This is a genomic window from Tunturiibacter psychrotolerans (assembly GCF_051013365.1).
In the GTDB taxonomy this organism is placed as follows: Bacteria; Acidobacteriota; Terriglobia; order Terriglobales; family Acidobacteriaceae; genus Edaphobacter; species Edaphobacter psychrotolerans_A.
Genome location: NZ_CP132941.1, coordinates 1,667,642 through 2,590,387, shown reverse-complemented (window position 1 = coordinate 2,590,387; position 922,746 = coordinate 1,667,642). Strand labels below are relative to the sequence as shown.

General features: G+C 57.1%; 802 protein-coding genes, 6 tRNA genes, 1 other RNA gene and 4 pseudogenes (2 of these 813 only partly in view). 445 read left to right on the top strand and 368 right to left on the bottom strand.

The features are described 5' to 3' along the window. Positions 1 to 914, top strand: the 3' portion of a protein-coding gene (xylA, locus tag RBB76_RS10965) for a xylose isomerase (RefSeq protein ID WP_429632413.1). It extends 406 nt beyond the left edge of the window; only the last 914 of its 1,320 coding nucleotides appear in the window; its start codon lies off the left edge, out of view; its stop codon occupies positions 912 to 914. 66 nt (positions 915 to 980) lie between these two features. On the opposite strand, the gene RBB76_RS10960 is transcribed toward xylA, so the two are convergent. The 4 genes from RBB76_RS10960 to RBB76_RS10945 all read right to left on the bottom strand — a co-directional run bounded on the left by RBB76_RS10960 (position 981) and on the right by RBB76_RS10945 (position 8,568). After that, positions 981 to 2,249, bottom strand: coding sequence for a glycosyl hydrolase family 8 (locus tag RBB76_RS10960; RefSeq protein WP_429632411.1), 1,269 nt, complete (start codon positions 2,247 to 2,249; stop codon positions 981 to 983). Between the two features lie 92 nt (positions 2,250 to 2,341). Then, positions 2,342 to 3,301 (bottom strand): ROK family protein, encoded by a 960-nt coding sequence (locus RBB76_RS10955; protein WP_429632409.1) that lies wholly within the window; start codon positions 3,299 to 3,301, stop codon positions 2,342 to 2,344. A gap of 518 nt (positions 3,302 to 3,819) precedes the next feature. Continuing rightward, positions 3,820 to 4,869, bottom strand: a complete 1,050-nt coding sequence (locus RBB76_RS10950) for a tetratricopeptide repeat protein (RefSeq protein ID WP_429632406.1) — start codon at positions 4,867 to 4,869, stop codon at positions 3,820 to 3,822. 231 nt (positions 4,870 to 5,100) lie between these two features. Beyond that, the gene (locus tag RBB76_RS10945; protein WP_429632403.1) at positions 5,101 to 8,568 is read right to left on the bottom strand and encodes a carboxypeptidase regulatory-like domain-containing protein; all 3,468 of its coding nucleotides are present in this window, start codon (positions 8,566 to 8,568) and stop codon (positions 5,101 to 5,103) included. A 499-nt stretch (positions 8,569 to 9,067) separates the two neighbouring features. On the opposite strand from RBB76_RS10945, the gene RBB76_RS10940 reads away from it, so the two are divergent. The 19 genes from RBB76_RS10940 (at position 9,068) to RBB76_RS10850 (ending at position 36,308) form a co-directional block, all read left to right on the top strand. After that, positions 9,068 to 9,730, top strand: a complete 663-nt coding sequence (locus RBB76_RS10940) for an SOS response-associated peptidase (RefSeq protein WP_429632401.1) — start codon at positions 9,068 to 9,070, stop codon at positions 9,728 to 9,730. An 89-nt stretch (positions 9,731 to 9,819) separates the two neighbouring features. Then, the gene (gene xylB, locus RBB76_RS10935) at positions 9,820 to 11,298 is read left to right on the top strand and encodes a xylulokinase (protein ID WP_429632398.1); all 1,479 of its coding nucleotides are present in this window, start codon (positions 9,820 to 9,822) and stop codon (positions 11,296 to 11,298) included. A 144-nt stretch (positions 11,299 to 11,442) separates the two neighbouring features. Then, the gene (locus tag RBB76_RS10930; RefSeq protein ID WP_429632396.1) at positions 11,443 to 13,176 is read left to right on the top strand and encodes a sodium:solute symporter family protein; all 1,734 of its coding nucleotides are present in this window, start codon (positions 11,443 to 11,445) and stop codon (positions 13,174 to 13,176) included. Positions 13,177 to 13,582: 406 nt separating this feature from the next. After that, entirely contained in the window at positions 13,583 to 16,273 is a 2,691-nt protein-coding gene (locus tag RBB76_RS10925; RefSeq protein WP_429632393.1) for a glycoside hydrolase family 3 C-terminal domain-containing protein, read from the top strand. 254 nt (positions 16,274 to 16,527) lie between these two features. Further along, positions 16,528 to 17,466 carry an alpha/beta fold hydrolase gene (locus RBB76_RS10920; protein WP_429632390.1) on the top strand — a complete coding sequence of 313 codons (939 nt, stop codon included), beginning with the start codon at positions 16,528 to 16,530 and terminating at the stop codon, positions 17,464 to 17,466. Positions 17,467 to 17,682: 216 nt separating this feature from the next. Continuing rightward, positions 17,683 to 18,216: a PEP-CTERM sorting domain-containing protein gene (locus tag RBB76_RS10915; protein ID WP_429632387.1), complete on the top strand. Its 534-nt coding sequence runs from the start codon at positions 17,683 to 17,685 to the stop codon at positions 18,214 to 18,216. A 185-nt stretch (positions 18,217 to 18,401) separates the two neighbouring features. Continuing rightward, positions 18,402 to 18,839, top strand: coding sequence for a hypothetical protein (locus tag RBB76_RS10910; protein WP_353063895.1), 438 nt, complete (start codon positions 18,402 to 18,404; stop codon positions 18,837 to 18,839). Between the two features lie 4 nt (positions 18,840 to 18,843). Then, the gene (locus tag RBB76_RS10905) at positions 18,844 to 20,220 is read left to right on the top strand and encodes a Dyp-type peroxidase (protein WP_429632384.1); all 1,377 of its coding nucleotides are present in this window, start codon (positions 18,844 to 18,846) and stop codon (positions 20,218 to 20,220) included. 182 nt (positions 20,221 to 20,402) lie between these two features. Next, positions 20,403 to 21,500: a GntR family transcriptional regulator gene (locus RBB76_RS10900; protein WP_429632381.1), complete on the top strand. Its 1,098-nt coding sequence runs from the start codon at positions 20,403 to 20,405 to the stop codon at positions 21,498 to 21,500. Between the two features lie 381 nt (positions 21,501 to 21,881). After that, positions 21,882 to 25,448, top strand: coding sequence for a TonB-dependent receptor domain-containing protein (locus tag RBB76_RS10895; protein WP_429632377.1), 3,567 nt, complete (start codon positions 21,882 to 21,884; stop codon positions 25,446 to 25,448). Positions 25,449 to 25,535: 87 nt separating this feature from the next. Further along, positions 25,536 to 26,513 (top strand): carbohydrate kinase family protein, encoded by a 978-nt coding sequence (locus RBB76_RS10890; RefSeq protein ID WP_429632374.1) that lies wholly within the window; start codon positions 25,536 to 25,538, stop codon positions 26,511 to 26,513. Positions 26,514 to 26,581: 68 nt separating this feature from the next. Then, complete coding sequence (locus RBB76_RS10885; protein WP_429632371.1) at positions 26,582 to 27,454, top strand: Nif3-like dinuclear metal center hexameric protein; 873 nt, start codon at positions 26,582 to 26,584, stop codon at positions 27,452 to 27,454. Further along, entirely contained in the window at positions 27,451 to 28,335 is an 885-nt protein-coding gene (locus RBB76_RS10880; RefSeq protein ID WP_429632369.1) for a Nif3-like dinuclear metal center hexameric protein, read from the top strand. The genes RBB76_RS10885 and RBB76_RS10880 overlap by 4 nt, the downstream gene beginning before the upstream one ends. 165 nt (positions 28,336 to 28,500) lie before the next feature. Beyond that, the gene (locus RBB76_RS10875) at positions 28,501 to 29,550 is read left to right on the top strand and encodes an alpha/beta hydrolase (RefSeq protein WP_429632367.1); all 1,050 of its coding nucleotides are present in this window, start codon (positions 28,501 to 28,503) and stop codon (positions 29,548 to 29,550) included. A 129-nt stretch (positions 29,551 to 29,679) separates the two neighbouring features. Then, positions 29,680 to 30,999 carry an SGNH/GDSL hydrolase family protein gene (locus tag RBB76_RS10870; RefSeq protein ID WP_429632364.1) on the top strand — a complete coding sequence of 440 codons (1,320 nt, stop codon included), beginning with the start codon at positions 29,680 to 29,682 and terminating at the stop codon, positions 30,997 to 30,999. Between the two features lie 147 nt (positions 31,000 to 31,146). After that, positions 31,147 to 32,409, top strand: coding sequence for an esterase (locus RBB76_RS10865; RefSeq protein WP_429632361.1), 1,263 nt, complete (start codon positions 31,147 to 31,149; stop codon positions 32,407 to 32,409). Positions 32,410 to 32,588: 179 nt separating this feature from the next. Continuing rightward, complete coding sequence (locus RBB76_RS10860) at positions 32,589 to 33,440, top strand: sugar phosphate isomerase/epimerase family protein (protein ID WP_429632359.1); 852 nt, start codon at positions 32,589 to 32,591, stop codon at positions 33,438 to 33,440. Positions 33,441 to 34,069: 629 nt separating this feature from the next. Beyond that, on the top strand, positions 34,070 to 35,848 hold the full coding sequence (locus tag RBB76_RS10855) for a cytochrome-c peroxidase (RefSeq protein ID WP_429632356.1): 1,779 nt from the start codon (positions 34,070 to 34,072) through the stop codon (positions 35,846 to 35,848). A gap of 58 nt (positions 35,849 to 35,906) precedes the next feature. Further along, positions 35,907 to 36,308 (top strand): fibronectin type III domain-containing protein, encoded by a 402-nt coding sequence (locus RBB76_RS10850; RefSeq protein WP_429632354.1) that lies wholly within the window; start codon positions 35,907 to 35,909, stop codon positions 36,306 to 36,308. A gap of 223 nt (positions 36,309 to 36,531) precedes the next feature. On the opposite strand, the gene RBB76_RS10845 is transcribed toward RBB76_RS10850, so the two are convergent. Continuing rightward, positions 36,532 to 37,467, bottom strand: coding sequence for a LysR family transcriptional regulator (locus RBB76_RS10845; protein WP_429632352.1), 936 nt, complete (start codon positions 37,465 to 37,467; stop codon positions 36,532 to 36,534). Between the two features lie 130 nt (positions 37,468 to 37,597). Here RBB76_RS10845 and RBB76_RS10840 point away from each other — a divergent pair, with 130 nt between their 5' ends. Continuing rightward, positions 37,598 to 38,173, top strand: coding sequence for an NADPH-dependent FMN reductase (locus tag RBB76_RS10840; RefSeq protein WP_429632349.1), 576 nt, complete (start codon positions 37,598 to 37,600; stop codon positions 38,171 to 38,173). A gap of 9 nt (positions 38,174 to 38,182) precedes the next feature. Then, positions 38,183 to 39,091 carry a SphA family protein gene (locus RBB76_RS10835; RefSeq protein WP_429632346.1) on the top strand — a complete coding sequence of 303 codons (909 nt, stop codon included), beginning with the start codon at positions 38,183 to 38,185 and terminating at the stop codon, positions 39,089 to 39,091. 599 nt (positions 39,092 to 39,690) lie between these two features. Here the strand turns inward: RBB76_RS10835 and RBB76_RS10830 are convergent. Continuing rightward, on the bottom strand, positions 39,691 to 42,981 hold the full coding sequence (locus tag RBB76_RS10830; protein ID WP_429632343.1) for a carboxypeptidase regulatory-like domain-containing protein: 3,291 nt from the start codon (positions 42,979 to 42,981) through the stop codon (positions 39,691 to 39,693). 15 nt (positions 42,982 to 42,996) lie between these two features. Between RBB76_RS10830 and RBB76_RS10825 the strand changes: the two genes are divergently transcribed. Both RBB76_RS10825 and RBB76_RS10820 read left to right on the top strand, forming a co-directional pair. Next, positions 42,997 to 43,695 carry a response regulator transcription factor gene (locus tag RBB76_RS10825; protein ID WP_429632340.1) on the top strand — a complete coding sequence of 233 codons (699 nt, stop codon included), beginning with the start codon at positions 42,997 to 42,999 and terminating at the stop codon, positions 43,693 to 43,695. Positions 43,696 to 44,637: 942 nt separating this feature from the next. Then, entirely contained in the window at positions 44,638 to 45,573 is a 936-nt protein-coding gene (locus RBB76_RS10820; protein WP_429632338.1) for an aldo/keto reductase, read from the top strand. A gap of 378 nt (positions 45,574 to 45,951) precedes the next feature. Here RBB76_RS10820 and RBB76_RS10815 read toward each other — a convergent pair whose 3' ends face one another. The 5 genes from RBB76_RS10815 to RBB76_RS10795 form a co-directional block, all read right to left on the bottom strand. Continuing rightward, the gene (locus RBB76_RS10815; protein ID WP_429632335.1) at positions 45,952 to 48,666 is read right to left on the bottom strand and encodes an ADOP family duplicated permease; all 2,715 of its coding nucleotides are present in this window, start codon (positions 48,664 to 48,666) and stop codon (positions 45,952 to 45,954) included. Next, positions 48,663 to 49,010 carry a PadR family transcriptional regulator gene (locus tag RBB76_RS10810; protein WP_429632332.1) on the bottom strand — a complete coding sequence of 116 codons (348 nt, stop codon included), beginning with the start codon at positions 49,008 to 49,010 and terminating at the stop codon, positions 48,663 to 48,665. The genes RBB76_RS10815 and RBB76_RS10810 overlap by 4 nt, the downstream gene beginning before the upstream one ends. Positions 49,011 to 49,258: 248 nt before the next feature. Then, positions 49,259 to 51,496 (bottom strand): TolC family protein, encoded by a 2,238-nt coding sequence (locus tag RBB76_RS10805; RefSeq protein WP_429632329.1) that lies wholly within the window; start codon positions 51,494 to 51,496, stop codon positions 49,259 to 49,261. Continuing rightward, a complete protein-coding gene (locus RBB76_RS10800; RefSeq protein ID WP_429632325.1) occupies positions 51,493 to 53,103 on the bottom strand; it encodes an efflux RND transporter periplasmic adaptor subunit in 1,611 nt (536 codons plus the stop codon). Before RBB76_RS10800 ends, RBB76_RS10805 begins: the two co-directional genes overlap by 4 nt. A gap of 71 nt (positions 53,104 to 53,174) precedes the next feature. Then, the gene (locus RBB76_RS10795) at positions 53,175 to 56,384 is read right to left on the bottom strand and encodes an efflux RND transporter permease subunit (protein WP_429632322.1); all 3,210 of its coding nucleotides are present in this window, start codon (positions 56,382 to 56,384) and stop codon (positions 53,175 to 53,177) included. Positions 56,385 to 56,518: 134 nt separating this feature from the next. On the opposite strand from RBB76_RS10795, the gene RBB76_RS10790 reads away from it, so the two are divergent. Beyond that, positions 56,519 to 56,662, top strand: coding sequence for a hypothetical protein (locus RBB76_RS10790; protein ID WP_429632319.1), 144 nt, complete (start codon positions 56,519 to 56,521; stop codon positions 56,660 to 56,662). A gap of 340 nt (positions 56,663 to 57,002) precedes the next feature. Here the strand turns inward: RBB76_RS10790 and RBB76_RS10785 are convergent, their stop codons facing one another. Further along, positions 57,003 to 60,116, bottom strand: coding sequence for a sensor histidine kinase (locus tag RBB76_RS10785; RefSeq protein ID WP_429632316.1), 3,114 nt, complete (start codon positions 60,114 to 60,116; stop codon positions 57,003 to 57,005). Positions 60,117 to 60,638: 522 nt separating this feature from the next. Between RBB76_RS10785 and RBB76_RS10780 the strand changes: the two genes are divergently transcribed. The 4 genes from RBB76_RS10780 (at position 60,639) to RBB76_RS10765 (ending at position 65,336) form a co-directional block, all read left to right on the top strand. Continuing rightward, the gene (locus RBB76_RS10780; protein ID WP_429632314.1) at positions 60,639 to 61,268 is read left to right on the top strand and encodes a siderophore-interacting protein; all 630 of its coding nucleotides are present in this window, start codon (positions 60,639 to 60,641) and stop codon (positions 61,266 to 61,268) included. 233 nt (positions 61,269 to 61,501) lie between these two features. Next, complete coding sequence (locus RBB76_RS10775; protein ID WP_429632311.1) at positions 61,502 to 61,849, top strand: PadR family transcriptional regulator; 348 nt, start codon at positions 61,502 to 61,504, stop codon at positions 61,847 to 61,849. After that, positions 61,846 to 64,566 carry an ADOP family duplicated permease gene (locus RBB76_RS10770; RefSeq protein ID WP_429632308.1) on the top strand — a complete coding sequence of 907 codons (2,721 nt, stop codon included), beginning with the start codon at positions 61,846 to 61,848 and terminating at the stop codon, positions 64,564 to 64,566. The genes RBB76_RS10775 and RBB76_RS10770 overlap by 4 nt, the downstream gene beginning before the upstream one ends. A 332-nt stretch (positions 64,567 to 64,898) precedes the next feature. Beyond that, entirely contained in the window at positions 64,899 to 65,336 is a 438-nt protein-coding gene (locus tag RBB76_RS10765) for a hypothetical protein (protein WP_429632305.1), read from the top strand. A gap of 293 nt (positions 65,337 to 65,629) precedes the next feature. On the opposite strand, the gene RBB76_RS10760 is transcribed toward RBB76_RS10765, so the two are convergent. Both RBB76_RS10760 and RBB76_RS10755 read right to left on the bottom strand, forming a co-directional pair. Continuing rightward, positions 65,630 to 66,037, bottom strand: coding sequence for a hypothetical protein (locus RBB76_RS10760; protein WP_429632302.1), 408 nt, complete (start codon positions 66,035 to 66,037; stop codon positions 65,630 to 65,632). Positions 66,038 to 66,577: 540 nt separating this feature from the next. Next, on the bottom strand, positions 66,578 to 69,412 hold the full coding sequence (locus tag RBB76_RS10755) for an FAD-dependent oxidoreductase (protein WP_429632299.1): 2,835 nt from the start codon (positions 69,410 to 69,412) through the stop codon (positions 66,578 to 66,580). 492 nt (positions 69,413 to 69,904) lie between these two features. On the opposite strand from RBB76_RS10755, the gene RBB76_RS10750 reads away from it, so the two are divergent. Continuing rightward, positions 69,905 to 71,494, top strand: a complete 1,590-nt coding sequence (locus RBB76_RS10750) for a S8 family peptidase (protein ID WP_429632297.1) — start codon at positions 69,905 to 69,907, stop codon at positions 71,492 to 71,494. Positions 71,495 to 71,509: 15 nt separating this feature from the next. Beyond that, a complete protein-coding gene (locus tag RBB76_RS10745; protein WP_429632295.1) occupies positions 71,510 to 72,844 on the top strand; it encodes a hypothetical protein in 1,335 nt (444 codons plus the stop codon). Between the two features lie 1,218 nt (positions 72,845 to 74,062). Here the strand turns inward: RBB76_RS10745 and RBB76_RS10740 are convergent. Continuing rightward, positions 74,063 to 74,335 carry a TniQ family protein gene (locus tag RBB76_RS10740; protein WP_429632292.1) on the bottom strand — a complete coding sequence of 91 codons (273 nt, stop codon included), beginning with the start codon at positions 74,333 to 74,335 and terminating at the stop codon, positions 74,063 to 74,065. A gap of 63 nt (positions 74,336 to 74,398) precedes the next feature. Further along, positions 74,399 to 75,385, bottom strand: coding sequence for a lipoyl synthase (gene lipA / locus RBB76_RS10735; RefSeq protein WP_429632290.1), 987 nt, complete (start codon positions 75,383 to 75,385; stop codon positions 74,399 to 74,401). A gap of 235 nt (positions 75,386 to 75,620) precedes the next feature. Between lipA and RBB76_RS10730 the strand changes: the two genes are divergently transcribed. Next, positions 75,621 to 76,715, top strand: coding sequence for a hypothetical protein (locus RBB76_RS10730; RefSeq protein WP_429632288.1), 1,095 nt, complete (start codon positions 75,621 to 75,623; stop codon positions 76,713 to 76,715). Positions 76,716 to 77,004: 289 nt separating this feature from the next. Here RBB76_RS10730 and RBB76_RS10725 read toward each other — a convergent pair whose 3' ends face one another. Genes RBB76_RS10725 through dacB form a run of 4 tightly spaced genes read right to left on the bottom strand, consistent with a single transcriptional unit; the run spans position 77,005 to position 79,884 of the window. After that, positions 77,005 to 77,481, bottom strand: a complete 477-nt coding sequence (locus tag RBB76_RS10725) for a DUF4442 domain-containing protein (protein WP_429632286.1) — start codon at positions 77,479 to 77,481, stop codon at positions 77,005 to 77,007. Further along, on the bottom strand, positions 77,478 to 77,855 hold the full coding sequence (locus RBB76_RS10720; RefSeq protein WP_429632283.1) for a hypothetical protein: 378 nt from the start codon (positions 77,853 to 77,855) through the stop codon (positions 77,478 to 77,480). Before RBB76_RS10720 ends, RBB76_RS10725 begins: the two co-directional genes overlap by 4 nt. Next, on the bottom strand, positions 77,852 to 78,196 hold the full coding sequence (locus RBB76_RS10715; protein WP_429632280.1) for a c-type cytochrome: 345 nt from the start codon (positions 78,194 to 78,196) through the stop codon (positions 77,852 to 77,854). Before RBB76_RS10715 ends, RBB76_RS10720 begins: the two co-directional genes overlap by 4 nt. Positions 78,197 to 78,225: 29 nt before the next feature. Then, a complete protein-coding gene (gene dacB / locus RBB76_RS10710; protein ID WP_429632278.1) occupies positions 78,226 to 79,884 on the bottom strand; it encodes a D-alanyl-D-alanine carboxypeptidase/D-alanyl-D-alanine endopeptidase in 1,659 nt (552 codons plus the stop codon). A 215-nt stretch (positions 79,885 to 80,099) separates the two neighbouring features. Between dacB and folP the strand changes: the two genes are divergently transcribed. Next, entirely contained in the window at positions 80,100 to 81,020 is a 921-nt protein-coding gene (gene folP / locus RBB76_RS10705) for a dihydropteroate synthase (protein ID WP_429632276.1), read from the top strand. Between the two features lie 155 nt (positions 81,021 to 81,175). Here folP and RBB76_RS10700 read toward each other — a convergent pair whose 3' ends face one another. From RBB76_RS10700 to RBB76_RS10690, 3 genes are read right to left on the bottom strand one after another with little or no spacing between them, the layout of a single operon-like run. Next, positions 81,176 to 81,859 (bottom strand): YukJ family protein, encoded by a 684-nt coding sequence (locus RBB76_RS10700; RefSeq protein ID WP_429632274.1) that lies wholly within the window; start codon positions 81,857 to 81,859, stop codon positions 81,176 to 81,178. Between the two features lie 51 nt (positions 81,860 to 81,910). Beyond that, positions 81,911 to 82,576, bottom strand: coding sequence for a TetR family transcriptional regulator (locus tag RBB76_RS10695; RefSeq protein WP_429632272.1), 666 nt, complete (start codon positions 82,574 to 82,576; stop codon positions 81,911 to 81,913). A 7-nt stretch (positions 82,577 to 82,583) separates the two neighbouring features. Then, positions 82,584 to 82,958 carry a hypothetical protein gene (locus RBB76_RS10690; protein ID WP_429632270.1) on the bottom strand — a complete coding sequence of 125 codons (375 nt, stop codon included), beginning with the start codon at positions 82,956 to 82,958 and terminating at the stop codon, positions 82,584 to 82,586. A gap of 180 nt (positions 82,959 to 83,138) precedes the next feature. Between RBB76_RS10690 and rmuC the strand changes: the two genes are divergently transcribed. The 4 genes from rmuC to RBB76_RS10670 all read left to right on the top strand — a co-directional run bounded on the left by rmuC (position 83,139) and on the right by RBB76_RS10670 (position 88,096). Continuing rightward, positions 83,139 to 84,644, top strand: a complete 1,506-nt coding sequence (gene rmuC / locus RBB76_RS10685; RefSeq protein ID WP_429632268.1) for a DNA recombination protein RmuC — start codon at positions 83,139 to 83,141, stop codon at positions 84,642 to 84,644. A 145-nt stretch (positions 84,645 to 84,789) separates the two neighbouring features. Further along, positions 84,790 to 85,032, top strand: coding sequence for an acyl carrier protein (locus RBB76_RS10680; protein ID WP_179580522.1), 243 nt, complete (start codon positions 84,790 to 84,792; stop codon positions 85,030 to 85,032). A 3-nt stretch (positions 85,033 to 85,035) separates the two neighbouring features. After that, the gene (gene fabF, locus RBB76_RS10675) at positions 85,036 to 86,286 is read left to right on the top strand and encodes a beta-ketoacyl-ACP synthase II (protein WP_429632265.1); all 1,251 of its coding nucleotides are present in this window, start codon (positions 85,036 to 85,038) and stop codon (positions 86,284 to 86,286) included. Positions 86,287 to 86,569: 283 nt separating this feature from the next. Then, a complete protein-coding gene (locus RBB76_RS10670; RefSeq protein WP_429632263.1) occupies positions 86,570 to 88,096 on the top strand; it encodes a sialate O-acetylesterase in 1,527 nt (508 codons plus the stop codon). A gap of 109 nt (positions 88,097 to 88,205) precedes the next feature. On the opposite strand, the gene RBB76_RS10665 is transcribed toward RBB76_RS10670, so the two are convergent. Together RBB76_RS10665 and RBB76_RS10660 are read right to left on the bottom strand one after the other, a co-directional pair. Then, positions 88,206 to 88,958 (bottom strand): Yip1 family protein, encoded by a 753-nt coding sequence (locus tag RBB76_RS10665; protein ID WP_429632261.1) that lies wholly within the window; start codon positions 88,956 to 88,958, stop codon positions 88,206 to 88,208. Then, positions 88,951 to 89,082, bottom strand: coding sequence for a hypothetical protein (locus RBB76_RS10660; protein WP_429632259.1), 132 nt, complete (start codon positions 89,080 to 89,082; stop codon positions 88,951 to 88,953). Before RBB76_RS10660 ends, RBB76_RS10665 begins: the two co-directional genes overlap by 8 nt. 104 nt (positions 89,083 to 89,186) lie before the next feature. Between RBB76_RS10660 and RBB76_RS10655 the strand changes: the two genes are divergently transcribed. Then, the gene (locus RBB76_RS10655; RefSeq protein ID WP_429632257.1) at positions 89,187 to 92,372 is read left to right on the top strand and encodes a beta strand repeat-containing protein; all 3,186 of its coding nucleotides are present in this window, start codon (positions 89,187 to 89,189) and stop codon (positions 92,370 to 92,372) included. Positions 92,373 to 92,442: 70 nt separating this feature from the next. On the opposite strand, the gene RBB76_RS10650 is transcribed toward RBB76_RS10655, so the two are convergent. The 4 genes from RBB76_RS10650 to RBB76_RS10635 all read right to left on the bottom strand — a co-directional run bounded on the left by RBB76_RS10650 (position 92,443) and on the right by RBB76_RS10635 (position 97,219). Then, the gene (locus RBB76_RS10650; RefSeq protein WP_429632255.1) at positions 92,443 to 92,649 is read right to left on the bottom strand and encodes a hypothetical protein; all 207 of its coding nucleotides are present in this window, start codon (positions 92,647 to 92,649) and stop codon (positions 92,443 to 92,445) included. Positions 92,650 to 92,776: 127 nt separating this feature from the next. Then, positions 92,777 to 95,620 carry a choice-of-anchor D domain-containing protein gene (locus RBB76_RS10645; protein WP_429632253.1) on the bottom strand — a complete coding sequence of 948 codons (2,844 nt, stop codon included), beginning with the start codon at positions 95,618 to 95,620 and terminating at the stop codon, positions 92,777 to 92,779. Between the two features lie 234 nt (positions 95,621 to 95,854). Next, positions 95,855 to 96,796, bottom strand: coding sequence for a phthiocerol/phthiodiolone dimycocerosyl transferase family protein (locus tag RBB76_RS10640; protein WP_429632251.1), 942 nt, complete (start codon positions 96,794 to 96,796; stop codon positions 95,855 to 95,857). Positions 96,797 to 96,805: 9 nt separating this feature from the next. Continuing rightward, a complete protein-coding gene (locus tag RBB76_RS10635; RefSeq protein ID WP_429632249.1) occupies positions 96,806 to 97,219 on the bottom strand; it encodes a hypothetical protein in 414 nt (137 codons plus the stop codon). Positions 97,220 to 97,834: 615 nt separating this feature from the next. Here RBB76_RS10635 and RBB76_RS10630 point away from each other — a divergent pair. Next, positions 97,835 to 100,267: an ABC transporter permease gene (locus RBB76_RS10630; protein ID WP_429632247.1), complete on the top strand. Its 2,433-nt coding sequence runs from the start codon at positions 97,835 to 97,837 to the stop codon at positions 100,265 to 100,267. A gap of 70 nt (positions 100,268 to 100,337) precedes the next feature. On the opposite strand, the gene RBB76_RS10625 is transcribed toward RBB76_RS10630, so the two are convergent. Further along, on the bottom strand, positions 100,338 to 101,498 hold the full coding sequence (locus RBB76_RS10625) for an FAD-dependent monooxygenase (protein WP_429632245.1): 1,161 nt from the start codon (positions 101,496 to 101,498) through the stop codon (positions 100,338 to 100,340). Between the two features lie 63 nt (positions 101,499 to 101,561). On the opposite strand from RBB76_RS10625, the gene RBB76_RS10620 reads away from it, so the two are divergent. Continuing rightward, positions 101,562 to 102,218: a TetR/AcrR family transcriptional regulator gene (locus RBB76_RS10620; protein WP_429632243.1), complete on the top strand. Its 657-nt coding sequence runs from the start codon at positions 101,562 to 101,564 to the stop codon at positions 102,216 to 102,218. 399 nt (positions 102,219 to 102,617) lie between these two features. Here the strand turns inward: RBB76_RS10620 and RBB76_RS10615 are convergent, their stop codons facing one another. From RBB76_RS10615 to RBB76_RS10555, 13 genes are all read right to left on the bottom strand, one after another. After that, the gene (locus RBB76_RS10615; RefSeq protein WP_429632241.1) at positions 102,618 to 103,106 is read right to left on the bottom strand and encodes a biotin/lipoyl-containing protein; all 489 of its coding nucleotides are present in this window, start codon (positions 103,104 to 103,106) and stop codon (positions 102,618 to 102,620) included. Continuing rightward, positions 103,103 to 104,608, bottom strand: a complete 1,506-nt coding sequence (gene accC, locus RBB76_RS10610) for an acetyl-CoA carboxylase biotin carboxylase subunit (protein WP_433963547.1) — start codon at positions 104,606 to 104,608, stop codon at positions 103,103 to 103,105. The genes RBB76_RS10615 and accC overlap by 4 nt, the downstream gene beginning before the upstream one ends. A gap of 111 nt (positions 104,609 to 104,719) precedes the next feature. After that, the gene (locus RBB76_RS10605; RefSeq protein WP_429632237.1) at positions 104,720 to 105,541 is read right to left on the bottom strand and encodes a hypothetical protein; all 822 of its coding nucleotides are present in this window, start codon (positions 105,539 to 105,541) and stop codon (positions 104,720 to 104,722) included. A 266-nt stretch (positions 105,542 to 105,807) separates the two neighbouring features. After that, the gene (locus RBB76_RS10600) at positions 105,808 to 106,482 is read right to left on the bottom strand and encodes an ABC transporter ATP-binding protein (RefSeq protein WP_429632235.1); all 675 of its coding nucleotides are present in this window, start codon (positions 106,480 to 106,482) and stop codon (positions 105,808 to 105,810) included. Next, the gene (locus RBB76_RS10595; protein ID WP_429632233.1) at positions 106,475 to 107,569 is read right to left on the bottom strand and encodes an ABC transporter permease; all 1,095 of its coding nucleotides are present in this window, start codon (positions 107,567 to 107,569) and stop codon (positions 106,475 to 106,477) included. Before RBB76_RS10595 ends, RBB76_RS10600 begins: the two co-directional genes overlap by 8 nt. A gap of 187 nt (positions 107,570 to 107,756) precedes the next feature. Further along, positions 107,757 to 108,191, bottom strand: coding sequence for an ExbD/TolR family protein (locus tag RBB76_RS10590; protein ID WP_353064533.1), 435 nt, complete (start codon positions 108,189 to 108,191; stop codon positions 107,757 to 107,759). A 60-nt stretch (positions 108,192 to 108,251) separates the two neighbouring features. After that, the gene (locus tag RBB76_RS10585; protein WP_429632231.1) at positions 108,252 to 108,698 is read right to left on the bottom strand and encodes an ExbD/TolR family protein; all 447 of its coding nucleotides are present in this window, start codon (positions 108,696 to 108,698) and stop codon (positions 108,252 to 108,254) included. Between the two features lie 146 nt (positions 108,699 to 108,844). After that, a complete protein-coding gene (locus RBB76_RS10580; protein WP_353064535.1) occupies positions 108,845 to 109,588 on the bottom strand; it encodes a MotA/TolQ/ExbB proton channel family protein in 744 nt (247 codons plus the stop codon). A gap of 117 nt (positions 109,589 to 109,705) precedes the next feature. Further along, a complete protein-coding gene (locus RBB76_RS10575) occupies positions 109,706 to 110,440 on the bottom strand; it encodes an energy transducer TonB (RefSeq protein ID WP_429632228.1) in 735 nt (244 codons plus the stop codon). Between the two features lie 117 nt (positions 110,441 to 110,557). Then, on the bottom strand, positions 110,558 to 111,520 hold the full coding sequence (gene secF / locus RBB76_RS10570) for a protein translocase subunit SecF (RefSeq protein ID WP_429632226.1): 963 nt from the start codon (positions 111,518 to 111,520) through the stop codon (positions 110,558 to 110,560). A gap of 53 nt (positions 111,521 to 111,573) precedes the next feature. Next, positions 111,574 to 113,181 (bottom strand): protein translocase subunit SecD, encoded by a 1,608-nt coding sequence (gene secD, locus RBB76_RS10565; RefSeq protein WP_429632224.1) that lies wholly within the window; start codon positions 113,179 to 113,181, stop codon positions 111,574 to 111,576. A 138-nt stretch (positions 113,182 to 113,319) separates the two neighbouring features. After that, positions 113,320 to 113,631, bottom strand: a complete 312-nt coding sequence (gene yajC / locus RBB76_RS10560) for a preprotein translocase subunit YajC (protein WP_429632222.1) — start codon at positions 113,629 to 113,631, stop codon at positions 113,320 to 113,322. Positions 113,632 to 113,783: 152 nt separating this feature from the next. Further along, positions 113,784 to 114,119, bottom strand: coding sequence for an MmcQ/YjbR family DNA-binding protein (locus RBB76_RS10555; protein ID WP_429632220.1), 336 nt, complete (start codon positions 114,117 to 114,119; stop codon positions 113,784 to 113,786). A gap of 154 nt (positions 114,120 to 114,273) precedes the next feature. Between RBB76_RS10555 and RBB76_RS10550 the strand changes: the two genes are divergently transcribed. After that, positions 114,274 to 114,774, top strand: coding sequence for a heme-degrading domain-containing protein (locus RBB76_RS10550; protein WP_429632218.1), 501 nt, complete (start codon positions 114,274 to 114,276; stop codon positions 114,772 to 114,774). A gap of 74 nt (positions 114,775 to 114,848) precedes the next feature. Beyond that, a complete protein-coding gene (locus RBB76_RS10545; RefSeq protein WP_429632216.1) occupies positions 114,849 to 116,435 on the top strand; it encodes a hypothetical protein in 1,587 nt (528 codons plus the stop codon). On the opposite strand, the gene tgt is transcribed toward RBB76_RS10545, so the two are convergent. Continuing rightward, positions 116,428 to 117,555, bottom strand: a complete 1,128-nt coding sequence (tgt, locus tag RBB76_RS10540) for a tRNA guanosine(34) transglycosylase Tgt (RefSeq protein ID WP_429632214.1) — start codon at positions 117,553 to 117,555, stop codon at positions 116,428 to 116,430. The genes RBB76_RS10545 and tgt overlap by 8 nt on opposite strands. Positions 117,556 to 117,731: 176 nt before the next feature. Between tgt and RBB76_RS10535 the strand changes: the two genes are divergently transcribed. The 3 genes from RBB76_RS10535 to RBB76_RS10525 all read left to right on the top strand — a co-directional run bounded on the left by RBB76_RS10535 (position 117,732) and on the right by RBB76_RS10525 (position 122,516). Further along, positions 117,732 to 119,477: a phospholipase C gene (locus RBB76_RS10535; protein ID WP_429632212.1), complete on the top strand. Its 1,746-nt coding sequence runs from the start codon at positions 117,732 to 117,734 to the stop codon at positions 119,475 to 119,477. Between the two features lie 118 nt (positions 119,478 to 119,595). Further along, positions 119,596 to 121,254, top strand: coding sequence for a multicopper oxidase family protein (locus tag RBB76_RS10530; RefSeq protein ID WP_429632210.1), 1,659 nt, complete (start codon positions 119,596 to 119,598; stop codon positions 121,252 to 121,254). A 386-nt stretch (positions 121,255 to 121,640) separates the two neighbouring features. After that, entirely contained in the window at positions 121,641 to 122,516 is an 876-nt protein-coding gene (locus RBB76_RS10525; RefSeq protein WP_429632208.1) for an aldo/keto reductase, read from the top strand. A 15-nt stretch (positions 122,517 to 122,531) separates the two neighbouring features. Here the strand turns inward: RBB76_RS10525 and RBB76_RS10520 are convergent, their stop codons facing one another. Beyond that, positions 122,532 to 123,341, bottom strand: a complete 810-nt coding sequence (locus RBB76_RS10520) for a hypothetical protein (protein ID WP_429632206.1) — start codon at positions 123,339 to 123,341, stop codon at positions 122,532 to 122,534. Between the two features lie 204 nt (positions 123,342 to 123,545). Here RBB76_RS10520 and RBB76_RS10515 point away from each other — a divergent pair, with 204 nt between their 5' ends. Then, a complete protein-coding gene (locus RBB76_RS10515) occupies positions 123,546 to 124,883 on the top strand; it encodes a TCR/Tet family MFS transporter (RefSeq protein ID WP_429632204.1) in 1,338 nt (445 codons plus the stop codon). Between the two features lie 175 nt (positions 124,884 to 125,058). Next, entirely contained in the window at positions 125,059 to 126,093 is a 1,035-nt protein-coding gene (locus RBB76_RS10510) for an alcohol dehydrogenase (RefSeq protein WP_429632202.1), read from the top strand. A 15-nt stretch (positions 126,094 to 126,108) separates the two neighbouring features. Here the strand turns inward: RBB76_RS10510 and RBB76_RS10505 are convergent, their stop codons facing one another. Further along, complete coding sequence (locus tag RBB76_RS10505) at positions 126,109 to 127,608, bottom strand: hypothetical protein (protein WP_429632201.1); 1,500 nt, start codon at positions 127,606 to 127,608, stop codon at positions 126,109 to 126,111. Between the two features lie 62 nt (positions 127,609 to 127,670). Further along, positions 127,671 to 129,044, bottom strand: a complete 1,374-nt coding sequence (locus RBB76_RS10500; RefSeq protein WP_429632199.1) for a DUF2252 domain-containing protein — start codon at positions 129,042 to 129,044, stop codon at positions 127,671 to 127,673. Positions 129,045 to 129,179: 135 nt separating this feature from the next. Here RBB76_RS10500 and RBB76_RS10495 point away from each other — a divergent pair, with 135 nt between their 5' ends. Next, entirely contained in the window at positions 129,180 to 131,009 is a 1,830-nt protein-coding gene (locus tag RBB76_RS10495) for an AI-2E family transporter (RefSeq protein WP_429632197.1), read from the top strand. Between the two features lie 94 nt (positions 131,010 to 131,103). Beyond that, positions 131,104 to 132,546 carry a pyridoxal phosphate-dependent decarboxylase family protein gene (locus RBB76_RS10490; protein WP_429632195.1) on the top strand — a complete coding sequence of 481 codons (1,443 nt, stop codon included), beginning with the start codon at positions 131,104 to 131,106 and terminating at the stop codon, positions 132,544 to 132,546. Here RBB76_RS10490 and RBB76_RS10485 read toward each other — a convergent pair. Further along, a complete protein-coding gene (locus RBB76_RS10485; protein ID WP_429632194.1) occupies positions 132,539 to 133,234 on the bottom strand; it encodes a CADD family putative folate metabolism protein in 696 nt (231 codons plus the stop codon). The two genes, RBB76_RS10490 and RBB76_RS10485, sit on opposite strands and share 8 nt — an antisense overlap. 279 nt (positions 133,235 to 133,513) lie before the next feature. Between RBB76_RS10485 and tcmP (RBB76_RS10480) the strand changes: the two genes are divergently transcribed. Continuing rightward, positions 133,514 to 134,650 (top strand): three-Cys-motif partner protein TcmP, encoded by a 1,137-nt coding sequence (gene tcmP, locus RBB76_RS10480; RefSeq protein ID WP_429632192.1) that lies wholly within the window; start codon positions 133,514 to 133,516, stop codon positions 134,648 to 134,650. Beyond that, complete coding sequence (locus RBB76_RS10475; protein ID WP_429632190.1) at positions 134,647 to 135,375, top strand: DUF5131 family protein; 729 nt, start codon at positions 134,647 to 134,649, stop codon at positions 135,373 to 135,375. Before tcmP (RBB76_RS10480) ends, RBB76_RS10475 begins: the two co-directional genes overlap by 4 nt. A 336-nt stretch (positions 135,376 to 135,711) precedes the next feature. On the opposite strand, the gene folK is transcribed toward RBB76_RS10475, so the two are convergent. After that, on the bottom strand, positions 135,712 to 136,203 hold the full coding sequence (folK, locus tag RBB76_RS10470; RefSeq protein ID WP_429632189.1) for a 2-amino-4-hydroxy-6-hydroxymethyldihydropteridine diphosphokinase: 492 nt from the start codon (positions 136,201 to 136,203) through the stop codon (positions 135,712 to 135,714). A gap of 96 nt (positions 136,204 to 136,299) precedes the next feature. Next, positions 136,300 to 137,217 carry a UDP-3-O-acyl-N-acetylglucosamine deacetylase gene (gene lpxC / locus RBB76_RS10465; protein WP_429632187.1) on the bottom strand — a complete coding sequence of 306 codons (918 nt, stop codon included), beginning with the start codon at positions 137,215 to 137,217 and terminating at the stop codon, positions 136,300 to 136,302. A 153-nt stretch (positions 137,218 to 137,370) separates the two neighbouring features. On the opposite strand from lpxC, the gene RBB76_RS10460 reads away from it, so the two are divergent. Next, a complete protein-coding gene (locus tag RBB76_RS10460) occupies positions 137,371 to 138,507 on the top strand; it encodes a M20 family metallopeptidase (RefSeq protein WP_429632185.1) in 1,137 nt (378 codons plus the stop codon). Between the two features lie 9 nt (positions 138,508 to 138,516). On the opposite strand, the gene RBB76_RS10455 is transcribed toward RBB76_RS10460, so the two are convergent. The 4 genes from RBB76_RS10455 to RBB76_RS10440 form a co-directional block, all read right to left on the bottom strand. Continuing rightward, positions 138,517 to 139,140 carry a Maf family protein gene (locus tag RBB76_RS10455; protein WP_429632183.1) on the bottom strand — a complete coding sequence of 208 codons (624 nt, stop codon included), beginning with the start codon at positions 139,138 to 139,140 and terminating at the stop codon, positions 138,517 to 138,519. Between the two features lie 38 nt (positions 139,141 to 139,178). Further along, complete coding sequence (locus RBB76_RS10450) at positions 139,179 to 140,084, bottom strand: D-hexose-6-phosphate mutarotase (protein WP_429632181.1); 906 nt, start codon at positions 140,082 to 140,084, stop codon at positions 139,179 to 139,181. 57 nt (positions 140,085 to 140,141) lie between these two features. Further along, a complete protein-coding gene (locus RBB76_RS10445) occupies positions 140,142 to 140,936 on the bottom strand; it encodes an NIPSNAP family protein (RefSeq protein ID WP_429632179.1) in 795 nt (264 codons plus the stop codon). Between the two features lie 93 nt (positions 140,937 to 141,029). Next, a complete protein-coding gene (locus RBB76_RS10440) occupies positions 141,030 to 142,133 on the bottom strand; it encodes a nucleoside hydrolase (RefSeq protein WP_429632177.1) in 1,104 nt (367 codons plus the stop codon). Between the two features lie 83 nt (positions 142,134 to 142,216). Between RBB76_RS10440 and RBB76_RS10435 the strand changes: the two genes are divergently transcribed. Continuing rightward, positions 142,217 to 142,816 (top strand): hypothetical protein, encoded by a 600-nt coding sequence (locus tag RBB76_RS10435; protein ID WP_429632175.1) that lies wholly within the window; start codon positions 142,217 to 142,219, stop codon positions 142,814 to 142,816. A 12-nt stretch (positions 142,817 to 142,828) separates the two neighbouring features. Here RBB76_RS10435 and RBB76_RS10430 read toward each other — a convergent pair whose 3' ends face one another. The 3 genes from RBB76_RS10430 to RBB76_RS10420 form a co-directional block, all read right to left on the bottom strand. Next, positions 142,829 to 143,860 carry a hypothetical protein gene (locus RBB76_RS10430; protein ID WP_429632172.1) on the bottom strand — a complete coding sequence of 344 codons (1,032 nt, stop codon included), beginning with the start codon at positions 143,858 to 143,860 and terminating at the stop codon, positions 142,829 to 142,831. 157 nt (positions 143,861 to 144,017) lie between these two features. After that, the gene (locus RBB76_RS10425; protein WP_429632170.1) at positions 144,018 to 147,716 is read right to left on the bottom strand and encodes a TonB-dependent receptor domain-containing protein; all 3,699 of its coding nucleotides are present in this window, start codon (positions 147,714 to 147,716) and stop codon (positions 144,018 to 144,020) included. A 291-nt stretch (positions 147,717 to 148,007) separates the two neighbouring features. Beyond that, complete coding sequence (locus RBB76_RS10420; protein WP_429632168.1) at positions 148,008 to 148,928, bottom strand: isoaspartyl peptidase/L-asparaginase; 921 nt, start codon at positions 148,926 to 148,928, stop codon at positions 148,008 to 148,010. 85 nt (positions 148,929 to 149,013) lie between these two features. On the opposite strand from RBB76_RS10420, the gene poxB reads away from it, so the two are divergent. After that, positions 149,014 to 150,747, top strand: coding sequence for a ubiquinone-dependent pyruvate dehydrogenase (gene poxB / locus RBB76_RS10415; RefSeq protein WP_429632166.1), 1,734 nt, complete (start codon positions 149,014 to 149,016; stop codon positions 150,745 to 150,747). Positions 150,748 to 150,862: 115 nt separating this feature from the next. Here poxB and RBB76_RS10410 read toward each other — a convergent pair whose 3' ends face one another. From RBB76_RS10410 to ruvX, 3 genes are all read right to left on the bottom strand, one after another. Beyond that, positions 150,863 to 151,501, bottom strand: a complete 639-nt coding sequence (locus RBB76_RS10410) for a CDP-alcohol phosphatidyltransferase family protein (protein WP_429632164.1) — start codon at positions 151,499 to 151,501, stop codon at positions 150,863 to 150,865. Positions 151,502 to 151,590: 89 nt separating this feature from the next. Beyond that, positions 151,591 to 152,070 (bottom strand): GreA/GreB family elongation factor, encoded by a 480-nt coding sequence (locus RBB76_RS10405; RefSeq protein ID WP_429632162.1) that lies wholly within the window; start codon positions 152,068 to 152,070, stop codon positions 151,591 to 151,593. Positions 152,071 to 152,190: 120 nt separating this feature from the next. Further along, the gene (gene ruvX, locus RBB76_RS10400) at positions 152,191 to 152,712 is read right to left on the bottom strand and encodes a Holliday junction resolvase RuvX (protein ID WP_429632160.1); all 522 of its coding nucleotides are present in this window, start codon (positions 152,710 to 152,712) and stop codon (positions 152,191 to 152,193) included. Between the two features lie 149 nt (positions 152,713 to 152,861). Here ruvX and mltG point away from each other — a divergent pair, with 149 nt between their 5' ends. From mltG to RBB76_RS10385, 3 genes are all read left to right on the top strand, one after another. Beyond that, the gene (gene mltG / locus RBB76_RS10395) at positions 152,862 to 153,839 is read left to right on the top strand and encodes an endolytic transglycosylase MltG (protein WP_429632158.1); all 978 of its coding nucleotides are present in this window, start codon (positions 152,862 to 152,864) and stop codon (positions 153,837 to 153,839) included. 147 nt (positions 153,840 to 153,986) lie between these two features. After that, the gene (locus tag RBB76_RS10390) at positions 153,987 to 154,871 is read left to right on the top strand and encodes a LolA family protein (protein WP_429632156.1); all 885 of its coding nucleotides are present in this window, start codon (positions 153,987 to 153,989) and stop codon (positions 154,869 to 154,871) included. A 251-nt stretch (positions 154,872 to 155,122) separates the two neighbouring features. Further along, positions 155,123 to 156,061: an NADP-dependent oxidoreductase gene (locus RBB76_RS10385; protein WP_429632154.1), complete on the top strand. Its 939-nt coding sequence runs from the start codon at positions 155,123 to 155,125 to the stop codon at positions 156,059 to 156,061. A gap of 164 nt (positions 156,062 to 156,225) precedes the next feature. On the opposite strand, the gene RBB76_RS10380 is transcribed toward RBB76_RS10385, so the two are convergent. The 4 genes from RBB76_RS10380 to RBB76_RS10365 form a co-directional block, all read right to left on the bottom strand. Then, positions 156,226 to 156,711, bottom strand: a complete 486-nt coding sequence (locus RBB76_RS10380) for a hypothetical protein (RefSeq protein ID WP_429632152.1) — start codon at positions 156,709 to 156,711, stop codon at positions 156,226 to 156,228. Positions 156,712 to 156,784: 73 nt separating this feature from the next. Next, the gene (locus tag RBB76_RS10375; protein ID WP_429632150.1) at positions 156,785 to 157,279 is read right to left on the bottom strand and encodes an energy transducer TonB; all 495 of its coding nucleotides are present in this window, start codon (positions 157,277 to 157,279) and stop codon (positions 156,785 to 156,787) included. Positions 157,280 to 157,412: 133 nt separating this feature from the next. Continuing rightward, positions 157,413 to 158,474, bottom strand: a complete 1,062-nt coding sequence (locus RBB76_RS10370) for a Gfo/Idh/MocA family oxidoreductase (protein ID WP_429632148.1) — start codon at positions 158,472 to 158,474, stop codon at positions 157,413 to 157,415. Further along, complete coding sequence (locus tag RBB76_RS10365) at positions 158,474 to 158,683, bottom strand: hypothetical protein (protein ID WP_429632146.1); 210 nt, start codon at positions 158,681 to 158,683, stop codon at positions 158,474 to 158,476. The genes RBB76_RS10370 and RBB76_RS10365 overlap by 1 nt, the downstream gene beginning before the upstream one ends. A gap of 119 nt (positions 158,684 to 158,802) precedes the next feature. Here RBB76_RS10365 and RBB76_RS10360 point away from each other — a divergent pair, with 119 nt between their 5' ends. Then, positions 158,803 to 159,612: an alpha/beta fold hydrolase gene (locus RBB76_RS10360; RefSeq protein WP_429632144.1), complete on the top strand. Its 810-nt coding sequence runs from the start codon at positions 158,803 to 158,805 to the stop codon at positions 159,610 to 159,612. Between the two features lie 71 nt (positions 159,613 to 159,683). Here RBB76_RS10360 and alr read toward each other — a convergent pair whose 3' ends face one another. Beyond that, entirely contained in the window at positions 159,684 to 160,871 is a 1,188-nt protein-coding gene (alr, locus tag RBB76_RS10355; protein WP_429632142.1) for an alanine racemase, read from the bottom strand. Positions 160,872 to 161,038: 167 nt separating this feature from the next. Here alr and RBB76_RS10350 point away from each other — a divergent pair, with 167 nt between their 5' ends. Next, complete coding sequence (locus RBB76_RS10350; RefSeq protein WP_429632140.1) at positions 161,039 to 162,385, top strand: SGNH/GDSL hydrolase family protein; 1,347 nt, start codon at positions 161,039 to 161,041, stop codon at positions 162,383 to 162,385. A 133-nt stretch (positions 162,386 to 162,518) separates the two neighbouring features. Then, the gene (locus tag RBB76_RS10345; protein ID WP_429632138.1) at positions 162,519 to 163,166 is read left to right on the top strand and encodes a dihydrofolate reductase family protein; all 648 of its coding nucleotides are present in this window, start codon (positions 162,519 to 162,521) and stop codon (positions 163,164 to 163,166) included. Between the two features lie 375 nt (positions 163,167 to 163,541). Here RBB76_RS10345 and hpnI read toward each other — a convergent pair whose 3' ends face one another. From hpnI to RBB76_RS10330, 3 genes are all read right to left on the bottom strand, one after another. Continuing rightward, positions 163,542 to 164,723, bottom strand: coding sequence for a bacteriohopanetetrol glucosamine biosynthesis glycosyltransferase HpnI (hpnI, locus tag RBB76_RS10340; protein WP_429632136.1), 1,182 nt, complete (start codon positions 164,721 to 164,723; stop codon positions 163,542 to 163,544). A gap of 205 nt (positions 164,724 to 164,928) precedes the next feature. Further along, positions 164,929 to 166,176 (bottom strand): ABC transporter permease, encoded by a 1,248-nt coding sequence (locus tag RBB76_RS10335; protein WP_429632134.1) that lies wholly within the window; start codon positions 166,174 to 166,176, stop codon positions 164,929 to 164,931. Positions 166,177 to 166,216: 40 nt separating this feature from the next. Continuing rightward, positions 166,217 to 167,440 (bottom strand): ABC transporter permease, encoded by a 1,224-nt coding sequence (locus RBB76_RS10330; protein ID WP_429632132.1) that lies wholly within the window; start codon positions 167,438 to 167,440, stop codon positions 166,217 to 166,219. 119 nt (positions 167,441 to 167,559) lie between these two features. Between RBB76_RS10330 and rnpB the strand changes: the two genes are divergently transcribed. Further along, positions 167,560 to 168,015: RNase P RNA component class A (gene rnpB, locus RBB76_RS10325), an RNA gene on the top strand. 223 nt (positions 168,016 to 168,238) lie between these two features. On the opposite strand, the gene ruvA is transcribed toward rnpB, so the two are convergent. Further along, positions 168,239 to 168,838 (bottom strand): Holliday junction branch migration protein RuvA, encoded by a 600-nt coding sequence (ruvA, locus tag RBB76_RS10320; protein WP_429632130.1) that lies wholly within the window; start codon positions 168,836 to 168,838, stop codon positions 168,239 to 168,241. 66 nt (positions 168,839 to 168,904) lie between these two features. Between ruvA and RBB76_RS10315 the strand changes: the two genes are divergently transcribed. Beyond that, positions 168,905 to 169,543, top strand: coding sequence for a ribonuclease T2 family protein (locus RBB76_RS10315; protein WP_429632128.1), 639 nt, complete (start codon positions 168,905 to 168,907; stop codon positions 169,541 to 169,543). Between the two features lie 9 nt (positions 169,544 to 169,552). Here RBB76_RS10315 and RBB76_RS10310 read toward each other — a convergent pair whose 3' ends face one another. After that, positions 169,553 to 170,488, bottom strand: a complete 936-nt coding sequence (locus RBB76_RS10310; protein ID WP_429632126.1) for a hypothetical protein — start codon at positions 170,486 to 170,488, stop codon at positions 169,553 to 169,555. A 390-nt stretch (positions 170,489 to 170,878) separates the two neighbouring features. Between RBB76_RS10310 and RBB76_RS10305 the strand changes: the two genes are divergently transcribed. Continuing rightward, positions 170,879 to 171,115 carry a hypothetical protein gene (locus RBB76_RS10305; RefSeq protein WP_429632124.1) on the top strand — a complete coding sequence of 79 codons (237 nt, stop codon included), beginning with the start codon at positions 170,879 to 170,881 and terminating at the stop codon, positions 171,113 to 171,115. Here the strand turns inward: RBB76_RS10305 and RBB76_RS10300 are convergent. Beyond that, positions 171,097 to 172,119, bottom strand: a complete 1,023-nt coding sequence (locus tag RBB76_RS10300) for a proline iminopeptidase-family hydrolase (protein ID WP_429632122.1) — start codon at positions 172,117 to 172,119, stop codon at positions 171,097 to 171,099. The genes RBB76_RS10305 and RBB76_RS10300 overlap by 19 nt on opposite strands. Positions 172,120 to 172,277: 158 nt before the next feature. Between RBB76_RS10300 and coaBC the strand changes: the two genes are divergently transcribed. The 6 genes from coaBC to RBB76_RS10270 all read left to right on the top strand — a co-directional run bounded on the left by coaBC (position 172,278) and on the right by RBB76_RS10270 (position 177,658). Beyond that, complete coding sequence (coaBC, locus tag RBB76_RS10295) at positions 172,278 to 173,555, top strand: bifunctional phosphopantothenoylcysteine decarboxylase/phosphopantothenate--cysteine ligase CoaBC (RefSeq protein ID WP_429632120.1); 1,278 nt, start codon at positions 172,278 to 172,280, stop codon at positions 173,553 to 173,555. Between the two features lie 91 nt (positions 173,556 to 173,646). Continuing rightward, entirely contained in the window at positions 173,647 to 174,276 is a 630-nt protein-coding gene (locus RBB76_RS10290) for a hypothetical protein (protein WP_429632118.1), read from the top strand. 12 nt (positions 174,277 to 174,288) lie between these two features. Next, entirely contained in the window at positions 174,289 to 174,888 is a 600-nt protein-coding gene (nadD, locus tag RBB76_RS10285; protein WP_429632116.1) for a nicotinate-nucleotide adenylyltransferase, read from the top strand. A gap of 179 nt (positions 174,889 to 175,067) precedes the next feature. Next, entirely contained in the window at positions 175,068 to 176,456 is a 1,389-nt protein-coding gene (locus tag RBB76_RS10280; protein WP_429632114.1) for a methyltransferase domain-containing protein, read from the top strand. 140 nt (positions 176,457 to 176,596) lie between these two features. Beyond that, positions 176,597 to 177,166 (top strand): ribosome silencing factor, encoded by a 570-nt coding sequence (gene rsfS, locus RBB76_RS10275; protein WP_429632112.1) that lies wholly within the window; start codon positions 176,597 to 176,599, stop codon positions 177,164 to 177,166. A 42-nt stretch (positions 177,167 to 177,208) separates the two neighbouring features. Then, positions 177,209 to 177,658: a 23S rRNA (pseudouridine(1915)-N(3))-methyltransferase RlmH gene (locus RBB76_RS10270; protein ID WP_429632110.1), complete on the top strand. Its 450-nt coding sequence runs from the start codon at positions 177,209 to 177,211 to the stop codon at positions 177,656 to 177,658. A 23-nt stretch (positions 177,659 to 177,681) separates the two neighbouring features. Here RBB76_RS10270 and RBB76_RS10265 read toward each other — a convergent pair whose 3' ends face one another. Continuing rightward, on the bottom strand, positions 177,682 to 177,924 hold the full coding sequence (locus RBB76_RS10265) for a hypothetical protein (protein WP_429632108.1): 243 nt from the start codon (positions 177,922 to 177,924) through the stop codon (positions 177,682 to 177,684). Positions 177,925 to 178,204: 280 nt separating this feature from the next. Between RBB76_RS10265 and RBB76_RS10260 the strand changes: the two genes are divergently transcribed. The 6 genes from RBB76_RS10260 to RBB76_RS10235 all read left to right on the top strand — a co-directional run bounded on the left by RBB76_RS10260 (position 178,205) and on the right by RBB76_RS10235 (position 182,255). Beyond that, positions 178,205 to 178,372 carry a hypothetical protein gene (locus RBB76_RS10260; RefSeq protein ID WP_429632106.1) on the top strand — a complete coding sequence of 56 codons (168 nt, stop codon included), beginning with the start codon at positions 178,205 to 178,207 and terminating at the stop codon, positions 178,370 to 178,372. Between the two features lie 30 nt (positions 178,373 to 178,402). Next, a complete protein-coding gene (locus RBB76_RS10255; RefSeq protein WP_429632104.1) occupies positions 178,403 to 179,179 on the top strand; it encodes a hypothetical protein in 777 nt (258 codons plus the stop codon). A 5-nt stretch (positions 179,180 to 179,184) separates the two neighbouring features. Further along, on the top strand, positions 179,185 to 179,715 hold the full coding sequence (locus tag RBB76_RS10250) for a hypothetical protein (protein WP_429632101.1): 531 nt from the start codon (positions 179,185 to 179,187) through the stop codon (positions 179,713 to 179,715). Positions 179,716 to 179,796: 81 nt separating this feature from the next. Next, positions 179,797 to 180,636 carry an acetyl-CoA carboxylase, carboxyltransferase subunit beta gene (gene accD, locus RBB76_RS10245; protein ID WP_429632099.1) on the top strand — a complete coding sequence of 280 codons (840 nt, stop codon included), beginning with the start codon at positions 179,797 to 179,799 and terminating at the stop codon, positions 180,634 to 180,636. A 78-nt stretch (positions 180,637 to 180,714) separates the two neighbouring features. Then, the gene (locus RBB76_RS10240) at positions 180,715 to 181,581 is read left to right on the top strand and encodes a class I SAM-dependent methyltransferase (protein WP_429632097.1); all 867 of its coding nucleotides are present in this window, start codon (positions 180,715 to 180,717) and stop codon (positions 181,579 to 181,581) included. 107 nt (positions 181,582 to 181,688) lie between these two features. Beyond that, positions 181,689 to 182,255 (top strand): DNA-3-methyladenine glycosylase I, encoded by a 567-nt coding sequence (locus RBB76_RS10235; RefSeq protein WP_429632095.1) that lies wholly within the window; start codon positions 181,689 to 181,691, stop codon positions 182,253 to 182,255. 24 nt (positions 182,256 to 182,279) lie between these two features. Here RBB76_RS10235 and RBB76_RS10230 read toward each other — a convergent pair whose 3' ends face one another. The 4 genes from RBB76_RS10230 to RBB76_RS10215 form a co-directional block, all read right to left on the bottom strand. Beyond that, entirely contained in the window at positions 182,280 to 182,678 is a 399-nt protein-coding gene (locus tag RBB76_RS10230) for a DUF302 domain-containing protein (RefSeq protein ID WP_429632093.1), read from the bottom strand. Positions 182,679 to 182,773: 95 nt separating this feature from the next. Next, positions 182,774 to 184,009, bottom strand: a complete 1,236-nt coding sequence (locus RBB76_RS10225; RefSeq protein WP_429632090.1) for a M20/M25/M40 family metallo-hydrolase — start codon at positions 184,007 to 184,009, stop codon at positions 182,774 to 182,776. A gap of 26 nt (positions 184,010 to 184,035) precedes the next feature. Further along, on the bottom strand, positions 184,036 to 184,560 hold the full coding sequence (locus RBB76_RS10220) for a hypothetical protein (protein ID WP_429632088.1): 525 nt from the start codon (positions 184,558 to 184,560) through the stop codon (positions 184,036 to 184,038). A gap of 81 nt (positions 184,561 to 184,641) precedes the next feature. Further along, positions 184,642 to 184,959 carry a hypothetical protein gene (locus tag RBB76_RS10215; RefSeq protein ID WP_429632086.1) on the bottom strand — a complete coding sequence of 106 codons (318 nt, stop codon included), beginning with the start codon at positions 184,957 to 184,959 and terminating at the stop codon, positions 184,642 to 184,644. A 19-nt stretch (positions 184,960 to 184,978) separates the two neighbouring features. On the opposite strand from RBB76_RS10215, the gene RBB76_RS10210 reads away from it, so the two are divergent. From RBB76_RS10210 to RBB76_RS10195, 4 genes are all read left to right on the top strand, one after another. Next, the gene (locus tag RBB76_RS10210) at positions 184,979 to 185,749 is read left to right on the top strand and encodes a hypothetical protein (RefSeq protein ID WP_429632084.1); all 771 of its coding nucleotides are present in this window, start codon (positions 184,979 to 184,981) and stop codon (positions 185,747 to 185,749) included. A 164-nt stretch (positions 185,750 to 185,913) separates the two neighbouring features. Next, a complete protein-coding gene (locus RBB76_RS10205; RefSeq protein WP_429632083.1) occupies positions 185,914 to 188,046 on the top strand; it encodes a hypothetical protein in 2,133 nt (710 codons plus the stop codon). Between the two features lie 56 nt (positions 188,047 to 188,102). Then, positions 188,103 to 188,549, top strand: coding sequence for a thioredoxin family protein (locus RBB76_RS10200; protein WP_429632081.1), 447 nt, complete (start codon positions 188,103 to 188,105; stop codon positions 188,547 to 188,549). Positions 188,550 to 188,601: 52 nt separating this feature from the next. Further along, positions 188,602 to 189,111: an AAA family ATPase gene (locus RBB76_RS10195; protein WP_429632079.1), complete on the top strand. Its 510-nt coding sequence runs from the start codon at positions 188,602 to 188,604 to the stop codon at positions 189,109 to 189,111. A gap of 79 nt (positions 189,112 to 189,190) precedes the next feature. On the opposite strand, the gene RBB76_RS10190 is transcribed toward RBB76_RS10195, so the two are convergent. From RBB76_RS10190 to glyA, 3 genes are all read right to left on the bottom strand, one after another. Continuing rightward, positions 189,191 to 189,400, bottom strand: coding sequence for a hypothetical protein (locus tag RBB76_RS10190; protein WP_429632077.1), 210 nt, complete (start codon positions 189,398 to 189,400; stop codon positions 189,191 to 189,193). Positions 189,401 to 189,613: 213 nt separating this feature from the next. Then, positions 189,614 to 190,102: a DUF4126 family protein gene (locus RBB76_RS10185; protein ID WP_429632075.1), complete on the bottom strand. Its 489-nt coding sequence runs from the start codon at positions 190,100 to 190,102 to the stop codon at positions 189,614 to 189,616. Positions 190,103 to 190,315: 213 nt separating this feature from the next. Beyond that, positions 190,316 to 191,581, bottom strand: a complete 1,266-nt coding sequence (gene glyA, locus RBB76_RS10180; RefSeq protein ID WP_429632073.1) for a serine hydroxymethyltransferase — start codon at positions 191,579 to 191,581, stop codon at positions 190,316 to 190,318. Positions 191,582 to 191,762: 181 nt separating this feature from the next. Between glyA and RBB76_RS10175 the strand changes: the two genes are divergently transcribed. Then, a complete protein-coding gene (locus RBB76_RS10175) occupies positions 191,763 to 192,098 on the top strand; it encodes a hypothetical protein (protein WP_429632071.1) in 336 nt (111 codons plus the stop codon). Positions 192,099 to 192,350: 252 nt separating this feature from the next. Here RBB76_RS10175 and RBB76_RS10170 read toward each other — a convergent pair whose 3' ends face one another. The 7 genes from RBB76_RS10170 to RBB76_RS10140 all read right to left on the bottom strand — a co-directional run bounded on the left by RBB76_RS10170 (position 192,351) and on the right by RBB76_RS10140 (position 199,085). Next, entirely contained in the window at positions 192,351 to 192,587 is a 237-nt protein-coding gene (locus RBB76_RS10170; protein WP_429632069.1) for a hypothetical protein, read from the bottom strand. A gap of 150 nt (positions 192,588 to 192,737) precedes the next feature. Continuing rightward, positions 192,738 to 193,967, bottom strand: a complete 1,230-nt coding sequence (locus RBB76_RS10165; RefSeq protein ID WP_429632067.1) for a hypothetical protein — start codon at positions 193,965 to 193,967, stop codon at positions 192,738 to 192,740. Beyond that, complete coding sequence (locus tag RBB76_RS10160) at positions 193,942 to 195,357, bottom strand: MBOAT family O-acyltransferase (protein WP_429632066.1); 1,416 nt, start codon at positions 195,355 to 195,357, stop codon at positions 193,942 to 193,944. Before RBB76_RS10160 ends, RBB76_RS10165 begins: the two co-directional genes overlap by 26 nt. 410 nt (positions 195,358 to 195,767) lie before the next feature. Next, a complete protein-coding gene (locus RBB76_RS10155) occupies positions 195,768 to 196,052 on the bottom strand; it encodes a PEP-CTERM sorting domain-containing protein (RefSeq protein WP_429632064.1) in 285 nt (94 codons plus the stop codon). Further along, the gene (locus RBB76_RS10150) at positions 196,031 to 196,510 is read right to left on the bottom strand and encodes a hypothetical protein (protein ID WP_429632062.1); all 480 of its coding nucleotides are present in this window, start codon (positions 196,508 to 196,510) and stop codon (positions 196,031 to 196,033) included. The genes RBB76_RS10155 and RBB76_RS10150 overlap by 22 nt, the downstream gene beginning before the upstream one ends. 195 nt (positions 196,511 to 196,705) lie before the next feature. Then, positions 196,706 to 197,926 carry an alpha/beta hydrolase family protein gene (locus RBB76_RS10145; RefSeq protein ID WP_429632060.1) on the bottom strand — a complete coding sequence of 407 codons (1,221 nt, stop codon included), beginning with the start codon at positions 197,924 to 197,926 and terminating at the stop codon, positions 196,706 to 196,708. Positions 197,927 to 197,930: 4 nt separating this feature from the next. Continuing rightward, on the bottom strand, positions 197,931 to 199,085 hold the full coding sequence (locus RBB76_RS10140) for a two-component system sensor histidine kinase NtrB (protein ID WP_429632058.1): 1,155 nt from the start codon (positions 199,083 to 199,085) through the stop codon (positions 197,931 to 197,933). 743 nt (positions 199,086 to 199,828) lie between these two features. On the opposite strand from RBB76_RS10140, the gene RBB76_RS10135 reads away from it, so the two are divergent. Next, positions 199,829 to 200,104, top strand: a complete 276-nt coding sequence (locus RBB76_RS10135) for a hypothetical protein (protein ID WP_429632056.1) — start codon at positions 199,829 to 199,831, stop codon at positions 200,102 to 200,104. A gap of 105 nt (positions 200,105 to 200,209) precedes the next feature. On the opposite strand, the gene RBB76_RS10130 is transcribed toward RBB76_RS10135, so the two are convergent. Further along, positions 200,210 to 200,779, bottom strand: a complete 570-nt coding sequence (locus RBB76_RS10130) for a methyltransferase family protein (RefSeq protein ID WP_429632054.1) — start codon at positions 200,777 to 200,779, stop codon at positions 200,210 to 200,212. Positions 200,780 to 200,807: 28 nt separating this feature from the next. Then, positions 200,808 to 201,101: a hypothetical protein gene (locus RBB76_RS10125; RefSeq protein WP_429632053.1), complete on the bottom strand. Its 294-nt coding sequence runs from the start codon at positions 201,099 to 201,101 to the stop codon at positions 200,808 to 200,810. Between the two features lie 93 nt (positions 201,102 to 201,194). Here RBB76_RS10125 and RBB76_RS10120 point away from each other — a divergent pair, with 93 nt between their 5' ends. Next, complete coding sequence (locus tag RBB76_RS10120) at positions 201,195 to 201,605, top strand: YidH family protein (RefSeq protein WP_429632051.1); 411 nt, start codon at positions 201,195 to 201,197, stop codon at positions 201,603 to 201,605. A 6-nt stretch (positions 201,606 to 201,611) separates the two neighbouring features. Here the strand turns inward: RBB76_RS10120 and RBB76_RS10115 are convergent, their stop codons facing one another. Next, a complete protein-coding gene (locus RBB76_RS10115) occupies positions 201,612 to 202,328 on the bottom strand; it encodes a hypothetical protein (RefSeq protein ID WP_429632049.1) in 717 nt (238 codons plus the stop codon). Positions 202,329 to 203,023: 695 nt separating this feature from the next. Here RBB76_RS10115 and RBB76_RS10110 point away from each other — a divergent pair. The 4 genes from RBB76_RS10110 (at position 203,024) to purK (ending at position 205,489) form a co-directional block, all read left to right on the top strand. Further along, a complete protein-coding gene (locus RBB76_RS10110; protein WP_429632047.1) occupies positions 203,024 to 203,470 on the top strand; it encodes a hypothetical protein in 447 nt (148 codons plus the stop codon). A 19-nt stretch (positions 203,471 to 203,489) separates the two neighbouring features. Next, the gene (locus RBB76_RS10105; RefSeq protein WP_429632045.1) at positions 203,490 to 203,750 is read left to right on the top strand and encodes a hypothetical protein; all 261 of its coding nucleotides are present in this window, start codon (positions 203,490 to 203,492) and stop codon (positions 203,748 to 203,750) included. Between the two features lie 87 nt (positions 203,751 to 203,837). Beyond that, positions 203,838 to 204,314: a 5-(carboxyamino)imidazole ribonucleotide mutase gene (gene purE, locus RBB76_RS10100; RefSeq protein ID WP_429632043.1), complete on the top strand. Its 477-nt coding sequence runs from the start codon at positions 203,838 to 203,840 to the stop codon at positions 204,312 to 204,314. After that, entirely contained in the window at positions 204,311 to 205,489 is a 1,179-nt protein-coding gene (purK, locus tag RBB76_RS10095) for a 5-(carboxyamino)imidazole ribonucleotide synthase (protein ID WP_429632041.1), read from the top strand. The genes purE and purK overlap by 4 nt, the downstream gene beginning before the upstream one ends. A gap of 73 nt (positions 205,490 to 205,562) precedes the next feature. Here purK and sucB read toward each other — a convergent pair whose 3' ends face one another. The 5 genes from sucB to RBB76_RS10070 form a co-directional block, all read right to left on the bottom strand. Further along, on the bottom strand, positions 205,563 to 207,203 hold the full coding sequence (gene sucB / locus RBB76_RS10090) for a 2-oxoglutarate dehydrogenase, E2 component, dihydrolipoamide succinyltransferase (protein WP_429632039.1): 1,641 nt from the start codon (positions 207,201 to 207,203) through the stop codon (positions 205,563 to 205,565). Positions 207,204 to 207,379: 176 nt separating this feature from the next. After that, a complete protein-coding gene (gene lipB / locus RBB76_RS10085; RefSeq protein WP_429632037.1) occupies positions 207,380 to 208,105 on the bottom strand; it encodes a lipoyl(octanoyl) transferase LipB in 726 nt (241 codons plus the stop codon). Positions 208,106 to 208,184: 79 nt separating this feature from the next. Then, complete coding sequence (gene lpdA / locus RBB76_RS10080; protein WP_429632035.1) at positions 208,185 to 209,603, bottom strand: dihydrolipoyl dehydrogenase; 1,419 nt, start codon at positions 209,601 to 209,603, stop codon at positions 208,185 to 208,187. A gap of 107 nt (positions 209,604 to 209,710) precedes the next feature. Beyond that, on the bottom strand, positions 209,711 to 210,700 hold the full coding sequence (hemB, locus tag RBB76_RS10075) for a porphobilinogen synthase (protein ID WP_429632033.1): 990 nt from the start codon (positions 210,698 to 210,700) through the stop codon (positions 209,711 to 209,713). A 22-nt stretch (positions 210,701 to 210,722) separates the two neighbouring features. Then, on the bottom strand, positions 210,723 to 211,262 hold the full coding sequence (locus RBB76_RS10070) for a zinc ribbon domain-containing protein (RefSeq protein WP_429632031.1): 540 nt from the start codon (positions 211,260 to 211,262) through the stop codon (positions 210,723 to 210,725). A gap of 94 nt (positions 211,263 to 211,356) precedes the next feature. Here RBB76_RS10070 and RBB76_RS10065 point away from each other — a divergent pair, with 94 nt between their 5' ends. Then, positions 211,357 to 213,840: an endonuclease MutS2 gene (locus RBB76_RS10065; RefSeq protein WP_429632029.1), complete on the top strand. Its 2,484-nt coding sequence runs from the start codon at positions 211,357 to 211,359 to the stop codon at positions 213,838 to 213,840. Between the two features lie 67 nt (positions 213,841 to 213,907). Next, positions 213,908 to 214,858, top strand: coding sequence for an L-lactate dehydrogenase (locus RBB76_RS10060; protein ID WP_429632027.1), 951 nt, complete (start codon positions 213,908 to 213,910; stop codon positions 214,856 to 214,858). 33 nt (positions 214,859 to 214,891) lie between these two features. On the opposite strand, the gene RBB76_RS10055 is transcribed toward RBB76_RS10060, so the two are convergent. From RBB76_RS10055 to RBB76_RS10005, 11 genes and pseudogenes are all read right to left on the bottom strand, one after another. Further along, entirely contained in the window at positions 214,892 to 215,896 is a 1,005-nt protein-coding gene (locus RBB76_RS10055) for a tetratricopeptide repeat protein (RefSeq protein ID WP_429632755.1), read from the bottom strand. 275 nt (positions 215,897 to 216,171) lie between these two features. After that, positions 216,172 to 216,648, bottom strand: coding sequence for a UTRA domain-containing protein (locus RBB76_RS10050; RefSeq protein WP_429632753.1), 477 nt, complete (start codon positions 216,646 to 216,648; stop codon positions 216,172 to 216,174). 81 nt (positions 216,649 to 216,729) lie between these two features. Next, positions 216,730 to 217,008, bottom strand: a pseudogene (locus tag RBB76_RS10045) (GntR family transcriptional regulator); the annotation flags it as partial. Positions 217,009 to 217,058: 50 nt separating this feature from the next. Further along, a complete protein-coding gene (locus RBB76_RS10040; RefSeq protein ID WP_429632025.1) occupies positions 217,059 to 220,598 on the bottom strand; it encodes a carboxypeptidase regulatory-like domain-containing protein in 3,540 nt (1,179 codons plus the stop codon). A 459-nt stretch (positions 220,599 to 221,057) separates the two neighbouring features. Continuing rightward, on the bottom strand, positions 221,058 to 222,251 hold the full coding sequence (locus tag RBB76_RS10035) for an ROK family protein (RefSeq protein WP_429632023.1): 1,194 nt from the start codon (positions 222,249 to 222,251) through the stop codon (positions 221,058 to 221,060). 116 nt (positions 222,252 to 222,367) lie between these two features. After that, the gene (locus RBB76_RS10030) at positions 222,368 to 223,318 is read right to left on the bottom strand and encodes an alpha/beta hydrolase (RefSeq protein WP_433963546.1); all 951 of its coding nucleotides are present in this window, start codon (positions 223,316 to 223,318) and stop codon (positions 222,368 to 222,370) included. 14 nt (positions 223,319 to 223,332) lie between these two features. After that, positions 223,333 to 224,265 carry a carbohydrate kinase family protein gene (locus RBB76_RS10025; RefSeq protein ID WP_429632019.1) on the bottom strand — a complete coding sequence of 311 codons (933 nt, stop codon included), beginning with the start codon at positions 224,263 to 224,265 and terminating at the stop codon, positions 223,333 to 223,335. Next, entirely contained in the window at positions 224,262 to 225,548 is a 1,287-nt protein-coding gene (locus RBB76_RS10020; RefSeq protein WP_429632017.1) for an APC family permease, read from the bottom strand. Before RBB76_RS10020 ends, RBB76_RS10025 begins: the two co-directional genes overlap by 4 nt. Positions 225,549 to 225,753: 205 nt before the next feature. Further along, the gene (locus RBB76_RS10015) at positions 225,754 to 227,265 is read right to left on the bottom strand and encodes a DNA-3-methyladenine glycosylase 2 family protein (protein ID WP_429632015.1); all 1,512 of its coding nucleotides are present in this window, start codon (positions 227,263 to 227,265) and stop codon (positions 225,754 to 225,756) included. 295 nt (positions 227,266 to 227,560) lie between these two features. Continuing rightward, positions 227,561 to 229,243: a patatin-like phospholipase family protein gene (locus tag RBB76_RS10010; protein WP_429632013.1), complete on the bottom strand. Its 1,683-nt coding sequence runs from the start codon at positions 229,241 to 229,243 to the stop codon at positions 227,561 to 227,563. 199 nt (positions 229,244 to 229,442) lie between these two features. Next, positions 229,443 to 230,021, bottom strand: a complete 579-nt coding sequence (locus RBB76_RS10005; RefSeq protein ID WP_429632011.1) for a TetR/AcrR family transcriptional regulator — start codon at positions 230,019 to 230,021, stop codon at positions 229,443 to 229,445. Between the two features lie 117 nt (positions 230,022 to 230,138). On the opposite strand from RBB76_RS10005, the gene RBB76_RS10000 reads away from it, so the two are divergent. After that, positions 230,139 to 231,119, top strand: a complete 981-nt coding sequence (locus tag RBB76_RS10000) for an SDR family NAD(P)-dependent oxidoreductase (RefSeq protein ID WP_429632009.1) — start codon at positions 230,139 to 230,141, stop codon at positions 231,117 to 231,119. Between the two features lie 274 nt (positions 231,120 to 231,393). Here the strand turns inward: RBB76_RS10000 and dnaN are convergent, their stop codons facing one another. Continuing rightward, positions 231,394 to 232,575 carry a DNA polymerase III subunit beta gene (gene dnaN / locus RBB76_RS09995; RefSeq protein WP_353067565.1) on the bottom strand — a complete coding sequence of 394 codons (1,182 nt, stop codon included), beginning with the start codon at positions 232,573 to 232,575 and terminating at the stop codon, positions 231,394 to 231,396. Between the two features lie 577 nt (positions 232,576 to 233,152). Between dnaN and RBB76_RS09990 the strand changes: the two genes are divergently transcribed. Next, a complete protein-coding gene (locus tag RBB76_RS09990; RefSeq protein ID WP_429632007.1) occupies positions 233,153 to 233,806 on the top strand; it encodes an NAD(P)-dependent oxidoreductase in 654 nt (217 codons plus the stop codon). A 33-nt stretch (positions 233,807 to 233,839) separates the two neighbouring features. Here the strand turns inward: RBB76_RS09990 and RBB76_RS09985 are convergent, their stop codons facing one another. Further along, complete coding sequence (locus RBB76_RS09985; RefSeq protein ID WP_429632005.1) at positions 233,840 to 234,607, bottom strand: SDR family NAD(P)-dependent oxidoreductase; 768 nt, start codon at positions 234,605 to 234,607, stop codon at positions 233,840 to 233,842. 78 nt (positions 234,608 to 234,685) lie between these two features. Next, positions 234,686 to 235,426, bottom strand: a complete 741-nt coding sequence (locus RBB76_RS09980) for a 3-oxoacyl-ACP reductase family protein (protein ID WP_429632003.1) — start codon at positions 235,424 to 235,426, stop codon at positions 234,686 to 234,688. Positions 235,427 to 235,679: 253 nt separating this feature from the next. On the opposite strand from RBB76_RS09980, the gene RBB76_RS09975 reads away from it, so the two are divergent. Together RBB76_RS09975 and RBB76_RS09970 are read left to right on the top strand one after the other, a co-directional pair. Further along, positions 235,680 to 236,642, top strand: coding sequence for a LysR substrate-binding domain-containing protein (locus RBB76_RS09975; RefSeq protein WP_429632001.1), 963 nt, complete (start codon positions 235,680 to 235,682; stop codon positions 236,640 to 236,642). Positions 236,643 to 236,664: 22 nt separating this feature from the next. Beyond that, positions 236,665 to 237,264: a hypothetical protein gene (locus tag RBB76_RS09970; RefSeq protein WP_429631999.1), complete on the top strand. Its 600-nt coding sequence runs from the start codon at positions 236,665 to 236,667 to the stop codon at positions 237,262 to 237,264. A 216-nt stretch (positions 237,265 to 237,480) separates the two neighbouring features. Here the strand turns inward: RBB76_RS09970 and dnaA are convergent, their stop codons facing one another. After that, positions 237,481 to 238,908: a chromosomal replication initiator protein DnaA gene (dnaA, locus tag RBB76_RS09965; RefSeq protein ID WP_429631997.1), complete on the bottom strand. Its 1,428-nt coding sequence runs from the start codon at positions 238,906 to 238,908 to the stop codon at positions 237,481 to 237,483. Between the two features lie 699 nt (positions 238,909 to 239,607). Between dnaA and rpmH the strand changes: the two genes are divergently transcribed. From rpmH to RBB76_RS09935, 6 genes are all read left to right on the top strand, one after another. After that, the gene (rpmH, locus tag RBB76_RS09960) at positions 239,608 to 239,763 is read left to right on the top strand and encodes a 50S ribosomal protein L34 (RefSeq protein WP_123490004.1); all 156 of its coding nucleotides are present in this window, start codon (positions 239,608 to 239,610) and stop codon (positions 239,761 to 239,763) included. Positions 239,764 to 240,136: 373 nt separating this feature from the next. Beyond that, positions 240,137 to 240,286: a hypothetical protein gene (locus RBB76_RS09955; RefSeq protein WP_429631995.1), complete on the top strand. Its 150-nt coding sequence runs from the start codon at positions 240,137 to 240,139 to the stop codon at positions 240,284 to 240,286. A 139-nt stretch (positions 240,287 to 240,425) separates the two neighbouring features. Continuing rightward, on the top strand, positions 240,426 to 240,821 hold the full coding sequence (gene rnpA, locus RBB76_RS09950; RefSeq protein WP_429631993.1) for a ribonuclease P protein component: 396 nt from the start codon (positions 240,426 to 240,428) through the stop codon (positions 240,819 to 240,821). A gap of 4 nt (positions 240,822 to 240,825) precedes the next feature. After that, positions 240,826 to 241,116, top strand: a complete 291-nt coding sequence (gene yidD / locus RBB76_RS09945; RefSeq protein WP_429631991.1) for a membrane protein insertion efficiency factor YidD — start codon at positions 240,826 to 240,828, stop codon at positions 241,114 to 241,116. Positions 241,117 to 241,179: 63 nt separating this feature from the next. Beyond that, positions 241,180 to 242,988: a membrane protein insertase YidC gene (yidC, locus tag RBB76_RS09940; protein WP_429631989.1), complete on the top strand. Its 1,809-nt coding sequence runs from the start codon at positions 241,180 to 241,182 to the stop codon at positions 242,986 to 242,988. A gap of 109 nt (positions 242,989 to 243,097) precedes the next feature. After that, positions 243,098 to 243,709, top strand: coding sequence for a protein jag (locus RBB76_RS09935; protein ID WP_429631987.1), 612 nt, complete (start codon positions 243,098 to 243,100; stop codon positions 243,707 to 243,709). 48 nt (positions 243,710 to 243,757) lie between these two features. On the opposite strand, the gene RBB76_RS09930 is transcribed toward RBB76_RS09935, so the two are convergent. The 5 genes from RBB76_RS09930 to thrS all read right to left on the bottom strand — a co-directional run bounded on the left by RBB76_RS09930 (position 243,758) and on the right by thrS (position 248,394). After that, positions 243,758 to 244,309 carry an SRPBCC family protein gene (locus tag RBB76_RS09930; protein ID WP_429631985.1) on the bottom strand — a complete coding sequence of 184 codons (552 nt, stop codon included), beginning with the start codon at positions 244,307 to 244,309 and terminating at the stop codon, positions 243,758 to 243,760. A gap of 46 nt (positions 244,310 to 244,355) precedes the next feature. Then, entirely contained in the window at positions 244,356 to 245,264 is a 909-nt protein-coding gene (locus tag RBB76_RS09925) for an NADP-dependent oxidoreductase (protein ID WP_429631983.1), read from the bottom strand. An 82-nt stretch (positions 245,265 to 245,346) separates the two neighbouring features. Beyond that, positions 245,347 to 245,775: a hypothetical protein gene (locus RBB76_RS09920; RefSeq protein ID WP_429631981.1), complete on the bottom strand. Its 429-nt coding sequence runs from the start codon at positions 245,773 to 245,775 to the stop codon at positions 245,347 to 245,349. 213 nt (positions 245,776 to 245,988) lie between these two features. Continuing rightward, on the bottom strand, positions 245,989 to 246,342 hold the full coding sequence (locus tag RBB76_RS09915) for a hypothetical protein (protein ID WP_429631979.1): 354 nt from the start codon (positions 246,340 to 246,342) through the stop codon (positions 245,989 to 245,991). Positions 246,343 to 246,363: 21 nt separating this feature from the next. Further along, positions 246,364 to 248,394: a threonine--tRNA ligase gene (thrS, locus tag RBB76_RS09910; protein WP_429631978.1), complete on the bottom strand. Its 2,031-nt coding sequence runs from the start codon at positions 248,392 to 248,394 to the stop codon at positions 246,364 to 246,366. Between the two features lie 209 nt (positions 248,395 to 248,603). On the opposite strand from thrS, the gene RBB76_RS09905 reads away from it, so the two are divergent. From RBB76_RS09905 to RBB76_RS09865, 9 genes are all read left to right on the top strand, one after another. After that, on the top strand, positions 248,604 to 248,933 hold the full coding sequence (locus RBB76_RS09905; protein ID WP_429631976.1) for a hypothetical protein: 330 nt from the start codon (positions 248,604 to 248,606) through the stop codon (positions 248,931 to 248,933). A gap of 574 nt (positions 248,934 to 249,507) precedes the next feature. Continuing rightward, entirely contained in the window at positions 249,508 to 250,971 is a 1,464-nt protein-coding gene (locus RBB76_RS09900; RefSeq protein ID WP_429631974.1) for a bifunctional folylpolyglutamate synthase/dihydrofolate synthase, read from the top strand. Next, the gene (locus RBB76_RS09895) at positions 250,968 to 251,834 is read left to right on the top strand and encodes a lysophospholipid acyltransferase family protein (RefSeq protein ID WP_429631972.1); all 867 of its coding nucleotides are present in this window, start codon (positions 250,968 to 250,970) and stop codon (positions 251,832 to 251,834) included. The genes RBB76_RS09900 and RBB76_RS09895 overlap by 4 nt, the downstream gene beginning before the upstream one ends. Before the next feature lie 54 nt (positions 251,835 to 251,888). Next, positions 251,889 to 252,668, top strand: coding sequence for a gamma-glutamyl-gamma-aminobutyrate hydrolase family protein (locus RBB76_RS09890; RefSeq protein WP_429631970.1), 780 nt, complete (start codon positions 251,889 to 251,891; stop codon positions 252,666 to 252,668). Positions 252,669 to 252,739: 71 nt separating this feature from the next. Beyond that, positions 252,740 to 253,342 (top strand): 16S rRNA (guanine(527)-N(7))-methyltransferase RsmG, encoded by a 603-nt coding sequence (gene rsmG, locus RBB76_RS09885; protein ID WP_429631968.1) that lies wholly within the window; start codon positions 252,740 to 252,742, stop codon positions 253,340 to 253,342. A gap of 162 nt (positions 253,343 to 253,504) precedes the next feature. After that, on the top strand, positions 253,505 to 254,467 hold the full coding sequence (locus RBB76_RS09880) for a ParA family protein (protein WP_429631966.1): 963 nt from the start codon (positions 253,505 to 253,507) through the stop codon (positions 254,465 to 254,467). An 89-nt stretch (positions 254,468 to 254,556) separates the two neighbouring features. Beyond that, positions 254,557 to 255,468 carry a ParB/RepB/Spo0J family partition protein gene (locus RBB76_RS09875; RefSeq protein WP_429631964.1) on the top strand — a complete coding sequence of 304 codons (912 nt, stop codon included), beginning with the start codon at positions 254,557 to 254,559 and terminating at the stop codon, positions 255,466 to 255,468. A gap of 100 nt (positions 255,469 to 255,568) precedes the next feature. Continuing rightward, positions 255,569 to 256,873, top strand: a complete 1,305-nt coding sequence (locus RBB76_RS09870) for an amidohydrolase family protein (RefSeq protein ID WP_429631962.1) — start codon at positions 255,569 to 255,571, stop codon at positions 256,871 to 256,873. A gap of 21 nt (positions 256,874 to 256,894) precedes the next feature. Beyond that, on the top strand, positions 256,895 to 257,611 hold the full coding sequence (locus RBB76_RS09865; protein ID WP_429631960.1) for a methyltransferase family protein: 717 nt from the start codon (positions 256,895 to 256,897) through the stop codon (positions 257,609 to 257,611). A 235-nt stretch (positions 257,612 to 257,846) separates the two neighbouring features. Here the strand turns inward: RBB76_RS09865 and RBB76_RS09860 are convergent, their stop codons facing one another. Continuing rightward, positions 257,847 to 258,143, bottom strand: a complete 297-nt coding sequence (locus tag RBB76_RS09860) for an HU family DNA-binding protein (protein ID WP_158792936.1) — start codon at positions 258,141 to 258,143, stop codon at positions 257,847 to 257,849. A 577-nt stretch (positions 258,144 to 258,720) separates the two neighbouring features. Between RBB76_RS09860 and RBB76_RS09855 the strand changes: the two genes are divergently transcribed. The 4 genes from RBB76_RS09855 (at position 258,721) to RBB76_RS09840 (ending at position 263,835) form a co-directional block, all read left to right on the top strand. After that, positions 258,721 to 259,773, top strand: coding sequence for an LLM class flavin-dependent oxidoreductase (locus RBB76_RS09855; protein ID WP_429631958.1), 1,053 nt, complete (start codon positions 258,721 to 258,723; stop codon positions 259,771 to 259,773). Between the two features lie 437 nt (positions 259,774 to 260,210). Continuing rightward, complete coding sequence (locus RBB76_RS09850; RefSeq protein WP_429631956.1) at positions 260,211 to 262,502, top strand: patatin-like phospholipase family protein; 2,292 nt, start codon at positions 260,211 to 260,213, stop codon at positions 262,500 to 262,502. A gap of 93 nt (positions 262,503 to 262,595) precedes the next feature. Continuing rightward, positions 262,596 to 263,504 carry a sugar phosphate isomerase/epimerase family protein gene (locus RBB76_RS09845; protein WP_429631954.1) on the top strand — a complete coding sequence of 303 codons (909 nt, stop codon included), beginning with the start codon at positions 262,596 to 262,598 and terminating at the stop codon, positions 263,502 to 263,504. A 139-nt stretch (positions 263,505 to 263,643) separates the two neighbouring features. Then, positions 263,644 to 263,835: a hypothetical protein gene (locus RBB76_RS09840; protein ID WP_429631952.1), complete on the top strand. Its 192-nt coding sequence runs from the start codon at positions 263,644 to 263,646 to the stop codon at positions 263,833 to 263,835. A gap of 6 nt (positions 263,836 to 263,841) precedes the next feature. Here the strand turns inward: RBB76_RS09840 and RBB76_RS09835 are convergent, their stop codons facing one another. From RBB76_RS09835 to RBB76_RS09825, 3 genes are all read right to left on the bottom strand, one after another. Next, on the bottom strand, positions 263,842 to 264,285 hold the full coding sequence (locus tag RBB76_RS09835; protein ID WP_429631951.1) for a rhodanese-like domain-containing protein: 444 nt from the start codon (positions 264,283 to 264,285) through the stop codon (positions 263,842 to 263,844). Between the two features lie 33 nt (positions 264,286 to 264,318). Continuing rightward, complete coding sequence (locus RBB76_RS09830) at positions 264,319 to 265,257, bottom strand: oxidoreductase (protein WP_429631949.1); 939 nt, start codon at positions 265,255 to 265,257, stop codon at positions 264,319 to 264,321. Between the two features lie 189 nt (positions 265,258 to 265,446). Beyond that, positions 265,447 to 266,139 carry a DUF2461 domain-containing protein gene (locus RBB76_RS09825; protein WP_429631947.1) on the bottom strand — a complete coding sequence of 231 codons (693 nt, stop codon included), beginning with the start codon at positions 266,137 to 266,139 and terminating at the stop codon, positions 265,447 to 265,449. A 372-nt stretch (positions 266,140 to 266,511) separates the two neighbouring features. Here RBB76_RS09825 and mnmE point away from each other — a divergent pair, with 372 nt between their 5' ends. The 3 genes from mnmE (at position 266,512) to RBB76_RS09810 (ending at position 270,244) form a co-directional block, all read left to right on the top strand. After that, positions 266,512 to 267,900, top strand: a complete 1,389-nt coding sequence (gene mnmE / locus RBB76_RS09820) for a tRNA uridine-5-carboxymethylaminomethyl(34) synthesis GTPase MnmE (protein WP_429631945.1) — start codon at positions 266,512 to 266,514, stop codon at positions 267,898 to 267,900. Between the two features lie 184 nt (positions 267,901 to 268,084). Next, the gene (locus RBB76_RS09815; protein ID WP_429631944.1) at positions 268,085 to 269,263 is read left to right on the top strand and encodes a tyrosine-type recombinase/integrase; all 1,179 of its coding nucleotides are present in this window, start codon (positions 268,085 to 268,087) and stop codon (positions 269,261 to 269,263) included. A 42-nt stretch (positions 269,264 to 269,305) separates the two neighbouring features. Continuing rightward, positions 269,306 to 270,244: a hypothetical protein gene (locus RBB76_RS09810; RefSeq protein WP_429631942.1), complete on the top strand. Its 939-nt coding sequence runs from the start codon at positions 269,306 to 269,308 to the stop codon at positions 270,242 to 270,244. Between the two features lie 131 nt (positions 270,245 to 270,375). On the opposite strand, the gene RBB76_RS09805 is transcribed toward RBB76_RS09810, so the two are convergent. Continuing rightward, on the bottom strand, positions 270,376 to 271,692 hold the full coding sequence (locus RBB76_RS09805; protein ID WP_429631940.1) for a lactonase family protein: 1,317 nt from the start codon (positions 271,690 to 271,692) through the stop codon (positions 270,376 to 270,378). A gap of 101 nt (positions 271,693 to 271,793) precedes the next feature. Between RBB76_RS09805 and RBB76_RS09800 the strand changes: the two genes are divergently transcribed. Then, positions 271,794 to 273,782, top strand: a complete 1,989-nt coding sequence (locus RBB76_RS09800) for a glycoside hydrolase family 3 protein (protein WP_429631938.1) — start codon at positions 271,794 to 271,796, stop codon at positions 273,780 to 273,782. A gap of 174 nt (positions 273,783 to 273,956) precedes the next feature. On the opposite strand, the gene RBB76_RS09795 is transcribed toward RBB76_RS09800, so the two are convergent. Together RBB76_RS09795 and RBB76_RS09790 are read right to left on the bottom strand one after the other, a co-directional pair. Next, positions 273,957 to 274,877, bottom strand: coding sequence for a haloalkane dehalogenase (locus tag RBB76_RS09795; RefSeq protein WP_429631936.1), 921 nt, complete (start codon positions 274,875 to 274,877; stop codon positions 273,957 to 273,959). Positions 274,878 to 275,013: 136 nt separating this feature from the next. Next, the gene (locus tag RBB76_RS09790; protein ID WP_429631934.1) at positions 275,014 to 275,610 is read right to left on the bottom strand and encodes a TetR family transcriptional regulator C-terminal domain-containing protein; all 597 of its coding nucleotides are present in this window, start codon (positions 275,608 to 275,610) and stop codon (positions 275,014 to 275,016) included. Between the two features lie 123 nt (positions 275,611 to 275,733). Between RBB76_RS09790 and RBB76_RS09785 the strand changes: the two genes are divergently transcribed. The 10 genes and pseudogenes from RBB76_RS09785 (at position 275,734) to RBB76_RS09740 (ending at position 283,741) form a co-directional block, all read left to right on the top strand. Next, positions 275,734 to 276,207, top strand: a complete 474-nt coding sequence (locus tag RBB76_RS09785; protein ID WP_433963490.1) for an IS110 family transposase — start codon at positions 275,734 to 275,736, stop codon at positions 276,205 to 276,207. Then, positions 276,204 to 276,818 (top strand): transposase, encoded by a 615-nt coding sequence (locus RBB76_RS09780; protein ID WP_433963543.1) that lies wholly within the window; start codon positions 276,204 to 276,206, stop codon positions 276,816 to 276,818. Before RBB76_RS09785 ends, RBB76_RS09780 begins: the two co-directional genes overlap by 4 nt. A gap of 405 nt (positions 276,819 to 277,223) precedes the next feature. After that, positions 277,224 to 279,680, top strand: coding sequence for an ABC transporter permease (locus RBB76_RS09775; RefSeq protein WP_429634898.1), 2,457 nt, complete (start codon positions 277,224 to 277,226; stop codon positions 279,678 to 279,680). A gap of 44 nt (positions 279,681 to 279,724) precedes the next feature. Beyond that, on the top strand, positions 279,725 to 280,177 hold the full coding sequence (locus RBB76_RS09770) for a hypothetical protein (RefSeq protein WP_429634897.1): 453 nt from the start codon (positions 279,725 to 279,727) through the stop codon (positions 280,175 to 280,177). 852 nt (positions 280,178 to 281,029) lie between these two features. Continuing rightward, complete coding sequence (locus tag RBB76_RS09765; protein WP_429634896.1) at positions 281,030 to 281,770, top strand: SDR family oxidoreductase; 741 nt, start codon at positions 281,030 to 281,032, stop codon at positions 281,768 to 281,770. Positions 281,771 to 281,852: 82 nt separating this feature from the next. Further along, positions 281,853 to 282,179: a twin-arginine translocation signal domain-containing protein gene (locus RBB76_RS09760; RefSeq protein ID WP_429634895.1), complete on the top strand. Its 327-nt coding sequence runs from the start codon at positions 281,853 to 281,855 to the stop codon at positions 282,177 to 282,179. After that, positions 282,137 to 282,391 (top strand): annotated as a pseudogene (locus RBB76_RS09755) (alcohol dehydrogenase catalytic domain-containing protein); the annotation flags it as partial. The gene RBB76_RS09760 and the pseudogene RBB76_RS09755, both read left to right, overlap by 43 nt. Before the next feature lie 18 nt (positions 282,392 to 282,409). Continuing rightward, positions 282,410 to 282,742 (top strand): zinc-binding dehydrogenase, encoded by a 333-nt coding sequence (locus RBB76_RS09750; RefSeq protein WP_429634899.1) that lies wholly within the window; start codon positions 282,410 to 282,412, stop codon positions 282,740 to 282,742. Next, entirely contained in the window at positions 282,691 to 283,014 is a 324-nt protein-coding gene (locus RBB76_RS09745) for a hypothetical protein (protein ID WP_429634894.1), read from the top strand. The genes RBB76_RS09750 and RBB76_RS09745 overlap by 52 nt, the downstream gene beginning before the upstream one ends. 121 nt (positions 283,015 to 283,135) lie before the next feature. Then, positions 283,136 to 283,741: a TetR/AcrR family transcriptional regulator gene (locus RBB76_RS09740; protein ID WP_429634893.1), complete on the top strand. Its 606-nt coding sequence runs from the start codon at positions 283,136 to 283,138 to the stop codon at positions 283,739 to 283,741. 12 nt (positions 283,742 to 283,753) lie between these two features. On the opposite strand, the gene RBB76_RS09735 is transcribed toward RBB76_RS09740, so the two are convergent. Further along, entirely contained in the window at positions 283,754 to 284,548 is a 795-nt protein-coding gene (locus RBB76_RS09735; protein ID WP_429634892.1) for an alpha/beta fold hydrolase, read from the bottom strand. Positions 284,549 to 284,819: 271 nt separating this feature from the next. Between RBB76_RS09735 and RBB76_RS09730 the strand changes: the two genes are divergently transcribed. Both RBB76_RS09730 and RBB76_RS09725 read left to right on the top strand, forming a co-directional pair. Further along, a complete protein-coding gene (locus RBB76_RS09730) occupies positions 284,820 to 285,728 on the top strand; it encodes a ferritin-like domain-containing protein (RefSeq protein WP_429634891.1) in 909 nt (302 codons plus the stop codon). 221 nt (positions 285,729 to 285,949) lie between these two features. Next, positions 285,950 to 287,254: a glycosyltransferase gene (locus RBB76_RS09725; protein WP_429634890.1), complete on the top strand. Its 1,305-nt coding sequence runs from the start codon at positions 285,950 to 285,952 to the stop codon at positions 287,252 to 287,254. An 839-nt stretch (positions 287,255 to 288,093) separates the two neighbouring features. Here RBB76_RS09725 and RBB76_RS09720 read toward each other — a convergent pair. Further along, the gene (locus RBB76_RS09720; RefSeq protein ID WP_429634889.1) at positions 288,094 to 290,226 is read right to left on the bottom strand and encodes a S9 family peptidase; all 2,133 of its coding nucleotides are present in this window, start codon (positions 290,224 to 290,226) and stop codon (positions 288,094 to 288,096) included. Between the two features lie 1,783 nt (positions 290,227 to 292,009). Here RBB76_RS09720 and RBB76_RS09715 point away from each other — a divergent pair. Next, the gene (locus tag RBB76_RS09715) at positions 292,010 to 293,335 is read left to right on the top strand and encodes an IS110 family transposase (protein ID WP_433963545.1); all 1,326 of its coding nucleotides are present in this window, start codon (positions 292,010 to 292,012) and stop codon (positions 293,333 to 293,335) included. Between the two features lie 250 nt (positions 293,336 to 293,585). Here RBB76_RS09715 and RBB76_RS09710 read toward each other — a convergent pair whose 3' ends face one another. After that, positions 293,586 to 294,221, bottom strand: coding sequence for a hypothetical protein (locus RBB76_RS09710; protein ID WP_429634594.1), 636 nt, complete (start codon positions 294,219 to 294,221; stop codon positions 293,586 to 293,588). A gap of 531 nt (positions 294,222 to 294,752) precedes the next feature. On the opposite strand from RBB76_RS09710, the gene RBB76_RS09705 reads away from it, so the two are divergent. The 3 genes from RBB76_RS09705 (at position 294,753) to RBB76_RS09695 (ending at position 297,878) form a co-directional block, all read left to right on the top strand. Further along, positions 294,753 to 295,535 carry an SDR family NAD(P)-dependent oxidoreductase gene (locus RBB76_RS09705; protein ID WP_429634595.1) on the top strand — a complete coding sequence of 261 codons (783 nt, stop codon included), beginning with the start codon at positions 294,753 to 294,755 and terminating at the stop codon, positions 295,533 to 295,535. 63 nt (positions 295,536 to 295,598) lie between these two features. Continuing rightward, the gene (locus RBB76_RS09700; protein WP_429634596.1) at positions 295,599 to 296,561 is read left to right on the top strand and encodes an alpha/beta hydrolase; all 963 of its coding nucleotides are present in this window, start codon (positions 295,599 to 295,601) and stop codon (positions 296,559 to 296,561) included. A 45-nt stretch (positions 296,562 to 296,606) separates the two neighbouring features. Then, the gene (locus RBB76_RS09695; protein ID WP_429634597.1) at positions 296,607 to 297,878 is read left to right on the top strand and encodes an SRPBCC family protein; all 1,272 of its coding nucleotides are present in this window, start codon (positions 296,607 to 296,609) and stop codon (positions 297,876 to 297,878) included. A gap of 165 nt (positions 297,879 to 298,043) precedes the next feature. Here the strand turns inward: RBB76_RS09695 and RBB76_RS09690 are convergent, their stop codons facing one another. Beyond that, positions 298,044 to 299,231, bottom strand: coding sequence for a DUF711 family protein (locus RBB76_RS09690; protein WP_433963566.1), 1,188 nt, complete (start codon positions 299,229 to 299,231; stop codon positions 298,044 to 298,046). Between the two features lie 119 nt (positions 299,232 to 299,350). Further along, positions 299,351 to 300,235 (bottom strand): CPBP family intramembrane glutamic endopeptidase, encoded by an 885-nt coding sequence (locus tag RBB76_RS09685; protein ID WP_429634599.1) that lies wholly within the window; start codon positions 300,233 to 300,235, stop codon positions 299,351 to 299,353. A 95-nt stretch (positions 300,236 to 300,330) separates the two neighbouring features. Between RBB76_RS09685 and RBB76_RS09680 the strand changes: the two genes are divergently transcribed. Beyond that, entirely contained in the window at positions 300,331 to 300,969 is a 639-nt protein-coding gene (locus tag RBB76_RS09680) for a TetR/AcrR family transcriptional regulator (RefSeq protein ID WP_429634600.1), read from the top strand. A gap of 43 nt (positions 300,970 to 301,012) precedes the next feature. Then, on the top strand, positions 301,013 to 302,071 hold the full coding sequence (locus tag RBB76_RS09675; RefSeq protein ID WP_429634601.1) for a CPBP family intramembrane glutamic endopeptidase: 1,059 nt from the start codon (positions 301,013 to 301,015) through the stop codon (positions 302,069 to 302,071). Between the two features lie 221 nt (positions 302,072 to 302,292). Here the strand turns inward: RBB76_RS09675 and RBB76_RS09670 are convergent, their stop codons facing one another. Beyond that, positions 302,293 to 302,904 (bottom strand): TetR/AcrR family transcriptional regulator, encoded by a 612-nt coding sequence (locus RBB76_RS09670; RefSeq protein WP_429634602.1) that lies wholly within the window; start codon positions 302,902 to 302,904, stop codon positions 302,293 to 302,295. A 141-nt stretch (positions 302,905 to 303,045) separates the two neighbouring features. Between RBB76_RS09670 and RBB76_RS09665 the strand changes: the two genes are divergently transcribed. The 4 genes from RBB76_RS09665 (at position 303,046) to RBB76_RS09650 (ending at position 306,267) form a co-directional block, all read left to right on the top strand. Next, positions 303,046 to 304,005, top strand: coding sequence for an SDR family NAD(P)-dependent oxidoreductase (locus RBB76_RS09665; RefSeq protein WP_429634603.1), 960 nt, complete (start codon positions 303,046 to 303,048; stop codon positions 304,003 to 304,005). Between the two features lie 185 nt (positions 304,006 to 304,190). Continuing rightward, positions 304,191 to 304,940: an SDR family oxidoreductase gene (locus tag RBB76_RS09660; RefSeq protein ID WP_429634604.1), complete on the top strand. Its 750-nt coding sequence runs from the start codon at positions 304,191 to 304,193 to the stop codon at positions 304,938 to 304,940. A gap of 60 nt (positions 304,941 to 305,000) precedes the next feature. Further along, entirely contained in the window at positions 305,001 to 305,792 is a 792-nt protein-coding gene (locus RBB76_RS09655) for an SDR family NAD(P)-dependent oxidoreductase (protein WP_429634605.1), read from the top strand. A gap of 43 nt (positions 305,793 to 305,835) precedes the next feature. Next, the gene (locus RBB76_RS09650) at positions 305,836 to 306,267 is read left to right on the top strand and encodes a VOC family protein (RefSeq protein WP_429634606.1); all 432 of its coding nucleotides are present in this window, start codon (positions 305,836 to 305,838) and stop codon (positions 306,265 to 306,267) included. Here the strand turns inward: RBB76_RS09650 and tcmP (RBB76_RS09645) are convergent. The 4 genes from tcmP (RBB76_RS09645) to RBB76_RS09630 form a co-directional block, all read right to left on the bottom strand. After that, positions 306,163 to 306,570: a three-Cys-motif partner protein TcmP gene (tcmP, locus tag RBB76_RS09645; RefSeq protein ID WP_433963565.1), complete on the bottom strand. Its 408-nt coding sequence runs from the start codon at positions 306,568 to 306,570 to the stop codon at positions 306,163 to 306,165. The two genes, RBB76_RS09650 and tcmP (RBB76_RS09645), sit on opposite strands and share 105 nt — an antisense overlap. A 504-nt stretch (positions 306,571 to 307,074) precedes the next feature. Next, positions 307,075 to 309,327 carry a CocE/NonD family hydrolase gene (locus RBB76_RS09640; protein ID WP_429634608.1) on the bottom strand — a complete coding sequence of 751 codons (2,253 nt, stop codon included), beginning with the start codon at positions 309,325 to 309,327 and terminating at the stop codon, positions 307,075 to 307,077. Further along, a complete protein-coding gene (locus RBB76_RS09635; protein ID WP_429634609.1) occupies positions 309,324 to 310,799 on the bottom strand; it encodes an FAD-binding oxidoreductase in 1,476 nt (491 codons plus the stop codon). The genes RBB76_RS09640 and RBB76_RS09635 overlap by 4 nt, the downstream gene beginning before the upstream one ends. Further along, positions 310,796 to 311,440, bottom strand: coding sequence for a DUF6962 family protein (locus RBB76_RS09630; protein WP_429634610.1), 645 nt, complete (start codon positions 311,438 to 311,440; stop codon positions 310,796 to 310,798). Before RBB76_RS09630 ends, RBB76_RS09635 begins: the two co-directional genes overlap by 4 nt. A 468-nt stretch (positions 311,441 to 311,908) precedes the next feature. On the opposite strand from RBB76_RS09630, the gene RBB76_RS09625 reads away from it, so the two are divergent. Further along, positions 311,909 to 312,574 (top strand): hypothetical protein, encoded by a 666-nt coding sequence (locus RBB76_RS09625; protein WP_433963544.1) that lies wholly within the window; start codon positions 311,909 to 311,911, stop codon positions 312,572 to 312,574. Between the two features lie 420 nt (positions 312,575 to 312,994). On the opposite strand, the gene RBB76_RS09620 is transcribed toward RBB76_RS09625, so the two are convergent. From RBB76_RS09620 to obgE, 7 genes are all read right to left on the bottom strand, one after another. Then, positions 312,995 to 314,299 (bottom strand): diguanylate cyclase, encoded by a 1,305-nt coding sequence (locus RBB76_RS09620; protein WP_429634612.1) that lies wholly within the window; start codon positions 314,297 to 314,299, stop codon positions 312,995 to 312,997. A gap of 214 nt (positions 314,300 to 314,513) precedes the next feature. Beyond that, a complete protein-coding gene (gene panC, locus RBB76_RS09615) occupies positions 314,514 to 315,356 on the bottom strand; it encodes a pantoate--beta-alanine ligase (protein WP_429634613.1) in 843 nt (280 codons plus the stop codon). Positions 315,357 to 315,493: 137 nt separating this feature from the next. Continuing rightward, positions 315,494 to 316,408 carry a 3-methyl-2-oxobutanoate hydroxymethyltransferase gene (gene panB / locus RBB76_RS09610; RefSeq protein WP_429634614.1) on the bottom strand — a complete coding sequence of 305 codons (915 nt, stop codon included), beginning with the start codon at positions 316,406 to 316,408 and terminating at the stop codon, positions 315,494 to 315,496. A gap of 609 nt (positions 316,409 to 317,017) precedes the next feature. Then, positions 317,018 to 317,725 carry a GNAT family N-acetyltransferase gene (locus RBB76_RS09605; protein WP_429634615.1) on the bottom strand — a complete coding sequence of 236 codons (708 nt, stop codon included), beginning with the start codon at positions 317,723 to 317,725 and terminating at the stop codon, positions 317,018 to 317,020. 11 nt (positions 317,726 to 317,736) lie between these two features. After that, positions 317,737 to 318,255 carry a hypothetical protein gene (locus RBB76_RS09600; protein WP_429634616.1) on the bottom strand — a complete coding sequence of 173 codons (519 nt, stop codon included), beginning with the start codon at positions 318,253 to 318,255 and terminating at the stop codon, positions 317,737 to 317,739. An 82-nt stretch (positions 318,256 to 318,337) separates the two neighbouring features. After that, the gene (mgtE, locus tag RBB76_RS09595) at positions 318,338 to 319,648 is read right to left on the bottom strand and encodes a magnesium transporter (protein ID WP_429634617.1); all 1,311 of its coding nucleotides are present in this window, start codon (positions 319,646 to 319,648) and stop codon (positions 318,338 to 318,340) included. 92 nt (positions 319,649 to 319,740) lie between these two features. Next, positions 319,741 to 320,853, bottom strand: a complete 1,113-nt coding sequence (gene obgE, locus RBB76_RS09590) for a GTPase ObgE (RefSeq protein ID WP_429634618.1) — start codon at positions 320,851 to 320,853, stop codon at positions 319,741 to 319,743. A gap of 314 nt (positions 320,854 to 321,167) precedes the next feature. On the opposite strand from obgE, the gene RBB76_RS09585 reads away from it, so the two are divergent. Then, complete coding sequence (locus RBB76_RS09585; RefSeq protein WP_429634619.1) at positions 321,168 to 324,587, top strand: TonB-dependent receptor domain-containing protein; 3,420 nt, start codon at positions 321,168 to 321,170, stop codon at positions 324,585 to 324,587. A gap of 130 nt (positions 324,588 to 324,717) precedes the next feature. Here RBB76_RS09585 and RBB76_RS09580 read toward each other — a convergent pair whose 3' ends face one another. The 3 genes from RBB76_RS09580 to RBB76_RS09570 form a co-directional block, all read right to left on the bottom strand. Beyond that, positions 324,718 to 325,902 (bottom strand): mechanosensitive ion channel family protein, encoded by a 1,185-nt coding sequence (locus RBB76_RS09580; RefSeq protein WP_429634620.1) that lies wholly within the window; start codon positions 325,900 to 325,902, stop codon positions 324,718 to 324,720. An 82-nt stretch (positions 325,903 to 325,984) separates the two neighbouring features. Beyond that, complete coding sequence (locus tag RBB76_RS09575; protein ID WP_429634621.1) at positions 325,985 to 326,896, bottom strand: alpha/beta hydrolase family protein; 912 nt, start codon at positions 326,894 to 326,896, stop codon at positions 325,985 to 325,987. Positions 326,897 to 326,912: 16 nt separating this feature from the next. After that, the gene (locus RBB76_RS09570) at positions 326,913 to 327,446 is read right to left on the bottom strand and encodes a hypothetical protein (RefSeq protein WP_429634622.1); all 534 of its coding nucleotides are present in this window, start codon (positions 327,444 to 327,446) and stop codon (positions 326,913 to 326,915) included. A 44-nt stretch (positions 327,447 to 327,490) separates the two neighbouring features. Between RBB76_RS09570 and mnmG the strand changes: the two genes are divergently transcribed. Both mnmG and msrA read left to right on the top strand, forming a co-directional pair. After that, complete coding sequence (mnmG, locus tag RBB76_RS09565; protein ID WP_429634623.1) at positions 327,491 to 329,584, top strand: tRNA uridine-5-carboxymethylaminomethyl(34) synthesis enzyme MnmG; 2,094 nt, start codon at positions 327,491 to 327,493, stop codon at positions 329,582 to 329,584. 223 nt (positions 329,585 to 329,807) lie between these two features. Continuing rightward, complete coding sequence (gene msrA / locus RBB76_RS09560; RefSeq protein ID WP_429634660.1) at positions 329,808 to 330,449, top strand: peptide-methionine (S)-S-oxide reductase MsrA; 642 nt, start codon at positions 329,808 to 329,810, stop codon at positions 330,447 to 330,449. 274 nt (positions 330,450 to 330,723) lie between these two features. Here the strand turns inward: msrA and RBB76_RS09555 are convergent, their stop codons facing one another. Continuing rightward, on the bottom strand, positions 330,724 to 331,023 hold the full coding sequence (locus tag RBB76_RS09555; protein ID WP_429634624.1) for a DUF5076 domain-containing protein: 300 nt from the start codon (positions 331,021 to 331,023) through the stop codon (positions 330,724 to 330,726). A gap of 240 nt (positions 331,024 to 331,263) precedes the next feature. Between RBB76_RS09555 and dnaB the strand changes: the two genes are divergently transcribed. Both dnaB and RBB76_RS09545 read left to right on the top strand, forming a co-directional pair. After that, positions 331,264 to 332,643 carry a replicative DNA helicase gene (gene dnaB / locus RBB76_RS09550; RefSeq protein ID WP_429634625.1) on the top strand — a complete coding sequence of 460 codons (1,380 nt, stop codon included), beginning with the start codon at positions 331,264 to 331,266 and terminating at the stop codon, positions 332,641 to 332,643. A 102-nt stretch (positions 332,644 to 332,745) separates the two neighbouring features. Further along, the gene (locus tag RBB76_RS09545) at positions 332,746 to 334,386 is read left to right on the top strand and encodes an FAD-dependent oxidoreductase (RefSeq protein ID WP_429634626.1); all 1,641 of its coding nucleotides are present in this window, start codon (positions 332,746 to 332,748) and stop codon (positions 334,384 to 334,386) included. 103 nt (positions 334,387 to 334,489) lie between these two features. On the opposite strand, the gene RBB76_RS09540 is transcribed toward RBB76_RS09545, so the two are convergent. Further along, a complete protein-coding gene (locus RBB76_RS09540) occupies positions 334,490 to 335,605 on the bottom strand; it encodes a ScyD/ScyE family protein (protein ID WP_429634627.1) in 1,116 nt (371 codons plus the stop codon). 66 nt (positions 335,606 to 335,671) lie between these two features. Between RBB76_RS09540 and RBB76_RS09535 the strand changes: the two genes are divergently transcribed. Continuing rightward, positions 335,672 to 337,678 carry a tetratricopeptide repeat protein gene (locus RBB76_RS09535; protein ID WP_429634628.1) on the top strand — a complete coding sequence of 669 codons (2,007 nt, stop codon included), beginning with the start codon at positions 335,672 to 335,674 and terminating at the stop codon, positions 337,676 to 337,678. A 114-nt stretch (positions 337,679 to 337,792) separates the two neighbouring features. On the opposite strand, the gene RBB76_RS09530 is transcribed toward RBB76_RS09535, so the two are convergent. Beyond that, positions 337,793 to 338,695 carry an aldo/keto reductase family oxidoreductase gene (locus tag RBB76_RS09530; protein WP_429634629.1) on the bottom strand — a complete coding sequence of 301 codons (903 nt, stop codon included), beginning with the start codon at positions 338,693 to 338,695 and terminating at the stop codon, positions 337,793 to 337,795. Positions 338,696 to 338,783: 88 nt separating this feature from the next. On the opposite strand from RBB76_RS09530, the gene RBB76_RS09525 reads away from it, so the two are divergent. The 3 genes from RBB76_RS09525 (at position 338,784) to RBB76_RS09515 (ending at position 340,847) form a co-directional block, all read left to right on the top strand. After that, entirely contained in the window at positions 338,784 to 339,449 is a 666-nt protein-coding gene (locus tag RBB76_RS09525) for a TetR/AcrR family transcriptional regulator (RefSeq protein ID WP_429634630.1), read from the top strand. 106 nt (positions 339,450 to 339,555) lie between these two features. Beyond that, positions 339,556 to 339,939: a VOC family protein gene (locus RBB76_RS09520; protein WP_429634631.1), complete on the top strand. Its 384-nt coding sequence runs from the start codon at positions 339,556 to 339,558 to the stop codon at positions 339,937 to 339,939. A 164-nt stretch (positions 339,940 to 340,103) separates the two neighbouring features. Continuing rightward, positions 340,104 to 340,847 (top strand): helix-turn-helix transcriptional regulator, encoded by a 744-nt coding sequence (locus tag RBB76_RS09515; protein ID WP_429634632.1) that lies wholly within the window; start codon positions 340,104 to 340,106, stop codon positions 340,845 to 340,847. Here the strand turns inward: RBB76_RS09515 and RBB76_RS09510 are convergent. Next, complete coding sequence (locus RBB76_RS09510) at positions 340,835 to 341,371, bottom strand: response regulator (protein ID WP_429634633.1); 537 nt, start codon at positions 341,369 to 341,371, stop codon at positions 340,835 to 340,837. The genes RBB76_RS09515 and RBB76_RS09510 overlap by 13 nt on opposite strands. 179 nt (positions 341,372 to 341,550) lie before the next feature. Between RBB76_RS09510 and RBB76_RS09505 the strand changes: the two genes are divergently transcribed. Beyond that, on the top strand, positions 341,551 to 341,838 hold the full coding sequence (locus tag RBB76_RS09505; RefSeq protein ID WP_429634634.1) for a hypothetical protein: 288 nt from the start codon (positions 341,551 to 341,553) through the stop codon (positions 341,836 to 341,838). Positions 341,839 to 341,968: 130 nt separating this feature from the next. Here RBB76_RS09505 and RBB76_RS09500 read toward each other — a convergent pair whose 3' ends face one another. Further along, positions 341,969 to 343,912 carry a phospholipid carrier-dependent glycosyltransferase gene (locus tag RBB76_RS09500; protein ID WP_429634635.1) on the bottom strand — a complete coding sequence of 648 codons (1,944 nt, stop codon included), beginning with the start codon at positions 343,910 to 343,912 and terminating at the stop codon, positions 341,969 to 341,971. A gap of 281 nt (positions 343,913 to 344,193) precedes the next feature. On the opposite strand from RBB76_RS09500, the gene RBB76_RS09495 reads away from it, so the two are divergent. Further along, a complete protein-coding gene (locus RBB76_RS09495) occupies positions 344,194 to 345,291 on the top strand; it encodes a Rieske 2Fe-2S domain-containing protein (protein ID WP_429634636.1) in 1,098 nt (365 codons plus the stop codon). 113 nt (positions 345,292 to 345,404) lie between these two features. Here the strand turns inward: RBB76_RS09495 and RBB76_RS09490 are convergent, their stop codons facing one another. Next, positions 345,405 to 346,100, bottom strand: a complete 696-nt coding sequence (locus RBB76_RS09490; protein WP_429634637.1) for an MBL fold metallo-hydrolase — start codon at positions 346,098 to 346,100, stop codon at positions 345,405 to 345,407. A gap of 204 nt (positions 346,101 to 346,304) precedes the next feature. Between RBB76_RS09490 and RBB76_RS09485 the strand changes: the two genes are divergently transcribed. After that, on the top strand, positions 346,305 to 347,489 hold the full coding sequence (locus tag RBB76_RS09485; RefSeq protein WP_429634638.1) for a M23 family metallopeptidase: 1,185 nt from the start codon (positions 346,305 to 346,307) through the stop codon (positions 347,487 to 347,489). Positions 347,490 to 347,492: 3 nt separating this feature from the next. Here RBB76_RS09485 and RBB76_RS09480 read toward each other — a convergent pair whose 3' ends face one another. The 3 genes from RBB76_RS09480 to RBB76_RS09470 are packed head-to-tail and all read right to left on the bottom strand — an operon-like array spanning position 347,493 to position 352,091. Then, on the bottom strand, positions 347,493 to 350,114 hold the full coding sequence (locus RBB76_RS09480; RefSeq protein WP_429634639.1) for a DUF3536 domain-containing protein: 2,622 nt from the start codon (positions 350,112 to 350,114) through the stop codon (positions 347,493 to 347,495). A gap of 16 nt (positions 350,115 to 350,130) precedes the next feature. Further along, positions 350,131 to 351,321 (bottom strand): hypothetical protein, encoded by a 1,191-nt coding sequence (locus tag RBB76_RS09475; RefSeq protein ID WP_429634661.1) that lies wholly within the window; start codon positions 351,319 to 351,321, stop codon positions 350,131 to 350,133. A gap of 59 nt (positions 351,322 to 351,380) precedes the next feature. Then, positions 351,381 to 352,091: a DNA-3-methyladenine glycosylase family protein gene (locus tag RBB76_RS09470; protein WP_429634640.1), complete on the bottom strand. Its 711-nt coding sequence runs from the start codon at positions 352,089 to 352,091 to the stop codon at positions 351,381 to 351,383. 419 nt (positions 352,092 to 352,510) lie between these two features. On the opposite strand from RBB76_RS09470, the gene RBB76_RS09465 reads away from it, so the two are divergent. From RBB76_RS09465 to RBB76_RS09400, 14 genes are all read left to right on the top strand, one after another. Next, the gene (locus RBB76_RS09465; protein WP_353064752.1) at positions 352,511 to 353,380 is read left to right on the top strand and encodes a cytochrome c3 family protein; all 870 of its coding nucleotides are present in this window, start codon (positions 352,511 to 352,513) and stop codon (positions 353,378 to 353,380) included. Continuing rightward, complete coding sequence (locus RBB76_RS09460; protein WP_429634641.1) at positions 353,377 to 356,574, top strand: TAT-variant-translocated molybdopterin oxidoreductase; 3,198 nt, start codon at positions 353,377 to 353,379, stop codon at positions 356,572 to 356,574. The genes RBB76_RS09465 and RBB76_RS09460 overlap by 4 nt, the downstream gene beginning before the upstream one ends. Next, on the top strand, positions 356,575 to 358,017 hold the full coding sequence (gene nrfD, locus RBB76_RS09455) for an NrfD/PsrC family molybdoenzyme membrane anchor subunit (protein WP_429634642.1): 1,443 nt from the start codon (positions 356,575 to 356,577) through the stop codon (positions 358,015 to 358,017). Beyond that, positions 358,017 to 358,559, top strand: coding sequence for a DUF3341 domain-containing protein (locus RBB76_RS09450; protein WP_429634643.1), 543 nt, complete (start codon positions 358,017 to 358,019; stop codon positions 358,557 to 358,559). Before nrfD ends, RBB76_RS09450 begins: the two co-directional genes overlap by 1 nt. A 7-nt stretch (positions 358,560 to 358,566) precedes the next feature. After that, positions 358,567 to 359,346, top strand: a complete 780-nt coding sequence (locus tag RBB76_RS09445) for a c-type cytochrome (RefSeq protein WP_429634644.1) — start codon at positions 358,567 to 358,569, stop codon at positions 359,344 to 359,346. A gap of 33 nt (positions 359,347 to 359,379) precedes the next feature. After that, positions 359,380 to 360,717: a hypothetical protein gene (locus tag RBB76_RS09440; protein WP_429634645.1), complete on the top strand. Its 1,338-nt coding sequence runs from the start codon at positions 359,380 to 359,382 to the stop codon at positions 360,715 to 360,717. Continuing rightward, complete coding sequence (locus tag RBB76_RS09435; protein ID WP_429634646.1) at positions 360,707 to 361,402, top strand: hypothetical protein; 696 nt, start codon at positions 360,707 to 360,709, stop codon at positions 361,400 to 361,402. Before RBB76_RS09440 ends, RBB76_RS09435 begins: the two co-directional genes overlap by 11 nt. Before the next feature lie 39 nt (positions 361,403 to 361,441). After that, on the top strand, positions 361,442 to 362,341 hold the full coding sequence (locus tag RBB76_RS09430; protein ID WP_429634647.1) for an SCO family protein: 900 nt from the start codon (positions 361,442 to 361,444) through the stop codon (positions 362,339 to 362,341). Between the two features lie 9 nt (positions 362,342 to 362,350). Beyond that, on the top strand, positions 362,351 to 363,394 hold the full coding sequence (coxB, locus tag RBB76_RS09425; RefSeq protein ID WP_429634648.1) for a cytochrome c oxidase subunit II: 1,044 nt from the start codon (positions 362,351 to 362,353) through the stop codon (positions 363,392 to 363,394). After that, a complete protein-coding gene (locus RBB76_RS09420; protein WP_429634649.1) occupies positions 363,391 to 365,064 on the top strand; it encodes a cytochrome c oxidase subunit I in 1,674 nt (557 codons plus the stop codon). Before coxB ends, RBB76_RS09420 begins: the two co-directional genes overlap by 4 nt. After that, positions 365,057 to 365,833: a cytochrome c oxidase subunit 3 gene (locus RBB76_RS09415; protein ID WP_429634650.1), complete on the top strand. Its 777-nt coding sequence runs from the start codon at positions 365,057 to 365,059 to the stop codon at positions 365,831 to 365,833. Before RBB76_RS09420 ends, RBB76_RS09415 begins: the two co-directional genes overlap by 8 nt. Before the next feature lie 39 nt (positions 365,834 to 365,872). Next, entirely contained in the window at positions 365,873 to 366,208 is a 336-nt protein-coding gene (locus tag RBB76_RS09410) for a cytochrome C oxidase subunit IV family protein (protein ID WP_429634651.1), read from the top strand. 172 nt (positions 366,209 to 366,380) lie between these two features. Further along, positions 366,381 to 367,736: a deoxyribodipyrimidine photo-lyase gene (locus RBB76_RS09405; protein ID WP_429634652.1), complete on the top strand. Its 1,356-nt coding sequence runs from the start codon at positions 366,381 to 366,383 to the stop codon at positions 367,734 to 367,736. Positions 367,737 to 368,263: 527 nt separating this feature from the next. Next, positions 368,264 to 372,730: a choice-of-anchor D domain-containing protein gene (locus RBB76_RS09400; protein ID WP_429634653.1), complete on the top strand. Its 4,467-nt coding sequence runs from the start codon at positions 368,264 to 368,266 to the stop codon at positions 372,728 to 372,730. 27 nt (positions 372,731 to 372,757) lie between these two features. Here the strand turns inward: RBB76_RS09400 and RBB76_RS09395 are convergent, their stop codons facing one another. The 4 genes from RBB76_RS09395 to arsM form a co-directional block, all read right to left on the bottom strand. Continuing rightward, positions 372,758 to 373,951, bottom strand: a complete 1,194-nt coding sequence (locus tag RBB76_RS09395; protein WP_429634654.1) for an NAD(P)/FAD-dependent oxidoreductase — start codon at positions 373,949 to 373,951, stop codon at positions 372,758 to 372,760. Between the two features lie 32 nt (positions 373,952 to 373,983). Continuing rightward, the gene (locus RBB76_RS09390) at positions 373,984 to 375,273 is read right to left on the bottom strand and encodes a class I SAM-dependent rRNA methyltransferase (RefSeq protein WP_429634655.1); all 1,290 of its coding nucleotides are present in this window, start codon (positions 375,271 to 375,273) and stop codon (positions 373,984 to 373,986) included. 498 nt (positions 375,274 to 375,771) lie between these two features. Further along, positions 375,772 to 376,176 (bottom strand): arsenate reductase ArsC, encoded by a 405-nt coding sequence (locus RBB76_RS09385; RefSeq protein ID WP_429634656.1) that lies wholly within the window; start codon positions 376,174 to 376,176, stop codon positions 375,772 to 375,774. 14 nt (positions 376,177 to 376,190) lie between these two features. Further along, entirely contained in the window at positions 376,191 to 377,099 is a 909-nt protein-coding gene (gene arsM, locus RBB76_RS09380; RefSeq protein WP_429634657.1) for an arsenite methyltransferase, read from the bottom strand. A gap of 78 nt (positions 377,100 to 377,177) precedes the next feature. On the opposite strand from arsM, the gene RBB76_RS09375 reads away from it, so the two are divergent. The 5 genes from RBB76_RS09375 to RBB76_RS09355 all read left to right on the top strand — a co-directional run bounded on the left by RBB76_RS09375 (position 377,178) and on the right by RBB76_RS09355 (position 381,960). Then, positions 377,178 to 377,588, top strand: coding sequence for an ArsR/SmtB family transcription factor (locus RBB76_RS09375; RefSeq protein ID WP_429634658.1), 411 nt, complete (start codon positions 377,178 to 377,180; stop codon positions 377,586 to 377,588). Beyond that, a complete protein-coding gene (arsB, locus tag RBB76_RS09370; RefSeq protein WP_429634659.1) occupies positions 377,588 to 378,703 on the top strand; it encodes an ACR3 family arsenite efflux transporter in 1,116 nt (371 codons plus the stop codon). Before RBB76_RS09375 ends, arsB begins: the two co-directional genes overlap by 1 nt. Before the next feature lie 33 nt (positions 378,704 to 378,736). Continuing rightward, positions 378,737 to 379,210, top strand: coding sequence for an IS110 family transposase (locus tag RBB76_RS09365; RefSeq protein WP_433963490.1), 474 nt, complete (start codon positions 378,737 to 378,739; stop codon positions 379,208 to 379,210). Then, positions 379,207 to 379,821 (top strand): transposase, encoded by a 615-nt coding sequence (locus RBB76_RS09360; RefSeq protein WP_433963543.1) that lies wholly within the window; start codon positions 379,207 to 379,209, stop codon positions 379,819 to 379,821. Before RBB76_RS09365 ends, RBB76_RS09360 begins: the two co-directional genes overlap by 4 nt. 771 nt (positions 379,822 to 380,592) lie before the next feature. Continuing rightward, entirely contained in the window at positions 380,593 to 381,960 is a 1,368-nt protein-coding gene (locus tag RBB76_RS09355; RefSeq protein WP_429627689.1) for a DNA polymerase domain-containing protein, read from the top strand. 22 nt (positions 381,961 to 381,982) lie between these two features. Here RBB76_RS09355 and RBB76_RS09350 read toward each other — a convergent pair whose 3' ends face one another. The 3 genes from RBB76_RS09350 to RBB76_RS09340 form a co-directional block, all read right to left on the bottom strand. After that, on the bottom strand, positions 381,983 to 383,068 hold the full coding sequence (locus tag RBB76_RS09350; RefSeq protein ID WP_429627690.1) for an ATP-dependent DNA ligase: 1,086 nt from the start codon (positions 383,066 to 383,068) through the stop codon (positions 381,983 to 381,985). A gap of 263 nt (positions 383,069 to 383,331) precedes the next feature. After that, complete coding sequence (locus tag RBB76_RS09345; protein WP_429627691.1) at positions 383,332 to 385,854, bottom strand: ABC transporter permease; 2,523 nt, start codon at positions 385,852 to 385,854, stop codon at positions 383,332 to 383,334. A 207-nt stretch (positions 385,855 to 386,061) separates the two neighbouring features. After that, positions 386,062 to 387,360, bottom strand: a complete 1,299-nt coding sequence (locus RBB76_RS09340) for a winged helix-turn-helix domain-containing protein (protein ID WP_429627692.1) — start codon at positions 387,358 to 387,360, stop codon at positions 386,062 to 386,064. Between the two features lie 65 nt (positions 387,361 to 387,425). On the opposite strand from RBB76_RS09340, the gene RBB76_RS09335 reads away from it, so the two are divergent. Further along, positions 387,426 to 388,598 (top strand): hypothetical protein, encoded by a 1,173-nt coding sequence (locus tag RBB76_RS09335; protein WP_429627693.1) that lies wholly within the window; start codon positions 387,426 to 387,428, stop codon positions 388,596 to 388,598. Between the two features lie 65 nt (positions 388,599 to 388,663). On the opposite strand, the gene RBB76_RS09330 is transcribed toward RBB76_RS09335, so the two are convergent. Together RBB76_RS09330 and RBB76_RS09325 are read right to left on the bottom strand one after the other, a co-directional pair. After that, positions 388,664 to 390,307: a VWA domain-containing protein gene (locus RBB76_RS09330; protein WP_429627694.1), complete on the bottom strand. Its 1,644-nt coding sequence runs from the start codon at positions 390,305 to 390,307 to the stop codon at positions 388,664 to 388,666. Between the two features lie 82 nt (positions 390,308 to 390,389). Continuing rightward, on the bottom strand, positions 390,390 to 391,328 hold the full coding sequence (locus RBB76_RS09325) for a bifunctional helix-turn-helix transcriptional regulator/GNAT family N-acetyltransferase (RefSeq protein ID WP_429627695.1): 939 nt from the start codon (positions 391,326 to 391,328) through the stop codon (positions 390,390 to 390,392). A 126-nt stretch (positions 391,329 to 391,454) separates the two neighbouring features. On the opposite strand from RBB76_RS09325, the gene RBB76_RS09320 reads away from it, so the two are divergent. The 4 genes from RBB76_RS09320 (at position 391,455) to RBB76_RS09305 (ending at position 396,840) form a co-directional block, all read left to right on the top strand. After that, positions 391,455 to 391,985, top strand: a complete 531-nt coding sequence (locus tag RBB76_RS09320) for a cupin domain-containing protein (RefSeq protein ID WP_429627696.1) — start codon at positions 391,455 to 391,457, stop codon at positions 391,983 to 391,985. A 92-nt stretch (positions 391,986 to 392,077) separates the two neighbouring features. Next, positions 392,078 to 392,422, top strand: a complete 345-nt coding sequence (locus RBB76_RS09315; protein ID WP_429627697.1) for a PadR family transcriptional regulator — start codon at positions 392,078 to 392,080, stop codon at positions 392,420 to 392,422. Beyond that, a complete protein-coding gene (locus RBB76_RS09310; RefSeq protein ID WP_429627698.1) occupies positions 392,419 to 395,073 on the top strand; it encodes an ADOP family duplicated permease in 2,655 nt (884 codons plus the stop codon). Before RBB76_RS09315 ends, RBB76_RS09310 begins: the two co-directional genes overlap by 4 nt. 90 nt (positions 395,074 to 395,163) lie before the next feature. Next, positions 395,164 to 396,840 carry a S10 family peptidase gene (locus tag RBB76_RS09305; RefSeq protein WP_429627699.1) on the top strand — a complete coding sequence of 559 codons (1,677 nt, stop codon included), beginning with the start codon at positions 395,164 to 395,166 and terminating at the stop codon, positions 396,838 to 396,840. Between the two features lie 25 nt (positions 396,841 to 396,865). Here RBB76_RS09305 and RBB76_RS09300 read toward each other — a convergent pair whose 3' ends face one another. Next, entirely contained in the window at positions 396,866 to 397,837 is a 972-nt protein-coding gene (locus RBB76_RS09300) for a glycosyltransferase family 2 protein (protein WP_429627700.1), read from the bottom strand. A 262-nt stretch (positions 397,838 to 398,099) separates the two neighbouring features. On the opposite strand from RBB76_RS09300, the gene RBB76_RS09295 reads away from it, so the two are divergent. Further along, the gene (locus tag RBB76_RS09295; protein WP_429627701.1) at positions 398,100 to 398,609 is read left to right on the top strand and encodes an Hsp20/alpha crystallin family protein; all 510 of its coding nucleotides are present in this window, start codon (positions 398,100 to 398,102) and stop codon (positions 398,607 to 398,609) included. A gap of 524 nt (positions 398,610 to 399,133) precedes the next feature. Here RBB76_RS09295 and RBB76_RS09290 read toward each other — a convergent pair. After that, entirely contained in the window at positions 399,134 to 399,862 is a 729-nt protein-coding gene (locus RBB76_RS09290) for a YoaK family protein (protein WP_429627702.1), read from the bottom strand. Between the two features lie 258 nt (positions 399,863 to 400,120). Between RBB76_RS09290 and clpB the strand changes: the two genes are divergently transcribed. Next, positions 400,121 to 402,778: an ATP-dependent chaperone ClpB gene (gene clpB / locus RBB76_RS09285; protein ID WP_429627703.1), complete on the top strand. Its 2,658-nt coding sequence runs from the start codon at positions 400,121 to 400,123 to the stop codon at positions 402,776 to 402,778. A gap of 243 nt (positions 402,779 to 403,021) precedes the next feature. Here clpB and RBB76_RS09280 read toward each other — a convergent pair whose 3' ends face one another. After that, positions 403,022 to 404,602: a glycosyltransferase family 39 protein gene (locus RBB76_RS09280; RefSeq protein WP_429627704.1), complete on the bottom strand. Its 1,581-nt coding sequence runs from the start codon at positions 404,600 to 404,602 to the stop codon at positions 403,022 to 403,024. Then, entirely contained in the window at positions 404,599 to 405,645 is a 1,047-nt protein-coding gene (locus RBB76_RS09275; protein WP_429627705.1) for a UbiA prenyltransferase family protein, read from the bottom strand. Before RBB76_RS09275 ends, RBB76_RS09280 begins: the two co-directional genes overlap by 4 nt. Positions 405,646 to 405,805: 160 nt before the next feature. On the opposite strand from RBB76_RS09275, the gene RBB76_RS09270 reads away from it, so the two are divergent. The 4 genes from RBB76_RS09270 (at position 405,806) to RBB76_RS09255 (ending at position 410,184) form a co-directional block, all read left to right on the top strand. Continuing rightward, a complete protein-coding gene (locus tag RBB76_RS09270; protein ID WP_429627706.1) occupies positions 405,806 to 407,518 on the top strand; it encodes an NAD(P)/FAD-dependent oxidoreductase in 1,713 nt (570 codons plus the stop codon). Between the two features lies 1 nt (position 407,519). Next, the gene (locus RBB76_RS09265; RefSeq protein WP_429627707.1) at positions 407,520 to 407,909 is read left to right on the top strand and encodes a hypothetical protein; all 390 of its coding nucleotides are present in this window, start codon (positions 407,520 to 407,522) and stop codon (positions 407,907 to 407,909) included. 107 nt (positions 407,910 to 408,016) lie between these two features. Further along, on the top strand, positions 408,017 to 408,961 hold the full coding sequence (locus RBB76_RS09260; RefSeq protein ID WP_429627708.1) for a cytochrome b/b6 domain-containing protein: 945 nt from the start codon (positions 408,017 to 408,019) through the stop codon (positions 408,959 to 408,961). Continuing rightward, positions 408,958 to 410,184, top strand: a complete 1,227-nt coding sequence (locus RBB76_RS09255; RefSeq protein WP_429627709.1) for a molybdopterin-dependent oxidoreductase — start codon at positions 408,958 to 408,960, stop codon at positions 410,182 to 410,184. The genes RBB76_RS09260 and RBB76_RS09255 overlap by 4 nt, the downstream gene beginning before the upstream one ends. An 84-nt stretch (positions 410,185 to 410,268) precedes the next feature. Here the strand turns inward: RBB76_RS09255 and RBB76_RS09250 are convergent, their stop codons facing one another. The 5 genes from RBB76_RS09250 to prfA all read right to left on the bottom strand — a co-directional run bounded on the left by RBB76_RS09250 (position 410,269) and on the right by prfA (position 414,435). Continuing rightward, the gene (locus RBB76_RS09250; protein ID WP_183981409.1) at positions 410,269 to 410,619 is read right to left on the bottom strand and encodes a DUF4440 domain-containing protein; all 351 of its coding nucleotides are present in this window, start codon (positions 410,617 to 410,619) and stop codon (positions 410,269 to 410,271) included. 79 nt (positions 410,620 to 410,698) lie between these two features. Continuing rightward, entirely contained in the window at positions 410,699 to 411,553 is an 855-nt protein-coding gene (gene prmC, locus RBB76_RS09245) for a peptide chain release factor N(5)-glutamine methyltransferase (protein WP_429627710.1), read from the bottom strand. A 9-nt stretch (positions 411,554 to 411,562) separates the two neighbouring features. Next, positions 411,563 to 412,369 carry a hypothetical protein gene (locus tag RBB76_RS09240; protein ID WP_429627711.1) on the bottom strand — a complete coding sequence of 269 codons (807 nt, stop codon included), beginning with the start codon at positions 412,367 to 412,369 and terminating at the stop codon, positions 411,563 to 411,565. A gap of 36 nt (positions 412,370 to 412,405) precedes the next feature. Beyond that, positions 412,406 to 413,263 carry a VOC family protein gene (locus RBB76_RS09235; RefSeq protein WP_429627712.1) on the bottom strand — a complete coding sequence of 286 codons (858 nt, stop codon included), beginning with the start codon at positions 413,261 to 413,263 and terminating at the stop codon, positions 412,406 to 412,408. A 95-nt stretch (positions 413,264 to 413,358) separates the two neighbouring features. Continuing rightward, positions 413,359 to 414,435 (bottom strand): peptide chain release factor 1, encoded by a 1,077-nt coding sequence (gene prfA, locus RBB76_RS09230; RefSeq protein ID WP_429627713.1) that lies wholly within the window; start codon positions 414,433 to 414,435, stop codon positions 413,359 to 413,361. A 244-nt stretch (positions 414,436 to 414,679) separates the two neighbouring features. On the opposite strand from prfA, the gene RBB76_RS09225 reads away from it, so the two are divergent. The 6 genes from RBB76_RS09225 (at position 414,680) to RBB76_RS09200 (ending at position 424,365) form a co-directional block, all read left to right on the top strand. Then, positions 414,680 to 415,573 carry an alpha/beta fold hydrolase gene (locus RBB76_RS09225; RefSeq protein WP_429627714.1) on the top strand — a complete coding sequence of 298 codons (894 nt, stop codon included), beginning with the start codon at positions 414,680 to 414,682 and terminating at the stop codon, positions 415,571 to 415,573. Between the two features lie 26 nt (positions 415,574 to 415,599). Beyond that, a complete protein-coding gene (locus tag RBB76_RS09220; protein ID WP_429627715.1) occupies positions 415,600 to 417,669 on the top strand; it encodes an ATP-dependent DNA ligase in 2,070 nt (689 codons plus the stop codon). Positions 417,670 to 417,809: 140 nt separating this feature from the next. After that, positions 417,810 to 419,381 (top strand): hypothetical protein, encoded by a 1,572-nt coding sequence (locus tag RBB76_RS09215; protein ID WP_429627716.1) that lies wholly within the window; start codon positions 417,810 to 417,812, stop codon positions 419,379 to 419,381. Positions 419,382 to 419,446: 65 nt separating this feature from the next. Further along, positions 419,447 to 421,315, top strand: coding sequence for a beta-L-arabinofuranosidase domain-containing protein (locus RBB76_RS09210; RefSeq protein ID WP_429627717.1), 1,869 nt, complete (start codon positions 419,447 to 419,449; stop codon positions 421,313 to 421,315). Between the two features lie 88 nt (positions 421,316 to 421,403). Then, entirely contained in the window at positions 421,404 to 422,438 is a 1,035-nt protein-coding gene (locus RBB76_RS09205; protein WP_429627718.1) for an aldo/keto reductase, read from the top strand. A 76-nt stretch (positions 422,439 to 422,514) separates the two neighbouring features. After that, positions 422,515 to 424,365 carry a glycoside hydrolase family 35 protein gene (locus RBB76_RS09200; protein WP_429627719.1) on the top strand — a complete coding sequence of 617 codons (1,851 nt, stop codon included), beginning with the start codon at positions 422,515 to 422,517 and terminating at the stop codon, positions 424,363 to 424,365. A gap of 72 nt (positions 424,366 to 424,437) precedes the next feature. Here RBB76_RS09200 and RBB76_RS09195 read toward each other — a convergent pair whose 3' ends face one another. Together RBB76_RS09195 and RBB76_RS09190 are read right to left on the bottom strand one after the other, a co-directional pair. Next, a complete protein-coding gene (locus tag RBB76_RS09195) occupies positions 424,438 to 425,955 on the bottom strand; it encodes an outer membrane beta-barrel protein (RefSeq protein WP_429627721.1) in 1,518 nt (505 codons plus the stop codon). A gap of 582 nt (positions 425,956 to 426,537) precedes the next feature. Beyond that, complete coding sequence (locus tag RBB76_RS09190; protein ID WP_429627722.1) at positions 426,538 to 428,208, bottom strand: DHA2 family efflux MFS transporter permease subunit; 1,671 nt, start codon at positions 428,206 to 428,208, stop codon at positions 426,538 to 426,540. Between the two features lie 133 nt (positions 428,209 to 428,341). Between RBB76_RS09190 and RBB76_RS09185 the strand changes: the two genes are divergently transcribed. The 4 genes from RBB76_RS09185 (at position 428,342) to RBB76_RS09170 (ending at position 432,129) form a co-directional block, all read left to right on the top strand. Beyond that, a complete protein-coding gene (locus RBB76_RS09185) occupies positions 428,342 to 428,974 on the top strand; it encodes an FMN-binding negative transcriptional regulator (RefSeq protein WP_429627723.1) in 633 nt (210 codons plus the stop codon). 41 nt (positions 428,975 to 429,015) lie between these two features. Next, positions 429,016 to 430,692, top strand: a complete 1,677-nt coding sequence (locus RBB76_RS09180; protein ID WP_429627724.1) for a M1 family metallopeptidase — start codon at positions 429,016 to 429,018, stop codon at positions 430,690 to 430,692. A 100-nt stretch (positions 430,693 to 430,792) separates the two neighbouring features. Next, positions 430,793 to 431,572, top strand: a complete 780-nt coding sequence (locus RBB76_RS09175) for a zinc ribbon domain-containing protein (RefSeq protein ID WP_429627726.1) — start codon at positions 430,793 to 430,795, stop codon at positions 431,570 to 431,572. A 50-nt stretch (positions 431,573 to 431,622) separates the two neighbouring features. Then, positions 431,623 to 432,129, top strand: coding sequence for a 5' nucleotidase, NT5C type (locus RBB76_RS09170; RefSeq protein WP_429628885.1), 507 nt, complete (start codon positions 431,623 to 431,625; stop codon positions 432,127 to 432,129). A 16-nt stretch (positions 432,130 to 432,145) separates the two neighbouring features. Here the strand turns inward: RBB76_RS09170 and RBB76_RS09165 are convergent, their stop codons facing one another. Continuing rightward, on the bottom strand, positions 432,146 to 432,583 hold the full coding sequence (locus tag RBB76_RS09165; RefSeq protein ID WP_183981394.1) for a DUF2251 domain-containing protein: 438 nt from the start codon (positions 432,581 to 432,583) through the stop codon (positions 432,146 to 432,148). Positions 432,584 to 432,730: 147 nt separating this feature from the next. Between RBB76_RS09165 and RBB76_RS09160 the strand changes: the two genes are divergently transcribed. From RBB76_RS09160 to RBB76_RS09145, 4 genes are all read left to right on the top strand, one after another. Then, positions 432,731 to 433,933 carry a hypothetical protein gene (locus tag RBB76_RS09160; protein WP_429627727.1) on the top strand — a complete coding sequence of 401 codons (1,203 nt, stop codon included), beginning with the start codon at positions 432,731 to 432,733 and terminating at the stop codon, positions 433,931 to 433,933. Positions 433,934 to 434,072: 139 nt separating this feature from the next. Further along, the gene (locus RBB76_RS09155; protein WP_429627728.1) at positions 434,073 to 435,836 is read left to right on the top strand and encodes a L,D-transpeptidase family protein; all 1,764 of its coding nucleotides are present in this window, start codon (positions 434,073 to 434,075) and stop codon (positions 435,834 to 435,836) included. Between the two features lie 41 nt (positions 435,837 to 435,877). After that, a complete protein-coding gene (locus RBB76_RS09150) occupies positions 435,878 to 436,513 on the top strand; it encodes a YdeI/OmpD-associated family protein (protein WP_429627729.1) in 636 nt (211 codons plus the stop codon). Between the two features lie 166 nt (positions 436,514 to 436,679). After that, positions 436,680 to 437,786 carry an A/G-specific adenine glycosylase gene (locus RBB76_RS09145; RefSeq protein WP_429627730.1) on the top strand — a complete coding sequence of 369 codons (1,107 nt, stop codon included), beginning with the start codon at positions 436,680 to 436,682 and terminating at the stop codon, positions 437,784 to 437,786. Positions 437,787 to 437,827: 41 nt separating this feature from the next. Here the strand turns inward: RBB76_RS09145 and RBB76_RS09140 are convergent, their stop codons facing one another. Next, positions 437,828 to 438,658: a helix-turn-helix domain-containing protein gene (locus RBB76_RS09140; protein ID WP_429627731.1), complete on the bottom strand. Its 831-nt coding sequence runs from the start codon at positions 438,656 to 438,658 to the stop codon at positions 437,828 to 437,830. A 165-nt stretch (positions 438,659 to 438,823) separates the two neighbouring features. On the opposite strand from RBB76_RS09140, the gene RBB76_RS09135 reads away from it, so the two are divergent. The 4 genes from RBB76_RS09135 to RBB76_RS09120 all read left to right on the top strand — a co-directional run bounded on the left by RBB76_RS09135 (position 438,824) and on the right by RBB76_RS09120 (position 442,556). Continuing rightward, the gene (locus tag RBB76_RS09135; RefSeq protein ID WP_429627732.1) at positions 438,824 to 440,092 is read left to right on the top strand and encodes a fibronectin type III domain-containing protein; all 1,269 of its coding nucleotides are present in this window, start codon (positions 438,824 to 438,826) and stop codon (positions 440,090 to 440,092) included. Positions 440,093 to 440,100: 8 nt separating this feature from the next. Then, the gene (locus RBB76_RS09130) at positions 440,101 to 440,949 is read left to right on the top strand and encodes a fumarylacetoacetate hydrolase family protein (RefSeq protein WP_429627733.1); all 849 of its coding nucleotides are present in this window, start codon (positions 440,101 to 440,103) and stop codon (positions 440,947 to 440,949) included. A 77-nt stretch (positions 440,950 to 441,026) separates the two neighbouring features. Beyond that, positions 441,027 to 442,025 (top strand): transaldolase, encoded by a 999-nt coding sequence (locus tag RBB76_RS09125; protein WP_429627734.1) that lies wholly within the window; start codon positions 441,027 to 441,029, stop codon positions 442,023 to 442,025. Between the two features lie 129 nt (positions 442,026 to 442,154). Then, on the top strand, positions 442,155 to 442,556 hold the full coding sequence (locus RBB76_RS09120) for a hypothetical protein (RefSeq protein WP_429627735.1): 402 nt from the start codon (positions 442,155 to 442,157) through the stop codon (positions 442,554 to 442,556). Between the two features lie 87 nt (positions 442,557 to 442,643). Here RBB76_RS09120 and RBB76_RS09115 read toward each other — a convergent pair whose 3' ends face one another. From RBB76_RS09115 to hslV, 4 genes are all read right to left on the bottom strand, one after another. Next, positions 442,644 to 443,951: a diguanylate cyclase domain-containing protein gene (locus RBB76_RS09115; protein WP_429627736.1), complete on the bottom strand. Its 1,308-nt coding sequence runs from the start codon at positions 443,949 to 443,951 to the stop codon at positions 442,644 to 442,646. 745 nt (positions 443,952 to 444,696) lie between these two features. Further along, positions 444,697 to 445,701, bottom strand: coding sequence for a FecR domain-containing protein (locus tag RBB76_RS09110; RefSeq protein WP_429627737.1), 1,005 nt, complete (start codon positions 445,699 to 445,701; stop codon positions 444,697 to 444,699). 299 nt (positions 445,702 to 446,000) lie between these two features. Then, positions 446,001 to 447,599, bottom strand: coding sequence for an ATP-dependent protease ATPase subunit HslU (hslU, locus tag RBB76_RS09105; protein ID WP_429627738.1), 1,599 nt, complete (start codon positions 447,597 to 447,599; stop codon positions 446,001 to 446,003). 64 nt (positions 447,600 to 447,663) lie between these two features. Further along, positions 447,664 to 448,320 carry an ATP-dependent protease subunit HslV gene (gene hslV / locus RBB76_RS09100; protein WP_429627739.1) on the bottom strand — a complete coding sequence of 219 codons (657 nt, stop codon included), beginning with the start codon at positions 448,318 to 448,320 and terminating at the stop codon, positions 447,664 to 447,666. Between the two features lie 140 nt (positions 448,321 to 448,460). Between hslV and RBB76_RS09095 the strand changes: the two genes are divergently transcribed. After that, on the top strand, positions 448,461 to 448,985 hold the full coding sequence (locus RBB76_RS09095; RefSeq protein ID WP_429627740.1) for a hypothetical protein: 525 nt from the start codon (positions 448,461 to 448,463) through the stop codon (positions 448,983 to 448,985). A 251-nt stretch (positions 448,986 to 449,236) separates the two neighbouring features. After that, the gene (locus RBB76_RS09090; RefSeq protein WP_429627741.1) at positions 449,237 to 450,163 is read left to right on the top strand and encodes a cation diffusion facilitator family transporter; all 927 of its coding nucleotides are present in this window, start codon (positions 449,237 to 449,239) and stop codon (positions 450,161 to 450,163) included. A gap of 119 nt (positions 450,164 to 450,282) precedes the next feature. On the opposite strand, the gene RBB76_RS09085 is transcribed toward RBB76_RS09090, so the two are convergent. Then, complete coding sequence (locus RBB76_RS09085; protein WP_183790513.1) at positions 450,283 to 450,705, bottom strand: OsmC family protein; 423 nt, start codon at positions 450,703 to 450,705, stop codon at positions 450,283 to 450,285. A 108-nt stretch (positions 450,706 to 450,813) separates the two neighbouring features. On the opposite strand from RBB76_RS09085, the gene RBB76_RS09080 reads away from it, so the two are divergent. Beyond that, positions 450,814 to 450,996 carry a hypothetical protein gene (locus tag RBB76_RS09080; protein ID WP_429627742.1) on the top strand — a complete coding sequence of 61 codons (183 nt, stop codon included), beginning with the start codon at positions 450,814 to 450,816 and terminating at the stop codon, positions 450,994 to 450,996. Between the two features lie 2 nt (positions 450,997 to 450,998). Here RBB76_RS09080 and RBB76_RS09075 read toward each other — a convergent pair whose 3' ends face one another. After that, the gene (locus tag RBB76_RS09075; RefSeq protein WP_429627743.1) at positions 450,999 to 452,684 is read right to left on the bottom strand and encodes a M28 family peptidase; all 1,686 of its coding nucleotides are present in this window, start codon (positions 452,682 to 452,684) and stop codon (positions 450,999 to 451,001) included. A 7-nt stretch (positions 452,685 to 452,691) separates the two neighbouring features. Here RBB76_RS09075 and RBB76_RS09070 point away from each other — a divergent pair, with 7 nt between their 5' ends. From RBB76_RS09070 to ruvB, 3 genes are all read left to right on the top strand, one after another. Continuing rightward, the gene (locus RBB76_RS09070; protein WP_429627744.1) at positions 452,692 to 454,203 is read left to right on the top strand and encodes a glycoside hydrolase family 27 protein; all 1,512 of its coding nucleotides are present in this window, start codon (positions 452,692 to 452,694) and stop codon (positions 454,201 to 454,203) included. A gap of 339 nt (positions 454,204 to 454,542) precedes the next feature. Beyond that, entirely contained in the window at positions 454,543 to 455,340 is a 798-nt protein-coding gene (lepB, locus tag RBB76_RS09065; RefSeq protein WP_429627745.1) for a signal peptidase I, read from the top strand. Positions 455,341 to 455,619: 279 nt separating this feature from the next. After that, positions 455,620 to 456,669: a Holliday junction branch migration DNA helicase RuvB gene (gene ruvB / locus RBB76_RS09060; protein WP_429627746.1), complete on the top strand. Its 1,050-nt coding sequence runs from the start codon at positions 455,620 to 455,622 to the stop codon at positions 456,667 to 456,669. 371 nt (positions 456,670 to 457,040) lie between these two features. Here the strand turns inward: ruvB and RBB76_RS09055 are convergent, their stop codons facing one another. Together RBB76_RS09055 and RBB76_RS09050 are read right to left on the bottom strand one after the other, a co-directional pair. Further along, positions 457,041 to 457,910 carry a glycerophosphodiester phosphodiesterase family protein gene (locus RBB76_RS09055; RefSeq protein ID WP_433963564.1) on the bottom strand — a complete coding sequence of 290 codons (870 nt, stop codon included), beginning with the start codon at positions 457,908 to 457,910 and terminating at the stop codon, positions 457,041 to 457,043. 12 nt (positions 457,911 to 457,922) lie between these two features. After that, positions 457,923 to 458,024, bottom strand: a pseudogene (locus RBB76_RS09050) (glycerophosphodiester phosphodiesterase family protein); the annotation flags it as partial. Between the two features lie 249 nt (positions 458,025 to 458,273). Here RBB76_RS09050 and RBB76_RS09045 point away from each other — a divergent pair. After that, positions 458,274 to 458,405 (top strand): hypothetical protein, encoded by a 132-nt coding sequence (locus tag RBB76_RS09045; RefSeq protein WP_429627748.1) that lies wholly within the window; start codon positions 458,274 to 458,276, stop codon positions 458,403 to 458,405. 587 nt (positions 458,406 to 458,992) lie between these two features. Further along, on the top strand, positions 458,993 to 459,691 hold the full coding sequence (locus RBB76_RS09040) for an alpha/beta hydrolase (protein ID WP_429627749.1): 699 nt from the start codon (positions 458,993 to 458,995) through the stop codon (positions 459,689 to 459,691). A 47-nt stretch (positions 459,692 to 459,738) separates the two neighbouring features. Here RBB76_RS09040 and murQ read toward each other — a convergent pair whose 3' ends face one another. Further along, positions 459,739 to 460,680 carry an N-acetylmuramic acid 6-phosphate etherase gene (gene murQ, locus RBB76_RS09035; RefSeq protein WP_429627750.1) on the bottom strand — a complete coding sequence of 314 codons (942 nt, stop codon included), beginning with the start codon at positions 460,678 to 460,680 and terminating at the stop codon, positions 459,739 to 459,741. Between the two features lie 67 nt (positions 460,681 to 460,747). Next, the gene (locus RBB76_RS09030; RefSeq protein ID WP_429627751.1) at positions 460,748 to 461,740 is read right to left on the bottom strand and encodes a zinc-dependent alcohol dehydrogenase family protein; all 993 of its coding nucleotides are present in this window, start codon (positions 461,738 to 461,740) and stop codon (positions 460,748 to 460,750) included. Positions 461,741 to 461,884: 144 nt separating this feature from the next. Here RBB76_RS09030 and RBB76_RS09025 point away from each other — a divergent pair, with 144 nt between their 5' ends. The 3 genes from RBB76_RS09025 (at position 461,885) to RBB76_RS09015 (ending at position 464,057) form a co-directional block, all read left to right on the top strand. Beyond that, a complete protein-coding gene (locus RBB76_RS09025; protein WP_429627752.1) occupies positions 461,885 to 462,517 on the top strand; it encodes a hypothetical protein in 633 nt (210 codons plus the stop codon). A gap of 160 nt (positions 462,518 to 462,677) precedes the next feature. Further along, positions 462,678 to 463,610, top strand: coding sequence for a hypothetical protein (locus tag RBB76_RS09020; protein WP_429627753.1), 933 nt, complete (start codon positions 462,678 to 462,680; stop codon positions 463,608 to 463,610). 117 nt (positions 463,611 to 463,727) lie between these two features. Continuing rightward, positions 463,728 to 464,057: a hypothetical protein gene (locus tag RBB76_RS09015; protein WP_429627754.1), complete on the top strand. Its 330-nt coding sequence runs from the start codon at positions 463,728 to 463,730 to the stop codon at positions 464,055 to 464,057. A gap of 74 nt (positions 464,058 to 464,131) precedes the next feature. Here the strand turns inward: RBB76_RS09015 and RBB76_RS09010 are convergent, their stop codons facing one another. Further along, entirely contained in the window at positions 464,132 to 464,578 is a 447-nt protein-coding gene (locus RBB76_RS09010) for an NINE protein (protein WP_429627755.1), read from the bottom strand. A gap of 219 nt (positions 464,579 to 464,797) precedes the next feature. On the opposite strand from RBB76_RS09010, the gene RBB76_RS09005 reads away from it, so the two are divergent. Continuing rightward, a complete protein-coding gene (locus RBB76_RS09005; protein WP_429627756.1) occupies positions 464,798 to 465,007 on the top strand; it encodes a hypothetical protein in 210 nt (69 codons plus the stop codon). Between the two features lie 80 nt (positions 465,008 to 465,087). On the opposite strand, the gene RBB76_RS09000 is transcribed toward RBB76_RS09005, so the two are convergent. From RBB76_RS09000 to dnaG, 6 genes are all read right to left on the bottom strand, one after another. After that, a complete protein-coding gene (locus tag RBB76_RS09000) occupies positions 465,088 to 466,239 on the bottom strand; it encodes a glycosyltransferase family 2 protein (RefSeq protein ID WP_429627757.1) in 1,152 nt (383 codons plus the stop codon). A gap of 41 nt (positions 466,240 to 466,280) precedes the next feature. Beyond that, positions 466,281 to 468,104, bottom strand: coding sequence for a hypothetical protein (locus tag RBB76_RS08995; RefSeq protein ID WP_429627758.1), 1,824 nt, complete (start codon positions 468,102 to 468,104; stop codon positions 466,281 to 466,283). 238 nt (positions 468,105 to 468,342) lie between these two features. After that, positions 468,343 to 470,052 carry an RNA polymerase sigma factor RpoD gene (gene rpoD, locus RBB76_RS08990; protein ID WP_429627759.1) on the bottom strand — a complete coding sequence of 570 codons (1,710 nt, stop codon included), beginning with the start codon at positions 470,050 to 470,052 and terminating at the stop codon, positions 468,343 to 468,345. Between the two features lie 208 nt (positions 470,053 to 470,260). Continuing rightward, positions 470,261 to 470,515, bottom strand: a complete 255-nt coding sequence (locus tag RBB76_RS08985; protein ID WP_429627760.1) for a hypothetical protein — start codon at positions 470,513 to 470,515, stop codon at positions 470,261 to 470,263. A 62-nt stretch (positions 470,516 to 470,577) separates the two neighbouring features. Further along, entirely contained in the window at positions 470,578 to 471,978 is a 1,401-nt protein-coding gene (locus tag RBB76_RS08980) for a lipopolysaccharide biosynthesis protein (protein WP_429627761.1), read from the bottom strand. An 89-nt stretch (positions 471,979 to 472,067) separates the two neighbouring features. After that, positions 472,068 to 473,864: a DNA primase gene (dnaG, locus tag RBB76_RS08975; RefSeq protein WP_429628887.1), complete on the bottom strand. Its 1,797-nt coding sequence runs from the start codon at positions 473,862 to 473,864 to the stop codon at positions 472,068 to 472,070. Between the two features lie 62 nt (positions 473,865 to 473,926). Here dnaG and RBB76_RS08970 point away from each other — a divergent pair, with 62 nt between their 5' ends. The 5 genes from RBB76_RS08970 to RBB76_RS08950 all read left to right on the top strand — a co-directional run bounded on the left by RBB76_RS08970 (position 473,927) and on the right by RBB76_RS08950 (position 479,088). Continuing rightward, positions 473,927 to 474,163, top strand: coding sequence for a hypothetical protein (locus RBB76_RS08970; RefSeq protein WP_429627762.1), 237 nt, complete (start codon positions 473,927 to 473,929; stop codon positions 474,161 to 474,163). Positions 474,164 to 474,519: 356 nt separating this feature from the next. Continuing rightward, positions 474,520 to 475,452 carry a YXWGXW repeat-containing protein gene (locus RBB76_RS08965; protein ID WP_429627763.1) on the top strand — a complete coding sequence of 311 codons (933 nt, stop codon included), beginning with the start codon at positions 474,520 to 474,522 and terminating at the stop codon, positions 475,450 to 475,452. Positions 475,453 to 475,530: 78 nt separating this feature from the next. After that, on the top strand, positions 475,531 to 476,307 hold the full coding sequence (locus RBB76_RS08960; protein ID WP_429627764.1) for an RNA methyltransferase: 777 nt from the start codon (positions 475,531 to 475,533) through the stop codon (positions 476,305 to 476,307). A 34-nt stretch (positions 476,308 to 476,341) separates the two neighbouring features. After that, entirely contained in the window at positions 476,342 to 476,548 is a 207-nt protein-coding gene (locus tag RBB76_RS08955) for a hypothetical protein (protein WP_429627765.1), read from the top strand. Positions 476,549 to 476,715: 167 nt separating this feature from the next. Beyond that, complete coding sequence (locus RBB76_RS08950) at positions 476,716 to 479,088, top strand: DPP IV N-terminal domain-containing protein (protein WP_429627766.1); 2,373 nt, start codon at positions 476,716 to 476,718, stop codon at positions 479,086 to 479,088. A gap of 55 nt (positions 479,089 to 479,143) precedes the next feature. Here the strand turns inward: RBB76_RS08950 and RBB76_RS08945 are convergent, their stop codons facing one another. From RBB76_RS08945 to RBB76_RS08925, 5 genes are all read right to left on the bottom strand, one after another. Further along, positions 479,144 to 479,794 carry a hypothetical protein gene (locus tag RBB76_RS08945; RefSeq protein ID WP_429627767.1) on the bottom strand — a complete coding sequence of 217 codons (651 nt, stop codon included), beginning with the start codon at positions 479,792 to 479,794 and terminating at the stop codon, positions 479,144 to 479,146. Between the two features lie 238 nt (positions 479,795 to 480,032). After that, positions 480,033 to 480,647, bottom strand: a complete 615-nt coding sequence (locus tag RBB76_RS08940) for a response regulator transcription factor (RefSeq protein ID WP_429627768.1) — start codon at positions 480,645 to 480,647, stop codon at positions 480,033 to 480,035. After that, positions 480,644 to 481,813: a sensor histidine kinase gene (locus RBB76_RS08935; protein WP_429627769.1), complete on the bottom strand. Its 1,170-nt coding sequence runs from the start codon at positions 481,811 to 481,813 to the stop codon at positions 480,644 to 480,646. Before RBB76_RS08935 ends, RBB76_RS08940 begins: the two co-directional genes overlap by 4 nt. 48 nt (positions 481,814 to 481,861) lie before the next feature. Further along, positions 481,862 to 482,656: an ABC transporter permease gene (locus tag RBB76_RS08930; RefSeq protein WP_429627770.1), complete on the bottom strand. Its 795-nt coding sequence runs from the start codon at positions 482,654 to 482,656 to the stop codon at positions 481,862 to 481,864. Between the two features lie 94 nt (positions 482,657 to 482,750). Then, positions 482,751 to 483,695, bottom strand: coding sequence for an ABC transporter ATP-binding protein (locus RBB76_RS08925; protein WP_429627771.1), 945 nt, complete (start codon positions 483,693 to 483,695; stop codon positions 482,751 to 482,753). 170 nt (positions 483,696 to 483,865) lie between these two features. On the opposite strand from RBB76_RS08925, the gene RBB76_RS08920 reads away from it, so the two are divergent. Further along, positions 483,866 to 484,783 (top strand): EamA family transporter, encoded by a 918-nt coding sequence (locus RBB76_RS08920; protein WP_429627772.1) that lies wholly within the window; start codon positions 483,866 to 483,868, stop codon positions 484,781 to 484,783. Between the two features lie 99 nt (positions 484,784 to 484,882). Here the strand turns inward: RBB76_RS08920 and RBB76_RS08915 are convergent, their stop codons facing one another. Both RBB76_RS08915 and RBB76_RS08910 read right to left on the bottom strand, forming a co-directional pair. Beyond that, positions 484,883 to 486,202 (bottom strand): DNA polymerase thumb domain-containing protein, encoded by a 1,320-nt coding sequence (locus RBB76_RS08915; RefSeq protein WP_429627773.1) that lies wholly within the window; start codon positions 486,200 to 486,202, stop codon positions 484,883 to 484,885. Positions 486,203 to 486,246: 44 nt separating this feature from the next. Continuing rightward, positions 486,247 to 486,561, bottom strand: coding sequence for a VOC family protein (locus tag RBB76_RS08910; RefSeq protein WP_429627774.1), 315 nt, complete (start codon positions 486,559 to 486,561; stop codon positions 486,247 to 486,249). 116 nt (positions 486,562 to 486,677) lie between these two features. On the opposite strand from RBB76_RS08910, the gene RBB76_RS08905 reads away from it, so the two are divergent. Continuing rightward, entirely contained in the window at positions 486,678 to 488,339 is a 1,662-nt protein-coding gene (locus RBB76_RS08905) for an acyl-CoA carboxylase subunit beta (RefSeq protein WP_429627775.1), read from the top strand. 31 nt (positions 488,340 to 488,370) lie between these two features. Here RBB76_RS08905 and RBB76_RS08900 read toward each other — a convergent pair whose 3' ends face one another. Both RBB76_RS08900 and RBB76_RS08895 read right to left on the bottom strand, forming a co-directional pair. Continuing rightward, positions 488,371 to 488,910 (bottom strand): hypothetical protein, encoded by a 540-nt coding sequence (locus RBB76_RS08900; RefSeq protein WP_429627776.1) that lies wholly within the window; start codon positions 488,908 to 488,910, stop codon positions 488,371 to 488,373. Between the two features lie 105 nt (positions 488,911 to 489,015). Beyond that, positions 489,016 to 490,695 carry a hypothetical protein gene (locus RBB76_RS08895; RefSeq protein ID WP_429627777.1) on the bottom strand — a complete coding sequence of 560 codons (1,680 nt, stop codon included), beginning with the start codon at positions 490,693 to 490,695 and terminating at the stop codon, positions 489,016 to 489,018. A gap of 270 nt (positions 490,696 to 490,965) precedes the next feature. Here RBB76_RS08895 and RBB76_RS08890 point away from each other — a divergent pair, with 270 nt between their 5' ends. Further along, positions 490,966 to 491,778: an ATP-binding cassette domain-containing protein gene (locus RBB76_RS08890; protein ID WP_429628888.1), complete on the top strand. Its 813-nt coding sequence runs from the start codon at positions 490,966 to 490,968 to the stop codon at positions 491,776 to 491,778. An 87-nt stretch (positions 491,779 to 491,865) separates the two neighbouring features. Then, the gene (locus tag RBB76_RS08885) at positions 491,866 to 492,618 is read left to right on the top strand and encodes a metallophosphoesterase family protein (RefSeq protein WP_429627778.1); all 753 of its coding nucleotides are present in this window, start codon (positions 491,866 to 491,868) and stop codon (positions 492,616 to 492,618) included. 649 nt (positions 492,619 to 493,267) lie between these two features. Here RBB76_RS08885 and RBB76_RS08880 read toward each other — a convergent pair. Both RBB76_RS08880 and RBB76_RS08875 read right to left on the bottom strand, forming a co-directional pair. After that, a complete protein-coding gene (locus tag RBB76_RS08880; protein ID WP_429627779.1) occupies positions 493,268 to 493,531 on the bottom strand; it encodes a hypothetical protein in 264 nt (87 codons plus the stop codon). Positions 493,532 to 493,583: 52 nt separating this feature from the next. After that, entirely contained in the window at positions 493,584 to 495,560 is a 1,977-nt protein-coding gene (locus RBB76_RS08875; protein ID WP_429627780.1) for an ABC-F family ATP-binding cassette domain-containing protein, read from the bottom strand. A gap of 278 nt (positions 495,561 to 495,838) precedes the next feature. Between RBB76_RS08875 and RBB76_RS08870 the strand changes: the two genes are divergently transcribed. From RBB76_RS08870 to RBB76_RS08820, 11 genes are all read left to right on the top strand, one after another. After that, positions 495,839 to 497,929 carry a thioredoxin domain-containing protein gene (locus RBB76_RS08870; RefSeq protein ID WP_429627781.1) on the top strand — a complete coding sequence of 697 codons (2,091 nt, stop codon included), beginning with the start codon at positions 495,839 to 495,841 and terminating at the stop codon, positions 497,927 to 497,929. Then, entirely contained in the window at positions 497,916 to 498,362 is a 447-nt protein-coding gene (locus tag RBB76_RS08865; RefSeq protein ID WP_429627782.1) for a recombinase family protein, read from the top strand. Before RBB76_RS08870 ends, RBB76_RS08865 begins: the two co-directional genes overlap by 14 nt. Before the next feature lie 134 nt (positions 498,363 to 498,496). Continuing rightward, positions 498,497 to 499,591, top strand: coding sequence for a hypothetical protein (locus RBB76_RS08860; RefSeq protein ID WP_429627783.1), 1,095 nt, complete (start codon positions 498,497 to 498,499; stop codon positions 499,589 to 499,591). A 145-nt stretch (positions 499,592 to 499,736) separates the two neighbouring features. Continuing rightward, a complete protein-coding gene (locus RBB76_RS08855) occupies positions 499,737 to 501,410 on the top strand; it encodes an AsmA-like C-terminal region-containing protein (protein ID WP_429627784.1) in 1,674 nt (557 codons plus the stop codon). Positions 501,411 to 501,542: 132 nt separating this feature from the next. Further along, complete coding sequence (locus RBB76_RS08850; RefSeq protein ID WP_183973518.1) at positions 501,543 to 501,878, top strand: hypothetical protein; 336 nt, start codon at positions 501,543 to 501,545, stop codon at positions 501,876 to 501,878. A gap of 44 nt (positions 501,879 to 501,922) precedes the next feature. After that, positions 501,923 to 502,909 (top strand): TIGR00730 family Rossman fold protein, encoded by a 987-nt coding sequence (locus tag RBB76_RS08845; protein ID WP_429627785.1) that lies wholly within the window; start codon positions 501,923 to 501,925, stop codon positions 502,907 to 502,909. Positions 502,910 to 503,046: 137 nt separating this feature from the next. Next, positions 503,047 to 505,143 (top strand): PP2C family protein-serine/threonine phosphatase, encoded by a 2,097-nt coding sequence (locus RBB76_RS08840; RefSeq protein WP_429627786.1) that lies wholly within the window; start codon positions 503,047 to 503,049, stop codon positions 505,141 to 505,143. A gap of 195 nt (positions 505,144 to 505,338) precedes the next feature. After that, positions 505,339 to 506,832 carry a DUF3300 domain-containing protein gene (locus RBB76_RS08835; protein ID WP_429627787.1) on the top strand — a complete coding sequence of 498 codons (1,494 nt, stop codon included), beginning with the start codon at positions 505,339 to 505,341 and terminating at the stop codon, positions 506,830 to 506,832. A gap of 251 nt (positions 506,833 to 507,083) precedes the next feature. Continuing rightward, positions 507,084 to 508,256, top strand: a complete 1,173-nt coding sequence (locus RBB76_RS08830; RefSeq protein ID WP_429627788.1) for a PHP domain-containing protein — start codon at positions 507,084 to 507,086, stop codon at positions 508,254 to 508,256. Between the two features lie 112 nt (positions 508,257 to 508,368). Then, entirely contained in the window at positions 508,369 to 509,571 is a 1,203-nt protein-coding gene (locus tag RBB76_RS08825) for a glycosyltransferase (protein ID WP_429627789.1), read from the top strand. A gap of 142 nt (positions 509,572 to 509,713) precedes the next feature. Continuing rightward, a complete protein-coding gene (locus RBB76_RS08820) occupies positions 509,714 to 510,610 on the top strand; it encodes a DUF4097 family beta strand repeat-containing protein (protein ID WP_429627790.1) in 897 nt (298 codons plus the stop codon). Here RBB76_RS08820 and RBB76_RS08815 read toward each other — a convergent pair. Further along, a complete protein-coding gene (locus tag RBB76_RS08815) occupies positions 510,607 to 512,061 on the bottom strand; it encodes an alpha-amylase family glycosyl hydrolase (RefSeq protein ID WP_429627791.1) in 1,455 nt (484 codons plus the stop codon). The two genes, RBB76_RS08820 and RBB76_RS08815, sit on opposite strands and share 4 nt — an antisense overlap. Positions 512,062 to 512,221: 160 nt before the next feature. Between RBB76_RS08815 and RBB76_RS08810 the strand changes: the two genes are divergently transcribed. Further along, positions 512,222 to 513,709, top strand: coding sequence for a M20/M25/M40 family metallo-hydrolase (locus RBB76_RS08810; protein ID WP_429627792.1), 1,488 nt, complete (start codon positions 512,222 to 512,224; stop codon positions 513,707 to 513,709). Between the two features lie 53 nt (positions 513,710 to 513,762). Here RBB76_RS08810 and RBB76_RS08805 read toward each other — a convergent pair whose 3' ends face one another. Next, positions 513,763 to 514,713: a VOC family protein gene (locus RBB76_RS08805; RefSeq protein ID WP_429627793.1), complete on the bottom strand. Its 951-nt coding sequence runs from the start codon at positions 514,711 to 514,713 to the stop codon at positions 513,763 to 513,765. 220 nt (positions 514,714 to 514,933) lie between these two features. Between RBB76_RS08805 and RBB76_RS08800 the strand changes: the two genes are divergently transcribed. Beyond that, entirely contained in the window at positions 514,934 to 515,413 is a 480-nt protein-coding gene (locus RBB76_RS08800) for a hypothetical protein (protein ID WP_429627794.1), read from the top strand. 21 nt (positions 515,414 to 515,434) lie between these two features. Here the strand turns inward: RBB76_RS08800 and amaB are convergent, their stop codons facing one another. From amaB to RBB76_RS08780, 4 genes are all read right to left on the bottom strand, one after another. Further along, a complete protein-coding gene (gene amaB / locus RBB76_RS08795) occupies positions 515,435 to 516,937 on the bottom strand; it encodes an L-piperidine-6-carboxylate dehydrogenase (protein ID WP_429627795.1) in 1,503 nt (500 codons plus the stop codon). Between the two features lie 376 nt (positions 516,938 to 517,313). Next, positions 517,314 to 518,186, bottom strand: a complete 873-nt coding sequence (locus tag RBB76_RS08790) for a hypothetical protein (RefSeq protein WP_429627796.1) — start codon at positions 518,184 to 518,186, stop codon at positions 517,314 to 517,316. A gap of 50 nt (positions 518,187 to 518,236) precedes the next feature. Next, positions 518,237 to 519,442 carry a hypothetical protein gene (locus tag RBB76_RS08785; protein WP_429627797.1) on the bottom strand — a complete coding sequence of 402 codons (1,206 nt, stop codon included), beginning with the start codon at positions 519,440 to 519,442 and terminating at the stop codon, positions 518,237 to 518,239. Positions 519,443 to 519,483: 41 nt separating this feature from the next. Continuing rightward, on the bottom strand, positions 519,484 to 520,380 hold the full coding sequence (locus tag RBB76_RS08780; RefSeq protein ID WP_429627798.1) for a carotenoid biosynthesis protein: 897 nt from the start codon (positions 520,378 to 520,380) through the stop codon (positions 519,484 to 519,486). A gap of 155 nt (positions 520,381 to 520,535) precedes the next feature. Here RBB76_RS08780 and RBB76_RS08775 point away from each other — a divergent pair, with 155 nt between their 5' ends. Beyond that, positions 520,536 to 520,976 (top strand): hypothetical protein, encoded by a 441-nt coding sequence (locus tag RBB76_RS08775; RefSeq protein ID WP_429627799.1) that lies wholly within the window; start codon positions 520,536 to 520,538, stop codon positions 520,974 to 520,976. Positions 520,977 to 520,991: 15 nt separating this feature from the next. On the opposite strand, the gene RBB76_RS08770 is transcribed toward RBB76_RS08775, so the two are convergent. The 6 genes from RBB76_RS08770 to RBB76_RS08745 form a co-directional block, all read right to left on the bottom strand. Next, positions 520,992 to 523,937 (bottom strand): FAD-binding and (Fe-S)-binding domain-containing protein, encoded by a 2,946-nt coding sequence (locus tag RBB76_RS08770; protein ID WP_429627800.1) that lies wholly within the window; start codon positions 523,935 to 523,937, stop codon positions 520,992 to 520,994. Between the two features lie 205 nt (positions 523,938 to 524,142). Beyond that, entirely contained in the window at positions 524,143 to 525,174 is a 1,032-nt protein-coding gene (locus RBB76_RS08765) for a DUF1338 domain-containing protein (RefSeq protein WP_429627801.1), read from the bottom strand. A gap of 238 nt (positions 525,175 to 525,412) precedes the next feature. After that, positions 525,413 to 526,723 carry an amidase gene (locus RBB76_RS08760; protein ID WP_429627802.1) on the bottom strand — a complete coding sequence of 437 codons (1,311 nt, stop codon included), beginning with the start codon at positions 526,721 to 526,723 and terminating at the stop codon, positions 525,413 to 525,415. Between the two features lie 28 nt (positions 526,724 to 526,751). After that, positions 526,752 to 527,633, bottom strand: a complete 882-nt coding sequence (locus RBB76_RS08755) for a hypothetical protein (protein ID WP_429627803.1) — start codon at positions 527,631 to 527,633, stop codon at positions 526,752 to 526,754. A gap of 81 nt (positions 527,634 to 527,714) precedes the next feature. After that, on the bottom strand, positions 527,715 to 531,029 hold the full coding sequence (treS, locus tag RBB76_RS08750) for a maltose alpha-D-glucosyltransferase (RefSeq protein ID WP_429627804.1): 3,315 nt from the start codon (positions 531,027 to 531,029) through the stop codon (positions 527,715 to 527,717). A 39-nt stretch (positions 531,030 to 531,068) separates the two neighbouring features. Continuing rightward, entirely contained in the window at positions 531,069 to 533,087 is a 2,019-nt protein-coding gene (locus RBB76_RS08745) for an alpha-1,4-glucan--maltose-1-phosphate maltosyltransferase (RefSeq protein ID WP_429627805.1), read from the bottom strand. Between the two features lie 480 nt (positions 533,088 to 533,567). Here RBB76_RS08745 and RBB76_RS08740 point away from each other — a divergent pair, with 480 nt between their 5' ends. The 4 genes from RBB76_RS08740 (at position 533,568) to RBB76_RS08725 (ending at position 542,785) form a co-directional block, all read left to right on the top strand. After that, positions 533,568 to 535,817 carry a TonB-dependent receptor domain-containing protein gene (locus RBB76_RS08740; RefSeq protein WP_429627806.1) on the top strand — a complete coding sequence of 750 codons (2,250 nt, stop codon included), beginning with the start codon at positions 533,568 to 533,570 and terminating at the stop codon, positions 535,815 to 535,817. A 92-nt stretch (positions 535,818 to 535,909) separates the two neighbouring features. Then, the gene (locus RBB76_RS08735) at positions 535,910 to 536,851 is read left to right on the top strand and encodes a hypothetical protein (RefSeq protein WP_429627807.1); all 942 of its coding nucleotides are present in this window, start codon (positions 535,910 to 535,912) and stop codon (positions 536,849 to 536,851) included. A gap of 128 nt (positions 536,852 to 536,979) precedes the next feature. Continuing rightward, complete coding sequence (locus RBB76_RS08730) at positions 536,980 to 539,445, top strand: beta-L-arabinofuranosidase domain-containing protein (protein WP_429627808.1); 2,466 nt, start codon at positions 536,980 to 536,982, stop codon at positions 539,443 to 539,445. A 106-nt stretch (positions 539,446 to 539,551) separates the two neighbouring features. Then, positions 539,552 to 542,785: a family 78 glycoside hydrolase catalytic domain gene (locus RBB76_RS08725; protein WP_429627809.1), complete on the top strand. Its 3,234-nt coding sequence runs from the start codon at positions 539,552 to 539,554 to the stop codon at positions 542,783 to 542,785. Positions 542,786 to 542,820: 35 nt separating this feature from the next. Here the strand turns inward: RBB76_RS08725 and ggt are convergent, their stop codons facing one another. Beyond that, positions 542,821 to 544,611, bottom strand: a complete 1,791-nt coding sequence (gene ggt, locus RBB76_RS08720; RefSeq protein ID WP_429627810.1) for a gamma-glutamyltransferase — start codon at positions 544,609 to 544,611, stop codon at positions 542,821 to 542,823. A 124-nt stretch (positions 544,612 to 544,735) separates the two neighbouring features. Here ggt and ispE point away from each other — a divergent pair, with 124 nt between their 5' ends. From ispE to rplI, 8 genes are all read left to right on the top strand, one after another. Continuing rightward, positions 544,736 to 545,956, top strand: a complete 1,221-nt coding sequence (gene ispE / locus RBB76_RS08715; RefSeq protein ID WP_429627811.1) for a 4-(cytidine 5'-diphospho)-2-C-methyl-D-erythritol kinase — start codon at positions 544,736 to 544,738, stop codon at positions 545,954 to 545,956. A 42-nt stretch (positions 545,957 to 545,998) separates the two neighbouring features. After that, positions 545,999 to 546,072 (top strand) — tRNA-Gln (locus RBB76_RS08710). 358 nt (positions 546,073 to 546,430) lie between these two features. Then, positions 546,431 to 547,447, top strand: coding sequence for a ribose-phosphate diphosphokinase (locus RBB76_RS08705; protein WP_429628889.1), 1,017 nt, complete (start codon positions 546,431 to 546,433; stop codon positions 547,445 to 547,447). Positions 547,448 to 547,533: 86 nt separating this feature from the next. Next, positions 547,534 to 548,229: a 50S ribosomal protein L25 gene (locus RBB76_RS08700; RefSeq protein ID WP_429627812.1), complete on the top strand. Its 696-nt coding sequence runs from the start codon at positions 547,534 to 547,536 to the stop codon at positions 548,227 to 548,229. Positions 548,230 to 548,297: 68 nt separating this feature from the next. After that, on the top strand, positions 548,298 to 548,927 hold the full coding sequence (gene pth / locus RBB76_RS08695; RefSeq protein ID WP_429627813.1) for an aminoacyl-tRNA hydrolase: 630 nt from the start codon (positions 548,298 to 548,300) through the stop codon (positions 548,925 to 548,927). A gap of 128 nt (positions 548,928 to 549,055) precedes the next feature. Further along, positions 549,056 to 549,544 carry a 30S ribosomal protein S6 gene (gene rpsF / locus RBB76_RS08690; RefSeq protein ID WP_429627814.1) on the top strand — a complete coding sequence of 163 codons (489 nt, stop codon included), beginning with the start codon at positions 549,056 to 549,058 and terminating at the stop codon, positions 549,542 to 549,544. Between the two features lie 167 nt (positions 549,545 to 549,711). Continuing rightward, positions 549,712 to 550,062 (top strand): 30S ribosomal protein S18, encoded by a 351-nt coding sequence (rpsR, locus tag RBB76_RS08685; protein ID WP_429627815.1) that lies wholly within the window; start codon positions 549,712 to 549,714, stop codon positions 550,060 to 550,062. Positions 550,063 to 550,139: 77 nt separating this feature from the next. Further along, entirely contained in the window at positions 550,140 to 550,613 is a 474-nt protein-coding gene (rplI, locus tag RBB76_RS08680) for a 50S ribosomal protein L9 (protein ID WP_429627816.1), read from the top strand. A 104-nt stretch (positions 550,614 to 550,717) separates the two neighbouring features. Here the strand turns inward: rplI and RBB76_RS08675 are convergent, their stop codons facing one another. Further along, on the bottom strand, positions 550,718 to 551,992 hold the full coding sequence (locus RBB76_RS08675) for an ABC transporter permease (protein ID WP_429627817.1): 1,275 nt from the start codon (positions 551,990 to 551,992) through the stop codon (positions 550,718 to 550,720). Between the two features lie 140 nt (positions 551,993 to 552,132). Between RBB76_RS08675 and RBB76_RS08670 the strand changes: the two genes are divergently transcribed. Further along, positions 552,133 to 552,912 carry a DUF72 domain-containing protein gene (locus tag RBB76_RS08670; RefSeq protein WP_429627818.1) on the top strand — a complete coding sequence of 260 codons (780 nt, stop codon included), beginning with the start codon at positions 552,133 to 552,135 and terminating at the stop codon, positions 552,910 to 552,912. Between the two features lie 5 nt (positions 552,913 to 552,917). Here RBB76_RS08670 and RBB76_RS08665 read toward each other — a convergent pair whose 3' ends face one another. Next, positions 552,918 to 553,712, bottom strand: coding sequence for an SGNH/GDSL hydrolase family protein (locus RBB76_RS08665; protein ID WP_429627819.1), 795 nt, complete (start codon positions 553,710 to 553,712; stop codon positions 552,918 to 552,920). 93 nt (positions 553,713 to 553,805) lie between these two features. Here RBB76_RS08665 and RBB76_RS08660 point away from each other — a divergent pair, with 93 nt between their 5' ends. From RBB76_RS08660 to RBB76_RS08630, 7 genes are all read left to right on the top strand, one after another. Continuing rightward, the gene (locus tag RBB76_RS08660) at positions 553,806 to 554,687 is read left to right on the top strand and encodes a sugar phosphate isomerase/epimerase family protein (protein WP_429627820.1); all 882 of its coding nucleotides are present in this window, start codon (positions 553,806 to 553,808) and stop codon (positions 554,685 to 554,687) included. Between the two features lie 89 nt (positions 554,688 to 554,776). Further along, on the top strand, positions 554,777 to 555,787 hold the full coding sequence (locus RBB76_RS08655) for a methyltransferase (RefSeq protein WP_429627821.1): 1,011 nt from the start codon (positions 554,777 to 554,779) through the stop codon (positions 555,785 to 555,787). A gap of 180 nt (positions 555,788 to 555,967) precedes the next feature. Continuing rightward, the gene (asnS, locus tag RBB76_RS08650; RefSeq protein WP_429627822.1) at positions 555,968 to 557,455 is read left to right on the top strand and encodes an asparagine--tRNA ligase; all 1,488 of its coding nucleotides are present in this window, start codon (positions 555,968 to 555,970) and stop codon (positions 557,453 to 557,455) included. 10 nt (positions 557,456 to 557,465) lie between these two features. Beyond that, positions 557,466 to 558,323: a hypothetical protein gene (locus RBB76_RS08645; protein ID WP_429627823.1), complete on the top strand. Its 858-nt coding sequence runs from the start codon at positions 557,466 to 557,468 to the stop codon at positions 558,321 to 558,323. 344 nt (positions 558,324 to 558,667) lie between these two features. Beyond that, a complete protein-coding gene (locus tag RBB76_RS08640) occupies positions 558,668 to 558,988 on the top strand; it encodes a hypothetical protein (RefSeq protein WP_429627824.1) in 321 nt (106 codons plus the stop codon). A 167-nt stretch (positions 558,989 to 559,155) separates the two neighbouring features. Then, positions 559,156 to 559,821, top strand: coding sequence for a Bax inhibitor-1/YccA family protein (locus tag RBB76_RS08635; protein WP_429627825.1), 666 nt, complete (start codon positions 559,156 to 559,158; stop codon positions 559,819 to 559,821). A gap of 60 nt (positions 559,822 to 559,881) precedes the next feature. After that, a complete protein-coding gene (locus tag RBB76_RS08630; protein ID WP_429627826.1) occupies positions 559,882 to 560,961 on the top strand; it encodes a DNA topoisomerase IB in 1,080 nt (359 codons plus the stop codon). 8 nt (positions 560,962 to 560,969) lie between these two features. On the opposite strand, the gene RBB76_RS08625 is transcribed toward RBB76_RS08630, so the two are convergent. The 3 genes from RBB76_RS08625 to RBB76_RS08615 form a co-directional block, all read right to left on the bottom strand. Then, a complete protein-coding gene (locus RBB76_RS08625; RefSeq protein ID WP_429627827.1) occupies positions 560,970 to 561,494 on the bottom strand; it encodes a DUF4136 domain-containing protein in 525 nt (174 codons plus the stop codon). Positions 561,495 to 561,583: 89 nt separating this feature from the next. After that, positions 561,584 to 562,324 carry a hypothetical protein gene (locus RBB76_RS08620; RefSeq protein ID WP_429627828.1) on the bottom strand — a complete coding sequence of 247 codons (741 nt, stop codon included), beginning with the start codon at positions 562,322 to 562,324 and terminating at the stop codon, positions 561,584 to 561,586. A gap of 92 nt (positions 562,325 to 562,416) precedes the next feature. After that, on the bottom strand, positions 562,417 to 562,866 hold the full coding sequence (locus RBB76_RS08615; protein ID WP_429627829.1) for a DUF1810 domain-containing protein: 450 nt from the start codon (positions 562,864 to 562,866) through the stop codon (positions 562,417 to 562,419). Between the two features lie 209 nt (positions 562,867 to 563,075). Between RBB76_RS08615 and RBB76_RS08610 the strand changes: the two genes are divergently transcribed. Further along, on the top strand, positions 563,076 to 564,494 hold the full coding sequence (locus tag RBB76_RS08610; RefSeq protein WP_429627830.1) for a hypothetical protein: 1,419 nt from the start codon (positions 563,076 to 563,078) through the stop codon (positions 564,492 to 564,494). A 37-nt stretch (positions 564,495 to 564,531) separates the two neighbouring features. On the opposite strand, the gene RBB76_RS08605 is transcribed toward RBB76_RS08610, so the two are convergent. Both RBB76_RS08605 and RBB76_RS08600 read right to left on the bottom strand, forming a co-directional pair. Further along, on the bottom strand, positions 564,532 to 565,071 hold the full coding sequence (locus tag RBB76_RS08605) for a DinB family protein (RefSeq protein ID WP_429627831.1): 540 nt from the start codon (positions 565,069 to 565,071) through the stop codon (positions 564,532 to 564,534). A 377-nt stretch (positions 565,072 to 565,448) separates the two neighbouring features. Further along, on the bottom strand, positions 565,449 to 565,991 hold the full coding sequence (locus tag RBB76_RS08600; protein WP_429627832.1) for a DinB family protein: 543 nt from the start codon (positions 565,989 to 565,991) through the stop codon (positions 565,449 to 565,451). A 229-nt stretch (positions 565,992 to 566,220) separates the two neighbouring features. Between RBB76_RS08600 and ychF the strand changes: the two genes are divergently transcribed. The 7 genes from ychF to RBB76_RS08565 all read left to right on the top strand — a co-directional run bounded on the left by ychF (position 566,221) and on the right by RBB76_RS08565 (position 576,826). Beyond that, the gene (gene ychF, locus RBB76_RS08595) at positions 566,221 to 567,318 is read left to right on the top strand and encodes a redox-regulated ATPase YchF (RefSeq protein ID WP_429627833.1); all 1,098 of its coding nucleotides are present in this window, start codon (positions 566,221 to 566,223) and stop codon (positions 567,316 to 567,318) included. 26 nt (positions 567,319 to 567,344) lie between these two features. Beyond that, the gene (tyrS, locus tag RBB76_RS08590; protein ID WP_429627834.1) at positions 567,345 to 568,604 is read left to right on the top strand and encodes a tyrosine--tRNA ligase; all 1,260 of its coding nucleotides are present in this window, start codon (positions 567,345 to 567,347) and stop codon (positions 568,602 to 568,604) included. Positions 568,605 to 568,713: 109 nt separating this feature from the next. Continuing rightward, positions 568,714 to 569,535 (top strand): hypothetical protein, encoded by an 822-nt coding sequence (locus RBB76_RS08585; protein WP_429627835.1) that lies wholly within the window; start codon positions 568,714 to 568,716, stop codon positions 569,533 to 569,535. Between the two features lie 32 nt (positions 569,536 to 569,567). Beyond that, complete coding sequence (locus RBB76_RS08580) at positions 569,568 to 572,267, top strand: ribonuclease R family protein (RefSeq protein WP_429627836.1); 2,700 nt, start codon at positions 569,568 to 569,570, stop codon at positions 572,265 to 572,267. Positions 572,268 to 572,309: 42 nt separating this feature from the next. Next, entirely contained in the window at positions 572,310 to 572,582 is a 273-nt protein-coding gene (locus RBB76_RS08575; RefSeq protein WP_183973425.1) for an oxidative damage protection protein, read from the top strand. A 102-nt stretch (positions 572,583 to 572,684) separates the two neighbouring features. Then, a tRNA-Pro gene (locus RBB76_RS08570) sits at positions 572,685 to 572,761 on the top strand. Between the two features lie 699 nt (positions 572,762 to 573,460). Next, positions 573,461 to 576,826, top strand: a complete 3,366-nt coding sequence (locus RBB76_RS08565; protein WP_429627837.1) for a carboxypeptidase regulatory-like domain-containing protein — start codon at positions 573,461 to 573,463, stop codon at positions 576,824 to 576,826. Between the two features lie 301 nt (positions 576,827 to 577,127). On the opposite strand, the gene RBB76_RS08560 is transcribed toward RBB76_RS08565, so the two are convergent. Next, a complete protein-coding gene (locus RBB76_RS08560; RefSeq protein ID WP_429627838.1) occupies positions 577,128 to 578,087 on the bottom strand; it encodes an oxidoreductase in 960 nt (319 codons plus the stop codon). 153 nt (positions 578,088 to 578,240) lie between these two features. Here RBB76_RS08560 and RBB76_RS08555 point away from each other — a divergent pair, with 153 nt between their 5' ends. From RBB76_RS08555 to RBB76_RS08525, 7 genes are all read left to right on the top strand, one after another. Continuing rightward, entirely contained in the window at positions 578,241 to 579,191 is a 951-nt protein-coding gene (locus RBB76_RS08555) for a catalase family peroxidase (RefSeq protein WP_429627839.1), read from the top strand. Positions 579,192 to 579,285: 94 nt separating this feature from the next. Continuing rightward, positions 579,286 to 579,843, top strand: a complete 558-nt coding sequence (locus RBB76_RS08550) for a YceD family protein (RefSeq protein ID WP_429627840.1) — start codon at positions 579,286 to 579,288, stop codon at positions 579,841 to 579,843. Positions 579,844 to 579,912: 69 nt separating this feature from the next. Beyond that, positions 579,913 to 580,098: a 50S ribosomal protein L32 gene (rpmF, locus tag RBB76_RS08545; protein WP_125485089.1), complete on the top strand. Its 186-nt coding sequence runs from the start codon at positions 579,913 to 579,915 to the stop codon at positions 580,096 to 580,098. 33 nt (positions 580,099 to 580,131) lie between these two features. After that, a complete protein-coding gene (gene plsX / locus RBB76_RS08540; protein WP_429627841.1) occupies positions 580,132 to 581,136 on the top strand; it encodes a phosphate acyltransferase PlsX in 1,005 nt (334 codons plus the stop codon). Positions 581,137 to 581,571: 435 nt separating this feature from the next. Continuing rightward, positions 581,572 to 581,919 (top strand): ArsR/SmtB family transcription factor, encoded by a 348-nt coding sequence (locus tag RBB76_RS08535; RefSeq protein ID WP_429627842.1) that lies wholly within the window; start codon positions 581,572 to 581,574, stop codon positions 581,917 to 581,919. Then, the gene (locus RBB76_RS08530) at positions 581,900 to 582,409 is read left to right on the top strand and encodes an SRPBCC family protein (RefSeq protein WP_429627843.1); all 510 of its coding nucleotides are present in this window, start codon (positions 581,900 to 581,902) and stop codon (positions 582,407 to 582,409) included. Before RBB76_RS08535 ends, RBB76_RS08530 begins: the two co-directional genes overlap by 20 nt. Positions 582,410 to 582,453: 44 nt before the next feature. Continuing rightward, positions 582,454 to 583,011: a DinB family protein gene (locus tag RBB76_RS08525; RefSeq protein ID WP_429627844.1), complete on the top strand. Its 558-nt coding sequence runs from the start codon at positions 582,454 to 582,456 to the stop codon at positions 583,009 to 583,011. Between the two features lie 384 nt (positions 583,012 to 583,395). Here the strand turns inward: RBB76_RS08525 and RBB76_RS08520 are convergent, their stop codons facing one another. From RBB76_RS08520 to RBB76_RS08510, 3 genes are read right to left on the bottom strand one after another with little or no spacing between them, the layout of a single operon-like run. Next, entirely contained in the window at positions 583,396 to 583,806 is a 411-nt protein-coding gene (locus RBB76_RS08520) for a DUF1634 domain-containing protein (protein WP_429627845.1), read from the bottom strand. Then, a complete protein-coding gene (locus RBB76_RS08515) occupies positions 583,803 to 584,645 on the bottom strand; it encodes a sulfite exporter TauE/SafE family protein (RefSeq protein ID WP_429627846.1) in 843 nt (280 codons plus the stop codon). Before RBB76_RS08515 ends, RBB76_RS08520 begins: the two co-directional genes overlap by 4 nt. Before the next feature lie 13 nt (positions 584,646 to 584,658). Next, positions 584,659 to 585,309, bottom strand: coding sequence for a thiamine phosphate synthase (locus RBB76_RS08510; RefSeq protein WP_429627847.1), 651 nt, complete (start codon positions 585,307 to 585,309; stop codon positions 584,659 to 584,661). A 189-nt stretch (positions 585,310 to 585,498) separates the two neighbouring features. On the opposite strand from RBB76_RS08510, the gene sthA reads away from it, so the two are divergent. Together sthA and RBB76_RS08500 are read left to right on the top strand one after the other, a co-directional pair. Next, positions 585,499 to 586,896, top strand: a complete 1,398-nt coding sequence (gene sthA, locus RBB76_RS08505) for a Si-specific NAD(P)(+) transhydrogenase (RefSeq protein ID WP_183973408.1) — start codon at positions 585,499 to 585,501, stop codon at positions 586,894 to 586,896. Positions 586,897 to 586,929: 33 nt separating this feature from the next. Further along, the gene (locus RBB76_RS08500) at positions 586,930 to 587,829 is read left to right on the top strand and encodes an ROK family protein (RefSeq protein ID WP_429627848.1); all 900 of its coding nucleotides are present in this window, start codon (positions 586,930 to 586,932) and stop codon (positions 587,827 to 587,829) included. A 15-nt stretch (positions 587,830 to 587,844) separates the two neighbouring features. Here RBB76_RS08500 and mutM read toward each other — a convergent pair whose 3' ends face one another. Next, on the bottom strand, positions 587,845 to 588,678 hold the full coding sequence (mutM, locus tag RBB76_RS08495) for a bifunctional DNA-formamidopyrimidine glycosylase/DNA-(apurinic or apyrimidinic site) lyase (RefSeq protein ID WP_429627849.1): 834 nt from the start codon (positions 588,676 to 588,678) through the stop codon (positions 587,845 to 587,847). A 40-nt stretch (positions 588,679 to 588,718) separates the two neighbouring features. After that, positions 588,719 to 590,749 carry a spermidine synthase gene (locus RBB76_RS08490; RefSeq protein ID WP_429627850.1) on the bottom strand — a complete coding sequence of 677 codons (2,031 nt, stop codon included), beginning with the start codon at positions 590,747 to 590,749 and terminating at the stop codon, positions 588,719 to 588,721. 315 nt (positions 590,750 to 591,064) lie between these two features. Here RBB76_RS08490 and RBB76_RS08485 point away from each other — a divergent pair, with 315 nt between their 5' ends. The 4 genes from RBB76_RS08485 (at position 591,065) to RBB76_RS08470 (ending at position 594,614) form a co-directional block, all read left to right on the top strand. After that, positions 591,065 to 592,156 (top strand): VWA domain-containing protein, encoded by a 1,092-nt coding sequence (locus tag RBB76_RS08485; RefSeq protein WP_429627851.1) that lies wholly within the window; start codon positions 591,065 to 591,067, stop codon positions 592,154 to 592,156. Positions 592,157 to 592,312: 156 nt separating this feature from the next. Next, positions 592,313 to 593,623 carry an adenylosuccinate synthase gene (locus tag RBB76_RS08480; RefSeq protein WP_429627852.1) on the top strand — a complete coding sequence of 437 codons (1,311 nt, stop codon included), beginning with the start codon at positions 592,313 to 592,315 and terminating at the stop codon, positions 593,621 to 593,623. A 12-nt stretch (positions 593,624 to 593,635) separates the two neighbouring features. After that, positions 593,636 to 593,923 (top strand): putative quinol monooxygenase, encoded by a 288-nt coding sequence (locus RBB76_RS08475; protein ID WP_429627853.1) that lies wholly within the window; start codon positions 593,636 to 593,638, stop codon positions 593,921 to 593,923. A 148-nt stretch (positions 593,924 to 594,071) separates the two neighbouring features. Then, positions 594,072 to 594,614, top strand: coding sequence for a nuclear transport factor 2 family protein (locus tag RBB76_RS08470; RefSeq protein ID WP_429627854.1), 543 nt, complete (start codon positions 594,072 to 594,074; stop codon positions 594,612 to 594,614). A 500-nt stretch (positions 594,615 to 595,114) separates the two neighbouring features. On the opposite strand, the gene RBB76_RS08465 is transcribed toward RBB76_RS08470, so the two are convergent. Beyond that, positions 595,115 to 595,786 (bottom strand): HIT family protein, encoded by a 672-nt coding sequence (locus RBB76_RS08465; RefSeq protein ID WP_429627855.1) that lies wholly within the window; start codon positions 595,784 to 595,786, stop codon positions 595,115 to 595,117. 334 nt (positions 595,787 to 596,120) lie between these two features. Here RBB76_RS08465 and RBB76_RS08460 point away from each other — a divergent pair, with 334 nt between their 5' ends. Next, a complete protein-coding gene (locus RBB76_RS08460; RefSeq protein ID WP_429627856.1) occupies positions 596,121 to 598,130 on the top strand; it encodes a 30S ribosomal protein S1 in 2,010 nt (669 codons plus the stop codon). A gap of 101 nt (positions 598,131 to 598,231) precedes the next feature. Here the strand turns inward: RBB76_RS08460 and RBB76_RS08455 are convergent, their stop codons facing one another. The 5 genes from RBB76_RS08455 to infC all read right to left on the bottom strand — a co-directional run bounded on the left by RBB76_RS08455 (position 598,232) and on the right by infC (position 601,075). Beyond that, positions 598,232 to 599,110, bottom strand: a complete 879-nt coding sequence (locus tag RBB76_RS08455) for a hypothetical protein (RefSeq protein WP_433963542.1) — start codon at positions 599,108 to 599,110, stop codon at positions 598,232 to 598,234. A gap of 129 nt (positions 599,111 to 599,239) precedes the next feature. Beyond that, positions 599,240 to 599,416 carry a hypothetical protein gene (locus RBB76_RS08450; protein WP_429627859.1) on the bottom strand — a complete coding sequence of 59 codons (177 nt, stop codon included), beginning with the start codon at positions 599,414 to 599,416 and terminating at the stop codon, positions 599,240 to 599,242. A gap of 66 nt (positions 599,417 to 599,482) precedes the next feature. Continuing rightward, the gene (locus tag RBB76_RS08445; RefSeq protein WP_429627860.1) at positions 599,483 to 599,659 is read right to left on the bottom strand and encodes a hypothetical protein; all 177 of its coding nucleotides are present in this window, start codon (positions 599,657 to 599,659) and stop codon (positions 599,483 to 599,485) included. Between the two features lie 67 nt (positions 599,660 to 599,726). Next, positions 599,727 to 599,903: a hypothetical protein gene (locus RBB76_RS08440; RefSeq protein WP_429627861.1), complete on the bottom strand. Its 177-nt coding sequence runs from the start codon at positions 599,901 to 599,903 to the stop codon at positions 599,727 to 599,729. Between the two features lie 482 nt (positions 599,904 to 600,385). Further along, positions 600,386 to 601,075, bottom strand: a complete 690-nt coding sequence (gene infC / locus RBB76_RS08435) for a translation initiation factor IF-3 (RefSeq protein ID WP_429627863.1) — start codon at positions 601,073 to 601,075, stop codon at positions 600,386 to 600,388. A 176-nt stretch (positions 601,076 to 601,251) separates the two neighbouring features. Here infC and RBB76_RS08430 point away from each other — a divergent pair, with 176 nt between their 5' ends. After that, the gene (locus RBB76_RS08430; protein WP_429627864.1) at positions 601,252 to 601,869 is read left to right on the top strand and encodes a response regulator; all 618 of its coding nucleotides are present in this window, start codon (positions 601,252 to 601,254) and stop codon (positions 601,867 to 601,869) included. Between the two features lie 29 nt (positions 601,870 to 601,898). On the opposite strand, the gene RBB76_RS08425 is transcribed toward RBB76_RS08430, so the two are convergent. Then, positions 601,899 to 602,156: a hypothetical protein gene (locus RBB76_RS08425; protein ID WP_429627865.1), complete on the bottom strand. Its 258-nt coding sequence runs from the start codon at positions 602,154 to 602,156 to the stop codon at positions 601,899 to 601,901. Positions 602,157 to 602,392: 236 nt separating this feature from the next. On the opposite strand from RBB76_RS08425, the gene RBB76_RS08420 reads away from it, so the two are divergent. The 3 genes from RBB76_RS08420 to RBB76_RS08410 all read left to right on the top strand — a co-directional run bounded on the left by RBB76_RS08420 (position 602,393) and on the right by RBB76_RS08410 (position 604,120). Beyond that, positions 602,393 to 602,479, top strand: a tRNA-Leu gene (locus RBB76_RS08420). Between the two features lie 123 nt (positions 602,480 to 602,602). Next, a complete protein-coding gene (gene trpC, locus RBB76_RS08415) occupies positions 602,603 to 603,406 on the top strand; it encodes an indole-3-glycerol phosphate synthase TrpC (protein WP_429627866.1) in 804 nt (267 codons plus the stop codon). A gap of 30 nt (positions 603,407 to 603,436) precedes the next feature. Then, the gene (locus tag RBB76_RS08410) at positions 603,437 to 604,120 is read left to right on the top strand and encodes a phosphoribosylanthranilate isomerase (RefSeq protein ID WP_429627867.1); all 684 of its coding nucleotides are present in this window, start codon (positions 603,437 to 603,439) and stop codon (positions 604,118 to 604,120) included. A 374-nt stretch (positions 604,121 to 604,494) separates the two neighbouring features. On the opposite strand, the gene RBB76_RS08405 is transcribed toward RBB76_RS08410, so the two are convergent. After that, positions 604,495 to 606,603, bottom strand: a complete 2,109-nt coding sequence (locus RBB76_RS08405) for a prolyl oligopeptidase family serine peptidase (RefSeq protein WP_429627868.1) — start codon at positions 606,601 to 606,603, stop codon at positions 604,495 to 604,497. Between the two features lie 60 nt (positions 606,604 to 606,663). On the opposite strand from RBB76_RS08405, the gene RBB76_RS08400 reads away from it, so the two are divergent. The 3 genes from RBB76_RS08400 (at position 606,664) to RBB76_RS08390 (ending at position 609,962) form a co-directional block, all read left to right on the top strand. Then, complete coding sequence (locus RBB76_RS08400) at positions 606,664 to 606,957, top strand: hypothetical protein (RefSeq protein WP_429627869.1); 294 nt, start codon at positions 606,664 to 606,666, stop codon at positions 606,955 to 606,957. 9 nt (positions 606,958 to 606,966) lie between these two features. Next, positions 606,967 to 607,977, top strand: a complete 1,011-nt coding sequence (locus RBB76_RS08395; protein WP_429627870.1) for a VWA domain-containing protein — start codon at positions 606,967 to 606,969, stop codon at positions 607,975 to 607,977. A 167-nt stretch (positions 607,978 to 608,144) separates the two neighbouring features. Beyond that, complete coding sequence (locus tag RBB76_RS08390) at positions 608,145 to 609,962, top strand: diguanylate cyclase (RefSeq protein WP_429627871.1); 1,818 nt, start codon at positions 608,145 to 608,147, stop codon at positions 609,960 to 609,962. Between the two features lie 482 nt (positions 609,963 to 610,444). Here RBB76_RS08390 and RBB76_RS08385 read toward each other — a convergent pair whose 3' ends face one another. From RBB76_RS08385 to RBB76_RS08370, 4 genes are all read right to left on the bottom strand, one after another. After that, positions 610,445 to 610,837 (bottom strand): LysM peptidoglycan-binding domain-containing protein, encoded by a 393-nt coding sequence (locus RBB76_RS08385; RefSeq protein WP_429627872.1) that lies wholly within the window; start codon positions 610,835 to 610,837, stop codon positions 610,445 to 610,447. 109 nt (positions 610,838 to 610,946) lie between these two features. Next, entirely contained in the window at positions 610,947 to 611,354 is a 408-nt protein-coding gene (locus tag RBB76_RS08380; RefSeq protein ID WP_429627874.1) for a YidB family protein, read from the bottom strand. A 118-nt stretch (positions 611,355 to 611,472) separates the two neighbouring features. After that, the gene (locus tag RBB76_RS08375) at positions 611,473 to 612,540 is read right to left on the bottom strand and encodes a cobalamin-independent methionine synthase II family protein (RefSeq protein ID WP_429627875.1); all 1,068 of its coding nucleotides are present in this window, start codon (positions 612,538 to 612,540) and stop codon (positions 611,473 to 611,475) included. A 64-nt stretch (positions 612,541 to 612,604) separates the two neighbouring features. Next, the gene (locus RBB76_RS08370) at positions 612,605 to 613,087 is read right to left on the bottom strand and encodes a hypothetical protein (protein WP_429627876.1); all 483 of its coding nucleotides are present in this window, start codon (positions 613,085 to 613,087) and stop codon (positions 612,605 to 612,607) included. 68 nt (positions 613,088 to 613,155) lie between these two features. On the opposite strand from RBB76_RS08370, the gene RBB76_RS08365 reads away from it, so the two are divergent. Together RBB76_RS08365 and msrB are read left to right on the top strand one after the other, a co-directional pair. Then, positions 613,156 to 613,560 (top strand): RidA family protein, encoded by a 405-nt coding sequence (locus RBB76_RS08365; RefSeq protein ID WP_429627877.1) that lies wholly within the window; start codon positions 613,156 to 613,158, stop codon positions 613,558 to 613,560. A 53-nt stretch (positions 613,561 to 613,613) separates the two neighbouring features. Further along, complete coding sequence (gene msrB / locus RBB76_RS08360) at positions 613,614 to 614,024, top strand: peptide-methionine (R)-S-oxide reductase MsrB (RefSeq protein WP_429627878.1); 411 nt, start codon at positions 613,614 to 613,616, stop codon at positions 614,022 to 614,024. Between the two features lie 77 nt (positions 614,025 to 614,101). Here the strand turns inward: msrB and rpmB are convergent, their stop codons facing one another. Then, positions 614,102 to 614,290: a 50S ribosomal protein L28 gene (gene rpmB / locus RBB76_RS08355; RefSeq protein ID WP_429627879.1), complete on the bottom strand. Its 189-nt coding sequence runs from the start codon at positions 614,288 to 614,290 to the stop codon at positions 614,102 to 614,104. Positions 614,291 to 614,701: 411 nt separating this feature from the next. Here rpmB and RBB76_RS08350 point away from each other — a divergent pair, with 411 nt between their 5' ends. The 5 genes from RBB76_RS08350 to RBB76_RS08330 all read left to right on the top strand — a co-directional run bounded on the left by RBB76_RS08350 (position 614,702) and on the right by RBB76_RS08330 (position 626,737). After that, positions 614,702 to 615,952, top strand: coding sequence for an efflux RND transporter periplasmic adaptor subunit (locus RBB76_RS08350; RefSeq protein WP_429627880.1), 1,251 nt, complete (start codon positions 614,702 to 614,704; stop codon positions 615,950 to 615,952). After that, entirely contained in the window at positions 615,949 to 619,275 is a 3,327-nt protein-coding gene (locus tag RBB76_RS08345; protein ID WP_429627881.1) for an efflux RND transporter permease subunit, read from the top strand. Before RBB76_RS08350 ends, RBB76_RS08345 begins: the two co-directional genes overlap by 4 nt. Further along, complete coding sequence (locus tag RBB76_RS08340) at positions 619,272 to 622,403, top strand: efflux RND transporter permease subunit (protein ID WP_429627882.1); 3,132 nt, start codon at positions 619,272 to 619,274, stop codon at positions 622,401 to 622,403. Before RBB76_RS08345 ends, RBB76_RS08340 begins: the two co-directional genes overlap by 4 nt. A 17-nt stretch (positions 622,404 to 622,420) precedes the next feature. Beyond that, a complete protein-coding gene (locus RBB76_RS08335) occupies positions 622,421 to 623,935 on the top strand; it encodes an efflux transporter outer membrane subunit (RefSeq protein WP_429627883.1) in 1,515 nt (504 codons plus the stop codon). Positions 623,936 to 624,055: 120 nt separating this feature from the next. Next, positions 624,056 to 626,737: a glycosyl hydrolase 2 galactose-binding domain-containing protein gene (locus RBB76_RS08330; RefSeq protein ID WP_429627884.1), complete on the top strand. Its 2,682-nt coding sequence runs from the start codon at positions 624,056 to 624,058 to the stop codon at positions 626,735 to 626,737. Between the two features lie 16 nt (positions 626,738 to 626,753). Here the strand turns inward: RBB76_RS08330 and RBB76_RS08325 are convergent, their stop codons facing one another. The 4 genes from RBB76_RS08325 to RBB76_RS08310 form a co-directional block, all read right to left on the bottom strand. After that, entirely contained in the window at positions 626,754 to 628,412 is a 1,659-nt protein-coding gene (locus tag RBB76_RS08325) for an MFS transporter (protein WP_429627885.1), read from the bottom strand. 14 nt (positions 628,413 to 628,426) lie between these two features. Next, positions 628,427 to 629,728 carry an HlyD family secretion protein gene (locus RBB76_RS08320; RefSeq protein WP_429627886.1) on the bottom strand — a complete coding sequence of 434 codons (1,302 nt, stop codon included), beginning with the start codon at positions 629,726 to 629,728 and terminating at the stop codon, positions 628,427 to 628,429. Between the two features lie 27 nt (positions 629,729 to 629,755). Continuing rightward, positions 629,756 to 631,117 carry a TolC family protein gene (locus RBB76_RS08315; RefSeq protein WP_429627887.1) on the bottom strand — a complete coding sequence of 454 codons (1,362 nt, stop codon included), beginning with the start codon at positions 631,115 to 631,117 and terminating at the stop codon, positions 629,756 to 629,758. 479 nt (positions 631,118 to 631,596) lie between these two features. After that, positions 631,597 to 631,673, bottom strand: a tRNA-Val gene (locus RBB76_RS08310). Positions 631,674 to 631,753: 80 nt separating this feature from the next. On the opposite strand from RBB76_RS08310, the gene RBB76_RS08305 reads away from it, so the two are divergent. Further along, complete coding sequence (locus tag RBB76_RS08305; protein ID WP_429627888.1) at positions 631,754 to 632,329, top strand: CDP-alcohol phosphatidyltransferase family protein; 576 nt, start codon at positions 631,754 to 631,756, stop codon at positions 632,327 to 632,329. Here RBB76_RS08305 and RBB76_RS08300 read toward each other — a convergent pair. Continuing rightward, complete coding sequence (locus tag RBB76_RS08300) at positions 632,326 to 632,490, bottom strand: hypothetical protein (protein ID WP_429627889.1); 165 nt, start codon at positions 632,488 to 632,490, stop codon at positions 632,326 to 632,328. The two genes, RBB76_RS08305 and RBB76_RS08300, sit on opposite strands and share 4 nt — an antisense overlap. A 212-nt stretch (positions 632,491 to 632,702) precedes the next feature. On the opposite strand from RBB76_RS08300, the gene RBB76_RS08295 reads away from it, so the two are divergent. The 6 genes from RBB76_RS08295 (at position 632,703) to RBB76_RS08270 (ending at position 637,331) form a co-directional block, all read left to right on the top strand. Continuing rightward, complete coding sequence (locus RBB76_RS08295) at positions 632,703 to 633,170, top strand: RrF2 family transcriptional regulator (RefSeq protein WP_429627890.1); 468 nt, start codon at positions 632,703 to 632,705, stop codon at positions 633,168 to 633,170. A gap of 71 nt (positions 633,171 to 633,241) precedes the next feature. Then, positions 633,242 to 634,522: an IscS subfamily cysteine desulfurase gene (locus tag RBB76_RS08290; RefSeq protein WP_429627891.1), complete on the top strand. Its 1,281-nt coding sequence runs from the start codon at positions 633,242 to 633,244 to the stop codon at positions 634,520 to 634,522. A 48-nt stretch (positions 634,523 to 634,570) separates the two neighbouring features. Then, the gene (gene iscU / locus RBB76_RS08285; RefSeq protein WP_183973334.1) at positions 634,571 to 634,987 is read left to right on the top strand and encodes a Fe-S cluster assembly scaffold IscU; all 417 of its coding nucleotides are present in this window, start codon (positions 634,571 to 634,573) and stop codon (positions 634,985 to 634,987) included. Positions 634,988 to 635,093: 106 nt separating this feature from the next. Continuing rightward, entirely contained in the window at positions 635,094 to 635,594 is a 501-nt protein-coding gene (locus RBB76_RS08280; RefSeq protein WP_429627892.1) for a HesB/IscA family protein, read from the top strand. Further along, positions 635,595 to 636,206 (top strand): Fe-S protein assembly co-chaperone HscB, encoded by a 612-nt coding sequence (gene hscB / locus RBB76_RS08275; protein WP_429627893.1) that lies wholly within the window; start codon positions 635,595 to 635,597, stop codon positions 636,204 to 636,206. It abuts the gene before it with no gap. A gap of 153 nt (positions 636,207 to 636,359) precedes the next feature. Next, positions 636,360 to 637,331 carry an IS1595 family transposase gene (locus RBB76_RS08270; protein ID WP_429627894.1) on the top strand — a complete coding sequence of 324 codons (972 nt, stop codon included), beginning with the start codon at positions 636,360 to 636,362 and terminating at the stop codon, positions 637,329 to 637,331. Between the two features lie 218 nt (positions 637,332 to 637,549). Here RBB76_RS08270 and RBB76_RS08265 read toward each other — a convergent pair whose 3' ends face one another. From RBB76_RS08265 to RBB76_RS08255, 3 genes are all read right to left on the bottom strand, one after another. After that, positions 637,550 to 638,203 (bottom strand): hypothetical protein, encoded by a 654-nt coding sequence (locus tag RBB76_RS08265; RefSeq protein WP_429627895.1) that lies wholly within the window; start codon positions 638,201 to 638,203, stop codon positions 637,550 to 637,552. Positions 638,204 to 638,211: 8 nt separating this feature from the next. After that, on the bottom strand, positions 638,212 to 638,601 hold the full coding sequence (locus tag RBB76_RS08260) for a hypothetical protein (protein WP_429627896.1): 390 nt from the start codon (positions 638,599 to 638,601) through the stop codon (positions 638,212 to 638,214). Between the two features lie 415 nt (positions 638,602 to 639,016). Then, complete coding sequence (locus tag RBB76_RS08255) at positions 639,017 to 639,814, bottom strand: AraC family transcriptional regulator (protein WP_429627897.1); 798 nt, start codon at positions 639,812 to 639,814, stop codon at positions 639,017 to 639,019. Positions 639,815 to 639,878: 64 nt separating this feature from the next. On the opposite strand from RBB76_RS08255, the gene RBB76_RS08250 reads away from it, so the two are divergent. After that, entirely contained in the window at positions 639,879 to 640,280 is a 402-nt protein-coding gene (locus RBB76_RS08250; protein WP_429627898.1) for a VOC family protein, read from the top strand. Positions 640,281 to 640,329: 49 nt separating this feature from the next. Here RBB76_RS08250 and RBB76_RS08245 read toward each other — a convergent pair whose 3' ends face one another. The 4 genes from RBB76_RS08245 to RBB76_RS08230 all read right to left on the bottom strand — a co-directional run bounded on the left by RBB76_RS08245 (position 640,330) and on the right by RBB76_RS08230 (position 644,199). After that, the gene (locus RBB76_RS08245; RefSeq protein ID WP_429627899.1) at positions 640,330 to 641,934 is read right to left on the bottom strand and encodes a copper resistance D family protein; all 1,605 of its coding nucleotides are present in this window, start codon (positions 641,932 to 641,934) and stop codon (positions 640,330 to 640,332) included. Positions 641,935 to 641,948: 14 nt separating this feature from the next. Continuing rightward, positions 641,949 to 642,332: a copper resistance CopC family protein gene (locus RBB76_RS08240; protein WP_429627900.1), complete on the bottom strand. Its 384-nt coding sequence runs from the start codon at positions 642,330 to 642,332 to the stop codon at positions 641,949 to 641,951. A 135-nt stretch (positions 642,333 to 642,467) separates the two neighbouring features. Continuing rightward, on the bottom strand, positions 642,468 to 643,403 hold the full coding sequence (locus RBB76_RS08235) for an MBL fold metallo-hydrolase (protein ID WP_429627901.1): 936 nt from the start codon (positions 643,401 to 643,403) through the stop codon (positions 642,468 to 642,470). 130 nt (positions 643,404 to 643,533) lie between these two features. Further along, positions 643,534 to 644,199 carry a TetR/AcrR family transcriptional regulator gene (locus RBB76_RS08230; protein ID WP_429627902.1) on the bottom strand — a complete coding sequence of 222 codons (666 nt, stop codon included), beginning with the start codon at positions 644,197 to 644,199 and terminating at the stop codon, positions 643,534 to 643,536. 44 nt (positions 644,200 to 644,243) lie between these two features. Here RBB76_RS08230 and RBB76_RS08225 point away from each other — a divergent pair, with 44 nt between their 5' ends. Continuing rightward, positions 644,244 to 645,572 carry an FAD-dependent monooxygenase gene (locus RBB76_RS08225; RefSeq protein WP_429627903.1) on the top strand — a complete coding sequence of 443 codons (1,329 nt, stop codon included), beginning with the start codon at positions 644,244 to 644,246 and terminating at the stop codon, positions 645,570 to 645,572. A gap of 144 nt (positions 645,573 to 645,716) precedes the next feature. Next, positions 645,717 to 646,850: a type IV pilus twitching motility protein PilT gene (locus RBB76_RS08220; protein WP_429627904.1), complete on the top strand. Its 1,134-nt coding sequence runs from the start codon at positions 645,717 to 645,719 to the stop codon at positions 646,848 to 646,850. Here the strand turns inward: RBB76_RS08220 and RBB76_RS08215 are convergent. Genes RBB76_RS08215 through RBB76_RS08200 form a run of 4 tightly spaced genes read right to left on the bottom strand, consistent with a single transcriptional unit; the run spans position 646,847 to position 649,258 of the window. After that, a complete protein-coding gene (locus tag RBB76_RS08215; RefSeq protein ID WP_429627905.1) occupies positions 646,847 to 647,344 on the bottom strand; it encodes a DinB family protein in 498 nt (165 codons plus the stop codon). The two genes, RBB76_RS08220 and RBB76_RS08215, sit on opposite strands and share 4 nt — an antisense overlap. A 52-nt stretch (positions 647,345 to 647,396) precedes the next feature. Then, on the bottom strand, positions 647,397 to 647,813 hold the full coding sequence (locus tag RBB76_RS08210; protein WP_429627906.1) for a GNAT family N-acetyltransferase: 417 nt from the start codon (positions 647,811 to 647,813) through the stop codon (positions 647,397 to 647,399). Then, positions 647,810 to 648,406, bottom strand: coding sequence for a VOC family protein (locus tag RBB76_RS08205; protein WP_429627907.1), 597 nt, complete (start codon positions 648,404 to 648,406; stop codon positions 647,810 to 647,812). Before RBB76_RS08205 ends, RBB76_RS08210 begins: the two co-directional genes overlap by 4 nt. 30 nt (positions 648,407 to 648,436) lie before the next feature. Next, positions 648,437 to 649,258 carry a helix-turn-helix domain-containing protein gene (locus RBB76_RS08200; protein ID WP_429627908.1) on the bottom strand — a complete coding sequence of 274 codons (822 nt, stop codon included), beginning with the start codon at positions 649,256 to 649,258 and terminating at the stop codon, positions 648,437 to 648,439. A 107-nt stretch (positions 649,259 to 649,365) separates the two neighbouring features. Here RBB76_RS08200 and hscA point away from each other — a divergent pair, with 107 nt between their 5' ends. Both hscA and RBB76_RS08190 read left to right on the top strand, forming a co-directional pair. Continuing rightward, positions 649,366 to 651,321: a Fe-S protein assembly chaperone HscA gene (gene hscA / locus RBB76_RS08195; RefSeq protein ID WP_429627909.1), complete on the top strand. Its 1,956-nt coding sequence runs from the start codon at positions 649,366 to 649,368 to the stop codon at positions 651,319 to 651,321. A gap of 52 nt (positions 651,322 to 651,373) precedes the next feature. Next, positions 651,374 to 651,808 carry a 2Fe-2S iron-sulfur cluster-binding protein gene (locus RBB76_RS08190; RefSeq protein WP_429628890.1) on the top strand — a complete coding sequence of 145 codons (435 nt, stop codon included), beginning with the start codon at positions 651,374 to 651,376 and terminating at the stop codon, positions 651,806 to 651,808. A 25-nt stretch (positions 651,809 to 651,833) separates the two neighbouring features. Here RBB76_RS08190 and RBB76_RS08185 read toward each other — a convergent pair whose 3' ends face one another. Further along, positions 651,834 to 652,907 (bottom strand): PGN_0703 family putative restriction endonuclease, encoded by a 1,074-nt coding sequence (locus RBB76_RS08185; RefSeq protein WP_429627910.1) that lies wholly within the window; start codon positions 652,905 to 652,907, stop codon positions 651,834 to 651,836. Between the two features lie 77 nt (positions 652,908 to 652,984). Here RBB76_RS08185 and iscX point away from each other — a divergent pair, with 77 nt between their 5' ends. Beyond that, positions 652,985 to 653,200 carry a Fe-S cluster assembly protein IscX gene (gene iscX, locus RBB76_RS08180; protein WP_429627911.1) on the top strand — a complete coding sequence of 72 codons (216 nt, stop codon included), beginning with the start codon at positions 652,985 to 652,987 and terminating at the stop codon, positions 653,198 to 653,200. 28 nt (positions 653,201 to 653,228) lie between these two features. On the opposite strand, the gene RBB76_RS08175 is transcribed toward iscX, so the two are convergent. Further along, positions 653,229 to 653,771 (bottom strand): MOSC domain-containing protein, encoded by a 543-nt coding sequence (locus tag RBB76_RS08175; protein WP_429627912.1) that lies wholly within the window; start codon positions 653,769 to 653,771, stop codon positions 653,229 to 653,231. Between the two features lie 9 nt (positions 653,772 to 653,780). After that, complete coding sequence (murJ, locus tag RBB76_RS08170; protein ID WP_429627913.1) at positions 653,781 to 655,427, bottom strand: murein biosynthesis integral membrane protein MurJ; 1,647 nt, start codon at positions 655,425 to 655,427, stop codon at positions 653,781 to 653,783. 73 nt (positions 655,428 to 655,500) lie between these two features. Between murJ and RBB76_RS08165 the strand changes: the two genes are divergently transcribed. Both RBB76_RS08165 and RBB76_RS08160 read left to right on the top strand, forming a co-directional pair. Next, the gene (locus tag RBB76_RS08165) at positions 655,501 to 656,424 is read left to right on the top strand and encodes a LysR substrate-binding domain-containing protein (protein WP_429627914.1); all 924 of its coding nucleotides are present in this window, start codon (positions 655,501 to 655,503) and stop codon (positions 656,422 to 656,424) included. Positions 656,425 to 656,503: 79 nt separating this feature from the next. Next, on the top strand, positions 656,504 to 657,439 hold the full coding sequence (locus RBB76_RS08160) for a YeiH family protein (RefSeq protein WP_429627915.1): 936 nt from the start codon (positions 656,504 to 656,506) through the stop codon (positions 657,437 to 657,439). Positions 657,440 to 657,505: 66 nt separating this feature from the next. Here RBB76_RS08160 and RBB76_RS08155 read toward each other — a convergent pair whose 3' ends face one another. The 3 genes from RBB76_RS08155 to RBB76_RS08145 all read right to left on the bottom strand — a co-directional run bounded on the left by RBB76_RS08155 (position 657,506) and on the right by RBB76_RS08145 (position 659,654). Then, positions 657,506 to 657,883, bottom strand: a complete 378-nt coding sequence (locus RBB76_RS08155; protein WP_429627916.1) for a hypothetical protein — start codon at positions 657,881 to 657,883, stop codon at positions 657,506 to 657,508. A 2-nt stretch (positions 657,884 to 657,885) separates the two neighbouring features. Further along, positions 657,886 to 658,404, bottom strand: a complete 519-nt coding sequence (locus RBB76_RS08150; protein WP_429627917.1) for a MerR family transcriptional regulator — start codon at positions 658,402 to 658,404, stop codon at positions 657,886 to 657,888. A gap of 119 nt (positions 658,405 to 658,523) precedes the next feature. Continuing rightward, the gene (locus tag RBB76_RS08145) at positions 658,524 to 659,654 is read right to left on the bottom strand and encodes an NADH:flavin oxidoreductase/NADH oxidase (protein WP_429627918.1); all 1,131 of its coding nucleotides are present in this window, start codon (positions 659,652 to 659,654) and stop codon (positions 658,524 to 658,526) included. Between RBB76_RS08145 and RBB76_RS08140 the strand changes: the two genes are divergently transcribed. The 8 genes from RBB76_RS08140 to RBB76_RS08105 all read left to right on the top strand — a co-directional run bounded on the left by RBB76_RS08140 (position 659,642) and on the right by RBB76_RS08105 (position 667,132). Then, positions 659,642 to 659,917 carry a hypothetical protein gene (locus RBB76_RS08140; RefSeq protein WP_429627919.1) on the top strand — a complete coding sequence of 92 codons (276 nt, stop codon included), beginning with the start codon at positions 659,642 to 659,644 and terminating at the stop codon, positions 659,915 to 659,917. The two genes, RBB76_RS08145 and RBB76_RS08140, sit on opposite strands and share 13 nt — an antisense overlap. 45 nt (positions 659,918 to 659,962) lie before the next feature. Continuing rightward, positions 659,963 to 660,589, top strand: coding sequence for a hypothetical protein (locus tag RBB76_RS08135; RefSeq protein ID WP_429627920.1), 627 nt, complete (start codon positions 659,963 to 659,965; stop codon positions 660,587 to 660,589). A gap of 193 nt (positions 660,590 to 660,782) precedes the next feature. After that, positions 660,783 to 661,469: a hypothetical protein gene (locus RBB76_RS08130; protein ID WP_429627921.1), complete on the top strand. Its 687-nt coding sequence runs from the start codon at positions 660,783 to 660,785 to the stop codon at positions 661,467 to 661,469. A 251-nt stretch (positions 661,470 to 661,720) separates the two neighbouring features. Next, positions 661,721 to 663,316: an AsmA-like C-terminal region-containing protein gene (locus RBB76_RS08125; protein WP_429627922.1), complete on the top strand. Its 1,596-nt coding sequence runs from the start codon at positions 661,721 to 661,723 to the stop codon at positions 663,314 to 663,316. A gap of 193 nt (positions 663,317 to 663,509) precedes the next feature. Further along, entirely contained in the window at positions 663,510 to 664,085 is a 576-nt protein-coding gene (pyrR, locus tag RBB76_RS08120; RefSeq protein ID WP_260697966.1) for a bifunctional pyr operon transcriptional regulator/uracil phosphoribosyltransferase PyrR, read from the top strand. Positions 664,086 to 664,118: 33 nt separating this feature from the next. Continuing rightward, entirely contained in the window at positions 664,119 to 665,126 is a 1,008-nt protein-coding gene (locus RBB76_RS08115) for an aspartate carbamoyltransferase catalytic subunit (RefSeq protein ID WP_429627923.1), read from the top strand. Further along, positions 665,123 to 666,427, top strand: coding sequence for a dihydroorotase (locus tag RBB76_RS08110; RefSeq protein WP_429627924.1), 1,305 nt, complete (start codon positions 665,123 to 665,125; stop codon positions 666,425 to 666,427). The genes RBB76_RS08115 and RBB76_RS08110 overlap by 4 nt, the downstream gene beginning before the upstream one ends. Positions 666,428 to 666,628: 201 nt before the next feature. Then, positions 666,629 to 667,132: a hypothetical protein gene (locus RBB76_RS08105; protein WP_429627925.1), complete on the top strand. Its 504-nt coding sequence runs from the start codon at positions 666,629 to 666,631 to the stop codon at positions 667,130 to 667,132. A 61-nt stretch (positions 667,133 to 667,193) separates the two neighbouring features. Here the strand turns inward: RBB76_RS08105 and RBB76_RS08100 are convergent, their stop codons facing one another. After that, on the bottom strand, positions 667,194 to 667,535 hold the full coding sequence (locus RBB76_RS08100; protein ID WP_429627926.1) for a VOC family protein: 342 nt from the start codon (positions 667,533 to 667,535) through the stop codon (positions 667,194 to 667,196). Positions 667,536 to 667,732: 197 nt separating this feature from the next. Between RBB76_RS08100 and RBB76_RS08095 the strand changes: the two genes are divergently transcribed. Further along, positions 667,733 to 668,842 (top strand): alpha/beta hydrolase family protein, encoded by a 1,110-nt coding sequence (locus RBB76_RS08095; protein WP_429627927.1) that lies wholly within the window; start codon positions 667,733 to 667,735, stop codon positions 668,840 to 668,842. A gap of 149 nt (positions 668,843 to 668,991) precedes the next feature. Here RBB76_RS08095 and RBB76_RS08090 read toward each other — a convergent pair whose 3' ends face one another. Together RBB76_RS08090 and RBB76_RS08085 are read right to left on the bottom strand one after the other, a co-directional pair. Continuing rightward, a complete protein-coding gene (locus RBB76_RS08090; protein WP_429627928.1) occupies positions 668,992 to 669,921 on the bottom strand; it encodes a hypothetical protein in 930 nt (309 codons plus the stop codon). 116 nt (positions 669,922 to 670,037) lie between these two features. Continuing rightward, complete coding sequence (locus RBB76_RS08085) at positions 670,038 to 671,252, bottom strand: glycine C-acetyltransferase (RefSeq protein WP_429627929.1); 1,215 nt, start codon at positions 671,250 to 671,252, stop codon at positions 670,038 to 670,040. A 128-nt stretch (positions 671,253 to 671,380) separates the two neighbouring features. Between RBB76_RS08085 and RBB76_RS08080 the strand changes: the two genes are divergently transcribed. Then, a complete protein-coding gene (locus RBB76_RS08080; protein ID WP_429627930.1) occupies positions 671,381 to 672,310 on the top strand; it encodes a hypothetical protein in 930 nt (309 codons plus the stop codon). Positions 672,311 to 672,335: 25 nt separating this feature from the next. Here RBB76_RS08080 and miaA read toward each other — a convergent pair whose 3' ends face one another. Beyond that, complete coding sequence (gene miaA / locus RBB76_RS08075; protein ID WP_429627931.1) at positions 672,336 to 673,319, bottom strand: tRNA (adenosine(37)-N6)-dimethylallyltransferase MiaA; 984 nt, start codon at positions 673,317 to 673,319, stop codon at positions 672,336 to 672,338. Between the two features lie 319 nt (positions 673,320 to 673,638). On the opposite strand from miaA, the gene RBB76_RS08070 reads away from it, so the two are divergent. Next, on the top strand, positions 673,639 to 674,274 hold the full coding sequence (locus tag RBB76_RS08070; RefSeq protein WP_429627932.1) for a hypothetical protein: 636 nt from the start codon (positions 673,639 to 673,641) through the stop codon (positions 674,272 to 674,274). Positions 674,275 to 674,337: 63 nt separating this feature from the next. Here the strand turns inward: RBB76_RS08070 and RBB76_RS08065 are convergent, their stop codons facing one another. Further along, positions 674,338 to 674,715: a DoxX family protein gene (locus RBB76_RS08065; RefSeq protein WP_429627933.1), complete on the bottom strand. Its 378-nt coding sequence runs from the start codon at positions 674,713 to 674,715 to the stop codon at positions 674,338 to 674,340. Between the two features lie 63 nt (positions 674,716 to 674,778). Here RBB76_RS08065 and RBB76_RS08060 point away from each other — a divergent pair, with 63 nt between their 5' ends. The 3 genes from RBB76_RS08060 (at position 674,779) to RBB76_RS08050 (ending at position 677,435) form a co-directional block, all read left to right on the top strand. Beyond that, on the top strand, positions 674,779 to 675,117 hold the full coding sequence (locus RBB76_RS08060) for a DoxX family protein (RefSeq protein ID WP_429627934.1): 339 nt from the start codon (positions 674,779 to 674,781) through the stop codon (positions 675,115 to 675,117). A 182-nt stretch (positions 675,118 to 675,299) separates the two neighbouring features. After that, a complete protein-coding gene (locus RBB76_RS08055) occupies positions 675,300 to 675,680 on the top strand; it encodes a hypothetical protein (RefSeq protein WP_429627935.1) in 381 nt (126 codons plus the stop codon). 153 nt (positions 675,681 to 675,833) lie between these two features. Then, complete coding sequence (locus tag RBB76_RS08050) at positions 675,834 to 677,435, top strand: arylsulfatase (RefSeq protein WP_429627936.1); 1,602 nt, start codon at positions 675,834 to 675,836, stop codon at positions 677,433 to 677,435. 102 nt (positions 677,436 to 677,537) lie between these two features. Here RBB76_RS08050 and RBB76_RS08045 read toward each other — a convergent pair whose 3' ends face one another. Continuing rightward, the gene (locus tag RBB76_RS08045; RefSeq protein ID WP_429627937.1) at positions 677,538 to 678,569 is read right to left on the bottom strand and encodes a TonB C-terminal domain-containing protein; all 1,032 of its coding nucleotides are present in this window, start codon (positions 678,567 to 678,569) and stop codon (positions 677,538 to 677,540) included. 181 nt (positions 678,570 to 678,750) lie between these two features. On the opposite strand from RBB76_RS08045, the gene RBB76_RS08040 reads away from it, so the two are divergent. Beyond that, positions 678,751 to 679,290, top strand: coding sequence for a MogA/MoaB family molybdenum cofactor biosynthesis protein (locus RBB76_RS08040; RefSeq protein ID WP_429627938.1), 540 nt, complete (start codon positions 678,751 to 678,753; stop codon positions 679,288 to 679,290). Positions 679,291 to 679,305: 15 nt separating this feature from the next. Continuing rightward, positions 679,306 to 679,953, top strand: a complete 648-nt coding sequence (locus RBB76_RS08035) for a YqaA family protein (protein ID WP_429627939.1) — start codon at positions 679,306 to 679,308, stop codon at positions 679,951 to 679,953. Between the two features lie 15 nt (positions 679,954 to 679,968). Here RBB76_RS08035 and RBB76_RS08030 read toward each other — a convergent pair whose 3' ends face one another. Beyond that, the gene (locus RBB76_RS08030) at positions 679,969 to 681,042 is read right to left on the bottom strand and encodes a metal-dependent hydrolase (protein ID WP_429627940.1); all 1,074 of its coding nucleotides are present in this window, start codon (positions 681,040 to 681,042) and stop codon (positions 679,969 to 679,971) included. 84 nt (positions 681,043 to 681,126) lie between these two features. Here RBB76_RS08030 and gatB point away from each other — a divergent pair, with 84 nt between their 5' ends. From gatB to RBB76_RS08010, 4 genes are all read left to right on the top strand, one after another. Beyond that, positions 681,127 to 682,629, top strand: a complete 1,503-nt coding sequence (gene gatB / locus RBB76_RS08025; RefSeq protein ID WP_429627941.1) for an Asp-tRNA(Asn)/Glu-tRNA(Gln) amidotransferase subunit GatB — start codon at positions 681,127 to 681,129, stop codon at positions 682,627 to 682,629. A 172-nt stretch (positions 682,630 to 682,801) separates the two neighbouring features. Further along, positions 682,802 to 684,283, top strand: coding sequence for a hypothetical protein (locus RBB76_RS08020; protein ID WP_429627942.1), 1,482 nt, complete (start codon positions 682,802 to 682,804; stop codon positions 684,281 to 684,283). 89 nt (positions 684,284 to 684,372) lie between these two features. Next, positions 684,373 to 684,681 carry a DUF6496 domain-containing protein gene (locus RBB76_RS08015; protein ID WP_429627943.1) on the top strand — a complete coding sequence of 103 codons (309 nt, stop codon included), beginning with the start codon at positions 684,373 to 684,375 and terminating at the stop codon, positions 684,679 to 684,681. A gap of 1 nt (position 684,682) precedes the next feature. After that, on the top strand, positions 684,683 to 685,138 hold the full coding sequence (locus RBB76_RS08010; protein ID WP_429627944.1) for a nucleoside deaminase: 456 nt from the start codon (positions 684,683 to 684,685) through the stop codon (positions 685,136 to 685,138). 9 nt (positions 685,139 to 685,147) lie between these two features. Here RBB76_RS08010 and RBB76_RS08005 read toward each other — a convergent pair whose 3' ends face one another. The 4 genes from RBB76_RS08005 to RBB76_RS07990 all read right to left on the bottom strand — a co-directional run bounded on the left by RBB76_RS08005 (position 685,148) and on the right by RBB76_RS07990 (position 689,941). After that, positions 685,148 to 686,539: an APC family permease gene (locus RBB76_RS08005; RefSeq protein WP_429627945.1), complete on the bottom strand. Its 1,392-nt coding sequence runs from the start codon at positions 686,537 to 686,539 to the stop codon at positions 685,148 to 685,150. 186 nt (positions 686,540 to 686,725) lie between these two features. Continuing rightward, positions 686,726 to 687,115: an FmdB family zinc ribbon protein gene (locus RBB76_RS08000; RefSeq protein ID WP_429627946.1), complete on the bottom strand. Its 390-nt coding sequence runs from the start codon at positions 687,113 to 687,115 to the stop codon at positions 686,726 to 686,728. Between the two features lie 84 nt (positions 687,116 to 687,199). Continuing rightward, positions 687,200 to 688,822 (bottom strand): phosphoglycerate dehydrogenase, encoded by a 1,623-nt coding sequence (gene serA / locus RBB76_RS07995; protein WP_429627947.1) that lies wholly within the window; start codon positions 688,820 to 688,822, stop codon positions 687,200 to 687,202. A gap of 345 nt (positions 688,823 to 689,167) precedes the next feature. Next, positions 689,168 to 689,941, bottom strand: a complete 774-nt coding sequence (locus tag RBB76_RS07990; RefSeq protein WP_429627948.1) for a glutaminyl-peptide cyclotransferase — start codon at positions 689,939 to 689,941, stop codon at positions 689,168 to 689,170. Between the two features lie 298 nt (positions 689,942 to 690,239). Here RBB76_RS07990 and RBB76_RS07985 point away from each other — a divergent pair, with 298 nt between their 5' ends. Beyond that, positions 690,240 to 691,388, top strand: a complete 1,149-nt coding sequence (locus RBB76_RS07985) for a ScyD/ScyE family protein (protein ID WP_429627949.1) — start codon at positions 690,240 to 690,242, stop codon at positions 691,386 to 691,388. A 62-nt stretch (positions 691,389 to 691,450) separates the two neighbouring features. On the opposite strand, the gene RBB76_RS07980 is transcribed toward RBB76_RS07985, so the two are convergent. Continuing rightward, positions 691,451 to 692,650: a pyridoxal-phosphate-dependent aminotransferase family protein gene (locus RBB76_RS07980; protein ID WP_429627950.1), complete on the bottom strand. Its 1,200-nt coding sequence runs from the start codon at positions 692,648 to 692,650 to the stop codon at positions 691,451 to 691,453. A 126-nt stretch (positions 692,651 to 692,776) separates the two neighbouring features. On the opposite strand from RBB76_RS07980, the gene RBB76_RS07975 reads away from it, so the two are divergent. Together RBB76_RS07975 and RBB76_RS07970 are read left to right on the top strand one after the other, a co-directional pair. Further along, positions 692,777 to 693,256, top strand: coding sequence for a GatB/YqeY domain-containing protein (locus RBB76_RS07975; RefSeq protein ID WP_429627951.1), 480 nt, complete (start codon positions 692,777 to 692,779; stop codon positions 693,254 to 693,256). 76 nt (positions 693,257 to 693,332) lie between these two features. Continuing rightward, entirely contained in the window at positions 693,333 to 693,797 is a 465-nt protein-coding gene (locus RBB76_RS07970) for a hypothetical protein (protein ID WP_429627952.1), read from the top strand. A 6-nt stretch (positions 693,798 to 693,803) separates the two neighbouring features. Here the strand turns inward: RBB76_RS07970 and RBB76_RS07965 are convergent, their stop codons facing one another. Then, positions 693,804 to 695,654 carry a TonB-dependent receptor plug domain-containing protein gene (locus RBB76_RS07965; protein WP_429627953.1) on the bottom strand — a complete coding sequence of 617 codons (1,851 nt, stop codon included), beginning with the start codon at positions 695,652 to 695,654 and terminating at the stop codon, positions 693,804 to 693,806. A 239-nt stretch (positions 695,655 to 695,893) separates the two neighbouring features. Between RBB76_RS07965 and RBB76_RS07960 the strand changes: the two genes are divergently transcribed. Continuing rightward, positions 695,894 to 696,352: a MarR family winged helix-turn-helix transcriptional regulator gene (locus tag RBB76_RS07960; protein ID WP_429627954.1), complete on the top strand. Its 459-nt coding sequence runs from the start codon at positions 695,894 to 695,896 to the stop codon at positions 696,350 to 696,352. Between the two features lie 64 nt (positions 696,353 to 696,416). Further along, entirely contained in the window at positions 696,417 to 696,845 is a 429-nt protein-coding gene (locus tag RBB76_RS07955) for an OsmC family protein (RefSeq protein WP_429627955.1), read from the top strand. 3 nt (positions 696,846 to 696,848) lie between these two features. Here RBB76_RS07955 and RBB76_RS07950 read toward each other — a convergent pair whose 3' ends face one another. Next, on the bottom strand, positions 696,849 to 697,541 hold the full coding sequence (locus RBB76_RS07950; protein WP_429627956.1) for a ribonuclease HI family protein: 693 nt from the start codon (positions 697,539 to 697,541) through the stop codon (positions 696,849 to 696,851). Positions 697,542 to 697,654: 113 nt separating this feature from the next. Here RBB76_RS07950 and RBB76_RS07945 point away from each other — a divergent pair, with 113 nt between their 5' ends. From RBB76_RS07945 to RBB76_RS07925, 5 genes are all read left to right on the top strand, one after another. Further along, the gene (locus tag RBB76_RS07945) at positions 697,655 to 698,446 is read left to right on the top strand and encodes an RNA polymerase sigma factor (RefSeq protein ID WP_429627957.1); all 792 of its coding nucleotides are present in this window, start codon (positions 697,655 to 697,657) and stop codon (positions 698,444 to 698,446) included. Between the two features lie 102 nt (positions 698,447 to 698,548). Next, positions 698,549 to 699,505, top strand: coding sequence for a HEAT repeat domain-containing protein (locus tag RBB76_RS07940; RefSeq protein ID WP_429627958.1), 957 nt, complete (start codon positions 698,549 to 698,551; stop codon positions 699,503 to 699,505). A gap of 64 nt (positions 699,506 to 699,569) precedes the next feature. Then, the gene (locus RBB76_RS07935; protein WP_429627959.1) at positions 699,570 to 700,562 is read left to right on the top strand and encodes a PDZ domain-containing protein; all 993 of its coding nucleotides are present in this window, start codon (positions 699,570 to 699,572) and stop codon (positions 700,560 to 700,562) included. A 261-nt stretch (positions 700,563 to 700,823) separates the two neighbouring features. Beyond that, complete coding sequence (locus RBB76_RS07930; protein ID WP_429627960.1) at positions 700,824 to 701,834, top strand: radical SAM protein; 1,011 nt, start codon at positions 700,824 to 700,826, stop codon at positions 701,832 to 701,834. A gap of 71 nt (positions 701,835 to 701,905) precedes the next feature. Next, entirely contained in the window at positions 701,906 to 702,586 is a 681-nt protein-coding gene (locus RBB76_RS07925) for a class I SAM-dependent methyltransferase (protein ID WP_429627961.1), read from the top strand. A 141-nt stretch (positions 702,587 to 702,727) separates the two neighbouring features. Here RBB76_RS07925 and RBB76_RS07920 read toward each other — a convergent pair whose 3' ends face one another. Further along, positions 702,728 to 703,381 carry a DsbA family protein gene (locus tag RBB76_RS07920; RefSeq protein WP_429627962.1) on the bottom strand — a complete coding sequence of 218 codons (654 nt, stop codon included), beginning with the start codon at positions 703,379 to 703,381 and terminating at the stop codon, positions 702,728 to 702,730. Between the two features lie 126 nt (positions 703,382 to 703,507). Here RBB76_RS07920 and RBB76_RS07915 point away from each other — a divergent pair, with 126 nt between their 5' ends. The 4 genes from RBB76_RS07915 to RBB76_RS07900 all read left to right on the top strand — a co-directional run bounded on the left by RBB76_RS07915 (position 703,508) and on the right by RBB76_RS07900 (position 707,694). Further along, complete coding sequence (locus tag RBB76_RS07915) at positions 703,508 to 704,929, top strand: TolC family protein (protein ID WP_429627963.1); 1,422 nt, start codon at positions 703,508 to 703,510, stop codon at positions 704,927 to 704,929. Positions 704,930 to 704,979: 50 nt separating this feature from the next. Then, positions 704,980 to 705,498 (top strand): hypothetical protein, encoded by a 519-nt coding sequence (locus RBB76_RS07910; RefSeq protein ID WP_429627964.1) that lies wholly within the window; start codon positions 704,980 to 704,982, stop codon positions 705,496 to 705,498. A gap of 80 nt (positions 705,499 to 705,578) precedes the next feature. After that, positions 705,579 to 706,919 carry an MFS transporter gene (locus RBB76_RS07905; protein WP_429627965.1) on the top strand — a complete coding sequence of 447 codons (1,341 nt, stop codon included), beginning with the start codon at positions 705,579 to 705,581 and terminating at the stop codon, positions 706,917 to 706,919. 31 nt (positions 706,920 to 706,950) lie between these two features. Continuing rightward, positions 706,951 to 707,694 carry a hypothetical protein gene (locus tag RBB76_RS07900; protein ID WP_429627966.1) on the top strand — a complete coding sequence of 248 codons (744 nt, stop codon included), beginning with the start codon at positions 706,951 to 706,953 and terminating at the stop codon, positions 707,692 to 707,694. Positions 707,695 to 707,718: 24 nt separating this feature from the next. Here the strand turns inward: RBB76_RS07900 and ppc are convergent, their stop codons facing one another. From ppc to RBB76_RS07875, 5 genes are all read right to left on the bottom strand, one after another. After that, entirely contained in the window at positions 707,719 to 710,661 is a 2,943-nt protein-coding gene (gene ppc / locus RBB76_RS07895) for a phosphoenolpyruvate carboxylase (protein ID WP_429627967.1), read from the bottom strand. A 98-nt stretch (positions 710,662 to 710,759) separates the two neighbouring features. Continuing rightward, positions 710,760 to 711,536 carry a hypothetical protein gene (locus RBB76_RS07890; RefSeq protein ID WP_429627968.1) on the bottom strand — a complete coding sequence of 259 codons (777 nt, stop codon included), beginning with the start codon at positions 711,534 to 711,536 and terminating at the stop codon, positions 710,760 to 710,762. A gap of 20 nt (positions 711,537 to 711,556) precedes the next feature. Next, positions 711,557 to 712,225: a hypothetical protein gene (locus tag RBB76_RS07885; protein WP_429627969.1), complete on the bottom strand. Its 669-nt coding sequence runs from the start codon at positions 712,223 to 712,225 to the stop codon at positions 711,557 to 711,559. A gap of 73 nt (positions 712,226 to 712,298) precedes the next feature. Next, on the bottom strand, positions 712,299 to 712,547 hold the full coding sequence (locus tag RBB76_RS07880; protein WP_429627970.1) for a hypothetical protein: 249 nt from the start codon (positions 712,545 to 712,547) through the stop codon (positions 712,299 to 712,301). Positions 712,548 to 712,712: 165 nt separating this feature from the next. Continuing rightward, entirely contained in the window at positions 712,713 to 712,877 is a 165-nt protein-coding gene (locus RBB76_RS07875) for a Trm112 family protein (RefSeq protein ID WP_429627971.1), read from the bottom strand. 52 nt (positions 712,878 to 712,929) lie between these two features. On the opposite strand from RBB76_RS07875, the gene RBB76_RS07870 reads away from it, so the two are divergent. The 5 genes from RBB76_RS07870 (at position 712,930) to RBB76_RS07850 (ending at position 717,754) form a co-directional block, all read left to right on the top strand. Continuing rightward, positions 712,930 to 713,877 (top strand): bifunctional 5,10-methylenetetrahydrofolate dehydrogenase/5,10-methenyltetrahydrofolate cyclohydrolase, encoded by a 948-nt coding sequence (locus tag RBB76_RS07870; RefSeq protein WP_429627972.1) that lies wholly within the window; start codon positions 712,930 to 712,932, stop codon positions 713,875 to 713,877. Positions 713,878 to 713,882: 5 nt separating this feature from the next. After that, positions 713,883 to 714,539 carry a dephospho-CoA kinase gene (gene coaE / locus RBB76_RS07865; protein WP_429627973.1) on the top strand — a complete coding sequence of 219 codons (657 nt, stop codon included), beginning with the start codon at positions 713,883 to 713,885 and terminating at the stop codon, positions 714,537 to 714,539. Between the two features lie 139 nt (positions 714,540 to 714,678). After that, positions 714,679 to 715,218, top strand: a complete 540-nt coding sequence (locus tag RBB76_RS07860; RefSeq protein WP_429627974.1) for a hypothetical protein — start codon at positions 714,679 to 714,681, stop codon at positions 715,216 to 715,218. Positions 715,219 to 715,466: 248 nt separating this feature from the next. Continuing rightward, the gene (locus tag RBB76_RS07855) at positions 715,467 to 716,684 is read left to right on the top strand and encodes a S1C family serine protease (protein ID WP_429627975.1); all 1,218 of its coding nucleotides are present in this window, start codon (positions 715,467 to 715,469) and stop codon (positions 716,682 to 716,684) included. Positions 716,685 to 716,731: 47 nt separating this feature from the next. Then, positions 716,732 to 717,754: a site-2 protease family protein gene (locus RBB76_RS07850; RefSeq protein WP_429627976.1), complete on the top strand. Its 1,023-nt coding sequence runs from the start codon at positions 716,732 to 716,734 to the stop codon at positions 717,752 to 717,754. Positions 717,755 to 717,759: 5 nt separating this feature from the next. On the opposite strand, the gene purN is transcribed toward RBB76_RS07850, so the two are convergent. Then, positions 717,760 to 718,368, bottom strand: a complete 609-nt coding sequence (gene purN, locus RBB76_RS07845; protein WP_429627977.1) for a phosphoribosylglycinamide formyltransferase — start codon at positions 718,366 to 718,368, stop codon at positions 717,760 to 717,762. A 142-nt stretch (positions 718,369 to 718,510) separates the two neighbouring features. Between purN and RBB76_RS07840 the strand changes: the two genes are divergently transcribed. Then, entirely contained in the window at positions 718,511 to 719,170 is a 660-nt protein-coding gene (locus RBB76_RS07840; protein ID WP_429627978.1) for a DUF6629 family protein, read from the top strand. A 93-nt stretch (positions 719,171 to 719,263) separates the two neighbouring features. Here the strand turns inward: RBB76_RS07840 and purM are convergent, their stop codons facing one another. Further along, positions 719,264 to 720,337 (bottom strand): phosphoribosylformylglycinamidine cyclo-ligase, encoded by a 1,074-nt coding sequence (gene purM / locus RBB76_RS07835; protein ID WP_429628891.1) that lies wholly within the window; start codon positions 720,335 to 720,337, stop codon positions 719,264 to 719,266. A gap of 202 nt (positions 720,338 to 720,539) precedes the next feature. Further along, positions 720,540 to 720,989, bottom strand: a complete 450-nt coding sequence (locus RBB76_RS07830; RefSeq protein ID WP_429627979.1) for a thiol-disulfide oxidoreductase DCC family protein — start codon at positions 720,987 to 720,989, stop codon at positions 720,540 to 720,542. A 32-nt stretch (positions 720,990 to 721,021) separates the two neighbouring features. On the opposite strand from RBB76_RS07830, the gene hemL reads away from it, so the two are divergent. From hemL to RBB76_RS07815, 3 genes are all read left to right on the top strand, one after another. After that, the gene (gene hemL / locus RBB76_RS07825) at positions 721,022 to 722,326 is read left to right on the top strand and encodes a glutamate-1-semialdehyde 2,1-aminomutase (protein WP_429627980.1); all 1,305 of its coding nucleotides are present in this window, start codon (positions 721,022 to 721,024) and stop codon (positions 722,324 to 722,326) included. 353 nt (positions 722,327 to 722,679) lie between these two features. After that, positions 722,680 to 724,299 carry an MFS transporter gene (locus tag RBB76_RS07820; protein ID WP_429627981.1) on the top strand — a complete coding sequence of 540 codons (1,620 nt, stop codon included), beginning with the start codon at positions 722,680 to 722,682 and terminating at the stop codon, positions 724,297 to 724,299. Between the two features lie 193 nt (positions 724,300 to 724,492). Continuing rightward, complete coding sequence (locus RBB76_RS07815) at positions 724,493 to 725,173, top strand: PEP-CTERM sorting domain-containing protein (protein WP_429627982.1); 681 nt, start codon at positions 724,493 to 724,495, stop codon at positions 725,171 to 725,173. 103 nt (positions 725,174 to 725,276) lie between these two features. On the opposite strand, the gene RBB76_RS07810 is transcribed toward RBB76_RS07815, so the two are convergent. Together RBB76_RS07810 and RBB76_RS07805 are read right to left on the bottom strand one after the other, a co-directional pair. Continuing rightward, positions 725,277 to 726,581, bottom strand: a complete 1,305-nt coding sequence (locus RBB76_RS07810; protein WP_429627983.1) for an MFS transporter — start codon at positions 726,579 to 726,581, stop codon at positions 725,277 to 725,279. A gap of 71 nt (positions 726,582 to 726,652) precedes the next feature. After that, complete coding sequence (locus tag RBB76_RS07805) at positions 726,653 to 727,384, bottom strand: polysaccharide deacetylase family protein (protein ID WP_429627984.1); 732 nt, start codon at positions 727,382 to 727,384, stop codon at positions 726,653 to 726,655. A 652-nt stretch (positions 727,385 to 728,036) separates the two neighbouring features. Between RBB76_RS07805 and RBB76_RS07800 the strand changes: the two genes are divergently transcribed. After that, positions 728,037 to 728,873 (top strand): hypothetical protein, encoded by an 837-nt coding sequence (locus tag RBB76_RS07800; RefSeq protein WP_429627985.1) that lies wholly within the window; start codon positions 728,037 to 728,039, stop codon positions 728,871 to 728,873. A 176-nt stretch (positions 728,874 to 729,049) separates the two neighbouring features. Here the strand turns inward: RBB76_RS07800 and RBB76_RS07795 are convergent, their stop codons facing one another. From RBB76_RS07795 to RBB76_RS07730, 14 genes are all read right to left on the bottom strand, one after another. Beyond that, positions 729,050 to 732,535 (bottom strand): TonB-dependent receptor domain-containing protein, encoded by a 3,486-nt coding sequence (locus RBB76_RS07795; protein ID WP_429627986.1) that lies wholly within the window; start codon positions 732,533 to 732,535, stop codon positions 729,050 to 729,052. A gap of 157 nt (positions 732,536 to 732,692) precedes the next feature. Next, the gene (locus RBB76_RS07790) at positions 732,693 to 732,977 is read right to left on the bottom strand and encodes a hypothetical protein (protein WP_429627987.1); all 285 of its coding nucleotides are present in this window, start codon (positions 732,975 to 732,977) and stop codon (positions 732,693 to 732,695) included. 58 nt (positions 732,978 to 733,035) lie between these two features. Further along, positions 733,036 to 733,503, bottom strand: coding sequence for a thioredoxin-dependent thiol peroxidase (gene bcp / locus RBB76_RS07785; protein WP_429627988.1), 468 nt, complete (start codon positions 733,501 to 733,503; stop codon positions 733,036 to 733,038). A 129-nt stretch (positions 733,504 to 733,632) separates the two neighbouring features. Then, on the bottom strand, positions 733,633 to 734,196 hold the full coding sequence (locus tag RBB76_RS07780) for a DUF6434 domain-containing protein (protein ID WP_429627989.1): 564 nt from the start codon (positions 734,194 to 734,196) through the stop codon (positions 733,633 to 733,635). Positions 734,197 to 734,332: 136 nt separating this feature from the next. After that, positions 734,333 to 735,907, bottom strand: coding sequence for a tetratricopeptide repeat protein (locus RBB76_RS07775; protein WP_429627990.1), 1,575 nt, complete (start codon positions 735,905 to 735,907; stop codon positions 734,333 to 734,335). A gap of 87 nt (positions 735,908 to 735,994) precedes the next feature. After that, entirely contained in the window at positions 735,995 to 736,930 is a 936-nt protein-coding gene (fabD, locus tag RBB76_RS07770; protein ID WP_429628892.1) for an ACP S-malonyltransferase, read from the bottom strand. A 307-nt stretch (positions 736,931 to 737,237) separates the two neighbouring features. Next, positions 737,238 to 737,528: a hypothetical protein gene (locus tag RBB76_RS07765; RefSeq protein WP_429627991.1), complete on the bottom strand. Its 291-nt coding sequence runs from the start codon at positions 737,526 to 737,528 to the stop codon at positions 737,238 to 737,240. A 143-nt stretch (positions 737,529 to 737,671) separates the two neighbouring features. Continuing rightward, positions 737,672 to 738,331 carry a DUF4230 domain-containing protein gene (locus tag RBB76_RS07760; RefSeq protein WP_429627992.1) on the bottom strand — a complete coding sequence of 220 codons (660 nt, stop codon included), beginning with the start codon at positions 738,329 to 738,331 and terminating at the stop codon, positions 737,672 to 737,674. A 275-nt stretch (positions 738,332 to 738,606) separates the two neighbouring features. Further along, a complete protein-coding gene (locus tag RBB76_RS07755; RefSeq protein WP_429627993.1) occupies positions 738,607 to 740,853 on the bottom strand; it encodes a DPP IV N-terminal domain-containing protein in 2,247 nt (748 codons plus the stop codon). Between the two features lie 82 nt (positions 740,854 to 740,935). After that, complete coding sequence (locus RBB76_RS07750; protein WP_429627994.1) at positions 740,936 to 741,487, bottom strand: chlorite dismutase family protein; 552 nt, start codon at positions 741,485 to 741,487, stop codon at positions 740,936 to 740,938. 51 nt (positions 741,488 to 741,538) lie between these two features. Then, positions 741,539 to 743,182: a CTP synthase gene (locus tag RBB76_RS07745; RefSeq protein WP_429627995.1), complete on the bottom strand. Its 1,644-nt coding sequence runs from the start codon at positions 743,180 to 743,182 to the stop codon at positions 741,539 to 741,541. A 167-nt stretch (positions 743,183 to 743,349) separates the two neighbouring features. Continuing rightward, positions 743,350 to 744,510, bottom strand: a complete 1,161-nt coding sequence (locus RBB76_RS07740; RefSeq protein WP_429627996.1) for a carboxypeptidase-like regulatory domain-containing protein — start codon at positions 744,508 to 744,510, stop codon at positions 743,350 to 743,352. Positions 744,511 to 744,728: 218 nt separating this feature from the next. After that, on the bottom strand, positions 744,729 to 745,406 hold the full coding sequence (locus RBB76_RS07735; RefSeq protein WP_433963541.1) for an NmrA family NAD(P)-binding protein: 678 nt from the start codon (positions 745,404 to 745,406) through the stop codon (positions 744,729 to 744,731). Between the two features lie 113 nt (positions 745,407 to 745,519). Next, positions 745,520 to 747,388, bottom strand: a complete 1,869-nt coding sequence (locus RBB76_RS07730) for an LssY C-terminal domain-containing protein (protein WP_429627998.1) — start codon at positions 747,386 to 747,388, stop codon at positions 745,520 to 745,522. 129 nt (positions 747,389 to 747,517) lie between these two features. Between RBB76_RS07730 and RBB76_RS07725 the strand changes: the two genes are divergently transcribed. From RBB76_RS07725 to RBB76_RS07710, 4 genes are all read left to right on the top strand, one after another. Next, positions 747,518 to 747,979, top strand: a complete 462-nt coding sequence (locus tag RBB76_RS07725; RefSeq protein WP_429627999.1) for a YraN family protein — start codon at positions 747,518 to 747,520, stop codon at positions 747,977 to 747,979. Continuing rightward, complete coding sequence (locus tag RBB76_RS07720) at positions 747,973 to 748,467, top strand: DinB family protein (RefSeq protein WP_429628000.1); 495 nt, start codon at positions 747,973 to 747,975, stop codon at positions 748,465 to 748,467. The genes RBB76_RS07725 and RBB76_RS07720 overlap by 7 nt, the downstream gene beginning before the upstream one ends. Before the next feature lie 100 nt (positions 748,468 to 748,567). Beyond that, entirely contained in the window at positions 748,568 to 749,062 is a 495-nt protein-coding gene (locus RBB76_RS07715; protein ID WP_429628001.1) for a hypothetical protein, read from the top strand. Positions 749,063 to 749,143: 81 nt separating this feature from the next. Further along, the gene (locus RBB76_RS07710; RefSeq protein ID WP_429628002.1) at positions 749,144 to 750,379 is read left to right on the top strand and encodes a GumC family protein; all 1,236 of its coding nucleotides are present in this window, start codon (positions 749,144 to 749,146) and stop codon (positions 750,377 to 750,379) included. A 25-nt stretch (positions 750,380 to 750,404) separates the two neighbouring features. On the opposite strand, the gene RBB76_RS07705 is transcribed toward RBB76_RS07710, so the two are convergent. Both RBB76_RS07705 and RBB76_RS07700 read right to left on the bottom strand, forming a co-directional pair. Further along, positions 750,405 to 751,598: an O-antigen ligase family protein gene (locus RBB76_RS07705; RefSeq protein ID WP_429628003.1), complete on the bottom strand. Its 1,194-nt coding sequence runs from the start codon at positions 751,596 to 751,598 to the stop codon at positions 750,405 to 750,407. Positions 751,599 to 751,661: 63 nt separating this feature from the next. Beyond that, positions 751,662 to 752,678 carry a glycosyltransferase gene (locus RBB76_RS07700; RefSeq protein ID WP_429628004.1) on the bottom strand — a complete coding sequence of 339 codons (1,017 nt, stop codon included), beginning with the start codon at positions 752,676 to 752,678 and terminating at the stop codon, positions 751,662 to 751,664. 194 nt (positions 752,679 to 752,872) lie between these two features. Here RBB76_RS07700 and RBB76_RS07695 point away from each other — a divergent pair, with 194 nt between their 5' ends. From RBB76_RS07695 to RBB76_RS07680, 4 genes are all read left to right on the top strand, one after another. Then, positions 752,873 to 753,736 carry a glycosyltransferase gene (locus tag RBB76_RS07695; RefSeq protein WP_429628005.1) on the top strand — a complete coding sequence of 288 codons (864 nt, stop codon included), beginning with the start codon at positions 752,873 to 752,875 and terminating at the stop codon, positions 753,734 to 753,736. A 347-nt stretch (positions 753,737 to 754,083) separates the two neighbouring features. Continuing rightward, positions 754,084 to 755,400 carry a hypothetical protein gene (locus RBB76_RS07690; RefSeq protein ID WP_429628006.1) on the top strand — a complete coding sequence of 439 codons (1,317 nt, stop codon included), beginning with the start codon at positions 754,084 to 754,086 and terminating at the stop codon, positions 755,398 to 755,400. 15 nt (positions 755,401 to 755,415) lie between these two features. After that, positions 755,416 to 755,616, top strand: a complete 201-nt coding sequence (locus tag RBB76_RS07685) for an NAD-dependent epimerase/dehydratase family protein (RefSeq protein ID WP_433963563.1) — start codon at positions 755,416 to 755,418, stop codon at positions 755,614 to 755,616. Positions 755,617 to 756,013: 397 nt separating this feature from the next. Continuing rightward, positions 756,014 to 756,979 (top strand): glycosyltransferase family 2 protein, encoded by a 966-nt coding sequence (locus RBB76_RS07680; RefSeq protein WP_429628007.1) that lies wholly within the window; start codon positions 756,014 to 756,016, stop codon positions 756,977 to 756,979. Positions 756,980 to 756,987: 8 nt separating this feature from the next. Here the strand turns inward: RBB76_RS07680 and RBB76_RS07675 are convergent, their stop codons facing one another. Next, on the bottom strand, positions 756,988 to 758,292 hold the full coding sequence (locus RBB76_RS07675; protein ID WP_429628008.1) for a lipopolysaccharide biosynthesis protein: 1,305 nt from the start codon (positions 758,290 to 758,292) through the stop codon (positions 756,988 to 756,990). 582 nt (positions 758,293 to 758,874) lie between these two features. On the opposite strand from RBB76_RS07675, the gene RBB76_RS07670 reads away from it, so the two are divergent. Then, positions 758,875 to 760,338 (top strand): hypothetical protein, encoded by a 1,464-nt coding sequence (locus tag RBB76_RS07670; protein WP_433963540.1) that lies wholly within the window; start codon positions 758,875 to 758,877, stop codon positions 760,336 to 760,338. 61 nt (positions 760,339 to 760,399) lie between these two features. Here RBB76_RS07670 and RBB76_RS07665 read toward each other — a convergent pair whose 3' ends face one another. After that, complete coding sequence (locus RBB76_RS07665; RefSeq protein WP_429628010.1) at positions 760,400 to 761,974, bottom strand: sulfatase-like hydrolase/transferase; 1,575 nt, start codon at positions 761,972 to 761,974, stop codon at positions 760,400 to 760,402. Positions 761,975 to 762,835: 861 nt separating this feature from the next. Between RBB76_RS07665 and RBB76_RS07660 the strand changes: the two genes are divergently transcribed. The 5 genes from RBB76_RS07660 (at position 762,836) to RBB76_RS07640 (ending at position 770,391) form a co-directional block, all read left to right on the top strand. Beyond that, the gene (locus tag RBB76_RS07660; RefSeq protein WP_429628011.1) at positions 762,836 to 762,982 is read left to right on the top strand and encodes a DUF2950 family protein; all 147 of its coding nucleotides are present in this window, start codon (positions 762,836 to 762,838) and stop codon (positions 762,980 to 762,982) included. A gap of 394 nt (positions 762,983 to 763,376) precedes the next feature. Next, positions 763,377 to 763,718: a PadR family transcriptional regulator gene (locus RBB76_RS07655; RefSeq protein WP_429628012.1), complete on the top strand. Its 342-nt coding sequence runs from the start codon at positions 763,377 to 763,379 to the stop codon at positions 763,716 to 763,718. Further along, positions 763,718 to 766,402 (top strand): ADOP family duplicated permease, encoded by a 2,685-nt coding sequence (locus RBB76_RS07650; protein ID WP_429628013.1) that lies wholly within the window; start codon positions 763,718 to 763,720, stop codon positions 766,400 to 766,402. Before RBB76_RS07655 ends, RBB76_RS07650 begins: the two co-directional genes overlap by 1 nt. Positions 766,403 to 766,992: 590 nt before the next feature. Beyond that, complete coding sequence (locus RBB76_RS07645) at positions 766,993 to 769,638, top strand: TonB-dependent siderophore receptor (protein ID WP_429628014.1); 2,646 nt, start codon at positions 766,993 to 766,995, stop codon at positions 769,636 to 769,638. 72 nt (positions 769,639 to 769,710) lie between these two features. Further along, complete coding sequence (locus RBB76_RS07640; protein ID WP_429628015.1) at positions 769,711 to 770,391, top strand: Fe2+-dependent dioxygenase; 681 nt, start codon at positions 769,711 to 769,713, stop codon at positions 770,389 to 770,391. A 181-nt stretch (positions 770,392 to 770,572) separates the two neighbouring features. On the opposite strand, the gene RBB76_RS07635 is transcribed toward RBB76_RS07640, so the two are convergent. From RBB76_RS07635 to RBB76_RS07615, 5 genes are all read right to left on the bottom strand, one after another. Then, complete coding sequence (locus tag RBB76_RS07635; protein WP_429628016.1) at positions 770,573 to 772,144, bottom strand: GMC oxidoreductase; 1,572 nt, start codon at positions 772,142 to 772,144, stop codon at positions 770,573 to 770,575. Between the two features lie 22 nt (positions 772,145 to 772,166). After that, positions 772,167 to 772,880, bottom strand: coding sequence for a gluconate 2-dehydrogenase subunit 3 family protein (locus RBB76_RS07630; protein WP_429628017.1), 714 nt, complete (start codon positions 772,878 to 772,880; stop codon positions 772,167 to 772,169). 1,156 nt (positions 772,881 to 774,036) lie between these two features. Further along, complete coding sequence (locus tag RBB76_RS07625; protein WP_429628018.1) at positions 774,037 to 775,068, bottom strand: alcohol dehydrogenase; 1,032 nt, start codon at positions 775,066 to 775,068, stop codon at positions 774,037 to 774,039. A gap of 125 nt (positions 775,069 to 775,193) precedes the next feature. Further along, positions 775,194 to 775,787 carry a TetR/AcrR family transcriptional regulator gene (locus RBB76_RS07620; RefSeq protein WP_429628019.1) on the bottom strand — a complete coding sequence of 198 codons (594 nt, stop codon included), beginning with the start codon at positions 775,785 to 775,787 and terminating at the stop codon, positions 775,194 to 775,196. A 143-nt stretch (positions 775,788 to 775,930) separates the two neighbouring features. Further along, positions 775,931 to 776,158 (bottom strand): hypothetical protein, encoded by a 228-nt coding sequence (locus RBB76_RS07615; RefSeq protein WP_429628020.1) that lies wholly within the window; start codon positions 776,156 to 776,158, stop codon positions 775,931 to 775,933. A 301-nt stretch (positions 776,159 to 776,459) separates the two neighbouring features. On the opposite strand from RBB76_RS07615, the gene RBB76_RS07610 reads away from it, so the two are divergent. From RBB76_RS07610 to RBB76_RS07580, 7 genes are all read left to right on the top strand, one after another. Then, complete coding sequence (locus RBB76_RS07610) at positions 776,460 to 777,938, top strand: TolC family protein (RefSeq protein WP_429628021.1); 1,479 nt, start codon at positions 776,460 to 776,462, stop codon at positions 777,936 to 777,938. Continuing rightward, complete coding sequence (locus tag RBB76_RS07605) at positions 777,935 to 778,237, top strand: YtcA family lipoprotein (protein WP_429628022.1); 303 nt, start codon at positions 777,935 to 777,937, stop codon at positions 778,235 to 778,237. The genes RBB76_RS07610 and RBB76_RS07605 overlap by 4 nt, the downstream gene beginning before the upstream one ends. A gap of 13 nt (positions 778,238 to 778,250) precedes the next feature. Further along, positions 778,251 to 779,477 (top strand): HlyD family efflux transporter periplasmic adaptor subunit, encoded by a 1,227-nt coding sequence (locus RBB76_RS07600; protein WP_429628023.1) that lies wholly within the window; start codon positions 778,251 to 778,253, stop codon positions 779,475 to 779,477. 329 nt (positions 779,478 to 779,806) lie between these two features. Further along, the gene (locus tag RBB76_RS07595) at positions 779,807 to 781,666 is read left to right on the top strand and encodes a hypothetical protein (protein WP_429628024.1); all 1,860 of its coding nucleotides are present in this window, start codon (positions 779,807 to 779,809) and stop codon (positions 781,664 to 781,666) included. 95 nt (positions 781,667 to 781,761) lie between these two features. Further along, positions 781,762 to 782,637: a hypothetical protein gene (locus tag RBB76_RS07590; protein WP_429628025.1), complete on the top strand. Its 876-nt coding sequence runs from the start codon at positions 781,762 to 781,764 to the stop codon at positions 782,635 to 782,637. Positions 782,638 to 783,088: 451 nt separating this feature from the next. After that, positions 783,089 to 783,481: a hypothetical protein gene (locus RBB76_RS07585; RefSeq protein ID WP_429628026.1), complete on the top strand. Its 393-nt coding sequence runs from the start codon at positions 783,089 to 783,091 to the stop codon at positions 783,479 to 783,481. A 9-nt stretch (positions 783,482 to 783,490) separates the two neighbouring features. Further along, a complete protein-coding gene (locus RBB76_RS07580; protein WP_429628027.1) occupies positions 783,491 to 784,276 on the top strand; it encodes a tyrosine-type recombinase/integrase in 786 nt (261 codons plus the stop codon). Between the two features lie 102 nt (positions 784,277 to 784,378). Here the strand turns inward: RBB76_RS07580 and RBB76_RS07575 are convergent, their stop codons facing one another. From RBB76_RS07575 to RBB76_RS07560, 4 genes are all read right to left on the bottom strand, one after another. After that, the gene (locus RBB76_RS07575; protein ID WP_429628028.1) at positions 784,379 to 785,641 is read right to left on the bottom strand and encodes a PP2C family protein-serine/threonine phosphatase; all 1,263 of its coding nucleotides are present in this window, start codon (positions 785,639 to 785,641) and stop codon (positions 784,379 to 784,381) included. After that, positions 785,590 to 786,183 (bottom strand): hypothetical protein, encoded by a 594-nt coding sequence (locus RBB76_RS07570; RefSeq protein WP_429628030.1) that lies wholly within the window; start codon positions 786,181 to 786,183, stop codon positions 785,590 to 785,592. Before RBB76_RS07570 ends, RBB76_RS07575 begins: the two co-directional genes overlap by 52 nt. Beyond that, positions 786,152 to 786,451, bottom strand: coding sequence for a hypothetical protein (locus RBB76_RS07565; protein WP_429628031.1), 300 nt, complete (start codon positions 786,449 to 786,451; stop codon positions 786,152 to 786,154). The genes RBB76_RS07570 and RBB76_RS07565 overlap by 32 nt, the downstream gene beginning before the upstream one ends. Before the next feature lie 338 nt (positions 786,452 to 786,789). Beyond that, a complete protein-coding gene (locus tag RBB76_RS07560) occupies positions 786,790 to 787,434 on the bottom strand; it encodes a hypothetical protein (RefSeq protein ID WP_429628032.1) in 645 nt (214 codons plus the stop codon). A 226-nt stretch (positions 787,435 to 787,660) separates the two neighbouring features. Here RBB76_RS07560 and RBB76_RS07555 point away from each other — a divergent pair, with 226 nt between their 5' ends. Continuing rightward, complete coding sequence (locus RBB76_RS07555) at positions 787,661 to 788,113, top strand: hypothetical protein (RefSeq protein WP_429628033.1); 453 nt, start codon at positions 787,661 to 787,663, stop codon at positions 788,111 to 788,113. Here the strand turns inward: RBB76_RS07555 and RBB76_RS07550 are convergent. Beyond that, positions 788,100 to 788,459 (bottom strand): hypothetical protein, encoded by a 360-nt coding sequence (locus tag RBB76_RS07550; protein WP_429628034.1) that lies wholly within the window; start codon positions 788,457 to 788,459, stop codon positions 788,100 to 788,102. The two genes, RBB76_RS07555 and RBB76_RS07550, sit on opposite strands and share 14 nt — an antisense overlap. 622 nt (positions 788,460 to 789,081) lie before the next feature. Between RBB76_RS07550 and RBB76_RS07545 the strand changes: the two genes are divergently transcribed. Together RBB76_RS07545 and RBB76_RS07540 are read left to right on the top strand one after the other, a co-directional pair. Beyond that, complete coding sequence (locus RBB76_RS07545; RefSeq protein ID WP_429628035.1) at positions 789,082 to 789,684, top strand: hypothetical protein; 603 nt, start codon at positions 789,082 to 789,084, stop codon at positions 789,682 to 789,684. Positions 789,685 to 790,288: 604 nt separating this feature from the next. Then, positions 790,289 to 793,699 carry a carboxypeptidase regulatory-like domain-containing protein gene (locus RBB76_RS07540; RefSeq protein ID WP_429628036.1) on the top strand — a complete coding sequence of 1,137 codons (3,411 nt, stop codon included), beginning with the start codon at positions 790,289 to 790,291 and terminating at the stop codon, positions 793,697 to 793,699. A gap of 672 nt (positions 793,700 to 794,371) precedes the next feature. Here RBB76_RS07540 and RBB76_RS07535 read toward each other — a convergent pair. Both RBB76_RS07535 and RBB76_RS07530 read right to left on the bottom strand, forming a co-directional pair. Beyond that, positions 794,372 to 794,447 (bottom strand) — tRNA-Ile (locus RBB76_RS07535). Positions 794,448 to 794,577: 130 nt separating this feature from the next. After that, positions 794,578 to 794,952 carry a tyrosine-type recombinase/integrase gene (locus RBB76_RS07530; protein WP_429628037.1) on the bottom strand — a complete coding sequence of 125 codons (375 nt, stop codon included), beginning with the start codon at positions 794,950 to 794,952 and terminating at the stop codon, positions 794,578 to 794,580. A gap of 288 nt (positions 794,953 to 795,240) precedes the next feature. Here RBB76_RS07530 and RBB76_RS07525 point away from each other — a divergent pair, with 288 nt between their 5' ends. Both RBB76_RS07525 and RBB76_RS07520 read left to right on the top strand, forming a co-directional pair. Beyond that, entirely contained in the window at positions 795,241 to 795,855 is a 615-nt protein-coding gene (locus RBB76_RS07525; RefSeq protein WP_429628038.1) for a hypothetical protein, read from the top strand. A 540-nt stretch (positions 795,856 to 796,395) separates the two neighbouring features. Further along, a complete protein-coding gene (locus RBB76_RS07520; protein ID WP_429628039.1) occupies positions 796,396 to 798,462 on the top strand; it encodes a SpoIIE family protein phosphatase in 2,067 nt (688 codons plus the stop codon). Positions 798,463 to 798,486: 24 nt separating this feature from the next. Here RBB76_RS07520 and RBB76_RS07515 read toward each other — a convergent pair whose 3' ends face one another. From RBB76_RS07515 to RBB76_RS07500, 4 genes are all read right to left on the bottom strand, one after another. After that, positions 798,487 to 798,852: an STAS domain-containing protein gene (locus tag RBB76_RS07515; protein ID WP_429628040.1), complete on the bottom strand. Its 366-nt coding sequence runs from the start codon at positions 798,850 to 798,852 to the stop codon at positions 798,487 to 798,489. Between the two features lie 10 nt (positions 798,853 to 798,862). Next, on the bottom strand, positions 798,863 to 799,303 hold the full coding sequence (locus RBB76_RS07510) for an ATP-binding protein (protein ID WP_260697957.1): 441 nt from the start codon (positions 799,301 to 799,303) through the stop codon (positions 798,863 to 798,865). Positions 799,304 to 799,311: 8 nt separating this feature from the next. After that, the gene (locus RBB76_RS07505; protein ID WP_429628041.1) at positions 799,312 to 800,460 is read right to left on the bottom strand and encodes a PP2C family protein-serine/threonine phosphatase; all 1,149 of its coding nucleotides are present in this window, start codon (positions 800,458 to 800,460) and stop codon (positions 799,312 to 799,314) included. Positions 800,461 to 800,686: 226 nt separating this feature from the next. Next, positions 800,687 to 800,911: a hypothetical protein gene (locus RBB76_RS07500; protein ID WP_429628042.1), complete on the bottom strand. Its 225-nt coding sequence runs from the start codon at positions 800,909 to 800,911 to the stop codon at positions 800,687 to 800,689. A gap of 208 nt (positions 800,912 to 801,119) precedes the next feature. On the opposite strand from RBB76_RS07500, the gene rfbB reads away from it, so the two are divergent. From rfbB to RBB76_RS07480, 4 genes are read left to right on the top strand one after another with little or no spacing between them, the layout of a single operon-like run. Beyond that, entirely contained in the window at positions 801,120 to 802,256 is a 1,137-nt protein-coding gene (rfbB, locus tag RBB76_RS07495) for a dTDP-glucose 4,6-dehydratase (RefSeq protein WP_429628043.1), read from the top strand. Then, the gene (gene rfbA, locus RBB76_RS07490; protein ID WP_429628044.1) at positions 802,253 to 803,128 is read left to right on the top strand and encodes a glucose-1-phosphate thymidylyltransferase RfbA; all 876 of its coding nucleotides are present in this window, start codon (positions 802,253 to 802,255) and stop codon (positions 803,126 to 803,128) included. The genes rfbB and rfbA overlap by 4 nt, the downstream gene beginning before the upstream one ends. Continuing rightward, on the top strand, positions 803,128 to 804,054 hold the full coding sequence (rfbD, locus tag RBB76_RS07485; RefSeq protein ID WP_429628045.1) for a dTDP-4-dehydrorhamnose reductase: 927 nt from the start codon (positions 803,128 to 803,130) through the stop codon (positions 804,052 to 804,054). The genes rfbA and rfbD overlap by 1 nt, the downstream gene beginning before the upstream one ends. Then, positions 804,051 to 804,599 carry a D-glycero-alpha-D-manno-heptose-1,7-bisphosphate 7-phosphatase gene (locus RBB76_RS07480; protein ID WP_429628046.1) on the top strand — a complete coding sequence of 183 codons (549 nt, stop codon included), beginning with the start codon at positions 804,051 to 804,053 and terminating at the stop codon, positions 804,597 to 804,599. The genes rfbD and RBB76_RS07480 overlap by 4 nt, the downstream gene beginning before the upstream one ends. A gap of 96 nt (positions 804,600 to 804,695) precedes the next feature. Here RBB76_RS07480 and rfbC read toward each other — a convergent pair whose 3' ends face one another. Continuing rightward, on the bottom strand, positions 804,696 to 805,283 hold the full coding sequence (gene rfbC, locus RBB76_RS07475; protein ID WP_429628047.1) for a dTDP-4-dehydrorhamnose 3,5-epimerase: 588 nt from the start codon (positions 805,281 to 805,283) through the stop codon (positions 804,696 to 804,698). Between the two features lie 523 nt (positions 805,284 to 805,806). On the opposite strand from rfbC, the gene RBB76_RS07470 reads away from it, so the two are divergent. From RBB76_RS07470 to RBB76_RS07445, 6 genes are all read left to right on the top strand, one after another. Beyond that, complete coding sequence (locus RBB76_RS07470) at positions 805,807 to 806,409, top strand: sugar transferase (RefSeq protein WP_429628048.1); 603 nt, start codon at positions 805,807 to 805,809, stop codon at positions 806,407 to 806,409. A gap of 272 nt (positions 806,410 to 806,681) precedes the next feature. Further along, on the top strand, positions 806,682 to 806,975 hold the full coding sequence (locus tag RBB76_RS07465) for a DciA family protein (RefSeq protein WP_433963539.1): 294 nt from the start codon (positions 806,682 to 806,684) through the stop codon (positions 806,973 to 806,975). Next, positions 806,975 to 807,301 carry an Asp-tRNA(Asn)/Glu-tRNA(Gln) amidotransferase subunit GatC gene (gene gatC / locus RBB76_RS07460; protein ID WP_429628049.1) on the top strand — a complete coding sequence of 109 codons (327 nt, stop codon included), beginning with the start codon at positions 806,975 to 806,977 and terminating at the stop codon, positions 807,299 to 807,301. Before RBB76_RS07465 ends, gatC begins: the two co-directional genes overlap by 1 nt. An 11-nt stretch (positions 807,302 to 807,312) precedes the next feature. Further along, complete coding sequence (gene gatA / locus RBB76_RS07455) at positions 807,313 to 808,752, top strand: Asp-tRNA(Asn)/Glu-tRNA(Gln) amidotransferase subunit GatA (RefSeq protein ID WP_429628895.1); 1,440 nt, start codon at positions 807,313 to 807,315, stop codon at positions 808,750 to 808,752. A gap of 206 nt (positions 808,753 to 808,958) precedes the next feature. Continuing rightward, the gene (locus RBB76_RS07450; RefSeq protein ID WP_429628050.1) at positions 808,959 to 811,784 is read left to right on the top strand and encodes an SLBB domain-containing protein; all 2,826 of its coding nucleotides are present in this window, start codon (positions 808,959 to 808,961) and stop codon (positions 811,782 to 811,784) included. Between the two features lie 101 nt (positions 811,785 to 811,885). Continuing rightward, positions 811,886 to 812,791, top strand: coding sequence for a glycosyltransferase family 2 protein (locus RBB76_RS07445; RefSeq protein WP_429628051.1), 906 nt, complete (start codon positions 811,886 to 811,888; stop codon positions 812,789 to 812,791). Between the two features lie 24 nt (positions 812,792 to 812,815). On the opposite strand, the gene RBB76_RS07440 is transcribed toward RBB76_RS07445, so the two are convergent. Continuing rightward, on the bottom strand, positions 812,816 to 813,703 hold the full coding sequence (locus tag RBB76_RS07440) for a hypothetical protein (RefSeq protein ID WP_429628052.1): 888 nt from the start codon (positions 813,701 to 813,703) through the stop codon (positions 812,816 to 812,818). A 109-nt stretch (positions 813,704 to 813,812) separates the two neighbouring features. Here RBB76_RS07440 and RBB76_RS07435 point away from each other — a divergent pair, with 109 nt between their 5' ends. Next, a complete protein-coding gene (locus RBB76_RS07435; RefSeq protein ID WP_429628053.1) occupies positions 813,813 to 814,622 on the top strand; it encodes a 2OG-Fe(II) oxygenase in 810 nt (269 codons plus the stop codon). A 123-nt stretch (positions 814,623 to 814,745) separates the two neighbouring features. Here RBB76_RS07435 and RBB76_RS07430 read toward each other — a convergent pair whose 3' ends face one another. The 3 genes from RBB76_RS07430 to RBB76_RS07420 all read right to left on the bottom strand — a co-directional run bounded on the left by RBB76_RS07430 (position 814,746) and on the right by RBB76_RS07420 (position 819,841). Further along, positions 814,746 to 817,139 (bottom strand): capsule assembly Wzi family protein, encoded by a 2,394-nt coding sequence (locus RBB76_RS07430; RefSeq protein ID WP_429628054.1) that lies wholly within the window; start codon positions 817,137 to 817,139, stop codon positions 814,746 to 814,748. Positions 817,140 to 817,537: 398 nt separating this feature from the next. Continuing rightward, the gene (locus RBB76_RS07425) at positions 817,538 to 818,698 is read right to left on the bottom strand and encodes a YeiH family protein (RefSeq protein WP_429628055.1); all 1,161 of its coding nucleotides are present in this window, start codon (positions 818,696 to 818,698) and stop codon (positions 817,538 to 817,540) included. 363 nt (positions 818,699 to 819,061) lie between these two features. Then, positions 819,062 to 819,841 carry a CHAD domain-containing protein gene (locus RBB76_RS07420; protein ID WP_429628056.1) on the bottom strand — a complete coding sequence of 260 codons (780 nt, stop codon included), beginning with the start codon at positions 819,839 to 819,841 and terminating at the stop codon, positions 819,062 to 819,064. 127 nt (positions 819,842 to 819,968) lie between these two features. Between RBB76_RS07420 and RBB76_RS07415 the strand changes: the two genes are divergently transcribed. After that, positions 819,969 to 820,232: a hypothetical protein gene (locus tag RBB76_RS07415; RefSeq protein ID WP_429628057.1), complete on the top strand. Its 264-nt coding sequence runs from the start codon at positions 819,969 to 819,971 to the stop codon at positions 820,230 to 820,232. A gap of 33 nt (positions 820,233 to 820,265) precedes the next feature. On the opposite strand, the gene RBB76_RS07410 is transcribed toward RBB76_RS07415, so the two are convergent. Continuing rightward, entirely contained in the window at positions 820,266 to 820,955 is a 690-nt protein-coding gene (locus tag RBB76_RS07410; RefSeq protein WP_429628058.1) for an FmdE family protein, read from the bottom strand. A 93-nt stretch (positions 820,956 to 821,048) separates the two neighbouring features. Between RBB76_RS07410 and RBB76_RS07405 the strand changes: the two genes are divergently transcribed. Next, a complete protein-coding gene (locus RBB76_RS07405) occupies positions 821,049 to 821,501 on the top strand; it encodes a CBS domain-containing protein (RefSeq protein ID WP_429628059.1) in 453 nt (150 codons plus the stop codon). Here the strand turns inward: RBB76_RS07405 and RBB76_RS07400 are convergent. The 3 genes from RBB76_RS07400 to RBB76_RS07390 form a co-directional block, all read right to left on the bottom strand. Next, positions 821,491 to 823,188 carry a SulP family inorganic anion transporter gene (locus RBB76_RS07400; protein ID WP_429628060.1) on the bottom strand — a complete coding sequence of 566 codons (1,698 nt, stop codon included), beginning with the start codon at positions 823,186 to 823,188 and terminating at the stop codon, positions 821,491 to 821,493. The genes RBB76_RS07405 and RBB76_RS07400 overlap by 11 nt on opposite strands. 195 nt (positions 823,189 to 823,383) lie before the next feature. Beyond that, positions 823,384 to 823,593, bottom strand: a complete 210-nt coding sequence (locus tag RBB76_RS07395) for a hypothetical protein (RefSeq protein WP_429628061.1) — start codon at positions 823,591 to 823,593, stop codon at positions 823,384 to 823,386. A gap of 46 nt (positions 823,594 to 823,639) precedes the next feature. Next, on the bottom strand, positions 823,640 to 824,242 hold the full coding sequence (locus RBB76_RS07390) for a hypothetical protein (protein ID WP_429628062.1): 603 nt from the start codon (positions 824,240 to 824,242) through the stop codon (positions 823,640 to 823,642). Positions 824,243 to 824,699: 457 nt separating this feature from the next. On the opposite strand from RBB76_RS07390, the gene RBB76_RS07385 reads away from it, so the two are divergent. After that, entirely contained in the window at positions 824,700 to 825,230 is a 531-nt protein-coding gene (locus tag RBB76_RS07385) for a bactofilin family protein (RefSeq protein WP_429628063.1), read from the top strand. A 66-nt stretch (positions 825,231 to 825,296) separates the two neighbouring features. Here RBB76_RS07385 and RBB76_RS07380 read toward each other — a convergent pair whose 3' ends face one another. Together RBB76_RS07380 and RBB76_RS07375 are read right to left on the bottom strand one after the other, a co-directional pair. Continuing rightward, positions 825,297 to 825,707: a DUF2752 domain-containing protein gene (locus RBB76_RS07380; protein ID WP_429628064.1), complete on the bottom strand. Its 411-nt coding sequence runs from the start codon at positions 825,705 to 825,707 to the stop codon at positions 825,297 to 825,299. Further along, positions 825,704 to 826,378: a DUF4339 domain-containing protein gene (locus tag RBB76_RS07375; RefSeq protein ID WP_429628065.1), complete on the bottom strand. Its 675-nt coding sequence runs from the start codon at positions 826,376 to 826,378 to the stop codon at positions 825,704 to 825,706. Before RBB76_RS07375 ends, RBB76_RS07380 begins: the two co-directional genes overlap by 4 nt. Positions 826,379 to 826,518: 140 nt before the next feature. On the opposite strand from RBB76_RS07375, the gene RBB76_RS07370 reads away from it, so the two are divergent. Next, positions 826,519 to 827,466: a diacylglycerol/lipid kinase family protein gene (locus tag RBB76_RS07370; RefSeq protein WP_429628066.1), complete on the top strand. Its 948-nt coding sequence runs from the start codon at positions 826,519 to 826,521 to the stop codon at positions 827,464 to 827,466. Between the two features lie 30 nt (positions 827,467 to 827,496). On the opposite strand, the gene RBB76_RS07365 is transcribed toward RBB76_RS07370, so the two are convergent. Both RBB76_RS07365 and RBB76_RS07360 read right to left on the bottom strand, forming a co-directional pair. Further along, positions 827,497 to 828,216 (bottom strand): response regulator transcription factor, encoded by a 720-nt coding sequence (locus RBB76_RS07365; protein ID WP_429628067.1) that lies wholly within the window; start codon positions 828,214 to 828,216, stop codon positions 827,497 to 827,499. Continuing rightward, entirely contained in the window at positions 828,213 to 829,367 is a 1,155-nt protein-coding gene (locus RBB76_RS07360; protein ID WP_429628068.1) for a histidine kinase, read from the bottom strand. The genes RBB76_RS07365 and RBB76_RS07360 overlap by 4 nt, the downstream gene beginning before the upstream one ends. Positions 829,368 to 829,384: 17 nt before the next feature. On the opposite strand from RBB76_RS07360, the gene RBB76_RS07355 reads away from it, so the two are divergent. Then, positions 829,385 to 830,836: a sensor histidine kinase gene (locus tag RBB76_RS07355; protein WP_429628069.1), complete on the top strand. Its 1,452-nt coding sequence runs from the start codon at positions 829,385 to 829,387 to the stop codon at positions 830,834 to 830,836. A gap of 2 nt (positions 830,837 to 830,838) precedes the next feature. Here RBB76_RS07355 and RBB76_RS07350 read toward each other — a convergent pair whose 3' ends face one another. The 3 genes from RBB76_RS07350 to RBB76_RS07340 are packed head-to-tail and all read right to left on the bottom strand — an operon-like array spanning position 830,839 to position 836,767. Further along, positions 830,839 to 832,293 (bottom strand): efflux transporter outer membrane subunit, encoded by a 1,455-nt coding sequence (locus RBB76_RS07350; RefSeq protein WP_429628070.1) that lies wholly within the window; start codon positions 832,291 to 832,293, stop codon positions 830,839 to 830,841. After that, positions 832,290 to 833,555 (bottom strand): efflux RND transporter periplasmic adaptor subunit, encoded by a 1,266-nt coding sequence (locus RBB76_RS07345; protein WP_429628071.1) that lies wholly within the window; start codon positions 833,553 to 833,555, stop codon positions 832,290 to 832,292. The genes RBB76_RS07350 and RBB76_RS07345 overlap by 4 nt, the downstream gene beginning before the upstream one ends. 29 nt (positions 833,556 to 833,584) lie before the next feature. Further along, complete coding sequence (locus RBB76_RS07340; RefSeq protein ID WP_429628072.1) at positions 833,585 to 836,767, bottom strand: efflux RND transporter permease subunit; 3,183 nt, start codon at positions 836,765 to 836,767, stop codon at positions 833,585 to 833,587. A 134-nt stretch (positions 836,768 to 836,901) separates the two neighbouring features. On the opposite strand from RBB76_RS07340, the gene RBB76_RS07335 reads away from it, so the two are divergent. Both RBB76_RS07335 and RBB76_RS07330 read left to right on the top strand, forming a co-directional pair. Further along, positions 836,902 to 837,810: a LysR family transcriptional regulator gene (locus RBB76_RS07335; protein ID WP_429628073.1), complete on the top strand. Its 909-nt coding sequence runs from the start codon at positions 836,902 to 836,904 to the stop codon at positions 837,808 to 837,810. A gap of 45 nt (positions 837,811 to 837,855) precedes the next feature. Further along, positions 837,856 to 838,269 carry a response regulator gene (locus tag RBB76_RS07330; RefSeq protein ID WP_429628074.1) on the top strand — a complete coding sequence of 138 codons (414 nt, stop codon included), beginning with the start codon at positions 837,856 to 837,858 and terminating at the stop codon, positions 838,267 to 838,269. Positions 838,270 to 838,340: 71 nt separating this feature from the next. On the opposite strand, the gene RBB76_RS07325 is transcribed toward RBB76_RS07330, so the two are convergent. From RBB76_RS07325 to RBB76_RS07315, 3 genes are all read right to left on the bottom strand, one after another. Further along, positions 838,341 to 838,925 carry a YceI family protein gene (locus RBB76_RS07325; protein WP_429628075.1) on the bottom strand — a complete coding sequence of 195 codons (585 nt, stop codon included), beginning with the start codon at positions 838,923 to 838,925 and terminating at the stop codon, positions 838,341 to 838,343. 129 nt (positions 838,926 to 839,054) lie between these two features. Further along, entirely contained in the window at positions 839,055 to 839,759 is a 705-nt protein-coding gene (locus tag RBB76_RS07320) for a pirin family protein (RefSeq protein ID WP_429628076.1), read from the bottom strand. Between the two features lie 169 nt (positions 839,760 to 839,928). Further along, positions 839,929 to 840,402, bottom strand: a complete 474-nt coding sequence (locus RBB76_RS07315) for a MarR family winged helix-turn-helix transcriptional regulator (protein ID WP_429628077.1) — start codon at positions 840,400 to 840,402, stop codon at positions 839,929 to 839,931. A 281-nt stretch (positions 840,403 to 840,683) separates the two neighbouring features. On the opposite strand from RBB76_RS07315, the gene RBB76_RS07310 reads away from it, so the two are divergent. After that, a complete protein-coding gene (locus RBB76_RS07310) occupies positions 840,684 to 841,361 on the top strand; it encodes a carboxypeptidase-like regulatory domain-containing protein (RefSeq protein ID WP_429628078.1) in 678 nt (225 codons plus the stop codon). 7 nt (positions 841,362 to 841,368) lie between these two features. Here the strand turns inward: RBB76_RS07310 and RBB76_RS07305 are convergent, their stop codons facing one another. From RBB76_RS07305 to RBB76_RS07295, 3 genes are all read right to left on the bottom strand, one after another. Continuing rightward, positions 841,369 to 841,848 carry a hypothetical protein gene (locus tag RBB76_RS07305; RefSeq protein ID WP_429628079.1) on the bottom strand — a complete coding sequence of 160 codons (480 nt, stop codon included), beginning with the start codon at positions 841,846 to 841,848 and terminating at the stop codon, positions 841,369 to 841,371. Positions 841,849 to 842,148: 300 nt separating this feature from the next. After that, complete coding sequence (locus tag RBB76_RS07300; RefSeq protein WP_429628080.1) at positions 842,149 to 844,515, bottom strand: OPT family oligopeptide transporter; 2,367 nt, start codon at positions 844,513 to 844,515, stop codon at positions 842,149 to 842,151. Positions 844,516 to 844,613: 98 nt separating this feature from the next. After that, positions 844,614 to 845,186 (bottom strand): hypothetical protein, encoded by a 573-nt coding sequence (locus RBB76_RS07295; RefSeq protein ID WP_429628081.1) that lies wholly within the window; start codon positions 845,184 to 845,186, stop codon positions 844,614 to 844,616. Between the two features lie 246 nt (positions 845,187 to 845,432). On the opposite strand from RBB76_RS07295, the gene RBB76_RS07290 reads away from it, so the two are divergent. Next, positions 845,433 to 846,311: a hypothetical protein gene (locus RBB76_RS07290; protein WP_429628082.1), complete on the top strand. Its 879-nt coding sequence runs from the start codon at positions 845,433 to 845,435 to the stop codon at positions 846,309 to 846,311. 67 nt (positions 846,312 to 846,378) lie between these two features. Further along, complete coding sequence (locus RBB76_RS07285) at positions 846,379 to 847,038, top strand: HNH endonuclease (protein WP_429628083.1); 660 nt, start codon at positions 846,379 to 846,381, stop codon at positions 847,036 to 847,038. 335 nt (positions 847,039 to 847,373) lie between these two features. Here RBB76_RS07285 and RBB76_RS07280 read toward each other — a convergent pair whose 3' ends face one another. Further along, complete coding sequence (locus RBB76_RS07280) at positions 847,374 to 847,598, bottom strand: hypothetical protein (RefSeq protein ID WP_429628084.1); 225 nt, start codon at positions 847,596 to 847,598, stop codon at positions 847,374 to 847,376. A gap of 423 nt (positions 847,599 to 848,021) precedes the next feature. On the opposite strand from RBB76_RS07280, the gene RBB76_RS07275 reads away from it, so the two are divergent. Then, on the top strand, positions 848,022 to 848,288 hold the full coding sequence (locus RBB76_RS07275; RefSeq protein ID WP_429628085.1) for a hypothetical protein: 267 nt from the start codon (positions 848,022 to 848,024) through the stop codon (positions 848,286 to 848,288). A 226-nt stretch (positions 848,289 to 848,514) separates the two neighbouring features. Here RBB76_RS07275 and RBB76_RS07270 read toward each other — a convergent pair whose 3' ends face one another. From RBB76_RS07270 to RBB76_RS07245, 6 genes are all read right to left on the bottom strand, one after another. Further along, positions 848,515 to 849,777, bottom strand: coding sequence for an MFS transporter (locus RBB76_RS07270; protein WP_429628086.1), 1,263 nt, complete (start codon positions 849,775 to 849,777; stop codon positions 848,515 to 848,517). 129 nt (positions 849,778 to 849,906) lie between these two features. Then, positions 849,907 to 850,653, bottom strand: a complete 747-nt coding sequence (locus tag RBB76_RS07265; RefSeq protein ID WP_429628087.1) for a hypothetical protein — start codon at positions 850,651 to 850,653, stop codon at positions 849,907 to 849,909. A gap of 101 nt (positions 850,654 to 850,754) precedes the next feature. After that, positions 850,755 to 851,108 carry a YciI family protein gene (locus RBB76_RS07260; protein ID WP_429628088.1) on the bottom strand — a complete coding sequence of 118 codons (354 nt, stop codon included), beginning with the start codon at positions 851,106 to 851,108 and terminating at the stop codon, positions 850,755 to 850,757. Between the two features lie 190 nt (positions 851,109 to 851,298). Next, a complete protein-coding gene (locus RBB76_RS07255) occupies positions 851,299 to 852,030 on the bottom strand; it encodes a hypothetical protein (RefSeq protein ID WP_429628089.1) in 732 nt (243 codons plus the stop codon). 235 nt (positions 852,031 to 852,265) lie between these two features. Then, positions 852,266 to 853,087 (bottom strand): hypothetical protein, encoded by an 822-nt coding sequence (locus RBB76_RS07250; RefSeq protein WP_429628090.1) that lies wholly within the window; start codon positions 853,085 to 853,087, stop codon positions 852,266 to 852,268. Between the two features lie 361 nt (positions 853,088 to 853,448). Beyond that, entirely contained in the window at positions 853,449 to 854,363 is a 915-nt protein-coding gene (locus tag RBB76_RS07245; protein ID WP_429628091.1) for a hypothetical protein, read from the bottom strand. A 105-nt stretch (positions 854,364 to 854,468) separates the two neighbouring features. Here RBB76_RS07245 and RBB76_RS07240 point away from each other — a divergent pair, with 105 nt between their 5' ends. From RBB76_RS07240 to RBB76_RS07225, 4 genes are all read left to right on the top strand, one after another. Beyond that, positions 854,469 to 855,887: a sensor histidine kinase gene (locus RBB76_RS07240; protein ID WP_429628092.1), complete on the top strand. Its 1,419-nt coding sequence runs from the start codon at positions 854,469 to 854,471 to the stop codon at positions 855,885 to 855,887. Between the two features lie 302 nt (positions 855,888 to 856,189). After that, a complete protein-coding gene (locus RBB76_RS07235; protein ID WP_429628093.1) occupies positions 856,190 to 859,096 on the top strand; it encodes a S9 family peptidase in 2,907 nt (968 codons plus the stop codon). A gap of 57 nt (positions 859,097 to 859,153) precedes the next feature. After that, a complete protein-coding gene (locus RBB76_RS07230) occupies positions 859,154 to 859,681 on the top strand; it encodes a GNAT family N-acetyltransferase (RefSeq protein WP_429628094.1) in 528 nt (175 codons plus the stop codon). Between the two features lie 46 nt (positions 859,682 to 859,727). After that, a complete protein-coding gene (locus RBB76_RS07225; protein WP_429628095.1) occupies positions 859,728 to 860,348 on the top strand; it encodes a regulatory protein RecX in 621 nt (206 codons plus the stop codon). 105 nt (positions 860,349 to 860,453) lie between these two features. On the opposite strand, the gene RBB76_RS07220 is transcribed toward RBB76_RS07225, so the two are convergent. Then, positions 860,454 to 860,837: an RNA-binding S4 domain-containing protein gene (locus tag RBB76_RS07220; RefSeq protein ID WP_429628096.1), complete on the bottom strand. Its 384-nt coding sequence runs from the start codon at positions 860,835 to 860,837 to the stop codon at positions 860,454 to 860,456. A gap of 33 nt (positions 860,838 to 860,870) precedes the next feature. Next, positions 860,871 to 861,062, bottom strand: a complete 192-nt coding sequence (locus RBB76_RS07215) for a hypothetical protein (protein WP_429628097.1) — start codon at positions 861,060 to 861,062, stop codon at positions 860,871 to 860,873. A gap of 68 nt (positions 861,063 to 861,130) precedes the next feature. Between RBB76_RS07215 and RBB76_RS07210 the strand changes: the two genes are divergently transcribed. From RBB76_RS07210 to RBB76_RS07195, 4 genes are all read left to right on the top strand, one after another. Beyond that, complete coding sequence (locus RBB76_RS07210) at positions 861,131 to 862,039, top strand: hypothetical protein (protein ID WP_429628098.1); 909 nt, start codon at positions 861,131 to 861,133, stop codon at positions 862,037 to 862,039. 40 nt (positions 862,040 to 862,079) lie between these two features. Then, positions 862,080 to 863,042, top strand: a complete 963-nt coding sequence (locus RBB76_RS07205; protein WP_429628099.1) for an amidohydrolase family protein — start codon at positions 862,080 to 862,082, stop codon at positions 863,040 to 863,042. A gap of 466 nt (positions 863,043 to 863,508) precedes the next feature. Beyond that, positions 863,509 to 866,319 (top strand): alanine--tRNA ligase, encoded by a 2,811-nt coding sequence (alaS, locus tag RBB76_RS07200; RefSeq protein WP_429628100.1) that lies wholly within the window; start codon positions 863,509 to 863,511, stop codon positions 866,317 to 866,319. A 227-nt stretch (positions 866,320 to 866,546) separates the two neighbouring features. Next, positions 866,547 to 867,224, top strand: coding sequence for a hypothetical protein (locus tag RBB76_RS07195; protein WP_429628101.1), 678 nt, complete (start codon positions 866,547 to 866,549; stop codon positions 867,222 to 867,224). 49 nt (positions 867,225 to 867,273) lie between these two features. Here the strand turns inward: RBB76_RS07195 and RBB76_RS07190 are convergent, their stop codons facing one another. Further along, positions 867,274 to 867,441 (bottom strand): hypothetical protein, encoded by a 168-nt coding sequence (locus RBB76_RS07190; RefSeq protein ID WP_183972968.1) that lies wholly within the window; start codon positions 867,439 to 867,441, stop codon positions 867,274 to 867,276. Positions 867,442 to 867,655: 214 nt separating this feature from the next. On the opposite strand from RBB76_RS07190, the gene RBB76_RS07185 reads away from it, so the two are divergent. The 4 genes from RBB76_RS07185 to RBB76_RS07170 all read left to right on the top strand — a co-directional run bounded on the left by RBB76_RS07185 (position 867,656) and on the right by RBB76_RS07170 (position 873,215). Beyond that, positions 867,656 to 869,899 carry an N-acetylmuramoyl-L-alanine amidase gene (locus RBB76_RS07185; RefSeq protein WP_429628102.1) on the top strand — a complete coding sequence of 748 codons (2,244 nt, stop codon included), beginning with the start codon at positions 867,656 to 867,658 and terminating at the stop codon, positions 869,897 to 869,899. A 78-nt stretch (positions 869,900 to 869,977) separates the two neighbouring features. Then, on the top strand, positions 869,978 to 871,363 hold the full coding sequence (gene fliB, locus RBB76_RS07180; protein ID WP_433963538.1) for a flagellin lysine-N-methylase: 1,386 nt from the start codon (positions 869,978 to 869,980) through the stop codon (positions 871,361 to 871,363). A gap of 126 nt (positions 871,364 to 871,489) precedes the next feature. Beyond that, positions 871,490 to 872,608: a DUF6599 family protein gene (locus RBB76_RS07175; RefSeq protein ID WP_429628104.1), complete on the top strand. Its 1,119-nt coding sequence runs from the start codon at positions 871,490 to 871,492 to the stop codon at positions 872,606 to 872,608. Positions 872,609 to 873,080: 472 nt separating this feature from the next. Next, entirely contained in the window at positions 873,081 to 873,215 is a 135-nt protein-coding gene (locus tag RBB76_RS07170; protein WP_429628105.1) for a hypothetical protein, read from the top strand. Between the two features lie 65 nt (positions 873,216 to 873,280). On the opposite strand, the gene RBB76_RS07165 is transcribed toward RBB76_RS07170, so the two are convergent. Then, positions 873,281 to 873,772 carry a GNAT family N-acetyltransferase gene (locus RBB76_RS07165; RefSeq protein ID WP_429628107.1) on the bottom strand — a complete coding sequence of 164 codons (492 nt, stop codon included), beginning with the start codon at positions 873,770 to 873,772 and terminating at the stop codon, positions 873,281 to 873,283. Positions 873,773 to 873,889: 117 nt separating this feature from the next. On the opposite strand from RBB76_RS07165, the gene RBB76_RS07160 reads away from it, so the two are divergent. The 13 genes from RBB76_RS07160 (at position 873,890) to RBB76_RS07100 (ending at position 885,682) form a co-directional block, all read left to right on the top strand. After that, on the top strand, positions 873,890 to 874,783 hold the full coding sequence (locus RBB76_RS07160) for a LysR substrate-binding domain-containing protein (protein WP_429628108.1): 894 nt from the start codon (positions 873,890 to 873,892) through the stop codon (positions 874,781 to 874,783). 104 nt (positions 874,784 to 874,887) lie between these two features. Continuing rightward, positions 874,888 to 874,963 (top strand) — tRNA-Thr (locus RBB76_RS07155). Between the two features lie 162 nt (positions 874,964 to 875,125). Then, positions 875,126 to 876,346 carry an integrase gene (locus tag RBB76_RS07150; protein WP_433963537.1) on the top strand — a complete coding sequence of 407 codons (1,221 nt, stop codon included), beginning with the start codon at positions 875,126 to 875,128 and terminating at the stop codon, positions 876,344 to 876,346. An 856-nt stretch (positions 876,347 to 877,202) separates the two neighbouring features. Continuing rightward, positions 877,203 to 879,506, top strand: a complete 2,304-nt coding sequence (locus RBB76_RS07145) for a PAS domain-containing protein (RefSeq protein WP_429628110.1) — start codon at positions 877,203 to 877,205, stop codon at positions 879,504 to 879,506. Positions 879,507 to 879,656: 150 nt separating this feature from the next. Continuing rightward, positions 879,657 to 880,142: a low affinity iron permease family protein gene (locus RBB76_RS07140; protein WP_429628111.1), complete on the top strand. Its 486-nt coding sequence runs from the start codon at positions 879,657 to 879,659 to the stop codon at positions 880,140 to 880,142. Further along, positions 880,139 to 880,672 (top strand): inorganic diphosphatase, encoded by a 534-nt coding sequence (locus RBB76_RS07135; protein WP_429628112.1) that lies wholly within the window; start codon positions 880,139 to 880,141, stop codon positions 880,670 to 880,672. Before RBB76_RS07140 ends, RBB76_RS07135 begins: the two co-directional genes overlap by 4 nt. A gap of 21 nt (positions 880,673 to 880,693) precedes the next feature. Next, a complete protein-coding gene (locus tag RBB76_RS07130; RefSeq protein WP_429628113.1) occupies positions 880,694 to 881,041 on the top strand; it encodes a DUF3147 family protein in 348 nt (115 codons plus the stop codon). A gap of 174 nt (positions 881,042 to 881,215) precedes the next feature. Beyond that, positions 881,216 to 881,479 carry a hypothetical protein gene (locus RBB76_RS07125; protein WP_429628114.1) on the top strand — a complete coding sequence of 88 codons (264 nt, stop codon included), beginning with the start codon at positions 881,216 to 881,218 and terminating at the stop codon, positions 881,477 to 881,479. Between the two features lie 25 nt (positions 881,480 to 881,504). Beyond that, positions 881,505 to 881,666, top strand: coding sequence for a DUF3309 domain-containing protein (locus RBB76_RS07120; protein ID WP_260740483.1), 162 nt, complete (start codon positions 881,505 to 881,507; stop codon positions 881,664 to 881,666). A gap of 113 nt (positions 881,667 to 881,779) precedes the next feature. Beyond that, complete coding sequence (locus tag RBB76_RS07115) at positions 881,780 to 882,571, top strand: SDR family NAD(P)-dependent oxidoreductase (protein WP_429628115.1); 792 nt, start codon at positions 881,780 to 881,782, stop codon at positions 882,569 to 882,571. A gap of 164 nt (positions 882,572 to 882,735) precedes the next feature. After that, a complete protein-coding gene (locus RBB76_RS07110; RefSeq protein WP_429628116.1) occupies positions 882,736 to 883,374 on the top strand; it encodes an SRPBCC family protein in 639 nt (212 codons plus the stop codon). 48 nt (positions 883,375 to 883,422) lie between these two features. After that, positions 883,423 to 884,613: a zinc-dependent alcohol dehydrogenase gene (locus RBB76_RS07105; RefSeq protein ID WP_429628117.1), complete on the top strand. Its 1,191-nt coding sequence runs from the start codon at positions 883,423 to 883,425 to the stop codon at positions 884,611 to 884,613. 61 nt (positions 884,614 to 884,674) lie between these two features. Beyond that, a complete protein-coding gene (locus tag RBB76_RS07100) occupies positions 884,675 to 885,682 on the top strand; it encodes an SDR family oxidoreductase (protein ID WP_429628118.1) in 1,008 nt (335 codons plus the stop codon). A gap of 44 nt (positions 885,683 to 885,726) precedes the next feature. On the opposite strand, the gene RBB76_RS07095 is transcribed toward RBB76_RS07100, so the two are convergent. From RBB76_RS07095 to RBB76_RS07065, 7 genes are all read right to left on the bottom strand, one after another. Beyond that, the gene (locus RBB76_RS07095; RefSeq protein WP_429628119.1) at positions 885,727 to 886,674 is read right to left on the bottom strand and encodes a hypothetical protein; all 948 of its coding nucleotides are present in this window, start codon (positions 886,672 to 886,674) and stop codon (positions 885,727 to 885,729) included. After that, on the bottom strand, positions 886,671 to 887,384 hold the full coding sequence (locus RBB76_RS07090) for a glycosyltransferase (protein WP_433963536.1): 714 nt from the start codon (positions 887,382 to 887,384) through the stop codon (positions 886,671 to 886,673). The genes RBB76_RS07095 and RBB76_RS07090 overlap by 4 nt, the downstream gene beginning before the upstream one ends. Then, on the bottom strand, positions 887,381 to 887,956 hold the full coding sequence (locus RBB76_RS07085) for an SAM-dependent methyltransferase (RefSeq protein WP_429628121.1): 576 nt from the start codon (positions 887,954 to 887,956) through the stop codon (positions 887,381 to 887,383). The genes RBB76_RS07090 and RBB76_RS07085 overlap by 4 nt, the downstream gene beginning before the upstream one ends. Next, positions 887,953 to 888,606 carry a PIG-L deacetylase family protein gene (locus RBB76_RS07080; RefSeq protein ID WP_433963562.1) on the bottom strand — a complete coding sequence of 218 codons (654 nt, stop codon included), beginning with the start codon at positions 888,604 to 888,606 and terminating at the stop codon, positions 887,953 to 887,955. The genes RBB76_RS07085 and RBB76_RS07080 overlap by 4 nt, the downstream gene beginning before the upstream one ends. Positions 888,607 to 888,920: 314 nt before the next feature. Next, positions 888,921 to 889,505 carry an alpha-ketoglutarate-dependent dioxygenase AlkB gene (locus tag RBB76_RS07075; RefSeq protein WP_429628122.1) on the bottom strand — a complete coding sequence of 195 codons (585 nt, stop codon included), beginning with the start codon at positions 889,503 to 889,505 and terminating at the stop codon, positions 888,921 to 888,923. Continuing rightward, positions 889,505 to 890,770, bottom strand: a complete 1,266-nt coding sequence (locus RBB76_RS07070) for a DUF763 domain-containing protein (protein ID WP_429628123.1) — start codon at positions 890,768 to 890,770, stop codon at positions 889,505 to 889,507. The genes RBB76_RS07075 and RBB76_RS07070 overlap by 1 nt, the downstream gene beginning before the upstream one ends. Positions 890,771 to 891,022: 252 nt before the next feature. Then, a complete protein-coding gene (locus RBB76_RS07065) occupies positions 891,023 to 892,588 on the bottom strand; it encodes an alpha-amylase family glycosyl hydrolase (protein ID WP_429628124.1) in 1,566 nt (521 codons plus the stop codon). 45 nt (positions 892,589 to 892,633) lie between these two features. Here RBB76_RS07065 and RBB76_RS07060 point away from each other — a divergent pair, with 45 nt between their 5' ends. From RBB76_RS07060 to RBB76_RS07015, 10 genes and pseudogenes are all read left to right on the top strand, one after another. Then, positions 892,634 to 893,578 (top strand): alpha-amylase family glycosyl hydrolase, encoded by a 945-nt coding sequence (locus RBB76_RS07060; RefSeq protein ID WP_429628125.1) that lies wholly within the window; start codon positions 892,634 to 892,636, stop codon positions 893,576 to 893,578. Then, positions 893,575 to 894,132 carry a hypothetical protein gene (locus RBB76_RS07055; RefSeq protein ID WP_429628126.1) on the top strand — a complete coding sequence of 186 codons (558 nt, stop codon included), beginning with the start codon at positions 893,575 to 893,577 and terminating at the stop codon, positions 894,130 to 894,132. The genes RBB76_RS07060 and RBB76_RS07055 overlap by 4 nt, the downstream gene beginning before the upstream one ends. A 527-nt stretch (positions 894,133 to 894,659) precedes the next feature. Continuing rightward, positions 894,660 to 894,965, top strand: a complete 306-nt coding sequence (locus RBB76_RS07050) for an ArsR/SmtB family transcription factor (RefSeq protein ID WP_429628127.1) — start codon at positions 894,660 to 894,662, stop codon at positions 894,963 to 894,965. Between the two features lie 4 nt (positions 894,966 to 894,969). Continuing rightward, on the top strand, positions 894,970 to 895,500 hold the full coding sequence (locus tag RBB76_RS07045) for an SRPBCC family protein (protein ID WP_429628128.1): 531 nt from the start codon (positions 894,970 to 894,972) through the stop codon (positions 895,498 to 895,500). Continuing rightward, complete coding sequence (locus RBB76_RS07040; RefSeq protein ID WP_429628129.1) at positions 895,497 to 895,931, top strand: LIC_13387 family protein; 435 nt, start codon at positions 895,497 to 895,499, stop codon at positions 895,929 to 895,931. The genes RBB76_RS07045 and RBB76_RS07040 overlap by 4 nt, the downstream gene beginning before the upstream one ends. A gap of 257 nt (positions 895,932 to 896,188) precedes the next feature. Next, positions 896,189 to 896,587 carry a hypothetical protein gene (locus RBB76_RS07035; protein ID WP_429628918.1) on the top strand — a complete coding sequence of 133 codons (399 nt, stop codon included), beginning with the start codon at positions 896,189 to 896,191 and terminating at the stop codon, positions 896,585 to 896,587. Further along, a complete protein-coding gene (locus RBB76_RS07030; RefSeq protein ID WP_433963535.1) occupies positions 896,529 to 896,759 on the top strand; it encodes a hypothetical protein in 231 nt (76 codons plus the stop codon). Before RBB76_RS07035 ends, RBB76_RS07030 begins: the two co-directional genes overlap by 59 nt. Before the next feature lie 198 nt (positions 896,760 to 896,957). Then, on the top strand, positions 896,958 to 897,485 hold the full coding sequence (locus RBB76_RS07025) for a hypothetical protein (protein WP_429628130.1): 528 nt from the start codon (positions 896,958 to 896,960) through the stop codon (positions 897,483 to 897,485). Positions 897,486 to 897,949: 464 nt separating this feature from the next. Then, positions 897,950 to 898,495, top strand: a pseudogene (locus RBB76_RS07020) (CPBP family intramembrane glutamic endopeptidase); the annotation flags it as partial. Between the two features lie 43 nt (positions 898,496 to 898,538). Further along, positions 898,539 to 898,973, top strand: coding sequence for a hypothetical protein (locus RBB76_RS07015; protein ID WP_429628919.1), 435 nt, complete (start codon positions 898,539 to 898,541; stop codon positions 898,971 to 898,973). 308 nt (positions 898,974 to 899,281) lie between these two features. Here RBB76_RS07015 and RBB76_RS07010 read toward each other — a convergent pair whose 3' ends face one another. The 3 genes from RBB76_RS07010 to RBB76_RS07000 all read right to left on the bottom strand — a co-directional run bounded on the left by RBB76_RS07010 (position 899,282) and on the right by RBB76_RS07000 (position 900,821). Then, positions 899,282 to 899,836 carry a MarR family winged helix-turn-helix transcriptional regulator gene (locus RBB76_RS07010; RefSeq protein WP_429628131.1) on the bottom strand — a complete coding sequence of 185 codons (555 nt, stop codon included), beginning with the start codon at positions 899,834 to 899,836 and terminating at the stop codon, positions 899,282 to 899,284. Positions 899,837 to 899,862: 26 nt separating this feature from the next. Further along, entirely contained in the window at positions 899,863 to 900,447 is a 585-nt protein-coding gene (locus RBB76_RS07005; RefSeq protein ID WP_429628132.1) for a methyltransferase family protein, read from the bottom strand. Between the two features lie 62 nt (positions 900,448 to 900,509). Continuing rightward, positions 900,510 to 900,821: a hypothetical protein gene (locus RBB76_RS07000; RefSeq protein WP_429628133.1), complete on the bottom strand. Its 312-nt coding sequence runs from the start codon at positions 900,819 to 900,821 to the stop codon at positions 900,510 to 900,512. 528 nt (positions 900,822 to 901,349) lie between these two features. Here RBB76_RS07000 and RBB76_RS06995 point away from each other — a divergent pair. After that, the gene (locus RBB76_RS06995; RefSeq protein WP_433963561.1) at positions 901,350 to 901,646 is read left to right on the top strand and encodes a YciI family protein; all 297 of its coding nucleotides are present in this window, start codon (positions 901,350 to 901,352) and stop codon (positions 901,644 to 901,646) included. Between the two features lie 202 nt (positions 901,647 to 901,848). On the opposite strand, the gene RBB76_RS06990 is transcribed toward RBB76_RS06995, so the two are convergent. Together RBB76_RS06990 and RBB76_RS06985 are read right to left on the bottom strand one after the other, a co-directional pair. Beyond that, complete coding sequence (locus RBB76_RS06990; RefSeq protein WP_429628134.1) at positions 901,849 to 902,700, bottom strand: CPBP family intramembrane glutamic endopeptidase; 852 nt, start codon at positions 902,698 to 902,700, stop codon at positions 901,849 to 901,851. Between the two features lie 174 nt (positions 902,701 to 902,874). Beyond that, entirely contained in the window at positions 902,875 to 903,576 is a 702-nt protein-coding gene (locus tag RBB76_RS06985) for an antibiotic biosynthesis monooxygenase family protein (RefSeq protein WP_429628135.1), read from the bottom strand. Positions 903,577 to 903,664: 88 nt separating this feature from the next. Between RBB76_RS06985 and RBB76_RS06980 the strand changes: the two genes are divergently transcribed. Then, the gene (locus RBB76_RS06980) at positions 903,665 to 904,294 is read left to right on the top strand and encodes a TetR/AcrR family transcriptional regulator (RefSeq protein WP_429628136.1); all 630 of its coding nucleotides are present in this window, start codon (positions 903,665 to 903,667) and stop codon (positions 904,292 to 904,294) included. 555 nt (positions 904,295 to 904,849) lie between these two features. On the opposite strand, the gene RBB76_RS06975 is transcribed toward RBB76_RS06980, so the two are convergent. Next, positions 904,850 to 905,050, bottom strand: a complete 201-nt coding sequence (locus RBB76_RS06975) for a hypothetical protein (protein ID WP_429628137.1) — start codon at positions 905,048 to 905,050, stop codon at positions 904,850 to 904,852. 782 nt (positions 905,051 to 905,832) lie between these two features. On the opposite strand from RBB76_RS06975, the gene RBB76_RS06970 reads away from it, so the two are divergent. The 10 genes from RBB76_RS06970 to RBB76_RS06925 all read left to right on the top strand — a co-directional run bounded on the left by RBB76_RS06970 (position 905,833) and on the right by RBB76_RS06925 (position 916,922). After that, the gene (locus RBB76_RS06970) at positions 905,833 to 906,975 is read left to right on the top strand and encodes a cache domain-containing protein (RefSeq protein WP_429628138.1); all 1,143 of its coding nucleotides are present in this window, start codon (positions 905,833 to 905,835) and stop codon (positions 906,973 to 906,975) included. Continuing rightward, positions 906,972 to 908,045: a hypothetical protein gene (locus RBB76_RS06965; RefSeq protein ID WP_433963534.1), complete on the top strand. Its 1,074-nt coding sequence runs from the start codon at positions 906,972 to 906,974 to the stop codon at positions 908,043 to 908,045. Before RBB76_RS06970 ends, RBB76_RS06965 begins: the two co-directional genes overlap by 4 nt. 72 nt (positions 908,046 to 908,117) lie before the next feature. Continuing rightward, entirely contained in the window at positions 908,118 to 909,134 is a 1,017-nt protein-coding gene (locus RBB76_RS06960) for a phosphate/phosphite/phosphonate ABC transporter substrate-binding protein (protein ID WP_429628139.1), read from the top strand. A gap of 66 nt (positions 909,135 to 909,200) precedes the next feature. Continuing rightward, entirely contained in the window at positions 909,201 to 910,871 is a 1,671-nt protein-coding gene (locus RBB76_RS06955; protein WP_429628140.1) for a hypothetical protein, read from the top strand. A 369-nt stretch (positions 910,872 to 911,240) separates the two neighbouring features. Continuing rightward, the gene (locus tag RBB76_RS06950; RefSeq protein WP_429628141.1) at positions 911,241 to 911,585 is read left to right on the top strand and encodes a hypothetical protein; all 345 of its coding nucleotides are present in this window, start codon (positions 911,241 to 911,243) and stop codon (positions 911,583 to 911,585) included. Positions 911,586 to 913,180: 1,595 nt separating this feature from the next. Then, entirely contained in the window at positions 913,181 to 913,978 is a 798-nt protein-coding gene (locus RBB76_RS06945) for an SDR family oxidoreductase (RefSeq protein WP_429628142.1), read from the top strand. Next, on the top strand, positions 913,975 to 914,760 hold the full coding sequence (locus RBB76_RS06940; protein WP_429628143.1) for a hypothetical protein: 786 nt from the start codon (positions 913,975 to 913,977) through the stop codon (positions 914,758 to 914,760). Before RBB76_RS06945 ends, RBB76_RS06940 begins: the two co-directional genes overlap by 4 nt. 9 nt (positions 914,761 to 914,769) lie before the next feature. Next, entirely contained in the window at positions 914,770 to 915,078 is a 309-nt protein-coding gene (locus RBB76_RS06935) for a hypothetical protein (RefSeq protein ID WP_429628144.1), read from the top strand. A gap of 106 nt (positions 915,079 to 915,184) precedes the next feature. Beyond that, entirely contained in the window at positions 915,185 to 915,943 is a 759-nt protein-coding gene (locus tag RBB76_RS06930) for an SDR family oxidoreductase (protein WP_429628145.1), read from the top strand. 49 nt (positions 915,944 to 915,992) lie between these two features. Further along, positions 915,993 to 916,922, top strand: coding sequence for a sigma-70 family RNA polymerase sigma factor (locus tag RBB76_RS06925; RefSeq protein ID WP_429628146.1), 930 nt, complete (start codon positions 915,993 to 915,995; stop codon positions 916,920 to 916,922). 96 nt (positions 916,923 to 917,018) lie between these two features. Here the strand turns inward: RBB76_RS06925 and RBB76_RS06920 are convergent, their stop codons facing one another. After that, positions 917,019 to 918,110 (bottom strand): NAD-dependent epimerase/dehydratase family protein, encoded by a 1,092-nt coding sequence (locus RBB76_RS06920; protein ID WP_429628147.1) that lies wholly within the window; start codon positions 918,108 to 918,110, stop codon positions 917,019 to 917,021. Between the two features lie 47 nt (positions 918,111 to 918,157). Then, complete coding sequence (locus tag RBB76_RS06915) at positions 918,158 to 918,787, bottom strand: GlxA family transcriptional regulator (RefSeq protein WP_429628148.1); 630 nt, start codon at positions 918,785 to 918,787, stop codon at positions 918,158 to 918,160. Positions 918,788 to 920,046: 1,259 nt separating this feature from the next. Here RBB76_RS06915 and RBB76_RS06910 point away from each other — a divergent pair. Further along, on the top strand, positions 920,047 to 921,777 hold the full coding sequence (locus RBB76_RS06910) for an ankyrin repeat domain-containing protein (RefSeq protein ID WP_429628149.1): 1,731 nt from the start codon (positions 920,047 to 920,049) through the stop codon (positions 921,775 to 921,777). Between the two features lie 412 nt (positions 921,778 to 922,189). Then, a protein-coding gene (locus RBB76_RS06905; RefSeq protein ID WP_429628150.1) for a hypothetical protein crosses the window boundary here: on the top strand, positions 922,190 to 922,746 show its 5' portion. 202 nt of this gene lie beyond the right edge of the window; only the first 557 of its 759 coding nucleotides appear in the window; the start codon lies at positions 922,190 to 922,192; its stop codon lies beyond the right edge, outside the window.

The following is a 922,746-nucleotide window of genomic DNA, read 5'->3' as shown; positions in this document are numbered from 1 at the left end:
CAAAGCTGCTGTGGGGTACGGCAAACTTGTTCTCACATCCGCGTTTTATGGCCGGTGCCGCTACGAATCCTGACCCAGAGGTTTTTGCCTGGTCAGCAACTACGGTCAAACATTGCATGGATGTCACGAAAACTCTTGGAGGTGAGAACTATGTACTCTGGGGCGGTCGAGAAGGTTATGAGACGTTATTGAACACAAACATGGGACAGGAGATCGAGCAGCTCGGACGTTTTCTAACTCTGGTTGTGGAATATAAGCACAAGATCGGCTTTGAAGGCCAGATCCTCATTGAGCCGAAGCCAAAGGAACCGACCGCCCATCAATACGATTTCGATGTTGCCACCGTTTATGGTTTGCTCAGAAAATTCGGCTTAGAGAATGAGGTTGCGGTCAACATCGAAGCGAATCACGCACTACTTGCTGGTCATAGCTTTGAACATGAAATTGCGACTGCGGCAACGTTTGGTATCTTGGGCTCTCTGGATATGAATCGCGGCGATCCTTTGTTAGGGTGGGATACTGATCAGTTTCCGAATGATCTCCAAACAACAACCATGGCTATGTATCACGTGATAAAAGCCGGGGGAATCGGAAAGGGTGGATTGAACTTTGATGCAAAGGTCCGGCGACAGAGTTTTGATCCGGAGGACTTGATTCATGCCCACGTCGGAGGTGTGGATCTGTGTGCCCGAGCGTTCTTGTTGGCAGCTCAGATCGTAGAAGACGGACGGTATGACCAAATCCTTAGCGAACGCTACTCTGGTTGGCAGACCCCGCAGGCTCAGTCGATGCTCAGGGGCGAATTGACTCTAGACCAGATTGCTTCAGCCACTGAGGCAGGTGGGGTCAATCCTAAGCCGCGTTCAGGCAAGCAGGAGTTGCTGGAAAACTTTCTTGGGAGAATGACCTGGTGAGTGTTCTGCAAGAGAAACAGACTGACGATTGGCACGCGTTTTTCGGAATCACCTCGCGCACAAATCCTAATGCCCCGGGCGAATGTACTTAGGTCCGTAAACGCGAAAATTTCCGGAGCAATGGAGTAGGCCCATGAGATACAGCAGCCCATCATAATAGCGTTGTTCGCCATAAGGCGTAGCCGAATTCCAGAGGTTTTCGACGAAAGCGTTAGCGTGATTGTTTGTTGCGGCTAGGGATGCAACCGCCATCGTGGCTACCATACCGACTGAGTGTCTTTGGGAGAGAGGCAAACCTGCAAGAGTGTATTGATCGTCAAACTTCGCGAGGTCTTGGGCAAACAGGAACTGTTGAATTCGATTCGAGAGTTCCGATTCCTCCGGACTCTTTGCCCACCATGATGCATCTACACTCCAATTGCTAGCTGTCCTCCACGAGTCGTAGGAGAAATCGGTAGAAAAATGATTAAAGCTGGGTCGTGGAGACCCGTCCCAATTGGCGTAATCCGGTGAGAGGCCTGTCTTTGGATCTGTCGTAAGAAGGAAAAATCGGCGGCTTGTTTCGGCAGCCTGGGCCCAAAATGCTCTATCTTCGGGTGGTCCCCATCTAGCCCATAACTCATAGTAAGCGGGTAAATGATACGAGGGGTCAGTGAAGTCTTCATTGGGACTGTCAGGCACGAACCGTATCATGTGATGCTTCTCATCGACCATGGGACCGATGGTGCGAATTCCTGAATGCGTCGACCCGGTCATAACCGGATGATGACGCATCAAATGAAGTAAACGATCAGCCTGAGCTTTGTAGTTGTATAGCTCTCTTCCCGATCCCCAACGATTTGCTGCGAAGTAAAGACTCATTACGAAGTACTCTTCACCGTCCGGCGCCGGCGTAGACGAATGAGGAGAGCCATCAATATTCATTGACCATTTGTAATAGCCGAATCCAGGATCTTTGCGGTCAGTGATGAGCATGTAAGTGTTGGCCCAGTTCCACAGAGCGTCAAACTCGCGCTTCCGGTCCATTTGAACAGAGATCATCATCCCATAGCTCATGCCCTCTGTTCTCACGTCGTGATTGGCTATATCCGTGATGTAGGCCAGAGCGCCTTGTTTATTGCCTCCAACTTCATAGAAGAGAGTCTGTGTCTGCTGATCACCATGAAAAAGCTGCTGAAAGGCTGCGTTTATTCTTGCGCGGCTTTCGTCTGGCGAGTGACCGATTTCTGCGAACAGATCTCGATATCGCCCAGTGTAAAAGGCTCCCCTTTCGGCATCTTTCTCAGTTGCCGGAAGTAGTGTCTGGCATAGTGCTAGTACGGTAGTGAGCAGCACGCAACGAGTCCGAAACATGAGGTTGTTCTCCGAAGGGCGAAGATCCGGTAGGTGAGCTTAAGCGCGACGCGTTGTGATCTAAACTTCCTGCTTCAGGCTCTGGCGTGCACCGGATGCGTTGATCGGTTATAGCCAGAGTGGCGCTGTAAGACGATCGCTGCGGCGCCTCTCAATCTCGCCAATTCGCCGCCGCTCGCGATCTCTAGCCGAGGCGGAGTACCTGCGAGCATTGTGGCCTGTAGCTCATTTTCCACGATCGGCCCGAAACGATTCCAATAGGTGGTCAACGCTCCCGTGATCAAAATGACCTCAGGGGAAATGGCGGCCGTGATGAGACGGAGGCCCTTGCCCAGGAAGCTGGCTTGCTTCGAAATTGCTTGAATAGCCTGCTTGTCTCCCTCCTCTGTAAGTTGAAGCAAATCATGGATGGTCACCTTCCGCGCATCAGGAGCTAACTCAGCATAAAAGCGCAACGCCGCGTCCGAAGACGCGAAAGTCTCCCAGCATCCATGCAATCCGCACCCACACAATATGCCTGTGGGATCAAGTGGAATGTGACCGAACTCCCCAGCCAGACCGTTTTTTCCTGAGAGCAGTTGCCCATTTGCGAGAATCGCAGTTCCGAGACCCTCTGACAAACTAACGAGCACTGCGTTCCGAATTCCATCCATCCGCCCGAACCAGAGTTCAGAGAGTAGACACGCATTTGCATCGTTGTCCATTTCTACTTGCAGCTTCAGCTTCTGCTGAAGAACTTTTTTGATATCAAACCCCGACCAGCTAAGATTCGGGGCGAGTATCAGTCGCTGCGAGTCAGGGTCGACTCGACCCGGAAGACTGACACCTGCGCCTTCAAAAGTCTTCTCCGGATGTTGATCCATAAGGCTGCGCATCGCAACTCCGAGTTTGGCGACGGACTGTTCTGGATCGGAAGTAATCGGCGTCGCCATCTGCGCGAGGAAGCGACCATTAAAATCAACTACTGCCAGATAAGCCTGGCGGGGCCGCACATCCGCGACGATTGTAACCAGGTTGGAATTCAATGACAGCATCGTCGGGCGCCGCCCACGTGGCCTACGCACTGTCTGCCCTTCAATGATCCACCGCTCGGCTATAAGTTGATCAACAATCGACGAGATAGTGCTTGGTTGGAGGCCAGACAGCCTGGAGAGGTCCGCACGAGCAACCGGTTGCCGAGACCGGACTAGCTCCAGGATGATGTCGCGATTGTGTTCTCTTGCTTTCTCGCTGGAAGAGACTTCCGCGTAGGCCAGATCGATCCGTTTCGATCCACGACTGGTAAGAATCCGTTTCGGGCTTCCGATAGACCTCACTAGCAACCCCTTATGGTTTGAATCCCTGAGCAAGTGCGACAAGTTCTGGAAAGAAGCATATAAGTTGAAAGTACCGTGGAACAAGCATTTGTCAGATGCCACATTAGACGCCAATCGATGAGATGCCGTAAGTTCGATCTCCTCTGAAGAAACCGTAAAGGTGACCAACTGAACATCGACGCCTTTACGACGCCTTCTAAATTGCAGTTTTCCTCGGAAAATCGAAAGTCCGTAAACTATTGCATTTTTGGTGCCATCTGTCTGGCAACCGTGTCTCGATCCTTCTGTTCCAGTTCATTCATTTTGGCGAATTCGGCTTGCGCCTCTTTTCGTTGCCCCATGGAAAGGTAAAGGTGTGCCAACCGCCAATGCGCATCTTTTTGTGCAGGGTCCATTTCAATAGCGCGCAAGAAGTTAGTTTTAGCTTGTTCATTAGCTCCGGCCGCAGCATCGAGGATGCCCATATCGAGATAACTTAGCCGAATCACTTTAGGCTGCAAGAATGCTCGCTGAAGGTAACTTCGAGCAGCGCTGTTGTTATTCTGTTTGATCGCTATGTCGGCTAGATAGGTCAATGCCTGCGCATGATTTGGATCATCTCTGAGTTCAAGCTTAAGCTCTTCCCTTGCCTCGTCGAACTTATGTTCTTTCCAAAGCAAATATCCGAGACCGAAGTGAACGTCAGGTTCATTAGGTGACGCCTTTTCTGCCTCGCGGAACTGTTTGATTGCTTCTTCCGTTTTATTGAGCCCATCGAGAGCCTCGCCTGCCAACATGTCGGCCTGAGCCGACTCGGGCCTTAGTCTCACAATCTCTTGAAACTGATCGAGCGTGCACTGATACTGCTCTGCCCAGAGACAGCTTTGTGCCAGAGTCATTCTCAACTGGAGATTCTCAGGAGAAGAATTGACGGCGGCTGTCAGATAGGGCACGGCCTCCACATACTTCCCCAACCCGTAGTAGCTCATGGCGAGAAGGAGCTTTGGCTTGATTTCATCGGGAGATTCGGCTACAGCAGCCTGCAGAGGTTGAACCGCTTCTTCAAGCTTTTGCTGTTTAAATAGAGCAAGTCCCAGATCGACTTCGAGTCCTGGCAGATGCGAGTGTAGTTGGAGTGCCTCTCGATACGCGATCACGGCTTCCGGATAATTTCCCTCGAGTGCCCTTATCAAACCTAAATGAGCCCAAGCATCCGAATTCCGGGGGTTATCTGTGGCGAGCTCGGACCAGATCTTCTCAGCTGCTGAGAAGTCTCCCTGTTTTTCATACGCAAGAGCTTGTTGCATCTTGGTGGGTGTGGAATGTGTCTGAGCGAAAGCGTGCGAAAAGGTTGCGGCGCATACGACGAAACGAAGCAGGAGCCGAGTTTTGTGGAGTGGACGCATCATGGGAGCCGAAGGAATATATATAAGTATGCTATCGGAACAATTGCAGGTTCGACGGTGAAGCTAAAGAAAAGCAGTGGCTGAGAAAAAGCCACTGCTCGGGGTTATGTCACTTGAAATAGTTTTGATCCATCAGAACAAGAACTTGGCTCCAAACTGAAGAACACGCGGATCGTAGGTCGAGGTGACCCGCCCAAAGTTGCCACTGGTAAAGCCGGTACTGACGTTATTAAATTCAGTGTGGTTGAAGGTGTTATAGGATTCGGCTCGGAACTGGAACCTTGGCCCTTCGTGAGAGGTAAGCCTAAACTCTTTGAAGACGGCAAGATTCCAGTTGAAAAGCCCAGGGCCGACGATCGCATCCTTACCGGCACTCCCGTAGCCTTGATTAGTGCCACCAGCCCAGGGTGCGAGAGGTGCTGCGAAGGCAGCGGTGTTGAACCACGCAAGCTGCTTCTTGGGGTAACCGACGTGGCTAACGAGATTTGGGCGATTGGTGGTACCGCCTCCCAGGCCAAGGGTATCGGTTCCGTAGTTCACATTGATCGGAACGCCACTCTCTGCGACCGTTACTCCGGAGATCTGCCATCCGCCTATCAAATTACGCTCCCAGGCACTGTTCGAATGGAGGAAGAACGGGAGTTCATAGATGTAGTTTGCGTTAAAGATATTGCGGCGATCAAAGAGGCCAGACCCGCGGTCATAGTTCAGATTGAATGGATCTGAGACCTGTCCGCCCGAACCGGACAACGTGGAAGAGGTAAGATCGCCACTTTGGATATCAATCTCGTGCGACCAGGTGTACGCGAGCTGGATGGAAAAGCCGTGTTTGGCTTCCATGCGCAGGGCTGTCTGCAAGGAATGATAGCTGCTGTTGGTGGTGTTCTCGGTTTGGGTGATATTACCCCATCCCGGAAAGGTCCTGAAGAAGTTCGCATTTTCTCCACCTGCAACCGCCTGGCGTTCCGTAAACAAGCCGGTACCAGGGTCGCTAAGAGGCAGAGTATTGATCGCACGTTCGACGTTCTGATGCCAGCCCGTCACGCCAACATACTGTACCGACGCTACAACGGACGGTGCCACTTCGCGTTGGATTCCCAGGCTAAATTGAATCGTTCCGGGATTCGGATAGTTGTACGCCAGATTGGTGAAGTTCGCTGGAGAAGTTGGAGATGAAGCCAGAGCTCCATTCAGGCTGCTTTGATTTGGATTGGAGAAATAAATAGCGTTTACTGAAGGTTGATAGGCGAACGGTGGATTTACGTCAGTCCCATAGATGTCGTTTCCTTGAACGCGTTCGAAGAACATACCAAAGCCCGACCGGATAACGGTTTTTCCGTCACCCGAGAGGTCATAGGCAAAGCCGACGCGAGGCTGAACGGTTCCGTAGGAGTTTTGCACCAACCCCCTCGGAATTCCCTGACCAGCGAGCTCCACGCCATTCAAATAGAACGGCACTGGTGCGCCTGCGGGCTGACTGAATCCAGCTCCGTTGGGATTTAGAGTTCCATCAGCTCGAGGAACTTGCGCGTTGGCAAGACTGAAGGCTGACGGAATGAAATTCGACGTACGGTTGTTTTTTTCATAGACATGTGGCAGAGCATCGTACCGAAGGCCGAGGTTGAGAGTAAGTCTGGGTAGAGCATGCCAATTATCTAAGGCATAAGCCGAATAGGTGTTATTGACCCAGTGAGCAGTCTCCTGAGCCTGAAGCTGGGTATAACCGTTCGCAAATCCGAGCAGGAAGTTTACATAGGAGTCTTTCGCATAGGCTCCGTCATTGAAGGTGTAGTCGCCCTGCGTGTCCGCTTGTTGCTGCTGATTTTTGTCCATTCGCATGTAACCAGCACCGAATTTGAAGGAGTGCTTCCCACGGGTCCAGGACAGGTCATCACGAATTTGGTAGTCGAGAAACGAATTATGCCAAGGCCAGTAGTTGGTCGTGTACGTAGTCCCAGGCCCGACTCCAGAGAAGGCAACAGATGGCAACCGGTTGAGCGCATTGTTACCGGTAAAAATTCCCGTGGCTGTCCACCCCGCGGGTTGTTGGTAGATACCTGCGTTTGTGATATCGATCGTGTTGCCATTAACATTTAGGGCGGTCTCATTCAAGAGAGTTGGAGAGATAACCTGCCCCAGGCTGATGACGGAAGCCCATGATGGATTTGCGAAGACATCTCCTACAGTGGGGTAGCTGTCGCCACTCCACATAACTGGGAAGATGGTTTGCGACATCTGATCGTGAATCCAATGGCCCATGAGGTGCAGTTTGTCGTTGATGTTGTGATCGACTCGAACAACGTCCTCTCGTACATCTGTAGGCTGTTTGGGGGAAGCAATGTACTGATTGCCAGGAGCGTTAGGCATTGGAATTGCCCCGGTTCCCATAAAGAGGACGGCATTGGAGTCAAACAGTTGGTGAGGAATCGTTGAGACACAGGCAGTCGCGCTGGAACATGTGTGCGCAAAGGGCTGCCCGGCCGTCAGCCCTAATGAGCTATATTGCGCCAGTTTGGCCGGGTCCGCGGTCACCGGAACCAGCGGCAGCACGGCAGCATTATTTGCGACGTAGTCTGTATAACTCAGATCCTGTCCCGCAACAGGGAAGTTCGAAGCAGGAATCGTTTGCGCAGCGTTCGGATTGGCGCCCTGAACAAACTTACGCCACTCTTCGCTCCAGAAGAAGAAGGTCTTCTTGCGATCCTTATTGTAGAGGCCGGGAATCCAAACTGGACCTCCAATGTCTCCTCCATAGATATTCAAACGAAGTTCCGGCTTCGGTTGCCCAGCCTGCTTCGAGAAATAGTTGTTCGCGTCGTAGGCATCGTTGCGGTTGAACTCCCACAACCCACCATGGAAATCGTGGGTCCCGGATTTGAGAATCATGGTTACGGTGCCGCCTGACGAAATTCCATAATCAGGACTGTAGTTACTACTCAGTATTTGAAACTCGGCGATCACGTCCGGAGCTGGCATCACATCCAGTTTGCCTCCGCTCCCGCGGTCATAAACTTCGCCACCATCAATGAGCCAATTGTTATGGTCCGGACGCATGCCGTTAAAACTCAGATTGAAACTGCTGCCCTGCGCCGTAACACCATTGAAGGAAGGGTTGGTGGTGGAGACGCCTGTTCCCAGGGTCGTCAGTGAAATTACATTGCGGCCATTCGTCGCCAGTTGCTCGATTTGTTTTCCCGTGATGAGAGAGCTGACCTCATTTGTTTCCGATTGAACCTGAAGAGCATTGGCCTCAATTGTGACCGTTTGCGACTCTGCTCCCACGGAGAACGTAATGTTCGCCCGGAGCGTTTGCGCAACGTTCAGTACAAGCCCCGACGTCGAAAAGGTCTTAAATCCAAGGCACGTAGCTTTCAAATCGTAGATTCCGATTTCTAATCCCGAGAAGTCGTAAAGACCTGATTGACCTGACTGCGTTGTTCGAACGGTTCCTGTCGCCCGCTGCGTTGCGGTTATTGTGGCGTTCGGAACAACGGCTCCAGACGGGTCCGTCACAATGCCGGTGATCTCTTGGGCTCCTGCCAGAAGCGTCGTACAAACGAAAAACATAAAGACCTTCAAAACGCTTGTGAAAAGTTTCATATCTCTCTCTCCTCGTCCCAGCCTCAAAAGTCTTGCTCGGTGTTATTTCGGACAAACAAAAATATTGTGCAGTGCACCTATACGTTGGCTTTCTGATCGAAACTGAATGGGGTTTGGGTTCGTGGCCGAAAACAGATAATCGTGAAAGGTATCCATTCTAAAAAAAGCTTGGAACGCAGCAAAATTTGCCCGTCCATCGGTAATTGTCGGTCGAAAAGCTCAGAGGAATCCCCGATATCTTCGGGATCTGTACCGTCAAATTACAAAAGCTCTTGGCCGTTTTGATAATTATTTCCCTCGCGAAATAAATCGTGCTATAACGTTTTAATGATTGCGCCGCGAATAGTATCGGTCTTCGAGGTTGGCTGTCAAGCGCAAATTGACGGACCCTCGTATTCGATACGTGCACACACTGTATCTTCTGTTGCGGGGACTAGATAGCTCGATTAGTTACTTACACGGTGACGAGCAGACGACGCGTGAAAGGAGACCTTCCGGGATGTGCAGAAGGTACTATCGTTCATTTCATGAATCGGGAATGGAAGCTATGGCCGGTCTCAGTGCGACGGACAACTCGGCGATATTTCCTCAGGAAAGGTGCGATGTTAACCCTGCGACATTTCAGCCTGTCATTTTAGAAATACCGCCCTCACGGAATCGCCAGCTTGTCACAATGCGGTGGGGGATGATTCCTCGTTTCGCCAAGTCTCTGACTCTATTTCGAGGGTCTGCCACGATGAATGCTAAAGCTGAAACGTTATCGATGCGATCAATGTGGCTTGACCCGCTATATAACGGACGGTGCCTCGTACCCGTCTCAGGCTTCTATGAGTGGAAAGACTCTGACCTGGATAGAAAATCCTATGCCGTAGAAATGACAAACCGAAAGCCATTTGCGCTGGCAGCTCTGTGGGACTCGTGGAAGAATCCTCTAAACGATCAAGAGATCCTCAGTTACAGCATCATCACCACGCAATCTAACAATTTATTAGATTGCGTGAGTACGCGGATGCCCGTAATCGTTGAGGCCTGCAACTATGATCGGTGGCTTACGAGAGACGAAAAGAGCAACCCGCCGTACGACCTGCTTCGTCCACTGGCATCAGAAAAGATGACGCTTACTGAGTGTGAGAGCCAACCTCTTGACCATCGGCCCAATTAGGTGTCGTCTGCGAAAAATACTGTAGATTCTATAACTGAAAGCGGTGCGCTACTTTTACGATCGCCGCACTCGCAAATGACAGGATAATCATGTATCTCGGAATTGACTGTGGAACTCAAGGCACAAAGGCTCTTTTGGTCGATGCAAATGGATTTCCATGCGGTCATGGCTATGCACGACATCAGATTATCGAACGTGAATCTGGGGCTCGAGAGCAGAACCCCGAGTGGTGGATTAGCGCGTTACGTGTTGCAGTATCGGAAGCGATTGCTCCCGTGGCAGATCGGGTGATTGCAATCGGAGTTTCAGGGCAACAGCACGGCCTAGTGGTCTTGGACGAGAACCATCAGGTCATTCGACCAGCGAAACTATGGAACGACACTGAAACGTCCGCTCAGAACGAGGAATTGATTCAACAATTTGGCGGGCGTTCGGAGTGGTTTTGCCGCTTTGGCATCGTTCCGCTCACAGGCTACACAGTTTCAAAGCTCCTATGGTTGAAAGAAAAAGAGCCTCATCACTTCACTCGTATACGTCACATCTTGTTACCTCACGAATACCTGAACTTCTGGCTCACTGGTGAGATTTGCGCTGAACCCGGGGATGCTTCCGGAACTGCTTTTTTCAATGTGAACACCCGGACGTGGCAGCGTGAGATCCTGGACTTTATCGACGGTGGCACCGGACAACTCTTCGCCGCTCTACCACGCCTGATCGGCTCCGACGATGTTGTGGGTCGGATACGACCGGAGGTTGCTGCCGAACTAAAATTGCCGTCGACCACCGTTGTCTCCTCTGGAGGAGGTGACAACATGATGGGCGCAATCGGAACTGGAAACGTTCGCGAGGGCAACGTCACGCTAAGCCTTGGAACCTCGTCCACTGTATATTCGTTCAGCGAGAGAGCTCCCAAAGACCCAACCGGCAATGTCGCTCCGTTCTGCTCCTCATCCGGTGGTTGGTTGCCCCTTGTATGCACGATGAATGCTACAAACGTGGTGACTGCGACGGTTGCCCTTATAGGGCAGAGTTTGGCAGACATCGACACTGCTCTTGATTTAACCGAACCGGGGGCAAGTGGTTTGACTTTTCTGCCTTTTCTTAGCGGGGAGCGTACTCCTGATCTGCCCAATGCGCGAGGATCGCTGGTCGGCATCTCTACGACCAATTACACCAAGTCCAATTTTCTTCGCGCTACTGTTGAGGGAGTGACCTTCGGTATCCTAAACGGGTTGGACCTTGTCCTCGCCGGGAAGCGAGCAGAGTCTATCCAGGTCATTGGAGGAGGGGCTCGTTCCTCAGCCTGGAGGCAATTACTCGCTGATGCAACTGGCGCTCAAATCAATACGCCAGCCGAAGAAGAGTCGGGCTGTCTCGGAGCGGCAATTCAGGCGATGGTAGCTTCTAGTCGAATGAATGGGATCGCCCAGACATTTCAGAGCGTAACGGATCGATGTGTCCGTATCGATGGACACTCAACCTCCGAACCGCGAGCGGATTTTCGCGCTCTGTATGATTTATCTCGGCATCGATATAACGAACTACTTCGAGAACTCTACCGACCTTAGATTCGAATCGTTACTACTCGCGAAAGACGAGTGGGAGACTCTCGACGAAGTATGGATTTCGATCGGTACTTTTTATTGACAATAATAGGCACATGCCCATATATTTCGAGGCGCGTAAAAAATCTAAGATAGGCGAGACTTTAAATGCATTTGGCCTCAGCGGCAGTTCTATTCGCCTCTTCGCAACTGACTCATCTTGTGCCGCTCGATGTCCTCATCCTGGTGCTGTACTTTGCTGTTGTTATCTTTATCGGATTTTATGTAAAAGGTTCAACCAATACGAGCGAGGAATTCTTTCTTGCAAACCGTGAAATGAGTGCCTGGATTGCTGGGCTGAGCTTTGTCTCAGCGAATTTAGGATCGCTGGAACTCATGGGATGGGCTGGCTCCGCTTATCAATATGGCATTTTAGCGATGCATTGGTATTGGATCGGAGCTATTCCGGCAATGCTCTTTCTCGGCATTGTGATGATGCCGTTCTATTACATTTCACGAACCCACTCTGTGCCGGGGTATCTCAAGCTGCGATTTGGCGAGGGTGCCCGGGGTCTTTCGGCGGCCTGCTTTGCTTTTATGACGATCCTGATGTCCGGCGTAAATATGTATGCCATGGCCGTAGTAATGCAAACCGTACTTGGCTGGAATATGACGTTTTCGATATGGGTCGGAGCAATTACAGTTGCAATTTATGTAATGCTGGGCGGTCTCCGCTCGGCGATCATTAACGAAGTTTTACAGTTTGTTTTGACCTGGGCTGGTGCAGCACTAATTCCGATCCTTGGCCTTATCGAGGCTGGAGGATGGACGAATCTCAAAGCTCAAATCGCAAGGAACGTAGGATCGAACGATTACACTCATCTTTGGTCTACGTTGGGTAGCTTTAAATCGAATCCGATGGGCATCCACTGGACGGGAATAGTCTTTGGCTTGGGTGGCGTCATTAGTTTTGGTTACTGGACTACCGATTTTCTTGTAGTACAGCGTGTGCTCTCCGCTAATAACTTGCGGTCGGCTAAGTTGGCGCCAGTGATTGGCGCAGCATTCAAGATGGCGGTCCCACTTATCGTCATAGTTCCGGGTTTGCTGGCACTTGCCGTATTAAAAAATGCAGACGGAAGTCTCATGCATTTAGTTCCTGGCGATGTCGCAAAAATTACTGGGCAGCACGCCTACGACGAAGTACTTCCCCTCATGCTGATCCGATATTGCGGACCAGGTCTCTTAGGACTTGGCATCACCGCGTTGGTAGCAGGATTTATGAGCGGCATGGCTGGAAATGTCAGCGCCTTCTCCACCGTGTGGACCTATGATCTCTACGGCGCTTATATAAACAAGAAGGCGAGCGATAAACATTATGTCGCGATGGGCCGATGGTCAACGGTCATAGGTATGTTGATCTCGATCCTGACCGCCTACCTCGTTGCACACGCAACCTCAATTATGGACTATGTGCAAGCGCTCTTTAGCTTCTTCATCGCACCGCTGTTTGGAACGGTTATCATCGGAATGCTTTGGAAACGGGCGACTAAAGAGGGTGGGTTTTGGGGCCTGTTGGCAGGCACAATAGGATCCATCGCAATGTTTATTTACGTGCACGTGGGGGGCAAGCAGGCCCTTTCACGCATTGCCCTTTCGTCTGATGCGCAACCTATGGCCGAGAACATGTACCGCGCTTTATGGAGTTGGATTCTTTGCGTTGTCATCACGATCGGGGTAAGTCTTTTTGCCAAACCAAAATCTGACAGTGAATTGAATGGGCTCGTCTACGGCGCAACAGCTATTCCGGACGATGGGTCAAGCACTCTTCTGCAAAAGCCTATCTTTTGGGCCAGCGTAGTTGCAGTCATTTTCGTCTTTCTCAATCTTATTTTTTTCTAGGCCAAATTCGATATAAGGGGCACCCTCATGGCAGAAGGCACCGGGCGAGGCGATTTACTCTCTATTTGGTTTTTTGTAGGCCTTCTGACTCTTCTTTATGGGATCGTACTTTTCCCCTACGGAGCTTGGGCCTGGGCAACAGGGCGAGAAGCACATACCGTCTTGTTCCAACTTCATCCCACCTTTTGGTGGGGTCTTCTTCTCACCATTTTTGGAGGCTTCTATACAAAAAGGTTTTGGCCGCGGAGTGAAGACCGAACAAAGACGTAAGAGTTGAAATATTTCAGAATTGCTCGCGTCAATTTATTAAGTTTTGAGCATTCGCTTGCCAAGTCACTTTGTCAGAGAGCCTCGATCGAAGTGGGCGCCCAGTTCACAATTCATTGCAAGACTCGGAGTCTTCCTTATGGATAAATTCAGCACGACACTGCTAGCTATTTCGCTTTGTTCCTACGCGTTCAGTCAGACAGCAGATCGCCTCCCCTATCAAGATTCCCATCTTCCTGCCCAGCAACGAGCCGCTGACTTGGTCAGTCGCATGACCCTCGACGAAAAAGCCGCACAACTGGAAGATTGGGCCACCGCGATTCCACGGCTCGGGGTGCCGGACTATCAAACTTGGAGTGAAGCTCTGCATGGAGTCGCAAACTCCGGATTTGCCACGGTCTTTCCACAAGCTATCGGTTTGGCGGCCACCTGGAACCCAGCGCTCGTTCAACAGATTGGCGATGTTATTTCCACGGAAGGACGTGCGAAATTCAACCAGGCGCAGCGAGAGGGCAATCATCGAATCTTCTACGGGCTCACGTTTTGGTCGCCGAACATTAATATCTTTCGCGACCCACGCTGGGGCAGAGGACAGGAAACCTACGGAGAGGACCCATTTCTCACCGGAAAGATGGGCGTAGCTTTCATCACGGGAGTGCAAGGATCTGATCCCGACCACCCTAAAGCGATTGCAACCAGCAAACACTTTGCCGTACACAGTGGTCCAGAGTCCCAGCGCCACGTCTTCGACGCGAAGATCGAGCCGCGGGATCTGGAAGAAACCTACCTGCCTGCGTTTCGTTCCACTGTAGTCGATGGACATGTAAAGTCGGTAATGTGTGCGTACAACGCTGTCGACGGCGTTGCTGCCTGCGCGAACGACATGCTGCTTAAGGAACATCTGCGTGAGGCATGGCATTTCAATGGCTTTGTTGTTTCCGACTGCGCTGCGATTGTGGATGTCACAAACGGACATCACAATGCTCCAGACATCATGCACGCTGCAGCCCTTTCCATCCGGGCGGGCACTGATCTGTCGTGCAGCATCTGGTCGCCGGGCTTCAACACTTTGGCTGCTGCCGTTCGCCAAGGAGTAGTTCCCGAAGATCTGTTGACACGCTCTGCGGAAAGACTCTATACGGCGCGTTTCCAACTTGGAATGTTCGATACTTCGGGCCTCTACGACGCCATTCCGTATTCAGTGAATGCATCAGACGAACATCGTGCGATTGCGCTGAAAGCAGCGGAAGAATCGCTTGTGCTCTTGAAGAACGATGGATTATTGCCGTTGGAGAAAAACCCCAATCAAATCGCCGTGATAGGACCAACCGCCGATCTATTGGTTTCCTTGGAGGGCAACTACAACGGTACAGCGTTGCATCCTGTCTCTCCGCTAGATGGCATAGAACAACAGTTTCCGCATGCGAAGATTCACTACGCACAGGGCGCGTCGCTCGCCGCTGGAGCGGAGGTTCCAGTACCTCGCACTGCTTTTGTCGAAGGTCTGAAGACAGAGTTTTTCGCGACAGCGGACTGGACTGGACGACCTGTGGCTACCCGGACTGATCACGAGATTCAATACAATTGGCGCGACTCGCCACCGACGCCCGAAGTTGCAACCCATGACTACTCTGTTCGTTGGAGCGGGAAAATACAGATGCCTGCATCTGGTAAATACAGATTCACATTGGAAGGTGGCCAAAACTTTCCTTACTCCCCTAAAGAAAGCTACCGGGTAGTCTTTAACGGAAAAGTCCTGCTCGAAGGAAACCTGAACGGAGGAAAGTTGGAGATGGGTGCCTTCTCTGTGCAGTCGGGTGCCTCTCCAACCGCACCTCCGGTGATGTCGGGGTCCAAGCCCGCGAACTTTGAGTTAAATTTGGGCGATACCAGGCCGCATAACATTGAGGTGTTCTATAGCCATTCGGGCGACCGCGCAGGCGGAGGACTAACGCTAAAATGGCAAGCTCCTGTACAGGCACAACTCGACGAAGCCGTAACGGCTGCGAAGCAATCTGATGTCGTGGTTGTCTTCGTGGGCCTCTCTCCGCAGTTAGAAGGAGAAGAGATGCCTATTAAAATTGAGGGTTTTAGCGGAGGAGACCGCACCAACATCGACTTACCTGCGTCGCAGCAGCGCATGCTCGAAGCTGTTGCCGCCACAGGAAAACCAATCGTCATAGTCTCTTTAAGTGGGAGTGCCCTCGCGCTTCGATGGGCCAAGCAACATGCGAACGCGATCCTACAAGCGTGGTACCCGGGTGTTGATGGTGGAACGGCTATTGCACGAACCATTGCCGGCCTAAACAACCCCGCTGGACGGCTTCCGGTGACCTTCTATGCATCAACCGACGATCTCCCCGCATTCACGAACTACTCCTTGAAGAACCGCACCTATCGATACTTCTCTGGGGAACCCCTCTGGGGATTCGGGTTCGGAATGAGCTACACGACGTTCAAGTATGGCCAGATCTCTCTTTCGGAGACATCGCTTGATGCGGGCAATCCGCTTACAGCAACCGTGGCAGTGTCCAACACCGGAAGCCGAGAAGGAGACGAAGTAGTCGAAGCTTACCTGAAGACTCCCCAGGTGAATGGACCTGTGCGGACACTCGTGGGTTTCCAACGAGTGCACCTAAATCCTGGAGAGCATCGCAATGTGTCGCTCGTGCTTGCTCCCCGTTCTCTTTCAAGCGTTGATGATCTCGGGCAGCGATCCATTTTGCCGGGCACCTATCAACTAACCTTGGGTAGCGCCCAACCCGGTCAGAGTTCCCAATCATCAGAAACGACTTTCGTTATCCGGAAGACAATGTCGCTACCGAAGTAGGTTTTTCGAATCTCACATCCAATTATCAGCGGCGTAATACCTCTTCACTGGTATACCGCGCATCTTTGAGAAGCTCCCGTCGTGAGCGCTTCATCAAGGCATGTATTACCTACACAATACGTAGATAGAGTCAATGACCGTTCATTGCATACAGACTTGCTAAGCCTCAAGCGCGATTGTTCTCGGCGAAAGTTTGCTGGCCCCGCATAGCCGTCCACAAGTCTTGTAAGGCCGGACACTATACTCAACATGTCATGCATTCACTCCTTCGCGGTGTTCTCCTTCTCATAACGGCAACATCCTACGCCGAACTTCCGCAGCCCCACACCGGCCTGGTTCATACACCCGATGTAGACCTTGCCACCTTTACTTACGGCAAACCCTCCACTGCCACGCCTATCATCGCGGTCAACGGCGGCCCCGGTCTCTCCCACGTGTACATGATCCAGAATGATGTCTGGACGCGGCGTATCGCGGAGCATAGGCAGGTTATCTTCTACGATCAGCGCGGCACTGGTGCCTCCCAGCACTTGCGCCCAGGTGCCACACAGACGGTGGATGCCCAGGTTAACGACCTCGAAGCCGTCCGCGCCTCGCTGCATGTAGAGAAGGCAGACTTCATTGGCGATTCCTATGGAGGCCTGCTCGCCTCCGCCTACGCGGCCGCGCACCCGGAGCACGTCCACACACTGATCCTGTCGGACTCCGCGGCACCAGGCTTTTCCAGACTCCATCCGCGACTGGAAGAGGTTTTTCCCGACGTCATCGCCAAAACAAAAGAACAGATCGACAAACTACATGGCCAGGCCAACTCCGACGCGGAGGCCGCTGATCTCGATCTCCGGGCCCATTTCCGCATGATCTTCTACTCCCAGGAGCTTTGCGACCGATACCTCGCCAATGCTCCCGACCTCGGCTTTGCCCCGGCCACTGGCGAAGCTGTCTCGAAGGCCTTTGCCAACCTCGACCTTACTCCGCAGATGGCGCACTTCCACTTCCCGACACTTGTGATCCAGGGCCGCTTCGATCTGAACGTGACCCCCGACATCTCCTGGACAGTGGCCCACACCATTCCCGGAGCGCAACTCGTCTGGTTCGAAAAAAGCGGTCACCTGCCCTACTACGAAGAACCCGATAAATACGTCACGATCGTCAATCAATTCCTGCACGACCACGATGCCACTCACGATTAGGCGCATCGCACTCACTAAATCTTGCAGCATCATGAATTTACCGGCTTGAAATAAACATGGGACATCCTTGCCGATTCGTTAGGCAGAGTCCTGCAACATGCTCTGTGGAAAAGGGAAATCAAACCGCGAAAACGGGGCAATTGCACACTTCCACTTCGGTGACTCAACTGCAATAACGCGGGTTGCATCACCCATCCCCGCAGTACCGGAGCCCCAATGAAGCTTGGACGTCTTGCCCGCTTGCTAGCACTTCCTGTCGCCCTCACTCTCACTACTCTCGCTGCCGATGCAGATACCTTCGACTGGAGCCTCACCGGTCCAGCAGCATCGCTCGGTGGCTTCCCCGGAACCGGCAGTGGAACTCTCACAGCAACTCAGTCCGCTGGCGATGAATGGGTGATTAATTCCATCACCGGAACTTTCGACGACAGCGCCATCACCGGCTTGGTTAAGTTCGAGTTCAGCGACAATCTCCTGTTTCCCAACAGCACCTTCCTCGATACCGACGGTCTCGGCTTCGAAACCGCCAATGGCACAGAGGTCAACGTCTGGAGCGCCTACGCACCCGGCTCCACCGATATCACTCCCGGCAACAACTACAGCGAGATCGTCAGCGGCAGCGGCTTCGGCGTAGGTACCTTCTCACTGACTCCCGTAGCTGCCACCCCGGAGCCTTCAACCCTCGTTCTGTTCGGTACGGGTCTGCTGAGTGCAGCAGGCGTCGCACGCCGTCGCTTCCTTCGTTCGTAAAAACGAGAACAACGCATTTTGTCCTGAGCCGTCCTTAGGGACGGCTCTTCTTTTTGCCTGATCGGCCATGGAGCTCCTCTATTTGCAATATGGATCACGATGCGAGTTTGCTGCCGATTCTCTTGCGCCTTTAATCTGCTACACTCTCTCTCCATTAGTCGACGACTAGCAAACAAGGTGCCGATATGAACATCGTTCAAAGTCCGCTCACCCTGATTATGACCATCAAGTCACCTGACGATTTTGCTCAGTTGAGTGGCTTGCTCACCAAGATTCAGAGCGCTCCCCCAGAACAGAATCCAATCTGGGTTGCTCTGACAAAACTGAAGACCGTGCATTTTGCTAGATTCGTCTTTCTCGCGAACAACACCCAGTTAGCGGTCATCACAACGTATGACGGCGACTTCGATAAGTACATCAACGACTTCATCGATACGATCGGAGACGTCTTCAATGCTCTGCTCGCACATATGCAAGGCGCGCCCCCTCTGCCGGTCCAGCAGAATCGGGATGCCTTTCTGGCCTATGTCAAGCAGAATGACCTGCGAGGGCTCGATCCGTTCTACAGCGCGTATCCTCAGGCTTCTGTCGTGACAATCCTCGACGCGCTCAATCAGGGCTGACCTTATGGTGCCGTTGGATGATGTTCAGGGATTAATCCTGCGCAGCTATGGCATGGATTGCGCCGCACTCTTTCTGCTGCGCGTGCAGGATCCGGCTGCTGCACGTCGAACCCTCGGCAGTCTTCCTGTAACCGCGGGTACACTCTGGCAGGAGAAGCCCGCCTTCTGCGTGAACCTCGCCTTCACGATTCAGGGCCTCGCGGCACTGGACGTTTCGCCAGCTTCTCTGAACTCTTTCCCCCAGGACTTCGCAGCGGGCGCCTTCAGCCGTTGTGCCGAGGTCGGTGACATCGGACCCTGCTCTGCTGAAAACTGGGACTACGGACTCGGTCAACCTGGACTGCACGCGATCGTTCTCCTCTTCGCTCAAAGCCCTGACGTCCGTGACGCCCAGACGACCCTGCTTCGACAAACCCTGGTCTCAAGTGGTGCGTGGTCGGAGGTCACGACACTCCCTGGCGATGTCCTCCCAGGTAGTGTTGCCCACTTCGGGTATCGAGACGGCTTTTCCCAGCCGACGGTCGATTGCGGCCTCGAAAATCCATTTCCCGACAAGCAGCCTGTTGCGCCGGCAGGTGAGTTCCTGCTCGGCTACCCCAGCCAGTTCGATCAGTTCAGCTATCCAGTTCCCGTACCGGACGAACTCGGACGCAACGGAAGCTTCATGGTGCTGCGAATATTGGAGCAGGATTGCGCCGCCTTCGACGCACTGCTGAACCAATCGGAGCAGCGCTACGGCATAGAGGGAGAACTTCTGGCGGCAAAGATCATGGGCCGCTGGCGCAACGGAACGCCGCTGAGTATTTCGCCCGGCTCCGATTCGCCGATCCCGCCATTGGCAACTTCGGATTTGAATCAATACGACTACGTCCCGTCAGACGCCATTCTCGATGCCTTCAATGATCGCCGCGGCGTGCGCTGTCCCATCGGCGCTCACATGCGCCGCGCCAATCCGCGGAGCTCAACGATTGCCGGAGATGGCGGTTCACGGCATCGCATCGTACGCCGCGGTATTCCCTACGGCCCGCTTTACGATCCATCGAAGCCGAACGATGGCATCAAGCGCGGTCTTCTCGGCCTCTTTATCGGGGTGAGCATCAAAGACCAGTTTGAGTTCCTCATGTCTGAATGGATGAACGGAAGCACCTTTGCTCCCGGCATCTACGGCACGACTGACCCAATTCTTGGAAACTCTGCCGAAGGAGAAAATACATTCGTCATTCCTCGTGACAACTCCACACCCCTTGTCATCTCGCACTTCCCTCGCCTTGTCACCACTCGAGGCTCCGCCTACACTTTCCTGCCCAGCATCACTGGCCTGCGTTTCATCGCAAATCTTCCACCATCCTTGCCTTCCGATACCCCAAGCTCGACGAGCTAGACGAAAGGTAAATACCTGGATTGCCCCGATCTGGGAGCAGGGATGCCACCGAAGAATCAAACGACCCTTGACAAGGAACCAATACCCTATATCTTGTCTAGGGTAATGTATGGTATTGCTTTGGATCAGTGTAAAAACGTCTGAGAGTATATGGGCTCGAGCAATTTGGGAGATAAGCCAGGATGGCGAATCAAAAATACACAGATATTCTAGAAAAGGTTCAAGAGGATATCCGGTCGGGCCGTTACAGCCCCGGTCAAAGACTGCCTAGCGAGACCGAGCTGGTCAGGCGCTACGGAGCCTCGAGAATGACCGTCTTCAGAGCGATGCATGAGCTACAAACCATGGGGCTCGTCGTGCGCCGTGTCGGCTCGGGGACGTTCGTTGCACAGAGTCCGAAGTCAAAGAGTCATGTCTTTGGATTGCTTATACCGGAACTCGGACAGACGGAGATCTTCGAGTCGATCTGCAAGGGAATGATGGAGTCTCACGAAGCCGTTCGACATTCGCTGCTTTGGGGTAACTCCGCATCCAAAGAAAATGAGAAAGAGGAAGTGGCAGAGCAGCTCTGCCAGCATTACATCTCCCAAAAAGTGTCGGGGGTATTCTTTGCTCCGGTAGAGTTCTCGACTGGACGGTTTAGGGCAAATCACAAAATTGTAGAAGCGCTGGACAACGCTGGGATTCCGGTGGTGCTTCTCGATAGATGTCTTGAGACGTATCCGCGTCGAAGCAGATATGATCTCGTCGGTATAGACAATCGACGAACAGCGTACCAGGCCACGGAACATCTGATCGCTGCTGGTGCAAAGCGTATCGCTTTCATCGCGAGGCCGAATTCCGCACCTACCGTAGATGCCCGTATTGTCGGATTTAGGGAAGCAACTCAGGCTTTTTCACGAACGACGAATCGCGAGGCGGTGAACCTTGGAGACGCGTCGGACCAGACATTCGTCAAAGCAATTTTGAAGAAGGATCGACCCGATGCTTTTCTCTGCGCCAATGACTATACCGCAGGCAAGCTGATGCACACGCTGATGTCGATAGGAGAGCGGATCCCAGAAGACATCAGAATCATGGGGATCGACGATGTGAAGTATGCCAGCCTCCTTCCCGTGCCGCTCACCACACAGCATCAACCCTGCCGAGATATCGGCAGGATCGCTCTAGCGATTATGCTCGATCGAATCGCTAATCCGGATCTCCCCGCAAGGGATGTTTTGCTCGGTTGCCAGCTGGTCGTCCGACAGTCCTGCGGAGCTAAATCCAAGGAGTCGTAAGAAGCGTTGGGTCGCTATCCCGAAAAGAGCCATCGCGCACATGTGCCATCTTCGGTCGCTCCCGAACGAGCTCCTGGAAAATTCAGAGCACTTCGATCAAGCCAACTGAGTCGTTCCTCTCACCACCGGCAGTTACGACCGCTGCAGAGTCTCTGTATTTACGCGGTGTTTTAAGTTGTCTAGGGCACTTTTCTCGAATACCCTGCATAATTTGTTGACAACCCATCCTCAATACGCATAAAAGTTGCTCTCGGGAATTGAAGCGGTTTAACGCCGCACGAATTCAATCGGCTCGCCACTATCTCTGTCGAAATTAGAGAGGTCAAGGCGTGTCGGGGCAATAGAACACAAAGCCACGAGTGAAAGCTTCCAGGAGGGTGTATGAAACACATTGTTTGCTTACCGGAGAGTCAAGAGTCGGTGAGACGAAAGAAATCCGCTTGCGATATGGCCATGTGGGATTTCATTTGGGTTGCACTGCTGGCGATCGCCGGCGCAATGAACCCCAGTTTTGTAAGAGCGCAAACGAGCTACGGTAGCGTGGTTGGAACCGTGACCGATTCTGCGGGCGCATTAGTCGCAGGGACCGAAGTACGTTTGACGAACAAACAAACCAACGCAGAGCAGACGGCGTTGACTAGTTCTGCGGGCACATACACTTTCATCAACTTGAATCCGGGGTCTTATAGCGTGAGCGCGTCGCATGCCGGATTTAAATCCTCAACGACCGACCAGGTGGATGTTCAAATTGGCGGAACAACTCGTGCCGATCTGGCGTTGCAGGTAGGAGAGGTGACCGAGTCTGTTACTGTAACGGGCGCATCAGTCGGTATCCAGGGCGATAACCCATCGTTGGGTGGAGTGATTGAAGGCAGACAGGTGCTGGAGGCGCCTCTAAACGGTCGTAACGTGAATAATCTCCTCGATTTCGTGCCGGGAGTAGTGCCGGGCGGTGGAACCTCGGGCAGCACGGTGGCGAACGGCGGGACCGGGCAGGTCAGCCCAAATACGCAGGCGATCTCATACGGAAACTACCAGATCGGGGGCGCTTTCAGTGGGCAGAGCCTTTTCTTTATCGACGGCGTTGGATCCAATATCTCGGAAAACAATGTCAACACCTTGGTCCCGACTCAAGATGTGGTCCAGGAGTTCCGAGTTTCAACCAATAACGTCAGTGCCGAATTTGGTGGATACGGAGGCGGTGTAGTCGAGATCTCCACGAAGAGCGGCACGAATCAATTTCACGGAACTGCCTACGAATATTTTCGCAATGATGCACTCGATGCAAACGACTGGTTCTCTAACAACTCCGGTTTGGGTAAGGTACCGCTCCATCAAAATCAGTACGGCGCCAACATTGGTGGCCCTGTGCTGAAGAACAAACTCTTCTTCTTCTTTAGCTGGGAGCACGAATCCTTGAGCTCCGCCACCCCGACCGCATACGTGATGCCGACAACAGCCGAACTGGCTGGAGACTTTTCTCAAGATCCGCAGATTATCTATGATCCCACTACCGGACAGCCGTTCCCGCACAATAGCATCGCCGGTCGGATCGATCCCGCAGCTTTGAAGATACTTCAGCTCGAGACGCCGAATGAAGCGATGGTGAAGCAGACGCCTTTCGTCAACAACACGTTTGTCTCGGTAGGCGCGGTCGGGGTACAGACGCAATATAACGCGCGAGTCGACGCCACACTGGGCAAGGACACACTCTTCGCCCGTTACACATATTGGAACCCGCACAATCAATCGGTCGATCCATTCGGCAACAAAACGGGGGCGGGACCTACCGGCAACTTCACCCAGGAAGGAGTGCTCGGAGATAATCACGTATTTTCCGCGAAATCGATCGCCGAAGTGCGCTTCTCCTATCTGGAGAACTATAACTTTCAAGATCCATTGAGCGACGGCTTCGATATGTCGACGATCAACGGCAATTGGGGGGCAATCCCTGGCATCTCGGGAATTAATGTTTACTCTCTTCCTGCAGTTGCAATTCAGGGATACGGCGTAGGACCTAACCTTTCACAACTTCACTGGAACAACAACGTCTGGGCGATCAGCGGCAGCTTCACTAAGATTTTAGGAAAACACAGCATTAAGTCTGGCGGCAATTGGCGGCAAGTTCTCTGGGAAGCATATGCACCTAGCGGCGGAGTTACTGTGACATCGCTCCCTGGCTTCACAGCCAACCCAAACGTCCCTGGGTCTGGCAACGCTCTCGCATCCTTTCTCCTGGGTATTCCTTCACAGACAAGCGTTACGGTCACGACTAACACTTACGCTTTTCTGCACAATTACGGCCTCTTCGTAGAGGACACCTATCAAACGACACCTAAGTTGACAGTTACTGCCGGACTTCGCTGGGAACAACCAGGTGCATTTTCTGAAGAGAACAACATCGATGCAGTGTTTCTTCCCAATGCGCCCCTGACCATCGGCGGCATCAGTGGGTTTACGAATCCGCTTGGCACCTCTGTTCCGCTCAAGGGCTCGGCCGCCTTGGTGGCTTCACCGCTCTATCCTTCTAGAAGAGAAGAGTCCTTGCACTGGAAGACCTTCTCCCCACGTGTAGGATTCGCTTATCGGTTCGACTCCAATAGCGTCATTCGTGCGGGTTATGGCATTTCTTTCTTCCCGGCAGTCCTGGATCAGACCGGACCTCAGTTGAGTTCGCTAACCCGGTCCGCGACGAACAACGTGAACTCAGTTGGCGGACCGATTGGCGCGACAGTAGGCAATCCGTTTCCAACTGGCATCTCACCCGCCCTCGGCCATTCTCAACAAGGCGTGGATAACCTTTTAGGAAGCGGTGTATGGGCGCGAACTCCGGACCAGCCTCTCGGCTATTCGCAACAGTGGAACTTGGCAGTCGAGCGCTCATTCGGAAACAGCACTGTGGCTAGCCTTGCTTATGCTGGATCCAAGGGAACACACCTGATCATTGCGTCACCTTTCACGGGCTCTGGTCTGCAACTTAATCAGATTCCTGACCAGTATTTGTCCTTGGGTAATGATCTGCTGACTCCGGTTCCTAACCCGTTCTACGGGGTCCTGCCAGCGGGGTCCGCGTCCGGCGGTCCGACGATCCTTAAGGGTCGACTTTTAACGCCCTATCCTCAATATCCCCTCGGCGTTCTCCAACAAAGCGCTCGCATCGCCGCTTCCAACTACAACTCACTCCAGGCGTATCTCACCAAGCGCTTCAGCCATGGAGGCATTGTTCAGGCTGCGTACACGTGGGCGAAGTTGCTCAGCGACACCGACAACACGAGCGCCTTCCTCGACGGTCAAGGAGGTACAGGACTCGTTCAGGATCTATATAACCTTAAAGCTGAGAAGTCGGTGAGCCAGCAGGATACCAGGCATAACTTTGTCGTAAATTATGGGCTCGATCTTCCTTTTGGACACGAACAGATGTACCTCTCACACATCAACTCGGTGACGAACGCGATCATCGGGGGTTGGCGTGTGAATGGGATCACAACTCTTCGGACCGGTGTTCCAATCGCTCTTACGGCGAACCCCAATACGCTTGCGCAAGACTTTGGAGGAGGAACTCCGGGCTTCGGCTTGGGTAGTGGCATCATCCGGCCAAATTACACCCCGGGATGTAAGAAGACTGTATCGGGCAACCGCTCGGTTAGAGCGACACAGTGGTTCAACACCAGTTGCTTCACAGAACCTGGCCCTTTCGAGTATGGCAACGAACCCCGAGTTGACTCAGACCTGAGAGCTGCCGGAGTCATTAACTTCGATTTTTCAGCCAACAAATCATTCAACGTGACCGAGAGGGCCAGGTTGAAGTTTAGCGCTGAGATATTCGACCTGTTCAATCACCCACAATTTGCCGAGCCGGGGGTTGGTCTTGGGCCAACTTTCGGAGTCGTCAACCATCAAGCAAGTCTTCCTCGTACAGTTCAACTTGCTTTGCGTTTCACTTACTAAACAGTCCCAGCAACTGTGACGTCGTTGGATACGGCGCACCCTTTGCGGTGCGCCGCTCCACCTCACCATTAGCTAGGCGGCGAGAATATGTCGAGTAGAGAGATTGAAACTCCGAATACGATTCAACCGGCGCTTATGGTCGGCCTGGGTGAGATATTGTGGGATCTCTTGCCTTCCGGTAAGCAGATGGGAGGCGCTCCCGCAAATTTTGCTTACATGGCGAATGTCCTCGGGGATGAAGGAATTGTCGCTAGTCGAACCGGTAACGACGACCTTGGCCGCGAGGTTCGGGAGACGCTGGAGACCCTAGACATCAATCCCACATTTATCCAGGCAGACGACGATCACTCGACAGGCGTGGTAGAAGTCCTGATCGACGGCGCTGGGCAGCCGGAATTCAAGATCGCAGAAGACGTGTCTTGGGACCATCTGGAGTGGACAACTATCTGGGAGCGCTTGGCGGTCCGTGCCGATGCGATCTGTTTTGGAAGCTTGGCTCAACGATCCAAGCCGTCTCGAGCCACGATTCATCGGTTTCTCGAAGCTTCGAAAAAAAGCACACTCAAAATTTATGATGTCAATCTGCGAGAACCGTTTTACAGCAGAGACATTATCGTTGATTCTCTTCGGCTATCTAATATAGCGAAGCTAAACTCTGACGAGCTTGCTAAAGTTTGTTATTTACTCAATATCCCTGGGCAAAGCGAACAGGAAAGGTCGAAACGGCTTTTGATTGAGTTTGACCTTCAATTAGTTTGTATAACGCGCGGCGAGGCCGGTAGCCTCCTGGTTTCAGCTGATCAGGCCGTTGAACACAGTGGCTTCAGGGTAACGGTAGCCGATGCTGTTGGCGCAGGCGACGCCTTCACTGCATGCCTAGCGCACCATTACATTCGCGGCGAGTCTCTTCACAGGATTAGTCAATTAGCGAATGGATTCGCATCATGGGTCGCGACTCAGACTGGTGCCACTCCCGCCGTTCCTCCCGAAGGGTTACAAAGAGCTTTGAACGAAATCATGCAGGGGCAAGCTTCGAGCGTCAAGACTGCGAGCCCTTCGTGCTGACCAATATTTAACCTGCAAGTTCCGTAGTTTTGGCGCAGCGATCAGATGCAGGAGGAGATGACGGAGAGATGACAGTCTTAGATTTGCTCGATCAGATGCAGACGCATCTTGGTGTACCGTGGCAAAGTCAACGTGCCGGAGGCTTCTCAGATGGAGTATTGGCCGGTGATCCGTATGCGCAGGTAACCGGTATCTTGACGTGCTTCACTCCCACAGTCGAGATACTTCGTCACGCAATAAGTTCCGGGCATAATACCGTGATTTGTAGAGAGTCCCCCTTCTATAGCAGAGGAGAAAAACAGCCGGTTGCCTACCGGTCAGGAGCCATGCCAGCCAAAGAACTTTTGGAGAGCGATCCTGTTTATCAGGAGAAATTCGCGCTTATCAACACGAACTCTCTCATCATCGTCCGATTCGTAGATAACTGGGATGCACGCAAGACCGATGGCCAACTCGAGGGACTGGCAAGGGCAATCAAGTGGGACCAGTATCATCTCGCCGTCAAAGGCGACAAACACTTCTATCGGCCAGGAAATAATTTCTTCAGTATTCCGCCTACTCCGCTTGGCGCTTTAGCGAGAGGGATGATGGAGTCGCTCAACGCAAGAACCATCCGAGTAATGGGCGACGAGCACTCCGTCGTGAAGAAAGCGGCCATTCTGCATGGCTTAGTCCTTGTCCCTGATCTTCAGGCTGCCTTTGCGGAGACCGGCGTCGATCTGGTGATCGCGGGCGAACCTGTCGAGTGGGAAGGTGCCGAATATCTTCAAGACATGATCGCAGCCAAGATGGCCAAGGGAGCAATCTTCCTTGGCAGTGAAGTGTCGGAAGAGCCTGGTAGCGGCGAAATGGCCGCTTGGTTGAAGACCTTTGTTCAGTTGCCTGTGCAATGGCTTCCGTCCGGTTCCCCGTTTACCCCTATTTCGCAGGAGACGAAATGAACACGCTAACCAGACGATCCTTCTGCCGAATTGCAGGCGCCGGACTAGGCGCACTATCAACCACTCCCGGACTTTGGGCCGATTCTTCGAAGATTACTGCGCGAGAGATTATGGCAAGAATGTCCAGGAATGTTGGGGTTAAACCGTTTTGGCCTACCGCTGACACCATCAAGATCGGAGATCCCGACGAGACCGTCACGGGAGTTACGACAACATTCATGTCAACACTCGACTTGCTGCAAAGGTCTAAGAAAGTTGGGAACAACTTCGTCATCTCGCATGAGCCTACTTTCTGGAGTTCGAGCGATGTTGTCGCCGATCTTCGAGATGATCCGCTTTACAAATTCAAAGTCGATTTCTGCGAGACCAACCGCATGGTGGTGATGCGGTATCACGACACTTGGCATGCTCGACGACCGGACGGAATCTTTGCGGGATTCAATCGCTGGGCCGGATGGCAGGAATATCTCTACCACGAGCCTGGCATGGAAAGGGGAATTTTCTACAAGCTGCCGCCCACCACTGCTGGGGAAATAGCACGTCATCTGACAGTCAAATTGAATCAGCGGAGCGTGCGCCTGGTTGGAGATCCGCAAACTCCAGTCTCACGGGTGGGATTCGCAGGCCACTACATCTCGGAGTGCATGACGATTGCTCCAAAGGTAGATCTCGTCATCGCAGGAGAATCGCGCGAATGGGAGTGCGCTGAGTATATGAGAGACGCGGTTGCCCTCGGAGAGAAAAAGGCATTCATCCAATTGGCTCACGAGGGTATGGAAGAGGCTGGTATGGACGAGTGTGCGAATTGGCTGCGAGGCTTTGTTCCGGAAGTTCCCGTACAGTTCATAGCCTCCGGCGATCCCTTTTGGATTCCAACATAGATGAATCGCGCTAAATGATTCGACAACGGCTGAGACAAATAGTTACTGGGGACTCTTATGACAATTAGGCAAGGTTGGTTTTCTGGGTTGGCTCAGATTAGGCGCTCCGTAAGTTTAATTTTGTTGTTCTCTAGTTTTTTGATCGTGCTGTCATCGCATGGCAGCTTGGCACAGGAATCCAAAACACCGCAACGCTCCCAACAAAAACCGCCAACCCACTTTCTCGATGTGTCGCCCGATGGCACAGTGGAGGTACCCGCGCAGTCGGTGCCGGTCTCATCGTTCCTCAGCCCGGAAGCAAAATCGTACGTCGCTGCACACCTGAAGGACATGCGCGATCCTAACGCCACCTATACCGAAAAGGGCGTTCCGCGCTTTATGATGCCCTATCTGGAAAGACAAAAAGCTCTCTTTCCTTTGGTAATGGACGACACGAAAATCGCTAGCGTCCACGTCTTTGTCTTCACACCAAAAGACGGCGTCTCACAAAAAAACGCGGACAGGGTGTTGATCGATTTGCATGGAGGAGGCTTCTCCGGATGCTGGCCCGGCTGTGGCCTTCTCGAATCAATGCCGCTCGCTTCACTAGGCAAAATTAAGGTTATCAGCGTTGATTATCGAGAAGGACCGGAGAATGTCTTTCCTGCCGCGAGTGAAGATGTTGCAACCGTCTATGTAGAGCTCTTGAAAAAATACAGACCCGAAAATATTGGCATCTATGGATGCTCTGCCGGTGGAGGGCTTACCACGATGTCGATTGCATGGTTTATCAAACACAATATTCCTCTGCCAGGCGCGATTGGAGTCTTCTGCGCGTCCGCCGGCAACATCGGAGTTGGCGGAGATTCAACCTATTTCGCCTGGCCCTTTGGTGAAGCTCGGCTTGCAGCGCCTCCACCGACGTCGTCTAACCGCCGAACGGGCTATTTCAGCGGCACCGATCCCAAAGATCCCCTCGTAGCGCCGATCAATTCACCTGAGTTGCTCGCGAAGTTCCCACCAACCTTGATAGTCACTGGGACACGTGACTTCGCACTCAGCGGAGCTCTCTACACTCATAGCCAACTCGTGAAGTTGGGGGTTGACGCCCAGCTTCACGTATGGGAAGGTCTTTTCCACGGATTCTTCTACAACCCCGACGTGCCGGAATCGCAAGATGCATATCAAGTTATGGTGAGATTTTTTGACAAGAATCTAGGTAGCCATGCGAAGTGACGCTGAGTAGAAGTGATGAGGTCTTTTCGATCTTGAGAGGCTTCTCCGCTGAACACTTCCAAAGCCGACTCAAGGCTCGCCAAATCCCCGATGAAATCACCATCAATGAAAAAAGGATATCGATTACAAATGCAAAGACAGACGATCCGCAAATGGTCCAATGAGTTTCATTACCAGCAGGCCCTTGTCTGCACTTTGATTTTTCTCGCTTTATGTCCTCAAGTGACCTACGCGCAGGGCCTTCCAGATTCCTCCAATGAAAGCTGGGTCACGACATGGACGGCGGCTCAGCAGTTGCTCGTAGCCCCTTTTCCCGTAGGTGAGAAGGATCGCGAGCGAGCCAAATTGCCCGACACTCTACACGATCAAACCATTCGAATGATCGTGCACACGAGCATCGGTGGAAAAAGTGTGAGGATTCATCTCTCAAATGCGATCGGCGCTCCTCCTGTCACTGTAGGGTCAATACACATCGCAAACCGCGATGGTCAGGGATCGGAGATCGTAGCCAGCAGCGACCACACCGTCACCTTCAGCGGGAAGCGATCCTTTTCAATACAACCCGGAGTTGTCTTGGACAGCGATCCAATTGATCTTGACGTTCGCCCAGAAGCCGACCTTGCAGTGTCGTTATTTCTGCCTCAAGATACAGGCGCCCCGACGAATCATCTCTTAGGCTTTCACACCGCTTTCATATCGAAGGGTGATACGACATCGCAGGCTGTGTTGGCAGAACCGGTTCAGACAACTTCTTCGTATCTGTGGCTTGCTGGTGTCGATGTTTCGACAGCTTATCCGAAATCATTTTCTGTCGTGGCATTAGGAGACTCGATAACCGATGGATACGCTACCACGCTGGATGCAAACCACGCGTGGCCGGCCTTATTGGCTAAGAGGCTCGCTTCGGTTGGGTCGCAGCCCGGCATAGCCGTCGTTAATCAAGGAATCTCAGGAAACCAGGTTTTGAGGGATGGTGCCGGGATTAGCGCTCTAGCTCGATTTGATCGAGACGTGCTGAGTCAAGCCGGAGTGAAGTGGATGATTCTTCTTGAAGGTATTAACGACATCAATTTACATACTCGGATCTCGCCCGAGGTTCCGCTACCCACGAGCGATGATCTGACAAGCGATGACTTGATCGGAGCGTACGTTCAACTCATAGAGCGTGCGCATACTCATGGAATTAAGGTGATTGGCGCAACACTGACTCCCGAAGAAGGCGTTTGGATTGCCTCGAAAAAGGGTGAAGAGATTCGGCAGGCGGTGAACAAGTGGATTCGAACGAGTGGCCGTTTCGACGCGATCGTCGACTTCGACGCAGTCATTCGCGACCCCAATCATCTCACTAAGATGCGCACCGAATTCGATCCTGGAGATCATATTCATCCGAACGATGAGGGAAATCAAGTCATGGCAAATGCGTTCGATTTGTCTGTGTTCCGCAAGTAAAGAGGGATTTGAAAGTGCATTCTGCACGACTCATTCGACGCAGGAGAAGCACTAGGACTTTTCAACTAAAGCTTGTTTTCAAGACTTGCAACTTCATCTTTACTAAGCTCGTTTCTGCATAACACCAAAATGGTGGGGTATTCCTATATGAAAGTTTTTAGTCGGCTTGAGCTCGTGATATTAGGTTCGCTGCTGGGCCATTCTGTCTTTCTTATTCAGACACGAGCACAAGATTCAGATCATTCTGCTTCGCCTAGCAGTACTCAATCGCCCGCCATCAAACAAGGCAGCAAAGTAACTTTGGGACGAGTAATTGCTACCCCGGCGAATGCGCTCATTTCTCCGGAAGTACACGCAGATAAAACGGTAACCCTCCGCTTCCGAGCTCCAGGCGCAACGCAAGTTCAAGTCGTTGGCGAAATTACCCAAGGCAAGGGGCCTGTAGCAATGACGAGGGATGTTGACGGCATATGGACCGTTACTCTTGGCCCACTACCCCCTGAAATTTGGAGTTATAACTTTCAAGTTGAAGGCGTCGACGTCACGGACCCGTCGAATCCAGCAATCAAACCGACACCTCCCGGTCAATCGATGTCAAGTTTTGTTGAGGTGCCAGACGATCACTCCTTGTTCTATGACGCGCGACCTGTCCCGCACGGCCAAGTGAGAATGATCCTCTATGAGTCGAAAGTGATGGGTATCCAACGTTGGCTCTGGGTTTACACGCCGCCAGATTATGACAAGAGTGACAAGACATATCCCGTTCTCTATTTGCTCCACGGCAATGGCGAAGCTCAAAACGGATGGGTGATGAACGGTCGAGCGAACGTAATCTTCGACAATCTTTTGGCCGATCACAAAGCACAGCCAATGATTGTCGTAATGCCTCAGGGACATGCGCTGCAGGCAGCTGGTGTTGCGCCACTCGTAAGGGTAGCCGGCGAGACGGGGATGTATTCGCCGAAGTTTGCCCCAGATTTAATTGAAGACATTATTCCCCTTGTTGAAAAAGAATTTAGAGCAAGCCAAAATCCAAACGATCGCGCAATCGCCGGCTTATCCATGGGAGGTGGTCAAGCACTAGACATCGGCTTGCATCATCCTGAACTCTTTCATTACATACTCGGATTCAGCGCTGCCGTAGGCGAGCCATTCCTCGCTCCTTCGCAGGTTCTCGAGGGTTCTCAAAATTCGACGACTCTAAATAGCGAGATACGTTTACTCTGGTTTTCTTGTGGGCATCAGGACTTTGTTCTTCAGGGCAATCGAGACTTCGCGAAATTACTCGATGACAAGGGAATAACACATACCTATAGGGAGACGGAGGGAGCTCACGTTTGGAGTGTTTGGCGTCACAACTTAAACGACGCTGTGCCTTTGCTATTCACTAAGAAAACCACTACCAATTAACCTTTTTGCGTTCGGCTTCGGAACTACACGCAGATCAAGTATTTGTTTTCCCGAGACCAAAACTGCAGACCGCTAGAGCAGATCTCAGCAAAGTGATACTCAGCTGACTTCAATAATCCTTTCGGCGGTTAAGCTTTGGGTTTATTGAATGATTTAATACCGCAATAGAAGGAGTGGTCATGAAGATCGGTGTTAGCGCATTCGCCTGGACTAAGGATTTCACGTCATCACACCTCGATCTAATACCACAGGCGCGCGCTCATGGATTGGATGGATTTGAGATCCCGATGTTCGATCCAGCGCATTTGCCTGCTCAAGCTATTCGTAAGGCATTCGAAGCCAACGACCTGGAATGTACTGTCTGTGCAATCCTGCCCAAAAACATCAATCCCATCAGTCCTGACGTATCCGTACGAAGGAAGTCGCTGACTCACCTAATTGCTTGCGTTGAAACCGCAAGAGAGTTGGGGGCAAATCTCTTGGGCGGGCCCCTTTTTGCTCCTATCGGCTACTTACCAGGCCACCGTCGAAGTCGAGAGGAGTGGAACTGGGCAGTCGAGTGTTTTCAAGCCCTCGGATCTACTCTCGAAACGCACAACATCAATCTCTCCCTTGAGCCTGTCAATCGGTCCGAAACATTTTTTCTCAATAAGGCTACTGAAGCGCAAGCCCTTTGCAAGGATATTGGGAATCCAAGAGTTGGCGTAACTATTGATACCTTTCACGCCAATATCGAAGAAAAGAGTATTTCGGGAGCCATCGCCTTGCTGGGTACCAGTCTGAAGCATGTGCATTTAAGTGAGAACGATCGAGGGCTTCTCGGCTCCGGGCATATTGATTTTATGGACATTGTTAGGATCTTGCACTTAAACGAGTACGACGGATACCTCATGATCGAGGGTTTCGGCTATTCCGCCGGCTACCCGGGATCCCCGGGGTACCTACTAGCCGACATGGCAGTTTCTCCTGAAGAGATCGCTACCGCAGGAGGTTCTTATGTGAAAAGTTTGTTGAGACATTGTTCGTGCTAAGGATGGCCCGATGGAACATTCGCATGTTCTCTGAGCCGACAACAATTACCTAGCAGATCCCGTGTTTTATCTTCTATCGACGAAACATGTAGCACTTCGCCTTGCGCAAGTAAGGAATGCCTGGCTGCAGCACAAGCGTGATCGTCGTACCATTTAGCGTAGTCCAGTACAAATAACGTTCTATTTGACAGCCGCCGAGCGTTCTATTTGACAGCAGCAGCGGGCCGCCTGTCAGATTAAACGCTGCTTCGTACTGAAGAGCCGATTTTGAGCTGAATTTACAACGATATTAAGTACTGGACTCAAAGCTATTGAATCCCAGATGTAATTCCTCAGCGATACGGGAGACTGGCTTCACGGTAAGCAACTGTACGAGAAGCCGGTTTATCGGCCAAGTGCGGAGACCACCAATCTGCGCTTCCGGATACTGCTAGTCCGGCGTGAGCTACAACAAGGAGAACTGCAGCTGCAAGGATATTCCACCAGGTTCTCCCCGCGAACCTGGAAATCACCCCTCACTGCGGCCATTGCTGAAGCGGTTTTGTAGTTTCCAAAAACTCCGTTTCCCGTTGCACAATGACCCAATACGGAAGGAAACCCTAACAGCTTAAGGGGGCTTCATGAGACGGATGACATTGATAGCACTAGGCGCGGTCTGTGCAGCAGTCGCGGTCGCCATGTCCAACTCCGGCCACATCGTGCGCGGACAAAGCGAAGAAAGTGCAGCCGTGTCGGCAACGGCTTACAATCCGTACCCGCCTGGCATTCTACCGTCCGATTTGAGTTCCGAAATAATTCGGGTTCAACGGGAGGTGGACTTAGTCGAAGGCCGCGCGCTTGCGCGCTGGAAAGGCTTAAGCCATCCGGTTCTAACAGGTCAGCCACCAATCCTTCAGAATACCGGGACGGAAGCAATAGAAACGCTCGGTGAGCTTATGCTTTACGACAGGAATATCTCTCCAGGCAAGAACCAGGCGTGCGCGTCCTGTCACATGCCATATGCTGGTTTCAGCGGACCGATCCCCTCGGTCAACCTGACAATGGTCGCGTTCCCGGGAACGGTTCATTTTCGCGCCGGCAAGCGGACACCGCAACGACACCCGTATTCACCCTTCTTCCCTGTATTCCAATACAACCAGGAACAGGGTCTGTTCTTCGGTGGAAACTTCTGGGATTCGCGTGCAACCGGGTATAAGCTGCGGATTCCCGACGCCGAACAGGCACAGGGGCCTCCGGTCGATACTCAGGAAATGGGTTTCCCCGATACTGCCTGCATCGCATTTCAGCTTTCCCAGGCAGTCTACAGACCTCTCTTTGAAGAAGTTTGGGGTGGAGGTTCATTCGATATCAAGTTCCCACGCGAGACCGAGCGCATCTGCGCTACCCCGGGAGGATCTGCTGTGTTTGGCGGGAACACGACGCCCATACCTCTTAGTGCAAGCGATAGGACCCGCGCAAATATAGTTTATGATCGCTGGGCGCAGTCCATCGACTCATTCGAGCAGTCCGTACAGGTGAGCCCGTTCTCGTCGAAATTCGACGCCTTCCTGGCCGGCAAATACACGCTCACTCGAGACGAAATGGCGGGTTTCAAATTATTCAATGGCAAGGGCAACTGCAATTCATGTCACCTCGACGGACGGGGCACCAGTCTGAAATCAGATCAGGCGGACTCCAGCGCCGTCGCTATGGTGAACCCTCTGTTTACCTGCTTCGGCTCAGCAAATGAGGGCGTGCCGCTGAATCCCGCGAATGCCTTCTACTACCAGACCAAGCCGGATTCCTACGGGTTCATTGGCAATCCTTACGGCTTCGGCTACAGAGATCTGGGACTTGGAAGCTTTCTCAGAAGCGCGTTCGGTAGCGGCCCCAACCCGAACCTGAACTGGAAACAGTACGCGCCCGCTGTCGATGGCCAAATGCAGGTGTCCAGCGTTCGCGACGTGGCCTCGACACCGCCACAATGTCCCACCACTGAAGCTCCCGGCCCCTACTTCCAGAAGGCGTTCTTTCACAATGGCTACTTCAAGAGCCTGAAGCAGGTCGTGCATTTCTACAACACGCGCGACAAGTATGCGTACCCGGTGACCTCGGGACATTGCCCTAAGGGAACAACGGAGAAGGTAGACTGCTGGCCCATGCCAGAGGTGCGGAACAATATTGACATGACTTCCGGTAATCTTGGCCTGACGGATGAGGAAGAGAACCAGATCGTTGCGTTCCTGCAAACATTGTCGGATGGTTTCACGAGGCCTTACCCCAACAGCGATACTTATACGGGTGCTTGCATGAAGGGTGGTTCGGCTGCGACCCAGGGCAATGAGCACTTGATCGCAACTCCGCCTCTACCGCCGTGCGCATCCGCGATCTGCAGCGTTGCGCCCCTCCCCAGCCCGTCTATTCCGTAGCGGATTGCTGAAGGGCCGAAATGCAAAGGGCGAGATCATCTGTGTAGGTGAGGTGAGCATGAGAAGAGCGTTCGCCATATTGGCGATCTCGGTTTTGAGTGGCAGCCTCTGCGCTCAGGTAAGTCCGAACACTCCAGAAGTTCCACAGGTGCGAATCATCGAGGGACCCAAGATCGAGTTGGCCAAAGAGTATCTGACGATTATCAGCTGGACAACGAATAATCCCGGCGGATCCCCGGTGCATTTTGGAGTTGTGCACTATGGCGCCGATCCACATCGCCTGATCGAGATCGCAAAATCTCCGATCCGGGTGAGTCCCGATCATCCATCGACGGTTTTCCGAGTACGTCTTGATAACCTCAAGCCAAAAACGACCTACTACTACTTGGTCGACTCGATGCAGGCCAGCGGCAAGAGCGATGGGGTGAAGAGTTCGGTTAAGCACTTCAATACACCATAAAAACATCCGTAGGACGTCGTCAGAGAGGAAGAGTATTTTGTTGCTGCTCAAGCCCATCCTGGCGGATCCAGATATATCAAGAGGCCGAAGAGGATGGCTCTGTCGACGCTGCCTCAGGCGGAGAATATCGCCTATTTCTATCGTTATACTCGCGTTGCTCCCTTGCCTTTTCCAATTCTCTCTGGTGATCCGTATCGTCCGCTCAATCCAAGTGGGAGCACACCTATGTTTCGCCAGAAAGCTTCGCCGTCCGTGAAAGTCCAGCAAGTGTTTCCAGAAAGAGTTCAACCGTTGTCTTCCCAGGGATGTTCTTCCGCCTCGGCCGTGTCAGAATCGCAATTCGCCATTTAGGAAGCTTCAGAGGCTGACTCAGAATCCGAAGCGTATGGAGGTGGTGAGACGCAGAGGACGAACGAGCCAGCGCGGACGGCACGATTGCGACGCCAAGACCATGAGCGACGAAATAGAGTTGCGTCTCAACATCGCTTACCTGATATACGCTCGATCTGGGTAAATGGTGCTGAGTGAAAACCTGATCAACCAGCTTTCGCAGAGCCCTTTCGGGCGTGAGATCCACGAACATCTCATGGCTGAGCATTTCGAGTCGCACACTACTACTCTTTGCCAACGCATGCTTGCTGGAACAGATCGCAACCAGCGAGTCTTGTGCATAAGGAATAACCTGGACTCCAGGCCATCGTTCTTTGTCTACGATCGCCTGGAAGCTCAGATCGACAGCCCCTGATCGCACCAAGGCAGGAATTGCCCCTGTAGAAAGAGCTCGAACTGCGAATTCGACCTCCGGGTACGACGAGTGAAATCGTTGCAGCAACGCGGCAAGCGGCACGTACGGTGTCAGACTTTGCAGAATGCCGAGATGCAGACGGCCTCTGACGACACCACCCTGAGACCGGACCGCCTGAACACCATCATTCAGCAGAGTGAGACAACCACGCGCGTGTTCAAGAAAAAGTTCTCCAGCCGCTGTCAATGAGACTTTGCGAGTCGTGCGCGTAACCAGTTGGCTTCCGAGTTCCTGTTCGAGCTCCTTGATGGACACCGACAGCCCCGATTGAACGATGTTCATGCGTCGTGCGGCGAGCGTAAACTTGCCTTCTTCCGCCAAAGCAATGAAGTGCTGCAGGTGTCGTATCTCCATATAATTGCCTTCTCTAATTCATCATAATTGGAGATATGTATTATGCGAATCTTTCGTTGGACACATGAAATGGATGAGCCTAGCCTCGTGAATGTGGGCGCTCGATGCGAGCGCAGACGAGGAGAACAATATGGTCCGCACGGGAGAAACAGTTCGAGTAGTTGGCATTTCCGGAAGCCTCCGCAGAGCCTCTTTCAGCACGTCACTGCTGAAGGTATTGGCCGAAAAAGCCGCGCCTGCTATCGACATACAAGTGGTGACTCTGGAAGACATTCCCCTATATAACGAGGATCTTGACCAGAACCCCGAGATTCCCTCGGTTGCCGCGTTTAAGAAGATCATCGCCGAGAGCGACGGCATCCTGATCACAACGCCTGAATATAACCACGGCGTGCCCGGCGTCCTGAAGAATGCACTCGACTGGGCCTCGCGCCCGGTCTTCGGGTCGTGTTTCAAGAACAAGCCTGTTTCGATTATCAGTTCGTCCAAGGCCTTCACCGGCGGCGTCCGCGCTCAGTACCAGCTACGAGAAACGCTGATCTCCATGCACGCGCACCTCGTGATGGGACCAGAGGTCGTCGTCGGTGGCGTTCACGCGAAGCTCGCGGAGCATGTGTATCAGGACGAGAACGGGCTGACTTTTATGCTGCGCTCTCTTGACAGGCTTCGCGAAGAAATTCTGGAACGTCGCCTAGTTTATGCATAGGAAAGGATCATGCTCAAGCGTTTCCAATTCGTCCTTTTCCTGATCCTCATCTCTCCGACCTTGCTCGTCGCGCAGACGCACGTTGCTGAGCCGGCTGTGAACCTGGGTGACACTAGTTTTCTGGACGGAATCGGCGGACCCGGCGGGGTCATTGAAGAGATTGGGGACGGAGCACACGAAGGAACAGTTGTAGACGGCTCCGGAAACACCATTGCAGGAACTGGCGCTGTGAATAGCATCAGCCAACTGACCCACGTCGCCTGGCTAACTCATAAGAGGATTCTCGGTGGTTCGTATGGGACAGAAGTAGTGGCGGCTGTGGCGCACGTCAACGCCGGCAGCACCGGACAATCCGGCGGCTTGGGGGCGTTCACGGTCTCTCCATTCATCCTTCAATGGAGTGAGCAAAAAATCGGCGCCGTCCCTATCGACCAACGAGTCGTCTTCGACTTTGATCTACCCGTAGGCGCTTACACACGATCTTCCGCTGTGAATATCGGCGCGAACGCATTTACTGTTCATCCGTATTACGCGATTACCGCATTCCCAGCCAAACGCATCGAGACCAGTTGGCGCGTTCACTATTTATGGAATTCGACGAACAATAGTCCTCCATACGCGACAGGCGCTCAATCGACACAGGCAGGACAGGCGATACACTTCAACGCCACAACTGCGTACAACTTTGGCAAACACCTTTGGATCGGCCCAAACGCCTACTACCTCCGACAGATCACTGATGGCCGTATTGATAGCGTCTCGCTTCGGAACTCTCCAGAGCAAGTAGCGGCGATTGGTCCGGGCACGGTCTGGAACTCAGGTAAATGGTTCTTCTATGTGAATAGTTATCACGAGCTCGGAGCGAAGAATCGGCCTGAGGGAAACAAGCTCGTACTGAGGGTGGAGAAGGTTTTCTGAAACAAACGTAGTACTTCTAGGAGGAATAGATGAGAATCCTGATCGCTCCTATACACTCATCGCTGATCCAACCTCCGATAGCCACTCGCGGGAGCTGAACATGTGTTTTTCCATTCGCAAGTGCAACGCTAGAAGCTGGGGCGCGTCGACACCTAGACCTCTTTGGCGTGTTTGCTGTTTCCAACGTGCTCATTGTTGAACCCTATTTCGCAAATCTGCGTGCGTCCAGTCGATGACAAAGACGACACCGTCTCTTTGCCTGTAGACGCTTGCTTTTCTGAACGAGAACCATGCTAGAGGCTCTTCTTTTGGTTCAGGCGCGACGACGGTTTCGAAGTTTCCGGTCATCACGACTCTAGGACATTTCACTGCGCTTAGAGAGTCCCCATTATCAACAGACCAGAACTGCTTCACATCGGAACAATCGTTGAAGTAAATTCGGCACATCCCTGTCCAAAGCAAACTCATCACGCACCTCAAAGACGTGGTTCAGTCAGCGGCTACGAGTTTCATTTCTAAACGGCTAGCATTGGCTGGACCGGAACGCATCTTTGATTCCGGCCCAACCATTGCCAATTGGCTTTGCCTCCAACTTGTCCTTAGAACTCGAGTCTTAGAGCTATTTGGCCAGTCCGGTTCCCAGCATTTTCCGCGGTTTGCGCAGCAGTGAGTACACCAAATGAGCTCGGACTGCTTATGTTGGTCACCGGCGGCGCGTAGTTGGTATGGTTTAGCACGTTCGTGAATGTTGACTCGAAGCGCAGCCGGAAACTTTCCCTCACTGCGATGAGCTTCGCCAAGCCTGCACTCACAGCGATTGTGCCGGGCGCTTCGAGAATCCCAACTCCTGCATTACCGATTCGTCCTGCGCCGGCTGGCGTAGATTGAAATGCCCCCAGATTGAAGTAGTTACCCGGCGTACGGTTTGAGGGAATCGGATTACCAATCCGGTCCGGTCGAACAATCGATCCGTCGCCGGCGGGATCCGTGTTGGTCTGGTCGTTGGTGACGCTATCTGTCGGAGTCAGGTATGGCCCTGTTTCAAGCAGTGTAATTGTGTTGATGTTCCAACCACCAAGGACGCCACCCACAACAGGAGAAGAGTTCAACCATTGCCGTCCTTTTCCGAATGGCAGTTCGTAAGTCCCTGTCACCAACACACGCTGACGACGAGTTCCTACAACGTTGCCCCGGTTAGCACTGATGTCGAAACGATTCAGATCAGCAAGTCCATAGCGAGTCTCACCTTGGAACGCCGTAGGAGCATCTCCCTGAGCATCGCTGATGTTGTGAGCCCATGCGTAGTTCGCCTGGTAAGACAGTCCCCTCGCCATTCTGTGTGAAGCTTCCAACTCCAACGCCTGGTAGTTTTGACCACCCAGGTTATTCGTCGAGAAGATAACTCCCCAGTTCTGGAAGGGTGCGTTCGCGAAGTTATAAGGCATCGTGCTTGGCTTCGTTTGATTCAGGTTCTCCGAGACGTTGAGCCGGTAGGAGTTCATTCCGACATAGCTCACCCTCAGCGAGGTATTGGAGGTAAGCTCCCGCTCGACCGTCAAATTCCACTGTGCCGACTGGGCATCGCGATAATGCGGGTCAGTAGCCTGTTCGAGTTCTCCACCGCCGAACTGCAGCCCCGCTCCGGGTGGAGTGACTTGTGGAAACGTAAAGATCGGGGTACCTCCATTATTGTTCTGCCACGTATTAACTGCAGCCTGTGGGTTACTTTCATTGTTGTTCTGAAGCTGCCCCAAAGCGGTCACGGTAAAGATTCCAAACCCGGCCCGTATGACGGTTTTGCTATCGCGGAAGGGACGATAGGCAATGCTGACCCTGGGGTCGAAGTTGCGGAGATAAGTCTGACGAAGCCCAGTCGACAGACCATCCTGGCCATTTGTTACTACCGGGGTACAAGTAGCTGGGTTGTAGTTCGGATTCACACCAGCTAGACCGCAGGCATTGAATGAGGCGAGGAAGTCCGGAGCCGGCTTTAGCCCGTTTAGCAGGATATTGTTGACGATCACCGCACCCTGCCCATTTGCACCCTGCCCGCTGTAGTTTGGATCGAAGTTCGCCTGAATTCCATTCTTGTCGACAAACGGAGGTAACAACTCCCAGCGCAAGCCGAAGTTGAGTGTCAGGCGATCGTTTACCTGCCACTGGTCCTGTCCATAGATACCCGTCTGAGCACCGCCTGCGTCGTCTCTCGGTCCTGTTACTGCAAAGTAGGTGGTATTGGGAGCGCCAAGCAGGAGGTCACCAAACGAGCTTCCGGTAAACGTTCCTTGATTGAAGGTAAACAGACCGTAATCATCAGATGGCGTCTCGATTTCGGGCACGGCGAACCTCACCCAACGAACATCAACGCCGGCACGAATCGTATGTCTGCCCCTGTTGTAGGTGATATTGTCCGCAATCTGCTTGGTTGTCGACTGTGTCGGGCCAACGTGATCCCTGCCGATTGGAGTGAAGTTGGTTCCATCAGAGAAGACAATGCTGGGAAAGCCTTGATCGGTTGGATGGTTGGAAACGTTTACGCCCTGATTTCCACCCACTTGAAGGCCCAGCGATTCAAGGGCAGCAGCACCCTGAATTCCAAAGTTCGGAGACAGGATGGTGTCTGTAAAACCAAAACGAAACTCATTTAGTAGACGACTGCTAATCACGTAGTTGTGAGAGACGAGGAAGCTCCGGTCATGTTCGGTGTCAACGTCATTCGGCAACAGTGGGTTAACAACGTTTACAGTAAGGTTTTTTCGGTTGAAGCGCGCATACACTTGCTGCTTCGACGTAATAACCTGATCGACGCGGGCATCGAAGCCGTCTGTATTCGAGGGAATTGGGACAAGGGTCTGGTAATTAACGCCGCCCGGAAGACTGGCATTTGGCAACGGATAATAAGTGTTTAAGAGTGCCTTAGCGAACGGGCTAATACTCGTTTGCGGAATCGTAGCATTGGCGTAGGGTTGATTGGTAAAGGGGTTTCGCAGCGAACTTGTAAGGTCACTAAGGTTGCCCGTTCTATCGAGCACACTTGGCACCGTATATTGTTCCGCCTGCGAAGTCCGTCTCCTGTTGCCCTCGTAGTCGACGAAAAAGAATGTTTTGTCGTGTCCATCGTAGAGATGTGGAATAGAGAGTGGTCCGCCGAAGCTACCACCAAACGTATTGAAGTGTTTCGGCGCTTTTTGAGTGAAGCCGAACACACGAGCATCGAGTGCGTCGTTTTGGAGGTACTCAAAGAGCGTTCCATGATACTGGTTCGTTCCGCCCCGCGTTGTGAACGTGACATCGCCGACCTGCGAAAACTCAGCGTTGTTATTGAAGGCCGTGACCTTGAGTTCTGCGATCCCTTCAGGGGATGGATAAGGATTTGCTCCAGCAGCGCTATTGAAGATGTTTGTTGTTGAGATACCGTCGACTGAAAAGCCGATCATGTTCGACGTTGCACCACCGATGGCAATGTTTCCCTGGCTGTCTGCCTGTACATTCGGTGAGGTTGTCAAAGCCGCGAGAGGACTGGTAGTCGAAGCACGGAAGTTGAGTGGGAGTTTGCCTATGTCTCCCGTGTCCTTCGAGTCACCGATGACCCCATTTTCCGTATTGATCTGGGCCGCGTCAGAGGTCACCTCCACGGTGCTCGCCTGCGCGGCAATCGTCAACGTGAGGGTATATCGAAGGTCTTGTCTGGCCGCAAGTGTGATGCCGTCGATCACCGTCTCGGCGAATCCGTCGTGCGTCGCTCGGATACTGTACTTGTTGGCAAGAACATTGTCGAAAGCATATGCACCCGCATCGTCGGTTTTAGTCAGACGGTCCGTATTTTCGTCAACACTGTGCAGTGTGACTTGGACATCAGGAACCGCAGCTCCAGATTTTGCCTCTTGCATGGAAGGAAGCCTGACATGGACGAATCACAAGGAAGATTACTAATTGTGGAAGATGACTCGGCGCTTCGCCGCAGTCTACGTACAACTTTGGATGTTCTGGGTTTCGATGTTGGCGAAGCAAGCAATGGAGAGGATGGTCTAGTTCGGCTTCGAATGGTTGATTATGAAGCTGTGCTCCTCGACATCAATATGCCAGGAACTGGCGGAATTGAAACCTGTCGGCGGATCAGGCGAAGTTACACAAGAATGCCGATTCTCATGTTGACCGTCCGCGATAGTGAAGATGACAAGGTTGAGGCGTTGGAGGCAGGTGCGGACGATTATGTGACTAAGCCATTTCAGATCCGCGAGCTAACAGCAAGAATCCGTTCTGCTGTTCGCCGATTCCGTGCGCCCGAGACCCCAGCGCAAATGCCGATCATTAACGGAACTATCGTGCTTGATCCGGTAAGACGGCGTGTCGAACGATCCGGACTAGAGGTACATCTAACACCGCGAGAGTTTGATGCCCTGCAGTTTCTCATGACGCACGCAGGACGCCCGGTCACACATGCCAGGCTAATTGGCGCGCTGCGAGGGTCAGGCTTCGGAAATGAACCCGCATATTCACGTGTGCTTGTGGGTCAACTCCGTAAGAAACTCGAAGACGATGCCGCAGACCCGAAGTACATTTTGACAGACAGTTGCATAGGCTACCGCTTCCGGGACGCATAGGGCTTGGCTGTCTATGTAACCAGGCTATGTTTGGGCAGCCGCGACAGCGTCCGCCCAATCAACCACCGCCGAACGGGCTGGACGCGCAGAGAGGCAGAGCTTGTGGCATCGGCGTGCTGCAGTTCAGGTTTGGGGTCTGAGCAACGGAGGCAAGGCGGAAAAGAGACAAGCGGCAGTACAGAAAAAGACTTCACTACATTCCGATCGAGCAAGTTCGGGTCCTTAGTGGGAGGGGAGTATGCCTCGTCGTTACTATAGCTGACCGTGTAATGTCGCGATCGGTAGATCCGTGACGGCAGCCCTTCAGTAAGCCAAGTGCACGCGAAACAGGACGTTCCTAGCGACGGCTGGTTATTCCCCGAAATCGTTCGCCGCTCACGAGCAGTTTAAGGTTTCGTTGCTGGAGATGAAGGCGGAGGCAAATCGCGGGTCGATACTTCAATAACGCCGGAGCGCCCGGAGAGCATGTCCTCGATACCCGTTGGGGCATGGTCTGCCTTTACGGTATCTTCATCGCCGGGGAGACGCTGAACGATCCTTCGCTGATAGACCTGTCTCTCTAAGGACCTAGCGGTTCCAAGGACAACGTCACAGGTGGATTCATGGATTGTTTCAAGCCGAACTTTCTACATGAAGGCGCTATCTGGGGGCTGGCTCGTCTATCGACGATCAGATGTCTGCCCTCAGTGTAATGACGACCGTTGCCGAGGTGATGTGGCACCGCGGGGTAAATCTGTATGCCTACAAGGACGCGGTCGTGAAGCAAATTTTTGATGCCGCGTTGAAATCAATCTGGCGGTCGGCGAGCACCTGCCGTCGCCGCCTGTGTCAGCGGCAACTGCGAAATAAAGCGAGGGGCGCGGAGGCAGGGACCGCGCCCCTTCGCTCCCTCAGCAGATAGATGGAACCTGGGTGTAAAACAGAACCTGGGTATAAGGAGAGATGATGCAGATCAAGAACAACAGCAGGGCAGTTGCGACGAGCCGACGCGCGGTGCTTAAGGGAGGAGCGTTCGCCGCAGCGACACTCGCCTTCAGCCGTTTGGGGTGGGCATCCCACGATCACCAGCCTTCCATACCGCAGGTGCGTCTCTCCGATCGAGTCATGATGCCCACGCTTGGCTTTGGCACCTATGGACTGAAGGGTGATCTATGCACCGAAAGTGTCGCAGACGCCATCACCGCTGGCTATCGGCTGATCGACACGGCCCACGTATATCAAAATGAAGAGGCGGTAGGTGCAGGGATCAAGAAAAGCGGAATTGATCGCAAGCATCTCTTCGTGACGTCCAAGATTTGGGTCGACGATTCCGGGTACGAACTGGCAAAGAGAGCATTCCAAACGACTCTCGACAAACTTCAGTTGGAGTATCTCGATCTCTATCTAATCCATCGGCCCCGCGGAGATGTGCAAGGGTCATGGCGCGCGATGGAAGAGCTCCATGTCGCCGGAAAAATCCGCGCTATCGGAGTAAGCAATTTCGATAAAGCTCAGTTCGCCAGCCTCATGGCAGGTGCGAGCACAAAGCCTGCCATTAATCAGGTGGAGACACACCCATTCCTCCAGGAAAAGGAACAATTTGAGTGGCTGCGTGCCGATGGCGTACGGATGGAGGCTTGGGCTCCGTTTGCAGAAGGGCGCAGCGGGCTCTTTACGAATCCAGCGTTGGAGGAGATTGCCAAAAAACACAGCAAGACCGTTGCACAAGTTGTTCTGCGCTGGCACCACCAACGGGGAGTCGTCGCAATTCCGCGTTCCTCAAATCCCGAACATCGCCGAGAGAATCTTTGCATCTTCGATTTCTCATTGACCGCGGACGACATGAACAGGATCTCTACCCTCGACGAAAATCGCAGCCAATTTCCCGAGTGGACCTAGCAGGTACCTATGGATCGTCGTTCAGTACGAATTAGCGTTTTATTTGACAAGCGTTTGTCAGATTTATCGCTATTTTGTACTGGAGGGCCGATTTTGAGCTGGATCTTCAGCGATATTCTGTACTGGCGTCAGAGCTATTGGATACCAGCTTGCATTCTTCAGCGATACGGGATACTGGTTTCTCGGAAGAAATTTAGCAACTGGACGAGATGTCCGTTATACGGACATTTGCCAAAAAGCTACATTGACCCAATTACCTCGATGAGTGCATTGGCCTGTTGGCGTCAGTTGAACTGAGTTTCCAAGGCGCCTGACTGCTGTTTCTGTGAGTACCTATGCTTTCACTTCAATCCGAGCCACATCAAGGACTTCGAAAAACTATTCGGATCTCAGTGCGATCATCGGGTCGACACGCATTGCCCGCCGCGCGGGGATATAACAAGCCGCAAGCGCCACACCTGTGAGCACCAGGGTGACGCCAACAAATGTAAGAGGATCTGTGGGCATTACGCCATAGAGCAGCCCTGCCATCAGGTGCGACATGATCACCGATCCCACCAGTCCCAGCCCGGCGCCCGCCATCGCCAGTCCCAGCCCCTGACGCAGAACCATCTGCAGGATCGTCCCCCGTCGCGCTCCCAGCGCCAGGCGAATGCCGATTTCTTGCGTGCGCTCGCTCACGAGATAGGAGATCACTCCATAAATTCCCAGCGCCGCCAGCAGCAGCGCCGTTATCGCGAAGGCCGCCACAATATTCATCGAGAATCGTCTCTGCTCCAGCGACGCCGACACCGCGTCATCGAGCGTCTGCGCACCGTAAACAGGCAACTCCGGGTCCACCGACTGTACCATCGCCCGCACCTCTTCCGGGATCGCGCTCGCATTTAGGTCTCCACGCAGAAAGATGGCCAGCTCCTTGGGCGTCTCCTGGTACAGGCTCAGATAGATCTGCGGAACGCTCGCGTTCGTCAGCGACTCGGTTCGAGCATCCGCGACCACCCCGACGATCGTGATCCAGGTCTTGCTTGCACGCTGGCCGACGCCGGCCCTCCCACGGCCAACCTTCAGCCGCTTGCCAAGCGGATCCTCGTCCGGCCAGTAAGTCTCCGCCATCGCGCGATTAATTACGGCGACCTGCGGTGCCTTCTCGTCGTCGCCGTCGTTGAACAGACGGCCCCGCAGCAGCGGAATCTCCAGCAAATGAAAGTATCCCGGCGTAACCTGCGAACGCTCGATCAAAGGCGGCTGCTTGCTCTTTGTCTCGCGCCCTTCCACGATCAGCGCGCTCGGGTTGCGGTCGTGCCGCAGCGGAATCGAAGGCTCCGATCCAAGAGCCGCCTCCTGCACTCCCGGCAGTAACCGGCTGCGCCGCAGCAATTCGCGCGCAAACACTGCCTCCTGAGCAGCCGTTGCATAAATGTCCGTCTTATCGTCGTTGGGGCTCGGCAGCCACAACTGAACCGACATCACACGCTGCGGATTGAATCCCAGCGGCGCCTTGTACAACTCCCAAAAACTGCGCAGCAGCAGGCCCGCGGCCACCATCAGCACCAGCGACAGAGCAAACTCCGTCACCACCAGCACGCGTCGCGTGCGCGTCTGATGCGTGGAACCCTTCGACCCACGCCCCTCCGCCCTCAGCGTGTTTGCCAGATTCAACCGCCCTGCTTGCCTCGCGGGCGCGAGCCCGAAGATGACCCCAGCGGCGATCGAAGCCGCCAGCGCGAATAACATCACGGTCCAGTTGATCGACAGGTCGTTCAGCCGAGGCATGCTCTCCGGAATCAGCCGCAGCAGGAATCCCTTCATGCAGAACAGAATCACCACCCCTGCCACTCCGCCGAGCAGCGAGAGCAGCAGACCCTCCGTCAGCAATTGCCACACCAGCCGCTTGCGTGCCGCTCCCAGCGCCTGGCGCACCGCCATCTCCCGTGATCGCGCGCTGGCCCGCGCCAGCAGCAGATTCGCTACATTCACGCAGCCGATCAGTAGCACCAGCGCCACTGCGCTCAACAGCAGGATCAGCGACTGCCGAACGTTGCCCACCAGGTTTTCCTTTAGAGGCACCAACCGCACCGTCCACTCGCTGTCGGCCGGATAATCGCCCGGAAATTGCTTCCGCATCGAAGCAACCAACGCGTCCATCTGGCTCTGCGCCGCTTCAACCGTCAGCCCCGGCTTCAGGCGCCCGACCGTTTCCAGGGGCAACCGCAAACTGCGGCTCGGGGGGTGAGCCGGATCCTCCTCAAAACCCAACGCCGCCCACTGTTCCGTATTCCTCTCGCCCACGGTTCGCCCCGGGTCGCGAAAGCCCGGCGGCATCACCCCGATCACCCGATACAAATCGTTGTCCCCTCGCAAATTTTTTCCCACGATGTGCGGGTCGCTCCCGAAAGCCCGCTTCCACAACCCGTCACTGATCACCACATCCTGCGTGAACCCCGGCGTTTGGTCTTGAGGATCGAACGTCTGCCCCAGCTGCGGTTTCACGCCCAGCATCGCAAAATACGCCGGCGACACCCCCTCATACTGCATCCGCGATGGCTGCGATGCCCCCGTCAGGTTCGCCGACCCGAAGATCTGCAGCACAACATACTGAAAAATTCCCGAACGCTGCAGATCCTTAAACTCCGGAATCGAGATGCCAGCATCCGTAGTGCCCGCACCAGGCAGATCGTCTTCGATCCGCACCAGCTCTTCCGGGTGCGGATAGGGCAGAGGATGCAGCAACGTAACGTTGACCAGACTGAAAATCGCCGTCGTCGCTCCGATCCCCAGCGCCATCGTCAGAATCGCAATGGCCGAGAAGCCCGGCGACTTGGCAAACATGCGCAACGCGAAGCGCACATCCTGCAACAGATTTTCAAAAAACGGCAGCCCCCGCTCGGAGTGGTAATCCTCGCGTATCGCCTGCGTCGCGCCAAACTTCAGTACGGCCTGGCGGCGCGCCTCCGCCGGCGCCATCCCCCCACGCAGATTCTCCGCCGTCTGCAGCGCCAGATGCTCCTCCATCTCTTCCCGCAGACGTTTGTCGTCTCGCCGCCCGATGGCAAAGTTCTTGAGCCGCGCCAGAAACCTTCTGAGGAATCTCATGTCAAGTCCTCCGCCTTCACCTTGAAGAATCGCGCAATGATCGCCGCTGTCTGTTCCCAGTCTCGGGTCTCGGACTCCAGCAGCTTATGGCCGGCCCGCGTAAGGCGATAGAAGCGCGCCCGGCGATTGTTCTCCGAAGCCCCCCACTCCGACGCGATCGCGCCTTCCTGCTCCAGCCGAAGCAAAAGGGGATACAGCGTTCCTTGATTTACCGCGAGCAGGTCTCCGCTAATCTGCTCGATGCGCCGTGCGATTCCGTAGCCATGCAGCGGACCGAGGACATCGAGCGTCTTCAATACCATCAGCGCCAGCGTGCCCTGCAGAACATCGGGCTTTTCGCCCATAAAATTTCCTTTGGCTTTCCAACAGGACTATGCCACACTTCCTTTGGGAAAGCAACAGGTAATCATCCGAAAACCCGGAATAGACCGACTTCTTCTGACCCGTGGGACCGTCAATTGTCGCTAACAGTCAGTATGGCGTGACCGGCGCCGATACGCCGACCGTGGGTTAGGCTGTGAGCGTCCATACTGCTGGAAGGAACTGGCAGCAAGACGTGTCCGGCACCCCACGCAAGTCGATCAGCGAAGAACTAGTTCGTGTGCCCATTGATCGCATCATCCAGCGTAATGCGATTTTTCTCCAGCAGATTGCCCAGCGCTCGATCCAGCGCAATCCGCGCCTTCTCCCAGTTGCTCCGAGCCACGATCTCTGTCGACTTCGCCTGCGCTAGGTACGCCTCATTCTGAATCACAAGCAGGTTCGTCGATTGCCCCATCGCCAGCTTATCCCGCTCCGCATCCAGAAGTTGCTGCTGATACCCACGACTCGCCACCGCCGCGTCATACGCCGCCTGTGCCGTCTGCAACGCGATCACCGCGTTCTCCGTCTCCTCGCGCACCTGGTCCTCAAATCGCTCGGCCCGCGCCGCACTCTGCCGCAGCTGAATCGTATCTCTCGCCGCATCGGCCTGCGCAATTCTGTTTCGCAGCGGCAACGTCACCTGCACACCCGCCTGGTAAATCGTCGCCGTCCGCAGCCCGCCCAGCGCTAGGTTCTGCGGTATCGTAATAGCCCCATTCCCCGCCGCCGCTGACGAACCCAACGGTTCATAGTTCTGCTCCGTGCTGCCGCGTGTCTGCACATTGCCATAGACATTCAGCTGCGCCAGAGCATTATTCCGCGACCCCTGTACGCTGATCTCCCCCGTCTTCACCTGCAGATGCGCCTGCGCCAGATCCGGTCGATTCGCCAGCGCCTCCGCCTCCAGTGCTTCAACATTCAACGGCTCCAGCGTCTCCGGAACCGTGATCCGATCAGTTGGAATAATACTCGTGAACGGCGTATGGAACGCAGCCACACCCGGCCGAATCAACTCGTTACGCAAGATCACCTCCTGCTGTCGATACAGTCCCTGCGCCTGCACCAGGTCGAACTCCGAGCTACTCACCAGCGCCTGCGCGCGCGTCAATTCGATCGGCGCCAGCGCGCCAACCTCCACCTGATCCCGATCGTCGTCATACAACTTACGCGCTGCACGCAGGGCCTCCTCCTTCACAGCAACGTTCTCTCCCAGCGACACTAGATCGTAGTAAAGCCGCGACGTCCCATAGATCGTATCGATCAACTGCTGCTCAAACAGCAGGTGCGACACCTTGCGATTCAGATTCGCAATCCGCAGATAACGTAGATTCACACCCCTGCCAAATCCGCGCAGCAGAGGCTGCGTCACCGTCACCGAAGTGGTCGGCGTGCTGAACGGGTTGTACTGCGATGCCGATCCATAGATCACCTGCGAGTCATTATTCACCGTCGCCTCAAGCTGCGTCCCCGTCGAGAACCCCTCCAGATACGCAATGTTCGTACTCACATAGCGCAGCGTTCCCGGTGTCGCCGCGTTCCCACTCGCCGACGATCCCGTGCCCGTCCCAGTGCCCGTATCGCCGCCGATCGTCACAATATCCGATCGCTGCAGGTACCCTGCCTCCCCCACCAGCGAAGGATCGAAGTAAGGAATGTTCGGCCCGGCCGAATAAAGCTGCGTCCCTGTCTCCGAAAGACTGTTCTCGGTCACCGCCGTCGAATTCAACGAAGTCAGATCGTCAATCGTAGGCGTAATCGGATTCGTGCTCGTCTGCGAACTATTCAATAGAGGACTACCCGGTCCACCCACACCCGCAGGCGACTCTGCAATGTTGTAATCCACCCCGCGTGTACTCCCACCGCCCGCAGCGCGCACCACATCCGTCTCGGCCAGCTGCAGGTTATACCGTTCGACTTGCACCTCAAGATTATCTTCAATCACCAACGCGAGCGCATCGTGCAGCGATATATAAAGCTTGCCATCCCGAATCAATCCATTCAGCCGCTCACCGTTGCCGGGAAACAATGGTGGAACATACGCTCGTCGATACGGCCCCAGAAACCCAAGAAAGTTCGGCCGCAGCCCCGTCACCTGATCCCGCGCGGGCTCCGTCTTATCATTCGCCGCACCTTCCAAAGACGCTGAACCCGCGGCCGGCATAGGCACCTGCGCGCCATTGATCGGCGGCGGCACAGGCAGATCCGGCAACGAGCTATCCACCTTCTCCGCAGCCGCTCGCGCCTGCTCCGCCGTCAGCGGCCCCACACTCGGCAATCCCTGCTGTTGCTCAGGCGTGGGCGACTGCAACGACCCCGGCTGTCCCGTTTGTGCGTTCGCCGCCCCCGGTGCCTGCGCCAGCGCACACCCTCCGCTCAGCACCATCGCAAGCGCCCCAACCGCCACGACACGCCGCACCACTCCGTTCTCTTCGCGCCTTCTCACGCCATCATGGATCTCCATCCTCATTGCTTCCCGTCACTCTTCTGGCCGCCGCCCTTCTGCTGCTGTTGCTGCCCGGCCTTGCTGCCCTGCTCCACCTGCTTCTGATCGCCATACTGCCCCGGCCCACCTGGCGTTTGATCTCTCTGCTGCCCCGCATGCGGATTGTCATTTGTCCCTGACGTCTTCGCCAGCCGCGTCTCCACCTGCGCACCCTCCTTCACCTGGTCCGTCACCGTCGTCACAATCACGTCGCCCGGATTCAACCCACGCAGCACCTGCACAGAAGGCCCATAGTCACGCCCAATCTCCACCGGCTGCAGATGAATCACGCCATCTCGCACCAACGCCACCTGCTCCTTATCCCCACGGATCACCACCGCGTCTCCTGGAATCGTTACCCCCGGATCCCCATGAATATCCAGAAAACTCGCCACCACATACATCCCCGAAAACAGCTTCCCGTCGCGGTTATCCACCTGGACCTCCGTCAACAGCGTCCGGCTGTTCAGATCGATCGATCCCGCCGTGCGCGTCACCAAGCCCCCAAAGTTCTGCTTCGGCAATGACTGAACGTACAACGCCGTCTTCTGCCCCACGCGAATCGACGTAGCATAGCTCTCCGGCACGCTCACCAGGATCCGCAGCCTGCTCACATCCACAATGCTGAACAGCGCACCACCCTGCGCTCCACCCGTCGAAGGTGTCGCCGTCGTCACGCCGTTGCCGCTTGTTCCATTCGTATTCGTACTACCGCTCTGCGTCGGGCTCCCTACATTCGTCGGTGACTGCGATGTATCCCCTCCACCCGAACCCGTCGCCGAGATCAACGCACCCACATCCACATTCCTCGCCGTAATCACCCCATCAAACGGCGCCACTACGCGCTCGAATCGCTGCAGCGCAATCAGCCGCCCAAGGTTCGCCTCAAACGATTGCACGTTCCTCTGCGCCGCCGCCACATTCGCCACCTGCGCGTTGTAGTCCGTCTCTCTCTGGTCTCCATCCTGCCGCGAAAACACCCCCTTCGCCACCAGCACCTTCCACCGGTTCCACGTCACCTGCGCCAGCGCCAGCTGCGACTGCTGCTGTGCCAGCTGCGACCTCGCCTGCTGCAACGCCGCCTTTCCCTGGTCCACCTGCTGATCCAGATCCGGCGCATCGATCACCGCCAGCAGCTGACCCTTGCGCACATGATCGCCGATATCGACATACCGCACCTTTAGATATCCATTCGCCCGCCCATAGATATTCGCCTGCGTCAGCGGAGTCGTCGTCCCCGGCACGCTCAGGTTGTCCGCCGCCGGCGCACTCTGTACCTGCATCACCTGCACAACCGGTTTTGCATTGCGCTGCGCATCGGCCTTCTCCTTGGTCTCCTTATCGCGTTTATGCCGCGGCAGGAAGCCCAGCAGAAACACTAGCAGAAACAGCACAATCACACCGACAACCACCCACAGGATGATGCGGTGCATCTTCCGCTTGTGCGCCTCCTCTTCCTCGCGTTTCTCCTCTTCGCTGCGTTCATCACGGTGCAGCGGCAGCTTCGCCGTGCTGTCCTGCGCGTCGCCGTGCCACTGCCCCAGCGTCGCCGGCTCCTGCTCGTTTTTTTGTTCGTGTCTCTCGTCACTCATGGCAGCGGTCACTCATAGCTTTCCAATCCCCTTCGCCTATGCTCAAGGCTCAGCACTCAACACATAGCCCTCTAAGCGCCGCTTCCCGCTTTACCCTCATACTCCATATCAATCTCCTTGTCGTAGTCCACAGGAGCCTTCTTCCGCAGCAGCGAGTACATCACCGGCACTATGAACAGCGTGCCGAACGTCGCCACCAGCAGTCCTCCAATCACGGCACGTCCTAGCGGAGCGTTCTGCTCTCCGCCCTCACCCAGCGCCAGCGCCATCGGCAGCATGCCGATGATCATCGCAAGCGCCGTCATGATCACCGGCCGCAGCCGCGTATACCCCGCGTTCAACGCCGCATCATGTTGATCCTTGCCCTCTCCGCGCTCGTCATTCGCAAACACCACCATCAAGATCGAGTTCGCCGTAGCCACGCCGATCGTCATAATCGTTCCCATCAGCGACGGCACCGAGAAAGTCGTCTGCGTCGCGAACAGCATCCACAAAATCCCGCAGAACGCTCCCGGAATCGCAAACAGGATAATTAGCGGATCCACCCACGACTGAAAGTTCACCGCCATCAGCATGTACACCAGAATCAGCGCAAACGCGATACCTATCCCCAATCGCAGGAACGAGTCCTTCATCGTCTGCACCTCGCCGCGCAGCGTCAGTGTCGTGCCCACCGGAAGGTTCTTCTGGGCACCATCGATGATCTTCTGAATTCCATTCGCCACGCCGCCCAGGTCACGCCTGTCCACATCCGCATACACGTCATACACCGGTTGAATGTTGTAGTGGTCGATGACGATTGGCGTCTCCAGCCGACGAAACGTCGCAAGATTGCTCAGCAGTTGCGACGTATTTCCGCTCGGCGAAGTCACCGGCGTCCCCCCCAGCTCCGGCAGCGTGCTGATCTGGTTGATCGGCGTCTGCACCACCACCTGATAGTTCACGCCGTTCGCGACATTCAACCACTCATTTGGCGCCGTCTGCGCCGTTCCACTCAGCGAGATCAGCATGCTCTGCGCCACATCCTGCTGCGTCAGCCCCACCTGCCGCGCCTTGTTGCGATCCACATTCACCTGCACCGTCGGATAGTTCACCTGCTGGTGAATATGCACATCCACCGCACCCGGAATCGCAGCGATCTTCCTCTCCAGATCCTGCGCAAGGCTGTAGTTTCCCGGCGCTCGGCCCGTCACCTGCAGGTCAATCGGTGCCGGAAGGCCGAAGTCCAGAATCTCATTCGTCATATTCGCCGGCGTAAAGAAAAACGTTCCATCCGGAAACTTCTGCGCTAGGTTAGACCGCAGTGTACGCATATACTCCTGCGTATTCCGTCCGCCCGGCGTCAGTGCAATCAGAATCTCTCCGTCCGTATTCGAGATCGTCGCGTTGTTGCCAAACGCCAGATTGATGCCACCCGCTGGCAGCCCAATGTTGTCGATGATCGTCTGAATCCGCCCCGCCGGAATATCCTTCCGGATCTCCTGCTCCACCGCGGCGAAGTACTGCTCCGAATCCTCTGCACGCAAGCCCACCGGAGGATTCACATGCAACCGCATCTGCCCCGAGTCCACATACGGAAAGAAGTCCTGCCCAATCACCCACAGCAGCGGAAGCGAGCACAGCACAAACACGCCGAAGATCCCCAGAGTAATCGCGCGATGTTGCAGGCACCACTCCAGCACGTGCTTATAGTGTTCGCGCCCCTTCTCAAACTGCCGATCGAACTTCGAGTGAATCCTCCACACCCAGTTACGCCTCTCCTCCGCCTTCGCGTATTCGGGATCCTGATAGAGCTTCAGCTCCGACTCCAGTAGGTAATGCATCATCGTCGGCACCAGCGTCCGCGACAGAAAGTACGACGCCATCATCGCAAATACCACCGCCATCGCCAGCGGTGTAAACAGGTACTTCGCCGCACCCGTCAGCAGCACCACCGGGATAAACACAATGCAGATCGACAACGTCGACACAAACGCCGGAGCCGCCACCTGCTGCGCGCTGTCCAGAATCGAATGCACCAGCGACTTATGGCCGAGCCCCATATTGCGATGTGTATTCTCAATCTCTACCGTCGCATCATCCACCAGAATGCCGACTGCCAGCGCCAGCCCACCTAGCGTCATCACGTTGATCGTCTCGCCCAGCGCCGTCAGTACCACCAGCGAAGTCGCAATCGACAACGGAATCGATGCGCACACAATCAGCGTTGACCGCCAGCTACCCAGAAACAGCAAGATCATCAACCCAGTCAGCGCCGCAGCAATCGCAGCCTCCCGCGTCACCTCGCCAATCGACTCACGCACAAAGATCGACTGATCAAACAGTGGCGTAATCTTCAGCGCGGGCGGCAGCCCCGCCTTCACCTTCGGCAGCGAATCCCGCACCCCCTGCACAATATTCAATGTCGAGGTCTCGCCGTTCTTCAGCACTGCCAGCAGCGCCGACCGCTTCCCATCCTGCCGCACAATATTCGTCTGCACCGCATATCCGTTGCGCACCTGCGCAACGTCCTTCATGAAGACAATGGACCCATTCGCTGCGCGAATCGGCAGATCGTTCAGCGCCGAAACCTCGGTCGGGCTGCTGTTCGTCTTCACCACAAACTCGCGGTCGCCAATCCTCGCCGTGCCCGCGGGCAGAATCAGGTTCTGCTGGTTCAACGCAGTTGAGATATCCGACGCCGACAGGTGCCGCGCGTACATCGCATTCGGATCGGCATCCACCATGATCTGCCGCACCTTGCCCCCATACGGCAGCGGCACCGATGCGCCCCGCACCGTCGCCAGACGAGGCCGTATGAAGCTCAGCCCCAGATCGTACAAGTCCTCCTCGCTCAACCCCTCGCCCGACAACGCCAGCTGCAGAATCGGCACGCTCGAAGCGTCGTACTTCACAATCGCGGGCGGAAACGATCCCGGCGGCAACACCCGCAGCACCGTCTGCACAATCGACGTCACCTGCGAGATCGCCAGCTCCACCTTCACATTCGGCTGAAAGAACACCTTGATCACCGAGACGCCCTGGTACGACTCGGACTCCGTGTGCTCAATATCGTTCACCGTCGTCGTCAGCGCACGCTCGCACACCGTGACGATCCGCCCCTCCATCTCATTCGGCGGCAGCCCTGTGTAGGTCCACACAATCGTGACCACAGGAATGTTGATGTAAGGAAAGATATCCTTCGGCGCTTCAATGGCCGAGCCGATCCCCAGCAGAAAGATGAGCAGCGACAGAACGACGAACGTGTAAGGGCGCCGCAGCGCCAGCTTTACGATCCACATGCAGAGATGTCTCCAGCCTAAAATCAAAGAGGGGCGGCCGGCTGCCTCTTCAAATTCCCTGTTCTACGTCCCTATACAACTTTCCCGTTCAACGCGTTAGACGGTTGGATGCAATAAATCAACGCAAGGCACATTTGAACCCAGCTTCACCTCCGAAGACCTTCCCCCGCCGCTTCCCGCCCACCATCGCCATCACGGAAGACAGCATAAACAACGGAGGCAAAGCAGGATTGCTGGAGTTCAGTAAGCGCGGCAACGTCTTCCCCGCAAGGTTCTGATCCACGGTGCACGAGCTGCCGTGTTGCGGATCAAGCGGCATCGAGCACCGTTTGGAGCCTGGCTGGACGTACGCGACGCCAGAGCGCCCAAAACGCGTCATGATCGCCACGGGCAACAAGCTCGCTCAGATCGCTTGGGCCGTGTTGTCGAGCGGAGAAGTTGCAGACCATTTTTGCGAACGACTCAGCAGCTCGATCTAGCGCTTACACCTAAGCCGAACCACAACCGCGCCCGGGACAATCTCCTGGTGTTCCTTGCCCCGAAGCCTTGCCTCGGTATGCTGAAGAGCCGAGGTGAAATCGCGAAACTAATTGTGGGATTTGGTCGTGAAATGGGGAACTATATATCTGTATGTTTCGAAGAGCCACGGAACCAGGGAAACCATGTCGTCCTGATCTTGTCGCGATATGCAATGGCCGCCGGAATAAGCAAGTCTACTTCGGTGCCGGCGCCCGGCTTACTCCATATATTCAAATGCGCTGCGATTCGTGTGGCACGTTCATGCATTCCGGGAAGACCCCAATGTCCACCTCGGCGCCCATCGACGAGTATTGTCGGATCGATACCCTGACCGTCATCACGAAACCGAACTCTCAATTGAGTTGATTCGTAGGTTATCTCTACCTCGATCTCCGCAGCATTGGCGTGGCGGAAAGCGTTACTTAATGCCTCCTTTCCGATTCTGTATAGCTCGTTTCTAACAAGAGGATTCAGCTCTCTTTGTTCCCCTTTTTCCACGACGCGAAAGTCGGCAGGATGAAACTTTCGAAGCTCTTCTCCTGCGATGGAAAGCGAATTGGAGAGATTTGTCTTATCTGTTGCGCCTGCCCGAAGCCCTAGCACGATCTCACGTCCCTCGCTCAGCACTTGATCAGACTGCACGAGTGCTTCTTCGAGCATCTGACGGGCCGGTTCATCGCTTCGCAGTTGGTCTGCCGCAGTCTGAAAGCGCATGACAAGCGCATAGATGCCTTGCAGGAAAGTGTCGTGGAGATCTCTTGCAATCCGCTCTCTTTCCGTCATCCGCTCCGAGATACGTTCCTGGATGCGAACACTCAATTGGCGGACGCGCAATATGTACAGCAGCCAAAGAGTCAGCAAGGTTCCAATCGCGCATGCTGTTCCAAACCACACTGTTTGGTAGAACGTTGGTGCGATAGAGAAATTGAGGGTGGCTCCTTCTTCGTTCCAGATTCCGTCGTTGTTGCTTGCAAGAACGCGGAAGCGATATTGTCCGGGAGCAAGATCCGTGTAGAAGGCAGCTCTTCTGTCGATTGGCTCTTGCCAGTCTCTGTCGTGTCCTTCCAGCTTGTACTTGAATTGCATCCTCTGAGGCGCTGCTAAGCTCAACGCTGTGTAATCGATCTCCACATCGCGTGTCAGAGGCTTGAGGCGAAGATTGTTGACGGGCACGTACGTCTTTTGATCTGCGACGACTCCTTCAATCAGGACGGGTGGAACGACACTATTTATCCCGATGTGAGCAGGATCGATCATTTGCAGGATTGATTCATTTGCGAACCAAAGACGACCATCTCTGGACATGGAGCTACCCGGACGAAATGACGTCAAGCCTGGAAGCGCTCCATCTGAGATGTCGAAGGTTCGTAGTTTGACTTTGACCTTGGGCTGTTGCCACCACTTCTCCAGCTCTTCGTGCGGGATGGATATAAGGGCACATTTGGCATACAGCCATAGAGCTCCCTGCTTATCTCTTACGAGTGTAGCCAGAGAGTCGCAAGGAAGGCCATTCCGCGAGGTCATTAACTCTACCTTTCCATTTCTCATGCCAAGAAGGCCGTATTTTGTTGCGCCCCACACGGTGCCTTCGGGATCGCTAATAACACTTCGAACTTCTAAATTTTTCACGAAGTCCGGGATGCCAGAAGCTCGTGGGATGATGTCGTCCGCAATACTTATCATCTCCAGATGTCCGTTGCGGTACCTCGACAGCCCACTTGCAAGCGCTAACAAAACTCCGCCACTGGGGTCGGCCAACAGCCCGAAGGCCCTCTGTGAAGGAACGGTCTCGCAAACCTTGAGATCACGGATGTGAATCAGAGGATCGTGCTCTTCCGCAACCTCGACCCACAGGCTTTGATCGCGGTCCTCAGCCATCGCCAAGACCACACCCAACGGATGGCCGTCCCTCTTATTCACCGTCGTGAATCGGCCGCGGTCGTAGACTGCAAGCTTGTCATCGACGCCAACCCAGAGACGGCCCGCATGGTCCTCAAGCAGTGACGTTACATTGTGCCCTGGAAGACCCTCCTTCATTCCGATGGCGCCGAAGCGTCCGTTGCGGAGATAGTTCAGGGCACCTTCATCTCCGATCCATACCGTATTGTCGCGCGAAGCAAGGACAGACTTGACGTGGTCGGCACTCAGACCCTGGTGCACTGAGAAGGTTGTTACCGGCAGCTCGCGAAAGCGGTCGATGCCGCTTGAAGTCGCCACCCAAATATTGTGCTCCCTGTCCTGAAAGAGACTCTCGACGGAGTCGCTCGAAAGGCCATCCGAGGCGCCATAATGGTCAATGCTATCTCCGCAAATATGGTAAATTCCATGGCTGACGGTTCCTACCCAGAGTCCGTTCTTTTGATCGATCAGAAATGTTGTGGGATCTATCGTGGCCCCATCCCGGCCGGGCAGGCTGACCTTCCGCCATTTGCCCTGAAGATACTGCCAAAGACCCTGGCTAGCTCCTGATCGATAGATCGCCGCCCATACTGACCCATCGCGTTCAACTGCGAACGCCCGGCCAAATTCGAAGTCATTCTTCACGGATAAACTGTTCGGGAGGTGTATACAAATACTTCGCGACAATTGGCAAAGCCCACTCGAGGTCCCGAACCAGAGTTGGCCTTGACTAGTGGTGGCCAGCGGCGCGCCGGGAGGAAGAGAAACCATTCCAAGCTCCTTATAACAGCTGACCTGGTTCTCTGTGACGCTGCATAGTGGCCGATCCACAACGCTGACGCGTACTCCCGAGCGAGTGAGCCAGATCTCTCCCGACTGATCCTGAAGGATGGTCTTCACTCTTCCAAGAGGTTCGTTGTAGTTAGTGACGACTCCTCTCTGCATGTGCGCAATGCTGATTCCATTCCCAATCCAGAGAGACCCGTCCTGGGCTCCTAACAGAGAGTAGACGCTGGGACTGTAGAGGGGCGCGCCATCAGGTGCAGTTTGGATGGTGAAGTGCGCTCCATCGAAGCGAATCAATCCTGTGTCGGTTCCAATCCAGAGATATCCGTCGATCGTCTGCGTAATCGCATGTGGAGCCCCACGAAACGATCCATCCTGAATGCGCCAAGCCGTGTGTGCGTATTGAGAGATCTGCTGAATCGGTTCAGCGGCGAGACTAAGAGTGCACCCGACGAAACAAAACCACAGCTTGACTAAGTGCGAAAGGACGACCGATCTCTTCTGGTTCGGCCTTTCGTTGACTCTCATGAGAGTTCCTTGATCGCGGTTATTCAAAGATAGTACAAAGCGAGCGGCTTCCGTCGAGTGAACTCTGCTGACGAGCAACAAGGCGAGGCAATTCAAAGAATTGATACCACAATCGTAGTTTTGCGGCACGCAAATTAAACGAAGACGCCCCGCCGGGATGATACGGAGTGACGGTAAGAGCCACAATGAACCCGATTGGTCCGGCAGCTCCGCGCGCTCTTCCTCGCCACCCATCTCTACTGGCGGCGATCGGTCGTCTTGTCGACGAGTGATAAATCTGCAATCTGCTCATTTAAAAGCAATCAGTATCGACAAGTCGCGCCGCGTGGGTGCGGCACAATATTTTTGATTGTGATCCGTTAACGTACTTAGCGACCCAGTTTGAGGCGCTGAGGAGCTGTTCATGCCCATGTTGTCCAATCTCGTTTCGAGTGCTGTAGAGAAGCTGCTGTTTCATCCGGCTACGGTTACTCGTGTGGAGACTATCGGCGAACGCTTTTGGAGGGAGAGGTCTTCAAGGGGGTGAATTGGGTTCCGGGACAGGCAGTGCAGTTCTATTTGGGCGACCTGAAAAAGCGGGCGTACACGCCGATGGAGATGGATGGCGGGGTAGCTGAGTTTTTATTTTATTTGCACGGTGGAGGACCCGGGTCGACGTGGGCGGCTAGCCTAAAGGCGGGGGATGGCTGCAAGGTGATGCGGCCAAAGAACTCGCTCGACTTTACGAACTTTGAAGGGCGTGCGATCTTCTTTGGAGATGAAACTTCGATAGCGGCAGCGTATGCGCTGCAATCATGCAGGCGGGCGGATACGAGGCACCGGTATGTGTTGGAGGTTACTTCAGTGGATGAGGCGAAGAGTGTTGCGGACAGGGTGGGGCTTGAAGATATGACTCTGTATCCGAGAATAGGGGAGGGGGAGCATCTGGAAGGAGTGGTGAGGAAGCTGGCCCAGAGTGCGGGTGAGGATTTTGAAGGATCTGACGATTCCGACAAGACTAACAAGTCCGGGGCGCGATTTTTGCAGTGGATTTTTACGGGACAGGCACAGTCGATACAGAGAGTACAGAAGGGGCTGAGGAGATTGGGGGTCGAGGTGGGGAGGAGTAAGGTGCGTGCTTATTGGTCTCCAGGGAAGGCCGGGATGGACTGATCACGGTTGTTTGCGGACAGGCCCCCGACGAGCGCATTGGCCTGAAGTCAACAATTGAGGTCGGAACTGTTTGCAGATCTTTCGACACTACGCCGTCTTCAATGAAAGTGTGCCAGCGGCTTCCTGGACAACTACTCTGATTTTTCGTCGAAAAGAAAGTCGAAATCTCCTGTTGCTTTCCAAAAGGAGCTATGTCATTATTGCTCCTGTTGTAAACCTAAAGGTGAATTTCGATGAAGGAAAAGCCGGATGTATTACAGGGTACCCTCACGCTGATGGTGCTCAAGACGCTGGATGTCCTGGGGGCACAACACGGTTGGGGAATCGCTCGGCGCATCGAGCAGATCAGCGAAGACCTTCTGGCTGTCAACCAGGGCACGCTGTATCCCTTGCTGCTCAAACTCGAACATGAAGGCTCAATCGTCTCCGAGTGGGGCGTATCGGAAAACAACCGCCGTGCGCGTTTCTATCGGCTTACCGCGGCAGGCCGGAAGCAACTCCAGGCGGAGGCCCGCGATTGGGAGCAGACTTCGGCCATCATCGCTCGCTTCTTCAACGTCAAGGCGGAGGATCTAACGTGAAATTCCTGCGACGCTTTTTCGTACGCTTATCCAATCTCGCCACAGGACGCGGTACCGACCAACGCCTGCGGGAAGAGATCGCCGAACATCTCGTCTTCCAGACAGAAGAGAACATGCGCGCCGGAATGACGCCTCCCGAGGCGCGGAGGCAAGCCGCACTGAAGTTCGGGCCAGCTCAAGCCATCCGGGAGCGCCACCATGCCGAGCAAAGCATTCCCTTCATCGAGAATCTGCTCTTCGACCTGCGCTATGCACTGCGCATGCTTCTGAGATCTCCTGGATTCTCTTTCATCGCCATCGCCACAATCGCGCTAGGCATTGGAGCCACCACTGCGATCTATAGCGTGATCGACGCCACGCTGCTGCACCCTTTGCCGTACCCAAACCCTGGCGAGCTGGTGCGCGTTGTGGACGACCTTCCCGGCGTAGGCGCGCAGAATGTCGGCATCTCCGTCCCTGAGTGGAGAGACCTCGAGAGTGCCGGGATATTCCAGTCCGTGTCGGTCTCCGGCACCGGCGCAGACGTGAACCTGACCGGCAGTGCACAGCCCGAGCGTCTCAGCTACAAACACGCTACGCCGAATTACTTCACGGTCCTCGGTGTAGACCCGCAGTTGGGTCGTACATTCGATCCGCATGATGCGACTCCCGGCTTCAACCTGGAGGCCGTGATCAGCGACGGGCTCTGGAGGAGGGAGTTCGGAGCCGACCCGCACATCGTCGGCAAAGCGCTGCGCCTGGACAACGACGTTTATCACGTCGTAGGCGTCATGCCGCGCGGTTTTCGCGATCTGGGATCAACCAGCGAGGAGCGGAATACGGAGGTATGGCTGGGAGCCGGCATGGCCGGTCTGCCGTTCCCGACCCCACGGCGCGGTATACGTCTGCAGAGTCGAGCGGTCGCGCGGCTTAAGCCCGGTCTCTCGATTGCGGCCGCGCAGGAGCACCTCGATGCGCTGGTTGAATCGCTGAAAAAGCAATATCCGGAGGAGTATCCGTCACAGGCAGCGTGGACCGTGCGCCTGACTCCGCTGAGCGAAAGCGTTGTCGGCAGCGTTCGACAATCTCTTCTTCTGCTGTTCGGCGCCGTAGGATTGGTCCTCCTGATCAGTTGCGTCAACGTCGCTAATCTCCTGCTCGCCAGGGCCAGTGTGCGAGGCCGCGAGATCGCGGTTCGCCACGCTCTGGGAGCGCAAAGAACGCGGCTCGTCCGTCAGCTTCTGACTGAGAGTCTGCTGCTCTTCCTGCTTGGCGGGATCGCCGGTTGTGCGATTCTCTTCTTTGCGAGGAAGTTCCTGCTGCAGTTGGTTCCGGAGAGCCTTCCGCACATGAGCGACATATCAATCAACTGGGGCGTGCTGGCGTTCGCTCTCGCAGTCTCGGTCGCGGCCGGAACCATCTTCGGGCTTGCTCCCGCCTGGCTTATGAGCGGTGTCGATCTGATCGGTACGCTCAGGCAGGAAGGCCGCGGGTCCGTAGGTTCCCAGGGACGTTCGCGCGCGCGCCAGATTCTGGTCATCAGTGAGTTGGCGCTCTCCCTGGTGCTCATGGTCGCTGCGGGTCTTCTGCTGCGCAGCTTTTGGGACTTGTTCAAGGTGCAGCCGGGTTTCAATCCTGACCGCGTTGTGGCTATTCAAACCTGGCTTCCTGGGCCTAACGATCCCAGTCAGGATATTTACCGAACCGCGACGCAGGAATCGGTCTTGCTGCGCGAGGTTCTTCGCCGCAGCCGAGTCCTGCCAGGCGTAGAAGAAGCGGCCATCGGCGATGTGGACGCTCTTCCCCTGGGCCACAGCAATCCAGGCACGCTGCCATTGATCCGCGAAGGCATCGAGACGATGGACAATCAGGCTCCTGTGATCCATAGTCCGATCGTTTCGCCCGAATACTTCCATCTGCTAGGCATGCCGCTGTTGCGCGGACGCCTTTTCAGCGACCAGGACCTTGAGGACACGCCCCAGGTTGCGGTCGTCAATCAGGCCGCGGCTCGCACCTACTGGCCAAACCAAGACCCGCTTGGCAAACGTGTCCGCTTGCACCTGGATAGCCGCGAGCTGTTGAACTCTGCCGGGCCAGCCTGGACCACGATCGTCGGCGTGATTGCGGATGCCCGCACGGAATCGTTGGCGGACGCGGCAACTCCGCAGATCTACCGCAGCCTATACCAGCACCCCGCCAAAAGCCTGGCCATCTTTCTTCGTGGACAACTCGATCCGAGCACCATCCTCGAACAGGAGCGAAGCCAGGTGCAAGCTGTCGATCCGGAACTTCCGGTCTTCCGTGCGCAGGCGCTGGATACCGTTCTCTCCACCTCGCTTTCCGTTAGGCGATTCTCGATGGAGATGGTTGCGTTTTTTGCAGCGACTGCCTTGCTGTTGGCCGGGCTTGGAATCTACGGGACTATCTCCTATGTTGTGAATGAACAAAGACGTGAGATCGCAGTACGTCTCGCGCTGGGAGCGCAAAGAGGCAATATCCTCAAGATGGTCCTGCGCCGGGGACTCGCTCTAGCTGCTGCTGGCGACGGACTGGGTGTGGCCGGTGCGCTCATCGTCTCTCATCTCATGACTGGACTGCTCTACGGCGTGTCGCCTACCGATCTGCCCACCTTCGCTGGCGTCACCCTTGTCCTTACCACTGTCGCGCTCGCCGCAAGTTATGTCCCGGCACTGCGGGCCATGCGCCTCGATCCAATCACTGCGCTCCACTCCGAATGACTTCGTAACACTGCTCCGGACTTGTCTTCGCAGGTTGGGCCACCCCAATAACCCTTCGGGATGCTGATGAATGCATCCCACTTCGGATTCCAGAGGGTGTGTTCCAAAAAACACCATTCACTCGCACGATTCCGCACGTCATCAATGAGCGCAAATCGCCAATGCACTCATTGAGATCGGATTAGTACCGATATGTCGGCTCGTCGGTAGTAACTGCGAGAGTCGAACGCGTTCTTCTTTGAAGGGGGCGGCAATTGCGCCTGCGAATCGACGCGCCATGGCTGGCGCATAATCACCTTGTGTCTAGTCAAGACATGGCCTAGGTTAGATCCATGACGGCGCAAGCTCATCCGTTCGTTCGTCGCGTCAATTGGCTGCATGTCATAGCGGCGGGCCTGGCGGCAGGCCTCTTCATCAATATTTTTGAATATGTCGCTCACCGTGTGCTGTTCAATAATGCCTGGACTGCGGCATTTCGCGCATTGGGTAAGACTCCCACGGGCTGGGGTGCGTTCATCCCTGCGAACTTCTTCGTGGGGCTACTGATGGTATGGTTTTTCGCGCGACTGCGATTGCATCACGACGAAGGAGTAATAAGTGCCTTGAAGTCGGGATTAGGCATCTGGGCGGTCTTCTGGTTCATTCCTATGATGGCGATGATGCCAATGGATCTTTTTCCCAACTGGTTGCTGGTCTCCGTGTCCGTTTTGGGCTTTGTTGAGGTGAATCTGGCAGCACTGCTTGGCGCGTGGCTTTACAACAGAGCCTAAGCCAGCTGCCTCGCCAGCTCAGTAGGTCCGCATTCGTAGATTGGACTGTAGTTATGGAAGTCGGCCTACGAGAAGTAATAGCCAGATTCCTTGAAAACGGGGTTATGAGAAACTTCGACCTTGAATTTACCGCAAAACCGACTTTGCGGAAACCAGCTACATTGAAAACGGTACTGAGCTTGCTTCACAGCATCCAGCTCGCCTGAAGGTGATTTGTCCGAACTCGGAGATTACGCTCGATAACTCTAAAAAAGAACGCCACTTCGCGATCAAAGCTACAAGCTCCGCGATTGCTACTGCAATTTTGCATATTCAGCTTTGGCTGCTCTGTAGACGGGAATGTCGAGATCTGCGTCTTTCCAGAGGGTAAGGAAGTCCTGGTACGCAGCACGGGCTTTGACGGTGTCGCCCTGCAACGCATAGGCTCGAGCAATTCCGAGATGCGCCAGCACGGCGGTCTCGCACGCTCGTACCAGCCCGCGGTGGTCCAAGATTTTCTGAAATTCAGCGGCGGCGGCGGCACCCTGCTTCAAGGCCAGATAAGCTTCGCCCCGAACATACGGGGGATAAAGACAACCTCTGAAGGAAATATCGGTCAATTCATACGGCGCCGCGGCCTGTAGAAGCTCAACGCTCCGCTGGGGATTGTTTCGGGAGAGTTCGATCTGTGCTTGAACCGTCGGAAGCACGACCGATTGCACCAGGGTGTCCTGCACCCGTAACCCAATCAGTCATCAATGATCAAACTCGGGGCGCATCACTCACTGATCGGTAAGGATTTTAAGGAGTGTCTATAAAATTGCGGCTCTAAAAAAGGTTCTTTGGATCATAGGATGAGCGAGCGCGGTTTCGATTGAGACCTGACACAAAGAGTTTCCGACAGTCCGTGTTTGGATCAGGCCATCACTTCACCCAGAACGTAATCTACTTCGATTTAGTACTCGCTGGAGGGTTAGGCGTGGAAGGAGGCGGCTCACTGGCCGTTGGGCGGGGTCGGGGAGGCAATTGTACCGAATATGTTCCACCAGTGTGGCGGGTCCAACCTTGCGGAGTGATCATCGTTCCCTCATTTTAGTACTAAGAACCGTGTGCCTCTCAATTGAGCGGTACCATTTCTTACTACATTACTGACTACTAGGATACGCAAAAGTTGCGCCACCCGTTCCAGAGAAACTCTAACCCGTTTTGATGTTGAAAACACGTTGATTTTCAAGGCCCCTAACACTCGAGCATTCAACATCTTAAGCACTTCGCAACGCTACGCAAAGCTTGTCGCAGAAATTCTGACAGATCGAGCGAAGTTCCACCAGCTCCGTATCGTTCGAAACCCTGAAGCTCTGCAACCATTTCGGTTCATCGAGAAAACTGATGTCGACCACGCCTATGCACATCCGTCCGTTCTCAACTATTTCCGATGGAGCTGGCCCATACCAATTAGGGTGCACCAGAGGAAATGCAACCATGCCGCGATGCGCGCTTGTTCCAGGAATCTTCAAGTAGTAATCCGTCTTCGGAGTTAGATCGTTCACCTCGTCGGCGAAATAGAGGTAAGGACGGTCACCCCTTTTCAGGCATACACCTGATAATCCAAGACCAAATGGCAACCAGAAGTCGCCAAGTTCTGGTTTTGGCTCTTTCCCATTACAGGTGCCATCAATATATCGAAGTCTACGCTCGGTGTCGTCGTAGGTCATCAACGCAACATCGAACGGCTCCTTGAACGAACCTCGGCCTTGGAGATCAGCGATCTCGCGGTGCAAACGCAGGAAGTGTGCTCGGATCTCCCTTTTCTTGGCAAACGCTGTCCCGAGCCATCTCGACTTACCGTAGTTCAACAGTCTCGAGCGAAGGTCTGCCGCATCCTGGGCTATCTGCTTGGTTTCAGCATCCGCTTTCCATTCAGGCAGTGACCAATCGAGGGAGTAACAAGAGCCCACCGCCGGCCTGTCTACCGTTAACTCCCAAGTTTGGAACGAAGGATTAGTGGGGTGCAAGCCGCCATCTCGCGCTGGAACCTCCTTTTGCCTCTCCCATTCACCGCCGCTGATTTCCCCATGTGAGCCTGCCGGCGGATAGAGTCGCAGAATCGAATCGCGAACGACTTCATTCGGCTCGATTTCTGTTCCTGTCGGCAATGTAAAGACGCTCACTGCGGGCTTGCCTAAGCGCGCATTTGGTAACCGAACCTGCATCTTCAAGGTTTCGACTGGACACCAGACCACCCGGGCAAAATATTCCATCGGGTGTCGTAGGTGCTTCGTGTCAACATGAATACGCTCGCTCTGGTCATAGAGCTGATCGAACTCCCAGTGAGTCAGGGCGTCTCCATTGAGAATGGTGAGCGTAAGCGTAAATGTCATTGGTGGATCGGATGGTTCCAGAGGCTTCTTAAACAGAACCTTGCCCGCGATCTTGCGAACTTTTCTACGTAGTTCGTCCATTGTGCTTGGAATGTTTGTGTTTCTTTGATCCGGCTCCCACGTCAAACCATATCGCTCCTGCTCCGCTGAATCCAGAGCTGGAGTATCGATCTTTCCGGCGACGGATTCGTAGAAAAAATGGACACCCTTAATCGGCTTATCGGTACTTACGAGCCCTTGAACTACGTATGTGACGGTGCTGATTCCGCCCTCCTGAAGCTCCTTGTAGAAAGCGAGATGCGAAACCTTTGCTCCAAAGCGTTTAACCGATTCCTCAAATGCCTGTTCCCTCGCCGCAAGAGGTCCACTAGAGGCCCTTCCCTTAAGTACTGGCATCGGGTCTTCAGGTAAGCCTTCTGCGCCGAAGAATCCCGGAGGCCACAGTTTGATTCTGCTCAGATCAGACTTTGGGGTGATGATTTTCCATGCCGATACAAGATCATCACACGCGTCCTCGGACATAATTTTTTTTGCGAATTTTTTGGTTGCGGCATTAGTTCCGTGGCGCACGATGAAACGATCGAAGACTTTAACAGCTGCAGGGTAGCCCAACCGGACATGGTATTTATCGTCTATTTTTTCTGCAAGACTGCTAGGCCCGGGAAGATAGGCGAAAGCACCCAGCCGGCTAAGGAGAAGCACGATCAGGCGATTGAGGATAGAAGAACCCGGACCGTACACCTCGGAGGTTCTCCCCGTCAGGAATATCTCCGGTCCCCATTCGCGCAACCTGCCTCTCAATTTGTCCTGCAGATCCCCAGTCGAAAGCTGGTGAAACCTACGTGAGATCTCTTCCTCGGACAGGCTTGGATCAGAGTGGAGATCTCGGACGTCATTTTCTAAGCCGGCACGTCCACCATAGGTTTCAAACAGGGAAATGATATCGGCATGGCTGAAGCTGTCGATGCAACTTCTCATGAGGTCCGATAAAGCCCCATCGCCGAATCCAGAAATCAGCCAGCGCTCGGATGCGCTTTCTTCGTGGAAATCATCATCAACTGTGTCTCCGGACCAATAGCTTTCGCTGGAAGCGTTTTTCGGTTCAAGCCCAAAACCTGTGGCAATAATTAGATGATCGATCTCTTTGCTCGCCGGCTCACGAGGATGATCGATCCAAGATAAGGTGTAACCTTGTCCGCTCTCGTTCTTGGAGAGGTCAATGTCTCTGACAGAAAATCTAGTTGTTATATTTTTTGAGTTTTGTAGCCAGATCTTCTCGATCTGTCTCGTTACATCGGCAGCATAGCCCGCCTTCCAGTTGAAGATCGGCAACAGAGATTGGTCGCCTTGGTCTTGCATGTCGGGCCAGTCGTAGATATGGGGGTGAATCCAACGATGATGGCAGTTGTACTGCAGGCGAAGTACGCCCTTGGTTGATTCCAATAGCGTGACCTCACACTTCAGATCTAACTGAGCGAGTGCTGCTGCTGCTGCTAGTCCTGCTGCCCCCGCGCCGATCACTGCGACTTTAGAGCCCGGTTTCAGCGCTTTAGTGCGATATAGGCCGTAGACAAGGTTGAAGGCGCGCACCTGCTGCGAATATAGCGTCACGCATTTCGCGAAACACCCTAGGACGTAGACGCCAGGATAACTTTTGACCTCAGCGTATGTTTTGATTAAATTTTTCCACTGTTGATCCGTGAGTACGGCTGGCATACAAGATCCTCATCTCAATAGCTTGTTTGATCCAGGCCCACTTTCGAACTCATTCCGTTTTCTTACAGATCTATGTGACAGTCAATAGAATTCTCGCATTTGCTCGTGAATTTGAAGACTTGACTTCATGCGGGTTTCACCAAGATTGACTGCACGCGCAAGCGATTGCGTACCGTACCGTCTGGTCCGCCGGGGCCACTCATTACTTGCTCTGAGGCTCACGAACAGTGCGGATTTCCCTTTTCTGTTCGGCAACGCCGATCATAATCCAAAGCTAGAGTTGAAATTCTCCAGTTATTTGGACTATAAACAAAGGCTTCCGCGATCATCGGCCGGTAGTCTTACAACTCGAAGGCAGCTCAATTCCTGGTATATCGGTCAGAAAGACCTGTTGGTTAAGCCCAAATAGGTGGAGGACCCCTGCCACGAAATCGGGCGACGATTTAAACTCGATCATCAACGCACAACTCGCAGCAAAAAGGGAATTAGGCTATGCCAGATGAGCCCCAACCCACGATAAGCCAAAGAGGCGAGATCAAGGAGACGCTGCAGACGCGTCTTATCTCAGAACCGCTCAAGAGCAAGATCGACCAAGATCTCTCCCAACAAGTTGAAGCGGTGCCCTTACCGCCTGCCAACCTTTACGAAGTCATTATTGAAGTCAATTTGAATTATCCCGGAGGTCGTACCAGCGCGCACGATACGATCATGTCGATGCTCAAAGACATTCTGACAGCAGGAGGGACGGGGCAAGAGGCGATTGCGCGCAATCGGCCCGACTCAACCCATCCCTACGTTTTTGCGACCCTCACTGCTGTGCAGATCTTTCAACTGGTCAATCGGGACGGAGATCAGGCGCGATCAAATGCGGAAGCCCGTAACTCGACGACGCAGGGACAACAGCCGCCTACGATCACGCATCCGCCTTCCGTACGGACTTTGCGATCGATATTCCGGATCTGGGAGTCGCAAAAGATTCGGCCGCTCACCATCGAGTCGATCCGCACCGTCAAGGCGAATGCTGCACATAACTCCTTTGGGGCCTTCGGTGACGACGTGGTCTGGGCAGTACTCGATTCAGGAGTCGATGCCACGCATCCGCACTTTAGCCTTCACCATACTCTTGAACTCAACGCGCCCCTCAACGGGCGCTCCTGCTCCTTTACAGCGGCGACATTGCCATGGGACCAGGATGCCTTTGGCCACGGGACGCACGTCGCGGCAATCATCGCAGGGGAATCGAACCCCTCCACAGTTCCGCAGGCTGCCATTCAATCTGCTGCAGACAGCGGAGAAGATTCTTATCACCTCCAACCGGTACCCGGGATCAAAGGCATGGCTCCTCACGCCAAGCTGCTGGTACTGCGTGTTCTCGACGACAACGGCGATGGCGACGAGACCGCCCTCATTCAAGCCATCGAGTATGTGCAGCAGCTCAACGATTTTGGGCGACATATCGTCGTACATGGAATCAACATCTCGGCGGGGTTTCCCGCACATTCGACCTGGTACGCCTGCGGTCAGACGCCGCTTTGTGTAGAAATCAATCGCTTGGTTAAGTCGGGAGTCGCGGTCGTGGTCGCCGCAGGGAACTCCGGGCATATTGTCACGTTTCTCTCGCAAACATCCACGACTGAGGCTGGCCAGATGCTGAGTATCAACGATCCGGGAAATGCCGATCTCGCAATTACGGTAGGATCCACGCACCGAGAGTCTCCCCATATCTTTGGTGTCTCTTACTTCTCCTCCAAAGGGCCCACAAGCGACGGCCGTCGCAAGCCGGAGGTCGTTGCGCCCGGAGAGAAGATCATTTCCGCAGCCAGCGCGCAACGGGCCGCGGTCACACCGCTGCCGGGTCTGAACGGCGCACACTTCGATTACCTGGAAGATACCGGCACGAGCATGGCTGCTCCTCACGTCTCTGGGGTTCTCGCTGCCTTTCTATCTGTCAAACGCGAGTACATCGGGCTGCCGGAGAAGGTTCGCGATCTATTGGTCGAGTCCGCAATTGACCTTGGGCGTGATCCACACTTTCAGGGTGCTGGACTAATTGACCTCATGAAGCTCATCCAGTCAGTCTGAAATGGAGTTTTCTCTATGACAAATTACGGCATTTATCCCGCTTTCGACCTCATGTACGACACCACCGGGAACCTGGTCGACCCCGCTCCTCAAACCGAGCTGACAACCTGGTTGACCTCCCCAGCAGGGAACTCGACCACCGATCTCATATTCATCTCTCACGGCTGGAATAACGACATTAGCGAAGCGCGACAGCTCTATTCTGATTTCTTTGCGGCGGTCGCTTCGGTTCAAAAGAGCCAGAATGTTGCTTCGGATCGTAAGTTTGCAATTGCGGCGATCTTCTGGCCCTCAAAGCGTTTTGCGGACGCCGACCTGATTCCGGGGGGCGCTGCCTCGCTGAGCCCCTCTATTCAGGCACAGCTCAACGCTCAACTCGATCAACTGAAAGTCATCCTTGCCGCGGATCCGGCTGCTGCTGCGAAGATCGAACATGCTCGCGACCAGATCCCGAAGCTTGAGGTCAGCCAAAGTGCACAGGACGATTTTGTCTTCGCCCTCGTAAGCGCACTACCCGCTCCGCGAAACGACATCGATGAGGGCCTGGACGAAGCCATGACGGCACTCAAGAGCGGCACTGTACCCGGCCATACGGTGCTGGGCCGGTTATCGGTACCCGACTTTCCGGCTTTTCCGTTACCGTCCGAATCAGGAGGCCACGCCCTCGGCCTCGGTGGGGTCTTGAGTGGGATAACCTCAGCGGCAAGCCGTCTAGCGAACTATTTCACGTATTACACCATGAAAGATCGTTCGGGCATCGTCGGTCGCACGGGCGTACAACAGACCATAATCGGGGTACAGAGCGTCGCACCGACCCTCCGCATTCATCTGATCGGACATTCCTTTGGTGGACGATTGGTGACAGCTGCCGCCAATGCGCTCGTCAAGCCGCGCAGTATTGCGACGATGCTCTTGCTTGAAGCGGCGTACTCTCACAATGGCCTAGCAAAGAATTGGGACGACCTCGGCAATGACGGCGCCTTCCGTTCGGTTCCTTCGACGCCTAAGATCGAAGGCATTACCCTGATCACCCACAGCGTCCATGACACTGCTGTGGGAATTGCTTATCCGCTTGCCTCACGCATTTTGGGCCAGGTTGCATCTGCCTTGGCCATAGGCGGACCTGAAGACAAGTTTGGAGGCATGGGCCGAAACGGGGCACAGCATACTCCCGAAGCCTTTGATAGTGTTCTGCTCAATGTCGGCTTGGCCTACGATCCTTCGCCGCTTCCGGGCGGAAAGACGATTCGCAATATCAACGGCGACGGGCCTTCACCCAAACCGACGATCTTAAGTCACGGGGATGTAGCCAAACCGGAGATCGCATGGGCTTGGTTATCTAGTCTCTGACCTCCGGCGCAAGTAGGCCTTCCATTCAGTAGACGAACTGCTGCTGGGGCCGCTTGAGGTATGGGATGCAAGCCCTACAAATCTTTCGACCATCTTAACCTGATGATGTAAAAATGCGATTCTACGTCCAGAGCTCCGTGCGTGGGGGATAAGTGCGACGTGTTGACCGTCATTATCAAGATGCCCGCAAAGTATCTCTCCATCACGCCGGATCGCGTAGATAGGACGATCCCAACCTAATTTTTTTCGCTCCTGTCGCGTATCTGGGATTCGATCCATCTCCTCTAGCAGAGCAATCGCGCCGCGACCAATTAGCGGATCTAGGCCCTGGAACGGCTGGGTCTGGTGAAGTCGGATTAGTCGATGCTTGAATTGCTCCATTCGAGGCATCGCCATGGATAGAAGCAAGGGCCATTCAACCAATCCTTGATCACAGTACGCCACCGGGCGTGAGGCTGCGGGGCGGCCGTCGCTTGAACACTCTCACTTAGATCTTGCAAACCTTGGGTCTGGAGCCAGGTAGTGAGCGAGCGATGATTCACTTCATCACGCCAGAGGTGGAGCGAACGCAATACGTCGCTGATACGTGCACCATGAAACAACGTCAGAGCCAACATCGTGTTCGTATGAGGCACACTCTTTCCCTCGTGTTGATACCGCCGTACCGTACGCGAACTCAGAGTGGTTCCTGTCGCCGCTGAAAGAATATCGTTTGAATTTACTAGGGATCTGCCGCTCAGACCGAATCGCAAGCTTTCGGCCTTTAGCAAAGCATCAAATGTCGACTGCTCCCACGGAAGAACAAGTGGTGCCGGTTGGCGTGATCGGGAGACTTCTTGCGAATCATCCAGCTTCGGGGGCAGAACGCTTGCGAATCCGCGCACTCGGCCTACGACGCGCACCTCTTTGGGAAAGAAAAATTCGTGGACGCCCGAGTAACTTCCACTCACTGGAAGAAGGATCAGCTTTCCGTGCGAAACGGTGCAGCTTCCGCAGAGATAGCCGTTTCCGAACTGTAAGCAATGCAATGCCTCAGCACTAGGAGAGCCCTGTTCTTCCGGCGAAATCGGCTCAACGCTGACAACCGCACCTGGAGGGATGCCGGACAGGGAAAGGGTGTCCTCGACTCCAATTTGTACGTAAAACAGTCCATGCGCACCCCAGTCCGGGCCACGAGCTCTCCGAATGGCTATCCCTTTTTGCCAGCCGAGGACAATGTCAGAGACAAACCGGTGTCCTCGACAGTCCATGAAGGCTGGAAGGTAGGCATTCAATTACCTGTTCTTTTTCTACTCCAATCGCATATGCGATGGAGTCCATGAGCGGACTTGTGTGCGCCATCCGATCCAAGGCTGCAACAGGTTGGTCGTTCCCAAGCCACTCACAAAGACTTCTGACGGACACGTTATTACCTGCTGCAATCCTGAGAATCCAGGAAGACAAAATCTCGTCGTTAAGACGGCGTGGGTGCCATGGTAAGAGATTTGACACGTTTGTCACCCCTTATCTGGCTGGCGTACAACGCTATTTCGTACTGGTACGATTTAGCGTTGTTCAGTACGAATTAGCGTTGTATTTGACAGCCAGCCCAGTCGACTCCGCCTGCTCCTGGGCATGGTAGCTGCTCCGCACCAGCGGCCCGCTCTCCACATGCTTGAAGCCCATCCCCACGGCCTCATGCTTCAGAAAAGCAAACTCCTCCGGCGTATAGTACCGAGCCATCGGCAGATGATCTCTTGACGGCCGCAGATACTGCCCGATCGTCAGAATATCCACCTTCCGATCCGCCAGATCGCGAAACACCGCCAGCAGTTCGTGCATCTCCTCGCCCATCCCGACAATGATGCCTGTTTTGGTTACAATCTGATCTCCATCCCGATCCGAAAACATCTCCGCAGCAAGCTCCTTCGCATGCTGCAAAAACCGCAACGACTTCTCATACCTGCCGCCCGACTTCGCCACCCGATACAGCCGAGGCACCGTCTCGATATTGTGATTCAGAATCTCTGGCCGCGCGGCCACTACCAGCCGCAACGCCTCTTCATTACCCTGAAAGTCCGGCGTCAGCACTTCAACCCTGCACCCCGGAGCCTGCATCCGAATCTCTTCAATCACACTCACAAACGCCCGCGCCGCGCCCACATTATCGTCGTCGCGATTTACGCTCGTAATCACCGCATGCGCCAGTCCAAGCTGCGCCACCGCATACGCCACCCGCCGCGGCTCATCGAAATCGATCGGCTCCGGCTTCCCCTTCGGCACCGCGCAAAACCCGCACCGCCGCGTGCAAAGATTCCCCAGCATCATGAACGTCGCCGACTTCTGATTCCAGCACTCCCCGATATTCGGGCACTGCGCGCTCTCGCACACCGTATGCAGGTTCAGCTCCCGCGCCATCTTCTTCAGATTATGAAAGGTCTCCCCCATCGGAGCCTTCGCCTTCAGCCACGCGGGCTTGGCCGCAGGCTTCCGCGGCGCCAGATCGATCTGAACCAGCTCAGAGGTGCTCTGCGCAATCAACTGTTCAACCGGAGGAGTCATCCCTTCCATTGTATCCAACCCCGCAACGAAGCGGATCAGCCCGTCCCACCCCCTCGCATTGCGCACCCTCGCATTTGCACAATAAGGATCGTCCTAGCACCAAAGTTGTAGCGAGTCACCACAGTGGGTGATCGGGCAGTTTCGCATCCACGACTATCCTCCTCAATAGCCGACTCTTGGGATCGATACGCGTCCCAGACCGTTACACATCTGAGAGATACGGAGGAGGAGCTTCATGGTGCGGACCAAGATTGGATCACTTTCTGGAGTGCTTGCGTTCGCGCTGGCATTCTCCTCGGCGGGACGCGCTCTGGCACAGGAACCTCAGCCTGCGCCCTCCTCAAACCCGCAGTCCGCTCAGCCGGCTGCACCAACCGACGCCACCCAGCCCACATCCGATCCCGAAAAAACCATCGCTCCAACAGCAGACGGGAAAGAAACCGCCGCTGCCCCGGCACAACAACCCAAACCCGCCGCCAAGGGTAAGAAAGGGAAGCAGGAGTACACGGGGCCCATGACCCTGGTCGTACTGCCGCCAACCCCGATGCTCGACGAAGAAGGGAATCAGCGCCAGGACCCCGACGGAAAGCTAATGTTCAATCCCCCGGTCAAGCAGCAGCGCGACAAATTCGGCCACCCCCTCTTCGATGAGCACAACAAGCCCGTCATGCAGACCAAAGACAATCTCGGTTACGACGAAAACGGGAAGAAGCTGCACCCCTCAAAAGAGAAGCCCCCAAAACTCGTCTCAGTATCCATAGCTCGCGGAACACTCACCGTCGATGGAATGACAGGCAAGGCAGCACTCAACTACGAGATCAAAGACCTCAAGTACATCTACTTCTACATCCCCGGCATCGGAACCACGGTCGTCTCCAACGCTCCATTCCCCGCCGCAGTCGAACAGAAAAAGGCCTTCGACGACAAGACCCTTACTGTAACCGTGAACGATCACATCGTGCAGCTAACCTCCGACCAGCGCTTGCTCGGTAAGGCGCCGGAGTCCGCTTACGTCCTCGTAGACAAAAACTTCACCGTACCAACCAAGTTCCCCGTGATGGGCTACGGGCCGATCCGCGTAGCTCCCTACGCGTGGCCGGGCTCGAAGCAAAATGAACAGAAGGATTCCGCCGAAGCCCCACCCCTGCCCGCCGATCTGCGCCCCGTGCCACTCCTGCAAGGATGCCCCGCCGGGCAGATGCGCGCTCCAGGTAACCCCGTGCTACCGGGCCAGGTAGCCGCTCCGCATCCCTGCGTTCCCATCGCAACTGTGGTCACAACAACCAGCGCGAATCAACCCGCTCCTTCCAACACCCAGGCAACAAAGTAAGCGACCGCGGAGCCATCTCCGCCTAGCCCGCGATCAAATGCCCCACATCTCAACTTGAGCCGTGGGGCATTCGCGCATGACTCGAGCACTCCCCCGAGGACACAGCTGTTTACCTCCGCTGGCCCAAAATAAATCCAAAAAGTTGGCGTGATTTTCGCAGCTGAAAAACACGCGGCGAAAAACCACACTCACACCATCAATCCACCACAAACTCACCACCAAAACACCACACCCAAAACCTCATCGTCCCCACAACCCCCTCAAAAAACCCGGCAAACCCACCAAAACCTCACCCACCACCACCCCGCATTTTTTTTCTCTCCTCATGCGCAATTTTCGTGGCGCAGTAGACCACTCTCTCCACCTCCGCAACCACCCCACCCTCATCGTCCTTCACCTCCACGACAAACCGCACATCCGTCCTTCCCTCACGATCCACCACCGCCCGAATCTCCCCCAGCCTCTCCGCCGTCAAACGAAACTCCGCCCGAACCCGCCCCAACCCAGGCTTTTTGTACTTTATCGAAGCCGCCTTATCCCAAACCACATACTCCGGTCCCAGATTCGTAGCCAGCATAATCATGTAAAACGGATCGGTCAGCGCAAACAGTGACCCGCCAAACTGCACCCCCACATAGTTGCGATTCCACGGCCGCAGCGGCATCTCCACATCAATCGCACGCAGATCCTTGTCCAGCCGCGTCACCTTGATCCCCGTCCCAAACAACGGCGGCCACCACCCGATATGCCGCAGCCACCAGCTCATCGCAACCGGTCTCTCACTTCCGTCCGCACCAGATAAAGAAAGAACACAAGAGCAAACAATCCCTGCACCAGGTAAGGCCCCGCATGCGTCTTCTCAAACACAAACAGATTCCCCAAACACAACGTTAGACATCCACCCAACACCAGTGCCCATCCCCATCGCCGCAGCCGCAACAAACCAAACACACCCGCCGCCAGCAGCGTACACAGCGCCAACACACCGTACTTCGCGCTCCCCACGCCGAACTTCCCCGTCAACGCGGCAAACGCATTCACCATCGTCAGCACCAGCATAAACAGTGAAATCCCCGCCACACCCGGCAGCATCCCATGCGCTCGTGCTTCAAGTTTTCTAACTTCCTCGTTCTCGCTCATAGAGTGTGCAGATACGCCAGCAGATCATCCAGATCTTGCGGATCCACCGTATTTCCCATCGCCGGCATCAGGTTCCGCCCATGCACAATCGTCGCCGTCACGCGTTCATCGTTCGCCGGCGCACCGCTCGGCAGGTACGGCTTTTTGTAAACTCCAATCAACGCCGGCCCATGCAGCGCAGCATTCTTGCGGTCATAGTGACACTGCGCACAGTGCGCCTGATACACCGCATGCCCATGCATCTGCTGCGCATTCAAATTCGCCAGCGGCGTAGGCGGCGCAACCGACTTACATCCAGCAAGAACCCCCACAAACATCAGCAAAGAAAGAACCCGAATCATGCCCTTATTCTCTCATCCACTCCGCGAAATCAATTCGCCGCTGCAATCGCAGCCACAATCTTGTTTGTCACCTCTCGATCCGCATTTGTCTGCGGCAGATGATTCCCCACCATAATCGAAAAAATCACAGTACGCCCGCTCGCACACTCCACATACCCACTCAGCGCCCGCGCCTCTCCCAGCGTTCCCGTCTTCGCCCACACCTTTCCCTTCAGCGGAGCCTTCATAAACCGCTCTTCCAGCGACCCATCCACCCCGCCCACCGGCAAACTGCTCTTCCAATCCGCAAACCAGCTCTGCCCACTCACATAATGCAACAGCCGCGCAGTCGCCCGCGGCGTGACGAGATCATGCCCACTCAGCCCCGACCCATCGAAGAAGACAAAGTCATCTTTATCAATTCCCGCACTCAACAAAAACTGCCGCACCACCCGCGCGCCCTGCGCAATCGTCCCATCTCTCCCTCGCGCCGCTCCCAGCTGGCGAAGCAACAACTCGGCGTGCAGATTCTGGCTCATCTTGTTCGTCACTACGACATCCTGCAAAAGCTCGACAGACGTATGAGTCGCCAGTGTCTTCTCTTCACCCCTCATTGCAACCTCAAACGCCGCATCATCTGCCGGTTCAATCCTCTGTTGCGGAGACACACCAGTCGCCTCACCAACCGCACCGGCCTCACGGCCAAAGCTCTCCGTATCCAACAACACGCGATGCCGCGCCTTCGCCACTCCACTCACATGAATCCCACGAGCCTCCAGCATTCCCTTCAAAGCCACCGCCGCATACTCGGCCGGGTCCTGGATCGCGACCTCCTCTACATCCGGCTGTCCATGCAAACCAACGGTCCCATAGATCCGCAGCACCTTCGATCCCGGAGCCCGTTCCATCTGCACCGTGCTCCCACTCTTCGCCGCGCCCGTCGTCACTGCAACATCCAGCGTGTAATACGGCACCTCCGGATCGATCGCCACGTTCGCAGGTGCCCCCACAACATCTCCGGGCGTCACCGTCACCTTCATCTGGTTATCATTGATCGACAGCGCCGACACCGGCGCCCCATATCCCCACACAGCATCGTCGATCACCCAGTCCTGCGCATAAGGCTCCCACGGAAACACCGTGTCATCCCCAATCACATCGCCCTCGATACTCTTCAGCCCCGTTGCAGCCACCTGATCCGCCATCTCCTCCAGATACCGCAGAGGTGCCGGCCCAACGTCCTCTACAACAGGCTTCCGCCCCGGCACCGGCGCAACATACGGCAACACTCTTCCAGACAGATTTGCATCGCCGTTTCCAACCAGCACAAGTTGTCCGGTCAACTTGTCACCATCAGCAAAAACACCCCTCGCCAACACCTTCGTCTGATACGTCGCCTTCTCGCCCAGCAAAGCCATCGCTGCAGCTGTCGTAAATAACTTCGCGTTGCTGGCCGGCTGAAACAACTGCCCTTCGTTCAACGAATAAATCGGTGCGCCGTCCATCCCCACGACAGCGATTCCCCAATGATCCCGTGCCACCGCAGGCTCCTCCAGCAACGCGGCAATCGTCTGCGCCAACTCTGTGCAAGCCCCGCTCCGACCATCCTTCAGCGCTACTGCCCCGTCGCATCCAACACCCTGGGTCTGCGCCCAAAGCGGCTGAGCACCCAGCAAACAAACCGCCACCCATCCCAAAGGCCTCATCATCCGCGCAGTCTAGCATCCGCGTGTTCTGCCGGACGGGCCCACTGCGCGTGGGGCGGCCACTTCGTGGCGCGTATACCTTGTCTTGCAGCGGCGGGCGGTACTGACCTCCCGTTGGTCGGAATGAAGATAATCCCGACCAACGGGAGGGCCGCGCGAAGCCCTAAAAAGGCGTGCGAACGCCCGCCCCACGCGCAGTGGAAAGCTAAAATCCAACCATGCCCTTTTCCCCGCGCCGCCATTACGACTGGCAACTCCGCACCCGCACCCTCCCGCTGGGCAAGCGGACCATCCTCATGGGCATCCTCAACGTCACGCCCGACTCCTTCTCCGACGGCGGCTACTTCTACTCCCCCCAGCACGCCCCCGAGCGAGCCCTCACCCAAGCCCTCAAGCTCCTCGAAGAGGGCGCCGACATCCTCGACCTGGGCGGCGAATCCACTCGCCCCAACGCAACTCCCCTCACCCCCGACGAAGAACAATCCCGCATCCTGCCCGTCGTCGAATCCATCCTCAAACAAAAACCCAACACCATCCTCTCGATCGACACCTTCCACGCCACCACCGCTCGCCGCGCCATCGAAGCCGGAGCCGAGATCATCAACGACGTCAGCGGCCACCTCTGGGACCCCGACATGTCGAAAACCTGCGCCCAGTCAGGCTGCGGAGCCATCCTCATGCACTCCCGCGGCCGCCCGCAGGACTGGCCCAACCTCCCAGCACTCGCCCCCGAAACAGTCCTTCCCCTGGTCCTCAAGGAATTAGCCGAGCGCCTCGAAGCTTCCACCACCGCTGGCATCCCCCGCAACAAAATCGTCCTCGACCCTGGCTTCGGCTTCGGCAAACGCCTCGACGAAAACTACCCACTCCTCGCCCACTTCGACCAACTCAAGCAATTCGACATACCGATCCTCGCCGGCGTCTCACGCAAAGGCTTCCTCGCCCACACCCTCTCCCAAATCCCCAGCCTGTCAATCCTCCTCGAAGGCGCAACTCCTTCCATGGACGACCGTCTCCACGCCACCACCGCCGCCAACGTAGCCGCCATCCTCGCCGGAGCCCACATGCTCCGCACCCACGATGTCCGCCCCGCAGTAGAAGCCGCCGCCATCGCCGACCAGATCGTAGCCGCCCTCTAAAAATATTCCGACCAACGGGAGGACCGTGACGTTCCGCAGCTGCAAGACAAGGTACACAAGTCACGAAGTGACCGCCCGAACCGGGGTCCCCGCAAACGGGTCTTCGTTTGCGGGGTGGCCGAGCGCAGTGGGCCCGTCCGGCAGGACATTATCTTCTAAACCGGATTCCCACTAGAATCTGTACTCCAACTCTCAGTCTGAAATGCAATAAACACCGCCGTCCAGGTCCCCTTCGACGGCAAATTGATAAATAGCGCCCCATCCTGCCACACGCCGTTATCCCCACTGAATCCGCCGCCTTGACCACCCACCGGATTCCCCTGATTCATATGAATATCGTGGATCCCATCCACCTTCCCCGAGTCGGCGTACGAGCTGCCGAACGCATAGATCACGCCATCCTTATCTGCAACCGTCATATTCAGTAGCGTCACCACAGCATTCTCAAGCGCCTTCGTACGCGCCCGCTGCACCATCTGCTCCTCCGCACTCCCCTTCGACTTCGTCGTCGCCTGAGGCAACAGAGTCATCTGCTCCTTCGTAATCATCGGCGCGCCGTTCACAGTACTCCGCACGAAGTCCAACGCCAGCCCACCCGGCTCACTCTTCAACGCCGTCATCCCCATCGGCAACGCCGTCAGCGCAGCTAGATCCGGTGGCGTAAAGTCCTCAACGATGTCATACAAAACCTCCGACCCATCCACCGACTGAATATTGACCGCCACTGTAAACGGCCCACCAGGAGCCTGCATCGTGATCTGATAATGCGTGCTCGAGCCAGTTACAACCTTCCCCGCCGTAGGCTTCCCCGCCAGCACACTGTAGTTCGTAATCGGCATATACCCTCCTGCTGGAATCTCTCAATCGTTAAAACAGCACGCATTCAAGATCTAATCTTCTGCGTAAACCACCTCGAGCAGCTCCGCAGCTAAACGATGCAGAGGTTGCAGCAACGGAAGCCCAGCTAGTCTCAGCGTCACCAGAATCATCTTCAAGGTCTTCTGATAAAGCAGCATCGTCCTCTTCTGGCCATCGCTCCGGTCATATACCCAGAATAAGATCAAACCCATCTGGTACATCCAAAGCAAACGCGGTAAATAAGGCTTGATATTTGAGGGCAGCCTGACCTTGGAATCTACAACCGCACTCTCAAAAAAACCGATGTCCTGCTCTCGAATTGCCGCGGTTTCTTTGCTAAATGGCGACAGCGGATGTTCCGGATCAGAATGGGCAGATAGCGCACCTAGCAGCTTCCGGTTTGGTCCAAAGCATTCAAATTTCGTTGAAATAATCGCCTGCAAGCGTTGCTCTAACGTCTTGCTCTCAGCCAGAGAAGCCTCGATCCGAGCTCGCATCTCGCTCTGTGAGCGCTCGTAGAACGCCATGACAATCGCGTCCTTCGACTCGAAGTAGTAATAAGCCGCCCCCACCGCCACCCCAGCCGCTGTGGCAATTTCACGCATCGTGGCACGCTCAAAGCCACGCTCGCGAAACACAACAAGCGCAGCCTCGAGGATTCGTGTTCGCGTCTCTTCGGACTTCTTGATCTTCGTCATTTAGAACTTACGCAACCCGCGGCGGTGGCGCAGAGCCCAAGCCGGCCGACCGGCCCCTCATCTTTGCAAACACGAGAATATTGAAGAAGTGCATCGCTCCAAGGATCAGCAGTACCACTCCTATCTTGACACTCTCCAGTTCGATCACCTGCCGGAAATTCGAAAGTGGATCGGTCGTCTTCAACGCCAGCGCGATATAACCGACGTTGATCAGGTAGAACCCCACCACCAGCAACTGGTTTACGGAATCCGCCAGTGCTTCGTTACCACGAAACGCATCCACCAGAAATACCCGACCATTCCGATGAAGTGTCCGCGCAACCCAAACAGTAAGCGCAATGCTTATAACGAGATAGCTGAAGTAGCAGCTTGCGACGATCATATAGAAATTCTCCTCGACGACAAATTTGAACATGTTCAATTAATTACTTTATACCCCTAACCTTGCCGTGTAAAGATATTTTTGAACGCGTTCATTATTTTCCGGTCACCTCCTAGATTTACCAATAAACCCAGAGCGTTCCACTAAACCTGATGCTATTCTGAGGCGAAGGAAAGTCGAATGTTTACTGCCCTCCTCATCCTCAATTTCATCACTCTCCTCGCCGTCATCCTCCTCCTGCTTCGCAAGAGTCCGGCGGCTCCGCAGGACCCTCGCCTTGCCCAGATTCCCGATCAACTCACCCGCCTCGACGGCAGAAACGAAGCGCTCGACGCCCACCTCCGTAGCGGCCTGGCCGACATACGTCGCGACCTCGCCGACGAAGCCCGACGCACCCGCGAAGCAGCGGCCACCGACTTCACCAGTCTGCGGACCGAAATCACCGCCACCATCGCCGAACTCAGCGGCCTTCTGCAGAACGGCCTCAACGCCTTTCGCAGCGACAATAAGACCTCCGACGAAGTTCTCCGCACCGCCGTGCAGCAAAACCTCGACTCGATTGCGCAGCGCCTCTCCTACTTCATCGCCGAGGTCAACCGAAATCAGACCGAAGCTCGCGAAGCCCTGCATAGCCGCCTCAACGAGCTCTCCGGAGAAGCCAACGACCAGCAGGAAAAGCTCCGCTTCACCGTCGAAGACCGCCTTTCAAAACTTAACGACGCCAATACCGCGAAGCTCGAGGAGATGCGCGTCACCGTGGACGAAAAACTCCACGCCACGCTCCAGACGCGACTCACCGAATCCTTCGGTCAGGTCACCACGCATCTCGGCGAAGTCCAGAAGGGACTCGGAGAGATGAAGGAGCTAGCCACTGGGGTCGGGGACCTCAAGAGAGTTCTCTCCAACGTCAAATCACGCGGCGTTGTCGGCGAATTTCAACTCGGCCAACAGCTCGAGCAAATGTTCTCTCCCGAGCAGTACATCAAGAACGCCCGCATCAAGCCGGGAACACTCGAGTCCGTCGAATACGCCCTCAAGTTCCCCTCCGGCGAAGGTCAGACAGGCCCCGAAAGCTACACGCTCCTCGCCATCGACGCCAAGTTTCCAAAGGAAGACTGGGAGCGCCTCGAACACGCCTACGAAACCGGCACCGTCGACGAGATCGCCGCAGCGGGCCGAGCCTTTGAGCGTGGCATTCGCGCCGAAGGCAAGCGAATCTGCGACAAATATATTGATCCTCCCACCACCATGCCGCACGCCATCATGTTTCTTCCAACGGAGAGCCTCTACGCCGAAGTCGTGCGCCGCCCCGGCCTCCAGTCGGAGATTCAGTCCAGCTGCCGCGTCACCATCGCCGGCCCTTCTACCTTCATGGCCATCCTTACCAGCTTTCAGATGGGCTTCCACACCCTCGCCATTCAGAAAAAAGGCGACGAGGTCTGGCGCGTCCTCTCAAGCGCCAAAAAGGAGTTCGAGACCTACGGCGGCCTCATGCAGAAGGTCGAAGACCAGGTGGGCACTGTCCAGAACACGATTCAAAAGCTAGGCGTCCGCACCCGGGCTATCAACAAAGCCCTCAAAAACGTCTCTTCGATCGACACCGGCGCCCCCATATCCAATCTCATCGGCTTTGACGACATCCCTTCTATCGCCCCGCTGCTCGCCGCCTCGGCCGAGGACGACTGAAAAAGTTCTGCCACCCCCTTCTGCAGCCACAGCCGCTTTGCTTTACACTCACTGAGGCGCTCAGTATGCTTGAGATTGGCCGTGTCGACCTCATATCCGACAAAATATCCAGGCTTCAGATTCCAGACGTAAACAGGAGAACGAAATGGCAGCAGTAGACGAGAAGGTAAAGCAGATTATTGTCGAACAGCTTCAGGTGGATGAAGCGGAAGTCACCCCGGGCGCGAGCTTTCAGGAAGATCTCGGTGCAGACTCTCTCGACGTCGTCGAGCTCGTCATGCAGTTTGAAGAAGCCTTCGACATCCAGATCCCCGACGAAGACGCCGAGAAGATCAAGACCGTCAAAGATGCTGTCGACTACATCGAAAAGAACCAGAAGGCCAAGTAAACAATGGAGCATCGTCGCGTAGTCGTCACCGGCCTCGGCCTGATCTGCGGGGTCGGCAAAACCGCCCCTGAGGTTTGGGAAGGCCTCATGGCCGGTCGCAGCGGTATGGCCGAGATCAAAGCCTTTGATCTGACCGGCCATCCAGTCCGCTTCGCCGCAGAGGTCAAGGACTTCGATCCTCTCCTCTTCGTCGAAAAGAAAGAGTCCCGAAAGATGGGCCGCTTCATCCACTTCGCTCTGGCCGCTGCCGCCGAAGCGATGGCCCACTCCGGTCTCAAGATCACCGAAGAAAACCACGATCAGGTCGGCGTCCACATCGGCTCCGGCATCGGCGGATTCGACGTCATCGAGCGCGAACATTCCAACCTGCTCTCCGGTGGCCCGCGCAAGGTCTCGCCCTTCTTCATCCCCGGCTCCATCATCAACCTCGCCGCCGGCCACGTCTCCATCAAGTACGGCGCACGCGGACCCAACGAAGCCACGGCAACCGCCTGCACCACCTCGGCGCACTCCATCGGCGACGCCTTCCGCATCATTCAGCGCGGCGATGCCGACGCCATGATCGCCGGCGGCACCGAAGCCTCCATCACCCCGCTCGGCGTGGCAGGATTCGCCGCCATGCGCGCTCTCTCCACCCGCAACGACGATCCCGAGCACGCCAGCCGCCCCTTCGACAAGGATCGCGACGGCTTCGTGGTCGGCGAAGGCGCAGGCATCCTCATCCTCGAAGAGCTCGAGGCTGCCAAAGCCCGCGGCGCAAAGATCCTCGCCGAAGTCCTCGGCTACGGCCTCTCTGCAGACGCCTTCCACATGACCGGTATGGCCCCTGAAGGCGAAGGCTGCTACCGCTCCATGCAGCACGCGCTCAAAGTCGCCGGCATCTCGCCCGACCAGATCGACTACGTCAACGCACACGCCACCTCGACTCCCCTCGGCGATGCCCTTGAATCGAAGGCCATCGAGAACGTCTTCGGCGAGCGCGCCATCGGCGGCAAGCTCCTGGTCAGCTCCACCAAATCCATGACCGGCCACCTCCTCGGCGGTGCTGGCGGCCTCGAGGCCGGCATCACCATCCTCGCCATGCAGCACCAGATCGCTCCACCGACGATGAACATCGTCGAGCTCGATCCCCAGTGCCGCCTCAACTACGTCCCCAACAAACCGCTGCCCGCCAAGATCGACTACGCACTCTCGAACTCCTTCGGCTTCGGCGGCACCAACGGCTCCCTCGTCTTCAAACGCTGGATCGAGTAGTCACTCACCAAAATCACCTCTGAGGCCCGACGAGAGTCGGGCCTTTTCCTTTCCTCATCGTTCTATAAACGCTCGTCATCCTGAACGCAGTGAAGGATCCCTGTATTTGCCGCTGTTCGTACTGCCGGTGTTGCGAATGCAAAACATCGCCGCCGAATGCGCCGTGGACAATCCTACATTTGCCTCGACAGCCATTAGCGTCCTGATGACGAACGAAACCTTCCCCGCCCCACCCTCGTCAACACACTCGCCGCCCAGTTATAAAAGTAGTCGGAGACCCTGAATGAAGCTTCGCCTCACCCTCTGCCTCCTCGCCGCCACCCTCACCACCCAAGCCGAAGTCTCCCTCCCCAAAATCTTCTCCAGCCACATGGTCCTCCAGCGCGACATGCCCATCCACATCTGGGGCAGCGCCACACCCGGCGAGTCGATCACCGCCACCTTCCACAACCTCACCAACACTGCCACCACCGACGCCGCTGGCCGCTGGAGCCTCTATCTCCCCCCACAGCCCGCCGGAGGCCCTTACACCCTCACCGTTCACAGCACCAACACCATCACCTACGAGGACATCCTCCTCGGCGATCTCTGGTTTGCCTCCGGCCAATCCAACATGGAGATGCCTCTCTCCGGCTTCGAGCCCGACACCCAGATCGACAACGCCGAAAAAGAAATCGCCGCCGCCAACTACCCCAACATCCGCCTCCTCCGCATCGACAAGGACGCCTCCGACTACCCCCGCGAAGACGTCAAATCCGCCACCGGCTGGTCCCTCTGCACCCCCGACACTGCAAAAGACTTCTCCGCCGTCGCCTACTTCTTCGCGCGCGATCTCCAAAAGGCCCTCGCCGACAAACAGCAGCACATCCCCATCGGCCTCATCGACTCCACCTGGGGAGGCACCCCAGCCGAAGCCTGGACCAGCATGAACGCCCTCGGCGCCAACGCCGCCCTCACGCCCGTCTTCGCCACCCGAGCCGAAAAGATGGACCACGAACCTACAGTGATCCGCTTCGAGGCCCTCGACAAGCAAGCCCATGCCGAAGGCAAGTCCACGCCCGAGCGAGACTGGCACCCCAACCCCGACTCCTGGCGTCCCGCCGCCCTCTACAACGCGATGGTCGCCCCCTTCACCCCTCTGCCGATTAAAGGCGTCATCTGGTATCAGGGCGAAGCCAATTCCGTCCTCAACATGGTCGGTCTCTACGACAAACTCTTCCCGACCCTCATCGAAGACTGGCGCAGCCACTGGGCCCAAGGCAACTTCCCCTTCCTCTACGTCCAGATCTCCGCCTTCGGTAGCACTCCTAAAGAAAACTGGGGAGAACTCCGCGACGCCCAGCGCAAAACCCTCTCCCTGGCCAATACCGGGATGGCCGTCACCATCGACATCGGCAACGAGCACAACGTCCACCCCGCGAACAAGCAAGCCGTAGGCGAGCGCCTCTCCCTCTTGGCCCGCCGCTTCGTCTACAACGAAGACATCACCCCCTCCGGTCCCCTCTTCCGCCTCGCCTACCCTGACAAGGGCGCGATGCACGTCTGGTTCGACAACGCCCAGGGTCTCCACGCCAAACTCGGCGCCCCCGAAGGCTTCGAAGTCGCCGGCGCCGACCGCGTCTTCCTCCGCGCCAACGCCCACATCGAACACACCGCCGACGGCGACACAGTAGTCGTAGCCAGTCCCGCCATTCCCAACCCGCAGTACGTCCGTTACGCCTGGCCCAACTTCCCCCAGGCCAACCTCTACAACGGAGCCAACCTTCCCGCCGCCACCTTCACCTCACTCCAGCCGCCAACCCAGCCCTAGCAGCAAACGGAATCTTCCGCCGACCAACGGGAGGCCCAAGGCGAAGCCGGTATACATGTCACGAAGTGACCGCCGCCCGCGCAGGGCGCACCTAAGGCAACTCAAAAATCTAACCGCTCACCGCCGCCGTAATCACGCTCAACACCAGCACAATCACCCACCACCCGACGACCACAGCCGCAGCCTTCCCCCGGCTCACCTTCGCCACAATCGAAGTCCCAATCACCAGCAGCACCAGATTCCAGATCCCGACCACATCCAGAAAGCCCAGCGCCGTCTTCAGCCACGGCGCTGCATCCGGCATAAAGTAAGCCGGGTTGGTCCCCACCGGATTCTTGATGTTGAAACTCTCCGCACTGCTTCCAAACAGAAGCGTAACCATCGTCAGCAATCCGCTGAGCAGCCTCGGCAGCGACGCATACATCCACACGCAGAACATCTGCCCAAACGTAGTCTTCGCCCCCAGCCCGACATTGAAGCTCGCCCAGTTAATCAGCGCCCCAATCGCCGAAATAATCAAGATAATCACCGGCGTCGCGTACGACACATACCTGTACCCGCCCGTCATGGCGCTCACCCTCGCCGCCCGCTGATCCGGCGGCAGGCTCTGCATCTGGTCCTCCTGCTTCGGGCTGTCCAAAATCACGTTCTCCACCACGCGCCCAAACCCCACTTGCCGATCGATCGTGTACGTCACCCCAATCGACACCACCACCGCCAGCAGAAACGGCAGCCACCAGCTCGTATCCCGCAAGATATCTGTGAACGTCTTCGACGGAGCGACAAACGTATCCACCACCCGCTCCACCTGGCTCAGCCCCGGCTGTCCCGACTGCGCATCCACCGCCACAACGTCACTCATAGACTCCCCCAAACATCGTGATGATCGCAGATCCCTGCGACGACAGCTTGCTGCCAATCTCAGCCACAAACATCTTCGCATCCTGGCCCGGTCGCAAAATGGCAAAAAGAAAGAAAAAGAGCACGATTTTCCTGAAGACTGAATGACGCTTTCTATGTAACAACTTTGTCGACACGTTTCAGACGAACAGTGGTAGAGTTCCGCTGTAATCAGATCGGTCAAAGCGCCATGAATAGCAAGCCTGTGCTCCTCGTCAAGGAACATCCATCGTTTCGCGCTCTCCTTCGCCTTACATTTGTCGTCATCCTTGCATTTCTCTTCGGCGCGATTGCAGGCTGTGGCGGCAATTCCTCAGGCGGCGCACCACCGACAAACGGAACCGCTCCAACAAACCTGGTCTATCCACAAACCAACGTCGCCGCGATCGTCGGTCAGGCCATCACCACCGATTCTCCCAGCGTCACAGGCGCTCCCACCAGCTTCACCGTCAGCCCGGCGCTTCCCGCGGGCATCAGCCTCAGCGCTTCGACAGGAGCAATCTCCGGCACTCCCACCTCCCCCACTGCGCAAGCCGCCTACACCATTACCGCGACAAACTCCTCCGGCAGCACCACCGCCACCATTCAGATCGCCGTGAATCTTGCTCCACCAACAAATCTGGTCTATCCCCAAACCTCCATCTCTGCAATTGTTGGCCAGGCCATCACCACCGATACTCCCAGCGTCACAGGCACTACACTCAGCTTCACCGTCAGCCCTGCACTTCCTGCAGGCATCAGCCTCAACGCGTCGACAGGAGCAATCTCCGGCACTCCCACCACCGCCACCGTTCAAGCTACCTACACCATCACGGCAGCCAACTCCGGCGGCAGCACCACCGCAACCATACAGATCACAGTAACCCTCGCGCCGCCATCCAACCTCATCTATCCGCAAACCACTATCACGACAAATGTCGGTCAAACCATCACCACCGACACTCCCAGCGTCACCGGCACTGTCTCCACCTACTCTGTCAGCCCTGCGCTTCCAGCAGGCATCAGCCTCAACCCGTCGACAGGAGCAATCTCCGGCACTCCCACTTCTGTAACACCACAAGCCACCTACACCATCACGGCAGCCAACTCTGCCGGCACCACCACCGCAACCGTACAGATCACAGTAAGCCTCGCGCCGCCATCCAACCTCGTCTATCCGCAAGCCACTATCACCTCGAATGTCGGTCAGGCCATCACCACCGACACTCCCAGCGTCACCGGCACTGTCTCCACCTACACTGTCAGCCCTGCGCTTCCAGCAGGCATCAGCCTCAACGCGTCGACAGGAGCAGTCTCCGGCACTCCCACCACCGTCACCGCTCAAGCAACCTACACCGTCACCGCAACAAATTCCGCAGGCTCGACCGCCGCTAACCTTACCATCACAGTCAACAGCTTCAGCGTCTTCAGCCTGGTCGATCTCGGCCACGCTAACTCGCTTGCCGTCCTCCGCCTTCAGCCCACCCGCCTCTTCAGTCAGGACACCAGCGGCCATTGGGCGCTCTGGGACTACACCACAACAACCGAGCTCGCCAGTGGCGATCCGCTCGTTCAGAACATTACCACCCCCTATCCAGCCGACATGGCCGGCTCCGTCCTCGCCATCGGCACCGCAAACGCAGTCGAGATCCGCTCCAACGCCGATGGTAGCCTCATCACGACCCTTACCGCGCCCAGCCTCGATCCCGTCCCGGTAGTAAACGCCTGGTGGAAACTCGCGACCGACGGCAGCTACATCGCCTCCGGCTATGCCTCCGGTCTCTCCGTCTGGAGCACCACCGACGGCCATCTTCTCTTCTCCCTCCCCGGCGACTACTCCAGAGCGAGAGCCTTCGCCGCACCGGCACAGATTCAAATTGCGCTCGGGCCCGCCGGCACCAGCGTCATCGAAACCGACTCCGTTCCCTCCGGAGCCTCCTCCATCGGTCCCGCCTTCACCGCGAACTTCAACTCATGGTTCACCGACGGCAGCCACTTCTTCACCAACACCCCCAACCTCAGCCCGCCGCTGAATCCCCCAGTCTATGACGTCTACACCTACTCAGCAGCCACAGTGCAACAGGGCATGCTCTCTCTCGGCAACCTGAGCCTCAACGGCTATGCCAACTGGTTCTGGACCTACCCCGTCAATATCCTCAGCATCTACCCGATCGGCGCCACCACTCCCACGGCCACCTATACCCTGAGTGCCGACACCGCCGTCATTCCGTCAGGTTCTACCCTCGGCCTGCTTCCCTACGGAACAGGATCAGCATCCACTATCGATCTCAGCGGCACAACACCAACCCTCAGCAGCGCCACCACACTTCCTGTCTTCTACGAAACCGCCTTCGCCGCCACCTCGCCCAGTCAGTGGGCCATCGGCAATCAGCACGGAGTTGTCCTCGACGGCCCAGGCGCTGCCACAACGCCACGCTTCTTCGGCTACGGCAACGCCTTCAGTATCGCAGCAGCTCCCGGCAGCGTAGCCATCGCCACTGCCAGCGGCAAAATTCTCGAATACCAAACCTCGTCCCCAACCATCGTTGGCAGCATCAACTTCACCAGCTCAAAGCTCGCCCTCTCCACCGACGGCACCGTCCTCGCCGCCAAAGCCAGCGACATCGACTCGCAGTACTCCGCCGACCGAACCCTCAACATCTACTCGCTCCCCGCAGGCACCATCACCGACACCTTCCCCTACCAGTACAACGACCAACTCCCGGCAACGCCCTTCCTCTTCGACTTCACTCTCTCCAACTCAGGCACCGCGCTCGGCCAATACCTCGGCACCTACAACGGCTTGTACTTCGACTACACCCGCCAGCTCACACCCACCTCTGGCTCCCCCATCCTCTGGTCCGATAACCCACCCTCCGGCGTCTACGACGGCACCACTCCCATCCTGCTCTCACCCGATGGAACCCTCATCGCCGTCTCCACCGGCGACTACTCCTCTTCCTCCACCACCAACATCTACAAAAACGGCGTCCTCGCCGCGACGGTCAATGGCTTCGCCGTCGGCTGGATCGACAACAATCGAGTCCTGGTCAACACCTTTGGCCCGCTCGGGACCCACGTGTACCCTCCCTATCTGGGAGCCGTCATCTACGACGCCACCGGCACCCAACTCACCACCCTCACGGCACTCCCGCAGCTCCCACCCGCAGGCCAGAGCCTGCCCCTGTCCACCACCGGCTTCCTTCCCGTCGACTCCAACTCCATCTACTCCCCCGCCACCTACTCCATCTACTCCCTCACCACCGGCGCCGCAACCTGGACCGAAACCCTCCCGCACGCAGGAACAACCACCGTACCCTACAACGGAGCCTCCGCTGTCTCGGGCAGCTATATCGTCTTCACCTCCGGCTCCCGCATACTCGTCGATCTCCCCTAATCTCTCCTGCATCAAAAACGATGCGCACCTCGCGAAGCACGAGATGCGCATCGTTCCTTACCTCGACAACCTACCGCCGAGCCTTTGCTCCACTCTTCATTACCGAAGAGACAGCACACGCATCCTGAAGCATGGCCAGCGCATCTGTCACCAGCGAACGGAACGGCAGCACCAGCAAGTGCTCCGCAAGATATCCGTGAACGTCTTCGACGAAGCGACAAACGTATCCACCACCCGCTCCACCTGGCTCAATCCCGGCTGTCCCTCCACGCCACAACGTCGCTCATAGGCCCTCCTCAGACAAAGTCTTCCGGCCAACACAGCAAACCACGGCTTTCGAATTTCTTCGCATTCAGCCCACGGTGACGAACCGTCCGTCAGGAACTTTCATCCCAAGCGAACGCTCAATTCGCGGTCCCCATCAATTGAATATTGTCCGGTGAACTCGCAGCATTGCTCATAATCTGCAAAACCGCACTCCGCGCCCCAGAGGCCGTAGGGGCAAAGGAGATCGTCAGTGTGCAGTTCGCACCGGCTGCCAGACTACTTCCACAGGTATTCGCTTCAATCGGAAAGTCGCCGACATTTGCACCGGAAAACGTCTCTCCAGCGATCGTGAGCGTAGCATCGCCCGTGTTGGTCAACGTCACCGTCTGAGGGATCGAGGTCGTGCCAATATCTCGCGCTGCAAACGTAAGCGAAGAACTCGACAGCGAAACCGATGCCACACCTCCCGAACCACTGAGATTGAAATTGGTCGACTCCTCGGTGACAAGATCGGTCACGGTATAGCTTAGTGAATAGAAGTAAGCATTGGGAGGGTTGAAGGAAACGCTGATCTGACATGGGGTCTGGATCGCACATGTTCCGAATGACACAACGAAATTGCTACCGGGGTTTGAAGAAAACGAGACCGGGTCACCGCCAGGTGCAGATATTGTCATAGTCTGGGCCGCACTTTGCACTCCTATCGCCGAAGGGCCAAAGTCGAGAGAGCTGGGCGTAACCGATGGTGCGTCAGGTTCGCCGTACCCGGTGAGCGGAATCGAATTCGAATAACCGGTAGTGGCATCTGTCACCGTAAGCGTCGCCGTGTTGAGACCAAGGTGCGAAGGAGTAAAAGTAACGGTGAATGGGACTGATTGAGTCGGCGCGATTGTCAGGTTTCCACTCGCGGTCATGCTGAACGAACTTGCATCCGGCCCGGTGATCGCTCCGGACGACGTCAGAACGACACTCCCGGTGTTCGTCCATTGAGGGGCCACACCGTTGGCAGGTACAGGAGTGGCAACTCCCAGCATGCCCGCCACCGCCGAAAGCGGAGTGATCGTCAACGATGGCCCATCTGGGATTCCATTTCCGCTTAGTGGGATATTTCCATAATTCGTAACCAACGTCGCCGTCCGTGGACCAACTCCACTAGGTGTGAACGTTACGAAAAGATTGTTTTCTAGGTGAATCTCAATTGGAAATTGCTGTAGCTTTACTGAGAAATCGGATGCATTAGGCCCGACAATCGAGGTGGTAACGGCTGCTGGGACTGGGGAAGAACCGTCGTCTTCTACAAAGATGTCGTTGCGGCTATTGGCTTGACTCGTCACCCCCACTGCCAGGTCCCCAAAATTAATCGGCTGTGGCAAAAAAGACACCTCGTTCGTTAACGGCGCACTCAAAGACACCGTTCCTACCCCAGGACTTCCACTGTCTATCACCGTGAGAGTCCCTGACTGTGGTTTGCCCTGATAAGTAATGTCGGCGACCTCCACCTGTATCGTGCAAATCGATTGCGCCGCGAGGATTGCGCCGCAGTTATTGGTCTCCGATCCGATGGAGCTGACCGTGATAGGGCCGATCGCGATCGGCGTCATTCCATTATTCGTAACCGTTACAGGTTGGGGCGCTCCCGCAAGCGAGAAAGTGAGCGACGCAGGTGAGAGAGTCACGGAACTCCCTGTATGAGCCAGCCCAGCGCCACTTAGAGCAACAGACTGGAGCAGATTTGCCGGGGTACCTTCCACCAGCGCGCTGGCATTGCGAGCTCCGCTGGAGGTAGGAGTAAACCCAATCAGCGCCGTGCACGTCTCTCCCGGGGCTAGAGGAAATACAAGACACTCGGCGTCGGGGTTGGATAAGTTGGTAACTACCGAAAAGTCCGCAGCACCAGCACCAACGATGCTAATTGCAATTGAGGATGGGATCAGGCTGTTGTTCGTGATAGTGAACGACTCCATTGACGAGAAGTTCAGGTACGCAGCAGGAAACACCAGCGCAGAAGTAGAGATAGACAGTCCACCGGTAGGAGAGCCCAACTGCACCGCAAGGCTTGCCGGCGCCGACGTCAGCGTCGGCTGGAAGGGAGACTTCCCTCCCACCAGCCCGAACAAACTCGAAGAGTCCAGCGTCGGATTATTCGCAAGATTCATCCCCGCTCCAATCACATTCACCGGAGCAGCTCCTCCAGGCGGCGTCGCCGCCGCAAACAACATCCCGCACGCAGACCCATCTCCGGCCACGCCCCCATTCGAGTTCGTGCAACTGGCAAGCGCATCCGCCAGCGTGTCGATCTGCTCCACAGGAACGGTACTTCCCGTCGGCACATTTAACCCGGGCACCCTGCCAGTCGTCGTGTCCGCAAAGACCGCGGCCTCCGCAAACGCACTCGTCAGCGCCGACGCATCCGAACTCCCCGATCCAATCGCACTATACGAACTCATAAACGGAGCCAGCGGCCACACCGCCGCCACCGTCGTCAGCTCATTCACATTAATCGTCGTCGTAGATCCCAGACTCCCACAACTCCCCAACGCTGCCATCAACGCAAGCTGCGGATTCGTCATCCCAGTCGGCAACCCGGGATTGCCACCTGTAGCCGTCAAATAAACCAGCGTAGAAGCCGACGGACATTGAAAGTCCCCCGCCAGCGTGAACTCGCCATTCGAATCGCTCGTAACTACCTGCGTCAACAACGGCGTCGAAGCCGAACCATCCCCCGTCGTCCCCACCGCATACAACTGAATCGTCGCCCCGCTTACCGGCTGCTCGCCGCCATACGCCGAGCCGTGCAGATGAAGCGACGCGACAGGCGGTCCGACGCTCTCAACCCCGGACTTCTGCGAACATCCCGCAAGCAACAACGAGAGCATCCCAACTCCCGCGACAGCAATTCTCGCAAAGTCCCGGCCAAATCCGAGCTCCACACTCGCCCGCACACACTTCATCCGTTGTTCTTCCGCCGCCGTTTCGCTCACAATCTCTCCTGGCGCATACTGGCCGCGTCTGAACCGCTCAACGCAAATCCTGGTATGGAACGCTGCCGCATTCTAGCCCGCGACTGAACACCCCTAATTAAAAATTAATCGAACGAAGCCTCTGCAGGACCTACTCTGCCAACAAAACCAAGCCCTCTTGAAACAGTCCCAGGCATTAAAAACAATGCGCACCTCGAGTAGCACGAGATGCGCATCGTTCCTTGCCTCGACAATCTATCGCCTAGCCTTCGCCCCACCCTTCCTCATCGAAGAGACAGCACACGCATCCCGAAGAATGGCCAGCGCATCTTTCACCAGCGAACGGAGCGGCTGCCGGCTCGCGTGAGTGATGTACAGCGTCCCATCGACGGTGACCATCGAGATCGCCTGCGTGTCGCCGAATCCACTCGCCACCGACGGATACAGCGCCCTGAGCGACAGCCCTCCAAAGCTGGTTCTCACCCCCGGATCACCGTAGTTGCTGATCATCAGGTCATGCTTGAAATGCCTCTCCGGGTCGATCGTCGTTACATCATCCGGATCGCCCTCCCGGCCCAACACCTCGCGCACGGCCTTCAACGCCTTCGCCGTAACCTCTTTGGTCTGGGAGGGCAACATGTCTTTCTTCAGCACCCGGGCAAACTCCCAGAACGGAAGATTATCCGACGGCTGCATCACCGAACGATGCGTCCCGATGATCAGACCTGGTATGCCGTAGAGTTCCAACATGGGCCGAAGATCTATCGGCGAACGGCACACCACCGGCGCAGTGCGCCACCGCTCCGCAAGTTGCCTCCCCGCAAGAAGGAACGCCGCCAACAGCGCGCCATGCACAGTTGTACCCTCCTCGTTGGCGGTCGCCAAGACTGCCTTCAAATCGCCCGCTTCGAAATGATGGCGTTCCACCCTCGGCACCGGCAGATCATAACGCACATAGGACGCAGGCGCCTTCGCAGCGGCAGAGACCTCAACATAGGGTCCCGGTTCCCCCAGCCCAAACAACTCGCCCAGCGCCGGAAGCACCGGAAAGCGAGCCCCCAGAGACTCCCCCGAAGCAGCGGCGATCAGGTCTTCCACGATCCGGACATTGGTCTTGCCATCGGTGATCGCATGATGCGCTGAAAACAGAATCGCGCACCGCTCGGCGCTATGGCACAGGATGGCGCGCGCCAGCACACCGTCTCCTTAACCGAACGATGTAACCGTCTCCTCTGCCGCCAGGTAGTCAAGATCCGCTCCTTCCAGCGGGATCACACGCAGCGGAATCTCTACATCCGGCAACGTCTCGAAGTAAGGACGCTTGCCCCGTTCCTTGCGAATACGAACCGAAAGCAGTGGGTATCGCTCGGCCACTTGACCAAGCGCCCTCCGCCAGTCGTCCACCTGGGTCCGGCCTTCCACCTCAGCGACAATCATCGCGGGATGCGGATTCGTGACCTCCGAGAGCCAGAGGAACTCCTCCAAACCTTCGAGCGTCCGCAATCTATATCCTTCAGAAGCTCCCTGATGGTGTGCTGCCTGCTTCGAGCCCGGCTCGAACAAAAGGCCCTCGACGAGTTCCCGATCCGATTGAACTTTGGTCTTCAAATTCGTCTTCATGTTCTCTCCCGCTTTCTAGGTAGATCCCTGAAATATCCTGTTGTGTCCCCTTGTGTCCCTTGGACCAACTTCCCTCCCAGAGTCGTTCCGCCCCTGAGAATGCTCGTCCCCACCGTTCCAACCTGCTGGGCGACACCGCACTCTCTTCCGCTGAAATAAGCAACATTACTAGTTACAAACAGACAAAATGCATTTTTGCCGCAGCTGCTACCTCGTTGTCGTTCCGCTCTGGCATCCGACACTGATTAACAATGCGCAATTCGTTTTCAGTTATCGATCATCGAGCCCTACCAGCCTGAAACAGGCAGCAGAGACTGATGACGAGAAACGCCGGCCGGCGACTCCAACCATTCGCTGCTTACTATCAGCCAAACGGAGTTACTTAGAAAACACGCCGCCCGCGCCAATATTCCCGCAAACTGAAGAGCAAAGCCGACAGGCCAGCTGGATCGCCCGCCAGCCCATATCTGCCGGTACTAAATACGTCGCCGGTGCGGGACAAGGGTCGGAGTTTTTGAAAGCGAGACGGAACCTCCGCATCAATACGCGCGTACAACCGATACCAGTCCCGGTAACCCCAAGGAAAATGCGCGATGATGCGTAACGAGGTGGAGCATGAACGCCGACATACGACTCGCTTTCCGACAGTTGGCAAAAGCGCCTGGATTCGCCCTGACCGCCGTGCTCACACTGGCACTCGCCATTGGCGCCAATGCCATCGTGTTCAGCGTACTCAACGCTTTGATCTTGCGACCGCTCAACGTCCCGCACGCTGAGACGCTGTTCATGCTGGAACGCGCCTACGGGTCAGATTCATCTCCCTCGGAGTCCTATCCGGATTACCGTGACCTGCGTGACAGAAACCGCAGCTTCGAATCCCTGGTGCTATACAACATCATGGGCGGCGTTGGGCTCGATACCGGCCACGGAAATCCCTCCGTAGTCTGGCCCTATACCGTAAGCGGCAATTACTTCGATGCCCTCGGCATTCAACCCTATCTCGGCGGGTTTATCCATGCTTCGGAAGAACACGGGCCAAACAGCGTGCCCGAGATCGTTCTCAGCTATGCGCTCTGGCACAGCAGCTTTAACGCGGATCCTGCCGCAGTGGGCCGCACCGTACAAATCAACAAGCATCCCTTCACCATCATCGGCGTTGCACCGCCGAACTTCCGCGGCACCGAACTCTTCTTCGCGCCCGATCTCTGGGCTCCCATCGTCGATTCCCCCCAACTTACTGATTGGTTTTCACTCGAGGAACGCGGCAACCACAACGCCTGGGCGATAGGACACCTCAAGCCCGGAGTAACGCCAGCCGCAGCTACCGCGGACTTGAACACCATCGCAAATTCGCTCGCGAAGACCTATCCCAAATCTGACGACGGCATCAAATTCTCCTTGTCCCGCCCTGGACTCGCCGGAAACACCCTCGGCCGGCCCACGCGCGCTTTTATGTTCGGACTCATGCTCCTCGCAGGTCTTATCCTGCTTGCCGCATGCGCCAATCTCGGTAGCCTGTTCGCCGCCCGCGCCGCTGATCGCTCCCGCGAAATTGCAGTCCGCATGGCTCTGGGATCGCGCCGCAAGCTCATCTTCCGCCAGCTCATCACCGAAGGCATTTTGGTCTCTCTGGCCGGAGGCATCTGTGGCACGGCGGCAGCCGTAATCATCCTGCGCGCTCTCAGCACCTGGCGCCCGATTCCGAATATCCCGATCAACATCCCCGTAAATCCGGACAGGAACACCTACGCTCTCGCCTTCCTGCTGGCTGTCTTCAGCGGCTTGTTCTTTGGCCTGGTCCCAATCCGACAGATTCTCCGTTCCGATCCCTGGCAGATCATCCGCTCCGGATCGACCAGCCTCGGCGGCCAACGCCGCATGACACTGCGCGACGTCCTACTCGGTTTGCAGATCGCCATCTGCGCTGTCCTGGTCACCGCTTCGCTCGTCGCCGTGCGTGGCCTGGCTCGTTCGCTGCAAAGCAACTACGGTATCCAGCCTAAAAACGTGATGCTGGTAAAGACCGATCTGAAGATGGCTGGATATGATGCCGACAAGCGTGTCCCGATGCAGAAGCGCATGCTCGACGCCGCCGCCGCGATCCCCGGTGTCGATGCTGTCGGATATGCCGATCGCCTTCCGCTCAGCATCGGCGGAGGAGATTCCGACGTATACACCGACGCCACCACCGATTTTCGCCCAACCAACGCTGCAGCCGATGCCCAGAACTTCGGTGTCTCGCCCGACTACTTCCGTGCCGCCGGAACGGCCCTCCTCGTCGGCAGAACCTTTACCATGCACGACGAAGACAAGGCTCCCATCGTGGCCGTCGTAAATCGCGAATTCGCCCGCAAGGTCTTCGGATCCGTCGACAAAGCAGTAGGGAGCCACTTCAAGTTCTGGGGCGGTGACCGGGCCGAAGTAGTAGGCGTGGTCGAAGACGGAAAATATCAAACCTTGACCGAAGATCCCAAGCCGGCCATGTTCTTTTCCTTCCTCCAGCACCCCACCAGCGACACGTGGCTCGTCGTTCGCTCGCAACGCGACCCGCAGGAACTCGCCACCGCATTGCAACACTCGATGCGCAGCCTCGATCCGGCTCTGCCACTTGATATAACGACCTGGCACAGAGAGCTGGACTCCGCACTCTTCGCCTCTCGCGTAGCCACAGTCTCTCTCGGCGCGCTTGGCCTGCTGGGCGCGATGCTTGCCATCACCGGCATCTTCGGCATGGCCGCTTATACCGTCAGCAAACGCCTCCGCGAACTCGGTATCCGCATCGCTCTCGGAGCTGGCCAACACGAACTGCTCGGTGCAGCCCTCGGGCGCACCTTCCGGCTGCTTGCCATCGGATCGATCGCCGGCATGATCCTCGGTCTACTGGCAACCCGTGTCCTATCGTCTATCGTCTATCAGGCCACGCCGAAAGACCCGGTCATTCTCGGCGGTGTCATTCTCACCATGCTTTGCGTAGGTCTCGTTGCCGCCTTGGTTCCCGCCCGCCGCGCCCTCGCCGTCGACCCGATGATCCTGCTGCGCGAAGAATGAGCTGAAGCAAAACAAATCCCATTCGACGAGGTCACAAACGCGTTCTTTGAGGACCAATGAAGCCTCGAAATCAGCCGACGCTGAAGTGTGCGTTTCTTCTCTGAAGAGCGTCTTCTGATCTTGGAACAAACATCTCCAACCCGAAGTTGACAGCCTGCGCCTGAACGTCTTCGACGAAGGGACGCAAGCTGTCGTTGTACGCCCGGAACGCCGCCTCGAAACTTCCAGGATGTTTCTGGAAAGCGTCCGCCAGCGCTGTTGCTCCGACAATCGCCAGCGATCCTCCCATCCCCGCTGCGGGCGAAGCGCAATAACCAGCATCGCCTACTAGAGCCACTCGTCCTTTGGTCCAGGATGGCATCCTTATCTGGCACATCTTGTCGAAGTAGAAATCCCTGTAGCGGCTCAACTCCTCCAACAACTCGCGCGTCCTCCAGCCTTCGCCGCCGAATTGCTGAAGGATGATGCCTCTCTGCTCCTCCTGATCGCGATAACTGTACGGAACTTCCTTTTCAGAGTAGAAGCAGAAAATGATATCCGTCTTGTTGTTGTAGGCATTCAGCATCACAACCTTGCCCGGGACGTTGTACATCTGCGCCGTGTCTTCTTCGATCAGAAGTTTGTCGACGATTGTGATCGAAAAGTAGTTTTGCAGAAAATGAGAGTAGGCGGACTCTTCGCCGAAGCACATCCTTCGAACGCTCGAGTGATTGCCATCACAGCCAAACAAAAGAGAGAAGGACTGTTGTCTTCCACTCTTGAAAGTAACCGCAACCTCATCTGCAGTCTCTTCCAATCGGGCGATACTGTCATCGAACAGGAACTCGACATCACTCTTCACCTCTTCAAACATCATGTGGAGAAGGGCGTCTCTTTCAATTTCATATTCTGGATTCGAGCCCTGCGCGCCGCCGGATTGAGCTGGCGTCCTCGCTATCCTCACGCCTTCGACATCGAGAAAATCTACCGCCTTCGCCTTCAGGCTACTGGCTTGAATTCGCTCCAGCAGACCCATGCGCTTCACGATGTCCACAGTGCCTTCCTTGATGTCGACCGGCGACCCGCCCGTCTTCAAGCCCTTTCCAACCTCGACGACCGTCACTCGGTACCCAAGCCGATTCATCCAAAAGGCCGTGGCAAGCCCAGCAAAACTAGCTCCTGAGACGAGTACATTCAGACGAAGACGTTCAGTTTCCACGGCGATGTCTGCGTGTTGTTTTGTAGAGGTCATAACAGATATCTCCTATTTGTACTGAGTACATTTATATACTATGTACAATAAAGCAGTGGAACAATGTTGACGACGCCCTCAGATCGCCGAACCCGGAAGCGCCTCGCCACGCGGCAGAGAATTTCGGATATCGCCTCACGTCTCTTCGTCGAACGTGGATTCGATCAGGTGACCGTGGACGAGATCGCTGAAGCCGCAGACGTCGCGCGGATGACGGTCTTCAATCACTTCACCCGCAAGGAAGACATGTTCTTCGATCTTGATGAAGAAGCTCGCGAAGACTTGCTGACCGCTCTGCAGAAAAGAGACCCGGGCACCTCTCCCATAGAAGCCCTACGCCTGTTCGCCCATCGGGCCATCGCCGAACAGCTCCCTTACATCCGTTTCTTCGAGGCAGGAAGCGAACGATTCATCGAGACGATTCGAGCCAGCGAAGCGCTCAAGTCTCGCGCCCGCGCTATACGCGACGAACTGACGGATATGCTGACCATCGCGTTGGCGAAAGCTGCAGATCGTGATCAAGCTCGGCGTCAACCCGATCCCCTCGCCAACCTTGCGGCTTCACTGCTGGTCGCGACTTGGGAGGTAGCCTTCCTCGAAGCGCATCGGGTCTTCCACCAGAGCCACAATGTCAAAAAAGCAAATACGGCCTTTCTCGCGATCATCGATCAGGGAACCCGAGGTGTGACATCAGCCGTGGAAGGCTCCTCCTATACATGAGACCGTAATTATCATTAGCTCCGTCGCATCGAACACTGACCACAAACTCCCGGTCTCGATACCCGTCAAACCCTGTCAAGCCCCTTAACAGCGAATCACCCCGTCAATCCAGCGCATTAGCGTGGCGTATCAGTTATGCTCCAACCGATACAATGGAAGTAAGGAAGCAAAAAGGCCCTCGAGAGAATCGGGGGCCTTCACCGTTAACAGCTAACTCCTTTATTTGTAATATTTTGCAAGTAAACCATCTGGAATCAATATTTTGCAGACACTACCCATCTCCAAACTCATGATTCTAAATAATTTACGCGCAAAATACCCCTAAGGGGGGAGGGGGGGTACCAACGAAGGGAAAGGAGGACCGATGCCGACCACGACCGACAAGAAAACCGAGCCTCGTTACTCCACCACGACCAGCACATCCCCAGACCCGACCGCGTCTCCTACCCCAACCGCAATCCTGGCCACCCGTCCCGTCTTCGGCGACTTCAGCTCATTCTGCATCTTCATCGCCTCAATCACGAGAAGCGCCTGGCCCTCCTCGACCTCATCTCCCACCTCAACCAGCACCCGCACCGTCCGGCCCGGCATAGGAGCCTTCACCGGCCGCGGCCCATCTGTACCAGCCCCAGCCCCACGCCTCCCCTGCAACGACCGCGGATCCACCACCTCAAACCCGAACCGCCGCCCACCAATCAACACCCCATCGCCATCCAGAACGCACCGGTACTGCCGCCCCTCAATCAGCAGCGACATCACCCCAGCCTGCAGCACTCTCACATCCGCCGCAACCGGGCGGCCATCAACCGAGCACTCCACCTTGCCGCCAATCTCAGCCGGAAGCTCAACCCTTCGCTTCTCTCCCTCTACCTCAAGCCAAACCGTCACAGACGCAACCCCTCCCGCCGCCCCGCCACAGCCCACCGGCGCTCCTCCGCGACATCAGCCACCGTGGTCTCCCGCCGCGCTGACGCCGCAAACAACGCCGCCGCGAAAGCCACCACGTCCTCAGGGACATCCTCACGCACCGGGGCATCCGGTTCAGCCAGCAGCCTCTCCAGATATCCCGTGTCGATCCGGGCTGCACGAAAATCTTCATCCATCAAAATCCGCCGGAACAGCCCGATATTGGTCTTGATCCCGCCAATCACATACTCCTCGAGTGCCCGCAGCATCCGGTCGATCGCCTGCTCCCGCGTCTCCGCGAACGCCACCAGCTTCGACAGCATCGGGTCGTAGTCGAGCGGCACATTCCACCCCTCATACACCGCACAATCCTCCCGAATCCCCGGCCCGCTCGGCTGAATCAGCCGCGTAATCAATCCCGGCGACGGGAAAAATTGGTTCTCAGGATCCTCCGCATAGATCCTGCACTCAATCGCGTGCCCGCGCAGCCGCACATCCTCCTGCGTCAGCGGCAATCGCTCGCCCATCGCCACGCGAAGCTGCAGATGCACGAGATCCAATCCAGTCACCATCTCGGTCACAGGATGCTCCACCTGCAGCCGCGTATTCATCTCCAGGAAGTAGAAGTTCTCCTTATCATCCACCAGGAACTCGACCGTCCCCGCGTTCACATACCCAGCCGAAAGCGCCAGCCGAACCGCAGCCTCGCCCATCCTCCGCCGCAGGTCTTCGCCGACAACGGCCGAAGGAGCCTCTTCGATCACCTTCTGATGCCGTCGCTGCACCGAGCACTCCCGCTCGCCCAGATACACGCAGCTCCCATGCTCATCCGCCATCAACTGGATCTCGATATGCCGCGGCCGCTCGATCAGCTTCTCCAGGTAAACCTCACCCGACCCAAAGCTCCGCTCTGCCTCACTGCTGGCCGCCGTAAACGCTGCCGCAAGATCCTCCGCCCGCGACACCGCCCGCATTCCCTTGCCACCGCCGCCGGCGGCAGCCTTCAGCATCACTGGATACCCAATCCCGGCAGCCACGCGGACCGCCTCCGCCACATCCGCCAGCCCGGTCACGCTCCCCGGAACACGAGGCATCCCCGCAGCATCCGCCGCCTGCCGCGCCCTCGTCTTCGACCCCAGCACCCGCATAGCGCTCGCCGGAGGCCCAATGAACGTCACTCCCGCCGCCGCACAGGCCTCTGCGAACTCCGCATTCTCCGACAAGAACCCATACCCCGGGTGGATCGCATCGGCCCCCGTCCGCCGCGCCACATCCAGTATCAGGTCCCCACGAAGATAGCTCTCCGCCGCCGGTGCCGGCCCCAGCCGGTACGCCTCATCTGCATGCAACACATGCAGTGCCCCCCGGTCGGCATCCGAGTAGACCGCCACCGTGGTCACACCCACCTCCCGGCACGCACGAATTACCCGCAGCGCAATCTCCCCGCGGTTCGCAATCAACACTTTTTTTATCGAGCGTCGCAAGCGGCAATTCTACCCCAGAGGGATGATGGAATCCGAGACCTCACCGAACCCATCCCACGCAAAAGAGGCCACCCATTCCTGGGAGGCCTCTTTTGCGATGAGCACCAGCGGTTACTGCATCGAAACGCCGCCCTGTGTTGCCTTTTCCTTCTTCAGCTCATTTTCCTTCCGGGCGCCCATAGCCTTCTGGATCCAGGAATCGACCTGCGCCATATCAGCCTTGCGAGCTGCTTCATCCCCGCACTCCAGGTCGGCCTTACGACGATAGGTCAACTGAAGATACTGCATGGCATCGTCATAGGTCGGATTGAGCTCGACAGCCTTGTTTAGATACTGCAACCCCTCGTTTACCAGATCGGTGTTCGCAGCTTGCAGTTTCTGGCACGCGCCCTTGCTCTTCTTCGGATTGCCGTCGCCCTGATCGGTTAGTCCGTCGGCCGCAAGAATCGTGATCGCATTCTTGTATGCCAACGTCCAATCGACGAAGCCCACCGTGTAATATGCTTCCGGATCATTAGGAGCAATCGCGATGACTTTCTTCTCGTACTCCTTCGCTACATCGAACTTCTTGATGTTGCGATTGATCGAGGCGATCTGCTTCAACGCCGTCAGGTCGTTAGGGTGTTTTGCCAGGACTGCGTTGAAACCATCCAGAGCTTTTTGCGCGATAGACAAATTCTCCGGCGTATCCAGATTTGGCACCACCTGATAGGAGTACGCGGTGGCCAGATACAGCTTCGCGTCTTCATAGTCGGGATCGAGCGCGATCGAATTCTGGAAGTGGTTCACAGCCTCTTCGTATCGTGCATTCTTAAATGCCTGCACTCCCTTGGTCAGCTGATCCCGAGCCTTCAGGCGATTACACCCGGTTGCAGTGATAAGCAGCAGCGCCAGCAAAGCGGCCGTAACCGGAATCCGTGCGGTGAATTTCATTGGGCGAATCATCTCCTTCAAAATGGGCGCGAGTTTCTGTTGCAAAGACCAGGGAAACCATCTAACCAATGTTTCGGTGTTCGCTTGATTGTAATGGCATAAGTCCTAACGTGACTAGAGCAGCTTTCTTTCCCTTCCTCAAATACGCGGACAACGTCGGTCTTTTGTACTACAACGATGGAGCTTCTGCATAGTTCGAAGTGCTCTTCGCAATACGATGCATTCCAGCCACCTAGAGACTAGACGGGAACGTAAAGCAAAGTGGCCTAAACTATACGCCCATCCTTCATTTTGACGATCCTGTCCGCATACGAAGCGGCGTCTGCGTCATGAGTAATCATCAAAATCGTCTGTCCCAGACGGCGATTCAGGTCCTTTATCAGCTTCAGAACAGCCGCCGAATTTTCGCTGTCCAGATTGCCCGTAGGCTCGTCAGCCAGCAGAATCGCGGGTGAGTTCACAATTCCTCGTGCAATCGCCACCCTTTGTTGCTGCCCCCCGGAGAGCGCACGAGGTTTGTGCTTCATTCTGTCAGCGATCCCGAGCAGGCCGAGAATCTCTTGAAACCCAGGGTCGAACGCCACATCCCGGCCGCCAATGTACTGAACGATCCGGATATTGTCTTCGGCAGAGAGTGTCGGCAGCAGGTTGTACTTCTGAAAGACAAACCCCACCGTGGTCTTGCGAAGCTCCGTCCGTTCGGCATTCGTCATACCCGCCAAATCGCGGCCATTGAGCTGCACCGTCCCGGATGTCATCGGCGTCAGCCCGCCGAGAATGTGAAATAGCGTCGACTTACCCGAGCCTGAGGCGCCAATAATCGCAACGAATTCGCCCTTCCGTATCTCCAGATCGACGCCTCGCAGCGCATGCACCGCGACCTCGCCCACCTGGTACGTCTTCGTCAAACCTCGAACTTCGATAATCGGCGGCTCACTCATACGACAGAGCCTCCGTTACATCCTGCTTCACCGCTTTGACCCCAGGAACGATCGCACCCAGCAGCGCTCCCACAACCGCAATGCCCGTTGCAATCGGCCACCAGTCATACACCGTCTCCTGCACCAGGCTGGCCGGTACCGCATGTTTCATGAGCCACTGCGTTCCATAGGTCAGGACAATGCCGACTACCGACCCCAGCAGCGCCAGCAATAATGTCTCTCGAAACAAGATATTTAAAATCAGCCCTGAAGACCCGCCCACCGCCTTCAAAATCCCAATCTCCCTCGTTCGCTCCAGCACTGCCGTGTACATCGCCATAAACACCACGATGAAGCCGACGATCACCGCAACTCCAATCACGACCCCGATAAAGCTCTTCAGCATTCCAACATTGCTGATGGAAAGCATCGAAGTGAACTCTTCCATCGTATAAATCTGATACCCGTGATACTTGACCCGCAGCGCATCGACCACCGCCTGAGCATTGCGCGGGTCGTCTACCTTGATAAATATCTGGCTGAGATGGCCCGGATTTCCAGTCAAAGTCTGCAGCATCTGCAGCTTCACGCAGATGCGTGAAAGCTTCCCTGACTCGGTGATTCCGACCAGCTTCCAATCGTGATTGACCAGATTCAGGGTGTCGCCGATATGAAGCTTTTTCTGCTGGGCATAGTACTCATCCACAATCACGTCGTCATCGTTAACCAGCGGACCACCCTTCAGATAGTGAAATCCTCCGTTCAACTTTCGGAAATCGTCAAGGTCGAGCCCAGTCATCGCATCGAACCCGGACAAAGGCTGAACCATCGTTCCCATCGCAAACGTGACGTGAGGCTCCTTCATCAGCAGCGCAGGAATTTTGTCGCTCATCGGAGCCGAGCTCAGCCCAATCGCCGAAGACCCCGGCGGTCGAAACCAAACATCAGCGCCTACCCCACGTGCTCTCTGCGCGGATTGGTCGAGCGTGCCATGGCTGACCCCGACCAACGTCAGGATCATCGTCACCTCGACGGCGATAGCAAGCACGCTCAGCAGCGTTCGGACCGGCCTGTGACCAAGATTGGCGAATATGAGTTTATTAAGCAAGATCAGATTCTAATTGAAATCCAGGAGGGCACAAATAGAGGATAGACAGAGCGTTGAGGATGCCACACCCTAACTCAAAATCTGCATCGGCGAGCGAACACTGGGTCGGATTTATCCCCGGAACCACAAAACTTCAGGCGGCTGGACACGTAGGTCCGCCGCCTGAAGGAGAGCTTTCTTCCGAAATTTACTGTCCCGCTTCGACCCGAGGTGTAATCAGACCGATATTGTCTACTCCAGCCTGGTGACCGAAGTCGATAACCTCAGCAACTTTGCTGAAATCGAGATCTTTATCGCCCTTGACGAACATAACCTTCTCTTGCCGTGTCGCAAAAATCTCGGCAAGCTTGGGTTCGAGGTCAGCCTTGTTGAACGAGTTATCGTTGATCTTATACGCCGGCGCCGCGGCACCGTTCGACAACACCTGCACTACGATCGTCCGGTCATTCTCCGGCTCATCGTGATGCTCCTTGGGCGGTTGAGGAACCAGCGTCTCCAGGCCTCGAGGTGTCACCGGCACGATGACCATGAAAATGATCAGCAGCACCAGAAGAACGTCGATAAGCGGGGTTACGTTGATCTCAGAAACCGCTCCGCCAGTATTTCCACCACCCATTCCCATAGCAATCTCCTCGAGATACTCCTGCCGCTCCAGTAATTGCGAGTCCGGCACCCTGCATGACTACTTCTTCGTTGTTGTCGATCCGGTATCGTCGGTTCTTTCGGTGAGCAGACCAAGCTGGCTCACGCCGGCCGACCGGATTCCATCAACCGCATCCATTACCTTGCCGTAGTTGGCGCGAATGTCAGCGCGCATAAAAACTTCTTTGCTGGTCTTGTTCTCAAGCTTCGCTGCGATCTTAGGGCCAAGATCATCGAGCGTTACCTGGTCGCCGCCAAGAAATGTCCTGCCATCGCGCGTCACAGCGACAACGACAGCATCTTCCTTATTGGCATCTTCCATCACCACCGCGGCGTCAGCCTTCGGCAGGTCCACGTTGACCTTGTTGTTCAGCATGGGGGTGATGACCATGAAGATGATCAACAGCACCAGCATCACGTCCACCATCGGCGTCACGTTGATGTTGGAGTTGACCTTCTTGCCTTCATCCCGCTTATTGATACCCATAACGTATGCTCCGTCCGGTTGCTGTATTTACTCTCCCCGCGTATCTGTCCAGCCTCCGGACGCTGTTCGCTGGCAACGTCCGGAGCTGATCAGTTGTGATTCCCGCAGAGTACTGATGATCGTCTTACGCTTTCAGGACCGAAGCCTTACCGATGGCTCTGCTTGATGAAGTAGTCGACCAGTTCGCTCGAGCTGTTGTCCATCTCGACATCGAACGCCTCAACCTTACCGGTAAAGTAGTTGAACGTCATAACGGCGGGGATGGCGACGAGCAAACCGAAAGCGGTCGTTACGAGAGCTTCCGAGATACCGCCGGCAACTGCGCCGATACCAGAGGTCTTCTGGGTTGCGATCTGTTGGAAGGCGTTCAAAATACCGACGACAGTACCGAACAGTCCGATAAACGGTGCCGTCGAACCGATCGTGGCGAGACCGCCCAGGCCGCGCTTCAGCTTGGCATGAACGATGGCTTCCGAACGCTCGAGCGCACGCTTGGAGCTCTCAACCTGCTCCTCAGTGATCGTGCCGCCCGAACCAAAGCTACGGAACTCCTGCAGGCCAGCCGTAACAACCTCGGCAAGGTGCGACTTCTTGGAGCGGTCTGCAACCTTGATCGCCTCATCCAGACGGCCATCCTTCAACGCGCCTGCAACCTTCGGAGCAAACTCACGGGACTGCTTACGGGCAGCAGAGAAGTAGAGAGCCCGGTCGATGATCACAGCGAGAGACCAGATCGACATGATGAAAAGAAGAATGACGACGCAACGAGCCAGCCAGCCCATGTTGGACCAGAGACCCATAACACTGAAGCTAACCTGCGCCTCTTCAAAGTACAGGGCGAGGGAAGCAGGAACGTGAGCGAAAGTTGTTGCGAGATGAGCGAGAATCACTGGAATATTTCCTCCTGATAGGAACTCTAACTTTCAGAATCTTGACCCGGGAATCCCCCAAAAGTTCGACACCCTTGGAAGACCCGCGAGAGACGTTATTGCGAAATCAGCCCCGGTCTAGCCGCCGCCGAAGTTGAAGTTGACAGTGATCTGGGTATCTACCTCGGTGGGCTCGCCGTTCAGAAAATACGGCTTATACCGCCATCCTTGAACTGCCGAGACCGCCGCAGACCGAAGCATCTCTGGACCGCTGACAACCTCGAGTTTTTCAATGGTGCCCGACTTCGAGATCACCGCATGCAGAACCACAGCACCAGAGACGTGAGCAGCCCTTGCGATCGGCGGATAGACAGGATTCTGTCCCGAAAGCTTGTTACCGGCGACAACGCCGCTCGAGACGCGCTGGGGACCTTTTGGCGGAGCAACTTTGACAACCGGCGTCGGCGCATTGCCGATACCGCCCATCACGCCACCAGGAACTCCGCTTCCGCTACCCATGCCCGCCATACCGGCAACTCCGGCGACCTGCGGCGGAGGTGCAGCATCTTCCTTCAGCATCTTGATGTCTTTAGGAATTTTGGTTGGTGCGTGCAGCCCCTGATCGATCTCCGACACCATCTTGATCGGCTTGACGATCTGCTGCGGCGGCGGAGGGGGTGGAGGGGGAGGTGGTGGAGGCGGCGCTGTTAGCATCGCAGTCATTGCCGTCTTCGGCAAGGCCTCCGGATACAGCAGCGGAATAAGGATCATGGTTGCCAGGATCGCGCCATTGAAGATAAAGGTCCCAATCATCCAGTACTTGGACTTGGTCTTGATCTGGCCACCGGATTCCATCAACGAGGATTCGAACATATGCAGCCTCTTTACTGTGAAGAAGAGCTATTTTTCTTTAGACACCACGTTGTTGCATTTTGTTCCCGGCTACTTCTTTTTGTTCCCGGACTATTACATCGGCAGAAGAACCGATCCCTACACCTTGGCGCGCTTACCCGCAGGTAACGTCACCGATTTGCCCTTGCTCACTCGCCAGTCCTGGTACGCCACCAGCATCGGTGCCGCAACAGCGATCGACGAATAGGTCCCAATCAAAATTCCAACGACGAGCGCGAAGGAAAACCCATGCAGCACTTCGCCGCCAAACAGGTACAACGACAGCACCGTCAGAAACGTCAGTCCCGACGAGATCACAGTTCGACTCAGAGTCTGATTGATACTCCGATTGACGACATCATGCAACGACTCTCTCCGCGACAGCGCCAGATTCTCGCGGATACGATCGAAGACGACGATCGTGTCGTTCATCGAGTAACCAATCAACGTTAGGATGGCAGCGATAACGGTAAGGGTTATCTCCTGGTTCGTCAAACTGAACGCACCCACGGTGATCAGCGTGTCGTGGAACACCGCCACCACCGCCGCCACACCATAGATCAGCTCAAACCGGAACCAGAGATAGATCAGCATTCCAATCAGCGAATACAACGTCGCGAGCCAAGCCTGCTTCTGCAGCTGCTTGCCTGCCGTAGGACCAACGATCTCAACCTGCTCAACGGTAAACTTCGAGTCGTGATAGTTGGCATTCAGCGCATTCTCCACGCTCTGCCGTCCGGCGTCGTGCGACTGATCCGTCGCCGTCGACTCAGGCAACGCGATAATCACCTTGTTCGCCGCGTGTCCGCTGGGGTCGCTCACCCGCTGGATCCGCGCATCATGAACACCGGCACGATCCATCGCCTGGCGAATATGATCCTCATTCGGCGACTGGTCGAACGCCACCCGCACCTGCGTCCCGCCTTTGAAGTCGACGCCCAGCGGAATGTGGTGCCAGAACAGAATGCTCAGCACTCCGAGAACAGAAAAAATCAGGGAAAACCCAAGGAAGTACCACTTCTTCCCGAGCCAATCGATATTCGTTGTACGAAACAGTTCCACGCTCTTAAACCCTCAGCGGCGCCTCCAAAGGCTTCCGCAATCTCTCGAAAAATCTAAATAGACAGAGCCGCGCCGCGTTCCTTCTTCTGAAGAATTGCGTCAAAGATCACGCGCGATACCAGCACTGCAGTGAACAGGTTGGCGAACAGACCAAAGGCCAGCGTTATCGCAAACCCACGCACCGGACCCGAACCAAACAGGAACAGGATCATCGCCGAAACGATCGTCGTCACGTGAGTATCGATGATCGTCACCCACGCATGCGCAAACCCCTGCTGCACCGCCGCGGCAGCCGTCTTGCCAGCCCTCAGCTCTTCGCGGATGCGCTCAAAGATCAGCACATTTGAGTCCACGCCCATACCAATCGTCAGAATCACACCCGCAATTCCAGGCAGCGTCAACGTCGATCCTGTATATCCCATGAACCCAAGCAGAATCACCAGGTTCAGAATCAGCGCCAGATCCGCGTTAATCCCCGCCCCACGGTAGTAAATCAGCATGAAGATCATGACTGCGAGCATGCCGGCAATCGCCGCGACGATACCCTGATGAATCGACGCAGCACCCAGGCTCGGCCCAACCGTACGCGTCTCAAGATAAGAGATCGAAGCCGGCAGCGCGCCCGTGCGCAACATCAGAGAGAGATCGTTCGCCTGCTGCTGCGTAAACGCGCCGGTAATCTCTCCACTGTCGCGGATCGCCGACTGAATCCCTGCCACCTCGCGAACCTTGTTATCCAGCACAATCGCCATCGATCCCGGCGTCGCGCTCGAAGCCGTATGCGCCTGCGTGTAGTTGTAGAAGCGGTTCCCGGCCTCGGTCGTCAGGTTGAAGCGGATATTCGGCCGACCATTCTGGTCCTGCCCCGGCTGCGCATCGCGGAAGTCCGTTCCTTCCACTTCACTCACTCGCTTCAGCAGCCAGATCTGATCCGGCGCCCCAGCAGAACCGGTGCCATGCACCAGCATCGAATCGGGAGGAATCACTCCGTTATTTGCCTGCAACGCAGCCTGATCCGTCTCGTAGGGTCCACCCGTGACAGCGTGGATCGAAAGCTTGGCAGTAGATTGAATAATCTCTTCCACTCGCGCCGGATCATCGACACCCGGCAGCTCCACCAGAATCTGATTCTCGCCCAGCCCGTACTTCTGAATCACCGGTTCACTAACGCCCAGTTTGTCGATGCGCTCGCGGATCGTCTCAATCGACGTATCCAGCGTTCTCGTCTCGAGGTCACGCACCGCGCCCAACTTCATCGTCAGCGTAGAGTTTCCATCGGCCGTAGTCGCAACGTCGTAATTTGCGTAATCACTACCCTGCAGCACGCCACGCGCATCGCTCAGCTTCGCAGCCGGAATCCCCGACACAATAATCGTCTGGGGCCGCGACGGGTCCGTCTTACCCACAGTCGCGCCGGTAACCCCGGCTTTCTGCAGGTCGGCCTCAAGCCGCGCCACATCCCGGTCCGTAGCCGAAGCAATCGCCTCAGCCACATGCACTTCGAGCACAAGGTGTGTTCCGCCCTTGAGGTCAAGTCCCAGGTGAATACGATCTTTGATCGACTGCGTGAGCCCGCCATGTGGAATGCCCACGATGCCGAAACAGAAGATCACCAATACCGCAACGATGAATGCCGATTTCCCGGCCAGATTCTTGCCCATGATCTTTATTGAAGGGTGCAGCCGCAGTCCCTGGCTTTCAGTCCCGCCGCCGCTATCCTTATTTCTTCCTCGTCCGTTGTTAACGGTTCAATCTCAACGTGCCTACAACTAAATATTGGTACTGCCTTTGAAATCTTCTCAGGCAGCCTGTTCGTCCGTCGTCACCGCGGCAATCGCGCTCTTGACGAACTCAAGCTTCACCCCGTCCGGCTGCACCCGCAGGACAACCACATCGTCCTTCACGGACAGCACCGTGCCGCGAATACCGCCATTGGTGGTCACACGGTCGCCAGTCTTCAACTGCCCCAGCATCTCCTGCCACTTTTTCTGCTTCCTCTGGTTCGGCGCGATCATCAAAAAATAAAGCGCCACAAAGAACAGTACCGGCAATGCAAGACTGCCCAGATTACCCAGTCCGCCCGCCGTATGCTGCAACCACATCGCAAACATCAAATAAAACTCCGTTCAACAACTCAATATCTCTGGCCCAGGCAGCAGCCCGACCGCAAACAGGCAGCCCAGCGCGCTCAACTGAACGCAACTTCGCTTACTCTGGAAAAAGAGTGCCTAGCCCCTAAGCATCGCGTAACCAACCCTGACTGTCAAGGCGAGCGCTTCGGCTTTGGCTTCGCCAAACGACGCTTCCACGCCATCTTCAAGGCCCCTTCCAGCACATCCGCGGTCACTGCATCCAGCCGTACACGAGTCGCTCCCCCACGTCCCCAGCCGCCAGGAACCGGCGAGAACACCTCCGACGCATCCTCCACAAGGCCCGCCTGCTCCTCCGGACTCAACATCAGAACGCCAAACCCTTCCTTTTCATAGGCAAGAGTACAAAAGATCTTCCCGCCCACGCGAAAGTCAGGATGCCCATGGTGCGACCCCTCCGAAGCCCCCGGCAGACTCAACGCAACCCGTCGATAATCTTTTGCCGTCACGCTCGACCTCCTCGAAAAACCGCCAACAGCTTACGCTCACGGCCCTAAATAATTCACCACGAGTCACTACTGATCTCACTCTCATAAACTGTCTCTACGCCTGCGTTTCGTAAACCAGGAACCGCGCAGAAGAATCGACAGAAGGAAATGCCGCATGCCTATCCCCGAAGACCTTGCCGCCATCGCTCGCCAGGAAGCAGAACTTCATTTCTCCAGCTTCGACTACGACACCGCCTGGCGTCTCGGCCAAAGCCTCCGCGAACTGGCCACCTCCCGCAACCAATCTCTCGTCATCGATATACGCCGCTTCGGCCAGCCCCACCAGCCGCTCTTCTACACTGCTCTCGCTGGCACGACCCCAGACAATCCCCGCTGGGTGCAGCGAAAATCGAACGTCGTCGCCCGCTTCCATCGCAGCTCCTACGCTATCGGCCTTGCGCTTGAGCAGACTAACCGCACCTTCAGCGAACGCTACAACCTCCCCGACGCCGACTACGCCGCTCACGGGGGCAGCTTTCCCATCCACGTCACCGGCACCGGAATCACCGGCTGCGTCACCGTCTCCGGCCTGCCCCAGCGCGAAGATCACAACCTCGTCATCGAAGCTCTCTGCCTCGAACTGAACCAAGATCACGTCTCCCTGCGCCTCCCCTAACCAATCCCTCACTCGCGCGATGCTCTAATAAAGCTTTGCCCGCAAAGCGTCGGCACGACGGGAGCATCGAAGCAATGTCGGATCGGTCTTACGCACTCACCCGGACACTCGCCTCCGTGTTCCTTATGGGTTGCCTTCTGCTCTTCGTCATCCGCACCTGGCATTGGCCGCTTATGGGCGACGCCGCTCTCATGCACTACATCGTCTTCCTCATGGATCGCGGCATGGCGCCCTACCGCGACATCGTCGACCCCAACATGCCTACTACCCTCCTGATCGAAGGTGCCGTCATGCATCTCTTCGGCGGCGACTCTCTCACCTGGCGACTCTTCGACCTCTTCCTCCTCGCCGTCTCAGCCACGGCCATGTTCGTCATCTGCAAACCTTACAGCCGCTTCGCCGCACTCTTCGCCGCATCCCTCTTCGCGCTCATCCACGGCCGCGACGGCCTCATCGAGCTAGGACAACGCGACCTCACCATGACCGCGTGCCTGCTCATCGCTTACGCCTTCCTCTTCACCGGCCTCAGAGCGCTCCCCACCCAAAAAACAAAGCCCTGGGTGACGGCGTTCTTCGGCATCTTTTGCGGAGTCGCCGCCACCATCAAACCCTCCGTCCTTTTCCTCGCACCAACGGTCCTTGTCTTCTCAGCCATCACACTAAGCCGAAGAAACCGCCCATTCCTCGCACACATGGTCAGTGGCCTTCTCGGAATGCTAATCCCCATCTTCCTGATCGTCGCCTGGCTTCATCACCAACACATCGTCTCCAACTTCCTCCAGACGCTCTCTCAACTCCTCCCTTACTTCCTTCTCCTCGGCGCACGATCCTATCCCCATCTCATCGTCCACAGCATCTCCTCCACCATGCTTCCCGTAGTCCTCCTCTGGCTTCCCATCGCCCTCCTGAAAAAAGACTGGATCACCTGGGAGCGCTCCGCACTTTTAGTCGGAGTCCTCTTCGGACTAGCCTCGTTTTACTTACAGAAAAAAGGCTTCCCCTACCATCGATACCCCTCCGAAGCATTCCTGCTTCTCCTCGCCGGAATCGACTTCACCACCATCCTCCAAATCAATCCAGTTCCCTCGGAACTTCGTCGCCGCGTCAGCAACAGGCTCCTGCCCGGGCTAGCAATGGCAGGCATCGTCGTCGGCGTCGCGTTCATCGGAGGTGGTTCAACCGCCCACGCCCTCTGGCAGGACTGGCACAATCAAGAGTTCGACACCATGCTCCGCGCCGACCTCAATCGCCTCGGCGGCCAGAGCCTCGCAAACCGCGTCCAATGCCTCGATATGGCCGACGGCTGCATCCCCACGCTCTACAACATGCGCCTCGTCCAGGCCACAGGCTACCTCTACGACTGCTACATGCTCTCCGCCCAACCAGGCCCAGAGCGCGACCACGCGCGCGAAGCCTTCTGGCAATCCATCACAAAGAATCCCCCCTCCGTCTTCGTCGTCTCAAGCAACGACTGCGACCCGCCGACCGCACGCCCCGCCTACGAATACAAAAAACTAAGCCGTTGGCCCCAGTTCAACGACTACCTGAACGCCAACTACCACCTCGACGTCGAACGCATCCCCCCACACATGGTCAACTCCGGCAGCAGCCCCTCAAAACCCCTCGGCTACCGAATCTACGTACAAAACGACCTCAAATAGTTACAGTTTCTCCCGCAAGTTCCCCTCTCACCCGTTCCATCGTATCCAGATAAAAAGCAATATTGTGCACGCTATTCAGCACCGCACTCAGCGGCTCGCCCGAAGCAAACAGATGCCGCAGATAAGCCCGCGTATACCGTCGGCACACCATGCACCCGCACGTCGCATCAATCGGCCCCTGATCCTCCGCATACTCCTTCTTCTTAATATTCAGCCTGCCCTCCGACGTAAACAGCAGCCCATGCCGCCCCGCCCGCGTAGGCAGCACGCAGTCCATCATGTCCACGCCCATCCGAGCATACTCTTCTATCTCATCCGGATACCCCACCCCCATCACATACCGCGGCTTATCCTTCGGCAGATGCTCAAGCGTCCGGGCAATCATCTCCCGCGTCACCTCCCTCGGCTCGCCCACGGCCAACCCCCCAATCGCATACCCCGGCAGATCCATCTCCACCAGCCGCTCCGCCGACTCCTTCCTCAAATCCGCATACATCCCACCCTGCACAATCCCAAACAGGCTCTGAGTCTTCCCATCCCTCTCCTCAAACCAGGGCACCAGATGCTTCGTCGCCTCAAAATGATCCTTCGACCGCTGCGCCCAGGCATGCGTCAGACCCATCGACTCCCGCGTCCGCTCCCACGTCGCAGGAGTCTCAACGCACTCATCGAAGACCATCGCAATATCCGCCCCCAACGCAATCTGCACATCCATCGAGTGCTCCGGCGAAAAGAAGTGCTTGCTCCCATCCAGGTGCGACCGAAACTCCACCCCATCCGGCGTGATCTTCCGCAGCTTACTCAAACTAAAAACCTGAAACCCACCCGAATCAGTCAGCATCGGCCGCTCCCAGCTCATAAACCGATGCACCCCACCCATGCGCCGCACCAGCTCATGCCCCGGCCGCAAATACAAATGATAGGTATTGGCCAGAATGATCTGCGCCCCCTTCCCGCCCGCACCAATCTCCTCGAGCAGACTCTGCGGCACAGCCTTCACGCTCGCCGCCGTCCCTACTGGCATAAAAACCGGCGTCTCCACCACCCCATGCGGCAGCCTCAAACGCCCCCTGCGCCCCCCACCCTCAGCAGTTCTATCTATTTCAAATGAAAATCCCATTGCTTCGATTGTATGAGCCTGCCCATCTCACTGTCCTTCGCGCACCTACCCAGCGTCCGCAGTTTGTCACACTCCATTAATTCATCTGCCATTCACTTTTTATTCACAAAGCCAGCTATTCCTACGCCTAACAATAGGGAGCACCGCATCTCTACCACTTTTGAGGCCTTACTAAAATGATTCGGAAACTTCTAGCGCTCTCGTTGACCACGACCCTCATTCTCAGCGGCTGCGGCCAGGGCACGGTCAGCACGCCTGCTGGCAACGGCAACGCCAACACGACCCCGCCGCCCGCCCCCCCCACGCCGACCACGGCTCAGGCAGCCATCAAGCACATCGTCGTCATCTACGGTGAGAACATCTCGTTCGACCACTACTTCGGCACCTATCCCAATGCGGCCAACACCGGCGGAACACCCTTCACAGCAGCAACCGGCACCCCGATTCCGAACAACTACATCTCGAATCCGAACCTGCTCACTGCCAATCCGAACCTCAACGGCGCCAACAACAGCACAGCCACCAGCACAGTGCAGAATTCAGTAGCCGCGAACCCCTTCCGCCTTGGTCCCAACCAGGCCGCCACCAATGACCAGGATCACAACTACAATCCTGAGCAGCTGGCGTTCGATAACGGCAAGATGGACCTGTTCCCATACTCGGTCGGAACCCCGAACAGCCCCACTCTGACCAACCAGACGGCTGCTCCTAGCATCGCCAATACAACTGCGCTCACCATGGGTTACTACGACGGCAACACCGTCACGGCGATGTGGAACTATGCGCAGCACTATGCCTTGAACGACCACTCCTTCGGTTCGACCTTCGGACCCTCCACCCCCGGCGCCATCAACCTCATCTCCGGCCAGACCAACGGCGTCATCAATCAAGTGGGCACCACCGGCGCAGTCATTCCCGACGGCCAGGGCGGCTTTACGGACATCAACGATGCAGACCCAGGCAACGACGTCTGCTCCTCGACGAGCGAGTACTTCAACATGACCGGCAAAAACATCGGCGACCTGTTGAACGCCGCCGGCGTCTCCTGGGGCTGGTTCCAGGGCGGCTTCAATCTCTCTATCACCAACACCAGCGCCAACGGAGTCATCGCCTCCGGTACCGGATGCCTTCCGAACGAAGCAACCGGCAGCCGCGCAACCGGTGCCGTCAACATCCCCGGCAATCCTCTCAAGTCGGACTACATTCCCCACCACCAGCCCTTCCAGTACTACGCCAGCACCGCCAACCCAACTCACATCCGTCCAGCCTCCGTTGCAGCTATCGGAACCGCGGCCGATACCGGTGCTTCCACCGCCAACCACCAGTACGACACCTTGGACTTCAACGCAGCTCTCAAAGCTGGAAACATGCCAGCCGTCAGCTTCCTGAAGGCTCCCGGCTACCAGGACGGTCACGCTGGTTACTCTGATCCTCTCGATGAGCAGACCTTCGTTGTCAACGAGATCAATGCCATCGAGTCTTCGCCCTTCTGGGCCAACACCGCCATCATCATCGCCTATGACGACTCCGACGGTTGGTACGATCACCTCAACGACTTCGTCAACGGCTCCCAGACCAGCTCCGACGCAGCCTTCTGCAACGGCTCTGCTCCAGCCCTTTCCGGTCCTAACTCCAACGGTCAGCCTGTTCAGGGCCGCTGCGGTCATGGTCCCCGTCTCCCCCTCCTCGTCATCTCACCCTGGGTGAAGAAGAACTACGTCGATAACACCCCAACCGATCAGGCCTCCATCACACGCTTTATCGAGGATGTCTTCCTGAGCAGTGCTCGCATCGGTGGCGGATCCTACGACGCTTCCGCCGGAACTCTCATGAACATGTTCAACTTCACGAGCAACGTCGCGCCGAATCCCAACGTCGTTCTCCTCAACCCGACTACCGGTGCCGTCACCTCAGGCAACTAACCCGAGGTTTCACAGTGCGTTCATAAACAAGCCATAAACTCAAAGGACGCACCCTGTATTTCAGGGTGCGTCCTTTTCCATTTCCAGCCTGCATCATTCCACTCATTTGGAGATAAGTTTGTCCCCCACCCGCCGCACCATACTCCAGCAGCTCTCCGCGCTCGGAGCCCTCACCACCCCACCTCTCGCTCTCGCCAGCCGTCTCCTGCAGAATCGCGATTCAGGCATGTCCATGCCCGGCATGGCATCTACCCCGCCATCCGACAAGCCCGCAATCAACGGCTACTCCCTCACTCCCTTCGTCGACGAGCTCCCTCTCTTCGAGCGCGCCAAGCCAGTCTCCTCCCTCCATCCGCACAACTTCCGCATCACCATGCGCGAGATTCACGCTAAGGCCCATCGCGATATTCCCTCTACCCGCATGTGGAGCTACGGAGACACCCCCCTCGCCCCCCTCATCGATGTCCGCGCTCACCAGCCGCTTCAAGTCGAATGGGTCAACCAGCTCCCCACCCAGCACTTCCTTCCCATCGATCACTCTCTTCACGGCTGCGGTCATGACGTCCCCGACGTCCGCACCTGCGTCCATCTCCACGGAGGCCGCACCCCGTCCAAAGACGATGGCTTCCCGGAAGACTGGTTCGTCCCCGGAAAGTCCCACATCGCCACCTATCCCCTCCAACAGGAAGCCACCGCGCTCTGGTATCACGATCACGCCATGGGTCTCAATCGTCTCAACTCCTACGCTGGCCTCTTCGGCGTGGTGCTCCTACGCGACGACGCCGAGGACGCGCTCAACCTTCCCTCCGGCAAATACGAAGTCCCGCTTTTGATCTACGACCGCCAGTTCACCACCGACGGCCAGCTCTACTATCCCGACTCCGGCGACCCCGAACACCCCTGGGTATCCGAGTTCGGCGGAAGCTGCATCCTCCTCAATGGCAAGATGCGCCCCTTCTTCGAAGTCGAGCCTCGCCTCTACCGCTTCCGCCTCCTCAACAGCGCCAACAGCAGCTTCTTCAACCTGACCCTCACCAATCGCCAGCCATTCCATCAAATCGGCAGCGATCAGGGGCTGCTCCCTGCGCCCGTCAAGATGACCAATCTTCTCATCGCCCCAGCCGAACGCGCCGATCTCTTGATCGACTTCTCTCAGGCAGCCGGTCAGAAGATTCACCTCATCAACGGCGCCGTCCAGATCCTGGAATTCCGTGTCGCCGCCAAACCCGGCCAAGCCTCGCAACCCTCCAAAACTTCGCGGCTCGCAAATGGAATCTCTACCTCGGATTCCATCCCCTCCACACTACGCACCGTAGACCGAATCCCCGAATCTGCCGCCACAGTCACACGCACGGTTACCCTCCACGAATACTTCGACAAAATCGGCAACTCCATGCTCATGCTGCTCAACAACAAGCATTGGCACGAGCCCGTCACCGAAACCCCAAAGCTCAACTCCACCGAGATCTGGGAGTTCATCAACCTCACCGAAGACACCCACCCCATGCACCTGCATCTCGTTCGCTTCCAGATTCTCGATCGCCGTGTCTTCGACGTCTTCAAATATCAAAATAATCAGGGAACACGCTATCTCGCGGCGGCTACCCCTCCCGACCTCAATGAACAAGGCTGGAAGGACACCGTCCACTGTCCCCCCGCCACGATCACCCGCATCATCGTCCGCTTCGACGGCTACCCCGGCAAATACCTCTATCACTGCCACATCCTCGAGCACGAAGCCAACGACATGATGCGCCCCTTCGAAGTCATCGCCTGAGAAACGCTGTCAAGCCCCCATTCACACCAAACCCGCTCCAGTCGCGGGAAATCGTGTGGCACATTAGTTTCACCTCGTCCCGTAAAATGAATGAAGAGGAAGCTTGGGACCCGAATACGCTCGGTGCTCCAGCTATCTTGCACATAACAAGTATTTTGCGGACAACTCCTTTTGTTTCAATATTTTGCCGGGCAGGGTGCACTGTAGGTCACTGATAAGAGAGGACTTCCCTGCAAAATACCCTCTCGCGTGGGGGGGGAGGGGTACCGCAGTGAATGTCCTGCCGGACGGGCCCACTACGCGTGGTGCGGCCACTTCGTGGCGGGTATACCTTAACTGCTCCCCAAAGCAATCCAGCGTAGTCTAAAACCCAAGGAGATCGCGCTATGCTAAGGAGAGACTTCCTTCGCCGCTCGACCCGCACCCTGGGAGCCACTCTTCTCGCCCGGTCCGCCATCGCTCGCGCCGCACTTCTCGAACCGGACCCTCTCCCCCAGAAATTTCACGCACAGGACGAGGTGATCCTCGGCAAAACCGGCATCCGCACCACCCGTCTCGCCATGGGAACTGGCACCATCGGCTTCGGCGGCTCCTCCAATCAAACCCGTCTCGGCACCTCTCCACTCACCAGACTCCTCCTCGACGGCTACAACGACAACGGCCTCCGCTTCTTCGACTCCGCCGACTCCTACGGCAGCCATCCCTACGTCGCCGAAGCCCTCAAACATATCCCCCGCGACAAGGTAGTCGTCCTCACTAAAACCGACACTCGCGACGCCGCCGGTGTCCGCGCCGACCTCGACCGCTTCCGCAAAGAGCTGGGCGTCGAATACATCGACATCGTTCTCATCCACTGCGTCACCGAAGGCGACTGGACCACACGCTACCGCGGAGTCATGGACGTCCTCTCCGAAGCCAAGCAAAAAGGAGTCATCCGCGCCCACGGCGTCTCCTGCCACAGCCTTCCAGCCCTCAAAGCCGCAGCAGCCTCCCCGTGGGTCGAAGTCGATCTCGTCCGGCTCAATCCCATCGGCTCCCATATGGACGCAGACCCCGCCACCGTCATCAGCGTGATCAAGCAGATGCGCGCACAAGGGAAGGGAATCATCGGCATGAAGATCCTCGGCCAAGGCGACCTCCGCGACAAACCAGCAGAAGCCATCCGCTACGCCTTGGGCACCGGAGTCCTCGACGCCTTCACCATCGGCGCCGAATCCAAAAGAGAACAGGACAATCTCATCCAACGCGTAGCCGCCGCCTGACACCAGGCAAGCTCACTACCGCTCGAGCATCTCCACGGCCTGCGCCACGCTGATGTCCGGCGCCAGTCGCTGAAACTCGCTGTGGATCATATGCTCGTTCCGGCCAATCTCTTTAAACAACATCGCCTTTCCTTCAATCGCGGTATTCACCGTCGCGTCCTTCCAATCTCCACCTGGTTCCATCTCATGCGTAGTATTGAAACCGCTACCGGCGTGCACCGTCCCGAGCAACCCATACCCCAGACTCACATCCGAAGGAGTCTTTCCTTCAATCCTGTGTAACTGCAACGTCCTCTGATCCACCAGAATCGTTCCCGACATTGCATGCAACACACGCTCCTCCAATGACTGCGTCTTGTACGCAGGATCAGGTCGAAACCCAATCTCCAGGTCGCTCCCATCAACCCGAGGGTCGTTAAACAGGAATGCCTTTCCCAGCAGTGTCAGCATCTGTTCTGCATGGTCTTCGTCGCTTTTCGTCGCCTGCGCCCGCCGCTGAAACTCCTCAGGGTGCAACTCAATCTGCGCCAGCTTTGCTCTCTCTAGCGTCGCGCGATCTGCGCCCAGTGGCTTGCCATCTTCAGCCAGCAACAGCCTCACCTTACCCACCGAGGTCTCCACCACGCGCTCTCGCCACAGATGCCCGCCTGTCCGCTCCGACCGCTCTTCCGAAAGATACATATAGAGATTGCGATGCTGCGCCGGATCACTCTCATGGGTCAGCATCGACTCCACAACCTGTTTCGCCGCATTCGAGCTCTGGGCGCCCAGACTCCCAGCGCCCAGCAGACAGAGCGACACCATCACTCCAGCAACAAAACGCAATAACCTGTCATCCCTTAACCTGTACGACACAAAACTCAATAGGGACACCCCGCATCAGTAAAGCACGCCGACAACACAATTCTGGTCAAGTCAAACAACCTCCATTACAGACGCGATCGCCACTACACAAGACTCACCCACAGCAGATAGCGCCGAAATATCCAATAAATCGCAATAGAACTCACGTAGACTGCCATCAATCGCATGGCTGAGTCGCCTCAAAATCCGCCGCCTCAAAACACAACACCCGATCCTCTGATGACCGAGCCCGAGCTCGTCTCCTCCGACCTCACCGCCAACGCCACTCTCCCACCCGCCCCACCCTCAGGCCGTCGCGCCGCAGCCACGTTCATCTTCTTCACCGTCGCACTCGACATGCTCGCCCTCGGCATGATCGCCCCGGTCCTGCCCCGCCTCATCGAAGGCTTTCTCCACGGCGACACCTCCTCAGCCGCCCGTATGCTCGGCCTCTTCGGCACTGTCTTCGCCGCCATGCAGTTCTTCTTCTCCCCCATCGCCGGCTCTCTCTCCGACCGCTTCGGCCGTCGCCCCGTTGTCCTGCTCTCCAACTTCGGCCTCGGCCTCGACTACGTCCTCATGGCCTGGGCTCCCGCTCTCAACTGGCTCTTCCTCGGCCGCATCATCTCCGGCCTCACCTCCTCCAGCATCCCCACCGCGATGGCTTACATGGCTGACGTCACACCACGCGAGCGCCGCGCCGCAGCCTTCGGCATGTTGAACGCCGCCTTCGGACTTGGCTTCGTTCTCGGTCCCGCCATCGGCGGCCTGCTCGGCAACATCAACCCTCGCCTGCCCTTCTGGGCCGCCGCAGCCCTCTCTCTCATCAACGGTCTCTACGGCCTCTTCGTCCTGCCCGAATCCCTCTCCAAACAAAACCGCAGCCCCTTCTCCTGGGCACGTGCCAACCCTGTCGGCTCGCTCACCCTCCTCCGCCACGGCGGCATGATCGGTATCGCCGCCGTCCTTCTGCTCGGCTACATCGCCCAGCAGGTCCTCATGAACGTCTACGTCATCTACGACGACTATCGCTACCACTGGACCAACCGCACCGTCGGCCTCTCGCTTGCCGTGGTAGGGATCTTCACCGTCATCTACGGCGCATTCCTCATCAAACCCGTCGTAGCCAAATTAGGCGAGCGCGGCGCCATGACCATAGGCCTCATCGGCGGAGCTCTCGGCTACTCCATGATCGGCTCTTCCAAAACCGGCCTCCTCGTATGGATCGCCATCCCCTTCCTTAATCTCATGTCTTTCACCTGGCCCTCCGCTCAAAGTCTTCTCTCCCGCAAAACCAGCCCCTCCGAACAAGGCCAGCTTCAGGGAGCCATCAACGGCCTGCGCGGCATCGCCGGACTTCTCGGCCCCGGCTTCTTCACCTACATCTTCAGCAAATCCATCGGCATCGGCGCCATCGTCCGCACCCCTGGCGCACCTTTCTACGTCGCCGCGTCCATGCTCCTCATCGGCCTCATCCTCACGCAGTACGTCACCCGCATCCCTAAGGCCGTGCTGCAACCCTGATTGCCGGCCGAATCCAAATCTCCACGCATCACTTTCCACAAGCGCCGCATCGAACAGCCGTATTCGTAAGAATTGAGAACCCTCACCGCCTGGGTACGGCGACGCTGGCCTTCCGTCTCCAGTCGAGCCGGTAAGTGCTTTTCAACCACGGCTGCAAGTTCAACCAGGAGGATCTATGGCAACGTCAGTCGCAGTAGGAACCATGAAGGTAGCGCAAATTCCCAAGCCCAAAACTGATTTCGAGATCGTCGAGCGTGAGATCCCGAAACCCGGCGCAGGACACGTCCGCATCAAAGTGCAGGCCTGTGGCGTCTGCCACAGTGACGCCCTCACCGTAGAAGGTTCTTGGCCTGGCATTGAGTATCCCCGCGTTCCAGGACACGAAGTGGCAGGCGTCGTCGATGAACTGGGTGACGGCGTCTCCGCGTGGAAGAAGGGCCAGCGTGTCGGCGTCGGCTGGCACGGCGGTCACGATCATACGTGCTCCGAATGCCGGCGCGGGGATTTTGGCAACTGCAAAAATATGAAGATTCCAGGCATCAGCTATGACGGCGGATACCAGCAGTACATGGTAGCCCCCGAGGAGGCGCTGGTCGCAATACCCGACAGCCTGAGCGACGTTGAAGCAGCGCCCCTCCTTTGCGCCGGAATCACCACCTACAACGCGCTGCGGCATAGCGGTGCTCTCCCCGGCGACCTCGTCGCGGTGCAGGGAATCGGCGGTCTGGGTCACCTCGGAATCCAATTCGCAAACAAGTCTGGCTATAAGGTCGCAGCCATCGGGCGCGGTCCGGAAAACGAGCCGCTTGCAAAGAAGCTTGGCGCAACTTTTTACATCGACAGCAAAGCGACGAAGGCAGCCGGGGAGTTGCAAAAGCTCGGCGGAGCAAAGGTGATTATCGCAACAGCACCAGACTCGAAGTCAATAAGCGAGTTGATCGACGGTCTCGGGCCAAACGGCAAGCTCGTCGTGATCGGTGTGTCATTTGATCCCATTGAGGTCTCGCCAGTACAACTCATCAGCGGTCAGAAATCCATTCAGGGATGGGCCTCAGGAGTTCCGTCCGACTCCGAAGACACCCTGCGCTTCTCCGAACTGACCGGCGTCCGTCCCATGATCGAAACCTATCCATTGGAAAAAGCAGCCGAAGCTTACGCACGAATGATGAGTGGCCATGCACAGTTCCGCGTCGTTCTCACTATGAGTTAACCAACGCAGGAAACATCAGTACAGCTCCGCTCGATCGTCATGTCGCGAAGCCTGGGCGATACCCAGCAACGCCCCACGTCGCCCCGGAGCCCCCGCGAGTGCTGTCTGAAACTCCTTTAACGCAAGCTCGCGTTGTTCCTGCTGCAGAAGCAAATCTCCAAGCTGTTCACGGGCAGGCAGAATCGGTCCCGGAGTCACCGGCTGCTTTTCGACGGCGTCCTCCTGGTCGGCTGCGGCGCGCAGCAACACCAACGCTTGATGCGGATCGCCACCAGCTTGTGCGGACCACGCCATGACTTCGCTCGCCAAAACTCCGGTCTGGGTGGACCAATAGGTATCACCCGAAGCGCGAAGCTGCGCCTCGATCTGCCGCAGTCGATCCACATCCTCGCGTGCGTCCTTCACATGCCCGGTCCGTGCTAGTCCCATTCCCTTAGACCACACCGCGATCGCGACAACCGAAGGCGGTGCGCCTGTTGGGACGCCAGTACTTGCGGCGTCCTTCCATCGGCCTCGCTCAACCGCGTAGCGGATAGGAATAGCAGTAGCAGCATAGGCTATTCCGAACCTACTCATATCCAGATTCGGCATCGCCTTCATGTCCTGAACGAGCTGCCTGACCTCTTTGTCACTTCCCGTCTGCAGATAGGCATAGACCAGATAGTCCATCGCGTGCAGCTCATCCAGCATATCGCCATGCTGGTGCGCGGCCTGCCTTGAGGCCAGATTGGACGCGATGGAGTCGTTCCACAAACCCAGCCTGGTAAAGATGTGCGATGGCATATGCAACGCATGGGGTGCCGACGGAGCAATCTGCGCGTAGGCTCTCGCCGCAGGCAGACCACGCTCTGCAAGCTCCTGACTGTCACAGGCGTGGATAAGATAGTGAGCGATTCCTGGATGGTTTGGGTACTCGCGGTTCAGCGGCTCCAGAAGATCGATTGCCTGCTTTTGCTTGGCGTGCGTTTTATCGGTCGGAGATGCATTGGCCAGAAGAGCCAGCGCATAAAACACCTGTGACTCAACATCCTTGTCATTCTTCCGAGCGACCTCCGTCATCGCCTGTTCGTAGGCAACGGTACGCATGCTCGGGGTGAGACTGTCGGATTCTTGATAGAGCGCGCCAAGCGCATGGATGAACCCCCGCTCCCGGTCAGACTTTGCGCTCAGACGCGTCGCCTCGAGCATCTCCTCTTGTCCCGCAGGAAACACTGAAAGCGGTAGGTTCGGGGACCAAACCTGATGAAAATAGGTCATGGCCACGCCCCAAAGCGCCATGCCACATTGCGGATCTATTCTGGCTATACCGCGAAATGTTTGTTCCGCAGAAGCGTAGGCGAAGGAGTGCAGCAGAGCTACGCCGCGGTTGAACTCTTCCTGCACCGAAGGCGCGCACGAGATCGGAAACGATACCTCTCCCAATCTTTCGGGGATGCCGTGGTCGTGCATCTCCTGCGCCGACGACAGGGATGCGACCAACAAAAGGCTCACCGGCACGAGGCGGAGACGAAGCATACTTACCTCTCACAACGTATCTGAAATGTAGACGAAATTTTCACGTCGGCACCTCACTCGCATCACTTCTTCAACGACTTCACCAGCTGTTTCCAATCCAGCTCAGTCTGGTCTGCATAAGCTTCCGCAAACGCCGCAACTGCTTCATCAAACCGAGGCGACGTCCCCAGATATCCGGCTACCATCGCACTATCTCCCGCCCGAGCATGACCTCGCGCCAGCATCTCGCCGCAAACTCCCGCATACTCCAGCAATCCAGCCGACTTCAAATTCTCCAATTGAATCGAAGCCTTGTGATCGTTCAACTGCCTCACCAGATAATCCCTGCCTTCCATCGTCGTCCATCCCAGAAACGGATCCGACTGCAACTGCATCGCGCGCTCCCCATTCACCACTCTCTGTCCGTGATGCTGCCTTGCTTTCCTCCCCTTCAACTCACCGGCCACGTACGGCGCATACCCCGACGCGACCTCCTCCTTCACCTGCAGAAAAAGAGGATCCTTCCCACCCCTGCCCTCCATATAAATCACGTAATCCCGCAGCCCCACCGACCCCGTCCCCACAACCTTGAAGGCCACATCCATCGGCGTGTACTGCGCCAGAAAGTGTCTTCTCTCCGGCTGCAGGCTATGGGCATACAGCGTCAGCGCATCCACCACCTGCTCTGCCACACCTCCTGTCAACCGCTTCAAGTTCGGCGGAATCGTCCGGAACACTCGCTGCGGCCGCTCCACCGGCTTCGCAACTTTGCTCTTCTTCACGCCCTTCTTCACAACAGACTTTTGCTTCTCCACTTCGGTCAGCGTCAGTAGCGTATGCCTGGGCGTAGCTCGCTCCGCCATCTGCAAAATCCCCGCCACCGGCGACACCTGTCCCAGCCGATGCACCTGGTACCGCGCCACCTCCAGAACCGGCATCTTCGCGAACATATGCATCTTCATCCGATACTGCTCCAGAAACACTCTCGCAGCTTCCCTGCAGTGCAGGCTCTTCGCTCCCGCCCCACGTCCCGCCAGCACCAGACTCGTCGCCATCCGTTTCACGTCCCACTCGAACGGCGCCACAATCGTCTCGTCAAAATCATTAATATCGAAGACCAGCCGTCCATCCGGCGCCGCGAATGCTCCCAGGTTCCTTACATGCGCATCGCCGCAAAGCTGATTGCAGATCCCCGTGTTCGGCACCAGCGACAGGTCGTACGCCATCACCGGCACTGCCCCGCGAAAATATCCAAACGGCGACGCCGCCATCAACTGGTTCTTCAATGCCACCAGCGCAGGAACGCGTCCGCGCGTCGACACCTCCAGCAGCTTCAGCGGACTTTCCTTCCGCTGCTTCGCGGTCCACGTCCGATGATGCATACGCCGCATCTGTTTCCGCCGTTGCTGTCCAAAAACAAAACTCTCCTTCGCACTCACCGTTCGCATACTCTCCATCGTCACTCCTCCACAAAATCTGCAACCAAGAGTCTAGTCCACTCTCATAGCAAATACCGCCAACCGTCAGCACCATGATGTATTCTTGCCCGCATAAGCTCAGGCCATCTGGCAGCTTCGAGGTCCGTCATTCCAATGTCCCGCGTCAGCACCGCCGAAATCTCCCGGACTCAGCCCACGCTTGTGCTCGCAGTCACCGTCCTTATCCTCTACTTCGCACGCGATCTCCTCATTCCTCTCACCTTCGCACTGACCCTGTCATTCCTGTTAGCTCCCGCCGTCAGCCGTCTCGAACGCCGTCGAGTCCCTCGGGTTCTCGCCGTTGCACTGACCTGCATCGTGACTTTCATCGGCATCTTCAGCGTCGGTTATGTTGTCTCCCGCCAGCTTCTCAACGTAGCCAACGACCTTCCCGCCTATCGCCTCAACATCCAGCGCAAGATGGCCACCGTCCACTCTCCCGCCGAACAATCCCTCGAGAAAGCTTTCAACGCAGTCGAGGGCATCAGCGGCGACATCACCACAACCGCACCACCCTCCGGTCTCCAGCAACCCCCCACACAAGTTCAGCCCGTCCGCGTCATCGACCCCGACCGCTCCCAGCTTCAAGCCAACGCCGACCTCCTCATGCGCTTCCTCCGTCCCATCGGAACCGTCGGCGTGGTCATCGTCTTCTCCATCTACCTCCTCATGAAGCGCGAGGAGCTTCGTCACCGCATCCTCCTGCTCGCAGGCATGGGACGCATCAACCTCATGACCCAGGCCCTGCAAGAGGCCGCAACCCGCATCAGCCAATATCTCCTCTTCCAGTTAGCGGTCAACGCAGCCTACGGCATCCTCTTCGGCGGAGGCCTCTATCTCATCGGCGTACCCGACGCCACCCTCTGGGGAGCCCTCGCCGGAATCCTCCGCATCGTCCCCTACGTCGGCACCGCCACCAGCCTCGCCCTTCCCCTCATCGTCTCAGTCGCCATCTCCACCACCTGGTGGCCACCCATCCTCATCCTCTGCCTCTTCCTCGCGCTCGAACTCACCGCCACCAACTTCGTCGAACCCTGGCTCTACAGCACCCGCACCGGCATCTCCTCCCTCGCCCTCCTCGCCATGGCCATCTTCTGGGCGCTCCTCTGGGGATGGCCTGGCCTCATCCTCTCCACCCCACTCACCGTCTGCATCGTCGTTATAGGCCGTCACGTCCCGCAACTATCCTTCCTCCACACCCTGCTCGGCACCGACGCTGAACTCTCCGCCGAAGCCCTCTTCTACGAGCGCCTCCTCGCCATGGACCAGCACGAAGCCCGCGCCGTCGCCAATCGATTCCTCGAAGGCAAGCCCCTCGTCGAGCTATACGACTCCGTCCTCATCCCCGCTCTCGCCCTCGTCGAACAGGATCGCCACCAGGGCAATCTCGACGACAAGCGATCCGACTTCTTCTTCCTCACCATCGGCGAAATCGTCGCCGAACTCACCGACTACCATCAGAAGCAGCCAGCCGACATCTCTCCCGCAGCCCCAAAACGCATCTCACGCCAGATCGAAAACGACTTCGCCGTCGTCTGCATCTCCGTCAGCGATCAGGCCGACGAGCTCACCACCCTCATGCTCGGCCAGCTCATGGAGCGCGCCTCTCACCCCACCCTCCTCCTCTCCGCCGCCTCCGTCGCAGGCGAGATCCTCGACTCCCTCGCCGCCGAGCCCACCACTGTCGTCTTCATCTCGGCCCTCCCTCCCTTCGCCTTCTCCCAGGCCCGCGCCATCTGCCAGCGCGTCCGTTCCCACCTGCCCAACAACCGCATCATCGTCGGCCTCTGGAACTCCCCCAACGATCCCGACCAGACCCCCGAACAACTCATCGAGCGCTTCGGCAGCGGCAAACCCAACACCATCGTGACCTCCCTCGCCCAGGCCCTCCAGCAGGTCACGCACTGGCATCTCCAACAATCCGGTCAGTTCATGCGCTTCTAAACGCCACCCCGCTACCCAAAGAAAGTTCGAAACCAAGCATACTTTTAGGCATGAAAACAGCGCCACCATCCCTTGCCCAGCTAAAATTCTCGCCATGGAAGACAACAGCTCGACCTTTAGTTCTGTCCTGACGCTCGCGTTGGCCCATGCGCTCGATCATCTCTCCTCCGACGACCACCGCCCCGTGAACGCTCCCGCTTCCCTCACCACCCTGCGTCAAAAGCTCGACCTCCCTCTCAACGAAGCCTGCATCGCACCCAAGACAGTCCTCAACGACCTCGTCTCAGGCGTCGAAGGCGGCATCATCGATTCCGCCGGAGGCCGCTTCTACGGCTGGGTCATCGGCGGCTCACTTCCCGCCGCTCTCGCTGCCGACTGGCTCACCTCAGCCTGGGATCAAAACGCCGGCCTCTTCGCCTGCTCCCCCGCAGCAGCCGTCGTCGAAGAAACCGCAGGCCGATGGCTAAAGGAACTCCTTCGTCTCCCCCTCACCGCCAGCTTCGCCTTCGTCACCGGAGCCCAGATGGCACACACCACCTGCCTCGCAGCAGCCCGTCACGCTCTCCTCGCGCGCAACAACTGGGACGTCGAGCAGAACGGCCTCTCCGGCTCTCCCACCATCCGCATCCTCACCAGCACCGAAAAACACGGCACCGTCAACCGCGCCGTTCGCCTCCTCGGCCTCGGCGAAAAAAACATCACCACACTCCCCGCCGACGCCAATGGCCGCCTCTCCGAAGAATCACTCAAGCAAGCCCTCGAAGCCGAACCCACAACTCCCACCATCGTCATCCTTCAAGCCGGCGACCTCAACCTAGGCGCCTTCGACGACTTCTCCACCCTCATCCCGCTCGCGAAAAAACACAACGCCTGGGTTCACGTCGACGGAGCCTTCGGCCTCTGGGCCGCCGCAAGCCCGCGCTTCCGCCATCTCCTCGCGGGCGTCGAAGCCGCCGACTCATGGGTCGTCGACGGTCACAAATGGCTCAACGTCCCCTACGACTCCGGCTACGCCTTCGTGGCCGACCGAGCAGCCCACCGCGCCTCCTTCGCCTACTACGCCACCTATCTAACCCACGACGCCAGCAACGCCCGCGACCAGATGGACTGGAACCCAGAATTTTCTCGCCGCGCCCGAGGCTTCGCAACCTACGCCGCCATAAGGCAACTAGGAATCTCCGGTATAGCTGATCTCATCGACCGAACCTGCGCCCACGCCAACGCAATCGTCACCCGCATCGGCGCTCTCCCCAACGCCGAGATCCTCGGGACGCCTCAAATCAACCAGGGCCTGCTCCGCTTCCACTACCCCAGCGCCGAAGCCACCGAGCAGGATCACGACGCCTTCACCAATCGCGTCATCGCCGAGATCCTCGCCACCGGCGAAGCCTTCTTCACCGGCACCACCTGGCAAGGCCGCCGAGCCATGCGCGTCAGCGTCTGCAACTGGCAGACCTCCTCCACAGATGTGAATCGGGTCTGCCGCTGCGTCTCAAAAGTTCTCGAGAAAGTGTCCGCAAACGAGCGAACTAGTTAACCGAAGTCCGCTGCCGCTCCACGCCATCCAGAGCAACCCAAAGCGCCTTCGCCGCGCGCACACCAGCCGCCAGCACAGCCTCTTCATCTTCAGGCGCACCCGCAAGCTGCTTATCGATCAGTTCTCGCCATACACTCGCATGCGCAACATCGGCGGTCTGGTGCAAAGTAAAGTAACGCGCCGCCGCACCCTCGGTCCCATAGTGCTCCGCCAGCCCTTCAGCCTTGGTCGTCGCAATCGCCGGCACCTTCGACTCATACGCATACAACGCCGCCATCGCAGCCGAAGCCTTCTCCTCCTGCATCAGCTCACGAAACGTCGCCATCAGTGCCGTCATCTCAGGTTGCACCGCACGCCGTTCCACCTCACTGCGCGAAGCACCCATCCCCGCAGCAAAGTCCATCCAAAGATCGCTGTGCGCACGAGCCGTCGCCGCATCCACGCCCTCTTCCTCTGCAAGATTGCGCAAAACCTCACGCCGCATCTCCCCATCCGGCAGCCGCGAGTGCAGCGCGCTCAGATAAGTCGGAAACGCCGACACATGATGCCAGTACTCCGCCGCATACTCCCGCAGATCCTCGCGCGTAAGCTCACCCTTCGACCATGCCTGATAAAACGGGTGCTGCAACAGGTTGAACGGCGCAACGCGCTCCTCGAAACGGCTCCAAAACCCAGCATTGATCGACATAGACTTACTCCACCAGAAGATTTCCCGCGACGCGCAACCCGTTCGCGATGATCTATCGAGTGTACCTCTCTTTCGCGTGAAAGGACGCTCACCGGATCACACACGACTGAAACGCGTCGCCAAGACCGCCCGCCTAAGGTGCAATATTCGCGAAACGAACTGCCGCTCACACATTGCTGCTACGTGCTGACCAGTTCGAGTCGCCTACCATTTTTGTCGTGACGCGCTGTAGCAATCGCACTATCCTTTGTGCAGGCTATTTTCGCCGAGTATTCGCCTATGACAACAAGCGTTGAAGAGTTTTTCGATGAACCCCTCGAACAGTCCCGTGTGAAGGCACGCATCGTTTCCGATTACGTCATAACCTTCACTAGAATTTTAAGCGACTATCAAAGAAGAAGAGGCAAACCTCCTAAGGTGGACTACTTGGATCTATTTAGTGGTCCCGGTTCGTATGGCGATGGCACAGCTTCAACACCGCTGCTAGTTATAAGAGCGGCGATACACGATGCTAAATTGGCCCCCGCACTTCGGACTTATTTCAACGATAGAGATATTGAAAAAGCTGATTGCCTTCGTGAGGAATTTGCTAGGTTGGGAGGACTAGACAAACTATCCCATCGTCCCCTTGTTCTTAACGAAGAAGCTTCCATCGAATTTGTTGAAGGCCTTCATCTCGATCCAGCAACACCTAAGCTGTTCTTCCTCGACCCTTTCGGTTACAAAGCTCTGACGATGCCGCTCTTACGCTCTGTACTAGAGGGGTGGTCCGAGTGCATCTTCTTTTTCAACTATCGACGAGTCATTGCGGCACTCAATAACCCCGCATTTGGATCAAACGTCGAACGACTTTTTGGCTCTAAGACTCTAGCTTCGCTAAAGCTGGAGTTGACTCAGACAACGTCTCCCCTTGATCGTGAATTTCTCGTTCTTAAGCATCTAACTTCTGCTTTAGTCGAGGCCGGAGCTAAACACGTGATGAACTTCTCCTTCAAGGTTGAGGACGGACATAGATCAACGCACCACTTAATCTTTGTAACTCGAAATCGTAAAGGGTTCGAGGCAATGAAAACTATCATGGCGCGGGAAAGTTCGCGGATCACCGAGGACGGACCGAGTATGACGTTTACACAACAACCCGCCGAGCCAACGTTGTTTGATCGCGACCCACACGAAGTCTTAGGTGAAAACCTCATGAAGAGATTCCAATCGCGGACAATCTCTCTCGATAACATTTACGAAGAAATGGGCGCAGAGACGCTATTTACGCAACCCTACTTCAGACGTTCACTACTATTGCTTGAACAAAAACAAGAAATCGAAGTTGATCCACCAGCGACTTCCCGACCTTCACCGAACGGCAGACAGTCAATGAGTGGCAACACTATGATTACGTTTCCGGAAAGGACCACATGAGCCAAACGTCTGCTATCGAATGGACTGACGCTACTTGGAATCCAGTTCGCGGTTGCACAAAAATAAGTCCGGGTTGTAAACACTGCTATGCGGAAACCTTCGCGGAGCGTTTCCGCGGGGTTCGTAACCACCCATACGAGCGCGGCTTTGATCTCCGTACCGTTCCTGATAAGTTGTTTGAGCCGCTGCGTTGGAAGAAATCTCGCAAGATATTCGTGAACTCAATGAGTGATCTCTTCCATCCCGGCGTTCCTGATGAATATATCGTCCAAGTTGCACAGGTAATGATGGATGGTCACTGGCATCAATATCAGGTACTGACCAAGAGGTCGGACCGTCTGCGGACTCTTTTGAACTCGAAACTTCGGTTCGCTACCGAAGCCAGTCATATTTGGTGGGGCGTCAGTGTCGAGAATCAAAAACATGGCGTTCCCCGAATTGCAGATTTGCGGGCCACACCTGCATCCATCAAGTTTCTGTCCGTCGAACCGCTGTTGGAAGACCTGGGTGAGCTTGATCTCGCCGACATTGACTGGCTCATCGCGGGCGGTGAGAGCGGCAGAGGCGCTCGCCCTATGGAAGAAATGTGGGTACAGAAGCTCTTAGCGCAATGCCGTGAGCAGAAGGTGCGTTTCTTTTTCAAACAGTGGGGAGGGGTACAGAAAAAAGCCGCGGGTCGAATGCTCAACAATCGCACCTACGACGAACTGCCGATACTTCAGTAGTTGCGGGCCCATTTTCTTGAGCAGTTGGTGCCACATTCATCGCGCCGCATTTGCTCTCTACCGAAAGGCAGGAGTGAAGGCGAAGCCGCAACGAAGCGATATTGCCGTTGTCCGTTCTCGTAGAACTCTCCGCCGGTCATCTCAAGATATCTACCCGCAAAGCCGCTCCAGCATCTCCTCCACTGTCAGCCCCAGCCGGGTGCCCCATTCATCGCGCCGCACTCGCGCGATGAATGGGCTCCGCTCTGCCGAAGGCAGGAGTGAAGGCGAAGCCGTAACGACAAATATTGCCGTTGTTTGTTCTCCTCAAACCGTCCGCCGGTTATCTCAAGATACCTACCCGCAAAGCCGCTCTAGCAGCTCTCCCACCGTCAGCCCCAGCACCGGATGCACCCACTCCGGCGCGATTTCCTTCAGCGGCTCAAGCACAAAGCGACGCTCCTGCATTGCAGGATGCGGCAACGTCAGCTCCTCTGTCTCCATCACCACATCGCCCCACTCTCGATCGGCATAGAGCAACAGGTCGAGATCGATCACCCGAGGCCCCTTGACCACAGCGCTCGCCCGGTCCCGCCCCATCGCCCTCTCCACCGTAAGTAACTCGCGCAACAAAGCCGCCGGCTCCAAATCGGTCGCAACCAAAATCGCTCCATTCAAAAATTTGGGCTGCTCCAGATACCCCACCGGCTCCGTATCGTAAAACGAAGAGACCGCAGTCACCTCACCAAGCTCCCCAATCAACCGCACGGCCTCTTCCAGATTCGCCTGGCGATCTCCAAAGTCAGAATCGAGATTTGACCCCAACGCAATCGCCGCGACCGCCTTCATCCCCGCACCGCCAGAAGACAGTGCGTAGCAGCCACACAAATCACCACATCGTCACCACAATCCACCATCACCCAACCACGCATTATCACCACAGATTTACGAAACAGTCGCTGGCTGCAACTGCCCCAACATCCCAGCCGGTTCCGCAACTTCATCATACCCATGTGCCAGCTCCCACGCCGACCGGTCACGCATAAGTCTTTGCACAAGAGCAGTATGCATCGCATGTCCCGCCCGCTCGGCCACCACCCGGCCCTGAATCCTGCGCCCCGCCAACGCAAGATCCCCAATCAGATCCAACACCTTATGCCGAACGAACTCATCGTTGAACCTAAGCGGTCCATTTTCAACACCTTGCCGCGAAAGAATAATAGCGCTCTCGTCCGAAACCCCACGAATAAGCCCCATATCCCGCAACATCGCCTCATCTTCTTTGAACCCGAACGTCCGTGCCGGAGCAATTAATTTAACGTAATCCCCGGTCGCCAGATCACCCTTAAACGTCTCATAACCAATGGGTTGCGGAAAATCAATCGTATATTGAATGCGGTACCCGGTCCCCGGATAGACCCCAATAAACTTCGATCCCTCCCGAACCTCAACCTCTTTCAAAATCTTCAGGTACTCCCGCTTTCGCCTCTGCTGCTTAAGCCCCACAGAATGAAAGGCTTGCACATAGGGCAAAGCACTCCCATCGAGAATAGGAACCTCAAGGTTATCCACCTCAACGATCACGTTATCCACGCCAAAGCCGATAAGAGCAGAAAGCAGATGTTCGGTCGTTGAAATCAAAACACTCTGACGCATAAGGCTCGTCGCATAGCTCACCTTAGCGACGTTTCGCCCGATCGCAGCAATCTCAAAGTTGTCTAAGTCTGTGCGACGAAAGACGATACCGGATCCCGCGGGCGCCGGGATCAATCGCATCAGCACAGGCGCCCCGCTATGTAAGCCGACGCCACTGAACTCTATCTCCGAACGGATTGTCTGCTCAAAATGAGCTTCCAAAGCCACGAAACGGCGCCTCCGACAAAACCATCTGTGAGACTACAGTGGAAAACGATTGCGTTGCTGTGGCAAATAAGCCACATAATCCCCTTTGAAATGACTACTTTTTTCCTCAGGAAACCATCAAACTAACGCCTTTCATTGCTATAACATCCGTCCATGGATGCCACCGCGATCCTCAACGCCGCAGACCAGAATAAGGGGTGGCTTCAGGACACCCTCCGAGAACTCGTCCAGCAGGAGTCTCCAAGTGAAGACCGGGAGGCAGTTAACGCAGCCGTCGACTTGGTCGAACTTTGGTCCCGAAACATGGGTGGACGAGCCAGACGCCATAAACAGCGCCAATTCGGCGATGTTTTGGAGCTCCGCTTCGGTCCCCCGCGCTCCCCTCGCAAGCCCGTTGTACTCCTCGGCCATCTCGATACCGTCTGGCCACTAGGAACCCTCAAAACGATGCCTTGGCGTAAAGCTGAGGGACGGCTATGGGGACCCGGCGTCCTGGACATGAAAACCGGCGTAGTAATGGCTCTGACCGCCATCCAAACCCTGCAGCAGCTAAAGTTAGCTCGCCCAGTCATTCTCCTTCTAAATAGCGACGAAGAGGTAGGGAGCACGATTTCACGTCCCATCACAGAGAAACTAGCTCAAGAGTCTTCCGCGGTTCTGGTCCTAGAACCTGCCCAGGGCCTCGCCTACAAGACTTCTCGCAAGGGCGTAGGCCAATACAATGTTCAGGTTACAGGCGTAAGCGCACATAGTGGAGTCGACTTCGAGCGCGGCCATTCAGCGGTGCTCGAACTGGCAAAACTCATCCAAACAATCTCCGGATTCACCAATCTTGAGCGAAAACTGACGGTAAATTGTGGTGTTATCGCTGGTGGAACACGGTCCAATGTGGTCCCTTCGCAAGCCTCGACTGAGGTCGACGTCCGCATCGCCAAAGCCAGCGATGCTGCCTACGTCGACAAATTGTTTCGCAGCCTCAAAGTCTCCGACCCGCACTGCAAACTCACCATCACCGGCGGCATCAACCGCCCCCCCATGGAACGCAAACCCGGCACAGTCGCACTCTTCAAAAAAGCCAGGTCGCTCGCAGCACAACTCGGCTTCGCACTCGAAGAAGCCTCAACCGGCGGTGGCTCCGACGGCAACTTCACCGCCGCCCTCGGAATCCCCACGCTCGACGGCATGGGTGCAGTCGGAGACGGAGCCCATGCCGCTCACGAGTCCGTCGTCATCGAACACCTCGTCCCGCGCACAGCTCTCCTCGCGGCGATGATCGCCAGCATCGAGTGAACAGACCGTCTAAATCTTCTCCACGACAGGCCCACTCTCCGATTCAGCCAGCGCCAGCGCCGCAATCGTGCGAGCGATCGGCAGACCGACCACGTTGAAGTAGCATCCCTCGATCCGTGGAATCCATCGCGCCGCATAGCCCTGGATCGCGTACGCGCCCGCCTTATCAAGCGGCTCGCCACTGGCGATGTACCTCGCGATCTCCACGTCGGTGATCACATTAAACGTCACCTGGGTGATATCGAGATCCCGAACCGTCCTCTTCGCGCTGATCGCTGCAATTCCCGTCAGCACCGCATGAGTGCGCCCACTCAGCATCTCCAGCATGCGACGCGCATCGGCACTATCGACGGGCTTGCCCAGAATGTTGCCTTCGACCACGACGCAGGTATCAGCGCCAAGAACAACCAGCGGGTCATCGGCCGTATCTGAGTCCCGATGAGCGTTCCAGACCGCCTGGGCCTTCTCTTCAGCAAGCCGCTGAACATAAGGGGCGGCAGCTTCATTTGGCAAAAGATCTTCGTTAAGATTTGCGGCCTCAGCAGTAAACCTGAGACCAGCCTGCGTAAGAAGTTCGTGGCGACGTGGCGAAGCGGAAGCAAGGATGAGCATACCTTCTGAGAGTATCGGCACAACGGCCCATCCGCAAAATCTCCAGCCTGAAGCGAGAACTAAATCCCAACCGTCTCCACCGTGACCCGCGCCTGCATCGTGTGCGTCGCGCCCGGAGCAAGCGTGATCGCATCCGTCGCGGCATTGACCGTTTCAATCGCCACAAACTCATGCCACTCCGTAGGATCCATATCAGCCAGCTTCGCCGCTCCCTCTTCCCACGGATTCCACACGACTGTCGTGGTCGAACCGGTCTTTGCAACCGAGATGTGGCGCTTGCCCGCATGATCCTTCAGCACGCAGGTGGCAGTCGTATCCAGATACACGCGATCGGTCGGGCCTGTAACTGTAATGTCGCCGTGCTGCAGCTTCTTGTTGAAATTGTCGACCTTGTCGAGATAGCTCACACCGTCAAGACCGGAGATGGCAATCTCATGAATATCCGTAACCGCATAGTAGGTGTGCAGAGCTTCTTCAAAGACAAGTGGCGCACCACCATCATTGGCCACGGTCAGTTGCATCGTAAGCGTTCGCCCAATCGTGAGCTGATAGGCCAAACGGAACTGATCGAATCCCAGACTGCGGCTGAGCTCGTTAGGCCCCAGCGTAAACGTAAGGTGCAGATCCTCTCCGGCAAGCGCAGCGAAAGCAAGCGTCCAATCCTGAATCCTCGCGAAGCCATGCGACGGACCTGTCTTTCCGTCATGGCGGTTCGCAAACCACGGGAACGCAATCGGCACTCCGCCACGAATTGCCTTCCCCGGTTTCAATTCGGTCTTGCGGCTGGTAAAGATAACGGGCTTGTGTTCCGCAGGCTGCCACGCCGCCACATGGGCGCCCTGCAGATACACGGTCGCGGTGGCGTGTGGCGTTGTGACGTCAGCGCGAATAAGTCCGCTTGCCGTCGCTTGAAACGCAAGAACGCCCGGCAGCCCAAAGTGTTCGTTGAGTTGATTGATATCCATACTTTCCTCTTCATGAAGCTGGGTTCCAGCAACCTTAACAAAATCGCCGATAACAACTTAGATCTGCGAATAAGCCGTTGGGCTCATGACCAGATTCGAAATATTACTCACAATCTCTTCGGAGTTGTAACGCGCCGAACTCCTTAGCTTGATCCATTCAGGATCCGCACGAAACTTATCCCACTTCGCATTGAGGTCAGTCAGATCCGAAAAGCTCAGCATGTACGTAAGATTTGGCATCCGAGGGCCGATCAGTGTATCTCCATAGAAAACCTGAGCGAACCCGGCCCGTTGAAAGATCTCAAACTCGCCGTGATGAAACATCTCAACCTTGCGAACATGGCCCTGGCTGCTGGGGCTCTCGTAAGTGCGCAGCTGAAAGATTCTCTTGCTATGCTCAGCAGTCGCAGTCGGCGGAGTCAGCTTAGGCCATCCTTCAAAGGCAATATGCAGCGAACTATCGATTCGTTGAAACGCGGGGGCGGTCGCCGGTGCATTCCAGAACGGCTCTGCCGCTTTCATGAACTGCTCATCATGAGCAAGCTGTAACTCAGCAGAGACAAGTGTCTCGAGCTTCGAACACGGCAGCAAAAGATACAGTGTCGGCGTGTCAGGTCCTATGTCCAGGCGGAAAGCCCCGATAGGCGCAATCCCCATCCGATTCAGCGCAGGAATCAATGCATCCGATATGTAACTATCAGTGAGCTTAACCTGCGGCCCCGTCTGCAGGTGATATCTGCGAATCTCATAATATTCACGCGGCTTACCAGAGGAGGTCTGAGCCGACGACTGATTCGCAAGCGCGAGAGCAGACGTTGCAAGAGTAGCGGTTAAAAAATCACGTCTTTCCATCAAAGCCTCCCAGTTGACTGAAAATTCCGACACGGAGAATCCTACACAAAAAATACAGGCCGAAATATTAAGCTCCCGCCGAAGCCTGTCTTGCTATCTCTCAGAAGGACTATGCTGAGGCGGGCTCTTCATCAACTCAAGGAAGAGCTTGTTGAATCGCGGTAGATCGAGGTCCGTTTGCACATGGACAAGCTGCAGATCCAGTCGAGGCTTGTCGTCCTCAGTCCATGTGAGTGTGTCTCCATAAAACGGACCGCGGGTCAGGTCCACATCGACATACAGTTTCTCCTCCTTCGTGATAATCCCCGGATCGAGCCACGCAGCAGCCGCAAGCTCATCCCACAAGTAATAGAACTCGCCCGTGTAGTCTGCCAGATACTTCGCAGCAGGATTGGGTGAGCTGGCAATATCCTCAAGCATCGCCTTGGTAAAATCCGTCTTTATCGAGATGTCCACCGTAGTCAGATCGATGCGCGGCCAATGCGCTCGCAGCGTTATATGAGCAGCCTCAGGATCGAACCAGAAGTTGAACTCATGGCGCGGATCGTTGGCGAACTCAGGATCTCTCGTCTGCGGACTCAGACTGCCTCCCATAATCACAATGCCCTGTGTCAGCTCCGCGAAGTGCGGGTCGATCGAAATCGCAAGCGCAATGTTCGTCAGCGGCCCGGCAGCGTAGATCGTGACCTGATGCGGATGCGCGTGCACCTGACGAATAAGAAAGTGCGCCGCATCTTCGGCCAACGGTTTTATCGTGGGCTCACCTTCTTTCAGCTTCGGCAACACATAGGGGTCATGGTATGGTTGGGCGCTCGTCTTCGCTGCCAGATCTCCCCACGCCCCGTACCAGGGCAGGGTACCGTTCAACTGCCGCTGAATCTTCGTCTCCTCTTCCGTCCGTACCAGAGGAAAGATTGCCCCTGGCACTACGGGGACATCTGTGCGATGGATCAGCTCGAGCATGCGCAGCGTGTGCTGCACCTCCTCCGGCTCCCACGCGTTTCCACTCACCATCGTGATGCCCAGCACCTCCGCCTTCGGAGATTGCAGCAGCACCATCATCGCCATCTGATTGGAGCCGCCCGGACCAGATCCGTCCTGATCGATCAAGACCATCCGCCGAGCCTGGGCGCTTCCAAACTGTGAGATCAAGCCGCCAACGAGCACGATGAAAAACAGAGAAAGTTTTCGAGTCATGGTCAGCACAGATTACCAGCCATCAAAGGCTCGACGGCAAAACAGTAGGCTCTCCTCGCATCTGCCATTATCTTTAAAACAACATGCGCCGACCCCAGCTCTACCTGCTGCTTCCCCTGGCTCTTCTGCTCTCTACATCCAGCTCTTCCTCTGCAATCGAGGTCAAAGTCTCCGCGCAAGCATTGGAGCGCACACTCCGTGCCCAGCTCTTCAACGGCCCACAAGGCCGTTACTACATCCGCGGAGACGCCACCTCTCCCTGCTACGTCTACGCCGAGTCGCCCCACGTCACCTTCATCCAGGATCGCATCGTCGTCCACGTTCACGCGAAATCGAAGCTCGGAACCTCCGTCCACGGCACCTGCCTCGGCGTCTCGCTCACCACCGACACCGACGTCTCGCTCATCCCCGAAGCTGAAGAAGAAAGCATCGGATTTCGCGATGCGCGAATCGAACGCCTCAGCGAATCCCGCGAGTTGAACTTCATCCTCGCGCCCTTCCTCAGCCACAAGGTCCCCGCACAGATGAAGGTCAACGCAGCTGTCCTAATGCGTCAGCTTCTCAGTCGCTCGACCGAAACCACTGGCTACGCCCTTTCGCTCGACTCGCTAAAGCTGCACTCCCTCCTCGTCGAAGGAGAATCTCTGGTTATGGACGCCGACGCCAACCTGAAAGTCAACTAGCTTCGATGACGTCTACTGCGGAGTCGCCGAAGCTGGCGTTACTGCTGGCGCAGGCAACGGCCGCCGCACGTCTTCCGCTCCAGCAGCAGATGGAGCGCCAGTCAGCGTCGTCGGCTCTCCCGGTATCAACTCGACAGCAGCATCCTTCGGCGCTTTGAAGCGCCCATCCGTCAGGTAAGCCACCACAAATCCAGCCGCAACCTCGGGATTCAGGATCGCCAACGGCACAACGTACTTCTTCGACTTCACCACCGCCTCCAGCACGCCATCGATGGGGTGACTCCGCTTAATACTTCCCGGAACCTGCGGAATCATGAACGTCGAAAACTTCAGATCAGGATGCTGATCGGCATACTTCGTCAGCGATCGCGCCACTTGTTTCGGCGTGGTAATTCCCAGGTCGGAAAAGAAGTTTCGATGCACGCTGTGCGGATAATAAACATCAAGCAACGTCCGCGAAAAATCGGCGCAGTTGTGAAACAGCAGATTGAAATGTCCAACATTTCGGTTGTCGTTGAACTGATTCATAAACTGCTCATCTTCCTCTGCTGTCGTCTGAATCTGAAAGCCGTAGATCCTGCGGTCGTACGACGCTCCCACAAGCTGCGTCCATTCGCCTCCGGGAGCTTCACCTACCTTCTTGCCCTTTTCTACATCGGGCGCAAGCGCAAGCAGATGGTCTCGCCTGTATTGATCGCGCAAGTTGGCCTCAAGCGCAGCATCCGCCGTCTTCGGCACATCCTCCACCCGCTCCACCGCATACAGATACGGCACCAACGGAATAGCCAGCCAATCATAGCCATCGATCTTGTGATAGCGGCTGATCACCGCACCGGGCTCGCCTGCTCCACAAGGCCGCAGCCTAGTCGGCGACTCCGCGCAAATGTGATTCAGATAAATTGCCGCATGGCCAGTTGGATTGAACGCCCCGAATTCACCGTAGGGCTCTTCCATCAGCAGCGCCGCATCCGCTCGCGCCAAAACTCCGCCCATCGCCAACGCCAAAATAACGAGCGCCGTCACGCAGGCGCGCATCTTTCCCATCCCCAAACCTCTCAGCACCAAACCTCTCTGCCTCAGATGCGATCGACAGACCTCATCGACCCAAACCCCTATTTTCGCAGGAGGTTGTGCCCTTTTCACATAGGCCCACAAAATGGGGATGAGAGGTTGAAAAGGGGTTGCAGAGTTGTAGCGCCAGCTAGAAAGAAACCCTGGCGCCAAACTGAAACTGTCGAGGATCTGATGCAGCAGTCGGCGTACCCGCCGCGGTATAGAGCAGGTTCACATCCAGCGTGTTGTTCTTATTGATCAGGTTGAAGACATCAGCAGTAACTTGGAGCGCGATCTGATGCGGAAACGTGAACGCTTTCGCAATACGCAAATCCGTGAACACGGTATAAGGCTTTACGCCGACATTGCGGCCAAGGTCTCCGGCATAGTAGTTGCTTGTCGGACCGGCATCCCCTGGTGCATCGGCATAGCACGGCAGATTGAAAGCCCCAGTCGGAGAGTACTTCGACAGCACCGGAGCGGTGCCGCAGCTTGTGGTCCCGCTACCGGGGGCGACCGCATTAGGCCGATCCGTGAGCGGATCGAAATCAAAGTTCGTATCCGTTCCGGTCAGAATATTAAACGGCCTTCCCGAAGAGACCTCAAAGATCGGCGCAACGGTGAAATTCGAGAAGACCGTCGGAACAAATCCCGAGCCCCCTAGACGGCCCGAGTTATAAACCCCCGAAAGCACAAAGCGGTGCCGCTGATCGAAAGTGGAGTTGCTTCGCTCCGCATTCGGGTTGAAGTTGCTCTGCGGCGCGTCCGACGTGGACACAACATCGGTCGAGTCGTCGATGGCATGCGACAAAGTGTAGCTGACCAGAAACTCAAAGTTCGTACTGTAGCGCTTCCTCAGGTTCACGCTCAGCGCGTTATAGCTGGACGTCCCGGTCGTAAGATTAGGTGTCATATCGCCGAATGGAACCGGAATACCGACGCCCAGCCCATCCGTCGCTGCTATCTCGCTGGCCAGCGCAACGCATTGACCACCGCCAACATTCGGATTCGCGAGAAAGCTCGCCAGCGACGTATTGAGCCCCGACTTGCGGAAGAAGTTCAGCAGCGCCGGAGTCACGAATGGTCCCGTAGGACCGACGCCGCAAGGATTGACCCCAGCCGCGGTTCCCACCGTCAACGGATTCGACGTTGGGCCTGCAGTCCCCGGAGCCGCGGTCCCCGCCTTCACCGCATTTACCGCATTGCGCCAATTTGCGGTTAGCAACTGCGGATTTACGGGATTTACGTTCACCGGCCGATTCAGGTGCCGTCCGCCCGTCGAATTGAAAGCAACGTTTAGTGACATATCGTGACCAAGATCCGTCTCCACCCCGAAAGAGATCTGCTGCACGTAAGGCGTCACGTAGTGCAGGTCTGCAGGCAGACCAGAGGGAAGAATCGCCAGTGGAAATCCGGCCGCCAGAAAATTCTGATTTGCGAATACAGAATTAGAATTATCAGGATCGAACCGCTGCTGACTCGCAATGTAGTTGACCCCAGCCGCCGCGGCGCCAAGGCAATTCGGATTTCCCAGGGATCCCTGGAACGCATTCGTAGCATTCAAATTAAGTGGACTTGCTGCACCATTCGGACTGGCGATGCTGCACGGAGAGCCGCCGCCAAGAATCACCAGAGGAACCTTCGTCGAGTTAAAAATCATCGACTGCGACTCAAGATTTCCCGGCGCACGATCGTAAAACAGCCCGTAGTTCGCGCGAATTACGGTCTTCGCATCGCCTCGCACGTCGTACGCAATTCCAATACGCGGCGCAAAGTTTGTTGGCGCCAGCCGGATGCCCTCGCGGATCCCATAGAGCCTCTCAGCTTGATTAGTGTTGTCGTTCAGAGCAAGCTGCGTCGGAAACGCCTCAACGTCATACCGAATCCCGAGATTCAACGTCATCCTGCTCGTCGCCCGCCAGCTATCCTGCAGAAACCAGCCAAGCGTCTTCAGGTCGTACTTATAGGTCGTCTGTCCGATGCCCTGCGCGAACGACTGCGGAATCCCCAATCCATACGCCTGAACTGCAGAGAAGCCTGGAAGTCCCTCAAGTAATGGCGAAACATCCGTCGCATTCAAACCCGCAAACGTGTAGTCGCCCCCACCATAGAGCTGCCCCTGCAGCAGATTGATGGGAATATATCGAAGGTCGATACCCATCTTGAGCGTGTGACCGCCGACCGTGTACGTAAAGTTGTCCTGCAGCTGATTTTGATCCTCAATCCGGTCGACAACGGAAAATGGTGTCTTCCCAAAATACGCATAACCTGGAATATTTACCGCTGTGTTGTCGCCGCCCGGCGAATTGGTATTCGCGAATCTCACCGGATGCCGCGCAAACTGGAAGCGCAGGTCATTCACTTTGTTGTTGCCGATGATGATCGTGTACTGACCCGCGATCGCAAAATCGTGCAGACTCTGCGTCGCCGTGCGGGAGAAAGAATTCTCGCCAAGATTCTGGTTCGCCGCACTCTCTTCGATTCCCGTAATGTAGCTCGGGCTCACGCTCGCATGCAGAACAAGCTGCTGATTGCTCGTCAGCTTATGGTCGATCCGCAGCGAATACACCTCGGTCTTTTCCGTGACCGGAAAGTTCCCGATCAGACTGTTGAGCGGCGTAAACGAGGCAGGCGTCGGCTGTCCAGAAGTAACAAAGTTTCTTGGCCCAATCGTCGATTGCAGAAATGCAGGATTCTGCCCCGTCGTCGCCAGCGTCGATCCCGATCCAACCAGCGCAATGTACTGTTGAATCCCTGGCGTATTCGCTGGGACGCCCGCATTCTGCAGAAACGCCTGCTGTTCCGGCGTTCCCTGAATCGTAAGAGCCCCACCCGCAACCCCGTAGAACCGGCTCACATCGATGTTCGTCAAGCCAAAGTTGTTCGATCCGATATCCGAAAAACCCGTCTCCTGCCGCCGCGTAATCTCGGTCGAAAAGAAGTAGAACGTTTTATCAGGAACAATCGCGCCGCCAATCGTAAAACCTGCCTGAACCCGCGTATAAGCCGGCTGGTACACAGTCGAAAAAGGGTTCGTCGCCTGAATATAGCGATTGCGCAGAAACCCGAACGCGCTCCCATGCGTAGTATTTGTGCCTGATTTAGTCACAATATTTACCACGCCGCCCGACGCCCTGCCATACTCCGCCGCAAAGCCGTTCGTGATGATCTGGAACTCCTGCACCGCATCCTGCGACACCGTCGTTCGCGTGCCGCCAGAGATGTAATCGCCCGCATCGGCCCCATCGACGTTGATTGAATTCGAACGCGCCCGAACACCGCCAAAGTTCAGCCCCGAGGTCGGAATCGCCCCGATGGAAGGCGCCGCGTCGCGCGCAATCTGCGAGTTCGTCAGCGTGAAGTTGATGTAGTTACGCCCGTTCGTAGGCAGGTTGTCGATGCGAAGTTCGTCTACCGTAGTGGACTGCGAGCTCCGCTGCGTTTCAATAATGTCGGCGCCCGAGCTCACCGTCACAACCTGCGTCGTCCCTACTGTAAGCGAGAGCGGAAGCTCACCCTGTTCCCCGGTGGTCAAGACCACCTTCTCGCTGACGTACGTGTTAAAGCCCTTTGCTGTCGCCCTAACTGCATAGGTGCCCGGCGGCAGCAGCAGCAGGCGGTAGTTTCCTTGCCCATCGGTAGTCGTCGTGCGGGAAAAGCCCTTCGAGTCATCTGTGATCGTGACCGTCGCGTTCGGAATGACAGCCCCGGTCTGATCGTGAACCGTGCCGTTGAGCTGCGCCGTTGAGATGTTTTGAGCCCATAGACCGGTGGAAAAAGAACTCACCAGAAAAAGAACAGCGGCCAGAGCGGTGAAGACAAAAAGCCGCGAATTGACTTTGAACATGCGTGTTGCTCCCCGTTGTGTCAGCAGGCCCCAACTCATTTGGCAACGGCCCGACTGACAACTTTAACGACGCGATGTTCTACATGAATGACCATTCAGTACGCAAGAGGAAACCGGAGACCCTGCATTTAACTGATCAATCCCCGTTATAGAAAGGTCTCCAACGTCAGCTGTTTTGTGAACTTTGCGCAGCTCTCCCAACTCCTCCCCGCTGCGGCGATCCCCGCCAGTCACCACCGCCACGCGCAGAACGGGAGCCGCATATCACGCATCTGCGCTACCGTAATTGGACTAATTGCGGGTAACACCCAACTGCTTCCCAGCCGATGACTGCAATCCCCAAGCCATACGCGGCGTATTGTGTGCCATCCCGACCCGCCCATCCGGCCCCAACAGAATAATTCCGCCGTGCCCACCCAGACGATTGAACAAATAATCGATCGCCTCATGCGCAGCCTCATCCGGACTCGCCCCAGCCGCAACTCGATCCACGGCCCACTTGCCCAGCACCAGCTTCATAATCGGCTCGCCCCAACCCGTCAGCGACACCGCCGCCGAAAGATTATCCGCATAGCAGCCACATCCGATCAATGAAGAATCCCCGACGCGGCCCGGAGCCTTATTCAGCGTTCCGCCCGTACTGGTCCCCGCAGCAATATTGCCGTGAACATCAAGCGCCACCGCCCCCACCGTATCGTGCGACTCAAGACTCCCCGAAAAAGTCACATCCGGCAGTCCCGCCAACTCATCGGCCTGAGCCTTATATAACCGCTCCCGCTCCCGCGGCACCACCAGCTCCATGTTGTCGCAAAGTGCCATCCCATGCTGTCGCGCAAACCTCTCAGCCCCCACCCCAACAAAATAGACATGCGGCGACTTATCCAGCACCAACCGCGCAGCCCGTATCGGATTCCGCAGCCGCTCCACGCACGCCACGCCACCGGTACGAAGATTCTCGCCATTCATCAGCAGAGCATCCATCTGCACCCGGCCATCCTGCGTCAGAAACGACCCACGCCCCGCGTCAAACGTGTCGTCGTCCTCCATCACCGCAACCGCAGCCTCCACAGCATCCACCGCCGAAGCGCCCCGCTCCAACAACGCATAACCGGCGGCAAGCGCATTCGCGATGCCATCTTCGTGAGCAGCAATGGCATCGTCAGGCATTGCCCACGCACCGCCATGAATTAACAAAACTGGTTGAACACTCATCGCATCTCAAGTCTACGGGATGCACCTCTCCAGTCTTAAAATCAACACCAACTCGTCATAGCATCAAAACTAATCGAGGAATTCAATGGCAAAGACAATCGCTGATCTAATCGTCGAAACCCTGAAGATCGCCGGCGTCAAACGCATCTACGGTCTCCCCGGCGACTCTCTCAACGGATTTACCGACGCCCTTCGCCGAGACGGCACCATGGAATGGATCCACGTGCGCAACGAAGAGGCCGCCGCATTCGCCGCCGGAGCAGACGCTCATCTCACCGGCTCCCTCGCAGTCTGCGCCGCAAGCTGCGGCCCCGGCAACCTTCACCTCATCAATGGCCTCTTCGACTGCCATCGCAACCGCGTGCCTGTCCTCGCCATCGCCGCCCACATCCCCAGCCCCGAGATCGGCACTAACTACTTTCAGGAAACTCATCCCCAGAATCTCTTCAAAGAGTGCAGCGACTACTGCGAGATGGTCGGCATCCCCGAACAGATGCCGCGCGTCCTCAACATCGCCATGCGCACCGCCATCAACCTCTCCGGCGTCTCCGTCATCGTAATCCCCGGAGACGTCGCTCTCCACAGCGCCGCCGAATGCGACCCCGCACCCATCAGGCTCGCCCGTCCCCTCATCCGCCCCAACGACGAAGAGCTTCGCGACGCCGCCGAAATCCTCAACGCAGGAGCCAAAGTCACCATCCTCGGCGGAGCAGGCTGCAAGGACGCACACAAAGAGCTCATCGCCACCGCAGAGGCCTTGAAATCACCGATCGTCCACGCCCTCCGCGGCAAGGAATACATCGAGTACGACAATCCCTTCGACGTCGGGCTCACCGGCCTCATCGGCTTCAGCTCCGGCTACCACGCCATGGAAGACTGTGACGTCCTGCTGATGTTAGGGACTGACTTCCCCTATCCCCAGTTCTTCCCCAAACACGCGAAGGTCATTCAGATCGATCTTCGCGGCAACCAGATCGGCCGTCGCACCAAAGTCGATCTCGGTCTCGTCGGCTCCATCAAAGAGACGCTCTCCGCTCTCCTGCCTCTGCTCACTACAAAGACTGATCGCGCCCATCTCGACGCCAGGACAAAAGACTACAAAAAAGTTCGCGAAGGTCTTACCGAACTGGCTGGCGCAGACAACGACAAGACCCCGATCCATCCGCAATACGTTGCAAAACTCATCGACCAGCTCGCAGCCGACGACGCCATCTTCACCTGCGACGTAGGCACACCAACCGTCTGGTCCGCCCGCTACCTCACCATGAACGGACGCCGTCGCCTCCTCGGCTCCTTCAACCACGGATCAATGGCCTGCGCCGTCCCACAGGCCATCGGAGCGCAATCAGCGTTCCCCAACCGTCAGGTCGTCACGCTCTCCGGCGACGGCGGGCTGGCCATGATGCTGGGCGATCTCCTCACCCTCCGTCAGCAGAAACTGCCCGTCAAAATGGTGGTCTTCAACAACGGTGCTCTCGCCTTCGTCGAACTCGAGATGAAGGCCGGAGGCATCGTCACCTACGCCACGGATCTCGACAACCCAAGCTTTGCCGCTCTCGCCAACTCAATTGGCATTCAAGGCGTTCGCGTTGAAAAACCAAGCGAGCTGGAGTCGGCATTAAAAACCGCCTTCGCAACCCCGGGCCCTGCATTGGTCGAAGTGATGGTGAATCGTCTCGAACTCTCCATGCCGCCGCACATCAGCCTCGAGCAGATGAAAGGCTTCTCTCTCTACATGGCGAAGAGTGTTCTCAGCGGACGCGGCGACGAGATCGTCGACCTGGCAAAGACCAACGTAATTCAGCGAATCCTGTCGTAGTGTGAATCGCCAGGCGCCCCCGAAGGTCGGATGAGATCTTTCAGCCGACCATCGGGAGGCCCGGGCGAAGCCGGTATACAAGTCACGAAGTGACCGCCGCCCGCGCAGGGCGCACTTACTTTGTCTGCGTAATCAGCTTCTTCCGTCGCTCAGTCTCGACATACGTGTAGCGGATGCGATGAATCACCGTCAACGTAGCAAACAGCGCCAGCACCCATAGCGCAGGAGCCATCACGCCCCACCGATTGCACAACGCACCCAGGATCACGCAAACAATCCGCTCCGGCCGCTCCATAAACCCGACCTTGCACGTCCCGATCAACGCCTCAGCCCGAGCCCGCGTATAGCTCACCATCACGCACGCCGTCATGACAAACGCCACCAGCCCCACATAAAACAACCGGTTGCCCCGCGCGTAGTAAATCAGCAGACCAAAGAAAATTGCGACATCCGAGTAGCGATCCATCACCGAATCAAAAAACGCGCCAAACACCGAGACCTGGTTTGTCTTCCGCGCCACTCGTCCATCCACCATATCGAAGACACCGGCTCCGATAATGATCAGCCCTGCATACAGAAACATCCGGTTAGCGTTATAGGGTCGCGCAAACCCAAAGAAACACGCCGCGATGATGTTGATCACCAGTCCAATGAACGTCAGTGCGTTAGGCGAGATGCGGGTCAGCGCAAGGCCGTTCACGATCTTTTGCAGCAGCCAGCCGCTGCCTTTGCCGAATGCGCTTGTCCAGGTCAAAACTAATCCTCAGGGGAGAAAACCCCGCTTTTTACCGCTTTCTTGATACCACATCGCAATGCGTATAGGACACCCGTCGACGCCCTGAGTTACTCTTCGTCGGCGACGTCGTGAATGGTCAACAGCTTCAGGATCTCAAGTTCGCGCTTGCCGTTCGGCGTAATCACCGTCGCGGAATCGCCAACCTGCTTCCCCAGCAACGCCCGTCCGATCGGCGAAGTCGTCGAGATCAGCCCCTTGGACACATCGGACTCTTCGCTCGTAACCAACTGATACTTGATCTCTTCGTCCTTGCTCGAATCGAACACCGTCACGCGAGAGCCAAACCCAACCTTGTCACTAGGAATATTGACAAGGTTCACCATGGCCAGTTCGCCCATCCGCTTCTTCAACTGCCCCAGTCGGGCGTTGACAAAGACCTGGCGCTGTTTGGCCATGTGGTATTCGGCGTTTTCACTCAGGTCGCCCAGTGCGACGGCCTTCTTAATCTCTGCAGGAAGTTCAGTCGTGAGTTCATGCTCCAACAACTTAATCTCTTCTGCAAGCCTCTTCATTACTTGTTCTGGCATGGGGCCTTCCGGTTAAAACTAGGCGAGCGCGCTTGCCTTACCGCGGCAGCGCACTCTGGTCAAAACTCGATTATACGATGGCGCAAGGCCAAAACCCATCCCACTACCCTTTCACGAGTTCTAGGACCGCCCCCGTTCATTCGCCCTCGCCTCAAGAAAAGACTGCAAAATCAATACCGCCGCCACCTGGTCGATGATCCCCTTCCGCCCCATAGCCGCATGTCCGGCATCATCCAGGTGTCGGTGAGCCTGCGTCGTCGTCAGCCGCTCATCCCACAGATGCACCGTCAGCCCAAACTCCGTCCGCAGATCCTCGGCAAACGCCTGCGCCTTCGCCGCCTGCGGGCTCTGATCCCCCGACATGTACAGCGGATTTCCCACCACCGCCTCGGTCACCCCATGCTTGCGTAGCACCCGCGCCACCGACTTCAAATCCGCTCTCCTCCCCGCCCGATGCAGCGTAAACAGAGGCTGCGCCGTATATCCCAGCGGGTCCGAGATCGCCAGTCCAATCCGCCGATCGCCTACGTCGAACGCAAGCACGCGAGCCACCAGCGCACCCGTCGATTCCGAAGACCCGGAAGACACCGAGTCAACACCCTCACCGTCCTCATCACCCCGCGGATTCTCATCGGTAGTCACAAATTTGAGTCTACTTGCTCACGACCTCCCCGGCTCAGCCGTAAAATGAAGCGACGACGCCACCGACCCGAAGCTCAGCAATCCCAACCAAAGCCTGAAGCTAAGTCTTGATCCCCAATCCCTAAGCACCAAAACCCGGAGGCACCCACTTGAAGTTTCTCGGTACCCTTCTGCTGCTTCTGCTCATCGCCGCAGCCGTCGCAGCCGGCGTCATCTATCTCCCCTACGGCCCCACCACCGAGACCTTCGTCGATATCGCCCCCGGCACCAGCACCGAGTCCATCGCCGCCCAGCTCCAGCGCAGCGGCGTCATCCGCAGCCGTTACGGCTTCTATCTCCTCCGCCTCACCAAAGGTGGCCGCCTCCAGGCAGGCGAGTACCGCTTCGACCACAAGCTCCCCATGACCGACGTGTACAACCACATCCTCCACGGCGAAATCTACACCCGAGCCCTCACCATCCCCGAAGGCTTCAACATCTTCGACATTGCCCAGGCCGTCCAGGACGCCGGCTTCGGCTCCCGCGACGCCTTCCTCGCCGCCGAACGCCAGCACACCGAACTCATCGCCGCCTGGACCGACGGCCCAACCCCCGCCTCGCTCGAAGGCTACCTCTTTCCCGACACCTACCAGTTCTCACGCCACGCCACCCCGCTCCAGATCCTCTCCGCCATGGTCCACCGTTTTCATCAGGAGTCCGCACAGCTAGGCCTCACCCACGACATTCCCCAAACCGTCATCATGGCCTCCCTCATCGAAAAAGAGGTCCGTCAGGACGCCGAGCGCCCCCTCGTGGCCGGTGTCTTCGTCAACCGCCTCGCCAAAGGCATCCCCCTCGCCACCGACCCCACCGTCATCTACGCCGCCCTCCTCGACAATCGCTGGCGCGGCACCATCTACGCCTCAGACCTGCAATCGCCATCGCCCTACAACACCTACAAACATGCCGGCCTTCCCCCGGGCCCCATCGCCAATCCCGGCGTTGCCGCCCTCCGCGCAGCCATGCGCCCCGCCCGCACCGACTACCTCTACTTCGTCAGCGACGCCGCCGGCCACACACGTTTCTCGGCCACCCTCCAGGAGCACGCCCAACAGGTCCAGTCCTACCGCCAGGCGCAAAAACACTAGCACGCTGCTAACGTTCAGCCGTTAACTTTGAGAAACACTTCGGAACCCCGAAACATCCAAGCCGTATAGAAATAATCGAGAGCGGACGCATCACGGCCTCCAGCAAGAGGAAACGAGCCGGGAAAGATATACTTGAAGTTTGTGCTCATGAGGATAAGACAAGCGGTGGCGATGGCAATCATTGGGCTGGCTCCGGCGCTCACCGGATGCCTGACCCATACCCGCATCGTCCCCAAGACCCGCCCAGCCGACGTCGTGCTCAACGCTGAGCTCGGTCTGCTCCTCAAGCAGGTCGACCAGCGCTTCGAAGCCGTCCAAACCATGAACGCGGCCATCGAAATCGTCGCCACCACAGGCGGCGGCCGTCAGGGCAAAGAAACCACCTATCCCAGCTTCGGCGGATACATCTTCATCAGAAAGCCACAGGACCTTCGCGTCCTGCTCCGCGTCCCCTTTCTCGGGTCCGTCGCACTCGACATGGTCAGCAACGGCAAAACCTGGAAGCTCTGGGTTCCCAAACGCAACCTCGCCATGACCGGCACCAGCGAAGTCACCAAGCCCTCCACCAACGGCCTCGAAAACCTCCGCCCCGCCGTCTTCTTCGACTCGCTCCTCGTCCATGGTCTCGGTCCCGATCAGGTCGTCTCCCTCACCCAGGACACGCGCGTCGTCACAAACGAAAAAAATAAAAAAGATCTCGTCGAGGAGCAGGACTACGACCTCGAGTTTCTCGCCCAGCCCGAGGGCAAAACCGCCCATGCCGTCCGCGTCATCCACATCGGCCGCAACAACCTTCTGCCTTATCAGCAAGACATCTACGGCCCCGACGGCACCGTCGTCACCCGCGCCTTCTATAGCAACTACCAGAAGTTCGGCGACACTCCCTTCCCCATGAAGATCGAGATCAGCCGCCCGCAGGACCAGTACACCCTCACGATCACCATCACCAAGCTGACCCTCAATCAAAAACTCGAAGACGACCAGTTCGAACTAAGAATCCCCGACAACGTCCCCGTCAAAAACATGGATTAGCTCGTCCGAACCGCCTCCGAGTTACCCCCTGTTCTCCTCCCACTCTCAAATAGAAACGTCGTCATCTCGACCGAAGCGGTTCACGGTCTCACCTTGAATCGCGCAATGGAGAAGCCTGCCCTGGCGAAGCCGAATGGGACCCCGTATTTCGCCGTTGCCTATTCTTCACCTCCGCACGCGAACTCCCGCCACTGGATCAAGAAAACTCCCCTTCGCATCAAAGATTACGGCTCAGGCCTGAAAGGCGACCGATGAAAGCAATGCAGCTCTATCAGTCTTCAGAAGGCGTCTCCCTCCACCTCAGCCGAGTCCCCGAACCAACACCCGGCAAAGGAGAGGTCTTGATCCTGGTCCAAGCCGCCGGCGTCACCCCCACCGAACTCGTCTGGTACCCGACCACCCACACCAAGGACGGAGCCGAACGCAAAAACGCCATCCCCGGCCACGAGTTCTCCGGCGTCATCGTCGCCTTCGGCGAAGACGTCACCGGCTTGACCCTCGGCCAACCCGTCTACGGCATGAACGACTGGTTCGCGGAGGGTGCCACCGCCGAGTTCTGCCTCACCATCCCCGCCAGCATCGCCCCCAAGCCCTCCACCCTCACCCACGCCGAAGCCGCCACCATCCCCATCGGAGCACTCACCGCCTGGCAAGGCCTCTTCACCCACGCCAAGCTCCAACCGAAGGAGCGCGTCCTGGTCCACGGCGCCGCCGGAGCCGTCGGCATCTTCGCTACCCAGCTCGCCCACCGCCACGGAGCCTTCGTCATCGCCACCGCCTCCACCCCAACACTCGATCTCGTCAAACAGCTCGGCGCCGACGAGGTCATCGACTACGAAACGTCGCGCTTTCAAGATCTCGTCCGCGACATCGACGTAGTCTTCGACACCGTAGGTGGCGAGACCCGCGATCTCTCCCTGCCCATCCTCAAACCCGAAGGCCGCCTGATCACCATCGCCGCCGACGCCGAAAGCAGCACCGACCCTCGCGTCAAAGAATCCTTCTTCATCGTCGAACCCAACCAAACCCAACTCATCGAGATCGCAAAACTACTAGACGCCGGATCATTGAAAACATTCGTCAACGCCGCAGTCCCGCTCGACGACGCAGCAGCAGCCTACGCCAAAACCATCCCGCAAAAATTAGGCTACGGCAAAGTAGTCATCACCCTCGACCCTCAATCTGTTTAGGATTTTGGGCTTCTAAAACGTGAATTGAAATCGCTTTGATCCCAACACTCACTCTACTTTTTAAAGCTGTCATCGACCGAGGCGTAGCGAAGTGGAGGAACCTGCTGTTCGATCGCTGATTGAGGGATCTCCGATCCAACGTCTTAAAATCTCATCGATGTCCCCTAGTCCTCCGCCCAACGCGCTCCGGCATCCGCAACAGAATACGAGCCACGCTCCGACCGTCCCTCGCTCTTCGTCACAGAAACCAGCGCCCCTAACAAGAGCGCACCCCCGGCATCCGCAAACACCGAGTAATTCAGCGGGCCTTTAATCCCCCCGCTCCACGTCATTGCCAACGCGAACAACCCAAACAGCACAGCAGACCCATACGCGACATACTCCAGCTTGTACCCAATCAGCAGCCCCACTCCAAACACAGTCTCCAACACTGTCGCAATCCAAGCCAGCGCCGGTATTACCGCCTTCGGCGCAAAGCTGTTCACGACTCCGCAATAAGCCACAAAGTGTGCCCAATCCCCCCACGAAGCACGCGGCGACCCATACGGTCCCCACAGCCCAAACCTATCCGCCACAGCCGAAAGCAGCGTCACCGCCAGCGCAATGCGCCCCACCCACAAAGCAAACGTAACAACACGAGAAGATCTCATAGTCAGACACTCAGACCGCAACTTCAAATAAACCCATAACAGAACTGTCGCTATATTTCGGTGAAAAGGCTAACTAGGGCGTCCTCTTGATGACTGGCCCAGAGCCGCATTCAGGAGGCAAAGGGATGATCTTTCCACCCTTCACGCCACCTTTGCCGTCGGGCATGTAGACCGGGAAGGATTCGCCATCTCCGAGATAGAAGATTGAAACGCTGGTGCGCACGGCAATCGCGTGTCCGTGCTTCTCGTAAGGTTTATATGTCCACTCCTTGATCGCTACCATCGCCGAGTCTTTCAGTTCGTCATACCCACTCACAAACTCCGCGTCACTCACTTTTCCTTTCTCATCGACGGCAACCTTCAGTATCACCATAGCGTTCGAGCACTTTTTTATTGCCCCCTCGGGCAACTTTGGCGCAACAACATGATCCAAACGCTTAGCCATAACTGTTTCGGGAACCTCCACCGCTTTAGCGGAAATTCCGCCATCCTGAGCAAAGCAGGTGGCCAGAGCAGAGACAAACAACACGAGCCGCAACAAAGAGCGGAAGTAGGCATGAACGGTCATTCCAGCCAACTATATCTCCTGTGGGGGTTTCGAAATCAGATCGCAGTTTAAAGAAATCATCGCCGTTCCCGATAGAGGACTGGCGCGCGCGGTCGCCTATCAGCACCGTTTCCAAACAGGGAAACATTCGCAGTTACATAAAGTCCCGAAGCCCTGCCCGCTCCGCATGCACCGCAATCGCCTCGTTGATCTCGAGCGCCAGCGCCAGCGCCGCACGCCCATCTTCACCGGACACCACCGGCCTCGACCGCTCACGCACAGCCTTCAAAAACGCCTCAATCTCCAGTCGCAGAGGCTCCCCCAACTCCACCGCCACCTTCTTCAGCGACAGACCCGCCGAAGGATGTCCTCCCGGAAGCGCCCCCGCCTGTTGCGCTTTCTCCGCCAGAGCAGCAAGCATCGCCGGATCCATTCCAGCAGCCGCCGTAACATCGATCATCAACAGATCCTGCCGCGCAAAATCCAGCGAAAGATACTGGTGTGGCTGAAAGAATCGCAGCTTCCTCACCCGCTCCGTACTCACCCGGCTCGCCGTAAAGTTCGCAATGCAGCCGTTCTCAAACTCCACCCGCACATTCGCGATATCCACCTTGCGCGACAGCACCGGCAGCCCCACGGCCCTCACCTCGCGCACCGGCGAAGCCACCAGGCTCAGCACAATATCCAGATCATGAATCATCAAATCCAGCACCACATCCACATCGAGCGAACGCGGCGTAAATATGCTCAGCCTATGCGCCTCAAAGAACATCGGCTTATGCAGATGCTGCTGCGCCGCAGTCACCGCCGGATTGAACCGCTCCAGATGTCCCACCTGCACCACGCGACCATGCTTCTGAGCCAGCTCAAGAATCAAATCAGCATCCGCAAGACTCGCCGCCAGCGGCTTCTCAATCAACAGATCGACACCAGCAGTCAGCAACGGCGCAGCCGCAGAAGCATGATGTATCGTCGGCACACAAACCGACGCAGCATCCAACCCACCCACCGCAGTCAGGCAAGCCTCAATCGTCTCAAAGCCCGGCACACTAAACTTCTCGGACGCCGCAGCCGCCGCAGCCGAATCGCGATCGACCACGGCCACAAGCTCAACCGCCTGCCCCGCCTGCTGAAGCTCCCGCAGCACCCGCAGATGATTGCGCCCAAAGGCTCCCGCCCCAACCACGGCAACCCGCAGCGCCCGCGTACCCGCCACTACTTTTTGACCGAAGCCTCAACCGCCTCGCGGCAGCGGGCATACAGCTCCAGCAGATGCGTCACCTGATCGTCACTCTTAGGCGAGCTCGGCAGACCAAAACCAGTCGACCCCGAGGATTTGCTTCCAACATTAGCTTGCGATGCGACGAACTTAAGTAAATCAAGCGCGATATCTTCGGTACGACGCGCCGTGCTGATGGATTCCATGAAGTGTTCCCTCTCGTTTCTCTAGCTGATGTTAACGGCCCACATGCCATGCACGCAAATACGTCACTTCACCCAGACGATAGACTTCTCCTGGAACGACAAATCACCAGAGGGTTCGCATGGAATTCTGCGACGACGATCTGACGAACTTCGAAGCCAACGGCGCCACACTTCCCACGGCCCCAGACACCGAGGGTTACGTCGAACACGAGGGAGCCAAAATCTGGTACGCCACCTACGGCTCCGGCTCCCCTGTCATCCTGCTCCACGGAGGCTTCGGACACAGCGGCAACTGGAGCTATCAGCTTCCCGACCTCCTCGCCTCCGGCCACCGCGTCATTCTCATCGATAGCCGTGGCCACGGCCGCAGCACACGCGACGCCCGCCCCTACTCCTACGAACTGATGGCCTCAGACGTCCTCGCCGTCATGAACGCACTTCACCTCGAACGAGCCGCCCTGGTCGGTTGGAGCGATGGCGCCTGCACCGCTCTCATCCTCGCCGATCAAGCTCCCACCCGCGTCGCCGGCGCATTTTTCTTCGGCTGCAACATGGATCCCAGCGGCTTAAAACAAATCAACGAACGCAACCCACTCCTCCACCGCTGCCTGTCACGTCACGCAATGGATTACGCCCAGCTCTCACCCACACCCGACCAGTTCAACGAGTTCGCCCATGCCGTCCGCATCATGATGAGCACGCAACCCAACTACACCGCGCAAGACTTATCCCGAATCAGCGTACCGGTCATCATCGTCCAAGCCGAACACGACGAATTCATCAAGCAACAACACGCCGAGTATCTGGCTAGCACTATCCCCAACGCAAAGCTCGCCATCCTCAAAGACGTAAGCCACTTCGCACCGCTCCAGCGCCCACACCAGTTCAACGCCGCCGTCCTCGCCTTCCTAACCGAACGAGCTCTCTGATCGCGACCAACGGGAGCGCCAACCGAAGGGGTACACAAGTCACGAAGTGACCGCCGCCCGCGCAGGGCGCACTAAACCCCGCACCGATAACCCACCCGCACCCCACAGACAATCTCATACGCAATCGTCCCAGCCAGCCGCGCATGATCCTCCGCCGTCACGCCATCCCCAAGCACCACCACCTCATCCCCCAGCCCCACCCCTTCAATCCCGCTCACATCCACAATCGTCAGATTCATCGACACCCTCCCCACAATCGGCGCCCGCTGCCCCCGCACCATCGCCCACCCACCATCCCGCGCATTCGAAGCCGAAAGCTCCCGCCGCACTCCATCCGCATACCCCACCGGCAGCAGCGCCAGCCGCATCGCCTGCTCCGCCACAAAGATCCCGTTATACCCAACCGTCTCGCCCGCCTCCACCTCACGCAGCCCAATCACCCGCGTCTTCCACGTCATCACCGGCTGCAGCTCTCCCCGCACCTCACTCAAACCCTCACCCTCAATCGGCAGACAGTACCCATAAAGCGCAATCCCCGCCCGCACCATAGGCCACGCACCAACCATCGCCGCAAGCCCGCGCAGCCAAGCGAGGTTCCCCTCATCGCCCTGATTATCGACCGTCGAAGAGTTCCCCGCATGCACCCACACCGGCCAAACCGCCGCATCTCCAAACGCGGAAATCGCCTCCTCGAACAGCTTCCGCTGTCTCACAGTCTGCGCCGACCCCGCCACCTCCGAGGACGCAAAGTGCGTCATCACCCCATCCACACGAATCCCCGCCGCCCCTCGCACCCACGCCACCAAACTATTCAGCTCCGGCCCCGGCTTGACCCCCTGCCGCGCCATCCCCGTATCGATCTCCACATGCACCGCCACCGGCCCCATCCGCACCCGCACCGCCGCCTCCGCCAACCACTCCATCTGCTCCCGCAGCCAAACCACCGGCACCAACCCCAGCCGCACCACTTCCTCCGCATCCTCCCGCAGCAGCCCCGACATCACCAGAATCCCCGGCTGCTGCCTCCGCGCAATCCCAGCAGCCTCCAGCGCCGTCTTTACCGCCGCGCCCTCGGCCACATCCGTCACCCCCAGCCACTGCGCCCCCGCCCGCACCAGCACCGGAGCGCACACCGCCGCCCCGTGCCCATACGCATTGGCCTTCACCACCGCCAGCATCGCCGTGTCCCCAGCCGCCTCCGTCAGCAGCCTATAGTTCTCCGTCAGCCGCCGCTCTGAAACCTCCACCCAGCTCTTCACATCCCTATCCTACCGTCGCCACCCCCTCCCGTAGATACCTCCCCAAATACCTCTTGTTCCCCATTGCACCCCGAGTGTGATACAAAGCCACGTCTACAGAAAGCACACCCGCCGCGAACTCTCCCAGGCTCGCGACGTTTCCAAGGGGTCCGTTCGTCGCCATGAAAATGAATAGCCGTTCAGTCTTGCTACCTTCCAGCCTAGCCGCAGCTCTCCTCCTCTCTGGTTGCAACAGCGACAGCCCCAACGCCGCAACCAAGGCCCAGCAAGCCCTCCAGGCCCAGCAGGCAAAGAACGCCGGCAACTTCTCCAACACCGTCTTCCTCGGCGACTCCCTCACCGCCGGCTTCCAGAGCGGCTCCCTCCTCGACACCACCCAGGTCCACGGCTGGGCCCCCGTCCTCGCCGCCCAGGCCGGATTCAACATCATCCAGCCCCTCATCGCCTACCCCGGTGCGCCCAACGTCCTCCAGCTCGTCTCCCTCGGCCCGCCGCCCGTCATCACAACCGTCCCCGGAACCTCCACCGGCCGCGATAACTTCGCCACCCAGGTCACCGACCTCGCCGTCCCCGGAGCCCTCCTCAACGACGTCATGAACACCGTCCCCGAAGTCAACCCAGCCCCCGGCACCCAGGCTCAGCTCAACCAGCTCGTCCTCGGCTTCCCCGGCCTCGGCTACGGAGTAGCGGACAGCCAGGCCAGCTTCGCCATCAAGGCCCAACCCACCACCATCTTCCTCTGGATCGGCAATAACGATGTCCTCGTCGCCGACGAAACCGGCATGCCCGCCAGCATGACCTCCGTCGCCACCTTCACCAGCCAATACCAGGCCCTCATCACCGAACTCACCACGATGGCTCCCGCCCACCTGGTCATCGCCAACATCCCCGACGTCACCAAAGTCCCCTACCTCACCCCCGCCGCCCTGGTCCTCGGCGAAGTCTCCGCCGAAACCGGCCTTCCCGCCTCCGCACTCAGCCAGATTCTCGGCATCGTCCCCGGCGACCTCGTCAACCCCGCCGGTACCGCCCAGATTCCCCTCATCCTCACCGGCCAGCAACAGGGACCCATCACGGACGCCGGCTTCCTCTCCGCCGCCGAGGTCGTCACCGTACAGTCCCAGGTCACAGCCTTCAATCAGGTCATCGCCGCCCAGGCCAAGACCGCCAACGCCACCCTCGTCGACATCAACGCCCTCTTCAACACAGTCTCCGCCAACGGCCTCACCATCAACGGCTACACCGGCAACTCCAGCTTCCTCGGCGGCTTCTTCGCCCTCGACGGAATCCATCCCACCAACGTCGGCTACGCGGTCATCGCCAACACCTTCATCGACACCATGAACACCGCGATCAGCACCAAGATCCCCGACGTCCCTCTCGGCCCCATCGCCGCAACCGATCCCTTCTGGCCCCCCAACCTCGCAACCCAGGTAGCACCCTCCGCCCGCCCCAGAATCATGCCAGCCAACGCCGGAAAACAGATCTCCGCGATCCTAAGCCCGAAGAACTAGAAGTCTCAGGCCCCAAAATCGTATGCTGGCTTGGCGAGCCGCCGTCGCACCGCACCGCACCGCACCGCAAGATCGACGCACCTGCGACCAGAGGTAGGAACGTGATACACATTCGAGGAGGGAAAAAGCACAGATGTCAAAAATCCGTGTCGCGGGATTTGCCGTTTCGCTCGACGGTTTCAGCGCTGGCGTTGAGCAAAGCCTCAGCGATCCGCTTGGCAAACGTGGACCCGAACTCTTTCAGTGGTTCTTTCATACTCGGACCTTCTGCTCAATGCACGGGCAGGAAAGCGGATCCGTCGGCGACATCGACGATCAATTTGCCCATCGTGCGATGGACAACTTTGGTGCCTTCATCCTCGGCCGGAACATGTTCGGTCCCGTGCGCGGCCCGTGGCTGGACGACTCATGGAAGGGCTGGTGGGGCGACAATCCGCCTTATCATGCGCCAACTTTCGTTCTGACACATCACGAGCGTGAACCTCTGGTCATGGAGGGTGGGACGACTTTTTATTTTGTGACCGGCGGAATCGGCGAAGCCCTCGAGCGAGCGAAGCAAGCTGCAGGCGGTAAAGACGTCAAGATTGGAGGAGGCGTCTCGACGGTGCGGCAGTATCTCAAGGCCGGACTCGTCGACTCCCTGCACCTCGCATCAATACCTGTTTTGCTCGGTCAAGGGGAATCATTGTTTGACGGGCTGGATCTGCGTGCGCTCGGTTTTTCCGTAACCGATCGCCAAGCTTCGGAATATGCGACTCATCTCACCCTGGAAAAGGTCTAGAGAGGCAGTTGCTTTAGTCAAGGTCCAGCAGAGATCCGCCATTTTCCCGGTAAAATCCTTGTCAACCCCTAGTTCTCCCTATCTCATTGACCACCAGACAGTTACACGTGGCGCATGAGTTTGGCCCGATTCGCTATCATTGAAACAGAGAACAAAAAAGAAAACCCCTGGAGACGAAAATCTAGGGGTTTTCCCTTTTACACTCGCTAACCCTCTTAGAAAGAAGAATTTAGCCGTAAACCCTTTGAATGGACGAATTTACAAAAATAAAATCGCGCAAGTAACTCATTCCAAGGAATTTACGCAGAGGTAACCCCCGGGGGGGGTACACCCCAAAAGGATTAGGCCGTGTCCAGTTCCAAGCAAATCAAAACGTCACGAGTTCAAAGGACTGACAGGCCTGATGCGCCCATCCCGCAACGCAAACAGCTCCCCCCGCCAAACCACCGTATCACCGGCAAAACTCCAGACCCAGAAGCCCAACCCAAAAAAGTCACGAAGCGGCAACAACCAAAGGTCACGCAGCACCTGCTCATCGCCCAGCACCCCCACCCCCACCGAAAGCGCCACCGCCACACGCGCCAGCAGCACAACACTCAGCAAAGAAAAACTCCAAAGCGCCAACCCGCTCGCAACACAGGTCATCACCGCCCACGGCACCGCGTACGTAACCCCCAGCCCAAGATACCCCAGCTTCCGCGAGTCCCGAGTCGACCGCGCCCAACGAAGCTGATGGTCCCTGAACCCGCGATAGTGATACTCCGGCACCGTCGTCTCCACCACTTCGTTCGAAAGCTCCACGCGATATCCGGCCCCTGCGATCCGCGCGCCCATCTCATAGTCATCCGCCAGATACTCCGCCAGCGGCTCCAACCCTCCAGCCTTAGCCAGTACCCCCTTGCTGGTAGCAAGCGTCGAGCCCAGACCAAACCGAATCCCGCCCTCGAGCCTCCGCGCCGTAAGCACCCCCGGCAGAAAGTCGGTCGAAATTCCCAAAGCTTCCAGCCGCGACCACACCGTCAGCGCACCACCCGCCTCCGCAGTGCGGCCGATATAGGGAGCCGTCACCATACCAACATTGGCATCCGAAAAACACTGCATCACCCGCGTCAGATACATGGGAGACACGCGAATATCGCTGTCGTTGATCAGCACATGCTCATACTTCGCCTCGCGCAGCATCTGCACCAGGTTGCTCACTTTACCCGACGTACCCAGCCGCTCCCGGCACTCCACCAGACGGATCGCACAGTCAGGAAACTCAGCCTGCAGCCGCTCGATCTCGCCCACCGCGGGATCGTTCAGGCTGCTCACGCCAAAGACAATCTCGAACTTCCCCGCATACTCCTGACGGCAGTGGCTCACCAGCCCCGCATACATGCGCTGATCCACGCCCTTCACCGGCTTCAGAATCGTGACATCAGGCGCAAACCCGGCATCAACGCTCTTTCGTCGCCAGTAATGCACAAAGTTCCGGGTTCCCCACAACGCCAGCAGCAGATAAGCAAGCCCGGCAAGGGTCAGCAGTGTCGTAATCGCCTCAATTGCGTGGGCCATCCAAGTAGTCTACCGAACAGTCGCGCGTTATCTGGCTCGAGTACGCCCTGCGCGGGCCGCGGTCACTTCGTGACATATATACCGGCTTCGCCCCGGGCCTCCCGATGGTCGGCAAAAAATATCTCTCCGCGACCAACGGGAGCGCTAACCGAAGGGGTATACAAGTCACGAAGTGACCGCCCCACGCGCAGTGGGGAGCGGGGCCCTACTCATAGCGCAGCGCTTCGATCGGGTTCAAATTCGCCGCCTTCCACGCCGGATAAATCCCGAAGAGAAGTCCGATCCCACACGAGCAGCAGAACGCCAGGGCAACCCACAGCGCCGACAGCATCGACGGAAAGAAGAGGTGCAGCACCAGAGCGATCGCACTGCCGATGAGCACGCCAATGACGCCGCCAACAGCACAGAGCGTAATCGCCTCCAACGTGAACTGCGCAAGAATGGTCCGCTTACTCGCGCCGATCGCCTTGCGCACCCCGATCTCCCGCGTTCGCTCCGTCACGCTGACCAGCATAATATTCATCACGCCGACCCCTCCCACCAGCAACGCCACACTGGAAAGAGCGAACAGCAGCAAAAACAGGCCACCCGTGATCGTGGTCCATAAACGAGTCAGCGAATCGGTCCCAAAGATCGCGAAGTTGTTAGGCGCCTCGTTCTTCACTTTCCGCCGGCGCCTTAACAGCTCCTCTATCTCATCCTGCACCAGCGTCTTGTTCTTCTGGTCATCAAACTTCAAACTGATCCAGTAATCCAGTACCTCCGGATGGATCTTATGGAACGTAGTCACAGGGAAGAACGCCTTGTTGTCCTCCGGGTTCTTGCCTCCCCCAAACGCCTGTTTCTGTTTCTCCATTACGCCCACGACAGTAAACGTCATACCCGCGATGGTCACATCCTGGCCCACCGGATCGATCGCGCCAAACAGCCCGTCCGCCGTATCGATCCCCAGCACGACAACGTTCGCCGCCCGCTCCACGTCGCTCTCGTTAAAGAAGCGACCATCCTTCAAGTTGAGCTCATACACATCCTTCACGCTCGCCGTGTCACCTTCAAGGGTCGTCCCCTCCATGATCTTGCTGCCGTACTTCACCGCGACCGTGCCCTCCACCCCGGTATTGTCCCGATACTGCAATCCGGGGGTCACCGCCACCACATGCGGCAGATCCTTCATCGCCATCGCGTCTTCATAGGTCAACTGCTTCCGCGTCAGCATCTCTGTCGTAGGCCGCACCCCAATCACCGGAAACCGGAAGACCCAGATCACATTCGTCCCCAGCGACTCCACCAGGCCAGCCACACTCGAGTTCAATCCGTTAATCACCGACGAGATGATAATCACCGTCATCACGCCAATCACAATTCCCAGAATCGTCAGTCCGCTGCGCAGCTTGTTCGCTCGCAGCGTATCCAGAGCCATCGTTACTGTCTCTTTTGTATCCGCAATCTGCATCAACGGCCTCCTCGGCATCTGTTCCCGCCGTGCTCGTGCTTCAATCCGCTCTCAACGCCACAATCGGATCCAGTTGCGCCGCCTTTCGCGCCGGATAGACACCGAAGAAGATTCCCGTACCGGTGGCCATCACCAGCCCGGCAACTACGCTCCACACCGCAATCGTCGAAGGAAATCCTGCCAGAATCGTAATCACCTGCGCCACCAGGATTCCCCCGATCACGCCGAAGACGCCTCCCACCAGCGCCATTGTCCCCGACTCGATCAAAAACTGCATCAGGATGTCCTTTGGACGCGCACCAAGAGCCTTTCGGATGCCGATCTCGCGCGTCCGCTCCGTCACGCTCACCAGCATAATGTTCATAATGACGATGCCGCCGACCACCAGCGAGATCAGCGCCACCGCCCCCGCCACCGCACCAAACGACCGCGTCACGATGCTGAAGAATCCCACAAGCGTATTGTTCGTATCCAGCTCAAACGAGTCCTCGGCTCCCGGAGCGTCATGCCGGCTCGATCGCACCAGAACCCTCACCTCGTCCGCCGCCGTCTCCAGGACCGGTCCGGCCTCACCCGCCTTCACATAAATCGTCAGCGTCTTCGCCGTCCCGTAGCTCTTCTGAAACGCCGTCAGCGGCACGGCGACCCAGTTATCCTGGCTCGCACCAAACGTGCTCCCCTGTTTTTCGCTGACCCCAATCACCGTGTACGGAGTGCCATCCACGCGCAACTCTTGTCCCAGCGGATCCACTCCCGCAAAGAGATGGTCTTCAATATCGGTCCCGATAATCGCAACATGCGAGGCGTGCTCCTGGTCGGCCTCCGTGAAACCTCGCCCCTGCATGATGTTCAGGTTCTGCAGCGAAGGCATCTGCCACGTGTATCCCCGGATGTTGGTATCGGTTGTGGACTCGGTCCCGCGCACGATCTTCCCTGTCACCGCCTGCTGCGCGCCGATCCCGACGCAGTGCCTGCAGTTCGCCGCCACATACTGAAAGTCGGGGTAAAGGATGTTCTTTCGCTTCTGATACCGCTGATAGTCTTCCGGGCTGGTAATGATCTGGGGCATCTTCGAGACGGTGAAGACATCTGCGCCGTAGCTGGCGAACTTCGTAGTGACATAGGTGTTCGCACCGTTGACCAGCGTCACCACCGCGATCACGCTGGCCACGCCGATGACGACGCCGAGCAGCGTCAGCACCGAGCGAAGCTTGTTCGCCCACAGCGACTGCAGCGCGATCTTTACGGCCTCTTTGAATTCCATTGCCTGTCTACCTTGGGTACGCTTGAGACTATCAGCCAGGGGTCTCCAAAGCGAGACTTGCCTTACTGTCTTATACGCAGCGGAACAGGTTTTGTTCGCTGTGGGATACACTTGTAGCTGCAGGCGGCTGGATGATCGCTGCCGCCCGGACCGCAAGGTGTTGGGCGGGGGAGGAAAGTCCGAACTCCGCAGGGCAGTGTGCCGGATAACGTCCGGGACGGAGGTTTCAAGACCTCTGGACGGCAAGTGCAACAGAGAACGAACCGCCTCAGGTTATTGATTTGCCTCGGCAAATCTGCACGTTCTTGAGGTAAGGGTGAAAAGGTGCGGTAAGAGCGCACCGCGCGGCCAGTAATGGACGCGGCAGGGTAAACCCCACACGGAGCAAGACCAAATAGGCAGGGATCTCGCCGCTCCTCTTCAGGCGGCGTGAGCGTATCGGCCCGATGCGCCCAGGCGAAGGGACTCGAAAGAGAGCCGAAACTTGCGGGTAGGTTGCTAAAGCGCCGCAGTAATGCGTCGCGTAGAGGAATGATCGTCTAAAACAGAATTCGGCTTACGGGCCGTCTGCAAACCTATGGCCTCGAAATCGCTCAAACGGTTTCGAGGCCGTCTCGCTTTCCTGCGTATTTTTTTTGGCTGTGGTGGAGGGGTGTTTTTGCTGGGGTTTTCGCGAATTGTGGCTGCGTAACGTGGTGTTTTGGATGGTGAAACGTGGTGACGTTGTGGTGTTTTGCGTGGCTGGAAGTGCACGCTTTCGCCCGACGAAAAATACGCCAACTTTTTGAAGTTTATTTTTTAGCGGATGGCAGCCATGGCGGCGCGGAAGAGGGTCTCGAAGTCGTGGGCGGAGTTGGGGTCCTTAGTGACGGCGGTTTCGATTGCTTTCTGAGCGATGGGGCGGGGGTAGCCTAGGTTGACCAGAGCTGAGAGAGCGTCGTCGCCTGCGGGGCCGTGGTGTGGGCCTCCGGTGGTAGTGGGAATGGCGGTGGCGAGGTCGTCGAGTTTGTCTTTTAGTTCGAGGACTACGCGCTCGGCGGTTTTTTTGCCGATGCCGGGGATGCGGGTGAGGGTGGCGTGATCGCCGGAGCGGATGGCGGTGATAAGGCGACTGGCGTCGATGCCGCTGAGAACCGTGATGGCGAGCTTGGGGCCGATGCCGGAGATGGTGAGGAGCTTTTCGAAGAGGCGCTTCTCCTGGGTTTCGGAGAAGCCGAAGAGGGCGATCTGGTCTTCGCGGACGTGGGTATGGATGTGAAGCGTGGCTTCGGTGCCTTCGTTGGGCAGGGCAGAGAAGGTGGCGACGCTGATGGTGACGTCGTAGCCCACGCCGGCGCACTCGAGGATGGCTTGATTGGGAGACTTTGAGAGGAGGCGTCCGCGAAGGTGGGCGATCATGCTGTTGGTGATTGTAGCGTGTTGGTTTTGGGTTTGTTCGTGGATGCTGCATTAGCATGTTGGCTTATGAAGACTTTCTCTGTGCGGCGTTTTGCGACGGTCTGTCTGCCATTGTTGGTTATGGCGGTTTGTTGTTTACGTAGCGATGCGCAGGAGAAAGGGGAGCCGGGAAAGTTCGGCTTTTACTTGATGAATCTTGCGTGGGGGCCTGAGTTCTGTTCGGTTCCGGGAGCGGGATCGGAGTGTAAAGCGCCACGCGGGTTTGTGTTGCATGGGTTGTGGCCGCAGAACTACAACGGCTCTTATCCAGTGAACTGCGGCGATAGATCGGGACCGGCGCGACCTGAGCTAAATTTGGATATCACTCCTGACCTTCCGCTGCTGGATCATGAGTGGAAGAAGCACGGGACGTGTACGACGATGTCGCCTGAGGATTTCTTCACGCTCGAGCATCAGGCGTTTCATTCGGTGAGGATTCCGGAGAAGCTGCGTAATCTGAAGCATGAGGAGCCGTTGAGGCCGAAAGATGTTCTCCACTTGTTTGCGAAGGCGAACCCTTCGTTTCCGCAGGGGAGTTTTGTTGTGAGCTGCGAGAAGGAGCGGTTGACGGCGGTTGAGGTTTGTCTGGCGAAGGATGGGCTGATGCCGATCTCGTGTCAGGGCCTGCGCGGGTGCGATGCGCAGGCGGTTCAGATCATCCCTTGAGAGGAACTTTTATCGAACCAATGCGCCTGCGGTTTGCAGGTCGTAGTCGCGGTAGTAGGGTGCGCGGAAACGAGTGACATTGGCAGCGCTCTTGCCCGGCGTAGAGAGCGAGGAGGCCAATAGTAACCACTTGTTTCTCGTTCCGTGTCGGACGCGGCTGAGGATGTAGCGATCTATTACGTCTTCGCCAACATTCCACGCCAGCCCGCCGATGGGAGTGATGAAGAAGTCCTGCATTCCGGTTTCGTTGGTGTAGCGGCCGATGTCGGGGCGGTAGTAGGTGTTGATGCCGGTGTTGCCGATGGATGCCTCGCTGAGCGGCCCCACCTTCCACTGAGCACTATAGGCTGCTGAGTAGGCCGTGGCCCGCAGACGCCCCATCCAGTAACGACGGGAGTTCTCGTACATGAGTGCGCGCTGCTTGGGATCGTTCTGCTCGTAGATGCTGTTGGTGACGGCGCCCATCATGGGATGTCCGATGTAGTCCACACCGAAGGGATCGTCGTCCTTCCATCGTGACCAGCGATAGTGTTCGACGCAGTAGGCATAGTCTCCCCAGAATCTTCCGTGGGTCAAGGCATCGCGGGTGTCGCTGTCGAGTGCGATGTTTCCGAGGTGTTGAGCAGAGAGGAAGAAGAAGGATTCGCTTAGAACCCGCCACCAGCTCACACGGCAGGGTTTGCCGCGAAGGACTGCGGTCTCGCATTGGGTGTTGCGCTGGAATTCGCTTTGAAGTTTTGGTTGGGCGGCGCCTATCACAGCCGAAGTGGTTTCGCTGTCGTGTTCCGTCTTCGTTGAGGTCAGGGCTGAGTAAGGATTCGCGAGCGCAGAGGGTGCGTCGATCGTGAGGTACGCACGATCCTCTGTAGATGGAGCAACTGAGGATAACAGAGCTCGCTGGAGACCGTCGTTTGTCAGTTGAGCACGGGATTCGGCAGGGATCAACGGGCAAAGAATGATTGCGGCTCCGCAGAATGCGCGACGCAGCAGAGTTCCGGTATCGATTTGCTGTCGAGGGAGGGGAGGAGAGCCGTTGGGGATAATCTGGTCTTCCTTTTTCGCGTTATTTTGGCTGAGACCTAGCTGAAGACGACACCTTAGACCCGGGCAGCAACCTGTCGCAAGAGTTATCGGGTGGTATGCGCCTAAAGTGGTACGAGCTGAAATTGGAGTGCGAAAATATTTCGCACAGCGAAAAGGTGAGATTTCCGGTTACGAATGAGGGGCAAGTAAAGGCGGCGGTCTTTGAGAAAAACTATCGTTTTGCAAGCCATGGACTGTTGAGCCGACCTGGCATTCCATGACTGCAACTGCAAACGCAGATCCCCTTCGGGGATGACAACAAAGGAACAAACAACAACGAAAAAGCAAACAACTGCAAGTGCAACAGCAACAGCAGATCCCTACGGGATGACAACAAAAGAACAAACAACAACACAAGAACAAGCGACAACGAAAGCAACTGCTTTTGCTACGGCTACCGTTACGGAGAGAAAAACTACAACTGCGATAGAAAAGTCCAGCAACGACTGCGATTACCCTTGCTTTGAGGGCTATAGAGTTTGCAGGTAGCTTAGGAGGTTTTTGAAGTAGAAGGCCTGGTCGTCCCACATGCAGAGGTGGCTGCCGTCGGGGCAGATGAAGGAGGATGCGTTGGGCATGAGGGTGGCCATCTTTGTCATGTCCTTTGGGTCCATCTCGTCGTAGCGTGCGCCGATGGTGAGGGCCTTGGTTTTGATTTCGTGGAGGCGATCCCACCGCTCCCAGTCTTTGAGGTTACCGGTGACGACAAACTCGCTGACGCCCTGCATCTGGATGTAGATCTTTTGATTGGAGTGGCGGAAGGCACGATCGACGGGTTCGGGCCACGGCTTGGTTCGGCAGATCATCTGCGGGTAGAGCTCCGTCATCATGATCTTTTCGTATTCGGGGGAGTCGTACGCGTTCTTTGCTTCGAGCGCTTCCAAGCTTTTGAGAGACGCCGGGGAGAGAAGCTGGTGCTTCAGTCTGGCCGTGCGCTTGAGATAAGACTGCGTGCCTGCAGTCATGTTTGAGATGACGAGTCCCTTGAGGTGCTGCTGGTAGTTGAGGGCGTACTCGATGGCGAGGATGCCGCCCCAGGAGTGGCCGTAGAGGACGAAGTGATCGAGCCCGAGGCCGCGACGCACCTCTTCGACTTCTTCGGTGTAGCGGGCGAGCGTCCAGAGCGAGGGGTCGTCGGGCTGGTCGGAGTTGTTGCAGCCGAGTTGGTCGTAGTAGTAGATCTCGATGCCTGCGTCGGGCAGGAAGGACTCCATCGCTTCGAGATACTCGTGACTGAAGCCGGGACCGCCGTGGAGCAGCAACACCTTGGTGGAACCGCTGCCGAGCCGCTTGGTCCAAACCTTGTACTTGCCTTGCACGACGGGCAACATGCGGATTCCTGCAGTGCGGATACCCTGCGGATTCAGAGTGTCTCTAGGCGGTGCGGTGTAGCGAGACAACTGCGGATTGGAGACAGATGCCAGGGCTTTATTGCCAGTCGCGGTGGCGAGTACCGATGCAGCGGTTGAAGCCAGGAAACTACGACGATTCACGAACGCCCCTTGAGTTGATGTCGCGGATTAGTTGGATGCGATTCAACAGTTCTTGTTGGAGATGATATCGAAGGCGAGGGCGGGTGATGGGGTCTGTTCTCGGAAGTGGCTTCGGTACGATAGAGTTGTGTGCTCGAGATGGTGAGAGAAAAGAAGATATGAAGGCAGAACGTATCAAGGTTACGGTTGGGGTTTGTGGGGGGATTGCGGCTTACAAGTCTGTGGAGCTGGTGCGTCTGCTGCAGGATGCCGGGTATGACCCACATGTGGTGATGACGGCTGCTGCGGAGAAGTTTGTGACGCCGCTGACGTTTGCAGCGATCTCGGGGCATAAGGTGATTACCTCGTTGTGGAGCGAAGAGGCGGGGACGGGTTCGGCGGAGGAAGACCCGGAGGGCGAGCATAGCAGCGTGGAGCATATACAGGCGGCGCAGTCGACGAGGCTACTGGTGGTGGCTCCGGCGACGGCGAATATGCTGGCGAAGTTTGCGCATGGGCTGGCGGATGATTTTCTTTCGACGATGTACCTGGCGACGACGGCTCCGGTGATTGTGGCTCCGGCGATGAATGTGAATATGTGGGAGCATTCGGCGGTGCAGGCGAATGTGGCCACGCTGCGGGCGCGTGGAGTGAAGGTGATTGAGCCGGGGAGCGGGTATCTGGCGTGTGGGATGGTGGGAGGTGGAAGGCTGGCTGAGCCTGCGTCGATTGTGACTGCGGTTGCGGAGATGTTGGCTGAAGGTACAGAAGATGAGGCGTGGCGGCAGGAGCGGCGGGATTTTACCGGCGAGATGGTGCTGGTGACGGCGGGTGGGACGCGGGAGCCGATCGATCCGGTGCGGTTTATCGGGAACCGATCGAGCGGACGGATGGGATATGCGGTCGCGGAGGCGGCGAAGCGGCGGGGGGCGAGGGTGGTGTTGATCAGTGCTCCGACGACGCTGCCTTGTCCGGCGGGTATTGAGGTGGAGCAGGTGGTGAGCGTGGAGGATATGCGGGCGGCTGTAATGGCTCAGCTGAACGAGGCTACCGTGGTGGTGATGGCTGCGGCGGTGAGTGATTATCGGGTGAAGGATGTTGCGGACCGGAAGATGAAGCGCGAGGGGGCGCAGGCCATTTCGCTGGAACTTGCGGGAACGGTAGACATCTTGCGCGAGGTGGTGGGGCGGCGGCGGGATGGAACGCTGGTGGTGGGGTTCGCGGCGGAGACTGAGGATGTTGTGGCGAATGGGCGCGGCAAGCTCGAGCGCAAGGGCGTGGACGCGGTGGTGGTGAATGATGTTTCGAAGGAAGGGATTGGGTTCGATTCGGAGCAGAACGCGGGGAGCTTTTTGACGAAGGATGGGACGGTTGAGTTTCCGGTGATGAGCAAGGTGGAGATGGCGGAACGGATCCTGGACGAGGTGTTGAAGCTGCGGGTTGGGACTGCTCACTGAGGAGATATCTTTGGGTGAGGAGAGGTTGTGTGGGGCACAAATCGTGGCGGGCGGTGCATTCGGGGCGCGCTAACTAGTAAACTAACGGCACATGAGTTTCCGCAAAGCAGTTCTCCTTCTTGCCTCCGTTGCCCTTGTCAGTACCGCCTCCGCTCACGCACAGTTCGGCGTTTATGGCATGTTCACTGTTGACCGGCTGAGCAATATTGCTTCGTCGCCGTTGCCAGCGCCCACGACGGATGATGCTAATGCCCGACTTAACACAGCCGATCCTTTAGGCGGTACAGGCGGTGTCTACTACGACTTCAAGAAGGTTGGGCCGTTCACACTGGGGGCGGACTTGCGTGGCACCATTCTGACGACCAAGCGAGGCGCAAATAACAGTTTCAACGACACTGGAACGCGCATCTACTCCGTGCTCGGTGGGGTTCGTGGTGTGATTCATACTCCGAAAAACTGGCTAAAACCCTATATTCAAGGTTCGGTTGGACTTGGTCGAAGCGACTATGGTCTCTCTAATACCACATCCACCGGCCAGGTGATCCTTTACAACAACTTCGAATATCAGGGATTAGCTGGGTTGGATATCAAGCTGCTGCCCGTCCTTGATTACCGCGTCGCCGAGTTCGGCTATGGCGGTCTTGATCCCTTCGGCACGTATAGCCATAACTATCCGATCAAACAGGTCAGCATGGGCTTTGTGTTCCATCTTCCATTCTAGGAGCGACGGTTCATGCGCGTAGCTCTCTTCGGTGGCAGCTTCGACCCGCCGCATCATGGTCATCTTGCCATCGCTGCGGCGGCGGCGAATGCGCTTCGACTTGATTCTGTTTTGTTCGCTCCTGCAGGTCGCCAACCCCTGAAGCTTGATGGGACGGTCACTTCTTTTGAGGACCGGCTTGCGATGGTAGAGCTTGCGTGCCTTGAGGACTCTCGATTTACGGCATCGGAGATCGATGCGCCCCGGGCCGACGGATTGCCGAATTACACGGTAGATACTTTGAGCGAATTAGAGCGGAGGATGCCGCAGGCTAAGCGCTTCAATCTGGTGGGAGCGGACAGCTTCCTGAGCCTTCCGAAATGGCGCGAGCCCGCACGGCTGCTGGAACTGGCTGAGTGGATTGTGGTGAGCCGGCCGGGGTTCACGATTGGCAGCCTCTCGTTGTTGGGGCTCGATGTGCATCAGCAGAGCCGTGTCCACCTGCTCGACAACGTTCATGAAGATATTGCGGCTACCGGACTTCGGGGCAGGCTGGAGGCGGGCGATCCTTGTGTCGATCTGATTGCGCCGGCCGTTTTGGATTACATACAGAGCCACAACCTTTACCAATAGCGCGAATCCATTCTGGTTTATTGTCTTAGCTACTGGCTAAAGTTCGTTTTTCTCGAAACTTTCCTGAGGCGAAATGTGTCTGTAAAGATATTGCTCCTAACGGACGTCCCTTTTATTTGTTGCATTGGATAAGCTGCTTTGGATTCATTGCGCCTGCAGAAGTAGAGTCGTGATACTTGATGACAGAATTTTTGACACTTCCCACCCTTCCTACGTTTCGCGATCCCGCGGGCAGCGTTGAGGTTCGCCCTGACGGTGCTTACCGGAGCGTTCGCGCTCCTTTCGACACCGAGATTCTCGCCTTTCTGGAGTTGCCGCTCGCGTCCGAACTGGTCGCGCAGGGACGGCTTGTAGCCAGCGAGATAATGTCGGAGCCAGGGGAGATTTTGGTGTTGCGCCATCCGCGCATTTCGTTTCAATCCTACCCCTGGGAGTGGAGTCCGGGGATGTGGCTTGCCGCGGCTGAGCTTACGCTGACTCTGTGCAGCGATCTGGTCAAAGAGGGTTGGCAGCTGAAGGACGCAACACCGCTGAATGTATTGTTCCGAGGCGCACGACCGGTCTTCGTCGATGTGCTTTCGATCGAGCGTGTCGATCCGAATCAACCTATATGGCTCGCGTATGGCCAGTTCGTTCGGACCTTTCTGTTGCCGATGCTGGCTCACTCACGTCTGGGATGGCCGCTGCAACTTTCACTGACGCGCCGCGATGGATATGAACCGGAAGAGGTCTATCCTGCCCTCTCGTTGACTTCGCGATTCACGCGACCTGCGCTGTCCGCAGTCACGCTCCCTTCTCTGTTGGCGAAGAAAAAGAGGGGAAATCCCGGTGCCGTAGCAACGCGGTCGGTAAAAGATCCCGATCTTGCGAAAGAGATTCTGCTCAGGACGTTGGGGACTCTACTGAAGCAGATGCGGAAGGTAACACCGGCTCATCGTTCCTCTACCTGGTCTGATTATGCGGATACCGCGAACCACTACAGCGACGACGATCATGAGGAAAAGCGAAGGTTTGTGAGGGTCGCGCTGGGGAAGGCGCGCCCTTCGAAGACTCTCGACGTGGGTTGCAATACCGGGGTTTACTCAAACCTCGCGGCAGAGGCGGGAGCCGAGGTGGTCTCGATCGACACCGATCTGCAGGCGGTGGATCGTTTATTCGCGGGCCTGAAGGTGAGCGGGAAGAAGATTCTTCCGCTCTGTGTCGATCTTGCCCATCCTACCCCGGCGGCTGGTTGGGAGAATCGCGAGAGCGCATCCTTTCTGGATCGCTGTGCCGGCCAATTCGATACCGTGATGATGCTTGCGGTGTTGCACCATCTGCTGCTTCACAACCAAATACCAATGAAGAGTATCGCCGAACTGTGCAGCAAGCTGACCACGGAACACCTGATCGTGGAGTGGGTGCCACCGACCGATCCGAAGTTTCAGGAGCTTCTGCGCGGCCGCGCAGCACTCTACGAACACATTACCGAGGCATCCTTTCGCGAAGCATTTTATGATGATTTCTCCGTCTCTGATGAGCTGACGCTGGCCAATGGTCGGATTCTCTTTCACCTTCGAAAGAGATAACGCAGGCTTCTGCATTGATTTGAAACCCGCTTGCGGCGGAGCGCGAACTCGCCCGTCTGGGAGAAATGAGGTCGTTATCGTCCGCGTAAAGGCTGGCTTCTGGAGGCGCGACCCGCTACCATGGAAGTCCAAGGAGTCTCATGCCCTCAATTGAAAGTAACCAGCTGCTGCTCGCCGCCGCCGCCGCGTGTGAAGACAAGAAAGCTGAAGATATTCGCATTCTCGCGTTGGATCCGGCCGAGAGCGGCCTGACCGATTACTTCCTGATCTGCAATGGAACCAATGAACGGCAGAACGTTGCCATTACGGATGAGATCGAGCTGCGCCTGAAGCGCGAGTTCGGTGTTTATCCCAACTCTGTCGAGGGGCGCCGCCAGGGTGAGTGGATTTTGATGGACTATGTCGACTTCATCGTTCATGTCTTCTCGGCAGAGAAGCGGGCGTTTTATGGTCTTGAGCGGCTGCGTAAATCCGCGACCACGATCAGCGTGGCCGATCTTGATGCAGAGGTAAGCGCCCGGATCAAGGAAAGTCGCGCCAAGAAGACGACGGTCAAAAAAGCGGCTGTGAAGGTCTCGGCTAAAAAGGCTGCTAAGAAGGCAACTGTGTCCGCCCCTGTAAAGAAAGCAACGGCGAAGAAAACTGCGTCGAAGAAGACGGTGGCCAAAGCTCCGGCGAAAAAGACACCGAAGAAGAGTTCAAAGAAATAATTTCTCGAATCTCGGTCGTTGCGCGGTAGATTCTGACTGAGGATGAAGATAACGCTAGCAGCGGTTCTATCTACGCGTTCGCTCCCCGAGGCCGGGGGGCGGTGGTTTGATGACTATGTCAGCCGCATTGCTCGATACACTCCTTGCGAATCGCAGGCGTTTGAATCGGAGAAGGCGCTGCTTGAGTGGATCGAACGGCAGCAGGGCCGCACCCGTGCTTATGCGATTCTGTTTGACAGTCGTGGTCGCCAGTACAGCTCCGAGGAGTTTGCCGGTCAGGTCGGGCGACTTCGTGATGAGGGGACCCAGAGGGTGGTATTTGCGATCGGTCCGGCGGATGGATGGTCTGCTGCAGCCAAACAGCGTGCCGATCTCCTTCTCTCCCTGGGGCTCATGACTCTGCCCCATCAACTGGCCAGAGTATTCGTGGCAGAGCAGGTCTACCGGGCCTTTACTATCCTGGCAGGCCACCCCTATCATTCAGGCCACTAATCTTCGCTGTCCGTTGTGTATCTCTACTCGTCGATTCGCGCGTCTTTGGCTTTGCGGGGTTTGGAGGTCATCGTCTCCACTACGCATTTCTCGGAGACACGCTGCGGGTTCGCGCATTTGCCGGCGGCAGCGCGCGTGAAGGCACGATAGAGCCGATCCACGTCAACCTGGCCTTTGCGACCCTGCGCCTCAAGGGCGGAGTGCATGGCGGATAGCAGCTCTGACCTTAGTTCATGGAAGACCCTGTCGATATAGATGTACGGCAATTGACCTCCGCGGCTTTGACTCACGATACATTGGCCGGGCACAATGTTGCGCGAGGTATCTGTTGCCTCCGCTTCACTTGGGCCGTAAAACGTCTTCGGGGAGCTGTTTGAAGGAGCCTTCTGCTCTCGCGAGTGATCGTCCTAATCGAGGAAACTCTTAGCGTCCATCCCACAATAGATGACTCTTTTGTGTAGGTTTAGCGCGTGTTTTTGTTTATTCGGGAAGCATCAATAGCCTACGCTGGTGCAAGCGCACATTTGCGCTCTAGGAGCCTTCCCCATGAATAAGTCGATCCGCAATCTCGCGCTCGCCGCCGCTGTCCTCCTCTCCTCCGCTGTTCCTTCTTTCGCGAATATCATGGGCACCAACCCGCACCCCCAGTTAGTGTCCGTTGGTATCTCGCTTGGTGACTACGCGAGTATCGTACTGTCCATCACCGGGCTGTAAGATCGTCTCGGTGAGACTACCGAGGCAGGGATGAATTTATCGGCTCTCGACAACCTATTGTGGGCGGCGGGCTTCCTCGGGCACGTCGCCCTGCTCTTCGTGTTGCTGATGAGGCGTCGCTGGGAGCAGTTTCCTATTCTGACCTGCTTTGCTGCTTACGAAGCGACGGTCACGATCGCGCTCTTTCTTGTGTCGCGATATGGCAGCCAACACGCCTACGCTGTCACCTATTGGATTTTTGGTGGTGGCGACATTTTGTTTCAACTCGGTCTGATCTTCGAGATCTCACGAGTCGTTCTGCGCCCGACAGGAAGTTGGGTACGAGATGCGCGCTCTTCGTTTTTGATCGCGGGAGTGATCGGCACGGCCATCGCTGTCGGGCTTTGCCTGGCGGTGAAGCCGCTAGCTCACTCTACCCTGGGGATTTGGGAGGTTCGCGGAAATCTCTTTACGGCACTTCTGGACTGCGAACTCTTCCTTGCGATGCTTTATGCCGCAAACCGGCTCGGGCTGGAATGGCGGAATCATGTAATGGCACTGGCTCAGGGGGTAACCGCCTGGGCCTTTGGCGCGTTGGTGAGCGATCTGGCGCATATTGTCCTGGGTTGGACGCGTGAATTTCACGTACTGGACTATTCCCTTTCTTTTCTGTATGTTGCGGTTTTGTGTTATTGGATCGTTTCTTTTTGGAGACCGGAAACCGTTCGAGCGCCCTTATCGGAAGAAATGAACGATTATCTGGTTGCTCTTCACAGGAGAGTGCAGTACGATCTTCAGCAGGTCACTCAGACCCGCGATCGCACGTAACCCATATGGCCCCTATAGTCATTACCGCCCTGGTTACTGTCCTGTTAGGTGCTGCGCTCCTGCATTCCTATTTGACTGCAAGACGACTGGCTCGCTGTACGTGGGATGAGTTGGTGGGAAAACTTCATCCGGTTGAGTCGACAGGCGTGATGACAGTGGCATTGAACCATCTTGTGCCACAGAAGGATTCTCTGAATCTGGAGCCCGAGGAGATGTGGAACCTTATGGGCGGCCTGGAGGGGGTTCAGCGTATGCGCGAGAATGGCCGCATATTGATCGCGCTTGCTTCCTATGTGGAACGGTGGAACTTTGACGAAGGCATCATCATTGCCGAACGTATGCGCCGCGATGGATTGCAACTTCGTCGTGCGGTGACACACATCATGCTGGCGACCTTCTTCGGCAGACAAAAGATGCGGGTTCCCTTCTATCTGCACGAGGTGGCTTCTTCGTACTACCTGATGCGGCAGAGGCTGCTGGTTCTGTATGAGACCAATCATGCCGGCCTCTACTCTCGCCTCGCTGAAGCGCTCTAATTCCAACTCAACGACCAAAGCACCGCGCACCCCGTTCAGTCGTTACAATAGGCAGGGCGACGGTCGAAAGGGCATGCAAGGATGAGTTGGTTCAAGCGCGAAGATAACGAGATCGTCAACGACTCGGAGAAGACGGTAAGGACCGAGGGTCTGTGGATTCGTTGCCCCGACTGCGGCAAGATTCTATTCAAAGCCGAGCTCGAATCTAACCAGAAGGTGTGCTGGCATTGCGGTCACCACTTTCGGATCGATGCTCGTACGCGTATCGAAAATCTCCTTGAGCCCGGCTACGAGCTGGTTGACCTGGAACTCCGTTCTACCGATCCGTTGAATTTTACCGACTTGAAGCCCTACAAGCGGCGTCTTGCCGAGGCGCAGAACAAGACGGGCCTGAATGACGCGATCATCAACGCGATTGGGCAGCTTGGGCCACACAACGTCGTGTTGAGTGTGATGGAGTATGGCTTTATCGGCGGAAGCATGGGCGCGGTTGTAGGAGAGACAATTGCCCGTGCGGTGGACCGCTCGCTGGCTACACGCAATCCGTTGATCATTGCTGCGGCGTCGGGGGGCGCTCGAATGATGGAGGGGATCGCTTCGCTGATGCAGCTGGCGAAGATCTCTGCAGGGCTGGCGCGACTGGATGATGCGAAGGTTCCTTACATCTCTGTGATGACCGATCCTACGACGGGAGGCGTTACGGCGAGCTTCGCTATGCTTGGGGATCTGAATATTGCTGAGCCTGGAGCGCTGATCGGTTTCGCGGGGCCCAGAGTCATCGAACAGACGATTCGGCAAAAGTTGCCAGAGGGCTTTCAGCGTTCGGAGTTTTTGCTCGAGCATGGGTTCCTTGATGCGATTGTTTCGCGCAAGGAGATGAAACAGTACCTGTCGCAGACCTTGAGCTGGATGGGTTCTTAGGCGCGACCAGTTCATCTTTGTCTGAATTTTTCTGGTTGGAATGCGGATTCATCGCTGACGCGACATGGCTTGTATGAGATGTCGCTACACTTAAATCGAATGCAGGCCGTCGCTCCATCCCGTACCGCTCTTCGCGTGGCGTTGCGTCGCGCAGCGCATCAACTCTATGATGCGAAGCCCCTCGTCCTCGACGATCCGATCGCTACCGCGATCTTGGGAGAGCGATACGCCGAGGAGCTGCGGCGTACACCGATCCGTCCGGATCGGCCTTTCTCTGTTGCTCTGCGCGCATTTATCGTGGCACGGAGCCGCTATGCAGAAGACATGCTCAATGATGCGGTGGCACAGGGAGTTACTCAGTACGTTCTTCTGGGAGCGGGTCTGGATACGTTTGCACATCGCAACCCGTACTCCAATCTCCGTGTCTTTGAAGTCGACCATCCTGCGACACAGAGTTGGAAGCGAGAGTTATTGGATGAAAGCACACTGCCTTCGCCCAAATATCTTGTGTACGCTCCGGTTGATTTTGAGACACAGGATCTACCCACGCAACTGCGTGCAGCGGGCTTTGATCCTGAGGCTTCCACCTTCTTCGCATGGTTGGGAGTTGTGCCATATCTTACTCACGGCGCTTTTCGGACAACGTTAGATTTCATCGCGTCGCGGCCACGCGGTTCGGGTCTTGTTCTCGACTACGCACAACCTCGATCGGCTCTTCCATTCCGAGAACAGCTGGCTTATGACTCCCTGGCGGCTCGGGTTCAATTGGCGGGGGAGCCCTTCCAGCTATTCTTCACGCCTTCTAAGATTGCGACCGAACTCGATGCTTTTTACAACCTTGATGATCTTGGTTCCCCCGAGATCAACGCGCGCTACTTGGATGGTCGAGCGGATAATTTGCGGGCGCTCGGCAGTGCCGGAAGACTACTGAGCGCCTGGCTCTAAACTTTGACGGGCGGCACAGTTTCGCGCCACATTGATAGAAGTGGCCTGCGTCGGCGATTATGTCTTATGAAGACGACCGACCAGCTGATTCCTTTTTCGAGGATGGCATGACGAAAAAGAACACCGCCATCCATCGCTGCAAGTGGGCTGAGAGCGATCCGTTGATGCAGGCATACCACGATGAAGAGTGGGGCGTGCCGGAGCGCGACAGTCGTGTGCTGTGGGAGGCGCTGATGCTTGACGGATTTCAGGCTGGGCTCTCCTGGATTACTGTCCTGCGAAAGCGCGACGCCTTTCGCAAGGCCTTTTATAACTTCGATCCTAAAAAAGTGGCGCGTATGGGAGAGGCAGACATCGAACGCCTGCTGAAGAATGAGGGCATCATTCGGTCCCGCGCGAAGATTGAAGCGACCATCAACGGAGCAAAGATTTACGTGGCGATGGCTGATGCGGGAGAGGACTTTTCTACCTACATCTGGAAGTTTGCCGGCAACAAGCCGATTCAAAATAGCGGGCCGGTGCCGGCGAAGACTCCGTTGTCTGAGGAGATCTCTGCGGCGTTGAAGAAACGCGGCTTCAAGTTTGTTGGCCCTGTCATCGTGTACGCGTGGATGCAGGCCGTCGGTATCGTCAATGATCACAGCGCAGATTGTTTTCGGCGCAAAGTGCGCTGAGCGGTAGGGACTTCGTGGGTCGGACTATTGCGCGGCTTTGGCTGCGAGCATTCCAGCGGCGGCCAGGTTTGCGGTCAGCTCCTGCGAGAAGCCATGTCGCCGCCGCAGCCATTCCGGATCATTCCAAGAGAGCAGCACTTTGCCATCCGCTCCCTCGGCGACGAGGATCTTCAGAGGTAGATCGAGTGCAGCGCTGGGCGCAGCGAGCATAATGGGAGTTCCGGCCTTCGGGTTTCCAAAGATCAACAGCTTTGTTGGGTGCATCTCGATACCTGCTGCAGCAGCCTCGCCGGAGTGATCCACGATGGTAAAAAGCTTGACGCCCTTTTCCTTGAGGAGAGCTTCTATTCGGGAGACGGTTTCGTCGACTGAGTAACGGCTGGTGCAGGTTTTAATTCCTTCATGGGTCTGCTGGTCGGTCATGAGTCGATCCTCCCTGGTTGTGTCATCGGCGTTAAACCAAGATACCTCCTTGGAAGGAGGTATCTATGGGTTCTCATCGATCGTTGTTTGTGTTTTTACTTCGGTGCGTCTACGGCGGGGACTGCGTTGGGGTAGATGCCGGGAATTGGGGCACTCATCTGCTTTTGCAGTTCGGGATGAGGGAAGGGCTTGCGCGGCATCATGGCTTCGCGTTCGCTGGTGTTGTAGAGGAAGATCGCCTCAACCACTGCTGCCTGCTCAAGGTCGAGAGCGTGCAGGCGGTCGTAGGTGTCCATGTCGGAGTGGTGGGTTCGCGTCTCATAGTCCATGGGATCCTGAATGTACTGGAAGCCGGGTAGGCCAACTGCATCGAAGGACAGGTGATCGGTGCCACCGGTGTTGCGGTAGGAGATGGTGGTTACACCAAGGTCGGCGAGGGGCGCGATCCACTGTTTGAAGATCGGAGCGATTGCCCAGTTCTCCTGCGTGTAGACACCGCGTATCTTGCCGGTTCCGTTGTCGAGGTTGTAGTAGGCATCGAGCGTCTCCCACTCCTTGGTCGTGGACAGTGGACCGCGCTGACGCATGAAGGCAGGCAGGTACGCGGGCTGGGGATCCTTCGGTTCAGCAAAGGTGCCAAAGTGTTGCTTGACGTATCCCAGCGAACCGAAGAGACCTTGCTCTTCGCCGGACCACAAAGCAATGCGGATGGTGCGCTTTGGCTTGATGCCAAGCGATTTCAGAATGCGGACGGCTTCCATCGCTACGATTGAGCCCGCGCCGTTGTCGGTTGCGCCGGTGCCGGAGATCCAGCTGTCCAGGTGGCCGCCGACCATGACGACCTGATCTTTCAACTTTGGATCGGTACCGGGAATTTCAGCTACGGTGTCGAAACCGTGCTCGTGATCGCCAGTGAACTTGGTCTCGATGTTGAGCTCGAGCGTGACCGGGACGTGATTTTCGATCAAGCGTCCGAGGCGGTTATAGTGCTCGATCATCATGACCGCGTTGGGAATGGTGACTGCGTTTTCCTTCTTCTGTGCATCGCGAGCCAGGTTCGCTCCATTGTCGTCGAAGATGATGCCGGTTCCACCGCCGTCGGTGCTATCGCGGCTTGGGGTGATCACGGCTACGGAACCTTCGTCAGCCATCATCTTGAGGGCGGCTTTACGAAGATCGGCCATCTTCAAGCGCTCGGCGACGTACTTTGCAAACTCGGGCGAACCCGGAGTGTAGCGTCCGCCACCCGATTCGTAGGTTTCCATCTCCTTCAGTTCTGCGTCGGTGTAGCGGTGAAAGAGCGGCTCCGTAATGTCTGGGGTGGGGCGCATTGCACCGAGCAGAACGATCTTGCCTTTCAGCGTACCTTATATTTTTCGAGATCGCCCATCTCCTGCACGTTCATGTAGACGACTTCTCCTGTGACCGGCCCGTTGGTCGCCGGGGACCACGGGGCTGCCTGCGCCCAGAGAGGTTCAGGGTCGGGCGAGACCATTCGCACCCAGGTGTTGATCTGCTGCCAGCCCATGCCGAACTCACCCCAGTCTTCCAGGTGTGCGTTTTCGAGGCCAATCTTCGTCAGCGTGTCGCGTGTCCAGGCGTTCGCCTTTGCCATGTTCGGTGAGCCGGTGAGACGCGGCCCGATACCGTCAGCCAATGCTCCACCAAATTCCATGACGTGTGAGTGCTTGAAACCCTCTTCGCGGATGCGGGCATACATCGTCAGATCGATGTTCTCGGTTGCAGGCTGCGGTCCATAGTAGGAAGGCGTTTCAATCGCGGTATCTTTGGTTTTCTTGTCGGCAGCGACTGAGGGGACGGCGAGGCTTGCAATTGCGGCCGTACAACAGCCCCAACGCACAAAAGCACGAACAAATGACATACTTGATGGTCCTCCAGGAAGTGTTTTGAAGAATAGCAGATATCACCAATTGGTCGCGCGGTGAGATTCTTCTGAAGGAGGTTAGCTTTTGCGGAGCTGCCGACGCACCCACAAGGTACCGAGATACAGCAGCGTCACCAACAAAACCAGCGCACCTACGGGAAGTCCGACCCGGGTGTAAGTCAGCGAAAAATCGACCGCGTGGTGCGTTGCCGTGTTGTAAAAGAGGATGCCGACGATCGCGCAGAAGGTTGCCGCGAAGAAAGCTGCAAATCCCAGCGCGAAGCTCATCAAGAGGCTGGTAAACCAGCCGAGGTCTCCCAGGGGAACACCAAATAAGTAGCCCGCGCCAAAGGTTCGGGGCGAGGACGAGCTTCCGTTCTGCGATGCACGCGCCATACCAGTAGAATACTGCTTTATGGCAGAAGGTGTTCAGAGCGAGTTGATTCAGGCGACACAGGTGATCCGCGATGCGGTGGTGCGACAGGCGCCGAACGGCATCCGTTACGCGGCATTCGGCGATAACAATCTGGGTGAGAAGGATCTCGAGCGCATGGTTCAGGCGGTACCAAGCGCTGTCTCCGGTGCGATCACGCGCAAGACTTACTATTTTGTTCCACTAGCTCTAAGTGAGGCCAGGGGGAGTGAATCTACCATGGTTGCGCCTGCCTATACGCCGGAGTTGGGGGACCAGGCGATTTGCCATCGAAACGTAACGCACGATGGCACAGAGGGTGTCTTTATCTCAACCCGCTTGCTGGGAGATCGCTTTGCGCTCGCCTTTGAGTTTTTTATCAACGTCGGTCACGCCTTTGTCGATGCGATCGGTGTTCCCCATGCCTTCGAGCAGCTAGTTTGGGGGCAGGCTCTGGCGGATGTTCGAGGCGAAACCAGTCAGGATGCCTGGGAGAACCGCAGTCAGGCGCTTGGCGGGAAGACGGAACAGACTGAGGTAAAGCCTGTGATCGATGAGAAGGCAAAAACTGCCTTCCTCGAATCTTCGTTCTCGGACGCTATCGCCATTTATCAGCTGTCGCTTTCGGTGGACTTCGACTACTCTGAACTTCGTGAGCGGGAGTATCCGTTGCTCGCACCGCTGGCGCTTGCCGACCGACTTCGTCTAGTGGCTCAACTGTTCCCGCCCAATCCGACTTACGAATTTTCGATTCGATACCGCCGGCGTGCCTGAGTTCCCCGTCAAGGGCGACTTATCTGTGGCCTATCTATAACTGGGGAACGCCGGCTGTATCGCACAGAAGGATGACGGGACGTCCGCCAAGCAACCCGCCGAGATCACAGAAGCGAAGCTTATAATTTTGCCGAACGAAATCGGTAGCTGGATGGAGACGCTTTATGCGTTCGATGCGGATTTCGATTGCGGCGATGGCGTTCTTGGGGGCTGCTGTATGCGCCGCACAGTCGCCGAACGCACAGTTGCCAACTCCCGATTCGCCGTCGCTGGAGAATCGGGAAGTTGCAAATCGACCTGCAGCGGGCTCTTCCTCAAATGCGCCTCTCTATCGTGAGCTGGATTTGCTTCGCCGAGGCGGGTTCTTTGAGGCGCCCGAGGCGCGCGTTTCGCTGAAGATCGTCGGCAAAGATGGTGTTTTACCGAATCATGTCGAAACAGATGAGTACACGCTGATCGTCAACGGTACGTCGCGGATTGGGCGGCTGCAATCTCCAAAAAAATCGACTGACGTGGTTTCGCCGCTGGTATTGCTGATCTTTCCACCGAACCAGCCGGTGGTGCATTCGATCGGAGTGCGTGAAGCGACTAAATACTTTGCGTCGCAACCGACGGAGTTACTGCCGTGGCGAGTTGGAATCTTTGATTCAAACGGAAAGTTGACTCCGTTCACGAATGGGAGATCACAGCTGCTGCTGAATCTGGACTTCGTGAATCATGCGGTCGAACCCTTTCAGTACACCGGGGGTGGGTCGATGCTTGGGGGTCGGCCGTCTGATGGAAGCTGGCTGATGAAGGCTGAGGATGCGATCAGTCTTATGCAGCGGTTCGACGGGGCGAAGGTCGTTCTGGCAATGAATCCTTTGGCGGAGTCGATGTATGGCCTCAACGATCAGATGTTCGCGCATGATGGACCTGAAGCTTTGATCGATGTAGCGAAGCATGTAGGGGCTCATATCTATGTAGCGAATGTGGGCGGGCCGGAGGCGTTCGTGCCGGGTGGGGGCGCCGCGGAAGACCGTCCGGCGCAAGTGAATGTTCCTTCGGCGGGTGGCGGCCCACAACTAGGCACTGCACCTTCTATGCACATGCAATTCGATCCCCGGCTTAGCAACGCCTTGGCCAATTCTGCGGCCCGCACCTCGTTGATGATGCAGACCGCGGAGTCGACGCTGGGCGGTTTTTCCAACTCACTGGACCAGCTTGCTGCGCAGATTCATCGAGACCTGGATGAGACCTACTCGCTTTACTTCGATATGACTCCTGCGGATCGTGACCATGGAGTGCCCTCCGTGGAGGTGAAGTTTGCGGATCACAATCTACGCTCGTCAATTATGGAAGTTTCACCTGTTGGTACGACCTCCGAGGCGAACCGCGAGGCGGTTTCCAAAGTGTTGGTGGACAAGGTCAGAAAGGCGACCTTGAAGCCTGTGAGTTCGGCGGATTTTCGTATTACGCAGCACGTCGATTACTTTCCCTTGCGCTCGGGGCTCGAGCCCTTGCTTCCTATGAGCGCTCTCGTCGAGTGGACCGGAGCTGGGCGGGGTCCAGGGCGGCTTTCTGTGGTCGAATCGGTGGACGACCTTAACCTCTCTACTCCATTGATGGAACGAGCTGTTCAGGTGAAGTGGGATGGTCACCGCGTCAGTTGGGAGAGAGATGGGAGTTTGCATCCTGGTCAATATCTCTGGCGGATTGCGGTCCACGACGGAAATGGAGCGGTGTTTGCATCAGCAGAACGGAAGATCACTGTCAGCTTACCTCGGGAGACTAGTGTTGAGGTGAGCAGCCTGATCGTCGGGAAATCATGTCGTGAACAGGCCGGAGCGGTGGATGGGTTGAGGCGGCGAACGACCGACAATCACGATGACGTTCAGCCGCCATCGCAGATTGACCCGATGCGCGCGGTGGACTGCCGGATCAAGCCTGAGGCTTCGGATAAGTTCGCATCCACGGACCGGCTTCATGCTTTTGTGAGGATTTATCCCTCCGAAAAGATTGATAAACACAAACCCGAGAGCTGGACTGCGAAGTTTACTCTTTGGTCCAAGACGAATGCTGTTGCGACAGAGAAAGAGACTCCTTTCCGAATCGATTCGGGGTCGGGTTATCTCGCCTATGTTGAGATGTCACTGGATACTCCCGGTATGGATTCAGGCCAGTACACGCTGGATGTCGTCACGCGAGGTCCGGGGATCCGCAAAGAGCTGAAAGAGTCCCGCTCAATTTTGATTCAACAGCCTATTTCCAATGACGAGACGGACGCGGCGGGAGATGTTCGTAAAACAACGGACTGACGTCATGAGACCGAATCAGGCGAAACACATCTAATCGGTATTCAGGGGGTAATGAAATGCCTGCAATCCGGACATGTAAACAGTGTGGCCAGAAAAATCGTGTTGCTGCAAATCACCTCACTGACACGGGGCGTTGCGGTGCGTGTAAGACTCCGCTTCCCCCGGTCGATGAACCGCTGCAGGTGGATGGGGCTCTTTTCGACGAAATCGTAAATGCCGCGCGCGTTCCGGTTCTCGTAGACTTTTGGGCGGAGTGGTGTGGGCCGTGTCACGCCGCCGCTCCAGAGGTGGCGCGCACGGCAAAGGACATGGCGGGACAGGCTCTTGTGTTGAAAGTTGATACCGACAAACATCAGCAACTAGCGGCGAGGTTCAACGTGCGCGGTATCCCCAACTTCGCCATCTTCTCTGCCGGAAAACTTGTGAAACAACAGGCCGGCGTGGTGGGGCACGACGTGATGGAGGGATGGCTGCGATCTGCTGCACCCGCTCCGACCACCTGAGCGGCAGGACTCGTATACTTGGCGCTGCGTAATCGCGCAAAGGTACGACTCGATGAAGCTGATCTTTCTATACGGTTTGCCCGCAACGGGAAAGCTGACAGTAGCACGCGAACTGGCCGCGATGACCGGCTACAGACTCTTCCACAACCATCTCACCGTCGATCTGCTTCTGTCGGTCTTCGAGTTCGGCTCACCGGCCTTCGTCGCACTACGAGAAGAGATCTGGCTGTCCGTGTTCGATCAGGCAGCTTCAGGCCAGGTGCCTGGACTCATCTTCACCTTTGCACCTGAACCGACGGTGCAACCCGGCTTCCTAAAAAACGTGGCTGCTACAGTCGAAAAGAGAGGCGGCGAGGTGGATTTTGTTGAACTTGTCTGCCCACGTAGCGAGCTGAGACGACGTCTAGGTAATCCATCACGGGTTGAGCATCGCAAGCTGACTTCGGTTAAGATTTTGATCAAATTTATTCGACTCGAGAGTTTGATGGATATTCGCTGCCGAAGCCCAGGCTCTCGATCGACACCAGTCTTTGTAGTGCCGCACATGCAGCCGCAAAGATAGCCGAGGTCCTCGAACTCGATCTGTCACTGACCTGACTCGTCTGCGCGACAGAAACTGCAGTGAAGTTCAGGTCGCGGGTTTACCAGTCGCGGCTATGATGAGGGATTCGTCCGCAGTCGCCTTCGGTGAGGTAGCAGCGAAGTATCCCAAAAACCACGGTAGCTCCCGCACCGATAATCATGAAGAGAACCCCGGTCGAAATTCTTCCCGTGAAATAAGGAAAGAGGAAGACAACAACTCCCGCGTACATCAGAATCGTCAATAAGATTCGCGTCATGCGCTTCGTCATGTTTTCCACCTCCGGTGCTTGTGTGGCAGCCGAATTCGTCGCTATCCGCTCAATCGAGTATCCAGCCCGAACGCAATTCCGGTCCGGAATATTCCACATCCTACTCCGAGCAGATCAGCTTTTGCCACAAATTTGATATCTGTGGCGGGCGCGACAGGCCCGGAATTAGGTTCATCTAAGGGATATTGCGTTTTCTAACGGTCAAGAAGCGCATCATCCGGTCACAATACCCATTGCCAAGATTGCGCAAAAGACTGCACTCACATCCTCGATAAGCGCCACGGGCCAATCTTTGCCGCCGCGTCGCGTCACAATCTCTCGCCGAATCAGAAAGCTAGCGAAGGTGCCCACAAGGGCGCCCGACACGCACAGAATGACCCCCTCCATTCCAGACCCGTTGAGTCCCGCAGCAACAATCGCGCCTACCAAGCCGGCGAATACCAGCCTGGCAATCAACGGAAACGGGGCTGTCCGATTCGGTGTCTTAGGTAGCTTGTCGCCGATGTATTCGCCGATCGCAAGCAAGGTAAAAATAATTGCTGTTACGAGTTTTCCGCTCCAGGCTGCCCAATTGTCGTCTACCGAAAGATGACCCGCATAGGCGAACCAGCAGAGCACCGCCATCGCGGTCATCGTCCGCATCCCTGTCACGAGGCCCAAGAGGGGGATGGCGAACAGCCAGGTCATCATTTGCATCGCCATGAGGTTCCTCTTTCATTCGAATGCTCGAAAGTTAGTGGAATGGCCAGGATGTTTCAAACACGCTGTCTACTCAACTACTCAGCGTTAGCCTTTCAATCGAAAACTATACTCGCAGATCGGTTTTTGACGATGGCTTATGAATCATTATTTGCAAGGCTGAGATTTGCCCTCCGGATCAGTTGGGTGGGATGAAAATCGTCTGATCTCGAGAAGCTATTTGTCTCGCAGCCAACCGTACAGAGGGAAATTCTTCGCCATTTCCAGCACCTGACCGCGGATTTGTTGAAGCTTCGCGGCGTCGGTCCTATGTTCGAGAGCCTGTGCAATCCAGCCTGCAATGATGCGCATCTCCGGCTCTTTCATGCCTCTGGTGGTCAACGCGGGTGTGCCGATCCTTATGCCGCTGGGCTTCATGGGCGGGTTGGTGTCGTAGGGGATGGCGTTCTTGTTGACCGTGATTCCAGCCTCTCCCAGCGCATGTTCCGCTTCAGAGCCGAGCATTCCCTTTTGGAAGACGTCGATCAGCATGACATGTGTGTCTGTGCCGCCCGAGATGATGCGATATCCTTCTGCGGCGATCGCTTCGGCGAGGACTTTGGCGTTGGTGACGACCTGTGCGGCGTAGGTTGCAAACTCCGGTGCCAGCGCCTCTTTGAAGGCGACGGCTTTTGCGGCGACGATGTGGATGAGGGGGCCTCCCTGTTGGCCTGGAAAGACGCTGCGATCAATGCCTACGGCCAGATCCTGATTGCACAGAATCATTCCGGAGCGCGGTCCGCGCAGGGTTTTGTGCGTGGTGGTGGTGACTACGTGGGCGTGGGGGACGGGGGATGGATGGGCGCCTCCGGCGACTAGGCCGGCGAAGTGGGCCATGTCGACCATCAGGTAGGCTCCTACTTTGTCGGCGATGGCGCGCATGCGGGGGAAGTCGAACTGGCGCGGGTAGGCGCTGCCTCCACCTACGATTACCTTGGGTTTTTCGCGGATCGCGGTGGCTTCTAGTTCGTCGTAGTCAACGGTTTCGGTGTCTTTGCGGACCTGATAGCCGACGATTCTGTAGAGTTTGCCTGAAAAATTGAGTTTGTGGCCGTGGGTGAGGTGGCCTCCGTGGGCCAGATCGAGGCCCAGGATGCAGTCGCCTGGGTTGAGGATGGTCATGTAGGCGGCGGCGTTGGCCTGGGAGCCGGAGTGGGGCTGGACGTTGACGTGATCGGCGTTGAAGAGCTGTTTGGCGCGGTCGCGGGCTATGTTTTCAACTACGTCGGCGTACTCGCAGCCGCCGTAGTAGCGCTTTCCAGGGTATCCCTCTGCGTATTTGTTGGTGAAAACGGTGCCTGCGGCCTCCAAGACCGCGCGGCTTACGAAGTTTTCAGAGGCGATCATTTCGAGGCCTTCGTGCTGGCGCTTTATCTCGTTTTGAATCTGTGCGGCGATCTCGGGGTCGGCGGTGGCCAGCGGGGCATTCAGGTCGATGGGCATGGGGTTATTTTATGTCACTGTTTTTGGATTTTTTTTCTGCGTGGTGCGAGGGGAGTGATCTGGTGATTTCGTGGTGTTTTTGAGGGGTGTTTTGGAAGATGAGGGTGTTTGGGTGTGGTGTTTTGCTGGTGAGAGTGTGGTGGATTGCGTGGCTGAGATGGTGGCGAAACAATGAACTTTTGTGTGGCTAACAATGCGCCACAATTTTGAACTTTATTTTTGGGTGGTTTTGCATCGTTCGTGGTTGGTTGCCCTGGAAAACGCTATATTTTGGGCGGGTTTGGGATTTGATTTCGATTCGCAACAAATAAGGTTTTTGGGTGGGCATCCATTCGTCTGTCGTTGGCGTTCTTACTATCAGCAAGGGTTTAAACAGACAGAATGGGAAAGGATCATTATGCAGACTTTATTTGTCGGAATCGCGTTTTTGACGATGGTGGTTCTTCCGGTTCTTGTCGCCAAGTGGAACGGGACTCGCAACGAAGACCTTCGTGCTTTTGAGCGCAGAGCGGAGTAGCTGGTTTCGTGCAGTGAGAAGTTGACGTTCGGGAAGCCCCGAATGAGAGACGAGGTGGTTCTCTCATTCGGGGCTTTTCTGTGCGTTCGTGACGCGCCGGAACCTAGTTCTATATCGACATGGCGAGGCCCTCGCAGCCGACTGCAGGTCCTTCGACTACGCGTCTCGCGATGAGACTGCGATACGCTCCGCTCAGGATGACAATTTCTATATCGATCCACTACTTAGGACCGGCCTATGGGTCGATATGGCCTAGTTTCGGGTAAGGGTGGCCAGCGCAGTGGAGTGGGCCTGGGCCTTTGCAAATGCTGACTTCATCATCAGTGCCGCTTTGGACGGGAGGCAGTGGCACACGTCGGAATCGGTTGTGGCGATGTGCCGGGCCGGGGTTTGGGCACCGACGGCTACTACGACTAGAAAGACTGCTATGAAGATGGCGAGACGCCGGGTGGCGTGGTCGTCGGACGGACGATACGGAGGCTGTGTCATGGGATGACCCTCTGGAGGGATGATACGGCGGCGGCGGTATAAGAGTTCCAAAATATCAAGAAAAGATTTGGGGCCCGGCGCCCGTCAGTTGTCCGAGGCCCCTTTTCGGACAACTGAGACTGCTTTACTTCCCCGATAAACCGACCTTCGCTACCGATTTTCTATGACTTGCGGCCTATCCAGAGCAGCGGCGGATGGTGGAACGCAGTCAGGGGTCGAGAGAGGTCGCGGCGCTTCGGGTTTGAGGCGCAGCCGAGGCGTCAGTTGAGTCACGCTTCGGATGTAGGCATCGGTGAACACGATTGCGCAGGCGTGCGAAAGATGAGAGCTCTCCGGTAGATAAAGGTTCTGTGCGTTGGAAAGATCGTCAGCGTGAACGCCTTTGGCTTGCGTGTAGGCGAGCAGAGGGTCCCATCCCCTTGCTCTGGGAATGTGGCCGTATTCGACCTCGCGCAGACCTGGCCCTGAAGGCGGGCGAAGGAAGACGACATCGCCGCCACGAGCACGGATTTTATCGACGGCAGTTTTGGTCCGCGCGAGAATCTCCTGGATGCTCTTGTCGTCGATCGGAAAGGGCGGAAAGAGTTCATGCCAGACAGTCCGGGCGTGCTCGTTCAAACGCTTATCGTGGTCGAGTCTTCGCCAAAGCCGGGCATTTCCATCCGGGGCGAGTTCTCCAATCTTCCAGACGCTATCGTAGGGACCTCTTACGCCGGGACGCCAATGCGGATCGAGGTGAGCGACCAGAGTGCTGAGGCCGTAGTCTTCTTCAAGCATGGCGAGAAAGGGCGCGATGACGCGCTGGATCTGGTAGGAAGCGCGCTTGGAAGGCGACTCCTTCTTGCTCAAGTCGATCGCCTCCCTTGTCCGTCCGACGGTGAAGCGGTTGTCGAAGAAGGAGGTTTCGGCCATTCCGACGACGGCGAGGCCCTTGAAGTGAGGGTCGTCCGCGATGTCCTCCAGGACGAGCAGGCCAGTGCCGCCGGGGATGCCCAGTTGAATCGGGCGAATGCCGGTGAGTTGCTGGACGCGATCGAGGTCGGTGTCGTAGAGAATGCGTGAGTCGCCGATGAGCAGAAGCGGCACGTCGCGACGATCAACTTCGCGACGCTGTTCTGCCCAGGTGTCATAGGAGCTGCTCATGTCTCCGGGAACGAGTTCGAGCCGACGCATCTGCCACTCCCAAAGCCCGGAGAGCACGAGCACGAGAATCAACACGACGAGTGAGATCCTGCCCCAGGGCTGATCGGGGATGTCGCGTTCGGGAACTGGCTGCGCCATACCCGGACGGTCGGCTGCGGTGAGGCGCAAGCCCTTGGGCAGGGCCTCGTGGGTGGTTGGCGGGGGCATGGTGCTAGAACTGGAAATAAATGAAGCCATTGCTCTCTCCGTGTTGAATTACAACTGCGAAGGCCATGATGGTCCAGAGCGCGGTTAGAGTTGCAGGGTGCAGCCGGGCGACTGCCATCTCGAGAGTCTTGTTGCGCATGAGGCTGTGTGCGAGGAGCAAGCCACCGATGATGAGCGTCGTCGTGATGAGGTAGATCGCCGCCAGGATGGGTTCCGCATGGTGATTTCTGCCGAACATACCGCTGAGGATCACGATGGCCTGGTGGAATGTTTTGGCGCGGAAAAAGACCCAGGCGATGTTGACGAACAGAAAGGTGAGCAGCCCGAGCGCGGCACCAGCGATGGGCCCAGGGTGATAGCCGCGAAACGGCTTGCGCAGCATACGTTCGACCGAGAGATACAGCCCGTGGAGGCCGCCCCAGACGACGAATGTCCAGCTGGCGCCATGCCAAAGGCCGCCGATCAGCATGGTTGCCATCAGGGAGAAGTAGGTCCGCGCATTGCCGCGCCTGTTTCCGCCCATGGGAATGTAGACATAGTCGCGCAGCCAGGCTGAGAGAGTGATGTGCCACCTGCGCCAGAAGTCGGTGAACCCAATTGCGGCATAGGGAAAGCGAAAGTTATCCGAGAGTGCAAATCCGAGGCAGAGGGCTGCTCCAATCGCGGTGATGGAGTAGCCGGCAAAGTCGCAGAAGATCTGTCCGCTGAAGGCCAGGGTTCCCACCCAGGCATCGATAAAGCCGGCTGCGGATCTGCCGTTGTAGACGAGATCTACGACGGGGCCGAGGAAGCCGTCGGCTAAGACCGACTTCTCAAAGAGCCCCAGCGTCATGAGGGCCAGACCAAAACGCATCTGATTCGCCGTTGCCTGATGGGGAACTTCAAATTGAGGGACGAGCTCGGTGGGCCGCATGATGGGACCGGCGACGAGGTGGGGAAAGAAGGTAACGAAGAGGGCGTAGTCGAGGAAGTTGCGAGCGGGTGCGGAGCGACGCAGGTAGATGTCCAACGTGTAGGACATGGTCGCGAAGGTGTAGAACGAGATACCGATGGGAAGAATGATGCTCGACTTTGGCGGGCTGTATTGGAAGCCCGCCATGGATGCCATGTGGGCGAAGTTATCGAGGAGGAAGTGACCATATTTGAAGTAGCAGAGTAGCCCCAGGCTGACGACGATGGAGACCATCATCCAGGCACGGCGCTTCCAGGGGTTTTCCGCGGCGGCGAGTCCGCGAGCAGCGAACCAGTCGACGACTGTGGAGAGCCAGAGCAAAATAACGAACGGTGGATTCCACGCCGCGTAGAAGATGTAGCTGGCAATCAAGAGATTGATCTTCTTCACTCGCCAGGAGAAAGGCATTGAGTGGAGGATGAGAACAATCGCAAAAAAAACGACAAAGACAAGGGAGTTGAAGATCATCTAGCGCACACTCCTACACACATGACTGATTTGGCCCATGGGTTTACACACGTTTCTTATCCCGGGTGCGGCGAATCATCCAGCAGGAAATAGGTTTGTCTGGTCGAACGGTAAGGTGCTCGTTCTCGGAATCATCAGCTGCGGATTGCGATCTATAGTGCTCAAACCTGATGCGTCATTTCAAAGATGACGGATTTAGTTTTGGCGTCCCGCAAGCGGCTCAGAAGGAACACGACACAGAGACAGACCGGCTGAAGGTGGCTTCACCGGTGAAGAATTCAATCTTTTAGGGCCAGTATGTTCTGGAGTGTACATGACCTTCCAGGGACTGATTGACTTTTTATCGAGCGCGTAATGAAAGGAAGCAGGCACGTCCTGCGCGCCTGCTTCCTTGTGTAAATGCCTTAAGACTATGCTTTGGAATGCGTGAAGCGTGCCTTGCCCTTGCGCGTCAATGCGACGAGCAAACCGGGGAGACCGGTGCCTAGCAGCAACAGCGAACCCGGTTCCGGCACTGGAGAGGTGTTCACCGAAACCGTCAGCGCCTGCCCCTCGTTGTCTGGCTCCAGCTTGGTCGCACCGAGCGAATCGCTGAGCTCGTACTGCAGGCCGACGCCAGGAACTACTCCGTTGCTCCACAGATCGGCCGTGTATCCGCCGGCGATGTTGAACGCTACGCCGTAGATATCCAGCACGCCGCAGAGAAGGGATAGCCCGGAGGGCCACCTGGTGTGTCGGGGGGACAAACAATCGGGGAGTTTCCATCCGCATAGAAGAGGTTGTCATACGAGAATCCGGCCTCGGTGAATGCAGGCGCCGGAAAGGGTGGGGGTCCGGAGGGAGCGACTGTGGGCTGCAGCCCTGTGATCGCACCGGAGAAGTTCGCGCTCGCGTTTGTGTCCGAGAAGAAGCCGCTGATACCGGTGATGACATCGGTGCCGGCAGTCGCTGTGGGCGCAATGGTAAGCGTGCCCGAGGCTGTGATGCCACTTCCGCTGACCGAAAAAGCGTACGAGTCAGCCCGCGCCGTCTGGGTGGCGGCAAGAGTTCCTGCTAAGGCGAGTAGTGCTGGCAGAATAACGTTTGAGCGCGACCGAGTGGGTGCGGTTCCGGGTGCGGACGAAGAGGTTCCTTGGCAGAATGCAGTTTTCATGTTGCCCTCAGAGTTAGAAGTTGCTAGGGGCCCTGTAGTGTGAAGGAGGCCAGACTACCATAGGTCGGCAGGGCTGACGGTTAGGCAATTTTGAAGATCTGCCTATTTTCCCGCGACACGAAAACGTGCGTTTGCCAGACGCACATCGCCGCTTTCCCTGACGTTCACTGGAGGCCGCTCTGGCTGGCAATGGAACTATTGGGCTTTTGCAGTTACGTGTGATTCGAGAGATGGGGCGGTCTTTGTTTGGGCGAGGCGCTTGAAGGATTGGTAGATGAAGGAGCCGAGGTACCAGCCGTCGAGGTATTTGTAAGGGGTTTCGCCGGTGGTGTAGTGGCCGCAGGGGAGGACCTTCGAGACGTAGTCGATCTTTAGGGCGTCGAAGTTGGTGAGGACGTCGAGCGAGTATTTCAGCGGGAAGGTGAGGTCGTAGGTGGCGTGGACGACGAGGACTCGTTTGGGCTTGGCGGCGAAGCGGTCCATGTAGGACATGGGGCTGACGATGGAGAAGATGTCGCGGACCTGGTCCTGCGTGAGGCTGGCCTGCTCGAAGGCGGCGCGGATGTGGCGGGTGCTTTGGCCGGCCCATACGACGTCTCCGAACCAGGTGGAGGCGTGGTTGAAGGCGCAGATTTGGAGGCGCTCGTCGAAGGCGGCGGCGATGAAGGCGTAGCAGCTGCCGAGGCTGGTGCCTAGGACTCCGAACTGTTCGTAGCCCTGGGTTTCGAGCCAGTCGATGCAGCTGCGGATGTCGACGACGGCCTGACGGCAGGCTTCGGTGGTGCGGCCTACGTTGGCGCTGACGGCGTAGTCGGAGCGCTCGAGTTCGGCGGGGCGGCGAACGTCGTGGTAGGGCTTGGAGAGGCGGAGGCAGGAGATGCCGAAGCTGTTGAAGAGAGTGCAGAGGGCGTTGTGGGAGAAGGCGTCGGCGTTCCACTGAGGCATGACGATGATGGCCTGCTTTGGTTTGCCTTTTTGCGTCTCGGGGTGCGCGGGGTACCAGCGGGCGTTGACCTGGTCGTTCTCCGGGTAGCGGGTGCGGATGGGGGAGGTGAAGCGTAGGAAGTCGGCGGCTTCGATCTCGCCGGTTTCGGCCTGGCGGCGGAGCTCGGCGTCCTCCTGGAGGGTTTCGGGGCGGACGTTGGTGGGGTAGAGCTGGGGGTGGCGGCGCTCGAGGCGGAAGTCGGTGGGGGTGTCGTAGCTGTAGAACTCGTCGGCACGGGCTACGATGTCGGCGTTGACGGCAGTCATGCGGTCGTAGTCGCTGAGGTGGGGGTTGGCGGCGAGGGCGAGGGGGCTGAAGTCCTGGAGCCAATCGAAGCCCCACTCGAGGGGGCGGACGATGCGATTTGTGTCGCGGGTGGTGAGGGCTGTCTCCCAGGAGTACATCCACTTTGCGTAAAGCCTTGAGAGCATTTGTCTAGTTTATCAAGGTGTCACCGTCTATCCCATCGATGGGGAGAAAGATTGAAAACACTGTTCCATGGTGCGATCGATCGGTGGAGGTTCGGAAGGAGATGCTTCCGCCTTGTTTCCTGATGATCTGGTGGGTGATCCATAGGGCCAACCCTGTGCGTGTGGCGCCACGGGTAGTAAAGAATGGTTCGAAGAGGCGTTCTCTTAGTTCTCTGCGAATGCCTTCGCCGGTGTCGGCGACGGTGATGCGGACTCCGGGCCGATTCGACGCCGTCCTGCTCCATGAGTCGCGAACTCGGATGATGACTTGCCCTCCGGGCTGGGTCGCGTCGATCGAGTTGCGAATGAGATGAGCAACAGCCTGCGACAGATCGTCTGCGTGGCACAGAAGTCTAAGGTCACTCCGATATTTGCGATCCAATGTAATCTCCGCTGCGCGGAGTCGAGTCATATAGGTCGAAAGTACCTCTTCGACTAAGTTTGCAGGTTGGATCGCAATCGGCGCGGTCGATTGCTTATGAAACCGCAGGGAGTTGGTGGTGATGTGCGTGAGACGCTGCAACTCGGCATCAGCAATGTTCAGATAGTTGCGCGTATCTTCGTCAATGTTGCGATCCTGCAGGGCGAGAAAGAGCGCATTGGTGACAGATTCAAGGGGGTTATTTATTTCATGAGCGATGCTGGAGGCGAGCCTTCTGACGGCCTGTATCTTTCCCTCGATGTCCCGAAGCTGCTCTGCGACTTTCTCTTCGTTGATGTCCTTTGACATGCCTAACCAGCCGTTGATACGTCCGTTCTCGTCGCGCGTGGGCAGGGCTTGAGCTCTGACATATCTGTAGGTGCCATCTCTCCGAAGCAGCCGATACTCCGCGGTGTAGGATTCGCCGGATCGAAGGCTATCCATCCATTTCTTGAAAGTAGGTGCCCTGTCGTCCGGGTGGACGAATCCATTCCACTGCCTGTCCATGGCTTCGAGGTCGCTCACTCCGGTGAAGTCGAAATAGCGATGGCTGCAGAAGGTCTTTTTTCCGTTTTCGTCAGAGGCCCATACGAGTTGTGGAAGATCTTCGGCCAGTTCGCTAAGCCAGTTGCGGTTGTGCTGAAACGACAAGCCGGTTTGGGTTTGGACCGCGATCAGGGTGGAGATGTGGCTAAGCAATATTACGCTCCGACGGTTCGTTCTGGGTCGTCACGTGGTAGTTCTGGGGAGGTGAGACTGAGCGTACTCTCAAATATCTCCGAAAGCTTCCGTTTTAGGTGGCATTCGAAGATAACGTCACGAACTTTCACACTATAAAAAATAGTGCGTGTTCGTTTCACTTGCGAGGTGGGAGCCTTTTGCGCGACCAGTTTGCGCGACCAGTATTGAGAGGTTTTGATTCTCAGGACTTCTTCGTGCGAAGGGTTCCCTGCTGCATCGTCACTCGTCACCCCTGAGAGTCGAGTTCACATGCCGAGACCAATGGTAATTACCTATGAGGTTGTCGTTCAGCCAGACTTCGTGAGGAGCCTCCGGACTTGAGATATTTCTTCCTGTGGGCAGGGGATTTTTACCCTTAAGTTTCCTGTTGCGGGAAATTTTGGCGTTTTGATTGTCGAATTGTCGTGGCCTGCATCTGATAGATGGAAGCTTTTACAGGAATCACGCAATTTTGACTATGGTGCGAAGGTTGTAGTCAGAGCTTTTTTCCACTGGGCTGCCAATTTGGGCAAAAGTGGAAAATGTTTTCCTTTCTCTTGCGGGTTTGCCCTCAGGTCTGGCGCGTTAACGGTCGATAAATTTGGGCCGTTTGTTGAGAATAAAGGCGCTTCACGACTGCTCGAGACTGGCATTGCGCTTGCAAGTATGCAAAACGTAGCACACGGATAGAGAAGATTCATAAAACTGAGAGGAGGCAAAAAATGGCGGCAATCACACTTTATACATGCCTTTGTGGAGTACAGAAGAAGACGAGCAATCACTGGGTGCTGGCGAAGGTCAGCGATAACGGCATTACTTTTATGCCCTGGGATGCTGAACTGGCACGGCGCGGAGATATCGTTGTGTTGTGTGGCGAGGGTTGCGCGGCATCGATGCTGAGCCGTTCGCTGGGCGACTGGAAGAAGCCGGCAGTGGGCGTTACCAGCGTTGGTTCGGTGACCGATATCAGTGCCGAGTATGAGTTGGCGGTAGCTTAGGCTGACTTCCCCGGAGAGCCGAAAGGGGCGCTCTGCGGGGATCTGCGGGTCGGTATGTGTCCCAGTGGGATGGGAGGCGGCTGAACGCGGGGTGGGTTGGTGGGTTTAGAAGATTCCTGGGATGAGGCATTTTGTGGTTTTGCTGTAGTCGTCGTATTCGTGCCCGAAGGCGCGGCGGAGCGCTGACTCTTCTACGCGGATTCGATAGAAGAGAGCAGCGACGGTGGGGATGAGGACCATCGCAAAGCCGAGCCAGTTTCTGGTGTGCAGGGCGATGGCGGCGAAGATGAGGATTAGTCCCGAGTAGGACGGGTGGCGGACGAAGCGGAAGAGCCCTGTTTTGTGGACGGTTTGGGTGGCACGGATGGCGACGTTGGCGCTGAAGGAGCGGCCGAGGGTGACGATGGCTGTCCAACGAATGGCGAGGCCAAGAATCAAGGAGGTGAGCGCGGCGGCTTGAGCCCAAGGGGTGATGGGGTCGATGGTGTGGGGGTGGGTGTCGCCGTAGTAGCTGCCGAGGGAGACGGAGACAACGATGACGAGCCAGAGGATGCGGAGAGAGCCGCGGTCCTGGATGTCGCCACCGCCGCGGCGGGTGCGTGTGATGGCGAGAATGGCGACCTCAGACAAGACCCATGCGAGGTAGAGGATTCGGTACAAAGCCAATACGTTCATGCTGGACCTCGTGGGTTGACCACGGATTTTATGGAAGCAGGGGGGTGATGCTTTCTACGATGACGCCTTCGGTTTCGAAGTGAGTGACTCGGTGGTCGGTGCTGTGGCCCATGTGGATCGCCTTTTTAAGAAGGGTAATGAGAGGGCGGGAGGTCTCGGGGAACCAGCGGTCGGAGGATTGATCCCAGTCGACGGCGAGGTTGTAGGTGGCGTCGCATTTCGGGCAGACGACGGGCGTGTCCAGCCAGCGCTGGAAGGAGCCGGTGGTGAGTTTGCGGACGGGGTCGGTGCCGGAACGGATGGCTGCTATGCGGAGATTCATCGCTGGGAAAAGGGTAGCACCGGGTTGAGGTGTGGATTGGACGTTCGGCGGGTGGTTGAGTAGGCTTCTCGGACGGGGAGAGAGGCGGGGGCGATGGGTGAGGGAGAGAAAGATCCGCGAGTGACGCTTGCGGGAGAACGAACGCAGATGGCGATATTTCGGACCAGCCTGTCGCTGGATAGGACGACGCTGGCTTGGGTTCGAACGACGCTGACGATGACCAGCTTTGGGCTGGGGATGATTGCGTTCTTTCGCACGATACGCATGCAGGCAAATACGCCGGAGAGTGTGCGGCTGCATGAAGCAGCGATTCACTTTGGCGTGGCGCTGGTGGTAATTGGCGTGGTGGCTTCGGGGCTGGTGGCGGTGTCGCACCTTTCTGCGCTAAGGAAGCTGCGAGCGGGAGAGATGCCGATGGCTGCGAGGTGGCCGTTGAGCATTACGCTTGCGCTGCTGCTGGCGTTGCTGGCGCTGTGGGCAATGTGGGTTACGTTTCATGGGTAGAGATCGTTAGAGCTCGGAGAAGATGAGGCAGACGCGGCCTACGATGTAGTCGGCTGGGGTTTCGTGCGAGGCGAGGGGCAGGAGCTGGACGGGGAAGTCGCGGGAGTAGGGACGGAGGATGAGACGGCCTTCGTCGTAGTCTACGAAGCGCAGCAGGAGGGCGGCGCCGCAACGGATGGCATAGAGAGTAGGTTGATGGGCGCGGTAGGGGGCGAGGGAGTTGTAGTGGCGATCGAGGACGGCGATGGCACCGGGCGAGAGGAGAGGATCCATGGCGGCGGATTGCTGGGTGTCGGCGCGGATGGCGAGGAAGCGCTGCCAGTGGGCATGCCTGGTGGAGGGGCGGGCGCGGTTGTCGTGAAGGCGGGAGGCAGAGACCTGAATGGTTTCGATGATGGAGGCGGGTGGGATGCGGGCGTCGTCCATGGCGGCGGAGGGGGAGACGACGGGGACGACTTCGATGGGATCGCTGGTTTCGGGTGGGGTGGGAGTGGAGTTGGCGTTTAGATCGAGAGGGAGGATGTGCTCGATGGAGAGTTTTTGGGAGGCGAGGACGCGGTCGAGACCTTCGAGAGAAAGGGCGCGTTTTTTGTTGAGGAAATTTGAGATATGGGCTTGCTGAAATCCAGCCTGCTGGGCGAGTCGGCTTCCGGTTAGGACGCCCCGATCGATGCGTCGGAGGAGTTCGAGACGAAGGAGCTCGTGGAGATCTTGGAAGTTCATAATGGAGGGTATCCCACGGCGAACCATATCATTGGGCAAGGCGAACATAAAGCGAAATATTCGCTTGACGCAATAAGTTTTCGGTTGAAACTACTGCTAACGAGGGATATACGGAAGTGGAATGCCTGAGGAAAGATTGCGGTTGACAGTAGTTTTGTCAAAAGCTATAACCTTGAGACTTTCCCAATACGGAATCGAAGCGGTAGAGCGACCGGAGACCTCGGAATATGGGGTGCGAGAGCTGGACTGTGTTCGGAGACGGGTGGGCGAGGAACAGGGTGATCGATTTTTCCCAAGGTACGACACTGCACGGAAGCAACGACAGATGAAGGCTGTCGCCTTGACCGACTGAACCAGCAGAGCGAAGCGGCAGGCGAACGGCGTTCCATAGCAACTTAGGCGAGCCCACTCGGCCATTGAAAAAATCGAGGCTCGCCGGGGGAGAAGTACGCTTTGAAAGGGAACGAAGTGAACTACTTGCGCATGGATTTGAAGGTATGTGAAGGGTGCGGGGCGCTTTGGCTCCGTGCGGGCTCTGACGGTGTGTACTGCCGGGGATGCGCTGGGCGACTGGCTGAATTTCCGGCACCGCGAGGCAAGCATGCTGGAGGAAGAAAGCGGCTGCAGGTGCGTAGCGGGAGTTTGCGCAGCGTGGGATGCACGGCGGCGGTTGTTGGAGTTGTCGGAGGTGCACGATGAGTGCAGCTTTGGTGATTCTGCCGGCGGTGTGGGCTACGGCTGCGCCTTCTCGTGGGAAGACGCTGCCAGAGGTGGTGGAACAGAAGAAGACGGCTCCGGAGCTGGCGTTCTACCGGAAGTATACGGAGGGGATGCTGCGACGGTATGTGAGGCTGTCGATGGAGGCGGGAAGAGCGCCGTCGTTGCTGGGTCGCGAGATGTTTCGCGGGAAGGTGACGAGCTACCGAGTGCACAGCTTTGAAGATGTGGTGATAGCGGATTTGAGTGTGCTGAAGAGCCAAATGAAGCAGGTGCTAGGGATTGGGCAGCCGGGGCGATTGACTCAATTGGAGGATCGCGTGGAGCAGCATGAGCGAAGTGTGCAACGAATGAAGGGGCTCCTGGGTGCTGGTGGCGCTGTGTTGGCGGTGTTCCATCTGGCAATTGATTATCTTCGGCGGTAGGTGGGATTAGGGAGAAAGCATGAACTTTTTGAAGCTGTTTTTACGATCGATTGCGTTGCTTCCAGGCGTGATTCAAGGAACGGAGGCTTTGTTTGGAGCGGAGACCGGGGAGCAGAAGAAGAAGGCGGCGGTGGAGATCGTTGGGGCTGCGATCAACATCACCGACGCTGTGACGATGAAGCATATTGCCGACGCGGACAAGTTCACGCAGGGGCTGAGTATGGCGATTGACGGCGTGGTGATGTGCCTGAACGCGAGTCTGTGGGCGAACCGTTCGTAGTGTTGCTGCGGGCGCGGCGTGCATGGGAAACCGTATAATCGGGCCATGGACGCCGAGTCGCAGAGCAGTGTTTTAGTTGGAGTTGTGATGGGAAGCCGCAATGACTATGCGGTGATGCGAGGTGCCGTGGAGGCGCTGAAGGAGTTTGGCATCGCGCATGAGGTACGGGTGGTGTCGGCTCACCGGACGCCTGATCTTCTTTTTGATTACGCAGAGTCTGCGGTTGAACGTGGTCTGCGGGTGATCATTGCAGGAGCCGGGGGTGCGGCGCATCTGCCGGGAATGATCGCAGCGAAGACCGTGGTGCCGGTGCTGGGTGTTCCAATACCGGCGACAGCGTTGCAGGGAATGGATTCGTTGTTGAGCATTGTGCAGATGCCGAAGGGGATTCCTGTAGGAACACTTGCGATTGGGGCTTCTGGCGCTGCGAATGCAGGACTGTTGGCTATCGCGATGTTAGCTACTACGGATGCTGAGTTGCAGAAGAGGTTGATTGCGTGGCGTGCTGCGCGGCGAGACGAAGTTCTCGCGCAGGTGGTTGGGGAAGAAGGAGTGGGCGAGTGAGCTCTGATTCTTCGGGTGCGAAACCGATTCTGCCGGGTGCGACGATCGGGATATTTGGTGGAGGACAGCTGGGCCGGATGACGGCGATGGCGGCACGCGGCATGGGGTACCGGATTCTGGTGCTCGATCCGGATCCGGCTTGCCCGGCTCGGTTCGTGGTCGACGGATGCATCGAGGCTGGGTGGGATGACTCGCGGGAGGCGGCGAATCTTGCTCGTGGTTGTGATGTGGTGACACTGGAGATTGAACAGATTTCGCCTGCGAGCATGGAGGCGGCGGCGAGTTATGCGCCGGTGCGGCCGGGCGGTGCCATGCTGGCGGTGATTCAGGATCGGATTGAACAGAAGGACTGGTTGCGACGAAACGGATTCCCGGTGGGGGAGTATCGCGCCGTGCGATCGCTTGATGAGTTGCGAGATGCCGTGGCTGCGCTTGGCGGCAAGTGTTTCTGTAAGAGCGCAACTGGTGGTTACGATGGGCGCGGTCAGGGGAAGGTGGGTTTCAACGCCAGGGCTACTCTCGAGGATGAAGTCAGGGGGGCGTGGGAGGCACTGGGCGAGCGGGCCGGTGTGGCGGAGAAAGCCATCGATCTGGAGAAGGAGATCTCTGTGTTAGTGGCTCGTGCTCCCAATGGCGAGGTGAAAGTTTATCCGGCAGCGCTGAATCATCATGAAGAGCAGATTCTGGCATGGAGTGTGATTCCGGCTCCCTTGTCTTCGGAGATGGAGGCGCGGGCGCGGGAGATTGCTGAGGCGATTGCTGACACATTTCAGCTGGAGGGTTTGCTGGCGGTAGAGATGTTTTGTACGACCGATGGGAGACTGCTGGTCAATGAGCTCGCTCCACGACCTCACAACAGCTACCATGCGAGCGTGCGGGCCTGCGTGACCGGTCAGTTCGAGCAACTGGTGAGAGCGGTTTGTGATCTTCCGTTAGGAGATGTGGATGTTGTGCAGCCCGCGGCGATTGCAAATCTGCTGGGCGATTTGTGGCTGAAGGATAGGCAGGCTGTCGAGCCCAGGTTTGACGCGGCGCTCGCGGTGCCCGGAGTCAGACTTCACTTGTATGAGAAGCATAAGCCGCGCAAAGGACGGAAGATGGGGCACCTTTCCGCTGTGGGTGCAACGGCGGATGAGGCGGTGCAATTGGTTTTGCGGGCCAAAGCGCTGCTCTAGACAGTGTTGAGAAATAGAAACGCGGCAGACTTGAGGTCAGTCTGCCGCGCTTTTTATTTTAAGGATGACTGAATTACCCGATGTCTTCGGACCAGTTCTCGAGGTAGGCCTTGAAGTCGGACATGAATTTGCCCGCGTCAGCGCCGTCGACGATGCGGTGATCGAAGCCGAGAGTGAAGCGCTGGATGGAACGGATCGCGATGGAGTCGTTACCGTCCTTATCGGTGATGACTTCGGCTTCCTTGTTGAGGCCGCCGATGCCTAGGATCGCGCTCTGTGGCTGATTGATGATGGGGGTTCCGAACTGCTCGCCGAAGATGCCGGAGTTGGTCAGAGTGAAGGTTCCACCGGATATCTCATCGGGTGCTAACTTCTTGTTGCGGGCGCGGTCTGCGACGTCGACGATGCCGCGTGCGATGCCGAGGAAGTTCTTCTCTTCGGTCTGCTTGAGCACAGGAACGATGAGACCCCAGTCGAGCGCCACAGCGATGCCGATGTTGATGTTCTTGTTGTAGCGGATCGCGTCGCCTTCGACTGAGCCGTTGACGACGGGATGCTTGCGCAATGCAACGATAGCAGCGCGCGTGATAAACGGCATGTACGTAAGCTTGACGCCGTTGCGCTGCTCGTACTTCGACTTCTCCTTCTCGCGGAGTTTCACGATGCGCGTCATGTCGACCTTGAAGACAGTGTGGACATGCGGGCTGGTGCGCTTGGACTCGACCATTCGTTGCGCGATGATGGAGCGCATCTTGGTCATCGGAACAAGCTCGCCCGGTTGGGGCTGAGGAGCGGCTGGCTTCGCAGTAGCTGGGGCAGGCGCGGTGGCTGGCGCAGCAACAGATGCAGCGGCGACAGGCTTTGGACCCTGTTCCAGATGACTCACTATGTCGGTCTTGGTGATGCGGCCAGATGCTCCTGTGCCTGGGACTTGGGAGAGATCGACGTTGTTGTCTTTTGCGATCTTGCGGACTAGCGGAGATGAGCGGACGCGTTCGCCAGCCGCAGCTGAGGCGGAGGATACCGCTGCCGCAGGGGCAGCCGCCGTTGCCGTGGGCGAAGGGGTCGATGCAGCTGGAGCGGCTGTCTTTCCGGCTGCGCCGCCGATAACCGCGACGACAGTGTTGATGGTAACGGTGGCCCCTTCTTGAACTTTAATCTCCGAGAGGGTGCCGGCGACTGGGGAGGGGATCTCCGCGTCAACTTTGTCGGTTGAGATTTCGAAGATGGGCTCATCGCGCTGGACGGTGTCGCCAACTTTCTTGAGCCACTTCGTAATCGTGCCTTCGGTGATGGACTCGCCCATTTGGGGCATCAGGACTTCGGTGCCCGGACCTGCTGCGGACGGCGCGGCTACGGACGAATTTCCCTGGGCTGCGGACGGCGCGTCAGCAGCAGCAGGTGTAACCGTGTCAGCTGCAGGAGCTGCGGCGGTCTCAGCTTTTGCGGGTGCAGCGGCAGGGGCAGACGACGAGCCGGCTTCATCGATGCTGCAGACCACTGTGTTGATCTGGACCGTGGTGCCTTCGGAGATTTTGATCTCCTTGAGAGTACCGGCGGCGGGCGAAGGAATCTCCGCATCGACTTTGTCGGTCGAGATCTCGAAGAGAGGCTCATCCCGCTGAATGGCGTCGCCCGGCTTCTTGAGCCATTTCGTGATGGTGCCTTCGGTGATGGATTCGCCCATCTGGGGCATAACTACGTCAGTCGGCATGAATTTCTCTTCTCCCCTGATTTCAGGTGCGGTGTAAAGGTGCGGACGGTTCAAACCGTCTTACTTCGGCCCGGTCCGCGATCGGGCATACGCAAATGGGATTATACGGCGGCTGGATGATAGCTGGCCGCTTGGTGCGGTTAGCGAACAACAGTAACGGCGCCAGGTTTGTCATTTCACACATGCGTGGCGAGCAGCTGGTCAATCGATTCGCACCACAGCATCTGCCGTTCGAAGACCCGGCCGAAGTTACGGGCTGTGGAGTTAAAAGCCGCCTCCATAGTTGGTTCGCGGTCGGATTCGGCCTCCAATTCAAGGCTTGTTACCTGCCGATCGGCGATGCCGCAGGGGATAATCCAGTCGAAGTCTCTTAGGTCTGTGGTGATGTTGAGTGCGAAGCCGTGGGAGGTTACGCCCTGAGAGACGTGGACGCCGATGGCTGCGATTTTTTTCTCGGGGATGCTTCCGCCGGCCATGGTCCAGACACCTGTGAGCTTGGAGATTCGCTGTGTCATTACGCCGAAGTCGCCGCAGGTGCGGATTAAGACCTCTTCGAGCAGACGAACATAATCAACCGGGCCAAGATGGGGACCCTTTTTCCCCGGCAGGTCGCCGCGCAGATCGATGATGGGGTATCCAACCAGTTGGCCTGGGCCGTGATACGTCACATCGCCGCCGCGATTGATCTCGTGAAGTTCGACGCCGCGTTGCGTGAGTTTTTCGTCGCTGGCAAGGACGTTCGAGCGATGAGCGTTGCGGCCAAGCGTCAAAACCGGCGGGTGCTCCAGCATCAGAAGCGTGTCGCCGATCAGATTCTGCTTTCGCGCGGCGATGACCTGCAGTTGGAGGTCGAGAGCCTCGCTGTATGGGACGCGGCCGAGATTGAGGAGATTGATGTGCATGAGCTATTTTTGCGATTTCGCCCGCTTGTAAAAACAGCCGAGCCAGTGGCCCGGCTGTCATTCGGATACTCCCACAGGACTAAACGTTTACCGCCATTCCCTCGACGCTCGAGAAGCCATCAAGCAAGGCTTCAGCGACCGTCGGGTGTGCATGAATGGTGAACATCATCTCTTCGATGGTCGCCTCGAGCTGAATTGCAGTAACGGCTTCGGCGATGATCTCGGTTGCGGTAGTGCCGATGATGTGGACGCCCAGAATCTCGCCATGCTTCGCATCGGAGACGACTTTGACGAAGCCATCGTGCGCATCGAGGATCGTCGCCTTCGAGTTGCCGACGAAGGGGAACTTTCCGATTTTCACCTGGTAACCCTTCTCTTTCGCCTGCGCCTCAGTAAGGCCAACGCTGGCAATTTGAGGCTCGCAATAGGTGCAACCTGGAATGTGCGCACGGTTGACGGGCTTGGCGTATTTGCCTGCAATTCTCGCGGCTACCACAAGACCTGCCATGCTGCCGACGTGCGCTAACTGAGGAAGACCCGCAACGATATCGCCGATCGCGTAGATGCCTGGCTCGGTCGTTTCCATCCATTCGTTGGTGACGATAAAACCTCGATCGGGGGTAATCTTCACCTTGTCGAGACCGACATCATAGGTTCGCGGCGCGCGGCCAACCGCGACCAGCACCTTCTCAGCCTGTTTGGTTTCGCTTGTTCCGTCGGCCTTCGTAAAGTGAACGAGCACGCCGTCCTTATTCTTTTCGAACTTATCCACCTTTGCCGAAAGGTGCACGTCGATCTCGCGTTTCTTGAAAAGGCGCAGTAGCTCCTTGCTAATATCTTCATCCTCCGCGGGCACCATACGTGGCAATGCTTCGAGGATCGTCACTTCTGCTCCGAAGCTTTTGAAGATCGATGCAAACTCGACTCCGACTGCGCCAGATCCCACGACCACGAGTGACTTGGGAGCTTCGTCGATCTTCAGAATCTCGTAGTTCGTCAGAATCGTCGTGTCTGCGGTGTAGCCAGGCAACATACGAGCATCCGAGCCAGTCGCCAAAACAACTTTCTTGGCCTTTATGGTGTTGGTCTTACCGTCGGCTGTCTTGACCTCAATAGTGTGGACGCCGTCTTTCGCGGGGCCGGTCAGGCGACCGTAACCCTTGATGGCGTTGATCTTATTCTTCTTCATCAGGAAGTCGAGTCCCTTGGTATGACGCGTGATCACGTCGTCCTTGCGCGCCAAGACACCCTTCCAGTTCAGCTTCGGAGGCGTGACTTCGATGCCGTAGCGGTCGGCATGCTTCAAGTGATCCCACAGTTCGGCAGAAAACAGCATCGATTTGGTGGGAATGCACCCCCAGAGCAGGCAGGTTCCGCCTAAACGGTCGTTCGCATCGATCAGCGCCGCTTTCAAGCCATATTGTGAGGCGCGGATTGCGCAGGTATATCCGGCGGGTCCGCCGCCAAGCACCACTAAGTCATAAATCGTATCTGCCAAGGGAACACTCCATAGTATGGAACCAACACACACACCATCTTATTCGATTCGCCCGGAGCTTTTTGGATTCCGCATGGCGAGCATCAGGAAACTTGTCAAACGTGCAGCTAACTCAACACCTTCGCTGCTTCCTTCGCGAAGTAAGTCACGATGAAATCTGCTCCCGCTCGGCGGATCGATAAAAGCGATTCCATCATGGTCCGCTCCGGCTCCAGCCATCCACGCTGAAACGCGGCGTGCAGCATCGAATATTCTCCCGATACCTGGTAAGCCCCCATCGGAAGGTCGTATCGCTCGCGCGCCGCCCGAATCACATCAAGATATGGCATCGCGGGCTTCATCAACAACATATCCGCGCCCTCTGCTATGTCCTGATCGATCTCGCGCATTGCCTCACGCAGATTCGCACCGTCCATCTGGTAGCTGCGACGATCCCCGAACTGGGGGGCCGAGTCCGCAGCCTCGCGGAACGGCCCGTAGAATGCCGACGCAAACTTCGACGCGTAGCTCATCACGGGAATCTGTTCATGGCCGCTTGCGTCGAGAGCAGCTCGTATCGCCTGCACGCGTCCATCCATCATGTCTGAAGGCGCCACAATGTCCGCGCCTGCTTGAGCTAACGATGCAGCCGTCTTCGCAATCAGCACGACGCTCGAATCATTCTGAATCTCATAGTGATCGCCATCCCGCGCGACGACGCCGCAGTGTCCGTGCGAGGTGTACTCGCACAAACAAACGTCAGCGATTGCCACCAGGGAATCGAGCGTTTTATTTTGCTTGATTGTTCGTAGCGCCTGCTGCACGATCCCGTCTTCGGCCCACGCGCCGGTCCCCTCTTCGTCCTTTTGCGCTGGCAAGCCAAACAACAGCAACCCTCCCAACCCGAGCGACGCACAGATCTCTGCCTCTTTTATGGCTTCGTCAATCGATAGGTTGAAGACACCGGGCATCGAACCAATCTCTTTGCGTATCCCTTCGCCAGGGCAGATAAACAGCGGGTAGATCAGCGCACCGGGGTGAAGGTGGGTCTCGCGAACAAGAGATCGCACCGCCTCGGTTCGGCGCAGACGGCGCAGACGCGTTGCAGGAAAGTTCATACTTCCAGTTTACGTCCAGCTCTCAGCTTCGGTCTGCGATCGCGTCGTACTCCAGGCCCGAAGCTCCCGGAGCCAGCACCCAGAGCGTGTAAATTCCCAACGCAGTGCCAAAGAACGGCTTCAGCAGACTGAGGATTCCGACTACGATGGCCAGCGTCCGGCCCCATGGTCGACGCGTCAAGAGGCTATAGCCGACGAACAGCGCGAGGCCTGCCATTACCACCGTGTAAACAGCAATGACGGGCAGCAACGAGGCCATCCACGGCTGCCCAAAAACACCGTGGGAGTGGTTGAACGGCCAATCGTAGCCTCCGAATCCACGGCCAGCGAAGGCATGCAGGAAAAACATGCCCATTAGCCCGCTGATAAACCTATACGCACCAAAAGCACACCAAAGCACTCCGAGCGTCTGCAAATGCCGCTGGACCCGCGGTACAAGAACGGGCACCGGCGGCTGCGGATATGCGGCATACGTCGGTTGAGCAGCGAGAACCTGCGCCCCGCACTTCGAACAAAAATAAACGCCATCTACTACTGAAGCTCCACATGCCTGACAGACCATCTGACACCTCCAACATCGCAAGGCGCCGGCCCTGCTCTCTTCTTGCTACGCAGGCGTTCTGCTCCCGGTTCCCCGCAAGGGTACGATAAAAGAAGTGACCTCTGCAGAACTATTACCGACCATCCCCTCCCCGCTTCGCGAAGCGAGTGCAGCAGCACTGGAGTGGCCGCGTCTCCGCGAGTACATCGCAAGCCGCACTTTCTCCGCTCTGGGCCGCGCCTGGATTCTTGCGCTCGAACCCAGCGCCGACCTTGCCTGGATCGACCTGCAACAACAGCGCACGGCCGAGATGCGCTCTATGCTCACCCGTGGCGGCAGTTTCGAGTTCCGTGGACTTTTCGATCCAACGACTTTGCTCGAGAAGGCCCGCATCGAAGGCGCCGGCCTCGAATCGACCGAGATTCGCGACCTTCTCGCGGTCGTGGAACGCGTCGCTGCCTGGCGCAATCTCATCGACCCGCCGCCTAACGGAACGCGATACGAGTGGCCAGGTATCGCGGCACTCTCTGCGCCCTTGCTCGACTACGATCTGGCTCCGCTACTCCGCCTTCTGCGCGGAAAGATCGAGCCCGATGGCAGCCTCAACGACGATGCCTCGCCGGAACTGAACCGCATCCGCCGCGCCATGGAGCGCCAGCATCGAGCCATCGAGGCAAGTCTCCGCCGATCCCTACAAAGCCTCAGCGAAGGTGGTAGCACTCAGGAAGATCTCATCACGATTCGCGGCGACCGTTTCGTCATCCCCGTGAAGTCCGAATTCAAACGCAAAGTTCCCGGCGTCATTCACGGCTCGTCGTCCTCCGGACAGACCGTATTCGTCGAGCCCCTCGAGACCATCGAGCAGAATAATGAACTTGTTCGCCTTCTCGACGAAGAGCAGTCTGAGATACACCGCATTCTTGTCGCTATGACCCACGCGCTCGGCCAAAACTCCATTGCCATCCATCTCGGTGCTTGTATCCTCGCCGAGGTCGAATCCCACAGTGCCCGCGCTCGCTTCGCCGAAACCCTCAACTGCTCCCGCCCAATCTTTTCGCAGGAACTCTCGCTTACGGCCGCTCGCCATCCTCTGCTGGAACTGCGCATGCGCGCGGCTACGCTAGACGATGGGACCGAACCTAGCAGACCAGTCCCTCTCACCATTGTTCTGCCGCCCGAAGCCAAGCAACTCATCATCAGCGGCCCCAATACCGGCGGCAAAACTGTCTCTCTTAAAACATTGGGCTTACTGTCGCTGATGGCTCAGGCTGGCGTCCCTGTCCCTGCCGAAGAGGCGAAGCTCCCACTCTTTCAAAGCATCTACGCCGACATTGGCGACGCCCAATCGATCGAACGCAATCTTTCCAGCTTCTCCGCTCACGTCGTCAATCTCGATCGCATCTCCCGCGAAGCCACATCAAATTCGCTGGTCCTGCTCGACGAGCTAGGTTCAGCCACTGACCCTGAAGAAGGAGCTGCTCTCGCGGTTGCCATCGCAACTCACTTCCTCAAGCTCAATGCCTGGTGTTGCATTACCACTCACCTCACCTCGCTCAAAGTCTATGCCGCCAACCACCCCGGAGTTCTCAACGCAGCCGTAGGTTTTGACCAACAGACCCTCACCCCGACCTACGAATTACGCCTCGGCGTGCCAGGGGCCTCTGCTGGTCTCAACATCGCGGCTCGCCTCGGTCTCAGCGCCGACATCATCGCATCCGCTCGCGCCCAGATGACCACGCAGACCGCAGACATTGGTGCCTTCCTTGACCAACTCCACGACCAGCTGACAGCAGCGGCAGCTGAGCGCGAGACCATGCAGCGGCGTGAACGCGAACTGTCCCGCGAAAAAGCACGCGTTGAAGTCGAAGGCCGCGTCGAGCAGAAGGCTCGCACCAAAGAACTGGAAACCAAACTCAACTCCCTGATCGAAAACTTCGCCTACCAACTCCGCGAGACCGTCAAAGCCATCGATGACAAGGCACTCGCCCAAAAGATCGCACGCGACTCCGATCGGCGCATGGCGACTCTCCGTCGCGAGTTCTCCGAACAGTTCAACTCCACCGTCGTTGCCCACACTACTCGCGCCGATAAAAACGATCCCGCCGCTCAGCCCCACATCCCCAAAGGCATCAAGGTAGGCGATCTCGTAAAGCTAAAGTCGCTGGGCCGCCAGGCAAGAGTTGACCGTGTCATCGACGCGAAAAACTTTGAAGTATCGATGGGGCCTATGAAGATGCGCGCCGCCATAGACGACATCGCGGAGGTCGAGTCCGTTAAGGTAGTCACCCCGCTCGAAGCCGCGCGTAGACGGGGAGGCGTCACTGTGGCCACGGTCAACGACGACACAGACTATATGACGTCCGAGATCAACGTCATCGGCCGTACTGCCGACGAAGCTCAAACAGAAGTTGAACGCTTCATTGACCGCGCCTTTCTAGCCGGCCTGCCCCGAATCCGCATCGTTCATGGCACCGGCATGGGCGTACTCCGCCGAACCCTGCGCGAATACCTCCGCAATCACCCCCATGTCACCACGGTCACTGAGCCACCCCAAAATCAAGGCGGCCAAGGAGCCACAGAGGTCGAACTTCGTCAGTGATCGTCATGCGATAATTCAGCCGAACAATGAGCCGATCGCACACTTCCTCAAACGAAAGGATGCCAACATGCCGTCTCATCGTACCCGCATCACCGTCATTGGTTGTGGTCACGTCGGAACAAGCTGTGCCTATGCCATACTCCAGAATCACCTGGCACGAGAGATTGTCCTCATCGGCGACTCCGAAAACCATGTTCTTGGAGAAGCGCTGGATCTGCAGCAGGCTGTACCGCTTGGCGCGCCTGTAAAGATCTTTGCCGGCACCTACAAGGATGCGGCGACAAGCTCCATCGTCATCATGACTGTCGGCGCGCCGGGCAAATTCAGCGGATCGCGTCTCGACATGTTGGCAGGCAACGCTGTCATCGTCCGCAGTTGCATCGGCAAGCTTATGGCGGAGGGTTTTGATGGCGTACTCCTCATTGCCACCAGCCCCCTGGATGTTCTCACCTACATTGCTCAAACAGAATCGGGACTGCCTGCGAGCCAGATCATTGGCACGGGCACGCTCCTGGATAGCGAACGACTTCGTCACATCCTCGGGGAAAAACTGAATGTCGACGCACGCTCGGTTCACGCTGCCATCATCGGCGAACATGGAGACTCCTCGGTCGCCGTGTGGAGCACGGCTCAGGTCGCAGGCATCCCGCTTGCTCTCTATCCTGGAGCTGAGTCGCTTCCCTCTCAGGAGGAGATCCTAACCAGTGTCCATCGCGCCGGTCCCGACGTTGCCATACTTAAAGGCAACACTTGCTTTGCCGTTGCGGCCTGCGTAACGCGTATCTGCGAAGCAATTCTGCGGGACGAACGTTCTGTTCTCATCGTCTCAACTATGCTGACCGGTCAGTATGGCCTGAGAGATGTATCGCTTAGCACGCCCTGCATCGTGGGGAGCTGCGGTGTCGAAACCGTTCTTGAACTGCGCCTAAACGAAGACGAGCAGAGATCGCTCGAAGCCTCCGCAGCGGTGCTAAAGAATGCCTATGCCCAACTTCAGCAAGGGCAGCCGCTTAAGTGATTCCACAACGGCCGCTTGACGTGTCAGGACCGGCTAGTTGGCAGGCGTCTCCGACAAAGACATTTTATCTTTTTCGCGAGCGCTGGACATCACCGTGATAAGCGCGTCGTGGGTGGTCCTGTTGAGACTCTTCGCTTTGTCGAATTCTATTTTCGCTTCACTAGAATTCCCGGTGGAGCGGTAGAGACGACCAAGCCACATGTGAACGTTCACATCATCAGGAGCGAGCGCGGCGACCGCCTTGAATTCGCGTAACGCCTCCTCTTTGCGATTAGCCTCTGCATAGACAATTCCTAGATCGAGAAGGCCCATGGAGTTCGCGGGTTCCATCGCCACCACCCTTTCCAACAAGGGCCTTGCCTCTTCATTCTTGTTTAATTTGATATCTGAATCAGCGAGGTAGAGCATTGCCTTGGAGTAGTCGGGGGTATTCTCTAACTCGGCTTGAAACTCCTGGGAAGCTTCCTGAAACTGGAGTTGGGTCCATAATAGGTAGCCCAAACCGAAATGCGCGTTCGGCTCCTTTGGATTCGCCTGGACTGCGGCGCGAAATTCCCTCGTTGCTCCGTTGGTATCTTTCATCTCGTCTAATGCTTCGCCGACGAGCATGTCGGCTTCAGCCGACTCGGCGTTTTGCGCGATCATGCGGTGATAGACATCGAGAACACAGGGGTATTGCTTTGACAATAGACAGCTGTGCGCAAGACTCAGCAGCAACGGAAGATTCTGTGCGTCGTGATCCGCCGCCTGCTTCAGGTAGGGGACTGCAGCCGCGTACTCTGCGAGACCGTAATGCGACATCCCGACGAGAACATTCAACCGCTGCTTCTCTGGCGAGGCCGGCGGCTGCGATTTGAGCAAGGGAGTGAAAATCTGAATGGCTTCTTTATATTGCCCATCCTTGAAGAGCGCCAAGCCCAGGTTTAATCGCAGGCCGGGCATGTTGGGCTTCAGCGCCATGGCCTTTCGATAGAAGACAATTGCTTGCTGGAGATGCCCTTGCCGAGCTTCAAGAAGACCCAACCGGGCGAGAGGCATTGGATCTGTCGGGTGAGCTTTGGATAAGGCGATCAAAGAAGCTTCGGACTCGGTTTCATTCTCGTGTTGATCGACTTGCGGTGCAATTGCCGCTTGTGTCGGGACTTCCTGCGAATGCAGAGCGAGGTTCCAGACGTTGGTTGCGAGTGCCAGGCAGATTGCGAATCTGTAGTTCAAGGCACCTCCCTTGACATCATTTTCTACGGCTAAGTCGGGACACGCAACGTTCAGCAGCCAGGGTGTGAATGCGCGCGCTGCCGCTGGGCAAGGCAGGGCTAGCCCTCTCTATAGATCGCCGCGCCCACGCGAATTGCCGTCGCAGGGATGTAAATCTGGGCACGATATCGGTCCGCACGGTATCGGGACACGGTAATCTCTATGGGCACTCGATCTTCTGAAATGGTGTTCCGCGAGATTGACAAGACGCCTGTTTTTGCAGGGATCTTCAGCAGCTTGGATTCTTCGCGCGTCGCCGGCAGGATTTCGATTGTCTCGGCCGCCCAAGCAATGTGCACGCTAAATTGCTCACGAAGTGTTTGATAAAGCGATTGTTCCCCAAAGTTGATCTGTTCGATGCCTGGAAAGTGGCTGAGTGAGATGTAAGTTTTCTCGACTGCCATCGGGACTCCATCAGCCAGGCGGAGGCGGCGAAGGATCATCACTGGTGTTCCGACTTGGACGCCCAGGCTTTCGGCAAGTTCGACCTGCGCATCGATGATTCTCTGCTCTAGCAAGCGCGAAGCTGGAACCATGCCACGTTCCGCGATCTCCTCTGTGAAGCCGCGCAGCTGAGTTAGAGGCTTTTCGGGTTTTGGTTTTGCGACGAAAGTCCCGCGTCCTCTTAGTGAGGAAGCGTAGCCACTCGTTTTGAGTCCATGTAACGCCTCGCGAGCCGTCACTCGACTCACGTGATAGTCGCGCGCCAACTGCCACTCCGAGGTTAAAAGATCTCCTTCCCGTAATTCCCCTGAATGAATTTTTTCGACAAGTGCACATTGAATTTGAAAGTACAGAGGAACGAATCCTTTTCTGTCGAGAGGCCGCTCAGTTGTTGCGATCTGAGACGGCCTTCTCGACACACGCTCACTAGTTTCTGCTCCGGCAAGTGGCATCATCGTTACCCATCAAGATACGGTTTGGTTCCATTGGTTAGACCAAAGCGTCAGAAGTACATCTTTCCGCTGAACTGCATGGTGCGCGGTATATGAGCGCTTAGGGCTTGTCCAAAGGTGCCGCTTCCCAGAGTCGTATCGATTCCTCCGACTGCAGCTCCACCTGGCCCGACGAAGTTGGTGTGATTGAAGAGGTTGAAGGCCTCCGCGCGGAGTTGAAGGTGAGCGCGTTCACTGAACCTGAAGTTCTTCAACAGGCCGAGGTCAATTCTTTCGGTTCCTGGGCTCAGGAAACTTCCTACTGCGCTACTGCCGAAGTGACCCTGAGCATTGGCGAACGAGCTGGTGCTGAACCATTCGGTCCGACTCTTAGTAAGGTGAACGAGAGAGACCTGATCAGGTCTCGGGGTAACATCTGCGTTCGGGCTGACCATCCCAAGACCTCCCGGATAAGTTCCCGCTGCGCATCCATTCGCAGTTGTAGCATCCGCGACACAGCCAAACGGATCGGTAGTCTGAGAAGTGGTCAAAGAAAGCCCGGAATTAAAGGTCGTGATTCCCGAGACCTCCCAACCGCCGAGTACTTGGCCAGTCAGTCCATGCTGCTCGCGGAAGAACGGCGCTTTGTAGACGAAGTTTGCGACGAATATCTGCGGCTCATTCAACGTAGAAGGCCCGTAGTCCAACTTCGGATTATAGGCATAGGTGTTGGCAGTACCACGATCGTTGGCCTGATCTGAGAGGTTCTTCGACCAGGTGTACGCGAGGCCAAGGGTCAGGTCGCGCGTCGTCCGAATATTAAGCGACGCCTGCAGCGCGTTGTAGTTTGACGTGAAGATGGGCAGCCTGGTATGGAAGTCCGAGTAGCCCAAATAGGGACGAATGTTATTAAGAGGGGAGTCAGGATTATCAGCCCTGGTGGAAAGTGTGGGTTGATTTAGATCCAACTCACCCAACAGGTGCCGTGATACCGACCCGACGTAGGCTATTTCAAACATCATCGATGGGGCCAGTTGCTGTTGCACCGAGAGATTGTAAGAGGCGTACGAGGGAACCTTGAAATCAGGGTTGCCGGTTGTGGTCAGCGCATTTGGTCCCAAAGCAGGAGGAGCGGCAGAACCGACGCCTACCGGATTGTCAAACGACGCGTTGGTAATTGTTGTGGTCTGCACCAGCGGCGGATCGCCGAATGCATTCTGCTCCCAGATGCCGTTGAGCGTGCGGTCGAAAAATAGACCGAAGCCGCCGCGCAGTACCGTCTTGCCATCTCCGAAGGGGCTATAGGCGAAACCAACGCGAGGCCCGAAGTTCCAGCTATAGTTGGGATTGACAGTACCGCCGTAAGGAGAGCAGGCAACCTGCGCGGAGATGGCCTGAGCGGCCGTGCAAGCGCTTCCCTTAGGGAAGATCAAACCATTGGCGTAGGTCGCCGGCGTGTAGAGCTGGCCCGGGAGAAAGTTTCCGTCTCCGTCGAGCCCCGGGGCTTGACTCGGTTTGTATAACAGCGGATCGAAGTTGACCAAGGTATCCTTCGCATCGGTAGGCGAAGGGAATCTTGTCCAGCGAAGGCCCAGGTTCAGAGTAAGTCTGTGATTCAGCTTCCAGTCATCCTGAACATACGCTTCCGTGTTCCAAAATCGCAGATCGGGAACGATATCCCGGTTGGCCTGGGAGTACTGGTTGACATTCCCCAACAGGAAATCTCCCCAGGTATTAAAGCTGAAGTTCGGATTGCCTTCGGAGGCATCCTCTGTCTTTAACATCTGCTGCGCAGTAAAACCTGCACGTATGGTGTGGTTGCCCAATGTTACCGAGAAGTTGTCAAAAATATTGCGATCCAGGTTTCGCTCAAAGTATGGAGCGCTGCCCTGTGAAACGCCAGTGACGGATCCATCCAATATGGTCACGCTGGGAATGCGCCCGTAGGGGTCTGGATTTGCAAGATTGTTGGTCAGCGAGGAGAGGACGGAAGGAGAGTTTGCAGGCCCGGAGAGCGTGCCGTTAATGGTTCCCTGCGAGTAGGCAAACTCTACCTCGTTCACCATCTTCGGAGAGATCGTCCAGGTTAGATTAGCGACCACATTTTTTCCGGGCGCGTTGATGCCCACATTCACTACTCCAGGGTAGTTGGCTCCGCCCCAAAGGCCGGTGGGCAGGTTGCTGGGAGCGTCATCCTGCATGCCGCGCGCGAAGAAATGCAGCTTGTCGTTGAAGTAGTGATCCACGCGAACCAAGTCCTGCCGGAAATTGTTCAAAGAGGAGTATGAACTGAACACAGTGCCGTTCGTAAAGCCAGTGGAGGGGTTGACGGCAGTAGCGTTAGCAGAAAACTTACTGAAAATCTGAGATAGGTAAACCTTAGAATTGGAGCTGTAGCAGTTAGGATTGGCAACAGCAACACCTGTGGAAGGATCATAGGAGCTAACGCAACCTGCTCCCACGGCAGCTATGGTGCCTGCATACTGACTAGGAGTTTCGTAGAAAGTTCCTGCCAGCTCTGCCGTAGTAGGCGCCGCCACGTTGTTTGTCATCGGCTCCGTGATCTTGCGCCATTCTTCCGACCAGAAGAAGAAGGTCTTCGTTTTGTTTGTGTTGTAAACGTGTGGGATGAAGATCGGCCCACCCACTGTGAATCCGAAGTTGTTGTAGTGATCCGGGGCACGGGGAGCGCCCACCAAGTTGTTGAAGTAGTTGTTTGCGTTGGTGTTGGCTGTGCGCACGAACTCATAAGCTGAACCATGGAATGCGCTGGTACCAGACCGAGTGGCTACGAGGACCTGGCCGCCCCCACTGCGCCCGAAGCTGGCGTCATAGGAGCTTCTCTCCAGCGTGAACTCCTGGATTGCATCGACACTGGGGATGTTAAGCAGGGTTGAGTTGGAGCCGCTGTCGTTGATGTCGGCACCATCCACAGACCAGTTGTTTGCCGTCGTGCGCGCTCCGTTGACGGACACTGAGGATGTACTGTTGATTCCCCCAAAGCCAGGTTGATCGCCGAGTAGGTTCACCACGCCCGGCTGTAGCGTGACTAACTGTTGAAAGTTGCGGTTGACGAGCTCTAGCTCGCGCAACTGTGTTCCGGAGATGGTCCCAGCCTGGGAACTGCTCTCAGTATCAAGGGCTACCGGATTATCTTCCACGGTCACAGTCTGGCTCTGACCTCCAACCTTCAATTGAGCATTCACCGTGCGCTTTTGTGCAACGTTCAAAACCACATTACGATCGGCGAAATTTTCAAAGCTCGGATCTGAAACCGTAATTGTGTAGGTACCAGCCTCGAGGTTGGTCGCGGTGTAATTACCCGACTCGTTGGTCTGCACGACACGGGAGGCCTTGTTTACTCCGTTGAGCGTGATCGTGATAGTGGCGTGGGGAATTACCGCTCCGCTAGGGTCGGTAACTGTGCCGCTAAAGGTTCCGGCCAGTTCTTGCCCGTGCGCGAGAAAAGGAAGCGTAAACAAAATCAACAGAACAAGAAGAGATGTCTGGCATCTAAGCAAATCCGTCACCTTTTTAGCGACCGGCGGAAGTCCGGATACATCTTTTGAATTTTCTGGGTTTGTTTTGCGATTCAAACTTGTCCCTCTCATTAGCCTCTCCCGTAAGTCTTGCGGATTCGATCTCGTTGCCACCGTTTTTTATAACTAATGCCAGTGCCTACCAAGCTTCAAACTGAGCTGCGATGCGTCCTCGCCTTTTCGTTTGGTGAGGACGTCTCAAGTCATAAGAGAAGTCTCTGCGGATTCAGACCTGCAGCAAGCTCTTGTCAGAAACGCAACTTTGGGTCGTAAAGATACTTAGGAACCTATCGTTAATATCTAATGTCGTCAACAAAATTTTGACTTTCCTTGCTTTAAATCATTTCCCCCTTTGCAAGGGCCGGATTTCCCTGCAAGCCATCTCACTTCAATACCCTGCAAGCCGAAAATCTGGATGAGGAAAAAAGCTCAAACTCGCTATGTACCGTATGTCGGCGGTTGCGCCCGCAACTATTTAGCCCACCAGAAGCGGCTCGATGTTTGTGGGGTATTTTGATTTCTGTGCCGAAGTTAGTTGCCCAGGAGCGTTTGTTCTGAATGCCGCATTGAAACCGCTATGCCACCCCATGCAACTGCTGAATTCCCAAGACTACTTGGAAGCACGCTGGCCACCGCTACTTCGCTTTTTTGCAGCATCTCCACAGTTGGCTGCAACAGGGCCTCATGAGCACCGACATCCCCTCCAACTACGAAAAGGTTTGGATTCAGAATGAGGGAGAGATTGAGGATTACATCCTTGAGCAAGCGAGCGCGTTGCAGAACAATTTTTTGCGCGAGTGGGTCACCTTCGAGCGCGAGGTCAAAGACTTTGCTCGCTTTTCGTAGCTTGGTTTTTTGGCCGGACTTGCTACTGACTGCATTCCAGCTCCTCAGAATACCGGGGCCCCCTAACACCTGCTCAAGCGCCCCAAAATCGTACAGAGACGGCTGCATGCTTGAGACGTTTGGAACTCGAAGATATCCGATCTCTCCAGCTGACCAACTTGCCCCATGCACTATCTGTCCGTTGAGAAATATACCGGCGCCGACACCCGATCCGATCCCGATAAAGACGAAGCTCTCTTCCGCTTGAGCTACACCGCGAAAGTGTTCGCCAAGTGCAGCGAGGTTAGTATCGTTTTCGACAAAGAGGGCGCATGCAAAATGCTCTTTCAGCAGATCCCGGAGCGCAACGTTTCTCCAACTGCTTGAATCGCTGACAGAAACTACGATGCCGTCTTTGGCATTTGTGATGCCGGCCACGCCGACGGTCATCGCAACTAACTTCTTTGACGACAGATTGCGTCTCTGCATCATCGCCTTCAGCGAATTGCGCAGCACCGCGATCACAGCATCGGGGCTACGTGCCTCCTTCGGTAAAACTTCGTTTTGCTCCTCCAGAAGAGTTCCGTTGAGATCGGTAAGCAGGATTCGAAGTGCGTCTGCAGTGACATCAACCCCAGCAAGACAACCATAGTCAGCATTAAAACGTAAGTTTTCAGGCGGACGCCCTCCACCGGACACGCCCTCCCCGATCCATTGAATGAGCCCGAGATCGTCGAGGTCGGATATGACGTTTGCGACCGTAGGAGCGCTCATTCCAGTCTCGCGCACGAGATCTGCACGTGAGCAGGTACCAAGCTTTTTCAAGGACCTTAGAATTGTGCGCGCATTTGTCCGGCGCATCAGCGCTGGACTTCCGATTAATACGCCATTTTTGCTCACGCTGCGCCTCAATGGATTTTATCCAATTCTCATTTTCTGCATTGACTCTTACAGTTAGGCTGGCGCTTTCTCAGAGAAAAACACGTCAAGAGCCATATTACGATTCGTTGGCCGAATTACAAGCCGCTCTCTCGAGCGAATGCGCTTCGCAACACGGCAACTTGCTCGCTCAAAAGACGCTTCGAGATCGCCGCAGCTGGAATACTGGCAAACCCGTGAGGGATAGATGGCACTAAGTGGAGTTCTACAGCCACTCCTGATTCAGTCAGACGATTTGCGTAGGCAAGACCTTCATCTCGCAATGGATCGAGGCCCGCACAGAGAATGTATGACGCTGGGAGGCCGGAGAGATCTTTCGCCCGTGCTGGCGCCGCATAAGGAGAAACATCCTGAGGGCTTTCGCCCAGGTACCAACGCCACATAACCTCAGCCTCAGACCTGGCGAAGCCCGGCGTATCGGTGAATTGAACTGCAGAATCTGTCTCCAGGCGGTCATCTAAGGCCGGTATCAGAAGCAGTTGAAAGCATATGTTCGGTCCGACACGATCGCGTGCAAGAAGAGCGACCGCAGCGGCGAGGTTCGCGCCCGCGCTAGAGCCTCCTACAGCTATAAGATCCCGATCAATCTTTAGCGCCTCGCTATAATCCCAGACAAACTCAAGCGTTCGGTAACAGTCATTGAGGGCGGCCGGGAAGGGGTTTTCGGGAGCGAGTCTGTAGGCAACACATATGACGGTGCACCGCGCATTCAGAGCATATTGGGCACATTGTAGTTGTTCAGAAAAGAGATCTCCGCAAAAGAATCCACCACCATGAAGGTATAGCAATACTGGGGATGAACCCTCCACGTCCCTTCTGCGATAGATTCTCATCGGTATTAGTGTCTTCTCGTCGCCATATGAGGGGATATCACGATCTTCTATCTCAAGGTCAAAATCCGAGAGACATGACGACGCTTCCTGCCGCGCAGCAAAAGTAGCTTCACGCAAGACCTGTACGTCATTAAAGCCTTCTCGTGGCTGTTTGACCAGCGATGCGAATGCGGGGTCCATCCGTAGATTCGACACTTCAGGCTCCGATATCAAACGATAGAGTTTTCTTGCACTACATCCAGAATTTCTTGTCGGGAAGGCAATGCGGTAAGGGCTCCTCGGGCGCGCGTCGAAAGAGAGCCGCAGATACATGCTCTTCGCAACTGTTCTTCGATATCGGCCCCTGATAGCCACGCATCAATAAATCCTGCATCGAACGCATCCCCTGCGCCGGTAGTATCTACCACCTGAACGTCCGGAGGAGTCATTTTGTAAGAGCGATTTTGTCGCCAGGTGACTGCTCCGCGCGGACCCAGTTTGACCACCGTGTGTTCCAATCCCATCGCGGCAAATTCCCGTAACACATCGTCTGGGTCAGTACGGCCCGTAAGAAGCTGTGCTTCGCCTTCGTTTGGGAAGAAGAGGTCGACCATGCGTAATACATCAAGGCTGTCAGGATTCAAGAACCAGTCTTTACGCCAGCCAGGGTCAATGGAAAGAGTGCTACCAGCGGACCTGAGGGAGGGCAGTAACAGTCTTGCAACCTCAAGTTCAAGCGGCATTGCAAAATGAATGTGCCGCGACTTAGACAAAGCCGCAATTGTCTCAGGCAAAGCCACGTACTTTTCGAGAGCCTTATTTGCTCCGGCGTAGCTTAGAAAGCTCCGATCCGATCTCGTGGACATACTAACAGTGAGTGCATTCGGCAACTCGGACGAGTGTGCATCATCGGCATGAACTCCGAAGGAGTTGAGTCTTGATCGAAGCCATGCCTCTTCGTCTCTCCCGAAGACCCCAAAAAGAGACGTGCAGTGGCCGAGGCGCGCCAGGGCGCAAGCGGTGTTGACAGTACCGCCTCCGGCCTCTCGACGATACTGGTCGGCGAAGACCTCTTCCCCCGGCAACGGGACATGATCGAAGTCCGTAAAAATATGGTCTACGTATACTTCCCCAGCGACGGCAATATCCCAACGTTTAGTCATATCGCCTCAAAAGGCCATCGTTGCTCTTGGCGTGACTTATAAAGAAATGCGGCCACGCCTACGAGAGTCGCGGCAAAAGCAAAGAGTATGTTTCGTGCACCGCTGGAGACAAGAATCAGAAGCCATCCCATGAAAGCAACGACCGCCGGTATGGGGAAGAGAGGCATTAGGAATCCGGTATAGTTCTTTTCCGGGTGACGCCTACGCAACAGAATCACGGCAACGCACTGGGCGAGGAACTGGATCATCGTCTGGATCACAATTACCAAACTGATAAGCGTGTCGAGACTAAGCATGCATGCGCAAGCGGAAAGGAAACCAAGGATCACGAGCGAAATGTGGGGAATGCCTTTCGTCGGATGCACGCGTGCAAACACGCTAAAGAACTCGCCCTGGCTTGCGGCAGCGAAGGGAATACGCGAATAGCCAAGCAGAATCGCGAATACGGAAGCGAACGATGCGACCAGAATGAGAAGATCGGCTATTCTTGCACTCTTGATGCTGTAAACCGCTTGCATATAGTCGGCTACGATTGCGGTCGAGTGCATGCTTTGCTGAACCGGCAATACGCCCAAGATGGCAAGGTTCATCGCAATGTAGAGAACGGCGATCAGCAAGATGGAGAGGATAATCGAGTACGGAATCGTTCGTTCGGGACGCTTCAGCTCACCTCCGATGAGGCAGACGTTGTTGTAACCCACATAGTCATAGACAGCTATCAACGTCGCGGCGCCCACACCCTTCCAAAAAGTGGTGTCTGTCAACTGGAAGCCACCGTCGAGCTGAGCCCTTAGAGCGGACGGTATGTGCTCCGCTCCGCCCACGATGATCCACACAATCGTTCCGGCGACAAGTATCCAGAGACCAATGGATATTGCACCGATCGTCGTGATTCTGCGATAGAGCAACACGACGTTAATGAGACAAACCGCCATTGCCAACGCGGTCAGCCCCGCTGCGTTAACGGCTGGCCAAAGATAATGAAGATACTGCGAGAAACCCACTGCGCCTGAGGCGATAAGGAACGGAGCAGTAAGTACTGACGACCAAAGGACAAGAAAGCTTGCGACCTTTCCATACGACTGGGCGCCGAATGCTTCACGCAAATAGAAGTAAGGCCCGCCGGAGTAGGGCATGGCTGAACCCAACTCCGCCCACACAAGCCCATCGCATAGAGAAATCACCGCGCCCAGAAGCCACGCCAGCAAAATATGAGATCCATGCATTGCAATCAGAACTAGAGGGATACTTAGAAAAGGCCCCACACCAATCATGTTGAGCATGTTAGAGGTGCAAGCTCCAACTATACCCATCCGGCGACTCGAGTCTCCCTCTGCACCTGCTAGATTGGCCTGCATGAGAGGCTCCGGATATCCATGACGATGAAGTGAGTATAGGGTGGGTCCCGATTCTTTGTCAATAATCGTTAAGAAGTTTAGTTTGAGTGGCTAAGTATTAGATAGGGACTTTGTTTCGAAGTTTTTGAGACTACGAACGGGCCCTTCCAACGAGGCCAGCATTTGGAGGATCGACCGAGTCGGCAGACCACAGATGCTGCGCCGCATAGGCTCGCCAGGGTCTCCACGTCTCCGCCCGTCGGAGGAGTCTGGCCGGCGTTGCCGGTACACCATCGACCTTTGCGATGCCGCGAAGTAAGCCAACGTCTGAAGTCGGGAAAGCGTCCGTCTCGCGAATCGCACGCAAAGCAATATACTGGGCCGTCCATTCGCCAATGCCGGGAATGTCGCGCAGACGAGCAATCGCTTCTTCGATCGTCCCGAGTGGACTAAAAAGATTGGGGTCGCGCACGGCCGCTTCAGTCATTGCCGTCAACGCTTTTATACGGGCTGCGGGCATTCCAAGTCCGATCGATTCCACCGAGGCGAGACGTTTCGCCGTCGGAAACGTATAGGTTAAGCCGGGGTGATTTTCAAACGATCTTGGCACACGTTTGCCGTGAAAAGCTACCAGTTGTCCCGCGAGATGTTTTGCTGCAGCGACGGTCACCTGTTGCCCAAGAATCGCACGAATTGCTAGTTCAAACCCATCCCATCCTCCAGGCGCTCGCAAGCCCGGCCGCCGTGCAACAAAGGGAGCGAGATGAGAGTCGTTTGAAAGGTGTGCATCAATTGTTTCTATGTCAGCGCCCGTGTCGAACACGCGACGCACTCGCGTCAGAATCGCGGGGAGCGCCTTAACATTTGGGAAATGGATCGTGACACAGAGACTATTCTTCTTTGATAGATGAGAGACACGGACGGTCCCGATCGCGCCCTCTATCTCAACAGTTCTTCGATAGCAGTCGCTCTCTACGACCTCCACGCCGGGGATAGCGCGTGCCCTCAGGAAGCCAAGCATGGACTCCCAATCGTAGGGCGGCCGATATCGTACTGTGAGCGTAATACCCGCTTCAACATCTGGGCGGCTTACGGACGATTTGCGCCGCAGCGCGCTCGGTGGCCGACGGAAGAGTGTGTGAAACACCTCATTGAACCGGCGCAGGCTGCCAAATCCGGCCGCCAGCGCAATTTCAGTCATGGGCATTTGTGTTTCGTGGATGAGGTGTTTCGCAAACAGGACACGTCTGGTCTGGGCCACGGCAATCGGCGAAGCTCCGAGATGTTGTAGGAACAACCTCCGCAGCTGACGTTCTCCAATTCCTAGTCGCGCAGCGAGAGCATCAACGCTCTTGCCCTCACCATCCAGCGCGCCTTCGCTAATCAGCGCGAGAGCACGCGAAACGGTGTTGGAGGTTCCACGCCAGGAGGCGAATTCAGGTGCGGTCTCAGGACGGCAACGCAGACATGGTCGGTAACCCGCTTCCTGCGCAGCGGCAGCGGAGGAATAAAAAGTACAGTTCTCATATTTTGCAGTCCTGGCCGGACAAATAGGACGACAGTAAATGCCCGTCGTCTTCACTCCGACATATATCAAACCGTCGAAGCGAGGGTCACGGCTCTGTAACGCACGATGGCAAGTGGCTTTGTCGGGTAACTCCATAGAAAGAGTTTCCCACTTGATTCAGTCTAAAACTCGCGGTTTTCGGACATGGTCAATATTACGACCGGCAGACGCCCTCACCCAATGAGCTTTATTGACTTCAAAGGCTTGATAAGCCGTAGGGTTGCGACTCGTTGTTGCGAGTCTATCGAACGACCAGAGTAACAGTGGCCGTATGTTGCAAACTTGTGTTGCCGGCGGTGGAGGCGGATGCCGTCACAGTGATCGTGTAAGTGACGAAGATGTCGATCTGGTTGAAAACCTTCGAGGCGTTCGTAACTCAACCCGCGCCACGCTACTCACGAAACAGATGATTCAGAATTGCATTCATCAGCGGTTCGATCACCACCACGTCCGCCGGGTAAGACCAGAACCCAATCAGGTATCGCACCATCTCGCTGACGCGCTTCTTCACACCCTCGCGAAATTCTTTTTGCTCCTCGATCGACAGCTGCGCCAGCTGCAGCCCGTTCAGAGTGCTGTCGATAGGATTCGTATGCATCGGCGTATACCGTATCGGACCCAGCTCTCCCGCTTCACTCATCACAGGATCGGTCAACACCATCCTCGCCACCATCCGTCCCCGGTCATAGTCATGCACGCGATACCGCTCATCGAAGAACCCCAGAAAGCCCGTTAGGTCCGCACCCGCCAGCAGCTCCTCCGACACCGCGATTCCATAGATCCGCATATAGTCGCACTGCCCGAGATTCGCCGCCGTCTCAAACGAAAGCACCGTATCGCGAAACGCATCGGCGGCGTAGCTTCCTGCCCCCAGACTCTCAATCTCCTCTTTGTATTGGTGTTCAATCCGCCGCCTGGCCTCAGCCAAACTCTCTCTTCCGATCTTCGCAACCTGCCTCGTCCCCGTGCGCGTCGGCTGCGAAAACAACACCTTCAGCAAGCTATCCGCGGTACGCTTCAGGCTGCCGCTCTTGATTTCGCCTGAACGCAGCTTGTCTACCAGTTCGCTGGCACGAGCGTCCATTAGAGCAATCTGCTCATTCATCTCCACCGCTGTAATCCAGTCCTGAAACTCCGACTGGCCAAGCAGTACCTTCGCCCACCGTTTCATCATTTGAAAGTAGTCTGCATTCACCTCGCAAAAGCTCGAATCCGCGCTCGAAGTTCTCCCGTGAGGCGACACAAACAAATAGAATCGGCTGTCGTTATACCAATGCTTGTCGATCTCATCGACCAGGTTTTTCGCCATACCCAGCGGCTCGTTCTGCAAGATTCCGCCGTCGGTGTACGTAAACCTCGACGGATTATCCGTCCACGGCTCCAGGCCGTTTTTTGCGTACTCCTCCCGTCGGCGGTCCATCTCCTTTGCGCGAAACGCCAGCGGATATGCCCCGCTTGCCACCGAGGCGTCCGCCAACTCACGCCATACCTCCGGCTTGTCGCTTCCGTCCACACTCACCACTCGTGTCATCTGGTCTTCATGCCGCGTGTAGATAAACTTCCCGCAAGGCTGCATGTCATAGGCGTAGTCCACGCCGTTCAGGTTCGTGAGTGTCATCCCGATAGAGATCGACTGCGCTGCGGCCATGTGCGTTATCGGAGCAGGCCACTCCCCCGTCGCATATCGTCCCAGGAGCGTATCCTTTGCTATCCCCTCCACCACGTTCGACGAAAAGATCGAACGCAGCGGCGGCTCCACCGCACCGGTCGTTTCGTCCACCGTCTTCAACAACCCATGGAGATCGATGCGTTTTACCCACACGTTATAAAGTGGGTTGTCGTACGGGTCGCGGAACTCATTGGCCGAGTACAACATCTTATGCGCCACAATCGCGGCCGTCATCGCACCGGCCGAAGCGCCCGTCATGACATCGATAAGAATCTTCTCGTCATCCGTCACCCCCTCGGCGGAGTTATGCTGATGAATTGCATCCAGCACCTCATACAGAACACCCGCCTCGTAACTTCCCAGCGACACCGCACCCGCAATCGTAATAGCCAGCCGCTTCGGCATATCTCTCCTCGCAGCAGAATTAGAGCACCCTCCCGAACCGGAAACCATATAACTAATTGGGCATAGCCCCTTGAACCGCACAGTTGGTCAATAGTATGGTGCGTCGATTAGGTTGTTGGAGTAGTGATGTAATTGCGGTTGGTCACCAAGCACGGATATATGTAAGGCAGTCGACTCACATAGCAGGAGATGCGGTTCATTAAGGTCGGGAGCCCTGAATGAGAATATCCACGAAACGCCGTGCCTTCTCTGGCCAATCGTCTGCGCTGCCCGCGCTGGAGATCCCGTAGATCGCGCGAAGCATGTCCATCGGATCGACATCTGGCTGAAGATCTCCGCTGGCCACAGCGCGGCGCGCCAACGCATTGGCAGCCTCCTCCATGACGCGGGTGGTCTGCTGATATACCTCCGAGGGACCGCAAGCCATCGCATTCAAAGCCGGGGCAATAATTCTTTTCGCAGAAATGTAGTCGATGAACACCAGCATCCAGGCCCGAAGCGCTTTGATCGGAGGTAACTCGGCAGAGAGTTTTCTCTGTGCCTCAGCCAGCTTTTCGACCTCGCTGATATAGACAGCGGCCAGCAAGTCATCGCGCGAGGGAAAGTGACGGTAGAGCGTGCCCGGACCGATCTTAGCGCGCTTGGCTATCTCATCCATGCTCGCCTCCGCGCCCCGGCGGGTGAAGACTAGCTTGGCAACTTCGAGAATCCGCTCACGGTTGCGCTGCGCGTCGGCTCTGGGCTTGCGGGCGGTCTTGGGTGCTATGGAAGTTTTCATCAAGCTTTTCTGAATCCGGAGTGTCTCTCCGGTAATCTCATTCGTATAACGGAGATTGACTCCGTTTTATTCCAGGCCAAGGCCGGTGTCAAAGATTTTGTGATCGGAGCGTACAGAATGGCAGCAAAATTTGGAGCAAATTCAACGACAGAAGATGTCCTCGAAGGGATCGATCTTGAGGGTAAGCGGATTCTGGTGACGGGGGTATCGGCGGGTCTCGGCGTGGAGACAGCCCGCGCGCTGGTTGCACGTGGTGCAGATGTTGTAGGCGCAGCGCGTGATCTCGAGAAAGCACGGCGAGCAACATCGGAAGTCAGCAGCGCCGCGGCCAAGGCGGGCGCGAGTTTCGAGTTGGTCGACCTCGACCTCGCCAGCCTGAAGAGCGTACGAGCCGCTACCGACAAGCTAGTCGCCGATGGCCGCTTATTCGACGTGGTCATCGCAAACGCTGGTGTCATGGCGACTCCGCTCGGAAAGACAGTAGATGGTTTCGAGACGCAATTCGGGACCAATCACTTGGGCCACTTCGTCTTTGTGAACCGCGTGGCGAAGCTGATCAAGGACGGCGGACGCCTCGTCAACCTCTCTTCCGCAGGGCACCGTTTCAGCAATGTGGATCTGAACGATCCCAACTTTGAAACGACCAAGTACGAACCCTTCGTGGCGTACGGGCGCTCAAAGACCGCCAACATCCTCTTCGCAGTCGAGTTTGACCGCCGTCATGGTGGCCGCGGTGTGCGCGCTACGGCTGTGCATCCTGGCGGCATCATGACCGAGCTTGGCCGCCACATGGATCCTGGCAGCCTCGAACAGATGGTCAAACAGATCAATGAACAGGCCGCTGCAGCTGGCAAAGGACCGTTCGAATTCAAAACAATTCCCCAGGGAGCGGCCACCTCAGTATGGGCAGCTGTCGTTGCTCCCGCCGGAGAGGTAGGAGGGAAGTATTGCGAGAACTGCCACGTGAGTGATGTCGTCGCAGACGACGCACCGCTGGGCATGCTTGACGAAGGAGTGCGCGGCTACGCTCTCGATCCGGAGAACGCAAAGGCTCTTTGGAAGAAGAGCGAAGAGCTGGTTGGCGAAGCCTTCGCGTAAACATCGAGCGAGGCGGCCGACCCTCGATGTATATGGGCCGGCCCTATCTACCTGACCGCCGCGTGGTGGAATTCAGCTACAAATGGAAGGCAATCCGCAACAGGCCTTTCGTTCCTTTCCAAAAAGAGAACTCCACCGACTTCCAGCAAGTGTGGCATCAGCGCCAGTGGAAGTGCTCACTTGTATCTCAAGTCAGCTTACGTAAATAGGGTATAGTTGGGCCGTTTTGGCCGAACTATACCCTATCTGATAAAGCAGCGACCTACCTTTATGTTCAGATCCTCATCGGCATCAGGATGTACCTATACTTCACATCCTCATTCGCATCTTCGGGTCGCATCTGCCCGGCGCTCTGAGCATCCTTAAACTCCAGCCTCACCTCGCCCGTGTTGCCGATCGCCTTCAGAAAATCGATAAGATACTGGCTGTTGAATCCAACAACCAGCGGATCGTAGTTGTAAGGCGTCTCGATCGTATCTTCCGACTCACCCGCATCCGTACTCGAAGACGAAAGCTTCAGTTCATTCTGTTCCAGCCGAATCTTGATAGCGCCGCTCCGCTCGTCGGCAAACTGCGCTACACGCTGAATGGACCCCATCAAATCTTCGCAACGGACAATCACGAATTTGTTGTTATCCCGTGGCAGCACTGCCTCGTAGTTCGGGAACTGCCCCGTCAGCTTGCGGCTCGTCAGCACTCGTCCGCCGACCCTGAAGAACAGCGTCTGTTCATCATCGCCAAACTCGAGTGTCTCGGCCTCGGTCGCGCCCAGCAGCGAAGAAAGCTCACTCAGCGCCTTACGCGGAATCAGCGTCTTCTTCTCCCCCGACACACCCTCCAGCGTCTCTCCAAGCTTTTCAATATGCGCCAGCCGGTGTCCATCGGTTGCAACCATCGCCATGCTCTCTGCCTTCAGTACCAGCAAGGCGCCGTTCAGCGTATAGCGAGACTCCTCATTTGAAATCGCAAAGATCGTCTTCGAGACCATGTTCTTCAACGAAGGCACCGAGATCTTCACCGCGCCACTGGCCGGAAACTCCGGAACCTGCGGAAAGTTCGCCCGCGCCATCCCCACCATCTTCGTGTTCGATCGCCCCGCACGAATCTGCACCCAGTGGTTGTCCATCAGCTTGATCGAGATCTCACCCTCGGGCAGGAGCTTGATGTAGTCATACAACTTGCGTGCCGGAATCGTGCAGGCGCCAGCCTTCTTCACTTTGGCCGCGCAGCTGGTCCGCAGGCTCTGATCAAGGTCGGTCGCAGTAATCGTCAACCGGTCGCCGCCCGCGCCCTGCGTCGCCTCAAACAGGAAGTTCGACAGAATCGGAATCGTCGTCTTCCGTTCGACCACACTTTGGGCAGCAGTCAGCTCGCGCAGCAGCTCAGCGCGGGAGACCGTGATCTCGAGGTTGCCGGTTGGGGCTGGCGTTGCGCTCGTCTCGGTCGGCAAAGTCATCTCGGGCTCCTGGGTCGCACTGGTCACGGTCGGTCTCTCCATCTCGGTAGGTTAGTGCTGGCAAAACTTTACACTGAATCGAACACACGATGCATCTTAGCCTTCACCAGTCTGCTTGATTCTAGGGGCGAACCCGCCCTCAACGCGACAGATTTCTTTGTGGAAACCAGGGTCGTTGTGTGCGATGCCGAAACCGGCTTGAATTCCCCACCGGCGGCGCTACTGCTTCTAAGAAACAAGAGAAAAAGATAAAAATACTAGTAGCAGTAACCGTTCTCGCTTGAAAAGTGGATATCCTTCCCATCGATCTCATAAATAGACACTTAAGCCACGTTCCCGTTTTAGAAAACCGGTCGCGCCAAACCGCACAATCAGGAAGACCGGCCTCAATCATCGTCCCAACCGCCTTCTTATCCCACTTCTTCACAGCACCCCGTTCCGGCTTCTGAGAAGACTCGGCACCAAGCGTGGGAATATTCACCAAATAAAACAAAACGAGGAGGTTATCCCAACCACTTTTTTCACACCTGCGTCTCACAGCAGAGGATAATCAGTCCCGAACCGAAAGGAGCCAGCAATGAAAGTCGCCCTCTTCGGAGCCAGTGGTGCCACAGGAAAACTCCTCACCCAGCGCTGTCTCGCCGCTGGGTTCGATGTCACAGCCCTCCTTCGCGCGCCCGAAACTTTTCCCCACCGCGAACTCATCCACGCTATCCAGGGGAGTGCCTTCGATCCAGCGCCGGTATCCCAAACCATCGAAGGCGCCGACGTGGTTCTCTCCGCCCTCGGTGCAAACTCCCTCAGGAAGGAAGACGTCCTTGAACGCGCCGTCCCGCAGATCATTGCGGCGATGCAACAGACAAGCACCCAACCGAAACCCGTCCGCCGCATCATCGTCCTGGGCTCCGCCGGTGCTCTCCCTACCTCGCTCGATAAACAGCCCGCCTGGCGCCGCTGGATCGTTCAGAACATCGTCTACAACACCTTCCTCAAGTGGCCCGTAGCCTCGCAGATCTCGCAGTGGAATAACCTCTCCCGCAGTGGCCTCGACTGGACCATGGTCATGCCTCCCATGCTCACCAACACGCCCGCTCACGGCCACTACCGCATCGACGGCGACGCCCTCCCGCCCAACGGCAGCCGTATCTCACGCGAGGACGTCGCAGACTTCATGATGCAGCAGATAGAAAGTCCCAAATGGATCCGTAAAGGCGTGTACATCACCTGGTAGCGCAGAAATGCGAAAGTCTATCCTCCAGCCGCGCTAGAGCTTCGAACCGCCGTCAACAGGAATACTGGCTCCCGTGATCCAACGTGCGCCATCGGACGCCAGAAAAGCGACCACGTCGGCAACGTCCTCGGGCTTGCCGAGTCGTTTCAGCGCTTGCATCCCCAGCGCGGCCTCGCGACCAGCCTCTGTCTTCGTAAAATTCGACATATCGGTGTCGATCACGCCCGGTGCCACTGCGTTCACACGGATGCCTCGCGGTCCCAGAATCGCGGCCCAGTTCTTTACCAGAGTCTCGATCGCCCCTTTCGTAGAAGCGTAAGCAAGAATGGAGGGATTATCTACGCTGGGTTTGCCCACAACGGTACGGGCCCCAAGGGAAGAGATCACCGTGATGTTAGAGCCCTCACCAAGCATTGGGAGGAGCTGCTGCACCAAAAAGAACGGGCCCCGAACATTTGTCGCGAAAAGACGGTCAAAATCTTCCAGCGTGTAATCAGCGATACGCGCCGCCTTGCTGACTCCGGCATTCAGCACCGCCACATCCAAACGATCGCCGACGATTGAGCGAACCTGCTCAGCCAGCATTGCAGCCCCCTGCGGTGTTGCCAGATCCGCGGAGAGTGCATCTGCACGTCCACCGTTCGCTCGAATCTCCGCAACGAGTGACTCTGCCTCCTTAGCGGACCGTCCATAGTGGGCCAGGATATGTGCTCCGGCCCTCGCAAGCGCAAAAGCCGTCGCACGACCGATTCCCCTTGATGCGCCCGTGACAAGCGCACTCTTACCTTTCAGTGTTGTCATGATTTCCCCGTCAGTTGTGTTCCCCAAAAAAGATGGAGGGGCGGCGGACCGTACATAGTCGACGCGCCACCCTGCCAATCAGGCGTTTGTACCGCCATCAACGGTCAGATTCGCTCCGGTGATATAAGACGCTTCGGGACTGGCCACGAACGAAACCAGTGCGGCTACCTCGTCCACATGTCCGTAGCGCTTCAGTGCTGTGGCAGCCACCTGTGGCTCCGCCCAATCGCCCGCGGCTGGGTTCAGATCCGTGTCGATCGGGCCCGGCTGAACGTTGTTGACCGTAATACCCCGGCCCCCAACCTCTCTGGATAGCCCCTGCGTGAACATCTTCACAGCTCCCTTTGTCGCCGAGTAAGGAACAAGCCCAGGTGTCATCATGCGCTCTCCCACGCACGAGCCGATCGTAATGATGCGCCCCCCCTCCTTCATGTGCTTCAGCGCCGCCTGCGTCGCGACGAACACTCCGCGAATGTTGATGTCAATAACACGGTCCATCTCTTCGAGGGTCGTTTCCTCGAACGTCTTCGGAATGGCCGTTCCTGCATTGTTCACAAGCACATCAAGTCGGCCGAGCGTTGCGACGGTCTTCTCGACCGCAGCCTTCACGGCGGCGGCATCGGCTGCGTCCGCCTGTATCGCGATCGCCTTTCGACCGGTGCTTTCAATCTCCTTGACGACCGCCTGAGCCGCGTCCGCACCCTTCGTGTACGTGATAGCTACGTTCGCCCCATCGGCCGCCAGACGCTTGGCGATTCCAGCGCCAATACCGCGTGAGCCGCCCGTGACCAGTGCTACCTTGTTGTTTAACTTCGACATGAAATCTCCTTTGTATTTTCTCCAAATCTCCGGTCCGCTGATTCAGCGACCTGCTCTCTATTTTCCAAAGCAGCTATCTGATGTGTGATCGTGGCAAGTCGATGTGACAATTCCGGGAATACGAGCCATTCCACGTAGGAATGAATCGGGCTTGAACGAAAAATTAGTCCTGAGACGGATCATCCGAGAAAAGCCTCATGAATCCTATTCCGGAAAAATACAATCCATTCCATAACGGAATAGGGAGGTTCGTGTGGACAAATTCGACGCAATGCAGGTGTTCGTCCGGGTGATCGAAAAGGGTAGCTTCTCTGCTGTCGCGAAAGAACGTGGCATCGGTCAGCCTGCCGTCAGCAAACAAATCTCCGCCCTCGAAGACGAGCTTGGCAGCGAGCTGATACACCGCACCTCCCGTTCCATCTCGTTGACGGAGGCCGGTCGTGACTTCTTCGAGTCTTCTTTGCGCATTCTCGACGACTTTGAAAGCGCAACCTCACGAATCGGTCGAGGCCAGACCGCGCCGAAGGGTCTTATCCGAATCACCGTTCCCCCCACCTTTGCCCGTCTCCATATGGTGTCGAAACTTCCGGCGTTTTTTGCGGCCTACCCCGACATGGCAGTCGAGATGGCCGCCTCCGAGAGTCCCACAACAATCGTCGAAGACGGATTCGATCTCGCCATCTACTCAGGCGATCTGCCAGACTCTACTCTGGTCGCACGAAGATTCGCTCAGACGATCATCATTCTCGTCGCCACGCCTCAATACCTCACCCGCTTCGGTGCCCCGGAGTCGCCGGAAGATCTCAGCCATCATCGAGGGATCGTCTTCACCGAACGCGGCACGGTGAAGCCTTGGAGCTTCGGCTCCGGACAAGACGCCAAACGTGTTGTCCCCACCGGCGTCTTTCGAACCAGCGATATCGAACAGATGAGAATGGGTGTCCTCGAACATCTGGGCATCGCCCAGGCGCCCGCGTGGCTCTTCGCTGCAGAGCTTAGAGAAGGTACTGTCCTTCGTCTCCTCACACCATTTGAGCGCACGGTCCCCATCCTGGCCGTCAGGCCCGCCAGCCGTCGTATCTCGACCAAAGTCCGCGTCTTCATCGAGCATCTGGAGCAGACGTTCGCTCTCTGTTCCCAGTTCAACCCGCGATCCAGCGAATCCGCGACATCTGCCCCTTCGCCGAGCAGAACCTCTCGGGTCGCAGTAAAGTAGCTCTATCTCTCAAGGAGTCTTTGTGAAGCCAGCGAACCGAATAGCCTCCACCTTCCTGCTCGTCACACTCACGACCCTCGCCGCATCCGCGCAGACCCCAGCCACACCAACCCAGGCTCCTCCTCCTTTGATCGGTTCCATCGCAACGAAAAGCGACTGGCCCCAGGCTAAGCCCGACGACGTCAGCTCCCCCGAGGCAATCCTCAACGCCGTCTACAACGTCATCTCTGGCCCCAAGGAACAGCAGCGAGACTGGGACCGCATGCGCTCCCTCTTTGTTCCCGACGCGCGGCTCATCCCGGTAACGAGTAATCCAACCACCGGCCACGCTGACGTAGTCGTTCTCACCATCGACGGCTATATCGCCCGCAGCCAGGCTCGCATGACCACCAACGGCTTCTTCGAGCGCTCAATCCACAACGAAATCGAGCAGTTCGGTAATATTGTTCAGGTCTGGAGCACCTACGAGTCCCGCCACAGCCCGTCGGATCCCACTCCCTTCGCTCGCGGCATCAACAGCTTCCAGCTTCTCAAGGACGGCGACCGCTACTGGGTCGTCAATATCTTCTGGGATGCCGAAACTCCTACCAATCCCATCCCGGCCAAATATCTTCCGAAATAAATTTCTTCTTGGGGACTGTCCTGCCGGACGGGCTCCCTGCGCGGGAGGCGGTCACTTCGTGACTTGTGATTGCTTCGCTTTGGCTCTCCCGTTGGTCGGAGTGAAGATTGTGCCGACCAACGGGAGGCTTGATGCAGATCGCCCTGCCGAGACAGGTACACACGCCACGAAGTGGCCGCGCTCCGCGCAGGAGGCCCGTCCGGCAGGACATCAGGGTTAGCTAAGCGTCTCCATCAGCTTGTTGATGGTGCGGTTCAGATCCTTGTCGGCCCGGCGCTGCTCATCGATCTTCGCAATCGAATGCATCACGGTTGTGTGATGCTTACCCCCAAACTGCCGCCCAATCTCGGGCAGGGAAGCCTCAGTCAACTGCTTCGCGAGGTACATCGCAATCTGCCGCGGCACCACAATCTGTCGCGAATTATTCTTCTGCTTCAACTCCGCCACACGCATACCAAACTGCTCAGCCACCGTGCGCTGAATCGTCTCGATCGTAATCTTGCGCACCTGCGTATCGATGAACTGCTTCAAGCACTGCTGCGTGACTGCAAGCGTAATCTCGACGCCATGCATGCTGCACCATGCAATCAGCCGCACCAGCGCGCCCTCAAGCTCACGCACGTTCGTCCTCACGTTGGAAGCAATAAACATCGCAACATCCGTGGGCAACTGCGTCTGTTCGCTCTCGGCTTTCTTCTGCAGAATCGCAACTTTGGTCTCAAGATCCGGTGGCTGAATGTCCGCAATCAAACCCCACTCAAAACGCGACCGAAGACGATCCTCAAAGTCGGCAAGCTCTTTCGGCGGACGATCACTCGCGATCACGATCTGCTTCATGCTCTCGTGCAGCGTGTTGAACGTATGGAAGAACTCCTCCTGCGTCCGCTCCTTGCCAGCGAGAAATTGAATGTCGTCGATCAACAACACATCGACGTTGCGGAACTTGTCGCGGAACCCGGTCATCTTGTCGTACCGGACCGAGTTGATCATCTCGTTGGTAAACTTTTCGCCGCTCACGTAGCTGATGGACGCGTGGGGCTGTCGCCGCTTCACGTCATGCCCGATGGCATGCATCAGATGAGTCTTACCCATACCGACGCCGCCATAGAGGAACAGCGGGTTGTAAGCCTTCGAAGGCCGTTCCGCCACGGCCTGCGCCGCCGCAGTAGCGAACTGATTACCACTGCCGATGACGAAGGCGTCGAACTGATAGCGCGGGTTGAGCTGGGACGCTGCACTCCAGTCAAATCGAGCCTGCTCCGGCGTCGGCCCTGAGACGGAGCTCGCCAATCCGCCCAGGCGCTGCTTGGGCGCGTTCTGGCTGTGGCTTGGCACAGGAGCAAAACCGCCGTCTTCGCGAACCTTGGGCGCCCGCGGATCCTGCTCTGGAGTGGTGAAGGCAACCGTTTCGACGTCGAGTCCGAGATTGTCAATGGCTTCCTGGATAAGGTCGGCGTAGCGATCGCCGATGTGCTGAAAGTCCGTGGAGGGAATGCGCACGAAGAGCTTCTTGCCCTCAAGATGTGAAAACCGAGTCGGCTTGAGCCAGGTCTCATAAGACTGGCGGTTGATCTTCTTCTCAAGAGCAGCCAGAATACGAACCCAATAATTCAGTACGGCGGTAGCCGTCGGAACGAATGACATTCTTTAGTTTCCTTGTCTTGTTTCCTGTTCCAAACCAGACGTGGCACTTACATCAGTCGTGCAGCTTGACACGATAAGCAGCAAACAGAAGTCCATTCCTGCCCCGAAGGACAAGTGAAGTCGGCCTAGCGTTGCCAGAATTCTCTCCGCTGAGTCACCCATTGCGACTTGGTTGCGGAGAGGAGTAGTTCAACATGAATCAGAGTGCGGAACGGCTGGGCGTGCAGAAAAACGTCTTGCGAATCGGGTTCGATAGTAGCACGGAAAAGACGCCGTTTTTCGGTGCTTCGAATCAAAAAATAAAGGTTGCACCATAACAGGTGAAGAACTGAGTAGACGAACAAATACCGTGCAACTGGCGGCTGTTTCCTGAGCCAGTGCAGCTTTCTATCATAGAAGAATTGTGGGACCGATGCGCTTGCGCGACCGGGTTCGATGTCACTTTTATCCGGGATGTTTATACGGTTCTGCTGTAAGTCTCATGCAGTTGCAACGCTCCGATAGAACAGTTCACTTGCTTCGAGGTTCCAATCTTATTTCGTCTTCCGTCGTCCTGGTGAGAAATTTAGAGTCTTCAGTGACACAAACGACGCAGCAAGATGGGCTGTGAAAATCGCGTCCAATCGGGTATACTCAGAGATTGTTGCAACAGCCTAAAAGTTTGAGCAGGTGTTCTACCCTGCGCAGGAGTTTTTTGTCATGCCGAAGCGTACTTTTCAACCCAATCGCCGCCATCGCGCCAAGACCCACGGCTTTCTTTCCCGCATGAAGACCAAGGCAGGCGCCGCCGTCCTCAGCCGCCGTCGCGCCAAGGGCCGTCACAAGATCGCCGTCAGCGCAGGTTTCCGCGACTAGTTCTTTCGAATAGGCCGAGTCAGCCGCGAGTTGGCTACCGGTTTCGAAGTTCTTTATCTTCTTCTGCCATCGCACATCGTGGCTTCTTAGAACTCAGCGAGAGAGAAATTCAAAAGATTTCAGTGGTTCAAACGGACCATCGAGGAGAGCCATCGCTCGCCTTCGATGGCCTGTGTCTTTTTGACGACAGGCTTCCGCCGCCATCTCTCACAATCGAGACAGCTTCTATTCGCGCCTCGACCATTGCCAGCTAAACCCATGTCTATCCGCACATAGGTTCTCCTTTTCTAGGCAACCATCCCTTTGCAATAGGCTTCCTATTCATGGTCGGCTGGTTGTGATGCTCGTCGACAGCCGGCAAAGGAGAATCTTTATGGCGCAGAATATGAATCAGCCAAACCAGGGCAATCAGGGAAACAATCCTTCTCAGGGAAGCAACCAGGGCAGCACGACGACGAAGAAGCCCGGACAAGAGACGACTGTGAAGAGTGGAGACACCTCTTCCTCGAGCAACAAGAAGTAATTCAGCGATTTGAACGAACGACGATTCGTCGAGATGATTGCAAAAAGCCCGCCGGGCCAAGGCGGGCTTCTTTGCGTGGCCCGACAGACGAATCGTTTAGCCGGGCCAGCTTGTATCATTAGAAGAGCTCCTCGACCTGATGACCCCAACTGCAAAACCGATCTTTCGCCTGCGCAAACACGCCGACTATCAGCGCGTATATAAGGGCAGTCGCAAACAGTTTGCGAAACAGATGAGCTACTTCTTCACATTACGGCCACTGCTGGGCCCCGACGGAACTCCTTTGCGCGATGCTTCAGGTCCGCGCGTGGGTCTTACGGTAGGGAAGGTGATGGGAAAGGCCGTTGATCGCAACCGCATCAAGCGGCGCATGCGCGAGGCTGTCCGCAAGAATCTTGCGACACTCAGCACACCGGTTGACGTAGTTCTGCACCCACGCCGGAGCGTGATCGATCTCGACTTTGCGATACTCGAGCGCGAGGTAGGAGCCGTCTTTCGCGCCATTCAAAAGGCTAGCAGTAAGTCTGCGAACTAAGCCGATGAACGACCCTCAACCCAGTCTCGCCGTCCGCGTCGTTTACGGCTTCTACAAAGGAATCGTTTCGCCTGTACTGCATGTCTTCAGTCCAAGCCAGTGCCTCTATCTTCCTACCTGTTCTGAATATGCGTATGTCGCGCTGATTCGATTCGGGGTGGTAAAAGGGTCGTGGCTAGCGCTTCGGCGGATCGGCAGATGCCATCCGTTCGCTAAAGGCGGTTTGGATCCGGTCCCCTTGCGAAGCTCGGATCCCGTCGTGGCCGCACCTATTTCCACAGACCATTTATCATGAAAGGTAGCGTCTCCGGAGTGTGCAGAGGCGGCCTCACGTTTAGCTAAGAATAGGAAGTCTCTTTTGGCAGAGTTCAAAAACCCCAATCAACAGGGCGGCGGCGACAATAAATCGCTCCTCGTCATGATGTTCGTCCTCGTTACGGTCTTCTTTGGCCTGCAGTACTTCCGCGCTAAGAACAATCCGCAAACGGTCTCGCCTAATGCTGCCCATAGTGCACCCGTTGCCGGGGCGGCGCAGACTTCGACGCAACCAGCGGCTTCTACTTCCACCGCTGCCGTAGCGACCGGCTCCGCATCCGGGGTCGCGACGGTACATGCGCAGGCTGAAGCGACCACTACGGTCGAGAATGAGCTCTACCGCATCACCTTCACGAATCGCGGTGGTCAGGTCTTGAGTTGGGTTTTGAAGAAATATAAGGACTCGGACGGCAAGCCGCTGAACCTCGTTCACACTGAGGCCGCGCAGAAGTTTGGTTATCCGCTGTCGCTGTATACCTACGATTCGACGCTGACTTCGGCTCTCAGTAGTGCGCTGTATGTGCCGTCGGCCTCGGGGTCGCTTGCTGCCCCTGCAAGCCTCACCTTCAACTACTCTGACGGCGCCACGACGGTTCGCAAGACGTTCTCGTTCGACGAGACCTATGTGGTGCATGCCGACGTTGAGGTCACACGGAACGGCGCGCCGGTCCGCGCGCTGATCAACTGGCCCGGCGGCTTCGGCGATCAAGACAATGCCTCCGCGTATGCAGGGGCGCAGCTGGACATCGCGCGCAACGGCAAGGAGGAGCACCTTGCTCCGAAGAAAGTCTCCGGCGGCGACACGCTCAACGGGCCCTTCGATTGGGCTGGAACCAGCGACACATATTTTGCCGCGATCTTCCTGCCTGACTCGCCCGACACTGCGACTTTGGCGATGCTGCACAACCAGCTCGACGTGGCGAAGACAATTCGGCGCAACGGACTTGGCTCGGGTGCACCGTCTAAGGGCGCCATTGAAGTGCCAATCCTCGGCGCTGCTCTTGGTGACACCAGCGGCCGCACGCAGACTCGCGTCTATGTCGGGCCTAAGGCTGTGGACGTACTACGCGGCATCCACGCCACGGGCAATACGATGTCGCTCGAACCGTTGCTGGACTTCGGCTTCTTCGGCATCATCGGCAAGTATCTCTTCCTCGCGCTTCAGTTCATTCACAACCACCTTGTTGCAAGCTGGCCTGGCTCTTGGGGTTGGGCGATCATCATACTGACGGTTCTCATCAACTGCCTCATCCTTCCATTCCGCATCAAGACGATGCAAAGTGGACTCAAGATGCAGCGCATTCAGCCGCAGATGGACGCAATCAAGGAGCGCTACAAGAAATACAAAGCGACCGACCCGAAACGCAGCGAGATGAATGTCGAAATCATGAAGCTGCAGAAGGATAACGGCGTCAATATGTTTGGCGGCTGTATCCCTACATTGATTACGCTGCCTCTCCTGTTCGCTTTCTACACGATGCTGCGGTCCGTCGTGGAGCTTCGTCAGGCGCATTGGTTCTGGCTGCCCGACCTGGCAGCGGCCGATCCCTACCACATTCTTCCCATCGTCATGGTAATCAGCCAGTTCCTGGTGCAGTTCTACACGCCTTCGCCGGGAGTCGATCCTCAGCAACAGAAGATGATGGCCTTCATGATGCCGGCTGTGACTGGATACATGACCTGGAACTACGCCTCGGGCCTTGCTCTCTACTGGACGATCGGAAATCTCATCAGTATCGCGCAGCAGTCGGTGATGAATCGCACCAGCCTTGGCCGCGAGATGCGCGAGATCGCCGCCAAACGTGCCCGCCGCAAATCAGGGACACCCACTACCATTTCGGGAAAACGGTAAGTCTTCTTCCTTCTGAACGTCGACTTGTCCATAGGAAAGTGTTACTACTTTCAGAGAATCAAATTCGAAACCTTGGAAACTTCATTGCCCCGAAATCGGTCTTAAGAAAATGACGAACCCCCTAAAAGATCAGGGTAGTGCGGTGAAAGAGATTACTGATTTCCTGAAAGTCTTAGAGGACACAGGAAATCTCGATCTCAAGCCCCACATCCTTGCCTGCAACGGCCACGTGCAACCCAACGCTGATGTGCCAATCGGTGAGACTTCCTCTGTCTCTCCCGCTTCAGAACACTCACCTCTAATCTGCGTCGAGTTTACCGGCACAGATACGCCCCTTCTTCTTGCCCGCAACGGCGAACTTCTCCACGCCATCGAGCACATCGCGGCAAAGATCCTTGGACTCGAACCCGAAGAGCACGACCTCATCTTTTTCGATGCTGAAGGCTTCAAAGCTAACCGCGACAAGGAACTCCAACTTGCAGCGCAAACGGCTATCGAACAGGTTCGCGAGACGGGCCGTCCGTATTCCTTCCCGCCTATGACCTCCCGCGAACGCCGGATGATCCACCTCGCCCTGGCGAAGTCCGGTCTGCCGACGGCCTCCTCCGGCGAAGGCCCCAGGCGCTTCGTCGTTCTCTATCCGGAGGGCCCGGCGCCCACGCCACCGCCTGCGACGGAGGATCGTACCCGCGCCATTCGTAATAGCTTCCGTCGTCGTTAGCGAGGCCGTCGTTAGCAAGGAAGGTTCAGTTCTCACGCATCGAGACGCTCAGCTCTGCGAGCTCGGCATCAGACTGCTTGGCTCCCAGCCTTCTTTCGCAGGAGCTAAGGCCACGGTTACAGACTGTCCATCGAGGTAGCGGTGCCAGTCCTCAGACTCGGCCACTTGTTTGATCCCTCTATTCCGCTCCACCAGGAAGGCGGCAACGTGACGCCTCACCAGGACCTTCGTCGCGACCCGGCCCAGCGCCCCCAATGGAGGAATGAATCGAATCTCATCCCGCATGCGAGTGCCGTCATCCATGGCCGCGAAGTGGTGGTCATGCTCGAAGTGCGAGAACACACCAGAAACCATGACATCGCGAAAGTACGAATAGGGTCGCATCACCGTAACGCGGCTCTTGTGCCGCAGCCTCAAGCCGAGATGCCGGCCACAAAAGGTCACCGTTTGGCCTTCGCTGATCAGGCCGGTGGTTACCCCTTCTATTGCTTGCTCTCGAGAAGAACGCGCCGACGCAACATGAAGATCAATGCTCAGGGAAAGCAGGAAGCAGCGTTCTACAGGTGCATCGATCCAGGTCTCTGAACGAATCGTCTCCATGGGTCTTCACCACTTGCTCTACGGTGTTTGGCATTGCAGAAGTAGATTACGCCAGTAACAATATCTTTCCAATCCCGCCTTTGGCCGCCGCAGCCTGAGCCTCTCCTGCATCGGCCAGCGGAACCATCCTGTCGACCGGAATCACAAACCGTCCAGCGGCCTGATCTTCTGCCAGGGTTCGCAACGTCTTAGGATCCGGCACAGCATAAACCTCCTCGATCTTGACGGTCGGATGCATCTTCGCATTTGCAGGCGGTCCCAGTACTGAGGCGAAGACTCCGCCTTGCTTTACCTTGGCCAGCAACATCTCCGCCGTCTTGCCTGCCACTGTGTCGGCTACCGCGTCGATGAACCCGAGCTTCTCCATTGCCGCAGAGTCATCCAGAGCAAGCACCTGGTTTGCTCCCAGAGTCTCAGCCTGTTTTAGTTGCGACTTTCTCACGCCGGCGATCACAATGGCGCCCGCCTTCTTCGCAGTCCACACCGCTGACCGTCCAACGCCACCCAGAGCGCCCGAGACAAGCACCGTCTGACCAGACTGAATCTTCGTGCCACGCGTAATCAGCTGCTCTCCGGTTGCAGTCACAAGAGGCAGCGCCGCCGCATGGATCAGGTCCAGTTTTTCCGGAACCAGTGCCAGATCTGTCGCCTTTGCCGTTACCAGCTCAGCGTAGGCTTTTGACCCGAAGCCCATCACCTTGTCGCCGGCTTTAAAACCGCTGACCTTTTCGCCTACTTCACGCACAATTCCGGAAAAGTCGACCCCGATGATCGCTGGCAGCTCCAGCGGATAATACGACCTTGCCTCTCCGCTGCGCAGCTTGTAGTCGATGGGATTTACACTGCTCGCGGCCACTCTGATCAACACCTCACCCGGGCCGGCCACAGGGTCGGGCACTGATTCATACTTCAAATTCTCCGGCCCACCATACTCATGCAGGACAATAGCTTTCATCGACACATCCCCCAGGCTAGTGAGATGCGCACCCTGTTCTCGTAGTCATCATTAAAAGACGAATTAAAGTCGCGGCGCAGCCCTAATCCACTAGCGTCTCTTCCGGAAGGTATCTTCGCCACTCCTGACTCTCAGCAACCTTTTTCAGCAGCCTCATCCTGCGCCGCAGCACGCGGGAGATGTACGGCACAAGGATCGTGCGGGCAACAATCCTTCCCGCCCAGGAAAGCGGCAGCGTGAACCGAATCTTGTCGTTCAACACCGTACGTCCATCGATATAGAAGAGGTGATGGTCGTGCTGAAATCTCTTGAAGCGTCCGCGTCCCATCGTGTCCTGAAAAAACACAGGCCGTTCATATCGAGTGATGAGACTCTCGTGCATCTGAGGAAAACCAAACTTCCATCCTGCCCAAAGGAGCTTGTCGCCTTCCACAATCGTTCCCTTGGTCTTGCCTTCGATCGGTTTCATCCCCAGCGTCTTTCCCACCAACTCAATGTTGGTCGAAAGCATGAAACATCTCTCGATCGGAGCATTGATATGAACACTATCGCTAATCGTAAACATCGGTCCCCTGTAGATTGTACCGTCGGTCAGCCTGCCGACTCAATCTAAACCTTTGTGAGCCAACAGATGCAGGGTCTCGGCGGCGTATAGCCTCCAGACTTTCGGCACCTGATAGCCAGGTCTACAATTATGGTTTTTCGAGAATCATATCTCTCGACATCACGTGAAGCCGCGTTCCGCTTCGGCCTTCTGATGACAGCTATGACAAACCAACTGGGTATTCCTTGCAGTATACCCTTCGATTGCTCGAAACCGATCAAGCTCCGCGCCACGTTCCGGCAGCGCCGTCTGACACAACGCGCATAGTCCAAACTGACTCTTCCGCTTCGCCTCTTTCAGCTTGCGTCGTTGCGTCGGTGTCCCGCGCTCGTCGAACTCCAGCCGCTTCAGAATGTATCGCCGCAGCTGAAACAGTCGGTCGCGATCCTCGCCGGCGACGGCAGCAATCTTTGCGCGCAGCTGCTCGAGAATTGCAATCGCTGCTGTGCGATCCTCGTCAGAAAGCGAAGCCATCATCAACTCCCCGGCCAAGACTCAGAGTGCAACCGTCTTTGAGGCGACCAGCCCTTTGGCTCTCTCAATAAAGTCTGCAAGCGCAACACTTCCTTCATCGCCCTTGCCGCGAGTCCGCACGCTGACTGCCTCCGCAGCCGCTTCTTTATCGCCCATCACCAGCACAAACGGCACCTTCTGCAGCGTGAACTCGCGGATCTTCGCATTCATCTTTTCATTTCGTTCATCGAGTTCAACACGCAGTCCCGCGGCTTCGAGCTTCGCCTTCACCGCAGAGGCGTACTCGACATGCTTCTCCGAAATCGGTACGATCCCGATCTGCACCGGAGCCAGCCACAGCGGAAACGCGCCGGCGTAGTGCTCAATCAACACGCCGAAGAAACGCTCCACCGAACCGAAGAGCGCACGATGCACCATCACCGGCTGATGCAACTCGCCGTCTTCGCCCTTGTACTCAAGCTCGAAGCGGGCGGGCAGGTTGAAGTCGAACTGTACAGTCGACAGCTGCCATAGCCTTCCCAGCACGTCTACAAGCTTGATATCGATCTTCGGACCGTAGAACGCGCCTTCACCGGGGATGCTCTTGAAGGCCACACCTCGATTTGTCAGCACTCCCTTCAGAGCCGACTCAGCCTTCTCCCAATCGGCTGCATTGCCCACAAACTCGCCTGCTTTTTTCGGATCGCGCAGCGAGAGTTCTACGCGGTACTCTTCGAACCCGAAGGTCTTCAGTACCACCTCGGCGAAATCGAGGCATCCTTCAATCTCGCTGACCACCTGCTCCGGCGTGCAGAAGATGTGCGCATCATCTTGCGTAAAGCCGCGCACCCGCAACAGGCCATGCATGGTTCCGCTGCGCTCGTAGCGATACACATTGCCAAGCTCCGCGTAACGAACCGGCAAGTCGCGATAGCTCCGCGGCGAGTTCTTATAAATCAGGATGTGCCCAGGACAGTTCATCGGCTTCAGCCGATACTCCGCATCGTCAAGCTCCATCGGCGGATACATATTCTGCGAATAGAAGCCTTCATGCCCGGAGATCTTCCAAAGATCCCGCCGCATGATGTGCGGGGTGTAAACCATATCGTAACCGCGACGGATACACTCTTCGCGCATCCAGTCTTCCATCTCTTTGCGAATCAAACCACCTTTCGGATGCCAGAAGATCAGCCCGGAACCCGCGACCTCTTGAATCGAAAAAAGATCGAGCTGCTTGCCCAGCACACGGTGGTCGCGAGCCTTGATCTCCTCCAACCGCTTGAAGTGCGCGTCAAGATCCTTCGCATTAAAGAATGCAGTGCCATAGATGCGTTGCAGCTGCTGGTTCTTCTCATCACCCAGCCAATACGCGCCCGCGACCGAAGTCACCTTGAACGCCTTCACGCGACCCGTCGAAGGAACATGCGGCCCACGGCAGAAGTCCACAAATTTTCCATTGCGGTACAGCGAGATCTCGTCGCCAGGTTTTGTAAACTTCTCGATGAAGTGAACCTTCATGAACTCGCCCTGTTCGGCGTAGTCCTTCAGCCCCATCTCACGTGATTCCTCCTCGCGCATAAACTTCTCATCGCGCCCAACAACTTCCGCCATGCGTGCCTCAATCGCAGCGAGATCCTCATCACTAAACGGCGTCTCGCGGTACACGTCATAGAAGAAGCCCGAATCCGTCGCCGGTCCATGCCCAAGCTTGGTCTCGGGAAAGAGTTCGAGAATCGCCGTCGCCATGACGTGAGCCGCGGAGTGCCGCACCACCTTCAAAGCAGCCTCGTCGCTCTCCTTCAGCAACTCCAGCGCGACATCTTCCATCAGAGGCGTGGCCAGATCCACCAGCCGCTCTCCGCCTTCCGCTCCGCCGTACATTGCGGCTTCCGAGGTCTCTTCAGTCTCGGTCGCCCCCGTTGCCACCGACGTCAGCGGGCGAATCCGCGCCACCACGACTGCTGCAGCCAGCCGCGGCGAAATGCTCGTCGCTACGTCATAGGCTGTCGTACCGCGCGAAACCTCGCGCACTGAACCATCCGGAAGCTGAATCTTGATCGTCTGCTCGCTCACATCTTCAAGAATAGATGGTTGTCATAAATTGCGTCGAGACAGGTCCTCGTAGACCGATGGCGGACAGACCCTCCGCCGGTCATTGACAAGAGAGTTACTACCGAACCATACCGTCGGACAACCGTGCTATAGCCCGTTCCAACGACTCAGGCTACGGTAGTGATGTTTGGTGTCCAGATATACGGGCAATTAGTCCACAGGACGACAACATGCAGGTTTTACTCCGAAGATCCGAATTCCGACAGGACATCCACTGTCCCGTCTGCGGTCAGGGCTTCCGTCTCTACTGGGAGCTAGCTTCTTCCCCCGAACGTGCCACCATGCGCTCCATCGTCCTTGGAGAACTTGGCGACCATCACACCCCTGAGCAAGGCGGCGAAAGAACTGCAGCAGCCCACCCCTTCGATCTCTTCCGCCTGCCCGGCTGGACTGGCTCTCCCAAATTCACCAGGACCGCTATGTTGGCAGGTCCCGCAAAAAGAACTCCCAGCGAGATCTCCAAAGTCGTCATGATCTCCAGGAAGAGGCAAGAGAGATAGCTCTTTAGCCCTCTTGCCGCAACCCAACCCAAGACTGTTTGGCGGGCAGCTATAGCTGTCCGCTTTTTTTTGCCTCTAAATGAAGGCAGTCTCCAAACCATCGAACAAGAAAGCTAATCACGTGAATCAAACCCACCGACCAAAACAGAAGGACCGCACCCCCATGGGCAACGGTCCTGTTTTGTTTATCGGTTGCTGTTGTTGTTTCAGTTAGGCAATTTCTGGAAGGCTCTTCATGGTACGTTCTGCGGGCATATGATTCCTGAGCCAGACATTCGCCCTCCACCGACCAAAAAACGGGGCTACGGCGACCATTGCAAACGCGATACCGAGTGCTACACGCATAACATCTCCTTTTTTCCTCTGGGCCTTTCGTAGCCCTTCGAGGTTTGAACCGGCAGTCTAAAGTGCAAAACATTGCATGTTGCAACTGTTGATACCCCACTATCCGCCCGTCGAACCTCCCTCGATATCCCACCTTGGTGTTATCGGCGGCACGACCGTGTAAGAGCAGTGCCTCCCCGTCTCCACCCGCCAAACTACTCAAATCCAAGCAATCGCCTAAAATAACCCCATGTCTTACGCCGCAGCGGTCGATCACCTCTACGCTCTGGGCCACGAGCTTGCCCCTGCAACGCCCAACACCCCCCGCCGAAAGTTCGATCTCGCCCACATGCGAGTCCTCGCCGGAGCCCTAGGCAACCCGCAAATCACGTTTCCCTCGGTTCTGATCGCCGGAACCAACGGCAAGGGCTCCACAGCCGCCACGCTGAGCAGCATCCTCACCGCGGCCGGCTACCGTACCGGCCTCTACACCTCGCCCCATCTCGTCCGCGTAAACGAGCGCATCCAGATCGACGGACACGAGATCTCCGACGAAGACTTTGCCCGCCTCTACTTCCATGTCGACGAGTCCGCCCGCCTCCTCGTCGATTCCGGCGACCTACCCTACCCGCCCAGCTTCTTCGAGGTCCTCACCGCCGTAGGTTTCCTCTACTTTGCCGGAGAGCGAGCCGCGCAGGCCGAAAAAACCCCGGTAGACATTGCCATCCTCGAGGTAGGCCTCGGGGGGCGTCTGGACGCCACCAACATAGTCGACCCAATCCTCTCCATCCTCACCGACATCGCCCTTGACCACCAGGACTACCTCGGCAACACCATCGCCGAGATCACCCGAGAAAAAGCCGGCATCCTGCGGCCAGGCGGCACCCTCATCACGCTCCCCCAGCATCCCGAGGCCAATCAGGCCATCGGCGAGGCCGCTGCCACCCTCAATCTCCGCGCAATCAACGCTGCCAGCTACATCCCCCGCCAGACTCCAGTCATTCCACGTCACGACCTGGAAGCGCGCAGCTCCGAAACAGCGACACCCCTCCCGGCCAATCATTACGCGGTCACGCTCGACGGAGACAACCTCGAAGTCAACTCGCCGCTCTCCGGCCATCATCAGCAACGCAATATTGCCCTGGCAATCGCGGCAGCCGCCGAGCTACGTAACCTGGACAGTTACAAATTACCCAGAGAAAGCAACCAGTACGGTTACAATATCTCCAAGGCCCACATCGAAGCGGGAATTCGAAACACGCAGTGGCCCGGGCGGCTTGAGCTCCTGGCCTTCCCCAGCGGTCCAAGCCTCCTGCTCGATGTAGCGCACAATCCAGCCGGCGCCTGGACCCTTCGTGCCGCCATCGCCCAGCTTCCCGAAGCCCAGCCTCGTACCCTCCTTTTCAGCTGTCTCCGCGATAAGGATCTCAACGAGATGGCCCAGATCCTCTTTCCTCTCTTCGACCCGTCTTCCGGTGACCCCGAGCGCCGCAAAGACCACATCGTCTTCGCCCCCATCGACAATCCCCGCGCTGCCGCTATCGAGGATCTCCTTGCCGCCGCACATGCCCTCGACATCCCGGCCCACGCCGCCCCTCATCTCGCCGCTGCTCTTGCCCAGGCTCGCGCCGTAACCCCTGCCAATGGCCTCATCATCGCCACTGGCTCCGTCTATTTAGTAGGCGAGATCCGCCGCCTCGCCGGAGAACTATGAACGACTCCTTGGCGGACGGCGCAGCAACAAACAAGAACGACAGCGCTTCACAATCAGCCGAACCGAAGCCGTCGCCTACATTGACTGTCGAGGAGCCCACTGATCCCTATCCCTTCACGTCGAAGCAGCCACCCTTCGTCCTCCGCTGGCTGTCTTACCTCGTTGCCATCCCTCTTATAGCTCTCGCCACTGCAGGTTTTGGCTGCATCTCCCTCCTGGCGGGCCTGTGGGACAAGTCCGGCCGCCAGCAGCACGCCATCGCTCGACAGTGGGCGCGCACGCTGCTCCTCATTAGCCTCTCTCCGGTCAAAATCATAGGTCGTGAAAAACTCCACGAACACGAAACCGCGGTCTACGCCTCGAATCACCTCAGCTACATGGACACCCCGGTCCTTTTTGCCAAACTCCCCTTCCAGTTCCGCATCCTCGCCAAGCAGTCCCTCTGGAAGGTTCCGTTCATCGGCTGGTATCTCAACCGCTCCGGCCAGGTCCCCGTGGATTCCCAAAGCCCTCGGTCCCTGGTCGCCAGCCTGAACCGCGGCGTTGCGACCGTCAAACAAGGCCTCCCGCTTGTCCTCTTTCCTGAAGGTGGCCGCGCAGCCACCGGCCAGCTCCAGACGATGATGTCCGGCTGCGCCTACATGGCCATCAAGGCCCAGGTCCCCCTCGTCCCCCTGACTCTTATCGGAACCTACGAGCTCCTCCCGATCCACGTCTACGCGCTTCACCCACGCCCCATCTTCATCGTGGTAGGCGACCCAATCCCCACCGTGGGCCTAAGTACCCGAGACGCCGATACCCTCACCCAGCGACTCTACGGATCCATTTCAACCACCTACTCCCAGTACTCCCAAAACGGCTAACGCGCCAAGATGTTCCACGTGGAACACGGCAGTAAGTCGTATGATTAATCTGCCATGAAGCCCCGCATCGCCATTCCCGTCCCTACGAGCACTGACCTCACCTACAACCAACGCTCCTGGCCTCAGTACGCCGCAGCCGTAGAGCGAAGCGGCGGCCTTCCAGTCGAAATTCCAATCGACGCCACCCCCACCGCCGTCGCCAATCTCATCAACACCTGCCAGGCCGTCCTCCTCCCAGGAAGCCCCGCCGACGTCAACCCGCAGAAATATGGCCAGGAACCGATTCCGGAGTGCTCTCCCGCCGACGCTGCCCGGGAGAATGTGGACGAACTCCTCATCCAGGATGCCCACAACCTCTATAAACCCATCTTCGCGATCTGCTTCGGTCTCCAGTTCCTCAACGTCTGGCGCGGAGGCACCTTGGTGCAGGATCTCTCGATCCTCCCCGTCAATCACGCCGCCGGCAGAGGCGTAGCGATAGCCCACTCTGCCGCAATTGCCCCCGACTCCCTGCTGGGCTCTCTTCTCGACTCAACCGAAGCGCCCGAACAAGACGACTTTCTTCGCCTCCCCATCAACTCCAGCCACCACCAGGCGATCGGCATCCCCGGAGACGGCTTCCGCGTCGCCGCACGATGCCCACAGGACGGTGTCATCGAAGCGGTAGAGGGTGGCCAGGCCAGCGAAGGAGCCAGGTCGCACTTCGTCCTTGGCGTCCAGTGGCACCCCGAGCGCAGTTACGACATCAGCCAAAGTTCCCGGACCCTCTTCGACCGATTCGTTGCGCAAGCTGCGGCCTGGACCCCACGCCCCATCCACACCTCCGTCGCCTGAGCCTCTAAGCCAAACCTAGCGACGTTCCACGTGGAACATACCCCATTCCTCTCTGAGATACTGATACTCCTATGCCAACGCTCTCAGAGGCCAGAATCGCCACCATCCTGACCCCATTTCTCCAGTCTCCCCCTCCCAATATCCTCCCAAAGCTCTCCGCCTACCTGGAACTTCTCCTCAAGTGGAACGCCCGCACCAACCTGACCGCGATCCGGGATCCCGAAGAGATCATCCGCCGCCACTTCGGAGAAAGCCTCTTCGCAGGCCTCCATCTGGCCTCCGAAGCCGATACATTGCTCGACTTTGGATCCGGAGCCGGTTTCCCTGGCCTCCCCATCGCCATCCTGCGCCCCGAGATCACCGTAACCCTTGCCGAATCCCAAAACAAGAAATCAACCTTCCTTCGAGAGGCAGTCAGAACCCTCGGCCTCAAGGTCGAAATCTGGGCAGCCCGTGTCGAAACGATGCCACAAAGCTTTCATTTTCACACCGTTACCCTTCGTGCCGTAGACAACATGGCTGCCGCCCTGTCCGCTGCCGCGCCCCACGCCAGCAAGGATCTCCTTCTCCTGGCAGGAACCCCACCAAACCCTCCTCCGGGGTTCACCTTTCAAAAACCCCTCCCTATCCCCACCACCCAATCCAGCATTCTCCTCCGCGGGACCCGCGATTAACCGTTCCACGTGGAACAAAGATTTCCACACCGGCCCTCCCGAAACCCCTCAATCTAGGCCCTAAATCCCGTATCCCACAAGTTCTCCACAGCCGCTGCTCGTTCTGCACAGACCACTCCCATTGCCACCTCGGCCTCAGCCCGATACCCTTCAACTACCGCAATGACGACTGAACAACTCACACCCAAGTCTGACGCCGCATCCGGCTCCGCTGACCAGAAATCCCCCCCGAAGGCCTCCAAGGTCATCGCCGTCGTCAATCAAAAGGGCGGGGTCGGCAAGACCACGACCGCAATCAATCTCGCTGCCGCGCTCGCCCTCGAAGGCCTGAATACGCTTCTCATCGACTGCGACCCCCAGGCCAACTCCACCGGTGGCCTCGGCTTCGCGCGGGCAAAGGACGGCGAAGACTCCCGCCTCAGCATCTACGACATTCTGGTCGGCCAAACCACCATCGCCGAAGCTCTCCTCTCCACTGACATCGACTCCCTGAAGCTCATTCCCAGCAGCAAAAACCTCATCGGAGCCACCATCGAGCTCATCGCCCTCGACCGTCGCGAATTCAAGCTCCGCGACGCCATCGAGCCCATCCGCGCCGATTACCCCTTCATCCTCCTCGACTGCCCCCCCGCGCTCGATCTCCTCACCCTGAACTCGCTCGTCGCCGCCGACAGCCTCCTGGTTCCCATGCAAGCCGAGTACTTTGCTCTTGAGGGCATCTCCGAGCTCATGAGCACCCTCGACCGCGTCGGCCAGGCCTTCAATCCGGGCCTCGTTCTCGAGGGCGTTCTCCTCACCATGTACGACGACCGCACCAACCTCTCTCAGCAGGTATCGGAGAATCTTCAAGCCTTCTTCGACGACAAGCTCCTCAAAACGACAATTCCTCGCAATATTCGTCTTGCCGAAGCCCCCAGCCACGGCAAACCCGTTTCACTCTACGATCCCAAGTCACGCGGTTCTGAGGCCTATCGCGAGTTGGCACTCGAGCTACTCTCTCGCAACAACATGGCCAGTCCCGAAGAAAAGCGACGCAAAGCAGCCGCCGCTGCCGCAGCCAGCGCTCTCAAATCATTCAACAAACCAGAAAAGAAGCCTCGCTTCTGGCAATCGAAGCAAAGTTAAAAAGCCACGGAGTGGCCGCCCCCCGCGCAGTGGGCCCGTCCGGCAGGACACACAAGCAGTTCAGATAAATCACTAAGAAAGCCACAACCATGCCAACCGCCACAGCAGATCCCAAACGCCGCGCCCTGGGCAAGGGCCTTGAATCCCTCCTCCCCCAGCGTCCAGCCGCACCACCAACCCCGCCGCCACCAGTAGCCGAGTCAACCGGCAAGCCCCTCGAGATCCCTCTCGACCAGATCGACCGCAACCCCTATCAAACTCGCAGCCAGTTCGACGAGTCCAAGCTATCCGAACTTGCGCAGTCCATCGCCGCGTCAGGCGTAGTGCAACCCATCGTCGTTCGCCCACTTAGCGGAGGTCGATACCAGCTCATCACCGGCGAGCGCCGCTGGCTGGCCAGCAAAAAAGCAAACAAGGCCACTATCCCGGCCATCGTCCGCCAGGTCTCCGACGAGCAGACGCTCGAGATGACCATCGTTGAAAATCTCCAGCGCGCCGACCTCAACCCCATCGAGCAGGCGCGTGCCTATCAACGCCTAAGCAACGACTTCAAGATGACCCAGGAGCAGATGGCTATCCGCACCGGCAAAGAACGTGCCAGTGTAGCTAACTTCCTTCGTTTGTTGCGTTTACCAGATTCCGTCCAACAAAAAGTAGAATCCGGCGACCTCTCTTTCGGTCACGCCCGCACCCTCCTTGCGCTCGATTCACCCGAAGCGATCATATCCGCCGCTCAGAAAGTCATGGCCCTGTCCATGTCCGTCCGTCAAACCGAAACCTATGTTCAAGGTCTCATCAACCCCGAGGCGAAAGAGAAAAAGGAGTCCAAGGCTGACGCCCAACCCGAGGATCCCAACGTGCGCGAGGCCCAGGATCGCCTTCGCCGCACTCTGGGCCTCAAGGTTCGCATCGAGGACAAGAACGGCAAGGGCCGCGTCATTATCGAATACTCCGGCCTCGAAGACTTCGACTCCATCCTCACCGCGCTAGGCGGCAACTAGCCTCCCGAATACGCCGTACGTTACGATCACTCACTCATAAATTTCACGCCGACCATTTCAACACGCCGAGATTCTCGAAGACACGTCCAGGAGACTGCACATGCGTAGCGCGAACCACGTGAAACATTATCTGTTCCTTGTTTTGTTACAAATTGCAGCCTTCTCTGCTGTCGCACAAACAGCCCCCCGCACTCTCCTGCGCACCGGCCATCTGCTCGACGTAAAAACCGGCGCCGAACCCGCAGATCAGACGATCATCGTCACCGGCGACCGCATCACCGCCACCGCGCCCACAGCTTCTACGCCGAAGCAGCCAGGCGACACCGAGATAGACCTCACGCATTACACTGTGATGCCTGGCCTCATCGACGTCCACACCCACCTCACCGGCGCCTCCGCGAACTTCGATCCCTACTTTGAACTCTCGATGACGCCAGCGAAAGAAGCGATCATCGGTGTCGAAAACGCAAAGGTCACGCTCGAAGCAGGATTTACCACCGTCCGCAACGTCGGTGCGAACGACTTCACCGACGTCGCTCTCCGCGACGAGATCAACGCAGGCCACATTCCCGGCCCGCACATGCAGGTCTCCGGTCCCCCACTCGGCATCACCGGCGGACACATGGACGAGAACCTTCTCCCGTACGAATTTCACTACCACGCGGAAGGCGTAGCCGACGGCATCCCTGCCGTTCAGCATCAGGTCCGTGAAAATATCAAGTACGGAGCCGACCTCATCAAGATCGGCGCCACCGGCGGCGTCCTCTCAAAAGGCGACGATCCTCAAGCCTCGCAGTACACCCTCGAAGAGATGCAGCCCATCGTAGCCGACGCGCACCGTCTCGGCCGCAAGGTCGCCGCTCACGCCCACGGCGCACAAGGCATCCTCTTCGCCACCGAAGCCGGCGTCGACTCCATCGAACACGGCAGCTACATCAATGACGAAGACATCGCGCTGATGAAAAAGAAGGGAACCTACCTCGTTCCCACGGCCTATCTCATCGACTGGGCCCGGCAGTATGCCAACCTTCCACCCTTGTACGCGCAAAAGATGAAAGACGTCAGCGTAGTCGAGAAAGCCAACATTCGTCACGCCATCGAATATGGCGTAAAAATCGCACTCGGTACCGATGCCGCCGTTTATCCGCACGGACTCAACGCACATGAGGTGGACGTCTACGTCAATCAGTTTGGTATGTCACCCTTGCAAGGCATCCAAACCGGCACCATCAACGCAGCGGACCTCATGGGATGGACCGACCGCGTCGGCACGCTCGAACCCGGCAAATGGGCCGACATCATCGCCATCGATGGCGATCCGCTCAAAGACGTCAAGATCCTCCAGCACGTCAACTTCGTCATGAAGTCAGGCATCGTCTACAAAGACGAAACTCACAAGCAGTAGGAAAGAAATTCTAGAACCAACATGAAAGCAACAGCGCTGGAGTTCCGTCTCCGCTTCCTTCTGGGCGTCATCATCTACCTGCTAGGCTTCATCGCCCCGTGGAACATCTTCCTGCACCTCGACTCCATTCGCACGTGGCAGTTCCTCGCGGCGTGGCCTGCGCGCAGTGGCTGGCTCGGCTTCAGCGCTGCAACCATCGCGGTCCTCATCCTCGGTATCCTCTTCGCGCTTCTCGGAGCAGTTCTGCGCACCTGGGCCTCAGCCTACCTCGACCCATCCATCGTCAAGGCTGGCACAATGCATGGTGACAACGTGATGGCGGACGGACCATATCGTCATCTCCGCAACCCGCTATACCTCGGCACCTTCTTCCACACCTTCGCGCTCGCGCTCCTGATGCCGCCCAGCGGAGCCATCTTCTGCATTCTCGCCATCGCCTTTATCCAGCTGCGTCTCATCCATGCAGAAGAATCTTTTCTCACCGCAAAACTCGGCGAACCCTACCTCGCCTACTGCGCCAGAGTCCCTCGCGTCTTCCCTTCACTCACTCCGCGTGTCCCCGCATCCGCAACAAAGCCCACCTGGCTCAAAGCCTTCTTCGCCGAGATCTACATGTGGGGTGTAGTCGTGTCCTTCGCGGCGCTAGGCTGGCGCTACAACTCAGTCCTCATCATCAAAGGCGTACTTATCTCACTGGGCATCTCGCTCATCATCCGCGCCTTCCTCCCGAAACGTTAAAAGAAAAGGCGCCGAAGGCGCGTCAGCCTCGATGGCAGATCGCGCCGTGCGCGCAGCACGCAGTTGTCTCTGCTGCTAAATAAAAAACCCGCCACGCCAACGATACAAATCGTGGACACAGCGGGTTGGTCTCGTTACACGCATCAGCAACCAGACTCTGAGGCGCATCAATCGGGGAGGGCCTTTCGCATGCGACAGGTTCGCGCCGATCGGCGCCATCAGCGTCGCAGTCGAACTACTTCTTCACCGGTGCGATCGTGTCCTTTGCAACCTTGGCCACGCGGAACTTCACCACGGTCTTGGCCTTGATCTTGATGGTCTCACCCGTCTGCGGGTTGCGGCCAAGACGCGCCTTACGCTCTGCCTTTACCAGCTTGCCGATACCAGGAATGGTGAACTCGCCATTCTTCTTGGTCTCTTTCACTGCGGTCTCTGCCAGCAGTTCCAGAAAACCAGCGGTCTGCTTGTTGGTGAGTTCGAGCTTTTCCGCCAGGTGGCGAACCAGCGCTGTCTTTGTCATTCCCTTTGCCATGTATTGCTCCTTCTTGCTTTCGAAATAGAATCTCAGGTCTGTTCCCTTGACCGCATAAAAGTTTCGTAATGTGCATCCAGTTTGGCAATGCGAAATCACCAGTGTTCATGCGGGTCCGGAGAACGGTACCGCAATTCACCTTCAGCCTTTCCGCGCACTTTGTCAACTCCATTTCTTTGGTTTCCACAGGTTTTTTCCGGTTTTTCTCGGTTTTGTTCGAAAACAGGTACATTTTTCTCATAAATTCCGTGAAAATTCAGGTTTTAGGCGCAAACATCTCTGCTATCCATCCCCCGCCACAAGGGAACCGAACAGTCAGAAAAAGTGTTTTTCGCTAGCATTCCTCGTAGACGACGCCTTCTTCATCTCAACGAAAAACCTCGTCATCTCGACCAAAGCTGTTTCACAGTTTCATCGTGAACAGCGCAGTGGAGAGACCCCCGCATTTCGTCTTTGCCGTTGTATCTGTGTTTGTCCTCTTGTCGTTTCGTTTTCGTGAAAGATCCGGCCGTCAGAATCAAATCTCCTCTCTTCGCATCAACCTCTAAGAGACAATCAATCAAAGAGGAATAAAAAGATGCAGATCGGCATAGACAGCTTCGCCGCGTTGGTACCAGACCCCATCACCGGCCACATTGTCACCGCGCAGCAGCGCATCGCCCATCTGCTCGAAGAGATCAGACTCGCCGACGAAGTAGGCCTCGATCAGTTCGGCCTCGGCGAACATCACCGCACCGAATATCTCGACTCCGCTCCCGCCGTCATCCTCGCCGCCGCGGCATCGATTACAAAAAAAATCCGCCTCACCAGCGCCGTCACTGTCCTCAGCGCAGCCGACCCCGTCCGCGTCTTCCAGGAGTTCGCAACGCTCGACCTCATCTCCGGCGGCCGCGCCGAAATCGTTGCAGGCCGCGGCTCTTTCATCGAATCCTTCCCTCTCTTCGGCCTTAAACTCGAAGACTACGACGACCTCTTCGCAGAAAAACTCGATCTCCTCCTAACCCTTCGCGAGAAAAACAACGTTCACTGGTCGGGCAAACATCGCGCAGCGCTCACAGGCCAGGGAGTCTTCCCACGCCCGCTGCAAAACCCGCTCCCCGTCTGGCTTGGCGTAGGCGGCACACCGGAGTCCTTCGTCCGCGCCGGAGTCCTCGGACTTCCCCTCATGGTCGCCATCATCGGCGGCGAACCCCATCGCTTCCGTCCCCTCATCGACCTCTATCGCGAAGCAGGCAAGCGCTCCGGCCACTCTCCCGAGACGCTCAAAGTCGGCATCCACGCTCTCGGCTACGTCGCAGACACCGACCAGCAGGCCTCAGACGACTTCTTCCCCGGCTACGCCGAAGCCTTCACGAAAATAGGCAAGGAACGAGGCTGGCCCCCGGTCACTCGCAATCAATTCGAAGCGCTTCGCCGCCCCACCGGCGCGCTCATGGTAAGCGATCCCGAAACCGTAGCATCAAAACTCCTGAAGATGAACGAAGCTCTAGGCGGCATCTCGCGGATCAGCTTCCAGATGAGCGTAGCCGCCCTGAACCACGACAAACTTCTCCACGCCATCGAACTCCTCGGCACAAAGGTAGCCCCGATCATCCGCAACGCTCTCCCAATACCAGTCGCGACAAAATAAATCGAACACACTCGCTTCTGCCCTGACACGAGTCGAATCGTCGTTGCCGTTGCCGTTGCCGTTGCCGTTGCCGTTGCCGTTGCCGTTGCCGTTGCCGTTGCCGTTGTCGTTGTCGTTGCCGTTGTCGTTGCCGTTGCCGTTGCCGCTGTCGTTGCTTGTTCCTTTGTTTGTCATCCCGTAGGGATCTGCTGTTGCCTTTGTTTTAGCTGTTGCCTTTTGTCTCTCTTGTTTGTAATCCCCGCAGGGGATCAGCAGTTACACTTCTCCGCATCCCAAAAAAGCAGACACACACCCCAATCAATGAAAAGATGAGATGCTGATCGCACGCCACAGCGCCTCAAGCCCGCGGCCATCAGCAATAAGATCGTTCAAAGGGCCACTGCAAAACTCTTTCCGTCCGGAACCGCCAGGTGCTGTCGATGTTGGAGGAATTTGGTATGTCGCTGCAGCGAAGAACCAACCACACTCTGCTCCTCTGTCTCGCGTTTCTCATCGCACGCATCGCGCAGAGCCAAACCACGCCGCCCTCCGAACCAACTCCCACCACAGCAGTCCCGGCAAAGGTCCCGCCTGCCCTGCAGAGTCGCGACACCAACACCACCAAACGTCCCCGCATAGCGCTCGTCCTCGAAGGCGGCGGAGCCCTCGGCTTCGCCCACATCGGCGTCATCGACTATCTCGAGCAGCACCACATCCCCATAGACCTCGTTGTCGGCACCAGCATGGGCGGCCTCGTCGGCGGCCTCTACGCCTCAGGCCGCTCCCCCGACGAGATCCGCACCCTGGTCCAGAACATCGACTGGGACGTGGCCATCGGAGGCCGCACCCCATACAGCGATCTCAGCTACCGCCGCAAACAGGACCGTCAGGACTTCCCCAACCGCCTCGACTTCGGCCTAAAGCACGGCCTATCCTTCCCCGAAGGCCTCAACTCCGGACAAGAGGTAGGCCTTATCCTCGACCGCGCCACCCTCCCCGACTACGCCCTCACCAGCTTCAACGACCTCCCCATTCCCTTCCGCTGCGTCGCCACCAACATGAACACCGGCCGCGCCTTCGTCTTCGATCACGGCTCCCTCGGCCAGGCCATGCGCGCCACCATGTCCATCCCCGGCGTCTTCGTCCCCGTCGTCATCGACGGCCAGACTTTCACCGACGGCGGCTCCGTCGACAACCTCCCCGTCGACGTCGCCCGCGCCAACGGCGCCGACATCGTCATCGCCAGCTACCTCGACACCGGCCAGACCACCACCCAGCGCGCCGGCTCCTTTCTCTCCATCACCGGCAACACCATCAGCATCATGATCGCCGCCAACGAACTCCACAGCCTCGAAAACGCCGATGTCCTCATCCGCTCCGACCTCAAGGGTTTCACCAGCTCCATGTTCTCCGACTCCGCCATCATCGCTCCCAAAGGCCTCGAAGGAGCCCGCCAAAAAGCCGCGCTCCTCGAGCGTTTCAGCATCCCCGATGCCGAATGGGCCGACTACATCGAACAACGAAACTCCCGCCGCAAAACCACCGTCCCAAACCCGCAGTTCCTCGCCGTCACCGGAGCCGACCCCAACACCAACGCCGAGATCGAACGTCGCCTCAAACCCCAGGTCGTCGACAAACCCATCGACCCCAAGTTCCTCGACCTTCAGATGACCCGCTTCGTCGGCAACGGCACCCTCAACGCCGCCGGCTACTCCATCGTCCAGCGTGACGGAGTCCCCGGCCTCGCCATCACTGCCTACCCCAAGTCCTACGGCCCACCCTTCCTCGACCTCGGCATCGACATCGACGGCTCCGACACCCGCGACGTCCTCTTCGGCATGGCCGCCCGCGTCACCTTCACCAATCTCGGCGGCTACCGTGCCGAGTGGCGCAACGACGCCTTCTTCGGCTACAGCTACGGTCTCAAAAGCGAGTACTACAAACCCTTCTCCGCGCAGAGCCGATTCTTCTACGCACCCCGCGCCTACGCCACCAGCACCCGCTTCGACTTCTACAACGAGGGCAGCCGCACCTCCCAGTATCAAATCAATCAGCGCGGCTTCGGCTTCGACGGTGGCTACACCTGGCCGCGCGGCGCCGAAGTCCGCCTCGGTCAGGACGAGTACTGGTACTCCGTCGTCAAGCGCATCGACTTCGACAATCTCTCCATCCCTCCGCAGCAGCAAAGCGTCACCTCTCTCCGCTACAACTATCTCGGTGCCGACAACGCCGTCCTTCCCTTCCGCGGCCTCAACACCTCCTTCAGCGTCGAACGCCACGAGCGCTCCAAAGGCAACGACCCCTTCACCCTCGCCCAGGGCTCCGTCGAAGCCTTCTTCCCCATCGGCGTCAAAAACGCCATCTTCATCACCGCCTCCGGTGGAACCAGCTTCGGCGCACCGCCCGAGGTGACCGACCTGCAAGGCTTCCCCCTCGGCGGCCCATTTCATCTCGGCTCTTACGGCAAAAACGAACTCCTCGGCAACCAGTTCTGGCTCTTCCAGGGCGGCTACGAGCGCAGGCTCCTCAAGTTCAACCCACTCATCGGCGAAGGCCTCTACGTCATGGGCTTCATGGAAGGCGGCAAAGTCTACGAGAACCTCAACGCCGCCGACACTCTCCTCTCCGAGGCATGGGATGGCAGCTTTGCCGTTGTCGCCCGCACCGCAATCGGCCCCATCTACATCGGCGGTGCCGCCGGCGACAACGACCATCGCAAATGGTGGTTCGGCCTCGGCCACGTCTTCTAACGCTATGCCCCCGCTATTCCCTTGACACCACTTCGCAGACGCGACGTAGACTGGCTGCAATCTCAATCCGCCACAAACGAGATCAGGAGAACTATGAATTCGTCACGTCGTCTGTTCCTGCAACAGTCCGCCGCCGTTGGCCTCGCCGCCGCATTTCCCTTCCGGTCAGCATTTGCAAAAACCAATCTCCCCATCGGCGTACAGCTCTACACCGTGCAGGACGAACTACGAAAAGACGCCCCCGCGACCCTCGCAGCGCTGGCTAAAATCGGCTACCGCGAGGTCGAATCCTTCCCCATTCAGGAGATCCCACCCGCACAGCTCCGCAAGATGCTCGACGACGCCGGCCTCAAATGCCCCAGCGCCCATCTCTTCTTCGGCCTCGCCGACACCGGTCAGCTCCTCGAACAGGCCAATACCCTCGGCGCCCACTACGCCGTCAGCTCCGTCCTTCTCCACACCACGCTTCCAGGCTTCAACGCCGAAAAGATGCGCGACACCATCAAGGCCTTCACCCTCGACGACTTCAAAAAGGTCGCCGCAAAAGCCAACGAGATCGGCGCGCAAGCGAAAAAGGCCGGTCTCCAATATGCCTATCACAATCACAACTTCGAGTTCCGCGACTACGGCGGCCACACCGGCTACGAGATTCTCCTCAGCGAAACCGATCCCGCACTCGTAAAGTTCGAGCTCGACTGCGGCTGGATGGTCACCTCCGGCCACAATCCCATCGACTACTTCACCAAATATCCCGGCCGCTATCCCCTCATGCATGCGAAGGACTTCCCCGCCGACACTCCAGTCACCACCAACCTCGGCGTCGATCCCAAACATCCGCCCACCGAAGTCGGACGCGGCCACATCGACTTCAAGCCCATCATCGCGGCAGCGGAGAAGTCAGGCCTCCAGCACATCTTCGTCGAGCAGGATCCGCCCATCGCCGGCATGACCTCAATCGAAGCCGTTCGCATCAGCTACCAGACTCTCCGCCCTCTCGTATAACCGACGGCAACGCACAGCAGCAATACACAACCAAGCGGGATCGAAGGAGAAAAAGATCGGCGTCGCTCCCTCATCCCGCAGCCAAACTTTGCATCCTACAACGTAGAAAGCCATACGAAGTCAGCAAAGGGAGAAACACATGGCAACCGAGGAACTGGCAGAAACTCGCGGCGCATCAATGAACAGGTTGGTCTTGTTTGCAACGATCGCCTCCGGAATCATCGCAGCCTATCTCATGTACAAACGTGGCGAATCCATTGGAACCATCGCGAAAAACACAATCACCAACCCCATCGGTTCCTTGGTGACCGAAGTAAAAAACAAAGTGTGAGGCTGTCTAGGTTGCCGTATCCAGATGAAAGGACTCCGTGTATTCCTCTACCGGATATCCCTTCTCTTTCCACGCCGGCAGTCCACCCTTCAGCAGCTTCACACGCGTAAACTGCAACGCCCGCGCCTTCCCCAGCACCATCTCGAACGTCGCATCGTCGCCGCCCGTGCAATAGATCACCGAGTTCTGATCGCGAGAAAAATGAGCCGTCTGATCGGCGATATCCTTCGGCGCGATCCTGATCGCTCCTGGAATGATCTCCGGGTGCGCCAGAAAATCCAGCGGCTGACGAACGTCATAGAGCAGAACCTGTTTCGCCTTCAGCTGCGTATACAGCGCTTCAGGCTCAATCGTCTTCGCCCTCACCTCGCGCTTTGCGAGCAGTCGTCGCACAATCAGCCCCATCACCAAAACCAAAACTACCGTGCCAACAATCACAATCGCGCTCATGGAAATTAGATGTACGCCATCAACAGCCAGTTGTCACGCGGTCACCAGCATGGTGTCTGACAAGCGAACACCAGTTATCTCCTCCGCCGCATCCCACAACCGCCGCGCCGCTTCTCCATCTCGCGCCGGCTTCGGCAACGCAATCAACACCGGATCACCCTTCAGATGAAAGAAGTCCTCCGGCGCATAGTAACTCCCTTGCGCGGCGTTCTTATCCGTAGCCGCCTGCAGCGTAGGCAGCGCTCCATGTGCCGCATCATGCGACATAAACGGTGTCAGAAAACTCTCGACAGCATTCATCTCTCTTCCTGGCCCGCTCGTCTGCAGATTCGTCCGCGCAAACCCGGGATGAGCCGCATTGCTCAATACCCTCTTCCCCGCGGCCTCACTGCGCCGCCCAAGCTCGGTCATCAGCATCAGGTCTGCCAGCTTCGACTGGCAATAAGCCTTCCACGGCTTGTACCCCTGCTTCCACTGCATATCCTCAAACCGAATCCGCTTCAACCCCATATCTGCCGCACCGCTCGACACTGTAGTCACACGCGGAGCATTCGATTTCAGTAACGCCGGCATCAGCAGCAGCGTCAGTGCAAACGGACCCATGAAGTTCGTTCCCATCTGCATCTCGAACCCATCTTCGGTCTCCTGCCGCACTGGAATCCGCATCACACCGGCGTTATTCACCAACAGGTCCAGCTTTCCGCCACCCGCCACTCGCTTCGCAAACTCTCGCACAGACCGCAGACTCGCAAGATCCAACTGTTCGTACCGCACCTTCGCCTGCGGAACCTCACGCCGCACCCGCTCCACCGCCTCCTGTCCCTTCGTCGCGGTACGCGCGGTCATCACAACCTCGCCACCGGCTCGCGCCAACTCCAGCGCCGTATGCCAGCCAATCCCACTGTTCGCGCCCGTAACCACAGCAATGCGACCTTTCTGGGGGGGAATATCCGCTACCGTCCACTTCGCCATGTCATGCCCATCCTTTCAACAATCTCTATCCAGGTCATATGAGTAACTACTCACTCATTTAGATTCACAAAAACGAACTCCTACCCGACCAACGGGAGGACCAAAGCCGATCACCAATCGAGAAAAGGTACACGCGTCACGAAGTGACCGCCCCACGCGCAGTGGGCCCGTCCGGCAGGACAGAGTCTTTCAAAAAAGAGGCTTTCGAGGTTTCGCAATCAAAGGAGTATTCAAAAGCCTGATCAAAGGAGCCGCCACCTTGAACCGCTCCACCACATCCTTCAGCAACCCCGGCGAAGTAGCCCGCTCCACCGGCAAAGTAGCCGACAACCCCCACTGCTTGCCCATAATCAAATCGATCGCCGGATCATCCGCAGCAAACCCCTTAGGCGGCCGAGTCAACGAAAGCGTATCCGTCTCCTGCATCAGCGACCGCAGCTTCTTCCCCGCCATGATCTTGCGAAACTCCAGATGATGATCCACCAGGTATCGCCGAATCGCCAGCAACTGCTCCCTCTCCGGCATATAAACCCCAGCCGCGATCAGCACCTCCGTCGAACTCACCTGCAGATAAAACCCACCCCCCGAGGTCTTCTGCAGCCCGTCCCGCGCCCACCACGCCGAGACATGATGCTTGTAAGGCCGCTTGTCCTTGCTGAATCGTATGTCCCGATAGATCCGCATCAAAATCTTGTTCGCAGGCCGCAGATGTTCCGGCGAAAACTCCGCCATCGCCTCGTTCACCTCACCGATCAGCTTCAGCATCGGCTCCTTCAACTGCTTCTCGTAAACGTCCTTCCGATCTCCAAACCACTCGCGGTCGTTGTTCTTCTTCAACCCCCGCAAAAACTTCAAAGCTTCATTCGAAAACTGCGTCGCCATCCTTCAATCGTACCTGCCAACTCGCACCCGACGTAAAGCACACGCTTCGCTCCCATCTCGAAACGCATTTAGCTTTGTTCCTAAGTAACTGTCATTTTCGACCGAAGCTGCTCACGGTCTCATCGTGAGCAGCGCAGTGGAGAAACCCGCTTCTTTGCCGCCGCAACCTGCACCCGAAAATAAAGTCGAAAAAGCTGGCGTATTTCTAGTGCGCGAAAAAGACGATGTTTAAACACCACGTTTACCACGCAATTCACCACGATCACACCATCAAAACACCACGTTCTGAACACGACTTTTCGCAAAAACCCCCGCAAAACACCACAACCCACCACGCCAATTTTTTTCTCCCGCTAACATGGAAAAATCCAGGTGAGCGACTCCCACTCCAAATCCGACCCCATCTTCGAAGACACCATCGTTGCCATCTCCACGCCCCCCGGCCGCGGCGGAATCGGCATCGTCCGCCTCTCCGGGCCCGCAGCCCGCGCCATCGCCGAACCCCTTCTCAAACTCCGCCATCCCCTCGCCCCATCCCAGGCCCGCTTCGCCGAAATTCTTGATTTGACGAGCGAAAATCCCACCCTGACCCTAGATGAAGCGGTAGTCACCTACTTCCAATCCCCCCACTCCTACACCTCTGAAGACATCGTAGAGATCGCCGCCCACGGCTCCCCCGTCCTCCTCGATCACCTCCTCCGCCAGTGCGTAGCCAGCGGCGCCCGCCTCGCAGAACCCGGCGAATTCACTCAACGCGCCTTCCTCTCCGGCCGCCTCGACCTCACCCAGGCCGAAGCAGTCCGAGACCTCATCGAATCCACCACGCTCCATCAGGCACGCATCGCCGCCCAACAACTCGGAGGCTCTCTCTCCCGCCACATAACCCCAATAAAACAACAACTTATAAGCCTCATCGCAGCGCTCGAAGCCGGTATTGATTTTGCCGAAGACGACATCGATACCCTCCCAAGCTCCGAAATCAGCGCTCAAATCGCAGCGATCCAAGCTCCCCTCATCGCACTCGAGAAGTCCTTTTCCTACGGCCACATCGTCCGCGACGGCTTCACCATGGCCATAGTAGGCCGCCCTAACGTTGGTAAATCCTCTCTTTTCAACCGTCTCATCCAACGCGACCGCGCTATCGTCACTGCGACACCCGGCACAACTCGCGACTTGGTCACCGAACGGCTATCGCTGGAAGGCATCCCCGTTGAACTCATCGACACCGCTGGTCTTCGCGAAGCGACCGACGAAGCCGAATCAATGGGCATCACGAAGACCCGTGAAGCTATGTCAGAAGCCGATGTCGTGCTGCTCGTTTTGGACGCCTCTGCGCCGCACGAAGACGACAATGCCACGATAGCCGCTCTTTCCGGTCGCCCCTTCCTCATTGTTATCAACAAGCAAGATCTCGCGCATCCGGAGTCGCGAGGTCGGGAACAGTCCCTTCAAACTGTCAAAACGTCCGCTCTCACTGGATCGGGCATTCTCGAGTTGCGCCGCGCAATTCTGTCATATATCGCCAAGGAGATTCCAGACATGGAATCCGCAGTTTTGACAAACCAACGGCAACAGCGCTCAGTCTCGGACGCGACAGGAGCCCTCCATCGTGCGTATCAGGCTGCATCCGCGAACATCCCCCACGAAATGATTCTTCTTGATCTCTACGAAGGGCTCCGCGCTCTCGACGCATTCAGCGGCTCCACAACGAGCGATGACATCCTCAACTTAATCTTCGGCGAGTTCTGCATCGGCAAATAACAGCGGATCCTAGCAAAGCTCAGGGACTCCACTCAACTCGAACTATCCCCTTGTCAACAGTACTTTAGTATCCAAGCGCGTCCAGCCAAATACACGCAGAGCCGTTCCTAAAGTTGTCCACGGGAATGTACACTCGCGTCATGAAGTGTGGTTTTTCCAGTTCTGTGGACAATCCGAGGGAGCAATGCCATTAACAGAACTTCAAGTTAAAACGCTGAAGCCGCAGCAAGTTCGTTACGCGGTGAGTGACGGTCGCGGCCTTGCACTTGAGGTGATGCCGACCGGCGGCGCTTCCTGGCGGTACAGATATCAATTCAAAGGAAAGACGGAAAAGGTCTCGCTGGGGAAATATCCCCTCGTGAGTTTGAAGGCTGCCAGATCCAAACGCGACGAACTCGCGAAGGCAGTTTACGAAGGCATATCACCGGCCAAGCAAAAGCAGTTGGAGAAGTTCGCCTTGGCCAACTCCACCTCCCTCGCCGCCTTCAGCGAACGGTACTTCAAAGAAGTGATCGAGAGAGATCGAAAGGATACTAGGCAGCTTCGCCGCTATCTCGAAAAAGAGATCTACCCCGCGTTTGGATCCTGGGCACTCAGAGACGTGACAGCTCAAGATGTGCAGCGGATCGTATTCAAGAAACGCGACAATGGATTCGAAACCGCAGCCGCCCAGCTTCGCAATCTCCTAAAACGTATCTTCGATTACGCCATCGTCTGCGGAGTTGTTACTGTCAATCCTACGCACGCCACGCCCATGCGTTTTATAACGCGAGCTCGCCCCAGGACTCGCACCCTATCGCCGGACGAACTGAAGATCTACCTTCAGGTTTTGTATCGTAGTAACATCCGGCGGCAGTTCAAACTGACCCTACACATCATTCTCTTGACGTTAGTTCGCAAATCCGAGTTGCTGCACGCGCGGTGGATCAACGTGAATCTTGAAGTTGGGGAATGGGTAATACCCGAGGCACAGTCGAAAACCGGAAAGCCTCACACGGTGTATCTCTCAACCCAAGTCGGAAAGATGTTCGAGGAACTGCGGCAACTCGCCGGCGACTCCGAACTGGTACTTCCTGGCCGAGGAAGTCTAACCAAACCGTTCGCGGCGAATGCATTAAATCAGGCGATGGGAGCGATGAGTTTCCCAATCCCTCCCTTTACGATCCACGACTTGAGGCGCACAGGATCTACGCTTCTGCACGAACAGGGTTTCCCTTCAGACGTAGTAGAGAAGGCACTCAACCACACGATCGGAGGTGTGCGCGGCATATACAACAGGGCCGAGTACGCCGATCAGCGCAAGGCAATGCTCCAATCATGGGCCGACTACATATCAGCCCTCAATGACCAGCTTCACATATGAAAGGAAATAATTGATGGAGACACTAATCCCGAAGGGCCGAGCATGACTGAGAACTTAGAAAATTGGCCAACCTCGTTTACGGATACTATTCCCGTGGATGTAGACGAGGTTTCGGCGGAAGCGATGTTGCGGTCCTATCATCTCCAATTTAGCGATATACCCGATTCGTATCCTGCAATACCGCACTTCGGTGTTTTGTATCTCGGTATTCCCCGCGCAGTTTCCCTGATCGTTCGCGATTTGTTTATATTGACCCCCCACCGCTACCCGGCGAGGCCAGAAAGTGTACCAGCTGCCGAGCATACCGCACGTTTAGAAAAGATCGACGCGGGAATGGAAGCGGCGGTTGAATCGCATCTGTTGAGGGCTATAGCTAATGGCCACTTGGCCTCTGTCAAGACTAGCGGAGATATCGAAGACTTCCTTGCGCACGGAGATGGACTGGCGTCCAAACGCACGTTTATCTTTTTCAAAGACTTGGTGAATTGGCTTGCGAAGAATGGCTATGGAGAGATACTGGATTCGCCAATGACGGCCTTCGGAGAATATTTGGACTCCGAATTAGCTTTGGCGAAGGAGGTTGAAGAACTCGTTCTAAAAAGACGAAGATTGCAAGAATTCGACGACAGTGAGTTAGCTCCCTTCACCGAATATAAGGGCATCTGGTCGCTTAGGCTCGATCATGCCCTTGAGGTGGATAAGCGTCTTGAGGCCGCTAAACGCGAGATTCGGGCTCTTCAGTTGCGGATAAATCGGATGCTGGAGTCACCCACACAAAGGCGCCTACACAAAAAAGAACAAGACTCAATTCTAATCGTTCTTGCTGCACTTCTTGAGTTGAAAGGCCACAAGGAGTTGGATAAGGATTTGGTCTCAAAGATTGAACGAAAAACCGAACATATCGATAGAGGTCTCTCCACCAACACCATTCGCAGATGGCTGGGTGAGGCAATCGATCTCATCCCACGATCAGAAATATGATCTCCCCGTGCGGCAAAACGCGACGTGGAATTCATCAATGAGTGACTTGGCGATTTATCGCCAATTGCGAGAAAGGTGCCGTCAGAATGGTTAGCCCAGGGAAGGGCCAGCTCGTCTCATCCTTGGATCTCTTACAAGTAGGAAAATTTGATGCACACGGGCCGTGGAATCTCGGCTTTAGCACCAATAGGTTGTAGCCGACCAGTGTCGGAATCGACCCTGAAGGTCCGTACCTCGTTTGAGTCCTGATTGCCTACCAAGAGATACCTTCCATCCGGGCTCAGGTTGAAGCCACGCGGCGTACTTCCCAAAGTCGAAACGAGCTCGAAGGGGCTCAGCCTGCCGGTCTCGAGATCAACGCTGAAGCTGGCAATACTGTTCTCCCCACGCGTGCTGCCGTATACGAACCGCCCGCTCGGATGCACATGAACATCCGACGGCATGTTCCGCTTTCCTGAAGGAACCGCGTTGCCGGATACCGTGGGTACGGTTTGGATGAACTCCAGAGCGCCCGGCGGAGTGATGCGGTACGAACTCATAGTGGCCATCAGCTCGTTAATGACGAAGACATAAGGTCGATTCGGATGGAAGGCTGAATGTCTCGGCGCTGTACCCGGAGGAGCGTCGAAAACGCTGAGTTGTTTCAACCGGGGCCCGTTCTCCTCCAGACGATAGACGTAGATCCGATCGGCTCCTTTATCGCAAGCCAACAGATGCCTGCCCGCCGGATCGAAGTTCACGGAGTGCGCGTGCGGGCTGGCCTGAAAGATGGAGTCCAGGCCGGTTTCGTGTTCCCATCCCTTCGCGTGTTGCTGCGCGAAGACAGCCACGTCGCTGGCTGGAGATAATTGATCCTTTCCAGTAGGAAAGAGTGCGACAGACGCATCGTCGTAGAGTCTTTGCACCTCGGGGCGGCCGGCTTCCTGAACAACGCGGGTCGTAGCGTCGTAGGATCCGTGGTTGGCCACCGCCACGCAGGAGCCATCGGGAGCGACGCTGATGAAGGCGGGAAACGCCCCCATACTGGGAACTGTATCGAGTCGTTTTAGAGCCGCGGTTGTTGGGTCGACTTCAAACGCTACAACGGCTCCTCCAGCTCCCGGCTGGTGGCCGGCATCTTTGCGCTCGTCCGTCGAATACAGCTGCTTCCCGTCCGGCGAAAGGCAGATGTATCCCGCATTCAATTCCGGTGCGATGCTGCTCAGCAAGCGAAGTGATCCGTCTTCCTCGTCAAAGGAAAATACGTGTATACCGCCGCCATCTCCTCCACCGTTCGGTCCGCTCGTCCACGAGCTGACGAAGGCATAAAGACGTTTCTCGGACTTCTGTGCATGTCCAATCGCGGCTTCAATGGCGACTGCTCCACTCATTGCAATAAAGTCCCGTCTCGATACTTTGATGTTTGGCACGAGCGCTCCGGGGCGAAGGTTATAGAACGGTCTAATCATAGTGGATGACTCCAAGGAGTATGGCCGGACGGTGAGACCGCCTGGGGTATACTTCCTCGCGAACGCATAGCTTTCATCTCCAGGTTCCTGGTCGGCCCTACATGCACGCATATCGCTTCGTCCTGGCTCTCTCGGCCTTCGCGGTCACCGCAGGTGCACAAAGCACTTCGCCCACAACTCCACAACCTGCCCTTGGATACCGAACCGATGCACTGCTGACCGTCGATGGCCTCGAGTTCAAGGACATGAACCATAACGGAAAGCTGGACCCCTATGAGGACTGGCGGCTCTCCCCGGAAACCAGGGCCGCCGATCTCGTCGCTCGGATGCGGATTGAAGACGTGGCGGGCCTGATGGTGCATGGCACGCTGCCGGCGGCCGGAGATCTTGGCCGCGGCAATGCCTACGATCTCGATCGAATCCGCGGCCTGGTCGTGGAGCAACGCGTGAACAGCTTCATCACGCGACTGAGCACCGACGCCCGAACTCTGGCCGCGCAAAATAATCACGTGCAGGAGATCGCGGAGAAGAGCGCCTTCGGTGTACCCGTCACCATCTCGACCGACCCTCGAAGTCACTTCCAAGAGGTGCTCGGAGCCAGCTCTTCAGACGCCGTATTCTCACTTTGGCCCGAACCGCTCGGCTTCGCTTCTATCGGAGATCCCGCAGTCGTTCGTCAATTTGCGGATACGGTACGACAGGAGTATCTCGCGGTGGGCATACGCGAATCTCTGGCGCCCCAGGCAGACCTTGTAACCGAACCGCGGTGGGCACGCTCGAACGGCACCTTCGGATCCAATGCCAAACTCGCGAAACGCCTCGTAGAAGGCTACGTCGCAGGCATGCAGAACGGCGAAGATGGCCTCAATCACAACAGTGTCCTCACGGTGGTAAAACACTGGGCCGGATACGGCGCAGAGAAGGACGGCTGGGACGCGCATAACTTCTACGGCCGCTACGCCTCCTTCGAAGACGACCATCTCGCCTACCACCTCATCCCCTTTGAAGGTGCATTCCACGCTCACGTCGCCGCGGTGATGCCCACCTACGCCATCCTGCAGGGGGCCTCCCTCAACGGGAAGCCGCTCGAACAGGTCGGCGCAAACTTTAACACGCAGTTGATCACCGGCCTTCTGCGTGGCCACTACGCATTCAGTGGAGTCGTACTCAGCGATTGGGGCATCACCAGCGACTGCAACGAAAACTGTCAAAATGGTGTGCCCAAGGGCACCAAGCCCAGCCCCAAAGACATAGGCATGCCGTGGGGCGTTGAATCTCTCACCAAGCCGCAGCGCTTCGCAAAGGCGATCAACGCAGGTGTCGACCAGATCGGTGGTACAGAGGAAGCCGCTCTCATCGTCGAAGACATCCTGAGCGGCCTCATCTCCGAGGCTCGCGCGAGAGAGGCTGCAACCCGCATTCTCGTGCAGAAATTCCAGCTCGGCCTGTTCGAGCAGCCCTACGTAGACGAAGGTAGCGCTCAATCGGTCGTGGGCAAACCGGAGTTCGTTCAGGCAGGACAAGCCGCGCAAGCTAGCGCAGTGGTGCTGCTCAACAACGCACCCGCACCTACGACGCTCAAGCCGCTTCTCCCGCTCACCAAAACAGGGTTAAAGGTCTATCTCTACGGCGTACGGCCGGAGTCGGCAAAGGCAGCAGGTTGGCAGGTCGTGTCAGATCCGAGCCAGGCAGAGGTCGCCATCATTCGCGCACCCGCGCCCTTCCAGAGCGAACACCCGGGCTACTTCTTCGGATCAAGACAACACGAAGGCCGCCTGAACTTTCTCCCCGCCGACCCCGCCTTCGCGGAGCTGCTGAAAGCGAGCGGCACCACTCCGTGCATCTTCATCACAACGCTCGAAAGACCCCTGATCCTAACCGATGTGATGCCACACGCAACGGCGGTCCTCGGTGACTTCGGCATCGCCGACAAGCCACTGCTCGATCTCCTCAAGGGCACCACCGCTCCCTCCGGTCATCTGCCGTTCGAGCTCCCCAGCTCCGCAGAGGCCGTCGAACAACAGAAGAGCGATCTTCCAGATGACTCAGCACAACCGCTATTTCCGCGCGGCTTCGGGATGCACTTCTGAGATCTCAAACTCAAGAGATCCATGCGTTCCTCGATCAAGGGCAGATGGGATACCGGTCAATGAGTGACAACAGATTGAGAATCCGGCTTCACACGACTCACCGTCTTTCGATGAGTGCATTGGCGATTTAGCGTCAACTGAGGATACTAAGCAGCTCACTGACGAGAGCGCGTTTCAAGTTAGTTGCTTCTTGCGAAGTTGAATGGGCTTCTCTCGGCCGACACCCAAGTCAATCAGCCATTCCTTGACCTGAGAGCCGATGAGGTCGGGATGATCCTCCTGTAGATAATGAATGCCGGAGGAAAGTTGGACAAGTCTGCAGTTCGTAAGAGCCTTTGCAAAGCTGCTGCCGAATGCTGGAGAGACAAAAGAGCCCGGATCTCCCACGAAGAGCAGCTTTGGATAGGTCGATTCGGCTAGCGCGCGATGTGCTTGCTCGATGGTGGAATACACATCCGCCGGTTCCCCGGCGACGGGCAGTTCGCGCGGGAAGAGCAATGTCGGCCGTCGCGATTCTGGAGTAGGAAACGGTGCTCGGTACACGGACATCTCCTCATCCGTCAGTTTGCGGACGGTCGCCGCAGGCAGCAGCTGCTCGACGAACATATTCTTCCCGAGAATCATCTCTTCGCCCACCCCGGGCGTTCTGAATTTCTTGAAGATCTCGGCTCCTTTCGCTGGAAGATCGTCCCAGCTACGAATGGGGCGAATGAACTCCATGAATGCAAGTCCGCGGATGAATTCTGGCCTGCGGGCAGCCAAATGGAACGCAAGTGCCGTACCCCAGTCCTGCGCGATCACGAATGCTGAAGAGATGCCAGCTTGTTCAATGAAGGCGTCGAGGTATCGGACGTGATCGTAAAAGCGATACTCAATATCCGGCTTTCCTGATTGGCCGAATCCGATGAGGTCAGGCGCGATGCAATGTGCGATCGGTGCGACCATCGTAATGATCTTTCGATAGATATAAGACGAGGTTGGATTCCCATGCAGGAAAAGCACCACTGGTGCTTGCGGATCGCCTCCTTCACGGTATGCCATAGTTGAATCCAAAACATTTACTTGAGGCAAGGCGATATCGAAAGGGATGGTCATGCTGCTCCTTTTTGAAGGCTCGAACAAATCTGTTGGTTAATCGTGCGGTGGTGCGGAAGACTTCCTGGCTGACTCCAAACACGGACCGACGTCCCTTACGCATTACTTCGACTCATGAGCGCTGAAGAGCCGGCACTCAGGACAGCGTACGAACTGAAAGCACAGCCGGAAGAATAAGTCGCTTGAAGCGGTCGAGAGGCGCCGGGCTACGCTCGATTTTCATGCGGAGCATCGCCCCCTGCCACGCTTCCAACAGCGCGGCGCCAGCCTCTTCGGGGTCAATATCTGTTCGCACCTCGTTAGCCTTCTGAGCCTCCCGGATAACCTCCGCGAAGCGTCCTGACCATTCAGCGAAGATTTGACTGAGGCGCTGGCGGAGCAGTTCGCTGTGTTCCGGAGCTTCCAGCGCCATGTTCCCCGCCAAACAGCCGTAACGCCACCCGCCTGAGGCGAAGAGATCGGTAATGCGTTCAAAATACGCACCGAGACGCTCCGTTGGCTTACGGCTTTCGTCTTCCAGCGTCTGCGCCATCACACCGCGAAGCTGATCGAAGTAGTGATTCAGGACCGCCACGCCAAACTCCTCCTTCGACGCGAAATGATTGGTGAAAGAACCTTGGGCGACACCGGCCTCAGCGGTGATCTCTCGCAATCCCACGGTGCCAAAACCGCGATGATGTACGGTCTGCATTCCCGAAGCTATGATTTGGTTGCGAAATGAGGGACGTCCCATCCACCTATAATACGTCCGGACGTATTATAGGTCAAGAGATTGCGCTCCCTCACATCATTCTCGCCTGCGAGATACCTACAAATGGGATGAGCAGGTCTTTCGAAACGGAGAGAGACTATTCCCATGAAGAAGCCAGGGCAGCACCTCATCGCTGAAGTTCCACGCAGGCAAGCCAAGGTTGAGATGACGATCGGCATTGATCTTGGCGATGTCTGGAGCCATTACTGCACCCTCAACCAGGACGGAGGAGTGGTCGACCGTGGCCGCTTCAGGACCACTCCGAAGGCGATCGAGAAGTGGTTCACCGACGTGGCTCCAGCGCGGGTCGCGATGGAGGCTGGGACACACTCGATCTGGATCAGCGCACAGCTGCAGGAACTAGGACACGAAGTCATCGTGGCGAACGTCCGCGAGTTGCGGGCGATCTCGCACAGCGACCGGAAGAGCGATCAGGTCGATGCTGAGAAGCTGGCGCGTTATGCTCGGCTTGATCCGAACATCCTCCGGCCTATCGCCCACCGCACCGTCCAGCAGCAAGAGGCTCTCACTCTGGTTCGTGCGCGAGCTCTGCTGGTGCGACTGCGTACGCTGCGGTGAACGCCGTTCGTGGTCTGACGAAGTCCTGCGGCTATCGTATGCCGGCCTCCGCCACAACCTGCTTTGCTCAGCGCAGCCTCGCCGTTATGCCGCCTGGACTGGCACAGGCGCTCGGCCCGGTGCTCCAGCAGATCGCGGACATGACGCTGAAGATCAAGCAGTACGATCGGCAGATCCAGCAACTCGGCCAGACCGAGTATCCGGAGACGCAAGCTCTGCTGAAGGTTCACGGCGTCGGCCACCTCACCGCCCTGACCTTCGTGCTGACGCTCGGCAGCAAGGAACGGTTTGGGCGAAGTCGCGATGTCGGTTGCTATCTTGGCCTACGACCTCGTCGAAGTCAGTCCGGAGACCATGATCCTCAACTTGGCATCACCCATGCCTGTAACGCATACCTCCGAAGTCTGCTGATCGAGTGCTCCAACCACATCCTCCGACCGCACGGACGAGATTCTGCGCTTCGACAGTGGGGTCTGCACTTAGCTGCTCGAGGTGGCAAGCAGGCCAAGAGCAAGGCCATCGTTGCCGTCGCGCGCAAGTTGGCCGTGTTGCTTCATCACCTCTGGAGCACCCAAGAGCCGTACATGCCGTTCTACGAACAAGCAGCCTGAGAGATCAACATGTTTACCCGTTGCGACGACACCGTGTTCCGATGACTGCGAGCCGACTTCGGCCTTCGAGGCCGACCGATAAATGGCAGCATCGACTCTCCTCTCGAACCCCAACCTGCACCGAGCTTGCATCAAGACAGCTCATCCAGAGTGCGAATAGAAACACGGTGGAGAGCAACGAAACCAAGAACAATAACAAAAGCAAAAGACCTATGAAGGAAAGAGCAAAGAACGAACCTTGACACCAGTGACCTGCTCATAGAAACCTTGACACCAGTGACCTGCTCATAGAAAGTCGGCTTGTGAGAAGTGACGGGTTCAAACTTTGTCGACGGCCAGATGCGCATCGGATGGATAGCCGCATTCGAAGTTACAATTTCGCTAGAGATTGCGACCGAGGTTTGAATGAGTTCCTTGCGGCAGAGTTTTCAGTATGGCTTGCGATCGTTTGTTCGCAGCCCAGTGTTTGCTTCGATCTTTGCGATCTCCCTTGCGGTGGGGATTGGCGCGGCGACTTCGGTGTTTTCGCTGCTGAACGCGCTGGTATTGCGGCCGCTACCGCTGCCGCATCCGGAACAGCTGGTTTCGATGAACGGGATCTACCGAAACCATGCGCGTGTTCCGATCACCTCTCCAATGTTTGCCGAGCTGGAACGGGATCAGCGCGTGTTCTCGGGAATATGCGGCTGGAGCGGTGGGGGAAGCGAGAATCTTGAGATCGACGGAAAGATGTCGCTGGTTCCGGCGCGGTCGGTGACGGGTGGGTACTACGGCGTGCTGGAGGCGCAGCCGTTGCTGGGGCGGCTGATTGGGCCGGCCGATGTGCAGGGAAGCCAGGCGTCGCAGGTGGCTGTGATCAGCTACGAGATGTGGAAGAGGCAGTTTACGGGTGATCCCACGGTTGTGGGCAGAACGATTCGGGCTGACGGAAAGCTGTTCACGATCATCGGTGTGACGCAGAGATGGTTTACGGGGATGAAGATTGGAGAAGAGGCCCCGGGGATCACGATACCGGCGGGTACATCGCAACAGTTCGACGGCGGAAACCGCACTCTGCTGTGGCTGAATGTGACGGGGAGGCTGAAAGACGGGGAGACGGTTGAGGGTGCGCGGTCGCAGCTGCAGTCGTTGTGGCCACATCTGCTGGAAAGTACGGTTTCGGCGGAGATCAAAGGGCAGAGGCGGCAGTCGTTTCTTGCGATGGGTCTGCAGGTGGACCAGGCGACGAGAGGAGTGGACAGCAATCTGCGCACGAAGGTGACGAAGCCGCTGTTTCTGCTGCTTGGCATTGTTGCACTGATTCTGCTGGTGGTGTGCGTGAATCTGGCGAGCCTTACACTCGCGCGGGCGAGCTATCGCAGACATGAGATCAGCACGCGAATAGCGCTGGGTGCGAGTTCGTGGCAGGCGGTGCACCAGTTCGTGGCGGAGACGATGTTCCTTTCCGGCGTGGGTGCAGTGCTGGCGCTGGTGCTGTCGGTTTTGGGCAGCAGGCTGCTGGTGGTGCTGCTGACGCGCAATGAGAGTGTGCCGGTGCTGTTGAACGTGAAGCCGGACTGGCGGGTGTTCTGCTTTGCCGTCGTTGTGGCTTTGTTTGCGGGGCTGTTCATTGGACTGATTCCGGCGTGGCAGCTCTCGCGGCAGGACCCGGCGAGTGCGATGCGACAGGGACAGAGGACGCTGGGGCGCGGGACTGGAGTTCTGGGGAAGGCGCTGATTGTGTCGCAGATTGCAATCTCGCTCGTGCTGGTGCAGATGGCCGGGCTGTTTCTGCGTTCGCTGGAGGGGATGAGGACCTTCGATCCTGGATTTGCGCGGGCTGGAGTGACGGAGGTGCAGCTGGCTTCGGTGCCGCGGGTCGGCGATACGACGGATACGATCAACTATCGGAGACAGGTGCTGGAGGCGGTGGGAAACATGGAGGCGGCGCGGTCGGCGGCGTTTTCGAGCGTGTCGATACCGGCGGGAGATGGCGGGTGGAAGGAGACTGCTTCACCGGCGACGAGCACGAACGCAGCGGATGCGGCAGCGGCGACGCTGGTGGAGGTGTCGCCTGGGTTCTTCAAGACGCTGGCGATTCCTTTTGTCTCGGGGCGCGATTTTGCGTGGACTGATGATGCGCATCATCCGCGGGTGGTGATTATCGACAGCCTTCTGGCGAAGCAGCTGTTTCGATCGGAGAGCGCGATCGGTAAGCGGATTCGGTTTGGCGTACAACCTGATTTTCAAGATCTAGAGATTGTCGGTGTATCGCAGACGGCGAGGATTGCCGATGTGCGGGATGCGGATGCGCCGATGATCTTTGCTCCAACCCAGCAGGACAACGGATACGCGGGTACGCTTCTGGTCAGAGGGAGCGACGGTGCGGAGTTGACGCGAGACGTGGATGCGGTGCTGCAGTCGTTTGGGGAGGAGTATTCGTCGAGCAGCAGGACTCTGGAGGCGAGCAGCGAACGCACGCTGGTGTATGAGCAGATGACGGCGACGCTGTCTACGTTCTTCGCCTCGGTGGCGTTGGTGGTTGCGGGGTTTGGACTGTTTGGACTGATGTCGTATGCGGTGAATCTGCGGACACGGGAGATTGGGGTTCGGATGGCAATGGGTTCGCAGCGCGGCGGGATTCTGCGGCTTATTCTGCGGGAGAGCGTGATGATTACGCTGATCGGCGTTGGCGTTGGACTGCCGTGCGCGCTTGCGGCGTCGCGGGTGGTGGCGCAAATGTTGTTCGCTACGTCGTTTGCTGATCCGGTGGCGGTGATAAGTGCTGCGATGGCGTTGTTGCTGACTGGAATGGCTGCGGGGTTGCTGCCGGCGGTGCGGGCCATGAGGCTGAATCCGATGGCGGCGCTGCGGCACGATTAGAAGCTTGTGGCGAAGAGAATGTTCGTTCACGGATAGCCTATTGTGTGGATATGGACAGCAGGCTGTCGCAGCGACGGTTCGACGACCTCGCGTCCGGCATCCTCTCCGCCGTGTGCGGGCTGGAGATTTCGTGGGTCGAACTGGACGTGCATGTTTCTGAAGGTGAGAAGGAGCACCGGCCCGCCGATGAGTTGCGCGCGGTACTGAGCGATCACCCGCTGACGCTTCACATCGCGCTCGATCTCTGCGGCTTTCAGGGCTGGGGCCGTCACACTGTGTGGCCGCGTGCGTTGCTGCCTGCTGAAGGTTTGGCGGTAAAGACACTGAACTGGCTCACCGTCAGGCAACAGCTTAGATATATGGATCCGCCGCACATCGGCAACAAGCAACGCGTCGGCGTCCACTCATCCTCCGACGAGAAGACCGAACTCGGTGAGTACATTATCGCCGAGTCACTCATCGACGATCAGACCTTATCCGCACTCAGAGAGTTCTGATCGATTCCAGAAGTGTCAGGAATGCATTTATGACTGCCAGTTGTTGTACATCAATGTTTACCAACCGCACCCGAGAGATGGGCTCTTTTCATACAGAACAAAGCAAATACGCTCGAGAGCAATACACAGCCCGTGCCAGGAAACAATCGCTATATGCGAGCAAGAATGCCTGACGCCAACCGCGCTGATCGCGCGCATGTGAACCGAAGACGCGTCGCTACCTTGAAACATAAAGTAAGTTGCCGACTGCTGCAGGCGTTCCTGCTCGGCACTTGTGTAAATGGTCACGGACTGTCCGATGCGGGCCGAATGGAACCGTTCTCTTACAGAAAGTGATGTCGAAGTCCAGCGATGCCTATTGAGCCTCCAATGTTTCTCATCATGTTGAAGAGTGCAGATGCTGGACCACTTTCGCGTCCCTTCGCCATGCCGGCCGTGGAGACGGAAGAAAGTGGAACCATGATAAGTGGTGGCCCAGTGCGCGGAAGATAAGCAAACTATGGAATGTAGACCCGCGAAGTTGGAATCGATGCAGAAGGTAGAAATATCGATGAACGTCGGTGATTCCAGGAGATTTTGTGTGCGCAGAATGCCAGCTGTGGACAACTTAGTGGTCAACGAGAGCAATGGAGCCAACGACAGTTCATCGCAACAATGCGGATCGCGGGGAACCCATCTCAGTTACTAAATGATCTTGAGTGCAGGGGTTATCGGCTCTATACAACGATGTTTCCTCTGCATATGAACAGGCGACGAAACATCTACGGGGTGGATTAAATAGACCGACTGGTCGGTTTTATTGAATCGCCATCGCAAAGAAGCCCATCCAATTCACTCAGGAGGGCAAACAACATGCCTAGCGAAAAGAAAGTAGCACTCATCTCCGGCGCGAACCGTGGAATTGGTTTCGAGACGGCTCGTCAACTTGGACAGAAGGGCATCACCATTGTCGTTGGTGCACGAACACAGCAGGCAGCGAAGGAAGCCGCGGACAAGCTTGTTGCGGAGAACATTGAAGCTTATCCAGTAACTTTGGATGTGACCAAGGACGAGGACCGCAAAGCGGCGGCCAAGTTTGTTGCGGAGAAGTTCGGCACACTCGATATCCTTGTTAATAATGCAGGTATCGGTGGCGAAGGTGGCCTTCTTAACGCCCACACCGTTTCGACGACGGACGGGGAACTCCAGAACGTCTTCAATACGAATCTCTTCTCTGTGGTCTCCATCACGCGAGAGTTCTTGCCGCTGCTCAAGAAGAGCCCCGCAGGCCGCGTCGTAAATCTTTCAAGCATTCTGGGTTCGCTCACACTGCAGGCGATGCCCGGCAGTCCAATCGCTCCGATGAAGTCCTTCGCGTACAACGCGTCAAAGACCGCGCTAAACCAGTTGACGGTTCACCTCGCTGATGAGTTGAAGGCGACAAATATCAAGGTCAATTCGGCCCATCCCGGCTGGGTGAAGACCGAATTGGGCACGCAGCACGCTCAGTTGGAGATCGTGGACGGCGCTAAGACCACCGTTGATCTTGCATTGATCGGTCCGGACGGTCCTAACGGAAAATTCATCCATCTCGGTAAGGAATTGCCCTGGTAGCTCCTTTGCCCTGTAGACCCCGATGGGGGAGGGTTGACCTCCCCCGTTTCCAATTTAGAGGCAGCAAGCTCGAGGAGTATCCATGGAAACCAGTTCCGGCAGAAGTCGCCGAGATTTCTTGAAGGCAAGCGTGGCAATCGCGGCTCTTGGCGCAGTTGCAAATCCAGATGAGCTCTTTGCTCAACATGACCTTGAGAGCCTTGCCAGGGGTTATGCTGCAAAGTCCGCAGATGGTATCTTGACGCCCTGGGAGTTTGAGCGTCGTGCACTTCGAGAGGCCGACGTTAAGATCGAGATCCTTTACTGCGATGTCTGCCACTCTGATATTCATCAAGTACGTGGGAATGGGGTCCCACGCCAAGGCCGCATGTTCCCGGCCATGAGATTGCCGGCCGCGTGGTCCAGGTAGGAAGGGCCGTTACCCGCTTTAAGGCAGGAGACCACGTCGGAGTGGGGTTTGTCTGCGACAGTTGCGGCACCTGTGAGTGTTGCAAGACCGGCCACGAACAGTATTGTGAGCGAGGCCAAACAACATTTACCAGTGGTGGACCTGACAAGTACCTCGGAGGGATTACACAGGGAGGCTACGCGGATTACATCGTGACCAGAGAGGATTTTGTCGTGAAGATTCCTGCTTCCATGGATCTGCAGACGGCCGCTCCTCTACTCTGCGCTGGCGTGACTACGTATTCTGCACAGTTGGCCGACAATGTGAGTCGCGGCACGAAGGTCGGTGTCGCTGGCATTGGTGGTCTGGGTCACCTCGCCATCAAGATCGCTGCAGCACGTGGAGCAGAGGTGGTTGCGTTCACGACATCTCCGTCAAAAGTAGATGACGCCCGCCGTTTCGGAGCTAAGGATGTAGTGGTGGTCTCCGACGCAAAGAGCTTGTCGAGTATCGCGGCTCGTTGGATGTGGTCGTGTCAACGATCCCGGCAGCATACGATAGCACTGCTTACCTCGGTACAGTGAAGCCGGACGGACACTACACGCAGATAGGAATCCCCGCGACAGGAACTCTTCCCGTCCCCGTCTTCGGACTGGCTGCCTCCCGGGTCAATTTCAACAGCCACTTTGTCGGCGGCATGAAAGAGACGCAGGACATCCTCAATTTTTGTGCGGAGCATCACATCGCTCCGGAGGTCGAGGTCATTGACATCAAGAACGTGAACGAGGCTTTCAACAAAGTCGTGGCGAAGAATGTTCGTTACCGCTATGTCATCGACATGAAGACGCTCGCGTAGCACCAGTATTGTTTGCAGCCGGGGACGACGTCGTCTCCCAGTCGCAGGTCTTCGTAATCGGGGCTCTCAAGCAAGCCGTTTGTCATGTCAAACTATACGGACTAGCAAATTCAGGATCTATATGAGCAAAGGAACGGAAACACGGAATAGGATCATCACCAAAGCGGCCCCCCTCTTCAATCGTAAGGGGTATGACGGCTGCTCCATGCAGGACATTGTCGAGGCAGTCGGCCTGGAGAAGGGCAGCCTTTATGGCCACTTTCCCAACAAAGAGGCGCTTGCTGTTGCAGCCTTTGCCTACGCATGGAGTGAAACGTGCAGCGCCCGAATGACCAATATGGATACGGTCACGAATGCGATTGAGAAGCTGAAGATACATGTTGCAAATGCGGTGTCACGCCCGTCGTTTGCGGGTGGATGCCCAATGCTTAACACGATTACCGACAATGATGACGGAAATCCAGTGCTCAAGAAGATGGCGCGAGAGGCTCTCAAGGAATGGCGCTTTTTTCTCCAAAGCGTCTTGAAAGACGGTCAGGGAAAGAAAGAGATTCGGGGGGAAGTTGATCCTGAAGACGTGGCTGCACTGATGATCTCTCTGCTTGAAGGAGCGTTGGCTCTTGATCGAGTAGACAGGAGATCAGGTTTCCTGGAACGAGCAGGAAAACATCTGAACTCCTATCTTGATACGATAGCTTTCCAACCGCACTCAAGGAACCCTGAATGAACTTCACGCGGTCTATAGAATATAGCTTTCTTGAGGGTTTTGGTAGAAGCTGAGGATGGCTGAGGCCAAATCGTGTGGTTTCTCCAGGGAGATCAAGTGCCCTGAATTGAATTCTATTTCGCGCGCGTGTGGGATGAGCGATAGCAGATCCTTGGAGTAGGCGAGCGGCACAATCTGGTCGTGCTTCGCCGTGATCACCAGCGTCGGACTTTTAATCGTCTGGGCCTGCTTCCGCACATCCACGCTGAGGTCGACACCAATAGCCTGCTTGATTCGGTGCCAGTCACTCGATGCGACAAAACCATCGATGATTACGTCGAGAGTAAGTTCGTCGAACGCTGATAGGAACTCCCGGCTTAATCCGCTTACCAGGATCAATTTTGTAAGAGTCACTTGATCTGTGCATGCCAAGTGAAGCCAAAGGTCGAACTGCAGCTTCATCCGTGAATCACTTCCCAGACTGAATCCTGACTGAAGTACAAGTGAATTAATCATCTCTGGATATTCCGCTGCAACGCATGTGGCTACCGCGGCGCCAAGGGATGAGCCAAACAGATTAAACCGCTGCACACCAGCATCTCGGATCTCAGCGATAACTCCAGCAACGAAGTCTGACATTGCTGGTCCAGCCTCCTGAGTATCACCGCAGAATCGTTCTCCGTAGTTCGGACGAATCACCTCGCGGTGCTTAGACAACTCGGCTACTACCTGCGACCAGTCTTCCGATCTTCCGGCGGTTCCGTGCAAAAGCACAATGGGGAGCTCATCTTCGGGGGTTTGCTGATGCTTCTTTCTCGTTGAATTCATATTTGACTTGCTTAGACCTCTTATTTATTGACTCCTTGTGCAATGAAGCAATCTGACAGCAAAGTAGTCCGCATTTCGGCGCGCCATAATTACTTGTTCCCCAAGGGAGGGTATGACCGAAGGCAAATATAACCGATCAGACGTATATAAATTGTCACACTGATGTCTCTAAACTTAATACTTCCGACTGGTCGTAAATAATGAATCTCAAACACTCCCCAGCCACTCTACTAAATACGTACCGATTACGTATGAGGCCGGAGACGATTCAATGAACCGTATTGCGGAACTAGAGATGATGGCCGTTGAGCAGGCTGAGACGATGAAAGAACAACGTGCAGTGAACCGCAGAAAGTTCATGATTGGGCTGGGTTTGGCCGGCGGGTCTGTTGGAGTGGGTCTGACGGGTTGCAGCGAACGCAACCAGACTCCATCTACCGTTCTAGCCGCTGGACCTTCGGAGACGGATATTCTGAACTTTGCTTTGAACCTTGAGTTTCTTGAGACGACATTTTATTCCTTTGCGACGCAGGGTACGGACCTGCCCGCTTCGCTCATCACAGGAAGTGGCCCAGTGACCGGTGCCCCGGCCGCTAAGCTGACTTTTATCAACCAGCAGATTACAGATGTACTGAATGAGATTTTCTTTGACGAGATGTCGCATGTTGCCGCTCTTCAGAACGTTCTCGGCAGCAGCCAAATCAAAAGGCCCGCGTTGAATCTTGCAGCGGCGGGGCAGGCGACGGGAGGGAATTTCATCACAATCGCTCGTCAGTTTGTGGACGTAGGCGCCAGCGCTTATGCTGGCGGTATCGCTCTGTTGACAGGCGCGAACCTTGCAACAGTCGCGCAGATCCTTCCGGTTGAGGGTTTCCACGCCGGAGCGCTTCGGCTTCTAGCTATTCAACAGGGACTTCCCTTTGCTCCGGCAGATGGATTCGATGTCCCGACCTCTGATCCCGGAGCACAGGTTCTAGCAACCCAAGGGCCGACGTCTGCGGGAGGCTTCTTTGCCACGGCAGGAACTTCCACAGCGACTGCCAGCGTCCCTGCAGGACTTGCTTTCACACGCAGTGCTTCACAGGTTCTGCAGATCGTCTATAACGCTGCTGGTCAAACGGGCATTTCCAAGGGAGGATTCTTCCCTAATGGCCTGAACGGCAACATCAAGACCACGTAAGAGTGGTCAATTGCCAAACATTACTGAGAGTAACTCCTGCACAGTAATCTCCTAAGCTGGCGAGCATCATTAGGAAGGGATGGCAATGTGGCGTCAAACTGCACATTGACTTGTCGCTCGTAATGCTTAGTACGTGGTGCCGTGTCGCTGGTATCTCTTGGGTTCGGCCCGCAGCCGCTTCTGCCAGATGCGGTACAAACGAGAATGAAAAGAGTCTTGAAGTGAAAATTGGCTTTATCAGTATGCCGCTCACCGGTCACCTAAATCCGATGATTGCCTTAGCCCGCAAATTGCAGTCCCGAGGACACGAAATAGTTTTCATCGGGGTGCCCGATGTGGGCCCCTACGCCTGCGCTGCCGGACTTGATTTCGTCTCCTACTGTGAAGAGGAGTTCCCCGCAGGATCATGCGCCAGCGCTCTCGCTCCAGTGGCGAAGCTTCATGGCACGGCGGCGACACGCTGGACAATTCAAGGGGCGGGCAGAGCTTTCTTCCAGATAGCATCGCAGCATCTGCCGAGCACACTCGCCGAAACGGGGGTTGAGGCGCTGGTGCTCGACACTATCCACATGTACCTCGAGGTCGTCCCTATGAGTTTGGGTATTCCGTATGCGCATGTATGGGCCATTTTGAATATCGACTTTTCCGGAGCCACACCTCCTTCTGTAGTGCCGGGGCTATACGAGGACACCTCGGCGGGGCGCACCCGAAATTCTGACGACCTGAAGAAGAATGACAACGCATTCTTTGGCCTCGTGCAACCTCTTGCAGAAGAATACGCTGAGCGGGCCGGCCTCAAGCTTGATTGGAGCGATCCCACTGCAACCGTCTCCAGGCAGGCTGTGGCCATAGTGTCGCAAACACCAAAAGAGTTCGACTTGCCGGGCATTCCCTGGCCCCCTGAGTTTCACTACGCCGGGCCTTTCTTCGATGATGCGGGCCGCGAGCCTATCCCCTTTCCCTGGGAAAAGCTGAATGGCAGGCCTCTAGTCTATGCGTCGCTTGGAACCCTGGTGAACGGCATGGCGAGCATCTACAAAACCATCTTGGCCGCGGTTGGACGGGTGCCTGAGATCCAGGTTGTCCTCGTCAAAGGAAACAATATCGAGCTCAACGAGCTTGGCCCGATCCCATCCAACGTGATAGTCGTCGACAAAGCGCCTCAGCTTGAACTCCTCAAGCGTTGCGTGCTCTGCATTACGCACGCCGGACTCAACACTGTCCTTGAATCGCTCGCACAAGGTGTTCCCATGATGGCCATCCCCATCGGCTATGACCAGTTCGGGGTAGCTATCCGCATCGCCTACCACGGAGTCGGCGAGTTTCTTGAAGTCGACGACCTCACCATAGACGGTCTCCATGAGTTGATTCAGAAAGTCCTGCTCTATCCCGCGTATCGCAAGAAAGCGCAGTACTTCAAAAACGTGATTGCGAAGCGCCGCGGGCTCGACGTCGCTGCCGAAGCGATCGAGCGCGCCTTCGAACGAGCCATCGAAAGCCGTCCTTCTGAGATCACCCGCGCATGAGGGCGGCCCCTCCCCAAATCGAATAGCCGCCAAAGTTCAATTGGCCGCCAGAACCTTGTGTGGGGGAGCATGAACTCTCCGCCGTTCGTTGGGAGGATTTCCAGCTGGAAAGTGCCGGAGGAGATCCGGAATAAGAGCAACATGGCATGAAGGGAACCGCTCTCACTCGATGCAGAAGCTCGACATCCAACATGAATACCTAAAAATTAATCGGATGCGATAGCAGAAACGATGCAGCGGTCATATCGATGGACAATGTGGATCGGGTGCATCGTCGATGGGTAGAGCATCCACCGGGTTATCCCATCGAAGCGATTGGCGCCATACGTATGCTGCGTAATTATTTACGCAGCATACGTATCTAGAGGCATCTGTGCCTCAGATTATCCACGGAAGCCGATTTACAGAACAACATGAGCTCATGTGTATAGCGTTGTGGAAAACTTAGAGAACAGCTCACTGAGGATATCCTCGAGGCGATTGGTCACTAGAGTACTTATCGAGAAGGGCTATCTGCTGAAAACTTGGATGAAAATCACAACCGATTATGATCATCTTCGGCTCCTTGCTCCTACTCAACCCCTGATCTCCAAACTAACCAAAGTCTACGGGATCCAGCGGAGCCTCCGGCCTTATCTAATCAGAGCCCAAAATCCCGATAGGGACAAACTGCCTCGTGACTTACGGACCGCCTTCGAAGTTCTTGATCAATCCCTCCTGTGGGCCGCGATATCTCTTCCCTTCCTCCTTCGCGATGGAGCGGCGCGAACGATGGGCAGGAGAAGGGGGCAACGGAGTGGCCTCCGTTGCCCCTCTTGGGGTGTGAAGATGGCGCGCGGTTATTGGGCGGGCATGTAGGTGTTGAGCCACTGCAGGACGCGTTCGCTGCGGTCGCGGATATGGTCCGGGTTCTCGAAGAGGTGGCCTTCGTTGGGGTAGACGACGAGTTGGGTTTTCACGCCCAAGGCGCGGAGGGCGTGCCAGAACTCGAAGCTCTGGGGCGCGGGGACCTCGCCGTCACGATCACCGACGAGGACCAGGGTAGGGGTTTTGACGTTGTGGATGAAGTTGATGGCGGAGCTCTTGGCGTAGACCGCGGGATCGTCATATACGGTCTTGCCGAAGAAGGGGATCATCCACTGGTCGATGGAGTTTTCGCCGTAGTAGCTCTGCCAGTTGGGGTTGCCGGCACCGGCAATGGCGGCCTTGAAGCGGTTGGTCTGGGTGACGGCGAACATGGTCATGAAGCCGCCGTAGCTCCAGCCGGTGATGGCTTCGCGGTTGCTGTCGATGGCGGGCACCTGTTTCTCTACGGCGTCGAGGCCGCTGAGGATGTCGCGAAGGTCGCCGTAGCCGAAGTCCTTGCGGTTAGCGGCGGTGAATTTTTCGCCTTGACCGAAGCTGCCACGGGGGTTGGGCTCGAACTCGAAGAAGCCAAGCTCAGCCCAGAGGCTGCGGCCCCAGCCGGTGGGAACAGCGGCAGAGGGACCGCCATGGACTTGGACCAGGACAGGGTACTTCCTGGTAGGGTCGTAGTTTGAGGGATAGGTGAGCCATCCCTGGACGTGGAAGCCCTCGTTGGTCCACTCGACGGACTCGATGTGGGCGTGGGGGGCGTTGGGGTTGTTGAGGTTGGTGATCTGGCGCAGGGCGGCGCCGGGGCCAGCCCAAAGCTCGGCGGGGGTCTCGTGGCCGCTCTTGACGAAGGCCAGGACGCCGTTGCGCGAGACGGAGAGGGGTGCATCGCCTCCGAGGCCGAAGCCGCCAAGAATGACCTCACCGAAGTCGAGGACACGGCCGGGCACCATGGCTTGCTTGTCGGCGTCGTAGGTGGCGAGGAGGGTATGGCCGCGACGGTTTTCGACGAGGCCGAGGGTTTCCTTGGTGAGCCAGATTTCGAAGGAGGGAGAGCCGTCGATGTCGGGGGTGATGTTCTGGGCGGTGTTGTCGTCGTTCTTCGGAGTCACGACCCAGACGTCGCCACCGTTAGAACCCTCGTCGGACATGAGGCCGCCGATGAAGGCGATGCGCTTGCCGTCGGGCGAGAAGCGGGGAAGGGCCATCTGCAGTCCGTGCATGGCGGTGGTGGTGGTGTTGGGGTCGAAGGCGACCTGAGGGGCGGCGTTCGCGGTGATGGCGATGGTGAAGAGCTTGGCGATCCACCAGTTGTTATCGCCGGGGGGAATAGCGGCGGTGAAGGCGATGTGTTTGGAGTCGGGGGCGAAGTCGAACTCGTAGGCGTGCAGGGTGGTGGGGGTGAGCCATGCGCCCTGGCCGGTGATGGCGTCGACGGAGTAGACGCGCTGGACTTCGATGCCGTCCTCGCCGATGACACCGGACCAGGGGGTTATGGGGGCGAGCGGACTGGATTCGCGGGTGGCGTTCTCGACGAAGAGGAAGGCGAGGGACTTGCCGTCCGGAGCCCAGACTGGTGCCTGGAAGATGCCGGTGATGTGCGTGAGCTGGCGGGACTGGCAGGTGGCTACGGAGTAGAGGAAGATCTGAGACTGGGCGTCGCCTGATTTTGCGGTGTTTTCGGTGGTGCAGGTGCTGGTGTAAGCGATCGTCTTGGAGTCTGGAGACCAGACGGGGCTTGTATTGAAGCAGGGGCCCGCATTAATGGGAGAGACGATCTTGTCGGCCGCGGTATTGGGATGGGCGAGCGGGGTGAGGTGGAGGGCGAAACCTTTGCCATCTCCGATGGTCCAGGCTACGGTGGCTCCATCGGGGGAGAGGGCGACGCCACTGGGGGCCTGTGTATGGGTGGCGGAAAAGTAAATGGCCTGAGTGTTGGTGGCGTTGGCCCAGAAATCCACGAGGCGGGGATCGTGGGTGGGGAGGGGCTGGATAGGAGCGGGGTTGCCGCTCTGGGCGAGGGCGCCGACCGTGTAAGCGGCGGCGAGCAAAATGATGCCAGGTCGTACAAGAGAGCTATATCGTTGGTGCTGCAATTGAGTACGCGTTAAAGACACAGAGAATCCTCCAAGAGATAAACAATCCGAGGCTCTATTTATTCCTGATCTGGTGCAGATCAGATAAATGAGCTCTCAAGAAATCTCGTCTGAGTGTTGCGGAACAATGAGTCCATCGAATTAAATAGCCGACGTGGCGGTCTCTTTGCCACATGCAGCAGCTAGCGAAAGAAGCGAAGCGCTACCCAGAGAATCACAGAACAGCAACAGAAATTCTTGGTCGATTGCGCGGGGTTTGCGAGTACGCCGGGTCTATACGGCGAGAACCACACGCTTACTTTGGTACGTTAGAAACTGTGATACCTGACTGAGACGAATGATCGGAGCGGACTGAACCAAAACGCGCACGAATGCGAAAGGCCGATCTCACTATTGCAGTCCAACTAGACCCACCCTAGACGAGGTTTCGCGAACCCCTTTGTGGTGCAAGAGGCGCGCGGTGCCGGATGGGTTTTACGTAGCACTCACTAAAGTACTGTATACATTGCAGTAATTGAGCTGCATGGTTTCGCTCGGAGCGCTAAGGAACCGCTCTCGATGCAGAAGGTAGAAAGTTAGGAAACCTCCATACTGCAGGGGCGTTGATGCGTAGGCTCGCCCGTCTGTGGACAATCTGGTGGTCAAGAACTCAGTGTTGGCCCTCGCTCTCGGAGAAGAGTAATGACGGGTTCGGTTTTTCAACCAGAAGACTAATGCTGTGAAAAAGCTGTCGCGGATTATTTCGCCTAGATAAGCATCATCGTCAAGGATTTGATATACCCCTTCAGCTATCTCTTCTTGGCTTGTCTGTCGTAAGCAGCCGCGAGCGCGGAATCCTCTACAGCGATCTTATGCTTTCGACTTCGTCCCTTTGGGCGTTATTAGATGTCGTAGCCACACTAGGAAGCCTCACGGCACTGCTCAGGCACAGCCGTATGGAGCGCCATCAAGATCGTACTTCGCAGGTGAGCAGCAGCCTTCGTCAGCCGCTCCCGGTCTGCCTGCATTGCCTTATCTTCTTTTAGCCAATCTAGAGTCGGGACTCGAATGACGGCTATCTTGGGTAAGTACAAGGGGGCGGAACTTGACCTAAGTTTCTTCAAATTCCCCGCTCTCGAGATGCTCCTCCACTGTCCGAGAGTCAATGAACTCTGTGGCCGCCGCAGTCTGGTGACCAAACCGGCTCCGGTTACTCCCTGCATGAACGCGATGAGCCCGTTGCTTGCAATATCCGTTCTCCCCTGTAGATCAGACGTTTATGGACACTCTTCGGACGCTTGGTACAACCGACTTGCGGGACTTAGAGACCGATGCAATACGTTCGCTTCCGAATCTTTAGACGAGCATTCATAGTTTCTTCACGGATATCGAGTACTAATTAGTCTTCGATTGCTCACCCTGTCCGAGGGCGACAAGTTGTCCCATATGGCGTAAATGTGATCGGTTTGATGCAGCTCATAGCCGCTGCCTTCAAAAAACCTCGTTTTAGGAAACTCCAAATGCGCAACCGCGCTCAACGCCGCCCCTCGTGTCAGTTAATGATAAATCGCCAACGCACTCATCCAGTGTGCTGGAACCTGGAAATGTGCATTGGCCTGAAGTCATCAATCGAAGACCACGGGAAGGCAGATCGGCGGAGCCCAGCCGACTAATGAGATGGTCCGCCGCTTGATTCCTCTGCGTGAGCAGGGAGATCGTAGAAGCAGCTTCTGACAAGTAGGATCATCGTTATGCAGCTACATTCGACATCGCTGGTTCATAAATGGGATGAGCAGGTCTTTCGAAACGGAGAGAGACTATTCCCATGAAGAAGCCAGGGCAGCACCTCATCGCTGAAGTTCCACGCAGGCAAGCCAAGGTTGAGATGACGATCGGCATTGATCTTGGCGATGTCTGGAGCCATTACTGCACCCTCAACCAGGACGGAGGAGTGGTCGACCGTGGCCGCTTCAGGACCACTCCGAAGGCGATCGAGAAGTGGTTCACCGACGTGGCTCCAGCGCGGGTCGCGATGGAGGCTGGGACACACTCGATCTGGATCAGCGCACAGCTGCAGGAACTAGGACACGAAGTCATCGTGGCGAACGTCCGCGAGTTGCGGGCGATCTCGCACAGCGACCGGAAGAGCGATCAGGTCGATGCTGAGAAGCTGGCGCGTTATGCTCGGCTTGATCCGAACATCCTCCGGCCTATCGCCCACCGCACCGTCCAGCAGCAAGAGGCTCTCACTCTGGTTCGTACGCGAGCTCTGCTGGTGCGACTGCGTACTGCTGCGGTGAACGCCGTTCGTGGTCTGACTAAGTCCTGCGGCTATCGTATGCCGGCCTCCGCCACAACCTGCTTTGCTCAGCGCAGCCTCGCCGTTATGCCGCCTGGACTGGCACAGGCGCTCGGCCCGGTGCTCCAGCAGATCGCGGACATGACGCTGAAGATCAAGCAGTACGATCGGCAGATCCAGCAACTCGGCCAGACCGAGTATCCGGAGACGCAAGCTCTGCTGAAGGTTCACGGCGTCGGCCACCTCACCGCCCTGACCTTCGTGCTGACGCTCGGCAGCAAGGAACGGTTTGGGCGAAGTCGCGATGTCGGTTGCTATCTTGGCCTACGACCTCGTCGAAGTCAGTCCGGAGACCATGATCCTCAACTTGGCATCACCCATGCCTGTAACGCATACCTCCGAAGTCTGCTGATCGAGTGCTCCAACCACATCCTCCGACCGCACGGACGAGATTCTGCGCTTCGACAGTGGGGTCTGCACTTAGCTGCTCGAGGTGGCAAGCAGGCCAAGAGCAAGGCCATCGTTGCCGTCGCGCAAGTTGGCCGTGTTGCTTCATCACCTCTGGAGCACCCAAGAGCCGTACATGCCGTTCTACGAACAAGCAGCCTGAGAGATCAACATGTTTACCCGTTGCGACGACACCGTGTTCCGATGACTGCGAGCCGACTTCGGCCTTCGAGGCCGACCGATAAATGGCAGCATCGACTCTCCTCTCGAACCCCAACCTGCACCGAGCTTGCATCAAGACAGCTCATCCAGAGTGCGAATAGAAACACGGTGGAGAGCAACGAAACCAAGAACAATAACAAAAGCAAAAGACCTATGAAGGAAAGAGCAAAGAACGAACCTTGACACCAGTGACCTGCTCATAGAAAGTCGGATTCTCGCCAGGAACATTCGCTGACGAGACGCGCGTTTGTGAGAACTAAACAGCTAATCTATATCGCAGAGCGCCGACGTACGAGAAACCACGACGTTGCAGCGAAAAGCGGAAGTATGAAGTATACGGAAACTCGTGAAATCTGGTGCGAGATTGGGCCGCCCTCAAGCAATCCAGCCGCTCCGTAGAAGCCAAAGAGCACTCCGGCGGTAACTAGCACCATCAGAGTCTGTTTGGGCCCGTCATCTGAAAAAGCCGCGACATGGTAGCCGGCTCGATACGCAACAGAAAGTAAATCAGCAGAATCGCCGCCGGAAGGCCAAGCACCAACAATACGATCCAGGGGGACCAACCAAACCCGCGCTCAATGGATCCCATGTCTCCGTCGCTTGTGAATGTACGGACCGGCACATAGTCGATGAAATTTGCCAGGCTTGCGACCGTGGTCCAGTAGAAGAACATGGCCCAACCCTTGTGGTTCCGGCGCTCGGCCACCGCATAGCCAAAACGGCTGAGCGAAAAGCTGATGAGGCCATTGCCAATGACCATGCCTGCCGCTGCGATAATCGCTGCATCGCGTCCGTGACCATTGGCGAAAATAGGTGCCTCGTTCACATCCTGATTGATCCCTAGCTGCGCTAAGAAGACAACAAGCGTCGGGTGAGCGTAATAGAGTGCTAGCGGATTCGACTTCCAACCCATTAGCCAAGCAGTAAACGGATGAGCATACTCATGTGAGAAGAAGGCGAAGGCGTGGGCCACCCAGAGCTGCAGAATCAGCACGACGCCGAAGACAGGCCAGCTCCAGCCTGTACGAGATTGCGCAGATTCCTTAGCTGCTGCGTGGGTATGTGCCATTGATTCAATGTAGCCTAGCTGATGCTTGAGCAGGTTCTTTAACCCGCAAAGGCCTATGAATACTGGGCAGTCGTCTTGTCGTCATCCTCCCCTATATGAGCGGATTCTGGAGCTGGCGGAGAGCGCTCTCGAGCTTTGCGCAGTGCTTGCTCACTTCCAGGTGTCGAAAGATTGGATGGGAAATCCAGAGACGTCTAAAAACGCCCAAAGTATATAGAAGTGCGTCACCAGAGTCTGTATCAAAGAGAGCACGCCGTCATTTGATTTATTCATTAGGCCGCCGCATAAGCTACTTTGCGCGCCTAGATCCCCCTGGATTGCGAATACCGCATCTGTTCTGTAGACGACGTATTGCGAATACTTGCGGCTGATATGAAGTGCGCAATTCAACGGAACACGCAGAAGCACCAATCGGATGTATGCCATCAGGGAAAAGTGAAGTCATGAAAGGCCGTCCGATGACGGCGTTCACAATCGCGTCGGCCTCATCGCGCTTTGGCGCGGCATCACCCATAACGTATCGGGGAAATCATGAATAGATTCAAAGACAAAGTTGTCATTGTGACGGGAGCCGGCTCTGGCATTGGAGCAGGCACGGCACGCCGCTTTCTCCTGGAAGGCGCATCTGTCGTCCTCAACGGACGACGTGAAGAGAAGTTGCACCAAACCATCGCGGGCTTCGATGCAGCACAGTCACTTATCCATCCTGGAGATGTCTCGGATGAAAATTACGTGAAGCGACTCGTGGAAGATACGATCGCTAAGTTTGGCAAGCTGGACGTCTTGGTCAACAACGCGGGGACAGCTACCTTCGGGCCCTTTGCGCAGACCACTACAGAGCAATGGCGAAAGCTAATGGGCACCGACCTGGATGCAGTGTATTTTGCGACTCGTGAAGCATTGCCTCACCTCTTGAAGACCAAGGGTTCAATCGTCAATCTCTCCTCCGTATCGGGTTTAGGCGGAGATTGGGGACTGAGTGCCTATAACGCGGCGAAGGGTGCCATCACAAACTTCACGCGCGCCCTGGCGCTGGAGTATGGCTCCCGTGGCGTGCGAGTCAACGCAGTGGCGCCGAGTCTGACCTCCAGTGAGGCGACCGCAGACCTTGAGAAAAGCGCAGCAGTCATGGCAGCCTTTGTTGATCGCTTACCTATCGGTAGAGCCGCTACACCGGATGAAATAGCAGGCGTAATTGCGTTTCTCGCGAGTGAAGACGCAATCTTTGTCAATGGAGTGGTTCTGCCGGTCGACGGCGGCCTCAGCGCGTCCAACGGACAACCTAACTTCCTCTCGCTCCTGGGACAAGGCTAAGATCCACATTCACGTTAGACATTCCCAGGGCCACTACACCGAGCGTCAAAACCAAGGAGGATCATGCAAACACTTCAGGAAGTTCATAGTACGGCTTCGTGGTTGCTACACCATCCATTCAGCGCGGAAGACCAAGCTGCGATGACCCCCATGCGCGCCATCGTCGAACCTAATAAAGGCAAGCTTCAAGGAGTTGCAGCTCGAGTTCCGTTCGATGCCATCATGGAGCACGTCGCTGCGCCAGCGGGCGTTGTCTATGAAGCTGGGCGCGTTGGAGGTGTTTCGGGATTGTGGTGCCGACCCGAAACAGCGCGGCCTGGTCAGGCCGTCATGCACATCCATGGCGGGTGGTTCAACTGGGGCTCTGCACATGCATTTCGCCATTTGGCAGGCCATATCGCTGCTGGTGTGGGGGTAGCGGCATTCGTGCCTGACTACCGGTTAGCTCCGGAACATCCATTTCCTGCTGCTGCCGAAGACGTGCGCGCCTGCTACTTCGGTCTGGTTGAACAAGGCTTCTCGAAGATCGCCATCACGGGCGACTCTGCCGGCGGCACCCTGGCGCTTGGATTGCTCGTTCATCTTGCGGCGAATAGTGCTTTTGGCGGTGAAGCGCTGGTCGGTGGAGTTGCGCTCTCGCCGGTGACCGATCTAACTCTCTCCGGAGAGAGTTGGTCGACACGCGCTCTTGCCGATCCGTACTTCACCCAGCCTCAAGCCGCCGAGTTGGTGGCTTCCTATCTGGATGGTGATGATCCGGCAGATCCAAAGGCCTCGCCGCTTTACGCCGATCTGAAGAACCTGGCTCCGACCCGTGTGCATGTCGGCAACGACGAGGTGTTGCTCGATGATTCCACCCGCTTCGTCGAGCGTGCGGTTGCGGCCGGAGTGGATGCTCGACTGGATGTATGGGAAGGGATGGTCCACGGTTATCTGGGAGGCGTGGGACGTCTGGCAGCTTCGACCGAGACCCTTCAACTCATCAGTGAGTTTCTGAACGACCGATTTGCCAGGGCGGCAAAATGAACGGTCGACGGAATCATTTATAGACAACGGAAGGGGGAACAAGAAATGTATGACCATGTGATCTGGCCTCTCCCATTTGACCCGAAGACCTCGGCGATCTACGCGCTCAACGACATTGACGTGAACGCGCCGCCTCAAGTGGTGTGGAAGCTACTCGTCGACGCCGAGAATTGGTCGAGCTACTTTCCTGCCGAAGATCAGGTCAAGATCCTGACCGGTGAGCCGGAACTTGAGCTCGGAACCAAATACAGCCGGGTGACGGTTGGCTTTCCCATGCATCTCATCGTGACCGAATTCGTGCTCGGCCGCAGGCTTGCTTGGTCGACACTGGTCGACGGCGATGAGACCGCTTCGAGCGCCTATCACGGCTGGGTCATCACTCCGACGGATTCGGGCTGTAATGTGCTATCCGAGGAGACCCAGCAAGGCCCCTTCTTTCTCGAGGAGCTTGGGCGGAAGAATCCCGGTGCGCTCTACCGCTATCACCAGGAATGGGTTGAAAGCCTTGCGCGCGCGGCTGAGACTCGGGCGGCCCACGCGGTCAAAGGAGATATGACAATGGCGAAAACTGACAGCGAGAAAGTTTTGACGATATTTCACGGCATCAGCGCCGGAGATGTGTACCTTGCGACGCAGCACATCGACCACAAGCGATTTGTGCAACACAATCCGTACGCGACCGACGGCGTGAAAGGGCTGACGCAATTCATCAATCAGTCGCCGCGAGACCAACTGCAACTGACCGTGATACGGGCATTCCAGGATGGCCCTTACGTCGTTACCCAGGCTAAGGGGAAGCGATCCGGACGAAACGTCTTCTTCGACATCTTCAAGTTTGACGAGGGCCTGGTCGTCGAGCACTGGGCTTTCTCCACCATGGACGCTCCTCCTAATCAGAGCGGACACACTCAAACCGACGGTCCAACCGAGGCAAAGCTCTCAGAGGACACAGAGAAGAACAAGTCCATCGTCCGGGAATACTACGAGACCATTCACGTCTCAGGAGATCACAGCAAGATCCCACAATACTTCTCCGGAGATCACTGCATCCGCCACGAGCCGGGCGTGCGTGACGGAGTCGAAAATTTCAAACGTGACCTGGAGCGACTCGTGCGAAACAGAAGCATCGATGAGATCAAGTTTGTGCTGGGAGAGGGAGACTTCGTTTTCATAGCTGCCAAGGGATCGCACGAGAGTAAACCTTGCGTCTACATCGATCTCTACCGAGTTGAAGACGGGAAGATCGCTGAGCGCTGGGGGTTTCCCGAAGAACTTCCTCCTCAGGGGGAATGCAAAAACAGCAACGGCATGCTCTAACTCAGGTTCAGGTCTGCTCCCTGGGCGGCTCGCGGTTACGCCATTGATATCGATTCCGCCTCTCCAAATAGGCAGATGCCGCGCTCACAAGGCGGCCGCCATTTCTGTGCCCCCAGTGAGGACGTGTCGTGGTGAGCAATCCGGAGCGTTGTCTCGCTAGTGGTGTTATGGCAATGGGTGAATCATCGTATTGAAGAGGTACGGAGACTTAAAGTCAGTCTGGTCGCCTGGCTTCTTATTTGGGATCGGCTGCAGCCGTGCCGATAATGGCTTGTTCCATTTCGTGGCGAGCGACGCGACATCGGCGTACATTCTGTCCATTTGCTCAATCGTTACATCGCCGGGAAGTGGAATCGTATCGAGGCCGGTACCGCATACTGAGGAGTACGCAAGCAGCGAGTCAATGTTGAAGGCCGATTCTGCCCACCGCTTTGCCATTACTTTGTCTTCTAATACGGGCACCATCAGACCTGAATAGCCAATCTGTTTTACCGGTACCGCCTTGACCGCAGCTGTGATGATGCGGGCCGCGGTAAGCGTTCCGCTGGAACCGAACTTCGCACCGGTGAAGTCTTCAATGGCGGCTGCGATAGAAACATCTCCCAGCGGCGCTGGGGTGGGGTCGAGTCCTCCGTAAGTCCACCCAGTTTCCTGAGCGACCTTGTTACCGATGGTGTCTGCTACTTTCGCGTGTGTGGTGAGCGCAGCCGTAAGGTCGGCCGTTGCTGCGGCGGCGTTTCCCTTGTCCTTTGTGAAGACTTCGGCAACTACATTTGCGCCTTCAAACCCGATGGCGAATTGTCGCCCCGCACCGGTGTGGTATGAGCCAGGGAAGAAAGGTGACAACGGCTTGAGCATAGCGGTAGCTGTGAAATTAAACGTTCCCTGGCTTCTTGGGCTATGCTCCGCGACGTATTTCACCAGTTCCGAGGTGCGATGAATCGTCTTCCAATGAATGCCCGCTTCGTCGGCAATGATGGCGCTGGCCTCGATGTTCGGCAAGGTAGAGAGGGCAAGTTCCAGCAAATGCATGGTCGCAGGATCGTCGGTGTCATGCATCATGGCGGGTCCGACATTCAGGAGAAAATCCTCTTTGACGGAAAGATGGTCGAGCAAGGCCAGATACGCGAGTGCCTGCTCATTGGACATGCCGGCAACCAGCTCGCCCAGCGGTTGGGTGGTCAAGCGAAGCGTTTCCACTTGGTAGCCCTCGGCTATGAATTCGCGCTTTGCCGTGCGCAAGACAACGAGAGCATCAGCAATTTGCTTTTGGTATGTACCCGGGTCAATTCTGACGAATCCAGTAACGGTCCTAACCTTCGGTTTGCTTTGCGCAACCAATGGAACGGACATTAGCAGTAGTGCGGTAAGGGCTATGAGTTTCATTTTATGTCTCCGAATAGGGAAAGAGTGGGAAGGTTGCCAGAATTGGACGGACATTTTGTTCCAAACTACAGGGCACAAGGCTGACGCTAAGCTGCACTCCCAGGCTGCGGTCTCGCTCGCCCCCACCAGGCCCACATGACGAGGCACACAATACAAAGTAGAGGGAACAGGAACAGGCTTCCTTCCGGTCCCACAACGCCTCCGCTCCAGAGTGGATTACCTTGCGGGTGCTCACGCAGCAGGAAGTCGCGGACCCGTATCGCACTGTCTGGTGTTCCATACAAGAAGGATTGTCCCCAGTCCCAACTGGCGTGGAATCCGATCGCCCACCAGAGTGATTTCGTATACCAAAGACTCAGGCTGAACGCGAGACTTGCGCCGCCCGTGGAAAGTAGGCCGACCGCAGATTCGTCCGCATTATGCACATGCCAAAGCATAAACGCGCCGGAGACCATCAGCGCCGCCCACCAGAAGCCGACGCCGCGAGCCAGAGTATGTTGCAGAAAGCCACGGAATAGCGATTCTTCTAGAACTCCAATCATCAGGAAGACCGCTGCCCATGCCAGACCATAGATAACAACATCCCTTCCGTGCAGCTCGACCCCATCGAAAACCAGATGGCCTGTGGACCACATGCAGCCAATCAGCACGGTTAGCGAGGCCAGCCCACACACAGCTCCGGTCCCCAGTCGCATCAATGCTTTGCTGGGCGCATATCCATAGGAGGCGAACCATCTCTTCATGATTGTTGCGATTACCCAGGTGGAACTAAGAATTACGGCGAGTTCCGATGCTTCCCGTACCAAACCTACTCCAACCGGCACGGGCGAACTCACGCGTAGAGCAGGGATGCGATCTAGAAGATGATTGACTAGCATGTCGAGCGATAAATACAGAGCCAGGAACAAGCCAACGCCCCAACCGGCTCGCAGCCCGTCTCGCCCTACAAATACTTTTTGCCATCCAGACATGATCCCTACCTCTTCACTCAAACCTCGAATGCGTTCGCGACAAGTATTGCAAGCTAGCCTGCGTTTCTGTACAGTGTACATAAATGGCGCGCCCTTTGAGTACGAATAAGAAAACTATTGTTGCGGCGGCGCTGGATCTGCTTGCGCAGAACGGTCTGCGTGGAATGTCGATTCGGTCTGTTGCGAGAGCCCTCGGGCTTGCCCCCAATGCAATGTACAGCTATTTCGTTGACAGAGAGCAATTGGAAGCAGCGGTTGCGGCTGAGGTCGCGGCCAGGCTGCATATCCTGCTTCTGGAAGCGTGCGCACGAAAGACATCCGAAGCATCAATACGTTCTCTCGCGGAAGCTTATTTGCATTTCGCCAAGGAGCAGCATTTGCTCTACGAGGCACTTGTCGTTCCCCGGCCTGCGTCGGGAGAGGACGCGATTGCGCCAGAACGACTCTGGCTGTTTTTTGTCGACCAAGTCCGGCGAATGACGGGGGAGGCCAAATCGCAGGAGGCTGCCGTGGCATTATGGGCGTTCCTGCACGGGATCGCTGCACTGCAATCTGCACAGGCATTCAACAAAGAAAAACCGGTCAGCAGTTTCGAGTTTGGTCTGTCTGCATGGATTGAAGCGGCGAAAAGAGTGCGGCCTGTCGATCCTACGTCCAGTAGAACCGAAACTCCTCGGCTCAAAGTTGCACTTCGCAGCCACAAGGTCTCGAGAAAAACACTTGAGATGTCTTGAGCGCGGCATCACCAGCAGCAGTTCCCAATGATAAGGAGACCCCTTGGACAACCCGAACTTCACGCAGCCCGCCCCCTCCGGTCTGCCTGATAACATCCTCTCCGCGCCGACCCCTCAAGACCCTCACGAGCCGCGTATCTTCCACCGCATCTTCTTCGGAGACGAGGGCCTCCGTGCCGGCTGGGGCATTCTCCTCTTCGTTCTTCTATGCTTTGGCTCGAATTACACCATCAGCCGCCTCCATCTGCTTCCAGCGCAGCCTCAGACCAATCTTGCGCAGTCTTCGCCGGAGCTGGCACCCGTACCCTCCGTCATCAGCGAAGGCGTTATGCTCTTGCTGGTCTCGCTCGCCACGCTGATCCTCTCCCGCATCGAGCGCCGTCCCGTCACCGTCTACGGTCTGGGCGGTTCAGGACGCCTGCGGCTCTTCCTTCACGGGCTCTTCTGGGGTCTCGTCCTGCTCTCCGTGCTCGTGCTTGTCCTCTGGAAAGCCCATCTGCTCATATTTGATCGCGAATTCCTCGCGCCCTTCGCGATCTTCCGCTACGCGGCTGTCTGGGCCTTCGGCTTCCTCATCGTTGCGCTCTTTGAAGAAACCTTCCTCCGCGGATATCTGCAGTTCACCCTCACTCGCGGCCTCTCCGGCCTATACCGCCTCTTCACCACCCCTAAGCGAGCTGGCGCCTTCGGCTACTGGACCGCTGGCTTCGTCTTATGCTCCGTATTCGCCTTCGGCCATGGCAACAACCCCGGCGAGAGCCCGTTCGGCCTGTTCGCCGTGGGTCTCTTCGGCCTCACCTTCATCTTCAGCCTCTGGCGGACGGGCTCACTCTGGTGGGCCATCGGCGCCCACACCTCGTGGAACTGGGCCCAATCTTTTCTCTACGGTGTCGGCGACAGCGGCAACATGATCCGCTATCACCTGCTCGCCTCCCATCCCATCGGGCAGCCTCTGCTCTCCGGCGGCACCACTGGCCCCGAAGGCAGCATCTTCGTGCTTCCTACTCTCGCTCTCCTCGTGGCGGCTACTTTCTTCGCCGTTCCCCGCACTCAGCGCTGGTATCCAGCCAACCCCGCTTCCGCGGCCACGAAGATTGACTAGCCGACCCTTTTCCAGTAGTTTGCGCCGGAAATAGGCGAAGCCCTCAGCGAGATGTCATGCACGACGGTTGGGGATTCCCTCGAGTGCCAAGCCTTCGGCAACTACAATTCTCAGTTGTTGCCATCAGGCCAACGCGCGTTTCCAGCACCGAAGAGCCTCGAATCATGCATTGACGATTTGTCTTCAATCCAGAGCCGCTCCTTCCGAGAAGTGCGGTAGATTCACTTGCCAAGAATCAGGGGCACATAGCTTCGGGCGTCTTGCAGCAATTGCTCTCGCGCAATGCCGGCCCTGGCGCGAAGCTGCAAACCCTGCATCAAGTCAACGAGCGCACGGCCTCGCACCTTGGCAGAGGGTGTGCGAGTCAGGTGTCCCGCCTTCATCTCCTTCTCGAACCGTTTCGCGAAAATATCAGCGGTTGCGGTAAGGCCCTCCGCGGCATACGAACGGATCTCGGCTACTCGCTCCGAGTTTCCCAGCACCGCGGCGGCCATCATGCAGCCGCCGCAAGCCTCATCCGACGCGGTGTTGACGGTAGCCTCGCAAAAGGCGGTCACAGCCTTGTGGATGTCCGGCTCCGCTTGGAAAGCTGCCATTCTGGGAACTCCAGACGTTATTGCATAGCGCTCGACCGCCCTAAGCAGCAGGGTGGACTTGTCTCCGAAGGCTCGGTACAGCGCGGGTTTGGTGACGTTCACGGCCCGGGCGATCCGCTCTACATCAACTCCTTCATACCCATGCTCCCAAAACATCTCAACGGCACGGTCGAGTGCTTCGTCGGGGATAAAGCCCTTTGGACGTCCCGGGGGGCGCTTCGCAATATTAGTTACCATCGCGTACGAAACTCCTTGCGTTGCATCTGTTGTTATCGTACTCTCGCGTATGTAATGCCGCAAGACAGATAAACACAGGAAACAACATGGATAGGTCCAAAGGAAAAACAGCAGGACCTTCACATTCACCACGGAGACACCATGGAACATTCGATCGCTCTAGTCACCGGCGCCACGTCCGGGCTCGGTTATGCGGCAGCCCGCGCTCTTGCCGGAGAGGGCTGGCGCGAGATCATCGTAACCGGGCGCAGCCTGGCTCGGGCCCAAGAAACGGCCACTCAGCTCGCGGATGAGACCAAAGTGCAGGTCTTCACGCCGCAGGAGCTGGAGCTGGACACGCCGTCCAGCATTCAGTCCGCGCTCACCGAGGTCGTCAAGCGAGGTCGGCCGGTCGATTTCCTACTGCTCAATGCAGGGTTGATCCCAGGTAAGAAGCGCGTGCTCACTGCGGCGGGCATCGAGGCGACTCAGGCCCCGCTCATCGGCCATCATCAACTGACTCTCGGGTTGCTCCGCGCCAACCTGCTTTCCGCCAACGCGCGGATTGTTATCGCCGGCTCGGAAGCTGCCCGAGGGGACGTACCCTTGTTCAGCTACACCGACGTGGCGGCCCTTGCGGCCACGAGATACCAGGGTGACCGAAGCGCTGCGGTGGAAGTTCTGTTGCGTAGCGGGCCGAACGTGAAGTACCAGGCCAACCGGGCGTACGCCGACGCGAAGATCGTCGTCGCTTGGTGGGTAGCGGCGCTGGCGCGCCGCCTACCCCCCGGCATGGCCGTATACGCCGTCTCGCCGGGCAGCACGCCCGACACCAAGGGAATGCGAAACGCTGGCCCAGCCTTGAAGTGGCTGATGGTTCCGCTGGTGAAGCTTATCCCCGGCATGTCCCACACTCCTGAGACCGCAGCCCATCGATACCTCCAGGCATCGGCGTTCGGAACCGATGTTTCGGGGCAGTTCTTCGCCTCGGCACCCAAGAAGCTCACCGGCCCAATTGAGGCGATGCGCCAGCCGCATTTCCACGACCGCGCCAACCAGGAGGCCGCGTGGCAAGCCATCGTCAAGGTCTCTGGCGTCGATTTCTCTCCTGCAGCAACTTGAGAGCAGTGTCCTGAAGGAGCGCCGGTCGCGGTCAATTGCTTCGTCGGGAATACAACCTTTTGGGCGTCCTCAGGCGCGCTTCGCAATATTAGTTACCGTTGCGTACGAAACTCCTTGCATTGTCGCTGCGAGTATCGTACTCTCGCGTATGTAATGCCTTAAGACAAATAAGCACAGGAGACAACATGGATCGGTTCAAAGGAAAAACAGCAGTTATCACAGGCGGAACCACCGGCATCGGCTTGGCGACTGCCAAATTATTCATCAACGAAGGTGCCCGCGTGATCGTGACTGGGCGCACCCCTGCAACAATCAAGTCGGCTCAGGCTGAGCTTGGCGATAACGCTATCGTAGTCCGCAGCGACGCGACCTCGTTTCCCGATATGGATGCCTTAGCGGCGAAGGTCAAGGAGACGTTCGGCAAGCTCGATGTGCTGTTCGTCAACGCGGGATACGGTCAATTTATCCCATTTGAGTCGGTGACGGAGGAAGTCTACGACGAGATGCTCAACCTGAACGCGAAGGGACCGTATTTTATCACCCAAAAACTGGTGCCGCTCATGCCGGAAGGAAGTTCGGTGGTCTTTACAACTTCGATGGCCAACGTGAAAGCAGTGGGGCCATTGAGCGCTTACGGCGCCGCTAAAGCAGCGCTTCGTTCCATTACTCGGAGTCTTGCTAGTGAGCTGTCCCCCCGTGGAATTCGTGTTAATGCGGTGAGCCCGGGTCCAATTGAAGCGACGGACATACTCCAGAAGGTGGGAATGCCCAAGGAGGCGTCAGATCAGGTCTACGTTCAGATGGCCCAAGCCGTTCCGATGAAGCGTCTCGGCCAGCCAGAGGAACTTGCCAAAGCCGTGGCATTCCTGGCGATTGATGCAACCTACACGACGGGAATCGAGCTTCCGGTAGACGGAGGATGGTCTCAACTCTAGTTGTGGGCCGTCCGGGAAGATGAGCTGCGGGGACAAACCAAACTGCATATGGAGAAAGTCATGAAGCAAAATCAACATGCATTAGGAAACAAACTCGTCGTAGTTGCGGGCGGAGCTGGTGAAATCGGAGAACGAATTACGCGAATGTTTTTGCAACAGGGCGCACGAGTCCTTGTTCCTTCGCGTTCCGAAGAGAAATTGAAAGCCTTGGGCGCTTCTCTTAAGGATATCTCCACTGGTGAACTCATTCCGTTGGAAACTGACGTTAGCACCCCTCAAGGTCTGAAAACTCTTTCTGCCGCCATAGAAAAAGAAGGTGTTTTGCGAGCGGCCGTAAGTTCAGTGGGAACATTTTGGCAGGGCCCCAGCTCCTTGGAAGTCCCGGTAGATGAAGTTCATCGAGTCTTTGAGGGAACGTTTTTTCCTTATGTTGGTTTGACCCAAGCGCTAATTCCAGCATTAGGTCCTGACACCCATTTCGTTAAATTGAATGGCATCCTTTCATTGCAGGCAGTTCCTAACGTTTCGGCCTTCGGTGTATCAGCGACGGCCCAAATGGCCTGGACGAGATTTCTCATCGCAGAAGCTACCGAATCAACCCCCTGGATTACTGAATTGGTCATTGATTCTCTCGTGCGGACACGCTCTTCGCAGACTTTGCCCAAGGAATACATTTCCGGTGATGACATCGCGCACGAAATACTCCGCATTGTTACCGAAGAAAACAAGCACCAGATTGCGACGATTGGAAAAGGCCCTGGCGACGCCGAAGTTGAATTTGTGCCGCTGGGGAGCCAAGCGTCAGAAAACAATGTGAAGCGGTTATTCGGGAGTTTCCAAGCGACGGGTTAGCCGTCGCATGATGCGCGACCGCGCGCGATTTGCAAGGAGAGAAATGGCAGATACTACCTACGAAATTTTTCCCAGTACGGGCTTCGCCGTGACGCTCTTTCTCGTCTCGGCGGACATAAAGAAGTCGTTGGACTTCTACTCGCGAATCCTCGGCGGGAAAGTCGTCATGGACGGCGAGAACGGTACGCCCGGCATCGTCCAGCTAGAGAATACGTGGGTCGTCATCAATGTCGGCGGCGCCCCGACCGACGACAAGCCGAACGTGTACCTCGCGCCTCCGAAGGATGGCGGGGCTGTCAGCGGCTTCATGAACATCTGCGCTGTCAGCAGCTTCCCTCACTTCGTGAAACGGCTAAGTCACAAGACATCTTTAAACTCTGGTAATCGACGGTCCCTTGCGCCAGTCACGCTCCTTGCACCATTGGCGAAGAATGACGTTTGCATCATCGTTCCTCAGCTCACAACGCTCAAGTAGCTTCGGAAAATCCTTCCTGATGCAGTCTTTGAGCTCTCCAGCCCGAATTGCGGACTGCTCTATGAACAGGTACTTATCGAAAGGATTTGACAGCCCGAGTGCGATTCGAGCGCTTCCATCCCTGTACTGTGAGGTATCGGCATCTTCATAGACTTCAGCAAACATGCCTAGATCTTGTGATCGAGATTCTGTGGGAGTACGTGAGCCAGTCCCAGCGAAAGCATCTACATACCAGGTCGTGAAGTAACTTGGCTTCAAGTTCTTAGTGAAAATCTGCTGGTAAGCAGCCAGATACTTACGCAAGAGATCCAGCTTGATATCTGTCCAGCTTCCTCCGAAGACGCGATCGACCAAGTGTTTGTCCTTTTGCTCAGCGTATCCCTAGACGTAGGACGATAACACGCTAAGGGTTGCTCGAGACCCGAAGATAGAACGCATTCCATTGTCAGTAAACATAAGGGATTCTCCTTCCCTTTCGGGGAACTGCCCCCAGGTTCAGGAAGCTTTCATCAATCAAGTAGGTTTCGATAGTCGGAACCATCGACAGCAAAGTATCCGTAATTCTTTTGGATAGTCTTCCGTTTATGTGGAATGGAAACGCAAGGAGAATCGAAGAAACAAAAACTCAGGACCATGTGGCATCGCACTCAAGTCGATCTTCCCCTCGAAGATTGCCACTGTCGCTTTGGTAATGAAGTCGCAAAACTCGATTTGGACAACGTTCTCTTGCATCCATTCGCACGTCTGTCGAACGAAGATCGAGAATCGGGATCTGCCGGAAACGTTTCTGATCAGACGTACAGGAATTTAGTGTGACGGAATGATAGGCAGCATTAGATAAGACGGATGCGAAGAATCGTGCATGGCAGTCTGACGCGCGGTCTGGGTACTCTCCACGGCCGCCGCCGGCGCACCTGTGTTTGGGTTCCGATCAAAGCGAGGAAAATTACTGCTAGAGACCTCTAATCGCAGACGATGTCCTTTAAGAAAGACCATACTTGTGGGCCATAGATCGATGTGAATCTCAGAGACGCCGGAACTGGTGGACGAGTGTGCCATCTCCGGATAAGAGTGCCTCAGAACACCATCGGAGATATTCAGGGCCAATCCGTCGCTCTGCACGTCAACCAGCTTTGCGGTGAAATCGGTGTTGAGTGCTGTCGTGGAAACATAGAGAGTAAGAGAGAGGGGACCGGTCACCTCTAGGTCATCGTCAAGCGGCGGGGTGCTGTAGACAAGGACATCGAGTCGTGTCTCGATGTCATTTTGGCGAGCAATGCCGGCTGCGGGACCGATCATTGCTCCTCCGGCGGTGGGAACGGCATGCAGCGGGTCATAAGTGTAGGTATCACTGTGCGGCGTCCCCGTGGGTACGGCAACACTTAGAGTGCCATCACCAGTTGCACTGTTGGCTCCCTTGACGCTGCCGAGATAGAAGTGGACGTAGCGGGTTCGAGCGAGTGGCCATTCATTCTCCGATCTCCATACGTTCTTGCCCATCACAAATAGCTTCACAGGCGCGATGCCTGACACTTGAACGAGGCCGGTGTTTTCATCAAACCATGGCAAACTAAGGGCAAGACTCTGGAGCCTAAAGTTTTCACCGTGTGTGCCATCGGGAAAGTAGACTTCGCTTGCATGCGTCCAGGGACCGATGATGATGCGGCTACGAGTAGCGACCTTGGATTGCGGTGAACGGCGGATTGTCTGAAAGTCATTAAGCTGCGTCGGAAGGAATGGATCGTACCATCCGGCCATTAAGAGGACGGGGGCTTGTAAAGAATGGGCTCGATCATGGCCGTCGATCTCGGCCCAGAGTTCATCACGTTCGGGATGATCAGCCCAACCCTTAAAAAAGGGTATGTCTTGACCTGTGGCGCGGTGGTCGGCATCACGCATGGGAAACTCGTCTGATGCTTTGCGGACTTCCTCTGCCGATGGCCAGTCAGGATGATCTCGCAAACCGTGACTTCGAATGGCCCAGCTCAGGGCGCTGTCGAGCGAGAAAGCTCCTCCTGGATAGAACATGCCATAGAAATCGGTGCTAGCGAAGTAGACCTGCATAGCGATTGGGCCGGGATTGATCTGGTCAGCAATTGCCCACTCGGTTTGACCGAAAGCGGAGCCTCCCCAGGTGAGAATGCGGCCGTCGTACCAGGGCTGGCTGGCAATCCATTTCAGAGTGTCGATGCCGTCCTGACGTTCGCCATGCAGAGGATAGAAGGAGCCGCCGGAACTGAAGCGGCCGCGAGTTCCCTCAATGATGGCGGTATAGCCCCGTTCAGCCCACATTTTGCCGATCGTGCTGGCGAAGAGCGAGTTCTTGAGGTCACGGGTGAGCGGAATGCGGACGAGGATTGTCGGACTGTGGGCGGTGTGCTGGGGATGGTAGATGTCGGCGACGAGACGAACTCCATCACTGGTAAAGATAGCGACATTTTTCTGCTCACGTGCGGCGTATTGCGAGCGGCGAAGGCCGAGCCTGTGAGCAAGGAGTGAGGGAGTCATTTGGAAAATCGCCCATGCCACGATGCAGAGGATCGCGGCCAAAGCTCCGATGAAATGGAATGTACGGCGGAGCGCACTGGGCGCAGGAGACTGCGGAGTTGTGCGCCAGTGAAAGCTGCCGAGCACGAGAATGAAAGACGAGAGAACCCAATGAAAGAAGATGGGAATGCAACCACCGGTCCAGCGTTCATGAGGGTAGAGGCTCATGCGCATGATGTAACGGAGGATCATTACGGTCAGGTACAGTGCTCCAAATATGAGCAGGCCGGTGCCGAGGCGTCTTCTGGGGTTGAAGAAGTAGCCGCTACCTCGATGGAAGTCGAGGCAGATTTTTCCATAGAGCAGGATGATGAGGATCTGGCTGGCAAGCAATCCGGGGTAGGGCACAAGGCCGGACATCCACTCGTCCATGGCCGGGAGCCACAATACGTGGAATGTCGCCACCAGAAATTGACCGAGAACACGTAGGCAAAACAAGAACAGGAGGGCGCACAGAATGGTCAGGTATCGCCGCTGGAGAGCGGCCGGCGGCGAGAATGAGGCTTCAGTCAAAGGGCGTCCTCGAACATGGCCCGATAGTGACGGTACCAGTCGCTTTGAAAGTGCTCTTCGGGATCGTACTTCCGTTTGAGCGAAAGAAACTCGGCAAAGTTGGGATAACAGGCGAGGACCTGCTCCCGGCGAGCGTACCGGTGATAGGTAAGGAAATAGCTGCCGTCGCGCTTGGCGGCCATGTCGATTAGGCGACGGAAGGCTTCGGCCGAGTGCTCGATGCCTTCGGGAGAGTGGACGGTGTGCAGGTTGAAGATGGTGCAGGCGTAACTTTGTCTGGCCCAAGGCAGAAAGCTTTCATCATCCCTTTCGATCAGCCTGACGGTACCGTAGATGAGGTTTACGTCGTTTTTGCTGAAGTCATCGCGGGCCTCAGCTAGAAAGGACTCGAGTTGCTCTCGGGGAACATTGATCTCGGTAATGATCTCGCTGGCCGGTGTGCTTGCGTTCCCAATCCGATCAATCTCGTGATGATAGTTTTCGGGATAGAAGCTCATCTGGTGCGTGTCCGACCAGTAGAGCTGTCCATCAGTCGAGCGATAGTAGTCGGCGTAACCTCGAAAGGCTTCCTTCTTATTACTGTGGGCGAGATAAAGCAGAGTTCGCCAGCCCTCGTCGGACAAACCCTTCTCGGGAGGGATGGGGATTGCTTGGTCGACGAGGCGATAGCAGGAGAATACGCCCTTGTTGAGAAAGTCATCCGAGGCCGGATCTATGGCGAATTGGAAGTCTCCATAGAGAAAGCCTTCGCTGATGCGTTGGTCGAAAGCGGCCATAAGGCCGGATAACCTACGGATCTCGACCACGCGCTGAATCTTCTGTCGAGGAACAAGACGGAGCGTGGCAGTTGCGATTACGCCGAACAGGCCATAACCGCCGATGGCGAGGCGGAAGAGCTCGGCGTTCTCTTCGCGGCTGCAAACGAGTAGAGTTCCTTTTGCGTCAACGAGTGTGAAGGACTCCACGTTGCTGATGAAGGGCTGCATGGTCAACCCTCGACCATGACCGTTTGCCGCGAGGGTTCCCCCGATGCTGATACTGTCCGCACCGGTCTGCTTCTGTGCGAAGCCCCATTGGGTTGGAAAATCTTGCTGAAGACGTAAATAGGTCTCCGTGAACTGTGGCCAAAACGCTCCCGCTTGAACCTCTGCGAGCCCGGTTTTTTGATCGAAGCTGATCACCTGGTTGAGATCTGTCATATCGATCAGGACCATGCCAGTGCCAAATGGCTGGCCGCCCATGGAATGACGTGCTCCTGCGATCGACACCGGTTTGCCGGCAGCTTTCGCCTTGCTAACCGCTTCTTGAAGCTCCAGGACGGTGCGGGGCTTGACGATGCTGTCTACGAGCGTGCGGTTGAGTTGGGAATGGATGTCATTGACGGCTAACGAGTCATCCGAACCGGTATATGCAGCATGAGAGCTTAGGGAGGATGCTTCCGTTACCGTACTGAACTCGCGAACAAAAGTCACCTGGTGTACTCCTCCAATCGAATGCTCTCTTGTGCCGCAATGAAGATCATCCAGAGAGCAAGGGCCTGGAGAACGTGATAAACGGCATTGTGGTTGCAGAAACGAGAATGCAGTGCCCACTTAAGCTGTTGCGCGCCCGCAGCGGCAATCATGACGCAGACACCCCAAAATCCTACCAGTAGGGCCGACTTTCCAGACCTCAAGTGGACGATCAGGAAGGCACTCGCGAGAAAGATCAATGAGGGAAGATAGTTAAGAACGGCGAGTCGGAAGTCGCTTCGTATAAACAGAATGATGACGGTGTAGGCAAGAAAAACAAGGACACTCGCAATATCAATCAGTCGAATGGCTGTGGAGGAAAACAACAGGGCTGCGCTAATGTGGATCCCTGCAAAAGCGGTGATGCCCACACAGAAGAGAGTGAATGGCCACAGGACGCGGTGGCCGAAGGATTTCTCGTCGGCGAAGAAGCCGTGGACGGTTCCGCCCGCAGTGGCGGCGACGGCAATCGACAAAAAGAAGATTATGAACGCAGTAGCCAGCTGCGAGATCGGGGATCGGGCAGGGATAAAAAGGTATGTAAAGCAGGCACATTCGGCCGTGACAGCGTAGTCGGTGAGGGTGACATCCACTTCCGTCATCGTAATCAGAATAGCTTAGCCGCTTAGGAGACCTTCCCGAGAGTCACGTTTCGGCAAATTCACGGTTGTACTACTGATCTTCCGCTGATTTGAATAGGCGTTCGTCCATCAAGACAGGGTACGGAATTTCAAACACAAACGCCCTTAAAGAGGATGGGCAAAAAGCATCAATGAGGCGCTCCAGCATTCGAAGCCGAACCAAATTAACGGCCGCTAAGGCGACCGTTTTTTATGACGATCCCATTACAATGTAGAGATCGCTTCTCCTGAGTTAGTTGTTCGAGTGTGCCTTCATCCAAGTCATGGACCTATGCTGTGAAGACGATGATGACGAAGACGGCGACTGGTTATCGCATTACGTTTGAGAAGCATGACACTGTTCTATGGACCAATTTGGGCCGGGGCTTTGCGCGGTTGGTATCCGGAATATGGGCTCCCTTCTCGATGTTTCCGCTCTCCGCGTCAGGGATGAAGCGCTATAGGTTTACGCTGAGTCTTTATCAACTAGCGCATCGATATCTCGATGAAACTATCCGCTGCAACGACAATGAGGCCTACTTCGCAGGGGGTATCGTTGGGTGCTCGATGGTCGAGACAATTTTGATGCTGGCCTGTGTCCGCGATCGGGATGTAGTTCTTCAGACTCAAGCCTGGAAAGCTTTTGCAAAGAAGGAAAGAAGGCGGGGACAGTCGTTTTCCGAGCTGATCCCTTGGATCGACTTTGGAAAACTGATCATCATCGGTAAGGAGCTGGGTTGGTTTAGCGCTCATAGGGAAACGACGGAAAACTTCCTTGCGGCCTACGCCCCGAGCACCGACGTCGACGATGTGCTCAAAGAGTGTCCTGAAATGGTGATGTCGCCACTAGACGCTGTGACCCGCGTCCACGAATTACGGAATTTCCTGCACCCTGGTAAGTGTCTTCGTCAGAACACGAAAATTGACGAGAAGATGGCGAAGCTCACCGTCGGCTTGGTTTACATCAGCCTCATGGGCGTGCTCGACTACTACCAAGGAGATCCCGTCGATTACATCGATTTAGAAATTCCGGTGGCGATCCGCAACACCTTGAGGTGGACCGAACAGCTAGAGTCTTCGGCCCCAGAGCTTACCTTGGCAGCGTCGAGCGATTGAAGGGCCAGACCGAGAAGGCAGTGGCCGGGTTACCGATTCAATATGATCATGGTTATGTGGGAGTGCTCACTCTGAAGGTTGCTGTTCATTCTGACCACAATATTGTCCACAATTAGTAAGCCTGCGAGAAAAACCTTCTCAATGCTGGCATTCCTTGATATTTCTACCTTCTGCATCGGCAAGTAGACCAGGCCACGATTAGTGAATCTCTTTCCTGCAGTCGTAGAAGAGCAGATTTCCGCGTCGGAGCTCTAGGCGCGTGCTTTCAAAGCCATTGGCTGGAATCGCTTGACGAAGGGGTAAGCCCCCCGGCGATTCAGAACTGTCTTTGCATCGGCGAAGCCAACGTCTTCCAAAGAATCGCTTCGGAGGATGTTTCTTTTACTCTTCAAATAAGCCGTTCAGATCTAACGCTGGCAGTCAGTCAACTCTTGTAAGGGGAATCGCATCAGTGTTCACCGAGATCCTTAGAGCGTTCTTATACGTAGATGGCGATTCTTTCCGTCTGCTTATCGATTCGCCCCAACACACTAAATTACGGCCCAATTCCTTGGCTTGATAGAGTGCTTTGTCTGCTGCATCCAAAAGGTCTTCCTTGCATGCGGCGTCGCTCGGGTAGCAGGATGCTCCGCCGCAGCTCACTGTCGACAGGCGTGGATGGCTGCCGGGTTCGGGAAGCGCCGGAGAGCCGGCTACTTCGACGAGCTTGCGAATGCGTTCGGCGACTATCATTGCTCCTTGCTGAGTTGTGCCGGGAAGTAGGACCACGAACTCTTCGCCGCCGAATCTGGCCGCGAAATCGTCCTTGCACCGCAAACTCTGCAAGAGCAGAGACGCGACTCGAACCAGTACACGATCGCCATACAAATGTCCGCGAGTATCGTTTGTTAGCTTGAAGTGGTCGATATCGATCACGATTGCGGATAGACATGAGCCGGAATCAACAGCCTCGCGCCACAATTTGGCAAACTGCAACTCATATGCGTGCCGATTGGCAAGGCCAGTCAGGCTATCGATGCAAGATATTCTCTGGAGCTCTACATTCAGGAAAGAAAGCTCTTTGCTTTGTATCTCGCTGCGCAGGCGCATCAGGAAACCGAGCCGCTCTTCTCGCCCGATGCTGTAGTTCGCGATTAGAGTCATCGAAATAGCACAGACAGCCAAAGTAATTCCAAGGAGCTTCTCGGACGGGTTCAGGAGGTGATCGTGTTTTATGAATACAAGATCGCTTGCTAACAAAATAGCCGATGCGCTGAGAGCGTAAACGAACTGAAGCCGCATTACGACATTGACAAAGATGACCGCCACGATGAGGCCCACCTGAGCGTATGCGGAGGAGGCTGCATTCTTATTGCTCTCGAGATAGAGGTGCGTCACTCCAATAAGGCAGCTTGCCCCGGCAATGCTGGTTTCGCGATAGATCTTATTGGGGCTCCAACGCATGCTGAGGTTAATCAGTAGGGCTAGGGGGGTGACGATGCATAGGCGAATTTGTATTGGAAGCCATGAGTTGCCTCCTTGAAGGTGGTGGTCGACGAGGACGTAGACGTTGAAGAGACCAATCGCTATCAGCCCTTCGAGCCAGAGACGTTCGGATCGTCGAGCAAGCGTGGACTGTTCGAATGCGTTCTCAAGGGGCTTCGGCAATGCCAGTCGCTGAAATCCTCTTTTTGAAAGCCTTTCGATCTGCTCAATCGCGAGTTCATGAATGGAGGTGCTCGGCATCTGAAGTTGCCTCTTCTTGCGGTCTGCCCTGTGTCTTCTGTCGGCGCGAAATCCTCTCACCATCAGCGATTGAGGGACAAATCGTCACCGAAATGACTCAGCCTGATGTTACTAAAGGAGGAACGTAATACACGCTCTATTCGCGGGTTCGCATGGTACTTCCGTGTCATGCGCGCCGTCCCCCCTTTGTTGCAATGGACCAGGGAGGCCGTTTCTAGGTGACCAGAAAGTTGTCGATCAGACGAGTGCGCCCGACATACGCTGCCACCGCGACCAGCGCGCCCTTCTCTGCAGATGCCACGGGGAGAAGCGACCTTGGATCGACTATGGCCAAGTAATCCACTTGTATGCCTGTAGCGGTGTCCAGAACGTTCCTTCCGATCTGTAAGAGTGTCGAGCTTTGGCGTTCTCCAATGGTAATACTGTGCTCGATTCGGGTAAGCGCTCGGTGCAACACCAATGCTTCTTCGCGTTCCAGCCCGCTGAGGTATTGATTCCTGCTGCTCAGAGCGAGACCATCGGCATCTCTCACGATTGCGCAGCTCACCAGCTCGAGGTCGAAGTTTAAATCCTGGGTCATTTGTCTTAGGACGGCTAGTTGGGCGGCGTCCTTCTGACCGAAGTAGGCGCGGTGGGGTGCGACGATGTGAAATAGCTTCGCTACGACCGTTGCGACCCCGGTGAAGTGGCCGGGGCGAGAGGCTCCGTCTAGCCGGTCGCCGATGCCGGGTACTGTGATGGTTGTTACGGCACCTTCGGGATACATCTCCTTCGCGTCGGGAGCGAAGAGGATGGCTACACCTTCAGCTTCGAGTTGTCTTGCATCCTGCTCGAAGGTGCGGGGATACTTGGCAAAGTCTTCTCCTGGAGCGAACTGGAGGGGATTGACGAAGATCGATGCCGCGACGGTCTGGCACTCTGCGATTGCTCGCTGGACTAGTGAGAGATGACCTTGGTGGAGTGCGCCCATCGTCGGCACGAAGCCGAGCACTACACCTTGAGTCCGGAGTTTGCGGCAGATGGTTTGCATCTGCGCAACACTCTTTACGATCTGCATCGAATGACAGCTCCTTCTCTCTACACCTTTGCGGCTGATTCCTGCTCTGTGGTCGAATCCGATTGACGCACAACGGTCGCAGCGCACTCAACGCTGGCCGCTGACAGTTTCATTCTGACTCGATTCGGTTTTCTCGGCTATTCCACCAGTTCGACTGGTTCTGCCATCAGCTCCCGGATCTCGCGGGAGAAGTGGTAGCTCTCGGCGTCGGCGGGGAAGGTGCGGGCTTCGACGTCGCGGCGGTATTCGTCGAGGGCTGCCCGCATTACTCCCGCTATATCGGCGTAGCGCCGGACGAACTTGGCGGGAGGCGAGAAGGTCATGGTCATCATGTCGTGCATGACGAGGATCTGTCCGTCGCAGTCGGGACCGGCTCCGATTCCGATGGTGGGGATATGGAGCTCGTCGGTGATGATGCGGGCGAGTTCGCGAGGGACGCCTTCGAGGACGATGGCGAAGCAGCCTGCCTCTTCGAGGGCGAGTGCGTCGGTGCGGAGCTCGTCGATCGCTTCCATTGTCTTGCCCTGTACTTTGTAGCCTCCCATGCGGTGGACGCTCTGGGGTGTGAGTCCGATGTGTCCCATGACTGGGATCTCGGCGGCTACGATTCGCTGGATGAGTTCCTTGCGTTCGCGTCCGCCTTCGAGCTTGACTGCTTCGGCTCCGGATTCTTTGACGAAGCGGATGGCGTTGGCGAGGGCTTCGCGGTCGCCGGTGTGGTAGCTGCCGAAGGGCATGTCGGCTACCAGGAGGGCGCGTTTCACAGCTCGGCGTACGCCGCGGGTGTAGAGGAGCATCTCGTCCATGGTGATGGCGAGCGTGTTTTCATGACCCTGCATGACCATGGCGAGCGAGTCGCCTACGAGGAGGACGTCGAGGCCGGCTTCATCGACCAGCCGGGCGGTGGCGTAGTCGTAGGCGGTGACGGCCACGATTGGCTGTCGCAGCATTTTCTTTTCAAGGAGGGAGGGGACGGTAACTTTGGTAAGAGAATCGGCCTGTCGCCCGGGCTGGGCGCCGGCTCGTTCGGGTGAGAACGTGGTCAAGCTCATTGCAATCTCCAGTGCAGCTCCGCCGCGTATCGCTCTTAAAGAACGACTTTGGCTGGATACCACCTGTCCCAGCAGGTACCTGGGTCCGCGTTAAACCCTACGCGTCTTTTGGCTTCGATGGCAAGAGCTGGACCGGCACCTGTTCCTGAGGGGGGTACCCCCCCGGGGGGGGTGCCTTGGTGTAAATCCCTTATTATCAGCTATTTACAAGGGTTTCAATGTTGCAAATTCGTCATTCCAAACGGGTTACGGCCAAATTCGTCAAAATAAAAGAGTTAGAAGGGACATGGAGATGTCTCAAAGCCAGTCTAGGGCTGAGAATTTCTAAAACCTCTTATGTCAATTATAACGACCTGCACATAACTGATGCGCAACGGCTAAAATGTTCAATGTAATGGGGTTATACCGTGATGGGGCTTGACAGTTTTTTCGGGGGTGCAGCCGAGTCAGGCCGTTTGTACCGGCGACGCAAGACAGCAGGTTTCTCCACTACGCGGGACAAAAGCGTCCCGCTCCGGTCGAAATGACAGATTTTCGGAGGTGCCAGATTGTTTCACGCTTCGCTGCTTTCACGCTTTGCAGCTTTCGCGCTTCGCAGAAGGCATTGCTTTAGTTGATGGCTCGGCCAATGTCTGAGAGGGAGGCTCGTTGCGTGCCGTCTGGGAGGAAGTTGGAGGGATCGAGCCAGCGTTCGAAGATTGCTCTGCGGGTCGGCCATTCGCTGTCGAGGAGGGAGAACCAGGCTGTGTCGCGATTTTTGCCCTTCACGATCATGTGCTGCCGGAAGATGCCTTCGAACTGGAAGCCGTAGCGGAGGGCAGCTTTTCGCGAGGGTTCGTTGAGTGCGTTGCACTTCCACTCGTACCGTCGGTATCGAAGTTCGAAGGCGTGTCTGGCCATAAGGTACATGGCTTCGGTTCCACCGGGAGTTCGTTGCAGACGGGGAGCGAAGAGGATGTTGCCTACCTCTATTCTCCGGTTGGTGGGTTCGATGGCAAGGTAGGCGGCGAGGCCGACGGCTTCGTTGGAGTTGTTGTCGACGATTGCGAAGTCGAGCCGGTCTTTTGCTGCCCTGGAGGCGAGGTAGGATTTAAACGATTCGAGGTTGGGTGGGGGCGTGTCCGGCAGGTAGCGCCAAGGCTGCTCGGCGTCTGGGACGTGTGAGGCATGGAAGAGAGATGCTGCGTGGAGGTTCGGATCTACGGGGGTGAGAGAGACGAATCGTCCTGTCAGGATGATGGGTTGCGGGAACTCGGCGGGTGGCCCGTCTACGATTTGATCGAGTTGCCGCTCGTCGGTTTTGTTTGAGGGATTCATGACTAATTCGATTAGTTCACAAGGGAGTCTGTTTTTATCTCCAATCGATCAAGAAGCGTCATCGTTGGGGGGCGAGTGGTAATCACGTCGATCACGTGATTGAGGCAGACAATCGCATGGTGTTCGAGCGGCCCGGGTCCGGGGTGCTCATCGTTCGCGTAGGTCGTCTTGCGAGTCATCTCTAACAGATAGGACCACCTGAATACTCTGAACAGGTTTCCTGTAAAAAGCTCCGGAGGCTCGGGATATTTGCTATAGGTTTCATTCGAAACCGTGTAGGACGTGTAATCGTAGTAAGCGATCTCAAAGAGTCGCGACGAAGAGTCCGATCTGATGGGCTGTGCGTCAGAAAAGAGCGCGGCGATACTGGAAGGATCTTCTTCGCCTGTCCTTATGAGTGGTGCTTGCAATCCAGCCTCTTCGACGATAAACCGAATCTCATTGTCGCGGGGCTCATGAAGAGCACGCATGTAGAGATACTTACATTCGTCTATTTGTTTCGCGACGGCTTTCCAGCTTTCGTCAATCATGCGCCTACTGGTATATCACGAACATATGGAGCGCTCGCTCGACTGGGGCGGGTTCGAGATCGTAAACACAAGGCCGCCTGGTTCAATGGGGCTTGAGCATGATCGCTTTCGCGATCGAGAAGTAGATGACCAGGCCGGTCACATCGACGAGAGTTGCAACGAAGGGAGCGGAGGCGCTCGCTGGATTGAGTCCGCAACGCCGCAAGATAAACGGCAGCATCGACCCTGCGAGGGTTCCGAAGGCGACTACGCCGATCAGGCTGCATAGGATCGTCACTGCGAGGATCGCGGTCTGCTCTCCGTAAGTATGAAAGATGGACTGCCAGGCAAAGATACGGATCAGACCAATAATTCCGAGGGTGCATCCGAGAGCGAGGCCGATGAAGAGCTCTCGTCGGACTACTCGAAACCAGTCGCGCAGGCGGACGTCGCCGGTGGCCATTGCCTGGATCACCAGGGTTGTGGCCTGCGATCCGGAGTTTCCGCCGCTGCTGATGATGAGGGGAAGGAAGAGGGCGAGGACAACAGCCTTGGCGATCTCGTCTTCGAAAAAGCTCATGGCGGTGGCGGTGAACATCTCTCCGACGAAGAGAATGGCCAACCAACCGGCGCGCTTTTTCACCATCTCGAAGAAGGTGGTTTCGAGGTAGGGGGCATCGAGGGCCTCGGTACCGCCGACATTCTGAATGTCGCGGCTTGCCTCCTCCTCAACGACGTCCACGATGTCGTCTACGGTTACGATGCCGACCATGCGACGATTGGCGTCGAGCACGGGGACGGCTAGCAGGCGGCTGTCGCGAACGACCGTGACGACATCTTTTTGATCCGCCTCGTCGGAGACCGTTACGAGATCTGTCTCCATCACATCCTGGACGAGCTTGTTCGGATCGGCAGCGAATAACTGACGCAGCGAAACCACACCCAGCAGATGCTGCTCCTGGTCCAGGACGTAGGCGTAGTAGATGTGTTCAACGTGTGAAGCCTCGCGGCGCATATAGGAGATGGCTGCGTCGACGATCAACTCCGGGCGCAGACGAGCGAAGCGCGGGTTCATCAGTCCCCCGGCTTCATCCTCCTGATAGGCGAGCAGAGCGGTTACTTCCTTCCGGGTCTGGTCGTCGAGCAGGCGAAGCAGGTCGTCGCGCCGGCTGGGGTTGACCTCCTGGATCAGATCCGCAGCATCATCTGGAGCAAGCATTCGAATCCAGACATGACGCTGATCCTCGGGCAGACGAAGCAGCAGGTCGCTCTGGTCACGAGCGCTGAGCTGGTGGAAGAACTCGGCTTTTTCCGCCGTATGCATTTGACGAAACTGGTTCAGGCGCTCGGCGTGCGACAGAGTCGGCCAACGCTCCCACAGTTGTTCGGTGGTCTCGGCGAATTGAGTTGCCATGTGTGCCTCCGTTAAAGAAACGAAACTTTGACTGGCACTCTATTAGCTTCCAATGTTGTGAAAGCTGGCTATTAATTTTCGATGACGATGAGCTAGGCGCGGCCGCGGGCGGAGCTTGGTGGCGGTGGGTAGTGGGGTTTGAGCTTGGCGGGTTCGGTAGGGGCGGGCTCGAGATCGACCGGGCGGTGGGTAGCGACCAGCTCGGCGATGGCGAACTTGAGCGGCTCGATGCCTTCGCCGGTGACGGCAGAGATGGCGAAGAAGGGCAGCTTGCGGCGCTTGGCCATGGCGGTGAGCTTTTTGAGCTTGTCGGGATTGGCGACGTCGATTTTGGCGGCGACGAGGATGGTGGGTTTGGCGGCTAGTGCGGGGTCGAAGCTCTTCAGCTCGTCGGTGATGACTTTATAGTCGGCGACGGGGTCGGGCCGGGCGGTGCCTTCGGCGGCGCTGGAGTCGGAGACGTCGACGAGGTGGACGATGACGCTGGTGCGCTCGATGTGTTTGAGGAACTGGATGCCGAGACCGTGGCCGAGGTGCGCGCCTTCGATGAGGCCGGGGAGGTCGGCGATGGTGAAGGATTCGGTGTGGGGGAAGTCGCCGACTTCGACGACGCCGAGGTTGGGCTCGAGCGTGGTGAAGGCGTAGTTGGCGATCTTGGGTTTTGCGGCGGAGAGCCGCGAGATGAGGGTCGATTTGCCGACGTTGGGATAGCCGACGAGGCCTGCGTCTGCGAGGAGACGGAGTTCGAGGCGGTAGGCACGCTCTTCGCCGGCGCGGCCGAGTTCGTGCTCTCGCGGGGCCTGATGGGTGCTGGTGGCAAAGTGCTGGTTGCCGCGTCCGCCGCGTCCGCCCTTGGCGATGACGATGGTTTCGTTGGGGCGTGCGAAGTCGTGGATGAGCTCGCCGGTGGCGTCGTCGTAGAGGAGGGTGCCTACAGGGACTTTGAGGGTCGTGGGCTTGCCGGAGGTTCCGGAGCAGTTGGAGCCTTCGCCGTGTCCGCCGCGCTCGGCCTTCCATTCGGGATTGAAACGGAAGTGGACCAGGGTGTTGTGGCTGAGGGACGAGGACATGAGGACGTCGCCTCCGTGGCCGCCGTCGCCGCCTGAGGGACCGCCCTTGGGGACGAACTTTTCGCGGCGGAAGGCCATGCAGCCGTTGCCGCCGTCGCCGGCCTTGATACGAATTTTTGCTTCGTCAATAAACATGCTTCAACTTCTAGTGTACTAGGATGTGCGCTCTGGTGCTGGTTTTGAGCCGAAGGGCGGCGGTGTGGAAAGAGTGATCTGTTTTTTGTGACGTAATGCGGAGATGTGTAACTGAGACTGCAACCCTTTCGCGTTTAACACGGAAGTGGCCTTTCATAATTGCTGGTTGTGCGGCTAAGCTCATTAGTGTTCCGCCGTTTTTGGCGTGGTGTTGTTGCGATGCTGTGCCCGGATAGCGAAAGGGCACGGCGAGCTTACTTTTTCATCTTCCCGTGGTTTGCGGCGTAGAGCGGCACAGGATCCGCGGAGAGAGCATGTCGTTGTGTGTGGGACGCGCGAAGGTGTGCGCGGGTGTGAGGAATGTTGTGCGGGCCTGGTTGCTGTGGTGTTGTGCCGCTGCGGTGTTGGGCGGGTGCGCGTGGGGCCAGAGTTCGGTGGATGGCGCGGTCAGCGGCTTTGTGGTGGACGCGACGGGCGCTGCGCTGGTGGGCGCGGTGGTGCAGGTCGAAAATGTCGCGAACGGATATGTCGCTGTTGCGAAGACAGTGGGCAGGGGCGAGTTTGTCGTGGTACATCTGCCGGCGGGCGAATACCGGGTGGCGGTGGACTATGAGCGGTTCGCGAAGCTGACGCTGGAGCCAGTGGTGGTCGAGGTGGGGGGCGTGACGTCGGTGGAGGCGCGGCTGAAGGTTGGTGGGGTGGTGAGTTCGGTGGATGTGACAGCGGTGCCGGAGTCTCCGGTTACGGTGAGTGTGGATGAGGCTGCGTCGGTGGCTACGACAAGTGTGATTACGCCGGAGGAGATAGAACGAACGCCGGTGAATGGGCGGCGATGGCAGACGTTTGCGCTGTTGACGCCGACGGTGAACGCCGATCCGGATGGGGACGGATTGCTGAGTTTTCGTGGGGTGGCTTCGACGCAGAACAGCAGCAGGATCGATGGCGGGGATGACGATCAGAGCTTTGGCGCAGTGCCGCGAGGGACGGGTGGGGAGAGTGCGGCGGAGATTGAAGATGCGGCGGAGACGGGGTCTTCGCGGCGGGTAAGTGCGGGGAGTGTGGATGGAGGCGGCGGGTATGGGAGGCATGCGGGTGCGGCTTATACGTTTTCGCAGGAGGCGGTGCGGGAGTTTCGGGTGAGCGGGCAGAACTATTCGGCGTTGTATGGGCATGCGGCTGGGGGGATTATTACGACGGTGTCGAAGAGCGGCACGAACGCGATGCATGGGACGGGGTTTTACCTGGTGCGGTCGAGTGCGTTTGGAGCGACGAATCCGTTTTCGATTCAGACGACGTATGTGGATGGGGTGAGCTCGAGTGCGGCGGTGAAGCCGAGTGATCTGCGGCAGCAGTTTGGGGGCAGCGTCGGTGGTCCGGTGGTGCGGGATAAGCTGTTTTATTTTTATGCGTACGATCAGCAGCGGCGGTCGTTTCCGGCGATTTCGACCCCGGAGGATCCTAACTTTTATTCGCTGACGCCGACGCAGATTGCGTTGTTGGGAAATAGGGGCGTGACGGCGTCGAAGGTGAATGCGGCGCTGACGTATCTGGATAGTTTGACGGGGACGGTTGCGAGGCGGCAGGACCAGACGATCAACTTTGGGAAGATGGATTGGCAGGTAAAGGAGCGACAGCGGCTGAGTGTACAGTATGACCGGGCGCGGTCGAGTGCAGCGTCGGGTGTGCGGACGGCTCCGGTGGTGGATCTGGGGACGGCGAGTTTGGGGAGCAGCTATGCGAAGGTGGATTCGCTGCTGGGGCGGTGGACGTGGACTGTGTCGCCAAAGGTGAGCCATGAGTTGCGGGTGCAGTATGGGCGGGACTTTCAGTATGAGACGGCGGGGAAGCCGCTGCCGCAGGAGCCGGCGGTGGGACCGGATGGGTTTGCTCCGGAGATTGCGATTGGCCCGGATGGATTTACGTTTGGGACTTCGAGCTCGGTGGGGCGAACGGCTTATCCGGATGAGAATAAGGTGCAGCTGGCGGATTTGATGACGGTGGTGAGAGGGCGGCATCAGCTGCAGGTGGGCGCGGACGTGAGCTTTGTGCATGACTATATTTCGAGCTTGAGCAATCTGCAGGGGGCGTTTCACTACGACAGCGGGATCACTTCGGGTCATGCGGGCGGGTTGGTGGATTGGATTACGGACTATACGTTCAATGTGAATGCGTATCCGAATGGAGGGTGTCCGTCGATTACTGCGACGGTGCATGAGTTTTGCTTTCGGTCGTTTACGCAGAGCTTTGGGCAGCAGGCGGTGACGTTCGACACGCAGGAGTGGGCGGGGTTTCTGCAGGATGAGTGGCGGGTGCGGCCAGGGCTGACAATAAGTGCCGGTTTGCGTTACGAATATGAGCTTTCGCCGCTGCCCCAGACACCGAACGCGACGCTGGATGCAGCGTTTGGGCAGACGGGCGCGACTAGCGTGTTTCCGGAGGATCGAAATAACTTCGGGCCAAGAGCGGGTGTGTCGTGGGAGCCGTTTGGGTCGGGGCGGGGGACAGTTCGGGTGGGGTACGGATTGTTTTATGGGAGACTGCCGGGGGCCACGGTAAAGAGCGCGCTGGTAAATACGGCGCTGCCGTCTTCGACGACGAGTGTGCAGATCTTACCTACTACGGTTACAGATTGTCCGCAGGTGGCGAATCAGGGGTTTGGGTACGCGTGCGCGTATGTGACGACGCCGCCGGCGGCGGTGGCGAAGACTACTTCGGCGACTGTGTTCGATCGCAGATTTCGCCTGCCGATGGTACAGCAGGGGAGTTTTTCCATTGAAAGGGAAGTGGGTGCGGGGACGGTGGCGAGCGCTACGTATCTGCTGAATCTCGATCGGCAGCTGCCGAACTCGGTGGATATTAATATTGCTCCTTCGACGGTTACAAAAGAGTTTCAGTTGCAGGGTGGGACTGGAGCTGTGGGGGTTCAGGATGGCGAGACTTTTTTGGTCCCGTTTTATTCCCAGAGGGTGAATACGAATTTTGGGCCGGTGACGGACATCGTTTCGAACGCGGATGCGACTTATAACGCGCTGGTGCTGGAGGCGCGGCGACGTAGTCGCGGGGGGCTGGAGTTTCGCGGGAGTTGGACCTGGGCTAAGGCTATTGACTATGGGCAGAGCGGCGGGGCGACGCCGCGGACCAACGGGCAGTTCGATCCGTTCGATGTGCGGTATGACAAGGGGCTCTCGGCGCTGAACTATCCGCATAAGGTTGTGGCGAGTGTGGTTTGGGAGCCGAGATTTTCGATCGAGCAGCACTGGTTGAGCAGCACGATGAATGGCTGGGCGGTGGCGCCGATCTTTACTGAGACGAGTGGGAAGCCTTATAGCCTCGATATCTTTGGCGGGACGAGACTGGCTGGTGGGCACGAGAGTATCAATGGCGCGGGTGGGGCGGTGTATCTGCCAACGGTTGGGAGGAACACGCTGCGGCTGCCGGATACGGGGCGCGTCGATCTGCGTTTGAGCAAGGCGGTGATGGTGAGCGAGGGTGTGAAGGTGCGCGGGGTGGCGGAGGCATTCAATCTGACGAATCGCGTGAACTATTCAGCGATTATGCAGCGGGCTTATCTGGTGGGGACGGAGACGAATGGGGTGACGCCGCTGGTGTTTCAGAATGCGGCTACGGTTGCGGCGGAGGGTTTGAATGTGCAGCCCTTTGGAACGTTTACTGCGGCGGCTACGGGGCAATCGCCGGAGCGGCAGATTCAGTTGGGTGTGAGGGTGGAGTTTTGAAGGAGTTCTATTTGTCCTGCCGGACGGGCCCACTGCGCGTGGCGCGGTCACTTCGTGACTTGTATACCTTTTCTTGGCCCTCCCGTTGGTCGGAGGTGAAAATTGGGCTCGTTTCCGTCTCTCAAGTGACCTAATGACGATCCGGCTTGATGGGTTGCAGGAAGTTCTGATCGTTTGATTGGTTTGCATTGTTGTTAAGTGAGTTGTCGGGTCGCGAGGCGAAGCGAGTGGTGGGGAACGCGTCGGGGTAGTTCTGTTGAATCCACTCGGTCATTTTTTCGCGGACGAGGCAGCGGAGGTCGAAGTTTTCACTCGAGTTGCGGGAACTCATGAGGCAGCGAAGCTCCATGGAGCGGTCGGTGAGGTTGGTGACCTGGAGGCCGCAGGTTTTGTTGTTCCAGAGCGGCGAGGGATGGACGATGGATTCGAGTTGCTGGCGAAGGGCTTCGACGGGGATGGAGTAGTCGACGTAGAGGAAGGCGGTGCCCATGATGTCGGAGGACTCGCGGGTCCAGTTCTGAAAGGAATTTTCGATGAAGTAGCTTAGGGGGACGATGAGGCGGCGGAGATCCCAGATACGGATGACGACGTAGGCTGAGTTGATCTCTTCGATGCGGCCCCACTCACCCTGGACTACGACGACGTCATCGATGCGAATGGGTTCGGTGAGGGCGATCTGAAGGCCGGCGAAGAAGTTTGCGGCGGTGGATTTGGCTGCGGTGGCGATGATGAGCGAGGCGATGCCGGCGGAGGCGAGGAGGCCGGAACCGTAGTGCCAGATGCGGGGGTCGTTGAAAGTCCAAAGGAGGGCGCCGATGTCGATGATGACGACGAAGCTGATGAGCATGCGGCGGAAGAGCTGGAACTGGGTATGGACGCGGCGGGCCTGGATGTTGTTTTCGGCGTTGAGGTCGTAGCGCCGCAACATGATGGACTGGAGGACGTAGATACAGCCCACCGCGAACCAACCGAGCGAGGCGACCATCGCCATGACGAGGCCCTGGCGGATGTTGTCTTCCATCTTGTCGGGCAGCCCGGGGACCGCCGGAAGGAGGAGGAGGAGACAAGTGAGGAAGAAGATGGCGCGGGCGGGTTTACCGAGATAACGATGCAGGCCCCAGCCGAAGGTTTTGCTCTCTTCTTCTTTGCGGCGCAGTATGCGGAACAGGACGTAGTGCACCACGTTCGCGAGAACGATGGCCGAACAGAAGAGGAAGATGGCCAGGAACCAGGTGTGACGGAAGTGAGGGACGAGCCACAGCAAGTGGGCGTGCGGTGCGGCAACGTGGGCAGGGCTGGGGGTGAGTCGAATCAAGGCTGCTCCGTCTCCTTCGTCCGGTTGGATGCAACGAAGCTGAGAGCAGTTTAAATGCTCCTGGCGGGGTGTGGTGACAGGGTTATTTTTGTTGGAGGTGATCGAGGCCGTCGAGGACTGCCTCTTCGAGCGCGATGCGCTGGTCGGAGTAGGAGTGGTCGGTTGCCATGTGGACGGTTTTGACGTCTTGATTGCCTGCTTTGTGAAGGGCTTCGACGAAGGCGTCGTTGGAAGGGGCAAGGCCGTCGTCGGAGGTGATGACGAGGATGGGGCGGGTGGCGAGCTTGGGGGCTAGTGTGGGGATGTTCCAGGCGGCTGCGTTGGCGGCGACTTCTTTGGCGAGGCTTTCCGGGGTGCAGCCGGCGAGCGGGGCCATGCCTTCGTCTGCGAGTCCGACGGCTAGGGCGGCGATTGCGGTCTTTTGCTGTTCGGGTTTGATGGATTGCATCATGTCGACGCTCATATCGGCTGCGGAGATGAGGCCTACGGCTTTGATGGAGGGGTCCTGCGCGGCGACGTAACGGGCCATGAAGCCGCCCATGCTGTGACCGATGAGAACGATGTAGGAGGGATCGGCGCGGAGCTTCTTTGCGTTCGCTGGGTCATGTAGAAAGGCGATTGCGGACTGAGTGTCTTCGATGGAGTGGGTGAAGGAGAAGTCGCCGGGCGAGCCCCAGGAGCCGCGGTAGTCGAAGTAGACGACGGTCCAGCCGGCGCGGCGAATGGTTTGGGCGAGGTCGAGATTTTTTTCGTTGCCGGGGAAGCCGTGTAGGAGAAGAACGACTGGGTGCGGTCCGGGACCGGAGGGGATGTAGGCGATGGCGTTGAGTTGGGCGCCGTGGCTGGGGATCTGGAAGGTTGCGAAGGAGGCGGGGTTGGTCGCGGTGTGTGCGGGGTCGGTGGTGATGGGCGCGGGGACTTGGGCTGCGGCGGGCAGAGTTGCGGAGAGGGATGCGCTGAGAAGCGCTGTTGAGAGAATGAGTCGCAGGGTCATGCGGTGATTATGCCACTTAGTTGTGAGTTTCTTTAGTGGAGGAGAGCTTGTACGACTTGCCGTCAAAAAGAAAATGCTCATATTGGATCGTCGTACCTGCTCCAAAGATAAAAGTAGCCATTAGATCGCGGTGACCCTTGTGAGCGCTCGGAAGAATTGTCAACGTATCGGCATGAGTTTTGAAAATCAGAACAGGTGTGCCTATTTCTGTGTGAATGATCCAGAGCGGAACGATGTGCGCGCCACGCAGGTCGCCCACTCCGATGATGAGGTAGTCGGTACCTGGCGAAGAAGAAAGAGGTAGCGTTGTGCAGAGAATCTGCTCGCTCGGCTCGTTTTTTTCGTGGTCGCTGCATCGAAGATGTTCGGATGCGCCGTTTGGGAAATCATCTTTGTCGTTTTTCAAGACGGTGAGCGCGTCCGATGGGATTTGAACTGGATTGTGAATTGAATTGATCTCAGCACTAAAGGTCAACTCGTGTTGTTGTGCCGGGCAAACGTAGGGCCAAAGTGCCGCCAGCGTGATGATTCCAACTTGGAATAAACGCATGCAAGTGAGTATGACACTAGTAAATCCAAGTAAAATATACGCTGATGGCCTTTGCGGAACAGTTCGATGTGGTGGTGGTTGGGGCGGGGCACGCTGGGTGTGAGGCGGCGATGGCGTCTGCGCGGATGGGTCTGCGCACGGCGATCTTTACGCTGAATCTGGATTTGATTGCGCAGATGAGTTGTAACCCGGCGATTGGTGGGATTGCGAAGGGGCACCTGGTCCGCGAGGTGGATGCGCTGGGCGGGGTGATGGGCGAGGTTGCAGATGCCACGGGGATTCAGTTTCGGCTGCTGAATACTTCGCGGGGGCCGGCGGTGTGGTCGCCGAGGGCGCAGTGCGATAAGGCGCTGTATCGCGTGAAGATGCGCGAGGTGCTGGAGGGGCAGAAGAATCTTTTTATCAAGCAGGCTGAGGTGGTGGACCTGATTGTGGAGGCGAGCGAGTCAGAGGGCCAGCGAGTCAGTGATTTAGCGCGTGAGCAGGACGGCGAGTTTTCGCCTAAGCGAGTCGTGCGTGGGTTGAAGTTGCGGGATGGGCGGGTGATTTATGCTGCCGCGACGATTGTGACGACTGGAACGTTTTTGAATGGGCTGATTCATTGCGGAGAGCAGCAATATACGGCGGGAAGAAGTGGGGAGCCGGCTAGTGTGTTGCTGGGCGAGGCTTTGAAGAGGCTGGGACTGCGGGAGTGCCGGTTGAAGACGGGGACGCCGCCGCGGCTCGATGGGCGCACGATTGATTGGAGCCAGTTTCAGGAGCAGCCGGGAGATGAAGATCCGACTCCGTTCAGCTTTCGGACGAAAGAGATTCCGCTGCGGCAGATCAAGTGCCATATTGCGCATACGACGCCGGAGACGCTGCGGTTGATTCGGGAGAATGTGCATCGTTCGCCCATGTATACAGGGCAGATTGAGGCGATCGGGCCGCGATATTGCCCGTCGATTGAAGACAAGATCGTGCGGTTTCCAGAGAAGACGCGGCATCAGTTTTTTCTTGAGCCGGAGGGTTTGAATACGCACGAGGTCTACATCAACGGGATGAGCACGAGTCTGCCGATGGAGATTCAGGCGGCGATGGTGCGGTCGATTCCGGGGCTTGAGAACGCGGAGATGCTGCGGCCGGGGTATGCGATTGAGTATGATGCGATCGATCCGACGGAGCTTGATCGTACGCTGCGGGTGAAGTCGTTTGCGGGGCTTTATCTTGCTGGGCAGATCAATGGGACGAGTGGGTATGAAGAGGCGGCGTGCCAGGGTTTGATGGCGGGGATCAACGCGGCGCTGGCGGTGCGGGGTGAGAATGGATTTACGCTCGACCGGACTGAGGCTTATACGGGGATTCTGATCGATGATTTGATCAGCAAGGGGACCAACGAGCCGTACCGGATGTTTACTTCACGGGCGGAGTTTCGGTTGCATCTGCGGATTGACAATGCGGATAGCAGACTCACTCCGCATGGGCGGCGGCTGGGGCTGATCGACGATGTGGCGTGGGCTGAGTATGAGGCGAAGCAGGCTCGTGCGGTTGCGTTTGAGAAGCTGCTTAGCACGGAGCGAGTGAAGGTGGCTGAGTTGCCAGTTTCGCTGTTGGGGAAGCTGGATGGCGACGCGGCGGGAGTGAGCGGGCAGACGTTTGCGCAGCTTTTGAAGAGGCCGGAGGTACCGGTGGAGGCGATTGCGCCTTTGTTGAAGCAGCGGCTGGTTGATGGAGGCGAAGTATTTGCCGGGTGGGTTGCCGCGATGGGGAGCGCCTCGGAGGGTTTGAAAGAGGACGGTCGTGCTGCGCACGATGCCCATATCTCAGAATCGAGATATGGGGCACCCGGATTATTGGCGCGATTGCCTGCGTGGGTTCGGAATGAGATGAAGACGGTGGAGACCGAGATCAAGTACTCGGGGTATCTGGACCAGCAGCGGCGCTCGATTGAGAAGATGCGGAGGGCGGAGAAGAAGACCATTCCGGGGTGGTTTGATTACTCGTCGGTGAGTGGCCTTTCGACTGAAATGAAGCAGATACTTTCGCGGGTGCGGCCGGTGACGCTGGGCCAGGCGAGCCGGATCGCCGGTGTTACACCTGCGGCGGTGAGCTTGATTCATGTGTATATCGAGATTCAGGGGCGGGCGCGGGTGGCTTAGTGCGTTGTGTCCTGCCGGACGGGCTCCCTGCGCGGGAGGCGGTCACTTCGTGACGTGTTTACCTTTTGTTGGTTTGATGAGGAGAACGAATGGGTTGCGAGTGGTCCGATTGAAAATGTAACCGCAGCGGCGGTTTTGGCGTCCAACCTTTGTCGGGAGAAGAACAATGACGTCCGCAATGAAGACAGGGTTGATTGTGCTGGTGGTTGTGGTTGCTGTTTTTATGCTGTTGGGAAGGGGTAAAAGAATGGTTATGGGGGCAGAGAGAAAAGAGCCGATTCCGGCTCCGGCGATCGATGAGCCGCACACGGGCGCGACGCATGAGACTGCGGTGTTTGCGGGTGGTTGCTTCTGGGGCGTGCAGACGGTGTTTCAGCGCGTGAAGGGTGTTACGGATACTACTGCGGGTTATTCGGGCGGGTCAGCGTCGACTGCTACGTATGACCAGGTTTCGTCGGAAGGCACGGGGCATGCGGAGTCGGTGAAGGTGGTCTTTGATCCGGCGAAGGTGAGTTATGGCACGCTGCTGAGGATCTTCTTTTCGGTGGTGCATGATCCTACGCAGTTGAATCGACAGGGGCCGGATGTGGGGACTTCGTATCGGTCGGTGATTTTTTATACGAGTCCGGAGCAGGAGAAGATTGCGAAGGCTTATATAGCGCAGCTGGATGCGGCGCATGTGTTTCCGAAGCCGATTGTGACGGATGTGACGCCGTTGAAGGCGTTTTATGACGGGGAGGACTATCACCAGGACTATGCGGAGAAGAATCCGAATAATCCCTATATTCAGGTGTGCGATGTGCCGAAGATGGCGGCGCTGAAGGTGCAGTTCCCTGATCTGTTTCAGGATTACAAACACAAATAATTTTCTGCTGGAGCGGCCCTTGGTGGAGGGCCGTTTTTGGCGGGGTTTCTAGGAATTTGTGGTGCGTGGGTGTGGTTTTTTGCGTGGCTGGACGTGGTGGGATGTGTGGTGGATGTGGTGTTTTAGCACCATGGATTTTGGTGACTAAAAACACGCCACAGCTTTCAGATTTATTTTTCCCTGGGTGTGGCAGGCAAAGGCAACCGCAGATCCCTACGGGATGACAACAAGAGGACAAACAACTGCAACTGCAATGGGGCGCCGTTGGATGGCGTTACTGGGTAACTTCGCCTTCGGGTTCGTCGGTGGGATTTTCTATTTCGGCTTCGAAGCCTTCGAGGAGACGGTTGAGGAAGGCTTCGGGGTCGGCGCCTTCGTTCTGGAGCTGGTGGGCTAGGGCGATGTGGCGGGCGAGGTCGGCCAAGACGATGCCCCAGGCGAAGGGGTCTTCCCAGGCTCCGCTGCGAATGCTGACGTGCTGGGCCTGGTTGGCAATCCAGACGCGAAGGACTTCAAAGGAGGCCTTGTCTCGTTGCGCTTCCTCGGGAATGGTGAGAACTTTTTCGACGCCCATCTTTGCTCCTGCGCGGTTTAGGTTAGGTCTTCTTACCAGCCTATAACGATTGCGTTTTGGTGAACCAAAGATGGTACTTAGCTGGCGCTCGCTGCGATCTCGATTCAGGATTAGCATGTGGGTGCCAGCGTAGACTGGATTCACTGGATTCACTGGATTCACTGGATTCACGAGATTTACAGAATTATGCACAGGATCGCCCTGCCTTCCTCAGGGTGGGTTCCGGTAGGTTAAACGTTCATGGCTACATACCCCCACATTGTCGGAGAGCAGGAGCGGCCGGCGTCGGTGCATGCCGAGATGACGATTCTCGGCGGGATGATGGTTGAGCCGGTTGCGATCATCGACGCGACCATGCTGCTGAAGACGGATGATTTTGCGCTGGATTCGCACCGGAAGATCTATGATTCGATGCTGCACCTGGTTGAGGCTGGGCATGCGGTCGATATCGTTACGGTTGCCGATTATCTGAGAAAGAAGAAGGAGCTGGATTCGGTGGGTGGGCTGCCGTATCTGGCTTCGCTGAGCGAGGGGCTGCCTCGAAAGCTGAGCATCGAAAGCTATGTTCGCATCGTTCGCGACAAGAGCCTGATGCGGCAGTTGCTGACCGTATGCGACATGGGGATGATCGAGGCTTCGGACCAGGGTCGCGAGGCGCTCGATGTGTTGAACCAGGTGTCGAGCCGGTTGACCGAGATCTCGGAGCATGCGGTGACCGGGGGATTCTCGGACATTACGGCGATTGTGAAGGAGTCGTTTGGGTCGATTGATGCGCTGTATGAGCAGGGGCGCGAGGTCACGGGGCTGGCGACGCACTATCTCGAGTTTGACCGGATGACGAGCGGGTTGCAGGAGTCGGAGTTGACGATTATTGCGGCTCGGCCTTCGATGGGCAAGACGGCGTGGGCGATCAATATTGCGGAGAATGCGGCGGTGCGCGGGGGGAAGGTTGTTGCGGTGTTCTCGCTTGAAATGAGTAAGGCGAGTCTGCTGCGCAGAATGCTGGCTTCGCAGGCGCTGGTGAACTCGAAGGCGATTCAGACGGGGATGCTGATGCGCGACGACCGGTCGAAGCTGGTTGCAGCACTCGAGCGGCTGATGGAGTCGAAGATGTTTATCGACGATACGCCGGGAATTACGCTGGCGGAGATGCGGGCGAAGGCGAGGCGGTTGAAGCAGCAGCATGGGTCGCTTGACCTGATTGTGATTGATTATCTTCAGCTGATGACGGGCTCGGCGGGTGGGCAGAAGGGCTTTGAGAATCGCACGCAGGAGGTCTCGGCGATCTCGCGTGGGCTGAAGGCGCTGGCAAAGGAGATGAAGGTGCCGGTGGTGGCGCTGAGCCAGCTCTCGCGTGCGAGTGAGCAGAGAGGCGGCGATAAGAAGCCGCTGCTGAGCGACCTGCGTGAGTCGGGTTCGATTGAGCAGGATGCGGACGTGGTGTGCTTTATTCATCGCGAGGAGTACTACGATCGCGAGAATGAAGATCTGAAGGGTAAGGCTGAGATCATCATTGCGAAGCAGAGGAATGGGCCTACTGGGAGTATTCAGTTGGCGTATCTGGCGGACTACACGCGGTTTGAGAATCTGTCGCATAGCGGGGATTCGGGCGGATATTGATTCGTAGTCGCAGAGGAATGGTCTGACTGCGCGTGCGACCCGAGTTGATTGCTGACGTAAGCGGCCTCGGCATACAACTCTAAAGGCCATTATCCTGAGAACGTGATTACCTCTAGCGATCTGGAAAAAGTGCCTCTATTTGCCGGTGTGGAAGAACAGGAACGCCGGCGACTCGCCAGACGCGCGGCCGATATACATCTTGAGCCTGGCGAGTGGCTTATCCGCGAAGGGGAGGAACCCCACTTCTTTGTTGTCCTAGAAGGGGAACTTGAAGCGGTGAAAGATATCGTCGGCCAGGGTCGTGTGCTTGGCCGCAATGCCGCTGGTGAGTTCTCGGGCGAGACGCCAATCTTTATGGGCACTGCGAGCATTGTTTCGGTTCGCGCCGCGACACAGTGCCGCGTTGCTCGCTTCGATCGCCAGCAACTGCAGGAGCTTGTCCGCGACAGTCCCTCGGCTGGTGAGATCATCTTCCAGACGATGAGCACTCGCCTGGCCCTGGCGCAGAAGCTTGCTCGCGAAACTCCATCCTCGCGCGCCCAGATCTCTGGATCAAAGTACGACAACAACTGCCGCGACATCCGAGCTTTTCTCTCGGCCAATCGCATCCAGTACGACTGGCGCCCGAGCACGCCTGAGCGTGAGAGCGACATCACCGTTACTATCGAAGGGACAGCGCTCGAAGATCCTACCGTCCGCAGCGTCGCAGAGGCGCTTGGATTTCAGACGGTTCCAAAACTTCAACAATACGACGTCATCATCGTTGGCGCGGGGCCAGCAGGCATGGCAGCCGCCGTCTACGGAGCGTCTGAAGGACTCAAAGTTCTTGTCGTCGAGCGCTTCGCCGCAGGTGGTCAGGCGGGCACATCGACACGCATCGAAAACTATCTGGGTTTTCCGGTCGGCATCTCGGGCGATGAGCTCACGGAACGCGCGCTGAAGCAGGCGAGAAATTTTGGCGTGGAGATATTATTCGAGCGCGAGGTCAAGGAAGTTCAACCATTGGAGGGCATGCACTGCATTACCCTCGACGGAGGCGATCGCATCCGCGCACGTGCCCTGCTGCTGGGCACAGGAGTTAGCTGGCATCGTCTCGAGTTTGACGGTCACGACGAGCTTCTGGGCCGCGGCGTGCTTTATGGCGCCTCTCGTTTTGATGGTGTTGCCGTTACGGGTCGGCCTATTTTCATTGTCGGCGGGGGGAACTCCGCGGGACAGGCCGCTGTGTTCTACTCCGGCTATGCTGCTGAAGTGACCATGCTGGTCCGAGGTTCCGGTCTCACACAAAGCATGTCGCAATACCTGATCCAACAGATCGAGGACAAGGCCAACATACGCGTGGAGCCGTACACCCAAGTGACGGCGGTCCATGGCGAAGACCATCTCGAAAAGATTACGACCATATACCGCCCACCGGACGGCCCGGAATCCACCTGCACTCGCGACGCGAAGGCACTCTTCATCATGATCGGTGCGGTCGCCAAAACCGAGTGGCTGCCCACCGTTCTTGAGCGCGACAACAATGGGTACATCTGCACGGGGCGCGACATGAAAACCTGGTCACTCGAGCGTGAGCCGTTTGCCTTCGAAACGAACGTGCCCGGTATCTTCTGCGTGGGCGATGTGCGCCATGGGTCTGTGAAGCGAGTTGCGAGCGCCGTGGGAGAGGGCAGCGTGTCGATCGCCTTCATCCACGAATACCTGGCAATCGCGGATGCGTCTGCGAAAGACGGCGCAAATTAGGCCTGGATGAGATGGTTTTGAGCCAGCGAAGTACTCTTTCGCTGACTCAAGTCAGAGAGAGCAAGGTCAGGACAACCGAATACCGCAGAAGGTGTTCACGATGCTAGTGGACGGAGATGCGGAGGATCTGGCCGCTCGGGGCTGCACCGAAGTTCGAGACGTAGAGGTAGCCATCCGGACCAAATGTCATACCAGTGGGAACGGAGAGCCCGGTGGCTACATCTTCGATATCGCCGGCACGGTTAAGGCGTACCACCTTGCCATCGCCAGGTGTCGGGAAGCCGGTAGCTGCAGAGAGCTCGAGGGCGTAGAGGAGGCCATCGGGGCCGAAGTCGACGGCAACGACTGTGGTGAAGCCGGCGCGCGATCCGGAGAGGCGAAGCTTCTGGGGCTCGTCGTCGCAGCCGAAGCCGAAGAGGAAGGGCCAGGGGCATGAGCCGATGTTGAAGCTCATGATCTTGCTTGAGTCTGGAGTGATAGGAAAGAGTCCGAGGTTGCCAATGTAGAACTTTCCGTTGCTTACGGCGGCGGAGGTTGGGACGATGTGTCCCTGCTGCAGGGAGATATCGAGGTCTTCGCGGATATCTCCGCTGGCGGAGGTGGAGAAGAGCTGGCCGTGGTTGGGTTCGAGGGTGTAGACGCGGTTGTCGTAGGCGATGAGGCTGTAGAAGACGCCATCGGGTTCGAAGTCGGCCTGGTCGGGGTATGCGGCGGGGTGACTTCGGAGGAATTGGCTGAGGTTGACGATGGGTTTCCAGGTTCCGGATTTGGTGTCGACGCGGGCGATGATGTTCGGGGACGAGGCGTTGCCGTGGGAGCAGCCTCCTCCGCCGGTGACGGCGTAGAGGGTGCCGTTGAGAAAGGCGATGTCAGCTACGCCCTGCAGGTCGCCTTCAGCAGCGAGAGAGGATGGAAAACCGGAGGCGACGGTGGTGCGTTTGCCGGACTTGTCGAGTTTCGAGATGCGTCCGGTGTTGCCGCCAAGGTAGGAGCCGATGGGTGGCGGAACCTGGGCACAGGAACCGACGGTTGAGACCGTTCCGCCGGTGCCTGCTTCGGCGACGTAGAGATCGCCGTCGGGGCCGAATTTGAGGCCTCGGGGGGATTCAAGTCCGGTGGCGTAGACGGTTGCATTGGACGAAGGCTGGGCATAAGCCGGTGTGAAAGCTATACTGGCGGCGGATGCGAGGCATAGAGAAGCAGTTAGTCTGATGTTCACGATTCGGACCTCTTTTCTGGGACGGGCCTTTGGCCATCCAGGGCCAAGATCAAGATTGAAGCGCGATTGGGGAAGTATCTTGCCGTAAGTTACGGGCGTTACGCCAATGGAATGAACGGGATGCCGGGAGCAGTTTTCATGGTGGACAACGAGATTAAACCGACTACGCCTGAGATAGAAGAGGAGCTTGATCGCATCCTGAGTTCGAAGGTGTTTGCGACGGCGCAGCGGAGCCAGGCTTTTTTGCGGTACGTGGTGGAGCGATCTTTGACGGATGCTCCTCCTCCGCTGAAGGAGTTTTCGATCGCGATGGACGTGTTCGCGCGAGGCGATGACTACGATCCGTCGATCGATGCAACGGTGCGGGTGGAGGCGGGGCGGCTTCGCAGCCGGCTACGGGAGTATTACGACCTGGAGGGCAGCGGTGATCCGGTTGCCATCGATGTTCCCAAGGGGGGGTATTGTCCGACTTTTACCTTTCGCAACGGCAAGGTTAGCGCGGCGAAGGAAGTGCAGCCGATGGTGGAGCAGGCCAGGCCGGTTGAGATCATGCCGGAGCGGGCGTCTTTACAGTGGAGTCGCTGGGCGGTTGCTGGTTTGGTGTTGCTCGGGTTGGTTGCAGCGGGCGTGTGGCGATGGCACTCGTCTAGGAAGCTGGTATCGAGTGATTTGGGGGGCGGCCAGCAGATTGCGCTGGCGGTGTTGCCGTTCGCAAATGAGACGGGTGACAAGGCCAATGACTACCTGGCGGATGGGTTGACGGATAATTTGATCCGGCAGCTTTCGGAGATTCCGCCGCTCAAGGTAATGGCTCGCGGCGCGGTGTACCGGTATCGATCGAGCACAGATAAAGCTGTGAGTGTCGGGCATTCGCTGCATGTGAACAGTGTGCTGACGGGCGAGATCCGCCAGGCGAATGGCAAGCTGATTGTGGACACGGAGCTGAGCAATGTATCGGATGGGAGCATTATTGAAAGCCATCGGTATTTGCCGGAGGGTGACGATCTAAGGCCGGTGCAGGCGAGCATCACACAGGATTTGATTCACGGTCTCAAGATCGAGCTCGATGCGAGAGAGTCGGCGCATACTCTGGGGCCCGTTTCGTCCAATATGGAGGCTTACCAGGAGATGCTGCGAGGTCAGGGTGCAGCACGGGGAAACTCTCCAGTTGAGCTTCACAACGCAATTGTGCACTTCCAGCAAGCGGTGAAGCTTGATCCGAAGTTCACTATCGCGTGGTCGGATTTAGCTCAGGCCCATCTGTTGCTCGGGGTCTACTTTGAGGACCCACGGCAGCACATGCCACAGGCGAGCGAGTATGCGAACCGTGCGCTGCAACTTGACCCCGAGTTCGCGGAGGCGCATGGAACGCTTGGGCTGGTTAATCTGCTTTATCACTGGGATTATGCCGCGGCAGCGTCGGAGCTGGCTTCGGCTAAGGAGGAGCAGAGCGCATTGACTGTTCTAAGTTGCACCTCGCACCTGATGGCGCAGACGGGCCGGACCCGCGATGCCGATGAGATGGTGCACCGGATGTTGGGGTACGATCCGCAGTCGGCGCAACTGATCGGCGAGCTGGGCTGTATCGACTACTATCGGGGCGACTACGACAATGCGGTGCAAAACTACCGCGAGGCGATGGCAAAGGATTCGCACTCGCCGGTACCGTATTGGGGATTGGGGAAGACCCTGTCACTGCAGGGTAAGTATGGCGAAGCGGTGAAGATCCTGCGACAGTTCAAGCTTGCGAATGGTTTTGAGCCTCCTCTGCTAACGGCCGAGATCGGCTATGCCCTGGGGCGGGAGGGCAAGACGAGAGAGGCGGAGCGGGTGATCGCGGAGCTGCGCGAAGAATCGAAGTCGGCGTTTGTTGATCCGTACCTGGTGTCACTCATTTATCTGGGGATGGGGGATGAGCAGGCTACGCTTCAGTGGCTCAATCGTGCGTATGTGGTGCGGTCACCGTTCCTGATTTCGATTTCGACGGAGCCTAAATGGAAGGCGATGATTGCGCGGCCTGGGCTGCAGGCGTTTTTGGCGAAGATGACTCCGCAGGAGCACACGCGAAGCTAAACAGATAAATACCTGGCAACCGAGAGACGCGCTTGTCGTTAGGCGGACGATACGTTGGCATTCTGGACAAGCGCGATGTTTCCCGGTTGGCGAGGGTTGGCGTGTTGCTCGTTTTTAGTGGGCGCGCTTGGGCGTGGCTGCGATGGAGTCAAGCTCGGTGATGGTCTCGGGAGTGAGCTGGATGCTTGCGGCCTGAAGGTTCTCGCGGAGATGGGTGAGCGACGAGGTGCCGGGGATGAGAAGGATGTTGGGGGAGCGATGGAGGAGCCAGGCTTGCGCTACCTGCATCGGGCATGAATTGAGGGACTCTGCGACGTCGTTGAGCTTCTCGGATTGCAACGGGGTGAAGCCGCCGAGGGGGAAGAAGGGAACGTAGGCGATGCCTTGTTTGGCGAGGTCGTCGATGAAGGCGTCGTCGTGACGGTGGGCTATGTTGTAGAGGTTCTGGATGCAGACGATCTTTGCGATTTTTTGTGCTTCGGCCAACTGGGTGGGGGAGACGTTGCTGAGGCCGAGGTGCTGGATGAGGCCTTGTTGCTGGAGTTCGGCCAGGACGGCGAGGGGTTCTGCGATGGACTTTTCGGTGGGGTCTTCGAGGCCGCCTACGCGGAGGTTGACGACGTCGAGTTTGTCGAGGCCGAGGTTGCGGAGGTTGTCGTGGACGCCGTCGATGATCTCCTGACGGGAGAGAGCGGGAAGCCAAGAGGCGTCTGCTCCGCGGCGAGCGCCGATTTTGGTGACGATGACGAGGCCGTCGGGGTAGGGATGGAGCGCCTTTTTGATGATCTGGTTGGTGACGTGAGGGCCGTAGAAGTCGCTGGTGTCGATGTGATTGACGCCTGAGGCGATGGCTTCGCGGAGGACGGCGATGGCGGCGTCCGTGTCGCGTGGTGGGCCGAAGACGTGGGGGCCGGCGAGTTGCATTGCGCCGTAGCCGATGCGGTTCACGGTCATGGAGGTGTTGGGGAGGGTGAAGGGGCCGCCGAGTTTGGTGCTAATTTCTGTTTGTTGCGTCATTCTGTTGCTCCTCTTGTTGGTTCGTGAGTTGCGGTTGTCGTGGCTACCTGTGGTTAGATGAAGGAAGCCTCGGGTTAGGAGTTCGCATTTGCCTCAACGTTCCCAAATGCTGTTGGAGCCCCGTAAACAGCCGGTTCAAGCGCGGTCGACGGCGAGCGTGGATGCCATTCTAGAGGCGACCACTCAGGTTTTGCTGAGTGTGGGGAAGGAACGGCTGACCACGACGAAGGTGGCGTTGCGGGCGGGTGTGTCGGTGGGGACGTTGTATCAGTATTTTCCGAATAAAAGTGCGTTGTTGCAGGGGGCTTTGATCCGTCATCTGGATGAGGTGACGGAGGCGATAGAGCGCGTTTGCAGGGAGCAGAGGGGGAAGACGCTGAAGGAGATGGCTGCGGCTCTGATCAACGCGTTTCTTGCAACGAAGATGCGGGATGTGAAGACGAGTGTGGCGCTCTATTCGGTGAGCTCGGATGTGGATGGGGCGAAGATTGCGCAGCAGATGCAGTTGCACACGAATAACTCGGTGGCTGGGATGCTGGCGACGACCTCCGATACCCTGACAAAAGACCCGCAACTGGTGGCTTCGATGGTGCAGAGTGCGATGGCTGGGGTTAGCCGGAGATTGCTGGAGTCGGTGGAACCGGCGAAGCAGGTCGAGGCTTTGCGTCAGGAGCTGATCTTCTTTATTTGTGCGTATTTGGAGGCTTGCTCTGTGCGGCCAGCGGGTTTGGCTACGGTGGTTGAACCAAGCTAGTAAGCTTTGCTGGTCTCTGTTGAGATTGGCGAAGACTCCTGACAACACGGTGTCAGGAGGGTGTCAGTAAGCTGACTCTGTGATCGCTACTCACAGAGGAGGCAGTATGAGGGGACAACCGAAGTCGGGCGCAGTGTGGTTTGAGATTCCATGCGCCGATCTGGATCGGGCGGCGCGGTTTTATGAGACGATTCTCGACCGCAGGATGCATCGGGAAGAGTTTGGTGAGCCGAGGGATTTGATGCGTGTGTTTCCTGCGGCTCCGGGTGGGGTGACTGGGGCGCTGGTGAAGCGGCCGTTTCGGAAGCCCGGTCGTGGCGGGACGATGGTTTATCTGAACTGTGATGGGGAGCTTGATGCTGTGATTGGGCGGGTTCGGGAGGCGGGTGGGTTGATTTTGATGCCGCGCACGGCGATTCCTGGGCATGGGGCGTTTGCTTGCCTGAAGGATTCGGAGGGGAATCATATTGGGTTGCATACTTCGATTTAAGTGATTCCTTAACTGCCCGCTGCGCGCGGGGCGGTCACTTCGTGACGGGTATACCCCTTCGGTTGGCGCTCCCGTTGGTCGCGGTCAGTATCTTGTGCCGACCATCGGGAGGCTTGCGGCGAAGCCGGTATACATGCCACGAAGTGGCTGGGTAGGATGGGTGCATGAGACGGGCCGATAGACTCTTCCGGATCGTACGGATTCTGCGCGGTGGCAGATTGCAGACGGCGCGGATGCTGGCGGAGAAGCTGGAGGTGTCGGAACGCACGATCTATCGGGATGTGCGCGATCTGCAGATGTCGGGGATGCCGATTGAGGGAGAGGCGGGTGTTGGATACACGCTGCGGCGTGACATGGATCTGCCTCCACTGATGTTTACGCGGGATGAGCTGACGGCTCTGGTGCTGGGTGCGCGGATGGTGCAGGCGTGGGGTGGGGCGTCGAGCGTGGCGTCAGCTGATCAGGCGTTGCAGCGGATAGAGGCGGTGCTGCCTGCGGATCTGCGTGAGCGAGTGGATGCGATTCTGATGTATGCGCCGGGGCACAGGATGGTGCAGCCTCTGAAGGAGCGGTTGGATGTGCTGCATGACGCTTGCGTTGGCAGGCGGGTGCTTGGGTTTGGCTATTCGAAGGAGGATGGGCAGAACAGCGAGCGTGAGGTGAGGCCGCTGGCGCTGTACTTCTGGGGCGGGGCGTGGACGCTGGCGGCGTGGTGTGAGCTGCGGAAGGACTTCAGGGTGTTTCGGATTGACCGGATGCAGGAGGTCCAGGTGCTGCGGCGCGAGTTTGTGCAGAAGAAGGGACAGCGGCTGGAAGACTTTGTGCGCCAGACGCTGAAGGAGGCCCAAGTTTATGAGGCGGCGAATTCGAACGGTGCAGGTGGTGCCGGATTGGATCAGTTGACGTAGGTCGCGGCGGGGGAGGGCTCGAGTGCCGGGGTGTGGGTGGAGATCGAGTTGTGTAGCGGAACGGCGAGGCACTCGGAGACGCGCTTGAGCATGTCGGTGGGGTGGACCGGCTTTGTCAGGGTGGTGAAGTTGTGACCTGCGTTGCGGGCTTGTTCAAGGAGGTCGACGGTTGCGGCCTGGCCTGAGAAGAGAAGGACCTTACAGGTAGGAATGGTCTGGGTAACGGTGATGGCGAGTTCTACGCCGGTCATTCCGGGCATGACCACGTCGGAGATGATGAGGTCGGGTGTCGAGTTTCTCGCGATCTCTAAGCCGGCGAGGCCATCGTAGGCAGTCATGGTGGTGTAGCCGCTGCGGGAGAGGATGATGGAAAGGGTGTCGGCGATGATGCGTTCGTCGTCGACGATGAGGACTGCGGGCCTGGTTCTTTCGGGGAGGGCTACCGTGTCGTCGGTGGGGACTTCTGCTAGAGAGACGACTTCGTACTTCAATTTTGGCGTTTTGTTGCTGGACCTGGGGCTCATGGTGATACCTCTGATTTAGACCCTAATCCATGTGCATTTATACGGGTTAACTCTTTTGAATGTGTTGTTTATGACGCAATTTAGGGTGGCTTGGGGAAAGCAACTCGATAGCGTCAGAGAACATCAATTTAAGGTCGGGTTAACGTCAGGTTATATCCAGATCACGATAAGGAGGGATCATGGGTAGCGACGGAGAGTTTGCTTCGAAGGTAATGAAGTTTGAGTCTGTGTTGCAGGTGAATGTTCCCAAGGGGAGAGATGGGAAGCATAAAGAGATTATTACGCAGCTGTTGAGCGATATTGCTCAGCTTGCGGCAGGGAGCGCGCTGAAGATTCCACTGGCGCAGCTGCCGGATACGAAGGAGAATGTTCGGTCGGCTCTGAGCCGTGCGGCGCGGCAGAAGAAGATTAATCTGGCTACTTCGAGTAATGACGAGTTTCTGTTTGTTTGGAAGACGGATAAGTAAGTTCGCCTACCTGCTTGGTCCCCCTTCATTTTGATAGTTTTGTGTCCTGCCGGACGGGCCCACTGCGCGTGGGGCGGGCGTTTCACGCCTTTTTAAGGCTTGCTTGGCGCTCCCGTTGGTCGGGATCTGGTCAGTAGGGGTTGGGTTGGTTGCTCAGGATCTCTTTGCCGCCGCTTTGGGCTATGAAATGGATTTTGCCAGGTAGTGTGGGGACGGGTTGGGAGAGATCCTGCCAGAGGAAGATGCGGCGTGGTTCCAACCACTTGATTTTGAGGGAGAGAGCATCTTCGAAGATGGGTGGGGCGTCGGGGAAGAAGGATCCGTACCAGAGGTTGGAGCTGCGGCCGTCGAGGATGTGGAGGTCGCTGCGGTGGAGATAGAAGCCGAGGGTGCTGGCGGCTTCGTACTCGCCGTGGATGACGATTAGGTCGCTGGGTTTTAATTCTGATTCGATGGCAGTGGCTAGTTGGCGGGAGCTCAGTACGGGCGAGAAGATCTGCAGGCCGAGGTGGGCGGCGAGCAGGAAGGCGAAGGTTGAGGCAGCGAGGCAGAGGTTTGCGGCGTGGGGTTGGTAGTTGCGGCGGAGGAGCCAGTTGGCGAGGGGGCCGGTGAAGAGCGCGATGGCGGTGAGGAGGAGCGGATTGCGAAAGGCTCCCATGGCCTGTGCGTTGAGGTCGAGGAAGTGACCGAAGGATAGGGCGTAGTCGCCGGGGTTTTGTTTGAGGAGAGAGGCGAGGTCGGTGCCGGGGGTGGGGGCGTGGGAGTGGAGGAGAAAGAATCCTGCGGTGAGGGCGGCGAGGGAGCCGAGGACTAGCAGGACGGTTGAGATGCGCTGGCCGGAGCGGACCAGGGGTGCGGGTACTGTGAAGGATTCGGCTTCTGTGGCTTCGTCGTTGAGCCATGCGGCGATGAGGAGGATCATGCCAGGGAGCGCGGGGAGGACGTAGTACTCCTGGCGGGTGGAGAGGGAGAAGAAGAGGACTGGGATGACGGCCCAGAGGGCGAGGAGGAGGCGGGTGCTTTCGGCTGGGGTGAGGGTGCGGATGGAGACGAGGGGGCGGAGGGCTTTGCGCCAGGGGACACTGGCTAGGGCGCGGTAGAGGAATGCGCTCCAGGGCATGAGCCAGACGAGGATGAGTCCCCAGAAGAGGAGGAGGGGGACGGTGTCGTAGTCGCGTGGGACGCGGAGGTTGAGGTAGCGGAGGAGCTGCTCGTTGACGAAGTAGAACCAGAGCCAACCGTGGACGTTGCCGTCGGTTGGGAGGGGGACGGACCAGTGGCGGTGCGAGAAGGTGAGAGCACCGGGATGGCCCTGGGTGGGGTTGGCTTGGGCGATGAGGACGTGCCAAGGGGCGGCGATGAGGAGGAAGACGATGATGCTGGATATGGGGTGGAGTTGGCGGATGCGTTTTATGACGGCGGGGAGGCTGCGGCGGGTGAGGATGAGGTGAGCGAGGACAATGAGGATGGGGAAGACGATGCCGATGAGGCCCTTGGTGAGAACGTTGAGGGCGCAGCAAGTGGCGAAGAGCCAGCAGAGAGTTGGGCTTGCGTCGGCTTGTCGGTGGGCTTGTTGGGTGGGGCCGGATTCGGTGAGCCAGTAGAAGTAGAGGGCGAGGGTGAGCCAGAGGCAGACGTCGGCGTCGGGGAGGAGGATGCGGGTGAAGATGAAGATGCCGAAGCTGGAGAGAAGCATGAGTCCGGCGTAGAGGCCGGCTCGGGCGGAGAATGCGCGGCGGGCGAAGCCTTCCAGGATGAGGGCGAGCGCGAGGACGGTGAGTGCGATGGGAAGGCGCGCGGCGGCGGTGTTGACGCCGAAGAGTTTGAAGCTGAGCGCCATGCTCCAGTAGAGGATGGGGGCCTTTTCGAGGTAGCGGATGCCGTTGGCGTAGAGGGTGACCCAATCGTTGCGTTGGAGCATCTCGCGGGCGACTTCGGCGTGGACGGAGTCGGCGTCGTCGAGGAGCGGGGGGACGAAGAGGGTGAGGCTGGCGTAGAAGAGGAGCCAGAGGATGAAGAGGATGAGGCGGTTTTTTGTTGCGGGTGACGTGGAGGATGTGGGTGTCGTCTGCATGGAAGTGGGGTGCGGTGTTAGGTGAGTTTATCAACTGCCGTGAAGGCGCCCTACGCGGGCGGCGGTCACTTCGTGACTTATATACCGGCTTCGCCTGGAGCCTCCCGATGGTCGGCATGAAAATATTTCATCGCGACCAGCGGGAGCGCTAACCGAAGGGATATAGCTGTCACGAAGTGACCGCACCACGCGCAGTGGGCCCGGCCGGCAGGCCTCGAACGAAGACGAGTGAATCGCAAGGCTATGATGAGAAGCGTGTTGTTTAGGCGAGGGCGTTTGGGTTGAGTGAGCTGGTACAGGTTGTGGGGCCGCCGACGGAGCTGATCTTTGGGGATTGGTATCCGGCGCTGCGTGCCGGTGAGCTGCGGGAAGGCAAGACGGCGAAGACTCTGCTGCTGGGGGTTCCGCTGTTGTTGGGGAGGAAGACGGGTGGGAAGCTGTTTGCGATGCGAGATCTTTGTCCGCATCGAGGGATCCCGCTTTCGGCTGGGTGGTTCGATGGGGAGACGGTGACATGCAAGTATCACGGGTGGAGGTTTGAGCCTTGCAGTGGGCAGTGCAGGGAGATTCCTTCGCTGACGAGTCATGAGACGCTGGACCCGACGAAGATTTACGCGAGTGCTTTTCCTTGCGAGGAGCGGGATGGGTTTGCGTGGGTTTATCTGCCCGCTGCGGGAACGGGACGAGTGGGTGAGGCGCTACCCGCGGTGCCGGAGGTGCCAAAGTTTTCGGCGAGGTTTCGCAGTGCGCACCTGGTGGCGGAGCTGCCATGCAATGTCGATCATGGGATTATCGGGTTGATGGATCCGGCGCATGGGCCGTTTGTGCACCAGGCCTGGTGGTGGCGGAGTAGGGCTAGCATTCATGAGAAGACGAAGCACTTTGAGCCGTTGAACGATGACAAAAATGGCGGGAGAAATGCGGGGTTTCGGATGTCGTCGCATGCTCCGAGTGCGAACTCGGCGCCTTATAAGTTGCTGGGAGTTTATGGCGAGCCGATTACGACGACGATTGATTTTGTGTTGCCGAATCGAAGGTACGAGACGATACGCGCCGGGGAGAAGTGGTTTTCAAGTTTGACGACGGTGACGCCGATTACACCTTCGACGTGCAGGATTGATGTGATGGCGGCGTGGAATGTTTTTTATCATGTGCCATTTGTAACTTCAATTGCTACGTTTTTTGGGGCGCGGTTTGTAAAGCAGGATCAGCAGACGATGGTGGAGCAGGCGGAGGGGTTGCGGTTTCATCCAGGTCTGATGCTGATTGATGATGCGGATAAGCCGGCGAAGTGGTACTTCGCTTTGAAGCAGGCGCGGTTGAAGGGGACGGGCGGCCATCCGCTGAGTGGACCGGTTACGCTGCACTGGCGAAGTTAATTAGTTGCTAGTGTCCTGCCGGACGGGCCCACTACGCGTGGAGCGGTCACTTCGTGACGTGTGTACCTTTTCTGGGTTGGTGATCGGCTTTGGGCCTCCCGTTGGTCGGCTGTTTAGCCAGTGGTTCGGGCTATGGCTGCTCGCAGGGCTGGGATGCCGCCGGTGTTGACGGCGCCGTGACCGCAGGCGAAGCGCTCGATGGGGAACGTTAACAACTTATTTGCGGTGTCTACTGCGGTGGATTTGCTCCAGGTGCCCACGTTGGGGAAGAACCACGGGGGATAACCGCTGACGGTGACGCGGCCGAGGCTTGCGAGGGCGTCTCCGGCGTAGAGAGTGCCATCGCGCTGGTCGAGGAAGGACAGATGGCCGGGGATGTGGCCGGGAGTTTCGATGACGAGCAGTGAGCCGTAGAGTTCGCCCTCGGTGAGGAGGCGTGTCGGGCGCGCGTCGATGCCGGGGAGGCCGCCTCTTATCTCTTCATTGGACTCGCCGGGTTGGAGAGATTTGTCTGGTGGTTTTTGCAGCAGAGGGAGGGAGCGGGCGTTGGAGGTGAACTCGACCTGCGTGGGGCCAAGTTTCGCGAGGAGGGCGTCGACGGAGCCGACGTGGTCGACGTGGGCGTGGGTGAGGAGGATGCGGCGGATGGGAGAGCCGAGGGTTTTGGCGACGGCGAGGATGTCGTCGTGGGAGTTGGCGAGGTTGGCGTCGATGAGGGTGAAGCCGTCGGTCTCCCGTACAAGATAACAGTTGACGAGGCCGAAGCGGGTGAGTTGGTGGGCGTTGGCGGTGACCGGGGTGGTCTTCATCTGAGACTTTGATGCTTACATAAAGAGCAGAGTCGCGTTATTGCTGTTTGATAGATCGGTTGTGCTGACATAGTATTTGCCAACACCTTCTTACGGCGCGTCGGATTCCAATATGTCTTTTTTGGTTGGTGGAGCACTTGGGTAAAGATATTTGAGTTATGTGGGCTAACCACTAAGGCCTAGTCTTCGAATCAAGGAGAACTGATGCGGTGTCTTTATAGAATCTGCTTCGCGTATCTTTTGCTTCCGTTCATGATGTTTTGCGGCTGCGGCGCGTTTGGACGCTGTGAGGCGACCCAACAGATGACTCCGCTGCTGATTGCCGTCAATGATGCGCCAGTGCCCTTTAGAGGTTCGGACGGGCTTGTGCATTTGGTTTATGAGCTGTGGCTGACGAATATGTCGAGCGGTGAGGCCGATGTAGAAGAGGTCGAAGTCATCGGTGACGGCGCGGTTCTCGAGAAGCTTGATACAACTGGTGTTTCTCATCATCTTCAGCCTGCGGGTTTGCGCGAATCTTCCGAGGTGCTTGCCCGGGGCACCCAGTCGATACTTTTTCTGAATGTCGTTCTTCCGAACGGTACGCAGATTCCGAAGCAGCTTTTGCACCGGATCAAGGCGCACTACAGCGCTGCGCCTCCGGGACAACAGGAGTTCGTCGAGAGCGGAGGGGCAACGACACCGGATCTTCAGCCGGTTATGGAGATCAGTGCGCCTCTGCGTGGGGACGGGTATATCTCAGCCGATTCGTGTTGCGAATCGACGCGACACATGCGGGCTGCGATGCCGATCAACGGACGCGTTTATGTGGCGCAACGTTACGCGGTCGATTGGGAGCAGCTGGATGCTAGCAATCGGATTTATTCAGGCCCACGGGAAAAACTTGAGAGCTATACGATCTTCGGAAAGCCTGTCTATGCGGTTGCGGATGGAGTTGTCGCAGTTGTTGTCACTGGTCTTCCCGAACAGACGCCGGGAAAGTATCCTGCGAATATTTCGATTGAAGAGGCCGATGGGAACTCGATCATTGAGGATCTTGGGGGACATCACTTTGCCTGTTACGCGCATATGCAGTCGGCGAGTATTCGTTTTCATCGCGGGGATAGAGTGAAGCGCGGGCAGATCATTGGGCTGGTAGGGAACTCGGGTAATTCTGTGGCTCCGCATCTACACTTTCATGTGATGAGTTCGGAGTTGTCGCTTGCCTCGAACGGGCTGCCGTATCAGATCGATGAGTTTAAAATCACAGGCGCGACGCCAGGTACGAAGGCCTTCGATGAAGCGGAGGAAAAAGGAGAGCCGATTACGGTCACTCCTGTTTCGCCTCCGCGCGTGGTGAGGGATTCGCTGCCGCTCGATCAGCTGATCGTTTCGTGGACGCCTCGGTAGAAGTTAGAAGATGCTGACGCCTTCTTCGATGACCAGCTGATCGACTTTGATGTTCATGATCTCGCCTAGTTTTTTGAAGCCCTCTTTCCACTCGTCGGTCCAGTAGTTGCTGTCGCTGCGGCGGAGGAGATCGTTCCAGATGTTCTGGGCCTGCCAGATGTTTACCTCGAAGGGCATCTTGTGGATGGTCTCGGCGATTTGAAGGGCGGTTGGGAGAGCGTCGACGGCAGATGGATCGCCTTCGGCTGCGGCTTCGAGGCGAATCATGGCGCGCTTCATGCGTTGGCCGGTGGTGTAGCCGAGGAGTGTTGTATTGAGCTCGATCTGGTCAGCTGTGGCGCGAGTCAGGAGGGTTTCGATCACTGCGGCGTCGAAGGTGTCGGATTCGATGGCGTGGCGCAGGCTGGCGTTGATGGCGAAGCGGGCGGCGGTGGCGAGTGCGGGCGGGGCGGTCATGCCGGATTCGGTGAGGAAGTGGAGGAGCGAGGCGTGGTCTTCGTAGATCTTGCGGAGAGAGTCCTCCATCTCGGAGAGGGTCTGGTTAAGGATGCTATTGAGGATGCGGTGCTGCTCGTCGGCGAAGAGCGAGGTGAGGGAGTAGGCGGTCTCGCCGAAGAATCGATCGATGAGGCGGATGACTTCGGGGAGGTTGGCGCGGCGGATGGCGGTGCTGATGTCAGCGGAGAAGGTGGCGAAGGCTTCGACTTCGACGGGGTCGGCGGAGTTGTAGGCTTTGACCGCGGCGGATAGGTTCTGGTCGCCGAGATGGAGGACTGCGAAGCAGAGCTCTTCGCTCTCCTCGGTGATGCGGGAGTAGAGGAGGGCGCGGCCAAGGGCGACGCGGCCTCGGCCGGAGTTGAAGACCTCCTGGCCTTCGCGGTGGACGTCGAAGCAGAAGAGCTCGCCGTGTTCGGGATAGGCGCGGAAGATGGAGCTGATGGCGTAGTGGGCACCGACCTGTTCGAGGCCGATCTTCATGTTGGTGACGTAGCGGCGATAGACTTCGGCGCCGTCGCCCATCTCGGGGACATTGCTTTTGGCTCGCGCGAGGCGGGTGAGGAACTCGGCTTCGAGAGCTGCGCCGGCGGGGCCGAAGATTTTGGCGGCGAGTTGGAGGACGCGGCCTGCGTAGGCGATGATCTGGATGGTTTCGATGCCAGAGATCTCATCGAAGAACCAGCCGCAGCTGGTGTACATGAGCTGGGTATGGCGTTCGAGCTCGAGGAGTTCGAGGGCAGCGACGCGTTCGTTTTCGCTGAGGGGTCGAATCGCGTGCTCGGCGAAGAACTTGATGATGGCTGCCGGGGAGCGGTCGAGGACGACCTGGATGTAAGCGTCGCGGGTGGCCCAGAGATCGTTGAAGAAGGACTTGGAGATTTCCTCGGCTAGAGGTGCGGTGGCGTCGCGGAGGTAGTCCAGTGCTTCGCGAAGGGGGGCGCGCCACTCCTGATTCCATCCGGGCTTGCCGCCGTTGCAGCCGCAGTTGGAGCGCCAGCGTTCGATGCCGTGGGCGCAGGACCAGGAGGTGTCTTCGGCTACTTCGGCCTCCCATTTGGGCGGGAATTTTTCGAGGAACTCGCCGTAGTTGGTGAGCTTGGCTTTGCCGCCTTCTTCAATCCAGTGCATGGCGTAGGAGAGGGCCATCTCGCCGTGTTTGTGATGGTGGCCATAGCTTTCGCCGTCGGTGGCTACGTGTGAGAGCTGGGCGACTTCGGGGTCGCCGGGAGAGGCGGGGTGAAAGCCTGCGAGGAGGCGGCTGCCAAAGTTTTCGCCGCTGTTGAGGAGGCCCTCGAAGGCGATGGCGCGGGAGCTGGGGCCGTCGTAGAAGAAGACGGCGATGGTGCGGCCTTCGTCGAGTTTGACGAGGTAGGGATGTGTGGGGTCCACGTTGGCGTTGGGGGTCTGGATCCAGGTGTCTTCGAGGGGCGCGGATTTGGCTGCTGCGACGGGGTCGAGGTCGGGCTTGGAGGTGGTGGTTACGGGGGGCTCGAGGCGGCGAATGCGGGCGCACTGCAGGGGCGCGAGGATGGTGAATTTGATTCCCTCTTGTGCCATGAGATCGAGGACGCTGCGGTTGACGGCGGTCTCGGCGAGCCACATGCCTTCGGGTTTGCGGCCAAAGCGGAACTCGAAGTCGGCGATGCCCCAGCGAATCTGGGTAAGGGCGTCGCGGCGGCTGGCGAGGGGCATGATGATGTGGTTGTAGACCTGCGCGACTGCCGATCCGTGGCCGCTGTAGTGCTGGGCGCTGACTTTGTCGGCATCGACGATCATGCGGTAGGTGCGGGGTGCTTTGTCTGAGAGCCAGCTAAGGAGGGTGGGGCCGAAGTTGAAGCTCATCCGCGCGTAGTTGTTCATGATGCGGATGATTTCGTTTTGCTTATTGGTGATGCGGGAGGCGCCGTTGGGGGCGTAGCACTCGGCGGTGATGCGGTCGTTCCAGTCGTGGTAGGGGGCGGCGGAGTCCTGAATCTCTACGGTCTCGAGCCAGGGGTTCTCGCGGGGCGGCTGGTAGAAGTGGCCGTGCACACAGACGAAACGTGGCGCTTCGACGGCGGAGGCAGAGATGTCGGTCGTAGATTTTTTTCTGGGCGCCGGTTTGTTCTGGATCTTTTGTTTGGTCATGTGTGGCTCGAGATTTCTAGCGTTCATGTCTGTGAGATGCGAGGTTTCGATCTATGGCCCCGTCGCCTAGTTTCTCAGATTCGAGAGGAGATAGGGGAGGGGGGGCGAGATTCTCGTAACGCGAGAGTGCCCAGAGCGAGAAGGACAGAGTGGAGACGGAGAGGTAAAAGAAGGCGTATCGCAACTTGTCAGAGTAGAGGGCGAAGGTAAGAACAAAGGGCGCAAGAAGGATAAAGGTCGCCGCGCTGAAGAACAGGAAGAGGCGTGTGAGATTCATGGGAAGAAAAAAAGAGACGCAACTGACGAGAATCGCCAGCAGGGGAAGAGATATCTGAGGATGGATTGGGCGGGGGATGTAACGCAGCTTGAGCGCGTTTTGCTGAAGTTGTTCGAGGAGTTTTGGAAATGGATGAGGGGTAAAGACAGGCAGAGTGACAGCGCAGGCTGAGAGAAGAACGAGGAGGAAGAGCAGAGCGGTGCGGGCGCGGGAGGTGCGTTGGGAGGTAAGAGCGAGCAGGGGAATCAGGACCAGGGCGTAGATGATGCGGGAGGAGAGAGTGACGCCAAGGAAGAGTGCGGCTGGGATGGAGGTGTAGATCGAGGTCCTAAGGGATGCGCAAAAGAGAGTGATGGCGATGGTGACGTAGAAGAAGTTGGTGAGGTAGTCTCCGCCTGAGGTGAAGTCGCTGAGATGGCCGGGCGCGAGGAGTAGAAAGAAAGTCAGGAATAGGAGAGCGGTTGCGCGATAGCGGAAGAAGTGGAGGGTGAAGGCGAAGAATAGAGCGAGCCAGAGGAAGTTCTGCCAGGCGATGTGTCCGATAGCGAAGAAGGGGGCGGCAAGCAACATCGCTCCGGGTAGAGGGGTGGGTGGATTTCCGAGGAAGGTGCGGGTGGCGTAGGGGTACTGGTGGTGATGGACCGCGTTGAGCTCTATGCGAAGAGCGTCTTCGCGGTCGGAGCCGCGGTTGAGGGTGTGCTGGAGTGAGATGGGATAGAGCACCGCGAAGGCCGCTGTGAGAAGGAGAAAGAGAAGGAGAAACCAGCCGAGGCCAATCTGAAGTTGCCGCCGGTTGGCGTGGTCCAGCCAGAGCATCGCGAGGACGATGGCGGCACAACCGAGTGTGATTGCGGCGGCGGCTCTGGTGGGAGAGAGATATTTCAAGAGCGGGGCGGCGGAGGTGAGTATCCATGCCGCGCAGAGACTCACGATCAAAAGGGATCGATGTAGCGACTGGTTTTGAGGCTTGCTGCTGTCGTTCGATGCGATCACTGTGGGGTGTCCGTCTTTTTCACCGCGAGATCGCAGGCTCGCCAGAGGTACCAGCTTGCTACCGAACACCAGGGCTGCCATTTCTTTGCGCGGCGGTGCATGACGTCGGGCTTGGGGAGATCCATGGGGGTGACTTTGTCGGTAGGTTTGAGCTTGCCGAAGGTGAGGGCGAAGCCTTTGCGGACGCCGTAGTCGTCGACGGGGAGGACGTTGGGACGGCCGAGGCGGAAGATGAGGAGCATTTCGACGGTCCAGCGGCCTATGCCACGAACTGCGGTGAGATGCTCGATGATGGCTTCGTCGGGCATACGACGGATGCGAGCGAGGGTGGGGACGGTTCCGTCGAGGGTTTTGGCGGCGAGGTCGCGGAGGGCGAGGGACTTGTTGTGGGAGAGGCCGGCTGCGCGAAGTTGCTCGTTGGGGCAGTCGAGGAGATGTTGTGCGGCGAAGTGCTCGTTGCCGGTGACGGGGTAGAAGCTTTCGAGCAGGCGGCGGTGGATGGTTGCGGCGGCTTTGCCATGTAGCTGCTGATAGATGATGCTCTCGACTAGAGCTTCGAAGGGTGATTGAGTACTGGAGACGCTGAGTTTGAAGGGGCCGGCGCGCTCGATGAGCTTTCCTAGTTTTGGGTCGGAGGTAGAGAGATCGAGCAGGGCTTGTGCGGTGTCGTAGCGCGGAGGACGAGGCGTGTGGAACGGACGCGGCATGACACTGACGGTATCGCAGGATAGGCGATAAAGTCTTGTGCGCGATTAGCGAATTCGGACTAACTTGGTTTGCATTTACAAGTCCGATACGTTTCGGGCAGGGTAGATGTTGTATTGGTTTTCAGCCGATGAACAAGCGTGTACGAGATGTTGTGTCGCGGACGCGGAGTTGAGTTCGATAATCGGATGTTGCAGCAAGAAAAACTAGTTGCGCGTGTCATGCAAGAGTTGAGGTGGAGTTTTCCACTGCTATACTCTGAGTTTCGAGACAGAAATTTTTTCGGGGCACCTCCGATTGCGGACGCTCCGGCCGCCGGAGTATGGATCGCCCGGTAAGTTTGATAGCAGCAGTACCTAACCCTTGACAGCAACTTCTCAACCCTTAGCTCAGGTAATGCAGAGGAAGCAGGAAAGTACTCATGGCGCAAGTTTTTGACCGCAGTTCGAACGCGTTGGCTCGATTCAGCCTGGTATTGACGGGCGTGATCGTCATTGCGCTCGGCGTAACCCTGGACCAGCTACAGCGATCACCGTGGGTGACGCGGCAGGGCCAGCGGCCAGATCAGCCGATACCGTTCAGCCACAAGCACCACGTCGAGGGACTTGGCCTGCAGTGCCAGTACTGCCATACGCAGGTGGAGAAGGCCGCGTATGCCGGTATCCCTCCGACCAAGACGTGTATTAACTGTCATGCGCAAATCTGGACCAACGCGGAGCTGCTTGAGCCGGTGCGACAGAGCTGGGCGACGGGCGCGTCGATTCAGTGGATCCGCGTGCATGACCTGCCGGACTACGTTTATTTCAACCATGAGATCCACGTGAACAAAGGCATCGGTTGCGCGAGCTGTCATGGACGCGTGGACCAGATGCCGCTGATGTATCAGCAAAACACGCTGCAGATGGAGTGGTGCTTGAACTGCCATCGCAATCCTGCGGTAAACCTGCGGCCGACGAGCGAGATCTACAACATGGCTTGGGCGGGACCTTCGAACGACAAGCCGGTGTGGTGTACGAGCACGGGTGTCGGAGCGGCTGGATCTGGTCCGACGGCGCAGAATGTGAGCTGCACGACGACCAATCCTTCTGGCAAGGGGCCTGAGGTGGCGATGCTGCAGATGAACACCGAGTTGAATGGGCCGACGTCGAGCGATGTGCCACCGATGGGGATCACGATGCCGGCGAGCTATCAGAAGTTTACGAACCAGATGGATCTGGGCAGATACCTCACGACTCAGTACCACATCCGCAATCCAGAGCAGCTGTCGAGTTGCGAGACGTGCCACCGATGATGAAGACGACTGGGAATGGAACTGAAGACACGATGGCTGAGATGAAAGCACCGGCAGGACAACCCGTAGTGGTCACGCAGATTGCTTCGGCGAAGATGACGCTGGCTGAGGTTCATGCCAAGCTGGACGGCAAGACGGGGCGACGCTTCTGGAAGAATCTGGATGAGCTGGCGGAGACGCCTGCGTTCCATGAGTTGATGAAGGAAGAGTTTCCGCGACAGGCCGGCGCAGGCGAGTGGGTTGATGCGGTGAGCCGGCGTGGATTTCTGAAGGTGATGGGCGCGTCTCTCGCGCTGGCCGGGCTGGCCGGTTGTACCAAGCAGCCGGATGAGCCGATCTTTCCTTACATCAAACAGCCAGAGGATCTGATTCTCGGCAAGGCGATGTACTTTGCGACGGCTTACCCGTTCCCGACGGGTGCGATTCCAGTGCTGATCAAGTCGGATTCGTTCCGGCCAATTAAGGTTGATGGCAATCCCGAGCACCCGATGTCGAAGGGCAAGTCGGACGCGTTTACGCAGGCGACGCTCCTTGATCTGTACGATCCCGATCGGTCGCAGCATGTTCTGCATCGCGGGCAGGTTTCATCGTGGGGTGAGTTTCAGCAGGCGTTTTCGACAGCTGCGAAGAAGACCTCTGGCGGGCAGGGTATCTATTTCCTGAGCGAGACGATTACCTCGCCAACATTGGCGGCGCAGTGGAAGCAGGTGCAGGCGGCCTATCCGCAGGCGAAGCTGGTGCAGTGGGAGCCGGTGAACCAGGACTCGTCGCGGGCGGCTTCGAAGGCGGCGTTCGGCAGCTATACGGATTCGCAGTACAAGCTAGAAGAGGCGGATGTCATTCTTTCGCTCGACGCGGATTTCCTGGGAGGGATTGCGCATCCGGGGTTCCTGCCTCTGGCGGCTGGATATGCGGAACGGCATCGGTACGAAGAAGGCAAGCCGATGAACCGGCTGTATGTCGTCGAGACGATGCCGACAGTGACCGGATTCAAGGCAGAGCATAGGCTGGCGTTGAAGCCGAGCGAGATTGCGACGTTTGCAACGGCGCTGGCGACTGGCGCCGCTCCGCAGGGAGCTACGGCTGAGCAGCAGAAGTTTTTTGCGGCGTTGAGCGCCGACCTGAAGAACAGCGGCGGCAAGTGCGTTGTGATTCCTGGCGAGCAGGCTTCGCCGGCGGTCCATGCAGCGGCTTATGCGCTGAACGCTTCGTTGGGCGCGGTTGGCAAAACAGTCATCTATACCGAGACTGTGAATCCGATGCCGACCGAACAGGTGGCCGAGTTGAAGTCGCTGGTTGCCGATATGAAGGCCGGCAAGGTGCAGTGGCTGGTGATGCTTGGCGTCAATCCGATCTACTCGGCTCCCTGGGATCTTGGTTTCCGTGATGCCTTTACGAATGTCCCAGTGACGGTGCAGCTTGCGTCGCAGGTGGATGAGACGGGCGCGATCTCGAACTGGCATATCAACAAAGCGCACTACCTCGAGAGCTGGTCGGATGCGCGGGCGTATGACGGAACGATCACGATCATTCAGCCGATGATCGATCCGATGTATGGCGGCAAGTCGGCGCATGATGTGCTGCAGTCGCTGCTTGCCGATCCACAGCAGTCGGCTTACGACGTTGTGGTGGCGAATGCGAAGACTTACATCAAGGGTGACTTCGCTACCGCGTGGCGCAAGGCATTGCACGATGGCTGGGTAGAAGGAACTGCGTTTACGGCGAAGGCTGGTGGTGCGGGCAAGAGTGCTCTAGCCTCCTTCCCTGCAGCTACTGCTCCGAGCGGCCTCGAAATTTCGTTCCGGCCCGATCCTTCGATCTATGACGGTCGCTTCGCGAACGTTGGATGGTTGCAGGAGTTGCCCAAGCAGGTGACGAACCTGAGCTGGGATAACGCGGCGATCATGAGCATCAACACCCTGGCCGATCTGAAGCTCGACGAGTCGGACCCAGTGAAGATCTCGTTAAATGGCCGCGAGGTGATTGCCCCGGCGCTGATGATTCCGGGCCATCCGGACGGCGTGATTACGGTTCATCTTGGCTTTGGCCGTGGCGTTGAGGCTGGTCGGGTTGCCCAAGGCGTCGGCTTCGATGCTTACCAGATTCGTATCGCGGATGGATTGCTCTCGACTTCGGGTGCAACGGCGAAGAAGGTTCCTGGAACCTACGATCTTTGCATTACGAAGGTTCATAACATCGAACATCGCGGCAGCTTCGCGCAGCACGATCTGGAGAAGCCGCTCTCAGATAAAGAGGGTGTCTACTCTCTCGCAGGCCATGAGGCGGAGGAGCGATCGATCATCCGGTACGCGACACTGGATGAGGTCAAGAAGAATCCGAACTTTGCTCATGAGGGTGGAGCGAGCGGCACACTGATCGATAAGGTAGGGTATTCGCCGCAGGGTGAGAAGGTGCCGCACGATAACTCGTTCTTCCCGGACAACTGGAACTACGAGAAGCAGGATCCGTCGACGCTGAAGATTCAGAATGCGTGGGGGATGGCGATCGACCTGAACAGCTGCATCGGTTGTAATGCCTGCATCGTGAGCTGCTATGCAGAGAACAACATTCCGGTGATTGGCCGCGAGCAGGTGAAGGTTGGGCGCATCATGCAGTGGCTACGGATCGACACTTACTTTGAAGGCGATCTGCATGCTCCTAAGGCGCACTTTCAGCCGATGGCTTGCCAGCACTGCGAGAACGCAGGTTGCGAGCAGGTTTGCCCGGTGGGCGCAACGGTGCATACGCCAGAGGGACTCAACACAATGGTCTACAACCGTTGCGTGGGCACCCGGTACTGCTCAAATAACTGCCCGTATAAGGTTCGCCGGTTCAACTTCCTGCTGTATTCGGACTACGACACGGAGAGCTTGAAGTTCATGCGCAATCCTGACGTCTCGGTTCGTTCGCGCGGAGTGATGGAGAAGTGCAGCTACTGCGTTCAGCGCATTGAACAGGCGAAGATCACGGCGGACAAGGAAAATCGCGAGATTCGTGATGGCGAGATCGTGACGGCATGCCAGCAGGCCTGCCCGACCAGCGCCATCACGTTCGGCAATATCAACGACAAGGCGAGCAAGGTGGCAAAGCTCAAGGCTGAGGAGCGCGATTATCAGGTACTCGCTGACCTCAACTTCCGTCCGCGCACAACCTACACGGCCGGAGTCATCAACCCGAATCCGGAGCTGGCATAAATGGCGACCAAAGGACCCATGCAAGACCCGATCGTCGATCCCATGATCGACCCGCGTACTGGCGAGTATGCGGTCATCGCGCCGGGCCATAACTTCAAGTCGGTCACGCAGAAGATCGCCGGAATCGTGCTGACGTCAAACACCCCGCTGGGGTGGTTCTTCGGCCTGATTGTGGGCGCAGGCGTTGCGCTGGGCCTTGTGATCGGATGCACTTGGCTGTTTCTGAAGGGTGTCGGAATCTGGGGCGTTACGATTCCTGGCGCCTGGGGATTCGCCATCATCAACTTTGTGTGGTGGATCGGTATTGGCCACGCGGGTACGCTGATCTCTGCGATTCTGCTGTTGTTCAAGCAGACCTGGCGAAATTCGATCAATCGATTCGCCGAAGCAATGACGATCTTTGCCGTGGTCTGCGCCGGAACCTTCCCGTTGATTCACGTTGGCCGTCCGTGGTTGGCCTACTGGCTCTTCCCTTACCCGAACACGATGAATGTCTGGCCGCAGTTCCGCAGCCCGTTGGCGTGGGACGTGTTCGCGGTTTCGACCTACGCGTCGATTTCGGTCATCTTCTGGTATATCGGTATGATTCCCGACTTCGGGACTCTGCGTGACCGCGCGACGATGCCGGCGGCGAAGTATTTCTACGGAATGCTGTCGCTGGGCTGGCGTGGTTCGACCCGGCACTGGATCCGATATGAGTCGGCTTCCCTGCTGCTGGCGGGCCTTTCGACGCCATTGGTGCTCTCGGTGCACACGGTCATTAGCTTCGACTTCGCGGTGGCAGCGCTGGCGGGTTGGCATACGACGATCTTTCCGCCTTACTTCGTTGCGGGCGCTGTGTACTCAGGTTTTGCGATGGTGCTGACGCTGGCGATTCCGATCCGCAAGTTCTACCACATGGAAGATCTGGTGACGCTGCGACACCTGGACAACATGGCGAAGGTCATGCTGGCGACGGGTTCGATTGTGGCGTATGGATACGGAATGGAAGTCTTTATGAGCTGGTACTCGGCCAGCCATTGGGAGTTCTTCATGATGTGGAATCGTATGTTCGGGCCGATGGGCTGGGCGTACTGGATCCTTATCCTGACCAACATCGCAATCCCGCTGACCACGCTCTGGTCACGCAAGCTTCGTGTGAACGTGACGTTCCTGTTTATCTTGTCGCTGATCGTCAACACCGGAATGTGGTTCGAGCGCTTCGTCATCGTTGTGACGAGTCTCTACCGCGAGTACCTGCCTTCGAGTTGGGGCACGTACCGCGCGACCAAGTGGGACTACATGATCTACGTGGGAACGATGGGTCTGTTTACCTTCCTGTTCTTCCTGTTTGTCCGGTTCTTGCCGATGATTCCGATGTCTGAGATTCGAATGATGCTGCCGCAGACCAAGGTGACGCGCGGCGGAGCCGATGCTGAAACAGTCAGTAAGGAGACAGTCTAATGCCGCCCCGCGAAGGAACTTACGGATTGCTGGCCGAGTTCAATACGCCCAGCGAATTAGTGCATGCCACGGAGCAGGCGCGCCATGCGGGCTATCGCCGGATGGAGTGCTACACACCCTATCCAGTGGAAGAGGCAGCCGAGGCGCTGCACTTTCACAAGACGCGTGTGCCGATGGTGTGCCTGATTGGCGGCTTGATGGGCGTGACGACAGCGTTTCTGATGGAGACCTGGATCAATGTCTGGGCCTATCCGCTGAATATTGCTGGCCGGCCATTGTTTTCGTGGCCTGCGTTTATTATTCCGGCGTACGAGTGGACGATTCTGTTCGCCGGGTTTTCGGCGGCGCTCGGGATGATCGCGCTGAACGGTCTCCCGCAGCTCTATCATCCGGTCTTCAACGCGCCGAACTTTAGAAATGGCGCGACGACCGACAAGTTTTTCCTATGCATTGAGGCGGTCGATCCTAAGTTCTCACTCGCGGAGACGCGGACGTTCCTCGAGCAGTTCCCTGCGGTTTCCGTGGTGGAGGTGGATCATTAATACGCAAGTGAGATTGACATCCCGGCGCTTTGCCTTTGCTGCTGCGGCTTTGTCGTTGCTGGCTACGGTGGGTTGCCGCCAGGATATGCATAATCAGCCGAAGTTCTTTCCCCAGCGCGGCACGGACTTTTACGCGGATGGCCGCTCGGTGCGCCCGCAGGTTGAGAACACGGTTGCACGGAGCCAGCTGCGTGAGGACTCCTATTTCTATACGGGCTTGGTCAACGGGAAAGAGGGTGATGGTATGCCCTTCCCGGCGACGATGCAGGTGTTGGAGCGTGGACAGGAGCGTTACAACGTTTACTGCACGCCATGCCACTCGCGTGTCGGCAACGGGATTGGGATGATCGTGCAGCGCGGGTACTCGAAGGCTGGCAGTTTCCATTCGGCACGGCTCGAGAGCGCGCCGCTGGGACACTTCTTTCATGTGATCTCGAACGGCTATGGCTCAATGCCGGACTATTCGTCGCAGATCGCGCCGGCGGACCGCTGGGCGATTGTGGCGTACATCAAGGCTTTGCAGTTGAGCCAGAAGGCGACGCAGGCGGATGTTCCCTCGGGGTCCCATGTTGAGCCACTGGCGAGCATCGCAGAGCGGGAGGGTCTACCAACCACCTTTGCGAACGAGTGGGTGTTGCCGCCGACAGCAGTGACTGGAACACCTGACAATGGATTGTATGTGCTTCCGGTTCCTGGAGCTGCTGGAACGACCGCTGTCGCACCGTCTCATAACAACGCAGTTGCTCCGGCCGCTGGATCTGCTGGACAAACCGAACCGAAGCAGTAACCTCGGAAGCTTCCGAACGAAGGCTTGAAACGCATGTCATCTGGACACGAACATAACGGAGAAGCGGGCGGCCACCACGGCCACTATGGGCCGCGCGTGTTGCCTGCATCGCTAGCTGCACCGGAGATCCTCTCCGCATGGCGGGTGCGTGCGCTGATCGTCTTTGTGGTCGCCACGATCCTGTCGGCTTTCTTCGCCTTCAGCCATGAGGGAAAGAATCACATCCTTCGTGCTTACCTGTTGGGCTACATGATCTGCTTCAGCTTTGCCGGCGGTGGACTGGCGATGCTGATGTTGCAGTATGTCAGCGGTGGTAAGTGGGGGTTGATCCTGCGACGGCCGCTCGAAGCGATGACGCGCACTATCTGGCTGGTGGGGCTGATGTTCGTGCCAATCATCTTCCTATGGAAGCACCTGTATCAGTGGGCTGCGTTTCCGACTGCCGGCGCGGTGGCTCAGGCGTTGTCGAATCACGCTGTATCGCTTGAACAAGCGATGACACTGAACGCCAAGCGGGCGATGTTGAATCCCGGGGCTGCGATCTTCCAGACTGTCGTGATCTTTGCGATCCTCGGTCTGTTTACATTCCTTCTCAATAAATGGTCGCTTCAACGCGATGCCGATCCGGAGCGCGGCACGGAACCAAGTTTCGATCGCTGGCGGGTGAAGTTTGAGAATTTGAGCGGCATTGGAATTCTCATCTACGTCATCCTCCTCACGGATGGAGCGATCGTTTGGATCAAGTCGTTAGATATCACCTGGTATTCGTCGATTTGGGGGCTGCAGTTCCTGGTTGGGCAAGGTTACGCTGTCCTCGCGCTCGGCATTCTGACCATAATTCTGCTATCGCGGTTTGAGCCGATAAAGACGATGTTGAGAGTGACCGAACAACATGATCTTGGCAAGCTTGCTTTTGCCTTTACCATGCTCAATATCTATCTTTGCTTCGCCGAGTTCCTGATTATCTGGTCAGGCAACGTGCCGGATGAGATTCCCTGGTATCTGAACCGCATTCATGGTGGATGGTGGTATGTCTGCTCTTTGGATTTCATCTGCCACTGGCTGATTCCCTTCTGTCTGCTGCTGTCCCGCGATTTGAAGCGGAACAAACAGAAGATGATCTGGCTGACATGCTTCATGATCTTCGCGCGCTGCGTCGATATGTTCTGGCTGATTGAGCCGAACTTCGCTGATGCTGCAGGGAATCTGCACATCACTGGCAACATTGGAATTCTTGCCTACATCACTGTTCCCGTAGCTGTGATCTCTTTGTGGGCCGCTTACTACATGACGCAACTGCAAGCACGTCCTTTGATCAACGTGAATGATCCTCACGTTGAAGAGATGCTGGAGCCAGAACATGCCCACTAACGATCACGAGATGCATCAAACGCCAGGACCACACGACACGCATTTACGCGACGACGAGTCGCCGGGTTACGAAACGACGGACGTCAACGCTGGCGGCGTAGCCGTATTTTTGGCCGGCCTGTTCGGGTTTGTGCTGGTCTTCTTTGTCTTCTGCTTTGTGATGGGTAAGGTCATCAATTCTGCGATTGAGAAGTCGGATGGGCCGACAACAAAGTGGAACAAGCTGTCTGCGTTTGCCGGGGCGGAGACGACCAATGGCAAGCGGCAGGATCTTGCCAGCAACCCTGAGATGCAACAGAAAGAGTTTCAGCAGATGACGTCGACCTTCCCGGAACCTCGCCTTGATATTGATGATGGCAATCAGGCGACGGCGGACATGCATGCAAGGGAAGATCTCCTGCTGGACTACTACAGTGTCACTCCGGCGGAGACCGGTGGGGCGATTCGGATTCCAATTTCACGTGCGATGGAGTTGATCTCGCAGCGCGGTTTGCCGGTCAATAGTCAGGCTGCCGCGACTACTGTCGAGATGGCAGGGGATGAAAAACCGGTTGTCCAGGCGCCTTTGACCTCGGGGTTTGCCCGGACCGGCTACGAACTTGAGGTCATCGAAGCGCGAGAGCAAAAGATGTCGTACGGCAAAGCTGAGGCTGCGACGCAGGCGGAGCTAGTTCCAGCGAAATAATAGATTAGCCGAAGCGATTTAGCATAGAGAAGAGACGATATGTGGGCAGCGCGAACAACTCGGAATGGATGGCAGGCGGCGATTCTTTGCGGAGCCCTGCTGTGCGCTCCTGTGTTCGCGCAGGTCTCAAGCTATGGCGATAAGCAGAGCGGCGAAAATGCAGGCGACCAGTTGCCGCAGGTGCTCCAAAAGGTAGGGGTCTCGCAGCATTTGAATCAGCAACTTCCATTGGATGCGTCTTTTGTGGACGACACGGGGAAGACGGTCAGGCTAGGGGATTATTTTGGGAAGCACCCCGCGATTCTTTCGCTGGTCTACTACAACTGTCCGATGCTGTGTTCGGAGGAGTTGGACGGCCTGACGGGTGCGCTGGAGATGGTGAAGCTGACGCCGGGCAAGGATTTCGATGTAGTCATTATCAGCATCGATCCAAGCGAGACTCCGGAGACTGCGGCAGCGAAAAAAGCTTTTTATTTGAAACGTTACGGGCGTCCAGAGACCGCTGCCGGGTGGCATTTCCTTACGGGACAGCGACCGGCCATCGATGCAGTAACGAATGCGGTCGGTTTTGGGTATGTCAAGGTTCCGGGGCCGGATGGAAAGCTGACGCAGTTTGCGCACGCGAGCTCAATCGAGATTGTTACGACCGACGGAAAGTTGGCACAGTACTACTTAGGAGTTGAGTATTCGCCGAAGGACATGCTGCTGGGGCTGATCGACGCTTCGGGCAATAAGATTGGGTCCCCGGTCGCGAATATTTTGACTTATTGCTATCACTACGATCCCCAGACGAACAAACACTCCCTGATCATTGCGCGCGTTGTGCAGTTCGGCGGAATGGTCACGGTGGCAGGTTTAGGTGGCTTCATGTTTTTGATGTTCCGTAGAGATGTCAACCCAGCGCGCGAACACGACCTGACGAAGAAAGAGAACGGATAAAGGGTAACGATGCATATCAGTCCAGTCCTGTGGCAATTTTTGGTGAAGTGGCTTAACGCTTCGGCGCTTTTCCCGCGCGAGGCGTCGACCATTGCGCCCTACGCTGACGCGCTCTACTTCTTCCTGCTGTTGATCACGGTAATCGGCCTTGCGCTGGTGGGCGCACTTATCTTCGGTTTCTCGATCCGCTACCGCAAGGAGAAACACCCGGTCGCAGTTCAGGTGGAGGGCTCGACCCTGCTTGAGGCGACTTGGACTATCATTCCGCTCGCGCTGTTTCTGATTGTGTTCGTCTGGGGTGCGCTGCTGTACTTCAGGATCTACAATCCTCCGACGAACGCGATGAACATCTACGTGGTCGGCAAGCAGTGGATGTGGAAGGCGGAGCATCCGGGCGGGCAGCATGAGATCAACGCGTTACACGTCCCGACAGGCATTCCTGTTCAGTTGACGATGATCTCGCAGGATGTGTTTCACAGTTTTTCTATTCCCGATTTCCGTGTGAAGCGCGAGGTGATTCCCGGACGGTACTCGACGGTCTGGTTTCAGGCGACGACTCCGGGGACCTACCATATCTTTTGCACACAGTACTGCGGAACTAATCACTCGGCGATGATTGGCGAAGTCACGGTGCTTAGTCCGGATGACTATGCCAAGTGGACGCAGGAGTCTACCAGCGGCATGTCGCTGGCGCAGAACGGCGAGCGGCTCTTTGCCAGCATGGGTTGCAACGCTTGCCACTCGGGAAGCGCGGCTGCACGTGGACCGAACCTTGCGGGGGTTTACGGATCAAAGCTGCAGCTGACCAATGGCTCGCAGGTCCTGGTCAACGACGCGTACCTGCGTGACGCGATTTTGAATCCCTCGCAGCATATTACGGCTGGATATGCGCCGATCATGCCGACCTACCAGGGGCAGATTAGTGAAGATGGCCTGATCGACCTGGTGGAGTACATCAAAGCTATGCAGAACAACTATCGTGTGCAGCAGACGCTGACCACGTCAACGTCGAACCAAGCGGCGCCGACAACGCCAGGGGTGGTGAAGCCATGAGTGCAACAAGTCACACAATTGTCAATTTGCCTGATCAGAGAACGGCTACGATTCCGAAGCGCAATTATCTGAACAATGAGGACGGGCTGCTCAGCTGGCTGTTCACCGGCGACCATAAACGCATTGCGATCCTGTATCTCATCTCGATCACCTTCTTCTTTTTCATCGGCGGTGCATTTGCGGGTTTGATACGGCTGGAGCTGCTGACACCTCAGCCTGATCTGGTGGCTTCAGACACTTACAATAAATTTTTCTCGATGCACGGCATCATCATGATTTTCCTCTTTCTGGTGCCGTCGGTGCCGGCAACGCTGGGGAATTTTCTGATCCCGATCATGATTGGCGCGAAGGACCTTGCGTTCCCGAAGGTGAATCTGCTGAGCTGGTACCTGTACTGGATCGGTGGATTGTTCACGCTGGCGGCGCTGGTTCTTGGCGGCGTGGATACCGGGTGGACGTTTACGACGCCTCTTTCGACCCACTACCTAAACACTCACGTGGTGACTGCTGCGACGGGAGTTTTCATTATCGGATTCTCGTCGATCTTCACGGGGTTGAACTTTATTGTTACGCTCCATCGGATGCGGGCGCCAGGAATGACATGGTTCCGGTTGCCGCTTTTTTGCTGGTCGAACTACGCTGCGTCGATTCTTATGGTGCTCGGTACACCGGTGCTCGCGATTACGCTGGTACTGGTTGCGCTCGAAAGACTGGTTGGAATTGGGGTCTTCGATCCGACTAAAGGTGGCGATCCGCTGCTGTTCCAGCACCTTTTCTGGTTCTACTCGCATCCTGCTGTGTACATCATGATTCTTCCAGGTATGGGAGTGATCTCTGAAGTCATCAGTACGTTTAGCCGTAAGCGGGTCTTCGGTTATACGGCGGTCGCGTTCTCGTCCGTGGCGATCGCGCTATTTGGTTTCTTCGTGTGGGCTCACCACATGTTCATCATGGGCGTGTCCAACTATTCGGCCCTGGTGTTTTCGCTGCTGACGATGCTGGTTGCGGTGCCTTCTGCGATCAAGATCTTCAATTGGGCGTTCACGCTGCAGAAGGGTTCGATCACGTTCGAAACGCCGATGCTCTACGCTTTCGGATTTCTGGGACTATTCACGATTGGCGGCATGACGGGAGTTTTCCTGGGCGCGCTGGGCATGGACATTCACCTGACGGAGACCTATTTCATCGTTGCTCACTTTCACTTCGTGATGGTGGGGGGAATGCTGATGGCATTCCTTGCAGGCGTTCACTTCTGGTGGCCGAAGATGACAGGCCGCATGTATCCCGAGTCACTTTCGAAGCTTGCGGCGGTCACGACCTTTATCGGATTCAACTTGACCTTCCTTCCGCAGTTCATCCTTGGCTACCTGGGGATGCCGCGACGCTACCATGCTTATCCGCCTGAGTTCCAGGTGTTGAATGTACTTTCAACCGCGGGAGCGACGGTGCTTGGCGTTGGTTATATGCTTCCGTTGCTTTATCTGGGTTGGTCGCTGAAGTACGGCGCGATCGCCGGTAACAATCCATGGCAGGCTACCGGTCTTGAGTGGCAAATTCAGTCGCCGCCGCTAACCGAAAACTTTATCGAGACGCCGATCGTTGATCATGAAGCGTATGACTACGAGTGGCTCGAACACAAGACTGCACAAGAGGTGACGACCGTTGGATAATGCGATCGTAGCTACGCGTCCCCATACGCATGAGACCGCAGTTGCGGCAGAACATGAACACGTTGTTCTTCCGCAGCACCGTCATCATTTTGAGACGAAAGAACAGCAGCGCGAGGCCGCCACATTTGGTATGTGGTTGTTCCTCCTCACTGAAATTATGTTCTTTGGCGGGCTCTTCTTTGCGTACCTTTTGTATCGCAATTGGTACCACGATGCGTTCGTCGTCTCTTCCAATCAGCTGAGTATTCCTTTGGGTGCGGCTAACACGGCGATCCTGATTACCTCTGGCTTTTTCATGGCACTGGGGGTTTGGGCGGCCGAGGTTCAGAAGAAAAGTCTTCTGGTTCTTTTTCTTGTTCTCACCACCGTTTTTGGAGTCGCCTTTTTAGGAATCAAAGGCGTTGAATATCACGAGAAGTGGGAGAAGCACCACATCCCTGGTTCCCACTTCGACGTCTCGGAGTTCATTAATCCTCCCGTCAATCCCAAGACTGGCAAGTTGACAGAGAAGCCGCTGGCGCCTGACATGGCGCAGAAGACTCAGGTGTTTTTCTTCCTTTATTTTGCGATGACCGGGATGCACGCCTTCCACATGATTCTCGGGATTGGGCTGTTGTTCTGGCTTACCTGGCGGGCTAATCGAGGGGAGTTCTCTGCGGGATACGTTGCGCCGATTGAGAACTTCGGATTGTATTGGCACTTTGTGGATATCGTCTGGCTTTTCCTGTTTCCTTTGCTTTACCTCATCAACCGACACCCCGGCTACTAGCCGCGACTGCAGTTGCAGTTTGGCTGGAAGGAGAAGACCATGTCAGAGTTTCACGATCCGTCGAATGTCATCAATCCGGAGCACGCTGATCATCAGATCATCACGCCGGCCACCTATGGGATGGTCTTTTTGACCCTGCTGATCTTTACCGGGATCACTGTGGGAGCAGCTTATGTCGACCTCGGGATCTTCAATCCAGTCGTCGCGCTGGCTATTGCGAGCTTCAAGGCAGTCGTCGTGATCCTGTTCTTCATGCATGTCAAGTATCAGTCCAATCTGATCAAGTTGACGGTGGCGGCTGGGTTTTTCACTTTTATCGTTCTGATCACGATGACCATGAGCGACTATATTAGCCGCGCATGGGGCCTTTGGTAGTGCTCCAGTCTAGTTTCACAGGGATGCGGCCTGCGGGTCGCATTTTTGTTGCTGTCAAACCTGCGCTGGGAGCGGCTCGTACACTTTTCATATGGCGATCGCGCAATCTGCATCCCCGAAAGAGCTCATTGAGTGGTCGAACGATCCCCGCGTAACAGTCCGGCGGGCGGGAGTGCCGGATCCAGATGGCAAGTGCGTCGTGTACTGGATGCAGCGGGCGCAGCGCGGCATCGATAATCATGCGGTTGATCTTGCGGTACAGGTGGCCAATCTACTGGGTCTGCCGCTGGTGGTCTACTTCGCAGGAATCTCCAACTTTCCTCATGCGAATCTTCGACACTATGTGTTCCTCAATCAAGGGCTAGCTGATATCGAGGCAGATCTTGCCGCTCGTAATATTACTTTCGTGATGCGGCGTGCGCCCCATGAATCGCATGAACAACTGTTGGCGGACGTGCGTGCGGCGTTTTTGATCGGGGATGAGAATCCGATGCGCGTGCCCGAGCAGTGGCGTAAACATCTTGCCTCCAAGATCAAGATCCCATTTTGGACTGTCGATACGGATGTAGTCGTCCCTTCGAAGCTGATGGAAAAGGCCCAGTACGGTGCTTACACGATTCGGCCTCGACTATATCGCCTGCTGCCGGAATACCTGCGTCCCTACGAGAATCTGCACGCTGACCATTCATGGAAGCGACCGAAAGGATTCCATGCTGAAGATGTTCATCAGGATATGACTCGCGACTGGAAGGACCTCGACCGCAGCGTGCTGCCAGTTGAGGCCTGGAAAGGAGGGACCCGTGTTGCGCTTCAAAGACTAAAGTACTTTTCGGGGAAACTTCTGGAAGAATATGATGCACAGCGAAATCATCCGGAGATCGATGGGACCTCCTGCATGTCGCCTTACCTCCACTACGGACACATCGGTCCGATCACGATTGCGCTCGCGGTTGACGCGGCGGTGAAGAGGCAACCGACGCTGAAGTCTGCGCGTGACAGCTACTTCAATGAGCTGATTGCTTGGAGGGAACTAGCTGTTAATTTCGTCCGATACACACCGAACTATGACTCGCCTGATTGTGCCGAGCATTGGGCGAAGAAGACTATCGCCGACCACGCGCGTGATGAGCGGGAACATTTGTATACGCTTCGCCCGCTGGAAAGCGCGGACACTCATGACGATCTATGGAACGCCGCACAGATTCAGATGGTGCGATTCGGGTGGATGCACAACTATTTAAGGATGTACTGGGCGAAGAAGATTCTCGAGTGGACCCCTGACGTCGCAACGGCGATGAAGTACTCGATCCATCTCAACGATAAATATTTCCTGGACGGTCGCGACCCAAATGGTTACGCGGGTATTGCATGGGCAATCCTGGGAAAGTTCGACCGCGCCTGGGGGGAACGGCCTGTCTTCGGCAAGATTCGCTACATGTCGGGAGCGTCCACCGGCAAAAAGTTCGATTCGAGAGAATACATTCGGCAGATGGGCATTCTGCCCCAGCAAGGCTCGCTGGCGCTTTAGGCGTTTCGCTGAGCCTCGGCTATAGGGCGGTCAGCATACTCAGTTGCGTCTGCTACCCGAGATTCTTCTTATGACGAATGGACAAGCCTACAACCATGGTGAGATTGTGGCATGGTTGCAGGAGGGTTAGATTCGAGGAACCCTCGACGATCGGCAGATTGCCGCGCACATAGGTCGATGGGGTAAGCTTTGAAGAGAGTGGCCTTAGAGCCTCGTACAATTTGGAACGGCGAACATGATGAGAGATTTCTCATCCCGTTCCGGCACTGTTTGTCTTAACTTCTCCCGCTCCAGCGTTGACTCCTCCGACGTCAGCTTGCAGCATCAGTGTTAGCTGTCTTTTCCTTTGCTGATCGCAAGTTATGGGCCTGGTCGTATTCTCACAACACGAGCGTCTCGCAGATATGCTCCGCCACGGCGTGCGGGGCGCGTTTTTTGCCCTGTTGTTTTCTCTCGAACTTGCCGCACCTGTCCTTGCCTCTGGTCAATTGCCCTCGGCCTCGGCAACTTTACAGCAAGAGGGCACCGTGCCCTCAGCCAATTCCGTCTCGCCGCACCAGATTCGTTCCCGGCGTTTCCTGGGTGGCCGAACTCTAGCGGGAGCAGTATCGGCTGCACGAGCCATGGATAACGCTCGTCAGGAGCATGCGGCGATGCTGGTGCAGCAGGCGGCTTCGCCTCAACTGTCGAGCTTGAGTGCGCCGTGGCAGGCAGTGGGGCCAAGTCAGGTTGCGAGCATCGCCTATGGCAACGTGACCGGACGAGTCACGGCGATTGCGATCGATCCAGCTGATCCCACCGGCAATACCGTCTATTTGGGAACGACTGGTGGCGGCGTTTGGAAGTCGACCAATGCGGCAGGCCCATCGGCCAGTGTCACCTTCGTCCCTCTGACCGACACACTGCCTGTCTTCAGCGCGAATGCGGGAACCGCGGCCATACCATCACTCAGCATAGGCGCGATCAGCGTTCAATCCGGAGTAATCCTGGCCGGGACAGGAGATCCTAACGACGCCTCCGATTCTTTTTACGGCAGCGGCCTGTTGCGATCTGCTGACAACGGGGTGACGTGGACGCTTATCCAGAATTCGCAGGACGGTTTGTCAGGAAAGCATCTTTTCAGTGGGCTCGGCTTTGCAGGATTTGCATGGAGTACGGTGACGCCGGGCACCGTCGTCGCTGCCGTGTCGCAGGCGGCGGAGGGGGTTCTGGTCAACGCGCCGGACGCGACCAACAGCGTGATGGGGCTCTACTACTCGACGGATGCCGGCGTGACCTGGCAGATGTCTACTCTTATGGATGGAACCCAAACTGTGCAGACCCCCAAGCCCAGTGGCGGAGACCTTGGGGGCAGAGCGGCAACATCCGTAGTTTGGAATCCTGTTCGTCAACGTTTCTACAGTGCAATCCGCTATCACGGCTACTACGAGTCAGCGGACGGTGTGACCTGGACGCGTCTGGCGAATCAGCCGGGACTGGGCCTCACTGCGTCGGCATGCCCGCCGGATCCAGGTGCTATCGGCAGTACGACCTGTCCTATCTTTAGGGGGGCACTGGCGGTGCAACCAGAGACAGGCGACACGTTTGCGCTAACGGTAGATCAAAACAATCGCGATCAAGGATTGTGGCAGGATGTGTGTGGCCTGTCTGGCGCTAATTGCAACAGCAGTACGATCACCTTCGGCCAACAGTTGCCATCGTCCGCGCTGGAGGTCGGCAATGGCAGTACCCTCGTACCGCAGGCAGACTATAATTTTGCGCTCGCCGCTGAGCCATCGGGACCAAACGGCTCGAGCCAAGACACAATTTTGTATATCGGGACAACGGATCTTTACCGCTGTTCTCTTGCTGCTGGGTGCGTGCTGCGGAACACCACGAACGCGATCAACGGATGTGCGGCTCCTGCGCAGGTCGCGCCAGCTCAGCATGCGATTGCTGCTTTGGCAACCGCGTCGCAACCACTTGTGTACCTGGGCAACGATGGTGGCGTTTGGCGATCAACTGACGGCGTCGACGAACTAGGAACTCCATGCTCCACCGATGACGCGACTCACTTTCAAAATCTCAATGGCGGGCTCGGCTCGCTGGCAGAGGTCATCAGCTTTGCGCAGCATCCTACCGATGCCGGCACGCTGCTTGTTGGCCTGGGCGCGAATGGCACTGCAGCTACGTCTTCTGCAACTGTCAACGCCGGCTCGTGGCCGCAGCTTTCCACCGGGGAAGGCGGCACGGTCGGGATCGACCAGACAGATCCATCGCTCTGGTATGTCTCGACTGGTGCTGGTGTGAATATTCGACAGTGCTCGAGTGGTGCTGGTTGTACTGCCGCTGACTTCATGGGGACGCCCACGATCGGTCCTGCGCAGGTAGATAATGATGACTCCGTGATCGATCCTCCCTGGTTGCTCGACCCCGCGCTTCCTTCAAACATTCTTATCGGGACGTGCCGGGTATGGCGTGGCCCGGCGGGCGATGGGTCAACATGGTCTTCGTCGAATGCGATCAGCAATCTTCTGTCGGGCCCTCAAGGGGCATCGTGCGCGGTTACTAACCCGGTGCTAAGATCCCTGGCTGCAGGGGGAGTTCTCACCAATGTCTCGGGGGCGCAGGACGCGGGTTCGCCAGTGATTTACGCAGGAATGGCAGGGGTACTGGATGGCGGCGGAGTCGTTGGCGGTCATGTTTACTCCATCGCGACCGCGGGGACTGCGAACAATACGACGGCCTGGACGGATCTTGCCACTTCTCCAGTTACAAATGGTCAAGGGATCGGGTTTAACTCCGCGGGCTTTGATCTCTCCTCGCTTGCGGCAGATCCTCACGATGCTACTGGGGAGACCATTTATGCGACAGTAATGGGTTTCGGCGCAAATGGGATTGATCTACCGCATCTGTATCGCTCTACGGATGCCGGAGCGCATTGGAGCAACATCAGCAGCAACTTGCCGGATGCGCCGGCCAACAGCGTCATCGTTGATCCGAATGATGCCAATACGCTCTATGTAGCGATGGATACGGGAGTGTACGTTACGACAGAGGTCACGACCTGTGCCACTGCGAATTGCTGGAGCGTCTACGGCATCAACTTGCCGAATGCTCCTGTCGTCGAACTTGCGGCTGCACCAGCCATGGCTACCGGGGATGGCCGCACTGGTGAATTGCGCGCCGCAACTTATGGCCGTGGAATATGGCAAATCCCCTTGGTCACGGCAGCTATCGCAGCACAACCTTCGATTAGCCTCAATCCTGCGTCGCTTACTTACAGCGGGCAGTCGATCGGTACCGCGAGCCCTATACAAACTATTACGGTTACAAATACGGGTCTTGCCCCACTAACAATCAGTTTGGTGGCAGTCACAGGCGATTTCAATGAAACTGATAACTGTGCGGCTGCAACGATTGCCATCAACCAAACTTGCACGATTCAGGTGAGATTTCTGCCGACTGCGACCGGTAGTCGCAGCGGCATTCTCACGGCCTACGGCAACGTTGCCGGCGGTCAGGCAACGGCGGCACTTTCAGGTACCGGGTCGGCTGCGGCGGCTATCGTTCTCGATCCGGTGGTGCTCACGTTCCCTTCGACACCTCTCAATGCGACTAGTGCAGTTCAAAACATTACGATCTCCAATACAAGCAATGCCTCTGTGGGGTTGCAGTCGCCGACCATATCCGGCGGAGACTTCAGAATTACGGTCAACACCTGTGGCCCGAGCCTCGGGCCTGGGGTCGGATGCACAGTTGGTATTGCTTTTACGCCCACCTCCTCTGGAACCCGCAGCGGAACCTTCAGCATGGTCGATGACGCGGGCACGCAGACTGCCTCTCTGAGTGGAGTGGGGACATCACCAGCAACGGACGCGCTTTCTCCATTGACGCTGACGTTTGGAACGCAGCAGGTTGACACTGCAAGCCAAGCGCAGCAGATCACTCTGTCCAATACCGGCGATCTGCCGCTGACACTGATTGCGGCGCAGATCACAAGCGGCGATTTTACCGTCGTCAATTCCTGTGGCAACTCGCTGAACCCGCACTCTACGTGCTCGATGAACGTGGCGTTTGCGCCTAAGGATGTTGGTCCGCTGAGTGGCGTGCTTTCGGTGTCGGATCAATATCGAACTCAGACTGTCGAGCTGAACGGTATCGGTATTGCTCCGCCCGGTGTGTCACTTGCCCCGTTCTCGACGGTCGTGTTTCCTCCAACTGGCGTCGGCATTCAGTCTCAATCGAAGACCGTGACACTGACTAATAACGTTAGTGTTCCACTCTCGATACAAGACATTTCGATTAAGGGCGACTTCGTGATTCTGCCGAATAGTAGTACCTGCGGTGCAACTGTCGCGGCTTACACCGCGTGCGTTTTGCAGGTAGCGTTTGCGCCCACGGTTGGTGGGCCTGCTTCGGGATCTCTGACGGTGACAGATAGCGCCGGCAATTCGCCACAAACGCTTTCACTGACTGGCCCCGGTGTAGACTTCACACTGACTACGAATGGAATTACCAGCGTTACTATTACGAGTGGTCAGAACGCAGTGTTTCCCCTCCTGCTTAGTTCGAACTCAAACGTCTCCGGTGTGGTCACGTTCGCTTGCACCGGAATGCCGGTTAACTCAACCTGCAATATAACGCCGTCGAGCATCCCACTCGGAAGCATTACTACTGTCTCCGTGACGGTGTTGACCGGTGTCGCGGCAACTTCGTCGTCCAATCATCCTTTGACGAGTCGGAAGGGCGTCTTCTGGTTCGCGACCTTGTCTCCGTTAGGTTTGCTGGTGTTGCGTCGTGTACGCCGCTCCGGCGTGGCGAGTCTTGCTCTGTTATGTTTGCTGCTGGCAGCTAACGGCTGTGGCGCGGGACGCGAGATTCCTCTGTCGAGTGGATCGAATCCCGGTACGCCCTCAGGCCCTGTGACAACGGCTGGGACTTATACAGTGGTCGCAGCCGCTACGAGTGCCGGCTTGACTCGAAGTGTCAATCTCACGTTGATCGTTCAATAGGTACCAGGGCATCGATAGGCGGGTCCTTCATGCTGACTGTCCGGCATTTGCTCCGGAAGCCCACGCCCATTGGAAGTTGTATCCACCCAACCATCCGGTTACGTCGACGACCTCGCCAATAAAGTAAAGACCTGCGACTTTACGGCTTTGCATCGTCTTTGCATTGAGTTCGGCGGTGTCCACGCCCCCCACCGTGACCTCAGCTTTGGCGTAGCCTTCTGTTCCTGCTGGCGTAAGGTGCCATGCATGGAGCTGTTGTTCCATCATGGTCAGAGACGCATTGGTCCAGTCATCGGGGGGATGGATAGAGATCCATCGTTCGGCCATACGCGCTGGCAACACAGTGCGGATGGCGTTGATTGCTGCTGCGGTATCTCGTCGTGCGCTTCGCAAGAGGAGTGGGGCCATCACATGTGTATCTGGCGCGAGATCAAGTGATACCGTTTCGCCGGGGTGCCAGTAGGAAGATGCCTGCAGGATCGCGGGACCGCTTAGTCCGCGGTGAGTGAATAGCATCTTCTCGCGGAAGCTACTGCGCTGACGTCGTATTCCAGCTGCAGCTACGACCTCGGCCGAGACACCAGCAAGGTCGCACCATTGTTCGCGGTCTTCGGCGCTGAAGACCAGGGGTACCAGGCCAGGCCGGCACTCAACGATGCGCAGGCCGAACTGTTCGGCCAAAGTATAGCCGAGGGCTGTTGCGCCCATCTTTGGGATGGAGAGGCCGCCGGTGGCGACCACCAGGGACTCGGACTGGAATACTGTGTCGGGTGTGTGGACCTGGAACTGCTCGCTGCGGTTGACGGAGATGATGTTGGTGCCCACGACAGTGCGGACATTGGTTTCGGCGCACTCTCGCTCCAACATCGTGACGATGTCGTGGGCGGAGCGATCGCAGAAGAGTTGGCCTAGAGTCTTCTCGTGGTAGCGGATGCCGTGTTTTTCTACCATGGCGATTATGTCGGACGGAGTGAACCGGGCCAGCGCAGATTTTGCGAAGTGGGGATTTTCTGAGAGAAAATTTTCTGCGCGGCAGTGGATGTTTGTGAAGTTGCAGCGGCCTCCGCCGGAGATGAGGATTTTTTTTCCAACGCGCTCGGCGTGATCGAGCAGGACCACCCGGCGTCCGCGCTTTCCGGCTTCAATGGCGCACATCATTCCGGCTGCGCCCGCGCCCAGTATTACGACATCAACCTTCTGCACGTGCGATTTGTTTGGCATTGCTTTTTTTGGAAGCTTCGTTGCTTGGTTTTCTACCCCACCCGGCATATGAGGCACTTAAGGTAGCTGGTCTCGGGGAGGGTTAGGATGGCGGGGTGGTCGGGGGCGGCGCCCCGGGTCTCGAGGAGCTGGACTCGGCGGCCGGTGTCGGAGGCGGCGGCGGAGACGACCTCGGTGAACTCCTGCAGGGGGACGTGGTGGGAGCAGGAGCAGGTGATGAGAGTTCCGCCGGGGCGGAGCATCTTCATGGCGCGGAGGTTGAGCTCCTTGTAGCCGCGCATGGCGCCTTCGGCGGCGCGCTTGGACTTGGCGAAGGCGGGTGGGTCGAGGACGATGGTGTCGTATTGCTGGTCGGTGGATTCGTACTCGCGGAGGAGTTCGAAGGCGTCGGCTTCGATCCAGTCGACCTTCGCTGGAAGCTCGGGGTTGAGTTCACGGTTGCGGTCGGCTACTTCGAGGGCGCTGCGGCTGGCGTCTACTCCGGTTACGTGGCGGCAGTTCTGGGCCATGTGGAGGGCGAATCCACCTTGATAGGTGCAGATGTCCAGCGCTTTGCCAGTTGCGTAGCGGGCGGCTGCGGCGTAGTTGAGGCGCTGGTCGAGGAAGGCTCCCGTCTTCTGGCCGGAGCCAGCGTCGAAGTGAAAACGGAGGCCGTTGATGGTGAAGATGGTGGTGAGTTGTGGTGATTCGGTGGTGTTTTGGTGGAGTGGACCTGGTGCTGGATGGGCGAGTTGTTCGAGTTCGCGGATCTTTGGGTCGGGGCGCTCCCAGAGGGTGATGCCCCCGGTGTCGGGACGGAGGTGTTCGCGGAGGACTTCGGTGAGTACTTGGCGGACGTCGTCCTGGGCGGTGCCCTGGGTGAGGAGTTGGAGGATGACGAGGTCGTTGTAGCGGTCGGTGACGATGCCGGGGAGGCCGTCGGCTTCGGAGAAGATGAGCCGGCAGGCGTCGTCTTCCATGGACTCGGGGGCTACTTCGTCGCGGAGGGCGAGGGCGGCGAGGACTCGTTCGCGAAGCTGGTCGAGGTAGGTGGTGCGGGGGAGTGCGGCTTCGTTCGAGACGATTCTTACGGCGATCTGCGAGGCTGCGCTGTAGAGGCCGGTGCCGAGGGGGATGCCTCGACTGTCCATGACCGTGATTAGGGCTCCGGGCTGGATGTCGGTGGCTCCGACTGGAGGGACCAGAGACTCTATGTCCGAGCGGTAGACCCAGAGGTGTCCGGCTCGGAGCCGGTCTGCGGCGCGGCGGGTGATCGCTGCTGCTGGTCCGTGCGGCTGGGCCGCTACGACTCGCGGGGCCCGATCTTCTACTTTATTAGGCATCTTTTCATGGTCGCATAGCGTTTGTGCCTGCTGACCCCTCCCCCCTCCCCCTTGGGGGTATTTTGTACGGAAGTTGTTTTGTTTCAGTCGTTTGGCGAGGGGCGGTGTCTGTAGAATATTGATTCTAAGTGGGTTGCGTGCAAAATACTTTGAATCAACGAGTTACGGGATCACTAGGAAAGGTCCCTGGCTTAGTTTGGGGGCCTTTTATTTCTCTCCTTCCAGTATAGCGGTTGGAGGGTAACTGATGCGCCACGCGAATGCGCTGGATTGACGCGGGGATTCGTGGTTTTGGGGCTTGACAGGTTTGTTGGTTGAAATCTGAGTTAGTCGCCGAGAGTCTGGGGCGCGACGAAGCCTGGGAGAGAGCGGTTCGCGCTATGCGCGAATGCCCACATCTCAGAATCGAGATATGGCGCACCCGGCAATTATCTTCCTCGATGAGTGCATCGGCGATGATGCACTCATCGATATCGCAGAGGACGAGAAGCGCGTTTGTCAGGACTCATTTAAGTCTTCATTGACGAGAAGCTTTTGCACACGCCTTCTGACTTCATCACGTATCACACGGACCTCTTCAATGGGCTGCCCCTTGGGGTCGGGAAGCGGCCAATCATCCCGGCGCAGACCCGGAACGTAGGGGCATTTATCGCCACACCCCATTGTGATGAGGAGGTGAGCATCCTGCGCCAGATCATCCGTGAGCTTCTGTGGCTTAGCATGGGTAAGGTCGATGCCCACCTCCTTCATCACAGAAAGCACTTCGGGATGGATGCGCTCGCCTGGCTCCATCCCAGCCGAGATAGCCTCAACCTTCAGTGAATTTGCCAGTTGATTGAAGAACGCGGCAGCCATCTGCGACCGCCCGGCATTATGTACGCAAGCGAATATCACTTTGAGCATGTCGTCTCCTCTGCTTATGAACAGCAGTTAGACCCACAGCACGGCGCCGGAGCGACGGTAGTGACTTTAGGCTTGGTCGCATAGACCTTCACGCTTGCCGCCGCTGCGTTCACGTCGTACTTTCGCAAGAGGTCAGACAGCACCTCGTGAAGCGTGGCGGACTGCGTATCAGGTGCGGGAGTGCAGCATGATCCTTCATCCATCGCCGGGGAGCAACAGCCGGATTGGTTCTCCACGCTTGCGTAGGCATTGAGGTCTGCCCCGCTGTCCACAATCTCGACATGATCGAATCCAGCAGCCAGCAGGCCGGTGCGGTAGTCATCAATCTTAACGGCGCCCCCGATGCAGCCTACGTATGCGGCCATGCTACGGGCAACAGCCTCAGGCAGCTCCGCTTTGAGCGCGATGTCACTAACCGCAAGGCGTCCACCCGGCTTGAGAACACGAGCAATCTCACGGAACACGGCGGGCTTATCCGGCGCAAGATTCAAGACGCAGTTCGAGATGACGCAATCGACCGAGGCATCGGGTAGGGGAATACTGTCGATTGTGGATTGGTAGAACTCTACATTGGTGTATCCACCCGCCTCTGCGCCCGCCCGCGCCCGCTCGATCATTGCCGGAGTCATGTCGATACCAATCGCGCGGCCTTTCTCCCCAACCATTTTCGCCGCGAGAAAGACATCGAGGCCGCCACCGGAACCAAGGTCGACGACAACCTCACCGGGCCGAAGGTGCGCCGTCGCCGTGGGGTTGCCACATGACAAGCCCATGTTCGCCTCTGCCGGTATGGATGTCAGTTCCTCTGCCGAGTATCCGAAGGCCTCCGCCACAGCCTTTACGCCTGCGTGGTTGTTGGAAAGCGTGCTCTCTGCGACCGCGCCGTACTTCGATCGCACCGAATCCAGTATCTCTTCTGCCATGCCATCACCCCAGGCAACACATTCGCCAAAGTGAATATATCCATTGCTAACGTATTCGTCAACGCGTATATATAAAGCATGGCTCGAAAAGCTCAATTCGACATGCAACAGTTCTTTCAGGCGTTAGGGGATAACACCCGTCTCCGGCTGCTCAACCTGATGGGAGAGCAAGAGGTTTGCGTCTGCTATTTCGTGGAGATACTTGGTAGTCCCCAGCCGAAGATCTCTCGTCATCTGGCATACATGCGTAACGCAGGCATCGTCTCCGCCAGGCGCGAGGGAAAGTGGATGCACTATCGCATCGTCATGCCCCCGCACCTTGGGGCAACGCAGATTCTTCGGCAAACTCTCGATTGGCTGAAGGAAGAAAAGGCAATGCAGGCAGACAGGGCGCGACTCACTAAGGCTTGCTGCTCCCCTGCAAAGTACGATCTTGATGGCGCTCCATTGCCTACGGCTGTGCCTGAGGAATGCTGCGAGGCTTCCTAATGGCAAGGACACCCACCCAGTCGACACAGGGCCGCGTCTGCGGTCCGGCCCAACGTAAAAAACTCTCTTTCCTGGATCGCTTTCTAACCCTCTGGATATTCCTTGCGATGGTGTTAGGCGTGAGCATCGGGCATTTCATCCCTGGTTCGGCTGCCTTCGTCAACCACTTTCAAACCGGCACGACAAACATCCCTATCGCCATTGGTTTGATAGTGATGATGTTCCCGCCGTTGGCGAAGGTGCGTTATGAGAAGTTGGGTGAGGTGTTCCGCAATAAGCGCCTTTTGGGGCTGTCGCTTGTGCAGAACTGGCTTATCGGTCCTGTGTTGATGTTCGCGCTCGCCGTGATCTTTCTACGGGATGAACCGGCCTACATGCGCGGCCTGATCTTGATTGGCATTGCCCGTTGCATCGCGATGGTGCTGGTGTGGAATGAGCTTGCCGAGGGTGATACGGATTATGTCGCCGGATTGGTCGCGATCAATAGCGTCTTTCAGGTGCTCTTTTACAGCGTCTATGCATGGGCATTCCTGACCATTCTTCCCCGCTGGTTCGGACTGCAAGGAAGCGTCGTACAGATTGGCATCGGCCAGATAGCAAAGAGTGTGGGCCTGTATCTAGGGGTGCCGTTTGCGGCGGGGTTCCTCACCCGCTTTGCGCTCATCCGGACCAGAGGTGAGGAGTGGTACCGAATGCGGTTCGTGCCCCGTATAAGCCCGCTGACGCTACTCGCGTTGCTCTTCACCATCCTTCTCATGTTCTCCCTGAAAGGCGACTTGATCGTCCGCCTTCCGTTGGATGTGGTGAAGATCGCCATCCCGCTGGTGGTGTATTTCCTGGTTATGTTTCTGCTCAGCTTCTGGATGGGAAAACGGCTGGGAGCCGACTACGCACAGTCCGCAACGCTGTCGTTCACCGCTGCCGGGAACAACTTTGAACTTGCGATTGCGGTGGCGGTCGCGGTATTTGGGTTGAACTCTGGGGAGGCGTTCGTAGGGGTCGTGGGGCCATTGATCGAGGTTCCGGCTCTCGTCGCCCTAGTGAATGTTGCATTTTGGCTGCGTCGCAGACTCTTTAGCGATTCTGTCGCAGATGAGTACCGGCAAATGGGATGAGCAGGTCTTTCGAAACGGAGAGAGACTATTCCCATGAAGAAGCCAGGGCAGCACCTCATCGCTGAAGTTCCACGCAGGCAAGCCAAGGTTGAGATGACGATCGGCATTGATCTTGGCGATGTCTGGAGCCATTACTGCACCCTCAACCAGGACGGAGGAGTGGTCGACCGTGGCCGCTTCAGGACCACTCCGAAGGCGATCGAGAAGTGGTTCACCGACGTGGCTCCAGCGCGGGTCGCGATGGAGGCTGGGACACACTCGATCTGGATCAGCGCACAGCTGCAGGAACTAGGACACGAAGTCATCGTGGCGAACGTCCGCGAGTTGCGGGCGATCTCGCACAGCGACCGGAAGAGCGATCAGGTCGATGCTGAGAAGCTGGCGCGTTATGCTCGGCTTGATCCGAACATCCTCCGGCCTATCGCCCACCGCACCGTCCAGCAGCAAGAGGCTCTCACTCTGGTTCGTGCGCGAGCTCTGCTGGTGCGACTGCGTACGCTGCGGTGAACGCCGTTCGTGGTCTGACGAAGTCCTGCGGCTATCGTATGCCGGCCTCCGCCACAACCTGCTTTGCTCAGCGCAGCCTCGCCGTTATGCCGCCTGGACTGGCACAGGCGCTCGGCCCGGTGCTCCAGCAGATCGCGGACATGACGCTGAAGATCAAGCAGTACGATCGGCAGATCCAGCAACTCGGCCAGACCGAGTATCCGGAGACGCAAGCTCTGCTGAAGGTTCACGGCGTCGGCCACCTCACCGCCCTGACCTTCGTGCTGACGCTCGGCAGCAAGGAACGGTTTGGGCGAAGTCGCGATGTCGGTTGCTATCTTGGCCTACGACCTCGTCGAAGTCAGTCCGGAGACCATGATCCTCAACTTGGCATCACCCATGCCTGTAACGCATACCTCCGAAGTCTGCTGATCGAGTGCTCCAACCACATCCTCCGACCGCACGGACGAGATTCTGCGCTTCGACAGTGGGGTCTGCACTTAGCTGCTCGAGGTGGCAAGCAGGCCAAGAGCAAGGCCATCGTTGCCGTCGCGCGCAAGTTGGCCGTGTTGCTTCATCACCTCTGGAGCACCCAAGAGCCGTACATGCCGTTCTACGAACAAGCAGCCTGAGAGATCAACATGTTTACCCGTTGCGACGACACCGTGTTCCGATGACTGCGAGCCGACTTCGGCCTTCGAGGCCGACCGATAAATGGCAGCATCGACTCTCCTCTCGAACCCCAACCTGCACCGAGCTTGCATCAAGACAGCTCATCCAGAGTGCGAATAGAAACACGGTGGAGAGCAACGAAACCAAGAACAATAACAAAAGCAAAAGACCTATGAAGGAAAGAGCAAAGAACGAACCTTGACACCAGTGACCTGCTCATAGAAAGTCGGCTTCCTGGAAGCAATCGACCCAGGCGTTCTGGAATGATGAGAGCAGGCCAATGCACTATTGAGCTCGGATCGGACTACTCGGTGCGGAGGGCTTGCATGGGTTCGATGGAGGCGGCTCTTCGTGCGGGGAGGACTGCGGCTAGTGTGACCATGACTGCGGCTAGAAGGACTGCTCCGGCCAAGGCGAGGGAATCGGATGCGGGTACGCCGTAGAGCTGGCTGCGGAAGAGTCGGGCTAGCAGGACGATGGCGGGGAGGGCTAGTGCGATGGTGGCGATGTGGATTATCTCGTGGACTCGGCGCAGCCGCGAGATGCGCGCTCCTCGCGCTTGGATCGCAACGCAGCGGTGTCGCCAGGCTCATAGGATCGTCTTCGGTAAACGTCTGCATCTATTGGGGACAAATACATTTGCCGGGATTGAGCCGGAATCGCTAACTTGAATGGAGTTATTGGAGACGTGACGCTTACAGAACGCATCACATTTGATCGGTGAGGTTGTGATGGCGAAGGTAGACGACGCGGAGTTGCTGGAGGTAGATGGCCGCATGGTGCGCGTCAGCAGCCCGGCTAAGCCATACTTCACCCGCGGCGTGCAGCTCACGAAACTCGATATCGTCCGCTATTTTCTGGCCGTGGCACCGGGTGCGCTGCGCGGCATTGTGGATCGTCCGATCGTTCTGAAACGCTTTGTGAATGGCGCGGAGGCAGAGCCCTTCTACCAGAAGCGCGCACCGAGCGACCTGCCGGAGTGGATGCGTACGGTGACCCTGTCGTTCCCTTCGGGGCGTACGGCCGAGGAAGTAGTCGTCGATGATGCGGCTGGCCTCGCGTGGATCGTCAACCTCGGCTGTATGGAGCTGCATCCGCACCCGGTGCGCACCGGAGATCTCGATCATCCGGATGAGTTGCGGGTAGACCTTGATCCGCAGCCCGGCGTGGTCTGGACCGATGTACGCGCGGTGGCCATGGAGGTGAAGGCTCTTCTTGATGAGCTTGGCCTGGTAGCGTGGCCGAAGACTAGCGGGTCACGCGGCATCCACATCAACGTACGGATAGAGCCGCGGTGGAGCTTCATCGAGGTACGCCGGGCGGCGCTGGCGCTGGCACGCGCGGTGGAGAAGCGCTGTTCGCTGGCGAGCAGCAAGTGGTGGAAGGAAGAGCGTCATGGAGTTTTTCTGGACTACAACCAGAACGCAAAAGATCGCACCACTTGTTCGGCCTATTCGGTAAGGCCACTCCCCGATGCGCGTGTGAGTACGCCGCTACGGTGGGATGAAGTGATGACGTGCGATCCTGCCGACTTCACCGTGTTGACGATGCCAGATCGCTTTGCGAAGATTGGCGACCCGCACGCAGCGATGAATGAGCACGCAGGCGTGCTCGATGCGCTGCTGGAGATGGCTGCGCGCGATGAGGCAGAGGGCGTTGCCGATGCTCCGTGGCCACCGCACTTCCGCAAAATGGAGGGCGAGCCCGCGCGAGTGCAACCCTCGAAGTCCCGTAGCTCTGCCGTAAAGAAGAAGATCACAAAGGCGGAGGGAGAAGACGTTGATCCCGCGGCTGCTCCCGTTGGGAAGAAGGGTCGCCGGCAGTCTAGTATGCCGCTCATCGTGATTGCGCAGTCATCGGATAAGGCTGCGGCGGAGGCCGGGCTGGAACGCTGGAAGCAGGAGCACCCCGACGCTGCGGCACTACTGGCCCCGGATGATGTGCTGGTGGATCGTATGCGCGGTTCGGCGTATGTCTGGTATCGCATTCGCGTGAACCTGCGGCACGTACCAGAGGCATCGAGACCGGCGCAGGGCGTGCCCGATCCGGATGATGACCCAACCCGGGCGTGGCGCGATTCGAAAGAGCAGCCATCGTGAATCACTGCTTAGTGGATCGATTTCACCAGGTGCGTTCCGGGAAGATGCTCATCAACTCCTGCGGGGGAACGACCTCGAGCTGCTCGTAGGTACAGTCTTTTGTTTGCTTGTCAGGACGCCATCGCCGGAAGTGGGCGAGGTGGCGAAAGCGGTCGCCCTGCATGTGCTCATAGGCCACCTCGACCACAAGCTCAATGCGTAGCGGCTGCCAGCTCAGGTCTTTGCCTGCGCTCCATCGGGACTGGCCGCCGGGCATGCGGCCGCTCGCCTGTGCGGTCGCATCGGCCCAGTCTGCCCACGGGTGGTCAGGCAGGGCGCCTTCTCGATAGGGTGCGAGGAACTCTACCAGCTCCCTGCGTTTTGCCGCGGTGAAACTGGCACAGACCCCAACGTGCTGTAGCTTTCCTGCGTCGTTGTAGAGACCGAGTAGGAGCGAACCAACCGCAGTCCCTTCATTGTCTTTGTGCCAGCGGAAGCCGGCGACGACGCAGTCGCAGTCCCGTTCGTGCTTAATCTTGAGCATGGTGCGTTTGTCGGGTGTATACGGCCCCGCAACAGCCTTGGCGATCACACCATCGAGGCCTGCGCCCTCAAAGCGCGTGAACCAGTCCTCCGCAGTGGCGCGATCCTGCGTCGCAGGCGTCATATGCAGGGGGGCCTGCACATCGGCGAGAAGCCGTTCGAGTTCACGGCGCCTTACGGTGAAAGGCTCGTCACGCAGATCGCGATCTCCAAACTGAAGCAGGTCGAAGAAGACAACCGATGCCGGAGATTGCGCGGCGAGCGTCTTCACACGCGATGCCGCGGGGTGGATACGTAATGTCAACGCATCGAAGTCCAGACCGCCTTCACGTGCGATAACGATCTCGCCGTCCAGAACGCATCGTCGCGGCAGTTGTTGCAGCAGCGGCTCGCGGAGTTCGGGGAAGTAACGGTCGAGCGGCTTTCCGTCGCGGCTCTGAATCAGTAACTCTTCGCCGTTGCGGAAGATCACCGTGCGAAAACCATCCCACTTCGGCTCGAAGCTCCACCCCTCCGCGTCTCGGGGAAGCTCCCCAACCCGTTTCGCGAGCATGGGCAGGATCGGCGATGGCAATCGCAGCGGCACGATGTGTTGGATGCACGTTGCGCATACATTGGTGAGTTACGAACGTGACGGCGAATCAAAAAGAGCAGCAGGCACATATCGAATATGCCAGGTGCTTGAGCCTGATGCCCGTGCATCAAACACGTTTACACATAGCCGGGCTTCCACGACCTCAATACGTCATAGCAGGCCAATGCACGTATTGAGCTCGGACTAGACGCGGAGATTAGTCCTCATAAACGCGCGTCTCGTCGGTTGTCCGAAGAGTCGGCTAAGGGATAGGGCTACTCGGTGCGGAGGGCTTGCATGGGTTCTATGGAGGCGGCTCTTCTTGCCGGGAGGACTGCGGCTAGTGTGACCATGACTGCGGCTAGAAGGACTGCTCCGGCTAGGGTGAGGGGGTCGGATGCGGTGACGCCGTAGAGCTGGCTGCGGAAGAGTCGGGCCAGCAGGACGGTGGCGGGGAGGGCTAGGACGATGGCGATTGCGGCGATGAGGAACATCTCGCGGACTATGAGCATGACGACGCCGCTGCGTTGCGATCCGAGGGCGAGGCGTACGCCGATCTCGCGGGTGCGCTGCTCGGTGGAGTAGGCGAGGACGCCGTAGAGCCCGACTGCTGCGAGTAAGATCGCGAGTGCAGAGAAGCCGACGGCGAGGAGAGCGAGAGCGTGTTCGTCTGCGGCGCTGCGGTCTACCTGTTCGTCCATGGTTCGCATCTCGGCGACTACGAGGGTGGGGTCGATGCCGTGGATGGTTGAGCGGATCGGGGTTTCGATCATGTCGGGAGACTGGGTGGTGCGGGCATAGATCCTGACACTGGTTGGGTGCGGGTTCTGCGGGTAGGGGCGATAGACCGCCATTCCCATATCGGTGCGCAGATTCTGGTGTTTGACGTCGCCGACAACTCCGACGATGGTGGTGTCGAGAGGGTTGGGACTATCTCCACCTTCGGAGACCAGGTGGCCGAGCGCGTTTTGCGCGGAGCCGTAGAATCGCTTTGCGAAGGTGAGGTTTACGACGGCTACCTTGGGGGCGTCGTGAGAATCGGCTACGGTGAACTCTCGTCCGACGAGCAGCGGCTGCTTGATTGTGGCGAAGTAACCGGCGGTGATCCAGGGAGCTTCGAAGTCGGTTTTTTCTTCCTCGGTGAACTTATGGCCTTCGACGGCGAAGCCGCTGAAGTGGGAGTCTCCGGTGAGCTCGGCATCATTGGTGGCGGCGACGGAGAGGACGCCGGGGATGCGCTGCACGGCATCGAGCGCGCTGGTGAGCATGGGGACCATGCGGTCCTGTCCGTAGCCGGAGTCTGAGGGATCGAAGCTGAAGGTGGCGAGATGGGTGGTGTCGAAACCTACTTGCTGGTGGCGGAGATTGTTGAGCGTTCGGACGAAGAGGCCTGCGCCGCCGAGTAACAGCACGCTGAGAGCGATCTGCACGCCGACCGCGGCCTTGCGGAATCGCTGCGAGTTTTTGGAGGCGGTTCCGGCACTTTGGCGGAGGGCGCTGGCGAGGTCGGGGCGGAGGAAGTGGAGGACGGGGGCCATGCTGAAGAGCAGGCTTGCGAGTACGGCTACGCCTAGAGTGAAGAGGAGTACGCGGGCGTCGATGGCGGTGGAGTACGGCTCTTCGCCGGGATTGGCGCTGGTGAGAAGACGTACGAGAGTATTAGTGACGAGGGGAGCCATCAGCAGGCCGGCGGCGGCGCCCACTATGCCGAGGAGTCCGCCTTCGAGGAGAAGCTGCGAGACGATTCGGCTCTGCTTTGCGCCGAGGGCGTAACGCATGGACATCTCGCGGGCTCGGCTGGAGGCTTTGAGGAGGAGGAGGGTGGCTACGTTGATGGCGCACATCGCGACGAGCAGCCCGGCCATGCACATGAGGATGACGAGGGGTGTCTTCAGATCCATGCGCTCGGGGGCGAAGCCGGTGGAGTCGTCGAGGACTAAGAGGTACGTGTCGTCGAGGTAGAGTTTTTTGAAATGGTCGGTTTTGTTTTTGTAGAGCGACAGCTCGTACGCACGCAGAGAGTGCCATAGAGGTGCGAGCGATGCCTGGGCCTGAGTGGGAGTGACTCCCGGCTTGAGGCGACCGACGAGTGTGAGCCAGAGGGACTGGTGATTGTTCAGGTTGTCGCGGGAGACGGCGCTGGGGAGAACTGTTTCGACCATGCTGATGGGGAGGAAGGCGGCGGGCTTGTACCCTCCGATGGCGGACTGGAAGTTGGCGGGCGCGACGCCGAGGATGAGGAAGGGATGACCTTCGATGAGGATGGTCTGGCCGATGACGTCGGGGGATGCGGTGAAGCGGGTCTTCCAGTAGTCGTAGCTGAGGACGACGACTGGATTGGCGTTCTTCGCGGTGTCGTTCTGCGCGGTCATGAGCTGTCCGAGGGCGGGCCTGAGGCCGAGGAGGTCGAAGTAGTTTCCGCTGACTAGCTCGGCATCTTTATCTTCTGCCTGATTGTGCCAGGAGATGCCGGTGTTGATTCGGACGGCCGCGAGCATGCCGGAGAAGACCTGGTTTTGATCGCGGAGATCTTTGTACATGGGGTAGGAGAAGTAGTTGTTGAGATCGCCGCCGAAGCTGCTGGCCGAACCGGAGAAGCCGCCATGCCACTCGAAGCGAACGAGCTCTTTGGGGTGCTGTACGGGGAGCATGCGGAGGAGGACCTGGTCGAAGAGGGTGAAGACGGCTGCGTTGGCGCCGATGCCCAGGGCGAGGGTCAGGATGACGGTCAGGGCGAAGCCGGGGGACTTGCGGAGTTGGCGAAGGGCGAAGCGTAGATTTTGAAGAAAGGTCTGCATGGGAGGTCCTCTGGGCACACGGCTGGGCATGGAGGGAGTCGCATGTTTTTGGCCAAATGGGCTGCGCGGGAAGCGCTTTGTTTTCTTTAGATAGGGATGTCCGGGCGGCGGTTTGTGCGGGGATCTGTCCGAAAACGAAAATCTTCGTTCGCAAGTGAACAGTTTGGTGGCTTGGCGGAGGGCTTGCGAGGAGCTTTGGGGCGATTTTTAGACGGTGTATCGGTCGAAGCTTGATTGGGCTTCGTTGACGAGAGCTTGCATCGAGTCGCGTAGGGCTTTGAAGTCGGGGTGTTTTCGAAGTGGGCTGAACCAGGGGTCGGAGGTGAGGGTTTGGGGTGCGCAGACGAAGCCGGAGTGCGCCGCTTGCTTTAGGGCTGTGATGGCCAGCTCGGGTTTCTTGATTCGGGAGTAGTGGCGCGCGAAGTAGAGGAGGATTTCCGGCTCGCGATTTGTGTTCGCGGCTCTCATGAGATTGATAGCTTCCTCTGTTTTGCTTTCGAGAAGAGCTAAGAGAGAACTCATGAGGGCGATCATCAGCGGGGATAGGGGCATCTTTTCGAGCCGTTCGCGCAAGAGGGAGACTGCGCGTTTTCGATTGCCTAAAGCGGCCCAGGCTGCGGCGTCCAGGTAGTACGCGGCGCGTCCGCTGTAGGTCTCGATCGCAGAGGCGTAGTCGCCGGAGAGAAAGAGAGTGTGAGCGACGCTGGTGATGACAGCGGGATCGAGGCGGACGGCGCGGCGGTGCGCGTCGATTGACTGCGAGAGCATTCCGCGGAAGCGCAGGACCTGTACGAGACTTGCGAAGGACTCGGGTTCGGTGGGATTTTGTTGGAGACGCTCGAGGAGTCGGGTCATTGCTTGGGCTGCATGGCCTGTGTCTACCTGGACGAAGGTATAGAACTGATGGGCGGAGGCGAGGTCTGGATCGAGCGTGAATGCTCGCTGGAAGGCCGCTTGGGCCAGCTCAAGATTTGTCGATGAGCTGTCGCTGAACTTGTCTAGAAACCAGCAGCATCTGCCTAGCCAGGCCCATGCGGGCGCGAAGGTGGGATCTTCTGCGAGGCAGATCCAGTAGAGATGGCGCGCGAGGGTCATTGAGTCGAGAGAGCGTTGGGCGGTTAGCTCTTTTGCACGGGCGAATTTTTCGTAGGCGGCTGGTGCGATGCCGGGCTCTCCGGTCACGGGGAGTTCGAAGCGGTAGCCATGTTTGGAGACTGTTCGGATGGCGTCGCGGCCAACGATCTTTCTGAGGCTGACGATGGTGTTGGTGAGGTTTGCTTCGCTGACATGAACGGAGGGCCAGAGCGTTTGGATCAACTCTTGTTTGCTGACGAGATGTTCGGCTTTGCGAACGAGGCAGAGGAGAGCGTCGAAGGCTTTGGGTTGGAGCGGAATTGAGACGGCGGTTTTTTTGAGGAGACGTTCGTTGGGGTGGAGTTCAAAGTCGCCGAATCGATAGGCGGAGTTGGTCGAGCTTTGATTTTTCTTTGAAAATCCCTGTGTCATACGTTGGCTGATCTGTTTGAAAACAAGCCTACACTGCTTGCGAGTCAGAAGGCAGGAGGAGATCAATGATGCGTTTATTTACTGAGGTAGCTGGTGTACGAGGCGGCAGGTTTTCAGGCGAGAGTCGGAAGAGTTTCGGCTTGTTTGTTGCGTTGGTGTTTGCGTTGTGTGTTTTTGGCGGCGGAGCTGAGGAGGGTGTCGCGCAGACAGCGGGAGCGGCGTCAGACCAGGGGTCGCAACAAGCCGTTGCTGTGCGGGACGGGAAGAACGACTTTGATTTCAACCTGGGTGTCTGGCATACGCATATCCGGCGTGTGCTCGATCCGTTTTCGGGGTCGGATAAGTCGATGGAACTCGATGGGACGGTGACGGTTCGGAAGGTTTGGGATGGGCGAGGGCAACTTGAGGAGATTGAAGCCGATGGGCCGAAGGGTCATTGGGAAGGGATGACGATGTTTCTTTACAACCCGCAGGCTCATCAGTGGACGCAGTCGTTTATCGACAGCCAAGCGGGCGTGCTGACGACGCCATTGGTGGGGTCGTTCAAGGATGGCCGGGGCGAACTCTACTCGCAGGAGACCTTTCGTGACAAAACTGTTCTGATTCGGGGAACGTGGTCCGACATAAAGCCCGACTCTCACCACTTCGAAGAGGATTTTTCGAATGATGGCGGAAGGACGTGGGTTCCTGCTTTTATTGGGGATTTGACGCGGGAGAAACAATCGGGTGAGGCGGGAGCTTCATTGACACCGGTGAGCATGGAGCGCGTCGATGCTTCGAGTGGACAACATGATTTCGACTTCGATTTGGGAACGTGGAAGACGCACTCGACTCGTTTGCTGCATCCTCTGACGGGGTCTACGACGTGGGTGGATATGGATGGCGTCTCGGTGGTTAAGAAGGTTTGGGGAGGTAAGGCTAATCTGGCAGAGAACAAGGCAGATGGTCCCGCGGGACACGTGGAGCTGTTGTCGCTGCGATGGTTCAATCCGACGACGCATGAGTGGAATCTGGATTTTGCGACGCCTAGTGTCGGTACGCTGGGGATTCCGGGGGGTGGCGGATTCAAAGATGGACGCGGTGATTTCTATGACTATGAAGAGATCAATGGGCGGTCGGTGCTGGTGCGATTTTCTATCTGGAAGACCTCGCAGGATACGGCCCAGTCGGAACAGGCGTTTTCAGAGGACGGCGGAAAGACGTGGGAGGTTAATTGGATCAATAAATACACGCGCTGAGGAGTAAGACGACGCTGTTCGAAGCCATCTCACTGAATCGCAGAAGTGAGATGGCCTGTGGTTGGCTATGGATTTGCGGGTGCTGATGATGGTGGGTTTCCGGCGTGCTGCTGGCCGAGATTCGCGTCGACGGTTCCGATGCGGCCGGTGAAGCTGACTCGCACGACGAAGCGAACGCGGACTGCCTTGGGGTCGGGGTCGAGGGTGTAGGCGAGATCGACACCGCGTTCAATTCTTCCGGTGGGCGGCACTGTGGTTGGAGCGCTGGCGTGAATCAGTTTGGCGACACTCTTGAGCACCTTTCCTTTGCGATCGAAGGTGGTGACGGCGAGGACTAGGTCGGCGTGACGCGGTTCGGTGTCGGTGGCGGGCGACCAGTAGGTTCCGCTCGCGTCAACATGGACGATGAAGCGGTTGGGGTCGGTAGGCGAGGGTTCGAGTGTGACGGGAACGCCGTCGTAGACCATGGTGCTGGTGTCGGCGGAGATGATGTCCGTCATGAGACGGCGTGAGGGGTTGACGGGGTCGACGCGCCCGGGACCGCGCTGGAGGTAGTAGCCTTCGCGGGTGTAGACGGTGAGGCCGGGGCGGTCGATGGCGATCTTGATCTTGCGGAACTTCGAGGGGTCTAGCGAGGTGTTTTCAGGGCGGTAGGTGAGGGTGTAGAAGCTGGCGCCGTCGCGGATGGAGGTGCCGATCTCGGCGTCGACGTCATTTCGTCCGTAGAGGGTGCGGCCGCCAGTGGCTTTGGCGAGGATGTTGAATTGATATTCGCCACCGAAGGGGTCGTCGCGTCCGGCGACGCGGCCGTAGGCTTGAGGATCGATTTGAACGCCGGCGGGGTCGATGGTGTAGAGGGTGACGCGGGCGTCGCGGAGGATGTTGACGCAGTCCTGCACGGCGTTGTTGACGAGGTTTACTGTGTCGACGGGAACGCCTTCCCAGCGGACAGAGGGAAAGCCGCGACCGATCCAGATCATATTTTTGTGTCCGGGATGACCGATGACGGCTTCGGCGACGCGGCGAAGGGTGAGGAAGGCCAGGTTGATGCGGTCGGCGCGCCATTGGCCTTGTTGTGCCTGCCACGGGTAGGCGGCGAAGTGATGATCGAGAGCGGCGATGATGTCGTCTTTGTTCTGGGTGTAGTCGTGGACGACGGTGAAGTGCTGGAGGTCGACGGCGAGGAGCATCGTGGGGGTGTCGAGCTTGCCGGGCTGACGATTGAGGAATTTTTTGAGGGAGTAGCGGGCGAAGGCCATGTCCTCGAAGCGAGTGTTGAACTCGTCGAGGAGGATGATGTTGACGGGGGCGTTGGGGGCGAGGCGGTCGAGCTCTTCGGTGGAGTTGATGGTGACCTCGGGGTTGAGGGCGTGGGCGGCAGGGGCGTCGAAGTTTAGGATCTTCTCGGGCTCGTTGGCCTCGGTGACGCGGAACTCATCGCGCTTGAGATCGGTGACGATGTTGCCTTTGGCGTCGGTGACGACCATATCGAGAATGACGAGGCGGGCGTTGCGGCGGATGGTGTAGACGCCGTTGGCGTCTTTGGTGGGCTGCGGTGTGGCGGGTTGGGGCTGTGTTTGGGTTGGGGTTTGGGGCTGCGGATTTTGGGTTGGAGCTGCGGCCGATGATGGCTGTTGCGCAGGGACCGAGTGAGAAAAGCCGGCGGCGAGAGCGAAGAGGAACAGCGCGCGGAGGAGCGGGAGTTTCATGGGGCCCTCGGGCTTGATGGTGCAAACACGATATATCAATTGGTGTTACGGTCTTGGAAAAAAATTACGGTCCGAGAATGCTTCATGCTTTCAGGAGGGTTGTTTCTGAAAGATCGAGTGTCCAGGTTTGACCTAGAAGATTGTGGCCGAAGGATTGGTGTCGCTCCTCTTTGATGAGGGAGAATCCTTCGCGTTCGTAGATGTGCCGGGCGGAGGAGAGCACGCTGTTGGTCCACAGGGTCAGGGTTCGGTATCCGAGTTTGAAGAATCGCTCGACGCACGTCTTTACGAGGAGCGAACCGACGCCGAGGCCTCTGGCGGATGGCTCGACATAGAGCAATCGCAACTTCGCTGTGTGCGGGTCTTCGGTTTTCATGAGAAAGACCGACCCGACGATATTGCCGGCGGTTTCAGCTATCCACGCATCGTCGCGATTTGCGTCGTAATGCGCAACGAATTCGCCGAGGATGCGGGCGACAAGTGCCTCATAGGTCCAATCCCAGCCGTATTCGCGTTCGTAGAGAATCGCTTGCCGAGAGGTGATCCAGCCAAGATCTCCTACGCGTGGCGATCGCAGTTGAACTTTGTTTGCAGACACTTCTTCAGGTTTGAGCAGTGTTTGAATCGTCTGCATACTTGCCAGCAGTCGAGGACGATCGTCTGGCGGGATTCTCGCCAGGAGTCCTTCTACTTGCGAATTTGTGCCGCGATTTATGGCCGAAAAAAGTCGTCTTCCAGTTGCGGTCAATGACAGTAACTTCTGTTTTGCGTGTTGCGGGCTCGTCCGGCTCTTCACGAGGTTTTTTCCTCGAAAGCGAGCGACGATGCGACTGACATGTGCTTTATCCATGCCTAAGGTGCGGATGATGTCGGCGGCGGTCAACTCTTTGGATTGGGCCAGTTCGTACAGAACCCTGGCCTCGGCAAGGGACAGTTCGCTTGATGGCAGGTGTTCGGCCAGGAGGCCGATTTCTCGCGTGTAAAACCGATTGAAGCTTCGGATTTGATCGACTGTCGACATGACGTGTTTCGAGAGTAGTGTTGTCTGAGTCAACATACAACTAAATCCGCGATCGAGGCAAGTTTTCCGTCTGGTCGGCGACTAACATCTAACGTGGGAGGTAGCAGGTTAAAAGGAGAACAGATTATGGCGGCAAAGACGCAAGGAAATCCGGTAGTTCCACCCGACGATCTCAGTCGTAAGCTTGCGCTCGGTAAGGTTGAGAGCCTGCCACACATCGGCCTGGTGGGCGATACGTATACCGTCACGGTGACGGGCGAAGATACGGCGGGACGATTCTGTGTGATCGATATGCATGTCCCGCCCGGGGGCGGACCACCGCCTCATCGACACGATTTTGAGGAGACCTTCATCGTGCTGGAAGGTGAGATGGAGGCGACGTTTCGTGGGGAGAAGACGACGGTAAAGGCAGGTGAGACGGTGACTATTCCTGCGAATGCGCCGCATCGATTTCAGAATGTTTCGTCGGAGCCTGTGCGGCTGATCTGTATCTGTTCTCCTGCGGGGCAGGAGAAGTTCTTCCTGGAGGTTGGGGTTCCGGTGGCTACTCGCACGACTGCTCCTCCGAAGCCTACCAAGGAGGAACAGGCCGCTTTGAGGAAGAAGGCCGAGGAACTCGCTCCACGGTACCGCACAGAGTTTCTGCGGGAGGCCTAGAGCGGCGAGCTGACCTTGGCTGGCCCGCAGCCTTGTATTGCTTTCCAATAGAGGTGGGTGCATACTCCTATTGATAGGCAATAGGAGTGTGCATGGGTGAGAAGAAGGATGTTTGGCAGGGGACGCTGGCGTTGATGGTGTTGAAGACGCTGGAGAGCATGGGCGAGCTGCATGGGTATGGGATCGCGCGGCGGATTGAGCAGACCAGCGGGGACCTGCTTTCGCTGAACTATGGGACGCTGTATCCGGCGCTGTTGAAGCTGGAGCAGGAGGGGGCGATTGTCTCGGAGTGGGGTCTGTCTGAGAACAATCGGAAGGCGAAGTTCTATAAGTTGACGCGGGTGGGGCGGAAGCAGATTGAACGTGAGACCGACAACTGGGAGCAGACGACGGCGATTCTGGCCCGGTTTTTGCGGGGAACGGAGGATCCGGCATGAAGAAACTGCGTGCAGCGCTGAGGCGGTTTGCCGGGATGTTTTCGAGCGGGCGGCGGGAGGAGGAGTTTGCCAGCGAGCTTGAGGGACATCTGCAGATGCATATCGACGACAATATGCGCGCGGGCATGACGGCGGAGGAGGCGAGGCGCGATGCGCTGGTGAAGCTGGGAGGGATGGAGCGGACACGGCAGGCTTATCGGGAGCGAGGTACGGCGCCATTCTTTGAGATGCTGTGGCAGGATCTTCGCTTTGCGTTGCGGCAGCTGACGAAGAATCCTGGGTTCACGATTACGGCGGTGTTGATGCTTTCGCTTGGTATTGCGGCGAGCGTCGCGATCTTTGCGTTTGTGGATGCTGCGCTGTTGAAGCCGCTGCCTTATGAAGATCCGCGTACTCTGGCGGATGTGACGGAGAGCGTTGCAGTGTTTCCGCATGCGAATCTGTCTTATCTCGATTATCTCGACTGGAAGAAGATGAATCACAGCTTTCGTTCGCTGGATGTCTACACGGGGGCGGGTTATCTGTTGGATACGCCGTCCGGAGTGGAGCCGGTGACAGGGCTGCGAGTGACGGATGGGTTCTTTCACACGTTGGGGGTTGTGCCTTTGCTTGGGCGAGACTTCTACTCGGGGGAGGATCTGCTGAGTGCTCCGCGAACGGTTATTTTGAGCTACGCGGCGTGGCAGAAGCGGTTTGGCGGCAAGAAAGAGATTGTTGGGCAGAGCGTTTCGTTGAGTGGGACACCGTACGTGGTTGTGGGCGTGTTGCCTGACAGCTTTGAGTTTGCGCCTCGCAACAATGCGGAGTTCTGGACCACGATGCATGCCGGGGGGACGAACACGTGTGACCTGAGACGGAGCTGCCATGGGTTAGTGGGGGTTGCGCGGCTGAAGGATGGAGTTTCGATTGCGGCGGCGCTTGCGGACACGAAGGCTATTGCGCAGCAACTGGAGCGGCAGTATCCGGACTCAAACCGCGGGCAGGGCGCGGCGGTTCAGTCGCTGACGGAGGCGTTTGTTGGAGATATTCGTCCGATTCTGCTTCTGCTGCTGGCGGGTGCGGGTCTGCTTCTGCTGATCGCGTGTGTGAATGTGGCGAGTCTGCTGCTGGTGCGATCGGAGAGCCGGAGGCGGGAGATCGCGGTACGGGGTGCGCTGGGTGCTTCGCCGCTGCGGCTTGCGCGGCAATTTGTAACCGAAGGTGTTCTGCTTGTGTTTGGGAGTACGTTGCTGGGGCTGGTTTGTGCGGTGTTTGCTTCGCAGGCGTTGCTGGGGCTTATCCCGAAGGAGATGCTGCCCCATATGCCGTACCTGCGCGGAGTCGGGCTGAACTTTCATGTTGTTTGTTTTGCGGCGGCGATTGCGGTGATGGCGACGGCGATCTTTTCGCTGACGCCGATTGTGCAACTGTCGTTCGGCGAGATGCGGGAGGGGTTGACGGAGGGCTCGCGGGGCTCGGCGGGCTTGCTTTGGCGGAAGGTTGGCGCGAATCTTACGGTGCTGGAGCTGGCGATTGCTACTGTGCTGCTGGTGGGTGCGGGATTGCTTGGCAAGAGCTTCTATCATCTGCTGCATGTTGAGTTGAACTTTCAGCCTGATCACCTGGCGACGCTTTCGGTTGCATTGCCGGAGAAGGTCTATGCGAAGGATGAACAGATAGTGGCAGCGCGGAGACAACTTCTGGATCGCATCTCGGCGTTGCCGGGCGTGACCTCGGCAGCTACGACAAGCCAACTGCCAGCGACGATGAATGGCAATACCGATTGGGTACGATTCGTTGGCCGTCCGTATAACGGCGAGCACAATGAAGTGAACGAGCGGGAGATCACGGCGAATTTCTTTACGACTTTGAAGACGAAGTTGATTCGTGGGCGATTCTTCAACTCGGATGAAGACGCTACAAAGCCTCGTGTGGCGATCATCAATGAGGCGTTTGCGAAGCTGTATTTTCCTGGTCAGGACCCACTGGGTGCGAGGATGGGCGATACGACGTTGTCGCCTAAGTCCATCAGGGAGATTGTTGGGGTGGTGGACGATCTGCGCGAGTCATCGCTCGATGAGCAGACTTTGCCGGCGGTGTACTATCCCGCGGATCAAAGCCCTGACGTGTACTTCAATCTGATTGTTCGGACGAGTCAGGATGAGAGGGCGCTGTTGCCTACGCTTGTCTCGACGATTCACCAGTTCGATCGGGGTATCGGCACGTCGGAGGAGTCGACGATGATGATGAATATCGATGAGTCGGAGACGGCTTATCTGCACCGGTCGTCGGCGTGGCTGGTGGGAGGGTTTGCGGCGCTGGCTTTGTTGCTGGGGATGATTGGGCTGTATGGAGTGATTGCGTATTCGGTGGGGCAAAGGACGCGGGAGATTGGCGTGAGGATGGCGCTGGGCGCGCAGAGGGAGATGGTGCAGCGGATGATTATGAGAGAGGGTGGGAGGCTGGCGGCTCTGGGAATTGTGGTGGGTCTGGTGTGCTCGCTGGGTCTGACGCTGACGCTGCGGAGCATGCTGTTTGGCGTGCAGACGTGGGATGTGGGGACGTTGGCGGGGGTGGCTCTTCTGCTGGTTGCGGCGGCTCTGGTGGCTAGTTACGTTCCGGCGCGGAGGGCGGCGTCGATCAATCCCGTGGAGGCTTTGCGGGCGGAGTAACGAGTTTCGCAGGAGAGGATTCTGTAAAAGCAACAGGGATAGGTGGATATACTTCTCGCACTGGGAAATCTGGCTTTGGAGCGTGTGAGGATGTTGAGGAAACTCGTTTGGAAGGGTGTGTCTTGCGGTGTGCTGATGGCTGTCGCTTTTGCGATGGCGGCGGCGGCGCAGGAGAAGAAAGACAGCGATAAGAAGAAGGATCAGAAGCTGGTGGTGACGGGGACGCCGGTGGTGGAGGCTGCGGAGCCGCCGGCGGACTCGACGACAGAGGGTTCGGTGACGGTGGGCGGGGAGAAGATTGCTTATCGTGCGGTGGCGGGCACGCTGACGGTGGGTTCGACGGACTCGCAGGACGCGACGCTGGGGATGGATGGGAAGATGCTGCCGGATACGGGGGAGAAGGCGCCGGATCCGGAGAAGCCTGAGGAGGCGCCTGCCACGGCGCGGATGTTTTATGTGGCGTACTTCAAGAAGGATGCGCCCACGGGACGGCCTGTGACGTTTTTGTATAACGGCGGGCCGGGGTCGGCGACGATGTGGCTGCATATGGGTTCGTTTGGGCCTAAGCGCGTGGTGACGACCGATGCACAGCATGATGAAGGCGCGCCGTACAAGATCGTCAATAACGACTACAGTCTGCTGGATGTGAGCGATGTGGTCTTTATCGACGCGCCGGGGACTGGTTTCAGTCGCATTATGGGCAAGGATAAAGAGAAGGAGTTCTGGGGCGTGGACCAGGATGCGCATGCGTTCGATCGGTTCATTCGCAGGTTTCTGACGAAGTTCAATCGATGGAACTCGCCGAAGTATTTATTGGGCGAGAGCTATGGGACCCCGCGGAGTGCGGTGCTATCGGCTGATCTGCAGAACGTGGACTTGAACGGGATCATTCTGCTGTCGCAGATTTTGAGCTTCGATAACAGCATCGATGGACCGAAGTGGAATCCTGGGGTCGATCAGGCGTATGCGCTGGGGCTGCCTACATTTGCGGCGAGCGCCTTTTATCATCACAAGCTGCCGACGCAGCCTGCGGCGCTGGAGCCGTTTCTGGCCGAGGTGGAACAGTATGCGCTGGGCGACTATATGAGCGCGCTGCTGAAGGGGTCGGAGCTGCCTGAGGCAACGAAACAGGCTGTGGCGGAGAAGCTGCATCAGTATACCGGGTTGCCGGTGGCGTATTTAGTGAGAGCGAATCTGCGGGTGTCCGGGGCCGCGTTCAGCAAGCAACTGCAGCTCGATGATGAGACGACAACGGGGCGGCTGGATACGCGGTATAAGGGGCCTGATATCGATCCGTTGAGTTCGGATGCGGAGTATGACCCGCAGAGTAATGCGATCTCGTCGGCTTACACCGCGGCGCTGAATCAGTACATGCGGACGGATTTGAAGTATGGCGAGAACCAGACGTATAAGCCTGGAGCCTATGCGGACGCTGACTTTTCGTGGGATCTGCGGCACCAGCCGCCGGGGGGACCGCCGGCCAATCAACAGGAGGGCGGGACGAATGTGATGCCGGATCTCGCCTTTACGATGAAGTCGAACCCGAAGATGAAGGTGATGCTGGCAGGTGGATACTACGACCTGGCGACGCCTTACTTCGAGGGCAAGTTCGAGATGCATCATCTGCAGATTCCGCAGAAGCTACAGGCGAATATCAGCTATCACTACTACCAGAGCGGCCATATGGTGTATGTGAATGAGGACGTGCTGAAGCAGTTCCATTCGGATGTGGCGGCGTTTATCCGGGGGACGGAGGACGGGAAGTAGTTGGGTTTTGTCGATCGAGTGGCGGCTAGAGGGAAGACTCGGTTTGATTCGTGTTGCCCTTCACCCGCCACTTCGATTTGGTGACGATCTCGGAGGAGATGTACCACGGGCGAAGGAGAACGGCGAGGGCAGCGTTGCCGATGGTGTGGAGATATTGCCTCTTGGCGAAGTGTCCGACGGCGGCTTTGTAGAAGATCTGTGAGAAGTCGACTCGCTCTTCGTCGATTCGGCGCTTGAGGGGATACTTGCGGCGGAGGGCGAGGAACTGCTCCCAGGTGAGCTCGGGTTGGTTGCTGCGGCGACGGAGCATGGAGTCTTTAAGCCAGCGGACTTTGATTCGGGTGAGGCGAGCGCGGGAGATGGAGGCCGAGCCGCCGTGGATGCGGTAGTCGAGGAGGGTTTCGGGCTGGACGAGGATCTTGTGGCCCTGCTCGGCGAGGCGGTTCCAAAGGTCGATGTCTTCGGCTGGCCAGAACTCCTGCCGGTATCCTCCTGCGTTTTGAACGATGCTTTTGCGAAGCACGACGGCGGGATGATTGAAGCCGATGAGTTTGTTGAGGCGGACTTTTTCTTCGAAGTCTGCGTGAGTGAATAAGAAGGAGTTGTCCTTGCCGATGACTCTTCCACTGGCGTCGATATGGCGGACGAGGCTGCTGGCGACGGCGAGCTCGGGGTGATCGTCGAGAAAGGCCAGCTGGCGCTCGAGGCGATTGGGATGCATGACGTCGTCGGAGTGCATGATGAAGACCCACTCGGAGGAGGCGAGCTCGATGGCTCGGTTGAGGGTGTTGGCCGTGCCGGCGTTGGCCTGGCTGAAGACTTTGACGCGGGGATCGGTCTGGGCAAGAGACTGAGCAACGGCGAGCGAGTCGTCGGTCGAGCCGTCGTCGACGATGATGAGTTCGAAGTCGGTCCAGGTCTGGCTGAGAGTGCTGGCAATGGCGTCGTGGAGGAAGGGCTGAGCGTTATAGGTGGGCATTACGACAGAGACAGTCATTCGCTAGCCCTCTTGCTGCTCGGAGGATTGTAGAGCACGGAGAGTGGAGTAGGCATTACACCTGTGAGTCATGGGTGTCTCCTATTTGGTTTGAGTTAAAGCCTCCGAGAGAAATAAGTTGTTACTTTTGAGTAAGATGTAAATATGAGCGATTTATTGTCAAATTATATGCAACAATTGAAGCTGGTTCGCGTCTATACTAGTGCGGGGCGGTTTTGAAGGCTGCTCCCGAGACATTCAAGTATCTGAATAGGAGGGTTTTATGACAACGATGACTCGATTTGTGCCGTTGCGGACGCCTTTTGAAGATGTTGCAGGGTTGCAGAAGCGGTTGAACTCGATCTTTAATGACTTCGCGGGATCGGCGGAGGGCTCGAACGCGGGCTTTACTCCGGCGGTGGATGTTTATGAGGACGCGGACAAGCTGGTTCTGAAGCTTGAGATTCCCGGCGTAAAGCAGGAAGATCTGGACATCCGTCTGGAGAACCAGACGCTGGTGATCAAGGGTGAGCGGAAGTTTGAGCAGGCCGAGAAGGCTGAAAACTTCCACCGGATCGAACGGCGATTTGGAAGCTTCGTTCGGAGCTTTACTCTGCCGCAGACTGTGAACACGGAGGGTGTAACAGCCTCTTCGGACGCTGGCGTACTGACGATCTCACTGCCCAAGAAGGCAGAGGCGCAGCCGAAACAGATCAAGGTGCAGGTGGGCGGCTCGAAGCAGGTGGGGGCTGGCGACAACAGCAAACAGGTTGAAGCTCACACGGCTCAGTAATAGCTTTGCCGATTTCTTGAAGGGAAGGCGAGTGCCTTCCCTTTTCTTTTTCGCGAAAGTTATTGCGAGTGTGGTTACTAAAGAGACCTAAACAGCTCTATGCGCAAAGTGCTATAAAGTCCGCCGGGAAGCAGGCGCACTGTACGCTCACGGTGCGAGCCTGTTGAAATTATCACTCTCTCATCGTTCGCCGCACCTTTCCGTCGATTTCTACTGGTTCTCGCGCCTGAACAGGAGACGCGAACCGACGAGTATGGCAGCCATGTCGGCAATACGGTTTTCTGGGACGGTACTCACGCGGGGCTGGATGAGATGCGGCGAATGATGCCTGAATGCCACATTACTTGTTGCGTGAAGCGGCCCCAAGCCGATGGGACGCTCAGTCCTGCCAGTGATTTAGAGAGGCCAACGCTCAAGATAGACTATCGCGGCGGCGAAGTGGAGTATGTCGAAACAGCGTGACGTCGACCGAAGGTCTCCTGGGTGTGAGGGTGGTTTGAAGGATTCGGCTGGGACTATAGAAGCTATTTCGAAGGGACGGTGTTGGGGGCTGCGACCTGGGGCGATTCGGGCTTAGCGGCGCGGCGAAGGTTGCGGAGAGCTACGAAGAGAAGCAGCGGTTCGGTGAGCCAGAGGGAGCGGTTGGCGAGATGGGGCGCGGCCCAGGCTCCTAGAGCGGCTCCGGTGAGGAAACAGAGGGAGATGAGGCCGAGTTGGAGGCCCTGGGCGCGACCTTTTTCGCGGGCTTCGGGCGTGCCGGAGGGGTCGAGTGCGTCATAGACGCCTTCGATTGCGTCGCGCAGATTGCCGGTGATGAAGGTGGAGTTGAAGGAGAACCGGTCGACGCGGCGGAAGCTGGCGACCTGGAAGGCGGCGACGTAGGCGACGATTGCGGTGAAGGGGATGTCGGGGAAGCTTGACGGCACCCAGCCCAGGGCAAAGAGCGCGAGGATCTCGAAGGCCAGGGCGATGATGGCGGCGCTATGGTTGCGTGTGCGCAGATGACGGGCCGAGACGACGCCGGCGAAGAAGCCCAGGATGGGCACGAGATGAGGAATGACGTCTCGCCACTGGTGGCCGAGGAGCGTGATGCCGAGGAGTGCGACGTTTCCAGTCATGGAGTTGGCGAAGACACGGCCGTGGTTGAGGAAGACGAAGGAGTCGAGGAGGCCGCCGGTGCTGGCGAGGATGAGCGCATCGGATAGAGTGCTGGACTCGGGGGTGGTGTTGAGGGTCATGAGGATCGTGGACAAGTCTATTGTCTATGGGGTGTCTGTCGGTCGCGTCTTTGATGTCGGGTCTTTGATCCTTGCTTTTTGATTTCGGCGTCACGGTTGTCCTTTGTCGGGACGTCTTAAAAAGCGATGGGTGGGGAGAGGCACGGTGGTGGATCTGGCTGCGGTCCAGATGTGAGTGAGTTATTATCAGATTTCGCATCTTCTGGTGATTTCAGGCGTCTAATTTAAGCGAAAAGCTCAAATTTGTTGAACTGGTTGAGGAGATAGAGATTTATGGCGATCAAATGGGATCGGTTGACGGTGAAGTCGCAGGAGGCGGTGCAGGCGGCCGGTGGGTATGCTGCCGAGAACGGCAATCCGGAGGTGTTGCCACTGCATCTGATGGCGGCGTTGCTGGAGGACCGCGAGGGAGTGGTGATCCCGGTGCTGGAGAAGATTGGGGTGCCGGTGGAGCAGTTGTTGTCGGGGGTGAATTCGGGGATTGCGAAGCTGCCGAAGGTTCAGGGCGGGGGGCAGCCCGGGTTGTCGAATGCGCTGCAGAAGGTGCTGGAGCAGGGGTTCAAGGAGGCGGAAAACTTCAAAGACGAGTTTGTGTCGACGGAGCATCTGCTGCTGGCGCTGTCGAAGGCAAAGAATGATCCGGTGCAGCTTGCGCTGGCGGCGCTGGGTGGAACGCATGAGGCGATTCTGAAGGCGCTGAGTGCGGTGCGGGGGAGTCAGCGGGTGACGGACCAGAATCCTGAAGGGAAGTTTCAGGCGTTGGAGAAGTATGCGAAGGATCTGACGGATCTGGCGCGGCGCGGAAAGCTCGATCCGGTAATTGGGCGCGATGAGGAGATTCGCCGTGTGGTGCAGGTGTTGAGCCGGCGGACGAAGAACAATCCGGTGCTGATCGGCGAGCCTGGGGTAGGTAAGACCGCGATTGTCGAAGGGTTGGCGCGGCGCATTATTCAGGGCGATGTGCCGGAGATTTTGAAGAACAAGCGCGTGTGCTCGCTCGATTTGGGCGCGATGATCGCCGGGGCGAAGTTTCGCGGTGAGTTTGAAGACCGGTTGAAGGCGGTGCTGAAGGAGATTGAAGAGTCGAACGGTGAAGTGATTTTGTTCATCGATGAGTTACATACTCTCGTAGGTGCCGGAGCTAGCGAAGGGTCGCTCGACGCCAGCAATATGTTGAAGCCTGCACTGGCTCGCGGAGCGCTGCGTGCGATTGGCGCGACGACGCTGGCGGAGTACAGGAAGTACATCGAGAAGGACGCTGCGTTGGAGCGACGGTTTCAGATTGTGTTTGTCGGCGAGCCGAATGTCGAGGACACGGTTGCGATTTTGCGTGGTTTGAAGGAGAAGTATGAGGCGCACCACAAGGTTCGGATCAAGGATTCGGCGATTGTGGCTGCGGCTACCCTGTCGCATCGGTATATCTCGGATCGCTTTCTGCCGGATAAGGCGATCGATCTGGTCGATGAGGCTGCAGCGGCGTTGGCGATTCAGATCGGCTCGGTGCCGGTGGAGATTGACGATCTGGAGCGAAGGGCGACGTCGCTCGAGATTGAGCGCGCAGCGTTGAAGCGGGAGAAGGATGCGACGTCGCAGGAGCGGCTGGAGGTCGTGGAGCGTGAACTCGCTGAGGTGAAGGAGAAGGCCGCGGGTCTGCGCGCGAGATGGCAGAAGGAGCGCGGCGCGATTGGGAAGATTGCGGAGCTGAAGGAAGAGTTGGATTCGCTGCGGTTCCAGATGGGAGAAGAGACGCGTAAGGGAAATCTGCAGAGGGCAGCGGAGTTGCAGTATGGCGAGATTCCGAAGCTTGAGGCGGAGCTGCGCGAGTTGACGGCGGAGCAGGATGCGGCTGTTCGCGAGGATGAAGCTGAGGCGAAGTCGGGAGTGGCGACGCGGCCCTCGCGGATGCTGAAGGAGGAGGTCGACGAGGAGGATATCGCCGCGGTGGTGTCGAAGTGGACGGGGATACCTGTCTCGAAGATGCTCGAAGGAGAGATGCAGAAGCTGGTGCAGATGGAGGATCGTCTGCGCGACCGCGTGGTTGGGCAAGATGAAGCGCTGAATGCAGTGGCGAATGCGATTCGGCGTTCGCGCGCGGGTTTAAGCGATCCGAAGCGGCCGATTGGCTCGTTTATTTTTCTTGGGCCTACGGGCGTGGGTAAGACGGAGACGGCGAGGGCGCTGGCGGAGTTCCTGTTCGATGACGAGGCTGCGATGGTGCGGATCGACATGAGCGAGTACATGGAGAAGCATGCGGTGGCGCGGTTGATTGGCGCGCCTCCGGGGTATGTCGGGTATGACGAAGGCGGTCAGTTGACGGAGGCGGTGCGACGCAGGCCGTATGCGGTGATTCTGTTTGACGAGATTGAGAAGGCGCATCCGGATGTGTTCAATGTGCTGCTGCAGGTGCTCGATGATGGGCGGCTGACGGACTCGAAGGGAAGGACGGTTGATTTCAAAAATACTGTTCTGATCATGACGTCAAATGTTGGTGCGTCGCAGTTGTCTACGGCGTGGGCGCAAGGTGAGGCTGGATTCGAAGACGCGAAGGGACGCGTGATGGATGAGTTGCGTAAGCACTTCAAGCCTGAGTTCCTGAATCGCGTGGACGATATTGTCATCTTCCATCCGTTGGGCGATGAGCAGCTGACCCACATCGTCGATCTACGGCTGAAGGATCTGCAGAAGCTGTTGGCGGATCGAAAGATTACGCTGGAGCTGACCGAGGATGCGAGAAAGGCGATCTTCAAGGCCGGATACGATCGGGCTTATGGTGCGCGGCCTCTGAAGAGAGCGATCCAACGGCTGGTGCAGGACAAGCTGGCGGTGAAGATTCTCGATGGCAGCGTTCTGCATGGCGATCACGTACTGGTGACGGCTGGGAAGAATGGGCTGGAGTTCGTGGTGCAGGGGCGCGAGGCTTTGGTGTCCTAACGACGTCGTAACAAGGAGAATGGCCCACCTTCAACGGTGGGCCATTTTTTATGGGGCCGACTGTACGGCTGGGTGGTGATAGTTCGCCGTGAGAAAGCGCAGCATCGGTTTCTCCACAAAGCCGATGGCGATGAGCGTGGGCGCTTCTCTTGATTGCACTGCTGATGCGGCTGGCTCGGCGTGTCGGATCCGATGACGCTGTGGTCGCGTAACGGTGTCATGGTTCGGCGGGGAGCTGCGACGTTACTCTTGTTTAGTTGTGAATTGCACGGAGGCGGCGTCGCCTCCCATGGCGGGGCCAAGCGGGGTGATGCTGGCGTGCGCGGCTGCCAGGGCTTGATCGGTCCAGTTCCAGCCGCTGTGCAGCAGGACGAAGACGTGGTCGCCGGGTTCGGCGGAGAGTTGCTCATAGGGCACGATTGGGAAGCCGGTGAAGCTGCGCATGTGGAGTGCGGTGAGAGACTCGGTGTCGCGTTGGCTCCAGAGCAGCTCCTGGTTGCTGGAGTAGACGAGAGCCATGCGGGATCGCAGTTCCGGGTCGGGCGCGTAGTAGCTGGCTACTTCGAAGGTGCCCATCTCCTGAAGGTAGAGCAGACCGCTGGGACTGGAGAGAATGGCTGCTTTGATCTGCGGGCTGAGGGTGAGCGAGGTCATAAAGGCGTTTGTCTTCGCCTGCTCTGCGTGAATGCGGATTGCACCGATGACTACGATGGCAATGGCGAGCGTGCAGAGCGTCAAAGCCGCCATGTTTTTACTGCGAAGCAATGGGAGTGCGGCGAATGAGAGGAGAACGCTGAGAGCGAGCATAGCGCCGAGGACGTAGCGAACTTCGATGGAGTGGGTTACGAAGAAGGCCAGCAGAAAGCCGAAGAAAGGCAGCGCGGCGAGGACGATGAGGAAGACAAGCTCGGCGTTCGGGAGTTGAAGATCTTTGCCGCGCAGCTGGCGAACGCTGCCGATGATGAGCAGAGCTGCGAAGACGACGAGGCCGATGGCCGCGAAGTGCTGGATGCTGAGACTCGCCTGGGTGTAGTTCATAAAGAGCGAGCGATAGGCCTGGGTAATGGCGTGATAGCTGACTTCTCCGGCGTTGTAGTAGTTTCTGCGGAACTCTGCGGCGGATCGTTCGAAGGGAAGTGCAAAGGCGACGCAGGCCATGCCGATGAGGATGGCTGCGACGACGGGGAGATCGAAGCGGCGGCGCTCGATGGTGCGGAAGAGTTCGGCAGCGCAGAGGGGGAGGAGTAAGAGGACGCCGAAGTAGTGGGTGTTGAGTGTGAGCGCAATTGCCAGTGCCAGAACGATGAGCGAGCCGGTGCGCTGCGATTCGCGGCGGGTTGCGGTCTGCCAGCTCAGCATGGCGAGTCCGTAGAAGCCGAGGAGCAAACCGTAGGGGCGGCCTTCGGCGGAGTAGAAAAAAATGGCGGTTATTGCTGGAAATGCCATTGCGAAGAGAGCAGCATGCTCGTTGGCAACTCGGCGAACGAAGAAGAACAGGCAGAGCTGCATGAGGAGATAGCCGAGCAGCGAGGGAAGTCTGAGGGCGAATGCTCCTGCGCCGAAGGCTTTGATGGAGAGGAAGGCCAGGGTGTGGTAGACGAGGGGGTCGAGCGAGATGGGGTAGTGGCGCTGAATGTGAAGGAGCTGAGCGTAGGTGGGCGCGCTGTCGGTTTGGAGGACGAAGATCTCGTCCTGTGACATGAGTTTGTGGTGTGACCAGAGGAGAGAGATGACTGCGGTCAAGATCAGAAAGGCGATGGCCGTCCACGGTAGGCTGAGATTGTCTGTGGTGCGTTCAACACTGGATTCTTGAGACGGATTCATATCTGACTAATGATACGAAGTTGCAGACCGGGCCTGGGTATATATGTAACGGGAGCGGGTTGAACTGCTGCGGGGGTGGTGGAGGGCAGTGTCGGGGTGAAGAATATCTCGAGACGTGGGATGCGGATAAAGAGGAGAAGGCCCATCACCAGCGCGGTTGCGGCGAAGGAGGCCATCAGCAGGGGCTCGCGGTAGAGCTTTTCGGGGTTCTGTACGGCGCTGTCGTGTTTGAAGGCGAGTTTGAGGTAGATGGCCATGGTGAAGGCGACGAGGGGAAAGCCGAGGATGAGCTCGATGCGGTACCGGATGATGAAGGCGCCGAGAAAGAGCATCGCCGTGGAGGCGTAGAAGACGACCGATACGAGTAGCGATTCTGGCGTGTAGCGCTTGAAGGAAGCGCGATAGGCTCCTGCGACGGTGCGGTCGCCGATTTCGGAGAGTTCGCTGAAGCGCTTGAGGCCCATGAAGTAGCAGCCGAGCATCCAGTAGGCGATCAACAGAGAGACCGGCGGAACGAGGACGCTAGTGACCGCGTACCAGCCGAGCAGCATGCGCAGAGGATTATTAATGGACTCGGTGAGGACGTCGAGATAAGGGACGTCTTTGGTGCGGATGGGTGGGAAGTTGTAAATGCAGCCCATGATCCAGAGAACGAGCGCGACGAGGGCGAACATGCGAGAGATGGTGAGGCCGATTGCGATTCCTGCCACCATCATCAGGAGCCATTGTGCGTAGGCTGCGGGGATGTTGACGAGTCCGCGTGCAGCGGGGCGATTACGCTTGGTTGGGTGGAGGCGGTCGAAGGGCGCGTCGAGGACTTCGTTGATGACGTAGTTGCTGCAGGCGACGAGGGTCACTGAGAGGAACGCCAGCACCAGAGTTAGGAAGAGCTGGGGAGTGAGGAGCGCGGGCGAGACGCTGAGAGGTACGATGACGCCGGGCAGAACGAAGAGATTCTTGATGGAATGATCGAGTCTGGCGATGGCGAGGTGGGCTCGAAGGCGCTCTGACAGGGAGACGTTGCGCAGGGGAGGCTCGGTCATGTTTAAGGTAGGGGCTCCTTCGCAGCTTGCCTGTTGGGTACGGGCACAGTGTAGCAAATGGAGATGAAGGAAGAAGACGACTTACGAGCTATAGCAGCATGAAGATTGTTACGATAAGCTTTAGTTCGGCGCGGCTTACGCGTCTGGAGGAAGCAGACGCATGTCGCGAAGAGCAGTAATTATCGGTGCGGGACCAGCGGGGCTGACTGCGGGGCTGGAGCTGCTGAGGCGTTCGGATGTGAAGCCGATTATTTTGGAGGCGAGCGAAGAGATCGGGGGGATCTCGCGCACGATTAAATACAAAGGCAACCGGATGGACATCGGCGGTCATCGGTTCTTTTCCAAGAGCGACCGTGTGATGCAGTGGTGGGTCGATCTGATGCCGCCAGAGGTGGAGGGTAGTGCGAGCGGGGCTCCGGCGGCTGCTCCGGAGATTAGTTATCAGGGAAAGAAGCGGGTCGTGGTGGTACCGGCGCACCTGAAGGAGGAGCCGGTGTTGCGCGGGGTGGGGCCGATTCTGCATCACGTTGAGGAGGAGGATGCCGAAGACGGGACACCGGAGGCAGAGGAGGCAGTGGCTGCTGCGGTGGTGACGCACGAACCGGAGGATAGCGATCTTGTGATGCTGATTCGTCCGCGCAAGAGCAGGATCTATTATCTGCGAAAGTTTTTTGATTATCCGATTACGCTGACCGCGACGACGTTAAAGAATCTTGGATTGGTGAAGACGTTTCGCGTTGGCGTCAGTTACATGAATTCGCAGGTGAACCAGATCGCGCCGGAGAAGAGTCTTGAAGACTTCTTGATCAACCGGTTTGGGCGACAGCTCTATCTGACGTTTTTCAAGAGTTATACGGAGAAGGTTTGGGGGACGCCTTGTGACGAGATTTCGGCGGAGTGGGGCGCGCAGCGGATCAAGGGATTGAGCCTTACGACGGCCGTGAAACATTTTTTGAAGAAGGCGTTTCGTGGGAGTGCGAAGGGCGGGGATCTGGCGCAGAAGGGCACCGATACGAGTCTTATCGAACGCTTTATGTATCCGAAGTTTGGGCCGGGACAGCTTTGGGAGCATGTCGCGGATCTGATTCGCGAGGGCGGCGGCGAGATTCACATGGGGTGGAAGGTGGATCGGGTTCACTGCTCGATGGAAGGCGGCGTGAAGCGGGTGGTGTCGATCGACGCGGTGAATGCGAGCGGAGAGCGACAGACGTTTGCGGGAGAGTATTTCTTCTCGACGATGCCGATGCGGGAGTTGGTGGAAGCGTTGGATGCTCCGGTGCCGGAGAATGTGCGCGAGGTGAGCGCTGGGCTGCAGTATCGGGACTTTATTACGGTGGGGCTGCTGGTGGACCGGTTGAAGGTGAAGGAACCGGATGGCGGGCTGCTGAAAGATACGTGGATCTATGTGCAGGAGCCAGATGTGGTACTGGGGCGGTTACAAATATTTAATAACTGGAGCCCGTACCTGGTGGCCGACCCGGCGAAGGTGTGGATTGGGTTGGAATACTTCTGCTATGACACGGACGAGCTGTGGAAGATGGCGGATGAGGATTTGAAGAAGTTCGCGATTGCGGAGGTCGCGAAGATCGGAATACTGAATGCGGAGGATGTCTCGGATGGGCACGTGGTGCGGGTACCGAAGACGTATCCGGCTTACTTCGGCACGTATGACCGGTTCGAGGAGTTGCGGGAGTTTACCGATGGGTTCGAGAATCTGTTTCTGGTGGGGAGAAACGGAATGCATAAGTACAACAACCAGGACCACAGTATGTTGACCGCGATGACGGCGGTGGATGGTATCGTGGCGGGACATGTAGATAAGGCTAAGCTGTGGGGGATCAACACGGAGCAGGAGTACCACGAGGAGAAATAGATTGGGCAAGATTCTGGTTGGGGGAACGTTGCTGCTGGTGATCTTCGTGGGGGTTTTCCGGCAGAGGATATTCCTGCGGGATCCGCTGGGAAAGATGGAGCGGAACGGTGTCGCGGTGGATGGGGCGAGGCTGTTTATCAATTTTTCGAATGATGTGCTGGTGGAGGAGCCGGGGACGGAGCGGCGATATCTGGTGCAGGGGTGGAGCGGGGTGCCGGGTGTGCCGCAGATTCTTGGCTGCGTGCAGGGGTTGGCTTGCTGGACTGACGCCGACCATGCCGCTGTCTATCCGTTGGATGGGCGTGGGGCCGGAACGCGCGCGGTGATGAGCGCAAAGGAAGTTACGTTTGTGGATGAGACGGGTGCGCGGGTGCGGGTGCAGTTGCGGTAGGGCTCCGGATAAGACGCAGGAAATAGTGGGTAACCTTTGGCGCGAAATGGGCTCTAATTGGCGGACGCTTCTGCGTAGCCGATGCTGTGCGGCAGGATGGAGTTCGAATGCCTGAGAAACCAAAGGATAAAGGGGAGCCCCTCGAGACCGGGAAGCCGGTGCCCGAGGCGATTCCAGAGACTTTGCCGGCTCGAATGGACGGGACGGAAGTTCGAGCGTCGGCGGATGAGCCGGTTGTCGCCGTTGTTTCGGCGGGCTCGGAGCCAGCAACTACGTCCGTCCCCACGAATCCGGTTGTCGCGGTCGTTAGCGAGATCATCGAGCCGGCGGTGGCGACGATTCGGTTGGAGAGGAAGCATCCGCTGGCGATTCGATGGATGCATTGGGTGAATTTTCCGGTGTTGTTCACGATGATCTGGAGTGGCCTGCTGATCTATTGGAATGACTCCGACAATGCGTACCAGCATCCGCATGCGGTGTACCGGGTTGGGGTGGGGTCGCTGACGCTGGTACGGCTGTTTCCGCCGTGGTTCTGGAAGCTGATGAATGCGCCGTATCGTGTGACCGAGGGGCTGGGCTATCACTTCTTTTTTATGTGGGTCTTTGCGATCAATGGGATCTTGTATGTGTCGTATCTTCTGATCTCCGGGGAGTGGCGGGTGCTTGTGCCGGAGCGTAGATCGTTTATGGATGCGATCCAGGTGACGCTGGTGGATCTGCATTTGCGTAAGGGGTTGCCGCCGCAAAAAAAATACAACGGGGCGCAGAAGATCGCTTATACATCGGTGGTGTTGATGGGGCTGGGGTCGCTGGTGACGGGGCTTTCGATCTATAAACCGACGCAGGTGCACTGGATTACGACTTTGCTGGGCGGTTACGAGATGGCGCGGTGGGAGCATTTCTGGTTGACGATGGGCTTTTGCGCTTTCTTTATAGTGCATGTGGGGCAGGTGATTCTTGCGGGGTGGAATAACTTTCGCTCGATGGTGAGTGGATATGAGATTGTTCCGGCGGCGAAGGCTTCGCTGGAAGAGGAAAGGAGGGTGGGATGAGCGATGGGCGCGAGGAACGGGAGGAGCAGGAGCAGCGGCGGAAGTGGGAGAAAGAGAAAAAAGACCGGGACGATGATCTTGATCGCGACTGGGAGCGGGATGGAGAACGAGAGCGGAGAGATTCGCGCGCGGTCGAGGTAGAGGCGTTGGATGCTGCGGTGCGGGCGCAGTCGGGGCAGAGGACGCGGCGAAGTTTTCTGGTTGCGGCTGCTGCGGCGGCTGGAGGGTATGGGTTTTATCGATGGCTTGATCGTAGTCCGATGAATATGCGGCTTCAGGAGCCGTTGCGGCATATGCTTCGGGTTAATGCGAAGGTGTCGCGGGCGATCTTCGATGAGCGAGGGTTGGCGCCGACGTATCCGGTTGCGAAGTCGATGGAGCTGCGGACGAATGGGAACTACGGGTTGAAGATGGATCTGGTGCCGGAGAGCTATCGGCTGCAGATGGTGGGAGTGGAGAACGCTGGACGGCTTCCTCAGTATGTCGACGACGTGACGGCGTGGGAGTATCAGTATCGGGTGAAGCAAGAAGCTGGGCCTGTGGAGCATGATACGAAGGTTCGTCCGAAGAGCGAGGACTCCGCCGGGAAGGCGGACCCCAATGGGGATGCAGGTGCTGGGTTGGGACCGATGATGAAGGGCGGCCCGGCGAGCACGATGGTGGGTAGTCGCGCGAAGGGCGAGGCGCAGAAGATCTCGCCGGAGCTTGTGGCTGCGATGGAAAAGATGAAGAGGCGGCCGCGTGGGCAGGAGGAGGCAGGGATGTCTCGCAATACCCTGATGCCGGGGACGCCGGGGCTGCTGCTGAAGATGGACGAGGTGACGAGTCTGCCGCATCACGAACTGGTGACGGAGTTCAAGTGCATTGAGGGGTGGAGCCAGGTGGTGCACTGGGGTGGGTATCGGCTGGCGGATTTGATTGCGAAGTTTCCACCAGCGAAGAAGGCTGATGGGTCGTTGCCGAAGTATGTGTATATGGAGACGCCGGATGGAGATTACTACTGCGGGTTTAGCCTGCAGGCTTGTCTGCATCCGCAGAGTTTGCTGGCCACTGAGATGGGGGGACGGCCGCTGGCGCAGTGGCACGGCGCGCCGATGCGGCTCCATATGCCGATCAAGTACGGTTACAAACAGATCAAGCGGATTGGGCTGATCGCGTATACGGATAGCCTGCCTGATGACTACTGGACCAAGCTCGGGTACGACTGGTACGCAGGGCTCTAGGGCTTATGTCCTGCCGGACGGGCCTCCTGCGCGGAGGGCGGTCACTTCGTGACTTTTATACCTTTTTCGTTTGATCGAAAACCATTAGCTGGCGATGGTGCCCTGGTGAAAGAGGAGCTGCCAGCGGTTGTCGCGGAAGGTCCATAGGGACGAGCGGTGGGAGACAGCGACGGAGGTGGTGGCGCGATAGGTAGCGAGGACGACGTTTTCTGCGGGTTGCGCGATGTAAAAGTGGTGGATGGTCGCGTGGCGAGGGCCGCTGGATAGTAAGACGTCGATGGTCTGCTGGCGGTTGAAGACGCGGCCTGAGGTGCAGAACTCTCTGTACTCGTCGGCGAAGAGCGGGATAAGGGCGGTACGGTCAGCTTCACGGTCTGGGTGGAGAAGACGCTCTTCGAGCGCGTAGAGGTGGTCTTGAAGTTCGGTCTTTTTCATGGAACTCGGGCTCCAACTGTTATACGAACGGCAGAGTTGAGGTGTTTCATTGTGACAGATTTTTGCGTTCCGGGTTGAATTAGTTGGGCTTGCGCGCCAAGACGACGCGTGGGATCTGCTGGAGATCGTTGACGAAAGAGACATCGTTCCAGCCGGCGAGCAGCTGGGTTAGGTGTTCACGCTGACCGTGTCCGATCTCGAGGGCGAGGAGGCCATTTGGTTTGAGTGCGCTCAAGGCCTGGGGGACGAGACGGCGGTAGATGTCGAGGCCGGTTTCGCCCGCGAAGAGTGCGGTGGCCGGCTCGTGCTCGCGGACCTGTGGGTGAAGGGTAGCGCGGTCGGATTCGGGGATGTACGGCGGGTTGCTGACTAAGGCGTCGAAGGTCTCTGTCTGGTTGTCGACCACGGCGAGGAGGTCGGATTCGAAGAAGTCGATGCGATTGGCTACGTTGTGTTCGCGGGCGTTGCTTGTGGCGACGGCGAGGGCTTCGGTGGAGAGGTCGAGGGCGGTGATCTGGGCGAGGGGAAGATGGACGGCAAGTGCGATGGCGATGGCGCCGGAGCCGGTGCCAATGTCGGCTAGCTTTAGGGGCTGGTTGGCGGGGAGCAGGGCGAGGACGGCTTCGACGAGGTGCTCGGTTTCGGGGCGCGGGATGAGGACGGCGGGAGAGACGTGCAGGCGGAGGCCGTAGAACTCCTGCTCGCCGGTGATGTACTGGATTGGCTCGAGTTGGAGGCGGCGGCTGATTGCGATTTGATAGAGAGCTTGCTGATCGGCGGAGAGGTCACGGTCGGGATAGGCGATGAGGGTGACGCGGGGAATCTGCAGGGTGTGGAGCAGTAGGAGTTCGGCGTCGCGGTGGGCGTGTTCGCTGAGATGTGGGTTGGCGGCCAGCTCTGCAGCGGCGTTAGTGATTGCCTGGCGGAGGGTCATGCTGGGCGGCTACCTTGACTGCGGCTGGGTGGAATCGGAGGTTGTGGGCAGGATGGTCGAGCTCGCCGCGAATCGATGATAGTTGCTGTACTTCGCGGTGAAGCGGAAGGCGCTTGTCTTTGGGGTTTCTGTGGTGAAGGCGGTGACGGTGGAGGGCAGCCAGAAGGATTTGCCGTTGAGGCTGACGGGGGCGAAGTCGACTGCGGCTGTACCGAGGACCGATTGATCTCGACCGATGGGATTCGGGACGGCGCGCTCGATGTGGACGACCTGCATTGAGGCGGAGTCGACGACGAATCTTCCGGTGGTGCCGGGCTGGATGGTGGAGCAGGCGGGTTGTTTTGCGGCGGCTTCGCGCGCGGTGAAGGTGAAGGACTCGGTACCGGGAGACGCAGGCGCAGACGGATCGGGACGATAGTCGAAGCACTCGCGGCGTTCGGCGGAGAGGAACTTGGCAAGTGCGCCGCTGAAGCCTCCGCTGAACGAGATGGGCATCTCTAATTTCTTACTTCTGGATGGATTGCCGTTGATTGATTTAACCTCGCGAGACTCTTCGAGGGTTTGGCCGGCTCGTGTGACGCGGAAGAGTGCGTCGATGGCGGTTTCGTGCTTTAGTTTTCCGCCGCGGAGTTCTTGTGAGGTGATGTGTTCGTCGCAGAGGAAGCTTGGGACTGTGGCTTTGTACTGTTCCGTGTTGGCTTCGACGTGCGAGAGAAGCTGATCTAACGTGGGGGCAGGAGCTTGCGACAGCGCCATTGCGAAGCAGCCGATGAGGCCAGCGGGAGATGTGCGTGCGATGGCTGAAGAGAGGCGCATGCGTGACTTTACGGTAGCAGAGGGAAGATGGTTCGCTTAGCGAGTTTCGAGGAGGAGGACGTTGCCGTCGGGATCGATGATGGTGAGGGTCGCGCCATTTTTGACGGCGAAGATGCCCTCCTTGTGGAGGTGGCGCGCGGCCTTGCCCAGGTTGCTCGATTCAAGGGTGATACGGGCGTGGGTGCCCGCGGTGGCGGGTAGAATCTCGATCTCCTGGCCGCTCTCGCCGGGCATGTGCATGGACATGGGATCGTTGGCGATGGGTTTGAAGTTGAGCTGGTTGATGTAGAAGTCGCGGGCGGAGGTGGGGTCGGCCATGGGGAGGGAGACGGCGACGAGTTTTTCGGCGATGCGGTCGGGGCCGAGGTGCTTGCCCTCGTCTTCGCGATGGAGCGAGCCGGGCAGGTACTGGGTGTACTCGATGATCTGCGGGCCGGAGGGCTGGGTGGGGCCGCCCATGATGAAGCGGAGATTGCCGTCGGCGGTTTTGAGGATGTCGGTGGGGGTGAGGCCGTGATTGAGGTAGTCGGTGTGGATGGCTTCAAGGTCGGCGCCTTCGAAGCATAGGCTCAGGAAACCGGTACTGGTATCCGCTGGGGCCGCGGCGTGGAGTTCGATGAACTGGGTGTCGTTGATCTTGATGAAGGATTCGTAGGGGATATTTTCTTTGCGGAGGTCGAAGGCTTGTTCGAAGCCGAGCTTCTCGTAGAAGTCGACGGAGGCGGCGAGATTTTTGACGCGAAGGGCTACGTGAGCGATGCCGTTGAAGGGTGGGGTTTTGGTATCAGGCTGCGCGCGTAGGAGGGGCGCGAGGAAGATTGAAACGAGAGCAAGGATGACGAGGCATATTACGGGGCGGGCAGAGCGAGAGCCGCTCCGGTGTTGCCTGATCATAGGTCGTTCCTTTGGAAGGCTGACCTGGATTCTTACAGTGAGGTGCAAAGGATACAGGTCAGTTGCCTCTTCGTTTGTTGCCGGCATAAAGCAGATCAGGCGGCCTCTGCTTCGGCTTTGAGTCTTTCCGCGGTGTAGTGCGCGATGAGTGCGTCGATCGTGGGCTGGATCTGACCCTCCATCACCATGGCGAGCTGATGGTTGGTGAGGCCGATGCGGTGATCGGTGAGGCGGTTCTGCGGAAAGTTGTAGGTGCGAATCTTCTCGCTGCGGTCGCCGGAGCCGATCTGCTGTTTGCGATCCTTCGCCTGGAGCTGGTGGATGCGCTCTGCTTCGACTTCGTAGAGGCGGGCGCGGAGGACGCGCATTCCCTTCTCACGGTTTTTGATCTGCGATTTTTCGTCCTGACAGCTGACGACGGTATTGGTCGGAATGTGCGTGATGCGCACGGCCGAGTAGGTGGTGTTGACGGATTGGCCGCCGGGTCCTGAGGAGCAGAAGGTGTCGATGCGCAGGTCTTTGGCTTCGATCTTGATGTCGACTTCTTCGGCCTCGGGCAGGACAGCGACTGTGATGGCAGACGTGTGGACCCGGCCCTGGGTTTCGGTCGCCGGAACGCGCTGCACCCGGTGGACGCCGGATTCGTACTTGAGCTGCGAGTAGACGTTCTCGCCTTCGATGATGGCGGTGATGTCCTTGAGGCCGTGGCCGATGCCGGACTCGGTCTGAGAGAGAATCTCGACCTTCCACTTGTGCTGTTCGGCGAAGCGCATGTACATGCGGAAGACTTCGGCGACGAAGAGCGCGGCTTCGTCGCCGCCGGTGCCAGCGCGGAGTTCGAGGATGACGTTCTTCTCGTCGTTAGGATCCTTCGGGAGGAGGAGAACCTTGAGCTGTTCCTCTACCGGCTCGAGGCGCGGCTCTAAGTCATCGAGCTCGGACTGGGCCATCTCCTTCACGTCCGGATCGGGATCGGTGAGCATAGCTTTGGCTTCGGCGATGCCGTCCCTGATCTTGCGGTACTCACGGAACTTCTCGACGGTGGGTTCCATGTCGCGGTGCTGCTTCGCGATGGCCTGGAACTTCTTCTGATCATTGACCAGAGTGGGGTCGGACATCTGCCTGCCGAGGTCTTCGTAACGGGCTTCGAGTTGGTCGAGGCGGTCGAACATAGCTACTCCATTGAGTGAGAGGTGATTTGGGGTATCGGTCGGGTAAAAGCCAGAGGAGGCGCAGCTAGGCAAAGTCGTGACGGTCGGGAGACTCGGTCACGCGGGGGGTAAACACCGGATTTGCGGCTGCGTTCATGTCTATTTAGATGTTACTCCTTGTGCGGAGGGTGCAGCTAGCCTCTTTTTGGCATCTTTACTGGACAGGGAATCGGTTGATTTCAAATGGGAACCGACAGTGAGAGTGATGAGGAAGATTCGGACTGAGTTACTGGAGATTGCTTTCGAGGAGGGCGGTCCTAAAGACGGCCCGGCGGTGATGATCTTGCATGGGTGGCCTGACGCACCTTGCGGTTGGGATTCCATCGTATCGAGGCTGCAGGCGGAGGGTTGGCGGACGGTGATTCCCTATCTGCGGGGCTCAGGGCCGACCAGATTTTTGTCCGAAGAGACGCCGCGGGTTGGCTCTGGCGTTGCTTTGGCGCAGGATGCGATCGATCTGGCCGATGGGCTGGGGCTTGGCCGGTTTTCCGTCGTAGGCCATGACTGGGGTGCCAGGGCGGCGTACACGTTAGCGGCACTTTTTCCGGATCGGATTTCTTCGGTATCTGCTTTGGCGCTTGGATATCAGCCGGGAGGTGGATTCAAAGTGCCCTCCTTCGAGCAGTCCAGGAAATTCTGGTACCAGTGGTTTATGTGTGTGGACGGTGGGGCGGAAAAGGTGCGAGAAGATCCGGTCGGTTTTGCGCGAATCCAGTGGGAGACGTGGAGTCCGGAGGGTTGGTTTGATGAAGCCGAGTTTGCGAGTGCCGCTGAGAGCTTTTCGAATCCCGACTGGGTCTCGATTACCTTGAATGCTTATCGCGCGCGCTGGCGGGACGGGGAGGTGAGGGACTCGCGGTATGACGACGAACAACGAAGATTGGAAACAGTGGAGCTTATATCGGCGCCGGCGCTGATGATCCAGGGGGTGGACGACCGGTGTGATCCTCCGAGCGAATCGGAGGGGTTGGAGAGATATTTCACGGGGGGCTATCGTCGCGTGTTGCTGGAGGAAGTAGGCCATTTTCCTCATAGAGAGGCGACGGATCTTGTGGCGGATTTAGTTGTGAATCATCTGCGGGGGAAAGCATCACGGTGAAGGCGGCCGTGTGAGGAGTTGGAGTTATGGCACTGTTTGCAGCGCTTGCAGAGCTGGCGGAAGGTTTGGCGAAGGAGGCCGGCAAGCTGAAGAAGCGTGCGGCGATTGCGGAAGCCATCGCTGCAGTGCATGCATCTGCGCCGCAGAGCGAAGATGCTGGGCTTTTTGCGCTTTATGTTGCTGGTACTCCATTCGCAGAGGCGGATTCGCGGAAGCTGAATGCAGGTGGAGCACTGTTGTCGAAGGCTTTGTTGGCGGTGAGCGGGGCGAGCAATGAGGCTTTGACTGCGGCATACAGGCGGCATGGAGACATGGGTGCTGCGGCTTTCGATCTGCTGATTGCGGCTGCCAATGAACAGACGCCGAAGCTGACGTTGGCTGGGGTGTCGGAGGCATTTGCGCGGATGGCAGTGGCGAAGACGACGGCGATTCGAGCTGCGTTGGTCGAGGGTCTGTTGCGGCGCGCGACTCCTCTGGAGGCTAAGTACCTGCTGAAGTTGATGCTTGGGGATATGAGGATTGGGGTGAAGCAGAGCCTGGTGGAGGAGGCGATCGCTGCAGCGGCTGGCGCTACGGTGGAGACTGTGCGACGCGCGGTGATGTTGGAGGCGGATCTAAGTGGCGCAACGGAAAGGGCTTTCGCCGGGACGTTGAATGAGGCGAGGATGCGGCTGTTTCATCCACTCGGGTTTATGCTCGCATCGCCGGTAGAGACGCCGGAGGAGGCAGTGGAACGGTTTACGGAAAAGCCGGTGAAGGTGCCGGTGGCGAAGATCAAGAAGCCGGGCAAGAGCAAGAAGGCCGAGGAGGCGCTGCGTCGAGCGATGAAGCTCGCTCCTGACCGCGAGGCTGAAGTTGCGGTTGCTGTGGAGGCCGACTGTGACGTGGGGGAAGAGGTTGTCGTGCCGGAAAGTCTCGACATCGACGTCGAAGAGTTTGCCGATGCTGCGCCTGCAGATGTGATTGCGCGAGATTCTGCCATGGATTCTGACGAGCCGAGGTCCAATGCCCTGGAGGTGAAGGGGGTCGAGGCATTCCTAGAGGACAAGTACGACGGAATGCGGGCGCAGGTGCACTGCGGAGATCCAGCACAGCCAAGGCGGGTGGCGATCTACTCACGTAATAAGGAGGACGTAACCGAGAGCTTTCCTGAGTTGGAAGAGGCGTTTGCTCGGATTCGGCCGGCGTCAGATGAATCCGTAAGTTCGTTGATCTTTGATGGCGAGATTCTGGGTTGGGACTTTGAACATGGGCGCGCGCTGCCGTTCGCGGTGTTGGGACAGAGGATCGGGCGGAAGCGCGTGTCGAACGAATGGCGTCAGCAGGTGCCGGTTGTGTTTATGGCGTTCGACCTGATGTGCGCCGGAGGCGAATTGCTGTTGGAGTTGCCGCTTCGGGAGCGGCGCAATCGGTTGGAGGCGGTGGTGGAGAGCCTGGTCGAGCGAGTGGTGTCGCCGCTGATGGTGGATGAGCGAGCACGGGGTTCGCAAGTGGTATTGTTTGCAGGCGAAGAAGGCCCATGCGTGGAGAGGCTGATGATTTCGCCATCGCGGCTGGTGGAGTCTGCCGAGGACATCGAGCGGGCCTATGCCGATGCGCGGGCGCGGGCGAATGAGGGAGTGATGTTGAAGGCGGCGGGGTCAGTCTATCAGCCTGGACGGCGTGGTCTTGCGTGGGTGAAGTTGAAGCGCGAGTTGGCGACGCTCGATGTGGTGGTGACGGGAGCGGAGTTCGGACACGGGCGACGCGCTGGAATTTTGAGCGACTATACGTTTGCGGTGCGCGGTGCCAACGGTGAGTTGCTCAATGTGGGTAAGGCCTACTCGGGTTTGACCGATATCGAGATCGGCGAGATGAGCACGTGGATGATGGAGCATACGCTCGAAGACCAGGGGTTCTTTCGGACGGTCGAACCGCTAATGGTGCTGGAGGTGGCGTTCAACAACATCATGCGCAGCGGGCGTCATGCGAGCGGCTTTGCGTTGCGCTTTCCACGGATTTTGAAGATCAGGACGGACAAACCGGTAAGCGAAATCGATACGGTCGAACGGGTGGAAGAGGTGTATCAATCGCAGGTGGACAAGCCGGTGGAGTGATCGAAAGTTGTAGACGAACAGACATAAGCTATATTTTTCAGTCCTCGCTCGATCGCAACGCAGCAAACCCCCATTTACTTGTTGATCTTGCACGATGCGCCCTGCTAGAGTGCGTTCAATCTTCTCTTGTCGAGGGAAAGATGATCGAACTGGGCCACGCACCACGCAGAAGTACGGGATTTTTGGTCATACTAGCCAGCTTCATCGCGCTTGATCTTCTGTCGTGGCCGATCTTCTTTTCTTACTATCTTTTTGTTTTTGCCGATAGAAGCAACTTTCTTAACCTCGACTACCTGCTGGATCAACACCTTCGCCTGGGAGTTGATACTTATTATCAGTACGGGCTGATTCCGGTCTTTCTCCAACATGTTCTGTTTTCTTTATTCGGAGGTGGCTACTGGCCGCTGATTGGTTGCACTATCGCTGTGCTGATCCTGATGGCAATGTTCTGGGCTCGTATTGTCTGGTGGGTCTCCAATCGATGGCTTTCTATCGTGGCCGTCATCGCGATCAGTCCTCTTCTCTTGATAGTCAACCCGAACCTCCCTTATTCGCTGGTCCAGCTCTCGATGTTGTTTGCGTTGCTCTTTCTTGTGGAGGGACGGTCGGACATCGCATTGGCTGTAGCGGCGATTGGCACTTTCTGTGTTCCGTCGCTGCCGTTGCTTCTGACTGGCCTCTTGGCGATCTACGCAGTGGCGGAGTGGTGGGTCAATAGTGAGCGATCGATCTCGCTGCTGGCCCGAAAGCTCGCTCCTGGCGTACTGACCTATGTTTTGCTCGTAGTCGGCTTGAGTCTGTTCTTCGGGGTCCGATCAGTCCTCGCGACTGCGCTGCCGCTCCTCGGTACGAAGGTCTACTATGGCGAGGGAAAGTTTGACTACGATGATCTGATCACCTTTCTGCACCCCCGAGGCCATAGCTCGCTGTACTACGTGGGGTACTACGTTGTCACGCCGGCGACATGGTGGATGCTCAGTACAGTCGGCCTGGTGATTCTTGCAGTTTTTGCGTTGATGGCGATGATCCGCCGCGGAAGAGTGGATCCCAAATACGCAGCCGTGATCATCTGTGCGATTGTGCAGATCTTTTTTGCTGTCTTCGCTTACAGGGGGGATGGACAGCATACGATTTACGATCCGATTACTGCAGCCGGCATGCTTCTGGGGTTGTGGCTCGTGCCCGCTCCGCGATGGCGGAGTTCTCTTCTGATTCTCTTTACCCTGATTGGAGTGGGTGCTCAGGCCGCTCAGGCTCGGCAGACTTTATGGGCGTGGCAGAATACTCACCCGTCTGCGCTCACTGCGAATCTTTACGCCGAACCGGAGTACGCTCCGCAGCTGGCGCATATTTTGAAGATTGCGGAGACGCAGAAGGTTCTCATGATGTCGAACGCGACGGGAGTGCATCACTATTACCCTAGCCTTCGTTCCGCCGACACCTGGTTCCTAGTTGATACGCAGATGTTTCCTGCAGATCATGCACGGGTGCTGGCTAACATACGAGACGCTGATGTGGTGGTTGAGGACACGGCTCACGTCCCATACTTCACGGACCGCGATCCCGAGATTCAGAGCCAGCTTCGCTCCATGTGCCTGACAGAGGTGACGAGGGACTTTCAAATATGGTGGCGGCATCCACCCAGTTCGGTTGAGTGCAAGATCAACCAGCGTAAGACGGCAAGCATTCTCTCGGCTACCGCGAAAAAATAGCTCCGCCAGCGCTCTAATGAGAATGTGTGCTGACAGAACGATCGCCATAGGCGGAGAATGCAGGTGTGAGCACTGGGATAAACAGACGAGAGTTATTGCAAGGCGCCGCTGCTGTGGTCGCAGGTGGGGCAATGCAGCGGGTCGGGTTCGCTGCGGCGGTTGCGCGACCACTTGAAGAGGTGGGTTATGGACAGGTGACGCTTAAGAGCCCGCTGCATCTCGCTCAAATGGAGAACGTGCGTACAGTGCTGATGGGGCTTAGCGACAATAGTTTGTTGATGCCCTTTCGAAAGATGGTGGGGCAGGATGCGCCGGGCGAGGATCTTGGCGGATGGTATCAATATCAGGCGGACTACAACTACAGAAGGGATGACGCGGGGCTGGCTCCAAGCGCGACATTTGGACAGTGGGTTTCAGCCCTGTCGCGGATGTATGCGATCAGTGGCGATCAGGAGCTGCGGGAACGCGCTGTGCGGTTGAACAGGCTGTACGCGCAGACGATTGCAACGGAATACTACGCAAACAACCGCTTTCCGGCGTACTGCTTCGACAAACTCGTGTGCGGACTTATGGATGCGCACAGGCTTGCCGGGGATAGCGATGCGCTGGAAATTCTCGAACGTACGCGAAAGGCCGCCCTGCCGGAGTTGCCGGGGCATGCCGTGGATCGGGAGGTGGTCTGGCGAGAGGGTAAGGATGCGTCCTGGACGTGGGACGAGAGCTATACGATGCCCGAAAATTTGTATCTTGTATCGGCACAAATGGGACCGGAGGGAGCTGCCTATCGCGAGATGGCAGAGCGTTATCTGGATGACACGACCTATTTCGATCCGCTTGCCCGCGGGGAGAATGTGTTGGGCGGCAAGCACGCCTATAGCTATGTGAATGCGTTGTGTTCGGCGATGCAGGCATACATGGTTGGGGGGAGCGAAAAGCATCTGCAGGCGGCGAAGAACGGCTTCGACATGTTGCTTGCCCAGAGTTTTGTGACCGGAGGATGGGGGCCGGATGAGCTGCTGCAGGCGCCGGGATCGGGTAAGGTCCACGCGAGCCTTGCGCGAAGTCACAATAGCTTCGAAACACCGTGCGGCAGTTACGCCCATATGAAGTTGACCCGGTATCTGCTGCGATGCACGCGAGATGGACGCTGCGGTGACAGCATGGAACGGGTGATGTACAACACTGTTCTGGGAGCTATGCCGTTGCAGCCGGATGGACATGCTTTCTACTATTCGGACTATCACTCATGCCCCGCAGCAAATGCTGGGTCAGACTCGGCGAAGGGAGCGTTGGGAGCGGCAGGAAAACGAGTTTATTCGACTCATCGGTGGCCGTGTTGTTCGGGGACGCTGCCGCAGGTTGTTGCGGACTATTGGATCAACGGGTACTTTCACGAGCCGGGAGCCGTGTGGGTGAATCTTTACCTGCCTTCTGTTTTGCGGTGGAGCGAGGGCGAGACAAAGGTTGAGATGGAGTTGGAGGGCACTTACCCGGAGACGCCGGAGGTGCGGCTGCGGATGAAGGCGTCGCATACGGTCTCCTTCGCGCTGAAGCTGCGGATTCCTGCGTGGGCGGAGGGGGCTTCGCTGGAGGTGAATGGAAAGCCTGTCAGGTTGGCCGTGGTGGCGGGATTTGCGACGGTGCGAAGGAAGTGGCGGACGGGCGATACGGTGGAGCTGCAACTGCCGATGAAGCCGCGGTTCGAGGTGTTGGACGAGGCGCGTCCCGACACGGTCGGGGTGCTGTTTGGACCGAGAGTTTTGTTTGCGCTCGCTTCGGAGCCGGTGGTTGCGAGCAAAGCGCATGTGCTGGAGATACAACGGGCGGGCAGCGGCGAGTGGACGTTGCAAAGTGCGAATGGGCCGGTAAAGATGGTGCCATTTACCTCGGTCGGGGACGAGCCCTATCTCACCTATATTCAAATGGCTGGCTGAAGGATCAGAGACGATGTCGATCGCCACGCGGAGCAAGAGATCACTAAAAATTTACAGCGGAGCTATGGCCCGCTGCATCTGAATTTCCATGGAATACAGACAGCTTGGTAAATCGGGTTTGAAGGTGCCGGAGCTTTGCTTCGGTGCAGGGACGTTCGGCGCAGCCAATGAGTTTTTTAAAGCCTGGTCGGAGACGACGCAGGAGGAAGCCGACCGGATCGTCGACATCTGCATGGACGCAGGAATGAACTTGTTCGATACTGCGGACATTTATTCGGACGGAGAGAGCGAGAAGGCGCTTGGAAAGGCGCTTGCGAAACACAAAAGGCGCGACGTGATGATCTCGACGAAGGCAACCTTTCGGTTTGGCAAAGGGCCTAACGACGTAGGGTCGTCGCGTTATCACCTGATTCAGTCAGCGGAACGCTCGCTGAAGCGGCTCGGCACCGACTATATCGACATTTATCATCTGCATGCGTTCGACGCGACCTCGCCGGTGGAAGAGACGCTACGCGCTCTCGACGACCTGGTGCGTGACGGCAAGATTCGTTACATTGCGTGTTCGAATTTTTCAGGGTGGCATTTGATGAAGTCGTTGAGCGTCAGCGAGCGTTATGGTTGGTCTCGGTATGTTGGCCATCAGGTGTATTACTCGCTGGTGGGCCGCGACTACGAGTGGGAGTTGATGCCGCTGGCGGCTGATCAAGGTGTGGGCGCACTGGTATGGTCGCCGCTCGGGTGGGGACGATTGACTGGCAAGATCCGTCGCGAAACAGGCATTCCCAAAGACAGCCGATTGAACTCGAAGATCGTGAACGATGCGGGGCCGCAGGTTCCGGAAGAGTATCTGTATACCGTGATCGACGCCATCGATGAGATTGCGAAAGAGACCGGCAAGACGGTGCCACAGATCGCGCTGAACTGGCTGTTGCGGAGGCCGACAGTTTCAACTTTGATTGTTGGCGCGAGAAACGAAGAGCAGTTGAAGCAAAACCTCGGGGCCATCGGCTGGGAACTCACAAAAGAGCAGGTTGCTCGGCTGGATAAGGCCAGTGATTTGCCGAAGGCTTATCCATACTGGCACCAGGTGCAGTTCAGCGAGCGAAATCCGTTTCCGGTATAAGCGTAAAATTGGCGATGATTTCGAGGCCCGCGGAGTACTGCGGGCCTCCGCCCATTTTTGCAGGTGTGAGGTTTGAGTGCGATCTCGAGTTCCCGTTTTGTTGTTGGCCGTTCTTCTGCTTGGCGCTATTGGATTTGCACAGGCTCCCAAGTCGCATCGATTCACGGTCGAAGGCGACCACTTTGCGCTCGATGGCAAACCGTTTCAAGTCATCTCGGGAGAGATGCACTATCCACGAATTCCGCGAGCGGATTGGCGCCAGCGATTCCGAATGGCGAAAGCGATGGGGTTGAGCACAATCACCACGTACGTCTTCTGGAACGTGCATGAACCGAAGCCGGGGGTATACGACTTTTCGGGGAACAATGATGTCGCAGAGTTTGTGCGCGAGGCTCAGCAGGAAGGTCTCTATGTAATTCTTCGGCCAGGCCCGTACGTGTGCGCGGAGTGGGAGTTTGGCGGGTATCCGTCGTGGCTGCTGAAAGATCATGCGACCGTCGTTCGTACGAGAGATCCAAAGTTCATGGTGCCTGCTGCGCGATGGATAGAACGATTGGGCAAGGAACTGGCTCCGCTACAGGTCGGCAATGGCGGCCCGATCATTTTGACGCAGGTGGAGAACGAATACGGCTCGTTCGGTAATGATCATGCCTACATGGAGCAGATTCACAAGGCTCTGGTTGATGCAGGATTCACTCAGTCGCAGCTCTACACCGCAGATGGTCCGGACAAAGTGCGGGACGGCTCGCTGCCGGAGCTTCCTGTCGGAATTAATTTTGGCGGAGAGGAAGATGGTGCGGCGGAGCGGGCGTTTGCGAAGCTGAAAGAGGTCCGTCCCAATGGGCCGTTTATAAACAGCGAGTATTGGGCTGGCTGGTTTGATCATTGGGGTGCGGACCACGCGAAGACGCATACCGACAAACAGGCGGATAATCTGCGATGGATGCTGGCTCATGGCTACTCTGTGAGCTTTTACATGTTCCACGGCGGCACAAGCTTCGGAGGCATGAACGGAGCCAACGGAGATGTTGCTGGTAGTTATGAACCGGATGTCACCAGCTACGACTACGACGCTGCTCTTGACGAGGGCGGACGGCCAACACCGAAGTACTTCGTCTTTCGCGACATCATCGCAAAATCCACTGGCGTGACTCCGCCACCGGTGCCTGAGGTTGCGGCGGCAGTTCGAACCCCGGAAGCGAAAATGGTTGAGGCTGCTTCGTTGTGGAAGAACCTGCCTGCGCCAATTCGATCGGAACATCCTTTGAGTATGGAGGATGTTGACCAGGCCTATGGCTACATTCTGTATCGCACCACGTTGAAGGGGGCGTCGCAGGGGGAGCTTGTTTTGGATGAGCTTCACAGCTATGCGCAGGTCTATCTGGATGGCAAATTGATCGGAACGCTGGATCGGCGATTGAAGCAGGATCGTCTGACGCTCCCTGCAATCGGCAGTGATGCGCGTCTGGACATTCTGGTGGAGAACACAGGCCGCATCAACTTCGGCAAAGCTATCGGCGGTGAGCGTGCCGGTATTACGAAGCGGGTGACCCTGAACGGCAACGAGCTGACAGGTTGGGAGATGTATCCGTTGCCCATGAACGACATGACGGGTCTGAAGTTCTCACAGGAGCCGTGCGATGGGGCCTGTTTCTATCGCGCCAGCTTCGATCTCAACACTGTGGGTGATACCTTCCTCGACACAAGTGAGTTCGCGAAGGGCGAACTTTGGTTGAACGGCCATGCCCTTGGCCGCATCTGGAATGTTGGTCCGCAGAAGACGCTTTATGCTCCGGCTCCGTGGATGGTGAAGGGACGCAATGAAGTGATTGTGTTCGATCTGCAGGGGAAGATGGGCGCGGCTGTTCGCGGCTTGGACAAGCCTGTGCTGGGATCACCAACCAAAGAGTCGCCCGTCGCGCAATAAATTGCTAAACAGACAAGAGAGCCTCAGGCGGGTTTGCCTAAGGCTCTCGTAGACTGCATGATGTGGCGGAGATTAGAACTTCACCAACAGGGCACCTGTTATTCGGTTCTCGCTGTTGCGAAGGTCCGGACTCCAGCCAGGGACAACGGACCCAGGGGCTCCGGTGTTTCCGCCAGGCGGCGTTACTCCTCCGGGTCCCGCGAAGTAAGGCACGTTCGCCGCACGATGGTTATATTCAAGCCGATAGGTGAAGTACTGGCTCGGCATGTAGTCTGCCGTAACCGAGGTGTCCCACGCCTTGAACTTATCGCCGGGATTCTCCGTGAAATATGGTGTGCCCGAAGCCGCCGTCGCTCCATTGATCGGTGGTAGCAGGACCAGGTAACGGCCTGGGTTGTTGATGCGTCCTCCGCCAAGTGTCAGGCCAAAACGATCACGATCGAACCAAAGGCGATCGTAGGCCATGAAGCCGAGAAAGCTCTGCTTTGGCCCAGTCTTCCCGTTGCCAAAGCAGCTCACGCCGCCGCCGCTCTCACAACCAGCGTCACCGGTCAGAGTTGCGGCTGCCTTGCTGATGAAGGAGTCGTGCCGCTCATAGTACTTGTACTGAACACTATCGTCGGTGTGGTAGCGGGTCCGCGACGCTATGCCCAGCGCATCTTCTCCAAAACCGTACTGGTTGCCGACGATCGACCAATTCCCGTTTGGCCGATAAAGGATCGATCCGCCCAGTCCGGGCCTGTTATTGAAACGGCCGTAGGACTGCCAGCCGTTAATGAACCAGGGTTCGATCTTCAGCTTGGCAGTGGGGAACCATTGCACGCGCACGCCGTTGAAGAACCAGGGCGTGTTTGAAGACACATAGGACGGCTGATAGGCCCAGTTATCGAACTGGTAAAACGAAAACAAGCCAATGTAGGAGAGGAAGATGCCGGCATCTACGTTGAGGCCATGTTGCACGTTGAAGTGGTAGCCGGCGTTTGCCTCACCTACATAGCGATAGGCGTCTGCGAGGTCCCATTGGCCGCGCGCAGGGCTGGCATCGTTGCGCGGCGTAGCTGTGGCATAAAGACCGATCTGGGTCAAAACGCGGGCCCGTACATTGTCCCAGTGGAAATCGCCGCCGATTCCAAGGTCCGTGAGTGTCACCTCACTGGACCGGAAGACTTCGCTCGATCCGACAATGGTGTCGTCCTGCGGATGGCGGAAGTCGTAGGTGTAGCTCACATCGGATCGAATCTCCGGGGTAAAGAATTTGGTCGCATACGGAGTATCCTTGGTGCGCGCGTTGCCGGTGAGCCAGGTGAAGTCGGCAAAGGCGAATGGCTCCGAGTGCGGGTTGTTGGGATCGGTGACCTCCGGTTCCGCTTCTGTCATGACGGAAGAAGAGGCAGAAGCCTTGGCTGTCGTGACGTGATGAGTCTCGGGCTCAATGGCATTGGCCTGCTTGAGCTCCGTGAGCTGCTTCTGGATCTCTTCCAGCTGATCCTGTAGTTGTTGAATCTTCCGGTCTTGAGCTGTTTGATGGTCTGGAGTGACCTGGGTGTTCTCTACGGCTGTCTGTAGATTCGGCCCTGGTGCCTGAGCCACAAGGTTTCCTCCAAAAAGCGTCAGCCCTGCCGCAAAGCTGAACGCTGTCAGACAAAATCGCTGACCACGTGATATTTTTCTGTTTTTCACTGCTGCCTCTCCAATCCTTACAGCCGCGGCGGCCAATTTAAGAACCTACCGAGGCTACTGGACACTGATATCCAGAGCGTAGTGAGCTGACCATAATGAGTTCGTCATTAAGTCGTAACGAATCCATAAAGGCCTGCTGAGACGGGGGGGCACGAGAGTGTGCATCAGCTTAGATGCGTTCCTCCCGTGAGCTGGGTGGAATCGAGGGGATGGCGCCCAGACATTCGTAGGCAGGGGCCGGATTGAGGCTAAAGCTTGTGGATATGGTCCGGGAATCACTGCCGGGACGAGCCGGAGTTCCGGCGTGCTTCCATGGTGCAAGTGCACCGATTCCAATAACGCAAAGAGATTGCGCCCCGGGGAAGTTGAATGTCAAACGGGTGTTACGCAGAATGAAAACGCACCGTTGAGGCACGGCCTACATGGTTGTATTCGGAGCTGGGCCTTCAATGCCTTTTCCGCGATGCAGACGGCGGCCGATCTTCTTAATCGTTAGTGGCCGGCGGAGGGACTTGCATGTTTCGGCGGCCGCGGGATGAAGAAGAGAAGCGGTAGCATGCAGGCGCAGAAGATGGCCATGTACTGGATGATGTCGAGATAGGCGAGCATGCCGGCTTGGCGGTGGAGCTCGTTGTAGAGATAAGCCTGTGCGGTGTGGGATCCAGCGCCAGTCATGGGGTTGCCACCGGTGTGGCCGCCAAACATGCCTTTGAGCTTCGCCACTCGATTCATAAATGACTGATTGCCTGAGGTCAGGTTGCGGACCATGTTGGTCTCGTGATTCGCCGTCCGTCGAGTGAGCATGGTTGCGACGAACGCTGTTCCAACGGATCCACCGATGTTACGCGCCAGATTCGTCAGGCCGGACACATCGTTATTCTCGGACTGCTTCACGCCAATGTACGCGATGGTGTTGATCGGGATGAACAGGAAGGCGAGGCCGGATGCCTGAAAGCAGCGCACGAAGACCAGGTAGCCGTAGCTCACGCCGAGGTTCAGCGTATGCATCGTAATTAACGAGAGCGTCAGCATGACGAAGCCGTAGCCGATCAGCTTGCGTGGATCGACCTTGCCAACCAGAATGCCGACAACGGGCATCATGCACATCATCATCAGGCCCGCGGGCGAAAGCACTAGCCCCGCAAGTTCGGCTGTGTAGCCGAGCAGCGTTTGGACGAACTGAGGGATCAGGATAGTTGTGCCGTACAGCGAGAAGCCGAGTACGAACATCAACAGGAAGCTGATGGAAAAGTTTCGGCGTTTGAAGAGCGTTAGATTCAGAATGGGACGATGGCCGTCGCGAAGCTGCTTGAGCTCCCACCAGATCATCGATACGAATGCAACGACCATTGCCACGGTAAAGAACGTGATGAGGCCCGATGAAAACCAGTCGTCCTCCTGACCCTTGTCGAGGATGAACTCGAGTGAGCCAAAGGTAAGGCCAAGCAAACCGAAGCCGAGAAAGTCGAGTTTGATGCCGCCCTTCTGCGACTGTTCGACCTGCTTCTTCACCCAGGGCGGATCTTCGACGATGCGCGATGTAAGGAACAGCGAGATCAGACAGATGGGCACGTTGAGGAAGAAGATCCATCGCCAATCGAAGTTGTCCGTGATGTAACCGCCGAGAGTGGGGCCGATTGCGGGTGCGCAGACCACGGCGAGGCCGTACATCGCAAAGGCCTGGCCACGTTTCTCCGGCGGAAAGGTATCGGCGAGAATTGCTTGCTCCGAGGGAGCGAGTCCGCCGCCGCCGATTCCCTGAAGGATGCGGCAGAAGATCAGAATTGGCAGCGAGGGAGCAAAGCCGCAGAGCGCGGAGCTGATGCCGAACAGAGCGACGCAGATCATGTAAAACTTCTTGCGCCCGATGAAGGTGGTCATGTAGGCGCCGGCAGGAAGAATGATGGCGTTGGCGACCAGATACGCGGTGAGCACCCAGGTGGCCTCATCCTGCGTGGCCCCCAGGCCTCCTGCGATGTGGGGGAGAGCGACGTTGGCGATGGAGGAGTCGAGCACCTCCATAAAAGTCGCCAGGGTTACCGTCATGGCAATGATCCACGGATTGATTCGCGGCCGCCATGGCTGGTCGACCGTCGGGTGGTGCTCGGGTTTATGCGCTTCTGAGAGCTGCGCCTCGGGGAGTTCGACTACTGTGGCTGCCATGTGTGGTTTATTCGATTGTATTGATATCGGCTGGGATTCAGAGAGTTGTACACGAAAGTTGCAGGATTCGCGGAAACTTGCCATCTCGGCGGTGGTGATAGGTTCTAGCCAGAGCTATTTTTGAGGAGCGGCTATGTACATTCCCCGGCCAAATCAGGAGACCCGCATTCCCGTCATCCATAAACTCATGGAAGAGCAGCCGTTTGCGTCGCTGGTCACCATGGGGGCGACTGGCCTCTTCGCTTCGCATATTCCAATGGTGCTCGAACGGGATGGCACTGAATTCGGACGTCTCAAGTGCCATCTTTCGCGAGCGAACCGGCAGTGGCGCGACTTCACACCTGAGGTTGAGGCGCTTGCGATCTTCTCCGGCCCACAGCACTACATCACGCCCTCGTGGTATCCGGAAAAACAAGAGAGCGGAAAAGTGGTGCCGACCTGGAACTATGCGGTTGTTCACGCCTACGGACATCTCAGGGTCATCGAAGACAGCGATTGGCTGATGGCCCATCTCGAAAGTCTGGTGACGATTCACGAAGCCGAGTTACCGGCTCCCTGGAAGATTGAAGATGCTCCAGCGGACTATGTCGCGTCGCAGATAAAGGGCATCGTTGGATTGGAGATGGTCATCGAGCGACTCGAAGGCAAATGGAAGGTGAGCCAGAACCGCTCAGAGCAGGACCGCGCGGGCGTCGCAAAGGGCCTGGCGGAGTTGGACACGACGGAGAGCCTGGCGATGAAAGCCCTTGTGGATCAGAGAAATTGAACTCTACGCAATTCCAGGGGAATCGCGATAGGCTTAAATCAATGTCTTTGCACGCGCGTCGCAATCGGTCTCTCAACATTCTGTTTTTGTTCAGTTGTATCTCGTCGGCCTTCGCTCAGACGGAGAACCCGGCTGCCAACGCGATCGCTCCGCCAGCGGTTAAAGAGCCCACCCACGCTGATCTCTTACGCGGCGCTTACGGTCCATATCGCGCGAATAATGATCTTCTCTTTTATCACCTCGATCTCCGAGTCGACCCCGAGAAGAAATTTATCAGCGGCAGCAATGAGATTCGCTTCAAGATGCTGGCAGATGGTACTCGCATCCAACTCGAGCTCTTCCCTACCCTCCAGATCGACAGCATTAAGATGAGCAAAGATCCGCTGAAGTACGAGCGTGATGGGGGCACGTTCTTCGTCGATTTTCCGAAGACCCTGCGCGCCGGCCATACCTACTCCATCGAAGTCCATTACTCAGGCAGCCCGGTGGAGACCGGCCGTTTCGGCTGCTTCACCTTCAAGCAGGACACTGCCGGACACCCGTGGATCAACACCGCCTGCGAGGAGACCGGCGCCAGCGTCTGGTGGCCGAATAAGGATCAATGGCGCGACGAGCCGCAGGAGGGCATGGAGATCAACGTTGCCGTTCCGAACGGCTTGATGGATGTTTCGAATGGAAAGTTCATGGGCAAGAAGGATCTCGGCGATGGCTACACGCGCTGGGACTGGAAGGTGCATTACTCCATCAATAACTATGACGTCGCCCTAAACATCGGCAACTACGTTCACTTCGACGACAAGTTCGGCGATCTTGCCCTCGACTATTACGTTCTGCCTGAGAATCTCGACGGAGCGAAGCGCCAGTTTGCGCAGGTTCCGGGCATGATGAAGGCCTACTACCACTACTTCGGCGAGTACCCCTTCAAGAAAGATGGCTACAAACTCATCGAGGTTCCCTACGCCGGCATGGAGCACCAGAGCGCCGTCGCTTACGGCAATCACTTCCACAATGGTTATCTCGACCGCGACTGGACAGGCGTCGGCATTAGTCCGCGCTTCGACTTCATCATCATCCACGAGAGTGGGCACGAGTGGTTCGGTAATGCGATTACGGCCGCCGACAAGTCCGACATGTGGATCCACGAGGGCTGGACGACCTATCTCGAATGCCTTTACGTGGAGTACAACTACGGGCACGACGACGAGGTGAAGTACGTCAACGCGCTGAAGAAAAAAGTAAAAAACGACCGGCCCATCATCACAGCCCGCGGCACCAACGCTGAGCCGCCGCAGGATCAATACTTCAAGGGCGCTCTGTTCATCAACACGCTGCGCAGCATCGTCAACGACGATACCCGCTGGTTTGCGCTGATCCACGGCTTCTATCAACGCTTCAAATACCAGAACATCATGACGGAAGACGTTGATCAGTACTTCAGCCAGCGGACCGGGATGAACCTGACTCCTGTCTTCGATCAATATCTGCGGCACACAGCGATTCCGACGCTCGAGCTGAAGTTCGACGAGTCAGCGGGCAGCGTTCAGTATCGCTGGGACGCCGATGAAAAAGACTTTGCCATGCCGGTGCGCGTAGGCTTGAAGGAGCATTGGGAGACGATCCGTCCCACCACCGAATGGCAGTCCATGAAGACGGAGCTTACGAAAGATCAGTTCGACGTGGCGACCGATTTGTACTACGTCAACGTCGACAAGCAGTGAGGCGCATACTTAACAAGTAGAGACTGCAGTGCTAGACTTCGAGTCTTCCTCTGTTGGCAATTTGCTTCAGTGATCGAATCGAGTAGAAAGGAGCCGCGGGATGCATCCGGATCTTGAAAAGCTAATCGTATTGCAGGCACACGACGTCGAGGCGAAGCGGCTGCGCGATGAGATGGTTGCGCTGCCGAAGCACGTGGCGGCGCTCGAAACCAAAGCGAAGGCAACGCAAGGACAGCGTGCCGTCATCGTCGATCTCATCGCAAAAGAAGAGGCGTTGCGGCGGAGGCAGGAATCTGACGTCAAAGACCAGAAGGTAAAGATCGAACGCACGCGCAAGCATATGGATCTGGCCACGACGACCGTGCAGGTAACGGCGTTCGAACACGAGATTGCATTTGCTCAGGCGGAGATCAGTAAGCTGGAAGACGCTGAAATCGAGAGCATGGAGCGCAGCGAGGGGTTAGACGCGCAGAAAAAACTCGCGGATGAAGCTGTTACTGATGCGACCGCAACTCTGGAGCGCGAGCGTGTTCGAGCGGCAGAGACAGTTGCGCTTGATAAGACACTGCTCGCAGCGGTGGAAGAGAAGCGCACGGTTGTGCGCGCGGAGATCGGCGAGGCAGCACTCTCGACTTATGATCGCATCGCAAAGGCGAAGGGGACAGCAGTGGCTGAGGCGCTCAACCAGAAGTGCATGGCCTGCCAGATGATGGTGCGGCCGCAGCGTTGGAACGACCTCCGCGACCGTAGCAACGACGACACGATGATGACCTGTGAGAGTTGTGGCCGGTTGCTGTACTACGATCCCGCGCGGGACGCCCCGCAACGTAAGACGGTTCCAGTGGAAAGCATCGCAGCATCTATTATTCGGTCTCTTTAGCAAGTAGAAGAAGGAGTCTTCGAGGTTCGGTGAAAAGAATCTGCATAGATATGGACGAGGTGATGGCAGATGCGCTCGGGGAGCATCTGCTGCGTTACAACAAGCACTTCGGCGAAAACGTTACGCTCAAGGATCTTCAGGGCAAGTGGCTGTGGGATGTAGTCTCCACCGATCGTCACGATGTGCTCGACGCGTATCTGCGCTCAGAAGACTTCTTCGAAGTGCTGGCTGTGATGCCTGAGTCTCAGCGTGTTCTGCAGCGGCTACACATGAACTACGAGGTGTTTATCGCGACTGCAGCGATGGAGGTTCCGACCTCGTTTCAGGCCAAGTATCGCTGGCTGGCGAAGCATTTTCCATTTATCCCGGCATCGCACATCGTCTATTGCGGTGACAAAAGCATTCTCCGCGCTGACTATTTGATCGACGACAACCCGCGGCAGCTGCGCCGCTTTCAGGGCGAAGGCATCCTCTACAGCTCGCCCCACAATGCCGGGGTGACGGGATTCAAACGCGTCAACGACTGGCTCGATGTGGAGAAGCTGTTTCTGGACTGACCTTGGGTGTCTCCTTTTAAGCGTAGAGATTCGATTCAAAGCGCTGGAAGGCGGCATCCGACCAGGCGTGGCTCGATTTGCGCCAGGTATCGCCCTCCTCCGGCATGAAGTTGGGAAAATCCATGCGGCAGTAGCCGCAGCGGGCTTCAAAGTCGTAGAGCGCCTGCGCAGTTCCGTCGAGATACAGCGCCGCCTGCAGCCCGTCGCGTGACCACTCCACCGAGGCGATGCGCTGTGGCTCAGGACGCTTCAACTCGGCGTCGCTCTTGGCCAGAGCGGCCACGTTGTAGATCAGCATTGCGTCCATAATGCTGTGCTCGTGCAACTCCTGCGAGCGGTCGCACGCATAGAAGTATCCAGCGACGCCTTCATCTTCAAAGACCACGGTCCACGGAACGATGGGCGAGTTAACGGAGAGAAAGGCAAGGCCAGGGGTGAAAGAAAGCGACTGCATATCTCTCACGATACACTCGAAGAGGCGGCCACTGAATGTCTTCGGCCGTGTAAGTTGAGCGACAAAGTGGACGCTAGTTGCAGCCGGAAAGCCGGATGCGAGATCAGATTGAAGGAAAGATAAAGGCCGGCCTACCTCACGATGGGAATGAAGCTCCCCCGCATTAAGTTCGGACGACCGCAGCAGATGGCTGGGCTGCTCCTGCTGGTTTTTCTCGCGGAGTGCCTCTGGGTTGTGAGCCGGCAGCAGCTGTCGCAGCAGGACTATCGCTACGCCGAATGTGGGCGCGAGATGTGGGAGCGGCCTTCGCCGCTGGCTGGTTACTTCACCACATGCGGCAATCTCAACGGCGACGGAACCTTTGCCTATCGCGTCGCTGGGCTGCCTCTGACTTTACAGCGCATGGTGATGCTCGGTGCGGACAAGCTTCGTAAGCCGGAGAACCGGCTCTATGCGCAGGGGTCACTCCATGGTTCGACGTGGGAGGCGCGGCACGAACTCTTCAGCGTCAAGTACCTTCTCCATCTGCCGTTTATCTTCTTCGCCATCTGGCTGGGCGGCGGTCTGTGGTGGGTCTGTCGGCGGCTCTTCGGAAATGAAGGCGGATTCTTCGCCCTGGGGCTTTACTGCTTTTGCCCCGCCATTATTCGGTCTGCCGTCACGCCTAACAACGAAGTTCTGGCGATGTGGGGGCTCTACGGGTTGGTGTACACCGCCATGGGCGTCGCTCACGCAATGCAGGGACCGCGGCGCAAGTGGAGGCCGCGAATCGCTCTGCTCACTCTTTCGCTGGGGCTTACTGCGGCGGCGCATCTGCTCGCGGCAATCATCGGCTTTGTGATGGCGGTGGTATGGATGATGTATCTGGCGCAGCGCCGGCGCAGCTACGTCATGCAGATCCTCGTCTTCTCCGCCGTCGGCGCGCTGGCAATCTTGTTTGCGTCTTATGCCTTCCGCGTGGCTCCCTTCAGTTATGTCTTCACCGGCGGTGGAGCACGGTTCTGGTTCGCGCTCGACGGGGTGAGGCGATTCTTCCTCAACACTACAAATGCCCCCATCATTGTCGCTACGCTCGTGGCGCTCCTGCTCTATGTTTCAATCCGGCGCTGCCGCTACTTCGGCAATACCGCGCCGCTGGTTATGGTCTTGCTGCTCTTTCCTCTGGTAACGACGCAGACGGTATCGCAGCCATGGGTTTGGGCACTCCCGTTCCTGTTCACGTTTGTGGGCGGAGTCTTCGCAGATGTGCTCGAGATGCGTCAACGCAAGATGTTCCTCGCACTGTCAGGCACGATCCTTCTCCTGCAGGCGGTTCTCTGCGTCTCCTTGCTGCCGGAGATTGCGCGGTAAATCCTTTCGCGGGGTGGGAACTGTATCTGGATTGCCAATGTTTGCTGACAGGGATTTGCTCGAATTCTCAAGAGATACTGCATAATAGGTCGGCAGACTCATAAAATTGTCGTGTTCCCGAAGGATGGTCTCCTACGTAATGATGAAAGTCTCTTTCCGCTTCGCTTGTACCGCATCTGCTCTAACGGTTTTGCTGCTTGTAAGCGGATGCCACCGTCATCGCAAGTCGAAGTCTCAACCCAACACGACGGCCTATGCCGACAAGCTGCACGAGATGGTCGAGAAGAAGGCGCTTCCGCCAGAGAAGGTCGACACCACCAAGGTCCCGAATCTGCGCTGGCCGAATTTTTCCGATTACGAATCCATCGTGGCTACCTTCTACGACGATCGCAACTATGAGGTGGCGTGGACCCGCGATGGCGCACCGACTGCTTCGGCGAAGGGCTTTATCCAGGCCTTTCAGGATGCAGCATCGAAGGGCCTGATTCCCGAGGACTACGACGCCCCACGCTGGGCAGACCGCGTTCAGGCGCTCAACAGTAAGTCTGACGACGCCATCTCGCTCTTCGATGTAGCCATGACCGTCAACGTCATGCGCTACATCTCAGACCTGCGCATCGGCCGTGTCAATCCATCGCGCTTCAACTTTGAGATTCCCGTCCAGGACAAGAAGTATGACCTGGCCGAGTTCGTCTCCGACAACGCGGTGGATGCTACCGATGTGCCGAAGCTCATCGCCGGGGTCGAGCCAGACTCTGACGAATACCGCCAGACCGAAGCCGCGCTGGCACACTACATGGTTCTCGCGAAACAGCAGGGCGAAGCGCATGCAGACCCGCTGCCGACAGTTCCGAAGGCAATCTCGGTGGGTGGCAGTTACCCCGCGCTGACTGCTCTCCTCACCAGGCTCCAGCTCGAAGGCGACGCAGAGGCCAGCGCAGCATTATCGTCTCCGAACACGACGACCTTCGACTCTTCGTTGTCCGAGGCCGTCAAACACTACCAGCATCGTCATGGCTTTACCGAAGATGGAAAGCTCACGCCGCAGACGATCCAGTCGCTCAACGTCCCAATGGACTTTCGCGTGGCGCAGCTGCAGGATTCGCTCGAACGTTGGCGCTGGCTCCCTGAGCCATACCTGCATGCGCGTCTAATGGTGAACCTGCCCGAATTCGTGCTGCGCGGCTTTGACCCCGATCATAAACTCGACTTCACTATGCGGGTCGTCGTAGGGAAGGTGATGGGACAGCACGAAACGCCTGTATTCACGCACATGATGAAGTACCTCGTCTTCCGGCCTTACTGGAGTGTTCCGGTCGACATTGCACGCAAGGAGCTGGTGCCGCACATGGAGGCCAACCACGGCTATCTTGCGAGCAAAAACTTCGAGGTGACCAACAACAAGGGTATTCTCCAAACCGACTACACCGCCAAGCAGGTAGCGCAGGGCGCCGTAATGGTGCGTGAGAAGCCGGGCCCGAAGAACTCACTCGGCTTAGTCAAATTCATCTTTCCGAATCAGTACGACATCTATCTGCACTCCACGCCGGCTGTCTCGCTGTTCGATCAGACCCGTCGCGACTTCAGCCACGGCTGCATCCGCGTACAGAAGCCCGCCGACCTCGCCGCATGGGTGTTGCAGGGGCAGGGCGACTGGGATCTCGACAAGGTGCAGGAGGCCATGAACAGCGGCCCGGACAACAAGACCGTCAGCCTCAAAACGCCACTTCCGATTGTGATCTTCTACCTTACGGCTATCGTTGAGGACGGCGGGGAGGTCCACTTCTTCGACGACATCTACGGCTACGACTCCGAGATGCAGAAGGTCTTCTCCAAAGGCCCACCCTACCCGATCAAACCCCAGCCCATCGTGCCGAAGACCAAAGAGGGCGACACGGTTTAGAAGCATGTACACTGCTGTCCTGAAAACAGGAGTCCAAGCGGATGCCAGCTGCAAACTTCAATCCCAAGGTTGATGCGTACTTCGCGAGAGTGCGCCCCTTCGCGCTGCCGATCATGGAGTATCTGCGCGAGCTTGTCCACAAAGGCTGCCCCGAAGTCGAAGAGACCATAAAGTGGAGCCGTCCCTTCTTCGAATATCGTGGCGCAATTCTGTGCAATATATCCGCCTTCAAAGAGCATTGCAGCTTCGGCTTCTGGGGCGAGGAGATCGGCGCGGTGCTGCGCGAGGCCGGCGTCGTCCAGGAGGGCGGCATGGGTTCGCTCGGCCGCATCACCAACATCAAGGATTTGCCATCCAACAAGCAGATGCTCAGCCTGATCCGCCAGGCCGCGGCCTTCATCGACCGCGGCGAGTACACCAGCCCGATCGCAGCCAGACACAAGGTGGTAAAGGCTCCGAAGGCTGCCGTCGAACCACCCTCGGAGCTGCTCGCTGCTCTCAAGAAAGACAAAAAAGCTGCGAAAGTCTTCGCCGCGTTCAGCCCAAGCGCCAAACGCGAATACGTGGATTGGATTGCCGACGCGAAACGCCAGGAGACACGCGAAAAGCGCATAGCGACTGCGGTCGAATGGATCGCCGAGGGAAAGCAGCGTAACTGGAAATATCAAAACTGTTAGAGGCGAACGTCAGCCGCGTCCCTTATCGCCGGAATTCGCGTTTGTGCTCTTACCCCATCGGCCGTACCGTCCGCTTTGTAATTTTTAGCTGTCTCCCGATTCACGAGGCTATAGACTTGCTGCGATGTCTTCCCTACCCAGGCCAGTAACACCCAACGAAGATCGAATGCAGCGCGCTGCTCCGAGAAGTGCAACACTCGACGCTCCTCTCTTCCGGCGAAGATTGATCACTTGGTACCGCACCCACGCGCGGGAGCTCCCATGGCGGAACGTCAGTGATCCCTATCGCACGTGGCTCTCTGAGGTCATGCTGCAGCAGACCCGCGTTGCGGCTGTCGTCGAACACTATAATGCCTTCCTGCGTCGCTTCCCTACGATCCTTGCTCTGGCCCTCGCGCCTGAGGCCGAAGTGCTTGCCATGTGGTCGGGTCTTGGCTACTATCGCCGGGCGCGCATGCTCCACAAGGCCGCACAGTTCCTCACGAAAGAGCGCGGCGGTGTTCTGCCCAGTACGTCCGCGGAGTTACGCACACTACCCGGCATCGGCGAGTACACCAGCGCGGCCATTGCCAGTATCGCTTTCGGGGAGAGCATCGCCGTAGTCGACGGCAACGTGGAGCGGGTGTTGTTGCGTCTCACGGGGCGTCCCGAACAAAAAAATGCGGTCGGCCGCGCCTTCGTCCAGAAGCAGGCGTCCGCACTCGTGCCCAACCGGCGCAAGGGCGAACGGACCAACTCAGCCGGCGGCCACAATCAGGCCATGATGGAGCTCGGCGCGACGATCTGTCTCCCCCGTGCTCCGCTCTGTCTGCAATGCCCTGTGTATGGAATGTGCAAGACACGCGGCGAGCATCTCACGCTGCCACGAGCAGCGCAGCTAAGTCGCCCAGCGGCCTATCTGCTCAGCCTGCGCAAGCGCGGTACCCTCACCGAGGTTCTGTTACAGCTTCGCGCCGACGACTCCAGCCTGATGCCGAGCATGTACGAGTTGCCCCCACTGCCACAGGACGCCGTTCAAGGACGCGAGCCGCTGCTGCGCCTTCGCCACGCCATTACGAGTACGAACTATTACGTACAGGTCTACGCCGCCAGCGGACCCCAGGACCGTGGCCTGCGCCGATCCGTTCCCGCTTCAAAGAGCGACCTGCACTGGGTGCTGACCCGCCGGCTCGGTTCCTTGCCTCTCACCGGTTTGGCGCGCAAAGTCCTTCAGCGGCTCGACGTCATGAAGGTAGAGCTGCCGAAGCTACCTGCTGCAAAAACCATAGCGTGAGCGAAAGCTCGATCGAAACTTCGCCTCACCCCACGACCGACTCAGTGCATCTGCGAAGAAACCTTCTTTGCAGATGTTGACTGCGGGAGAATCGCAGCCGGAACGCTGCGAACCTTTCCATTGACCCCGTTCGGTTGCTTGTTTCCGCTTCCAAGCTGCATCAACACTGGATGCTGCAATGTTACGATCACCGCCGTGGCGGGCGTCTTGCCGGCGCACATGTAGCTGTGGATCGTATTCGCGTCGAAGTAAACCGCATCCCCTGCCTCCACGTGATGCGTCACCTCGCCGTGCCGAACGTCGAGGGAGCCCGAGAGCAGATAGAGAAACTCGCAGCCAACATGCTGGTGGGCTCGCGGCGAACGGCCCTCTTTTTCGGGGAGGAACTCCGCAAAGTATGGATCGAGCTGACGGTCGGGAACCAGATACCCCAGGCTCTCGAAGAAATAGGCGGGGTCGTCCGCGCCAGTCTGGGGCAGACGTACCCGGTCGTCGCGGCGATGCACCCGAAATAAAGTCTGCGGCTCCGGGTCGAAAAAATAACTGAGGTCTTTGGAGAAGACCATCGCGATACGCGCAAGGTTGCGCAGCGTTGGCACCACGCGACCGGTCTCCAGCTGCGACAGAAAACTCGCCGAGAGGCCGGTATGGCGACCCAACTCCACCAGTCCCATCGATTTCTTCAGTCGCAGGTATTTGATGCGCTCGCCGATTCTCTTTTCAGCGATGAAGGACTCAGCGGCCTCTCCATCTACCTGAAGATGTCGAACGTCGACTGCCGAGTTCGCTCGCCCGCCGGGAATAAAGGTATCGGACGGACCGGAGATCTCTGCAGTTGCCAATATGGAGGAGGAGGAGGAAGTTTTGCTCATAGTTTTATTCGCTAGGCCAACAGACGTTGAAACCCGATCAAAAGATGTACGGGTGACTCTACTTTCTGGATTGGATGCCGTTTTTTTTCCCAGCGGTGGTCTGATCTCTCCCCGAGCCGGGTCTCTGCCCTATGATGGTCACAGCCCTATGATGGTCACAGACCAATGAAGTTTTTGCCCATCCTCTGCCATCCGCTGACCCGTCGATGGCTGACCCTAGGTGCCGGAGCGCTACCAATTGCCTTTGTTGCAGGCTGTGCCAGTCCCGGGCCGCCGCACGCTCCCTCCCTCAATCTGCCTGAGGTCGTACACGATCTCACCGCGGACCGCACCGGCGACCAGGTCACGCTTCATTGGACGACCCCGGAGAAGACCACCGATCACCTCGTGATCAAGGGTGCAATGACAGCAGAGATCTGCCGCGTCACTGCTCCAATCCCGCCACCGGCGGTTCCCTCAACCCCAGCCTGCACTGTAGTTACGCGCCTCCCGGTCTCGAGCGGGCCCAGTCATGCCGAAGAGAACCTACCCTCATCCTTGACCGTGGATCCCGCCTCCCTTCTGGCCTACCGGGTGCAGCTCTTCAACGCGCACGGCCGATCCGCAGGACTCTCCGCCGAAGCCTTCGCCGCCGCGGGTGCGGCCCCTCCGTCGGTCGAGAAGCTCCACGCGACCTCAGTCCGCGAAGGTGTTCAGCTCGAGTGGCAGAAGAAAGACACCACCTCGCCGGTGCAACTCAACCGCTTTTTGGCCACGTCCGCCAGCCCGACTGCACCTCCCGGTCCGGCCAATCCCACTTCACCCGCCGCATCGAAGCCCGCGTCTCGAAGCAGACTTAGAAAAACCTCGCCTCCTTCGACTTCTAGCTCGGCAAAATCCACCGCCGCAAAATCACAAGCGGTGCCAATGACTTCGTCGAAGACTCCAGGCGAGGTGAAACTGGAGACGACGAAAGCAGCAGTCGATGCAGGCGGTACCGTCGACCGGACCGCACAGAAGGGCGAAAGCTACCGCTATACCGCGCGGCGGCTTCGCGAGGTCTCCCTTCAGGGCCATGCGCTCGAACTCCGCAGCGACCTCTCCTCGCCGGTAACGGTCACTATGCTCGACACCTTCCCCCCCGGAGTCCCTACCGGGCTTGAAGCCATAGCCGGTGGCGCCACGCCGTCTGATCGCTCCATCGATCTTTCATGGACCCCTGACATAGATCCGGACCTCGCAGGATATAGTGTGTATCGTCAGGAAGTTACTTCAGCGGGCCAAGTTGCGGGATCAGCGACACGCCTGAACTCAACTCCGATCGTCGGTCCTGCCTACCGCGATCAAACAGCCGTTCCCGGTCATCGCTACGCCTATCGCGTCACCGCGGTCGATGCCTCAGGGAACGAGAGCGCTCCAAGCGCCGATGTGCAGGAAACATTAAGGGAGCAATAAAAAAACACATGCGTTACTGCAAGTATCTGTCGTCTGAAAACGGCACCTTTCTCCCTCGTTATGCCCTGGTGGAGAAGCGCAACGGAGCCCTCTGGGCCACGCTTCCCATGCAGGCCCCGCAGGAAGACCTGAACTCCCGCATCCTTGGCGGCGTTCCCATCCCCACCCTTGCGGTGGAGTTCGACCCAACCCCGCTCGATGACCTGCATCTGCTCCCTCCGGTCACGCCCTCAAAGATTCTCTGCGTCGGCCGCAACTACCGCGATCACGCCGCCGAGCTGGGCAACGAGGTCCCCTCCGAACCCCTTCTTTTCCTCAAGCCGCCCTCATCCTTACTCGGTCCCAAGGGCACCATCCGCATGCCTGCCATCTCCAATCGCGTTGATTACGAAGGGGAACTCGGCATCGTCATCGGCCGCCGGTGTTACAGGATCGGCCCCGACGAAGACGTCCGCCCCTATATTCGTGGCTATGTCTGCGTCAACGACGTCACCGCACGTGACATCCAGAAGTCCGACGGCCAATGGACGCGCGGGAAGGGCTTTGACACCTTCTGCCCCGTCGGCCCCATCGTCTCAGACGAGATTGATCCCTGCGGATTCGGAGACACAGCCGCCTCACCTGTCACCGTCACCACGCGGCTCAACGGCGTCGTCAAGCAGCAGGGTTCCACCCGCGACCTCATCTTCCCCATCGCCGAACTCCTCCGCTACATCACCGCCACCATGACACTCGAGCCTGGCGATCTCATTCCCACAGGAACTCCCGCAGGAGTAGGAGCCGTTCTTCCGGGAGATCGCATCCAAGTTGAAATAGACAGTCTCGGCGTTCTCGAAAATCAGTTTGCCGCCGGATGACACCTCCCGCGCTCTAACAAACAGCGCAATCGCCAAGAGCTTGATAAAATCAGTACTAACAGCCAAGGAGAAATGTTATGGCATCGTTACTCGAACAGCTTCGCGGTTACACCACCGTCGTCTCCGACAGCGGAGACTTCAACGCCATCCAGCAGTTCCGCCCACAGGATGCGACCACGAATCCATCGCTGATCGCCGCCGCCGCCGAGAAGGCTGAATACCAGCCCGTCGTCGATGAGGTTCTCAAGAAGGTGCGCAAGGAAGCAGGCGCCAACGTCTCGGATAAAGAAGTCGCTGCAACCGCCTTCCGGCCTCTCGAAGTCGCCTTCGGCCTTAAAATTCTCGACATCGTTCCCGGCCGTGTCTCCACCGAGGTTGACGCCCGCCTCTCGTACGACACCCAGAAGTCCATCGATGAGGCTCACGCCATCATCGCCCTCTATGACAAGGCCGGCATCTCACGCGACCGCGTTTTGATCAAGCTTGCCTCCACCTGGGAGGGCATCCGTGCCGCTGAGATCCTTGAGAAGGAGGGCATCCACTGCAACATGACGCTGCTCTTCGGTCTTCATCAGGCCATCGCTGCGGCCGAAGCCAAGGCCACCCTTATCTCGCCCTTCGTCGGACGCATTCTCGACTGGTACAAGAAAGACACCGGCAAAGATTACGCTCCTGCCGACGACCCCGGCGTTCACTCCGTCACCACCGTCTACAACTACTACAAGAAATTTGGCTACAAGACTGTCGTCATGGGCGCGAGCTTCCGCAACATCGGTGAGATCACTGAACTCGCCGGCTGCGACCTTCTCACGATTGCACCGAAGCTGCTTGAAGAGCTTGCAAAGACCGAGGGCACGCTGCCACGCAAGCTCGATCCCGCCAAAGCGCAGAGCCTGGACATCAAGAAGATTCCGATCGACAAGGCCACCTTCGACAAGATGCACGCCGAAGACCGCATGGCCACCGACAAGCTGAAGGAAGGCATCGACGGCTTCTCCAAGGCCATCGTCGATCTCGAAGTGCTTCTCGAAAAGCGTCTCAGCGAAATCGCGGAACCTGCCACAGCAGCTCGCTAATCTTCAACAAAATCAATGCTTTTCCTCTCGGCGGCCTGATAAGAAAGGCCGCCGAGTTGCCTTGTAACAAATTTTTTTTTGGGCCAACTCTCTCTTGTTCAACTTTCTCTAAACAGAGAGAGGTGAAACATGCACGCTTTCAAGTTTCTTGCAGCAACTGCAGTGACTACTCTCAGTTTTGCAATCGCGGCACCTAAAGCGCAGGCTCAGATCAGCGTCAACATCGGCCCTGCTCCTGTGTGCCCGTACGGCTACTACGAAGCCCCACCCTACAACTGCGCTCCCTACGGCTACTACGGCCCGGAGTGGTTTAGCGGTGGTGTCTTCATCGGTGCTGGTCCCTGGTTTCATGGCCCGGATCACTTCTACGGCCACGTAGATAACCACTTCCATCCCGAGCACGGCTATCACGGCCCATACCCCGCCCGTGGCGAAGCCCCGCGCGCCGACTTTCATCCCGAACACATGGAAAACTTCCACGGCAACGAGATGCGTGACGGACACGGCCACATAGGCGGCGAACACCACTAATTCAATCGCAACAAATCAGTTACACGAAAAAGGCAGGGACCGTTGTTCTGGTTCCTGCCTTTTCTTCACCTCGCCACATCCTGCACTCTATCGCTGCGCGCTCGCCACCGCGGCCAGCTGGGAATCCGCTGCCGTCGCAGTCAGCCCAGCTGCACTCTTCACCGGTTGAGCCCCCGGCCTCTGCTTCAGCGTATACATTCTCTGGTCCGCCACCCGCACTAACCGGATAGAATCCTGCGCGTCCTCCGGGTACATCGCCATGCCCATGCTCGCGGTCACCACCATCGGCCTGCCTTCAACCAGGATGGAACGGTTCAGCGCTCGCTGCACGGCCTCCATAAAATGATCGAGAGACTGCTGTCGTTCTATATCGGCCGCCACGATTACGAACTCATCCCCACCCAGCCGCGCCAACGTATCGGACGACCGTACGCTTTTGCGTAGATTCGTCGACACCTCACGCAGTACCTGATCGCCCGCCTGGTGTCCCAGCGTGTCGTTGATCTTCTTGAAGCCGTTCAGGTCCAGAATAATCAGCGCCAGCCGCGTGCCTGTTCGGTTGGCGCGTTCGATCGCTGTCGTCAGCCGGTCTGCAAACAGACGCCGGTTCGGCAATCCGGTCAACTCGTCATGGAGCGCCAGCCATTCGTTGCTTGATACCTGCTCCTCCAGCATCACCAGAATCATGCCGATTGAGATCAGCGACTTCTGCATATTCCAAATGTGTGACGCGATATCGGCATACTCGCGATACTGCACGATCCAGGGATGCAGCAGCAGGCACAACGACCAGATCGTAAAACCCGTCACAATTGCCAGCTTCCCCGTGCTTCCTGCCGGCAGCCTTCTCTGGAAGTTCACCGCCGCAGTCGCATACACGCAGCACAGGCTCCAGTACACCGCCGCCCGGTAGTCGGAGATATGGATCAGGTATCCCATCGCCATCCACCCGCATACATGCAACACGGCCACCGTCCAGCTACGGCGCAGATAGAGGGATGTTGAAACGCCAATCACCATTCCCGCGGCCATGCACGGGAAGAACGCGATCCCCTTGTTCAGGTGCAATCCATAGACCGTGCAGAGCGCCAGCAGCGGCAGGCCGTTCAGCGAAAGATACAGCAGCCGCGAAGCCTTCGAGACAGGGTGAACTCCCGCAGCCCATACGAAGATCATTCCGGTCAGCAGGTAGCAGTCCATCACGATGACATGAAGAATCTTCTGCGGTGGTCCGTTCTGTGCGTAAAACGTATGCGCAGCCGCTTCCACCAGAGTGAAAAACAGGCCCAGCAGCCACAGATCCGCGCGCTCCTGAGGATGCCGCCGGCGCAGCAGGACCAGAATAAAGATCAAAATCATCAACGCCAGAAGATCGGGAAGAAAAGAAAAGTTCATCGGGACCCGGGCATCATCGCACTTGGATTTGACCTCAACCCGAGGCCTCGCGGGATGCGTTTGCTACCGCTCGGTGACAGAACGAGTGCCATCACCTTAAATTCCTGAAACCTGAATCTGAACCATAGTCCACCAGGCACCATCAGCGCGATGGCAAAATCATTTTTTTTACATAACTGAGAAAATTGAGACGAAGAACAGCCCAGAATGAGAACTCTGCAGCGCTCTGCTGCTATGGGCAACTGCGGCCTCGAAGTTTCTGAAGACGGCAGAAAAATCTACAGACTCACATGCATCTAACCCGCCCGCCCGGGTCTCAAACTAGCTGAATTTATTGCGCGGGGCCCGTGTTAGCTTTCGGTCCAACAGACATTCAGACGTCGTTTGTCGCACAATTATGCGGTATTTCAGAAGAAACCAAACATAAAAATACACTACATCGCTACCTCAAACCAACTTCCCGCTGGCACTTCACCTCATTCAAACGTTGTAGTGAGTTCTGCAATTTCGCGTTCGGTCGACTAACACACTTAAGTCCGCCGAAAAGATGTCATACGCAATGGTTTAGTGATCACAATCTACAAACCGTTACACAGGAAGTTCGCTAGTCAACATTAGAACTCTACTGAAGAATCCCTACCGCATCGGTCCGGCCGCTACGGTGCTGTACGACAGTGGTTGCAAACAGAGAGGGCTGGCGCTTGTCTCTCGATCGCCAGCCTTCCGTTCTATTTTCTGCTTTGTACTACCGATGACCTCCTCCTCCACCACCACCGCCGTGGAAGCCGCCGCCACCGCCCTGAAAACCAGCGCTGCCGCCATGGAAACCGCCATTCGCGACCGCTGCTCCACGGTACCCGGCTCTTACACCACTGAATCCATACCCCCCGCGATAACCATAACCACGCCCATAGAAGCCTCGGCCATAGACGAAGCCGCCGCCATACAGGTAATACGGAGAATAGAAGCCAAAGCCGAAAGGACTGAAGAACGGTCCGCCGCCAGGCAGCCAGTCATATCCATAAAGATAGGGATCCCATGCCCAGCCCGGCGCGAATCCGCCGTAGCCGTAGGCAGGCCCATATCCCGCATACTGCGCTGCCAGATCGACATTCGCCTCGCCAAGATACTGCGAGCGCAGTTGACTCCAGCGATAGAGATCGTCCTGTGAGCGGTCTTTGTCGAAGCCCACAGGCTTCACACGCTCGCCCGTCAGCGCAAGCTGGTGTCCGCCCTTCACTTCAATCGGCTTCACATTGCTTTCGAGATCAGTGCCGGGATAAACCGCAGCCTTGCCGTCAAAGGCCCGCACTGTATTCGCATCTGCATTGAATTCATACAGACCATTCTTCAGAATCTGCGTCTGACCGCCCTTCTGATCGATCAGGATTCTGTTCTGCGGGTAGAGCTGGTCGGCCTCTACCTCTGCACGTCCTCGCTCGACCGACACCTCGGTGTGGGTCAGGTCCGGCCGTATCATCTTCACCGTGCTGTTCTTATCCAGCCGCAGGAAGATGCCCGGCGTCAACAGCATCTCCGCCTTACCGTCCGCGGTCGCCAGATACTGCCCAGCTTCCACATTGGCCTGGCCCACAGAGCGCGCCGTAACCTGTTGGCCATCAATCGAAGCCTGGCCTTCTACGTAATTGAGAGTTCCTGGGCGGGCTGGGTTCGCGCCGGGCTGCTGTCCAAAAGCCGGCACAAACAGAGTCGCCAGGGCAAGGGAGAGAAGTGAAGTTAGCCTTGGCATTTCATAAAACCTCTGTTCATTTAGATGAGACAGAGACGTTAACGTCACAATGGTATCGAACTACGCTTGACCATTGAACCCCATGTGGCTCAATAAGTTGCTACGCCTGACGGACGAATGACAAGGATCAGACACAACGCAATCAAAAACGTTGAAATCCAGCCTCTAAGCCGCCAAGTCGCCCAAAACCGACCTAAAAATCATTTGTAAAAGTCTTGTCTCGCGATTCGGTGCGAAGGCCCAGATCAAATTCAAAGGCCGGCGCACCCTCACGCCGGTCTCTTCACCGCTTCAGAAAATTACAAGATATACCGCGACAGATCCTGATCCTTCACAATCGAAGCCACCTGTTGCCGCACATACTCAGGGTCCACCACGACGACCTTCTCCACGCCCGTTGCGGTCTGTCGCTCGATCACCGGCAGTGGAGGCGATGGCACCTGCGCCTCAGACGTAAGCGAAGCAGACACAGGAACCTCGCCCACCACACCCTCTTCGGTAATCTCCGCCCTTGGGCTCTTGAACAGATCCGGCGCCTGGAAGCTGATCTCGTCGAGAACGCGCTCAAGAATCGTATGCAGCCTGCGAGCCCCAATGTTCTCAGTAGTTTCGTTCACCTTGAAGGCAAACTGCGCCATCTCTGCAATCGCTTCCTTCGTAAACTCCAGCTTCAGCCCTTCCGTCTCCAGCAACGCCACGGACTGCTTCACCAATGACGACTTCGGCTCCGTAAGAATGCGAATAAAATCATTCACCGTCAACGAATTCAGCTCAACGCGAATTGGAAACCGCCCCTGCAACTCCGGAATCAGATCGCTCGGCTTCGAAACATGAAAAGCTCCAGCCGCAATAAACAGAATGTGATCGGTTGAGACCATCCCATACTTCGTACTAACCGTAGTGCCTTCAACGATCGGAAGAATATCCCGCTGCACACCCTCGCGCGAAACATCCGGTCCATGCCCGCCTTCACGGCCTGCAATCTTGTCGATCTCATCCAGAAACACAATCCCAGAATCTTCCACTCGCTCCACCGCAAGCCGAGTCACCTGATCCATATCGATCAGCCGGTTCTCTTCTTCCTGCACCAGGTAGTCGAAGGCCTCAACAACCTTCATCTTGCGCTTCTTCGTGCGCTGCCCAAACAGGCCCGGCAGCATGTCCTTCAGGTTGATATCCATCTCCTCCGAACCCTGGTTGGAGATCACCTCAAAGCTGGGCTGGTTACGGTCGCGCACATCCAGCTCCACCGTGCGCTCATCCAACTTGCCCTCACGAAACTGCTGCCGCAGCTTCTCCCTCGTCCGGTGCTCGCGGTCTCCCGGCTTCTCCTCGTTGTCATCCACCGAAGCCGCAGTAGGAAGCTGAATTACGTTGCTCCCGGGCTCGTGCGTGGCCGCAGCCGCTGTCGTAGCGGCCGCAGGTGTCGTAGACGGCGTCGGAGGCAGTAGCAGATCGATCAGTCGATCCTCAGCCGCAAGCTCTGCCTTGTCCTCCACCTCTTCCATCTTCTCTTCGCGAACCATGTCGATCGCGATCTCCACCAGATCGCGCACAATCGACTCCACATCGCGCCCCACATAACCCACCTCGGTGAACTTCGAGGCTTCAACCTTCAGAAACGGCGAGTTCGTCAGCTTCGCCAGCCGCCGCGCAATCTCTGTCTTGCCTACGCCCGTCGGCCCAATCATAATGATGTTCTTCGGCATGATCTCGTCCGCCAGCTCCGGCGAAAGCTTCTGCCTGCGCATGCGGTTGCGCAGCGCAATCGCCACTGCCCGCTTGGCCGCATGTTGTCCAACCACATATTTATCAAGCTCCGCGACGATCTCTCGCGGTGTCATCTCATCGAGCGCAAGTGCCTGATCTTCTGCTGCTCCGGGTAAAAAAATTGCCATCTTGCCGTACTCCTGGTCGCATATCGCTGCGACGAAACTTTAGGGGTTCTACGAATGGCCGACGCTACTGGTTCGCTGTGGGTTCGGTCTTCAGCTCTTCGACCGTCATCTGGTCGTTGGTGTAAACGCAGATCTGGCCCGCAATCCTTAGACTCTTCACCGCGATCTCACGGGCGCTTAAATCTGTGTTTTCCATCAGAGCTCTCGCACTGGCCAGCGCGAAGCTGCCACCCGACCCGATCGTCGCAATCCCCTCGTCCGGATCGATCACGTCGCCGGTGCCCGAGATCAGAAAGGTGTACTTCGGGTCGGCGACAATCAACAGCGCCTCTAACTGCCGCAGCATCTTATCGGTACGCCAATCCTTGGCTAACTCCACGGCCGCTCGTCCCAGATTGCCGGCATACTGCTCCAGCTTCCCCTCGAACCGCGCAAACAGCGAGAACGCATCCGCGGTCGATCCCGCAAACCCCGCCAGAACCTTATCCTGATAGAGACGGCGTATCTTCTTCGCCGTTCCCTTCATGATGGTGGCTCCCAACGACACCTGTCCGTCAGCCGCCATCACGACAGAGTCGCCGCGGCGCACGCAGATCACGGTGGTCGAACGAATTCTCCGCCCCTCGCCAAGATCCAGAGGATGGGCAAGACCGGACAGAAGAGTGGAGGCTTGTTTTACAACAACAGGCGACTTGGTGCGGGAAGAAGAGGCTCGCTTCATGGGCAATCTCCAGTATATCGTGCGAGCGAACCTATCCCTCGAAGTCGCTTGCCGGTTCCATACCCGGAAAGTTGTGTACTGATACAGCACCTTATCGCTGACGATCGCCCTGCCATGGACTATGCTTTTGGGCAGAGACTGTGTTTTCGCTGATTACAACCCATCTGCCGCTCGCCCTCCGTTCGCCGAGAGTCCTCATCGCCATTGGTGCAACGACCGCCGCAGCAATCGGTGTCACCACCTACGCTCTTACCCGCCGCAAGCCATCGGCTGAAGAGTTGGAGCGAGAGCGTCGCGAGCTATTGGCACGAACCGGGCGTATTACCGACGGAACCATCATGGACACCATGATCGCGGAGGTTCGCAAACCGGCGCTCGACCTTGCAGACGATCCAGAGCCAGTCCGCCAGGGTCCTATGACACCCGAGATGATCGTCTACGTCTACCGCATCGCAGGCGTAACCTACGAGTGCGCGCAGGACGTCACCATGCTTCCCGAACTGGTTTACGGCGTCCGCACCGATCTCCCGATCCAGGTTCGCTACGCTCCACAAAATCCAGCGAACAGTATCGTCGTAGCTGAAACATGGAGCGGCTTGCGACTAGGCGCCCGTCCCCCCGTGCCTTATCCCTCGGAAGAGGATGAACTCGGCAACGCGGTTTAGGCCCTGCGCGGGCGGCGGTCACTTCGTGACGTGTATACCCCTTCGGTTGGCGCTCCCGTTGGTCGCGATCAAGAATCTTTTGCCGACCATCGGGAGGCCCTGGGCGAAGCCGGTATACAAGTCACGAAGTGACCGCCCCGCGCGCAGCGGGTATCTCTCTGTAACGGTGCCGTAACCCTTGTCGATTGAACCTAACCCCCGCGCAGACTACACTTAATCTCATGCACATGGTCGCAACTCCGAATAGCAAGATGCAGCGGGTTTTGCAGCTATCGATGATGCTCACGCTGGCATACGTCGGAGCGACCTTCTACTTCGGTCTGCGCGCTCACTCCCTGGCCCTTATCTCTGAGGCGGGCCATAACGTCAGCGACCTGCTGGCCATCGTGCTCTCGTTCGTAGCCGTCTACTTTCAAGCTCGCCCGGCCACCGATCAGAAGACCTTCGGCTATCAGCGAGCCGGCGTTCTGGCCGCATTCGTCAACGCCGCCACCCTCATCGTGCTCTCGGTATGGATTGCGATCTCCGCGATCCATCGCTTCAGCGAGCCGGTCGCAGTGCAGCCCAAGCTGATGATGTACGTCGCCGCGGCTGGCGTTCTGATGAACGGCACTGTCGCCGCCCTGCTCTGGAAGTCATCAGGCGACGTCAACATCCGTAGCGTCTTCCTCCACATGCTCGGCGACACGCTCTCCACCGCAGCGGTTATCGCTGGCGGCGCAGCCATATTCTTCACCGGAATGTCATGGATCGATCCCGTGCTCTCCATCCTCATCGCCGCGATGATTCTCTGGAGTTCGGCCGGCATTATTCGCGAGACACTGAATATCCTGCTCGAAGGCACGCCCCGCAACCTGCAACTCGGCGAAATTCGTCAGGCCATGGCCTCCGTCGATGGTGTCCTCAACGTGCACGACCTCCATGTCTGGAGCCTCGGCTCGAAGTCGCATGCGCTCGCCAGCCACGTCACCATCGCCGAAATGCCCATGTCCGAGTGCGGCAATATTCTGACGGATATCAAATGTGCCTTGCGCGATCGCTTCCAGATCACTCACACCACCATCCAGTTCGAAATCACCGACTGCGAGACCACCCATGGTTGTTCCGCTCCGCCGGAGCCCGAAGAAGTCGGGGCACACGGGCATAGTCATGGGCACGACCACACCCATACCCACTAGCTGCAAACGAGGTGATAGCTCAGCTCCTTGAGGCTGGCTGCCCGCCACCAGCATGACAAGAAAAAGGCACGAGACGATCGCCCGTGCCTTTCCCTGTAAACTTCAAACTGCGCCCCTGATTAGACCAAAGTCGCGTCGAGCGTAATCGTCGCAGCCTTCAGCACCTTCGACACCGGGCAGCCAACCTCGGCATTATGCGCCAGCTCATCGAACTTCGCCTTATCGATGCCAGGAATCTTCGCCTTCGTGGTCAGGTGAATCTTCGTGATCGTCGGCGCGCCATGAACATCGAGGGTCAGCACCGCGGTCGTCTCAATCGTGTCGGGAGTAAATCCCGCTTCGGTAAGCTGTCCGCTAAGCGCCATCGTGAAGCACCCCGCGTGCGCCGCTGCGATCAGCTCTTCGGGGTTTGTACCCACGCCATCGGCAAAACGCGTCTTGAAGCTGTACTGCGTATCCTTCAACGTGCCGCTCTGGGTTGAAATCGTGCCAGTGCCATCCATAATCTTGCCGTGCCATACTGCGCTGCCAGTGCGATCCATCGTATTTCTCCTTTGGTTTCAACTGTTACAAATCAACATTACCTCCTTCGATGCGCCGCTTGAACCAAAGGACCTTGAAAATCTCTCCGTCTGCGGTAGCATCTCGGAATGTTGACGACATCAGCGCCCGAAGACGCAACCAATCAGACCGCGACCTGCCCGATCCCCTCTCTCCCTGCCGAGCATCACTCGCGCTTCTGCCCCACCTGCTCTTCGCGTCTCGAAGACAGCCGCTGCAAGCTCGTCTGCCGGACCTGCGGCTTCTTCCTCAGTTGCGCCGACTTCTACTAAGCCTACTTCGTACCCTGGCTAGCCTTCCGCGCTGCTTCGAACTCATCCTTAGCCTTCCACTGGATGATCGTCGGCGCGCTCAAGGCCTCCCACCCCAGCTCCATCCCAAAGCGGTCGAGCTTCGCGTTCCCGCTGAAGTCCCAATCCTCATGAAAGTTGTCGCTGAAGTTGTGATAGTCATGCTCCGTGAAGTCTTCATGTTGCTTGTGTCCCCACGCAGCATCATGCCCTTCATAAAGATTCCCCGTCTCAATCGAGAACGCCGGAATCCCCACACGCGAGAGGCTGAAGTGGTCTGAGCGGTAGTAGCTCCCCGCCGAAGGCCGAGGATCAGGCACAATCGCAAGATTAAATCTCTTCGCCGTAGCCTCCACGGTCGGATAAAACGTAGTCCTCTGCGCGCCGTTCACATTCGTCTCCAGCGGCACGCCAATCGGCAGAATCATGTCGTAATTAATATCCAGCGCAATCTGCCCCGCAGGAATCGGCGGGTGCTGTCCCAGATACTCCGACCCCAGCAACCCCTGCTCCTCCGCCGTCACCGACGCGAAGACGATCGAATGCGGCAACGTCATGCCCGACTGCGCCCACGCCCGCGCCATCTCCAGCAGCATCCCGCAGCCCGTACCATTATCCGCAGCACCGTTATAGATATTGTCGCCAGCCATCCCCGGCACAAACCCTAAATGGTCGTAGTGCGCCGTATACATCACAGCCTGGTCTTTGCCCCCGGCATTCGCACCCGGCAAAATCCCCACCACATTCGGCGACTGGAACGACCGTACCGTGCTCTCAATATGCGCCTTCAGACGCACCGGCAACTCCACCGCCTTGAACCCGCGCTTCCCCGCCGCAACAATCTCCGCATCCGCATCCATCCCACTCGACGCAAAGATCTTCTTCGCCACATCCAGCTGAATCCAGCTCGCCGCCTCCAGCTGCGGATTCTTGTCATCCCGCAGATAAGTCTTCTCGCTCGTATTCGAGTTCTTCACCACATCCCAGCCATAGCTCGCCAGATCCGTGCGATGAATAATCAGCGCGCCCACCGCACCCTTCCGCGCCGCCTCTTCAAACTTGTATGTCCAGCGCCCGTAGTAGGTCAGCGCGTCGCCGCCAAAAAAGTTCGGGTCAGTCGAAGGTGGATCGCCCACAATGCAAAGAATCACCTTCCCCTTCACATCCACACCCGCATAGTCGTTCCACTGAAACTCCGGCGCATCCACGCCATACCCAACAAACACAATCGGAGCATCAACATCGACACTCGGCGTCAGCATGCGATTGCTCACCGTATAGTCGTCCGCATACTTCAGGTCGATCGAATACAGATCAATCGAATTCCCCGCAGGTTTCTTCGGAATCAGCGACATCGTCGTCTTCTCCGGAATCACCTTCGTGCCGACAAAGTTGATCTGCTGCAGATACGTCCCGTTGTCCCCGCCCGGCTTCAGTCCATACAGCGCAAATTGCGTCGCAATGTACTTCGCCGCAATCTCGCTCCCACGCAGCCCCGGCCCGCGGCCCTCCAGCAGATCATCGGCAAGAAATCTCACCTGCGCACGAATCTTCTCACCGTCAATCGACGCCTCCGCCGCCTTCACGGCAGGCGGAATCGACTGCGCCATTAGCCCTTCAGAAAGGCAGAAAACCGAGGCAACCACAGCGACAGCAAAACGAATCTTCATCAAATTCATGCTCCTCGAGTACGACATTCTTCGACACGATCAGTCTAATCGCATCTTCCCGGCGCCACGCGGCCATCCACTCCAACAGCGCACCTGTCCCTACCCGCATCGCAGCCGTCCGAAGTACTTTTATTTTGATATGTTTATTCGCATGGTGATGAAGCGCTTCGGTGTAGTTCTGGCGTTCCTGTTGATGGTCTCCCCGATGGTCTCCCCAGTCGGTGCACAGGACAAGGCGCTCGCTCCGACCCCGCCGATGGGATGGAACAGCTGGGACGCCTACGGCGCCACCATCAACGAATCTCAGTTCCGCGCCAACACAGTCGTCCTTGCAGCGCAGCTCAAAGAGTTCGGCTGGCAGTACGTCGTCATCGATGAAGGCTGGTATCTGCAGAACCCGGAAAACGTCTCCATGCCGGAGGCCCTTCGCTACACCCTCAACCTGCGCGGACAGTATGAGCCCGCGCCCAACCGCTTTCCCTCTTCCGCCAGCGGCGGCGGCTTCAAACCCCTCAGCGACGTAGTACACGACGACGGCCTCCGATTCGGAATCCACATCCTTCGCGGCATCCCCAAGAAGACTGTGCTGGCCAACACGCGCATCGGGAACACCTCCTATCGGGCCAGTGCAGCCGCCGACACAAGCGATACCTGTTCCTGGAACCCGGACAACTTCGGCGTCAAAGCCAACGCCGCCGGACAGGCCTGGTACGACGCGCTCATGAAGCAGTACGCCTCCTGGGGCGTCGACTACATCAAGGTGGACTGCATCGGCCATCCCTACAAGAGCGCCGAGATTCGCATGATTCACAAAGCGATCGAGCAATCCGGCCGCCCCATGGTGCTAAGTCTCTCTCCCGGACCAACGCCGCTCGAGCATGCCACCGAAGTCGCCAAGAACGCACAGATGTGGCGCATCTCGGACGACGTATGGGACCACTGGGACAAGGACCCCGAGATGCCATGGTCTCAGAGCATCAAAGGTCAGTTCCCCATTCTCGCCCAGTGGGCCGAACACGTAAGGCCGGGAAGCTGGCCTGACGCCGACATGCTCCCCATCGGCCAGCTCCGCCCCAACCCAGGCGAGGGCAAACCACGCAACTCTCGACTTACCCAAGAGGAGCAGCGCGCCATGATCACGCTCTGGGCCATCGCACGCTCGCCGCTGTTCATCGGCGGAAATCTCACGCAGATGGACGATGCGCTGACGTCGCTACTCACCAATCAGGCCGTCATCGATATGGCTCGCTACTCCACCAACTCCACCATGAGCACCACTGACGGAGACCTCGTCACCTGGACCTCGCAATCCATCAAAGCGGACAAGCGCTATCTCGCCATCTTCAACCTCGGCGATACCCCCATGCACGTCGACAAGACCTTCGCCGAATACGGCTACATCGACCGCGCCCAATACAAAGTTCGCGACCTCTGGCAAAGAAAAGAGCTGGGCGCGCTGAACTCCTTCCAGGTTGATCTCCCCCCGCACGGTTCAGTCGTCTACTCCCTCCACGATTAGCCTGCCCGAGCCACGTGCAGCAAACACCTTCGCAGTCGTCATCCTGAACAGCGTGAAGGATCCCCGTATTTGTTTCGCCGTTGCCTGTCCCTTTTTGTCATCGATGTAGCCCTGGCTCATGAGATGGTCCGGAGAGGATCGTTTCCAGGTAAAGGTTTTGCCTTCGTGATGAGGCCGAGCCGACGCCTCCGAGAACAGCGTTGATCGGTGATGATCTGGATTGCCGAAAATCCGACTTTTCTGGCAGTTCGGCAAGGGATAGCGTTCTCGTAGAGACTCTGTCTAACATCTTCCTCGACATCGGGAATGATCGACCTGTTCACAGCTAGAATAAAGCGCATGACGAAGCAGAAAAAACAACCCAGCGCTCCACAGGACAGTAAGCGACAGCCTCGCGAACAGACTCATCTCGAAGGGCTGGCTTCCATCACAAGCATGATCATCGTCTGGTCTTTTGTCATGGGCTTCGTACTTCAAAACTTCGTCATTCCGTCCGCTTCCATGGCCAGCACTCTACTCGTCGGCGACCACGTCATCGTAGAGCGCGCAACCCTGGCGCCCGCTAGCACGTGGACGAACCTTATCCCGTACCGCGAACTCCGGCGTGACGAACCCGTCGTCTTCTTCCGTCCGGCACCTAATCCCGAGGGTCAGCACGATATACTTGTGAAGCGCGTCATTGGCATCCCCGGCGATCGCATCCACCTCCGCGGCGGCATCGTTTACCGTAACGGTGTCTCACTCGACGAGCCGTACGCAGCCAAGCCCACCTCGGTTAATTACGATCCCTACAACGACGAATTCCCCGCTATCTCACCAGCAAAAGGGCGCGAAGTCACCGCCGAGTGGTCGCTTGATCTTCTCGCCCACATCCAGGGTGAAGATCTCGTCGTTCCACCCGGCATGTACTTCGTCATGGGCGACAACCGTACCAATAGCTACGACAGCCGCTACTGGGGCCTGGTCCCCCGAGCCAACCTCATCGGCCGTCCACTTTTCGTCTACTGGTCTTTCGAAACACCCGAAGACGATATGTACAAAACTTCCGCGTCAGAAAGAGCCAGTTCCACGCTCCACACCGTGCTCCACTTTTTTGACGAGACCCGCTGGATCCGGACCTTCCACCGGGTAAATTAAACTGCCCTCCAAAGAAAGTGGCCACCCAGATCGGCCTGATCAAGGCGCTCGAATGACCAATGCAAACTAATCCCCAGTTCCCGGGAAACGAGGTTTCGGAAGCTGTGACAATCAGTAACGTGAAGTCGGCTTGTGGGAAGTTATCTATTCCCCGTTTGAGATGAACATCGTATCTGATCATTGGCATACTCAAACCATCCTCGGTGCGGGACATTCAAGGCATACCGCCCACATAAAGTTGCTTCCCGCCGTTCTTCGCCTTAGTATCGCCCTCAGGGCATGCCGAAGATAGATCTCACACACGCACGATCCACGGAAGCCGAACGGCTCGTCTCCGCCGGCAAAGCCGACGATGATGACGCCTTCGAACTCAAGTTGCGTCCAACCCGCCTGGCCGAGTTCATCGGCCAGGAAAAGGCGAAAGAACAGCTCGCCATCGCCCTTGAAGCAGCGAAATCCCGTGGCGAAGCGCTCGACCACGTCCTCCTCTTCGGCCCTCCCGGCCTGGGCAAGACCACGCTGGCGACTATCATCGCGAACGAGCTGGCCGTTGGCTACCAGCAGACCTCCGGCCCCGCCCTTCAAATTCAAGGCGACCTAACCGCCATCCTCACCAATCTGCGCGAGAAGCAGGTTCTTTTCCTCGACGAGATACACCGTCTCCAGCCCGTCCTTGAGGAAAAGCTCTACACCGCGCTAGAGGACTACAAGCTCGACATCATCATCGGCCAGGGCCCCGCGGCCCGCACCCATGTGATGGAGATTCGGCCCTTCACCTTCGTCGCCGCCACCACGCGCCCCGGCCTGCTCTCCTCGCCCCTGCGCAGCCGCTTCGGCATCCTTCTCCGTCTCGAGTTCTATACCGACGACCAGCTCCGCTTCGTAGTCGAGCGCTCCGCCGAAGTCCTGGGCGTCCCCATCGACCACGACGGCGCCGCCGAGATTGCCATGCGCTCCCGTGGTACCCCACGTATCGCCAACCGCCTCCTGCGTCGTGTCCGCGACTACGCTCAGGTGCGGGCCAACGGAGTCATCGACCGTCCGACAGCGCAAGCCGCGCTCTCGCTGCTAGAAGTAGACGCCCATGGCTTCGATGAGCTTGATCGCCGCCTGCTCCGCACCATCATTGAAAAGTATGACGGGGGCCCCGTAGGCCTCAACACACTCGCGGCAGCGTTGGCCGAGGAACAAGACGCATTAGAAGAGGTCTACGAGCCCTTCCTCATCCAGATAGGCTTTTTGGACCGGACGCCAAGAGGGCGCGTCGCCACGCGCTTAGCCTACGAGCACCTAGGCATCGAAATGCCCCGCAAGCTAAGCCTCTTCTAGGCTTTGAAGCCCGCTACGCGCGGGGCGGTCACTTCGTGACTTGTATACCCTTCGGTTGGCGCTCCCGTTGGTCGCGATCAAAAATCTTTTTCGACCATCGGGAGGCCCGGGGCGAAACCGGTATGCCCGTCACGAAGAGACCGCCGCCCGCGCAGGTAGCCCATCCGGCAGGACACATCCAAAAATAAGTTTAAAAAACGTGGCGTATTTTTCGTCGCAAAATTTGTGGTGTTTCCAGCCACACATTCACCACGATCTACACCATGTTTACCATGCCAAAACACCACGTTACGCAACCATAATTTCCAAAAACCCCTGCAAAACACCACAACCACCACGCCAGAAAAAAATCCGGCGTGGTGACCAAAAAATTACTGACGCAAAGCCGCGGGAACGAAATCCGAACTCAGCATGTTCGGGGGACCGGTCAGGTAGTAGGTTGGGATCTTCGGGAACTGCTCTTCGACGAGGATGAGAGTGCGGAAGTCGAAGCTCTGCACTTCTGCGCGAGACTCCATGTGGTTACGGGTGATGGCTCCGCACAGCGCGGTTACAAACGTCTGCGGGTCAAAGGTGTGATTCGTCTTGGGCTCTGTGTGCTCGGGCAGCGGAGGAAGGGGCTGTCCGGCTGCGTCTTCAGGAAACGGGGTAATCTTCGTCTCAAGATTGAACCGCACGGTACGAGCATTTGCGGCGCGCGCGGCGGCGTCCGGGTGCGATTTGCCGGGGCCGGTGCTGTAGTAGTCGGCGTAGAAGCGCGTGAAGCGGAAGAGCTGCTCGGCATACGTAGGAACGTAGGGGCTGATGAGCTTCTCCTGCTTCGCAAAGGCGACAGCGACAGGCGAGAGAGCGAGGTCGTTCTGCTGGTCGTCGAACTTCGCGTTGCCGTAGGCGGGGTCGTGGTGAAGCTTGTCGCAGATGAAGGTGCTCTGGGCTTCGGCAAGCGTGATGTCGCGGGTGTAGATGCGCTCTTCGCGAGTGTAAGGCCTGCCATCGACGCGGCGGCATGACTCCGGGTTGAGGAACTGATCGTGCCAGATGAGGGAGACGTGGTCGCTGGTGACTCCGGTGTCGGTTTCAAGTTCGGTGGCAAGATGGTCGAGGCCAGACTCGAAGGATGGGAGTGTGTTTTCAGGGCGGAGACCGCGGCCTCCGCGATGGGCTGAGACGACGAAGGACTTGAAGTATTCAGCTTCTTCAGGGTGAGCGGCCTTCTGCTCCGCGACGACCTGTTGGAGGATGTTCGGATAGTCAGAGATGATGCCGTCGACGCGGCGGTCGATGAGGGCGCGCATCTTTGCCGGGTCATTCGTGGTCCACGGAATGACTCGGATGCCTGCCTTGTGAAGTTCGGCTACGTTGACCGGAGGGTTGGAGCCGAGAACGGTTGCATCGTTTGGAGAGAGATAGCCGAAGTGGTGCGATTAGTCCTGCTAAACGCGTTTGCCGTCAGTTATCCCTCACTTCGCCCCTAAAGTCGACTCCGTTCACGCTCCATCAACTTCGATCCACTATCATCACTCGTCATGCTACCCTCCATTCGATCGCAGCTCCTTACCACTGTCCTCCTCACCACCGCATCTATCTCCGCCCAGCAGACCCCTATGACGAACCCCTTTCTCGGACTCATGACCGCCGCCGACAAGCACGCCAAGGCGCACAACGCCCAGACGCCAGTGCCTTCATCTTGCGGCCGATGGCTGCGCAGCGGCGATCGAAGGCAGAACGATGTGTAAGATGCGTACTGACAATTCCAAGCGTTCGAGTGGTAGAAGAGTGTTGGTAAACTCAATCGCATTAGATGCTATACTCTGCCGCGTTCCCTTATGCCGCCAATTATCACTTCAGATCAGAGGACAAACCAGGTGGTCATCATCCATCTGTCTGATCTTCATTTTGGAGACAAGCATCGGTTTAATCCGCCGAAGACGTCTTCTGGAGATAGGCCGGCACGTGCTGGTTATCCTACGGCGCCGGAGAAGCTGACGGAAGATCTAAACCATGACGACCCGAAGTGTCCTGTCATTTTCTGCCTGACTGGTGACTTCGCAGAGTATGGCAAGGCGTCCGAATTCGGAGAGGCTGAGGTCTTCATCAAAGGCTTGTGTGACGCGCCCGCATTCGGTAGAAAACGCGGGCTCGATTGCATGTTCCCGGCCAGCTCAGATTGAGGTCATGGTTATGGGAATTCACTTCGTTCAGGAAGATTCACCGGATGAGATTGGCCGCGCGATCGCCGCATTGGGTACCGACGCCGGCATAAGACACGACTCTTTACGGGCGAGATAAGCCTCTCGCGAAAACATATTTGAGGAGTAGAAGCATGAAATTCGCAAAGAATGCGACGGTCGTACTTGTTCATGGGGCTTGGGCAGATGGCTCTAGCTGGGGCAGCGTAATCAATGGGATTGCAGAAGCGGGGCTCGGTGTCGTTTGCGCACCATTGCCGCTCACGACTCTTAGCGACGACATCGTCGCTGTGCGTAGAGTCGTCGACAGAATTGAAGGCCCTGTGCTGCTGGTTGCTCACGCTTACGCTGGTGCGGTGGTTGCCGGGGTAGACGATCCGAAGGTCAAGGGTCTGGTCTACATCACCGCCTTGGCTCCGGACGAAGGAGAAAGCACCGTGGAGGTATTCACACGGAACGCGCCACACCCCGACGCGCCCCAGATTGCGCCCGACGAAAATGGTTTTATCTGGATGCCTCATGTGGCAATCGGCAAAGCGTTTTGTCATCATGCTTCGGCAGAAGTAAAGGTCCGTCTTGAAGCTGTACAACGCCCCATCCATGTCGCCTGCATCGTGGAGAAAACGCACGCTCCATCGTGGAAGACAAAGCCCAGTTGGTTCCTGATCGCAGAAGAGGATCGCATGATCCTTGAAGAGACACAACGTTTTATGGCTGAGCGGATGAAAGCGGTCATCAGGAAAGCGCCTGCCGACCACATCCCCTCTCTCACGATGCCGAAACCTGTGATTGACATCGTTGTGGAGGCGGCCAAATCTACTCTGGTCGACTAAACAGTAGCAGGCCCACGGGGATGGCCTCATACGGTCTTATGAGTGGTCTAGTCGCTCTCGCTGGCTGGTAAGGAAGTAGCGGCTTGGGATTTCCGAAGGAGGGCAGAGAGGATTCCGTTGTGAGCTGCGAGCTTTGCTTCGGCGTTGATGCGGTCGAGGGAGAGCTTTTGCATGACGATGGCGGTTTTGATGTTGCCGGCTTCCGTGAGAAGTTTCGCGGCGGTAAGTTGGTCTACGCCGGTGGCGGCCATGATAATGCGCTGGGCGCGGTCGACTAACTTCGCGTTGGTGGTTTGCATGTTGACCATGAGGTTGCCGTAGACGGCTCCTGTTTTGATCATGACGCCGGTGGAGATCATGTTGAGGACTAGCTTGGTGGCGGTGCCGGCCTTCATGCGCGTGCTGCCGGTGAGGATCTCGGGACCTGTGACCGGGGCGATGGAGATGTCGGCGACGGCGGCCATTGCGGAGTTGGGGACGCAGGTGAGGGCGACAGTGAGGGCGTTGTGCGAGCGTGCGTGTGTGAGTGCTCCGAGGACATATGGGGTGCGGCCACTGGCGGCGATGCCGATGAGAGCGTCTTGCGCGGTGATGCCTGCGGCTGCGAGGTCGGCTGCACCTTGCTCGGGAGAGTCTTCAGATTGCTCGCTGGATTTGCGGAGGGCGGTGTCGCCGCCGGCGATGATGGCATGGAAGAGATCTGGGGAGACCGAGAAGGTTGGAGGGCACTCGCTGGCGTCGAGCACGCCGAGGCGGCCGCTGGTGCCTGCTCCGGTGTAAAAGAGGCGGCCACCTTGCTGGAAGCGTTCGGCGATGGCGTCGATGGCTTGTGCGATTTGGGGAAGGACGGCAGCAACGGCGGCGGCGACCTTGGCGTCCTCGTCATTGATCAGGCGGACCATGTCGAGGGTTGGGAGCTGGTCGATGTTCTGTGTGCGCGGATTGCGGGCTTCTGTGGCGAGAGCTGCGAGATTCGTCGTGTTTTCCATCTGCCTCTACTCTCCCACGCATGGCAGAGGTGTGCAAAGTCTTCGATCTCATGGGCGGGTTCGATTGCTAAGGGGATGCGTTCGGAACGATGACGACCGGGCCGCGAGCGGTCTCGTGTTTTACGGCTTGCAAGGCTTCGTTGGCGCGGTCGAGTGGGTAGACCTGGACTTGAGGCTTGATGCCGATCTCGCCTGCGAGCTGAAGGAAGTCGAGCGCGTCCTGGCGGGTCATGTTGGCGACGCTGCGTATCTGGCGCTCGCCCCAGAGGAGCTTGTCATAGTCGAAGGCGGGCATTTGGTCGAGGTGAATTGCGTTGATGGCGACGATGCCGCCCTTGCGGAGGCTGGACAGCGCGCTGACGACGACGGCTCCGCTGGGCGCGAAGGTGATGGCGCGGTCGAGTTCGACGGGTGGCTTGTCGTTTTCTGTGCCGACCCAGGTGGCTCCCGCTGATGATGCTTGCTGGCGGTGAGTTTCGCCGCGAGTGGAGACGTAGACATCGCAGTTCCAGTGACGCAGGACTTCGATGGCCTGGCTGGCGGAGGCTCCGAAGCCGAAGAGGCCGACGCGTTCTCCGGGTTGGGTTCCGGCGACGCGAAGGCTGCGGAAGCCGATGATGCCGGCGCAGAGGAGCGGCGCTACGTCGGTGGCGTCGAGCGCGGCGGGGAGAGGGTAGGTGAAGTCGGCGCGGACTAGGGTGTGCTCAGCGTAGCCTCCGTTGACGGTGTAGCCGGTGAAGGCAAGGTTGTTGCAGAGGTTTTCTTCGCCGCGAGTGCAGAAGGGGCAGGTGCCGTCGGTGCTGCTGATCCACGAGACGCCGACGCGCATTCCGGCGGGGCGATCGGGTGTGGCGCCGTCGATGACCTTGCCGACGATCTGGTGGCCGAGGATGAGGGGTTCGCGGATGAGCGGGAGGTCGCCTTCGAAGATGTGGAGGTCGGTGCGGCAGACTCCGCAGGCGAGGACGCGGAGGAGGAGGTGGCCAGGGGCGATGGCAGGGATGGGAAGATCTTCGAGCTGAAGTGGCTGGTTGGCGGCGTGCAGGACGGCGGCTTTCATCTGGTGGGCTCCTCGCGGCGAAGGCGACCTTGATCGCCATGGATGACTTCGATTAGAAACGACTGCGGATTGGTGTGGAAGAGCTGGGGTGTGCGGTCTTGTTGGTGGAGGCGTAAACTTTCGGCGAAGTACTAGGAGGGCTGGATGCTGCGACGTCTTTTCACCCTAACTGTGGGTCTGCTAATTGCGGTTCCTGGGCTGGCCAAGAATAAAGCGGAGAAGAGTGTGCCGGATTACATTCTTCACGCACACACGGTGGCGGTGATGGTCGATCCGGGCGCGGGAATCGATATTGAAGATCCGCGGGCAAACCAGGTTGCGCAGAAGGATGTTGAAACTGCACTGCTGAATTGGGGAAGGTTTCAGCCTGTGATCAGCACGCAGCAGGCGGACCTGGTCATCGTGGTTCGCAAAGGACACGCTCGGGTGGTGGATCAGACCGTAAGCGATCCCCGACAGAATAATCGAGTGGGGATGATTGATCCGACACAGAATGGGGTGTCGGTTGGGGCTCAGCATGGCAGGCAGCCGGATGGGACCGGTTCGGGAGTGCCCGATGCATCAGACCGCGACCCCGCACATCCGCAGACGGAGGTTGGAACGACGGAGGATACGTTCCTCGTCTACAACGGAGATGTCAAAGATCCTCTCGATAGCCCGGTGGGCTGGAGTTATATCGCGAAGGATGGGCTTCGTTCGCATAACGTTCCCGCTGTGGACGAGTTTAAGAAGGCTGTGGCAGCAGGGGACAAGGCTGCTGCTGCGAAGCATCCCTAGCTGACGGTGTTTCCTCATATTTTTGAGTTGTTTGACGGAGTTGAAGGCGTTTTCTGAGAAGACAGCCTGACGTAGAGATAATGTCCGATGAGGAGCTGCAGGTGTGCAAAAACCCGTAAAATAGAGGAGATACGCAAAACGCAAAGGACGATTGAGGCAGATGGCAATGGGAACGCAAGAGGTGTTGGCTGGACAGGTAGATGCGGCGGCGAAGGCTGCCGGGCTGGTAGTGATTTCGAGTGAGGTGGGACAGGACTTCTCGGGTAATCCGACGACGCGGTTCAAGTTAGCGCTGGTTGCCGATCACGCGAAGACGCAGGTTTTGGAGCTTAGCGACAAGTTCGACTTCAGCCGCGCGGATATGTTGGCCGAGGTTGGGGTTTATCTGGCGGAGGCAGCGAAGCGGTTGAAGAATCCGCGACCGGACTGCTACCTGACGCTGCATGGTCTGCCGCTGAGCTTTGAGAAGTTTACCTGGCCGTTCCATGGGTCGACCTCGGGGGCTGATACGTTTCTGGTGCATGGTGAGGTTCGGCTGCAGGATGGAGAAGAGAACCCGCTGCATGCGAAGGTGGCGGCGTCGATGACGGTGACGTTTGCGGAGATCGTGAAGGCTCCGGAGCAGCCGTTTGCGGAAGGGTTTATCTACAACGCTGTGCGCAAGACGATGGATCAGGGGCAGCTGGAGCTGGTGAAGAGCGGCAATCGGCAGCCTGTTCCCGTGACCACGCGGTTTTACAGTCCGTGGAAGAAGCGGTTCAACTTCAATGACACGACGGAAGGGCAGCGGCAGGAGTATCTGGCTGCAAAAGTGTTTTGGTTGTCGGGTGTGCTGGGTGGCGGACGGCCGGTTTGGTTGCTCGATCCTCGCGATGCGCAGTATCTGAACTCGACGGTGGAGGAGCTGAAGAAGACGGTTGTCGCACTGGCGGGCGAGGGGCTGGTTCATCTTGCGGCGGATACCGAATATGCCACGCCGACCGAAGCTTTGATGGGGCATCGGGCACAGTATGCGGCGGAGCTGGCCCATGCGCTGGCGTTTATCAAGCCTACCTTCAACGAGGAGATGCGTGGCGGCCACACCAATATGTAGTGTTGGCAGGACTTAACCACGTCGGCGACGTAAATTTGCCTGTAATTATTGGGGTATGGTAAGTTCCCTCTGGCCTTCTGGTGCATCTATTGACCTGGAAGGAAAGAGGAAAGAGAAATGAACAAGCTAACTCGAATTGCGACACCACTGATGGCAGTGGCACTTATGAGCGGTGCAACATTTTTTGCACACGCCCAGGCGAATCAGGCACCCACGACAGAGACGCGGAGCTGGAATACGCCTCCTCCGGGGACGGAGCAGGCGCAGTCGGCCTACCGTGATGGAGTTGAAGCGGCGCAGCTGGACATGACGGCGAAGCGGAAGATCGACGCGAAGTCGTCTCACTTGTATGTTCACCCACCGGTGAAGGGAGCGGCTCGTGATGAGTACCGCTCGAACTTTACTGCTGGTTATGAGGCTGCGGTGAAGCACAACTCCGGCGCGTAATTGCCTTACGCTATGCGGCTTCTGAGAGGTCGAAGGAAGGGCTCCTGAGGGAGCCCTTTTCGTTTGCGCGATGGCTACACCGCGGTCTGGGCGCTGAGTTGGTGGTGGGTGATTGCGGCTCCGCAGTGAGTGCAGAACAACGCGGCAGGGTCGATTGGGCCGCTGCAGGATGGGCAGTATGAGATTGCGACGGCTGGTTCTGTGTAGGGGTTCGAGTGAGCAAGGATCTGATTGGAGATGTAGAGAGCTTGAGCGGTGTTGTACTGGCGGACGCGGTCTGGCATGAAGAAGCATTCGATAACGCCGAGGATTGCGGTGATGCCGGTCCAAAAGAAGATGAGGTAGAGGATGCCTGCGGTGTTTCGGCGGAGGTAAAAGTGGTGGATGCCGAATGCGCCAAGGAAGAGCGCGAACAGGACGCCAGTCGTCTCGTCTTTGCGGGCGCGTTCGTACTCGGCATAGAACCATGCGCGCTGCTGGTCGGTCATGCTGGCAGTGTAGAGAGGATCGGTGATCTGCATGATTTTGCTCCTCTTGATGACGCACCAGGAAGTACGTTGCGTGATGAGCGGCGGTTCCCCGATAGTCGACGTTTTGCATCGGTTTAACCACGGTATGCCGACTCGATTGGTCGCAATTTACAGGCAATTTCAGAGGGCGTAGAGTTTCGACAAATCATGACATGCGATGCAACGTCGCGGCGTCATCGTGAGTCAGATTAAGGGAAAGCAGGAGGTTGTATGCAGCCAGTTCATAACGGACAGTGCGGACTTTGCAATCACTTTGGCGAGCATCACGCGAAGAGTTCGGTGTTGGTCACGATTTTGACGAGCAAGAAAGCTGACGCGGCGGTATTGGACGAGTGTGGTCATCCGAAGCATGCTGCGTTGCACCTGAAGGTTTCGCCCATCAGCGGATGCGATGGGTTTGTACCTGCTGCGCAGGCTTGATTTTTGAATTAGACAGGCGACGCGGTCGAGTCGGGCAGGCTTGATCGCGTCATGTTGCGTTCGCACGCAATTTAGTTTCGTTAGCGGCGGTTCATTCCGAGCAGACTTAGGAAGAAGCTTCCGAAGATGGCCTCCACTCCAAGCATGAAGCAGGTTGCTGAAGGCAGGGTGAGGCGGAGCATGCGCTGGGGAGAGAGATTTCCGAATCCGGCACCGTGCCAGATGTGAAGGGCATAGCCGAGGATTCCGAGACCAAGCAGAAGAAGTGCGGCTCCGAACAGCAAACCTACTTCGAGATTGATGTAGTTGAAGATGCGCTCGAACTTTGGATTGGGCGGGAGAAAGCCTTCTTGTGTGCCGAAGACGCGCGCGCTGACGGCGAAGACGGAGATGTGGGCTCCGATGAGGACGAGGCCGAGAGCGTAGGTGAGTGTGTCGACATCGAAGGTCCAGCGACCGACGGTTTGCGGGCCGGGGATGAGCCAGAGTGAGAGCAGTACGCCGACGAAGAAGGTGACGACGCCGGGGATCAGGAAGAGCCAACGGGGGCTGAATAGTAGAAGGAAGCGCAGGTGACGCCAGCCGTCGCGCCAGGAGCGAAGGTGGGGAGGGCGACTGCGGCCGTCGGGCGAAAGTGTGGTGGGGACCTCGGTCATGCGAAGGCCGGCGAGGGATGATTTGACGACCATCTCGGAGGCGAACTCCATGCCGGTGGTGCGGAGGTTGAGCGCGAGGATGGGGTCGCGACGGAAGGCGCGTAGTCCGCAGTGGAAGTCGCGGACGGGGATGCGGAAGAAGATGCGGCCGATGGAGGAGAGGACCGGGTTGCCGAGGTAGCGATGAAGCGGCGGCATCGCTCCGGGTTCAATGGAGCCGGAGAAGCGGTTGCCCATGACGAGGTCGTAGCCTTCGTCGAGCTTTGGGAGAAAGCGGGGGAGATGTTCGAAGTGGTAGCTGGCGTCGGCGTCGGCCATCAGGATGTATTTGCCGCGTGCGGCTTCGATCCCGGCGATGAGGGCGGCACCGTAGCCGCGGGTGGAAACGTTGACGACGCGGGCTCCTTCGTCGGTTGCGATCTTCTGGGAGCCGTCGGTGCTGCCATTGTCGGCGACGAGAACTTCGCCGGCGACGTTGTTGTCTCGAAGAGCGGTGACCGCCTGACGAACGCAGAAGGCGAGTGTCTCTGCCTCGTTAAGGCATGGCATAAGGATGGTTACGGTCAGATCGCTCATTGTTTGCATGCTACCAAAACGGTGCTTTGGGACTTGCGGGGTCAGGGGCGGCTGTTGTCCCGTGAAGGAGCCGCGGGCAGGTTGAGGGGAAGGGCGTAGAAGGGCGAGCTATCCAGTTCGCGCCAGCCGGCGGAGACGGGATTGGTGCCAGTCATGACGCCGGGGGTGAAGTAGCCGACGAGGACCTTGCCACCCTGACTGCGCACGATATCAATAACCTGGTCGCGGTTGGGCATATCGGCGAGAGCGGAGTAAACGGGAGTCTCAGCGGGCTTATAGATCTCGGTGAGGATGCGAACGCCCGCCAATCTTGCCCAGTAGTGGGTGTCGAGGCACGCCCTGTCTCCAATGCATGCGACGGTATCGCCAGGGCCGACGCCGAGGGCATTGAGGGCTCGCGCTGCTCCGTAGGTGTCAGGGTCGTACCATCCAGCAGGAGACTGGGCGACCTTGAGGTTGCGTCGCAGTTCTCCGACTATTCGAGCCGATTCGCCTACTGCCAGGAGCGCCAGTAAAAGCACGACAGCAGAGGCCGCGTTTTGGGCGGAGACTGGCACTTTGCCTGAATGACGCAGGGCGGCGAAGGCAGGCAGGAGCATGGCGAGAAAGCCAAATGCGATATATCGATCTTCTACGTTGACCATACTGTAGATGCAGAAGACGCCAGCACCGAGCAGGATGGGGGTAAGCCAGAATGCATTGGCGCGTGGTCTCCAGTCGAGGCGCAGGCGGGCTCCGATGAGGAAGAGGACGGCAAGCAGGAGCCAGGCCTCCGGATGGTTTGCGATGTAGCGGAGGATGCGCACCAGGCACGCGATCGTGACGGGGACCTGGAGACGAGGGTCCATGTGGGCTTTGATGCGGTCGTTCCAGAACGATGCATCAAACCAGTCGGGATCGGTACCGTAGGGGAGTTGTTTGTAGCTGACAACGACTGGTGATTTCAGGAGAATCTTGTTGGGATGCGTCAGGTGAACTTCGGCGGCGCCGAATGAGGAGGTCTGGTCGGGCTGTAGGTGCATTTTTTCTGTGCCGCTGACAAACCAGGCGTAGTTGAGGTTGCCGGAGTCGCCGAAGTCGAAGCGCCCCCTTTGATTCGAGAGCGCGGCGATGTATGGGCCGGCGACGATGGCGAAACAGATGAGAGCCAGGAGGCCCGCGGCTACTGCGCGGGGTACGGCGTAACGCTGCCAGGCGACACGGAAGACGACGAGCGCGATGATGCAGAGGAAAGTGAAGAGGAAGGCGAAGGATTTGGTGAGGTAGGCGAGGCCGAGAGCGATCCCCATGAGCGCGGCGTAACGGAGATGGCTGGTGGCGAGATGTTTTAAGAGCGCGGCCAAGCCAAGAAGCAGGAAGGCCTGAAGGAGCGCGTCGGGACGGACCTTGCCCATGCTGAGTTCGCGCTGGGTGGAGATGAGGAGAATGCCGACGCCGAGATAGCGGAGCGTGTAGCGATCGAGAAGGAATGGCGGGAGCAACGACTTGGAGTCTTCGCGGAGCTCACGAAGTTGGACGAGTGCGTCAGTGAAGGCGACGATGGCAAGCATCTCCAGGAGGAAGATGCCGAAGTTGACCATGTAGTAGGCGTGGAGTTCGTTGTAGCGAGTGGAATGGAAGATGGTGTGGCCGAGGGAGAGCGCGGCTGGGTAGAGTGGGTTCCAGTAGCCGTTGATGATGCCATGCCAGTTGTGAGCACGGATCAGGTCGCCGATGTCCATATAGGAGACCGCGTCACCGTCGATCTGGTAGGGATCGTAGAGAGCATAGCCGAAGGTGACGAGCGCGGCGAGGAAGCAGTAGATGGGCCAGAGACGACGCAGCCAGTAGGGGAGACGGTTGGGCTCCGGCGTGGGGAGTGTCATGCGGTGGGGAGGTCCTCCGGTGTGCTTATAGATCTTTATCATCTCAGAAGTGATCAAGGATCTTGTAAAAACATTTGTCCTGACGGACGGCGCCCCGCGCGGGCGGCGGTCACTTCGTGACTTGTGTACTCCTTCGGTTGGCCCTCCCGTTGGTCGGGAGATGGTGTTTTGTTGCAAAGGAAAGGGCGCCAGCTTTCGTTGGCGCCCTTTGGTGTGTGTTGAATTGTGATGTTTGGAGTTACATGTCTTTGACGCCGTCGACGAAGGCCTTCAGCTTACGGCTGCGGCTTGGGTGACGGAGCTTGCGGAGCGCCTTGGCCTCTATCTGGCGGATGCGCTCGCGGGTGACCTGGAAGGACTGGCCAACCTCTTCGAGGGTGTGCTCGGAGCCGTCTTCGAGGCCGAAACGCATCTTGATCACACGCTCTTCGCGAGGGGTCAGAGTGCGGAGGACCTGCGAGGTGTACTCCTTGAGGTTAACGCTGATGACAGCATCAGCCGGAGAAACGGCCATGCGGTCTTCGATGAAGTCTCCTAGGTGCGAGTCTTCCTCTTCTCCGATCGGGGTCTCGAGGGAGATGGGCTCCTGGGCGATCTTGAGGACCTTGCGGACCTTCGCGACCGGGATATCCATACGGCGAGCGATCTCTTCCGAGGAGGCTTCGCGACCAAGCTCCTGCACGAGCTGACGGCTGGTGCGGATAAGCTTGTTGATGGTCTCGATCATGTGCACCGGAATACGGATGGTGCGGGCCTGGTCCGCGATGGCGCGAGTGATGGCCTGACGGATCCACCAGGTAGCGTAGGTCGAGAATTTGTAACCACGACGGTACTCGAACTTGTCGACGGCCTTCATGAGGCCGATGTTGCCCTCCTGAATGAGGTCGAGGAATTGGAGACCGCGGTTGGTGTACTTCTTCGCGATGGAGACGACGAGACGAAGGTTGGCTTCGATGAGCTCGCGCTTGGCGCGCTCGGCGTCCATGTCGCCCTGAATCATCTCGCGCTGGGTGCGCTTGAGGTCGGCTATGGAGATGCCGGCGTCGGCTTCGACACGCTCGAGGTCGGTGCGGCAGTTCTTCTGCTGACGGCGATACTCTTTGCGCAGCTCTTCGGACTTCGAGGCTTCGTGCTTGGTCTCGAGGGTCTTGATCTGGCGCTCGAGGGTACGCATGGCATCGACGGTCTTGTTGACCTTGTCGAGCAGACGCTTCTTCTCGCCGTTGGTGTATTTCAGCTCGCGGACGATGCGATTGATGTAGACGTGCTCGCGACCGATGAGCCAGCGGGTCTTGCGAATCTCTTTGGCCTTGGCCTTCGCATCCTTGCCTACGGGGGCTTCGAGCTTTTCTTCAAGGCCGTGCAGCTTCTTCTGGTGCTTGACGATGACGTCGATGCGGCCGGCTGTAGCGCGGACACGGGCCTGCAGGATCTCTTCGGTGAGCTCTTCTTCGTCGAAGGTAACGACTTCCTTGATGTTGCGAACGCCGCGGCGAAGGTCTTCGCCCAGGCCTACGATCTCGCGGATGACGATGGGCGAGCGCGAGATGGCCTTCATAACGCGGAGCTGGCCGCGCTCGATGCGCTTGGCGATTTCGACTTCGCCCTCACGGGTGAGCAGGGGAACAGTGCCCATCTCGCGGAGGTACATGCGGACGGGGTCGTTGGTTTTTTCCAGGGTTCCGGGCGAGAGGTCGAGCTCTACGTCGTCGGACTCTTCACCGGCTTCGGGCTCGTATTTATCGCGGCCGCTGGCGCGCTCTTCCCCTGAGAGCACATCGATGCCCTGAGTGTTGATGGTAGTGAGGAGATCATCGAGGTCGTCAGGGGTGGTGATATCGCCTGGGAGGAGGTCGTTGACCTCGCCATAGGTCAGATAGCCCTTTTCTTTCCCGGTATCGATGAGCTTGTCTATATCGTCTTCGTACTTGTCAATTTCTTCAGCCACGGCTGTGCGCACTCCTGCGAAAGATTCTGATTATTGGGATGCCGCTGGTGATGATTGTGGTGTTCAAGCGGATTGATCCCTTGGTTGTAACGTAATGGGCAGGGAGCAGATCGCGGTGTAGACCGCTTTGGCAAGCCCGATTGACTCTAATAAGAGTCTGGGCATTCGAAGGCACACGTCCCCAGCGAATCACAGGATACCACAATCGTTAGACGTTTTCTGAGGGAAAAAGATTCGGCGGACTTGCGCGAAGTGGCTCTCCTTCTACGCCATTCTGATGACGGGGGCAGCGGCGCAGGTGAATGTCTTTGCCGGCAGAGCCGTAGTCATGGTGGCAGTGGCTACAACGCAAATGGTAGATGGTCTGGCCGGGGAAGGATTCTGACGGAAATCCGGTTCGGGAGATGACGATTTGGCCGTGCTTGTTCTTATATCCGGGGGTAGTGCTCTGAAATGTGGTCATTTTTTGCGCGTGAAGAATAAATCGCTCACTTATGGGTCTGGCCCTTTAGTTCGTGTGATTTCTTAGCTTTCGAAGCCGGGTTTTGAGCGGCGGATTCGCGCTAACAGGGAGGCGGGGCGAAGCGACGGTGGGTAGTGGAACATACTCGCCAGGAAGTCTGGCAGGGTGTCGTGGGCGATGCGCAGGCAGGCAGGGACGACGTAAAGGTTCATCACGATCTCGTTGATCAGGAGGGAGGCGGCGGCTCCGTAGAGGCCGTAGGCTCGTGCCAGGACGTAGCAGAGGATGCACGCGACGCTTGTGCCGAGGATGTAGTAAGTGGCAAGGCGCTGGTGCTGGTTGGTGGAAGTCATGAGTGTCCCGCTGGTGGACCACAGCGAGTAGAGGACGACGACGACGAGAAGAATGCTGAGGAGGGGGCGGCTTGGGGGAACGTGGCCTCCGGTCCAATGCACGAGGAACCATGGCCCGAAACTCAGCATGACGAAGACCAGGACCAAGGCGACCAGTAGGGCTAGCTGGCAGGCGCGGCGGAGCAGGATACGGGTGAGTTCGTAGTTTCCTGCTCCGAAGGCGATCGACATCTCCGGCTCGAAGGTGTTGTTGACCATCTGGACCATCTGGAGGGCCACACGGGATACGGTGCGGGCGGTGCTGAAGATGACGACGTCTGTGGGTCCGAGAGCGTATCCGACGGCGAGGAGGCTGCCTTGCAGGCTGAGTGCGTTTCCGAGGGGAAACCCCATATAGGCGAAGGCGGGGCGTGCGAGCTTGCGAATCTCGGCGATGCTGGCGTGCTGCCATCCGTATTCGATCCATGGGATGTCGCGGCGGACGAGAATGCAGAAAAAAATGGTGATGGCCACGTTGACCCCGGCAAAAACCAATGCGGTCGTCCTTGCGCCTGCGCCAAGTATGACGGCGCCGATCATGCAGCCGAAGGCGAACAGGGAGAACATGTTCTTGAGGAAGGTGCCGTAGGGGTAGCGGCCGATGGCGCGGTAGGCGGACTGCAGGAGCTGTTCGAGTTGGCCGAGCAGGACGGAGACGCCGAGGTAGAAGATGATCCACTTGGTGTCGGCCTCGCCCAGCGTCGTGAGCTTGAGGAGGCGGGAGGCTGGGAGGTAGTAGAGGGTTCCGGAGAGCAGGAGGATCGTCGCCGTACAGATGAGTGCGATGAGCCACCAGCAGCTTTGGAAGATACGGAGCGCGGCGGCGCGGTCACCGCGGGCGACCAGCATGGTCATCTCGTTGCCAGCCACGGAGCCGAAGCCGGCGTTGCTGAAGCTGAGATAGGCGGGGATGGAGTTGACGATCATCCACTCGCCGTAGAGGGGTACGCTCCAGAAGTGGAGGAAGACCGGGATCTGGACGAACTGAATGATGGTCGAGGAGAGTTTCCCCACCCAGTTGGTCAGGAAGCCGAGCATCAGTCTTCGTTTTGTGGAGACGTCCATGGTCATAACTGAGATTTATTTCTTAGATACACAGCAAGTCTACTTTCTCATAACCCTCTGGTCTGGCTGGAGTTCCTGAGAAATCGAAACGCGGCTTATTGTTCGCGCAGTTTTCGGTCGATTTGAAGTTTTTCTGCGGTGAGCGTGGTGAGCATGGTGTGGTCCGCCCGGCGGTCGGCTTCGGCGATGAGGGCGCGGAGTTCGCGCTGACGCCGCTCGAGCTGGCGATATTTGAGGGTTTCGAGCGCATTTTCTACGCGCTCGGTCATTGATTGCGCATTGGATGAGGCAGTGTCGGGGTCTTCTGTGTCCTGCAGGGTGCGCGCTAAGAGAATCCGGCTGGGTTGATCGGGTGCTGCATCGAGTGGGTTGGGGGGCGCAGGGGCGTTGGCAAGAGATTCGAGCAATGCGGCGGCCGGAAGATTGTCGTACCACTCCGGATGCTGTGCGAGTTGCTCGGCGGCCAGGGTGCGGGCGGGGTCGGTTTCGGGCAGAACGAGGGCGCGGAGAAGGACGCGTTCGGTCTCGCTGGCGGGGTCGTGGGTGTGGGAGCGAACGGTTTCAACGCGCTGGGCAGCGGCTTGTTTGAGTTCCTGCCGGAGGATGGCCGAGTCGATGCCTAACTTTTGTGCGGCGTCGGCGGCGAACTCGTCGCGCTGGATGCGGTTGGGCATGCGGCGAATATGGGGCAGGAGGAAGTTGAGAGCTTTGACCTTGGCGTCGGAGGTGCGGCCGGGGAACTGTTCGCGGGCGCGGTCGATGAGGTAATCGGAGTGGCGTTTGGCGTTGCGCAGAGCTGCCATGTATTGTTGAACGCCCTGCTCGCGGATGTAGCGGTCGGGGTCGAGTCCGCCTTCGAGGGTGACGATCTTTACTTCGAAGTCCTCTTCGGTGAGGAGGGCGATGGATTTTTCGGTGGCGGTGGTGCCGGCGGTATCGGGGTCGAAGTTGACGATGACACGTTTGGTGAAGCGGCTTAGGAGACGGATCTGCATCTCGGTGAAGGCGGTGCCTGAAGTGGCGAGGACGCCTTTGATTCCGGCCATGTAGACGGAGATGCAATCCATCTGGCCTTCGACGAGGAGTGCAAAGCCGAGAGAGCGGATGTCGGCTTTGGCTTTGTCGAGGTTGAAGAGGACCTGGCCTTTGCTGTAGAGCGCGGTCTCGGGGGAGTTGAGATACTTCGCGATGGGACGGCCCTTTTCGTCTTCGGCGTCGAGGGCGCGTGCGGTGAAGGCTATCGTTTTACCTTGCTCGTTCGCGATTGGAAAAGTGATGCGCTTGCGGAAGCGGGCGTAGAGCTGGCCCTGCCCGCCATCGTTTTGCTCTTTGGCGCTGAAGAGGCCGCTGGTGCGGAGGATTTCTTCGGGAAAGTGCTTGGATAGCTGCTCGCGCATGTGGTTGAAGTCGTCGGGCGCGTAGCCGATGCGGAACTTTGCGATGGTGTCGGCGGTGACGCCGCGACCGGTGAGGTATTCACGAGCGCGGGCCGCTTCAGGGGCTTTGAGTGCGGCTTCGAAGTATTGCGTGGCGGCCTCGTGGATGTCGATGAGCTGGCGGCGGGTGCCAGCTTCGCGCGCCTCTTCGGGAGAGCTGAATTCGCGCTTGGGGAGGGGGATTCCACACTTGGTGGCTACGACGCGGATGGCCTCGGGGAAGCTGATGTTTTCAAGCTTCATGACGAAGGTGAAGACGTCGCCTTTTTCGTGGCAGCCGAAGCAGTAGAAGTAGTTGTGCGTCGCGTTGACGGAGAAAGAGCCTGTCTTTTCTTTGTGAAAGGGGCAGAGGCCGGTGTAGTTCTGGGCACCGGATTTACGCAGCTTGATGTAGTCGCCGATGATGCGGACGATGTCAGCCTGCTGCTTGACGGTTTGGGCGAAGTTGTCGGACATGGTGTGGCGCGGGGCGTTCAATCGACGTCGCGGGAAGTGATGGAATTTTTAAGTGCCTGAATATGAGTTTAGACGGAGAATTTTTTTTGGTCGTGGTGCTGATCCTGGCTTTGATGAATTTGCTTGAGTTTTTGAGGGGTGTTTTGAGAAATACAGGTGTTTGGTGGTGGTTTTTTGATGGTGAGAACGTGGTGGTTTGCATGGTAAACGTGGTGAATAAGACGTGTGATTTTCGCAGCAAAAAAATACGCCACGCATTTCAACTTTATTTTTGGTCTGACCAACATCGTTGGACTTGAGAGCTTGAGACGGGAGAGCTCGTCGTCGTCTGATCGAGAGGCGGGCGAGATGCAACAAGATCGAAGCTCACTTAAGATGAGAGTTGAGGCAGATTGATCCTGTGAGCAAGGCGAGGTCAAGGATAGAGAATGCGATCTGGCTGAAGTTCGATGAGGATGATTTCTGCGCCTCTCGTACAACGATTGAGGGATTACTGCTCGATCTGACAGGAGCCTACGGTAATCGTGCGGAACTTCTGCTGAGGGAGTGTGTTCGAACGGTGGGAAGAGAGTGAATAGTCGTTGAGATTGTGGGCTATTCAAGAAAACTGTGTTCCGTGGCGAAGGTGCTGCGAGGCCAACTAAAGGATGGATGTATGAGATTGACGAATTTAGTTCGTAGGTTTGTAGTGGGCGCGGCTCTTGCGCTTTTGCCGGCTGCTTCTTTTGCTGGAGTGTTTATTTCAGTGGGGATTGCGCCTCCGGTGTTGCCGGTTTATACGCAGCCGATCTGCCCGGGCGATGGATATCTGTGGAACCCTGGCTATTGGGCCTATGGTCCTGAGGGTTATTACTGGGTTCCGGGAGTGTGGGTCCGGCCTCCGCAGGTTGGAGTGCTGTGGACGCCGGGTTATTGGGGATGGGGCGGTAGCGCTTATATCTTCCACGCGGGATATTGGGGGCCGCACGTTGGTTTCTATGGTGGCGTGAACTACGGGTTTGGCTACGGCGGCGTTGGCTTTGGCGGCGGACGCTGGGAGGGAGGCCACTTTGCGTACAACACCGCGGTCGTCAACGTGAATCGGACCGTGATCCACAATGTTTATGAAGACCGGACCGTGATCAACCATACGACGGTTTATAACCGTACGAGCTTCAACGGCGGGACCGGCGGCATCCAGGCTCGCCCCTCTGCACAGGAGGCTTCGTTTGCGCGGGAGAACCATATCGCACCCACGGCTGAGCAGCAGAGCCATGTGCAGATGGCGCATGCGGATCGGAGTAACTTTGCATCGGTCAATGGCGGCCATCCGCAGTATGCAGCGGCCCGGACAACGACTGAGTATCACGCGACCGTACAGCAGCGCGGCGGCTTCGGACAGCAGGGTGGTCAGCACACCACTCAGCAGGCGAGTGTTCATGCGAATGCTGCACCGCAGCAACATATTCAATACCAACAACAGCAACATGCACAGGTTCAACCGCAGCAGCATGCGCAGCCTCAGCAGGAGCACGCACAGGCCCAGCCGCATGCTGAGGGTGGGCATGGTGGTGGCGAACATGGTGGCGGTCACGAACCGAAACGGTAGGTCATAGCTCCAGTAAACGAAGTAGGCCGGCGAGATTTCTTCGCCGGCCTTTTTTGCATCGCGCCTAGAATCGATTTGATGAGAAACGAGCGACAGTTGGATCGAGTTGTGGTGGTGCTGGTGCGTGCGCGCAATCCGAATAACATCGGCGCAGTGGCGCGGGCGATGCATGATTTCGGGTTTCGGCATCTGCGGATTGTGAATGAGTACGAGGTGCCGTTTGAGACGGCGCGGTCGGCGGTGGATGCTTCGGTTGTGGTGGCGGGGGCGTCGTCGTTTGCCGGTGTTCGAGAGGCGGTTGCGGATTGCACGCTTGTTATTGGGACCACCGCGGTGGGTGAGCGGGCGTTGCAGCATCCTGTATATGCCTTGGCTGAGGCAGGAGAGAGGATTGGCGCGGAGTTGGGTGGCGAGGGTAGAGTTGCGCTGCTGTTCGGCTCGGAGAAGACCGGTCTTAGTAACGATGAGTTGAGCTACTGTCATTGGTTGCTGACGATTCCGATGCAGGAGCATGAGGATGTTCGACACCCTTCAATGAATCTTGGACAGGCAGTGGCGGTTTGTTTGTATGAGTTGGTGCGGGGGCACGGTTCGGTTGTTGCGGGTGGGGCTGGTGCGGTGGCTAGTGCTGGGGAGGTGGAGCGGCTGACAGAGTTGTTGACGGAGATGTTGGAGAAGACCGGATATACGAAGCGGCATCCTGCGAACTGCGATGAGGCACAGATTCGGCGATTGGTTTTGCGGATGGGCGTGTCGGCGAGTGATGCTCCGGTGTGGATGGGGATTTTGCGGCAGGTGTTGTGGCGAGTGCGTGGAAGTGATGAGAAGGCCGTTCCAAATCGCTTAGAGAGTTAGTAATCTTCGAACCATGAAAAGTGCAGCGAGTACTGTGTCTGATCTTGAGCTGGCGGTCCGCGCCGCGAAGTTGTGGCCGCACAGGGAGCACGAAGCCAACAGCATGCTTGGCTTGCTTTGCCACGTGGGCGTACATCACTGGCGTCGTCTGGACCTCGCAGCGATTGCGCCCGGTAAAGAGATCCTTCATTGTTTTTGGTGCTCGAAGGTCAAGGTGGATGGAATCGTTTACGAGGTGTAGTTTCATCCTGATCAATTGCTTCTTATGTCCTGCCGGACGGGCCCACTACGCGTGGCGCGGTCACTTCGTGACTTGTGTACCTTGTGTGAATCCGTATGACACCCACCATTTGCGGTTGAAGGAAGTTCCTGTAGGTTGAATGAGTGTGACATCTGGAGGCAATAGGAATGTTCGTGCGTAAGGCAGCCGCAGTCTTGGCAGTGGTCGGATCGTTGACGTTAGGTGGATGGGCGCAGGGGAAGCAGCTTACGAAAGAGGATTATGAGCGGGCGGAGAAGTTCATGGGATACAACGTGAATGCGCTCGTTTATCACGGAGTGTCGCGGCCTACGTGGTTGGCCGATGGGCGGTTCTGGTATCGCGATAATGGGCCGGATGGAATTACGTTCATGGTGGTCGATCCTGCGAAGGGAACGAAGACTGCGGCATTTGATCAGAAGAAGCTGGCGACTGCGCTGACTGCGGCGACGGATGGCAAGATTAAGGCCGATGCACAGCACCTGGTGATCTCGGAGATTGCGTTTTCGGATGGCGATAAGACGGTTGTGGTGGGGAGTGGGACTCGTAAGTTTCGCTGCGACTTGAGTGGGGAGGGAAGGTGTGCGGAGGTGATCGTGCCGGGAGGCAAGGGTGGCGATCCGGGCGTGCTTTCTCCGGATAAGACGAGGGCAGCGTTTATTCGCGACTGGAATCTTTGGGTGCGCGAGGTTGCGACCGGTAAGGAGACGCAGCTAACGACGGATGGTGTGAAGGACTATGGCTATGCGACCGATAATGCCGGCTGGACGATGAGCGATAAGGCGATTCTGGTGTGGTCGCCGGATGGAAAGAAGATTGCGACATTTCAGCAGGACCAGCGCAAGACGGGCGAGATGTATATGGTTCCGGTGACGAATGGGCATCCGGAGCTGAAGGCGTGGAAGTATCCGCTGGTGGGGGATAAAGATGTGACGATGATTGAGCGGGTGATCATTGATGTGGATAAGGCGAAGGTGATCCGGTTGAAGATGGCGCCGGACCAGCACCGCTCGACCTTGTGCGATGACATAAGTTGCCGCGGTGGGAGTGGGTGGGACGATGTGCAGTGGAGCGACGATAGCGAGAAGCTGGTGTTTGTTTCGACCTCGCGCGATCACAAACAGGAGTGGGTGCGGATTGCGGATGTTGCGAGTGGTGAAGTGCTGGATATGTTCAGCGAGACTGCGCCGAAGTTTTTCGAGAGCGGCAATGGGAAGGTGAACTGGAAGTATCTGTCGAAGACGAATGAGCTGCTGTGGTTCAGCGAGGAGGACGGTTGGGGGCAATTGTATTTGTACGATGCCACGAACGGTCTTCTGAAGAATAAGATTACGCGCGGCGAGGGGAATGTAACGCAGGTACTGCACGTCGATGAGAAGGCGCGGATGATTTATTTTCTCGCGGTGGGGAAAGAGGCTGGGCGCGATCCTTATTTTTCGCACTTCTACAGCGTGAAGTTTACGGGCAAGGATATGAAGCTGCTGACGCCGGAGAATGCGGATCATGCGGTGACGGTGTCGGAGGATGGGAGATATTTTGTCGATGTGTATTCGACGGTGACGCAGCCGAAGACGGCTGTGGTGAGAGATGATGACGGCAAGGTTGTGATGGATGTTGCCAAGCAGGATATTACGAAGCTGGTGGCTGCTGGGTGGGTGGCTCCGGAGCCGATTGTAGTGAAGGCGCGGGATGGGAAGACGGACTTGTACGGTTACATGTTCAAGCCGACGGACTTCGATGCGTCGAAGAAATATCCGATTGTGAACTCTGTGTATCCGGGGCCGCAGACGGGCTCTTGTGGTGGGAGAGGGTTTGAGGCGGCGCATCGGGATTGGCAGTCGCTGGCGGAGCTGGGGTTTGTTGTTGTGTGCATCGATGGGATGGGAACGCCGTGGAGGTCGAAGAAGTTTCATGAGTTTTACTACGGAGATTTAGGAGACAACACGATTCCGGATCAGGTTGCGGGAATGAAGGAGCTGGCGGCGAAGTATCCGTGGATCGATATCGATAAGGTGGGGATGTATGGGCACTCGGGCGGCGGGAATGCTACGGCGGCGGCGATGTTTCATTATCCGGATTTCTTCAAGGTGGGGATTGCGGAGAGTGGGAATCATGACCAGAGGGACTATGAGGATGATTGGGCGGAAAAGTGGAACGGGCTGCTGGTGACGAATGCGGATGGCACGACGAACTATGACAGCCAGGCGAACCAGTATGTTGCGAAGAATTTGAAGGGCAAGCTGCTGCTGGCGCATGGGTCGATGGATAACAACGTGCCGATGAACAATACGCTGCTGGTGGTGGATGCGCTGATCAAGGCTAATAAGGATTTTGATCTGCTGATTATTCCGAATGCGGCGCATGGATATGGAGAGGCGAGTCAGTACATGACGCGGCGGAGGTGGGATTACTTTGTGAAGAATCTTGCCGGGAATGTGCCGCCGCATGAGTACGAGATGAAGTCTTATGCTGCGGTGACGGCTGCGGCGAGCTCGGGGCCTGAGGACGACGAGGATCAGTAGAGCGTTTTGGATGAAGGAGCCGGCAGAGAATGATGCCGGCTCTTTTTTTGCTTGGTTATTCGACGATCTTGCCTGCGTTGGTGGATGTGTTGTTGAGTGACTTGGCGGAGGAGACCTGCCATCCGTTGCTGGTGTTTGTGAGGGTGGCCTGGGCGTTTTGAGGTGCGGCCAGCTCGGTTTGAAGAGCTGGGTATGCGCTTTGGGTTTCGGCAGCGGTGGCCCATCCGGCTGCGTCGGGGACGTTGTAGTGGTAGGCGATCTGGGTGGTGGCGCCTACGTTGTCGGTGGTTGGGGTGGAACTGTCGATGCTGGAGACTTTGCGGTGGCCGTAGCAGAAGTTTCCGTAGCCGGGCTGCGTGGTGTCGGCGGTCCAGGCGGCGCGGCCTTTGTCGGAGAGATCGTAGTTGTTGACCTGCTTGCTGGCGATGATGAACTTTTTCTTTTCGGCGGTGGTGCGGACGAGGAGGCCTTGATCGACGAGGGCGTCGTAGCCGGAGGTCTTGCTGTTGTCAGAGGTGTCGGCCTGGACGGGGAATTTTATGGGGTCGGACCAGAGGCAGGCGGGGTGGGCGCTGTAGTAGGTGTTGATGGCGCTGGTGAAGTTGAGGGTGTTGTCGGCTTTTTTGTTGCAGCCGGTGGCGAGGGCGAGGGCAGCGCCGCAGAGGGCGGCTGTGCGGAGGGTGGTGCGGATAGAAGACATATTCATTAATTCTCCTGTTCAGTGTGTGGGATGCAGGAGATGGGGTTTAGGGTCATCTTGGAAATGGTTGCCCGAAAAAGTGTTGAACAGCGGGTTTCTCCACTGCGCGAACCACGATGACGCTGTGGCTCGCTCCGGTCGAAATGACAATTCTTTTGTTATTCCTTACATTTGACCTTGCGCGTCTCGGCCGGGTGGTTTGCTTCGAGTGCAGTGAGTTCTTTTGGCGGGGTCGTAAAGGGGGCTAGAGCCAGCCTTTGGTGCGAGCTATGCGGGCGGCGTCTACGCGGTTGGAGGCTCCCAGCTTGGCGATTGCTTCGGAGAGGTAGTTGCGAACAGTGCCTTCGGAGAGGTGGAGTTCGGTGGCGATTTCGGTGCTGCTGCGGCCGTCTCCGGCGCGCTGGAGGATCTGGCGTTCGCGATCGGTGAGGGGGTCGAGCTCGGCGTTCCAGGCTTCGGCTGCGAGGGCGGGATCGACGACGCGCATGCCGCGGTGAACGCGACGGACGGCGTCGGCGAGCTCTTTGGCGGGGCGGTCTTTTAGGAGGTAGCCGCGGGCGCCGGCGTCGAGGGCGCGGCGGAGGTATCCCGGGCGGGCAAAAGTGGTGAGGATGATGGTGCGGACGTTCGGGTGGTTGGTGCGGAGGTTTGCGGCGAGCTCGAGGCCGGTCATCTGGGGCATCTCGATGTCGGTGACGAGAACGTCCGGTTTGAGGCGGGCCACAGCTTCGACGGCGTCGCGGCCGTTGGCGGTGGTGGCGATGACGGAGATGTCGGATTCGAGCTCGAGGAGGGCGGAGAGGGCGCCGAGGACCATGGCCTGATCTTCGGCTAGGACGACGCGGATGGAGGGGCTCATGTGGTTAGGAGCGGAGCTTTGATCTCGCTCGAATCTGTCGACAGCGTTGGTTCGTTGTGGGTGTCGGTGGTGTGAGGGAGCTCGATCAGGATGGTGACACCCGGGCTGGTGGTGACAGAGAGACGTCCGCCGAGAGCCTGGACGCGCTCGCGCATGCCGCGGAGGCCATTGCCTTCTCTGATCTTCGGTTGCGCGCCGTCATCGGTGATGAGGAGAGAGTGATAGCCGTCTTCGGAGCGGGCGAAGCGTATGCGGCATTGCTTGGCTTTGGCGTGGCGAACGATGTTGGTGACGGCTTCGCGGACGGTGAGACAGAGGGCGGTCTCTTCCGTTGCGTTGAGTTGAGGGACTGGGGATTCGCAGGAGAGCGCGACGCCAGCGGATTGGAGGGTTTTGCGGGCCTGCTCCATCTCGGCGGTGAGGCCTTGAGAGCGATAGCCGCCGATGGCTTCGCGGACTTCGCTGAGGGCGGTGCGGGCGGTCTTTTCTACGTCAGCGATCTCATGGGCTGCACGTTGTGGGTCGGTTTCAACGAGCCGACCGGCGAGTTCGGCTTTTAGGACGATGACGGAAAGGGTGTGTCCGAGGACGTCGTGGAGGTCGCGGGCGATGCGTTCGCGTTCGGCTACGGCGGCGAGAGCGACGTTCTCTTCCTGGGCGAGGCGTAGTTTGCAGTCGGCTCGTTTCTGCTCGGCGAAGAAGATGTTTCCGCCTCCGATGACGACGAGGAGGAAGATGCAGACGATGGCGTTGGGCAATCCTATATGGAAGAAGCCGGGGGCGCGAAAGACGTAGGCTTCGGCGAGGATTGCGAGGGACTCGGCGAAGAAGAGGGAGAGGACACGAGACTTGGACTCGATGCTGAAGGGTAGGAATCCGGCGGCGTAGACGAAGAAGGTCGTGGCTCCGGCGTTCCATGGAAAGGTGATAAGGCCGAGAAGGATGGTAGCGCCGATCATCCAGAAGCGCAGTGGGCGGCCTTCGTCGGTTGAACGGACATAACCGTAGAAGAGCGTGAGAAACGTGACGAAGACGGCGATGGTGCCGAGCCACAGGTTGCGGCTTGGCTCCAAGATGGGGTCGATAAAGAGAAAGCCTGTGTAGGCGAGCCAGATCCAGGGCCACTTGTTTTCTTGCTTGTTCGAGATGTTGTCGTTGCCGGTCATGGATTACTCCAGAGCAGTTTACGCCGTGGGTTGCGATGTTCGTTGCAATTATGCGTTCTGTTCTTTGCGATGGAAGATGAGGCGGCTGAATCCGAGCATGAGTAAGGTGAAGCCGATGAGCGCGTTCCAGTGGGTGGTGAGGGACATGGAGTCGTTGTAGTGGAAGATGCTGAGCATGATCTGGGAGAGATGGTAGGTGGGGAGTAGCGGCGCGATGCCCTGTAACCAGTGGGGCATGAACTTGATGGGCACCCACAGGCCACTGAGGAAGGACATGGGGAGATAGATGAGGTTGATGATGCCGGGGGCTGCGTTCGCGGGGACGAGTAAAGCGATGAGCAGGCCCATGCTGGCGAAGCTGATGGAGCCGGCGAAGGTGACGCCGAGCATCTTTACGATTTCGGACGGCGTGAGATGGACGTCGCCGAAGGTGATGCCGATGACGGTGAGGATGCTGACAATGATGAGGCCGAAGGCGGCTGCGGAGGCGCATTTGGCGAAGAGATAGGCGGCGACGGGCATCGGGCTTGAGCGTTTGAGTTCGAGCCACCCGGCGGCGAGGTCAGAGGAGAGACCGACGCCTATGCCGAAGAGAGCGGAGCCGATGAGGCCGAAGCAGGCGTATCCGGCGAGCATGTATTTGGCCATGTGGACGGTGCCGTCGAAGGCGTGGCGGTTGGCGAGGCCGAAGATGATGTAGAACATGACGGGGAAACCGATGGTTGCGAGAGAGAAGGAGCGGGTGCGGATGAGTTTTACGAACTCGTACTTGGCTTCTTTGCCGTAGGTGCGCGCAGGGCTTGCGGTCGCGGGAAGAGAGATTGCGGTGGCTGCGGTGGACATTGGATTTCTCCTTAGCGTGTCTTCTGGTTACTCACTGTGGCCGAATGCAAAAGCTGAATACAGGGATCCTTCGCGGTGCGAAGGATGACGACATTTAATTCCTGGTGAGGGCGAGGAAGGCGTCTTCGAGGGCGGGGCTTGCGATCTCGAGGCCGCTGAGAGTCTCGTCGCGGCGCAGCATCTCGCGGACTACGTTCTCTGCGTGAGTGGCGGTGACGATGGTGGCTTCGCCGATTTGTTCGACGTTGGTGACTGAGGCTAAGCTTTGCAGGACTTCCACGGAGAGGCTTGTATTGCAGCGGACGCGTCGTCCTCCGCTGTTGCGTTTGATCTCGGCTGGTGTGCCTTCGCAGATGACGCGGCCCTTGTTGATGACGATGATGCGGTCGGCTAGGGCGTCGGCCTCTTCGAGGTAGTGGGTGGTGAGCAGGACGGTCTTGCCCATGGCGGCGAGTAGGCGGATCTCTGTCCAGAGGCCGCGGCGGGCTTCGATGTCCATGCCGACGGTGGGCTCGTCGAGGAAGATGAGGTCGGGGTTGCCGCAGAGGGCGAGGGCGAAGAGGACGCGCTGCTTCTGGCCGCCGCTGAGTTGACCGAAGAGGCGATCTTCGATGCCCTGGAGCTGGGCGATGCGGAGGATGTCGGGGATGGGGAGTGGGTTGGGGTAGTAGCTGCGGAAGAGGTCGAGGTGCTCGCGGACTTTGAGCATTTCGGTGATGCGAGAGACTTGCAGCATGGCGCCTACGCGGGTGCGCGTGATGGCTTGGCGGGGGTCGCTGCCGAAGACGCGGGTGCTGCCGGAGGTGGGGGCGATGAGGCCGAGGAGGAGTTTGATGGCGGTGGATTTTCCGGCGCCGTTGGGGCCGAGGAGAGCGACGATTTCGCCGGGACGGAGGGAGAGGTTGAGGCGGTCGAGCGCGAGGGCATTGCCGTAGCGCTTGGTGACGCCCGTGAGACTGGCGACGAGTTGGCGGTGCGCGATCTGGGGGCCGTGGGTGGGGACGGCTTCGGTCTCGTAGGCGATGGCGGTCAGCGGCATGATCGGTCTCCTGTTTTGGATTACAGGATGATGATGCGATGGATTGCGTGAGCGCAGTAGTGTTGGGCGTCAGGAGTTTGGGGTGACAGATGTCATGCTCTGGGTCGCGAGGGTGAGGGTGCTGAAGACTACTGACAGTTTTGGGTGGCGGCGCGTGGTAGAAATTGGCAATGGAAGCCGTTACTGATCGTCCCGCGTGGAAGACTTTGTTGGCTTTCGCGATTATCTATCTTGTGTGGGGATCGACGTTTCTGGCGATTCGTGTTGGCGTGCATGAGGTTCCACCGCTTTTGTTTGCGGCGATGCGGTTTGTGGTGGCGGGCGCTGTGCTCTTTGGATGGATGCTGGCGAAGGGCGAGTGCTTGCCGAACAGGCGGCAGTGGGGGTCGGTGGTTGTGATCGCTTCGCTGATCTTTGTGCTCGACTATGGGTTGCTGTTTTGGGCGGAGCAGCGGATTGCGTCGGGGATTGCTGCGGTGATGTTGGCGATGATTCCGGCGTTTATGGCGCTGGCGGAGATTATTTTTTTGAGGACACAGAAGCTGACGGTTCGTCTGGCGTTGGCTCTGCTGGTGGGGCTTGGCGGAGTGGCGGTGCTGATGAGCCGCTCGTTTGATCTAGGTGGGGCGGCGATTGAGACGACTGGCGCGATCGCGTTGATTGTGGCATCGCTGAGCTGGGCGGTGGCTTCGGTGCTGACGCGTGTGCTTCCGCTGCCGGAGTCGAAAGTGATGAGCTCGGGTGCGCAGATGCTGACTGGCGGGCTGCTGCTGGTGGTTGCTGCTGCGGCGTTTGGGGAGTTTCGCGGATTTCATCCGGAGAGCGTTTCGCGTGGGGCCTGGTTGGCGCTGCTGTATCTGATTGTTGCGGGATCGATTGTAGGATATACCGCGTATGTCTGGTTGATTCATCATGAATCGCCTACGAAGGTGGGGACTTATGCGTATGTAAATCCGGTGGTGGCGGTGGTGCTGGGATATTTTTTGGGCGGGGAGGCGCTTGGGCTTAGGACGATTCTGGGGACGGCTTTTGTTTTGATTAGTGTGGTGGTGATTACTACGGCTAAGAAGCCGGCTGTTGGGCATTAGTTTGGGTGGATTTCTAAAAACTTAACGGCGTGCTGCGCGCACGGCGCGATCTGCCATCGAGGCTGACGCGCCTTCGGCGCCTTTTTGTGCTTCCCTGAGTTACATGTAGTCAACGCCGTATTGGACGGGGATCTGCGTGAAGGCGATGCGGGTGGGGGCGGATTCGCGGGCGGGAAGCATGCCGGCGAAGTGCAAGGTGGTGTGGCCGTACTTGAGATTGAGCTTGTCCATGGTGTTGGAGAGGTCGGCGCGGTTGTTGGGGTCGGCGAAGAGTTCGGGTTGGTGCTCGTCTTCGGGGATCAGGTTGCGCAGGGTGACGCCTACGAAGAAAGGCTTGGCGAAGTCGGGGCCTTGTGGGCGCTGGGCCCAGACGCCGCGAAGAGCTTCGAGAAGGGTGAGGGTGTCCTGGCACTCGCGGAAGCGGGCCTCCATGGCCCAGCCGGAGTGATTAATGCCGCTGGTGTGGCGCTTGGATTTGATGCGCTCGGTTTGTTCTCTTGTGAGGGCGAAGCGGATGGTGACAGTGAGGGAATTGGTGTAGAACTTCTCCATCCTGAGGCGCATGGCGGCTTTGTGGAGCAGCTTGTGAGCTACGGCCCAGGAGCCTTCATGCGAGCGGTGTTCGGGGCCGAGGACGTGGGAGTGGCCGAGGGTTTTCTGGATGCCGAAGGAGACGGGTGCGCCGTCGTCGCCGCTGTCGGCGCCGCGGAGCCAGTGGTAGAGGCGGTCGCCCCAGACGGAATCCCAGAGCTTATGCATGCCGTTGCGATCGAGGGCGAGGAGCTGCTCCATGGTGGTGATGCCTTTGGCGTTGAGGCGGACTTCGGTGCGGGCGCCTACGCCGGGGAGGTCGCGGAGTTCGAGATGGGCGATGGCGCGGGGGAGCTGGGAGGGGAGCAGGCCGATGAGCCCGTCGGGCTTCTGCATGTCGCTGGCGATCTTGGCGAGGTAGCGGTTTGGGGCCATGCCGATGGAGCAGCGAAGGGCTTCGCCTACGTTTTTGTAGATGGACTGTTTGATCTCGAGGGCGATCTTGCGGGCGCCTGGCGGCTCCTGTTCGCGGCCTATGAGTTCGCAGACCATCTCGTCGATGGAGGGGGTGTGGGAGACGGGGCAGGCTAGCTCGACGGCTTTGGCGATCTCATGCGAATACTTGGCGTATTCGGCGTGGTTGCCTGCGATGAGGATGATGTCGGGGCAGATTCGCTTGGCTTCGCCTACCTGTGTGCCGGTTTTGATGCCGAGCGCCTTGGCTTCGTAGCTGGCGGCGATGCAGGAGGTGGTGTCGGCCATGGTGGGAACGACAGCGAGCGGGCGGCCACGATATTCAGGGTGGAGTTGTTGCTCAACCGACGCGAAGAAGCTGTTGAGGTCGATGTGGAGGAAGTGAAAGCGGTCGGGTTGGGCAGGGGCGGACACGGCTCGTACTGGAGATTATATTCGCCTTTTATTTGCTTCCGTGTCTACGCCTGAACAATGGAGTAGGTGATGCCGAAGGGGTCGCTGAAGTTGAGGGAGTTGTGGCTTTCTCGGAGGATGACGCAGCCGTTAGCCAGCAGACCTGATTTGGTGGCGCCGATGTCTGGCACGGTAAAGTTCGGGAGAGGCGGCCGGGTGTTGAGCTCTTTATCGATGCAGAGGCGGAACTGGCCGGTGTCGTATTCGAGGTGGATCTCGGAGCGGTTCACGAGGGTGAACTTCATCACGTTGGTGTAGAAGTTCTCGGCTGCCGTGATGTCTTGTAGATGGATGGCGACACAGTCGGCTGAATTGAACATACCGGGTACCTCCGCAGGCGAATAGGATGTCGATGTAAACACTTCGAGATGGCAGCTGTCCAGGTATTTCGCGATAGAGAGACTGCGCTGGAGTTGCGCTGCTAGAATTCCGTTCTATGGCAGCAGCGGAGCAACCTGTTCAATCAGACATTCCTGTGGCGAAGTCACTCAATCATCAACGTAAACTCGCGGAGCTTGCTGCGCGTCACGCCATTGCGGAAGAGGGCGGGGGCGAGGAGCGGCGGGCGCGAGAGCGAAAGTCGGGCAAGCTTTCGGCGCGGGAGCGGATTGATTTTCTGCTCGATGAGGGCACGTTCGAGGAGACAGACAAGTTCGTTACGCATCGGGCGACCGACTTTGGGATGGCCGAGCAGCGGGTGCCTGGCGATGGGTTTATTACCGGGTATGGGCGGGTGCATGGGCGGGTGGTGTTTGTGTTTGCGCAGGACTTTACCGTGTTTGGCGGGTCTCTGTCGGAGGCGAACGCGGCGAAGATTGTGAAGATTATGGACATGGCGATGCGGGTGGGCGCGCCGGTGATTGGGCTCAATGATTCGGGTGGGGCTCGGATTCAGGAGGGTGTTGTTTCGCTCGCTGGATATACGGATATTTTTCTGCGGAACACGTTGGCTAGCGGCGTGGTGCCGCAGATCTCGGCGATTCTGGGGCCTTGCGCGGGGGGTGCGGTTTATTCGCCGGCGATTACAGACTTCACGGTGATGACCGAGAAGACGAGTTACATGTTTGTGACGGGGCCGGATGTGATCAAGACGGTGACGCATGAAGATGTGACGAAGGAGGCGCTGGGCGGTGCGGTGACGCACAACGAGATCTCCGGCGTGGCGCACTTTATGGCGCATGACGATCAGGAGTGCCTGGCGACAGTGCGGGAGCTGTTGAGTTTTCTGCCTTCGAATAATCTCGATGACGCGCCGCGACGGGCGACGCAGGATGATCCGGCGCGTGCGGATGCTGCGCTGGACACGATTATTCCGGAGGAGAGTAATCAGCCTTACGACATGGTGGATGTGATCTCGCGTGTTGTGGACGATGGGTATTTCTTTCAGGTGCATGAGCACTTTGCGCGGAATATTGTGGTGGGGTTTGCGCGGATGGCGGGGCGGCCGGTGGGGATTGTTGCGAATCAGCCGGCGTTTCTTGCGGGTGTGTTGGATATCAACGCGAGCGTGAAGGGAGCGCGATTTGTGCGGTTCTGCGACGCGTTCAATATTCCGCTGATCACGTTTGAGGATGTGCCGGGGTTCATGCCGGGGATTCAGCAGGAGCATGGCGGCATTATTCGGCATGGAGCGAAGCTGCTGTATGCGTTTGCGGAAGCGACGGTGCCGAAGCTCACTGTGATTACACGCAAAGCCTACGGCGGGGCGTATTGCGTGATGAGCTCGAAGCATCTGCGGACAGATTTGAATCTGGCCTGGCCTACGGCTGAGATTGCGGTGATGGGGCCTGAGGGTGCTGTGAATATTGTTTATAAGCGCGAGCTGGATTTGACCGTAAAGCGCGCAGAGGCGATGTGGCCTCAGGGCAAGGCGTTTACCGAAGAGGAGAAGCTGGCGGTTCTTGCGGAGGCTCGCAAGGATAAGGTGGAGGAGTTTCGTGAGCGGTTCGCGAATCCCTATGTGGCGGCGGAGCGGGGATATGTGGATGCTGTGATCATGCCTCGAGAGACGCGCAGGCGGTTGAACTCTGCGCTGGATATGCTGGCGACGAAGCGGGAGAAGAATCCTGCCAAGAAGCATGGCAACATTCCGCTGTAGGGCGTTTCAGATTAATTTATTTCTGACCGACTTATTTTTGGCCGACGAGGATCAAGTTGCTGGGGACTGCTCGGCACTTTGCGGAGCTTGACGGGCGCCAGCTGGTGCCGTCGGTGTAGCGGATTTCGTTCAGGTCTACCCAGCGAAGAGCACCAACCTGGTGCATCCAAATGTCGGCGTTGTTGAGGGTTTCGGCATCGGCGCTGCGCTGAAGCTGAAAGGACTTCGAGATGACGTCGCGCGTGTCAGTGTCTGCGGCCCACTGATTGGTTGGGAGGACTTGCCCTTTGGGGGAGACGCCGTAGACTGTGATCTCGACGCTTTCGATTGCGGGTTCGGCTTGGTGGTCGAGGGTGAGGTGAAGTCCCAGGGCTGGAGTGTTCTTTTGAGTGTCGCCTGCGGAGAGGATCTGTGGAGTGGCTTGGCGGTTCGCGCGGAAGCCGATGGGACATTCGGTTCCCATGGGGATGCTACGGAGTACGACAGAAGAGTTGGTGCGGGGAACGGCGGCAGACTGCGCGAACAAGGCTGTTGCGGCGAGGAGCAGGAGAGCGATGTGGAGGCGGTGCATAGGAATCTCCTGTGTTGTTATACGTTGCTAATCAAAACGTTACTCTTCTGACGGTGGCGGGTTCAAGCGGTGAGCGGAAGATGTCGGGAATGAGAGCGTCGGGCGCTATTGCGTCGTGCCGGTTACAAAGATTTGCTCGGAGTGGGCGGCGATGACGCGGTAGAGGCCGAACTGGCGGGCGTTCTGGGCGCGTAGCTCGAAGAGAAGGCTGGCGCGGTTGCTGGCTTCTACGTCCACTACATCGACGAAGCGCATGTGGGGGGTGCGGTCGAGGTGGGCGGCGTCGGTGACGTTCTGGATGGCGGGTTTGAGTTCGCCGAGGCCGTTGTCCTGCGCGACGATGGTGACGTAGCGGAGGTCGGCCCCCGTGCCCGCGGTGTGGGCGGAGTAGATGTAGGTTGCGGCACCGCCGTAGCTGAGGGTGTAGGCCTTGAGCTCCTCATCGAGGAGAGGGGTAGGGGCGGGTGCAGGTGTGGTGCGATGCGGGTGGGTTGTGGCGGTGGGTGTGGTTTTCTTTACGGCTGGGGTGGGAGCGGGGGCTTTGGGGGCTGGGGTTTTTGTGTAGGCGGCGAGTTGGGCGCGGGCCATGGTCTGCATCTTTTCGAGAACGGCAGCGTGCTGTGTGGGATCGTCCCATTCGAGGGTGAAGGGGTGGGGATCGCGATTGGCTGCGTCTGAGACGGCGACCATCTGGTGCAGGTTTTGCGGGAGACCGGAGAGCTTGGGAAGGTCGGAGTCGGTCATGGCGCTGGTCGGCTTGCCGCGATGCAGATTCGGGCGGTCAGGGTCGTCGTTCAGGGCTCCGGTGCCGACGACGGAGTTGGTGTCGTGGGCTCGCTTGGCGTCCTCGGCGGAGTGCCGCTTCAGGGTGGGGCGGTCGGGATCGTCGGAGGGGGTGGAACTGGTGGTTGTCGATGCGGTGTCGGTGGAGGTTGAGGTGTCGGAGCTGCGCTTCATGGTGGGGCGATCCGGGTCATCGGCTGGTTGGCTTGTTGTGCTGGTGCTGCTAGTTGTGGAGGAGTCGGAGCTATCGGATCGGCGCTTCATGACCGGACGGTCTGGGTCGTCGTCGGGTGTGCTTCCGGTTGATGCGGTGGTTCCGGAACTGTTGTCGGGGGTCGAGCTGTCTGACCTGCGCTTCATGGTTGGACGATCAGGGTCGTCCGAGGTTGTTGATGGCGTGGGCGTGGTTGAGGAGGTCGTTGATGAGGTGGTTGTGCCGGAGCTTGGGGTGTCGGAGGAGCGACGCTTCATCGTGGGTCGGTCTGGATCGTCGCTGGAGGTAGAGCTTGTTGTGGAGTTGGTTGCTGTTTGGGGCTTTGCGTTTTCTGATGCGGAGCTGTGGAGGACGGGAAGGGTTTTGGAGGGTTTTAGAGCGGCTACTTTTCTGGGCGCGGCGAGAGGTTTGACGGTTCCGTAGCCGAACCAGCCATCGTCGAAGGCGAGGTCGCCGGTGGAGGTGGTGGCCTCGAGATGACGCGCGAAGGAGAGGTCGAGATAGCCTTTGTCGATGCCTGCGGTCTGGAGTTCGTAGACGTTTCCGCTGAGCAGGGCGAAGGGTACGGGGCGGGCGACGTAGATGCCGGCGTCTTCGATCTTGCCGTCGATGAAGAGAGAGACGGGGATGAGACGGCTGGCAGTGGGCTTGGCGAAGTCGCCGGTCCACTCGTATACGCCGACGGCGCGAACCACCTGCTCGGGCTTGGCGACCTTGTGCATCTGAGCCCAGGTGGAGGAGCAGGAGAGAATCAGGGCGGCAAAGAGGATGCGATGGGTGTGTCTCATAGGCCTGTCATCGAGATTAGACGCTATTTGGTGGCCAAAGTCCTATAAGAGACCGCCTTCTCTTTTTGGTGAGAAAGAGATGGCCTGCCGGCCGGGCCCGCTGCGCGGTGCGGTCACTTCGTGACTTGTGTACCCCTTCGGTTGGCGCTCCCGTTGGTCGCGAGGAGATATTTTTGCCGACCAATGGGAGGCCCTGGGCGAAGCCGGTATACATGTCACGAAGTGACCGCCGCCCGCGCAGGGCGTGGTTTGTTCGCTACCATGCAGAGTATGGATGCTGCGGTGCTGCTCGAGGTGAGGGATCTGACGGTGGGCTTTGGGCAGCATGAGGCTGTGAGAGGGATCTCGTTTGAGATCAAGGCTGGGGAGACGCTGGGACTGGTGGGGGAGTCGGGGTCCGGGAAATCAGCGACTTCGCTGGCTGTGCTGAGGTTGTTGCCGGATAGTGCGCGGGTGGGCGGGGCGATTCGGTTTGATGGGGAGGATCTGTTGGCGTTGCCGGAAGAGGCGATGCGGAGGCGGAGGGGCCGCGAGATCGCGATGATCTTTCAGGAGCCGATGACGGCGCTAAATCCGGTGATGCCGGTAGGGGCGCAGATTGCAGAGGGGGTCGCGGCGCATCATCCGGAGATGGAGCGGAGGGCAGTGAGGGCGCGTGTGCTTGAGGCGATGGAAGAGGTTGGGTTGCCGGAGGTGGAGTGCAGGGCGAAGGACTATCCGCATCAGTTTTCTGGAGGGCAGCGGCAGAGGATTTTGATTGCGATGGCGATTGTGAACCGGCCCAGGCTGCTGATTGCAGATGAGCCGACGACGGCGCTGGATGTGACGGTGCAGGCGCAGATTCTGGAGTTGCTGAAGACGCTGCGGCGGGAGCATGGGCTGGCGATGCTGTTTATCTCGCACGATCTTGCGGTGGTGTCGCAGGTGGCGGACCGGGTGGCGGTGATGCAGCATGGGGAGATTGTGGAACAGGCGGAGGCAGCGAGGCTGTTTCGTGAGCCGCAACATGCTTATACGCGCAGGCTGCTGGCTTCGGCTCCGACGATGGAGACGGACAGGACAGTGCCGCTGGCTTCGGTTTGAATCTGGATTCGGCGATTTCCCTCATTGTGTAAATGTCTATAGACTCGATGATTGGGCCTTGTGTCGTTTTGCGCCCTATCTGACCGCATGCGCGCGCTTGTTATTTCGGACATCCACGGGAACCTCGAAGCATTGAACGCAGTTCTTGCCGAAGCAGAGCCGTATGACGTGCTATGGAACCTGGGCGATGTGGTGGGGTATGGCGGAAGCCCGAACGAAGTGGTCAAGCTGATGCGGGCTAAGGCGCAGGTGAATGTGCGTGGAAACCATGATCGCGTTTGTTGTGGACTGACTTCGGCGGTGGGGTTCAACCCGGTTGCTCGGGCTGCTGCAGAGTGGACGAAGAAAGAACTGAGCGAGGAGAATCTCGCGTGGCTGAAGGCGATGCCACAGGGGCCAGTGGTTCCAGAAGAGCCGGGCGTGACCTGTGTGCATGGGTCGCCATTGAATGAGGATCAGTACATTTTGAATATGCGGGATGCGTGGGCACCGCTGCAGCAGGCGGCGACTGCGATTACGTTCTTTGGGCATACGCATTTGCAGGGTGGGTTCTCGCAGAAGGACCATGAGTGGCACGAGATCAAAACACAGTTCAGAACGAAGAATGTGGCGGAGAGCTGGAAGATGGCGATTCCAGAGGGAACGCGGCATCTGATCAATCCGGGGTCTGTGGGGCAGCCGCGAGATTGCGACTGGCGGGCGGCGTTTGTGATCTGTGACTCGGAGGCGAGGGAGATTGTTTATCATCGCGTGCCGTATGACCTGACGGCGGCGCAGGGAAGGATTCTGATGGCGGGGTTGCCGGAGCGGCTGGCGGCTCGGCTGCGCGAGGGAAGATAATTTTTTTGGCTGGTTTTTGGGTGGGGTTTTGCGAAATTGTGGGCGCAAAACGTGGTTTTTGGGTGGTGAGAACGTGGTGAATTGCGTGGCAAACGTGGTGAATTAACATGCACCTTTGTGGCGGCGAAAAACACGCCAGACTTTTCAACTTTATTTTTGAAGGACGCGGTTATCCCAAGTCCCGATCGCAGGCAAAAAGAATTCGGATGCGGACACCGCAACAGCGAACCGCGAGGTCTCGCCACGGCGACTCACGATGGGATTGTGAGTCACTGGATGGGGACGACGATTACAAACGGGCGAAGAGCCCTGGAGACTCTGGCTCTACTTCCACTCCCAGACCTTTGAGACGCCGGCTCCGGCTCCATCTACGTCGAATTCATATGCACCGCAGGCGTTGTTGATGCGGGCGAGCTTTTGGGACCCTGTCCGGAAGAACAACATACCCCTGTAGCAGCTTTGCGAAGAAACATCGACACTCCGAATCAAGAACTCCGAAAAGCATATACCTCCCGGCACGCGGCAATGCTGTAGTTACTCTCAGCGTGATCAGGATTTGCGAGAGAGAATTGGTCCTCTAGTGTTACGGAGAATTTTTCCCAGTCGCGTGAAGGTTTTATGCGCCGGTGTAGGTTGACTGAGATTTCGGTCAGATAACTTTTCGGAGCGCGTTGACGACCTTTTCGCCGGCCATCTTGACAGCGGAAGCTGCCGTTTCACCCGCGGCCATGGTGTGTGTGAGCGCTGATCTCCGTGGTGTTTTCGGTTCTTCGATAGGAGAAGTTTCGATGTCGCCGCCGAAGATCGTGTGCTCCTCTTCAAGGCGATCGAGGGCTGCGTTCAACTGTTCCACAACTGCCTCGGCTTCATCTTCGATGACGATCAGTTCCATGTTGATCTTTCGATAAATCATGTGTGTCCTCGTCCTGCAATTGTATGCTTGCCCGCCTGATGATTGGCCTGGATTAGGCGGTTTGCTGCTCCTCGAGGGTTAGGGAGAGTTCTTCCCACTCGGCGAGAAGGGTTGTGCGTTTTGCGCGGAGCTTGTCGAGTTCGGCGGCGTCCCTTTGGGACTGCTCTGCTGAGGTGAAGTTGCCTAAGCGGGCTTCTGCTTCGGCGATGATGGATTCCAGGTGGGGGATCTCTTCTTCGGCGAAGCGGAGACGGTCTTCAAGTTGTTTAAGCTTGATGGGATTGAGGCGTTTGACTGGATTGGCTGGTGTGAGCGGCGGTAGAGAAGCGGGTTTCTCCACCTCGGTCGAAATGACAACTGCAGGGGCTGGTGCCAGAGAGTTTGTAATCTGTTCGGTTACTTTTTCGGGGCCGCCCTGTTTGCGCCAGAGGTAGTCCTCGTAGTTGCCGGGGTAGATGTGGAGGCGTCGGTCTTCGACCTCGAAGACGCGGGTGGCGAGGCCGTCGATGAAGTAACGGTCGTGCGAGACGAAGAGGACGGTGCCGGTGAAGTTGCGGATGGCGTCGAGGAGGACGTCTTTGGCGCGGAGGTCGAGGTGGTTTGTGGGCTCGTCTAGGAGGAGGAAGTTGCTGGGGGAGACGAGCATCTTGGCCATGGCGTAGCGGTTGCGTTCGCCGCCGGAGAGGACGCCGAGTTTTTTGAAGACGTCATCGCCGGAGAACATGAAGCAGCCGAGGAGCGAGCGGAGTTCGACGACGGGGACCTTGGGGGCTGCGCCGCTGATGTCGTCGAGCATGCCGGCGTTGGGGTCGAGGACTTTGTACTGGTCTTGCGCGAAGAAGTCGGAGAGGACGTTGTGGCCTTCGCGGATGGTGCCTGCGGTGGGTTCTTCTTGACGGCTGAGGAGGCGGATGAGGGTGGATTTGCCTGCGCCGTTGGCGCCTACGAGAGCGATGCGGTCGCCGCGCTCGATGGTGAAGCTTAGGTCGTCGAGGATGAGTTTTTCGCCGCCGGTTGGCGTGGGGTAGATCTTTTTGAGGTTGTTGACCTCGATGACGGTACGGCCGCTGGCCGGGGGCTGCGGGATGGAGAAGTGGATGGTGGACTCGTCTTCGGGGACCTCGATGCGCTCGATCTTTTCGAGTTCTTTGATGCGGGATTGGACCTGTTTGGCCTTGGTGGCCTGGGCGCGGAAGCGGTTGATGAAGGCTTCGAGGGCTTCGATGCGGTCGCGCTGGTTTTTGTAGGCGGACATGAGCTGGGTGCGGCGCTCTTCTTTCTGCGCGACGTACTTCTCATAATTGCCGTGGTAGGTGTGCATGCGCTTATTCCAGAGTTCGACGGTCTTGTTGACGGTGACGTCGAGGAAGTAGCGGTCGTGCGAGATGAGGATGTAGGCGTTGGGGTAGTCGTGGAGGTAGTTTTCGAGCCAGTTGCGGGACTCGATGTCGAGGTGGTTGGTGGGCTCGTCGAGGAGGAGGAGGCTGGGTTTTTGGAGGAGGAGTTTCGCTAGTGCGATGCGCATCTGCCAGCCGCCGGAGAACTCTTCGGTGTTGCGGTCCCAGTCTTCTTTGGAGAAGCCGAGGCCGCCGAGGACTGCGCCTACCTGCGAGTCGAGGTTGTAGATGTCGTGGACGTGGAGCTGGTCGGCGATGTCGGAGTAACGTTCGGCTGCGGTGGCGTACTCTTTCGATTTTGGGTCGGCTTCGGAGAGCGTGGTGGTGAGGGCGATGGATTCGCGCTCGAGCTCATGGAGGTGGTCGAAGACGGAGAGGCATTCGGCGAAGACGGTGCGGCCGCGGAGGGCGAGGCCGTCCTGCGGGAGGTAGCCGAGGGTGACGCCCTTGTTGCGGGTGATGGTGCCGTAGTCGAGGGACTCGATGCCGCCGATGATCTTGAGGAGCGTGGATTTGCCGGTGCCGTTGCCGCCGACCAGGCCGGTGCGTTCGTCTGGGTTGATGAGCCAGTTCGCGTCTTCGAAGAGGAGTTTTTGGCCGAAGCGTTTGCCGGCTGCTGAGAGTTGGAGCATTTGTTTCTATTTTCTCATTGTGGGGGGAAATGCGGGTGTCCTGCCGGACGGGCGCCCTGCGCGGGCGGCGGTCACTTCGTGACTTGTGTACCGGTCTTGGCTGGGTTCACCTCTTGGGCCTCCCGTTGGTCGGCTTGAAAGTTTGCTTGCGACCAACGGGAGCACTTCGCGAAGCTATTACGAGTCACGAAGTGACCGCTGCCCGCGTAGGGCGCTTTTCTTTTCTGATGAGAACCGGAAAATCCGTCTTAGGGTTGTGGTTCGTACTTGGAGTGATTATGAGATTACGTTTGGCGGGTTTTATTTCTTTGATGACTTTTGCTGTTTCGGGCTGGGCTTCGACTTCGCCGGCGCCGGCGACATTGCATTGGCAGGCCTGGTCGGATGGGGCGTTTGCGCAGGCTCGGGCTGAGCATAAGTTTGTGCTGTTGGATCTCGAGGCTGTCTGGTGCCACTGGTGTCATGTGATGGACGACGTGACGTATCGCGACCCGGCGGTGGTGCGGTTGCTGAATCAGAGATATGTGTTGGTGAAGGTGGATCAGGATTCGCGGCCGGATATTTCGAATCGGTATCAGGATTATGGATGGCCGGCTACGGTGGTGTTTGCGGCGGATGGGTCGGAGATTGTGAAGCGGCAGGGGTACTTGCCGCCGAAGTTGATGTCGTCTATGTTGCAGGCGATTATTGACGATCCTTCGCCGGGGCCGAGTGTCGAGAAGGAGGCTGCGTTTCGTCCGGCGTCGGATTCCGTGATCAAGCCTGCGCTATTGGCGCGGATTGAGGCGCAGTACGAGAAGCAGTATGACAAGCCTGTGGGAGGGTGGGGGTCTGTTCATAAGTATCTCGATGAAGAGTCGGTTGAGTATGCGATGCGGCAGGGGGCGCGGGGTAACGTGGAGTCTGCGAAGCGCGCGGCGGATACGCTGCATGATGCGACGAACCTGCTTGATCCGGTTTGGGGTGGGATGTACCAGTATTCGGTGGGACGGCATTGGACAGAGCCGCACTTTGAGAAGCTGATCTCGATTCAGGCGGATGCACTGCGGGAGTATTCGCTCGCCTTTGCGCAGACGCAGAATCCTGAAGATTTGAGTGCGGCTCAATCTGTGCATCGGTATGTTACAAATTTTCTGACTGCGCCTTCTGCGGGTGTTTTCTTTGTTTCGCAGGATGCGGATCTGCATGATGGGCAGGAGAACGAGGCTTACTTCAAGCTTTCGGATGAGGGGCGGCGGGCGCAGGGGATACCGCGCGTGGATAAGCACGTGTACGCTCGCGAGAATGGGTGGATGATCGCTGCGCTGTGCGATTACTACGCAGCGAGCGGCGATACTGTCGCGTTGGTGCAGGCGCAGCGTGCTGCTGGATGGATTGTTGTGCATCGCAGCTTGCCGGGTGGGGGATTTCGGCACGATGATGTAGATCCTGCGGGGCCTTATCTTGGCGATACGCTGGCGATGGGGCAGGCATTTCTGGCGCTTTATAATGTTACGGGCGATCGTGGGGATTTGAAGGCTGCTGCCGCTGCTGCGGAGTATATTTCTGCTCACTTTGCGCCTGCTTCGGTGGGCGGGGGATTTGTTACGGCACCGACGGCCACGGATGCTGCGTATCGGCCGCATCCTGATCGCGATGAAAATGTCGCTCTGGTGCGGTTCGCTACGGCGCTTGCGGTTGCCTCGGGGGAGGAGCGGTTTCATGCGACTGCTGCGGAGGCGATGCGGTATCTTGCGGCGGAGTCGGTCGCGTTGCGGCCGCTGTCGGCTGGCGTGCTGCTTGCCAATGAGGATAGGACGGAGGCTCCGATTCACGTGACCGTGGTAGGGGCCTGGTCGAATCCTGATGTGGTGGCGCTCCATAGTGCTGCGTTGCGGGCGATTACGTCACACGAGTTGATCGAGATACGTGACCCGGCCGATTCTGCACCGTTGCCCACGAGTGTGACGTACCCTCCGCTGAAGAGAGCTGCGCTGTTTCTTTGCACGGCGCAGGCTTGTTCGTCGCCGATCTTTCGCGGGGAAGAGGTTCGGGGGAAGATTCAGCGGGCGCAGATGCAGGCACAACGGTCGGCGATGTGTCCTGCCGGACGGGCGCCCTGCGCGGGCGGCGGTCACTTCGTGACTTGTGTACGCCGTCGGGTGGTGCTCCCGTTGGTCGCGGGCGGATATCTTTGGTGGGAGTCCGAAAGCGAACAGTGTTTTGTGAGATTGAACAGCGGAAGATGTGGGCGTTGTCGGTGGGGTAACGGTTATGTCCTGGTGAGGCTGAAGTTACAGGCGTGCCTGTGGCGTGTACTTTTGGCAGAGGAATTGCACGTTTCCACTACCAGATTGTCGATTGCGGAGGCTGGGCATGGCTTATTTTGAACGGGTTCGCGATGTGGTTTCGGGGCCGTTTAGTCCTGAGATTATGAGGCAGCGTATGGCTGCGGGATGGCAGCTGGTGTCGATTGAGTGGCGGAGGGAGTTGCCGGATCAGGAGGCTCCGACGGCGGGTGGTTTCGGCGAGGAGATTCCTTACGGGCTGCGAATCTCTGAGGATTGCACTCGGCTTGAGGTTCATCCCAGGGAGAATCAGACACTGATGCTGATGATGGATCTGCTGGGGCAGGACTTCTCGTACTCGAGCATCGTCAGCGACCTGAATGAGAAGGGTTTTCGGATGCGGAATGGTGGACCGTGGAACAGGGTTGCGGTGTTTAACATGATGCCGCGGCTGATTGAGGTGGGGCCGCGCTTGTTTTCTTCCGAGGAGTGGCGGAAGAGGGAGAAGAAGCTGTCGCAGGTAAAGGCGCCATAGGGGCTGGCTGCGAGGACCTGGTCGCGTGAGGCACGCAGTTCTTCTGCGTTAGCTTCGCTGTGTGCAAAATGCTGAATTTTCTGTAGGCGTTTGAGGGGCCGGGGGGTAGAGTGGAGCGCCAAGAGGCGTTTCCTATGAAGGATCTGATCGATAAGTTGATTGGTGCGGTTCCGTTCTTTGTGCGGAGGCTGGTTGCGCTGCTTCCTGCGCCGAAGAAAGCCGTTCTGGCGTTAGATCTTGAGTCTGACTCAGCGTTGGAAGAGGCGTTCACGTTTCTTGCGGTGTCGTTTGGGATTGCGTTTCTGGCGCAGCTTCCATTCTTCGTCGGCGAAAAGGACAAAGAGCTCGCGTTCGGCATCACTGCGGCGCTGTCTGCTTTTGGTTTTGCGCTGATCGTGTTGCAAACCGCCCTGGTGTGGAAGATGGTGGGGGCGAAACCGGCGTGGAGGCAGATCGTTGCCGCTACCTGCTACTTCTCGGGCGTTTCGACGCTGTTGTGTTTGTTCTTTGTACTCGTGGGGCAGGGGATTTTCAAAGCGCTGGATCCAACTGGGTATAAACAGGCGCTAACTGGCAGTTCCGCGGATGCGATGAACCTCTTTTCGAGCAACGGGTTCAGAATCTTTCTTGTTTTTCTTGTGTTGGGTTGTGTCGTCACTTATGTATGGATCTACTGGGTGTGGGGCGCCTATCGCGAGTTGATGCAGGTTTCGAAGCGTAAGTCTGCTATTGCTCTGATCTTCTTCTTCCTTTTCAGTCCGATCGTGTTTCTGCTTCAGGCTGCGACGCTGATGCCGACGGTGGCGCAACCGGACGGTGCGGCGGTGCCTGAAAGTCTGGTCGGGCAGTGGCAGTTTGTTCAACAATCCGATGGTGGCGGGGTCCGTTCTGCTCGATCGGTGCTCTATAGCTTTTCTCCACCGCGCTGGAGGATTATGCGAACCGGAGAGTATTCCCTGGAGGAGATGCGAGGGGCTTCAAACGGTAGATGCGTGATCTCGACTGAGACAAAGGAGCTCGGTCAAATCTCAGTACATGATTCGACCATCGACCTTATACCGGCGGGACACATTGAGTGGACCAGAGATCAGTGCACTGGCAAGAACTCGAAGGTCTTTCTGCATCCCGGCAAGACAGAGTATCAGTACAAGCTTAATGAAGACCCGAGTGGATGGACGCTTTGCCTGAATGATCGATTTGGACAGACGTGTCTGACTCCGAAGAAGTAAGGGGTCCGGCGAGTCACTGTGGGTGGAGCACCTGACGGACGATGGGGATATTTGCGGGCTGGTGACCCGGTTGGGCCTTTCGTGAAGGTGGATTCGTCTAACTGACCAGGTGCGTGGAAGGTAGCATGAAATTCCGGGGTATCTCTTGAACGAGGCAGCGGTGGAGACGGCGACAGTAGAGGAGCGCAAGCGCTGGTGGCGGAGACGCTGGGTTCTTTGGACCGGTGCGGTTTTTGTGCTGGTGGCGATTGTGGGGGCGTTGATGGTGGAGTGGGGACTGCGGCAGCTGCAGCCGATGTTGCGGAAAAAAGTGGTGGAGTCGCTTTCGGCGCGGTTTCATAGCCCGGTGGAGCTGGATCGGTTTGAGCTGTCGATGAGAAAGGGTGTGATTGTGCGGGGTGGTGGGCTGCGGATTCTTTATCTGGCGGGGCCGACGAAGCCGGATGCTCGCCCGAATGCACCGCCGATGGTGGTGGTGGATAGCTTTGAGTTCGGTACGGATTGGAGGGAGCTGCTGCGGCCGACGACGCGCATCGTCGATGTAAAAGTACATGGGCTGGCGGTGAATATTCCTCCGAAGGAGGAGCGCGGGCCGCTGATGCCGGATGATCCGAAGCAGAAGGGGCAGTCGGGGCTGGGGATTACGGTGGACCGGGTTGAGTGTACAGACGCGAAGATTACGCTGGAGACGAGTAGGCCGGGGAAGAAGCCGCTGGAGTTTGAGATCAGCAGCGTGGTGTTGACCGATGTTGGGGCGAAGAAGCCGTTGAACTATACGGCGGTGTTGCGAAATCCGAAGCCGGTGGGAGATGTGCGCTCGACGGGTCGCTTCGGGCCGTGGCAGAAGGATAATCCGCGGGATACGCCGATCAATGGCGATTATGAGTTTACGCATGCGGACCTGTCTTCGATTCATGGGCTGGGAGGGATTCTGTCGTCTACGGGGAAGTTTGAGGGGACGCTGGGGGCGATTGCGGTGGATGGGGCGGCAGAGGTGCCGGAGTTTCGTCTTGATATCAGCGACCACTCGCTGCCGATGCGGACGGAGTTTAATGCGGTGGTGGATGGGACGACGGGCGATGTTCGGCTTGACCGGGTGAAGACGCGGATAGGGCGGTCGGAGTTGACGGCTACGGGGTCAGTGACGCGGAGCGCTGGGACGCAGGGGCATACGACGGACCTGCGTGCGGTGATGGAGAAGGGCAGGATTGAGGACATGCTGGCGCTGGCGATGAAGGGGAATCCGGCGCTGATGCGTGGGGCGCTGGCGACGAAGGTGCATGTCGTTGTTCCGCCGGGGCCGGTGAGCGTTTCGAAGAAGGTGAGGCTGGACGGTACGTTTGCGATTCACGATGCGTTGTTGAATAACGTGAAGATGCAGGAGCAGCTGGATGCGATGAGCGCGCGGGCTCAGGGGAAGCCGAAGCTGGCGAATGCGCAGGATGCGCCGGTGGTGGGATCGTCGATGTCGGGTACGTTCTCGCAGGCGGACGCGGTGCTGCAGATACTGGAGCTGAACTACCAGATGCCGGGTGCGCAGGTGATGATGAATGGACAGATCGAGTTGATTGGAAGCACGTACGAGTTTCGTGGCAAGGTCAGGACGGAGGCGACGGCGTCGCAGATGACGACTGGGTGGAAGAGCATGCTGCTGGTTCCGTTTGACAAGCTGTTGAAGAAAAATGGGGCGGGAGTGGAGTTGCCGATCAAGGTGACGGGCACGCGGTCGACGTATGACCTGCGGCTGGATTTTCCGCACGATACGCGGGCGCCGGCGAAGCTTCCAGCTACTGCAAAGCTGCCAACTCCTGCAAAATGAGAGAGGTGGGGGTGGGGGAGCCTTCGCTGGTGCTTTGGCCGGAGAGACAAGCGCGAGTCGCTCTGCTAGTGTCAGACTTGAGAGTTATTCGAGTAGAAGAGGTTTTGCGCAGAACGTTTGATGCGGAGTTTGATGTCCGGACAGCCACAACTTTTCCCAAACCCTGAACCGACCGTTGAAGATGCGGCGGTGAATAAGGTTGAACCTGTAAAGAGAACAGCGCCGGTGTGGCTGCAGCGGCTGTCGCTGTTTGTGCTGGTGCTGTTCTGCGTGTACCTGGGCGTGCTGGTGATGGTGTTGCCGTGGTGGACGCGGATATGGGATCGCAATGAGTTCATCCTGGCGCGGCCGTGGCTTGCTGCGGTGTTGCATAATGGCGCGGTGCGGGGGATGATCTCCGGGCTGGGGCTGCTGGATATATGGATCGGTGTCTCCGAGGCGGTGCACTACCGCGACTACCGGGGATGACGGGCGATCGACTGCCGGTTTTCTAACATGTGGATAGAGAGACTATGAACCCTAAGGTGCCGGATACGCTGGAGCAGGCTCCGCTGGCGTATGAGAATGCGGATTTTTTGAACTCGCCTGATGGGCGAATGTTGAGGATTCTGGCGGAGTACCAGGAGCCAATGGCACGGTTTCGGCGGGAGCGGATTCAGGACACGGTGGTGTTCTTCGGGTCGGCGCGGTTTCGGGCGCTGGACGTGGCGAACTCGGAGCTGGAGCTGCTGGCAAATACGGGGTCGGCCCAACCGGCGCCGAAGGAGGAGCAGCCCGCGAGGCCAGAGGAGATAGAGAGCGGCGAGGCGAGCGCGCAGAAGTTGAAGCTGGCCGAAGCTGCGGTGGAGATGGCTCAGTACTACGAGGACGCGCGGCGGCTGGCGGGGATGGTGGCCTCGTGGGCGAAGACACTGCCTGGGAGGCGGCACCGTTTTGTGGTGACCTCGGGTGGTGGGCCGGGGATTATGGAGGCGGCTAATCGCGGGGCGTATGAGGCTGGGTGCAAGACGATCGGGCTGAACATCAAGCTGCCGTTTGAACAGCATCCGAACCCTTACATTACGCCTGCGCTTAGCTTTGACTTTCACTACTTCTTCATGCGGAAGTATTGGTTCGCTTATCTGGCGAAGGCTCTGGTGGTGTTTCCGGGTGGGTTCGGGACGTTGGATGAGATGTTCGAGCTGCTGACCCTGGCGCAGACGAAAAAGCTGGCGAAGAAGATTACGGTAGTGATCTACGGGGCGGATTATTGGAAGAAAGTGATCAACCTCGAGCTGCTGGCCGAGAAGGGTGCGATCGCTACGGCGGATCTGGAGCTGTTTCAGTTTGCGGATACACCGGAGGAGGCGTTTGCACTGCTGAAGGCTGGATTGACGGAGAATCATCTGGAGTCTGATTATGAGCGGGAGCAGGCGAGGCTGGAGAAGCAAGAGATTCCGGATGATCCAGCGCCGAGTGTGCAGGAGATGATGGGGCCGGATATTGCGAAGACGCGGTAGCAGGTGGTAGCCGGGTTCAATGGTTGACGGGTGTCGGCTGCCCAATGACCTGATTTGCTGTCAGCTAAAGAGATGTCAGGGTACGGGGTACGCTTGGTATAGTGCGTGCAGTGGCTGCACTTCGAACGAGGTCTTAGTTGATTCGTTCATTCCGCACCTTGATTTGCGTCTCTGCGATGTGGGCATTTGCCCTTGTGGCTTCGGCCAAGATCAGTGCACCTCGGCAGCGTCCACTGAGTCCGCCACCAGAACGGGATGATGTCGCAGTCATATCTCTGGGGCGGGCCAAGGTGCCATTGTATGGGCCGTGGAAGTTTCAGGTTGGCGATTCGCCGCTTGATCCTGTGACGGGTAAGCCACTCTGGGCGGAGGCTGGGTTTGACGATTCGCACTGGGAGACGGTGGATCTTAGGCATAAGCCGGGAACGCCTCCTTCAGTATTTGGATCGCCAAACTCAGTGCCGGGCTGGACTGGGAGAGGACATCCAGGGTATGCGGGTTACGCGTGGTACCGCATACACGTTGGACTGATTGAACCGCCCGAGACGCGCGTGGCTCTCGCCGGGCCGACCGCTGTGGACGATGGTTACCAGCTTTTCGCCAATGGCGCACTGATAGGCAGTTTCGGCGACTTCAGCGGTAAGACGCCGACGGCCGGCGTTACCAAGCCGATGTTCTTTTTTATCCCGCAGGACTCTTTGCCACAGGTGGGGATCTCTGGCACATCTGCCACCTCCCTTGTGCTTGCCTTTCGGATGTGGATGGACCCCACGACTTTGGTCGGCTCAACAGATGCGGGCGGTTTTCACACCGCGCCCGTATTAGGCAGTCAGGACGCCATTTGGGATGTGTACAAATTAGATTGGCTGGCACAGGTACTTTCGACTGGATCCAATGCCGCCTTCGCGGTCGGATTCGTCGCGCTGGCGCTGCTGCTATTCAGTCTTAGATCGGTTGACCGCTCCGACTCGGTCTATCTCTGGATTGGAAGTGTATTTCTCCTCCGAGCGGTCGTTGAAGCGCTGCATAGTGCAGTTAGCTGGATCAACCTCAACGGCATCACGTGGACCTGGATGACAGATGTTCTTAACTCATTCATTTACGCAGGATGGTTGATGGTCTGGTGGGTGTGGTTTGGGCGACCACGACCTGCCTGGTTACGGTTCGCTGTGTTTGGTTTAGCAGCGCTGAACCTGATTTCGACCTTATTTGCCGGATCGACATCGGTTATTTCCGCACCCACCTCGGTTACAGCCGCCTTCTACGTCGCGGATGTTGTTTCCCGGCTACTCTTATTCGCAACTCTGATCTGGATCGTTGTTCAGGGGATCCGACGACAGGGCGTCGAGGGCTGGCTGGTCTTGCCCGCCGTTATTCTCTTCGGGGTTGGGCTTTGGGCACCCGAGTTGGCTAGTTTGAGCGTTCCTTTCTTTTGGTACCCCTTTGGCGTGGGCTTCACGATGTGGCAAGTCATAGATGTTGCCCTGGTAGTGACTCTTACATTGCTTCTGCTGCGACGGTTATTACGGTCCTTGGAGCGGCAGCGTCTGATGGCTTTCGACGTGAAGCAGGCGCAGGAGGTGCAGCAGGTCATCCTGCCGGAAGCACGGCTGACGCTGCCAGGGCTTCTCATTGAGAGTGAGTATCGACCGGCGCGCGAGGTGGGTGGGGACTTCTTTCAGATTATTCCGAATGGAGTGGATGGAAGCCTGCTGATCGTGGCCGGAGACGTAACCGGCAAAGGTTTGAAAGCCGGCATGCTGGTGGCGCTCCTGGTTGGGGCGATTCGGACGGCGGCTGATGTTTGTACGGATCCGGATCTGATCCTTCGTGCATTGAATAAGAGGCTGCTTGGGCGTAACGACGCCCAGGCCACCTGTCTTGCGCTCACGATAGCCAGAGACGGCGAAGTGGTGTTGGCCAATGCCGGGCATGTGCCTCCGTATCGAAACAGGGAGGCCATTGAGATGGAGGGCGCTTTGCCGCTTGGGATGGTCGATGGCGCGGAGCCTTCGGTAATGCGATTTCAGATGGTGGAAGGCGACACCCTGGTGCTGATGTCGGACGGTGTCGTGGAGGCCACTGATGCGCACAGGCGTCTATTCGGATTCGAGCGGGTGGCGAAACTTTTAAGGACTGCAACTACCGCCGCGGAGATTGCGAGTGCTGCGCAGGAGTTTGGGCAGGAAGATGACGTTAGCGTGATCTATTTGACTCGTACGGCCGCTCTATAACGATCTCGGAGATGGGGGGCTCGGGAAGGTGGCAGTTGTACTCCCGAACGGGAGGTCTATTTCATTGCACTTCAAGAGATGTTCCGATTCGACGTTTGGAAGCACCGGCTAGCCACTGGCTCTGATACGATTTTGCGTGGCGCGAGCCAAAAGAATTAGATCGTTCGCAGCACCCATCTTTTTTTGAGGTCTTGCATGCAACGGAAACCAAGTGTCCTTGCCGCGCTTTTTCTTGTCGCCGTCTTGATGTTTCAGAGCTTTGGGGCAATGCTTCTGGCTCAAGCGACCGCAGCGCCACCGCCACCTCCTACGGCTGCACAGCTTGATCAGTTGCTGGCGCCAGTAGCGCTCTATCCCGATTCGCTGCTCGCGCAGATTACGACGGCTTCGACGAATCCTCAGGAGATTCTGGATGTCGATAATTGGCTGGCTTTGAATAAGGGCCTGAGCGGGACGGCGTTGACGGATGCGGCGCAGCAGCAGGGTTTCGACCCGGCTTTTATCGCGCTCACCAACTTTCCTTCCGTGATCGAGATGATGGCCGAGAATATCGACGACTACGCTGCGATTGGAGCTGCGGTTACGGCGAATCAGGCGGAGGTGTCGGCGGCGATTCAGCGGTTGCGTTCGCAGGCTTATACGGCGGGAACGTTGCGAAGCACGCCGCAGCAACAGGTCGAGGTGCAGCAGAACTCGGGGCAGCCGATTTATGTGATTCAGCCGGCGAATCCCCAGGTGGTGTATGTGCCGCAGTATGACCCGACCGTCGTTTACGTAGCGCCGAGTACGAGTAGCGTGGTGGCGGCTTCGTTGATTGGCTTCGGCGTTGGGATCGGGATTGGTGCGCTGCTGGTGAGTAATCAGCCGTGGGGATGGGGTGGATGGGGATGGAACTGGGGTGGGCGCGGTATCTACTACAACCACGGACCGTGGGGTGGATGGCACGGCGGCTATATTCCACCGCGACCGTACTATCGTCCGCGTCCGGTGCCGTATGGCAGCCGCCCTGGATATGGAGGGAATTGGGGGTATCGTCCGCCAAACTATCGGCCTCCTATGTCGTGGAATCGGCCGGGCTATAGCCGTCCTGGGTCGGGTCAGCCGGGCTATCCGGGTTATCGTCCGGGGCGTCCGGTTTCTGGGAATCCCGGGAATCGTCCCGGAGGTTCGCGTCCAGGAACTCCGGGGTATCGACCGGGAACTCCAGGGAATGGCAATCGTCCTGGAACTCCGGGGAACGGGCGCCCTGTCACGGGTCCTGGAAACGGAAACAGACCGGGGACACCGGGGAATGGCAATCGGCCTGGAAACCCGGGAAATGGAAATCGTCCGGGGAATCCGGGGACTCCTGGAAATGGAAATCGACCGGGAGGTGGTCAGGGGGGCGGCCGTCCGTCTCAGCCTGGGCAGGGTGGGCGGCCGACACCACAGCCTGGGCAGGGGGGTGGAAAGCCGACACCCCAGCCTCGTCCGACTACGCGGCCGTCACAACCGAACCGTCCGTCGCCGCAGCCGCGTCCGACTACGCGGCCGTCACAACCTCGTCCCACGCCGCAGTCGCGGCCCGCACAGAGCCGTCCTAGTCCGCAGTCTCGTCCCACGAGCCAGAGCCGACCGCAACAGTCTCGGCCGGCTGGGAGGCCGTCATCGGGCTCACAGCCAAACCGTGGTGGCGGTAAGCCGAACTAGATTGTGCTTGTGAAATAAATGCTCGTGACGGCGAGGGCTGCGAACCAGCCGTGGCCCTTCTATGCGAGCGGGGACAGGTGCGTTGGCCTGCACTACTTTGACGATTGAACTAAGGGCTACAACCTTTGGGGAATCATTGTAGATACTGGGGTTACGGATTTTGAAGCTGCATTGTTGGTGCAGTTACACCCACGTCACATTTGGAACCCATACTGCATTCGTAAGCAGGCAGACAACCTGGGGGTAACCCGATGAGCCAGTCGAGCGTTTCGTACCTGTGGCGGGAACCGGAGGCGGCGAAGGGTTTTGAAACCGGGGTCTCGCTGCATAGTCACACCAACCAGTCGAAAGAGACGCTGGACTTCATCTCCGAGATGTCGAAGGACTGGAGCGTGCTGCAGCCGGTAATGCGGTGGGCAGAACGACGGTGCAAGCGGCGGCAGAGCATTGACCTGAACTATGCCCGGGGATACTGGACTCCACCGCTGACACCAAGTCTCGCGTTTGACCTGGAGCGACGGCAGATCGAAGACAAGCTGCAGATGCAGGCTCTTGTTTCGATCACCGATCACGATGACATCAATGCGCCGATGCTGCTGCGATCGGTGCCTTCGTCACGGCATATTCCGGTGTCGGTTGAGTGGACGGTGCCTTTTGGCGACACGGCCTTTCATATCGGCGTTCACAATCTGCCAAGCGCGACGGGCGCGGCGTGGATGGAGCGTCTGGCTGCGTTTACGGCGCTTCCGGTGGCGACTCGCGAGCCTCAGCTGCTGCGGGAGGTTCTGGCTGAGCTTGACGAGATTCCGGGTGTGCTGGTGATCTTCAATCATCCGCTGTGGGATCTGTACCGGGTGGGCAAGGAGAGGCACGACGTTCTGGTGAACGAATTTCTCGCGTTGTATGGGCAGTATGTGCACGCGCTGGAGCTGAACGGGCTGCGTGACTGGAAGGAAAACCGCGAGGCCGCGACCCTGGCCGGTAAATGGAATCAGCTGGTGATCAGCGGCGGAGATCGTCACGGTGTTGAGCCGAACGCAAACGTGAACCTGACGCGGGCGGGAAGCTTTACTGAGTTCGTACATGAGGTGCGGCGTGAGCGGCAGAGTCATGTGCTTTTTATGCCGCAGTATGCCGAGCCCTGGAAGCATCGGATTCTGCAGTCGACCCTGGATGCGATCCGCAACTACCCGCACTTTCCGGAGGGCTCGCGCCGCTGGGATCAGCGGGTCTACCATCCGGACGCCAATGGAGAGATGCGTCCAGTGTCTGAGTTGTGGCCCAAGGGCTATGCGCCGCGCCCGATACAGGCGGTTCTGTCGATGGTGAGGCTGATGGGCGCAGCGCCGTTGTCGGGTGGCCTAAGGATGGCGTGGAACGATAGCGTCGAGATGCAGACGACACTGGCGAAGCTGGATGCCTGAGGAGCGGGTCTGCGGAATCGATGTGTGACCGTCTTTGATCCGATTTAATCTCTTCGTTCGATTGCGGAGATACTTGTTTCCGCAGGAGAAGCGCGCGGGGTAGTCTAGAGCGATGCGTGTGCCGCGTGTTGCCTACTTTCCGGACTCCTTCCATGAGGTGAACGGCGTCGCGCATACGAGTCGCAACTTTGTGGCCTACGCGGAGCGGCATGGTCTGCCGTTTCTTTGCGTGCGTGCGGGAGGGCGGTCGGAGGCTTTCGAACAGCGAGACGAACTGAGGACGTTGGAGCTGGGGCGCAGTCGCACGTCGGTGCGGATGGAGAAGGATCTCGAGTTCGATACGCTGTTCTGGCGACATGGGGGCGCGATTCGACGGCAGTTGGAGCGGTTTCGGGCGGATGTGATCCACATCACTGGGCCGAGTGAGTTGGGGATCTTTGGCGCTTACTTTGCGTGGGAGATGGGGATTCCGCTGGCTGCGTCGTGGCATACGAATGTGCATGAGTACGCAGCGCGCAGGATGGGATGGCTGACGGGAAGAATGACGGAGCAGGCGGGCGCGACGACTGAGCGCGGGGTGGAGGCTGGGGCGTTGTGGGCAGCTTCTCGGTTCTATCAACTGGCGAAGGTGCTGTTTGCTCCGAATGAAGAGCTATGTGGCATGTTGGAGAGAGCGACGGGAAGGCCCTGCTACCTGATGCAGCGTGGGGTGGACACGGAGTTGTTTTCGCCGTTGCATCGGACACGCAAGACTGATGAGAAGACTGTTGTGTTGGGGTATGTGGGGAGGCTTTCGATTGAGAAGAATGTGAAGCTGCTGGCGCGGGTGCAGAGGGAACTGGCAGCGGCGGGAGCGGATGGAGTGAGGTTTTTGATTGTCGGGCATGGGAGCGACGAAGCAGAGCTGCGACGGGAGTTGGCGGATGCGGAATTTGCCGGGGTGCTGAGGGGAGCTGCGCTGGCGCAGGCGTACGCGAATATGGATGTCCTGGTGTTCCCATCGCACACGGACACGTTTGGAAATGTAGTGCTGGAAGCATTGGCGAGTGGGGTGCCGGCGGTGGTGACCCCTGACGGTGGACCGAAGTTTATCGTGCGGGATGGTGAGACTGGATTTGTAACGAACGATGATCATTTTGCGGCCGCGGTTGCGGAGTTGGTGAGAGATCGGCAACGGTTGGAAGAGATGCGGCTGAAGGCACGTCAGTATGCGTTGGGGTGTAGCTGGGACGCGGTGTTCGACCGGGTCTATGCCGGCTATGAGACTGCGTTACGGGTGCGCGGTGCGGAATTCAGGGTCGGCGAGCCGGCGTGATCAGGTTGAACGGCACTGGAAATAATCGTTGATCTTCGTTCGCGTGCGCGAGCGGCTCGCGTCGATTTATCCGGAATCGTGGAACCTGGTGGGTTTCTTTTGCGTAACCTCCTTCGCCAAGTCTCGCAAACAGGAGATCACCATGTCGTTTTTAGGAAATAGCTCCACAGGATCTGCCGCTTTGGTTGCGGCGGTTGCTCTTTCTCTTGCATCTTCGGCTGCGCTTGCCCAAAGCTCAGACAACGATTGGCAGAAGGTATTTCCGTTGAGCGGTGGAAATGCTTCGCTCACGGTAGAGACAGGCGACAGTGGTCTTGAGATTCACTCCTGCGGAGAGTGCAAGGAGATCAGGATTCATGTGGAATCCAATCGGAAGTTGAGCGAGTACAACCTTGAGGAGCGTCAGGAGGGAGATCATGTCTTCTTCACGTTCAAAGAGAAGCCGCATATGGGCGTGCATATCCTGTGGAGTGAAAACCGAAGAACAAAGGTGAGCGTGGAGACGCCAACGAAGCTCGATCTTGATGCCAGGGTGGCTGATGGCAATCTTGCGGCGAGCAATCTGGTTGGAAGTGTTCAGGTGCATGCGGGCGATGGGTCGGTGGCCCTAAATGACATCAAGGGAGATGTACATCTTGTGTCTTCCGATGGCAGCGTTGATCTGCATAACGCCGTTGGTACGCTTGATGCGCGAGGTTCCGACGGCAGTATGAAGATCGATGGACAGTTCTCGACGGTTCAGCTCGAGACCAAAGATGGCAATCTCGACTTTACCCTTGCTCCGGGTTCGCAGCTTACAGGGGCGTCACGGATTAAGAGCTCGGACGGGCAGGTCTCTATCCGGTTGCCGCAGGCTCTCTCTGCGGACGTGGATGTGGCCACCGGCGATGGACATCTTGATTGCACGCTTCCGCTTACGATGGATCACTATAACAGCGGAGAGTCAGGCGGGCACCATCTGCATGGACATTTGAATAGTGGCGGCGTTCCGTTCAGCATTCACGCGAATGACGGGAACGTCAGCATTACGACCCTCTAGTAGCGTAGTTCGCCTATGTAGGCGCAGTAAGGCGCAAGTGTCATCTCGTCGAGATGCATTGTGCCCATGCCCTCGTCTGAGCGCAGGATGGTGCGGAGGAAGCTGCCGCGGAGGCCAAGTTTCGTGATGTCAGCCTTGAGCGAGAGCCGGACGGGCTGCGCGGTGAGGTTGAAGAGCAGGACCAGAACAGGGGAGCCGGCGGAGACGACTTTTGGTTTGCGGACGAGGACGAGAACGTTCTGGTCGTCGTGGTTGATGGTGATGCTGGCGCCCGAGGCCAAAGTGGCGTTGCCATGATGGAGTGCGCTGAGCTGACGGTACCAGTTCAGGAGAGAGTTGGGGTTGGCATCCTCAAGAGCGGCGTTTGGTGCGGCGTCTTGGGCTGAGGCTTCGGGTGCGGAAATGAGCTGGCCCTTTGCGGGCGATGGTGGGGCATCCCAAATGATGAGCGGAGTCGTCGCGGCTGATGCAGATGACGAGCGCACGCCCAGCTCCTGGCCGTAGTAGATAAGCGATTCGGCGCGAGTGGTGAAGAGCAGGGTGGCGAGGAGCTTGGCAATGGCGAGATCGTGCTTGCCGTCGGCGTAGCGGCTCATGCTGCGCCTGAAGGTGGGGCCGTCGGTGGCGAGCAGAGGCAGGCTGTGTCCGGTTTGTTGGATGTCCTGGAGACGTTCGATGACGGGGCGGATGGCGGTTGCGCTGAGGCTTGTGATGGCGCCGAGGCGGTTGTCGAGAAGGAGCTGCGGGAGTTGTGTGTCCAGCGTAGTGAAGGTAGTGGCTGGGGCGCCTGTGGTTGATTTGCGCTGAGAGCGGGCGTGCGCATGGTGGCGGCCGCGTGTGGCTGGTTCCGGCTGCGGCTGAGGTTGAGAGGCCGGGGGCAGGTTCGGATCGGCGTCGGCGATGAGGATTCGCTGGCCGAGGTAACTGGCGTTCGCGGTGCGAAGGGTTGCGGCCTGGGTGCGGGCAGCGTCATTGGTACCGGAGACGTGGAAGCCGGCGATGCCTCGGTTGAGCCAGAAACGTGCGACGCTGGGCAGGTCGGCGGCGGGGATCGCGGGGTCGAGATCGAGAAGGACGCGGAGATGGCGGCTGCTGGCTTCTCGGAGAAGATCATCGAAATCGTCCAGGGTGCCGAGGTTTGGGGCGATCTCCTGTGCGTGGGTGGCGTCGGGTTGGAGCGGGGTGAGGAGAATGGCGTCGGTGCCGAGGGAGTGAATGTAGTCGAGACGCTCGGTGACGCCGTGGATGCCGCTGCTGCCGATGGGGTTGAAGTCGGCGGGGTTCACCTCGTAGATGATGGCGCGCTTCCACCAGAGATCGGTCGTCATGCCAGAGCCTACCCAGCCGGGTCTGGCGAGGGTCTGGGATCGAGCGAAGGGAACGGTCGCGGTCAGCGTGCAGGTGAGACAGAAGGAGAGGAGTCGTAGGGGCGTTCGGTGGAAGTTGATCATGCGCTCGTTATTGAGATGCTACCTGAGAAGCCGAGGGCGAGGATGACGGCGTGGGAGGTTGCGAGGGAAGCATCGTCGCGCATGGATTTGTTCATTCCTTGTGTTTGGAGAGGCGAGGTTTTATGGTCAATGCATCCGGTCCAGCGAAAAGGAGATTTGCATGAGAAGTATTGCCGCTTTTGGTGTGGGGGCTGCGTTGTTGTTTGGTCAGACTGGGTTGGCGCAGATGGGCGCACCAGATACGCCGCCGCCGGTTTCGATGCCGGCTTTTGCGGGGCCGCTGGCTGCGAAATATAAGGCAGATGCGGATCGAATTCTGAAGGCGTCTGAGACCGATGACGATGGGTATGTTGCGCTGACCTACTTGTGCGACCACATCGGCAAGAGGCTGAGCGGGTCGCCGCAGTTGAACACTGCGGTGGAGTGGGGTGCGGAGTTGATGCGGAAGGCTGGGTTGCAGAATGTGACGGTGCAGCCGGTGATGGTGCCGCATTGGGTAAGGGGGGGCGAGTCGGGTGCGATTGTCGCTCCGGTGACAAAGCCGCTGCATATGCTGGGGCTGGGGATGAGCGTGGGTACACCGAAGGAAGGGATTACGGCGGAGGTGGTGTTTGTGCCTAGCTTTGCGGCGCTCGATGCTATGTCGCCGGACCAGGTGAAGGGGAAGATCGTGGTGTTCAACCCGGGATGGCATGGTTATGGGTTCAATGTGATGTATCGCGGGTTGGGGCCTTCGAAGGCTGCGGCGAAGGGAGCCGTTGGAGTGCTGGTGCGTTCGGCGACGGGGCTGGCGATGCAGACACCGCACACGGGGGCGCTACGGTATGACGAGAAGGTGCCGAAGATTCCTGCGGCTGCGATCTCGGTGGAAGATGCGCTGATGATCGAGCGGTTATGCAAGGAAGGGCCGGTGAAGGTGCATCTGCAGATGGATGCGCATATGGAAGCGGATGTGAAGGCTGGGAATGTGATCGGCGAGATTGTGGGAAGCGAACATCCTGAGCAGGTGGTGGTGATTGGTGGGCATATCGATTCGTGGGACGTTGGGCAAGGAGCGCAGGACGATGGATCCGGAATCATGGGAGCGTTTCAGGCAGTGACGCTGATTCACAAGCTGGGACTGAAGCCGAAGCGGACGATCCGGTTGGTGTTTTGGGTGAATGAAGAAAATGGCGGAGCGGGCGGCGCAGCTTATCGCAAGATGATCGGCGAGAAGATTAAGGATCAGGTGGCGGCGATCGAGATGGACGAAGGAGCGGAGAAGCCGCTGGGGATGGGGTACGGCGGGTTCGAGTCGATGATGCCGGGTGCGGCGCCGTTTGATCTGAACAAACTGCCGCCGGATCAGCAGCAGTCGTTTGCCGCGTTGCAGGATATCGCTTCGCTGCTGGGGCCGATTGGGGCGGATCGGGTGCTGCCGGGCGGGGGTGGATCGGATATCGAGCCGCTGACGGATGATGGAGTGCCTGCCCTGGCTCCGCGGACGGAGGATCTGCACTACTTCGACTGGCACCATACGGATGCGGATACGCTCGATAAGGTGGATCCGAAGGAGTTTCGGAAGAATGCTGCGATGTTGGCAGTGACAACGTTTGTGCTGGCTGATATGGATGGGCGGCTGGCAGGAAAGAGTGCTGCTGCGAAGTAGTTTTTTGGAAACGAATGGCTGTAGCGGAATGTTCCGCTGCAGCCATTTCTTGTTTAGTTGGGTGGCGGAGCGGTGGACGGTGGGACCGGCTTGCCGTTTGCTGTTTCGGATTCCATGAGTTCGACGCGGGTTCCGTCAGGGTCGAATAGGTTGACCTGGCGTTTGCCGTTGACGCCTGTGTGTTGGGTGAGAGGCTTGCCGTAGGTTTGGAATGTGGGGCGGGCTTCGAGCGTGGTGATGGACTTTGCCACGTCGGGAACGAGGAGAGAGATGTGCTCTTGGCCGCCGCGCTTGTCGGGTGGCGGAAGATCGCGATAGAGCATGAACTCCACGTAGTCTTTGCCGTCGGGCACCTGCATGTCGATCCAACTTAGTTGCGTGCCGTTGGAGCTGCCGCGCCAGAACTCGTGGAAGCCGAGTAGATCGCCGTAGAACTTGATGGACTTCTCGCTGTTGCCGACGAGAAAGCCCAGGTGATAGACGGAGTCGGAGATGCGTGTGGCGGGAAGAAACTTGCCGACAGTGCGAGCTTCGAGACCGTCTGGTTGCGGCTCGTCGAATTCGACCAGATTGCCGTCGGGATCCTTGATCGTCAGAGTGAGGTCGCCGGTTATTACATTTTTGAGAACCGGAGTAATGACTTGGACGCGCCGGGAGACGAGGTATCGGTGCATCTGTTTGGCGCTGGAGACGGTGAAGGCGATGTGACCCAGACGGCCGGAGCCTGCGGGGGGCTGCAGGTTCAGGAGCTCGACGAACTGGAGATTGTTGATCTTGAGAATGACGTCCGTGAGAGAGCCATCTGGGTTCTTGTCCTCAGTGGACACCTCGTAGCCGAGGAGCACAGACCAGAATACAAGGGCTCTGGGTAGATCGGAGACGAAGAAGCCGACGTGCGAGATGCCGAGTATCCTGGGACGAATCGGTGCGGTTTGGGCCTGGATGGTCAGTGTGCAGGTGAAGAGAATGGTGCAGATCGCTGCTAGTCGCTTGCTTCGATTCATTTGATTTTTTCAGTCCTCTCTTCGGAGTCATCGTACAGGTCTCGGTGTGGACTGAGGCCTGTGTTCTCTTGAAAATTCATGGTGCTTCGATTGACAGGGCGGAGTTGGCTCGATAGCCTCGAATTCCGGCAGTGATTGGTGGGCCAATCTTTTTGCTGTCCGAATCCCAAGAGTCCTCGTCTGCGATGCACGCGATGCGATGGGGCGGAAGGCTGGACTTATGAGCACACGAGCTGATTTCAGCGTTGATGAGTGGGACCTCCTGCGTTCCTCACCGTTTATGGCGAGCATTCTGGTTGTAGCGGCTAGCCCGAGCGGACCGATCGGCCTCGTTCAGGAGTCGACTGCTGCGGGCAAGATGATTTTGACCGCTGCGGCGACGGCTCAGACGCCGCTGCTGAAGGATCTTGCCTCAGACCTGACGCAGAAGATGTCGATTCCGAGAACTCCGGCGGGAGCTACTCCTGCACAGGTGCAGGGTGCGGCTACCGAGATCCTGAAGCGGACGTCGGATCTTCTGGCGCAGAAAGCTACGCCGGAAGAAGCGACTGAGGTGAAGCAGTGGCTTGCCGGAGTTGCGAAGGCGACCGCAGAGGCGACCAAGGAAGGCGGATTTCTTGGCTTCGGCGGGACTCTGGTCTCCGATGAAGAGAAGGCCGCGCTGGCTACGGTCAACTCGACGCTGGGGCTTGCGGCCTAAATCGGCCTCGTTTGACTGCATCTAGTTGATGTCGAAGCTGACTCCTTGTGCGAGAGGCAGGTCGGTGCCGTAGTTGATGGTGTTGGTGGCGCGGCGCATGTACTGCTTCCATGCGTCGGAGCCGGACTCGCGTCCGCCGCCGGTTTCTTTTTCGCCGCCGAAGGCTCCACCGATCTCTGCGCCAGAGGTTCCTATGTTGACGTTGGCGATGCCGCAGTCGGAGCCGGTGGCGGAGAGGAAGAGTTCGGCTTCGCGAAGGTTCATGGTGAAGATGGACGAAGAGAGGCCCTGGGGGACGTCGTTGTGGAGGGCGAGGGCGTCGGCGAAGTCGGAGTATTTGAGGACGTAGAGGATTGGAGCGAAGGTCTCGCGCTTAACGGTATCTGTTTGAGAGCCGATCTCGACGAGGGCGGGGCGGACGTAGAAGGCCTCGTCGTTTGCGGTGGGGATTCGTTCTCCTCCGGTGACGGCGGCTCCAGTGGTGCGGGCTTCTTCGAGAGACTTCTGCATGGCGTTGTAGGAGCGTTCGTCGATGAGTGGGCCGACGAGGGTGCCTTGTGCGCCGGGGTCGCCGATGACGACGGAGCCATAGACCTTCTTTAGTTGTGGGATGAGCTTGTCGTAGACATCGGCGTGGACGATGAGGCGGCGGAGGGTGGTGCAGCGCTGGCCTGCGGTGCCCATGGCCGAGAAGGCGATGGCGCGGAGGGTGAGGTCGAGGTCGGCGGTGGGGGCGACGATGGCTGCGTTGTTGCCGCCGAGTTCGAGGATGGCGCGGGCGAAGCGTGCGGCGAGCTTTGGGGCTACGGCGCGGCCCATGGCGGTCGATCCGGTGGCGGAGACCAGAGGGATGAGAGGGCTGTCGACGAGTTGCTCGCCCACCTTTGCGTCGCCGATGAGCAGAGTTGCGAGGCCTGGGGGGACGCCGCCGAACTTCTTTGCGGCTCGCTCGAAGATGGCCTGGGTGGCGAGGGCGGTGAGGGGAGTTTTTTCGCTGGGTTTCCAGACGACGGCATCGCCCGCGACCAGGGCCAGGGCTGCGTTCCAGCTCCAGACGGCGACGGGGAAGTTGAAGGCGGAGATGATGCCGACGACTCCGAGGGGGTGCCAAGTCTCCATCATGCGGTGCTTGGAGCGCTCGGAGGGGACGGTGAGTCCGGCGAGCTGGCGGGAGAGGCCGGCGGCGTAAGTGCAGATGTCGATCATCTCCTGGACTTCGCCGTGGCCTTCGGAGAGGAGCTTGCCGGTTTCGATGGTGACGAGGCGGCCGAGGGGTTCGAGGTTGGTGCGGAGCTCTTCGCCGAGGATGCGGATGAGTTCGCCGCGCCTGGGGGCGGGGACGTTGCGCCATTCGAGGTAGGCGGCGTGGGCCTGGGCGATGGCCTTGTTGGCGGTTTCGGGGGTGATGGTGGGTATCTGGGCGATGATCTCGCCGGTGATGGGGGTGCGGACGGTGAGGTTGCCGTTGGTGGCGGGGACTCCGAGGTGCGCGAGGATGGCTTCGACTTCTTTTCTGATCGTCATGGTTTGTCTGGATTGTTCTCGTGGGCTAGCGTAGATGGTTTGGGTCAAGAGTGGCAAGTTGCCGAGTGGGGGGGGTACCCCCCCTATATGCCTCGTGTAAATTCCTTTGAATCAGTAGCTTACGCGCGACCATGATCTGCAAAATCGTCATAACAAAGGGCTTACGTCCAAATTCGTCCAAGCAAAGGGGTTACGGGGTGGCAATAGAAAAAGCCCTCTTACGGCGAGGGCTTGTTCGGAGTCTTGTTCCATTATAGCGGTTGGAGGGGAACTGATACGCCACGCGAATGTGCTGGATTGGCGCGGGTTTTCGCGTTTCAGGGGCTTGACAACTATTTTAACCGGTTAGACGGTGATGGACCGTTGGATCGCGGCTCTACTGCTCCGGTGTGGGCACAAAGTGTATGGAGGTGGGAGTCGCTTGACCCTGCTTGAACTGGTAGGTGGCGACGATCTCTCCGAGCCAATCGCAGGCGTGGCACTTTGCGTCGGTGCGTTGGACTCCTACCCTGGCCTCATCGGTATTCGAGGCTAATGCCCAGCAATGAGGCCAGGCGGTCGTGGCCGGGGGTTGAACGCTGGCGATTGCCCGATCCAAGGGAGAAAAATCCACGTCATGGGCTCCGCTCTTATCGAACCACCAATAACCTTCGCTGCAACCGCCGCCATTTCCATTGGCTGGGTCGAAGGTGCGCAGGATGGCGTCCTCGCCCGTTCCCAGAATTGTGGCGGAGGTCATTGATAGATAGGTGCCGTATTCAGCTTGCAGTCGGTAGATCTCAACGTAGTGGTCCGACGCATCCGTTTCTACGAGAAGACTCTTCCATTGCGTGGGCGGTACATCTTCTGACGGCTGCGAGGGTTCGCTGTCGGGAAACTTCGGCAGGACCAGACTGGGTTGATCATGAATGGTCGTGATGACCTCGACGATCCGGTGGCCCGAGATTGTACCGAGGGTGGTCACCTTCTGCTCGAAGCGGTAGTCGCGGGCGCTGATGATGTGACCATCCGCTGCTTTGATTCCAAAGAGCAGGGAACGGCCCTCGTCGAGACGGAGCGGATTTTGGGTCCACCAGGTGAGGGGATGGGGGCTGGGAGTGTCGTGGGTGGTTGCTGTGTCGGTCACAAGCATCCGTTGCAGCCGGGATGTTGTTTGGGATGTTGTTTGGGATGTTGTTTGGGATGCGCCGGAGGGAGTCTGCAGCAGGAAGACGCCTAACGCGCCGAACGAAAGTAGTTGCCGCAACATCAGTTTCTTCTCCACGCAGAAGCGGTCGTGCCAAGCATAGCATTTCGAGATCAGGGCTTTGGAAGCGCCTTCCGCGTACCTACCGGGGGCGTTCGCGACGGGTCGGCCTGCATGGTTTTCATGCTTTCTTTTTCGTCTTCGCTGGCAACCGGAACTGTGATTCCGGTGGTCGCGATATAGAGATTGCTCTTCTTTCTGTACGACACCGTGATTGTGTGAAGGCCCGGCTCTTCGTTTGGCCCACGCGGGTACTCAAGGATGTAGCGCTCCCGCAACATCTGCGTGAACTCCTTGAGCCGGAAGATGGTGGTGTGCTCGCTGGCCTGTAACTCGATCCCACCGGTGTTGACGCATATCTGTTCGAACTTGTCCTCGGGACCTCCGAAGGAGGGCGATTCTATGTGACGGGTCTCTTTTGTTTCCGTTGGCGTTTCAAGCTTGGAGACGGTCATTATGGTGGGCAGTAGACCAAAGACAGTCTCGGAGCGGATCTGTGCATGCAACATGACGTCTTTCCAGAGGGTCTTGCTGCCGGTGTCTTCGCCATCGGTGATAGCAAGAAGTACGCGTCTGCCTGGTTGCTGGTCGAGGTCTTTGAGCACCTCTTCCATGGAGTCCCATAACGGCAGGCCGATTCTGCAGGGTGGCGGAGGGATCTCCTTCTCTTTCTTCAGCTCTTCGTTTTGCGTTTGACGAATCTGCCATGGCGCCATGGCTCTTTGAACCCCGTCTGCGAGTGCCGCTGGATTTGCCCCGGTGTCGTAGATTGTGCGGATCAAGGTGCAATCAATGGCGTAGACCGAGACGCGATCCTGGGGATGGAGGAAATCGGGCGGGAGCGCGGCGATGGCTCTGATGAGCGACGGCAGCAGCTCGTTGTCGGGTTTGCTTGCGTCGATGAGGATTGCAAGGGAGATTGGGTCATCGCCCTCGCGGCGTACGTAGGTCGGGCGAAACAGAGGCCCTGAGTCGAGGCTGATGCGGAAGCCGGATGGGTCGATCGGCTTCATTCGCGCGTAGTCGCGAGAGAGGACGAGGACGGGGACTTGCTTGAGATTGGTGTAGACGCGCAGGGTGGGAGTGGGGAGGGTCGCAGTTGTTGAAGATTGTGACGATGAAGTTGTTTCGGTTTGCGATTGCGCGCTGCTGCTGGTTGCAGCAAGCACGAACAGGAGAGCGATAGCGGCGAATTTGTTTCGGTGGGAAGCTAATGGTTCCCTTCTCTTTGGGTTCGCCTGCCGCGGTCTTTTGTCCATGGTCACTTAGACCTCGGTGCTACGACTCTATAGCGGAGATTTTATTCGAAGAGACGCGGGTTTGGCATCTTGGCGAGATCAGGATGGGGAAGGCGTAGCCAGGCGAGCAGAGCGAGGGTTCCCATGAGGAAGAGGGAGACAAGAACAGTTGCGTGGAGGATGTCTGCGAACAACCACTGTCTCCCCGAAGGATCGGTAACGGCGACGACAGTTGAAGGTTGGGCAGCAAGCAGGATGTTTCCGGCGGCGGATGCAACGTAGAAGAAGATCGCGAGACGCCAGAGCTGGGGTGTGAGGGGCAATGCGGTCCGGCTACGCAGAGAGAGAGCGAAGGCCTGATAGAAGACGTAGGTTGTGAGAAACCAGCCGAGGAAGTTGCTGATCGGCACACCGAAGTAGGCGCCTCCCTGCTGCCAGACCCAGGCGCGATCGATGTTGGCCCAGATGGGGTCCATGGAGAGATCCCATGCCACCATGATGCAGCTTGCAATCAATGGGAGAAGAATGAGGCGGAGGCCTCGCGGCTGTTCGGTTTTGTGGCCGAGGATGGCAAGAGCGAGGATCCATGACAGATAGCCCATGCCGAGATAGGCGAGGGCCAGGAGAATGGGGAGCTGAAAGACTTTGGGTCCCATGAGATCGGTGAAGTAGTAGTGGCCGAAGGGGAAGCCGGTTCTGAGGCTCAGGCTTTCAAAGAACGTTCCGCTCCCGAGACAGAGTGCTGTGAAGACCAGGATGCCGCGGAGACGATAGAGGAGGCTTCCGTGAAGCAGGGCGAATGCCGCCGGAGGGAGCACTTGGAGGGCGACGATGAGGAAAGTGGGAACTCTGTCCGCATAAAGCTGGAGGATCCGACCTAAGACGTACAGGAGAAGAAGAAGTACGAGGAAGGCGCGGGTTCGGGGAACTTTGCCGTTGTCTTTGACGAGGGGCGGCATGGGGGAAATTGTATGCTGAGGCGCGCTCGGCGTGTGTGATTCTGGGTCTTTTGGGGGATTTACTTGATTTGTAACAGAAAAAGTGATATAATACTAAAGGTCACTTTTTTCGTGAACCCGACAGAGGGACTAATCGAATATCTAAGGAGCCTGGAATGGAAAACTTCGATAGAGAGATAGAAGACTTCCTCAAGCGGTATGAGGTTAACGCCAACGTTGGGAGGGCTGAAGAGACTGTGGAGCAGTTTGCGGATGTCTTTATGATGGCTGATCCAGGCGGCGTTCGCGCAGTGCCGTCTTCGGCGTTGCTAGTGGCGATTCCACAACGGAAGCGGCTATTTGAGAGCCTGGGGAGCAGCATTACTACGTTGGCATCGGTGGAACAGACGAGGCTTGATGATCGTTACGCTCTGCTAAAAACTCAGTGGCTGGTGCAGGTTGATCGAGGAAGCGGGCGTAAGGAAGAAGTAATTTTGCGATCGACGTTTGTGGTGCACCAGTCGGACGACGGGTTGAAGGTTGTCTTCTATTTGAGCCACGAGGATTTTATGTCTGTTCTGCGTGCGAGAGGACTTCTGCTGTCGGATACGGCTTAGGCTGGTGCACATCTCCTAGTCGGATTTTGAGCGGGCGAGTACTTCGGCCAGGTGCATTGGTTTTGTGTTGGTGTTTTGAGTGACTTGTTCGGCGCAGCTGAAGCCGTCGGTGACGAGGATGGTGTTGGCGGCTTTGTTGCGGACGGCGGGGAGAAGGACGCGGTTGGCTAATGTTTGCGAGACGGTGTACTTGTCTTTTTCGAAGCCGAAGGGGCCGGCCATGCCGCAGCAGCCGGAGTCGAGGAGTTCGACCTCGGCTCCGGTGAGGCGGAGGAGCGCGATCTCATCGTGCATGCCCATGGTGGCGCGGTGGTGGCAGTGACCGTGGACGAGGATCTTCTCGTTCAGTTGCGGCGGTCTGTAATGCGGGGCGCGTTTGACGAGGAACTCGCTGAGGAGGAAGGTCTGGTCGCGGAGTTTTTGCGCGCGGGGATCGTTCGGGAGGAGGTTGGTGAGCTCGTCGCGGAAGACGGAGGCACAGGAGGGTTCGAGGACGACGATGGGAGTGCCGGCTTGGAGCTGCGCAGTGAGGGCGTTGAGAGTTTTGAGGAGATAGTCTTTGGCGGTGTCGAGCATGCCGAAGTCGTAGAGGGGGCGGCCGCAGCAGAGATGTTGCGTGGGGAGCGTGACGCGGAAGCCGGCAGTGGTGAGGACGTTGTGGGCGGCGCGCATGGCGGCGGGGTGAAAGTAGTTGTTGAAGGTGTCGGCCCAGAGGAAGACCTCGGGGGCTTCGGTGGGGAGTGGGATGCGGCGATCGCGGCGGCGTTGAGGGTCGCGGGCGAGGCGGCGATCGGGGGTGAAGGGTTTGGAGAAGCGCGGGAAGCTGCGGTTTGGGTGGATGTGGAGGATTTTTTTTATGGCGGCGCTGATGAGGGGCGTGTGGTTGATGGTGTTGACGAGGTGCGGGGCGTAGGAGGCGAGGCGCGCGAAGGCGTCGATGCGGCCGAAGGCGTAGTGGGAGAGTGGGCGGGACTCACCTTCGTAGTGGTGGGCGAGGAACTCGGATTTGTAAGTGGCCATGTCGACCGAGACGGGGCACTCGGACTTGCAGGCTTTGCAGGCGAGGCAGAGGTCGAGGGACTCTTTGACCTGTTTATTTTTCCATTGATCGGGGAGGACTTCGCCCTGCATGAGTTCCCACAGGAGATGGGCGCGGCCTCGGGTGGAGTGGAGCTCTTCGCCGGTGGCCATGAAGCTGGGACACATGGTGCCGGCGTCGGTTTTGCGGCAGGCTCCTACGCCGACGCAGCGGAGATTGGCATCGGCGAAGGAGCCGTTATTTTCTGCGTAGGCGAAGTGGGTCTTCGGAGTCCAGGGGTTGTAGTCGGCGCCGAGGCGGAGGTCTTCGTGGGGCTCGTGGGCGTCGATGAGCTTGTTGGGGTTGAGGCGGTTGGTGGGATCGAAGAGGCGCTTGAAGGTGCGGAAGGCCTGCATCAACTCTTCGCCGAACATTTTGGGGAGGAGAGCGCCGCGGGCCTGGCCGTCGCCGTGTTCGCCGGAGAGAGAGCCACCGTGAGCTAAGGCAATGTCGGTGGCTTGGTCCATGAACTCGCGGAATTTGAGGATGCCTGCTTCGGTTTCGAGGTCGAAGTTGTGGCGCATGTGGACGCAGCCCTGGCCGAAGTGACCGTACATGGGGCTGCGATAGCCGTATTCGTTCATGAGCGCGAAGATGGCGCGGAGATAGCTGCCGAGTTGATGGGGATCGACGGCGGCGTCTTCCCATCCCTCCCAGCCGGTGCCGACGCCGGGGATGAAGGCGGTGGCGCCGAGGGCGGACTCGCGGATGCGCCAGACGTTTTTTGCTTCGGCGGAGGTGTAGATGCGGGTGGATGGTTGCGCGGGAAGAGTTTTGAGATAGGCGACGAGAGCGCGTGCTTTGGCGTTCGATTCGGCCTGGGTGTCGGCGCCGAATTCTACGATGAGGAAGCCATTGCCATCTGGCAGGAGCTTGAGCTCTTCGGCGAACTTCTGTTTGCGGCGCATGGCGTCGAGGAGGAGGCCGTCCATGCCTTCGAAGCCGATGGGTTTGTGTTCGAGGATCTGCGGGACGTGGTCGGCGCCAAGGAAGATGTCGGTAAAGCCAACGCCAACGAGGGTGCGGCAGGGTGGTGATTGGACGAGCTGCAAGGTTGCGCCGAGGATGATGGCGCAGGTGCCTTCGCTGCCGACTAAGGCTCGGGCTACGTTGAAAGAGTTTTCGGGGAGGAGCTCGTCGAGGTTGAAGCCGGAGACGCGGCGGGGAATGTTGGGGAACTTCTCGCGGACCTGGGTTGCGTAGGTGTCGCGGAGGGATTTTAGCGTTGCGTAGATCTCGCCGACGCGGCCGCCTGCTGCGATATGTGTGGCGAGTTCGGCTTCGGTGGTGGGGCCTACGGTGAGGCGGGTGCCGTCGTAGAGGAGGAGATCGAGAGATGCGATGTTGTCGACGGTTTTGCCGCCGAGGAGGCCGTGGACGCCACAGGAGTTGTTGCCGATCATGCCGCCGATGGTGCAGCGGCTGTGAGTGGCGGGGTCGGGGGCGAAGGTGAGGTTGAACTTTTCGGCGGCATCGCGGACGCGGTCGAGCACGATGCCGGGCTGGACTTGAACAGTGCGATTTTTGACGTCGATCTCGCCCATGCCGTTCATGTATTTGGAGAAGTCTAGGATGACGGCGGCGTTGCAGCCTTGGCCTGCGAGGGAGGTGCCTGCTCCGCGCGTGAGGATGGGCGCGTCGAATCGGTGACAGAGGGCGACGGTGGCGATGACGTCGGCTTCGTCGCGGGGGATGACGACGCCGATGGGGATGTGGCGGTAGTTGGAGGCGTCGGTGGAGTAGAGAGCTTTGGAGGCGGGGTCGAAGCGGACCTCGCCGCGGATCTGCTCGCGGAGGAGCGAGGCGAGTTCGTGGGCGTCGGGGAAGATGTCGTGTGCGCGGGCGTGGGAGCTGGGCAGCACGACGAAGGGGGAGGTGGACATAGGGCTTAACTATACGAGGATCGTGTCCTGCCGGACGGCCCTCCTGCGCGGAGGGCGGTCACTTCGTGACTTGTGTACCCCTTCGGTGACCCCTCCCGTTGGTCGGAGGAGATGATCGTGCCGACCAGCGGTAGGACCCTTGCAGCTGATTCCGGCAAGACCGGTATACGCGTCACGAAGTGACCGCCGCACGCGTAATGCCCCTTTAAGCTTTGCCGGTGGCAGTCATTTTGAATATTGCTTGCGCGTTGGAGCTGTCGAAGCCCAGGTCGAGTTTCTGTTTGCCGTCTTCTTCGGGGAGCGGGAGGCGAGTGATGAACTCGTAGAAGGAGCCGTTGACCTCTTTGGCGACGAGTGCGCCTTCGGCGGTGTGGAACTTGCGCTGAACCTTGGCGGCGAGGAACGCTGTTTGGCGAACTCGACCGGACTGCGAAGTTTCGACGGCGGCCTTCATGGGCTGGCCCAGGGCCTTCTGTTCTTCGGCGAGCTGATCGACGTCGGGGACGCGGTCGGTGGCGTGGTTGAAGGCATTGCCCTCGGTGGAGATCCAGGCCATCTCGGGAGATTCGGCGAGGAGGATGTCGTAATCGGTGAGGGTGGGCTCGGTGTGCTGGCGCTCGAAGATGGAGGCGAGGACGGGGAGGAGCGCGACGGACTCGTCGATGCTGAGGAAGCCGGTGGATTCGAGTTTGTCGAGGAGCGACTTCGCCTGCGGAGTGATGGGATCTTTGGACGTGGCGGTGACGCGCCGGACGGCGGACTGGAACTCGGGGGAGAAGCGCTCGGGGTGAAGCTCGCTTAGGAAGAATTGCGCGATCTCTTCGGGATAGTCGGCCTGGGCATGAGAGCGGCCGGTCATCTTGAGGCGCTCGAGCGGGTAGACGCCGTTGAGTGCGTAGCCGAGTGGGCGCAGGATGCGGGTGATGGCCTCCTGGCCGGCAGGGAGGCCGCCCATGCCTTCGAGTGCGACGGTGCGGACGGCGCCGTGATCGTGAAGGATCTGGCGGCCCTTGCCGAGGGTGTAGTCGGCGTATGTCTTCGCGGTGGGAACGCGGCGAAGTAGGTCTTCGAAGAGGAGCATGTTGAGTGCTTGCGCGAGGACGGCGCGGGAGACCTGCGGTCCGGATGCGGCGGCGATCTCGGGATGAATGACGAGGAGCTTGAAGAGGTGTTCGGTGCGGTCGGTGCCGATGATCTTGTCGAGTACTTCGCGTAGGACGCTGGTGCCTGTGCTCATTGTTGATTCCTCGTGACTGCCGGAGGGTTTGGTCCGGCCCTAACATCATCGTCAATGGGAGTGCGTCTGTAAAGGTCACTTCGTGACATGTATACCGGCTTCGCCTTGGGCCTCCCGATGGTCGGCAGACGATTCTCATCGCGACCAGCGGGAGCGCCCACCGAAGGGGTATACCCGTCACGAAGTGACCGCCCCGCGCGCAGCGGGTAGTTCCATGCTTAGAACTGGTCCATAGGGTCTAGTGCGGCGGATTTAAAAGCGAAGCTGCGAAGGCTAAGAGTGCGCCGTCCTGCATGGGCGCGGCGATAAGCTGCATGCCGGTGCCGAACGGTGCGCCGATTGCTTCTCCTGCGAGGGTGACGGTCGGTAGGCCCCCTAGGCTGGCAGGTGTGGTGTAGCGAAGAATCGCTTTGCGGATGTGGGATTGGTCTTTGCCGGCGAGGAGTTTGTTGACTGGGGCGCATGGAACGAGCAGGAGGTCGACTTGTTGGAAGAGCGATGAGATCTGAGAGCGAAATATATCGAGGCGACGGTGGAGGGTTTCGAGTTGGGTGGGTGTGATGGATGCTCCCCATGTGAGACGCTCTGCGATTGCGGGCTCGAAGTGCTGATAGCGGCCGCGGTGGATTTGGGCGGCTTCGCTGGCCTGGATGGTGCTGAATATCTCCAGGCTGTCGGCCCAGAAAGCAGTGTCGATTGGAGTCAGTGTTGAGCCGTGATGCGTGAGGTGCTGCTTCCACGCGGCGAATGCGGTGAGGACTTCGGGTTCGCAGTCGTGCGTGAAATCGTCGCCGACGTAGCCGATGCGGAGTTGGGTCGGCGTGGGGACTGTAGGAATGTTGTAGATGGCGTGGGCGAGTGCGGGGCCGTCGCGGAGATCGCGAAAGAGCAGGCCGAGGGTGTCGAAAGAAGGCGCGAGGTGGAAGGCTCCGGCCCAGCGCTCTTCGCCGCGGCTGACGCCGAGAGAGGCGCGGTAGCCGGTGAGTCCGCAGAGTGCGGCGGGGACGCGGACCGAGCCTCCAGTATCGGTGCCGATGGCTGCGAGGGCAGACCCTTCCTGTACGCTCGCAGCGGCGCCGCTTGAGGAACCTCCGGTGAGCAGCGTTGCATCGCGTGGTTGGACACAGTTTCCGTAGTCGGCGTTTTCGCCGGTGATTCCGTAGGCGAGTTGGTGGAGATGAGTTTTTCCGGGGATGATTGCGCCTGCTTCGAGGAGACGCTGGGCGACCCATGAGTTTTTCGTAGCGCGTGGGTTGAGCTGCGCGTAGTAGCGCGAGCCACAGCTTGTCGTTGTGCCTGCTAGGTCGAAGCAGTCTTTGATCGAGATCGGAATGCCATAGAGCGGTGGACGATTTTTAGCATCGGCGAAGATCTTCGGGAGTTGTTCCGCTCGATGGAGGGATTCAGTTGCGGTGAGGGTGAGGTAGGTGTTGTGCGATGCGTTGCCGTTGGCTTTGGATGCGGACTCGCTTGCAATTGCGCGAGGAGCGGTTTCAGACAATGTGATTGCACGGCGTAGGGATGTGAGTGGAGAGGGCGTGGTTGTCATCGTTCTGGGCCGTCAGGAAAGAAGATGGTCACTGCGCCGTAACGGCGAAGGTCTGGAAGTAAGCTTGTAAGGCCTTCGCGGCAGGCTCGCCCAGTTGCGGCTCGCAGGTCATGGTTGACTTCGGGTCGACGGACTTCGGATCGCGGAGATAGCGCTCGAAGATTGCCGGCGATGAGGAGGCGAAGTTGCCTAGCGTGTGCCACTCTTTGCCTGCTTTTGTGCCGCCGTAGGTGCCCATGTTGTGACAGCGGTAACAGTGTTGCTGGGCGATGCGAAACCCGGCAATGACCTGCGGATTCGACGTGTCTCCTGGGCGTGGTGCGATAGCGCCGTAGACCTTCTCAGCCGCGCCGAAGTCCAGCCGCGTGACTTTTGCAGGTATCTTGGGAAGCTCCTGAAAGGAGGAGACACTGAAGGCCGGCGTGAAGTACGCGTGAGTAATGAAATACGTACCGGGGTCGTCGTTGTGTGTCTGGGCAACCCATGTCTCGACGGGCATTCCGTCGATCTTCAGCGCAAGGATTGGACGGTGGGTCTTCACATAGTCGCGGGTGTAAGTCGCGCGATAACCGTCGGAGCAAAGGGCGGTTAGTAAGTCTGCTCCAGGAAGAGCACCGAGGGAGCGTTCGAGGACATCGAGGTAGACGCCGGTCACGGTCAGTTTCTGCTGAGGAAGTTCGCGAAAGTTTTCGTCGCCTGTGACGGTAACCGTTGTTTGAGGGAGCTTGAGGAGTTGTTGGTACGAGATGTAGCGGATGGTGCCGGGTGCGATATCTGCTGCCATGCCGGTGATTTCGAGATCGGAGTTTGAGGTGCGCTCTGTCGAGAGAAGATGACCGCCTGAAGGGGAGTCGGCCGCGGACAGAGTGAGACATGCGGCAACGACAGCGATCAGCTTCACTGGAGGCATGATTCAGACTATCGTGGAATTTATTTTCGGCAAGCGCAAAAATTTGAGTTTTGCACGCCGGTAATTCTGACAAAGAAACTTTTATGACTGTAGAGAGAGTATGCCTGCGAGTGGAATTCTGACCCACGCAGGTCGATTGTTGAGTTCGTACAGAAGCTCGTAGAGGGACTTCTCGAGCAGGTAGGCGTTGAGCAGGATTTGTGCCTGCGCGGGCTGAGGGATCAATGCTGAATCCTTGGCCCGGACAGTCGCGTGATAGGCGCGGAGAAACTCGGTGGAGACGGAGTTCTGCCAAAGGGTGGCCCACGGCTCGAGATACTTCGCGTCGTCGGGGCGACGTTGCGCGAAGGCATTGTGTGCGGCGTGCGCGGCGTAACTGAAAGATCGCAGCATGCCTGCTACATCTCTTAGGGGTGATTGTTTGGCGCGACGCTCGGCGAGGCTGCGTGCGGGTTCGCCTTCGAAGTCGAGGATGACGTAGTCGCCGCGGGAGCGGAGGACCTGGCCAAGGTGATAGTCGCCGTGAATGCGGATGCTTTGGCCGGCAAGGGAAGGAGTTGCGGAGGCGATGGCGCGCGCACGAGCAAAGAGTTCGATGCGACGGCTGAGCACGAGTGCGGCGTTATCGGCGGTGGTCTCGGTGAGTTGCGACATGCCGCGTTTGAGAGCGTCGAGGGTGAGTGACAGCTGGGCGTCGATGCGGTCGGCGTCGGCGACGAGGTCGGCTGTGGTGAAATCTTCAGCCATGAAGGCCGGGTCGCGAGTGGGAGTGGCGAGCGCGAGATGCATCTCGGCGGTACGGCGGCCCAGCAGCGCCGCTGCGTCGAGATAAAGACCGGCGTGTTCGCGCGCGAGTGCGGGTGATTCGCTCTCTGTAAGGAACGAAGCGGGAGTGCCGACGTCGTGAAGTGCAGGCAGAATAGCAACGCTGTCGTAGTAGTGCGAGAGTTCGTTGAGAGTCCATTGCCAGCCGTCGCCTTCGTTTTCGACGAGACCCTGGAGCATCGCGATGGTGGTGGGCATGCCGTCTTTCGTACGAAGTGTGATGTCGCCAAGAAAGGGAGCGATGCGCGGGAAGTGTGCAGTCTCGGTGAGAAAACGTCCGATTTCGGTGTCGGGGTTTTCTCCGGGTTGGAGCCGACGGAAGAGCTTCATGATGAGCTTTGCGTCGTAGAGGATGGAGGTGTTCGATTGTTCAGCTGAGCCGGTACGGGCGGGCAAGATATCGGTGCCACGGGCTGCGGCGAACGCGGTGCTCTTGCGGCCGTGGAGAGCGCCGTTCTGAGTGTGCAACTCGCCGCTGCTTTCGATGAGTTGAAGGATCGCCTGACGGACGTCTTCTCGCGCGACCGCGTCATGCAGGACTGCGGGCCCGTCGCCGGTTGAAACGGTGGCGACGATACTTGCGGGATCTGATCCGCGAACCATCTCTGCGGCTTCACCTGTACTGATCGTCAACGCGAGTTGATAGACATCGGTGCTGTCGTCCTCATAGATGAGATGGAGGAAGAGCAGAGCTGCGTTGAGGCTGGGGAGCAGTGCGGAGTCGAGGATCTCGACCGACTTGATGGTTCGGGTCTTTGCTCCGAACCAGCGCTGATGGGGAAGGAAGCTGACGAGAAGCTGCTGCAACGAAGCTAATTCAGCTCCTGTAAGGATGCCTTCGATGCCGTGACTGAGCAGGCTGACGATGGGTTCGTCGACGGGAACCTCGACCGGCTCAGGCGATGAAGGCGCGGACTGGAGTTCGAGCCATAGAAAAGAGTAGGGCGCAAGCGTGAACGGGTAGGGTTGTGCGGTGATGGTCGGGAAGGTTACGTAACCAAGCATCTCGACGGGAATCATCCCGGAGTACTTGGAAAGATCAAGCGAGACGGGTTGTGAGAAGCGGGAGAGGTTGGCAACGCAGAGGACTGTTTCGCAGTGGTCGCCTTCCTGGAACTGGCGAATGTAGGCGAGGATCTTTCGGTTTTCGGGATTGAGAAACTCCTGCGTGCCGCGCCCGAAGACGTGGAAGAGTTTGCGCAGGGCGATCATGTTGCGCGTCCAGTGCAGAAGCGACGATTGATCGGACTGCTGCGCCTCGACGTTGATGGATTGATAGCCCCAGATGGGATCCATGATGACGGGGAAGTAGAGCTGAGCCGGAACCGCCTTGGAGAAGCCGGCGTTGCGATCGGAGTTCCACTGCATGGGCGTGCGGACGCCGTTCCGATCGCCGAGATAGATGTTGTCGCCCATGCCGATCTCGTCGCCGTAGTAGAGGATAGGTGTGCCGGGAAAGCTGAGGAGGAGCGAGTTGAGCAGCTCGATGCGGCGGCGGTTGTTGTCAACCAGGGGCGCCAGACGACGGCGAATGCCTACGTTGATGCGCATGCGCGGGTCAGCCGAGTAGGCGAGGTACATGTAGTCGCGCTCGTCGTCGGTGACCATCTCGAGCGTGAGCTCGTCGTGATTGCGGAGGAAGAGACCCCACTGGCAGTTGTCGGGAATGGCGGGAGTCTGCGCCATGATGTCGGTGATGGGCAGACGGTCTTCCTGACGGAGCGCCATGTAGATGCGCGGCATCAGCGGGAAGTGAAAGGCCATGTTGCACTCGTCGCCGTCGCCAAAATAGGGACGAACGTCGGCGGGCCACATGTTGGCTTCGGCGAGCACGAGGCGATTGTCGTACTCGGCGTCGATGACTGCGCGAATCTCTTTGATCTTGACGTGGGTTTCGGGTACGTTCTCGCAGCTTGTGCCGTCGCGCTCGACGAGATAGGGAATTGCGTCCAGGCGGAGGGCGTCGACGCCCATATCCAACCAGAACCGCATTGCCGTGAGAACCTCTTCCATCACACGTGGGTTATCAAAGTTGAGGTCGGGCTGATGCGAGAAGAAGCGGTGCCAGTAGTACTGCTGCGCGACGTCGTCCCAGGTCCAGTTGGACTTTTCGGTGTCGACAAAGATGATGCGGACTCCCTCGAAGAGCTTGTCGGTGTCGCTCCAGACGTACATGTCGCGCTCAGGGGAGCCTTTGGGGGCGAGGCGAGCTGCTTTGAACCACGGGTGCTGGTCGCTGGTGTGGTTGATGACCAGCTCGATCATGACCTGCATGCCGCGCAGGTGAGCTGCATCGAGGAACTGTTTGAAGTCGCTGAGCGTGCCGTAGCTGGGATTGACCTCGACGTAGTCGGCTATGTCGTAGCCGTCGTCACGTAGCGGCGAGGGGAAGAAGGGAAGCAGCCACAGACAGGTAACTCCGAGATCCTGCAAGTAGTCGAGCTTTGACATGAGGCCGGGAAAATCGCCGATGCCATCCGCGTTTGAGTCCATAAAGGCTCGGACATGGATCTCGTAGATGATCGCGTCCTTGTACCAAAGCGGATCGGAGGCGCTGCCGGATTTTTTCACTCTTCGTACCTCGTGCTGGAAGCTGTTGACGAATGTTGCTTATGGCGTGGGTGGTGTTTCGGCGGCGGGTTTGCGGAGCAGACGGAAGATGTGAGCCGGCATTACGTCCGGCCGTAAAGCGACGTAGTTACTGCGGTCGTGCCATTGATAGCGTGTGCCGGTGAGTAGATCTTCAATCTCGAAAGTTTCGTTGTGTGGAATTGCAAGCTTCTTGAGATCGAGGTCGATCCATCCTGCTTGCTCCTGGGTTGGATCGAGATTGACGACAATGAGAACCCGATTGTCTCCGCTCGATTTGCTGTAGGCGATGATGTTCGAGTTATCGACGTGGTGGAAGTGGAGAGTGCCGTCGGAGTGAAGGGCAGGGTTATTCCTTCGAATTTGATTCACGAGCGTGACCAGAGGCGCAAGGCTGTTGCTCGCACTGCGATTCCAGTGACGGATCTCGTACTTCTCGCTGTTGAGGTACTCTTCGCTGCCGGGTTTGGCGGGGACGTTTTCGCAGAGTTCATAAGCGGGGCCGTACATGCCGTAGTTTGCGCCGAGCGTCGCTGCGAGGACGAGGCGCTGCATGAAGGCGGGACGGCCGCCATTTTGCAGTGTGGCATGCAGGATGTCGGGCGTGTTGGGCCAGAGGTTGGGATGAAAGAAGTCGGTCACCGGAGGCTTCGTGATCTCTTCGAAGTACTGTTGCAGTTCGTCCTTTGTGTTGCGCCAGGTGAAGTAGGTGTAGGACTGGCTGAAGCCGGCCTTGGCGAGTGAGTACATGACGTGCGGACGGGTGAAGGCTTCGGCGAGGAAGATGACGTCAGGATATTTTTTATGAATCTCATCGATGCACCACTCCCAGAAGGGAATTGCCTTCGTGTGCGGATTGTCGACGCGGAAGATTTTGATATCGCGTTTGATCCAATAGGTGAAGACGTCGCGCAGGCCCTCCCAGAGCCCGCGCCAATCGGGCGACTCGAAGTTGAGAGGGTAGATGTCCTGATATTTCTTGGGAGGATTTTCGGCGTATTGAATTGTGCCGTCGGGGCGAATGTTGAACCAGTCGGGATGCTCGGCTACCCATGGGTGATCGGGCGAGCATTGGAAGGCGATGTCGAGCGCAATCTCCATGCCGTGTTCGCGAGTGGCAGCGACGAGCGCGTCGAAGTCGCGAAGAGTGCCGAGAGGAGCATGGATGGCCTTATGGCCACCCTCCTTTGCGCCGATGGCCCAGGGGCTGCCGGGGTCGTTTTCCGTTGACGTGACGCTGTTGTTCGGGCCTTTACGAAACGCTTTGCCGATGGGATGGATCGGCGGCATATATAGAACATCGAAGCCCATCGCTGCGATGCTTGGCAGAAGGGCTTTCACGTCGGCGAAGGTGCCGTGGCGTGTGGGGTCAGGCGAAGTCGATCGTGGAAAAAGTTCGTACCAGGTGGAGTAGCGCGCACGTTCGCGGTCGACCCAGAGATGAAGTTCTCTTGCGTAGCGCGTGGCGAACGCGAGGTCGGGATATCGGGCGACCAGAGCGATGAGCTCGTCTGTCAGCGGATTCTCGTAGACGTCAGATTTTGCTTTTGCCAGTTTGAGCAGGCGTGCGGCCTCGTCGGCCAGTCGCTTGCTATCGGTTCCTTCTGCGCGCTTTGCCGCCTGCTCGAGAAGCAGCGCGCCGGAACGTAGAGCGAGCGGAATATCCTGTGGAGCGGCAGCGGGATTTGTGCCTCCGGGAATAGGTTGCGCATCGAGTCGCTTTTGCAGATCCGCAGACCAGGTATCGAAGTGATCAACCCACGCCTCGAGCGTGTAGAGCCAGTCGCCGAGAGCATCGACGGTGAAGCTGGCAGACCAGAGATCATTGGTAAGCGGGGAGAGCGGAGTGGAGCGCCAATCGGCTTCGCTTGAATGGCGATAGAGCAGCCGCCCGGAGACATGGTCGTGACCATCACCAAAGACCGCAGCAGTTACGGTTACGGTGTCGCCCAGGATTCGCTTTGCTGGATAACGTCCACAGTCGATTTGTGGTTCGACCTCTTCAATAACGACACGCTTGCGGCCTTCAATGGGTTTCATACTCACTCAGATCTTATGACTCGCTTTCGTACCTATAGTAGTCCGATGGGCGCGCTTCAGAGGTCGCTATCGGGACAGACGGGACTCCTCATAGGAAGATGCAGACTGAGCCGTATGTGTTTGCTGGCTATGGGAAAGCGTGGAGAGTCATGCGCAAGTTGCTTTAGCCGGACAAGAATAAAAAAATCACGACGACGGCCGGTTTCGAGGCTCCTTTTGAGCTTCGTTTGAGGCTTTCATTCCTCTCGATTGTTGTTGCCGAAAGTGAGCTGAACTTCAAAGGAGGTTCTGAGGATAGGACCGTCGTATATGGGTTTTATGGCTGAGATGACAGGGTGTTTCGATAGAGAAACATTGTGAGACTATCGCTGCCGGGGTCTTGAATTTGAGGGTAATTTCTCCAATTGAAATAATTTTCCCCTTGACAATGGGTTAACGCCTCTGTTCGACTTGCGGGCGTTACAGGGAGGCGGAGATTTCATGACACACCTACGCAAGACCAACGCTCCTTCAGAGGCGATCAAGAACGTCAGGACACAGCGCAGAGACTTTACCTACTTGACAGGTTTTCTGAAGACCAGACTTTCCCAGGTATTTCAAACCATCCTTTTGTTGATGATTGTTGCGGGCGTTGGTCCGCAAAAGGCGACGTTGGCTCAGACCGATCTTGGCTTCATCTCCGGAACAGTCCGCGATGCCGCTGACGCTGTGGTTCCGAACTGTCAGATCGAGATTAAAAACTCGAGAACGGCGACAACGCGCAACGTCACATCTGACCAGAACGGTTACTTCAACGTGCCGTCGCTTACGGTCGGGCCTTACACTGTTTCGGCCACCGCGGCTGGATTTAAGCATCTGGTGACGAACGTCGATGTGACCACGAACGGTACGACTGCTAACCTTCAACTCTCTGTGGGGAACGTGCAGCAGGAGGTGACGGTTACGTCAGAGTCCGGCTCGGTAAGTTTGCAGACCGATAACCACGAGTTAGCAACAACAGTTTCGCCGACCCAACTGGTCAACCTGCCGAACAATACGAGAAGCATTCTGAACGTTGCGACGCTCGGCCCCTCGTCGCAGCAGGGTACCGATGTCGGCGTTGATGGAGGCGATGAAAGTTTCTATGGTCAGACTGCCAACTCAGTTATCATTTCGGGGCTTGGCAACGCACACACTGCATTTCTTCAAGACGGCGTAGACAATACCAACCTGTTGACGCAGACGGTAAACATCTTGTCGTCGGTGGAGGCGAGCCAAGAAGTCACGACGATTCTGAACGGCGCACCTGCGCGTTTCAGTCAGCCTTCGATTATCAACGTAATTACCAAGAGCGGATCGAATAAGATTCATGGAACCGCATATGACTTTCTGCAGAACGATGACTTCGACGCACAGAATTGGTTTGCTACGTCGAAGCCTGCAAAGCGCTACAACCAGTTTGGGGGTAACATCGGAGCTCCGCTCTGGAAGAACAAGCTGTTTGCTTTCTTTGACTATTCAGGTCTGCGCAGTCACACGGCAAACGTCTATCAAGATCGCGTTCCCACTGCCGCAGAGCGAACGGGCGACTTTTCTGCCGACGGTGTGACTCTTTACAATCCTGCCACCTACAATCCTGCAACAGGCACAAGCCAGCCATTTGCAGGCAACAAAATTCCCGCGATCAGCCCTTTTGCTCAGCTTTGGTTGCAGAACTATCCTGCGCCTACTCAGGCGCTCAACGCGAGTAACGTCAACTACGTCGTAAATTTGCCGGCGATCAGTAACTACGACGAATATCTCGGTCGAGTAGACTTCAACATCTCGCCAAAAGATTTGTTGTTCGGAACTGTTGCGAGGCTTACGAGCCAAGCTGGCCAGGACAGCATTACGCCGAATCTCTTCGGTATCTTCATCGCGTTGCAGGGCACTAATATTTCGGTCGCCGAGACTCACGTCTTCAACTCGAACATCGTGAATGTTTTCAAGGTCGGTTACAACCGCAGTAATCTATTTCGCAGTCAGCAAGGCCAGGGCGCATTAGATTACGCGGCATCTTACGGATTGGAAAACGTTAATCCTCAGCCTTCTCAATGGACACCTCCCCAGATAAACCTGAACAGTGATAACTACACCTCGCTTGGAGACCCGTACTCTCCGCAAGGCGCAATTCAAAATCGTTTCCAGTACACCGATGAGGTCAGTTGGAAGATTGGCAACCACACCTTTGTGTTCGGCGGTGATTATGTCAGAACGCAGTTCGATGGTGACTGGGTTGTCGGTAACAACGGCATCTACAACTTCGACGGTAGTGCGACTTCGCAGTACGTCAATGGAGTGCGCAGCTCGACCAATCAGGGTAACTCCCTTGCTGATCTCGAACTCGGATTTCCCAGGACTGCCAACGCTGCGAATGGTGTGACTCTCGGTGCATTTCGTGGGACCGACGTTTCGGGCTATGTGCAGGATGACTGGAAGGCGCTGCCGCGGCTGACCTTCAATATAGGTTTGCGTTATGACTTCGACAATCCGCCTAACGATAAGAATGGCCATGGCGGACTCTTTAGCGTGGCTTCGAACACTGTCATTCCCGGAACTTGGAAGACAAACTACAACGACTGGGCGCCTCGTTTCGGCTTCTCGTATCAGGCGGATGACCGCACCGTAGTCCGTGGCGGATATGGGATTTACTACGCCCCGATCCTCTACAACAATCTGCATTCGAATTATTGTATTCGCCAAATTTCGTAAATCAGTCTTACTCCCTCAATATTGGCGCTCCGCTCGATATTCAACATCTGTTTGTTGCTAATCCATCTTTGGCGGGACAGCAGAGTTATACCTTGACGAAGACTCTGAAAGACACGTCAGTGCAGGACTGGAACGTCAATATCGAGCGATCGCTCAGCAACAACACTCTCCTGACCCTCGGATATATCGGCAACGTGACTCGTCATCAGTCTGCGCGCGCCGATCTCAATCAGCCATATGGCTTCACCGCGGGAAATACGAACGGCATTCGCGACCTGAAGCCGAATCCGATCGTTGGACCGACCGATGGACAACCTAACGCCATTTCGGCCAACTACAACGCACTCGCGGTAAAGCTAGAACGAACGTATACCAACGGTCTGCAGTTTCTGGGGGCCTATACCTATTCGAAAGCTATGGATATCCTGGATGGCGATAACTCTGATATTCAAAACCTCTATAACCCTGGGCTGACCTACGGACCCGCGGGCTTCGATCGCACTCACAACTTCATCTTCAGCGGAGTGTACGAGCTGCCCTTTGGTCCGGGCAAGAAGTTCTTCAACTCAAACAGTCTGCTCAATCGCGAGATCATCGGCGGCTGGCAACTCTCCGGCATTCAGCTGTTCTCCACCGGGCAGCCGATCCAAATTACCGCTAACAACAATGCTGATACCAGCTCAGTTCATAGCGTTTATGCAAATCGGATCTGCACAGGGAATGCTCCGGCAGGTCATCCTCGCTTACAGTTCTTCGATCCTTCCTGCTATGTGCAGCCTGCGACTGGCCAATATGGAACAGCCAGAAGTGGACCGCGTCTGCCGGGCATCGATACGACGAATATAAGCCTTCAGAAGGCGTTCGCGATCACCGAGCGGCAACAGCTCCAGTTCCGCGCGGAGGCGTTCAGCGTCTTCAACCACCCGAACCTGGCGACTGGAAGCACCAGCATTACGAATTCTGCTGCCGGTCTGCTTACAACCGAACCGGTTGGCCAGCGAGTGCTGCAACTGGCTTTACGCTATGCCTTCTAACCGCATCGGCGTCTAACCACAGGGGTCAGAGGCTTCCCTTCTGACCCCTCTCAGCTTAGGATTGCTCGACGAAATTCGTTTCGCTTTACTTGCTTGCAATACCGAAAAGAAAGCATTGGAGATTGGTCATGGCTGTGACACGACGTAAGTTTCTCTTGAACTCCACTTATGCAGGAGCGGGGTTTGCTGTAATTGGTGCAATGAAGCCAGTGGTTTTGTTAGCGCAGGCTGGCGAGAAAGATATGGCACCATATCTGACTGGAATCAGAATGGCCGCAACACCTGCGACGAACTATCGCGCGTATCGCTCGAAGGTGTCTGCAACACCAGATGTCACAACCTGGGTTCAGGTGGATCTGAAGAAGAGTGTTCCTATCTCCGCCATTCAGTTATTTCCTGCCTCCGAGCGAATGTATCCGGGCCGCGATCAATACTACGGAGGTGAGGGATTCCCTCTGCGTTTCAAACTGGAGGCTTCCGACGATGCGGGCTTTGCGAAGGCTGAGACCATTGCGGACTTCACTCAATCTGACTTCCCAGATTTGAAAGACAACATTACGCAGTACGCGGCGCATGATGTTCACGGGCGGTATGTGCGGTTGACGGCCACGCGCCTTCGCCCCGTCAAGGCACCTGATACCGACGGCACGCCGCTGGGCAAAGAGCCGAAGGATAGCCCCGACTACACGCTGATGGTTGCGAAGATGGCTGTTTTGTCTGGCGGGCACGATGTCGCGGTGGGCTGCAAAGTAACAGCAGATGAGAAGTACGGAAACAACGAGCTTGTCGCACAGCTTACGCGGCCTCCACGGCAGGACGGAGAAGGAATTCGCGTCGACAATCCTCATGCGGTGACCGATGCTGCAACCTGGAAGCCCGCAAAGTTTAAAGCAGAAGCTCCGAAGACGGGAGTGACACTGGATGGCGGCGTCTTTCAAACCGCAATGCAAAACAACATTCAATATCTGCTGAACTCTTATACGACTGACGATCTTCTCCGCCAGTTTTACGAGCGAACGGGCAAGATCAAGAACTTCAAGCCTACCGGCTCGCAGGTTTTCTGGGAGGAAGATCTCGCGGGTTCAAACGCAGGTCGTTTTCTGATGGGCGCGGGCAACACGGTGCGCTGGATAGACGACCCTGAGTTGCGTCGCCGTCTCAATGTTGTGGTCGACGGTATTGAAGAATGCCGTCAGTCGAACGGATACATCATGGCGTATCCCGAAGACACGATTTTTTATTCTGAGCGTGCAGCCTACACTCGCGCGTGGCTCACGCATGGACTACTGGAAGCGGGATATGCCGGCAACCCGAAAGCACTTCCGATGCTGCGGGGATACTACGATTGGTTCAACCAGCAATCGTTCCTGCCGGTCATGCTGCGCGGAGCGATTCAAGGCGGCCAGGGCATGGTTGCGAATACGCGCGTGTGCACAAGCCCAGTTGGAAAACCAGCGGATGCACAGGTGATTCAGCGCTACTACCAGGAAGACGGCTGGATGGAAGGGCTGGCAAAGCAAGAGAAAGAGCAGGTCTGGCAGTATCCGTATGACCGGCCGCATTGCTATCTGCTGACTAATCTTGAAGCGTACCTGGATATGTATCTTGCCACAGGCGATGTGCGGTACCGCGACGGTGTGCTCGGCGCGTGGGAGCTCTATCGCGCACACTGGCAGCAGGCGGGCGGAAGCATCTCGATTATCGAGTTCGAGAAAGATCCGCCGAACAGCAACTATCTCCACCAGAAGCTCGGCGAGCTGTGCGGCAGCAGCTTCTGGGTTTTCCTGAGCCAGCGTTTCCAACTCCTGAATCCTGATGAAGAGCGCTATGCCACTGAGATCGAGAAATCGATTTACAACGTTGGCATGGCAAATCAGGACGGCGGCGTAGGCCTTCGCTACCACACGATCATGGAAGGCAAGAAAGAGAAGTCCACGCACGAGAACACGTGTTGCGAAGGGCAGGGAACACGGCTGCTAGGGACTTTGCCGGAACATATCTACTCCATTGCGCCCGATGGTATCTATGTGAATCTCTACGAGCCCTCGACGATTCGTTGGCAACAGGCCGGACAAGCGATGGAGCTGAAGATGAAGACGCGCTTCCCCTACGACACGCATGTGAGCGCTGTGGTAAAGGTGTCGGCGCCTACACAAGCTAACCTGCGAATTCGCGTTCCTTCCTGGGCCGCGAAGGAGATGGCAGTGTCGGTCAACGGAAAGGTGGCGGGTTCGGGCAAGCCTGGTTCGTATCTCGCGGTCGATCGTAAGTGGAGCGACGGAGATGTCATCGAGTTTGTGCTTCCTGCAGAGATCCGGGTGAAGCGCTACAACGGAGACGACCAGGTTGCGGGTAAGAAGAGGTACTCGGTCGAGTACGGCCCAATCCTGCTCGCTGCTGTGGGAGCTCCAACAGCAAATATCACGGTGGACAAGGGCAAGGAAGCAGAGCATCTCGCAGATCATTTGGAGCCGGTCGATGGAGCGCCGCTTCACTTCTCCGTCCGTGGAAACACGGGTCAAAAGTTCATGCCCTACTGGCAGATCTCGGAGGAAGAGTTCACCTGTTATCCGGAAGTGACGGCAATGGCGTGATCAGTCTGGGCGGACTGCTGTTGATCGGCAGTCTGCCCGCTCACTCGAGCAAACAAGTTTGAAGTTAGTGGTCCCAACTTTGTAAGTGTTCCGGTCAACCAAACTCATGAAAATTCTGCGCTCTGCAATCTCTCCGCTCGCCTCCTCCGCGCGTGCTCTGTTCGTTGCTTCGGTCTTTTCTCTTTGCGCAGCACAATGCTTCGCGGCACCAGTTCATCTTCGCGTTGATCAACGGGTTGATCCGCTCGGCATCGATTCGGCTGCGCCCACGCTGTCCTGGCAGAGTGATTCCACTGAACGAAACTGGACTCAGTCTGCGTACAGAATTCTGGTCGCAAGCTCGCCCGCCGCGCTGCGAGCCGAACATGCAGATGTGTGGGACAGTGGGAAGCAAACGTCATCAGAGTCGGTCAATGTGGCGTATGCCGGGCCTGCGCTGAAGTCTCACCAACGTTGTTACTGGACCGTTCGCACCTGGGACGCGAAGGGAAAAGAAGAGCGTTCCGCCGAGGCCGCGTGGTGGGAGATGGGTCTGCTGCAATCGTCTGACTGGCAGGCCCAGTGGATCCGCCGCAGTGATGACGACGAGACCGCAATCTTGAAAAAGATCGCGTGGATCTGGTTGCCGGTTGGGGATGCGCAGCATGTCCCTCAGGGGGTAGAAGCGGAGTTTCGCTACAACCTGCATCTGAGCAAAGTTCCCGCGTCAGCCAGCCTTCACGTCTTCGCAGGTGGAATCTTCACGGCGCGGGTGAACGGCGTCGTCACCGGTCATAAGGATCAATGGGGATCTTTCGATCGCGAGGATATCCGCGACCAGCTTCATGCAGGCGACAACCAGATCGTCATTCACATAGAAACTCCGAAGTCGAATGAAGCGAACAAAACCTTTCGCGCTGCCCTGGCCGCGGCTCTACAACTCACAGACGACTCAGGCAAAACGAGCTGGATCGAGAGCGACGATACTTGGCAGGCTCAATCGATCAAACCTGCGGAAGGCAGGGAGTGGGCGCCAGCAAGGAGGCTTGGGGCGCTTGCAGATCTTCACTTTGGCGTCTACACGGATCGCGAATCACCTGCTCCCAATCCCGACAGAATCGATTCGGGCACTGCGCTATTCCGAAAGCAATTCACTTCAGAGCGCAAGGTGGCCTCGGCGCGGCTTTATATCACCGCGCTCGGAAGCTATGAGGCCTTTCTGAATGGAAAGCGAGTCGGCGATTTCAGACTTACGCCTGGGTTTACTGATTATCGAAAGCGGGTTTTGTACCAGACGTACGACGTCACTTCGCTTCTCACACCGGGACACAACACCGTTGCTGCCATTCTGGGGGCAGGATGGCACGGTAGCCCACTCTTATGGTCGGGCTCTAGGTTATTTCCTGGCCCGGATCGTCTGCGCGCTCAGTTGGAGTTGACCTTCGTCGACGGCACTCATCAAATAATCGCAACTGACTCCAGCTGGCAGACAGCTCCGTCGCCTATCGTGTCCTCCGAAATCTACGGCGGGGAAGCGTACGATGCCCGGCTTGAAGTGAAAGGCTGGAACACTTCAGCGACGCGCAGCCCGTTCAACTGGACGCCGGTGGTCGTTGATGACGCAAACACGAAAATTCTCGTGACCGCTCAACCGGACACACCGGTTCAACCCAGGGAGACGATCACTCCAATCAACGTAACGATGGTTGGATCCGGTAACGCGCAGGATGCTGTCTTCGACATGGGCCAGAATATGGTCGGCGTGGTGAGTCTCCATGTCCGAGGCACGCGAGGAACTACAGTGAAACTGCGCTTCGCGGAGCGGCTCAATCCAGATGGAACCGTATATACGGAAAATCTGCGTGACGCCGATGCAACGGACTACTACACGCTTAGCGGCAACGGAGACGAAACGTGGATTCCAGCGTTCACCTTCCATGGCTTTCGGTATGTGCAGATGTCGGGCTATAGCGGTAAACCTCCGCTATCGACTTTGCAGGGTGAGGTGTTGAATAGTCTTCCCGCTTCACCCTCAATTCGATTTGAAAGTTCAAGCGAACTTCTCAACAAGATGAGCCAGCTTGGCTTGTGGGGACAGCGCGGCAACTTCCTTTCGATCCCCACCGACTGTCCGCAACGAGACGAGCGCATGGGATGGATGGGCGATGCAGGCGCCTTCTGGCGCACAGGCTCGTACAACTTCGATATCGATGCGTTCTCCCATAAGTTCATGCTGGATGTAACCGACGCGCAGACAGCCGATGGCGCATTCTCGAATATCTCGCCGGATCTTATGCTGGGCGCTAGCGATCATCCGGGCGCGCCTGGTTGGGGAGATGCCGGCGTATTGGTGCCGTATGCAACCTGGCTGCAGTATGGAGACGCGTCGTTGATCGAAAAAGACTGGCCGGATATGGAGCGATGGATGGACTTCATCCTGCGCACAAATCCGAACTACATTCGGGAAAAAGCTCTTGGGAACAACTTCGCGGACTGGCTCGCACCTGATCCGCGCACGCCGTCTGATCTTGTTGCGACGGCCTACTGGGTCATCATCGCGCGACAGATGCAGACGATGGCGGTCGCGCTTGGCCGCACTGCAGACGCTGAGAAGTACGCGACGCTGATCTCCCATATTCAGTCGGCGTACCAGCAAAAATACGTGCACTCTGACGGATCAGTCGCGGGAGACACGCAATCAGCCTATGTGCTGACGCTCTATACGGGGCTCGCTCCAAAGGAGCTTGAGAAGTCGATGACCGATCGCCTGGTGCGCGACATTGAGGCTCGCCAGACGCACCTGACGACTGGCTTCCTGGGTACGCCGTTCCTGCTTTCCGTGTTGGAAGCGGAAGGCCGCTCGGATGTAGCGTACAAACTGCTTCTGACGACTACCTATCCTTCCTGGGGATACATGGTCGACAAGGGTGCGACGACATGGTGGGAGCGTTGGAACGGCGACACCGGCGATCCTGCAATGAACTCGTACAACCACTACGCGTTTGGTTCCGTGATGGCATGGGTCTTTCGACGCGTGTCCGGCATCGACGCAGATCCTGCGATGCCGGGGTTCCATCATATTGTGATTAGCCCACACGTCGAGCCCGGCCTATCCCATACGCATACTGAGTACGATTCTGTGTACGGGACGGTCGTGACAGACTGGACCAAAGACTCGAATGGGCAACTCCAACTGAGCGTGAAGGTGCCGGCGAACACTACAGCGACAGTGTTCCTGCCCGCGACGTCTACGAGTGTCGTGAAGCAGGATGGAGAACCTGTCTCGATTCCTTATAAAGAAGGATCGATGGTGCGCGAGATTGGCTCAGGAAGCTACAGGTTCTCGATCGCTAGCAACTGAGTGTGGTCTGCTGTTCGAAACGACGTGCGACATTATCAATAGCCCGCTGCTTTGCCGTAGTTGCGGCGGTTATCATGCCCGCCTAGCAGTTCGTGGGTTTTAGGATCGACGGCGATGAGTTCGCTGTCGCCCCAGGTGCCTGGGTTGTGTTCGTCCGCGACGGCGAGTCGATTCACCGTATAGCCCATCGTTTTGAGTTGGTCTGCGACGTCTGGCGAAAACTTCTTCTCCAAGTCGAGGCGGTCGGGAAGGTATTGGTGGTGGAATCGAGGAGCGTCGGCGGCCTGCTGGATGTTGAGGCCGTTGTCGGCGACGCTGAGGAAGTCGTTGGCCACCGTGGTGATGATGGTAGAACCGCCCGGAGTGCCGAGCACGAAAGCGAGTTTGGCGTGATGGAAGAGGCTGCCCTTCGTGGTGACGATAGTGGGCGTCATCGCAGAGAGTGGCCGTTTGCCTGGGCCGATTGAGTTAGCAGGGCCTTGGATGAGGCCGTACATATTTGGCACGCCCATCTTTGAGGCGAAGTCGTCCATCTCGTCGTTCATCAGAAAGCCGAGTCCATCGACGGTTACTCCTGAACCGAAGGTGTTGTTCAGCGTGAAGGTGTTTGCGACTGCGTTGCCTTCAGCGTCGACGATAGAGAAGTGTGTTGTCTGGGTAGATTCGTGTGTGGGAGGTTGAAGCTGCGGAGGAGGCGGCATGAATCCGGCTGGGCGTACCAGGTCTTTCGAGGGTGTAGGCGTGTTGGATTGAATGGAACTACGCCATGCGTCGGCGTAGGCGCGGTTCGCCATTTCCTTTAGTGGCTGCGGCGTGAAGTCGGGATCGCCAAGGTAGTCGGCACGGTCCATGTAGGCGCGGCGAAAGGCTTCGGTGATGATGTGGACCTGTGGGGCTGAGCGGTCGGCGCCTAGCTTGGGTAGATCGTACGTGGATAGGATGTTGAGAATTTCGACCAGGACGATGCCGCCGGAGGAAGGAGGGGGGGCGGTAATTATTTTGTAACCGTGGTAGCTACCTTTTATCGGGTCGCGATCTTTGACTTCGTAGGCGGCGAGGTCGGCTGCGGTGATGAGGCCGCCGCCGGCCTGTTCAAATGCGGCGATCTGTTTCGCCATCTCCCCTTTGTAGAATTCCTCGGGGTTTGCGGCGATGCGTGTGAGAGTTGCTGCGAGCAGAGGCTGCTTAAAGGTGTCGCCCTCTTTATAGAAGTCGCTATCGCGCTGGAAGATGTGCGCGGTGGTGGGGAAGCGGGAGAGCAATTTGTTGTGGAGATTCTTTGCCTCTTCGGCGGAGAGGACATAGCCATCTGTCGCGAAGTGGATGGCGGGAGCCATGTCCTGTTGAAGAGTGAGCTTGCCGAAGTGGCTCTGCGCGTAGACGAGGCCGGCGACGGTGCCGGGGACGCCCGACGCCTTGAACCCAACCGTAGAGAGTTCAGGGATGACGTTCTTCTGTTCGTCAAGGTACATGTCGCGGGTTGCGGCGGCGGGAGCCTTCTCGCGGTAGTCGAGGAAGTGGGTTTTGCCCGTGTTGTTGCGGATGAGCATGAAGCCGCCGCCGCCGAGATTGCCCGCCTGCGGATAGACCACGGCGAGAGTGAAGGCGACGGCGACGGCTGCGTCGATCGCATTGCCACCTTGCTTGAGGATCGCGAGGCCGGCGTCGGTCGCGTCGTGATGGATGGTGACGACCATCGCATGTTTGGAACGAACGGGTTCTTCGGAGACTGCGGTCTGTGCATGAAGCAGCATGCCGCGAGAGAGGAGCAGAGAGCAGAGAGTGATTGCGAGGCAGGACTTCGGTTTGGGGGAGGCGAGGGGCAAGGACGTTCTCCGTCGATGTTGTTTTCAGATGTGGAGAGGACAGCATATCGCGGATCATCCGCAGTTTTGGATCGTCCTCAATGCGTGCGACTCTCCAAGACCTTGGACGATAGAATCAAAGGCTATGTCGACGCGCGTTCGTTCGTATTCGAAGATCAATTTGGGGTTGGCGATCGGGCCGACGCGGCCTGACGGGTTTCACGGGCTGACGACGCTCTATCAGACGCTCGACCTGCACGATCTGGTGACGGTCTCGGCCAAGCGCTCCGCCGCAACCAGGATTTCGCTGACGACAAATCATCCGTTTGTTCCGCGCGATGGACGAAACACGGCTTGGCGGATGGTGGAGCGGTGTCTGGCGCGGCTGGGCGTGACGGCTGTGGTCGAGATCCACATTGAAAAAAGGCTGCCGGTGCAGGGAGGGATGGGGGCTGGTTCGGCGAATGCCGCGGCGGCGCTGGTGGCTCTGGAGAGGGAGCTTGGCGAGGCTCTCCCGGGAGTGGAACGGCTGAAGCTATCGGCCGAGATTGGCTCGGATGTCCCTTTGTTTCTGTTAGGTGGAGCGGTTCTTGGGTTGGGACGGGGAGAGCAGGTGGTGCCGATGCCGGATCTGCCGAAGACCTGGTGCGTCGTGGCGGTTCCTTCCGTGGGGGTGTCGACGCCGGCGGCATTCAAGGATTGGGATCAGCGGCGAGCGGCTGAGGCAGCAGCTACTACATCCAGGGCTGATGACGCGGAGCCACCTAAGACCGCGGACGCCTCGGAGGAGGGCGAACTAGGGGAGGGCCATGGCGTAACGCTTGCCGTTGACTTGACTTCCGGCCCACAGGTTGATAAGCTACATGAGTTGAGTCTTGCTTACTCATCTCTCTCTGCCCCGACAGGCCTTAGTCTGAAAGGGAAGACAGAAGATAGTAGGTCCGGCACCTCCGGTATCGTTCGCGATCCTAATCCCGAGAAAAAACGGGGTTTACCTGTTGAAAATCAGGCTGACGCGATGAACGATCTGGCCGAGAATACCCTTTTCGCGCTTGTCCGCACCGGGATTGGAAGCGATGGTCTTCAGAACGATTTTGAAGAGGTCGTCTTTCCTCAGTATCCCTCCTTGCGAATAACCAAGCGTCAATTGATGGGTAGTGATTTGGATGGTTCCGCTATATACGCGGCTCTATCGGGTTCTGGCTCTGCACTGTTTGGACTTTACCGGTCTGAGCGGGATGCCAAGGCTGCTCAACAGCGCGTCCAGTCCTCTGTCGATTCGTCTGACGAGGGGATCGCGGTACAGGTCTTCCTGACGGAAACCTTGCCCCGGTCGGAGTACTGGGACAGAATGTTCGCGGAGTGACCTCGCCGGTCAAGTAAAATCAAACTGCATCCGGCGATGTACTGGGCGATCGACTAACGGTAGGTCAAGTGCCTTTGGAGCACTTTGTCTAGGTTCGAATCCTAGTCGCCCAACCAATAAGTCGACGCCAGATGCGACGAGACGGATTAGGGATCTTAGGCGGCAGCAATAACTTGCCGCAGCAGTAAGACGATTTTGGACTTCGCGGAAAACAGCGCGAAGAAAGAAGTACGAAGTTTGAAGAGCCGAAGTCTTTTAGTTTTTTTGAGTAGTCCGCAACAAGGATTTCAGAAGAAGTAACGGGGCCGCAACAAGGCCTCCGAAGACAATGCAGCAGGAACATTCAAGGTCAACCAGCCTGGAGGGTTTCACGTGAACGAACGAAACACGACTGCGGTTCTTTCCCCTATCTCAGGGCAGTCTGAAGAGACAGAAACAATCTCTCAGGCTGCACCGGCGCTCTCCTCCAACGGAATTCTGGACGGGAAGCCAAAAACATCTGGAACGGACAAGACGGCCCCGGAAGAAAAGCGCCCCGGCAGGCTGGCAGATGATAAGCGCGTCAAGATTTTTTGCGGATCGTCCAATAAGGCCCTGGCCGAGGAGATCTGTAAGTTCGTCGGTGTGCCGCTGGGCGAGACCCGGTTGCAGAGATTCTCCGACGGCGAGGTTCATTTTCAGCTGCTCGAGAACGTTCGCGGTGCGGACGTCTTCGTCGTGCAGCCTACGTCTTTCCCGGTCGATCAGCATCTTGTCGAACTGCTGATCATGATGGACGCGTTAAAGCGCGCCTCAGCCGGACGAATTACGGTTGTCATTCCTTACTATGGCTACGCCCGGCAGGACAGAAAAGACCGTCCGCGTGTTGCCATTACGTCGAAGCTGGTTGCCGATCTTCTGACCACCGCTGGTGCAAACCGCGCTCTGCTCGTTGATCTGCATGCAGCCCAGATTCAGGGTTTTTTCAATATTCCGGTGGATCACCTGTTCGCCAGCCCAGTGCTGGTGAGTTACTTCCGGAAGCTGGATCTGCCCAATCTGACGGTAGTTTCACCGGATGCAGGCGGCGTGGAAAGGGCGAGATTCTTCGCCAAGAAGCTTGATGTACCGTTGGCCATCGTCGACAAGCGGCGGACCGACATCAATGTCACCGAGGTAATGAACGTGATCGGCGATGTACAGGGCCGAACGTGCTTGATCCTCGACGACATTATCGACACCGCCGGAACCCTGGTGAAGACGGTGGATGCGCTGCTGGCTGAGGGCGCAGAAAAAGTTTATGCGTGCGCAACGCATCCGGTGCTTTCAGGCCCGGCGGTCGAGCGTATCGCAGCATCACGGTTGGAACAGTTGATCGTGACCAATACCATCCCTCTTCGCGAAGATGCGTTGAAGGTGGAGAAGATCAAAGTGCTTTCGATTGCCGGTCTGCTTGGCCGCGCGATCGAGAGTATTCACATGGAGACCAGCGTCAGCACGCTGTTCAACTAGGTCGCAACCAGCTACAGGCGGCCTGGACTAACCCAGGTAGCAAAGGGAGCAGAGCTCAACTCTGTGCCCGAAAGGAAGATTTCATCATGGCAACATCCACCATTGAAGCAGTCGTCGCAACGCCCCGCGAGGGCAAGTTCAACAAGAACGCAGCTCGTCGCGTTCGTGTCTCCGGCAAGATCCCCGCCGTTGTTTATGGCGCAGGCCAGGACGCAGTCGCCGTTGCGGTCGACCCCAAAGTCATCACCAAAATTCTGCACTCTGACTCCGGTCACAACACCATCTTCGATCTCAACGTCGAGGGTTCCGCCGTCGTCAAGGCCATGATCGTCGACTGGCAGCATGAGCCCATCAAGGGTGCGTTGCTGCACATCGACCTGAAGCGCATCGCGATGGATAAGATGATGACGGTTTCGGTGCCGATCCAGCTGGTTGGCGTTCCTGTCGGCGTCAAGTCGCAGGGCGGCATTCTCGAGCACGTCATGCGCGAAGTCGAAGTTGAGTGCTTGCCAAACGACATTCCGAGCCACTTGGATGTCGATGTCTCTGGCCTCGAGTTGCATGGAGTAATCCACGTCTCCGATCTGCCGCACTCTGGCAGCATCAAGTTCCTGGGCGATGAGCATGCGACTGTCGCTCACGTTACCGCGATCAAGGAAGAGGTTGTGGCTGCTGACGCGATCGTCGCTGCTCCGGCCGAGCCAGAGGTTGCCAAGAAGGGCAAGACAGATGCAGCCGCTGCTGCACCTGCTGCCGATGCCAAGGACGCGAAGAAGAAGTAGTTTTGCGCGGCCTGCAAGTCTTTCGAGACCTGCAGGCCGCCTGAGTTTGCTGGAAAGGGAAACAAAGCGTGAAGTTGATTGTCGGTCTCGGCAACCCCGGTATCGAGTATCAGTTCACGCCGCACAACGCAGGCTTTCTCGCTGTGGATCGCATCGCGGACGACTGCGGCGTGGTTCTCTCTAATCGCCGGGGACGGGCTCTCACGGCGAAGGCGAGGCTTGCAGGACACGAAGTTCTGCTGGCTAAACCTGAGACGTACATGAATCTGAGCGGGCTTTCCGTAGCCGCCCTGATTCAGGAGCTTGAGTTGGAAATTCCGTCGGAGGATCTGATCGTCCTCTATGACGAGCTTGCATTTCCGCTGGGCCGACTACGCATCAGCGCGAACGGCAGAGCAAACGGGCACAACGGAGTGAAGTCCATCTCCGGTGCGCTTGGAACGGAAGAATGGTTGCGCATTCGCATCGGCGTTGGGAAACCGGCGCTGGCGGATGGTAGAGAGATCAAAGCAGGCGGCAGGGATTATCTGCTGTCGCAGTTTCGCAAGCAGGAGCTTGCGGTGCTGGATGAAGTGCTCGACAGAGTGGAAGACGCTGTCAAGACGGTGCTGACAGAAGGCGTCAGTGCTGCCATGAACAGGTTCAACCGTCGTCCAGACGATCCGGAGAATGGATCGGATGTGTCGGGGGCGAAGTAAAGCGGGAGAAGTGAAGCAGCAGCAAATGTGTTGTTACGGAAACTAGACGCAGTCGAAATTCCAAACCGGGTTGGCAGAACAGACGCCAGCACGGTGCGAAGCAGAACTTCGCAGAAAGAAGTAATCGAATGAATCGTACCTACGAAATCATGTTCATCGTCCGTCCAGACGTTGAAGAAGCCGAACTCGACAAGCTGATTGAAGGCTTCTCCGCGAACGTCACCAATGGTGGCGGCGAAGTGAAGAGCGTCGAGAAGATGGGCCGCCGCCGGCTCGCCTACACCGTCCGCAAGTTCAACGACGGTTTCTACATCCTGCTGAACGTCGCCGCAGCCGGTTCGCTGATCACCGAGATCGAGCGTCGCCTCCGCGTCTCCGAGCAGGTCATCAAGTTCATCACGGTTCGCATGGACGAAGAAGAGAAGCGTCTCGCGAAGGTTAAGGCCATCCGCGACACCAAGGTCAAGCGCAGCGCGCAGCCGATCGCAGCTCCTGTCCACGCGCCGGTCGCAGCAGCTGAGGCCGACACCGAAGAAGAGAAGAAGCCCGTTGCAGCAGCTCCTGCCGAGCACGTCGCCACCGACGCACCGGCCGAGACTGTCTCCACCGCGGTCTAACTTCCGCCTTCGCCAGAACATCTGCGATGAGGCTCTTAATCCGCATCGCACAACGCACTACGAACACCGATCTTCGCTTCCAATCGATTGCACTTCGTCGGTTGTTCAGAGGCTCCAACGCGAACCTGGAGCGAGGAGAGGCACAACGTACCTGAGAGGGAAATATCATGGCTGACGAAACCAGCACGCAATCTACTGAGCAGCACGCACCAACATCTCGCCCGGCGCACTCTGGCCCCGGCGCCGGTCCTCGCACCCCACGCCCCGCAGGCGCACCCGGCGGCGGACCTGGCGGTCGCAAGTTCTTCCGTCGCAAGAAGGTCTGCAAGTTCTGCACCGAGAAGATCGACGCTATCTCTTACCGCGACGTTCGCCTGCTTCAGGGCTTCGTTGCCGAGCGTGGCAAGATCGTTCCGCGTCGCCTGACCGGCGTCTGCACCCGCCACCAGCGCAAGCTCAGCCTGGCAATCAAGCAGTCGCGCAACATTGCCCTGCTTGCCTTCGCTGCACGCTTCTAACTTTTTCCGCTTCTGCGGAACTATTGGATACGCAAGACTGGCGGCATCATAGCCAGAGACGAAATCGGAGAAATGCAATGGAAGTCATTCTGAAGGAAGACGTAAACAAGCTCGGACATCGCGGCGACGTGGTTAAGGTCGCTGACGGTTACGGGCGCAACTACCTGCTGCCGGAGAAGCTCGCGATCGAAGCGACCCTCGCAAACAAGGCAGTCATCGAGCAGATGAAGGCATCGGCGGTTCGCAAGTCCGCCAAGGAGAAGACCGGAGCCGAGCAGTTGGCGACCCAGCTCTCCGAGGTCGAGCTCGTGTTCGAGCGCAAGGTCGGCGAGAACGAGCATCTGTTCGGCTCGGTCACCTCGGGCGACATCGCGCAGCAGCTCGAAGCCAAGGGCTTCACCATCGATCGCCGCAAGATCTCCCTCGAGGAGCCTCTGAAGACGATCGGCGAATACCACGTTCCCGTGAAGCTGCACCGCGAGGTCACCAGCCACGTGAAGGTGACGGTCAAGGGCGATCAGCCCGAAGCCGAAGCAGCCGCGACCGCTTAATCGAATCAGCTTCGAAACATCAAAACGCATCGGCCTTCGCGAAATCTGCGCAAAGGTCGATGCGTTTTATTTTGTAACAGCAAGTGCTCGAATGAGAAGAAACCTTACTCGTACTTCAGCGTTTGCACAGGATCGAGCCGTGCGGCGCGGTTCGCCGGAAGCGTCCCAAAGAGAACGCCGACAAGCACAGAACTGCCAAGCGCGAAGACTGGCGACCACGGATTGACAGGGATGCTGAACGGCGTAAGCAGCCCAAGGGTCAACGGCAACGCAAGGCCTATGATTGTCCCGATGACGCCACCGCTGAGCGAGAGGAAGACCGACTCGGTGAGGAACTGCAGCCTGATCTCGCGACTCGTGGCACCCAGCGCCTTCCGGATTCCAATCTCTTTCAATCGCGACTGAACATTGGCGAGCATGCTGTTCATAATGCCGACGCCGCTGACGATCATCGTAATACCCGCGCCAAGCGTGAGAACGATGGTCAGCATGTCCGCGATCTTTGCCATGCTGCTGAGAATATCGGTGAGCGTCGCAGCGGTGTAGACCGAACCCGCATAGTGCCGGGAACGTACGATTTCGAGGATGCGCTCGCTGGCCGGAACCACCATCGACGCACTCCGCATGGTAAAAAATAACTCCTTCAGCGTGTTGGTTCCCGTGAAGTAGCGCACCACCGGGTAGGGCACAAGCATGGTGTGGTCGCTGATCTCCGATTGACCGTAGGTATCGAAGGCCTCTTTGAATACTCCGATGACGACGAAGGGAATGCCCTTGATGCTGATCGTCTTCCCGACGGCAGCCTTATCGTTGCCGTAAAGTTCCTCCGCGAACGGCTTCACGATCACAGCGACCTTCTCATGGGCAAGTTCATCCTGATCGTCGAAGAAACGTCCGGAAACAACGACGAGATTACGCACGACTCGATACTGGGGAGAGACGCCCAACAGCGTCGTCTGCTTCGTGATGCCGCCGCCAAGACTCACGTTATCGTGATACTCCAGCATGGGTGACGATGCGACAATGCCCGGAACCTGGTCGAGGACAGCGCGCATGTCGTCGAGCGTCATGTAGTCGGGCGTGCTGGTGTTGTCGGGACCACTGATGTTGCCGCCGCCATACTGCAGCTCAATCTTGTTCGGTCCGATGCTCGTCAGCTGATCCAGGGCATACTGCTTGCCGGTCGACCCAAGCGTTGCGACAAGAATGATCGAGGCCGAGCCGATGACCATACCCAGCATGGTGAGCAGAAACCGCGTCTTGCTGGCGCGGAAGCTGTCCACCGCAAGCCTTGCCACCTCGCTGAACATCATCGTGGACCGCGCGCTGGCCAGCGTACGGTCGAACGAACTCGGCTTGGGGGGAGTAGTGGTAGCCATTGGCCTAGAAAGTTAGACGCCTACCAGTATCGCAGCGGTTCATGGTTTCTTGCCAAAACCTTCTGGCGCGGTCCTCTGTCGGCACTGTCCCTGGCATCTTCACTTGGGCCGTTCGCTGGTATTTTCCCGACAGTAGCTTGATGACGCACGCGAAAGTCACGGAAAATCACTACATCGGAGCATTTTGCATCGAATCGCAGTATATGAAGTCCCTTCGAATCGGTACGGCTGGCTGGAGTATTCCGAAACAATTTGCAGCCACCTTACCGCACGGCACCCACTTGGTCCGCTACTCTCAAATCTTTAACTGCGCCGAGATCAACTCCTCTTTCTACCGCTCTCACCGACACTCTACCTGGGAGAAATGGGCGAATTCGGTCCCAGACGGCTTTCGCTTCTCCGTCAAGGCGCCGAAGACGATCACTCACGAAGCCAAACTCGCTTGCACCCAAGCGCAGTTACAAAACTTCCTGACCGAAGCGAATGCTCTCGGCGGCAAGCTGGGGACGATCCTCTTTCAGCTTCCACCGAGCTCCGTCTTCAATCCAACCACCGCCAAGAAGTTCTTCACCATGCTTCGCGATTTATATTCAGGGAATACTGTCATAGAGCCGCGCCACGCAACCTGGTTCATCCCCGAGGCCGACGATCTCCTGCAGCGTTTTCGGATCGCAAGAGTTGCCGCCGACCCTGCCCGTGTCCCTCAAGCTGCATACTCCGCTGGCTGGGGCGAACTGATCTACTGCCGTCTTCACGGCAGCCCTCGCATTTACTACTCGTCTTATCCGGCAACGTATCTGCGGGTGCTCGCTGCCATCATCGCGGCTCATCCAGCAAAAGAGATCTGGTGCATCTTCGATAACACTGCCTCTGGCGCAGCATTCGGAGATGCCCAAAGCCTCAAGCATTTCGCCAGCTGACCAATCTACTTGCCACCCAGTGTCTTATCGATCGCCGCCTGCGCCAGCGGCGCCATAATCGCGTATCCCTGCGCATTCGGGTGCACGCCATCGAAGCTGATGCCGGGCTTCATCCCGCCATCCTGCCCTACCATCGCCGAGTAGTAATCGAGGTATGTCACCGAGTGGACCACACAGTACCCTTTCAGCCAGTCATTCAGTATCTTGATCTTCGGCGCGGGAACCAGGCCCGTCTTCCACGGATAGTCCGCTGCCGGCAAAATCGACGCGATAATCACTCGAATCCCATTTGCCTTCGCCAGATCGATCATTGACCGGAAGTTGTCCTCGGTCATCTTCGGCGTCATCGGCCCCGTGTTCCCTGCGATATCGTTCGTTCCGGCCAGAATCACCACCGCTGCCGGATGCAGATCGATCACATCCTGCCGAAACCGCACCACCATCTGGGGCGTCGTCTGCCCGCTGATCCCGCGATTGACATACGGCTTCCCTGGAAAGAACTCCCCCGTATCCGCCCTCCGGCCCCAGCTATCCGTGATCGAGTCCCCATAAAACACCACCCTCTGGGCGCCCTCCGTCGCCGGAGCCAACGCTGCGTTGTCCGCTCGATATCTTCCCAGCTGCGGCCAGTCCTCCAGCTTCGCTTCCATGGCAGCGATCTGCTTCGCCGTCGCTTCCTCTGTTGTGGAAACCGGCGTAGGAGCACTCTCAGCCGGAACCGTACCCCCAACCTGACCGTGCGCCATCCCACTCCCCGAGGCGATACACCCAGCTAAAATCACCCCAGCAGCAAGCTTCATCTAAACCTTCCTCGACTCAAATTTTAGCCGAACCCCCTGCCGAACCCCTTCCGCTACACCACCAACCCTTCCGCTGCTGTACCCTAAAAGGTGATGCAACCCGGACTTTCCACCCACGTCTTCCTCCCGCAACGCCTGCACCCCGGCCTGCTCGACGCTCTCCACAAATCCGGCGCTCAGGTCATCGAGCTCTTTGCTGCCCGTCATCACTTCGACTACACCGACCGCGCCGCCGTCCGCGACATCGCCACCTGGTTCAACTCGACCGGCGCAGGAGCCACGCTCCACCAGCCCCTCTACCTCAGCGACCGCGCCGACGCCCAGTGGTCGCGCCACGTCGCCCCAAACCTCAACCTGATCGACCCCGAAAAATCCCGTCGCATCTCGGCCATGGACGAGGTCAAGCGCGCCCTCGAGTCCGCCGAGCAGATCCCCATCTCTGCCTGTACTCTCCACCTCGGCTATAAGGATGACGCCTGGAACCTCCGCGCTCTCGAGAACTCCCTCACCGCCATCGAGCACCTCAAAGCCTTTGCGCACCCCCTCGGCGTCCGCATCCTGCTTGAGAATCTCCAGAACGAGATCACCACCCCCGAGCACCTTCTCGAAATCATCAATGTCGGCCACTTCGACCGCGTCGGCGTCACCCTCGATATAGGCCACGCCCATCTATCCGCGCCCGAAGCCAACAAGGGAATCGACGAAGCCTTCGAGCTCCTGAAGCCGCGCATCGCCGAGCTTCACATCCACGACAACCTCGGCGCCAAGGACGACCATCTCTGGCCCGGCACCGCAGGCCCGGGAAGTTTCAATATCGACTGGCACAACATCGCTAAACATATCGCCACCCTCCCGGCCAACACCCCGGGCATCCTCGAGATCGCCCACGAGCTGGACGAAACCCCCGAGTCCGTCATCAGCAAATCTACGCAAGCCTTCGACCTCCTCAAACGAGCCACCGAAAAGGTCGCATAAAGATCCGCACCGCTTCCTGGGGAATAAACCTCCCTCACTTGTGTTTATTCGATGAGACACAACGATCTAAAACAGGATAAGCGACGGCGATGGACGAACCACAGATGGATCAAATCCTGCAGACAGGTCTTGGCTTCTGGGCCTCGAAGACCTTGCTCAGCGCAGTTGAATTAGAGCTCTTCACCGAGCTGGCCAAAAACCCCGGAACCCTGGCCGAACTCAGAGACCGGCTCCGCCTGCACCCGCGCTCTGCACACGACTTCCTCGACGCCCTCGTCGCCCTCGACTTCCTCGAGCGCCGCGACGGCACCTACTACAACACGCCCTCAACAGACCTCTACCTCGACAAGCGCAAGCCATCCTACATTGGCGGGATGTTGGAGATGGCGAACAATCGTCTCTACCAATTCTGGGGCGGGCTCACAACAGCCCTCCGCACCGGCGAGCCGCAAAGCGAAATCCTGACGGGGGTACAAGGCTTCTTTGAGCTCATTAGCTCGGATCGGGAAAAACTCCGCGGCTACCTCCAGGCCATGACAGGTCTCAGCCGTGGCTCCAACATCGCCATCTCTCAGAGATTTCCCTGGTCCGAATTCAAGACCGCCGTCGACGTCGGCACCGCACAAGGCGGCCTCATCACCCAGGTCGCCCTCGCCAACCCGCACATCGCCGGAATCGGCTTCGACCTGCCCCAGGTCCGCCCTGTCTTCGAGGACTATATCGCCGGCAACGGTCTCGCAGACCGCATCTACTTTCACCCCGGCAGCTTCTTCGCCAACCCCATACCCAGCGCAGACGTCGTCATGATGGGCCACATCCTCCACGACTGGAACCTTGAAGAAAAGAAGATGCTCATCCGCAAAGCCTACGAAGCTCTCCCAGCCGGAGGTGCTCTCATCGTCTACGACAGCATCATCGACGACGACCGCTCCAAAAACGTCTTCGGCCTTCTCATGAGTCTAAACATGCTCATCGAACACTCCGGCGGCTTCGACTACACAGGCGCCGACTGCATCGGTTGGATGAAAGAAGCCGGCTTCACCAGCACCTTCGTCGAGCACCTCGTCGGCCCCGACTCCATGGTCGTCGGCATCAAGTAAGCCCTAACGCTACAACCACTCGCTCTGGCGGACGCCGGGTGCCCCATTCATCGCGTCTTTGTCTCAGGCGATGGGTGGGACATCGAGGAAGCGAGACCCCGCTCCTTTCCAGCACGATAAAGCCTAAGGGAGCCCGACCGCCGAGCCCCGCCCGACAAAACCGCGTAAACTTAAACCTTCATGGACACGACAGCAACCACAGCCCCTCCTGCCCCCATCACCACGATCTCCTCCCTCTCGTCGCACGAAGGCCAGACCATCACCCTCCGCGGCTGGCTCTACAACCTCCGCGCCTCGGGTAAGCTCCTCTTTCCCATCTTCCGCGACGGCACCGGCACCATCCAGGGCATCGTCCCCAAAGCCGCCGTCTCCGAAGAGGTGTTCAATAAGCTGAAAGAATTAACCCTCGAGTCCAGCCTCACCGTCACCGGTAAAGTCCGCGCCGACTCTCGCGCCCCGTCCGGCTTCGAGCTCGATGTCGAAAGCATCGAAGTCCTTCAGCGCGTCCCCGAAGACACTCCCTTCCCGATCACCCTCAAAGAGCACGGCGTCGACTTCCTCATGGAGCACCGCCACCTCTGGCTCCGCACCCCGCGCCAGTCCGCGATCCTCCGTGTCCGCGCCACCATCATGCGCGCCGCAGCCGAGTACTTCGACACCAACGGTTTCATCCGCACTGATCCGCCGATCCTCACGCCCAACGCCTGCGAAGGCACCTCCGAGCTCTTCGAGATGGACTACTTCGACGACGACAAGGCCTACCTCACCCAGTCCGGCCAGCTCTACATCGAAGCCACCGCCCTCGCGCTCGGCAAGGTCTACAGCTTCGGCCCCACCTTCCGCGCCGAAAAATCCAAAACCCGCCGCCACCTCACCGAGTTCTGGATGATCGAACCCGAGGTCGCCTTCCTCGAGCTCGACGGCCTCATGAACCTCGCTGAAGGCTTCATCACCCACATCGTCACTCGCGTCCTCGAGTCGCACCGCGCCGACCTCAAGGTCATCGGCAAAGACATCGCCAAGCTCGAAGCCGTCGTCGGCACCGCACAACCTTCCTCTGATGCCGTCATCCTGAGCGAGCGCAGCGAGTCGAAGGACCCCGAAGCTGCCAGTCCCGCCACCACCGCTGCGACCTTTTCAACGACGAACTCAACAGCGTCCGGCTCAGCCACCAATCGTTTCCCCCGCCTAAGCTACGACGAAGCCCACGCCATGCTCGAAAAAGCCTTCGCCGAAGGCAAACTCGAAGCTCCCCACAAATACGGCGACGACTTCGGCAGCCCCGACGAGACCTACATCTCCAGCCAATTCGACAAGCCCGTCATGATCCACCGCTATCCCGCCGCCTTCAAGGCCTTCTACATGCAGCCCGACCCGCTCGACCCCACCAAGGCCCTCTGCGTCGACGTCCTCGCCCCCGAGGGCTACGGCGAAATCATCGGCGGCTCCCAGCGCATCGACAGCTACGATCTCCTCAAGTCCCGCATCGAAGAGCACCACCTCCCGCTCGACGCCTTCCAGTGGTACCTCGACCTGCGCAAATACGGCAGCGTCCCCCACGCCGGCTTCGGCATGGGCATCGAGCGCGCCGTAGCCTGGATCTGCGGCCTCGACCACGTCCGCGAAACCATCCCCTTCGCTAGAACCTTGAATCGCATTTATCCGTAGGTAAGATCACATGCAACGAAAGCAGACAGCTCACATCACCCAAGCCAATTACTCTTGGTCAAAGAGTCATAAATGCTTTGCCGTGAGCGTTGCCCTTCTGTTGCTCGCTCTCAGCCGCCCATCTCTTCTTCTCGCGCAAGCTTCACACAAACAGCCCTTCAACCAAGTTGGTCACGCGACGATTTACCCTCAAGAGCTTCCCCCGGTTCAGTTAGTTTTCGAGTCTGCCCACGTTCATGATGGCTTCACACGAATTCGATTTCTATCCGGGACAAAAGCTTACGAGATAGTGACAGCGTATAAGTTGCGCCGAATTAATCCGCAGAGCGATTCGGGAGGCGATAAGCCAGATTTCAATGTGCCTAGCCTGCCCTTAGACAGATCACGATACTTTCGCATCGGCCATTACAACGATTCGAATGGTGAGCACACCCTCCTATTCTTTATTGGATCAGCGTCCGCAAGCGATACTTGTCCGCTGCTCGTTATTGGCTTCGATTCTGAGGCGCAACCCTATAAGCTTCTTGAAAAAGAAAATCTGGAAGTTACCTTCTTTCGGCCTTCGACAGTAGATAAGCCAGCGCTCATCATAGGAAAGCCAACTTTATCCCAAATCCAGAGTAAAAACATTGAGAACCCAATGTCCGGACCGTACGCCTCAACATACGATCCATTCGCTGTCTATGTGGTCCCAACTAGTTTTGAGAAAGCTACATATTCGCTCGAAGAATCGCGGATCTACAACCGGCAGCATTATTTCTGGGCTGGACCTCATTCTAGTGAATCGACCCTCATCTATTACAACATCCCTGGCCGTCCAAGGCCGCTTGCAGCACCTGCGAGTGATCTCGATAAAATCATTCCTTAGAAATTATCTTGCAATTCCAATTCGTAACTGGCAAAGTAACAAAGCGTAGGAGAGAGTCCGATGAACACCAAATCGCACAACACGATGCGTAGATCACCGCAGAAGATGTTTGTCTGGGGCGATCGCCGGACTTTGCCTCTCGCCTGCCGTTAACCGTTAGCGGGCGATCTTACGCAATCCACATCAAACAGAATCTCCTGAGCGGCGAATGGCCAGCTACCGAGACACGTCGTTTCGACGATTACTCTCGAACTGCCCTGCCGTATTCGCCAACTCGCATGCGCCATTGCGCAGCAGCAAAACTGCGCCAACACTCCAGCCAGCGCTGGTTAGAAAGGCTTGCCATGGGCAAGGCATATATCAAAGGCGGAACTCCGATTGGTTCGGATTCGCTTTGCAAGACATGCTCCTACTCGCACATCATGACCGGCTATCGAGAGTCGGAGATGGTCACGATGTGTAATGAAGTGCACCCCAACATCGTCGTCCCGTTTCTTATTTACGAGTGTTCTAGCTACTACGATAAGAACCGTCCGAACTGGGAACAGATGGAGAAGCTCGCCATCGATGTTGCTCCCGCTCCGATGAAGCCCGTAGGCTTCAAGGTAGGCATCGGCTTCCGCGAAGCGGCTATCGTAATTCGTGACGACGAAGACGATGAATGATTAGACTCGCGTTGTGACTCATCTGAGAACCGGCTCCTCGCGGCTCAGATGGGTCACAACGCGTAAGGTCAGGTTTACCACAACATGACAAATTGCCCGGAAAGGCGTCTGATAGTGATAGAGCCGGAATCAGCCGGTCATGAAGAACAACGCAGCAGGAGCGAACCATGGCACTGAACGACTACCGCACGAACACCTATCCCGGCATCATCGACGTCCCTCGCGAGGAGACCTCCTCACTCCTCGCCAAGGTGCTTGCCATCACCTCGTTCGGCTTCTTCGTCACCGCCCTCGGCGTCGCTACAGCGCCTAGCTGGGGAACGTTCGTCGGCTTCATCGTCGTTCTCGGCCTTGTCTTCGCCATCAACTTCACCCGCAAGGCCAACCCCGCAGTCGCGCTCGGACTCTTCCTCACCCTCACCTACTTCATGGGTTGGGAGATCGGTCCCCTCATCCAGCGCTACATCCACAACTTCGGCTCCGCGATCGTCTTCAACGCCGCCGCCACCACCGGCGCTGGCATGGCCGTCATGGGTTGCGTAGCGTACCTCTTTAACATCAACTACCGCCGTATCGCCGGCATCGGCTTCGCCGCGCTTCTGTTGCTGATCATCGCCGGAATCGCCAGCATGTTCTTCCACTTCCTCTCGCCGGACACCTATTCCTGGCTCACTCTCGGCATCTTCGGCCTGCTCACCGTAGGCGACTTCGCCCGCATCCGCGCCGGCGGAGACGGTCGCTCCGCCGTCTCGCTGTCTCTCTCCATCTATCTCGATGCCATCAACATCTTCCTCGCCGTTCTTCAACTGATGGGTGGCCGTCGCCGAGACTAACTCACGCGGCAACTCGCACCTGCATCCAAGCCTCTCAGGTGTACTTCCTGGGAAGAACTGATGTCGCGAAAGAAACGCTTAGAGATAGTTACTGATCCTGTCGAGTCCGCAAAAGCCGCCGGGTTGCGTTACGTCACCGACACGAAACCCGGCATCCAACGCAAACCGTGGCGCAAAAGCTTCCGCTACCTCGACCCGAGCGGAACTACAGTCCGCGACGAAGAGACGCTTGCGCGAATCAAATCCCTCGTCATTCCTCCAGCCTGGACCGAGGTATGGATCTGTCCAAACCCCAAGGGGCATCTTCAGGTCACAGGCCGCGATGCTAGGGGCAGAAAGCAAAGTCGCTACCATCCGCGTTGGCGCGAGGTACGCGACGAGACCAAGTACGAACGCATGATGATCTTCGGGGCAGCTCTGCCAACCATCCGCGAGCGCGTCGAGCGTGACCTCTCGCTGCCAGGTCTGCCTCGCACTAAAGTCCTCGCCACCATCATTCGCCTCATGGAGACAACGCTCATCCGTGTCGGCAACGAGGAGTACGCCCGTCAAAACCACTCCTACGGCCTCACGACGATGCGTAACAAACACGTCGCGATCGACGGTTCAACCATAACCTTCAACTTTCAAGGCAAAAGCGGAGTCAAACACACAGTCGACATTACAGATCGGCGCATTGCAAAGATCGTGCAGCGCTGCCAGGACATCCCTGGCTACGAGCTCTTCCAGTACGTCGACAAAGATGGCACGCAACACTCGATCGACTCCGCCGACGTCAACGAATATCTGCGCGAGATCTCAGGACAGGACTTCACCGCAAAAGACTTTCGCACCTGGGCCGGATCGGTTCTCGCCTGCGAGTTGCTGCATGAGTTCGAAGCATTCGACTCCGAGACGCAAGCCAAACGAAACGTAGTCCAGGCAATCAAATCCGTAGCATCGCGATTAGGAAACACTCCTTCCGTCTGCAGAAAATGCTACGTGCACCCCGCCGTCCTCGACTCCTACATCAGCGGCGCCATGCTCGAAACAGTCAAACGCCGCGTACAGGACAAGGACTCCCAATCACCTGAACTGCAACAACAGGAGTTCGCTCTTCTGAATCTTCTGCGCCGCCAGGTCGACTCAGCAGTGGCCTAGAAATGAACCTACTTCCCGCTCGGCGGATATTGCTTGAACATCTTAGTCACGGCCTGATCGATCTTCTTGCTATTCTTTTCCGGCTTATCCGACAGCGTCCCCTTCGCCGCCCCGCGCCAAAGCAGCTGCTTCGTCTTCCCGTCGTTGATATCCACCACCAGCGTTCCCACGTTGGTGACATACTGATTCACCGTCGCCATGCCGCCGCCCCATCTCCAGCCGCCACCCGTTCCTGTCGCGACAGTCTGAGTCTGCTGCGAGATCCCCGCGCCGTATGTCACAAACAAATCCGGAGAGTCATCGACTTTCCTCATCCCCTTCGCGGCCAGTTGGCTGTCGATTGCCGCAACAATACGCTGATCCATCAATGGATTCGGGGTTGGCCGAGTCGGCTTTACCCACGCATAGGTCTTGAACTGCGAAAAGTTTCCGGCGCTGTGGTCCCAATCAACAACTACCGTCTGAGAAAATCCAGCGAGCGTAAAGAAAAAACTAACAGCCATCAGCAGAAAAATCTTCGTGCGTGGTCTCATAATTTGCCTTTCTTTACACTGCTTGAGATGAACTACCGAACGCCGCCATCTTAGCAAAGATGCAGCAGAGGTATGGCAGGCCGCACAATTCATCGCGTTCCCTGAACGCTTTTCTCCGGGCCAACCCTGCAAGCCGCCGGAACATTCGTCATCTGCTTCGCAAACACCCGATAGCTCATCGTTCCCGGCCGCAGCGTCGACCAGTACCCCGAAGGCCAAAGCAGCGGTTTGTGCTTCTCAATCAACTGGTGATCCAGGATCTTCACTCCGCACTCAAGATTGTTCTTCGGCTGCAAAATCGTCCTCGACGGATCCTTCACCGGCAGCTTCTTATCCGCGTCCCAGTCGAAGTCGCACCCATACCGCTTCTGGTCTTCATACGTTAGCTGCAGCAGTCCCGATGTATGCCCTGCCCGACCCGACACCTCATCTTTTACCTCCATCTCCGGCTGCGTATGCTTTGCCTGAACCGTCGGCTCGAGTCCAGCCTCCGCCCCCGCAAGCGCCTGAAAAAAGTAAGCCCAGAACGCCCGCTTATCATCCTCCGCCATCGTGTAGAACCGCGGACAGAATCGCCTCACATCATGCGGCACCTGCCCCGACAGTAGCGCAGGCGGCAGCGCCAGCTCCACAATCTTGTCCCACTCCGGGTCCCACGTCGGCCCACCCACCTCTGCCTTCTTCGTATCGATCGGAGTCGGCGGCGCAGGCTTCATTGCCGGTGCCGGGGCAGCCGTAGCCTGCGCGGCCTCATGCTTCCCACACCCCGCAACCAGCATCGGCGCTGCCAAACCAACCAGCGCTAACGCGACCCTCAAAACTCGGTTCATCTTCTCACCTTCTGAAACAGGGCCCATCACAGGGAGATGCGATCCGCAGGCGTGCAGTTGCAGCGACACCACGTGATCGCCTCCATTTCTCGTCAGATCCGCCGGATCGTCCCCTGATCCATCGCCCCGCCAAAGTACTTTGCCAAAGCCTCTTCAAATACACCCGAACCTTCTGCGGCCTTCGCGAGCGGCGCCGCGGCTTTCGCAAATAACGTCATGCTCGAATGAAACTTCATATCGTCCGGAGACCCGAAGATCTCCCCCGCCGTCTTTCCCTGAACCCCCACCACAATCCCCGCCGACTCCCGCAGCCTCGGCCCCAAAACAACATGCTCGAGATAAGCCCGCGCTTCGTCCAGCGAAGAGATTGCATATCGCACCGCCATCGGACTGCTTCCGAGCCCATGAATCTGCGGAAACACAAACCACATCCAGTGGCTCCGCTTCCTCCCCGCACGCAACTCAGCACAGGCATGCTCATACACCCCAGCCTGCGCCTCTAAAAATCGCTGCAAATCGTAAACATCTTTTCCGCCGGCCATCTGTCTACGTCACCCCATTGGGATCTCAAAACCCGCTGCAGTTTCCGCACTTGCATTATCCTCCAAACTCCACGAAGCATCGCGCATTTCCATCTCCTACCCACAGCTTCACCACATAAACAATTCACGAACGAATCGTCCTTCCAGCCTTGCGCCTCTTTCAAACCCGAGCGTAGAGTGGCGGTGCCCAACAAAGGAGGGCTCCCCACATGTCTTCGAACATCACGCGCCGCAGTCTCTTCGGCATGGTCTCCACCGCTGCAGTTGCGGGCGCAATGCCATCTCTCTTCGCCTCCCCATCGGCCCACGCACAACTTGGTCAATCAAATCCTCTCGCCACCGCGCAGGATTTCGCCGCCTCCATCAATCGCGCCTTCACCTTTCAGAACCTCATGATGGATGCCTACGCCTCCGGCGCAACCATCCGCCTCTCTCAGAGCTACAGCGACGCAGCCCTTAATGCCACCGGCTTCACCTACGACAACGCCGTCGCCATCCACGCCTATCTCTCCCGCGGCCAGCAGGAGGATCTCGCCCGCGCGAAGACTCTCGGCCTCGGCCTTCTGCACGCGCAGGCCACTAACTTCCCAGTTGCCGACGGCCGCTTCGCCCAGGCCTACTTCGTCAACGCGCCCGACTCCAGCGGTGCCTTCATCACACCCGCAGCTTTTCCGTTCTTCTTCTACGGCAGTTCCGTAGGCGATCAAGCCTGGGCAGGCATGGCTCTCGCGCAACTCTACCGCCGCACCCGCGACACGCAGTACCTTACCGGCGCCCTCTCAGTCGCAAACTGGATCGTCACCAACACGTACAACACCCAGGGCCCCGGCGGCTACTCCTACGGCACCATCATCAATCAGTTCAACCAATCCCAACCTTCGCCCAACGGCAAATCGACCGAAGGAAATCTCGACACCTACGCCTTCTTCACAATGCTCCACACACTCACCAACGGCGGCCACGCCAACAACGGTATGACCTGGGCAGCGCTCGCACAACACGCCTTCCAATTTGTCTTCGCCATGTTCAACGCGCAGGGTCCATTCTTCTACACGGGAACCCTTCCCGATCAGATCACCATCAACACCACACCCATCCCCGAAGACTGTCAGACATGGTCCTTCCTGGCATTCCTCGACACACGTTCTCGCGGCACCATCGACTGGGCGCTGGCAAATCTCCAAACCACAGACACCGCATCCTCACCGAACTCCAACCTCACCGGCACCCAAACCGTCAGCGGAATGACATTCTCCACCGCGAGTCTGGTCACCCCAGCCAACGATCCACACGCCGTATGGCTCGAAGGCACAGCCCACACCGCAGCCGCACTCACCGCACGCGTTCTGCGTGGTGGCGACTCGATCTCGTCTCTTCTCACGGATATCTCGCGTGCTGTTCAACTCCTCAAGGACGTCGAGCACGCACAAGAGATCCTCGGCGTCGGTCAAACCGCAGGAGGAAAGGTCATTCCCAGCGGCCTTGGTGTCGTCGCATCCTCCAGCGTCCTCGACACCGGCTTCGGCTTCACCTACGGACCATCACTCCACATCGGCGCAACCGGCTGGTACCTCATCGCCAGTCTCGCCGCCAACCCCTTCCAACTCGGCTACCGAGTCATCGGCTAGAAAAAAGAGTGACCGAGGCCCAAACCTCGGTCACTTCCTACTTCACACCTTTACTCGGATCCCAAACTCCCTGCTCCTTCCGCGCGTAGACCATCTGCCCAATGTGATATGCGTTGTGCGTCCCGACGTGCGCGATCCTCGAAGCCCACAGCGAGACCTTCGCGTCATCGGCCGCCTCCACCGCGTTCTCCCAGTCGGTCATCACCTGGTCAAGCTGCTTCACCGTCGTGTCCCAGCTCTTCGCGTCGAAGTCGTTGAAGGTCTCGTCATTGTTGCCGTCGAACTTCGCCGGTGTCTCGCCCTTGAACTTCGCCAGCATCTCGCGATCCCAGAAAACCAGATGATTGGCCAACTGCCCCACCGAGTGATTGCCACTCTTATCCGTCCAACTCGCCTGCGCCGGTGTCAGCCCAGCCACTGCCGTATTGGCCGGCACAAACCACTCAGCCTTGTTATGCGTCGACCGCAGCTGCTCCAGCAGAACAGCCTTCAACGTCATCGGCTTCTCCTGCTGCGCCACGGCAAAACCAGACGAAGCCACAACAAACATCACCAGCCCCAATAAAGCTCGCTTCATAGGAATCTCCTCGATTTACTACTTCTTCACCGGATCGGTTTGACGAATCATTCTACGGAGCGAACAGGACCTCGGTTCCGTTGGAATCTGGCGAACTTAGCAACGAAAAAATCCTGTCAAGCCCCAGACAGTCGAAAACCCGCGCCAGACAAGCAGATTCGCGTGGCGTATGAGTTATCTCCGTTCCGCTATACTTGATACAGAAAGCAGAAACAGAAAGCCCCGGGCTCGAACTCCGGGGCTTTCTCCTTTGTTTGGACGAATTTAGCCGTAACCCTCGTAGAATGACGAATTTGCGGTGCTCGATGAGTGCCAAATTGTTGCATCGAAAGGACTTAGACGCGGGCAACCAGGGGGGGGGGGTACCCTCCCTGGAGTTATTTCTCGCTGGTCGGTGGCGCCAGACCCTTCAGGCGCAGATAGAGGGAAAGCGTCGCATACTGTTCGTTGTCATGTGAGACCGTCCCCCACAGGATTCCGATGCGGGAGCGCTTCGCATTGAAGACATCGAACATATCCGCGAGGTTCGCATCCGTTACGGAGGCGAACGCTTTATCGCACTCGGCAAACGAGGCTTTCAGTCCGTCAATGATGGCTGCCTTGTCCGCAGTATCTGACGGCACCTTCGCAAGATCGTTCGGCGCTGTTCGATTGACCGCACCGCATGTACGCAGTTGCGCTTCCGTGACGTGATTCACGACACGCGCAAAAGTTCGGATGTCGGGAGTTGGCTTGAACTGGTAGTCTTCCGCGGGCATCTTATCGGCCGCCTTTAAGATGTTGCCCTTCTGCGACGCGTAACTTCGCTGCACTTCACCCGCAGGCCCGCTTGGCCCGGCTGGAGCCGCCGGTGCCTGACCCACTGCCACACCCGAAACCATCAAACCCGCAACCAAGCACATCACACGAATCTGCTGCATCCTTGTCACCTCGCACCTCCAAGCCTAACCCGGCCCCACGCCGAGCCCCAAAAAAATTGTCAACACGCTGTAATTTTCAGAAGGAGAAGTTAACAATCCGCGGAAACGCAAACAAGTCGAGAAACCGTCTCTTCAGAAGGTTTAGGCCACCAATGAACTATCCTGTAAGAGACTACCCGCGATGCCGAAACCAGCCTCGTAACAAGCTCGCAAGAAGGAAAACAGAACAATGCCATTGAACTGCGGAATCGTTGGTTTGCCCAACGTAGGAAAATCAACGATCTTCAACGCCCTCACCTCGGCCAAGGCGCAAGCCGCAAACTACCCCTTCTGCACAATCGATCCCAACACCGGAGTGGTGACGGTGCCCGATGAACGCCTCGCCAGGATCGCCGAGCTCATCAAGCCCAAGTCTCTCGTACCCACGACCATGGAGTTCATCGACATCGCCGGTCTAGTCGAGGGGGCGTCGAAGGGCGAAGGTCTCGGCAATCAGTTTCTCGGCCACATCCGCGCCACCGATGCCGTAGCGCATGTGGTCCGCTGCTTCGACGACCCCGAGGTCATCCACGTTGCAGGCGGCGTCAACCCGCTCCACGACATCGACATCATCAACACGGAACTCCTCCTCGCCGACCTCGATACGGTTGAAAAGCGCAACACAAAAGTCGAGCGCGCAGCGAAGGCCTCGAGCGACGGCAAGATCAAGGCCGAACATGCAATGCTGCAGAAGCTCCTGACAGCGTTGAATGCTGGAAAGCCCGCTCGCACAGCCGATCTTACTGAAGAAGAAAAGATCCTTTCGCGCGAGCTCTTCCTCATCACCTCTAAGCCTCAACTCTATGTTGCGAACGTCGATGAGGCTGGTCTCATCGAAGGCAACGCGTATACCGCAGCCGTCGAGAAGCGCGCCGAAGAAGAAGGTAGCCAGGTCGTTCGAATCTGTGGCGCGCTCGAATCGGAGATTGCGCAATTAGAACCGGCTGAGCGCGACGAGTTTTTGAAAGACATGGGCCTCGCCGAGCCTGGCCTCAATCGCCTGATTCACTCCGCCTACCGCCTGCTCGATCTCATCACCTATTTCACTGCTGGCGTGCAGGAGGTTCGCGCATGGACCATCCGTCGCGGCACCAAAGCCCCCGGCGCCGCAGGCGTCATCCACTCGGACTTTGAAAAAGGCTTCATCAAAGCTGATTGCTATGCCTCCGATGATCTCTTCAAATATGGCAGCGAACAGGCCGTCAAGGAGAAAGGCTTGCTTCGTTCCGAAGGCAAAGAGTACATCGTCAAAGATGGTGACATTCTCTTCTTCAAGTTCAACGTATAGCCCGGAGGTCTTTATACTTGAGGAATATGCCTACGTTTGCATCGCTGGAAGACCAGCTGGATTTGATAACCAAAGGTGCTGCGGAGATTGTTCCGCTGGAGGCGCTGAAAGAGCGCATTACGAAATCGATCGCCACCGGCACGCCCATGCGGATCAAGGCGGGATTCGATCCTACGGCACCTGACCTGCATTTGGGACATACCGTCCTGTTGCGGAAGCTGAAACACTTTCAGTCTTTGGGGCATACCGTAATCTTTCTCATCGGTGATTCAACGGCGCTGATCGGCGATCCGACCGGTCGAAACGTGACGCGCAAACCGCTGACGCCGGAGCAGATCGCGGCGAATGCCGAGACCTACAAAGAGCAGGTGTTCAAGATTCTCGATCCGGAGAAAACCGAGGTTCGGTACAACTCCGAGTGGCTGGACAAGCTGAGCTACTACGACATGGTCAAGCTGATGGCGCAGTTCACCGTGTCCCAGATGCTGGAGCGCGAGGACTTTCATAAGCGGTTCAATGAGGAGCAGCCGATTGCGCTGCATGAGTTGATCTATCCGATCGCGCAAGGCTATGACTCAGTGGCGCTCAAGTGCGATGTGGAGCTTGGCGGCACGGATCAGAAGTTCAATCTGATGCGTGGGCGCGATCTGCAGAAGCACTTCGGCCAGCCACAACAGATTGTGCTGATGACCTCCATCATGGAGGGGCTCGATGGAGTACAGAAGATGTCGAAGTCGCTGGGCAATGCGATTGGCATCCATGAGCCTGCGGTAGAGATGTACGGGAAGTTGATGTCGGTGTCGGATGAACTGATGTGGAAGTACTGGACGCTTCTGACGGATCTGCGAAGTTCGGAGATTACGCAGATGCAGGCCGATGTCGCTGCTGGTGCGCTGCATCCGATGCAGGCAAAAAAGAATCTGGCCTGGACAATCACACGCGACTTTCACTCTAAGGAAGAAGCAGATGCTGCAGCAGACGGCTGGGCGAAGATGTTTCAGCAGCGCGGAGTCAGCGACGATGTGCCTGTGGTGAAGGTGTCAAAAGCCGCCGAGGATCTGGTCGTAACCAATGGGCCAGTTGGGTCGTCAGTTAAGATGACGAAGCTTCTGCAACTTTCGGGTTTGGCGAGCTCTGCAGGCGAAGCAACGCGCAAACTGGCCGAAAATGCTGTCAGCGTAAATGGCGAAAAGTTTGCCGAAAAAGTGATAAAGCTTGAAATACTCGGCGAATCACCAACGCTGCGACTGGGCAAAAAGAGCGTGAGGCTTGAGTGGACGAACTAATTTGTTTACGTCGGTGTGTCCTGTGAACCATCCTTGGCAGAATGACTGTTTGATAGAGTCTAGAAACAAGGCTCCGTCGGAGAGTCTGCATCCAAGTACACGTGGGGCTATGAAGAATTTGAAGTTTACTTTGCGTCCGGGCGTATTGAGTGTCTTTTTACTCGCGGGGTTGCTCCCGTTGTATGCGCAGGCTCCTCAAGAGCCAAGACAGATCGTTCGATCTGCCATGGAAGCCGAGCTTTCGGCGGATCTGAACGACCACTCGCGATGGAAGTATCGTGATGCGCAGAAAGACGGCATTGATACAGTTTCGATTGTGGTGGAGACTGATCACGGGGCAGTGAAGCGCTTGATCAGCAGGTGGGGGCGGCCGCTGAGCGACTCAGAGGCAAGAGTCGAGGACGCGCGCGTGCAGACGTTTATTCACGATCCGAGCCAACTCGCCAAGCAGAAGCGAGATGGCATGCAGGATGGAAAGAACGCCGAAGAGTTACTGAGGATGCTTCCGGATGCTTTTACCTGGAAGATCCAGAGCGAAGATGAGAAAAATATCACCCTGCATTTTGAACCGAATTCGAAATTCAGTCCGCCGGATATGCAGGGGCGCGTGTTAGGCCAGATGGCCGGCGAGTTGGTGGTAGATAAAGGACAAAATCGAATCGTTACGATCAGTGGAAAGCTGACGGAAGACGTGACAATCGGTTGGGGGCTTCTCGGCCGGCTGCGTCAGGGTGGGACATTTCGTGTAGAACGCAGAGAGGTCGCGCCGGGTTTGTGGCAGATCGTAGAAACCCACGTTCATATCGAGGGAAAGGTTCTGTTCTTCAAGAACATTGGGCAGCAACAGGATGAGGTACAGACTGATTTCGTAGAAGTGCCGCATGGAACCACTCTGGAGCAGGCGGCGGAGATGTCGAAACCGGTGAAGTAAAAAAACGGACGCTCGCTGTATGCTCGGAGACGATGGCACATACTCCCTATCCGCAAACTGATCGTGAATTGATGCGGCTCATCGAGCGCTCGCCTGGGCATCGCGCTGGCTATAAGCAGTTAATTCGCGAACTTGGGTTGGGCGGCGGACGTGAGCGCAGGTTGCTGCTGGAACAACTCGCCAGGATCACCGCTCGGGGAGAGTTGGTGAAGGTCGATAGTGAGCAGTGGAGTCTGCCGACAGCCACGCCGGAGAAGACAAAGCGGGTGAAGCGCGGTGCTGTCGAGATGCCAGTGGAGCATCGTGCGACGCGGGACAGACTACTTGCCGGTCGATTGGACCTGCATCGGGATGGATATGGGTTTGTTCGACCGAATGGGAGCGTGGATCGAAGCGATGATCTCTTTATCCCTCCGAATGAGCTGAATGGTGCGATGCAGGGCGATGAAGTGCTGGTGGATGAAGCCCCGCCGGGGCGGGATGGGCGTCGATCCGGGCGGATTGCGCGAGTGCTGAATCGAAGAAATCCAACTGTTGTGGGGATCTTTCATTACGCGAGGACACATCGCGGAAGAAGTCCTTGGGAAAACGCTCCCATGATCAACGGCAACTACATTACGCCTCTAGATGAACGGATGACGCAGGCGATCTTAATTCTGGAGGGTGCTGAGGTTCCGTCGATGCCGCAGCAGACGCCTCACCGTGTTCTCGGTGAAGAAGCACAGGCACAACAATCTCACTGGTCGGAAGAGTTGGATCCGCACAGACCGCTTGAAGGGCTCGCAGTTGACGTAGAGATTACAGATTTTCCGACGGTCGGAAGGCCGGCGCGCGGCCGCGTGATTGAGGTGCTGGGCCCCCCGGACGCTTTTGGGGTTGATGTCGAAATCATCATTCGCAAACACCATCTACCGCACGTATTTCCGGCGAACGTGCTGGCCGACGCCTCGGCATCCGCCGACCAGACCGTCGCAACACTAGATGCGGAAGAGATCGGGCGGCGGAGAGACTTTCGTGGCTTGAATATTGTCACGATCGATGGGGAGAGTGCGCGAGACTTTGATGATGCGGTGCTGGTGACGCCCCTGCCGAACGGGAATTGGGAGCTGCAAGTTCACATCGCTGACGTCAGTTATTACGTTAGACCAGGGACCGCGCTGGATCTCGAGGCACGACTGCGTGGGACCTCGGTTTATTTTCCGGATCGTGCTATCCCAATGTTACCGCCACAACTTTCGAGCGGCATGTGCAGCTTGCGGCCAGACGAAGACCGGCTAGTGTTGAGCAGCATCATGGAGATAGACGGACGTGGCGAAGTGCTTGGATACGAGGTCTGCGAAGGCATCATCCGCAGCGCGAAGCGAATGACGTACACGCAGATCCAGGGCGTCCTCGACGGGAATGTCGAGACGCGGCAGGAGTTCGCGAAGTTGGTGCCAGAGTTCGAACGGATGTATGAGCTGGCGCTGAAGCTGAACGCGAAACGTCATCGCCGCGGATCGATCGATTTCGATCTTCCTGAACCAGTGATTCAATTCGATCCGGACGGAAACATGGAAGCCATCGTGCGGTCGCAGCGAGGATGGGCGCATCGTTTGATCGAAGAGTTCATGTTATCCGCGAACGAATGCGTCGCTACCTGGATCGAGTCGCAGGATGTGGCCAGCGTGTACAGAATTCATGAGGTTCCAGATCCGAAACGGATTGTCGATTTCGAGGAAACAGCAAGCCAATTTGGTTATTCGCTTGGCTTCAGCAGCCTGCCGGTGAAGCGTATTCAAACGAAGGGCGATCGGCGTGATTCGCGTGGGACTAACCGCCAGGCGAAGACGCATGAAGTAGCAGAGTCAATTCCGGTGACACCGCAGATGTATCAGAAGTTGACGGCAAAGATCGCAGGGAAGGCAGAAGAAAGGATTCTGTCATACCTAATGCTCCGTTCCCTAAAGCAGGCGCGATATAGCGAGAAGAATGTTGGGCACTTTGCATTGGCGAGTCCGAGTTACACGCACTTTACGTCGCCGATTCGCCGGTATCCGGATTTGATTGTGCATCGTCTGTTGCGAGAGCTGATTCAGAGTGGCGCGGACCCAGCGGGTGCGGCGATTTTGTCGGATGGGCCGCAGCCGTGGGGGGAGAAATCTGTTGGCAAAAGACGGCCGGAGCACGTTGAACGCTCCGCTGTGGAGGGACCGATTCCAGAGGCGGAGCTGGGAGCGATTGCAGCTGAGTCGAGCCAATCGGAGCGACGAGCCGATGATGCTGAGCGCGAACTGATCGAATGGAAGAAGATCAAATTCATGCAAGACCGGGTGGGCGAAGACTTCAACGCCATCATTCTTTCTTGTACGAAGTATGGGTTTTTCGTCGAATTGAATGATCTGTTCATTGAAGGGCTAGTTCCTCTGACTTCCCTGCAAGATGACCGTTATATGTTTCGCGATACAGATCGTCAGATCGTCGGAACACGTAACGGGAGGGTGTTCAAGATGGGGCAGCGCGTGCATGTGCTGCTGGATCGGATTGACCGGCAACAACGGCGATTGCAGTTTGCATTGCTGCCATCAGACGAGGATGTTGCAGTTGCGCCAAAATCGCTGCGGAGGTCGAAGACCGCCGCGACAGCGAGTGGAGAACGCCCGCACTCCAGTCCTAATCGCTCTGGCAAGAGAGGGAAGACAAAAGCAAAGGTGCGGGAGCGGAATAAGAAATCGAAGGGCAAGCGAAAATAAGCGTACGGCATCGTAAAATAAAGGTTCCAAGGAGTTCAAAGAATGGCACACATGGTTTTCGACACACGATTCAAGGTTGAGATGGAAGGGCTGGATGAACCGCCGTTCGATTCCGACTTTGGCCAGAAAATATTCAAGAACGTCTCGAAGAAATCGTGGGGCGAGTGGGTAGAGCGGCAGAAGATGCTGTTGAATGAGTACCGTCTACAGCCTTGGACACGCGAGGCACAGGAGTTCTTAGTCGAGCAGATGAACGAGTTCTTCTTTGGTGAAGGTGGTTCGTTGCCGAAGGAATATGTGGCGCCTACGACATAGATAGAAGGTTGCCTGATTCTCGTAAAGATGGCCGCTCGTGTACACTTAGAACTGCAGGATACCCCGCCGTCGCCCACTTGGGCCGACGTGCAAACCAATAGTCGGGACGTGGCTCAGCCTGGTAGAGCGCACCCTTGGGGTGGGTGAGGTCGCTAGTTCGAATCTAGTCGTCCCGACCAATACTTCCTGTAAACCACGCTAGAGTACTAAGCTTTCCCATGATTCTGGTCTCTGAAGATTTGAGATGAGAGGTTTGCGTTAGTGGCTTATTGCGAGAACAGTCTGTTCCAGAATTGAACAGGCTGATTCACAGTGCTCGCGTGGGCTTGATGGGTGCTTGTGGCGAAGTGCTGGTTGCCGCAACCGCGGTGTCTTCCTTTTGGCGATGACGATGGTCTCGTGGGGCGGGTGAAGTGGATGAACTCACCTGTGTGTCGTCGTGGAGCAGGTGCCTACAGGGCTCTGAGAGTCGTGCGTGGAGCAGGAACAGTTTGGAGCCGAGGCCGTGCCGCCGCATTGTGCTTTGTGCGCGGGGGTGAAGAAGGGGGACCATGTTGTTGTTGGCTGCGGCGTCAGACACGAGGACTTGGCAGCCGTTGCCGACCATGATACGAATTCTTGCTTCATCAATAAATATCTTTACTAGCCGAGAGTAGTTTGCGAGCGGAACAGGCTTCAACTCTGGACGTGATTATGTCGACATCTTTTGAGAGTGGTGGACGCTCGCGGGAGACATTAGTTTTACATTTCGTAATCCTCTCTTAACCGCAACATGCGAGTCTGGTCAGGACTCGAACATTTGATCAGATCATCGGCCCATTAGCAGGCGATGCAGAAGTGTGTGCAGTCTGCAGGGCGAGTCAATTCAGGAGACCAGAATGAAGATTTCGGGACTAATTATGCGGTGCGCGCTAGTTACGGCGTTCTGTATGGGCACAGGGCCGCATGGCTACGGGCAGTCGGCTGTCGACGGCGCAATCGGCGGTACGGTGGAGGATTCTAGCGGTTCCGCAATTGGAAGCGCGGTCGTAGTCGTCCACTCGAATGCGACAAACGCCGAGCAAAATGTGAAAGTAGACAACTCTGGTGTCTTCCGGGTGATCCATCTGCAGCCTGCAACCTACACGGTTACAATTACGGCGCCGGGATTTCGCACCTTTCGTTCTGGCGAGGTGATCGTCGAAGTTGGCGTGCTGACAGATCTCTCTCCTAAGCTGCCGGTGGGCAATGCAAGCGAGACGGTGGAGGTGACCAGCGAGGCGCCTGTGCTCAATACGACATCGCCGGACTTCTCCGGGGTCATCAATCAGAAGACGCTGCTGGATCTGCCGGTCAATAACTATCGGTGGTCGGCCTACGCGCTGTTGACGCCAGGAGTGGTTGCGGATTCGAGCGGGTTTGGTTTGTTGAGTTTTCGTGGTCAGAGCACGTTGCTTAACAACGTGACGATCGACGGCGCTGACGATAATCAGGCCTACTTCTCCGAGGAGCGTGGACGCACGCGCGCAGGTTACTCGACGGCCAAGGCTTCGGTGCAGGAGTTTCAGGTCAATACGTCAAACTATTCGGTGGAGTACGGCAGGTCCGCCGGTGGCGTCGTGAACTCGATCACGAAGTCAGGGGGTAATCAGTTTCACGGCGAGGCATACTTTTACGATCGCGATGCGGAGTGGGGTGCTGCGAATGCGTTCACGACACAGACCGTTCAGCTTGTTCCAGGTGGTCCGTTTACGACGGAGAACTTCAAGCCGACCGATCGACGCAAGCAGTGGGGCGGGGCGGTGGGTGGACCGATCTTGCACGACAAGCTGTTCTTCTTCTTCGCGGCTGACCGCTTTCAGAGAAATTTTCCGGCGGTGGCAGCAGCGAGCAATCCCTCAAGCTTCTTCGCAACTCCAGACGCGGCGCTCCCAGCCGGTAAGGTGTGCGGCGGGACAGGTGCGACGGCGCCAAGTACGATCGACGCGTCGGCGTGTACGTTGCAGACCAATCTGAAGCTGGCCACGTATGGCGCAGCCGCAACCGACTACGTCAGCGGGCTTACGAATCTGAATACACTGCTTGGCACCGTGCCGCGTACGGGCGATCAGACGATCTTCTTCCCTAAGCTGGATTGGCAGATCAACGGAAAGAATCATGCTTCGTTTGAGGTAAATCGGCTGCGCTGGATCTCGCCCGCCGGCATTCAGACGGCTGCAACGGTCTTCGACGGTTCGCATAGCTTTGGGAACGACTACGTGCGCGATACATTCGGCATTGCGAAGCTGGATACGGTGATCACGAATAGCATCAGCAACGAAGTCCGGTATCAGTATGGCCGCGACTTTGAGTTCGAGTTTGCCCAGGATCCGTCATCGTACGAGACATCGAACCTGGTAGGCCCGACGCTGGGAGGCTACACAAATCCCTTTGGCGGCCTCCCGCCGAGTGTCGCGATTACCAACGGCTTTACTTTTGGAACGCAGACGTTCCTGCAACGTGCCGCGCTGCCGGATGAGCGTCGTACTCAGGTTGCCGATACAGTGAACTGGATTCACGGAAACCACAGCATTAAATTCGGCGGCGACTACATCCATACCTACGACCTGATTAACAATCTCTTTGCGCAGTACGGTGGCTACAGCTACTCGACGCTGACGAACTACCTTACGGACCTGTACCTGTCGCAGAATCCCCAGACGGTTTCGCAGGCACACAATTACAGCTCGTACACGCAGGGCTTCGGTCGGCCTGGTCTCGACTTCACTACAAACGACTATGCTTTCTTTGTTCAGGACGAGTGGAAGTTGAACCCGCGTCTGAGCCTGACCGGTGGTCTCCGCTATGAGTACGAGCAGTTGCCTTCGCCGGTGAGCGACCTTGTCGTTTCATCGATTCCTCAGACTGGCTCCATGCCGAGCAACAAGACCAACATCGGTCCGCGCGTTGGATTTGCTTACGATGTGTTTGGAAGCGGTAAGACAGTTCTGCGAGGTGGGTATGGAGAGTTTTTCGCTCGCGTCATCAACTCGACGATTTACAACGCGCTCATCAACACAGGTTCCCTCAACGGTCAGCCGAGCTTTAGCTACACTTCGACGAGCGCAGGCGCCCCTGTGTTTCCAGAGGTGATTCCGGCTCTGGTGAACACTGGAACGCCTCCGAACTCTACTTTTTTCGACAAGAACTTCAAGCTGCCTGAGATTCACCAGGCAGACCTCACGGTTGAGCAGGATCTCGGCTGGAATACTGTGGTCAGCGTCACCTGGCTGGGATCGTTCGGACGACGTCTGCCGAGCTTCGTAGATGAGAACCTTCCAACTCCGACCTCTGTGACCTACACGGTGGTGGACACGTCAGGAAAAGGCCCGCTGGCAAACGGTTCCACCTTTACGTCAAACTTTTTTGCGAAGAGCACAGTATCGTCGAAGATATGCCCGAGTCAGCGCCCTGACTGCAACTTTGGATCGAAGACGAACATCTTCAGCGGTGTGAACTCGAACTACCAAGGGTTCGTGGGTCAGATCTCGCATCGTCTAACACACAACCTGCAATTCATGGCGAACTACACGTGGTCTCATGCGCTGGACTATGGGGAAAACAACCAGACTGGTACCTCTGCCAATGCGTTGGTGGATCCGACTAATCTTCGCGCGGAGTATGGAAACTCCAACCAGAATGTTCCGAACCGGTTCGTTTTGACTGCAATTGCCACAGCACCATGGCACTACACGGGATGGAAGAGCTACCTTCTGAACGACTATGAGATTTCGCCAAACTTCTCTGCACAGAGCGGTTTGCCCTATTCATTGGCCACTAGCGGAACGCTGTCGACCGGGCTTGTCAACGGTGCGCAGTTGAACGCGGTGGGGAGTGGCGCAAACGGATCGGGCGGAACAGGCACAAGCAACGGGACATTCCGACTACCGGCGTTCGAGCGCAACGGACTTCAGCAGCCGAACACAAATGTTCTGGATCTACGCCTCTCGAAGCGCTTTACTGTTGCGGAACGGGTGAAGTTGGAGTTGCTAGGGGAGAGCTTCAACATTCTGAACCGTCAGAATGTCACGTCGGTGAATACGACTGGATACTTCATCGGAACTACCACCAATGCAGCGAAACAGGTAACGGGAAACCTGCTCACGTTCAACACGAGCAGCGCGAATTCAGCGTTGCCGTTGTTTGGGTCCGTGACGAATTCAAACGCCAGCGGGTTCACTTACACGCCACGCCAGGTCCAGTTAGGAATTCGGGCACAGTTCTAACCCTTACCGTTGTTCAGAAGGGCGGCGGCTTCGGCTGTCGCCCTTTGTTTTGGTTAACACAGAAGTTGGTTTTTCATAGAGGCTGTATCGGGCATCGTTGCCCGGTCGCCATCGAAGTCAAGGGCAAATAAGGCTTCCAGACCTTTCGTGTTCTCCTCTCCACGCCTCCGCACTGCATTTACCGATAACCACTAGGCCGCGTCCATTGTTCTGTTGCCAAGAGGATGTGGATCTCAGTTCCAGATCCCATGCATTGGTCGACCACGACCTCTATCCTGTGGCCGAAAATTGCCCTATAACGTCAAAGGAATTTGATCCCTGTGAGCTCTTCGCAAATCTTCCATAACCGAGTGGCGGTGGCAGTGTCATTTCCTTGTGGAGCTACCTTTGCCGGTCCCACTTCTTCACCACGCATCTCCTGGAAACCCTGCGGGCCATAGTAGCCGGCGTCTTTCGCGTTGATCGAGGTTGCGGCATAGAGCGTCGGTAGGGCTCCTTCTGAATCGGTATTGAGCACGATACCGATGACATGACCAAGTAGAGTGCGAAGGCCGTTTTCAACTGCGGAGTATTGGCCCGACTTAAAGAGGTTGGTGTTAGCGACGCCGGGATGAGCGGCGACACTCATGATGCCTAAGTTCGCAGCGCGTAATCGGCGGTCGAGTTCGAAGGCGATTAGAAGGTTGGCAAGCTTTGATTGTTGATAGGCGCCCATCGGAGAGTACTTTCGCGCGGACTGCAGATCGTCAAAGTTGATGCGCCCCCGTTTATGCGCAATCGACGAGATGGTTACAACTCGAGGTCTTCCGTCTACTGCAGCGGAAGATTCAGTATCAGCCCGTTCGAGAGCAGGCATGAGGAGCGCAGTAAGCGCGAAATGACCGATAACGTTAGTGCCGAATTGCAACTCGAACCCATCAGCCGTTTCCAGGCGGCGTGGCGGGGTCATAACACCGGCGTTGTTGATCAGCAGATGCAGGGGGCAATGCTGCGCGAGCTCCTTAGCGGCAAAATCGTGGATAGAGGCTAGAGACGCGAGATCGAGGAGTGCCAACTCGGCATGTGTACCCGGCGAATCGGCTTGCATGCGGGCGAGAGCTGCCTCGCCTCGTCGCCGGTCACGGCAGGCGAAGATGACATGAGCTCCTTTACGAGCGAGCGTCAAAGCTGTGTGGTAGCCGATACCGCTGTTCGCGCCGGTAATGAGAACACGCTTGCCTGTCAGCGATGGAATGTCCGATGCTTGCCACTTCTTGCTCATTGGTATTGGACGTAACCGGAGGCTGGTAAAGATGCGAACTATTTCTTTCCCTCTGGCCGAGACGTTTGTTCCTGCGCCAACAATTTAATCGAGCGAAGAGTCGGTTCTAACTTGGCTGAATCAGAGTCCAGTAGATTGAGATGAGGAGAAAATATGCCGCTTCCTACCGATGAAAGACTTATTGCGCTTAGCGATCAGATTCTGCAACAGTTCGACACGATCTTTGGACTGAACCCTGGCTTTCGTCCAGCCCATGCCAAGGGCATCATGCTGACTGGCACGTTCACGCCGTCTGCGGAGGCCGCCACATTGACGAGGGCACCGCATATCGTGTGCGATTCGACGCCGGTGACTGTGCGATTCTCGGACTCGACAGGCATTCCTCTGGTACCGGATAACGATCCGAATGCGAATCCTCGTGGATTTGCGATTCGGTTCAATCTTGGCGAGCACGTTCATACCGATATTGTCAGTCATTCGACCGATGGTTTTCCGACTAGGACAGGACAAGAGTTTCTGGAGCTTCTGACGGCGTTGGCCACGAGCGACCCCAAGAATCTGGCTGGAACTCCGCTCGAAGCGTTTCTCGGTTCTCATCCGAAGGCGTTAGCTTTTGTGCAGGCTCCGAAGCCTGCGCCTTCGAGCTTCGCTCGCGAGAGCTACTTTGGCGTGACCGCGATGAAGTTCACCAATAAGGATGGAGTCAGCCGCTTCGGTCGGTATCGCATCGTTCCTGAGGCGGGGAATGAGCATCTTGACGATGCTGCTACCGCAGCGAAGGGGCCGGACTACCTGATGACCGAGATCGTGGAGCGGGTTGGAAAGGGTCCGGTCAAGTTCAAGATCATGGTGCAGATCGCGAACGATGGCGATGTGGTCGATGATGCGACGATTCATTGGCCGGAAGATCGCAAGGTTCTGGAACTTGGCACACTCACGCTGACTGCTCCTGTTGCCGACACGGCGCGTGAGCAGAAGCAGATCATCTTCGATCCGATTCCGCGGGTTGATGGAATTGAGCCTTCGGACGATCCTCTGTTGGAGCTGCGGGCGGCGATTTATCTGATCAGTGGGCGGCGTCGAAGATCTGCTCCAGCGAGCTAGGGAAGGGTAGCGGCTTTCCGTTTCGGAAGAGGCGGGAGGCCGCGTCTTTTCAGGGCCATTTGATCTCTGCCGGGAACCTGCTACGCTTAACGCTGTGCTGATTACTCCGCTCCAACTCGTCGATGAACCGCTTGAATTCAATGAAGTGATCCCCCAGGGACAGCTCGACTATGCGCCCGATATCCGGCAGGTGGGTCCGCTCCCGGTGAATGGCGTGGCGGATCTGTTGATCGAGCATCGCAGCTCGAGCTCGCATGTGAACGATATCCGGCTGCGCGCGAATTACAGTGCGAACTTCGAGATTCTGTGCGCCCGGTGTGTCGATCCGGTCGCAGTGCCTCTTTCGGGGGACTTTGACTTGATTTTTCGTCCCGAATCGGCCGATGCGGATGCCGGAGAGCGTTCTATTACTGCGGACGAGACCGAAATCGGGTATTATCAAGAGAGCGGTCTTTTGCTGGAGGATGTGGTGCGAGAGCAGGTGTTACTCTCCCTGCCGAGTCGCACTCTCTGTACGGCGGACTGCAAGGGGCTTTGCCCGCGCTGCGGTCAGAATCTGAATCAAGCGAAATGTTCCTGCGATGAGGCTCCGGCCGATCCGCGTTGGAATGCGCTTGCGGGTCTGGCGGACAAGCTCGAGTTGAAGCACTAATCAAGTTTTTGCCTCGTCGACTGCGTGCTTTTTGCGTGATTGCCGCGGCCGATTGAAAGGGATACTGCAATGCCTAATCCAAAACGGCGCCACTCCAAGCAACGGACTGCCAAGCGCCGCAGCCACGACTTTTTGACCCCCACCGGCCTCTCCGAGTGCCCCAACTGCCACGAGCGCAAGCTTCCCCATCGTGCCTGCCGCAAGTGCGGTACGTACAAGGGTCGCGATGTGCTTGTGACCAAAGAAGCCAGCTAACATCTCTTCCTTAAACCCTGCTCTTCCCTGCTGATGCCGATAGACATCGTTGTAGACGCAATGGGTTCCGACAAGGCCCCCGAACCTGAGGTTCGCGGGGCCGTCCTTGCTGCTCGCCAATATGACGTCCGCGTGCACCTGGTTGGTCCGGAGGACAGGCTTCGTCCGATTCTGCGGCAGGCGTTGCGGGGGCAGCGGCTGCCGGTCTTCATTGTGCCGGCCACAGAGTGGATCACGATGAGTGACAAGGCTGCGCAGGCAGTCCGGTCCAAGCGCGATTCGACGATGCGGGTGGGGCTGAAGATGGTCCGCGAAGAGCGTGCTGCAGGGTTCTTTACTGCGGGCAATACAGGCGCGGCGATGGCTACGGCCAAGATGGTCCTGGGAATGCTTTCTGGAGTTGACCGTCCTGCTCTGGCTACGATTCTGCCGACGATCAAGGGCGTTCCGTCGCTACTGCTCGATGTTGGGGCGAATGTGGACTGCGATCCGGACAACCTCGTCCAGTTTGCGGTGATGGGTTACATGTACGCGAGGAACGTGCTGAGGATCCACAATCCCAAGGTAGGCCTGCTTTCGATCGGCGAAGAGGATTTGAAGGGAAACTCGCTGACCCGCGATACGCTGCCGCTGCTGAGGGCTCTGACGAGCATCAACTTCATCGGCAACGTGGAAGGGCGCGATCTGTTCAACGGCCATAGCGATGTCGCGGTCTGCGACGGTTTTGTCGGAAATGTTGCGTTGAAGTCCATTGAAGGAACGGCACAGTTGTTGAGTGCGTCGCTGCGGGAGTCCCTGAAGTCGACTGTGACCTCGCAGGTTGGCGCGCTGCTGTCGCGGAAGGCGTTCGCGGAGTTCAAGAAGCGGCTGGACTACTCCGAGTATGGCGGCGCGGTGCTGCTGGGCGTGCGCGGCGTTTGCATTATCGGGCATGGGTCGTCGAACGAGAAGGCGATTATGAACGGCATTCGTGTGGCTGCGGAGTTTGCGCAGGCCGAGGTGAACTCCGGCATTGAATCGGCTCTGCGGTCTTCGTAGGTTTTCTTGGCTCACTAACCCCCCCCCCCTATTACCGGCGCACAAGTCCTTTGTTATTAACGGTTTGCGAGAGGGTTACCCTCGCAAATTTGTCATAACAAAACAGTTACGTCCAAATTCGTCATAACAAAACAGTTACGGATAAATCCTGCTTTGCAAAAAAGAATGGCCTCGAGGATTAACAACCTCGAGGCCATTCTTTTTTGCTCTGGATTTAAGTATAGCGGTTTGGTGATAACTCATACGCCACGCGATTGTTCAGGATTGGCGCGGGTTTTCGTGTGCAAGGGGCTTGACAGGATTTTGGAGGTGAAGGCGAGACGGCGGTTATCTGAACCCTTTCTGCTCGGCATTTCGAAACGAGACTCGGGACGGAAATTCACGAATCGCATAATTCACATTTGACATCAACCGATAATCCACTACCATACGGTTGTGAATAAATTGGATACGACATTTGCGGCTTTGTCTGATCCAACCCGGCGAGCGATGATCGAACGCCTCTCGCATGGGCCTGCCTCTGTGCATGGATTGACGGAACCGTTTGCACTCTCGCAACAGATGATTTCGAAACATATCGCCTACCTGGTGCGGGCGCGAATTGTGATCAAGACAAAGCGTGGACGGGAGAGTGTGTGCACGCTCAGGCCAGAGGCGATTAAGACGGTCAGTGACTGGGCGATTAGCTATCGCCGATTCTGGGAAGAGAGCTTCGACAAGCTGGAAGTCGTTGTCAATCAAATGAAGAAAGAGGAGGCCAGAGATGGCAGAAAACACGGCTAACGAGATTGAACGGATGGTTGTGACAAGAGTTTTTGATGCCCCACGCGAGTTGGTTTGGAAGGCGTGGACCGACCCGAAGTACATCATGCAGTGGTGGGGACCGAAGGGCTTTACTGCGCCCGTTTGCAAGATGGATTTTCGCGTTGGCGGAAAACTTCTCTGCTGCATGAAGGCGCCGGACGGGCAGGAGGGCTGGAATGCGGTTGAATACCACGAGATTGTTCCGTACGAGAAGATCGTTTCCTCCATGTACTTTTCCGACTCGGAGGGAAACAAGGTTGACCTTGCGGAATTAGGAATAGAACATGAGGCCATCGACGGTGCGTACGACGTGACTCTCTTTGAGGATCTCGGAGACGGCCGGACGAGACTCACGCACATTGGAAATGAGCCCATGGAGAGCGCGAAGAATAGCGGTCAAATGGAGGGCTGGATCGAGATACTCGATAAAGTTGCCGCAGTAGTGGCGGAGCTGGCCCAAGCGAAATAAGAAGCTGAAGTTTTGATTCGCGAAACTCAATCCTGGAGAAAGAAATGAAAAGACTACCGTTTCTCGCTATCGTCCTGGTGGCATTCGCATTTGCCGCCCAAGCCCAGGATGCGATGAAGAAAGATGCAGCCAAACCTGCCGATCCGGAAGTGAAAGTCGTGCTCGATTCCTGGAATGAGATTGGCCGCAAGCTGACGGCGATGGCCGAAGATTTTCCCGAGGACAAATATGACTCCAAGCCGACACCCGCGGAGCGGAGCTTCGCCGAGCAGCTGCTGCACGCGGCGGGTTCATGCTACTACTTCACGAATCCTGTGATGGGGCAGAAGCCTCCCGCGGGAGATCCGAGCCGCAATCAATACAAATCCAAGGCCGACATCGTTGCGTTCGTCAAGAAATCCTTCGCCGATGGCGCAGCCGCCATCCAGGCGAAGGGCGAAAAAGGCATGACGACGGAGGTTGTTTATTTTCCTCAGCAGAAATCGCGCGTGATGGACATTGCGTACGGCATCATCGAGCATAGCGGTGAACACTACGGCCAGCTCGTTGTGTACTACCGCCTCGCGGGTCTTGTACCGCCGGAGTCGCGGCCCAAGAAGTAAAGGCAAAGAGGTCCCCCGTCCTTATCGCGCCCTTGGCGCGAATGGGCGGGGATTTTGGTCTTTGGATCTTCAATATTCAATGCGCCGCGCAGCCTTGGTGGAAACCTGCTTCTCGTCCGTTGCGATCTAGATGAGTGCGAGATCGCCAATGCTACTCATCTAGAAAAGATAAGTAACGATAAGGCGTCTTTACCGATGTCTGATTCTGCTTGTCCGAAGTGGCGACTCGGAGGAACGGCAGAATCAACGACAACCGCAGATCCCCTTCGGGGATGACAACCAAAAGGACAGGCAACGGCAAGAGCAACCGCAGATCCCCTTCGGGGATGACAACCAAAAAGACAGGCAACGGCAAGAGCAGATGCCTTACCCTTTTCGTTTACCTCAGCGGAAGAGGCTGATGATGAGGATTGTGAGGACGGCGATGCTGACGGCGGTGTAGAGACGGTCGCGTTCGATGGCGAAGCCGATGACTCCGAAGAGGACGCGGGCGATGGGGGTGGCGATCAGCAGGAGGATGCCTAGCTGGATGATGGCGGTGGGGTCTCCGGCAGCGAGCAGAGGGAGAAGGTGCGAGGGGTGGCGGAGGTTGGCGGACTCGGCGGAGAAGGTGCGGTAGTTCGCGGGCTGGTTTGCGCGTGCGATGAGGAAGAGGACTCCGCCTATGAGAACAGTGACGGAGGCGAGGAGGACGCCGGTCTGTAGGAGGCGGCCCATGAGCATTTCGAGGCGATGGTCGTCGAATGTTGGCGTGGGCGATGCGCCGGTGGCCGTGGTTTTTTGTTGTTCTGTCATGATCTGCCCAGCCAGCCGTTGACGATCATCTCGATGCCGAGGGCGAGGATGACGAAGGTGAAGATGGTTCGCAGGAGGGAGACGCGAGCTTTGACGAGCAGCTTCGCTCCGAGCAAAGAGCCTGCGAGGACGCCGATCATGACAGGAAACGCCAGGCCGGGGTTGATGTAGCCGCGTTGGAGGTAGATGCCGGCGCTGGCGGCTGCAGTGACGCCGATCATGAAGTTGCTGGTGGTGGTGGAGACTTTGAAGGGGATGCGCATGATGCGGTCCATGGCGAGGACTTTCACGGCGCCTGAGCCGATGCCGAGGAGGCCGGAGAGAGTTCCGGCACCGAACATGGTGGCGAAGCCGGCGGGGATGCGGTCGACGGTGTAGTCGAGCTGGCCGCCGTTGCCGTCGGGATAGGAGCCGGACATGCGGAGGCGGTCGGACCAGGGATTTTTTGGGTGCGGGGTGGTTTCGGGGTGGTGGGTTTGTTGCCAGGAGAGCCAGGCCGAGTAGAGCAGGACGAGGCCGAAGACGATTGCCAGGGCGTGGGTGGGGATGCGGGTGGCGAGGAAGGCTCCGAAGATTGCTCCAAGGGTAGTGGCGACCTCGAGGAACATCCCGATGCGGATGTTGGAGAAGCCTTCGCGGACGTAGGCGGCGGCTGATCCGGAGGAGGTGGCGATGACGGAGATGAGGGAGGCGCCGATGGCGTAGCGGATGTCGACGTGGAAGGCCAGGGTGAGGAGGGGGACTAAGACGACGCCGCCACCGAGGCCGGTCATGGCTCCGAGAAGGCCGGCTGCGAGCGAACCTGCGAAGACCAGCGAGGTGAAGAGAGCGAGCGGCATTCGAGTGTGACGATTATGGCATGAGGCTTTTAGGGGATGTTAGGAGACTTTCTGCGGAGCGATGGAAGAGGCGGATTCCGGCGATTCCGGTCGCTCCTGCTTCAAGGCAGGAGGGGATGTTCTTCAGGGTGACGCCGCCGAGCGCGTAGATGGGAATGGGGGCGGCGGCGAGACAGGCGGCTCGAAGCTGGTCGAGTCCCTGGCCGGGGAGCGGTTGCTGGTTGGGGAGGGGCTTCTCGAAGACTGGGGCGAAGAGGATGGCGTCGACGTTTTCTGTGCGGGCGCGTTGGACGTCGGCGAGGGTGTGGCAGGAGATGGTAATGAGAGGTACGGGGTGGTTGGCGGAGATGGAGAGGTCGTCGACCTGGGCGGGGGTGAGTTCTGCTGGCGATGAGGAGAGGTGGACGCCGTGGGCGTTGGTGGCGAGGGCGATGTCGGGGCGGGAGTTGATGAGCAGGCGCGTTGGGCTGGCGGTCAAGTTGATGGTTTGGAGGAGTTTACGGGCTATGGTGGCGAGGGCGGCGGCGGGGAGATCCTTCTCGCGAAGCTGGATATAGTCGATGTGGTCGGCGATCCAGCGGGTAGCTTCGGCGAGGAGGGCGGCTTGTTTTTCCTGTTCGCTGCCGGGGTAGAGGGCGCGGTTGGTGATGGCATAGCGAATCATGGTCCAATCAGTGTATGGTGCCAAGGTCCCTTGAGTGCAGCCTGTGATGTTGGTGTGGTAGTTTCAAGGCAGTAAGGCGAATGCGCACACAGTTAAGTAACTGGCCCCTCACGATCGCCACTCGAGGGGCCGATAACGGGACAAGAACCAGCCTCGAGTTGGAGTGTATGTCCATGAGTATGTGCCACTATGAGTAGTGTTTACGATCTGATTGTCATCGGGTCCGGGCCAGCCGGGCAACGAGCTGCAATTTACGCATCCAAGCTGGGAAAAAAGGTCGCGCTGGTGGAGATGCGTGAGGTCGTCGGGGGCGCCTGCATCAGTACTGGCACGATTCCTTCGAAGACCATGCGTGAGGCGGTTCTTCACCTCTCCGGATATAACTACAAGTCCATCTACGGGATGAACTACCGGGTGAAAGAACGGATTACGATGGCGGACCTGGCTTTCCGGGTGCAGCACGTGATCAAGACCGAGATTGACGTGACCGAGGCGCAGCTGTCGCGCAACAACATCGAGATGCTGGTGGGTGTGGCGAGCTTTGAGGACGAGACGCACGTGAAGGTGACGAACTCGCGCGGCTCGACGGTGTATGAGGCGAAGAACATTCTGATTGGGACCGGGACCAAGCCGGCGTCGTCGCCGAAGGTGCCGATCAATGGGCGCAGCATCATCAACTCGGACCTGGTGCTGGAGCTGGTGAACCTGCCGAAGACGATGATTATCGTCGGTGGCGGTGTCATCGGCGTTGAGTACACCTGTATGTTCTCAGCCCTCGGAGTGCGGGTGACGCTGATTGAGCGGAGACCGCGGCTGCTGGAGTTTGCCGACCAGGAGATCATCGAGGCGCTGAGCTACCACCTGCGGGATTCGCGGGTGACGATGAGGCTGAACGAAGAGGTGGAGTCGGTCGAAGAGATGCCGGATGGGACCGTCGTGGCGAATCTCGAGAGCAAGAAGAAGGTTCAGGGTGATGCGTTGTTGTATGCCGTTGGCCGACAGGGAAATGTCGACGAGCTGAACCTGGCTGCGGTGGGGATCGAAGCAGATTCGCGTGGGCGTATTCCGGTGGACAAGGATTTCAGGACGAAGGTGCCGCACATCTTTGCGGTGGGTGACGTGATTGGATTCCCGTCGCTGGCGTCGGTGTCGATGGAGCAGGGCCGTGTGGCGTCGGCGCGGGCGTTCGGCGACGATAATGTGCTGTCGAACCCGGGACTTTATCCGTATGGGATCTATACGATTCCTGAGATCAGCTTTATCGGGAAGACCGAGGAACAGCTCACTGAGGAAGATGTTCCGTACGAGGTGGGCGTGGCTTACTATCGCGAGATTGCCCGTGGGCAGATTCGCGGCGATACGACGGGCCGGCTGAAGATTATCTTTCACCGGATGAACCACTTGATCCTCGGCGTTCACATCATTGGCGAGGGTGCGAGCGAGTTGCTGCACATCGGCCAGGCGGTGATGGCATTGGGCGGAAAGCTGGATTATTTCGTAGATACCGTCTTCAACTACCCAACTCTCGCAGAATGTTATAAAGTTGCGGCTTTCAACGGGTTGAACCGCGTCAGCAAGTTTGAGTAGAAATCGGCAACCCAGGACGAGGCGGACAGGGTAATGGCAAAGACAATTGGGGTAATACTTTCGGAACGGATTTCGGCTGGGCTGGTGGTGGATCACAAGCTTGTGGGGCCGGTGCGACGCTTTCCTGAAGATCACGACGACGAAGATGCTCTGGTAGAGCAGCATACCGAAGCGCTGGTGGAGACGATCACAAATCAGGTGCTCCTCGCGGCCGATGGGGCGAAGGATTTCACCGCGGTAGGCGTGGCCCTGCCGGGGTTGGTGAAGGATGGCGTGGTCGCTGAGGCGCCGAACCTGCCGCAGTTGAAGGGTGCGAAGATTCAGGAGCTGCTCATCGCACAGTTGCGCAATCACGGGCTAGATGTCAGCGTTACGGCGGTGAACGATGCCGATGGCATGGCGGCAGGCCTGGCTTCGATGCATGGCAAGCTGGACAGCATGATTCGAGTGTGGACGCTGGGCGTTGGAATCGGCTATGGGCGGTATCCGTTTGCTCCCGGCGCCTGGGAGGGCGGACATTCCGTGGTGACGCTCGACGAAAAGGAGCGCTTCTGCGGGTGCGGCGGCCGCGGGCACATGGAAGGGATCATGGGGCATCGTGCGATGCGGCTGCGGTTCCTTGATATGGAGCCGGAAGAGGTCTTTGAAGCAGCGAAGCAGGGCGATGCCCGCTGCGTGGACTTCAAGCGGCTTTGGCATAAGGCGTTGGCCGCAGCATCTTCAACTACGATTCACATGGCGGGGCCGGGAAAGATCTTCATCTCAGGGTTCAACACGCGGTTTCTGGATATGTCGATGCTGAAGGACTACCTCGCGCAGATGGTGAAGATGAGTCCGTTGCAGGGCTACTCGCTGGAGATCGTCGAAGATACGCCTGAGGTGCGGGTGATCGGAGCCGCTGTCTCGGCTGAGCAGGCTGCTGCCGCCCGGTAGGCGGTACACTCCCGGCTATTTCTGGCAAGTGGTGCAGTAGTGCGTGCTGCGACCTCCTACTACGACGCGTTTGATGGGTGCGCCGCAGATGCGGCAGGGCTGGCCGGTGCGTGAGTAGACGTGGTGGTGCAATTGGAAGAAGCCAGCGACTCCGTCTGCGTCGACGTAGTCGGAGACCGACGAGCCGCCCAGCTTGATCGCGGCAGAGAGCACCTTGATGAGAGCAGAATGAAGGCGAGTCAGTTCGGCTCGGGTGAGACGACCTGCGTGGCGTGTGGGACGAATGCCGGCGTGGAAGAGACTTTCGTCGGCATAGATGTTGCCTACGCCGTGTAGTAGAGACTGATTCAGCAACGCTGCTTTGATGGGAGTTTTGCGGCCACGGAAGAGTGCGATGAAATCCTCAAGACCGATGGTGAGAGGTTCCGCGCCGGGTCCTATGTATTTTTCCTCGGGGGTGGCGGCTTCCACAATCGAGAGCCTGCCGAAGCGGCGAGCATCGACGAAACGAAGTTCCTTTCCGCTGCTTAGAGTCAGGATGGCGTGTGTGTGTGGCGGGATTGGTGTGTCGGGCGTCGAGACGAGCAGGCGGCCAGTCATGCCGAGATGGATGAGGAATTGCGCGGTCTTCTTCCCGTGTTCTTTTGAGCGTGTCAGATCGGCGACGATCGTTTTGCCGACGCGGTGGACGCGGTCGATGCGGCTGCCGGTGAGAACTTCGATGATCTCGTCGGGTGAGGACTTGAAGGTTTGAGGCTTGTTGCTGGTCCAGACGGAGCGGATGGTTTGACCGTGGATGCGGGCGTGGACGCCATTGGCAACGGTTTCGACTTCGGGGAGTTCAGGCATGACTGTTTAAGTATAGGAGCGTGCGCGGCTTCGTCGGAGATTAGTGGTGTGACAGCTGCAGGATGGGGAGGATGCTGGAGTAGTCGTCGGTCCAGACACGGAGGCGTGCGTCTGTGGGGACGGTGCTGGCTACGGCTGCGACTTCCGGTTGATCAAAGAACGCGGTATTCGAGCTGAGCAGGATCCACGTGGCGCGGTAGGCCCCGAGTGAATCGTCGGGCTGGCTCTCGATCAGTCTGGACTGCATGTTGGCGGCGGCGGCGAGTGCAGCGAGCTCTGGTGGGAGATTGAGATATTGGTTGGAGACGTGAAAGGCAATGATGCCGCCCGGCGCGAGGTGTTTCTTGTAAAGCTCGATCGCCTGGATGGTGAGCAGATGGATGGGAATGGCGTCGCCGGAGAATGCGTCGATGGCGAGGACGTCGAAGTTCTGTGGGGACTCGCGCGTCAATGAGGTGCGCGCATCGCCGTCGGCAAAGGAGATTTGCGCTGGGGAGTCGCGCATATAGGTGAAGAGGTTTTGCGCGATGGGGCGAACGAGCGGGTTGATCTCGTAGAAGCGAATGCGATCGTTAGCTGTGCCATAGGTTGCGATGGTGCCGGTGCCGAGGCCGATGACGCCTATGTTGCGTGGGCGTGAGTCGCAGCAGTGGTTGAGCGCAACTCCGATGCCGGAGTCGTCGGCATAGTAGGTGGTGGGAGTACGAGTGAGTCCGGGCGCGAAGAGCTGCGTGCCGTGCTGGATCGTGCCGTTGAGCAGCATGCGCTCGGTGCCGCCGTGGGGGCCATTGCGCTGCTTCACGCGAAGGCTTCCGTAGAAGTTGCGAGCTTCGAGGATGGCCTCGTGGGCGTAGGCGGTGTGCAGCATGATGCTGAAGAAGAGGAGCAGTGCCGCGGCGGTGGACCAGAGAAGACGCTGCGGCCATCCGTCGTTCCAGGTGACGGCGATGGCGAGAGCGGCGGTGACGAAGAAGGAGATGGCGAGGTCGTAGTTGGCGGAGAAGATGAGCGGACTGGCTATGCCGATGAAGAAGGTTCCTGCCGCTCCTCCGGCTGCAATCAACAGGTAGAAGAGAGTTGTTTCGGTGGGGCGCTGCGGGCGGAGAGCGTAGGTCTCGGCGTGGCAGAAGAGGCCAGCGAGAAAACACTCGGCGAGGAAGAAGAGGATGGCGATGCCGATGGGCAGGCTGACGTCGGTCTTCGAGATGGCGTAGCCGAGGCTCGCCAGCATGACGACGAGCAAACGCACGATGATGCCGCGACGGTACAGGCTAGGGAACTCGAACGCGAGGATAAAGGTGAGCAGGTAGACGGCGAGCGGAAGCATCCAGAGCAGAGGGATCGCGGCGATGTTGACGGTCAGATGGCTGGTGACGGCGCTCAGCTGCATGGCGGCGGCCATGGGAAGGAGAAACCAGAGCCACTTGGCTCGGCGTGGTGCGTTGGGTGCGGGTTCCGGCTCGTCGGCCGGTGTTGGGGTGGGATGAAGTTGGCGTGCGAGGATGGCGCAGAACACTGCGTAGAGGAGGAAGCCGGCTGACCAGAGAGTTCGCTGGAGCTTGAGCGTGAAGTGCGGTTCGACCAGGAATGGGTACGAGATGAGTGCGAGAAGAGAGCCGAAGTTCGAAAGCGCGAAGAGGCGGTAGGGGATGGTGCCGCCCTTCGTGCGCTGAAACCAGACTTGCAGAAGAGGGCTGGTGGCGCTGAGCAATAGGAACGGCAGGCCGATGGTGAACGCGAGTGTCGTGAAGATCGTGGTGACGGGGTGATCGAAGCCCTGGCCGATCTCCGGCGGGAAGATCTTTTGCGCGATCAGCAAAACGGCCGCTGCGGCGAGGGTGACTAGGTAGACATGGCGGCGCCAGGTGGTGGCCTGGCAGCGGGTGATCCAGTGGGCATAGAGATAGCCGAGGAGCAAGGTGGTCTGAAAGAAGACGAGGCAGGTGAGCCACACCGCGGAGGAGCCGCCAAGGATGGGCAGAAGTTGTTTCGCGGCCATCGGCTCGACGAGGAAGAGCAGGAGGGCGCCGAGGAAGATAGTGATGCCGTAGAGCAGGCGTGGGGCTGGCATTTGGTTCTGTGAGTCTCCCGTGATGCGCGGTTTCGGAGTGGTGTGTTCGTTCTTGATCTTGAGCGACCGCGATTCAGTTCGCCGGGGCGCAGGAGGAGGATATCGGGAGATTTGTAACTCGCGCCATCGAAAAGGACGTTCTGAAGATTTTTGCGGGACTAGGCGGATTAAAAAAATGCGCAGAGGAATGAATCGCTGAAACTACTGGCGTGGGTGCGACGTCTTGCTGCTAGAGTGGAGACGCGTCAAATGGCAGGTCGAGCTCGTAGAAGCTAGCTAGCTCATTGATGTTGCGATAAAGACCTCGAGGTGAGTATGGGTACGCAGAGTCGGGCCACGCTGTTTCTACTGTGTTTTTTGGGATTTTCTGCCTCGGCATTCGCGCAACATTCGGTGCAGGCGCCACCGCAGGACCAGGTACCCGGGAACGTCACGCCGCTTTCAGATGCGCAGGATTCTCACCTTGTGCTGGACGTTGTGGTGGCAGACCGTTCTGGAAAACCCCGCACCGGCCTGACTCAAAACGATTTTGTTGTGCGTGACAATGGGCAGCCGCAAAAGATCCTGTCGTTTCGCGCGGTTGACGGAGTCGCTGAGCCGCCGGTCAAGATCATCCTCCTTGTGGACGAGGTCAATACGACCTTTAGCCACGTCGCGTATGAGCGTGACCAATTGAGAAAGTTTCTGATGCAGAACGGCGGACAGCTGACGCATCCGGTATCCCTTGGCTTCTTCACCGACACGATGGGAACCGAGCTGCAGCCCAATTCCTCGACCGATGGGAAGGCTTTGCTGGCGTCGTTCGATGACCATGAGACCAAACTGAGAACGATCAGGCGTTCGACGGGCTTCTACGGTGCGGAAGAGCGGTTCAGTCTTTCGCAGAAGAATCTGGGAATGCTTGCTGCCGCCGAGGCGAAGTTGCCAGGGAGGAAGCTTGTGATCTGGATTAGTCCGGGCTGGCCGATTCTGAGCGGACCAAACATTACGCTCACTTCGAAAGAGGAACAGGGGCTGTTTTCGTCGATTGTGTGGCTGGCCAACGCGCTTCGTCAGGCTCGAATTACGCTCTATAGCGTCGATCCGCTTGGAGTGGAGGACGCGGCTACGACTCGACTGAACTACTACGAGGAGTTTTTGAAGCCGGTAGCGGCCGCGAGGAATGTGCAGGCGGGCAATCTGGCGTTGCAGGTGCTTGCCAGGCAGAGCGGTGGTCAGGCCCTGAACTCCAGCAACGACATTACGGAGCAGGTCAATCGCTGCGTGGCGGATGCCGACGCGTTCTACACGCTCACCTTAGATCAGGCGCCGTCAGACCGGCCAAATGAGCTGCACTCTTTGGATGTGAAGGTGGAAACGCCTGGACTGACAGCCAGGACACGGAACCTGTACTACGGGCAGCCTTGAGATCCTTTGTTCAGACCCGATTTGGTTGATGACGCGCGCTTTGCCGGGTGCCGAACGCCGAAGCCACGTGACGCTATATGATAGATGTATGTGTGCATTCGCCTGGTGCGGTGCGCGTCTTCCGGCCAACAACCATCCTTGGAGAACACATTCGTCGTGAATCAACGCAAATCAGCGGTTATTTTGGGTGCCCAGTGGGGCGATGAGGGCAAAGGCAAGATTGTGGACGTACTGTCGGAGAAGTTCTCCGTCGTTGCCCGCTATGCAGGCGGCCACAATGCCGGCCACACGGTTATCATCAAAGGCAAAAAGTTTGTGCTGCAGCTGATTCCATGCGGTGTTTTGCGCCCGGAGTGCAAGGGCGTCATCGGCAATGGAGTTGTGCTGGACCCGATGGCGTTTTTGAATGAGGTGAAGAAGCTGAAGGATGCCGGCCTGCCGGTGGATGGGCAGCTCTTCGTTTCCAATCGCGCGCAGGTAATTCTGCCGTATCACCGGATGATCGAGCTGGCTGCGGAGAATGCGCCGGGGCGGACGAAGATTGGAACGACCAGCCGCGGCATAGGGCCGGCCTACGAAGACAAGATGCATCGCAGTGGGTTGCGTGTGGTGGATCTGCTGAACTCGGCGCTGTTGCGGACGCACATCGAGAATGCCTGCCACGAGAAGAACACGATCGCTCACGCTCTGTTTGGCACCGAGCCTCTGGACCCGAAGACGATGTACGAGGAGTACTCTCGTGCGGCGGAGCAGATCGCGCCATTTGTGACCGATACGGCGGTGATGCTGAACCACGCGATCGACAACGGCGAAAAGGTGATGTTCGAAGGCGCGCAGGGTGCGTTGCTGGATATCGACCACGGAACCTATCCCTTCGTGACGTCTTCGTCTTCGACAGCGGGTGGTGCGGTGACCGGTACTGGAGTTGGTCCGACCAGGATCGGAACGGTGATTGGAGTGACCAAGGCCTATGTGACGCGAGTGGGCGAAGGGCCTTTCCCGACCGAGATTCACGATTCGACCAGCGATCTGTTGCGGGCCCGTGGGCAGGAATATGGCGCAGTCACAGGGCGTCCGCGACGTTGCGGCTGGCTCGATCTTCCTCTGCTGCGCTACAGCAACATGATCAACGGGACCGAGTGGCTCGTAGTTACGAAGATGGATGTGATGGACGAATGCGCCGAGATTCCCGTCTGTACCGGGTACAAGGTCAACGGCAAGCTGACCGACCTGATCCCCGCGGATATGCCAGGGTACAACGCGATCGAGCCGGTCTACACGAAGTTGAAGGGCTGGAGCAGTTCGACCGAGGGAATTACGGAGTTCGACAAGCTGCCGCAGTTGGCTCAGGATTATCTGAAATTTATTGAGCAGGAGTCCGGCGCAAAGATTGGAATGGTCTCCACAGGCCCAGACCGAGACCAGACGATGACGCTGCCTGCATTTGAAGATGCGTTGAAGGCGTAGAAAAGGCGGATTATGCTCAGTTTTAGCGTGCGAATGACCTTCGACCAATCGGACCGTGACGAGATTACCGAGATCCTGTGCCACCTGACCGCCGCTTCCAGGAAGGAGCCGGGATGCGCGAGTTATATTCCTCATCTGGTCGAAGGGGAGGCCTGTACTGTTCTAATCTACGAACAGTATGTTGACGACGCGGCGTTGGAGCATCATAGAGGGACACCGCATTTTCATCAGTACGCGGTTGGAGGTCTGTACCAGAAGATGAAAGATCGTCAGGTCGAGAATCTGACGGCTGTTTGTTAAGACTTTCTTTGAGGCTCTTTGCGCCGTCTGATCGTATATGTGTGAAAGACGTGCGTACGACTTAAGTAGTTTTGACTCAATGCGGTAAATGGATCTACCATCCGGTACGCTTATGGGCTTGTGTCGTCGTCCAATTCGTAGGTCGCTGATGGGCACTGCCGTGTTGCTTGCGGTTGTCGTAGTGGGATGGCCTGCGCCGATCGCGTTTGCTCTTCATATGCAGCCGCTGCATGAAAAAAAACATGACGCCAAACGGCAGGTGGAAGCGCTTGAGGAAGAGTGGCGGCAGGCCCAACTCGCGGGCGACGTCGCCGCCATGGACAAGCTCCTCTCCGACGATTACATCGGTATTTCGGTGACCGGACAGGTCAACACCAAGATGCAACAACTGGACCGCATGCGGTCTCACAAGTTCGTGCTGACTAAGCTTGAGCTGGGCGAGATGCAGGTGAAGCTGGTCGGTTCCATCGCAATTGTTACCTCTCGTGCCGAGGTAGAAGGAAATAATGAAGGTGTGCCGGTTCAGGGGACCTTCCGCTACACACGCGTCTATCAAAGGCTGCCTTCAGGAGCTTGGAAGATCACCAGCTTCGAAGCAACGCGGGTGCCGGGATCGAGGGAGTCGGGTAATCGCGATACATCCGGGCCCAAGGCAGCCACCAGCACGCCTATCACCGGGCCGTCGTTGTAACCAACCTATACGAATCAACAATTTTTCAGGTAGTTTCATGAAAAGACCCTGCTCAAGGGCAGGGTCTATCATTTGCGCGACTTCGTGACGGCTGATGGCTGTCCTCAGGCGATTTTGGGTGCGCCGACTGTGGGCAGCTTCACTTGCTGCGAGACGGACTCGGGCGAGAGAGAGCTTGCCGCTGGACGAGGCAGATTGAGTGCCAGCAGTCTACGGTACAGGGAGCGGGTCGCGCCGGTCAGGCGTGCATCCTCCGATTCGTGAGGAAACAGGGAGAGATATTGGCGAGTCGATGCTGCTGGTTTACGAGCTGGAACCGGAATGAGGTAAGGACGACGATCTGATACGGGCGCACTGCCACTTGCCCGCGAAACGACGGTGCTAGATCGTAAGGATGCTGGAAAGGTCTGCGAGAAGCTTGACATGGGGCCCTCGAAAGACTAAAGACGATGCCTTTGTCTACTCCAAGGTTGGATGAAGAGCGAGAAGTATTAGTTGTATCAATTTTCGAATACTGCTCGAAGCTTCTCCCATGTCACGTCGAGCGCTTCGGGAAGTACGCGAGTCTCCGCAATCACGGTCATGAAGTTCGTATCTCCGCTCCAACGTGGCAATGCGTGAACGTGCATGTGGTCGGCAATGCCGGCACCCGCAGCCTCCCCGAGGTTGAGGCCCATATTGATCCCTCCCGGACGATAAACCTCGCGAAGAGCCAACTCTGAGCGTTGGGCGAGAGTCATCAGCTCATGGGCAACGTCAACGGGAAGCGCGGCAAGTGAATCGAGGTGCTGATAGGGCAGAAGCAACAGGTGTCCGGTGGAGTAGGGAAAGGCGTTGAGGCAGATAAAGCAGTGCTGCCCCCGGTGAACGATGTGGGCGGCCTTTTCAGCGACCTCTCTCTCGGTTCCATGATCGATGGCGTAGTCGACTGCGGCGATCATATTGCAGAAGACGCAGTGCTTGTCCTCGGCTTCGGTGGGAGGCCACGCGCTGAGGGCGGCAGGAACCCCGCTTTTAGCCTGAGGATCCGAGCGGGTGATGTAGCTGTAGCGCCAAGGCGTCCAGAGGCGATCCATTCGGCGAGTATAGCGCGGCTCCGGAGGGAGTTTGGACAGTCCGAAGCGATCGAGTTGGAGGTCCAGCCAGTGATCAGGTCGGTTCTCCGGCGACATTTTGCATACTTCGGAGGCTGGTCTGCATCAAAGTATGTACGATCCATGAAAATTTTGTCCGCCCACGAGCATGACATGGTGATGAAAATGCAGGCGCCAAGGCCAGCTTTTGTTGACGTACCGTATGCAACGTTCTATGCTTTACGAGTGAGCTATTGCGTGTGGGACCCAAGTGCAATAGCTCCCCTGCAAGGCCTGATTCCTTCCATCCTGCCGAAGCTGTCGCGGGGATAGAGAAAGCAGCTGGCGTTTCCTCTCGGATTCGCTGATTGCTCCCGCCCAAAGCGCCGCTCTAGAGGAAGAAATCTCTTGGATCCCGGAGTCCGCATTCACCATGGTAGAAAACCATAATCCTGACCACAACGAGAGCAAACCCCTGACCACCGAAACGGAAGTCCTAGCGCCCGAAGCGACAGCGGCTCACACAGACCTGTCTTCTGAATCCACCTCAACCCAACAGCATGAGACCGCCCACGACGCGTCAAGTGTAGCTGCACAGCATGTTGCACCCGCTGTCGCCGCTCACCAGATTGCAGACCACGGAACCGTAGCCACGGTGACCGCTGCAGCCGACGAGTCTGACGATGATTTGAACTACGACGCTGCTGACTTTGCTGCCGCCCTTGCGAACTTTGATCGCGAGCAAGCTGCCGAGTCCGCCGCTGCCCAGAACCTGACCGCAGAAGAGGTCATTGTTACCGGCACCGTCGTCAAGATCACCGACAAGCATGTTGTTGTCGACATCGGGCTCAAGTCTGAAGGTCTCATTCCTCTGGAGCAAGTTCTGGACATCAATGGTGTCTCGAAGTTCCAGACAGGTGACACTGTTGAAGTTGTTGTGGAGCGCGAGGAAGCCGAAGGCGGATACCTGGTCAGCTATGACAAGGCTCTCCGTCACAAGGTTTGGGACAAGCTCGAGGCAGCGGCGAACGATAAGACCCCTGTCAAAGGCATGGTTCTCAGCCGCGTCAAGGGTGGTCTCACCGTCGATATCGGCATCAAGGCGTTCCTGCCTGGTTCGCAGGTCGAAGTCCGTCCCGTCCGCAATCTGGACGGCTACATCGGCACCGAGATCGAAGTTCGTGTCATCAAGCTCAACAAGAAGCGTGGCAACGTCGTCATCAGCCGCAAAGAGCTTCTTGAAGAAGACCAGAACGCGAAGAAGTCTGTCACTCTCGCCACCCTGGAAGAGGGCAGCGTTCTCACCGGCACCGTGAAGAACCTCACCGACTACGGCGCATTCGTCGATATGGGTGGCCTCGATGGCCTGCTCCACATCACCGACATGAGCTGGGGCCGTCTCACCCATCCCCGCGACCTCGTCAACGTTGGCGACGAGATCCAGGTCAAGGTGTTGAAGTTCGACAAGGATAAACAGCGCGTTTCGCTTGGCTTCAAGCAGCTGACGCCTGACCCGTGGCTCGACGCAACCGAGCGTTACCCGATCGGTGCGCAGGTTCGCGGCCGCGTTCTGTCGGTCACCGACTACGGCGCGTTCGTTGAGCTGGAGCAGGGAATCGAAGGTCTCGTTCACGTCTCTGAGATGACCTGGTCCAAGCGGATGAAGCATCCGTCGAAGATGGTCAAGCCCGGCGACGAGGTCGACACAATCATCCTCAGCGTCAATCCGAACGACCGCCGCATCTCGCTCGGCATGAAGCAGCTGCAGGACAATCCCTGGGAGCAGCTCGAAGATAAGTACCCGACGGGTGCCATCATCGAGGGTCGCGTTCGCAACCTCACCGACTTCGGTGCCTTCATCGAGATCGAAGACGGCATTGACGGCCTCGTCCACGTCTCGAACCTGAGCTGGACCAAGCGCATCAAGCATCCTTCGGAGGTCCTGAAGAAGGGCGAGAAGGTTCGCGCGATCGTTCTGGGCGTTGAGCCTGAGAACCGCCGCCTGTCGCTTGGCGTCAAGCAGCTTCAGCCGGATGTCTGGGATACGTTCTTCGCTCAGCACCGCGTTGGCGATGTCATCAAGGGCAAGATCCTGCGTACCGCTCAGTTTGGAGCCTTCGTTGAAATTGCTGAAGGAGTCGAGGGCCTGTGCCACGTCTCCGAGGCGATCGATGCAGAAGGTAAGCCAGTCTCGATGGATGTGGACTCGGAGCACGAGTTCAAGATCGTCAAGATGAACCAGGAAGAGAAGAAGGTTGGTCTCAGCATCCGTGCAGTCGGCGAAGAAGCCAGCCGCGCAGAGGTCGAGAGCTACAAGGAGCGCGAGAAGTCGCCTAAGGGCAACAACTCCGGTTCGTCTTCCTCTTCATCCTCGGGCAACAGCAGCAGCACCACGCTGGGCGACCTGATCAACTGGAAGCGTTCCGAATCTGAGCGCGACTAAGCTCGAAACAGACAAACAGTAAAAGGGCCATCCCGCTTTGGGATGGCCCTTTTACTTGGTGGATTTTGTGTCCTTCGGAAGGACCGGTTGATGTCGTCGCTCTAAGCCGAGAGAGAATGCGCGGGTGCCGAGGCCTCGATTGCTCCTACAGCCATCTTTGCGGAGGCACGGCGCATGACCTCTAACTCAGCCGGTGCGAAAAGCTCCGGTGGGATTCCGCCGACTGCCACATGTCCAGGATCGTCGCCAAGAGCCATGGAGATCTGGTTCCAGCGAAGAAATGGCGATGTAGTCGGCAGGGTGATGATGCGGCGCTTCGGCTCAGGAAAGGCAAAGTAAGCCGACCACGTGAGCAGGGTTAATCCGACAACCAATCCGTTGACGAAGCTAATCGTGGAATACATGTTTGGGCTGTGTGCAAGCCAAGCGGAATCGATCAGACTCGCGGTCGCCATCATTCCAAGACCCAGGCTGACACCGAAGATCCGGCTGCGATAGGAGAGTCCCATGGGCCGAATCGCAAAACATACAAACAGAAGCAGACATAGCGTAAGAATGCTTGATGTTTGTTGAAGCTGCGTAATCATGGCAACCATGAAGTTGATTCCTGAGAGGTGCGGCGTGACTGCGACACCAATTGCCACTGCAACAGAGATTGCTGCGACCCAGCGGAATATCAGCATTCCCAGCGTCTGCAGCCCTTGGAGAGGAGCCATCGCCAGCTTGAAAATGCTATAAATCACAAGAAGGGAGAGGATCGCTTCCAGAGCATATCCTGTCCAATAGGCATAAAAATAAATCTGGTACGCTATATGCCTTTCAATTGTGTGCCGGCTTAGATAAATCAGCGGCAGGCAGATAGCAGAGCATGCGAGTCGAACGCAAAGCAGGGCCACGAGAAAACCGAAATTACGGACCGTTTTGCTGCGTATAAGGAAGAAAAGGAGCATGCCGCAAAGAACTGGCTCGAGATATTCCATGTGCCCGGTCAAACTCGTTATAAAGCTAGTCATGAGCGCCGTCCTGTTATGACTAGGTCAGGCTAGCGTATTCCCGGGGTCGAGACAAGATATTAATTGCGCCAATCTGCAATAAATTGCCGAATGTAATCAGCGAGTTCCCATTCCGCAGGCGTTGGGGTCGTTCGGCGCACAGCTGGGGATCGGCAACATGCTGACCCGGGTGGCAGCGACCTTGCTTTTCGCAGCGGCGCTTGAGGTTTGGGTAGTGGCTGCTGCGCCGGTTAGGACGAGGACGGCGACGAAAGCGCGAACGATGTTCTTCATATCTGGGACCCCTGATCTTGTAATCTATTGATTCTTATTGAGATTTCTTTACTTTCGGCCTGAGATTTAGCGCGTACCCATACCGCAGGCGTTTGGGTCGTTTGGTGCGCAGCTGGGGATCGGCAACATGCTGACGCGGCTTGCGACGATCTTGTTCTTGGCAGTGGCATTGGAGGTCTGGGTGGTGGCGGCGACACCGGTGAGGACGAGAACGACAACGAAAGCGCGAACGATGTTTTTCATAGCTGGATTCTCCTGGGTCTTATAACTTATTGATTTGTATTGAGATTTAGTCGGATTCTACCTGTGTTTAGCGGGTACCCATACCGCAGGCATTAGGATCATTCGGCGCGCAGCTTGGGATCGGCAGCATGCTGACGCGGCTTGCGACAATCTTGTTCTTGGGGGTGGCAGTGGAGGTTTGAGTGGTGGCGGCGACACCGGTGAGGACGAGAACGACGACAAATGCGCGAACGATATGTTTCATAACGAGATTCCCCCAAAGTTGTATTTATGTAAAAAGATTTCTCTGGACAAACCAGATGATGTAACAATAGGATACAAACTGAACTAAGTCTAATGTAATCAGTGATATACAGAAGTATGAAACAGTTTGTGTTACTAAAGTAACGTATCTACTCGCGCAAATGGGTGATGGCGCGGGTCAAGATTCGAAAACCTGACATTAATTCAGACGACGCCAGCCTTCGCGAAGACGCGCTTCCTTACGTGCAGCTTTGCCCGATGCGTAAGAGTTGGACTCTTCAACCTGAGGTTATTCCGATGATTAAGGGTATCTGGGTAGCGCCGGCTGAAGGCCCGCGCGTAGATCTCTCCCCCAAAATAGCCAGCGAGACAGGGGAACATCATGGGCGAAAGATCGCCGCTCTGATTCCTGGCTCGCATCTTTGTGTAGAAATGTTTTGCGCACCCACTTCAGCCTAAAAATGAGGCGAAATGGGTGCTTTATCAGGCTTGAGCTGGCGTGGGAACTGCAGGCTCTGTGGGTTTGGTCCCGGCGGCCGGAGTCGCTGACGAAGCAGCTTTTTTGGGAGCTACCTCTACCTTTTTCGATGGCGCCAAAATCGCGTGAAGCGTCGTGCCTTCCATGCGGGGCATGAACTCGACCAGACCAGCGTCGCCGATATCGAGGATGAGACGGTTGATAATCTTGTAACCGAGATCGCGATGGGCCATCTGGCGGCCTTTGAATCGCAACGACGCCTTGACCTTATCGCCTTCTCCCAGGAAGCGGACTGCCTGGTTCTTTTTGGTCTGGTAGTCGTGCTCGTCGACCGTCACAGAGAATTTGACCTCTTTGATGACGATGACCTTTTGCTTCTTCCGGGCAGCGCGCTCGCTCTTGTCCTTCTCGTAAAGATACTTGCCGTAGTCCTGAATCTTGCAGACGGGGGGAACGGCGTTGGGGGAGATCTCTACCAGGTCGAGGGAGCGTTCCCGGGCCATCTTGAGAGCGTCAAAGGGGGCCATGACGCCGAGCTGTTCGCCATTTTCGTCGATGACGCGAATCTCGCGGGCGCGGATGCGTTCGTTTGTGCGGATAAAAGACTTGGCGGAACGTTTATCAATCGGTGGAATAAGTCGCCTCCACAGCAGGTTCTTCTCACCCGCTATGCGTTGTTTAGGGTTTAGATGCAAATCTCGGAAAAGGTTGCACCGCAACGTGAAGTATACCACCTCACACATGAAGTTCCCGAAGCCAGCGACGCGGATTTGGTCCCAGCGAGCGAGTCTCCGTTGCCCGGTCGACGGCCAACTTTGGAATCGACCCTCCAATCATGTATGTTTGCTCCGAAGCATCAGAAAGGAACCGAATGAGACGCCGTATTCTTTTGGTCGATGATGAAGTGCCCGTCCTGCTGACACTGAAGGCCGTTTTGGAGATCAGCGGCTTTGATGTGGATACTGCCGCCTCAGCACGCGAGGGCGTCTCGAAGCTGCACACCCGCGAGTATCAAATGTTGATCACCGATATGCGCATGGAGCACGACGTCGCCGGCGTCGAGGTCATCAAAGCGGCGCGTGCGGCAGACTACCATCCGGCGATCGCACTACTGACAGCCTTCCCCGTGGCCGAAGAAGACTGGCAGGAGATGGGCGCGGACAAACTCCTGGTCAAGCCCATGCACACTCGCATCCTCCTCCAGCAGATCGAAGATCTCATCGCCTCACACGAGAGAAAACTGGCCGCGCTCGGCTTGCCGACTACCGCCGCGAAGGCGCCAGCTAAGACCGCCGCGAAGAAGAAAGCTGTAGTCAAGAAAGCCGTCGTCAAGAAGGCGGTCGTCAAGAAGGCAGCCAAACGGACGCTGACCAAGAAGCTGGCACCCACAAAGACGGCCGTCAAGAAGAAACCTGTCGCAAAGAAAGCTATCGCAAAAAAAGTGACGAAGACAGCTGTCAAGTCTAAGCCGGCACGCCGCCGCACTTAGTCCCGACCAACAATCACCGCGCTCTCCAACTAGTGTGAGGAATGTTCTTTAATGTAATTGCGCAGGGATTGATTCAGCTTCATCGCTTTTTCCACGCCGCCATCGAGCATGCGCAGCCACTCCGACGCAGGCTCCTTCAGATCTGCCGTGCCGAGTAGATAACTCGTCTGCACGATGACCTCGAGCGCATTGCTCAGGTCGTGAGCAATTTTGCGCATCTCGACCGAGATGTCTTCAGGAATTCTGTCTACGTTCGCACCTGGTGAGGAGATCTTCAGTTCGTCCATGATAAGAGTGTCAGCCCTTCTTTCGGGTCCAGAAGCGCTTCCTTGGGGATAAGACTCGCAATCTCGATCCAGTGTTCCCAGCTTAGATGCACAAAGACCTCCTCACATAGTATTCCTGTTCAGCCAAATGGAATTCGCCGCGACCTGCGCGCATTGACATCGGCCTCTGCGTTTGTAAAACTAAAAGCTCGCGGTTAGCGTGTTCCGGCCATTCCAGGCGGAGCGAATGACACCGTGCCGTAGTGGCGGAATTGGCAGACGCGCATGGTTCAGGTCCATGTACTCGCAAGGGTGTGGGGGTTCGAGTCCCCCCTTCGGCACCAAAGTTTCAATCTCGATCGCACGCAGGCAGTTTGTAGCTGCCAACAGCGATCGGGTGCGGGTTAAACCCCAAAGAAGCGCAAGAAACCCTAGAAACCCACAGACACGCAAGAGACAAAGGGACTATGCCCACTCAACTCGACCAGATTCTTGCGCACACGCTTCTCGAGGTAACGGCTCGTAAAGCGGTCGCGGACTTCGGTCTGCTCGAGAGCATGGCTGCCGCCCACACCCCGCGCGGCTTTCGTGCCGGCCTTCAGGCCGCGGCGAAGAGCGGGCCTGCGATCATCGCCGAGATCAAAAAAGCTTCTCCCTCAAAGGGCCTCATTCGCAGCGACTTTCATCCCGCCACCCTCGCGAAGACGTTCGAGGCCTCAGGCGCCGCCGCTCTCTCCATCCTCACCGACGAGGAGTTCTTCCAGGGCTCGCTCGCTTATCTACAGCAGGCCTCCGCAGTCGTGAAAATCCCCTGCCTCCGCAAGGACTTCATCCTCGATCCGTTCCAGATCCTCGAAGCCCGCGCCTACGGGGCCGATGCGATTCTGCTCATCGTCTCCGCGCACACCGATAAAGCGCTCAGCGACCTGCGCGACGAAGCGAACTCGCGGGGGCTCGACGTTCTCTGCGAAACGCACAACCGCGAAGAGATGGAGCGCGCCATCGCACTGGGCTTCGATCTGATCGGCGTCAACAGCCGCGATCTGCGCACCTTTTCCGTACGCACCGAAGTCTTCTTCGAGCTCGCCGCATCGACGCCGAAAGAAATCGTCACCGTGGCCGAGAGCGGCATACGCACTGCCGAGGATATCGCCAGGTTGCAAGAGGCCGGATACGATGCCTTCCTCATCGGCGAGACACTGATGCGGCAACCCGACCCTGCGGCTGCGCTTGCCACCCTTCTGGATCGCGAGTACTCCTCCGACATCTAATTCGCAAGCCTGCTGGCGGCCGACAATATCATGTGGATTAAAATTTGCGCCAATACGAATCTTGACGACGCAAAGCTTGCCGCCGAACTCGGCGCCGATGCGCTTGGCTTCGTCTTTGCGCCCAGCCCACGCCGTGTCACCTCCGCAGAGGTCGCAAAGATCACACCGCATCTTCCAGCGAACGTCGAACGCGTAGGCGTCTTCCAGTCGCTCGATGCCTACGAGATCGCTCGCGCCTCCCACGAAGCTGGCCTCACCGCAGTTCAGCTTCATAGCGGTGTCGACTTCGCACTTCTACAGCGCCTGCATAAACTTTTCGCCGGAGACGTCTCGCTGATCCAGACCATTCACTGGCAGGTTGATGACGACGGAGCGAACGCCGCCATCGTAGCCGGACACCTGCGAAGGATCGCCGCAGACGGTTTCGTGGATCGCGTCCTGATCGATTCGAAGGTAGGAACGGCGCTGGGAGGCACTGGCATCTCCTTCGATTGGGACGCAGCGCGAACAACCCTGACTGAAGTCGCACCTGACCTTAAACTGATCGTCGCAGGCGGCCTCCGCCCAGAGAACGTAGCAGAGGCAGTACAGAGACTCAATCCCTGGGGAGTAGATGTCGCAAGTGGTGTGGAGTCTGAACCAGGCCGCAAGAGTCCCGAAAAGCTGGCTGCATTTATCAGGAAGGCGCGGGAGTCGAAGGTCGATTCGATCTGAGCTCAGCCGCTAACGCGAGAGCTTAGGCGTGGTGTCCAGACGAATGCTCGATGTGAGCCTTCGGAGCGCGGTCGTGAATCATCTGCGGACGCTGGTGTGCACCCGTTGTCCTTGGCCGTGCCGAAGCCAAAGCAGGAGTAAGGGCAAGAAGCAGTGCGATAAAGATTTTCGGTTTCATGAGGCAACCTTTCTACGCATATATAGGACGCGTAGAAACCGCTTCCGGATTCATATTTCCACCGCGGATCAACACCAGAAGCAGAGTCTATGAACATACAACGAATGCGGAATCACCCCCAGTGTCGCAGCAAAACAACAGGGCTCGCGTGAACTTCGTAGAAAGGGTGCCTGCGGCTTTATTGCGCAACTGGTTATTAGTCTTGCGGCGTCCCTGCCTTCAACTCCCTCACTAGAAACGCGTACTGATCAACAGTGGCTTCAATCCTCTTGCTGAGCGGCATCCCCGCACCATGTCCGGCCCGAGTCTCCACGCGGATCAGGATCGGATTTGTGCCGCTTTGTGCGGCCTGCAGAGCTGCCGTGTACTTGAAGCTGTGCGCAGGGTAAACGCGATCGTCGTGATCGCCTGTCGTGATCAGTGTCGGAGGGTACACGGTGCCAGCATGAATATTGTGTAACGGTGAGTACTTGTAGATCGCAGTGAACTCCTCTGCATTCTCCGACGGCGAACCGTACTCCTCCTTCCACGCCCATCCGATCGTGAACTTATCGAAGCGCAGCATGTCCATCACGCCCACCTGCGCAACGACTGCGCCGAAGAGATCCGGTCGTTGCAGCTCACATGCTGCGACCAGAAGACCGCCGTTGCTTCCTCCGGAGATAGCAAGCTTTTTTGGCGAGGTGTACTTGTTTGCGATCAACCATTCAGCTGCCGCGATGAAGTCGTCGAAGACGTTCTGCTTCTTCAAGCGAGTTCCTGCTTCGTGCCAGGCCTCGCCGTACTCTCCTCCGCCGCGCAGGCTGGGTTGCGCGTAGATGCCGCCCATCTCCATCCACATCACGTGCGCAGAAGAAAACTCCGGCAGCAGTGGCACGTTGAAGCCGCCATACGCATAGAGTAGAGTCGCCGCCGAACCATCGAGAACAAGACCCTTCTTGTGGCTTACAAACATGGGGACGCGCGTGCCGTCTTTGCTGTTGTAGAAGATCTGCGTCGTCTCGTAGAGCGCGGGATCGAACAACAACTTCGGTTGCCGAAACAAAGTCGACTGCCGCGTCTTCATGTTAAGCCGATAGATCGTGCCCGGCGTCGTGAAGTTGGTGAACTGGTAGAAGGTCTCAGTATCTTCGCGCAGCCCACCGAAACCATAGGCCGTACCAATCGCCGGCAGCTTCAGCCTCTCGATCAACTGCCCATCAAGACTGTGAAGCTCGATCAAGCTCTGCGCATCCGCAAGATAGCTGGCGATGAATGTGTTGTCGATGATCGAGATATCGCTCAACTTATTTTTGCTCTCGGGGATAACGGTCTTCCAGTGTTCGCGCTCGGGATGATTTAGATCGATTGAAATGACCTTGCCGTTGGGCGCGTCGAGTGTCGTAAGAAACCAGAAAAGACTGCCGTCATTGTTGATGGGAGAGTAGGTCGCGTCGGCAGTAGGGATCAATCGTACGATTGGCGATTCAGATTTCTGAAGATCCTTGACGGCGATCTCATTGTTGGGGCTGGTTCCCTTCGATTGATACAGCACCAGGTATCGTCCATCGTCGGTTACATTTGCGCCCAGGTTCAGTTCCTTGTCGTCCGGCCGATCGAAGATAAGCTTGTCTTCGCTTTGCGGCGTGCCGAGCTTGTGAAAGAAGACCTTGTGAAAGTAGTTTGCTGCCTTCAGCGCTTCGGCTTCGGGCGCGTCGTAGCCCTGATAGAAGAAGCCGCTGCCATCCTTCAGCCACGCGGCACCGCTGAACTTCGACCACTCCACGATATCGGGGAGATCCTTGCCGGACGCAACGTCGCGCACATGCCACTTCACCCAATCGCTGCCCGCATCGGCGATTGAGTACGCTGCCAGCGATCCATCGTCGGTGATGCTGAGGCCGCTAATCGCAACCGTGCCATCTGCCGAGAAGGTGTTTGGATCGAGCAGCACCTTCGGCTCGCCCTCAAGCCCCTCCTGCCAGTAGATGACGTTCTGATTCTGCAACCCGCTGTTGTGCGAGTAGAAATACCTGGTGCCACGCCGCGCGGGAGCCGTGTACCGCTCGAAGTTGATCAGCTCCATCAGCCGCTTCTGCATTGCTTCGCGAGAAGGAACCTCAGCAAGGTAGCTTTGTGTCAGCTCGTTTTCGGCGTCGACCCATGTCTTCAACCCTGCCGAATCGACATCCTCCATCCAACGGTACGGATCGTTGACCGTAGTGCCGAAGTAATCATCCGTCTGCTCGACTTTACGAGCGGCCGGATAGGTGAGAGCTGAGGTCGTTTTAGGGGAGAGCGGTGCAACAGCGGAGATCATAGTCATCAGGGCAACTTTCGGGTCACATTGGCGGACATAACGTCTCGCCGCCGGACTATAGCTTAGATGAGTGAACGCGAAGTAAGTCGCGCACCAGGCGATATTGTGTCTGTGTCGCCAACAAAATGGGAAAGCTTGCCCTCTTCACCTTGGGAAGCGAAAATAAAGTTGCGAAACGTGGCACATTTTTCAGCGTTCAAAAAGTTACGGTTAAAACACCACGCCAGCCACACCATTCACCATATCGTCACCACAATTTCACCATCGCAAAACACCCCAAAACTCAAAAATCCCCTTACAAAACCATATCTTCACCACGAATATTTTTTTCTGGCGGAGCTCCAAATTCCATCCGGTTAGACTTGAAGGATGCGGACCCTTCTCCCCGTCCTCCTGTTCTGCGCCACCCTGCCAGTGCTGGCCCAGACTCCCTCAGCGACGGACGATCAGAGCTACACCCTCAAAACCCAATCAAACGTCGTCCTCGTGCCCACCACCGTCCAGACCAAACACGGCGAAATGATCTACGAACTCAAACCAGAACAGTTTGTTGTAGAAGACAACGGCGTTCCGCAGAACGTCCACGTCGACGAAGACACTGACTCCCTCGGCCTCTCTCTTGTGGTGGTCGTTCAATGCAGTCGTTCCGCCGGCTACGAATATCCCAAGCTGGGCGGCCTCGGGGCGATGATCGACGGCATTGCAGGGGACGCCCCACGTGAGGTTGCCATTGTCACTTACGGCTCCGCGCCTCTTCTGCTGGGCAAGTTCTCCAACAGCGTCGACGCCATGGCACGTGCGCTCGCGCAGCTCGAGCCCTGCGACGATCCCGACGCCTCAACGCTCGATGCCGTTGCCTATGCGACCAGGCTGCTCGAAGCACGCCAGAACCACTTTCGCCACGCGATCCTGCTGATTAGTGAGACCCGCGACCACGGCAGTACGGCCAAACCGGTAGAGGTTGTTGCGGCGCTGGGGCGAACGAACACTGTTGTCGACTCCGTCGCATTTGGCCCAGGAAAGACGGAGGTGATGAGCGATCTGAAGTACGGCGGAGGAAGCGGACCCATTGGCCTGCTGGTAATGGCAGTGAACGCTCTGAAGAAGAACGCGGCGCACGAGCTGGCTGCGCTATCGGGCGGCGAATACATCAACTTCACCACGCAAAAAGGCTTCGACGAGGGTCTCCACCAACTCTCGAATCATGTGCATAACTATTATCTGTTGAGCTTTCAGCCCCATGCAGAGGCGAACGGAGAGCCTGCGTCAGGTATGCACAGGATACGCGTGCGTATTCCGGATTATCCTGATGCGCGGGTTCGCTTTCGCGAAAGTTACTTCGCCGGCGAGTTGGATTCCGCGGCGGCAAACGTCAACTGAAGGGCGACCGTGCTGGGAGAGGGGCGCTGAGATATATTCGTTGGTCGGTGCCACTTTCAGGAAGGGAGAATCTCAGGAGTCAGAGGCCAGGCGATAAAGCAGATCGTCGTGTTTGCCGATGAAGTGACTTCAGGCTGGCTATGGTTATTGGTTCTCGGGATGAGACCGTGGATGACCGCTTACCGTCCCTTCGGCGTCTTGCGATAGCCGCGCTTGCGTTGGTGTGTCTGGGATTTGCTGCGTTTCTGCTGAACGTGCGTAGCTGGGATAACGGCGGGGTTACGATTCTATGGCCCTCGAACGGTCTTCTTTTGGGGATATTGTTGTGCAGTCGGCGGAGACATTGGCCGGCCTACTTCGCGGTAGGTTTTGCCGTCGATCTTGGGATCAATGTCGCGATGGGATTTGCGCCCGGGATCTCCGGTTATCTTGCCGGCTGCAATATGGTTGAGGTTGGCATTGCAGCCGCGTTGATGTACCGGACGGTCTCGCCGAATCCGGATCTGACCGAACGCAAGCAACTGATAAGCCTGCTGCTCTACGGTGTCGTACTTGCACCGGCGATCGCGTCGGTACTGGCTCAGCTGAGCACGTCAAACCTCTATCTGGTGCCGAGATTTGCTGCAGCCAGGCACTGGTTTGTGGCCGATGCACTTGGTATGGCGGTGATGACGCCGCTTTACCTGTCGTTTCAGAGGCGGGAGCAGTTTCCTGGCCGATCCCGGCTTGAGGTTACTGGGCTCCTGGCGTTGCTGGTCGTTGTCACGGTTGGAATCTTCTGGCAGACACGGTTTCCTCTCCTGTTCCTTCTTCTTCCGGTGCTGCTGCTGCTTGGCATTCGTCTGCGACTGGCGGGATCTGCGCTTGGGCTGTTGATTGTGTCCATCATTGGCGGCTATTTGACCATTCGAGGCCGCGGCCCCGCGTCGCTGATACGCTCGGGTTCCACCGCAACTCATGACCTTGTTCTGCAGGTCTTCGTTGCGTTCTCGATGCTGGTGCTTTATGTCGGCGATGTTGTGATTACTGAGCGTGAGCGGCTGCAGATCGATTTGAAGGCCAGCGAGACGTTGTTTCGTCTTCTGGCCGAGGCATCGAACGATGTCATCGTTCTGTCATATCTTTCCGGCGAGCGGCGGTATGTTTCACCGGCCGTGACTACGGTGTTGGGTTGGGAGCCGCAGGAGTTAGTGGGCCCCGGCGGTCGGCAGATCGTCCATCCCGATGACGCCGGGGCGGTGGAGGCTTTGATGAGGGCCTGTCGTGAGGGCAAGCCGGTGGAGACTTTGACCTATCGGTGCCTGAGGAAGGATGGGGGCTATGTTTGGATGGAGGCTAACCTGCGGCTCTATCACGACGAGAGGACTGGGGAGCCGATCGGTTTCGTCAACGTGGTTCGGGACGTTTCGGGGCGGAAGGCTGCGGAAGAGGAGCTGAATCGCACTTTCCGGCTGGTAGAGAACCTGGCGATGGTAGATGGTTTGACCGGGATCGCTAACCGGCGGCGGTTCGAAGAAAAGATGGATGAGGAGTGGCGGAGGGCGATGCGGGATGGATCCCTGCTCTCTGTTCTGATGATCGATGTCGATCACTTCAAACCTTACAACGATATCTATGGGCACGTGCTGGGGGATGGCTGTCTGCGCCAGATCGCGGTGGCGGCACAGCGGGTGATTCATCGGTCTTCGGACCTGTTCGCTCGATATGGCGGCGAGGAGTTTGTGGCGGTGCTGCCGAATACCGACAGTGGCGGAGCTCAACTGGTTGCCGAACAGATTCGCCTGGCGGTGGAGATTCTTGGCCTGCCACATTCCGGTAATCCGCATGGAGTAGTAACGGTGAGCATCGGGTGTGCTACCCAGGCTCTCGGGCATGACGCTGTCTCGACAGTACTGGTGGAGGCTGCAGATCAGGCGCTCTATCAGGCGAAGTCTGCCGGTCGGAACCGGGTTGAGGTGGCTGCGGCTTCTACTATTCTCGGCTGATCGACCCTCCCCCCTCCCCCCTGGGGGTATTTTGCGCGTAAGATTTTTATAATCAGTAGCTTGGCGACAGGTAGTGCCTGTAAAATATTGATTCTTATTGGGTTAGCTGCAAAATATTACAAATAAAAGGGTTATGTCGTTAAGGTAAAAGCCCCGGATTGTTCCGGGGCTGATTTTTGTGTTGTATTCATTATAGTTGGCGGGACATAACTCATACGCCACGCGAATCTCCAGCGTTGGCGCGGGTTTTGGTTGTGTTGGGGCTTGACAGGTTTTTGATCTTGCTCGGGTCGAGGTGACGGCAAGGACAGACGCCTTCCAAGACGAAATACGGGGTCTCGCCACTTCGCGGTTCACGATGAGACCGTGAACCGCTTCGGTCGAGATGACGATTCGTTGATGGTGCGGAATGTCCGGACAAGTGCGCTGGACTGAGGTGGCTCGTATCTGCGCAAGGGCCCTGGGCCGAGGGTTACCGAGGGTTAGGTGATGACGGGAAGTTGGAGGGTGGTGCCGACGGAGACTTTGTTGGGGTCGGCGATGTTGTTGGCTTTGGCGATCTCGGGGTACTTGTTGGCGTTGGCGTAGAAGAGCAGGCTGATGGCTGAGAGGGTGTCGCCGGATTTGACGGTGTAGGCCTGGGTGTCGCCGCCGGTGTTGGCGATCTCGTGGTGGAGGTCGGAGTAGGTGGGGTCGGCTTTCTTGATGGCGTCCCAGACGCGCTCGAGGATGACGCGGGAAGGAACGGTGCCTTTGATGTGGAGTTGTTCTCCGTCGAGATCGACCGCGTCGAGGGTGGCGCCGTAGGGGGCGAACTTCTGCAGGGCATCAATGACACCGGCGTACTTTTGCTTCAAAGCGTTGAGATCTGCCATGGCGTAGCTCTCCTTTGTCAGTTTGACTGACTGTTGTGTGATGCAATTTGGAGGGAGAACGCGGGGGCCCGTGCGCTCTTTGGAGGTCAAACCCGCGATTGCTGGCGGGCTAGACGAATTTGCTGAGAAGCTGCTGCGCCATGCTGCCCATGGAGCTGGTCGGGGTGGCCTGCCCGTTGGGGGCGAAGTGCTGGATGACCATTGGCAGGACGGTGGCGAGAGCAACCTGAACGACCTGAGGCGAGACGCCGGCTTTTTCTGCGGTTTTTTCGATGAGGCCGGTTCCACCGAGGCCCTGCTGGACCTGCTCGGGAGTGGCTGTGGTGGCCTGACCTGCGCCCCAGTTGTTGACGTGCTCGGCCATTCCATTGTTCTTGAAGGCGTCGAGAACGCCCTGAATGCCTTCAGGATGCTGGGTGAGAGCTTCGATGAAACCCCCAGCAACTTTTGCCTGATCGGTGCCGGCTGCGGCGCCCGTCTGACCGGCGAGCGATTGAATCATGTCCATAATTCCCATGTTGTTCACCTCGCACCCAATATATGACTGATTCCAGGGCAGTGCGACGGGGAAAAGGAAATATTTATCGATTTCTTATGTGACTGAAAAGTCATGTCGTGCGCTTGTTCGAGACGGACTAGGCGATTCCAAGCTCGTGGGAGGCAAGCGCGGTGCCCTCGACGCGGGCCTGGATTTTGCTGAAGGCTGTGTCGCGAGCTGTGGAGGTGTCGTCGGCGAAGGGAGCGAAACCGCAGTCGTCTGTGGTTCCGAGCTGTGCCATGGGGAGGATGGAAGCGGCTTCAAGGACGCGGTCACGCACTTGAACCGGGGTTTCAACCTTCGGATCGATAGGATCGATGACACCGATGAAGATGGTTTGGTCTGGCTGGAGGAGCTGGTTTACGAGTTGAAGCGTTCGTTTTCTGTCGGGTTCGCTTGCCATCTGCAGGTAGAAGCGCCCGACGTTCAACTGGAAGAGGTCCGGCAAGAGCTTCGAGTAGTCGACGTCGGCGCTGTGGGTGGAGTCCTGATCGCCACCGGGGCAGACGTGAACGCCGATGCGAAGGCGTTCCTCTGAGGTAAATCGTTCGAGCACCTGATTGTTGATGGCGATGAAGCTGCGCAGTAAGCCGGCTGAGGGGTCGAGTTTGAGAGAGAGCCTGGCTTCGGTGAAGTCGATCTGGACGGAGTCGGCACCGGCCTGGAGGGCTCCACGGATGTCGGCGGCGGCTTCGTCGATGAGGTCGGCGAGAAACTCTTCGCGCGGATAGCAAGGTATGCCAGTTGATGGATAGAGCAGGCTGAGGGCAGAGGCGGAGATGACGGCCTGTTTGATGGGGGAGCGGGTGTAAGGGCGAGCTGCTTTGAGGTAGCTGGCGGCGTGCACGCCGTAGCGGAAGGGACCTGCTGTGAGGCGAGGCAGCTGGCGGACGTGCCCGTCGGCGAAGGGGATTTCGACTCCGTCTGGAGCGAGGTTGGTGAGCCCGGCGAGGGGATAGGTTGCGAAGCTGGGCTTGGTCTGTTCGCCGTCGGTGATGATGGGGGAGCCGGTTTGTTCAAACCGCTGGATCGTGTCTCGGAGTGCGCCGGCGTTGGCTTCTTCGAGCGCCTCGTTGCTTACTTTTTTATTGTGGAAGGCGATGATGGTTTCGATGAGTGCAGCTGGACGGGGGATGCTGCCGATGGGTTCAGTGGGGATCGCCATACGGGGGAGCATATCGTTTTGACGTTCGAGGGAATATCCATCAATAGATTGATCTTGATGTTTTCTAGCGGCGGGAGTCCCAGGTGATGCAGTTCTTGGTGGGGTCGGTGGTGTTGAGCGCCTGGCAGCTGGCGACGCTGGTGACTTGAGGGGTTTTGCCGCCGAAGGTTGTCAGCTTGGGCGGTCCGAGCACGCCGAGGGTGGGGGCGTCCCACGAGGTTGCGGTGAGAGTGCCGTGTTTGAAGGTGAAGACCAGCGGCTCGGGGACGGGTTTGTCGCCGGCGGCGTCGTAGGTGAGGGTGACCTGTTTTTTGTCCTGCTTCCAATGGGCGTGCCAGGTCTGGGGGTCTTTGTCATGCCACTTCTGCTGGAGGATGGCGGTGCCGTCGGCGGCGAATTCGATGAGGAGGACGCGATGGACATCCTGGGAGAAGCCGCCGCTGCCGGAGTAGAAGCCGTTCAGCTTGTCGGCATGGAGCGGGTAGGAGAGAGTCGCGAGCAACAGGGCAAAAGTTGTGATGGCGCGGAGGCGAAGAAGAAGGCGCATGGCAGCCATCGTACACAACATAGGCGGACGATTTTCAACGAGTCACGTAACGGGATAGACTTAGCGGCATGAGCGATCAGAAGAAGACTGCAATTTCTACGAAAGAGGCTCCCGCCGCGATTGGGCCCTATTCTCAGGCGGTGCGGGTGGGCGATATGTTGTTTGCGTCAGGGCAGGTGGGGCTTGAGCCGGCTACCGGGCAGATGGTTGCTGGCGGGATTGCGGAGCAGACGGTTCGGGCGCTCGAGAACGTGAAGGCGGTGCTGGCGCAGGCTGGGCTGGATTTGAGCCATGTGGTGAAGACGACTGTGTTTTTGAAGACGATGGGTGACTTTACGGCGATGAACGAGATTTATGCGAAATACCTGGCGCCGGAGGGGGTGGTGGCGCCGGCACGGTCGACGGTGGCGGCGGCTGGGTTGCCGAAGGATGCGCTGGTGGAGATCGAAGTGATCGCCAAGGGCGGGGCATGAAACTTACAGGGCGGCTGGGGATCTAATTGGTTGGACGACAGGAGGTTTGAGTAATGGCCGAAGCGACAAAAGTACAGAAGGTTCATAAGACGGAGGCAGAGTGGCGCGAGCTGCTGACTCCGGAGCAGTTTCATGTAATGCGTGAGGGCGGAACGGAGCGGCCTTTTACCGGGGCGCTGGTGAACAACCATGAGGACGGGGTTTATCACTGCGGGGCGTGTAATGCGCCACTGTTTACCTCGGATAAGAAGTTCGAGTCCGGGAGCGGATGGCCGAGTTTTTGGAATCCGGTTTCGCCGGATGCGATTGTTTCGATTGAAGATAACTCTCTTGGGATGAGGCGGGTCGAGGTGCAGTGCGCGACCTGCGGGGCTCACCTTGGGCATGTTTTCCCGGATGGGCCAAAGCCTACGGGATTGCGGTATTGCATCAATAGCGCATCGCTGGGATTTGAGAAGAAGTAAATCGCGGAGAAAAACAGGAAAAGCCCCAGCCGGCATAGACGCGGCTGGGGCGTTCTGTTTCTGGAGATTGGAGGCGGTTAGCCTTTGACGACTTTGCCGGTCTTGATGCAGCTGGTGCAGACGCGCATGCGCTTGCTCGCGCCGTTGACCTTGGCTTTGACGGGCTGGAGGTTCACGTTCCAACGACGACGGGTCGTGTTGTGGGCGTGAGAGATGTTGTTGCCGAACTGCGGGCCTTTGCCGCAAAGATCACATTTTTGTGCCATGACGAAGTGCTCCAATCCTGAGTCGCAGAAGATTCCCGGGGCGTGCGCCTGAGTGAAAGAAGCCTCAAAACAGTGCCGGGGAAGGGTGGTACGAGGAGCGTTGGCTCCTGACCGCTACCCAGGTGAAGGGTAGTCTGCCGATTCGTAATGATACCACGTGGGGGGCGGTGGGCTCAATCCATGGCGGATCAAGGAGCGATCCGGGAGCGACCCAGGAGGTGGAGGAGTAGCATCGCGTTTCAGCGGATGGGCATCTTATTGAGGAGTCACCGCTTATTGGGCCTGTCCACACACAATGTTTGACGCTCCGAGGATAAGTTGAGTCTTTAAGTACCGGATGATCCGTCGATAGAAGACGGACCTGTTTCGCACACCTGTCCAGAAGATCTCTGATGTGACGAGGGAGACGTATTGTCAGACGAATCAAAAGAACAACACTCAGTCATCGGGCCTGATCATCAGCTTCCGGCCCCGCCCCCACCATCGTCCCGCAGTAAGCTGGCTCGGGTTATTGTGTGGGTCGTTCTACTGCTTGTCTTTGCGCTTGGTTTCTTTTTGGTGTTGCGTCACCACGACGATACGACCAAGAGTGCAGCGCCTCGGCGGGGTCCTGGTGGTGGACCGGTAACGCTGACGACGGCTACGGCGCAGAAGGGAAATATTGGCGTTTATCTGGATTCGATTGGAACAGTCACGCCGGTTTACACGGCGTCGATTACGAGTCAGGTGACTGGACCGGTGATTGCGGTGCGGTTCAAGGAAGGGCAGGTCGTTCGGAAGGGCGACCCGCTGATTGAAATTGATCCGCGGCCGTTTGAGGCGACTCTGTTGCAGGCTCAGGGTGTGCTCGAGCGGGACCAGGCAGTGCTGGCGCAGGCGACGATGGATCGCGATCGATATCGCGAGGCCTGGGCGAGGAACGCGATTCCAAAGCAGACACTGGATGACCAGGAGAAGGTGGTGCTACAGGACGCAGGCACGGTGAAGAACGACGAAGGAACCGTGAAGTTCGACCAGATACAGGTGGACTACTGCCATATCCGAGCGCCAATCGCGGGACGGGTCGGACTTCGGCTGGTCGATCCGGGGAATGTGGTGCAGGCTTCGGGGACGACGACGCTGGCGGTCATTGCACAGATACAGCCGATCACGATTATTTTTACGGTGCCGGAGGACAATCTGGGGCAGCTTCAGCCGCGGCTTCGTCAACAGGCAAAGTTGACGGTGGATGCGTATGACCGGGCAGCGTTGAAGCAGATTGCGACGGGAACGCTGTTGACGCTGGACAACCAGATCGACACGACGACTGGAACGGTCAAGGCTCGAGCGACGTTCGCGAACAAGGACGGGTCGCTGTTTCCGAATGAGTTCGTGAACACGAGACTGCTGGTGAATACGCTGCAGGGAGCGACGCTGATTCCAACGTCTGCGATTCAGCACAATGGTGCGGCGTCGTTTGTTTATGTACTCACGAACGATACGGCGCACATGCGCTCGGTGAAGCCGGGGGTGGTGGAAGGGCAGACGACCCAGGTGACGGGAATCAATCCAGGGGATGTGGTTGCCAATAGTAGCTTCGATAAGTTGCAGGACAATGCGAAGGTTATCGTGTCGACCAAGCCGATTCCTGCAGCAGCCACAGCCGGGAGTAGCGCTCCTTGAGTCCATCCCGTCCGTTTATTCTGCGACCTGTCGCGACCTCGTTGCTGATGGCCGCGATTTTGCTAGTCGGTATTGTGAGTTACACGCAGCTGCCGGTGTCGGCACTGCCTGAGGTCGACTATCCGACGATCCAGGTGCTGACGTTCTATCCCGGCGCGAGTCCGCAGGTGATGGCGACGACGGTGACGGCTCCGCTGGAACGTCAGTTCGGCCAGTTGCAGGGGTTGAGCCAGATGACCTCGAGCAGCTCGGGTGGGACCTCGGTCGTTGTGCTGCAGTTTAATCTCAGCCTGAGCATCGATATTGCCGAAGAAGAGGTGCAGTCGGCGATCAATGCATCGCAGAGCTTTCTGCCGGCCAACCTGCCCGCACCTCCGATCTACAGCAAGACGAATCCAGCAGATGCTCCGGTGTTGACGCTTGCGATCACGTCGAAGACGATTCCGCTCTCTCAGGTCGAGGATTTGGTGGACACGCGGTTGGCTCCGAAGATCTCGCAGTTGAGCGGCGTCGGACTGGTGAGCATCAGCGGTGGACAGAAGCCTGCAGTGCGGATCCAGGCAAACCCGACTGCGCTTTCATCTTATGGGATCAATCTTGAGGATTTGCGTACGGCTGTGACGCAGAGCAGCGTGAATGCCGCGAAGGGAAATTTTGACGGTCCTCGGCAGGACTATCAGATCGATGCGAACGATCAGCTGGTGACGAGCCAGGACTACAGGAGCGTTGTCGTTGCGTATCGCAATGGCTCGCCGGTGATGTTGACCGATGTTGCGCACATCGTTGACGGGGTGGAGAACTCGACCCAGGCTGCGTGGATGAACCAGACGCCTGCGGTGATTTTGAATGTGCAGCGTCAGCCGGGCGGAAACACGATCAGCGTGGTGAAGAGCATCAAGAAGCTGCTGCCGCAGCTTGAGGCAAATCTTCCACGAGGGATCGAGGTTACGACGCTTACTGACCTGACGACGCCGATTCAGGCTTCGGTGAGCGACGTTGAATTTGAGTTGATGCTGACCATCGGGCTGGTCGTGTTGGTCATCTTCCTGTTCCTGCGAAACCTCTATGCAACGATTATTCCAAGTGTGGCTGTGCCTCTGTCGCTGATTGGAACGTTTGCAGCGATGTACGCGCTTGGGTACAGCCTGGATAACCTGTCGTTGATGGCGTTGACGATCTCGACTGGATTCGTGGTCGATGACGCGATCGTGATGGTGGAGAACATCTCGCGCTATCTCGAAGAGGGTGAGACGCCGATGCAGGCGGCTCTGAAGGGCGCCGAGCAGATAGGGTTCACCATTTTGTCACTCACCGTTTCTTTGATTGCAGTGCTGATCCCGCTGCTGTTTATGGGAGACGTCGTCGGTCGTCTCTTCCGTGAATTTGCGGTGACCCTGGCGGTGACGATCGTTGTGTCTGCGGTGGTGTCGCTGACGTTGACGCCGATGATGGCTTCGCGCATTCTGAAACACAATCCAGAATCACAGCAGGGTCGTTTTTATCGCGCCTCCGAGCATGTTTTTGAGCGGATGATCGCCTTTTACGGACGCACGCTGAAGGTGGTGCTTCGCTACCAGACGATCACACTGCTGGTCGCTCTTGCGACGTTGATGCTGACGATCTTTCTCTACATCATTATTCCCAAAGGATTTTTTCCAGTGCAGGACACGGGCGTGATCCAGGGAATTACACAGGCTCCGCAGACGATCGGCTCAAAGGCGATGGCGGTCAAGCAGCAAGAGCTCGCGAAGCTGATTCTCGAGGATCCGGCCGTAGAGAGTCTCTCTTCGTTCATTGGTGCAGACGGGACGAACATCACGACAAACAGTGGGAGGATGTCGATCAATCTGAAGCCGCTGGAGGATCGTGATCTGAGCGCTGCGGATGTGATTCGCAGGCTCCAGACGAAGCTGAAAGATGTGCAGGACATACAGATCTTCATGCAACCTGTGCAGAACATTACGGTCGATGACCGGGTGAGCCGCACTCAGTATCAGTACACGCTGGAGGATCCGGATCAGAACGAGTTGAATGATTGGACGAGCCGGTTTGTAACCAAGCTGAAGCAGCTGCCTGAGCTGGAAGACGTTGCCACGGACCAGCAACTGGGTGGACTCGCGGTATCGCTGGTGATCGACCGTGCAACTGCTTCGCGGTTGGGCGTGGCTCCGACAACGATCGACAATACGCTTTATGACGCCTTCGGCCAGCGTCAGATCAATACGATGTATACGCAGTTGAATCAGTACCACGTGATTCTCGAAGCAGAGCCGCAGTTTCAGATCGATCCGAATAAGCTGAACCATCTTTATATTCGTTCGGGGTCGGCTTCGGGGACGACGGGCGCTGCGGCAACTTCGTCGTCGGGGAATGGTTCGACGTCGGCGGGATCGAATGCTCTGACCAGCTCGGTTTTGTACGCGGGGTCCGCGAATACGTTAACTCCTCCGGCCAATGCACTGACTTCAAGTACTGATAATTCAACTTCAAGCAAAGGGGCAACGTCAGCCGGCACTACAAGCACTACCTTCAATAATGCGGTGCCGTTCAGTGCGTTCTCGCACTTCGAGACGACGACAGAGGCGCTGTCGATTATGCATCAGGGACAGTTTCCGGCGATTACGGTGTCGTTCAACCTAGCTCCGAATGCTGCGCTTGGAGGGGCGATCAGTGAGATCACGAAGGTGCAGAAGGATATGCACATGCCTGCGAGTCTGCAGGCGGATTTTCAGGGAACGGCAGCGTCATTTAGAAATTCGCTCTCAGGAATGCCACTGCTGATTCTCGCGGCGCTGGTCACGGTGTACATCGTTCTCGGTGTTTTGTATGAGAGCTTCATTCATCCTGTGACGATTCTCTCTACATTACCTTCAGCCGGTGTTGGGGCGTTTCTCTCGTTGATTCTCTTTCATCAGGATTTGAGCGTCGTTGCGATTATTGGGCTGGTTCTGCTGATCGGCATCGTTAAGAAAAACGGAATTATGATGGTCGACTTCGCGCTGGACGCGGAGAGAAATCGCGGGTTGAGTTCGACGGATGCAATCTATGAGGCGTGTTTACTACGCTTTCGTCCGATCATGATGACGACGATGGCGGCGCTGCTCGGCGGATTGCCGCTTGCGTTTGGTCACGGTATCGGCTCGGAGTTGCGCAGGCCGCTTGGAATCGCGATGGTGGGCGGCCTGCTGGTGAGCCAGGTGCTGACCCTGTATACGACGCCGGTTATCTATATTTTCTTTGACAATCTATCGCACCGATTTTCGCGGAAGTCGAAGAAAGCGGAACACGGCGGGGGCGAGTTAGAACCGGCGGGGCAGTCATGAACATCTCTGCGCCGTTTATTCATCGGCCTGTGGCGACTACGCTGCTGACGGTGGCGATCGCGATTGCGGGAGCTATCGCGTTCAATGTTCTTCCGGTGTCTCCGCTGCCGCAGATGGATTTTCCGACGATCTCGGTGGCTGCAAGTTTGCCGGGAGGAAGCGCCGAGATTATGGCGTCATCGGTGGCGACGCCACTGGAGCGGCAGTTTGGTCATATTGCCGGGGTGACGGAGATGACGTCGGCGAGCAGTTTAGGTACGACGTCGATTACGATCCAGTTCGACCTGAGCCGGAATATTGATGGAGCTGCGCGTGACGTCGAGGCAGCGATCAATGCGGCGCGGACTTATTTGCCCGCGAATTTGCCGGCGAATCCGACGTATCGCAAGGTGAATCCGGCTGATGCGCCGATCATGATTCTCGGTTTGACCTCGGACAAATATGGGCCGGACAAGCTGTATGACGAAGCTTCGACGGTGATACAGCAGAAGCTGTCGCAGATTCAGGGAGTGGGGCAGGTCAGTCCGGGCGGCGGTGCGTTGCCTTCGGTTCGCATCGAAGTAAATCCGACTAAGCTTGCGAGCTTTGGGATGGCGATGTCGGATGTGCAGGCGGTGGTGAGTCTGCAGAATTCGAACCTGGCGAAGGGACAGATTACGAACGGGACTTTCTCTGCGGATATTGTAGCCAACGATCAGATCTCGCATGCGGAGGACTATAAGCCGATCGTCATTGGTTACAACAATGGCTCGGCGGTGCGTTTGTCGGATGTGGCGGACGTGGTCGACTCTACGCAGAACATTCGAACGGCGGGATATCTGAACGGCAAGAGGGCCGTGGTGTTGATTATCTTCCGGCAGCCTGGCGCGAACATTATCGATACGGTGGATCGCATTCGGGCGGCGCTTCCGTCGGTGGTGGCGTCGATCCCGAATGGGATTGATACGACGATTGTGCTGGATCGTACGACGACGATTCGTGCGTCGGTGAGCGACGTGGAGCGGACGCTGATGTTGTCCATTGCGCTCGTGATTGTGGTGGTATTTATCTTCCTGCGCAACGGAAGAGCGACGTTGATTCCGGCAGTGGCTGTTCCTGTGTCGCTGATTGGAACGTTTGCGGTGATGTATCTCTTTGGGTACAGCATCGATAACCTGTCGCTGATGGCGCTGACGATCTCGACGGGCTTTGTGGTCGATGACGCGATTGTGGTGATGGAGAACATCACGCGGCATCTTGAAGATGGGATGAAGCCGTTCGCCGCTGCTTTGAGAGGCGCCAAAGAGATCGGGTTTACGGTTCTGTCCATCAGCATCTCGCTGATCGCAGTGTTTATTCCCCTGCTACTTATGGGCGGGATTGTCGGGCGGTTGTTTCGCGAGTTCGCGGTGACGTTGTCGACGGCGATTCTTGTATCGATGGTGATCTCACTGACGACGACGCCGATGATGTGCGCTTACTTGCTGCGAGATGAGCACGCGCGGAAGCATGGGCGCGTTTATATGGCGACTGAGAGATTCTTCGACTGGATTCTGTCGGTATACCGTCACAGTCTTCATTGGGTGCTTGAGAATCCGGGACTCACGCTGACTGTTTTGCTTCTCACGATCGCGTTGAACGTTGTGCTGGTGATCAGAATCCCCAAGGGATTTTTTCCGCAACAGGATACGGGTTCGCTTGCAGGAGGAGTTCAGGGGCCGCAGGACTCGTCGTTCCCTGTTATGAACGAATCGATTATTCAGCTTGGGAAGGTTATTAAGAGCGATCCGGCGGTGCAAAACGTGATTGCGTTTACGGGAGGGCAGGGCACCAGCAACTCAGGCAATATTTTCGTCGCGCTGAAGCCGCTGAATATTCGGAAGATCGGTGCGCCCGACATTATCAATCGCCTGCGCCCGAAGCTGAATCGGCTTCCGGTGGCTTCCGCTTTTCTTCAGGCTTCGCAGGACCTCCGGATTGGAGGCAGATCCAGTAGTGCGCTGTATCAGTACACAATTCAGGCGGACAACCTGACCGACCTCAATACGTGGGGGCCGAAGTTGCTGACCGAGATGAAGCGGCTGCCTGGATTGCAGGATGTAAATACGGATCAGCAAAATGGTGGCCTTGACGAGATGCTGAACTATGACCGTGTGACCGCGGCGAGGCTGGGCCAGACAGCACAGTCACTCGATCAAGGTTTGTATAGTGCGTTTGGGCAATCGGAAGTTTCGATTATCTACACCCAGTTGAATCAGTACTACGTTGTGCTGGAGGTAGCGCCGGATTATTGGCAGACGCCCGCAGGCTTGAACAATATCTATTTTCATCCGACGGGTACGAGCAGCGTCACTGCGAGTGGCAATGTGCCACTGGCTACGATGACAAAGAACAAAACGAACACGATACCGCTGGCGATTAATCACACCGGGCTTTTTCCTTCGGTTACGGTGTCGTTCAATCTTGCGCCGGGTGTTTCGCTGAGCGATGCCACACTTGCTATCACGCAGATGCAACAGAGGCTGGGTACGCCGACCACGGTGCATGGATTTTTCGCGGGAACATTGCTGGCATATCAGCAGTCACTGGGGACCGAGCCGCTTCTGATTTTGACTGCGCTGCTTGCGGTTTATATCGTCCTTGGAGTCTTGTATGAAAGCCTGGTTCATCCGCTGACGATTCTTTCGACGCTTCCCTCTGCGAGCGTGGGCGCGATGCTTGCGCTGATGCTTTTCAAAGTGGATTTGAATGTCATCTCAATTATTGGCATTGTGTTGTTGATCGGCATCGTAAAGAAGAACGCGATTATGATGATCGACTTCGCTTTGCAGGCAGAACGCGAAGGCGGCATGAATACAGAAGATGCGATCTTTGAGGCGTGCATGCTGCGTTTTCGTCCTATTTTGATGACGACGATGGCGGCGCTGTTTGGCGCGTTGCCACTGGCATTTGGTACGGGCACAGGGTCTGAGTTGCGCCGACCGCTTGGCATCACAATTGTTGGAGGCTTGATCGTGAGTCAGCTGCTTACGCTCTACACCACTCCTGTTGTTTACCTCACGCTGGACCGTTTGCGCCTGCGTGCACTGGGAAGGAAACGCGATACGTTTCATCCTGGAAACGGCACGGCTGCCGCCGCGGCGGAGTAGATTGGATGTCTAAAACTATGAATAATCCTCGATTCACCTTTGCGATATGCCCGACACTTGCGACGCTTCTGCTGTCTGGATGCATGGTTGGGCCGAAGTACCATACGCCGCCGGCGGTGGCCCAGGCACCTCCTGCGACTTACAAAGAGTCGCCGACGCAGTTTCAGGATACTGATGGCTGGAAGGTCGCGCAGCCGCAGGATGCCATGCTGCATGGGAAGTGGTGGGAGATCTACAACGATTCCGAGTTGAATGCGCTGGAAGAGCGGCTAAACATCGATAACCAGAACATCAAGCAGTTTTTCGCGAACTTTATGGAGGCACGCACACTGATAGCCCAGGCGCGGGCGCAGCTTTATCCGACGGTGACGGTAGGACCTTCGTATCAGCGTGCTAAGACGTCGGCAAATCTGGGAACCTCCAGTGTTGCTAATCCTGGGCGGCAGAGTTCGGTTGGGTCCCTACCGGCGACGGTTTCGTGGGAGCCTGATCTTTGGGGTAGAGTCCGGAACACGATTCGTGAGGAGCAGTACAACGCGCAGTTGAGTGCTGCGGATCTGGAGAATGAGCGACTGACGGAACAGGCTAGTCTCGCTACGTTCTTCTTCGAGATACGTGGTCAGGATGCGCTGCAGGCGATTTTGAATGACACGGTGGAGGCAGATAAGAAGGCGCTGGAGTTGACGCAGGCGCAGTATGACACCGGGGTCGGCGATCGTATTTCAGTGGTGGAAGCGCAGAACACGCTGCAGAATGTACAGGCGCAGGCGACTAATCTTGGTGTGGCGCGAGCACAGTACGAACATGCGATCGCAATGCTGGTTGGAGCTAACGCATCGGACTTTTCCATTCCTGTAAAGCCTGTGAGTGTAAGTCCCCCGCCGATCCCGATCGGTCTTCCTTCGGCATTGTTGGAGCGGCGACCTGATATTGCTGCTTCGGAGCGGAATATGGCCGCCGCGAATGCAGAGATCGGCATCGCTACGGCTGCGTATTATCCGGACCTCACCTTGAGCGCGTCGGGAGGGTTCGAGAGTTCGACGTTCAAGCATTTGTTCGACTGGCCGAGCCGGTTCTGGTCGATTGGGCCAACAGTGAGTGAGACGGTCTTCGATGCTGGACTGCGTCGGGCGACGGTGCGACAGTTCGTGGAGGTTTATAACGCAGACGTTGCCAGCTATCGGCAGACGGTTCTGACAGGGTTTCAGCAAGTGGAGGATGCGCTCTCTTCAGTCCGGATTCTTTCGCAGCAGTTGATTCAGCAGCAGCAGGCGGTAACGTCGGCTGAAGAGTTTGTAACGCTGGAGACGGCTCGGTATCAGACGGGCATCGATCCATACGTCGATGTAGTGACGGCACAGACGACTCTGCTGACCGATAGGCAGGCGGTGGCGACCCTGCGAGTGCAGGAGATGACGTCTTCGGTTCAGCTGATCGAGGCGTTGGGCGGAGGATGGGATCGCTCGCAACTGCCTACTCCAGCGCAGGTGTCGGAAAAACTCACGAAGGCGGAGACGACGGTTCAGCGCTGACGCCGCGGTGTGACCTTTGCTCGAGGATCGTGTAGGGTTTTCTATGTCTGACGCGGTGTAACTTTGCGCGTCACAAATTTCGGCGAGTCTAGAGATCGATAGATCAGAGGCGTGGGTTGAATGCGAATGAAAGTCTGGGGATGGGCGTTGGTTTTGCTGTTTGTTGCTGGATCGATGGGGTTGGGTTCCGTGGCTTTGGCGGCTGACTCATCTTTTGCGGAGCCGGTAAGTTTGGGGGCTGGTTGGCAACTGCAGGATGCGGCGAAGGTGACGCAGACCGGGGATGCGATCAGTTCTACAAGCTTCAGGCCGCAGGGTTGGTACTCGGCAACCGTGCCGGGAACGGTGCTGACGAGCCTGGTGAATGCTGGGGTTTATCCAGAGCCTCTGTATGGCGAGAATAATCGTCCCGACAAAATTCCCGATAGTCTCGCTCGTACCTCGTACTGGTATCGCACCGTCTTTGAAGTGCCGAAGGCATATGCCGGAAAGCATATTTGGCTGAATTTCGAAGGGATCAATTTTTCGGCTCAGGTATGGGTGAACGGAAGACAGGTTGGGACGACGAAGGGCGCGTTTCGGCGCGGGATCTTCGATATTTCGCTGGATGTGAAACCAGGGAAAGGGGCGGTGCTTGCGGTGCTGGTGTCGCCGCAACCTCATCCTGGCGATCCGCATGAACACACGATTCGCGATGGTGTTGGCAGGAACGGCGGCATTACAGCGATCGATGGACCGACGTTTCTTTCGACGATTGGCTGGGATTGGATTCCTGCGATTCGCGATCGGGATACGGGGATCTGGCAGAAGGTTTTTATTTCGGCGAGTGGGCCGGTTGTGATTAAAGATCCGCTGGTGACGACGGATCTTCCTCTGCCGAAGGTGGACTCTGCTGATGTTTCGGTGCAGGCGAGGGTGGAGAATGTGACGGATACGCCGCAGAAGGGCGTGTTGAAGGGAAGCTTTGAGGATGTGACGTTTGCGCAGACCGTGGAGGTGGCGGCGCACAGTTCGCAAGTGGTTACCGTGGACACGAAGAGTACGCCGGCGATGCATGTGGAGCATCCAAAGCTGTGGTGGCCGAATGGCTATGGGCCGCAGAATCTTTATAAGCTTCATCTCAGCTTTGAGGTAGATGGGAAGGCTTCGGATAGCAAGGATGTGAGCTTTGGAGTTCGCAAGTTTACGTATGCGGTGCCTGACTCGGAGAATTTGACGATCTCGGTGAACGGCGTTCGGGTGTTTATTCGCGGAGGCAATTGGGGACTGGATGAGGCGATGAAGCGCAATCCGCGGGAGCGGCTGGAGGCGCAGATCCGGATGCACCAGATTGCGAATATGAACTTAATTCGCAACTGGGTAGGGCAGAGCACGAGCGAAGACTTCTATGAGCTGTGCGATAAGTACGGGATCCTTGTGTGGGATGAGTTTTTTCAACCGAATCCCTCGGATGGACCTGACCCGGACGACTTCGACACGTACATGGCGAATGTGCGGGATAAGATTCTGCGGTTTAGGAACCATGCTTCGATCGTGTTGTGGTGTGCGCGGAATGAAGGATATCCGCCGAAGAAGATCGACGATGCGCTGCGGGTTTTGATGACGGAGTTGGAACCGACCCGGTTGTACCAGGCGAACTCGGCTGATGGTCGGGGAGTCAATTCACATGGCCCTTATCATTGGCGAACACCTCGGGAGTTTTATGTCTACGATGAAGCTTTCAAGACGGAGATTGGAAGCGTATCGGTTCCGACGCTTGAGTCGATTCATGGCATGATGCCGGAGAAAGACTGGGAGACGATCAATGACGACTGGGCGGAGCATGACTTCGCCAAGGGGGCAGCGGATGGTGACACGTATCCAGCGATGATTGCGGAACGGTACGGCAAGGTTGCGAATCTCGCGGATTTTGTGCGGAAGTCGCAGCTTGCGAACTATGAGGCGTTTCGAGCGATGTATGAAGGTCGCAATGCGAAGCTGTTTCATCCGACGACCGGTGTGATTACGTGGATGAGCAATCCTGCGCAGCCGAGCTTTGTGTGGCAGCTCTATCATCATGATCTTGAACCGAATTCGGCGCTGTTTGCGGTGAAGAAGGCAGCGGAGCCGATTCATATCCAGTTGAATGAAGGCACTGGAGAGGTTCAGGTGATCAATAATCTGAACACGTCATTGGAGAACGCGCACGCTCATCTTGCGATTTATAACCTGGATGGGTCGATGCAGTATGAGCATGACTTTGATGTGTCTGCTGGCGCGAGCGTGGCGACGACGCTTGGATCAATGGCCTGGCCTGCAAGTCTTTCGCCAGTTCACTTTGTGAAGCTGGAGTTGAAGGACGCGACTGGGAAGGTGATTTCGGAGAACTTCTACTGGCGTGCGCTGCCAGAACATCAGGATGACCTGAAGCTGCTGGACAGCCTGTCGACGATCACGCTTGATGCGAAGGTGAGCCGAAGCGACGCTGACGGAAAGAGCGTGGTCTCGGTGACGCTGCATAATCCCGGCAAGCAGGTTGCGCTGATGACGCATCTGCAGTTGCGCCGGAAGCGCTCGGGTGAGCGCGTGCTGCCGGTGTATTACAGCGATAACTACATTTCGCTGCTGCCTGATGAGACGAGGACGATCACGATGGAAGCGGCGACTTCGGACCTAAAGGGAGAGGACGCTATGGTGATGGTGGATGGATGGAACGTTGGAGTGGTGGCTGGGACGTCGGCGGGAGCCGCGATTGAGGCCAATGTTGAAGCGCTCGTGGAGCACTGGCCTGTGACTGGTCTGCCGATGATTTCGGCGAAGTGAGTAGATCGATAGTCTCTCACCACAAGTGGAAGTGAGGGCGTACTGGAGAGGATGCATTCTTTGGGCGTGTGACGACTATCAGGAGAAAAATGATTGCACTGAGAACCGCGAGACCGAAGTATATGTCGATGTAGGAGAGCAGCCGGCTCTGAGTGATCACATCCGACTGGAAGATTTGGATGGCACCGAGGGCAGGATTGCTGGCTGCTCCACCGTTGCGTTCGATCAGACTCGAGTATTGCGCCAGGGTTGATTGAAGGGTTGGGTCGAGGCGGTTAGCAACGTCGACAAGACGTGCGGAGTGCAACGTCTGGCGACGGTCGAACATGACGGTTGCGGCGGTGACTCCAAAGGTGTTTCCCAATTGTCGAATAAAAAAATAACTTGTGGAGATGTCGTTCACGTGGAAGAAGGCTGCCTGGCCTGTGGCAATGTTGGAAGCACCCCTCACTAGCGGCGCCATCGACAGACCTTGCAGGAAGATCGACAGTGCGAGAAGCCAGGTTGGTGTGGTGGGCGTCCAGATGTATATGAAGTTGATGCTGGAAGCGCACATCATCACTGCGCCGAGGGCGACTACTCTGACTCCGCCAAGCCGGGGCTGTACGTAACGCACTGTAACTAGCAAGCCGATTCCCAATCCGATGGTGTACGTCGAAATAAAGCCGCCTGTCTGAGTTGCGCTGTAATCCTGCACGAAACGCAGATATTGAGGCAGAACGTACAGTCCGGCGCTCAGCATCGCGCCGACGATAGCGACGATCAGTACGTAGGATCGTAGTGAAGCTTCCCGCCATATGGTGCGTAGATGAAAAACGGGTGCGGGATTTTCAGGTCTCCAGTCCCACCAGAGAAAGCCCGCGAAGCAAACGACTGCCACGACCAGGCAGCACACGATCAAAGGCGATTGAAACCACAGGTCGCGCTCTCCTCTACTGAGCGCAATCTGCATGGCACCGAGCGCCGCAAGCAGCAGTCCTCCACCCCACGCGTCGAGGTAGGACTTTTCGCTATGTAAGGAAAGATGTCCCCAGGGCAAGTATTTCCAGATTAGAAATGTGCCGATAGCAAGAAAAGGAAAATCCAACAGGAAGGCGTAGTTCCAGCGCAATGTATCGGAGATCCAGCCCATGGCAACGGGGTAGACGGCTTCGAAAACGGAAAGTTCCGCGTAAAGACAGGATATGGCGAATATGCTGGCGTTTCCGGGGAACATCAGGCGGATAAGGATAACGGTGCGAACCAGAAACGCTCCACCACCAAAGCCCATGATGACCCGCGAGATAAGCAAGAGCCTGAGGCTGTGGGGACTTAAAAAGCATCCGATGGCCCCTGTAGCGTAGAACGCAATGCTGACGAGCAGATGGCGGCGTGAGCCGAGAACGCGCGTCATCCAATAACTGATAGCCATCGAACACAAGAACCCGAGATTGTAGAGAATGACTACCCAACTCACTTCGTCCGAGGTGCCCGCGACGTTGCCCTGCAGGTCCGGAAGCAGGACATTGATGGAGAGTCGGTTCGAGACTTCGATTGCGGTGATAAGACCGACGCTGAGCAGAATGATCAGTCTGTGTTTCTGGGAAAGTTGGGCGAGCGATTGGCTTACATGTTGGCTGTACTCCTCCTCCCATGGTTCGAGGCCGCCAGGACTGTTGCCAGCAAGATAGCTCATGACCCTCCGCCAGTTCAGCGAGTGTAGATGGTAGCTTCGACGTTCATTCCCGGGCGCAGGACAAAGCGCGAGTCCTGGCTTTGGTTCACGAGAATTTTTACTGGAAGACGCTGCACGACTTTGATGAAGTTGCCGGTCGCATTTTGCGGAGGCAGAAGCGCCTGCCGGGATCCGGCTGCACCTGCGATGGAGTCTACGATGCCTTCGAAATCTCGGCCGTAGGTGTCGACGTGAATCTTCGCGCGCTGGCCAGGGTGAACGTGAGCCATCTGTGTTTCTTTGAAGTTCGCGGTGATGTACACCTTATCGAGAGGCACGAGTGTGAACAGCAAATTTCCAGGTAGAACGTATTGTCCGAGGTGAACGGTCAACTGGGTTACCTGGCCAGTGATCGGCGCAATGATGGTGGTGTAACCAAGATTGAGGAGAGCCTGGTCCCAGACGGCTTTGGCGCGTTCGACGCCTGCAAGTGCGGATTTGTACGTTGACTCGGTGATCGGAATTTGTTGCTCGCGGGCTCTCGACTCCAGCAGGAGAGATTGCGAGCGCGCCAACTTTGCCTTTGAGGAGTTCAATGTTGCTTTAGCGATCTCTACATTCTGCTCCGCTGCGACGAGTTGTTGTTCGGCGGCTGCGAGGTCGCTTTGCGCGACGCGTGCGGTTGCGTCGACGGCATCGAATTGAAACTTGGATACGTCATTGGTTTCGACAAGTGGCTTATAGCGTTCAAGGTCGGCCTGGGCCCGTTGGTTGGTTGCCTTTTTGGCGGCGACTTCGGCCTTCGCCTGAAGCAGGTTGGCGGTGGCGGCACGTTCCAGTTGAGTCTGTGCCATCGAATAGTCGGCGGTATCTGACTGGCTCTGTGCCACGGCTCCGCCAGTGCTATGTGTTGTGGTGCCCCGTGTTAGTCCGATCTGAAGTTTGGCTGCGTTCGCCTCGGCTTCGGCAAGATCGAAAGAGGCTTTGGCCTGATCGACCTCCGCTTTGTATTCCCGGGGATCGATCTGCACCAGCACATCGCCTGCTTTGACGTCTACGTTGTCGTTGATCGGCAGCGCGACGACGTAGCCAGAGACCTGGGAGGCGACAGCCGTGATGTGAGCGTCGACCTGCGCGTCCTCTGTGGTGACTTGTCCCATCCAGATATACCAGCCGACGAGCAGGATGAGCAGGAGCGCAATCAGGGCGATCTTCCCGAGGCGAGGAAGCTCGCGAATCGCTTTGCTGACGGTGGCCAGAAAGGAAGGCGTCGTCTCCGGCGCCGATGCCGGTGAGGATTCTGGCGGCGGAGCGGGTGGTGTAGGTGTCGAGCTCATCGATGCAATTTTCTTTCGGCGTTCTCTTTACTTGGCATATGTGTTCTGTACCTCGCCCATAGCCTGGGCCAGATTGACTCTGGACTGGTTGAAACGGTAGAGCGCGTCGATCTGATTCGAGTTTGCGCGGGCTAACGCGTCCTGCGCGGTGACAACTTCGATGTTGGTGGTGACTCCGGCAGAGAAGCGGCGTTGGGCCTGCGCGACTTCGTCGTTCGCTAGTTGAAGTCCGAGGTTCGCGACGTCGACGTTTTTGCGCGCGGCGTCGAGTTCGACGATGGCGGACTTCACTTCGCGAACGATGCGCGCCTCCAGAAGTTGGCGGTTCTGCGCGATACGCTTTTGTTCCAGGCTTGCGCGGGCAACTTCGGCGTGGATGCGGCCGCCGGTGAAGAGTGGCACGTTGAAGGCGATTTGATATCTGTACGCGGGAATGCCGTTGTCGAAGCGCGAGCCCTGGTAAAGCCATATTCCAGTGAAATCAATCTGTGGTGCGCGCTCATCCAACGCAGATTTCCGCTCCAGATTGGTGATGCGCTCTTGCGACGCTTGCACTTGCATCTCTGGACGACTCACAAATGCTGTGTTGATGGCCGCCGTTTCTTCAAACTCCGGCAGATCGAAGAACTGCAATTTATCTGTGACTACTGGCTCCTGATCACGCGGAAGGTCGAGCAGTTCGGCCAAGATGTAGTTCGTTGTGTGTGTCTCGGTTTCCGCGTCGATCAGATTCTGCCGTTCGTTCTGCAGCTCGACCTGAGCACGAGTCGTGTCAATGTTCAGGCCGATTCCCGTCTTCTGCAAACTTGACGCTTGCTCGTAAAGGCGTTCGGCGAGAGCGACGCGGACTTTTGCGGCGTCGTAAGTCGCAAAGGCGCGTAGTACGAGGATGTACTGAGTTACGACCGAGGCGGTGACGTCTTCGCGCGTTATATTCTCTTGTGCGTTTGCTTCGCGAACCCCTTCGCTGGAGATCTGGTAGTTGCGAAATAAGGGAAGATTAAAAAGCGACTGCGAAAAGGCGGGGCCGGCCTGGATAAATTGAAAGGGGCCGCCCGTGCCGCGCGTGGCCGAGCGCACGACCGAGGCCAGGTTGTACTGCCTGACCACTCCAAGGGCTGTGAGATTTGCCTGCGGCAGTAGAGCGGCGCGTGAGATTTGGCGATCGCGGTCGCTTTCCAGAGAGAGCAGCCGCAAGGCCACAACTTGCGGGTTCTGCTTCAACGCCAGCTTCACGGCGTCCTTCAGCGTGAGAGGAAGAGCTTGAGGGGACGAAACAGGAGCGGTTTGGCCGAGTGCGTCTTCATAGAAAGCAGCGGCGAATAACAGAAGGCAGAGGACTGGTGCCACAATGCGCGATGGGCAAGAGATGTACGCCCCAGTTCTCATGACTCCTCCGCGACGCGCACATGTCGCTGCTGTCCGATAGCGTAGAAGCCTGTTGCATCTTTTGACAACCGGGAGCGGTCTTCGACGTGCGACCCAAAGAGGTCAGCCCGTATCGCTTGAAGCGCGAAGAAACCCGCGATTACCGCTCTCCGAGCTTCTTCAACGCACGGCCTGCATTCCACTGAGGGACCTTCCCTGCAACCTGTCCAGGTAGGAGTGATGCGGTTCACGTGAAAATGTTCAGCAGGAAAAACATATCATAGAAGCAATGAAACCAGTGGGCGCTGTTCAGTCAGTGTGCGTGGCTCTTTTACCAACTGCCTGACTCAGTAGACGTGCAATCATGCCATCGCAAATTTCCTTAACAACCTTTTGCAATGTTGGTTGAAGAGGAGAGTAATGTGTTGAGCAAGTTTCTGAGGGTTGCTGTCAAGGCTACCAGCGTCTGAGCTACCTTTTGTGGTAAGTGCTCTAAGAGATGGTAGGCACGAGCGGATTCGAACCGCTGACCTCTACCGTGTCAAGGTAGCGCTCTAACCAACTGAGCTACGCGCCTGTGCGTTGTTTCAGTCTAAATGGAGATTGACGCTGGGGCAACCTTCGCGGGGTTGGGTTAGGATGGATTGATCCCGCATCGTGCCCTTTCTAAGCCAATTTCGCGCTGCGCCGAACCTGCTTACGCTGATGCGGCTCTTTATCATCCCCTTCCTTTTGATTGAGATTCTGGATGGGCATTATGGCATCGCGTTCGCGTTGTTTGTGCTTGCCGGAATCAGCGATGCGCTGGATGGGTTGCTGGCGCGATGGCTGAGCCAGAAGACCACGCTGGGGCAATATCTCGATCCGATCGCAGACAAATTGTTGCTCAGTTCGCTATTTGTGGTGCTGACCCACGTTGGAATGATTCCGTTGTACGTTACGGTTCTGGTCTTCAGCAGAGATCTGGGGATTCTCCTGATTTCGACACTTCTGTTTGTGACGGGAACTCTGCGCGACTTCAGGCCGAGTGTATTCGGGAAGCTGAACACATTTGTACAGATCGTCGCACTGATTGCTGTGCTTTGTCAGAAGCTTTTTGTGTCACCGGAGCTGGCGACGTTTCGGGATGTTTTGGTGCGCTCGATTGCCGTATTGGCGCCGCTTTCCGCGGCGCAGTATGCCTGGATTGTGCTGCGAAGGATGAACTCGCCACCGGAGCAGACGGTAGTTTAGTCGTCGGAGGGACTCTCGGCGAGGGCGGTCTTTTCCTCGATGGCGATGTCGCTGTACTCGGCCGAATCGAAGACCTCTCCGCACTTCTGACACTCGACGAATTCGGCGTCATCCTCGCGGGCGACGATTTTGACAATGGGATGTTTGCAGATGACGGTCATTTGGGGAGAAAAATGTGAATGGTATGGATTTTGCCCGTCTACAGACCCCTTGTCAACCTGGATTTGCGGACTTTATGTTGTAGAGTGGCTGTGAAACTCAGTACTGGCGTACTTCGATCGCCTGTTGCACACCTGGAATTTTGGACGTACACTTATCTAGGACTGGAATTGTCTGAGTTTCGGCCAATTTCCGGCGGGAGCACAAACCTGACATGCTGCGTCTGACCAAAAAAGCCGATTATGGTCTGATGGCTCTGAAGTATTTAGCGGAGCAAAAGGACGGTAGTGCGCACAGTGCGAAGGATATCGCAGAGGCCTACCATATTCCCCCGCAGTTGTTGGCGAAGATTCTACAGACCTTAGCGAAGGCTGGACTCCTGGTTTCCCATGCCGGGACCAATGGTGGCTACGCGCTGTCGCGGGGCGCCACGGAGATTACGGCGTTTGAAGTGATTCGCGCGATCGACGGGCCGCTTTTTATTACAAGTTGCATTACGATTCACGGAGCTTGCGACCTGGCGGGGCATTGCACCATCAAAGAACCATTACGCAAGGTGAATGACAGCATCAAGGATCTTTTGAACGGAATACGTATCGCCGATTTGATCGAGACCGGGGATACGGAGCATGTTGGATCAGGCGCGCCGGTGGGTGGCGGGCTTGTAAGTATCGCAGTCTAGCCAACGCTGATTGGCGGTGGTTAGAGTTTGAGATCAGAGAAGAATCAGGAGTTATGGGTTCGGGAGATAAGATGAGCAATGAGATGAGCAACAACGGCGTGGTGGTTAGTGAATCCTCGGCACCATTACCGGCTGGCGTTACGCTGCCGATCTATATGGACAATCACGCGACGACACCGATGGACCCGCGAGTTCTGGATGCGATGCTGCCTTACTTTGGCAAGGTGTTTGGTAATGCCGCGAGTCGCAACCATGTGTTTGGCTGGGAAGCGGAGCAGGCAGTTGAGAAGGCCCGCGAACAGATTGCCAAACTGATCGGTGCGACTTCGAAGGAGATTATCTTTACCAGTGGTGCGACCGAGTCGAATAATCTCGCGATCAAGGGAATTGCCGAGATGTATCGCGAGCGCGGCAACCACATCATCACGCAGGTGACCGAGCACAAGGCCGTTCTGGATACCTGCAAAAAGCTTGAGAAGCAGGGCTATCGAGTGACGTATCTGCCAGTCCAGGCAGATGGCCTGATCGATCTTGAGGATCTGAAGCGCGCAATTGATGACAAGACGATCCTGGTTTCGATCATGTATGCGAACAACGAGATCGGCGTGATTCAGCCGATCGCCGAGATCGGCAAGCTCTGCCACGAGAAGGGTGTGATCTTTCATACCGATGCTGTTCAGGCGGTGGGTAAAATTCCCGTCGATGTGCAGAAGGACAATATCGATGTGCTCTCGCTTTCGGGGCACAAGATTTATGGGCCGAAGGGCGCAGGTGCGTTGTATGTTCGTCGGCGTAACCCGCGGGTCCAGATCTCGGAGCAGATCAATGGTGGCGGACATGAGCGCGGCATGCGTTCGGGCACGCTGAATGTTCCTGGGATCGTCGGGCTGGGTGCCGCTTGCGAGATCGCAGGTCAGGAGATGGAGGCCGAGGCGAAGCGTGAGAAGGAGTTGCGCGACTACATGAAGGCCAAGTTCGAGAAGGCGTTGGATTATGTGCATGTGAACGGCAATATGGATCATCATCTGCCGGGTAACCTGAACATGAGCTTTGTCTACGTCGAGGGCGAGAGCCTTTTGATGGGAATCAATGATATTGCAGTTTCTTCGGGTTCTGCTTGCACCTCAGCGACGCTTGAGCCATCTTATGTATTGAAGGCTTTGGGCCTGGGCGATGATGTGGCTCACAGCTCGATCCGATTCGGTCTTGGCCGCTTCAATACGAAGGCTGATGTCGACTACGTTTCGGACAAGGTCATCGATGTGGTTTCGAAGCTGCGGGAGCTTTCGCCGCTGTATGAGATGGTGAAAGAAGGCATCGATCTTTCGAAGATTGAATGGGCGGCGCACTAAACAGGAACTTGCGCTTAGGGATTTGGAAGAGAAAGATAGGAGAACAAGATGGCTTATAGCGATAAGGTCGTAGACCACTACAATCATCCACGGAACGTTGGCACGCTGGATAAGAGCGCGGCGGAGGTTGGCACCGGGCTTGTAGGCGCCCCGGAGTGCGGTGACGTGATGCGGTTGCAGATCCGCGTGAATCCCGAGACGAACGTGATCGAAGATGCCAAGTTCAAGACCTTCGGCTGCGGTTCGGCGATTGCTTCTTCCTCACTCGCGACCGAGTGGGTGAAGGGCAAGACGATCGACGAGGCGATGGCGATTACGAACACGGACATTGTGAAGGAGCTTGCGCTTCCTCCGGTGAAGATTCACTGCTCGGTGCTCGCGGAAGATGCGATCCGTGCGGCCATCGGTGACTGGAAGAAAAAGAATAACGTTGCCGAGACGGCAACGGTTGCGGCTGCTCACTAAGTTTAGAGCTGCGGGTATTGGGTTGAGATAACGGTAGCGGCGCATACTTCAGTCGCGTCGCTGCCGTTATCTGTTGGGCTTGATTGGTATTAGCAAGGACGGCGATATGGCGATGGTGACACTACAAACCGCGGCGGAGATGGAGTCGGCCCAGAAGGCTGCTGCATCGGGTGAGACGAAGAATCCGCTGGCGGGGATGAATGTGCTGACTGCGCAGGGACAGGAACCGGGTCAGAAGGGCATTCAGATTACGGAAAAGGCGCTGAAGCGAATTCGCGTTGCGATGGCCAAGGAGGGTGTTTCGCCGGATCAGGGTGGGCTGCGGGTTGGGATACAGGGCGGTGGCTGTTCGGGGCTCAGTTACAACATTCGCTTTGATACACAGCCTCGGGAACGGGATCGTGTGTATGCGTTTGGCGAAGGGTTGGCTACCGCGGGCGATCCTACCGACGGTAAGGCGATAAGGATCTTTGTCGATCCGAAGAGCTTTATTTACCTGCATGGCATGGTGCTTGACTTTGAAGAGACGCTGATGCGGCAGGGATTCAACTTCATCAATCCGAATTCGACCAAGAGCTGCGGGTGCGGGTCGAGCTTTACGGCGTAGATGGATTACTTCACTTTCTTCAGGCTTCCACGAAAGCTGGCGCTGGATGTTGTGGCGCTGGAGAAGCAGTTTTACGTGCTGAGCCGCAAGCTGCATCCGGATCGGTTCGCTTCGAAGCCGGTAGCTGAGCAGGAAGCGGCACTGGCGGAGAGCTCGTTGTTGAACGATGCTTACCGGACCCTGAAGGACCCGATTTCGCGGACTCAGTATCTGCTGACGCTCGAGGGGGTGGAGCTTGAGGAGCAGTCGAAGGCGGCGACCGATGCGGCGCGGGAAACGGGCGAACAGAAGAAACAGATTGTCCCTCCGGAGTTGCTGGAAGAGGTCTTCGAGCTGAACATGCAGTTGCAGGAGATGCGCGCGGCAAACAAGATGGGCGAGGATGAGCCTGAGCTGCGGCGGGATCTGTTGACTGCGAAAGACACGTTCGACGCGAAGATGGTGGAGACCCAGGCGGAGTTGGAGGGGCTGTGGTCGGTGTGGGACGCCGGTGTGGATACCGGGGATGAGGCGGCGAAGACTCGGGCCAAGGACGCGATGGTGGTGCTGCTGAATAAGCGGAGCTACCTGCGGAACCTTGTGCGGGATGTTAATGAGGCGTTGGGAGTCTAAGCCGTCTGTCGGCTGATTTGTCCGCATCTGTTCTTCCTCCCTTTCAAGGGGGGTACCCCCCCCTATATGACGCGTGTAAGTTTATTTGAATGAACGACTTGCGAGGGTAATAATATACTTGACACACAGTAGCTTTAGGCGTAGATTTGAAGCATGGAAAGCCCGAAAACACTGCAACAGGCGATAGTTTTCTTCTCCGACAAAGACCGGGCCTTCCAGTACGCCCTCAACCTTCGCTGGCCCAACGGGATAGTCTCTTGCCCCCGCTGCGGTGGGGAGAATCATTCCTTCATTAAGACTCGTAAGATTTGGTACTGCAACCCCTGTAAGCAGCAATTCACGCTCAAGGTGGGGACGATCTTCGAGGATTCCCCCATCGGACTTGATAAGTGGATGACTGCCTTCTGGATGATGGCTAATTGCAAGAACGGAGTCTCCAGCTATGAGATGGCACGTACCATCGGCGTCACCCAGAAGTCGGCTTGGTTCATGCTCCACCGCATCCGCGAGGTGATGCAGCCCCGGACGGGAAAACTCAGCGGATACGCCAAAGACCCGGTGGAGATTGACGAGACCTACATCGGCGGCAAAGCCAAGAACATGCACATGAAGCGTCGGATCGCTTACCAGAACGGCGACAAGAAAGCTGTCGTCATGGGTATGCGGACGCGCAACAGCCGCGAGGTTCGGGCGATGGTTATCCCGAATGCAAAGCGCGAGACATTGCAGAACAAGATTCTGGAGAATGTTGGTTGGGGTTCGCGCATCTATACCGACCAACACGTGGGCTATGAGGGGCTGAATGCTACTCGTCTGTTTGTCCATCAGACGGTGAATCACATGACGGAATATGTACGCGGCGAGGTACACACGCAAGGCATCGAAAACTTCTGGAGTCTGTTGAAGCGGACTTTGAAGGGAACGTATGTTGCGGTTGAGCCGTTTCACCTTGATGCATACCTCAATGAGCAAGTATTTCGTTTCAACAACAGCGGTAAGAAAATGAACGATACCCTTCGCTTTGAGAAGGCGATGAGAAACGTCGCGGGACACCGTTTGACGTACACCGAACTAACCGGCACTGGCAGTGCTACCTCACATTCAGAATCGGCAGGGACGTGGTAAGAGAGGGCATAAGCACGTCCCCGCCGTCAAGGCTAAGGCTAAGGCTAAGCATCTCCCCGAACAGTTGAATCTTTTTGGGCCTTGGTAGATGGCTTCGTCGCTTTCTTCGAGGCTGTCTTGGCCGCTGGTTTGGGTGCCTGAAACAGCTTGGTCATTCCCTTTTCAAACCGTTCCAGAGCTTCCGGGCCTTCGTGGTATTGATGCTTCATATATGGCCTTTAGGGATTTACTGGTTTAAGTCCAATTTCGACGGTGTAATAACCCTTTGAAACCAAAGGGGATACTTGCCCTTTGCAGGGTATACCCAAAGAATTAAGCATGGTAATCATATCCATTGCCCCCTTGGGAGGAGAGTCCTTATCCTCTCCATTTACATCTACGAAAACCCCAAATTGTGGAGAAACCTGCCCTATCCAGACTGGTCCATCTATCGGCCAGTTCTTTTCCTTGAACACATCCTTAAAATCGCCAGCGTATATCGTACTGTCGCGATCACTGGAGCTAAATGAGATGCCAGCAAAATTTGTTGATGGTGTTTTAGCAAGATAGTTCTTGATGCTTTCTATTTGCTCCGTGCTCAATCTCCTTGTCTGACCTTCACGCGCAATTTTTAGTAACTGATCCAGCTTGGAATTAACGGTATCCAAGTCGTGCCCAGCCAAAACTTCCTGCAATAAAGCAATTATTTTGTCGCCTTGTTCCTTACCAACCCCGCAATTTTTTATAAACACGTTAATCGTGTCGTTGTTTCCACTATGCGAGGTCACCCCGCAAGTTCCCGATGATGTGGCTCTTCCAGTTGTGGTTGTTTGACTTTGTGTCGGTAACCCGTAAAACGCAACGATTAGAAGGATTACGATTGCAGCTTTCATTAAGCACCTTAGTTTTTAGGATTAGCAGGCGGTGCTTGAGGAGGGGCGGCGTTAAAGTTATCACCATTTCCGGAGTGCGCATTGACATCGCGACCGCCACGCGCAGTCGAAGGTCCAGTTTTTTGTTCCGTGATTGGGCAGGTAATGGGTTTTTCAACTTCCCTCGTGACCGTAACAATCTTTGGTTGGGGTGGGTGATAGCCCATCCACACTCCAATGAAAGCCGACAAGCATGCGCCAATGATTAGAAGCCATACGACGAGAGGTATCGAGGGCTTATCTGTCATATTTCCCTCCTTTGTTTTCTGCCAAACCTTGTGCTCGCCTTTGATGGTGAGAAAGGCAGAAATCCCCTGTAGAACCGCAGAAATCGCGCAAAGAATCGTATAAAGTCCCATATGGCGTAGCGTAACTCCTTGAAAGGATTATCCCCTCGCAAGTTTTGTGCGTCAAGTATATTATGTCCCTTGCGAGGTATCATGTCTTTCAAATTCTTCATTCTAATGGGTTTACGGCCAAATTCGTCCAAATAAACGACTTAGTTGCGGGCAATAGAAAAGCCTCGGCGTTTAGGCCGAGGCTTTTCTCTCATCTGTTTCCATTATAGCGGTTTGAACATAACTCATACGCCATGCGAATGATCAGGATTGGCGCGGGTTTTCGCGATTCAGGGGCTTGACAGAAATTTTGGCCATTTGGGTTTGTGTATCGAGATGAAAATATGACGCTCGTGACAAACCCTGACGCGCAGTAGATGCGAATGATCGCGTTTGCCTGTGCTGTCACTTCAGGAATGCTGCGATGCAAGCCGCCTTAGCTTTCCTGGTTTAGTTTTTCAAGCCGCGCGGCCCATGCTTTGGGGGGCATGCCGAAGGTGCGTCGAAAGATTTCTACGAAGGCGCTCGGTTGCCGGTAGCCGATGCAGAAGGTGATCTCCTTGACGGAGCGGCCTTGAACGAGGAGCTCCACAGCTTTCGTCAGTCGAACCTGCCGCCGCCATAGCTCAAAGCTAGTGCCAGTGTCTTTACGAAATACCCTCTGAATCGTTCTGACGCTGACTCCGGCATCACTGCACATGGCAGCGAGAGACCTGGTTTGCTCAGGCGCTGACAGAACTGCCTGAGCAACGTGCAATGCTCGTTCGTCTTTCGGGAGAGCCACGAATGTCGGAACCGGAGATGCGATTTCCAGATGCAGGATAACCAGGTCGCGCAGCGCCCGTTCGTGGTGCTGCCTCGTTCGCAGTCTCCCAATGCGCACTGTTTCCAGCGTAAGTTCGCGTAACAAGGGCGTCACGTGAAGTACGGTGCTACCGGAGGACCGCATATGGACCAGACCGGGCCGGAAGTATAAGGTCCGCATCGAAACAGCGCCCGGCATGTGGATGCGGTGGTATGTCTTTGCGGGAACCCAGAGTGCAAACCGTGGAGGAACCAACCACATACTTTGACCGGAGAATACTTCCATGACTCCGCGGATGGCATAGATAAGCTGATCGGCCCCGTGCGCATGTTCCGGAACCTGAAAGTCTGCAGAGTATTCGTAGGCCAGCGTTGCGATCGAAACGCCGCGCTTTGGATCGAATGCTCGGAGAATCTTGGATTGTCGCATTATCGATATATATTGGCATACTGCCATTCTTGCGCCACTCAAAATTTGCGCTCATTATGGCTGCATGACTAAACAACTCGGACTCAGCGGGTACAGCATCATTGGATTTGTAACGATTGTCGACGTGGATCGAGCGAAGAGCTTTTATGGCGATACGCTTGGGCTGCGCCTGATAAGCGAAGAGCCGCCATTTGCTCTCGTCTACGATGCGAACGGCATCATGCTTCGTCTCGGTATGGGCAAGGAACTGCCGCCGGCATCGGGCACAGTGTTAGGTTGGCAAGTTACCGACATAGAGTCAGTCGTTCAAAATCTGAAGACGGCTGGCGTCCGGTTCGAACGCTATGAGTTCTTAAAGCAGGATGATTCTGGAATCTGGACGTCGCCCACTGGAGCCAGAGTCGCCTGGTTCAAAGACCCCGATGGGAACACTCTGAGTGTCTCGGAGCATCCGGAGGGAAAGTGATGTGTGTCAGGTTCATCGAATGGGCAAAGCTTAAGATTTGAGTTCTATGTTATGCCGATTCGCGATAGTTCAGGAGGATTAAGCCGACGAGGGCGAGGCACAGCGGCCAGAGGTAGCCGGCGACGGTGGTCATGCGGCTTCTGGGGAGACGGAGCTCGAGCCATCGGGTACAGCCTGCTGAAACGCCAAGGAGCGCGATGGGGGTGTGGCTCATCTCTGCAAGCAGCGCTTCTTTTACCTTGGCGGCGTGCTCGTGTGTCAGCAAGGTCGCAGCACCGAGAGCACACATTGCGGGAAAGATGTAACTGGCCCACCGTGCCTTCAACTTGCCTGCCTGCACCGCGCACTCGAAGACGGCGAAGACCACGATTAAGAGTGCGCCGAAGCGATGTTGCACGATTTCGGGTGCTGTGAAACTTTGCCAGAAGGGACGTGGCCCGAGGGGCCAGTTTTCCGGGTCGGCGCGCAGGAGGATGAATACGGCCAAACCAGCGAAGGTCACCGGCCAGAAGCGGGCCCAGCGCATACTAGGGAGTCGGCTGAGCAGCGCCAGCAGACCTGCAACAAGCACAATGAGCCCTGCCCAGTGATGGTTGTACTCGGACCATGCATTGTCATTCGCGTCGCTGTTGATGACAGGCGCGAACTCGTTGGCCTTGACCGCGGCCTCGAGCGAAATAGGAGGAGCCAACGCAGCCAAGGGAGGACTGGTCATGCGTGGAGGCACTGGATGCATGCGCGCGTAGATCTCTTGAGTGCTCAGCCTATCCTGAGCGGTAACATCGATCGCAGGGGCCTGGGCGGTGAGTGAAGCGGCTGTCAAGACTGCGGCGAATCCCAAGCAAATCTCCGCCTCGGCGACGCGGCGCAGACGAGACAGCAGGGGTTTAGGATCGCTGGCCAGACGCCGCACTACCGACCAATTTCCTGCGCCCAGCGCGGCAATCGCCACCACCAGGTAGATTTTGGCAACGACCATGACGCCATACGTGGTCGTGTAGACAGCGTTCCACGTTCCGATGTAGAACACCGCCATTGCTACTCCGGCCGAGACGAGGGTGGCTGCGCCCAGCAACGCCATGCGGGAGTAGCGCTGGCTCATACGCCGCGCCTCATCCACGTTTTCGGCACGGCCTAAGGAGATCCATAGATAGGGCATTGCGCCAAGCCATGCGGCTGTGCCAAGGTGATGTGCTGCGGTGAGAATCGCCAGCGGAACTCGGTGATCGATGCGTGCCGCTGCATGGCTGATCGAGACCATTGCGACCAGCAAGAGGAGACTCAATAGAAGCATCGCGATCGTTGCTGTTCTGTTCTTCAGGCGTGCGCAGATCCAGAGCCCGATCGCACAGAGGATTGAAACAGAGTAGGCGCGGAAGAAGCTTGTGGTGGTTACATCTTTGAGCGTCAAATCAGAGCCGCTCATCAGGAGGGTAGCGGATGCTGTCACCAGAGCGACCTCGCCAACGGCCAGTGCGATCGCGGCCATGCGGATGCCCCTGCGACAGAAGTCTTCGACGGCCTGGCTTGCCATCGCCGGCAACGCTACGACCAGAAGATATGCGACGCCTCCCAGGAGCAACGCTTCGAATGCGAGCGTTGCCGCGCGTAGCAGAACTGTCAGGAGATCGATGTCTTTTAGGAACCAGATCATGTTTTTTCTCGGCTCTACTTTACCTGGAAAGGGATTGTTCCCCGAGTGATATGTCCGTCCATGGCCAGGATCTGCCAGCGTAGCACGTAGGCCCCTTTGACTAGCCCGGTCAATCTGGCCGATAGCGATCCGGGCGAGGGCTCGCTATTGATCGTGACTTTCTCCACTTTGCCGTCAGGGTTGAGTAATGTGAGGGTGGAATGCTCGAGATCGACCCTTGAACTGTATTTGAGGAGGACGGCGACCTCAGGGCCGGAGACCGTGCTGTTGATTGCCGGCTGAGAGCTCAGTAAGATTGCGTGCGCTAACGCAGCGCGAGGAGAAAACAGCACGATACTACAGACAGCTAAGAGAATTGTTCCAAGTTGCCGCGTGAAGATCCAAGTTTTATTTCGCATGTCCAACGTGCTCCTCGAAAGTAAGTCATAACCCTTATGCGGAGACAAAGCACGGGGTGGCCTCATGGCCGAGAGATGTTTTATTTCATATTTGATTCGGTTTTGACTCTGATGGTACCTAAAAATCTCAAAAGGTCATTTGATAGGAAAACAATCGAGGTCGTTCGCGAAGTGGATTGGGCCTGAATACCGGCGCTTGATTTCGGTTTGCGTTTCGTTTTCTTTTCCCAGGGTCCGCAGCATTCGATGGGAGAGGACCAGTTGCTTGACGTGAGCGTTGGCGGCGGTTGCTCCGATGACTGAGGGAGGCATGTGGAGGCGTCGTTCTACTCCGGTGGCGCCCTCCGGTACGGCGTTGTGGGCGACGAACAGGTCTGCGTGCGACGCGAGCTGGGTGAGGCCTTCGCCTTCTCCGTTTGTATCTCCGCTGAAGACGATTCGCTTGCCGCCAATGTCGATGCGCCAAGCCAAGGCGGGAACCTGGCCATGAATGACGGTCACTGCGTAGAGGGCCATGTTGGCGTTGCGGAAGATGAGAACGGGAGTTGAGCTCGGCGCGACATTATGCGGTTGGAGTTGGTAGCTTCCCTGGCCTGGCTCTACGAGTTCGCTGAGATAGCGCCAGGCTCCGTGTGGATCGGCGAAGAGTTCGTGCAAAAACTCTGTGGTGGAGGGCATGAAGTCGTTTCCTGTGGGGCCGTAGACAGGGAGAGGGCGCTTGCGGTCTTCGAACCAGGAAGAAAAGATGAGGGCAGGGAAGTCGCTGGTGTGATCGACGTGAAAGTGGCTGAAGAGGAAGACATCGGGCTGGGACATCTGCGCTCCACTCTCGCCGAAGCGGAGGGCAGTGCCTCCTCCGGCGTCGAGGATGACGCGGGCGCTGCCGTGATCCCAGACGAGGTAGCTGGTGGAGGCGCGTTTATCCTGCGACTCGGGACCGCCGGAGCCGAGGACCTGCACGGCTAATTCTGAGGCTCCGCATGATTGTGCCGGTGCAGGTGAAGGGGCGCACGTTGATAAGAGTGACGCGAGGAGGAGCAGAGTTTTTCGTGTTGGTTCTGGCCACTGCATCTTAGTCCTCACGCCCTTTCTGCTGTCCGCTGGTGGGTGTGGCAGGCACATGTTACTAGAGCGGATGCTTTCGCGTGGGCCAAAGGACGCGTTTGTTCGTTGAAGATCATTGCCTGGCGGCAAGTCGGCCTCAATGTCGATCTTTTTTCTTCTTAGATTTTTTGCCGGCACTTTCAGTGACAGTCGCAGCGTATGGCAACCCGTTGAGCAATGCCTGGAGGCCTTCTTCGAAGCGATCTTTGCGGTTTTCGATGCGGCCTTTGGCGAATATCTTCGCGATTCGGGGAAAGGCACCGGTGGCTAGCTGGGCGGCGGCGAACTCGGTGTCGATGGCTGTATCGTTGGCGGTTTCGCGGAGAGCGTGGCCGAAGACGAAGTCGTCGACAGTGGCGAGGAGGGCAAGTTTTTCGCTGTTGGTCATGTGGGTTTCTGCGAGCGCTTCGAGGCATTGCTCCATGTGGCGCATGGCATTGAGGCCGGGGGGCGCGGAGAGCATGGAGACCAGTGCCCAGGGGTGGCGGAGGAAGAGGGCGTGGGTGTGTTTGGCAATCTCCGTCATTGCTTGCTGCCAACCTTTCGGCACTTTGGGAAGGAGAGCTTCGCCGAGGAGTGCGTCGTCCATGACGGCGATGAGGTCGTCTTTGGTTTTGACGTAGTAGTAGAGGCTCATGGTGCCGACGTTGAGCTCCTGCGCGATCCGGCGCATGGAGACGGCGTCGAAACCTTCCTTGTCGGCGATCTCGAGGGCTGCTGCGGCGATGGTTTCGCGGCTAAGGTTTGTATTTTGCCTTGACATTCGTACACTGTACCATTATGTTGTTTCGTACAATGTACGAAACAATGATCCTTATCGCTGGAGCCGGGCCTACTGGGTTGACCCTTGCGGTCGATCTCGCGCGACGGGGCGTCTCGTTCCGTTTGATTGAGTCTGCTGCTGTGTCCTTCGAGGGGTCGCGAGGCAAGGGAATACAGCCGCGCACGATGGAGATCTTCGAGGATCTTGGCGTCATCGATGCGATGCTTGCGGCGGGTGCGATTTATCCCAAGTTTCGGACTCATTTTGGGGGCTTATCGCTCCGGATGGGTTCGCTTGGTTCAGCGAAACAAGCGACGGAGAGCATGCCGTATCCGAATCTCTGGATGGTGCCGCAGGCGCGTACTGAGGCCATTCTGCGTGAGCGGCTGTGTGAACTTGGAGGTGCGGTTGAGTTTGGTAAGGCGTTCGCATCGCTTACGCAGAATGAGCAGGGCGTCGAAGTCGCGCTGGGCGATGGGGAGGTGGTGCGGGCGCAGTATCTTGTGGGGTGCGATGGCGGGCGCAGTGCGGTCCGCAAGGCTTTGGGGCTTCGGTTGGAGGGGGAAGGTCTCGATGAAAAGCCGATGCTCGTGGCGGATGTTGAAGTCGAGGGATTGGATCGGTCGGACTGGCACCTTTGGCCGTTTGCTAAGGGCGGGGTGATCGGGCTGTGCCCGTTGCCGAAGACGACGCTGTTTCAGCTGACGGGGAAGGCAGAGGTTTTGGAAGACGATATCGAGGGTGTCGTGCGGAGGGCTACTGGACGTCGCGTGGTGCGCGTGGCGTGGAGGTCGATCTACCAGCCGGCAGTGCGTATGGTCGATCGCTATCGGGTTGGGCGTGTGTTGCTGGCGGGGGATGCGGCGCATGTGCATCCGCCGGCGGGTGGGCAGGGGCTTAATACGGGGGTGCAGGATGCGTATAACCTCGGATGGAAGCTTGCATATGTTGCGCGTGGGGGGCCAGATTCGCTGCTCGATAGTTATGAGGCGGAACGTTTGCCGATTGCGGCGGCGGTGCTTGGGTTGAGCAAGAGGCTGCTTCAGACGCGGTCAATCAAGCGCGGTGATGCGACGAACCAGCTTGCGCTGCACTATCGCACGAGTGCGCTTTCGTTGGGTGGGTCGATTGGAGGCTTGCAGGCTGGCGATCGGATGCCGGATGTGCGGCTGGAGGATGGGAGGCGGCTGTTTGTGCCGATGCGGGGTATGCATGCGACCGAGTTGGAGACGCCGGAGGGGCGGATTTTGATTCGTCCGGATGGATATATTGCGTCCATCGGCGTGGCGCTGTTGAGTGAGTATGCGGGAGTGAGTGTTCGTTCCGTTCGCACTTTGAACCACGTGGGTCGCAAGAGTACGGGCTTAGCCTGAGAACCGCAGCGAATGGGTTAGCAGATAGCGACGTTTGTGGAAGATGTACGTCTGATCTTCACGTGGAATTGCGATAGGCCTTCGTTGAAGTGATGATCGGCTTCGCGCTCGGGAGAGAGAGTCTTATGGAAGTAGTGTTGCTGCATGGGTGAGACGGAGAGCGAGCTGTCGCGGCTGGTCGACCAGCTTAATCGTTCGGCGAACAGTTCGAGGTCGGGCGAGAAGAGATCGCTTGATCAGATTCTTAGCGTAGCGTTTCAGCGGCATGCGTCCGATATTCTTCTGGTTGCCGGTTCGCCAGTGACCCTGCGGGTGAATGGCGCGTTGACGCCGGATGTGGGAGCAGCGCTCTCGTCCGAAGAGGTTCGGGGGATGCTGCAGTCGCTGCTTTCTGCGGAGCGATTGGCTGAGCTGCAAGAACACAAGTCGGTGGATTTCTGTTTTGTGCGGCCTTCGATTGGGAGATTTCGAGCGAACTTTCATTATCAGCGCGGCACGCTGGCAGCGGCGATTCGCGTGCTGCCGGAGCAGGTGCCTTCGCTGGAGTCACTGCATCTGCCTGCCGGGCTGGCGATGTTGACGGAGCGAAGGCAAGGGCTGGTGCTGCTAACGGGGCCGACGGGGTGCGGGAAGACTTCGACGCTGGCGGCGCTGGTGGATCGGGTGAATACTCTGCGGCGCGACCACATTATTACGATCGAAGATCCGATTGAGTACCAGCATCTGAATCGTAGTTCTTTGGTGGAGCAGATCGAATTGGGGCGAGATACGCATGACTTCGCGCATGCGGTGCGGTCGGTGTTGCGGCAGGACCCGGATGTAATCATGATTGGGGAGATGCGGGACAGCGACACGATGGCGGCGGCGTTGACTGCGGCAGAGACAGGTCATCTGGTTTTGTCGTCGCTGCATACGAACGATGCGGCGCAGACGGTCTCGCGCATTCTGGACACGTTTCCTTCGGGGTATCAGTCGCAGATTCGACAGCAGCTTTCGCTCGCGTTGCTTGCTGTGATTTCGCAACAGCTACTGGCGGCTGCGGATGGCGCTGGACGATATCCGGCTGTTGAGATTCTGGTGGCGAACGGCGCTACGCGGAATTTAATTCGGCGGGGAGACGATCATCAATTGCGCGCGAGCATCGAGACCGGACGCGCGGACGGAATGTTGACGATGGAGCAGTCGTTGGCGGAGCTTGTGAGGGCAGGCAGGATCTCGCGTGAGACGGCGTTCGCGCACTGCTATCACCTGGAGGATCTGCGACGGCACCTGAGTTAGCCGGGTCTGGCGGTGAGTCGGTCGAGTTGCTGGAGGTGGTTAATGTCGTGGCCGGCCATGGTTTCGACGATGGTCCAGAGGGTCATGGTGCCGCGTTCGGGATGGGTGGCGGAGCGATGGCGTTCGTCGCCGGAGATGGTGGCAAGGAAGAGAAGATTCCAGTTGCGCATGGCCTCGAAGAGCGCGAGGGCAGGCTCGATGGGGTAGACGGCGTAGCGGTCGGCCCAGGCCTCTTGATCGAAGGGCTGGATGATGTGGTGGGGCTGGTCGGTTGGGGTGGCGAGGGTCTGGCGGAGACGAAAGCCGAAGACGGTTTCGGTGTCGGCGAGGTGCGCGATGATGTTCGTGATGCTCCATTTGCCGGGAGCGGGTGGGGCGTTGAGCTGCCCGTCGGTGAGGCCGGCGGTGAGAGCGTGGAGGCGCCCGGAGGTGCTGGTGAGGACGGGGAGTGGATCCTGATTGGCGAGGTATTTGGCGTATGGGTTTAATTCCATCTGGAGACGGTATCACGAGGGGTAGGGGGGAAGGCTAGAGCTCGGTATGGCGTTATTTGAAGTGGAGGTACATTCCGATGGAGCGTGGTGCGGTGGGTTTGAAGCCAAAGAGTGAATAGAGGTGGTGGGCTTCGCCGTCGGCGATGAGGCTGACGTAGGCGCCGGGCAGTGCGGTTTTATGGAGGTGATCGACGAGAGCGTGGACGATGCGCTTGCCGAGGCCGCGCTTCTGATGTTTCGGGTCGACGGCGATGTCGACGATTTGGAAGAAGAGGCCGCGATCGCCGATGATTCGGCCCATGCCGATGGCTTCGCCGTCTTTGCGGATGACGACGGCGTAGATCGTGTTGGGTAGTCCGGCTGCTGCGGCCTCTGCGCTTTTTGGGCTTAGTCCGGCTGCGATGCGGAGGCGCCGGTAGTCGTCCGAGGATGGTGTTGTTTCGACTAATTCGTATTCTTCGTCGGTCATCTCCCTGCGCTTTCGTGAACGGGCTCTTTTGCGGATTTGGAGTTTTGCTGTGATGGCTCGGGCGCCCAGGGGTCGTAGGTGCCGATGCCCCAGGTGTGGCCTTCGAGGTCGCGACAGGAGAAGTGGCGGCCACCGTAGTCCATGTCACGGATGTCGATGATCATCTCGGCTCCGGCTGCCTTCGCGGTGACGTAGACGGCGTCGGCGTCGGGGACTACGAGGTAGGCGCCCGCAGTCTCGCGGAAGCCGATCTCGTCAGGTTGGACCATGAACTTGCCGCCTTCGCCGCCGTTGTCAACGGAGCCGATCATGATCATGCCAGGGCCAAGGGTGAGCTGGGCGTGTTGTACGGTTTTGTTGTCGGGTGCGACGAAGACGGTTTGTTTTTCGAAGCCGAAGGCTGTGACGAGCCAGTCGATGGCGGCGAGCGCGTCGCGGTAGCGGAGGCTGGGGATGACGGTTGATCCGGTGGTGGTGATTTGAGTGTTCATGGTTAGAAGCATGTCATTTGCGAGGGTTGTGGTCTTGGAAAAATCGGCGGTGGTGAAGAAGCATGTCCTGCCGGACGGGCCTCCTACGCGGAGTGCGGTCACTTCGTGACATGTGTACCCCTTCGGGTGCCGCTAGTCGAGGGGGATGTGGTTTGCCCAGATGCGCTTGGTGGTGGAATAGTCGGTGGCGCTGAGACCGGAGAAGGCGCGGAAGTCGTTAGCGAAGTGGGACTGGTCGTAGTAGCCGCAGGTGAGGGCGAGCTCGGCCCAGGGGACGTCGGCGCCACAATTCATTTGTTGGATGGCTTGCTGGAAGCGCTGGATGCGGCAGTAGAGTTTGGGAGAGATGCCGACTTGCTCGTTGAAGCGCTCGGAGAGGCGGCGGGGGCTGAGGCCGGTGGTGCGGGTGAGTTCGGCGATGGTGGTGGTGCCGGGTGAGGCGTGGAGATGGGTGAGGGCGTAGTCGAGGACGGGGTCGCGGTGCTGGTGTTTGCTGAGGGCGAGGCGCGTGAGGAGGGCGTATTCGAGGAGAGAAAATTTTTGTTCGGGGGAGGAGGCCTCGCGGAGGTCGTTGCGGAGGTTGAGGGAGGCGCGGCCCCAGAGATCGTCGAGGCCTGTTTCGCAGTTGGAGAAGATGCTGGCGTTATCGGGGAAGAAGGGCACAGTGCCGCCGGGATGGAAGACGACGCCGATGAGCTCGGAGAAGTCGATGGCGTCGATCTGCTGATAGCGGGAGAAGATGCCAAGGAAGATGGCAGCTGGGGTGTGGGATAGGGGACTGATGGGATTGTTGGCGTCGGTCAAGTGGTCTCGGGCGAGGGAGAGGACGATTTGAGCGCAGCCTGTGGGGAGGACGCGTTCGTGGCGGTGGATGGCGTGGGGGTCGCGAACGTACCACAGGGCTTTGATGAAGGGTGCGAGGGCGGGAAGGGGGTGGTGCTCAAGATAGAGCATGCATCGGCCTCGGGTTGGAGCACATCTGAAGATGATGCGGGTGGGTGACGGTGTTCGTGGTGCGATTGTAGGACAATAGAAGATGGACTAATAGAGGGTTTGAAGCGATGGCGGATGAGCGGGTTGTAGGGATTGATTTGGGCACGACGAATTCGCTGGTGGCGTTTATGGAGGGCGGTACGCCGGTGGTGATTCCCGGGGAGGATGGCGAGCGGCTGGTGCCGTCGGTGGTGGCGTGGACGGATAACGGCGTGGTGGTGGGGAATGCGGCGCGTGGAACGCTGATGGAGGATTCGGCTAGCGCGGTTTATTCGGCTAAACGGTTGATGGGGCGCGACATCGAGGACGTGCAAGGGGAGCTGAAGCTGTTTCCGTTCAAGCTGGCGGAGGGGTTGAAGCCGGGTGAGGTCCTGAAGGTGAGCGTGGGCGGGTTGATGCTGACGCCGCCGGAGATCTCGGCCTATGTGCTGCAGCAGCTAAAGAAGAATGCGGAGAGGTTTTTTGGCGGCCCGGTGACGAAGGCGGTGATTACGGTTCCGGCGTACTTTAATGACGCGCAGCGGCAGGCTACGAAGGACGCTGGGCGGATTGCTGGCCTCGAGGTTTTGCGACTGGTGAACGAGCCTACGGCGGCGGCGCTGGCTTATGGGTTGGATAAGAACAAGGACGGCCTGATTGCGGTGTATGACTTTGGAGGCGGGACGTTCGATGTTTCGATTCTGAAGCTGCATGAGGGGATCTTTGAGGTTGTCGCGACGGGCGGGGATACGCATCTGGGTGGGGATGATATCGACAACCTGATGATTGCGATTGCGCTCGATGATATTGCGGGTGATTTGGGTGAGGATGTTCGCGGGAATGGCGAGGCGGTGCAGGCGGTTCGCAAGGCGGTGATCGAAGCGAAGATTCTGCTGTCGAGTGCGGACAACGCGACGTTGAATGTGGAACTGCCGAGTGGGAAGAGATATCTGCGGCAGATTTCCCGAGAGCAGTTTGAGGGATTGATTGCGGGAGTGATTGCGCGGACTGCGGCTCCTTGCAAGCAGGCGCTGAAGGATGCGGGTCTGTCTGCGGCGCAGATTGATGAGGTGGTGCTGGTGGGCGGGTCGACGCGGATCCCTGCGGTGCGGGCTCTGGTGGATGATTTGTTTGAGATGAAGGCTCGTGGGAAGAAGCCGCATACGGAGTTGAATCCGGATGAGGTGGTGGCGCTTGGTGCGGCGGTGCAGGCGCAGATTCTCGCTGGTGGGTCGGCTGCGACGGAGGATTTGCTGCTGCTGGATGTGACGCCGCTTTCGCTGGGGATTGAGGCGCTGGGCGGGGTAGTGGCGAAGATTATTCAGCGGAACTCAACGATTCCGGCGAGTGCGACGGAGCACTTTACGACGGGCGTGGATGGGCAGACGAATGTTGCGATCCACGTGGTGCAGGGAGAACGTGAGATGGCGAAGGACTGCCGATCGCTGGCGCGGTTTGACCTCAAAGGGATTCCGCCGATGGTTGCCGGGCTGCCTAGGATTGAAGTTAAATTTCTGATCGATGCAAATGGGATTTTGCATGTGAGCGCGCGCGAGCAGAGGAGTGGGAAAGAGGCTGAGGTTGAGGTGAAGCCGACGTATGGGCTCACCGATGAGCAGGTTGAGACGATGATTCTGGATTCGTTCGATAACGCGGAGACCGATATTCAGGAGCGGCAGACGATTGAAGCGAAGAACGAGGCGGAGACGATTCTGACTGCAGTAGAGAAGGGGAAGAGCCATGCTGCGTGGCAGATGTTGTCGAGTGAAGAGATTGAAAAGATCTCGACAGAGGTCTCATTTTTAGAGGCTGCGGTGCAGGGTGGCGAGTACAAGGTGATTCGCACGGGGATTGAGCGGCTGGATGCGGCGACTCGGCGGTTTGCGGAGTTGATGATGGATAACGCGGTGTCGGGCGCGATGCAGGGCAAGACGATGGAGGCCGCAGGTGAGAGCATAGGAGAAGGGCCTACCGCCCCGCATCCGTTTGCGAAGGCGCAGGTGAGCAGCTCGCATGATGATGCGGATGCTGAGACGAAGGATTGAAGAACCCATTTACGATGAGGCTACGGCCGGAGAGTCGACGGAAGATTGAATGATGAGTGAGACGAAGAAGATTGAGGATGCAGTGGACCTGTCGAAGCCAGCGGGTGAGGGAATGGTCCGCGTGACGTTCCTGCCTGAAGGCAGGACGGTGGAGTTCCCGTTCGATACGCTGCCGTATGAAGGGCATGGACTGCCGATGTCGTTTTTGGATGTTGCAGAGAACTACAATATTTTTCTCGACCATGCGTGTGGTGGGGTGTGTGCGTGTACGACGTGCCATATCCATGTGAAGGAAGGCGCGCAGGGGCTCAGCGAGGCAGAGGATCTGGAGTTGGACCGGATGGAGACGGCGGCGGATATTCAGTTGAACTCGCGGCTGGGATGCCAGGCGGTGATTGAGAAGCCGGGAACGTATGTAGTGGAGATTCCGAAGTGGAATCGGAACTATGTGCAGGAAGGCAAGCCTTCGCATGGGCCCGGGGCTTAGTAAGGCTTCCTCTTTGGGTGAATCTTCAGGCGGGGAGAATTCCGTACTTCGCTTCGAGAAAGTTTTGCAGATCTTCGGGGAGTGCGGTGGTTAGCTCCTGCCACGTGAGGAGCTTGAGGCGCCAGGCGAAGCTGGGATAGTGGACTGCAGCTAGGACTGAAAACCAGATCTCGATGAGGTCGCGGCGGCGGGCGTCGCAGAGGACGCAGAAAGATGCGTCGGAGTCGTAGGCGGCGAGAACGTTGCGGATGAGTTGATACCCCTGGATGACGGTGCGGGATCGAGCCGGTGTTGCGATTGGTGACATTGTGGCGTGGGGCTCTTCGAGGTCGGAGAAGTCTTCGGTGGATGGGTGTGAGGGAGCGGACGTGATGAGTTTGCTCGGTAAGCGCGCGACGTCGAAGATGGTTTCGAGATCGCGGTAGCGTTCGATGAGGCGTGGGTTGGCGGTCTGGAAGTTGGATTCGGTGAGCTTGGCTTCGAGGAAGAGGTTGCCGAGCTGGAGGTCGATCTCGGTGCGGTCTTTGAGATGATTTGGTTCTTCCGGCTGTGTGGGGGCGTTGGCATCGTTGAAGAGGGGCGAGGTAGGTGCTCGCTGCGCGTTGCGCGTGGTTTTCTTTTTAATGTTCGTGAGAGATCTTTTTAGCGGAACACCGGGGTGGATGCCGAAGTTTGGTTCAGTGTTTGAGGAAACCCCTAGAAGGCTTGCGACGGTGGCGTTGAGGCGGCCTTCGGAGAAGACTTGGGGGTGGCAGAAGATGTTCATCAGAAGCGCGTCGGAGCTGTTGGCGCAGTCCAGTTCCATCCATTGCCAGTCGGCTCTTGCGCGAACGCGGCGGTGTGCTGTGTGGGTCTTATTAAGGCGGCGGGACCATGCGGGGTTGGCGCAGATGGCGGTGTAGGTGGCGGGATGGAAGTTACCGTGGCGGGCTTGCTCGGCTTGTTCATTGCGGCCGAAGATGATGCTGGGCTCGGAGCCGGTGGTCTGCTCGTGCAGGAGATTGCTGGTGGTGGCTAGGTGTTGGGCGCGGGCGTTCAGGTCGCGGCGGAGGAGGGATGCGGACCAGGGGGTTAAAGCGGTTTGCGGGGTGTGAGTCATAAAACTGTTGCCGGTTTCTTGTAGTCTTTGTGTGCAGCTGTTGTGGCTGTACACAAGTTATTTTATCGGGGGACGTCATGGCGTTTGAGTTTGATTGGACCAATGCGGAAGAGATTGGGATTCAGTTGCAGGAGAAGTATCCGGAGATTGAGCCGTATTCGGTGCGGTTCACGGATCTGCACAAGTATGTGACCGGGCTGCCGGGATTTGTGGGTGATCCGACGAAGTCGAATGAGGGAATTTTGGAGGCGATTCAGGCGGCGTGGAATGAAGAGTATGAGGATGAGAAGTAGGTCGAAATTTAGAGGTAATGTGATTTGCCTATACGGGCTGCAAAGGGCGATGAGGTTCTGCAGGCAGCTCGATTTCGATGGCGTCTCGCGGTTGAACGGTGCCCCCTTGAAGGACGATGGCCATAATTCCGGCGTTGCGATGGAGATTTCCATGTTGATCTCGTTTCAAGACGGCTTTCATGAGACCGGAAGCCAGTTTGTCTAGCTTGAAACAGGGCTCCCTAAGACCAGTCGCTTCGAGAATTACTGATTCGCCGACGCGAAGAAGCGCGCCAGTTGGAAGTGTCATGAGTTCGATGCCGCGAGTGGTGATGTTCTCCCCCATCTGACCAGGGAGGAGCGTGAAGCCTTGAGACGAGAGCTCGTCATGAAGTTCCGCGTGGAGAATATGCACCTGGGTGAGGTTGAGACGCGTGGGATCTTTCTTTACGAGATAGAGATGTTGTGTGGTTTTGCCTGAATGGGCATCGCCTTGAACGCCAATACCTGCGAGCAAGGTAATGTTGCTCTGCGGATATTTGCTGAACTCGTGAATCGGGTTGAGTGAGACGGACGTCACGATTGGTTTCATGCGAATGGCTCAGGCGATGCGGGAGCGGATTTGCTGCAGGAGTTTTGAGCCGGTGAGGTGGAGAGTTGCGAAGCAGAGCGCAGCCCAGACCAGTGTCGCGGCGGCGATGATGAGCAGGTTTCGGATGTGGCCGTGGCCCAGGGGGATGAGGTGGACGGCGGCGGCTGCTCCGGCGAAGCTGATGACGGCGGCCAGGAGGGATCCGGATAGTTCGCGCAGTTCGAGGCCCGAGAGGCGGACTAGTTTGCGGCGGTTGAGGAGGAGCGCGAGGGTGACGGTCTGGATGACGATGCCGATGTCGGACGCGATGGTGAGGCCTTTGAGCCCGAGGGTGTGGAAGAGAAACGCGTAGATGGGGATGGAGACCAGGGTGACGATCCATCCGGCAGTGGCGGGGGTGATGGTGTTGCCGGCGGCGTAGAAAGAGCGGGCGTAGATTCCCTGTGCGGCCCAGAACGCGATGGAGAGGGTGAAGAGGGTGAAGTAGAGCGCGGTGGCGTGGGTTTCTGCGAAGGTGAAGGAGCCGCGTAGGAGATTGACGATCGGGTTGGCGAGGGCGATCATCCATGCGCCGAGAAGGAAGGACGCGGCGATGACTCGCGAGACGGAGCGGTTGACGGCAGAGGCGAAGTCTTCGAAGCGGTGCTGGCTGTAGAGCGCGGAGAAGAACGGGAGTGAGGCGGCGCCGGCGGCCTGGCCGAGGATGCCCATGGGAGCGGTGAAGAGGGTTTTGGCTACGGTGAGCAGAGAGATGCCGCCTACGTCGTTGGAGGCGAAGTAGCTGAGGATCCATTTGTCGGCGGTGACGAGGGAGACGCCGATCATGAGGGGGAAGGTGAGGCGGAGCCACTCGAGAAAGGCAGGGTGGCGGAGGTTGAGGATGGGAGTGTAACGGAGGCCGTCGCGAAGTGCGCCGAAGAGGTTGAGCGTGGCGGGGCCGAGGATCACTCCGACGAGAACGCCGATGGCGAGGGAGTAGATGCCGAAGCGCTGATGAAGAAAGATGGCGCCGAGGATAATGCCCGCGTTGTAGATGAGCGGGCTGATGGCCTGGTAGAGGAAGATCTTGCGGACGAGAAGACGGGAGCCGATGACTCCGCCGAAGAAGAAGAAGAACTGTGCGGGGAGCAAGAGGCGAGTGAGTGTGGTGCAGAGAGCGGCACGGTGAGGGTCGAATCCGCGGAAGGCGATGTGGGTGTAGTAGGGGGCGAAGATTTCGGCTAAGACGATGCCGATCAGGAGGACTGTCGCCATTGCGGTGAGGATGATGGAGAGGGCTCGGTCTGCTCCGGCTTCGTCGTTTTGTGCGCGGTAGCGACTGAGGATGGTGACGAGGGAGATGGAGACGACGCCGCCGACGAGGAAGTAGGCGAGCATGTCGGGGAGTTGGAAGGCGGCGTTGTAGGCGTCGGTCTCGGGGCTGGCTCCGAAGATGCGGTTGATGTAGTAGGTGCGGACGAGGCCCAGAACGCCGGAGAGGAAGGTGGACGCCATTAGGAGCAGCGTGGCGGAGAAGGCTGACTGAGAGGATGGGCGAAGAATGGCGAAGAGGCTGCGGCGGGGTGTGGGTTCGATGCCGGGGGCTGCGATGAGGGGCTCGTGGGTAGCGGATTCGAGAGGGTTGACGGCCGGATTGGGATCTTCGTTGATGGACACGGGGTAATTTGATTTTATCGGGTGGGCTTATGCTGATGGGTGGCGGGGCTGGTTCGTTCGAGAAGGAGAGAGTTTGGAGAACTTTCGGCTGAGGGTGTTTCGTGCGGTGGCTGAGGAGTTGAGCTTTCGCAAGGCAGCGGAGGTGCTGCATCTGAGCCAGCCGGCAGTGAGTCAGCATGTTCATGCGCTCGAGGAGGAGGTTGGCGTGCAGTTGTTCGATCGGGCTCGGGGTGGCGGACATGGGAGCCAGATCTCGTTGACTGAGGCGGGACGGGTGTTGCTGGGGTATGCCGATCGTGCGGCGGAGACGATGGTGGAGGCGCGACGGGCGCTGGCGGCTCTGAATGACGAGACGGTTGGTCCGCTGCGGCTGGGAGCTTCGACGACGGTGGCACAGTATCTGTTGCCGAGGATTCTGGGGGCGTTTTTGAAGCAGTATCCGCAGGTGAAGCTTTCGTTGGTGAGTGGGAATACAGAACAGATTGTGGATGCGGTGACAGAGAAGAAGGTGGCTCTGGGGATTATTGAAGGGCCGGCAATGCGGCGCGAGGTGAAGACCGAGCGCATGGTGCAGGATGAGATGGTGCTGATCGTGAGTCCGAATCATGCGTGGGCCGGGCGGAAGGGTGGGGAGATTGAACAGAAAGAGCTGGCGAAGGTGCCGTTGTTGTTGCGGGAGCGAGGTTCGGGGTCGCGGCGGGTGGTGGAGCGGGCATTGAAGAAGGTGGGGTTGCCACTCCGGTCGCTGCAGGTGGCGATGGAGCTGGATTCGACGGAGGCGATTATCTCAGGCGTGGAGGCGGAGCTGGGGGTGGGGTTTGTTTCGCGGTGGGCAGTGGGGAAGGTCCTACGGCTGGGGACGGTGAAGGTGATTGCGGTGAAGGGCCTGGAGATTCGGCGGGATTTCAGCTTTGTCCGGCTGGCGGGAGCGGAGATGACTGGGGCGGCGGCGGCGTTTCAGCGTTTTGCGATGGGGACGAAGAGCGGAGTTAGCTGATTGGGTTGATAAGTAATACTTATCGGCGATTGTAAAGTACGTCTCGACTGTGGGTTGTCAGGACGCGCATGCTTTAAGCATGTGGAAGAAGAATCTCTTTTATATCGGGATCATTGTTTCAGCGAGCGGGTTGATCGGGCCTCCGCTGGCGTTGGCTGCGGGGCTCGCGTTTGGTTTGAGTACCGTCCATACGTTTCACGGGGAGAGCCGGTGTCTTTCGAAGTTTTTATTGCAGGCTGCGGTGGTCTGCCTGGGATTCGGGATGAACTTGAAAGAGGTGGTGCACGCGGGTGCGTCGGGGTTTATGTATACGGCGATCAGCATCACGTTTGCGCTGAGTTTGGGAGTTGCGTTGGGTAAGCTGCTGCAGGTGGGTAAGACGCAATCGTTGCTGATCAGCTTTGGGACGGCGATTTGCGGAGGGAGCGCGATTGCGGCGATGGGACCCGTGTTGAATGCGAATGAGGAGGAGATGGCGGTCTCGCTAGGGACGGTATTTGTGCTGAACTCTGTGGCGCTGCTGCTGTTTCCGTTGATTGGGCACTTGATGAACTTTTCGCAGACGCAGTTTGGATTGTGGGCGGCGCTGGCGATTCATGACACGAGTTCGGTGGTAGGGGCGGGCGCAAAGTATGGGCCTACGGCGTTGGCGGTGGGGACGACGGTGAAGCTGGCTCGGGCGTTGTGGATTGTGCCGCTGGCGATTGCTACGGCGATGTTGAAGAAGAGCAAGGCGAAGGTGGCCTGGCCGTGGTTCATCCTGTACTTCTGCTTCGCGGCGGTGGCGGCGAGTTATCTGCCGCGATATATCCCACAGGCGGTACCGCTGTTCAGTGCGCTCAATCGGCTGGGCCGCGCGGCGTTGACTGTTGTGCTGTTTCTGATTGGGACCGGCATTACGCGAGAGACTCTGAAGGAAGTGGGTGTAAGGCCGATGGTGCAGGGGATCGCGCTTTGGATTGTGGTGGCGAGCCTATCGTTGTGGGCGATTCATGTTGGGTGGATTTCGTTGTAGGAGCTAGCGGTTCCCTGAGGTGTGTGCGGAGATCAAGCTCAGGCCTCCCACAAGATCGAGAGGGGCTTAGCGGTCCTGCTGGCTTGATGGGGCTTGTGGTTGGTCGCTGGCGCCGCCTTTGAAGGGATCTTTCCAATGGTCGGGCAGGGTGTTGCGATGTCGTCTTTTATTGATCTTGATGCTGGAGGAGATCGAAAGGCCGGCTACGGTGAAGCTGACAAGTTGCCGCTGGCTGCAGCGAAGGCAACGGACGGGGTAACGCATGAGGAGGATTTCGGTGAGGTCTTGCGAGCGAAGGCTGGAGCGGCGGAAGCTTTGGCCGGTGCAGAATTGGCATCGGATGGGCGCGCCGTTTTGAGGATCGACTCCGAAGAATGGTTCGCGTTCGTGGGAAGAACGACGTCTGCGGCGGGAGCTGTCAGTGTTATCGGTGCTGAATTTCATCTTCAACTTTTATTGTCTTCGGGAAGAAGTGGGAGATCGAAGAGCTTTTGCGGAGTCCGACGCGAGATGCTGGGGGTACGCGAGGCGCGGATGGGATGAACGGTGGGGCGAGATGGCGACTTGGAGAGCAGGGAGTGCAGGTCGCGGAGATCCTTGTGCAGTTTCTGGAGCTGGCGCGAATCGACGCTGGGGCTTGGGCCTTCGATGGTCAGGGCCAGTTGCGGCTCTCGATGTTTGAGCTCACTTTTGAAGACCTGACGGGCGCCAGGGATGGTGTAGCCCTCGTTGTAGAGGAGGCTCTTGATGCGCAGGGCCATTTCGACGTCGCGGCGGCGGTAGAGGCGCTGGCCGGTGCCACCTTTGTGCGGCTTGAGCTGAGGAAATTCGCTCTCCCAGAAGCGGAGAACGTAGGCCGGGACGTCGCAGAGCTTGGCGACTTCGCCGATGCGGAAGTAGAGCTTGTCCGGGATGTCGGACCCGGAGGTTGGGGTGGTTTTGCGGATTGGCTGGTGCTGCGCCATGCCAGGAAGCTCCGAAGACCGCCTTTCCGGCGGGGGTGGCCTATGGTCCGGCTGCTGCCAGTATAGGCCACTCGCGATGGCACGGTTTGTAATTTTCCCTGGTTAGGACTGTTGAATTTTCAGGCACCTGGGGTGGAGACGGGCTGGCGCGGCTCGGTTTTGCCGCGGGCGCTGCGGAGGTACTGGACGGGCCAGGTGGTGGACTGGTGGAGGACAGCGGCGGCGTGAAGGGGCCAGTAGGGGTTGCGGAGGAGCTCACGAGCGAGCAGGATGAGGTCGGCCTGACCGGTGCGAACGATCTGGTCGGCCTGGGCTGGTTCGGTGATCATTCCGACGGCAGCGGTGGGGATCTGGGCTTCGCGGTGGATGGTCTCGGAGTGGTGGACCTGGTAGCCGGAGCCGATGGGGATTTGCTGGGCGGGGTGGTTGCCACCGGTGGAGACGTCCACGAGATCGACATCTGCCTGCTTGAGGAGTTTGGAGAAGGCGACGGATTGGGCGAGATCCCAGCTTGCGCCGAGGGACTCGGGGGCCCAGTCGGTGGCGGAGATGCGGACGAAAAGCGGCAGGTGTTTGGGCCAGGCGGCGCGGACGGCTTTGACTACTTCGAGGGGGAAGCGGGTGCGGTTTTCGAAGCTGCCGCCGTACTCGTCGGTGCGGTGGTTGGAGAGCGGAGAGAGGAACTGGTGCAGGAGATAGCCGTGGGCGGAGTGTATCTCGACGAGGTCGAAGCCTGCAGCGAGGGCGCGATGGGCTGCTGCGACGAAGTCGGCGACGACCTTGTCCATGCCGGCGCGATCGAGTGCGGTGGGGAGCGGGTATGGCTCGTCGAACCGAATGGCGGAGGGGGCGACGGGCTGCCAGCCGCCTTCGGAGGCGGGAATGGTGCGGGTTGGCTCCCATGGGACGGCCATGCTGGCTTTGCGGCCTGCGTGGGCTAGCTGGGTGCCGGCGTAGGTGCCGTGCTGGTGCAGGAAGGTGGTGATGCGCTTGAGCTCGGGGATGTGCTCGTCTTTCCAGATACCGAGGTCGGCGGGGGTGATGCGGCCTTCGGGGTTTACGGCTGAAGCTTCTGTGATGATGAGGCCAGCGCCGCCAATGGCGCGGCTTCCGAGGTGGACGAGATGCCATTCGTTGGCAAAGCCGTCGACGGAGGAGTATTCGCACATGGGGGAGACGGCGATGCGGTTGGGCAGAGTGAGGCTGCGGAGCTTGAGGGGGGCGAAGAGGTGGTCGGTTGGCTGGGTCACAGCTTTTGGATGTCGTTGAAGGCTCGCTGGATGTGGCTGGAGGGAGTTCGAACGGCGGATTAAATTTTTCTGTGGGGTCTTTGGAGGTTTTTGGGAGGGTTTTTGCGAAAGTCGGTCATTTTTTGTGGTTTTTTTGTGGTGAAGATGTGGTGGAATGCGTGGTGAACCTGGTGAGAAAACCGCGTCGTTTTGATGGCGGAAAAATACGCCGTCTATTTCACTTTTTTTTCACTTTTTTTTGCCACTTTGAAAAGCGGAACTAGAAGGTGCGAGAAGGCGTATTGTTTTCTGACCGATGGAGGAGTGAGATGCGGGTGAACCAGGGTGTAGCGGCGGCGATGTTGGTTGCGGCGATGGCGGCGTCGACCATGCTGATGGAGGGCTGCCGGATTGAGAACGATAAACATGGCGATGCCGATAATGTGAAGATCGCTACGCCGTTTGGCGGGATGTCGGTGAAGACGAACGAAGCGGCTGGTGTTGAGGGGATCGGGCTGCCGGTGTATCCGGGGGCAGTGATGGTGAAGAAGAAGGATAAGAACGATGGCGCGGCCGATATCAATTTGAGCTTTGGCAGTTTTACGCTGAAGGTGAAGGCCGCCAGTTATACGACGCCGGATAGTCCGGACCTGGTGACTGTGTTTTATCGTAAGGCGCTGGGGCGGTATGGCGATGTGATTCAGTGCCAGAATGACAAGCCGGTGAGTTCGCAGACGCGGACAGCAGAGGGGTTGACTTGTGCGGACGATCAGAAGAACCACGTGAAGGTGGACAACGATCTGTCGGGCAAACTGGAGCTGAAGGCTGGGTCGAAGCAGCACCAACATATTGTCGGGATCGATCCGGATGGGAGCGGGACGAAGATCGGATTGGTGGCGCTGGATCTGCCGGGGCATCTGTCGGTTGGCGATGACGAGGACTCGAGCAAGCAGTGACGATGAAAACCGCTACGCTAGGCCACCCCGCAAACGAAGACCTGTTTGCGGGGACCCCGGTTCGCGCGGTCACTTTGTGACTTGTATACCCCTTCGGTTGCCGCTCCCGTTGGTCGCGATGAGAAAGTTGCGCAGTGCCATTTCAAAACCGTTCGCTTGCCGCGCCTTGTGGGGTGGGGTAGCTTCATAAGATATGCATCAGTATTGTCATCGTTGCGGCGGCGAGCTTTCGGCCAGTGTGGGCGATTCGCCGTTCTGCCCCCATTGCGGTTCGCCGCAGATCTATTTGCAGGACTACGAGGAGCAGAACAACGGCTCCGAAAAGAGCACGACGGGCGCCGCACCACCGCCCAGCCCGCAACAGGTGGAGTGGAAGACGGCGATACGTTGTGCGTTGCTGGTGGCTGGGGTGGCGGCGGTGCTGAGCGTGGTTTCGGCGAAGGTGCAGCTGGTGTCGCCGATAAGCTGGCTTTGGACGATCAGTGGGTCGATGATTACGCTGGCGCTGTATCAGAAACGGCGGCCGCTGGCGTGGATGGATGCGGGAGTGGGCGCGCGGATTGGCGTGGTGGTGGGCTTGGCGCTGGTCACTTGTCTTGCAGTCGCGATGGCGGGTGCAGGGCTGGTGGCGAGGTATGGGCTGCATAGCATGGCGGGGTTCGATGCGGAGCTGACGCAGACGCTGCATGCTCAGGTTGAGAAGGCTGCGGCAACGGCGCCGCAGCCGCCGGAGGTGGTGCGGTTTCTGTATTCGCCTGAGGTGAGGGCGGGGATTATGCTGGCGGGGTTCGCGATGGTTGCGGGGGTGCTGCTGGTGCTGTCGACGGTGGGTGGAGCGCTGGGTGGGTTTATGCGGATGCGGCGGAAGGTTTCGGCTTAGGATGGTTTGCCTAGCTGTTGTTGAGGCAGATCTGAGAGGATAACGGCCAGGTTTTCCGAGGTAGTCCCTGGACGGAATTCCTTGAGGTCCTGCGCGTTGAACCGAAGCGTTCACGATGGCAAACAGACCAAGAAGCGTGAAATTGCATCTATAGGCAAAAGACAAGCAGCTGCGACTCCAGGCCGTTCTTTAATGAGCCCTGCGGCTAGTAGTTGCGAGGGAATTTTCTTTAAGAGCGGGGGGACTACTTCGTGACGATTTCTCCGGCCGTGATCTCTGCACGCTCTTCAGTTTCCCGGCGCAAGCTGTTTCTGAAGTTGTTCCTCGCCTTAGCGGGTCTATCGATAGGCCTCGCGGCGTGGCGGGTCGTCGCCGCCTACTGGCCTTATCGTTACCGCAATGTTGAGCCGTTGCTGCAGAAGGTCTTTGCGAGTCAGGTCAAGATCGATCAATACCATCGAATTTACTTTCCTCATCCTGGTTTTGTGGCGACCGGTTTGACGCTGCGCCGCAACTCGGCCACAGATCTTCCGCCGATTGGCTCGGCTCGCGAACTGCTGGTTGAAGGGAATTGGCTGGATCTCATCCTGCTTCGAGACCGGGTCCGGTTGGTGGATGTCAAGGGGCTGCATGTGGTGATTCCGCCAGTGGGGAGCCGGGCGAACCATGAGGATTTTCCGCCCGGAAGCAGCGGTGACTTCGCGGGGCCGACGACGGTGGTGGAAGAGTTCAACGTACGCGATGCCGTTCTTGAAATACAGCGAGTGGGCGGGGGCTCGTACACATTTCCGATTCGCCAAGTGGTGATTCGCAATTTGCGCAAAGGCAGTTCGATCACTTATTTGGTGGATATGCAGAATGCGGTGCCCGGGGGGCATATTGTGGCGAACGGGAGCTTCGGCCCGCTCAATCCTGATAATCTCGGCGCGACGCCCGTCTCAGGTGAGTTCACGTTTGCTCCGGTGAACCTTGGAGATGTCGACGGAATAAGCGGGAATCTTTCGAACAGAGGACACTTTAAAGGGACGTTAACGGCGATTGAAGCAGATACGGACTCGGTCACGCCGGATTTTGCGGTGGGTAGCGGCAAGCCGACTCGGCTGGAGGCGTTGGGACACCTGACTGTCAATGGTCTGAACGGAAACATCGTGCTTCATTCGGTCGATGCACACGTTGGTTCCACCACTGTTCACGCGAGTGGTCAGATTGTGGGCGCGCCAAAGGTGACCGATCTGGACCTGAGCGTGGTTAAGGGTAGGTCGCAGGATATTCTTCGACCGTTCTTTACGGACGCGGTTCCCGTGACGGGAGATGTATGGCTGCGCAGCCATATCTCGATCGCTGCGGCGCGGGGTGGAATGAAGTTTCTGCAGCGTCTACGGATGGATGGCGCCTTCGATATACCGAAAGAACGGCTGACGGATAAGGGGACGGAAGAGTCGCTTTCAGCCTTCAGCGAGCGGGCCCAGGGGCTAAAGCAGTCAGGAGGGAATAAGTCCGGGTTAGAACCTGCCTCCGCCGAAGTGGAGGAAGTGTTCTCGTCGCTGAAGGGGCCAGTGAAGATACGGAACGGCATCGTTTCGACGGATGGTCTCGATTTTCAGGTTCCCGGAGCTGAGGTGAAAGTTAAAGGAACGTTCAGTCTTTACGACAGAAGTGTCCGCATGGCGGGCGATCTTCATATGCAAACGGATTTGTCGCACGTCACGACGGGTTTCAAGTCGGTGTTGCTCAAGCCGTTCGCTCCTTTCTTCAAGAAGCAGAACGCGGGGACGGTGATTCCCATTGCGATCACGGGGTCTCCGAATCAGTACAAGGTGACGCAGGATCTGATGCATAACAAATAGCACCAACGATGCGCCTTCTCGCATTCGATTTGCTCCGTCTGCTCCGGGGAGACGCTCTCCCGGCGAAGATTGTGGTTCGTAGGGTGCGGTATCTAAGAACCCGCTGTGCTGGAGCCTTGGTGGATACAGTTTGGCTGGTGTCGGCGGTTGTTCTTTTCGATGGGGGGATGCTGATATCATCAAGCGCAATTGTATGAGTGCAGATACTGAAGTTCGGAAGCCGAAGTTTCGCGAAAAGGGCAGGCTGATGTCGGCCTCAGAGATCGAGCGTACGCTGGTAAGGCTGGCGCATGAGATCGTGGAAAAACATGGCGGCAGCAAGAATGTCGGCCTGGTGGGGATCAAGCGGAGGGGTGTGCCGCTGGCGCAGAGGCTGGGCGTGCTGATCGAGAAGATCGAGAAGCATCCGGTGGATGTTGGGGTGCTGGATATCAGCTTTTATCGCGACGATCTTTCGACCGATGGGGCGCGGCCGAAGGTGACGCCGGGGGCGATTGGGTTTGATGTGACCGGGCGCGACATTGTTTTGATGGATGACGTGCTGTATACGGGTCGGACGATTCGGGCGGCGCTCGATGCGCTGTTTGATTCCGGCCGGCCGAAGAGCGTGCGGTTGCTGGTGCTGATCGATCGCGGGCATAGGGAGCTGCCGATTGAGGCGACGTATGTGGGGCGGCTGATTCCTACGTCGAAGCGGGAGATTATCGAGGTGAAGCTGAACGAGGTCGATGGGCAGGAGCAGGTGCTGCTGGTTGAGCTGGTGGATTGAGCTTCGATGACGGTCTTGGAAAGCTCTCGTGCGATGAAGAATTCTGAGTATGCTGCGGGTTCTTTGCTGACGGTGGCGAACCTGTCGGTGGAGGATGTGGCGGCGATTCTGGCGGCGACGGACCGGCTGGAACGAATGGCCGTGGGGGAGCGGGTTAGGATTCTGGCGGAGCGGCGGATTGCGCTGCTGTTTTATGAGTCGAGCACGCGGACCAGGACGTCGTTTGAGCTGGCGGCGAAGTCGCTGGGGGCGATGACGACGCTGGTGAGTGATAAATCTTCTTCGATTGAGAAGGGTGAGAGCCTGAAAGATACCGGGCTGACGCTGAGGGCGCTGGGGGCGGAGTGCATTATTCTTCGGCATGCAAACTCGGGTGCGCCGTATCTGCTGGCGAAGGCGACGAGGTTGCCGGTGCTGAATGCTGGGGATGGAATGCATGAGCATCCTTCGCAGGCGCTGCTGGATCTGCGGACGATGCTGGCGCGGTTGCCGGGGTTGAGTGGGCGGCTGGTGAACGGGAAGACGCTGGATGGCGTGACGGTGGTGATTACAGGGGATATTCTGCATAGCCGCGTGGCGCGGTCGAATGCGATGTTGCTGCCGAAGCTCGGAGCGAAGGTGGTGTTGTGCGGGCCGAAGGAGTTGTTGCCGGAGGATGCGTTGGGGTTGGGCGTCAAGGGTACGAGCGGCAGCGTGGTGATTGAGCGGGATTTTGATAAGGCTTTGAAGCAGGCTGCGTCGCATGGCCAAGGGGTTGTGATGATGCTGCGGATTCAGCGGGAGCGGCTGGCAGGACTGGAGCTGGATCTGGGGGATTATATTTCGCGGTATCAGCTGGATCAGGAGCGGTTGGCGGCGCGGTCGCCGGAGGCTCTGGTGATGCATCCGGGGCCTATGATTCGTGGGTTGGAGATCTCGGGTGAGGTGGCGGATGGGCCGAACTCGGCGATTGAGGAACAGGTGCGGCATGGGCTGGCGGTTAGGACGGCTTTGTTGGCAAGGGCGCTGGGCGTGGGTGGATTTGAGAGTGTAACGGTATGAGTGACATATTGATTTTGAATGGGCGTCTCGTGGATCCGGCGAGTGGCTTGGATGCGGAGCGGGACGTGCTGCTGCGGCATGGACGGGTGGCTGCGGTGGAGATGCCGGGGGAGCTGCGTGCGGTCAGGGGGAAGGAGATTATCGACGCGAAGGGGATGATCGTCGCGCCGGGGCTGGTGGATGTGCATGTCCATTTGAGGGAGCCGGGGCAGACTTATAAGGAGTCGATCAAGACCGGAACTGCTGCTGCTGCGGCGGGTGGCTTTACGAGTGTTGTTGCGATGCCGAATACGATGCCGGTCAACGACACGGTTGCCAGGCTGGAGTGGATGCTGGATGCCGCGCGTGGGGCTTGCGTGAAGTTGTTTGCGATGCCGGCGGCGACGTTTGGAAGTATGGGCGAGGAGATTACGGACTTTCACGAACTGCAGCGTGCTGGTGCCGTGGGTTTTACCGATGATGGGAAGCCGGTGCTGGTTGATCGCGTGATGCGGGCGGCGTTGGTGGCTGCGGCGGGGATTGGAGTGCCGGTGTCGCAGCATGCGGAGGATACGCGGCTGACCGGTGGATGCAGCATGAATGCGGGGCCGGTGGCGTTTCGGCTGGGGCTGCGTGGGATGACGGTGGAGGCGGAGTCGAAGATTGTGGAGCGGGATATTCGTCTGCTGAAGGATATCGAGCAGCATGATGGGTTGCGGCCGCATTTGCACGTGCAGCATGTGTCGACGGCGAAGGCGATGGAGGCGATTCGGCAGGCGAAGCGCGAGGGGTTGCATGTGACTTGTGAGGTGGCGCCGCATCACTTTACGCTGACCGATGAGGCTATTGGGGAGTACGACACGAATGCGAAGATGAATCCTCCGCTGCGGAATGACTCTGACAGGTTGGCGATGATTGCCGGGTTGATGGATGGGACGGTGGACTGTATTGCGACCGATCATGCTCCGCATGCGCTGTTTGAGAAAGAACAGGAGTTTGAGCGGGCACCGAACGGAATTACGGGGCTAGAGACGGCGCTGGGGCTGGCTCTGCGGGTGTTGCATAAGGGCCATGGGATGCCGATTTCGCGGGTGATTGAGTTGATGAGTGCGCAGCCGGCTGGGATTGTTTCTCTTGAGGGGCGCGGGACACTGAAGGTGGATAGTTTCGCGGATATGGTGATATTCGATCCGGCGGCGGAGTGGAGTTTTGCGGCGGCTAAGTCGAGGTCGAAGTCGCGGAATACTCCGTTTGACGGCGCGCCGATGCTTGGTCGCGTTGTTACCACGATTAGCGAAGGCATGGTCGTATACCGAGCATAGATGCTTCGTCTTATGCGGAGATCGATAGGAGTTTTAGCGTGCGCGATGTCGCTCGCGGTTTCTTACGCGCAGCCCCCGCATCAGGTACGAAACGCGGATTTTCCGAGTTTCAAACTGCTTTCAGGTGCGACCGATTCGGATGGTTTCCCAACTTCGGGTGCGAAGCTTTGTCTTTTGAAAGCGACAGGGATCTGTTTTCAAATGCCATCGTACAACGGATACTCCGGCGGTTCTGTGACGTATGAGTTCGGTCTCGACCCTGTTGGTGAGAGGGTTCCTGTCACCGGTGACGGATCAATGATTTTGTTTTCGGCGCAGTTTTCAGGCGGGGGAAGCGGGACGTTGGATCGTCTCGCCATTTTGCGATATGGAGCAGATGGGAGGATTGTTAATTTGCTACCGTACGTCGGAGTGACGAACCAGAGCGACAGAGCAATTTGGCAGATTGCGACGGTTTCGAATTTTCCGATTCTGGTGACTGCCGACTTCGACTGGGCTGAAGGCGAGACGCATTTTTCCGAACATCGATATGTAGTGAAGGCCTATAAGTTCGATCCTGAAAAGGATAGATATCTCGAAGCTCTGTCCTACGAAACCTCCAAAAAGTATCCGGGGCTCGATGAGGTTGATCGAGTTGATGTGTTGAATGCAGAACGAGCACAGATACTCAAGCGGATTGAAACGCCTTCTCAAACCAAGAGATGAAGGTTCTTTTCGCGGACTTCACTGCAAATATGCGGAAGGCTGCGTTGTGCCGCGGGCTACTTTATTCGCGCTGCATGATGGCTAGTTCGTTGCCTGCGGGGTCGGTGAAGTGGAAGCGGCGGCCGCCCGGGAAGCTGAAGATGGGGAGGGTGATCTTGCCGCCGGCTTTCAGGATGCTCTGCTGGGTCTCTTCGAGATCTTGCGATTCGATGACAGGTAGCGGGGCTTTGGTGCGTTCGGCGGGATCCGCGTTGAAGCCGCCTTCGGTGCCGCTGTCGGAGAATGCGGCGTAGGTGGGGCCGTAGTCCTGGAAGGACCATCCGAAGAGGTTAGCGTAGAAATCCCGGGTTGCAGCCAGCTCTTGAGCTGGTAGCTCGAGGTAGACGATTTTTAAGTTAGGCATGATTGTCCTCACGGATCCGCGTCGCTGACTCCTCCATCCGCACGGCCGCAAGGTGGTTAGCAGGGCAGGTAGAGACCGGCTGATCCGGCCTCGCGAGGGACAGGTTCAACATAAAACGGGATGGTAGCGCGGTCAACGAAATCGTTTGGTGGCGGAGAAGCTTGGAACGGAGTGAGAGCAATTTCGTATAGTGACGCATGAGAACTTTGCGGTGGGTGGCGACGCTGATTCTTGTTTTGACGGTGATGGTGGTTGCGCGGGCCGGGTTTGGGGCGACGACGTATGAGGTGGGGATGAGTTCGCGGGTTTTTAAACCTGCGCATGCGCGGAACTGGCGCGGGGCTAAGACTGAGGCGCTAGTTACGACGATCTGGTATCCGGTGAGTGTGGACGCGGCGGTTCATGAAGAGCCGGTGGTGATTGGGCCTCCTGAAGGGCCGTTATTTTTGGCGGGGAGTGCGGCGGCGGATGCTCCGATCGCGGCGGCGCCGGCGAAGTTTCCGGTGGTGATGCTGTCGCATGGGACGGGTGGGGCGGCGCTGCAGTTGGCGTGGCTGGGTACGGTGCTGGCGCGACATGGGTTTATTGCGGTCGGGGTGAATCATCCGGGAAATAATGCGCTTGAGCCTTATACCGCGGAGGGGTTTGTGTTGTGGTGGGAGAGGGCGACCGACATCAGCGATGCGCTGGATGCGCTGCTGAGCGATCCGACGTTCGGGCCGCATGTGGACGAGGGCCGGATTGGGGCGGCGGGGTTCTCGATTGGCGGATATACAGTGCTGGAGCTGGCGGGTGCGCGCACGGATCAGGAGCGGTTTTTGAAGGCTTGCGAGACTGACCCTACGCTGCACAAGTGCGTGGTGCCGGAGATGAAGAACATGGGTGACCCGGAGCGGATGCTGGCGAAGGTGCGGGCGAGCAGTGCGGAGTCGATGGCGCGTGGAGGGGCAAGCTATCGGGACCAGCGCGTTCGCGCGGTGTTTGCGATTGCTCCGGCGGTGGGGCAGGCGTTCGATGCGGATGGGTTTCGCGAGGTGACGATTCCGGTGTCGATGGTGGTGGGAGCGGCGGACCGGATTGCTCCGGTGGCAACCAATGCGGGGAGGTTTCTGGCGTTGATGCCGAATGCGCACCTGACGGTGCTGCCGGGTGGTGTGGCGCATTACACGTTCTTAGATACTTGCACCGATGCGGGGAAGGCGAAGCTTCCGGTGTATTGCGGGGATGCTGAGGGAGTGGATCGCGAGAAGGCGCATACGACAGTGTCTGAGATGGCGGTGAAGTTCTTTGATAGGAATTTGCGGTGACGGCGGCGGCCTGCAGTGAGTGTGTCAGACGGGGTGCAACTGCAAAATCGATAGGGTCTCTTCCTTGCGCCGCTCACGATGAAACTGTGAGCGGCCTCGGTCGGGATTCCGATATCTGATTGGAGGGGAAGCGAAAAGCGGTTTTGATTTTAGTGGGTGTGGAAGACATATTTGTTGGCGGTGGGCCACCACTCTTTCCACCAGAAGTTGAAGCCGTCGATGATATCGCTGGTGAGCCACTTCTGACCGACCTTGGTCCAGGTTTGGTACTGTTTGGGGTACCAGAGAGTGGAGAGGCCGGCTGAGGCGCCGGAGCCGATAACCTCTGAGAAGTTGAAGGTCGGATCTCCATCGTCTTTGCGAGAGACTACGACGCGGGTGATGGCGTACCAGGACCGTTTGCGAAAGCTGCCATGGCCAAGGGTGTAGAACCGATTGTCCTGTTTGAAGACGATAGGGCCGAGGCCGCCGACGAAGAAATTTTCGGAAGTTGTGTCGGCGAGGGTGTGCCAGTAGTAGCGGGCATAGCCAGCGGCGCCCTGGTGAAACTCGGGATAGGATTTGCTGTTCATCGCGACGCCGGCCTGAATGCCTGCGACGAATAAGGCGGAGTAGTCGAAGGTGTCCTTGCCAGCGATGATTAGCTTGTCCTTCGGGCTCATGGGGGGAAGCTTGATGTCGGCGGAGACGGTGCGGAAGTTGGGCACGATGCCAAGGACGCGCTTGGTCTGGTGATCGCCGTTAGGACTGACGGCGTAGGGGTCGGTGGACTTCTGTGGTGATGGAACGAGATCGGAATCCTGTTTCTGCTGATCGAGCAGGGCACTGGGATCGTCGGGGAGATCGGTATTGGTGATGGTGGCGGGAGTGTCGTGGGTCGTATCGGCGTCGTCGTTGAGATTGTGAAGGCTGGACGACTCTGTGGCGGAACTCGGCGGGATTGCGCTGGTGAGGAGTGGCTGTTGCGCGTGAAGTGTGACAGTTGCCCCGAGAAGTGCGATCGAGAGTGCAGTGCCACGCAGGAGGCCGGTTAGCCTCAGCTGGCGGAGGTTGTAAAGGGGCATACTTTTAAGACGCATATTTTTGACAATAGTCTCGCGGGATTGTGTGATTGGTGAAATTTGGGCTGTTTCGCGCGAGAGGCGTCTCGATCGATACTGCTTTGCTCCACTGTTGAAATATTAGCGCTGAAGGCTTATAAGACCCCTGTTTTCTTCGCGACGGAGGCGAAGATCTCGAGTGCCTGATCGATCTGCTCACGGGTGTGTTCACTGGTCATGATGGTGCGAACGCGCGCTTTGCCTTCGGGGACGGTGGGGAAGGCAATGCCTGTTGCCATGACGCCAGCTTCGAAGAGGGCGCGGGAGAAGTCCATGGTGCGGCGGCCGTCGCCAATGATGATGGGGGTGATGGGGGTTTCGCTTTTTGGTGTGGTGTTGCCGCCTACGTCGAAGCCTGTATCTGCGAGTTGTTGCTTGAAGTAGGCGGTGTTGTCCCAGAGACGCTGAATGCGGTCGGGTTCGTTTTCGAGGATGTCGAAGGCGGCGATGCAGGTGGCGGCGACCGAAGGCGGATGCGAGGTGGAGAAGAGGAATGGACGCGCGCGGTGGTAGAGGTAGTCGATGAGATCGCGACTGCCGCAGACGTAACCGCCGAGGGCTCCGATGGCTTTGGAGAGGGTGCCGACCTGCACGTCGACTTTGTCGGTGGCGTGAAAGTGATCGACGGAGCCGCGTCCGTTGCGACCGAGAACGCCTGAGGCGTGGGCGTCGTCGACCATCATGATGGCGCCGTATTTCTCGCAGAGGTCGGCGAGCTTATCGACGGGGCCGATGTCGCCGTCCATGGAGAAGACGCCGTCGGTGATGAGGAGCTTGCGGCCGGGCTCGTTCTGGACTTCCTGGAGGAGCTGCTCGGCGTGGGCGACGTCTTTGTGGCGGAAGACTTTGATTTTGGCCTTGGAGAGGCGGGCTCCGTCGATGATGCTGGCGTGGTTGAGTTCGTCGGAGAGGATGAAATCTTCTTTGCCGAGGATGCTGGAGACGGTGCCGGCGTTGGCGGCGAAGCCTGACTGGAAGACGACGCAGGCCTCGACTCCTTTGAAGGCGGCGATCTTTTCTTCGAGCTCCATGTGGATGTGCATGGTGCCGGCAATGGTGCGAACCGCGCCGGAGCCTACGCCAAATTTTTTCGTCGCGGCGATGGCGGCTTCTTCGAGTTTTGGATGGTTGCAGAGGCCGAGGTAGTTGTTGGAGGCAAGGTTGATGACGCGCTTGCCGTCGTAGGTGCAGACGGGAGCCTGCTGGTCGTCGAGCACGCGCAGCTTGAAGAAGGTGCCGCGCTCGCGGAGGTCGTCGAGCTGGGCGGTGAGATGGGCAAGCTGGGGGCGTTTGGCGGCTGCGGTGGACATGAATATATCTTAATCCTTTTGTGGCTGGGCGGTCTCTGGAACGGAATCAGCATCTTAGGGTATGGGCCGCTTGCGAAGATGCGTTTCGCGGTGGCAAAACCTTTTGATTGTGGAATGAGGACGCTACGATGACCTTTCAAAACGCAGGGAAGATTGCCAGCGCGACGGTGCTTGCGTTGGTGATGCTGAGCGGTTGCAAGTCGAAGAAAGATGCCGCGATCGATCAGGCGAAGCAGCAGGCTGCCGCAACTGGGCAGGCGCAACAGGTGGTATCCACCGATGGCAACGGCAATGTGACGACAACAACGGTACAGCCGCCTGCACCGGGGCAGACGACGCAGGCGATGACGACGACAACGACACCGGCAGCTTCAGTACCTCCGGTGGCGGCGAATACGCCTGCTACTGCGCCGGGTGCTGCCGCGCCGGCAGATTCGGGACAAGCGATGACAGGCGCGCCGGTGACGGCGGGGCAGGTGGATTCTTCGGGACAGACGGTGGGAGCGCCGGCTCCTGGGGAAGCGCCGATTGTGCGGCCGGCAGATGTGAAGGTTGCTGCGGGGACGAACCTGGTGATTCGAATCAATCAGCACATCAGCGTGAAGACGAGCCATGCAGGGGATCGATTTACCGGGGAGGTGGTGGAACCGGTGGTGGGACGCGGCGATCATGTGGTGATTCCGAAGGGTGCGCCGGTGAACGGGGTCGTGGTGGCTTCGCATCGAAGAGGGCACTTCAAAGGATCTTCGATTCTCGAGCTGCGACTTACCTATCTCACGCTGAACGGGACGCGGTATGCCCTGGATACGTCGGATTTGACGCAGACGAAGAAAGGGAAGGGTAAGCGTTCGGCGGCAATTATTGGCGGCGGCGCGGGAGCTGGGATGTTGATTGGTGGCATCGCTACAGGCGGCGTTGGATTGCTGGTTGGTGGGCTGGTTGGTGGCGGGGGTGGAACGCTGATCAGCGGATTGACCGGGAATCGGGATATCGAGATTCCGGCTGAGTCGATTGTGCGGTTCAAGCTGGCGGACAACCTGGTGATTCAGCCTTCTTGATTTTGCGGATTGCTGAGGGAAGAGCTCATCCTTGCGGGTGGGCTTTTTCTTTTGCGTGAAGATGTGCGGAGACGAGGCCGCGGGCTTGATCTGTGATGTCGGCGTCGCCGCCGCAGCCAGCTAGCCAGTGGATTTCGGGATCGCGGCGGAACCAGGTGAGTTGGCGCTTGGCGTAGTTGCGATGGCCTTGCCGGGCCTGGGCGATCGCCTCATCGCGGGTGAGTTCGTTGCGCAGGACGGCGGCTGCTTCCGCATAGCCGAGTGAGGTGAGGGGACGGCAGGCTTCGCCATAGCGGGCGATGAGGCGCTCGGTCTCTTCGATGAGGCCGCGGTCGAACATGGCGGCGGCGCGTTGGTTGATTCGTTCGTAGAGGAGCGGGCGCGGTGGGTTGAGGCCGAGACGCAGGATGCTGTAACCGGTGAGCGCGTCGCGACCCTGCTGCCATTGGATCGTCATGGGCGTGCGCTTGTTTTGGCTCTGGCTCGTCGCCAGGGAGACCTCGATGGCGCGGACGACTTTGGGGACGTCGTTGGCGTGGATGGCGGTGGCGGCGGCTTTGTCGAGGCGAGTGAGGATGCGGTGCAGGTAGGCGGGGCCGCGGGCGGAGGCGATGTTGCGAAGGCGTTCGCGTTGACCGGGCTTTGGCGGTGGGGCGGGAAAGAGGCCGTCGATGAGGGCGCGGAGGTAGAGGCCAGTGCCTCCGGCGACGATGGGGAGGTGGCCGCGTTCGGTGATACCTGCGAGGGCTTCGCGGGCGAGGCGGCTGTAGTCGCCTGCGGTGCAGGGCTCGTCGGGCCACGCGACGTCGATCATGTGGTGAGGGATGAGGGTGCGCTCTTCGTGCGAGGGTTTGGCGGTGCCGATTTCCATCTCGCGATAGACGGCGACCGAGTCGCAGCTGACGATCTCGCCGTTGAAGTGCTGGGCGAGATGAATGGCGAGAGAAGTTTTGCCGCTGGCGGTGGGCCCGACGAGAACGACGAGTGGATGTTCGGGAGGCTTTACCACAGGCGCCACCAGCCTGGATGAAATATGTTGTGGACGCCGGCCCGGAGCAGGCTGAATAGAAAGACGACAAACGCGAGCAGTAACAGGCCACGAACCTGGCTGCGGCGCTCTATCTGGTGCGGGGTGACCTTAGCCTGAGATGGTGTTGGATTTGCGATGTGAGCCAGCCGGACCTCTAGTCGATGATAGTGCGACGGACAATTTAGAGCCAGCGATCTTCCGTCGCGATGCGGCACAGGCCAAATGTGTTGAAGCCGTTGTTACAAGAAGCGATAGCGGGGTGAGCGAACGATTCTTTTGACACGCGACTGGTCACAATATGAGTGAATTTGTCTGCATCATCAACGTCGAGGCTGTTCGCCACCGAATTCATCCAGCAGGGACTGCGACAATGCCATCCTACAAATCGGTGGCTCACGGAGTGCTGCCAGCTATGATGAATCTCCTTCTCGTTCCTTCCTCGCGAACTGTTTCGAATGTGGCGTTAGCTTACTTTGTAAATCCTCGAAACCTGCATGACGCTGCAACCGACCTTTGCCTTGCTGGCTTCAAGGCAGACGCGATCAATATTAGCGGGCTGTTTCACGGATTCGGAATTGAGAATCCAGAGGCTGCACGGTCGGCTGCGACGGCGGCTTTCGCTGAAGAGCATACTCTGCGCTGGAAGATGCGACGTTTTCTCATTCATGACCGTCAGCGACGCGGGGCGGACCAGATGTCGGGCGATGATAGAGATTCAGTTGGATTCCCTAATCCGGAGTGCACCTGGATCGATCTGAGCGGCGTGCTGGCAGAGATGAACGTTCCCTGGTCCGTCGTTCAGCTTTTGCGAACCGATACAAGGTCAGAACGCACCTTTCTGCTCGTTGATGCTGAGGATCGCGTTGATGAAGCCAGTCAGATTCTGCAGATGAATGGTGGAGAACTACGAACGGAGTATCTGTACTCGGCGTAACTCTGACTGTTTGAATCGACGAAGTCGTAAAGATAATCCAGTGATATTGCGTTTGCGTCGATTTCAAAGCCTGTGTGTTGCGAGAAGGCTGATGGCAACGCTCAGCACAAGAACGGAGAGCGCGGGCAGCGACTTCTTCAGCGGATCTCGAACTTTGAGATGCATGGCGAGGGCGCCAAGCATTAACAGGCAAAGCAGCAGTGCTGCGGGAAAGACCAGCGAGTGGATCCACAGTCCAATGATGAAGCAGAGAGCCACCGCTATCTTAAGTGCTCCTACGACGTAGACGAGCTGAGCTGGTAGCCCGTAGAACGCGAACTCTTCTTTCATCGAGCGGGCGTCTCCTCCTCTATAGCCAGTGTTTTGATGAAAGCGGAGCACCCAGACATTCAGGAGACCGAGGGCGACGATGATCTGGAGAGCTGACTGGAGAAGGTTCATTTTCCTCCGCGACGATGAAGATGGCTGGGTGGAGGTGTGACGAGTGTATAACGGATTACCTCAATGAAGTTGATTCTCGAGATCTGCCAAGGTATTTCGACTGCACTTTTCGCCGGCTACGGGTTGAGCTGCTTCTTTTCAAAGAAGATGATTGCGGAGTTTGATCGCTATCGTCTCCCGGGCCAGCGTGTGCTTACGGGAGTACTCCAAATTGCTGGTGCGATTGGGTTGGTAGCAGGCCACTTTAACCGCCCCATTCTTCTTTTATCCTCCGGGGGACTCGCTCTGATGATGTTTTTGGCCGTGGTCACGCGGTTCAGGATTCGGGATCCTCTATACGCCGCAATTCCTGCGTTCAGCCTCTTTCTGCTGAATGCTTATATCTTTGGAGCGGCACTGTGACGTCACTTGGCATGGTTGTGCGCGGCTTCCGTGATCTTTGAGGTTTTGCATCTGGTTCGGCGGGATTTGCTCAAAGGGTGGTTGGGTGTGATCCTTGATAGATGAAGTATGAGAGATTGTTGTGCGCGATTGTTGGATGGGTGTTGGTCTGCGGCGTGTCCGCCAGGGCACAGGAGAAGGGAATGTGGCGCGCGGCAAGCTCGACGGCCCAGTCCATTACGGGCGATATCGCGCTCTCTGATGAAAAGATATCGATCAACTTCATGGGATTTGTGATTGCGCAGATACGGCATCTTGAGCCGGGCGAGGTGAGCGCGGTTTTTGATGCAGACAGCGCAGCCGGTGGGAGTGGTAATCTCTACCGTCTGAACATTCCTTCGGCGAAAAAGTTCATGCATCACAACTCTCTCTGTGGCACTGAGGATACGCAGTGGATGGCGACTTATGTTGCGGGTCGAACTTTGAAGCTCGCCTTTTTCTCGGGGCCAAACGTGCCGGAGTTCACGTTGAATGCGATTGCTAATTCAACGGAGCTGTGCGGCACGTTTTCTTACGTGCGTTGAAGCGGCGGCTATGAGATGAGGCTTCCGTGCTTGAGTTTTTTTAATTTGTGCAGCCTTGTTTTTGACGCGGCCAGAACAATATGCCTCTGGTAGACTCTCCGGACTACCAGCACCGTGCAGAGTTATGGTGCGAAGTCATAACAGGAGAAGTACATGGCAAAGTTCAACAGAGTTCGTTCGATCTTGCACGTACGCTATCTCGCTCTGCCGGTTTTAGTGGCGGTAACGGCAGCCGTGTTTTGCGCAAGCGCAGACGCGCAGGCAAAAAAACCTAACATCCTTGTCATCTTCGGCGATGACATCGGACAAGCGAACATCAGCCGCTACACTCATGGTCTGGTCGGCTATTCGACGCCCAACATCGACCGCATCGGCGAAGAGGGAATGACCTTCACGGACTACTATGCGGAGAATAGCTGCACAGCTGGTCGATCTTCTTTCATCACCGGGCAGTCACCCATACGGACGGGGCTCACCAAAGTCGGTGCGCCGGGTGCGCCAGTAGGTCTGAAGGCGCGGGACATCACGATAGCTCAGGCGCTGAAGCCGCTCGGTTACGCTACGGGGCAGTTCGGCAAGAATCATCTTGGTGACAAGGACGAGTATCTGCCGACGAATCATGGTTTCGATGAGTTTTTTGGCAATCTGTATCACCTGAACGCGGAGCAGGAACCGGAGATGCCGTACTGGCCGAAGAACGATCCGGTCTTCCTGAAGGCTTATACCGTGCGTGGAGTCATTCACTCGTACGCGGATGGAAGAATTCAGGATACGGGGCCGTTGGACATGAAGCGGATGGAGACGATCGACGACGAGACGACGGGCGCCGCCATCGACTTTATGACCAGGCAAAACAAGGCTGGGAAGCCATTCTTTGTCTGGATGAACACGACCAGGATGCACGTGTTCACGCATATACGCGAGTCGATGCATGGCCAAAGCGGCATGCCGGGCAACGACTATGCCGATGGCATGATCGAGCACGACGGAGATGTAGGTAAGCTTACGAAGGCTCTCGACGACCTCGGAATTAAAGGGGACACGATCGTCATCTACACCACAGACAACGGGCCCAATATGTTCAGCTGGCCTGACGCGGCGATGACGCCGTTCCGCAGCGAGAAGGATTCGAACTGGGAGGGCGCGTTCCGGGTTCCGGCCATGATTCGTTGGCCTGGACATATCAAGCCGGGGGTGTGGTCGAACGATATCGTCTCTGGACTTGATTGGTTTCCGACGCTGCTCGCCGCAGCTGGAGATACGACGATAAAGGAGAACCTACTCAATGGGACGGGACCCGGCGGTGTGGCCCACAAGGTCCACCTGGACGGATACAACATTCTCCCTTATCTCACAGGGCAGGAGGCGCATAGTCCGCGAAAGGACTTCTTCTATTTCGATGACGACGGCATGCTGGTGGCCGAGCGTCATGAAAACTGGAAGTTCGTCTTTTGCGAGCAGCGTGCCGTGGGCAATCTGAATATCTGGATGAACCCATTTACCTGTCTGCGGCTTCCAAAGATCTTTAACCTGCGCATGGATCCGTATGAGCGAGCGGATTACACGTCGGACCAGTACAACGATTGGCTGGTTCACAACGACTACCTGGAAATACTCGGGATCATCGCGTCGGAGGAGTTCATCTCGACTTTCAAGGAGTATCCGCCGAGTCAGGCTCCTGCGAGCTTCACGGTGAATCCTGATGCAATCCTCGACATGCTGCATCAACAGGAGACACGCAAGGGGCATGACTGAAGATCATTCTCCTTTCGCTCAAAGGCCCATTTGTGCAGCAGGATCGCATGAGTGGGCCTTTGTGCTGAAACACTCGCAGTGGGCACGTCAGCAGGACATGCTTTATGGAAGCGGTTTGTTGGTGAGGAAGTCGATGCGGAGCTCGAGGTTCGGGCCGTGGAAGCTGGCCGGGAGAGGGGGGAACTGACCTTCGCCGGTGATGGCGCCCCAACAGGCTCTGTCGATGGACTGATCCTGGCTGCTGCCGTCGAGGTTCATGGCGGCGATGCGGCCGTCGGGGAGGATGGTGAAGCGGATGAGGGTTTCGCCCTGTTTGTTGAGGGGTGGGCGCGCCTCTTCGGGGATGAGGGGGTACCAGTTGCGTTTGATGTCCTGAAGAATGCGGCGAATGTAGGGGCCGAAGTCGACACCCTGGGTGTCGGAGAGGATTTCGGCGCCGGTTCCCATGCCGCCGCGTCCGCCGGGTTGACCTCCAGTGTCACCGGCGCTGCCGTGATCGCGGGCTGCGCCCTGGGCGGCCTGGCGGATGGCATCGCCGGCGGTTTGATTAGGATTGCCGAAGTTTGGGCGGGTCGGGACGGGCTTTGGTGCCTCGACGAGAGCCTGCTGGGCTGGCTGCTGCGTTGGCTGGGGCTGTGGGGCTGGTGGAAGTGGAGTCGCCTGTTGTGGAGGGGCCGGTTGCGTGACCGGGGGCGTGGGAGTCGGCGGAGGGGGAGCGGCCGGAGCTGGCGGAGCGGCTCTGCGCATGGCCTGCAGCTGCTTCAGCATCTTCTGGTCGACGACGGGCCGCGGCGGAGGAGATTTCGGAGTTCTGGACGCGGTCTTGGGAAGATTCGTTGGATCATCGAGGCGGGTTAGCTGCTGCTCGCGATCTTTGAGTACTTGCGCGGGGCTGATGAGGCGCGGCTGATGGAAGAGCACGCGAGGGCCATAGAAGAGGAACCACAAGATGGCCAGGTAGATGATGAGGGAGATGTAGATGGACTCGCGGAAGCGCGCTTTGGAGCGCTCGTCGTCGAGTGAGTCGAGCAGGTGAATGAGCTCGTGTTCTTCGAGTTCGCCGTAGCGGCCAGTGCGCACCTTGAGGGGTTGATTGGGAGGTGCGGAATTGGGCGGAGTCTCGAGTGAGGGCATGGGCTATGTGGTCTGACGGCTGCGGGAGGCGAAAGTTTCGCGGGCGGAACGGATCGTGGTCCCCGGTGGGCTGCACCGGTTTGCATAGTCCCTTCTATTTTCTCACCTTTGATGCTCGTATTGGGAAAGAAGAATCGGCAGGAATTTCCGGAGATGTGGAGTGAAACCGTAGACTGGGAGGGTGACTCTAAGATTTGCGCCAGATATTCGTGCCGTCGTGCTGACGATCAGCGATCGCTGTTCTCGCGGGGAACAGATAGATCTCTCGGGGCCTGCCGTTTGTGAGCTGTTGGAGGATGCAGGAATCGGTCAGGTGCTGAGCGAGATACTGCCGGACGAGATCGACCAGATCGCCGAGGCGTTGCGACGTAACGCTAAAGTTGTAGATCTGATTGTGACGACCGGAGGCACCGGGCTGGCGAAGCGGGATGTGACGCCGGAGGCAACGCGGATGGTCTGTGAGCGGTTGGTCGATGGTTTGTCGGAGCGGATGAGGGCCGATGGGCTGCTCGAGACGCCGCTTGCTGCGTTGAGTCGTGCGGTTTGTGGGACGCTGGGCGATGCTTTGATTGTGAATCTGCCAGGAAGCCCGTCGGGGGCGAGGAGTTCGCTGGCGTCGATTTTGCCGGTGCTGCCGCATGCGCTGGATCTGCTGGCAGGGCGCACGGCTCATCAGGAGTTCACGGAGAGCGATCAACATGGAAGGGCCGACGGCAGTTAGAATGAGAAGGACCCCGTGAAGATCTCTCCCGTTGCACTGCTCCATAAATTGAATGTCGTGATGCTTGCGGCACTGAAGCCGCTTGGCGTGTGGGGTATTGGCGCGCTGGCGGTGATCGATTCTGCAGCGATTCCGGTGCCGATTGATGCACTGCTGATCGACTACGTGGTTCACGATAAGTCACGTTTTCTGCTTTATTGTTTTATGGCTGCGCTGGGTTCGGCGGTGGGTAGTTTGTTGCCCTATTATCTCGGGCGTGCGGGCGGAGAGCTGTTTCTGCTGAAGAGGATCAACCGACAACGGTATGAGCAGATGCGCGACCGGTTCGCAAAGCAGGAGTTTCTCGCAATTATGATTCCGGCGATGATGCCACCGCCGACTCCGGTGAAGCTGTTTGAGTTTGCGGCGGGCGTCTTCGAGATGAAGGTGTTCTGGTTCTTTTCCGCGATCTGCGTCGGGAAGTTCATACGATTTTTGATCTGGGCCTTGATCACGATTACCTATGGGCCAGCGATTCTGCATACGATTACGCATATGATCCACCAGCACCTCAGTTATGTGCTTGGGTTCAGTGGAGTCCTGATCGTGCTGTTGCTGGTATTCGTGTTGCGGAAGGTCTTCGACAAACGAAGGGGTACGAGTCTTCCTGTCGAAGAGAGCTAGGGCGACTTTCGCCAGTTAGTGCTGAATGCGGTTGCCCAACTCCATGCGAACGATGCGGCGGTCTGCGTTGAGAAATACGGCGCCCGAAAGAGGGGGATCTTGGCGGCCAGACAAAAATGGCGTGCCGTAGAAGAAGCGCAGATCGCGAAAGGTGACGGTGGTCAGGCCTTCTTCGTTGGTGCCGATGTCGGTGACGATGGGATATTGTGACCAGTCGAGATAGGCCTCGCCAAGCCAGCTTCGTTTGGCTACGAGGGTGGCGAGAGTGGTGGGAGGTTTATAGAAGACGTCGGCCTGGGTGCTGGTGGCGGCCAGGTTGTTGAGAGTGTCGACTGAAGCGAGCTGGTAGAACTGTGGGGTTTCGGCGATGGTCTCCCAGTGAAATGGATTGAGGGGGAAGGGGCTGGCGAAGACGCGGGAGACAGGGGCGGCGTTGTAGTCGGTGGTTCGGGCGAGTTCGAGGGCCTTGGCGTGTTCGATAAAGCGAAGTGCCCACAGGGCGACGATGGCGAGCAGAGCGAAGATGGCCCAACCGCGACCTCGGAAGGCTGGTCTGCGAGCGCCTATTTCGCTGTTGATGAGTCCGAAGAGGGATGGGGCGATGAGGGCGGTAAGTAGAAGAATAAAGATGACGGGTTCGAATATGAATACGATGGAGCCGGCGTACCAGTGGGGGTCGAAGGGGAAGAAGGGGCGGATGCCGTAGGTGTTGGTCCAGTCGAGCAAGAGATGGCTGAGCAGGGCGATGAGAGAGAAGCAATAGAGGAGACCCCATCGGACGGGCGCGGCCTGTTTGCGTTGATGGAGGGTTTGCTGGTCGGTTTGGGAGCCTTTTCCGCGCAGGCGCCAGCGATGGTAGAGCCATATGAAACCTACGATTACGGCTGCTTCGAATGGTAGGCCGATGAAGGTGTGGGTCCAGCCGCGATGATGTTGGAAGTTTGCGATGGGGCCGCGAATCAACCACAGAGTATCGAGGTCGGGAGCTTCGGCGGCCAGGGTCATCGCGAGGGTGGCGTAGGCGGCCTTGCGGTTGAAGCCGGAGCGGGCGAGGACGGCACCGGTCATGAAGTGGGTGATGGGTTCCATGTCTGCTGTGATGTTAGCTTGTCGGTGGCCTGACAAGGCGTCAACTGCGAGAGTTGCACGCGCTTGTTAGAATCAAAGGTGAAAATGCCTACTTTGACGCAGATTACGCCTGAGATTCTTGCCAAGTACCAGCCTGTGATTGGGCTGGAGGTTCATGTTCAGCTTTTGACGGCTTCGAAGGCTTTCTGCGGCTGCGTGAATAAGTATGGGGGCGAGCCGAATACGCATATCTGTCCGACGTGTTTGGGGTTGCCGGGAGCGCTGCCGGTTTTGAATCGCAGGGCGGTGGAGTTTGCTGTGCTGGCGGCGAAGGCGATCAACTGCGAGATTCGCGAGACAAGTATTTTTTCGCGGAAGAACTATTTTTATCCGGACTCGCCGAAGGGCTACCAGATATCGCAATTCGATAAGCCGATTGCGGAGCATGGATGGATTGAAGTGCCCGCGCTCGACGCTGCAGGGGCCGCGGTGACGAAGCGGATTGGCGTGACTCGACTGCACATGGAAGAGGATGCGGGGAAGAGTATTCATGATGGGTTCGCGGATTCGGTGTCGAAGACTTATATCGACCTGAATCGGTGCGGTACTCCCCTGGTGGAGATTGTGAGTGAGCCTGATCTGCGCACGGCGGATGAGGTGTTCGAGTACCTGACAAAGCTGAAGGAAATTCTGCTTTATACCGGCGTGAGTGATTGCAATATGGAAGAGGGCTCGTTGCGCTGCGACGCGAATGTCAGCGTGATGTTGAAGGGTGCGAAGGAGTTTGGGACGAAGGCTGAGGTGAAGAACGTCAACAGCTTTCGTTACATTCGTGCGGCGGTGGAGTACGAGATCGAACGTCAGATTGGCGTGCTCGAGGATGGTGGGCGGGTGGTGCAGGAGTCGCGGCTCTGGAATAACGCAGAGGGGCGGACCTACTCGATGCGGAGTAAGGAGCAGGCGCATGATTACCGGTACTTTCCGGAACCGGATTTGCCGCCGCTGGTCGTTGGGGCGGAGTGGCAGGCGGAGATTTTGAAGATGCTGCCGGAGCTGCCTGAGGCTCGGCGGGCGCGGATGATTGCGGAGTATGAGATTTCGGCTCAGGATGCGGCTACGCTGACGGCGACGCGGGAGTTTGCGGATCGGTTTGAGACGGCAGCGAAGAAGGCGAAGAGCCCTCGTCGTGTGGCTGCGCTGCTGACGAGTGAGTTAACGATGCGTTTGCGGGCAGCGGGGCTTGAGCTGGAGCAGTCGCCGGTGTCGATGGAAGGCGTTGTGATGGCGGCAGACCTGGCGGAGTCGGGTGAGCTGTCTAGCAAGATGCTGAAGCAGCTGCTGGATTCGGCGTTTGAGAAGAATGAGGACTTTCCTGTTGTGTATGAGCGGGAGAAACCGCAGCAGATCTCGGATACGGGCGCGATTGAGGCGATGATCGATGAGGTGATCGCGGGGAACGCGAAGCAGGTGGAGCAGTATCGCGGAGGCAAGAAGACCGTGGCTGCGTTCTTTGTTGGGCAGGTGATGAAGCTCTCGAAGGGACAGGCGAATCCGGCGTTACTGAATGAATTGGTGACGAAGAAGCTGGATGCGCTGGGCTCGCTGTAGGGTGAGAGGTTTGCTCTTAGGTCTCAACGCATGCAAGTCGCGATTCCTTACTGTCGGTAAAAGCTAGTATTTTTGAGTTGAAATAAGTCCGTGCGCGTGGCGCGGCGTAGCGTTTAATGGGCGGATGCGTTTACGTCTCTCGTATTCCAGGAATGTTTGTCGTGGAGTGTTTGTGAGCGTTTTTCTGGCTCTGATCGGGTGCAGGAGCGAGGCGCCGTATGTTGTGCCGGAGGAGCCGATGCCGGCGAACACGGTGCTCCTTTCGCAGATGATGCGGGAGCTCTCGGCCACGCCTGGCTTTACCGACGCCATGCTGGCCCGGCTCAATGAGGGAGGTAAGAAGGGTCCGGCGTTGATGACTCCCGCGCTGATGAAAAAGCTTCGAGAGCTGATTCTGGGCAAGGATTGGCAGGCGCTGGATCGGTTTCCGGGGTGGACGATGCAGGAAGTTAATCCGACGGTGGGGGTGATCACGCGCGTGGTCAAGCATCCGGACACGCCGCCGGGAACACCTTCAGGTGCGCCGACGGAGACTTGGACAACTGGTGCCGACAAAGGTTTGATTACGGAGTATCTGGACCTGGGAAGCTACTCGCCTGAAAAGGCGGAGACGGTGAGTCTGAATGAGCCGTCGACGCTGCCTGGGCTTTCGAACGCGACGCTGGTGACTGAGATGGGCGCGGGTGTGGTGAAGGGGGATGTAGTGAATCCGAAGCTTGCCCCGATGCATGCGGATAGCCAACGGCTGGCGGATGTGTTGAATCGCCTGGGGCTGAATGCGTTGGATGGCGCTGCGACGGTGACTGCTGAGGTCGGCGGTGAGACGGCGACAACTCCAGAGGCGTTGATGCAGGCTTTGGTGCGGTCGGGTCATACGGTGAGGGTGTTTGATTCCCGGTATTTCGCGAACTTCGGCCACTTTCATTTCAAAGGCCAGGATGTAATGATGCCTTTCTTTGTGAACTCACAGATTGGGATTCCCGGGACAAAGCGATCGCTGCTGGTGCCGGTGAGCCATGCGGAGTATGAGTGGGAGATTCGCGGGCCGAAGGTGAATGCGGATGTGAGCTGGTACTTCGGCATCGACGGCAAGGCGGAGTTTCGCACGATGGATACGCTGGACCAGGCGTGGGTGTTAGGCCGTCATGCGCATGAATATCGCGATGCGGATGCGATCGAGGTGACGCGGCTGGTTGGGAAATTCTTGATCATGTATATGCATCAGCACTTGTCGCGGCCCGATCTTCCGTTTGGTGGGTACTATCCGCTTGGTGTGTGTCAGGATGGTGTGGCTGCGATTGAGAAGAAGATGACGGGACATGACACATTGTTTCCAAACACCGCGGATGCAGCGCTGTTTGATGATCCGCGCGACGCGGAGGCGAACGCGATGATGCTTGCGATACCGAAGGATAGGAGTGGAGCGCCGCCTTCTCCAGAAAGGATCTTTGGTTCGTTGCCGGTTACAGACTTCCATTTGATTACGATTCCTGGGTTGGCTTCGGATTTGGAAGCGGTGCATGCGGCGTGGCAGGATGGATCGCTGGAACGAACGCGTTCGTGGATACGCAAGATGACGCTGCGGCTCGTAGGTGTAACGGCATTGGTGGTGCTCGCTGGAATTGTGGTGTGGCGGCGACGGCGTAGGCAATGACTTTGCGGTGTTGTGTTCCGAATTCGATGTAACCTCTTGATGCAACGTTGAAGCGGTGTGGTGGCCTCTTACAATGAGGAGGCAAAACCATGGCAACTAAAAAGGCAGCGGCAAAGAAGGCATCGATTCAGAAGACGGTCAAAAAGAAGTCTGCAACAAAGAAGGCACCAGCGAAAAAGGCGGCATCGAAGAAAGCGGCGAAGAAGAGCTCGACGCGGAAATACAGTCCTTCGGCGAGCAAAAACGTCGAGACTGAGATGAGAGAGATGAAGAAGGGCACGTTGAAGAGTGGTCGCAGTGGCAAGAAGGTGACCAGTCGAAAACAGGCGATTGCAATTGGTTTGTCAGAGGCGCGGAGGGCTGGCAAGAAGGTCCCTCCGCCACCAGAGAAAGGGTAAGATGACGGAGGTTGCAAGGTATCGCGCGATGCTTGAAGTCGCGTTGCAAGAGGCTCGCACCGGTCGGAGTGAAGGTGGTGTTCCGATCGGTGCGGCGTTGTTTGATGGGGATGGGAAGCTGCTGGCTTCGGGACGAAATCGGAGAGTGCAGCAAGACGATCCGTCGGTGCATGGAGAAACGGATGCATTTCGTAGGGCGGGAAGGCAGCGGTCTTACAAGGACAAGATCATGGTGACGACGCTTGCGCCTTGCTGGTACTGCAGCGGATTGATTCGTCAATTTGGGATTCGTACTTTGGTGGTGGGGGAGAGCAGAAACTTCGCCGGCGGAGTGGAATGGCTTAAAGACCTTGGAGTGAAGGTGATCGATCTGGATTCGCAGGAGTGTTCGGATCTACTCACGGGTTTTATCGCGGAGAAGCCGGAGATCTGGAATGAAGATATCGGCGAGGAATGATTTGCTCGGTTAGCTGGTTAAGAGTTGAGGGGTGCGGTTGCGGGTGATGAGATACCATGCGATTCCGCAGAGAAGATAGATGAGGTAGAAGTAGGGAAGCCAGTTGAGGGGTGGGGCGGGGACTGGGTAGAGCGTTCCGGCGAGTGCAAGCAGGGTGGCGACTGTGGCGGCGATGGAGAGTGCAATGGTACCAGGGGTAAGGGTGCGGTTGCGCTTGAGGTATATCGGGAGTGCGATTGCGGCGAGGCCGTAGGTGGTCATGAAGCCGTAGACCGAGAGCGAACCCATCCAGCCGTAGATGTCGATGCCGGAGATGCCGTGTGCGGCGAGTGCGCAGACCGGGAACGCAGTGAAGAGGCCAGTGAGCAAGACGGCGGAACTGGGTGTGGCGTTCTTCTGGTGAGCGGTGCTGAGATGGTGGTGCGCGAGGCCGTTGTGGGCCATGCGCATCAGCACGCGGGCCGCCGCTGTGATGCAGGCGAGAGTGCAGGCGAACATGCTGACGAGCGCGCCGAAGTCAATGAGTGGTCCGAGCGGCCGCACGCCTACGAGGGTTGCGAGGACGCTGAGTGGTGCGGTAGAGGTGCCGAGGTCCTGGTGGGCTGCAGCCATGCCGAAGGTCTCGACGTATGCGCAGAGGATGAAGAAGAGGCCGCAGAAGATGGCGGATTGGATGACAGCGCGTGGGATGGTGCGGAGGGGGTTGACGGCTTCGTGGCCAAGTGTTGTGGCGCTCTCGAAGCCGACGAAGCTGAAGAGGGCCAGGACGACGCCGAGGCGGACTGCGGAGGGAGAGACTCCGGTGAGGTGGAGTTGCGGGCGGTCGATGTGGAGTCCGTTGTGCCAGAGAAGGAGGATGACGACGATGGCGATGGAGAGGACGGAGAGCGCTTCGATCCAGAGCATGAGGCGTGCAGAGACCTGGACGTCGCGATAGGCGATGGCGGTGGCGGCGGCGACGCAGATCAGGCCGAGGATGGTGGTGGGAGCGGTGCGGCCGAAGAGGACGGTGAGGAAGACGTTGGCGTAGTTGATGAAGCCTCCGGCGACGGCTGCTCCTGTGGCGACGTAGGCGAGAAGGAGAGCCCAACCGGCGATGCTGCTGACGACTGGAGGGAGGCTTGAGGTCGCGTAGGTGTAGAGCGCTCCTGAGCAGGAGGTGTAGCGGGCGAAGCGGCTGATGCAGAGGGCGATGAGAAGAACTGCGACTGTCGCAAGCAGGTAAGCGAGCCAGGTTCCGTTGCCGGCCAGGGCGAAGACGAGTGGGATCGTCATCGTTGGAGTGGTTGTTGGAGCGATTGTGGAGATGGATTGAGCGAGGGTCTCGGTCGGCGAGAGGATGTTGACGCGCAGGCCTGATGGAGCTTTCGACTCGGGGATGGTTGCGACGGTTTGCTCCATTGCTTGGCCCTTCTTGCGAGATGGGAGAGGCGACGGCGATGCTGCGTCTGCGGCAGAGCTGCTTGCTCGATGGAGCGATGACTGGATGACTGGATTTAAAGCGAGGATAGCGGAAAGATGGCCGGAGCGCGAAGCATTATCTTCTTGCTCTTATCTTCCGGCCTTCGAGGTTGCGGCGGTTTGCGACTACTTCTTGTCTGACGACGAGGAGGCTGCTGCAGGCGATGCTGTTGGTGTAGACGTAGCGGTCGCCGGGGCGCTGCTGCCTGAAGAGCTGGAGTCGGTGCTCGACTTTGAGTCACCGGACTTTGAGTCGCCGGACTTCGAATCACCAGATTTGGAGCCGCTGGTACTTGATCCTGATCCGTTGCTGTCGCCACTGGCGGACTTTGGTTTGGCGTTGCCGTAGCCGTCGGCGTACCAGCCGCCGCCTTTGAAGCTGACGGCAGGGGCGGAGAGGACGCGCTCGAGGTGGCCGCCGCAGTGGGGGCAGACGGTGATCTCGGGGTCGGAGAACTTCTGGATCTTTTCAGTGTGCTTGTGGCAGGTGGTGCATTCGTATTCGTAGAGCGGCATGGCTTTTCTTTCTCTATCTCTTACTTATTGGGATGCAGGACGAGGCTTGAAGGTGCGTTTTCAGGCCTCATCCGTTTTGGAGCGTTAGAGTTTGCCCAGTTCGATGAGTCGGACGCTGGCGATGGCTTCTACTTTGCGCAGGGCTTCCACGGCTGCGGTGGCGGAGGCGGCTTTGGGAACGTCGATCTGGACGACGGCGAGGGCCTGGCCGTGGGGTACGCGGTGGCTTTGGGTAGAGTGGGCGCGGCCGAGAGCGAAGTTGGCGATGTTGACTGATTGCTCGCCGAGGATGGTGCCGATGCGGCCGACGACGCCGGGGACGTCGTGGTTGCGGATGGCGACGAGGGTGCCGTGAAGCGGGGCCTCGATGTCGATGCCGTCGTAGCTGAGCAGGCGGGGCGAGTTTCCGTGGAGGACGGTGGCGGAGGCGCTGGCGTCGCCATCGGAGGAGTGGAGCACGATCTTGAGGACCGAACCTGCGCCGCCGGGGGTGAACTCTTTTTTATCTTCCTGGATGCGGATACCGCGCTCGGCGGCGATGGCTGCGGCGTTGATGCGGTTGGCGGTGCTGCCACCATCTGCACTGCTGAAGATGCCGGCGATGGCGGCGTTGCGGATGAGGTCGGTTTTGCCGGCAGCGATACGGCCGGTGTAGGAGATCTGTATGTTTTCCAGGTTGCCGGGAGTGGCGTGGGCGAGGAATTGACCGAGGCGGTCGGCCATCTCGATGTAAGGAGCGATCTCTTTGTACTCTTCGTGCGAGAGCGAGGGGAGGTTGACGGCGTTCTGGACTACCCCGAGTTTCAGGTAGTCGCGGACCTGCATGGCGAGCTGGATGCCGATGGCTTCCTGCGCTTCGTCGGTTGCTCCTGCGATGTGGGGGGAGAGGATGACGTTGTCGAGGTTGTAGAAGGGCGACTCTTTGAGCGGCTCCTGGTGGAAGACGTCGAGGGCGGCGCCGCCGACGTGGCCGGATTTGATGGCGTCGGCGAGGGCCTGCTCGACGATGAGTTCGCCGCGGGCGCAGTTGATGATGCGGATGCCCTTCTTCATGATCTTGATGGAGGTGGCGTTGATGAGGCCTTCGGTCTGGGTGGTGAGGCCGACGTGGAGGGTGAGGTAGTCGGAGGCCTTGAAGATGTCGTCGATGGGGACGAGGGTGACGTTGTTTTCGCGCGCGATGACGGGAGCGACGAAGGGATCGTAGCCGATGATGTTCATGCCGAAGCTGGCGGCGCGGCGAGCGACTTCGAGGCCGATGCGTCCGAGGCCGACGATGCCGAGGGTTTTGCCGCGGAGCTCCTGACCCTGCAGGGACTTTTTGTCCCACTTGCCGGCGTGCATGGTGGAGTTGGCGCGGGGGATGGCGCGGGCGAGGGAGATCATGAGGCCGAGGGTGAGCTCGGCGACGGCGACGGCGTTGGCGCCGGGGGTGTTCATGACGACGATGCCGCGGTGGGTGGCGGCGTCGGTGTCGATGTTGTCGACGCCTACGCCGGCGCGACCGATGACGCGGAGTTTGGGGGCGGACTCGAGGAGCTTGGCGTCGGCCTGGACGGCGGAGCGGACGACGAGGGCGTCGGCGTCGGCTAGCTCGGCGGCTAGACCGTTTTTGATCTGGTCTGGGGTGACGATTTGCCAGCCGGGTTCTTGTTGGAAGACTGCGAGTGTGGCGGGAGAGACTTTTTCGGCGAGAACGATCTTCAAAATTGACCTCTGCGTTCGGTGTCTGTTCACTGTGACTGGTCGTTGGGAGGGGTACCCCCCTCCCCATTACCCGCGCACAAGTTGTTTGTTTTCATTTAGATGGCGAGGGTGTTAGGCGCTAAATTCGTCTATCTAAATGGGTTACGGCTAAATTCGTCCAATGAAACGAGTTACGGTGCTTCTCGTCGCTGCTGGAATGCAAAAAGGGCTAATTTTTCTATGCTGATTCTATTTTACGGGATGGAGTGGAACTCATGCGTCACGGGGATGTCGTTGTTTGATATGGCTTTAGAGGATTTGGGGGCTTGACAGAGGTTTTTCGTGGATTTTGTTGTGAAGTAGAAACTATTTTGATTTCGGGACGACTTTGATCTCGAAGACTGCGGGCCACTGTTTGCCGGTGACGAAGATGCGGTCTTTCTTTGCGTCGTATGCGATGCCGTTTAGGACCGATTCTTCGTTGACGCGCTGGTCGGCAGGGAGGAGACCTGTGAGGTCGATCCAGGCGATTACGTGTCCATCGATGGGCGAGATGCGTGCGATGCGATCGGAGTGCCAGACATTGGCGTAGATTTCGCCTTTGATGTACTCGAGTTCGTTGAGCTGGTCGATGGTTTTGGGGCCGTCTTCGACGACGATGTGATGGGTTTCTTCGAAGGTGTTGGGGTTGCGGAAGCGGAGGGTGGCGGTGCCATCGCTGGTGATGAGTTCGTTCGCTGTGCGGGTGATTCCCCAGCCTTCGCCGGTGTAGTGGAACTGGCTGAGGATTCGCAGGGAGAAGCGGTCGAGCACGAATCCGGTATGGGTCTGCCAGGTCCATTGCAGGAGGTTCGGACCCCAGTCGATGATGCCTTCGCCGAAGTACTGCGAGGGCAGATCGAAGCGCTGGACGGGCGTGCCGGTTTCGGGTTGGGTGACCACGATGCCGGAGTGGCCGTTGAGACCGACGCCCTCGTAGAAGAGACCGTTGAGGTAGAAGAAGCCTTCGGTGTAGCTGCAGGTGGAGTGGGGATACTTCGCGACGACCTGATAGGTATAGACGGGTGCGGCAAAGCAGGGAGCGGCCCAGACGGTGAGGGCCAGAAGGACGTAAGCGGCGAAGATCTTTCGGGATATCAAGTGGCTACCTGTTTTCTAACGTTAGCAGGCGGCTGAGGCGGTTTATTGCGGGGCGTGCGCAGAGCAGGTCTGCGGTCGTTGATGACAGGGAAACAAATATGGGTATAGGATTAGGCCGCTGAAAGGCGGACGTCTCAGAGTCAGGCCATTTCGACTGCCTGATTCTTACAGTGCAGATGCCAGGGCGTGGCATCACGCACCTTTCGCAGGCCCCAATCTTTTTATGACCTAAGGCGTACGACCCGAAAGCGGGCCTGCGCCTGCCTATTCGCGAGTTTCCAACCGAGGAGATATTGCAATGATGAGAGCTCGATTTGTTTCGTCGTTTTTGTGTGCCGCCGTGGTTGCGAGCGGTGCTTCGGGAGTTCGGATGCTGGCGCAGCTGCCGGCGAATGCAACGTTGTATGCCTCCGGGCTGGAGGGGCCGAGGGGATTAGCCTTTGGAAGCGATGGGAGCCTGTATGTTGCAGAGGCAGGGCTGGGCGGGACTACAGCAACTTTGCCAAGCACATGCATGCAGGTGCCGGCACCGATCGGACCTTACAAAGGCGGACTGAGTGCGCGGATCTCGAAGATCGATACAAAGGGGAACAGGACGACGGTCAGCAGCGGACTTCCATCGGCTGTGGACGCTCAAAAGGATGTGCTTGGGGTTGCGGACGTGGCGTTTCAGAACGGACAGCTGTATGCGCTGCTGGCGGGAGGAGGCTGCTCGCACGGAAACCCAGGCTTCCCGAATGCAGTGCTTCAGATAGATGTGACAGATGGTAGCTGGAAAGAGGTCGCAAACATGAGTCAGGCTCTCGTGGCGTTTCCTGCGAAGTATACGAGCAGCGATGACTATGAGCCGGATGGATCATGGTATGGGCTCATCAGCGCGAACAGCAGCCTGCTTGCAGTAGAGCCGAACCATGGGCAGATTTTTTCCGTGGCCAGCGGCAACAGGGTGAGCCAGGTGATCGATCTGTCAGCATCGCAGGGTCACATCGTGCCGACCTCGGTGGTGTTGAACCAGGGCGTGCTGTACGCTGGCAATCTGAACCTGTTCCCGATCGATCCGCAGTGGGCGAGGGTGATGACCATTGCAAAGGGGGTCCTGGTACCCGGCACGCTCCCGGGATTTACCGAGACGCCCGGTTCGGCATCCAGCTACAAGGTGGTGAGCTCGAAGGCTGGGTTTACGACGGTTGTTTCGCTGAAGATCGGGCCGGATGGACTGCTGTATGTGCTGGAGCTCTCGGATGCGGCGGGATATCCGACGCCGGGGGCAGGGAAGGTTGTGAGGGTGACACAGTCGGGAGACATCCAGGATGTAGTGACCGGGCTTGCGGTGCCGACCGGTATGACGTTCGGGCCGGATGGGGCGCTGTACGTGTCGAACCTTGGAGCCGCCCCACAGGGAACTCCTGGGCAGATTCTGAGAATTGTGGTGCCTGCGGTGCAGTAATTGGTTGAAGGAAGAGGCGAGTCTGGGTGAGACCCGGGCTCGCCTCTACGCTCTCGTGGCTGTTATCTCGCGTGTTTGGCGAAGAAGGTTTGGGCGGCGATGAGGCCTTTGCCGAAGGTGAAGTTGGGGGCGGGGAATTTGGTTTTGTGGATGACTTGCTCGAGGGCGCCGATGATGGCGATGGTGTCCATGTAGTCGAAGAAACCGATGTGGGCGATGCGGAAGAGCTGGCCCTTCATCTCGCCCTGGCCGTCGGTGACGATGGCGGCGAACTGCGATTTGAGGCCTTTGACGAGGGTGCCGGAGTCGGTGCCTTCGGGGGCTACGATGGCGGTGGCTGCGGCGGCTTCGTTGCCTTCGGGGGCGAAGAGTTTGAGGCCGAGTGCTGTGGCTGCGGCGCGGGTCATGGCGGCGCAAGTGATCGCGTTGTCGACCAGTTTGACGCGGCCTGCGGCTAGATCGCCTTCGGGTTTTTCCGGTGTTGCGGCTTGCGCGGCTATGTAGTTGAGCGCTGCGCCCAGAGCGGCGATGAGCGCGACGGAGGGAGTGTAGGCGGATTCGCCTTTGGCGGCGTTCTTGCGCTCCTTGCGGAGGTCGAAGTAGTAGCGCGGGTTGTAGGTGGCCTCCATGCGGTCCCAGGCGCGAGCGCTGACGGCGAGGTAGCTGAGGCCGGGGGGAATCATGACGGCTTTTTGTGAGCCGCCGATGAGGACGTCGATGCCCCAGGCGTCCATGTCGAGATGCGAGGTGCCGAGGCCGGTGATGCCGTCGACGATGAGGAGAGCTTCGGAGTTTTCGGATTTGAGGAGCTTGGCGATGGCTTCGATGTCGTGGCGTACGCCGGTGGAGGACTCGGTGGCCTGGACGAAGACGGCGCGGGTTTCGAGGTGGAGGTTGGCTTTGACTTCGTCGAGGGAGAAGGTGCTGCCGTAGGGGGCGCTGACGACGTCGACGTGGCAGCCGAAGGCTTTGGTGATGCCGGTCCAGCGCTCGCCGAACTTGCCGGCGGTGAGAACGAGGACGCGGTCGCCTGGGGAGGTGAGGTTGGAGACTGCGGCTTCCATGGCTCCGGAACCGCTGCTTGAGAGGATGATGACGTCGTTTTTGGTGCCGACGAACTCTTTGAGCTGGGAGAGGACGCGGGTGTACATCGCGCGGAACTCGGGAGTGCGGTGGTGAATATCGGCCGCAGCCATGGCGAACTGGGCGGCGGGGAGGAGAGGGGTCGGACCAGGGGTGAAGAGGCGCGTTTTGCGGATCATAGGATTTATTGTAGCGGGGTCCTGCCGGACGGGCCCACTACGCGTGGGGCGGTCACTTCGTGACTTGTGTATCTTGGGCCTCGCGTTGCTCGGCTTACTTATAATGGGGGATTGATTGGAGATGCGATGACGATTGGCGAGAAGATTCAGACGGATATTGTGGTGGCGATGAAGGCGAAGGATGAGCATAAGCTGACGACGCTTCGGATGGTGAAGTCGGCGCTGAGGAACAAAGAGATCGATAAGCGCGAGAAGCTGACGGACGCGGAGGAGCAACAGATTCTGACGACGCTGATCAAGCAGCGGAGGGAGTCGGTGGAGTCGTTTACCAAGGGTGGACGGACAGAGTTGGCGGAGAAGGAGCAGGCGGAGATCGGGATGATCGAGGGCTATTTGCCGCAGGCTGCCGGGGAGGCGGAGATTCGGCAGATTGTGCATGGTGCGATTGAGTATTTGCAGAAGGATGCCGGTGGGGTGAGGCCGGGGCCGAAGGATATGGGGACGATGATGACGGTGACCAAGCAGCGGATTATGGCGAGCGGGCTTTGGGCGGATGGGAAGCTGGTCAGCGATATTGTGAAGGCGGAGCTGGCGAAGCAGGGTTAGGTTTTGGTTGGGTAAGGAATATATGGCGCCGGTGAGCCGAGGCCCGAATCAATTGTTCGTAAGGAGTTCCGCTTCGATGACAACTGCTCCGGTAAAGCTTGCGAAGTCTGACGAAGCTTTGTCGCACGTGATGCCTGGCGAGATCGGGAAGGCTCAGGGTGTGATTGGGTGGTCAAGTCTGCTGTTTGCGGTGCTGCAGAGCGTTTGTAGTTTCTTTGTTGCGTTGGATGGGCTGCGTCTTTTGATTGGGGTGGGTGCGTTGGCCAGCGTTGTCGGTGCAGGCGAGCGGTGGGATCGATTGCATACGGATTGGATTCGCGTGCCGATGGTGGCGCTGGCGCTGGTGGGTGCGCTGTTGAACCTTACGGTGCTGATGCATGTTCGGCATTTGCGAAATCGCCCTTCTTCACAGTGGCGTCAAAAACCTTTGACGCCTCACAAAAAGAGAATGGAGCGGGTGCAGTTTGTGCTGTCAGTGATTACGCTCTCTTTGATTGCGGTGGAAGAGGTGTCGCATTGGCATACTTTTCATCGGCTTTGATGGGTTCTATCGGCGGGACCAGTTGAATTCGGTGCCGGCGATGATGGTGCGGCCTTGCAGGGGGACTTGCGGGATCTCCTGGTAGCCGGTGTTGCTGAGGTTGAGCAGGCGCAGGTAGGGGCGCAGGCGGCCGGTGTTGCGGGAGAGGGCTACGTCCCATAGTGGGTAGGCGGTGTGCTGGGTTCGCTGGACGATGTTGACCTGGGTGTGGGCGTTGATCTGACGACCGATGTTGCCGGGGAGCTGGCCGTTCCAGGCGAAGATGGCGTTTTGCGCGGCGTAGTTGTAGGCGTACTCGGAGATGAGGTTGGCGGGTGGCGAGGCGGCGTGGGCGGCGGTGTAGCTGAACTGGAGTTGCTGCGTGGTGGTGAGGCGGAGACGGAGGGTGGTTTCGGCTCCAGTGATGTTGAGGTTCTGGATGTTGACGGCCTGATAGGGTTCGGCGAAGGTGAGGGCTGGGGTGGCGAGGGCTAGTTTCGAGTAGTCGATGGTGTCTTTTTGCTGGAGGCGGAAGCCGGTGGCGGTGAGAGTTAGGCGGCCGTTTGAGGGTGTCCAGTCGAGGCCGGCTTCGTAGCTCCAGGAGGATTCGGGTTTGAGGTTGGGGTTGCCGATGGTGGTGGGGTCGGAGTAGTAGAGGTCGACGTAGGTGGGGAGGCGGAAGCCGTGGCCTGCGGAGGCTCGAAGGCGCGTGGTGTGGGTGAGGGTGTAGGCGGCCGCGATGCTGGGGGAGAAGACGTTGCCGTTGCTGGAGAGGACTTCGTCGCGGGCTCCGAGGGAGAGGGAGAAGCGGCCGAGGGCGCGGAGGCTGAGGTTAGCGTAGCCTGCGCCCTGGTTGCGGGCGTGTTGGCCGAGGGAGTTGGAGTGGATGGAGTCGCCGTCGGCTTCGAGGCCATAGGAGAGGGTGATGTTGGGTGAGAGGGTGTCGGCGCGGCGGAGGGCGGCTTCGTAGCTGGTGGTGATGTGGTTGTTTTCGTAGATCTGGGGCTGGTCGGCGAAGAGGACGAAGAGGTCGGTGTGGCGGCGGTAGCCGTAGCTGGCGGCGGTTTTTTGGCCTAGCTGCTGCTGGATACTGGCGAACCAGCCTTTGGTGCGCTCCCATGAGTCGTAGGGGCCGTAGAAGAGGTTGGCTCCGTAGGGCCGGTCGCTGGCGGCGAGGAGGATGTCGGTGGTGCCGGGTTTGAGGGTGAGCCAGGTTTCGGAGGCTAGGGCGTTGCTCGAGTAGTTACGGTCTGGGATGAAGCCGTCGGAGGTGTCGCGGCTGCCGGTGAGTTGGGTGGCGATGGGGCCCTGGGTGTAGGACGCGCGGAGGTGCTGCTCTATTGAGGAGTAACTGCCGCCGCCTGCGCTGCCGATGACTGTGAGGCCCGGGGGTGGGGCTTGGGTGAGGAGATTGACCGCGCCGCCGATGGCGTCGGAGCCGTAGAAGGTGGAGCCGGAGCCGTGGAGGATGTCGATGCGGGTGACGGCGTCGAGGGGGACGGGGATGTCGAGGTTGAGGTGGCCGGTTTCGGGGTCGTTGATGCGGAGGCCGTTGAGGAGGATGAGGGACTGCTCGAAGGTGGTGCCGCGGAGGGAGAGGTCGGCTTGTACTCCGTTGGCGGCGCGGGCCTGTAGGTTGAGGGAGGAGTCCTGGCGGAGGAGGTCGACGACGGAGTTGGAGACGAGGGGCTGGTCGCGGGGGGAGATGAGGTTGACGGAGCGGTCGCTCTCGGCGAGGGGGAGGGGCTCGAGGGTGGTGGTGACGGAGATGCTTTGGGCGATGGGGTCGGGTTTGTTTGGGGCTGGGGTCGAAGGCTGCTGCGCGACGGACAGGCCGCAGGCTAGTAGGGGGAGGCAGAGGTGGGGAGGGATCTTCATGCGGTTGAGGTCTACTTCCATCATCCGCTGGAAAGAGATCGGGGTGGGAGTAGTTCTGTTTTGCTATAAATAGTTGAGCTGCTTAACTAAAGCAGATTTTGCTGTTGATGTGAAGGAAGGCAACAGTAGATTTCCTTCGGGAATGACAACAAAAAAGCACGGCGGGCTCTACGGAGTGACAACAAAAGAGCACGGCAGCTCTACGCCAGCTGCTCCTTTGAGCTAAAGGTGAGGTCGGGATGCGGATTGAAGCTTTTTTGCGGCAGAGTCCTGTGTTTCAGGCTAGCCGGATTGCGCGGAGGATGGATGCTTCGCTCAATCTGGTGCTTGAAGGCGAGGGGGTGAGTGCGTTTGAGGCGCTGGTGCTGGCGGCGATCTTCTTTGAGAAGCGCGGGCAAATCAAGCCATCGGCGCTGGCGGAGGCGTTTGAGACTACGCGAAGCAATGTGAGTCATTGCATCTCGTCGCTTGAGGCGAAGGGTCTGGTGGAGCGAAGGATCGATCCGGAGGATGCGCGGGCGGTCCAGTTGCTGCTCAAGCCGCTGGGTAAGAGGCGAGCGGTGCGGGTGATGGGGATTCTGGATCGCATGCAGAAGCGATTCGAGGATGGGATGGGGACGCAAAAGCTGGAGACGATGCTGGCGCAGATGGCGGCGGTGGAGGAGCTTTGTTCGCGGATTGCTGCTGCCGGACGCTGAGGTTATTTTTAATTTGACGACGGATCAGTATTGGTTTGGTGTTCGATAAATCCAGGAGAGAGCAATGATTGCCGAGACAGTTTGGACGAAGGAGATGGAGTTTGAGGGGCACTCGGAGAGTGGCCATAGCGTTGTTTTCGATGCCGGGGACCGGCACGACAATGGTCCTTCGCCGATGGAGGCGGTTTTGTTGGCGCTTTGCAGTTGTACGTCGGTGGATGTTGTTTCAATCCTCAAAAAGAAGCGTGAGCCTCTGGCTAGCCTTACTGTTTCTGCAACTGCGGAGCAGTCCGCTGCGCCGCCGCGGGTGTTTACAAAGATCTTGCTGACTTACCGGATTGGCGGGGCTGTCTCAAAGAAGGCTGCCGAGGACTCGGTTGAGCTCTCGAAGAATAAGTACTGTTCGGTTTCGAAGATGCTGGAGAAGGCTGCACAGATCGACTTCAGGATTGAGTACGCGAACGACTCCAACGGAGAGGGCTCGAGCAAGTAGATTTTATTCGCGGATGATTTTTACGAAGATGCCATCGGGGAGGGTGGCGCCGCCGAGGATGTGAACTACGCCGTCTTTGGTGAAGCCGCGGAGCATGGTGTCGGCTTTGGCGTAGGGGTTGGGCGGGGCGTCGGATTTGGTCGGGTACGGCGTGGCTTTGATGATTGGCGGGGCTGCGGGCTGGCTGGGGGAGCTTGAGCCGGTAGCTGGTGTGCGGCGCATTCCGCGGTCCATGGCTTCGTTGGCGAGACGGTCGGCGTCTTTGTTTTTGTGGCGGAGGGCGTGGGTGATCTCGAAGGCTTCGAGTTTGGCGATGCGGCGTTTGGCCTCTTCGTAGAGTGGCTTGAGGTCGGGGCTTTTGACCTGATATTTGCCCTGGATCTGCTTGACCATTAGCTCGGAGTCGGAGGTGACGCGGAGGCGGGGGTGGTGGTGGTCGAGCGCGTATTGGAGGCAGCCGAGGAGGCCGGAGTACTCGGCGTAGTTGTTGGTGCGCATGCCGAGGAACTCGGAGAGTTCGGCGAGGACGGTGCCTTCGTTGTCCTGGATGAGAGCTCCGTAGCCGGCGGGGCCGGGGTTGCCGCGGGCTCCTCCGTCGCAGTGGGCGTTGATCCAGTCGGTTTTTTTCGTGGCGGGAGGATTGGGGGTGGGGGCTTCGGAGAAGAGGCTGGGGACGGCGGTCGGGCGGGGAGGCATTGGGTGAGTTTACCGGACGGCTCCCCCTTTAGTGGTATCCGGTGATGCTCACCTTTCGGAAGTTTGTGGGTCTATTGGGGTGTAGTGATTTCCTGACCTCCGGAGTCAGAACGATGAATGTAGAAGTCGCTGGATTGAATCCTGGCGGGGAGTTGTCTTCTCCGCTCACTGTGGGGCTCCGAAAACGGCACGCTAGTCCGTTTGCTGCGGGACTGATTGGCGGAACAGCGGTAGAATCGTTGCCAGCGATGGCAAAGGCAGCGGCTCAACCCGGAACCCGGAACAGCGGCAAGCTGACGCAGGCGCAGCTGGACGCGCGGGCACAACAGCGGACCGAAGATGACGAACTGATTCGCGAGGCGCAGAAGGGCCAGCGAACTGCATTCGATGCCCTGGTGCGGCGATATGACCAGTCTGTGCTTCGGCTGGCGCTGCATATGCTTGGGAATGAGCAGGATGCGCAGGATGTTCACCAGGAGGCCTTCATCAAGGCGTATCGACACCTGGGGAACTTCCGGTTCGAATGCAGCTTTTATACGTGGCTTTACCGGATTGTGACGAACCTTTGCCTGGACCAGCTGAGGCGGCGCAAGAGCCGCAGGGAAGATCCGGCGACGGTGCTGGATGCCAGTGGCGATGAGATGGACCTGATGGCCAACATCACGGATGACCGGGCGATGGCGAACCCGGGGCGGGAGCTGGACCGGAAGGTGATGAGTGAGCGGATCAGCGATGCTTTGAGCAAGCTGACTCCGCGGGAACGAACGGTGTTTGAGCTGAAGCACTACCAGGGGCTGAAGCTGCGGACGATTGGTGAGATGTTGAGCACGACAGAAGAGACGGCCAAGAATACGTTGTTCCGGGCCACGCGAAAGCTGCGGGCTAATCTGGCGGAGCTTCGATAAGATTTGCGGCTGGGAAGTAGAAGTTGATACGGAATGATTGGATAAGGGCGCACGTAGAGCCCAGTAGAAAGTGAAGAATTTGAGGCTGGTTGAGGTAGGACAATGAAGTGTGAGAACGCAAGAGACTGTCTAGTTTTGCTGAACTATGGCGAGTTGCCGGATGAACTTGCCGGAGGGCTGGAACAGCATCTGACCGAGTGTGAGGGTTGCCGCGCGGAGCTCGAGGCGATCCGGTTGTTCGAAGATCGGCTGGCATTGCTGCCGGTGCTGGAGCCTACGCCGAATCTTCTGGCGCAGTCGCGGATGCGGCTGGATGATGCGCTGGATATGATTCCGCCACATGGGTTTCTTACTCAACTGAGAGTGAACTTTTATCGATGGTGCGGGCATGTGCAGAGCGCGCCGGCCTTGGCGACGCTGTTGCTCGGCGTGGGTTTTCTGGCAGGGAACTTTACTTTGCGCTACCAGGTAGCGCATGCGCCGAAGCCGCCGGGTGTGGTGACAACGGAAGAGCCGGGTGTGATTGGAAATGTAACCGGGATTGTGCAGACGCCGAACTCGGAGTTGGTGCAGGTGAAGTACAACCGGGTAGTTCCGGAGACGATGGAAGGCTCGCTGGATAGTCCGGAGATTCGGAACCTGCTGATGGTGGGGACGAATGCGGCTGCGACCGATGGGGTGAGGAAAGATTCGGTTTCGTTGCTGGTGAACGAGTGCAAGGCTGAGCATGGATGCCAGCCTTCGCCCGATGGCAAGGGGATTCGCCATGCGCTGATGGTGTCGCTGCGGTATGACCAGGATGCTGGAGTTCGGCTGACTGCGCTTGAAGGTTTGCAGCGCTATGTAGGTCAGGACCAGCATGTGCGCGATGCGGTGCTGGAGGCAGTGATGCATGACCCGGATGCCGGGATTCGGAAGACTGCGATTGGACTGCTTCAGCCGGTGCAGTCAGATTCGAGTGTGCGGCAGGTGCTGCGAACGGTTTCGACGCAGGATGCAAATCCTTATATTCGGACCGCCTCGTATAACGCGCTGCAGAACTTCGCAGATATTCAATAGAGATTTCCACTGGGCGATGGAGCTCTTTCGATCACAAGGATGCGAGAGCTAAGCGGATAAGGTTATGCAGATGAATTACCGCAGGTCGTTGGGGATTGTGGCGCTGGTGGCCGGCACGGCTGTTCTTGGTGGAGAACAGAGGATGCTTGCAGCGCGGGGCATCCCGTTCTGGTTTGGTCCGCGGATGCTTGCGATGGGGGAAGGCTCACATAAATATCTGCCGCAGGGGTACCTTGGGGTGGAGTCACGTGATGTGAGCGAGGATCAGCTTGGTGCGCTGAAGCTGAAGGAGGTCCGGGGCGCGGAGATTGTGAGTTTGGATCACGACGGACCTGCGTGCAAGGCGGGGATGCGGATGCATGACGTGATTCTGCAGATGAACGGTCAGGCGGTTGATGGGCAGGAGCAGTTGAAGCGATTGCTGCGCGATCAGCCGGTGGGACGGACGGTGAGTTTTGTCGTGAGCCGCGATGGGCAGACGATGACGATGACGATGCAGATGGCGGACCGGCGGACGGTGGAGCAGCAGGCGTGGGAGCAACACTATTCGGTTCCGGCTCCTGGCGAATCGATTTCGGGTTCGGTGCGGGGAAATAGTTTTATGGGCGCCTCGACATCGTCCGGGACGACTGCGATTCCGAAGGGTCACCGAGAGATGCTGGCGATGAACATGATTCTGAGTTCGTCGTATACGGGCGCGCAGCTTGAGGTGATGGGACCGCAGCTGGCGGGATTTTTTGGTGCAGATGGTGGAGCGGGATTGCTGGTGCGTAGCGTCGACAGCCACAGCCCGGCCGAGGAAGCGGGCCTGAAGGCGGGAGACGTGGTGGTGAGGGTGAACTCTATCCCGGTTTCAAGCGGGGCCGACTGGACCAAGACGGTGCATGACAACAGGAACAGGCCTGTGCCGGTGGTGGTGATTCGCGACAAGCATGAAGAGACGCTGACGCTGACGCCGGATAACAAGAAGCGTTCGAGCGTGATCCCCGGGTTTGGGCTGGAAGAGTTTTTTGGCGAGACTGGCCAGTACACGCGCGAGTTGCTGGCGAAGCTGTAGCGTGGTGGGGTTGAGCTTGCGTTCCATCTTGGCGCGCACGACGGAGTGGGGCTCGAACGAAGAGACAGCTCTGGGCGATCCTGTGGGAGTTGGGGAGGATATGTGGGCGCGATCCGTAGGGTGGAGGCCCATAGTTTGAGAATAAGGTCTCATTCGGACAGTAGCTCATCAGTAAAAGAAGACGTTTGACCATGTTTCGATATACTTGATGGTGATATGTCTTCTGCTTCTAAAACTGCCTCGGTGAATGGCAGACGTCCAATGACTGCCAAACGCCGCTGGCGGGCAGTGACGCGCAAAATGCGTGAGCTGGGTTCAATCGGTTCTGCGGTGATGTCGACCGGGCACCCGTATATGGCGCATATTGTGCCGATGCGGCGATGCAACCTCGCCTGTACGTACTGCAACGAGTATGACGATCACTCGGACCCGGTTCCTCTGGATGAAATGCTGCGCCGCATCGACCATCTGGGACGGCTGGGGACGTCGGTGATCACGATCTCGGGTGGGGAGCCGCTGTTGCACCCTGAGCTGGATCAGATTATTTCGCGGATTCGGAAGACAGGCGCGATCGCCGGGATGATCACGAATGGATATCTGTTGATGCCGGACAGGATCGAGCGGCTGAATAAGGCCGGGCTCGATCACATGCAGATCTCGATCGATAACGTGATGCCGGATGAGGTCTCGAAGAAGAGCCTGAAGGTGCTGGATAAGAAGCTGCAGATGCTGGCTGAGCACGCGGACTTTCATGTGAACATCAACTCGGTGGTCGGCGGGGGGATCGCGAACCCAAATGATGCACTGACGGTGAGTGAGCGGGCGCTGGCGCTGGGATTCAGCTCGACGATTGGGATTATTCACGATGGCAGCGGGCAGCTGAAGCCGCTGGGCGATGCGGAGCGCAGTGTTTGGGACAAGGTACGGAACCTGACGCGGCGTAGCTATTCGCGGTTCAATCACTTCCAGGAAGCAATTGCGAATGGGAAGACGAACGATTGGCGATGCCGGGCGGGCGGGCGGTACCTGTATATCTGCGAGAACGGTCTGGTGCACTATTGCAGCCAGCAGCGTGGGTATCCGGCGGTGCCGCTGGCGCAGTATCAGACGGCTGATGTGAAGCGGGAGTTTTTGACGGAGAAGAGTTGCGCTCCGAGCTGCACGATCAGTTGCGTCCACCAGGTGAGCTACATCGATCATTGGCGTGCTCCGCAAACCTCGTCGGTGACCCCGGGAGCTTCGGGCAATAGCGAGCTGGTGCAGATTAGTTGATCGTGTGGGTGGGGTTGTAACTGACGACCGGTGGGATTGCCTGAGTTCGCAAATTAGCGGATGCTGTTGGGATGATGTGTTCGACGCGGCTTGGGCTGGGTAGATTTTTTCTTGGGTTGGCTTTGGTGGTTGGAGTGGGCTTGCCTGCTGGTGGGCAGACGGGCACGCAGGATGTGACGCAGCGACCTACGAGCACACCTTACTCGGGCGACCTTTCCATCTTTGAATATCCGGATCGGGATAAGAAGCTTCAGATCGATCGTGTGATGGATCTGCTGGGGATTGTGCCGGGGAAAAACGTTGCGGATATTGGTGCGGGCTCTGGCTGGTTTACGGTGCGTGCGGCGCGCAGGGTGGGGCCGACGGGCGTGGTGCTTGCAGAGGATATCAATCCACTGGCGATCGAACACATCGGTAAGAGAGTGTTGACGGAGAATCTGTCGAATGTGCGGACGGTGCTGGGGAGCGCCGACGATCCGCGGCTGCCGTCAGGTAGTGTGGACGCGGTGTTGATGCTGAAGGTGTATCACGAGATCGCGCATCCGGTGCCGACGATGAGGGTGCTGCAGAAGGCGCTACGGCCGGGGGCGAAGGTGGGGATCATCGACCGCAATGGCAATGGAGCGGATCATGGTTTGAACCAGGATGTTGTGGTGAAAGAGATGGGCGATGCGGGGTACAAGCTGGTTGGGACTTACGATTTTACGAAGCCGGATAAGGAAGATTATTTCCTGATCTTTCAGGTCCGGTGAAGCGGCGCGAGGCCAGTTGGCACTGGCCTCGTGGGTTGAATGAGCTCCGGGAGCTTTGTTGGGCGTTGGTTATCGTGACAATCGTGGTGAGCAGCAGGCCTCGGAGGAGACGCTGAGCCCTGATCGTTGATCAATCGCTTCCTAGCGCTTCGCTGTGGTGGTCTTTGGTTTTGCGGCTGCGGGGGTTGGATTTTCGGCGATTGCAGTGTCAAGCATGGCGTAGAGCTGGGTGACGTCGTTGACCTCGGCATATCCCTTCTGGGTGACGATGAAGATGGTCGGGGTCTTGGTGAGGCCGACACGCTCGCCCAGGGTTTGGTCGGCGTGTACTTCGGCGGCGAAGAGGCCGTTTGGATCAATGACGAAGGGCATTACCTTGCCGTGAGATTGAAAGTACTTCTGCGTGAAGGCGTTGAGGTCTTCCTTCGAGGCGATGGACATCTGGTTGGCGAAGACGGCGCGGCGATAGTCCTCAGCGAATTGGGGGGAGATCTTGTCTTGCATGTAGCGGGCCGTGACGGCAGCGTCGAAGCTCCAGATGTGCATGCGGAGGGGAAAGTCGTGGCGGACAAGGGGGATTTTGTACTTGTCTACGGCTGCGTGCACGATGGGGAAGGCATGGGCGCAGGCGGGGCATTCGAGGTCTTCAAACTCGTAGATGGCGACCTGGGAGCCTTTGGGGGCGCGGAGCATGGAGGTGTCTTTGAAGCCCTGAGCGAAGGCCGGGATGCTGGCCGGAAGGGCGAGGAACAGGGCTGCTGCGAGAAGGATGCGGGTCATTGATGTAAGACGCATAGGATTATCTTTTGTATTTTAGCTGACGGCGGGGGTTGAACGGTTTTCCTTCAATTTCTGCATCGGCAGGGGAGTGTGGCACTCTAATAAGAGAGCATGAAATCCCTAACTAGAAGATTAAGAGGAGTGAAGGCCTGGCCTCTGGCATTGATCCTGTGCGGCCCACTGGTTGACGCACAGACTCAGAGCGCGGATCTGCCTCCGGCTCCGACGCCTAATATCGTGAAGTTTCCTGGCGGAGTGCTGGTTGAACAGGGGACGCCTGGGGCGATGCCGCTGAGTCTCGACGATGCGATTGCGCGCGGAGAGAAGCGCAACCTGCAGATGCTGTTGGCTGTCCAGAACGAACGGATGGTGCGGGGCGAGGTGCTGACGGCCGAGAATAGTTTGTTGCCTAGCTTGACGGCCAAGGGGGCGATCGAGGCGCAGCAGATTAATCTTGCGGCGGAGGGCTTCAAGGGTTCCTCACTGGAGGAGTTCGGAATTTCGCCGGCGTCCTTCAGTACGATCGTAAAGGTGAACACGGCTTCGGCGCAGATGAGCCTGAATCAGCAGCTCTTCAATGTGCCGGCTTATTATCTGTATCGATCAGCGCAACAGGCTTCCAAGGCGGCGAATTTTACGACGCTGAACCAAGAGGATAGTGTGATCCTTTCCGTGGGCACGCAGTATCTGCTGGCGTTGGCGGATGCTTCGCAGATTGCGAACGCGCAGGCTTTGGAGAAGGCGGATGAGGTTGCGTACGAGCAGGCAAGGGCTTCTCACGAGGCGGGCGTTGGGACCAATCTGGATGAGTTGCGTGCGCGGGTTCAGTTGCAGACGCAGCAGCAGGCGCTGATCAATGACGAAAATGCGTTTGCGAAGGACAAGATTGCACTGAACCGGCTGATTGGGTTGCCGGCGGATCAGGAGATTACGCTGACCGATACCGCTCCTTACGGGGAGTTCGCGCAGCTGCCGCTGGAGGATGCGAAGAAGCTGGCCTACGAGCGCCGGAAAGATCTGCTGAGTTTGCAGGCGCAGCTTGAGGTTGCGGTGAAGGCGCGGAAGGCTGTGCGGGCTGAACGGCTGCCGGTGTTGTCGTTCGACGGATACTACGGAGTGCTCGGTGAGATCGGTTCGCTCTACCACGGCGTGTTTACGGCGACCGGTAAGGTGAGCGTGCCGGTATTTGAGGAAGGGCAGCTTCGTGGCGAGCGCGAGGTAGCGGACGCGCAGATGATCGGGCTAAAGCAGCAGATCGGGTCGTTGCGCGTGACGATCGAGCAGCAGATTCGTTCGGCGATGCTGGATGTTCAGTCGTCGAATGAACTCGTAAGAGTGGCCAAGAGCAACGTGGATTTGGCGACGCAGGAGTTGCAGGATGCGAGTGATCGTTTCTCCGCTGGCGTAGATGACAACCTGCCGGTGGTGCAGGCTCAGGCGACGCTGGCGCAGGCGCAGAGCACGCTGGTGAATACGCTGTATCAGTACAACCAGTCGAAGCTGCAGTTGGCGCGGAATACTGGCGTGGTGGAGTCGCAGTACAAGGTTTACCTGGGACGATAATACTTGGGCCGGCAGGACTGCACCGGTGGGGTGGTGTTAGGATTCTCCGCATGAAGAACGCGGAGCGTTCATCGCCGGGGCGGTTGGCAGCGTGGGCCCTGGTTGGCAGTCTGGTCATGGCGGCCGCGGCGTTCTTCGAGGTTCTGCTGTCCCCGAAGCTGTCGAATCATGTCACAGCGTTGCCGGAGTGGGCGTTTCGATTGTTCACTTTCGGCATACCATATCTGGTTGGACTTGCGATCATTGTCCTGGTTGTGCAAAAGCTGCGCGGCGTTATGAAGAAAGGTGCTTGGACGGATGCTGAGCTAGAGCCATTGCGGCGACGGCTCCAGAACCCGGTTTGGGGTCTGGTATCGGGTGCGTTGTTTCTCCTGGCGATCGGCGTTGTTGTGACAGATCGCGGATTCGGTCATGCGGGCTGGTTCTGCTTTCTGATTTTGCCCTTCCAGATTCTGATACAGATGGTAAATGCGGTTAGACCAGCTGCGCATGAGCGTATCGATTTGAATGGCTCTGCGGCGATGCGGTCGGAGCATTGGGGCGACCCGCCCTCGGGAACTGTTGACTGATTGTTACTGGGGTATTGAAGATGCGGCGATAAGTCTGCGATGGTGAGGCGCGTTCGCGGCGAAGTATGAAAACATAGGCTATGGCGGATGGTTCGGAACGAGGGGTGCCGACGGTAGAGAAAGATTACCGCTCGGCGTTTAAGTCGCGGGACTTTCGGCTATATCAGACAGCGCGGTTGATGGTGATTCTGGGGGCGGAGGCGCAGTCGGTCGCTGTGGCGTGGCAGGTGTATGCGCTGACGCATTCGGCGTTGGATCTTGGATATACGGGGCTGGCGCTTTTTCTGCCTGGATTGTTTGTGATGCTGGCTGCGGGGCATGCGGCGGATCGGTATGACCGGCGGAAGATCATTCTGCTCTGCTATGGACTGCAGGCTTGTTGTACGGCTGTGTTGTTGTGGCTTTCGTTGAGTGAGACGGCGTTGCAGCATGGGCGGGTGTGGCCGATCTATGCGGTGCTGGTGGGGATTGGGTTGGGCAGGGCGTTCAGCGGGCCGGCGGCGAGCGCAATGCTGCCGAGCCTGGTGCCGAAGGAAGATTTTGTGAACGCGGTGACGTGGGGAGCGACGGTCTACCAGATTGCGAATATGTCGGGGCCTGCGGTGGGGGGGCTGTTGTTTACCTTGCCGCTGGCCGGCGTCGCGGCGGTGTGTAATGGCGCGCCGCTGGTCTATAGCTTCACGCTGGTGATGCTGCTGGGATTCGTTGTGCTGGTGAGCATGATTCGGGCGAAGATGGTGACGACCGAAAAAAAGGCCTTCAGCATGAAGACGGTGCTTGCTGGGCTTGAGTATGTGTGGCGCGCGAAGCTGTTGCTGGGGTCGATCTCGCTGGATCTGTTTGCTGTGCTGCTGGGTGGTGCAACGGCGCTGTTGCCGATCTTTGCTACTGATATTTTGCACGCTGGGCCGCGTGGGCTTGGATTGTTGCGGGCGATGCCTTCGGTGGGGGCGCTGGCGGTTTCGTTGTTGATGGTAGTGCGGCCGATTAAGCGCAGAGCTGGGTTGACGATGCTGGTGTGCGTTGGAATCTTCGGTGCAGCGACTGTGGTGTTTGGATTGTCGAAGAGTATTTACCTGAGTGCGGCGGCGCTGGTGATTGTCGGCGCGAGCGACATGGTGAGTGTGGTGGTGCGATCGAGCGTGCTGCAGTTGGCGACGCCGCCGGAGATGCGTGGGCGGGTGAGTGCGGTGAACTGGTTGTTCATTGGGGCGTCGAACGAGTTTGGCGAGTTTGAAAGCGGAGTGACGGCGCAGTGGTGGGGTGCGGTGCGAGCGGTGGTGATTGGTGGAATAGGCTCGATGCTGGTGACGGCTTCTGCGGCTGGGCTGTTTCCTGAGCTGCGCAATGCGAATGCCTTGACGGAGGAGGCTTTGAGGGGGAAGGATTTGGAGTTGAGTGTCGCGGAGCCGGTAGATTAGAGTGCTGTGATTGGGTTCTTGAGGAGAGTCGATGCAGAATGGGGCTAAGGCGGCGATTGGGGCAACCGTAGTGCTAGTGTTGGCGGTGGGGATTCGGGTGGGCTTGATCTATCGGGAGCGGAATGCTCCGGACACTTCGGTGAAGGCACCGGCGCGTGAGGTGATTCCTGAGGATGATCTTGTTTTTTTGAAGAAGAAGCGGCCTGATTCGCTGAAAGACATCAAGGATCTCGCGGGAACGACGGTTTGGGTTTCGGCTGGCGGGCAGCTTGAGTACTATCCTCTCGTTGGGCACTCGGCGCAGTATGGCAAGGCTGCTGGAACGCTGCTGGGAGCTGAGCCGCTGGTGGTGAAGGACGCGATCGAGCAGGTGGCTCCGAAGGCTGCGACGTTTCGGATTCCGGGCGGCGACAAGCAGGTGCTGATGGTGTTTACGCGGCCGGATGTTGCAGGCGATACGAAGGAATACGCTGTGCCGGTGGGGTATAAGAAGGCAGGCGAGTACACGTTCTATACGGATGAGATTTTTTTCTATGACGATCCGCATGAGCTTTACAAGCATTGGGGAACGGAGATCTGGAAGGCGGTGGATGCGCACCAGGTGATTCTCGGAATGAACGAGCGGCAGGTTGAGCTTGCGCTGGGTCAGGTGAGTAAGAGCACGAGCAACACCTATGGAGATCGCATGGTGGTGTTTGCGAATCTTGGCAAGCCAATGGCTGTGACTTTTGTGAAGAACAAGGTGACGGCGTTTCGGGCGGATCAGGGGTATTGATTGCTTGGCCGAGGCCTGATGAAATCAGCCGGTGTTGCGGAGCCCGGCGCTGATGCCGTTGATGGTGGCGGAGATGGCGCGGTCGAGTTCGGGTGAGTCGAGGTGTCCCTTTGCCTGAGCGGCGCGTTTGCGGCGCATCAACTCGACCTGGATGAGGGACATCGGATCGACGTAGGGGTTGCGCAGGCGGATTGAGCGCTCGAGGACTGGGTTAGTTTGGAGAAGTGATTTTTGTTTTGTGATCTCCAAGATCATGCGGTGCGTGAGGTTGAACTCTTCTTCGAGGGTCGCGAAGACGCGGTCGCGTAGGGCTTCGTCTTCGACCAGTGAGGCGTAGAGGCGGGCTATGCCGAAGTCGGCTTTGGCGAGGGCCATCTCGACGTTGCGGATGATGTCGAGGAAGAGGGGGAAGTCGCGGGCCATGGTTTGAAGCTGCGAAAGGCCTGACTCCGGACCCTCGGGATTGGATTGGATGAAGTGATGGAGCGCGTGGCCGACACCGAAGTAGGCGGGGACGAGTTGGCGCGACTGCATCCAGCCGAAGACCCAGGGGATGGCGCGAAGGTCGGCCATGGATTTTTTGCCGCTGCGTTTGGCGGGGCGTGAGCCGAGGCGGGCGTGCTCCAACTCGGCGACAGGCGTGGCCTGCTCGAAGTAGGTGAAGGTGTCGGGGTTGTCGACGATGTGTTTGCGGTAGAACTCATACGAGGTGGCGGAGAGCTGGTCGAGCGCGGCCTCCCATGCGGGAAGGATCTCTCCTGTGAGGTGGGGGATCGCTGCTCCGTGTTGCAGCGCTGCGTCGGGGCGGGCGAGGGCGTCGAGGCTGGCGGCGATCATCAGTTCGAGATTGCGCTCGGCAAGGACCACGTCGGAGTACTTCCAGTTGAGGACTTCGCCTTGCTCGGTGATGCGGAGTTCGCCCGTGAAGCTGTCGACGGGTTGAGCGAAGATGGCGCGGTGTGTGGGGCCGCCGCCGCGTCCGACAGTGCCGCCACGGCCATGAAAAAGGCGCAGGGCCACGTTGCATTCGCGGGCGACTTCGTGGAGCGCGCGGTGGGCTTTCCATATCTCCCAGGTGCTCGTGATCATGCCGCCATCTTTGTTCGAGTCGGAGTAGCCGAGCATGACCTCCTGGTGGCGGTTCCAGCTTGCGAGCAGAGGCTTATAGATGTCGCTGGTCCAGAGCTTGCGCATGATGGCGGGGGCGTTTTGGAGATCCTCAATGGATTCGAAGAGAGGGACGGGCTGGAGGCCGGGATCGTCGATTCTCCCGTCTGCGTCTGGTGGCGTGGCTTCGACGCTGACTCCGCCTAGGCGCGCGAGCCAGATGACCTGGAGTACGTCCTCCGCGCTGGTGGCGCCACTGATGACGTACTGTCGAATGGATTCGGGGGAGTAGGTTTGTTTGAGCTCGGCGATGGTGCGGAAGGTGTCGAGGACCTCGGCGGTTTGCTCGCTCAAGGCGGAGGGAAGATTGAGCGAGTCGGGAGAGCTTGAAGGGCACCAGGCGGAGACCTCGGCGACGGCGGCGGCATGGACGCGGGCGTGCTGGCGGATGTCGAGCGTCTGGAGGTGCAGGCCGTAGGTGCGAACTTCGATGAGTAGAGGATCGATGAGCATCTCGGCGAGACGCGGGCCGCTATTGTTGATCAGCGAATCACGGAGGGTGGTGAGATCGGAGAGGATCTCGGCGGCGCGGGTGTAGGGCTTGAGCGCGGGGTTTGCTGGAACCGGAACGGCGGATTGGGGAGTGGCTCCGAGGCGCATCATGATGCAGGCGATGAGCAGTCGGATGGATTCGTGTGGGAAGCGTTCGCCAAGAGCGTTCTGGCCGGCGGTGCGGAGTTGGCTGAGGTAGCGGTCGAGCAAGGCGGTCAGTTCGGCGGAGACGGGCACCTGCTGGGTGGAGCTGGCGAGCTGCTCGAAGATATTTTGCAGGCGGCGGCGGTAGTGCGTGAACAGGAGAGAGCGGGCCATCGCGAGGGCGTCGCGAGTGGCTTGCGGGGTGACGAAGGGATTGCCGTCGCGGTCGCCCCCGATCCACGAACCGAAGCTGATGAGCTGCGGAAGATCGGCGATGCAGGGAGTCGGGGAGGGTCGTGAATCTTCAGATTTATTTGTAACCGAACTGGAGCTTTTGTTGTTGGGATACTCGGCGCCGAGTGCGGTGGCGATCTCGGAGTAGAGGACGGGGAGGGTGTCGAAGAGGCTTGACTCGTAGTAGTCGAGGGCCATGCGGATCTCGTCGAGGACGGTGGGGCGGGCGCTGCGCACGTCGTCAGTCTGCCAGAGCGCGGTGATCTCGGCCAGCAGGTCTTGCTCGAGGGATTCGAGGTCGTGCTCGGACACGGGAATGCGGTCGAGTTGCTCGAGCAGATCGGAGATGCGGCGGCGTTTGAACATGACGCTGCGGCGGGCGACCTCGGTTGGGTGCGCGGTGAAGACGGGGGAGACGCAGATGCGGTCCAACAAGGCGTGAACCTGTTCGGCGGTGAAATTGGCTTCGCGGAGACGGCGGAGTGTTCCTCGCAGGTCGCCGCGTTGAATGGAACCTGAGCTGGAGTTCTGATTCAGTTGGAGGGAGAGGCGGCGACGCTTGCGATGGTTGGTTTCGGCGAGATTGATGAGTTCGAAGTAGAAGCCAAAGGCCCGTGTGAGCTGGTAGGCCGCGGGCAGATCGAGGGTGTGGACGCGGGCGAGAGCCTGTTGGAGGTGGGCGGTGGCGGTTTCCTGATCGGCAGCTCCGATCTGTGGCGCTTCGGCTTCGCGGCGGGCGATGGCGATGCGGCGAAGAGCTTCGACGGCTTCGTAGATCGGCTCGCCGGCCTGTTCACGTAAGACTTCGCCGAGCAACATGCCGAGCGAGCGGACGTCGCGGCGCAGAGGAGCTTCTTTCAGCTCGCCGGTGGGGGCCTGTAGTTCGGCGAGTCGCTGGGGCCAGTCGGTTGGAGACCAAAGGGACGGCATCCTTTGATTATGCCTTGTTGGAGGGCGATGGGTGGCGTGGTTATCTTCTCGCCCTGGAGAGTGCCTGACCTGACGATTGATATTTCGTCATAGGCAAACTAACGCTTGCGCCATGAAAATTTGAGCGCGGACCAGACGTTATCGATGGAGCAGACTTTGTAGTCGACCAAACCTGCGGCGAGGGACCGATCGCGAACGTGGTTCTGGTTGAAGTCGACGGGATGTCTTGCGGTTTGCTTGGGATGAACGATCCAGACGGAGACTTGTCTGGGAAGACGAAGTGTCAGCAGGTCGAGGGTGGCGGCTAGGTCCGCAAGCGAGCGGATGAAGCAGAGCGCGAGGCTGGTGGTCGGCTGGATGCGTGAGGTAAAGATGGTGTTCTCGGGGAGATCGCCGAGGAGTTCTTCAAATGCGTCAGGCGGAGCGATGAGAGCTATCTCCATGTTCGGGTTGATACCGAGCTTTTTCAGCAGGGGCGTTGACGAGAAGTTGCGCGGTGGTGCGGCGGTGGGAGTCGAAGGCGGATGTTGGAGAAGCTTGGTGAGGGCGCGTGGTGCTTCGGTCCAGGTGGCGTAGCTGGCGTTGGGATTTTCGCTGCGGAGGCGTACCGTTTTTTCGGGCTGGCCGCCGGCGAAGAGAATCGGTATGTGGTGCGCGGACTTGCTGGAGCGCAGGAGTTCAGCGATTTCGCGCGAGTTCGACGGTAGTTTGTCCAGGTCGAGGACGAGCACGGCGGGGTTGAGCTGGGCCAGCTCGCCGATGAGCCCCGACGTTTTGATCAGAGGAGACGCGTCGATCTTGAGACCGCGCTGTCTCAACGAGGCAGCTTTCGCGGCGATGTCTTCGTGCCAGGAGAGAAGTTTGACGGTTTTCATAGACTCTCTCCGTTTTAATTTTAAAGAGAGGCGGCTCGGCAGAGAGGTTCTTTGCGGATCTCGTTGAGCAGCGGAGTGGTGAGAAAGTCGGCGGAGTTGTTGCCGAGCGTGAGGCGGAGCGTGGGAAGAGCAAGCAGATAGCGGAGATAGTAGGCGATCTCTTCCAGATTCGAAGAGCCGGAGCCGGGTGGGTTGTAACGATACTGGCCCGGTGTCTGGACGGGAATCTCCCATTGGCGGCGGATAGGTTTTACGTGGGTGTAGCCGAGGAAGTCCATCGTCATGATGACTTTTTCAGTGGGCGGAGGGAAGAGGTCGCCTTGTGGGGTCCTCGTCCAAGGAGGATAGAACGCCAGGTCGGTGGCGCGTCCGAAGTTTGCGAAGAGCTCGAAATAAGATTTTCCGTTGGGGCGCAGGGTGCACTGGGCGATCAGTGTGGGCGAGGGGGACGGCGCGGAAGAGTCCACAGCTGTGGAGAGACGAAGGGTCCCTGGCAGGGTAAGGCGAACGTACTGGATCTGCGACGTTGGTTCTTTTCCGGCGATTCGATCGATACCGTCGGCGAGAGTCGTCTTTACGAGCTGTGGATGGTCAGGTTGCTCCGCGGCTTGTTCTTCGCTACATGCCGATGCGGCTCCAAGGAAAGCGAGCGTCAGTGGGAGAAGGACAAGGCGGAAGGTGGCAGGCATGGCGATAGCGTAGTCGACGACGTTGACGTGCGACAGATTTTTTTCGGCTTAGCGATGGTGCCAAGGGGAGATTTCACATCAATTGCGCGATCTTTTCCAACTCCTCCTGCAGGCAGGGCAGCGAGCAGCTGATGGATTCCATGCGGAACGCCGCTTTGCGTGCGTCCTGCGTCGAGACGCCGTAGCCGCGCGTGACGAGAAAACTGCTAATGAGATCGGCTGCCTGCCAGGAGTCGAGGCCCGACTTCATCAGATCCTCTCGCAGACCCGAGAGATCGGCCTCGGCAAACTTTTCGACATGGACACCCTTTGCCTTTGTCATCTGCACTACTCCTGAGAGGCGTGTGTCCTCCCTCGGCCTGCCCTTGGTGTTAGACGTCCTGAGTCCACCGAGGTCGCGTAGAGACTCATTCCTTGGCCCGACAGATTGCGTAGCCCGAGAACGTTACGAAGAGATGGCCTGGAAAGTTTCCTTAAAGGAGCTCAATCAGAGTACGCGGTCCGCAAGCAGTACGGGAATTCCATCGAGAATAGGATAGCGTCGTCGGCAGCCCTGGCAAGAGATGATATCGCCGACGCTTTCGAGCCGCTGATGGCAGACCGGACAGACGACCCATCGAAGATCTGTGGCCGGTAGGGATTCGGCGCTCATATCCCTATCTTACCGGCAGAAGATCCGAAGAGCGCGATACCATGGAACAGATATGAGTGAGATGAAAAGAACTCCCAGAATCTTAGATGGCATTGCGATTGCGGGGCAGATCAAGGCCGAGGTCGCAGTCGAGGTTCAAGCGCTCGCGGCCCGTGGGATTACTCCCGGCCTGGCGGTAATTCTGGTCGGAGAGGTGCCCGCGTCGCAGATTTACGTTCGCAGCAAGGTGAAGACCTGCGGTGAGTTGGGAATCTTCAGCGAGATGCTAACGCCGCCGGAGAGCATTACGACCGATGAGATGTTGGCGCTGGTTGCGGCGTTGAACGCTCGCGAGGATATTGATGGCATTCTGATTCAACTTCCTCTTCCAAAGTATGTAAACACCAAGAGGCTGCTGGAGGCCGTGTCGCCGGACAAGGATGTGGACGGATTTCATCCCATGAATGTGGGCCGCCTGCAGAGTGGTCAGCCGGCGTTGGCTCCCTGTACGCCGGCAGGGATTATGGAGATTCTGGGACGGAGCGACTTGCCGGTTGCCGGCCAGAATGCGGTCATCGTGGGGCGCTCGGATATTGTGGGCAAGCCTGCGGCGATGATGTTGCTGAACGCCTCTGCCACGGTGACGGTGTGCCACAGCAAGACTGTTGATCTTGGCAGCATCACTCGTAAGGCCGATCTTCTGGTGGCGGCGATGGGCAGGCCGGGATTTGTGACTGCGGAGATGGTGAAACCGGGAGCGACGCTGATCGATGTCGGGATCAATCGCATCACCGACGCCGATGAGGTCGATGAGTTCTTCCCCGGCGATGAGGATCGGGCAGCGACCTTTGCCAAGCGCGGATCGGTTGTTGTCGGCGACATTCATCCGGCAGCATTCGCGTTGGCGGGAGCGTATACGCCTGTTCCGGGTGGCGTTGGCGCATTGACCATTGCGATGCTGATGCAGAACACGGTAACGGCGGCGAAGCTGCGGCGCGGGATTTCGCTGGGGAACAAGTAGCCTGCATGTTGCGCGTTGGCCTTACCGGCGGGCTGGGAAGCGGGAAGTCTACCGCGGCGAGATTGTTCGCCGCGCTTGGGGCGCGTGTGTTGCAGTCGGATGCGATTGGGCGCGAGCTGATGGAGCCGGGGCAACCGATCTACGACGGGATGGTCGCGCACTTTGGCCTCGGCGTGGTTCGGCCCGATGGGACGCTTGATCGCGCTGCACTGGCACGCATCGCTTTCGCAGAGGGGCGTGTCGAGGAGTTGAACGCAATCGCGCATCCGCTGGTGATCGAGCGCCAGATGGTGTTGACTGAGGAGATCTTTCAGCGGGAACCGCACGCTGTTGTGATTGTGGAGTCGGCACTGATCTTCGAGACGAACTACGGGAGTGTAGATGGCGCAGGATGGCAGAGACGTTTCGACAGGATCATTCTGGTGACGGCTCCCGAAGAGGTGAAGATCGCACGATTTGTCGCCCGCTCCTCGGGCGGCAAGGCCATCAGCGAAGAGCAGCGTGCTGAGTTCGAGGATGAGGCACGCCGCAGGCTGGCGCAGCAGATCTCCGACGAGCAGAAGAGCGCCTTATCCGACTATGTGTTGACCAACGGCGGCGCTTTGACGGAGTTAGAGTGGCAGGTCGATCAGCTTTGGCCGATCCTCGAGGCTGCGGCATAGACGAACGCCTGTCGTGGAACATGCCGGGTTGAGACTCCTGAACAAATTGAATGTCCCGGGATGATGCATTTCAGTCTTCTGCCGATGAAGGGACTGTGTCAGACAGGCACACTTTATCGAAGGACAAGGAGACGGGCAGATGATCCGGCAAGCGATCAATTGCGATATCTGTGCAGCAGAGAAGCAGACGAGTAACTACTGGTTCGTCGCCTATGAAACTGGCGGAGAGCTGAAGCTTCGCGGTTGGGAGTCGCCGCAGAACTCTCGCAAGGGTGCCAAGCATCTGTGCGGACAGAAGTGTGCCCAGCGCATGATGGCGAACTTCATGGCTTCGCTAATGGCGACCGTTCATAGCAACGAACAGGACGGCGAGTCGGCTTTAGAGGGTCTCGATCTTGTCGCAAAGGGCGAAGAGGTTAAGGTGATCAACCGTGCCGAACGCTCCGAGCGCGGAGAGAAAAATGAGCGTACGGATCGGCTCGATCGCACCGATCGCTCTCTGGTGGGACGCGCCAACGTTGCCAGCGCAGACCTCGATGCGGAGTCCTGGGCTGGTCCGGTGCGGGTCAAGGAGGAGACGTGGGAGGCGCCGGCCAAACGGCAGCCCGAACGCGAGAATTTTCTCCACGCTCCCCGTATCAAGCCGTCCGCTCTCAATCGGCTGCAGCGAATGGTGTAGGTAACGTGCAGGCTTAGTCCCTCCCCGGGAAGATGTGCTGGAAGCGCAACAATCTGCAAGGCTCTGATCCTCCGAAAAAGCGGGACGAACCTGATCCCGCTGCAGTACCCTTCGGCTTTGCCTGGTGGTCACTGTTGACGGGATCGACGGCGTACCGCCTGCGACTGAGCAGCAGAGCGCGCGGCTCGATACAATTGAATTGGCCGGTTTTTTGCGACGGCTATTTGAAAGTTCAGGTCGTGCTCACGATGAAATTGCGTCCCGTTCTGCTTGTGGTCCTTCTTCTTTGCGGCTTTTATTATCTGACGACCCATGTCTGGTCGACCGGAGCGGTCTCCCCGTGGCTGCATCGTGCTGTGCCATCTGCTCCAGTCAGTGCGACAAGAGCTGCGGCCGTGACCGGGCCGATGGGGAACTTTGAACTGACCGAGGCTGATGCGGCGCCTGCGTACGACACCGAGGAGCAGCAGAATATTGCCGTTTATAAGAAGGCCCTTCCGTCGGTAGTAAACATTACCTCGACAGCGGTGGCATTCGATTTCTTTTACGGGCCTGTTCCGCAGCAGGGGCAGGGTTCCGGTTTCATTCTGGACAAGCAAGGACACATCCTCACCAACAACCACGTGATCGACAACGCGCAGCGGGTCGAGGTGACGCTCTCGGATAAGCACAAGTACAAGGCGACGGTAGTTGGCGTCGACAAAGGGCACGATCTTGCGTTGCTGCTGATCAACAATGCACCGAACCTGCAGCCGGCGACTCTGGCTGAGTCCCAGAGCCTGACCGTTGGCCAGCGGGTCTATGCGATCGGCAATCCGTTTGGCTTGTCCGGGACGATGACGCGTGGAATCATCTCGGCGATCCGGTCGATTCGTGGCCCGAACAACAACCCTATCGAAGACGCGATCCAGACCGATGCTGCGGTGAATCCTGGAAACTCGGGTGGCCCGCTGTTGAACTCTCGCGGTGAAGTAATAGGAATCACGACGCTGATTGCAAACAACGGCGCGGACCAGTCGTCGGGAATTGGGTTTGCTATTCCTGTGAATACGGCGAAGGCGGTTATTGCAGACTTTGCAAAGTATGGGCGCGTACGTCGTCCCACGCTCGATATAGCCACTCTCGAGGTTGGGCCGGAGGTAGCAGCACAGATCGGTTTAGCCGCTGACTACGGTCTGCTGATCGAACGCGTCCTCCCGGGTGGTGCTGCGGAGAAGGCCGGCCTGCATGGAGGAACTCAACGAGCCTACCAGGGCAATATGCCGGTGATGCTGGGCGGCGATCTGATCGTCGCAATCGACGGCCAGGAGATCACGAATGCACAGGATCTATCGGCGGCGATGAACTCGCATAAGGCAGGAGATGAGGTGACCCTCACGGTCTTCCGCGGGCATAAGCGGCTCGACGTCAAAGTGAAGCTGAACGACGCGACGGAGCAGCAGGGACAGGCTGGTCGCGAGACGTAGTGCTCCGACGCGGGCGTCGTTGAACGGATAAAATGATAGATGCTTCTATGACTGATCCTGCAGTGATTGAAACCAGCCCTTCGGCTGGTACCCCTGACCCGATTCATAACTGTCCCGAGTGCAGTTTGTGGCTTCCGCCGATGACCCTCGCCTGCCCGGAGTGTCACACGATCGTCTACGCGGACTATTTGAGGGGGCTTGGGCAGCTGGCGATGTCGCAGGAGCAGGAGCGGGCATGGCCGCAGGCGCGCGAGACATGGCAGCATATGCTCCAATGGCTGCCGGCGGGGGAGCAGAGTCAGAAGGTGGCAGCGCACCTAGCGACGATCGATGAGCGCATTCAGGCGGGTGAGCAACGTACTGCGACGTGGAAAAAGAGGCTGGGGCCGCTGGCTCCGGTTGCGTTCTTTCTACTGAAGGCAAAGACGTTTTTGTTCGCCCTGCTCAAGTTCAAATTTCTTCTGAGCTTCTTCGCCTTCTTCGGGGTGTACTGGGCGCTGTTTGGATGGAAGTTCGGGCTGGGTTTCGCTGTGTCCATCTTGATCCACGAATTCGGCCACTACATCGCGGCGCGGCGGCGTGGGTTGAAGGCGGATCTGCCTGTCTTCCTGCCTGGACTCGGGGCGTACGTGCGGTGGTACAGCATGGGGATCTCGCTCGACACGCTGTCGAGCATCGCGCTCGCAGGGCCATTCGCTGGGCTGCTGGCGGCCGCAGCGTGCGCGGGTATCTACTTTTATACGAAGGTCGAGTTTTGGTCTGCGCTGGCCCATGCAGGTGCGTGGCTGAACCTTATCAATCTCGTGCCGGTGCTGGGTCTCGACGGCGCGCAGGCAACGCATGCGCTCAATCGTATGCAGCGTGGCCTGATTTTGGCCGCCGCGATTCTCTTCTTTGCCTCTCTGCATGAAGGAGTCTTTCTGTTTATCGCTGCGGGTATGGCTTGGCGGCTCTTCACGGGCACGGCTCCTGAGAGCCCGAGCAGCGCGACGATGATTCGCTATACGCTTTTGCTATTTATGCTGGGCGCGTTGATGGGCCTTATGCCTGAGACGATGCGGCGGTTCTAACTTCGTCAGGATTTGCGCCGGACATAGCGGCGATCTTCAATCACATACTCTCCACTCAGCACCGTGGAGATCGCCTCCGGATAGGCGCGGTGCTCCTGCTCGAGGATGCGAGCGGAGAGAGTTGCCTCAGTGTCGTCGTCATGAACGGGCACGGTCTTCTGCAGAATGATGACTCCGTGATCTACCGCCTCATCGACAAAGTGCACCGTGCAACCAGCTACCCTGGCTCCATACTTCAGCGCCTGCCCCTGTGCGTCGAGCCCTGGAAAGGCCGGCAGCAGCGAGGGGTGTACGTTGAGGATGCGGTTCGGAAACGCCTGCACAAACACAGGGGAGATGATACGCATATAGCCCGCCAGGCAGACCAGATCGACCTTGTGTTGATGAAGACGCGCGATCATCTCCGCGTCATGCTCAGCGCGTTTGTGACCAGCCGAAGGGATCGCAAAGGCGGGTAGATTTAGTTCGCGTGCCGCCGCTAGGCCGGGAGCATCTTCTACGTTCGACAACACGACTGCAATCTCTGCGCCGAGCAAACGACGTTCGTGAATAGCCTTCGCGATGGCAAGAAAGTTCGAGCCTCTGCCGGAGAGAAGAATGCCAAGTCGGTGCATGAAGGATCCTTTGCTTCGATTTTAGGCGAGGCCGCGTTCTATGTCTTCGTCGGGCATATTGTTCGACTCAATTCATCTCTAGAAAACATGCGAGGGTTTGCGGCGGGCTCTGAAGTATGATGGCCTGAACCGTGAGGGCTCCATGTGCTTCTCTGCAACCGCGAACTTCGTCGGCAGCGCCGTTCTGGGCGCAATTGGCGTAGTCACTCTCACTGAGGTTAAACACCGCCGCGAACTACTCTTCGCCGCGATGCCTTGCCTCTTTGCATTCCATCAGTTTGTCGAAGGCTTTGTCTGGTTAGGTCTCGATGGGATTCTTTCGCCCGCAGTTGCCCATAACGCTGGGGCAGCCTACGTTCTCTACGCACAGGGACTGCTGCCGTTCTTGCTTCCACTTAGCGTGCTGCTGCTCGAACCTACTCGAAAGCAGCGCCGCCAGATGCTGCCGTTCGCTATCCTGGGCTGCGCACTCACGCTCTACATGCTGTGGGGGCTCATTGCTTATCCGCTGCAGGTCTCAGTTCATGACAACAGCATCGTCTACGTTAATACGATCACAACGACGACGCTCATCGCGATCCTTTACGTTATCGCGACCTGTGGTTCGCTCTTCTTTTCTGGCTATACCGATCTGATTACGCTGGCGTGGCTGAATCTTGTGGGCCTGCTCGTGGTTATGGTGGTCAAACGATATGCGTTCACTTCCGTCTGGTGCGCGTACGCCGCGATCGTCAGCGTCATCATCTACTTCTTCTTCCGTCGCAGCCGTCCGCTTCGGCCGTCAAACTACGCCACGGCTTGAAGCCGCAGGGATGATCAGCCTTACGCAAAAACCCGCTGACCACGCGCGAAGATGCAGTGACCAGCGTGCCGGTAAGACGACGCTCCTAGTGCTCTAGTTGTAGCTGACCTTGCGTTCGCCGCGCACGATTCGGCCAATCAGACAGTGCCGTTCGTTCGCGCGATTCAGAATTGCCTTGGCCTTCTTGATCTTCTCGGCTGGAATTACTGCGATCAGCCCGATGCCCATGTTGAAGGTCCGCAGCATCTCGTCCTCCTCCACATTGCCCAACTGTTGCAGGTGTTCAAACAGAGGAGGAACGGTCCACGATGCACGGTCGACCAACGCCCCCATGCCCTTCGGCAGAATGCGCGGCAGATTCTCTGTAATCCCGCCTCCGGTGATGTGCGCCATGCCGCTTACCACCTCGGCTCCAGTCAGCTTCTTGATCACCGACAGATAGCTGCGGTGGGTCCGCATTAATGCTGCACCGGTCTTATCTTTCAGTTCGTTGATGTACTGCTCCGGGCCATACTTCGCGACTTCAAACAGGAGCTTCCGCGCGAGCGAGTATCCGTTCGTATGGAGGCCGTTCGAAGGCAGACCGACCAGAACATCGCCGATCTGAATCTGCTCTCCGGTGATGATCTTGTCGCGACTCACTGCACCGATGATTGTGCCTGCAAGGTCATATTCGCCGTCCGCGTAGAAACCCGGCATCTGCGCGGTCTCACCGCCGATCAACGCGCAACCGTTGGCTTTGCAGGCCTCGCTGATGCCCTGCACCACGCGCTCGATCACCATGTCTTCGAGCTTTCCGGTGGCCAGGTAATCGAGGAAGAACAGCGGCGTCGCACCCTGCACTGCAATGTCATTGACGCAGTGATTCACAAGGTCCTGCCCAACGGTGTGGTGAATGCCGAGGTCGAACGCGACCTTCAGCTTTGTGCCCACGCCGTCCGCGCTCGAGACCAGGACGGGGTTGGGAAACTTTTCGAGATCCAGAGCAAACAGGCCGCCGAAGCCGCCGATCTCGCTCAACACCTGTTTGTTGAAGGTCTTCCGCGCGAGCATCTTGATGCGTTGTTTGCTGCGGTCACCCGAGGTGATGTCGACGCCGGCATCCGCATAGCTGATGCTCTTCTTCGCCGTGCTCTTGGCCTTTTCTTCTGAAGAGGATCGCTTCAGGGCAGTGGCCTTTCTCTCCGCACTTGCGGACTGTAGCGGAGAAACTCCGATGGATTTGTCCTGTTCGGACGTGGGACGGTGCGTGGCAATTGAATCAGGCGGCGGGGAGGTCTCATCCGGCAAGGTCGTGCTCCATATCGTAGTGCTTGAAAAGAAGAAGTTTAGTCTAGCAGGGCGATCTTCAAAGTATCGTAAAGTGCCGTTATTCGTACACGCCCAAAAGTTTTCGGCGCTGGTCCAAAGGTGGTAGCGGACAGGTATCGTAGCGGCCCAGGATGCGGTAGCGGAGGCGAGCGACGATCCCGTAGCCGAATTCGCGGAGGGTTTTCGGCACCAGAGACAGCAACTGTCCGAGAAGTCTCCAGGGCGCCGGAAGCAGCTTCAGAGCTTTAGCGACTGCGTCGGAGCGGTTGTAGAGCCGTTCCTGCGGTTTCAGGGCGTCTGTCAGGAGCACGACTCCATCGGGGAAGGTGCGAATCCCAAAGCGACCAAGAATCTCACGCCCAAGCGTGCTCTGAAGGGGGGCGTAGCGCAGCTGGTCTTGCCGATCGTGTTTGAGCAAAAACTGAACCACGCCGTTGCACAAGGCGCAGACGCCATCGTAAAGGAGCAACGCCCGACCCTCAATCTCTGCACGCTCTGGCTCGGTCATGTCTCTATGATATGCCTCTTTATACTGTTGATATGTCCCGTCCCCTTACTCGCTCCCGTCAGTTGCAGCTTCGTGCTGAAAAATTCCTGCCTGGAGGCGTCGACTCGCCGGTGCGGGCGTTTCGCGCAGTAGGGGGAGATCCACCGTTCGTCGCCCATGCCGAGGGCGCGTATCTGTTTGATGTGGATGGAAATAAATACCTCGACTTCTTCGGATCCTGGGGGCCGATGATCCTCGGGCATGCCTTTCCCCCGGTCGTCGAGGCGATTCAGAGGGCGGCTTCGCAGGGGGCGAGCTTTGGGGCCTCCACTGCGGCAGAAGCAGATCTGGCGGAACTGGTGACTCGGTGCTTTCCTTCGGTCGAAAAACTGCGCTTTGTCAGCTCTGGCACAGAGGCCTGTATGTCGGCTGTTCGGCTGGCGCGCGGCTTCACTGGTCGCAACTTTGTGATCAAGTTTGAGGGGTGTTATCACGGGCACTCGGACGCAATGTTGGTCAAGGCGGGTAGCGGCGTGGCCACGCTGGGAATTCCTGGGTCTGCGGGCGTGCCGGCAGAGACCGCGATGCACACGCTCGCGCTGCCTTACAACGATCTTGATGCGGTGAGAGCGGCGTTTGCAGCGCGGCCGGAGGAGATTGCCTGCGTGATAGTGGAGCCGGTCGTGGGCAACGCGGGCACTATTGCTCCTGCGGTGGAGTACCTGCAGGGGTTGCGGCAGATTACGGCGAAGTATGGGGCTTTGCTGATACTTGACGAAGTGATGACTGGGTTTCGTCTATCGCTTGGCGGCGCGCAGCAGGTTTATGGAGTGACGCCGGATATCACGACGCTGGGCAAGATTATTGGCGGAGGCCTGCCTTGCGGGGCTTTTGGCGGGCGGGCGGATGTGATGGAGTTTCTGGCTCCGCTGGGGCCTGTTTACCAGGCGGGGACTTTGAGTGGGAATCCGTTGGCGATGGCTGCGGGGATCGCGACTTTGAGCCATCTTCTTCGGCATGAAGAAGAGATTTATAACGGTCTTGAAAGTACGTCCGCACGCATTGCGGAAGGGGTGGCGGGGGTGGCGCGGGAGGCGGGGATTTCGTTGACGACGAATCGTGTTGGGTCAATGTTTACGTGGTTTTTTACGGATGAGCCTGTGACTGATTTTGCGAGTGCGGCTACGTCGGATACGTCTGCTTTTGGGCGGTTTCATCGGGCTATGCTGGATGCGGGGGTGTGGTTGCCGCCCAGCCAGTTTGAGGCTGCGTTTGTGTCGACCGCGCATGGGGAGGCGGAGATTGGGATGGTTCTCGAAGCTGCTCGCAAGGCGTTTTCGATGGATCGGCCGGAATAATTTTTAGAAAAGCTGGCGGAGTTTTTGAGGGTTGAGGATATTTTTTTCTGCCGTGGTGGATGGGCGAGAATGTGTGGATTTGTTGGGGTTTTTGAGGGGGGGTGCGGGGAAATTGCGTGTTTGGGTGTGGTTTTTCGGTGGTGAAGACGTGGTGGGATGCGTGGTACATGTGGAGTTTTAGCATCATGTTTTCGGACTTCGAAAAATGCGCCAACTTTTGAGATTTATTTTTCGGCGGGTTGGAGATGAAGATGAACGATCCAGGGAGCGAAACGACGGTACTTTGGAACTAAGGATCGTTGGGATCATAAATGTTCGTAAAATGGAGCTGATCTGTGACGGAGACAACCTCAATGACGACCACAGCGACCGCAGGTCAACCTGCGCCCGCTTCTCCTGCAAAACCTGTTCAGCCGCCATCGACTACCAACCCATACGTGGGGATTTTTGCGGTGTTTCTGGGTGCGGGGCTCGCTACGCTGACCAGCCGATTACTCAGCGTCGGGCTGCCCGATCTGCGAGGCGCCCTTGGCATTAGTTTCGATGATGCATCCTGGCTTCCGACTGCGTTCAACATGGCGACGATGTTCAGTGGTGTATTTGTCGTCTTCCTGAATGCCTTTTGGGGGCCGCGTAGAATTCTGCTGCCGGCTGCCGGGGTCTTCACGGCCGCAACTTTCCTGCTGCCGTTTGCGCCGAACTACATGGTAATGTTGGCGCTGTTGATCGTCGCAGGTCTTGCGTCGGGAACCTTCTACTCACTGACGATGACTTTCGTGTTGACCAATCTGCCGAAGCGGCTGATCATCTTCGGGATCGCGGCGTATGCAGCGGACATTGTCTTCGTCAGTAACATTGCGACACTGCTGGAGGGGTGGTACGTCGATCATCTTTCCTGGCACTGGATCTTCTGGACTGCGGCTCTGTTCACCCCATTGATGATGGTGTGTATCCATTTCGGAATTCCGCGCCGGATTAATACAGACCCGAAGCCGAGTTGGCGCGGGTTCACTTACTTCAGCTTAAGCCTTGCTCTTTTGTATGGGGCGCTCGATCAAGGCCAGCGGCTGGACTGGCTGAACTCCGGCACGATCGTCGCGATGCTCGTCTCGGGTCTCTTTCTGCTTGGGGCGACCGTCGTGAGACGCATGGTACAGCCCAACCCAGAGGTGAACCTCAAGTTTCTGAACACGCGGAACATCATCATTGTGGCTACGGCAATCTTCGTGTTCAAGTTCATGCATCTGGCAGCGATTGTGCTGGTACCAGGGTTTCTCAGCAACATTCAACACTACCGGCCGCTCGAGACTGGACACACTCTTGCCTGGGTGGCGCTGCCGATGTTTGCGGTGGTTTGGCTGGTGGCCGCAATCATCGTTCACGGGAACTCGCGGCTGATCCTGGCGCTTGGGCTTACCGTGGGAGCGATATGCTGCTGGCGTTGGTCCCATGTGGATACTTCGTGGGCAGGGAATAGCTTTGAAATGGTTGAGCTTCTGTTCTCTGTCGGATTGGCATTCACCTACATCGGATTGGTGAGCAGCATCGTTCTGGAGGCGCTCGAAGCGGGGGCTCTGACAAGCGCCGCCAACGCGGCTACGTTTTCTGGATTCATGCACCTGATGCGACTGTTTGGCGGCCAGGTTGGCGTGGCTGCTTTGACGCACTTCATTGCGGTGCGGGAGCAGTTTCACTCCAATATGCTGGGGCTCTATGTACAAAAAGGCAGCTGGATTACCAATCATCGATTGATGATGCTGGCAGGCGGAGCATTGCCGCAGTCCACTGGTAAGCAAGAGGCTCTGCAACGCGCAGGCACTGCTCTGGGCCTGCAGGTGCGGGCGCAGGCGTATACGCTGGCGACGTCCGATGGATTTGTCCTGATCATATGGGTGGTGATTGCTTATCTGCTCATCATGCTGTTTCTAAGACCAGGCAAGATCACCTTCGCAGCCCTCAGCAAGATGCAGTGAATCGCGATACGGCAGGTGGACGCGGCAGCGTAGGTGGGGAGGTCGGGGACTTGAGGCATTTATGCGATGGGTTGTGGTCTTTCTGCCACAGGCGCAATGCGCACCGGATGCGGTAAGCTGACCCCGGAAATGGCAGTAGAGCTTATCTTACGGCCTGCTCCTTACGAAAATAGTACGCATCCCCGGAGGTCTTATGCGTCGTTCGTTCCATGCCTTTGTGTTTCCAGCCCTCACTCTTTTTATTTCCTTCGCCGGCGCTTCCGTGGCCCGAGCTGACACCATCAGCCTATCCATTACACAACAGGCAAGCGGCACTATTGGCAATGAATCCTTCACCGATCAGAATGTAACCTTCACCGGAACATTTTCAAGCCAGCAGCTGTTGTCCTGTATCGCTGCGAACACTTGTCCTGGTCCTCTAGGGCCGGGCACGCCTGGCGAGTACACGCTCACGACCTTCACCGATCCTGAAACCACGACCACCTTGGTAACGACCATCAGCGTCGGCGGTCTCGGGACCTTCCTCGCAAACAGCGGCATCAACTTCATCGATGTCAATTACTCGGGAGGACCGCTGACAAATGTCTCCATAGCGGATGGCGGAGACCCAAACGGCCATCTCATCTTTCCGGTGGATCCGTTTAACCTTAACCTTGAGAACTGCCTGGGGGACTTTCCCGCGGACGATTGTCCTCTCAGCGCCTCGACTTCAGGTGGGACGTTGATCCTGACCTCGGCGAGCGAAGACTTCACGACCTCTGCGACGGTCACTCCTGATAACGCCACTGTTCCCGAGCCCTCGACGCTGGTCCTGCTGGCAACTGGTTTCTTAGCACTCTCTGGATTTATCCGCGGACGCTTTCGATCCGCGTAGGTTCGCAGAGTTGGTTTCTACGGAGCGTGGGCGGAGATTCCAGAACTGATTGCGATAGAGATCGAAGGGTACTTTGGCAAGTTGCACCTGCCTGAATGTGAGGTCAGGCAGGCTGCGTGGCTGCGGGCTTTGGTTCCATCCAGATCTTTCCGACGGCCATGAGGATTAGCAGCATCGCGGCGCAGAGGGCGAAGACTTGACGGACGCCGATGTATCGCGAGAGGAAGCCGGAGAGGACGAGGCCTGAAATCTGGGCGGTGAAGATGATGGACATGAAGGTGGAACCTACGCGGCCCATCAGCTCGGGTGGGGTGGCTTTTTGGAAGAGGGTTTGCGAGGGGACGATGATGCCTGCCACGGAGAAGCCGATGATGAGGTTGCCTAAGATTGTCGACCACAGGTGTGGCAGGGCTGTGAGGATGACGAGACCGACGGCGATGCCGCAGAGGCCGGAGTAGACGAGGACTGTGTCCTTCAGCTTTTTGCCGAAGGTGTTGAGGCCGTTGATGCCGATCAGCATTCCGAGGCCGATCATGGCTGAGGCGATGGCGAAGGATTTTGTGGAGGCGTGGAGGGAGTCGCGCACGTATATTGCGATGAGGGGGCCGAAGCAGCCGAGGACGAACATGCCTGCTGCCATGGCGAGGATGGTGAACAAGAGAGCGGCGTGGTGCATGATGAAATTGATGCCCTGCTTCATGTCGAGCCATACTTTGCCGATTGCGGAGTTGCCTGCGGCATTGGGTACTGGCGTGGTGGCTTTTGGTCCGGGGGCAAGAAAGGTGACGGAGGCAATGAGCAGGGCGGAGCCGACGAAGCTGACGGAGTCGAAGGCGTAGCAGCTGACGGCGCCGAGGTAGGAGACCATGAGGCCGGCGATGGCAGGGCCGATGATGCGCATGCCGAACATGACCTGCTGCATGAGCGCGTTGGCGGAGCGGAGGCCGTGCAGAGGGACGGCGGAGCGGATGGCGACTCCCTGGGCCGGGCCGAAGAAGCTGGAGATGACGCTGATGGCGGCGAGGATCGCGTAGAAGTGCCAGATCTGCGTGGCGAAGATTAACAGGAGGCAGAGGCAGGCGCGGATGGAGTCGCTTGAGACCATGGTGGGCTTGAGAGGCCAGCGGTCGACGAAGACTCCGGCGAGGATGCCGAGCACGGCGATGGGAAGCATGTAGGCGATCTGGACGCCGGTGACCTGTTGCGCGTTGGCGTGCAGCTTGAAGGTGATGACGTTGATGACGGCGAAGAGAGCGAGGAAGTCGCCGAAGACGGAGATGATCTGGGCGTACCAGAGACGGCGCATCATGGGGACGCGCAGGACGTCGCCCATGGATAATGGCGCGGGGAGTTCGGGATCGATGACGGGATTCTGCTGTGCCGCGGTTGGGTTGGCGGTTGTGCTCATCGGGGTTCCTTTGGGTGATGCTACATAGTACGGGATCGGGGTGGGGTCAGTTCCAAATCAAAGAGTGGAAATTAGTTCCAGGAATCGACTGTGACGAACCGGATCTCCGGTCGATTTTTATAGTGCTGAAGAATCAGGGATGTGGCTTCGACGCTTGGCAGGCGAGGTTGGCCGAGACCGGACTGTCCGCCGTCGTGCAGCACGATATTGGATGAGCGATTTTGGCGCTGGTTGCGGATAATTCCGCTGAGGGTGCGGTCTGCGATCTCGCGGGCGGAGATGGGCTTCCAGTCGCCGGGGAGGAGATTCCATTGGACGGGGGTGAGGCCTAGCTCGTGCGCGATGCGAAAGACTGCGGGACGGCGTGCGCCGTGGGGGGCGCGGAAGTAGCGGACGGGAGTGCCGAGGGTGTCTTCGATTGCGGCGTTGCAGCTTGTGAGTTCTTCGCGGATGCGGTTGGCGGATTGCCAGGCGAGCCAGGGGTGGGTCATGGTGTGGTTGCCGATGAGGTGTCCGGCGGCTGCGATGGCGCGAGCGATGGCGGGACGTTGCTGAACGTAGCGGCCGATGAGGAAGAAGGTGGCGCGAGTGTTGTTGCGGGCGAGGACTTCGAGGAGACGTTCGGTGGCGATGTCGTTGGGGCCGTCGTCGTAGGTGAGGGCGATTTCGTTGGGGTTGGGGGGGGCGATGAGGAGTTTGCCAAAGAGTTGGGACTGCGCCGAGAGGGCGGCGTAGGTGAGGGTTCCTGCAGCGGCGGCTGCCGCGGCGAGGAGGGTGGAGGTGGCTAGTTGAGTTTGTGTCATGCCTGCGCGATTCGCTGATTCCATTATAGGGAGGCGGGGATTGAGGCTGGGTGCCTGGATTTTTCAACGGCAACGGCAACGGCAAAGGCAAAGGCAACGACAACGACAAAGACAAAGACAAAGACGAAATAGGGGGGTCTCTCCACTGCGTCGCGCGATGAGACTGCGCGACTTCGGTCGAGATGACGATTCAAGAGGAGTTAGGGGTTTGGTCCGATTCAAGGGTGTGGGGTTTTTGAAGCGCTGGGATCGGGCGGTATCGACGACTGCGACAACCGCAAGAGCAATGGCAACTGCGACAACGGCAAGAGCGATGGCAACAGCAACGACTGAAGGGCAACTATTGATGGGCTTGAGTTTCCGTGAATCGATGTGCCCTGCGAGTGGAGAGCGGGTCTGGGGAGGCTCTCCGCATCTTTTTGCAAGTTGCAGAATTTGTTTGATTTGTGGAGTTCAAGTACCTACTATTGCGCGAATCATTTCCATTCGTTTTCGGTGATCCGGGAATACTCGTTCCCGGGCACTCGGGCTGTTGATGGTCGCCCATGCCTGCGTGCCCGCCCTGCACTCGACCTATCCGCATAAGAAATTGGCGAGTTTGTCGGCTGCTTGCTCTTTCGTTTCTCTTACGTTCGATCCAGGAGAAAACTGTATGAAGATGCCAATTGATTTTCGCTTTGCTGTGCTCCCTCTGTTGCTTGTTGGTTTTGTAGGCGGCGTGACTCTTAGGGTCTCGGCGCAGGATAAGACGATTGCGAGTCAGAAGATCTTGACGATTCAGCGAGAGTTCACCAAGCCGGGCAAGGAAGGTGCAGCCCACGAAAAAAGCGAGGCTGCGTTTGCACAGGCCATGGCCGGGGCGAAGGCTACGGACTACTACTATGCGTTGTCCTCTCTTTCGGGGCGGCCGAGGGTGCTGTTTATGAGCGCCTATCCGAGCTTCGCGGCGATTGAGGCGGAGCGCAAGAAGGTGAATGGGAACGCCTCTCTTTCGGCTGAGCTTGATCGCGCGAATGAAGCCGACGGCGATCTGCTTGCGGAGACGAACTCCAGCATGTGGATGCGAAGGGACGATCTTAGTTTTAATCAGGGATTTCGGGTTGGGGCTCGCTATGAATCGATCAGCCAGTTTGTCGTTCGCCCTGGTCACGTGAGTGAGTGGGACGAGCTGGTAAAGCTGGTGATCGATGGTTATAAGAAGGGGGCTCCCGATGCACACTGGGGTACCTACGAGATGCTTTATGGCGGGGAGACCGCGTTCCTGGTGATTACGACGCTGAGGTCGGGCGAGGAGATTGACGCGGACTTCGCCAAGGATTCAAAGTTCATTGCGGCGTTGGGGCCAGACGGGTTGAAGAAGCTGGAGGCGCTGGAAGCTTCGTGTGTCGTGACGCGAACGAACAATCTGTTCAGGATCGCACCGAAGATGAGTTATCCACCACCGGCGCTTGTACAGGCAGAGCCGGACTTCTGGACTCCGAAGCCTTAGGGCTTTTCGGGTTGGGTTCTTGCGACTGATGGGATTGTGGGTTCAGGGGACGACGGTCGTCCTTCGGACGATGCCCACATCTCAGAATCGAGATATCAGGCACCCGGCTGTAGCTGAAAAAAAAGCCCTGCGCTGGTTGGCGCAGGGCTTTTGTATTGCGTTGATGCGGGTTTGGGTTAGTAGAGGATCTTCAGGCCGAACTGGAAGATGCGAGGCTCGAAGGTGCTGGTGATCTGGCCGCCTCCGGTTGGGTTGTTGAGGCTGGCTGGTGCAGTGGCGGTGGCCGGTGTACTGAGCGTACCCGTGAGACCGCTGCCGGGGATGTAGAAGTTTGTGTGGTTGAAGAGGTTGTAGGATTCGGCGCGGAACTGGACGCGCAGACTCTCAAGTGGAGTGGTGAAGGTTTTGTTGAGGGCTACGTCGGTCTGGTAGAGAGCCGGCGAACGACCTGGGTTGCGTGAGGCGTTGCCGAAGGGGCTGACGAGATTTCCGCTGCCGTCTTTGGTCTCCGGCAAGGTGAAGGCGGCGAGATTGATGTACTGAATGTAGCCGCTGCTCAGCTTGGTTTTCTTGATGGCTTTCTGGCCGGGGACGATGTTGGGACGATACTCATTCGCACCGCGATAGGTTGCGGGGATCTGAGGGGAGACGGCGTTGGCGGAGTTGGGTGAGTAGCCGACGTTGAAGACGGTGCCGGCCTGCATGGTGTTGATGGCGCTGATCTGCCAGCCGCCGAGGACGGTGTCGGCGAAGCCGTTGGCGGTGTTCATGAAGTGGCGGCCACGTCCGAAGGGAAGATCGTAGACGAGGCTGGTGACGTTGCTGATGGGCAGGTTGTAGTCCGACTGTGCGTAGTCGGCCTTGATGTTGTTGGCGTCCTGCGGTGAGGGGCTGTTGCCTTCGAGGGAGGCACTGGCGTTGTCGAGCGAGTGCGACCAGGTGAAGGAGTTGAGGAGGGTGAGGCCGGCGACGAAGCGCTGCTCGTAACGAACCTGAAGGGCGTCATAGTGCGAGTAGAACTCGTTGAGGGCTGTGGTGATGTCGCTGGGCCAGTTGCCGTAAGGGCGAGTGAAGCCAGCGGAGGGGTTGATCTGGTTGCCGTTGAGGAAACCCTGGAGCTTGCTGCCGTGGTTGCCGACGTAGGCGATGTCGAGGAGCGTGTTCTTGTGTAGCTCCTGCTGCACGCTGAGGAAGTAGCTCTGGACGTAGCTGTCGCGGGTGTTCTTGGGGACCCAGGTGATGTTGTCCGTGGCCTTGTTGAAGGTAGTGGCGATGCCGGTGGGGAAGCCCTGGTCGGTGGTGACGTAGCAGCTTGCAGCGGCTCCGCCGACGGGGCAGTGATTGGTGGTGGATGGTGTCTTCTGGGTGACAGAGACGAACTGGGCCTGCGGGGCGTTGATGGCGAGGATGTCGCCTGAGCCCGCGCGGGTGTAGTGGACGTAGCTGGTGCCGTAGCCGCCGCGGATGGAGGTGCGCGGAGTGGCTGCGTAGGCAAAGCCGAGGCGTGGGGCGAAGTCGTTGAGGTCAGGGTTGACGAGCGTGTTGCCGTAGACGCCGCTGCCGGAGGTTGGGGTGATGCCGTTGCCTGCGACTGCGCCGGGGCTGAGCGTTAGGACCGTCTGAGTGATGGGATCGAAGTTGGAGATGTAGTTGTGCTGCTCAGAGTAGGGCGAGCCGTACTCCCAACGAAGGCCGAGGTTGAGGGTCAGCTTGGGATCGACTTTGTAGTCGTCCTGCGCGTAGACGCTTTGTAAGGACTGGCGGAGGTGGGCGACGAAGAGGTTGGCGAGAGAGTAGTTGTTGGTGGTGCCGAAGAGGAAGTCGGCCCAGTAGTTGTCGGTGACCGCGCCGCTGATGTTGGGGCAGTTGGGGTTGGTCGCGGTTTTGACTCCGTTGACGGTAGTGCTGGGGCAGAGGCTGAAGCCGCCTGAGTAGCTGAAGGAGCCATAGAGCGGGTTGTTATCGTTGACGGCCATCCAGATGTGCTCGTACTCATAGCCGAACTTGAGGGAGTGACGGCCTTTGATCCAGGTGAAGTTGACCTTGGGATCGAGCAGGGAGGGGTTCTGCCACTGGGGGTTGGTGCTCTGCCGACCGAAGGCGGTGAAGCCGCCACCGATGCTGGTGGAGGGAAGGCCGCCGGAGACGGTGGGATCAGAAGGGAGGCCGGGTAAGGTGATGGCGTTGTCGCCGATGGAGGGGGAGAACTTGCCGGCTTTGGTTTTGGAGAGGCCGATGCGCGCATCGACGACCTTGTTGGCGCCGATGAGGTGGGTATAGCCAAGGGCTATCTGCTGGTCTAGGACGCGGATGGTGCCGTTGGTCTGGCCGTCGAGAGGAAGCGGGAAGACGGGAGCGTTGAAGCCGGTCTCTTTGCGGTCGCTGACGCGGAGGAACCACGAGCTGTTGGGGTTTTGCTGATAGTCGAGACGGAGATCGCCCTTATCGGAGTTGTCGGTGAAGGGGACCTGAGTCGCGAAGTTATCCTGCGCGAGGCCGGTGGAGGCGAGGCCTGTGCCCTGGGTGGGGATCAGCTTGAAGTAGTTGATGATCTGCTGCGAGACGGGGTTGATGGCGGCGGCTGGGATGGGAGTGCCGGCGGGATAAACCTGGCCGGTGAGTGGGTTTTGTACTGCTACGACGAGCTTGCCGTTGAGTTCGTTGGTGGTGGGGACGGTGTTGACGCTGAGGGGCTTGAGGACCTGGCGGAAGCCCTCGTAGTCGACGAAGTAGAAGAGCTTGTCCTTGAGGATGGGACCGCCGAAGTTGACGCCGAACTGGTTGCGGTTGAAGGTCGGCTTCTGGAAGGGGACGACGTTTCCGCTGCTGCCGATGAGGGTTGGCTTGAAGTAGCCGGCGGCGTTGAGGTCGGTGTTGCGGATGAACTCGTAGACGGTGGCGTGGAATTTGTTGGTTCCGCTGGCGGAGGCGACGTTGATGGTGGCGCCGGAGGAGCGGCCGTACTCTGCGCTCTCGTTGTTGGTGACGATCTGGAACTGGGCTACGGAGTCAGGCGGGATGGCGATGATCTGGTTGTCGAAGCCCTGGTTGCTCTCGCCGTAGGCGTTGTTGTCCATGCCGTCGAGGAGGAAGTTGTTGAACATGCTGCGCTGGCCGTTGATGTTGTAGGCTCCGGCGCGGACGAGGGAGTTGATGGAGCTGGTGGTGGCGGCGGTGGGAGCCTGGCGGGAGCCGGTGACGAGGCCGAGGAGGTCAGAGTAGTTGCGGGAGACGAGCGGGAAGGCCTCGCTCTGATATTGCGTGATGGTCTGGCCGCGCTGGCTGGTCTCGGTTTCGATCTGGAGGGCGACGTCGGAGACTTCGACTGTGGTTTGGGTAGAGCCCACCTGGAGGGAGAGGTCGATGCGCTCGCGTACGCCGACGGAGATGGTGATGTTGTCTGCGGCTGCATTCGCAAAGCCGGGAGCACTAGCGGAGATGGTGTAGACACCTACGCGGAGGGAGGGAACTTCGTAGTCGCCGGAGCCGTTGGAGGTGGCTTTTGCGGTGATACCGGTTGCGTTGTTGGTGATGGTGATAGAGGCACCGGAGACGCCGGCTCCTGATGCATCATGGATGGTTCCTACGAGGCTGCCGTTTTCATACTGAGCATTCAGATGGGAGCACAGGAAGAGAAACAGGAAGGCCGCCGTGAGGTTCAATGCAGAAGAAAATCTTTTTTTTCGCATAGCCCTAAGTTTTAGGGCAGCCGATTAACCTCCGATCAAAGAGATGTGAACGAGGGATTACGGAATGTGCATTCTTTGGGGAAAATCAAATTTCGACTGTTTGATTTGAGTGCGGCAGAGGCTTGTTCGATCAGGCGGGTATTTCGAAGCCGAGGTCCCGCATCATTTGATCGGTGACTTCGTAGTCCTGATTGGGGTCGGGCATGACGTCTCCGCCGGGGTCGGATTTTCCGAAGGAGTGGAGGTAGAGGCCGGCTTTGAGGAAGGCTCCCTGGAGTTTTACCTTGTCGGGGTAGGTGACTCGCAGGGGGCTGGCTTCGTGGGTGATGTCGCCGACGCGTTCGTACTGCATGATGATTCCGCCGGGGTGGGTGGGGTCGGGATGGGTTTTGAAGCGTACCTGGTAGGCGTTCATCGATGAGGGTCTCTGCTGGTTCGATGCGGGGTCGTGGTTGGTTGCTGTTGCGATGAGGTTATTTTTTTGCGTGAGCTTTTAGGAGCGCGAGGACTTCTTCGGCGTGGCCTTCGGGTTTGACTTCGTCGAAGATGTGGATGAGGCGCTGGTCGGGACCGATGAGGTAGGTGGTGCGCTTTACGCCTTTGACTAGCTTGCCGTACATGTTCTTGGGCTTCACGAGGTCGTAGCGGTTGATGAGCTCCATATCGGGGTCGGCGAGGAGGTCGTAGGGGAGGTCGTACTTGTCTTTGAATTTCTTCTGGTCTTTGACGGTGTCGCGGGAGATGCCGAGGACTACGATGCCTTGCTTCTGGAATTTTTCGAAGGCGTCGCGGAAGCCGCAGGATTCGATGGTGCAGCCTGGGGTGTCGGCGCGGGGGTAGAAGAAGAGGACTACGGGCTTGCCCTTGAAGTCGGTGAGGGAGACTTCTTTGCCGTCTTGATTTTGGAGGGTGAAGTTTTCTACTTTGTCGTTGATTTGCACCGTGATTCCTCTTCGTGTCTCAGGAGATGGTTCTTCGTCTTCGTCCTATCTTAGAAGATTTCAGGACGGCGCGAGGATTGGCGCGGAGAGGATGGAGCTTCCTTTTTTCTGTTGTCAAAATGCTGGAAGCTATTCTTCGCCCTGAGGGGGTTCGAGTGTATCTTTGCGTTTGTCTCGTTTGATCCACCATGCGTCGATGGCTTGCTGGCGTGAGGAGCCGGGGTTGTCGCGGAAGAAGTCCCGGAAGTGCTGGTTGTATCCGAGCTGTTGCGGGATACGCGTTTTCTTTGCGCCGGGGCAGACGCTTGTCTGGTAGCAGATGGCTGCGTCGGCGAGGGTTTTGCCGGGTTTGGTGTGGATGAAGTCGCGGGTGGGGGCGTTGAAGTGGAAGCCGGGGCCGAGGGTCTGTTTGAAGAAGGCTCCAAGGGAGGGATTGCAGCGCCAGCCTTCTCCGATGATCGTGTCCATGGTGAAGTGGGTGGGCATTTTTGTTGAGGTGCGCTTTGGGGTGGGGCGCGTGACGGGGTTTTTTCCGCTTAGATAGTCCGTGATTCTGGACTGTAGTTGGAGCTTGGAGCCGGAGGGGGAGATCTGATGCTCGCGGCAGAAGGCGACCAGTTCCTCCTTGAGCCAATACCAAGAGGCGAAATCTTGTGCGGTGAGGCTAGCGGAGAAGAATGGCCGCTTTGGCATGGATTCTTTAGGTGCTTGAGACGAAGCTTATCGCCTAACAATGAAGCTAACGAAAACCTGACTTTTCGGGCACAACGGGTCACTTCCGATATCCTGCCGACGCTGGAGGAACTGGAGTCTCTACCATTTGAAATGGTCAGTGCGCAGGTGCGGTCTCCAGCACCTGCAGCTTCTCTTTGGCATCGTCATTCGCCGGGTTCAGTTCCAGGGACTTCTTGTAGCTGTCGATTGCCAACTGCTTCTGCCCGGCCTTCATGTACGCCTCGCCCAAGCTGTCATAGCCGTTCCACGAACCCGGAAATACTTGCACGTCCAACTTGAAAAGGTCGGTTGCCTCAGACAGGTGATTCTGCTCCATCAGGTCGTACGCCCACCGGATCACTGCGTCCTCATCCAGCTTAAAATCCGGCTGGTCCTTCAGCATCACGGCATAGATCGCCGGAGCATGATCGAAGCCCTGCCGTCCCAACTCAGCGCGGAACGCATCGAGAGTAGCCGGTATCCCTTTGCCCGCGCGAAAGTCCACTGTCATCATGTGCGGCGGAACGCCCACATCCGCGGGCGCCTTCTTCAGGAAGGCGATCGCCTGCGTATCGTGCTTGAGATACGCATCCAGGAACTCCAGCGTGTAGCGCGCTACCCAGGCATAGCCGACAATCCCATCCGCGCGCAAGTAATCCGCTTTGCGACTGCTCGGATAGTCCTTCCATATATCCTCATTTCGCTGGTACATCGAGCTGTGCTCCGTGTGTACAAGCGCCATGTCGTCAACCGTAATGAGATCCCCGTGCGTCCACGCATTTAGCACGTTAGGACCTTCGGTGTCTTTGCTGATGGAGTGTCGCGCCAGCTTCTCCAGCGAGGTCGGTCCCTGTGTAAAGAACAGCATCGGTATCGTCATTTGCTCCGGATGCACATCGGTCGCCGCCTTCACCAGCCCCGGGAAATAGCGCATGCTGCCGTCGAGCGCTACCAGCGCATCAATGCGGTTGTCGCGCGCCGCCGCAAACAGATTTGAGATCCCACCCCAGCTAAACCCTGCCACCGCAATCTCCGACATCTCCGTATCCGGAAGCGTCTGCGCGTACCCAATCAGAAACGAGATATCCTGCGCCTGCGCATTGATACCGCCAAGGTCGCTGGTCATATCCCGAGATGTCGTACCCATATCGGGGCTCGCCACCACCACATAGCCGTGGCTCGCCAGGTACTCGCATAAGTCCGCGTTCTCCCAAGACATCGAAGAAAGACTTGGCGCATAGATCACTACTGGAAATCGTCCCGCCAGCAGCGGAGCGTTGCGCACCGCCCACATTGAATCCTTCAGCGTAGGCTTCATGCCGTCGATCCACTGCTTCCAATCGGGCGAGAGTTCGGGTCTCCCAAAGCTGGTCTCCGTAGCCAGCAGGTCGCTGTAATCTCCGACCATCATCGGTTTGCCGCTGCTCTTTTGGGCCGGGTACCAGATCAACGTCTGCAATGGTCGCGCGCGTTCTCCTTGATACGGCTTGCCCAATTCATCGGTGACAGAACGATAGCTGCGCGAGAAATCATACTGCTCCACAACCTTCAGTCCCACGGCATCTGGTCCGGGCTTCTCAGTGAAGTGAAAACGCTGGTTTCCGGATGCAGCCACCGGAATATCTTGGGTGTGCGCGGCTGCAACAAAAGCGATAAGAAGAAAAGAGACTGCAAGAACAATCGAACGCATCGGGCGTGCTCCGTTATGAAAGAATTTACAATCAAACGCCTCGCGGATCTGACGCCACGGTTCATGGTGGTTCGCGAGGAAAGTGTTTCAGGAAAGAGACGCGAGTGTTTTTTCTAAGGAGGCGGAGTCTTCTACGTTGGAGGTTTTTTGAGTGCGGTCGATTTGGCGCATTAGGCCGGAGAGGACTTTGCCGGGGCCTACTTCGATGAAGTGGGTGGTGCCTTCGGCGATGAGGAGCTGGATGCACTCGACCCAGCGGACGGCGCCGGTGACCTGACGGATGAGGCAGTCGGGGACTTCGGCGCGGCGGGTGAGGAGGCGGGCGTCGACGTTGGCGGCGATGGGGAAGGCCGGGTCGTGGAAAGTGACGGCTTCGAGGGTGGTGGCTAGGGCGTCCTGCGCGGGCTGCATGAGGGCGCAGTGGAAGGGTGCGCTGACCTGAAGGATTACGGTGCGCTTGGCTCCGGCAGCTTTGCAGAGGTCGGCGGCGAGATGAACGGCTCCTTCGGCTCCGGAGATGACGGTCTGGTCGGGGGAGTTGAGATTGGCGGGGGAGACGACGGCCAGAGCTGCGTTGAAGGTTTTGGCGTCGGGCATGGTGGGGAGCGGGGTGAGCTGGTCGGTGACCTGGGAGCAGACCTCGGCGATGAGGGTTGAGGAGAGGCCGAGGATGGCGGCCATGGCGCCTTGTCCGGCGGGGACGGCTTGCTGCATGAATTGACCGCGGGAGCGGACGGTGCGGACGGCGTCGGCGAAGGTGAGGGTGCCGGCGGCGACGTGGGCGGAGTACTCGCCGAGGGAGTGGCCTGCGGCTAAGGCGGGGCCGGGGATGCCTTTTTCTGCAAGAATGCGGGCGGCGGCGACCGAGACGGTGAGGATGGCGGGCTGGGTGTGCTCGGTGAGTTTGAGCTGGTCTTCAGGGCCTTCGAAGATGAGCTTGGAGAGAGGGAAGCCGAGGGCTTCGTCTGCTTCGTCGAAGATGGCGCGGGCGGTGGGGAAGTTGTCGTAGAGATCGCGGCCCATGCCTACGGATTGCGATCCTTGGCCGGGGAAGAGGAAAGCTATTTTCATGTCGAGGTCGATGATAAATGACGGAGGGGGTCCTGCCGGACGGGCCGCCTGCGCGGCGGGCGGCCACTTCGTGGCGTGTTTACCTTTTCTTGGTTGATCGGCTGCTTTGTCCTCCCGTTGGTCGGGGTCAAGAGCTGAGCAACGCGAGGCCCGATGCATCTCGCAGTGCCTCGACCGGTACAAAAGTCACGAAGTGACCGCTCCACGCGTAGTGGGCCGTCGGCAGGACTTATCTTTTCAATTTTTTAGAGTAAAGCAGCTAGATGCCGAGGCCGGTGTCCATGTCCTGCTCGTCGCCCGAGTGTGCGTAGAAGTCGTAGGGGGTGCGGCGGTTGAACTTGTAGCGCTGGCGGAGTTCGCGGCCAACGAATAGACCGAGAGCAACGGCGCCTAGACCGGCGGAGATCCAGCCAACCGTCTTGATGAGAGCGGTCTCCTGGTCTTCCTCCCCGTTTTTTCCGTTGCGTTCGAGGCTGGGGAATGGGAGCGCGGCGGTGGTGGGGATCTCCTCGGTGGTGTCTTCAGTCCGAGGTTTAGAGCGGAACATCATGCTTTGAATTTTAGCGCAGGTTTGAACGAGGTTGGGAGAACCGAAGTTCGAGAGGTACTGCTTCAGTGGCATTGAACAGTTGGACGCAATGCGGCTGATAAGGTTGCCGCGCGTGAGGTTAGGGTTCGGTGAAATGGGTAGTCTTAGGTAACGTCGACTTGATGGAAGCCGAGGCTGTAGAGAAGAGTTGTTACGGTGGCGCGGGCGTTCTTGCGGGCGGTGTCGAGGATGCCGTCGGCGAGTGCGGACTGTTGGAGTTGCTGCTCGGCTTTGGCGCGGGTGTCGGATTCGAGGTTCTGGTCGGCGGGAACGAGCAGGCCGGTGGAGCGAGCGTAGACGCGGGTGTGCTGGTTGTCGAGTGTGGTGGCGAAGAGCTGCGAGGCGGGCAGGGTGACGTGGATGGATTGTCCGTTGTTGTCGATGCGGACGTCTTCGGGCTTGAGTTGCGCGAGATCGATGCCTGCGATGGATTGGCCGTGGACTACGAGGAGGAGACGGTCGCCGGCGAGGAGATCGGGCAGGACGGCGCTGGATTTCGAGCCTTCGACGACGGTGTCGATGGAGTAGACGACGGTTTCGAGGCGGCTGAGGCGCTGGATGCGTTGGACGACTGCGGGGACTGAGGTGTCGAAGGTGGCGGTGCGGCCGGTGATGGCGGTGGCGATGCGGGCTAAGACGCCGGAGGTGGCGTGACGGATGAATACGGCCAATGCGGCGGCTCCGAGGATGAGCGAGAGCAGGACGACGAAGAACGTTCCGGAAGATCTGCGACCTGAGCCGTATGAACCGTATTGGGTAGTCATTGTTGTTTGGATGCTACTACTTCGCGAGGCGGGCTGGTGGAGGTGAGTCGCTGCGCTCGGAATGACGGCCTAAAACTAAACAACAGCAGATCCCCTTCGGGGATGACAGAAAGAAAGGCAAGTGCAACGGCAAATGCAAGCGCAACTACGAATGCAAATACAGGGATCCTTCGCTGCGCTCAGGATGACGACAAATTAGATGGCCGCGATCACAGAGGCAACTGCAACCAATCGCAGCTACAGATGTCGCTACGATCGGTTGCGGTTGGGTTGAGTTAAGGCTTGAGGTAGGTTTCGAAGTGCCAGAGGATGCGGCTGAAGAGTTCGTCGCGCGCGGTGGGGCCGGCGATGGAGTGGGTTTTGCGGGGGAAGAGCTGGAGGTCGTAAGGGATTCCGGCGTCGATGAGGGGTTGAATGAATTGGATGGTGTTGGCCATGTGGACGTTGTCGTCGCCGGTGCCTTGCGCGATGAGGATTCGGCCTTTGAGCTTGGCGGCATCGGTGATGGGTGAGTCAATGGCGTAGATGTTGTTCGGGTCTGGCGTTGCGTTTGTGGAAGGAAGGCCGAGGTAGCGTTCGGTGTAGATGGAGTCGTAGTTGCGCCAGTCGGTGACGGGGGCTACGGCTACGCCGGCGAGGATGCGGTCGGTGTGGGTCATGGAGTAGAGGGTGAAGTAGCCGCCCCAGCTCCAGCCCCACCAGCCGATGCGTTTGGAGTCTAGCTGCGGGTATTGGGCGAGGATCTGGTCGAGTGCGGCCATCTGGTCGGAGAATTGGACGGGGCCGAAGTTGCGATAGGCGGCCTGCTGGAAGTCGCGGCCACGGCCTCCGCTGCCGCGGGTGTCGATGTCGAGGACTGCGAAGCCGTGTTGGGCGAGGAGTTCGTTGAAGATCTGAGATCCGCCCCACGAGTTGCGGATGCTGCTGACGGGAGTGGGGCCGTTGTATGGGTTGAGGATGAGGGGGACGGTTGCTGGGGTGGTGGCGGCTGGGGTGGTAAGGCGGCCGTAGAGTTTGGTCTTTCCGTCGGCGGCGGTGACGGTGACGATGGAACTGGTGACGCCGGTTGCGCGGGCGACGGGCTTGGACTTCCAGATGGGAGTGCAGTTTTGGCTGATGGTGCAGAGGCTGAGGACTGGCGGGGTGGTGGCGTCGCTGTAGAAGTCGGTGAAGTGGACGCCGTCGGGCGAGGTGCTGGTGCCGTGAGTGCCGCGGCCGGTGGTGAGCTGTTGCTTCGCGGTGCCGTCGAGTTTGATGGACCAGAGATTGTCTTCGAGGGGGGAGCCTTCGTTCGAGGCGTAGAAGACGGTGTTGGATTTCGGGTCGATGCTGTCGACGGTTTCGACCTCGTAGTCGCCCTGGGTTAGCTGGCGGGTGAGTGTGGCGTCGGCGGCGAGGGGATGGTGTTCGTCGTAGCTGTAGAGGTAGAGGTGAACGTGGCCGTCGCGCCAGCTGCTGATGAGGAAGCGTCCGCCGGGGAGGATATTGAGGTCGGTGCTGAAGTCTAGGTATTTGGCGTCGGTGTCGGTGTAGACGAGGCGGGTTTTGCCGGATTTTGCGTCGGCGAAGTATAGGTTGAGGTGCTGCTGGTCGCGGGTGAGGACTTCGATGTAGACGGTGTTGGCGTCGACCCAACCGAAGCGGGGGATGTAGTCGTTGTTGGGGCTGAAGGGGACTTCGATGAATTTGGTCTTGCCGCCTTTGGTGGAGACGATACCGACGCGGACGGCGGGGTTGGGGTCGCCGGGTTGCGGGTAGCGCTGGTTGTCGATGGTGGCGTGGGTGGGGATCCAGTCGGTGATGGGGTACTGGGGGACCTTGGCCTCGTTCATCTGGAGGTAGGCGATGGATTTGGAGTCGGGCGACCAGAAGTAGTTGCTGCGGACGTCGAGCTCTTCGAGGTAGACCCAGTCGACTTCGCCGTTGAGGAGGGTGTCGGTGGTGTCGTGGGTGAGGGCGGTCTCTTTGCCGGTGGCGGATACGGGGTGGATGTAGAGGTTGTGATTGTGGAGATAGGAGACGTTGGCGGCATCGGGGGAGAATTTGGGATCGTCGCCGGAGCCTTCGTGGGTGTCGACGATGAGGGTGCCGGTTCCGGCGGCGATGTCGTAGAGCCAGAGGCGGCCGCCGTTGTCGATGAGGAGATGTTTGGAGTCGGCGGACCAGAGGTAGGCGGACATGCCGTAACGAGAGCGGTGGTCTGCGTCTTTTTCGTTGACGGCGGCGGAGGTGAGTTTGCTGAGCTGCTCGGCGGTAGCGAGGACGCTGGCGCGGCCGGTTGCGGCGTCAATCTGGACGATGTCGCCGGCTTTGCCAGGAGTGGTTGCTTCGGGCTCGTCGACGATGAAGGTGAGGAGCTTGCCGTCGGGGCTCCAGTCGATGCCGTGGGGAGCGCGGCCGGTGAGGTTTTTGTTCGCGTCTGGGATGGTGCGGATGCCCGGGTCGGTGGCGGCGGTGGTTTGAGCTATGACGCTAGAGGCCGAAAGGCTGAGGAGGAGAGCAACTCGCAAAGAGAGAGGCATGGTTGGGACAAGTCTACAGAGAAGGTGGAGACGGACCAAACTCTTGTTGTGAGAGGGCGTCTATTTGCTGGCGGATTTTTGCCTATGCGCGAACGAGGCGAATGTCGACTTCGCAGTCAACGTATTGCCATTCTCTGGTTCCGCGAAGACGGGAAACGAGTTCTTCGAAGATATTGCTGTGTTCGGGCGCGTATTCAAACCATGTTAGGAAGTCGAAGGGCTCTCCGAGGTCGCGGCTGTGATGGAGACGGCGCGCGATCGCGGGGAGATACTCCATGCCGATGCTGGTGTGTCTGGATTGTTCTTCGAAGATGCTGTGGCGTTCATCCTGAGGAAGATCCCACCAGGTTGATGTTTTACGTATGGGGATGAGCGCTGCCCGTGTCGCCTGAGGACGGTGAAGGCCTTGTTGCTTCGCGAGGAGAGCTTTGGTTTCTGAACGATTCGTGTATCGCGTATTGCTGGTTACGCCATGGAGAGCCCAACGGGGTGCGATTGGGTCGAACTCGCAGCCTTCGATGACGTCGAGCCTTTCCGCTGAGGGAAGGCCCTCGCCGGTGACGCTTTCGATTCGATCGATGCGCCAGGGACCGGATGCTCCGGCGACGAATGAGACTAAGAGGGGTCGTGCCATATCGCTCCCTGAGAGGTTGCGAATGGTTCGACGCCCTGCCTGTTGCTTTGGTTACAGAGCTTCCATGCTGGAGGAGGTTGAGATCTCGTGTTGCATGGCTAGGCGGTTCTGGTAGCTGGCGGCGATGAAGTCGCGGAAGAGTGGGTGTGGCTCTAGCGGCTTGGATTTGAACTCGGGATGGAACTGGCAGCCGAGGAAGAAGGGGTGCGTGGGGATCTCTACGATCTCGACGTAGGTGGCGTCGGGCGTGGTGCCGGTGAGGCGAAGGCCGGCGCCGGTAAGGATGGCTTCGTACTCGCGATTGAACTCATAGCGATGGCGGTGGCGCTCGCTGATCTCGGTCTTGCCGTAGGCGTGGGCGGCGAGGGAGTCGGGCTCCATGACGCAGTCCCATGCCCCGAGGCGCATGGTGCCGCCCATCTCTTCGACGCCGGTGAGCTCGCGGAGTTTGTAGATGATGCGGTAGGGGGTGGCGGGGTCGAACTCGCCTGAGTTAGCGTCCTTGAGGCCGCAGACGTTGCGGGCGTACTCGATGCATGCGGTCTGCATGCCGAGGCAGATGCCGAAGTAGGGGACGGCTTCTTCGCGGGCGTAGCGGATGGCGTTGAGCATGCCTTCGATGCCGCGTTTGCCGAAACCGCCGGGGACGAGGATGCCGTCGAAGTTGCGGAGCTGTTCGGCGTAATCGGGGACTTCGAGACCTTCTGCTTCTAGCCAGGTGACGCGGAGCTTGAGGTTGTGGGCCAGGGCGCCGTGGACGAGGGCTTCTTTGAGTGACTTGTAGGAGTCTTCGTACTCGACGTACTTGCCGACGATGCCGATGGAGACTTCGTCTTTGGGATTGTAGGCGCGGCGGACGATGTCCTGCCAGCGGGAGAGGTCGGGGGCCTTGGTCTCGATGCGAAGATACTTGAGGGCGAGGGTGTCTACGCCTTCGGCTGCGAAGGTGAGGGGGACCTCGTAGATGCTGGGGACGTCGCGGGCGGCGATGACGGCGGCCTCTTCGACGTTGCAGAAGAGGGCGATCTTGTTGCGCATCTCGCGGGGGACGGCGCGGTCGGAGCGGCAGAGGAGGATGTCGGGCTGGATGCCGATGGAGAGCATCTCCTTGACGGAGTGCTGGGTGGGCTTGGTTTTGAGCTCCTGTGCGGCGGCGATCCAGGGGATGAGGGTGACGTGGACGAAGCAGGTGTTTTCGCGGCCGAGGTCCTGGCGCATCTGGCGGATGGCTTCGAGGAAGGGAAGTGATTCGATGTCGCCAACGGTGCCGCCGATTTCGACGATGGCTACTTCGCAGTCCGCCGCGACTTTGCGCATGGCGTTTTTGATCTCGTTGGTGACGTGGGGGATGACCTGGACGGTCTTGCCGAGGTAGTCGCCGCGGCGCTCTTTGGTGATGATCTGCTCGTAGATGCGGCCAGTGGTGAGATTGTTGTCGCGGGTGAGCCTGGCGTGGGTGAAGCGCTCGTAGTGGCCGAGGTCGAGGTCGGTTTCCGCGCCGTCGTCGGTGACGAAGACTTCGCCGTGCTGGAAGGGCGACATGGTGCCGGGATCGACGTTGAGATAGGGGTCAAACTTCATGAGGTTGACCTTGATGCCACGGGCTTCGAGCAGGCAGCCAATCGAGGCTGCGGCGAGACCCTTGCCGAGCGAAGACACGACTCCGCCAGTTACGAAGATGTACTTTGCAGACATGTCCGCGACCTCTTTATATGTATTTGAAATTTGTGCAGGGTGGGCACGGTTAAGTATCGCAGGGTCCGGGCCCGGAAGCAATGGGTTGACTTTTTGAGAGGAAGTCAGGTTGAGTCATGAATCTTTTGAGAGTTTGGCGACTCAAAGCTCGACAGTTCTGGGCTGCTTTACGGCTTAGGGTCGTGCGGGATGCCACGGGAGATTTTTTTGATGAGGAATTCCTGGAGGAGAGAGGAGGCTGCGCCTGAGGCTGTGTCGATCAGGGCGTTTGAAATCGTCAGCCCTGCTCCGTTGCGATCGGTGGAGGGGTAGTAGAGGTTGGAAATGCCGGCTGAGGCGAAGTTGCCGAGGATGAACGAGTAGTTCGGTTGCCAATGGCCGTTGTCACCTTTGCAGATGAACGCGGTCGACATGGCGTAGAGCGCGCGGGAGCGGATGGTCCCGGTGCCTTTGTAGAAGTAGCGCGGGTCTTGATGAAGGATTGAAGGAAGGATCGCGTTGCCGATCATGCTGCCGATGAAGCCGTCGCCGTAGGAGGCTGCGTAACGTTTGAAGTAGCCGGATGCGCCCTGGCCGTAGCCGCTGAAGCTGTTTTGCGATTGCTCGATGCCCGCGATGATGGCGGGGATGGCGAGGGAGACGGGATCGTATGCATCTCGCAATGCCAAGCGGAACTTCTGCCCGGAGCTGAGAGGGACCGCATCCCAGGTATAGGAGACGTAGAAGTTGGGAATGATGCCGAGCACGCGCTGCTTCTCCTGGAGCGATACCTGCTCCTCTGCGATGTCGTGCCGCGTGAAGTTTACGTCGACGTTCGTAGTGGCGGAGGAGACTTGCAGGGTAACGGTCGGCAACTCGTACTGCTGGCCTTTCAGGAGTACAAGGGCAGAGGAGACCCAACTGGCAAAGCCGGGTGATATGACTTCTAACTTGAAGGTGCCGGCGTTGACCGCAGTGAAGTTGAAGGAGCCGGTTGCGTCTGTTCTGAGCGTGCGCTGGGGCCGTGAGTCCAGGAATTGGATGGAGACCAGAGCCCCTTCGACCTGGGCTCCGCTGGCGTCGAGTACCGTGCCGCTGATGGTGCCGGCTGTTTGCTGGTCGGGCGGCATGAAGCTGGAAGACTGTGGGCTGGGTGATTGCAGCCCTGGTGCGTCTGGGAGTTCTATGCCGGCGGGCTCTAATGCGGCGATTTGGATGAGGGGTGGCGGCGACGTGATTGGGTTGGAGGGGGATGGAAGGGAAAGCGTTTGCGCGTGTGCATGGGTACTGAGCGGTGTGCACAGTAGGATGGTCAAGAGAAAAGGGCCCGGATTTCGCAAACCATGCATATCAGCTACGTCTTCCAATTGTAGATGTTCATGCGGGTGGCCTCACGGGAATACGGTGTGAGGAGCCGATTGCGCCGACGTGATGAATCTTGGCTTATTGACGGCCAGTGCCACAATCACCCATCAGTCCGATCAACCGATAGTCTTCGCGCTTCGAAACATTGGGTCAGTCGATTTTTACAGTTCGTACGGTCGTGTGGTTGTCGTTCGATCGCCGATTATTTTTCTGAGGGTGACCGGAGAGTGTTAATGTCTTTGGATTCAAGGACGGGACGGGGGAAGCCGTGTTTGACGACGAGGAGCATTGCGCGGCCGATCTGCTCTGTGGTGCCGATCTGGGTGGGAGAGATCTTCCTCATGAGAGGAAGGAATGGTTTTATGGCCGAGTAAAAGATTCGATACGACGTCGTTTTTGAGACGATTCCGTGAAGTGGCTGTATGAATCCCGGCCGGAACATATAGGCCGCTTTGAAGGGGAGTTTGAGGATATCGTTTTCTGTTTTGCCTTTGACGCGAGCCCACATGGTGCGGCCGCGCTGGGTGCTGTCGGTTCCGGATCCGGAGACGTAGATGAACGTCATGGACGGGTTGAGCTTTGCGAGTGTGGTCGCGGCGGCGAGGGTGAGGTCGTGGGTGACGCGGGTGTATTGGGTCTCGGACATGCCGGCGGAGGTGACGCCGATGCAGAAGAAGCAGGCTTCGAAGCCGGTGAGATCGGTTTGGATGGCGGAGTAGTCGAAGAGATCGCTGTGAACGAGCTCTCGTAGCTTGGCGTTGTGCTGGCCGGTTGGATTGCGCACGATGGAGAGGACGAGATTGACCTCGGGATCAAGGAGGCATTCGCGCAGAGCGGCCTGGCCGACCATGCCGGTTGCGCCGAAGAGAATTACGTTCATCCGTTTGCCTTTGTCAGGAACCTTGCGCGTAGTTGAGACGGCGCATCCACGAGATGCTTTGAGGATCACGCCGATGGTTCCATGCTACAGGCTTCGTGCGATAGAGATATTCGCTACTTGCGAGTTTGCAGAACGGGGGATTGCGTGTTGAGGATGTTTGGTTTCGTATTGCCGATCACTAAGACAGACAACTGCCCATCGGTGAGGAGTTCATCGCCGGTTGCGTTTGTGGTTTTCTTCGGAACATGGGGACGGTCGACCAGGGCGTAGGAAGTTGCAGTGCCTTTGAAGAGGAGATCGGTTTCAATCCATTCGCGTTCGCGGTCGATGTGGGGGTCGATTCGGTGCGACCACTTTGTTTTCGCTTTTTCGGTTGAGATTGCGATGTCGTGTGTGGCGGCTCCAATCCAAACGTCGCGGCCCTGATAGGTTCCGGGCTCTTTCCAGATGCGGATGTGATGTCGCTTGGCGAAGGTGTCGAGAGATTTCTGGAAGACGAGGTCGGGTGGTTTGCCGTTGATCATCAGAAGAGAAACAGGGGCGTTGGTGTAGCCGGCCCCGCGTATGGTTGCCTGAATCGATTTTGCGGCCGAGCCCATGCTGAGAGAGTCTGCTTCGAACCAGCCGGCTTCCTGAAAGGCGGCGATGAGTTCCTGCTGAGAGCCGATGAACATGAGATTCGTCAGGTCGGAAGGCTTGTTGTCTTTGGTGTAGACACGCAGAGGGGCTGCTGTGACGAGCGTTTTCAGTGGGGGATCGACCGGCATGAGCGGCCAGCCAGACCAGGCATCTCGCGTCTTCAACATGGAGGGACGGACGACCTGGATCTGGAGGTCGGTTCCTGCGGGAAAGAGAATCTCGCGTCGGATAGAGAGACCGTAGACCGCGGAGACGCCTTTGATGGTGTATCCCGCGATGGGATTGACCATGCCCAGGCCGGCGAGGGCCATGGAGGCTTTGGTGGTGGCGTGTGGCTGGACGATGCCGAGGATTTCGTTGTTGCGGACGGTTTCGCGGGCGTTGTCGACGTCAATGACTCGGGCGTAGAGCGGCGAGCGTGTGCCGTCGGCGTGGATGATGTTGGAGAAGTCGAGCACGAGGCGAGGACGGGAGTATTTGTCTGGAGCTTTTTGGGCGAAGAGAACGGTGGCCTGGACCTTGGTGCCGGGTGCAATGACGAGCTCGTCTTTTGGACAGCTGATGTTTTCGCCGCTCTTGCAGAGGGGATAGGTGACGGTGGCTTCGACGGGGTCGCCTGTGCGTGAGTGTTCGCTATAGACGGGACCGTTGAGGCGGACGCTCAGGGTTTGACCGGGGGCAAGGTCGGCTTTTCTTGATTGTGCGACGCTGGCCGCGATGGTGTGGGGCATATCTCCGTTTTCCTGATTAAACAAGTGGAAGAATGCTGTGAGGAATCCACTGGTCGCTCCGTTTTCGATCAGGAGGGTCTGGATCTCGAAGTTGGGGGAGTAGAGGAGGTAGTCGAGGGCGGTGTCGTTGTAGATGTCTTCGTGATTGATCTCGACGCCGTGCTGAATGAGTTGGTCCGCGACCTCCTCGTAGGAGACGATGATCTTCGGCTTGGTGTTGTAGCTGGAGCCGAAGATGGTCCAGTGAAGCGCGGTGCGGCCGTATTGGTCGGTTGCTTTTACGTCAGCACCGTCCGCAATTAGTCTTTTGGCTTCGGAGAGTCGGTCGAGGATGGGTTGCTCTTTGGTCTCGCGGGTGGCTTGGTAGAGCTTTTGAATCAGCGGGGAACTATGCGAGACGTCGAGAGTGACGGCAGCGGTGTCGAGCTCGTCGTCTGGTGTCTCCTGAGTGTCTGCGTCGGCGGAGGCTTCGGTTGGGGACGTCGATTGTTGGCTGTCTTTGGCTGACGCTGCGGACTTGGTTTGAGCGGCTGCTTGAGGTCCGGCCGAAGATATTGTCGAAGCCAGGAAGACTCCGAGGACTAGGAGCAATACTCTCGATGCGGTTGGCATGAGCGTGATCACCTCTGATTTTTTAGGGGGCCCGGTCTGAGAGTTACTCGGTAGCGTTCTGAAGACAGCTGCGCCGCTGCCACGTATTCTACTCAGGAGATGGTGGATGAATGATATACGAGAGTACGAATGATAGCTGCGATGTGGATTGATCTTCAGACGCGAGTGATGCGAGGGATGAACTCGCTGGCGGTGCAGCGGGCTGGCGGAAAGAGCGGGCCGGCGCACCTCGCTACGGGTGAGCTAGGGGAACGGGAGGCGCTCTTTCATTTGCGGAAGCTGGGGTATACCGTCGTGGCGCGACGGTGGAAGAGTGCGAAGCTGTGGGGTGATATCGACCTGGTCGGTTGGGATGGGCCGACGTTGTGCTTTGTCGAGGTGAAGACGCGGAGTGGAAGAGACGCGATTCCGGCGGAGTCGGCTGTGGACCGGGATAAACAAGATATGTTGCGGCGGATGGCGCGCGCGTACCTGAGGGGGTTCCCGGAGAAGTTGAGGGCGGAGGTTCCGGTCAGGTTCGATGTGGTGTCGGTATACTTGCTGCCATCTAGAGTTGAGTTCACGCTTTATCGAGGAGCGTTTGGATGGTGATGTACGCGCAAGCATCGGATGTTGCGCTGCTGGATTCGACAGAGTTGAGCAATCGCCTGTCGGAGGTACTGCGCGGTGCGATGCCGTGGCTGGTCACGATCTCTGAAGCTGAGGCCAGCGTGCCGGAGCGCGAGGGGAAGTGGAGCGCGAAGCAGGTGATTGGGCATCTTATCGATTCAGCGGTCAACAATCTGGGACGGATTGTTCGGCTGCAGATTGAGCCTGGGCAGAGTTTGCCTGGGTACGAGCAGATGGCATGGGTGGATCTGCAGCATTATGCAGAACGCGAATGGGCGCAGGTGCTGGCGCTTTGGTTTGCGCTGAATGAGCATGTGGCGTGGACGATTGGGCGTATTGAAAGAGGACGATTGGGAAATGTTGGAGCAGTGGCGGGCGATTCTCTGACGCTGGGATTTCTGATTGAGGACTACATCGCACATATGCAGCATCATCTGCGTTTGATGCAAACATGGATTGGGAAGCGGTGACGATCGGTTATTGGTGGTTGGCCAAGGCCGGAGCATGAGCTGGTGTTTAGTATGTTGATTGACTATGTTGGCCGATTTAGATCTGTGAGGATGAGAAGCAATGACGCTGCTGAATGCACCGGAGTTTGATAGCCGCCGCGAAACGCGGAACCGCAATTTATTGATCGCTTTCGGCGTTCTTGTTGCGCTGACGGTAGTGTTAGGCGTGGGCGGCTATCTGCTGGGTCACGGGTGGTTCTTTTCGAATCTTCCGGCTGAGCACAAGGTTAGCAACTTCTTTAGTGCTCTTGAAGCGAAGGACTACGGCAAGGCATTCGCGATTTATACAAACGATCCGGACTGGCAGCAGCATCCGGAGCGGCATAAGGACTATCCGCTGCAGCGGTTTACCGAAGATTGGACGACGGCGAGCCCAGTCGGCGAACCGATTCATTCGCATCATGTCGATATTTCGAAGACGGATGGGACGGGAGCGTTTGGAAGCGGGATCATTGTTGCAGTGCGCGTGAATGGGGATCACAAACTGTTCATGTGGTACGAGCGTAAGGATGGAACGCTGACCGAACCGGCGCCGCACATGCTTCAGTATGACTAAATGGGTGCACTGTTCGGCGTTCCGCAATGACACAAGCCAAAGGCGCATGCACGAAGTCGATGCGTTACGATAATTTTGTAGATGAATACTAAAAAACAAGCGGAAGACATGATCAGCCAAACGTCGTCGCCATTGAGCGACGGCCCTCTAGACCTCCTGGACATCTTGGTAGTGTTGGCGCGAAAGCGTCGAATGATCGTTGTGGTCACTTTGATAGCTTTCCTGCTAGGTTCGATATTGTCGTTTTTACTCCGGCCGAAGTTTACTGCCAAAGCTGTGATTATGCCACCACAGCAGCAAACATCGTCGTCAGCGCTACTCAACCAATTAGGTTCACTAGCCTCCCTGGGCGGCGGCGGCGCGGCGGCCTTAGGGCTCAAGACACCGGCCGATTTGTATATAGGCATACTTCAAAGTCGGACGATTGCAGACAATATCATCGCGAAGTATGACCTTCAGAGCGTTTACAAGCGAAAGACATCAGAAGACAGTCGCGCTATGCTGAAGTCGCGAACGGACATCGAAAGTGGAAAAGATGGTTTGATCCAGATCTCGGTTACAGATAGAGACCCGAACCGGGCAAGAGATCTCGCCAATGCGTATGTGCATGAACTGTATGACATGAATTCAAATCTTGCCATCAGCGAAGCCGCTCAACGGCGGGTGTTTTTTGACCAGCAATTAAATGGTGAGAGGAAAGAGCTTGCGCAGGCGGAAGAGGATCTCAGAGCGACTCAACAGAAAACGGGTCTTATTCAGCTTACGGGGCAAGCTCAAATGCTGATCCAGTCGATCGCTCAACTTCGCGCTCAGATTTCCAATCGCGAAGTCGAATTGGAATCTCTTCGCACTTACGCAACCGATCAGAATCCAGATGTGACTCGCTTAAGTCAAGAAATCGCTACGATGCGGGCGCAGTTGGTAAGACTGGAAGACGACCCGCGTAGTCAAACCCAGCAGGGAGACATCACCGTGCCGGCGGGACGAGTGCCTTCGGATAGCCTCGAATATGTCCGCAGGTTCAGAGAATTGAAATATCATGAGACGCTTTTCGATCTGCTCTCGCGTCAATATGAAGCGGCACGCATTGATGAGGCCAAATCCGCGCCGATCATTCAGGTGGTCGATAAAGCCGTGACCCCGGACAAGAAGTCGAGTCCAAAGCGGACACTGATCACGGTTGGATTTGCGGTTTTCGGTTTCGCTTTTGCTTCAGCGGTTGCTTTTGCGCAAGACGCGATTCGTCGAGCAGAACGAAGCCCTCAACGAGCGATGAAGTTAGACGATCTGCGATCACAATTTCGACGTGTTTCCTAAACTAACTTGTAGCCCTGGCCGCGATCTAATGTGTGAGGTCTTGAGTTTTAAAGGTAGGGTGCGGCGACGAAACGCCGATTTCGTTGGTAAGCGAGAGCATGAGTATACTCAAGCCAAACGCGCTGCCAAGAGAGATGATGAGCGGGTTGGTAAACCCGGCAAGAAGCCAGAGCGAGAAGACGACGAGAAAAACGCCAGTTTTTCCTGGCGATTTGCAGCAGATTGACAGCGGGGCAATTAGGTTCACGAGAAACCATGCAAGTCCGAGAGACCCAAATTGCATGGTCAGGGCATACCACTGAACTTCATATGAAAAAGGTATCGTGCCGCTCCGCTTATATCCGTTGACGCTTGAGCCCATTCCTGTACCCAAGAGCGGATATTGCACTATCACATCCGTCAAGGATGCGATCTGTTCTGTTCGAGTACTGTCGGAGTCTTGGGTTCCGCGAGCTGAGAACCGGCTAGAAAGGGACACGCTGAATATTGCTCCAACAATGAGTATGGAAGAGAGCGCCGCGACTGATACGGTATCGAGTTTTCTTACTCTGACGAAACGGATAACCAGGCAGAGCGCATAAGCCGCAAACAGGTAACGAGAGAAACTCAAAAAGACACTCACGGTGACGCTGAGCAGGAATAAGAGATCTATGATCTTTCTCCGCCCTCCGAAATAACATGCGACGAAGAAAATAAGCGCGATGTCAGAAGGGAACTGTAGTCTCTGCAAGCCAAAACCTATGTCGTCGGTGACGGTTTCGAACCCCAGACCCTTTTGAGCAGCTTCTAGCGTTATTCTTCCGCTGAGGATGGCACCCAAAATCAAGGCCTTCAAGATGGCGGAGAGGAACGCCAACCACAAAATGAGTCTATCGGTCGTTTTGCGATCGAACACTCGAGAATCTGCCATCGAAGCGCCTATCCCTAGACAGAGGAAGAAGAGGACAACCCTGCTGAGTTGATTGCCAGTGTCTACCGGAGGGACATCATGGAGGAATGCTACTTCGCAGCAAAACGCGACATTGAGTATGACAGACAAGAACCAGAAGATTGAGCTCGCGCGCACAGAACCGACAGAGGTCGTGTAGGCCCATAGGCAGAGAATACATAGAGCTTTAAGAGCGGCAAAACCCGGAATGGCGACGCAAAGAATCGTAACGAAAAAGAATAGCTTCTTTTCGCGTTGCAGCGACGGGGCTTCAAGGCTGGTCTCGATCATTGTGTCGATTTCTGTCTCGCTCTTCCCTGGCGAGGTTCAATTAGGATCATGATCAACCCTTTTCTACTTGAAAAATTCGCAAATGTCGGATGAATCAATCGTTCGAGAGGATTGGATCAGAGCCCGCTTCTCGAGCATTCGCGAGAGGAGTTTGATTGCTTTCGGAACAGCCAGAAGGGTGTCTGGGGTGAAGACAGCAATAAATAGGAGCATCGCGATCTCTCTGATCACTATTTGTGGGAGATCTCGATAAAGACACCATCCGAAATCATTTTTGATGATCGCAAACAGGTGGTTTCGCCAGCTCCACTCTCTTACCCAAAGCGGAAAAGACTTATGATGTTTTACAAAAGTCCCAAAGTTATAGAGGCCTCCGGGACTAACGCCCACAGCCCTGACGTGTTCCACGACAGCTTGGGGAACATATACACATTCGAATCCACAGAGACGGAGCCGCCAAGATAGATCGAAATCCTCCCAATAAGCAAAGAAGTCGGGATCGAAGTACTCCATATCTCCGATTTTAATAGCCTCAAGGGCGGTTTTACGGTAGACAGCAGCTGTTCCAGAGACTCCAAAAACTACACGATTGTGATCGTATTGTCCGTGATCGGTTTCGAGCTGACCACGTTCACGAGCGCGACGTGAACGGTAAATCTCAATACCGGTGCCGTCCAATACAGCCTCTCCGTTTCCAGGTAGGCGAGGCTTCAACATTTTGCCCGTCACCGCCCCGACTTTGGAGTTTGAAAACGGAGTAATGATATTTTCCAGAAAGAGTCGATCGATAACCGCGTCGGGGTTCAGGACCATGAGCAACTCGCTATCGGTTTCTGCAAAAAACTGGTTATGGGCACCTGCGTAACCAAGATTACTTTCGTTCCGAAAAGTCCGAAGTCTAGCGTCTTGACCGAACTCCTGCTTTACTTTGTCGATCAACGAAGGAGCTGACGGATGGAAGTTCTCTGTATAAAAGAGCTCGAACGATTGGAGGCTGGAGTTGAGGACAGCGGTAATGCATTGTTGGACCTCTTCCCAAGGCGTGCTCCATCGCAGTAAGTTGATTGATATCTTCGTCATTATCTACTGATGCTGTTCAGGTCGGGGCACATGCGGTCTAGACTGCTTTTGAAACATAACTCAGATGCATGGTAATTACGGGATTCCTTGGGAAGGTGTTGAGAGTTGCTGCAAAGGGCTCCCGGTTCAGCTCGCATCCTGGAGGGGCCAGGTTCGGCAGGAGCCGATGGCTGGAGTATTCTTCTATTGATAGTATGGCTCAATTCCTTATTCAATGTGTCGTTGTTCTTTATAAGCAGCGTCCTAACCAATCTCAAAGTCTATCTGACCTTCTCCGTATCTGCGGATCGGATCCGGCAATCGGCAATCAAATTGCGATCATGGTTCAGGACAACTCTCCTTCGATCGAGGAGTCCGGCCTTGAGCGTCCCCAGACGGGTTTACCCATCGGCCTAGAATATCATCACAGCCCTGGGAATCCGGGTCTGGCTTATGCTTATAACCGTGCCTTGGATCGCGCTAAGGAGCGCAAAATTCCCTGGCTCTTATTGTTGGATCAAGATACACGAGTTTCTCACCAGTTCCTGACACAGCTATTTACGAATATTCAGCAATCGAGATCTGAGAGTTGCTGTGCTTTCGTACCCCAGTTGACATGCGATCAACTGGTACTTTCCCCTCAAATTGCGGGCAGTGTGTTTTATCGCAGGTTGACGAAGGGGTTTTCTGGTGTGGCGGAAGAGCCTCTGATTGCGTTCAACTCGGCCGCCTGTATCCGGGTCCAGGCTCTGACGGCGATTGGAGGATTTCCAGAGGAGTTCTGGCTTGACTATCTGGATCACATGGTCTTCCATAGCCTTCAGAAGGCTGGCGGACACGTATTCGTCCTGGATTCACAGCTTGAGCATGCCCTTTCCGTTTCAGACTTGGAATCGAACGTGTCGACCCAGCGTTACGAAAATGTTTTGAACGCGGAATGGATGTTTGTGCGTAAGACGGGCTGGGGTGGAGGCTCTCTTGTGCATCGTCTCCGCCTGTTGAAACGCTCTTTCAAACATTTTATGAATCTTCGCGACAAACGGTACGCTTTGCAGACTTTGCGGTCGGCATTGACCTGATGGCGGAATATTGTGAACAGAGGATTTGTTGGGACTATGTTGGCTCAATGAAAAACTCTTTTAAATAAGTCTTGTGTTGGGGAAATCCAGTTCGGGAGGATCAATTGGTTGAAAAGCTGATCAAGGGTCTCGTTCTGCTGGCTATATGCGGAAATGCATCGGATGCACAAACCGGTGCCGACAAAGTTCTAATTGCGCATGAGAGCGGTCCAAATGGCGCCGTGAACGTCTTGACATTCCCCGGTTCTGACATAGGTGTGAAGCTTAACAATGCCATAGACACCGTACGTTCCAGTTGCGGATCGGTAGCGCTTCCGTCAGGTTCATATCGCTTGAGAACACAGGTTTTGAAGCCACGCTGTGTGTGGATTGAAGGCAATAACGCTCTGATTACTTCAGAAATTACCGACGGAAATACGCCAGCAATCGTGACGGGGAGCCTGGATGCAGATTCACATCCATACGCGACTGGCGGTATTCGAAATCTTCGGCTAGCAGGTCCGGGACTTGATAGTGGCACCGTTGGGATCTATCTCGGTGGTCCTATTGGGTCGATCGTCGCGCCAAAAGGCGCTGAAGACTATCTCGACAGTTTTGAAAACGTTGCCATAAGCGGTTTTGGCAGCGGATATGAAAAAGGCACGAATGTTTATCAAGATGTGTGGTTCGGCGGCTCATCCACTGCTAACCGTTATGGCTTTAGCGATGTGGGACTGTATGGTTCGGAGAATATGAGTTTCTACGGATGGGAGGTTTTGAACAACCACGTCTACGGTTTCTATTCTTTGAATACGGCCTCTAGCGAATATCACTTTATCGGTTGCTCGTTCGATTACAACGGGACAGCGACGGCCGGTGTGTATACCGGTGGTGCCTTCTATTTCGCAAATGCCACCATGAGACTCGTCTCTGGACATCTTGAGCAGTATGGGGGGAGGTTTTTTGATGGGCCCTCTACCGCCACGGTGGGATTCAATTGGGACCTGCACATCAGCAATGGCACACAGTTTGTTGTCGGTTCGACTGGAACCGATGTCCTGGTAAACGTTGTGGGGTTTGAAGGTGGGGTATACATCGACCCCGGCGTACAGATCGTAAACGTCGGCCCAATCAAAAGCTTTTTAAATTGGGCTGCTGTTGGCGTCAATGGAGTCCTGATGATCGGGCCTTACTGGAATCCGACCGCTCGTTCAGGAGTGACTTTTCCCGCATTCATTCAGTCGGCCGGGACAATCACGTATGTTGATATCCCTCATTATTCCCAGTACTCTCCCGATTACCAAATCCGTAAGCATGAAGTTATTCAAAGCCTTTCAGCCGGCACGGCGACCGACACGGGACTTGTGGGCTCAACCGGCAATAGTAACGGCTCTCAGCCCTCCACGTCTGGAGTGTTGCCGGCGTACGGAAATTTTTTGGGCTGGAATGCGGATGGAACGGGTGGCGCAGACTTCTACAACCCATTCGCCAGTGTGACGGGCAGCGCGTTTCATTGGCGAACTTTCAATGGCCAGCGATGGGATAATCCGATGTCGTTGAGTCGCAGCGGGGATCTCACGATCAATTCCGTGAGGCCAGCCAATGGTTTTACCGGAAAGAAGATCGCGGGGTCATGTGTGTTTACGATCGAGAGCGGAATTATCACCAGTGTCTCTGGATGCTAGGTACTTCGAAAAAATATAGCTCAGAAAGATATTTACGTATACGGAGAGCGGCAGAATATCGGTGATCTTTACCGCAACGTCGTCGGGATCTTCATGAATCAGCTCTGGCGGGACGAACCAATGACAATTTTTGGGGACGGAACGCAACAGCGGTCATTCACTCACATTAGTGACGTTTCCCCTGTTATCGCTGCAGTTTGGTTTTGGGCTCAATGAGCGGTTTCTGCCGCTGTCTCTGAAGCGAAACCTGAGTCCTTATCGGATATACGATACGACGAGTGGTAATGATGTTTCGTACAGACTTTGATGCTGGTTATAGACGGCGCTTTCGGGGCAGCGTCTTCCAGGGTGGCGATCAAAGAATTCTGCTGTAGCGCAACAATCATATGGCGTTGAGTAATCGGTCCCCAACGCTCGTGGTCTGCTAAACGAAATATTTCTACGCAAGAATGAGATTGCGTTTTGACGACAGACCGGAACAGCTGTCACTCTCGTGTGCGATGCGTCGCGGCATCGCTTTCCCCAAACCTGAAATGCGATGATTGAAATCTGGATAACTTCGGTTGCTCCAACGTATAATTGAGCAATTCGAGGAGCGTAAGACCGTCTACATATGGCAACTCGGGAAACGCCTCGGGAGCACGTTACGGGGACCAATACCTATCCAATTGGGATAGTTATTCCAACATACAATCGCGTCGATATACTGCAGACCTGCCTCGAACGACTTGAAGCACAGACATTTAAGAACTTCGAGGTCATCGTTGTTGACGACGGGTCGACGGATTCGACACCTCATGTGATGAACGAGTATCGGACTCGCGCTCCGTTTGCCTTCCAGTATCTCAGGCAGTCCAACAGTGGTCCGGCTCGCGCGCGCAATCAAGCGATAAAAAACCTCGATTCTACGACATGTCTTCTCCTTGGAGACGATATTCTCGCATCCCCTAACCTTGTGTTTCAACACTATGAACACCATCGTTTGCATTGCGAGATGGAGGCAGTTGCTGTTGGCTTGACTCGCTGGAGCGAGCAAGGACAGATCGTTACCCCTTTCATGCGGTGGCTTGATCGGGATGGTGCGCAGTTCGCATACGGGGATCTCTTGGGTGGGCTTCCACCGACCTGGGAGCATTTTTACACGAGCAACTTGTCACTGAAGACCGATCAACTTCGTCTTCATCCGTTTGATGAGCGGTTTCGCAAGGCTGCCATGGAAGATATTGAGCTGGGATATCGTCTCTCGATGAACAATAGACTCACTATGTCATTTCTGCGTGATGCTGTCGCCGAGCATTTTCATCCGACAACCTTTCGCCAAGCATGTCGCCGCATGGTTGGACTAGGCGCAAGCGCTTATTTGTTAGGGAAAATATGGCCGGAGCATCGACCGAAGCCTGTCTCAACTTCTAGATTACGATTCCGCACATTCTTGCAGCAGTCGTGGTTACTCGCACGGCTCACAGATGCCGCTGATCTCTGGACTCAGATTCGTGTTCCTAATCCGCTAATGCAAAGGGTTCTCTCACTGCACAGCACGCTCGGTTATCGAGAAGCCGCACAACGGGACGGGTCATAGGGCATTTTTTAAGAGATCGATACGGTGGACCGGGCCCGCCCTCCAGAGAGTCCGTAAATCATGACACAGATCTGTGTGAGCAAGGGCCCAAATGCCGAAAGCAGGGAGAAAAATACTGCGTCTTCTGTAGTACGCACTCCATGAGCCACGATAAATAGCACCTGCGCCGAGAGTATCAGCACTATTTCAAGGATTGTTCCGCTCCAGAATACCCATTTTCTTGACCGATTCACTATCCAGATCAGCATGGCAAGATAATTGACTGAGCCGGTCAACATCGCCCACCCAACGACATCTCGCAGACCCTCATATTTAGAACCTAGCAGCCATAGAACCAGACCGGGTTTTGTAAAAGCAAGTAACACGATGGGGGAGCAGAATAGTACGGCAAGCAGAATCAGTATGAAGTAACGAGAAAGTACCTTCGCCTCGGGTAGTTTTGCCATTGCTGGCTCTACTACTACTGTATTGAAGATTGTAAAAATGCTAAATATTTGGCTCAATCTTCCAAGCGCCGATATTTGGGCAATGCTAGTGCTTTGGCCGAATATGCCGATTAGAAATACCGAACTCTGTAGTTGGAATGCAGCAAAGATCAACGCGGGAATCGCTGGCAGCACATATCGAATTACTTCTCGATCGATTTTTGGATCATCTTGTTCTGGCCACTCCAGATGCTTATGTGCCACTTTCTGGAGAATTTCGCCATTGATAGTGCTGTTAATAGCGGTAAGGATCGCCGCAACCCAGCCGTTTAGAGCACCAACGGAGCGAAATATCCAAAACGCGAAGAGACGGCCAGTAGCAGAAAGGGTCTGTGGGACATAGAAGTCTTTGAGGCGGCCATAAAGAAAGAGCGGTGCGGAGTAGTAGGATACTTTGCCGCCCGAATACACAGACAGAAGCACTGACCCCATTAGGAGAACTTCAGTCACCAACGACCATCTCTGCCGGCGCATGATTGCGAAAAAAGCGATCATCGCAATGGGAGAGAGTATCCAGAACGTGCGATCGCGCAGATGTTTAGCTGCGCGCACGTATTTTCCCACGAGCATTTTGTTGTCCCCCTGGTCGCCCACCAGAGGAATGATTGTGCTAGTAAAGCCAAGGTCCATTAGCAGCCCGACTGTTTGCTGAAATCCGGCCGCCAAACCAAATTGGGCATATGCTTCGGTACTCATCGAGCGAACGAGGTAAAGCCCCGCCAAGATATTTATTCCTTGCAGAACTCCCTGGCCCAAGAAGAACGTTGTCAGAAGTTTTGAAATACGGTGTCCGCGCTGCCACAGACTATTCATAAGAGCGGATGGCATCGGAAGTTTCGCGGACCTGGGGTAAGAAAATCGGCATTCGGGTGCTTCTTTTTGGCGGAATCGGGTTTCGTGCGGCTGATGTACGAGTTGAGAATAGGAGATCCTACTAGAAGCGTAAAGTTCGACCGATCACGGAGTAAATTCTATCTTAAGCAGAGAACCGCGTTGCTGATTCACTCTTTGAATCGTGAACCTTTTTCTTGAGGCGCCGATTGATCTTTAAGGAATAACGTTGAAAAATCGATCACATACTCTCAAATTACACTCAGTTGAGGTGAACGGCCAGTGCAGCGAAACGGTCATAGCGGAGCACAAAAGGATGAAGTTCATGAATGCTGGGTCCCGTCGACACTTTTGCTATTAACCTGATCAGACAACTGGCACGATTGAAATCTTCGTATGGCAAGTGCAATGGAAGTGTTTGGTTGCAGTCCGTGAGCAAAGGTAGTGGAAAGGCATTGGCGAGTTCTCCCGGTATCATTTTGTGGATGGAAAGACGCGAGGTCAGAGACGTCTTTCATCTGAAAGACGGACCGTGCAGACAAAGATCGAGTTGCTAAAGGCAGTAGGAAAGATTCTAGGATGAACATTTGGAAAAGCGGAGTGGTTAAGGGCCCGGTTGTTCTCATCGCGTTAGGGATACTCATTGCTGCATTGGGGTGTTCGCAGTCGCTTCCGGATGGCTCGGTGGGAAACATTGGAAGGTACAATTACTCGCCCTCAGTGATTCAGACCGGTAGCGTGCGCCAGATTTGGTGGTGCGGCCAAGGAAAGAACCCAAACAACACATCTCAGGACACGGATGCCATTTTTTACGAATCCATCAATTTGTCCACAAAAGTGGTCTATGGCCCGGTCTTAGTTCTGGCAGAGACTCCAGGTGCGTGGGATTCCTTTTACCTATGTAATCCGAAGGTTATCGGAGGCTCTTTCGAAAATCCTCTTGGCGACGGGCAGAGCTACAGCTATGCAATGTATTACGTTGCAACTTCATCGTCGCAGGGAGTGAATAACAGTATAGGGGTGGCTTTCTCCAATGATGGAATTGCGTGGAAGAAATATCCCCAACCGATAATAGCGCCGACAAGCCTAAACGGGTACGGCGTGGGTCAGCCGGCACTTTACAATTCGGACAAGAAATCGGGGATCTCAATGTTCTACGAGGATGACTTCCCGACTCCGCAGCATGTTGCCGCAACTTCAACCGATGGGGTGCATTTTCGAATTCAAGGGACAATAACGTCAAATGGGTTGGACCCTGATAATCCTGGAGCAGGATGGGGCGACATGGCGTATGATTCCAAAACATTTGAGTGGTACGCAGTTTTCAATCGACCGCTTCGTCCGCCATCGACCACAGGGAACATACCAGAGTATGGGCAGTATGGAATCGAACTGTATAAGATTTCGCAAAGCGCACTGCTAAGCGGATCTACCCCTTGGCAACAACTCGCAACCTTTGACACAAATGCGACCTTGTACGAATCCAATTTCATTGCAGGTTTTGTACGCGACGGCTTTGGCAATCTCAATGTTGGGTCTTACCCCACGATCCAAATGTACACATCGGTGTCGTATCCATTGCCGTATTGGGATGCGAGTCCCGCTGATGCAGGAAGATCGGCGCAAATCAACCACTGGATACTCACACCTCTGCAGTGGGTGCCGGGTGACAACGAACTCTTATCGCTCAATCGATATTTCAATAAGAGTGTGCATGAAGTCACGACAGGACCGGTGAGCCCCGATGCAGGTTTTCAGCTGGAGGGGCTTCTCGGTCACCTCTATGCAAGTCCATCCCACGGGGCGGACCAGCCTTTCTATGCGTGTAAAGGCGGGCAAACTGACTACTTTGTGTCCCTGGACCTCAATTGTGAGAATCAACGTGTCCTTGGTAAGAACGGTTATGGATATTCGCAACAAGTCTCCGGACTGAACTTGGTTGCGCTATACCGCTGTAGCTCAGCGCACGATCACTTCGTCAGCAACGATCCGAAGTGCGAAGGTCAGAAGACTGACAGTCTCCTGGGCTACGTTCTACCGTAATCAGATGCGGGGGTAGCCTGCGTCCGCGACCGTCTCTGACTACTCGTAACACGATCCTCTGTCAGGATTTTGGCTTTAAGACCCATGAACAAAGCTCTGACGGAGAGTTGATTTTCTTATCGATGAGAGCGTCCAATAGTTGACGAGTAGCTAGCGCAGGAAAAGGATTGGAAATTCGACGGCCTTCATGTTGATTAGGTAGCTTTAGGATGTAGGCAGGGCGGTCATCAAATTGACCTCCATGGCTCGCTGTCTCGTCTTCTCGAGTCCAGGCGGGGGATGAAGACCATATAAGTTTCGTGCGCCAAGAATGATCACCCATGATCAATACGGTAGAGGAGTCCCATTGGTGGTTTGTCTCAAGCAGAGTCCGCAAATGGGCCAAATATTCGTCTGCAAGTGCGAGATTGTCGAGGTAGCTCGCCCCGTGCGTCACAAATTCTCGCCTTTTCCGATCGTACATTCCGGGGGGGTGAGGAATGGGCATATGAAGAAGAATGAAGTCAATCGAGCGATCATTGATCAGACGATCCGCGTCGGCTGTAAGTATCTGGTAGCCGGATATTTGTAGTTGAGCGATACGATCGCCAAAGTTCGGAGCGCCATACCGCTCAGAGACGAAACGATCGATGACGGGAAAGGCAGATAGATAAGGTTGAAGCATATTCCAAACAATCGAACCGTTTGGCACCATATTTCCCGTTTGCGCAGGAGCGTCGAACCGCCAAGAACACACATCTAGAACCGCGGGCAGGATGCGACAGTATGGAATGTACCAACCTGCAACGCCAGTTTTGTAACCGGCATCCAAAGCGTCTTGAAATATCGTGACATGTTGATCGAATTGGAGCCATTTTTCTGTCGACGCAATGTGGATCGATGCTTGTCCGTGGCTGGAGGACCGAACTTCATCAATGGGCATACCTGTGATCAACGCCGGCAATACCTTTTCTGTTCGTATGCCGGCAGGAACAACATCGGTAAACACGGATGACTCAGAAGCAAGTTGATCGAAAGCCGGAAGTCTCAGCCCCGGTAAACGCTCTAAGTAGACCTGTTGCAAGGAGAGTTCGTCGAAGACTATCCAAATTATTCGCGGTTTGGATGGAGGCGTGCCGAGCGTAGAAGCCGAAGAATGAAGTGCCGGGTTAGCGTTTATCGAGCGCGCCTGCCATGCGAACCAGACAAGCTGGCACAAAATTAATACTCCGACCACTGCAACAAAGCCAAGAATCGATGCAACTATTTTTTGGAGACGCAGGATGGTGGGTTCTAACGAGTAGCGCCAAAAGATCATACCGAACAGGAATATGAGCAACGAGACTGAGAGAAGCGTATGACTCACCTGACGGGAAAGAACAGAGCCGGAGCTAAATGCCAGTTCTTTGAGCAGTATCCACGGCAAGCACACGACAATGCCAAGCCGGAACGCGACACGTAAGCGTTCCGGGCGCTGAGTTATGTGCAGGAACGCAATAAGAAGAGCCCAGAACGCGACGAAGTCTAAGATTGCTGGTGAGAAGAGCGCCGAAGCTGGTCCGCTCCAGTGGAAGATTACGTCATGGTTTGGATAGATGAGAGGATTGACAATCCAGAGATTACATAGAGTAGTAATACCAAGCGCGACAGCAGCCACGTTTACCAGTCGTTTTCTCTTTGCAATAAGCTCGGGTGTCGCTCGCCGTTCCGAAATTTTGATTATCTCCTGAAGCGAATCTCATTGATTGAAACTACCAGCGTTTTCAATGGTGTATCTACAAATCATTTCGATACCAACGCTTCAATCAGTTCGTTCGAAGTTTTCCAAACTACTGTTAATTATACGATAGCGACTTTCCGGATTGAGAATTTGAGGGACGAGTCCTTCGCTGCTTCCTGTTTGGAGTTGCTGGGAAACGAGATCGAGACGTTGGTTGGGGACGGGTTCAAAATTTGTTGTTTGAATCGGAGAAGTACCTGTTGAAGCTTAGAAATACTGAGGTCTAGCAGTCACTCTACGATTAGAGGAAGGACCGGATGCGTTTTGAAGCGTAAGACTCACGAAATAATACGCAAAATGCGTTATTTTCAACGCAGGATGCGTAAACCTTTTATTCTAGAAGATTCTTCACGGGCCGCCTGCTTCAGCCGGAGAAGCGGCGGTTTCTCAATGGTTGGCTCAGGATTTGGGCACTCATCGCTCGAACCATTACGGTCCAAACGGCGGATACCATCCGAACGGCTATGATGGGACCAACGGCTTCCATCACGCCGTTCCCGTATCAATCCAACCAATCAGCCGAATGGGGCAACAATTGCAATCACGGTCTGATCGGCGGCAATGGCGGAGTACAGCAGAGCGCCGACCAGGGAGCGTCGGCTACCACTTGGCATCGGAGCTCAATATAGATCAGATGGTGGAAAATAACGGTGACCGCGGCCAGTTTGGCGGCGATGCCTCGACGCAACGTGAGCCATGGGACAACGCAGGCGGGGCTAATCCTTATAGGAATAATCAGTGGCGTTTTCGCATCAGCGCAGACGGCGCGGCACGAACTTCGATGAGTATTCCTTCCGAACCCTCAGGCGCACAGGAGGGGATGCCAAGGACGGCGCCAAGAATTATCTGGTTAATGGACAGATGACAAGGGCTCCGCGATCATAACCGGCCCCGTCAAATATCCTGATTCAGGAATTGTGACTTTCATTGACCCGGGAAAGCGTCGTTCACCAGAAAGACCTAGGCGATAAAACGGCGGGTATCATTGCAAAATCAATAATTGAATAATTACCCGAATCGAACCTACAACTTGGTTATGAGCTTGGATCAAATTGATCGGGGTAGCGAGTGAGTTTTCTGAGGTGTCCCGTACCTCCATGATGTCCGCTCTCGGACGGTATTTTTCCGGGAATGAACTGATGCACTCCAGCATTTATCAGACATTATCCATGAAAGTCACCAATATCGACCACCAATGCAAACCAAAATAACCAAAATACCTATTGTTATCCCATACGTGCATATGCAAGTATGTATTGGATGGCAATAGGAGAGCGGCGTGGGCGGTAAGACGGACATTTGGCAGGGCACATTGGCCTTGATGGTACTCAAGACTCTGGAGTCAATGGGGTCGCTTCACGGCTATGGTATTGCCCGGCGTATAGAACAAACGAGTCGCGGTCTTCTGTCGTTGAACTATGGGACTCTTTATCCTGCATTGCTGAAGTTGGAGCAGGAGGGAACCATCGTCTCTGAATGGGGCGTATCGGAGAATAACCGACGGGCAAAGTTTTACAAGCTGAGTCGCGCCGGCAAAAAGCAGGTGGAGAGAGAAACTCAGGATTGGGAGCAGACGAATGCGATCCTCCCGCGCTTTCTCGCTCCCAGGCAGGAGGCTTGATGCGAAGATTGCGAGCGCTTTGGATTCGGATCTGCGGCACTTTCGGCAACAAACGAGAAAGTATAGAGTTGGACGAAGAGCTTGAAGGTCATCTCCAGATGCATATTGCGGATAACGTCCGTTCGGGGATGTCCGAAGCTGAGGCGCGACGACAAGCGTTGATTCATCTCGGTGGCCTGGAACAAACCAGAGAGGCTTATCGCGAGCGACAGGGGCTTCCTGGCTTGGAGACGTTGTGTCAGGACGTTCGGTTCGGCCTTCGAATGCTGCTGAAGAGTCGAGGATTTACTGTTGTGGCGGTGCTCACACTAGGGCTCGGCATCGGAGCCAATACCGCTCTGTTTTCTGTCCTCAATGCGGTTCTTCTGAACCCACTTCCGTATCCTCGTGCGGAGGAGCTAATAACAGTTCATGCGGCTAAGCAGAACTTCAATGAAGGCTCAATCTCCTATCTAAATTTTCGCGATTGGCAGCGGGATAACAAGGCGCTGGCGGCGCTCGCCGTCTCGCGAGGCACAGGATACATTCTGACTGGCACGGGTGCTTCGGAAGAGGTGCGCGGAGAACTCGTCTCTTCGGATTTTTTTCCTCTTCTTGGGGTGAAGCCTGTAGCGGGGCGGTTATTCGCCTCCCATGAGGATGAGATTGGACAGGCGCCCGTAGCGATGATCAGCTCCGGGTTCTGGAAGCGGAAATTCGGAGAGCGACCTGATGTAATCGGCAAGGCTCTCACGCTCGATGGACGGGACTACACTGTCGTCGGCGTGCTGCCTGCGACCTTCAATCTTGCGATCAGCAACTTTCGCGCGAGCGATATTTATGTGCCAATTGGTCAATTTCAAAATCCCGCTCTCAATGATCGCAGCGCGGGGTTGGGGATTCACGGTATCGCCCGACTCCGGACAGGAGTGACGCTCCAGCAAGCGCAGGCCGATATGGAGAGAGTCTCTCGGAATCTTGAGACGACGTTCCCGTCAGAGGATCAAGGAATACGCGCCAAGCTTGTGCCGTTCAAGGAATCGCTGGTGCGCGATGTCCGTCCACTTCTGTTGGTCCTGATGGGTGCTGTCGGCTTCGTACTTCTGATCGCTTGTGTCAACGTTGCGAATTTGCTATTGGCAAGGGCGAATGCTCGCGCGCAGGAGTTTGCGGTGCGGTCGGCTTTGGGGGCAAGCCGAGCTCGTTTGCTGCGGCAGTTGTTGACTGAAAGTCTGACTTTGTCTGTGCTCGGTGGCGTATTGGGGCTAACGTTAGCTGCGTTGGGAACGCGCATCATTGTCAATATGCTGCCGGAGAATCTGCCGCGAGCGACAGGGATTCATATCGACTGGTTAGTACTTTGCTTCACCGCCCTCATCTCACTTGCGTCGGGAATCTTGTTCGGCTTTGCTCCCGCACTGAACATGTTCAAGCGAGATGTCCAGAGCACCCTGAGATCGGGAGGCCGTAGCATCGGCAGAGCGAAAAACCGCACGCAGGATTCGTTAGTCGTCGTTCAAACGGCTTTGGCGCTGGTCTTGTTGATCGGCGCGGGGTTGATGATTCGAAGCATGGTCAAGCTATCGAATGTTGATCCGGGGTTTCACTCGAGAGGTGTCCTGACGTTTGGCCTGGAAGCGCCTCCGGCGATGAGTGGCGCAGGACCGGATGCGATCAGAGCCTATCTACGTGAGGCGCAACGAAAGATCGCGATGACTCCCGATATTGAAGCGGTCAGCTTTTCATGGGCCGCTCTTCCAATGATGTCAGACGACGAGCAATCATTCTGGCTTGAGGGAGAACCAAAGCCCGCGAATCAAAATGCTATGCGATCGTCGATACGCTACCTGGTCGGAGCAGATTATCTGCGGGTCATGGGGATTCCACTGCTCAAGGGACGATTCCTGTCCGAGACGGATGATGACCGCGCGCCGAGAGTGATTGTGATCGATGAAGTATTTGCGAAGAAGTTCTTCGGCGACGCTGACCCGATTGGCAAGCGTATCCATCTGGACCAGTTTGACGATGCAGCGACTGTCATAGGTGTTGTCGGACATGTGAACCAATGGGGGCTTGATAACGACGCGGTGAATCCGCTGCGCGCTGAGACTTATCAATCTCTTATGCAGTTGCCGGAGCAACAGTTGAGCTTGGTTGCCTTTGGCATGGACGCGCTTGCTCGTTCAAAGTCTGGAGGTATTCCGAGTTTCAAGAGTATTGAGAGCTCGGTAACTGAGATGAATCACGAGCAAGTGGTCTATAACCCCGAGGCGATGGAGGACGTCGTCTCGCAGACGCTCTCGTCTCGGAGGTTTGGCATGATCCTGCTGGCCGTGTTTGCCTGCACCGCACTAGTGCTAGCAAGCATTGGAATGTATGGCGTGATCTCTTATATCGTGGGACAACGCGCCCGCGACATAGGGATACGGATGGCGTTGGGCGCGAACCGTGGAAAGGTGCTCAGGTGGGTGCTAAGGCGTGGCAGCAGGCTTGCGTTGATCGGTATCGGCTGTGGGTTGTTAGGTGCGCTGGTTCTAAGTCAAGCAATCTCTGACTCGTCGCTGCTCTATGGCGTTCGGTCCTATGATCCATGGACGTTCATCGGGGTGACTGCGCTTATGATGGCAGTCGCTCTATCCGCGTGCTACCTTCCGGCACGACGAGCAACGCGTATAGATCCGATGGAAGCGCTGCGTACAGAGTAACTCTGGGCCGTGGCTCAATAGGGAGCGCCTATCCAGCAAGCTGGAAAGCTGCGATGCCATTGATCTCCTTGGGAGGCCGGTTAGCCCCGATTGAGTTCCGAACAGGTTCATGCCCTTAGACGATTCGCACCGATTCTGCCTCAAACGACTAGACACAGCGCGCAGCTCGGACTATTGAGTCTGATATTCCTATTGATATAGGACTGATCCTGTCGTATATTCAAGACACCGCGCTTGAATTTAGCTTTGAAAAGTCTTATTGCAGGGTGTTGGGAAGTCAGGGGCCAGACCCCCGTGGGTAGTTTCTTGGCGGAAACCACGAGAGTCTGGAGCTACAGCCGGAAAGGACTGCAGTTGTCTGCATTGTAAATGCCCGGCTCGAGATTAGCGCTTGGTCTTTCCAGGCCATTGAGGTTGTGGCGCGCGTCTCGCTGATTCCAAACTCATTGACTGTTGTTGTAGCTCCGCCGCTGGCTAACTACCAGGCGGGGCTTCGGGATTCCGTGTGCCATTGGCGCGATGACGCAGGCCGGAGAGCATAAATGTGTCTTTCCGAAGGGCCGGAAAGACATGAACGCAAGGAGAGATTTGTGAAGTGGACAAAGCATACCAGGAGTGGTCTGAAGTCACTGGCACGGAACAAAAAGGCGAGCGGTCGGCCGATGTTCGGCCGAACGAGGGGATGGGTTGCTGCCGGCACTCTGGCAGCGTACACCGTGATGGGTGGCAGTCGGCAGGCTTTGGCAGCTGTGAAGGAGACGGCGTTGACGGGGGGCTCTGGCGGGGATGCAACGCTGCCTCTCAAACGCTTCGACATACCGGCAGGCCCGCTGGACGTGGCCATCAAGGCCTACGAAAAGACGACCGGTCTGACAGTAAATATAGTGCTGCCGTCTGGAACCTTAGCTGGATTCAACTCCCATGGTGTGACCGGGCTCTATCGCGAAGATGAGGCTCTGCGTCAGTTGCTGGATGGCACGGGGCTGAACTATCGCGTTGAAGACGCAACGACAATGGTAGTCGGGGTGCAGGCGAAGGATACTGTGTCCGTGGAGGCTTTGGCGAACGACTCAGTTTCGATGGCGAAGTTTACAGAGCCGCTGCTCGACACCCCGCAAAGTATCACTGTTGTTCCGCAGTTTGTACTGCAGGATCAAGGAGTGTCCACGCTGCGGGATGCGTTGCGAAACGTGCCGGGTATTAGCTTAGCGGCCGGTGAAGCAGGAGCACAGGGCGACAATCTGACAATTCGAGGCTTTACGGCGCGCAACGATATCTTCCTGGATGGTATACGGGACTTCGGAAGCTACTACCGCGACTCGTTTAATTACGAACAGGTCGACGCTCTTGAGGGACCGGCAGGAATTCAGTTCGGTCGCGGGTCGACAGGCGGAGTCATCAACCAGGAGAGCAAGGTTCCGGAGATGAGACAGTTTGTGAATGTACAGGCTCAGTTCGGGACAGACTTGACGCGCAGGATTACAGCAGACATCAATGAGCCGGTGGCCGATGTAGCGGGTGGAACAGCCTTCCGGTCTAACATCATGGCGCAGGAGGGAGGAGTTGCAGGTCGGCCGGATGCGGAGATACGGCGCTTCGGAATAGCTCCCTCCGTCACGATCGGTCTGGATACCAAGACCCATGCGACTTTGAGCTATGTGCACCTCACAGAAAACGACACTCCGGACTACGGACTGCCATGGTTTAACAATTCGGTGGCGCCAGGATCCATTCGTCATAACTACTTCGGATTTCCAGACGAAAACTATCTGAAGACAAACGACGATATTATGACGCTGCGAGCTGATCACGAGTTCTCGCCGGAAGTGAACCTGCGTACGATCGCCCGGGCGGCAAATTACCCACGCAGCGCGCAGATTACCGAACCACAAATCTGCTCCAATGCGCCGGCAAGTGTGCCGGTGGGGGGCATCGTAGCTACCCTGCCGACCTCTGCTGTAAATACTGCTCTTCCCTGTGCGTATATGGCAGGGACTGATCCCAGCAACATCGTAGTGAACCGGAACCAGATCCAGGTAAAGAGTGTAGAGGGCGATCTCTGGGATCAGACTGAGATAGTGGCTCGATTCAAGACCTTCGGTGTGAAGCACGCCCTTGTAGCTGGTGTCGAAGGTGGGCAGGAGATTTCGAATCCGATCAGAACCAGTTACACAATCAATAAGATCAATACGGTGCCCTCGGCGAATCTGTTGAACCCGAATGTAGATCAGCCGTTCGGGGGAACGGGTTATATCACTTCGATCGTTCACACGAAATCGAAGAGTGTTGGATTGTACTTCGTGGACACCTTGAAACTGGGCAGGTTATTTGAACTGAGCGGCGGCGTGCGTTGGGACCGCTTTGATACCGGTTATAACCTCTACCAGCCGACTCCGCCAGCGGGAGGGACCGTAACCGCTCCAGTGGCTCCGATCAGCAGAGTGGATGAGCAACCAACCTATCGCGCGGCTCTGGTATTCAAGCCTTCGAGCCACGGCAGCGTCTACTTCGACTACGGAACCAGCTTCAACCCGGCAGCAGAATCGCTGAGTTTGAGCATTGGGTTGGCGAACAGCTCGGCGGCACCCGAGGAGAATGAATCGTATGAAGCGGGTGCTAAATGGAGCTTTATGAACGAGCGTTTACTTCTGGAGGGATCATGGTTCCGCACAGAGAAAGATAATGCGCGAGAGACCGACCCGACGAACTCGAACAATATAGTGGCAGCTGGAAACCAACTCGTAAAAGGAGTGCAAGTTAGCGTTGTGGGGCGCCTTCCGCAAGGAATGGACATTGTTGCAGGATATGCATACCTGGACAGCTCGGTCATCTTTTCAAAGTTTTTTCCCGCGTCGGTGGGATATCCGTTGGCGAATGTGCCGAAGCAGACATTCAATCTATTTGTGACACACCGGCTACCCTGGCGATTAAATGCAGGTCTGGGTGGTAACTACGTGGGAAGCAGGACAGCGAGCTCGACCGTGCCCTATGTTCCGACAGGATACGCCGTGAATCCAAATGGGCCAGGCTTCGTCGTGACCAGTGTAGCGATGAAACAAGTGCCGGGATATTGGGTGTTTAACGCGATGGTCAAACGACCTTTGACAGATCGGCTGGAGCTGCAGGCGAATGTATATAACCTGTTGAACCGGTATTACATCGATCTGCCGCATCCGAGCCACCTGGTTCCGGGAGCTGGCGCGAGCGCGCTGATCGGCATGAACTTCCGGTTCTGACAAAGCACGTTTTAGCAATCTGCCCAGCGTTTAGACCGGGCAGATCTTATTTGTAACCTCAGGAGTACTTTGATGTTGATTACGATTGCAGATGTTTTAAGTGTGGGTGAAGTTGCAGAATCACGTGCGCTACTGGATGCGGCGCAATGGGTGGACGGCAAGGTCACAGCTGGATATCAAGCCCAGAGCGTAAAAGAGAATCTTCAATTGCCCGAAGGACATCCGGTGGCGGTGAAACTGGGAGAGATGGTGCTGGCCGCACTCGCGCGGTCACCGTTGTTTATGTCGGCTGCACTGCCTTTGCGTGTATTTCCACCGATGTTCAATCGTTACATGGGCGGTGGGCACTTCGGAACGCATGTGGATACTGCAATCCGCGCCAACGCCTCCACGGGACAAAGAATCAGGACAGACGTCTCCGCGACACTGTTTCTGTCGGCCCCTGAAGAGTACGAAGGTGGAGAACTATTAGTCGAAGATACCTACGGAATGCATAGCGTGAAGCTACCGGCAGGGCACATGGTTCTGTATCCGGCCACAAGTCTGCATCGAGTGAATCCGGTTACTCGAGGTGCACGGGTGGCTTCATTCTTCTGGATACAAAGCATGATTCGCAGCGATTCGGATCGCGCCTTACTGTATGACCTGGATACAACAATCCAGCGGCTGGCTAAAGAGGTTCCCGAGAATACCGCTGGCATCCAATTGACTGGAATATATCACAACCTACTGCGGCGCTGGGCGGAAATGTGAGATCACGTCACGTGGAGGGCAAGTTCAAGCACGCCTTTCACTGAAAGCCCCTTAATGAGAAGTGACGATTCAATCTACGAGTCAGACTGAGAACCTCTTTTTCTGGTCACTTCGACGATAAGTCGCAAGATCGACACTTGAACCCACGCCGTCCCGATCTTTGCCTGTCAATGAGTCCCTCTCAGACATTTTGTTTGCTCATCTCGCTCGCGAGATACTCGGAAGCGCGCATCGATAGCGCCAGGATCGTCATCGTTGGGTTCTGCCAACCGGCACTCACAAAGCTCGCTCCATCGACGACAAATAGATTCTTGTGATCGTGGCTCTGACACCACTTATTCAGCACGCTCTTCTTCGGATCATCGCCCATACGGCAGGTTCCGACTTCATGAATACTGTAGCCCGGAGGATTTGGAACATCATTCTTCGACAGCACTTCGAATCCGGCCGCATCGGCTACGGCGCAGCCGACTTCTACGGCGTCCTTCGCCATATTGAATTCGTTGTCGGTGTACTTGGTCTGGATGTTCAGCACGGGGATGTCCCACGCGTCCACCTTCTCCTTATCGATGCGAACGTGGTTTTCGTAGCGCCCGAGCACCTCTCCCATCACGGTGATGTGGAAGGCACTCCCGTTGTATTCCTGCAACTTCTGCTGCAACTCTGCGCCATACGCCGCAAAATTTCGTGGTTCGATAGCACCCATGCGGCTGGTTACATTCAACGCATAGCCGCGCAGGAACTTGTCATATTTCGTCGTAATGTTGCGAAAGCGCGGCACAATTGCCCCGCCACCCATCAACTGTTTTGTTGCCTTACCGTTGCGCGCCTCAGGCACTGAGCAGGTGATCCCTGGCCCGTAAATCTGGTCCATCAGATAGTGACCTATCATGCCGCTCGAGTTGCCGAGGTTCGAGTTCAAGAGTAGGCGCGTGCTTTCAAGCGTCCCCGCGGCCAATACCACCACGCGAGCCTTCACATGCATCTCCCGACGGGAGAGCCGATCGACGAAGAGGCACCCATTGGGCTGGCCGGTGTTCTTGTCGACCGTAATCTGTCGCACGACCGCATTGGCAATTGAAGTGAGCTTGCCGGTTCGCTCCGCATCCGGTAGCAGAAGATTCACTGAGCTCGCCAGGCCATCGCGGCCCAGTGCGCGGCGCTGCTTGCAGACCGCCATGTTGTATGGCTGCGAGGCCTTGATAAACCGCTGCATCGACTCCGACCACACTTCGTTGACGGGAACGAAGTTGCCATTTGGCATCTGTGGAGGACCGTCCTGCGCGCCCTCTACCTGGAAGATCTCTTCCACCCGTGAATAATAGGGTGCCAGATCGGCGAGGCTGATGGGCCAGTCTTCGCCGAATCCATCATGCGATTTGCCTTTGAACTCGTAGTCGCTCAAGCGGAACGATTGCCGTGACCAGAACAGCGACCGGCCGCCGAACAGACGGACCCGCACCCAGTTGTACGGCATGGAAGGATCGAAGGTATACGGAACCTCCTCCTCATCCACCCAGACGTTTGCGTTGAATTCGCTGGCCTGGAAGACATGCTCCAGCCGCCCCGGTGGTTTGAAGCCGCGATACGGCAGTTCGTACGCTGGTTTGCGCTGCGCATCTCTAGCTACGTCGGCCACCGGGCCCGCGTTCAACATCAGGCAGTGGATGCCCTTCTCGGTCAAGATCTTCGCAGCCATTCCACCGGCATGGCCCGACCCAATAATCAGTACATCGTAGGTTGTCTCTGTCATTATCTGCGGGAGTCGCTCACTTCTAGCGGGGGTAGGATGGGATGGTGTGTGGGGCCTTAGGAACAGCCATCACATGCGGAGGTAGCTGCGTGGAGGTCGTGCCTAGACCTGCCATGTCCGGCTCGATCGGAGACCAGTATAGTCCGCCCGTTACCCAGTCCTGCCCCGCGGCCACGCCTGCGTCGTCCCAGGCCTTCGAGTTCATCGTCGCAACTCGGATGTCTTCATGCGCGATGTTGATGAAGTCGGCGTGCTGCTCGGTTGGGGGATGATCCGTCATCCAGGTGCGCAGCCACGGTTTGATGAGCGCGTCGGCCTGAGTTGCGTTTAGCTGAGCGAACGGGAGCTTATACTTCGTCTTTGACGCTGCGTCGAGCCAGTCCAGGCCGCCGCTATAGACCTTCTTCCGCGGCATGGGCGAACTGCCGATCAGGAAGTCGAGGAACATGGGTGTCCCCGCCTGAAGAGCGCCTGGCTTACTGTCGAGCGGTGGCAGCAGTAAATCGCATAGTCGCGTGAACGTCGCAAGTTGAGTCGGAGTGAAAAAACTTGCCTCGGTCTCCGCAATCCCATCGGCTGCCTCAGTGACTGGCAGAGGTGTCTTAGGATTTAGCCCCAGTGTCCACGGCACCGGAGCGGGCGGAGGCGGGGCGGGGTTCGCTGTCTGCTGGGCAAGCAGCGCCTTCGGTAGAAGTCCTACCGAGACGACAGCGCGCACGAAGTCACGACGCAACATAAACTCTCCTTGTGCTGGCAAAAGATTACACTCCGCACTCTTCCGTCGTCCAACGCGTGCAGCGCAAGTCACCGATATGCACAGCCATCTACACGTCAAGATTCCACATCAAGTTCGAATTTAGAAGCGGAAATGGATCAGGAGGATCTCCGCTGGGCGCGGGATCTGCGTTTGGCCTGACGAAACAGGAACAACGACATTTCGCGGGTACCCGAGTTAGACGCTGAGCATTAGAATGGCGAATCGCGCACCATCGAATAGGTCAAATCCCGCATACGGCCATGAGCGCCCGGGCTGTTGGCTTCTTCCGATCATTAGCACATCGGCATCCGAGTCTAGAGCAGCGGCAAGCAGCGCCTCTTTGACTGAACCAACCTCAACACGGACCGGAACATCCGTGCCAACCTTACGAAGAGAGATTTATTTTGCCGATGTACAGGAGGCGAGACGGCGCATCGATGAGCTTGGGCAGATGGCTTTGTTTTGCCAGACAAGTAGCGGTACAAGCGCGCAGCAAACAGTTGCCATCGAAACGCAGGAGTGCGAGAAATCCACTGGATAGAGGATGTTTGCGATTGAGGACATAAATACCACTCTTCGGAAGATCTCAAGATTCTGCGCGTCACGTTCTTTAGAACTACGAATCCGCAGGGTTAATTTAGGAATCTGCGGCTCGCCGATTCACTCCAGCTTACGTGTTAGCCATCTACTCAGCTTCGGGCCAATTCTGATGTTCTCTTGAGATGGTTCCGTGTGCTCATCTAACCCAAGCAATAAATTAGGTTGTGCCATTCCGTGTTTAGGGGTGCCACATACAGGGCACGCCTCAGCCTTCAAAGTGATCTCTGCTCCACAGCATCCACAAAAAGCAGCCACGTTATCCCATCTCCGCAATTTCCATCCCCTTTGGATGAACGCAAGAAGTGCAAAGATTCGCGAGGAGTCATTTCGCAGTATCCCGGCGAAATCGTTAAATTTGCTCGGTTCAGATCACAGGCAGCGCACTCCTTTCAGTTGTCATATTTAATTCGACTCTCCTCTGCTAACGGCAGTGCCGCCTCGCCATGACGGGGCGATTGATTTGTTTAACCCGGGCCTGAATGAACAGAACGATCTGTTCCTGAAATGGGGCCGCTCCTCGCTGCAACTGCCGCCATCATATCGTCAGCACAACGCGAAACTCTGCGTCACCGCTCATCATGCGGGCATACGCTTCGGCAGCTTTTTCCAGAGGATAGGTTTCGATCATGGCGCGTACGCCGCGTAGTTCGGCGAATCGAAGTGTGTCATCCGAATCTGCCGGCGTTACCCCTCCCCACCCTTCAATGGTCTTGCTACCCCTGATGACTTGAACCGGAGCCACCTCCATCGGATCGGAGGTTACGCCGATCAGCAGAAGCTTGCCGTTCGGACCCAAACCACCAATCAGTTCGGTCATTGCCTTGGAGTCCGGCGCGGTCGCGACAATGACTTTCGCACCGCCCAGCTTTTGTAGTTCCTCGGCAGGGTTCTTCACTTTGCTATCGATATATACATCAGCGCCGAGTTTCATTGCCAACGATTCAATTTGCGAGCCACGCCCGATTGCAGCGACCTTGTAGCCGAACTTATTAGCGAATTGAATTCCGAGATGACCGAGCCCACCGATCCCTTGCACCGCGACCAGGTCGCCTGGCAATGCGCCCGCGTGCCGCAGGGAGTCGAAGGTGGCAACGCCAGCACAGAGCAACGGCGCCGCTTCGACATCGCTGAGAGTGTCCGGGATTGAAACCAACGCTTCGACCGGCGCCAACATGTACTCCTGATAGCCGCCGTCATAGCTGAGACCGGGATTCTTCTCATTGCGGCAGTTTCGAAAATCTCCGCGCCGACACTCGAGGCAGGTGCCGCAATGGCCGCCATGCCAGCCGACGCCAACACGCTGACCTGTTCGCCATTCATTCACTCCAGTCCCGAGCACATCCACCACGCCGGCTACTTCATGCCCCGGAACGCGCGGATAAGCGATTCCTGGTCGACGGCCTTCGGCGACGATCGAGTCGCTATAACAAACACCACACGCCTGAACTTTGATGCGCACCTGTCCTGGACCTGGCTCTGGGATCGGCAACTCAACGATCGTGAGGCCGACTCCAGCCGCAGTGACCTGGGCGGCTTTCATGGTTGGTGCTGCGATTGTGGTTGTCATAGGTCCTCCTGTTTCTGTTCTATTTAGTGGTTTCGCGCAAAGCGTCACGATTGTCTTATCGCCATTATTTGACTATCCGGTCAGTCAATAATGAGATGCGCCAAAATAGGCAACGACCCGCATTTTTAGCTGCTTGGAGCGGTGCCTTTTCTGACAAAGGCAATCACCTCTGCGGTATGTCTGGCCAACGACTGTTTGCTCAAGGGATTACGGCTTCTGCCTGGAATATGGGAGATGTTGTTAGCAGCACAAAAATAGAAACCGCACAGGCCGACAATATTGATGGCCCCATGTCCGGGATCCATTTCCCTGAACTCTCCCGACGCAATCCCGTTCTTCAGCAAGACTTCGACCTGGCTGTAGAGAGAAGGCATACCTAACTTGCGAACGCGTTCGCCCCCGCCTTGAATGCTCTCCAACATAAAGATAGTGGGCCACAAGGGATGCTCCGTCCATGTGGCGAGCAATCTCTCGACAAAGGTCAGCAAAACGTCCGTGGCGCTGAGGTTTCGGTCGAAAGACTCATTGAGCGCCTCCCTGACTGGCTGGTAGGCCTGCACGAGAACCGCCTCATAGAGCCCTTCTTTGCTCTTGAAATAGTGAAAGATCAGGCCCTTTACTACCTTCGCCCGCGCCGCAATACTCTCCGTGCGCGCTGCGGCGAAACCATTTGTGGCAAACTCAATCTCGGCCGCGGCCAGAATGGCTGGTACGGTCACGTCTCTGTCTCGTTTTTGGGTACGAGGGGGCACCTGTAGGATGGCTCCGATGGATTCCATTCGTTTCCGTATGAACTATATGGGTAACTGACTGTATGGTCAATTGGACCTGTGAGTCGAGTCATTCTTGAGGGAGTCTGCTCCTAGTTCGAGAGCACGTGACGGTTGGGGACTCGGTTCATTTGCAGCCACAATCGCATCAGCGCTCCGCTCGAACAGTGGACGTTTGGAGCGGGCGGATCGTACTCCGGCAGCGTTGTAATCCGTTCGAAAATCGCGTAGTGTTCCTGATACTGAATCAATACCTTCGTCCAATAGAACCAAGCTCCTTCTTCTGGCTTAATCGCAACTGTGAGTTTGATCTGAAACACTCGCAATCGTCGATTTCTGATCACTAAAGCCCTGTCGCGCTCAAATTTACTCATTGCGCGAGAAAAGGAAATGCGTGATGCCTTTCGATGCGGTCGGGCAAGAACGATGCAACCACGCGGATGCCGCCTGCTCACGCGGATCGCGGACAGTGGTCCGGATCACTAACATCATCGTTGTAGGCTGGTCTCCTTTGTTTAGTGATGGGTAGCATGAGCGGCCGCAGTAGGTATCTCGACGGAGTACCAAGCAGAGCAGACTTGTACAACACGTGCCGCGAACGAATGATGGAAAGTTTTCATTATGAGATTGGGTCATCAAGCCAAAAACACTCAGTCGGGCGCAATCGTCTTAAGACTGCTCGCGGTTGCCGTGACGATGACATCGCTTCTATCTATTGGAGCATCCGGTCAAAAGCCTCCGATTACGCCGAATGCGCCCTGGATTTCTGACCATCACACGTTGGAGCGCCACTCAACTGCAATTCCTGTGCATGAAGCCGCGTTAGATGATGGCCACGTCTACAGCCTGGGTGAGCTAATCGACATTGCTGAATCGAACAGTCCCGCGACACAAGCGGCGTGGAATCGAGCCAAGGTGACAGCCGCCACCGTTGGGATCGCAAAGAGCGAACTGTATCCGACAATCATTGCGATGGCGGCTGGAAGAACCTATGTCAACGCACAGCTCTACAGCATGACCTGGGCTGTACAGGACATAGGCTACTTTGATACTGCGGTTCATCTGGCCTACACTCTCGTGGACTTCGGTGCGCGTCGCACAGAAATTACGGCGGCTCAAGCGCGACTGGTTGCTGCAAATCTTTCCTTCAACAATGAGCATCTGGTCCTTATCCGACAGGTCAGCCAATCGTATTTCGGTTTGCTCGAAGCGAAAGGACTGCGGGAAGCGGCTGAGGTCTCCCTCAACGACGCCAAGACGTCAGAGACCGCAGCCCAAGAACGACGTAATAACGGACTCGCTACAGTGCCAGAAGTGCTGGAGGCCAAGGCCGCGACCGCAAAAGCGAACTACGAATTGCAGAGTGCGCTTGGGGCTGAGCAAGTGGAAATCGGAGATCTAGCGACAGCAATCACCGCCAGTCCACTGAAACCGCTCAAAGTGGAAGTGCTGGATCAGCTGAGAATTCCAGACAAACTGGACCTATCAGTTCAACACGCTGTAGAAATGGCGTTCACGGCTCGGCCTGACCTGCAGGCTGACGAAGCGCGCGTGAGCGCCGCGCATGCTGAGGTAAAGCATGCTACCTCAGCCTACTACCCATCGCTCACATTTGAAGGCTCAAAAGGCTGGCTTCGTGCGTTCGGAGAGCAACAAGGGTCGCCCGGTTTCTATGCCCAGGCGCCAGTCTATGACGCCACGCTCGAACTGAAGTGGACGGTATTTGACGGGCTCCTTCGGGAGAATCGGATCGCGGAGGCGAAAGCAGAAGAGAAAGGAGCGACTGACGAGGTTCACAACCGTCAAGACGAAATTTCAAATCAAGTCTGGGCCGCCTACTCAAATGCAGCGACCGCCCTACACCAAAGGGATGCGGCGACGGCTTTGCTAACTGCTGCTGAGGAGTCGTATTCAGCGGCGTTGGAGTCGTACAAAGAAGGCGTCCGCAATTTTCTGGATGTGCTGGCAGCGGAAGATGCCTTGGCGCAGGCCCGCGCCATAGACGTTACGGCTCGCACCCAAGTGCTTAGGACTTTTACCGATCTCGATTTTCGCACAGGGGATCTGCTGGCAAATCACCCGAAAGGCAACAATCCATGAGATCGAATCACCAGTCTCTTTGGCAACGAACGGACAAACGTGAGAGCTGGATAAGCTTTGCAATCACGCCACTTCTGCTGGCAGCTGTCGGGTGCTCCGGATCCCCGGAGTTCAACATCCTGGGATCGTACTTCCCGTCATGGCTTGTATGTCTCGCAATTGCGATTGCGTTGACGTTTTTGGCTCATGTGTATGCCACAAAGAAAAAGCTTACGGAAGAACTTTGGCCACTACCAATTGTTTACTCGGCGCTTCTTTGTCTCTTAAGCTGCACACTCTGGCTGATCTTGTTCCGGTAGAGAGGAAAATATCTTGCAGATAACCAACTCACAATCGGCGATAACACGTAAAGGAACGATCATCAGCGCGTGCATCGTCGCAGGTGCCCTTATCTCCGCAGGCTTGGTAGTTCGCGAGGTGGTGTTGTATCCGCGTACTGATGACGCGGAAGTGACAGCGAACTTCATCGGTATCGCTCCGGTGGTTGAAGGCCCTGTTATGGAGTTGCCTATTCATGACAACGAATTCATCAAAAAGGGAACTCTCCTTTACAAAATTGATGATCGTCCTTACCTGTATGCCTTGCAGAGTGCACTCGCTGCCCAGGCGGCACTGGAGGGTGAGATCGAGAATGAATCTCGTCGAATTTCCTCCCAGGTCAACGGGGTCGACGTGGCGCATGCGGGCGAGCAGAGCGCACTGGCGAACGAAACAAGAGCGACTGACGAAATTGAAATTGCTAAAGCGGCAGTTGCGCGATCGGAAGCCGCGCTGAAGCAGGCGCAGGCTGACGAAAACTACGCCACAGCAAATTTTCATCGCATCCAGCCTCTTCTGGCCAAGGGCTTCGTCACTGAGGATGATGTTCACAAAGCACGATCGACATCCGAAGCGAAAGCGGCAGCGGTGGAACAGGCTCAGTCTCAATTGCTATTGGCGAAAGCGAGTTTGCTCTCTGCTTCGGCTCAAAAACAGCAAGCTGTCGCACAGATTACCCAGAGCCAGGCTCAGGTCAAAGAATCGGCACACTCTGTTCTCGTTCTAGCGCCCTTGCTTGCTGAGCGTGAGAGCCGTGCTTCTGCAGTTCGGCTGGCTCAATACAACTATGAGCAATGCAGCGTTCTCGCGCCATTCGATGCCCGCGTTACAAACCTGACAATATCCGAAGGCGAATACGCCAAGGTGGGCAAGCAACTGTTCACTCTTATTGACAATAGAAACTGGTGGGTGCTCGCGAATTTCAGAGAAACGCAAATCGGCCATGTTCAACCCGGAACGCCCGTAGACGTCTTTCTTATGTCTGATAGAAACACAAAATATCGCGGCGTTGTCGAAAGTGCGAGCTTTGGTGTGACTCCTGATCCGGATGTTGTGGGGAAGCTTTCAGAAGGTTTGCCGGAAGTGCAGCGAACGCTAAATTGGGTGCGTCTAGCGTCGCGATATCCGGTACGCATCAAAATTGTCGATCCGCCTCCGGGGATATTTCGTGTTGGTCAGGTCGCAATCGTCGTGATGCGACCTCCCCATCGTCAGGGTTGAGGTCAGTCATGCCAACATACGGGGAATACAAACCGCCAGTCTGGAAGCCCGTCGAGATGCTGCGCGCTGAGCTGGCGTGGTACCCGGGGCGGACGATGCTGGTGGGAAGAATCGTACTCGCATGTACGAGTGTGATGTTGCTCGCGTTCATCTTTCGGATTCCGGGCGCGGCATTGGGCGCCGGCTTCCCGATATTGATCTCGCACGAGAGTCCCAAAGCGGCGAGAAAATCCGCGTTTGACATTGGCTTGGCGTGCTCAGTCGCAACCGCGGCAGTAATTTTGGGAGGAGTACTGACGAGTGGCTCTCCATTCCTCCATGTGATCTGGGTGATCGCAATTCTCTTCGTTGCATTTTTTGCAATCAGTGGCTTGAACTTTATTAATCCGTCTCTCACGGCCAGCGTTACCATCGCGGTTGCGATTCAAGTATGGGACTTGCCAATCCGTTCGGAAATCCGCGTTGAACGTACGCTCTACACGTTGCTTGCGATTTTGATAGCGTGTGCAATCACTGCGCTGATTGAGAGCTTATTTGCGAAAAAGCAATCGCCTGACGCAATCCTGGATGGAATCAATCACCGCTTAGGTTTGATTGAGACCCTCCTGAGTCAAGCGCAAGCGGAAGATTTTCCCCCTTCGGCGTTGACGATCCAACTCAGTCGTTCTGCTGCCAAAGGTGTGGACGATTTGTCGGAGTTACTCGCGCACTCTTCCTATGAACCGGGCTATCGCGATTTGCTCGCTACTGTGATCGCCCTCACCAGGCAACTGTTAGAGCTCGGGTCGAATCTTGCCGAATCTGCCCGAATCTTATCCATTGATGGTCAGGAGCGTTGTCTAGCGATTGCGCGGAACCTGTCTGCCATACGGTACTGCCTCTTATGCAAAAGCCTTACGAACTGGATCGATCTACCGCTGGTAAATCGCACTATGAACCCAGTATTGGTAGAAATCGAACGCACAGTAGATCTGATCGCTCAGAGCTTTTCTGATGAAAACCTTGCGGTCCATCGGCTCTTACCAGCGGCGGAACCAACAGTGTCGATAGGTGCATTTGTTGTTGATGCGCTTCGAAACGCAGAGCATTACAAATTTGCGGTGCGCGGCACTCTCTCTGCTCTACTCTGCTATGTGTTCTATATGAGCACGGGCTGGGTGGGATTGGGCGCATCAATCATAACGTGTACTCTGACGGCTCGTCGATTCACTGGCGCCAGCCGCCATCGACAAAGTCTCCGATTCGCAGGGTTCATTGTGGGAGCTGGCGTCATTGGATTAGGAACTGAGGCACTGATTCTTCCTCAAATAAACAGTCTCATGCAATACGCTTTTCTCTTCGCGTCGGTCGTTGCGGTTGGGTCATGGGTGGCGACCTCCGGCCCGCGAATTGCGTACGCCGGGTTCCAGATTGTGCTCGCCTACAACCTGGTCAACCTCAATAGGTTCACGATCAATACGTCCCTCGTGCCCTCTCGCGACGCGCTTCTGGGTATCCTGCTGGGCGTTGTAGCAATGTGGCTGGTGTTTGATCATCTCTGGGCAGAGAACTCCAGCGCATCTGTCCGCACCTTGCTTCTGAGCACACTGCGGAATTTGGCGGACTTTAAGACTGTCAACGCGGAGACTGCTCTAGAGGCCAATCAACGGCTGGCCATGACGAGTTCCAGAATTAACCGTGATTTCGACAAACTGCGGGACCTGGCAGATATGTACGCTTTCGAGTCTTTCCCGAAACAGCCGTACGAAAGCCTTGTGAACCGTAGCATTCGGACGCTCTCGCCAGAATTGCGAGCCTTTCTATTCGTGAAGACTGGACTTCTGCAGCACAGGAACCTGACAGCGGAGGAACCAGATGCGCTTGTTCGAGAGGTGGAAGAGCAAGCTTCCAGTGTGCTTCGCAGCTTAGCCAATGCTATCGAATGGGAAGAGGCTAAACATCTCTCGTCGTGGAATTTGCATGCTGAAGAACTCCGGGTCCGCGTGCAGATCGAAGAAGAGAAATCGATGTACGCGGAGGATCGACAGAAGAACATCGAGATGCGGTTGTGTGGGTCCTTGTTGAGCCTGGCGTCTCATCTTGAATGGCGAGCTCGATTGAATTTTGCGCTGGAAGCTGGAAATCAAGAGGTGGTCGAAAACTGGCCTATCGGGACAATCGCCAAGACGGAAAGAGGGCGCTCGCAGTGACCGAAGACTGACATGACCTTTCAGGAGGTAGACTGTCATCGCATATGGAAGGTGATTCGGAATGTCGACGACGAAGCCAACGAAGAGAAGAGCAAATGACTGCAATTGAATCATTCCTAAACAGATTGATAGATTACGCGGGGCTCTTTCCTCCCGCAAGCCTCAATATGCTAACGTCGATCCGGAACTACGCCAGTTACCGCTCGGGTAAATATGCATGGGCTCTCGGACGCTTGATCGTTCCAGTTGCGAGGCTGACAGAATTCAGCGCGGCATTGACGGAGGTTGGCAGCGACGAGCAGCTAACACCATGGCTCCTGGGCGCACTCAGCACGGGCGATGTGCAGCAAGATGCTCGCCTAATATCTGGGCTCGATCCCGGGGTCGCAGTTGTTGACGTCCTCGAGTCCAAGGCTACAAATCTGACTGAGGTGCACAAGCTGCTCTTAGCCACACCTCCAAAGACAACTCTCTACGTTGAATTTCCACTGAAGAATTGCGGGCAAATCATTCCTGCACTGAAGGAAGGGAACGCGCGCGCAAAGATTCGCACCGGAGGAGTTACTGCCGATGCCATCCCAAGCGTTGAGCAGGTCGCAGAATTTCTCGCGGCCTGCGCGAAAGCGAGGGTTCCCTTTAAGGCGACGGCTGGATTGCATCATCCTCTGCGTTCCGTTCAACAGCTCACGTATGAACCGGGAAGCGCATCGGCTCTGATGCACGGTTTCATCAATGTCTTCGTCGCGGCAATTATCGCCCATTACGGAGCAACAGAAGAGAAGGTTTTAGCAGTGTTGAATGAACGGGATCCTACCGCCTTTCGCTGGAGCAAGCACGCTCTTGCATGGCGTGATCAGGAACTATCCGCGGAACAAATCAGAGAAGCGCGAGAGACCGTCGCTATCGGCTTCGGCTCCTGTTCGCTTACTGAACCTATCGCTGACCTTTTGGATCTCGGATGGCTCGCATGAAAGAAGATGAGCTGGGTTTGAATCATCTAACAACCGCGTTATCTGCTTGGCCATATGTCATTTCAGACAACGAAGCGTTACTAAGGTGCAAGCAGCAGCGGATTCACAATGCTTCTTTTGGATGCAGTATTTCACAACGAAAAGCGAGACTATTCGAAAACGTCCTTTCCCTTCGAGAAATCGGGTCTTCGAAGACTACTATTTTGAACTTGCCGCAAACGTGACCTTTCACGGATAGCGGGATAGTTTCCGGATAGCCCGTCAATCAGCAGCCATCTGCAAAAGACTCAACCCACGAGGAGACGATCTTCAACCTTTGATCTTAGTTGAGGAACAGTTTCGGTTACCCGCTTCTAAGTCCCTTTCAACAAAAAAGACAAAGTAAGGATAGGGTATGTCGATATTCAAGCGCGGGAACGTCTATTGGTACAAGTTCATGTGGAACGGCACGATGATTCGCCAATCCACCAGGCAGGGAAGCGACAAGAAGGCGCGTAACATCGAATCCGCGCACAGGACGCGACTGGCCGAACAACAGAAGGAAGCAACAGCCGCTCGCGTCCGTCTGGACTGTGCAGAAGTTCTAACTTGTCATGAATGCGAAAAGCTTCTCAACGCAGACAAGGCCTTGAGAAAAGACCAGTATGTCTTTTGCACTCAGAAGTGCGCGGCAACTTGGGGCAAAGCGCGCACCATGCCTAGTTTGAAAGACTTCTTGGAGAATCGATTCCTTCCAGATGCAGAGACGCGCCACAAAGCTAAGCCAGCCACCTATCGGTATTACAAACAAAGCAGCGATATGATCAAGCGTTCCAGGGTAGCACCTTGCGGTTGGATGAATTGACGGAGGAACATGCACAGGTCTATGCCTCCGAGTTCCGTCACCTGTCCCCCCTCAGGCATCAACCGAGGCCTGAGAACACTCCGGCGTGCTCTCAACCTTGCCTTTAAGTGGAACATCATTGATAAGCCGGTGAAGGTGGAATTGGCGAAAGGAGAGGTACAGAGGGATCGCGTCCTGTCAGTGAGTGAACTTGATGCGTATCTCTCGAAGTGTCAGCAGCCATGGAGGGATTGCGCTGCCATTCTCGCGGATGAAGGAATGAGGCCGAGTGAAGTATTTTCGCTGCAATGGCAGCATATCCTGCTGAGCGATGACGAAAGCGAGACTGGGATGATTCAAGTGATAGACGGCAAGAGCAAGGCCGCTCGTCGCATCCTGCCGATGACTCCCGCAGTTCATCGCATTTTGAAAGCGCGTCGCATCGCAGCCGACATGCCTTCGACTGGATGGATATTCCCAAGCGGATCGAAGGATGGACATCTCACTGTAGACGGTCTTGCGAAGGCTCAGCACAAGAACGCACTGCAAGACTCGGGAGTGACTCCGTTCCCGCCTTATACGTTGCGGCACACGGCCCTGACGCGACTCGGAGAGGCTTCAGGCGGGTATGTGTTCGCCTTAGCGCGGATCGCCGGACACAGCTCCATATCGATTACCCAGCGTTATGTTCACCCCCAAGCAGAAACGATTGACCGAGTCTTCGCGAAGGCGTTGAAGCTGCGAAAACGCAGTCAGCTGGAGGCCCAAGGGGGCAAGAAGATAAAAGGCGGACTTGCATCAGCCAGCACGAACTAAACAGTTTGCTTTACGAGGAGATTTGTTCGTAGGTTTCCGAAAACCTCGTTTATACGGGACCTCAGAAAAATTTTGGTAGCCGGTGGAAGCGACGGTGGATGGTTAAGCGGCGGCGAACTGGATGCCGAGGACGGTGATGTCGTCGTCCTGGCCGAAGTTTTGGACGTGATCGGCGATGGCGGCTGCGGGCTGGTTGCTGATGTCGCGGGTGCGGTCGAAGCCGTAGAGTTCCTTGGCTGCGTTGGTGGCTTCGACTACGCCGTCGGTGATGAAGGTTAGGTGGTCGCCGGGTTGGAGTTGGAGGGTTTGGGTGTCGTAGGTGGCGTCTTCGGCGATACCGAGGGGGAGGGAGCCATCGAGGTCGAGTTCGAGTCCGTTGCGGTAGGGAGGGATGTGTCCGGCGTTGGCGATGCGCATGATGCCGGAGGGGGAGATCTCGGCGGCGAGGCAGGTGGCGAAGTGGCCGCCGGAGCGGCCGATCATGCGGCGGTTGAGCATGGCGAGCATGGAGGCGGGGTCGGAGGTGAAGTCGGCGTGGGAGCGGATGGCGCCGACGAGGACGGCGACGAGCATGGCGGCGCTGATGCCTTTGCCGGAGACGTCGCCGATGACGAGGATGAGGGTGCCGTCGGGTTTGGAGAGGGTCTGGTAGAAGTCGCCGCCGACGGTGAGGGCGGGGCGGTACTCGGATTCGATGGTGAAGATGGGGGAGTGGATGGTGTCCGGGACGAGGACGCGCTGCTGAAGTTGCTGGGCTTGTTCGAGGTCTTTGCGGGCGGCTTCGTGGACGAGGGATTCGCGGACCTGGGTGCGGAGGAAGCGGCGAAGGGATAGCGCGGCGACCACGAGAATGAGCAGCATGGAAACGATATCTGCGACTGTCATGCCGAGGCCGAAGGGGAAGAATACGTCGGGAATGTGGAAGGCGTGTCGAAGATAGGTGCCGAAAGTGCCATACATGAGCAGAAGGATGGGGAAGGCAGCGAGCAGGGCCTCGGTGCGGTCGCGGCGATAGCCTTCCACAAGAATGACGATCAGCAGAAACTGGTAGGGGACGTTGACCCAGACGGATGCCCCGTTGAACCAGTGCAGTGACGACAGCGGAACGAAGCTAAAGCTGAGATACGGCGACTTCAGGCAGAATTTCAGCAGTGTAAGAGTCGCTGCCAGGAGCCACGCGGCACGGGGAATCCAGCGTCTCTCGCTCAGGCCGAACCAGTTCCACCAGAACATGGTCCACAACGGCAGCGTAAGAATCGAGACCCAGTTGGACTCGACAGCGCTCAGCAGCGTGGTCAGGTTCGCGAGAGCGACTACCACGCTGTCGATAACAGCCCATCCCAAGGCAAGGAAGAGCCATACCAAGCGCGCTCCTGAGGGTTGTACCATAAGGCCCACAGGACCAACGGCATCACCAGCAGGTCGAGGAAAATTCTCAGGAGACCTCCGAACTGGGAGTGGAGGGTGGCGTCGTCATCTGAGACCTGAAGCAGATGCACGGTGGAGGCCAGCCCGAGGATGGGGGGACCGTGCAGGCCGCCGGCGTCGGAATCGCCGAATGGGGTGGAGGTATTCATGTAGAAACGGACGGCGAGATCGAGGTCTCCGTCGGGGCCGGGCGCAGGCAGAGGGAAGGAGGCGGGGTTGGCGACGTATACAGTGACATGCTTTGCGGAGAAGTTGCCAAACTGGCCGAGGAAGCGGCCGTTGGCGAAGACCTGGTAGGCATCGTCGAAGTTAATGGGCATCTTGAGCCAGAGGGGCTGGGTGGGGTCTGTGACATGCACGCGGAGGCGATACCAGGCGTAGCCGCTGAGGTTGGGATAGCCGGTGCTGGTCCAGCCGGGGACGTAGCCGGAGGTTCCTAACACGATGTCAACGGACCCGGCCTGGGGAGCGAGGCTCACGGGCCCAGTGGGCGTCGTCGAATTGCGGCTGGGCCCAGAGGGGGGAGCCGTTGACGATGGGGGAGTCGCCGGGCTGGAACTTCCAGGGCCCGGTGAGGGCGAAGGCGGCGTTGCCTAGCGTGATGGTCTGGATCGAAGTTTGGGGAGGAGTCTGGCCCGAGGGACTTGGTGCTGTGGTTGGAGATCGGGCCGGAGCTGTGACCGCCTGGGAGAAGGTCGGAGGACAAATGGGCAGCACAACGAGCAGAACCAACCCTAACTTTCGCATTGCTGCGAGAGTATCACTCGCTAGCGAGTAAGCAATAGAGGTGGGGTTGGCTGGTTGGACACAGCACGCGGATTCCACTCCTGACGCTTCGCGACCGTCCGCTGTGCTGTGGCAGCGTCAATCGCGGCACGAGACGTGTACGCTCTCGATACTCCCGTGAAGTCGATGTTTGCGGCAACTCCGCCAGCCGGAAAGCGTAATTTCCCAAAACCCGTTTTCGGCAACTTCGGCTCGCGTCTAGATTGGGGCTCGCCCCCCCGGCGTTCCGTGGGTTAATAAACGCAAGCGCGTTTCTGAGAAAGATCACAAGAGTGCCTCAGTTGGAGTGAAGATCCATTTCAAGGGGTTACATCGACTGCGAGACCTGTTATTGTGAGCCTCTGTTCTCCTTCCTTGAGTCTCGGCACGACCTGATAATGTCCTGCGGGGAGTGTATACATCGAGCCGAGGTTCTTTACGAAGTCGTAGCCGGGGTGGTCGAGATCGCCGTGAACGCAGCTATGCGCCTGGATGTTGATCGGGAAGTTCCTAGTACACGCCATGAGTTCGCGCATCGTTGGGTGCCCGGCCTTTACTTCCTGCTTGGCGAGCACGCGATTTCCGCTTTGGTCGAGAACATCAAACCCTCCGAGGAATAAGCCATCGAGGTCCATGCAGGTCATGACGCCGACTTCTTTGTCGGTAGGGTTGTAGACCCAGATTGCCAGTGGCGCGTTGTCGCGGAAGGCGCTGGACCGTGCCGAAAGGCCAAACTGGACTGTGCCATGGGATGCAAACATAAGAGGACGCCCCGTCGCAGGCGTGATCTCTTTGGCGCATGCCTCGGGCAGATCAAGGGGTTCATCAGTGCTTGGTTTCGAGCGCACGTAATGGAGGTTCAGAGGGTCATTGTCGTAGGCGCCGTCGCGCCAGGCAGAGACATCAATTTGTCCGCACGCCGGGAGCCCGTAGTCGAGCCGGGTGGTGCTTCCAGCGTTAGCCAAGAAAAGCTTCAACCGGAAAGCGCACGGGCTGTGATAGATGCCGTATACAGGTTTTGCGGTCACAACAAAGTGCGCCGACTGCGTTGGCTCCAATTTGCTCCAGTGTTGGCTACGCCCTGCGAACAAGGCGTCAGAACAATCGCGGCAAACGCCTAGGCCAACCTTCCTACCTGAAGATTCGGACCATCTCTGGCTGGAGCAGTGCGGGCAGGCCTGGATTGCCTCCATGCGAGCTGGCCCCTTCGTCCCAGGTGAAGAATTATCTGCGGACTGGTTAGCCCGTTACGGTCTGCATCGAAGCGACATCGCGGAGCCGCCGTCGTCGATTGCACCGACTAGGCTCCGCAGCTTCGATTCGATTCAATATCTAAAGAGCACGTTTGAGTCCGGCTACAGCGGCTGGTTTGTGCTCTGGCTTGAACGCCTAAGCGGTGATACCGGAGCATGCGCATTTCAGACACTGCGCAGGCGGGAAGCAGATGGGCAGACGACCGTAGTCGTCAATCACTGTGCGCCCGTCAAAGCACACTCTCCCGAAGGCCCAAAGCGATTCTCCGAAATCATGCTCCGCGACTACAAAATTCTTCCCGAGCGCGTTGGTCCGGTGGACTACGAAACGACCACCGAACTGATGCATGATGGAAAGCCTGTCATTGCAACTGGAACTACCAGCGTTTAGGTTCGTGACCCAACCGATCCGATGCTCCCGGCAATCGGTTGACTGTCAGAATTGGTTGGTTGCGGCCAAGAGTAGCGGTAAAACCATCGGAGGAGAGGCAGTCATCGTAGGCGGGTTGCTCCTGCGTTTGAGGGACCGATGACCACGTGATTACCCTGTGAACCTCATCGCCGGGTGCCATGCGGAATTGGGCGTCGCTAAATGTCTTCGCAGCCACACTGTGGTCCATTCCGCCGCCAAACCGGTAGCTGTTTCCGTCCTCGATAGGCAGGTGAACGTCAAAATTGATCAGGCTGCATAGTTCCGTCCCGCGATTCCGCAGATCGAATACAAGTAGATGTGCCAAGCTAGGCCCGTTCGATGGTTCGGGCGGGAAAACAGATGCACATCCAGCATTTCGGCTGTGCACCACGGCACATATGTCTGAGCGTGTAAACCGCCACAAAAGGTGAACAGGAACAACAAGAACACATGATTTCTAGGACGCATTCAGAGAGAAATCTTTCTAGATGAAACTTCGAACCTCAACGAACAGGAGCGAAGCATCGGCGTTTTCCCTATCACTATAAGCCTTAGCTGAGAGCCGATGATGAAAACTGCCGCGTTGGCTTATTTGGCGCAGAATTGGTACCGGAATGTCGGCTTCGCGGAAGTGATCTTCGCAGTGCACGTAATGTCAGGTTTGGGGCAAGTTCGAAACTGATCGGGTGCCCTGGTGGTCGAAGTTGCCGCAAACGCCGTTTTTCGGCAGTCCAACGGCTCGAGCCGTCGTCGCTTATCCCTAAGAGCAATTTCCCAGCACGAAGCGGGTGCGTTAGACGCAAGAAAACAAGAGGCTCTGCGGCAAGGAGCGTGGTACTCTTTCGCCCAAGCGATTCCTGAAGGTACTTTGCCTGCTGACTGCGTGCAGCGGAGCCGTCAAGGCGCAAACGGACCAGCCCGGAGTCTTCCATGAGACGGCAACGGGGTTGACCATGCGCTTCCCCGTCGAACTTGTGGTGCGCGATGCGCAAATGAGCATCGACGAGGGTCACGTCGCGGTGTTCGGCTCTATGCAGAACCAAGCTAAGGAGCATGAGCTTGCCAGCCGCTGCATGAAACCAATTCTGTTGGCCGACCTTCCCGGCGGCTCGCCGCAAGAGAACCCCGCCGTCGAATGCGAACGCCTCAACGCTGTTGTTGTTCGAGTTCATCGCCAGCAAAGAATGCAAGGCAGGCTTCAAGTACAAGGACGACGAAGGGGTGGCGGGAGGTATTGCCCAGACAACTCTGCAGCTTCCCGGAGCGACCCCTATAAGCCCCCCACTCTGGTTCGACTTCGGCAAGCAGAAGCTCCACGCTGCGTTCGCGGCTTTCGGGCTTCAGAACACGTCACCCGATCAGCCTCATGCCTGATTGCGATGGCGGCGATGCGGTATCACGGACACATTCTTGGCTGGTTAATGTCTGCGGGCCAACTGAATACCTTCAATGACCTCACTAAGACGTCGATAGAATTGGACGATGGGAAGACCTATGCGCTCGTTCCGTTCAACCTGGACGATCATCTGCGGCTTCCGAAAACATCGTGAAGTGAGGAGCGTTGCAGAGTTAGTGCGGCGGGACTGCCACGAGCCTCTTAGGCGAATCTCCTGAAAAGTCAGCTTATCGGCAAGTTCAAGGTCGAAGTTTCTCATAACCCAGTTTTACGCGAGGAACGACGCGCTTGTGTAAGGATTCAGCCTTGAGCAATGTCGTTAGCCGCGCCGAGGCACGCATGTAGTTATGCGATGCTCGACGAAGGATCAGGCATCTAGCGAAAGACAAGTGGCCTGCCAAGCGCGCGGCTGATGCTCTCTACTTTGGGACAAAAACTTTGAAGTGAATCCTCCAGCGAAAGCTCGTTAGTGCACATGCTCCGCTTCGTAAATAGGGTCGCGAGGTGATCAACTAATCAATCCTGATCACGCTAGGTTTCTATAACTTGAAATCGCACTACCAAATCTAATATTCATCTCTCAAAATTCCTTTTTCAAATTCTAAATTATGCGAATGTCGGCCAACTTTCGTTTGGTCACTTGAATGCAGTGACCGAACGAGACGCGCTCTCATAGGAAGAATTATCTCAAGCTGCGGGAACTTTTTCTGAGCTTTTGACTATTACGTGGGAGCCAAATTTGTCATGGAGTTGCCTATATGCGCTTGAGAGTTCTTCTCGGAATAGTGTCCGTTATCGGACTATCAGTGACCGGAGCGGTAGCTCAGACCGGCAGCATCACCGGTCAGGTTCTCGACACATCCGGAGCCGTCATCTCGAACGCACAGATCACCGCCACCGCTCCTGCTACCGGCATTACTCGCACTGTCTCGAGCAGCTCCGCAGGCATCTATGACTTCGCCGCCTTGCCGCCAGCGGTCTACAACGTGTCAGCCACCGCCTCCGGCTTTCAGGAGGAGACTCGCAAGAATGTCATTCTCAACATCGCCGCCACTCTCCCGATCAACTTCACGCTAGGCGTCTCCGGTGGGAACACCACAGTTGACGTGCAGGAGGTCACGACTGCCCCTGTCGAGACCGACAGCTTCCAACTCTCCACTGTCATCGACTCGAAGCAGATCCTGTCCCTCCCCCTCATCCTGCGCGACCCCTACCAGCTAGTGCTGCTCTCTCCCGGTGTTGTCAACTCTCTCAACAATGACGGCGGCTTCGCAGTCAACGGCCAGCGCGACCGCAACAACAACTTCCTGCTTGACGGCGCCGACAACAACGACACCTCCGTCCCCGGCATCCCCGGCGGCATTACCTCCGCCAATCCCGACTCCACCCAGGAGTTCCGCGTCATCACCAACGGCTTCGATGCCGAATTCGGACGCAACACCGGTGCCATCATCGACGTCATCACCCGTGGCGGCTCCAACCAATTCCACGGTGACGTCTACTGGTTCGGCCGCTATAACGCTCTCGGCGCACGCGACTTTTTTAACACAAAAGCCAACGGACCGCAGGATCCATACGTCCGCAATGATGTCGGTGCCTCTGTCGGCGGACCCATCTGGAAGGACCACACCTTCTTCTTCCTCAACGCTGAGGTCCAGCGCTTCCAGACCACACGCACTGCCTCAACTGTCACCCCGACTGCCGCCTTCCGAACCGGTATCTTCAACTATGTCGGCTCCGACGGCACCGTCACCCCCGTTGACCTCACAAATCCCGCTAACCCTAACAACCTCTCAGGTCTCCCGCTCGACCCCACCATCCAGAAGATCTTTGCCATCACCCCCGTCGGCCAGCAGGATCTCGGCGACGGCGCCAGCACAATCTATAACTTTCCCTCGCCCGACTCGCTCAACAACTATGCCCTCACTGGCCGTTTTGACCACAAGCTGACCAACAAACACCAACTCACCATTCGCTATAACTATTTCCACTCCGCTGAGAGCGATCCCTTCCACGACGAGAGCCTGCCCGGCTATGGCAACACTACCGTACTCGACACCGCGCACAATGGCGTCGTCTCTATAGCTTCCGCGCTGTCCAGCAGTGCCACCAATCTCTTCCGCGCCTCCTACAATCAGAACAACAATGGCTTCTTCTGCAACCACGCCGCCTTCGACGCGTTGCTGGGTGTAGACAACTTCGGAAACGGTTTCGACGTCAACGTCCCCGGCTTCTTCAACGGCAACAACTTCGGCTGCTATGACCTCGGCGACAGCAATGGCCAGGCCCGCCTCAGCTCCACCCTCCTCTTTGGAGATACCTTCACCATCACCAAGGGACGTCACACCATTAAGTTCGGTGGCGAATTCCGCAACGTCAAAGACACCAGTTACGATAACTTCTTCTCCCGCGCCTCTCTCGCGCTAGACAACTACTTGAACTTCAACACCCCTGCTTACACCTTCAACGGCTCCCCCAACGACATCGAGACCTTCGAGGACTACATCTGGGGCGCGCAAGGCTCCGTCGCAAACCTCTCCGAGTACCAGTTCTTCACTGCCGACGGCACCCGCCGCAGCACCGATCTCACTCGCTTCGTGCAGCGCGAGTGGGCCACCTTTGCACAGGACACCCTCAAGGTAACGCCTCGCTTCACCGTTATCGCCGGTCTGCGTTACGCCTTCAACGGCGTTCCCTTCGAGCGCGATGCGAACTTCTCAAACTTTTACGGCAATGCCTCGGTCGCCACGCCTCCCGGCGGATTCCTCTTCACCCAAGTTGGCCCCGGCACCGGCCATCAGCTCTTCAAAGATAACTGGAACATGTGGGAACCGCGTGTAGGCTTCGCCTACGACGTCAACGGAGATGGGAAAACCGCCATCCGCGGCGGCTTCGGCATATTCCACGACCGCATCTTCGATAACCTCTTCGGCAACGCCAAGTCCAACCCTCCCTTCCAGGCCTCACTCAACGCCTTATACAACCCGAACGACCCCGGATCGTTCACGGTCTCGAACGTCCAACTTCCCGGTAACCTGACCCCATCAGCCTCCATCACCGATGGAGATTATCTGGAGCCCGTCGTCATTGACCCGAATCTCAAGATGCCCACCAGCTATAGCTGGAACATTGGCATTCAGCGCCAGATCAACGCACGCCTCACCGGCGAACTCAACTATGTCGGCAGCCACTCCCTCCACGCCCTGCGCGAGATCGACGGCGCACCACCGCAGCCGAATCTCGTTCAGGCGGAGATTGCAGCAGGCATTGACCCCGCCGCGCTCACCAATACTAGCCTCTACACCGGTGGTACCGACGTAAACGGAAACGTATTCAACCCTGCCGTCAACAACACTGCCTTCTTCCACGAGCTCTTCCAGACCTCCATCGTCGACGGCAACTACAACTCTCTTCAGGCGACTGTAAAGGGCCAGTACAGCGGCGCCGTCATAACCGCCAGCTACACCTATGCCCACTCGCTGGATAATGGCAGCGACCCGCTCACGCCTGGCGCCGGCAACAGCGGCCTGCCACGCAATACCTTCGATCTCGGTCCCGAGTACGGAAACTCCGACTTCGACGTCCGTCATCGCGCCACAGTCGCCGTCGTCTACGACCTGCCAGTCGGCATCGGCGCTGCCCACCTCAACCACGGCCTCGTCGGTCACCTCCTCGAAGGCATCCAGATCTCCGGCATTGAGACAGCCCAGACCGGCGAGCCCTTCGATCTCCGCGGTACCGTAGATAACCTTCACACCGCTGTCAACAACCGACCCGAGCAAATCGGCCCAGCCTATCCCTCCGGCCGCGGCAGCAAAGTCTCAGGTGGCGTCTTAGTAGGCCCCAATGTCGAATCTTTCACCAACGCCCCCTTCGACGAGAACGTGGCCATTCACCGCAACAAGTTCTTTGGTCCCGGCTACGTCAATACCGACGCGGTCTTCCAGAAAACCCAGACCATTTTTGAGCAGACCAAACTCGTCTTCCGCGTCGAAAGCTACAATGTACTCAACCACCCCAACTTCGTAACGCCGGGCAACTCCGGCCTATCAACCGGTACGATCACCCTTGGATCCCCTCTGTTCGGTCTCACCACGGCACAAGTCGGACAGAATGACGGCACCACGGGCGCCCGACAGATCCAAGCCGCCCTCAAGCTGATCTTCTAATCCAACAAAGTCTCTCGGCGAGGCAGCCTCGCCGAGAGATAAGATCAGTTCCCTATAACCCACCCTCCACTTCGCCTCATGTCACTTAGAAGGAGGGTGTCGAGTTCATCACCGCCGCCGACGACATCTATGAAATTGTCTTCTGGCTTCCGTGCCGGCGACATCGACCATCATGTTGGATCAGACGAATCTTGTGCGGCATGTGTCGCTATCAAGGTATTCGCATAGTTGCTCGGGGTACTCCGGCACAGTTTGAAGTGATTCGCTGTGGCACTTACCCATGGGTGTGTCGATCATGTGTCGGTATTCGCATCTGACGCATGTGCGCAATGTCCGGGCCTTCGTGATGGACGTTGGCTTGGCCTAATGTCGTGGTCGATTTGGGCATCCCTCCAGAAAACTCTCAAATATCACACCAAAATGGTGATCAAAACTCCAGACGTTCTCCCCTTGCTCCGAGCGCAGCCGTCTAGCCGACATTCCTCGAAAGTCATAGTTTTCGGCAACTTCGATTCACGGGGTAATGCGACCGGCATTAAACGCAAGGTGGATTCCGAAAAAGCGGCACGCTTTTCGATTGACTAGGCACAAAATCAGGCACAGTGCCTTTTACGAGCATTTCGCGCTTTCCTAGAATAGAGCTATCAAACCTAGTAAAATGTGTAATTTAGGTGGTGGGCCCGGAGGGATTTGAACCCCCAACCAAGGGATTATGAGTCCCCTGCTCTAACCGTTGAGCTACAGGCCCGCCTTTATTATCAGTAGTTTACGAGCGAGATCCCAGAACTCGGACTTGCCCTGTATCTAAAGTCGTACCTACTACTGGCCACTTGTCGCCTCTAGTGCGCGATTGCTCAGGGCCTCTAACCTGTCAAAGGCTAGAGTACGGTCTCACCTGTTGGGTGCACGTACCGCTGAGAGATAGTCACGCTAGAGTGGCCAGCCAATTTCATTATTGTAAACGCATCGGCTCCAGCCTCTCCTAAGCGAGTTAGCGCGGTGTGCCGCAGCGAGTGAAGCACGAAGTCGGAAGGGAAGTGGTTCTTTCGGCTTTTGCCTTTTCGCGGGCGACACACCTTCGTGTGCATGTGAGCCAAACTCGTTCCCAGTATCGGCTTGTTTGGAGCGTCGCCTGCGAACACCCAATCGGATTTTGTTGTCTTCTGTTCTTCTATCAACAGAGAGCGAGCCTTGCAGTTACTGGCACAGTGCGGCGTGCGTTCTTCGACTTGCCGTCCCTGACCTGTATCCATCCGTAACCCGCCAACCCTCCATGGTGCGGTCTTTCTGTGATTTACATCACTCTTCGGGGGTGTGCCCTTGAAGTACTATTACTTCCGTTTAGTGTGCAATCTTTTGCGCATTGCAACGCGGGAGATCGATAATTCGCCTGAATCTTTGGAGTTTCTTTTGGCACCACGCGTGCTTATCTGCATGGCAGCTAAAAGCCAAAAAATTCAGTACAAGCGGCTTCGGGCGCAGTTTCTGATTCAACGACATTGCAGATCAATTAGAGAGTCCTTTCTGGAGGAATACAGAAAATGAAATATCTTCTTCGCGTCCTTTTTGTCGTAGCCCTGCTATGCGGTGGTTCCGGCTTTGCCCATGCTGACGGCGTCGACTACCGCATGACAGTTCTTGACCCGCCTACGTGTGAAATGGGCAACACGTTTTGTCAAGAGTTCGATGGTAACGATACTCTTACCACAGTTAATCTTTCAACGGCCGCCTGTAACTCCGTGGGCATAAACCTAGGTCCGAACGCAACACCATACGGATGCTTCGTTTTGAGTAACTTTTCGGGCCAAACTATTGACAGTCTCACGCTCCACTTCCTTCTCGCACCACTTGACGACCAGCCTGCAGGTTGCGATTCACAGGGTCAGAGCGGATTGCCGAGTGGACTGGACGTCGTGTCTTGTACGAACAACGAGGCGACTGGATTTTACGATCTCATCTTTGGTGGTGGGCCAGGTGTTCCTACCGGCAATAACCTCATCGTGTTCGAACAGGGCGCCGACCCCGCTGATTTCCAAGGAGGAAATGGAACAGTTGGCGTTACCCCTGAGCCTGACTCCCTGCTGCTTTTTTCGACTGGAGTCATGATGGCTGGCTTGTATATGTCACGTCGGATCTGGACGACTGCTAGAAAGTAGGCCGACGGCACCCGCTGAACAAGCGAAGTTGAATCGGAGAAACTTCGGACAGGACAATCGGAGAAGCCCGGACTCAGGTCCGGGCTTTCTTGTCTGAAGTGCGCCGGAAAAGCCAGGGTTGACCGGTGCTATCGTGCAGGAACGGGCTCGCCGTGAACTCGTGGGATCCGACGGTCGTCTGCCGCAAAGTCTCATCGTGTCAAAAGGATGACGTTGACAGCAGAGTGCCGATTTGCGTAACCTGCGGATCAGGCATCCCCTTGGGCTCCAACCTCCTCACCCCAGAATTCATCTGCTTGGCGCTCATTGAGAGAGGCTTCCAAAAAGCCCAACAGACGTCACTCAGAATAAGACGGTTGGCCGTTAGAGCGATCATAGGGAGCTGCGTTGCAGCCCGAAGTAATCGAGCAGTGCATCTGTCTACAGACGAATGAGACGGCAAGAATTGTGCCTTCGAGTAATTTCTACTTCCGTCCTGCCACTGATAGGGCGAAGTGACCAGCTGATGGGTATATTAAGCAGATCTTGAGAGTTGCACCTATGCGCTACGCAGGAACTTCGGTTGTGTTGTTGCTGCTTTTTGGTTTTGCGACCGGACTGCGGGGACAGAAACCCTCGGCGGCCCTCCCAGCACCAGCGCAGCTCGAGGCTACTCTGGGCGATGGCACTGTCGAGCTCTCCGGCATCTGGAAGTTCCACATCGGCGACGATATGGCCTGGGCAGCGCAGGACTTCGACGACTCAAGTTGGGGGACTCAAGATCTAACGCCGCCCGCTGGATCCGCAAATCCCGAGCTAGGCAGCAGCGGGTATATCCCCGGCTGGACGGCGAACGGCTATGAAAACCATGCAGGGTTCGCATGGTATCGGCTGCGAGTCAACGTTCAGAGTTCTCACGGCAGACTTGCGATCAAGATGCCGAACGAGGTCGATGATGCATACCAACTTTATGTGAATGGTCAGCTCCTCGGTGAACTTGGCCGATTTGGCGAACGCAAAGCGACGGCATACAGCACGCTTCCTCGAGCCTTCCGTCTGCCCCGAGAACTCCGCAATGGACCAATCACCATTGCCGTGCGCGTTTATATGGATAGCGCATCTCTCTTCCAGACTCCCGATGCGGGCGGGATGCATGAGCCCCCAATTCTTGGTCACGCTGGAGTAATCGGAACGCTGATTCAGATGGACTGGGACAATACCGCTCATGTCGTTGGCAGCGGCTTCCTCGAGATGCTGATTCTGCTACTTGCGTGGATGGTGGCGGTCAGCCTTCTTTCGATGGATCGCACCGAACCTTCTTACCTGTGGCTGAGCCTGGTTTGTGCCGTCACGATCCTTGGGAACGGCGTTGTCCTTATCGTCAGTTTTGTACCGTGGATCGCCCTGACGACTGGATTTTTCCTGCAGTCCGTCATCATTGGTCCGATCAGGATCGGACTGTGGGTCATATTCTGGGGATACTGGTTTCGGATTGGCCGGATGCAATGGGTTCATCGCGTAGTGTGGGGATTGGTAGCTCTTACGATGGTCGGAACGGCCATGATAAGTGCTCCGCTCTACGGCGAGCACATCCCTGTGCATGCCGCCGCCTACATCACTCCTATTTTGCTTCCGCTGAGAGTGTGCTTTGGAGTGCTGTTATGCGCAATTACTGTTCAAGGCATCCGGAAGCAAAAAACTGAGGGCTGGCTGGCTTTTTCGGCAGTGCTTTTGATTGCGATCTCTCTCTTTCAGACCCAGCTCAGCCTGCTCCATATAAAGACGACGTTCGACCTACTTGGATTCGCTCTCCATCTGGGAACCATCTCGACGATCTTCTCTCTCTTCCTGATTACGGTGATGTTGGTTCGACGATTTCTGCATACTCAGCGGATACGCGAGCAGTGGAAGGCGGAGATCGAGCAGGCGCGACAGATTCAGCATGTGCTCATTCCAGAACAGCTACCAAAAATACCTGGTCTCGCGATTGAGAGCGAATATCGTCCGGCACGTGAGGTTGGCGGGGACTTCTTCCAGATCCTCCCCGTGCAGGAGGATGGCAGCGTATTGATTGTGGTTGGTGACGTCACAGGGAAGGGCTTGCAAGCTGGAATGCTGGTCGCGCTGATCGTCGGTGCGATTCGAACCGCAGTCCAATACGATTCCGATCCTTTAGTCTTGATGAACAGTCTAAACGACCGGCTGTGGGGTCGGGGACGGGCGAGTGCTACTTGCCTCATCCTCCAGATCGGTACCGACGGGCATGTAACTCTGGCAAACGCCGGACATCTGCCACCTTACCGGAACGGCGTAGAACTCGAGATGGGAGGCTCGCTACCGATCGGTGTCGTGCCGGGAGCAGAGTTCTTTGTCTCGCATTTCACGTTGGCGCCTGGAGACACATTGATGCTGATGTCCGACGGAGTCGCAGAGGCACAGGATCAACACAAACAGCTGTTTGGATTTGAACGTATCGAGAAGATGCTGCAACAGTCGATCTCGGCGGCAGAGCTGGCGTCTGCAGCTCAGGACTTTGGTCAAGAGGATGACATTCTCGTTCTACGAATTCAGCGTCTGCAAACGCCTGGAAATGTTCCTGATCAGAAGATCGTTCTTGCCGCGACTTAGCGAGTTGAAATTCAGCAAAATATCTTACTCAAAGCCTGCGCAGGCGGCCGCTTCGTCAGGGTAGATTTTGGTGTATTTCGTAATCCCTACCATCGTGAAGACCTTTTGAAAGTGCGGGGTTAGGCCAAACGTCTGCACCTTCTGTCCCTTCTGGCTGGCGGCGTAGAGCAGTTGAATGATCAACGCGATACCGCTGGAGTTGAGATACTCCACCTTGGAGAAATCGAGCAGGATGCGTTTGGATGTTTCGGGTGCCAGACCCGCATAGGTCCCCAGGACTGCAGGCTCAGACGAACTTGTAATATCGCCGGCGAAACGCAGCACAGTGATGGGATCACCTGAGGCGCACTTGACCTGTTCCATTTTGACCTTAGTATTAAACTCCGCCATGGTGTCTCCTTCAATCCTCTGTGTGATTCAAGCGTATGACGAGTCGCGCGTAACTACCAGCGGGAGGTGAGCTGACCCACTCCGCCTCGTCCACCAGGGACTGAATGAGAAACATTCCCATGCCGCGACTTGCCTCTTCTCCGTGCATCTTCTTGTCCATATCCGGGGTGTGGACACCGCTTGGAGGCCCAGTACCAGTATCGAGTACCTTTACTTCCAATGAAGTCTCATCCATAGAAAGAATGACACCTACGATGAGGGACTCGTCGAGTTTATTCCCGTGCTCCATCGCATTGATACAGGCCTCGGCAACGGCGGTTTTGAGGTCTTCCACACGATCCGGAGCGAAGCCCATCAGCTTAGCGACGCTGGAGGCTGTACTCATTGCGACCTTTTCAAAACCGAGACGCGAAGGAAGACGAAGTTCGATAATGTTGTTCTTACCTTCCAATTCCCCTCCTACGGCTTGCGTCCAATTACAAGTGCGGTCATATCGTCTGACTGATTTTCCTGGTTGGAGAAGGCTTCCAGTGTCTGCCAGATCGAGTTCAGTGTTCCAGTCGCATCAGTGTGGCGGGAGGCGCGGAATGCCTCCATAAGGCGGTCTTGGCCGAATTCTTCGTTACCTTTAAACACTTCAGTCATTCCGTCGGTGTAGATTAGCAGCTTCGCCTTATCGGACAGTACATATTTTTCTGAAGAGTAATCAGAGAAAGGCAACATCCCTACGGGTGTGCCGCTGGCTTCAATCAACTCAGGGACATCGCTGCCATTGAGGAGAAAGGCGGGATTGTGCCCGGCGTTTACTACTTCGACAGTATGAGTCTTGGGATCGAGCCTCAGGAACATGGCGGTGACATAACGGCGACGCGACTCTTCCCCCTCTTTGTAATGTAGAAGGTTCATGTTTGTTGCCATGTCGACGAGCGGCATCTCGGAGTTTGCCATGGCTCGTAACGCCGCCCGAAACGAGCTACCAACCAGCGCTGAGGCGAGCCCCTTACCAGCGACGTCGGCCACAACGACCATCAACTCTCCCGATGGAAGCTTAATGAGATCGAGATAATCGCCTCCAACTTCATAGCAGGTCTGTGAACGCCCGTCGATACTGTAGCCCGGGATATCCGGAAAGACCTGCGGAAGAAGGCTTCGTTGGATGTCACGGGCGCACGAGAGATCCTGCTTCACCCGCTCCATGTCGAGCGTTTGTTCGTGATATCGGGCATTCTCAATGGCGACTGCGGCCTGGATTGCCAGATGCTCTAAAAAATCCTGTTCGTAGAGAGAGAGCGGCGCGCCATCACGCGTAATGACGACCATCTCAGTCAGAGCCGTTCCATGACGGTCCAACAGAGGGAAGCGGTAACAGCCGCGCCTCGGATCGGAGGACGGCGGATGCAAGAGGAACCGTGGGGGAATCTCTCCGTACGAAAAAGGAAAGGTCGTGAAAAATGCACCCGCCATCTCAAGCTCGCGCACGGTGATCTGTAGAACACTGCGTAGAACACTGTCCAACTCGATCGTGCTATGGATTCTGTGGGTCGTGTCAAGTAGGGCCTGAAGCCGTGCGATTTGCTGTTGTAGATGGAGACTGCTTTCGATTTCCATGGAACTGCTCCTTCAGGTGACTGGTCGGACGCCAATAAGCTCTCAAATCCTTGCTACGTATCGCCAGCGAAGCCGTTCGCTCCTGTTGTTATCCATGTCGGACTCTACTCGTCGCGACTTGAAAAGAAGCGAAAACCCGACGGAAGTTATTTGGGTCGAGAGGTGTTGACGTCTTATCAGCCCTTTCAGGAGATATCACGGATGGTAGGCATTGAACAGAACAATCTTATTTCTTGCCTGTGCTGCCGGGGGTTGTGTTGGCATCTTCCGGAGCAGACGGATTGATGTGACCCAGGTTGTTTTCAGGAGTATTGGAGCTGACCTTCGTAGGTCCCGGGCCAGCGGTGGAAGGGTCATCCCCTTTAGGGCCCGAGGGTTCAACTGCGTGTTTTGCGTCAATCCGAGGATTCTGGTAGCGGGTTTGATTCGATTGTTGATCATTCGTGGTCATGTGTGGTCACCCTTTCGCTTCTCAATGGTCATTGGAGAGAAGGGATGGCGATTGTAGTTGCCTGCTTCCACGTGAAGTTAGGATCGGAAGCAGACACGCAAGCTGCAGGAGTCTTCGGATGGCGCCGTTTCCGATGCCCGGCGTGAATGAAATTGCATTTGGCCTATATTAAGGATTGGAAGCAACTCGCGGAGGAACCAGCAGCAACATGAGATTAGCGGGGAAGACAGAAGAAATTACATGCAGTGACTCCATTCTGGTGACCGGTGGAGCTGGATTTATCGGAAGCAACTTCGTGCTGGATTGGCTGGCTGCTGATTGTGGGGCAATAGTCAACTTAGATAAGTTGACGTATGCGGGGAATCCGGAGAATCTGGCGTCTGTCGAAAGCAGCGGAGCCTACACGTTTGTGCAGGGTGATATCTGCGATGCAGAACTAGTTGCCAGTCTTCTGCAAAAGCACAAACCACGTGCAGTTGTTCACTTCGCCGCGGAGAGCCACGTCGACCGTTCGATTGTAGGACCTGAAGCTTTTCTGCGAACCAATATCGATGGCACGTTTACGTTGCTGCAGGCAGCACGCGCATACTACGGCAGTCTGGCAAGCGCCGATCAAGGTAGGTTTCGGTTTCTCCACGTGTCGACCGATGAGGTGTATGGCACGTTGACTCCGGAGGCTCCTGCTTTCCATGAGGAGACGCCCTATGCTCCAAACAGTCCTTACGCGGCATCGAAGGCGGCGTCAGACCATCTAGTGAGAGCCTGGGTGCATACGTACGGTCTGCCTGCCATTATTACTAACTGCTCCAACAACTACGGACCGTATCAGTTCCCGGAAAAACTGATTCCGCTGATGATTGCGAATGCCCTGCAAGGCAAGTCGCTACCAGTGTACGGAGACGGACAACAGGTAAGAGACTGGCTATATGTCGGAGACCATGCGAGTGCGCTGCGCACAGTCCTTGAGCGGGGACGTGTGGGTGAGACCTACAACGTCGGCGGAGGCAACCAACGGAGCAACCTCGAGGTGGTGAAAACGGTTTGTGCACTACTGGACGAATTGGTCCCTGAGTCAAAGTTCAAGCCGCATCTGCAATTGGTGAAATATGTGACAGACCGGCCGGGACATGACCGTCGATATGCGATCGACGCCCGCAAGCTCGAGGCGGAACTCGGATGGCGAGCGCAAGAGAGCTTCGAGACCGGATTGAGGAAGACGGTGGAGTGGTACCTGAGGAACTCACCGTGGGTGGAGAACGTGACCAGCGGAGCGTATCACCAGTGGATGGCGCAGAACTACTCCGGACGCGGAGAAAAAGTTGCAACTGGTGAGAGGGCTCGATGAAGGGGATTATTCTCGCCGGGGGGTCCGGTACCAGGCTTCATCCAGTGACGCAGGTCATTTCGAAGCAACTGCTTCCGGTTTACGACAAACCAATGATCTACTACCCGCTTTCGGCGTTATTGTTGGCCGGTGTTCGCGAGATCTTGGTAATCTCGACACCAGAGGACACACCACGCTTCGAGCAACTACTTGGGACTGGTGAGCAATGGGGCATCGCTCTGAAGTATGCCGTACAACCGTCTCCGGGCGGTCTGGCACAGGCGTTTTTGATTGGGAAGGATTTTCTCGCGGGAGAGGGTTGTTGCCTGGTGCTTGGAGACAATATCTTCTACGGGCATGATTTCGCCAAGACCTTACGGGAGGCTGCCGAAGGTGGTGCGGGAGCGACGGTCTTTGCTTATCCTGTCCTCGATCCAGAGCGATACGGGGTAGTGGAGTTCGACGAACACCGTCGTGCAATCTCGATTGAAGAGAAGCCGCTGAAGCCAAAGTCACGCTATGCAGTGACGGGAATCTACTTTTATGACGCGCAGGTTGTAGGCATTGCGGAGGGCCTAAAGCCGTCGCAGCGCGGTGAACTTGAGATCACCGATGTGAACCGTTGGTATCTGGAACATGGGCAATTGAGTACGCAGGTACTGGGACGGGGAATCGCGTGGCTTGATACCGGCACACACGATTCGCTGCTCGAAGCTGCGACGTTCATCCATACGATCGAGAAGCGGCAAGGTCTCAAGGTAGCTTGCCCCGAAGAGATTGTGTACCGGCTCGGTTACATAAGTGCTGATCAGTTACGAACATTGGCGGCGAAGATCGCGAAGAGCACGTATGGACAATACCTACTCCGAGTGCTGGAAGAGACGGTGTACTGATGGGGTTTGAGAAGCTGCCGCCCGGGGAGCGGATCCTTCTGACGGGAGCTACAGGCCAGGTTGGTGGGGAGTTGTTGAAGACTCTGAAATCATTGGGAGATGTTGTCGCTCCGGACCGCATGACGATGGATCTTGCGAATTCGGACTCAATTCGGCAAACGATTCGCGCCATACGGCCGAGGTGGATTGTGAATCCCGGTGCTTACACCGCGGTTGACAAAGCAGAGGGTGAACCGCACCTGGCATATGCGATTAACGCTGAGGCCGTGAAGACAACTGGAGAAGAGGCACATGCCCTTGGTGCTGGCGTCATCCACTTCTCTACGGACTATGTTTTTGATGGTTCTGGGAATGAACCGTACGCTGAGACTGATACGGTTGGACCGGTGAGCGTATACGGCGCGAGCAAACTCGCGGGCGAGAAGGCGCTTGCTGAGAGCGGCGCAGGGCACATGATCTTCCGCACAAGTTGGGTCTACGGAGCAACTGGGAAGAATTTTCTGTTGACGATTCTAAAACTGGCGCGGGAACGCGAGACCCTGAAGATAGTAGCCGATCAGCACGGTGCACCGACCTGGAGTCGTGACTTAGCGAGAATGACTGCGCAGGTAATTCAAGATTGTGAAGCAGCGGCACGACAAAAAGGATTGAAGGCCGTGCTTTCGGATGCAAGCGGGATCTACCATGCAGCTGGCAGCGGAGAGACTACCTGGTTTGGATTTGCAGCAGAAGCGGTTCAACTGCAATACGCGAGCACGCCCGGAGTGCGGCTTGCTACGATCGAAGCGATACAGACCGCTCAATATCCGACTCCTGCGAAGCGGCCATCAAACTCACGGTTGAACTGCAGCAAGCTGACGGAACGATTTGGGTGGAACATGATGGATTGGCGGGACTCGTTGCGCGAGGTGCTGTCAGAGTTATGAAGCAGAGAGCGTTATTCCTCGATCGGGACGGAGTAGTCAATGAAGAGGTGGGATATCTGCATCGAGTTGAGGAAGTGCGGTTTGTCGATGGAATCTTTTCGCTTTGCAGGACTGCGGTGGGGCTGGGATATCGCCTGATCGTTGTCACGAATCAGGCGGGAATCGCGCGTGGCTATTATTCGGAGGCCGATTTTCACGCGCTGATGACTTTCATGCGAGCAGAACTCCGTGCGCAAAGCGTTGAGCTCGATGCCGTTTATTTTTGCCCTTACCATCCCGTGCACGGGGTAGGGGCGTACAGACGTGAGCACGAGGATCGGAAGCCTGGCACTGGGATGCTCCTACGAGGAGTTGCCGAATTTGGCGTAGAGTTAAGCGAAAGTGTGATGGTTGGGGATCGGTGCTCGGATATAGCGGCTGCGAATGCGGCCGGACTACGGCAAGCTTTCTTGGTCTGTGGAACTGAGACTGCCGGGTGTGATGGCGAACACCTAAAGGTGGATTCCTTGGCCGAAGTAGAACGGTGGCTGCTCGCACAGGGGTAAGCCAACCTCGATCCGAGGTGCACTGCGGCTCGATCCAATCTGCTGAACCACGACTCTCTCCAGGATGGTCTACCTTCGTCCCCACGACGGAAATTTCTAAACCAAATGGGGTACCTCAACTGGCGGGAGTTCGGCTCCGAGGAAGTGCTTGCCCAACGCATCCTTAGGGCTGACAGAGGGTGGGATATCATTAAGCGCTTCCAAAGGCCAATCAATGGCGAGGGTAGGGTCGTTCCAGACAATGGAGCGCTCTCCCTGCGGGTGATAGGTGTTCGTGGTCTTGTAGAGGACTTCTGCGGTGTCTGAGAGAACCAGAAAGCCATGCGCAAACCCTTCGGGAATCCAGAGCAGCTGAAGATGGTCGGCTGAGGATTCGGCCTTTAGGTGGAATCCAGTCCATTTGCCGAAGTCGGGAGATTCGCGCCGCAGATCGACCGCGACGTCCCAGATATGACCGGAGAGAACACGGACAAGCTTGCCTTGCGGTTTTCCGAGTTGATAGTGGAGGCCCCGAAGCACTCCTTTTACCGAGAAAGACTGGTTGTCTTGTACGAAGTGCGACGACAAGCCGGCAGCCGCAAAAGTTGATTGATTGAATACCTCTGCGAACCAACCGCGACTATCTCCGAACCGTTGGGGTTGAATTAGCTTAACGTCACGTAGAGGTGTTTCCAGAACTTGCATTCGTGTAGTGTAGTGGCCATAAAGCGTATATGAAAACGGTCATGCCCGATCGTCCCAAAGTGGAACGAATAAAAGGCGAATCTGGCAAACGTAAGCTCCGCTTTCAGAATGCGGTCGGGTAGAATGAAGCAGTTGCACAAATGCGCTTTGATTCCCAGTCGTCGGCTTGGTCCAACCCGGTCTAACAGAGAGACCATCGTAAGGTCCATGGGCGGGTAGCATGAAGCAATCAGGTGGAAGTGATTTGGAAGCGCGGCCGTCTCCGGGCTTGATTTCGGAAGCGGATTAGAGAAAGTACCGCGACACAAGGCGTGTAACAGGAACCAGTCCGACTGATGTGATGCAGAAGATGCGAACATACGAGTCGGTCAGATACAGGATTCGAATGCAGGCTGAATATCAATCTCCCGAGTCGCGGACAGCGGCTATTGAAGGTTCTTATTCGTATCCGGAGTCAGTCGGCCGCTCGTTAGATAGCTCACATCGAGCATACGAAACTCCGTCACAGTTTTTCCGATATCGGGTGATCAAACGCTGTGTCGACATTGCGTTGGTTCTGATTTCGATGCCCGTCGTTCTCGTCTTGTTGGGCATAGTGGCGGCGACAGTAAAACTAAGTTCGCCAGGACCCGTCTTTTATTCGCATCGGCGGATTCGTAAGAGCGGCTCTTTCTTCTCGATGTGGAAGTTTCGCACGATGTGTATCAACTCGGCGGAAGTTCTGGAGGCGCATTTGGCGCGAAATCCTAAGGCCCGCGCGGAATGGAATAGAACCCACAAACTTCGTAAGGATCCGCGAATTACTCCTCTCGGGCTATTTCTCCGGCGATACAGTCTCGACGAGTTGCCGCAACTTTGGAATGTGCTCGCCGGACAGATGAGCCTTGTAGGACCCCGGCCGATTGTAGCTGCAGAAGTGGAGAAGTACGGTGATTGCTTCGACTGCTACTGCAGGGTCAAACCAGGGTTGACTGGTCTGTGGCAGGTATCGGGACGCAGTGCATTGAGTTACGAGAGACGTGTCGCTCTTGACTGTGAATACGTCGAGACATGGTCCTTGATGCGAGATATTTGGATTCTGACGAAGACGTTTGCGTCGGTTGTGAACCAGGACGGAGCCTATTAGGCTGACGATTCATTGCAGGACAAGCAGCAGCCGTGGACAGAAATCGTATGGACATCATTGACGAACCATGATGCAATTCCTCGTCTATAGGGGTCGTCTCTCGACTTTGCCTCCCCGTGTTCTTGATCTATCGCAAAACGCCTCTTCCATGGTCTGCCGCCGAGATTCAAACTGAGAGTGGCGTTCGATTTGGCATGTTGCCGATCTGCCACCAAAATCCTTAGAAATAGGCCCGTGATCTCCTTAGCGACAACTTCCTTGGAGTTTTTCTAATGTCTTTAGAAGGAATGCGGGACATGTTGAAAGGGGCTTTAGGGAGAAGCCTGCAAGCATTGCAGGCGGAGGACAAATTGTCGGCGGCATGGCCGGTCGCATGCGGGAAGGCAATGGCTGAGCGGGGACAAGTCGTGGGATTTGAAAACGGTGTAGTGCGAGTAGAGGTAGAAGATGGCGTGTGGCTCCGGCAAATGATAAGTACGCGTCATCTGCTTGCCCGAGAGTTAGCTCGTATTTCGGGAGTTTCGGTGAGCGAGATACACTTTGAGAGGAAGAGGAACTACAAGTGATGAAGGAACAGGTTGGAGTAACTCTGGACGATGTTCGGCGGGTGGCGGAGTTGGCGAATCTGGAGCTGACCACGGAGGAAGAGCCGAAGATGCAGAGAGACCTGAACGCCATTCTTGGCCACATCGACCAGTTGAATGAGCTGGATACCGCTGGAGTTCCCGCAATGGCGCAGGTGAGTGAAATGTTGGGCGGTACCCTGCTCAGCCGAGGAGAGGCTTTGCGGGCGGACGAAGTACGCCCGTCGCTTGATCGCTCTGAAGTGATGTCCTCTGCGCCGGAGACCGATGGGCGGTTCTTTAAGGTTCCGAAGGTGATTGAAAGGTGAGTGAGAAGGTAGTGGATTTGCAAAATCTAACGATCGATTCAGCGCGGGAGGCGATAGCTTCAGGGAAGACGTCGGCGACGGCGCTCGCCGAACTGCACTATGACCGCATCGCCTCTCTTGATGGCAAGATCAATAGTTTTCTGGCGCTAAGTCAGGTGCGAGCGATGACGCAAGCTCAGAAGATCGACGAGATGGCCGCGAAGGGTGAGGCTTTGCCGCCACTGGCCGGGGTGCCGGTGGGGATCAAAGATGTTCTGGTAATGCAGGGTGCTCCAGCGACGGCTGGTTCACTTATCTTGAAGGGATACCGGCCGCCATATGATGCGACCGTAGTCGCGAAGCTGGAAGCAGCTGGGGCGATACTTTTGGGCAAGTTGAATTGCGATGAGTTTGCGATGGGGTCGTCGAATGAAAATTCCGCATATGGACCTGTACTCAATCCCAGGGACTTGAGCAGGGTTCCCGGCGGCTCGAGTGGCGGGTCTGCGGCCGCTGTTGCAGCTGACTTCGCCGCGGCGACCCTGGGTACCGATACCGGCGGGTCGATTCGACAGCCAGCGGCTTTCTGCGGAGTCGTCGGCGTCCTGCCGACCTATGGAAGGGTCAGCCGGTATGGATTGATTGCATTCGCCTCCTCTTTGGACCGTGTCGGACCGCTGACGAAGACAGTGAAAGACGCTGCAAGCGTGCTGCAGGTGATTGCGGGGAAAGATGTTATGGACCCGACCTCATCAGGCAGGCCGGTTGACGATTACGTCGGCGAGCTTGTGAAACCGGTTGAGGGGCTACGGATCGGCGTGCCGGAGGAGTACTTCGGGGAGGGACTGGATTCAGAGATTCGACGTGCAATTGATGCCACAATTGATGGTTTAAAGATGGCGGGGTGCGTGGTAAAGCCGGTAAGTTTACCCCACACGAAATATGCGATTCCTACCTACTACGTCATCGCTACGGCTGAGGCTTCATCAAACCTTTCCCGGTTTGATGGGGTCAGGTTCGGGCTGAGGGCGGATGAGGCAAACACGCTGTCAGCGATGTTCAGGAAGACTCGGGACCAAGGGTTCGGCGTCGAAGTGAAGCGTCGAATCCTGCTGGGCACCTATGCACTCAGCGCGGGCTATTACGATGCCTACTACCGCAAAGCGCAGCAGGTTCGAACTCTGCTGACACGGGACTTTATGGCGGCATTTGCTGAGGTAGATGTGCTGGTAGCCCCGGTAACTCCGACCCCGGCGTTTAAACTCGGCGAAAAGACAGACGATCCCGTCCAGATGTATTTAGAGGATATTTACTCGGTGGCCGCGAGTCTGGCGGGAATCTGCGGTATCTCCGTTCCGTGTGGGCAAACGAAGGAAGGGTTGCCGATAGGGGTGCAGATCATGGCCAAGCACTTCGATGAAGCCACCATGCTGCGCGTCGGGCAGGCCGTCGAAAAGCAGCAGGCGCATTAGGTTCGGCAACTCAGCGAGCTCGTCAGTGCAGGGCGCCGATGGGTTCGTTTGAAGATCGCGCCAGATGCCTCGGGAAGGCAGAAGCCACCGAGACTGTTCGTTGCGACAACTAGAGTTAACTGTTCGACAACTCATTTCAACGAGTTATCGGGCGCTGATTGTATGATGAACAGTACAGGCAAATAAGGTTACGAGGATTAGAGCAGATGCAGTTTGGTAGTTCCCCCAGAGTATGCAGGTTTGGATTTGTGTTTCTGTTTACTGTGTTCGGGACGATCACGTCATCGGCTCAGTTAGATCAATTCGGTCAGGGACTGGGAGGACAAGTCGGACAGCAGCCATCCTGTGACCCGAATGATCCGACGTGCCAATCTTCGGATCAGGGCAATTTTCAGACACGTAATCCGTCGAGCAATCAGCAACAGCAGACGTTGACGCCGCAGATTATTGTGCCCGGGCAAGACACTACCCAGACCAATACGCAAAATAATCTTCAGAATCAACAACAAAGTCAGAATCAACTGACTCGTCTCCCTCTGGATTCGCCAACGGAATTTCAGCTTCTCGTTGCCAATTCGATTGGCAAAATGTTGCCGATCTATGGAGTAAATCTGTTTCGGAATCTGCCTTCCACGTTTGCACCGGTCAATTTGGTTCCGGTTACGCCAGACTATGTCGTCGGGCCTGGGGACGAATTAATCATCCAGATGTGGGGTCAGGTCACCCTTAATGGCCGCTTTTTAGTGGATCGATCTGGAAGCATCTTCGTGCCGCAGGTAGGCTCCATTCACGTCGCTGGCGTTAAATCCGATCAGATGCACGACTTCCTGAAGAGTCAGGTCAGTAGGGTTTTTAGGAACTTTGACCTTAGTGTGAATCTGGGCCAGCTTAGGTCAATCCAGGTGTTTGTCGTCGGCCAGGCACGAAGGCCCGGCAGCTACACAATCAGCTCTTTGAGCACGTTGACCAACGCACTTTTCGCCACAGGAGGCCCATCACCGCAGGGGAGCCTTCGACATATTCAGCTAAAGCGCGAAGGTAAAGTCGTTGTCGATTTCGATCTGTATGACCTGTTGCTGCGCGGCGATAAATCGAAGGACGAGAAATTGTTGCCCGGTGATGTGATTTACATCCCTCCCGCTGGTCCGCAGATAGCTGTCTCAGGCAGTGTCAACAAACCAGCAATTTATGAACTGAAATCGCAGGGCGATACGACAATGGACGACGCTCTCGAGCTTGCTGCGGGGCTATCAAACGTGGCTTCGAGACAACGAGTTCGGTTAGAGCGCGTGGACGATCACCGAGGACGAAGCATGACGGAGGTAGCCCTTGATGCACGGGGAAGGGCCACCGTGATGCAGGATGGCGACCTGTTGGAAATCGATGCAGTGGTCAGCCAGTACAAAGATGCAGTGACGTTACGCGGAAATGTAGCGAACCCCGGACGTTATACCTGGAAACCCGGAATGCGCGTTCGCGATCTCCTGCCGGATAAGGACGCGCTCATCACGCGTGATTATTGGCTCAAGCGAAGTCAGCTCGGGCAGCCTACGTTGACGTATATCCCCACATGCCTTCCTTTAACCCCATACGGTATACCCAACTTACGTTACGGAATCCCTATTGGAGAAGAGGGAACGAATCCAAACTGGAGATATTCCTCCACCAGAAATCCGAATCTGATTGGATTGGCTTTCGGGAATGAAGAAGGAAGCAGCTATCGAACGCCAGATCAAGATGCGAACGCCGACGTCGACGCTTCGACTGACGGCGGACTTGACTGCATGAAAATTCCTGCATCGCAAACCTCTTTGAGTGGTTCCAACGATCGGTACGCCCCGTCTGCAGCGGCAAATGCGGCAAATGGAACGAATGCATCTGGCTCCAATAATCAAAACGCTAACCCGGGAAGCAACTCCAACACATCCGGATCTACGTTGCCGCAAAACGGCTTCCCAAATACGCAACAACCGCCTGCGAATCGCATCAGCGCAGCAAGCGCCAGTCTAGGCTCGACCGTGGAAAACTCGTCGGCCGGCCAATTCAGACCGAAGAACAATGTCAAGCTGGGCGAGCCGGATATCGATTGGAGTTACGCCGTCGTCGAGCGTCAGAGCAAGGAAACCCTGACGACATCTCTCCTTCCTTTCAACCTTGGAAAGGTTGTTCTGGAGGGAGATAACACTCAAGATCTGGAACTGCTTCCCGGAGACGTGGTTACGATCTTCTCGAAGGCGGACATTAGTGTTCCGCAAGAGCAGCAGACCCGATTCGTGCGGTTGGAGGGAGAGTTCGCCTCCTCGGGCGTATACAGTGTTCAGCCTGGCGAAACTCTCAGACACTTGGTAGAACGCGCCGGCGGGTTTACCTCGGAAGCTTATTTATATGGTTCAGAGTTCACCCGCGAATCGACACGTCGCGTTCAGCAAGCGCGTCTGAATCAGTATGTCGATGAGATCGCGCTTCAGGTGAGCACAAACGCGACCAATAACGCCGGGAGAGCTATCAGCGCTTCAGACACAGCCGCGGCAACGGCCGCTCAGTCACAGAATCAGGCCATTATTGCCAGTCTTCGACAAGTTAGATCCACTGGACGAATCGTATTGGATTTGAAGCCAGCCAGTCACGACTTGAGCCAGATACCTGACCTCCCACTTGAAGACGGAGATCGCTTCATCGTTCCGCGTGTTCCATCTACCGTAAGCGTGGACGGAGCGGTCTACAACCAGAACTCATTCGTGTTCGACCAGGAACGTCGGCTGGGGGGTTACATCAGACTGGCCGGTGGAACGAATCGAGACGCGGATAAGAGCCGGGCTTATGTGATCCGTGCGAGCGGCTCTGTGATCAGCAAACAATACAGTTCTTCTCTGCGGGGAAACAACTTCGATTCACTGCATTTGTATCCAGGCGACACCGTTGTAGTTCCTCTGAATCTGACAAAAGGCAATACGATACGGTTGATCGTTGATATTGCGCAGATCGTCGGTCAGTTTGGCATCGCTATAGCGGCGGCCACAGTGGTCTTCTAGGAAATAGCTGGTGAAGACTGTGCTTCAACCTCTCGATTGTGAAGCCAGATCGAGGAGTACAACTCGCGTAAGAAGCCTGTTCTAGTGATACGCTCTAAACGGTGAATTTTTTCGTCGTTGTACCTACTTTGAATGCCGCTGAAGATTGGCCTCGCCTTACGACACCGCTTTTAGGATGTGTTCCAGCGGACCGGGTGCTAATACTTGATTCCTCTTCCACCGATGAAACAGCGACTCTGGCGACGGCTGCTGGCTTCCGGTTGCACGCAATTCCTCGATCGGATTTCAATCACGGCGGGACAAGACAGCTTGCGCTGAAGCTATTGCCCGATGCCGAAATACTCGTATTTCTAACCCAAGATGTAGAAGTGGCGGGGCCGGACGCTATGAGTCGTTTGCTCAGAGCCTTTGCCGATCCAACGATTGCCGCTGCTTATGGGCGTCAGCTTCCGCGTTTAAACGCGACCCACATTGAAGCGCATGCTCGCTTCTACAACTATCCCGCACAGTCCAGCATTCGCACATTGGCTAGCCGAGAACAACTCGGGTTTAAAGCGATCTTCATCTCAAATGCCTTTGCGGCTTATCGACGCGACGCTCTCATCGCCGTTGGTGGCTTCCCACGCGACGTCATCTTCGGAGAAGATACAGTCACAGCCGCCAGGCTACTGCTGGCTGGGTGGAAGATAGCCTACGTGGCGGATGCACAGGTCTACCATTCCCATAGTTATACTTGGATACAGGAGTTCAAACGCTACTTCGATATTGGAGTCTTGCACACGAAAGAAAATTGGCTGTTGGATGAATTCGGAGGTGCAGCCGGCGAAGGTGGCCGTTTTGTACGATCGGAGTTGAAGTATCTTTGGAGGTCATCTAAACCGTCGATCCCCTCAGCACTTGTTCGGACCGCACTGAAGCTATTGGGCTACAAGCTTGGGCGCCAGGAAAGTAAAGTGAACTCGAAATGGAAGCGCAGGCTCAGCATGAATTCAGGATTTTGGAAGTAAAGGGCATGACGAATGGACCGTGCATTACATGTCCTTCCCTTTTAGACCAAGATATGGGTTATCGATCACTACGTGCCCGTGATCCTTGAGCGTGGTAAAGCGAGCGGGATGATCTAAGACGTGTAACGTGTACATTTGGTCGATCCACATCGCATTTTTGAATAGTCGTGTGACTCTCAGAAAATTGACTGGCGCAATTTTGCGAAAATTATTTGCGGAGTTAAATTCGCCAATTGCTGCTAACTCGCCGCACCATGGATTATGCGCTATCGACGCCACATCATCGAAATACATCGTTACACGTGGTAAGTAAAGTTTCGGCTCTGCGATCAGAGCTGCGAGCGCATTAGTGGCACTCCAGTAGTAGTCAACGTCAACAGATACGAAGCCGATAGGCGAATCACTCGATAGCGTTGTCAGATATCTCGGAACTGTATCGGTGATGTCGCCGAGGATGAGATTTGCGTTTGGAGGCAACTTGGCGCGAAGTCTTTCAGGGTCTTCCATGGGGTACCAGCCAGGCTTATAAAGTTCTGGATGATCGCGGTAGTCTCGCAACGGTGGCATGCCGCTAACATTATCAAAACCGACAATATTGAAAGATACGCCAGTGATCTTGGTGATTTTCTCAGCCAGCAGGCAAATATTGAGAAGCCCAACGCCATTGGCAACGCCAAACTCAATGACCGTGACTTTTTTGAAGCCTGCGGCCCGAGCATCATCAGCTGCCGTTAGAAGTCCGAAGGCATGTTGCTGGCGGATGCAAAGGTCAAAAAGGATCTTTGCTCTTAGTGAACCGAAAGCAGCAACGAAGAGAGAAAGCAGATTCAAATGCAGGGGTTCAGAAAACCGCTCAACAAGTAGACGTTTCCAAATATGTGGACGTGTAAGCCTGCGAAATAGTAGTGCCAATGGCCCTCCATCTACAATAATATACAGGTGCGGTAAGGGATGTGCTATTGAGCAGTTGCTGAAATTAGGTTTTCGGTGAAACACAAACAGAGATGCGGAAGGAAAGCAAATGGATCGCAGTCAATACGCAGCAATAATAGAAAAAAGACTCCGGGAAGAACTAGAACGTATGCGTGACGAGTTTCGAGAGCATACCGTTCAGAGTTGCGTGATCGACCACCTCCTGCCTGAAGAGGAAGTCGTGACTATTTTTAAAGCATTTCCTGATAAAGACACGATGATGCTCAAGAAGAGTCTTCGTGAAAATAAGTATGTTGCCGCGCAAATGAATAAGTACTCCTCCCTTCTCGAGGAAATAGTTTTTGCATTTCAAGATCCAAGAGTGTTGAAGGTCATAGAGGAGATAACCGGCATTCATGACATGATCCCGGACGAGCATCTCTATGCTGGCGGAATCAGCTTGATGGCCAAGGACAATTTTCTAAACCCTCACCTTGATAATTCTCATGATAAGAATCGCCAGATGTATCGGGTATTGAATCTTCTGTACTATGTGACACCTGATTGGCGCGAAGAATTTGGTGGAAATTTAGAGCTTTGGGATAACGGGCCCAAAGAATCTCAACGTGTAATTACGGCTAAGTTCAACCGACTTGCACTCATGGCGACCCATGAAAAATCCTGGCACTCAGTAAGTCAAGTTGTCGTCGATCGTTCCCGTTGTTGCGTATCGAATTATTATTTCTCTGCAAAACCATTAGAGGATCATGACTACTTTCACGTCACCTCCTTCCGTGGCCGTCCAGAGCAACCGGTACGAGATCTCGTCTTGCAAGGCGATATCGCGTTGCGCCAAGCGGTCCGCACGGTTTTCAAGAAAGGTATTGTCGAAAACAAGCACGTATATAAGAAGGACTGATCGTCTTACATGGCAGTCCAGGAAGGCGCGCCAACTCAACCGGCGCGCCTTCCGACATTAATAGTGTTTAGCGTCTTCCCGTCGCAGGAAAACGTGCGCCATTAATTTCTCAAGTCTGAAGTCTTAGTGATGAAGATGGACTTCCGGGTTCCAGGTAATTTGCAGCCATCCACTCGTATTATGTTGTGAGCCGGGCATGTATGAGGGGATGAGGAATCGCTCGTATTGCGTGAAGATCTGTGCTTGCCAATGCGCATTGATAGCGTACGAACCGTTTACAAATCCGTCTGTAATCGTGCTGCCGCCGGGGAGAAACAATGTTCCCCCTTTATTTTGCCGATATCCGACCTCGAGTCGAGTGCGTGCAGAGAACCAATAACCGGTCCGGCCTTCGATCGCACGAGAATCACGGCCCACTGCATTCCCCAGGAGGAATCCCTTGTTGGTGTTTCCATCGAGGTACTGATTGTTGATGAAGAAGTGAGTGCCACCGAAATCATTCGCGAGGCCCTCAGAGCTTACAGCCTCAACGCGTAAATCCATGTGGGGAAGAAAGGGGAGCCTCGCGAAGTAGATGCCGGGATTCCATACCGCACGCCGAGGCGCATCGATCGGACTTGGGTCATCGTCGGAATAAGCGTCCGCGTAAAGAGTAACTATCCGGCTCAGGAAAGGCAGACGATAACTGAAGTCAAAATTACTCTTTCGATCGCCGGGATCTTCTCGATCTCCATAACCTCCGCTGCCGCCGTTCCCGTTGGTGACATCGCCGGTGGAATTAAAGCTAAACACGTTCGCTTTAAAACTGTGAAACGTAATCGGATGACCAACTCCCCAGAAGATCGACCAACGGGTAAAACTAATCTCGAGATTGTCGCCGAAGTTAAGATCTATCTTTTGTCCGTTGTACCAGGGCCGCGCCGGGTAACTATGTCCGGAAAGCTTTCCGATTACTGCGTCGAATCGGTAGGTGCCGAGGGATGGCACCAGCGGAAAAGGGTGGGGCCGCGTCGAGACGAACCGGAGGCTGTAAGTTGGCTCCGCGTTACTAGAAAACGCGAGCGGACCCATCGTGGTGGGTCCCCAGTATAGTTCTTGCTTGCCGAAGGAAAGAGCATTTCCTTCGAACGCAATGCCTCCGTAAAGCTCTATCGGTCGTTGGCGGTCATAGGCTGATTTGCCAGGTATCGGCTCTATAAACGGATCGGAGTCTGGGGATATCCGGTCCAGCTCGTTGATCAGTTGATTTGTCGCTTCTGACTCCGCCGGATTCCCGGGACCGTGCTGCAGTTCCTGACGGTCGTAGAAGAATAGCCGCCCGTAGTTGGCGCGCACTGAATAGCCCAGGATTGCACTGCTTCCGCGGCCGAGGGGACGGCCAAAGTCGTTCCACCACGTCTGGCCAAAGTGGAAACTATCTGCGAGTGCTGGACCCGCAATCGTTCCGAATCGCCCGTAAACCGATTCGAGACTCGCCGACTCGTAGTAGTTCGGTGCGGTTTCGAACTCAGCGTGGAGGTCGGCTATCAGCAATCGAGCTTGTTTGAGTAGACTTGGACTGCTGTAGTCCTCCCGATCGGCCAGATCCTCTGCCACTCTCAGCTGTCGCAGGCATTCCTGCCGGGTCCATGGGCGAATCGAGACGCTTTGGCCAGGAATGAATCCCATAGCGGCCAGTCTTTCAAGCGCAGGATAAACCCAACTATCCATCGGTACATTCGTTGATCCGATGGTGTCTGGATCATCCTCTTCCGTAAAAAGCCGCGGGGGATGATGAGCGACCGGCACTGGCTGCGATGGTCCACCTGCCTGCTGTGTCTTGTGTGTCCGTGGAACCCCGAAATCTCCTGGCATTGGCGTGGAATCGAAGGGATTCAAGCTAAAGTTGTGATGCGCCCGATAGACGTAGTGCCCGATCAGCCATCCAGTCACGCTTCCGATCAGGACATCCGACGGGAAGTGTTGTTCCGCAAGCACACGGCTTGCACTTACTCCGGTCGCAAGGCCATAGACCGCGGTGCGGGTAATCCAGCCAGGATATTCATCTCCGATTACTGCCGCCAGGGCCCATGCCGCAGTCGCGTGATTCGAAGGGAACGACGACTCAGTGGGGCTCGAACTGAAAAAGTCTCCCTTGGCATTGTTTACGAGGGGACGATCACGCAGGGATATAAATTTCCCAACTTCGCTGACGGCCAGGCTGTCAGCTACCGCTTCGCCAGCCAGCAGGCCGGTCTCGCGAGCTTGTGGCGCATAGTTGAAGAGACTCCATAGGTACATACTCGCCGGCATTGCACCAAGCGCAGCGACCCCCGCGTCCGACAGGGTGTTAAACGTGTGTTGATCGTTTGAATTGATGTTGATCAGCGACGTCATGGTGTGTTGGTCGCTGCCTATCAATAAGCCCGTTGCCGTGCCTAGCGGCAGCAGCCAGACTGCGTCGCTCGGCCGCACGTGGAGCGGGCTGGTCCAGATGGCCTTTTGGTCGAGCAGAAACCGCTTCGGGGTGCCAGCCAAGGTGACGTCCGGTCGGTCGGTTGGGTCGACCGCTGAGCTTGAAGGAGAACCGGAGGTGACCTGTGGTTCCGGTGCATCGGGCAGAGAAGTAGAGGTATCTGCCGAAACCGTGCCTGACGAGACCGGCTGTGTCGAGGCAGTTTGTGCGTAGCACAACGGACCGATTGGAAGCAGAAAGGCTAATGCGAAAAACAGGAATCTGCCAGGATTTGGGTGCATTACAGGCATCGGTAACGGTTCGGGCTGCGGGTCTCGAATAATGCAACCCCTTGCAGGAGGCTACCATAGCCTGACGCTCGCCGATGAGACGCTGACGAAAACGTGACAACTTCCCTGCGCAGATGCCTGGGCCGCCCGCGAACAGCAAACAAACCGAGCACCGCGCAGTAAACGTCGGTTTAGAGATGAAAAAAGTGATTAGCCCCAAGAACCAGTAGTAAAGTGATGGCGGCGATAGCCACCTCTCCAACGGCTCCGACGATGAACGGCCTCGCTCCCTGTTTGAAGAGGTCCTTCAGATTCGTGCGCAGTCCTACACCGGCGAAGGTGAGCAGAAAGGCCCAACGGCTTAGATTCCCAAGCGCCGTGAGCTGAGGTTTCGAGAAGCCCAGCGCAGCTACGTGTGGGTTAGCCGACGACCCGAGCGTCGCAAGAAGCGAGATAAAGAGAAAACCGAGGACGAACTTGGGGAACTTCTTCCATAGAAACGCCGCCTTGTTCTCCAGTTGTGCCGTGGCTGCACGGCTGGCGAGGCCTTTGCGAGCCCACTGTATCGCGTAGGCCAGCACGACGAAGCCAATAAGGGCATTGCGGCAGGTCTTAGCAAGCACGGCGAACTTGCCTGCAGCATCGGAATAGAGGGCTCCGGCGGCAGTGGCTTCGGCAGTATTGTCGACGGCGAGACCAGCCCATAGACCATAGGCGCGGTCGCTCATGTGCAGTGCATGACCGATGAGCGGAAATGTGAACAGCGAGATCGCACCGAGTGCCAGGATCGCAGCGATAGCGGTGGAGGAGTCCTCTTCGTCTGCGTCGATTGCGCCCTGAGTGGCGATAATGGCAGAAACACCGCAGACACTGGAGCCAACGGCCAGAAGCGTGGTGAGTTGGGGACCGAGTTTGAACGTGCGCCCTAGCCAAGTCATAAATGTCAACGAGAAGGCGAACGCTACAAAGACCAGGGCGAGCGAAATTCCGCCGAGTTTGAGAATATCCCCGAGGATGAAACGTGCGCCAAGCAGGATAATTCCGGCCTTCAGCCAGAACTCGTAAGTAGCAACTCCAGCCCGGAAGATCCGGGGAACGCCGACGGTATTGGCGATCAGGATGCCAAAGAGAATGGCCCAGAGGACGTATTCGATGTTAGGGAGAACGTAGTGGTGAGCCTTCCCATAGGTATTGATGAAGTGCTCGACAAACTTGCCCGCGTACCCGACGATCGCCAGAAGTGCGATGCCCGGAAGCAGCCCCAGGAGCGAGGAGCGCTCAGCGGGAACGCGGCCCGGGGCGTGCGGGGGATACTCGGTGCGAAGATCGGGTAGATCGAGTGAGGCGGCCATAAGTTCTCCTTCGTGCAGAATTTGTTGGGGGCGCGGACTTCGATGCTTACCAGCCGACAGTTTTGAGCAGGCCGACGCGAACGGCGATGGCAAGTGCAAGGGACAACACAATTGCCCACGTATCGGTAGAAAAAGAGAGACGGGTGCGAGGCATAGACATGGAGAAATCTCCTTGGAAGAAGCGTGGTACACGCAAAAAATTACGCGTTAGCTACGGCATTAAGTTTTCTAAAGAGGGGGTGTTGCGCAGAAGGGGACTAGCTACAACAACAGCGAGTGGGCATGAGGTGCAGGGTCGCGAATTGGCGGAAGACCGTCATGTTGAGGTTCAGTGTACACCAGGGGCATAAGCAATCCGACGACTTAAGCCTTCAGCAGATGAGCCGCTTCGGACTCAGCCCGGCGCCGCAGTAGCCCAGTCTTTGCGTAAAGCCTTTCAGTGAAAGGGCTTTTGCCCGGAAGGCTGGCATGGGCCTGGTTCAATAAAAGGAGACAATCGTGCCATGCTCCGGTAGTCTGCTGGACGTTTTCCATACGCTTTGCAAACTTCGCCGCGGTTTTAGAGGATTTGCCGCCGATCTCCGCAATATACCGTGCTGTCTTGCAGGCCTTGCGGATCGAGTGAAGGTCCTCATCCTCATGAGGATTAAGACCGCGCACCGCCGGGGTCAGCCAGCTTCGCGCTGCGTCCGCGAGGTTCTCGCCGCTGAGGTTGAGATCGGTGAGTCCCGCAACAGTTGCTTCGAGCCTGTCGAGAGTAAGGCGGATTTCATCTTCATCCGCGAGGATCTGCCGATGCAGTTTTTTCACTTTCTTCTTTCTCAACGCTTGCAGCTCCTTGTCTAACTCAGCCGCGCCGCTTACTGCATGGTAAGAGCCGAGGAGTTCACGGTGAACATCAACATCGCGTACTTCGCCCGAGGTGCGGCGAATCTGGCGAAGGGAACGCCTGAAGGCTTTGGATCTCTTCGGAAGCGTAGGAATGTCGGCCGAAGAGTTCAGCACTTCGAGCACCGCTTCCAGGCGGCGAGTGCTGGAACGAAGCTTGTGAACGGCTTCTGGCTTGGGATCGTCGAGGCAAGCGGCCATTGCGGCCTTCAAAGCCAGAGAGTGACGAAGAAATGTGAGGACTGGTTGCGGCATTCAGGCACCTTGCTATTACAGATGCAGAATCTTCCGACTCCGGCTTCGCGACACCGAATCACCATGATAGTTGCGCGCAACCGCTAGTACGGAGGCGTGTTTCATTTGGTGTAGGCAGGAGGTTGTTATGAAGATTACAAACGTAAAAGCGATGGTTGCAAAGGCTGTAACGGTTACTTTACTCGCAGGTGGGGTCGCGTTGGCTGTACCGGCGAAGGCTGACGCACAGCAGCTTGCCGTAGGCGTCCGGGTCGGTTATCCGGGCTACTACGGTTACTATGGACCGGACTACTACGCTCGGGTGCGTTTCGAGCAGGAGCGTCGGCATGCTGAGTGGGTACGAGCCCATGAATATGCACGCTACCACTACGACCATCGCGGGCGTTGGTAGTCGACGCGAGACGCTGCTTCTGGTAGCGCCTAACTAACAATGTTCGCAGGCCGGTTGCGGAGAGGTTTCCGCGCCGGCCTCGCTGTTGGTCCCAAAATCCCTCTCTGTGAGCGGTCTATAGTAGCGGCCCTCGGGAAAGGCACAAGCCTGGCAAAGTGTTCGCCCACTGCTCAGGTGCTCCCGATCATAATTAATGCCTTCGCCGCACTGCGCGCAAGTGATCCGAGCCGACTTATAGCCAGGCATCTCACGAGGATGAATCGGGACCGCCACCCACTCTTCATGGAAGAGGTCATCATTCGGAAGCTCGCGATAAGCAAGCATCTGCTGCTGATTTTTATTCTCGATATGCGGAAAGAGTTCACGAGCACGCTGTTTGGAAGATTCAAGCGCAGCAATACGAACGGCTTTAAACACGGGAGTATCGTCTTGCGGTGCGAGAGACAAATTGAGGTCGACGAAGGTAGCGGCCATCTTCCCCCAGTCGCGAAATTTAATGGCGCGCTTGCCAAGACGGCAGCCCGTAACGACCGCAATCGCGTCGGTGGCGCAGCGGTCGATCTCGATAAAGGTCACTAAGCGCTTACGGTCGACTCCCTTCGGATCCTCGATGCCGAGCCGTTCGCAACCGAGCATCGCCAGTCGGACGCCGAGAATCTGCCCGGCACATAGGTGGCCGTGGGCGATCTCTGCCTCGCGGAGAAGAGCGTCAAAAGACTGCATATCTTGATGATACTGCTGGCGCAGGTCGCCTGTCTTTTTAGTATTTGCACGTGGTTGCACCCCCGGGGTACTATTCGAGGCCCGAGGTGCTCCATGGCTGAATTTGCAACGACAATCGGTATGGTACTCAAGCAGAAGTCTGGTGGAGTTGCGGCGATCGCGCCCGACGCCTCCGTATATCAGGCAGTCGAAATGATGGCCGATCGGCAGGTTGGCGCACTGCTCGTGATGGAGCAACAATCACTGCTAGGCATCATCTCCGAACGCGACTACGCGCGGAAGGTCATCCTGCAAGGGCGCTCGTCAAAGGAGACGCAGGTAGCAGAGATCATGAGCAGTCCGGTGATCTCCGTGTCGCCAAAGCACACTGTAGGAGAGTGCATGCGAATCATCACAAAGAATCGCATTCGGCACCTCCCCGTGACGGAAGGTAATACAGTTGTCGGCGTTGTCTCAATCGGCGATCTGGTGAACTCAGTGATCAGTGATCAGGAGATGACTATCCGGCACCTCGAAGCCTATATCTCGGGTGCGGCTACGACGTAGGGGACGATCGCGCCAACGTGGCAGATGGGGCCGCCCCAAGTGCCTCAAATGCATCGACCGCGTCATGAAGTCGGTTGAAGATCCACGAAGGGCCGATGGCCACGGTGAGATGATGGCGGTCGAAGTCGGCCCGTGTGTTCCACGGTAGCCGAGCGAATCCGAACTGGACGCCCATGCTCGCCAAATTTTTCTTCAACTCTTCAACCGCGCGGGCCGCACTGAAATCCAGATTCGTGATCGCCTCGCCATCGATAATGACCCAGCGCACGTTTGTCGGCGACGGACCAACCAGCCTCAGGACTTCGTCGCAAAAACGGCTTGCGTTTGCGTAGAAGAGCGCGGCCCCAAATCGATACATCACAAGTCCCGGCGCAGTAGTGGCGCCCGGATCGGGGGGAATCAGCTTCCATATGCTGGTCTCATCCGGGACCATGACGCCGGTGCGCGGGTGATAGATGTGGTGCACTATGCGCAGCAGAGAAAGGACCATCGCCAGAATGATGCCCTGCTCTACCCCCGCGACAATCACGACGATGGTGGTGGTCACTGCGAGCGCAAACTCTCCCGGGCTCTCGCGGCGGATGCTGGCGAGGCTCCGCAGTTTGATCAGGCGGATCGCCACCAGGAAGACCAGGGTACCGAGTACGCATTGCGGAAGAAACTGCAGCGGTTTGGTCAGAAACAGCAGGACGAGCGCGACCACACAAGCTGTGGCAACCTGAGCGATCTGACTCTGGCTTCCCACACTCTCGACCATCGCAGTTTGCGTGGGGCTGCCGTTGACGACGAAAGTCCCGCTGAAGGCAGCAGCCGCGTTGGCCGCGGACAGGCCCACCAGGTCCTGATTCTCATCCAATCGGTCGTGATGACGCGCTGCATAGACGCGAGACGTCGCGGCGCTCTGGGTGAGAATCATAACCGCGCAGGACGCTGCGACAGAGAGAAGCGGAGGAATGTCCCTCCAGCTGATGTCCGGCATAGCAAAATGCGGCAGGCCGCCCACCACTGGGCCGATGATGGCAATTCCATGTCCGGCAAAGTTCCACAACGCGCTGGCCGCTATGGCCAGAATGACGGCCAGCATCGGACCGGGCACCTTAGGCGCAGACCAACGGAGAGCAAAGACGAAAGCAAGCACGGCGAGGGTCACCGCCAGCGTTGGCAGATGAACCTTCGGGAGGCCGCGGCTAATCTCCACGAGTTGGAGGATCGATCGACGCGAGGTGACCTGGATGCCGAGCATCTGACCCAAAACTGCGATGCCGACCTGAAACCCAATCCCCGTCAGAAAGCCGACAAGTACCGTCTGCGAGAGGAAGTCTGAGACGAAGCCCAGCTTGAGCAAACGGCCAAGTAGTAGGAACACAGCGGTCAGCAACGCAACCAGGCCCGCCAGTGCCACGTACCGCGCGCTCGCCGATGGCGCCATGCCGGCTAAGCCGCTGCGAAGAATCGCCGCCGTGGCCGAGTCGGCCGCGACCACCAGAAATCGCGACGAACCGAAGGTCGCAAATGCAAGCAGCGGCAGTAGAAGGGAATAGAGGCCGGTTACTACCGGCATTCCAGCGATCCGGGTGTACCCGAGCGCCTGGGGAATGTTCATCGCGGCAAAGGCAACACCCGCAAACGCGTCTCGTAAGGCGCCCCCTCGCTTCAACGGCCTGATGCCCTGGAATAGATTCAGCAAATCAAGGTCTCCTGCACGGTAAGCAGTGCAAATTTACAGCGTCGCAGCTGTCGAATTGCAAGTAGACGTTGATGCTAAACCAAATAACGTATTTTGACCCACGCTGGGTCAGGCGATCGAACCCTCACCGTAGAGCAGCGAGACAATTCAAATCATGTCGGGGGCCGTTGTCAGGCGAGAGAAGACACTGCGAAGCTACACCACCGTGTCGGACGGTTCAGTGATGGATACTTGCTGCTTTGTGACGGTCGCGGTGCACTTTCCGCAGACCGGGCAGCTTCGCCCTTTACGATGCAGCACGGCAGAGACGATGAAGACCTTACCGCACGAGGTGCACTGGACAGCTGCGTTGTTGCCATACCAGTCTTCAAATTGGCCCAGGGCGGCTTTGTCCAGATAGCGCATCGAATACTCCTACCTCAAACATTATGAGCGCTCTTGCTGCTCCGCTTTACTGGTCGTCCGAATTCTCGCCCTCTTCCAACAGGGAAACGGTGCCGACTACGTCATAAGTGGCGGCCTCGCCACCAGTCGGCTTCAACGTGACCCGCGTAGGCAATCGCTGCCATTGCGCAGGTTGACAGACGGGAATGAAGTGGTCAGCCTCCGGCCACTTGCCGATCTGCTTCTGAACCACAGGACGACGCGCTCCCAGCTGCGCCACAACGGCAAAGAGGCCACCCTTGGATGTCGTAGAGATGCCGCAATACGCCGCATAGTCACGGAACCAGACCACATCCGAGACAGTGAAGTCGAAGTCGGGCAGATGAAGCACTGTAATGTGGCCGGTGACGCGATCAACCGAGAGCCACGGACCGGGCTGCCAGATCCAGTGCGGCGCGGCATCGTTGGGCAGGGCATCGTTGAGCCGAAGCGCGCGACGGACTGTGAACGTCCGATCAGTAACGTCGTGGATCTCGCCGGTCGTCCATTCCTTTTGGCGGTCGTCGACAAGGAGAGGACGCACCTTCAGGCTGCTGGTCTCATCCGCCTTGGTGTCCGGAGTGGCGTCAGGCTGAGTATACGGGACCTTGTGATACGGCCCAAGCGTCACGGTATGAACCTTCGGACCAGCCGCAAGCAGAGAATTTTTAGAAAAAATCGACGGCAAGACTAAAAAAAATAAGGTCGACAGAAGAGGAACTATTTGCCGCCTTACGCGGGTCGCATGGGGAGTCGAACTCAAGGGATAGGGCTCTCACAGGAGATTTTCAGTTGTTGTCATGCTACCTGACGCACAGTCTTTTCTATGCGGTACGGGTTCTGGGACGCATAACACTTTTGGGGTGGAAGAAATGGGAGAATATGCGGAAGAAACTTCAGTGAAGCCCGTAAGAACTCCATGGGTAACGGAAAAGGTTCAGACGTTGTGGAATAGATTGTGAATACTGGGCAATCCGTGGGCCTTTGCAGAGTAGTATCGTGGAAAGTATGCGTGCTGCCGTCGTGGTAGCGCGTGCGACAGACCGCGGCGGATCATTTTGAAGCAGTACGAAAGGATACAAACGAACATGTGGAAACCGAATCAGACTGGAAGCAACACTCCCTCGACTCCAGAACCGGTGCGTCCGTCGACTCCAGCGACGAACTTCGAGGCGAGCCCCACCCGTCCCGCGACCGTTGGCGCTGGCAATGCATCAGCCGCTGTACCAACCGGCGAGCAGGCCACCATCGGCAAGTCCCTGATCGTCAAGGGTGAGCTGACCGGCTCTGAGTCACTGTACATTGATGGCAAAGTCGAAGGAGCAATCAACCTCCCTGGCAACCGCGTCACCGTGGGCCGCAACGGGCAGGTAGCGGCGAACATCGTTGCACGCGAAATCGTCGTGCTGGGTAAAGTTCGCGGCAACTGCCAGGCCAGTGATCGCGTGGATATTCGCAGCGAAGGCTCGCTCACCGGCGATGTCATCGCAGCACGTATCTCAATTGAAGACGGTGCCTTCTTCAAGGGCGGTATCGACATCCGCAAGCCTGGTGGCACGGACCTGAAGGGTGGTTCTGCAACCCCCGCAGCAGCCGAGCCGGTTGCGGTCGAGGCATAACTCTTCTTCAACGCCGTTCGCGATCGATCAAAACGGTCCTGCTAATTATGGGGACCGGCTTTGCTTTTATCTCAACAAGCCAAGCGGAAGATTACGAACGACCGTAAAGATCATGGCGGCAGCAAGTGCGGTGTAAATCGCAATTCGCGGCACCTGCGGCCAGTGATTGACTTCGCGCCGCACAAAACGACGATACCAACGCACACCACCGATCATCGCGATTGGCAGCAAGATCACGGCAAAGCCGTTCAGATGCATTGCCTCGCTGAAGTGACCATGCAGCAGCGCGGCGAGTGCACGTGTCGTTCCGCACCCCGGGCATTGCAGATGCAGAAATTCGTAAATAGGGCACCGCAGATAGAAGCTATTCTGTGCAGGCGGAAAGCTCAGCAGAACGCCGCAGCCTATGGCGACCACAACCAGTGGCGCGACCGCACGCAGGATCTCCGTGAAACGGCCGCGGGCGACCGCAATCATCTCACTACGTTCTGGTAGCGAAGGTTCTGCTTCAGTTGGTTGATCTCGTTGAGTTTGTACTGAAAATAGATCCCTCCGAAGAAGAACGTCATAATTGCGTTCAACCGCAGACCGAGCGGCTCGGGTCCGTTGAAGTGCTGTTCAAGCGTGTCTCGCAGGGTAAAGCGAGCGATGAGCCGAGCGACCCAGGAGGCGATGCCGATAAATCCTCCCACGAAATTTTGATGCGGCTGCTGATGATGGCTCATCGAAATCATCACTCCCCAGGAGCCGCCTAAGTTGAGCACGACCAACACAGTGGCGATGATGTAAAACATCAAAGCCTTGCTCGCCGGCTGCACTCGGTTTGCCCATGCGGCAATAACCAGATTCCACACCACCACGAATAACGTGCAGGTCAGAAAGCCCAGTAGCAGTTCGAGGCCCCAGTTCAAATTGGGTGGATCAGGGTAGATCCCGCCCGCCTGCGGATACGCAACAGGAGCCGCGTAAGCCGGCGTCGCCGTGACGCCAGTCGATCCGAGAACTTGACCGACGGGAATCCAATCGGGCATCGTGTCACTCTTGGCCATGTCGGTCAGCAGAACGTTTCCCGAGGCGACGTAACGCTGGAGATCTTCGAGGGTGTAAGGTCCGTACATCTGCCCATTGCGCGAAACCTGGTAGGTCATGCAAAGCTCCTGAGAGGACTGCAACGCACCTGCAGACTCGATCAAATCACGGACTGGCAGTTTCACACAATCAGATTCGGAGGCTCGCCCCGATGTCGCCGGTTCTGTTTCTTGGATTCGAAGTATGAGAGTCTTGCAGTGTGCATCACGCCACTTTGGTCGTAAACGCGTCAGCAGGGCGAAAGAAAGATCTGCAGACGCTGGTTCATGCCTTGGCACAGGTTCTTGAACAAAGCGGCGTGCAGGCGACCGCAGTGTTAACGGCAGCGGCCGGGGAGGCGCAATCCATCGGCGCCGCTGCGGCCAACAAAAGCGATGCAGTCTTTGCCTGTGGTGGCGACGGCACAGTTCACGAGGTTCTACAGGGCCTCGTGGGCACGACGGCTGCGCTCGGAGTCGTGCCGCTCGGTACGGCAAACGTCTTTGCGCGTAACCTGAACCTGTCGCTCAACCCAATCAAAGCTCTCGAACAGCAGCTCAACTTTGCACCACGCGCGATTTCGGTTGGCGAGGCGCGATACACCACCAGAGAATCCGAAGTGACCAGGTACTTCACCGTCATGGCAGGAGCTGGCCCTGACGGCGCGCTTGTTTATCGGCTGCTTGCCGGAAAGAGATCGAAGCTCGGTCGAAGCGCCTACTATGCCCATGCTCTAAGGCTCTTCCTCACGCGAAATTTTCCGCCGTTTCGTGTGAGGTACCGAACAAGCGACGGCGAGTGGGTGGAGCAGCGCGGTGTCAGCGTTATGTGTTCTCGTGTCGCAAATCTTGGAGGCGTATTCAGCCGTCTGACAAGTGAGAGTTCCAAATCCGAGAGCGACCTCCTCCTCTCCATCGTGAAGCCACCCGCAAGGGTCGGTTTACCCGCCTGGTTTGCTCTCAGTCGCATTGGATTGAAGGCACAAAATCCCTGGCTGAATGAGGTCCGTGTCTCCGAGTTTCTCTGCACGCCTATCGAGACGAATCATCGCATTCACGCCGAACTCGACGGGGAGTGGGTTGGGAACCTGCCGATGTCGGTTCGGCTCAAACCTCAAGCAGTTTTGTTATTGATGCCCAAAAACAACGCGGAAGAGAGAATGACATAGCCGTCCATCTCTTCAGGATCGTGCCCATGGTTAGAAATCATCGTTGCCGGTCGGTCGAAAGCGATAGCCAATCCACGGCTCGGTAACGATATACGCGGGCTCATCGGTGAGTTCGATCTTCTTGCGCAACTGTCCAATGTTGACCCGCAGGTACTCTGGCTGGTCGGCGTTGGTCCCCCACACCGCATGGAGTAACGCTCGATGCGTGAGCACCTGTCCGGGGTGCTGCGCCAGACAGACGAGAAGGTCGAACTGTTTCGGCGTCAGGTGTGTATCTTGCCCTCGAACCGAGACGCGATGTTGTGGAATGTCGATATAAAAATCGCCAGCTGAGATGATCTGCGGAGTCTCGGACTCGGCGGCCAGACTGCGGCGTAGTTGCGCGCGAACGCGAGCCTGCAACTCCTGAATGCTGAATGGCTTCGTCACATAGTCGTCGGCCCCGGCGTCCAGCGCTTCGATCTTCATCGCCTCTTGATTGCGGACCGAAAGAACGATGATCGGTACCTCGGATACCGCCCGAATCTCGCGGCAAAGCTCGATCCCATTCATCTCCGGCATGGAAACATCCGTGACAACGAGATCCGGCTTCCACGCGTGTACAGCCTCCATTCCCTCAACGCCATTCGCGGCGATACGCAACGAGTAGCCTTGAGTAGAAAGTGCCGTGCGAAGCACGCGAGTGATCTGAGGTTCGTCATCGACGATAAGTATCTTCGCGTGTTGCTGGTCGTGCGGGATCTGCTTCATTCGCGCTCCGGATGTTGCGTAACGATATGGACGTCCACATTTGGCGATTCGCTGAGAAAGTGCTGAATCGCCCAGTAGTAAAGGTATTTGCGAAAGCCGTGAACCGCCGCCCGGCCGAAGACGATGTGAGTAATGCGTTTCTCGCGAACGAAGTTGGCTGCGGCATGCGCAATGCTTTTCCCTTTGACGGTGAAGACCTGCGCATCGAGATTGCGTGCAAACTGTAGGTTGGCTGCGAGCGTGCTTTTTTCTTCTTCAGGCAGGTCTTCATCGGTGTCGACATGCAGAACGAACAACTCGCCTCCGACGCCTTCCGCTACTCGCGCACCGCGTGCGATCAGCATCTGCGAGGAACTGTTAGAGCTGATGCAGACGGCAATCCGCTCGCGTACGGCCCAATGCGCCTCAATGCGCTTCGCATCCATGTACGCGGTCAGCGTGCGATCGACCGCCTTGGTTACATGCTGCAACGCTAGTTCGCGCAGCGCAATCAGGTTTCCCCGGCGAAAGAAGTTCGCCAGAGCCTTCTCCGCGCGGTCAATTCCATAGATATCTCCGCGCCGCATTCGTGTTTGCAGAGCTTCCGGTGTTAGATCGGCCATTACGATCTCGTCCGCGCGCTGCACCAGCCAGTCGGGAACTGTTTCGCGAATGATCACGCCGGTGACACTCTGCACAGTTGGCGCGACGCTCTCGATGTGCTGCACATTCATCGTGGCCAGCACGTCGATATTTGCTGCCAGAACGTCGAGAACATCCTCGAAGCGTTTCCGATGCTTGCTCCCTTCAATGTTGCTATGCGCCAGCTCATCGATAAGGACGATCTGAGGCCGCCGCGCCAGTATCCCATCGAGGTCCATCTCCTCGAAGACCACGCCCTTATATTCGATTCTCTTTCGCGGAATCTGCTCCAGTTGCCCGGCCAACTCTGCAGTACGCGGTCTGCCGTGGGTCTCGACTACCCCGATCACAATGTCCTCACCACGCTGATGCCGGCGGATCGCCTCACTCAACATGTTGTACGTCTTGCCGACGCCAGGTGCGTAGCCCAGGAAAAGCTTGAAGGTTCCTCGCATCTTCTCTGGTGCGACCTTTTCCAGCCATTCTTCCGGGCTCTTCAGCGTCGGATTCGAATTGTCGCGAGTGCCCATAAGGATAAGATAAAGGAGTGCAGCGAAAGCTTATACGCAGTATCGTCCGCTACAGTATCTCCACAGCGAGCGCAGCTGTCATTGTAGCGGTCTACTTTCTCCGGCTGCATGTTAACGAAACCACCGTAGCCTTAACGTTCCTGATCGGCATCCTTCTCGTAGCGGCGAACTGGGGTCTCCGTCACTCGATTTACTTGTCCATCCTCTCAGCTGCAGCGTTCAACTTCTTCTTCCTCCCCCCGGTCCTTACCTTCACTGTCGGGGATGGCCGCAACTGGGTCGCGCTACTGGCATTCCTCGTGACAGGTATTGTCGCCAGCCAACTCGCAGAGCGTGCGCGCCGCGAAGCAAAGATCTCGCGCCGCCGCCAGCGCGAGGCGGAACGACTGTACGAATTCAGCCAGCAGATGCTGGTCACCGGAAATGTGATCGACCTTCTCAACGTCCTGCCCCAGATGATTGCGGTGACTTTCAATCTGGCTGGAGCCGCTGTTTACCTTCGCGAAAGAGATCGCATCTATCGTTCAAGCCCAAACTACATGGACGTAACCGCTGCTGAGCTACGCGATGCGGCATTCACCCGCGATCATCGTTATGACGAAGCACGCGCCGTCACGCTGGTTCCCATCCTCCTCGGAACCCGACCCATCGGCGCAGTCGGAATCACCGGCAACAGGACTTCGCCCGAGGCGCTCGATGCCGTCTGCGGCCTGGCCGCCATCGCCATAGAGCGCGCCGGCGCAGTGGAAACCCTCACCCGCGTCCAGGCCTCCCGCGAAAGCGAACGTCTGCGTAACGCCCTCCTCGACTCCGTGGCGCACGAGCTGCGAACGCCTTTGACCTCCATCACCGCCGCCGTCACGACCCTGCGTAGCGAACCCTCTCTCGACGCAGAGCAAAGCGGAGAGATGCTCCAGGTGATCGAGGAGGAGGCCGCGCGGCTCGACCGGCTCGTAGGCCAGGCCATGGAGATGGCGGAGCTCGATGCGAACGACATCAAACTTGACCTCCGCCTTCATTCGATGCGAGAGGCCGTTGATCTAGCCCTTGAGGCCGTACAGGGGCCGCTCAAGAATCATCCTCTCGAACTTCGTCTCCCCGACACGCTCCCTCCAGTACTAATAGACCTGGAGCGCATCGCCAAAGTTCTCCAGCACCTATTGGAGAATGCAGCAAAATATTCCCCGGAGGGAAGCCCTATCTTCGTCAGCGCTGAGGTCTCCAAAGATCAACTCGTCACCAGTGTCGCCGATCGCGGCGCGGGGGTCGACGACTTCGAGAAGATGATGATCTTCGACAAGTTTTATCGCGGTCAAGGACAGCGCTATCGCGTGCAGGGTACAGGCATGGGACTTGCCATTGCGAAGGCAATAGTCGAAGCCCACGGCGGCTCCATCGACGTAACCAGCCAGCCGTCGCAGGGGTCAGTCTTCTCGTTCTACCTGCCCCTCAACCTCTCTGGCCGCTAAGACTAAAGCTTCGGCAGGTTGGCGACGTTCCAGCCACCACCCAGCGCCTTGATCAAAAGAACGCTCGCATCCATCTGCCTTCGCATGATGTCGATATCGTTGCGTTCGTTATTCAACTCGGTCGTCTGCGCAGTCACAACTTGAAGATAGGTGTCGAGCCCGCCCACATATCTGTTGTTGAATATCTGCTCGGCCGACTGCGCTGCCATCGTAGCCTGATGCTGATGCCCGGCCTCCTGATCGAGTACGCGGAGAGCGACAAGATTGTCTTCCACCTGTTGAAACGCAGTCAAAGTAGTCTGTCTATAGTTCGCAACGGTCTCGTCATAGCTGGCATTTGCTTGCTCCGAGACAGCGGCTCGTCGTCCCGCATCGAACACCGTCTGCGATAGCGTAGGTCCAAGCGACCACAGCAAACTCGCCGGATCAAACAGATTCGCAAACGAGGTTCCCTCCACACCAATCGATCCGCTCAATGAAATCGTCGGATAAAAAGCAGCCCGCGCAATTCCAATCCGGTCATTCGCCTCCGCAACCCGGCGTTCCGCAGCCGCAATATCCGGGCGTCGCTCCAGCAACTCCGACGGCAGCCCGGTCGGAATCATCGGCGGACGTGCACTAAGAGGAACCGTTGGCAGAGTGAACGACGCTGGAGGTTTCCCAAGAAGAATCGCTATTGCATGCTCAAACTGCGCTCGCTGCAAGGTAATGTCACGTGCCAACACCTTGGCCGCTTCAAGCTGCGTCTTCGCCTGATCGACGTCTGACTTCGGAGCGACGCCTCCCTCAAAGCGATTCGTCGTAATCCGGAGTGCCTCTTCAAAGTCTTTGACCGTATCATTCAGCAGCTTCTCCTGCGCGTCTGCACTGCGAGCTTCGAAGTAGTCGATCGCTAGCTCAGCCTGCAAGCTCAACAGCACCGATTGTCTGTCTCCCGCGCTCGCCTGAGCTTCCTCGCGCGCAGCACTCACGGTGCGGCGAACTCGTCCCCACACATCAATCTCGTAGTTCAAATCCACCGGCAGTTGAATCACCCCAGAACCGTTCCCCTGGGCATTGTTTAAGTTGAAGTACGGCTGGTTTGATGATTCGCGTTCGCCCCCTGCAGATGGAGCCACTCCTACGGTCGGAAATAGTGCGGCATGGTTGAATCGAATCAACGCTCGAGCTTCACGAAAGCGAGCATCCGCTGCCTTCAAATCCTGATTATTCTCCGCAACCTGCGGCTCAAGGATGTTCAGCTCCGTATCGCCGAAGATCGTCCACCAATCCCCGCGTTGCGCAGCATCCGACGGCTGAGCGACCTGCCAATTCGAATTCTCCTTGTAGGCGTCCGGACCTGCTTCTTTATATCCAGGAGCCATGGGGACCGATGGCTTCACATACTTCGGCCCGACCATGCACCCGCTAAGCAGAAGCACTGTTGCGCCAGCCAGAGCTGCAGGTCGTAGCGTCACTGATCCCCCTCTTTCTTCTGCATCTGCTTGGCGGTCTCACTCAGCTTGCTCTTCACCTGCACCTCCTGCCCACTCGCCAGCGAGTCGGACGGATCGAGAACGACAGCATCGTTAGCAGTCAGGCCCGAAGCAATCTCAACATTGGCGCCAAGATCCTTGCTGATCGTCACAGGTACCAGTTGCACACGGCCATCACGCACGACTCCCACCTGCAGGCCTTGTGCACGGAACAGAAGCGTATTCGATGGAATCATCAAATTCGACGAGTGTACCGGAACTTTAAAGTGAACGAAGACATAAGCCCCCGGAAGCAACTCGCCTTTCGGATTATTAACGTCAACTTCGACGTTCAGCGTGCGCGTCGCTGGATCGATCGCGTTCGAATTTCGCGCAATAGTACCTTCAAACTCCCTGTCCGGATACTCATCCAGAGTCAAAGTCGCCTTTCCGCCCGACTTAATAGAAGTTGAGTAGGCCTCCGGAACCGAAACGAACACGCGAATCTTTTGTATAGCTGCCAAATGAAACAGCTCTTTCGGCGTTAAATTCTCTCCAGCCTGGATCAGTCCGCCAATATCGATATTGCGCGCCGTCACAATTCCATCGAACGGCGCGTAAATCTTCTCGAACGACTGCAACTGTTGCAGCCTGCGCACAGCGGCGTTGGACGCCTCTACCGCGGCTTTCTTTGCGGCCGCATCGCTCACCGCAACATCGGTCTCCTGCTTCGACACCGAGTTAGTCGTCAGCAGATTCTGGTAACGCGCCGAAGTCGTATTCGCCAGGTTGAGATTGGCTTCAGCACTCTTCAGGTCAGCTTGCGCAACCTGAAGCTGCTCATCCAGCTCTGGCGTCTCGATGACAGCCATCAACTGTCCCTTACGAACATGCGCGCCTATGTCGAAGTACCAGTTCTTCAAATAACCACTTGTGCGCGCATAGATCGGTGTGTCCACATACGCCTGCGTGTTTCCCGGCAACGCCAGTCCCGAAGACAAGACAGAGCTGACAGGATGAATCACATTCACAGATGGAATCGATGCAGCCTTTGTATCCGTCTCCAGCGTGCTCTCCGACTTGTGGCGCGCAGCAATCCCGAAGATCACAACCAGTGCCACGATCGCTGCGATCACGGCCAGTCCGATCCACGTACCCTTCGTCAGCCGAGGCTCCCGAACCTCTGCCTCTCCCTCTGAGAACTCGCCGGAAGGCGTGGTCATATCCTCGTTCATGCTGGGCTCGACCTTTGTCCCACTCGTCATTGGTTCTCCTTCAATTTTCATAAAACCTCTCAAGCTCCGGCCGTCAATCGATGCTCGGGGCTCACACTTGGGGCGGTGGCTTTCTTCTTATTCGAACTATGGAGCAGAGCGAAGACCGCCGGAACGAAGATGAGGGTTGCGACCGTCGCGCAGCATAGTCCGCCGATCACTGCACGTCCCAACGGAGCATTTTGTTCTCCGCCCTCACCCGCACCCAGCGCCATCGGAATCATGCCGATGATCATCGCCAGAGCCGTCATCATGACAGGTCGGAACCGGGTCGCTCCCGCTTCGATCGCTGCCTCAATCGCATTTCCATGATGCAACAGCCGTTCCTTCGCAAAGGACACAACCAGAATGCTGTTCGCCGTAGCGACGCCCATGCACATAATCGCGCCCATCAGCGCCGGAACACTCAACGTTGTCCTCGTCGTAAACAGGAAGAGCACAATACCCGCCAGCGCCGCCGGCAGAGCCGTAATGATGATGAAGGGATCGAGCCACGATTGGAAGTTGACCACGATCAATAGGTAGACCAGCACGATTGCGAACGCCAGGCCGGCAAGCAGTCCGAAGTAGGAGCTGTTCATCGTCTCGATCTGTCCGCGAACTCTTACGAAGCTGCCGCGTACCAGGGACTTTTCATTCCTCGCCACAATCTTGTTGATGTCCCTTCCCACAGAACCAAGATCACGTCCTTGAACGTTTCCATAGATATCGAGCGTCCGCCGGACGTTGTAGTGCGTCACCACTTCCATCTCGCTGCTGCGGGTGATCTTCGCGACGTCCGTCAGAATCTCCGGTTGTTTGGCGGTTGGAGACGAAATCGGAATATTCTCGAGCGAGTTCAAAGAGCTGATCTGATACTGCGGCGTCTGCTCCACGATGTTGTAGGTATTGCCGTTCTTCCAGTTTAGATAGAAGAGCGGGTTCAGCTGGGTGCTACCGCCCAGTATGTTCAACAGACTGCTGCCCACATCGCGCTCGGTATATCCGCCCTGCGCCGCTTTCGTACGGTCTACAGTAACGTCGAGAACAGGATAGTCATCCGGTTGCTGGATGCGCAGGTCCACTAAGCCCGGAACATGGTGCAGCTCGCTCAATACCTGGTTCGCGACTTTGCGATTCGCTGCAATATCCGATCCCTCGAACTGGATATCGATTGGCGCAGGCAGTCCGAAGTTCAAAATCTGGGTAACGATATCCGACGGCAGAAAGTAAAACGTCGCTTCAGGAAACGCACGCGGAAGATCCTTCCTCAGCTTCTCAACATAGTTGGCGGTCGGATGGTGGTCTTCTTTCAGGGACACCAGAATATCCGCGTCTCCCGCGCCGATTAGACCCGAGGTGGCATGCTGTGTATTCAGCGTGCTGTACGGCAGTCCGATGTTGTCCAGGATGTTGTCCATCTCAGCGGGCGGCACGATCTTCCGAATATCCTGTTCGATCAGATCGCACAGCTTCGCAGTCTCCTCGATACGTATACCGCTCTTGCCGCGAACGTGAAGAATAAAGGATCCGTTATCCGTGCTCGGAAAGAAGTTCTGTCCAAGAAACGGCACGAGCGCGAAGGCACACAAGCAGAGAAGCAAAAAAATCGGAACGAAGAAAACCCGCGCCGCCACAAGCCGGCCGAGCAGATCTTGATAGCCGGTGCGTATCCTCTCGAAGAGCCGCTCGAACCCGCGCTGGAATCTCGCAAGAATATTCCTTGAGGGAGCAGCATGATGGTCCTTCGCCTTGAGCAGGTACATAGCAAGTGTAGGCACCAGCGTGCGCGAAAGAATATACGAAGCCAGCATGGCAAAAACGACGGCCTCAGCCAGCGGTACAAAAAGATAACGCGCAACCCCACTCAAAAAGAACATCGGCAGAAACACGATGCAGATACAAAGCGTCGATACCAGCGCCGGCACAGAGATCTGCGCAGCGCCTTCGAGGATGGCGTCGTGTAGCTCTCTCCCCTCCTCAAGGTACCGCTCGATATTCTCAATCGTCACTGTTGCATCATCCACCAGGATGCCGACCGCCAACGCCAGTCCGCCCAGCGTCATGATGTTGATCGTCTCTCCAAGGAGCCCGAGGATAATAATCGAGCTCAGGATCGACAGCGGAATTGAAACCGCGATGATAATCGTGCTGCGCCAGCTGCCCAGGAACAGAAGAATCATCAACCCCGTCAGCATTGCAGCGATCACGGCCTCGCGGATGACGCCCTGTACCGACGCCCGAACGAAAACAGATTGGTCGCCGATCGGCGTGATCTTCAGCTCCGGTGGCACCGTCAGCTTCACCCTCGGCAAAATATTCCGTATGCCACTCACGACGTTCAGCGTCGACGCTGTTCCGGACTTCAAAATCACCATCAGCGCACCGCGACGTCCGTCCTGCCGCACAATGTTCGTCTGCGGAATGCTCCCGTCAGCCACACTCGCAACGTCACGCAGATAAATCGTGGTGCCGTTCACCTGCTTAATTGGCAGATTGCTGATGCCCTCAAGCGTCACCGGAGACGAGTTGATGTGAATGTCATACTCGTCCTCACCGATCTTCGCCGTTCCGCCGGGCTGCACCACGTTCTGTTGCGAGACCGCGTTCAGCACATCGACCGGCGACAGCCCCTTGGCCTGCATCAGCTTCGGGTCGATATTGAGCATGATCGACCGCTGCTTGCCCCCATAGATATTCGGGATCACAGCGCCCGGCACCGAAATCAGTTGCGGCCGAACGAAATTCGCACCCAGGTCATTAAGCTGCTGCTCGCTCAACCCCTCGCCCGACAACCCGAGTTGAATAATCGGCACACTCGACGCACTGAAGTTAATAATCTGCGGCGGCAGAATTCCAGGCGGAAGACTTCGTAGCTGAAACTCCGAAGCAGCCGACACCTGCGAGTTCGCCGTATCCAGACTCGCTCCCGGCTGCAGGTAGATCTTCACAATCACCTGCCCCGCAAACGTGGTCGACTCGACGTGCTGAATGTTATCGACCAACACCGTCAGTGCCTTCTCATACGGTGTCGTCAGCCGTCCTTCGAGCTCCTCCGGATTCAACCCCGTATATTGCCACGCGACCGACACCACTGGAATGTTGATATTCGGAAAAATATCGGTCGGCGTGCTTGAGATGACCACAGGCGCAGCAATCAAAATCAAAATTGCCAGCACGATGAAGGTATACGGTCGGCTCAGAGCAACTTTTACGATCCACATACGAAGAACCCTCTTCCGCTTCGGGTAAATCTTTCTATAGAGTAAGACATTTCTTACGCGTGAAGGTATCTACAGTTATTTCCGCGAGGCGTCATCGGAAAAACCGATATCCTAAAAATAGGGATTTCAATTCCATGGAATTAAGACACCTCCGTTACCTCTGCGCCGTCGCCGAGCACTCCACCTTCAGCGAAGCGGGCCGCCGCCTGCACATATCGCAGTCCGCCATCAGTGAGCAGATTGCCGATCTTGAGCGCGAAGTCGGCGGCCCGCTTCTCTACCGCAACTCAGGCCGAACCCGCCTCACACCTCAGGGCCAGCTATTTCTTGCCGAGGCGCGCAAAACCCTCGCCGCCGCCGACCGTGCCCTCGAAATCACCCAGCGCTCCCTCCTCGGCCAGATCGGCTCTCTCAGCATCGGCTTCTTCCTTTGGGGCGCCGGAGGCTTCTTCGCCCGCATCATCCGCGACTACCGCAAGCTCTACCCCGGCATCAAGCTCTCCCTCTACGAGATGCGCACGCCCGAACAGATGGAGGCCCTCACCGCGGGCAAAATCGACATTGCCTTCGCCCGTCCCCTCGAGCCGCCCTTCGACCAGACCCTCCGCGCCGAGCTTCTCTACCGCGATCCCATCGTCGTCGTCCTCCCCCGCGACCACCCTCTCGCCGGCAAGCCCATCTCAATCGCCTCCCTCGTCACCGAGCGCCTCGTCCTCTGCGATCGCCAGATGACGCCCGCACTCTACGACGGCATCGTCGCTCTCTGCTCCGCGGCAGGCTTCTCCCCCAACATCGTCAACACCGCCGCAACCTGGTCCAGCGTCCTCACTCTGGTCGAATCCGGAGAAGGTGTAGCCCTTGTCCCCTCAGGTGTCCGTTACCTCCGCCCAACCGGAGTCGTCTTCTCTCCCCTCGTGCCGCAAAACCTCCACATGGGCCTCGCCGTCGCATGGAACCCGCAGAACGAAGATCCGATCCAGCAGAACTTCCTTCGCCTCGTTCGCGACAACAAGGATCGCATCCAGCGCGCCCACGGCAACTGATAACGACTCAAACGGAATCGTCCAGCGCACCGCTTTTAGTGTCTAATGCTGTTTATGATCAGGCCGTGCTTTCTAGTCATCGACCGGGAGTTTCCCGGCAGCATTTCCACCCGCAAGCTTGTGATCGAAACAGCCAAGTTCAACGTCATCACGGCCTACAGTGGCCAGGAGGCGCTCGAACTCTTCACCCGTTTCCCAGCCGTCAGTGGCATCGTCCTCGACGGCGGCCTCGACGACATCTCCTGCGACGAAGTCGCCGAGAAAATCAAACTTCTTCAACCGATGGTTCCAATCGTCGTCATTGCCGCTCCAGGCTTCAAAGGCTGTCCCGCCGCCGACCACCAGCTCGAATCCTTCGACCCCGCAAAGCTTCTCGAAATCCTCCGCAGCCTCAAGCCCCAGGCGTCTGCTGAAATTGAAAAACGCAACGAAGAACTCAGCCGCGAAAAGCTCTCCTGATCCCACAAAGCAAAAAAGGCCCCGCCTTTCGCGATCTTCCGCGAAAGGGAGGGCTATTCTTACCCTTCTGCTTATTTCAATGCTTCAACGTCGATCGTGAACCGAACCTCATCGCCCAGCGCAGGCTCGGTAAACTTCGGACCGAAGTTGAAGTCGCTCCGCTTCAGTTTTCCAGTCGCAGAGAAGCCACTCGCGAGTTTGCCACCCAAACTCTTCTGCGGAGGCGTCGGTCCGTCCACATCCAGCGTCACGCTCTTGGTCACGCCAGCCAACGTCAGGTCGCCAACAATCTGCAGCTTGCCGCTCACGCCTGTCACTGCAGTCGACTTGAACGTCATCGTCGGAAACTTCTCAACGTTGAAAAAATCAGGCGACTTTAGGTGGCCATCGCGCTTTTCGTTATTGGTCGTAAGCGTTGTCGTGTTAATCGTGGCTTCCACGCTCGACTTGCTGGGATCTTTGTCGTTCCAGATCACGGTCCCGGTTACGCCGCCGATCGAACCTCGAACGGTGCTCACCTGGATATGTTTGATCGCGAAGTCCACCTGCGTGTGGTAAGGATCAATCGTCCAGGCTGAGGGCGAGCTCTGGGCGAACGCACTGACTCCGGTCAGGAGCAGGGAAGAGAGGGCAGCGGTAAAGATGCGACGGTTCATAGGTCGTTCTCCTCGGAAAATGTTAGGTCTGCTGTGAGATGTCGATGTTAGAGTGACCGACTCAAAATATGTGCCGGTCACCGTTGCAATTGCAAAAAATTAGTTGAGCCCGTTTCTACAGCAGGAGTGTCAGGCAAGGTCGAACAACAAGATCTCGCTGTTCGTCTTTCCCTTGGCGCTCACTTCCAACGCCTGCTCGTCATCGACCGCGACAGCATCGCCCGTCTCCAGCGCTTTGCCGTTCACCGTCACCTCTCCGTGAATCACATGCAGCCACGCATGCCGCTTGTCACCCAGCGGATAGGTAATCTGTTTGCCCGGCGTCAACTCTGCAACCGACACCTTCGTGTCCTGGTTGATCGTTGCTGCTCCGGCCGCAGGCGTCGGCGAAGCCAGCAGCTTGAAGCGGTCAAGCTTCTCTTCCGCTTCGAACTTCAACTGCTCATAGCTCGGCGTGGTGCCCCGGCTCTTCGGCTCAATCCAGATCTGCAGAAAGTGAACCGGCTCCGTCTCCGACCCGTTGAACTCGCTATGCACCACGCCCGTGCCGGCCGACATCTTCTGAATCTCGTTCGGCCCCAGCACCTCCACGTGGCCCATGCTGTCTTTGTGGGCGAGTTTGCCCTTCAGCACATAGCTCAAAATCTCCATATCGCGGTGCGCGTGCGCTCCAAATCCACGCCCCTCCGCTACACGGTCTTCATTGATCACGCGCAGCGAACGATATCCCATGTGCTTCGGATCATGGTAGTTGGCAAACGAAAACGTATGGTGCGAATCCAGCCATCCATGGTCGGCATGGCCTCTCTCGTTACTCTTGCGAACAGTCAACATAGTGCGTCCTTTCTTACTCCTCACCGGCTCATTGCTTAGGGCCGCGTGTCCTGCATATTGAAACCGCTTCACACTCTCAAAACTGTCGTCATCCTGACCCTGAGCGAAGCCGAAGGGGAAGGATCTCTGTATTTGTCCTTCTGCTAATGCCCGCACAGCAGACCGATTTCTAAACAGCCTCTTTGCACTTCTCCGTCGGAACCGCGACCTTCGCCGCCAGCCCGACTTTCTTCAAACCTTCGTACATCGTCCGGCGGTCATCCTCTGAAACCCCAGCCATCAGAAACTCCAGATCCTTCTCGTGCCGCGCATAGATCTCTTCGATAGAACTCTTTCCCGCCGTTGTCAGCTCCACCAGCCGAATCCGCCGGTCCGAGTTGCAACTCCTCCGCAGCACCAACCCCCGCTTCTCCAAACGGTCGATCGCCGAAGTCATCGAAGCGCTGGCCAGCAGCACCTTCTCCCCGATCACCGAGATCGTCAACGGCCCCTTGTGCAGCAAAACCTCCAGCACCATGAAGTCGCTGATTCCCAATCCCTGCGCGTTGATAGAACGCTCAATGAAATCCACCATCGAACCGTGAGCTCGCGCCAGCACCAACCAGAGCCGGGGCGCCGAAACTATATTCTGCTCATCTGCCATCTCAGCCTCCCCCAAACTCCTACGACATAAGATATCTCGATATCGAGATAAGATTCAAAACCTTCGTCTTCCGTGCTATCCCGTTATTTTTCAGCGCATTTCGATTTTTGCCTTCTCCAGCTTCATGGCGCGCCGCCAGCGTCTACGAGGCGAGTATCCGCGATTTGGTGTGGCTATAGGAAGGTTGTCTAGGGTGGCCATTGGAATTAAGCCAGCGGCACTCAATGATCTGTCCAGGCGGTAGTCTCAGGCGCTCCCTGAGCCCGCCAGGAGGCTCGCCGTTGCATTCACCGTTCCTGTCGCTGCTCGCTTTGCCGGTGCCCATACTCGTTATCTTGTCGTCGGCCCTGCTGCTGCCGTTGGTGCCGTCCTTACCTTGGTGCGCTCTCTTCTTGTCTTTCCGCAGCGCGACCGTGGAATCCGTTGTTCCTCACCTTGCTTCCTCGCACTCCGTTCACTCGTCTCTCTATCGCCTCTGCCTGGCTCTCGCTATCCTCGTGTCGATCCCCTCTCCGACGATCAAGAGACGGTCCAACCTCTGGATCATCTTAGGTCTCCCGACTCTGGCGTTCCTCCTCTCCCTCGGCGCTGCCCCGTCCACAAGCGCACAGAATCTCTCCCCATCTATCCGGGGAACAGTCGACAGCCCCGAGGGCTCAACGATTAATGGAGCCAAGGTTGTCCTCACCAACCAGAGGACGGAGGCTATCTTCCGAACCCGCACCAACTGCAAGGGAACGTACGAGTTCCGCCAGCTTCCCGTTGGCACCTACTCGCTAAGCGTTCAGGCACCCGGGTTCCAGACCTTCACGGTCTACGGAATCGACCTCACTCCCGACTCGGACTACACCAGGCAAATCGATATGCTGCGCGGCAGTATGACCCGCGCCATCCTGGTTCCGGCGACAACTCCGCAGGGGACACAAGTTGTCAGGTTGCTCCCACCGTCGCAACCTTAGCCAGTCCTCAAATCTGTTCCCGTCCAAGCTGGCGTCCAACATCTTTCATTCGCTCCGTGGCATCGCTCGCATCTGAGACCACTGAAGGCAACGGCGTTATTCCAGCCGCAAGCAAAGACTCCTCCACAACCCTCTGCGCCTCTGTCTGTCCAGCGTCTGCCTTACCGATACCTTTCGCACCAAACGTCCACGCCCTCTTCCCCTTCATCTGGCCCGGATCCAACTCTTTCAGGATCACAAGAAGCCCATCCAACTCCTCCGTTCCGGCCCGTTCACCCTCAAGCCCAACCACAACGGTATCGGCCCAGAGCAGATCCGCCTCCCTCAACGTTCCGTACCCCTTGTGCCCGACCTCAACCGCACCAGGCGTCCTCAGACGTCGCAACCGAATGCCCGCCTCCGACTCCACCGCACCCACCCCGACGGCTAGCGCCAATTGTTCGGTCTGCTCCGTATCGGCCTGAAAGATAACTAATACATGACTCATCTCAGAAATCTCCTCACGGGATGATGGCCGAAGCCGGCATCCTTAGAACTACGATCAACTTCTCCGACGTTCTTCTCGAACACGGAAAAGATACATCTGATGGCGACCGGCAAAAATAAAGTTCGAAAAGTTGGCGTATTTTTCGAGCCCGAAAAAGTGACGGTTAAAACACCACGCTAGCCACGCAAATCACCACAGCTTCACCACGATTTACCATCCAAAAAACCCCCCAAAAAAGCAAAAACCCCCAAAAAACGCCACTTCCACCACCCCGGGTTTTTTTTGCGCAAAACCCAAAAATCAACCTTCCGCAGTGAGGGGTTTCCTTGCGAAGTAGTAAAGCGAAAACGCCAGCAGCGCAAACATAACGACGCTCACCGGATCGTGATGCAGCGGATTATGCTCGCTAAACCGCGGAATCGAGCGATCCGTAGCAGCTTCGTAAAGCTTGACGCAAACCCCCAGCAATCCAACAATTCCGCCCGCCGCAATAAGCCCAGACGCGTAGAGAGACCCGGGTGAGACTTCCGATTCGATCGTAGCGTCGCGAGCAGTGATGGTGTTGGGAAGGGGAAGGCCAGTGGGGTCGGCGTGGGTTGGATCAGTTGGGTCGAAGTCAGGATGCTGGGCGAGCCAGGCTTCGCGATCGGAGTGCCACAACGCCAACGAAGCCTCATGTTCGAGGTGGATTTGCTTCAATGCCTGACGATGTAATGCACGGTCGACCATCCAGCGCATGACGCCACCTACGAAGATAGCAAGGGTTGTGGCGATGCTGAGGTAGGCTCCAACAGCGAAGGTCAGTGAACGGACACCAAGAAGTTCCACAACGACCACAATCGCGACACCGAGCAGAACCAGTGCCCATGGGAGCTTTCGACTGAGAATTCCATTGATGACTGTGGCCATCAGACGGCCCTGAGGGGCTGCGGCCTTTTCACTACCGATTCCTTGAATCCACTGCACTTCGATCTCGCCGGAAGCGGTGTTGTAGAGATACTTGCCGTCATCGAGCGTGGTTGATCCGATGGCGTTCAGCAGAACGTACTGTCTAGCGTTGGAGAGTTCTTCTTTGGCGTGGTCGGCGGTGTGAGAGGTGAGAGCGATCCTGTCGTTGCCAGTGAAGTGGCCGTTGTTCTGAACGCCGTCAGGGAGTTTATCGAGAGAAAAGACGATCGGTTTTGGGAGCCGCTGAAAGGTCTCGAGGCCTTTGTTCATTGCGTTAAGTGTGGCGCCGATGGAGAAGATGGAGACGATGACGCCGATCATGATGGCGATCTGCTGCTTCCACGGAGTTGCGCCGATGAGGTATCCGGTTTTGAGATCCTGCGAGGTGTCTCCCGCGTTTGAGGCTGCGATGCAGACAACTCCTCCGATGGTGATGGCGAGGGCCCCGAAGGCAGGTGCGGTCCAGCCTTTGACCAGGAAGATGGCGGCGGTGGCCATGAGCGTGGCGATGGTCATGCCAGAGACTGGTGATGCGGACGAACCGACGATGCCTACGATGCGTGCGCTGACGGTGACGAAGAGAAAGCCAAAGACGACGACGAGGAGAGCGGCGGCGATGTTGGCGAAGAGGCCGACCTGGGCTCCGGGAATGGGTTTGAATTCGAGGAAAAGAACCATCAGGACGATGAGAAGAAGGGAGCCGCCGAAGACCATGATGGGAGGAAGATCATGTTCTGTGCGAGAGGGTTGTGCTGCCGATTTTCCTGAGCCTGTCTTCTTGAAGCCTTGAGTGAGTGCACCAACAATAGTGGGCAGGGTGCGGAGGAGTGTGATGAGGCCAGCGGCTGCGACTCCACCTGCACCCATTGGACGGACGTAGGTTCGCCAGAGGTCCGACGGCGACATCTGCGTGATAAGGACGGTGCCAGGATAGAGGGGGCTGGAGAGGTGCGAGCCGAAGAAGTAGATCGCTGGCATGAGAACCAGCCACGAGAAGACACCACCTGCGAGCATGATGGCCGCGACGCGAATGCCAATGATGTAGCCGACGCCGAGATACTCGGGGGTACAGTCGGCGCGGATGGCAGAGCCTTTGAGGAGATGTTGCGTGCCGAGATCGGGCTGATAGTCGGGTTGGCTGGGCCAGAGGGCGAAGAGGTTGTCGTTCTGGAAGAGAGTGTAGAGACCGCCGAGGCCGAGACCAAGGAAGACACGCGAGGCGAATGAGCCGCCGCGTTCGCCAGCGATAAGGACGTCGGCGCATGCGGTGCCTTCGGGGTAGATAAGGTTGTCGTGCTCTTCGACGATGAGCTGGCGGCGAAGCGGAATCATGAAGAGAACGCCGAGCCATCCGCCGAAGAGAGCGAGCGCGAAGATGCGGGACGCTTCGAGATCGAAGCCAAGGAAGATGAGAGCGGGAAGTGTGAAGATGACACCGGACGCGATGGATTGGCCAGCGTTGCCGGTGCTTTGAACGATGTTGTTTTCGAGGATGCTGGCTTTGCCGAACGCTCGCAGGATGGAGATGGACAAAACCGAGATTGGAATGGATGCGGCGACCGTGAGACCAGCACGGAGACCGACATATACGGTGACAGCACCGAAGAGAACGCCGAAGATTGCCCCGAGGATGAGCGCTCGTGCCGAGAGTTCCGGGCGGGTTTCTGTAGTGGAGACGAAGGGTTTGAAGGTTGGTTTGGTCGGTGTGGATGTTGCCATGATCGTGCGTCTCCCGCGTTGGTCAAGCTTGGTTTTCGGCTTCGATGGAGTGTATCAGCGGGGGAGTGAGGACCTATTTGGAAGTGTTTTCCAAAGTGTCACTCTGAGTCGGTGGTGAAGGGCTCCTGATGCGATTTGCGAGGAGCTGTGAGTTTGTAGCGGAGCAAGGCCGCGAGGGCGCAGGCGATGAGGAAGAGCATGGGGCCTGTGAAGAGGAAGCGGTCGGTGATCCACTTATCGTCAAGCAGATTGGGATTCTGTCCATAGAGTGGGCCGAAGAAGCGTTCTAAACGGCCGCTTGATCGATGCGCGTCGAAAACGCTTGAGGTTCGAGACTTCCAACTCGCAAAGCGGATCAGGAAGGCGAGAGTGACAGGCAGCCACGCCCAAAGGATTGGAGGTACTGGTTCGGAGTCCGATGCATGTTCGGTCGATGGGGAGTTAGAGAGCGATCGACGGAGGTTTCTTGCGGCTTCGAGTAGTCTCCCGAAGGGAATCAGGCCAAGCAGAAATCCTGCGACCGCAAACATCGGCAGAAAGTAACTGAGGACGTAGCCAATACGATTCAGGTTTGTCCAGTGCATCGTGGTTGCCAGTTGCCATATGTATGCCATCGAAATCGGCCAGAGCCGAATTGCGGCAATGGCGACGAGACAGTACAGAAACAGCATTTGGCGCACCAAGTTATAACTCTCAACATGGGCTAGGTGTAGCACAGGCGCATCTTTTTTGGTGCAGAATTGTTTGTTACAGAAGTGGCTAAGGGGCTATACTGCGTGAAATGGCGCGGTCCGACCGACCTGGAGCGCCAGCGAGTGAGGTGAGTCTTCAGCGATTGCTTGAATGACAATGCGCTCGGGATTGGTTCCGGGGGGCCACCCGGTGCTCCGCCGGGTGGGGGAGTAGAAGGGCATGCGATGTCCCGCTGGTGGCAGGGGCCGGGACGGGCTGTTCGGGCTGCGCTGGATGACTTGGTTACTACGTTGTATCCGACCGATTGCAGGGCTTGTGGTGGGCCGCTGCTGAGAGCTGGACTCTCTCCTGTATGTGACAGCTGTGTGGATGGAGTTGCGGAGCAGTCCATGACGCTGTGCGTCCGTTGTGGCGAAGCGTTGGATATGGAAGGTGTGCGGTTCGCGGGGCAGTTTCCGGTAGAGGGGCTGGTGTGCTCGCCTTGCCGGATGGCGCCTCCGGAGTTTGGGCGGGCTGTGTCCTACGCGGTGTATCAGGATGAACTGCGAGAGATGATCCACCTCCTGAAGTATGAGCGGATGCGCTCGGTGGCGAAGCCGCTGGGGAGATTCCTTGCGCGGGCGATCGAGATGCTTGAGGGTGAGGCTGGCAGCGATCTGCTCGTCGTTGCGGTGCCGCTGTTTCCCTCGAAGGAGAGAGAGCGGGGATACAACCAGGCTGTCTTGCTGGCCGATGCTGCGTTGGCGGAGTTGAAGAGGAGTCATCCGCAGTGGAAGTTAACTGCGGCGCATGGTGTGATTCGCCGGGTTAAGGATACGCGGAGTCAGTTTGAGTTGACTCCCAAGGGGCGTCGACGGAATCTGCAGGGTGCATTTGCTGTTGGCGATCGCGCGGCTCTGACGGGCCGCGAAGTTTTGTTGGTGGATGACATTTATACGACGGGGGCTACTGCTCGCGCTTGTGCGCAGGTGTTGCGGCGGGCGGGGGCGGCGAAGGTTTGGGTGGCGACGGCTTCGCGGGCTCAGCCGGAGATGATCGCGGCCTGGGATGATTCTGCGTCGCGTGATGCTGGCTCGAGCGTTGCTGTTTGGGATGCTGGTTAGAGGATTGGGAGTGGCAGAGAAGCTTGGCGCGGAGTGCTAACAGTGGTTGGAACCGGAGGGCTTTGAGATGCAATCGGGGAAGATGCGGAAGCAAGGGCTGAGTGGAAAAAGACACGCAGGGCATGGGGGCGGACATGGCGCGGGCCGTGTGACGACGGAGCGCGAGGTCAGGGTCGGAGTGTTTCGCCAGCCGGCGATGCAGACTCCGGTGCTGGTGCTGAATGCGTCGTACGAGCCGATCAACATCTGCGGTGCGCGGCGGGCGCTGGTATTGGTGCTGAAGGGCGTTGCGAGGACCGAGGAGGAGCAGGGCGCTGTGCTGCATGCGGCGCGGATGCGGGTGGCGATGCCGAGTGTGATCCGGCTGCTGGAGTACCGCAGGATTCCGCACCAGACGCGGGCGCTGAGCCGCAAAAACATTCTTCTGCGCGATCGAAATTCGTGCCAGTACTGCAGCGTCATCCTGACCGCGGGGGAGTTGACGCTGGATCATGTCATTCCGCGGTCCCGTGGCGGGCTGTCGACCTGGGAGAATCTGGTCGCCTGCTGCCACAACTGCAATCGGCGCAAGGGCAACCAGATGCTGCATGAGTTGACCGATATGAAGCTGCAGCGGGAGCCGAGGCCGTTTTCTTTGCACACTTCCCGGCATATCATGCGGATGATCGGGAGCGCGGATGCGGCCTGGCGGAAGTATCTGTACTTCGAGGCGGAACCGGCAGCCTGATCTTCTACCCGAAAACGTTGGTCAGGTACCCCCCTCCCCCCGGGGGGGTATTTTGCGTGTAAAATACTTATAATCAATAGTTTACGAGGGGTGTGTGTCTGTAAAATATTGATAGCAGGCGGTTTATGGCTAAAATATTCAAAATGAGTTATTTAGGCTGCTGAACATATGTAAGCCCCGGAGTGGTCCGGGGCTTTTTCTCTCTTGATTTTATTGTAGCGGTTTGAAGGTAACTGATACGCCAGGCGGAAGTGGTTTTTTTGTAATGAGTTGCGAGACTTAGGGGCTTGACAGTTCTGTTGCCTGGAGATTTTCTGGTTCGAAGCGGCTTCGTTTTACTCCTGTGCCTCCTTCCAATCGAGATAACTTCCGATTCGGTTGTGGCGGGGCACTCGCGCGGAGTAGGGGACTGCCTTGCACTTGTGGGCCTTTTCGAGTTTGACCAGTTCTTCGTCGGAGGTGCTCACTCCGACGGTTTTCAAACAGGTCAAACATATCGATTGCAGGTGGCCATCCTCCAGGCGCCTGTGCGGAAAAAATGGAGCGGGCTGTTTGTCCATTGCGTGTCCTCCTAGGAAGAACGTGCTGCAAGGAGGCCCAGATTGCCCGATTGTATGAAATTAATCGGTTGGCTTGGCAGTGTACTCCTTGAACGAGGTGATGAGATATCTCATGCCACGCTTTATTGCCGATTCAAGACCCAACGGTAAAAGCGAAAGACGAGATACGGGGGTACCATTCGGCTTCGCTCAGGGCAGGCTTCTCCACTGCGCTGTTCACGGTGAGGCTGTGAACAGCTTCGGTCGAGATGACGGTTTTGCGAGTAGAAGAGGCGAAGGCGACGGAAGAATCCGCTGTGCGGCGGAACGACAGGCAAAAGAGACGAGAGAACGACAGAGGGCGGGGAGTTTTTGAGCGGATTCCGCTCGTTGGGGGCTGCAAGTTGAAACTCGGATGTGATAGTTTCAGCGGCAGGAGATTGAATGTCTTACATCGAGAGTTATCAATGCGACGTGTGCGGGGATAAGAAGGGTGAGGGTGGGGACTGGTGGCTGGCCTGGGTGGATTGTTTTCCAGGGGAGAAACCGGAGGAGGATCAGCCCTTGATCAAATTGACCCGGTGGCAGCATCATCATGCGCACTCGGCTGGCGTGAAGCACCTTTGCGGGGCACGATGCGCTGGGACACTGATGGATCGGTGGATGACTCAGCAGCATGCCGATCCGGATTCTCACTGTGAGACGAAGTAGTCTGGTCGTCGCCTCAATTAGCTGGCTGGCACGGAAGCAAGACAAGATGGCCCCTAGGCTTGTGAAGGGGCTATTGCACTTCTGATTGAACCAGGATAGGTCACGCGTCAACTACTTGCGAGAAGCGCATTTGTCATGACCAATCAGCCGCTCACTCCCTCTCGCCGCTGGATGGTCGTGTTTGAGGTTGGAACCTCATTCTAGTAGCCAATCTTCGATACGAATGTCATGCCGGAAGCTCCTGAGCAGTAACAGTGTCGTTGTCTGGTCCGTTCCGAACAGGAAGGGTCTCCGGAATCGCTGTCCACAGCAGGACAAATGCGAGGGCGGCAATGGCCCCTAGAGCCAGGAAAGAGACGCGATAGCTGAAGTGTTGAATCAGTTTGCCGCCGAAGGTCGTGCTGAAGGCTGCACCGAGTCCAACTGCTGTTGCCAGAGTTCCCTGGACAAGGTTGAATCGGCCAGTGTTGCGGGTTCGATCAGCGATTACAAGGATCGATACGACACCGAAGATGGCGTTTGCAACGCCATCGAGCAGCTGGATTGCGATGAGGCTTCCGCTGTTGTGAGTGAGGGTGTAGAGGAGTGCCCGGATCGGGAGGACGCCAAAGCCTAGAAGCAGCAGCGGCTTTCTGCCGTGTAGATTGGCGAACCGTCCGATCGATGTCGCGAAGAACATGATGACTAGCTGAGTGACGATAATGCACGCTGACATAAAGGGAGCAGCCGTCGCCCGTGCACCGTGCGACAGCATTTCACCGAGTTGCGGGAGCATGGCAGCGTTCGCAAAGTGGAATAGGAACGCACAGACAAGGAAGATGAGCAGGACCCTATCCCCCAGCAGCGTTTGCATCACGGATGCTCTCTCAGGGACTTTTTCGCCTTCGACTTGCTTGGCTCCGCCTCGGGCGAGGTCGTAGTCGATATCGCTGCTCTTTATAGAGCGAATGGCGATGACGGTGGGGATCGTCAACACTGCAGCGGCAATAAAGATTGCCTTATTGCCAAACAGATGACTTACGAGCGCGATCAGAAGTGCGCAAGCCACATTGCCACCTGAATTGAATGATTGGTTCTTGCCAAACTGGCGGTCGAAGAAGGTCACGCCGACTATCCCCATCGTAATCGCGGCCAACGTCGGTGCAAGGAACGGCCCGGCCCCTCCGATCAAAACCTGGGAGGTATATACGGCCCATGGTGCAGCGGTGATACTGAGCACGATAGCTCCAACTGCGAGGACGGCGGATGCTAGAACGAGAACCAGCTTTTTAGATCTGAGCTGATCGACGATGGCACCTGCAGGCGTCTGCAGCGCAACGGTAATGATGCCGCCGAGGGTCAGAGCCATCCCGACGCGCCCAGGCTCCCACCCCGCTCCAGCCAAGTACGCTGCGAGAAAGGGACCGAGGCCCGTTTGCACGTCGGCGAGAAAGAAGTTTGTCGCCTCCAAGGCGTGGAGACTTCGCTTCTTTTCGGAATCAATATCCATAAGGAACGCCGTCTCTCGTTGCTTTCATGGCTTACGAGTTCGATGCACACAACGGCTCCGGCAAGTTGCAAATGGAACGTCAATTTCTTACCGACATTCGTGCTCATGAAACAGATGAGACGCTGAATTTTACATAGTCATGCTCGGCGCAGGCGTGCCGTCGGACCATTTGTTTGCGCCTACCAGAAACACGGTTATGGGAGGAAAGCTCAGGAGCTGGGGATACGACTTCTCGGAGAAATACCAATAGTTCACCCCCATCATCGGAGAGTTGGGAAGATTGGCGCCCCAGGCTGCAGCGTCTTTTGTTGATGCGTAAAACATGAGGTGAGGGACGTTGTGGTTGCTGCCGTCGGTAAGGTAGGCCGACTTCGACATCATGTAGGACACGCTTCCCGGTTCGAGGGCCGGCAACTCTTTCTTGTCGAATGCCGCCTTGATTGCGGCGATGGTCTCGACCTTGGAATGGCCGTCGAGCAACAATTTCGTCTGCAGAGAAACAAGCGGAATCGTGGAGCGCGCTGCCGGTGGATTGACGCAACTCGCGGCTCGAATCTTGGGGTTCCAAAACTCGGGCGCATCGAACATCCCCCATCCGCGTCCTACCATGCAGACCCAGCCATTCGTGCCTTTGACCGCTGTTTCGAAACCATGGCGTGCGAGAACGAGGACCTCTGCGTCGCGTGAGATGGACTCGGGCGCTGCGCTGCGCGCTAAGGCGATCTCAGCTGTTCGGTCCATGAGGTACTGTTCGATCGGGGCCATGTTCGGGTAGGTTGTTGCGGCGTCCTGTGAGATCGCCTGGTACGCCATGCCGAATACGATCAGCAGCGCGAAGCCCTTGATTACGATTGTCTCAACGTTCTTTTTGCGCATTATTTTTCTCCTGAGAATGGTTTTTTTCGCGAGGTGATACCTTAGCGCGCAGCGTTCTATCGCTACTCCCTTACCTTGCGCTGTTCGTTCGAGTTTTCGGTTCAGTTGCTATTCGGTGATGGGACGAAGAAGATCTCTCGCACCTCGACCTGTCCGCGGATGGCGGCGACGCCTTTGCGCGCCCATGCCACTGCCTCGTTCATGTCGGCGCACTCCAATATCCAAAAACCGCCTATGTGTTCCTTGGTCTCAAGGTATGGCCCGTCGGTGATGAGGACTTTGCCATCGGTCTGCGCTCGCAGGGACTTCGTGGCACCGAGACCGCAGGCGAATTTCGTGACGCCGGCCGCGTCCATCTCGTCATTGAGTGCGTGGATGGCTCGGACCGTCGCTTCGTCGATCGTGGATGGGTCGAAGTCGTCGGGGTTGTAACCAGCAACGAGATATTGCGGCATGGTGTCTCCTGGGATGGTCTTTAGGCGGGCTAGTTGGTCTGCCTTCACCGTATAGTCGAACGACGAGGCCGGAATTCGACAGATTGCTCAAAGAATTTTGATTGTTCCCCACGCTTGAGAGACGCCCTCATGAGCACAGGGCGCCTCGCACTCAAATTATTACGATGTGAACCAGTGCCGGGGGCTACTGCTAAATCGGCTGATAGCCGGAGTTGGTTGTGGTGACTACGAGCTTTTTTGCGGTGGCGTTGAGAACTGACTCCTGAACGTAGTTGGTGGAGTCGGGAAGGCTGGCAAAGTGCACGGCTAGGGTGACGACGTCCTGAGGATTGTCCATGTAGGTGTTGACGTTCAACGCGCTGATCTTCTTGTCCGCGGTGTTGAAGGAGATGGTCATCTGGTCGCCGGGTTGAGCGTAGTCCTTGAAGACGATCTGGGCGACACCTGAACCGCCGCCTGGGACGAGAGAGACTTTTTGCTGCTGGAAGGCCTGCTGCATGCGCTGGGGATCAGGTGGGACGTACATGGCGAGCAGGGTTTTGACCTGTCCCATGTAGTCCTTCATCTCTTCTTTTTTCTTTGCGACGATTCTTTGTTTGAAGCGGCCGCCACTGGGGGCCTGCTGCGCCTGAGGAGGGCTCATGGGAGACTTTTGCACTTTTCCGTCGGGGCCGTACTGACACATGGATTCTGTGGCAGGTTTGGCGTTGCCGTTGAGGGTAAGTTGAGTGGTCTCGAGCCAGCGGTACTGGTGCAGTTTCTGCTGGTTTGCGGCGACTGATTGTTTTAGGGCTGCTATTTTCGCCTGGAGGTCACCGCCTGCACCCTGACCGCTGGCGACTGCGGCCGTGAAGATGACAGAGGCGAGTAGCGCTGTCGCGAGGAAGGCGTGCGAGACGGAGCTTGCGTTCGATCGGTTCATGGAGAACTCCTGTGGGGGGGAAGCATCGACTCAAAAAGGCTTCGCGGAACTGCCAACTCGACAGTTCCGCGAATGATTCTTTAGAGGTTCGGGTTCCTTGCGAGAGATAAAAGGCAATAGAAAGATTCCGCCTGTGGCGAGGAGTGACAACAGTGATCGGAAAGCAGCGCACGAAGACTAAGTGCTGGTACGAGGAATGTGTGAAGCGACTGCGTGTAGACAGAGAGCCCGAGAGTTATTTGGCGGCGGTCTTCTTGACGTGCGGGATGCGGTTGACCGAGCCGTCGGGCATGACGATGTATTTGTCTCCGGTGGCGTCTTCGATGTAGGAGTTTTTGCTTCCGGGGACGAGGGTGACCTCGCGGGCGTCGGTCTGGCCGGGTGCGGTGAGGACGAAGTGTTTGCCGTCGCCTTCATCCTGTACGGGGGACTTGGTCGGCATGGGTGCGGGAGCTACCGTTGCTACCGGAGCGGGGCCGGGGGCGGGCGCGGGAGCGGCGGCAGAGCTGGCGGCGAGCGGTGCTCCGGTGAAGGCGGTCATCTGGCCGGTCTGGCGAAAGTGGACGTACTCGGGTCCCTTGATGCCGTTGACGCACTGCTGGTAAGCATCGACACCGACGGTCTGGCTGGTGGCGGTGGTGCTGGCGACGTCGGCGCTGTTGCGGTTGGTGCGCTGGGTGGCTCCGGTAGCGGCCGCGGTGTTGGCACCGTTATTGTTGCCACCGCCCCACCAGCCCCAACCGCCCTTGCGGGAGACGGCGCTGGTGGCGAGTCCGGTGGCTCCGGTGATGCCGCCCTGGGCCATCTTGTCCTTGTCCTGGCCGTGCTCGCGGTCGTGCAGAGCCTTCTGCTCGTCGGTGAGCTGGCCGGAGGCTTGTTGGCGGCATTGGGTGAGTTGGTCCTGGGTGATGGGCATCATGTCCATGGTGATGCCGTCGGCGGGACCTGCCGCGGGCGCAGGGGCTGGCGCGGGGGCAGGAGCGGGTGTCTGGGCCAGGGCATAGCCAAGGCTGAGGGTGGCGACACAGGTAGCTTTGAGAAGGGATTTGATGGGCACGGCGGCCTCCCGAGAGTTCGATCGTTCCCGACGATCTTCCGCTTGTGGGGGCCCGTGATTCCGAGGAACCGGGAACAGAGTCATCCTAAACTCGCGGGTGAAAGCAGGCAAGCGAATCTTCGGTAACTTTGATAAATTCTTGCTGCGAAGCTGAGGCTGGTTGGGAGATACGTCCTGCTGGACGGGCGCCCTACGCGGGCGGCGGTCACTTCGTGACGCGTGTACCGGTCTTGGTGGTTCAGCTGCTTAGGGCCTCCCGTTGGTCGGCATAAAGTCAGCTTGCGACCAACGGGAGCACTACGCGAAGCAATCACAAGTCACGAAGTGACCGCTGCCCGCGCAGGGCGCCCGTCCGGCAGGACTATGGCTTGGGGTTCTGCGGCGGATTGGCTGGAGGCTGGGTGGTGTCCTTCTTGTCGGTGATGTCTTCGCCGTTGTAAATGATGCGCGCGCTGGCGTGGTACTGCTTGTAGTCGGTGTATTTGACGATGTTGCGCATGTGGACGTCCTGCGAGAGGGCGCCTTCCTGGGCGACGAAGTGGAGATTGCCTTCGGCCTTGGTGTAGGTGGGGAACCAGTACTTGCCGTCAACCTGCTCGTAGTAGGTGGTGAAGGGCGGGGAGAGGTCTTCGTGGCCTTTGCGCTTGTCCTGGGGGACGGTGATGCCGTTGACGAGAACGATCTGGAAGTCCTGCTGGTCGACCCAGACTTTGCCCTGGAAGTAGCGCTTGCCTTTTTCAAAGGTCTTGGGGGCGGCGGAGAAGACGTAGGTGTCTAGTTCGTCGATGTGCTGACGGCCGAGATAGGTGATGTCGTATTTGGGCAGGTCTTCGGTGGTGAGGATAAAGGGGAGGCGGTGCTCGATCTCGTCGAAGTCGGCGGGGGTCATCTGAACGCGCTCGAGGGTGTTCTGGGGGGCGAAGACGACGTGTTCTTCGCGCTTGCCTTCGCGGTTGAAGGTGATGTCGGTGACCTGCTGGTACTCGCCGTCGATGCGGTTTGTATCTTCGGCGAGGGTGTCGACTTTGACGGTCTGGCGGAAGGTGTAGTTCTGGCGGGCGAGGTTAAAGAGGGTCTCGCGGGCGGCGAACTTTTCGATGATTTGTTGTGGCGTCATGTTGGCGGGGGGCGCGGGGTCGAGTGGGCCGAAACCGGCGGGGTCTTGAGCGGCTCCGTCTGGATTTGCGACAGCGGCGATGGCCTGGGTGCCGGGGGCCGATAGCAGGAGGAATAGTCCGAGGACGGTCGCGGAGACTGAGGCGCGGCTGAGCTTCATGTGGAGAACTCCATGGGCGGGGCTGGGTTGCTGCGAATGCCCTGCACGCTACTAAGAATAGACGCGATTTGGGGAGGTTTGGTGATGTGGCCTGGAGCGAGGGAGATGAGCGGGTTAATCGGGCTGCGCTGGCTGGAGTTGTCGCTGGCTGGCGGAGGCCTGTGGGCGCTCTGGTGCCGGGTGCAGGTGGGAGTGGCGGCGGGAAGGCGGGAGCGGCGGGAGCAGGAGGAACTGCGGGCCTATGCGGGGCTGGATGTGCGGCTGGCGGCGGATGCGGAAGTAGTCGAGCTGGCAGGGCAGGTGAGCCGGTTGATGGCGGAGAAGAGTGTGTTTCGCAGGACCGCGATGCTGGTGCGGGAAGCGGACGGCGGGTTTTCGGTCGCGGCTAGCTCGGGGATGGAAGAGACGACGGTGCAGTCGTTGAATGAGTGGGCGGAGGGAGTTGTCGAGGCGGAGCGGAAGGGTGGAGTTGGCACGCGGCGGAATGAGGGCGGGCTGGGTAGGAGGGTGAAGAACAACGCGTTTGCAGTGGTGTTCGGGAGGAGGCGGCTGGAGGAGGAGCCGCGGGGGGCGATCGTGATTCCGTTGTGGACGACAGCCGGACGAATGATAGGGGCGCTGGCGGTTGGCGCGGATGGGTTGCTGAGTATACGGCAGAGGGAGCTCGAAGAGGCATTGTGGCCGCTTGAATCGCTTGGGGTGAAAGTGGCGCGGGCGATGGAAAATGCTGCTCTGGCAGAGAGGTTGATGCGCGCTGAGAGGCTGGCGGGACTGGGAATGCTGGCGGGAGGGATGGCGCATGCGTTGAGTAATCCGCTGACGGCAGTGCTTGGATTTGCGGAGTTGATTGCCGGCTCGACGGGCGAGGCGCGGGTGAAGGCGGATGCGGAGATTATTGTGCGGGAGGCGTTGCGGATGCGGCAGACGGTGGAGACGCTGCTGGAGTTTCGCAGGCCGGTGGGGCAGGGCGATGGGGCTGTCGATTTGGTGGAGATGGTGCGCGAGCTGGCGGTGGAGTGTGGGGAGAAGCTGGAGGGTCGCGGGATTCGGCTGGTGGTGCAGGACGATGGAGAGGTGCCCGGGGTGAGCGGGAACAGGCAGAGGCTTCGGCAATTGCTGGAGCATCTGCTGAATAATGCCGCGCAGGCGTTGACTGGAGTGCGGGGCGTGAAGACTGCGGAGGAGATGGTGATTCGGATGTCGCTGAGTAGTTTGGGGAGCGGCGCGGATGATGCATGGGGTAGAGATGGGCGGAGAGTTCACCTGATTGTGAGCGATACGGGACCGGGTTTTCGTGAGCCGGGGAGGATGTTCGATCCGTTTCATACGCTGCAGGATTCGGGCGATAGCGTGGGGATGGGGCTGAGTCTTTGTTATTCGATTGTGCAGGAGCATGGGGGAGAGATCAGTGCGTTCAACCTGCACCCGCATGGTGCGGCGGTGGCGGTGGAGTTGCCGGTGGTGCGTGCTGCAGGAAAAAAATCTGTTGGGGCGGACGGATCGGCTCGTCGCGTAACTGTTTGAGGATGAGTTGTCTTCTTTGCAGTTTTTTGTGGTGCTGAACGTGGTGGGATGCGTGGTGGTTGTGGTGTTAAGTGTGGTGTTTCGCCGTCAGGCTTTTGAGATTCCTTTGCCCTGCGCGGGCGGCGGTCACTTCATGACTCGTATACCCCTTCGGTAGGTGCTCCCGTTGGTCGCGATCAAGATCTACCGCCGACCATTGGGAGGCTTAAGGCGAAGCCGGTATATAAGTCACGAGGTGACCCATTTTCTTGTCTGATTCCCTTTCGGGTTAGATCTTCGAGTTGCGGAGTTAGACTGGCGCGATGAAGAACCGGGCGATTTGGGCAGGTGTGCTGGCGTTGATTGTGGCCGGCGTTTGGAGTGGGCCATACAGCAAGCTGCTGGCGCAGGAGTTCGGTCCTGATTCGGATGCTTTGTCTGGCGGCGCGGCGGTAAAGCGGCCGATGACGTTCGCCGATCTCCAGCGGATGAAGAGGGTGAGCGATCCGCAGGTGTCGCCGAGCGGCAAGTGGGTGATGTTTTCGGCGACTGATGTTGATCTTGAGAAGAACTCGAAGGTGAATCATCTTTGGGTGGTGCCGATGGCGGCTCCTCCGGTGCCTGCGGCGGCGGCGAGCACGGCTTCGAGTGTGGGCGCTGTGACGAAAGAGCGACAGCTGACGTTCTGGAAGGATGGCGAGTCGGGCGGAAGGTTTTCGCCGGATGGGAAGCAGGTTGCGTTTGTGGCGACCGATAGTACCACCGGGTTGTCGCAGATATTTCTTGCCGCGTGGGATGATGCGGCCGGGACGATGGGAACTCCGAAACGACTGACGAATGTTAGTACGGAGGTTGATGGCGCGGTGTGGTCGCCGAACTCGAAGAGGATTTTGTTCGCGTCGCGCGTCTATCCGGAGTGCAGTGATGAGGCCTCCTGGACGGATGAAGATCTTTGCAATAAGAAGAAAGATGATGCGGCTGCGGCGAATCCGGTGAAGGCACAGGTGTTTGAACATCTGCTGTATCGGCACTGGAATAGTTACATTGGTCCGAAGCGGAGTCACGTGCTGGTGGTGTCGGCGACGGATGGAAATGCTGTGCGGGATCTGACTCCGCGGAGAGACATTGGAGATGCGGAGGCGCCGACGTTTACGCTGGGTGGTCCGGTGGGGTATGCGTGGGCACCGGGATCGGAAGAGATTGCATTTGTAACTAATGTTGATCTTGTTCCGGCGGCGAGCACGAATAATGATGTGTTTACGTTGCTGCTGGATGATGCGGGTGCGAGGCCGCGCAAAGTTTCGACGTCGACGGGGAGCGATGATGCGCCGGCTTACTCGCCTGATGGGAAGTATCTTGCGTTCCGGTCGCAGGCGCGAGCGGCGTATGAGAGTGACCGGTTTCGTTTGATGTTGTTTGATCGGCTTGCGGGCACCACGAAGGAGTTGTTGCCGAAGCTGGATCGCTGGGTGGATGAGTTTGTGTGGAACCCGGAGAACCCGGAGATTTGTTTTACGACGGCCGATCATGGGGAGGAGCGGATTTTTTGTACGTACCCGAATCTTGGCGATTCGCTGTTTGCTCTGCCGGGGAAGGGCGAGTATGGCGAGCTGCAGTTTGCGGCGCTGAAAGATGTTGGGTATGAGCTGGTGGCGACAAAGATGACAGTGGAGTCGCCGGCTGCGCTGGTCGCGCTGTTTCGCGGCGATGTGAAGGAGTCGGCGGATAGGGATATCCCGACTGTTTCAAGTCAGATTTCGACGATCGAGGTGCAGCTTACACATTTGAATGATGATCTGGAACAGCATCTCGATCTGCCGAGGATGACCAGCTTCACGTTCAGTGGTGCGGAGGGTGCGTCGGTGCAGGGGTTTATGATTCCGCCGCCTAAGTTCGATAGTGCGAAAAAATATCCGCTGAAGTTTTTGATCCATGGAGGGCCGCAGGGCGCGTGGGGGGACGCGTGGAGCTATCGGTGGAATGCGGAGCTGATGGCGGCGAATGGATATGTAGTGGTGATGGTGAATCCGCGCGGGTCGACAGGGTATGGGCAGGCGTTTATTGATGGCGTGAATGGGGACTGGGGTGGGAAGGCCTATGTCGATCTGATGAAGGGTCTGGATTTTGCGGAGTCGAAGTTTCCGTTCATCGACAAGACGAGGGAGTGTGCGCTGGGCGCGAGCTACGGCGGATTTATGGCGAACTGGATTCTGACGCATACGGATCGTTTTGCGTGCATTGTGACGCATGACGGGATGTTCAACCCTGAGAGTGCGTATGGAACGACTGAGGAGATTTGGTTTAACGAGTGGGAGTTTCGGCGGAGTGGGGACGTTGCGCCGGGACAGCCGTGGAGGTATGCGACGGGGCCGGCTGCGAACGATCCATTCAGGAAGTGGTCGCCGATGCTTGCGATTCAGAATGCGAAGACGCCCACGCTGGTGGTTCATTCGCAGAGGGACTATCGGTTGGATGTGTCGGAGGGGTTTCAGCTTTTTACGGCATTGCAGCGGCTGAATGTGCCGAGCAAGATGCTCTATTTTCCGGATGAAGGGCATTGGGTGTTGAAGCCGCAGAACTCGAAGCTTTGGTATGAGACGGTAGGGGATTGGTGTGATCGATGGACGAAGACGAATCTGTATGCGGCGATTGCGCTGAATAAGGGAGCGCCGGGTGCGGGTGCGACGAAGGAATCGACGAAGGCTAAGCGGTCGGTTGCTCCTGCGCCTGCTGCTGCTCCGGTGGTCGCGGCTCCATCTTCGGTGGCGTCGTCGCCGGTTGCTCCGCAAAATGTGGAGGAGACTCCACATCAGGGTGTGGGAGGAGAGGACTTTACGATTGCGATCAGTGCGCCGGAGGATGAGGTTCGAGTGGGAGGCGATGCAAAGGTGACGATTGCATTGAGAAATGTGTCGGATCACCAGATTGCGTTTGCGCATCGGCCGGGCGCGAATAATCCGGAGTTTTCTTACCGGATTGAAGTGAAGGATGCGGCGGGGCATGTGATGGAGCCGACGGCGTACGGGCGTGAGGCGTTGCAGCATCAGCAGGAGGAGAGTCGCATGGTGGAGTTTGTGCAGCCGGGGAAGGCCGCGCTGCAGACTGCGCATGTGGCAAAGCTGGTGAGCTTTAATCGGCCGGGGCGGTACACGGTGCAGGTGTTTCGGAAGGATCCGAAGACGGGGAAGGTGGTTCGGTCGAATGAGCTCACGCTGAATGTCGTGCCTTAGTGATCGCGTGAAGAGCGCCGTGAATGCCAGAGGCCAGAGTTTTTCTGGATGCAGGCGATGAGCCAGGCTCGTTGGGAGACAGATCCGCGGGTCGAAGTTTTGCCGGCTGCGTGGGAGCAAGAGCCGGTTTTGGCGAATCTCCTGGAGTTGTATGCCCACGACTTCAGTGAACTGCGAGATCTGGATGTTGGGGAAGATGGTAGGTTCGGCTATGGAGCACTTCCGCTTTACTGGACGGAGCCGGGGAGATTTCCATTTCTTGTGCGAGTGGGCGGCAGACTTGCGGGTCTGGTCCTGGTGCGGAGAGGGTCGGTGATCTCTGAAGAGGAAGCGGTTTGGGACATGGCGGAGTTTTTTGTGGTTCGTGGATACCGAAGGCGCAGGATTGGGACGCAAGTGGCGCATGAGGTGTGGCGGCGGTTTCCGGGGCGGTGGGAGGTTCGGGTGATGGAGAAAAACGATGCGGCGCGGCGATTTTGGCAGGGAGCGATTTCATCCTTCACGGGAGAGAAGATTCATTCAGTTGCTTTCGAGCGTGAAGGGAGTGCGTGGGTCTTGTTTTTGTTTGAGTCGCGAGTGAAGTGAGACGTAGAGTGGATGCCTTGGGTGAGAATGGATTGAGGGCATTGTGATGGCGTTTGCACGACCGAAGAAGCGGGAGCCGGTGGGTGAAGCTGGGTTGTTTGAGTATGCAGTGGGGACACTGGCGCGAAGGATGCGAACGGTGCGGGATCTGCGGCGGTTGATGAAGGCTCGCGCGGAGGAGGGTGAGGCGGGGGAGCGGGCGATGGACGCGGTAATTGTGCGGTTGAAAGAGCTGAACTATTTGAGCGATACGCGTTTTGCCGAAGACTACACGCGGGTGCGGAAGGAGCATGAGAAGTTTGGGCGAAGGCGTGTGCAGCAGGATTTGATGATGAAGGGTGTAGGGAAAGAGTTGGTGGCCTCGACGCTGGAGACGGCGTATGAGGATGTTGATGAGGTGGCGCTGGCGCGGCAGTATATTGCGCGGAAAAGGATGAAGCAGCCGAGTGGGGAGAATGCGCAGAAGGAGACCGTGAGGACGATGAATCGGCTGATGCGGGCTGGGTTTTCTTCGAATGCGATCTTCAAGTTGCTGAAGGCCTGGGATCTGCCGGAGGAGGCTTTGGCGGGAGTGGAAGAAGGTGGGGTGGATTCGGATTCTTATGCGGAGCCGGAGGAGCGGACGGGGGACTCGGATGGTTATGCGCGGCAGAATGATGATGAGTGATTTTGTGTCCTGCCGGACGGGCCTCCTACGCGGAGGGCGGTCACTTCGTGACTTGTAATTGCTTCGCGTGGTCCTCGCGATGCTCGGAGTGGAGACTAGCGCCGATTAGTACTCGCCGCGAAAGCTGTGGATGAGGCGGCGGTCGCGTTTGGTTGGGCGCTTTGACGGGGCGGCGTATGCGATAGGGCCCCGAAGCTTGCGTTCTTCGGCAGCTTTGCGGCGGGCCTCTTTGCTTTCTTCGGTTTCGCGGTAGAGGGTTTGGGCGATGGCTGCAGAGCCGCGCTGCTGGCTTAGGGCCAGGACTTCTATGTCGAATTCGCCCGCTTCGTTTTTGATGCGGAGCTTGTCGCCTGTGCGGACCTCGCGGGAGGGCTTGGCGGAGATGTTGTTCGAGGTGATGCGGTTCATGTCGCAGGCTTTGGATGCTTGCTCGCGGGTTTTGAAGAAGCGAGCGGCCCAGAGCCACTTGTCGATGCGTGTGCCGGTCATGGATCTATTTTCTTCTACTTCTGCAAGTGCGTGTTAGATGGCGCGGAGCATGCGCACGGGGAGGTAGAAGAGTGCGGCGATGAGCTCGAAGGTTCCGCCGACTACGATTCCGACGAGACGGAAGGGGAGGAGGATGAGCCAGATCAGCGGATAGAGGAGGAGCGCCGCGAGAGCGAGGGGCCAACAGAAGACCATGAGGATCAGAAAGAGCAAGAGGTTGAGCATTCGTATTTCTCCTGTAGAGATTAAACGGTCGGCTGCGGAAAAAGTTCCCTTGGGTGGATGATAGAAGGATGGTTCAGAGCGGGTTGCAGCGGGTGGTGGGTGTGGACTGGTCGGGCGATAAGGGGCCTGGACAGAGAAGGAAGATTTGGGCTGGGGTTTGGACGGCCTCTACGGGGCGGGTGACGCTGGAGGGTGGGAGGACGCGGGAGGAGTTGATTGCGTGGCTGATTGAGATGAGCGAGGAGACTCCGCGGATGGTGGTGGGGTTTGACTTTACGTTTAGCTATCCGGCTTGGTTTTTGAAGGAGTTGGGAATTGGGTCGGCGCCGGAGTTTTGGCGATTGGTTGCGGATGGGCAGGGAGAAAAGTGGCTGCATCGGGACTGTGAGGATGTGCGGTTTTGGGGCGTGCCGGGTTCGCAACGGCATGGGAAGAAGCCTGCGGAGTTTTCCGGGGAGCATGCACACAGGATGTTGCGAAGGGCGGAGACGGTGTTGAAGGTGAGGGCAGAGATGACCGATCCGCTGAAGATCGCGAGGATTGCGGGGATCGCGCCGAAGTCGGTGTTTCAGATTGGCGGGGCGGGGGCGGTGGGGACGGCTTCGTTGCGGGGGATGCCGGGTTTGCTGGTGCTGCGGGAGGCTGGGTTTCGGATCTGGCCGTACGATGAGCCGGATGTGAAGCGGGCGCCGACGGTGGTGGAGATTTATACGCGGTTGATGACGGGAGCGGTGAATAAGAGTTCGGAGGTGGCGCGGACGGCTTATCTTGCGAAGAAGCGGAAGGAGAGTGCGATGTATGCGGGGCTTTCGAGATTGGTGATGGCGAAGGCGCGGGCTTCGGAGGATGCGTTTGATGCGTTGGTGACCGCGATGGTGATGACGGAGCATCGACGGGAGTTTGCTGCGTTGCGGAAGACGGAGGAGGAGGTGTTTCGAATGGAAGGGCAGACGTGGGTGCCAGGGTTGGTGGGGTGAGTGCGGGAAACTCTCGTGGATGGATGGCGTCTAAGGTGAGATGAAAACGATCACGCTGGAAGAACATTTTTTGACTGAGACGTATGTGCGGGCTACGGCGGAGTACTCCGCGAAGACGGGGATGCAGTTTCCTGAGATGCAGGCGAAGCTGCTGGACCTGGGCGCGGGGCGGATTGCAGCGATGGATGAGGGTGGGGTCGATTTGCAGGTGATGTCGCTGGTTGCGTTTGGGCTGGAGGGGTTGAATGCGGCTGATGGGACCGCTGTGGCGCGAGAGGTAAACGACGAGTTGGCGGCGGCGGTGAAGGTGAATCCGACGAGGCTGGCTGGATTTGCTACGCTAGCGCTGAAGGATGTGGGTAAGGCGACGAGGGAGCTGGAACGCTGCGTTAAGCAGCTCGGGTTTTGTGGAGTGATGGTGAATGGGACCGTGGAGGGACGGTTCTTAGATGATGCGCGGTTTCTGCCGTTCTTCGAAGCGGCGGCTGCGCTTGATTTGCCGGTATATCTGCATCCGGCGCCGCCGCCGGAGCCAGTGCGCGAGGCTTACTACTCAGGATTGCCGGGAGAGATGGGACGGATGCTGTCGATTGCGGGTTGGGGATGGCACTCGGAGACGGCGCTGCATACGCTGCGGCTGATTGTGTCGGGCTTGTTCGATAAAGTGCCCGGGTTGCAGTTGATTATTGGGCATATGGGAGAGGGGCTGCCGTTTGCGCTGGCTCGGTCGAGCGGGATGTTGTCGGGGGCGGCGAAGTTGAAGCAGACGGTGGCGGATTATTTCAAGACGAATATTCACATGACGACGAGCGGGTACTTCACCTTGCCTCCGCTGGAGTGTGCTCTGGAGGTGGTTGGGATTGAGCGGATGATGTACTCGGTGGATTATCCGTTTAGTGCGAATACGAAGGGGAAGGATTTTTTGGAGAAGGTGGCGGGTCTGTTGTCTGTGGCGGAGATGGAGATGCTGGTGGGTGGGAATGCGGCGAAGGTGTTGGGTTGATGCGTAGCGCAAAAAGCTTAGGACGATTCCAGAGCTTCATTTTTTTACTTCCTCCTGTCGACTAGTGGCGGCCAGTGGAGAGCGGAGGAGATCAAGCCGAATAGACCGGGCACTGCAAGAAGACCCAACATATACCGATCGCCGTGATAGATTCTCGTCTCGGTATTAGTTAAGACCAAGAGTATTGCAATTGTAATCAGCCAGGTAGAGGCTATGATTTTGTGCCAGAAAGCTAAGACGCACGCCGGAAAGACTGTCACGCACGTCAAGATGGAAACTATCGTTTGCAGATTGAGGTGTGAGGCGGAGAGTACAAGTGGCCATCCAAAGAATGGCAGTGTGCCTAGGGCTGCGCAGCCACCGAAGATGATTCGGCTCCAAAGAATCTGGTCGATATAGCCGAGATGGCTTTCAGTCGGAGTCGAACTCATCGGGTTTCATCTTACCGCTGATAAACTTGGTGCTTATGATTAATCGTTCGGGTAGCCAGATTCGGGAAGATTTTTTGCGGTTTTTTGAGGGCAAGGGGCATCGGCGGGTGCACTCTTCTTCGCTGGTGCCGGTGAACGATCCTACGCTGCTGTTTACCAATGCGGGGATGAATCAGTTTAAGGATGTCTTTCTTGGGAACGAGAAGCGGGATTACACGCGGGCGGCCAGCTCGCAGAAGTGTGTGCGGGCCGGGGGAAAGCACAACGATCTGGAGAACGTTGGGTTTACGCGGCGGCACCATACCTTCTTTGAGATGTTGGGGAATTTTTCGTTTGGAGATTACTTCAAGAAGGATGCGATTGCCTATGCTTGGGAGCTGCTGACTTCGAATCATGATCATTGCTTTGGGATCGATCCTTCGCGGCTTTATGTGACGATCTTTGAGGGTGATGCGAAGGTTCCGCGGGATGATGAGGCGGAGAAATTCTGGATTGAGATTGGGGTGCCGAAGGAGAGGATCTTTGGGATGTCGGCCAAGGATAACTTCTGGCAGATGGGCGACACGGGGCCTTGTGGGCCTTGTAGTGAGATCTTTTACGACATGGGGGTTGAGGCAGCTGAGGAGGCGGGAGTTGATAAGCCGTTTCCGCAGGATGATCAGCGCTATGTCGAGGTGTGGAATCTGGTGTTCATGCAGTTTGATCGGAGTAGCGATGGGACGCTGACTCCGCTGCCTAAGCCTTCGATTGACACAGGCATGGGGCTGGAGCGGATTGCGGCGGTGCTGCAGGGAGTGTTGTCGAACTTTGAGACGGATTTGTTTACTCCGCTGATTGCGCGGGCGGAGGAGCTGACCGGGCATAAGGTTGAGCCCGAGCATGCGGTCGATGAGCGGTCGCGTGCGAGCTTGAGGATTATTGCGGACCATGCGCGGGCGGCTACGTTTTTGATCTCGGATGGCGTGCTTCCTGCGAATGAGGGCAGAGGGTATGTGCTGCGGAAGATTCTGCGGCGCGGGATTCGGCATGGACGGCTGCTGGGGCAGGAGAAGCCGTTTATGTATCAGATGGTGTTTGCGGTTCGGGATGAGATGCAGGTGGCTTATCCGGAGTTGAAGGAGTCGGCGGAGCGGGTGAGTAAGGTGGTGTTGGCGGAGGAGGAGCAGTTTGCGAGGGTGCTCGCCACCGGTCTCAAGATTTTGGATACTGCATTGCAGTCCGCGAAGGTTCAGCGTTTTTTCGAATTGCATCCTGAACTTAGAGCCTCGCTCAGCAATTCTTATTCGGTTACCGAAGAGGTTCTGGACTCATTTACGTGGCCTTCATCGAATAAAGGCGTTTTGAATGGAAAGATGGCGTTCGGTATCTATGAGACGTACGGTATGCCGCTGGATTTTATGGTGGATGCGGCGCGTGATGCCGGTATTGCTTTCGATCAGGCAGGGTTTGATGCGGCTAAGGAAGAGGAGCAGCAGCGGGCTCGGGCTTCATGGAAGGGGGGGTCGCAGAAGTCGGCGGCGCCGGTTTATCGGGAGTTGCCGAAGACGGAGTTTGAAGGGTACTCGACGCTGCGGGTGGATGGGGCGAAGGTGTTGGCGCTCGTGAAGGACGGCGTTGGTGTGCCGGAGTTGAAGGGCGGCGAGTCGGGTGAGGTGGTGCTCGACGTTACGAGTTTCTATGCGGACTCGGGTGGGCAGGTTGGGGATCAGGGGTGGTTGTACTCGGGGGATCATAACCTGGTGGTGGCTGAGGTGAGTGGTGCGACCAAGCCGGTGCAGGGTGTGTTTGCGCATAAGGTGAGGGCGAATCATACGATTGCGGTGGGCGATACCGTGGATACGGTGGTCGATGGTGCGGTGCGGGCGGCTACGACGCGGAATCATACGGGGACGCATCTGTTGCATGCGGCGTTGCGCGAGGTGCTGGGCAAGCATGTGAAGCAGGCGGGGTCGTTGAACGATGCGACGCGGCTGCGGTTTGATTTTTCGCACTTTACGGGTGTGGCCGAGGAGGAGTTGCGCGAGGTCGAGGAGATTGTGAATCGGCAGGTGATGGGGAATACGAAGGTGGAGACGCTAGTGGATGTGCCGATCGACGTGGCGGTGAATGAGCTGGGTGCGATGGCGCTGTTTGGCGAGAAGTATGGCGAGAAGGTAAGGGTGGTGAAGATCGGCGACTTTTCGACGGAGCTTTGCGGTGGGATTCATACGGGGGCGACGGGCGAGATTGGCGTGATCAAGGTGGTGGGTGAGGGGTCGGTGTCTTCGGGCGTGCGGCGCGTGGAGGCGGTGAGCGGGACGGGTGCGCTGCATGAGTTCCGGAGGGATTTTGAGGTGGCTCGTGTGGTGGGGGCGATGTTGGGGAGTTCGTCGGATGAGGTGACTCCGGCGGAGGCGTTGCGTGCGCGGATTGCGGCGCAGGAAGAGGAGATGAAGAAGCTGCGGCGGGAGCTGGATCAGGTTCGGATGAAGTCGGCTTCGGCTTCGTTGTCGGATGCGAGCTCGTCTGCCGTGGAGGTGAAGGGCGTGAAGGTGTTGGCGCAGCGGGTGGATGGCGTGGAGAAGGCACAGATGCGGGAGCTGGTGGATTCGCTGCGTATCAAATTAGGGAGTGGTGTGGTGGTGCTGGGCGCTGCTGTTGACGGGAAGGTTTCGTTGATTGTGGGGGTGACGAAGGATCTTACTGCGAAGGTGCAGGCGGGGAAGATTGTTGGTCAGCTTGCGGCGCAGGTTGGAGGGAAGGGCGGGGGACGGCCTGATCTGGCGGAGGCTGGTGGGAGCGATGTGGGGTCGCTGGATGCGGCTTTGAAGAGTGCGGCTGAGGTGGTTGGTGGCTTGTTGGGCTAGGACTCCAACCCGTTTTTGGTGGTTCGAGCAAGATGCGGGAGTCTCTCCACTGCGCAGCGAACGGTGAGACTGTTCGCTGCTTCGTCGAGATGACGAAATTGCGGTGGCTGGCGAGTGGATGGATGGGATTAGAGGGTGAGCTAGAATCTATCGACGGCGGGTGAGATGCGGTGGTGAGACTGTCTCGCCGGTAGGACGATCGCGAATATGCGGTTAGAGGAGGGACCTTGGATGTGCATGCTCCGCATGAGCCGATACACGGCGTGAAAGACTTTCTGCTTCATCTGCTGACGATTACGGTGGGGCTTCTGATTGCGGTGGGGATTGAAGGATGCGTGGAGCTGCATCGGGAGCACAAGCTGGTGAAGGAAGCCCGCGCGACCTTGCGTGAGGAGATCCAGAGCAACAGCAAGTCGATGAACGGGGCGCTTGCGAATCTGGAGAAGGAAGATAAGGCGATTGCGAACAACATCGACGTTCTGACGAAGCTACTGCGCGATCCCAAGGACAAACAAGTGAAGGATGCCGATATCGCAGCTGATTTCTCGATCGTTGGTCTGAAGGATACTGCATGGAAGACGGCGCAGACGACGGGAGCTCTGACGTATATGCCGTATGAAGAGGCACAGCGGTACGCGTCGGTCTATCACGAGCAGCAGAGTTTTCTAGATATGCAGGACAAGATTCTGGACGACGAGGCTCAGTTTGTCGGGGTGATGCGGAAGACGGACTTCGGACACGGAGGTGTCACGAAGGAGCAGGCGAGCGCTGCGCTGGAGCGATTTGGGGTGTGGCAGGCTCATCTTTCGTATCTTGTTCTTTCTGCTAAGGTGACTGCGGCTGATGATAAGGCGTTTCTTGAAGGCAAAGAAGGGCCGCAGCATATGCGCTACGACCTTCATTAGGGCAGCGATGGCTTTGTTGCGGAACAGATTTGGGTGGCGACAGTGGTGGCTATTTGGGTTCTTCGGATTCGAGGAGCTGGCGAGTCTCTGCGAGGTTGAGGGTGTTGCCGTCCACGACGAATTCGTAGTCGCCGGCGTTGTCGGGGACTTTGAATATGCCTTCCACCTTGTGGCCGCGCTTGCGAAGAGCTGCGACGAGAAGATCGATATCTACCATGCGGGAAAGTGTACAGGAAGTTTTTTGGGCTGGGTGATGAAACGTTGAGCTTGAAATGGTGACTGGCGTTGGGTAGTGGGTTCGCGGGGACACCATAGATTGTGTTTTGGGAATCGCAGGGGGTATCGGGGGGTGTACGGGGGTTCTTTTCACACGCGTTTTGGGGTGGGCTCTCTTAAACTTAGCCAAGTCTCTCGATTTTTTGAAGAAGACAATGGGCTTAGGGAAGACAACTCGTTTTTTGTGGAGTGGTGGTTGCGCCGTGGTGCTGGGCTGCGCGATGGTGCAGGTTCTGCCTGCGAAGCCGGCGCAGAAGAAGCATGTGGAGTTGAGCGCGTGGGAGCAGGCGGAGCGGGGTCGTGAGACCTTGGAGGCAATGCCGGAAGGGACGCGGACAAAGGCGGACTATACGCGGGCGATGGATGGATTTCGCGCGGTGTATCACGAGTCGCCGAGGGATGTTCATGCTCCCGATAGCGTGAATGCGGTGGCGGAGCTGCTGGCGGAACAGGGACGCGGGCTGCATGATGCGAAGAGTCTGAAGGCGGCGGTGGGACAGTATGAGTTTTTACGGACGCAGTATCCAGGGAGCTCGCTGCGGGTGAGTGCGCTGCTGGCGGAAGGACAGATCTATGAGAATGATCTGCATGATGTGGAGGCGGCGCGGGAGAGATATTCGCTGCTGGTGAAGCAGTATCCGCGAAGTGAAAAGGCGGAGGAGGCGCGGGCTGGGCTGGCTTCGTTGGAGCAAGGGGCAGGGCGTGGGGTACAGGATGCTGCGGTTGCTCCGGCTCCGGCTCCGGTTGTGCCTTCTGCGACGAAGGAGATTGGAATGGGTGGGGTTTCGGCGACTGCTTCGGGTGTGGGTGATTCGAAGGCGGCGGGTGCAGTACCGGCGGGAGTTTCGTCGCCGATGGATGAGGCCGTCGATGCGGCTGCGGGTGGGGCTTTGGCTGGTGAAGCGCAGGGTGCGGGGGCGCAGGGTGCTGCGCCGATGCATGTTGCGAAGACGGTGCGGCGTGGGCGTTTGGCACAGGTGTCGGGGATTCGGCACTGGTCGACGCCAAACTATACGCGGGTGGCGATCGACCTGGGCGACGATGTGACATATGAGGCGGCGAGGGTGCCGAATCCGGATCGGATCTACTTCGATCTGCATGGGACGCGGCTGGCGCAGGAGCTGGTGGGGAAGAGCTTTGCGGTGACCGATGATGGATATTTGAAGAGGATCCGGGCGGCGCAGTTCTCTAACGACATGACGCGCGTGGTGCTGGATGTTAATGATGTGACCGAGTACTCGGCGTTTCTGCTGCCGAATCCCTATCGCTTAATTATAGATATCCACGGGGGGAGCAAGGCGGAGCCGGGTGCGCCGGCGGTGAGCGTTCCGATGCAGAGGGCGGCATCGGCTGCTCCGACGGTGCCGAATACGACGGCGGTGAAGTCGGGGAGTTCGTTTGATGTGGCGGCGCTGAGTGCACAGCCGGGTAAGGTGGAGGCGACGAGTCAGCCGACCTCGCAGCCGATCTCGGCGGTGGTTTCGGGGAAGAAAGATTCGGGTGCGGAATCGTCTGGTGTGGCTGAAGGTGGCGTTGCGGCTGCAGTTGGAACTGCTTCGGATGTGCCGGTGGCGGTGGCGCCGAAGCGGTTGAAGAAGGGTAAGGCCGTGAAGGACGCGGATGCTGTGCCGGCAAGGGCGGCGGTGCCTACGGCGGATGGCGAGACGTCGATGGTGCGGGCGCTGGGGTTGAAGATCGGGCGGATCGTGATCGATGCGGGGCATGGGGGGCATGACTCGGGGACGCTTGGCGTTGATGGGATTGAAGAGAAGGATGTTGTGCTGGATGTGGCGCTGCGGCTGGGCAAGCTGCTGCATGACCGGCTGGGGGCGGAGATTATTTATACGCGGTCGGACGATACGTTTATTCCGCTGGAGACGCGGACGGCGATTGCGAATAAGGCGCAGGCGGATCTGTTTCTTTCGATCCATGCGAACTCGTCGGCGGATGCGAGTGCGCGTGGGGTGGAGACTTATTATCTGAACTTCACTTCGTCGCCGGATGCGCTGGAGACGGCTGCGAGAGAGAATGCGGTATCGGATCAGTCGATCCATCAGTTGAGCGATCTGGTGAAGAAGATTACGTTGAAGGACAAGATCGAGGAGTCTCGGGAGTTTGCGGCGGATGTGGAGCAGAGTTTGTATGGTGGGTTGCAGCGAGGCAATGCGGGGTTGAAGGATCGCGGGGTGAAGAAGGCTCCGTTTGTGGTGCTGATTGGGGCGAATATGCCTTCGATTCTGGCGGAGATTTCATTTGTTACGAATGCGAAGGACGCTCGGCAGTTGCAGCAGCCGGATTATCGGGAGCGGGTGGCGGAGAGTCTCTATAAAGGGGTCGCGAAATATGCGGGTGGGTTGAGCGGGGCCAAGGTGCCGACGGAGCGGGCTAGCGGGAATTGATTTTTTGGCGGGTGGCCTTTTGTTGGTGGGTTGGGGTGGCACGACGGTTTGATTGATTCTTAGATTCTTCCAATCTGGATGTTCCAGGGATGGCAAGGCATTTGCTGTTGTGTCGTCGCGGATATTTTTTCGCGCGAAGATGCGTTGCGAGCCTCGTGCTTTCGAGACGACTCGGCGTGCTTCCTGAGGAGGTCCATGAGGCCGGAGACGCAGAAGATTCAACCGCTTTACGGGAGTGCTTTTCACTGTATCGGGACTGAGTGCGAGGACTCCTGTTGTCATGGCATGAGCGTTCTGGTCGATAAGAAAACGTACGAGGGGTATCAGGCGTTTCCGGAGGAGAAGCTGGGTGCTCTGGTGAATCAGTATGTCTCGATTCTTCCTGTGGGGGCGACCGATTCTCTTTACGCGAAGATTCAGCCGGATGCTTTGGGGCGATGTCCTTTTCTCTCGGCTGAGCGGCTCTGTGGGGTGCAGAAGGAGTTTGGTTCGGAGCTGCTGTCTGCTACTTGTTCCACTTATCCTCGTGCGTTGAACAGCGTGGAGGATGAGCTTGAGGTTTCGCTCTATCTGTCGTGTCCGCAGGCAGCGCGGCAGGTGTTGCTCGATGCCGACTCGACGTGGGCGGTGGGGAATGCTAGTTCGGGTCACTTTCGAATGGATCAGTTTTCGCGGCTGACGAGTGGGGATGGGCCGATTCATAAACCGACGCGCTACTTCTGGGAGGTTCGGGACCTGGTGGTGGCTATGATTCAGGATCGTGGGCGTCCGCTGTGGCAGAGGCTGTTTTTGCTGGGGATGCTGAGTAAACGTCTGAACGAGGTGGTGAGTGCGCAGGAAGACGATGCTGTGCCGGAGATTCTGAGGAGCTATTGGGAGATTGTGGAATCGGGAGCGCTGCGCGACAAGCTGGAGATGGTGTCGGCGCGGCCTGCGGTGCAGTTGGATGTGGTGCTTCGGCTGATCGACCAGCGAATTCGTGCGGGCTCTTGTGGTCAACGATTCCTGGAGTGCTTCGACGAGTTTTTGCAGGGCATCGGATATTCTGCGGGGTCGACTGCGGCAAGCGATGCGCTCCATTACGTGGAGGCGGAGGCGAAGTATTGCGCGCCGTTCTTTGCGGCGCATCCGCATGTTCTGGAGAACTATCTGCTGAACTATATCTATAGGACGCTGTTTCCGTTTGGCCGGGAGGCGAGCGCTCATATAACTCCGCAGGGCATTTTTGACGAGTACATGTTAATGGTGACGCAGTATGCGCTGGTCTATGGGCTGTTGGTTGGGATGGCGGGTCATGCGCGAGAGGCGTTTGGAGAGGAGCATGTGGTCAGGCTGGTGCAGTCGTTTTCGAAGACGGTGGAGCATAGCCCTAGTTATTTGAAGGAGATCAATGAATTGATTGCCAGCAGGGGGTTGGGAGATCCCGAGGGGATTGCGACTCTGTTGAGGTTTCCTGTCGAGTGACGCGGGTTGATTGTCTTCGGTGGCGAGTTGGGAGGGGAGGATTGGGTCGGCGGGAGAGGGGCGATGGTGAGCGACGGGGTTTGACATCTAGGCTTACGTTCAGGCGCTGGTGTAGTCTGACCACGTATGGGTTTTTCTTCTCGGATGCGGGTAGTGGCGGCGGTTTTGCTGGCGTTTGCGATGGTGGGTGTGTCGGCGGTTTCGCTGGAGGGGCAGACGCCGAAGGTGATGTTGGCGGAGCCTCCTGCTCCGTTGCTGCCGGAGTCGCTGCGGGGAGGGCCGGACCATGATGCGGGTAATGGCGTTCCTTCGTGGAGTGGGGCAGATGGACCGGTGCTGATGGAAGATGGGATTCGGCGGTATGAGCGCGGAGGGCCGCAGAGTGCGGTGGCTGGCGCTCCGGCATCAAGCGGCACGATTACGGTCTATCAGTTTGTGGATGCTACGGGAGCGGCGGCGGCGTATGACTACCTGTACAAGAGTGCGCCTTATGTCGTGCGGAGCGGTGTGTCTGTGGTGGTCGCGAATCTGAAGGGTAGTTCGGCTTCGGCTGAGGCGCTGTTGCGAACGGTGGAGACTGGGCTGCCGAAGGTGGGAGGGCCTAAGGGGATGTCTCCCCTGCTGCCGACTTATCTGCCGACGAAGGGGTTGGAAAAAGGGTCGCAGCGTTATGCGCTCGGTCCGGTGGGTTACAAGGCGATGGGTGGGGTGTTGCCGGCGGAGATTGTTGGCTTCGATAAGGCTGCGGAGGTTGTGACGGCAAAGTATGAGGGGAAGGGCACGCTGACGATGCTGCTCTACCCGACGCCGCAGATTGCGGGCGACCACGGGCGGCAGATCGAGACGGAGATGAACCGGGAGGGTGGTGCGGCCGGAACCGTGATGCTGAGGCGTGAGGGACCACTTGTGCTGCTGACGACCGGAGCGTGGAACGCGGAGGAGGCGAAGAGGTTGGTGGAGGGGATTCATCTGCGGAGCGAGGTGACGTGGAACAAGCCTGTACCGCCGGAGTTCCATGCGGAGATCAAGAAGACCGTGAGCCTGCTTACCAGCATTCTGGTGTTCTGCGGACTGGGGGCTTTGGCCGCGGTAATTCTGGCCTTGTTTCTGGGTGGCGGGCGAGCTGCGATCAGGGTACTTCAGGGTAAGCCGGCGGCGACTGAGCCGGAGTTCCTTCGGATCGATCTGAGCGGAAGTGCAGCCCGAATTCAGACGGGGGATCCGAAGTCGACCGGCCGTGGATGACGGCTGGCTGGTATATCTGCACTGATGATGGTGCATGGAATGGGCTAAGCGGCTGATAGGAATGCCGTTTGAGATTTCCTGGGCAGGCCTAAAGCGAACGTAAGGCGAACATCGGATGCGATGTTGTCATGTTAGTAACCCCCGTAACGGTATGTTTAACAAGGACTTACAGCAGACGAGTTTTGGCCTTGACACGTCATATCGCCAAACTTAGTATTTCGCCAGAAAGTTCTGATGGCTTTGCCTCCGTTGGAACTATTCTCCCTAAAGAAGAGGCCACCTCGTTGCCGGGTGGCCTCTTCGCTTGTTTGGGAGGTGTTTTGAGGGCGACTTTTTCGATGTGGATGGTTACCAAAGTGGGAGATCAGCTGACGAAGACCGTATGCGCTCGAGCCACTGTCTCATGGCGGAGCGCGTCGTTGTCGATGCAGAGAGCAGGGAACTGAAGGCTCTTCGAAGGAAGAGGCGTTTTATGTCTCAGGGTCTGCATCCGGTGTTTCAAATAGCGATCGCTCAGGCTGCACTTGCGATGCTGGTGTGGCCAACCGGTCTGGAAGAAGGGATGGATTGCAGGTGGGAAGACTCTGACCGGACTGATGCGCCGTGACACGGAGGAGCGAGTCGCGTGTTGTGTTTGATTTTGAAAATGGAGCGACTTGTGACGACGTGTCTCTACGGAGTGGGGAAGGATAGTTCCATCGAGACGTCTGCACGGGCATAGGGAGAAGGCACTACGCGGTCGGGCGGAAGCCGTCGGAAGCCGACTGCCTCGTAGAGATGAATGGCAGGGGTGAGCTTGTGGTTGGTCTCGAGGTAGAGGCGGGTTGCGCCTGAGATTCTTGCTTCCTCGACGACCTTTTCGAGGAGACGGCGGCCGATTCCGCTACCCTGACAGGCCTGCGTTACGGCCATTTTGGCTACTTCAAACTCTCCGGGTTCCATGGCGACGAGGGCGCAGCAGCCGACGGCCTCGCCGTTTTGAATGGCGAAGAAGATTCTGCCGCCGCAGTCGAGAATGGTCGCTTGGGGGTTCGAGAGGGAGTAGACGTCCTTCGGCTCGAGAACGAACTCGCGGGTGATCCACTCTTCGTTCAGGAGACGGAAGGCGATCTCGTCTCCTGGTTCAAATTCCCGAATTTTGAAGTCGAGAGCAGTGTTGTTCATGGGGGCTCCATCGGTTCTTGTGAACGGGGAATGAACGGCGTCTCCCTGAAGTCAACGCTACGAGGAGTTTCGCAGGATGTCCAATAGGTGAAAGGTCGCAATCTATATCATTGGCGTATGAGCGACCAGATCGAGTTGCGACATCTACGCTACTTTCTCGCGGTCGCAGAGACGCTTCATTTCAGTAGGGCGGCCAGGCGCCTGGGGATGGCGCAGCCTCCGCTAAGCCAACAGATCAAACGGCTGGAACAGCTGCTTGGTCATGCTCTTTTTGAGCGAACGACGCGGGGGGTGAAGCTGACGCCGGCGGGACAGCTGCTTGCGAGGCGTGCTCGAAGCACGATGGAGAAGGTGGACGAAGACCTCGCGCAGGTTCGCAGACTCGGGCGCGGCGAAGAGGGGACGCTGACCGTGGGGTTTAGCGGCTCGGTGATGTTTACGGAGTTGCCTGCCGCGATTCAGAGTTTTCGGCATCGTTATCCGAAGGTGGAACTGCGTCTGCGTGAGCTTGTGACCTCTGCGCAGATCGCGGCGCTGCTGAATGGGCAGATTGATCTTGCGTTTTTGCGGGATGGGGACCCGACTGAGGGGATTCGCATCACTACGTTGTTGAAAGAAAAGTATGTGGCTGTGCTGCCGGAGGCGCACGCGCTGGCTCGGCGAAGAACTTTGAGCGTCAAGGCTCTGGAGGGAGAGCCGTTCGTCATGTTTGCTCGACGGATGGGGCCGCTTGCTTACGATCGGACCATCGCCTGTTGCGAGCGGGGTGGATTTCGCCCGAACATCGTTCAGGATGCGCCGCAGTGGCTGACGCTAGTGCGGTTGGTGTCCGCGGGGCTTGGTGTGACGCTGGCGCCGGCCTGTGTTGCGAGGGTCGCGGTACCGGGGGTGGTTTATCGAGAGGTGAACACGGCGTGCCGGACTTCAATTGATCTCGGGGTTAAGGTGGGAGTAGAGAGTGTTCTTGCACGGAACTTCACCGAGATTGCGAATCGACACCTTGCGGTTTAATTTTCGATGCGGTTGGTTATTTTGGCTTTGCAGCGCGGCCGAGAGTACCGGGTCAGATAGAAGATTTGGCGGATGGCTGCGAAGCCGCTAGAATAGAGGGACAGGCCGATGTAGCTCAGTTGGTAGAGCAACTGATTCGTAATCAGTAGGTCAGCGGTTCAACTCCGCTCATCGGCTCCATTCCTTTCCTCCCGCAAACGCGAATTTGATCTTATAAATCATGTATTTACATTATCCCCTCGCGGGGTGCAGTCTTCTAGATTTGACCCATCTTCGCCTAGTTTTCGTGTTGGGGTACAATTCGGGAACAGTGCTGGGACGCAATGTTGAGCTGGAGACCCGATGGCAACCCTATTTAAACGCCCTTCTGGAAGCTGGAAAGCTGTAGTGCGAAAGACCGGCTGGCCGATGATCACCAAGACGTTTCGAATTAAACGAGACGCGGAAGATTGGGCACGACGGACGGAAGATGAAATCGTTCGCGGAGTCTACGTCAACCGTGCGACTGCGGATCGGATGACCGTCAAGGAAGCTATTGAACGTTATTTAGCCGAGATCACTCCGACCAAGCGTCCCAAAAGCCAAATATCTGAACGTGGCTTTTCAAAACCTCTGTTGCAGCATTTGGGAAGATACTCCCTTTCCGCAGTCACTCCTTCTCTAGTTGCTGGCTATCGAGACAAACGTCTTGCCGGTGAGCACCGGCGAGATAAGGAGGGCAATCCCATTCCGTTAGCTGCTAACACTGTTCGCCTCGAACTCGCTCTCTTAGGGCACATGTTCCGCATCGCGATGAGAGAGTGGGGTGTTGCGATCGCGTCGAATCCAGTTCTGAATGTTCGCCGTCCTTCGCCTGGTCCGGGTCGCAATCGCCGCTTGACCGAGAAAGAGGAGAGCAGCCTGCTCACCGCTGTCGATCAACATTCGAATCCCATGCTTGGTTGGATCGTCAGGATCGCACTGGAAACCGGGATGCGCTCGTCCGAGATCGTGACGCTGCGTCAGGGGCAAATTGATCTGAAACGCCGCATCGTCACTCTAATCGAAACCAAAAACACGCAACCGAGAACTGTACCTTTGAGTGCCGTTGCAGCAAATCTGTTTATACAAGCGCACAACATCTCGACAAGACCGGGTGACACCGACCTTGTTTTCTTCGGTGACCCCGGCAGGCATGGGAAGCGTGGACCATACACTTTCAACAAGATTTGGCTGAAGATCAAGAAGGAAAACGGACTAGCCGATCTCCACTTTCACGATCTGCGTCACGAAGCTGTAAGTCGATTCGTCGAATCGGGCTTCTCAGATCAAGAGGTCTCGGCCATAAGCGGACATAAATCAATGCAGATGGTCAAGCGCTACACGCACCTAAGAGCGGAAGATCTTGTAACAAGGATTGATCAAGCTTCCAAACGAAGGGATCCGGGAACAGGTCCCAGAACGCTAACTAAAAGACTCCCGACAAAAAGCCGCCCGCGCACGTCGCGCTTAGAAAAACCATCGAATGGTTCGATGAACACTGAGATTCACTTGGTAGGCGAAACTCGGCGCGACTCGCGATAGCGCCCACTTCTGGGGTCTGAGCGACCCAGGGAGAAATGCTTTTGATGATGGATTATAAGTTTTGGCTTATCGGTGTAAGTTTATGATGACAAAGAGATAATTGGCGGAATCTCGATCAGGCCTAAGTAGTTGGCATCCGTAGTTTAGAGCAATTTATTGTCGCCAGGCGAAGCTGATGTGTGTACCGCTGTTGCACCTTATTTCTCTCTCGCTTTCAGCACGGATAGTTGAAGATCCATCACGCGCCAATTTGACGTGCGGAATTGCCACCGATCCACAATTGAAGCCCACTACGTCCTGCTAGTCCTCTTGTTTCTTCTTGCACATCTTGCTTCCTTTAAGCAAACGAAAACCATACCCCGAGGTCCCCTCTTTCATACCCCAAAGTCCCCTTTCCCATACCCAGAAGTCCCCCTCTATATACCATGAAGTCCCCTTCTTCTGGCGGCGATCAACACGGATTGTCATTTTGATCGATTGGAGATTCAGTGAAGTGAGCTGCGTGTCTGTCGACATCCCGTCCGAATGGATTTGCTATGGAAGATTCCAGTTGGAAGGTTTGAATCTCGTCGCATTCAATTCCAAGTGCGGCGACAGGAACCTATCGCAAACAGGCGCATAACAAAGCCTCAGTCGACTGATACAAGTGGCCGGTCGCGTAGCTGGCGGAGTGGGCTTTGAACTACATCGGATCGGCGCCGATGTCGTCCAGCTAACGTTCGCGAACAGACTTTGTTCGCTGCCCAAATTCGAGTAAGCTGTTTTAGTTGTTCACTCTTGCTCAATGCCAAATGAAACTCCAAGCCCTCTTAAAGCTGAAAGAATTCATAGGAATCTGATCCAGGGCAAGAGTCAAATGGCCGACCTGATCCGAGACCATGACTGGAGTTCAACTCCTCTTGGGGGAGTCGAGGACTGGTCTGAGGGTCTTTTGTCCTCCGTGAACCTCATGCTTGCGTGTGCCTTTCCCTCGCTGGTGTTCTGGGGGGAGGAGTTGGTGCAACTCTACAACGATGCGTTTATCCCCCTTCTCTCGGAGCGCCATCCATCAGGTCTAGGCCAGAAGGCAGAGGAGTGCTGGTCCGATGCTTGGCAGATCGTTGGCCCAAATCTAAGAAGGGTCATGGATGATCGGGAGACGGTATACCACCAAAACGCGATAGTTCCGATCATCCGGGACGGCAGGTTGCAGGATATCCGGTGGACCTATAGCTATAGCCCGATCTTTGGTTCAGGTGGGGATGTTCTGGGAGTGCTTGTCATCTGCCAGGACATTACTCGCGAAGTGGATGCAGCCCAAGACCTCAAAGAGAGTGAGACTCGCGCTTCGCGCATACTGCAAAGTATTGGAGACGCCGTGATTGTGACGGACCCGGAGACTCGCATAACCCAGATGAATTCCGTCGCCGAACAACTGATTGGCTGGAAGATTGGAGAGGCCAAGGGCGAGCTGCTGGCAAATGTCTTTCAGATCGTCAATGAAACCACTCGGCAACCTGTGGAGAGTCCGGCCGACAAAGTCAGGAGCACAGGTTCGGTGGTTGGGCTCGCCAATCATACTGTTCTCATCTCCAAAGACGGAAGAGATATCCCTATTGATGACAGTGGCGCTCCTATTCTCGATGAGAGAGGAGTCCTCAACGGTATCGTTCTTGTATTTCGTGACATTGAAGAAAGGCGAGCCGCTGAGCGGGAGAGAGATCGGCTCACCGAGCGCCTGACTCAAGTATTGGGGACGACGACGGATGCAATTGTGGCAGTGGACCGCAACTGGGTCATGACCTACCTCAATCCAAAGGCGACTGAGCTCTATGCTTCCGATCGGCAGATCCTCGGCCAGAATATTTGGGAGGCATTCCCAGACGCTGTCTACGAGGGGTCTCCATACGTCGAACATTACTACCGGACGATGAACGAGAGGGTTTCTGGTGGGTTCGACGCGTATTATCCTGCGCCCCTTAATTTATGGCTTCACATCGATGTCTACCCAACACCCGAGGGAATCGTTACCTTTTCTCGAGATGTGACTGACGAGAAGAGTGCTCGCGAAGCGTTGAAGAGTAACTCCGAACAAGCAGAACGCCAGCTTGCAGAGATCGAAACCGTCTATCGTACGGCTCCGATCGGTTTGGCTTTGTTTGATACACAGGATTTCCGATATCTGAGGCTAAACGACAGGCAAGCGGAGTTTTTCGGACTGAAGCCGGAGCAGGTAGTTGGCCGTACCCTAACCGAGATGGCTCCGATTAAGGGGCTTAAGGAGTTGTTTGAACAAGTGCTTGCCGGTCAGCCGGTCGTCAATTTTCCTCTGGAAGGAGAATTGGCCACACGCCCCGGCGAGCACCGCTACTGGACTGTGAGTTACTTCCCAGTGTTTGGGGCGGATGGCACCGTTCAGGCGATTTCGGCAGCATCGCTCGAGATTACCCACCAAAAGAAGGCCGAGCTTGCTCTGATGCAGAGTGAAAAGCTAGCAGTGGTGGGACGGCTCGCGTCCTCGATTGCGCACGAAATCAATAACCCGCTTGAATCTGTCACGAATCTCTTATATCTGGCGGAACGTTGCGACGACATGACGGAGACCAGGACATATGTCCAGACTGCGGAACGCGAACTGCGTCGAGTGTCAGTCATCGTCAATCAAACTCTTCGCTTTCATAAGCAGTCGAGCAGTCCCCAGGAGATCTCCGGGGATCAGCTCATAGATAGCATCGTCTCGATGTTTCAGAGCCGCATTGTGAACTATGGCATACGCGTCGAAGAGCGCAAACGCATAGCGCCAGCAGTGCGGTGTTTTGAGGGAGAGATTCGACAGGTGCTCAGTAATCTGGTTAGCAACGCAATTGATGCCATGCAACCGTTGGGTGGCGGCCGGCTTCTGTTGCGTAGTCGCGTCGGAAGAGAATGGAACACGGAACGACCGGGACTTGTTATCACCGTTGCAGATACCGGCAGCGGTATGTCAACTTCGGTCGCGACACGCATATTTGAGCCGTTCTACACGACGAAGGGCATCAGTGGAACTGGTCTCGGACTTTGGGTAAGTAGCGAGATCGTTCTTCGACACCGAGGAACATTGCGCTTTCGGACCAGTGAGAGGTACGGTCGCAGCGGAACGGTCTTCTCATTATTCCTCCCGTTCGACGCGGTGACCAGGTAAGAGCCCAGAGCCATACAACATCCTGTACTGAAATCGTCATCTCATTGAGGCTAGGCAAGCCAATCAGGATCAGTGCAATAGGTTCGAGACGGTTTGAGTGAAGTTGGCTCGGCTCGGTGGCATCGCTTGGATCCGTAGCCAGGAGCTAACGTGACGAAAACCCGATTACCAAACCAAAAGTTACCGAACCAAACTGCAGTGAGACTTTCGACTCAAATTGCTAAAGAGACGAGAGGAGATGCATTCGGAAAGTTCGCAACTGTGGCTTCGGGATGGTTGGGATCGAAGTGGGCGTTTCTAGCGGCCATCTTGCTTATTGTGATTTGGGCAGCTACGGGGTCGCTCTTTCACTATTCAGATACGTGGCAGCTGGTCATTAACACGGGAACTACCATCGTTACTTTTCTCATGGTCTTCCTGATTCAAAACACTCAGAACCGGGATGCCCGAGCGATCAATCTCAAGCTGAACGAGCTTATCCATGCCATCGACGCTGCCGGCGATCAAATGATGGACATCGAGAAGTTGAGTGATGAGGAATTAGATGTCCTGCAGTCTCGTTACGAAACGATTCGGGCTGAATGCATGGAACGAAACAAACGTAGCAATGTGGGCAAAAAAGAGGTAGAAGCATGAAGTCCTTGGCGGATCCAACAAAACTGAAACCCCTCGATAAAAAAGAAGGACTGGTACAAATCATCATCGAGACACCTGCCAAAAGCCGAAACAAATTCGCCTATGATCCCGATCAGGGGATCTTCGCACTCAAGAAGGTGCTCCCTGCTGGCATGGTGTTTCCTTATGACTTCGGCTTTCTTCCTCAGACCCTTGCACCGGATGGTGATCCTATCGACGTTCTTTTGCTGATGGATGAGCCCGCGTTTCCAGGGTGCGCGGTACGTGCTCGACTCGTGGGTGTGATTGAAGGGGAACAACTGGATGGGAAAAAGAAGATCAGAAACGACAGGTTGATTGCGGTAGCAGAAGCAAACCACCAGTACGCCAATGTTCGAAAGCTCAAAGACCTCCCTTCTCAATGGATGAAGGAAGTGCAGGACTTCTTCGTGAACTATCACAATCTTGAAGGGAAAAAATATCGCCTACTGGGATGTAAAGGCGCCGACGCGGCGATGACTTTGATTAAAGAGGCGATGAAAGCCGGCTGAGATGAAGAGGTTTTACAGCCAATGAGCGAGATAATCTTTCGATTCCTTATCGGGGGCTTCGTAGTAAGTTTGTTTTCCACGATTGGAGATACACTTCGCCCCAAGAGTTTTGCCGGCCTGTTTGGAGCAGCGCCATCGATTGCTTTAGCAACCGTCGGGCTCACGATCGCAAAGAGCGGGGCCCAATACGCTGCGATCGAATCGAGATCTATGCTTCTTGGCGCAGTTGGATTTTTCTTTTACACAATAGCTGTCTCGCAAGTTCTCAGACGCTATAAGCCCTCGACGCTCGCGGCGACGATAAGTCTTATGCCTGTATGGTTCGGCGTTTCATTGGGCTTATGGTTTCTGATAATGAGGTCACACTGAGATGATCAGGGTGGATCTGTCTTCGCTTCGGGAGACCAAGCCGCATGAGTACGCGATGAGGTTTCTCTTTGGTGGGATATGTACCGTTTTGGCGGGGCTTATCGCAAAGCGATTCGGCCCTGCCGTCGGGGGCTTTTTCTGGCATTTCCGGCCATCTTCCCGGCAGGTGCGAGTTTGATTGAAGATCACGAAAAGAAGCGCAAGGCTGAATATGGATTAGATGGAACCGTGCGAGGACGTCTGGCGGCCAGCATTGATGCGGCGGGTGCATCCCTCGGATGCATCGGCCTTATGGCATTTGCAATCGTTCTTTGGCGCGGACTACCCGGCCGCAATGCATACTGGGTAATTTCCATTGCTTCGTGCGCCTGGATGCTGCTTTCGGGAGCACTTTGGGCACTAAGAAGAAAGCGCCTCTTTCATCACGGACCAAGATAACGGGCCGCATGCTACACTTCCGAGCATGCCTCTGATAGTCATTCTCATCATCTTGTTAGTTCTCTTCGGCGGTGGCGGCTACTACATGGGCCCCGGAATCGGTTACTACGGTGGTGGCGGCATTAGCCTGATTCTCGGTGTGATCGTTATCTACTTGCTGTTTGGGCGAGGACGAGGACGACTCTAAGCAATCGATCGTCGCCGTAACGACCAATGCATCTCCATCAATCCCCTGACTACTCATCTGCATCAGACTGCGTGGAATGATCGCACGCATATGGAGTAGCAGGAGTACAGGTCATGGAAGATAAGTTGGCTTTAGTTACAGGCGCGTCAAGTGGCATCGGCCTTGAATTAGCGAAAGAATTAGCAAACAGAGGATATGACCTTGTCATTTCTTCTTCCGGTGAGAGACTGAGCGCAGCCGCAGAGGAGATACGGAGCGGCGGACATCAGGTAGTTGAAGTGAATGCCGATCTCGCAACCAGAGCAGGCGTTGATCAGCTATGGTCGCAAGTCCAATCGCTTGGTCGGCCAGTCGACATTGCTTGCATCAACGCAGGCGTGGGAGTGGGCGGATTATTCTCCGAGACTGATCTCGACGCCGAGTTGAATATGGTTGAACTTAACTGTGTCGGAACCGTGCAGCTCGCTAAATTTGTGGTGCAACACATGAAAGAGTTGAATGCCGGGAAGATTCTCTTTACTGCGTCCATTGCAGGTGAGATGGTCGCGCCACGTGAAGCGGTCTACGCTGCGACAAAGGCATTTGTTCTTTCGTTTGCTCATAGCCTTCGGTACGAATTGAAAGAAACCGGCATCACGGTCACGGCACTTCAACCGGGCCCGACTGATACAGACTTCTTCCATCGTGCAGGGATGGACGAGACTGAGGTAGGACAGAAAGGTAAATCTGAAAGCGAACCAAAGGATGTCGCCCGCCAGGGAATTGATGCCTTGTTGGCCGGTAAAGATCACATTTATGCTGCGTCGTTCAAGACGAAGCTGGAAGGGGCTCTGGCTAATGTCGTGCCGGGTAATCTGAAAGCTGCAATGCATGAAAAGATGGCCAAGCCCAACTCTGAAAAGTAGCAAGCGAAACATGTTGGTCCCGGAAGCCCGTCCTTGACGGGCTTCTGATCGTTAACACACAGACCACGCGATCGCCAGTTTGTGCGTCTATGTTAGTACGTCCGTGAGCAAGTCGCCGGACGATCCCAAGCATTGCGTTGCACGGATGCGCAAAGGAGATTGCGATGTCCTCTGCCTTAAAGGAAAAGCCCTATGCGGAAGAAGTGCCCACCGCCAGCCCAGCGAGTGTGATTCTCAATGGACGTTATCTTCCTCCTCCTGAGGACAAAGATGGCAAGCTCTGGGTTAGAACCTCCGCGCTGATTCAAGCTAGCGCCGACGATTTATACGCTATGTGGCGTAACGTTGTAGCCGCACCTGGCTGGCAGGAGCAAATTACGCACGTTACGGTCACAGGTGAGAGAACTTCACATTGGGTGATGCAGTCCGGAGAGAAGACCATCGAATGGGATTCCGAAATCCTGGCCGACGAACCTGGGAGGCGGATCGCGTGGCGGTCTATCGGTGGGGACTCGGACAATGCGGGTGAGGTGATCTTTGAAGAGGCTCCTGGTAGCCGCGGTACGGTAGTGACGGTGCTGCAGGCGTTCCGCATGGGCAAACTGACTAGCGCCTGGGAGACGTTCACGGGTCGCAATCCGAAGCAAGCCGTGATTGAGAACCTGCGACACTTCAAAGCTCTTGCCGAGACAGGCGAGATCCCGAGAACTCAGGGACAACCTCATGAGGACCGCGGCTTGATTGGAAAGATGAAGGCATCGACCTATGGTGAAAAGGTTCCTACGCCTTCGGGATCAAACTGAGCGAAAAGCTCGCATTGGACATTGCCAGGAATCGAATTGGAGGAAGTCATGAAGGCTGTTTGTTGGATGGGAAAGAGCAAAGTAGAAACGCTTACGGTAGCAGACCCGAAGCTTCTGAATCCGCATGACGCGATTATCAAGGTCACGCGAACTGCCATTTGCGGATCAGATCTTCATCTCTACGACGGATTCATACCTACCATGGAATCGGGAGACATTCTGGGCCACGAGTTCATGGGTGTCGTCGAAGAAGTGGGGAAAGAAGTCACCAATCTGCGGCGCGGGGATCGAGTCGTTGTTCCATTCACGATTGCCTGCGGCAACTGTCTCTTCTGCAAGAAGAAGATCTGGGCTGCGTGTGACAACAGCAATCCCAATGCCCATCTGATGGAAGCCGCATACGGATATTCAGGCTCAGGCCTGTTTGGCTACTCCCATATGATGGGTGGTTACGCTGGTGGGCAGGCGCAATATGCGCGTGTTCCTTTTGCGAATGTAGGCCCATTGAAGATCGAAAGCGATCTTCCGGATGAGAAGGTGCTTTTCCTTTCCGATATCTTCCCGACCGGATATATGGCGGCTGAAAATGCGCAGATCCAACCTGGAGATACGGTCGCGGTGTGGGGTTGCGGACCGGTAGGTCAGTTCGCAATTGCAAGCGCGTTCATGCTTGGGGCTGCACGAGTTATCGCAATTGATCGTCTACCGGAACGACTTGAGATGGCGCGAAGCCTCGGGGCAATCACGGTCGACTATTCCGAGGAGGATGTCAGCGTTCTCACCGCACTCAAAGATCTAACTGGTGGCATTGGCCCGGACGCGTGCATTGATGCCGTTGGTCTCGAAGCTCATTCCGCTCAACTTCAGGGCACCTACGACAAAGTCAAAGTCGCTCTGATGATGGAGACTGATCGACCAAGCGTACTCCGGCAGGCAATTCAGGCTGTCCGTAAAGGGGGCACCTTGTCGGTGCCTGGAGTCTATGGTGGCCTTCTCGATAAAGTGCCGTTTGGAGCGGCTTTTGGTAAGGGCATCACCATGAAGATGGGGCAGACGAATATGCATAACTACATGAAACCTCTGCTTGAGCGAATCGAGAAGAGGCAGATTGATCCGAGTTACATCATCTCGCATCGCATCACGATTGAGCAGGCGCCTGAGATGTATAAGGTCTGGAGAGACAAGAAAGAGAATGTGACAAAGATCGTGATCGATCCCTGGGCAGACGCCGCAGCTTAGCGAAATATCTTTCTTAGCGTTATGCCATAACGCGCACCGTAGTCTTTGGAGTTACCCGAATATGAGTTCTGACAATCCGATTTCCCGCCGCGATCTCGTAACCCATCTTGGAGCCGGGATTGCAGGCGCTGCGATTACCGTGGCTGTTCCCAATGCGCAGGCCCAGACGGCGGCGGGGAATACCACTGCACCATTTGTCGATCCAACAACCAAATATCCAAAGCCGCCTTATCCGGGACAATCACAACCCTGGCCTGGTCTCGCCAGTAAGATGAATCCTCGACCGGATCACGGCGAGACGAGCTATAAGGGGTTGGGCCGGCTCATGGGACGCAAAGCGCTTATCACGGGCGGCGACTCTGGCATGGGACGCGCTGCTGCCATCGCCTATGCGCGGGAGGGCGCTGATGTTGTCATCAGCTATTACCCCACGGAGGAGCCTGACGCTCGCGAGGTCATTCAGCTGATCAAGGCTGAGGGCCGCAAGGCCATCCCGATACCAGGTGACCTTCGCGAGGAGAGCTACTGCAAGGAACTCGTTACGAAGGCCGTCGCTGAACTTGGTGGGCTCGACATTGTTGTGTCCAATGCGGGACGCCAGCAGCAGTGCGAAGACATACTCCAGCTCACGACAGAAGCTTTCGATGCGACCATGAAGACCAATATCTATGCTCCTTTCTGGATCATCAAGGCAGCACTCCCGCACATGCAGCCGGGCTCGTGCATCATTGCCACAACGTCTGAGCAAGCCTACGATCCCGCGGGCAACTTGTATGACTACGCCCAGACAAAGGCAGCGACGATGAATTATGTGAAGTCATTGGCCAAACAGTTCGGTCCTAAGGGGATTCGCGTGAATGGTGTTGCGCCGGGACCAATCTGGACACCACTTCAGGTTTCAGGCGGAGCAACCCAAGATCACTTGATTCACTTTGGGGAAACGTATCCGCTAAGACGAGCAGGCCAGCCGGCTGAACTCGCGAGTATTTACGTGCAGCTCGCAGCTAACGACGCCAGCTATACGACGGGGAATATATATGGCGCGGGCGGTGGTGCGGGCCAGCCGTAAAGGTCTGAGCTACTTCTAAAACTTCACCCATGTTGATAACGCGACTAAGGAGCTGGCGTGATCTTAATAGCGCGGCCTAGCGCTTCCAAATCACGTTCGGCGTGAGACTGGCGAAGATAAAGGTCCAGCTCCTGATAGCGTTTAGAAATCTTCTCGTCCATCGCGACTGGATGCGGTCCATAGGCTCGCGGTAATCTTCTCAAGATGTCTGAGCAAGCTTGCTCAACAAGGTGTCGAACGGTTAGGGCGCGTACTAGAGCCCTTTCACGATCTTTCGGAGCAACGTCGATCTCACGGCCAGCGGAGTCGAGGTAGCACAATGACGCCCATATTGAAGCCCGCATTGCACCAAGGTGCGCCAATGTGTGAGGGTCCTTTCTGGATTGTTCGTTCGCATACTCAACAAGTCCTGCAGCGCCTCCAGCCCAACAGGCTGCGGGTCCGCATGCCCCGTGCCAGAAGCCCGGTCGCTGAAGGTACCAGCCCGGGGCTCCGATTAGTTCCTCAGGGATGATAGGTAGATTCTCGAAGGTCACGGTGGAGGTCCGAGTTTCTCGAAAGGCGTTCGTCTTCCATTCTGAATCATCAAAATGTAGGAAGCGATCGTTGTCTCGAAGATCGGCATCCACAAGTTGCGGCTGAGGACCGCCCACTGTGATGAGTGCGCGATCAACTAGTCCGGCCCCACTGCAAAACATCTTTTTTCCATTGATCCGAAAGGAGGAGTCACGGTTCCGTTCCAATGTGATGGCCTGTCCTGGGCGCTCGGACGCCCACACTCCGTAAAGGCAATCTGGTTTAGGATTGCTGCCATTCTCTTTAAGGATAGCGACTGCATCCCAATGTGCTTCTGCCATACGGGCAAGAGAGAGATTCCTGCGGCCAATCTCAAACAAAGATCGGTAACGCCTGTCAGTGTTGCCAGCACCAGGCAGAGGAATTTCTTCTGCAACTGTCTTGCGAAGCTGAACGACAAACGCCTCGGTCGTCATGCGCTCATCTCATTATGCGCGGCGAGAGCGCCCGCAAATCCATGGGGTGCGCGTCCAACACGCCTACCACTCGTCAGTACTTTCACTGCATTTGTTGAGGTGCGTCGCGCAGCAGTTTTCAGAAGGCGATCCCATAGATCATGATCCTCAGCCGTCGTAAGTCCTTTCCATCCGCCTGAGCGAAGGTAGACATCACCACGAATTCCCAGGTTTGCCCCATGAACATGTGGATGGGAACCATCCTCATGGATGAGGTAGCTCTTGCGAAACCGCACGCCAACGCCGATATCATGTTCCTCGAACGAATCGACATCAACAATACCGGCGACGGTTTCTATGCCTTGGTCCGCGAACAAAAGCTGGTCGACGAGCCATGACCTTGGTACGCAGCAGTCAGCATCAGTATTTGCCAGCCAACAACACCGGAGCTCGCCTGAATAACGTCGCAGAGCCAACTCGGTGGCGAGCGAACGCGCGTGGCCCACAGCCCCCGCTTCTGTTGCCACAACTGTTCCATGTTTTGCCAGGGTCTGCTTCGCGATTTCAAATGTCAGGTCGGTAGAAGTATCACACGCGACAACAACATCCGTGGTGACCGATACCGGAAGAAGTGCACACGCCTCCAACACGGATTTCAGGCATCGAGGAAGGAGAGCTTCTTCATTCCGAGCAGGAATCACCACCGCTACGTGCCATGGGTTACGACTCATAGGCGCACCCATCGATCAAGGCGGAAATCTGCGTGACGTTCCGAGTGTTCCAGACTCAGGTCCTTGATATTCGAAATGGCCTGATGGACATGGTCCCCGCTCAAAAGATGATCGGGAGAGGAGCCGAGCCAATGTATAGCAAGAAATGTCCCACCACGGCTGATTTGGGTGATCAGTTTGTCTACGAGAGATGCCAATTGGGATTCGGCGAAGTAATATCCGATCTCGCTGAATACGACCAGATCGAACTCACCGGTTGGCATCTGGTCTGGCATCGATGCGCACACAATGTGGACGTTTGTTCGGGTGCTGCAGCGTTGACGCGCCCGATCGACTGCGATGCAGGAGATCTCCATCGCCTCTACCTCGTCACAGATGGAAGCTAGTCGCTCTGTCAGAACTCCGATAGAACATCCCGGTTCGAAAGCGCGTTTGTATCGACTACAAGGGAGAGCTTGAAGAATGCGCTCGTAACGGCCAAGCTCATAGCTACTCGACGCGAAGCTCCACGGATCCGGGCTGCTCTCGTAGAGCGCATCAAAAAAGGCGCGACTTGTAGTGTTCCTGATCATGAAGGCAAAAAGATTTCGGTCGAACGTCGGGCAGGCCAAAGCAGCTCATCCGGAAGGATGGGTTGTCCCGAAGGATGCTCCAATTGAGAACGGTACTGAGATAACGCAGTAAGCTTTGAGCGCCGATGATCAGGACTGAGAGAAAGCGACCGCAGAGGCAGGTTCTTAAGCAGCTGTGGTGTTCCGCGGTGCCACGTCCAAAAAAAATAAAAAGTGAGAGATGCTCCCGCACGCTGCGCAACTGTCTGCGCTACGCGACCGCAGGCTTCATGGTCTGGATGAAAGTCTCCTATCCATGGAGCAAAGATGTGGGTTTCTCTAGAAACGAGCGGGAGGAGGCGTTCTGTGAGAGTGCGTTCTTCAGAGCTGACCGCGCTGTCAGTAAGCCCGAGACGAATAACGTCGCCGGGCTTCAAACCCAGTTGCTTAACTGCCGCACTTTGTTCCATCCGTCGGTTCGCAGCAAGAGTAGAGTCGCCCCGGCCATATGCGTTCTCGCCGTCTGTTACGGCGACTACCTGCACAGGAACGCCTTCCGAAACTTGTGTTGAAATCAAGCCCCCGGCTCCGAGAGTTTCATCATCCGGATGTGGTGAAATCACAAGGACATTCTTCCCAGATGGTTGCCACGACGTCGCGGCTTCCCACATGGGTGACCACTCTTCTTCTAGAGACAAAGGTACGATCATAAGTCGACTCAAATTGTCTGATGCATGAAACTCCTGAATCGCCAAAGCTAAGAGACGATTCGGCCGTGTGTTTTTGATAGCACCCACGTTCTTTGCAATTCAACGAGCAGGTGATGATTCCATGGCTGGAGCAAGGAAGGGCTTGGCGATCCTGCCGCGTTTTACAGCGTTAAACCTCACCCGCTTGAAGAAACGGCTGGGAGTCGGATTGAGACTTATCAAAGGATGCTCGAAGTTCGGTCAAAACCATATTGCGAAGATGCTCTGAGGCGTAGCTACTGCGCCAAAGTCCTAAACGTAAGTGAGTAGCGTAGCGAGTCGACGGGCGGGATACTATGCTCCCATCGCGTTCGAACTTCGCCTTCCAGAATGTAGATCGATCGTGGTTTGAGTATTTGGGATTTGCGAATCCAGCTGGCGCCGGTTGAAAGGCGAAGGCGCATTATTGCTGGTGCCAGAAGCGAAACCCCAACGATCACACCAAATTGCGGCTTGTCTTTATGCCAACCTATTCCTGCGCCTGCCGGATATTGATTTACTCCGCCTTGCTGAATTTCATCGATGTTCCTCCCCGCGTAATCTGCGGCCTTTCTGCGGAGCTCTTCGATAAACGGCGGAAACCTTTCCGTTGGCTCAACCGTACGACGTGCATAGTCATAGCGAAGACCAAAAGATGTAACACGTCGATTGCCAACATGACCGTGAAATTCGAATGGTTTGAGCTCGAGTGTTGCAAGTGATGCGACGAGAGCAGCCTCATCAGGTTCACTGATGATGTCTTCTTGATAACGAAAGCCACTCGGCATAGTCGGCGCTTGGGTACTCTCTAGTTCAGCGAAGAGACCTTTCTGCGTTGCCATCAGAACCTCCTGGAAGTCTTCAAATATAGATTCAGCTGAGACGTTGGTGCCGACTGTTTGTCCTGTGGCTTGTCATCAAGAACCGTCCTGCCGCCGATCGATGCAGAGATTGCTCGCTCGTGAGCTACCGCGGTGTCGAAATCTGCAAACGGCTGCCGATTCGCCTCGACATTACGGGTCAATTGATCCAATCGCCGGAAGCCCTCAAGTTTTTCGGTGTGGCCCAGTCGAGCTGCTTCCAGAGAGCGACGCAGGATGGCGAGCGAGTCATCGTAGACCTTTAGTGGAACCGGAAAAGGGTGCCCATCCTTGCCACCATGTGCGAATGAGAAGCGTGCCGGATCGGAGAAACGGCTGGGGGCACCATGTACGACTTCGGCAATGAGAGCAAGAGATTGTAGCGTTCGTGGACCGAGACCTTCTACCAGGAGTAGCGAGGCGAAGTCTCGTAGGTCTTTTTCATGTGCGACTGCCAGGACTGCGCCAAGTCGCTCCAAATCGACATCCGTGGCACGGACATCGTGATGCATTGGCATCGAAAGCTTGCGGGCGTCGCCTAAGACTTTTTCAAAAGGACTTTTTGCAATTACAAGCAAAGCATCTCTTGCCCTTTCGGAACGGGCGTCCACCAGATTCCGAATCTCACCCTGGGGTTCGCCTACGATGGCGGTGTGTGGGTCGGACACGAAGTCCCGCACTGTCGCTGAATGCCAGTGATACCGTCGTGCTAGGCGATTTTGAGTATTCATTCCCTGCTGAACGACGGCCCATTCTCCGGATCGCGTGACTACGAAGGAGTGCAGATAAAGCTGGAATCCGTCTGCAATGGCGTTGTTATCCACTCGCGCCGTGAGCCGGCTCGTGCGTGCCAATGTATCTCCATCAAGTCCAGTCTTCATAGAAAAAGCACGAAGTTCGTCCGGGGTGCGGATGGAATGTCGGCCACGACCTCCGCAGACCATCAAACCAAGATCCGAAAAACGCGGATTGAGACCACGCTTCAGCGCTCCGAGTACCGAAGTCGTGATGCCAGATGAGTGCCAATCCATACCCATGACTGCTCCATAAGACTGAAACCAGAATGGATCACTCAATCGCGTCAGAAATTCGGATTGGCCATAGTTTAGAATTACTTGCTCGGCGATGGCTGTTCCTAACGCAGTCATGCGATTGGCCAGCCACTTAGGCACACGCCCTCCGTGAAGCGGAAGATCGGCAATGCCGGAGCGTCTCAATGGTCGGTATCCGTATTTATTATTCGCCATTTGTTCGCTTTAAGCAATGATGACTGCTCCGTAGCAATGATCATCATGCAGGAGCCGTCAGCTTTATTCTTAGCACCAGCCCTGACTTCAGCGCCATGCATCGAAGAATGGCAGTACCGAAGAAGGCCGAGAAAGCTCAGCGGAAAGCGGACGCGAATAGAGAAAGCGATGTCACTCTTTGACGATCAGGGCTAACGAACCACAATAGCGGGCGAGGTAACTAATCCCGTGCGCTGTCCGCCACTGGAAGGACTAAGAAATGACCTCAACGATTACACCTTCCGAACCTCGTAGCTCTATAAAGTTGCCGACCTGCTCCGAGTCACGACGAGAATCGGTCCCCGTGAGAATTATCCCGGCTCCTGTCTCCGCATGAATCGGACTTTGACCTAGATTGAGCAACACCACCAAGCGCTGGCTCCCGTCGCTTCGTTCGTAGCATAAGAGATCTCCTAAAGTTGTGAGGACGCCCAATTGGCCACCTACCAGCATTGGGTAAGCACGCCTGAGAGCGATCAATCTGCGATACAGGTTCAGGATGGACGCTTCATCGCTTTCTTCAACCTCAACATTCACCGTCTGATGATCGGCCCCGATAGGCAGCCAAGGCCGACCCTGCGTGAAGCCGGCTTTCTCGGATGAGTCCCACGTCAAAGGAGTACGTTCGGGATCTCGTCCCATCCCGATTCCCGGCTGCCTCTTTTCCGCAGGATCTTGCACGTCTTCCGCCCGAATCAAGGCGTTCGTCATACCGATCTCTTCGCCATAATAGATCGTCAATGTTCCGGGAAGAGTGAGCAACAGCATAGCTGCTATCACGCTTTGTGAACGGCCAACTCTTGTCGCGATCCGCGCATTATCATGATTTCCCAATACCCAATTCGGCCATGCTCCATGCGGTAACACTTTCATATATTCGGAGACAACCTTGGCAATGGCTTGCGTGTTCCAAGGACATTGGAGCAGTAGGAAGTTAAACGGCAGATTTGCGCCGTTCAAATCCAGTCCGTAGTAAGTCATCAAATCTTTTAATGGGAGATATATCTCTCCTATCAGGACGCGTTCGGGATAGCTGTCAATCAGAGATCGCATCTCTGCGACGACCTCGTGCACCTCGGGGCGGTTGGAGTTGTATATCGTTAGCAAGCTGTTGCCGGAGGATTGGGTTGGACTGAACTCAGGATTCGGTGGATTGTCGCGATATTGATCGTCCTTGATGATGAGCCACATGACATCAACGCGAAATCCGTCCACCCCTTTGTCCAGCCAGAACCGGAGCACGTCGAACATAGCCGCGCGGACATCAGGGTTACGCCAGTTCAGATCCGGTTGTTCTTTTAAAAAGGAGTGATAGTAATACTGATTCGTCCGTTCATCCCACTCCCAACCCGAACCACCAAAGTTGCTCCTCCAATTGTTCGGCTCATCGCGCCACAAATACCAGTCTCGTTTCGGATTCTCACGCGAAGATCGACTTTCTAAAAACCAAGGATGTTGATCGGAAGAATGATTGGGGACGAAATCGAGGATCAACCTAAGATTTCGGCGGTGTGTTTCCTCGAGAAGGCGATCGAAATCCTCCATCGTTCCGAAAATTGGATCGATGCTGCAATAGTCAGCGACGTCATATCCGAAATCGGCCATGGGAGATCGATAGATCGGCGCTACCCATATAGCGTCGACCCCGAGTCGGACCAGATAATCGAGCCGCTGGATGATGCCGTCCAAGTCCCCGATGCCATCACCGTTGCTATCTTGAAACGATCGAGGATAGACCTCGTATATCACTGCGGATTGCCACCAAGCAGGATTGTGCATCTAATGTTACTCCCGGGGAAAATTTCGAACTGAAAGATTGCTCGTATGATCAATGATCTCTGGTACAAGAACGCAGTTATCTATTGTCTTTCAGTCGCAACTTATATGGATGCAAATGGAGACGGCTGCGGCGATTTTCAGGGACTAATGCGCCGTCTGGATTACCTGCAAGGACTGGGTGTAACTGCGATTTGGCTGATGCCGTTTCAACCATCTCCCTGCAAGGATGATGGCTACGATGTCGCCGACTACTACGGAGTCAACCCTCGCTATGGGACGCTCGGCGACTTTGTCGAGTTCACGCATGGTTGCAAACAGCGTGGATTGCGCGTGCTGATCGACGTGGTGGTTAACCATACCTCTAACGAACATTCTTGGTTCCAAGCGGCACGTCGCGATCCACAATCTAAATACCGCGACTGGTATGTGTGGTCGAAGAAGAAGCCGAAGAATGCCGCCTCAGGAGTAGTGTTCCCCGGTGTACAGAAGTCCACATGGACCTACGATGAGGTTGCCAAGGCCTACTACTTCCATCGCTTTTACGATTTCCAACCGGACCTAAATACTTCCAATCCTGAAGTACAGGCTGAGATCCTCAAGATTATGGGCTTCTGGTTGCAACTTGGAGTCTCCGGTTTTCGCATGGACGCCGTTCCATTTGTAATCTCGCAAAAGGGTGCAAAGGTAGCCAAACCGGAAGAACAATACGATATGCTGCGGACTTTTAGCCAGTTCCTAACCTGGAGAGAAGGAGAAGCAATCATTCTGGCCGAAGCGAACGTCCTGTCAGGAACCGACATGAAATATTTCGGATCAGCTGGTGAGCGCGTACAGATGATGTTCAACTTCGAGGTAAACCAACACCTTTTTTATGCGCTCGCCACCAGTGATTCTCGACCCCTTATCAAGGCGATGCGCTCGACAAAATCGAAACGGGACTGGTGCCGGAAGGGCTGGCTTACGACACCAGACGGGATGTGTTCTATTTGAGCAGTCTCAATCGACGAAAGATTGTCAGTATATCGAGAACCGGCATCGCATCGGATTTTGTTCCCGAGAGCCGCTACAGTCTGCTTCCTATCCTAGGGATTAGGCCTGATCCGGACACCGGCACAGTTTGGGCCGCATCCTGGGCCGAGGAAACAAACAAGTCGGAACTGCTCCATTTTAACGGCTCGGGCACTTTATTGGGACGCTTCACACCGACCGGAACGAGGGAGCATGGATTCAACGATCTCGTGAGAGGCGGGCATGGGGACATTCTGCTCACCGATAGTGTCTCGAATGAAGTGTTTCGGTTTGACCCGGTCTCACATACGTTTCAATCCTTGAAGGTGAACCGCGGTCTCTCTGCCCCAAATGGAATAGCCATCAGCCCCGACTTGAAAAGGCTCTACGTAGCCGACGACTTTGGAATCGTGCTCGTTGACTTGCAAATCGGATCGAGTTCCGATCTCAACGCAGGGCCACACTGCACCGTTGCGGGCATAGATGGGCTTTATTGGTGGAAGGGCAATCTAGTTGCAGTGCAAAACGCGATCTGATCGCCACGCATCGCAATGTTCCGGCTTTCAAGGGACGGCAAACGGGTGGTTCAGACCACTGTGCTTGAAAACCGTCCCCCGTTTCGCTTTCTTCCAACGACGGGTGCCATACGAGGGAGTAATTTCTACTTCATTATTGATAGCCAGGCAGACAAGATGAACGGCGATAGAGTGATCGACAGTGCCAAACTTGGCCCGACCTCGGTCGGAGCATTACGCTTGCCGACAATGTAACTTCGGGATGCAGGAACGGGAATTGGATAGAGTTGCCGTCTCGATTCCCGACGACGGCTGGCGCGCACTCCTGTTTCAAAACTTCGCGCGGAGTTCCGCTGCACCGCCCTTGACGACCATTCATGATCTCATTTGAGGCCGTAGTACCCGGCCAGACCCGTTGGTCGGCGATCTACTTCCTTCACTCCGCTGTGGCCTGATTCGCGTCGGCTGAACATCATCAGCACCCCGCCTGGCCTCAAAATGCTCGCAATCGCTTGACATGCGTGAGCGTAAGTATTGTCTTACCGTAAGTGAATACTCACCAATCGCAACAGTTCGATGCTCTGGGGGATGAGACCCGACGGCTACTCATTGAACGGCTTCGCCGCGGTCCAATGTCTGTCGTCGACTTGGCTGATGGTTTGCCTATAAGCCGGCCCGCTGTTTCGCAGCACCTTCGGATTCTAAAAGACGCCCAGCTAGTGCGGGTCAAACCGGTTGGAACGCGCAGGTACTACGAACTTGATATCCGCGGCCTAGCGTCGTTGCGTTCGTACTTCGACGGCTTCTGGACAGAGGTCTTGGAAGCATTCAAAGCAAGGGTAGAGGAGAAATAGGACGATGCCAGAGAAGCAAACAATCAACGACGCATTGGGCGCAAGCATCGCTGATGTCGGCGATATCGAACCCGTGAGAAAAAGCATTCGAGTCCGCGCAAGCGCCGAACAGGCCTTTCGCGTATTCACAGAAGAGATGGATAGCTGGTGGCCGAGGACTCACCACATCGGAACATTACCGATGACGAGGGTGGTCATGGAGGGCTGGCCGATGGGCGCGATCTATTCCGAACAGGAAGATGGAACAACGTGCAGTTGGGGAACGGTGCTGATTTGGGATCCGCCTCATCGCTTTGTTATGGCATGGAGAGTTGACCCTGCCTGGCAATATGAGATGGATCTCGCGAAATGCAGCGAAGTTGAACTGCGGTTTCTGCCGACCGACGACGGTGTGACCACTCTCGTGGAACTCGAACATCGTGACTTCCAACGCCACGGAACGGGTGGAGCTGGGATGCGTGAGCAGGTGAATGCAGAAGGCGGATGGGGGTCGTTGCTCGCTATGTTTGCGGCGAAAGTTGAGGTGGCGTCGTGAAGCCGGTTTTATGGTTCCGGATTTCCGCCGTCCTGCTGGCGCTGTTCGCGGTAGGACACACGTTCGGTTTTCTGACCTTTCGTCCACATTCGGATGAGGGCCGCGCGGTTTTGGCGGCGATGAACAACGTTCAATTTTCCGAAGGCTCGTCAACCTTCAGCTATGGCAACTTTTACTTAGGGTTTGGGCTTACCATTTCCGCGTTCCAATTCTTTGAAGCGTGGCTCGTATGGATGCTCGGCTCCGCAGCAAGACGGGGAGAAACGATTGCTCGCACGATCGTGTGGGGAATCTTTGCGCTACAGGTCATTGGTCTCGGACTGTCGTTACGGTACTTCTCGGTCGGGCCAGCCGCACTTTCTGGAGTCGCGGCCTTCTGTCTTGCGATGGCGGCGCTGTCGGTGAGAGGTCCCGCTCCTCTCCCCGCTTGACATCCGGACACAGCTACTTTGAGAAGTATTGGGGATCACGAAAGCGTCGGAAGCTCTTGGCCGCACTGAAAGACGAATCGGAGCGGAATGGATCGCGGAAGCGTCTTCGGAGGAATCGGGGTGTCAGATCACATAGGTCGCATTCGTTCGATACCGTCCTAAACGTTCAAGATCGGAGAGACCTGCATTGTTACTGTAGGTGTATATCCGAATTCCTACAACTGGAAGCATGTAACCATCTCATAAGGAGTTCGCGCATGACATCTTTCCGAATTATCTCAAATGACACTCTCGTGCTGTTCGCCGAGCTCCAGAGGGGAATTGCAAATCTTCCGCTCACCGTGAAGCCAGCGAAGCTGAAGAAGGGCGTACTCGCGTTGGGCAAGCTCGCCAAATTATTTGATCTTCCTGTGATTGTGACGGCCGTCGCTGAAGATGGCAGCCCCAAGATCATGCCCGAGATAGAAGAGGGCTACGGAAAGGTGCCGACTCACACACGCAAAACGGCGGATTCGTTCCTGAATAAGACCATAGCGGAGACAATCCAGAAGTCCGGTCGAGGGACGATCCTTCGCCGGTGTCGCCACAGAGCTAGCTGTGCAATTGCCTGCGTTGACCGGAGTGGATTTGGGCTACCGGACATTTGTAGTAGTTGATGCTTGCGGGGGGACCAGCGAAAGGACCGAACAGGCGGCCCTGATTCGAATTACCAAACACCGCGGTTCGACAGTGAGCGTGAGGACTTTAGCCGGAGAGTTGGCCGGCGACTTTCGCGAGCGGCGCGCCCAACAGGCAATTGGCCTTATATTCTCCATGGCAAAAGATTGAGGCCGCCTCAGGCCATTCAATCTGTTCCAGGATGAGCCTCGAAAAAGATCGGCTCCTCAGAACTCATAGATTCCGAGAAGAGTGCCGGAAGGAATCGCTCGACATGACGTCCATTTCAGAACGCTAACTGTGGCTGGAGAACCGTTGTATGAGTGAGTTCGCAATGGCTCGTACTTTCGATACCAAGGGGGGAAAAGAATGAAACGGTGGTCGCTGCCAAGCGTGATACTTGTACTTATGTGTCAAATGGTTGTTACTCCTCAGTCTCTCCCACAGAAAGTGACGGGAGACGTAACGGTATTGCAGGCTTATGAAGGCTCTTGGAAGCTTGTGATCGACAATGTTGCAACAAAGTATTCGACCGTCTCTCACGAAGAAAAGTATCTGAGAAATGACTGTTGGCATAGCGGAAGCTACTATGCCTGTAATCAATATGTCGACGGCGACTCCAAGTTGCTCTTGGTGTTTACGTTCGACGCCACAAAGCAAATTTACACCAGTTACCAGGTTCCTCTGGACGGAAGTGCTGCCTCGTCTGGGACTTTAGAGATCCGCGACAACACTTGGACCTATCCCTGGGTAATTGTTGATGGTGGCCACGCGATTTATTTCCATGTCGTTAACGTGTTCAAATCTCCGACTGAAATCGAATATCGGAGAGAGTTTTCATTTGACAGGGTGAATTGGGTGGTCATGGCAAGAGGAAAGGAGACCAAAACTAAGTGACTTCTGTCCGTAGAGCTTGAGTTTTCCCATTGCGGACGATGTACGCGAAATGCGGTTGTCAGCCATAGTCATCAGGCTATGAGGCTTAGCGGGTTGGTTGGACGCAGTCCGAGACGGCCGAGCGACGATGAGCGAGCTCGCTCGTTTGTTGATCCGCACGGCGGCCTATACGAGGTCATCGTTGCGGCTAGTTCGCGCGGCGTTCACCTGGTTGAGCTTACGGACGATAAAGGCCGCAAGCTGGTCGCAGCGAGTCGGCATCCGTTCAAGACCTTGTGCTAACGACAGGAACCACTTCGCTCTGTATCAAAGGGGCAGGGGTTAGTCTACGCTTACGGTTCGTATGAAGTAACGATGTTGCCGCCGCACTTTGTGCAAGGAGGCCAAGTTTGTGCCGATATCTACTTGATAGGGTGCACGCCCGATCCGAAAAGTACGCTTGTCTGGGGATCGTCGGCGGCGTCATGCTGGTCTTCTCTGCATTCTTGACGCACTTTGAAGATGCGTTTCGCGCGTCAGACTCTGTAGTCTCCCATCCGAGCAACCTCGTTCGCTTCTGCGTTCTTGTATTATGCTTCCTCTGGCTTCTCTTTGGGCTGACAGCTTGGGCATCGCGAAATGAAGGCGAAGACAACTTAATAGGGACCTCTACCGCCTCATCGCAGCCAGGTGCCACTGCCCTCGCAGCCATCGTGACCTTCGTAGAGCTACGTTTTGTCGGTATAGGCTGGAACGCGGTCATCTCTCACCAGCACCTTCAATCCCGTAGCACTCAGTTCTTCACCATTTCGAACGACCGTCAAGCAATCCTGTTTCTGTTTACTGCGATCAGTGCCGGGTTCGTCGAAGAGTACGTCTTCAGAGGGTACCTTCAGCGGCGATTCACTAAACTGACTCGAAGTGTTTGGACAGGTGCGTTGCTCCAGCTTGGCTTCTTCACACTTGCACACCTGTACCAAGGCCCGTCGGGGCTGCTTTCCGTGTTTCTGTTGGGCATCGTCCTGACGCTTACTGCCGTCACACGCAGAACGCTGGTGCCTGGAATGATTGCTCATGCTCTCGGTGATGCACTCGGCCCTCTCACGTTCCTTGCCCATCACGTTATGCGGGGGGCCGTTGAGAGGTGTCACCTCGTTCGGTTCGCTTTGTCTGATCGCTATCCTGTCGTTCTGTCTGCAGGCTGCCGAAGCCACTTCAGACAAGGCTTCGCCGAGTACGCTTGAAGTTTCCGCCCTCCCCGTCACACCGTACATCGAGATCAGGGGACAGCAGCGGATGGTGAACGTGAACCTGCTCATGCGAAACCACGGTGCGGAATCCTATCAGCTGATCGCCCTTCGACTCGCTGTCCTTGATCGGCACGGGAGCTTGGAGATCGAACGCGAAGTCAATCAAAACGGCACGTCACTGGCGCTGGCGATCGTCGGCGACCTTGCTCTACCGCTATCTGGCGCAACCGATGTCTTTCAGCCGTTCACCACCCTTTGATCCATCCGTGGATCTGAGCACGATGTGTTTCACGCTCTTGTCCAGTAAGCTTGGGCAGGAAGTCGCCGCCATCCCGTCGACCGCTGCCGCTTCTCTGACTGTCGATGTACATCCGAGGCCGGTGCCATATTGCCTGCCCTTATCGGGCCTAGTTGTTGTCCACGATGGACACGACCTGCTGTCTCACCACCGACGATTCAATTTGATTCATCGCGTCCGAGCGGACCCATCGACCGCTGTCTGTGCCAACCTGTACGCCTATGACTTCATGCGAACGACCGCCAACGGTGCCCTGTAGAGCGGCGATCTCACGCGCAAGGAAGACTGGTTTCCTCTTCCTCCTCGGGCGAGGTGCGAGATAGAAGCCGGACAAGGGTGTCGAGACCATTAGACATGGAATTCAGTTCTTCTGGTGAAGCTGTGGACAGAGCCTCCAGCAAGGGGTGAAGCGCAAGTGTCGCCATTTGCGTATCAAGGAATTCTCGAACAGGTTGCGAAACGACCAAAACCGTTACCCGGCGGTCGGTAGAATGCGCCTGACGTTTGATCATGCCTTGCTTCACGAGCCTGTCGACGATACCAGAAACGGTACTGTGCGCCAGACTGACGTCTGTGCTCAGTTGTTTCAGACTGAGGCCCTCGGAGCGGACTAATGCGGACATTACCAGGCGTTGCGGCCCAGTCAAATCTCCGCGGGCAAACTCTGCCCTCAGACGTTGTCGCATCTGCCGCTGTATGACCCTTAGCTGTCGTTCAGTTTTCTGCGCGAGTAGATGAAGCTCGGCAGTGGAAGATGTCTTCTCCTGCCGAGTCCCCACTCCACTGCGAACCGCACCTACCTTGATTGCACCGCTTTTTTTCATTGTTAACACCGTGGCACAAGCGAAATCTAAAAGACAAAGGGCACAAGGGCACTCACTTGCATACGGTAGCGACGATAGTCATTGCCGAAGCGTTGGACCATGAAATGCTCTTCCACTGATACCTTCATCCAAAAGCCAATAGAGCATATAAAGACGCCGAGGAAGCTGCGAATGAGTCCATGCTGCAACGCAGTCCCAAACAACGCAAGCAGCATGCCGGTGTAGATGGGATGACGAACCGCGCGGTACGGCCCTCTCACAATCAACGAGTGGTCTTGTTTGATTGTGGCGATGCCACTCCAGTTCTCTCCGAGAATTAGCCGCGCCCAGATGCTGAAGCCGACTCCGCAGACTACGACAAAGAGCCCAGCGAATGCGATCGGCAGAGTGACTGCAAACAAGGGCCGGCTGAGCCATTCTGGCGACGCGAGTGAGCCGAAAAGCAAGTACAGCCCGACGATGAGGAGAGCCGTATGCTTGATTACCGACGGCTGTGACTGTCTCAGGATGGTTGTTTTTACGAATGGCAACGATCCGAGCCATACGGCAGAGAGTGCCAGCCAGAGGTCGGTCGTCCAGTGAACGGCTTGCCCAACTGTAAAGATGTTCATATTCTTGCCTTCAGGTCAGATTTATACTCGTCGTGTCCGACGCGTCGTATGCGACTATTTATTCAATGATTGACATAAATGTCAAGTCCAGACTCTTTCCGGCGTAAATGCGTAGCCTTAACGTTGCCAATTTGACTGGGGCGCAATGAAGAGAAGACATTGTTATTAAGTAAGATACCGCAGCCATCGCCGCTCTCGATATGCATTATGGGTTCGGAACCCTCGACTTCGCGATTACTACTCATCGCCTCCAAGAGGAGATCTTCCAGCGACCCTAGTATCCACTGATCGAGCGCCGGATGGAGTAAACGCGGTGCAAGCTCCTGCAAAGATTGGGAGCCGTCGCCGACTTCGCCGTTAGATTGATCCGTCATTTGTTTCTTGGGTGGTGCGGCCTTCAGCACTTTGACAACAAAAGGGAATAGGCTTCCTTCCCTTGCGACGCAGTAACCTCCACAACTTAAGTCTTGAGTCGGTTCCGCGAAACAGCATGCCGGCTGCTGCGTTTGCCAAACGTTATAGAGCGGGAGGGGCTTGTGCTTGAAAGGCCAAGCTCTACTAGAACAGGAGAACTCCGATGCTCGTCAAGATATCTAGAGTCTTGAGGTGGAAAGAGGCTTTCGCCAATCTGCGGTCCGATTCGGCTAAGGCGCTCAACCGTGGCTGTTTGCTCGGTTTGATCACGGCCTTATCCATCGGCAGTGTCGCCCGGGCGCAGACCTCGCATTTCCACGACAGCGTCGCCCGAACAGATGCAAAGAACCATGGGAAAATGGTTCGCCTGGTTCAAAGCGCTTGGCGCGAACGGCCACATCAAGGACCCGGCAATTCGCTGGCACATGCTTTTCTAAGCGAACACCGTCAAAGACGACTGTCGGAGGCGTCGCGAGGGGAGCCAGAAGATCATCACCGACGGACCCTATACGGAGGCGAAAGACATTGTTAGTGGCTACATGGTGATCGACGCCACAGATCTGAGCCAAGCTTTGGAATTGGCGAAGGGTTGTGCAAACTCCAAAATGTCGGCGGCAATCCGGAAGCGTGCCGGAAGGGCTGGCTTACGACTCCAGACGGGATGTGTTCTATTTGAGCAGTCTCAATCGATGGGAGATTGTGAGTATCGCAAGATCCGGCATTACTTCGGATTTTGTTGCCGAGAGCCGCTACGTGTTGCTTCCTATCCTGGGCATCAGGCCTGATCCAAGCACAGACACGGTCTGGGCCACATCACGGGTCGAGGAAGCGAATAAGTCGGAGCTGCTTTATTTTGACGGCTCGGGCACTTTATTGGGACGCTTCTATCTTTACCGAGATAGGCCCTCTCAAGTCTGACAAATTATATTTCTAGTCGCCAACTTCTCGACCAACGTGGCCATGCATGCGAAGGACGAAACAGATCGATTAGATTTGCAAGGCTGATCGGCGTCTTAGGTCCATTCCCGACACCTTGATGACGACTGCGACAACTATCCACAATACAAGCGCATAAGCACCGTACCAAAGCGCTTCCTGACTGGCGCTCACCCGGGCGGGGCTTAGAACTACAAGAGAGGCCGTGGAGCTTGCATGCATCATTTGCGCCAGTAAAACACTTTGCGTGTTTTGATAGAGCCAAGCGATAAGCACTCGGATTGCCATCATGGCTGCGGTAAATGCTAGGAAGTAATCAAACCAGAATGAGCCATGCGGCGTCGCAGTTCCTAGATAGTCCACAGCCGGGATGTGCCAGATCCCCCAGATTAGACCAAGGGAAAGGGCGCTCCACATGGCACTATGCTTGCGGAGCATCATCGGGAATGCAAAGCCCGTCCAACCGATCTCTTCGATAAATCCGGCCACGAGCCCGAATAGCAGGCCGTGAAGGAAGAGGTTGGAAGCGAAGCTCGGCGAGACAGCTGTCTTGAAAGACCACAGGGTGGAGAGAACTAGCAGTGGTGGAATCAGAAGAGTGGCATACCAGCCAACATGAATTCGCACACGGCGCATTCTCAGCAAGAGATCCAGCAGACCAACTCGGCCTCCGACTAGCCAAGTGAGCACGGTGCCGGCGATAAGGGGCCCGAGGAGCAAGATAGGAAAAATAAGCAGTCCGAAAAGCTTCGGTACCGCCTCGCCACGAAGAAGCTTGGGGGCGAGTACCGCAAGCGCTCCTGTCCAGGAGATCGCGAACGTTAGAAGAAAGAAAGTCGCGACGGGATCACGTCGAACAAAATTGTCGCGGCGTCCTGAAATGTCCGTCCCTGTTGAATTCATTTTCATCCTGGTGTGTCGCGTCAAACCAAATGCTCTGATAAGTGGCTGTGCTTCGAAAACTACAGATATCCGATGGTGGCGGGTGTTGCCTCGAAGTATTGGTCGGTACGACTTAGAGCCTTTGAAAGTTCCGTAAAGCGCCTCCGTGAGATTGAGTGGCGAGTTTCCCGTTGATCAGGCAATGCAGACCGCCCGATACAAGTGTGGATCCGCCTGTCCGAGTGGGTTCTTCTCTCGAAACGTATTCGAAAGGGCCTTGGCCATCGTCATCCAGTCTTCCTGACTTTGCCACTGCGCAAAATTGACGACACTTGTCCCATGGGAGCTGCAGTGAAGAGCGGCTGCCTCAAACCCTGGGAAGGCCTCTGCATCCGGCGCATTCCTGATCCACGTTTCCACCAACTGTTGCTGACGATCACGGGATGTCGAAAAGGCATTGATCAACGTGATGGGACTCGCGCTTGTAGTGATCGAGAGCTCTTTACCATTGCTCTTTTGACTTAGATAGATCATCTCGTATTCGTGGGTTTCATAGTTTGTAGCGATTCTCGGTTCTTCATCTATCGCGGCGTTTTCCGGACCCGGAGGTCCGCTCTTGTAAACAATTGCGCGGGTACCGTCAGTGCTGGCGAGCAGCGCCGCCGATCCCCCCTTCCCTGGAATCCTCCCAAAACGGGCAGCAAGAGACTTAATGACGAAAGACTGGACGGATTGTTCGCTGCGGAATATTGAAATGGCAATTTGACTTCCCCGCTGAACAGATAGAAGACCCGGTGAGCCTTGGTTGGTCTGAGAGGAACCCTTGGGAAGCAGATTCTGTGATGACGCGAGCGCCAGGCCGGAAGTAAGAGCTCTCAATACGCAACGACGATTCATGACCAATCCTCATTTCTTGACTGCAGTATTTGCTGGTTTGCGGCGTTGACAAATGGAACATAGATCGCTAAAGTGAATAGCGTTCACCATGGCATTAACCACATTTCGCAAGAAGTTCAAGCTAGAAATTAGGAACGAGATTCTGCGCCATGCACGAAATGAGTTCGTGCATGAGGGATATGGCGGATTTTCAATGCGGCGGCTGGCGGAGTTGGTCGGCTGCGTTCCGTCTGCCATCTACAAACACTTCGCGAGCAAAGCCGAGGTTTTTGACTGTCTAGTTCAAGAAAGTCTCGCCGCGCTCATGCAAGCATCTTCCAGCGTTCCGGATCTCCTAGGCGAAGATCCGATCGACCGTCTCAAGCGGGGACTTTGGGCGTATGTGACGTTCGGTCTCGAAAATCCCGACCATTATCAATTCGCCTTCGTTCTTCAGAGCCCCGATAGCAAGCGCCTTAGGGTTCCCAACGTTACCTACGAAGCGTTAAAGGGAAGAATTCGTAAATGCATTGACGCAGGCCATTTTCCGAAGGGCGATCTGGATTTGATGGCGCAATCTCTTTGGGCATCCGCTCATGGCATCACATCTCTGTTGATTCAGAAGCCGCTTTTCCCATGGGTGCCTCGTCAAAGACTGATCTCGCAAATCATCGATGCTTCGGTATCAGGCCTAATGCATCCCCAGCGTAAGGAGCGCAAAACGAATGGTGTGGGTTGAATCGACTTCCGAGCGAAGTCTGAGACATGTGGGTTTAGAGTGGCCCTCGCAGGCGTCTTCAAACTCCTGGTGGTGGTTCTTGGCCGCCGCCATCTCGTTACTGTTCGCGGATGGTAGAGACACAATTGCTGTGGCTGCATGGATTGCACCAGCTTGCCTTCTTCGGTTCGTGCGCACCCAACCTTTGTGGCGAGGCCTCGCGTTCATCTCGTGGTTCTTACCATAATGCGAGGGATTACGTACCGCGGAATGATTCCTATTCCAGGTATCTTCTATTTCCTATTTCTGGCTGTGGGAAGCCTTTTCGCGGCAGTCCCCTACTTCATCGACCGCCTTTTTGCGCGATCATCCTTGCGCCTGCTCTCCCGATCAGTCGCACGCTGCGCGCGTGCGCCACGATCGCCTCATGACCGAGTTCGCTAAGCAACCGGCTTACCCACGGCGAATGCGTGCCGGTTTCCAGTGCGGTAACGGCTCCGAGGCATCGCTCCGAAGATCCCTTTTATCGCCTTGGGCGGCGTACCCAACCTCTGCTCCATCAGGACGTCACCTGCCTCATCGAGCAACGCAATAAAAGCTCGACCTGTCGCCCAGATCCAGACCGACGGTCAGGTGTTGTTCCTGCTTTTTGTTGAGTGGCCGCCGCATCATCGAAGTGGTAAGCCTCTTCAGCGCCTGTCTCCTTGCCTCCCGCGCTTCAAGCGCGTCGATACCTTCGGAGCCTAACGCATCACGCTCGAGACCGGCCTTGTTCATCCCCTCTGTTATCACAGTTCGAGGAGTGCATCCGGACGATAGGGTCCGGATTCTTTTGCTCTCCAGACGAATTTGCAAAGGGTGACTTAGATCCTTTAGATTCAGTGGCAAAGCCTATCGTTTCGAGGAGACAGAGGCAGCAAGGCGAACTTTTCGATGACCGCGGCGTTGGCCTTTCGCATGAGTGCATATGCGCCCACTGCTGTTTGCATCCATCGCACTAGGTAGTACCAGTCATGAAAGCGACCCTCAAGTAACCCAGGGCTTTTCCACGATAGGCAAGATAGAAGATTTTTATGTGGAACTCCTTGACACGGATTCCGGTTAATGCGAAATTTACCACGCTACTGACCGTCAGACCTGGACGTGCAAAGTTGAGTACGATCGATACTGCTGACTGAACGCCTGTCGCCCTCGTCTCACAGACTCTTGCAAATTGCGCTGCCTGCGTTCAATTAAAGTTCGTCCAAACCTAGTCAAATTGTGCGGCGCGGAATCCGATGCGTCAGCGATCCGCGCCTCAGTAATTGGGTCGGAACTGGAGGCCCCACTGCGTTTCTCACTAAGCACAGTTTCAGGTGCACGCAACAAATGGTTGAAGCGGCGACACGAGTATCTAGACAAAAGAACGACGAAGCTAGGCCACATTTCTTTTGGGAAAGTGCACTGCGTGCTGCAAATGTTACTGGCGATATGCCTCTCTATTTCTCCAGTAGATCCACAGAATGCGTTGACGAGGTGACGCGCCTAAGAACAAGTTAGTTTTCGTGTGAGGAGCATTCATGTCTTTGCGTCGACGTGTCATGTTGATCAACTCGCTCGTCCTCGCAACCATCTTTGGGCTGACGTTTGTCCTTGCGATTGCGACGCAGCGTCACTCTCTAAGAGCCACGAAAGACAGAGAGCTCACGAATATCGCAAATATCACGACATCCGCAATCCAGGATCGGGAGCTAGTTGCCTCTGGAGCAGCTGAAATTATCTCGGATCAATCTTGGCTTGCCCAAGCTATGCGTGCTGGTGATCGCGCGGCACTGTTGCACGGTACGCAGCGGATGTTCGAACGAATGCGAAGCATTTACGGAGCAAGCATTTTGCAATTCTTTACACCGCCTGCCGAAGCGCTTTTGTTTGTCGAGAACCCCAGCATGCCCATCAAGGACTTTCGATCTACCCGACAAATGATCGTCTCGGCAACAGTTCACGGTGTAAGCCAGCGTGGCTTAGAACTCGGGCCGGCCGGGTTGGCAGTTCGTGGAGTTGTACCAGTAAAGGATGATTCGAGTTTAATTGGCGTCGTCGAGTACGCGGGGGACTTTCAGGAACTGCTCAAACACATCAGCACGCTGAGCGACTCTCAGTTAGCCGCGTTTATCAATGAAGATCTGTGGGAAAAAGCGCGCCAGAACGACGTGGAATACATCCCTGCGCGAGATGAGCTTCTTGATGGCAAACGTGCTGCTTACTCCACTGATTGGAGTCTGACTAGTAACGCCATCACGCCAGACGTAATTGCGCCAACGAGCGACATGCGCACTACGTATAGAACCATCAACGGCACAGAATACGGCATTCTCACCATGCCACTGATGGACTATAGCGGCCGTCAGATTGGCTTTATCGTCAGCGTGCGCAACTTCTCCAATTTGAACACAACATTTGTAAACGAGATGCTGTTCACCGCCATGCGGTTGCTATCCGGCTTTATTCTCACGTTAGGCGCAGTGACCATCGTTTTCAATAGCCTTTTGTTGCGCCCGATAAACGACCTGAACGAAAAACTTCGCGATCTTGCCGGAGGCAAAACTGATACACCAGTTGCCGGGCACGGCCGAATGGATGAAGTAGGCGATCTTTATGAAGTGGCGGAGAAAATACGTCGTAAATTGCGGTCTGCTTCCGGCGTCCCGTCGGGTGACCTATGACGCGCTTTTTCTGTTTGACTTTATCTATTGGACTGCTATGGATGCAATGCGTATTCACGTGTGTGGCAAGTGATCTTACACATATACCAGATAAGGCGCCGCAACCACTTCCCGTTGCAATGTCGCTTTCAGTTCTTGACATCCAAGGAATTAGAGAAAACCTCAATATCATGGCTGCGACCATCCAGTTGCGGGAGGTCTGGCAGGATCCGCGCCTCGCTTTCGATCCCATCAGAGAAGGTGTCGATCGATTAATTTATGCAAATCAGGACGCGACCTTATTTCTCGAACAACATTGGAATCCTCGCCTCGTCATTACCAATCTAGTTAATACGACAGGAACGCCTGAAGTGGGTGTCGTAGTACAGCCGGATGGCACAGTCACTGAGATCCGCACTCTTGATGGCGGTTTTTCGATCCATAGCGATTATTCGGACTTCCCTTTCGACCAGCAGTCTTTTCCTATCGACATCGCCTCCGATCGTTACGATCGCACGAAGTTGATGCTTCTGTATGGTGCAGACGAGAAAGCGTCTTCAACGATTAGTCGAACGGTTGATTTGGCACAGTGGTTGCTGCTCGGATTGGCTGGCAATCACTACACGAGTGCTGGATGGGATGGAGCAAGCTATGAACATCTAAGCATCCATCTTATTGTCAGACGAAACACTCTACAGTACGCGCCACAGATCTTTCTTCCCTATCTCTTCATCATGCTCGCACCACTACTTATTTTGGTTATACGAGTTGATGATGTTTTCCAGAAGGCGACGATGCTTAGCGGCGCTGCACTGGCTACGATCGCGCTTCAGTTTTCGGTTGGAACGAGCCTGCCCGAAGTCGTACTTACCGACAACATTGTGTCACGAATGTTTTGGTTCGCTTACGGCTTCCTGGTCGTAATGTTGCTGTTGAGCATCACCATCTATAACACCACCTTAAAACTGCTCAAAGACAAGCATCTACTTGAGGAATTGAGGGTGCAACTGAACTGGATACCTGCGGCCCTCTTTCTAGTGCTGCTAGCGGGCACTATCTTGGCACCTATGTTGCGGCGGACGTTTTCCTGATACGACACCACATGACTTAGGGCCCCTGCTACGAGCTTTGTGCACCTGAATTATCAACAGGAGGATGGCCACATGGACGTTAAACGATCTTCAGCGCGTTCGCTTGAACCCTACGAAGCGACGCCTAAACGCAATATAACGGCACTTAAAGTGCCGCCTTTCCGCTTTCACAGGGTGGCGCTTAACGCAATGTTAACTTGCATCGCCCTCGCCGTGAATACGACCTGCACACAGGCGAAAGAAGACCCCACCGCGACGGCTTCTTTACCCATGTACGAAGTATCGGAATCGGTGAAAAAAGCTGATGACATCTTCTGGAGTCATCTGCAGGCGAAACTAAAGTCTGAAGGCATAAGCGGACCTGTTTCGCTGGCTCGTACGAGCGGAGAACTGATAGACCAGTGGGAACAGCCGGACCTTCTGCTATCGCAAGCGTGCGGCTATCCCTACGTGCACACGCTGATGGACAAGGGCGTAAAAATCGTAGGCACGCCGATTTATGCGACAAACAGTAATCTGCCCGCCGGCGAATATCGCAGTGTGATCGTTGTTAATTCGGCCACCCCTTACAAAACATTGGCAGATTTGAAGGGAAAAAGGGCGGGCGTCAACGACTGGACTTCAAATAGCGGGATGAATCTCTTCCGCGCTGCCGTGGCGGAGACTTTCCCGGAAGACGTCTTGAGGCAGGGCGTGTTCTCTTCGGTGACGGTCACTGACGGGCATCTCAAAAGCGTGCGGATGATCGCTGCAGACCAAATCGACGTAGCATCCATAGATGACGTGAGTTATGACCTGATCCGACGCAACTACCCGGACCTCGCATCAAAGACGCGCATTCTGGCCGTGACGCCAGCTGCACCCGGTCTTCCGATGATCACCAGCACGCAAACGGACGACGCCACTTTGCAAATGATGCGTACGGCAATCAAGGACCTTGTCGAGCATCCCGATGACGAAGCGTTGCGCGAAGCGCTTGCGACGATGAAGCTCACGGGCTTTGCCGTGATAGACAAGCAGGAATACGTAGATCGCGTGCATCAGCTGGAGGATTTAGCGCGAAACAAGGGTTACCCCACGTTGAAGTAAGTCTTTGATTGAAGCGACATCGTTATCTCGCTAGTTGGTTGTAAATGCTCTCTCTGGAGGTTATGCATGAACAGTCAGCGTCTCGTTACGCTTTTCTATGCGTGTATTGCGCTATTGCTGTATAGCGGGATGGCTCTTTGCCAGGACGCTCGCGAATCTGCCAGGGCAAAACCTACTCCCATCGTCTTTCCCACAGCAGCATCACCGCAGGCCGAAGCGCTCTTCCTCGCCGGTGTAAAAATGCTGCACAACTTTCAGTATGATGACGCCGTTCTGACTTTTCGGAATGCGATCAAAATGCAACCCAGTTTCGACATGGCGTATTGGGGTCTTGCGATGTCTTACAACCATCCGTTGTGGGGTGAGCAGGATATGCAAACCGCACAGGATGTCCTGACGGAGCTCGACAAAGCACCTACAACGATGATGAGCACGAGAGAAAAGGGATTTATTGATGCCATACGATTGCTATATGGGAATGGCGACAAGGCTCGTCGGGATACCGCTTACGCTGATGCCATGGGACGTCTCTATGCGCAGTATCCAAAGGACGATGAAGTGGCCAGTTTTTACGGGCTGGCACTCCTGGGGGAGGAATCGGACGAGGGCCGTAGCTTTCTCCTCACGATGAAGGCATCGGACGTACTGGAACAGGTATACGCGCGGAATCCTACTCACCCGGGAGTCTTGCATTATCTGGTGCATTGTTACGATGATCCCAAATACGCTGGACTTGGGGTGACCGCAGCGGACCGGTACGAAGAGGTCGCCGGCGATTCAGCCCACGCTTTACATATGCCGTCACATATCTATCTTGATCTCGGCCTTTGGAAGAGATTCGTCTACGCGAACGAACGATCGTGGGTCGCCAGTGAAAACCTGATGATTCAAGGCACAGTTAAACCCGGCGAGTATGACATCCACGGTCTTCACACACTGCTATGGTTGCAATACGGCCATCTTCAACAAGGTCAACTTGCTCAAGCGCTAAATTGTTTGAGAACTATGGAGAAGATCTACGCTCTGAATCCCAGCCCGATGGTGAAGTGGTATCTAGCCATGATGAGAGCTTCATATGTCGTGGATGCACAGAACTGGAAGGAAGTAAACATGTCGCTCGATTTAGACGGTATAGAGCTGACGGCACCGACCAGCGATCTCTTTGCGAGCGGACTTGCGTCACTGCGCGAAAATCATACCGACATGCAACCAACGATCAAGCAGATCGGCGATTTGGTCGCGGACAGGCAGAAGGCCAGCGAAGAACTCAAGGGCCACGATATGCATCACGATGTCTCGTTTTTTACCAGCTTCTATATCACCAGTATTTCTCCCGCCAAGATCATGCAGGGTGAATTGCAGGCTATGCAATCGCTGGCTGAAGGCAACGACATTGAAGCTGTCAATCGCTTGATCGATGCTGCTGCGGAAGAAGATAAATTGCCGATCGGCTACGGGCCGCCCGTGCCGGTGAAGCCATCCGAGGAGTTGCTGGGTGAGATGTACTTGCGCCTTGGGCGGCCAGTCAACGCCATGCGTGCATTTCAGGTGGCGTTGATACGATGTCCGAACCGTGCCGCATCGCTGATTGGATTGAGCGAAGCGGCGAATCTTAGTGGCGATCGCGAAACTGCGGCCAAAGCGGATGACAAGCTTCGCGACATGGGTATTGACAATGGCAATCGTTATCAAGCTTGGAAAGTTTGGCCATGCAAGGACTGCGCACAGTCTAAATAAATGACTCATCCTGATCGCGTCGAATTTAGGTCCCCACCGAGCCGGTGAAAGCGAGTTAGAGGAAGCGGAATAGATCCTCGGAAACGCGCTAATGAGTTCAGAGCCGCAAGCGAAAGGAGCCGGTCAGAAAGAGAAGTTACGATTTCGGGTTGGGGGTCCGTTCAGCTTTGAGCTAAATTGGTCTAGACGAGTTTCTGGATTTCCTAAAGAAACATTGGTAAAGACCGGGGCTATCAAGCACGCGGTGCACTCTGAGGCGTTACAACTGGGTCGAATTTGTCCGGACGAAGGGCTTTACGTGACTGAGCCTTTGTCAACCTCGGGTATGATTGCGGGAACAGTTCCCTTCTCTCAGTCCCAGAGATGACTATGACGCGCGCGGAAATTTTGCAACGACTTCAAGCTATCAGAGACAAAGGAGCTCAAGCTTTAGGGCTTCTTGAGCTGGTACCCATCCCTGTGGGCACTGAGTATGAGATTCGTGCTCTGGTCAACTGGATCAAAGAGGAGCTACATAATGAACACATTCGCATGTTGCCCGTGCGGGCGCAAAAGACTATGTCGGTATTCGAGCTGAGCATTTACTCGCCAACAATCGAGGAAAACTGGAAGAAAAGCGGTATCAGCCGTCTGAAGGTCGACGGCGCCATCGATCGCAGATGGCAAGAATCGTTGGAATCCGTCGTCTATAACGCCGGCAAGTATCTAAGTTAGGTATCCGGGAATACTGACTTTGCGAACATTCGTCCCAGAGCGCCCCACATCATCCGGCTGTTTACTCTAACTTCACCAGCCACTCGATAGATCGATGATTCTTTACTGCACCTTCGATAAGTTCCAAGCGATTCCCGGAACGTCTTCGGGGAGCAAGTCTCCACAGAGCCAACGTGGAGGAAGCTATAACGGGTCAGATTCGATAAGGGCGGCGGTGTTGCATACACTGAGTGCTCCCGATTCGGCTCCGTAGTTCATTGTGCAACAAATTCTGAGCCGATGGTGCAAGCTGCCTCGCTCTACCCCGTCTATCGGTTGAGTCGTCTAATGATCCGCTATGCTTTGAAAACGGGGTTCTGGGAAACTTCGACCCGCCGAGCCGGTCTGATCGTCCGAGATTGCCGACAACCGACTTTGCAGGAGGTGGTCGAAAGCACCCATACTAAGATTGGCTCTATGGACGGCATCCGGTGATGGCTGTGTGAGCTTATGTGGCGGGTGAGTTGGTCACGATCGATGAGTTTCGCCCGTTGTCGCCGTAAGAATTGGAGACCATGCACATACTCTAGGAAACAGGTGAATCAACCGCGAACTCGATTCATGTGAAATCGTCGAGTCACTCGCGGCCGCTTGTGAGGCTCCCACTAGTATTCTGGGTTACAAAAGGCTTTTGAGATTGATGTTCAACCATTTTTCCAAAAAAGCAGCGGTGGAAATGACGGTCTGATGGAAAGAGAGGAAAACATGAAGCCGTTTCCCTCTCTTTCCCACAGCCCTTGGAAATCGCAAGTGCGGCGATTACCACATTCCCACCGCACTACGACTACTATTGAGTTTGGACATTACTACTTTGTAGCGATGAGGACATTTAAGCTTTGCAGCAACATTTCTTGTATGGTAAATTCACTTGTTTGTCAACAAGCAAGTTATAGCAACCCTTTGATACGACAGGCGCTGCGAATTAGAGGTCCTCAATGTCCTTCAGTTCTATTATCCATGTCGGCAAGTCCTGCACAGCCGGCGAACAGAAGAAAGCGGACCATCCGAGCGCGGAATAGGAGCGGGTTTTCTACTGCTTCTAGTGCGCAGGCCACAAATGAGACCGGGTCGCGAGAAATGGGTTCCTGAATAACCTCTATAACGACTGCCCTGGTCGCGAGAGCGTTGTTGGCAACTCCGAGGTTTAACAGCGATGAATCATCTAAGGCACAGGCGTCAGCCGCCAATGGCTACATAGATGCTCACGGACACTAAATCACTTCTTTGACACCGGGAATTCGACTGAGACCGATTGAGGCTCCCCTACTCAACTCGATTGCTCCAATCAGCACGGCCGCAAATTTTAAGACCGCTGGTGCGGCGGTTCTTGTCATCTTTATTTTGCTTCCGTTTTTACCCCAGGTTTTTCGCTCTCGATAAGACGCTTCGATCGAGCCCCCAACATTGAGTGACTCCTTTTGGGGACCTCAGCCGTTTTATAAATACGTAACGCTGGTCGGGTAGTGGAGCGCATGACGATCGGGGACAAGATCGTTTCGGCGCACTGGCGAATCCCGCCATAGGGGGCTGGAAACATTGATGACGAGAGGAATATCATGAATCTGAAAAATCGCACCATCTTGATTACCGGCGGCTCTGCCGGGATCGGGCTCGCGTTCGCCCTCACGTTTGTCGAGCTCGGCAACAAAGTCATCGTGACCGGTCGCCGCCAATCGGCTCTTGACGAAGTGAAGGCGCGCCACCCCAAATTGCACACGATCCAGAGCGACGTCGCGGATCCTATGCAAATTGCTATGCTGGCGGCGCGCGTGAAGGTGGACTTCCCTAAGCTCGACGTGTTGATGAACAATGCCGGTATCAGCGTCTATAGAAACCTGCAGGCGTCCACCGACGACCTGATAGGACTCATGAATGAGATGAACATCAATGTCGGCGGTGTAATTCGAACAACCTCCGCGTTCATCGATCTACTCACCGCCAATAAGGGCACCTTGATCAATGTTTCCTCGGGCCTCGCGTTTGTTCCGCTACCGTGCATACCGATCTACTGTGCCACTAAGGCGGCGATTCATTCCTACACCCAATCGCTCCGGTTTCAATTGGAGGATTCTGGAGTAGAGGTGATCGAAATCATGCCGCCTGCAGTGAAGACAGATATGACCGCAGACCTTCCGGAGGGCGACGGCATAACCATGATTACCACAGACAAGCTCGTGAAACTCACCTTTGCGTCGCTCAAAACTGGTGTTCTCGAGATCCGGCCGGGACAATCCAGACAGCTGGCGTTCATGCGGCGCGTCGCTCCCGGTTTCATCAATAGGCAGCTCTGGAAGGCGGCCAAGAAATTAGTGCCGATCGAAGACCGCGTCCTTGCAGGAGGTCGTTCAAAATGAAAGGCATTGTCACTCTTCTCGTAGTTTTTTTGAGCCAGGCTCTCGCCGCCCAAAGAGTCCTTCCATCGCCAACGCCTCCGAACAGCGAGATGGCTCTTGCCGAAAGTTCCTCGCCTCCAAGTGTCGGCCAGCAGCAAGCGGAAGCACAGGACGTCAAAGCGCCATATCCGAGCATGGCCCCTCTCGACCAATACCTCATCGCTGATCGGGTCTCCGAGACAGCCCTGGCGCGCAGTGCCGCACCGGAGTCCATCTCGCGCGACGCCGAGATCTTGGTCCTCGGACGACATGGATACGAAACCGCGGTCAAAGGCAAAAACGGCTTCGTATGCATTGTGGAACGATCATGGACCGTCGAAAGCGATGATCCTGAATTTTGGAATCCCAAGCTCCAGGCACCACTCTGCCTCAACACGCCAGCGGTGCGATTCTACCTTCCCCGCACCTTCAAGAAAACCGAGTTAATCTTGGCCGGACGTTCCAAAGCCCAGGTCTTCGAAAACATCAGAGCCGCCGTCGACAAGAACGAGTTGCCCGCGATAGAACCCGGCGCGATGTGCTACATGATGTCAAAACAAGGGTACTTGAGCGATCATGTCGGGCACTGGCATCCCCACCTGATGTTTTTCGTTCCACTACTGGACTCCGCAGCTTGGGGCGCAGGATTGCCAGGCTCCCCGGTAGCAATGGCATTTACTAACACCGACGAGCGAATGACCACGTTTCTGATTCCGGTTGCCAAGTGGTCGGACGGCACCGAGGCTCATCCTGATGACCACTGACATCCGGCGATGAGCGCAGTGGAGTCGCTCACGAGAGGTCTATCCTCTGAGTTCGCGCCTCACGGCATTCGAGTAGTTGGTCTCCGTCCGCTTGGGATGCCGGAGTCAGGCACGATCAAAGAAGTCTACGGGGCTTCTTGCCAAAGCACGGGGAATCTCGTGGGAGCAGTTCCGCGAGGCGATTGCAGGCAGGACACACGCGCGACGACTCTCGTCACTCACGAGATGGCCAACATCGCAGCCTTCGCAGCTTCTGACGAGGCGAGCGGGTTGACCGGAACGATCATCAATCTGGGCTTGGGGAGCCTGGACGACTAGGGTCTTTGCCTGGAGCGATTGCGTAGTCCGTGGCGACGCTAATCGACTCCTTGCCGATGTGTTAGTCATCAAGCGCATTAATTACAGCTAGACACGAGGAGAACTGATGAGCGTTCGAGATAAGCAAGTCATTGTTACTGGCGGAAGTAAGGGGCTAGGCCTGGGGCTAGTCGAGGCTCTGGTTGCGCACGGCGCCAAGGTGACGGTCGTTGCTCGCGACGTTGATGCTCTGGAATCTGTCCATACGCGGTTGGGTGTCGCAACCATTACTGCCGATATCACCAATCAGAATGCCGCGCGCCAAATCCTGGCTGAGGTTCGACCGGACATTCTGGCATTGAACGCCGGCACGAAGCCGCGCATGGATCGGTTAGACAGGATCAGTTGGGAAGACTTCACTGCTCCCTGGGAGACCGATGTTAAGGGTGGCCTCTACTGGGTGCAAGCCGCGCTTACTCTGCCATTAGTGCCTGGAAGTCGCGTTTTGTTGGGATCGAGCGGCGCAGCCCAGAACGGTTCGCCACTTTCGGGAGGCTATGCGGGGGCCAAGCGAATGCTTTGGTTGATGGCGAAATACGCCGACGGCATTTCAAAGCAGTGGAACCTCGGGATCCGTTTTCAGGCCATCGTGCCGATGCAAATGGTCAGTGGCACAGGTGTGGGCGATGCCGGAGCCAATGCGTACGCGCGTGCCTTAGGAGTTAGGATTGAAGAGTATCTGGCACGTGCCGGCAAGCCGCTGCCGCCCCAGGACTTCGGAGAAATGGTGGTTTCCGTGCTCAACGATCCAAAGTATGTCGAAGGTCTGGCTTTCGGACTCAAGGGCGATACTGGAATCACAATTCTCGAAGGAGTGGGGCCATAAAACCCCTCGGACGAGGCGTAGATAACACAATGAGTAATGGAGCGATGGCTTGAGTTCGGGACCTCTCTTATCGCAAGATGACCACAGAGCGAGACTCCTCTCGCTGGCGGAGGAACTGCGGCCCGAGCTTCATCGCTATTGCGCGCGCCTTATGGGATCGGTCATCGACGGTGAGGATGTTGTGCAAGATACACTCACGCGGGCTTTCGTCGCGTTCGAAGACCTTGAAGAGCCACCGGCGCTTCGCCCCTGGCTATTTCGGATCGCCCACAATCGTGCCATCGATCTGCTTCGGGCCCGGGCGCTGCGAATGGCCGAGCCGATCGATGCCGCCTGGGACCTAGCCGACCCGGCTAGCCCTGACCCCGAGGAGATGCTCATGCGCCAGGAAGCAGTCAAGACCGCAGTCTCGCGTTTTGTGGAACTCCCCACCCTTCAGCGGAGCGTCATTATCTTGAAAGATGTGCTCGATGAGTCGCTAGTGGAGATCGCTGCATTGCTCAATCTCACGGTTGACGCCGTTAAAAGCCATTTGGCAAGGGGGCGTGCGCGCCTTCGAGAGATAAATGCGAAAACTGACGGGGCATCGGCTGTACCGCCTTCGTCCGATGCAGTCGCTCGTTATGTCACACTCTTCAACCAGAGGAACTGGAATGGTTTGCGCGCGCTCTTGGCCGACGACGTAAAGCTTAATCAATCAACCTATCCTCTTCGCGTCGGCGCCGCGGACGTCGGTCGGTTCTTCACTATCTACGCGAAGATCGATGGTGTATGGCTCGCTCCCGCTTGGCTTGAAAACCGAGAGGTGATCGCTGTCTTTGAAGGCCGAACCGCGACCAAGCCCAGCTACTTCATGTGGCTCGAGTGGCGCGATGGGCGGATCATATTTATCAGGGACTACCGATACGTTCGGTATGTCGCGTCAGACGCAGAGTTGATTTGGGCGCCAGACAATCGCTCTGCCACAGATGCTCACTGATCGATCCGACAAGTAAGGTCTGGGTTCTCTATTGCAGCGTCGCGGAGCATCCGCCGCCGCGGAGTAAGGGAGCGTAATGCGATGGTTATTTCAACTTCATTCCAAAGCAGTGCACTTCAGACCGCGCAGTGTAGTCTCCACGGCCCCCAGCAACGGTGTATGAGGTTCCTTACCGAGAAAGTGCAACAACTTCGTGTTGTCCAGTTGGATAGGCGTCACCCACAGTGGCCGAGTTGCATACAGTTCGCGCATGGTTTCGTTGAACGGAGACGCTAGCCGGAGGAGCCACCACGGTAATGCTTTCACGGGAATATCTTGATTGTCACAAGCTTGGCGGATAGCCGCTATCATTTGGGTGCCATCTTCATCCCAATGCCCCTGAAAATGGAAGCTCTCGAATGCCGCAAGTTCCTCTGCGCGGTCCATCAACTGAGCGAATGTCTCTCCAGCGTCCGGCAGGTAACACCAAGCATGACCGATACCTCTTGCTCCTGGATAAAGGACGCTTGTCACGGGCCGGTTTGGTTTAACAAGTGCCTGGGAGAACCAGCTATTGCCGGTCTTCGGCCCAAAGAAGTCGCCGAAACGCACAATGAGAGTACGCACGCCTTCCCGCCCAGCTGCTTCGAGCTTCTGTTCAAGAGCAATCCGGATTTTTCCTTTGTGCGTTTCCGCCTGTTGCGGTGAGTCTTCGCGGAGTTTAGGGAATGCGTCTGCACCGAAGTTATAAATCGTCCCTGGCAGCAGGACGCGGGCGCCGCTGGCCTGGGCCGCGGCGATGGTGTTCTCGACCATCGGCAGAACAAGCTTTGCCCATTTGCGATATCCGGCAGGATTGACAGCGTGCACGATGGCGTCAACGCCCTGAGCGGCCATCACTATGGAATCGCGGTCAAGGGCATCTCCCTTGAACCACTCATACGAGTCAGCGGAGTCCTTGGGGCATCCGTTTCTAGCAAGCGCGCGGATGTTCCATCCATGGTGGGCGAGCGCGCTCGCTGTTTCGGCTCCGATGCCTTTCGTGGCGCCCACTACGAGGGCAGTTCGCGTCGCGTTTTTTATCGTATGCCTCCTCTCGCTTATATTCCATCTTGATAGATTATGCGGGGTGGGGGGAGGATTCAGGTCTGACTGGTTAAGTTGTTGACTGCCGGCAAGAGCCGCAACTACGGGGACTAGCACCTGCATATCTGCGGGTGCTCAGTCGCAATACTCATTTGTATAAAAGCGTCGGGTCAGGGGTCGATCCTCATTGACGTTCTCGTTTCATACCCGAATCGAGCGCGGTAGTCGGACGGAGGAATGCCGAAGCGTCTTTCAAATGCCCTGCGGAAGGCATCGTCGCTGGCAAATCCGACTGAGCTCGCGAGCTGATTGATACTACAGTCCGTTTCGCACAGGCGTGCTCGCGACTCATCCAACCTGACAGCCTCAACAAAAGCTGCCGGCGACGTTTGGAAGACGGACTTGAACCGACGGCTGAACTGGCGCTCGGAAAGATGAGAAATCTTCGCAAGGGCCGGCACCGAAAGGTCACGATCCAGATGCGCCTGTATATACGCGGCAACTTCCGTCGTGCTATCCGTCGCAGCGAACTGAAACCGCAACGGCTCGGAGTATTGTTCCTGTCCTCCGGAACGCTTCATATGGACGACGAGCTCGCGCGCAACTGCGAGCGCTACGGTCTGTCCAAAGTCCTCTTCGATTAGCGCCAGAGACAGATCGATCCCGGCCGTAACCCCCGCGGACGTGTAGAACTGTCCATCCTTCAGGAACAGGGCATTAGCATTAACCCGGAGCGCAGGAAACTGATGAGCTACGTCGCGCGCAAACGCCCAGTGGGTTGTGACACGCCGGCCATCCAAGAGACCAGCTCCGTATGGTTAAAAGTCATGGTCTGGAGGGCGTGGTCGCGAAGCGCGTCGATGGCGTAATCAGCCCGGTAAACGAACCGGACTCTGGGCGAAGCATCGTATTCACCTTGGTCAGGAGTTCGTGATTGGTGGATACAGGCCCGGAAGTCACGGGATCGACGCTATCATAGTCGGCTTCTACCGGGATAAAGAACTTATTTACGCCGCCAGGGTACGGGCAGGGTTTGTACCGGCTAAACGACGGAAGGTATTTGACGAGATCAAAGGTCTCAAGGTGACGAAGTGTCCCTTCGCGAATCTACCTGAGCTATCCGATGGGCGCTGGGGGGCCGGATTGACTGCGGCGAAGATGAAGGACTGCGTGTGGCTCCTATGCCGCATCCGGCATAGGAGCCACAATGTCGAATGCCGGACTATGCCGCATGGCTGCTGCCAGAGTTGCCCTTACTGCATTGAGCGCCACTTTGTTCGGCATAATTAGTCTGAGTTTTCCTGCACGGAAACACCGATTGCCATTCCACTGGAGAGGGCAAATCAGCTATCAGAGGACCGAGTTCAGGCGCCCATCACGGCCCGAATATTGGTGAGATTGGCATACGCGTCACTTGACTGCGCCGGGCCGGAACGTCATGCGCAACTTCCGGTTGGCCGGTAATCCGCCCAGACCCCAGAAATCTGGAAGGTCTTGTGTCCGCGCTGTTCGGTGAGTGAGTTGGCGATTTGGACTAAACCCGCTTCGCGGGTAGCGGGAAAGTAGTACGATTTGGCAGGACAATTTGCATGCAGCACACCATCAGAGCCAGCTCGATGATCAGAACTTTTCTGCACAGGTCGATGTCGGAGTCGGCACGAAATTGCTGCACTGCAATGAATCTCCATAAAGCAATTGCCCTGCCAAATCCCCACACGGTTTAGTCCAAATCGCCGTATCCACACCCCTCCCTTCAAGCGACACGGCAACAGCAAAACTCTGCTCGCGGAGCGCTGTCGATACGGCACTAGAGATTTGTCACTCATTGAGATTTGCGGCGGGATTGCCTTCCGAGTAACCGACCACTCGCCAGCATTATTTCGCGTCACATGCTTTACTGATCCGCTTTCGTCGACTGGGTCCAGTAGGACCCGCGCAGGCGCATTGACTTGGACTATGTATTTAATCGTGCCAGTCGTCGTTCATTTTTGACCCACTCTGACCTGAAGAACATAAATGAATGTAAGTCTTGTGGCGTCTATCGGATTAGAATGCTGAGATGTTCCGGTCGATTGTTGCTCTTGTCTGCCTATTGCCCAGTCTGTTGCTCTTCGCAAGTGAGGGGCACAAGCCTGCCTATCCGTCCTTTGACTATCAGGTGGCGCGCGACCACGAGATCAAGCCTCATCGGCGGGCGATTCCAGTGGTCGGGATGGGCGAGGAGTACACGTCCCATCAGCTACACCTGGAACTGACGGTTTCGCCGACAGGTGATGTGACACACGCGGAGGCGATCAACGAGGACGGGGATACGAGGTTCTGGCCACAGTTAGAGAGCGAAGTCTACCGGTGGAAGTTTACGCCGTTTGAGGCAGGTGGCAAGCCAGTGACGGCAATGGTGCAGGAGTACATCGACCTAGTTCCTCCGGAGAGGCTGCCGAAGACGCACATTCCCCCACCAGTGATCACGAAGGATTCGAAGGTGGCGATCACCCTGCTGCAATGGATGTGCGACGGACCATGTCCGTTACACTCCGTGACGGTGAGCACCGATGGGATTGTGTTTGAGGGGTTTAATGTGGCCACACGTGGAAGGCACACGGACAAAATAGATAACGATGCAGTCATTGCTCTGGCGAAGAGGCTTGTGGCGGCAGATTTTTACTCAATGGAAGACGACTACCGCTACCGCGGGTGGGACACCCTGTCGTCCTCGCTTTCGATCACGATCGACGGACACACGAAGAGAGTGAGGGACTACGAAGGGCAGTGGGTGGGGATGCCATCTGTGATCGTGGAACTGGAAGACGAGGTGGATGCAGTCGCGCACACGGACCGGTGGATTGGCGGAGGTGACGGGCTTGTAGCGGCGTTGCGGGCGGAAAAGTTTGACTTCACTAGCTACGACGCACAAGTGATCCTATATGAAACAGCTGCTCGCGGACAGACAACGACCGTTCGTGAGCTGCTGGCAGCTGGGGTTCCGCTCAAACCTCTGCCTGCTCCAACGACGGACAACCCGTACGGTGGTCCGTTCGGGAAGGTTCGCTTGCTGACAGCCGCAAGCAGGCATCCTGATACGCTGCGAGTCTTTCTGGATTTGGGTGCGAGCAAGGAGGACCAGGAGGACAAAGACCGGGCATTGGATGGAGCCGCTTCCGCCGGCAAACTGGAAGCTGTCCGGGCGTTGATTGCCTATGGCGCGAATCCGAATGTCGATTTCAGCAAGTTGTGGAGTACAGGCGGCGGCTTGTTTAGTCCAGGCGCCACCGCCAGCGTGGCCGTGGGCGGAGAGGGCGCGGGAAGTGTGCTAATCGACGCAGCGAGGTCGGGTAATCCCGACGTGGTGAAAGAGATTCTTCGCTATGGTCCGAAGCTGGAGGCGAGGGACCGCAAGGGCAAGACGGCGATCTTTGTAGCCGGAGTGTCAACGAATAGCGACGGGGATGGTAGGAGTGTGGAGTGTGTTCGCGTGCTGGCGAAGGCGGGGGCAAGAGTCGATGCGCGGGATAAAGACGGAAACACACCCTTGCATAAAGGGTATCTGCTTGATGTAGAAGAAGAGCTATTGAAGCTGGGCGCCGACGTGAATGCACGGAATCACGACGGAGAGACGCCAATCTTCACGATTATGAATGACAGGGTCATACCGCTTTTTCTGCAGCACGGTGCAGATCTTACCATTCGCAATAACCGAGGAGAGACGGTGATGGACGCCCGCACGGGAAGAGGATCTCGTTGGGATGAGGCTCTTCGCGAGGCGATTGCTCAGATGAAGCACCCACAATAGCTTCCTTTCTCGGAAATTTCTGGCCTAGTCATTCCTGAAAGTCTGCTTTTCGACGAATCAGTTGGCGATAACAGTCGTGGCTGTTGAAAAACTCATCTAGGGAAAACTCGCTGAAAATTCGTAGCGCCAGGATGGCCTACAAGCGATTTCCTCGGATTTGGGAGACATTTTCTATCACCGGATTTTAGGCCGTTTGCGCAGAAAACGAGTTTTTCAACAGCCACAGTCCAATGCGCTCATCGAGTAGCCATTGGTTCGTGTTCGGGGTGGTTTGTCGGCGACACGGAAGTAATCCACGCGCGTCTATTCGCCAAGGTTGATCTGGCCGACGTCACATCCGAGCCGGCGGCCCAGGTTCACTTGCGATACAGTCAGACTCCTCTCCAGCGATCCTTAATGAGGAGGAGAAGACATGGTAGAGACATTCTTTACACGTTCATGCACCATCCATGGTCTACGGCAGGGCCCATTGGCAGGGCACATCGATCTGCTCGCCGATCACTTGGCAGCCCACGGCTTTTCTCGCGTCCACAGCCGAATCCAGCTCCGGCTCGTCGGGCATTTCAACCGTTGGCTAGAGCGGAAGGGCATCAGTGCGGAGCAACTCGATGAAAAGGTCATCGAGCGCTATTGCCGCTGGCTCAGGCGTCGGAAGCACGTACGGGCTGAAGATGTGTGCTCATTGGTCCGGCTACTCGATCTCTTGCGCGAGCAATGCATCACGCCGCGTGGCACGACCAAAGCCGTTCCGACGGCGCGGGAGACACTGCTTGAGAAGTACCGATGCTACCTGCTCGACGAGCGCGGACTTGCCCAGGGGTCAGTCCGCAATATGCTGCTGTTCGTGGACCGTTTTCTGGTGGAGAAGTATCCGCGGGACCATTTCGATTTTGCAGCGCTGAAGCCAGAGCACATCACAACCTTCGTTCGAAGGCAGGCGACGGAACTTGGTTCGGTACAGGCCAAACA

What these genes read in the sequence shown, in the direction of transcription:
- RBB76_RS10955 (WP_429632409.1), bottom strand. Translation starts at nt 3,301, where the DNA reads ATGCTGTCATTGAATTCCAACCTGGTTACAATCGTCGCGGATGTGCGG.
- RBB76_RS10950 (WP_429632406.1), bottom strand. Translation starts at nt 4,869, where the DNA reads ATGCAACAAGCTCTTGCGTATGAAAAACAGGGAGACTTCTCAGCAGCT.
- RBB76_RS10945 (WP_429632403.1), bottom strand. Translation starts at nt 8,568, where the DNA reads ATGAAACTTTTCACAAGCGTTTTGAAGGTCTTTATGTTTTTCGTTTGT.
- RBB76_RS10940 (WP_429632401.1), top strand. Translation starts at nt 9,068, where the DNA reads ATGTGCAGAAGGTACTATCGTTCATTTCATGAATCGGGAATGGAAGCT.
- xylB (WP_429632398.1), top strand. Translation starts at nt 9,820, where the DNA reads ATGTATCTCGGAATTGACTGTGGAACTCAAGGCACAAAGGCTCTTTTG.
- RBB76_RS10930 (WP_429632396.1), top strand. Translation starts at nt 11,443, where the DNA reads ATGCATTTGGCCTCAGCGGCAGTTCTATTCGCCTCTTCGCAACTGACT.
- RBB76_RS10925 (WP_429632393.1), top strand. Translation starts at nt 13,583, where the DNA reads ATGGATAAATTCAGCACGACACTGCTAGCTATTTCGCTTTGTTCCTAC.
- RBB76_RS10920 (WP_429632390.1), top strand. Translation starts at nt 16,528, where the DNA reads ATGCATTCACTCCTTCGCGGTGTTCTCCTTCTCATAACGGCAACATCC.
- RBB76_RS10915 (WP_429632387.1), top strand. Translation starts at nt 17,683, where the DNA reads ATGAAGCTTGGACGTCTTGCCCGCTTGCTAGCACTTCCTGTCGCCCTC.
- RBB76_RS10910 (WP_353063895.1), top strand. Translation starts at nt 18,402, where the DNA reads ATGAACATCGTTCAAAGTCCGCTCACCCTGATTATGACCATCAAGTCA.
- RBB76_RS10905 (WP_429632384.1), top strand. Translation starts at nt 18,844, where the DNA reads ATGGTGCCGTTGGATGATGTTCAGGGATTAATCCTGCGCAGCTATGGC.
- RBB76_RS10900 (WP_429632381.1), top strand. Translation starts at nt 20,403, where the DNA reads ATGGCGAATCAAAAATACACAGATATTCTAGAAAAGGTTCAAGAGGAT.
- RBB76_RS10895 (WP_429632377.1), top strand. Translation starts at nt 21,882, where the DNA reads ATGAAACACATTGTTTGCTTACCGGAGAGTCAAGAGTCGGTGAGACGA.
- RBB76_RS10890 (WP_429632374.1), top strand. Translation starts at nt 25,536, where the DNA reads ATGTCGAGTAGAGAGATTGAAACTCCGAATACGATTCAACCGGCGCTT.
- RBB76_RS10885 (WP_429632371.1), top strand. Translation starts at nt 26,582, where the DNA reads ATGACAGTCTTAGATTTGCTCGATCAGATGCAGACGCATCTTGGTGTA.
- RBB76_RS10880 (WP_429632369.1), top strand. Translation starts at nt 27,451, where the DNA reads ATGAACACGCTAACCAGACGATCCTTCTGCCGAATTGCAGGCGCCGGA.
- RBB76_RS10870 (WP_429632364.1), top strand. Translation starts at nt 29,680, where the DNA reads ATGCAAAGACAGACGATCCGCAAATGGTCCAATGAGTTTCATTACCAG.
- RBB76_RS10865 (WP_429632361.1), top strand. Translation starts at nt 31,147, where the DNA reads ATGAAAGTTTTTAGTCGGCTTGAGCTCGTGATATTAGGTTCGCTGCTG.
- RBB76_RS10860 (WP_429632359.1), top strand. Translation starts at nt 32,589, where the DNA reads ATGAAGATCGGTGTTAGCGCATTCGCCTGGACTAAGGATTTCACGTCA.
- RBB76_RS10855 (WP_429632356.1), top strand. Translation starts at nt 34,070, where the DNA reads ATGACATTGATAGCACTAGGCGCGGTCTGTGCAGCAGTCGCGGTCGCC.
- RBB76_RS10850 (WP_429632354.1), top strand. Translation starts at nt 35,907, where the DNA reads ATGAGAAGAGCGTTCGCCATATTGGCGATCTCGGTTTTGAGTGGCAGC.
- RBB76_RS10845 (WP_429632352.1), bottom strand. Translation starts at nt 37,467, where the DNA reads ATGGAGATACGACACCTGCAGCACTTCATTGCTTTGGCGGAAGAAGGC.
- RBB76_RS10840 (WP_429632349.1), top strand. Translation starts at nt 37,598, where the DNA reads ATGGTCCGCACGGGAGAAACAGTTCGAGTAGTTGGCATTTCCGGAAGC.
- RBB76_RS10835 (WP_429632346.1), top strand. Translation starts at nt 38,183, where the DNA reads ATGCTCAAGCGTTTCCAATTCGTCCTTTTCCTGATCCTCATCTCTCCG.
- RBB76_RS10830 (WP_429632343.1), bottom strand. Translation starts at nt 42,981, where the DNA reads ATGCAAGAGGCAAAATCTGGAGCTGCGGTTCCTGATGTCCAAGTCACA.
- RBB76_RS10825 (WP_429632340.1), top strand. Translation starts at nt 42,997, where the DNA reads ATGGACGAATCACAAGGAAGATTACTAATTGTGGAAGATGACTCGGCG.
- RBB76_RS10820 (WP_429632338.1), top strand. Translation starts at nt 44,638, where the DNA reads ATGATGCAGATCAAGAACAACAGCAGGGCAGTTGCGACGAGCCGACGC.
- RBB76_RS10815 (WP_429632335.1), bottom strand. Translation starts at nt 48,666, where the DNA reads ATGAGATTCCTCAGAAGGTTTCTGGCGCGGCTCAAGAACTTTGCCATC.
- RBB76_RS10810 (WP_429632332.1), bottom strand. Translation starts at nt 49,010, where the DNA reads ATGGGCGAAAAGCCCGATGTTCTGCAGGGCACGCTGGCGCTGATGGTA.
- RBB76_RS10805 (WP_429632329.1), bottom strand. Translation starts at nt 51,496, where the DNA reads ATGAGGATGGAGATCCATGATGGCGTGAGAAGGCGCGAAGAGAACGGA.
- RBB76_RS10800 (WP_429632325.1), bottom strand. Translation starts at nt 53,103, where the DNA reads ATGAGTGACGAGAGACACGAACAAAAAAACGAGCAGGAGCCGGCGACG.
- RBB76_RS10795 (WP_429632322.1), bottom strand. Translation starts at nt 56,384, where the DNA reads ATGTGGATCGTAAAGCTGGCGCTGCGGCGCCCTTACACGTTCGTCGTT.
- RBB76_RS10785 (WP_429632316.1), bottom strand. Translation starts at nt 60,116, where the DNA reads ATGAGAGTCAACGAAAGGCCGAACCAGAAGAGATCGGTCGTCCTTTCG.
- RBB76_RS10775 (WP_429632311.1), top strand. Translation starts at nt 61,502, where the DNA reads ATGAAGGAAAAGCCGGATGTATTACAGGGTACCCTCACGCTGATGGTG.
- RBB76_RS10765 (WP_429632305.1), top strand. Translation starts at nt 64,899, where the DNA reads ATGACGGCGCAAGCTCATCCGTTCGTTCGTCGCGTCAATTGGCTGCAT.
- RBB76_RS10755 (WP_429632299.1), bottom strand. Translation starts at nt 69,412, where the DNA reads ATGCCAGCCGTACTCACGGATCAACAGTGGAAAAATTTAATCAAAACA.
- RBB76_RS10750 (WP_429632297.1), top strand. Translation starts at nt 69,905, where the DNA reads ATGCCAGATGAGCCCCAACCCACGATAAGCCAAAGAGGCGAGATCAAG.
- RBB76_RS10745 (WP_429632295.1), top strand. Translation starts at nt 71,510, where the DNA reads ATGACAAATTACGGCATTTATCCCGCTTTCGACCTCATGTACGACACC.
- lipA (WP_429632290.1), bottom strand. Translation starts at nt 75,385, where the DNA reads ATGACTCCTCCGGTTGAACAGTTGATTGCGCAGAGCACCTCTGAGCTG.
- RBB76_RS10730 (WP_429632288.1), top strand. Translation starts at nt 75,621, where the DNA reads ATGGTGCGGACCAAGATTGGATCACTTTCTGGAGTGCTTGCGTTCGCG.
- RBB76_RS10725 (WP_429632286.1), bottom strand. Translation starts at nt 77,481, where the DNA reads ATGAGCTGGTGGCTGCGGCATATCGGGTGGTGGCCGCCGTTGTTTGGG.
- RBB76_RS10720 (WP_429632283.1), bottom strand. Translation starts at nt 77,855, where the DNA reads ATGAGCGAGAACGAGGAAGTTAGAAAACTTGAAGCACGAGCGCATGGG.
- RBB76_RS10715 (WP_429632280.1), bottom strand. Translation starts at nt 78,196, where the DNA reads ATGATTCGGGTTCTTTCTTTGCTGATGTTTGTGGGGGTTCTTGCTGGA.
- dacB (WP_429632278.1), bottom strand. Translation starts at nt 79,884, where the DNA reads ATGATGAGGCCTTTGGGATGGGTGGCGGTTTGTTTGCTGGGTGCTCAG.
- folP (WP_429632276.1), top strand. Translation starts at nt 80,100, where the DNA reads ATGCCCTTTTCCCCGCGCCGCCATTACGACTGGCAACTCCGCACCCGC.
- RBB76_RS10700 (WP_429632274.1), bottom strand. Translation starts at nt 81,859, where the DNA reads ATGCCGATTACGAACTACAGTGTGCTGGCGGGGAAGCCTACGGCGGGG.
- RBB76_RS10695 (WP_429632272.1), bottom strand. Translation starts at nt 82,576, where the DNA reads ATGACGAAGATCAAGAAGTCCGAAGAGACGCGAACACGAATCCTCGAG.
- RBB76_RS10690 (WP_429632270.1), bottom strand. Translation starts at nt 82,958, where the DNA reads ATGATCGTCGCAAGCTGCTACTTCAGCTATCTCGTTATAAGCATTGCG.
- rmuC (WP_429632268.1), top strand. Translation starts at nt 83,139, where the DNA reads ATGTTTACTGCCCTCCTCATCCTCAATTTCATCACTCTCCTCGCCGTC.
- RBB76_RS10680 (WP_179580522.1), top strand. Translation starts at nt 84,790, where the DNA reads ATGGCAGCAGTAGACGAGAAGGTAAAGCAGATTATTGTCGAACAGCTT.
- fabF (WP_429632265.1), top strand. Translation starts at nt 85,036, where the DNA reads ATGGAGCATCGTCGCGTAGTCGTCACCGGCCTCGGCCTGATCTGCGGG.
- RBB76_RS10670 (WP_429632263.1), top strand. Translation starts at nt 86,570, where the DNA reads ATGAAGCTTCGCCTCACCCTCTGCCTCCTCGCCGCCACCCTCACCACC.
- RBB76_RS10665 (WP_429632261.1), bottom strand. Translation starts at nt 88,958, where the DNA reads ATGAGTGACGTTGTGGCGGTGGATGCGCAGTCGGGACAGCCGGGGCTG.
- RBB76_RS10655 (WP_429632257.1), top strand. Translation starts at nt 89,187, where the DNA reads ATGAATAGCAAGCCTGTGCTCCTCGTCAAGGAACATCCATCGTTTCGC.
- RBB76_RS10635 (WP_429632249.1), bottom strand. Translation starts at nt 97,219, where the DNA reads ATGAAGACGAATTTGAAGACCAAAGTTCAATCGGATCGGGAACTCGTC.
- RBB76_RS10630 (WP_429632247.1), top strand. Translation starts at nt 97,835, where the DNA reads ATGAACGCCGACATACGACTCGCTTTCCGACAGTTGGCAAAAGCGCCT.
- RBB76_RS10625 (WP_429632245.1), bottom strand. Translation starts at nt 101,498, where the DNA reads ATGACCTCTACAAAACAACACGCAGACATCGCCGTGGAAACTGAACGT.
- RBB76_RS10620 (WP_429632243.1), top strand. Translation starts at nt 101,562, where the DNA reads ATGTTGACGACGCCCTCAGATCGCCGAACCCGGAAGCGCCTCGCCACG.
- RBB76_RS10605 (WP_429632237.1), bottom strand. Translation starts at nt 105,541, where the DNA reads ATGAAATTCACCGCACGGATTCCGGTTACGGCCGCTTTGCTGGCGCTG.
- RBB76_RS10600 (WP_429632235.1), bottom strand. Translation starts at nt 106,482, where the DNA reads ATGAGTGAGCCGCCGATTATCGAAGTTCGAGGTTTGACGAAGACGTAC.
- RBB76_RS10590 (WP_353064533.1), bottom strand. Translation starts at nt 108,191, where the DNA reads ATGGGAATGGGTGGTGGAAATACTGGCGGAGCGGTTTCTGAGATCAAC.
- RBB76_RS10585 (WP_429632231.1), bottom strand. Translation starts at nt 108,698, where the DNA reads ATGGGTATCAATAAGCGGGATGAAGGCAAGAAGGTCAACTCCAACATC.
- RBB76_RS10575 (WP_429632228.1), bottom strand. Translation starts at nt 110,440, where the DNA reads ATGTTCGAATCCTCGTTGATGGAATCCGGTGGCCAGATCAAGACCAAG.
- secD (WP_429632224.1), bottom strand. Translation starts at nt 113,181, where the DNA reads ATGGGCAAGAATCTGGCCGGGAAATCGGCATTCATCGTTGCGGTATTG.
- yajC (WP_429632222.1), bottom strand. Translation starts at nt 113,631, where the DNA reads ATGTTTGCGATGTGGTTGCAGCATACGGCGGGCGGACTGGGTAATCTG.
- RBB76_RS10550 (WP_429632218.1), top strand. Translation starts at nt 114,274, where the DNA reads ATGCCTATCCCCGAAGACCTTGCCGCCATCGCTCGCCAGGAAGCAGAA.
- RBB76_RS10545 (WP_429632216.1), top strand. Translation starts at nt 114,849, where the DNA reads ATGTCGGATCGGTCTTACGCACTCACCCGGACACTCGCCTCCGTGTTC.
- tgt (WP_429632214.1), bottom strand. Translation starts at nt 117,555, where the DNA reads ATGGGATTTTCATTTGAAATAGATAGAACTGCTGAGGGTGGGGGGCGC.
- RBB76_RS10535 (WP_429632212.1), top strand. Translation starts at nt 117,732, where the DNA reads ATGATTCGGAAACTTCTAGCGCTCTCGTTGACCACGACCCTCATTCTC.
- RBB76_RS10525 (WP_429632208.1), top strand. Translation starts at nt 121,641, where the DNA reads ATGCTAAGGAGAGACTTCCTTCGCCGCTCGACCCGCACCCTGGGAGCC.
- RBB76_RS10515 (WP_429632204.1), top strand. Translation starts at nt 123,546, where the DNA reads ATGGCTGAGTCGCCTCAAAATCCGCCGCCTCAAAACACAACACCCGAT.
- RBB76_RS10510 (WP_429632202.1), top strand. Translation starts at nt 125,059, where the DNA reads ATGGCAACGTCAGTCGCAGTAGGAACCATGAAGGTAGCGCAAATTCCC.
- RBB76_RS10505 (WP_429632201.1), bottom strand. Translation starts at nt 127,608, where the DNA reads ATGCTTCGTCTCCGCCTCGTGCCGGTGAGCCTTTTGTTGGTCGCATCC.
- RBB76_RS10500 (WP_429632199.1), bottom strand. Translation starts at nt 129,044, where the DNA reads ATGGAGAGTATGCGAACGGTGAGTGCGAAGGAGAGTTTTGTTTTTGGA.
- RBB76_RS10495 (WP_429632197.1), top strand. Translation starts at nt 129,180, where the DNA reads ATGTCCCGCGTCAGCACCGCCGAAATCTCCCGGACTCAGCCCACGCTT.
- RBB76_RS10490 (WP_429632195.1), top strand. Translation starts at nt 131,104, where the DNA reads ATGGAAGACAACAGCTCGACCTTTAGTTCTGTCCTGACGCTCGCGTTG.
- RBB76_RS10485 (WP_429632194.1), bottom strand. Translation starts at nt 133,234, where the DNA reads ATGTCGATCAATGCTGGGTTTTGGAGCCGTTTCGAGGAGCGCGTTGCG.
- tcmP (WP_429632192.1), top strand. Translation starts at nt 133,514, where the DNA reads ATGACAACAAGCGTTGAAGAGTTTTTCGATGAACCCCTCGAACAGTCC.
- RBB76_RS10475 (WP_429632190.1), top strand. Translation starts at nt 134,647, where the DNA reads ATGAGCCAAACGTCTGCTATCGAATGGACTGACGCTACTTGGAATCCA.
- folK (WP_429632189.1), bottom strand. Translation starts at nt 136,203, where the DNA reads ATGAAGGCGGTCGCGGCGATTGCGTTGGGGTCAAATCTCGATTCTGAC.
- RBB76_RS10460 (WP_429632185.1), top strand. Translation starts at nt 137,371, where the DNA reads ATGGATGCCACCGCGATCCTCAACGCCGCAGACCAGAATAAGGGGTGG.
- RBB76_RS10450 (WP_429632181.1), bottom strand. Translation starts at nt 140,084, where the DNA reads ATGGATATCAATCAACTCAACGAACACTTTGGGCTGCCGGGCGTTCTT.
- RBB76_RS10445 (WP_429632179.1), bottom strand. Translation starts at nt 140,936, where the DNA reads ATGGAAAGACGTGATTTTTTAACCGCTACTCTTGCAACGTCTGCTCTC.
- RBB76_RS10440 (WP_429632177.1), bottom strand. Translation starts at nt 142,133, where the DNA reads ATGACTCGAAAACTTTCTCTGTTTTTCATCGTGCTCGTTGGCGGCTTG.
- RBB76_RS10435 (WP_429632175.1), top strand. Translation starts at nt 142,217, where the DNA reads ATGCGCCGACCCCAGCTCTACCTGCTGCTTCCCCTGGCTCTTCTGCTC.
- RBB76_RS10430 (WP_429632172.1), bottom strand. Translation starts at nt 143,860, where the DNA reads ATGGGAAAGATGCGCGCCTGCGTGACGGCGCTCGTTATTTTGGCGTTG.
- RBB76_RS10425 (WP_429632170.1), bottom strand. Translation starts at nt 147,716, where the DNA reads ATGTTCAAAGTCAATTCGCGGCTTTTTGTCTTCACCGCTCTGGCCGCT.
- RBB76_RS10420 (WP_429632168.1), bottom strand. Translation starts at nt 148,928, where the DNA reads ATGAGTGTTCAACCAGTTTTGTTAATTCATGGCGGTGCGTGGGCAATG.
- poxB (WP_429632166.1), top strand. Translation starts at nt 149,014, where the DNA reads ATGGCAAAGACAATCGCTGATCTAATCGTCGAAACCCTGAAGATCGCC.
- RBB76_RS10405 (WP_429632162.1), bottom strand. Translation starts at nt 152,070, where the DNA reads ATGCCAGAACAAGTAATGAAGAGGCTTGCAGAAGAGATTAAGTTGTTG.
- RBB76_RS10390 (WP_429632156.1), top strand. Translation starts at nt 153,987, where the DNA reads ATGAGGATAAGACAAGCGGTGGCGATGGCAATCATTGGGCTGGCTCCG.
- RBB76_RS10385 (WP_429632154.1), top strand. Translation starts at nt 155,123, where the DNA reads ATGAAAGCAATGCAGCTCTATCAGTCTTCAGAAGGCGTCTCCCTCCAC.
- RBB76_RS10380 (WP_429632152.1), bottom strand. Translation starts at nt 156,711, where the DNA reads ATGAGATCTTCTCGTGTTGTTACGTTTGCTTTGTGGGTGGGGCGCATT.
- RBB76_RS10375 (WP_429632150.1), bottom strand. Translation starts at nt 157,279, where the DNA reads ATGACCGTTCATGCCTACTTCCGCTCTTTGTTGCGGCTCGTGTTGTTT.
- RBB76_RS10365 (WP_429632146.1), bottom strand. Translation starts at nt 158,683, where the DNA reads ATGGAATCCATCAGCACGGCGCGTCGTACCGAAGATATCGCGCTTGAT.
- RBB76_RS10360 (WP_429632144.1), top strand. Translation starts at nt 158,803, where the DNA reads ATGGAATTCTGCGACGACGATCTGACGAACTTCGAAGCCAACGGCGCC.
- RBB76_RS10350 (WP_429632140.1), top strand. Translation starts at nt 161,039, where the DNA reads ATGAATAGCCGTTCAGTCTTGCTACCTTCCAGCCTAGCCGCAGCTCTC.
- RBB76_RS10345 (WP_429632138.1), top strand. Translation starts at nt 162,519, where the DNA reads ATGTCAAAAATCCGTGTCGCGGGATTTGCCGTTTCGCTCGACGGTTTC.
- hpnI (WP_429632136.1), bottom strand. Translation starts at nt 164,723, where the DNA reads ATGGCCCACGCAATTGAGGCGATTACGACACTGCTGACCCTTGCCGGG.
- RBB76_RS10335 (WP_429632134.1), bottom strand. Translation starts at nt 166,176, where the DNA reads ATGCAGATTGCGGATACAAAAGAGACAGTAACGATGGCTCTGGATACG.
- RBB76_RS10330 (WP_429632132.1), bottom strand. Translation starts at nt 167,440, where the DNA reads ATGGAATTCAAAGAGGCCGTAAAGATCGCGCTGCAGTCGCTGTGGGCG.
- ruvA (WP_429632130.1), bottom strand. Translation starts at nt 168,838, where the DNA reads ATGATCGCCCACCTTCGCGGACGCCTCCTCTCAAAGTCTCCCAATCAA.
- RBB76_RS10315 (WP_429632128.1), top strand. Translation starts at nt 168,905, where the DNA reads ATGAAGACTTTCTCTGTGCGGCGTTTTGCGACGGTCTGTCTGCCATTG.
- RBB76_RS10305 (WP_429632124.1), top strand. Translation starts at nt 170,879, where the DNA reads ATGACAACAAAGGAACAAACAACAACGAAAAAGCAAACAACTGCAAGT.
- coaBC (WP_429632120.1), top strand. Translation starts at nt 172,278, where the DNA reads ATGAAGGCAGAACGTATCAAGGTTACGGTTGGGGTTTGTGGGGGGATT.
- RBB76_RS10290 (WP_429632118.1), top strand. Translation starts at nt 173,647, where the DNA reads ATGAGTTTCCGCAAAGCAGTTCTCCTTCTTGCCTCCGTTGCCCTTGTC.
- nadD (WP_429632116.1), top strand. Translation starts at nt 174,289, where the DNA reads ATGCGCGTAGCTCTCTTCGGTGGCAGCTTCGACCCGCCGCATCATGGT.
- RBB76_RS10280 (WP_429632114.1), top strand. Translation starts at nt 175,068, where the DNA reads ATGACAGAATTTTTGACACTTCCCACCCTTCCTACGTTTCGCGATCCC.
- rsfS (WP_429632112.1), top strand. Translation starts at nt 176,597, where the DNA reads ATGCCCTCAATTGAAAGTAACCAGCTGCTGCTCGCCGCCGCCGCCGCG.
- RBB76_RS10270 (WP_429632110.1), top strand. Translation starts at nt 177,209, where the DNA reads ATGAAGATAACGCTAGCAGCGGTTCTATCTACGCGTTCGCTCCCCGAG.
- RBB76_RS10260 (WP_429632106.1), top strand. Translation starts at nt 178,205, where the DNA reads ATGAATAAGTCGATCCGCAATCTCGCGCTCGCCGCCGCTGTCCTCCTC.
- RBB76_RS10255 (WP_429632104.1), top strand. Translation starts at nt 178,403, where the DNA reads ATGAATTTATCGGCTCTCGACAACCTATTGTGGGCGGCGGGCTTCCTC.
- RBB76_RS10250 (WP_429632101.1), top strand. Translation starts at nt 179,185, where the DNA reads ATGGCCCCTATAGTCATTACCGCCCTGGTTACTGTCCTGTTAGGTGCT.
- accD (WP_429632099.1), top strand. Translation starts at nt 179,797, where the DNA reads ATGAGTTGGTTCAAGCGCGAAGATAACGAGATCGTCAACGACTCGGAG.
- RBB76_RS10240 (WP_429632097.1), top strand. Translation starts at nt 180,715, where the DNA reads ATGTCGCTACACTTAAATCGAATGCAGGCCGTCGCTCCATCCCGTACC.
- RBB76_RS10235 (WP_429632095.1), top strand. Translation starts at nt 181,689, where the DNA reads ATGACGAAAAAGAACACCGCCATCCATCGCTGCAAGTGGGCTGAGAGC.
- RBB76_RS10230 (WP_429632093.1), bottom strand. Translation starts at nt 182,678, where the DNA reads ATGACCGACCAGCAGACCCATGAAGGAATTAAAACCTGCACCAGCCGT.
- RBB76_RS10225 (WP_429632090.1), bottom strand. Translation starts at nt 184,009, where the DNA reads ATGCGCCCCACCCCAGACATTACGGAGCCGCTCTTTCACCGCTACACC.
- RBB76_RS10220 (WP_429632088.1), bottom strand. Translation starts at nt 184,560, where the DNA reads ATGTCATTTGTTCGTGCTTTTGTGCGTTGGGGCTGTTGTACGGCCGCA.
- RBB76_RS10215 (WP_429632086.1), bottom strand. Translation starts at nt 184,959, where the DNA reads ATGGCGCGTGCATCGCAGAACGGAAGCTCGTCCTCGCCCCGAACCTTT.
- RBB76_RS10210 (WP_429632084.1), top strand. Translation starts at nt 184,979, where the DNA reads ATGGCAGAAGGTGTTCAGAGCGAGTTGATTCAGGCGACACAGGTGATC.
- RBB76_RS10205 (WP_429632083.1), top strand. Translation starts at nt 185,914, where the DNA reads ATGCGTTCGATGCGGATTTCGATTGCGGCGATGGCGTTCTTGGGGGCT.
- RBB76_RS10200 (WP_429632081.1), top strand. Translation starts at nt 188,103, where the DNA reads ATGCCTGCAATCCGGACATGTAAACAGTGTGGCCAGAAAAATCGTGTT.
- RBB76_RS10195 (WP_429632079.1), top strand. Translation starts at nt 188,602, where the DNA reads ATGAAGCTGATCTTTCTATACGGTTTGCCCGCAACGGGAAAGCTGACA.
- RBB76_RS10190 (WP_429632077.1), bottom strand. Translation starts at nt 189,400, where the DNA reads ATGACGAAGCGCATGACGCGAATCTTATTGACGATTCTGATGTACGCG.
- RBB76_RS10185 (WP_429632075.1), bottom strand. Translation starts at nt 190,102, where the DNA reads ATGGCGATGCAAATGATGACCTGGCTGTTCGCCATCCCCCTCTTGGGC.
- glyA (WP_429632073.1), bottom strand. Translation starts at nt 191,581, where the DNA reads ATGCCCATCGACCTGAATGCCCCGCTGGCCACCGCCGACCCCGAGATC.
- RBB76_RS10170 (WP_429632069.1), bottom strand. Translation starts at nt 192,587, where the DNA reads ATGACACAGCCTCCGTATCGTCCGTCCGACGACCACGCCACCCGGCGT.
- RBB76_RS10165 (WP_429632067.1), bottom strand. Translation starts at nt 193,967, where the DNA reads ATGGCTTCATTTATTTCCAGTTCTAGCACCATGCCCCCGCCAACCACC.
- RBB76_RS10160 (WP_429632066.1), bottom strand. Translation starts at nt 195,357, where the DNA reads ATGATCTTCAACTCCCTTGTCTTTGTCGTTTTTTTTGCGATTGTTCTC.
- RBB76_RS10150 (WP_429632062.1), bottom strand. Translation starts at nt 196,510, where the DNA reads ATGAAAACTGCATTCTGCCAAGGAACCTCTTCGTCCGCACCCGGAACC.
- RBB76_RS10145 (WP_429632060.1), bottom strand. Translation starts at nt 197,926, where the DNA reads ATGCTCTCAAGGCTTTACGCAAAGTGGATGTACTCCTGGGAGACAGCC.
- RBB76_RS10135 (WP_429632056.1), top strand. Translation starts at nt 199,829, where the DNA reads ATGGCGGCAATCACACTTTATACATGCCTTTGTGGAGTACAGAAGAAG.
- RBB76_RS10130 (WP_429632054.1), bottom strand. Translation starts at nt 200,779, where the DNA reads ATGAACGTATTGGCTTTGTACCGAATCCTCTACCTCGCATGGGTCTTG.
- RBB76_RS10125 (WP_429632053.1), bottom strand. Translation starts at nt 201,101, where the DNA reads ATGAATCTCCGCATAGCAGCCATCCGTTCCGGCACCGACCCCGTCCGC.
- RBB76_RS10120 (WP_429632051.1), top strand. Translation starts at nt 201,195, where the DNA reads ATGGGTGAGGGAGAGAAAGATCCGCGAGTGACGCTTGCGGGAGAACGA.
- RBB76_RS10115 (WP_429632049.1), bottom strand. Translation starts at nt 202,328, where the DNA reads ATGAACTTCCAAGATCTCCACGAGCTCCTTCGTCTCGAACTCCTCCGA.
- RBB76_RS10110 (WP_429632047.1), top strand. Translation starts at nt 203,024, where the DNA reads ATGAGTGCAGCTTTGGTGATTCTGCCGGCGGTGTGGGCTACGGCTGCG.
- RBB76_RS10105 (WP_429632045.1), top strand. Translation starts at nt 203,490, where the DNA reads ATGAACTTTTTGAAGCTGTTTTTACGATCGATTGCGTTGCTTCCAGGC.
- purE (WP_429632043.1), top strand. Translation starts at nt 203,838, where the DNA reads ATGGGAAGCCGCAATGACTATGCGGTGATGCGAGGTGCCGTGGAGGCG.
- sucB (WP_429632039.1), bottom strand. Translation starts at nt 207,203, where the DNA reads ATGCCGACTGACGTAGTTATGCCCCAGATGGGCGAATCCATCACCGAA.
- lipB (WP_429632037.1), bottom strand. Translation starts at nt 208,105, where the DNA reads ATGCACATCAATCTCCTCAATCTCGGCCGCGTCCCATACAGCGAGGCT.
- hemB (WP_429632033.1), bottom strand. Translation starts at nt 210,700, where the DNA reads ATGAACTTTCCTGCAACGCGTCTGCGCCGTCTGCGCCGAACCGAGGCG.
- RBB76_RS10070 (WP_429632031.1), bottom strand. Translation starts at nt 211,262, where the DNA reads ATGGTCTGTCAGGCATGTGGAGCTTCAGTAGTAGATGGCGTTTATTTT.
- RBB76_RS10060 (WP_429632027.1), top strand. Translation starts at nt 213,908, where the DNA reads ATGCCGTCTCATCGTACCCGCATCACCGTCATTGGTTGTGGTCACGTC.
- RBB76_RS10055 (WP_429632755.1), bottom strand. Translation starts at nt 215,896, where the DNA reads ATGCCTCTCGCCCGGTTGGGTCTTCTTGAAGCTCGGCAAGGGCATCTC.
- RBB76_RS10050 (WP_429632753.1), bottom strand. Translation starts at nt 216,648, where the DNA reads ATGGTTCCAGCTTCGCGCTTGCTAGAGCAGAGAATCATCGATGCGCAG.
- RBB76_RS10040 (WP_429632025.1), bottom strand. Translation starts at nt 220,598, where the DNA reads ATGAGAGGGACAAGTTTGAATCGCAAAACAAACCCAGAAAATTCAAAA.
- RBB76_RS10025 (WP_429632019.1), bottom strand. Translation starts at nt 224,265, where the DNA reads ATGACTAAACGTTGGGATATTGCCGTCGCTGGGGAAGTATACGTAGAC.
- RBB76_RS10020 (WP_429632017.1), bottom strand. Translation starts at nt 225,548, where the DNA reads ATGCTCAACATGATTGGTGTGGGGCCTTTTCTAAGTATCCCTCTAGTT.
- RBB76_RS10015 (WP_429632015.1), bottom strand. Translation starts at nt 227,265, where the DNA reads ATGGAGTTACCCGACAAAGCCACTTGCCATCGTGCGTTACAGAGCCGT.
- RBB76_RS10010 (WP_429632013.1), bottom strand. Translation starts at nt 229,243, where the DNA reads ATGCCGAAGCGGCTGGCTATTACGATTGCGGGTGCGGTGTCGCTGGGA.
- RBB76_RS10005 (WP_429632011.1), bottom strand. Translation starts at nt 230,021, where the DNA reads ATGAAAACTTCCATAGCACCCAAGACCGCCCGCAAGCCCAGAGCCGAC.
- RBB76_RS10000 (WP_429632009.1), top strand. Translation starts at nt 230,139, where the DNA reads ATGGCAGCAAAATTTGGAGCAAATTCAACGACAGAAGATGTCCTCGAA.
- dnaN (WP_353067565.1), bottom strand. Translation starts at nt 232,575, where the DNA reads ATGACTTTGCCGACCGAGACGAGCGCAACGCCAGCCCCAACCGGCAAC.
- RBB76_RS09990 (WP_429632007.1), top strand. Translation starts at nt 233,153, where the DNA reads ATGAAAGTCGCCCTCTTCGGAGCCAGTGGTGCCACAGGAAAACTCCTC.
- RBB76_RS09985 (WP_429632005.1), bottom strand. Translation starts at nt 234,607, where the DNA reads ATGACAACACTGAAAGGTAAGAGTGCGCTTGTCACGGGCGCATCAAGG.
- RBB76_RS09980 (WP_429632003.1), bottom strand. Translation starts at nt 235,426, where the DNA reads ATGTCGAAGTTAAACAACAAGGTAGCACTGGTCACGGGCGGCTCACGC.
- dnaA (WP_429631997.1), bottom strand. Translation starts at nt 238,908, where the DNA reads ATGTCATTCGTTCCGACGGCTACCGCCGTACTGAATTATTGGGTTCGT.
- rpmH (WP_123490004.1), top strand. Translation starts at nt 239,608, where the DNA reads ATGCCGAAGCGTACTTTTCAACCCAATCGCCGCCATCGCGCCAAGACC.
- RBB76_RS09955 (WP_429631995.1), top strand. Translation starts at nt 240,137, where the DNA reads ATGGCGCAGAATATGAATCAGCCAAACCAGGGCAATCAGGGAAACAAT.
- rnpA (WP_429631993.1), top strand. Translation starts at nt 240,426, where the DNA reads ATGACCCCAACTGCAAAACCGATCTTTCGCCTGCGCAAACACGCCGAC.
- yidD (WP_429631991.1), top strand. Translation starts at nt 240,826, where the DNA reads ATGAACGACCCTCAACCCAGTCTCGCCGTCCGCGTCGTTTACGGCTTC.
- RBB76_RS09935 (WP_429631987.1), top strand. Translation starts at nt 243,098, where the DNA reads ATGACGAACCCCCTAAAAGATCAGGGTAGTGCGGTGAAAGAGATTACT.
- RBB76_RS09930 (WP_429631985.1), bottom strand. Translation starts at nt 244,309, where the DNA reads ATGGAGACGATTCGTTCAGAGACCTGGATCGATGCACCTGTAGAACGC.
- RBB76_RS09925 (WP_429631983.1), bottom strand. Translation starts at nt 245,264, where the DNA reads ATGAAAGCTATTGTCCTGCATGAGTATGGTGGGCCGGAGAATTTGAAG.
- RBB76_RS09920 (WP_429631981.1), bottom strand. Translation starts at nt 245,775, where the DNA reads ATGCTTTCGACCAACATTGAGTTGGTGGGAAAGACGCTGGGGATGAAA.
- RBB76_RS09915 (WP_429631979.1), bottom strand. Translation starts at nt 246,342, where the DNA reads ATGGCTTCGCTTTCTGACGAGGATCGCACAGCAGCGATTGCAATTCTC.
- RBB76_RS09905 (WP_429631976.1), top strand. Translation starts at nt 248,604, where the DNA reads ATGCAGGTTTTACTCCGAAGATCCGAATTCCGACAGGACATCCACTGT.
- RBB76_RS09900 (WP_429631974.1), top strand. Translation starts at nt 249,508, where the DNA reads ATGTCTTACGCCGCAGCGGTCGATCACCTCTACGCTCTGGGCCACGAG.
- RBB76_RS09895 (WP_429631972.1), top strand. Translation starts at nt 250,968, where the DNA reads ATGAACGACTCCTTGGCGGACGGCGCAGCAACAAACAAGAACGACAGC.
- RBB76_RS09890 (WP_429631970.1), top strand. Translation starts at nt 251,889, where the DNA reads ATGAAGCCCCGCATCGCCATTCCCGTCCCTACGAGCACTGACCTCACC.
- rsmG (WP_429631968.1), top strand. Translation starts at nt 252,740, where the DNA reads ATGCCAACGCTCTCAGAGGCCAGAATCGCCACCATCCTGACCCCATTT.
- RBB76_RS09880 (WP_429631966.1), top strand. Translation starts at nt 253,505, where the DNA reads ATGACGACTGAACAACTCACACCCAAGTCTGACGCCGCATCCGGCTCC.
- RBB76_RS09875 (WP_429631964.1), top strand. Translation starts at nt 254,557, where the DNA reads ATGCCAACCGCCACAGCAGATCCCAAACGCCGCGCCCTGGGCAAGGGC.
- RBB76_RS09870 (WP_429631962.1), top strand. Translation starts at nt 255,569, where the DNA reads ATGCGTAGCGCGAACCACGTGAAACATTATCTGTTCCTTGTTTTGTTA.
- RBB76_RS09865 (WP_429631960.1), top strand. Translation starts at nt 256,895, where the DNA reads ATGAAAGCAACAGCGCTGGAGTTCCGTCTCCGCTTCCTTCTGGGCGTC.
- RBB76_RS09860 (WP_158792936.1), bottom strand. Translation starts at nt 258,143, where the DNA reads ATGGCAAAGGGAATGACAAAGACAGCGCTGGTTCGCCACCTGGCGGAA.
- RBB76_RS09855 (WP_429631958.1), top strand. Translation starts at nt 258,721, where the DNA reads ATGCAGATCGGCATAGACAGCTTCGCCGCGTTGGTACCAGACCCCATC.
- RBB76_RS09850 (WP_429631956.1), top strand. Translation starts at nt 260,211, where the DNA reads ATGTCGCTGCAGCGAAGAACCAACCACACTCTGCTCCTCTGTCTCGCG.
- RBB76_RS09845 (WP_429631954.1), top strand. Translation starts at nt 262,596, where the DNA reads ATGAATTCGTCACGTCGTCTGTTCCTGCAACAGTCCGCCGCCGTTGGC.
- RBB76_RS09840 (WP_429631952.1), top strand. Translation starts at nt 263,644, where the DNA reads ATGGCAACCGAGGAACTGGCAGAAACTCGCGGCGCATCAATGAACAGG.
- RBB76_RS09835 (WP_429631951.1), bottom strand. Translation starts at nt 264,285, where the DNA reads ATGAGCGCGATTGTGATTGTTGGCACGGTAGTTTTGGTTTTGGTGATG.
- RBB76_RS09830 (WP_429631949.1), bottom strand. Translation starts at nt 265,257, where the DNA reads ATGGCGAAGTGGACGGTAGCGGATATTCCCCCCCAGAAAGGTCGCATT.
- RBB76_RS09825 (WP_429631947.1), bottom strand. Translation starts at nt 266,139, where the DNA reads ATGGCGACGCAGTTTTCGAATGAAGCTTTGAAGTTTTTGCGGGGGTTG.
- RBB76_RS09815 (WP_429631944.1), top strand. Translation starts at nt 268,085, where the DNA reads ATGCCATTAACAGAACTTCAAGTTAAAACGCTGAAGCCGCAGCAAGTT.
- RBB76_RS09810 (WP_429631942.1), top strand. Translation starts at nt 269,306, where the DNA reads ATGACTGAGAACTTAGAAAATTGGCCAACCTCGTTTACGGATACTATT.
- RBB76_RS09805 (WP_429631940.1), bottom strand. Translation starts at nt 271,692, where the DNA reads ATGATTAGACCGTTCTATAACCTTCGCCCCGGAGCGCTCGTGCCAAAC.
- RBB76_RS09800 (WP_429631938.1), top strand. Translation starts at nt 271,794, where the DNA reads ATGCACGCATATCGCTTCGTCCTGGCTCTCTCGGCCTTCGCGGTCACC.
- RBB76_RS09795 (WP_429631936.1), bottom strand. Translation starts at nt 274,877, where the DNA reads ATGACCATCCCTTTCGATATCGCCTTGCCTCAAGTAAATGTTTTGGAT.
- RBB76_RS09790 (WP_429631934.1), bottom strand. Translation starts at nt 275,610, where the DNA reads ATGGGACGTCCCTCATTTCGCAACCAAATCATAGCTTCGGGAATGCAG.
- RBB76_RS09785 (WP_433963490.1), top strand. Translation starts at nt 275,734, where the DNA reads ATGAAGAAGCCAGGGCAGCACCTCATCGCTGAAGTTCCACGCAGGCAA.
- RBB76_RS09775 (WP_429634898.1), top strand. Translation starts at nt 277,224, where the DNA reads ATGAGTTCCTTGCGGCAGAGTTTTCAGTATGGCTTGCGATCGTTTGTT.
- RBB76_RS09765 (WP_429634896.1), top strand. Translation starts at nt 281,030, where the DNA reads ATGCCTAGCGAAAAGAAAGTAGCACTCATCTCCGGCGCGAACCGTGGA.
- RBB76_RS09760 (WP_429634895.1), top strand. Translation starts at nt 281,853, where the DNA reads ATGGAAACCAGTTCCGGCAGAAGTCGCCGAGATTTCTTGAAGGCAAGC.
- RBB76_RS09750 (WP_429634899.1), top strand. Translation starts at nt 282,410, where the DNA reads ATGGATCTGCAGACGGCCGCTCCTCTACTCTGCGCTGGCGTGACTACG.
- RBB76_RS09740 (WP_429634893.1), top strand. Translation starts at nt 283,136, where the DNA reads ATGAGCAAAGGAACGGAAACACGGAATAGGATCATCACCAAAGCGGCC.
- RBB76_RS09735 (WP_429634892.1), bottom strand. Translation starts at nt 284,548, where the DNA reads ATGAATTCAACGAGAAAGAAGCATCAGCAAACCCCCGAAGATGAGCTC.
- RBB76_RS09730 (WP_429634891.1), top strand. Translation starts at nt 284,820, where the DNA reads ATGAACCGTATTGCGGAACTAGAGATGATGGCCGTTGAGCAGGCTGAG.
- RBB76_RS09715 (WP_433963545.1), top strand. Translation starts at nt 292,010, where the DNA reads ATGAAGAAGCCAGGGCAGCACCTCATCGCTGAAGTTCCACGCAGGCAA.
- RBB76_RS09710 (WP_429634594.1), bottom strand. Translation starts at nt 294,221, where the DNA reads ATGGCACATACCCACGCAGCAGCTAAGGAATCTGCGCAATCTCGTACA.
- RBB76_RS09705 (WP_429634595.1), top strand. Translation starts at nt 294,753, where the DNA reads ATGAATAGATTCAAAGACAAAGTTGTCATTGTGACGGGAGCCGGCTCT.
- RBB76_RS09700 (WP_429634596.1), top strand. Translation starts at nt 295,599, where the DNA reads ATGCAAACACTTCAGGAAGTTCATAGTACGGCTTCGTGGTTGCTACAC.
- RBB76_RS09695 (WP_429634597.1), top strand. Translation starts at nt 296,607, where the DNA reads ATGTATGACCATGTGATCTGGCCTCTCCCATTTGACCCGAAGACCTCG.
- RBB76_RS09690 (WP_433963566.1), bottom strand. Translation starts at nt 299,231, where the DNA reads ATGTCCGTTCCATTGGTTGCGCAAAGCAAACCGAAGGTTAGGACCGTT.
- RBB76_RS09685 (WP_429634599.1), bottom strand. Translation starts at nt 300,235, where the DNA reads ATGTCTGGATGGCAAAAAGTATTTGTAGGGCGAGACGGGCTGCGAGCC.
- RBB76_RS09670 (WP_429634602.1), bottom strand. Translation starts at nt 302,904, where the DNA reads ATGGTAACTAATATTGCGAAGCGCCCCCCGGGACGTCCAAAGGGCTTT.
- RBB76_RS09665 (WP_429634603.1), top strand. Translation starts at nt 303,046, where the DNA reads ATGGAACATTCGATCGCTCTAGTCACCGGCGCCACGTCCGGGCTCGGT.
- RBB76_RS09660 (WP_429634604.1), top strand. Translation starts at nt 304,191, where the DNA reads ATGGATCGGTTCAAAGGAAAAACAGCAGTTATCACAGGCGGAACCACC.
- RBB76_RS09655 (WP_429634605.1), top strand. Translation starts at nt 305,001, where the DNA reads ATGAAGCAAAATCAACATGCATTAGGAAACAAACTCGTCGTAGTTGCG.
- RBB76_RS09650 (WP_429634606.1), top strand. Translation starts at nt 305,836, where the DNA reads ATGGCAGATACTACCTACGAAATTTTTCCCAGTACGGGCTTCGCCGTG.
- RBB76_RS09630 (WP_429634610.1), bottom strand. Translation starts at nt 311,440, where the DNA reads ATGACGGAAGTGGATGTCACCCTCACCGACTACGCTGTCACGGCCGAA.
- RBB76_RS09625 (WP_433963544.1), top strand. Translation starts at nt 311,909, where the DNA reads ATGAAGCGCTATAGGTTTACGCTGAGTCTTTATCAACTAGCGCATCGA.
- RBB76_RS09620 (WP_429634612.1), bottom strand. Translation starts at nt 314,299, where the DNA reads ATGCCGAGCACCTCCATTCATGAACTCGCGATTGAGCAGATCGAAAGG.
- panC (WP_429634613.1), bottom strand. Translation starts at nt 315,356, where the DNA reads ATGCAGATCGTAAAGAGTGTTGCGCAGATGCAAACCATCTGCCGCAAA.
- panB (WP_429634614.1), bottom strand. Translation starts at nt 316,408, where the DNA reads ATGAGCTTGACCACGTTCTCACCCGAACGAGCCGGCGCCCAGCCCGGG.
- RBB76_RS09605 (WP_429634615.1), bottom strand. Translation starts at nt 317,725, where the DNA reads ATGAATCCCTCAAACAAAACCGACGAGCGGCAACTCGATCAAATCGTA.
- RBB76_RS09600 (WP_429634616.1), bottom strand. Translation starts at nt 318,255, where the DNA reads ATGATTGACGAAAGCTGGAAAGCCGTCGCGAAACAAATAGACGAATGT.
- mgtE (WP_429634617.1), bottom strand. Translation starts at nt 319,648, where the DNA reads ATGGCAACTCAATTCGCCGAGACCACCGAACAACTGTGGGAGCGTTGG.
- obgE (WP_429634618.1), bottom strand. Translation starts at nt 320,853, where the DNA reads ATGTTTATTGACGAAGCAAAAATTCGTATCAAGGCCGGCGACGGCGGC.
- RBB76_RS09585 (WP_429634619.1), top strand. Translation starts at nt 321,168, where the DNA reads ATGTCGTTGTGTGTGGGACGCGCGAAGGTGTGCGCGGGTGTGAGGAAT.
- RBB76_RS09575 (WP_429634621.1), bottom strand. Translation starts at nt 326,896, where the DNA reads ATGACCCTGCGACTCATTCTCTCAACAGCGCTTCTCAGCGCATCCCTC.
- RBB76_RS09570 (WP_429634622.1), bottom strand. Translation starts at nt 327,446, where the DNA reads ATGCGTTTATTCCAAGTTGGAATCATCACGCTGGCGGCACTTTGGCCC.
- mnmG (WP_429634623.1), top strand. Translation starts at nt 327,491, where the DNA reads ATGGCCTTTGCGGAACAGTTCGATGTGGTGGTGGTTGGGGCGGGGCAC.
- msrA (WP_429634660.1), top strand. Translation starts at nt 329,808, where the DNA reads ATGCTGTTGGGAAGGGGTAAAAGAATGGTTATGGGGGCAGAGAGAAAA.
- RBB76_RS09555 (WP_429634624.1), bottom strand. Translation starts at nt 331,023, where the DNA reads ATGGGCGTCGAAAAAGTTCTCACCATTCCCGAGGAAGCGCAACGAGAC.
- dnaB (WP_429634625.1), top strand. Translation starts at nt 331,264, where the DNA reads ATGGCTACATACCCCCACATTGTCGGAGAGCAGGAGCGGCCGGCGTCG.
- RBB76_RS09530 (WP_429634629.1), bottom strand. Translation starts at nt 338,695, where the DNA reads ATGACGCAACAAACAGAAATTAGCACCAAACTCGGCGGCCCCTTCACC.
- RBB76_RS09520 (WP_429634631.1), top strand. Translation starts at nt 339,556, where the DNA reads ATGAGGGGACAACCGAAGTCGGGCGCAGTGTGGTTTGAGATTCCATGC.
- RBB76_RS09515 (WP_429634632.1), top strand. Translation starts at nt 340,104, where the DNA reads ATGAGACGGGCCGATAGACTCTTCCGGATCGTACGGATTCTGCGCGGT.
- RBB76_RS09510 (WP_429634633.1), bottom strand. Translation starts at nt 341,371, where the DNA reads ATGAGCCCCAGGTCCAGCAACAAAACGCCAAAATTGAAGTACGAAGTC.
- RBB76_RS09505 (WP_429634634.1), top strand. Translation starts at nt 341,551, where the DNA reads ATGGGTAGCGACGGAGAGTTTGCTTCGAAGGTAATGAAGTTTGAGTCT.
- RBB76_RS09500 (WP_429634635.1), bottom strand. Translation starts at nt 343,912, where the DNA reads ATGCAGACGACACCCACATCCTCCACGTCACCCGCAACAAAAAACCGC.
- RBB76_RS09490 (WP_429634637.1), bottom strand. Translation starts at nt 346,100, where the DNA reads ATGAAGACCACCCCGGTCACCGCCAACGCCCACCAACTCACCCGCTTC.
- RBB76_RS09485 (WP_429634638.1), top strand. Translation starts at nt 346,305, where the DNA reads ATGCGGTGTCTTTATAGAATCTGCTTCGCGTATCTTTTGCTTCCGTTC.
- RBB76_RS09480 (WP_429634639.1), bottom strand. Translation starts at nt 350,114, where the DNA reads ATGACCAAACAAAAGATCCAGAACAAACCGGCGCCCAGAAAAAAATCT.
- RBB76_RS09470 (WP_429634640.1), bottom strand. Translation starts at nt 352,091, where the DNA reads ATGCCGCGTCCGTTCCACACGCCTCGTCCTCCGCGCTACGACACCGCA.
- RBB76_RS09465 (WP_353064752.1), top strand. Translation starts at nt 352,511, where the DNA reads ATGGCGCAAGTTTTTGACCGCAGTTCGAACGCGTTGGCTCGATTCAGC.
- RBB76_RS09460 (WP_429634641.1), top strand. Translation starts at nt 353,377, where the DNA reads ATGATGAAGACGACTGGGAATGGAACTGAAGACACGATGGCTGAGATG.
- nrfD (WP_429634642.1), top strand. Translation starts at nt 356,575, where the DNA reads ATGGCGACCAAAGGACCCATGCAAGACCCGATCGTCGATCCCATGATC.
- RBB76_RS09450 (WP_429634643.1), top strand. Translation starts at nt 358,017, where the DNA reads ATGCCGCCCCGCGAAGGAACTTACGGATTGCTGGCCGAGTTCAATACG.
- RBB76_RS09440 (WP_429634645.1), top strand. Translation starts at nt 359,380, where the DNA reads ATGTCATCTGGACACGAACATAACGGAGAAGCGGGCGGCCACCACGGC.
- RBB76_RS09435 (WP_429634646.1), top strand. Translation starts at nt 360,707, where the DNA reads ATGCCCACTAACGATCACGAGATGCATCAAACGCCAGGACCACACGAC.
- RBB76_RS09430 (WP_429634647.1), top strand. Translation starts at nt 361,442, where the DNA reads ATGTGGGCAGCGCGAACAACTCGGAATGGATGGCAGGCGGCGATTCTT.
- coxB (WP_429634648.1), top strand. Translation starts at nt 362,351, where the DNA reads ATGCATATCAGTCCAGTCCTGTGGCAATTTTTGGTGAAGTGGCTTAAC.
- RBB76_RS09420 (WP_429634649.1), top strand. Translation starts at nt 363,391, where the DNA reads ATGAGTGCAACAAGTCACACAATTGTCAATTTGCCTGATCAGAGAACG.
- RBB76_RS09410 (WP_429634651.1), top strand. Translation starts at nt 365,873, where the DNA reads ATGTCAGAGTTTCACGATCCGTCGAATGTCATCAATCCGGAGCACGCT.
- RBB76_RS09395 (WP_429634654.1), bottom strand. Translation starts at nt 373,951, where the DNA reads ATGCCAAACAAATCGCACGTGCAGAAGGTTGATGTCGTAATACTGGGC.
- RBB76_RS09390 (WP_429634655.1), bottom strand. Translation starts at nt 375,273, where the DNA reads ATGCCTAATAAAGTAGAAGATCGGGCCCCGCGAGTCGTAGCGGCCCAG.
- RBB76_RS09385 (WP_429634656.1), bottom strand. Translation starts at nt 376,176, where the DNA reads ATGCTCAAAGTGATATTCGCTTGCGTACATAATGCCGGGCGGTCGCAG.
- arsM (WP_429634657.1), bottom strand. Translation starts at nt 377,099, where the DNA reads ATGGCAGAAGAGATACTGGATTCGGTGCGATCGAAGTACGGCGCGGTC.
- RBB76_RS09375 (WP_429634658.1), top strand. Translation starts at nt 377,178, where the DNA reads ATGGCTCGAAAAGCTCAATTCGACATGCAACAGTTCTTTCAGGCGTTA.
- arsB (WP_429634659.1), top strand. Translation starts at nt 377,588, where the DNA reads ATGGCAAGGACACCCACCCAGTCGACACAGGGCCGCGTCTGCGGTCCG.
- RBB76_RS09365 (WP_433963490.1), top strand. Translation starts at nt 378,737, where the DNA reads ATGAAGAAGCCAGGGCAGCACCTCATCGCTGAAGTTCCACGCAGGCAA.
- RBB76_RS09355 (WP_429627689.1), top strand. Translation starts at nt 380,593, where the DNA reads ATGGCGAAGGTAGACGACGCGGAGTTGCTGGAGGTAGATGGCCGCATG.
- RBB76_RS09345 (WP_429627691.1), bottom strand. Translation starts at nt 385,854, where the DNA reads ATGCAGACCTTTCTTCAAAATCTACGCTTCGCCCTTCGCCAACTCCGC.
- RBB76_RS09340 (WP_429627692.1), bottom strand. Translation starts at nt 387,360, where the DNA reads ATGACACAGGGATTTTCAAAGAAAAATCAAAGCTCGACCAACTCCGCC.
- RBB76_RS09335 (WP_429627693.1), top strand. Translation starts at nt 387,426, where the DNA reads ATGATGCGTTTATTTACTGAGGTAGCTGGTGTACGAGGCGGCAGGTTT.
- RBB76_RS09330 (WP_429627694.1), bottom strand. Translation starts at nt 390,307, where the DNA reads ATGAAACTCCCGCTCCTCCGCGCGCTGTTCCTCTTCGCTCTCGCCGCC.
- RBB76_RS09325 (WP_429627695.1), bottom strand. Translation starts at nt 391,328, where the DNA reads ATGTCGACAGTCGATCAAATCCGAAGCTTCAATCGGTTTTACACGCGA.
- RBB76_RS09320 (WP_429627696.1), top strand. Translation starts at nt 391,455, where the DNA reads ATGGCGGCAAAGACGCAAGGAAATCCGGTAGTTCCACCCGACGATCTC.
- RBB76_RS09315 (WP_429627697.1), top strand. Translation starts at nt 392,078, where the DNA reads ATGGGTGAGAAGAAGGATGTTTGGCAGGGGACGCTGGCGTTGATGGTG.
- RBB76_RS09310 (WP_429627698.1), top strand. Translation starts at nt 392,419, where the DNA reads ATGAAGAAACTGCGTGCAGCGCTGAGGCGGTTTGCCGGGATGTTTTCG.
- RBB76_RS09305 (WP_429627699.1), top strand. Translation starts at nt 395,164, where the DNA reads ATGTTGAGGAAACTCGTTTGGAAGGGTGTGTCTTGCGGTGTGCTGATG.
- RBB76_RS09300 (WP_429627700.1), bottom strand. Translation starts at nt 397,837, where the DNA reads ATGACTGTCTCTGTCGTAATGCCCACCTATAACGCTCAGCCCTTCCTC.
- RBB76_RS09295 (WP_429627701.1), top strand. Translation starts at nt 398,100, where the DNA reads ATGACAACGATGACTCGATTTGTGCCGTTGCGGACGCCTTTTGAAGAT.
- clpB (WP_429627703.1), top strand. Translation starts at nt 400,121, where the DNA reads ATGGCGATCAAATGGGATCGGTTGACGGTGAAGTCGCAGGAGGCGGTG.
- RBB76_RS09280 (WP_429627704.1), bottom strand. Translation starts at nt 404,602, where the DNA reads ATGAATCCGTCTCAAGAATCCAGTGTTGAACGCACCACAGACAATCTC.
- RBB76_RS09275 (WP_429627705.1), bottom strand. Translation starts at nt 405,645, where the DNA reads ATGACCGAGCCTCCCCTGCGCAACGTCTCCCTGTCAGAGCGCCTTCGA.
- RBB76_RS09270 (WP_429627706.1), top strand. Translation starts at nt 405,806, where the DNA reads ATGTCGCGAAGAGCAGTAATTATCGGTGCGGGACCAGCGGGGCTGACT.
- RBB76_RS09260 (WP_429627708.1), top strand. Translation starts at nt 408,017, where the DNA reads ATGCCTGAGAAACCAAAGGATAAAGGGGAGCCCCTCGAGACCGGGAAG.
- RBB76_RS09255 (WP_429627709.1), top strand. Translation starts at nt 408,958, where the DNA reads ATGAGCGATGGGCGCGAGGAACGGGAGGAGCAGGAGCAGCGGCGGAAG.
- RBB76_RS09250 (WP_183981409.1), bottom strand. Translation starts at nt 410,619, where the DNA reads ATGAAAAAGACCGAACTTCAAGACCACCTCTACGCGCTCGAAGAGCGT.
- prmC (WP_429627710.1), bottom strand. Translation starts at nt 411,553, where the DNA reads ATGACCCTCCGCCAGGCAATCACTAACGCCGCTGCAGAGCTGGCCGCC.
- RBB76_RS09240 (WP_429627711.1), bottom strand. Translation starts at nt 412,369, where the DNA reads ATGCGCCTCTCTTCAGCCATCGCACGCACATCTCCCGCTGGCCTCATC.
- RBB76_RS09235 (WP_429627712.1), bottom strand. Translation starts at nt 413,263, where the DNA reads ATGATCAGGCAACACCGGAGCGGCTCTCGCTCTGCCCGCCCCGTAATA.
- prfA (WP_429627713.1), bottom strand. Translation starts at nt 414,435, where the DNA reads ATGTTCGACCGCCTCGACCAACTCGAAGCCCGTTACGAAGACCTCGGC.
- RBB76_RS09225 (WP_429627714.1), top strand. Translation starts at nt 414,680, where the DNA reads ATGAGGAAGATTCGGACTGAGTTACTGGAGATTGCTTTCGAGGAGGGC.
- RBB76_RS09220 (WP_429627715.1), top strand. Translation starts at nt 415,600, where the DNA reads ATGGCACTGTTTGCAGCGCTTGCAGAGCTGGCGGAAGGTTTGGCGAAG.
- RBB76_RS09215 (WP_429627716.1), top strand. Translation starts at nt 417,810, where the DNA reads ATGATCGAACTGGGCCACGCACCACGCAGAAGTACGGGATTTTTGGTC.
- RBB76_RS09205 (WP_429627718.1), top strand. Translation starts at nt 421,404, where the DNA reads ATGGAATACAGACAGCTTGGTAAATCGGGTTTGAAGGTGCCGGAGCTT.
- RBB76_RS09190 (WP_429627722.1), bottom strand. Translation starts at nt 428,208, where the DNA reads ATGGCAGCCACAGTAGTCGAACTCCCCGAGGCGCAGCTCTCAGAAGCG.
- RBB76_RS09185 (WP_429627723.1), top strand. Translation starts at nt 428,342, where the DNA reads ATGTACATTCCCCGGCCAAATCAGGAGACCCGCATTCCCGTCATCCAT.
- RBB76_RS09180 (WP_429627724.1), top strand. Translation starts at nt 429,016, where the DNA reads ATGTCTTTGCACGCGCGTCGCAATCGGTCTCTCAACATTCTGTTTTTG.
- RBB76_RS09175 (WP_429627726.1), top strand. Translation starts at nt 430,793, where the DNA reads ATGCATCCGGATCTTGAAAAGCTAATCGTATTGCAGGCACACGACGTC.
- RBB76_RS09170 (WP_429628885.1), top strand. Translation starts at nt 431,623, where the DNA reads ATGGACGAGGTGATGGCAGATGCGCTCGGGGAGCATCTGCTGCGTTAC.
- RBB76_RS09165 (WP_183981394.1), bottom strand. Translation starts at nt 432,583, where the DNA reads ATGCAGTCGCTTTCTTTCACCCCTGGCCTTGCCTTTCTCTCCGTTAAC.
- RBB76_RS09160 (WP_429627727.1), top strand. Translation starts at nt 432,731, where the DNA reads ATGAAGCTCCCCCGCATTAAGTTCGGACGACCGCAGCAGATGGCTGGG.
- RBB76_RS09155 (WP_429627728.1), top strand. Translation starts at nt 434,073, where the DNA reads ATGATGAAAGTCTCTTTCCGCTTCGCTTGTACCGCATCTGCTCTAACG.
- RBB76_RS09150 (WP_429627729.1), top strand. Translation starts at nt 435,878, where the DNA reads ATGCCAGCTGCAAACTTCAATCCCAAGGTTGATGCGTACTTCGCGAGA.
- RBB76_RS09145 (WP_429627730.1), top strand. Translation starts at nt 436,680, where the DNA reads ATGCAGCGCGCTGCTCCGAGAAGTGCAACACTCGACGCTCCTCTCTTC.
- RBB76_RS09140 (WP_429627731.1), bottom strand. Translation starts at nt 438,658, where the DNA reads ATGAGCAAAACTTCCTCCTCCTCCTCCATATTGGCAACTGCAGAGATC.
- RBB76_RS09135 (WP_429627732.1), top strand. Translation starts at nt 438,824, where the DNA reads ATGAAGTTTTTGCCCATCCTCTGCCATCCGCTGACCCGTCGATGGCTG.
- RBB76_RS09130 (WP_429627733.1), top strand. Translation starts at nt 440,101, where the DNA reads ATGCGTTACTGCAAGTATCTGTCGTCTGAAAACGGCACCTTTCTCCCT.
- RBB76_RS09125 (WP_429627734.1), top strand. Translation starts at nt 441,027, where the DNA reads ATGGCATCGTTACTCGAACAGCTTCGCGGTTACACCACCGTCGTCTCC.
- RBB76_RS09120 (WP_429627735.1), top strand. Translation starts at nt 442,155, where the DNA reads ATGCACGCTTTCAAGTTTCTTGCAGCAACTGCAGTGACTACTCTCAGT.
- RBB76_RS09115 (WP_429627736.1), bottom strand. Translation starts at nt 443,951, where the DNA reads ATGAACTTTTCTTTTCTTCCCGATCTTCTGGCGTTGATGATTTTGATC.
- RBB76_RS09110 (WP_429627737.1), bottom strand. Translation starts at nt 445,701, where the DNA reads ATGCCAAGGCTAACTTCACTTCTCTCCCTTGCCCTGGCGACTCTGTTT.
- hslU (WP_429627738.1), bottom strand. Translation starts at nt 447,599, where the DNA reads ATGGCAATTTTTTTACCCGGAGCAGCAGAAGATCAGGCACTTGCGCTC.
- hslV (WP_429627739.1), bottom strand. Translation starts at nt 448,320, where the DNA reads ATGAAGCGAGCCTCTTCTTCCCGCACCAAGTCGCCTGTTGTTGTAAAA.
- RBB76_RS09090 (WP_429627741.1), top strand. Translation starts at nt 449,237, where the DNA reads ATGCAGCGGGTTTTGCAGCTATCGATGATGCTCACGCTGGCATACGTC.
- RBB76_RS09085 (WP_183790513.1), bottom strand. Translation starts at nt 450,705, where the DNA reads ATGGATCGCACTGGCAGCGCAGTATGGCACGGCAAGATTATGGATGGC.
- RBB76_RS09080 (WP_429627742.1), top strand. Translation starts at nt 450,814, where the DNA reads ATGTTGACGACATCAGCGCCCGAAGACGCAACCAATCAGACCGCGACC.
- RBB76_RS09075 (WP_429627743.1), bottom strand. Translation starts at nt 452,684, where the DNA reads ATGAAGATTCGTTTTGCTGTCGCTGTGGTTGCCTCGGTTTTCTGCCTT.
- RBB76_RS09070 (WP_429627744.1), top strand. Translation starts at nt 452,692, where the DNA reads ATGCTCCTCGAGTACGACATTCTTCGACACGATCAGTCTAATCGCATC.
- lepB (WP_429627745.1), top strand. Translation starts at nt 454,543, where the DNA reads ATGACGAAGCAGAAAAAACAACCCAGCGCTCCACAGGACAGTAAGCGA.
- ruvB (WP_429627746.1), top strand. Translation starts at nt 455,620, where the DNA reads ATGCCGAAGATAGATCTCACACACGCACGATCCACGGAAGCCGAACGG.
- RBB76_RS09045 (WP_429627748.1), top strand. Translation starts at nt 458,274, where the DNA reads ATGACGAACCCCTTTCTCGGACTCATGACCGCCGCCGACAAGCACGCC.
- RBB76_RS09040 (WP_429627749.1), top strand. Translation starts at nt 458,993, where the DNA reads ATGAAATTCGCAAAGAATGCGACGGTCGTACTTGTTCATGGGGCTTGG.
- murQ (WP_429627750.1), bottom strand. Translation starts at nt 460,680, where the DNA reads ATGGAAAACACGACGAATCTCGCAGCTCTCGCCACAGAAGCCCGCAAT.
- RBB76_RS09030 (WP_429627751.1), bottom strand. Translation starts at nt 461,740, where the DNA reads ATGAAAGCCGCCGTCCTGCACGCCGCCAACCAGCCACTTCAGCTCGAA.
- RBB76_RS09025 (WP_429627752.1), top strand. Translation starts at nt 461,885, where the DNA reads ATGCTGCGACGTCTTTTCACCCTAACTGTGGGTCTGCTAATTGCGGTT.
- RBB76_RS09020 (WP_429627753.1), top strand. Translation starts at nt 462,678, where the DNA reads ATGGCAATGGGAACGCAAGAGGTGTTGGCTGGACAGGTAGATGCGGCG.
- RBB76_RS09015 (WP_429627754.1), top strand. Translation starts at nt 463,728, where the DNA reads ATGAACAAGCTAACTCGAATTGCGACACCACTGATGGCAGTGGCACTT.
- RBB76_RS09010 (WP_429627755.1), bottom strand. Translation starts at nt 464,578, where the DNA reads ATGCAGATCACCGATCCTCTCTACACTGCCAGCATGACCGACCAGCAG.
- RBB76_RS09005 (WP_429627756.1), top strand. Translation starts at nt 464,798, where the DNA reads ATGCAGCCAGTTCATAACGGACAGTGCGGACTTTGCAATCACTTTGGC.
- RBB76_RS09000 (WP_429627757.1), bottom strand. Translation starts at nt 466,239, where the DNA reads ATGAGCGATCTGACCGTAACCATCCTTATGCCATGCCTTAACGAGGCA.
- RBB76_RS08995 (WP_429627758.1), bottom strand. Translation starts at nt 468,104, where the DNA reads ATGACACTCCCCACGCCGGAGCCCAACCGTCTCCCCTACTGGCTGCGT.
- RBB76_RS08985 (WP_429627760.1), bottom strand. Translation starts at nt 470,515, where the DNA reads ATGACCACATTTCAGAGCACTACCCCCGGATATAAGAACAAGCACGGC.
- RBB76_RS08980 (WP_429627761.1), bottom strand. Translation starts at nt 471,978, where the DNA reads ATGACCATGGACGTCTCCACAAAACGAAGACTGATGCTCGGCTTCCTG.
- dnaG (WP_429628887.1), bottom strand. Translation starts at nt 473,864, where the DNA reads ATGTCCGACAACTTCGCCCAAACCGTCAAGCAGCAGGCTGACATCGTC.
- RBB76_RS08970 (WP_429627762.1), top strand. Translation starts at nt 473,927, where the DNA reads ATGAGTTTAGACGGAGAATTTTTTTTGGTCGTGGTGCTGATCCTGGCT.
- RBB76_RS08965 (WP_429627763.1), top strand. Translation starts at nt 474,520, where the DNA reads ATGAGATTGACGAATTTAGTTCGTAGGTTTGTAGTGGGCGCGGCTCTT.
- RBB76_RS08960 (WP_429627764.1), top strand. Translation starts at nt 475,531, where the DNA reads ATGAGAAACGAGCGACAGTTGGATCGAGTTGTGGTGGTGCTGGTGCGT.
- RBB76_RS08950 (WP_429627766.1), top strand. Translation starts at nt 476,716, where the DNA reads ATGTTCGTGCGTAAGGCAGCCGCAGTCTTGGCAGTGGTCGGATCGTTG.
- RBB76_RS08945 (WP_429627767.1), bottom strand. Translation starts at nt 479,794, where the DNA reads ATGAATATGTCTTCTATCCGCACCACCCTCCGCACAGCCGCCCTCTGC.
- RBB76_RS08940 (WP_429627768.1), bottom strand. Translation starts at nt 480,647, where the DNA reads ATGAGCCCCTCCATCCGCGTCGTCCTAGCCGAAGATCAGGCCATGGTC.
- RBB76_RS08935 (WP_429627769.1), bottom strand. Translation starts at nt 481,813, where the DNA reads ATGACCGGCAACGACAACATCTCGAACAAGCAAGAAAACAAGTGGCCC.
- RBB76_RS08930 (WP_429627770.1), bottom strand. Translation starts at nt 482,656, where the DNA reads ATGTCCACCGCAGCCACCGCAATCTCTCTTCCCGCGACCGCAAGCCCT.
- RBB76_RS08925 (WP_429627771.1), bottom strand. Translation starts at nt 483,695, where the DNA reads ATGCCGCTGACCGCCATCGCCTACGAGACCGAAGCCGTCCCCACCCAC.
- RBB76_RS08920 (WP_429627772.1), top strand. Translation starts at nt 483,866, where the DNA reads ATGGAAGCCGTTACTGATCGTCCCGCGTGGAAGACTTTGTTGGCTTTC.
- RBB76_RS08910 (WP_429627774.1), bottom strand. Translation starts at nt 486,561, where the DNA reads ATGTTCAATTCAGCCGACTGTGTCGCCATCCATCTACAAGACATCACG.
- RBB76_RS08905 (WP_429627775.1), top strand. Translation starts at nt 486,678, where the DNA reads ATGGCAGCAGCGGAGCAACCTGTTCAATCAGACATTCCTGTGGCGAAG.
- RBB76_RS08900 (WP_429627776.1), bottom strand. Translation starts at nt 488,910, where the DNA reads ATGCACCGCCTCCACATCGCTCTCCTGCTCCTCGCCGCAACAGCCTTG.
- RBB76_RS08895 (WP_429627777.1), bottom strand. Translation starts at nt 490,695, where the DNA reads ATGAGACACACCCATCGCATCCTCTTTGCCGCCCTGATTCTCTCCTGC.
- RBB76_RS08890 (WP_429628888.1), top strand. Translation starts at nt 490,966, where the DNA reads ATGGATGCTGCGGTGCTGCTCGAGGTGAGGGATCTGACGGTGGGCTTT.
- RBB76_RS08885 (WP_429627778.1), top strand. Translation starts at nt 491,866, where the DNA reads ATGCGCGCGCTTGTTATTTCGGACATCCACGGGAACCTCGAAGCATTG.
- RBB76_RS08880 (WP_429627779.1), bottom strand. Translation starts at nt 493,531, where the DNA reads ATGATTTATCGAAAGATCAACATGGAACTGATCGTCATCGAAGATGAA.
- RBB76_RS08875 (WP_429627780.1), bottom strand. Translation starts at nt 495,560, where the DNA reads ATGCTCCAACTCTCAGCAGCCGGCAAACGCTTCGGCCAAAAACTCCTC.
- RBB76_RS08870 (WP_429627781.1), top strand. Translation starts at nt 495,839, where the DNA reads ATGAGATTACGTTTGGCGGGTTTTATTTCTTTGATGACTTTTGCTGTT.
- RBB76_RS08865 (WP_429627782.1), top strand. Translation starts at nt 497,916, where the DNA reads ATGGCTTATTTTGAACGGGTTCGCGATGTGGTTTCGGGGCCGTTTAGT.
- RBB76_RS08860 (WP_429627783.1), top strand. Translation starts at nt 498,497, where the DNA reads ATGAAGGATCTGATCGATAAGTTGATTGGTGCGGTTCCGTTCTTTGTG.
- RBB76_RS08850 (WP_183973518.1), top strand. Translation starts at nt 501,543, where the DNA reads ATGTCCGGACAGCCACAACTTTTCCCAAACCCTGAACCGACCGTTGAA.
- RBB76_RS08845 (WP_429627785.1), top strand. Translation starts at nt 501,923, where the DNA reads ATGAACCCTAAGGTGCCGGATACGCTGGAGCAGGCTCCGCTGGCGTAT.
- RBB76_RS08835 (WP_429627787.1), top strand. Translation starts at nt 505,339, where the DNA reads ATGCAACGGAAACCAAGTGTCCTTGCCGCGCTTTTTCTTGTCGCCGTC.
- RBB76_RS08830 (WP_429627788.1), top strand. Translation starts at nt 507,084, where the DNA reads ATGAGCCAGTCGAGCGTTTCGTACCTGTGGCGGGAACCGGAGGCGGCG.
- RBB76_RS08825 (WP_429627789.1), top strand. Translation starts at nt 508,369, where the DNA reads ATGCGTGTGCCGCGTGTTGCCTACTTTCCGGACTCCTTCCATGAGGTG.
- RBB76_RS08820 (WP_429627790.1), top strand. Translation starts at nt 509,714, where the DNA reads ATGTCGTTTTTAGGAAATAGCTCCACAGGATCTGCCGCTTTGGTTGCG.
- RBB76_RS08815 (WP_429627791.1), bottom strand. Translation starts at nt 512,061, where the DNA reads ATGATCAACTTCCACCGAACGCCCCTACGACTCCTCTCCTTCTGTCTC.
- RBB76_RS08810 (WP_429627792.1), top strand. Translation starts at nt 512,222, where the DNA reads ATGAGAAGTATTGCCGCTTTTGGTGTGGGGGCTGCGTTGTTGTTTGGT.
- RBB76_RS08805 (WP_429627793.1), bottom strand. Translation starts at nt 514,713, where the DNA reads ATGAATCGAAGCAAGCGACTAGCAGCGATCTGCACCATTCTCTTCACC.
- RBB76_RS08800 (WP_429627794.1), top strand. Translation starts at nt 514,934, where the DNA reads ATGAGCACACGAGCTGATTTCAGCGTTGATGAGTGGGACCTCCTGCGT.
- amaB (WP_429627795.1), bottom strand. Translation starts at nt 516,937, where the DNA reads ATGACGATCAGAAAAGAAGTCGAAGCCATCCTCGCGCACCTCGGAGTC.
- RBB76_RS08790 (WP_429627796.1), bottom strand. Translation starts at nt 518,186, where the DNA reads ATGTTGCGGCAACTACTTTCGTTCGGCGCGTTAGGCGTCTTCCTGCTG.
- RBB76_RS08785 (WP_429627797.1), bottom strand. Translation starts at nt 519,442, where the DNA reads ATGGACAAAAGACCGCGGCAGGCGAACCCAAAGAGAAGGGAACCATTA.
- RBB76_RS08780 (WP_429627798.1), bottom strand. Translation starts at nt 520,380, where the DNA reads ATGCCGCCCCTCGTCAAAGACAACGGCAAAGTTCCCCGAACCCGCGCC.
- RBB76_RS08775 (WP_429627799.1), top strand. Translation starts at nt 520,536, where the DNA reads ATGGAAAACTTCGATAGAGAGATAGAAGACTTCCTCAAGCGGTATGAG.
- RBB76_RS08770 (WP_429627800.1), bottom strand. Translation starts at nt 523,937, where the DNA reads ATGTCCACCTCCCCCTTCGTCGTGCTGCCCAGCTCCCACGCCCGCGCA.
- RBB76_RS08765 (WP_429627801.1), bottom strand. Translation starts at nt 525,174, where the DNA reads ATGAGCACAGGCACCAGCGTCCTACGCGAAGTACTCGACAAGATCATC.
- RBB76_RS08760 (WP_429627802.1), bottom strand. Translation starts at nt 526,723, where the DNA reads ATGACAACCACGCCCTCTCCACTCACATCCCTACGCCGTGCAATCACA.
- RBB76_RS08755 (WP_429627803.1), bottom strand. Translation starts at nt 527,633, where the DNA reads ATGCCTCCAGTGAAGCTGATCGCTGTCGTTGCCGCATGTCTCACTCTG.
- RBB76_RS08745 (WP_429627805.1), bottom strand. Translation starts at nt 533,087, where the DNA reads ATGAAACCCATTGAAGGCCGCAAGCGTGTCGTTATTGAAGAGGTCGAA.
- RBB76_RS08740 (WP_429627806.1), top strand. Translation starts at nt 533,568, where the DNA reads ATGACACACCTACGCAAGACCAACGCTCCTTCAGAGGCGATCAAGAAC.
- RBB76_RS08730 (WP_429627808.1), top strand. Translation starts at nt 536,980, where the DNA reads ATGGCTGTGACACGACGTAAGTTTCTCTTGAACTCCACTTATGCAGGA.
- RBB76_RS08725 (WP_429627809.1), top strand. Translation starts at nt 539,552, where the DNA reads ATGAAAATTCTGCGCTCTGCAATCTCTCCGCTCGCCTCCTCCGCGCGT.
- ispE (WP_429627811.1), top strand. Translation starts at nt 544,736, where the DNA reads ATGTCGACGCGCGTTCGTTCGTATTCGAAGATCAATTTGGGGTTGGCG.
- RBB76_RS08700 (WP_429627812.1), top strand. Translation starts at nt 547,534, where the DNA reads ATGGCAACATCCACCATTGAAGCAGTCGTCGCAACGCCCCGCGAGGGC.
- rpsF (WP_429627814.1), top strand. Translation starts at nt 549,056, where the DNA reads ATGAATCGTACCTACGAAATCATGTTCATCGTCCGTCCAGACGTTGAA.
- rpsR (WP_429627815.1), top strand. Translation starts at nt 549,712, where the DNA reads ATGGCTGACGAAACCAGCACGCAATCTACTGAGCAGCACGCACCAACA.
- rplI (WP_429627816.1), top strand. Translation starts at nt 550,140, where the DNA reads ATGGAAGTCATTCTGAAGGAAGACGTAAACAAGCTCGGACATCGCGGC.
- RBB76_RS08675 (WP_429627817.1), bottom strand. Translation starts at nt 551,992, where the DNA reads ATGGCTACCACTACTCCCCCCAAGCCGAGTTCGTTCGACCGTACGCTG.
- RBB76_RS08670 (WP_429627818.1), top strand. Translation starts at nt 552,133, where the DNA reads ATGACGCACGCGAAAGTCACGGAAAATCACTACATCGGAGCATTTTGC.
- RBB76_RS08665 (WP_429627819.1), bottom strand. Translation starts at nt 553,712, where the DNA reads ATGAAGCTTGCTGCTGGGGTGATTTTAGCTGGGTGTATCGCCTCGGGG.
- RBB76_RS08660 (WP_429627820.1), top strand. Translation starts at nt 553,806, where the DNA reads ATGCAACCCGGACTTTCCACCCACGTCTTCCTCCCGCAACGCCTGCAC.
- RBB76_RS08655 (WP_429627821.1), top strand. Translation starts at nt 554,777, where the DNA reads ATGGACGAACCACAGATGGATCAAATCCTGCAGACAGGTCTTGGCTTC.
- asnS (WP_429627822.1), top strand. Translation starts at nt 555,968, where the DNA reads ATGGACACGACAGCAACCACAGCCCCTCCTGCCCCCATCACCACGATC.
- RBB76_RS08645 (WP_429627823.1), top strand. Translation starts at nt 557,466, where the DNA reads ATGCAACGAAAGCAGACAGCTCACATCACCCAAGCCAATTACTCTTGG.
- RBB76_RS08640 (WP_429627824.1), top strand. Translation starts at nt 558,668, where the DNA reads ATGGGCAAGGCATATATCAAAGGCGGAACTCCGATTGGTTCGGATTCG.
- RBB76_RS08635 (WP_429627825.1), top strand. Translation starts at nt 559,156, where the DNA reads ATGGCACTGAACGACTACCGCACGAACACCTATCCCGGCATCATCGAC.
- RBB76_RS08630 (WP_429627826.1), top strand. Translation starts at nt 559,882, where the DNA reads ATGTCGCGAAAGAAACGCTTAGAGATAGTTACTGATCCTGTCGAGTCC.
- RBB76_RS08625 (WP_429627827.1), bottom strand. Translation starts at nt 561,494, where the DNA reads ATGAGACCACGCACGAAGATTTTTCTGCTGATGGCTGTTAGTTTTTTC.
- RBB76_RS08620 (WP_429627828.1), bottom strand. Translation starts at nt 562,324, where the DNA reads ATGAACCGAGTTTTGAGGGTCGCGTTAGCGCTGGTTGGTTTGGCAGCG.
- RBB76_RS08615 (WP_429627829.1), bottom strand. Translation starts at nt 562,866, where the DNA reads ATGGCCGGCGGAAAAGATGTTTACGATTTGCAGCGATTTTTAGAGGCG.
- RBB76_RS08610 (WP_429627830.1), top strand. Translation starts at nt 563,076, where the DNA reads ATGTCTTCGAACATCACGCGCCGCAGTCTCTTCGGCATGGTCTCCACC.
- RBB76_RS08605 (WP_429627831.1), bottom strand. Translation starts at nt 565,071, where the DNA reads ATGAAGCGAGCTTTATTGGGGCTGGTGATGTTTGTTGTGGCTTCGTCT.
- RBB76_RS08600 (WP_429627832.1), bottom strand. Translation starts at nt 565,991, where the DNA reads ATGCAGCAGATTCGTGTGATGTGCTTGGTTGCGGGTTTGATGGTTTCG.
- ychF (WP_429627833.1), top strand. Translation starts at nt 566,221, where the DNA reads ATGCCATTGAACTGCGGAATCGTTGGTTTGCCCAACGTAGGAAAATCA.
- tyrS (WP_429627834.1), top strand. Translation starts at nt 567,345, where the DNA reads ATGCCTACGTTTGCATCGCTGGAAGACCAGCTGGATTTGATAACCAAA.
- RBB76_RS08585 (WP_429627835.1), top strand. Translation starts at nt 568,714, where the DNA reads ATGAAGAATTTGAAGTTTACTTTGCGTCCGGGCGTATTGAGTGTCTTT.
- RBB76_RS08580 (WP_429627836.1), top strand. Translation starts at nt 569,568, where the DNA reads ATGGCACATACTCCCTATCCGCAAACTGATCGTGAATTGATGCGGCTC.
- RBB76_RS08575 (WP_183973425.1), top strand. Translation starts at nt 572,310, where the DNA reads ATGGCACACATGGTTTTCGACACACGATTCAAGGTTGAGATGGAAGGG.
- RBB76_RS08565 (WP_429627837.1), top strand. Translation starts at nt 573,461, where the DNA reads ATGAAGATTTCGGGACTAATTATGCGGTGCGCGCTAGTTACGGCGTTC.
- RBB76_RS08560 (WP_429627838.1), bottom strand. Translation starts at nt 578,087, where the DNA reads ATGAGCAAGAAGTGGCAAGCATCGGACATTCCATCGCTGACAGGCAAG.
- RBB76_RS08555 (WP_429627839.1), top strand. Translation starts at nt 578,241, where the DNA reads ATGCCGCTTCCTACCGATGAAAGACTTATTGCGCTTAGCGATCAGATT.
- rpmF (WP_125485089.1), top strand. Translation starts at nt 579,913, where the DNA reads ATGCCTAATCCAAAACGGCGCCACTCCAAGCAACGGACTGCCAAGCGC.
- plsX (WP_429627841.1), top strand. Translation starts at nt 580,132, where the DNA reads ATGCCGATAGACATCGTTGTAGACGCAATGGGTTCCGACAAGGCCCCC.
- RBB76_RS08530 (WP_429627843.1), top strand. Translation starts at nt 581,900, where the DNA reads ATGGCAGAAAACACGGCTAACGAGATTGAACGGATGGTTGTGACAAGA.
- RBB76_RS08525 (WP_429627844.1), top strand. Translation starts at nt 582,454, where the DNA reads ATGAAAAGACTACCGTTTCTCGCTATCGTCCTGGTGGCATTCGCATTT.
- RBB76_RS08520 (WP_429627845.1), bottom strand. Translation starts at nt 583,806, where the DNA reads ATGACAGAACAACAAAAAACCACGGCCACCGGCGCATCGCCCACGCCA.
- RBB76_RS08515 (WP_429627846.1), bottom strand. Translation starts at nt 584,645, where the DNA reads ATGCCGCTCGCTCTCTTCACCTCGCTGGTCTTCGCAGGTTCGCTCGCA.
- RBB76_RS08510 (WP_429627847.1), bottom strand. Translation starts at nt 585,309, where the DNA reads ATGATTCGCTATGCCATCACCAACCGCGCCCTCTACCCCGGCAGCGAA.
- sthA (WP_183973408.1), top strand. Translation starts at nt 585,499, where the DNA reads ATGAGTAGTGTTTACGATCTGATTGTCATCGGGTCCGGGCCAGCCGGG.
- RBB76_RS08500 (WP_429627848.1), top strand. Translation starts at nt 586,930, where the DNA reads ATGGCAAAGACAATTGGGGTAATACTTTCGGAACGGATTTCGGCTGGG.
- mutM (WP_429627849.1), bottom strand. Translation starts at nt 588,678, where the DNA reads ATGCCTGAACTCCCCGAAGTCGAAACCGTTGCCAATGGCGTCCACGCC.
- RBB76_RS08490 (WP_429627850.1), bottom strand. Translation starts at nt 590,749, where the DNA reads ATGCCAGCCCCACGCCTGCTCTACGGCATCACTATCTTCCTCGGCGCC.
- RBB76_RS08485 (WP_429627851.1), top strand. Translation starts at nt 591,065, where the DNA reads ATGGGTACGCAGAGTCGGGCCACGCTGTTTCTACTGTGTTTTTTGGGA.
- RBB76_RS08475 (WP_429627853.1), top strand. Translation starts at nt 593,636, where the DNA reads ATGCTCAGTTTTAGCGTGCGAATGACCTTCGACCAATCGGACCGTGAC.
- RBB76_RS08470 (WP_429627854.1), top strand. Translation starts at nt 594,072, where the DNA reads ATGGGCACTGCCGTGTTGCTTGCGGTTGTCGTAGTGGGATGGCCTGCG.
- RBB76_RS08465 (WP_429627855.1), bottom strand. Translation starts at nt 595,786, where the DNA reads ATGTCGCCGGAGAACCGACCTGATCACTGGCTGGACCTCCAACTCGAT.
- RBB76_RS08460 (WP_429627856.1), top strand. Translation starts at nt 596,121, where the DNA reads ATGGTAGAAAACCATAATCCTGACCACAACGAGAGCAAACCCCTGACC.
- RBB76_RS08455 (WP_433963542.1), bottom strand. Translation starts at nt 599,110, where the DNA reads ATGGAATATCTCGAGCCAGTTCTTTGCGGCATGCTCCTTTTCTTCCTT.
- RBB76_RS08450 (WP_429627859.1), bottom strand. Translation starts at nt 599,416, where the DNA reads ATGAAGAACATCGTTCGCGCTTTCGTCGCCGTCCTCGTCCTAACCGGC.
- RBB76_RS08445 (WP_429627860.1), bottom strand. Translation starts at nt 599,659, where the DNA reads ATGAAAAACATCGTTCGCGCTTTCGTTGTCGTTCTCGTCCTCACCGGT.
- RBB76_RS08440 (WP_429627861.1), bottom strand. Translation starts at nt 599,903, where the DNA reads ATGAAACATATCGTTCGCGCATTTGTCGTCGTTCTCGTCCTCACCGGT.
- RBB76_RS08430 (WP_429627864.1), top strand. Translation starts at nt 601,252, where the DNA reads ATGAGACGCCGTATTCTTTTGGTCGATGATGAAGTGCCCGTCCTGCTG.
- RBB76_RS08425 (WP_429627865.1), bottom strand. Translation starts at nt 602,156, where the DNA reads ATGGACGAACTGAAGATCTCCTCACCAGGTGCGAACGTAGACAGAATT.
- trpC (WP_429627866.1), top strand. Translation starts at nt 602,603, where the DNA reads ATGCCCACTCAACTCGACCAGATTCTTGCGCACACGCTTCTCGAGGTA.
- RBB76_RS08410 (WP_429627867.1), top strand. Translation starts at nt 603,437, where the DNA reads ATGTGGATTAAAATTTGCGCCAATACGAATCTTGACGACGCAAAGCTT.
- RBB76_RS08405 (WP_429627868.1), bottom strand. Translation starts at nt 606,603, where the DNA reads ATGACTATGATCTCCGCTGTTGCACCGCTCTCCCCTAAAACGACCTCA.
- RBB76_RS08400 (WP_429627869.1), top strand. Translation starts at nt 606,664, where the DNA reads ATGAGTGAACGCGAAGTAAGTCGCGCACCAGGCGATATTGTGTCTGTG.
- RBB76_RS08395 (WP_429627870.1), top strand. Translation starts at nt 606,967, where the DNA reads ATGCGGACCCTTCTCCCCGTCCTCCTGTTCTGCGCCACCCTGCCAGTG.
- RBB76_RS08385 (WP_429627872.1), bottom strand. Translation starts at nt 610,837, where the DNA reads ATGGCAGATCTCAACGCTTTGAAGCAAAAGTACGCCGGTGTCATTGAT.
- RBB76_RS08380 (WP_429627874.1), bottom strand. Translation starts at nt 611,354, where the DNA reads ATGGGAATTATGGACATGATTCAATCGCTCGCCGGTCAGACGGGCGCC.
- RBB76_RS08375 (WP_429627875.1), bottom strand. Translation starts at nt 612,540, where the DNA reads ATGGCGATCCCCACTGAACCCATCGGCAGCATCCCCCGTCCAGCTGCA.
- RBB76_RS08370 (WP_429627876.1), bottom strand. Translation starts at nt 613,087, where the DNA reads ATGCGCCTTCTTCTTCGCCTCCGCGCCATCACAACTTTTGCCCTGTTG.
- RBB76_RS08365 (WP_429627877.1), top strand. Translation starts at nt 613,156, where the DNA reads ATGAGCGATCAGAAGAAGACTGCAATTTCTACGAAAGAGGCTCCCGCC.
- msrB (WP_429627878.1), top strand. Translation starts at nt 613,614, where the DNA reads ATGGCCGAAGCGACAAAAGTACAGAAGGTTCATAAGACGGAGGCAGAG.
- rpmB (WP_429627879.1), bottom strand. Translation starts at nt 614,290, where the DNA reads ATGGCACAAAAATGTGATCTTTGCGGCAAAGGCCCGCAGTTCGGCAAC.
- RBB76_RS08340 (WP_429627882.1), top strand. Translation starts at nt 619,272, where the DNA reads ATGAACATCTCTGCGCCGTTTATTCATCGGCCTGTGGCGACTACGCTG.
- RBB76_RS08335 (WP_429627883.1), top strand. Translation starts at nt 622,421, where the DNA reads ATGAATAATCCTCGATTCACCTTTGCGATATGCCCGACACTTGCGACG.
- RBB76_RS08330 (WP_429627884.1), top strand. Translation starts at nt 624,056, where the DNA reads ATGCGAATGAAAGTCTGGGGATGGGCGTTGGTTTTGCTGTTTGTTGCT.
- RBB76_RS08325 (WP_429627885.1), bottom strand. Translation starts at nt 628,412, where the DNA reads ATGAGCTATCTTGCTGGCAACAGTCCTGGCGGCCTCGAACCATGGGAG.
- RBB76_RS08320 (WP_429627886.1), bottom strand. Translation starts at nt 629,728, where the DNA reads ATGAGCTCGACACCTACACCACCCGCTCCGCCGCCAGAATCCTCACCG.
- RBB76_RS08315 (WP_429627887.1), bottom strand. Translation starts at nt 631,117, where the DNA reads ATGAGAACTGGGGCGTACATCTCTTGCCCATCGCGCATTGTGGCACCA.
- RBB76_RS08300 (WP_429627889.1), bottom strand. Translation starts at nt 632,490, where the DNA reads ATGACCGTCATCTGCAAACATCCCATTGTCAAAATCGTCGCCCGCGAG.
- RBB76_RS08295 (WP_429627890.1), top strand. Translation starts at nt 632,703, where the DNA reads ATGCTGCGTCTGACCAAAAAAGCCGATTATGGTCTGATGGCTCTGAAG.
- RBB76_RS08290 (WP_429627891.1), top strand. Translation starts at nt 633,242, where the DNA reads ATGAGCAATGAGATGAGCAACAACGGCGTGGTGGTTAGTGAATCCTCG.
- iscU (WP_183973334.1), top strand. Translation starts at nt 634,571, where the DNA reads ATGGCTTATAGCGATAAGGTCGTAGACCACTACAATCATCCACGGAAC.
- RBB76_RS08280 (WP_429627892.1), top strand. Translation starts at nt 635,094, where the DNA reads ATGGCGATGGTGACACTACAAACCGCGGCGGAGATGGAGTCGGCCCAG.
- hscB (WP_429627893.1), top strand. Translation starts at nt 635,595, where the DNA reads ATGGATTACTTCACTTTCTTCAGGCTTCCACGAAAGCTGGCGCTGGAT.
- RBB76_RS08270 (WP_429627894.1), top strand. Translation starts at nt 636,360, where the DNA reads ATGGAAAGCCCGAAAACACTGCAACAGGCGATAGTTTTCTTCTCCGAC.
- RBB76_RS08265 (WP_429627895.1), bottom strand. Translation starts at nt 638,203, where the DNA reads ATGAAAGCTGCAATCGTAATCCTTCTAATCGTTGCGTTTTACGGGTTA.
- RBB76_RS08260 (WP_429627896.1), bottom strand. Translation starts at nt 638,601, where the DNA reads ATGGGACTTTATACGATTCTTTGCGCGATTTCTGCGGTTCTACAGGGG.
- RBB76_RS08255 (WP_429627897.1), bottom strand. Translation starts at nt 639,814, where the DNA reads ATGCGACAATCCAAGATTCTCCGAGCATTCGATCCAAAGCGCGGCGTT.
- RBB76_RS08250 (WP_429627898.1), top strand. Translation starts at nt 639,879, where the DNA reads ATGACTAAACAACTCGGACTCAGCGGGTACAGCATCATTGGATTTGTA.
- RBB76_RS08245 (WP_429627899.1), bottom strand. Translation starts at nt 641,934, where the DNA reads ATGATCTGGTTCCTAAAAGACATCGATCTCCTGACAGTTCTGCTACGC.
- RBB76_RS08240 (WP_429627900.1), bottom strand. Translation starts at nt 642,332, where the DNA reads ATGCGAAATAAAACTTGGATCTTCACGCGGCAACTTGGAACAATTCTC.
- RBB76_RS08235 (WP_429627901.1), bottom strand. Translation starts at nt 643,403, where the DNA reads ATGCAGTGGCCAGAACCAACACGAAAAACTCTGCTCCTCCTCGCGTCA.
- RBB76_RS08230 (WP_429627902.1), bottom strand. Translation starts at nt 644,199, where the DNA reads ATGTCAAGGCAAAATACAAACCTTAGCCGCGAAACCATCGCCGCAGCA.
- RBB76_RS08225 (WP_429627903.1), top strand. Translation starts at nt 644,244, where the DNA reads ATGATCCTTATCGCTGGAGCCGGGCCTACTGGGTTGACCCTTGCGGTC.
- RBB76_RS08220 (WP_429627904.1), top strand. Translation starts at nt 645,717, where the DNA reads ATGGGTGAGACGGAGAGCGAGCTGTCGCGGCTGGTCGACCAGCTTAAT.
- RBB76_RS08215 (WP_429627905.1), bottom strand. Translation starts at nt 647,344, where the DNA reads ATGGAATTAAACCCATACGCCAAATACCTCGCCAATCAGGATCCACTC.
- RBB76_RS08210 (WP_429627906.1), bottom strand. Translation starts at nt 647,813, where the DNA reads ATGACCGACGAAGAATACGAATTAGTCGAAACAACACCATCCTCGGAC.
- RBB76_RS08200 (WP_429627908.1), bottom strand. Translation starts at nt 649,258, where the DNA reads ATGCTCTATCTTGAGCACCACCCCCTTCCCGCCCTCGCACCCTTCATC.
- hscA (WP_429627909.1), top strand. Translation starts at nt 649,366, where the DNA reads ATGGCGGATGAGCGGGTTGTAGGGATTGATTTGGGCACGACGAATTCG.
- RBB76_RS08190 (WP_429628890.1), top strand. Translation starts at nt 651,374, where the DNA reads ATGAGTGAGACGAAGAAGATTGAGGATGCAGTGGACCTGTCGAAGCCA.
- RBB76_RS08185 (WP_429627910.1), bottom strand. Translation starts at nt 652,907, where the DNA reads ATGACTCACACCCCGCAAACCGCTTTAACCCCCTGGTCCGCATCCCTC.
- iscX (WP_429627911.1), top strand. Translation starts at nt 652,985, where the DNA reads ATGGCGTTTGAGTTTGATTGGACCAATGCGGAAGAGATTGGGATTCAG.
- RBB76_RS08175 (WP_429627912.1), bottom strand. Translation starts at nt 653,771, where the DNA reads ATGAAACCAATCGTGACGTCCGTCTCACTCAACCCGATTCACGAGTTC.
- RBB76_RS08160 (WP_429627915.1), top strand. Translation starts at nt 656,504, where the DNA reads ATGTGGAAGAAGAATCTCTTTTATATCGGGATCATTGTTTCAGCGAGC.
- RBB76_RS08155 (WP_429627916.1), bottom strand. Translation starts at nt 657,883, where the DNA reads ATGAAATTCAGCACCGATAACACTGACAGCTCCCGCCGCAGACGTCGT.
- RBB76_RS08150 (WP_429627917.1), bottom strand. Translation starts at nt 658,404, where the DNA reads ATGGCGCAGCACCAGCCAATCCGCAAAACCACCCCAACCTCCGGGTCC.
- RBB76_RS08135 (WP_429627920.1), top strand. Translation starts at nt 659,963, where the DNA reads ATGCGGGTGAACCAGGGTGTAGCGGCGGCGATGTTGGTTGCGGCGATG.
- RBB76_RS08130 (WP_429627921.1), top strand. Translation starts at nt 660,783, where the DNA reads ATGCATCAGTATTGTCATCGTTGCGGCGGCGAGCTTTCGGCCAGTGTG.
- pyrR (WP_260697966.1), top strand. Translation starts at nt 663,510, where the DNA reads ATGAGTGCAGATACTGAAGTTCGGAAGCCGAAGTTTCGCGAAAAGGGC.
- RBB76_RS08115 (WP_429627923.1), top strand. Translation starts at nt 664,119, where the DNA reads ATGAAGAATTCTGAGTATGCTGCGGGTTCTTTGCTGACGGTGGCGAAC.
- RBB76_RS08110 (WP_429627924.1), top strand. Translation starts at nt 665,123, where the DNA reads ATGAGTGACATATTGATTTTGAATGGGCGTCTCGTGGATCCGGCGAGT.
- RBB76_RS08105 (WP_429627925.1), top strand. Translation starts at nt 666,629, where the DNA reads ATGCCATCGTACAACGGATACTCCGGCGGTTCTGTGACGTATGAGTTC.
- RBB76_RS08100 (WP_429627926.1), bottom strand. Translation starts at nt 667,535, where the DNA reads ATGCCTAACTTAAAAATCGTCTACCTCGAGCTACCAGCTCAAGAGCTG.
- RBB76_RS08095 (WP_429627927.1), top strand. Translation starts at nt 667,733, where the DNA reads ATGAGAACTTTGCGGTGGGTGGCGACGCTGATTCTTGTTTTGACGGTG.
- RBB76_RS08090 (WP_429627928.1), bottom strand. Translation starts at nt 669,921, where the DNA reads ATGCGTCTTAAAAGTATGCCCCTTTACAACCTCCGCCAGCTGAGGCTA.
- RBB76_RS08085 (WP_429627929.1), bottom strand. Translation starts at nt 671,252, where the DNA reads ATGTCCACCGCAGCCGCCAAACGCCCCCAGCTTGCCCATCTCACCGCC.
- RBB76_RS08080 (WP_429627930.1), top strand. Translation starts at nt 671,381, where the DNA reads ATGACCTTTCAAAACGCAGGGAAGATTGCCAGCGCGACGGTGCTTGCG.
- RBB76_RS08070 (WP_429627932.1), top strand. Translation starts at nt 673,639, where the DNA reads ATGAGTGAATTTGTCTGCATCATCAACGTCGAGGCTGTTCGCCACCGA.
- RBB76_RS08065 (WP_429627933.1), bottom strand. Translation starts at nt 674,715, where the DNA reads ATGAACCTTCTCCAGTCAGCTCTCCAGATCATCGTCGCCCTCGGTCTC.
- RBB76_RS08060 (WP_429627934.1), top strand. Translation starts at nt 674,779, where the DNA reads ATGAAGTTGATTCTCGAGATCTGCCAAGGTATTTCGACTGCACTTTTC.
- RBB76_RS08055 (WP_429627935.1), top strand. Translation starts at nt 675,300, where the DNA reads ATGTGGCGCGCGGCAAGCTCGACGGCCCAGTCCATTACGGGCGATATC.
- RBB76_RS08050 (WP_429627936.1), top strand. Translation starts at nt 675,834, where the DNA reads ATGGCAAAGTTCAACAGAGTTCGTTCGATCTTGCACGTACGCTATCTC.
- RBB76_RS08045 (WP_429627937.1), bottom strand. Translation starts at nt 678,569, where the DNA reads ATGCCCTCACTCGAGACTCCGCCCAATTCCGCACCTCCCAATCAACCC.
- RBB76_RS08030 (WP_429627940.1), bottom strand. Translation starts at nt 681,042, where the DNA reads ATGGAACCCATCACCCACTTCATGACCGGTGCCGTCCTCGCCCGCTCC.
- gatB (WP_429627941.1), top strand. Translation starts at nt 681,127, where the DNA reads ATGCCTACTTTGACGCAGATTACGCCTGAGATTCTTGCCAAGTACCAG.
- RBB76_RS08015 (WP_429627943.1), top strand. Translation starts at nt 684,373, where the DNA reads ATGGCAACTAAAAAGGCAGCGGCAAAGAAGGCATCGATTCAGAAGACG.
- RBB76_RS08010 (WP_429627944.1), top strand. Translation starts at nt 684,683, where the DNA reads ATGACGGAGGTTGCAAGGTATCGCGCGATGCTTGAAGTCGCGTTGCAA.
- RBB76_RS08005 (WP_429627945.1), bottom strand. Translation starts at nt 686,539, where the DNA reads ATGGAGCAAACCGTCGCAACCATCCCCGAGTCGAAAGCTCCATCAGGC.
- RBB76_RS08000 (WP_429627946.1), bottom strand. Translation starts at nt 687,115, where the DNA reads ATGCCGCTCTACGAATACGAATGCACCACCTGCCACAAGCACACTGAA.
- RBB76_RS07985 (WP_429627949.1), top strand. Translation starts at nt 690,240, where the DNA reads ATGATGAGAGCTCGATTTGTTTCGTCGTTTTTGTGTGCCGCCGTGGTT.
- RBB76_RS07980 (WP_429627950.1), bottom strand. Translation starts at nt 692,650, where the DNA reads ATGATCCGCAAAACGCGCCTCTTCACCCCTGGTCCGACCCCTCTCCTC.
- RBB76_RS07975 (WP_429627951.1), top strand. Translation starts at nt 692,777, where the DNA reads ATGACGATTGGCGAGAAGATTCAGACGGATATTGTGGTGGCGATGAAG.
- RBB76_RS07970 (WP_429627952.1), top strand. Translation starts at nt 693,333, where the DNA reads ATGACAACTGCTCCGGTAAAGCTTGCGAAGTCTGACGAAGCTTTGTCG.
- RBB76_RS07965 (WP_429627953.1), bottom strand. Translation starts at nt 695,654, where the DNA reads ATGAAGATCCCTCCCCACCTCTGCCTCCCCCTACTAGCCTGCGGCCTG.
- RBB76_RS07960 (WP_429627954.1), top strand. Translation starts at nt 695,894, where the DNA reads ATGCGGATTGAAGCTTTTTTGCGGCAGAGTCCTGTGTTTCAGGCTAGC.
- RBB76_RS07955 (WP_429627955.1), top strand. Translation starts at nt 696,417, where the DNA reads ATGATTGCCGAGACAGTTTGGACGAAGGAGATGGAGTTTGAGGGGCAC.
- RBB76_RS07950 (WP_429627956.1), bottom strand. Translation starts at nt 697,541, where the DNA reads ATGCCTCCCCGCCCGACCGCCGTCCCCAGCCTCTTCTCCGAAGCCCCC.
- RBB76_RS07945 (WP_429627957.1), top strand. Translation starts at nt 697,655, where the DNA reads ATGAATGTAGAAGTCGCTGGATTGAATCCTGGCGGGGAGTTGTCTTCT.
- RBB76_RS07940 (WP_429627958.1), top strand. Translation starts at nt 698,549, where the DNA reads ATGAAGTGTGAGAACGCAAGAGACTGTCTAGTTTTGCTGAACTATGGC.
- RBB76_RS07935 (WP_429627959.1), top strand. Translation starts at nt 699,570, where the DNA reads ATGCAGATGAATTACCGCAGGTCGTTGGGGATTGTGGCGCTGGTGGCC.
- RBB76_RS07930 (WP_429627960.1), top strand. Translation starts at nt 700,824, where the DNA reads ATGACTGCCAAACGCCGCTGGCGGGCAGTGACGCGCAAAATGCGTGAG.
- RBB76_RS07925 (WP_429627961.1), top strand. Translation starts at nt 701,906, where the DNA reads ATGATGTGTTCGACGCGGCTTGGGCTGGGTAGATTTTTTCTTGGGTTG.
- RBB76_RS07920 (WP_429627962.1), bottom strand. Translation starts at nt 703,381, where the DNA reads ATGCGTCTTACATCAATGACCCGCATCCTTCTCGCAGCAGCCCTGTTC.
- RBB76_RS07910 (WP_429627964.1), top strand. Translation starts at nt 704,980, where the DNA reads ATGAAGAACGCGGAGCGTTCATCGCCGGGGCGGTTGGCAGCGTGGGCC.
- RBB76_RS07905 (WP_429627965.1), top strand. Translation starts at nt 705,579, where the DNA reads ATGGCGGATGGTTCGGAACGAGGGGTGCCGACGGTAGAGAAAGATTAC.
- RBB76_RS07900 (WP_429627966.1), top strand. Translation starts at nt 706,951, where the DNA reads ATGCAGAATGGGGCTAAGGCGGCGATTGGGGCAACCGTAGTGCTAGTG.
- ppc (WP_429627967.1), bottom strand. Translation starts at nt 710,661, where the DNA reads ATGCCGTCCCTTTGGTCTCCAACCGACTGGCCCCAGCGACTCGCCGAA.
- RBB76_RS07890 (WP_429627968.1), bottom strand. Translation starts at nt 711,536, where the DNA reads ATGAAAACCGTCAAACTTCTCTCCTGGCACGAAGACATCGCCGCGAAA.
- RBB76_RS07885 (WP_429627969.1), bottom strand. Translation starts at nt 712,225, where the DNA reads ATGCCTGCCACCTTCCGCCTTGTCCTTCTCCCACTGACGCTCGCTTTC.
- RBB76_RS07880 (WP_429627970.1), bottom strand. Translation starts at nt 712,547, where the DNA reads ATGACAAAGGCAAAGGGTGTCCATGTCGAAAAGTTTGCCGAGGCCGAT.
- RBB76_RS07875 (WP_429627971.1), bottom strand. Translation starts at nt 712,877, where the DNA reads ATGAGCGCCGAATCCCTACCGGCCACAGATCTTCGATGGGTCGTCTGT.
- RBB76_RS07870 (WP_429627972.1), top strand. Translation starts at nt 712,930, where the DNA reads ATGAGTGAGATGAAAAGAACTCCCAGAATCTTAGATGGCATTGCGATT.
- coaE (WP_429627973.1), top strand. Translation starts at nt 713,883, where the DNA reads ATGTTGCGCGTTGGCCTTACCGGCGGGCTGGGAAGCGGGAAGTCTACC.
- RBB76_RS07860 (WP_429627974.1), top strand. Translation starts at nt 714,679, where the DNA reads ATGATCCGGCAAGCGATCAATTGCGATATCTGTGCAGCAGAGAAGCAG.
- RBB76_RS07855 (WP_429627975.1), top strand. Translation starts at nt 715,467, where the DNA reads ATGAAATTGCGTCCCGTTCTGCTTGTGGTCCTTCTTCTTTGCGGCTTT.
- RBB76_RS07850 (WP_429627976.1), top strand. Translation starts at nt 716,732, where the DNA reads ATGACTGATCCTGCAGTGATTGAAACCAGCCCTTCGGCTGGTACCCCT.
- purN (WP_429627977.1), bottom strand. Translation starts at nt 718,368, where the DNA reads ATGCACCGACTTGGCATTCTTCTCTCCGGCAGAGGCTCGAACTTTCTT.
- RBB76_RS07840 (WP_429627978.1), top strand. Translation starts at nt 718,511, where the DNA reads ATGTGCTTCTCTGCAACCGCGAACTTCGTCGGCAGCGCCGTTCTGGGC.
- RBB76_RS07830 (WP_429627979.1), bottom strand. Translation starts at nt 720,989, where the DNA reads ATGACCGAGCCAGAGCGTGCAGAGATTGAGGGTCGGGCGTTGCTCCTT.
- hemL (WP_429627980.1), top strand. Translation starts at nt 721,022, where the DNA reads ATGTCCCGTCCCCTTACTCGCTCCCGTCAGTTGCAGCTTCGTGCTGAA.
- RBB76_RS07820 (WP_429627981.1), top strand. Translation starts at nt 722,680, where the DNA reads ATGACGACCACAGCGACCGCAGGTCAACCTGCGCCCGCTTCTCCTGCA.
- RBB76_RS07815 (WP_429627982.1), top strand. Translation starts at nt 724,493, where the DNA reads ATGCGTCGTTCGTTCCATGCCTTTGTGTTTCCAGCCCTCACTCTTTTT.
- RBB76_RS07810 (WP_429627983.1), bottom strand. Translation starts at nt 726,581, where the DNA reads ATGAGCACAACCGCCAACCCAACCGCGGCACAGCAGAATCCCGTCATC.
- RBB76_RS07805 (WP_429627984.1), bottom strand. Translation starts at nt 727,384, where the DNA reads ATGACACAAACTCAACTAGCCACCTCCACCCTCCTCGCCGCGGCAGCC.
- RBB76_RS07800 (WP_429627985.1), top strand. Translation starts at nt 728,037, where the DNA reads ATGAAGATGCCAATTGATTTTCGCTTTGCTGTGCTCCCTCTGTTGCTT.
- RBB76_RS07790 (WP_429627987.1), bottom strand. Translation starts at nt 732,977, where the DNA reads ATGAACGCCTACCAGGTACGCTTCAAAACCCATCCCGACCCCACCCAC.
- RBB76_RS07780 (WP_429627989.1), bottom strand. Translation starts at nt 734,196, where the DNA reads ATGCCAAAGCGGCCATTCTTCTCCGCTAGCCTCACCGCACAAGATTTC.
- RBB76_RS07775 (WP_429627990.1), bottom strand. Translation starts at nt 735,907, where the DNA reads ATGCGTTCGATTGTTCTTGCAGTCTCTTTTCTTCTTATCGCTTTTGTT.
- fabD (WP_429628892.1), bottom strand. Translation starts at nt 736,930, where the DNA reads ATGGGCCGCGATCTCTACGACAACTTCCCCACCGCCCGCGCCATCTTC.
- RBB76_RS07765 (WP_429627991.1), bottom strand. Translation starts at nt 737,528, where the DNA reads ATGATGTTCCGCTCTAAACCTCGGACTGAAGACACCACCGAGGAGATC.
- RBB76_RS07760 (WP_429627992.1), bottom strand. Translation starts at nt 738,331, where the DNA reads ATGACTACCCAATACGGTTCATACGGCTCAGGTCGCAGATCTTCCGGA.
- RBB76_RS07755 (WP_429627993.1), bottom strand. Translation starts at nt 740,853, where the DNA reads ATGCCTCTCTCTTTGCGAGTTGCTCTCCTCCTCAGCCTTTCGGCCTCT.
- RBB76_RS07750 (WP_429627994.1), bottom strand. Translation starts at nt 741,487, where the DNA reads ATGGCACGACCCCTCTTAGTCTCATTCGTCGCCGGAGCATCCGGTCCC.
- RBB76_RS07745 (WP_429627995.1), bottom strand. Translation starts at nt 743,182, where the DNA reads ATGTCTGCAAAGTACATCTTCGTAACTGGCGGAGTCGTGTCTTCGCTC.
- RBB76_RS07740 (WP_429627996.1), bottom strand. Translation starts at nt 744,510, where the DNA reads ATGCATGGTTTGCGAAATCCGGGCCCTTTTCTCTTGACCATCCTACTG.
- RBB76_RS07735 (WP_433963541.1), bottom strand. Translation starts at nt 745,406, where the DNA reads ATGAACGTAATTCTCTTCGGCGCAACCGGCATGGTCGGCCAGGCCGCT.
- RBB76_RS07730 (WP_429627998.1), bottom strand. Translation starts at nt 747,388, where the DNA reads ATGCCAACCGCATCGAGAGTATTGCTCCTAGTCCTCGGAGTCTTCCTG.
- RBB76_RS07725 (WP_429627999.1), top strand. Translation starts at nt 747,518, where the DNA reads ATGATAGCTGCGATGTGGATTGATCTTCAGACGCGAGTGATGCGAGGG.
- RBB76_RS07720 (WP_429628000.1), top strand. Translation starts at nt 747,973, where the DNA reads ATGGTGATGTACGCGCAAGCATCGGATGTTGCGCTGCTGGATTCGACA.
- RBB76_RS07715 (WP_429628001.1), top strand. Translation starts at nt 748,568, where the DNA reads ATGACGCTGCTGAATGCACCGGAGTTTGATAGCCGCCGCGAAACGCGG.
- RBB76_RS07710 (WP_429628002.1), top strand. Translation starts at nt 749,144, where the DNA reads ATGAATACTAAAAAACAAGCGGAAGACATGATCAGCCAAACGTCGTCG.
- RBB76_RS07705 (WP_429628003.1), bottom strand. Translation starts at nt 751,598, where the DNA reads ATGATCGAGACCAGCCTTGAAGCCCCGTCGCTGCAACGCGAAAAGAAG.
- RBB76_RS07700 (WP_429628004.1), bottom strand. Translation starts at nt 752,678, where the DNA reads ATGACGAAGATATCAATCAACTTACTGCGATGGAGCACGCCTTGGGAA.
- RBB76_RS07695 (WP_429628005.1), top strand. Translation starts at nt 752,873, where the DNA reads ATGGCTCAATTCCTTATTCAATGTGTCGTTGTTCTTTATAAGCAGCGT.
- RBB76_RS07680 (WP_429628007.1), top strand. Translation starts at nt 756,014, where the DNA reads ATGGCAACTCGGGAAACGCCTCGGGAGCACGTTACGGGGACCAATACC.
- RBB76_RS07675 (WP_429628008.1), bottom strand. Translation starts at nt 758,292, where the DNA reads ATGCCATCCGCTCTTATGAATAGTCTGTGGCAGCGCGGACACCGTATT.
- RBB76_RS07670 (WP_433963540.1), top strand. Translation starts at nt 758,875, where the DNA reads ATGAACATTTGGAAAAGCGGAGTGGTTAAGGGCCCGGTTGTTCTCATC.
- RBB76_RS07650 (WP_429628013.1), top strand. Translation starts at nt 763,718, where the DNA reads ATGCGAAGATTGCGAGCGCTTTGGATTCGGATCTGCGGCACTTTCGGC.
- RBB76_RS07640 (WP_429628015.1), top strand. Translation starts at nt 769,711, where the DNA reads ATGTTGATTACGATTGCAGATGTTTTAAGTGTGGGTGAAGTTGCAGAA.
- RBB76_RS07635 (WP_429628016.1), bottom strand. Translation starts at nt 772,144, where the DNA reads ATGACAGAGACAACCTACGATGTACTGATTATTGGGTCGGGCCATGCC.
- RBB76_RS07630 (WP_429628017.1), bottom strand. Translation starts at nt 772,880, where the DNA reads ATGTTGCGTCGTGACTTCGTGCGCGCTGTCGTCTCGGTAGGACTTCTA.
- RBB76_RS07625 (WP_429628018.1), bottom strand. Translation starts at nt 775,068, where the DNA reads ATGACAACCACAATCGCAGCACCAACCATGAAAGCCGCCCAGGTCACT.
- RBB76_RS07610 (WP_429628021.1), top strand. Translation starts at nt 776,460, where the DNA reads ATGAGATTGGGTCATCAAGCCAAAAACACTCAGTCGGGCGCAATCGTC.
- RBB76_RS07605 (WP_429628022.1), top strand. Translation starts at nt 777,935, where the DNA reads ATGAGATCGAATCACCAGTCTCTTTGGCAACGAACGGACAAACGTGAG.
- RBB76_RS07590 (WP_429628025.1), top strand. Translation starts at nt 781,762, where the DNA reads ATGACTGCAATTGAATCATTCCTAAACAGATTGATAGATTACGCGGGG.
- RBB76_RS07585 (WP_429628026.1), top strand. Translation starts at nt 783,089, where the DNA reads ATGATTCGCCAATCCACCAGGCAGGGAAGCGACAAGAAGGCGCGTAAC.
- RBB76_RS07580 (WP_429628027.1), top strand. Translation starts at nt 783,491, where the DNA reads ATGCACAGGTCTATGCCTCCGAGTTCCGTCACCTGTCCCCCCTCAGGC.
- RBB76_RS07565 (WP_429628031.1), bottom strand. Translation starts at nt 786,451, where the DNA reads ATGCGAAAGTTAGGGTTGGTTCTGCTCGTTGTGCTGCCCATTTGTCCT.
- RBB76_RS07555 (WP_429628033.1), top strand. Translation starts at nt 787,661, where the DNA reads ATGCGAGCTGGCCCCTTCGTCCCAGGTGAAGAATTATCTGCGGACTGG.
- RBB76_RS07540 (WP_429628036.1), top strand. Translation starts at nt 790,289, where the DNA reads ATGCGCTTGAGAGTTCTTCTCGGAATAGTGTCCGTTATCGGACTATCA.
- RBB76_RS07530 (WP_429628037.1), bottom strand. Translation starts at nt 794,952, where the DNA reads ATGGATACAGGTCAGGGACGGCAAGTCGAAGAACGCACGCCGCACTGT.
- RBB76_RS07525 (WP_429628038.1), top strand. Translation starts at nt 795,241, where the DNA reads ATGAAATATCTTCTTCGCGTCCTTTTTGTCGTAGCCCTGCTATGCGGT.
- RBB76_RS07520 (WP_429628039.1), top strand. Translation starts at nt 796,396, where the DNA reads ATGCGCTACGCAGGAACTTCGGTTGTGTTGTTGCTGCTTTTTGGTTTT.
- RBB76_RS07515 (WP_429628040.1), bottom strand. Translation starts at nt 798,852, where the DNA reads ATGGCGGAGTTTAATACTAAGGTCAAAATGGAACAGGTCAAGTGCGCC.
- RBB76_RS07505 (WP_429628041.1), bottom strand. Translation starts at nt 800,460, where the DNA reads ATGGAAATCGAAAGCAGTCTCCATCTACAACAGCAAATCGCACGGCTT.
- RBB76_RS07500 (WP_429628042.1), bottom strand. Translation starts at nt 800,911, where the DNA reads ATGACCACGAATGATCAACAATCGAATCAAACCCGCTACCAGAATCCT.
- rfbB (WP_429628043.1), top strand. Translation starts at nt 801,120, where the DNA reads ATGAGATTAGCGGGGAAGACAGAAGAAATTACATGCAGTGACTCCATT.
- rfbA (WP_429628044.1), top strand. Translation starts at nt 802,253, where the DNA reads ATGAAGGGGATTATTCTCGCCGGGGGGTCCGGTACCAGGCTTCATCCA.
- rfbD (WP_429628045.1), top strand. Translation starts at nt 803,128, where the DNA reads ATGGGGTTTGAGAAGCTGCCGCCCGGGGAGCGGATCCTTCTGACGGGA.
- RBB76_RS07480 (WP_429628046.1), top strand. Translation starts at nt 804,051, where the DNA reads ATGAAGCAGAGAGCGTTATTCCTCGATCGGGACGGAGTAGTCAATGAA.
- rfbC (WP_429628047.1), bottom strand. Translation starts at nt 805,283, where the DNA reads ATGCAAGTTCTGGAAACACCTCTACGTGACGTTAAGCTAATTCAACCC.
- RBB76_RS07465 (WP_433963539.1), top strand. Translation starts at nt 806,682, where the DNA reads ATGTCTTTAGAAGGAATGCGGGACATGTTGAAAGGGGCTTTAGGGAGA.
- gatC (WP_429628049.1), top strand. Translation starts at nt 806,975, where the DNA reads ATGAAGGAACAGGTTGGAGTAACTCTGGACGATGTTCGGCGGGTGGCG.
- RBB76_RS07450 (WP_429628050.1), top strand. Translation starts at nt 808,959, where the DNA reads ATGCAGTTTGGTAGTTCCCCCAGAGTATGCAGGTTTGGATTTGTGTTT.
- RBB76_RS07435 (WP_429628053.1), top strand. Translation starts at nt 813,813, where the DNA reads ATGGATCGCAGTCAATACGCAGCAATAATAGAAAAAAGACTCCGGGAA.
- RBB76_RS07425 (WP_429628055.1), bottom strand. Translation starts at nt 818,698, where the DNA reads ATGGCCGCCTCACTCGATCTACCCGATCTTCGCACCGAGTATCCCCCG.
- RBB76_RS07420 (WP_429628056.1), bottom strand. Translation starts at nt 819,841, where the DNA reads ATGCCGCAACCAGTCCTCACATTTCTTCGTCACTCTCTGGCTTTGAAG.
- RBB76_RS07415 (WP_429628057.1), top strand. Translation starts at nt 819,969, where the DNA reads ATGAAGATTACAAACGTAAAAGCGATGGTTGCAAAGGCTGTAACGGTT.
- RBB76_RS07410 (WP_429628058.1), bottom strand. Translation starts at nt 820,955, where the DNA reads ATGCAGTCTTTTGACGCTCTTCTCCGCGAGGCAGAGATCGCCCACGGC.
- RBB76_RS07405 (WP_429628059.1), top strand. Translation starts at nt 821,049, where the DNA reads ATGGCTGAATTTGCAACGACAATCGGTATGGTACTCAAGCAGAAGTCT.
- RBB76_RS07395 (WP_429628061.1), bottom strand. Translation starts at nt 823,593, where the DNA reads ATGCGCTATCTGGACAAAGCCGCCCTGGGCCAATTTGAAGACTGGTAT.
- RBB76_RS07385 (WP_429628063.1), top strand. Translation starts at nt 824,700, where the DNA reads ATGTGGAAACCGAATCAGACTGGAAGCAACACTCCCTCGACTCCAGAA.
- RBB76_RS07380 (WP_429628064.1), bottom strand. Translation starts at nt 825,707, where the DNA reads ATGATTGCGGTCGCCCGCGGCCGTTTCACGGAGATCCTGCGTGCGGTC.
- RBB76_RS07375 (WP_429628065.1), bottom strand. Translation starts at nt 826,378, where the DNA reads ATGACCTACCAGGTTTCGCGCAATGGGCAGATGTACGGACCTTACACC.
- RBB76_RS07365 (WP_429628067.1), bottom strand. Translation starts at nt 828,216, where the DNA reads ATGAAGCAGATCCCGCACGACCAGCAACACGCGAAGATACTTATCGTC.
- RBB76_RS07360 (WP_429628068.1), bottom strand. Translation starts at nt 829,367, where the DNA reads ATGGGCACTCGCGACAATTCGAATCCGACGCTGAAGAGCCCGGAAGAA.
- RBB76_RS07345 (WP_429628071.1), bottom strand. Translation starts at nt 833,555, where the DNA reads ATGACGAGTGGGACAAAGGTCGAGCCCAGCATGAACGAGGATATGACC.
- RBB76_RS07340 (WP_429628072.1), bottom strand. Translation starts at nt 836,767, where the DNA reads ATGTGGATCGTAAAAGTTGCTCTGAGCCGACCGTATACCTTCATCGTG.
- RBB76_RS07335 (WP_429628073.1), top strand. Translation starts at nt 836,902, where the DNA reads ATGGAATTAAGACACCTCCGTTACCTCTGCGCCGTCGCCGAGCACTCC.
- RBB76_RS07330 (WP_429628074.1), top strand. Translation starts at nt 837,856, where the DNA reads ATGCTGTTTATGATCAGGCCGTGCTTTCTAGTCATCGACCGGGAGTTT.
- RBB76_RS07325 (WP_429628075.1), bottom strand. Translation starts at nt 838,925, where the DNA reads ATGAACCGTCGCATCTTTACCGCTGCCCTCTCTTCCCTGCTCCTGACC.
- RBB76_RS07320 (WP_429628076.1), bottom strand. Translation starts at nt 839,759, where the DNA reads ATGTTGACTGTTCGCAAGAGTAACGAGAGAGGCCATGCCGACCATGGA.
- RBB76_RS07315 (WP_429628077.1), bottom strand. Translation starts at nt 840,402, where the DNA reads ATGGCAGATGAGCAGAATATAGTTTCGGCGCCCCGGCTCTGGTTGGTG.
- RBB76_RS07305 (WP_429628079.1), bottom strand. Translation starts at nt 841,848, where the DNA reads ATGAGTCATGTATTAGTTATCTTTCAGGCCGATACGGAGCAGACCGAA.
- RBB76_RS07300 (WP_429628080.1), bottom strand. Translation starts at nt 844,515, where the DNA reads ATGGCAACATCCACACCGACCAAACCAACCTTCAAACCCTTCGTCTCC.
- RBB76_RS07295 (WP_429628081.1), bottom strand. Translation starts at nt 845,186, where the DNA reads ATGCTGTTTCTGTACTGTCTCGTCGCCATTGCCGCAATTCGGCTCTGG.
- RBB76_RS07290 (WP_429628082.1), top strand. Translation starts at nt 845,433, where the DNA reads ATGTCCCGCTGGTGGCAGGGGCCGGGACGGGCTGTTCGGGCTGCGCTG.
- RBB76_RS07285 (WP_429628083.1), top strand. Translation starts at nt 846,379, where the DNA reads ATGCAATCGGGGAAGATGCGGAAGCAAGGGCTGAGTGGAAAAAGACAC.
- RBB76_RS07280 (WP_429628084.1), bottom strand. Translation starts at nt 847,598, where the DNA reads ATGGACAAACAGCCCGCTCCATTTTTTCCGCACAGGCGCCTGGAGGAT.
- RBB76_RS07275 (WP_429628085.1), top strand. Translation starts at nt 848,022, where the DNA reads ATGTCTTACATCGAGAGTTATCAATGCGACGTGTGCGGGGATAAGAAG.
- RBB76_RS07270 (WP_429628086.1), bottom strand. Translation starts at nt 849,777, where the DNA reads ATGGATATTGATTCCGAAAAGAAGCGAAGTCTCCACGCCTTGGAGGCG.
- RBB76_RS07265 (WP_429628087.1), bottom strand. Translation starts at nt 850,653, where the DNA reads ATGCGCAAAAAGAACGTTGAGACAATCGTAATCAAGGGCTTCGCGCTG.
- RBB76_RS07260 (WP_429628088.1), bottom strand. Translation starts at nt 851,108, where the DNA reads ATGCCGCAATATCTCGTTGCTGGTTACAACCCCGACGACTTCGACCCA.
- RBB76_RS07255 (WP_429628089.1), bottom strand. Translation starts at nt 852,030, where the DNA reads ATGAACCGATCGAACGCAAGCTCCGTCTCGCACGCCTTCCTCGCGACA.
- RBB76_RS07245 (WP_429628091.1), bottom strand. Translation starts at nt 854,363, where the DNA reads ATGAAGCTCAGCCGCGCCTCAGTCTCCGCGACCGTCCTCGGACTATTC.
- RBB76_RS07240 (WP_429628092.1), top strand. Translation starts at nt 854,469, where the DNA reads ATGAGCGGGTTAATCGGGCTGCGCTGGCTGGAGTTGTCGCTGGCTGGC.
- RBB76_RS07235 (WP_429628093.1), top strand. Translation starts at nt 856,190, where the DNA reads ATGAAGAACCGGGCGATTTGGGCAGGTGTGCTGGCGTTGATTGTGGCC.
- RBB76_RS07230 (WP_429628094.1), top strand. Translation starts at nt 859,154, where the DNA reads ATGAGCCAGGCTCGTTGGGAGACAGATCCGCGGGTCGAAGTTTTGCCG.
- RBB76_RS07225 (WP_429628095.1), top strand. Translation starts at nt 859,728, where the DNA reads ATGGCGTTTGCACGACCGAAGAAGCGGGAGCCGGTGGGTGAAGCTGGG.
- RBB76_RS07220 (WP_429628096.1), bottom strand. Translation starts at nt 860,837, where the DNA reads ATGACCGGCACACGCATCGACAAGTGGCTCTGGGCCGCTCGCTTCTTC.
- RBB76_RS07215 (WP_429628097.1), bottom strand. Translation starts at nt 861,062, where the DNA reads ATGCTCAACCTCTTGCTCTTTCTGATCCTCATGGTCTTCTGTTGGCCC.
- RBB76_RS07210 (WP_429628098.1), top strand. Translation starts at nt 861,131, where the DNA reads ATGGTTCAGAGCGGGTTGCAGCGGGTGGTGGGTGTGGACTGGTCGGGC.
- RBB76_RS07205 (WP_429628099.1), top strand. Translation starts at nt 862,080, where the DNA reads ATGAAAACGATCACGCTGGAAGAACATTTTTTGACTGAGACGTATGTG.
- alaS (WP_429628100.1), top strand. Translation starts at nt 863,509, where the DNA reads ATGATTAATCGTTCGGGTAGCCAGATTCGGGAAGATTTTTTGCGGTTT.
- RBB76_RS07190 (WP_183972968.1), bottom strand. Translation starts at nt 867,441, where the DNA reads ATGGTAGATATCGATCTTCTCGTCGCAGCTCTTCGCAAGCGCGGCCAC.
- RBB76_RS07185 (WP_429628102.1), top strand. Translation starts at nt 867,656, where the DNA reads ATGGGCTTAGGGAAGACAACTCGTTTTTTGTGGAGTGGTGGTTGCGCC.
- fliB (WP_433963538.1), top strand. Translation starts at nt 869,978, where the DNA reads ATGTTCCAGGGATGGCAAGGCATTTGCTGTTGTGTCGTCGCGGATATT.
- RBB76_RS07175 (WP_429628104.1), top strand. Translation starts at nt 871,490, where the DNA reads ATGGGTTTTTCTTCTCGGATGCGGGTAGTGGCGGCGGTTTTGCTGGCG.
- RBB76_RS07170 (WP_429628105.1), top strand. Translation starts at nt 873,081, where the DNA reads ATGTCTCAGGGTCTGCATCCGGTGTTTCAAATAGCGATCGCTCAGGCT.
- RBB76_RS07165 (WP_429628107.1), bottom strand. Translation starts at nt 873,772, where the DNA reads ATGAACAACACTGCTCTCGACTTCAAAATTCGGGAATTTGAACCAGGA.
- RBB76_RS07160 (WP_429628108.1), top strand. Translation starts at nt 873,890, where the DNA reads ATGAGCGACCAGATCGAGTTGCGACATCTACGCTACTTTCTCGCGGTC.
- RBB76_RS07150 (WP_433963537.1), top strand. Translation starts at nt 875,126, where the DNA reads ATGGCAACCCTATTTAAACGCCCTTCTGGAAGCTGGAAAGCTGTAGTG.
- RBB76_RS07145 (WP_429628110.1), top strand. Translation starts at nt 877,203, where the DNA reads ATGGCCGACCTGATCCGAGACCATGACTGGAGTTCAACTCCTCTTGGG.
- RBB76_RS07135 (WP_429628112.1), top strand. Translation starts at nt 880,139, where the DNA reads ATGAAGTCCTTGGCGGATCCAACAAAACTGAAACCCCTCGATAAAAAA.
- RBB76_RS07130 (WP_429628113.1), top strand. Translation starts at nt 880,694, where the DNA reads ATGAGCGAGATAATCTTTCGATTCCTTATCGGGGGCTTCGTAGTAAGT.
- RBB76_RS07120 (WP_260740483.1), top strand. Translation starts at nt 881,505, where the DNA reads ATGCCTCTGATAGTCATTCTCATCATCTTGTTAGTTCTCTTCGGCGGT.
- RBB76_RS07115 (WP_429628115.1), top strand. Translation starts at nt 881,780, where the DNA reads ATGGAAGATAAGTTGGCTTTAGTTACAGGCGCGTCAAGTGGCATCGGC.
- RBB76_RS07110 (WP_429628116.1), top strand. Translation starts at nt 882,736, where the DNA reads ATGTCCTCTGCCTTAAAGGAAAAGCCCTATGCGGAAGAAGTGCCCACC.
- RBB76_RS07105 (WP_429628117.1), top strand. Translation starts at nt 883,423, where the DNA reads ATGAAGGCTGTTTGTTGGATGGGAAAGAGCAAAGTAGAAACGCTTACG.
- RBB76_RS07100 (WP_429628118.1), top strand. Translation starts at nt 884,675, where the DNA reads ATGAGTTCTGACAATCCGATTTCCCGCCGCGATCTCGTAACCCATCTT.
- RBB76_RS07095 (WP_429628119.1), bottom strand. Translation starts at nt 886,674, where the DNA reads ATGACGACCGAGGCGTTTGTCGTTCAGCTTCGCAAGACAGTTGCAGAA.
- RBB76_RS07090 (WP_433963536.1), bottom strand. Translation starts at nt 887,384, where the DNA reads ATGAGTCGTAACCCATGGCACGTAGCGGTGGTGATTCCTGCTCGGAAT.
- RBB76_RS07085 (WP_429628121.1), bottom strand. Translation starts at nt 887,956, where the DNA reads ATGATCAGGAACACTACAAGTCGCGCCTTTTTTGATGCGCTCTACGAG.
- RBB76_RS07080 (WP_433963562.1), bottom strand. Translation starts at nt 888,606, where the DNA reads ATGTGGGAAGCCGCGACGTCGTGGCAACCATCTGGGAAGAATGTCCTT.
- RBB76_RS07075 (WP_429628122.1), bottom strand. Translation starts at nt 889,505, where the DNA reads ATGGCAACGCAGAAAGGTCTCTTCGCTGAACTAGAGAGTACCCAAGCG.
- RBB76_RS07070 (WP_429628123.1), bottom strand. Translation starts at nt 890,770, where the DNA reads ATGGCGAATAATAAATACGGATACCGACCATTGAGACGCTCCGGCATT.
- RBB76_RS07065 (WP_429628124.1), bottom strand. Translation starts at nt 892,588, where the DNA reads ATGCACAATCCTGCTTGGTGGCAATCCGCAGTGATATACGAGGTCTAT.
- RBB76_RS07060 (WP_429628125.1), top strand. Translation starts at nt 892,634, where the DNA reads ATGATCAATGATCTCTGGTACAAGAACGCAGTTATCTATTGTCTTTCA.
- RBB76_RS07045 (WP_429628128.1), top strand. Translation starts at nt 894,970, where the DNA reads ATGCCAGAGAAGCAAACAATCAACGACGCATTGGGCGCAAGCATCGCT.
- RBB76_RS07035 (WP_429628918.1), top strand. Translation starts at nt 896,189, where the DNA reads ATGACATCTTTCCGAATTATCTCAAATGACACTCTCGTGCTGTTCGCC.
- RBB76_RS07025 (WP_429628130.1), top strand. Translation starts at nt 896,958, where the DNA reads ATGAAACGGTGGTCGCTGCCAAGCGTGATACTTGTACTTATGTGTCAA.
- RBB76_RS07015 (WP_429628919.1), top strand. Translation starts at nt 898,539, where the DNA reads ATGCTCTCGGTGATGCACTCGGCCCTCTCACGTTCCTTGCCCATCACG.
- RBB76_RS07010 (WP_429628131.1), bottom strand. Translation starts at nt 899,836, where the DNA reads ATGAAAAAAAGCGGTGCAATCAAGGTAGGTGCGGTTCGCAGTGGAGTG.
- RBB76_RS07005 (WP_429628132.1), bottom strand. Translation starts at nt 900,447, where the DNA reads ATGAACATCTTTACAGTTGGGCAAGCCGTTCACTGGACGACCGACCTC.
- RBB76_RS07000 (WP_429628133.1), bottom strand. Translation starts at nt 900,821, where the DNA reads ATGACGGATCAATCTAACGGCGAAGTCGGCGACGGCTCCCAATCTTTG.
- RBB76_RS06990 (WP_429628134.1), bottom strand. Translation starts at nt 902,700, where the DNA reads ATGAATTCAACAGGGACGGACATTTCAGGACGCCGCGACAATTTTGTT.
- RBB76_RS06985 (WP_429628135.1), bottom strand. Translation starts at nt 903,576, where the DNA reads ATGAATCGTCGTTGCGTATTGAGAGCTCTTACTTCCGGCCTGGCGCTC.
- RBB76_RS06980 (WP_429628136.1), top strand. Translation starts at nt 903,665, where the DNA reads ATGGCATTAACCACATTTCGCAAGAAGTTCAAGCTAGAAATTAGGAAC.
- RBB76_RS06975 (WP_429628137.1), bottom strand. Translation starts at nt 905,050, where the DNA reads ATGAACAAGGCCGGTCTCGAGCGTGATGCGTTAGGCTCCGAAGGTATC.
- RBB76_RS06970 (WP_429628138.1), top strand. Translation starts at nt 905,833, where the DNA reads ATGTCTTTGCGTCGACGTGTCATGTTGATCAACTCGCTCGTCCTCGCA.
- RBB76_RS06965 (WP_433963534.1), top strand. Translation starts at nt 906,972, where the DNA reads ATGACGCGCTTTTTCTGTTTGACTTTATCTATTGGACTGCTATGGATG.
- RBB76_RS06960 (WP_429628139.1), top strand. Translation starts at nt 908,118, where the DNA reads ATGGACGTTAAACGATCTTCAGCGCGTTCGCTTGAACCCTACGAAGCG.
- RBB76_RS06955 (WP_429628140.1), top strand. Translation starts at nt 909,201, where the DNA reads ATGAACAGTCAGCGTCTCGTTACGCTTTTCTATGCGTGTATTGCGCTA.
- RBB76_RS06950 (WP_429628141.1), top strand. Translation starts at nt 911,241, where the DNA reads ATGACGCGCGCGGAAATTTTGCAACGACTTCAAGCTATCAGAGACAAA.
- RBB76_RS06945 (WP_429628142.1), top strand. Translation starts at nt 913,181, where the DNA reads ATGAATCTGAAAAATCGCACCATCTTGATTACCGGCGGCTCTGCCGGG.
- RBB76_RS06940 (WP_429628143.1), top strand. Translation starts at nt 913,975, where the DNA reads ATGAAAGGCATTGTCACTCTTCTCGTAGTTTTTTTGAGCCAGGCTCTC.
- RBB76_RS06935 (WP_429628144.1), top strand. Translation starts at nt 914,770, where the DNA reads ATGAGCGCAGTGGAGTCGCTCACGAGAGGTCTATCCTCTGAGTTCGCG.
- RBB76_RS06930 (WP_429628145.1), top strand. Translation starts at nt 915,185, where the DNA reads ATGAGCGTTCGAGATAAGCAAGTCATTGTTACTGGCGGAAGTAAGGGG.
- RBB76_RS06920 (WP_429628147.1), bottom strand. Translation starts at nt 918,110, where the DNA reads ATGCAGGTGCTAGTCCCCGTAGTTGCGGCTCTTGCCGGCAGTCAACAA.
- RBB76_RS06910 (WP_429628149.1), top strand. Translation starts at nt 920,047, where the DNA reads ATGTTCCGGTCGATTGTTGCTCTTGTCTGCCTATTGCCCAGTCTGTTG.